The following is a 922,746-nucleotide window of genomic DNA, read 5'->3' as shown; positions in this document are numbered from 1 at the left end:
CAACGCCTGATCGCCTTGCCCGTAGACGTCAGGACCTTTCCCGGTCATGACTATTACGGCGGGCCGGGGGAGATGACCGCGTCCACCATCGGCCACGAGCGCGACCACAACCCGTTCCTGCGCTGCCCGGATCTCGCGGCGTTCGAGGAGCTCAAGGCCAACTGGGCCGCCTACAAGAAGGAGCACGGCATCCGATGAGCCGCGAACGCGATCCCCGCAACGACCCCGCCTGGCGGGTCCTCCTGATCTGCCTGTTGACCACCCTGGGCGCGGCGCTCGTCCACACCAAGGCGCCGGGCTGGGTGGCGGCCGCCACCTGGTCGCTGGCGCTCGTCAGCACGATCCGCTTCCGCTGGTTCGACGTCCGCCGCCGCAAGACCTGGCTGGTCCTGCTGGCGATCATGGTCGTGGTCGTGCTCCTCCTCGATCTCGGCGGCGTGGCCCTGGGCGTGGGTCTGCTCCTGGTCTTCCATCTGCGCCGGCTGGGCAGCCTCTACCTGCTGTCGGGGCGCCGCCGGATGGTGGCGTTCCTGCTGGGGCTGCCGATGCTGGTGGCGTTGATCCTGCTCGCCAAGGGACACCCCGACGGCGTGGCCGGCCAGGTGGTCATGACCGCGCGGACCGGCGTGGAGTTCTTCTGGGTCACCATCGTGCTGACGCTGCTCTTCGGCATGCGCCTGCACTTCCTGCGGCTGCGGCCCAAGCTCTTCATCGCCGGGATCCTGGTGGGGCTGGTGCCGCTGATCCTGGCGGCGGTGTTCGGGGTGCTCCTCTTCTACGGGACCATGGGCGGCAGCCGCGCCAACCGGGCCGGCGACGTGATGGAGTTCTGGGCGCAGTCGTACGCCGCGGGGCGGACCCCGGAAGCCTTGACGGGCGAATCGCTCTCCTGGAGCGAGACCGATCCCGACCAGGGCCCCGCGTGGACGACCCAGCTGCTGGCCGCCTCGCGCGAGTTCCGCGCCAGCCAGACCGACTCCCTGGACAGCGACAACGAGACCCGCGAGTTCTACATGCGCAACGACGAAGGGGTCCGCCTGACCATCGGCGGCGAGCAGCAGCAGCCCTGGCTGCCCGACGTCATGGCCGCCGCCGACACCGCGGCCTGGGTGGGCATCGGTGGCGACTACTGGCTCACCCACCTCATGGATCCGGGCCCGGGCCAGGCGCGGATCGAGGCCGTCCGCCTCGATTCCCAGGCGCTCGACCGCCTGGCCCACCTGCTGCGGGTGGAACTGCAGGTGCGCAACTTCCAGCGCTTCGACGGGGACCTCGAGGACGAACTGGACGCCGCCAGCGATTCCACGCGCGCGGCATCCGCGCCGCTGGTCGGCCGCTTCCGACCGGCCGAGGGCGACAGCACCGCGAGCTGGTGGCATCGCGACCGCCACTTCGGCGGCGCCATGGTGCCCGCGCCGAACCTGAGCGACGGCAAGCTGGAGGAGGGGTACCTGTTCCTGTCGCTGCGCACCAGCTTCGCCGACCTGGCGCGCGAGTTCGTCAGCGAGGAGAACTGGTTCAACATCCTGATCCTGGTGGGCCTGGGCGCGGTGATCGTGCTCTTCCTGTTCATGCAGGTGGTGGCTTTGATCTTCAGCCTGCGCATCACCGGCGGCATCACCGACGCGGTGCGGGCGCTCCACCAGGGAACCCGCCGCATCGCCGAGGGCGACCTCGACACGCGGATCGAGATCCCCAACGAGGACGAGTTCGGCGACCTGGCCCAGGGCTTCAACGAGATGGCCGCCGCGGTGAAGCAGGGGCGCGAGGACGCGCTGGCCCGCGAGCGGCTGATGCAGGAGATGGAGACCGCGCGCCAGATCCAGGCGCGGCTCCTGCCCCACGCCGAACCGCTCCTGCCCGGCTGGCAGATCACCGGTCTGAGCATTCCCAGCCGGCAGGTGGGCGGCGACTACTTCGACTTCCTGCAGCCCGGCCCGGGCAAGCTGGGCGTGGCCATCGGCGACGTCTCGGGCAAGGGCATGCCGGCGGCGCTGTTGATGTCGAACCTGCAGGCCTGCCTCAAGGGCCAGATCCTGCACCCCGCCCCGGTGTCGGACGTGGTCACGCGGGTCAACGACCTGCTCTCCGAGTCCACCGATCCACACATGTTCGCCACCTTCTTCTACGGCGAGATCGACGGTCCCAGCGGCCACTTCGTCTCGACCAACGCCGGCCACAACCCGCCGCTGCTGGTGCGGCGCGACGGCCGGGTGGAGTGGCTCGAGGCGGGCGGGCTGATCCTGGGCATGTTCGCCGGGCAGCCCTACGCGCAGGTGGAGGTGGACCTGGCGCCGGGCGACGTGCTGGTCCTCTACACCGACGGGATCACCGAGGCGGGGGCGCCCGAGATCGGGGACGACGACGCGGCGGCTCTCGACGACGTGGACGACGCCGAGGTGATGTTCGGCGAGGACCGGCTGGAGGCGGTGGTGGTGCGGGCGCGGGAGCGGTCGGCCATGGGAATCCGCGAGGTCATCCTCTCGGCGGTGCAGGAATTCGTGGCGGACGGGCCCCAGGGCGACGACATCACGCTGGTGGTGGTCAAGCGGCTCGAGGGTTGAACGGCGTCTGCTACTGGATATCCGACCCCGCCATCTGCTAGATTGGCCTGGATGCGGCCCGCCCCCCGGGGCGGGCCTTCCCCCAGACGCCACTGCCCCGGGAGCACATCATGCCGACCTGGCTCCACGAGCTTCTGCCCATCCTGATCCTGCTCAGCGCCGTGACCGTCGTCTTCATGCGCCTGCCGCGCATCGACATGGGGCACAGCGCCCGCTACCTCAGCCGCCGCCGCTGGAACTGGCTGCCGCTGGGCCTGACCTACGCCTTCCTCTACATGGGCCGCTACAACCTGAAGGTGGCCAAGTACGCCTTCGAGGGCCTGCCCGGCGCCGATGGCGGCGTGATGATGAGCAACGAGGCGTTCGGCGTGATCTTCGGAGTGGGGACCGTGGTCTACGGCGTGTCGTTCTTGATCAACGGCCCCTTGACCGACCGTCTCGGCGGCCGCTTCTCCATCCTCACCGGCGCGTTAGGCGCTGCCGCCGCCAACCTCGTGATGGGCCTGATCAGCTACTCGCTCTGGAAGCAGGGGCCGGGGCACCAGCTCTTCGTCGCGCACTTCGTGCCGCTCTTCTCGGTGCTCTACGCGGCGAACATGTACTTCCAGAGCTTCGGCGCGGTGGCCATCGTCAAGGTCAACTCGGGCTGGTTCCACGTGCGCGAGCGCGGGGTCTTCGGCGCCATCTTCGGGATCCTCATCTCGCTGGGCATCTACTTCGCCTTCGACTGGGGCGGCCTGATCCTCAAGTACTTCGGCCTGGCCTGGGTCTTCCTGGTGCCCGCGGCGCTCCTGATCGTGTTCTGGCTCATCGACCTGCGCGTGGTCCGCGACAAGCCCAGCCAGGCGGGCCTCGAGGACATCGCCCTGGGCGACGCCACCGACGGCGACGAGGGGCCGCGCATGCCGCCGCTGAAGGTCTTCACCATGATGCTGCGGAACCCCATCATCCTGACCATCGCCTTCATCGAGTTCTGCAGCGGCTGGCTGCGCCAGTCGATCATGCAGTGGTACGGCACGTTCGCCAAGCAGACCGACGCCCTGCTCGGGCTGAAGAGCAGCTTCGTCAACGAGAACTGGGGCATGCTGCTGTGCGTGGCGGGGATCATGGGCGGCGTGGTGGCCGGGACCATCTCGGACCACGTGTTCCAGTCGCGGCGCGGGCCGGTGGCGGCGCTGCTCTACGGCGTCATGCTCATCGGAGCGGTGCTCATGGTCTTCACCTACCAGCAGCCCTGGGTTGGCTGGCTGGTGGTGGTCATGTCGCTGGCGGTGATCGGGGTGCACGGCATGCTCTCGGGCACCGCGAGCATGGACTTCGGCGGCAGCAAGAACGCGGGCATCGCCGTGGGGCTGATCGACGGGTTCGTGTACCTGGGCACCGGGGTCATGAGCTTCACCTACGCGCTGCTGCTGCCGCGCGAGGAGCTCGACGCGGCGGGGCAGCTCGTCGGCGCGGCCACCGATCCCGGCGCCTGGCGGGCCTGGCCCATCAGCATGGTGCCGCTGGCGCTGATCGGCCTGGTGCTGGCGTGGCGGATCCGCAACGCCAAGCCGAAGAGCAAGGCCGCGGCGCGCTAGAATACGCCGAGGCAGGGCCGCCGCCGGCGGCCCTGCCGAACTCCCGGCGCCGCGGTCGCCAATTGCGAACGCGTGATCAGCGTGGCGCAAAGAGAACCTCGCCGCCACGAAGCCGCCAGTTCTCCGCCGTATCATCCTCCTGGTAAGACCCCACACCCGATGCACACGCAACCCGGAGGAATCTTCATGCGCACCATGAGAATGCTCGTCATCCTGTCGCTCGTGGCCCTGCTGGCCGGCGGCGCGGTGGCCAAGGACATGGCCAAGACGTCGTACCGCCTCGGCGCGGCCAGCCAGGGCGGCAGCCGCGACCTGGCCGAGGGCTTCGAGGGCACCTTCCCGCCCGCGGGCTGGACCATCGCCTCGCCCAGCGGCCACGACGGCGAGGAGAGCTGGTTCCAGAGCGACGAGTCGGTCTACGAGGGCACCTACGCCGCCCAGGTCAACTACGACGCCGACCTGCTCGACCAGGACTGCCGTCTGAGCTTCGACTACGCCATCGTCGAGGACGAGGATCACCTGAACTTCTGGGCCGCCGCCAGCGCGTACTGGATGACCAACTACTCGCTCAAGGTCCTGATCGACGGCACCGAGGTCTTCGATCTGGCGACCAACTACGGCGACGAGAACTGGGTCTGGGAGCAGAAGGACATCGACCTCACGGCCTACATCGGCCAGACGGTGACCATCACCCTGCAGTACGTCGGCAACGACGGCGCGGCCCTCTACCTCGACAACGTGGGCGTCAACGCCGGCGCCGATGTGCCGCCGCCGCCCGAGCCGCCGGTGAACGACACCTGCGACGGCGCCATCGCGATCCCGGTCGGTCCGTTCTCCTTCACGGGCGACCTGACCGAGGCCAACGGCGACTACGACACCGCCGGCAGCGACGGCTGCACCGGCTACAGCGCCGCGGGCAACGACGTCACCTACTTCGTCCACCTCGAGCCCGGCGACGTCCTCGACGTGGTCTACAACAACGTGGCCGACGCCTCGCTGTACCTGATCACCGACTGCGACGACAGCGCCAACACCTGCCTCATCGGCGCCGACGACACGGTCTCCGGCGGCGACGAGGTCTTCACCTTCACCAACGAGGCCGACTCCGCCGTGGATTGCTACCTCATCCTCGACTGCTACGGCAGCGGCAACGGCGGCGCCTACACCCTGACCGGATCCCTCGAGAGCACGGTCGCGGTCGAGCCCATCAGCTGGAGCACCCTGAAGGACACCTTCCGCTAGACGCGACCGTCACGACGGCTGCCCTGCCAGTCGTATCTGCGCCCCCGGGCCGAGCAGCCCGGGGGCGTGATGCTTTCGGGAGAATAAAGGGTGGAACGCCCCGCTCTATGCGCTATCTTTACACGCACAGGCTTCAGCCTGCCCCGGACGCCTGCATCGTCGTGGGGATCGACGGCCTCCGCTCACGCGGGGGCCGTTTTTTTATTCGGACTCGGGCAGTGCTGCGACACTGTCGTCGTGACCGAAGATCTTGATCCGCTGCCAGCGGCCGGAGCGGAAGCGCAGGTAGAGCACCAGCGCGACGACGGCGTAGCAGATGGCGCCCCAGAGCCAGGCCTGGGCCACGGTGGCGTGGCGCTGGATCACCAGATACCAGGTGCCGGGGATGAAGAGGCCCCACAGGACCGCCATGCTGATGACCATGGGCGCCCGGGTGTCGCCGGCCCCCTGCAGGACGCCGATGGAGATCATGCGCAGGCCGTCGGGAAGCTGGAAGAGCGCCATCACCACGGCCAGGCCGCTGCCGAGGACCAGGACCGCCGGATCCTCGCTGAAGAGCGTGAACAGCCAGGTGCCCAGGAACAAGAACACGGAACCCAGCACCAGCATGTAGCAGATGCCCAGCTTGTAGATCTGGCGCGCGTAGGCCGCGGCCTGGTCGTGGCGCCCGGCGCCGATCCAGTTGCCGGTGAGCACCGAGCCGGCGGTGGTCAACCCCCACATGGGCATGAAGACGAAGCTGAGCAGATGGACGGTGATCTGGTTGGCCGCGAGCGCCGCGGCGCCCGTGGTGCCGATGATCACGCTGAACGCGGTGAAGCCGCTCATGTCCACGAAGTTCTCCCAGGCCGCGGGCGACCCCACGCGGACCAGGCGCGCGAGCTGGCGCCAGTTAAGCGCGCGCGGGCGGTGGACCGCGTAGCGGCGGCGGTTCTCGCGCGGGCCGAGGAAGAACGCGAGCTGGAACACGAACCCGGCCACCGTGCCGATGCTGGTGGCGATGGCGGCCCCCCCGACGCCCATGGCCGGCACGGCCAGCCAGGTGCGGCCGGCGAGGTCGAATCCCGCCCAGCCGTAGATCAGCCAGACGTCCAGGAGCACGTTGAGGCCGTTGGCCACGAACCCGGCGAGCATGGGGATCACCACCTGGCGGCGGCCCTGGAAGAAGCCCATGAGCGCGAAGCTGGCCAGGGTGAAGACCGCGCTGGCCGAGCGCCACTTGATGTAGTCGTAGGCCAGGTCCACCACCGCGGCCGGGTTGCGGGTCCAGGGCAGGGCGAGGTCGGCGAAGTAGCCGGCGGCCTGCAGCACGAGGCCGCAGGCCGTGGCGAGGTAGAGCGCCTGCCAGGTGTAGTCGCCGATGGCGCGGTCGTCGCCCCGGCCGTGGGCCTGGCTGACGAAGGTGCCGTTGATACGCGCCAGGTTGTTGAAGAGGCTGTAGGCGGTCCAGGTGATCAGGCCGCCCAGGCCCGAGGCGGCGAGGTCGATGCTGCGGTAGTGGCCGAGCAGCGCGGTGTCCACGGTCCACATCAGGGTGTGCGAGAGCATGGCCAGCACCGTGGGCAGGGCCAGCGCCAGGATCTGCCGCGCCTCGCGCACGCGCAGACAGGCCAGCGGACCGCTGCAGGGCGCGGTGTCGATGGTGGGATACTGCGGTGCCTTGGTCTCGGTCATCGCGGGCTCCGGGCTCAGAGGGAGACGGAGAATCTAGGGCCCAGGGCGGGCTCTTGGCCAGGGGCAATCGCCGGGGACTGGACCCGCCGGCCCGGTGCGTCTATCCTTGGCGGACGCCGGGGCCGCTCGACGCCGCCCCGGCCGGCAGGTTGCAACCGGTCCGCCGCGGACCCCCGACCCAGGAGCGAGCATGTCCGACACCCCCCGACCCACCGAGACCTTCCTCGCCGAGATGCGCTGGCGCGGCTTCTTCCAGCAGTGCACCGACGAGGTCGCCCTGGCCGAACTGCTCGACCGCGAGACCGTCACCGCGTACATCGGCTTCGACCCCACCGCCGACAGCCTCCACGTGGGCTCGCTGCTACCGATCCTGGGCCTGGTCCACCTGCAGCGCCACGGCCACAAGCCCATCGCCATCGCCGGCGGCGGCACCGCCATGGTGGGCGACCCCAGCGGCAAGAGCGAGCTGCGGCAGCTGCTCACCCTCGACCAGATCGAGGCCAACCTGGCGGGGATCAAGGCGCAGCTCGCGCGCTTCATCGACTTCGGCGAGCCCGGCCTGGCCGACCTCGACCACGGCCCGGTCACCACTGCCAAGCCCGAGTGCCGCGGCCTGCTCCTGAACAACGCCGACTGGCTCGCCGACAAGAACTACATCGAGTTCCTGCGCGACGTGGGCCGCCACTTCTCGGTCAACCAGATGCTCACGCGCGACTCGGTGAAGACCCGCCTGGAGGCCGGCCTCTCGTTCATCGAGTTCAACTACATGATCCTGCAGGCCTACGACTTCGCCGTCCTGAACCGCGACCACGGCTGCAAGCTGCAGATGGGCGGCAACGACCAGTGGGGCAACATCTGCTCGGGCGTCGACCTCTGCCGCCGCCTCAACCAGCAGGAGGTCTTCGGCCTCACCTTCCCGCTCCTGGCCACCGCCACCGGCGCCAAGATGGGCAAGACCGCCGCCGGCGCGGTCTGGATCGGCCCCGAGCGGACCTCGCCCTACGACTTCTTCCAGTACTGGGTCAACGTGGACGACCGCGACGTCTCGCGCTTCCTGCGGCTCTACACCCTGCTCGACCGCGCGCGCATCGAGGAGCTGGAGCGCCTCGAGGGCGCCGACATCCGCGAGGCCAAGCGCGCGCTCGCGGTGGCGGTGACCTCGCTGGTGCACGGGCCCGAGGAGGCGGCGAAGGCCGAGAAGGCGGCGGTGGCGCTGTTCCAGGGGGGCAGCGACGCCGATACGGTGCCCAGCAGCGAGATCGCCGCCGACCGGCTGGCCGGCGAGGGCCTCGGCCTGCTCGTGGCGCTCACCGAAGCCGGGCTCGCCAAGAGCAACGGCGAGGCGCGGCGGCTGGTGCGGCAGGGCGGGATCAAGGTGAACGGAGAAGCGGTGGGCGACGAGGGTCGGATGCTGACGGCCGCGGATGTGGAGGAGGGGCGGATCCGGCTGCAGGCGGGGAAGAAGCGGCATCATCATCTGCTGGTGGGGTGAGCAGCGCCATGAACGGATCCCCCCCGGTTCCCGTGCTCTACTGCATCGATAGCCTGCCGGCCACCGGCGGCACCGAGGGCCAGCTGGCCGGCCTCCTGGAGCGGCTCGACCGCCGTCGTTTCCAGCCGCATCTCTGTACTCTACGGCCGGAGGTTCCCTTGCGGCCGCTACCGGCGGACTGTCCCCATCTCTCCCTCTCGGTCCAGAAGCTGCTGGGCGCCGGCGCCCTGCGGGCCGGACGCCAGCTGGCTGGCTACTTGCGGTCGCACGGGGTGGGTGTGGTGCAGACCTTCTTCCAGGATGCCACGGTTTTCGGACTCTGGACGGCGCGGCTGGCGGGAGTGCCCGTGCGGCTGGGGTCGTTCCGCGATCTCGGCTTCTGGCGGTCGCCACGGGTGGAGTTCCTCATGCGGCGGACCTACCCGCTGGCCACGGGTTTCGTGGTCAACAGCGCCGCGGTCCGGGACCACTTCACGCGCGCCGACGGCCTCGATCCAGCCCGCTTCCACCTGATCGCCAACGGTCTGGACACCGGGTCGGTGGCCTTCCATCCCACGTGCGCCGAGCCGCTGCGCGTGATCCTGGTCGGCAACCTCAACCGGCCGGTCAAGCGGGCCGACCTCTTCCTGCGCGCGGCCGCCCGCGTGGCGCAGCGGCACCCCGAGGTGCGCTGGCAGGTGGTGGGCGACGGGGAGCTGCGTCCGGGGCTGGAGAAGCTGGCGCACGATATGGGCCTGGAGGCGCGGGTCGAGTTCCTGGGCCGCCGCTCCGACGTGCCGGAACTGCTGGCCGAGGCCGCCATCAGCGTGAACTGCTCGGACAGCGAGGGCTTCAGCAACGCGGTGCTCGAGTCCATGCTGGCGGGCTGCGCCGTGGTGGGGACCGACAACGGCGGCAACAGCGACCTCATCACGCATGGGGAGACCGGGATGCTCGTCCCGACGGGAGACGCCGAGGCCCTGGCTACGGCCATCTGCGGCTTGATCGACGCTCCTGATCAGCGCCGCCGCCTGGTCGGGCGCGCGCGGCAACATGTGGCTGCCGAGTTCGACTGGGAGCGGGCCGTGGCGGCCCATCAGGACCTCTACGCGCGGTTGCTGACGCGTTCCTGAAACAAGGGCCTGAGCAGATGCTCAGGCCCTTCGTGATCAGGTCGGCTTGCGGAATTCCTCACTGGATCCGATACAGCTCCACCCGCCGGTTCTTCGCCCGCCCTTCCTTCGTCTCGTTGGTGGCGATGGGGTAATCCTCGCCGTAGCCCACCGCGGTGACCCGGCTCGGCGCCACGCCGAGCTGGATCAGCACGTCGCGCACCGCCATGGCGCGGCGGTGCGACAGGTCGCGGTTGGTCTCGGCGGCGCCGGTGGAGTCGGTGTGGCCGCGGACCTCGACGCGGACGCCGGGGTTGTCGTTGAGCGATGTGGCCACGCGGCTCAGCACGCTGATGGACTCGGCGGTGAGCTGGGCGCTGCCGGTCTTGAACGAGACGCCCTCGAGGACCAGGCCCTCGTCCAGGGCGACCACCGCGGCGGGGGCCACGGGAGCGGCCGGGGCGGTGGGGCAGCCGTACTGGTCCACCGCGGTGCCGGCCGGCGTGTCGGGGCAGCGGTCGGCGGCGTCGAGCACGCCGTCGCCGTCGTTGTCGGGATCGGGGCAGCCGTCGTCGTCCTGGAAGCCGTCCACGTCCTCGGCCTCGTCGGGGCAGCCGTCCTCGGCGTCGATGATGCCGTCGCCGTCGTTGTCGGGGTCGGGGCAGCCGTCATCGTCCTGGAAGCCGTCGCGGTCCTCGGGGTCGAGGGGGCAGGGGTCGTCGGTGTCGGCGATGCCGTCGTTGTCGTTGTCGTAGTCGGGGCAGCCGTCCTCGTCCTCGAAGCCGTCGTAGTCCTCGGCGGCGCGGGGGCAGCGGTCGTAGCGGTTCTCGAGGCCGTCGTCGTCGTCGTCCTTGGGGCCGCCGAACCAGAGGGTGGCGCCCAGGAAGCCCTGGACCAGCCCCTTGTTGGCGTCGACGTACTCGGGCGAGTCGTACAGGTCCCAGCTGCTCAGGCCGACGTTGTCGAGGTCGTTGCCGGTCAGGACGTGGTAGCGCGCGCCCAGCCGCAGGCTGAAGCTCTCGGCGAGGAACCACTCGGCGCCGGCCTCGGCGGCGAAGGTGAAGTTCGTCTTCTGGAGCTTGTGGTACTCCTCGTCCTTGGTGCCGAAGCCCTGGACGGTGGCGCCCTGGGGATAGAACGAGGCGTCCGAATCGCTGTTCAGGACGCGCCAGGAGGTCACGCCCACGCCGAAGCCGAGGAACGGGGTGAGCTTGCCCTCGGGCAGGAACAGGTACTGGAAATTGAGCGTGGGGTTGTGGATCTCGGTGATCAGCGTGGAGTAGTGGCTGGTGGTCCAGCCGGCGTCCTGGGTGGGATTCTCCACGCCCGGCCGGATGGTGCCGTAGCGCAGGCTGAGCTCCGCGGTCCAGTGCGGCGTCAGGCCGCGGCGCACCGAGACGCCGGTGAAGTTGTCGACGTTGGAATGGTCCCAGTAGCCCTCGACGAGCTTCCAGAGGCCACCCTCCAGGTTCACTCCCCAGCGACCGTCGACCTCGGCGGCCGGGGCCGCGGCGACCAGGGCTGCCAGTAGCGCGGCGGTCATCAACAACTTCACGAAGCGGTGCATGTGCAGGTCTCCTCCACGAATGGGCGTCCAGTGTCCGCGCCAAGAGCCTAGTGCGGCGGCCGTGGTTTGGCAATACCCTTGGCGCCTGCTAGTTTGGTAGGCTGAACCAGGATATCGACCCTCGGCAAGAAAGGCGGTCGCCCGGATGCGAATCGCGACCCGTGGCAGTGATCTCGCCCTCTGGCAAGCCAATTACGTGCAGGCGCTCCTCCGGGACAAGGCCGGTGTGGAGGCCGAGCTGGTGATCATGACCTCTCAGGGCGACCGGGACACCGGCCGCAGCCTCGCCGACCTGGGCGAGGTGGGCGCGTTCACCCGCGAGATCGAGGCCGCGCTGCTCGGCGGCGAGGTCGATCTGGCCGTCCATTCGCACAAGGATCTGCCCACCGAATCGCCCGCCGGCCTGGTGGTGGCCGCGGTGCCGCCGCGGGGGCCCGTGCGCGACGTCCTGGTGATCCGTCCCGAGGCCCACGACCCCGCCGCCGAGGGGCTCCCCCTGAAGCCCGGCACCGTGGTGGGAACCGGATCGGCGCGGCGGCGTTGTCAGCTCCTGGGGCTGCGCCCCGACCTGGAGATCGCCGACCTGCGCGGCAACGTGCCCACCCGGCTGGACAAGCTGGCCGGCCGCCACGAGGAGGAATGGCCGTACCAGGCCATCGTCCTGGCGGAGGCGGGGCTGGTGCGCCTGGAGATCGACCCCGCGCCACTCGTGCTGGCCATGCTCCCGGAGGACGAGTTCCTGCCCGCCCCGGCCCAGGGCGCCCTGGCGATCCAGGTCCGGGCCGCCGACCTGGCCGACCCGGCGTCGGCCATGCCCGCGGCGCTGAACGCGCTGCACCACCACGAGACCGCGGCCTGCGTGGCCGCCGAGCGCACCGTCCTGGCCGCCCTGCCCGGCGGCTGCAACCTGCCCCTGGGCTGCCACGCCCGGCTTGTGCCCGACGGCGTGGCCCTGGCCGCCGTGCTGGAGCGCGAGGGCCGCGGCCTGTTGCGCGCCCGGGCGCTGGCTCCCGATCCGGCCGCCGCCGCCGCCGCGGTGCTGGCCCGCTTGCTCGCCGATTGAATCCACCGAAGGCACCCGTCCGAGGAGACGCCATGAGCCACGACCACGACCACATCCACGACGACGAGTTCGAGATCCCCGCGCCGGGCCTCAAGCGCCCCCGCCGCCTGCGCGTCAGCGGTCCCATGCGCAACATGGTGGCCGAGACGCGCCTGCATCCCGACATGTTCTGCCAGCCCCACTTCGTGGTCCCGGGCACCGGCCATCGCGACGAGATCGGCGCCATGCCGGGCATCTTCCACGAGAGCCCCGACCTGCTGCTGAAGACCGTGGAAGCCGACCTGAAGCTGGGTCTGCGCCACGTGCTCCTGTTCGGGCTGCCCGCCGACAAGTCCCCCGAGGGCGACAGCGCCCTGGACCCCGACGGCCCGGTGCCCACGGCCATCAGCCTCCTGAAGGAGAACTTCGGCCGCGACCTGCTGGTGTCGGCCGACATCTGCCTCTGCGCGTACACCGACCACGGCCACTGCGGCGTCATCGACCACGACACCGTGCTCAACGACGACACGCTGCCGCTCCTGGCGGGCATGGCCTCGGCCTGCGCCCTGGCCGGCGCCGACATCGTGGCCCCGTCCGACATGATGGACGGTCGCGTGGCCGCCATCCGCGTGGCGCTGGACCAGCAGGGCCTCGACGACGTGGCCATCATGAGCTACAGCGCCAAGTACGCCTCGGCCTACTACGGCCCGTTCCGCGAGGCCGCCGACTCGGCGCCCAGCTTCGGCGACCGCAGCAGCTACCAGATGGACCCGCGCAACGGCCTGGAAGCCCTGCGCGAGGTGGAGCTGGACCTCGAGGAGGGCGCCGACATCGTCATGGTCAAGCCGGCGCTGGCCTACCTCGACGTGATCCGCATGGTCCGCGACGCGGTGGACGTGCCGGTGGCCTGCTACAACGTCAGCGGCGAGTACTCCATGGTGAAGGCCGCGGCCAAGGCCGGCCTGGTGGACGAGCCGCGCATCGTGATCGAGAACCTGCACGCCATGGCGCGGGCGGGGTCGGACATCCTGATCACCTATCACGGACGCGAGGTCCTGAAGGAGGGCTGGCTGTGAGTGCGACCCCCGAGCGCAAGCGTTCTTCCGAGCTCTACCGGCGGGCCTGCGAGCTGATGCCGGCGGGGGTGAACTCGCCGGTGCGGGCGTTCGGCGCGGTGCACGGCGATCCGCTGTTCATCGACCGCGGCGAAGGGGCCCACCTCTGGGACGTGGAGGGGAACCGCTACCTGGATTGCTGCGGCTCGTGGGGGCCGCTGATCCTGGGTCACGGCCACCCGAAGGTGCTGGAGGCGGTGGAGGCCGCGGTGCGGCGGGGCATGACCTTCGGTGCGCCGTGCGCGGCCGAGATCGAGCTGGCCGAGCTGGTGGTGGACGCCTATCCGGGGCTCGAGCGCGTGCGCTTCGTGAGCAGTGGGACCGAGGCGGTGATGTCGGCGGTGCGGTTGGCGCGGGGGTACACGGGTCGCGACCTGGTGGTGAAGTTCACCGGCTGCTATCACGGTCACTCGGATGCGCTGCTGGTGTCCGGGGGGAGCGGGCTGGCGACGTTCGGCGTGAGCAGCTCGGCCGGCGTGCCCGCCGGCGCGGTGGCCGACACGGTGGTGCTGCCGCTGGACGACGAGGCCCTGGTGCGCGAGCTGTTCTCGACGCGCGGGTCCGACATCGCGGCGGTGCTGCTGGAGCCCTTGCCGGCCAACTCGGGGCTGCTGGTGCAGCGGCAGGAGTACCTGGAGGCGCTGCGGACGGTGACCCGGGAGCACGGGGCTCTCTTGATCTTTGATGAGGTCATCTCCGGATTTCGTCTCGGCATGGACGGTGCGGCCGGCCGTTACGGGGTGACGCCGGATCTGGCCACGTTCGGCAAGGTGATCGGCGGCGGGATGCCCGTGGGGGCGTTCGGCGGGTCGGCCGAGATCATGGGCCGCCTGGCACCGCTGGGGGACGTCTACCAGGCGGGGACGCTGAGCGGGAATCCGGTGGCCATGAGCGCCGGGGCGGCGGCGCTGCGGGTGCTGCGGGAGGAAGGCGTGTATGCGCGGCTGGAGGAACTCGGTGCGCTGCTTGAAGATATGGTGAAACCGGCGGCTGCTGCGGCGGGCAACGTGTTCGTGCGGCAGGGGTCGATCTTCTGGGTGGCGGGGCAGGCCGAGGCGCCGCGGAAGGTGGAGGATGTGGCGGCCGAGGGGATGAAGGGGTACGCCGGGTGGCATCTCGGGGCGCTGGAGCGGGGAGTCTACATGGCGCCGTCGGGGTGGGAGGTCGGGTTCCTGAACGGGGCGATGGGGGAGGCGGAGGTGCGGTTGCTCGGGGAGGTGCTGGGGGAGATCGTGGGGGGGTAGCGCGGGCCAGCCTTGGTTGAGCCGGGCAAAGAAATAAGCCGAATTCCAGGCGGAATTCGGCTTATTCTATTCGTAAGCCACTGCGGCGCCGAGGTTTACTCCATGCGCATCTGCAGCCGTTCGATGATCTTGATGGGCGTGATGTCGATGTCGCCACCGCCACCATCACCGTAATCACCGAACACGCCGAGCTGCATGTCTTGCGACCTGAGCACGGGGGCCGTGTAGATCCTCTTCATGACAGTCCTCCTCGGACACAGCCGTACTCCCCCCAGATTTTGGAATGATAGACGAGATGGGATGAAATGTCAATAGTCCTCGCCAAATATTGCGTACGAGTCTATTGGTCCTGATTCCTGGATTCGGGGGTGCCTTGCTGCAGGCGGTAGAGGTGGCTGTAGAGGCCGCCGGCGGCGAGGAGCTCGTCGTGAGTGCCGGATTCGCGGAGGCGGCCCTGATCCAGGACCAGGATGCGGTCGAGGTTGCGGACCAGGGAGAGGCGGTGGGCCACGACGATGGTGGTGCGGCCCTCCATGAGCTCGAGGAGGGCCTGGCGGACGGCTTCCTCGCTGGCGGCGTCCAGCGCGCTGGTGGGTTCGTCGAGGACGAGGATCTCGGGGTTGCGGAGGAAGGCGCGGGCCAGGGCGAGGCGCTGGCGCTCGCCGCCGCTGAGGCGGATGCCGCGGTCGCCGACCTTGGTGGCGAAGCCGTCCGGGAGGCGGTCGATGAACTCGAGGGCCTGGGCGCGGGCGGCGGCCTGGCGGACGGCGTCGTCGGGGGCGGTGGTGAGGCCGAAGCGGATGTTGTCGGCGATGGAGGCGTCGTAGAGGACGGGCTCCTGCGGGACGTAGGCCATGCGGGAGCGGAGGTCGTGGAGGTCGTAGGACTGGTAGGGGCGGCCGTCGAGGGAGATCTGGCCCTGCTGGGGGTCGAAGAGGCGGAGGATGAGGCAGGCCAGGGTGGTCTTGCCGGCGCCGGAGGGGCCGACGAGGGCGATCTTCTCGTTGGGGGCGATGGTGAGGGATATGTCGTGGAGGGTCCAGGAGGGGGTGGGCGAAGTCAGGTCGGGCGAGGGGGCGGTGGACTGCTCGGTGTCGGTTCCCGATTGCGAGTACTGGAAACCGACATCGGAGAAGGTCAGACCCGTGCCGGCCTTGGCTGAGGCGGCGGTCGTGGGTGCGGGGCTCTGCGGTGTCTGTCCCATGGAGATGTCTTCGGGCGGCGTCCGGAACACGTCGTCCAGACGCGAGGCGGCGGCGGCGGCGCCCTGGGCGGAGTTGTAGATGCCGGTGAGCGAGCCCATGGGGGCGGCGACGCGGAAGGCGAGGAGCATGAAGGCCACGAGGTCGCCGTAGCTGGCCTCGCCGCGGCCGGTGAGGTAGAAGCCGTAGACGACCACGGTGATGAGGCAGATCCAGAAGAGGATCTGGGCAGCGGAGTCGAGGGCGGCGGTGAGGAGGGCGCGGCGGAGGCCGGCGTCGAGGTAGCCGTCGAGCCGGCCGTCGAAGCGGGATTGCTCGTGGTCCTGGCTGCTGAAGACCTTGATGGCGCGGATGGCGCCGGCCACTTCCTGGACGTGGTTGCTCAGCTCGCCGAGCTCGTCGTACATCTTGCGGGAGAGCTTGCGGAGGTGGCGGCCGAAGAACGAGACCAGGAGGATGGTGGCCGGGACCAGGGTCACGATGACGAGGGTGAGGTTGGTGTTCAGGCGGAACATGAGGATGGTGGCGCCGACCAGGGTGACCACGGCGCGGACGAAGGAGACGATACCGTTGGTCAGGAGGTTCTGGATGGCGCCGACGTCGCTGGTCATGCGGCTGGAGAGGTCGCCGGCCTTCTTGTGGGTGAAGTAGAGGCTGGGGAGGCTGAGGAGGTGGGCGAAGAGGTTCTGGCGGAGCTGGGTGATGACTTTCAGGCCCAGGCGGCGGCTGAGGTAGGAGTAGAGGAAGTTGCCGAGGAGTTGGGCGGTTAGGAGGGCGGCGAGGAGGAGTAGGGTTGGGGTGCTGGCGGTGAAGTCGGTGGTGGTGAGGCGGTCGACGAAATGGCCGGCTTGGAGGGGGATGGCTAGGGTTACGGCGGTGGCTGTTAGCATTAGTAGGAGGACGAATGTTAGGATGGAGAAATGTGGTTTCAGCAAGGGAAAATATTGAGTAAGTAAGCGCCATTCAGGGTATCCCGACCTCTCTTTTGTCTGGGGTTTAAAGTGGACGTTTGTCACTGTCTTACCTCTAATCTACTAAACTGTTCATGATCATTCTCTAGGGTATTGGTACATATATCTGGGGTCAAGGGTGAGTGCCAGAAAGCTCTACTTATCTCACTTTCTCGTCCACATTAGATAACAGGCGGAATAGAATAGTAACCGGAGGCTAAATGAGCCGATTATCAACATCCTGCCTGGGGAATTTGGGGAGCGTCGTATTCCAGCTACAAAAAGGAGGTAGAAGGATTTTACTCACAAAAGATGTTTCCGTAAAACCTGGGTGATTCAAGGACCTTTTAAGTGGTCTCACTATCATTATGCTCGGTATTCTGACAGCGGTACAAAGTAAGTATACTTTTCTCCAGGCTTATGTCTGATTGGCTTAAAAACAGTCTCCACATCTACTTCTTCTCCAAGGGCAGCGATTGTCCGCTCGCGGATCACAGCGACTAAGCCGCCCTGTTCCTGAGGCGCAGTCAATTCAATCTGAGCTATGAAACAATTGAGTTTTGTCTGGCGGACAATAAACTGATGGATAGGGACGCCTTCATTAGCTAAGCCCTCAAAGATATGTGCAAAAAGTACGGCGTGGATAGTCCGTCCTGAAGGCAAAGCAATGAGTTGCGTGAGTGTACGGCCCTCAATTGATTCTATGCGTAACGTATTTGCACCACAATTGCAGGGACCGTGCAGGATACGGATAGTGTCTCCTAATCTGTAGCGGATCATTGGCATTAGTTTGTTGTCTAGGTCCGTGACAATAGCCTCACCAGACGTCGTATTATTTAAATCGTCAGTAGTGTCTACTTCCAAAATCAGGTGATGATCTAAGACATGATAATAACCCCCTGAACACTGGAGGGCAATGATGTCCACCTCGCTAGTACCATACTCCATATAAACTGGGCAAGTGAAGATCCGAGAAATTAATCGACATTGACTTGGATTTAGACTCTCTGCAGTACAGATGATTCCGTCCAGGGCTAGAGATGGCAGCCCGTGCTCTTCCCAGACTCGAGCAGCACGGAGCACCAGCGAAGAATAGCCATAAAAATAGTCCGGTCGAAAGCGCATTAAGTTTACTGCCTCAGCCAGATTCTCGGCCGGAGTTGTGCCCAGGAAAGTGAAGAGTCGGCGATTTAGAAGATGATCATGTAAACTTTGCTTCACCTGCGAATCTGACCGGCCCCAAAACCGTGCCTCCCTGCTTCCGTACCGGATGCCGACCCGGGCAAAGGCTTCGATACGGTTGGCGATCTGGTGTGCATGTGTTTCACGGTCCTTCATCACCGTGACGGGCTTTCCTGTGGTGCCAGCAGTCTGACATGAAACGGCTCCGTGACAAGGAGCCGTTAATAACTTTTGATAGAGATCTCCAACCAGTTGACTCTTATCTAAGAACGGGAAGGAAGAAAGGTCTGAAATAGAGCAGAGTTCCCGCGCAGAAACTCCTGCTTCTGCAAAGGAGCGCTGGTAGTGCGGGCTGTGCAACTCAGCGTGGATGAGTAAATTCCGAAGTTTCTCAAACTGATACGCCTCTTTTTCAGCAGGGCCCATCTTGCTAAAGGATGCCACATTCTTCAGGTATCCCGCAAGGGAAAGTGAACCTCGAGCCATGACCACGGGCACTACTAGGTTTCGAGTTAGGCCAGCAGTGAAAGCACGATACATCGAGGATAAGAAAGATTCAGGATTTCGAAAGGCTTCCATCTAAACGCCTGCCTCGAAGAGGGGGAACAAGAACGGTAATGATCATTTAACCATTCCCAGCCTATGAAGATGACTCAATTCGTACCTCCGACCAACAGGAATTCGTTTAACCATGGGTGCTTTGGTTTACATTATTGTCCACTGGAGTGGGCCCCCAAGCATTTTCTTACAGGCTTCTTGGTCTCAGAGAAGAACTAGATGGTTTTCTGAAGGTGTCAAAATTTCGAGTTGTGGTGACAAATCCGAATAGCACTGTTTGATCATCTCACATGCTTATAGGAATCACAAGAACCAGTGCGGATAATGGAAATTATGCCGAACTGTGAAGCTGCGCAACTCTGCTTGGATACAAGTTGATTTGCTTAAGCAAATCTCAACAAATACACAACTAGTCTCCTTTGGCACATACTTCATATGTTTTAGGGAAAATTCACAACAATAATCACTCTGGCGGTCTCGAGGAAGGCACAAGGTGGCGAGAAATGTTCCTACTTTCCGGGTCACTCTAGCATAGGGATTTACCACTGATAGCCAGAGCCCTTATTTGCTGTAGTAGACATATCTTAGAATGTCAAATAGTATTGTTGGTAGATCATGGAACCGTTTGAAATGCTGATTACCTTGTCAGTGGTGCTGGGATCAAAAAGTCGTAAAATTCAGCAGGATCAGAACCAGCATCGGCCTCGGCAGCCTTAACGATGTTGAAGGCCTCTCGAGCTGTTACATAGTGTAGCTTCAATTGGTGCGCAGCACAGTATTCTTCTACTGCGGATAGCATTGCGTCTAATTCTCCGTCGAAGAATAGCTGACGGTGTGCGAAGCCATGGGCGTGGATTTTGACAAAAACCCAAGAAGGCTTACCCTCTACCCCCACCGCGATTCGATTCCATAAATCTACACGATGCTTTTTAAAGTAACTCGCCCCGTTTTCAGGTCTAGCCAGCTTGCCAGATAAACCCGATCCCTGAGCGTCATCTAAACAACCATATTCGATAAATATACGAAGGTCTTTAAAATCTAAACCAAGGGGCCCAGGGATCATCATCAGTCCTGACCCAATTTCACCAACTACGGAGGGAATTGCAGTCTCGTCGTAAGATTTAGGTCCAGGTGTGTCTGAGCAGTAGAAGATCTTGTTGAAAGTCCGCGGTTGAGCAGAAGTGCCAAGCGCAGGAAACGTAAAATCTGCATAACATCCGTGCTCTTGTAGTATTTTGATTTCTTCATTTACTCCGCAGAGCCGCGGTTCACCAGAATTGTCCAGTGTCCAGTTACCGTGGATGAAGGAAAAGCGTGGCGATGCGCCAAGTTCGTCAATAAGCGCCCCACCTCTTGTGAATTTTGACAGGCCATTGACAAGATCTTTGCTGAAGGTTTTGCTGTCTTGATGACTGTGGTGCCAATGCACTTCAATTTCTCCAAAACCATGCTGAGAAGATAAAACCAGGCGGTTAAAAATCTCGGTATCAAAGTTATCGATTGGATAAAACCAAGAGTACTGGAATTTTCTACCTTGACTGTCTTTGTGAGGTGTTGCCAATCTCTCAAAATTTTCGATCCATTGAGTGGCTAGCACTTGGGATTCAGGTCCGCTTCCAGGTTCCCAATGGTCGCAAAATAGAAATATAAGGTGTTCGGCTTCTTCATTTGCCCCGTAACGTCCTGTAAGCATCTCTTGTAGATAAGTGTATACCCAAAGAGAAGAGTGCTTGGTTTTAGTTATTTTAGCCCCCATCCACAAGAGCGGAGATAGTAAAATAACTAGGCATATCGACACAAGTATTTTAATCCGAATGGACAGTCGAGTGGGGTAATTGTGACGAAAAAGCATACGTTATCAACCATCCTTATGACTATTCGCTTGCTTCCATGTGTGGTGGCGTGGGTTGACCGGGGCCCTCTGGGTCGTCAATACTGACCTGGATTAAATGACCATTGGCGTTGACATTTCCTTCAGCATCGAATACGTAAAGCCAAATGTTATCCATTTGATCAAAGCCACCAAGGTTTACCGTGACTTCAATAGTATTGGACTGCCAAGTTTGTGGAATCTGCATTTCAAAATGATCAACATCTTCCCATATGGAGGCGTTCGCAAGCACAACCCTTGCAGAAGTATTGTCCACGTATATATCATCCAAGTATACTTCCCATGGTTCGCCCTCTGCAGCGTTAGCGATCATAAGTCCAAGCAAAATTGTATCCTGGTAGAAATCATTACTAACTCTGGTAATAAGACCAGTGCCGCGGTGTTCAGTATTGCCAATCCTCCAGGAAACTTCACCATCTGCTACCCCGACGCCACTACTATTTCGCTTATAGACTTCAACATGAAACCATTCATTCTTTGGAGGTGTAATATACCCAAGGTTCGTGTAGTCAGCTCCGGGCCCTGGTACTGTTCGATTGTTCTCTTCGCCATCGTTGAACCTCATGTAGAATGGATTGTTGACATTTGGATTGCCAATACGCGAGTCCCCTGGTCCATTGTATACTCCGTTGCTGGCTCCACCAGCATTGACGGAACTGTTAATCCTTGTCATCTTGACCTGTCCAGTGCAAGATGGGCCTGAATTTGAAATATAGAACCAATACGACAGATAGACCTCTAAGGTGGGCTCAATAGTTAAATAGTTAGTGGAGAACCCTCCATCGATACCTTCTCTGTCTTGTTCTGGCGACCAAACTGAATAATTGCCGCTGTAGGCTCTTTCTGAAGTATAGTGAACACCTCCATAGGAGGCGTAGACGGTCCACTCGGGTTGGATCTCATTAAGCTTTATTCCATCACTTCCAGCCTCAAAACGATCCCACTTCAGCGGAAGTGCTTCGGGCTTGATGCCAAACCCTGAACCCTGGATGGTGATTAATGCGCCATCTTGGAAATCACCATATACGTTGCTGATTTGTACCTGAGATTTCGCAAAATCCACGATCAGCAGACACATAGTTAAGACCATTAAAAGTCGCAAGTGCATTAAAACGCCTCCGAGAGCGGTTCGCTTAGGGAATTTAAAAGTAATTCCGAAGAATTACCATCGGTAAAATCCATGCAAGAATTAGACCGTTGAAGGGCTGGCTAGGCAAGTTATAGCTAGGGCAATGTAAGCCCACATGCATAGTGTCGCAATTCTAAGGGGGGCCGCGAAAAGGCGCCATCAGAAACGTTGCCTGAATTATTGGTCTTCTGGGATGAAAGTACCGTCAAGTAGTTGTCGCAATAACACTTCCAATAATAATAGAGTCCCAACAGCATTCCACACTTTACGGCCGATTCGGCAATCGTGGAGGAGTTTCTTAACCCCTTCACGGCGCAGGATGCCACGATCCAGCGCCTGTTCTGAAAGCAATATATCGTTTACGTACCGACGGATCGACTTGTGCCGTGGATACCATTGCCAATATTGAGGAAAGGAGTGCTTCATGGATAAATTGATGTGCCCCATGCTTATTCGACCAATGTAGTACTTAGTCCTGGCTATCCGCGAGATTCTTTTCATCGCCCTTTCGTATGCACTGGGCGTATTTACAGAAACTGGAATCAGGGCCCCAGATTTAACACGAGGAATTTTGGCGAATCCGGGAAAATACTCCATTCCCCATCGGATCTGACCAGCCCGTTCGGCGATGTCATCCAGTGCCAGAGTAGTGCCGAGATGGTAGGCTTTGCTATCGAAAAACGGATCAACTACATCGGTCCAGGGGATTACTTGCCCCAGGATACAAGGTCGGGCCCAGCGCACTCCTCGGAATTGCTGCCGATACTCTATGAAATCACTATAAATCCCCGTGAAGCCTATTTTTTCGAACAGGTCCTCCGATACTTCTTTGGTGATTCCTTTGAATGCTGTGGTAACAGTAGGAGAGAACATTTTGTGTATTGTATAATTGGGCCAAAAATTAAGACTGCTCGTAGCATTCAGGCAGGCTTGGCGGATTGTATCAGTTCCTGCGCCAACCAAGCCAGGATTGTCGTAGTGTCCGCCAAGTACCGCCTCAAGGCCCAATCCATGAAGCATAGGCCCTGTCGGTACCTTCCGGTGGAAATTGGCCGAAATATAATGCATGTGCCCTGGGTGCACTCTGCCTTCAGTAATCCAGGCCATTCGGCTAAACTGGGTAGGCAGCTCTTGAGGGTCGATTTTGTGAAATGTAATGGGGACATCAAGTGATTCAGCGACTTTTTTTGCGATTACAGTATCTATGTTATTGCATTCACCAGTAGTAAATGCCGAGAATGGCATATCAGCTCTCTTGGCTGCGTATGCCACCAAGCGAGAGTCTAGGCCTCCGCTGAGAGAGGCAGAGAAGCGGTCAGCTGAACCGTGAAATCGTCTTAAAAAACGTGAAACCAAGTCGTCGTACTCGGCCAGACAATCACTGTCAAGGCGTCGATTCCGTGAATAGGTGTTACAGGGAAAGGGGACAACCATCAATCCGCTTTGATTGCAAATAAGTCGGCTATTTGCGGGAAGACGCTGTATCCCTCGAATGAATGTATGAGGCCGAGAGATGTAGCCTAGTGCCATAAATTCTGCGATGGCGTCAAGATTCAGTCGATCATGGCCAGGCCTAAGCAAAGACTTAATTTCAGAGGCGACCAGGACTCCATTGGGATGTTCGCGGTAATATAATGGCATGGCCCCAAATTGGTCTGATTCAACTACAAGTTCTCTATCTTCGGCAGAAAAAAATCCAAAAGCGAATAAGCCGTTCATTTTGGGTAGGGTTGAATTGTGTCGACTATTCCAAAGGTCCAAGAGATCCATTGGGGTACTTAATCGTTCGGAACTATGATCGGCCCAGCAGGATCCAGATACAACGGCAACACTTTCCTTAACTGATGCAATGCCACCGGAAGCTAGGTAGCCGTGGTGGGAAGAAAGTGCATGGAAACGCGGTGAAAGGTGCTCCTCGAGTACCTTTCCTGGGTAATCAGTTCTCCGCTCATCCATTGCATTCCTAAATTCCTGCTGTTGTTCAGGAGTCAGGCCGTCGTAATTGAAAGCTAAGTATATGGCACTCATTTAGTTTTCTCCGTGGCTGCATCGCTTATAATAATCTCATCAGAGACTTAAACTTGAGCTCTTGAAGGTTAAATTATGGTTGATGGAATCGATCCAGGATAGTCTTTGCAATACTTTTCCATAAACGGATATCATAAGGGCGCTGTTTCAGGGCTAGGAGGTAATTATCCCAGGCTTCCTTCTTGTGTCCTTCACTTGATAGCCAGTTTGCTTTTGTTGTCAGTGAATATGCCCATGCATGGCGAGCTTCAGCACTGCTAATGCAGCCAGGGTTTTCATTTAGGAACTTCTCAAGTAACCGGAAGAAATTGTCCATTCGCTCCCCAGTTCGGTGGGACATTTGGCCTCCCCAGATACGGTATTCTACTAGAGGCTTTGGAATATAGAGAAACTCATGATCTAGGGATATTCTTAGCCATAGATCATAATCTATGGCCATTCTTAAGGTTTCGTCGAATCCGTTCATCTTATTAATCAGATCTAGTGAGAGTAGAGTAGTGTTGAAAGTGACAAAATTGTCTCTTAGGAGTCGGGCCGTAATTTGGCCGCTATAACGCTTCACGCGTGGTGAAGGCAGTGGATGCCCATTATGGTCGATAAGGGCGAGTTCGCCATAGACGACACCGATTTTGGGATTGTCCAGCAGAAGAGGAACTTGAGTGGACAACTTGCCCGGAAGCCAACGATTGTCGGCATCACAAAAAGCAACCAATTCACCCTTGGCATGGTAAAGCCCTCGATTCTTAGCCACGGTTTGACCCATGTTTTCCTGGTGAATAGTTAGGACTCTTGGGTCATTCTTGTAACGTTTGAGTGTTTCTTGAGTGTTGTCTGTTGATCCGTCATCTACGACGATGATTTCCAATTCTGGATAGTCTTGTTTGAGGACCGAATCAATGGCCTCAGGAAGATAGTGCCCCATGTCGAAGGAAGCAATGACGACTGAGACGAGGGGAGTGCTTTTCAAAATAGTCCCTTATTTCTCTGAGAATTGCCCGGTATTTCAATCGCACCGACCGTGACGGTACCAAGATACTCCAAAAAGGAAGAAGCCAATAGAAAATATCAGCTCTTTGACTTCGGGGTGTGACCAGTGAGGGTACAGTTTTGAAAGCGTCTGTCCGTGGAGTAGCCCGAGAAAGAACCATGTCATGCAGGCCAAGGGCAATACAGGAAAATTAAGTTTGACAATCAGAGAGCGGGCCCAGAGGAGCTTTGAGTATGCTAACGGCAGCAAAATGCCCATTACAAGAGCAAAGAAGTTTAGTGCAGTGTGTTGGTTTAATAGAGAGTTGTTTCGGTCGAAGAATTTTAGGTTATGAAAGTTGATTTCGCCCTGGACGTTGGCGTGGAGAAGGGATTCTGGCGTCCCGATGCCCAGCAGCCGTTGCCCCCAACTAATCTCCTCCCCTCCTATGAATATGAAAAACAGAGCTAGTAAGATGGGTAGAGTTTCTATAGTGATGAAAGTCTTTTTGGCCCTAAGCTGCTTAATGCTGCGAATAATCAACAAAATGCCTGCGGCAAAATAGAAAACCGAAGTCATGTTTTCACCAAGATGGTCCTCGCTGCCCAGCCAGATATATGTGTCCCGATGGATAAAAAAGAGAGATACAACGAAAGCGCTGACGGCTATTGCAATGGCACTCCAGAAAATTACACTGCTGCGCGAATTAGTAATATCGACCATTTTAAGCCACCTTCTGGGTAATTTGAATTATTGTGATGTCCTGAGATTCTAGAACAATGCAGTTGCACGATACAACCTCTAATCTGCATTCTCGGCGAAAAGCCGGGTCCTGAAAGCATTTTTTCCGCTCTGCAATAAACCCTAAGCTTTCTTGGCAGGTGGACAATGTGAGTGAGGCTTGAGGGGCTGCTGAGGTCCTGTACTCCAAGACAATACCGCCGCTAGCCATAGTCTCAGCGGCACAGGAAACCGTTCCTTAGATATGATTCTCCCGATAGACGTCAGGACTGCCAGTATTGCTCAGGGACATCGCGTTGCATCCCAAACAGTGACTTTAGCCGACGCACTAGATATTCTGCTCCACAGAGGATCCACTTAAATTCCATCATGTCGCTTGTCACGCAGTAACGCGGCATTCGAAATGCATCGCCCTCGCATTGCGAGATCTGATAGGCGAGATATGCGCCAGTGAAGCCTTCTTTGGCCAAGAAATGACATAGTTGATCCGTATAATCGGCAGGTCCGCCTTGAGGGTAGCAGAACCAAGATATAGGCATATCAAGTTGATTCTCAAGGCTCCTGCGGGACTGCTTAATCTCATGCTCGGCTTCTTTTTGAGGAAGTCGCGACAGTATCGGATGATTCACTGTGTGGGCGCCTACCAGAAGGCCTTCTTTAACCATATATTGCAACTCCTTCCATGAGATGCCGCAATAGTTTGGTGGAGCTTCATTTGGAAGGGTAACTCCGAAGTACAAGGAAATCCTGGCAATGCAAGTTTGCTTTTCATCATCAGAGGCGAAACGGCACCGATCGGCAATCTTGGACCATGCGATGTGACGACCAGTATCTGATCGTAGGTCCAGGTGCAAAACTCGCCCTAGGATTTCTATGTCGTACTCGGACGGTTCGCTTTCTTTCAGAATGTACTCGATTTTATCCCACCAAAACCAGAACGGACCATCGGCCAACCCTGTCGTCATGAATAGCATTGCTGGGAGTTTTTTCTTGTGAAAGATCGGGAAGGCCACTTCCGCCATGTCCCTATATCCGTCGTCGATCGTGATTACAACCGGACAAGGCTTAGAAATAGGATGGCCGAACACATGGAAGGCATGATGATCATCTGGTGTAATGGGCGAATGATAGCGGGCGATAATATCCATTTGCTGGGTAAGGGTATCCGCGCCTACGAAGCGAGGGTCCTCTGTGGCCTGGGGCGAGAAACGGTGATACATTAGCGCACGGATATGCTTACGTGTCATAAACCGGCATGTGGCCTGAAAAAGCGGAGTCTTGAGCAGTACTTTTTTCAGCAGGTACTTCAAATGACCACAATTCTTGCTAAAGTAGTGTAGATCTCACTGTACAATAGTATAGGCATGATGTACGCCCTGTCTAGGTCCAGTAATCGGAGGAAGTTGGACTGTGTTTGATTTGATTAAGTCTGATATCCACCGCTTGCGCTGCTATGGAGACACTAGCAACCTATTTAAGTTATATTGGCACAACCCTGGATTGCAAGCAATAACCTGCTATCGCTTCGGGCGCAGGGTACAGGCTACTTCGCCCTTAGGCTGGCGTTTATTGCTTAAATTTCTCTTCCATTTATGGTGGAAGTATATCCAAAATACAACCGGCATCTATCTGTCAACCAAAGCATGTATCGGTCCGGGCTTCTACGTCGGGCACTTTGGTGGTATTGTTGTTGGAGCAGGAGCTATTATAGGCAGTAATTGCAATATTAGTCAGGGCGTTACTATCGGTTGGTCTCATTACAACGGTGAATACGGAGTGCCAACTTTGGAGGATCGAGTCTATATTGCACCTGGAGCCAAAGTAATCGGACCCATTACCCTCCGCGAGGGAACAGTTGTGGGGGCCAATGCGGTGGTGACCAAGCCAACTCAGAAGAACGCTGTTGTGGCGGGGGTGCCAGCCAGGGTAATAGGGAATTCCGGTAGCGCAGTGTTCATTCCGCTTGATCATGCCGCCAAGGAAAGCTGAGTTTTACATTTGGAGGGTCCCATGCTCCCTATCCCCTCATCGATAGTTGCGCGAATCATTGAACCAGCATGGGACCTGTATGAAGGTAGTATGCGGCTTCGCGAGTTTCGCCGTCTCAAAGAGTCCCAGTGGTGGTCATACGAGCACTTGGCTGAACTCCAGGCAACGCGTTTACGGGCCTTGGTGTTGCATGCTGCAGGCACCGTTCCATTCTACAAGAAACGCTTCGCCGAGGCAGGGGTCGACCCTAATAAGGTGCATGGAATCGATGATTTGGCGGGACTTCCTGTTCTGACAAAGTCAGATATTCGTGGGAATCTTCCAGATATGTTATCCACACAACATCAAAAATGTGGCCTAATCCGCGCATGTACTGGAGGTTCTACCGGGTTCGCGCTTGAAGTCTACTGCGATAAGACTGGTGTCCAGCGACGAAGCGCTGCTGCCCTTCGTGGCGATCATTGGTCTGGATGGCGACTTGGGCAGCCAGTCGCGGCGGTATGGGGAAACCCACCGGTACCGCGAACCTGGAAATCCAGACTACGACGGGCGGTCAAGGATCGCTTCTTTTTTCTCGATACAATGAAGTTAAATATGCCTACCGTGCTTGAATTCGTGAAAGAGTGGCGCCGCTGCAAGCCAGGCCTGCTTTATGGCCATGCGCATAGCATCTTCCTGCTTGCTGAGCACCTGATTGACATGAAGGTGAGAGACCTGCGGCCGTCAGGGATCATCGCCACAAGTATGATGCTGCTGCCACATGAGCGCCGCGTAATTGAAGAAGTATTCCAGAGTAAGGTGACTGATCGTTATGGCTGCGAGGAAGTGAGCCTTATCGGTTGTGAATGCGAACACCACCAAGGTATGCACCTCAACTGCGAACACAATATTGTAGAGTTTCTACGCGACGATGGTAAGCCGTGTGGCCCTGGTGAAACTGGACGAATTGTTGTTACCGAATTTGTGAACTCTGGGATGCCGCTGCTTAGATATGAAGTGGGGGATCAAGGAATATCGGGCGATGGGGTGCCATGTTCCTGTGGTCGGGGATTGCCGATATTCACAGGCCTGGTCGGTCGAACTGCCGACTTCCTGTATGCCCTGGACGGTTCAAGAGTTGCTGGCATATCTTTAATAGAGAACACGTTGACGCGCTTCGCGGGCATCCGTCAGATGCAGCTAGTCCAGATTGAGCCAGAACGTTTGGTGGTAAATGTTGTGCGAGGGCAAGAGTACGATAAAGAGGTGGAGCACAATCTAATAGCGGCATTGAAAGGGTACATGGGCGGTGGTGGTATGTTGGTGGAGGTTGAATATTGCAATAGTATTCCTCAAGAGGCCAACGGTAAGTATCGGTTTGCAATCTGTAAGATTGAATGACGGCACTAAATGGGCGACTAGTTGACTAGGTTGATGTTTTCTGCAAGCAGCTAATTAATGAAATGAAGGGGTTCTGATGATCGTATCTAGAATGATCTCTTTTCGTGATCGCATCTACATGATCAAGAAGAGGAGAGGTTACGCACGTAAGATCTCTGGCCTACTTGCTAATCTGGAAGGTCCTCTTGCCCAGGTTGACGCTGATAAGATGGCAGTACGGAAGTACTTCCAAAAATATGACAACACAAACTGGCATGTCGCTTACGCTACGCTGAATGGAGTTCATTCGCCTGCATACCTACCTGAAGATCTCTTTTACACCTATTCTATCCCAAAATTGAACAATCTTGTCGAATCCGTTCTCTACAGCGACAAGATAAGCCTAGGCTTTATAATGCCAAAGGATGACTATATTGGGAATGTATACTTTCGCTATAACGGCAGGTATTTCAACTGCGATGGACAGATTGTCGATTTAAGTTGTGTCAAGGAATGGCTCACCAAACAAGAGGAAGCGGTGGTAAAGCCAAGTAGAGAATCAGGAGGGGGGCGTGGCGTTGTCATTGGCCCGCCGGGAGTAATACTTGATGCATTGAATGGTTCACAACATTCGGTCGTGATCCAGCGCGTTCTCGCCCAACATTCAGATATGGCCTGTTTTAATTCGAGCTCACTTAATACTGTTCGTCTAATGACTATCCGTGTTGAGGGTAAAATCGAAACCGTTTCAGCTATTCTGCGCCTTGGTGTTTCGGGGTCGCGAATTGATAACTTAACTAGAGGGGCGGTTGGATGTGGTGTCGACAATGGCATTTTGCGTAGCACAGCATATGATATACGATTTGGAAAGTACGCGAAGCATCCAACTTCTGGAATTCAATTCAAGAACAGGGCGATACCGAGTTGGGATCGTGTTGTCGAACTGGCAAAAAGATGTCATAACCGGTGCTTGATTGCCGATCTAGTTTCTTGGGACATCGCCGTCGATGAAGATGGGCGACCGTGTCTAGTCGAAGGTAACATAGGAGAGATGGAGCTTAATACTCATCAAATATGCAATGGCCCCATCTTTGAATCTTATCTTGATCGGTTGCTGTCCGTGCACTAGTGTAGAATTTACAGCTTTGTTCTTGTGGGTGACCCTAGCTTCTTCAGAAACTTCCGGCACTCGAAGCTACCGTACTGTGGGCCCTGTTCCGAGTGGACAAGGACCCGGTTCTTCGGCTTGCGCCGCCAGGCCACCATCAGCAAGGCATCGATCACGATCTCCCGGTGCAGGCTCGTCTTCGTCGACCAGCCGACGATCATCCGCGAGTACAGGTCCATCACGACGTCGAGGTAAACAAAACCCGCCCAGGTCCGGATTTAGGTGATGTCGGTGACCCACGCCACGTTCGGTGCGGCGACGTCGGACTCCTGGTCAAGGACGTTGGGCTCAAAAAGCGACGGATTGCCGGCCACGTAGCGCGGCCTCTTTTAACTGCGGATCGCCTTGATCTTGGCCTGATTCATGACAGAGGCGACGCGGTGGCGACCGCACGTCTCGCCGTCGTCACGCAGGTCCTTGAAGATCCGCGGACTACCGTAGGTGCCACCACTCTCCTAGTTGAATCGCTTGATCTTGACCAGGAGTCGCTCGTCCTCGAGCCCACGTACGGACACCGACTTCTTGGGCCAAGCGTAGTCGCCGCTACGATGGACCCGAAGAACCCGGCACGGCAAATCGATCCGATGCTCGTGCCGGTGATCGCGGATGAAATCGTACTATACTTGGTGTCTATTGCAAAGTAGGCGGCGGTTTTTTTAGATGTCTCGCTCTTCCTGGGTGCGCTTCAACTCGGCCTTCAGGCGCTGGATCTCTTAGTTCTGGGCCGCAAGCTCGTGGGCCTCCGCTTGCGCCAGCCGGGCCTTCCTGATCCAGATTTAGAGCGTATTGAGGGCGATGCCGAGACGCTCGGCGACATTCTTGGTGGGGTACTTACGCTCGGTAACTTGGGGGACAGTCTCTTCCTTGAATTCCTGCGTGTACTTGGGCTGCTCAACGACTCCTCCTTCGGCTTTAGTATAGCCTAGGAAGTGTCTAGTGAACTGGGGGGGGGCAAAACTAAAAACTGATCTGGCGGTTAGCCAAGTTGTTGAGGGCGAGAGATCAATAGTGTGCGGAAACAAACTGGATTCAAATTACTCAACGCTAGGACGGTGTGGGCGTCGATGGGCCTGGGCGAGTAATTGTTTGCGCGAGGTTGGGTGGATAATTGGCAGAAGCAATAAATAGCTGGCAGCCAGGGCTCCCTTTAAAATTATTTCTGCCATTTGATGGTTGCCAGTCTCAAAGATGCGTACCACTTTCCCTCCCTTCCATGATCCTATAAAATTCTTACTTATTGCATCAGTAAAAGTTGGAAGTGACACTTCTGATAGAAACCTGAAGGCTGACGTAGATTCAAAATCCCAGTTCACTAGCCAGATGAACATTGCTATACCGACGGCCACAATCACAAAAAGGGTTTTCCACTCAAGTGGTAAGTAGTATTTCTTTTGCGCAAAGTGAAAAACAGCAATGACTCCAAAAAAACTTGTAATGGCTGCTGAAAAGGATGCGCCGTAGATACCCCAAATGTATATAAATAAATAAGACAAAGCAATTTTGAATGCAGCAATAATGATGCGTAGCTTTGATAACATTGGGGTGGCCTTGGCATATGCTAGCCCAAACATTAAATGCATGAATATCCCATTCATGATGGCAGTTATGGTACCTACTCTGACTATTCGGTAAGCGATGTGAAATTCGGATGGAGTCAATAGCTCTAAAAGAGGTTTGATGACGACGGCAAGCATCAAGCCGGACCATACCATTATGAAAACAAAGTAAGTGAACATGCGTGATATGACGATGGGCGCACCGGGTTCGTCGGCGATTTCAAAACGCTGAGTTTCCCATGAACGGAAGAATGGTTTAACGATGAAAATGGAAAGAAGAACGGGGAATTTGTAGCCCATTTCTAATATTCCCACCGACTCTAAGTTGATCATTCCCTTTGCAAGAATGCGCTCCATTTGCCGCCCTAGCCAAGAGGCGAGTGAGCCTGGGACCAAGGGGAGCATATAGGCACGAATTCGTCCTGCAATCTCACGGTCGAATTTGAATCCGCACCCGGTAAATGAGTATGTCAAATAGATTAGACAACTGGAAAAACTGGTAATTAACGCAGAAATGAAAAATCCATTGAGGCCCATTTCCTTGATCAAGACCAAGTATATATTTAACGATAATCCTGTAGTTAAGCGAATAAGGCTCAGGCTAGCTACCAAAGTTGAACGACGCTTGATCAGTAGCCAGCTAACAGCGGCCTCGCCTATTAAATTGAAATTAAAGCTAAGAAGGGCCATGATTGTTAATCGATAAAGACCTGAGTCGTCGATCAAAAATGCAGAGATTGGCTTAGAGAAGATAATTAGTGGTATGTTAATAAGAACAGCTACACTACCAACCAAGATTACGCCTGTGCTTACAACAAATGGTTTTCGCTCAGGATCTTTCTCGTCGTGGTAGAGCCGAATAAGTGCTTCCTGCAGTCCATAAGTCAATAAGCTCTGTAAAAACCCCAGTCCGACGTCTAGCATGCCGATTACAGCGTAGCCATGTCCACGTAATATATGAGCATAGAAAGGCAACATAATGAAACTGACAATACGGTTCGCCACGGCTGCGATTGAGAAAATTGCAGCGTGCTTCATTGTTGACCGAGCAGTGGACATTAGAGGATTGCCCCTTCTGGACACGCCGACGGAAGGTATTCTATTACAAGTATCGGTCGCCGGCGAATTGGCTTGAAAACAATTGTTGAGGACCCTACGAAAACGGAAAAGAGAGAAGAAAGTTCATGAGAATGGTGCTGCGCCAATAAATGCATTGTGACCAGCTTGAGGTTATGAAATTGCGAGGGTCTCATCGACTGAATCACCGATCTTTACCGAAGAAATAGTACTAGTCAAGGTAGTGTCATGGCATACCTGCCATGATGCCTAAGGCCATAGTCTCCGCAACGCAATAACGCCCCAACGAAGCTACGTCAAGCGCCATATGTGGTAGCTATCTGTCATGTGCAATGTTGCCTTCGAGACAAGAGGAGAAAAGAATAGTGAAGTAAACAGCGACTGCCATGTCCCATGATGAAATCGACATATGATGTACTATCGAATGAATGCATGGGATATGATAAAAAAGGGTTATAATATCCAGAAGATATGAATTTCTGAAGGGCCTCAGGATTTATGAACGTCACCATACAAAAGTATGGGAGCATAAGCAATAAACCATGCGTTTTCATAGGTAAGGGAACGCGCCATTCTCGTTGTATCGGCCTACACCACGAGTACAATTCGCAATGGCAGGGTCTAATTTCGCTCGTGGCTAAGTTCGGCTGCACGGTAGAAACTCTTACGTATGACACTTTGGCACCCCGCAGATATACCGGCGACTTTAGGTAAAACCTTTTATTTCAATTTTTATGTGGCCATGTGGTCAACTATTGGGCTACTGGGTAGCGAATCATATCGGCATCGCCTTCGCCTGAGAAATGGAACCAATCTAGGTTGTCAATAAGAGCTTGAATCTCCGGATTTTTGGTCACAACTACGACTGCGGCGCTATGGGGGCGGGTCAATGCGCCTGCCTCTGCAAAAAACTTTTCCAGGCTTAGTCCTGAACAATTAGCCACTACTCTTGGCGCGTTAGAAGTAGTTAAAGCACTGATTATCAGATTCTTTCGCGCCTCTGGGCGGCAAATTAGATCACAAAAATGCTCTTCACCGGGTTCGAAGCGGCTTACAAGTAGGCCAAAATTTTGACTACTTTCCTTTGACCCAGGGTCTAGAATTTCAAAAAAACGATAATCATTGTAGACGGGCCCACAGAAACGCCAGAAAAATAGTTCGCGGTCATAGTAAACGGCGGCCTCATGTGGTGCATTGCGAGGTCCGATTGATTGACACAAAATCTTTGCTTCGCTTTTACTCAATTCCCTTCGGGATCCAGGAGCGCATCGTTTCGTGTGGCGTAAAGCCAGGCCAGTCAGATCCCGAGCAAATATGCGTAAATTTGAAGAAAACTTAATGCGATGAATATAGAAATTACGTTTTAAATCTGCAACCTTTTTGAATCCGGTCTTCCGATATAGGTTGACCATGCTAAAGGATTGTCCGTATGACAGGCCGATCTGATAACGGTCAACCCACATTCGTAGAAACTCGCTTCCAATACCTTGGCGACGGTATTGCGAGGCGATCATCGTATCGATGGCGTAACCTGCTGTAAGGCATAGCTTTCCAAGACGGATTGGCCATGGCATATAGCCACGAAAGCCAATGATTCGATCGTTGTCGGTTGCAAGGCAGATATGTGGTCCGCCGGGTCGGTTGGCAAAGAGCCAATTAAACCGTCCAGGCGTACTCTGCACTGATTTTGGCCCGAAAGTGTCAAATAGGAAGCACTTAGTGGCTTCAAAATCACTTTCGGTTGCCCATCGACAGTTTAGATTCATATTTGGACCTCTAAGTTGCCGGTTTAAGACGCATTAAACAGCAATAAAAGAGAAAGGACAATCTGTAACTCGGATTTTTGCTTCCTTGCGCTAATCGGGTTCATGGTCAAGGAGAGGGTCTCATAGAATTCAGATTTACCCAATTAATTGTTTTACGTCGTTCAAGGTGGGACGGGAATTGGATTTTTTGATTCCGTAGAAACTTTCTAGGTTAAACAATAGCCAAATGAGGAGTGGGTGAGCGGCTCGCGGTATACGCAGAAGTTCAGGGACGAGGCTGTCCGCAAAGTCATTGAGACTGACAACCCGCCAAGTAATTTGTCGATCGTCTAGGCATCACTCCCGACACGCCCTACATCTGGATATGCATGGTCGCGCTAAACAATGCCACCGATGACGAGATCGCTTCCCAGAATAACGTGATCCAGTGGCTCAAGGCCGAGTTGTATAGCGCAAATAGCAAGCGAAGCCGACCTGGGTCAGCCGCCTGGAGAAGTCTAAAATCGATGTTCCTAGCAGACTGATGGAGTCGTGTAGATTGGAGCTCAGAAGCTCTTGACGGTCGGGTAGCTACTGGGGCAGCCGATCTTGAGGGTCTCCCTTGGCAGCCGTGTGGCTTGCAAGCGGGGATACTTCTAGAGGCCCCGAGAGATTAAGTTTTTGAAATCTTGTAGACAAGTATGGCGTAGGGTTGGTGATATATGGCAGGGCCGTCTAGGCCGTCGCTGGGGCGCTTCCGCACCGTTTGGCGATTGAGTCCCGTGTGCTTGGCGATGGCTTTGGCTCATGGCCATCTTTCTTTAGTGTTGGTTTACAATGAACTTGCAGAGTTTGAGCACCTTTACCTACTCGTGACTAGACATTAAGGCCGGTTGAGGCGCTGGATGCTCAGAGTTCGGAACAAGACGAGATTAGCTTTCTGCTGTATCTGTTGATCTCAAGATCGGAAAATTTTCCCTATGCTTATTTTGAGAGTTGAATTATTGGCGGTGACCTATTGTGCAGTCCGCGGATCTAAAATAGCCTGCGGGGAGACGGCGAGGCCTGCGGGCGGCGGCGCGTGGCCCGGGTGATGAGGCAGGCCAAGATCAGGGCGACCTACAGCTTCAAGAATCTGCTGTATGTTGGGGATAAGCCGAACATGTAGACCACAATAGTCTTGTGACAAGTTTTGGAGGTTGTTCAGCTAAGGGCTGTCCGGGTGACCAGAATTACGTTTGTCTTGACCTAGGCCGGATTTGTCTACTTGGTTTCTGGGATGGACTTGTACTCACAGGAGATTGACGGATGGTCGATGAAGACGAGATTGCAGCGGGTGATCGTTCTCGACTATCAGTTCATGGCAGTTTGGCGAACCAGGCCGAAGCGCCGAGCCCTTGTCCGCTCAGATCAGAACTCGTAGTTCGGGAGCTTATGAAGAAACACTAGCTCTAACTCGAATGCGGCGTTGCATCAGTTTTGGTAGGGGCGCAGTGTTCAAGTCGTTTTTGGCTCGTTGGAGAAGATAGGGATAAGGTGAAGGGCTGGGATCTGTTATATTTTTTCATGTTGAGTAATTAATTGAGGCCTGTGAGAAAAATGTTTCGATCAAAAAAATGCGATTTATTAAAGTTATTGTTAACATTGTCGATGTATTTGCTACGGGAAGTTGTGAGTGCGATTGTTGTGTCCCCACTAGTTAATGGAGTGCAATGTGATTTCGACCAAACTGTCGGCCGTGGGTGACGTTTTTCTCGGTGATTCGACATTTACACTGGGGTGGGGAGCTGGTTCATCATTTGCGCGGATGAACCGGATGGTGCTATCCCGCCGCATCCGGCAACTAATTGGGACTTGCGACCATGCTTTTGCCAACGTAGAGACGGTACTTTCTCATGCGAATTATAGATCATTTTCGCTCGCAAGTTGTGAGATGCGAGGTCACCCTTCAGCTGCAGCTTTTTTGTCCGAGTGTGGTTGGGATATAGTGAATGTGGCCAATAACCACATCTTCCAACACGGGCAGCTGGCATACCAGGATACAATTAATCGATTAAGAGCCGCTGGACTTGACATCGTTGGCCATCGTGGGCCCAAAGGTGATATCCCAGTTCGAGTTCCGTCACCAATTGGCGACCTAGTTTTCATCGGGTTTTCGTTGCGACCGGAGCAATACCGCCCAAGGTCCAAAGCCCCTTACTCTCTTGTTAACAACGCAGATGAACTGATTGATCGAATTGCAGGGATTGTGAATTCTACAGAAGGGGTTGTGATAGTCTCTTTACATTGGGGTTATGAGTTCATGGAGGAGCCATCGATCTCACAGCAAAACCTAGCTCACCGCATTTGTGATTTGGGTGTAAGAGTAATCTTGGGACATCATCCTCACGTCGTGCAAGGCATAGAAGAATATGGTGGATCATTAATTGTCTATTCATTGGGGAACTTTATTTTCGACTTGTTGGACGATAGGTCTAAGCGTTCCGCGGTTTTAAAGATGGAACTTGGGGCCGATGGGGCGAACAAATGGGACCTTCAGCCAGTAAAAATATTATCTGACTGCTTCCCTGAAGCGATGATGGATGATGAATCCGAGGTGTATTTGGCTGAATTTACTACTCTGTGTAACAGATTGAAGACAGGCCGGTTGCCAATGGATGAGGAACTTGATTCAAGGATGCGAAGCTATTATTCGGATTTTAGTAGATGTAACTATCTATACTTCTTGAAGAATCTATTGAAATACAATCCAATGTTGTCTGGCCAGGTAGTCGGCCGGGCAATTTTGCGCCGAATGAAGCTAATGCGCAATCCTTGAGACCTTGGACTGAGATTGGAAAGACTGATGAACATTTTGGTTTTAGCAGACATCGTGCCGTATCCTCCAAATACGGGGATCAAGATCCGGACATACAATATCGTCAAACAATTGGCCCGGAAGAGAAATCAGGTCTTTCTTATATGCTTCAACCATAGAATATTTTTGGATACTGAAAGAAAGAAAGAAGATGCGATAGGTCATTTAAGGGATTTTTGCAAAGAAGTTCACATACTGGAGATTCCCTCCGAGCGGAGTGCACTGTTTTCGGCTTGGTTGCTCTTTCGAAACATATTCGAACGGGACCCATACAGAGTGCGACGTTACTATTCTGAAGAATGTATAAGATTGATTCATGATATCAATAACAGATTTACAATCGACTTGCTGCACTTAGATAAGACTGAATTCTATATTTATACCAAGCAACTTCCTGGGGTGCTGGCTGTTCCAACCAACCACAACGTTGAATCATTGTTATTTTATCGAAGAGCTAGGCACGAGGTGAGCTTTGGTCGTCGTCTATTTGCCTGGCTGCAGTACTTTAAAACTCGAACTTATGAAAAAAAGGCTCTTCTAGCTGTTCCGGGATACATCGTATGTACGGATCTTGATCGCCAGTATTTTTTCAATAACATTGGTGTCAATACCCCCGCGAGAGTAATTGATAATGGTGTCGATGTGAATTATTACTATCCGCGAGCTGAGAGAGAAAATTACTTTATAATTATTGGAGCGCAGTGCAAGGAAGCCACAGCCAATTATGATGCTTCCGTCTATTTTCGCGAGCAGATTTGGCCCGAGGCCCGGCGATTGGGTGTGCCCCTAAAGATCGTTGGACGCAATCCTGACCCGTACATTCAACAATGGGGCGAGCAAGATGATCTTGTTGATGTAGTTGGATTTGTGGAAGACGAAAGAGATTTGTTGGGCAAGGCTTTAGCACTGCTGGTTCCTTTGAGAGTGGGCGGTGGAAGCAGATTAAAGATTTTGACTGCAATGGCAATGGGGATTTGTGTGATTTCAACAAAGATTGGTGCTGAGGGGATCGAATGCGAACCAGGGCGAGATATTCTTTTTGCTGACGAACCCAGCGAATTCGTCTCCAAAATGTCATTTTTGGCTGAAGACATAAGGCATTCTTATGAAATCGGGCAAAGTGCGCGTATGCGTGCAGAAAAGGTTTATGACTGGGACCAGATCGGGTGTCGGCTAAATGAATATTATCAGTACCTGCTTGATGGGTGGAGGGGCTAGATCTTGAGAGTTTATTTGCACTTTTTTGGAGGTATGCAAGATGGCTGATGCCAGAGGTGTAGCGCCAGCCTCTTGGACTGCGTCGAAATTTGATTCCAGAGATAATCATGCTATTTCGCTGGTTGGTAAAGTTAATAGTTACGCTGAACAACCGGTTATTTTCATGGGCCTGTTCCTATTGTTTGTGATTGCTTGGTATATGAATTGGGGTGGTAGAAGAGATATATTTGCTGCAATACGCTTCGAGTTTGTTTTAGGCTGTATATTGTTAATTGTCAGCTCTGCCTTGTTGGCGAAACGGCATATAGATTTCAAACAATCCCGTTCAATTATTATTAGCGCGGGTATGCTATTACTTGTTATGGCAAGTCAGGTTCCATTTGCTATTGATCCAGTGGCGGCAAATTTTGCCTTCTTCGAGCGCGGTGTCGTGAAATTCGTCATGATGGCTTGCTTCATCGCTGTTTTTTGCCAAAGTCCTAGAACTATTTTATGGTTTTTGCTGGCGTTCTTGTTTGCGTGCTTTTATGTCACGCAGGAGTCTGTCCAGGGGTTAATATCTGGAGGTCTCTATTGGCAAAACCAAGGAGTCATGCGATTACATGGTTCAGTACGGATGTATGCGCACCCAAATAGTCTTGCTGGACTTGCCATGGGAGTAATCCCATTCGTTATTTTTTTATTTCCGGTAATAAGTTCAAAAATTATTCGTTTGGGTTTTATGGTAGTATTCAGTACCTCGCTCATTTGTGTCGTATTTTCTGGCTCCAGAACATCATACGTTGCTATTATCGCTTTCCTTTTTTATTGGTGGCTTTTATCGCGACGGAAAATTCGCTTTCTATTCCTCTGTTTTGCTATAATGGTTGTAGCATACCCCGTTTTGCCCGACCAATATCGCCAAAGGTTTATGAGTATTTCAGGTGAAGAAGCTGAGGGCAACTCGAAGGCTGCACGAATTCAGATTGTCAAAGATGCATGGCAAATTTTCTTAGATCATCCAGCAGGTGTTGGAGTGGCTTCATTTCCAGCAATTCGTGAGAAGTATTTTGGCTTGAAGCAGGATACTCACAACCTCTACTTGGAGGTTGCAACGAATTTGGGTGTCCAGGGATTAGTGGTATTTTTGGTATTTATATTTTTCCTCCTGCGAGGAAATTACATGGTGCATCGATTTCTAGCAAGCAGAGTGCGTGAATTTAGGCCTTACCTTGCATGTTCTTACCTGAGCGCACCTGTCAGGCTGGCGATTCGCAAATACTTGTCCGACAACGTATTTCTAATCGCAGCCACAAAGGCTGTGTCTGGATTTGTTTTTGTAAGGTTAGTTCTTGGATTATTTGGTATGGATATGTATGAAATCTACTGGTGGTTTTCCGTGGGACTAACTGTGTCTTTGATAAATATAGTCTCAGCAAAAATAGTAAGAACACGCTACTTGCGTCTGTGTATAGATCGCGAAATTATTACTAATACAGAAGGACAGAAGTTATAAGATAATATTGGCTCTGCTAAATTAGAAATTTTTCAAGTTTGCAGTTAAGTAGGTGGGAAATGAATTACATTTTACTAAGCAACAAGGTTTAACTAGGCGAGACTGTGTTGCGTCTGATAGAGAGTCATAAACAATATGACCGTTCTGTACTCATTGCAGATCTTGATCATATTAGATCTGAAAAGAAAACGTTGGGCCTCCCTGGGTTGCATCGATATATAGTCGGAGGAGGACTGTCTCTTGTGCTATGGTCTCGCATTGTGTCAAGAGGTGATGGGATGTGAACAAAAGCAAATGTTTAGAAATAGAAGACAGCGTGACGATTGTGCGTCACTTTGCGTTCTTAGCGTTGATGGTCCATCACAGGATTGCTGGATGATAGCCACGGCAGGGTGAAGATTAGATTGAGTGATGGTTTAAGTGTTGGATGGTTAGCGGGCGCTTTGCCTTATAAGGCTGTAAGCGAATGGGATAGCCAAGATCGAAATATTCTGGTAGGTGACCATTCCCAAACAGGTCAAGTTTGTGGTATATTATGTCTATGAATGGCCAAATCGCTGGGCACGTATGCATGCTAGAATGTTTCCCCTAGGTTTTTCGCGCTGAGATGTACTGCTTACGTGGCCTGTCGACGTTTTATGCTCGCCGATGCAAAGTTATTGTAGATCATTAATGGCAGTTGTGCGACTTTACATTATAGATAGTCGTAGGCAAATGAAATAATATGGGATCAAAACTTCATTAGAGGCGCAATAGTACAAGATAAGTTATGGTAAGCCAAGGTGAAGTAGGTGAGAGACTGTGATTCCTTTTGTCGCTAGAAGAATGGAATAGTTCATTGTTGAGCAGAACAAGAAATAATCAAATATTTAATAAAGTACAAAGGTACACTGACTATAATTATGGGATGATGTGTTAATGCAACTATGTAATTGCATTAATAAAGCAGCCTCATCAATTTCCTGTGGTTTTCGTAAAGGGCTTATAAGTGTTCGAGTGAATTACTTCGGTGTGGTATTTTTATTTATTATAGTCCATATAGCACTTGCTGTATATTTTAGTAGTTACCTTTCACCGTCTGTCGATGAACCCTTCACGCTCAATACAACCGGTTATGGTTTTAATTTTGCGGTCAAGCAATCCGTTGAATTTGAAATGCAGCCACCATTATACTTCGCAATATTGAGTCTTTGGCGTAATCTCCTCGGTGATTCATTACTGGTGGCAAGAAATTTCTCTGCTTTGTGCACAGCTATAATGCTATTAGTTATTGCAAGGTTAATGTCCATAGTACTGGATCAAGCTAAAAGTTTCTTGGTGGTATCCTTTATTGCATTTCATCCGTTTATATTTTGGGCGGCTACAATTGCTCGTTGCTACGCTCTATTGATGCTGGAATCCGCGTCCTTGTTATTGTTATTTCAGGTCTGCTACGGCAGTAAAAAGCCAAGGTTGATCGCCTATGTGATATTCACCTTGATTGTGGTTGCAGGTCTCTATACGCAATACTATTTCATTTTTCTTATTTGCGCATTGTTCTTGTACATGGTTTTTATTAAGAGGCAGCGACGTGCGACTAGGAGCTTTATGATCATGATGGCTATTGTGGCAATTCTCTACTTGCCTGCTGTTACAATTGTGATTCGTAATATTGTGGAGCATCGGGCGTTGGCCTCGTCATTTAAGCCGATCGATGATTCACTCAGAAACTTATTCTATTCACTGCGCGCTGCTCTTGTTCCTTTGCCGCGGCATATGAATATTACTGATGTTTTGACTGATGCGCGGGATATTCTATTTAACCTTGTAACGCTTGCGGTTATAGTTTACGGGGCGTTTATTTACTCGAAGTTGCGTGAGGCTCAAAAGGGCATTATACATACAACACTTCTTTCGCTTATGTTATTTGCTGTTGCAGCTTTATTTATTCGCTATGAACTCATTCAGGCAAGGCATCTCGCTGCGTTGGTGCCGCCTGCGATTGTTGCTTTCTCTATAATAATATTGTGTTCCAATTTTGGTTTAATGAGAATACTGTATATAGTTATAGTGATTGCGATGTTTTCTATGTCACTGGTAATTAATATCGCAAGTGATCATTCCAGCTTTGCCAAAGATGTCATTGCATACTTGCAAGATAATGTTCCCTCCGGTGAGCCCATTTATGGATTTCCTGCCCAGAGTTGTTTGCCATACAACGTAATTGGACAAACGTCTTTCGACATCCAACCAATTCCAAGACCATTTACATACACGACTAACCATATAGTGAAACAACGTATTGGATCGATTTCTGAGTTAGATTCAACTTTTGCGAATATGCAACCAGCTCAACGATTTTGGCTTCTCCTTCGCGGGGGTGGTAAACCTCTTGGAATTGATCTCGGGCGGGATACCCTCGAGCATTGGATCAATACACGATGCAGGGTTCTCGATACAAGTGCGATTAGGGACATTGATATTATTAGGCTTGAGCTTCGTCTGTTCCCTTTGGAAGAAGAGGAAAATTTGGGCTCTTGAAGCGAAGAAGGTCAGAAAGACATTTGCCATCTGCTTAATGCTGTCGATTTCTAGTGATAATCAAACATTGATGAAAAAGCCAAGCCCATCCAGTTGATATCTATTGGGTTAACATAGAGCCACCCCGGGTATCCTGGAGACAGTTACATGTTATTGCAACCTTACCGGCCGCGACTTCATAGCGAGTATAGCACGCCTCCGCAAACTTTCGTGGTTGGATGTTGAAGAACGGCTCGAGTAACCGCCGGTTGTTGAACCAGTCGACCCAGTCGGGCTCGCGAATACGACGTGCTCGCGGTGACGCTAAGGCCACTGCTTCCTGATCACTTCCGTCTTGAAGAGAACGATCACCGACTCGGCCATGTCATTGTCGCATGAGTGGCCGTCGCCGCCGACTGATGGCTCGATGCTGGCCTCCGACAGACGCTCTGTGTATCGGATCGAGAGATACTGCAAGCCACGGTCGTTGTGGTGGACCAGGCCGTCGAGGTCGGGGCTGGCGTAGATCGCCTGCTCCAGCGCGTCGAGCGCTAGGTCGCTGCGCAAGCAGGTCGAGGCCTGCCAGTCGACAAACAACCGAGAGAATACGTCGATAACAAACGCGACGTACAAGATGACTCGCCACGTCGCGACGTAGGTAAGATCGGCGAACCCTAGATGATTCTGTCGAGCGGCTGTGAAATCGCGATCGACGAGGTCGGCAGTGCGATCGGCCCCGTCGTTGGTTATCGTCGCTCCACAGCGCTTGCCGCGGATCGCGCCTTGCCGACCCATGACGCGCATGAGGGGGCTCGATAGTGCATCGCGCGACCAAAACGTCCTCGCGGCGCAACTGGCACCAGGTTTTTCGCGCGCTGTAGACCTCGAAATTGGCTTTCCAGACACGTCGTATCTCGCCGCGCCTCACGGCGTCGCGCTGAAGCCGAGGTGGCATGCGGCTCGGATCCCACTCGCGCGCTTTCTGCTCGTAGTAGGTCGACGGGGCGATCGGGAGCATGTCGGAGAACGGCTCGACACCGTATTCTTCGCGCTGTTCGTCGACGAACGCGACCGTCACTTCCGTTTGCGGTAGAGTTCCGTCTGGGCAAAATATGCCGACGCCTTGCGGAGGATCTCGTTGGTGCGCCGTAGCTCACGATTCTCACACTCGAGATCCTTGATCCTCGCCCGCTCATCGATGGTCAGTACGCAGGGCCGGTCGCTGTCGATCTCGGTCTGAAGCACCCTCCGACGGAGCGTCTCCGGTTTGCAGCCGATCTTGTTTGAGATCGAGACCAACGCCTGCCACTTCGATGCGTACTCTGGCTGGTGCTCGAGAACCATCAGCACGGCCCTCTCACGCACCTCGGCGAACACCTAGTTTGCTTGCTAATAACGGCATCCTCTCATTCGGTGGAGTTTCCGGCAATCCTGGGGCAGTTCAAATTGTAATTTGAGGCGATGTCTTGCTTACTAGGTAGCTTATCATATATTGTGTGATCTAAAGAGTTAAGATGTCAAGCTGCGGCTGATATCTGCTGGGTGCGCTACCTGTCGTATAGTTATGATAGGACAATGTGTTGAAATCCACTCCCGCGTTGTAGGAGAGAATTTTACTATGAGTTTTTGCGCTGACATCGCAAGATATCGAATGCTTGGGGCAAGAACGTCAACAGTACGACTTCTAATTGAAAACCAAGGACTCTGGGCACTGGCCTGCTACAGGTTTGGCAATTCTTTGAATCGACGACCGTTTCCGCCGATACTATGGCACTTCCTAAAGTTTATTTATTTTGCCTGGAATAAGCTGATAGAGATAACTACGGGAATTAGCCTTTCTCCAGATGCCACAATAGGCCATGGATTGTATATTGGCCATTTTGGGCAAATATTTGTTGGGTCAGGATGTGTGCTGGGAGATAACTGTAATATTTCGCAAGGAGTAACGATTGGGATCGCACGTCGAGGCGGGGAATGGGGTGTGCCATGCATCGGAGACCGTGTTTACATTGCTCCTGGAGCCAAGGTTATTGGTCCCATAAAAATTGGAGACGAGTGTGTCATAGGGGCAAATGCTGTAATGTCAAAGAATGCGCCTGATTTATCTGTCTGGGCTGGTGTTCCTGCCAGGATTATTGGTTGGGAAGGCAGTAAGGATTTCATAGGGAATCTGGACTAGAGAAGGATAAGGGACGTTTGGTGTCTCCGCACGATATCTCCCCGCTGCCTGCGACAGGTTTGAGTGTTAAAATTTTGAAGTCTTGACAGAAAACTGCAACCTGTTTTGGATTGAAAAAATAGTAGCTAACATTTGATCGGACAGGTTCCCTGTTCGTACTGGTTGTCTGGCAGATTAAATGTTAGCTACTACATGTCGGCGACACTGAGGCCGTTGAATTTCTTCCACCATCAATAGAACGTCAGCTGTCTTTTGACCAACTCACAGTAGATCTCCGGACCTTGGTGCCGGCGTTCGGCTGCCTAATGGCGAAGGCAATATTCTCCTCAGTGAACTTGACCTTCTTCATGCTGATACCTCCTGTATTCAAAGTACGGGAACGGCACAAAAAGCTCTAGTTAATCGTGGTTTTCAGTATATTTGGTGAAAGACTAAGATCAACATGTGAAAGTCGTCCAACATCAGGTGCCATATTCTTTGGGGCTCTCCTGTTGATCGGCTAAGTTACTTAACCATCCTTGATCTCCACCCTCAATTTCGAGTAGAATCCAGCTTGAATCATTTCAGTTGGTGATCCCATTACCACCGCAAGAATCAAGTTCTCCAATCAGGGAGCAGATTCTCCATGTTCCTGCTGGAAACACGTATTTCCGCTGCTGCGACGGTCGCTGCGATTTACCTTGTCATCTGGTTTTTACTGCACCGGAGAATAACACCCGTCTGGAGCAAAGCACCATACCTTGCGCCTCTTGCGGGCCTGCTGGCCCTCGCGGGCTTCAGTTACATCGCATATCATCATCTTATTTTCCCACTACAACTCGAATGCATGGAATTCACTGTCCTCCAGCACGCCTCTCGCCTGGCCACTGGTAATTACATTTATGCTCAACCCACGGCTGATTTCGTCGCTCTTGCATACAATCCAGGATACTATTTAGCAGTTTTACCATTCGTGGCATCTCTGGGCCAGACAGTCGTCGCCCTGCGTCTCCCCACCATTCTGGCTACCGCAGGAATCCTGCTCCTCTTCTTTGTCGAGGGACGACGCGCTTTCGGCGACTGGCGATGGGCCCTCTTCATCGTCGCCCTCCCCATCGTCGCCAGCAGGTCCTTCGATCTCTATCTCACCAAGGGCCATGGTGATTCGCTCCTGGTCCTCTGCCTGCTGTTCGCTGCCCGAACACTCGGCAAGGACAAAGGCGGGAGCAGGACCCGCCGTGATGTCGAAACGGCCTTGCTGCTCGCCGCCGCCTTCTGGTTCAAGCAGCACGGCGCCATCGTCGCGATCGGCGCTGCGGCTCTCATGGCCTGGCGTGATCGGCGGCAGGCTGTGCCGGCCTTCGTTGTCCTGACGGTCCTCGGTCCAGTCCTCTACCTTGCCGGACCGTTGATCTTCGGCCCCGACTTCCACGAGAGTACGTTCCATGTTCCGATGAGATGGTCGGACTGGAACATCGAGGGAGTTCTGCGTTACCTGAGCTATGTTGGTGACTGGTGGGCCATCCCGGCGCTGGTCGCCATCTTCGCGTGGTTCGAGGCCCTACGCTACAGAAGGCTCTCCGAGGACGGTTTCCTCTACCTGCTTCCCTTCATCGTCGGCACCGGCCTGATGGGGGCCCTCGACCGTGGCTCCAGCGACAACGTCTTCATCCCGACCGGGGCCTGGCTGCTGATCGTGATGGTGAGAACTCTGGGCCCACATTTCGCCGTTCCCGGCCATTCCTGGCGCCATGTGCTGGCCACATGCGCACTCCTCGTCTCGTTCGTCATGATGGCCAGCGATGTCCGGGAATGGCTGCCGGATCGAGGCTCTGACGAAGCCTACGCAGATTTCGTCGACTATGTGAAGGGACTGGGAGGCCCAGTGTTCGCCCCCGGCCTCGGCGATCTCCCGTTCCCTGCGCCCACGACGTCCCGGGCGAACTGGGTCGCCCTCGAGGACCGGGTCCGCACTCCCGGCTACCAGGCCCAGGAGTTCCCGTTCATCCGCGATGTTCTGGAACCCGTCTGGCGGGTGGATCCGCCCGCATTCCTGATCACCGGACAGCCCCTGCACAGCGACCGCATCCTCTCCTGGCTCGGCGAATATTACGTCCACCACGAGATCATCGGACCCCGTTTCGCGGCGCTGGCCGAACTCCCCTGTCGTTTCGGCCGGCGCGCTCCCCGCTACGTCTACAAGCGGATCGATACTCAGCCCCTCACCGACGGAGCCGCCCAGCATGACCAGTGATACCCAGCCCCCGGTGAGAGCCCACGTCGCCTGGCTCGACACGCTCAAGGGTCTCGCGATCCTCTGGATCTTCTGGAACCACCTTGCCGAACGTATCTGGGGGGGGGCCTACTTCGCCAATCCGACCCGGTTCTGGCCGGAGGTTTCGGAACGATTCGCCCAGGCGGCCCCATTGCCGATCACCGACCTGGGAGGCCTGCTGGCGAACCTCGTTCGCTATGTCGGCTGGCTTGGCGATCAGGGCGTGCAGCTCTTTCTCATCGCCAGCGGTTTCGGCCTCGCCTGGAGTCTGCTGCAGCGGGACGCCCAGCCTGGCCGCGCCCTGTTGGGCTGGTTCTATCGCCGCCGCCTGCTCCGTCTCTATCCCACCTGGTGGGCCGCCCATCTCCTGCTCGCGGTGCCGGCCTTCATGCTGGGCTGGGAGATCATCTCCATCGATTCCCGCGCCGTGCTGAGCGTGCTCGGATTACGCCTCACGCCGGCCAGCTTCTATGCCATCGTTCCCGCCTGGTGGTTCATCGGTCTAATCCTCCAGCTCTACGCCGTGTTCCCCTTGCTCTGGCTGATCCAGCGCCGCTGGGGCGCCGCGCGGCTGCTCGTGCTTGCTTTGGCCGTCGGCTTCGCGAGCCGGCTCTGGGGCATCTATGCCCTCGCAGGCTGGCTCGACCCCTGGCTCCGCGGCATCGCCTTCGTCACGCGGCTCCCCGAGTTCGTCCTCGGTATGGTCGCCGCCGAGCTGTTTTTATGCCACGCGGACCGGGTCAAGCGCTGGCTGTCCTGGCCCCTGGTCGTGCCGTTGCTCGTGGTCTACGCCGGGGCGAACCTGGCGTCGTTCTACCTGCTTGGAAATGCCTTCTCCACGTTCCTGACCGGCCTGACCCTCTTCTGGCTGTTCCTCATCATCTCGCCGTCCCGCCGCGCGGGCAACCTGACCACCGCAGACGTCCCGCTGGCCTGGTGCGGCCGACACTCCTACGCGATCTTCCTCGTGCACCATCCCCTGATCATGCTCTTCATGCCGCGGCACGAGTTCCACTGGCTCCCGCTCATCCTCGCCGTGGGGCTCACGGTGCCGGTGGCGCTCCTGCTGGAAAGGTTTGCCGACTGGGGGCAGCAGCTGGTCGTCAAGGCCTGGACGGGCGGGCGCTGGTTCGGCCTCGCTCGCACGGGCGTGTTGGCCGCCGTGGCGCTGGTGGTCCTGGTGTTCGGCAGCGAGTATCTCGTGCGCCAGCTCGATCCCCAGGAGGTCCTGGGCTGGGGCGAGCGGCGCAGCTTGCAGCCCGACGAGGATCTCGGTTATCGCATGATCACCGCCGGCGACGTCCGCCTGCGCTGGCAGGGCTACGACTACCGCGTGCAGACGAACGATCTCGGTTTCCCGGCGCCCGGCTATCCCGAGACCAAGGTCGACGGCACGGTGCGGATCCTCACCCTGGGCGATGCCTTCACCAGCGCCGAGGGCGTGGACACGGACCAGGCCTGGCCGCGGATCCTGGAGGCGGACCTCAACGAGGCGTCCCCGGGGGCCACGCGCTTCGAGGTGCTCAATTTCGGGGTCACCGGCTACGGCCCCCAGCACTATGCCCTGCTGGCCGAGAAATTCGTGCCCCGCTTCTCGCCCGACCTCGTGGTGGTCGGCTTCTTCGTCAACGATTTCAGCGATGTCGAGGTGTCCTTGGCAGGATTCCGGGAGGGGATCGGCTTCGCGAGCACCCCCCAGGACGGGCTGCGTTCCTACCGGCGCCCGCACCATCTGCGCGACTGGTTCGCCTACTGGGTCGCCCGCCCCTACCGGGAGATCGCCTGCGGCTCCCCGCGCGGCATCGGTCGCTTCTGGGGCCAGGTCGCCCAGTTCAGCGTCGACAATCTTCCTGACGACGACCCCCGCCTCGATCTCGTCCGCCAGAAGCTCGCCCGGATCCGTGACGTCTGCCAGCAGCACGGCGCCCAGGTCCTCATGCTCCTGATCCCCGCCTCGATCCAGGTCGAGCCGCGCGAGAACCTGCCCTACATCCCGCGGGGGCTCGACTACGCCGACACCACCCTCCACGACCTCGACCGCCCGCAGGCCCGCGCCCGCAAGATCGCCACGGACCTGGGCTTCGACGTGCTCGACCTGCGCGACGTCTTCGCCAGGGAGCACGAGCAGCCGCTCTATCCACGCCGCAACATGCACTGGACGGTCTATGCCCACGAGGTGGTGGGCCGCGCGGTGGCGCAGGAAGTGCTGAAGCTAGAGGCCGCCGGGAGCGGCCACTGACGCCCGTACCGGAACCTGACGGATCTCGCGACCAGCGAGCGACTCCGCCTGCCCCTCCATGGTCACCACCCGGAACCCCCGCGCGATCTCCCCGAGCACCCGCTTGAACACTGCCCGCTTCCGGGCCGCAGGCACGTCCATTCCCGGAAAGAATCCCAGCTCCGGGGCGTCTTCACCCGCAAGCAGATCCAGCGGGTGTAGCAGGTAGGACGGCGGCGTTCCGGTGGTCCGGCAGAGCTGCAACCCGAACCGCAGGTAGCTCATCATCAGCGTCTCGCTGATCCGGCTGAGGTAGAGCAGGTAGCTCAGGTGGAACGGGGTCCGCACCAGCGGAATCGTCGACACCGGGATCTCCAGCAGCGTCCGGCTCCCGGGAAGTCCGGTCCACCGGTACGGCTGCAACGGCCGCTTCACGTCGGCGAACGACCCGAACAGCCCGGCCCGACGCCGCCGCTCCTCGGCATCGATCTTCGCGGTCCGGAAGTAGTACCACCGCGCCAGCGGTCCGATCCAGGTGGGCAGCGTCGAGGCGTCGAGCAGATAGTCCCGCTCGGCCAGCGCGCTCAGCAACTCGGGACTCCAGGAGAATCCCGGTCCCCGGAACGCTCGCGGTCGCCGGCCGGTGATCGCCCCGATGGCGGCCTCGGCCTGGTCCAGTTCGCAATCGATCTGCTCGGGCGTGTAGAGGTGCAGCCACGATTCGTGCTCGTGCGAGTGGTTGCCGATCTCGTGCCCCGCCGCGACGATCCGCTCCAGGTAGGGCACGTTGCGCTGGTCCTCGGCATCGGCGCCGACCACGAAGAAGGTGATCCGCAGATCCAGCTCGGCGAGCACGTCCAGGACCAGGGGCACGAACACCGGCAGGTAGGTCGGGCGTTTCTCCCACTCGGGGTCGCCGTGGACTTTCAGGTAGGACCACAGATTGTCCAGATCCAGCGACACGCTGGCCAGGGGGCGGTTGTCGTTCACGGAGGGCATCAGGCGGCGGCTCCTGGGAAGAGGGGCATACGTTCCAGGAGAGTCGGCAGCGCCTGCTCGACCACGCCCAGCGTCTCATTCACGTTCAAGGTCCCGTTGGGGATCTGCGCCGAGTTCACCACGAACACGCCCGGAAGCGAGGTCTCGACAGGCGGCATGAGCTCGCGGGAATAGCGCAAGGTCGACAGTGCCAGCACCGACCGTGCCCGTGAAACCTGGAAATCGACGACGTCATCGGCCGCCAGGTCTGGGTGCAGCCGGCGCAACGCGGGCTCAAAAAGATCGCGCACTTCGTCGTCGGAGCGCTGCCAGAACGGATCGTCCTGGGCCAGGTAGCGAGGCAAGTAGACCAGTGAGTGCCCGCCGAATGCGGCGCGGTCCACCAGGGCGGTCATCTCGATGACCGCGGTGAACGGCAGGTCCGCATCGGCGATATTGGTGATGTAGTAATCGGTCAGCGGCTTGCGCAGCAGCACCGAGGCGCAGCAGATACCCTGGTAGGTCACGGCCGCGAGACGGGTCCGCTCGGCTTCAGAAAGGTCGGGGCAGATGTCCGGGATCAGATTGCAGGGGAGCGTGAACACGGCCGCATCGAAGTCCTCGACGCCAGGATCCTGGCCGAGGTGGAGAGTGACGCCGGTCGCAGTCTCCCGGGCATCCACCCTGGAGACCGGCGCGCCTGTCCGGAGGCTCACGCCGTGGTCCCGACAGCGCGTCGCCAGGCGTTCCAGCACGGTGCCGTATCCGCCCTCCACATACCCGAACTGCTCCTGCTTCATCCCCGCCCGCCGCGCCGCGTACATCCGGGCGATGATCGCCCAGATGAAGGCGGCGCTGGCACGGGTGTGGTTCTCACCGAGCTTGGCGCGCAGCAGCGGTTGCCAGAGCCGCTCCACCACCCGGCGCCCCGACCAGCGGCCCAGCCAGTCGAGGGCGGTCTGCTCCTCGAGGGCTCGCCAGTCACGCAAGCGCGAGGCGTAGAGGATGGTGGTGGCCAGCCGGGCCTTGTCCAGCAGGTTGATGGGGGGGAAGCGCAGGAAGTCCAGCGGCGTCGACAGCGAGACCAGACGCTCATCCACGTAGAAGCCGGTCCGGGTGGTCTGCCAGCGGAGCTGGTCGCTCAGGTCCAGCTCGGCCAGCAGGGCGCGCAGGCGGAGGTCGGACATGAGGATGACGTGGTAGAAGCGGTCCCAGCTATACGGGCCCAGACGCGCCGATCCCGCCAGGCCGCCGAAGGACGGGGCTGCCTCGAAGACCGTGGGCCGATGGCCCCGTTCAGCCAGGCGCAGGCCAAGGGTCAGGCCGAGGATGCCGCCTCCGATGACAGCCACGCGACGTGACGAGCCGTCCCCTGCGGCCGATGCCTCGTGGTGCGTCACGCTGGAGGACCGCCGTCGTGATCGCCGACCTCGAGCGGAATCCTATCCTCCCCGCAGGCCTGGACGCTGCTCGGCGGGATGGTGGGGGGGCCCACTCGCTCGCGGATCGCCGAGCAGAGGTGGAAGACCTCCTCGTAGTTCCGCTTGGCCTGGTAGGAGACGAAACCGAGGCTGATCAGCTGCAAGGCGATCAGCGCGGTGATGCCGCCCACGAAGAAGGCGTGGGGACGGTCGTGGAACACCTGGGCCAGCGCCGTCGAGATCTGGTCGTCGAAATATGGTCCCGGGGGCGTGGTCTGGTAGACTTCGATCACGTTGATCCCGGTCCAGATCGCCACGTAGAGCGCCAGGGCGGAGAGCAGGAAACCCGGCAGCACGAAGAACATGAAGGGGCGGAAGACGAAGCCGGCCAGCACGTAGGTGACGATGCCCTTGAACACCCGGAAGCTCGAGATGCGCCGGATGGTGGACTGGTTCTGCAGGGTCCAGTTGAGGTGGGCGGGGATCTCCACGATCCGGCCCCGCAACAGCAGGGTCTTGTAGAGGATCTCGGTGTTGATGTCCACGCTGAGCGCGCGCAGGTTGAGGGCGCGCAGGAAGCGGCCGTCGTAGGCGCGGACCATGCCGGTCAGGGTGTGGACCCCGGCCTGGGGCGCGAAGAAGACCAGGAACCAGTTGGCTGCCCGGCTGAGGAAGGCGCGCAGCGGGGGCACGCCGGTGACCTGGCCGCCCTTCATGTAGGGCGAGGCCACCGCCACCTCGGCCCGGGTTGCGGCCAGGGTCTCCACCAGCCGCTCGATGTGCCCGGTGTCGTAGCTGAGGTCGCAGTCCAGGGTCACGATGTAGTCGCCGGCCGCCTGCTTGAATCCCGTGCGCAGCGCCTGGCCTAGGCCGAGGTTGACCGGGTGGCGGATCACGCGGACGCCGGTGTGATCGGCGGCGAACCGCTCGGCGATGGTGGCGGTGTCGTCGCTGCTGCCGTCGTCCACCACCAGGATCTCGCAGCGATAGCGGGGGGCGAGGTCGCACAGATGCTCGTAGATCTGCCGCAGGTTGGTGCCGAGCAGGTCGGATTCGTTGTAGGCAGGGATCAGCACCGACACGAGGGGACGGTCCATGGTGTCCTCGGAACGGGTGGTGTTGGTCATGGATGATCCTCCCACAGCGCGATCATGGATCCAGGCGCTGCTGCCAACCTAAACCGCCGTGATCCTGGGGGCAAGCATTCCCGCGCGGCTTGAAGCGGAGGCCGCCGCGCATGACGCTCACCGCGCCGGCGGCAGCCAGGGGAAGCCAGTCGAGGGCGTGGACCACCAGACCGGCGACCAGGGCCGTGGATTCCTCGACGCCGAAGATGCTCATCAACCCCACCTTCATGGCGTAGTGGAAGGTGCCGGCGCCCCCCGGCGTGGGGATGCTGAAACCCACCATGAGAATCGGCAGCATCACCAGCATTCCAGCCACTGGCAGGTCGACCCCGCAGGCCACGATGCCGAGGTGCATGCCGGCGGCGATCACGGTCCAGACCAGCACGCTCTCGGCGAAGACGACGGCCAGCCCGCGCCAGGTGCCGAGCGCCGACAAACCGGGCAGGAGAGCCGCCAAGCCGTGCAGCAGCTTGGCGGAGAGCCCGTGGGTGGATCGGGCTTCGCGGCCGGTGAGCCAGGAACCGACCTCCACCCGCCAGCGCCCCAGCAGGTGCAATGCCACGAGGGCCATGAGGCCGAGACAGAGCGCCGCCAGTCCCAGGATCCGGAAGCGCGCCAGCCAATCCGGCGTCTCGGCGCCTGGCAGGCGGTCCAGGCCGGTCCACGCCTCGGGGAGCGCCAGTCCCAGCGCCCCGAAGCACAGCACCGTCAGCAGGTCCAGCACCGCGCGCTCGGCGCCCACCGTGGCCAGCACGGCTCCCAGCGGGATCCGGTTCCGCCGGCTCACCAGGGCAGGTCTGACGATCTCGCCCACCCGCCCGGGCAACAGACTCATCATGTAGCCGATGGCCGTGGCGGAGAACAGCTCGCCCAGGGGCACCGTCGGCGCCACCGGCCGCAGCAACCGTCGCCAGCGCACCGATCGCACGTACAGGTGCAGCACTCCCGAGGCCATGAACAACAGGAGCAGGGGAATGCTGGCCCGACGGATCTGGGCCACGAGCGTGTCGAGATCGGTGTCGCGGAAGCCGAGCCAGAGGAAAAGCAAGGCCAGGAGCGGGCCCACGATCCAGTTCACCACGCGGGCTCTCGTCACGTTCGGTCTCCTCGTGGTGGAGAAAACCGTGCCAGGCCGTCCTCAGGGTGTATCATGTCGGCTGACCTCGGCCCCGGAAGGTCGTCATTGAGGAACCCGCCGATCTTCGGTCGCGCCGGTTCCCAGGGATTCGCAGATTTGGCCAGGAGTCGCTCCCCGTGTCCAAGACCACCCCCCTGATCCTCTCCATCGTCGGCGCCCGTCCCCAGTTCGTCAAGCTCGGCCCCGTGAGCAGGGCCCTCCGCGCCGCCGGCCTGCGCGAACTGGTGCTGCACACCGGACAGCATTACGACGCCACCATGTCGGCGGCCTTCTTCGCCGAGTTCCAGCTCCCCGAGCCCGACGTGCATCTCGGGATCGCCTCGCCCGGGCCGGTCCGCCAGCTCGGCGACATGCTGCCGGCGCTCGCCCGGACCATGGACGAGTGCCGCCCCGATCTGGTCCTGGTCTTCGGCGACACCACCTCCACCATCGCGGCCGCCCTGGCCGCGAGCTACGCCGGGATCCCACTGGCCCATGTGGAGGCGGGCATGCGCTCGTTCGTTCCAGACATGCCCGAGGAGATCGCCCGGGTGGTCACCGACCGCCTGTCCGCCCTCTGGCTGACCGCCAGCGCCACGGCGGGCGAGAACCTCCTGCGCGAGGGATTGGGTCCGGTGGACTTCGTGGGGGATACCATGTTCGACGTGCTGCGAGGCGTCCTGCCGCGGCTCGACGACCAGCCGGCCATCCTGGCGCGATTCGACTTCGCACCCGGAGAATTCGCGCTGCTCACCTTGCACCGGGCCGCCAATACCGACGATCCCACTAGCCTGGCCGGCATCATGTCCGCCATGGCCGATCTCGGGTTGCCGGTAGTGTTCCCCATCCACCCTCGGACCAGGGTGGCCCTGCGGCAGCACGGCCTCGAGCACCTGCTCGCCGTTCCCAATCTGCACGTGACCGAGCCCCTGCCATACCTCGACACCATGGTCCTGGCGCGCCACGCCCGCCGGGTGTTCACCGACTCCGGCGGCCTGCAGAAGGAAGCGCTCTACCTGGGCACGCCCTGCACCACGCTGCGCGAGGAGACCGAGTGGACCGAGACCGTGACCTGCGGCTGGAACGTTTTGGCCGGCGCGGACACGGCGCGCGTGGTCGCCAGCCTGGAGATGAAACCGCCCACCACAATCCCGCCACAGCCGTACGGTGACGGCCACGCCGGCGAGGCCATCGCCGCGCGGCTCCTGCGGTGGTTCGCCACCGGCCAGGAGCCGGACGGCGCCTAGCGGCTGGCGAGCCAACGCCGAGCCCGTGTGGCGAGTTGCGAGGTGAGCCGGTCGCCGGCGGCAGGCCACGCCGGGGTCACAGCATCAGGGTCGGCGACCACGCAGCCGGTGGTGCAGGTGGCGGCCAGCCGCTGGACCTCGGTGAAGGCCACGCGCTCGAACGCGGTGGCGGCGTGGACCTCGTTCAGGGCCTGGACCAGCGCTCGGACCTCGCCAGCGGCTCCCCGTTCCACCAATCGGAAGGCGCGGGCCACCTCGTCGCCGAGTTCCGGCTCCGGTTTCCGGTGACCACGGCCCAGCCCGGTGTAGGGGAGGGATAGCTCCTGAGCCATGGCCGGCGGGATCAGGTTGCACCCATCGAACAGTCCAGCCGCCCTGGGAGCCTGGGTCGTGATGTCCGCGATCTCGTCGCGGTAGACCCGGTGGGGCGCACAGAGAATCAGCAGGTCGGCGTCGGCGAGCGCGTCGTCACGGTCGCTGGTGAAGGCGTCGTCCAGGCCGCTGCGGAGGAGATTCTGGTCACCTGGCCGGACGTAGGGGTCGTGCAGGACGATCTCGGCGCCGCGTTGCCGCAGGACCGTCGCCAGCGTCAGGGTCGGCGAGTTCCGCGTGTCCTCGCTATCGCCCCGGTAGGCCACGCCGAGCAGGGCCACCCGCTTGCCGGAGACCGGACCGAACGCCGCCGTGAGCCGATCCGCCGCGAAGGCCGGCGCGGCATCGTTGATCTCCCGGGCGCCGAGGATCAGGCTGTCGGCCACGGGCAGGTCGAGGTCCCGGCAGCGCCACCAGAGCAGAATGCCATCCTTGGGCAGGCAGTGCCCGCCGACGCCGATGGTCGGCACTAGCACGCCGCCCGTGGGCACGGTCACGGCATCCCCGCTGGCGTCGTCGGCCTGCCCGATGGTCTCGTTGACCTGATCGCGGAGGGCGAAGAAGTCGATGTCCTGAGCCTCGCAGTACCGCATCACCTCGGCGGCGAAGGCGATGCGCACGTCGCGGTAGGCGTTCTCCAGCGTCTTGACCACCTCGGCGGTCATGCTGTTGGTCTGGAGCAGCGCGCCGCCGGTGACGATGTGCCCGTACAGTTCGGCCACCAGGCCCGGCGTCGCCGGCTGCAGGCCGGCCACCAGCTTGTCGGATTCGCGGATCCGCTGGACGAGCCGTCCGGGCATCACCCGGTTGGGGCTGTTGGCCAGCAGCACGTCGCGGCCCTCCACCAGGCCCTCCCGCTCGAAACGTTCCTTGACCACCGTGGTCATGCTCGATGGCGCCAGGGTCGAATCGATGACCACGAGCGGGACGTTGCCCTCGGGACGCTTCCGGAAGGCACGGGCCAGGCCGTCGAGGCCGGCGAAGAGCGGCCCATAATCTGGGCCATCGCCATCCTTGTCGGTCTGGATGCAGACCAGGACGACGTCGGCGTCGGCCGCCTCGTTCACGTCGTGGGTGGCCGAAAGCACGCCGTCGGCGACGGCCTGGCGCACCACGTCGTCGAGGCCGGGCTCCACGCCGCCGATGACCGAGCGGCCCTCGTTGATCGCCGCCACCTTCCAGCCCGAGGTGGGGGAGTCGCGCTGGATGACCAGCACCTGCGCAGGGGACTCCTGACCGATCCGCGGCTTGGCGGCCGCCAGCAGGGCCGCCATGGGCATGCCCACGATACCGGGACCGAGGAGCGCGATCTTGCGCACCTGCCAGCTGGCGACCTGCCCGTCCTGGAACGCGAGCGGCATGGCTGTCTTCCCCCTAGGCGGCGTCGATGAAGCGTCGATGCCACAGTTCGATGTTCAGCAGGCCCCAGAGCCGGCGGCCGTAGGGGCTCTCCTGATCCAGGAGTCTCTCGACCGCAGCCATGTCGAAGAGGCCGCGCTCCCGGCACGCCCGGGACAGCAACACGTCCCGGAAGAAGCCATGGGCCCGGTCCCGGGCCCACAGGTGCAGCGGCACAGGAAAGCCCATCTTGTCCTTGCGCGCAACGATGCTCGGCGGCAGCACGTCCCGGGCCGCCCGCTTGAGGATGTGCTTCATCTCGCCGCCCTTGAACTTCATGCCCGGCGGCATGCTGGCCACGGTCTCGGCGATGCGGCGGTCGAGCAGGGGGACCCGCGATTCCAGCGAATGGGCCATGCTCACGCGGTCCTCCACGTGCAGCAGCGAGGGCAGCCCGGTGAGCATGTCGTAATGGGTCATCTTGTTGTAGTAGGAGCGCGTGTCGGGGTGGTTGAAGACGGTCTGGAACCGGGCGAAGACCGCCTCACTGTCGAATGCAGCCTGGAAGTCGGCGCTGTACAGCTCCAGGGCGCCACCGCTGCGGTCGATCAGCCGGAAGTACCGGCGGTCCATGTCCCCGAACAGGTCCTCGCGCCAGAAATGCTGGAGCATGGGCACGTAACGTTCGATGTATGGCAGGTTGGGCAGGATCGACGCCAGCGAGACGATGTGCTCGCCCTCTTCGTTGGTCTCGAAGAGCGCCCCCTTGAGGGCCTGCTCGAGGTAAGCGATGACGTAGCGTGCGTAGCCGCCGAAGATCTCGTCGCCGCCCTGGCCGCCGAGGCAGACCGTCACGTGCTCCGCGGCCAGCCGCGAGACGATGTACTGGGGAAAGAGTCCGGGGCCAGCCGCCGGCTCGTCCATGTGGTAGATGAGCTCCGGCAGCAGCTCGATGAACTCATCCTGCGTGGGATGCACCAGGTGGAGCTCGGCGCCGGACTTGTCGCTGACTTCCCGGGCGTAGGCGCTCTCGTCGAACTCCGGCCCCTCGCGAAAGGCGCCGGTGAAGCACTGCAGCGTCTGCGGGTAATGTCGCGCGGCCAGGGTGGTGACCAGGCTCGAGTCCATGCCGCCGCTCAGGTAGGTGCCCAGGGGGACGTCGCTGCGCAGCTGCTGCTTGACCGTATCCTCGAGGAGCCAGCTCAGGCGGTCCTCGAAATAGCTCTCCGTGTGATGTTCGTCGACCTTGAAGGACGGTTCCCAGTATCGCGCCGTCCTGAACTCGTTCGCCTCCAGATCGATCTCCAGATACTCGCCCGCGCCCAGCTTGCGGATGCCGGCGAAGAGGGTGCGTTCACCCAGGACGTACTGGAAGGTCAGATAGTCCTGCAACGCGTCCTGATCGACCCTGGCCGCCACGGCGGGGTGGGCGAGCAGCGCCTTGATCTCCGAGGCGAAGAGGATGTGCTCCGGGGTGGCGCAGTAGTAGAGCGGCTTGATCCCGAAATGATCGCGCGCGGCCACCACCCGGCGGCGGTTCGTATCGTGGAGGACGAAGGCGAACATCCCGTTGAGTTCCAGGAGGCAATCGAGGCCGTGGGTGAGATAGGAGCCCAGCAGGACCTCGGTGTCGCTCCTGGTGCGGAACTCGTAACCGTGCTCGCAGAGCTGCTGGCGAAGCTCGAGGTAGTTGTAGATCTCCCCGTTGTAGGCGAGCACCACGCCGTCCGCGGCCATGGGCTGCCGGCCTCCCTCGACGTCGATGATGGCCAGGCGGCGATGGATGAAGCCGACGCCGTCAGCGACGTATTCACCCTCGCCGTCGGGGCCACGATGCACCAGCGTGGCGCCCATGGCATGCAGCGCTTCCCGGTCGATGTCCTGTCCGTGGCGAGAAATGATCGAGGCGAAACCGCACAAGACATGCTCAGCTTTCGTTCGGCCCTGGTCGTCGTCGTGGGATGGCTTCCGTGAGAGTAGGAGAGAACGGCGAATCTGTCACTTGACGCTTCTGTGCACCGGTTCGACACTGATCTCGCTCACCCTGACCTTGCAACGATCTGGACAACTCATGGAATTCATCGACCTCGCGTCCCAGCGAGCCCGGATCTCCGCCGAACTCCAGGCGCGACTGGAGGCCGTGCTGGCGCATGGGACCTACATCATGGGCCCGGAGGTCGCCCGGCTCGAGAAGCAGCTGGCCGAGTACACCGGGGTGGAACACTGCATCAGCTGCGCCAGCGGCACCGACGCGCTGTACATGGCGCTCCTGGCCCATGGTATCGGCCCCGGGGACGCGGTCTTGACCACCGCGTTCACCTTCATGGCCACCGCCGAGGTCATCGGGCTGGTGGGGGCGACCCCGGTCTTCGTGGATGTTCAGCCGGAGACGTTCAACCTGGATCCGGAGGCGCTGGCCAGGACCCTGGAGGATCTTGAGGCCGGCCGGTCGCCCGCTCCGGGAATCCCGTCCGGACTCACTCCACGGGCGGTGATTCCGGTCGATCTCTACGGCCTGCCGGCCGACTATGCGCGGATCAACGCGGTGGCCCGATCCCACGGCCTGGTGGTGATCGAGGATGCGGCCCAGGGCTTTGGTGCTGTCCAGAACGGCGTTCGCGCCGGCGCCCTGGCTCCGGTGGCGACCACCAGCTTCTTCCCCGCCAAGCCGCTCGGCTGCTACGGTGATGGTGGCGCGCTCTTCACCGACGATCCGGACCTGGCCGCGGTATTGCGCTCACTTCGCGTCCACGGCCGGGGCGACCACAAGTACCACATCGTGCGCCTCGGCCTCAATTCACGCCTGGACACGCTTCAGGCCGCCGTCCTGCTGGCCAAGCTCACGGTCTTCGCGGACGAACTCGAGACGCGTCAGGCGGTAGCTCGGCGCTATACTTCTTTGCTCCAGGGGACCGTGCAGGCGCCACGCGTGCCCACGGGCTGGACAAGTGCATGGGCCCAGTACACGGTCCGGGTGCCGCGGCGCGATGAGGTGATCGCCAGGCTGCGTGGTCAGGGCATTCCCACGGCGGTCTACTATCCCATACCCCTGCACCTGCAACCCGTGGTCGCAGGTCTGGGTTACGAGCGCGGTGACTTGCCGGAGAGTGAACGGCTGGCTGTCGAGGTCCTGTGCCTGCCCATGCACCCGTACCTGACCGCAGACCAGCAGGAACAGATCGCCGCGGCGCTCATCGGCGCGGTGGAGGAGGTGTCCGCATGAGCTTTTTCGTGCACGATTCGGCTGTCGTCGACGAGGGGGCGACCATCGGCGAGGGAACCAGGATCTGGCATTTCTGCCACATCATGGGTGGCGCGGTGCTCGGCGCGGGCTGCAATCTGGGACAGAACTGCTTCGTGGCCGACGGTGTGGTTCTCGGGGCCAACGTCAAGGTCCAGAACAACGTGTCGATCTACACCGGGACTGAGATCGAGGACGACGTGTTCCTGGGCCCTTCCTGCGTCCTGACCAACGTGACCAATCCGCGATCACAGGTGAATCGGCACGATCTGTACGAGCGCACGCTCATCCGCCGCGGCGCCACCATCGGCGCCAACGCCACCGTGGTGTGCGGGGTGACCATCGGACGGTATGCCTTCGTGGCTGCCGGGGCCGTGGTCACCGCCGACGTCCCCGACTATGCGCTCGTGGTCGGTGTCCCGGCACGCCGGCGCGGTTGGGTGAGCCGACACGGGATCCCCTTGCCGGAGCCGGACGCGTCGGGTGTGGTCGCGTGCCCGGAGAGCGGGCTGCGGTACCAGGTCGCCGCAGATATGGTCCGGTGCCTGGACGTGGACGAAGATGCCCCGCTGCCCCATACTATGCAGCAAGGCTCACGACCATATCGTACGTTGCGCCAGCGTGCCCACGATCACGACCAGGATTCCAGATAGGACCGAATGCCCATGCCTCGACGTTTTGCCATGACCGGGATCGGTGGATTCGTCGCCCCTCGCCATCTCCAGGCCATCCAGGCCACGGGCAACGTCCTGATGGCCGCCTGCGACCCCTATGATTCCGTGGGCATCCTCGACCGCTACTTCATGGATGCGCGGTTCTTCACCGAGTTCGAGCGCTTCGATCGCCATCTCGAGAAGCTCCGCCGCCGCGACGAGGGCATCCATTACCTGAGCGTCTGCTCGCCGAACCACTTGCACGACGCGCATGCCCGGCTCGCCCTGCGCGTCGGCGCCGACGCCATCTGCGAGAAGCCGCTCGTGCTCAGCCCCTGGAACCTGGACGCCCTGGCCGACATCGAACGCGAGACGGGCCATCGCATCTACAACGTGCTGCAGCTGCGATACCATCCGGAGATCCTCGCCCTGCGCGACCGGGTCCAGGCCTCGCCGGACCGATACCTCGTGGACCTCACCTATATCACCTCGCGGGGATCCTGGTACCACACCAGCTGGAAAGGGCAGGAACAGAAGTCGGGGGGAATCGTCACCAACATCGGGGTGCATTTCTTCGACATGCTGATCTGGATCTTCGGCCAGCCGCAGGAATACAAGGTGTTCCTGCGCGAGGCGGACCGCGCCAGCGGCTATATGTCTCTGGCCAAGGCCGACGTGCGCTGGTTCCTCTCGGTGAACGCCAGGGACCTGCCGGCCGGCGATCGCGAGGTGGGGCAGATGACTCATCGCTCGATCACCATCGATGGCGATGACTTCGAGTTCTCCAGCGGATTCACCGATCTCCACACGCGTGTCTACGAGGATGTGCTCCAGGGTGGCGGATTCGGGATCGAGGAGGCGCGGCCGTCCATCGAGGTGGCCTATGCCATCAGGAAGGTCAAGCTGGCAACGGCGGCGGGCGAAGAAGGGCACGCCATGCTGAACGGGTCACGCTGACCTCGAGAGAGGAGCCACATCATCTCCGCCCTTCTCGGCGGCCAGGCTCCCGAAGCCCATCCTGAAGCCAGCCTGGCGGAGCAATTCCCAGCTCGCCCAGAACATCAGCGTGACGCCGACCATCTCGCAGACTTCCTCACAGAAGACCTGCACCCTCAGCGCCCAGCTGATATGCTCCAGGAAATTGGAAAAGGTCTCGATGACCACCGCGCCCGTGAGCATGACCAGGGCGCCGAGAGCGAACAATCGCAGGACTCCCGGGAATCGGCTCAAGGTCCGGCGCAGGTTGAACAGCAGGATGCCGAACACCACGGCGAAGGGCACTCCCACCACGAAGGTCCAGATCCCCGTGTAGTTGAAGACGGTGTTGTTGCGGTCGTCGCCCGGCAGCAGCGCGTCGAGTCGATAACCGAGCCACTCGTGGATCTCCGCGATCTCGTCGATGGACATCATCAGCAAGATCAGCGGCAGGATCCAAATCAGGCGGCCGTGTTCGCGGGCGCGACCCAGTGCGAAGAGGCCGAGCATGAGTGCCACGCTGAACAGCTTCATCGAGGAATACCAGGTGGGTAGATTGCCCTCCAGGTTGAGGTTCACGAGCAGGCTCAGCTTGTGGACCGGGTGGCCGAGGGCGAAGTCGGTCAGATAGAGCAGGCCGAGCAGCAGGTCGGTCATGAATAGGAAGAGAATCAGTCGAAATGGCGTCGCCCGGAAGATGGCATCTTCTGTCGGTGATATACCCGTGCTGTTCTTGTCCACGAACGGCCCTTCCGGTCTGAGTTGGCATTGATGTGTGAAGGGATGTCTCGGGAGATTCGGGATGATGTGGTGGGGGAGTGCCGGTTGCTATCACTCAAGGTCGAGATTTACCGAAAATTTAATAATAGTAATTATCATAGTCAACACAGCGGAGCTTCATCTATACGTGATTTTTACGGAATTACGGAATGTTCCATGGCAATCGGGCGCTGAAAGAATTTTCGAATCGGGTACGGATCGCCCTATTCGAGGCTCCGACGCCCAGCCATCACTCCACCCCCACCCCCAACTTCCGCCCCAAATACCCAACAATCCCCCGCACCGAATCAAAATTCTCCGGCAGCAACTCATGATCCTCCACCTGGATCCCGTAATCCCCCTCCAGTAGCAGCATGATCTCCATCACGCCGGTCGAATCCAGGACCCCGCCGTCCATCAGCGACTCGTCGTCCCCGACCATCCGCTCGACATCACCGAACAGGAAGTTGTCGATGATGTAGCTCCTCAGTTTCGCGCACAGATCCATGTCGCCTCCCCTTCGCTCATCCAGCCGCGCTGATGCTGGCCAGGGCCTTCCGATCCACCTTCCCCGTATTGGTATGCGGCAGGGACTCAACGAACACCACCTCATGCGGAACGAGATACGGCTCTAGCCGATCCTTGCAGGCGCCGACCACCTCCGCCACCTCCAGTGCCGCCCCGTCGGCGACCACGACATACGCCCGGATCGCCTCGCCCAACCTCTCATCCGGCACCCCGACCACCACCGCCTCGGCCACTCCCGGCAGGGAATGCAGCACGTTCTCGATCTCGCGCGGACTGACCTTCTGTCCCCGCGACTTGATGATGTCGTCGCTCCGACCCTGGAAGTACAGGAAGCCTTCCTCGTCCCGCATGAACCAGTCGCCGGTCCGCAGCATGGTCTCGCCGGGCACCGGCCCGGGCCGGAGCATCGCGGCCGTTTCCTCGGGTCTGTTCCAGTACCCGCTCATGACATGGGGGCCGCGCACGTGCAGGATCCCCAGCCGGCCCGGCGGCACCTCCTGCCCGTCTTCGTCGAGGATCATCACCTCCGTGCCCGGCATGGCCTTGCCCACCGAGGCCGGTGCGTGGTCCAGCAGTTCCGGCTCCAGGTAGCTGACCCGCTTGCACTCGGTGAGGCCGTACATCTTGTAGATCAACGCGTTGGGGAACATCGCGCGCAGCCGGGGGAGGTAGGCCGGAGGTAGCGCCGCGGCGGTGTTGGTCACGCGGCGGATCGCCGGGAAGACCAGCGGCTTGCGCGCGCTCAGCTGGAGGAGCGTGGCGAACATGGTCGGCACGGCCGGGAACACCGTGGCGCCGCTCTGCTCGAGCTGACGGATGACCGGCGCGGGGAAACGGAACTCGGCTTCGATGAGCACGGAGGCTCCCACGAGGACGCCCATCAGGATCTGGTAGAGGCCATAGTCGAAGGACAGCGGCAGGGCGCAGAGGATCCGCTGCGAGGCGTCGAGCCTCAGGTACTGCGCCAGGCTGCCGGCGGCGAAGACCATGCTCTGGTGCGTCATCATCACGCCCTTGGGCTGGCCGGTGGAACCCGAGGTGTAGATGAGCGCCGCCAGATCGATGGGAATGCTCGGGCAGGGAGTCGGGGTGGGGGCGTCGGCGGTGAGGGCGGCGAATCCGTGGGGCGCTCCGGCGCTGGCGACCAGCAGGCGAGGCGCCCTCGACAGGCCTGCCAATGCCTCGCGGGCCCTGCTCTCCAACCTGAGCCCGGTCACCAGGAAACACGGCTGACAGTCTTGTATCAGGTAGCGGAGCTTGGGCGCCGGCGTCTGGGGGTGGACCACCACGAACACGCCCCCCGCCAGATTCGTCGCATAGAGCGTCAGGGGGATCTCGAGCGAGTTCTCGAGGCAAATGAGGACCCGGTCGCCTCGCTGCAGGCCGTGGGCCTGCAGCCAGCCGGCGAGGGCATGGACGCTCGACCAGAGATCGGTGTATGCCAGGCTCCGGTCGCCCTGGATCAACGCCGGTCGGTCGGAGTAAGAGCCGGTGGTGCGTGCCAGCGTGTCGGGCAGGAGCCGAACTTCCCAGGCGTTCAACGACATGGGACGCCACTCCATGACTGGGCCGAGGATGCTGAACATGATCAATCTAAATTAACGCGCGAGAGTTGCCACCCCGGCTCCAGCCATTGACGACCCCGCTTCCAGCGATCACAATCCCGACGAAGTCAAGCTGGCGAACTGTCGAATCACTCCGAGGATGGCTCATGAGAATCACCGTTTTGATGGGTGACGATTCCCCCGAACGCCCCATCTCCCTGAAAACCGGCGCCGCCATCGCCGCCGCCCTCGAGAAAGCCGGCCACCAGGCCACCACCCTAGACCTCCCCACCATCGGTGCCCTCCTCGACCACGACCTCACCCAAACCGACCTGATCTTCCCCGCCCTCCACGGCGGCCACGGCGAGGACGGCCACCTCCAGTCCCTCCTCGACATCCTCGACATCCCCTACGCCCTCTCCGGCCCCCTCGCCAGCGCCCTGGCCATGAACAAGGCCGCCGCCAAGCGCATCATGACCAGCGCCCGGATCCCCACGCCCGACTGGCTCCTCATCACCTACAATACCGCCACCGGCGCCCCCATCGCCCTGCAGACCAAGGACGCCGGCAATCAGCCCAAGTCCCCCGCCAACCTCACCCTCGACCACATCCAGCACCGCGCCGCCACCGAACTCGGCTACCCCCTCGTCATCAAGCTCAACGACGGCGGCTCCTCGGTCGGCGTCGCCATCGTCGAACAGCCGGCGGACTTCCCGGAGGCCTTCGCCAAGGTCGCCGCCGCCGCCACCGGCCACCGCACCGAGATCCTCCTCGAGACCTTCATCCCCGGCCGCGAGCTCACCGCCGCCATCCTCCTCGGCCGCCGCCTGCCGCTCCTGGAGATCCGCCCCACCGAGGGCTTCTACGACTACGACCACAAGTACACCAAGGGCGCCAGCGAGTACCTCTGTCCGGCCCCCGTCGACTCGCCCTTCTACGAGAACATGTGCGCCGACGCCCTCAAGCTCTACGACCTGCTCGGCTGCCAGGGCACCGCCCGCGTCGACTTCCGCTTCGACGGCGCCCAGCACTACTGCCTCGAGGTCAACACCATCCCCGGCATGACCGAGCTGAGCCTGGTCCCCATGGCCGCCGCCGCGGTCGGCATCTCGTTCGAGGCCCTGGTCGACGACCTCTGCCGCGACGCCCTGCTCCGCCGCGGCCTCCCCGTCCCCGACTGACCGCCGCCCCACGGACCGGCGCCCGGCCCCCATCGCCACTATCTTCCCTGCCGGACCCAGCAAACCAGAGGAAGCCATGCCCCTCCACATCTACAACCACCACACCCGCACCAAGCGCCCCTTCACCCCCGTCCACGAGGGCCAGGCCGGCCTCTACGTCTGCGGCATGACCGTCCAGGACAAGCCCCACCTCGGCCACATGTACGCCTTCGTGGCCTGCGACATGGTCCGCCGCTACCTCGAGCACCTCGGCTACCGGGTGACCCACGTCCAGAACTTCACCGACATCGACGACAAGATCATCGAGCGCGCCCGCCGCGAGGGCACCACCCCTCAGGCCGTGGCCGAGCGCAACATCGCCGCGTTCCACGAGGCCGCCGCCGCGCTCCACATCCAGCCGGCGCACCACTACCCGCGGGTCACCGAGCACATCGAGGACATCATCGCGTTCATCGAGCAGCTCATCGCCAGGGACCACGCCTACGCCGCCGGCGGCGACGTCTACTTCCGCGTCCGCTCCTTCGACGCCTACGGCCGCCTCTCCGGCCGCGACCTCGACGAGATGCGCTCCGGGGTCCGCGTCGAGGTCGGCACGAGGAAGGAAGACCCCCTCGACTTCGCGCTCTGGAAGACCGCCAGGCCCCAGGAGCCCGGCTGGGATTCGCCGTGGGGGAGGGGCCGCCCCGGCTGGCACATCGAGTGCAGCACCATGGCCACCCGCTACCTCGGCCCGCACTTCGACTTCCACGGCGGCGGCCGCGACCTGCTCTTCCCGCACCACGAGAACGAGCAGGCCCAGAGCTGCTGCGTCACCGACCAGCCCTACGTCGACCACTGGCTGCACAGCGGCCTGCTCTACCTCGGTTCCACCAAGATGTCCAAGTCCGACGGCAACTTCCTCGCCGTCGACGACCTCGCACGGCGCCACGCCCCCGAGGTCCTGCGCTTCTTCCTTCTGAACGCCCACTTCCGCAGCCAGCTCGACTTCTCCGAGGACCGCCTCCGCGAGGCCGCCGCCGGCTTCGCCCGGCTGCAGCGGGGGACCCAGCGTCTGCTGGCGGTCCTGGCGGACGACTCCGCCGGCGACCTCGGCCCCCTGCCGGACGGCCTCGTCTCGCTCCCCGGCACTGCCCTCGCCGAGGCCGTGGCCGGCCGCCGCCGCCGCTTCTTCGCCGCCATGGACGACGATTTCAACTCCGGCGGCGCCATCGGCGAGCTCTTCGGCCTGATCCGCGACCTGAACCAGTACCTCGCCGCCACCGCCGGGCGCGGCCTGGATCCCGGGCCGCTCCAGGGCGCCCGCGACCTCCTCGCCGAGGCCGACCAGGTCCTCGGCCTCTTCACCGGCGGCCTGGATGCGCTCGCCCCCCCGGACCTCGAACCCCCCGCCGACCTCCTCGAGCTCCTGGCCCGCCGCGAGGAGGCCCGCACGGGCCGCGACTGGGCCGCCGCCGACGAATTGAGAGACCAGATCCAGAATCGCGGCTGGCAGGTGGTCGACACGCCCCAGGGGCCGCGTCTCGAACCCCCGGCGCCGGCCTGATGAGGAATCGTGCCAGGCGCGCGGCAGGTGGCCTATTTCTTTCCTTTAGGACCTTGACAGCTTCCGGGGACCCCGCTTATATTCCCCGTCCCTGTCTTGGGGGGCGACACTGTCGTATCACTAGACGGGGCAGGCGGATGCCTGACGAGAGGACCTGGATCTTCCGGTGAGTTCGAGCTGGCGTAGCTCAACTGGTAGAGCACCTCACTTGTAATGAGGGGGTTGGGGGTTCAAGTCCTCTCGCCAGCTCCAGCATGCGGGCCCCGTGCGTCGGGGCCATCCCGTGCGGGTTTGCCGTGTGGGGGGGTTCCCGAGCGGTCAAAGGGAACAGACTGTAAATCTGTCGGCTAAGCCTTCGGTGGTTCGAATCCACCCCCCCCCACCAGCCTTCCCCGGAAGGCCCGCAGTCGGGACTGGATAAATGGAGCGGGAATAGCTCAGTTGGTAGAGCATCAGCCTTCCAAGCTGAGGGTCGCGGGTTCGAACCCCGTTTCCCGCTCCAGCTTGGATCGAAAAGACGGAGGTCGGGAGCCCACGTAGCTCAGCAGGTAGAGCACTTGCATGGTAAGCAAGCGGTCAGCAGTTCGAATCTGCTCGTGGGCTCCACTTCCAGGATAAGAGAGTAATGGTCGCCGCGGAGAGCGCGGCCGGCGCCGGCATGCACATCGCAGCCGGCATCGAAGCGTGGTGGAACCTGACCCGGGAGGATGCCGCTGATGGCACGCGCGAAGTTCGAACGCTCCAAGGATCACGTGAACGTCGGCACGATCGGTCACGTGGATCACGGCAAGACGACCCTGACCGCGGCGATCACCGAGATCCTGTCTAAGCGGGGTCTGGCCGATTACACGCCCTTCGACCAGATCGACAAGGCTCCCGAGGAGCGCGAGCGCGGCATCACCATCGCGACCGCTCACGTGGAGTACCAGAGCGAGACCCGGCACTACGCCCACGTGGACTGCCCGGGCCACGCCGACTACGTCAAGAACATGATCACCGGTGCGGCGCAGATGGATGGCGCGGTGCTGGTGGTGTCGGCCGCGGACGGCCCCATGCCCCAGACGCGCGAGCACATCCTGCTGGCCCGTCAGGTGGGCGTTCCCTACATCATCGTGTTCCTGAACAAGTGCGACATGGTTGATGACGAGGAGCTGCTGGACCTGGTGGAGCTGGAAGTTCGCGAGCTTCTGGACCAGTACGAGTTCCCCGGCGACGACACGCCGATCATCCGCGGCTCGGCGCTGAAGGCGCTGGAGTCTGGCGATCCCGACGCTCCCGAGTCGCAGTGCATCTTCGAGCTGCTGGAGGCTCTGGACACGTACATCCCGCTGCCGGAGCGCGAGCTGGACAAGCCGTTCCTGATGCCGGTGGAGGACGTGTTCTCGATCTCGGGTCGCGGCACGGTGGCCACGGGCCGTATCGAGCGCGGCGTGGTGAACATGAACGACAAGGTGGAGCTGGTCGGGATCCGCGACACGCAGGACACGGTGTGCACGGGCGTGGAGATGTTCCGGAAGATCCTGGACTCGGGGCAGGCTGGCGACAACGTTGGCCTCTTGCTGCGCGGGATGAAGAAGGAAGACATCGAGCGCGGTATGGTGGTCTGCAAGCCGAAGTCGGTGACGCCGCACACGAAGTTCGAGTGCGAGGTGTACATCCTGACGAAGGAGGAGGGTGGCCGCCACACTCCGTTCTTCAACGGCTACCGCCCCCAGTTCTACTTCCGGACCACGGACGTGACCGGTTCCGCGACGCTTCCTGACGGCGTGGAGATGGTGATGCCGGGTGACAACATCAAGATGCAGATCGAGCTGATCACGCCGATCGCCATGGAGGAAGGCCTGCGCTTCGCGATTCGCGAGGGCGGCCGGACCGTGGGCGCGGGCGTGGTCGCCAAGATCCACGAATAGTCGGGAAGGCGAGCCGTCATGCGCGACCAGATCACCATCGCTTGCACCGAGTGCAAGATGCGGAACTACACGACGAAGAAGAACAAGCGGCTGCATCCGGACCGCGTGGAATACAAGAAGTATTGCCCCCGGTGCAACAAGCACACGCCGCACAAGGAAACTCGCTAGCAGCGACGATGGGCGGCCGCCGGCGGCGGCTGTCCATGGGGGACGAGGCAGGGGTGTAGCTCAGTTGGTAGAGCATCGGTCTCCAAAACCGAGGGTCGCGGGTTCGAGCCCTGCCGCCCCTGCCAGTCCAGTCGCCGGAACTTGGGAAGGTTAGAATGGCCAGCTTGGTGTCTTATCTGCGAGAGACCTCCCAGGAGATGAAGAGGGTTTCCTGGCCCGGTCGTGCCCAGCTCTGGGAATCGACCGTCGTCGTGATCGTCACAGTGGCGATCATCACGTTCTTCTTGTTCGTTGTCGACAAGATCCTGGATACCGCCGTCAAGGCGATCATCAACCTGGGCTAGCCGGCCTCTGCCAGGAACTGGCCCGGGAAAGAAGAAGACATGGGTCCGGCGTCACGGCGCCGGACGACCCATCAACGGCCCTGGAGGCGGGGACATCCCCCTGCTTTCCGGGGTGCGTCTATGCTTGGAATTCGAGCCGGGGACAAGATGTTCGAAGATAAGGACCAGAAAGCCGACGACCTCTTCGAGGACCTGTCCGAGGATCAGGAGCAGGCTGCCGAGGAGGCCACCAGCGAGGAAAAGCCCGAGCCGGCGGGTCCCGAGGACCTGTTCCTCGACCTGCCTGACGAGGACGTCAGCGAGGAGCCCGACGAGGCGCCGGTCGACGAGGAGCCCATCCTCGAGGCGGCCGCCGCGGCGGGAGCCGGGGACGACGACCTCAACGAGGGCGACCTGCTCGCGAGCATCGAGCTGGAGCTCAGTCCCGAGGAGCAGGCCGAGATCGAGCGCCGTTCGCGCCTGGAGTGGTTCACGATCCACGCCAACACCGGGCACGAGAACAAGGTCAAGCGCAACATCGAGATGGCCGTCAAGTCCAACCACATGGAGGACTTCTTCGGCGACATCCTGGTCCCCGTACAGGAAGTCACCGAGATGAAGAACGGGAAGCGCGTCACCACGAAGCGCAAGTTCCTGCCCGGGTACATCCTGGTCGAGATGCTCATGACCAAGGAGACCCACCACTTCATCAACTCGGTGCCGGGCGTGACCGGATTCATCGGTGGCACGCCCCTGAAACCCCAGCCGGTCCCCAGGGATGAAGTGGACCGCATCCTGGGCCGCATCAAGGAGCCCGACGAGGGCAAGGAAACGCTGGAGATCCCCTATAGCGTGGGTGACAGCGTCCAGGTGATGGATGGCCCGTTCAGCGACTGGGTGGGAGTCATCAACGAGATCAATCACGAGAAGGGTAAGCTGAAGGTCATGATCTCGATCTTCGGCAAGGAGACACCGGTCGAGCTGGATTTCCTGCAGGTCAAGCAGGTCTGACAGCGGGGCCGTTGTCGGTGGGTGCGGATCTGTCTGGGGTCCGTTCCCGCTGCCGCCGCCGCTACCTCTCTGCGGGGCGGGCGTTCATAGAGACGGGACACGGGTCCGGTCGAGGCTGAGACCAGGGTGGTGGACTCCCCGGGGTATCGGCAGACACCTGACACCGCGTTCGGACACCGATTGAAGGAGTAGATGTCGTGGCAAAGAAGGTCATGACGCAGATCAAGCTGCAGATCAAGGCCGGCCAGGCCAACCCGGCGCCGCCGGTAGGTCCTGCGCTGGGTCAGCATGGTCTCAACATCCAGGAATTCTGCAGCGCCTTCAACGAGCGGACCAAGGAGCAGATGGGTACGGTGACCCCCGTGGTGATCACGGTCTTCCAGGACCGGAGCTTCACGTTCATCACCAAGACCCCTCCCGCCTCGGTCCTGTTGAAGAAGGCCGCCAACCTCCAGTCTGGCAGCACGGAACCCGGCAAGGCCGTCGTCGGCTCGGTGACCCGCGATCAGCTCAAGCAGATCGCCGAGATGAAGATGGTCGACCTGAACGCCGGCTCCGTGGAAGCCGCCATGAAGATCATCGCCGGTACGGCGAGGAGCATGGGGCTGGAAGTCGTCTAGGTGGCCGTAGGCTGGGAAGACACGGCGCCGCGGTCGGACTCGCGAGAGTCGGCCGGTTCGGGCACCGGAGGTCGAGGCGACGCGGACCTCGGTTCGCGGGCGACCTGATCGAACCATCACAGTCGAACGGAGTAACCGTCCATGAAGCGCGGAAAGAGTTATCGCACCGCCAGGCAGCAGGTCGACAAGAACATCGAGATGAACATCGGTGAGGCCTTGCAGAACCTGGATTCCTTCCCGAAGGCCAAATTCGACGAGAGCGTCGATTGCGCGGTCCGGCTCAACGTCAACCCCCGCCACGCCGACCAGATGGTCCGTGGCACGGTGGTCCTGCCCAACGGCACCGGCAAGTCCGTGCGTGTCCTCGTGATCACGCGCGGGCCCAAGGAGCAGGAGGCACTGGACGCCGGGGCGGACATGGTCGGCGCCGACGAGTATCTGCCCAAGATCAAGGATGGCTGGACCGATGTGGACGTGATCATCGCCACGCCGGACATGATGGGCGAGCTCGGCAAGCTGGGACGCATCCTGGGCCCCCGTGGTCTGATGCCCAACCCCAAGGTGGGCACCGTCACCATGGACATCGCCAAGGCCGTTGGCGAGGCCAAGGCTGGTCGTATCGAGTACCGCGTCGACAAGGCCGGCATCATCCACGCCCCCGTGGGCAAGCGTTCGTTCGGACCCGAGAAGCTCGAGGAGAACGTGCGCGCGCTGTACCGGGAGCTCATGCGGGTGAAGCCGGCGGCGGTCAAGGGTGTCTACGTGAAGTCCGTCTTCATCAGCGGCACCATGTCCCCGTCGATGCGCATCGACGCCAGCTCGCTGACCTGACCTTTCGAGAGGAATGCCGCCTCCGGCGGTTCGCGAATAAGGAGGGTGCCTGATGGCACGACCCGAGAAAGTAGCCGAAGTCCAGGCGATCACCAGGAGTCTCGAAGCGGCCCAGTCCATCGTGATGGCCGACTTCACCGGGCTCACGGTGCATCAGATGACGGACTTCCGGGCGCAGTGCCGCGCCAAGAACATCGAGTGCCGGGTCGTCAAGAACCGGCTCGCGATGATCGCCGCGGACACCGCCGATCTGGCGCTGATCAAGGACTACCTGAAGGGCCCCACGGCCCTGATCTTCGGTCCTGACAGCCAGACCGAGCCTGCGAAGATCGTCGTCGAATTCGCCAAGGCCAACGAGAAGCTCGCGGTCAAGGGTGGCATCGTCGACGGACAGTACCTCGACCCCGAACAGGTCATCGCGCTGTCCAAGGTCCCGAGCAAGGATGAGCTCATCGCCAAGATGATGGGCAGCATCAACAGCCCGCTCACCGGCATCGCCGGCACCATCAACGGTGTGATGAGCGCGCTGACCAGGGCCGTCGACGCCGTCGCCAAGCAGAAGGCCGAAGCAGCTTAGTTCACGAGAGAAGACAACGGATGGCGTCCGTGGAATGAACGCACGCCGCCTTACCCAGACAGACGAGGAGAGAGGACAATGTCCGAGGACATCAAGCTCACCGAGAACGCCGCGAAGGTGCTCGAGCTCATCGAGAGCATGACCGTGCTGGAGGCCGCCGACCTGGTGAAGGCCATGGAGGACAAGTTCGGCGTGAGCGCCGCCGCTCCCGTGGCCATGGCCGCCATGCCCGCCGCCGAGGCCGCCGAGGAAGTCAAGGACGAGTTCACCGTCATGCTGACGGGTGTCGGCGACAAGAAGATCCAGGTCATCAAGGAGATCCGCGCGATCACCAACCTGGGCCTGAAGGAAGCCAAGGAACTGGTCGAGAGCGCGCCCTGCGCGGTCAAGGAAGGCATCACGAAGGAAGAAGCCGAGCAGGTCAAGGCCAAGCTCGAAGAAGTCGGTGCCATCATCGACCTGAAGTAGTCCGGTTGGCGCCGTTGTGGCGCCTGACCGTGCCTACCGCCGCCGCCCCGCGGGCCACGTGCCCGCGGGTCGGCGGCCCCGACGGCGCCAGCGGGGACGGCGTCGCGGCCAGCGAACACACCCCCCATGCGCGAGGAAGTGGTACTCGTGAACATTCCTGTCGACAGTTTCACCGGTCGGGTCAATTACTCCAAGCTCCGTCGCGAGGAGGAGATGCCCAACCTGCTCGCCGTCCAGCTCGAGTCATATAACGATTTCCTGCAGCTCGGCAGTCCGGCCGAGGAGCGCGACGAACATGGACTGGAAGCGGTCTTCCGCACCGTCTTCCCCATCGAGTCGACGCGCGGCCACCTCGTGATGGAGTACATGAGCTACACCACGGGCGAGCCCAAGTACGGGATCGAGGAATGCCAGGAGCGCGGGCTCACCTTCAGCGTTCCCCTGAAGGTCAAGCTGCGCCTGGTGGTCAAGGAGCTGGAAGAGGGAGCCGGCAGCGACGCCGAGCCCCAGCTGCGCGACATCCAGGAAGACGACGTCTATCTCGGCGAGCTGCCCATGATCACCGACAAGGGCACGTTCGTCATCAATGGTGCCGAGCGCGTGATCGTCTCGCAGCTCCACCGTTCGCCCGGCGTGTTCTTCAGCGACGAGACCCACCCCAACGGCCGCCGCCTCTTCCGCGCGCGCATCATCCCCTACCGCGGCAGCTGGGTCGAGTTCACCACCGACATCAACGACGTGCTCTTCGTGCACATCGACCGCAAGCGCAAGCAGCCGGTCTCCATGCTGCTGCGCGCGCTGGGCTTCGAGTCCAACGAGGAGATCATCGAGCACTTCCACACCGTCGAGAAGCTGAAGATCCCCAAGTCGGGCACCAAGAAGCATACCGCCGTGGCCGAGGAGATGGAGGGCCGGGTCCTGGCCTGCGACCTCTGGAAGGCCGACGCCGAGACGCCCTTCGCCCAGGCCGGCCAGGTCATCGACCCACTCCTCAAGGAAGAGATCCTCGAGAGCGGCATCGGCGAGATCAAGCTCATCGCCGCCGACGAGGTCTCGGCCAACCGGCCCAGCCTGATCCTCAACACCCTGCGCAAGGACCCCACCAGCCAGCGCGACGAGGCCCTGCGCCGGTTCTACCAGCTCCTGCGCCCGGGCGAGCCGCCTAGCGAGGAAGTGGCGGCCCAGCTCTTCGAGCGCCTCTTCTTCCACGAGAAGCGTTACGATCTGGCCGAGGTCGGCCGTTACAAGATGAACCGCCGGCTGGGCCTGGACGTGGACAAGGACGTCACCACGCTGACCAAGGACGACTTCCTCGCGATCATCCGCGAGATGACCGAGCTGTTCCAGGGCACCGGCGAGATCGACGACATCGACCACTTCGGCAACCGCCGCATCCGCTCGGTGGGCGAGCTCCTGGCCAACCAGTTCTCGGTGGGCCTGTCGCGCATGTCGCGCATCATCAAGGAGCGCATGAACCTCTCGGACCGGGACAAGCCGCTGACGCCGGTGGACCTGGTCAACGCGCGCACCGTGTCGGCCGTGATCCAGAGCTTCTTCGGCTCGAGCCAGCTCAGCCAGTTCATGGATCAGACCAACCCGCTGAGCGAGATGACGCACAAGCGGCGCCTGTCGGCCCTCGGCCCCGGCGGACTGCATCGCGACCGCGCCGGCTTCGAGGTGCGCGACGTCCACTACACCCACTACGGCCGCATGTGCCCCATCGAGACGCCGGAAGGCCCGAACATCGGCCTGATCGCCAGCCTGGCGACCTACGCGCGGATCAATCGCTTCGGCTTCATCGAGTCGCCGTACCGGGTGGTCAAGAACAGCAAGCTCACGGGTGTCGTCGACTACCTGACCGCCGACCAGGAGGACGGGGTCACCATCGCCCAGGCCAACGCGCCGGTCGACAGCAAGGGCAAGTTCGAGCGCGAGACCGTGCTCTCCCGCTACAAGGGCGAGTACCCGCTGGCCGACCCGTCCGAGGTGGACTTCATGGACGTCTCGCCGAAGCAGATCGTCTCGGCGGCGGCCTCGCTGATCCCGTTCCTCGAGCACGACGACGCCAACCGCGCGCTCATGGGCTGCAACATGCAGCGCCAGGCGGTGCCGCTGTTGCGCGCCGAATCGCCCGTGGTGGGCACCGGTATGGAGAAGAAGATCGCCGTGGACTCGGGCGCCGTGCTGGTGGCCGAGGGCGACGGCGAGGTCGTCTCCTCCACCGCCGACGCGGTGGTGGTGCGCTACGACGAGGAGGACCTCGTCCAGTCCGACGACTTCTTCAAGAGCGGGGGCCTGGTCGAGTACCGCCTGCGCAAGTTCAAGCGGTCGAACCAGGACACCTGCTACAACCAGAAGCCGCTGGTGATGCCGGGGCAGCGCGTCAAGAAGAACGACATCCTGGCCGACGGCCCCTGCACCGAGGACGGCGAGCTGGCGCTGGGCCGCAACCTCCTGGTGGCCTTCATGCCCTGGGGCGGTTACAACTTCGAGGACGCCATCCTGGTGAGCGAGCGCTGCGTCTCCGACGACGTCTACACCTCGCTGCACATCGAGGAGTTCGAGCTCCAGGTGCGCGACACCAAGCGCGGCGTCGAGGAGATCACCCGCGAGATCCCCAACGTGGGCGAGGACGCGCTGCGCAACCTCGACGAGGAAGGCGTGATCTACACCGGCGCCAAGGTCCGCGCCGGCGACATCATGGTGGGCAAGGTCACGCCCAAGGGCGAGACCGAGCTCTCCCCCGAGGAGAAGCTGCTGCGGGCGATCTTCGGCGAGAAGGCCGGCGACGTGAAGGACGCCAGCCTGAAGGCGCCTCCGGGCATGGACGGCATCGTGGTCGGCGTGCGGGTGTTCAGCCGCCAGGACCGCACCGCGCGCTCCAAGAAGGAGGAGAAGCGTCAGCTCGACGCGCTCCGCCGCCGCCGCAACCGCAAGCGCGAGAAGGTCGACCAGGTCTGCAACGAGCGCCTCGCCGAGCTGTTCCTGGGCGAGAGCGCGCACCACGTCATCGACGCCAACACCGGCGAGGTGCTGGTCAAGAGCGGCCGCAAGTTCACCCAGGCCGTGCTCGACGAGCTCGATTTCACCAGCATCCACTGGGGACTCTCGCTGGTGAAGGACGAGAAGAAGGACGCCCGGATCCGTTCGGTGTTCGAGGCCGCCAGCCGCGAGCGCGAGCGGATCGAGGTGGAGTACGACAAGGAGTGCGAGCGCGCCCTGCGCGGCGACGAGCTGCCGCCGGGCGTGGTGCGGCTGGTCAAGGTCTACGTGGCGCGGCGCCGCAAGCTGCAGGTCGGCGACAAGATGGCCGGCCGGCACGGCAACAAGGGCGTGGTCTCCAAGATCATGGCCGAGGAGGACATGCCGCATCTGGCCGACGGCACCCCCGTCGACATCGTGCTCAACCCCCTCGGCGTGCCCAGCCGTATGAACCTGGGCCAGATCCTCGAGACGCACCTCGGCTGGGCGGCCCAGAAGCTCGGCTTCAAGGTCATGACCCCGGTGTTCGACGGGGCCAAGATCGAGGAGATCAAGGAAGCCCTGGCCGAGGCCGGCCTGCCCGAGAGCGGCAAGGCCCGGCTCTACGACGGGCGCACCGGCGAGGCGTTCGACAAGGACGTCACCGTCGGCGTCATCTACATGCTCAAGCTCCACCACCTGGTGGAGGAGAAGATCCACGCCCGCTCCATCGGCCCCTACAGCCTCGTGACCCAGCAGCCGCTGGGCGGCAAGGCCCAGTTCGGCGGCCAGCGTTTCGGCGAGATGGAGGTGTGGGCGCTGGAGGCCTACGGTGCTGCCAACTGTCTCCAGGAGATGTTGACGGTCAAGTCCGACGACGTGGCCGGTCGGTCGCGGGTGTACGAGGCCATCGTGAAGGGCGAGAATCCGCCCGAACCGGGGACTCCGGAGTCGTTCAACGTGCTGATGCGCGAGCTCCAGAGCCTCTGCCTGGATGTCCAGGTCGAGGAGCCGGATGCCAAGGAGCCCAAGATCTGACCCAGGCGGCCCTAGCGGCGGCGCCTGCGGGTGCGGCCAGGAGGACGGGAAATGCTCGGAAATCGGCAGCGTGAAGACAAGGCCAACCAGGACTTCAAGTCCATCATGATCCAGCTGGCCAGTCCGGACAAGATCCGCGACTGGAGTTACGGCGAGGTGACCAAGCCGGAGACCATCAACTACCGGACCTTCAAGCCCGAGAAGGATGGCCTCTTCTGCGAGCGCATCTTCGGGCCCGTGAAGGACTGGGAGTGCAACTGCGGCAAATACAAGCGGATCCGCTTCCGGGGCATCGTCTGCGACAAGTGCGGCGTGGAGGTGACCCAGAGCAAGGTGCGTCGTGAGCGGCTCGGCCACATCGAGCTGGCCGTGCCCATCGCCCACATCTGGTTCTTCAAGGGCCTGCCCAGCCGCATCGGTCAGCTGCTGGACATCAAGGTCAAGGACCTCGAGCGCGTGCTCTACTACGAGTCGAGCGTGGTGCTGGAGCCGGGCAACACCGAGTTCCAGCCCGGCGACATCGTCAGCGACGAGGAGTGGTGGGAGCTGAAGGACGAGCACCCCGAGTGGGAGTGCCGGATGGAGATGGGGGCCGAGGCCATCCGCTCGATCCTCAACAGCCTCGACCTCGAGGAGCTCGACCGCGAGCTGCGCGCCCAGGTCAAGACCGAGACCTCGATCCAGCGCAAGAAGTCGCTCCTGAAGCGGCTCAAGGTGGCCGACGCCTTCCGTCAGTCCAACAACCGCCCCGAGTGGATGATCCTGGACTGCCTGCCGGTGTTGCCGCCGGACCTGCGCCCGCTGGTCCCGCTGGACGGCGGCCGGTTCGCCACCAGCGACCTGAACGACCTCTATCGCCGGGTCATCAACCGCAATAACCGCCTCAAGAAGCTCATCGAGATCAAGGCGCCCGGCGTGATCCTGCGCAACGAGAAGCGCATGCTCCAGGAAGCCGTGGACGCGCTGTTCGACAACGGCCGCCGCTCGCGGGCGGTGAAGGGCCAGGGCAACCGGCCGCTGAAGTCGCTGTCGGACATGATCAAGGGCAAGAAGGGCCGCTTCCGGCAGAACCTGCTCGGCAAGCGCGTCGACTACTCGGGCCGTTCGGTCATCGTGGTCGGGCCCGAGCTCAAGCTCTACCAGTGCGGCCTGCCCAAGAGCATGGCGCTGGAGCTGTTCAAGCCCTTCATCATCCGCAAGCTCGAGGAGAAGGGCTACGTCCAGACCGTCAAGAGCGCCAAGAAGCTGGTGGAGAAGGAGAGCCCCGAGGTCTGGGACATCCTGGAGGAGATCATCCAGGACCACCCGGTGCTCCTGAACCGCGCCCCCACGCTGCACCGTCTGGGCATCCAGGCGTTCGAGCCGGTGCTGATCGAGGGCAAGGCCATCCGCATCCATCCGCTGGTCTGTACCGCGTTCAACGCCGACTTCGACGGCGACCAGATGGCCGTGCACGTGCCGCTGGGCTACGAGGCCCAGCTCGAGGCGCGCCTCCTGATGCTGTCGCCGCTGAACATCCTGTCCCCGGCCAGCGGCGAGCCCATCGCCACGCCGAGCCAGGACATGGTGCTCGGCTGCTACTACCTCACGCTCGACCGCCCCGGCGATCTGGGCGAGGGCAAGGCGTTCAGCTCGCCCGAGGACGCGCTGGCCGCGTTCGAGGCCGGCATCGTCAGCAAGCACGCCCGGATCCGGGTGCGCTTCCCCGAGCTCGGCCTCATCGAGACCACCCCCGGCCGGATCCTCTTCAACCGGATCCTGCCCGAGCAGGTGGGCTACGTGAACCAGCCGCTGGGCAAGAAGCAGCTGGCCAAGATCGTGGCCGAGGTGCACCACAAGATGGGCGTGACCCAGTGCATGGAGTTCCTCGACGCGCTCAAGCAGATGGGCTTCCATCACGCCACCGAGGGCGGCATCTCGATCGGGATCGACGACATCATCATCCCGCCCGAGAAGGCCGACATCATCGCCGAGGCCCAGGCCGTGGTCGGCGGCATCGTGGACCAGCACCGCAAGGGCATCATCACCAACCGCGAGCGCTACAACAAGGTGATCGACAAGTGGACCCAGGTGACCAACGAGGTCCGCGACAAGATGTTCGACCACCTGTCGCACGACGACGACGGGTTCAACCCGGTGTTCATGATGAACGCCTCGGGCGCGCGTGGTTCGGCCGACCAGATCAAGCAGCTGGCCGGCATGCGCGGCCTGATGGCCAAGCCGCAGAAGAAGATCACCGGCGGCATCGGCGAGATCATCGAGCAGCCCATCATCGCGAACTTCCGCGAGGGCCTCACCATGCTGGAGTACTTCATCTCCACGCACGGCGCTCGCAAGGGTCTGGCCGACACCGCGCTGAAGACCGCCGACGCCGGTTACTTGACCCGCCGTCTGGTGGACGTGGCCCAGGACATCGTGGTCGCCGAGCACGATTGCAACACCCTGCGCGGCATCGAGATGATGGCGCTCAAGGAGGGTGAGAAGACCATCGAGACCCTCGCCGAGCGGATCGTGGGTCGCGCCGCTGCCGAGGACGTCTACGACCCCAACGACGAGCTGATCGTCGAGAGCGGCGAGCTGATCACCTCGGCGGTGGCCCACGCCATCGAGGAGATGGGCATCCCGTCGGTGATGGTGCGCTCGGTGCTGACCTGCGAGGCCCGCCGGGGCATCTGCGCGCTCTGCTACGGCTTCAACCTGGCCGAGGACAAGCTGGTCGACATCGGCGAGCCCGTGGGCGTCATGGCGGCCCAGTCCATCGGCGAGCCGGGCACCCAGCTCACCCTGCGGACCTTCCACATCGGTGGTACGGCCAGCCGCATCGTCGAGCAGAACGTCAAGGCCGCGGCGGCGCCCGGCAAGATCGTCTTCAACGAGGTCAAGCTGGTCAAGAACGACGCCGGGGACATGATCTCCATCGGCCGCCGTGGCGAGATCAGCCTGGTGCTCGAGAGCGGGCGCACCCGCAGCCAGATGATCGTGCCCTACGGCGCCAAGGTCTTCGTCAAGAACGGCCAGAAGGTGGCGACTAGCGATCCCATCTTCGAGTGGGATCCGTTCGCCGATTTCGTGCTCTCGGAGAAGAGCGGCGTGGTCCAGTACGTCGACATCATCCCGGGCGTGAGCCTCTCGGAGACGGTGGACGAGAAGACCCGTCGCAAGCAGCCCATGATCATGGAGCCCACCGAGAAGAACGTGCACCCGTCGATCCAGATCGTCAGCCCGAAGACGGGCCGCGCCCTCGCCGAGTACATCATCCCCACCGGCGCCATGCTGCTGGTGGAGGACGGCGAGGAAGTGGGCCCGGGCCGGCATCTGGTGAAGATCCCGCGCGAGCTCGCCCAGTCGGGCGACATCACCGGTGGTCTGCCCCGGGTGGCCGAGCTCTTCGAGGCCCGGCGTCCGCGCGAGACCGCCACGGTGACCGAGATCGACGGCGCGGTCCAGTTCCGCGGCACGACCCGCGGCATGCGCAAGGTCGTGGTGGTGGGCGACACCGGGGTGGAGAAGGAGTACCTGATCCCCCACGGTCGCCACGTACGGACCTACGACGGCGAGCGGGTGCTGGCCGGCGACCGCCTCACCGAGGGGCCCATCAACCCCATGGACATCCTGGCCATCAAGGGTGTGGGCGCGGTCCAGACCTATCTGGTCAACGCCATCCAGGAGGTCTACCGCCTCCAGGGCGTGCGGATCAACGACAAGCACATCGAGGTCATCGTCTCGCGCATGCTGCAGAAGGTGCAGATCCTCTCCCCTGGCGACACCTCGTTCCTCGAGGGCGACCAGGTGCCCAAGAAGGGCGTGGAGGAGGAGAACCGGGTGATCCAGCACCGGAACATCGCGCTGCGCGAGAAGGGCGAGCCCGAACTCGAGCCCGCCACCTTCGAGCCGCTCCTGCTGGGCATCACCAAGGCGAGCCTGACCACCGACAGCTTCATCTCGGCGGCCAGCTTCCAGGAGACCACCCGCGTCCTGACCGACGCGGCCACCCGCAGCAAGCGCGACGAGCTCCACAGCCTCAAGGAGAACGTCATCATGGGGCACCTCATCTCCGCCGGTACCGGGCTGACCCGGTACAAGAACCTGGCGGTGGAGGATCCCGAGGACGAGGACGATCACATCATCGACGCCATCGAGGAACTGCGTCTGCTCGCGGCGGCCCAGGAGGCCGGCGGTGGGGTCGACGCGGAGATGGCGGCGGAATAGGGGGCTGAGGCGGGGAAAAGGCGCCATCGCAGCTTGACAAGGCCAGGTGGCGCATATAATATTCCTCCCTCGCGCGACGGCCCCGGTCTGTCCGGAGCCCTCGCGCATGCCTCTGCCCACGGAACAGGTAACCCGGCCTCTGGCCGGGGAAGCACCCAGGAGTGACCAAGTTGCCGACGCTTAGCCAGTTGGTCCGCAAGGGCCGTCAGACGGTCAAACAGAAGAGCAATTGTCCTGCCCTGCAGGCCTGTCCGCAGCGCAAGGGCGTCTGCACGCGCGTCTACACCCAGACGCCGAAGAAGCCCAACAGTGCCCTGCGGAAGATCGCTCGCGTCCGCCTGACCAACGGCATCGAGGTGACCGCCTACATTCCCGGCGAGGGGCACAACCTGCAGGAGCACAGCATCGTGCTCGTGCGCGGTGGTCGCGTGAAGGATCTTCCCGGTGTCCGCTACCATATCATCCGCGGCACCCAGGATGCGTCCGGAGTCGACGATCGTCGTCAGGGTCGGTCCAAGTACGGGGCGAAGCGGCCCAAGAAGTAGTGTTTCACGGCCGCCGGCGCTGACCGGCGGGCGGAGCAGGCGGGCTGACCCGCCAAGGAGAAGAAATGTCTCGACGTCGGTCTCCCGAGAAGCGTGAACTGCCTGCCGATCCTCGGTATGGCGATTTGATGGTGACGAAGTTCATCAACTACGCCATGAGTGACGGCAAGAAGAGTGTCGCGGAGCGGGCGATCTACAATGCCTTCGACATCATCAAGGACAAGTCCGGACAGGACGGCGTGGACGTCTTCCGGGCCGCCTTGAACAATGTCAAGCCCAGCGTCGAGGTGAAGTCCCGGCGAATCGGTGGCGCCACCTACCAGGTGCCCGTCGAGGTCCGTCCCGAGCGGCGGACCCAGATGGCCATGCGGTGGATCATCGGTTTCGCTCGCAGCCGGCCGGAGCATACGTTCGCTGAGCGTCTCGCGGCCGAGCTGATGATGGCCAGTAAGAACGAAGGACCGTCTATCAAGAAGCGCGAGGATACCCACCGTATGGCTGAAGCGAACAAGGCGTTCGCCCACTGCCGCTGGTAATGGTCCCTCTCGTTCGTTCCTACAGCGCCAGCTAACAGATGGATCGTACAGCCGAATAGCCTGATTTCGTCCCGCGCATGGATGCGCACGGGGCTAGAGGCAAGGGGAGTCGTGCAGACCTGAGGTACTGCGCGCGTTTGACGTCCTGGTCCGCCTTCGGGTGGGCCCCAGACGGGAGCAAGTCGTGTCACGCCAGGTGGCCTTGAACAAGATCCGGAATATCGGGATCATGGCGCACATCGACGCGGGTAAGACCACGTCGACGGAGCGCATCCTGTATTATACCGGTCGCGTTCACCGGCCCGGCGAGGTCGACGACGGCGCCGCCCAGATGGACTACATGGAGCAGGAGAAGGAACGGGGCATCACCATCACGAGTGCGGCCACCACCACCTCCTGGCGGGACGTTCAGATCAACATCATCGACACCCCTGGGCACGTGGACTTCACCGTCGAGGTTGAGCGGAGCCTGCGCGTGCTGGACGGCGCCGTCGCCGTCTTCTGCGCCGTGGGCGGGGTCGAGCCCCAGAGCGAAACGGTCTGGAAGCAGGCTGACAAGTACGGCGTGCCCCGCATCGCCTTCATCAACAAGATGGACCGCCTCGGCGCCGATTTCGTGCGCGCGGTGGCCATGATGAAGGAGCGGCTCGGGGCCCGGCCGGTGCCGGTCTGCCTGCCCATCGGATCCGAGGACTCCTTCCGCGGCATCGTGGATCTGTTCGCCATGAAGGCGCGCCTGTACAACGACGACGACCTGGGTTCCACCTGGACCGAGGACGAGATCCCGGCGGACATGCGCGAGACGGCCGAGGCCGCCCGCGCTCGCCTGGTCGAGGCCGCTGCCGAGGCGGACGAAGAGGTCATGGAGCTGTTCCTCGCCGACGAGGCGCCCGACCAGGATCTGCTGATCCGGGCGCTACGGCGCGGCACCCTCGAGGAAGGCCTGGTGCCGGTGTTCTGCGGGTCCGCCCTCAAGAACAAGGGCATCCAGCGGCTGCTCGACGGCGTGGTGGACTTCCTGCCCTCGCCGGCCGACCGCCCCGCCATCGTGGGCACCCATCCCAAGACCGGGGAAGCCGAATCGCGCGAGCCGCTGGACGAGGCGCCCTTCGCGGCCCTGATCTTCAAGATCGTGGCCGACAAGCACGCCAGCAGCCTGGCGTTCGCCCGGGTCTACAGCGGCCAGCTCGAGGCGGGCAAGGTCGCGCTGAACGTGAACACCGGCAAGCGCGAGCGCGTGCAGCGCATGTTCCGCATGCACGCCGAGAAGCGCGAGGAGCTCAAGGAGATCCGCACCGGCGACATCGTCGCGGTCGTCGGCCCCAAGGAGCTCCGCACCGGGACCAGCCTGACCGACCTCGACCAGCCGGTGCTGCTCGAGGAGATGACCTTCCCCGAGCCGGTCATCTACGTGGCCATCGAGCCGCGTACCAAGGCCGACGGGGACAAGCTGCGCGACGCCCTCGACGCCCTCAGTTACGAGGACCCAACCTTCCAGGTGAAGGTGGATCCCGACAGCGGCCAGACCGTGATCTGGGGCATGGGCGAGCTGCACCTGGAGATCATCGGCGACCGCCTCAAGCGCGAGTTCAAGGTGGACTGCAACGTGGGCCGGCCGCAGGTCGCCTACCGCGAGACCATCAGCAAGGCGGGCCAGTGCACGTACGAGCGCAAGCGGGATCTCGCGGGCCACGGCAACTTCGCCAGGGTGGTCCTGGGCCTCGAGCCTGCCGAATACGGCGCGGGCGTCCAGTTCAGCGTGGAGCCGAAGGCCCAGCTGCTGCCCCCCGAGTTTCTGGCCGCCATCGAGAACGGCGTGCGCATGGCCTGCGACACCGGGATCCTCGCCGGCTACGCGCTGACCGACCTCGCGATCACGCTCAAGGATGCGGCGCTGGTCGAGGGCGAGACCACCGAGGCCGATTTCGCCTATGCCGCCACCGAGGCGCTGTGGAACGGCGCCCGGGACGCGGGCCCGGCCCTCATGGAGCCGGTCATGAACGTGGAAGTGGTCGTTCCGGAGCAGTATCTGGGCGACGTCACCGGGCACCTGAACGCCCGTCGGGGCAAGATCGTCGGCATGGAGCAGATCCGACAGGACCGCGTCGTCGATGCGGTCGTGCCCCTGATCGAGATGTTCGGGTACGCCACTCAGCTGCGCTCGCTCAGCCAGGGGCGCGGTGTCTATACAATGCAGTTGGCACGCTATGAACGCGTGCCTGAGAAGATTGCCGCCGATCTGACGCGGCATTACGTCGGCGCTTAGTAGCGCCCTTGCAGGAGGTTGCCGGGAATGGCACGCGCGAAGTTCGAACGCTCCAAGGATCACGTGAACGTCGGCACGATCGGTCACGTGGATCACGGCAAGACGACCCTGACCGCGGCGATCACCGAGATCCTGTCTAAGCGGGGTCTGGCCGATTACACGCCCTTCGACCAGATCGACAAGGCTCCCGAGGAGCGCGAGCGCGGCATCACCATCGCGACCGCTCACGTGGAGTACCAGAGCGAGACCCGGCACTACGCCCACGTGGACTGCCCGGGCCACGCCGACTACGTCAAGAACATGATCACCGGTGCGGCGCAGATGGACGGCGCGGTGCTGGTGGTGTCGGCCGCGGACGGCCCCATGCCCCAGACGCGCGAGCACATCCTGCTGGCCCGTCAGGTGGGCGTTCCCTACATCATCGTGTTCCTGAACAAGTGCGACATGGTTGATGACGAGGAGCTGCTGGACCTGGTGGAGCTGGAAGTTCGCGAGCTTCTGGACCAGTACGAGTTCCCCGGCGACGACACGCCGATCATCCGCGGCTCGGCGCTGAAGGCGCTGGAGTCTGGCGATCCCGACGCTCCCGAGTCGCAGTGCATCTTCGAGCTGCTGGAGGCTCTGGACACGTACATCCCGCTGCCGGAGCGCGAGCTGGACAAGCCGTTCCTGATGCCGGTGGAGGACGTGTTCTCGATCTCGGGTCGCGGCACGGTGGCCACGGGCCGTATCGAGCGCGGCGTGGTGAACATGAACGACAAGGTGGAGCTGGTCGGGATCCGCGACACGCAGGACACGGTGTGCACGGGCGTGGAGATGTTCCGGAAGATCCTGGACTCGGGGCAGGCTGGCGACAACGTTGGCCTCTTGCTGCGCGGGATGAAGAAGGAAGACATCGAGCGCGGTATGGTGGTCTGCAAGCCGAAGTCGGTGACGCCGCACACGAAGTTCGAGTGCGAGGTGTACATCCTGACGAAGGAGGAGGGTGGCCGCCACACTCCGTTCTTCAACGGCTACCGCCCCCAGTTCTACTTCCGGACCACGGACGTGACCGGTTCCGCGACGCTTCCTGACGGCGTGGAGATGGTGATGCCGGGTGACAACATCAAGATGCAGATCGAGCTGATCACGCCGATCGCCATGGAGGAAGGCCTGCGCTTCGCGATTCGCGAGGGCGGCCGGACCGTGGGCGCGGGCGTGGTCGCCAAGATCCACGAGTAATTCGACCGGGGCCGGGCGGCGATTCCGCCGTCCCGGCCCGCACACGCGCAAGGTGAGCAGGCGCAGGCCAGCGCAAATGGCGGCGAAGCTGGAGTAGCCTCGCGGAAGGAGCAGGAGTGGCTCGACAGAAGGTACAGATCAAGTTGCGGGCGTACGAACCGGCCGTGCTCGACAAGTCGGCGGAAGTCATCGTTTCGACGGTGCTGCGGACCGGCGCCTTGGTGCGGGGGCCCATCCCCCTGCCCACCAAGAAGTCGATCTACACCGTGCTGCGCTCGCCCCACGTGGACAAGAAGTCGCGTGAGCAGTTCGAGATGCGGATCCACAAGCGGTTGATCGAGATCGAGAACTCGACCCCGCAGACCATGGAATTCCTGCGCAAGCTGGCCCTTCCGGCCAGTGTCGACGTGGAGATCGTTGCCTCCTGACCGTCGGCGGTCGGGAGACAAGGGAGCTAGACCTATGATCGGACTGATCGGCAAGAAGATCGGCATGACCCGGCGATTCGACGAGGATGGCCGGAGTGTGCCCGTGACCGTTATCGAGGCCGGTCCCTGCGTCGTGACGCAGGTCAAGACCCAGGCCACCGACGGCTACAACGCTGTCCAGGTCGGTTACGGCGCCAAGAAGCCCAAGAATACGCCCATGCCCATGCAAGGGCACTTCCGCAAGGCCGGCACCGACCCTCTGCGGACCCTGTGCGAGTACCGGTTCATGGCTGAGCCCGAGTTCGAACTCGGCCAGACCCTGGACCTGGAGTCGCTCGAGGGTGCCGAGAAGGTCGATGTTTCCGGTACCACCAAGGGTCGCGGCTTTTCCGGCCGGATCAAGCGTCACAATCATCACCGCGGCCCCGACGGCCACGGCTCGAAGAACGTGCGCCAGTCCGGCGGTATCGGCATGTGCGAGTGGCCCGGTCGCGTGCTGCCCGGACACCCCATGGCGGGCCAGTACGGCAACAAGCGCGAGACCAAGAAGAACCTGAAGATCGTGGCCATCGACAAGGAGCGGAACCTGCTCCTGGTCAAGGGTTCGGTGCCCGGCCACAAGAACGGGATCGTGTTCATCCGGCCGAGCCGCTAAGGCGTCGGTGGTTTCGGAAAGACGAGGTAGCGACAATGGCGACCGCGAAGCTCTACAGCAGCACGGGTGAGCAGACAGGAACGGTGGATCTGCCCGCCGCCCTGTTCGAGCAGCCCGTGCACCGCCAGGCCCTGTACGAGGCCGTGCGCAACTACCTGGCCAACCAGCGCCAGGGCACGCACGACACCAAGACCCGGGCCGAGGTCGTGGGCAGCAAGCAGAAGATGTTCCGTCAGAAGGGTACGGGCCGTGCGCGCATGGGCTCGATCACCAGCCCCAGCCGCGTCGGCGGCGGCCGGGCCCACGGGCCCCATCCGCGGGACTACAGCTATACCCTGCCGCGGAAGGTCAAGCGCCTGGCCCTGCGTTCGGCGCTGAGCGACCGGGCGGCTTCCGAGCGGATCAACGTGCTCGAGGATTTCGAACTGGATGCTCCCAAGACCAAGACCGTGGCGGCCATGCTGGCCAACATGGCCCTGGAAGGGCGCCACACCCTGTTCGTCCTGCCGGCCGACGGCGACGTGCTCTACAAGAGCCTGCGCAACCTGAACGGGGTGCGCGTGCTGCGGAGTCACGAGCTGAACGCCTACACCATCCTGTGGGCCGACAACCTGGTGTTCACCAAGGCGGCCCTCGCGGGCGCCGAGGAGGTGTTCGCATGAAGGACCTGAGCCAGGTCGTCCGCAAGCCGCTGGTGACCGAGCGATTCGCGGAGCTCCGCGAGCGCGACAACAAGTTCATCTTCGAGGTGCACCCGCACGCCAACAAGCACGAGATCCGTCAGGCGATCGAGCATTATTTTGGCGTCAAGGTGACCGACGTGCGCACCATGAACGTGGTGGGCAAGGTCAAGCGCCTCGGCCGTTTCCAGGGCAAGCGTGCCGACTGGAAGAAGGCCATCGTGACCCTCGCCGAGGGCGACAGCATCGATCTGTTCGACCAGGTCTAAGAGGGTTCCGACGTTGTATAGCCGGCAATGAGCCGGCTGCGAAGACGAGGCTGACGCGGCGCCCGGCGCCCCGAGCCGAAGGAGACAGGACAAGATGGCCATCAGGAAACTCAAGCCGGTGACTCCGACGCAGCGGTTCCGTACCGTGGCGGACTTCAGCGAGATCACCAAGACGACGCCCGAGAAGTCTTTGCTCGAGCCGTTGACCAAGTCGGGCGGCCGCAACAACAACGGCCGCATCACCAGCCGTCGTCGTGGTGGCGGGCACAAGCGCCGCTACCGCCGGATCGACTTCAAGCGGCACAACAAGATCGGCGTGCCGGCCAACGTCGCCGCCATCGAGTACGATCCCAACCGGAGCGCCCGCATCGCGCTGCTGCATTACGCGGACGGCGAGAAGCGCTACATCCTCTGGCCCAAGGGCCTGGAGGTCGGCGCGACGGTGGAGTGCGGACCCGAGGCGTCGTACAACACCGGCAACTCGCTGCCGTTGACCAAGATCCCGCTGGGAACGCTGGTCCACAACGTCGAGCTGCAGATCGGCAAGGGCGGTCAGATGGTGCGCTCGGCCGGTTCCTACGCCCAGGTCATGGCCAAGGAGGGCGACCGCGTCACCCTGCGCCTGCCCAGCGGCGAGGTCCGGTTGGTGCATCGCAACTGCTATGCCACCATCGGCGAGGTCGGCAACTCGGAGCACGAGAACATCGTCAGCGGCAAGGCCGGCCGGTCGCGCTGGCTGGGTCGTCGGCCCAAGGTGCGCGGTGTGGCCATGAACCCCATCGACCACCCGCACGGTGGCGGCGAGGGCCGCACGAGCGGTGGCCGCCATCCGAGCACGCCCTGGGGCAAGCCCACCAAGGGTTACAAGACTCGCAAGAAGCAGCCGTCCGACGCGTTCATCGTGCGCCGGCGCAAGGTCAAGAAGTAGCAGGCCGCGGCGGCCGCCCGAACGGAGGATGTCTGAGGTATGACGAGATCGATCAAAAAGGGTCCCTTCGTGGATGAGCATCTGCTCAAGAAGGTCGAGGACCTCAACGCCAAGAACGACAAGCGGGTCGTCAAGACCTGGTCCCGGCGTTCGACGATCGTCCCCGAATTCCTGGGTCACACCATCGCCGTTCACAACGGCAAGCAGTTCGTGCCGGTGTACGTCCAGGAAAACATGGTGGGGCATAAGTTGGGTGAGTTCGCGCCGTCGCGGACCTACCGGGGCCACACTAGTAAATCGAAGAAGTAGCAGCAGCTGGAGGATATGAGTATGGAGGCAATGGCCGTCTCCCGCTACATCCGGATCAGTCCCCGTAAGGCGCGTCAGGTAGCCGACATGGTGCGTGGTCGAACGGTGCAGGATGCCCTGGGCATCCTCGCCTTGACGCCCAAGAAGGCCTCGCCGCTGCTACGGAAGACGATCCTGTCGGCGAAAGCCAACGCCCAGGTCCTCAACGAAGAGGGTCTGGATCTCGACAACAGCCGCGTGGTGGTGAAGGAGATCCGTATCGATGAGGGTCCGACCCTCAAGCGGATCCGCCCCCGGGCCCAGGGCCGGGCATTCCGGATCAACAAGCGGACGAGTCACATCAAGGTGACGGTCGAGACTCTCGACTGAGACCGGGAAGGAAGACCATGGGTCAGAAAACACATCCGATCGGATTCCGTCTGGGAATCGTGAAGGACTGGAACTCGACCTGGTTCAGCGAGAAGCATTTCGCCGACTGGCTGAACGAGGATCTGAAGGTCCGCAAGTACGTGCAGGCTCGCGTCGGCAGCGCCGGCATCGCCTCGATCAAGATCAAGCGGTTCCGCGAGCGTGTGCACGTCATCGTCGCCACCAGCCGGCCGGGCGTCGTGATCGGCCGCCGGGGCGCCCAGGCGGAGTCCCTGCGCCAGGAGCTGGAGAAGCTCACCGGCAAGAAGATCAAGCTGGATGTGGACGAGGTGAAGAAGCCCGAACTGAGCGCGCCGCTGGTGGCCGAGCACATCGCCGTGCAGCTGGCCAGCCGCGTGTCGTTCCGCCGGGCCATGAAGAAGTCCATCCAGACCGCCATGCGCATGGGCGCCAAGGGTATCCGCGTGCGCTGCGCCGGCCGCCTCGGCGGTGCCGAGATGGCGCGGGTCGAGAGCTACGCCGAGGGCAGTGTGCCCCTGCACACGCTCCGCGCGGACATCGACTACGGCACGGCCACCGGCCGCTCGCAGTACGGTGCCATCGGCGTGAAGGTCTGGATCTGCAAGGGCGAGATCTTCCCCTCCGAGTTCAAGGAGGAGCTCCGCGCCCAGGTGGCGAGGGACCGAGCCTAGTCCCGCTGGTCGGGTCCGAGATGAACCGGGCGCCGTGAAGCGCCCGTCGAAAGTAGAGGAAGCGAACCATGTTGATGCCGAAGCGCACGAAGTTCCGAAAGATGATGAAGGGCCGGCGGCGTGGTGTGGCCTACCGCGGCTCCAAGGTCTCTTTCGGCGACTACGGTCTGCAGGCGATCGAGTCTGGCTGGATCAAGAGCCGCCAGATCGAGGCCGCCCGTGTGGCGATCACGCGCCGGATCAAGCGCATGGGCAAGGTCTGGATCCGCGTGTTTCCGGACAAGCCCATCACCCTCAAGCCCGCCGAGACCCGTATGGGCAAGGGCAAGGGCGCGCCCGAGTACTGGGTGGCGGTGGTCAAGCCAGGCCGGATCATCTACGAGATCAACGGTGTCACTCCGGAGCTGGCCAAGGAGGCCCTGCGCCTCGGCGCGGCCAAGCTCCCGTTCAAGTGCCGCATCGTCAGCCGGCAGGGAGACTAGGACATGGCCATGAAGAAAGCCCACGATTTGCGCGACCTCACCCTCGAGGACCTCGAGAGCCTCGAGCGGGAGAAGGCCGAAGAGCTGATGAACCTCAGGCTGCGGCTGAAGCTGCGGCAGGTCGACAACCCCCTCTCGGTGCGGAACGCCCGGCGGGAGCTGGCGACCATCAAGACGGTCATCACCGAGAAGAAGCAGGCGGCGGTCTAACGCCGATCAGGCCTCCCGGCGTGGGGGCACAGGAGAAGGAAAGATGGGAAGCACTGAACGCAACCTGAGGGCGGCCCGGATCGGAACGGTGGTGTCCGCCGCGATGGACAAGACCGTCGTCGTCAAGATCAATCGGCGTTTTCCGCATCCGCTCTACAAGCGGATCATCACGCGGTCGGCCAAGCTGGTCGCCCACGATGAGGAGAACGAGTGCCGCGTTGGCGACGTGGTGAAGTTGATGAGCACCCGTCCCCTCTCCAAGACCAAGCGCTGGCGGGTCGCGGAGATCCTCGAGAAGGCCAAGTAGGCCCCGGAGGCAGGAGTCATGATTCAGGAATCCACGCGTTTCACCATCGCGGACAACTCCGGCGCCAAGACGGCCCAGTGCATTCGCGTTCTGGGCGGCACGCGCCGCCGGTACGCCCGCGTGGGCGACATCGTCGTCGCCGCGGTGAAATCGGCCATCCCCAACGGCAACGTCAAGAAGGGGCAGGTCGTCAAGTGCGTCATCGTGCGCACCAAGAAGGAGATCGGGCGCAAGGACGGCAGCTACATTCGCTTCAGTGAGAATGCGGCCGTCATCATCAACCCCGACAACTCGGAGCCGGTCGGCACGCGCATCTTCGGGCCGGTGGCCCGCGAGCTGCGTGACAAGCGGTTCATGAAGATCGTCAGCCTGGCCCCGGAGGTGCTGTGATGCGGATCAAGAAGGGCGATCTCGTCTGCGTCATCTCCGGCAACGACAAGGGCAAGCAGGGCAAGGTGCTCAAGGTGTTCCCCGAGGCCCAGCGGGTCATCGTGGAGAAGATCAACATGATCAAGCGGCACCAGCGCCCCAACCAGATGAACCCTCAGGGTGGCATTGTCGAGAAGGAAGCCCCCGTGCACGCCTCCAATGTGATGCTGGTGTGCCCCAACACGAAGAAGCCGACCCGCATCGGCAAGGAGATCCTGTCCGACGGTAGCCGCGCTCGCGTCAGCAAGAAGAGCGGCGAGATGCTGAGCGACTAGGAAGACGGAGGAAGGCCAGATGACAGCCAAAACGATGCCACGGCTCCGCGAGACCTTCGAAACCGAGGTCAAGGCGGCGCTGCAGGAGAAGTTCGCATACGGGAGCGCGATGCAGGTCCCCAAGCCGGTGAAGGTGGTCCTGAACATGGGCCTCGGCAAGGCGATCGCGAATCCCAAGGTGCTCGAGGTGGCGATCCAGGAGCTGGAGACCATCGCCGGCCAGAAGCCGGTGCAGACGCGCGCTCGGAAGTCGATCTCGAACTTCAAGCTGCGTGAGGGCATGCCCATCGGTGCCCGCGTCACTCTGCGCCACGACCGGATGTGGGAGTTCCTGGACCGGTTCATCAATGTCGCGTTGCCGCGTATCCGCGACTTCCGCGGCGTTTCGACGCGCCTCAGCGGCCAGGGCGATTATACGCTTGGCCTGAAGGATCAGCTGATCTTCCCGGAGATCGACTACGACAAGGTGGACGAGCCCCGGGGCATGAACGTGACCATTGTGACCACTGCCACGACGGATGAAGAGGGCCGGGAACTCCTGCGCCTCCTCGGCATGCCGTTCCGGCGTTCCTAACGGGAGGAAGCGAGTTGGCGCGCAAGTCTTTGATCGCCAAGGCCAATCGGCCGCCCAAGTTCAAGGTTCGGGCCTATAACCGGTGCCGCCGCTGTGGACGGTCCCGGGCTTACATGAGGCGCTTCGGCATCTGTCGCATCTGCTTCCGGGAACTGTCCCTCGAGGGCATGATCCCCGGTATCAAGAAGGCCAGCTGGTAGCGTACGAGGAGACGAGACGATGAGCATGACCGATCCCATCGCGGATATGCTGACCCGGGTCCGCAACGGTATTCAGGCCGGGCACCGTAAGGTGGAGATTCCTGCCTCGAACACCAAGAAGGCCATCGCCGAGGTGCTCAAGGAACAGGGCTACCTCAGCAAGATCGAGGAGATCAACGACAGCCCCCAGGGGACGCTGCTCGTGTACCTGAAGTACTACGATCGCGACGGCCAACGCATCGGCGTGATCGAAGGCATCCGCCGCGTCAGCCGACCGGGCCGGCGGATCTTCGCCGGCAAGGGCCAGATCCCCAAGGTCTGTGGCGGTTACGGTATCTCCATCCTGTCCACCAATGAAGGTATCCTCACCGGTCACCAGTGCCGTCAGCGCGGCATCGGCGGCGAGGTGCTTTGCGAGGTCTGGTAAGCCGTCAGGCCGCGGAGGAAGTGCAATGTCCCGCATCGGTAAGAATCCCATTCCCATCCCCGCCGGCGTCACCGTCGCGGTCGAGGGAACAATCGCCACGGTCAAGGGGCCCAAGGGCGAGCTCAAGCAGCATGTCCCCGAGGGGCTGAACTACGAGCAGGCCGACGGTCAGCTCGAGATCACCCGCCCCGACGAGTCCAAGACCATGCGGGCTCGCCACGGCCTGGTGCGTGCGTTGATCGCCAACCAGGTTCAGGGCGTGACCGAGGGATGGCAGAAGAAACTGGAGATCGAGGGCGTGGGCTATCGCGCCGCGGTCAAGGGCAAGGTGCTCGACCTGCAGCTGCAGTTCAGCCATCCGCTCGAGTATCCCATCCCCGATGGGATCGCCATCGAGTGCCCCGAGCCCACCAAGATCGTGATCTCGGGCATCGACAAGCAGAAGGTCGGCCAGGTGGCCGCCGAGATCCGCGCCTTCCGCAAGCCCGAGCCCTACAAGGGCAAGGGCATCCGTTACGAGGGCGAGCACATCCAGCGCAAGGCCGGCAAGGCCGCCGGCAAGTAGCGGCGACCGGAGGTGAATGATGAGCGCAAGTGACAAGACGAGGCGGGCGGCCTGGCTCAAGCGCAAGCGGCGCGTGGGCAAGCGGCTGCACGGTACCGCCGAGAAGCCCCGGCTGACGGTTTTCCGCAGCCATCGCTACATCTACGCCCAGCTGGTCGATGACGACCAGGGGCAGACCCTTCTGGCTTGCAACGTGGCCGCTGCGGGCGACTGTGAGCTTCCCGAGGGTATCGATGGCAAGCGGGCTGCGGCCTACAAGGTCGGCCATGCTTTGGCCGAGCAGGCCAAGGCCAAGGGGCTGGCCAAGGTGATTTTCGACCGGAACGGTTACCTCTACCACGGGCGCGTTGCCGCCCTGGCCCAGGGCGCCCGCGACGGCGGACTCGAGTTCTAGAGTGCCAAGGCCCGGCGCAGCCGGGCGCACGTAAAGAGGAGCAGGAACCCGATGGCGGATATGAATAACAACTCTCGTCCGGGGACTCCCCCCCGAGGTGGTCGCGGTGGCGGACGTGGTCCCGGTGGTCCCGGCGGTCCCGGTGGTCCCGGCGGACGTGGACCCGGCGGTCCTGGTGGTCGGCGCGGTCCCGGTGGCCCTGGTGGCCCTGGCGGCCGTGGTGGCCCGGGTGGCCGCGATCGCGGCCGGGGCGACCGTGAGCAGTCCGACTTGCTCGAGAACGTGATCAACATCAACCGCGTGGCCAAGGTGGTCAAGGGTGGCCGTCGCTTCAGCTTCAGCGCCATCGTGACCGTCGGCGACGGCAAGGGCCGCGTGGGCGTGGCGATGGGCAAGGCCAACGAGATCTCCGACGCCATCCGCAAGGCCGGTGAGAACGCTCGGCTCGCCATGACCAGGGTGCCCATCCTCAAGGAGAGCATCCCTTACCAGGTGATCGGCCGCTTCGGCGCCAGCCGCGTGCTGCTCAAGCCGGCTTCGCCCGGTACCGGAGTGATCGCCGCCGGTGGCGTGCGCGCCATCCTCGAGGCGGCGGGCGTCCGCAACATCCTGACCAAGCAGCTCGGCTCGCGGAACCCGAACAACGTGGTCAAGGCCACCATGGACGGACTGCGCCAGCTGCGCACCGCCGAGGATTTCGCGGCCAAGCGCGGTCTGACCGTGGCCGAGGTGCTGGGCATGACCCGGACCGAGAAGCCGGCTGATCCCGCGCCCACGCCCGATCCCGAGCCGGAGAAGGAGGCCGCCAGCGATGAGTAAGCTGAAGGTCACCCAGATCAAGAGCGTCATCGGTCGGCCCCAGCCTCACCGGCTGGTCATCGAGTCCCTGGGCTTGCGGCACCACCAGATGACCGTGATTCACGACGACAGTCCCGCCATCCGCGGCATGCTGCACAAGGTGCGGCACCTGGTGCGGGTCGAAGAGGTGGAGTAGACATGCTGAAGCTCAACGACATCAACGCGCCCCGCGGGGCCAACCGCGAGAAGAAGCGGCGTGGTCGCGGTCCGTCCTCCGGACAGGGCAAGACCAGTGGGCGGGGGCACAAGGGCCAGAAGGCCCGCTCCGGCGGCGGCGTGCCGCCCTGGTTCGAGGGCGGTCAGATGCCCCTGAACCGGCGGCTGCCCAAGCGCGGTTTCACGAATATCTTCAAGAAGCACTACCAGCTGGTGAACCTGGATCAGCTCGAGGGCCGCTTCGAGGCCGGTCAGCAGGTCGACGGTGTCACCCTGGCCGAGGCCGGGCTGATCAAGTACGCCGAGCGGCCCGTGAAGCTGCTCGGTCGTGGCGAACTCAGCAAGCAGCTCACGGTCGCGGTCGACAAGGCCAGCCAGACCGCCGTGAAGGCCATCGAGGCCGCCGGCGGTTCGGTGACCGTCAAAGAGCATGATTCGCAGTAGTCTCGGAGCAGAAGGCGCGCACCACCAGCAAAGGAAGCAGCCTTGAATATCGCTGGCAGCTACCAATCGATGTTCAAGATCCCCGAATTGAAGCGGCGGATCCTGTTCACGGCATTCATCCTGGTGATCTACCGACTCGGTAGTCACATCCCCGTGCCCGGCATCGACCGTGGCGCCATGGCCGACCTGTTCGCCGGCCTGCAGGGGACGTTCGCCGGCCTGTACGACATGTTCGCCGGCGGCAACCTGAGCAACGCCACGATCTTCGCCCTGGGCATCATGCCCTACATCAGCGCCTCCATCATTCTCCAGCTCTTGCAGGCGGTGGTCCCGTACTTCGAGAAGCTGGCCAAGGAAGGCGAGGAGGGGCGCAAGAAGATCAACCAGATGACCCGCTACGGCACGGTGGCGCTGGCCCTGGTGCAGAGCTTCGGCATGAGCTTCGCGGTCGAGAGCATGGGCGTGGTCGCCTATCCCGGCCTGGCGTTCAAGCTCATGTTCGTGCTGACGCTGACCACGGGCACCATCCTGGTGATGTGGCTGGGTGAGCAGATCACCGAGCGCGGCATCGGCAACGGCATCTCGCTGATCATCTTCATCGGGATCGTGGCCCGTTATCCCTCGGATGTGCTGCGCACCCTGACCCAGCTGCAGGACGGCAGCATGCACTGGTTCAAGCTGATCATCATCCTGGCGTTCATGCTCGCCGTGATCGCGGGCATCATCGCCATCACCCAGGGGCAGCGGAAGATCCCGGTGCAGTACGCCAAGAAGATCGTGGGCCGCCGGGTCTACGGCGGCGCGAGCACCCACATCCCGTTGCGCGTGAACACCGCCGGCGTGATCCCGATCATCTTCGCCCAGTCGATCATCATGTTCCCGGCGACGCTCGGCGGTTTCTTCCAGGATAGCGATTTCTGGCAGTCGCTGAGCCGGCTGTTCACGCCGCCGCACCTGGTCTACGTGGTGGTCTACTCGGCCCTGATCATCCTGTTCGCCTACTTCTACACCGCGGTGATCCTGAACCCGCGGGACGTGGCGGACAACCTGAAGAAGCAGAGCGGCTTCATCCCGGGCGTGCGCCCGGGCAACAAGACCGCTGACTACATCGACCGGGTGCTGACCCGCGTGACGCTGCCGGGCGCCGTGTTCCTGGCCGCCATCGCGATCCTGCCCGATCTGATGATCAGCTTCCTGAACGTGCCGTTCTATTTCGGCGGCACCGGGCTGCTGATCGTCGTCGGTGTGGCGCTGGATACCCTGCAGCAGATCGAGTCGCATCTCGTGATGCGCCATTACGACGGGTTCATGAACAAGGGCCGTTTGCGCGCCCGCCGGACCTGATCGCGGATGAGGTTGTAAGGTGTCCTGGGCGAAGTTGAAGATCCGGCGCAAATCGCCGGAACAGATCGAGAAGATGGAGGCCAGCGGCAGGATCCTGGCCTCGGTCTTCCTGGAAGTGCGCAAGCTGGTCGAGCCGGGGGCAACCACCGGCGCCATCGACCAGGCGCTCGAGAGCATGATCCGCGATGCAGGCTGCGTGCCCTCGTTCAAGGGGTATCACGGCTTTCCGGCCTCGGCCTGCATCTCGGTGAACGAGGAGGTCGTCCACGGGATCCCGGGCAGCCGGGTCCTCGAGGCGGGCGACATCGTCGGGATCGATATCGGGCTGATCAAGGACGGCTGGCACGCCGACAGCGCCGAAACCCTGCCCGTGGGCGAGGTGACGACCGAGGCGGCCCGCTTGCTGGACGTGACCGAGGAGTGCCTCTGGCGCGCCATCGGCGCCATCGCTCCCGGCAAGCGACTGTCGGTGATCGGCACCGCGGTGGAGACCCTGGCCCGTGAGCAGGAATTCTCCGTGGTGGAGACCCTGGTGGGACACGGCATCGGTGAACAGATGCACGAGGACCCCCAGGTGCCCAACTATCGTTGCTTCAGCATGCCCGACCCCGTGATGGACGAGGGGCTGGTCATCGCCATCGAGCCGATGATCAACGTGGGCACGAAGCGCGTGGTGACCCTGGCGGACGGTTGGACGGTGGTGACCGCCGACCGCAAGCTCTCGGCTCACTTCGAACATACCGTGGCCGTCACGGCCAACGGGCCCCGGATCCTGACCGATCGGCCGCGCCGATCGGCGCAAGGAGAGCAGTAGAATGGCGAAGGAAGAGGGAATCAGCGTCGAAGGGATCGTGATCGAGGCCCTGCCCAATGCCATGTTCAGGGTGGAACTCGAGAATGGCCACGTGGTTCTCGCGCACGTTTCGGGCAAGATGCGCATGCATTTCATCCGCATCCTGCCCGGAGACAAGGTGACCGTGGAGCTGTCTCCCTACGACCTTACCCGCGGACGCATCACCTACCGTTACAAGTAGGGCGGCCGAGGAGGCATCATGAAGGTTCGCACGAGTGTGAAGAAGGTCTGCCCCAAGTGCAAGATCATCCGCCGCAAGGGTGTGGTGCGCGTGATCTGCATCAACCGCCGCCACAAGCAGCGGCAGGGGTAGCAGGAAACGGTCGCGGCCGGGCGACGGCGCAACGAGCCCGACGCGATCGTGGTTGGACGAAGAAAGGAGCCCACTAGTGGCACGCATCGCCGGCGTCGATATTCCGAACGAGAAGCGGATCTCGACGTCCCTGACCTACATCTACGGGATCGGCCCCTACCGGGCCACCGAGATCTGCCGCAAGGCCGATATCGATCCCGAGTTGAAGACCAGGGACCTCACCGAGGAAATGACCCGCAAGATCATCGGGATCATCGACAAGGATTACCAGGTGGAGGGTTCGCTGCGCACGGAGCTCTCGATGAACATCCAGCGTTTGATGGACATCGGGTGCTATCGCGGCCTGCGGCACCGCCGCAAGCTGCCCTGCCGGGGCCAGAACACCAAGAACAACGCGCGCACCCGCAAGGGGCCGCTCTCTCGGCCCGGCGGCATGAAGAAGTAATAGGAGGTAGCACGTGGCCACGGCCAAGGACAAGCGCGCCAAGGCACGCAAGACCAAGAAGCGGAAGTTCGACAGTGTGGGCGTCGCCCACATCAAGTCGTCCTTCAACAACACTCTGATCACCATGACCGACCTGCAGGGCAACGTGTTGACGTGGTCCAGCGGCGGGCATCAGGGCCGGTACAAGGGCAGCCGCAAGTCGACCGCCTTCGCCGCCCAGCTCGCGGCGCGTTTCTGCGCGCAGGAGGCCATCCAGGGTGGGATGAAGAAGGTCGAGTGCTGGATCAAGGGACCGGGTTCGGGTCGTGAAGCTGCCATCCGCAGCCTGAAGGCCGAGGGTCTCGAGGTCATCCGCATCAAGGACTGCACGTCGATCCCGCACAATGGCTGCCGCCCCGTCAAGCGGCGCCGCATGTAACTGTTGATCGAATTGGGCGCTGCGGCCGAGGCCGCCGGACGCCACGGAGGTTCCATTTCATGGCAAGGTACACTGGTGCGAAGTGCAAGCTTTGCCGCCGCGAGGGGATGAAGCTGTTTCTCAAGGGCGAGCGCTGCTACTCGAGCAGCTGCGCCATGGAGCGCCGGCCTTACGGGCCGGGGCAGCATGGCCGTCGCCGTGGGCGTAAACCCTCGGACTACAAACTCCAGCTGCGTGAAAAGCAGAAGGTGCGCTCGATCTACGGCGTGCTGGAGCGTCAGTTCCGCCTCTATTATGCCGAGGCCAACCGGCGCAGTGGTCCGACGGGTGAGAACCTCTTCAACCTCCTCGAGAAGCGGCTCGACAACGTCGTCTATCGTCTGGGCTTCGCCCCCTCGCGGGACTCGGCCCGACAGCTCGTCCGTCACAAGCACGTGCTGCTGGACGGCGAGGTCTGCGACATCCCCAGTGCGCAGCTGCGCCTGGGCCAGCAGGTGAGCATCCGGGTCAAGAGCCGGAACATTCCCACGGTCGCCGACGCGGTCAAGAGTGCCGCCCGGCGCGAGCGTCTGCCCTTCGTCGAGGCGGACGACCAGAACCTGGTGGGCAAGCTGATCGCCGAGCCGCAGCTCAGCGACTTGCCGGTCCCGATCCAGGAGAACCTGATCGTGGAGCTCTACTCGAAGGTCTAGGCTGAATCGCTGAGCGGAAGGGATGACACGTATGCGCTGGGTCAATATGATGATGCCCGACGGAGTCAAGGTCCGTCAGGAGACGCAGACCAAGACCTTCGCCGAGCTGGAGATCGCGCCCCTCGAGGGCGGGTTCGGACACACGCTGGGCACGGCCCTGCGCCGCGCCCTGCTCTCGAGCATCCATGGGCACGCGATCACGGCTGTCCAGATCGAGGGTGTGCAGCACGAGCTGAGCACCCTGCCCAACGTGCTGGAAGATGTCACCGACATCGTCCTGAACCTCAAGCAGGTGGTCTTCGCCCTGTCCGACGCGCCGTCCGGCTGGGCGACCATCGAAGCCACCGAGCCTGGTCCGGTGACCGCGGGCATGATCCAGGGCCACCCCGAACTCGAGGTGTGCAACCCGGATCTGGTCATCTGCAACATCACCGAGGAAGGCAAGTTCTCGGGCCGGGTCTACATCGACCTGGGCCGGGGCTACGTCGACCGTGAGGTCCACGAGATCCCCGACGAGGTCATTGGCGTGATCCGCATGGATGCCAACTTCTCGCCGGTGAAGAAGGTGGCCTACCGGGTGGAGGACACCCGCGTCGGCCAGCGGACCGACTACGACAAGCTGATCCTCGAGATCACCACCAATGGCGCCATCAAGCCCGAGGACGCCATCGGCTTCGCGGCCAAGCTGCTCAAGGACCACTTCCAGGTCTTCATCAACTTCGACGAGGCGCCGATCGACGCCCAGGAGATCGAGGTCGACGAGGAGCAGGAGCGGCAGATCGAGCTGCTGGCGCGGAGCGTCGAGGAACTGGAGCTGTCCGTGCGTTCGGCGAACTGCCTGAAGAGCGGCAACATCCAGACCATCTTCGACCTGGTGACCAAGAGCGAGAGCGAGATGCTGAAGTTCCGGAACTTCGGCCGCAAGAGTCTGAACGAGATCGCGGAGATCCTGGAGGGTATGAGCCTTGGCTTCGGTATGGCCTTCGACGAAGAAGTCGTCGGTAAGGTCAAGGCCAGGACTTCGGAATAAGGACGGAGTACCATGCGTCACAGTTACAGCGGTCGCAAGCTGAACCGCACACCGTCGCATCGCAAGATGCTGTACCGCAACCTGGTGACGGCCCTCTTCGAGCACGAGCGCATCCAGACCACGGTCGTCAAGGCCAAGGAGGCGCGATCGCTCGCCGAGCGGCTCATCACCTTCGCCAAGCGGGGTGACCTGCACGCGCGCCGGATGGCCGCGCGCAAGGTCAACGACCCCGCCGTGCTGCAGAAGCTGTTCGAGGAGATCGGACCTCGCTATGCCGAGCGTCCCGGCGGCTACACGCGCATCCTCAGGATGAGCGGTGTCCGCAAGGGCGACGGCGCCGAGATGGCCATCCTCGAGCTGGTGGATAACACGGTGCGGCCCAAGTCGCTCGACACCAAGAAGCGGCAGAAGGCGCGCAAGATCCTCAAGAGCGAGGAGAAGGCCGAGGCCAAGCAGGCGCTCCAGGAAGCCGCCGAGGAACTGGCGGCGGTGACGGAGACCGCGGCAGCCGAGGAGGCCCCCGCGGCTGACGAGGCTCCCGAGGCCGAGGTCGGCGCGGACGAGGACGAGGAGAAGAAGGAGGACTAGTCCTCCGGAGGCTTCACGCCGTTCCCGATAGACGAGGACCCCGACCAGACGGTCGGGGTCCTTTTCGTGCCTGGCGGCGAGCTCAGCGCAGCTTCACCAGCCGACCGCTGGCGGTCTCGCCGCCGGCCTGCAGCCGGAACAGATAGATGCCGCTGCTGGCCTGGCGCCCCGAGGCGTCCTGACCGTCCCACTGGATGCTCCGTGCCCCGGCCGCGGCGGCCGGCTGGGTGATGGTCCGCACGCGGCGGCCGGCCACGTCATAGACCTCCAGGCGCACCGGACCCGGCCGGTCTTGCTGGAAGCGGATCCGGGTGTTGCCGTCGAAGGGGGACACCGCGCTGATGATGTCCAGGCCGCCGCCGGCCGGCGGCGTCACGCCGGTGGTGTCGAGGATCTGATCGATGGCCGCGGCGAGGTCGGGCCGCGGGCCGATCTCCTGGGTGGGGTCGAGGTGGTCGATGCCGGTGTCGTGGAGGAGCTGGCGCAGCTCGAGCGGGGTCATGGTCTCGGCGTAGGCGGCCTTGGCGATGCCCTGCAGGCAGAGCGCGCTGCCGGCGATCATGGGCGAGGCGCCGCTGGTGCCGCCGAAGTTGGCCGTGTACCACGTGGTCGCGGACGACCCGCCCTGGAGGTCGCCGTAACCCGTGGTCACGATCTCCGACCCCCAGGCGTGGACGTCCATGCGCGAACCGTAGTTGGTGAACCACTCGGCCACCCGGCCGGTGGGGGTGCCGGCGCCGACCATGATGGCGCCCGAGTCGCGGACCTCGCGGTCGAAGATCCCGTTCCAGAAGCCGGCGTCCAGGTCCTGGCTTCCGTTGGCGCCGGCCTCGACGCAGACCACGTCGAGAGCCCAGCAGCTGGTCCAGATCGCGTCGAAGTTGGCCTGCAGATATTCCATGGGGGTGGCGTCGCGGCCCGGCGGATACATCTGCAGCTCGATGAGCCAGACGTCGCCCGGGCGCAGCGCCTCGGCGGCTTCGAGGAAGTAGTGCGGCACGTCGGGCCACTCGTCCACCGTGATGGCCACGGTGCCCCACTCGGCCTCGTGGGCGAAGCCGGTGATCCCGTAGGCGTTGTCGTTGCCCACGACCTCGCCCATGACCGCGGTGCCGTGGTCCAGGTAGTCGGGATCGGCGCCGCCGCTGCCGTAGAACTGCTTGAAGACGTCGAAGTCCTCGTGGGCGAAGACCCAGCCCAGCTCGACGTCGATGAACCGCATGCCCTGGCCCAGGCCGCCGGGCACCGCCCAGGCCGCCGGGGCGTCGAGGCCGACGGGGGTGTCGTAGAGGTAATCCTGCAGGCCGGTGAAGTCCGGGGTGGGCAGCCGGAGTGCGGCTGGCGCCTCGCTGCGCAGCACCGCCAGCTCGCAGACCGGCGCCGGATGCGCGATCTCCACCGCGGACAGCGCGTTCAGTGCGTTGAGCGTGGCGGCGAGCGAGGCGCGGCCCGCGGGCAGGCGCACGTCGAACCAGAGCGAGAGGTCGGGGCCGGGCTTGCCGTAGGCGGCCTCGCCCCGCGCCTTCAGCGCGGCGTAGCGCGCCGGATCGCCGGGGAAGGTGCGCCGCCGTTCGAGCGCGCTCTGGAGGATCTCGTTGACCGCGGTGAGGTCGGTGCGGTCGGCGGCCAGGAAGCGGTCGCCGGCCAGGGTGATCGCCGAACCCTCCACGAACTTCACGTGGAGCCAGGAGGCATCGAATTTGGCGAGGGCCGCGTCGGACCAGGCCACCACCGGACTGACGGCGCGGGTGGCCGTGTCGAGCGCCGTGGCCGCGGGGGCGAGGCCGAGGATCAGCAGCAGGCTGAGGGCGATGAAGGACCGCATGGGCAACTCCCGGTTTGTGGGGTGGTGCTGTTCGGTCCTATTTTACCATGATCGGGAGGTGGGCGGCCACCGATCTTGGGTCACGCCGCTCTGGACTTTCCCTCCCGCCGGCGCGATCTTTTCGCGACGCCACCATGAGGTGATCCGGGAATTCGCGCGGCCCGGCCGCGGCCGCGATATCGGCCCTTGATCGCGCCTCATGCCTCCTTTACCGTACGGGCCGGCCGCAGGCGAGGCTTCTGCGCGCGGCCTGGTTTTCAAGTAGAACCCGAAAGGATGCCATGACGGCACGGACGCTCTACTCCGCCGGCATCACCGGCACCGGCATGTCCTTCCCCGAGAAGGTGCTCTCCAACCACGATCTCGAGCAGATGGTCGACACCAACGACGCCTGGATCGTCGAGCGGACCGGCATCAAGGAACGCCGCATCGTCGAGCCCGGGACGCCCGCCTCGGTCCACGGCATCGAGGCCGCGCGCCAGGCCATGGCCATGGCCGGCGTCCAGCCCGAGGAGATCGACCTCATCGTGGTGCCCACGGTGACCCCGGACCACCTCTTCCCCAGCACCTGCTGCATCATCCAGGAGGCGCTGGGCTGCAAGAACGCCTGGGGCTACGACGTGGTGGCCGCGTGCAGCGGGTTCGTGTTCGCGCTGCAGACCGTGCGCGCGCAGGTCGAGTCGGGCGCGGTGAAGAAGGCGCTCGTGATCGGCACCGAGGTCATGTCCGCGATCACCGACTACACCGACCGCAACACCTGCATCCTCTTCGGTGACGGCGCCGGCGCGGTGGTGGTCGAGCGGCTGCCCGAGGGCGTCGAGGGCATCCTCGACCACATGCACTTCACCGACGGCGCCGGTGCGCCGTATCTTTACCAGCAGGCCGGCGGCAGCGCCAACCCGGCGAGCCACGAGACGGTCGACCAGAAGATGCACTTCATCCACCAGGAAGGCCGCGAGGTCTACAAGTACGCGGTGAAGGGCATGACCCAGGTCACGGTGGACATCCTCGCGCGCCACGGCCTCGTGGGCGAGGACGTCAAGCTCTTCGTGCCGCACCAGGCCAACCTGCGGATCATCGAGGCGGTGCAGCGCCGGGTTGGCCTGACCGACGAGCAGGTGGCGGTGACCATCGACCGTTTCGGCAACACGACAAGCGCCACCATCCCCTCGGCGCTGCACATCAATCAGGAGGCGGGAGTGCTGAAGCCCGGGGACATCGTCGTGCTCGCCGCCTTCGGCGCCGGCTTCACCTGGGGCAGCACGCTGCTGCGCTGGACGGTCGGGCTCTGATTCACCGCGCCACCCGCAGGGGGACGCCATGATCGAGGTCCGCAACCTGACCCGACGCTACGGGCCGGTCACCGCGCTGGCCGACGTGAGCTTCCACGTGGCCGAGGGCGAGATCGCCGGCTTCCTGGGGCCCAACGGCGCCGGCAAGTCCACCTGCATGAAGATCCTCACCGGCAGCCTGGCCCCCACCCGGGGCCAGGTCCGTCTGGGCGGCATCGACGTCCAGGCGCGCCCGCTCGCTGCCCGCCGCCTCGTGGGCTTCATGCCCGAGAACGTGCCGCTCTATCCCGACAGCACGGTGCGCGAGCTGCTGCGGCTGGTGGCCGAGCTGAAGGGCGTCGACCGCTCCACCATCGGCAGCCACCTCGACGACGTCATGGCCCACTGCGGCCTGACCGCCATGGCCGACCGCCTGGTGGGCCACCTCTCCAAGGGCTACCGCCAGCGCACCGGCCTCGCGCAGGCGCTGGTGGGCGACCCGCCGATCCTGATCCTCGACGAGCCGAGCAGCGGCCTGGACCCGCACCAGATCGTGGAGATCCGCCAGCTCGTGCGTGGTTTCCGCGGCCAGAAGACGGTGCTCCTCTCGAGCCACATCCTGGCCGAGGTGGGGCAGGTCTGCGAGCGCGTGCTGATCCTCGACGAGGGCCGGCTGGTCTGCGAGGAGCGCGCCGAGAACCTCACCGACCGCGAGGGAGCCGCCGTGGTGGTCCTCAGCTGGGACGGCAACCGCGAGGCGGTGGGCCGCGCACTGGCCGAGGTGGTGGGCGAGGACGCGGTGAACCTCACCGCCGCCGGGGCCGAGGTCTCCATCGCCGGCAACCCCGTGGAGATCAAGCCGCGGCTGGTGGAGTCGGTGCTGCGGGCCGGCGGCAAGCTGCAGGGGCTCGAGGACCGCGGCCCCACCCTGGAGGACCTCTTCCTGCGCCTCACCGGGGCGGCTCCCGACGAAGGGGAGGCCCCGCGATGAGGCAGATCCTCGCCATCTACCGCCGCGAGCAGCGCGCGTTCTTCACCAGTACCATGGCGCCCATCATCGCCGCGGGCTTCCTGGTGCTCACCGGCCTGTTCTACTACCTCTTCGTGCTGGGCTACGCCGAGATCTCCGAGACCACCCTGCGCAGCGGCCGACCGGTGTTCCTCAGCCTGCACGCGGGGATCTTCCATCGACTCTACGGCGACGTGGTGATCTTCCTGGTGTTCCTGCTGCCGGCGGTGACCATGCGGCTCGTGAGCGGCGAGTACCGCAGCGGCCGCTACGACCTGATCGCCAGCTGGCCCGTACCCGAGCGGCACTGGATCCTGGGCAAGTGGCTGTCGGCCATGGCGGTGGCCAAGGCGCTGCTCCTGGGCACGGCGTTCTACTTCGGCGTGACCTGGCTGCTGGGCGGCATGGCCGACGCCCCGGTGCGCCCCGACTGGCAGCCCATGGTGACCGCGCTGCTGGGCCTGGTCCTGCTCGCCGCGGCCATCTCGGCCTGGGGCCTGGCGGCCTCGGCCATGCTCGAACATCAGGCCGCCGCCTATTTCCTGGGGTTCGCGGTGGGGTTGGGGCTGTTCCTGGTGGGCCAGCTCGAGGTCTTCCTGCCCGGCGTGCTCGGCCGCGCGGCCGGTCAGCTCGCGCTGGGCAACCACTTCCTCCGCTTCGCCGGCGGGGTGGTCGACCTGCGCGACGTGGTCTACTTCCTCGGCGTGGCGGCGGTGGGCCTGGCGGTGGCCGAGGCTGCGCTCGCCCAGCGGCGCCTGCCCGTGGCCCGGCGCGGCCGGCCGTGGCTGCGGGTCCTGGTGGTCCTGGCGGTGGCGGTCTTCCTGCAGGCGGTGGCCGAACGGCGGCCGCTGCGCGTGGACCTGACCCCCAACAAACTCTACAGCCTGGCGCCCCAGACCGAGCAGATCCTGCGCGTGCTCGACCGCGAACGCACCAGCCAGGCGGGCGAGCCTTTGCCCGCGCCCCGGGTCGAGGTGCTCGCCTTCTACCACAACCTCGACGGCGCCCGCCAGAACATCCAGGCGCTGCTGCAGTCGTTCGCCGATCAGACCGCGCAGCTCGAGTTCCGCGTCCTCGACCCCAACCAGGAACCCGAACTGGTCCACGAGTACGGAGTGAACCAGGCGCGCACCGTGGTTCTGGTCTGCGACGACCGCCAGCGCACGCTGCTCGAGCCGGACGAGGGCCAACTCGCCGGTGCCATCTACCGCCTCGCCACCGACACCCGCCCGGTGCTGTACTGGCTGCTCGGCCACGGCGAGGCGCGCCTGGACATGGAGGACACCGGCGGCGCCTTCACGCTGGCCGAGGCGCTTCGCGACGCCGGCTACGCGGTCCGGCCGCTGGTGCTGCCCGAGCGGCTTCACCTGCCCGCCGACGCGTCGGCGGTGATCTGGGCCGGTCCCAAGCTCGACCCCGCCCCGGAGGTCCTGGCGGTCCTCGGCGACTACCTGCGTCGCGGCGGCGCCATGGCCTGCTTCTTCGGCCCCGACTCACCGCCGGGCGTTGGCGCCTGGACCGAGGAATTCAACGTCCGCCAGCTCGACGACGTGGTGGTGGCGCCCAACCGCGCCGGCGCCTACGTCGGGGTCGGCCTGCGCACCGTCACCGTGGTGGACGGCTACGGCGTCCACCCCACCGTCCACAACCTCAAGGGCAACGCCACCACCTTCCCGCTGGTCCAGACCCTGCGCCACGTCCAGCCCGAGATGCCCGGCATCCACGGCGACATCATCCTGGTGACCGGTGCCGACACCTGGGCCGAGACCGACCCCGAGGTCCGCTACTCCGGCACCCCGAGCTTCGACCCGCCGGCCGACCGCCGCGGCCCCACGCCCTTCGGCGTGGCGCTGCAGATCGCCCCGGCCGACTCCACGATCACGTCCACCGGCCGCCTGATCATCGTGGGCAGCAGCGGCTTCGTCACCAACAGCAACATCCTGCAGTACGCCAACAGGGATCTGGCCCTCAACCTGGTGGGCTGGCTCGCCGCCGAGGAGGACCTGCTGGGCATCCGCGGCCGCCGCATCAGCTACCAGCCGCTGGTCCTCGGCGACCGGACCAAGGAGACCCTGGGCTGGGTCTCGGTCCTGGCCTGGCCCGGCCTGGTGGGCCTGGCCTGGTTCGGCCTGGCGCTGCTGCGACAGCGGAGGCACTAGATGCGGCGCTGGCTGCTACGCACGGGGTCGATCCTGGTGGCCGTGGCCGTCGGGGTCGGCTTGTGGATCTGGTCAGGCGGCGATCCGAGCCAGGGCCGGGGGCTCACCGGCGGCCCGCTCTTCCCCTTCTCGCCCGACGAAGTGATGTCGCTGGAGATCGTCCGCACCGGTGGCGTCCAGCGGCTCGAGCGCACCACCGACGGCGGCTGGCGGCTGACCGGCCTGGTTGACGATCTGGTCGATCCCGAGCGCCTGGAACCCATCCTCGCCACCATCGTGGGCGGCGAGGGCCAGCCGGTGCTGGCGGGCACCGAGCCCGACGAGCGGCGCTTCGGTTTCGGCAGCGAGGACGCGCTCGAGCTGGTCTTCCACCTCCGTGGGGGCGGCCGCGACCGCCTCGCGGTGGGTTCGGCCAACCCGGCCTCGGGCATGATCTACGCCAGCGGTGCCGGCCGTGCCGGGGTCTTCGGCGTCGGCGGCGGCCTGTACGCCAAGGCGGTGCGCCTGCCCGACAGCGCGCGCTGGTCCGATCTGCTCCCCGGAATGCGCCTCGCCGACCTGGATTCGCTGCACCTGGCCCGCCGCGGCGCCGATCCGCTGCGCTTCGCCCGCGGCGTCGACGGCCGCTGGTGGCTCCACGGTTCCGGCGGCCCCGAAGCCCTCACCGGCCGCGCCGCTCGCTACCACGGCCTCTACCGCGACCGCACCGAGCAGCGCGACGGCGTCTGGTGGTTCTTGGCCGACAGCGATCGCCTGGACCGGCTCGTGTTCCGCGCCTGGGACACCAACGTGGTCCAGTTCCCGGCCCCGGGCACGATCTCCGCCGACCTCCTGGCCGAGCTGGGTCTCGTGCCGCCCTATCGCCAGCTCACCTTCTTCGGTCCGGGCGCCCGCACACGCCGCCTGGCCTTCGGCGAGGAGCAGGACGACCTCACCGTGCTCGCCCGCCGCGAGGACGCGCTGGTGGTCACCCGCAGCGAGGCGCTCCGCCCCGCCGAGGGCCCCGTATCGGACTTCCTCGACCTGGGCCCGTTCAGCTTCCGGATCGCCGACGCCGACAGCTTCCGCCTCGACCAGCCCGACCGTCCCCTGCTTTGGGGCCGCCGCGCGCCCGACGTCGCCCAGCGCAAACGCGACCTCGAGAGCATCTGGGACGCGGTGGTGCCCGCCGGCTGGCGCGCCACCTTCGGCCTCGAGGTGGTCGGCGACCACCTCAACGACATGCAGTTCAACCTGGACCGCCTGGCGGCCCTGGCGGTGCGCGACCCCCGGCCCGCCGACCCGCTGGCCCGCACGGATCGCTGGCGCCTGCGCGCCTGGTACGGCGAGGACCGTGAGTGCGAGGTCTGGCTGGGCAGGTTGACCGCGAGCGGCGAGGCGGCGGTGTGGGATCCCGCCGACGGCAAGGTGATCGTGGTGCCGGAGGAGATCCTGGTCTCGCTGCGTAACCTGCGCCACGACCTGGGGCGCTGACGGGCTAGTCCGCCGCCCGCACCAGCGGCGGCACCTCGCGCTCGGCGCGCGACCGCGGATTCCACCACGGCGCGGCGTCCTCATCGAGCGCGGTGATGGCCACCGGCGTCTCGGGTGCGTCGACCGCCAGCTCGGCCAGCGCGGTGTCGTAGGCGTGGCACAGCGCGAAGTAGCTGGCCTGCTCGGCCTCGGGCACCGGCGCTGCAGGGGGCAGCTTCAGCTTGCGCGGATTGACGAACGTCCCGCCCTTCTTCACCCGGAAATCCAGATGCGGCCCGGTGGCGTAGCCGGTGGCGCCGACGTAGCCGATGACGTCGCCCTGGCGCACGTGCTTGCCCTTGGCGAGGCCGCGCGCGAACCGCGAGAAGTGCAGGTAATAGGTCTCGTATTCGCGGTTGGTGTGGCGGATGCGCACGTAGCGGCCGTTGGCCTTGTTGCGGCCCAACTCCACCACGGTGCCGTCGCCGGCGGCCCACACCGGGGTGCCGACAGGGGCGGCGTAGTCGATACCCAGGTGCGGCATGTTCCGGCCGAGCACGGGATGGCGGCGGTTGTAGCTGAAGTTGCTCGAGATGCGCGAGTAGTTCAACGGCGCGCGCATGAGCTGCTTCTGCTGGTTCTTGCCTTCCGGGTCGTAGTAGCCGGCCTTGCCGTCGCGCAGGGTGTAGCGGTAGGCGCCCAGGTCGCGGCCGGCGCCCTGGTAGCGGCACGCCAGGATGGGGCCGGTGCGCACGAACGCGCCGTCCTTGTAGATCTCCTCGTAGACGATGCGGAAGGTGTCGCCACGGCGGGGGTCGCGGCTGAAGTCCAGGTCCCAGCCCAGGACGTCGTTCATCTTGGCGGCGAGGTTCAGCGGCGCGCCGCACGCCTGGAGGCTCTCGTAGAGGCTGGTCTCGATGGCCCCGCTGATGCCCACGGTGCGGTGTTCCACGGGGTAGGTGCCCAGTTCCTGGTCGAAGCTGCCGTCTTCTTGCCGCTGGTAGCGGACCCAGCTCTCCAGATCGAGGTCGAAGCCGAAGCTGGCCAACTCGCCACGGACCGACAGTTCCACGGCGAAATGCTCGCCCTGGCGGACCTTGCGCAGGTCGCGGAAAGGCTTGACCGACCGCACCAGCGCCATGATGTCCTCGTGGGGGATCGCCAGCGCCTCGAGGGCCTCGTAGAAGGTCTGGCGCGGCTGGATGCGCAGATCAACCGTACGGCCCAGGGCCGGGCCTGCAGCGCCGGTCTCGACGAGAGCGGGCTCGGGATCGGGCAACAGCGGTGGCGCGGGGGGGAGGTGCTCCACGGGGCCGCCGGCGCCCAGCGCGGCGTCGGCCACCAGGCCGGTCTGCGGGGCGTCCAGGCGGGCCAGCAGGCCCAGACCGCCGAGGGCGGCCAGGAACACGATTGTCAAGATCAACTGGCGTTTCATGATCCTCGATCTGGTTTGGCCGGGGTCTTGCTAAGATGACCCTGCAACCTGCCGGCAAGCAAGGGTTTTTCTGCACGTACCGTGCCGGTGTTCTGCCATGGAGGTCCACCGTGCGTTCGACGTCCCTAACCTTCCTCGTCGTATCCTGCCTGGCCACCGCGGTCCTCGCCGCAGACTACCTGCGCGACGAGGGCGGATCCGCACCATTGCAGCTCGGCAACTGCGTCAGCGCCCTGGAGGACCAGGACGGCGACGGTTGCTGGGAGCTGCTCGTCGGCGCGCCCGGATACAACGGCTCGGGCATGGATGCCGGCCGCGCCTATCTCTGGATCGGCGGCCTGGAACTGACCTTGAATGCCAATGAAGATTGGACCGGCGCGAGCCCCGAGCGTTTCGGCTTCGCGGTGAGCCGCATCGGCGACGTCGACGGCGACGGCACCGGCGACTGGGCCGTGGGCGCCCCCATGGCCAACAACGCCGGCAGCGAGGCCGGTCGGGTCTACGTCTTCTACGGCGACTGGCCGCTGCCCACCACCCCGGATCTGGTCCTCGAGGGCCCGGCGCCCGGCGGCCGCTTCGGCTGGTCCATCGCCCCGCTGGGCGATTTCGACGGCGACGGTCGCGACGACTTCGCCGTGGGCGCCCCGCGCACCAACACCGGCGGCCTGCAGGCCGGTGCCGCCTACGTCTTCTACGGCGCGAACGGCGGCCCCGCCACGGCGCCCGACCTCACCCTTGTCGGCGGCACTGCCTACGGGCACTTCGGCTGGTCGGTGGCCGGCGTGGCCGACTTCCTCGGCGGCAGCGCCAACTGCCTGGCCGTGGGCGCTCCCAGCCACAACACTCCCAGCTCGGCGATCCAGGGCTCGGTCTTCGTCTACCAGGGCACCACCTCGCCCAACCCCGGCCCCGACACCACGGTCGACCTCACGCTGCAGACCAGCGCCACCGCGGCCGCCAACAACGAGTTCGGCTTCAGCATCGCGGGCATCGGCAGCTACGACGGCGACAGCGATCCCGACCTCGTGGTCGGCATCCCCTACTACAACGGTAGTGCCACCCTGGCGGGCCGCGCCGAGATCTTCTATGGCGGCCTGGACGCCGATGATGAATCCGACCGCTACGCCGACGGTCCCGCCGCCAACGCCCACTTCGGCTGGTCGGTGGCCGGGGTCGGCGACATCGCCGGCACCAGCCGTCCCGACGTGGTGGTGGGCGCGCCCTATGACGATGCCGTGGCCACCGACGCCGGCCGCGCCTTCATCTGGGAGGGCGGCGACGGCAACGTCAGCGACGCCGACAACCTGACCCTCGTCGACCGCGGCACCCCCGTGGCCGGCACCGAGGCCGACGACCGCTTCGGCTACTGGGTCGCCTGGGCCGGCGACCTCGACGGCGACACCCGCGACGACTACGCCGTGGGCGCCCCCGGCGGCAACGTGGCCACCCTGGCGGTGGCAGGCTGGGTCCGTTTCCTCGACAGCAGCGGCGACGCGGTGCCCGCAGAGCTCGGCGCCTGGGCTTGCCGCTGGACGGCCGACGGAGCGCTCGAGGGCGCCATCGGCCTCACCGTCCCCGCCGACGCTGTGGCAAGCGTCTCCGTGACCCGCCGCGACCTGGCCGCCGGCACGAGCACCATGCTGCACGCCGGTCCCGCCGACGGTCGCACCGTCCGCGTCGACGGCCGGCAGCTCCAGCTCACCGACCCGGACGCGGCCTACCAGACCTCGGGCCTCGTGGCCTACGACCTCACCGTCACCCTGAGCGACGGCGCCACCCTGGTCCGCCAGGCGCTCGCCGGCCCCGACCAGCCGGCTCCCGCCGCCTTGCTGCAACTCGGCGCCGCGCATCCCAACCCCTTCAACCCGCGCACGGTCCTCGACTTCCGCGCCCAGGCCGGCGCCGCAGTCGAGCTGGGCGTCTACGACCTCGGCGGCCGACAAGTGCGCACGCTGCACGCCGGCCCGGCCACCGGGAGCTGGCAGCAGGCTGCCTGGGACGGACGCGACGAACGGGGCAGGGTGCAACCGGCCGGGGTCTACCTGGTGCGGATCGAGGCGGGGGATGCGGTGCGGCAGGGGCGCGTGGTGCTGGCGAAATAGGGTGCTTCATCCTCCGGCGGTCATGGATTATCCTGGTCGGGACGTCGCCTCGCCCGATCCCCCGCCAATTCGGCGGTGACGGCACCGTTCGCCGCCGACTGCGGCCTACCGGGCCTCGCCGCGGGCGCGGGGCTGATCCCTTGACGGTCCGTCGTCCGGCCCGATATTGCCGACTCGTCCCCCCGTGGATCCGCGCCGACCGGGCGACCGGCGGTGCCGATAGCAAGACCGAGGTCGGAACCATCCGGAGGCCGCCGTGACGCCCACCACGACGCTATCAACACATGAGCCAACAGTGCCGGCTTCTCGCATCGCGCGCCGGGCCAGCGCGATCGTGGGCTCGCCGGTCTTCCAGCGGGGCGTACTCGCGGCCATCCTGATCGGGGCGGCCGTCGTGGGTCTGGAGACCTACCCCGACCTCATGGCGCGCCACGGCGGCATCATCAAGTCCGTCGACTGGCTGGTGATCACGGCCTTCGCCGTGGAAGCACTGTTGAAGATGGCCCAGCATGGTCGGCGCTGGCCGCGGTACTTCCGCGATCCCTGGAATATCTTCGACTTCTCGATCCTCGTGGTCTGCCTGATGCCGGTCGGCGGCCACTTCGCCGCCGTGTTGCGTCTGGTCCGCGTGCTGCGGGCCCTGCGCCTCGTGACCGCCCTGCCGCGCCTGCAGATCCTGGTGGCGGCGCTCCTCAAGAGCGTGCCGTCCATGGGCTACGTGGGCGTGCTCCTGCTGCTGCTCTTCTACATCTACGGCGTGACGGGCGTGGCGCTCTTCCGCGACAACGATCCGGTCCATTTCGGCAACCTCAAGCTCTCGCTGTTGACCCTTTTCCGCGTGGTCACCCTCGAGGACTGGACCGACGTCATGTACATCCAGATGTACGGTTCCGACGTCTACCCCATCGACAACCCCATGGCGCCACCGTCCGCACCGCAGGCGCGGCCGTGGCTGGGGGCCGCCTACTTCGTCTCCTTCGTGCTCGTGGGCACCATGATCATGTTGAACCTCTTCATCGGGGTGATCATCGGCAGCATGCAGGAGGCGCAGGCGGAGGCGGAGCCTCCATGGCGGCGCGACCGTGATCACGAGCCGGCCATCGCGGCAGAACTGGCGGAGATCGGTGCGCGGCTCGACGCGCTGGGTAAACGGTTGCGCCATCCCGGTTGACGACGCCGGTACCCTTGCGGAAGCGAGCGCATCGCTCTCGCCGACGGCGCGAAGGGCGACCACCGATCAGGTAACCAGCCCGGTCAGACCTCACCCCGTGATCGTGGCGCCGACCGCCCGGCCGCCGCATCGCGCGCCGCGAGGACGCGCCGCCGGGCCTCGGCGGGCGTGGAGGCGAGGGCCGTGAGGTGCCCCATCTTGCGGCCGGGGCGCGCCTTCGCCTTGCCGTAGAGATGCAGCGCCACGCCGGGCGTGGACAGGGCGGCCGACCAGTCGGGCTCGCCGTCCTGCCAGAGATCGCCCAGCAGGTTGGCCATGGCGGCCGGAGCGACGGCCTCGGCGGAACCCAAAGGCAGACCGCAGACCGCGCGAACTTGCTGCTCGAACTGGCTGCAGTGGTGCGCGTCGATGGTGAGGTGCCCCGAGTTGTGAGGTCGAGGCGCCACCTCGTTGACCAGCAGCTCGCCGCCGGGTAACAGGAACATCTCCACGCAGATCACGCCCACCACGTCCCACGCCTCGAGTAGCGTGCTGGTGATGTCCCTGGCGCGGCGAGCCACGGCTCCGGGCAGCTCGGTCGGGGTGACGGAGAGGTCGAGGATGTGGTCGACGTGTCGGTTGACCACGGGGGCGTACAGCGCCAGCGAACCATCGAGGCCACGTGCGCCGACCACCGAGATCTCGTGTGCGAAGGCCGCCACCGCCTCGAGCACGCAGGGTGTCCGGCCGAGCTTCTCCCACGCGGCGCCGGCCTCGTTCACATCGTCGACGCGGACCTGGCCCTTGCCGTCGTAGCCCCAGGCGGCGGTCTTCAGGATGAACGGCGCGCCCACCTCGGCCACGGCCCGGGCGAGATCGGCCTCGCTGTCGACCGTGGCGAAGCGCACCACCGGCGCCCCGGCCGCCTGCAGGGCCTCCTTCTCGCGTCGCCGGTTCTGAGTGGTGTGCAACACCGAGCCCGCGGGTCTCACCGGCGCGTGCTCGGCCGCCGCGGCCGCCGTGGCGGCGGGCACGTTCTCGAACTCGAAGGTGACCACCGAGACCTCGGCGGCGAAGCGGCGCACGGCATCGAGGTCGTCGTAGGGCGCGCGGATCTCACGGTAGGCGATCTGGCCGGCGGGCGTGTCGTCGTCCGGTGCGAAGACGGTGACCCGGTAGCCCATCCGCCGGGCGGCCAGGGTGAACATGCGCCCGAGCTGGCCACCGCCCAGCACGCCCAGCGTGGCGCCGGGAAGGATGGGTCGGCTCATTCCAGCACCGCCGCCAGGGCCTTGGCGGCCTGCGTCTCGCGGAACCGCCGCAGCCGGGCGCGCAGCTCCTCGTCGGTGGTGCCGAGCATCCCCACGGCGAGCAGCGCGGCGTTGCGTGCGCCGGCTTCGCCGATGGCCAGGGTGCCCACGGGTACGCCGGCGGGCATCTGCACGATGCTCAGCAGTGAATCGACACCGCGGAGCACGCGGCTCTCCACCGGCACGCCCAGCACCGGCACCGTGGTGTGGGCGGCCACCATGCCGGGCAGGTGGGCGGCGCCGCCCGCGCCGGCGATGATGGCCCGCAGGCCGCGCGCCTCGGCCGCGCGGGCGTAGTCGGCCATGGCCTCGGGAGTGCGGTGGGCGGAGACCACACGGCTTTCGTGCGGAACGGCGAAGGACTCGAGCACCTCGGCCGCATGGCGCAGGGTGGGCCAGTCCGAGGAACTTCCCATGATGATACCCACGAGGGGCGGTTGGCTGATGGTCACGGTCGGCCTTCCGTTGGTGGGCCAGAGTTGATGAACGGCAATCTAGGCAAGGTTCTTCCCTGGTCAAGATGGGGCCTTACAGTTGGCAATCGAGGGCCGAAATAGTCCGGCGGAAGCGAAAATCACTATAAAATGGCCGCAGTCATGCCGATAATATCTATCGACTCTCAACCTCCAGGAGACCAGACATGAAACATATCCGCTTCACCCTGACCGTGATCTTCGCACTCTCGTTCCTGCTTTGCGGTACCCAGGTGGTGGCTCAGGACATGCACGAAGACCCCATCGTCGAGGGTTACACCACCACGCCGCTGATCCAGCCCACTCTCGAGGACTTCGCCCCGCCGCCCGTGGCCGAGGTGAGCCCCGAGGGCAAGCCCATCGAGGTCGCGCCCTTCGGCGTCAACGGGTACTTCGAGGTGAGCGACAAGCAGAAGGTCCTCAGCCTCACGCCTCGTTACCGCTTCAACGAGAACTGGGCCGTCAAGGCCCGTCTGCCCTGGGTCACCGACCAGACGCGGACCTACTGGAACGGCGAGGTGAACGCCAGCGGACTCGGCGACATCGCCCTGGAGGGCGAGTACACCCGCAGCTTCGCCACCGCCAGCCAGCTCATGCGCTTCCAGGCCTCGGTGAAGATGCCCACCGGCGACCATGAGAACGAGGTCGAGCACGAGGGCAACCAGGTCAAGGTTCCCCTGGGCACCGGTTCCTGGGACGTCATGCTGCGCGGCCAGTACACCCGTTCGACCGAGCGCTTCGGCCTGCTCGCGTCGGCCATGTTCCGCAAGAACGGCTCCGGCGAGGCGGTCTACCAGACCGAGAGCGCACCGGAGCTCTACGACACCGAGACCGTCACCACGACCCTGGGCAACGAGTTCGTCGCCTCGGTCTTCGGACGCCACGTGGTGGGCAAGGGGCTGTGGGTGAACCTGGGCGCCAGCCTGATGTTCGTCGGTGACGGCACGCAGGAATCCGTGACCAAGTACGCCAGCGGCGCTCCCGACTGGAACTCGGGCGAGATGGACCTGAACTACAAGAGCACCCTCCTGGATCTCTACCCCGGGGTCTCCTACTCGCTCGGCACGCTCACGCCGTACCTCGGCGCGCGCATCCCGCTGACGACCAGCTACGACAACGACCTGCGGGTGGAGGAGCGCGACACCGTGTTCATCTTCCAGCTCACGTACCGGCCGATGAAGCTGATCGATTAGTCCCCGGCTCCGGCGAGAAGGGGGCGGCCTCGGGGCGCCCCCTTCGCCATCGCCGCCGGCAGCCACGACTCGCCGAACCCCACCCCCATTGATACCTTGTCTTCAGCCCGGGCGGCCCCTCATCCCCACCCGCACCCGGCCGCCTGGCCTACTCCGGACCGGGAGGTACGCCATGCCCACCTTCGTCCTGATGACCAAGCTCTCCCCCGAGAACCTCCACGACGCCCGCGACCGCAAGGCCGTGGGCCGCGAATGGATGCAGAAGGTCAAGACCACCTGCCCCGACGTGAAATGGCTCGCTCACTACGCCATCCTCGGCCCCTACGACTATATGGACATCTACGATGCCCCCGACAACGCCACCGCCCACGTGGTGTCCATGATCTCGCGCTCCGGGGGCGCGGTCACCGCCGAGAGCTGGCAGGCCATGGCCTGGGACGAGCACCTGAAGCTCATGGAGACCCTGGGCTGACCTTGTGGCTCTCGGTCTTTGCATTCGACCTCCTCGCAGTTCATCTTTGAGGTCGGCCGGCGCCGTCCGCCCCGGAAACGGAGCCGGCCCGAACATCGAGCCGAGCGAGGAATTCGAGCATGAACTTCGGAGTCGTCCAGGAGCCCACCGCGGCCATGATCGCGTCCGCGCTGCGGGCCATGGAAACCGCCCTCGACCTGCGTCCCGACGACCACGTGCTGGTGGTCGGCGACGAGGTCTGCGGCGCCTGCCCCGCCGCCTTCGCCGCAGCGGCCCGGCACTACGGCTGCACGGTCACCACCTACGACCTGCCGCCCACCGGCCGCCCTCTCGAGCGGGTGCCTGCCGAGATGGCGGCGCTGATCCCCGGTCCCACCGTGGTGGTCAACGCCATCCCCGGCCACACCGCCGAGACCCCGTTCCGCATCGAGTGGCTCCAGATGGTGGAGAGCCAGAATTCGATCCGCATGGGCCACGCCCCCGGTATCAGCGAGGACATGATGACCGGCGGCTCGCTCGACGTCGACTACCGCCGCATGCGCCTGCGCGAGGACCTGATGCTCGACCTCCTGCGCGGCGCCGAGCGCCTCCGCCTGCGCACCGCCCTGGGCACCGACCTCGTTCTCGAGGTCAAGGGCCGCCCCTTCATCTCCGACCTCAAGGCGCGCCCCGACTGTTGCGTCAACCTGCCCTGCGGCGAGATCTACTGCGCCCCGGTGGAGGGCCGGGGCAACGGCGTCATCGTGGTCGACGGTCCGGTGGGCGACGACGGCCTGCCGCCCATGCCGCTGCGTCTGACCATCGCCCGCGGCCGCTGCACCGAGGTGGCCTGCGACGACCTCCTCTGGCAGGAACGCATCCAGCGCTACTTCGCGCGCGACGAGGGCTCGTCGCTGGTCTGCGAGGTCGGGATGGGCCTGAACCCCGGCGCCCGCCTGGTGGGCCGCATGCTCGAGGACGAGAAGGCGCTGCGCACCGCCCACGTCGCCTTCGGCAGCAACCAGGGCTTCCCGGGCGGCACCAACCAATCGGGCCTGCACGTGGATTTCCTTGTGCACCGGCCGACCATCGAGATCGTCCGCGGCGACGGCGCCACGGTGTCCGTGCTCCAGGATGGCGAGCTGACGGTCTGACCGCCCGCTGGTCTTTAGCGGCCCGGTCGCTGTGTTCGCAGCGGCCGGGCTTCTTCATGTCTGGTCGTTCCAGCCCTGTTCGCCGTGCGTGTAGTCGCAGAACGGGGCGTTGCGCGTCTTGCCGCACCGGCAGAGCGCGAACTTGGTCCGGGACGCGTTAGCGCTCCACCGGGGCGGATCGAATTCCACCGGTCCCGAGACCAGATAGGGGCCGCTGGGGACGATCCGGATCGAGACCCGATCGGCCGGCTCCTCGCCAACCGGATTCGCCACCGTACAGGTCAGCGCGTTCGACGGGCAACTGGCCACCGTGGCGGCGATCTCCTCGACGGTCGCCTCGCCGGGGTGGATCCAGTCCTCGCTGGCGCTCTTGAAGACCGCGGGCAGATTCCGCACACAGGTCGCCGCGCCCGCGCAGATCGAGCGGTTGAAGTGCACGGTGATGCCCGGCGCCTCGTAGTGCTGCAACTCGTCGTTCTCGCACCGGTTCTCGTCGCTGTAGCCGGCCGCCACGTGGGAGCCGTCGCAGAAGGGCTTGTTGGCCGACTCCCCACAACGGCAGAGAGCGGTCGTCTTCTCCAGCGTGATGTCGCCGCCGGTCTCGCGTTGCAGCACGGGAAAGGGCTCCCCTGCGGCCCGCAGCAGGATGGGACCGTCGGGGTTCAGGTCGATCCTAATGGTCATGATCCATCTCCTCCGGTGGCGGCCAGGGACAGGGCGTCCGGTCTCCAATCAAGATAGGAAGAGCCGGGTGCTTCCCGCTTGCAACCGACCCTCCACGTGTGCGTACATCGAACGAGCTTCTTCAGGAAAGGATCCTCTCATGACCGACCAGCCCCTCCCCGCCGCCATGATCACCGCCGCCCGCCGCGCCATGGCCGCCGTCCTCGACCTCACCGCCGCCGACCGCGTCCTCGTCCTCGGCGACGACACCACCGGCCGCTGCCCCGCCGCCTTCGCCGCTGCCGCCCGCGAGGTCGGCTGCGACGTGGCGGAGTTCATGCTACCGGCCGCCGAGCGCCCGCACACCAGCCTGCCCGCCGGCCTGGTCGACCTCCTCGACGGGGTCACCGTGGTGGTCAACGCGCTGGACGGTCGCAGCGACGAGGTCCCGTTCCGCATCGAGTGGATCAAGGCCATCGAGGCCACCGGCCGCATCCGCATGGGCCACTGCCCGGGAATCACCGAGGCCATGATGACCGGCGGCTCCCTCGACGTGGACTACGCCGTGATGACCGCCCGCGAACAGCGTCTTCTGGCCGCTCTCGACGGCGCCGAGACCCTGCACATCACCACCCCCGGCGGCACCGACCTGACTCTCGGCGTGGCCTGCCGCACCTTCGTCTCCGACCTCAAGGCCACCGTGGAGACCGGCTGCAACCTGCCCTGCGGCGAGGTCTACTGCGCGCCGGTGGAGGACGGCGCGGACGGCGTCCTGGTGGTCGACGGCCCCGTGGGCGGCGACGGCAACCCGCCCGCCCCGATCCGCATCACCGTGATCGAGGGCCGGGTCACCGAGGTCGTCTGCGCCGACCCGGACTGGCAGGCCATGGTCCAGGGCTACATGGATACCGACGAGAACTCGTGCGTGATCTGCGAGCTGGGCATCGGCCTGAACCCGGGCGCCCGCCTGGCCGGCCGCATGCTCGAGGACGAGAAGGCGCTGCGCACCGCGCACATCGCCTTCGGCAGCAACGAGGGCATGCCCGGCGGCCAGTCGGTCTCGCGCATGCACATCGACTACCTCTTCCACCGTCCGACCATCGCGCTGGTGGCCGAGGACGGGACCGAGACGGCGGTGCTGGCGGATGGGGAGCTGGTGGGGGATGGGGGAACATGAGACGGCGTAAAAGTTTGTCATTTAAGATCTTGCCGGATTATCGTCCCCCGGGGGTCTGGCCGCGTCCCGGCTATTCCTCCGCCGCCAGGCACGCGCCCGGTACCCAGCCAGCGATCCCGTCGGCCGCCCGCGCCCATATCCAGCCGCTCTCCTCGAGCAGCCTCTCCAGCACGTCGCCCGGCCGGACCGTCAATTCCCGGCTGTCGTAGTCGCGCACGAGCACGCCGGACGAGCCGTCCAGCGCGAGCCACGCCGCGGGCACCCACGCCGACCGACCATCATCCGTGGTGCCCCAGAGCCATCCGGGCCACGGCGACGGCCGCCGCTCGCAATGCAGGCGCGTGCCCGCGCTCAGGACCTGGGGATCCGGATACGCGGCGTCATATGGTTCGAGGACCCGGTATCGCATGGTACGGACCGCCTGCCGCCCCTACTCCTCCTGATCCCCCACCAGCCGCTCCAGCCGCGTCACCTCGGCCGCCACCAGCTCGGGATCCAGCCGCGGGTAGAGGATCTCCGGCTGGCCCAGCCGGCGGCCGGCCGGGATGTCGGCGAGGGCCGCGTCCCAGCCGCCCTCCCAGAGCGGGGTATCGAGGCCGAGCCAGCCCCAGAGCTTCTCCATGCCGAAGGGGATCACCGGGGCGAGCATGGCGCAGAGCTGGCGCAGCACCTGGACCGCCACCGCCAGGCTCACGCCGCAGCGGTCGAGGTCGGTCTTGCGGGTCTTGAAGGGGGCCGACTCGTCGAAGTAGCGGTTGCCCGCCTGGCCCGCGGCGAAGACGCACTCCATGGCGGCCTTGATCTCGAAGGCCTCCATGTGGGCGAGCCACTTCTCGCGCAGCGCCGCCACCTCGGCCAGGACCGCGCGGTCCATGTCGAGGAGGGTGTCGGGCGACCATGCGGGCACCACGCCGTCGAAGTACTTGTGCAGGAAGGTCAGCACGCGGTTGATGAGGTTGCCGAAGTTGTTGCCCAGCTCGTTGTCGTTGCGCGCCAGGAAGCCCTCCCAGGTGAAGTTCATGTCGCGGGTCTCGGGGAGGTTGCGGGCCATGGCGTAGCGCAGGGGGTCGGGCTGGAACTTCTCGAGGTAGTCGGGGAGCCAGACCGCGAAGCCGCGGCTGGTGGACAGCTTGCGGCCCTCGAGGTTGAGGAACTCGTTGGCGGGCACGTTGTCGGGCAGGACGTAGTCCTCGCTGTGGGCCATGAGCATGGCGGGGAACATGAGCGTGTGGAAGACGATGTTGTCCTTGCCGATGAAGTGCACCAGGCGCGTGTCCGACCCCTGCCACCAGGGGCGCCAGGCCTCGGGGTCGCCCTGGGCGGCGGCCCACTCGCGGGTGGCCGAGATGTAGCCGATGGGGGCGTCGAACCAGACGTAGAGGACCTTGCCCTCGTGGTCGGGCAGCGGTACGGGGACGCCCCAGGCGATGTCGCGGGTGACGGCGCGGTCGTCGAGGCCGTCCTTGAACCACGAGCGGCAGTACTGCTGGACGTTCTCCTTCCACTCGGGATGCCCGCCGATGAAGGCCTCGAGCCGCTCCTGCCACTCGCCGAGGGGCAGGAACCAGTGGGTGGTCTCGCGGAGCTCGAGGGGCTCGCCCTTCAGCGCGTCGTGGGGGTCCACGAGGTCGGTGGGGTTGAGCGAGCTGCCGCAGGACTCGCACTGGTCGCCGCGGGCGCCGTCGGACTGGCAGCGGGGGCAGGTGCCCTCGATGTAGCGGTCGGCCAGGAACCGCTGCTGGCTGGGGCTGTAGAACTGCTGCGTGGTCTTCTGCTTGAGGCGGCCCTGGGCGTGGAGGTCCTGGAAGAACGCCTGGCTGGTCTCGGTGTGGATGGGGCGGCTGGTCTGGGAGAAGTTGTCGAACGAGATGCCCAGGCCGGCGAACGACTTCTTGATGGAGGCGTGGTTGCGGTCCACCAGCTCCTTGGGCGTCAGGCCCAGGCGCTCGGCGGTCAGGGTGATGGGGACGCCGTACTCGTCGGTGCCGCAGATGTAGAGGACGGGGCGGCCGCGCAGCCGGAGGTAGCGCGCGTAGATGTCGGCGGGCAGGTAGGCCCCGGCGACGTGGCCCAGGTGGATCTCGCCGTTGGCGTAGGGCAGGGCGCTGGTGACGAGGGTGCGCGCGAAGCGCTGGCTGGGCTCGGGCACGGCGGGCCTCCGGGCTGAATGCTCAAACGTGGCGGTCAGGGGCCGAAGTTAACTACATGCCGCGGCGGGCGGCAAGAGGCGGCTCCGGGGGCTTGACACGGGGCGCGGTCGGTTTATCTTATAGTCAATGAGTTATGAAGATGTTAAACAACGCGGGAGGTCGCTCGTGATCGAGATTCTGGTCTTCATTGCGGCGTACCTCTTGATCGTCAACGTGGTCCTGCCAAGGCTGGGCTTCAAGGGCGGCTGAATGGCCAACATCTGCGAGGTCGGGGACCCGCACGAGACCAAGGCCAAGCCGACGACCGAACAGGTCGAGACCGAAGCCAAGACGCCGTAGCAGCGGTTTCAGGAGGATCGGAACCATGCCCATCTTCGAGTTCGTCTGCCGCGATTGCGGGCGGCAGTTCGAGGATCTGATGACCTTCGCCCAGATGGAGGCGAAGGAGGCGCGCTGTCCGGATTGCAGCTCCAGCAAGGTGGAGCGGAATCTCAGCTCGTTCGCCACCGGAAGCGGTGGCGGCGGGGGTTCTGCGGGCGGCGGTTGTGGTGGGGGCGGCGCCTTCACCTGAGGCGTCTGACCTCGCGCGGCCGGAGGCCGCCTGATCGAGAATGTCTGTGAGAGGGAAGCGCCCGCCGGCTGGCGGGCGCTTTGCTATGCCCCGGGGTCGGTCCGCCGCAGACCCTCGGCGGGCGAGGCCATGAACCGCCCGGTCAGCCACATCACCAGCGCGCCCCAGGCCACCCCGCAGAAGAGGTCGATGGCGTAATGGTAGCGGCAATACACGATGCTCAGGCACAGCAGCACCCACAGCGCCGTGAACCAGCCGCGCTGCCGCGGCGCCACCTTCCAGCCCCACCACCACGAGACCATGCTGCCGGCGACGTGGCTCGAGGGGAACGCCGCGCCGTGGAGCGAGCCGTGGGCGTGGATCCAGCGCATGATGTCGGTGAACAGCCAGCCGTGGAGGCCCTCGGCCTCCACCGGGCCGGCGATGCCGAGGTACTCGAAGTACTTGGGGCCCCAGACCGGGAAGAACGTGTACCACGCGTAGCACGAGAGCATGACCGCGCCGAGGTCGCGGATCATCACGGCCGAGAGCGCCCAGTTGCGCTGGCTGGTGCGGCCGCCGGCGGTCCAGATCAGGACCAGACCGATGAGCGCGAAGAAGTAGTAGGCGAAGTAGCCGAACTCCATCAGTTCCAGCAGCCAGGGATACGGCCACGCGCGCGACCACTCCAGGCTGGGCTGCAGTCCGAAGAGGCGCTCCTCCAGTGCGACGAGCAGGGGGTCGAACGAGTCGCCGTAGTCGCGGAAGACCACGCCCAGGAACTCCAGTTCGGCGTAGAAGATGGGGAACAGGAGCGGCAGGTAGATCACGCCGAGCAGCCGCGACGGCCACCACGCGCGGCTGCGCAGGAAGGGCGGCACCAGGTAGATGAAGAGCGCCAGCACGAGGTGCCAGAGCAGGTGGGGCCAGACCGCATGGAGCGGGCCGGGATCGCGGACCGCGTCGAAGCAGGCCGGGTTCAACAGCGGGTAGAAGCCGCTGGTGAGCGCGTAGACGATGCCGAGCCAGTCGTAGCCCTGGCGCCACGGTCGGAGTCGTTGGAGGAAACCGGTCATCAGAGCCATCCCCGGTGGCGGTAGAAGTCCAGGGTCTCGCGGAACCCCGAGGCCAGGTCGTAGGCCGGGGTCCAGCCGGTGTCACGGCGCAGTCGATCGGCGCGGCAGACCCAGCCCACGGTTTCGAGGTCGGCCAGACGGTCGGGGTTGAGCAGGGGCGAGGAGCGGCGCCGATCGGGGCCCGCCAGCCGGCTCGCGAGCCGGAGCAGGCCCAGGGGGATCGACAGCTCGTAGACCGTGCGGTCGAAGAGCATCTGCAACACGTCGCGCAGTTCGCTCCAGTCGTAGCCGCAGGCCCAGCGGCGACCGGGGTCGCCGGGGCCGACGGTGCCGGGGCCGTCATCCACGTAGTAGGCGCCGGTGGCCTCTGCGCACCCGAGCAGCGCCACGGCGGCGGTGGCGGCGTCGTGGCCGTGGACCAGGCTCAGCCCCTGCATGGTCGAGCCGAAGCGGCCGGTGAAGCCCCGGGCCGCGGCGCGCAACAGCGGCCGGAATTCGCGGTCGCGCGGACCGTACAGCGACGGCGGCCGGAGGCTCGCTCCGCGGAACGGCCAGTCGCCAGCGAGCAGCAACGCTTCGGCGGCCAGCTTGCTGCGGCCGTAGCCGGTGAGCGGTGCGTCGGGCATGGTCTCGTCGCGGGGGTGGTCCAGGCCGGCCGGACCGCCGGCGGCCAGCGAGCTGACGAAGACGAAGGTCTCCACCGTGCCGCTGCGCGCCGCCCTTTCGAGCAGGAGCCGGGTGCCCGCCACGTTCACGCGCTGGTAGGTGGCCTCGTCGCCCACGAGCGCGCCGGCGCAGTGGATCACGCCCCGGCAGCCGGCCACCAGCCCATCCAGCGCGGCGGGGTCGGCCAGGTCGACCGTGACCGTCTCCAGCGGCTTCTCCTTCAGCCAGCGCAGGTCGCTGGTGGCGCGGTGGGCGGCGCGCACGGCGAAACCGCGGGCCAGCAGCACGTCGCAGACATGGCTGCCCAGGAATCCGTTGGCCCCGGTGACCGCCACCGTGCCCGCGGCCATCAGACGGCCTTCTCCAGGACCCGGTAGACGTTCTTCACGGTGGCGCCGTACTTCTCGAGGATCCGGTTCATGCCGTCGTTGTCCTCGAGGATCCACGAGCACTCGCCGCGGGTGATCCCCTTGGTGGCGCCGTAGCGGATGGTCTCGTAGACCAGCATCACGTCCACGCCCTTCTGTCGGTACTCGGGCTTGACCCCCAGCAGCAGCGTGCGGGCCTGGCGGATCCGGCCCTTGGCCAGCAAGAACTTGAGCCAGCCGAAGGGCAGCAGCGACCCCTTCAACGGCTGCAGCGCCACGTTGAAGTCCTGGGTGGTCATGGCGAAGCCGATGGCCTCGCCGTCCTGCTCGGCGATGAGCAGGAAGCCCGGGTCCACCATGCTCTTCATGTCCTTGGCCGAATGGGCGAATTCCTCGCGGTCCATGGGGATGAAGCCCCAGTTGTCCTGCCAGGCCTCGGTGTAGATCCGGCGCACGGTCTCGGCTTCCTCGAAGAAGCGGTCCATGTGGAAGCGCCGGATCGTGAACGGGAGGCGGTCCTGGATGCGCTCGACGAACCGGGTCATGCGCGCAGGCGGCCTGCCGTCCTCGGCGACGAATTCCCAGGCCAGCAGGTCCTTGGCTTTCCGGAGCCCGTGAGCCTCGAGCTGTTCGAGGTAGTAGGTGGGCTGCCAGGGCATGCCGATCATGGGCCGCAGCTCGTGGCCCTGGACGAGCAGCCCCAGGTACTCGTGGTTGGTGGTGAAGCAGCCGGGACCGCGCATGGTGTCCATGCCGCGGTCGGCGATCCACGCCTCGGCCGTGGCCAGTAGCGCGGCCGCCACCTCCGGATCCCGGGTGGCCTCGTAGAACCCGAAGAAGCCGACCTTCTCCTGGTGGTACTCGTTGTTGGTGGAGTCGATGGCGGCGGCGATGCGTCCCACCGGGATGGCGCCGTCGCGCGCCACCCACAGCTCGGTCTCGGCGTGGCGGAAGAAGGGGTTCTTCTCCTTGTTCAGGAACGCCTTCATCTGGGCCAGCAGCGGGTAGACGTACTGCGGGTGGTTCTTGCCGTAGATGCGGTAGGGGAGCTTGAGGAACTGGGTCAGGTCGCGGGCGTCGCGCACCGGTTCGACAATCAGGCTCATGGTGTCTCCTTGGCTGGTCCTTGCCCTTAGGTTGCCCGCCAGCGCTGCCAGAGGCAAGTCCTGTTCTCGGTGCCGTCCGGAACCGGGGCTTATGCGGTATGGATGCTATTTTCTAATAGATTCACTATTTGAAGTTGCGAAGATTCGCAAATGAAGATAGCATACCAACCGAACTGATCACCAGGAGGACCTCGATGCTACGCAGGATCCTGATTTTGGCAACGACCGCCGCCCTGGCCGTGGGCCTGGCGACCGCGGTCCCGGCCGGAGCCGAAGAAGCGATGGCCGACTCGCTGCTCGCCGATGGCGCCCTGACCGTGGTCGAGGCGTTCACCCTGGCGCTGGCCAGCAATCCCGAGTACCGCCTGGCCCTGCTCGAGCGCGAGCGGGTGGCGGCGTCCCGGCGTGGCGCGCTGGGCTGGGAGGCGCCGGAACTCAGCTATCTCCGCGAGGGGATCTCGTCCGCGCGCGACGAGCCCGGTGAAGAGCGGTGGACGGTGCGCCAGGAGCTCCCCTCGCTGGTGTCGGGCTTCCAGCAGCGGTCGAGCTTCTCGCAGGGGCTGGAGGCCATCGACCTCGCCGCCGAGGACACGCGCCGTCAGCTCCGCTCGCGGATCAAGAACGCCTATGCCGAGGTGGTCTACCGTCACCGGGTGGTCCAGCTGCTCGAGAACCAGTTCCGCCTGGCACGCCGGGCCCACGACGCGGTCAGTCTCAAGATGGAGCTGGGCGAGATCTCGCGTCGGGAATTCCTGCAGAGCCAGCTCAGCACCGTGGCCATGCGCAACGATCTGCTCGAGGCCGAGGCCGGGTTCGACCAGTCGCGTTACGCGCTGTTCGCGCTGATCGGCCTGTTGCCCGACGAGCAGGAGTACGGTGTCGAGTTTCCGGACACGCTGCGCTTCGTCGAGGTCGATTTCGGTCAGGACGAATCGCTCGAGGAACTGGACGGGCAGCCTCGCTACCGGGCCGCGGTGACGAGGTTCGCGGCAGCCGAGGCCGCGCTCTCCGCCGAGCAATGGCGGCTGTTCCCCGACCTCAGCCTCAGCTTCTACGTGCAGAACTACGATGGCGCCGGGTACGACAACCATGGCTTCGAGATCGGGGCGCGCCTGCCGTTCTGGTTCATGCCCGAGCACAGCGGCCGCGTGGCCCTGGCCCGGGCCGAGGCGGCGCGCCAGGAGTGGCAGCAGCGCTCGGTCCTGCTCGAGATGAAGCGCGAGATCGAGCAAGCGTGGCACGGTTACGACGCGAGCCTCGCCGTGATCCGCGCGCTGACCGGCGAGACTCTCGCCCAGTCGCGCGAACTGCTGACCCTCGCCCTCGAGGGTTACGACGCGGGGGAGGTCGGGCTCATCGAGCTGCTCACCGCCCAGCAGACCTACCTGGATTCCCAGCTCCGCTACCAGGGCGCCCTGCTCGACTACACGAGGCGCCTGATCACCCTCGAGACCTACCTGGATACCGAACTGGTGACGCCTGTCGACCCAGACGCCACCGCTGCCAGCCAAGGAGCCGGATAGACATGCGTGAACGTCGACGAATCGAGATGGGCCAGAGGCGCCTGGGCGCTCCCCTGCTGGGGCTCCTGGCGCTGCTGCTCGCCGGCTGCGGGCACGGGGGCGGCGGCGAGGAAGCCCCGCCGGCGACCGCCAGCGAAGACCAGGTGATCGTCATCTCCGAGAGCCAGGCCACGGCCCTCGCCATCCAGACCCGGCCGGTGGTGCGCGAACGGCTCCAGTTCACCTTGCCCGTGCCGGGCATCGTCCTGCCGGCGCCCGGCCACGAGCTGGTGGTCTCGGCGCCGGTCGACGGGCGGATCACGCGGCTCTTCGTGCGCGAGGGCGACCATGTCGCCGCCGGAGATCCGCTGGTGGAGATCGAGAGCCTGACCATCGGCAACCTCGTGGCCGACTACATTCAGGCCCAGGCGGATGCGGTCTACATGACCCAGCAGCTCGCCAGGCTGGAGAAGCTGCAGGACAAGGGCGTGGGGTCGCTTCGCGAGCTCGAGCGGGTGCGTGCGGAATCGCAGCGGGCCGGAGCCAGCCTCAGCGCGGCCCGGTCGCGCCTGGTGGCCATCGGCTTCACCGCCGACCACATCGAGCGCTGGAGCCCGGCGGCGCCCATCGATCCCCGGCTGACCATCCGCGCCGGGATCGGCGGGATCGTCAGCACCGCGCACGTTACGCTGGGGGAGGCGGTGGACGTCCACGAGCGCATCCTGGTGGTGATCGACCCCGCCCAGGTCATGGTGCGGGCCTTCCTCTCGCCCCAGGACCTCGAATTGGTGCGGACCGACGGCGACCTCACCCTGTTCCGCGACGAGACCGGTGAGGGCGCGCTGACCGGCAAGATCGCCACCATCAACCCGACCCTCGACGCCACCAACCGCGCGGCCACCGTCAACGGCATCTTCGCCACCGAGGGCAACTGGCCGGTGCCGGGACAGAACCTGCGGGTCCAGGTGAGCGCGGTGACCGTCGGACAGGTGCTGCACGTGCCGCTGTCGGCCGTGGTGTTCGAGGGTGAGAGCGCGGTGGTGTTCGTGCAACTCGCCCCGCGCCGCTTCGACAAGCGGCGGATCGAGATCGCCCGCATGACCGGGGACGACGTGGTGGTCACCGCGGGTCTGGTCGAGGGCGAAGAGGTCGCCTGCAGCTCGGTGTTCCAGCTCAAGGCCCTGGGTCGTCTCGAACAGTACGGCGAGGAGTGATGATGTTCAGCCGGATCATCGATTTCAGCCTGCGGCAGAAGGTGGTGGCGCTGGCCCTGGTGGTGCTGATGGCCGTGGGCGGCGTCCAGGCGTTGCGCGAGATCCCGATCAACTCGCTGCCCGACGTCACGCCGGTGCAGGTGCTCGTGATCACCAAGGCGGGTCGCTACTCGCCCTACGACGTCGAGCGGCTGGTGTCCTATCCCATCGAGACCGCCATGAACGGGTTGCCCGAGGTGATGGAGGTCCGCTCCATCAGCCAGTTCGGGCTGTCGGCGGTCACGGTGGAGTTCGAGGAGAGCACGGACATCTACTTCGCGCGGCAGATGGTGAGCCAGCGCCTGCAAGCGGTGGTCGATCAGCTCCCACCCGGAGTGGACATGCCCCAGCTCGGCCCCATCTCCACCGCACTCGGCGAGATCTACCAGTACGTGGTGCGCGGCGAGGGCCGCGACCTGACCGAACTGCGCGAGATCCAGGACTGGCTGATCGCCCCCCAGCTCAAGACGGTGCGCGGGGTCACCGAGATCACGGCCTTCGGCGGGTTCGTGAAGCAGTACGAGATCGAGGTGCTGCCGGGCAAGCTCCGCGAGTACGGGCTGTCGCTGGGCGAGCTGGCGCAGGCGCTGCAGGAGAACAACAGCGTCTCGGGCGGCAACTACCTCGAGCACAACGAGGAGCAGTACATCATCCGCGGCTTCGGCCAGGTCCAGCGGCGCGAGGATCTCGAGCGGATCATCGTGGCCCGGCGGGAAGCGCGCCCCATCCAGGTGCGCGACGTGGCGCGGGTCAAGGTCGGTCGCCAGCTCCGGCAGGGCGCGGTGACCCAGGACGGCCACGGCGAGGTGGTCACCGGCATCGTCATGATGCTGCGCGGCGGCAACGGCCGCGAGGTGATCCAGGACGTGGCCGAGCGCATCGACGAGATCAACGCCGGCCTGCCGGCGGGCGTGCGCATCGAGCGGTTCTACGACCAGAGCGACCTCGTGGACCGCACCACCCATACCATCGTCAAGAACCTGAGCGAGGGCGGCTTCTTCGTCATCGCGGTGCTGCTGCTGCTGCTCGGCGAGATCCGGGGCGCCCTGATCGTGGCCAGCGTGATCCCGCTGTCCATGCTCTTCGCGTTCATCGGCATGCGTGAGTTCGGGCTGGCGGCCAATTTGATGAGCCTTGGCGCCATCGACTTCGGCATGGTGGTGGACGGGTCGGTGGTGATGGTGGAGAACATCGTGCAACGCCTTTCGGGCCAGCGGCGAGAGCCCAAGGAGAGCCTGCGGATCATCGGCGAGGCGGCTCGGGAAGTGGCGCGCCCCATCTTCTTCGGCGTGCTGATCATCCTCATGGTGTACGTGCCCATCGCCACCTTCAGCGGCATGGAGGGGATCCTGTTCCGACCCATGGCCATCACCGTGGCCACCGCCGTGTTCGGGTCGCTCCTTTTAGCGCTGGTCTATGTCCCGGCCATGGCCGCGCTCGTCTTCCGCACGGGCGTCTGGTCGTGGCGCAACCCGCTGGTCGAGCGCCTGCGTCCGGCCTACGAGAAGGTGCTCGGCAGGCTGCGCGGCCGACGCCTGATCGTCCAACTGGTGGCGCTCGTGGTGTTCGCCGGCTCGGTGGCGCTGGTCCCGCTGCTGGGGACCGAGTTCCTGCCCGAGCTGGAGGAGGGGTCCATCCTGGTCGAACAGGTCCGCATGCCGTCGGTGACCCTGGCGCAGTCGGTGGAGAACGCCAACGCCTTCGCGGCAGCGGTCCTGGCCAGGATACCCGAGGTGAAGACCGTGGTACCCAAGACGGGACGCTCGGACCTGGCCAACGACTGGATGGGCGTGCACCAGACCGACGTCTGGGTGATCCTCCATGACCCGTCCGAGTGGCGACCCGGGGTGACCAAGGCCGACATCGTGGCGGAGATCGAACCGCTGCTCCAGGACGAGCCCGGCCTGGCCTACAACTTCACCCAGCCCATCGCCATGCGGGTCGACGAGCTCACCAGCGGCGTCAAATCCGACGTCGCGGTCAAGCTCTTCGGCGAGGACCTCGACGTCCTCAACGACCTCGGCGAGCAGATCGGAGCGTTGCTCCAGCGCCTGCCCGGGACCGCCAACTCGTTCGTCGAGCGCACCACCGGGCAGCCCTACCTGAACATCGAGATCGACCGCGACGCCGTGGCCGACCTCGGCCTCAACGTGGCCGAGGTCCAGCAGGTCATCGAGATGGGGGTGGGCGGCCAGGTGGTCACCGAGGTCTTCGAGGGCCAGCGCCGCTTCGACGCGGTCGTGCGCTTCCCCGAGCGCCTGCGTTCCGACTTCCAGATGCTCATGGAGGTGCCCATCGCCCTGCCCAGCGGCGGCTTCATCCCGCTCAAGCGCGTGGCGAGGGTGGTGCCGGTGGAGGGTCCGCGGGAGATCGCCCGCGAGAACGGCTGGCGGCGGGTGATCGTGGGCGCCAACCTGAGCGGCATGGACATCGGAACCTACGTGGCCAACCTGCGCGCCGCCATCGCCCGCGAGGTTGCCATTCCCGCCGGCGTGTTCCTGGAGTTCGGCGGCGCCTTCGAGAACCAGCAGCGGGCCATGCGCCACCTGATGTTCGTGGTGCCGCTGTCGCTGCTGATCATCCTGGGCCTGCTCTACACCATGTTCGGGAGCCTGCGGCACGCGCTGCTCATCTTCGGCATCCTGCCGTACGCCCTCTCGGGCGGTATCTTCCTGCTCTATGCGCGGGGACTCTACCTCTCGGTCTCCGCCTCCATCGGCTTCGTGGCGCTGTTCGGCGTGGCGGTGCTCAACGGCATCGTGCTGATCGAGCACCTCAACGTGCTGCGGTCGCGCGGGGTGGCGCTGGGACGCGCGGTGGTGACCGGCGCCGGCGACCGCCTGCGTCCGGTGCTGATGACCGCGCTCGTGGCGAGCCTGGGCTTCGTGCCCATGGCCTTCAACACCGGGCCCGGCTCCGAGGTGCAGCGGCCGCTGGCCACCGTGGTGATCGGCGGCCTGGTGACCTCGACGCTGGTCACGCTGCTGGTGCTGCCCTTGGTCTACGAGTGGATCGAGAAGCGTTTCGGCGACCGCGAGGACGACCTGGCCGAGCCTCCGGCCGCATGAAGTACATGAAGAACCGGGGGTCGTCCTCGAGACGACCCCCGGCGATCTCCATCCCTTCGGGTGCCCGCGCGGACTAGACCACCCCGATCTCCTTGCCCACCTTGGTGAGGATGTCCATGGCCTGATGGATCTCGTCCTCGGTGTGCGTCGCCATGAGCGACAGCCGCAGCAGCGCGTTGCCCGGCTCCACCGCCGGCGAGACGATGGGGTTGACGAACACGCCCTCCTCCCAGCAGCGGACGCACATGCGGTAGGTGTCCACGTCGCCGCCCACGACCACCGGGATGATGGGCGTCTCGCTCGGGCCGGTGTCGAACCCGGCGTCCTTGAGCCGCTCCATGAGGATCCGCGTGTTGCGCCAGAGCGCCTCGTGCCGCCACTCCTCCTCGAGCATGACGTCGATGGCCTTGCTCACCGACGCTACCGAGGCCGGCGGCGGGCTCGCCGAGAAGATCATCACCCGCGCCAGGTGCTGGATGTAGTGGATGGTCTCGGCGTCCGAGGCCACGAAGCCGCCCACCGAGGCCAGGCTCTTGCTGAAGGTGCCCACGATGAGATGCACGTCGTCGGTCAACCCGAAGTGGTCGCAGGTGCCGCGGCCGTGCTGGCCCATGACGCCCACGCCGTGGGCGTCGTCCACCATCACCAGGGTGTCGTGCTTCTTGGCCAGCTCGACGATCTCGGGCAGCTTGGCCACGTCGCCTTCCATGGAGAACACGCCGTCGACCACGATGAGCTTGTCGACGTCCCGTTCCTGCTCGAGGCAGTAGTCGAGGTGCGCCATGTCCTGGTGGTGGTACTTGCGCACCCGCCCGAAGCTCATGCGGCAGCCGTCGATGATCGAGGCGTGGTCGGTGCGGTCGGCGATCACGGTCTCGTTGCGGCCGACCATGGTGCTGATGGTGCCCAGGTTGGCGAAGAACCCGGTGGAGAAGACCAGCGCCTTCTCCTTGCCCACCAGCGCCGCCAACTTCGCCTCGAGCTCGACGTGCACGTCGAGCGTGCCGTTGAGGAAGCGCGAACCAGCGCAGCCGCTGCCGTACTTCTCGAGCGCGGCCTTGGCCGCCTCCTTCACCGCGGGGTGGTTGGTCAGCCCGAGATAGTTGTTGCTGCCGAGCATGATGACCTGGCGGCCGTTGTAGCGGACCGTACTCTCCTGCGCCGATTCGATCGGGCGGAAGTAGTTGTACAGTCCCGCGGCCATGAGCTCGCGCGCGGTCTTGAAATTATGAACCTTGTCCAGAAGCCCCATGGTATCCCTGGCTGGTGGCGAAGGGTGGTCACCGGCGCAGCGGTGGCAACATAAGCCGAAAGAATAGTGCCGCGTCTATCTGTAAACAACAGGTTTTCGCAGAATGGCCCACGCCACTCATTCGGAACAGATCTCGGCCTCGAAGACCTCGAAACGACAATCCTCGCGCCAGGCATCGGCGGGCAGGCCCGCCTTGAGCGCCAGATGGTCGAGGGTGGTGGCCAGATCCCAGCCCTGCTCGGTGGCGACCTGGGGCAGGAAGACCGCCCGGCGGGTCCCCTTGCTCAGCAGGATCCCGTGCCGGCCGACCTCGATGTTTTCCGGCCCGGCGACCGCGCTGAGCGGCGTCAGGGCCGAGACCTCGATGGCCAGACCGGGCAGTTCGTCCTCGCGGACCACCGGGAACCGCGGATCCGAGACGGCGGCAGCCGTCCCGTTGTCGACCACGGCCTCGACCAGCGGCTTGATCCCCTCGATGTAGCCGATGCAGCCGCGCAGCTGGCCGCGGGCGGTCAGGGTGACGAACGCGCCCCGGGGCTGGCCGAGCGGGCCCGTCAGATCGAGACCGGCCCGGGTGGCCAGATCGACCGGATCGGGCGGTGCCTCGTCGCACACGGCGGCGGTGACAGCCCGGCGGGCCAGGTCGAGGAGGAAGAACCGCTCGGCGGCCGCCAGCCCGCCGCTGGTGGCGGTTGGTTCGCTGGCCGAACTGGAATCCCGGGCAGGCCTCTTGTCCTCGGGTCCCGGGGGGTTGCAGATCACGGCGGCCGCGTAGCTCACCGAGAGCGAGTAGTCGCCCTCGCGGTCGGCGCTGCGGGCGTACTCGAGCAACTCGGCCTGGTAGCCTTCGGGCGCCGGGGTCGCGAGCACGAGCGCGGCGGCCTCCAGGCCGCACATGGTGATCCCGGTCTGTTCGCCGTAGGCCACGAGGCCCGCCGCGTCGTGGCCCAGGAACTTCAAAAGCGCGCCCGAATCGAGTTCCTCGAGCCGCCGGGGGATCTCCTCGGTGAACGGGACGTAGCCGTACTCGACCCCGTAGTGGGTCAGGTCGCTGGAAACGAGGAAGAGGTGGCGTCCGTCGCGCCACCGGTCGAGGACGCGGGCCGCGCCCAGGCGCCGGCGGGACGACAGGTGGGGGACCAGGATGGGGACGATGGGGGTGCCCGCCGGCAGTGCGCACTGCAGCAGGGGCAGCTGGATCTCCACGGCGTGCTCGAAGGCGTGGGCGCGGTCGTTCAGGCTGAAGGCGCCGCTCGCGGCCAGCTCGCTCACGATGTCGGTGGCCACGGGGACCTCGCCCAGCGGGGTGGCGAAGGCGTCGGCGCCGCTGAGGGCGGGGCGGTCCAGACGCGACCGGTGGCTGGGTGCCAGCACGAAGACCGCGGCGTACCGGCGCTCGCGCAGGAGCCCGAACAGCTTGCCCGCCACCGCGCCGCTGTAGGCGTAGCCGGCGTGGGGGGCCAGGGCGACCACCGGCGTGCCCGCGGGGGCCCGCGTGGGATCGGCCGCGGCCAGGAAGGACTCGACCTCGCGGCGGAGGTGGTCGGGGTCGGCCGGGTACCAGGTGCCGGCGAGGACCGGCTGTCGGACGGCGGTCATGGGCGGGGCCTTTCCTGCGGTTCCGGGAACGGGTTCGGGCTGGGTCGAAAACTATCAGAACACACGGGTCGCGGTCCAGCGGTACAATCATGGGGTTGCCTCCGGGCCGCTTCACGGGCATTCTTCTAGTAGACATGCCAGGCCGCGGCCGGAGCCGTGGCACACCCAGTCACGCTGCTTGGGGAGAGGTCGATGAACATCCAGAAGGCGCCCCAGGGCGAGATCATGATCCTGAACCTGTCGGGCAAGATCATGGGCGGCCCCGATTACGAGAAATTCCACAACGAGATCAAGACCCTCATCAAGGAGGGTTTCGTCGACATCCTGCTGAACATGTCCAAGGTCACCTGGATCAACTCCACGGGCCTGGGCATCCTGGTGTCGGCCTTCCACACGCTGAAGAAGAACGGCGGCGTGATGAAGATCTGCACGGTCTCGCCGCGGATCGACAACATCCTCAACGTGACCCAGCTGAAGCTGGTCTTCGACACCTTCGAGAGCCAGGACGAGGCTCTCGCCTCCTTCAAGGTGGAGTAGCGCCTTGGTGGCCGACGGCCCCATCCGCCCCTGCTTCCGGAACCCCGCGCTCACCGTGGACGGGGCCGTGCTGGTGCGTCGGCCCCGACCCGGCGGCGGGGTGCGTCATTACGTGCTGCTCGTGGAGCGCGGCGAGGACCCCTTCGCCGGGTCGTGGGCCTTGCCCGGAGGGTTCGTGGAGTACGGCGAGGACCCCGACCAGGCCGTCCTGCGCGAGCTGGAGGAGGAGACCGGGCTGCGGGGCGTGCCGCTGCGCCAGTTCCGCGCCTTCGGCCGGCCCGACCGCGACCCGCGCGGCCACACCGTGTCCATCGTCTACGTCGCCGAGCTGGTGGGCGAACCGCCGCGGGTCACCGCCGGCGACGATGCCGCCCGGGCCCAGTGGTTCGCGGTGGACGACCTGCCGCCCCTGGCCTTCGACCACGATCGGATCGTGGGCATGCTGATCTCCGGCCTGGGCCTGCGCTAGCGCCGCCGGCGCCGCCTCAGCACCTTCCACGACCGCAGCGTGGCCGACCAGGCCGTCAGCCCCGCCCAGACCAGCCCGGCCCAGCCGTCGCGCCAGCAGCCCCGCCAGGCGTATTCGCGCCAGAAGGTGGCCGGCCCGGTGACCAGCAGGTGCAGCGGCTGGAGCAGGCCGTACCGGCTGCGCCCGCGGCGCGTCTCCAGCGTGGTGTAGTGGTCGATCTTGCGCAGGTAGGGCCTGATGGCGGTGACCGCGTCGTGGTACAGCGGTTCCTTGATCCGGCCCACCACGGTGACCGGATCGATGGGCACCAGGCCCTCGTGGACCGGTTCGCCCGACATCCGCACGGTGCCCAGCCTGGCCACGCGCGCCACGCGCTGCCGGCGCAGGTGACGGGCGCGCATGCGGTGGCCCAGCACCAGGTTCCGCCGCTTCAGCAGCCAGAGGTCGTGGTCGCCCAGCCGGCCGGTCTGGCGCATGGTGGCCAGGCGGCCGGCCAGCGCCGTGGAGAGCCGCTCGTCGGCGTCGATCCAGAGGAAGAACGGGGTCTCGATCATTTCGAGGGCGGCGGCACGGGCGCTGGAGAAGTCATCGAAGGGGCGCTGGGTCCAGCGCAGCGGCGGGTCCTGGCCGGGATCGGCCGCCAGCCGCGCCAGCAGCGCGTCGGTGCCGTCGGCGCTGCCGGAGTCCTGCACCACGACCTGGTCCACGGCGCCACGCAGGCTCGCCAGGCACGCGGGCAGGCGCGCCGCCTCGTTGCGGACGATGAGCACGGCGGTGAGCTGGTCCAAGCCTTCCCCCTGTCCAGTTGAACGGGCATGACCGGGGCTTCGCCCTTATTCTGGCCGACGGTTGCCAAGCTGGCAAGTCCGGTGCACCTTTGAAGCACCGGTTTCAGAATACGACTCGAATCGGAGGCAACGAAGGTGAGCCTGACTCGTGATGACGTCCTCGCCGCCCTGCGCGAGGTGAAGGTGCCCGGCACCCGGGTCGACATCGTCAAGGTCGACCTGGTGGGCAAGGTGGAGTTCGCCGACGGCGAGCTCCTGGTGGAGATCATCCGCACCACCGAGAAGGAAGAGACCATCGCGGCGGTCCAGCAGGCCGCCATCGAGGTGCTGCGCCAGCTGCCAGGCGTGACCTCGCTGTCGGTGGAGATCGACGACCGCTCCGGGAGCCAGGCGAAGAAGAAGGCGCCCACCGGCCCCCACGGCCAGTCGCCCGACCCCTGGGCCGACCGCGAGCCCCTCGACGGGGTGCACCGCATCATCGCCGTGGCCAGCGCCAAGGGCGGGGTCGGCAAGAGCTCGGTGGCGGTGAACCTGGCCCTGGCCCTGGCCGAGGAGGGCCACCGCGTGGGCCTGCTCGACGCCGACATCTACGGCCCCTCGCTGCCCACCATGCTCGGGGTCCAGGAACCGCCCGAGGTCACCGAGGACCGCAAGATCTACCCGGGCCAGTCACACGGCCTGCAGGTCCTGAGCATGGGCCTCCTGATCGACCCCAACCAGGCGGTGATCTGGCGCGGCCCCATGGTCTTCAGCGCGGTCAAGCAGTTCCTCAAGGACGCGCTCTGGGACAGCCTCGACTACCTCGTGGTCGACATGCCTCCGGGCACGGGCGACGCCCAGCTCACGCTGGTGCAGCAGGTGCCCCTGGCCGGCGTGGTCATGGTGACCACCCCGCAGGAGGTGGCGGTGGCCGACGTGCGCCGCGGCGTCCAGATGTTCCGCCAGGTGGACGTGCCGGTGCTCGGCGTGGTGGAGAACATGAGCTACTTCGCCTGCCCCGGCTGCGGCGAGCGCTACGACATCTTCGGTTCCGGCGGCGGCAAGCAGGTGGCCGAGCAGTTCGGCCTGCCGCTGCTGGCGGCGATCCCCATGGATCCCCGCATCCGTGAGGGTGGCGACACCGGCCGGCCGCTCATGCTCCAGGACGCCAAGACCGAGTCGCGGCAGATCTTCCTCGATCTGGCGCGCGAGGTCATGGAGCGCGCGGTGGATCACTCGGTCTGACTCCGGTCACGAGGGTCGTGGTGGGCCCGGACTGCGGTCCGGGCCCGCTCAAAATCCTGGTGGAGCCGCGGCCGACCTGATAGCCTCCCGGATGAGTCGGCATTGATTCCTGGATCCGGAGGTCGAGGTCATGGCGGAGCAAGACGGGGTCAGGGTACCATTCACCGAGCGCTTCAAGGCCTGGTTCACCCACCGTCTGCCGGTCTTCTGGGACAACTGGCTCGCCGCCGCCGGCAGCATGCTCGTCCTGGTGGCGGTGTTCTTCCTCGCGCTGCTCTTCCTGCTCTACCTCTACAACTCCCTTGCCGGCCACGAGTCCAACCCCTACGTCGACCTCATCGGCTTCATGGTGCTACCGGCCTTCCTGCTGCTGGGCGTGGTGCTGCTCGTGGTGGGCAACCTGGTGCGGCGGTCGCGCGAGAAGAAGGAGGGCCGCCGCCACACCGCCATGGAACTGGGCGGCGGCGAGCTGCTGCGCAAGGCGCTGGTGGTGGCGGTGGCCACGTTCGTGGTGCTCATCGGGGTGGGCCTGTTCAGCTACGAGGCCTACCACTACACCGACAGCAACCAGTTCTGCTCCTACGTCTGCCACGAGGTCATGGCGCCCGAGGCCACGGCGCACGCCAGTTCGCCCCACGCCAACGTCAAGTGCGTCGACTGCCACATCGGGCCGGGAGCGTCGTGGTTCGTGCGCGCCAAGCTCTCGGGCATCCGCCAGGTCTACGCCGTGCTCACCGACGACTTCCACCGGCCCATCCCCACCCCGGTGGAGAACCTGCGTCCGGCGCGCGAGACCTGCGAGGTCTGCCACTGGCCCGAGCGCTTCCACGGCTCGCGCCTCATCGCCCACCCGCGCTACGACAGCAATCGCGAGAACACCGCGCGCACCACCGCCCTGGTGCTGCACGTGGGCGGGCCGGAGATCCCCACGGCGGGCAAGGCGGCCACGGGCATCCACTGGCACGTCGACCCGCAGAACAAGCTCCGCTACCGCCATCTCGACCGCGAGCGGCAGCAGATCGTGGAGGTGGTGCAGTCCACGCCCGACGGCGAGGTCCGCTACCTCCTCGACGGCGCCGACGCCGACACCGCCGCGGGCACCTGGCGCGTCATGGACTGCCTCGACTGCCACAACCGCCCCACCCACATCTACCAGCTGCCCCACCGGGCGGTGGACCTGGCCATGGCCGTGGGCGCCCTCGACCCCGCCGTGCCCTGGCTGCGCCGCGAGAGCGAGCGCGTCCTGCGCGAGGTCCAGCCCGACGCCGACACCGCCGTCCGGATCGCCGCCGCGTTGCGCACCATCTACACCGAGGAGCACCCCGACGACCTGCCCGCGCTGGAGGCGTCGCTCGAGCCCACGACGGCGACGCTGACCCGGATCCTCGAGCGCAACGTCTGGCCGCAGATGAACATCGGCTGGGGGACCTACCCGAGCAACCTCTCGCATTTCGACACGGACGGGGAGTTCGGCGAGGGTGGCTGTTTCCGCTGCCACAACGGCGAGCTGGAGACCGCGGCCGGCGAGGTCATCGAGCAGGATTGCGAGACCTGCCACGCGCTGGTGGCGCTGGAGGAGGAAGGCTGGGAGGGGTTGGAGGGGCTCGACGCCGAGGCGTTCCTCCGCCGCTAGCCCGGGTTACTCGCCGTATCCCAGATCCTTGAGGCGCTGGCGGACCTCGTCGTCGAGGTCCGACCAGCCACCAGCCTGTTCGTCGGCGTCGGCGCGGGCCGGGGCCGCGTCCCGCCAGCGCGCCAGGACATCGTGCAGACCCTGCAGCCGTGGCGGCTGCGCGTGCTGCAGGTCGTTGCGCTCGCGGGGGTCGGTGGCGAGGTCGTAGAAGCCCAGCGTCTGGCCGTCGCGGTGGGCGATGAGCTTCCAGTCCCCCTGCCGTACCGCCACCACGTCGGGCCCGAAGGCCAGCGCCTCGGCGAGCAGGACGCGCTCGTCCTGGAGAGCGTCGCCGGCAAGCGCGCGGCCCGCCAGGCCCGGGGCCAGGTCGGCGGGCAGGTGGAAGGGGCCCACGCCGAGCCACTCGGCCAGCGTGGGGGCGAGGTCCAGGAGCGAGACCGGGACGGTCACCCTGTCCAGCGCGGGCACGCCGGCGCCCCAGCTGAGCCAGGGGACGTGCAGCAGCTCCTGGAACTGGGTGTGGCCGTGGCCGATGCCGCGCACGCGACGCGGGTCGTGGTCCCAGGCGTGGGCCTCGGCGGCGTGGTCGCAGAACTCCTCGCCGTGATCGCTGAACACCGTCACCAGCGTGTTGCCGCAGAGGCCCCAGCGGTCGAGGCGCGCCACGAAGCGGCCGAGGGCCTGGTCGACCTGGGCGATGGTGGCGCGGTAGACCGCGCGCTTGAGCCGGCGCACGCGCTCGGCCGCCGCCGGCAGCGGCCAGCCGCAGCGGCCCAGGTGGGCCTCGGGGCGGTGCGGGTCGCCCCAGGAAGCCAGCTGGCGCAGTTCCTCTCTCGACGGCGGGGCGAGGTCGAGGGCGTCGAGCTGGGGGCGGAGGAACGCGTCGGCCGGCGTGGTCGGCTCGTGGGGGTCGTTGAGCAGGACGAAGAGGCAGAACGGACGGTCGGCGTGGCGGCGGATCCACTCGGCGGCCTCGGCCAGGATCGCCGCGGCGGGCAGGTTCCGATAACGGTGCTCGCCGAAGCTCTCGGCCAGCCCGAAGGCGAAGAACTGGTTGGCGTAGAGCGCGGCGGTGGCGTAGCCGCGGCCGGCGAGGTGGCGCGCCAGGGTGACCGTGCCCGCGGCGAGGCGTTGTGGCGGCTGGGTGTCCATGTTGCGCACCGCGCCGGTGAGCTGGGCGCCGTGGCGCGAGGGCATCAGCCCGGTGAGCGCGCCGGCGAACGAGGGCAGGGTCCAGGGAGCCGGCGCGGTGACGTCGGCGAAGTCGACCCCGCCGCCGGCCAGCGCGTCCAGGTGCGGGGTCAAACCGCCGCCCAGGTGGTCGCGGCGCCAGGTGTCGACGCCCACGAGCACCAGGTTGGGAGGGCCTTCCCGGCGCGGCGCCAGGCGCGAGGGGCGCAGGGGCCGGCCGAGGGTGCGGCCCAGGCGGAGCAAGTGGTCCTGGAGGCGTTGATTGCGCAACAGGGGCGCGAACGGGTCGCGGATCATGGACATCGTTCTCCGGGCGGTGCTGGACATGTCGGCCGCGGGCCTCTAACCTACCTGGCCATGAAGTTGCTGGACTATACTACACGAGCGGCGCTTCTGCCGCGCCAGGATTTGCCCGACCTCGACAGCGTGGTCGCGCGCCTCGCTGCCGAGCTCGCGAGCTGGGGTTCGGTGCGCGATGCGGCCGTGCTGGCCGGCGATGTCCTGCGCCGCGAAGCCGAGGGCGGCACCGCCTTGCCCGAGGGCCTGGTCCTGCCGCACGCGCGCAGCGAGGCCGCGAATCGGGTCTGCCTGGCCGTGACCACTCTCGTCCGTCCGTTCCCGGCGCATAGCGGCGATGGCGACGAGCACCTGGTGGACGTGGCGGTGCTGCTGGCGGCGCCCCCGGCCAGCACCCGGCAGATGCTGCAGGTCATGGCCCGCCTGGCCCGTGCTGTGCGCGGCGGCCTGCTGGACCGCCTGCGCGCCGCCGATTCGCCTGCCGGCATGGCGGCGGTGCTCGCGGGGATCGACGCCCAGAATCAGGGCTGATTCGATCGGAAACCGCCTCCTTGATTTTCCCGCCCCGGATGCCCTATTGTGTTCAACCCCCATGATCCGGTTCAGTCGTTCCGCAAGGGACCGCCGCCGGTGATCAGGGCCCGTTGCCCCAGGACGCCAAGATTACCAGGGAGATTCCCATGCTTCGTCACCGGAGATCCGTGCCACGGGATCCGGGTCGGCCGCTCCTGCTGGCGCTGCTGCTGCTCTCGGCAGCCACCGGCCTGGCCCAGGACGCCCACCTGCTGCTGAGCGAGGTGGTGGTCCAGACCCGCAATCCCGTATCGAACTTCGGCAGCCCCTTCATCGAGGTCGTCAACCCCACCGCGGGCGCCGTGGACCTCACGCAGGTCCACCTCTCCACCGCACACGACATCCAGCTCGGGCGCCTCTACTGGAACGTGACCACGGGCGTGGACGCGGGAGGCGGCACGTCGGGCAACGTGCACGGGCGGTTCCCGGCGGGGATGAGCCTGGCGGCGGGGGACACCCTCGTGATCAGCATCGCCGGCAGCGACGAGTTCGCCGAGGCCTATGGGTATCTGCCCGACCTCGAGTGGTTCGAGGACGGTGCGGTGCCCGACCAGGTGCCCGAGATGGTCGAGGTGTTCACCGGCAGCATCGGCGCCGGCCTGGGTTCGGGCGAGGCCAACACGCCGGCGCTGAGCACGACGTTCGACAGCATCGTTCTCTACCAGTGGGACGGCGCCAGCGACCTGGTGGCGGACCTCGACTATCTGATCTACGGCACCGACACCCGCGTCCGCGTCGACAAGACCGAGGTCACCGTGGGCAGCGGCACCTACCTGCCCGACACCGCCGTGGGCGCCCAGACCAGCGCCGGCGGTGCGCCCACCTTCACGCACTCGTTGCAGCGGGTGAACGCCGTGGAGACCGGCGAGCCCCAGTCCGGCGGCAACGGCCTGACCGGTCACGACGAGACCGGCGAGGATCTGGCCACGAGCTGGCAGGACCTGGCGAGCCAGGACCCCGCGGCGCCCCCCGCGAGCTACTTCCCCGCGGCGCCCATCGTGCTGTCCGCCGCCAGCGGCGGCGCGGTGGAGGATGCTCCGGTGACGCTGCAGGCCGAGGTGGTGGCCTTCGACGCGGTGTCCAGCGTGACCTTCCGCTACCGCCTCGACGGCGGCGCGTGGCAGGACCTGGCCGGAGCGGCCGCCGGCGATGACCGCTTTACCGCCCAGGTTCCCGGCCAGCCGGCCGGCACCGTGGTCGACTGGTTCCTGGTGACCGAGGGCGCCGGTGGCGGCGAGGCCACCTGGCCGGTGGAGGGCGCCGCGCTGCCGCGGTCGTTCACCGTGTCGTCGGGCGGCACGCCCGGCGGCCCCATCAAGCTGCTCCTGAGCGAGGTGTCGGTGATCGGCACCCCCGAGGAGTTCATCGAGATCGCCAACCCCGGCCTGCTCGACGCCGACCTGAGCGACTTCTACATCACCGACGCCATCTACGCCGACGGCGCACAGTACTACTGGCGCATCGCCGAGGGCAATCCCGCCGGCGACACTATCGGCGGCGGTGCCTACGGCGACTTCCACGCCCGCTTCCCCGACGGCTTCGTCCTGGCCGCCGGCGACACCATCACCATCTCGGTGACGGGTTCGGACGCGTTCTACGGCGCTTTCGGCTTCCTGCCGCACCTCGAGCTATTCGAGGACGGCCCCGAGCCCGACAGCGTGCCCGACATGCGCCCGGTCTTCGGCGACCCCGATGGCGACAACAGCATCGTCGGCGCGGGGTCGACCCCCGGCCTGAGCAACGGCTCGGAGAGCCTCATCCTCTACTACTGGGACGGACTCACCGACCTGGTCACCGACATCGACATCTTCTTCTGGGGCGACGACGAGCGCTGGCGCTTCAGCAAGACCAACGTCACCGTGGGCGGCTCCACGTACCAGGACGAGACCGCGGTCCTCGATCAGGACCCGTTCCTGCCCGCCATCGCCTACGGCAACTCCTTCCACCGCACCGACCCCAGCGAGGGCGCCCAGCCGGGTTCGCCGGGCAACGGCATCGGCGGCCGCGACGAGGTGGGCGAGGACTTCTCCAACACCTTCGCCACGGCACCCTACGACCCGGCGCGACCCGCTGTCGAGGGCCCGCAGATCTTGGGCGTCTACACCAGCCCCACCTATGCCGACCGCGACATCACCATCCGCGCCACCATCACCTCGGGCGATCCGCTGGCCTCGGTGACCGTGGGCTACACCCTCGACGGCGGCACCGAGATCGAACTGGCCGCGGTCGACAACGACGACGACACCTGGGACGCAGTGATCCCGGCGCAGGACGAGGGCACGGTGGTGACCTGGCACCTGACGGTGGTGGACATCGAGGGCGATGACGCCATCTATCCCAGCGACGGCGGCGTGATCACCTTCACGGTGAGCGCCGCGCCCGATCCCGAGGATCTGGCCGCCCACCTGCTGATCACCGAGGTGCGGCCGCGTGGCGCCGAGTTCATCGAGATCCACAATCCGCTCGACCGTGAGGTTCCCCTCGACCGCTACTATCTCACCGACGCCATCTTCGCCAGCGGCAACCAGTACTACTGGCGGATCACCGAGGGCTCGCCCTCGCAGACGACCATCGGCGGCGGCGCCTACGACGACTTCCACGGCCAGTTCCCCCCCGGCGCGGTGATCGCCGCGGGCCAGACCATCACCGTGGCGCTGTCGGGTAGCGACAACTTCTACGCCGAGTACTTCATCGAGCCCGACTACGAGCTCTTCGAGGACGGTGAGGAGCCGGACGAGATTCCCGAACTGGTCGAGGTCTTCGAGGGCAGCCTGGCCGCGGTCCAGGAGCCCTACGGCAACCCGCCGGGCCTGAGCAACAACGGCGAGATCGTGGTCCTCTACTGGTGGGACGGCGAGAGCAATCTGGTCACCGACGTCGACGTCTTCCACTGGGACGTCACCGGCGATTACGAGAGCACCCGCTTCAGCAAGAACGGGGTGACCAGCGGCGGTTCGGTCTACGGGCCCGAGCTGGCGGTGGCCGACCAGATGCCGCACTACGAGGCCACCAGCGGCACGCAGAGCTATTCGCGCCAGAACACCGAGGAGGACGCCGAGAACCACGACGGCCTCGGCAACGGCGTCGACGGCCACGACGAGACCAGCGAGAACTTCCCGGCGAGCTTCGTGGTGACCGACGCCACGCCCGGCCAGTTCTACGAGGTGGTCGAGGGCGAGCAGGGCGTGGTGGCGCTCGAGGTGGAGGCGAAGACCTTCCTGCCCGACCGGGAGACCTTCCCCATCCGCTTCACCACCCGCACCGATTCCGAGACCAAGATCCGGATCATCGACATGGAGGGCCGCCTGGTGAAGTCGGTCTACGACAGCCGCTTCGACGGCGTCGCCTCCACCGTGCCCGGGGTCTGGACCGAGCGTCCGTGGGACGGTCGTGACAGCACGTTCGAGAGGGTGCGCGCCGGCATGTACGTGGTGCACCTGCAGGTGGTCGATCGGGCCACCGGCGAGAAGACCGTCAAGACCGCGCCCGTGGTGGTGGCCACGCGCCTACAGTAGCTGGGAGACGAGCATGAACCGGAAACTTGCAACGATCCTGGTCCTGGTGGCGCTCGGCCTGCTGACCCAGCCCGCCCTGGCCGCCTTCGAGAACATCACGCTCAGCCCCCGGGCGCGGGCCATGGGCGATGCCGGCGCCGCGGTGCCCGACGCTCCCTACGCCAGCTACCTCAATCCCGCCGGTCTGGCGACCATGACGGCCGACGCGGCGCTGGGCCTCAGCTACGAGAAGCCCTACCAGCTCTCGTTCAACAAGCTGTACTACCTCGGCGCGGCGTTCAATCTTCCCGGCCGGTCCGGCGCGTTGAGCTTCGGCCTGCGCCAGTACCGGGTCGAGTACGAGAAGATCGACCTCCAGAAGGAGACCACGTTCACTGTCGCGCACGGTCTCGACCTCTACCGCGACCTGCACTCGTCGGTGGCGTTCGGCTACGGCCTGAACGTGTTCCGGCTCGAGTTCGGCGAGACCGTCGGCGGCATCGATCCCGGCAGCGACACCGCCGTGGGTCTGGACCTGGGCCTGCTGGCCACCGTCCACGACCGCACCCGCATCGGTGTCTACGTCCACAACTGGAACGCGCCCAAGATCGGCAAGGACGAGGAGGAGCTGGTCCGCCGCCTCCACGGCGCCGTGGCCTACGAGCCCTACGCCGGCGTGGTGACCACCTTCGAGCTGGAGAACGTCCACGGCGAGAAGGTCCAGTGGCGCGGCGGCCTCGAGCTCGAAGTCGTCACCGGCTTCCACCTGCGCGGCGGCATCATGTCAGAACCCAGCAAGATCACCGCCGGCTTCGGCTACAACATCGGCGGCTACGCCCTGAACTACGGCTTCTCCACCGGTGGCGGCGTGCTCGAGAGCACGCACCAGTTCGGCGTGACCGCGGCCTGGGGTGGTGAGGCGAAGTGAGGATGACGCGCCAACCCAGCGGCCCCGCGGTGCCGGCCCTCCTGCTGGGCCTGCTGCTGCTCGGCTGCGCCGGACCGGTGGCGCCCCCGGCGTTCGCCGCCGAGTCCCGGTCGGCCCTGGCCCAGGGCAAGCTCGATCTGAACACCGCCAGCCACGAGGAGATCCTCGCGCTGCCCATCCCCGCCGAGGTGGCCGACGAGATCTTCGAGTACCGCACCTACGTGCGGTTCTTCAGCGATCTGTTCGACCTCCGCGAGGTCCCCGGCGTCACGCCGCAGATCCTGGCCACGCTCAAGCCGCTGGTGGCGGTGCTGCCGCCGCCGGAGGTCGACCAGGCGGTCCAGCGCATGACCGCCAGCTACCGCCAGGTCCGCAACTATCTCAGCCAGGAAGGCTCCAACGAGGGCCTGGTCGACGAGTACCTCGACCTCCTGCAGGAACCGGCCGACATCAACGAGCTCGACCTCTTCGACCTGATGAGCTTCCAGAACGTCTCGCCGGTGGACGCCACCAACATCATCAAGGCGCGCGAGCGCCTGGGCGGCTACACCAACGGCCGGCAGCTGCGCCGCAGCGAGGGCGTGCGCTACTACGCCTACCGCAATCTGCGCGACTTCGTGGTCTACGCCCCCACCGAACTGGGTCCGGACGACAAGGTGCGGGTGGACTACCAGGTACGGTACTACGACACGCCCTACTACGACGGCGACGACGAGCTCGGTTCGTCGCTGACCACCAGCGAGAACCGCTACGACTGGCTCTCCAACAACGTCCAGCTCCTGAACCCGGCCATGTCGCACAAGCTCAAGGCCGACCTGCCTCTCGGCTTCCGCGCGGGCTACCGCACCTATCGCGGCCTGGGCGAACAGGACTGGGACGAGACCAGCAAGCTGTTCGCCGAGGTCCGCAACAAGGACCTGGGCCCGTTCCGGCTCAAGCGCGCGGTGGTGGGCAACTACCGCGCGGCGTTCGGGTCGGGCCTGATCATGGACAACACCGACTTCATCCACTTCCGCAAGACCGGCTACGGCTGGAACAAGCGGCCGCTGGGCATCCGCAGCGACCTCTCGCGCAGCCACGAGTACGCGCTCACCGGCGGCGCGGTCGAGGGCCGGCTGGGGCCCATGCAGCTCGCGCTGTTCGCCTCGAGCGACGAACGCGACGCCATCCTCAATCCCGACGGCTCGGTGAACCGCTACGTCATCATGCGGCCGCGCCCCGAGCAGGCGCTCCTCGACGAGCACCTGACCGCGTCGGGTACGCCCACCGGGCTCAAACGCAACGCCTTCCGTGAGAACCTCTACGGCGGCAACGCCAAGTTCATGCTCGCGCCGGGCACCTACGTCGGCGCCACCGCGCTTTTGATGAACTACGACCGCGCGTTCGACAGCCGGCCGCAGACCCTCATCGACGGCGGCGACGGCTCGCAGTACTGGGAGGCGCGCGACAGCGAGATCGCCGCGGGCTACACCAGCGTCTACGCCGACACCGTGGCCGGCACGCGCACCGAGTACAAGTTCCGCCACATCTACGGTCTCGAGGCCCAGACCGTGGTGGGCAACGTCTCGGTCCAGGGCGAGTACGCCTGGCTGCAGGACCCGCGCGCGGGCTTCCTCTCGGGCCAGAACCACGACGCCTGGATCGTCAACACCTTCGCCCAGTGGGACAACCTGCACCTGCTGGGGATCTACCGCGACTACGACATCGGCTTCGACAACCCGTACATGCGCTCGTTCAGCAACGACAGCAAGTACGAGCAGACCATCCTCGACAGCCCCTACCGCCTCGAGGACGACCTCTACAGCTTCCTCTCCACGGACAATCCCCAGCCCAAGGGCGAGAAGGGCCTGTTCCTGGAGATGCGCTACCGCATCAGCCGCCAGTTCATCATCAACGGCCTGCAGTTCGACCAGTGGGAGCGCAAGGCCGACGGCGCCGATCTGGACCGCTACACGGTCAAGCTCGAGTACCAGCCCAAGTTCAACCTGCGCTTCCGCCTGCGGTCGCGGGTCTCGAGCCGTACCGGGCAGAACTACGAGGACGTGCGCACGTTCCGCAGCTGGGAGAACCGGCTGCAGATGATCGCGCTGCTGTCCAACTACAACCGGCTGATGCTGACCTACATGACCAGCAACGTGAACTTCCCGGCGCGGCAGCGCCTGGCCTACCCGGCCGAGCCCGGCGATGTCGACACTGACGGTGACGACCAGAGCGCCGTGGGCACCGCCGCCAGCCCGGCCTACGCCTTCGAGGCGCGCTACGAGCACAACGTGACGCCGTGGCTCAAGCTGACCCTGGCCTCGTCGGTCTACGACGGCTTCTTCTGGAATTTCGAGGGCAACGAGTTCGTGCTCCTCGACGACGAGGGCTTCCGCAACTGGGTCAAGGTGGAGAGCCGCATCTCCGAGCGCATGCTCTTCCAGCTCAAGGTGACCAAGGACCACAAGATGCCCCGGACCTACGTCGACGTGCGCGAGTACGGCGACGCGTCCGATCCCACGCCCGACGTGACCTACGCGCCCGCGGACGACCTGTTCATCCGCATGCAGATCGACTACAGCTTCTGACGGCTCCGCCTGCGAGGAGAAGAGAGCGATGACCACGCGAGTGACCAAGAACGACCGGCGAACCGTGACCGCCATCCTGGCGGCGCTGCTGGTCCTGGGCGCGATCACCACTTCCGCCGATGCGGTGCCGCAGATCGAGTCCACCTACGGTGGCCAGAGCCCCTGGTACCAGGCCGAGATCAACGCCCTGGGCGCCACCGGGGCCGCCGGCTTCCGCGGCGGCATGTCCACCATCCTCAATCCGGCCGGCCTGGCCCGGGTCGAGCATTTCCGCTACGACCTCGGCCTGAACGCCAGCCACCACGAGGAAGACCGCTTCATGCCGGTCTTCGACAGCTTCGACAACCGGGTGGTCGACATGGCCATCGCCAGCAACCAGAACACCTGGTGGAACACCGGTTTCGCCATGGCCGGACGGCTCGAGAGCGAGCCCATCCCGCTCTGCTTCGGCCTGTCGCTGGCCGACCGCTACCCCTTCGCCTATCGTTTCGAGGAGGAGCTGCGCGACCCGAGCCCGTTCAGCGATCCGCGCGACCGGATCCTCGAGGAACGCCTCTACGAGGTCACCGGCACGCTGCGCACCCTGAGCCTGGGTCTCGCCACCGAGCTGGCCGAGCGCTACGCTCTGGGCGTCTCCATCCATACCGCCTTCGGCGAGCGCAAGGAGACCTGGCGTGTGCGTGACCGGCACCTCGCCGACGGCGACCAGAGCTACGACGACCGCACCGCCTGGTCGCTCGGCGGCTTCAACGCCACTTTCGGCGCGCAGGCGCGGGTGTCGGACCGGGTCACCCTGGGCGTGGCCTACGAGACGCGCCTCGAGGTGGAGGGCGATTTCGAGACCAGCAGCTTCGCCGCCGGCGACACCGTGCGCACCGAGGCCAGCGAGCTGGAGACCCTGCGCTACCCCGCGTACTGGCGCTTCGGCGGTGCGTTCTACCCGCGCAGCGACCCGCGCACCGCGTTCACCGTGGACGTGGTGTACTCGGACTGGGCCAAGCTCGAGGACAGCCGCCTGGGCCAGGATGGCGAGCTCCGGCTCGAGGAAGTGGTCGACGTGCGGATCGGCCTGGAGCACACGTTCTACAACCAGATGGACCTGCGCTTCGGCTTCCGGCGTTACGACAGCTACGCCGACGACCTCGGCGGCAACTCGGTCTGGTCCGCCGGCGGCGGCTTCCCGGTGCTCGAGGGCGAATTCTCGCTCTCGGTGGAGATGAACAAGCTGCAGAGCTACGAACCGCACATCTTCGGCTACCCCGAGGGTTACGTGGCGGAGGACGAGGCTCGCGTGGATGATCGTCGGGTGCGTGTGGGTGTGAGCTGGTCGCGAGAATTCTAGCGAGCCGCAAGGAGATTTGGACATGCGACACCTGCGAACCTGCCTGGGCCTGGGCCTGGGCCTGATCCTGGGCGTGCTGCTGGCCGCCGGTCCCGGCCTGGCCGACGACGGCCTGCTGCGGATCCACCTGATGTGGACCAACGACCTGCACGGCCACATCGCGCCCGAGCCCGCGCGCTTCATGAACCCCGAGTTCCCGCCGCCTCTGGGCGGCGCGCCCAGCGCCGCGGGCTACATCAAGCGCGTGCGCGCCGAGGCGGCCGCCGCGGGCGAAGAGGTCCTGCTCGTGGACGTGGGGGACATGTTCCAGGGTACGCCCATCGGCAACAAGACCGAGGGCGAGGCGGTGATCGAGTACTTCAACGCCATCGGCTACGACTTCGCCGTGCCCGGCAACCACGACTTCGACTTCGGCCACTGGGTGGCCGAGGCCCGCGCGCAACAGTCGAACTTCCCCTGGGTGGCCGCCAACCTGATCGACACGGAGACCGGCGAGGTGGTGGACTGGTGCGTGCCGACTCTGATGATCGAGCGCGCCGGCGTGAAGATCGGCGTCATCGGCATCATCACACCGGGCACCGCCCACATGAGCTTCCCCGAGAACATCGAGGGCCTCGAATTCCTGCCCATGGCGCCGGTCATCGCCAGGTACCGCGACGAGCTGCGGGCCCAGGGCGCCGACATCATCTTCCTCGGGATCCACGAGGGACTGCCCTTCGACCCCAAGGAGGGCTGGCAGCGCATCGCGGGCGCCGAGCAGACCGAGGCCGAGGGCGAGCAGGAGGGCTACCACGCCGCCAACTACTCGGGTGCCGGCGTGCCTAACCTCATGGAACTCATGAACGAGGTCCCGGGCATCGACCTCGCCGTTGGCGGGCACACCCATCGCGGCTACCAGGAACCCTGGATCGATCCGGTGAACCACACCATCTGCTTCGAGACCTTCGGCAACGGCTCCAGCCTCGGTCACGCCATCCTGCTGATCGACCGCCAGACCAAGCAACTGGTGGGCTACGAGCCCAGCCACGACCAGGGTACCATCGTCACCCTCTTCGAGGACGAGCTCTGGCCCGACGAGGAGACCACCGCGGTGATCCGGCCGCACCAGGAGCGGACCGAGCGCGAGATGGCGCGGATGGTGGGGCAGGCCGCGGTGGCGCTGACCCGCGGCTCGGCCGGCGCCAGCCTCATGGGCAACCTGGTCACCGACGCCATGCGCCTGCGTTTCGACGCCGATTTCTCGTTCCAGAACCTGGGCGGCCTGCGCGCCGACCTGCCCGCCGGCCCCATCACTGCCGGCGACGTCTTCAGCGTGCTGCCCTTCGGCAACGAGCTGGTGCTGGTGGAGATGGATGGCCGCATGCTGCGCCGGATCATCGAGCGCAAGGTGCGCGGGACCAGCGGCGGCCTCTGCGTCTCGGGCGTGCGGATGGCCTACGACACCACCCGCCCCGACTGGGACCGCGTGGTCACCCTCGAGGTCGGCGGCGAACCCTGGTCGCCCGAACGGATCTACAAGGTGGTCTGCACCAACTTCCTGCTCGAGGGCAACAGCGGGCTCGACTTCCTGACCACCATCCCCGCCGAGGCGGTGATGCCCACCCAGGTGCGCACCTCCGAGGCGCTGGAGTGGTATTTCGAGCAGTTCAGCCCGGTCCGCCCGCGGGTGGACGATCGCTGGGTGGAGGTCCAGGGACAGCCGCAGGCGCCGTACCTGCAGGTGGAATACCTGCCCTGAGCCCGGCTCCACGACTGCTGCGAAGACCACGGCGCCACCCAGGTGGCGCCGTTTTCGTGGCGCAGTAGACGATTCCGGCACGTTCTTGGCTTGATGGGAGCGGTCCCCAGCCACCGGAGGAACGCATGCCTGCCATTGCCTGGACGTCCACCTGGAGCGTCGGTCACGAGAAGCTCGACGAGCAGCACCAGCAGCTCCTGGAGATGTACAACCGTTTCGACGCGGCCGCGGCCAAGGGCCGGGGATGGCGCGAACTGGGTCTCATGATGGCCGATTTCGAGGATTACACCCGCTGGCACTTCTCCTACGAGGAAGGCCTCCTCGCCGAGGCCGGCTACGCCGATCTGCCCCGACACCGCGCCCTGCACCGCCAGCTCGAGCGCAAGCTGGCAGCTTTCCGCAAGGAACTGGAGGCCGACCGGCGGGTCACCGCCCAGTTCCGCAAGTTCCTCGGCTACTGGTGGCAGAATCATATCCTGGACCACGATCTGGACTACGGCAAAACCTTATTCGAGGTGGCCGTGGGCGCTGACGAGAAGTGAAGAAAAAGACGGACCTGGAAAAAATTCTAAATTTATATCTGGCTTCATCTTGACCCCTGTCCACCGACGGCAAACTCCTGCTCAAGCCGACCCGCATGCGGTCGATCCCCATCGTACGAGACAAGGCCGGACCGGGACCATCCCGGCCGCTGCTCGACCCGGACATGGACGTCCCAGGCGTCGCAGGACCGCGAGGTGGCACACCGTGAAGACCCTCACGCTCGGCAAGCAGAACGAACAGCTCTCCCGTTTCTCCACCCGGATGGCCAAGATGGTCGTGGGCCAGCCCACCGCCATCCACAAGGTGACCGACAGCTTCAGTCGGCTCATCGCGGGCATCCACGATCCCGAGAGTCCGCTGCTGACCATGATGTTCATGGGACCCACCGGCGTGGGCAAGACCGAGACGGTGCGCGCGCTGGCCGAGTCGATCTTCGGCAACCGCCGGGCGTTCACCCGCATCAACTGCCAGGAGTACTCGGCGCACTACAACATCTCCAAGCTGCTGGGCTCGCCGCCGGGCTACGTGGGCGGCGAGATCCGCCCGCTGCTGGCGCAGGAGAACATCGACCGCCACCACCGCAAGGCCGTGGAGAACCAGACCGGTCTGATCACCGAGCCGGGCAGCAAGCTGGCGCGGATGTTCCCCCCCGAGAGCGAGCGCAATCTCTCGATCATCCTCTTCGACGAGATCGAGAAGGCGCATCCCAAGCTCTGGAACCTGCTCCTGGGCGTGCTCGAGGACGGCACCGTGGTCCTGGGCAACAACGAGGAAGTGGACTTCCGCCAGTCGATCATCATCCTGACCACCAACGTGGGCAGCGAGGCCATGGGCATGCACCTCTCGCAGGGCAACATCGGCTTCGACACCGGCACCACCGCCGAGCGTCTGGACCGCGACCTCGAGGACGCCGCCATGCGCGAGGCCAAGAAGGTCTTCCCCTACGAGTTCCTCAACCGCTTCGACGACATCGTCACCTTCCACACCCTGAAGGACGCCCACCTCTACGAGATCCTCGACATCCTGCTCACCCAGATCCACCACCGCAGCCTGCGCTGCTCGGAGCCCTTCCTGCTCGAGGTCACGCCCAAGGCCAAGGCCTGGCTGGTGGAGGAGGGCACCGACGTCCAGTACGGCGCGCGCCCGCTGAAGCGCCTGGTGGAGAAGGAAGTGGTCACGCGCATCAGCCACCTGATCTGCAGCGACCAGATCCGCAAGGGCGACCTGATCACCGTCGACGTCCAGGAGAGCGAGCTGGTCTTCCAGAAGGAGACCGGCGGCGCCGACTGGGACGAGCTCGAGGCGCTGGGGCCGTTCCCGCAGGAGAAGTGGGCCGGCTCGGACCTCGGGGTCAAGGACGACGGCGGCGAGAAGGAGCGGGTGAAGGAGGAGGTGGCCAACGTGCTGGCGGCCACGGGGGTGTTCCACGATTAGGTCCGGGACGTCTCGTGCCGGGGAGCGGGAGGGTCGCCACTGCGTGGCGGCCCTCCCTTGCGTTCGGCTCGCGGGGCTCGCCTCTCGACATCCCCGGCACGAGACGTCCCGGACCGCGGCGCGGGTGTGGAGGAGATGCGGGGCGGGTCTTTGAGACCCGGACTCGGAGGCACAAGCCACGTTGACAGCGGCGACGCCGCGGCGATATACCTGAATCGCGAGCCGCCGCGTCGCGTCCTGGCGTTCCCCGACTTGCCCCTGGCGAGAGTACCCGACCATGACCCTGGAGATCGGCCTTCTCTTCGGACTTCTCTCCGCCATGGCGGTGCTCTTCTTGACCGAGAAGCTGCCCATCGAGATCACCGCCTTCCTCGGCCTGCTCGCCCTGGTCCTGGGCGGATTCGTTTCCCCCGCGGAGGCCTTCACGGGCTTTGCCTCGCCGGCGGTGATCACCATGCTCTCGGTCTTCTTCCTCAGCGCCGCTCTCCTGCACACCGGGGTGGCCGACCTGATCGGCGGCCGGGTGCATCGCCTCATCGGCAACCGCGAGATCCCGCTGATCGTCGCCATCATGCTGGTCGCGGGCGTCCTCTCCGCGTTCATGAACAACATCGCGGCGGTGGCCGTGCTGCTGCCCGCCGTGGCGAGCATCGCCCGCAAGACGGGTGCACCGCCGACTCGCCTGTTCATGCCGCTGGCCTTCGGAGCGATCCTCGGCGGCACCACCACCATGGTGGGCACGCCGCCGAACATCCTGGCGGGCGACCTGCTCCGCGAGCGCGGTCTCGAGCCCTTCTCGCTCTTCGACTTCACGCCGCTGGGATCGATCCTGCTGGCCGTCGGCATCCTCTACATGATCACGCTCGGACGCTGGCTCATGCCGACCAGGCACCTGGAGGCGAAGGACGAGCTCGGCGGCGAGGAGCTCGCGGGCATCTACGATCTTCGCGAGTCGCTGTTCTCGATCCGTATTCCTCGAGACTCCACGATGGTGGGCTCGACCCTGGGCGAGACGCGCTTCGGCAGTGCGCTCGACGTGCAGGTCGTGGGCATCGAGCGCCATGGCCGAACCCACCTGGCGCCGAGTTCCGATACGGTCATCGAGGGCGACGACCGACTCATCGTCGACGGCCAGTACGAGCGGGTGCGAAACCTGTCGCTCGTCCAGGGCGTGGAGATCGGCGACCTCACGCAGGACATGCTGATGCCCGGGCGCGGCGGCCGCGGGCTGGTCGCCGCGCGCGTGGTCGGCGCGTCGCCTCTGGTCGGCCACACCCTGCGCGACCTCGAGTTCCAGCAGCTCTTCCGGGCGATCGTCGTCGGCATCCGCCGGGACGGTGCGTTGCTCGAAGGAGACCTGGCCGCCCAGACGCTCCGCGGCGGCGACCTGATCGTGGGCCTGGTCCCGCGCGACGATCGCGAGTCCTGGACCCCTCCGGAGGGCCTGGAGCGTGAGGACGTCGGTCCCGACCTCGTTCGAGACCTCCGCGACACCATGTTCCAGCTCCGCGTTCCGGCCGGCTCGGGCCTGGTGGGGGCGACGGTCCGCGATCGCCACATCGGCGCCCTCGTGGGGCTGACTGTCGCGGGCATCATCCGCGGCGAGGAGATGATCCTGTCCGACATCCCGCGGCAGCGGATCCACGTCGGCGATCAGCTCCTGGTGGCCGGCGAGGTCGAGCGCGTGCGCCGGTTGCTCGGCCTCGGGGACGTCCAGCTCCAGCAGGACATCACCGGCGCCGGCATCGAGTCCGATGAGGTCGGCGTGGTGGAGGCCACGCTGTCGCCCCGCTCGCGCGTGATCGGCAAGACCCTGGCGGAGATCGAGTTCCGCGCGACCTACGGACTACAGGTCCTGACGATCTGGCGGCGCGGGCGGTCGCTGCACGGCAACCTGGCGCGGCAGGAGCTCCGCCTCGGCGACGCCTTCCTCGTGCAGGGTTCATGGCGCCAGATCCGCCTGCTCGGCGCCAACCCGGATTTCGTGGTGCTCACCTCCTCGGCGCAGCAGGAGCGCCGCACGCGGAAGGCGCCGGTCGCCTTGCTGGGCCTGCTGCTGATGATCGGCCTGGTGGTGAGCGGCTTCCAGCCCGTCCACGTGGCGGCCTTCGCCGCGGCCACCTTCGTGGTGCTCTTCGGCGCCATCACCATGGAGGAGGCCTACCGCGCGGTGGAGTGGAAGGCGGTGTTCCTGGTGGCCGCCATCCTGCCCGTGGGCCTGGCGATGGAACGCACCGGCGCAGCCGGGGTGATCGCCGACTGGGTGGTCGCCCTGGCCGGACCGCTGGGGCCCCACGTCGCCATGGCCGGGCTCAGCACGCTGTCGAGTCTGCTCAGCCAGTGCCTGGACGGGGCCCCGGCGGTGGTGCTCATGGCGCCGGTCGTCTTGCAGTCGGCCGGCGAGCTGGGCTTGAGCGCTCACGCGGCCATGATGTGCGTCAGCCTCGCCGCATCGGCGGCCTTCATGACCCCCTTCAGCCACAAGGCCAACCTGATCGTCATGGGTCCGGGCGGTTACCGGGTGGTCGACTACCTCCGCGTGGGCACGCCCCTGACGGTGGTGGTGCTCGCTCTGCTGGTCTGGCTGGTACCGTTGCTGATGCCGGGACAATGAGGATACGCGGGGCGGGGAATATGGTACACTGGCATGGGTCGCGATTCCTTTGGAGGGAAAGCCATGCGTATCGCCATCGTCTCGATCCTGATGCTCGCCCTGTGCGCGCCGGCGCTGGCCGGCGATCTGGGCGCGAGGCGGCCCGACAAGCCGGCCGCCACCGTCACGCCGCAGCCCGTCGATCCGGCGGTCCTGCGCCAGGGCGGCGACACCATCCTCGACGCCACCCCGATCCCGGGGCTGCCCTACGCCACCGCCGGTACCACCGCCGGCTACACCCACGACTACGGCGAACAGTGTCCCTACGGGCCCATGTTCGCGCCGGACGTGGTGTACGCGTACACGCCCGAGGTCGACATCGTTGTCAGGGTGGATCTCTGCGGGTCGCTCTACGACACCCAGACCTACGTCTACGACCCCGACCTGAACATGCTGGCCTGCAACGACGACTACTACAACGACGAGGTCTGCGGCCAGTACACGTCGTGCATCGAGCAGGTCGCGCTACAGGCTGGCTCCACCTACTACATCGTCATCGACGGGTACGGCAACGACTTCGGTGACTACCTGCTCGAGGTATCAGAGTACGAGGTCTGCGACATCGACGTGCCCGCGGCGGCGGTCCCGGAGGGCGAACCGCCGCTGCAAGACGGCTACCAGGACGCCTTCAACGGCGGCTGCAACTCCCCCGAGTTCGGCGCGCCGTTCCAGTCGCTCGTCGGCGACGCGGGCGGAGCGCTGCTCTTCGCCGGCCGCGGCGGCTGGTACGAATTCGATGGCGAAACACGCGACACCGACTGGTTCGTGGCCGAGATCGGCCCCGGCGGCGTCATCGAGGTGACGATCCTCTGCGAGTCCCCGTCGTACTTCTTCGAGCTGGGACCTCAGGACTGCGCCGAGGTCGACATCCTCACCACCTGGACGGTCTACCAGTGCCAGGAGACCGCCGCCCAGGTCGCCGGCGAGCCCGGCAGCCTGGTCTGGCTCTGGTTCGGCTCGCAGGACTTCTCGCAACCGAGCAGCTGGCCCGACAACGAGTACGACTACCTCCTCGACATCACCGGCCTGGCTCCCGGCACGGTGACGGTAGAGGCGCGGAACTGGACCGCCGTGAAGGCCCTTTTCCGCTGACGAACCGCCAGGCCGGCCGCACCGCCGATCGTGGATGTCGAGAGGCGAGCGCAGCGAGCCGAACGCAAGCGAGGGCTGCCAAAGGCAGCCCTCGCGCTCCACGGACGGCGGTGCGGCCGGCCCCCTCTAGGGCCAGTAGAGGATCCGCCCGCAAGACTCGCACTTCTGCAGCTTGTTCTCGTTGGTCACCGAGACGAAGCTCGCCGGGATGTTGGCGAAGCAGCCGGTGCAGAGGTTGTCGACCACCGGCACCACGGCGTGGCCGAAGCGCTTGGTCAGGCGGCGGTAGTAGTTGAGGTTGCGGATCTCGATGTCCTTGGCCATCTCCTCGGCCCGCTCCTTGAGCTTGGCCAGGCCGTCGAGGTTGAAGCCCATGTCCTTGAGCTCCTGGCCCTGTTCCTCGGCCTCGCGGATGTTGGCCTCGATGTCCTGCAAGAGGACCAGTTTCTGCAGTTCGGGATGCATGCTACTCCTCCTCGAACGCGGCGCAGAAGCTCTCGTAGCCGTCGGCCGCCAGGAGTTTCTCGCGCAGCGCGCCGTCCTGCAACTTGTCGGTGAGCACGGCCAGCGACTTGATGTACTTGTGCCCGCTGTCCTGGGGCGGCGCGATCAGCACGAAGAAGAGTTGCGTGGGCTCGCCGTCCACCGAATCGAAGTCCACGCCCGCCTGCGAGCGCGCGATCAGGACGGTGAGCTTCTGCACGGCCAGGGTCCGGCCGTGGGGGAAGGCGACGCCGGGACCGACCGCGGTGCTGCCCAGGGCCTCACGGCTCTCGAGCATCTGCAGCACGGCGTCCTGCTTGGTGATGGCGGGACTGCCCTCGACCAGCTTGGTGACCAGTTCGGCCAGGACGCCGGCCTTGTCGGTGGCGGAAAGAGTGGGGAGGAAGAGATCGGGCGAGGTATGCTGGAGGACCTCGGCAATGTCCATGGTTGTTGCACCACCTTGAGATCGCGGTCAATCTGTATTAAACCTTCGCAGGGCTAACCTAGGCAAAACCCTTGACGTGGGCAAGAACGATTGATGTCCGGATTCCGGGAGGACCAGCTTGGCAGAGGACACGACCGCGAGCGAGATCCGGGACGGAGTGGTCATCCGCGCGGGCGCCGGAACCTGCCGGGTGGCGGCGGCCGGCGAGGTCTACCTCTGCCGCCTGCGCGGTCGGCTGAAGCAGGGGCGCCAAAAGGCCCAGAGCGTGGTGGTGGCGGGGGACCGGGTGCGGATCCAGCCGTTGCCGCTGGAGTCGGAGGACGCCGAGCCCGCCGCGGTGGTGGAGGAGGTGCTGCCGCGCCGGACCCGGATCTCGCGCCGGGCCGCCCGTCGTTCCGGCGGCCATATCGAGCAGGTGCTCATGGCCAATCTGGACCAGGTCGTGGCGGTGCAGTCGGTGGCCGAGCCCGCGCCGCAGGGTAGCCTGGTCGACCGTCTCCTGGTGGGCGCCGCGGGGTACGGGGTGCCCTCGGTGCTCTGCCTCAACAAGGTCGACCTGGACCCGCGGGTGGCCGCCGATCCCCGCTGGGACTACTACGCGAGCCTCGAGATCGAGGTGGTGCGGACCTCCGTGGTGTCGGGCGAGGGCCTGCCACGCCTCGAGGATCTGCTGCGCGACCGCATCTCCATCTTCCTCGGCGCCTCGGGGGTGGGCAAGAGCAGCCTCCTGAACGTGATCCAGCCGGGCCTGAGCCTGCGCACCGGCGAGGTCACCGGCAAGACCGGCCTGGGCCGACACACCACCACCCACACCGAGCTGTATCCGCTGCGCGGTGGCGGCTTCATCGCCGACTCGCCCGGCCTGCGCGGTTTCGACCCCTGGGATCTGCCCCCCGAGGAACTGCGCGACTGCTTTCCCGACTTCGCCGAGCCCACGCGTGCCTGCCGTTTCCGCACGTGCCTGCACCGCGAGGAACCGGACTGCGGGGTCAAGCGCGCGGTGGCGCGGGGCGATCTTCCCGGCTGGCGCCACCAGGCGTATCTGGACATCCTGGGCGATCTGGAGGATCGTCGGCGGGAAGTGCAGGGCTACTGACCGAGGCTGCCCGTGGCCAGTCCCCGGTAGTACAGGCAGGCCTCCTGGCTCTCGTGCAGGAGCCTGTCCACCGGTGCGATGCCCGTGGCCGGGCGCCAGCGGACCTTGCGGTCGGCGCGCCGGGCGATCTCGTACCCCGGCAACGGCCCCAGCGGGCTGGCCGGCGACTTCTGGACGAGCTCGTAGCCGGACAGGGCGACCAGCGCGAGCCAGGACAGCACGATCACGATTTGGCGCAGGCGACGCATGGTCTGGCTTTCACCGGGGGACGAGGGAAGACAGGCGAACTGACTCCATGTTCGACCACGGACCACCTGGACTTGAGGCGGAGATGGCTGATCTCTACAAGCGCTGGAAGCGGGCCTTCACGGGCCGACTGGCCCGGCACTGGCAACGGCCGGCGCTCACTCCCGCCGAGCTGCGCGCCCTGCGGCCGCGCCGCATCCTCATCGTGCGCCAGCACAACCAGATGGGCGACATGGTCTGCGCCACGCCCGGCTTCCGCGCCATCGCCGAGACCTGGCCCGACGCGGAGGTCGCGCTGGTCACCGCGCCGGTCAACCAGCAGGTGGTGGCGCACAATCCCCACCTGCGGCGCCTCTTCCTCTTCGAACAGCGGCTGTGGCGCCGGCCGCGGGCGTTGCGCGCGTTCCTGGGCGAGATCCAGGCCTACGGCGCCGAGCTGGCCATCGTCCTGAACAGCGTGTCGTTCTCGGCCACCAGCGCCTTCCTCGCGCTCTGGTCCCCGGCGCGCTGGGTGATCGGGGGCGACAGCGAGCCGTTCGGTTCGCGGATCGCCCGGGCCTACAGCCTGGCGCTGCCGGCGTGGCCCGAGGTGGACCAGCACGCCGTGGAGCACAGCCTGGCCCCGCTGCGCGCCGTGGGCATCGACACCGGGCGGACCGACACTGTGGTGATCCCCTCGCCGGCCCAGCGCGAGGAGGCGGCGGCGCTCGTGGCGCGGCTCTTGCCGCCGGGGCCGTTCTGGGCGATCCATCCCGGCGCGGGCAAGCGCCAGAACCTCTGGCCGGCCGACCGCTTCGCCGCCGTGGCGGCGCGGGCGGCCGCGACGGGCAAGTCGGTGCTGGTGCTGCACGGTCCCGCCGATCAGGAGGCGCTGGCGGCCCTGCGGGCGGCCTTGCCCGGGCCGGCCCCGGCCAACGCGGCGCCCGTGGTCGTGGCGCCGCCGCTCTCGGTGGGCACAGGCGCGGCCCTGCTCGAGCGGGCTGAACGCTTCCTCTGCAACGATACCGGGGTCATGCACGTGGCGGGCGCGGTGGGGACGCCAACGGTGGCGCTCTTCGGCCCCACCGATCCGGCGCTGTGGAAGCCGCCCTCGGCGCAGGTGATGGCGCTACGGGCCGCGGCGCGGCGCGACGATCCGCGCGGTCCCGAGTTCGGCTGGCTGGAGAATCTGTCGGTGGAGGACGTCTGGACCGCGTGGTCGAGCCTGCCGGCGCGAAATGCTCGGGACCTCCCACCGGCGGTGGAAGGTCCCACGAGCAACTGAGCGAAAGGGGACCAATCCCCTGCAGCGATCAGTACAGATTCATCTGCGGCGGCTCGACCTCGTCCACAGGCAGGTTCACCGTGATGGTGGAGGCCGCGCTGACGTTGTCGTTGGTGTCGACCGCGTAGATGTAGTAGGTCACCTGACGGCCGACGCCCACGAGGTCGTTGTCCACGTAGGTGGTGGCGGTCTGGGGGTCGGCGACCAGGGCTTCGGGTTCGTAGTCGTAGCTGCCGCGCGAGACCAGGAAGCCGGCGAAGTCGCTGTCCGTCACGTTCGAATCCCAGCTGACGGTGGCCTGGCGCTGGATCGCGGCGTAGTCGACATCCAGCCCGCTGGGCAGGGCCGGCGGGGCCGTGTCCACGACGGGGGCGGCGGGGCTGTTGTCGTCGTCGCTGCCGCAGCCCACGGTGAGCATGCTCAGGGCAGTCAGGCAGACGAGTGTGAGGATGAGCTTCTTGCTGGCCATGAGTTGGTCCTCCTTAGCAGATATCGCTGTGTGCCTGATGGCTCGTGTTCGAGGGAGCGGCCGGAGGAACAACTCGGGTTGCAGTGGCACGGTTGCTTTGAGCTTCAAGGCTCCTCCGGCCAGCTCCGCTCCCCTGGCTGCAAAGCGGGTGCCACGTCCCGATCGAGTCTGGCCGTGTCTGGTAATTCCTTGTTGTTCTTGAAGTTGAAGTCTTCCAGAGAAACCACGAGGCAGCATGATCCCTCGTGCGAACAGACGCGCCACGTTGTGTCCTGCCATGCCCCGACACTCGCGGTCATGCAACTTGCCCGTCAGGAGGCAACAACGACTGAATCGATCCTGACATCTGCGGACCGATGCCACAAAGCCCTTGACTCAGTTGTGGTTATGGTTGAGGATGAATGTCCGAGACCATCGCCTGCGAGGGCGGACCCCGACCTCATCGAAGGAGGGTAGCCGGATGACCAAGGCCGATATCGTGGAGGACATCGCCCAACGGACGGGGCTGACCAAGAAGGAAGTCGGCGAGACCGTGGATCTCTTTCTGAAGAAGATCGGCGACCTCCTGGTGGACGGACAGCATCTGGAAATCCGCGGCTTCGGGACCTTCAAGGTGAAGGAGCGCAAGGAGCGCATGGCCCGGAATCCGCGTACCGGCGATGCGGTGCCCGTGCCGTCGCGGCGCGTCCCCGTATTCAAGGTTTCCAAGATGCTCAAGGACAGGGTGGCCAGCGACCACGCCGCTTTCTAGACGCCTGTCCGGGCCCGGCGGAGGGACCGGGCCCAAGGGGGCAATATGTCCGGTGCGACGGCTGCGAGGCTCGTCACGCCGGTTTCTTCTTGTCCGCCAAGCCAAAGGACCCCTCCTGTGATCGATCTGCGCAGCGACACCGTCACCCGACCCTCCGCCGCCATGTACCAGGCCATGATCGCCGCCCCCGTGGGCGACGACGTCCTCGGCGACGATCCCACCGTGCTGGCGCTGCAGGCCAGGGTGGCGTCGCTGCTGGGCAAGGAGGATGCGGTCTACGTCCCCAGCGGGACCATGGCCAACCAGTGCGCCGTGGGCGCCCAGACCCGGCCGGGCCAGCAGGTGATCCTGGAGGCGGACGCGCACATCTACCAGTTCGAGGGCGGGGCCCCGGGCGCGCTCTGGGGCGTGCACACCACCCTGGTAGCGGGCCAGGGTGGCGCCCTGACCTGGGACCGGATCGCGGCGGCGCTGCCGCCAGGCGACGTCCACTACCCCGAGCCGGCGCTGATCTGCCTGGAAAACACCCACAACAAGGCCGGCGGCCGGATCCTGCCGCAGGACCTGGTGGTGGAGATCGGTCGCGAGGCCCGGGCGCACGGGCTGCGGGTGCACCTCGACGGCGCCCGCCTCTGGAACGCCCACATCGCCAGCGGACTCGCCCTGGACGAACTCTGCGCGCCGGCGCACACGGTGTCGGTCTGCTTCAGCAAGGCGCTGGGCGCCCCGGTGGGCTCGTGCCTGGCCGGCGACCGCGCGGCTGTCGACCGGGCCCGCCGCCTGCGCAAGCGTCTGGGTGGCGGCATGCGCCAGTCGGGACTGCTGGCGGCGGCCTGCCTGTTCGCCCTCGACCACCAGCTCGCGCGCCTGGCCGAGGACCATGCCCACGCCCGGCGCATCGCCGCCGAGCTGGACAATCCGCTGCTCCATGTCGATCATCCCGTGGACACCAACATCGTCATGGTCGACGTGGACGCGCCCGGCAACGCGCCCGGCCTCCTCGCCCACCTGGCCGCCGCGGACATCCACGCCCTGAGCCTGGGACCGGGCCGGATCCGCCTGATCCCCAACCTGCACGTCGACGACGCGGCCATGACCCGGGTCCTCGCGGCCCTGAACGCGTACACGGGAGACGACGCTTGAAGATCGTGATCATCGGGGCCGGGGCGGTGGGCTACGACCTCGCCCGGAACCTCAGCGCCTCCGACCACGACGTGGTGCTGGTCGAACGCAACGGCGACGTGCTGGCCAAGGCTCAGGAGACCCTCGACTGCCACTTCGTGCAGGGCAGCGGGGTCAGCCCGGCCAACCTCGAATCGATCGGCATGAAGGATTGCGACCTCTTCGCCGCCGTGACCAACCTCGACGAGATCAACCTTTTGGCCGGCCTCACCGCGCACCGCCTCGGCGCCAAGGTCAAGGTGGTCCGCGTGCGCAGCGAGGAGTACTACCAGAGCGGCCGCACCGTCTTCGAGGGCATCGACCTGGCCATCAACCCCGACCACGAAGCCGCCCACGCCATCCGCGAGATCCTCTTCCGCGCCGGCGCCCGCGAGGCCTACCGCTTCGCCGGCGGCCGCGTGCGCGTGGTAGCCTCCACCGTGGAGCCCGACAGCTACGTCGCCGGCAAGAGCCTGCGCCAGATCAACCAGGAGCTCAGCGGCTCCATCGCGCTGGTGGCCGCCGTGATCCGCGACGACGAGACCCTGATCCCCAAGGGCGACACAGTCCTGCAGCCAGACGACACCATCTACTTCACCGGCACGCGCCGCCTGGTCGACCGCTCGCTCTACTACGTGCACGCGCAGCAGGAGCCGCTGCAGAGGGTGATGATCGTGGGCGCCAACGCCATGGGCCTCGAGCTGGCGCGCGATCTGCTGGCCGCCAAGGTCAAGGTCAAGCTGGTGGACCCCGACCCCGAGCGCTGCCGTCTCGCCAGCGAGCAGCTGCACCACGCCCTGGTCCTGAACATCGACCCCGTGGACACGGCGCCGCTGGAGGACGAGGGTATCGGCGAGATGGACGGCTTCGTGGCCGTGGGCCGCGACGAGGAGGTCAACGTCTTGAGCTGCCTGCTGGCCCGCCGCCACGGCGCGGCCCGCACGGTCTGTCTGGTGAACCGGGCCGATTACGTCGAGCTGCTGCCGCAGCTGGGCATCGACGCGGCGGTCTCGCCCCGACGCTCCACCGCCACCTCCATCGCCCGCTTCGTCAAGCGCGGCGCGGTGATCTCGGCCGAGCAGCTGGGTTTCACCGGGGCGGAGATCCTGCAGTACCGCCTCGAGAAGCACCACTCCGCGGTGGGGGTGCCGCTGCACCAGCTCAACTTCCCCAGCGACGCGGTGATCGGCGCGGTGATCAAGCGCTCGGGCGTGGAGACGCCGGGCGGCCAGACCGTGCTCAAGCCCGGTGACGAGGTCCTGGTCTTCTCGCTGCCCACCGGCCTGCAGGCCGTGGAGCAGTTCTTCTCCGGCGGAGCCAAGGCGTCGTGAACATCAGAGCGGTCATCCGGGTTCTCGGGTTCCTCCTGTCGGTGACGGCGATCAGCCTGCTGCTGCCAGCGGCGATCTCGGCGCTCTACCGCGACGGCGACGCCTGGTCGTTCCTCGTCTCGACGGCGGGCGGACTGGCCCTCGGGGCCGGGATGTGGTTGCTGGGCACCGACGCCCGCGAGATCCGGGCGCGAGAGGGCTTCGCCGTGGTGAGCCTGGGCTGGCTCGCGGTGGGTCTGCTGGGCGGCGTCCCCGCCTGGCTCTCGGGCCAGATCCCCGCCTTCACCGACGCGGCCTTCGAGTCCATCAGCGGCTTCACCACCACCGGCGCCAGCATCCTCACCGACATCGAGGGCCGCAGCCACGGCGTGCTCTTCTGGCGGGCGTTGAGCCACTGGCTGGGGGGCATGGGCATCGTGCTGCTGGCCCTGGCCATCCTGCCGCTGCTCGGCGTGGGCGGCATGCAGCTCTTCCGTGCCGAGGTGCCCGGGCCCGTGGCCGAGCGCCTGACCCCGCGCATCAGCCAGACCGCCAAGCTGCTGTGGGGCGTCTACCTGGTCCTGACCGTGCTCGAGGTCGCGGCCCTGATGATCGCCGGCCTCTCGCTCTTCGACGCGGTCTGCCACGCCTTCGCCACCATGGCCACCGGCGGCTTCTCCACGCGCAACGCCAGCGTGGGGGCCTACGGCAACCCGGCCGTCGAGTGGATCATCGTCGTGTTCATGTTCCTGGCCGGGACCAACTTCACGCTCCACTACCTGGCGCTCACCGGCAAGCTCAAGGCCTACGCCCGCGACGACGAGTTCAAGTTCTACGCCACGGTCCTCCTGCTCGCCTCGGTGCTGGTCATCATCCCGCTCTTCGCGGTCAATCTCCTACCCTCGGCTCACGAGACCATCCGCCACGGCGTCTTCCAGGTGGTGTCCATCATGACCACCACCGGCTTCGGCACCCACGACTACCTGCTCTGGCCGCCGGTGGCGCACGCCGTGCTGCTGGTGCTGATGGCCGTGGGCGGCTGCGCCGGGTCCACCGGCGGCGGCATCAAGGTCATGCGGCTATTGATGCTGATGAAGGTGAGCAAGCTCGAGCTCAAGAAGCTGGTGCACCCGCGGGCGGTGCAGACCCTGTGGTACAACGGTCGTGCGGTGCCGGTGGGGCTGGCCACCAACGTGCTGGGATTCTTCCTGCTGTTCATGCTGGTCTACGTGTTCGGGATCGTGGCGCTGACGCTGGGAGGGCGCGACATTGTCACGGCCGTGGGTGCCACGGCGGCCACGCTGGGCAACATCGGTCCCGGACTGGGGTCGGTGGGGCCGGCCTGCAATTATGCGCATTTCCTGGCCTGGGAGAAGTGGCTGCTCGTGTTCTTCATGCTCGCCGGCCGTCTCGAGATCTACACGGTGCTGGTGCTGTTCCTGCCCGAGGCCTGGCGACGGTCGTAGAGCGACCGCATCATGACGATTCAAGGAGAGACATCATGTCGAAACACTGCGTACTCGGCCTGCTGCTGGCCACGGTCCTCATCCTGGCGGCCCCCGCCGCAAACGCCCAGCGCCGAGCCGGTGTGGCCGTGCGCCATCCGGGAGACGAGGCCATCGACCTGACGGGCTACTACGGCTGGATGTGGGGCGGGAGCATCGGCACCAGCCTCGGCACGCTGCGCCAGGATTCGGGCGAGAGCTGGGGCCTCGCCCTGGACATCCCGGTGGACCGGGCGACCTGGGTCGAGGTCTCCTACGGCCACCAGGGCAGCAAGCTGGTGCTCGACCGCGTGGGCAAGACCGACCTCACCAGCATGGGCGTGGACTACTGGCAGCTGGGCGGAGTGCGCGGCGTGCCGCGCGGCAATATCATCCCCTACCTCGGCGCCACCCTGGGCCTCACCCACTACAGCCCCGACGCGGACGTGGTCGTCATCGAGGGCACCGAGTACGCCATCGATTCGGCCACCAAGTTCTCCATCGCCATCGGGGCCGGCCTCAAGGCGTTCTTCGGCGAACAGGAGCGCGTGGGGCTGCGCGCCCAGTTTCGCCTGCTCAACACCATCTACTCGTCGGGAACCGGGATCTGGTTCGGCAGCGGCGGCGGCGGGATCTCCTTCAACGGTTGGGGCGTGTGGAACTACGAGGTCGCCGGGGGACTCGTGGTCCGCCTGGGAAAATGAGCGGGACTTTTCACGGAGGCGCGAATATCTTGCCTCTCGGACCTCTCGTCCACCGAAGGAGTGCATCCCCATGACCAGCGACCTCGCGCTCGACCGGCCCGACTGGGCCCTCGATCCCGCCGCGACCGCCGACCAATGCGCCTCGTTCATCGCCGAGACCGTGGCCGTCACGGGCCTCGACGGCGTGGTCGTGGGCCTCTCCGGCGGCATCGACTCGGCCGTGGCCGCCGGGCTGGCCGTCCAGGCCCTGGGTCCCGCCAAGGTCCACGGCGTGTGCCTGCCCTACAGGACCAGCAACCCCGACAGCCTGGCCGACGGCCTGGCGGTGGCCGAGAACCTGGGCATGCCCGTGGAGACGCTGGAGATCACCCCCTTCGTCGACGCCTTCCTCGCCCAGCGCCCCGACGCCGACCCGATCCGTCGCGGCAACGTCATGGCCCGCGCGCGCATGGTCGCCCTCTTCGACACGTCGCAGCAGCTCGGCCGGCTGGTCCTGGGCACCGGCAACCGCACCGAATGGCTCCTGGGCTACACCACCCTGCACGGCGACGAAGCCTGCGGCCTCAATCCCGTGGGGCAACTTTACAAGACCGAAATCCGTCTTCTGGCTGACCACCTCGGCCTGCCGCGCCAGGTCCTGACCAAGCGGCCCAGCGCCGACCTCTGGGAGGGGCAGGCCGACGAGGACGAACTGGGCTTCAGCTACGCCGAGGCCGACCGGCTCCTGCACCACCTGGTGGACGAGGGGCTCCAGCCGCGGCAGCTGGCCGCGCTGGGCTTCGCGCCCGCACTGGTCGAACGCGTCTCGGCCCGGATGCGCGCCCAGGCGTTCAAGCGCCTGGCCCCGCCGGTCTGCGGCTTCGGCCGCCCGAGCCCGGACCAGACATGAGCGAGCGCTCGGTGCCGCTGCCCGCGGTCGAGCTCGACCCGGGCACCTGCTGGCTCGTGGCCACGCCCATCGGCAACCTGGGTGACGTGAGCCTACGCGCGCTGGCGGTGCTCGAGGCCTGCGACGTGGTCTATGCCGAGGACACGCGCCAGACCCGGAGGCTGCTGCAGCACTTCGGCCTGGCCAAGCAGTTGGAGGCGTACCACGACCACAACAAGGACCGGGCCGTGGGACGCATCGTCGCGCGCCTGGAGGGCGGCGAGACGGTCGCGGTGGTCTCCGACGCGGGCATGCCCTGCGTCTCGGATCCGGGCTTCACGCTGGTGCGCGCGCTGCGCGCCGCGGGTCTAGGCTGGAGCGTGGTGCCGGGACCGTCGAGCACCCTGGCCGGGCTGGTCCTGGCGGGTTTCGAGCCCGACCGTTTCGTGTACGCAGGGTATCCGCCACGCAAGAAGGGTGCGCGGGCCCGCTGGCTGGAGGAGTTGCTGGAGCTGCGCTGCACGGTGATCCTGCTCGAGAGCGTGCACCGGATCCGGTCGACCCTGGAGATCCTGAACGAGGTGGCCCCCGGCTGTGAACTGGCGATCTGCCGGGAGATCACCAAACTGCACGAGGAGACCCTCCGCGGCGACGCGGCGGCGCTCCTGAACCTGATGACCGGCCAACGCCTGCGAGGGGAACTCGTCCTGCTCCTGCGGGGTAAAGGCGAAGCCGACGGCGGGGAGTGAAAAGCGATGGATCTTGGCAACTGGAAAGACGAGGCCCGCGAGAAGGTGCGGCCGGTGATCCTGACCCTCGACCGCTGGGGCTTCAGCCCGCTGGCGGTGACCATCGTGGGCCTGGTGATCAGCCTGGTCGGCGCCTGGCTCGTGGCCGAGGGGCACCTCTTCCTGGGTACCCTGATCTTCCTGCTGGGCTCGGCCTTCGACATGCTCGACGGCGGCCTGGCTCGCCTTCAGGGCACCGCCAGCCAGCGAGGCGCCTTCCTCGATTCGGTCCTCGACCGCTTCGGCGAGGCCGCCTACCTCACGGGCATCGCCATCTACTGGATGGGCCGCGGGGGCGAAAACTGGGAACGCGGGGTGATCCTGGTCCTGGTGACCATGTTCGGCTCGCTGGCCACCAGCTACGTGCGCGCCCGCGCCGAAGGTCTGGGCGAGACCTGCTTCGTGGGCGTCCTGCAGCGTACCGAGCGGGTGATCCTGCTGGGTGTCGGCGCGTTGCTCGGCCCCATCATTCTCTACGGCGTGCTCTGGGTCCTGGCCATCCTCACCCTGGTGACCACCTTCCAGCGCATCGCCCACGTGGCGGGCAAGCTGCCGGGGCCCGACCCCGAGGCCCGGCGCGAGACCGTGCCGCCGGCGCCGGCACCGGAGCCGGCACCGGAGCCCGAGCCGTCCGCGGTCGAACCACCGGACAAGCTCGAGCCGGAGGACCCGCCCGCGGCCGAGACCGAGACCGAGTGGGATCCCGAGGAGCGTCCGTGACCACGACCAGCACCAACGAACGCCGCCGCCGCGGCCTGCTCATCACCTTCGAGGGCCCCGAGGGCAGCGGCAAGACCACGCTCATCGCCTCGCTGGTGGCGCACCTGCAGGAGCGGGGCTGCGAACCGCTGGTGACGCGCGAGCCCGGAGGCACCAACATCGGCGAGCGCATCCGTAGCATCCTGCTGGACCTGGCGTCGCGCGAGATGTGCGCCGAGACCGAGCTCCTGCTCATGGAGGCCAGCCGCGCCCAGCTGGTGCGCGAGAAGATCGGTCCGGCGCTGGAGGCCGGCATGATCGTGCTCTGCGATCGCTACGCCGACGCGTCGGTGGCCTACCAGGGCTTCGGCCGCGGACTCGGCGACAAGCTGGTCGAACGGTTCAACGCCTTCGCCACGGGCGATCTGGCGCCCGATCTGACCTTCCTGTGCCTGCTGCCTCCGGCCGAGGGCCGCGCGCGGCTCAAGCAGCGGCACACCGACCGCCTGGACCGCGAGGACCTGGAGTTCCACCAGCGGGTCTACGAGGGGTACCAGGCGCTGGTGGCCTCGGGACAGCCGCGTCTGGTGACCCTGGACGCGACCCAGCCGCCGGCAACCGTCTTCGAGCAGGCCCTGGCTCATCTGGGGCGTCTGGAACACGGTTTGCTTAAATTCCTCTGAACCCCCACGGCGGGCCGCCGATCGGTCCGCCGCGCAGGGCGTTCTGCAACGAAGGACGGCACGCATGCAGCGTTTTCCGAGACACTTGATCTTCACCCTGGTCCTGGCGGTGGTCCTGGGGGCCGCCGGCGGCTGGGTGGCGGCCGGCGCCCTCGAGGACGGCCAGACCGCCGATCCCCGGACCAAACGGGAGAAGCAGCTCGAGGCGGCCGAGCTGATGATGGACGTGTTCGACCGCGTGATGCTCAACTACGTGGACGAGATGGAGCCCCGCGACATCGCCGAGGCGGCGATCAACGGCATGCTCGAGCAGCTCGACGAGCACTCGGTCTTCCTGCCTCCGGTCAACTACGAGGACCTGATGATGTCCACCGAGGGCGAGTTCGGCGGCCTGGGCATCACCATCCAGCCGCGCGACCATTACCCCACGGTGATGTCCCCCATCGAGGGCACCCCGGCATACTACATGGGCGTGCAGGGCGGCGACCAGATCATCGAGATCGAGGGCGAGAGCACCTTCGACTTCTCGAGCCAGGACGCGGTCAAGAAGCTGCGCGGCCCCAAGGGCACCAAGGTGAACATCACGCTCAAGCGGCCGGGCAGCGAGAAGCCCATCCCGCTCACCATCACGCGCGACATCATCAAGGTGGAGAGCGTGCCCTACGCCTTCATGATGGGTGACATCGGCTACATCCGGATCCAGAACTTCTCGCGCACCACCGCCGACGAGCTGAGCCAGAAGCTCGACGAGCTCGACGACGCCGGCATGAAGGGCCTGATCCTCGACCTGCGCTGGAATCCCGGCGGCCTGCTCGAGGCGGCCAAGCGCGTGAGCGAGCTGTTCCTCGAGCGCGGCACGCTGCTCGTCTACACCAAGGGCCGCCTGCAGGCCAACAGCATGAGCTTCTATTCCGAGCGGCGCGGCCAGGTCTACGAGAAGGTGCCCATGGTCGTCATGGTCAACCATTCCTCGGCCTCGGCCAGCGAGATCGTGGCCGCCGCGCTGCAGGACCACGACGCGGCGCTGCTGGTGGGCAAGACCACCTTCGGCAAGGGGTCGGTGCAGACGGTCTTCCGCCTCAACCAGGAGGAAGCGCTCAAGCTCACCACCGCGCGCTACTACACCCCGTCGGGCCGCAGCATCCACAAGGATCGCGACACCGAGGGCCACCACCTCAACGCCGACAATCCCGACGCCGACGCCGAGGCCCTGGCCGAGCCGCTCGAGCCCGCGCCCGAGGATCGCGAGATCCCGCGTTTCCAGAAGGAGCAGTTCCGGACCGACAGCGGCCGCGTGGTCTACGGCGGCGGCGGGGTCACCCCTGACATCGAGATCGAGCAGTCGCTGCTGACCGATTTCGAGGCGGCCGTCGAGCGCGACGGGGCGCTGTTCGCCTACGCGGTGGACTACGCCAACCAGAACCCGGAGCTGCCCCGCGACTGGACCCTGGACAACACCTCGCTCGCCGAGTTCAAGAGCTACCTGGGCGAGCGTGAGAACCTCGACGAGTTCCTCGGCGTCTTCGATCTGACCCTCAGCGACTCGCTGCTCACGGCCAACGAGGACTTCCTCCGCTGGGGCGTGCGCCGCGAGGTCATGCGCAAGCTCTACGGCGCCCAGGCCGCGTTCCAGGTGGCCATCGAGGAGGACACCCAGCTGCACGAGGCGCTGGACCTCTTCCGGAAGGCCAGGGACCTGGACGACCTCCTCGCCCTGGCCCAGGCCTGGAACGAGGAGGAGATGGCCCGCGCGGCGGCCGATTCCGCCGCCACGGCCAGCCCCGAGACTGTGCACGCCGACTGACCCGGCGACCCGACGATCAACCCCGACGACCCCGGCCACCTCGGTCGGGGTCGTCATTTCTGCGCCGCAGGATCTCGACGCAACGCGCGTTCATGTCCAGGACCCCACCTCATTCCCGGAACGAAAGGCGTGTCATGGATCGCGTGCAGCATAACCTCCTCATCCTGGCCGCCTGCCTGGTCCTGACGGGCCTGTCCGGCGCCGAGACGACCACGGCCGAGACGGCCGCGATCGAGATGCCCGTCGACCTGACCGGCGTCTGGAACCTGGACGAGAACGCCAGCGACGATCTGCAGGCCCAGATGGACCAGCTCATGGACGAGATCCGGGAGCAGATGGCCCAGAAGCGGGGCAGCGGAGGCGGCGGTCGTGGCGGCGGCATGGGTGGGCCTGGCGGCGGCATGGGCGGTCGTGGTGGCGGTATGGGTGGGCCTGGCGGCGGCCGGGGCGGTCCGCCGAGCGAAGAGGCCGGAGCCGAGGCTCCCGGCCGCACCGGCACCCGCGACCTGGCCACGGCCATGCGCCAGCTCCTGATCACCGTCAACGGCGACCAGATCGAGATCATGGACGGCACGGACCAGACCCGGGTCTGGACCCCGGACGGTCAGCCGGTGGTCGTGGAGGGCCGCGGCGGCGGGACCACCGAGGTGGCCTGCTGGGACGGCAAAACCCTGGTCCTGGAGACCAGGGGCGGCCGCATGAACGTGGAACGTCGCCTGCATCTGGCCGCCGGCGGCAAGCAACTGGTGGCCGACGTGACCATCACCGTCCCGCAGTTCGACGAGACGGTGCAGGGCAAGCTCGTGTATGCCGGCATCTAGCCAGCGGTGTTTCTTCTGGGATCCGTGGGGGCACGGATCGCTGTCCAGCCATTATCCCCGGGGGGTTCTGCTCGCAGGCTATCCAGAACCCCCGGGGGTTAATACTCGCAGTCTAACCACCCACCCCCAGGTGGCACGACCAACAGCCCATTCCCAGACATCCCGGCCCCCCGCTCACCATCCAGGTGACCCCCACCCCGCCATATGCCATAATCCCGCCGAACCCCAACCCCGGAGCCGACCATGCCGCTGCCCTTCCTGCCCGACATCGCCACCCCCGCCGCCATCGGCATGATCCACGTCCCGGCGCTTCCCGGCACGCCCGGCCACGAGCTTCCCATGGCCGATATCGTGGCGCGGGTCACCGACGAGGCCGAGATCTACGCCGACCTGGGGATCGACGCGGTCCTGCTCGAGAACATGCACGACGTGCCATACCTGCGCGGGCAGGTGGGGCCGGAGATCACCGCGGCCATGACCGCGGTGGCGGCGCTGGTGAGCGAGATCGTGGCCGGGCCGGTGGGGGTCCAGATCCTGGCCGGCGCCAACCGGGAGGCGGTGGCGGTGGCGCTGGCGGCGGGGCTGCAGTTCGTGCGGGTCGAGGGGTTCGTGTTCGGCCACGTGGCCGACGAGGGGTGGCTCGACGCCTGCGCCGGCCCGCTCCTGCGGTACCGCCGCCAGATCGGGGCCGACCACGTGACGATCCTGGCCGACATCAAGAAGAAGCACGCCGCCCACGCCGCCACGGCCGACGTCTCGCTGGCCGAGACCGCCCGCGCCGCCGCGTTCTGCGGGGCGGACGCGCTGGTGATCTCCGGCGCGGCAACCGGCGCGGCCACCGATCCGGCCGACCTGGCCGAGGTGCGTGGCGCCTGCGACCTGCCCGTGGTGGTGGGCTCGGGAATCACCGGCGAGAACCTGGCCCGCTATCTCGCGGCCGACGCGGTCATCGTGGGGTCGGCGCTCAAGGCCGGCGGCCACTGGCGCGGCGCCCTCGACCCCGGGCGGATCCGGAGCTTCCTCGAGGGCCTCCACGCACAACGCTGACATCCCCAGACCATCATCTTGTGCTATAATTGTCGGGGATCCACACAACCAGGGGTACGACATGACGCACAGGATCTTGACCCTCGGCCTGCTGTTGCTGGCCGTCGGCGCCGCCGCCGGCGACCTCACGGTCGTGCGGGGCTACCGCCAGGTCTGGGAAGGCGACGACTGGCCGCCCGCCTCCTTCTTCGAGGGTGGCCTGTCGGTGGATTTCGTGGGGGAAGCCACTCTCGACCTGGCCTATCCCCAGCCGGGCGTGCGGCGGGTGGACGAGCACACGTTCACCACCTTCTTCGACTGGTCGGACATCGAGCCCGTGCTCTTCACCTTCCTCGACGGCGACGGGATCACGCACGAGATCACGGTCAGCCCGATCCCCGATCCACCCGATCCGGCGGCGCACGAGTTGCCGCTGGTGAACGTGACCTGCGAGCCGGCCGCGCTCTGGGATCCGGTCACGGGCATCTACTGCTACGGCGAGTCCTTCCCCCCGAACTGGAACCAGCGCGGCGATCTCTGGGAGCGCACGGCCAACTTCGCCTATTACGACCCCGCCAATCAGCTCGTCCACGACCGGGTCATCGGCCTGCGCATCCACGGCGAGAGCAGCCGCGCCTACGCCCAGAAGCCGCTGCGCTTCTACTTCGACCACCACGGCATCCCGGAGACCGTCGTCGGCTCCTTCTTCGGCGAACCGGACGAGCCCTTCGCGCGGCTGATCCTCCGCTCGGCCGACGCCCCCGATCAGTTCTTCTGCGATCCGCTGGCCTGCGAGCTGTTCGCGGCGCTGGGGCACGAGGTGAGCCGCTGGCGGCCCGTGGTCGGCTACCTCAACAACGAGTACTGGGGCCTCTACCACCTGCGCGAGCGGCTGGAGGACAAGTGGGCCGAGCTGACCGTGGGACTCACCGGCGATTACGACATGATCAAGGACGGCCAGGTCGAGCAGGGCTCCGACGCCGACTGGCTCGCCTTCCTGGCGGATGCGATGGCTTGGGAGGATCCCGAGGACCACGCGTTCGTCGAGCTGATCGAGGCCAACCTCGACGTGTCCTCGTGGCTCGACTGGCAGCTGGTGAACATCACCCTGGCCTCGGCCGACAACGGCGGTGCCCGCAACCTGGTCCTCCTGCGGCCCGAGGGCGGGGTCTGGCGGTTCGTGATGTGGGACGAGGACCTGGTGCTGCGGCACAACAACCGCGTCCACGACTTCTTCACCTTCTTCGCCTCGAGCACCGCCGAGGAGTTCGCCGCCAACCGCCCGCCGGACTACTTCCAGGAGTGGGGCAGCAGCGTCACCAGCATGTTCACACTCTTCGCCAAGGCCATGGCCAACCCAGTGCTGCGGCGCACGCTGCGCGACCGTTGGCAGGAGATCCGCGCGGGCGAGCTGGCGGGCGCCGCCATGCGCGACCGTCTCGACGCCGTGGTGGCGGCGCAGATGTCCGAGGCCGACGCGCACATGGATCGCTGGTCGTGGCCCGAGACCCACGACTTCGAGTATCGGCACGGGCAGATCCGCTGGATCCTGGGCCAGCGCGACGGCGTGGTCGATGCGCAGTGCGCGGCGTTCCTCGCCGCGCGCATGCTGCCAGTGGAGCTGACCGAGTGGTCGGCCACGCGCAGCGAGGGCGGCGTGGCCCTGGCCTGGCGCACCGAGCAGGAGATCGACACCGCGAGCTGGACCATCGCCCGCGCGGACGCCAGCGAAGGGCCGTACGAGGTCGTCCTCGAGGGCATCGCCGCCGCCGGCGACACGAACGAGCCCACCACCTACACGGCCACCGACGCCACGGCGCCGGTCGACGCCGCCTGGTATCGCCTCACCCACGTGCTCGGCGACGGCACCGAGAAGACGCACCCCTGGACCGTGGGCGTGCCCGGCCCTCCGCCCACGGTGGTGCTCAACGAGTTCCTGGCGAGCAACGACACCACCAACGCCGACGAGACCGGCGCCTTCGAGGACTGGGTGGAACTCTACAACCCCGCCGACGAGCCGGTGGACCTGGGCGGCTACGGCCTCACCGACGACCTCACGCTCCCCGGCAAGTGGCACCTGCCCGCGGGCACGGTGATCGAGGCCGGCGGGCACCTGCTCGTCTGGTGCGACGACGACCCCGCCGACGGCCCGCTGCACGCCACCTTCAAGCTCTCCGCCGACGGCGAGGAGCTGGGCCTCTTCCGGCCGCTGCCCGGCGGCGGCTACGAGCAGCTCGACGCCCACGTCTTCGGCCCCCAGCTCACCGACATCAGCGAGGGCCGGCTCGAGGACGGGCACGACACCTGGACCACCTTCACCACGCCGACCCCGGGCCAGCCCAACGGCGCCGTCTCGGCGGTCCCGCCGCCGGCTGGCCTCGCTCGCGATCTGCGCGTGTGGCCCAACCCGGCCAACCCTGGCACCAGCGTGGTCTTCCGCCTCGAGGCGTCGGCTTCGATCACGGTGGCGGTCTACGACCTGGCCGGCCGGCACGTGCGGACCCTGGCCCGGGGCGCGCGGCCGGCGGGTACGCACACCCTGCGCTGGGACGGTCGCGACGACGGCGGCGCCACGGTGGCGGCCGGCGTCTACCTCGTGGCGGTGGCCGACGGGCGGGGACGGCTGGTGGAGCGGGTGGCGCTGGTGAAATGAGGCCGGGCCGCCAGCTCCTGCGGCCGTCCCGGTAGGCTGGCGGCGGCCAGTGCTGCGCGGAACAGGATGCGCCTGATCAGCCACCCAGCAGCGCCATCGTTCCCTGCGATGGTGAGCGTGGAGTCCCCAGCCCTGGCAGGATGTCGTGCACGGGGCGGCCGGGGACTCCAGGAAGCCCAGCCGACACCGGTCAAGTTCGGTCCTCAAGGTAAAGAGAGGACAAATACCTGGTATCAATACCGTTGATTTTCTGTACGAGCGGCGTGCGGCCGGAACGAGGATACGGGGTGGGAATCAACGTGGCGCCGCTCTATATTGGGAGCGTGCCCACCAACCCGCGAAAGGGATCCATGCACGAGAACCTGCCTGCCATGCTCGCCACCCGGGCCAGGGAGCTGGGCAATCACGCTGCCCTGCGCTTCCGCTCGTCCGGTAGCTGGCGCGACATTTCCTACGCGGCCATGGACAACTCGGTGGACGCGGTGGCCATGGGCCTGGTCGAGCTGGGCGTCGCGCCCGGCGACCGGGTCGGCATCATGTCCTGGAACCGCCCCGCCTGGTCCATCGCCGACTTCGGCATCCAGCGCGCCCAGGGCATCGTGGTCCCGCTCTATCCCACGCTCACCGGCCCCCAGGTCGCCCACATCGTGCGCGACGCCCAGGTGGAGGTGCTCTTCGTGGGCGGCGAGCAGGAACTGGAGGCGCTGCGCGAGGTGCGCGACGAGCTGCCCGGGCTGCGCAAGATCCTGATCTTCGACGACGAGGCCTGCGACCCGGCCGCCGGCTACGACAGCTTCGCCGAGTGGGCCGCCGCCGCCGAGGGCCTGGACCACGCCGGCGAGATCGCCGCGCGCCAGGCGGCCATCCGCCCCGACGACGTCTTCACCATCATCTACACCAGCGGCACCACCGGCGACCCCAAGGGCGTGATGCTCAGCCACGCCAACGTCTTCCACCAGTTCCGCGGCGTGAACGACCGCTTCACCGTGGGCCCCAGCGACCGCTCGCTCTGCTTCCTGCCGCTGAGCCACGCCTTCGAGCGCACCTGGACCTTCTACGTCTTCCACCAGGGCGCCACCAACTGCTACCTGCAGGATCCCAAGCAGATCATCGCCGCCATGGCCGAGGTCAAGCCCACCGCCATGACCGGCGTGCCGCGCCTGTACGAGAAGATCCACGCCACCATGTTCGACCGCGTCGAGCGCGGCAGCCCCACGCGCCGGCGCCTCTTCGAGTGGGCGCTGCGCACCGGCCGCGCCTACCACCAGCGCCGCGTCGACGAGCGCTGGGTCTCGCCCTGGCTCCACCTCCGCTACCGCGTGGCCGACCTCCTGGTCCTGCGCCGCATCCGCAGCGTGGTGGGCGGCCCCAAGAACTTCTTCGCCGCCGGCGGCGCGGCGCTGGCCCGCGAGATCGAGGAGACGTTCTTCGCCGCGGGCCTGCTCGTCTGCCAAGGCTACGGCCTGACCGAGACCTCGCCCATGATCACCTGCAACAGCCGCAGCGGTCTGGCGTTCGGCACGGTGGGCCGCCCGGTCAAGGACTGCGAGGTGCGCATCGGCGAGGAGGGCGAGATCCAGGTCCGCGGACCCAACGTCATGAAGGGCTACTGGAACCGCCCCGAGGAGACCGCGGCCATGTTCACCGACGACGGCTGGCTCCGGACCGGCGACGTCGGCGAGGTGGACGCGGCCGGCTTCGTCCGCGTCACCGACCGCATCAAGGACCTCATCGTCACCAGCGGCGGCAAGAACATCGCCCCGGCCAACATCGAGATGCAGGTGGGCAAGGACCACTACATCGAGCAGATCGCCGTGGTGGGCGACGGCCGCCGCTACGTGAGCGCCCTGATCATGCCCAGCTTCGAGGCGCTCGAGGGCTGGGCCCGCGACCAGCGCATCAAGTTCGCCGACCGCGCCGAGCTGCTCCGCGACCACCACGTGGTGGACTTCATCCGCGACCGCATCCAGCGCCAGTCCATCGGCCTGGCCAGCTTCGAGCGCATCAAGAAGTTCCACCTGCTCGAGCGGCCTTTCAGCCTGACCCGCGGCGAGATCACCCCGACCCTGAAGATCAAGCGGAAGGTGATCATGGAGCACTACAAGGACATCATCGATCGGCTGTATCACGGCGGGTGATCGCATCAGCGTGAATCAGGATGGAAAAACGGGGCGCCGCCGGCGCCCCGTTTTTCTTGCTCAGAGACCGCTCTCAGCGCAACGCATGCCGATCGATCAGGCTCACCAGCTCGCTGAACCGCGGCTTGCTGATGTAGCCATCCGCGCCCACCGAGTCGCACTTCCGCGCGATCTGCTCGTTGATCAGCGACGAGAACAGGATCACCGGCAGGTCCTTGGCGCCCAGGTCGGTCTTGGCGCGGCGGCAGAGGGTCATGCCGTCCATGCTCGGCATCTCGATGTCGGTGATGAGCACGCCCACGTAGTCGCTGATGGGGCGGTCCTCGGCGCGGGCCTGGGCGATGAGCGCCTGCAGGTGCTCGAAGCAGGTGGCGCCGTTGTCGAACGAGCGCAGCTGGGTGTAGCCGCCGCGCTGCAGCTCGCTGGTGACCACGTCGCGGATGGTGCCCGAGTCCTCGGCCAGGAGCACGGGAACCGCGGCGCGGCGGGCGGCCAGCTCGTCGTCGTCGATGTCGGCCACCGAGAAGGCTCGGGCGGCGGCCGGCAGGATCTCGGCCACGATCCGCTCCATGTCCACCACCAGGATCTCGCGGCCCTCGATGTTCAGCGAGCCGGTGAACTTGCTGCTCAGCGACGAGAGGTAGGGGCTCAGGGGGCTGATGGCGTCCCAGCTCACGCGGTGGATGCGGTTGACGCCGTCGACCAGGAAGCCGGTGGTGTTCTCGTTGAACTCGAGCACCAGCAGGATGCGGGTCTCGATGTCCTCCTCGGCCAGGCGTTCGGCCTCCTCGGCCACGTCCGGCTCGTCGCCGGTAGGCATGGCGGCCAGGACCTGCTCCACGGCGGCGGCACTGTCGGCCGACAGACCCTGGTCCGCGGTCTCGCGCGTGTCGAGATCGTGGCCCAGGTCGATGAGGCTGATCACGCCGTCGCGGAAGGTGTAGGTGCCGATCACGGCGGGGTGGGCCAGCTGGATCTCGGTGACCTTGTCGGGGTCGTACTGCTCGATGGCCTGGACCTTCAGGACGTTCACGCCGAAGCCCTGGCCCCCCAGCTCGAACTCGAGCATCTCGACCTCGTTGGTGCCCGATTCGAGCAGGATTCCGTCCTTGTCGTTCATGGGATCCATCCCTTGGGACGATCGCGGGGGTCAGCCCACGAGGTGAAGGCGCTGCAGCACCGTTTCGATGATGTAACCCTCTTCGGCGCCCAGGTTGGCGAACTGGATACCGACCCGATGGAACTGGGGGTTCGTGTCCTGCGCGCACCACAGGGTCTCGCCCTGGACCTCGATGGCGGTCTTGCCGTTGGCCATGGTCGGCAGCGGCAGTCGCAGGTTGAGGACGGTGCCCACGGGGTATTCCTGGTTCGACAGGAACATCAGGCCGCCGGCGGTGATGTTCACCAGGCGCCCCAGCACCTTGTCGTTGGCGGCCGAGAGCACGTTGATCCGGTGGGGGCTATTGCGTCGCGTGTGGTTGCGTTTGTCGCGCATGGGAGCCGGCCTCCGACGGGGTACGAGGGCGAGGGTGGTGTTTCCTGCCCCTGATATCGGCAGCCGCCCCACCGACTTGACCGTCGATATCGGGGCGGCTGCGGGTCGGAACCGTTGGCGCGGTCAGGTGCGGTCATGCCAGGCGCGCAGGACCGCGGCCTCGCGGTCGGGGGCGAGGCCGGCGCGCATGTGCTCGCGCCGCTCGTCGGGTTGCTCGTTCCACCAGAGCAGGGTGTCGCGCGCGGTATCGGTCACCGGACGCTGGCCCAGGCCGGCGGCGCGGGCCCTGGCGGAACTCACCTGGCCCCAGCCCAGATATTCGCCCTCGGCAGGGACCCAGCAGGGCATGTCGCTCCACGGGGCCACCTCCTGGGCGGCCAGGAACTCGGCGTCGCACCAGGTGAACTCGGCGTCGCTGCCGGTGACCTCGTGGCAGGCGTCCAGGAGCTTGCCCATGGTCAGGGCGCCCGCGGGCGAATCGCAGTTGAAGACCCCGGCGAGCTTCTGCTCCAGGGCGTGGACGATGAACTCGGCCAGGTCGCGGACGTCGATGAACTGGACCAGATCCCCGGGCGTGCCCGGCGCCAGCACCTCGCCGCCGCGGCCCACGCGCACCGGCCAGTAGGTGAAGCGGTCGCTGCGGTCGCGCGGGCCGACGATCAGCCCCGGCCGGATGTTGGTCACACGGCCGGGCAGGGCGGCCTCGGCGGCCTGCTCGCAGAGCGCCTTCAACGGACCGTAGGTGGCGCCGTCCACCTGCTCGGTGGTGGGGTCGTCGAGGGTGCCCACCGGCGCGGTCTCGTCCATGCCGACCACGCTGTAGTCCTTGTAGACCGAGATGGTGGAGACGAACACGTAGTGGTCGATGTGGGGGGCGAGCAGCTCGGCCGACATGGTCACGTGCCGGGGCACGTAGCCCGAGGTGTCGATGACGGCGTCCCACTGGCGGCCTTCCAGGGCGGCCAGGTCGTCGTTGCGGTCGCCGCGCAGCTTCTCCAGCTCGGAGAAGAGGTGGGGGTTGGTCTTGCCGCGGTTGAAGAGGGTCAGGTTGTGGCCGCGCGCCAGGGCGGCCTCCACGCAGGCGGGGCCCAGGAACGCGGTGCCGCCGAGGATCAGCAGATTCAAGGGTTTGTCGGCGCGCTCGGCGCGGTAGCCGCTGCTGCCGCTCTGCGCCTCGCGGCTGCAGCCGATCAGGGGCAGGCCCAGGCCGAGGGCGGCGCCGGCGGCGGCGGTGGTCTTGAGGAACTGTCGGCGGTCGAGGGTCATGGCGTTCTCCTGATGTAGGACGCGGCGGCCGGCGCGGCGAGGGTCTCCACGGCGGGGTCGGTGGTCACGGCACCGGGCTCGGCCAGGGCGCGTTGGCGCCGGCCCAGGTGGACCGCGACCAGCGACCAGACCAGGCACACGGGAACCGCGACGAAGGCGATCCCGGACAGGCCCAATCCCAGGCCTGTCAAGATATCGTAAAACGTGGCGCCCAGCGCGTCACCTCCGCGATACACGAAGGTGTCGATGAAGCTCTTGGCGCGGTACTGGGCATCGGGCGCCAGCGGGGTGAAGAGGCTCTCGCGGGCGGGCTTGACCAGCGCGTAGTTCAGCGTCCGCCGCAGCACCTGGACCGCCACCAGCACCACCAGGCCCGGGTGCAGTCCCAGGATGGCGAACCCGGCGGCCGTGACCAGCGGCAGGCTCGCCAGCACGGGACCGCTGCCGGTGCGGCGCATGACGCGGCCGGTCAGGGTGAGCTGGGTCAGGAGCGTGGCGGTCTGCACCCAGACCTCGATGCGCGCCAGGAGCTGTGCCCGGGCCAGCCGACCGTTCTCGGCGGTGGCCACGATGTTGACCTGGGCGAGGTAGAGGAAGGTGGAGCTGAGGCTGTAGAGCACCAGGAACGCGCAGAACGCCAGCAGGTACGGCGAGCGCGCCACGAGCTGGATGCCGGCCAGGATCGAGCTGCGCGAGGGGATGCCCGTGGCGGGCAGGCGGTCGCCGCGGTCGAGCTCGGTGAAGCGGCGCGAGAGCGGGCCCACCAGCCGGACGGCCACCTCGAGGAACGCCAGCGAGATCAAGAGCAGCGGGATCCGGCCCAGCGAGTGGACCAGCAGGTCGGTGAGCCCGGCGCCGAGGATGGCGCCGGCGGTGCCGCCCACGGCGACCACGCCGAAGATGCGCCGGCCGCGCCGGTAACCGAGCCCGTCGGCCATGAAGCCCCAGAACAGCGAGAGGCTGAAGAGGTTGAAGACGCTCACCCAGATGTAGAAGACGCGGCCCAGCCAGGGGTCGGCCGCCGGGGCGAAGGTGAGCGCGAAGAAGAAGCCCAGCAGGTTGACGCTGAAGAAGCGGTAGACCAGCGGCAGGAAACGTTCGCGGCTGCGGCCGCGGCTGACCCAGCCGAAGAGCGGCGCCAGCACCAGCATGGTGCCCAGCGTGAAGAGGTACAGGTGCGGCAGGTTCTCCACGCCGCCGGCGATGCCCATCTCGTCGCGCAGCGGCTTGATGATGAAATACGCGGTCATCAGGCAGAAGAACATGAGCCCGGCCAGGAAGGCGGGCACGCCCTCGCCGGGTTCCAGACCGACCAGCTGACGCAGGTAGTGGCGGGACAAGCGGGCTTCCTTCGGCCGAATGCGGGGCGATCCGCGGCATACGTGCCGGGATCGGCCGGGTTGCACCTTAGCAGGCCGCCCGGAGCCGGAAAAGGGGTGCGTTGACAACACCTGTCAACACGACTAGTTGTGTCCAATTGAAGGTCGATTGTCCGGCCACCCCGATTCCAGCCCTCTTGGAGGTATTCCCGCCATGCCCGAGACCACCGCCGCCCCCGATGCCGCCGTCGAGCTGCTGCGCATCCACCATATCGAGCTCTGGGTGGGCAACGCCAAGCAGGCCGCCTACTTCTACCGCAAGTGCTTCGGCTTCGACCAGGTGGCGTACCAGGGCCCCGAGACCGGGGTCCACGACCGCGCCAGCTACTGCCTCAAGCAGGGCGACATCTTCCTGGTCCTGACCTCGCCGCTCACCCACCTGAGCCCCATGAACGTCTGGCTCAACTGCCACGGCGACGGCGTGCGCGACCTGGCCTTCGAGGTGCCCGACGTGCGGCGGGCGTTCGCCGCGGCGGTGGCGCGCGGGGCCACCCCGGTGGTCGAGCCCCACGACGTCGAGGCCGCCGACGGCGCGGTCCGCCGCGCCTCCATCCGCACCTACGGCGACACCATCCACAGCTTCATCGAGCGCGGCGATTACGCTGGCTTCCTGCCCGGCTTCGCGCTGGACACCGTGCCCGGCAGCAACGTCGGCATCCACTGCGTCGACCACGTGGTCGGCAACGTCGAGCATCGCCGCATGCAGCACTGGTGCGACTTCTACGAGCAGGTCTTCGACTTCTCCCAGTTCGTCAGCTACGACGACAAGGACATCTGCACCGACTTCACCGCGCTGCGCTCCAAGGTCATGGCCGACCACGACCGCAACATCAAGTTCCCCATCAACGAGCCCGCCGCCGGCAAGAAGCGCAGCCAGATCCAGGAGTACATCGACTTCAACATGACCGCGGGCGTCCAGCACATCGCGCTGAAGACCGAGAACATCCTGGAGACCATCGCCACCCTGCGCGACAACGGCGCCGAGTTCCTCGACGTGCCCGACACCTACTACGAGACGGTCTGGGACCGCGTCGGCGACATCGAGGAGGACCGCGACCAGGTCCGCGACCTGAAGATCCTCATCGACCGCGACGAGAAGGGCTACCTCCTGCAGCTCTTCACCCGCCCGCTGCAGGACCGCCCCACCCTCTTCCTCGAGGTCATCCAGCGCTGCGGCTCGGACAGCTTCGGCAAGGGCAACTTCCAGGCGCTGTTCGAGGCCATCGAGCGCGAGCAGGGCAAGCGGGGTCATCTGTAGGCTGCGGGGCCGCCGGCCCCCGGGGATGGGACGAAAGGGACGAGCATGCCGTTCTACCACCGACTGGGCGATCTGCCCGCCAAGCGCCACACCGTCTTCCCCAAGGAGGGCGGCGGCATCCATTACGAGCACCTCCTGGGCAACCTGGGCTTCACCGGCCTGCAGTCGCTGCTCTACACCCTGCGCCGGCCCACCTCGGTCCTGCGCACCGAGAAGGTCTGGAACCGCCGCTGGGAGCACGACCCCGACTCCACCCTGCGCATGCGCCACCTGCGCACCCACCGCCTCGAGACCACCGGCCCCAGCGCCGTGGCCGACCGGGTGCCGCTGGTCTACAACCGCGACGTGGCCATGAGCCTGGCCCGCCCGCGCGTGGTGGACAGCTACTTCTTCCGCAACAGCCAGGGCGACGAGATCGTCTACGTGAGCCGCGGCCACGGCGTGCTCGAGTCGCAGCTCGGCGAGCTGGACGTCCGCCAGGGCGACTACGTGGTGATCCCGCGCGGCATCGTCCACCGCTGGCGCCTCGACACCGCGAGCGAGCCCATCCTCCTGGTCATCGAGAGCGCCGGCCACGTGCGCACGCCCAGCCGCTACCGCAACGAGCACGGCCAGCTCCTCGAGCACAGCCCGTTCTGCGAGCGCGACATCCGCCCGCCCAGCCGGCTGGTCCCCGTGGACGAGACCGGCGAGTTCCCCGTGGTGGTCAAGAAGGCGGGCGAGTTCCACATGGTCACCCTCGACCACCACCCGTTCGACACCGTGGGCTGGGACGGCTTCTACTTCCCCTGGGCGCTGTCGATCCACGACTTCGAGCCCATCACCGGCCGCCTGCACCAGCCGCCGCCGGTGCACCAGACCTTCGCGGGCGACGGCTGGGTGCTCTGCTCGTTCGTGCCGCGGCTCTACGACTACCACCCCGACGCCATCCCCGCGCCTTACAACCACAGCAACGTCATGAGCGACGAGGTGCTCTACTACTGCAACGACGAGTTCATGAGCCGCAAGGACATCGAGTTCGGCTCGCTCACGCTGCATCCCGACGGCCTGCCCCACGGTCCGCAGCCCGGGCGCACCGAGGCGTCCATCGGCGCCAAGGAGACCAACGAGCTGGCGGTGATGGTGGACACCTTCGCCCCGCTGCAGGTCGCCAGCGCCGCTTTGACCTGCGAGGACCCGGACTACCAGCGGTCGTGGCTGGGGGAGGACTGACCGTGCCCGCCACCGATCCGTTCCTGGCCGGCCTGGTCGACTACGCCGGGCTCTTCCCGCCCGCGAGCCACGACCTGGACAGCGCGCTGCGCCACTACGACCAGCACCTGGACGGCCCCGACGCCGCCATGCTCGGCCGCTTCGTGCTGCCCGCCGAGCGCCTCGACGATCTCACGCCGTACCTGCGCGGCCCCTGGAGCGCCTCACGGCCGCTGCGGCTCTCGCTCCTGGCCGACCACGACGAGCTGGCGCACATGGCCGCCTTCGCCGCGGCCACGCCCGCGGTGGTGGAGGAGGCGGTGGAGATGCGCCTGCCCGCCGCCCAAACCGCCGACGCCTGGCTCGACAGCGTGCTGCCCATGCTGGTGTCGGTGGACCTGCGGGCCGTGGAGCTCTACTGCGAACTACCCGACGGCCGCGACCAGGAACTTCTGACGGCCCTCGGCCGCCGGCAGGCCGACCAGCCGCTGCGGCGCCTCGGCGCCAAGCTCCGCTGCGGCGGCGTGACGCCCGACCTGGTGCCCTCCGTCGAGCGTATCGCCGCGGTGCTGGCCGCCGCCTGCGAGACCCGCGTCCCCCTGAAGTTCACCGCCGGCCTGCACCACCCGGTCCGCGGCATGGACCATACCGCCGACGTGCCCATGCACGGCTTCCTCAACGTCTACGGCGCGGCGCTCCTGGCGCACGACCGCGGGCTCAGCGCCGACGATCTCGAACCCGTGATCGCGGACACCGCACCGCGGTCGTTCCGCCTGGACGGCGATGGCTTCACCTGGCGCGAGTACCATGTGTCCGCCGACCGCGTGGCCGCGCTGCGCCGCGAGCTGCTCGGCGGTTACGGCAGCTGCAGCTTCGCCGAGCCCTTGGCCGACCTGCGCACCCTCGCCTTTCTGACCTGAACCCGAGCCCCGGATGGAGATCATGGACCAGACCTGCGACCCCTCGCTCAGGAGCTTCCTCGAGGTCGACCCCGCCTCGCACTTCCCCCTGCAGAACCTGCCCTGGGGCGTGATGGCCCCGCCCGGCCAGGCGCCGCGCGGCGCCGTGCGCCTGGGCGATCACGCGGTGGACCTGGCCGCGCTCCAGGACGCGGGCCTGCTCGCGGTGGACGGCCTGCCCGCGGGCGTGTTCGCCAGCGACTGCCTGAACGACTTCATGGCGCTGCCCGCGCCGGTGCGCCGCGCCGTGCGTGCCCGGGTCAGCGAGTTGCTGCGCCACGACACCGCCACGCTCCGCGACGACGCCTCGCTCCGCGCGCAGGTCCTGTGGCCCGTGGCCGCGGTGGACGTCCTGCTGCCGGTGCGCATCGGCGACTACACCGACTTCTACTCGAGCCGCGAGCACGCCACCAACGTCGGCATCATGTTCCGCGGCAAGGAGAACGCGCTCATGCCCAACTGGCTGCACCTGCCGGTGGGCTACCACGGCCGCGCGTCGAGCGTGGTCGCGAGCGGCACGCCGGTGCGCCGGCCCCGCGGCCAGATGCTGCCGCCCGACGCCGAGGCGCCCGTGTACGGCCCGTGCCGGCTCCTGGACATCGAGCTCGAGATGGGTTTCTTCACCGCCGGCCCGGGCAACGCGCTGGGCGCGCCGGTCTCGGTGGACGAGGCCGACGACCGCATCTTCGGCCTGGTCCTGGTGAACGACTGGTCCGCGCGCGACATCCAGAAGTGGGAGTACCAGCCGCTCGGCCCGTTCAACGCCAAGAACTTCGCCACCAGCATCTCGTCGTGGATCGTGCCCTGGGAGGCGCTGCAGCCGTTCCGCACCGCGCCCGTGGCGCAGGACCCCGAACCGCTGCCCTACCTGCGCGGCGAGAAGAGCTGCACCTTCGACATCGCGCTGGAGGTGGACCTGACCACCGCGCAGCAGACCGAGCCGTTCACCGTCTGCCGCTCCAACTTCAAGCACCTCTACTGGACCATGCACCAGCAGCTCGCGCACCACACGGTCACCGGCTGCAACCTGCGGCCCGGCGACCTGCTGGCCTCGGGCACCATCTCGGGCCCCGACAAGGGCAGCTACGGCAGCTTCCTCGAGCTCACCTGGCGCGGCACCGAGCCCCTCGCGCTGCCCTCGGGCGAGGAGCGCAAGTTCCTCCAGGACGGCGACACGGTGGCCATCACCGGCTGGTGCCAGGGCCCGGGCTACCGCGTGGGCTTCGGCGAGGTCACCGGCACCATCCTGCCCGCCTGGACCGACTGAGCGCGCGGCGAAAGGGGTCGACATGAACGACATCCTCTGGACCCCCGACCCCGCCCGCTGCGAGGCCGCCCAGGTCACCGCCTTCGGGCGCGAGGCGTCCCGCCGCTGGGGCCGCCCGCTCGCCGGCTGGGACGACCTCTACGCGTGGTCGATCGCCGAGCGCGCGGAGTTCTGGCAGTCGGTGTGGGACTTCTGCGGCGTGCGCTGCAGCCGTCCCGCCGACGGTGTCCTCGACCGCCCCGACGCCATGCCCGGCAGCCGCTGGTTTCCCGGCGCGCTCCTGAACTTCACCGAGAACCTCCTGCACCGCACCGGTTCCGACCCGGCGATCATCGCCCGGAGCGAGGCCGGTGAGCGCCGCGAACTCGGCTGGGACGACCTGCACCGCGAGGTGGCGCGCTGCGCGGCGGCGCTTCACGCCGCGGGGGTCGGTCCCGGCGATCGCGTGGCCGGTCTGTTGCCCAACGTGCCCGAGGCGGTGATCGCCATGCTGGCCACCGCGAGCCTGGGCGCGGTGTGGTCGAGCTGCTCGCCCGACTTCGGCGTCCAGGGCGTCCTCGACCGCTTCGGCCAGATCGCCCCCAAGGTGCTCGTGGCCACCGACGGCTACGTCTATGCCGGCAAGCAGTGCGACGTTCTGGCCACGGCGGCCCGCCTCCGCGAGGAACTGCCCGACCTGGCGCAACTCGTGGTGCTGCCGTTCCTGAGCCCGCAGCCCGACCTCGCCGCCCTGCCCGGCGCGGTCCTCTGGCACGACTGGCTCGCCGCCGCCACCGACCGCCCGCTCCGCTTTCACCAGACCGCGTTCGACCACCCGCTCTACATCCTCTACTCCTCGGGCACCACGGGCCTGCCCAAGTGCCTGGTCCACTCGGCGGGCGGCACGCTGCTGCAGCATCTCAAGGAGCACCGCCTGCACACCGACCTGGGCCCCGCCGACCGCCTCTTCTACTACACCACCTGCGGCTGGATGATGTGGAACTGGCTGGTGAGCGGCCTCGCCTCGGGCGCCACGCTGGTGCTCTACGACGGCGCCGCCATGCACCCGCGGTCGGTGCTCTGGGACCTGGCGGCCACTGAAAGCGTCACCGTGTTCGGCGCCAGCGCCCGCTACCTGGCAGCCTGCGAGAAGGCCGGCCTGAGCCCCGGTCACGAGCACGACCTGTCGGCGCTGCGCGCGGTGCTGTCCACGGGCTCGCCGCTGGCCCCCGAGAGCTTCGACTACGTCTACCGCGAGGTGGGCCGCGACCTGCAGCTCAGCAGCATCTCCGGCGGCACCGACATCGTGAGCTGCTTCGCCCTGGGCAGCCCCGTGCTCCCGGTCCGCCGCGGCGAGCTGCAGACCCGCGGTCTGGGCATGGCGGTGTCGGTGTTCGACGACCGCGGCGCGCCCCGTCCGCTCGGCGAACCGGGCGAGCTGGTCTGCACCCGCAGCTTCCCCAGCATGCCCACCGGCTTCTGGAACGACCCCGACGGCCGCAAATACCACGCCGCCTACTTCGAACGCTTCCCCGCGGTCTGGCACCACGGCGACTGGTGCGCGCTCCAGCCCGGCGGCGGCCTGGTCATCCAGGGCCGCAGCGACGCCACCCTCAACCCCGGCGGCGTGCGCATCGGCACCGCCGAGATCTACCGCGTGGTCGACCAGTTCGACGAGGTCCTCGAGGCGCTCGTCACCGCCCAGAAGTGGGAGGGAGACGAGCGCGTGGTCCTGTTCGTCCACCTCCGCGACGGCCTCGTCCTGGACGACGACCTGCGCGACCGCATCCGCCGCCGCATCCGCCAGGAGGAGACCCCGCGCCACGTCCCGGCGCGCATCGTCCAGGTGCCCGGCATCCCGCGCACCATCTCGGGCAAGGTGGTGGAGCTGGCGGTGCGGCGGGTGATCCACGGCGAGGTGGTGGAGAACCGGGAGGCGCTGGCCAATCCGGAGGTGCTGGACTGCTTCGTGGGGTTGGCGGAGCTGGGGGAGTAGGGGGACGGTTGTCCGGGGTCATGTCGGTGAAAATGCAATTCGGTCGTCCTTAAAATGTTTTTCCCCAGTGGCTTGCGCACATTTTCTGCTTGACATTTTCGTCATTTGTTCGTATAATATCCCCTAGCCACCTCCTCCCGGATCGCTGGTCTTCCCATGTCCTTCCAACCGGATCTGCCCGCCGGCGCCGTCCACGCGCGCCTGGTGGAAGCCGTTCGTTCCTTGAACCAGGCCGAGCACCACGTCGTGGTCTGGTTCGCCGAGGTGCGCCGCCGCCGGCTCTACCGCGCCTTCGACTGCGCCTCCATGCGCCAGTACGCCGTGACCCGCCTGGGCTTCTCCGCCACTCGCGCCGCCGATTTCGACCGCCTGGCCGCGCGCCTCGACGAGCTGCCGCGTTTGCGGGCCTCGGTGGCCAGCGGCGAGCTGGGCTACACCAAGGCGCGGGAGATCGTCAAGGTGGCGAGCCCGCGCACCGAGGCGGAATGGCTGCAGACGGCGGCATCCTCCTCGCGCCGCGAGCTGGAGGCCAAGGTCCAGCGGGTGCGGCGGAAGGCGCAGGCGCGTCGGGCGGCGCGGGTGGGGCAGGGGGAGTTGCTGCCGAGCACCGAGTCCGCGTCCGAGACCCGGCTGGCGGCGGCCGCTCCGGTCCAGGTCGGCCTGCGGCTGACGGCCGAGCAGGCGGCGCGGTACGAGGCGCTGTGGCAGGAGCTGGGTCGGGCGCCCAACGCGGAGGACCTGCTGGCGGCGCTGGCGGAGCTGGTGGAGGTGCGGGGAACATCGAAAGCCGTAAGTGATAGCGATGAAAACAGATGCGCTGAAGCCAACTCCCGGGGGACGCGCCCCCCGGTCCAGATCCACGTCCACCGCTGCCCTGAGTGCGGAGCCGTGGAGGCGGCCGGTCGGCCGCTGGACCGCGCGGACGCTGCCCGCGTGACGTGCGACGCGGCGGTGGCCGAACCGGGCGGCCGCAACACCACCACCATCCCGCCACGCACGCGGCGCGCGGTGCTGGCGCGCGATCGCCATCGCTGCCGGACGCCGGGCTGCACGCACACGCGGTTCCTGGAGGTCCATCACATCGTGCCGCGCAACCGGGGAGGCACCAACGCGGCGGCGAACCTGATCACGCTGTGCAGCGCCTGCCACCGGCTGTGGCACGAGCGGGGGCGGCCGGGATGGTTTGCGGTCGGTAGGAAGCGGCCGGTCGGAGAGGAGGCGCGTGATCTAGTCCGCTGACCACACGCCGCCGCCGCGCCCCACCAGATCCCACTGGCGCAGTCGGGCCACCGTGAGCGCGCGCGCCTTGGTGCCCTCCTGCATGAGCCAGGTCAGGCGCAGGTCGGCACGTTCCTGGGCGGTCAGTTCCCAGCCCGAGCCAGCGCGGATCCGGCCGGTCAGTTCGCGCAGGCACAACGCCGCGGTCACCGACACGTTCAGGCTCTCGGTGAAGCCGGCCATGGGGACGTGGACGTGGAGGTCGGTGGCGGCCAGGGCCCGGGGGCTGAGCCCGGTCTCCTCGGTACCGAAGCAGAGCGCGAGTGGCGTGTCCACCGGCACCTCGTCCAGCGGCAGGCTGCCGGGGTCCACCGAGGTGGCGGCGAGTCGGTAGCCGCCCTGGCGCAGCGCTGCCAGCGCGACGGTGAGGTCTGCGTACCGATGGAGCGTGAGCCAGCGGGCCGCTCCCCGCACCACGTCCTTGCTCGGCCGGAACCGCTTGTCCTGCTCGACGACGTGGATGTCCTGCAACCCGAAGCACTCGGCGGTGCGCATGACCGCGCTGGCGTTGTGGGGATGGTAGAGATCCTCGAAGAGGACGGTGAGGCGTCGCGTCCGCTGCGCCAGCACCGCGTCCATGCGCTCGATGCGGCGCGGCAGAATGACCTCGGTCAGCTGGGCCTCCAGCTCGCGGCGGTGCGCCGGGTCGAGGCGGTCGAGGAAATGGGAGTAGTCCATGGGCGAATCCTAGTCGAGGCTCGCGGCGGGGACAAGCACTGGCCAGCGGCGTCCGCGTTGCGCATCTTGATCGGGTCTGCGGCCCGCCAAAGGAAGGATCGTCATGCGCCGACTCATGCCCGTCCTCTGCCTGCTCGTCTCCGCTTCGGCCACCCTCGCTTTCGAGGGCATGTATCCGGTGAACGACCTCGGCCGTCTCGACCTCGCCGCCGCAGGTCTCGAGGTGACCGCCGCCGAGATCTTCTCCACCGAGGGTCCCAGCCTGGTCGACGGCATCTGCAAGATCGGCGGCTGCACCGGCAGCTTCGTCTCGCCCGAGGGGCTGATCCTCACCAACCACCACTGCGCCATGCGCGCGATCCAGCAGGCCTCCACGGCCGCCCGCGATCATCTGAGCGAGGGCTTCCTGGCGGCTGGCCGCGGCGACGAGTTCCCGGCGACGGGCTACACCGTGCGCATCACCCAGGGCTCGCGCGACGTCTCGGCCGCGGTCCTCGCCGCGGTCACCGACGACCTCGACGCCGGCGAGCGGACCCGGGCCATCGAGCGCCGCATCAAGGAGATCGAGCGCGAGGCCGAGCGGCAGCAGCCGGGCCTGCGCGCCGAGGTCGCCGAGATGTTCCGCGGCCGCACCTACGTGCTCTTCTTCTACGTCTACCTCAAGGACGTGCGTCTGGTCTACGCTCCGCCGCGGGACGTGGGGCACTTCGGTGGCGAAGAGGACAACTGGATCTGGCCGCGGCACACCGGGGACTTCGCGTTCCTGCGCGCCTACGTCGGTCCCGATGGCGAACCCGCGCCCTACCACGAGGACAACGTGCCCTACCGGCCGCAGGTGTTCCTGCCGGTGGCCGCCGCGGGGGCCGACGCGGGCGATCCCGTGTTCCTCCTCGGCTATCCCGGGCGCACCCATCGTCACCGCTCGGCGGCTTTCCTGCGTCATGAGGCCACGGTGCGCATGCCCTGGACCGTCGACTGGTACGGCTGGCAGATCCAGACGCTCGAGGCCCATGCTGGGCGCCATCCCGGGGATGCCCTGACCCTGGCCAGCCGCCTCAAATCGCTGCACAACACGCACAAGAACTACCGCGGCAAGCTCCAGGGCATCCAGCGGCTCGACCTGCTGGCCCGCCGCGAGGCCGCCGACGCCGAGCTCGCCGCCTGGATCGGCGCCGACGCGGAGCGCCGGCAGCGCTACGGCCAGGTCCTGCCGGCCCTCGGCAGGTTCTATGCCGAGCTCCAGGAGGCCACACCCGCCGAGTCCTGGCTCCGCTTCCTGCTGACCAGCCCGTACCACCTGCGTCTGGCGCGCACCGTCCACGAGGCGGCCCTCGAGCGTCAGAAGCCCGACCTCGAGCGCGAGAAACCCTACATGGACCGCAACTTCGACCAGACCCTCGACCAGCTCACGCTCGGCGCGCGGTCCGTGGTGCCCGAGGTCGAGCGGGAGATCCTCACCGAGCTGCTCTGGCGCGGTGGGGAACTGCCGCCCGCCGCGGTGCCCGACGTCCTGCGGCCGCTGGTGGGCGAGGTGGGCGCCGCCGCGGCCGCGGCCATGCTCGACGACGCTCTGGGCCGCACCGAGCTCGCCGAGCCGCAGTGGGCGCGCGCTGCGGCACAGCTCTCGCCCGAGGAGCAGGCCAGCCTCGACGATCCATTCCTCGAACTCGTGGCCATGATCTACCCCGCCTATGTGCATCAACGCGAACTCGGCCGCGCCCGTCGCGGACGGCTCGACCCGTTGCTCGCCGCGCTGGTGGAGGCGCGTCAGGCCTGGCTGGGCGAGGCATTCGTGCCCGACGCCAACGGCACCCTACGCCTGACCTGGGGCCGGGTCGAGGGCTACCGGCCGCGCGATGCGATGTATCTCGAGCCGGTGACCACCGTGGCCGGCCTGCTCGAGAAGGACACCGGCCAGGAGCCGTTCCGCCTGCCCGAGAGGCTGCGGGAACTGGCCCTGGCCGGCGACACCTCGGTGCCCGTCTGCCTGCTCTATTCCACCGACACCGTGGGAGGCAGCTCGGGCAGCCCGGTGCTCGACGCCCGCGGTCGCGTGGTGGCGCTGAATTTCGATCGGTCGTGGGAGGCCACCATCAACGATTATGGCTGGGACCAGGCGTGGAGCCGGTCCATCGGCGTGGATATCCGTTACGTGCTGTGGGTCGCGGGAACCGTGGACGGTGCCGAGCACCTGCTGCAGGAGATGGGGGTGGCACCGTCACCATAGGCAAGGGCCGCGCCGAGCGCGGCCCTGGATTCTGAACGAGCGCGAACCCTATTCGGCCACCAGTTCGGCCACCGCCGCGAGAATCTCCTCGTTCTTGAACGGCTTGCGGATCGCCCGGTCGGCGCCGAGCAGGCGTGCCGAGTGGAGGTAGTTCTCCGGGGTCGACCGGCCGCCGCCGCTGATGGCGATGACCTTGAGGGTCGGGTGCTCGCGCCGCAGGTCGAGGATGGTCTCGATGCCGTCCTTCTCGGGCATGATGATGTCGGTGATCACCACCTGCGTCGGCGTCTCCTGGAACGTGGCCACGCCGTCGCGGCCGTTGCTGGCCGCGGTCACGTCGTGGCCAGCGCGGGAGAGGACCGCCACCAGGTATTCGCGCACTTCCTGGTCGTCTTCGATCACGAGAACGGTCGCCATGGCTGCTCGACCTCCACTTGGTCAGGGGTTCCGGCCCTCCTCGGACGCTGGACCGGCCGGATCCGGGTCCCCGATGGCCTCGCGCACCGCGTGCAAGAGCTCGCGGGGAGAGATGGGCTTGCCGAAGACCCGGTGGGCGCCGCATAGTTCGGCGGCACCAAGATAATTACGACTGCTACCGCGCGCCCCGCCACTGATGGCGATCACCGTCAGCTCGGGATATTCACGCCGCAGCTCGATGATGGTTCGAGGCCTTCCTTCTCGGGCATCACCAGGTTGGTGATCACCAGATCGGTGATCACCAGATCCATGCGGTGCTGCCGGCAGGCATGGATGCCTTCCTTGCCGTTGGTTGCGGCCTGGACCGTGTCGCCGGCGTGCTCGAGCGCCGTGACCAGGAAGTCGCGCACATCGGGCTCGTCGTCCATGACCAGAATGCGTTGCATGGTCTCCCTGGGCGATGGCTTTCCCGCCAGGATAAGCGTGCCGGTGGGAGCGAGGCAACCGGAAACTGGTGATTCAAGATGATGCCCTCTTGCGCCTGATGAAGCCCGGGGTATGCTGCTGGTTGCCCAACAACTTCCAGCGAGGTCACCCTTGACGAGCCTGCTCGAGAACAACCTGATCGCCCTGGCCCTCCTGACCACCTGCGGGTTGCTCAGCGGCGAGGCGGCCAAGCGTGTCCGTTTGCCGGCGGTGACCGGCCAGATCCTGGCCGGCGTTCTGATCGGCCCCTCGGTGCTGGGCCTCTTCGGCCACCACACGTCCGAGGCCATGACCCCGATCATCAATTTCGCCCTGGGCCTGATCGCCCTGGCCGTGGGCAGCCACCTCCACATCTACCGGCTCGAGAACGCGTTGCGCCGGCTGGGCTGGCTGCTGCTCCTGGAGATGATCTTGACGCCGGTGCTGGTCTACGCGGCGGTCCGCTTCCTGGGCGACGGCGACTGGGTGTTCGGCATCCTGCTGGGCACGCTGGCCATCTCCACGGCGCCGGCCACGGTGGTGGCCATCGTCAAGGAGACCCGGGCGCGCGGCGTGTTCGTCTCCACGCTGATGGCCGCCGTGGCGCTCAACAACATCGCCTGCATCATGCTCTTCGAGATGGCCTACACCGCGGTCCGGGTCGGCACCATGGATGGCGGCTCGGTGGGCAGCATCTTTCTGGCGCCGTTCGAGGAGCTGGGCCTGTCGATCCTGGTCGGCGGGGCCGTGGGCGTGGTCATGGCGCTCACCACGCGGCACGTCTTCCAGGCCGAGAAGCTCGCCACCACTGCGCTCATCGGGCTCTTCCTCACCATCGGCCTGGCCGACGCGGTGGGCGTCTCCGAGCTGTTGTCCTGCCTGTTCATGGGCGCCACCCTGGCCAACCTCGCCCACGACAAGGAGGAGATCGGGCACCGCGCCTTCGCCAGCTTCGAGCCGGCGATCCTGGCGATCTTCTTCACGCTGGCGGGCATGGAGCTGCACCTGGGATCGCTGGGTTCGGCGGGACTGCTGGCTCTGCTGGTCATCGTGGCCCGGATGGTGGGCAAGGTGGGGGCTGGCTGGCTGGCCATGAAGCTGGCCGGAGCGCCGCGGAGCCTGGGGGACAACCTGGGCCTGGCGCTGATCCCGCAGGCCGGCGTGGCGGTGGGACTGCTGCTCAAGGTCAAGGACAGCCCGTTGATGGACACGGTGGGGCAGTTCTTCGTGGTGGTCGGCGTGGCCACCGTGGCGCTCAACGAGATCATCGGACCGCTGACCACGCGCTGGGCGCTGGCGCGGTCGGGCGATCTGGGCATGGACCGGCCCCGGCTCATCGATTTCCTGCACGAGCCCAACATCGTCACGGGGTTCCGCGCCGCCGACAAGGAGGAGGCCATCGTCCGGTTGGTCGACCTCCTGGTGCGCAGCCACGGCCTGACCCAGGTCGACCGCCAGGAGCTTGTGCAACAGATCATCGAGCGCGAGCGCGTCATGTCCACCTGCGTCGGTCGCGGCCTCTTCCTGCCCCACGCCGAGCTGTCGGGGGTGCCCCAGCTGGTGGGGGTCATGGCCATCAACCGTGAGGGGCTGGGGTTCGAGACGCCCGACGGCCAGCCGGTGCACTGCATCACCCTGCTGGTAGTGCCGCCGGAGCAGCGTCAGCGCCACCTCGAGGTGCTGGCGGCGCTGGCCCGGTCGGTGGGGTCGGATCCGGCCATCCAGACCCAGCTTTACCACGCCAGCACGCCGGCCCACGTCCACGAGATCCTGCACGCCGAGGATTTCGAGGACTACAACTATTTCCTGGAGGAAGATCAGGTCTGAATGCGATGGCAACCCGACCGTCCAGGCTTGCGTCCTGAGAGCAGGCCGGCGATGCTGCAACAAGCCCGGGCCCACCGCGTAGGATCGCGATCGGTTTCAGCCCCGGAATGGAAGTAGGACTCATGGACCCCACCCCGTCGAGCCCCATCCAGGTCGAGGACCTCTCCTTCGCCTACCGCCACGACCTCGTCCTGCGCAACGTCAGCTTCGAGCTGCAGCCCGGCGCGGTGGGCCTGCTCGGCCCCAACGGGTCGGGCAAGACCACCCTGTTGCGCGCATTGCTCGGCCAGATCCCCATCCGGCCGGGCCACGTCCGGGTGGCCGGCAAGGACATGGCCCGCGAGGCGCGGCGCGGGCGCGCCCACCTGGGCTGGATGCCCGAGCGCGGCGGCGTGATCCCCGGCTTCAGCGGCGTGGCCCTCACCGCGTACCTGGGCGAGCTGGCGGGCATGGGCCGACAGGACGCCATGCAGCGCGCCCACGAGGTCCTGCACTTCGTGGGGCTGCGCGACGAGCGCTACCGCCCCTGCGAGACTTACAGCCAGGGCATGCGCCAGCGGTTGAAACTGGCCTGCGCGCTGGTCCACGACCCCGGCTGGCTCCTCCTCGACGAACCCACCAGCGGGCTCGATCCCGGCGGCCGCGCCGCCATGCTCGAGCTGGTGTCCGACCTCGCCGGCCGCAAGGGCCTGGGCGTGATCCTCTCCACCCACCTGCTGGCCGACGTGGAGGCCGTGTGCGACGAGATCCTGGTGCTGCGGCAGGGTCGACTGCTCGAACGGCACCACGTCTCGCCCCGCGACATCTCCGGCCAGCAGGTCTTCGAGATCACCGGGTTCGGCGGCGAGGAGGCGTTCGTGGCCGGGCTGCGGCGTCTGGCCGTGGGGGTGGAGCAGGATGGGCGCCACATCACCGCCGTGCTGGATCTCGACCGGCTGGCCGCCGGCGCCGAGAAGCCCCTCGAACACACCATGCGCGCGCTGCTCGAGCTGGCCGTGGCCTGCGACTACGCCCCGCGCCGCCTGCGCCGCCGGCCCATCACCCTGGCCGACGAGTTCCATGCCATCGTCGATGCGGAGGATAGCTGATGCCGGTCCACGAACGAGGCTACACCCACTGGCAGGACTCGGGCCAGCCAGCCGACCCGCCCTGGTGGGTCATCGCCCGCCGCGGCATGGCCGCGCCGCTGCAGCGGCGCTGGACCCTGCTCCTGCTCTTCATGGCCTGGGTGCCGGCGGTGGTCAAGGGCGTCATCGTGTTCGTGCGCGCCCGCGCCGGCGAGATCGTCGAGCTGGCCGCGGGCGGCCAGTGGACCAGCATCAGCCCCGCCGGCTTCCTCGCCTTCCTCGAGGGCCAGCGCTTCTTCGTCTTCCTGGCCACCGTGATCCTCGGCGCCGGCCTCATCGCGCGCGACCGCCGCGAGAATGGCCTCGCGCTCTACTTCTCGCGCCCCCTCGGCCTGGCCGACTACCTCGCCGGCAAGACCCTGGTGGTGCTGGCCGGCTACCTGGCGGTGAGCCTGGCGCCGGCGCTGGTGCTCTGCCTCTTCGCCTACCTCATCGACCCCGCCGCCACGGGCCTGAACCTGCTGATCCTGACCCCGCTGCGCCTGGCCGTGTTCGCCCTGGCCACCGGCACCGGGCTGTCGCTGGTGCTGCTGGCGTTCTCGAGCCTGGGCACGCGCACGGTGCTGGTGGTGGTCTGGTGGACCGTGCTCTGCCTCGGCGGCGACGCCGTCGGCGGCATCGGCGAGGCGGTGGGCCTGCGGCAGCTCCAGTACGCCAATTTCCTGGGCCACTGGCACAACGCCGGTTCGCTGATCCTGGATTCGGCGCCACGGCTGCCGATCTCGCCCTGGGCGAGTCTGGTCCTCTGCGTCCTGGCCGTGGCCGGCGCGCTGGCGGTGCTGCGCGCGCGCATCCGACCGGTGGAGGTGGTGACATGATCGGCACGCCCCCGGTGCGACTGGAAGCCGACGAGGTCGGCAAGTGGTTCGGCGAGGTGGTGGCCGTGGGGCGCTGCTCGCTGCAGGTGGGGTCGGGCGTGGTCGGCCTGCTCGGCCAGAACGGCGCCGGCAAGACCACGCTCTTCAAGCTCCTGGCCGGGCTGATCACGCCGAGCCGCGGCGAGGTCCGGCTCGACGGGCTGCCGCTGCGCTCGCACGTCGGCCTCTACCGCCGCCTGGGCTTCTGCCCCGAGAGCGACGCGCTGCCCGGCTGGCTCACCGGGCGCGAATTCCTGACCATGCTGGTGCGCCTGGCCGGGGTCGAGGGACCGCGGGTGCGCGGCCGCGTCGACGAGCTGCTCGAGCGATTCGAGCTGACCGCGGCCGCCGGCCGGCGCCTGGGCGGCTACAGCAAGGGCATGCGCCAGAAACTCAAGCTGGCCCAGGCCATCGCCCACGATCCCGACATCCTCTTCATGGACGAGCCGCTCAATGGCATGGATCCGGTGAGCCGCCAGCAGGCCATCGGCGCGATCCGCCAGCTCGGCGAGGAGGGCCGCACGGTGCTGGTCTCGAGTCACATCCTGCCCGAGGTGGAGGAGATGACCCGCCGCATCGTGCTGATCCACCGCGGCAAGGTCCTGGCCGAGGGCGACGTCACCGAGATCCGCGACCTCATCCCCGAGCACCCCACGGTGGTGGCGCTGACCTGCGCCCGGCCGCGCGAGCTCGCGGCCTTCCTGGTGCGTCTGGACCACGTGCGCAGCGTCGAGTGCAAGGGCGAGGACAAGGTGATCATCCAGACCGACCATGCGCTCAAGTTCTACCGCGCCCTGCCCGGCAGCCTGCTCGAATCGGGGCTGACCGTGGAGGAGATCCACACCCTCGACGACAACCTGGAGTCGGTCTTCCATTACCTGACCGGGGACTGATCGGAGTTGCCAGATGAACCGCGAGAACACCGCCACCGTGTCCGCCCCGCCGGCGCCGCTCTCGGACCTGCTCGCCGTCGGCGTGGTGGCCGCCGCCACCTGGCGTGAACTGGCCCGCCGCCGCCGCCTGCTGAGCCTGGGCCTGCTCCTGTCGCTGCCGGTGCTGCTGTTGTTGGCGGTGCGGATCTGGTATCCGGGGCAGCCGCCCGCGGGGGTGCTGCTCGCGCTCCTGGCCGGCGACGTCTACATCCCGTTCCTGCTGCCGGTGACCGCCATGGCCCTGGGCGCGCCCGCCATCAGCGAGCCCATCGCCGAGGGCACGCTGGTCTACTTCTGGACCCGACCGCTGCGCCGCCCGGCGCTGTACCTGGGCCGGCTGATCGCCGCCGCGCTGGTGGCCTGCGTCATGGTCCTGCTCTCGCAGACCGCGGTCTTCGCGCTCATGCTCTTCGGCGGCTTCGGCGAGGTGAACTTCGCACTCATCCGCCTGCACAGCGAGCTGACCATGGTCACGCTCCTGGGGACCCTGGCGTACACCGCGCTCTTCGGCTGCTTCGGCGCCCGCTTCAAGAAGCCGCTGGGACCGGCCATCATCTTCGCCTTCGGCTGGGAGCCGCTGGTCGCGAGCATCCCCCAGCGGATCCAGGAGTGGACGCTGCGCTTCCACTTGCGCAACCTGGTGGACTGGCCCGACGCCCAGGCCGCCGACGTGCGCGGCCTCATCGAGACGCTCCTGAACCAGGCGCTGCAACGCGAACCCATCCCGGTCTGGCGGTCGGTGTCGGTGCTCCTGCTGGTGGTGGTCGCTGCCACGGTGGTGGGCGTGCTCTGGCTCCGGCGTCAGCAGCTCGACCGGCAGGGCTGACGGTGGCGCCCCCGCGCCGCCCCCTGCCCCGCTCGTTCTACGCCCGCGACACGGTGACGGTGGCCCGCGAGCTCGTGGGCTGCACGCTCTGGACCGCGTGCCAGGGCGAGGTCTGCGCCGGCCGCCTGGTGGAGGTGGAGGCCTATCTCGACGAGCGCGACTCCGCCAGCCACGCCGGTCGCGGCCGCACTCCGCGCAGCGCCATCATGTTTGGCCCGCCCGCCATGGCCTACGTCTACCTCATCTACGGCATGCACCATTGTCTGAACCTGGTGACCGAGCCGGCCGGGCGGGCGGGGGCGGTGCTGCTGCGGGCCGCCGAACCGCTCGTGGGGCTGGCGGTCATGCGCCGGCGGCGCGGCGGCGGTCCGGACCGATCGCTCGCCGCGGGTCCGGGGCGGCTCTGCGGCGCGTTCGGGGTCGATCTGGGCTGGAGCGGACTGGCCTTGAACGCGCCGCGGCAAAATGATGCGAACAATTCCCTGTCCGACCGCGTATGGATCGCCGCCGGCCGTCCTCCTGACAGGGTGGTCGCCGGCCCGCGGATCGGGATACGCCGTGCTGCCCACGAACCTTTTCGGTTCTGTGACCCGGCGAGCAGCTGTCTCAGTAAACCTCCTGATTTCGGGAGGTTTTGACAGCGGCCACTTGTCGGTATAGCGTATCGATCCGGAATATCCGCCACCGCCGATGGGGTCCACAGGGGACGCCATCTCGGTTCTCTCGTCGGTACGAGAGGCAGACTCGGAGGCTCGAAGCCCATGTTCAAATCCACCCGACTGGCGACCGTGACGGTCGCGATCCTGCTGCTGGGCGCCGTGACGGCTCCGGCGCAGACCTACCTCGATCTGGAGAGCCAGATCCACGAATTCACCCTCGACAACGGCATGCGCTTCCTGGTCCTCGAGGACCACTCGGTGCCGGTCTTCTCGTTCCGGACCGTGGTGCGCGTCGGTAGCGCCCACGAGGTCCGCGGCATCACGGGGATCTCGCACCTGCTCGAGCACATGGCCTTCAAGGGCACCAGCGAGATCGGGACCGAGGACATCAAGAAGGAGCGCAAGGCCATGGCGGCCGAGGACGCGGCCTTCCAGGCGCTCAAGGCCGAGCGCAACAAGGGTGTCAGCGCCGATGCCGAGAAGCTGGCCGAACTCGAGGCCGCGTTCGAGGCGGCCAAGGACGCCGCCCGCGAGTTCGTCAAGAGCAACCAGTACGGCGAGATCGTCGAGAAGAACGGCGGCGTGGGCATGAACGCCTCCACGTGGACCGACTTCACCCAGTACTTCTACAGCATGCCCAGCAACCGCCTCGAGCTGTGGGCCTACCTCGAGGGCAACCGCATGGCCGACCTCGTGCTGCGCGAGTACTACACCGAGAAGGACGGCCCGGTCACCGAGGAACGCCGTATGCGGGTGGACAACAGCCCCATGGGCAAGCTCTTCATGGAGCAGTTCCAGAACCTGGCCTTCGACGCCAACGGCTACCACCACTCCACCATCGGCTACATGTCCGACCTCAACAACATGAGCCGCCAGGATGCCCGCCAGTACTACGACACCCACTACATCGGGCCCAACATCACCGTGGCCGTGGTGGGCGACGTCAACGTGGACGACGTGCGCAAATACGCCGAGAAGTACTTCAAGGACGTGCCCGGGGGCACCCCCGTGGAGATGGAGACCTTCGAGCCGGACCAGCTCGGCGAGAAGCGCCTGGTGCTCAAGCAGGACGCGCAGCCGCTCCTGTTGATGGGCTACAAGATCGAGGGCGTCAACCATCCCGACTGGCCGGTCTACCAGGCCATCGCCGACATCCTCGGCCAGGGCCGCACCAGCCGCCTCTACACCGAGGCCGTTAAGAAGCAGAAGAAGGCCGTGCAGTGCGCCAGCTTCGCCGGCTATCCCGGCATCCGCTACCGCACGCTCCTGGCCGTCATGGGCATCCCCGCCAAGGACGTCACCGCTCAGGAGCTCGAGGGGATCGTGCTCGCCGAGATCGACCGTCTGGTCGAGGGCGGCGTCACCGAGGAAGAGCTGGCCGGGGTCAAGCAGCGCGCCCGCGCCGACTTCCTGCGCGGCCTCGAGGGCAACAACGGTCTGGCCGGCCAGCTGGCCATGACCCAGGCCATGACCGGTGACTGGCGCAACATCTTCCGCGAGGTCGAGAAGATGGAAGCCGTCACCCTGGAGGACATCCAGCGCGTGGCCTCCGAGATCTTCGTCGAGACCAACCGGACCGTCGCCATGAGCGAGAACAAGGATGCCTAGCCGCCGCGAGCGCGCTTTGAAAGGACGTGTGATGAAGACGACGCGCAATGCCCTGGTCCTCCTCGCGGTGCTGACCGTGGTCCTGCTCGCTGCAGGCGCCGCTGCCAAGGAACCCTGGGAGAAGATCAAGATCCCCGAGCTGAATGCGTTCGAGATGCCCGCCTACGAGCGGGTCGAACTGCCCAACGGCATGGTCCTCTACCTGGCCGAGGACCACTACCTGCCCATGATCGAGCTGTCGGCCCAGATCCGGGCCGGCTCGATCTACGACCCCGCCGATAAGCTGGGCCTGGCCAGCATGACCGGCAGCGTCCTGCGTACCGGCGGCGCCGGCGACCGCACCGGCGACGACATCGACGCGCTGGTGGAGGCCCGCGGCCTGCAGGTGGAGACCTGGGTCGGCCAGAGCACCGGCGGCGCCTACCTCAGCTGTCTGAGCGAGGATCTGGACCTGGGCCTGGAATTGCTGGCCGACATCCTGATGCGCCCACAGTTCGCCGAGGACAAGATCGACCTGGCCAAGCAGCAGCAGAAGGCCGGCATCAGCCGGCGCAACGACGAGCCCATGCAGATCGCCATGCGCGAGGCGCCCAAGGTCTTCTACGGCCCCGATCATCCGCTGGCGCGCCATCCCGAATACGACACCATCGCCGCCGTGACCCAGGCGGACATGCAGGCGTTCCACGCCACCTACTTCCATCCCGACCGCATGTACCTGGTGGTGATCGGCGATTTCGACGCCCAGGACCTGACCGGCCGCATCGAGCAGGCCTTCGCCGACTGGGAGCAGGCCTCGGTGCCGCTGCCCGCCGATCCGGAGATCCCCTCGCTGCCGCGCACGGTCAACGTGGCGCCCAAGGAGGGCCTGACCCAGGCCACCGTGCTGCTGGGCCACAAGGGCATCCGCAACGACAACCCCGACTACGCCGCCATCCGCGTGGGCGCCGAGATCCTCGGCGGCGGCTTCAGCAGCCGCCTGTTCAAGGAGCTCCGCTCGAACCGCGGCTGGGCCTACTCGGTGGGTTCGTCGTCGGGCACCGGCTGGCGGTTCCCCGGCTCGTTCCTGGCCTACATCATGACCAAGAACGAGACCGTGGAGGCCTCGGCCGAGGGCATCCTGGCCGAGATCGAGAAGATGATCGCCGAGCCCGTCACCGACGAGGAGCTCCAGCTGGCCAAGGACATGATCCTCAACAGCGAGGTGTTCAACTACGACACCAAGCGCGAGATCCTCGACCGCATGGTCCTCTTCGAGATGTACGGCTACCAGCCGGACTTCCTGCAGAAGTACCAGGACGCGGTGATGACCCTGACGCCGGCCGACGTGCAGGCCGCCTGCCAGCGCCTCTGGCACCCGGAGGATCTGAGCATCCTGGTGGTGGGCACGCCCGAGGAGTTCGACGGCGACCTGAGCAAGTTCGGCCCGGTCAACACCATCGACATCACTATCCCCGCGGCCACGCCAAAGCTCGAGATCCCCGCGGCCACGCCCGAGAGCCTGGCCCAGGGCAAGGCGCTCGTGCTCGCCCTGCGTGGCGAGACCGGCGGCGCGAAGTACGACAAGCTGTCGAGCTGGCACGAGGTGATGACCATGACCGTCCAGACCCCCATGGGCGCCATGGACATCTCCATCGACCAGACCGTCCAGCTGCCCGACCACATGCGCGTGGTGACCAAGCTGCCGTTCGGCGAGCAGGTGCAGGTGGTGGCCGGCGACGCGGGCTGGGCCAGCGGCATGGGCCAGGAGAAGGACATGTCGGCCGACGAGGTGAAGGCCGCCAAGGAACAGATCCAGCAGGATACCCTGGGCATCCTGCGCAACATCGAGACCCTCGAGTTCCAGGCGCTGGCGCCCATGGAGGTGGAGGGGACCATGTGCAACCCGGTGGTGGTGCGCTTCGACGACGAGGCCACCGTGATGTTCCTCGACGCCGAGACCAACCTCCTGGTCATGATCCAGAGCCCCGGCACCAACCCCATGACGGGCAGCCCGGTGACCCAGAAGGCCTACATCAAGGGTTACCAGGAGCGTGACGGGTTCAAGATGCCCAGCGGCCTGAAGATCACCCACGACGACGAGGACTTCGCCGACATCGAGGTCACCACCTTCGAGGCGAACCTGAAGGTGGACCAGGCTCTGTTCCAGAAGTAGACTGGCCAGAGCTCCATGCAGCGGGCGGGCGGTGCTCCCGGAGCGCCGCCCGCCTCAGTATCTGCTGCCAGAAGAGGGGCTGCTTCACGGTCCGCCCGGATCAATGAGGAAATGCGCGCGTTCCATGGCGATCCGGAATGTCTCCAATGAAGCAGCCATTGTGATTATAGCACAAAAAAGAATCCCCAATGGAACCATTTTTGGCAATAAAATATCACAAGAATATTGGTGACCGTCGCCGGGTAGTTGGTGGCGCGGCCCCGCTGGCATTGCAACTCGCCCCGGATCTTTGCGTACAGGATGGCAGCGCCGCGCCTGGATCGGTCGCTGAAGGCAACAGGAGGAATCCCCATGTTCGTGGAAGCTATCGTGGCCCTGGCCGTGTTGATCTTCGCCGGCAGCCTGCTGCTCGGTCTGCTCAAGCTGGTCTTCAGCCTGGTGCTCCTGCCGGTGAAGCTGGTCTTCCTGCTCACCAAGGGACTGCTCGGTCTGGTGCTCTTCCTGCCGCTCCTGCTCCTGGGCGGCCTGATGTTCGGCGCCGTGGTGCCGGTCCTGTTGGTCGTGATCCTGGCCCCGATCTGGATCCTCGGCGGCCTGGCCTGCGCCATCCTGCACTGAGCCTGCTGCTGGTCCTGGCAGCGCTCTGCTGCGCGGAGGCCGGCGCCAGCCCGGCCGCGGACGACTACTACCGGATCCTGGGCGCCCTGGAGACCGGCCAGCAGGCCGCCCGGCACGTCGAATCCGACCTGCGCCCCACCGACTGGCATACCTTGCGCCGCTTGGCCTTGCTGGGCGGCGAGTTCGTGCCGCCATACCGACCGGTGACCAACGGCGAGATCACGGGTGTGATCCGGCGCAGCCGCGAGCGTGGCGGTCCGGGGCTGCTGATGCCCGGGGAGCGCCGACGAGCCGCCTGGCTGCTGCATCGCCACGGGCTGGCCGCGGCCGGCTATCGCTGGGATTCCTGCGAGTGCCGCACGCCGCAGGTCCACCTGCGTCTGGGGGGACGCATGGGACTCCACGAGCTGGGGCCGGGCGGCCTGGTGACCGGCGAGGCCGGATTCGGGGGGCGCGGCCTGATGCTGGCGGTGGAGCCGGACCTCGAGGTCTGGAGCGGTCGGTTCTGGGGGGCGGTGACGTCGCGTCTGAGCGGCTCGCTGCACGCCGACGGTCGCGAGGTGCCCGAGGCGTTTTTTTATCCCGGCTGGCCCGTGGCCACCAACCGGCCCGCCGAGGCCAGGGCCCGGCGCGACGAGGCCTGGCGCGTGGCGGTGCCCCGGGCCGTGGCCGGCGCCGGTCTGGGCAACTGGGCGCTGGCCGCCGGCATCTTCCCCGTGGCCGTGGGGCCGGGCCTGGAGGGCGGGCTGACCGTGAGCAGCCACGCCGAGAGCCTGCCGCAACTGGTGCTGCGCCGGACCGCCCCCTTCCAGTGGTCGGGACTCATGTCCCCGCTGGATCCCGAACACCTGCTGATCCGGGTCGGCCGCACTTCGCCGCAGACCATCCGCTACCAGGATCCCTGGGGTCCGCAGCGAATTCCCGGCGAGCCCTGGTTCTTCCAGTGGCTGCTCACCTGGAATCACACGTCCTGGTGGCGGACCACCGTGACCCATGCGGTGATGGCCAACGCGCGCCAGGGGCAGACGCTGTGGCCCGACCTTATCCAGATCAACGCCCCGCTCCTGAACGCGACCTGGTCCGAGATGGACTACGGTCCGGTCACCGATCGGATCTTCACCCTGGGCATGGAAGCCCGCTTCCGCAACGCGCCCTGGCCGCTGCTGCCCGGCGCCGCGGGCCGCCTCTACTGGGAGTATGGCGGGGAGGATTTCCGCCCGGGCAGCGTGGTCGGCACCGTGCCCCAGATCAGCGCCCCGGCGTCGCTGGCCGGGGTCGAGCTGGTGGACCATCGCTGGGACCTGACCGTGGAGTATCTCCTGACCCAGCATCCCAAGGTGCTCTGGTACTCCAACAGCGGTTTCAGTGAAGGTTACAGCCACGAAGGCGTGGTCCTCGGCCACCCTCTCGGCGGCGGCGCCGAGGCCTGGACCGCCGTCGTCCGCCTGCGTACCGCCTCCGGCGCCAGCGAATTCACGCTACGCGCCCGGACGGTGACCTGGGATCTGCAGGGATCCCGACCCCCCACCGCTCGGCGTCACGAACTGGGTCTGAGCTGGCGGGGACTCGCTGGTGGCGGCGCCTGGACCATGGGGGTCGGCTGGGTGGGTGAAGACGTCGCCGAGGATCGCGAGGACTGGCTGCAGGCCCGTCTCGAACGTCAGTTCTGAAGCCCCGACCGGAGGTCGTCATGCTGCACCGAACCGTCCTGCGCCTGCTCGCCGTCCTGTTCCTGTTCACCACCTGCCGAGGAGTGGCCATGGATCGCATCACCGGCAAGGAGTTCGCCACCCGGAGCGAGGTGCTCGCGCGCCATGCCATGGTGGCCACCAGCCAGCCGCTGGCCACCCAGGCCGGGCTGGAGATCCTGCGCCAGGGCGGCAACGCCGTGGACGCGACCATCGCCGCCAACGCGGTGCTCGCCCTCACCGAGCCCACCGGCTGCGGCCTCGGCGGGGATCTGTTCGCCATCGTCTGGGACCCCGCCACGCAGCGGCTGCGCGGCCTCAACGGCAGCGGCCGCTCGCCGCGATCGCTCGAGCTGGCCGAACTGCAGGCCCGCGGACTCACCAGCATGCCGGCCTACGGGCCGTTGCCGGTGACCGTTCCCGGCTGTGTCGACGGCTGGTTCACGCTGCACGAGGAACTGGGCCGCCTGCCCATGGCCGCGGTCCTGGCTCCGGCCATCCGCTACGCCCGCGAGGGATTTCCGGTGACCGAGCTGATCGCCCACTACTGGGAGCTCAACGCCGCCGGCCGCCGCGACCAGCCCGGCTTCGCCGAGACCTTCCTGCCCGCGGGACGGGCGCCGCGCAAGGGCGAGGTCTTCCGCAACCCCTGGCTGGCCGACACCCTCGAGGAGATCGCCGCCGGCGGCCGCGACGCCTTCTACGAGGGCCGCATCGCCGGGGTCATCGCCGATTTCATGGCCGAGGTGGGAGGTTATCTCGACCGCGAGGATCTGGCCGCCCACCGCAGCGAGTGGGTCGAGCCGGTGTCCACGACCTACCGTGGAGTCGAGGTCTGGGAGCTGCCGCCCAACGGCCAGGGCATCGCGGCGCTGCAGATCCTCAACGTGCTCGAAGGGTTCGACCTCGCGGGCGCGGGCTTCGGCAGCACGGACCACCTGCACTGGTTCGTCGAGGCCAAGAAGCTGGCCTTCGCCGACCGCGCCCGGTTCTACGCCGACCCCGATTTCGCCGCCGCTCCGGTGGCCGGCCTCATCAGCAAGGAGTACGCCGCCGCGCAGCGCGCGAGGATCGAGCCCGACCGCGCGGCGCGCGTGGTGGATCCCGGCAACCCCGCGCTGGAAGAGGGCGACACGGTCTACCTGGCGGCGGCCGACGAGTCGGGCCTGATGGTCAGCCTGATCCAGAGCAACTACCGCGGCATGGGCTGCGGGCTCTGTCCGCCGCAGCTCGGTTTCGGCCTGCAGGACCGCGGCGAACTCTTCGACCTCGCCGCGGGCCGCGCCAACTCCTACGCCCCGGGCAAGCGCCCCTTCCACACCATCATCCCGGCGTTCCTGACCCGCGACGGCCGGCCCTGGTGCGCCTTCGGCGTCATGGGCGGGGCCACCCAGCCCCAGGCTCACGCCTGGGTGGTCATGAACCTGGTGGACTTCGGTCTGAACCTGCAGGAAGCGGGTGACGCACCCCGGGTGGTGCATCGCGGCAGCAGCCAGCCCACGGGCGAGGTCATGACCGACGGCGGGGTGGTCTACCTGGAGACGGGATTCGCCTGGGAGGCGGTGCGGGCGCTGAGCGATCGCGGCCATCGCCTCGGCACCACCGTCGGCGGCTACGGCGGCTACCAGGCCGTGATGTACGATGCGCAGCAGGGCGTGTTCATCGGCGCCAGCGAGTCGCGCAAGGACGGCCAGGCGGCGGGTTACTGAGCCGGCAGGATACGCACCCAGGGTGCGCTGGCCATGGCGGGCACCGCCACGCGGATCTCGGCCTCGACCCGGGCGTCGAAGGGGCTCCACACGCAAGGCCGGTCGATGCGCCAGGGCACCGCGGCGTTGTCGCTGAACACCGGTCCGGGCGGCAGGGCGGCGGCGGTGGCGGTGACCTGCGCCACCTTCGCCTGCAGCTCCCAGGCGGTCTGCACGTTGCCGCCCTCGCCACCCAGGAGCGGCGGGGTGAGCCAGAGGATCAGACCGGTGCCAGCGGCCAGGAACGCGCCCCGGAACCAGCGGCGAGTGAGCCATGGCCGCAGCGCCTCCGTGGCCAGCTGGACCCCGACCCAGGCGATCAGCGGCAGCAGGGGCAGCATGTGACGCGTTTCCGGGGAGAAGAAGGCGTACTGCACCACCAGGAGCGGGAGCGTCAAGGCCAGCAGCCCGGCGGGACCGGCGGCGCGCAGCAGCGGATGGCCTCGCCGGCGGCGGCGCCAGGTGCGGTGGATCCAGAGCGGCAGACAGACGAGCCAGAACAGCCAGGGCAGCCAGATGCCAAGGGTATGGATGTAGTGGCGGATGCCCGAGGCGATCTTGTGCACCGCCGGCCCGGCGTGCTGGCGGAGGTTTTCGCCGAGGGGGACCGGCTCGCGGCTGCGCAGGTGCGGGTAGTCCCACCACTGCTCGGAGAGGTCGATCTGGACCGCGTCGGTGAGGGGGTTGCCGAACAGCTTGCCGGTGTGGTGGGCCACGTGCAGCCACCAGGGCGCCAGGATGGCCATGCCCACCACCGCGCAGACCAGCGTCCGGCGCACCAGGGCGGCCCAGCGGCGGCGGCGGTCGCAGAGTCCGGCGGCCAGCCACCAGAGCACCGGTACCCAGAGCAGGTCGCTGCGCACCAGGGCGAGCAGCCCGGATAGGGCGGCGAAGCCCGCCGCCTGGGGCAGGCTCAGGTCGGCGGGGCCGCGCCAGCGCAGGGAGAACCAGAGCGCCAAGAGGAGCACGGCGCAGGGGATCTCACCCCAGCCCCAGCACACCGCCAGGCCGAGCAGCGGGTTGACCAGCAGGAGCAGCAACCACGCCACGCCCGCTTCGGGCCGGCCCTGCCGGCGGAGGCCCCAGAGACCGAGCCAGGCGAGCACGAACAGTCCGACCGCCATGGTGGGGCGGACCAGGTCCTCGGCACGGACCGGATTACCGCCGGCCAGCCAGTAGGCGGGCAGCAGCAGCACCGCCAGACCGGGCGGGCGATGCACGAGCGGCTGCGGCACGGTCCGGCCCCACGGGTAGGCGGTGAACAGCGGGTAGACGGTGTCGTTGAGCAACCCGTCGCCGCGCGCGAGATGCCGCGCCACGCCGAGGCTCGTGTAGACGTCGCCGTTGGGCAGTTGCGGCAATCGGGGATGCACCGCCAGCCAGCACGCCATGAAGATCAAGGCCGCCAGGAGGATGCCGGCGGTGGTGCGCACCTAGTTACCCCGGCTCCCGGGCTTGACCAGGGGCACGCCGTCGCGGCAGAGCGGGCAGCTGGCGGGGTCGTGCGTGGCGACTTCCACCCGGGCCAGCGCCTGCAGCGGCAGGGGCAGCTCGGAGCTGTCGCTGGTGCGGTCGATGATGGCGCCGAGACCGGTCACCACGCCGCCGTTCTCCTCCACCACCCGGGCGACCTCGCGCACCGAGGTGCCGCGTGTGACGACATCCTCGACCACCAGCACCTTCTCGCCCTTCTCCAGGAAGAACCCGCGGCGCAGGCTCATGACGCCGTCCTTGCGCTCGGTGAAGACGAAGCGGCGGCCCAGGGCGCGCGCCACCTCGTGGCCGATCAGGACGCCGCCGAGGGCGGGGCTGACCACCACGTCGTAGGTCTCGTCGGCGAAGAACTCGGCGATGGCGGCGCCCAGCTCGCGGGCCAGGTCGGGGAACTGGAGCAGGCGGGCACACTGGAAGTAGGTGTCGCTGTGCAGGCCACTGCTCAGCAGGAAGTGGCCCTGGTGGAGGGCTCCCAGCTCGGACATCAGATCGAGGACATCGGCTTGCTTCACGGATCAGACCTCCAGCTCGGCCGCGATGGCGGCGTGGGCTCGGGCGGGATCGTCGGCACGGGTGATGGGTCGGCCCACCACCAGGAAATCGGCGCCATCGCGGAAGGCGCCCGCGGGGGTGGCCACGCGCTTCTGGTCCTGGACGTCGCCGCCGGCGGGACGGATCCCCGGGGTGACGGCCAGGGGTTCGGGGCCCAGGGCGGCGCGCAGGGTCGGCAGGTCGGCGGCCGAGCAGACCAGACCGTCGCAGCCGCTGTCCCAGGCCAGCCGGGCCAGGCGGGTGACGCGGTCGGCCACCGCATCGGAACCGCCGGAGGTCTCGGCGAGGTCGTCGGCGCTCAGGCTGGTCAGCACGGTCACGGCCAGGAGCGCGGGCCGCAGCCCGTCGGGTCCGGGCGTGGCCTGGGCCAGGGCCTCGGCGGCGGCGGCCATGGCGGCCCGGCCGCACCCGGCGTGCATGGTCACCAGCGAGACGCCCAGGCGGGCGGCGACCCGGGCGGCGCCGGCCACGGTGTTGGGGATGTCGTTGTATTTGAGGTCGAGGAAGATCCGCTTGCCGCGGCCCTGCAGGAGCTGAACGGCGGTGGGACCGGCGGCGCTGAAGAGCTCGAGACCGACCTTGACGAAGCGGGCCTGGTCGCCGAGTCGGCCGGCGAGGGCCACGGCTTCCTCGGCGGTGGGGACGTCCAGGGCGGTGATCACCCGGTCGGCGGCGGGCAGGCCGCGCAGGGCGGCCAGCAGGGAAACACGGTCCATCGCTGGTCCTCCGGAGGGTGCATGGGGTGTCGGGCGATTTGCCTTGCCCGCCCCTGACGCGTTGGTTATACCGTTCTAGCAGCCGTGACGGGGGTTTGCAAGCGTCGGCGCGGTCCGTCGGCAACCAGAAGGAAGGTATCTCCGGTGCTCGATCGCAAGTTCCTGCGGGAAAACCGCGACCTGGTGACCCAGGCGGTGTCCGCCAAACGCGAGGCAGTGGATATTGCCGCCTATTACGACATGGATGCCGAGCGCCGGGCGGCGCTGCAGGAGGCCGAGGAACTCCAGGCCGAGGTCAACCGGGCCAACAAGGCCATCAGCGAGGCCAAGAAGGCGGGCGAGGATACCAGCGCGGCCATCGCCGACATGCGCGAGGTGGCGGGCAAGCTCAAGACGCTCAAGGCCCGTGCGGCCGAACTCGACGAGGCGGTGGCGGCGCTCTACCTGAGGATCCCCAATATCCCCGACAGCGACGTGCCCGTGGGAGGCGAAGAAGACAACGCCATCGTCCGCACCTGGGGCGAGCCCCGCCGCTTCGACTTCACCCCGGCGCCGCACTGGGACCTGGGCGCCGAGCTCGGCCTCCTCGATTCCGAGGCGCCCGCCCGCATGTCCGGCAGCGGCTTCTCCCTCCTCTTCGGCGACCTCGCCCGGCTCGAGCGCGCGCTCGTGGCCTGGTTCCTGGATACGCATCGCCAGCACGGCTACACCGAGGTGGCGGTCCCCTACATGGTTGGTCCGAAGGCCATGACCGGCACCGGACAGCTGCCCAAGCTCGCCGAGGACATGTACCGCTGCGCCGACGACGATCTCTACCTCATCCCCACCGCCGAGGTCTCGGTCACCAACATCCACCGCGAGAGCACCCTCGAGGAGGAGCAGCTGCCGGTGCGCTACTGCGCCTTCTCGCCGTGCTTCCGCCGCGAGGCCGGCGCCGCGGGCAAGGACACGCGCGGCCTGCTGCGCATGCATCAGTTCCACAAGGTGGAGATGGTCCAGTTCGTCCACCCCGAGCGCTCCCGCGAGGCGCTCGAGGGACTCACCGGCGACGCCGAGCGCCTCCTGCAACTCCTCGATCTGCCCTACCGCGTGGCGCTGCTGGCCACCGGCGACCTCAGCTTCGCGGCCGCGCGTTGCTACGACCTCGAGGTCTGGTCCCCCGGGGTCGCGCAGTGGCTCGAGGTCTCGAGCTGCAGCTGCTTCGGCGATTTCCAGGCCCGGCGCGCCGGCATCCGCTGGAAGGGCGCCTCGGGCAAGGGCTACGTCCACACGCTCAACGGGTCTGGCCTGGCCTTGCCCCGGGTCCTGGTGGCGATCATGGAGAATTACCAGACCGCCGCGGGCAAGCTCGTGGTGCCCGAGGTGCTGCGGCCGTACCTCGGCGGTCAGGAACTGATCGGCTGACCGGCCAGGCCGGCGGCCCGGGAGAGTCCATGGATCCCTTGCCCCGCGGATTGTTCGGCCTCAAGAGGCGGCAGCTGTTCACGCTCTACCTGCTCCTTGGCAGCGTGCTGATCGTGGTCGGCATCACCAGCTACACGCTGCGCATCACCCGCGACGTGGAGGCCCAGACGCGCCTGATCACCGAGCTGTTCAGCGGCATGACCAGCCGCCTCATGCTCTCCGAGGATCCCGGCGAGGCCGAGCGGGTCATCGCCATCATCAACGAGATCAAGATCCCGCTGATCATCACCGACAACGCCGGCCGCGCCATCTACTGGAACAGCGACGTGGTCGGCATCGAGGAGGTCGACGACTTCGAGCTCCTCATGAATCAGGATCCCATGGCGCCCAGCGATCCGCGCGTGAGCAAGGCCCTGGCCCTGGCCGCGGCCATGGATGCCGAGGCCCAGCCCTACGCCATCTTCGACGCCCAGAACCAACGCCTGGGCACCCTGCACTACGGGCAGTCGGCATTGAGCCAGCAGATCAAGACCATGCCCTACCTCGAACTGGCCATCATGGTCCTCTTCTTCCTGGCCATCCTCTGGGGCCTGCAGGTCAAGAAGGAGAACGATCAGAACCTGCTCTTCGCGGGCATGGCCAAGGAGACGGCGCACCAGATGGGCACCCCGCTGACCTCGATCATGGGCTGGCTGGCGCTGCTGCAGGAGGAGTTGCCGGAGGACGACCCCACGCTGCCGGAACTCGAGAAGGACATCGAGCGTCTCAACAAGGTCTCGGCCCGCTTCAGCCAGATCGGGTCCCAGCCCAGGCTGGGCGATCACGACCTGGTGGCGGTGGTGGAGGAAACGATTACCTACTTCCAGAGAAGGCTGCCCCACCTCGGCGGTCGGGTGGAGCTGCGATCCGAGGGAGCGCTCAGCAACCCGGTGGCCTTCAACCGCAACCTCCTGGAGTGGGTCCTCGAGAACCTGATCAAGAACGGCATCGACGCGCTCGAGGACGGCAAGGGCACCGTGACCATCCGCCTGGCCGACCGTGCCGAGGGCGGGGTTGTGCTGCGGGTGGCCGACACCGGTCGCGGGATCAAGCCCTCGCACCGGACCAAGATCTTCGAACCGGGTTTCAGCACCAAGTCCCGCGGCTGGGGGATGGGGCTGGCCCTGGTCAAGCGAATCGTGACGCAGTACCACGGCGGGCGCATCCGCGTGGAGAGCTCCGGGCCCCAGGGCACGGTCTTCGCCATCGCGCTGCCGGGGAAGGGACAATAGCGTGGGTTACCGGGTCCTCTGGATCGATGACAACATCGACGATCTGAAGTCGCACATCCTCTTCCTCGCCCAGAAGGGCTACGAGGTGGCTGGTGCGACCAACGGCCGCGACGGGCTGGCGCTGCTCGCCGAGCAGACCTTCGACGCGGTGCTTTTGGACGAGATGATGCCGGGGATGGGCGGGCTCGAGACCCTGGAGGAGATCCGCAAGAGCCACGAGCACCTGCCGGTGATCATGATCACCAAGAGCGAGGCCGAGGACCTGATGACCAAGGCCATCGGCCGCCGCATCGACGACTACCTGGTCAAGCCGGTCTCGCCGCTGCAGATCCAGGCCGCGCTGAAGAAACAGGTCGAGGCGCACAAGATCACCGAGCAGCAGGTCACCCGCGACTACCTCTCGCACTTCCAGGCCGTGGGCGACCGCATCGCCGGGGCGCAGAGCCCCGCCGACTGGGAGCGCATCTACAACGACCTGGTGACCTGGGGACTCGACCTCTTCCGCTACAGCGATCACGGCCTGCTGGCCACGCAGGACGAGCAGATGTCCGCGGCCAACCTGGCGCTCGGCAAGTACGTGCGCGAGCGCTACCGCGACTGGATCCAAGGCGCCCCCGATGCCCCGCTCCTGAGCGCCGACGTCTACCGCGAGCTGGTCGAGCCCGAGGTCCAGCAGGCCGACCAGGTTCTCTGGGTGATCATCGACTGCATGCGCCTCGACCAGTGGCGCATGGTCGAACCGCTGGTCGAGCCCTATTTCCATCTCGAGCGCAAGCAGTACTGGTCCATCCTGCCCTCGGCCACGCCCTACGCGCGCAACGCGCTCTTCGCCGGGCTCTACCCGCTGGACATCGCTCAGAACTATCCCACGCTCTGGCACGACGGCAACCGCGACACCTCGAGCCGCAACGCCTTCGAGGACAAGCTGCTGGAGGCCCAGCTCAAGCGCCTGCAGAGCCCCGCGGCCAACAGCTGGCGCTACTTCAAGATCTCCGATGCCCGCGACACCGACTCGTTGCGGCGCGATTTCTCGTCGCTGGGCGACGTCCGGCTGATCGCCGGGGTCTACAATTTCCTCGACATCATGGCCCACGGTCGCAGCCAGAACTCGATCCTCAAGGAGCTGGCCCCCGACGAGGCCGCCTTCCGCACCCTCATGCGGACCTGGTTCGAGCACAGCAGCCTCTTCGAGCTGCTCAAGGCGGCCTCGCGGCGCGGCACCACGGTGGTGGTGACCACCGACCACGGGTCCATGTTCAGCCGGCGGGCCACCAAGATCCGGGGCAACCGCGAGGCCAGCAGCAACGTGCGCTACAAGTTCGGCGACAACCTCACGGTGGACGAGAAACGGGTCATGCTGATCAAGAACCCCACCGATTTCAAGCTGCCGAGCAACAGTGCCATCGAGACGTACGCCATCACCACCGAGAACTACTACCTGGTCTACCCGACCAACTACCACGAGTACGAGCGGCTCTACCGCGACAGCTTCCAGCACGGCGGCATCAGCCTCGAGGAGATGATCTGCCCCTTCGCGGTGATGCGTCCGCGCTAGCGTGGCAGGCCAGGAGCAGCCATGGATCCGCTGACCGTTCCCGATCGCGCGGGCTTCCCTCGCCTCTGTCGCACCACGGGCCCCGACGAGACCCGGGCCCTCGGCGCGGCCCTGGCCAGCGTGGCCGTTCCGGGCCAGGCCATCCTCCTGCACGGCTCCCTGGGCGCGGGCAAGACCTGCCTGGTGCAGGGCCTGGGCCAGGCGCTGGGGGTGACCGAGGACGTCATCAGCCCCACGTTCACCCTGGTGAACCGCTATCCTGGCCGGACGACCCTGGACCACCTCGACTTCTACCGTATCGAGCCCACCGACGATCTGGGCGACATCGGGGTCCTGGACATCCTCGACGAGCTGGCGGCGCACACGACGCTCCTGGTTGCCGAGTGGCCCAATCTGCTGGTGCCGTTGTTGCCGGAGCGCATCGAACTGCTTGCGCTGCCGGGCGCGGCCCCCGACCAGCGTCTCTGGTACGCGCGCGGCGTGCCCGAGCTGCCCGCCGCCTATGAACCGCTCTTCCCGGAGGCCAATCCGGCATGCTGACCCTGGCCATCGACACCGCCACACCTCACGGCCGCTTCGCGGTGGCCGAGGACGGCGAGCTGCTCGGCTACCAGCCGCACAACGTCATGGGCAGCTACGCCGACGCCCTGCTGCCGGTGGTCGACGCGCTGCTCGAGGTCACCGGCCGTCGCCTCGACGAGGTCGGCCTCGTGGGCGTGACCGCCGGGCCGGGCAGCTTCACCGGCGTGCGCATCGGCGTGGCCACCGCCAAGACCCTGGCCTGGGCCCTGGGCGCCGAGCTGGCGGCGGTCTCCACCCTGGCCGCCATGGCCGCCGACCTCCTGGTCGAACATCCCGACCGCGATCTGGCGGTGCCGGTCCTCGACGCCCGGCGCGGCGAGGTCTTCGCCGCGGTCTACCGACGCCGGGACGGCTGGGTCGAGGAGCTGGCCGCGCCGGCCTGCCTCGCGCCCGACGCCTTCTGGTCCCGGCTGCTGGCGACCATCGACGATGTGGAAGCGCCGGCCTACGGCGGCGACGGCGTGGTCCTGGTCACCGGCCAGGGCGCCGACCTGCGTCCCGAACTGGCGGCGCGAGGTCTGCCGGCGCCGCGGTCGTGGTGCGCGGCGCATCCGGCCACGGCGCGGACACTGGCGCTGGCGCTGGCCGCGGAGAGTCTCCGCCGCGAGGCGGTGATCTCGCCCTTCGCCCTGGTCCCATGGTACCTGCGCGGCAGCGATGCCGAGATCAAGCGCCGCCTCGACGCCACGCCGCGCACGCCCAGCCGCAAGGTGGATATCCACACGGGCAACGAGGACGACGGGGTCGCGCCATGAACCGCACGGAGCCGGTGATCCGGTCGGGAGCGCCGGCCGACCTGTGGGCGATCCAGCGGATCGAGCGCGCCAGCTTCGACGACCCCTGGCTACCCGCGACCCTGCTGCAGGAACTGGTGCCCTCGCCGTTGCGCTTTCCGCTGGTGGCGGAGGTCTCCGGCGAGGTGGCCGGGTTCCTCATGGCGTGGCGCACACCCGACGAGCTGCACATCCTGAACGTGGCCGTGGATCCGGCCCGGCGCGGCCAGGGGCTCGGTACGGCCCTGCTCGAGGCCGCCCTGGCCGAGGCCCGGCGCTGCGGCCTGGTCCGCGTCACCCTCGAGGTCCGGCCCGGGAACACCGCGGCCCTGGCGCTCTACCGGAACCATGGATTCGTGACCGAGGGGGTCCGTCCGGGCTACTATGCCGACACCGGCGAGGACGCCCTGATCCTGACCCTGGAACTGGACGAGTCCTGACCACCCCTTGTCACCTCCGCCCATCTGGGTGACATTGTCGCAGATGCTGGACGAAGGCCGGCTGGCCGGCCGTCGACCCGATCCGAGGAGATCGCTCTTGTCCTGGTTGAATCGTGCCGCCCGGGGAATCCGGGCCTTGACCAAGCAGAAGGACGTGCCGGACAACCTCTGGCAGAAATGTCCTGGGTGCAGCGAGGTCCTCTACAAGCGCGAGCTGGATAGGAGCTGGAACGTCTGCGGCGCCTGTGGCTATCACCTGCCGCTGCCCGCAGCGCGCTACATCGACCTGCTGCTCGACGGCGACACGTGGGAGGAGAAGTTCGCCAGCGTCACCAGCACCGACCCCCTGGTCTTCAGGGACAGCAAGAAGTACCCCGACCGTCTCAAGGCGGCGCGCAAGCAGACCGGCCGCGAGGCGGCGATCCTCACCGGCACTGGTCGTCTGGCCGGGCTGCCGGTGAACCTGGGCATCATCGACTTCGCCTTCATGGGCGGCAGCCTCGGCTCGGCCATGGGCGAGAAGATCGCCCGCCTGCTCCTGGATTCCCTGAGCCAGCGCCGGGCCGCCATCATCATCTCCCGGTCGGGCGGAGCGCGCATGCAGGAGTCGCTCCTGTCGCTCATGCAGATGGCCAAGACCTCGGCCGTGCTGGCCCGCCTGCGCGAGGAGGGGATCCCCTACATCAGCCTCTGCGTGCACCCCACCTACGGCGGCGTCACCGCCAGCTTCGCCATGCTCGGCGATCTGAACCTGGGGGAACCCGGAGCCATGATCGGCTTCGCTGGTCCGCGGGTGATCAAGCAGACCATCGGCGGCGACCTCCCCGAGGGATTCCAGTCGGCCGAATTCCTGCTGGAGAAGGGGCAGCTCGACCAGGTCGTGCAACGGCGCGAGCTCAAGGATGTGCTGGCCAACGCCTTGCGCTGGTGCTGCGATGGTCGCGATGTCTCGGTGCCGGGCCCGGTGCGCGGCTAGGCCCAAGTTTCCTTGTCTCCTCCCGCATCCAGAGCGACATTGAGCGCCTCTTAGAGCCGGTCGTCCGTCATCGCGGCGAACTCGCCGCAAGGAGCGCTCCGTGAGCAGAAAAGACCCCGATCCCGTCGTCCACCCCGGCGAGCCCGGCATCGGTCCCGACCTGGAACCGCCCTTCGTGGCCGAGGATGCCGCCACCGCCTGGCTCTTCAGCCTCAATCGCCGGGGCATCCGCCCGGGTCTGGTGCGGATCGAGGGGCTGCTGCGCGATCTCGGCCATCCCGAGCGCCAGCTCACCACCCTGGTCACCGCCGGCACCAACGGCAAGGGCAGCACCACGCGCATCCTGGCGCGCCTGCTCCAGGCCGCGGGCCTCAAGGTGGCCACCTACACCAGTCCCCATCTGCTGCGGGTGTACGAGCGCTTGACCATCGACGACCGCCCCGTGGAGCCGGCGCGTTTCGCGACCACGGTCGATGCGCTGCGGCCTGCAGTGGACAGGCACGAGTCGAGCTGGTTCGAGACCCTCACCGCCGCGGCGGTGCAGATCGCCCGCGAGGAACGGGTGGATGTGCTCTGTGCCGAGACCGGCCTCGGGGGCCGGCTCGACGCCACCAACGCCCTGCCCGCGGTGGCCACCCTGCTGACCACCGTCGCGCTGGACCACCAGCATATCCTCGGCGAGACCCGAGAGGAGATCCTCGCCGAGAAGCTGGGGCTGCTCAAGCCGCAGACCCCGTTCTTCTGCGCGGTGGCCGGGGACCTGAACGCGCGTGCCTTCTCGGCCGCGGTCCAGGTCGGCAGCCCGGCGTATTTCCTCGACGAGCTCGCGCGCTTCGAGAGCGGCACCCATGACTGGCGTCTGGTCCTGCGCGACCGGGTCTTCGACGGCCTGCCGGCGGGGGCCACGCCCGCCCTGCGCCGCAACATGGGCCTGGCCCTACTCTGCCTCCACGAGCTGGAGAAAAGCGGGGTCCTGCCCCTGCCCGCCGACTGCGCCACGCCCCTCGCCGACCTCTTCCTGCCCGGCCGCTTCCAGCAGATCCTGACCGGACCCGACTGGATCGTGGACACCGCCCACAATCCGGAGGCCCTCCTGGCGACGTTGCAGGCGTTTCTCGCACGGCCGGTCTCCGGTCGCCGCATCGTCTGCTTCGGCGGCATGCGCGACAAGTCGGTGGACGCGCAGCTGGGCCCGTTGCTGCGCCGGTGCGACGCGGTGACCTTCGCGCCGGTGTCGTTGCCCCGGTCGCGCGACCGCGACGAGCTGCGGGCGTTGCGAGAGTTCCTGGAACTGCCGGACGATCCCGATCATTCCATCATGGACACGGTCGCCGCGGCCCTGGCATATTGGAAACCCCGGCTGCGCCCCGAGGACACGGTGCTGGTGACCGGCTCGTGCTTCATGGTGGCCGAGACCCTGCATCGCCTGGGCATCCGGGATATCGAAGAGACGCGCCGGCCGCGTCCGGCGGCCGACCTCGAACAATCCTGAATGCCCCGTCCGAGGAGCATCCCGTGACCGAGAACCTCGTGGTCGGAGCCGACGTCGGCGGCACCCTCGTCAAGTACGTGGTGCTCGACGCTGCCGGCCATCAGCGGCGCCGTGGGGACATCCCCACCGACCCCGACGATCCGGTCGGCACCATCGCCCGCCTGGCCGCGACCGTCGCTGGCGGGCTGCCCGACCATATCCGGCTGCACGGGGTAGGGCTGGCCTGCGCCGGCATCGTCGCCAAGGGGACCGGCTTCCTCGGCCGCTCGCCCAACCTGCTCGGCTGGCAGGACAGCGACCTGCGCGGCGCGCTGCGCGAGGCCTTCGGCGCCCTGCCCACGGTCGTGGCCAACGACGTCAACGCCGCCCTCTTTGGCGAGTACCGGCATGGCTCGGGGTGTGGCTGCCGCCACCTGGTCATGATCGCCCTGGGGACGGGGGTGGGCGGTGGCGTGCTGGTGGACGGGACGCTGGTCACCGGTTTCGCCGATGGTGCCGGCGAGATCGGTCACATGACCCTGGAACTGGACGGGGCGCTCTGCACCTGCGGCAACCGGGGCTGCCTCGAGGCTTATTGCGGGAGCGTCGGCCTGGTGCGCCGGGCTCGCGAACTGGCGCAAGATCCCACGGCAAGCGCCGACTGGCGAACCCTGGTCGCGGCCAGGGGCACCGACCTGACGACTCGCGACTGTCACGAGCTGGCCGTGCGCCAGGATCCCACGGCGCTCATGTTCTTCGCCGCCGCCGGCCGCCGGCTGGGGCAGGCCACCGCGAGCCTGATCAACATCCTGGCACCCGACCGCGTGATCATCGGCGGCGGCGTGGCCCAGGCCGGCGACCTCTTCCTGGCTCCTTGCCGTGACATGGTGGCCCGTCACGTCATGAGCGAGGCCGGGCGGGCCACTCCCGTGGTCGCCGCCGAGCTGGGCCCCTTCGCTGCCGCCATGGGTGTCGCAGCCCTGGCTGCGGAAGCGGGAGCCGGTTCTTGACCCCGCCGAGGCGGTGCCGCCCCGGCCGCCGGTCGGTGGGCCTGGCGTGGCTTGCCGTCCTGTTGCTGCTGACGGTGGTGGCCCTGCCGGCCAGCCAGCCCTCGGCGCGCCCCGGCCAGGAGGAACCGCCGCCCGACGATCTGCCACCGCCGGTGGCTCCCCGCGACACCACCGGCCAGGCCCGCCTGCAGTGGCAGGTGTCGCGTCCCCAGCGCCAGGCCTCGCTGGTCACCGCCGAGCGCACGATCTACCGCATCATCGACGGCGAGGCGATCACCTTCTACTACGGCAACTTCTATCTCGACCGCGACACCGTGGTGGTGCGCGCCGATTCGGCCCATGTCTTCCGCGAGCGCAACCTGGCCCGGCTCTTCGACAACGTCCGCATGCGGCACAACGAGACCCGGGTGGCCTGCGACTGGGCCGAGTACCGCCGCGAGGTGGGGGAGGCCGACCTGCGCGGCCACGTGCGCGTGGTCGAGGACCAGACCCTGGCCACCTCGAACCTGGGCGAGATCCGCGACGACCTGCAGCTCATGCGGCTCTTCGAGGACGCGGTGCTCATCGCTCCCGAGTACATCGTGCGCGCCGACACGCTGCTGCGCGACCGCCGGCTGCCCTTCGGCGAGGCCTACGGGCAGGTGCGGATCATGGACCCCGACGGCGGCAGCCTGGTCACCGGCCGCCACGGGCTGTTCGCCGCCGACGGCACCTGGGCCGAGGTGGACCGCGAGCCGGTGCTGGTGACGCGTGAGGAGGGCGGTGAGCCGGTCCATAGCCTCGCCCGGAACATGCGCTTCTACCGCGCCGAGGAACGGGTGGTGATGACCGATTCGGTGCGCATCGCCCAGGGCCATCTGCGGGCGTTCGCCGACACCGCCATCAGCTACGGCAAGGACCGCATGCACCTGCTGGGCCAGCCGCGCCTCGAACAGGGCGATCGCAGCCGCATGTACGGCGACGAGATCGAGTTCTTCTACCGCGACGGGGCGCTCTACCGGGTGATCCTGGTGGGGTCGGCGCGCATGGAGGACACCGAGCCCGACAGCCTGGCTGCGCTCTACCGCGGCCTGCCCGCGCTCGACATCATCGAGGGCGACAGCATCACGGTCCACTTCCGCGACGGGGAGATCCGGCGCACCGACGTGGTGGGGCAGGCCCACAGCATCTACGTGCCGCTCGACGGCGAGGACGAGGTGGCGTTCAACGAGGTGCAGGGCGACACCATGGTCCTGCGCTTCCAGGAGCAGAAGGTGCGCGAGGTCGAGGTGCGGGGGCGCATGTCCGGCACCTACAGCTTCGCCAAGCTGGCCGCCATGCGCGGTGAGCTGGTGCGGCCCGATTCGGCCACCGTGGACAGCCTGCGCGCGGTGGCCGACAGCCTGGTGGCGGCGGGGCAGTTCGACGTGCTCGACAGCCTGGCCACGGTGATCGCCGACTCGCTGGCCGGCGAGCAGGCCGCGCTCACGGCCGCCCGGGCGGCCGTCGACTCGTTGACCGCCGGCGCGGCCGGAGACCTGGCTGCCGTCCCCGATACCCTCGAATTCACGCCTCATGCCGAGAAGGTCACCTATTCGGGGCACTCGGTACTCTTCGATCTGGCGGACAAGACCATCGCCATCTCGCGCGAGTCGATGATCAAATACGGCACCATGACGCTCGGAGCCCACGACATCATCCTGGACACCGAGAGCCGCGAGCTCTACGCCGACGGCGACCCCATCCTCGAGGACTCGGAGACCATCGTCGGCAAGCAGATGGGCTACGATTTCGGCCACAAGACCGGCGCGGTGCGCCACGGCGTGACCACCTTCGACGGCTACTACTACGTGGGCGACCGGATCCAACGGTATCCCGACGGGAGCCTGAAGATCTGCTCGGGCCGCATGACCAGCTGCGACGCCAAGGAGCCCCATTACCACTTCTGGGGCAACCGCATGAAGATGCGGCTGGGCGACAAGGTGGTGGCCGCACCCCTCGTCATGAGGGTGGGCAACGTGCCGGTGTTCGCGCTGCCGTTCTTCTTCAAGTCGCTCAAGGAGGGCCGCCGGTCGGGCATCCTCTTTCCCAACTTCAATTTCGGCTGGTCCGAGCGCGAGGGCCGCTACATCCGCGACCTGGGCTACTTCTGGGCCACCAACGACTACACCGATTTTACCTTCGAGATCGACTACAACGAGCGCCGCGAGCTGGCCTGGCGCGTGGCCAACCGCTACGTCAAGCGCTACGCGTTCACCGGCGGCTTCGTCTACAGCGCGCTGCGCAGCCTCGACGAGACCGAGGACCTCAAGCAGTGGCAGCTGCGCTGGAACCACGACCAGCCCACGCTCTTCGACGACTACAAGTTCCGCGCGAACGTCGACATGGCGAGCACCGAGCTGACGCGCAACGACCTCAGCCGCAACACCGGCCGCGACATCATCAACGGCCAGCTCAACTCCAAGGTCTACGTCAGCCGCAACTGGCAGTGGGGCGGCGGTAGCGTCAACGCCGAGCGGACCGAGTACACCAACGCCCGCGACGACGACTTCACCACCGACAACCAGATCTACAACATGACCCTGCCTTCGCTCTCGTTGAACTTCAAGCAGATCACGTTGGGGCCCGAACTCGGGCCGGGGCGTAAGGGCAGCTTCCTGGGCGACATGGGGCGCAACACCTACTTCACGCAGCGCTACAGCATGTCCAACGCCCAGAGCGAGACCGAGCAATCCCAGACCAAGAAATACGCCGCCAGCGGCAACTGGGGCCTGACGGTGCGGCCGCCGCGGATCGGGATCCTCAACGTGAACTTCGGCGCCTCCAGCGCCTGGTCCTGGAGCCGCACCGAGCTCGACGGCTACGACTACGCCTTCGCCGATTCCGATTCGGTCTACTATCGCGAGGACATCAGCGACGTGACCGAGGCCTCGCGGCCGACCCTGTCGCTGAACGGCGGGGTCACTTCCACGCTCTACGGCCTCTTCCCGGTGAAGCTGGGCCCGCTGCAGGCCATCCGTCACACGCTGCAGCTGTCGGCCAGCGCCTCGTACCGCCCCCAGCTCGGCAGCAAGCAGGACCGCAGCCACAGCTACTCGTTCCGCGTGGGCAACCGCTTCGACGTGAAGTATCTGGGCCGCGACCAGGGTGATTCGACCGTGGTCAAGAAGCTGGACGGCCTGGTCGACTGGGGCCTGACCACCAACTACCAGCCCGACGCCACCAGGCAGTGGGGCAACATCGCCAGCAACCTGACCTTCAAACCGGGCCGCAGCCGCAACCTGAGCTTCAAGATGTCCAACAACATCGACCCCTATCAATGGAAGGTGCTCAGCACGCGCTTCAATTACGGATTCGGCTTCAATGGCCGCTTCGACACCGGCTTCGTGGGCATCTCACGCGAGGAGCAGCGCAACGAGGCCATCGACATGCTGGGACCGATGGTCACGGTGGCCGACACCCTCGGCGCGGCCGCCGACAGCCTCGCGGCCAACGATCCCTTCTACCAGATGGACCAGGAGCAACAGGGTTTCTACGGCGGCAGCGAGCTCGGCATGGGCGGCGAGCAGCGCCGGCAGGACGCCCGCGACGACACCGGCGGCGGCCGCTTCATCCCCTGGAATCTGGGGGGATCCTTCTCGCTCAACCACAATGCCGACAGCGATCAGCTGACCACGCGCGCCAGCCTCAACGTCACAACCCAGCTCACGCGTGACTGGAACTTCCGTTACACCGCATCGTTCGACCTCGAGACTGGCACCACCACGCGCCAGGAGTACCGGCTGCAGCGGGACCTGCATTGCTGGCGCCTAGAGTTCACCCGTACCGTGGCCACGACGAACAGCGAGTTCGGGTTCCGCTTCTACCTCAAGGCCATCCCCGAGCTCAAGCTCACCAGGGGTCGCGAGGATCTCCTCGGCTCGGCCTCCGGACTCGGCGGTCTCCTCCAGTAGCACGGTCGCCACACGCGAAAAACCTGTCCTGGCGGGGTTTTTTCGTTGACACGACGGGGCTGCATGCGGCCCAATGGGGTCAAGAAAGGGGGTGAGTGCATGAACAAGAGCGAACTGATCGAAGCCCTGCTCAAGAAGACTGATCTATCCAAGCGGCAGGCGAACGATGTCCTCAATGCGTTGTTTTCCACGAGCGACGACAAGAAGAAGACGGGCATCATCGCTGCGGAAGTGGCCAAGGGAGAGAAGGTCACCCTGACCGGATTCGGGACCTTCGAGCGGCGTGCCCGCAAGGCGCGTCAGGGCCGTAACCCTCAGACCGGCGAGACCATCAAGATCGCCGCGGCCAAGTACCCGGCTTTCATGGCCGGCAAGGCCTTCAAGGACCGCGTGCATACCAAGAAGAAGTAGATCGTGCTCTCGCGTGGACGGTCCCGGGGCCGGGGTTTTTCTCCCCGGCCCTTTCTTGGCGGATCCCGGGGGTCCTTGATTGGCGGAAAAAAGCGGGATATAATACCAGGTCTGGGAGTATAAGCCCCCGGACATCGTCGCCTCGTTCCGCCGCCGCCTCGTGGCGCGGCTTTGTCGTTTGCGAGAGGTTTCAGTATGCAGTCGAAATGCCGGCTCGTGGCCAGGAACATGCCTGGTCTTCTCGCCCTGGCGTGTCTGCTGGGCACCGCGTTCGTGCTGACCGCGTCCCGCCCCAGCCTGGCCCAGGGCAGCGATGAGGCCTGGACACCGATCACGGTGGTCTACACCAGCGATATCAAGGGCCAGATCGAACCCTGTGGGTGAAAGACCAAGCGTCGCGGCGGGTTGGCCCGGAGGGCCACCTTTTTCAACGAGGTCTGGAACGAGGGTCCCACCATGCTGGTGCTCGACGGGGGCGATCTGCTCGGCAACCGCAACCGGCGGGACATGCTGCAGACCGATTTCCTGATCGAGCAGACCGAGGGCTTCGGCTACGACGCCATCGGCCTCGGCGAGCGGGACCTCAACTACGGCTGGGAATACCTGCAGGAGAAGATCGAGAAGCACCATCTGCCCTTCACTAGCGCCAACGTGCGCAACGCCGAGACCGGAGAACTGCTGCTGCCCGAGTATCTCATCGTCGAGAAGGCGGGGCTGCGCTTCGGTATCTGCAGCGTCATGGATCCGGGGCAGAAGATCATCAGCATGTCGGCCCGCGACATCGAGTACGAGGTGGCCGACCCGCTGGCCACGCTGCGCGAACTGATCCCGCGCCTGCGCGAGCGCTGCGATACGGTGGTCCTCCTGAGCCACCTCAGCGATCGGCCGACCCAGGCCCTGCTGGGCGAGCTGCAGGGCGTGGACATCTGCGTGCTGGGCCATGCCTACAAGTCGTTCAACCGCGAACGGATCGTCGACGACGTGCTCATGCTCTCGGCGGTCCCCGAGGGACGGGTGATCGGCCGGGCGGATCTTTACATCGCGCCCAGCGATGGCCGGGTGATGTCGGTCCAGGTGGCGATCACTTCGCTCGACGAGGAGGTCGACGACGACCCGACCATGCTCGCGGCGGTGGAGACCTTCAAGAAGGACATCGAGGAGCGGAGGGTGGCCATGCGGGCGGAGTACCCGCGCGATCTCGGCTCGCCCGATGAGATGTTCCTCGGCCAGAACAACTGCAAGTCCTGCCACACCGAGATCTACCAGCAGTGGCGGCAGACCCAGCATTCACGGTCCTTCGTCGTCCTGCGCGCCAAGAACATGCAGTTCGAGCCCGAGTGCCTGGCCTGCCACACCACGGGCTACCGTCATCACAACGGCTACGACGAGCAGACCCGGACCAGCCTGAGCAACGTGCAGTGCGAGGCCTGTCACGGCTACGGCACCGAGCATGCGCGTGACGGGAACATGCTCGAGGTGGCGCGCGAATCGTGCACCGTCTGCCACGACAACCAGAAGCGGCCCTGCTTCGATCACAACGAGGATCCCGAGTTCGAGTATGCGACGTACTGGGAAAAGATCGCTCACTGAGTTCCAGGGGCGGAACGGCCGATCCGGCGGCCGGCGGCACTGGCCGCCGGCCGTTCTCTTGGCGGCGGTCCTGGTGCTCGCCGCCTGGCCAGCCCGGGCGCTCGACTTCTTCACGCTCTGGCAACGGCCCGAGCTGCCCTTGAACCTGGTAGCCGGCCAGCGCGCCGACTACCGGCGTCAGGCCATGGCGGCGGGCCGGCGCACCGATGACCTGCTGCGCATCCAGTGCCTGGGCCAGGACGATCAGGGACGCTGGATCCTCGAGGTGCTGCCCCTGGGCGAGGTGGATGGCGGACGACTGCTACCATTGCCTGGCGAGGGCCTGCGCCTGGTGTTGAACCCGTCGTTCGCCGCTCGTGAAGGTGGGCTCCTGGACGCCGTGCACGAGGTCACGCTCTGGCGCGAGGGCGAGGTCCGCCAGCTCGCTCGTGGCGAATGGCGGCGCGATCCGCTGGTGACCGCCTCGTTCAGCGGCGAGTTCGCTCCCGACATGGTCGAGGAGCAGGGGGCCACGGTCCGGGTGATCGATGGCCACGAACTCGCGTGCCGTCAGCTGGTCTTCGCCGCCGCCGACACGCAGGTCGCCCAGCTCCCCACGGGACGGATGATCCAGGCCTCCAGCCAGGAGGTGTCGGCCGCGGTCCATCCCCACATCCCCCTGCTGGGGCTGGCCTACGCCACCGAGCGGATCCGGGCCGAATCACGACTCGACCCGCCCAGCGATCGATTCTCACCGCCTCCACCGCAGGTCCGGGTGGAGATCCTCGAATGTGTGGGCTTTGGCGACGATGCCCGGGCAGTCCTGGGTGCGCCCCCCCACCGCATCGATTGATGCCGAACCACTGCCGTGGTATAATGGAGCCATGCCGAATAACGAATTGAACGAACTCCGGGACCAGGCCCATCGCTTCCTGCTCGAGGTCGATCACCCGGTCGAGACACAACGCATCGCCCGCCGGCTCTTCGGCCCCCGTCGTCACGAGATGCCCGAGGCCCACGTCGTCGTGCGCTCGCTGCTGGAGGCCGATCCGCGCTTCATCCGGACCCATTGCCGCCGCTGGTCCGCGCGCTGGGCGCCGCACCTGCAGCAGGATTGCAGCACGGTGCCCTTCGCCGTGGTCGACCTGGAGACCACCGGCAGCGTGATCGGGGTCGACGAGATCATGGAGATCGGCATGGTGCGCGTGGAGGGGGGCCGCATCGTCGACCGGTTCACCACCCGCCTCTACACCCAGCGCGAGATCCCGCCCTGGGTGGCCCGCCTCACCGGACTCAGCGATGCCGATCTCGCCGACGCCCCGGACCTGGGCGAGGTGGCGCCGCGCGTCCTGGATCTCCTCGACGGTGCGGTGTTCGTGGCGCACGACATCCGCTTCGACATGCCGTTCCTGCGCTGGGAACTCATGCGCCGCGACCTCGATTTCCCCTGCCAGACGGGGATCTGCACGCTCCAGCTCTCGCGGGCGCTGTGGCCCGACCAGCCCAGCCACAGCCTGAGCGAGCTCACCGCCAGCATGGCGCTGACGCACGACCAGCCCCACCGCGCCGGCAGCGATGCCGAGGCGGCGGCTGAGATCCTGATGCGGGCGCTGGAGTCGGCCAGCCTGCAGGGGCGTCGGTCGCTGGGCGAGCTGCTGGAGCTGGACGGTTCCGAGGCGGGGGCCGTGCGCCGCAGCGCACAGTCCTGATTTCCCCAGCCAGAATTGTACCAGTCGGCTTGACGTGGGCGGGTGTATCTTCTAAGATGCCCCGAGTGCGCGATTTGCGTGACCGGCCCCCGCGCTCAAGGAGGAGTGCCCATGAAAGTCAAGGAAGACGACGTCCTGGTTCGGGATCCCAACTACGTGAAGTACGAACGATTGCTGCACCAGGCCGAGGCCGAGGGGCGCATCGATGGTCCCTATAGTTGCCTGGTCTGCGGGATGCGGTTTCGCGACAAGACAGATGCCGAGGCCTGCTGCAGGGCAGCCAACTGACCACGGGCTCGACAGGCCCGATCCGGGTGAAGCGTGAAGATCAACCAGTACTGCTCGGTCTGCAAGAAGCACCTGGACATGGAGGTCATCCCCACCGATGACGGTGGGGACGATGGGGTGATCTGGCTGCGCTGTCCGGAATGCCAGGGTTTCCTGCCCAAGTTCTCGGGCGAAGGCCTGAAGAAGGAGCCCTCGCCCGAGGCCGAGCCCGCGACCGGGGTGGCGGGCGAGCCGCCGGCCAGTTCCCCCAAGACTGCTGAGCGAGAACCTGCCGGAGTCCAGGCACCCGAGGTGCCTGCCCGCGATGACGAGGACGAGGTTGCTCCGGAGGACGCGGACGAGGCGGCGCCGGAGCCCGAACCGGTCGGCGAGTATGCTGCCCTGCTCGCCGAGGCCGACACCTCGCGGGCCCGCCCCTATCGTTCGACGCTGGAGTATGCCGTGGGCGATGTGATCCATCACCTGGCCTACGGCGACGTGGGCATCGTGGTGGACAAGGTCGCGTTGCCCGGGGGGCGCCGGGCGGTGAAGGTCTACTTCGAGGAGACCGGCGTGGTGCATCTCATCGAGCAGGAATCCGGCGGCCGCTGATGCCTCAGCGATCCGCCATGATCATCGCCTGCCTCGCCTTGCTCGCCAGCGCGAGCCTCTCGCTTCCCGCCCGGGCCCAGGTCCATCATCTCGATGAGATGCCGTGGTATACCGCTGCCGACAGCCTGTCCCGGCGGGGGATGGCCATCGGGTGGGACCACCTGCGCGAGGACGATGTGGGCTGGCGGAGCGATCGACTGTCGCTCGCCCTGCATCTGCCCGTGGGAGAGCACGGCGTGTTCTGGGTCCACGCCGACTTCTGGCGTCTGGATACGGGCGACTTGCCGGTTCTGCAGCGCTGGCCGCAGTTGCGGGTCGAGGAGGATGGCGGGACTCCGGAAGGCTGGCCCGGCGAATCCCAGATCGCCGGTTTCGGTCGACCCGAACTGGGGATCATGTTCCCGCTCCGCTTGCCGCTCGCCGGCCGCGGCCATCTCGGCCTGCTCGCCGGATTGCCCGTCGGCAAGGACGAGCTCTACCCGGTGTCGGCGGCCTCGCTGCCGCTGCGCGTGGACTGGCGCCGGTCGCTCCCCCTGGCCGCGCGCCTCTACGGTGCGGTGCGGGTCGGCTTCGAGCACACCTTCGATTCCGGCAAGGACTACCTGCAGGGGGCGGCGTTTCCCGACGGCTGGCGTTTCGGCGTGGAACTGGGCACCGATGCCAGGCAGCGCCGCGGCGTGGCCCTGGCCTGGTCCGCCCGGGAACTCAACCAGGGGCATCACCTGCGACGGGCTCGCCTGACCGGCTGGATCCCGCTCCGCGAGAATCATCTCCTGGAATTGAACGTGATCCGTGACCTCGGCGGCCGGGCCGATCGCTACGCCACCTGGGTGTTCGGGTTGTCCTGGCGGCTCGCCGGCTTGCCGAGCGACGAGTCGATCGAGGACGGGGCCCGCGGGCAAAATGCGAGGCCCGGCGGCCGGCCTTAGCGCTGCTCCCACCTTCCGCGTCGTTCCTCATGATGTCCCGTGGTCCGTCCGGGCGACCGCAAGCGTCGCGTGCTTCCAGGGACCACCCCGCCGGGGGGCGCATGGCATGCGGCTTGATTGATCCTCCCGCAAAGAGCTTGGGATTTCGCGAACGGCAACACGAGGCGACCACACGGATGACGCAGATCCTGATCGGTGGAGACCAGAACCAGGGACGCCAGCTGCACCGCTGGCTCCAGACCTGGGGCCTGCGGGCCGCGGCGCTGGACCCGCAACAGCACCCGGCCGGCGTGCCCTGCGGTTGCGCCCGGGCCGTGCTGTACGCCTGCGGGCCCGCGGCACCGCCCTTGCCGGATTCGCCGACCTCCACGGCCATGGCGGCTCCGTTGCTGTTGATCGGCAGCGTATCGGATCACCGGCTGCTCGACGCGGCCTGGTCGCGCATCGCCGACCCCGGGCCCGGCGGCGAGACCCTGGCCTCGGCCCTGCGGCCCTGCCTCGAGGCGTGCCACGGCAGCGAGCTGACCGAGGCCGGCTTCCGCGACTTCCTGAACCACGAATTGCGCACACCCCTGACGGCCGCCGGCACCGCTCTGCAGACGCTGGCCCTGCAAGTGGAGCGAGCCGGCGGCCAGTCGCTCGATCTGATCGACATCGCCCTGCGCAACATCCGTCGTCTCGAGCGGACCGTGGACTGGGCTTGCGACTACGTGGCCGAGGATTCCCAGCACAACGATTCGCAACCGGTCGAAGCTTTTCCCCTCACCGATCTGCTGCAGGATCTCGACGATCTGGACACCAGCCTGCCCCTGGACTGGTCTACCGGCAGCGGTCGCTGGGACGCGCCGGTGGCCCTGGACCGTTCGCGCTGGCGCCGGCTGCTCCGGCAGGTCCTGCAGGCGCTGGCCTATCACACCGGAAGCACGCCTGCCCGTCTGGAACTGCAGGCTGTCAGCCACGACGACACCGAGGTGCCCTCGGGGCTGCTGCTCACCTTCACGCTGGCCGCCGGCACCCCGGATAGCCGGGTCCGGCGGACCGGCGGCGATGACGAGGCCGACCAGCTGCGACGCCTGCTGGCCTTCACGGTCAGTCCCGAGCTCTCGCGCCGGCTGGATCTGCGCTTCGATGTTGCCCGGCTCGGCAACCGCCTCCGGCTGCGGATCATGGTGCCGCTGCCGCATCCGGCCGAGACCTTGCTCGCCGTCTGACCTTGCTGGACGCCGGCTGCCGCCGATGATACCCTGCCTGCGGGCCGGTTCGCCGCCGGCCCGTTGCGCAAGGAGCGATTCCGGTGACGCCCTCTCGGTCCGACTTCGCCTTTCTCGCCCACGACCTCAACCAGCTGCTCTGGGCCATCCAGGGCCGGGCTGAGGCCCTGGCCTCGCGTCTGACGGGCGAGTCGGCGGCCAGCGCGGCGGCCATCGCCGAGGACGCGGCGGCAGCGGCGGCCATGCTGGCCGGAGCCGAGGACACCGGGGCGACGGCCGACTCGCTGGCCGTGCTCACCCAGGCCTGGCGACAGACCCGCGACCGCGAGCGGGCGCGAGGAACCGATCCCGGGCGCTGGCGTCTGACCGGTCCCGAGGAATCCCTGCCGGTGGCCATGCCGGACGCGAGTCTGCGGCGGATCCTGGGCAACCTGCTCGCCAACGCCGTGGAGGCCATGCCCACCGGCGGCGAGGTGGTGTGCACGTCGCAGGCCGCAGGCGGCCAGATCCGGCTGTCGATCCGCGATGAGGGACCGGGCATCCCAGCCGAGCTGCAGCCCCGGCTCTTCACGCCGGGAGCCACCTCGGGCAAGGCGTCCGGTCGGGGGCTGGGTCTGGCCGGAGCGCGCCAGCTGGCGCGTCGTCATGGCGGCGACCTCGGACTGGTTCCGACCGGCACCGGCGCCTGCTTCGTGCTCGAACTGCCGCTGGCGCGGGCCGGATCGACCGCGGCGGTAGCCCGCACGGCACCGCAGCCGGCGCCCGCCCCACTGCGGATCCTGGCCGTGGACGACGAGGCGCCGGTACGCGACATGCTGCAGGAATTGCTCGCGGTGGAGGGGCACCAGCCGGTGCTGGCCTCGGACCACGACTCCGCCCTGGCGCTTTTCACGCCCGGCGACTACGATGCGGCGCTGATCGATCTCGGCCTGCCCGGACGCTCGGGCGCGCAACTTGCAGCCGAGCTGCGCGAGCGCGACCCGGCACTCGCCCTGGTGGTGATCACCGGCTGGGGTCGCGAGAAGGAACTGAGCGGGCTCGATCCGGCGCTCGTGGACCTGACCGGAACCAAGCCCCTGGACCTGGCGCAACTGCGCCGGGTGCTGACCACTGCTGCGGCGCTCACGGCCGAACGCCGTGAGCCTCGAGACGAGGAGTGATCCCGGTGCGTTCGACCATGCTCGCCATCCTGCTGATCCTCGCCACCCTGCCTGTTCACGCGGAGCTGAACGTGGCCGAGGTGGACAGTCTGCCCCTGCCTGCCGGCCAGGTCACCGGCCTGACCTGGGCCGGCGCCGACACCCTGGCGCTGCTGCTCGCGGTCACCGACAGTCTGGCTCTCGACGAGGGCCGTGCCGCCCAGATGTTCCTGGTGGTGGGCGACACCAGCGGTACCGTCTTCTGGCAGGAGGACTTCACCGGGGTGCTCTCGCGGGGGTTGGCCTGGGACGGCGAGTTCCTCTGGAGCTGCGGCGACGACACCGAGGGCGGGTCGCTGCTCTACAAGATCAAGGCCGATACGGTGCGGGTGGAGGAGGTCTTCCCGGCGCCCGGACACCGGCCCATGGCGCTGGCCTACGACGGCCAATGGCTGTGGGTCACCGATCGCGACAACGGTCGCCTTGACCGCATCGACCCCAAGGACGGCAACCTGACCCGCTCGGTGGGCGCTCCCGGTTTCTCGCCGGTGGGCCTGGCCTGGGACGGCCAGGCCATGTGGCTGACCGATGCGGGAACCGGCCGGCTGACCAGGCTGCGGGGCAACCGCCTCCAGCGCCGGGACGAGGTGTCCGCCGACGACTGGTTCGTCCGCGACGCCGATGTCCTGCTCGGCCACGACGGGCGGAGCCTCTGGTTCCTGATGCCCGGCGAGTCCTACCTGCGGCGGCTCATCCTGGAATGACGTCGATTTGAATTGTCAGGGTTGCGGGAACCCTACGCCCAAGGTAGGGTTTCAGTGTTTCTGAACGCTGAGATCCGTTTCCTTGTCGACGCCGGGGGCCCTTGCGGCCGTGGTGGGGTGTGAGTAGATAGTCAATAGCGGATTTCCGTTATCATGAATGCAGCGGAGCCGGAGGCTCCTTTTCAAAGAGCGAGGTCGAGCATGGCAGTCGTCGAGAACAAGTCCCTGGCGGACGATCAGTTCGTCAAGGAGAAGGAAGCGGCCTTCCTGGAGTTCATCCAGGCCAAGGGCCTGAAGACCACACGCCAGCGCAGCACCATCGTGCAGGTATTCTTCCGTCTGCGCGGACATATCTCCGTGGAGGAGCTGCTGCGTGAGGTCAAGCAAGTGAATCCCAAGATCGGTTATGCCACGGTCTATCGGACCCTGCACCTGCTGGTGGAGAGCGGTCTGGTGGAGGAGCGTCGTTTCGGCGACGGTCTGGCGCGCTACGAGGGACGCAACGAGGTGGAACACCACGACCACATGATCTGCCTCGAGTGCGGCAAGATCCGCGAGTTCTCCAACCCCCGCCTGCTGCAGATCCAGGAACAGCTGGCCGAGGAGAACGGGTTCAAGATCTTCCGCCACCGGCTCGAACTCTACGGGGCCTGCGAGGACCCTGCCGAGTGCAAGCGCAACCAGACCATGAAGGGCGAGGCCTAGGCCATCGCCTGTCCGTCAGCGGAGCTAAGGCGCGGGGCCGCCCCCACGAGGGGTGCCCCGCGCCTTGACACTGACCCGCCCCCTGCCGACAATCCCCCGCATGACTGAACACGCGCACACTCCCTGGCTGCAGATCACGGTGGACACCGCCGCTCTCTCCGCCAACCTCGGCGAGTTCCGCCGGCTCGTCCGCCCGCCCGCGCGGCTGATGCCCATCGTCAAGGCCGACGGATACGGTCATGGTATCGAGCTGGCGGCCCGGGCGTTCCTCGCCGGCGGTGCCGACTGGCTCGGCGTGCACTCGGTGGCCGAGGCCGAGTGTCTGCGCGGTGTGGGGATCGATGTTCCCGTCCTTGTCCTCGGGCCGGCCACGGCCGCCGAGGCGGCGCTGGCGGCGCGCCTGGGCTGCGACCTCACGGTGGGCTCGCTGGCGGCGCTGCACGCGGTGGTCGCCGCCGGGTCTGGTCGCGTGCATCTGAAGGTGGAGACCGGGGTGAACCGGCAGGGCCTCGTGGAGGACGAGCTGCCTGCGGCGCTCGACCTGCTCGCCAGCGCCCCGTCCGTGGAGCTGGTGGGGCTGTCCAGTCATTTCGCGGACATCGAGGACACCACCGACCATGGATTCGCGCGACGCCAGCGCGAACGCTTCGAGGCCTGGCTGGCCAGTCTCGCCACCGCCGGCCATGGCGACCTCCTGCGCCACATGAGCTGCAGCGCCGCGGCGCTGCTCTGGCCCGACGCCCACCGCGACCTGGTGCGCGTGGGCATCTCGGCCTATGGTGTCTGGCCGAGCCGCGAGACGCTGGTGGCGGCGCGCCACGCCAACCGCGACGAGATCGTGCTGCGGCCGGCGCTCACCTGGCAGGTCCGCATCGCGCAGGTACGGGACGTTCCCGCCGGACAGACCGTGGGCTACGGCCGCACCTGGCTGGCCCCGGTGGACAGCCGCATCGCGGTGCTGCCGGTGGGCTACGCCGACGGCTACCCGCGGGCGCTCTCGGGCCGGGCCCACGTCCTGGTCCGGGGCCAGCGTGCGCCGCTGTGCGGTCGGATCTGCATGAACCTCTGCATGGTGGACGTGACCCGCATCGTGGGCGTGGCGGCGGGCGACGAGGCCGTGCTGCTGGGACGACAGGGCGACGACGCCATCGCCGTCGAGCAGCTGGCCGACTGGCTCGGCACCATCGCCTACGAGATCCTGACCCTGCCGGGTGCGACCTGGCATCGCCGAAAGGCCTGAACGTGCTGGACAAGTTCCTGAACTGGTTCGAGGAAGAGAAGGACGAGGAGGCTGCGAGCCAGGGCGGCGTCGAGCGCGCGGTCTGCCTGCTGCTGGTGGCCGCGGCCCGCGCCGACGGCGAGTTCCAGCCGGCGGAGGCGCGCGAAATCGCGGGCCTGGTGAGCCGCCAGTTCCACCTGCCCCCCGAGGAGACCGCCGAGCTGGTGACCATGGCCGCGGCGGAGGACCAGAACGATCTCTTCGCGCCGGCCCGCTTGCTGAACGAGCGGTTCTCCCGCGCGCGCCGCCACCAGATCCTGGAGCTGATGTGGCGCGTGGTCTACAGCGATGGCCGGCTCGAGGCCCACGAGGACGCGCTGATGCACCGGGTCGCCAAGCTCCTCGATGTTCCCCATGGCGACCTCATCGCCATCAAGCTGGCGGCGCGTAAACCCAGCGCTGATTAGTATTTATCAAGGAATCGTGACCTTTCCGGGAGGTCGTCCGCCGTCTGATCGATGCCGGTATTTTCACGGTGGGGCTGGGCCGATCCCGGCTGGGAACTCTTCTTCATTATGGCTTAACTATTTGATTTCTTACTGAATTGTCGAATTCCAGGCCCGTTCCTGCCGCCGCGGCTGCCTCCCCGGCCAGGGCGACCGGATTGAGGGGCACCCCCGGATCGTGATAAGATCATCCGGTTCTGTTCGTTCGTTCGGCTGCCAATCCCATTCCCTGGAGGACACGATGAACACGAGGTTCATGCGGACGGCCCTGACCGTCCTGGCCCTGCTCTGCCTCGCCGCAGCGGCCCAGGCGGACTGGGTCGACCTGGGTGGCGCGCGCGACGCCGCGCCCACGGTCACGACCACTGAGGCGGGCACCGGTCGCACCCTGGTGCAGATCGACCTCGCGGGGATCGAGACCGGCACCGTGACCATCGACGGCCAGGCTTACGCCAAGGTGATGCTGCCCGGGCACGTCCAGCTGCTGGACCGCGGCGCGCCGCAGCTGCCCTACATCACCACCAGCCTGATCGTCCCCGACGCGGGGACGCCGCGGGTCCGTGTCCTGGACTCCACCTACCGTGAGTTCGCCACCGCGCCGGTGGTGCCGTCCAAGGGCGCGATCCTGCGTACCGTGGATCCGGCCACCGTGCCCTACGAGTTCGGTCCGGCCTACCAGGGCGGCGTGTTCCCCGCCGAGATCTCCTCGGTGGGCGACCCCTACATCGTCCGCGACCACCGCGGCGTGAACGTGCGCCTGTACCCCGTGCAGTGGGACGCCGACCGCGGCGTGCTGCGCGTCCTGGAGAGCGTCACCTACGAGGTGGTCACCGAGGGCACCGGCGGCGTCAACGTCAAGACGCGCGCCTCGTCCGTGCCCGGCCCGGCCTTCGACGCGCTCTACGCCCAGCAGTTCGCCAACTACAATCCCGCCGCCCGGTACACGCTCAACTCCTCCGACGGCCCCATGCTCATCGTCTGCTACGACGCCTTCGTGGGCGCCATGGCGCCGTTCGTCGAGTGGAAGATGCAGCGCGGCCTGGACGTCGAGCTGATCACCACCAGCAGCGTGGGCGGCTCGGTCTCCGGGATCCAGAACGCCATCAACGAGCGCTACAATGGGCCCGACGGCCTGGCCATGGTGGTGCTCGTGGGCGACGGCGCGCAGGTGCCCCACTACAGCGGCGCCTACGAGGGTGCCAACGACGACACCCGCTACATGCGCCTCGAGGGCTCGGACGTCTACCCCGACGGCCTGATCAGCCGCATCTCGGCCACCAACGCCACCGACATCACGACCCAGGTCACCAAGTTCGTGACCTACGAGCGCGACGTCGTCGGCCCGGCCGACTGGACCCACATGGCCACCGGCATCGCCAGCAATGAGGGCTCGCCCAGCGACATCGAGCGCGCCAACTGGCTGCGCGCCGACCTGCTGGCCTACAACTTCACCGACGTCGACCAGATCTACCAGGGCCAGGGCGGCAGCACCGCGGCCATCGCCAACGCCGTCAACCAGGGCCGTTCGCTGATCAACTACATCGGCCACGGCTCGGGCACGTCCTGGTCCAGCGTCTACTTCAGCAACAACGACGTCCACAACCTGACCAACACCGCCTGGCCGTGGATCATCGACGTGGCCTGCCTCAACGGCGGCATCTCGGCCATCGGCGAGAGCTTCGCCGAGGCGTGGATGCGCGCCGGTTCGCCCGCGCAGCCCTACGGCGCGGTCGGCATGTACGCCGCCTCCACCAGCGCCCCCTGGGTGCCCCCCTGCGTGATGCAGGCCGAGATCGTGGACCTGCTCTGCGCCGAGACCAGCAACGTGCTGGGCGTGCTGGTGCACGGCGGCATCATGGGCATGCTCGACGAGTACGGCCAGAGCGGCAGCGGCTTGCAGGTGGTCGAGCAGTACAACCTGTTCGGCGACTGTTCGCTGGTGGTCCGCACCGACAGCCCCAACGTCATGGCCGTGGCCCACCAGCCGGTGGTGCCGCTGTTCACCCCGACGTTCGCGGTGGACACCGGCGTGCCCAACGTGAGCGTGACCCTCTCGGGCAACGGCGTGGTCTACGGCACCGGCATGACCGACGCCGCCGGCCACGTGGACCTGGTCATGGCCAACGCCGTGGACACCGTGGGCCCGGTCACCCTGACCGCCTTCGGCTACAACCAGGAGACCTACCAGGTGGAGCTGCTGGCCGTGGTGCCCGCGGACATCGCCATCGCGCCGGCCACCGTGCCGGTGGGCGTGACCACCAACGTGACGGTGACCGTGACCGATCCCGACACCGGCGACGGCATGGACAACGTGATGGTCGACATCGTGGGCTTCGGCTTCACGAGCGCGCCGGTGCAGACCGACGCCGCCGGCCAGGTGACCATCGCCGTCATGCCGCAGTACGGCGAGGCCCTGCAGGTGCGCGGCCAGGAGATCGGCGAGAGCTACTACCTCTTCTCCGAGGACCTGCCCGTGACCGGCGCCGCCGCGCTCGGCAACCCCGACGTCACCGCCGGCGTGCCCAGCATCGGCATGGACGGCACCCTGACCCCGCACATCGCGGGCGAGGTCTCGGCCAGCATCGACGAGGCCGGCTTCACCCTGCTGCTGCAGGGCGGCGGCCTGGACGTGACCGAGGCGGTGGCCGGCTCCGACGTGACCCTGGACGTGACGCCCAGCGAGCTGAGCAACGTCCTGGCCACCGTGGCCAAGCCCGGCTACGACATCTTCCAGAAGGACATCGTCGTGGTGGAGGCCTTCGGCACCCTGGCCGGCACCGTGGTCGACGCCGACAACGGCGACGCGCCGCTGGCGGGTGTGCGGATCTCCGGCTTCGTCGCGGGCGAGGACCCCGAGGGCACGCCGCTCTTCGACCTCGTGACCGCCGCCGACGGCACCTACGGCTACGCCGAGGAGCTGGCCGTGGGCGACTACGACCTCTACGTCGAGAAGTTCGGCTACCTGCCCCTGCAGGAGACCTACTTCCTGATGTTCGGCGCCAACGACCACCTGATCGCGGTGAGCCAGGCTCCCGCCGGCGTGCTCACCGGCACGGTGACCGCGTCCGAGGACGGCGCGCCGCTCGAGGCGTCGGTCCGCGTCTACCGCACCGACAACGACGCGCTCTACGACGAGGTCGACACCGATCCGGTGACCGGCGTCTACACCACCGGCGCGCTGCCGTTCTTCGACTACCGCGTGGTGGTGCGCTCGTTCCGCCGCATCCCGCAGACCGTCACGGTGACGGTGGACGGCGCCGAGGTGACCGAGGACTTCGTCCTCGAGCCCACCGACGGCGACCTGCTGATCCTCGACGACAACAGCTCGCAGGCCCGCCTGGAGCCCGCCAAGCGCGACCGCTTCGGCATGCTCCTGGCTCCGGCCTACGAGGCGCCGGCCGACCGCGCCGCCGCCGACATCGCCAGCGACCTCGAGGACCTGGGCTACACGGTGACCGTGCAGCCGGCCGCCACCAGCAACCCCGCCACCTGGGCCGATTACGACCTGGTGATCTGCTCCAGCGGCGCCAACACGTCGCCGGTGGCCAGCGCCACCCTGCGCAACGCCCTGGTGGCGTTCCAGGACGCCGGTGGCAAGCTGCTGGTCGAGGGCGGCGAGGTGGCCTACGACGCGTCGAGCTACCCGGGCTACCCCGGCTTCGACACGGGCCTGCTGCACGTGGCCGACTGGAACGGCGACAGCAGCGGCAACCTCACCGTGTACGACCCGAGCCACGCGGTGATGAGCGTGCCCAACGACATCGCCGGTCCCATCGTCAACAGCTACAGCGGCTACGGCGACGCCGACCACGTCGAGGAGACCGCCGACGCCATGATGGTGGGCAACTGGTCGAGCTACGCCAGCGACGCCAGCGTCATCGCCTGGGACGCCGACGAGGACCCGGCCGGCGGCGACTTCGTGTTCTTCCTCTGGAACTACAGCGCCATGAGCGCCGAGCGGCTCGAGCTGCTGCACAACGCGGTGACCTGGCTGCTCGCCGACGGTTCCGGCGGCACCACGGCGGTGCTGCCCGAGGGCGCGCTGCCCAGCGTGCTGGCCCTCGAGGGGAACTACCCCAACCCGTTCAACCCCCAGACCGTGATCAAGTACGCGGTCCCCGCCAGCCAGCGCGTGGAGCTGGCCGTGTACGACGTGCGCGGCCAGAAGATCCGCACCCTGGTGCGCGAGGTCGTGCCCGCCGGGACGCACGAGGCGACCTGGCTGGGCAAGGACGACCGCGGCCGGCAGGTGGCCAGCGGCATGTACTTCTACCGCTTGACCACCGACGGGCAGAGCCTGGTCGGCAAGATGCTGCTCGTGAAGTAACGCGACGCAGCGGATTCCCGGGTCCCGGCCGTCTCTTGACGGCCGGGATCTTTTTTTGGTGAACGGCCGGTTTTTCAAGCCCGGTAGTGCAACATTCCTCACCAGAATACGAATTCACCACGACCGACCGCCGCCGACGGGACCCGACCCACCCCACCACGGGCAGGTCGCCGGCGGCGCCCGGACCGGCACGCCATCCCTGCGGCGCGCCCGGCTCACACCATCGACCGATCAGCTTGCTACCGGGAAGGAGCGTCCCTCATGTCTCGAATTGCTACCTGCCTGCTCGCCCTCGTCCTGCTGGCCGCCCCCGCCCTGGCGGTGGACCCGCCCCAGGACCTGGGCCACGCCGTGCTCGGCATCTACACCCAGCCCGCCGCCACCCCCGAGGCGGACGTCATGATCGACGGCGCCGTGCCCGGCCTCGTCTACGACCTGTACTTCGTGCTCTACCACCAGGACCTGGACAGCCGCAATCTGGGCGGCTACGAGTTCAGCTGGCGCTTCGACCCCGTGGCGTCCACCCCCATCATCACGGAGCTCGACTACGGGCGCGACGACGTCTTCAACTTCGGCGACAACTTCAACCTGCTGGTGGGCCTGCAGCAGCGCGACCCCCACCTGCCCGACGAGCCCTGGCTCCTGCTCACCGCCCGGGTGCTCTTCACCGAGGTGCCCAACAACACCGTCGTCTTCCTGGAGCCGGCCACCCCGTCCTCCATCGACGGCGAGATGGCCTACACCGACCTCGTCCTGCCCGACAACATCCGGGTCATGAAGCCGAACAACGCCGGCCAGACCTGCGCCGACCCCGTGTTCTGGTTCAACCAGTCGGTGGCGGTGGAGTCGGCGAGCTGGAGCGAGGTGAAGGCGCTGTTCGACTAAGGGCGCGTATGCATCGTGGAGAGAGGAAAGGGCCCGCCCCGAGAGGGGCGGGCCCTTTTGCAAGATAGGAATTCATACTCGTGTTCAGCTAGAGATGCTAGAATTCCTGGGGGAGGAGATTCTCATGCGATATCCAGTCTCACCGAATCGTGGCAGCAAGGATTCTTGCCGAATTCATGAAGATCATGGCAGCAGGCGGGGCCATCGACGAATCTGTCCAGCCGGCGACGGCGGCCGAGGCGGGCACACGAGCTGGTTCGGCAGCGAGGAGGATGGCTGGTTGCATATCGCCGGCAGCATGGGACTGGCCATCGATCCGATCCTGATCCCGGCGGATGAGAGCATGGTCTACCTGGCCAAGAGCATGCAAGGGACGACGGAGATCCTGACCGCGCCTCGGTTGATGAGCGCGGTGCCGAATCCGTTCAACCCCCAGACCAAGCTGGAGTTCTTCCTGCCCACGGCCCAGACGGCCAGACTCGCGGTGTACGACATCCGTGGACGGCTGGTCCGGGAACTGGTCAGCGGAGAGCAGCAAGCCGGGACCACGAGCGTGCAGTGGACCGGAACCGATGATGGCGGGCGCCGTGTCTCCAGTGGCGTCTATCTCGTGGTGTTCCAGGCCGGGCGCGTGCGGCAGAACCAGCGGGTGCTGTTGTTGAAGTGATCAATATGGGCGGAGAGGAGATAGTCTTCTCTCCGCCCATCGCAATAGGGAGGATTGTCCCATGATGCGCCTGCTAGCAAGTTTGTTGTTGTTGATCCCTGTAGTGGCAACCCAGGCGGAAGCCAGGACCTGGTTTGTCGAAAAGGATGGCAGCGGGGATTTCACGGTGATCCAGGAGGCGGTGGATGCGGCGGCGGATGGGGATACGATCCGGATCGGAGCGGGGAGGTTCGAGGAGTACAGCTTCGCCTACCATACGGACTTCTATGATGTGTATGCGTTCGTGAAGGTGACGAAGGATGGATTGTGCTTTATTGGAGCGGGGCCTGAGGAGACTTTAATCGGCTTTGAGGATTTCGATCCGCAGTATGAGCATCATCTGACCATATTCAACAATCTAGAAAACCGTCAATGTAGTCTTCATGATCTCAATGTGTCCGGGTCGCATGAGGGCTTGCATTGGGAGGGTGGAAGTATTGCGGTGACGAATTGTCACTTTTCTGAGATGAACAGCAATGTCTTAGCGGCACCATGTCAGATTTCTCTTTGTATGTTTATCGGTGGGATCAACTATACAAGTTTGTCACTTGTTGGTGCTAATGGGAGTACGATTGAGGATTGTAGGTTTGAGAATATTAGTAAATGTATCAACGTGAAAGCATCTGATGACGTCTTGGTGACTGGTTGCGACTTTATAAGTTGTGTCGTTGGTGTTCAGGCAGAGAGTGGGGGTGCTGTAGCTGTCGAGGATTGTACTGCGGAGGATATTAGCAACGTAATGATCAATTCAGTTGGAAACGCTGGTGGTCGATTGACTTTTTCTGGCTGTGATATTTCCTCCAATGGCTACGTTGTCCAACATGACGGCGAAGGTGAATGTATTGGCCGCAATAGTACTCTTCGAGGGAATGGCCCTAGCTCTGTCGTCATCAACTGCAGTGGGTATCACGAGGCGGTTCTCCTGGATTTACACAATTGCAATATCCTCAATGGTGGCAACCTCTCGGTCCATGCCCGCCAGAACAGCGCTGGGCTAGAGGAACCGATCCATCTGGACCTGACCAACAACTACTGGGGTACCCTTGATCCGGCCCAGATCGACGAGTGGATCGATGACTATCACGATCACGATCCGCTGGAGGGGAGTCACTGGGTGATCGTCGACTACGTGCCCATGGCGGAAGACACGGTCGGCGTGCAGCAGAAGTCGCTAAGCGGCGTGAAGGACCTCTTTCGTTGAACCTGGCACTCTGACTGGAGACCAAGGCCAGGATCGTGTTGGAGAGTGCAGGGCCCGCCCCGAGAGGGGCGGGCCCTTTGTTTCGCCGCGGTCCGGCCCGCTCAGGCCAGCACCAGCTCGATCGTCTCGCACTCGATGAGCGGATGCACGTCGAGGCGGTCGCGGAGCTGGAGGACCAGGTCGAAGCGGCCGACGATGTCGGCACAGCCGCACGACTCGAAGTCGTGGACGGGGGTGTAGGCCTCGATCCCCTTGGCCTTGGGGTCGGTCTCGACCTTGCGCTCCACGTTCTCCAGCTTGATGCCGCGGGGCAGGTCCTTCAGCAGCACCTTCACCTCCTCGTCGTAGCGCTTGGCGAAGCTGTGGTACTTCACCTTGGCCCGGGCCTGCTTGATCCGCGTGATCGACTCGATGGTGCACAGGCCCGAGGTCGCGATCCGCTTCTGGTGCTGGCGCAGGAACCTGGCCAGCTCGGCGGTGACCACCACGCGCACCTCGGCCACGGGCAAGAGGTGCAGCTTCTCGGCCGCGCGGCGCACGTGCCCGTCACGGTCGGGATCGGCGATGGCGTGGTCCTTGTGGTACCAGCTGTAGTCCTCGATGCCGAGGCCGAGGGCCATGCCGGCGAGCAGGCCGCGCACCGCCTTGGGCGATCCGTTCACCGCCACCTCGTAGAAGCTGGGGGCGGTGGTCCTGGCTTTGTTCGTCTTGGCCATGTTGCCGCTCCTCGGGCTAGAAGAACACGAAGGTCACCACGACGAAGGTGGGGACCAGGTAGATCAGCGAGTACTTGAGGATGTAGCCGAAGAAGCTCGGCATGGGGATGCCCTGCTCCTCGGCGATGGACTTGACCATGAAGTTGGGCGCGTTGCCGATGTAGGTGTTGGCGCCCATGAACACCGCGCCGGCCGAGATGGCCGTGAGCGTCTTGATGAACTCGGGGCTGCGCGCGATGCCCAGGTCGTTGGCGTAGCCCAGCATGCCGGCCACGTGGCTCTCCGTGACGCCGAGCTGGCCCAGTGCCGCGTTGAAGAAGGTCAGGTAGGTGGGGGCGTTGTCCAGGAACGACGACAGCCCGCCGGTGACCCAGAAGTACTGCCAGGGATCGCGCACCGCGCGCACCAGGCCGGCCAGGGCGCCGTGCTCGCCCGCCTGCAGGATCGCCAGCGCCGGGATGATGGTCACGAAGATGCCGAAGAAGAGGTAGGCCACTTCCTGGATGGGGAACCAGTTGAAGCCGTTGGCCTCGCGCAGCACCTTCTTGGTGGTCACCAGGCTCAGGATGCCCATGCCGATCAGCATCAAGTCCTTGAGGATGTTGCCGTAGGGCAGCGCGACGTGGCCGTAGACGTGCAGGGCGCCCAGCCCCTTGGCCGTGGCGCTGCCGCTGAAGACCACTCCCGCCATCACGCCCAGCAGGAACAGGAAGTTGTGGGTGCCCTTGAGCTTGATGCCCAGTTTGCCGGTGGGCTTGGGCTTGTCGGGTTCGGCGTTGTAGGAGCGCAGATCCACGACGTAGAAGACCGCCAGCAGGATCAGCACCACGAAGAGCATCTCCTTGAACAGGCCGGTGGTGACCCAGAAGAACGGCACGCCGTGCAGGAAGCCGAGGAACAGCGGCGGGTCGCCCAGCGGGGTCAGGCTGCCGCCGATGTTGGCCACCAGGAAGATGAAGAAGCAGATGATGTGGACCTTGTTCTGGCGCCAGGCGTTGGCGCGCAGGAGCGGTCGGATCATCAGCATGGCGGCGCCGGTGGTCCCGATCCAGGAGGCCAGCGCCGTGCCCACCAGCAGCACCAGGAGGTTGGCCTTGGGAGTGCCGCGGAGGTCGCCCTCGAGCACGATGCCGCCCGAGATGGTGAACAGCGCCCACAGGAGGATGATGAACGGCACGTAGTCGGCCAGCATGATGTGCAGGATCGACTGCGTGGCGTCCCCCTTCATGACGATCCAGAACGGCACCGCGAAGATCACCGCCCACGCGAAGCTCACCTTGGGGAAATGGTGATGCCAGAAGTGGGGCGCCAGCAGCGGGCCGAGCGCGATGCTCAGGAGCATGCCCACGAAGGGCAGCACGGTCCACAGCGGCATCTGGCCCACGGGGTTGATGTGCTCGCCGTGGCCGTCGTCGCCGGCGGCGTGGGCCGCCTCGCCGTGGGCCTGCTCGGCGTGTTCGACCTCGCCGTGCTGGTCGTGGGGATCCTGGGCCAGGGCGGCGCCGGCGCCCAGGCCGGCCCACAGCAGGACCGCGGTCAGGGCCGTCAGCACGAGCAGCCGTGCCCTGGTGACTCTCAGCGTGTTCATGGTGCCTCCCGGTGGGGTGACGGTGGGGTTGGCCCCGATCAGGACTGGGCAGGGTGTGTTTCGGGGTGTCGCGCCATGCCCGGCAGGAACCTAGATGATGGGTGGCGCGCTGTCAATTTCCGGCCTCCATGGGGTTGCGGACCAGCTATCCCGGGATCAGAGCCGGGCGGCGATGTCCTGGACCACGGGGCCCACGCCGTCGATGACCAGCTGCACCGCGATGACCGTCAGGAGCAGGCCCATGAGCTTCTCCACGATCTTCATGCCCGTGCGCCCCAGCCGCAGCAGGACGCGGTCGGCGCCGGCCAGGATCAGACCGGTCAGGACCAGGATCAAGAGCACGGCGGCGGTCACCAGCAGTGCACCGGTCGGCCCCTCGATCTGGGGGCGCAGCACCATCACCGTGGTGATGGATCCGGGGCCCGCGAGCAGCGGGATGGCCAGCGGGGTGACCGACGGATCCTCTTCCTCCTCGCCCGCGGCCGCCTCTTCCTGGTCGCGGGCGAAGGCGCGGTTGATGCCGGTGCGCCAGCGCCGCGGCTGGCTCTGGAGCATGTCCAGGCCGATGCCGAAGAAGATCACGCCGCCGGCGATGCGGAAGGCGTCGATGGTGATGCCGAACAGCTCGAGCAGCTGGTAGCCGAACCAGGCGAAGGCCGCGAGCACGCAGAACGCCACGACCAGCGCCCGCAGCAGCGTGCGGCGTTTCTGGGCCTCGTCCATGTGCGAGGTCAGGCCGCTGAAGAAGGGGATGCAGCCCAGCGGGTCGATCACCGCGAAGAGCGACGAGACGGACAGGAGGATGAACGTGAGCATGACCGGTACTCCTGGAACAACGTGCCACCGTTGGCCGCGCAAGATAGTGATTGGGACAGGGCGGGCAAGGGAAATCGGTCCCCGCCGATTTCGTGCTTGCCGGAACCCGGCCGACCGTATTGCATGACCACGAGTCCCGCGCCCGAGAGGTCTGCCATGAATCTCCCCGTCAGAACGATCCTGCTGTTCCTGCTGCTTCTGCCGCTGGCGGCCCCGGCCCAGGAGCCGCCCGCTCTGCGAGCCGACCGCCCCGCGGCCACCGTGGGCGCGCGCTGCGTGCCGCGGGGGCTGTTCCAGAACGAGCTGGGCTATACCCACCGCCGGGTGGGCGAGGCCCGCGAGGACCAGCTCGGCGAGTGGCTCTTCCGCTGGGGCCTGTGGCGCGACTTCGAGGTGCGCCTCGAGGTGGGCGGCTGGCGCCACCGCGAGGCGCCCGGCCAGGCGACCCGCGACGGCTGGAGCGACGGCGGCCTCGGCCTGAAGTGGACCAGCCAGCACGGCGCGGGACCGTGCCCCACGGCGGCGCTCGTGCTCGCCACCAGCCTGCCCACCGGCGGCGCCGACTGGCAGGAGGACACCCTGCAGCCCGAGGCGGTGATCGCCATGGCCTGGGACCTCGGCGGCGGGGTCGAGCTGGCCGCCAACGCGGGCTACACCTACGCGAGCCTGGACCTCGAGCGCTTCGACCGCTGGCTGGGCAGCCTACGCCTGCAGACTGCGCTGGGCGGGCGGTTCGACTGCTTCCTCGAGGGCTACGGCTACTCGCGCGAGGTGCCGGGCGGCGAGAGCACGGGCTACCTCGACGTCGGCCTCGGCTATCTGCCCGCGCCGAACCTGCGGCTCGACGCCCGGGTCGGCGCGGGGCGCAACGGCGTGGCCGACGACTGGTTCGCCGGCGTGGGGGTGACCTGGCGGGGCGCCGGCCCCTGAGCGTTGCGGTCAGACCAGCGCCAGCTCCTCGGCGGTCACCGACACCGCCCCGTGATCGTCCTCCACCAGCCCCCGCACCAGGTACGGCCCGCGCGAGAGCAGGCGGCCGCCGTACTCGGCGTAGACCCGTGGGAAGAGCGTGATCTCCACCAGCCCGGTCTCGTCCTCGAGGGTCAGGAACTTCATGGGGTCGCCGCTCTTCTTGACCACCGTGGTCTTGGCGGTGATCACGTTGCCGGCCACCACCACGCGCCGGCCGACGTAGCCCGCCACGTCGGCGCAGGCGATGGCGCCGCGGCGGCGCAGGTGGTCGCGCAGGCCGGCCAGCGGGTGGCCGGTGGCGGTCAACGACAAGAGCTCGGTCTCCTGCTGCAGCTTCTCGACGGGCGAGTAGTCGGGGATGGCGGGGACCAGGGCGGTGGCCGCGCCCGCCTCGAGGGGGCCGGCCGGAAAGAGCGAGCCGGTTGTCACCGCGGGCGCCTGGCCGCGCGCGCGCGGCGCCCCGGCGCCGCGCCGCTGCCGGCGCAGCAGCGCGTGGCGCCAGAGCAGCTCGGGGCGGGTGAGCTCGAAGCCGTCGCAGGCGCCGCAGCGGATCAGGTGCTCGGTCTCCTGCTCGGTGAGCGGGGGCACCCGCTGCAGGAGGTCGCCCAGCGAGACGAAGAAGCCGCGCTCGCGCCGCTCCTGCAGCAGCGCGTCGATGCTGCGCCGGCTGAGGTTGCGGACCTGCTGCAGCCCGATGCGCACCTGGCGGTCGTGGCCGGTGAACACGTCCTCGCTGCGGTTGATGTCGGGCAGCCGGATCTCCAGGCCGAGGCGGCGGGCCTCCTCGAGGTAGGCGGCGGTGGAGTAGAAGCCACCGCCGTTGCTCAGCACCGCGGCCATGAACTCGGCGGGCCAGTGCGCCTTGAGCCAGACCGCCTGCCACGAGAGCACGGCGTAGCTCGCCGAGTGGGCCTTGCAGAAGGCGTAGCCGGCGAAGCTCTCGAGCTGGCGCCAGAGCTCGGCGAGGGCCGCGTCGTCGACCCGCGGCGTCCGCCCCTCGCGCCAGGCCCGCCGCGCGCCGGCGAAGAATTTCTCCTTCAGCGCCAGGAACTCCTGCGGGTCGCCCTTGAAGCTCATGGCGCGGCGGGTGAGGTCGGCCTCGGCCAGGGTCATGCCCGCCACCGCGCTGAGCGTGCGCATGACGTCCTCCTGGTAGATCATCACGCCGTAGGTCTCCTCGAGGAACGTCAGCGCCGGGTGCGGTAGCCGCGCCTCCTCCTTGCCCAGGTGGCGCAGCACGAAGCTGCGGCCCATGCCGCTGTCGGCGGGCCCGGGGCGGATGACGCTGCTGGCGGCCACCACCACGGCGAAGGTGTCGGCGCGCAGCCGTCGCAGCAGCGAGCGCATGCCCGGCGACTCGACGTAGAAGCAGCCCATGGTGGCGCCCTCGCGCATGAGCCGCCGCGCGCCGGGGTCCTGGTCGGGCAGGTGGGAGAGGTCGACCGCGACGCCGTGGTGCTCGCGCACCGCCCGCGCCGTGTCGGCCACCACCGCCAGGCCGCGCTGCGAGAGCAGGTCGATCTTCACCAGGCCCAGGTCCTCGACGCTGTACATGTCGAGCTGCGAGACCAGGTGGCCCTTGCGCGCCCACTGCAGCGGGAAGAGGTGGGTGAGCGGCTCGCGGGTGATGACCAGCCCGCCGGCGTGCACCCCGAGGTGGCGCGGGCGGCGCGCCAGGTCCTGCGCCTGCAGGAGCAGCGACCGCCACGGCTCGCGCTCCAGCGGCAGGTCACGCGACTCGGGCCGGCGGGCGAGGATGCGCGCGGGGTCGTCGAGGAGCTTCCAGGGAAACCGACGCGTGAGCTTGCTCAGCTCCTGGTCGCCGTAGCCGCGGGCCTTGGCCGCTTCGCGGAAGCCGGCGCGCGCCGAGAAGCGGTTGATGTTGCAGATCATGGCGGTGTGGTCGCGGCCGTAGCGGTCGGTGACGTAGGCGTGGACCTTGTCGCGGTCCTTCCAGCCGAAATCGAGGTCGATGTCCGGCGGCGAGAGGCGCTCGGGATTGAGGAAGCGCTGGAAGTAGAGGTCGTGGCGCAGCGGGTCGACGTGGGTGATGCCCAGCAGGTAGGAGATGAGCGAGTTGGCCGCCGACCCGCGCCCCAGCGAGGGCATGCCCTGCTCGCCGGCCCAGCGCACCATGTCCCAGACGATGAGGAAGTAGCCGGCGAACCCCAGCTTCTCGGTGACGGTGATCTCCTCCTGCAGCCGGCTCATGGCCTGCGAGGTGACGGTGCGGTAGCGGCGCTGCAGGCCGTCGAAGCAGAGCTTCCAGAGGTACGACTCGGCGGTCTCGCCCGCGGGCAGCGGGAACTCGGGGTACCGCCAGCGGCCGAGCCGGTGCCGGAACCGGCACTGGTCGGCCACGGCCTCGGCCTCGCGGCAGGCGGTGGGGAACTCGGCGAGCAGCTCGCGGAGCTGGTCGCCCGACCGCAGCCAGCTGCCCGGCGGCGCGCAGAACCCGGACGCCAGGCGGTCCACGGTGGACCGCCGCCGGATGGCCGACAGGAGCCGTTGGCGATCGCGGTCGCCGGATCGGGCCATCCAGACGTCGCCGGCGGCGCACACCGGCACGGCCTGGGCCTCGGCCCAGGCGGCGAGCCGGCGCAGGCGCCGGCGGTCGGGCCCGGCCTCGGTGCCGCAGGCCGGCAGGAGCACGCGCAGCGCACCCCGGGTGAACCCCGGCAGGTCGACCCCGTCGACACCCTCGTCGCGGCCGCCGGCGGCCGCCCGGGCCAGCGCGGCCAGCAGGTCCAGGGAGTCGGTGAGGCAGAACACGCCGCCGCCCTCGCGCTCGAGGAACCCGGGCAGCTCGCGGGGCAGGTCGAAGTCGGGCCGCACCTGCCGCAGCGTGGTCAGGCGGCAGATCGCGGCGTACCCCTCGCGGTCGCGCGCCAGGAGCACGGCGCGCGGTCGCCCCGGCCGCAGCTCGCCGGCCACCAGGCGATGCGGGACCTCGTCCGCCTGGGGCTCGGGCGGATCGGCGGTGAGCTCCACGCCCGCGAGGGCGCGCAGCCCGTGCTCGTCGCACGCCTTCTGGAACTCCACCGTGCCGTGCAGCGCGTTCAGGTCGGTGCAGGCCAGGGTGCCGATCTCCAGCTCGGCGGCGCGCGCGGCGAGCTCGGAGGGGCTGCTGGCGCCGGCGAGGAGGGAGTAGTGGGTGTGGGTGACTAGGTGGGTCATGGTGGGAAGAATGTAAGCGAAAAAAAGGCGAATAACAAGGGTTGTGCCTTCGAGATTGTGTCTGGTTTCAGATTTGCATTTTGATGGTTGTGAGGTGCACGGATCTGAAAATATTCACGGTGAGCTGCTGCTGATCGATGAGGCCAAGGTACAGTCAGAGAATCATTTGCATGGATCGCGGAGTTCGTGAGAGCGGGAGCGTGAACGTGGGGGACATGGTCCGATGTGTCGTTGCTGGTTGTGTGCTGCCGACCCCGGTGTCGCGGAGCGTGCACAGGCTGGGGGGGTGGTCTGGTCAGCAGGAATCAGTGGCGCACCGATCACGCCGGATGGGCCCATGAAAAGGGCCCGAGCGCGTTGCTCGGGCCCGGACACAATCTCGATGGCACAACCTAGAGGACACCGGCGGGGCGGGGGTGGTCATGGTCCTGGTCATCATGACCGACCATCGATTCCACCACCCACTCCCCATCCGCCGCCAACCCCGGACCATCCCACTCCTCGCGGGCCTGCCCCGCCACCGCCACCAGTGCCTTGACGACTGGCATGATACCCTTCGCTGCCAAGAAATTCCCCTCCACAGGATGAATGTCACGGATGTGTAAGCTTTTGCCCCCCAATCTGCTAGCTGCAGATGTCGTGAATTTACACGGCGTTCACACGGGGGCAAGGCCGGGAGAGCGATTTGCGGATATCACTTAACCCGGGGCCCCTTTCGGGGTGCGATTCCGGGCTTTGGACCATGATCGGAGCCGGGATGACCGACCGCGATCTCCACCGGGCCGCTGCCGGCGGGCAGGCCATGGTGGTGACCCTGCCTTCCTTGATGGTGTCAACGGCGCGGACTCCATCGCCGGGGCCTCTTGATCGACGATCAAGGAAACGGCTACCAGGGTTGTCGACGGTGCCCGGGGCCGGGTCTGACGAGCGCGTTGTCCGGCGGCGTTGGATCGGGGGTGAGAACGCTCGAAGATCTTACGAGGTTGTTGGTTATGGATTTGTGCGTGTCTTGAAAGCGGGGTCGAATGGGCCGAATAGGAGCGTCGTTCCGGCAGGCAATGTTAAAGATTAATCACCATTGTCGGTGGCCGATGACTTGACCTAAGATCATGAACACGGAGGCTCAGAATCCTCGCGGCCAGGACACGGGGACTGGCGCTTGGAGCCCCGGATATCGGTGGATCGTCCGCGGGACGGTGCACCGGTCAGCGAGAGGGATGGCGCGGAGGCGCCGCGCCAGGCAGCGGGTCGGTGGGATGGAGTTCATCGACGCTTCGCGATGGCTCCCCCGCCGCGGACTCGCCGCCGAGATGCAAGGGAGCAGCACCATGAGCGAACGCAAACCGTGCCAGGATTGTGGCGGCACCGGCTCGACCACGATCACCACCACCGAGAGCGTCACCTGCAGCACCTGCCACGGCAACGGTCGCCTGCCGGCGAGCTGGCCCGAGACCGCCGACGTCGTCTGCTACAGTTGCAGCGGCACGGGCCAGCAGAGCACGCATCATTCCGAGAAGAAGGTCTGCCGGACCTGCAACGGGGTCGGCCACATCCACTACGAGGTGCCGGAGAACTCGGCCTAGAAGTCCACCAGGTTCCGCACGCCGCCGAACAGGGCCACACCGTCGGCGCCTCCGGCCAGGGCGTGGTGGACGGCTCGCGCCTGATCGGACTCGCTCGCCAGCGAGGGCAGGTAGAGTCCGGCATACAGGGGGAACCGACCATCGAGCGCGGTCACGCCCTCGCGGACCGCGTCCTCGATCCAGGCGATGTCTTGCCTGTAGAACCCGTGATAGACCATGGGCATGACCGCATCCAGCCGCCAGCGCGTCCAGTCCTGACGGACGAGTTCGCGGGCCAGCGCGGGCGTGGGGAAGACCGCGGCGGTCAGGCGCTTGCCGCCGGCGTGGACCACGGCGGCCAGGTGGTTCACCAGCTCGGTGATGCTGTCCCAGCGGTATCGCCGCCAGGCCGGCGAGACGGTGGGGTCGTCCAGGGTCGCCGGGTCGATGCCGGTGCGCTCGCGGCAGGCGCGGCGGCAGACGTCGCAGTAGCAGTAGTCGAAGGCGGGGAGCTCCTGCTCCTGTACCAGGCCGTACTTCTCCCAGAGACCACGCGGCAGGATCACATCGGGGTAGCGCACGTAGTCCAGGTGGACGCCGGCGAGGTTCTCGTCGGCGGCCAGGGCGGCCACCTCGGCGGCGAGCTGGGCGCGCACCTCGGGCCGCGAGGGGCAGAGGAAGCGGTAGTAGTCCACGTAGGGCGGCTGGTCCAGGGTGGACTGGCCGAGTCGATTGACCGCGTAGCAGTGCGGCAGGGTTCCGGCCAGGTCGCCGCGGCAGAGCGTCCAGTACCAGGCGTGGACCTCGAGGCCGGCGGCGCGGGCCAGGGCGTAGGCCTGCGGGTGACGGCCGCCGACCAGGACGCCGGCGATGCCGGCGGCGCGCAGCCCGGCGAAGCGACGGCGCAGATCGTCGGCCGGCTCGTCGGTCCTGGCGTGCAGCCAGGCCCAGTGCCGCCGGTCCCGGGCGTTCGTCGGGGCGGGCGCGGCCAGGGCCAGGGCGCCTAGGCCGAGGGTGTGCAGGAACGTGCGTCGTCGCATGCGGCCATCGTACCAGGAGCGACGAAGCGGGACAGCAACGAAGAGCGCCGCCCCTGGTGGGGGCGGCGCTCGGGGTCGGTCGCGGGGACCGGGGTCAGAGGTCGAGGAGGTCGTCGTCGTCCAGGGGCAGCACGTCCTCGGGCGCTCCGGCCATGACGGGTTGCGGCTTCGGGGCGGCCTTGGGCGTCGGCGCGGGGGCCGGCTTGGGGGCGGCCGCCTTGGGAGCCGCTGCCTTGGGGGCGGCCGGCGCCGGCTGCGGAGCCCGTCTGGCATGCTGGTAGCTGTCGTTCACGCTCAGCGACGTGGGCATGGCGCCCGTGCCGCTGGTCAGGATGCGCAGGTCGATCACCGACTGCTGCACCGTGCGGGCCTGGGTCTCCAGATCCTTGCTCGCGGCGGCCGACTCCTCGGCGCTGGCGGCGTTGGTCTGGGTCACCTGGTCCAGGCGGTTGACGGCGTTGTTGATCTCGCCGATGCCCTCGGCCTGCTCGCGGCTGGCCGAGGCGACCTGGCTGACCAGGTTCTTGACGCGGTCGACGCTGCCGGTGATCTCCTCGAGGATGGCGCTGACCTGCTCGGTGGCCTTGACGCCGCCGTCGGCCGACTGCTGGCTGGCCTCGATGAGGGTGGCGGTGCTGCGGGCGGCCTCGGCCGAACGCTGCGCCAGGTTGCGCACCTCCTCGGCCACCACCGCGAAGCCCTTGCCGGCCTCGCCGGCGCGCGCTGCTTCCACCGCGGCGTTCAGCGCCAGCAGGTTGGTCTGGAAGGCGATCTCGTCGATGGTCTTGAGGATGCGCGCGGTCTCGTCGCTGCTGTTCTTGATCTCACCGATGACCGCCGACATCTGGCTCATGGCCTCCACGCCCTTGCGCGCGGCGCTCGCGGCGGTCTGGGTCTCCTGATCGGTGCTGGTGGCGTTGGCCGCGGTCTCCTGGGTGACCGACGACATCTCCTGCAGCGACGCCGCGATCTCCTCGAGGCTCGCGGCCTGCTCGCTGGCGCCCTCGGCCATCTGCTGGCTCGAGGCGGCGATCTGCGAGCTGGAGCTGCTGACCTGGTCGCTGGCGCGGCCCATGTCGTCGCCGAGGCGCATGAGCGAGCGGCCGATGTTGCTGGCCACCAGGAACCAGAGCAGGCTGGAGAGCACCAGGGTCAAGCCACCGGTGATCAGGATGGTGATGATGTTGGCCCGACCGAGGCTGGAGACGGCCTGCTCGGCGGCCATGAACTCGGACTCGTAGGACCCGGCGCCGATGACCCAGTCCCAGGGCTCGAAGTAGCAGAACCGGGCCACCTTCATGCGGGCCTCGGTGTCGCCCTTGTTCTTCCAGGGATACCACTGCTCGTCGATCTGGTCGGGCCCCAGTTTCTGGGCCTTGGCGATGATCTCCTGGATGAACGGCACGCCGTTGCTGTCCTTGGCGCCCATGATGTTCTCGCCGTCGCGCTTGCCGCCGGCCGAGATAACGTAGTTGCCCTTGCTGTCCAGCACGTACACGTAGCCGGTGTCGCCGACCTTGGTGTCCATGATGGCCTGGCGCATGGTGGTGGACTGCTCCATGGGGATGCCGAAGTAGTTGATGCCGACCACGTCGCCGTCGCTGCTGCGGATCGGTTCGTAGGCGGTGACGTACCAGCGGTCCACCACGTAGGCCTTGCCCTGGAAGGTCTTGCCCGACAGCACCGACTGGATCACGGGGTTGGGCTTGCCGTCGGGGTTCACGGCCGGGATGTAGGTGCCGATGGCGCGCTGGCCGTCCTGCTTCATCACGTTGGTGCAGACGCGCAGCATGTCACCACGGTCGTTCATGCGCTGGAAGATGGTGGAGGTGCCGCCCACCAGCTTCTGCACCTGGTCCACCACGGGACTCTCGGTGCCGGCGCTGGCGTTCTGGCCGAGCCATTCCTCGCCGACCAGCATCTTGGGCAGCTGGACCTGGGTCGACGCCTTGGTGTACTGGTTCACGGCGTTCCAGCTCACGGTCTCGTCGCTGAACGAGACCGCTCCCTGCTGCGCGACGGTGTGGCGGGTGGTGGCCAGGCCGCCGGCCACGAAGTCCTCGAGGACGGCCTGCTGGCTGGCGCACATGTCCTTGATGCCCTGGACGATGTGATCCAGGTCGTTGAACGCCAGCGTGCGGCACTCTTCGGCCGCCGCGGCCTTCATCTGGTTCTGCTTGGTGATGACCACGCCGGTGATGATCACCAGCGGCACCGTCATGACCGTGATTCCGATCACGAGCAAGCGGGCCCGCAGGGAGAGGCGAGACAGCATGAGAGGTGTCCTTTCCGTTCCGTATCCGATCGATCCCCCGCACCTGGTGCTCCCCCGAGCATTCTGGTTGCCTTGTTTGTCGTCCAGAGGTGGGGATGCTGAAGCCTTTTCTGGTTCGGAAAGAATCGGGGCGGGTTCCTGCGATAAAGAGGTCAAGTCGGACCATGATTGGTCGATATATCGCTCAGAACCAGCGAGGTGGGATGGAGCCCACCTGCAGGCCATGTGCGAAGGAGCCAGTCATGAAAGCAAGTCTTTCCTATCTCGGTGCCTCCCAGCCCAAGCCGAATCCCCGGCCGCTGACCACCGCCGCCACGGCCCCCGAGGTCAAGCCTCCGGTCCGCGACGAGGTCCGGGCCCCTTCAGGGCGCCCGCACGTGCAACAGGGTCTGCACCACATGGCGCGGGAGATCCGGCACGCCATCCGCAACGAGGTGAAGCGCAGCGATCTGGATCAGGAGACGGTGCGCGCGATCCGCGACCTGCAGGCCGAGTTCCGCAGCAGTCTGCGCGAGGTCTTCCACGCCTCGGGTGACGGCGGCAACATCGGCCGCAGCCAGGTGCTCGCGGGGATGATCGAGGCCCTGCAGGACCTGGCCGCGGGACTGCGCGAACTCAACGAGAGCGAGGCGGGCGAGGAGACGGTGGTGGTCGACGATCCGGTCGCTCCCGAACCCGGTGCCTTCATCGACGCCTCGGTCTGAGACGTCCCGGCATGCCCCCTGGCCGCAGACCGGTCAGGGGGCGCCGGCTTTCGAGGCCACGGCCGCGACCAGCCGCGCCGCGAGCTGGCGACCATTCTCGGCGTGGTGATTCAAGATCGCCCCGGCCACGGTCACGTCGAGCGTCGGGACATGGAACGCGAAGGTGTTCCAGAACCCCTGATGGCCCTGCGCCAGGAATCCCTCCAGATCCACCACCATCAGGCCCAGACGATAGGTCTCGGTGCCGCTGCCGGTCATGGCGGCCAGGGTGGCCTCGTCGTGCAGGACGCGCCCTTGGAGCAGCGCGCGCAGGAACGCGGCCAGGTCGTGGACGTCGGTGATGAGGCCGCCGCCACCGTAGAGGTCGAGCGAAGGATGCCAGTCGTAGGTGTCGAGCTCGCCGAAGTACTGATGTGCGCGGGGGCCGGCGCCCACCGGCGTGGTCTCCATGATCTCCCACCAGGTGGCCGGCAGGTTTAGGGCCTCGTAATCCAGGAGCCGGTGCGCGGCCGTACCGAGATCCTGGCCGGTGGTGCGGGCGACGATGTCGCCGAGCAGGACGTAGCCAGTGTCCGAGTACTTGTAGCGTTCGCCTGGGGCGCCCACGGGATCGAAGAGCTCCACGCAGAGGGCGAGCACCTCGGGGCGGGTCCAGAAATGCCGGGGATCGGCCAAGATGGCGGCGCCGTAATGATCCCCGTCGCTGTGGTCGGCGAGACCGGCGGTGTGGCTGAGCACGTGGCGCAGGGTGATGACCTGGAGGTCGTAGCCATCGCCGGCAAGGAGGGTCCGCTGGTCGGCGGTGAGGTGGCGTTCCAGCGGGTCGTCCAGTCCCAGCCGGCCTTCCTCCACCAGCCGCAGCACGGTCGCGGCGGTGTAGGTCTTGGTGTTGCTGGCGATGCGGAAGGTGTGGGCGGTGGTCAGGGGCGTGGGGTCGTCGTGGCTCACGGTGCCCACCGCGCCGCTCCAGCGCAGGCCCAGCCGGGGGCAGTCCACCAAGGCGATGATGCCGGGCGCCTCGGGATTGGCGTCGAGGGTCGCGGCGAGGATGGCCTGCAGCTCGACGTCGGGGTCGGCCGCGGCGGAGATGGCGGCGAGGGCCCACATCAGGCAAGACGAGAGAACGATAAGGCGCATCATGTTCGGACCTCGACGGGTAGGGGATTCGTGGGCACGAGCCGCTCCGGCCCGACCGCGACCTGCAGGCCGGCCAACTCGACGCCCGCCCGGGCGGCCTGTTGCAGCAACGCGGCATACTCGGGGTCGATGTCCCGGGCGGCGGCCACCGCGCGGGCATCGCTGCGCTGGACACAGAAGACCAGGGCCGCCCGCTGGTCCGCGGCCACGCACGCGGTGAGGTCGCGCAGGTGCTTGCGACCGCGTTCGGTGGGGGCGTCGGGGAAGAGCGCCAGGCCCTCGCGCACCCAGGTGACGTTCTTGATCTCGACCCAGACGAAAGCGCCGGCGGGATCGCGCAGGAGCAGGTCGGCGCGGCTGCGGGGGGCGATGTCCCGGGGATAGGGCGCCTCGGCGCGCTCGACCGTGCAGCCCGCGAGCGGCGGCAGGATGCCCGTCGTGATCGCCGCCGCCACCAGCGGTCCCGGCACGGCGGTATTGACTCCCACCAGGACCCTGCCTGGCGCGGGGGCCGGCGCGCCGGAAACGACCGGGCCGGCAGCCAGGGCGGCGGCCTGGCGGTCGTCCACCCCTGCCGGCCGGGCCACGGCCTCGGTCAGCTCCAGGGTCCAGGCCAGCTTGCGCCGCGGGTCGGCGGCGGGTCGCAGCCAGCACCGGCAACCCGGCGCCACGCAGCCGGTGAGCCGCCCGGTGTTGTTGGTGTGGGCGGCGACGCGTCGGCCGTCGGCCAGCTCGCAATGCACGGTGAAGCGCTTCTCGCGGCCCAGCCAGCGGGCCACGGTCAGGGTCTGGGGGAACACGATCAAGGGTCGGACCTGCCGGACGGTTGTGTGGGCCGGCGACCTGCGTTAGCTTTATGCGCAGTGACCGCGAACCCACCAGCCTTCAGGACATCATGCGACTCGGCGACTGGACCTTCAAGATCTTCAGCGATGGCTTCTTCAAGCTCGACGGCGGGGCCACCTTCGGGATCGTGCCCAAGCCGCTCTGGGAGAAGCAGATGCCCGCCGATGCGCTCAACCGCGTGCCGGTGGCGCTGCGCTGCCTCGTGGCCGAGGGCCACGGCCGCCGCGTCCTGATCGACACCGGCATCGGCGACCGCTGGGACGCTCGCCAGCGCGAGATCTACGGCATGGACCGCCGCGCGGGACAGCTCCTGACCGAACTCGACGAGGCGGGCCTCGACCGCGAGACCATCACCGACGTGGTGCTCACCCACCTGCATTTCGACCACGCCGGCGGCGCCTGTCTCGACCTGGCCGACGGCATGGCCCCGGCGTTCCCCGCCGCCACCTGGTGGCTCCAGCGGCAGCACTGGGACTGGGCGCACCACCCCAGCGAGCGCGACGCCGCCAGCTTCCGCCCCGACGATTTCGAGGTTCTCGCCGATACCGGCCGGCTCGAGCTGGTGGACGGCCACGTGGAGATCCTGCCCGACCTGCGGGTGATCCCGGTCAGCGGCCACACGCCGGGCATGCAGATCGTCGAGTTCCACACCACCGGCGGCGTGCTGGTCTTCCTGGCCGACCTCATCCCGTCGGCGGCCCACATCCACCTGCCCTGGGTGGCGGGCTTCGATCTGAATCCGCTGCTCTCGGTGAGCGAGAAGCGCCAGCTCCTGAGCCGTGCGGTGGAGGACAACTACCTGCTGGTCTTCCAGCACGACCCCCTGAACGAAGCCTGCCGGGTGGCCTTCACCGACGGCAGGTTCCACGCCCGCGAACTCGGCGACCTCGCCACGGTCGCGCGGGCCTAGAACGCGAAAGGTGCCGCCATGAGCCCGCGAACCGTCGCCCGCAAACCCGAGTGGCTGCGCATGCAGCGCCAGGGTGGCGAGGATTACAACCGCATGAAGCGCCTGCTGCGCACCGCGTCGCTGCACACGGTCTGCGAGTCGGCCAACTGTCCCAACCGGGGTGAATGCTTCGCCAGCGGCACCGCCACCTTCCTGCTCATGGGCCACAACTGCACCCGCCACTGCACGTTCTGCAACATCCCCGGCGGCCGCGTCTCGGCGCTCGACGGCGAGGAGCCGCGCCGGGTCGCCGAGACGGTCCGGCACCTGGGCCTGAAGTTCGCGGTGGTCACCAGCGTGACCCGCGACGATCTGGCCGATGGCGGCGCCGCCCACATCGCCGCCACCATCCGCGAGATTCGCCGGCTCAACCCCGGCTGCGGCGTCGAGGTGCTCATCCCCGACCTGCGCGGCGACCCGCTCGCCCTGGAAACCGTGTTCACCGCCGCGCCCGAGGTCCTCAACCACAATCTCGAGACCGTGCCCCGCCTCTACGCGGCCATGCGGCCCCAGGCGCATTACCACACCTCGCTGCAGGTCCTGCAGCGCGCGCGGCAGTGGGCCGATGGCCACCGCCAGATCATGACCGTCAAGACCGGCATCATGGTGGGTGTGGGCGAGACCCACGACGAGGTGGCGGCCGTCATGCGCGATGCCGCCGACCACGGGGTCGAGGTGTTGACCATCGGGCAGTATCTGCAGCCGTCGGCGCAGCACCACCCGGTGGTCCGCTACCTCGAGCCGGCGGAGTTCGACGACCTGGCCGCCCTCGGTCGCGAGCTCGGCCTGGCCTGGGTGGAGGCCGGTCCGCTGGTGCGCTCCAGCTACCATGCGCGTGAGCAGAGCGAGGCCCTGGGCGGCGCCTGATCCAGACCGGTTCACACGGAGCTTGCGCGAAAGCGCCTGCCAGTCCAGAATCGGACCTCTTCTAGCCCGGATCCTGGGAGGATGCCTGGTGTCCGCCTGGTCGTATGCTCGCCAGACCGTCTTCAATCCGCACTCGCGGGCGTGTTTCTGGAAACACCCCCTGCAGGCGGCGCGCATGGTGATCGGCGCGCTGGTGAACTACCTGCTGCCGGTGAGCGAGCGGATCCGCGCGAGCCAGCGACACTCGTGCCCGGTCTGCCGCTGGCAGGGGCGCCACTTCCGGACCTTCATCAGTCCCGATAGCGTCATCCCGGCGAGCATCTGCCCGGTGTGCGGCTCGTTCGATCGCCATCGCCACCTGGTGCTGGGGATGCGCGAGATGCTGGGCATTCGCGGCGGCGTGCCCCGAACGCTGCTGGGGCTGTCGCTCTCGGAGGCCATGCGCTACCTGCTGGCCCACGAGGGGCTGGGACGCTGCTTCCGTTCGGACTACGACAACCGCGACCCGCGCTTCCAGCCCGACGCCATCATCGACCTGTCCCGCGCCGGTTATCGCGACGAGGCCTTCGACTGGGTGGTCTGCAGCCACGTGCTCGAGCACATCCCGGATCTGGCCGAGGCCATCGACGAGCTGGTGCGGATCCTGCGGCCCGGCGGCGTGGCCTGGATCCAGGTCGCCTTCCAGGTCGACCACGACCAGAGCCGCCGTATCCCCCTGGACCCCAACGATTTCGACGCCCACGCCTGGCGTTTCGGCAACGATTTCGCCACGCTGCTCGCGCGTCCGGACTGGACGGTGACCTGCGTCCGCGCCGCCGATCTGGACCCCGGCCTGCGCCAGCGGCACGGCATCCATCCGGTGGAACGCTACTGGCTGGCGCGAAAGCTGGCCCGCCCCGGTACCGCCGGCGCCCGGAATCCGCTATAATCACCAAGGCCGCCGCCACCATGGCTCCAGCCGGGAGATCGACCATGCGTCTGGTACTGATCCTCACCGCCATCCTGACCTTGCCCGCCCTCGCCGAGGTGCCGCTGACAACGGCCCCCACCTGGATGTCCGCCGAGACCGACCTCTACGGCACGGGCCTGGATATCGGCGACATCGACGGCAACGGCTGGCTCGACCTGGCCGTCAGCAACGGCAACGACATGGCCCAGGCTCCCAATACGGCCTACTTCAATCAGGACGGCGTCCTGCCCGAGTTGGCGTCGTGGCAGAGTGCGGACCAGCTCTACAGCGGTCACTGCCAGCTCGCGGACATCGACCAGGACGGCTACCCCGAGCTCATGGTTGCCAACTACATCGGCCCGGGCTGGACCGTGAACCGCGTCCAGGTCTACGCCAACGACGGCGGCGTCCTCAGCACGCTGCCCGCCTGGGTCTCGCCCGCCGAGTTCCATTCGTTCCGCGCGGTCTTCGGCGATCCCGACCAGGACGGCGACCTCGACCTCGCGGTGGCCACCGGCGAGGCGTACCACGGGGTCGACGAGCCGAACCTGATCTTCTTCAACGAGGGCGGCGTGCTCGAGGCCACCGCGAGCTGGACCTCGACCGTGGCCGACGCCAGCTACGACGCGAAGTTCGTCGACTTCGACGGCGACGGCGACCAGGACCTGGCCTTCCTCGGCGGCGGCGGCAGCGGCCGGATCCGGGTCTACTTCAACGAAGGCGGCGTGATCCAGACCGCTCCGGGCTGGATCAGCACCGGCACCGACAACGGCAACACCTTCGACTTCGACGACCTCGACGGCGACGGGCTCACCGACATGCTGGTGGGCTTCAACGACCAGCTCGGCGGCAGCGGCCGCTTCGCGGTCTACCTGACCGGCGGCGGCACCATGCCGACCACGCCCTCCTGGACCAGCGACTTCTCGGGCTACGGTTCGGCGGTGGTCTGCTGCGACATCGACGGCCAGTCCGGTCCCGACCTGGTGACGGGCGGCTGGTGGGAGCCGGTGCGCATCTACCTGAACGACGGCCTGGGCGGCTTCGCCACCGCGCCGGACTGGGTGACGGACGAGGCGTGGGCCTCGGTGGTGGAGAACATCGCGTTCGCCGACCTGGACGAGGGCCGGACCCGCGTCGAGGTGGCGCTCTTCGAGCCCGGCCAGTCGCTGCTGGCGCTGCCGCACCGCCACCTGCAGGCCGTGACCGGGGTGACCGTGGGCGGGGCCGCGCTGCCGCTCACCGGCTACTGCGTGAGCCTGCGCGACGGCTGGGTCTCGCTGGCGGCTCCGGCCGCGGCGGAGGTCGCGGTGACCTACCGCGTGTCCGACGCGCCGGACCTGGCCATCAGCAACTGGGACGACGCCACCTTCGTGTTCGAGAACCAGCTGCCCACGGCGGCGCCGGACGAGGTGCCGCTGGCCGCGGTGGCCGATCTGCGCGCCTGGCCCAACCCCTTCAACCCGCACACCACCATCGGCTTCCTGCTGGGCGCCGACGCGCCCCTGGCCCGCCTGCGCGTCTACGACCTGCGCGGTCGCCTGATCGACACGCTGCACGAGGGGGCGCTGGCGGCGGGGTCGCACCGGGTGGAATGGCAGCCCCACGGGCTGGCCAGCGGGATCTACCTCTACCGGCTCGAGGCCGCGGGCACCGTGGCCACGGGCAAGGTGGTGCTGGCACGGTAGGCTAGAACGGCTGCCCCAGCGCGTCGCAGAGGAACTTCAGCATGGGCGCCGTGGCGCGGTAGCGCGCGGCGAGGCGCTGCATGGCGTCGCCGGCCAGGATGTCGGCCTGGCTGAGCGGGCACCACACGCCGTAATCCTTCCACTTCAGCTCGTCGGCCTGGGGATGGTCCTTGGCGTAGCCTGCCGGCACCCGCTGCAGGCGTTCGCCGAAACGCGCCATCCCGGCCAGGCCCTTGCTCGCGACGATCTTCTGCCAGCCGCGAGGGTCGCCGGCGATGGCCTCGCGGATCGCGCGCACCGCCGGCGTCGGCGGCCGCCAGACGCCGGCCGCCAGGCCGCAGTTGCCGGGCTCGAGGTGCAGGTAGAGTCCCGGCGCGTGGGCGTCCTTGCCGGCCTCGTGGCGGAACTGGATGGCGGCGTGGGTCTTGTACGGGCTCTTGTCCTTGCTGAAGCGGATGTCGCGCTGGATGCGGAAGAGCGAACCGCCGTGGGGCCGGGGGTCGACCCTCAGGTGCGGGCTGATCCGGTGGACGTGGTTGCCGAAGTCGGCGATGAACCGCAGGGCCGGCTGCCGGACATCCTCCTCGTAGCGGTCCTTGTTGGCGTGGAACCACTCGCGGTCGTTGTGCGCGGCGAGGTCCTGGAGGAAGGCGAAGAGCGCGCGGGTGAAGTAGGGCTTGGCCATGGTGTTGGCTCACTCCTCGAGGTTCAGGATCTCGAAGCGGCGGTCGGTGTGGGCGATCCACACGCCGCCGGCGGCGGGGGCCAGGCCGCAGGCGGTGGCGCCGGGCAGGGTGATGACCCGCGTGAGGGCGCCGTCGTCGAGGAGGCCCTGGAGGATCATCTCGTCCTCGGCGCCGTAGCCCAGCAGCCAGAGCTGGTCGGCGTAGCGGGCGGCGGCCAGGACGCCGTGGGCGGGGTCGAAGGCGTCGAGGACGACGTCGCGGCGCGAGCCGGCGGGGCCGTCGAAGCCGGGGCCGGCGCGCACCACGGCGAAGTTGGTGGTGCCCGGCTCCTGGTAGAGGATCTCGAACGAGTCCACCGCGGCAGCCCAGCTCACGCCGCGCGCGGCGAGGTCGCCCGCCGCCAGCGGGTCGGCCCGGGTCCAGGCGATCTCGCCCACCGGCGAGACCTTGAAGAGCTGCCCGGTGTGCCGCGCCTGCAGGTAGACGAAGTGGCTGTCGGCGGTGGCGGCCAGGTAGCCGACGCCGTTGAGGCCCAGGTCGAAGCGGTCCTCGGCGAAGCCGTCGGGAGCGAAGCGGAAGAGGTCGACCTGGCTGCCGGCGTGGCCCGAGCGGTCCTCGTTGGCGGCGTAGAAGTGGTCGCCGAGCGCGGCGATGTCGCCCAGGGGATCGCCCAGGGTGTCCTTGCGGGTGTCGATCTCGGGGTCGTCGTCGCAGCCGGCGAGGCCGAGGGCCAGGACGGCCATGAGGAGCGTGGTCAGCATTCGGCGCATGGGGGACCTCCCTTTCAGGGATCATTGAACGCCGAAGTCGGGTCGCCGTCAACCGGGCCCGTGATCCGGAACCGAACCTGGATCTGGATGTTCAGCCCGAAGCCGTGGTAGGCTGCTGCCGCGAACCCGCTGACTCCCGACCGCAAGGAGCGATCATGCGCCTCGCCCCCCTGACGCTGCTGCTCGTCCTGGCCCTGGCGACCGCCGCGGCCCTCGCCCAGGACACGGGGCCCACGCCCGTCACGCCGCTGGTCCTGGTCCCCGCCGGGGAGTTCACCATGGGCTGTCCCGGCGACGACGACCTGCCCCTGCACCGCGTCCGCCTCGACGCCTTCCTCATCGACGAGCACGAGGTGACCAACGCCCAGTACCAGGCGTTCTGCGCGGCCACCGGCGCCAACTTGCCGGTGTTCTGGGGCCTCGAGCGCTTCCGCTGCGGCGAGCAGTGGCCCGACCATCCCATCGTCGGCGTGAGCCACGCCCAGGCGCGGAAGTACGCCGAATGGGTGGGCAAGCGCCTGCCGACCGAGGCCGAGTGGGAGTACGCGGCGCGGGCCGGCGGCGCGTTCAAGTACGGCGCGGTCGACAAGCTCCTGCCCGAGCACGCCAACTTCAAGGCCAGCGATCACAAGGCGACCGCCCCGGTGAAGAGCTACCCACCCAACGCCTTCGGGCTCTACGACATGATTGGGAACGTGCGCGAGTGGGTGGCCGATTACTACGGGGGCTGGATCCCGGCCGAGAGCCTGGTGCCCGAGGGGGAGGATCCGGAGCTGTCCGGCATCGTACCGCTGGTCGACCCTACCGGGCCCGTGGACGGCCGCTGGCGCGTGCTCAAGGGCGGCGGCTGGTTCTCCGGCGCCATGTGCAACGCGGTCTACGTACGCAACCACCTGCCCACGCACTGGTGCGACTTCAACGTGGGATTCCGCTGCGCCCGCGACGTGGATCCCGGCGAGTAGCGCCCGACTTTCGCGCCCTCCGCCGCTGTGTTATCTTCCTGCGGTCCCGCGGCACGTCGCCGCGGGCCGTCGCGTAGCCCCCGGCTTCCCCGGAAAGGAACCAGACCCATGGCCGAGATCACCAAGCGCAGCGAGGACTACAGCCGCTGGTACCAGGACGTCATCCGCGCCGCCGAGCTGGCCGACAACTCGCCGGTGCGCGGCTGCATGGTCATCCGCCCCAACGGCTACGCCATCTGGGAGAACATCCAGCGCACGCTGGACGACCGGTTCAAGGAGCTCGGCCACGTCAACGCCTACTTCCCGCTGCTGATCCCCAAGAGCTTCCTGGCGAAGGAAGCCGAGCATGTCGAGGGCTTCGCCAAGGAATGCGCCATCGTGACACACCACCGGCTGAAGCAGGTGGTGCGCGACGGCAAGGTCGACGTGATCCCCGACCCCGAGTCCAAGCTGGAGGAGGAGTACATCATCCGCCCCACCAGCGAGACCGTGATCTGGGACATGTACCGCAAGTGGATCCAGAGCTACCGCGACCTGCCCATCCTGATCAACCAGTGGGCCAACGTCATGCGCTGGGAGCTGCGCACCCGCATGTTCCTGCGCACCACCGAGTTCCTCTGGCAGGAGGGGCACACCGCCCACGCCACCGCCGAGGAGGGCCGGGCCGAGACGCTGCAGATGCTCGAGACCTACCGCTGGTTCGCCGAGGAGATCCTGGCCATGCCCGTGATCACCGGCGCCAAGACCGCCAACGAGCGCTTCGCCGGCGCGGTGGAGACCTTCTCCATCGAGGCCATGATGCAGGACAACAAGGCGCTGCAGGCGGCCACCAGCCACGACCTGGGTCAGAACTTCGCCAAGGCGTTCGACGTGAAGTACCAGAACGCCGAGGGCGAGGTCGACCACGTGTGGGCCACCAGCTGGGGCATGTCGACGCGGATCATCGGCGCCTTGATCATGACCCACAGCGACGACGACGGCCTCGTGCTGCCGCCGCGCATCGCCGGCACCAAGGCCGTCATCGTGCCCATCTGGAAGAGCGACGAGGAGAAGGCCGCGGTCTGCGCGGCGGCCGGCAAGCTGGCCGCCGAGCTGCGTCCGGCCATCGGCCCGGTGCACGTGGACGACCGCGACAACCTGCGCCCCGGCTGGAAGTACAGCGAGTGGGAGCGCAAGGGCGTGCCGCTGCGCCTGGAGCTGGGGCCCCGCGACCTGGCCGGCGCGTCGGTCATGCTCAAGGCGCGCCACGACCGCGCCAAGACCATCGTGCCGTTCGCCGAGGTCGTGGCCGGGGTCCAGGTCGAGCTCGCGCGCATCCAGGACGACCTCTACCGTCGCGCCCAGGAGCGGCTGGCCGCCAACACCCATCTGGTCGATAGCTGGGAGCAGTTCCTCGACCTCTACGAGAACCAGGGCGGCGGTTTCGCCATGGCACACTGGTGCGGCGACGGCGCCTGCGAGCAGACGGTCCAGGACAAGACCAAGGTGACCATCCGCAACATCCCCTTCGAGCGCGACGAGACGCCGGGCCAGTGCGTGCACTGCGGGAAGCCCAGCATCGGGCGGGTGGTGTTCGCGCAGGGATATTAGCAGGCTAGCTCGATAGGATGGCCGGATGGCGAAAGGACCACGGTGATGGGTGAGCACGCTCCCGGCGGCAGCGCACCGGCGTCAGGGACGGGAAGCGAAGCCCTGTTCCGGAAGGCGCTCGCGGAGACCCGGGCGGGCAGGATGGCGGCGGCCTGCCGGCTCTACGGCGAGGGCTGGGCGCGCATCCGGTCGCGGCTGACGCCGGCGATGACGGACCTTGTGTCCGCGGATCCGGCCCATGCCGGCAGCCACGACCTCACCGATCTGCTGTACGATTATCTCGATGCCCTGAGTGCCGAGGCCGCCGAGGACCCGACGGCGGCCGCCGCGGGGGTGGCGTTCTGCGAGTTCGCCCTGGACCAGTTCACCACCGAGGACGCACTCAACCGCGAGAACCTGCAGGCCAGCCTCGGGCTGTTCCATTTCTGCGCCGGCGATGCGGTCCGCGGCGAGGAGGTCCTGCGCGACCTCATCGCCCGCGACCCCCGCCGGTCGGCCGGCTATGCCTATCTCGCCGATGCGCTGGGCGACCAGATCTTCGCCTGGCACCAGGCCGGACCTCTCGATCCCCGTCGGGCGCTCGCCGTGCTCGAGGAGGCCCTGGCCCTGCCGGTGGAGGATGCCGAGGATTACGATCTGCAGCTCCGTGCGGCTGATCTGAGGCGGCAGTTGCAGGCCCATTGACCGGCTGAAGGACCCCGCCCGATCGTGTCCCGGCCGACCAATGGCCGCCCTCCGCAGGTTTGCCTAATTTGTGCCCACGCGACCGGTCCCGAACCCGCCTACCTGCCAACACGGGACAGTCGCCCGCCCGCGGGACCCAGCACCGCCGCTTCGCACCAGGGCTCGTCACCCACCAGCGAAAGAGAGCGGCCATGCCTTGCGACAAACTCCTGGATTACCTGACCGAGAACGGGGTCGACTTCGAGCTGACCGAGCACCCCAAGGCGTATGCCGCACAGGACGTGGCCCACAAGGCCGGCGTGCCGGGGCGCGCGTTCGCCAAGACGGTGCTCGTCAAGCTGGACGGCCTGCTGGCCATGGCCGTGGTGCCTGCCGAGCACAAGGTCAACTTCCACATGCTGCGGGAAGTGGCCGGGGCCGAGACCATCAGCCTGGCCACCGAGGACGATTTCGAGCTGCGGTTCCCCGACTGCGAACTGGGCGCCATGCCGCCGTTCGGCAACCTCTACGGCATGCGGGTCCTGGTGGACGAACACCTGCGCGACACCGACATCATGGTCTTCAACGCCGGTTCGCACACCGAGGTGATCACCATGCCGTATGCCGATTTCCTGCGGCTGGTGGAGCCTCAGGAGGCGCGGTTCTCGTTCCAGCGCCTGCAGGAATTCAAGAGCGAGGCCTGAGCCAGTGCCGCAGCGTCCGGTCGAGCACGGAGGCGGCCACGGGTTTGACCAGGAAATCGTTCATGCCCGCCTCCAGGCAGGTGGCCAGGTGGCTCGCCTGGTCGTGGGCGGTCAGCGCCACGATGGGCACCGGGTTGCCGACCTGCCCGCTCTGCTCGCCGGTCCGGATCCGGCGGGTGGCGTCGAGTCCGTCGAGGACGGGCATCTCCAGGTCCATGAAGATCAGGTCGAAGGGGTCGCTTGCCGCGGTGGTCGCCTGCTCCACGGCCTGTTCGCCGTCCGCCACCTGGACCACCGCGCAGCCCAGCCGTTCGAGCAGGGTGCCGATGACCCGGGCGCTGACCGGTGAGTCCTCGGCCAGCAGGATGCGGACGCCGGCCAGTCCGGTGGCCGGTGCCGACTCGGCCACGGGGGCCGGTGCGGCCTGGGTGTCGGCGGTGGCCGCTGCGAGCGCCCGCTGCAGCCGGATCCGCTCGAGGTGGCCGCGCAGCCGGGCCAGCAGCTCCTCCTGGAGGAACGGCTTGGTGACGTAATCGGTGGCGCCCATCTTGAACAGCGACAGCACCGTGCGCTTGTCGTCGCTGGCCGAGAAGAAGATCACCGGCAGCTCGTCGAGGCCCAGTTCGCTGCGGATCTTGAGGCAGAGCAGGTCGCCGTTCATGCGCGCCATGTTCAGGTCGGTGATGACCAGATCCACCGGGTTGCTCTGGAGGAAGGCCAGGGCGGTGTCGCCGTCGTCGGCCTCGTGGACGGTCACTCCGAGCCGGGTCAGGCTCTGGCGGACGAAACCGCGGGCCATGGCGCTGTCGTCGACCACCAGCGTGTGCAGTTCGTCGTAGGTCGGGCGCTGGCCCAGGACCTCGCGGATCCGCGTGAGCAGGTGGCCGCGGGGCCAGGGCTTCTGGACGAAGTCGGCCGCGCCCACCTGGAACCCGCGCAGGCGGTCGGTGTCGGTGTCGTTGGCGGTGACGAAGATCGCCGGCACCTCGGCGTTGCCCACCGCTTTCAGCCGGGCAAGCTGCTCGGTGGACTGGAGCGACGCGAGCAACTCGAAGCCGTCGGCATCGGGCAGGACCACGCCCAGGGTCATCAGGTCGAAGCCCGGTTCGGAAGTGAGCAGTTCCAGGGCGGTGGCGGCGCTGTCGGCCTCGCGGACCTCGAACCCGTCGGGCAGCAGTTCCTCGCTGATGAGGCGCCGGGCGAGGGGGCTGCCCTCGACGATCAGGATCTTCATGACGGATCGACCTCCACGGTGATCGGGTTCGCTTCGGATCAGGCCACCGGCTCGCGGCCCACCGGCAGGGTCATGCAGCGGCAGCCGCCGCCGCCGCGGGCCAGCTCGGAGCCGTCGATGGTCACGACGCATCGTGCGTGCTGATCGGGGTCGGCGTGGCCCGCGATGACGTCACGGGCGGGCAACACGGCGAAACCGTGCCGTTCGAGCTCGGCGATGGTGTGGGCGTTGCGCGCGTAGCCCAGGACCTTGCCCGGTGCCAGCGCGAAGAAGTTGGTGCCCGAGTGCCACTGCTCGCGTTCCTGGAGCCAGCGGTCCTCGGCGCCGCCGCAGGCGATGGGCTCGAGGTCGAAGTCCAGTTCCGCGAGGCCGGCCAGCAGGTTGTCGACCTCGTGGATGCGCCGGACCTGGCCGTTCTCCAGGTGGATGTGCACGGTCTCGTGGTGGTTGTGCTCGAGGACCAGCGGGGCGTAGACCATGCAGGCGTCGTTGTCCAGGAGCGTGAAGACCATGTCGAGGTGGATGAACGACTCGGGTTCGCGGGGCAGTTCCTGCACCAGGACGTGGCGTGGGGCGGCGTGGGTCTTGAGGCGCTCGAGCAGGAAGTCCACGGCCTGGGTGCTGGTGCGCTGGCCGATGCCCACCAGTAGCACGTCCTCGCGGGCCACCAGGACGTCGCCGCCCTCGATGGTCACCGCGGCGTGGTCGGCGCCCAGGCGCAGCGGATTCACGGTCTCGGTGCGGAACAGCGGGTGGAAGTCGAAGATGGCCTCCATGATCAGGGCCTCGCGCTCGCGCACCGCGCTGGCCATGCGCCCGATGAGCACGCGCTCGCCCACCGCGGCGGCGGCGTCGCGCATGAAGAAGAAGTTGTGCAGCGGCGGCAGCGCGAAGCGGTCCTCGCTCAGGAAGCGGGTGAGGTTGTCGCGCTCCAGCGGCACGCCCTCGACGAGGCAGCGGGTCAGCTCGGCCGCCTCGGTGGCCAGCAGCTGCGGCTTCAGCTCCTCGACCTGCTCGCGCCGGCAGATGCGGTCGAGCAACGTCTCCTTGACCCGGCTGTTGTCGAGGATCTCGGTGAGCAGGTCGCGGACCTGGAAGGTGCGGGTCCAGCGCTCGAGCACGCCCTGGAACTGGTCGTATTCCTGGCTGGCCACCTCGAGGTTGAGGATGTCGCTATAGAGCGCGCGGGCGGCGGTGGCCGGGGTCATGAGCGCCACCTCGGGGCCGGGGCGGTGCAGGATGACCCCGGTGAGGCGGCCGACCTCGCTGCGCACGTCGATGGAGAACTGGTCGGTCATCTCGCGCCTGTCTGCATGGGGATGGTGATCGCACGGCGGCGAGCCGCCGCTGACAGGCCAAGGTAACCGAGCCTCCGGCGAGACCGCAACGCGAGACCGCTCAGTCTCCTTGCCGGTCGACCAGCACCGCCAGCGCCGATTCGCGGTCGGCGAAGCCCAGCGCGCCCAGCACCCGGTCGTCGACCCGCCGCATGACCACCGTGCCCTGGTAGGGGACCTCGCGCCAGGCCACCACGGCGCCGGCCTCCTCCTGCAGGTGCCAGCGTCGCGTGAGCCCGGCGAAGGGGTCCTTGCCCGGCCGGAAGGTGAACAGGCGGTAAGCGGATGCCCCGCCCGGGTCCTGATACTCGGCATGGATGACGCCGCCCAGGTCGGAGAGGCCGGCGAAGTCCTGGTGGCTGTATTCCACGGTGCCGGGGAGTCGACCGTCCTCGGGCAGGTAGCTCAGCTCCACGGGCAACTCGTCGCTGCCGGGCAGGGCCGCGGCCACCTCGGCGAGGATCTGGCGCAGGTCCTCGGCGGCGAGGTCGCCGCCGGCCGCATCGGTCTTCACGTAGAATCGATCCTTCAACAGCAGCCCCTGGTAGGGCGGTTGCAGCGACGCCTCGGCGCCGACGCCGGTCAGGCGTTCGCCGCCCTGGGGACGTTCACGCTCGTAGACACCGAAGGCGTTGAGCGGGCGCCCCATGTCGTAGAGGCTCACGGTGAGGAACTGGTCGCCGCGTTCGAGATCGCGCACGGCCAGCTCGCGGAAACCGTAGGCCAGGAACAGCTCGGCGGCGCCGTTGATGTACTCCCAGAGGTTGTCCGGACCGTAGCGGTATTCCTGGTCGGGGGCGGTCCAGCCGCCGGGGATGGGGACGGGGACCGCCTCGCGGCCCGGCTGCGCGGCCAGCGGCGAGGCGGTGAGGATGAGCACGAGAGCCGCCAGGACCTTGATTGCAGGCTTCATGATCGCTCCTAGACCGAGGTCAAGAGACCGTGAGCCTCGAAGAGGCGTGGCTGCACCAGGACGCCGCGTGGGCAGGCGCCGGTGCAGGGGGCGTCGCAGTCGAGGCAGACCCCGGCGTTGGCCCTGCCGAGGCGCGCATACTTCCGCATGGCGTGCTTCTGGCGTCCCTGCTTCCGGTAGTAGTAGGCGTAGCGCATGATCGTGCTCACGGGCACCTGCTCGGGACAGGCGTCGCGGCAGTCGGTGCAGCCGAAGCGGCATTCGCGCGAGCCGAACGCGGCGGCGTACTCGTGGAGGAGGCGTTCGCCGGCCGCCGAGAGCTGGGTGCCCGACAGCGGCAGGTACTTGTCGATGAGGTCGAAGTTGGCCATGGACGGGCAGATGGTGTGGGCGTCGGGGTTGCGCAGGACCCACTGGTAGCTGGCGATGTCCAGCTCGTCCTGGGTCTTCAGGCCGTACTTGGCCAGGAACGGCTTGGTGGCCTCGAGGCTCTCCTCGAACTCGGGCATGCGCCGCTCGAGGTAGGCGCGAATGCGCTCGAGGGCCTCCTCGCGGGTGTTGCCCAGGCCCTCGAGGTAGTCGAGCCAGCCCTGGACCTGTTCGCTGGGATTCTCGGGGTCGAGGACGGGGATCTCCAGCAGGCCGGTGGCCGACTTCATGATGGTGGTGCCGACGTCCTTGTCCTTGCAGATCTTCAGCACCCGCTCGCCCTCATCCTGGTTCAAGAAGCCGTAAGACAGCAGCATCACGTCGAAGCGGCCGTCCGCGGCGGCGGCGCCCAGGACCTTCTCCATGCTGTCGGGCTCGTCGCCGCGGGGGCCGTGGCTCGAGATGCCCGCGTGGCGCAGCTTGCCGTCGGCCTTGAGCCTGGCCACCGCGCTGTGGAACGGTTCGTGGGTGACCAGGGTGACGTCGGCGATGCCGTGGATGTAGAGCGCGTCGGCGTAGGGGGTCTGCAGGCGTTCGAGGCTCTTCTGGAAGCGGTCGAGGATATCCTGCTCGTCGGGCCGCTCGTCGATCCCCAGCTTGGTGACCACGAAGATCTTCTCGCGGTCCATGAACTGCATGGCCTGGCCGATCTTGCTCTCCGAATCGCCGTTGCCGTAGGACTCGGCGGTGTCGAAGAGGTTCATGCCCTTGTCGTAGGCGTAGCGGATGACGTTGGGGTCGGCGATGCTGCCGCAGCCCATGCTGATGTCCGAGACCATGAAGCCGGTGCGGCCCAGCTTGCGGTAGCGGGCGATCTTGCCCGTCGGGGCGGGGTCCTCGGTGGGGGTCGCCACCTCGGGCTGGCTGCCGCAGCCGGCAGCCGCGGCCAGGGCGGCGCCACCGCCGGTCAGCAGGAAGTGCCGGCGGGACAGGGCGCCACCGCGGTCGCGTTGCTTGGTTTCCGGATTCATGGTCCCAACCTCTCGCTAGTAGCCCAGGGATTCGCCGTAAGGATCGCCGCCCCCGCCGAGCAGGGGCTGGTTGTCGGGATGTCGGGTCTCGCCCGCGCTCGTGACCAGGATGGCCGCGCGGTCCTGGAACGGGCACTTGGTCTCGCAGATGCCGCAGCCGGTGCAGCGGTCCGGGTCGACGCGGGGGAACTTGAGGATGCGCGTGGAGCCGTCGCGCTGGGTGGCCTCGCGCAGCTCGAAGGTGATGGCCTTGTCGGGCACCGGGCAGTGCTCCTCGCAGACGATGCACTCGCGGCCGTAGGCGTAGGGCAGGCAGCGGGTGGTGTCGAAGTAGGCCAGCCCGATCTTGACCTTCTTCTTGTCGGCCAGCGCCAGCGGTTCGATGGCGCCGGTGGGACAGACCTGACCGCAGGCGTGGCACTCGAACTCGCAGTAGCCGATGGCGGGCACCAGCATGGGTGTCCACACGCCCTCGAGGCCGGCCTCGTGCCAGGTGGGCTGCAGGCCGCCGGTGGGGCAGACCTGCATGCACATGCCGCACTGGATGCAGCGCTGGACGAACGCGCGCTCGGGCCGCGCGCCGGGCGGCCGGATCAGCGTCGGGTTGAAGGTGTGCCCGTGGGCGGCGGGCACCATCCGCATCAGGGCCAGGCCCCCGACGCCGCCGGCCACGGCCGCCAGCACCTGCCGCTTCTTCACGTCGACCGCGCCGCGCGAGGGACGCCGCCAGGGCAGGTCCCAGCCGAAGTCCAGCCCCTGGTTCTGGCAGGCGCCCACGCAGTTCCAGCAGCCGAAGCACTCGGTGGCCAGCCACTCGTCCGGCTTCTCGGGCTGGGCGGCGGCGGGGCAGCGCAGCGTGCACTTGCCGCAGCCGTTGCAGGCGTCGGGATCGCTGCGCAGGCGCAGGAGCGGTCGCGTCGACAGCGTGCCGAGCAGCGCGCCGAGGGGGCACACGTAGCGGCACCAGAACCGGTTGCGCACCAGGTTCAGCACCAGCGCCGCCACGAAGATCAGGAAGATCACCCCCGACCCCGCGAAGACCCGCAGCTCGGGGCCGGTGACGTGCTCCTGCCACCAGCGGTAGACCGGTTCGGTCAGGTCGCGCAGGTGCAGCGGGCCCAGGTGCGGATCGCCGAGGTAGACCGTGTTGGCGGTGGCGCTGATGCCCGCGTCCACGGCCGGCAGCACCGCCACGGTGAGGCTGCGGTAGAAGACCGAGAAGGGGTCGAGGACGCCGAACCAGTGGACGCCGAACAGCGCCATCACGAGCAGGAAGGCGAGCAGCCAGTACTTGGCGCGCTGCCAGCGGCTGAAGCCCTCGACCCGCGGGACGACCCGCCGGAACCGTCGCCGCAGCGAGCCCACCGCGTTGTGCAGCGTGCCGAAGGGGCAGAACCAGCCGCAGAACACGCGGCCGAACACCAGGGTGACCAGCACCGTGACCAGACTCAGCAGGGTCAGGCTCGCCAGGGAGTGGGTGGCCAGCCAGGTGCCCACGAGCACGAGCGGGTCGAGGTCGAAGAATATGGTGACCGGGGCGGTGGGAGTGGTGCCGGTGGTGGGACGATTGGCCGCCACCAGGACCAGGAAGAGGACGAGGAAGACGGTCTGCAGCGCGCGTCGGGTCCAGATCAGGCGGCGTGCCTTGCGGTAGGCGCTCACGAGAGCGTCTGCTCCACCAGCGGCAAGGTGCGGTAGTCCGCCACGCCCAGGCCGCGCTCGAGGCCGGCGCGGACGCTGTCGATCTTCAGCGGGTCGCGGCCGAGCAGCTCGCAGGCCAGCGCGTCGAGGGCGAGGATGTCGGTGCCGGCGGCCACGGTGCCCACCATGGCCACGTCGTCGGGGTTGCCGCCCTGGGGTCCGTGGGCAGTGAGGGTGCGCACGGCGTCCAGGACGCAGAGCGGCGGTTTCATGTACGCGGTGATATCGCAGAGGCAGGCGCTCAGGTTCTGGTGCCAGGCGTTGCGCTGGCCGCCGATGATGCCCATGTAGTTCTTCATGGCCATGGAAGCGTCGGCCAGGCCGTGGTGCTTGGCCACCGGCACGTTCAGCACCAGGTCGGCCTCGAGGACCTCGGTGTAGACCGGCCAGGCGTCGAGGCGTTCGCCGCCCAGCGCCACCTCGCGGAACCGCTGCTTGTCCATGTACACGATCTGCGCGCCCATGTCCTCGGCGGCCTTGGCGATGCCGCTGGTGCGGTACGACTGGCGCGCGGGATGGCAGGTGTTGTCGCCGACCTTGACGGTCTTGGCGCCGGCCTCGAAGCAGAGCCGCACCAGCGTGGCCACCACGTCGGGGTTGGTGTTGGCGGCCAGCTCGGGGCGGCGGTTCCAGCCGATGTTCGGCTTGACGAACACCACGTCGCCCTTGCTCACGAACCGGCCCATGCCGCCCACGGCGGCCATGGCGGCCTCGGTCAGGCGGGTGGCGGCGGCGGCGAGGTCGGCGGCGGCGAGAGTGGCGGGATCCCAGCGCGCGATGGCCATCTCGGCGGGCGTGGCGGACTGGGCCAGGAGCTGGCGGGCGAGGGGGTCGGCCAGAAGGAGGCCGCCGCTGGCCAGCGCCGAGGTCTTGAGGAAGTCACGGCGGGAGGTCGTGGTCATGAGGGCCACCCCTGGGTTGCGGGCGAGCAGCGCGATGGGTTCGATCCGGTTGGTACGCTGGAGATACTACCGTTGTTACCGGGGTCCTGTCCATGGTCTCGTGGTCGCGACGGGCCGGCCGACCACGGAAAAGACCGTGAACCTTTCGCCGCCCCGGCGCCTCAAAACAGGCAGGAGGTCGTCATGCGCCGTCTCGCCCCGCTGCTCATTCCCGTGCTGCTCTGCCTCGGTTGCGGTTCCGGTCCGGCCGACCGGACCACGGGGTCGCTCACCATCGACGTCGCCTTTCCGGACAGCCTCGGCTCCGGACCGGTCGCCGGCCGACTGCTGGTGATCTTCGCGACCGACCCCGAACTGGATCCGCTCTGGGGACCCTATCCAGGGGCGCCGCTGGTGGCGTGCGAGGTCCGGGATTGGCGGCCCGGGCAGTCCCGTCTGGTCGATGCCTCCCGGGACGGCGATCCGGTCCGCCTGGACGCCGTCCCGCCCGGCGCGTATCTGGTCCGCGCCATCCTCGACACCAACGTGGTCGACCACGGCCACGGGTACGTGCCGGGCAACCTCTTGTCGGCCAAGCAGCCGGTCACCGTGGTGGCGGGTCGGCATCAGAGGCTGGCGCTGCCCCTGATCCAGGTCGTGCCGGCCTGGGAGTTCCCCGAGACCGAGCGCATCCGCGAGGAGATGCTCCGGAGCTGGCTGGTCAGCGAGTTCAGCGGCCGCGATCGCTGGCTCTCGGCGGCGGTGGTCCTGCCGCCCGGATACGACGACCACCCCGAACGCCGTTATCCCACGGTGTATGTCATCCCCGGCTGGGGCTCGCGCCGCCAGGCGATCCACTGGGGTGACGGCCAGCGCCAGCGCTACGGCATGGACGAGTACGGCGACGACAAGGTCTTCGTCTTCCTCGACCACGCGGTGCCCGAGGGCTACCACTGCTTCGCCGACTCGGACAATCTCGGCCCCTGGGGTCGCGCCCTGGTGACCGAGTTCATCCCCTACCTCGAAACGCGCTACCGCCTGATCCCGTCGGCCGATGCCCGGTTCCTCACGGGTCAATCGTCGGGCGGCTGGGGCGCGATCTGGCTGCAGCTCAACGCCCCCGAACAGTTCGGCGGCTGCTGGGCCGCCTCGCCCGACTATCTCGATTTCCGCCGTTTCGGCCACGAGCTGGACATCTACGCGGCCGGCGTCAACGTCTATCAGGATGCGGGCGGCCACGAGCGTCTTGCCGATCGCAGTGGCCGGACCACGCTGCGGCAGGCCGTCAGGCGCGAGGAGCTCACGGGGCCCGGGGGCCAGATGGCGGCGTTCGAGGCGGTCTACGGCCCGCGTGCCGCCGATGGCCGCCCCCGCCCGCTCTTCGACCGCAAGAGTGGCGTGGTGGACCCCGCGGTGGCCGCGGCCTGGGCCCGGTTCGACCTGGGTCGCCTCTTGCGTCAGCAATGGCCCGAGCATCACGACCGCCTGGCCGGCCGGCTGCACGTGGTCATGGCCACGGACGACCCCTGGTTCCTCGACGAGCCGCTGGAGCTGTTGCAACCCGAACTCGCCGCCCAGGGTCTGGAACTGGACGTGCGCTGGGTCCCCGGCGAGACCCACGACTGCTGGAGCGACGAGACGCGCGCCTGGATGCACGGCGGTATCGATGCGCTGCTATCGGCGGCGGGGCTGGCGGCCCCGGGAGATAGGTGAGTTGTCTGGTCCTGAACCCTGTGCTACGCTCCGCCCGTTCGTCTGGCCGGCCGTGGACGCTCGCCCTGGAATGCCCCTGTCGCCGGTCCTGTCGGTCCACGAGGCACGGCGGGCTGTCCGCGTGCCCTGACGCAGGGGAACGAGATCATGGGAGTCTTCACGAAACTCGGCGAGGGAATCGGCGATCTGGCCCAGCTCAACGTCCGCACCTTCACCGGCGACATCACGGGCATGCTGCCCGCGGCGGGCAAGAAGACCGGGACCGGAGCCGCTCCCGCTCCCAGCTACGATTTCGACGGCCTGCTCAATGCGGCCCTGCCCAAGGGCACCATCAAGCTGGTGGCCGTCTCCCGTATCATGATCGACGGTGACGCCGACCATCTCTTCGCTCCCGACATCACGCCCGAGATGAAGCAGATGCACCTGGACGCGGTGGAGGCGGGACAGGAGTTCCGGCTCGGGCTGCTGGAGATGGCCAGGGGCGTCTTCGAAGGCCTGCTGTGACCCCCGAGACCGGGGTCGATGCCTTCCTTCTGCCGGATCTGGGGAGCCTGCCCGACGGTGGGCCGCAGCTCGATGCGGTCGACGCGATCCTGGCCGAGGCGGGGCAGGTCGGGGTCTTGACTCCGCTCACCAGCGAATCGGCCATGGTCCAGCCACAGCAGCTCCTGGCGGCGCGTTACCGGACCATCCGCACGCGCATGCACCTGCTCGGCTTCCTCGCCACCGACGACGAGTCCGCCGCGTACGATGCCGGTCTGCGGGCCGCCGTGACCGCCTTCCAGGCCGAGGCGGGGCTCGTCGCCGACGGCTGGGTGGGGCCCGAGACCTGGAACGCGCTGCAGGAGCTGGTGAGCTTCGAGCATCCGCTGGACGCCAATCGCTGGCTCACCGAACCGCGGCGTTCCGTGGTGGATCGGGCGATCCAGGCCCGCCTGCGGGTGCTCGGCTGCCACCACTCGAGCCATGGGGGCGACGATCCCCAGGCGGCGCTCCACCGGTTCGCGCTGGTGGCCGAGCAGTTGAGCCTGCCGGCCGCGGGCCGCGAACTCCTCGCGCTGCTCTTCGACCAGGATGCCCTGGTAGCCGCGCTGGGACACACCGACCAGGTCTTCGCACCCATGGCGCCGTACGGGGCCGACCCCAACGGCCGCGACGAATGCCTGCGCCGCTTCGCCGTGGCCTGCGCCGCGGTGGAACTCTGGCTGCTGGGCCACGACGTCGCTCTCGATGGCCGCGGCGCCTACGAGGTGCCCGCCACCGACCGCCTCGAACGCGACCGTATCCGCTACCCGTTCTTCAACGCGCTCTTGCGTTTCTGGCAGCAGAGCGGCGTCCGCAACGCGCGGCGCGGCCGCCAGTCCAACCCCGAGCGGATCACCAGCGCGTTCTTCGCCCGTCTGGCGGCGAGCCAGCAGGGCACCGCGGTGACGGCCACCGATGGCGAGGAATTCTACCGGCAGCTGGTGGACCACGAGGAGCCCGATCTGCTGGCGACGGTGTGGTCGCGGATCAAGACCATCGGCAGCCGGATCTGGGACGGCGTCCAGCGCGCCTGGCGCTGGTTCAAGTCGCTGATCGGCCGGGCGCTGCGGAAGGCCGCCAATCTGGCCACCAACCTGGCCCGCCTGGCCTACGGCCTGGCCTACAGCACCTACCTCGAGGTGGCGCGGGTGGTGGACCTGGCGCGCGACGCGGTCGAGCTGATGCTGGCCGGGCGCTTCCCCGGCTCGGATCCAGACCATCTGGTGGTGACCTGGGATGCCGGACTCGACCTCGACGTGTGGCGTCCGGCCGCGGGCGATCCGGTGGCGGCCGCGCGGATCCAGCACGCGTTCACGGTGGCGGCCCGGCGCTGCCGTCTCGGTCTGCGCGTGCTCGCGCTGCTGGCGCGACTGATCGTCGACGTGGTGCGCCACGTGGTCCTGGGCGCCGGCTGGTTCGGCCTGATCCTGGCGCTGGTGCGGTTGCCGTCGCATCTGCGCGAGCTGCGTTCGGCGGTGGCGGCGGCCGACCTGGTGGCGGCCGAGGGCTGACCGCCACGACCTCGCGGCGGTGTGACGGCGACTGTGGCCGATCGTCACACTGGGCTCGACGAGCACGCCGGCCCACGCCTTCCCTCCAGCCCCTCGTTCTATTCTTGAACAAGCCAACGTTCTATTCCTGAACGACTTGCGGATTCTGTTCGGCAAGCCGCGCCCGTGGCATGTCCGCTGCAATTGCCTGCCCGACGCAGTCGAGATCCCCTTCCCGAGCCACTGGAGGCAACACCATGATCGAATTCGTGGCCGAATTCTTCCGCAGCGGCGGTCCCCTGATGTGGGTGATCCTGGCGGTGCTGGCCGCCGCGGTCGCCGTCATCGCCGAGCGGATGTTCTTCTACCTCGTGGCCTGTCGCGAGGACGCCGACACGCTGGTCACCAGCGTCGTGCGCAAGCTCAACGGCAACGACTACAAGGGCGCCCTGGCGCTGGTGACCGGACGTCGCAGCCCGGTGGGCGCCATCCTGGCCCAGGCGGTGGCCCGGTTCAACGGCGGCCACGGGCTGGCCGAGGTCCGGCGCGGCGTGGAGGAGGTGGCCATCCGCGAAGTACCGCAGTACGCGCGCCGTATCGGCTACCTCGCCATGCTCGCCAACATCGCCACCCTGACCGGTCTCTTGGGGACCATCTTCGGTCTGCAGAAATCGTTCAGCTCGCTGGCGGTGGTGGAGGCGGCCGAGAAGGCGTCAGTGCTGGCGGCGGGCATCAGCCAGGCCATGAACACCACGGCGTTCGGGTTGATCGTGGCCATCCCCTGCCTGGTGGCCTACACGCGGCTGTCGAGCCTGCAGGCTCGCAAGACCGAGGAGTGCGACGCCGGCGCCGTGAAGCTCCTGAATTACCTCGAGACCCGCCAGGAAGCGCAGCAGCACCAGCCGGCCGCCGTCCTCGAGCGGGCCGCGGTCTGACGGGAGTCATGCCATGAACACCCGACCGGTCAGCATCCTGGCACGCCGCCCCTCGGGCACCACCGAGGCCTGCGAGATCGACGTGACCCCCATCATGAACATGTTCATCATCCTGATCCCGTTCCTGGTGAGCATGGCGGTGTTCGCCCACCTGGCCACCCACGCGTTCTCGCTGCCCGCCGACGACGGCGCCGGCCAGGCCCGCACCGCCGCCGAGCTGCCGGTGACCGTGGCCGTGGCCGCCGACCAGCTCGTGGTGGCGGTGGGCGACCGCACCCTGGCCCGCCTGCCCTTGGACGCGAGCGGCGAGTACGACCAGGCCGCGCTCCTGGCCGTGCTCCAGGCCGAACGCCTGCGGCGTCCCGCGTTGACCGAGGTCGTGGTGGCGGTGGATGACGCGGTGGTCTGTGCTGACGTCGTGCACTGTCTGGACCAGTGCCAGGAGGCGGGCTTCGTCGACGTGGGCCTGGCCGGCGGCACCAACCTGGACCGTTCCGCGGCGGAGGTGTCGCCATGATGCGCGCCGGCAGCATCCTGCCGCGCCGGCGTCCGGCGCCCAACGGCACCGCCCGGCCCCAGCTCACCTCGCTGGTGGACATGATGGTGATCCTGCTGGTCTTCCTGCTGAAGAGCTTCTCGGTGGAGGGGCAGCTGGTCACCCCGTCGTCCGACCTGCAACTGCCCGGGTCCAGCGCGCTCACGCCGGTGGAGGCGCGCCTCAGCCTCGAGATCACCACCACCGGCATCAACCTCGATGGCCGGCGGGTGGCGGACCTTCCATCGGCCGCGGCCGGCGACTCGCTGGCCATCGCGCCGCTGCAGGTGGCGCTGGCCGGGTTCGGCGGCGGCTCCGACGCCGACCTGCCCCCGCTGGCGATCCAGTGCGACCGCCGCCTCGACTTCGCCGTGCTCAAGCGCGTGCTCTACACCTGCAACCAGGCCGGGGGCCATGATCTGTCGCTGCTCGTGCTGCGGGAGGGGTCGTGATGCATGTCCTGACCGACAGGCTGGCCGTCTATGCCCAGCCCACCGCCACCTGCCAGCGGGGTCGATTGCTGCCGGGGCTGCTGGTCACGAGCCTCCTCGTCTTCATGGGCCTGGGCGCGCTCCTGTTGACCGTGGACCTGGTGCCGATGGTGCGCCAGGTGCGCGAGGAGGCGCATCGGATCGTGTTCCTCGCGCCCGAACCAGCGGTGGTCGAGCCGGTGGCGCCGGTGGCGCCCGAGCCGGAACCCGTGGTGCTGCCCGAGGCGGCCGTGCTCGCCCAGGCCGTGGACGTGCCGGCTTTCGAGCCGGTGGATCCGCCGACCGTGGCGGCCCCCGAGCCCGCCGACGAGCCGGCGCCGCGCCGCGTCTACGGCGTGCGCAAGGTCCTGGCGCGCGGCCTCGGCCAGGGAGCGGGCGCCCGCCAGACCGGCCTGGTGGTCAAGCGCGGCAACGTGCTCGACGGCGTGGCCGACACGCTCACCGCCACCGCGGCCGACCTCGAGGGCGAGCTGGCCGCGCTGAGCACGGTCGAACGGGCGCCCGAGCCACTGCACCGGGTCAAGCCCCGGTACTCCGAGGCGCTGATCGCCGCCCGCGCCAGCGGCGTGGTGACCGCGCGTCTGCTCGTCGACACCGACGGTTCGGTGGCCGCGGTCGAGATCCTCGAGGATCTGGGCCACGACTCGCGCGAGGTGGCCGCCGCCGCGTTCCGCCAGTTCCGCTTCCGCCCCGCACTGCGCCACGGCGAACCCGTGGCGGTGTGGATCGTCCACCGCATCCGTTTCGAGTTCCAGGAGTGAGCCTCGTCATGAACCATCGCAACCCCGGAATCATCCTGGCCCTGGGAGCGCTGCTGTCGCTCTTGGCCGCCCCGGCGGCGGCCCAGGACGCCGCTCCCGACACCGCGTCGGTTCAGTACCTGGAACCCGACACCGCTCCCCGGTTGCTCGCGTTCGTCGAGGCGGAGTATCCGCCGGTGGCGCTGCGCGAGGGGCGCGAGGGCCCGGTCCTGCTCGATCTGCTGGTCACCGCCGAGGGGCGGGTGGACTCGGTGAGCGTGGTGGCGGGTCTGGCGCCCGATCTGGACGCGGCGGCCGCGGCCGCGGTGGCGCAGTTCGTCTTCAGCCCCGCCCTCGTGGCGGGCGAGCCGGTGCCGGTCTACGTCCAGTTCGAGTACGTCTTCTCCATCACCGAGCAGACGCGGCACATCGAGCAGTACGTCAACTTCACGGGGCGGCTGCGGGAGATGGGCACGCGGGTGCCGCTCGCGGGCGCCATGGTGGTGGCGTCGTTCCCGGGCGCCGACCGCGGCGCCGACCTCGACGTGCCGTGGGCGGCGTATCTCGAACGCATCGGCCGCTTCGACGGGCAGTACCTCGAGGAGGACCGCCTGGTGACCTTCACCGACGAGGACGGTCGCTTCGCCTTCCAGTCGCTGCCGCCGGGCGCCGTGGCGCTCACCTTCCCCAACGCGGGCTATGAACCGCTCGAGGAGCTGGAGACCGTGGCCGACGGCGAGCTGCTGGCGGTGGAGTACTGGGCGCGGCGCAGCGCGTACAACGAGTACGAGATCGTGGTCTACGGGCGCGGCGAGGAGAAGGAGGTCTCGCGGCAGAGCCTGTCGGTGACCGAGGTCGAGCGCATGGCCGGCTTCGGCGGCGACGTGATCAAGAGCATCCAGGCGCTGCCCGGCGTGGCGCGGCCCACCATGGAGGATCCCGGCGCGGTGGTGATTCGCGGCAGCGGCAACTACGACACCCGCTTCTTCCTCGACGGCATCGACATCCCGCTGCTCTTCCACTACGGCGGGGTCAAGTCCACCTACAACTCGCTGGCGCTGGGCAGCGTCGACATGTACCCGGGGGGCTTCGGCACCAGCTACGGCAACTGCATCGGCGGCGTGGTCGAGCTGAAGGGGCGGCCTGGTCGCCAGGATCGCTGGCACACGGTGCTCGACGCGAGCCTGCTCGACGCCAGCTTCCACACCGAGGGGCCGCTGGGCGACCAGTTCTCGCTGACCCTGAGCGGGCGGCGCAGCTTCATCGGCGAGGTCATGGACGCGGCGCTCAGCGGCAACGAGGACTTCAACATGGCCATGGCGCCCTATTACTGGGACGTGGTGGGCCGCCTCGACTACGGCCAGGACACCGACCACCGCCTGTTCGCCACCGTGTTCGCGGTGAAGGACAAGATGTCCATGGTGGTGGCCGACGCCAAGGAGGGCAGCAGCGAGGTCAACGAGGCCACCGACGAGATCGAGATGGACATCCGCTTCAGCCGCTTCATCGTGGGCTACGACGCGCGGTTGGGCGATCGGGTGGAGAACTCGCTGCGGCTGGCGTATGGCCACCAGCACGAGTCGGGCCACGTCTTCGGCGAGTTCGACTGGGACGGCAAGGGTCCGCTCTGGCAGGCGCGCAACACGCTGACCGCCGCGCTGAACCCCTGGCTGACCACGGTGGTGGGCGGGGAACTCATCCGCACACCGTTCGAATACACCGTCAAGGCCAACGGCTGGCAGCGTTCCACCCAGGAGAAGACCTTCGGCCTGCAGGGCGTCTGGACCAATCTCGAGCTGCGGCCCTTCGCCGAGCTCCTGCTCGTCCCCGGCGTGCGCTACGACTACTACGACCACCTCGACAAGGACGAGGTCTCGTGGCGCGGCAACGGCCGCTGGCAGTACCATCCGCTGCGCTCGGTCACCGCATCGTTCGGCACCTACAACCAGCACCCCCAGCCGTCGGGTCAGTCCACCGACCCGGTCTACGGCAACCCCGACCTGCCGCCCACCAGGGCGACTCACGCCACGCTGGGCCACGACTGGCGGATCAACGACCGCCTCTCGCTCAAGGTCGAGGGCTACTACAACACACAGGAGTCGATCCCCTCGCCCACCGACAGCCTGGGCCTGAACTTCGTGCCCGACACCGAGGCGCGGATGTACGGCCTGGAGTTCATGCTCCGCCACGAGCCCAGCGACCGCTTCTTCGGCTGGATCAGCTACAGCCTCGGCCGCAGCGAGCGCCGGTACGCGCGCCGCCCCAGCACCGACATCGGCCCCGAATGGAGCGCCGACGACTGGGTGCTCTACGGCCTCGACCAGACACACCACATCGAGGCGGTGGGGTCGTGGAACCTGGGCCGCAACTGGAGCTTCGGCACCCGTATGCAGTACGTCTCGGGGGTGCCGGTGACCCCGCTGCTGAGCTACACGTCGGACCAGTTCGAGTGGGATGCCGATACCGGCGAGTACGTGCCCATCGGCGGCGAGTACTTCTCCGAGCGCATGGCGCCGTACTTCCGGGTCGACCTGCGCGTGGACAAGAAGTGGGTCAAACAGAAGAGCATCTGGTCGGTCTACCTGGACCTGCAGAACGCCAACTACTTCATCGCCAACAGCCCCGAGGGCTACACCTACAACTACGACTACTCCAAGCGGAACGAGTACGGCTGGATCTTCATGCCGGCCCTCGGCGCCCGCGTGGAATTCTAGGAGCGTGACCATGAAGAGCTTGCTGCTAATCCTGACCGTGGCCCTGTTCGCACCGCTCCTGGTGGCCGGCTGCGGCGACACCTATCCCGACGAGGAGATGCACCTCGGCCTCGAGGACAAGACCCGGCCGTTCGCGGTGACGCTGGACCCGCCCGAGGTGGCGCCCGGCGAGACCGTGACCGTGACCCTCCGCTACCACGTGCCGCGGCCCGGCGAGGTGTCCGACCGCTGGCGGGTGGCGCTGGACTACTACAGCGGCCCCTACGAGGCCGACGAGGTCGAGCGCCGCTACGTGGAGCTGCCCGACGTGCCGGCGCCCACGGCCGACGCGCAGGGGTTCGTGACCCAGACCTTCCAGTACACGGTGCCCGACTCGGTGCTGCTCTGGAGCACCGCCATCCCCGAGGTGATCACCGACGAGGCCATGCTCTACCTGATCGGAGCGCTGCTCGGCGATCAGGTGAGCCAGCCGCCCCTGAAGACCGAGGTCGCGGCGTGGCTCGCGGCGCTCACCCCGGATGATCTGGCGGCCATGCCGGCGCCCGAGCGCACCGCCACCCAGCGCCTGGCCGACCTCTTCGCCTGCTCGATCCGCTTCCGCGTGACCCTGGACGCCGACATGACCGTGGACGTGACCCGCAACCTCACCGTGCGCCACAGCGGTCGCCTGGAGAGCGCGAACGTCAACGCCAACGCCGTGATCACGCGGTTCGCCATCGGCGCGATCCCGCAGGCCGACGTGGACCTGGGCGATCTGGAGGAATGGGAGGACCGCGTCGAGTGGTACGAGTTCGACGGCGTGTCCGAGAACGGGCTGCCTGAGGCGCGCGTCCCCAACCGCAGCGATCGGACCTACTTCGTGCGCGTCCGCTTCGCGCCCGAGCGCTATACCTCGCCGTTCGAACTGGAGCGCGAGCTGGAGGAGCAGGGCGAATACATGTGGTACTACTACCGCCTCGACGCGCCCGGCTCGGGCCATCAGCTCTACGCCGACGAGGAGGGCGAGGAGACCGAGATGTTCGAGCTGGACGAGGACGTGCGGCTGCTGCCGCCCGGCGGCGACTCGCGCTACCGGCTGGTGTCGGTGGTGCGCGACGTGCGGTCGGAGTGGGAGCAGTACGCGGCGGTGCCGGGGGCGACGCTGACGGTGGCGGAGGTGGTGTTCGAGGGGCCGTGAGGGGGCGTGGTCGCTCGGGACCCGGACCCCATGCGGCCCTGGGCAGCTTGCCGGAACAGTCCCACGGATCTAATCTGACATGCTGACCACCATTGCATGCCTCATCGCTGGGAGAATCCTTGATCGGCAAGACCATCGCTCACTACGAAGTCCTTTCTCTGCTCGGCAAGGGCGGCATGGGCGAGGTATACAGGGCGCGTGACACGCGCGTGGCGCGCGAGGTCGCGATCAAGCTCCTGCCGTCCGAACTCGTGACGGACCCCGAACGCGTGGCCAGGTTCCAGCGCGAGGCGCGCACGCTGGCGAGCCTCAACCATCCGAACATCGCGGGCCTGCACGGCGTCGAGGAGAGCGACGACCGGCGTTTCCTGGTGATGGAGCTCGCCGAGGGTGTCGACCTGTCCCAGCGGATCGCCTCCGGCCCGCTCGCCCTCGAGGATGCGCTGGCGATCGCCGAGCAGATCGCCATGGGCCTGGAGGAGGCGCACGAGAAGGGGATCATCCATCGCGACCTCAAGCCGGCGAACATCAAGGTCTCCGAGCAGGGGACCGTGAAGATCCTCGACTTCGGACTCGCCCGGGCCTACGAGGGCCAGGCCGTCGACGAGAGCGATCCTGGCGGCTCACCGACGCTGACGGCGGCCATGACGATGCAGGGAACGATCCTCGGCACCGCGGCCTACATGAGTCCCGAACAGGCGAAGGGCAAGACCGTCGACCGTCGTGCCGACGTATGGTCCTTCGGGGTGATCCTCTGGGAGATGCTCACGGGCAAGCGGCTGTTCGAGGCCGAGACCACGAGCGAGGTGCTGGCGGCCGTCCTGCGGGCCGACCTCGAATGGGACGAGTTGCCCGCGTCGATCCCGCCTGGGGTGCGGCGCCTGCTCAAGCGCTGCCTCGAGCGCGATCCGCGCGAACGGCTGCGGGACATCGGCGAGGCACGGATCCGGTTGCGGCGCTGGGCGGTCGATCCCTCGTCGATGCACGAGTCGACGACGGGAACGATGATGGCGGCCCTGGAGCCGCGCTCGCCGAAGGCCTGGCTGCCCTGGGCCCTGATCGCACTGACGACGCTGATCGCGGCGTGGGGTTGGCTGGGTCGCGGCGGCGGGGCGGCGACCACGACGACGGCCCTGGAGATGGCGATCCGATTGCCGGATGATGACACGCTCCCCGGTCCGGGCTGGAACGGAGTCCCGCTGAGGCTCTCGCCCGACGGGGTGCGCCTGGGGTACCTGTCGGGACGGGGTCTGGGCCTGAAACGGCTCGACGCCGCGGAGGTGTCGATCGTCGACGGGAGCCAGGAAGCCACCGATTTCGTGTTCTCTCCCGATGGTCAGTGGGTGGCCTTCTTGACGGGCGGCTACCTCTACCGGGCGAGCGTGACCGGCGGCGCGCCGATCCCGATCTGCGCCGCGGAGGATCCGCGGGGCATGACCTGGGTCAACCAGAACACCATGGTCCTGGCGCCGACATATTTCGAGCCGTTGATGACGGTGGCGGTCGAGACCGGGGACATCACCCCGCTCACGTCGCTCGACGTGTCCCGCTCCGAGCGCTCCCATCGCTGGCCGATGCCCTTGCCCGGCGGGCGGGCGATCCTGATGACCTGCCAGTTCACGGGCAAGGATTACGACGAGAGCGACATCCAGATCGTGTGGCTCGACAGCGGCGAGCGCAAGACGGTGTATCGCGGCGGCAGCTATGCCATGTACGCCGCGTCCGGCCATCTGCTCTTCGTGCGCGACAACACGCTCTTCGCGATCCCCTTCGACCCGGAGTCCGCGGAGACGTCGGGGCAGCCCTTGCCCGTGCTCGAGGAGCTGGCCTCGAGCGTGGGCGACCAGGAGCTGGACAACGGCAGCGCGCTCTACGACCTCTCGCCTCAGGGCATGCTCCTGTACCGCACCCGGACCTCGGCATCGCGCACCACCCGCGTGACCTACCTCGATGCCGAGACCGGGACCTTGACCCCCCTGGGCACCGAGGCGCTGCACACGAGCATGACCGTGTCACCCGACCATCGCTGGGTGGCCGTGTCGCGCGGCAACGATGCCGGCTCGGAGATCTACCTCATCGACACGCGCACGCACGTCGAGAGGCGTTTCACGGATCGGAGCAGCAACGTGAACCTGGGGGCCTTCTCACCGGACTCGCGGACGCTCTACTGGGCAGACACGGCCGGGGACGGCCGCTGGTGGCTGCTGCGCCAGCCCATCGACGGGTCATCCCCCATTGACAGCGTCACCTCGATCATGGACACCCTGAATCCGCAGGCCATCTCCGCCGACGGTCGTTACCTGTTCGCGACCTACTGGTCCCGTGCGAGCGCCTGGGACATCGGGCGGGTCGATCTGCAGGCGGATGAGCCGCAAGTCGCCTTGTGGATCGGTGGACCCGGCAGCCAGCTCCAGTGCCGACCGTCCCCCGACGGAAAGTGGTTCACTTATTTCGCCGCGGAATCCGGCCGGCGCTACCTCTACCTGCGGCGTAATCCGGATACGGGAGCGGTGTGGGAACTCTCCCGCGAGGGCCTCGACTGGCGAGGCATGAACTGGGCTTCGGACAGCGGCTCGTTGCTGCTCTGCAACGACGTGGGCGTGCAGCGGATCCGGATCGAGGAGGTCGACGGTATGCTCGACATCCGGCCCGCCGAGTCGCTGGTTGCCGCCGAGCTGATCACCTCGGCGGCCAACAACACGGGTTTCTGGCCGCTGCCGGGCGGCAGTGGCGCCTACCTGCTCCAGCCCGCCAGCGATGAGGTCGTCGACGACGCGCAGACGGTCCTGGTCACGAACTGGCTCGAACGCCTCGCAACCAGATTCGCCAACCAGGCCACGCAAGCGCGGTGACCGCCTGATCTGGCTGGATCGACAACCGGCAGCGCCCTGTCGGCCGGCTGTTACTGCCCGTTTTCCCGCTCCACCACCCGCTCCACGAACCCGATCCCATCCTCCGCCAGGTCCTTCAGTACCGGCTCGTAGATCGACGGCACGGTCGGGATCTGACACCCGGTGAGGTCGAGCTGTCCGGTGAGCACCATCCGCGCCGCCAGCGCCGCCGGCAGGCCCACGGTCTTGGCCATGGCCGTGATGCCGCCGGGCTCGCCCTTGACCACCATGGTCGAGGACACGCGTTCGTCGGGCCGGTCACGATCGGGATAGGCCACCTCGAGCTCGTGCTTGAGCACCACCATGTCGCGGGCGTCGTCGGCGAGGGGCATCTTCCGCGACAGGATGTCGATGAGCAGCGCGGCCGCGGTGTCGCCCTGGCAGCCCGTGGGCTCGTCGGAGAAGAGGCCCATCCAGCGCATGTTCTCGATGATCCGGCCGGTGGGGCTGATGCCCAGGAAGCGGGCCACGCGGGTGTCGAGCTTGGGGCCCGAGATGTTCAGGGGCAGGAACATCTCGACGACCTCGGCAAACGAACGCTCCGCCAGGTTCGGGATGCGCACGGTCTCGTTGGGCAGGCCGAGCTGCACCAGGCGCGCCCAGGTCTCGCTCCAGCCGGGGTAACGCAGGGTGCCGCGCACCATGGTGTGGACGTCGTCGAGGCCGAAGGCCTGCATGTAGGAGAGCGCGTCGCGGTTGGGGTAGGCCTCGAGGGTGCCCACGCCCTCGACCTCCACGCGCCAGGTGTGGTGGAAGACGTGGTGGTAGGGCACGATCTTGATCTTGCCGTCTTCCATGAACTGGGCGCCCTGGTCGCCGGCCATCACCACGTTGCGCGGGTTCCAGGTGATGACGTACTTCAGCGGGTTGTGCTCCTGGTCGGGCGCGGGGACGCCGCTGCCGTAGGAGCAGAAGCTGTCGATGCGGCCGCCGTCGCCCTTGATGCGTTCGATCAGCGCCATGGCCGACATGTGGTCGATGCCCGGATCGAGGCCCATTTCGCAGAGCAGCAGGATGCCGGCGCGCTCGGCGTCGTGGTTCAGCTCGCGGAGCTCCTGCGAGCGGTACGAGGCGCCGATCATGGGGGTCTTGTGCTGCACGCAATCCCAGGCGATGAGGGGCAGGAACTGCGGCGAGGTGAAGTTGACGACCAGATCGGCGCGCTCGATCTGCGGGTCGCGCACGGCGGCGTCGTTGACGTCGAAATGGATGGCCTCGCCCCGGGCGTGACCGGCGACCCGCTGCTGCGCCATGGCGAGGTCCACGTCGCCCACGGTCACGAACCAGTCGTGCCCCTGTGCCTGCTCCAGCAACCAGTGAATCAGGTAGGGCGCGCTCTTGCCGGCGCCAAGGACCAGGATGCGCTTCATGGCAGTCCTCGAGGGTCGGGGTTGGGGGTGGGATGCTCGGTGGCAAAACTAGCGGGTCAGGTGCAGCGCCGCAACCGCTCCGCCGCGGCCTCCAGGGTCGCCATCTTCTTGCAGAACGCGAATCGAACCAGCCGCCGCCCCTCGTCCTTGGCTGCGAGGTAGAACCCGCTCGGCGGAATTGCCGCCACGCCACGCGTCTCGATGAGATGGCGAGCGAAGGACAGATCGTCACCATCCCAAAGTCGCGTGAAATCGGCGAGAAGGAAGTAGGTGCCCTGGCACGGCGCCACGTCGAGACCCACCTCCGTGAGCAGGTCCGCCAGGAAATCGCGGCGCGCGGTGTAGGCGGCGCGCAGGTCGCGATAGAAGGTGTCGTCCAGGGTCTCCAGCGCGTGGGCTACCGCCACCTGCAGCGGCGTGGCCGAGCAGAAGGTCAGGAACTGGTGCGCTGCCTGGAGCGCCGCGACCATGGGCGCCGGCCCCGCGGCCCAGCCGATCTTCCAGCCGGTCACCGAGAACGTCTTGCCCGCGCTCGAGAGTCGCAGCGTTCGCTCGCGCATGCCGTCGAGCGCCGCCAGGGGACGGTGTTCGAGGTGGTCGTAGGTGAGGTGCTCGTAGACCTCGTCGCAGAGCACGAGGAGATCATGGCGGCGGCAGATGTCGGCCAGAGCCGCCAGTTCCTCGCGGTTGAAGACCTTGCCGGTGGGATTGTGCGGCGTGTTCAGCAACAACATCCGCGTGCGGGGCGTGATGGCGCGTTCGGCGAGGTCCGTGTCCAGCGCGAAGTCGGGGAATCGAAGCGTGATCGGGACGAGCGAGGCGCCGGCCAGCGCGGCGGCAGCCGGATAGGAATCGTACACCGGTTCGCACACCAGCACCTCGTCGCCCGGCTCGAGCAGTCCGAGCATGGCGGCGGCGATGCCCTCGGTGGCGCCGGTGGTGATGCCGACCTCGGAGTCGGGATCGTAGGTCAGGCCATGATGCCGGCGGAGCGAGGCCGCGACCGCGCGCACGAGGCGCGGGTGGCCCATGGAGCGGGCGTACTGGTTGTCGCCCTCACGGATCACCCTCTCCGCGGCCGCCAGGATCTCCGGCGGGCCGTCGAAGTCGGGAAAGCCCTGGGAGAGGTTGATGGCCCCGTGCTCGTCGGCGAGACGGGTCATCTCGCTGAAGATGGTGGTGCCGAAGGGCTGCAGGCGGCGACTGATCATGGGCTCTCCCGGGTGGCGACAACGGGTCCCGGATTCGGGCTGGATCCGGACGCGGTCGGTTGTGGCCGATTGCCTGTTGATGCCGGCCGCTCAAAGCACGCTACTTTCCGAGCACCAGCCTGCCCGACCGAACGGCGGCGCCCGCCTGCAGCCGGTAGAGATAGACGCCGCTCGCCACGCGGCCCGCGCGGTCGTCGGTGCCGTCCCAGCGAAAGCGCTGCTCGCCGGCGGGCAGGGTCTGCTCGACGAGGGTGCGGATCTTGCGGCCGGCCACGTCGTAGATCGCCAGGCGCACCGGCTGGCTCCTCGGATTGTCGAAGGCGATGGTGGTGGCGGGGTTGAACGGGTTGGGCGCCACGCGCAGGGCGAGGACGTCATCAACCAGATTGCCCTCGGGGTCGATCTGGTTGCCGTACCAGTATCGCGCCGGCAAGGTGTAGCGCCAGACGTCGTTGTCCACGTTCAGGTAGTTGAACGGGTCGAATGGATTGAAGGTCTCGCGGTCGCCGCCGAAGGACAGGATCGCAGGACCGCCTCCGGCCGGGCCGCCATCGACGACCAGGGCGTCGAAATCGTACCTGATGTCCGCCGGCGAGTCGGCGTTCCAGGGGGCGTCGTCGACCTGCTCCCAGGTGGCGCCGTCGGTGCTGACCCACACGTCCATGGGGTTGGCGGGCGCGAAGGGATCGCTGGGATCCTGGCTCATGCCGAAGCCACCGAAGAGCACGATACGCTTGTTGATGACCACGGCTTGATGACCGGGACGTGACGACCACTCGGCCTCGGCGACCACCTGCTCCCAGGTCACGCCGTCGGCGGTGCGCCAGACGTCGTTGAAATACGGGGGATCGCAGGGGATGGGGAAGCAGGTGAATCCGGCCTCACCGCCGATCAGATAAAGGTAGCCATTGAACGACAGCGCGATGCCGCCGGCCCGCGGCTCCCAGGGAGCCGCCTCGGTCACCTGGACCCAGTTCTCGCCGTCGGCCGATTTCCAGACGTCGTTGAAGTAGATCCGGGGCGGGCCGCCCGGGCCGCCGATAGCCTCGTCGTCGTTCATCGAGCCGCCGAGCACGTAGATCTCATCCTTGAAGACGGCGGCGCTGAGACCGGCGCGGCCTTCCCAGCCCGCAGCCGCGGTGCGTTCGGTCCACGTGATCCCGTCGGGGCTGCTCCAGACGTCGTCGAAGAACTCGGACGTCCCGATCAGCGGCGGCCCGGTGGTGTCGGGATTGGCGATCACCGTGAAGTCCTGGCCGCCGATGACGAAGATCTCATTGTCCATGACCAGACTCTGGAAATAGGCCCGCGGCGTCCAGTGCCCCGGATTGTCTGTGGCGAGGATCTGCTCCCAGGTCAGACCCTGGTCGTCGGTGCGCCAGACGTCGCCGTGGATCACGCTGGCGCCGAAGACCGGCACCTCGAGCGGATCGATGGGCGTACGGCCGCCGAGCAGATAGATCCGGTCGTCGAGCTCGACGACCTGCAGTCCGGCGCGCGCATCCCAGGCGGCGGCCTCGTTCTCGAGCGTCCATTCATAGAGGTTGAAATCGTTGATCAGTTCGTTGGCCGAGGCCGGGGTCGTCACGAGGCACAGAGCCGAGACGAGAGCGGTGGCGAGGCTGAACTTCATGAGTGTGAGACCTTTCTGGGGGTGGCAGGAAGGACATGAATTCGGTGCTTCCGGAGATGATTCCGCATACATAACTATAATTGTATATATTTGCCAGCCAACACGGCGCAGGAGACGGGCCGAGACTGCAGAGCACGGTCCCGAACATGGCCCGGCAGCCATGAGCGCCGGTCACGTCACGAGAGCGACCTTCCGCCCGTCCCGCCGCGCACGCCTCGTACCGCAGAACCCAAGACCTGCCGCAGGACGACGCTGCGCTTGCCGAAGATGACGTGGGGCGAGATCAACGCGATCGATGGATATGGCGAGCCGTCATGCCCCTGATTCTGCAAGTCAGGGTCCGGACACAGTCGCGATGGTTCTGCAGTCAGCGCACCATCTCGTAGCAGATCACCGCCGGCGGAGCCACCTCCTGCCCCTCGGGCGCGTAGGTGCCGCCGCCGCCGAACTGCGCGGCCAGCGACTCGAAGTAGCCCTCCACCACCAGCACCCGCTCGTCCGCGGTCAGGAAGATACCCACCTCGGTGGCGCGGTGCGGGGCGGCCAGGGCCACCTGCTCGGCGAGACTGCCGTCGGCGTCGAACACGTCCCAGACCGCCATGACGCCCTCGCCGGCGGGGTGGCTGCCGCGGCCGCTGAGGACCCAGAGCCGCCCGTCGGGACCGATCTGCAGCCCCCGGGCCAGCAAGGCGATGGCGGCTTCCTGACGTTCCACGTCGATGGTGAACGGGAAGGGCATGCTGCCCAGCGCGGACCGGATCATGCCCTCGAAGGCCTGGTACTCGAGGTCGGTGCGCTGCAGCGGCGCGTAGTCGCGCTCGATGACGTGCCTGGCGGTGCCGTCGGCCGCGTGGACGGTGATGGCGTAGCGGTCGCGGTCGTGGCAGACGTAGACCGTGCCGTCGGCGGTGACGGCCTGGCTGAACCAGAACGGCGGCAGGTGCTGGCGCTCGGAGAACACGAAGTTGCTGAAGTCGTACTCGGCGTAGCTCTGGCCGTAGCGTGCCACATAGTCGCCCTCGGGGCTGTAGCGTTCGAGGAAGAAGTCGCGACCCGAGAAGCCCGGACGGCTGTTGTCGTGATGCGTGCCGGCCAGGAGCAGGACGTCGCCCTGGCTCTGGCAGGCGGTCAGGCTGTGGATGCCGCCGTCGGTACCGCCGACGGTGATCCGGCCGGCGGGATTGCCCTGGCCGTCCACCATGACCACAACGCCCGGGAAGTCCTGGATCAGGCCCACCCGGCCGTCGTCCAGCACGAACATGTCGCGCGGCTCGCGGACCTCGCCGGGGCCCTCGCCCTCGCGGAAGAGGGTGCGCAGGAACGCGCCGTCGCGGTCGTAGACCGATACCTCGCAGAGCTGCGAGTCGAGGACGTAGACGTTGCCGTCGGGGCCGGCCGCCACACGAGGGATCTGGCCGAAGAGCGCGTCCTCGTCATCGCCGCCGATCCGCCACATCTCGCGGAGCGTGACCGTGCGCAGGCCGTCCCGGGGCTGATCGCCGTTGCGCACGTGCTCGACGCCGTCGACGGTTGTCCGCGTGGCGGCCGCGGCGGGCCGGCCCAGGCCGGTGATCATCAGGTGCAGGACGATGAGACCGACCAGCAGCTTGATGGCGAGGGAATTCAGCCGGGCGAACATGGCGGATCCTTTCGGCTGGGTGGCGCTTTCCGGTGGCGGGTCGGTATGGGGTCGCGTCTGGTTTGACGCACGGCGACCGTGATCGGTTGCATGTCTGTAATCGAAACGGAACCCCGCAGGCTGGCATCGGTAGGATCCGCAACATTTTTCGCGGCGTTGGCCCGCCTTTCCGGCACGGAGGATCCGGGAGAGAACTCAGAACCTGATTCTGTGTAATCCATTCAAGAACAATGATATGTGAAATCGTCAACCCCCGGGGGTTGGTCATTGTGCTATCCGATTTGACCGGGACAATGATTGCAATTATTTTATTGTCACCATGACAATCTGGCGCCCAGACATCAAGGCCCTCGAGGGTCCCCGCTACAAGGCCATCGCCGACCGCCTCGCCGAGGACATCCGCAGCGGTCAGCTGGACGCCGGTGACCGTCTACCCACTCACCGCGAGCTGGCCGAGCAACTCGACCTCACCGTAGGCACCATTACCCGCGCCTACCAGGAGGCCGAACGCCGGGGCCTGGTGCGCGGCGAGGTGGGCCGCGGCACCTTCGTCCGCGCCGAGGACGACCACTTCGACCAGCACCTCGAGACCGGCCGCGACCAGGGCGACCTCATCGATCTGGGCCTCAACCTCCCGCTCTACAGCGAGGATCCCGACCTCGCCGGCGCGTTGCGCACCCTGGCCGGTCGGCGCGATCTGAGCAGCCTGCTCTCGTACCAGCCGTTCAACGGCAGCGAGCGCCATCGCCGGGTGGGCGCGGCCTGGGTGGCGCGCCACGGCCTGGAGGTGGGCCCCGAACAGATCGTGATCACTGGCGGCGCCCAGCACGCCATCACCGTGGTCCTGGGCACGCTCTGCCGCGCCGGCGACACGGTGATCTGCGAACCGCTCACCTACCCGGGTCTGAAGACCGCGGCCTCGCTCCTCGGCCTGGAGCTGGCCCCTGCGGCCATGGACGAGCAGGGCATGGTGCCCGAGGCGCTGGAGCAGCTGGTCCGCCAGACCGGCGCGCGGGTGCTCTACTGCATGCCCACGCTCCACAACCCGACCACCGCCACCATGGACGCCCGGCGGCGCGAGGCGCTCACCGCGGTCGTACGCCGCTGTGACCTCCAGCTGATCGAGGACGACGTCCACGGCCTCCTGGAACCGGACGCCCCGGCGCCCGTGGCGGTGCAGGTACCCGACCGGACCTTCTACATCGCCAGCACCTCCAAGGTGCTGGCCGGCGGCCTGCGGGTGGCGTTCGTGGCGGCGCCGGCGGTGCGGGTGGAGCAGCTGACCTTCGCGGTGGCGGCCTCGTTGTGGGCGCTGCCGCCCTTGAGCATGGAGGTGGCGGCGCTGTGGATCGGCGACGGCACCGCCGACGCGGTGCTCGAGCGCAAGCGCGCCGAGGCCGCGGCGCGCCAGGAAATGGCGCAACGGCTGCTGCCGGCCGACCTGATCCGCAGCATGCCGCGGTCGTACTTCCTGTGGCTCGCGCTGCCGGCGCCCTGGCAGGCGGAGCAGTTCGCCACGGCGGCGCGTGAGCATGGCGTGGTGGTCACCGCGGCCGACGCCTTCGCCGTGGGCGGCGGCACGGTGCCCTCCGGAGTCCGGGTGAGCCTGAGCGCACCCGGCGATCGCGAGGATGTCCGGGTGGGGCTCGGAATCCTGGCCGATTTGCTGAATCGCGGCCCGTCGCCCCAGGCGGCCATCGTCTGAGCGGCGGGCAGGAGATAGAAGAGATTCGCTGACGGCTTTCGCGCACGCAGGGGACCGCTTATCTTCCCTCGCGCAAACGAGAGCCTCGGGACGGTCGGCACCGGCCGGCGTCTCGTTCCTGGCAGGTCAAAGAGGCGACCGGGCCCGTGGCCCGCGCCCGAGGAGGAGAGAACGATGCTGTTCCCCTGGGTGAGTGAAGAGGCGCAGGAACTCATGCGCCAGAAGATCGGTCTGGCCGAGATGCTCAAGGGCGGCGCCATCATGGACGTCACCAACGCCGACCAGGCCAAGGTCGCCGAGGAGGCGGGCGCGGTGGCCGTGATGGCCCTCGAGCGGATCCCCGCCGACATCCGCGCCGACGGCGGCATCGCGCGCATGAGCCAGCCCAAGATGATCAAGGAGATCCAGGACACGGTCTCCATCCCGGTGATGGCCAAGTGCCGCATCGGCCACTTCGCCGAGGCGCAGGTGCTCGAGGCGCTGGGCGTCGACTTCATCGACGAGTCCGAGGTGCTGACCCCGGCCGACGAGCACAACCACGTCTGGAAGTGGGACTTCAAGGTGCCCTTCGTCTGCGGTTGCCGGAACCTGGGCGAGGCTCTGCGCCGCATCGGCGAGGGCGCCGCCATGATCCGCACCAAGGGCGAGGCCGGCTCGGGCAACATCGTGGAGGCGGTGCGCCACATGCGCATGGTCCAGGAGGGCCTCAAGCGCATCCAGACGCTGCGCGACGACGAGCTCATGGCCGAGGCCAAGAACCTGGGCTGCCCGGTCTCGCTGCTCTTCGCGATCAAGGAGACGGGCAAGCTGCCCGTGCCCAACTTCGCCGCGGGCGGCGTGGCCACCCCGGCCGACGCCGCGCTCATGATGCAGCTCGGCGCCGAGACCGTGTTCGTGGGCTCGGGCATCTTCAAGAGCGACGACCCCAAGCCGCGCGCCGAGGCCATCGTGCAGGCCGTGACCTACCACGACGACCCCCAGAAGCTCCTGGAGATCTCCATGGAGCTGGGCGAGGCCATGGCCGGGATCGACGTGGCGTCGCTCCCGGAAGACGAGAAGCTGGCCAGCCGCGGCTGGTAGCGCGCACCGTGGACCAGCGGGCGGGTCGACCGGTTCGGCCCGCCCCGACACCGCGAAGGACACCGCCGCCATGCGAGGTGAGATGATGCCGCTGCCCGTGGGACTGCTGACCCTGCAGGGCGACTTCGAGAAGCACCGCCAGGCGGTGGCCCGCCTGGGGCGCGACACCATCTCGGTGCGCCGCCCCGACGAGTTGGCCCGCGTGGGCGCGCTCATCATCCCCGGCGGCGAATCCACCACCCTCTCGCGCCTCATCGACAGCGGCGGCCTGCGCGCGCCGCTCCTGCAGTTCGCGGCCGCCGGCAAGCCCATCCTGGGCACCTGCGCCGGCCTGATCATGCTCTCGAGCGGGCTCGCCGGCGAGCGCCACGACCACTGGCACGGCGTGCAGCCGCTGGGTTTGTTGGACGTGACGGTGCAGCGCAACGGCTTCGGGCGGCAGGTCGACAGCTTCACCGAGGAGCTGGAGATCGTGGGCCAGAACGGCGGACCGTTCGCGGCGGTCTACATCCGGGCGCCACGGATCGTGACGGTGGGCGAGCGCGCCGCGGTGCTGTGCCGGCGGCCCGACGGCGAGGTCGTGGGGGTGCGGCAGGGCAACCTGATCGGGCTGACGTTCCATCCCGAGCTGGGGGAGGATGGGCGGTTCCACGAGATGATGAGTCGCCTGGAACGTTGAATATTACAATGCTCAAGTTGTGCTGTCTGAATTCGCAACGTCTTTGCTTGTAATGTTACCGCGATGGATTCGCTGAACTCCATAAATGAACGAATCTTTATCTTGACCTCCCACGCCATCGATGGGAATATTCCCGATGCCGCGCGGCTTCGTCAAAGAAACCGCTCTAGGTAAAAGGGGATTGGAACAATGAAACACATTCTAATCTGTCTGGCCGCCCTCCTGGCGGGGGCCGCGGCAACGGCGCAGTCTGTCGACCAGTCGGGTGTCGGCGCTGGGGGGTACGCCGGTGCGTCCGCCATCCACTCTTCCAACAACATGATCATGGGTCTGGGCACCGACATGAACGGGTGCATGCTCAACACTAGCGGCGTCGACGACGCCCAGTGGACGCCCTGGCGCGAGGGCCTGTGGCCTGATTCCGGGGGCTTGACCTCGAACGTCCAGGACATGATCCACGTGGACTACAAGCCGGCGTTCGGCGGGAGTAATGTTGAAGGCTGGTTCGCGGCGACGGTGGGGGGGATCTTCTTCTCCGCCTCGGACGGCGGCACGTGGTCGCGCCAGACGAACCAGACCTACACATGGCAGAACAACAACGAGATCGGCCAGCCGCAGTATACGCAGCAGATCGGCTTCTGCGCCCTGGCCTGGAACGGCCAGGACAAGGTCTATGCCGCCACGGGCAACAACATCTACTCCTACACCGACAAGAACGGATATTACCACAGCAGCAACGGCTGGAACGGGTACGGGGGGCTGGGCGCTCCGCACTCGCAGCTCATCCCATCAGGTGACCAGCACGTTCTCTGGTATTGCGACCTCGATCAGGGAACCTGGAACCACATCCCGGAATCCGCCAATGCCGGCGCCCCGCGCGACGTCGCCGTCTATCGTGAGAACGGTGTCGACTACGTGGCCTTGACCACCGACCTGGGCGTGTATCTCTGGGACGGCACTACCTGGACCACCCTGCACACCATCCCGGTCTACAAGGGATCCAACGGCCTCTTCTCCAACTGGTACGGCTACCCGACGGTCAGTTCACCCAACCAGGCACCGCCCACCTATGGCCCCCTCCTGGCCGGCTGGAGCCTTGGCTTCTCGGATCGCGGCACCCTCTACATGGGCGCCCAGAGCACGCGGTTCCCGAACTCGCACCCCGGCGGCGTGTACCGGATCTTCGACATCACCGACGCCCAGATGTGGACCTGGGTCGGCGACGGCACCAGCATCGTGGCGGGGGATCCCTCGCCGCTGGCGCCCTACGACAACCATCCGTCCCTGGCCGACTGCGGGCAGATGTACTACTACAACCAGGACCTGGGCTGCCTGCGGCCGTGGGCCATGTTCGGCTACATGAGCGTCATCAGCGGCAGCGGCGAGGGGCCGGACCATCTGGTCCTGGGCACGCGTCAGGGCCGCATCGGGCTCTGCCTCGGCGTGGTTCCCTACCAGTACCTGGCCGACGTGGGCAAGTGGCACCTCAAGGTCTTCAAGGACCAACAGGGCCAGATGCACGAGTACGTCCTCGACGGCAGCGGCAACTGGTCGCGGCAGAGCTTCAACGACACCTTCGGCTGGCTCGTGGACGTCAACTACGCCGGCTGCGCCCTGACCCACGAGCCGTCGCTGGGTTCGGGCACCAACCCGCCGTTCCTCTTCCAGTTCGAGGGAGGCTGCTTCGGCGCCGATTTCGCGCTGGAAGCCAGGGGCTACGTCGACTACGACATCCACAACGCCTACGTCGAGCAGATCGGCGGCTCGTGGTTCACGCGCGGCTACACCGAGATGGTGACCCTCGACGTGGTGTTCGACGACGACGGTCGGCTGCTCTACGGCAACGGCGACATGGGCTCGTTCCGATCGACCGACAGCGGCCTGACCGCGTTCGACCGCATCAACTACCCCAACGGCAGCGGCCCCGACATGGCGCCCAAGGCCGACGGCATCAACCTGGTGGTCCGGGACGACTGGCGCGGCTCCGGCCAGGAGGCCCTCTTCGTCAACGCCGGGTTCAGCGTCCGCACCTACAACCGCACCACGCTGCTGATGCAGCATCCCAGCGTGAACAACGGCGCCTGGAGGGACATCACCGGCGGCACGCCCAGCGGCGACGTCCGCTTCTCCGACCTCGTGCTCTGCGACGACAACACCCTGTTCGCCATCTTCGACGACGACCTGTCTTCGGACAGCAACCGCTTCCACGTCTGCAAGGGCGTCTACGACGGCTCGGTCTGGACCTGGTCCGTCCTTCCGTACGACAACTGCGCCTATGACGGCCAGGCCGTGCAGTTGCTCTACCACGCCTCGAGCGGACGCGTCTTCCTGGCGCAGAAGAACCCGGCCAAGATCCTCTACCTCGGTTCGACTCAGTCCACGACCTGGGTCCAGGCCTTCAACACGGCCGGCCACGATGCGGTGTCGGCCATGGCCCCGTCCACGGTCGGCGACGGGATCTACGCCGCCCTCTCCAATCCGGCCGGCGTGGTGACGTGCTTCAATCCCGAGGCCGCGCCCCGCTACATCGCCTGGAACACGCTGACGGTTCCGGGCGGCATCCCCAGCAACGCCAACCTCGGCAGTATCGCTGTCGATCCCGCGAGCCACGACTTCGCGGTGGGCGTCCGCTACACCACCAACGACAACACAGCGTGGTTCGTGGACTACAACCCCGTCCTGGGCACGGCCTCCTGGACCGATCTCCTGAGCAGCACCGACTTCCACGACGTCGGCGTCAACTGCCTGGCCTTCAGCCCCGTGCAGACCAGCTGGCTGCTGGTCGGCACCGGCGCCTACGAGATCCTGAAGGTCACCCTGTCCACCAGCAAGAACGCGCCGGTGACGGTGGCTCCGCTGGCGGGGGTCCACGATCTGCGGGCAAGTTTCGAGGCGGGCCGCGGCGGCGTGATCAGCTTCCGTCTCGGCGCTCAGAGCCCGGTGGACCTGGGCGTCTACGATATTCGCGGCCGTCTGGTACGGCGCCTGCGCCACGAAGCGATCCCGGCGGGCGACCGCCAGCTGGTCTGGGACGGCCGTGACGGCGGGGGACGGGCATGCGCCTCGGGCGTCTACCTCGTCAAGGTCCAGACCGCCAGCGCGGCCGGGACCGCCAAGCTGACCATGGTCCGTTGAGCTGATCCCGCCCTTCTGCCAACGAGGCCCCGACCCCCGGGTCGGGGCCTTTCCCGGCCACCCGGTCCACGCCGTGGAACCTGCCCGCCGCCGCCACGTAACCCCCCAATCTCGCCGGACGCACCGAACCGGAGGTCTGCCCCATGTCCGTTCGTCGCTGCTTGCCCCTCGTCACGTTTCTGCTCCTCGCCACGACCACCCTCGCCCCGGCGGCCACCACCGACCTCATCACCGCCGTTCGTCAGGCCGACCATCACCGCGTCCGTTCCCTCCTCGCCGAGGACCCCGCCCAGGTCGCCGCCACCGATGAAGGGGGCTTCACCGCCCTGCACTGGGCCGGCATCCTCGACCGTCCCCGCCTGGTCGCCCAGCTCCTGGACGCCGGCGCGCCCGTCGACGCCATCGGCGGCGACGGCGGCTCGCCCCTGCACTGGCTCTGCCACCACGACCACCCCGACCTGGCCCGGAGCATGATCATCGCTGGCGCCGACGTGAACCTGGCCAACCGTTGGGGCCGCACGCCGCTGCACGTGGCGGTGCGGCGCGGCAACCGCGAGACCGTCACCGTCCTGCTGCTGCAGGGAGCCGATCCCCACGCGGCCACCAGGGAAGGCTGGACGCCCCTGCACACCGCGCGCATGGCTGGCCGACCCGAGCTGGCAACGCTGCTCGAACGGGCGGGCGCCGACCCGGCGGCCCGTGACAGCGAGGGCCACACGCCGGCCGACCTGGCCTGGCACCGTCCGCCGACGCGACCGGTGTCCGCCGCAACCCTGGACGAATACGTCGGCTCGTACGACCTGGGCCACGGCGCCACCGTGGCCATCTGGCGCGAAGGGGAGGAGCTGCGATTCCGCGAGTTCGCGCCCGACGCGCTCGAACCCGCCGGCCGAGACACCTTCTGGTGCCGCGCCGAACCCTGGCGCCTGGTCTTCCAGCGCGATCAGGAGGGCGCCCTCGCGAGCCTGGACCTGAAGTACCTGCGCCGCACGGTCACCGCCAAGCCTGAAGCCCGGCCCATGTACGTGGGTTCCGCGCGATGCCGGGATTGTCATGCGGATGGCGAGCACGGCGCGCCCTACTACACCTGGCTCGCGGGTCCCCACGCGGGCGCCTACTGGCGTCTGGCCACCGACTGGGCCCTCGCCCTGGGCCGGATGCGGCCGCACTACCACGACCTGGAGACGCCCCTCACCGACGACCGCTGCCGGCAATGCCACGTCACTGGCGCCATCGACAGCGCCCACCTGCGCGCTGCGAGCTTCCGCGAGCAGGAGGGCGTGGGCTGCGAGGCCTGCCACGGTCCGGGATCGCTCTACATCGAGCCTGCGGTCATGGGGGACCGGGAGGCATTCCTGGCTGTCGGCGGCCGGCTGCCCACGGCCGAGACCTGCCAGGTCTGCCACCGGCGGGATTTCGATTTCGCGGCGATGTGGCCGCGCCTCGAGCACGGCCACTGAGCTCAGGCCAGACCGGCGGCGGCATGCACCCGTTCGGCGGCCTCCATGGCGCGCAGGCCGTCGCGGGGGCCCACCAGCGGGGGCTCGCCGGTGCGGATGCACTTGGCGAAGGCGGCCAGCTCGTCGCGCAGCGGATTGGCGTCGGGGTCGACGGGGGGCTTCTCGATGGACACCAGCTGCTCCTGCACGAAATCCAGGGGCGACTTGCCGCCCAGATCCTCGGGCTTGATGGAGGTGGGCTTGATCTCGCCCTTGAGGAGCCGCTCGTCGCGCCGGATCACCGTGGCGACGCGGTCCATGAAGTCGACCTCGATGTAGGTGTCGGACTGGTAGACGCGCAGGCGGCGCTCGGAGCGCAGCGCCGTGCGCACTGCCTTGAGCTGGGCGCAGGCGCCGTTGTCGAACTCGATCCAGGCCGCGGCCAGATCCTCCGACTTGCTGAAGATGGGGGTGGCCCAGGCGCGGACCTCCTTGATCTCCTGGCGCACCAGAGAGAGGATGATCTCCAGGTCGTGGATCATCAGGTCCAGCACCACGCCGACGTCGGTGGCGCGGAACGGGTAGGGCGCCACGCGCACCGCCTCGATGAACCGGGGATTGTCGATGCGCCGGGCCACGGCGCGCAGCGCGGGATTGAAGCGCTCGATATGGCCGACCTGCAGCAGCACGTCGCGACTCTCGGCCAGCTCGCAGAGCGCGCGGGCCTCGGCGGCGGTGGCGGCCATGGGCTTCTCGACCAGGCAGGGCAGGCCCCGGTCGAGGAAATGCATGGCCAAATCGTGATGCAGCGTGGTCGGGGCGGCGATGATCACGCCGTCCAGGCTCATGGTCAGTTCCTGGATACTGGCCACCCAGGGGCAACCATAGAGGTCGGCCAGGGCCTTGCGGGAGGACTCGGGATCACAGATCGCGGCCAGTTCGACCCCCTCGAGGGTGGAGAGCTGCTGGGCGTGCCACCGACCCAGATGGCCGGCACCGACGACGGCGATGCGCAGGGAGTCGGGCATGACAGGATCCTTTCGGTATGGCGGCAGTTTACTATGGATCTTCCCGGATGGCGATAAGGGTTTACCCTATAGCCGACCACGGCGCATATCGGTAAGTTTTAGAAGGCGAGAGTTACTCACCTGATGGCTGAAAACACCCCATTCAGGAGGTTGAAGAGCGCAGGGAGGTGATGCCCCATGTCTGCTCCACAGCCACGGAACCGACCCCGATTGCGACCTGCCGAGTCCCACTGGCACCGCGCCCCCTCCGAGATCCAAGAGCTGACTCCTGCTCTGGCGACTGCCCTGGACAAGGTAGCGGAGCGGTATGCATTTCGGGCCAACGACTACTACCTCGGCCTGATCGACTGGGACGATCCATCCGATCCCATCCGCCGCCTGGTCGTGCCCTCGCCGGAGGAACTGAACGACTGGGGACGGCTGGATGCCAGCAACGAAGCCGCCAACACGGTAGTGCCGGGAGTCCAGCACAAGTATCGCGACACGGCACTGGTGCTGGCGGCGGCGACCTGTGCCTCGTATTGCCGCTTCTGCTTCCGGAAAAGGCTGTTCCAGCGCCAGAACGAGGAGCTCCCCCGGGATCTCGCGCCGGCGTTCCGGTACGTCGCCCGCCACCGTGAGATCACCGACGTCCTCCTGACCGGTGGCGATCCGCTGGTGCTGGACACTGCGGCCCTGCGCCCCATCCTGCGCCGCTTCGCGGCCATGCCCCACGTGCTGACCATCCGCATCGGTTCCAAGACGCCGGCCTTCAACCCGTTCCGGATCCTCGACGACGACGAACTCCTCGAGTGTCTGGACGAGATCGTGGCCACCGGGACCGCGGTCTACCTGATGGCCCATTTCGACCATCCGCGCGAGCTCACCGACGAGGCGCGCGACGCGATCCAGCTGGTCCAGGAGGTGGGTGTTCACGTGGTCAACCAGTGCCCGCTGGTGCGCGGCGTCAACGACGATCCCGACACGCTGACCGAGCTCTTCGAGACCATGACCGAACTGGGGGCGCCCCAGTACTACCTCTTCCAGGGGCGGCCGACCCTCGGCAACCAGCCGTTCATGGTGCCGCTGGTGGAGGGCTGGCGGCTCTTCGACACGGCCCGTCGCCGCTGTTCGGGACTCTCGCGCCGGGCCCGCTTCGTCATGAGCCATGCCTCGGGCAAGCTGGAGATGGTGGGACTGGACCACGAGCGCATCTTCCTGCGCTACCACCGCGCCAGGGATCCGCGGCGAGAGAGCGCGGTGGTGATCTGCGCTCGTGACGACCGGGCCTGCTGGTTCGACGACCTCACCATGACCGCCTAGCGACTCCTCCTCACGTTGACGACCCGGCTCCGCAGCGGCGGCTGGGGACCGGATCGCGCTTGACCTCCACCAGCCGGCCATCGACCTTGAAGAGACAGGACTGGAATCCGGCCCGAATACGAGCGAGATATGTCACGAATCATCCTCCTGCTGCTGATCCTCACCCTCGGAGCGGTCTGCTGCCCGGCGGCGCCCGCCGTGCCGGCGGCCCGGCCCGATTCCACCAGCTTCCTCGCCGTGCGCCGCCCGGCCGCGGGCTACGGGCTCGCTCCCGATCAGGCCATGCTGCGGGAGCAGGTCCGCGAACCGCTCTTCGCGTTCGTCTTCAACATGGTCGAGCAGGACAGTCTGGGAACATGGTCCGCGGCCGATCTCCTCGATTTCGCGGCGTCCTGGGCGGAGGAATCATCGTTCCCTCTGGCCGACCACCTGGCGAGCATCACGCGCGAGGCGATCCCCGCCGACGAGGTCGTCACCCACCGCGGGGTCACCTGCCGGCGCCGCTGGCTGATCCGGCTCGAGCCGCTGCGGTTCGAGATGCCCATGCCTTACAGCATCCTGGGCTACCACCCGGGGACCCTGAGCTTCGATTCGCCGTTCGAGCTGTACGAGTGGCGGCTGGGGTCGCGGAACATCCACGTCACCGTGGAGGGGCAGACGCGCAAGTACGCAGCCGACGCCCTGACCGTCTTCCAGCTCACCGCCGGCTGGATCATCCTGGACGTCGACGGCTGGCTGGACCGGCTGCTGGGCAAGGCCGCCGACGATGCGGCCATGCAGGGGTTCACCGTGGGCTGGGTAGAGGGCGAGCTGGTGGGCATCGGCAACAGCATCGGTCGGGGTGGTCGGCGGATCCTCGGGGAGCTCGACTTCCAGAGCGGCGAGGTCGAGAACAATGGCCGACCGGTAGCGCGCGGGCTGAGCGCCTACAGCCGCGGCTGGACCCGGTCCCCCGCCGGCGACCATCGCGATGTCTGGCAGGATTACGACCAGTAAGCCGTCCGACAGCCCGGATTTTCCTCCACCCGGCAATTCTTCCCCCTTCTCCTGGGCCACTTCGCCGCGGATCCGCGGCGTTTCGGCCTGAAATGGCAATTTTCAGCGAGGAACGGGAATTGCGGTGCTGTCGGCACAGGAATCCGTCTGGCCACGAACGACGACGCGTTCGTGCCGGCGGCCCGTCCGTCGCGCCATGCCCCCCAGAGGGGCGCGCCACCAGGGAGGACCCATGGCGGCCGTCAAGACCAAACGCCTCGGTGAGATCCTGCTCGACGCCGGACTGGTCACCGAGGAGAAGCTCGACCTCGCCCTGCGCGAGCAGAGTCAGACCGGCGAGAAGCTCGGGGCGACCCTGCAGCGGCTGGGCATCTGTTCCGAGCAGGAGATCGGCAAGGTGCTGGCCGGTCAGGCCGGCGTGTCGGTGGTCGACCTGAGCACGGTGGACATCGACGTCGAGGCGCTGCCGCTGGTCGGTCGCGAGTTCGCCGACAAGCGCTCGGTGCTGCCGTTGCGGGTCCGGGGCAGCAAGCTCGAGGTGGCCATGGGCAATCCGCTCGATCTGGCCACCATCGACGAGCTGACCCGGCTGACTGGCAAGTACATCGAGGTGGTGCACGCGCCGGTCAGCGAGATCGCCGACGCCCTGTTGCGCACCTTCGGTGCCGGGGACACGGGCAGCGCCGAGATCCCCCTGCTCATCGACGCGGCCCGCAAGGCGCTGGCCAGCGGGGTGAAGCTCAACGAGGACGACTCGCCGTTCGTGCGGCTGGTGAACCATCTCATCGCGGTGGGTGTGTCGCTGGGGGCCACCGACGTCCACATCGAGCCCGAGGAGAAGGTGCTGCGGTGCCGCTACCGCGTGGACGGCCGCCTGACGCAGGGCGCGATCCTGCCGCTCGAACTGCAGAGCATCGTGCTGACGCGGCTGAAGATCATGGCCGAGCTGAACATCTCCGAGACGCGGGTGCCGCAGGACGGCCGCATCCTCTTCCATTCGGGGACCCGGACGGTGGATCTGCGCGTGTCGACCTTTCCCACGGTGCACGGCGAGGGCATCGTCTGCCGCCTGCTCGACAAGGAGAACCTCATCGTCGGCCTCGGGAAGCTGGGCATGCCCGACGGGATCCTCGAGACGTTCCGCCGCGACATCGCCAGGCCCCACGGCATCGTGCTGGTGACCGGCCCGACGGGGTCGGGCAAGACCACCACGCTCTACTCGGCGCTCACCTTCCTCAACCGGCCCGACACCAAGATCATCACGCTGGAGGACCCGGTGGAATACGAGCTGCCGGTGATCAACCAGGCCCAGATCAACACCGCCAAGGGCTTCACCTTCGCCAAGGGCCTGCGCGCCATCCTGCGCCAGGACCCCGACATCATCCTGGTGGGTGAGATCCGCGACACCGAGACCGCCCAGCTCGCCATCCGCGCCGCGCTCACCGGCCACCTGGTCTTCAGCACCCTGCACACCAACAGCGCGGCCGGCGCCATCCCGCGCCTCCTGGACATGGGCGTCGAGCCGTTCCTGCTCTCGGCCACGCTGGTGTCGGTGCTGGCCCAGCGCCTGGTGCGCACCATCTGCCCCGAATGCGGCGAACCGACCGAACTGTCGGCGGCCGATCTGGAGCTGCTGGCCATCGATCCCGAGCTGCTGGCCGGGGCCACGCTCCAGGCCGGACGCGGCTGTACCATGTGCCATGACACGGGCTTCCGGGGCCGGCTGGCCGTGTTCGAGTACATGCACCTGACCGCCGAACTGCGCCGCATGATCGTCGAGAATCGCGACGCCACCGAGATCGAGGCGGCAGCCCGCGCTGCGGGCCAGCGCAGCCTGCACGAGGACGCCATCAGCAAGCTCCTGGCCGGTCGGACCACCTGCCAGGAAGTGATGAGGGTGGTGGCATGAGAGAGTTCCGTTACAGCGCGCTCAGTTCGCAGGGGCAGACGGTCACCGGGATCCGCAACGCCGAGAGCGCCGCCGACCTGGCCGACGCCCTGCGCGAGCAAGGTCTGGTCATGCTGCGCAGCCGGTCCACGCTGGGCTCGCTGGGCCAGCTCTTCTCGCCCTCCGGCCGGGCGGGCCAGCGCGAGCTGCACGACTTCACCCAGCACATGGCCACCTGTCTGGCGGCCGGGATCCCCGCGGTGACGGCGCTGGCGGACTTCCAGGCCCAGGCCACCGGGGCGTTCGCCGACGTGGTGGCCGACATCCGCAACGACGTCAGCAGCGGCACGCCGCTCGACGAGAGCTTCGGCCGCCATCCCTTCGTGTTCGGTCCGGTGTACCTGGCCATGGTCGCCGCGGGCCAGAACTCGGGCAGCCTCGACGAGGCGTTCGCGGAGCTGGTCCGCTACCTCGAGTGGAACGACAGCCTCCGGGCCCAGACCACGCAGGCGCTGATCTACCCCGCGATCCTGGTCGTGGGCATCATCGGCCTGTTCCTGCTGCTCATGCTCTTCGTGGTCCCTCGCTTCAGCGCCATGTTCGCCCAGGTGGATTTCACGCTGCCTGCCATCACCGTGCGCATGATGGCGCTGGGGACGTTCCTGGGCCACTGGTGGTGGCTACTGGGGCTGGCCGGAGCGGGGCTGGTGGCGGGCTACCGCCTGGCCGTGGCCACCGATCGCGGCGCGTTCTGGCGCGATCGGATCCTGCTCGCCACGCCGGTCCTGGGGAGCTTCGCCCGCAAGCTCGCGCTGTCGCGCTTCGCCAAGACGCTCTCGCTGATCCTGGCCTCGGGTCTGGACCTGCTGCGCTCGCTCGACCTGCTGCAGGGCGTGGTCGGCAACCAGGTGGTGGCCCGGCAGCTGGCGCTCATCCGCCAGCGCGTGGCCACCGGCGAATCGCTGCAGCAGGCCTTCGCCGACGCCGACGCGTTTCCGCCGCTGGTGCAGCGCCTGGTGGCCGTGGGCGAGCGCACCGGTTCGCTCGAGACCTCGCTGAAACAGGCGTCGCTCTATCTCGATCGCGAGATCCCGCGCGACCTGAAGAAGGCGTTCACCATCTTCGAGGCCGTGATCATCGCCGCGCTCGGCGTCATGGTCTGCGTGGCGGCGCTCTCGCTCCTGATGCCGATCATGCAGATCAAGGCCTCGCTCGGATGAACGGAGGTGCCCGCATGACCAGGATCATCACCCGGTGCCACCGGTCCCGACGGGCCGGCTTCACGCTGATCGAGGTCATCGTGGCGGTGGCCATCGTGGTGGTGCTGGCCGGCGCCATCACGCCCATGGTCTTCCGCGAGCTGATGCAGGCCCGCGAGGACGCCACGGTCAACGAGCTGTCGGCGCTGTCGCGTGGCCTGGCCGACTTCTATGCCGACACCGGCCGTCTACCTAGCGAGGTCGAGGGTCTGGGGGCGCTGGTGGCCGATCCGGGGGTGACCGGCTGGCAGGGGCCCTACGTGGCCTCGGGTCGCGGCGACCCCGTGCAGGAGGCCACCACCGACGAGTTCAACCGCGCCTATGCCTACGACCTGGCCCCGAACACCGTGCCGGCCAACACCGCCGCCGCGGTGGTGGCCAGCGGCGGCGTCGACGGCACCTTCAGCGCCGGCAGCGTGGGTGGCACCTGGACCCTGGCCGGCAGTGGCGACGACCTCGTCCAGCCGGTGGTGGTCGGCCTGATCGACCGTGACAAGCAACGCGAGTGCGACGACGAACTGGCCGCCCTGGCCGACGCGGTCCGGGCCTACTACGAGGACCAGGCGGCGTTCCCCACCAGCACGGCGCAGCTGAGCCCCGATTACCTCGACGCCGGCGTCGAGGGCGGCGCCTTCCTCGATCCCTGGAACCAGGGCTACGGCCTGATCCTGGTCTCCGGCGGCGCCACGGCCGACGTGCTCTGGATCCGCAGCCGCGGCCCCGACCGCCAGGACGACGGCGGCGGCGACGACGACCGCGACCTCATGGTCAGCAGCGTGCCGCCGGGCCGCAAGACCTCGCTCTGGAAGCTGGCCATCGCCCAGACCGCCCTGAACAACAACCCCACGCTGGCCTTGACCGGCTCCTGGCCCGCCGACCGCGCCGCCCTCGGCCTGGCCGACGCCTTCGCCAACGACGGCTGGGGCCGCTCCTTCGCGGTCAACGTCGCCTCGCGGACCATCTACTCGGTCGGCCCCGACGGCAACGCGGCCCTGGTGGGAGACAATCTGCCCGCAGGAGTGGGACCATGACCAAGACTCCCGGCTATGCCCTGCAGCGATCCGCCGAGTTCCGTCTCGCCGTGGCCGTCGCCCGCACAGGAGAGAGGTCCTGGCGTCTGGAGGACCATGTCTCCGTCGGTCGGACCAGCCCCTGGCCCGCCACCCTTGCTCGCGATCTGGTCCGGGCCGGCGACCGCGTGGCCTGGATCCTGCCCGAAGACGAGGTCACCAGCACCCAGACCACCATGCCACGGTTGAAGCGAGCCGAGCTGAAGCGGGCCGTGACCGGCTGGGTGGCGCGCCAGGAAGGCGGCCGTCCCGATGACTGGATGGTTTCCTGGAGCATCCGTGCCACGGCCTCGGGAAACGAGCAGGCGCAGCAGGTGGCCATGGTCTATGCGCGCCGGGAGGTCGTCGCCGCGCAGGCGGCGCTGGCCTCGGAACTGGCCGCCGGTCCCGGTACCATGCTGCCGCCCTCGCTGGTCCTCGATCAGTTCTTCCGCCGGGCCGAACCGACCTGTGCCGACCTCGGCGTCTGGAACCTGGTCTTCGTGGGCGGGCAGAACAACATCCTCTGCGTGGCCAGCAAGGAAGGCTTGCTGCTGACACGCCCGCTGCCCGGCGACCTGGCCGAGGGCGTCGATCGCACCGAGTACCTCGAGCGCCTGGCCACCGAGGTGGATCGCTCGGTCTTCTTCGCCCGCCAGACCGCGGGCAGTCCGCAGGTGGACGGCGTGTTCGTGTGCGGCGATCCGCAGCTGGCCACCGAGCTGGTCGCCAGCCTGCAGGGCAGCTCCGAGGTGCCCGCCCACACCTGGCTACTGGACGAGTTCATCGACTGCGGCGACCGGACCCTGCCGCCCGACGCCCAGCTGATGCTGATGGCCGCGGCCCTCGCCACCGAGAAGACCGACTTCAACCTGGCCCCCCGCGCCGCCGGCAGCTGGTTGAGCCCACGCCTCCGCCGGCGCCTGCTGGTGGGGGCCGGTGCGGCGGGCGTAGCCCTCGTGCCGATCCTCATCCTGGGAGGCTTGATCACCGGCAAGGTTCAGGACCAGTACCTGGCCGGGGCTCGGGAACGCTTCGCGGCGGCCACCGACCGGGCCGAGGCGGCGGCGGTGATCTACGATCGCCAGCGGCTGCTCCGGGCGCGCGAGGACTACCTGAACACCTATCAGGCCACCCGCCAGGACCTCCAGGGCGTGCTCCTGCGCCTGGCGGCGGCCACCCCGCCGGAGGTCCTCTACCGCGACCTGCAGGTCTCCGAACGCGGCGGTTCGTTGTACCTGCACCTGACGGGCGAGAGCGTGGCTCCGACGGTGACCGACGCCCAGCGGGCGTTCATGGTCTTCCACGACGCCCTCGCTGCCAGCGCGGAACTCCGTCCCCTGGGCGAGCCGCGACAGCTCCAGATCGCCGAGATCAACGAGGAGGGCCGGGTCCGCAAGACCGTCCTGTTCAGCCTGGACTGCGAACTGGCCGTCACGCTCGCCGGCGAGGAGGGATGATGAAGAAGGTGCGCTGGCCACGACCAGGCCGCTTCTGCATGGCCATCGTCATGGCGGTGGTCTGGGCGGTGCTGCTCCTGGGAGTCGCCGTGCCGTCCTGGCGCGGCGTCCAGGTCCAGCACCAGGAGATCAAGACGCTGGAGCGCCAGCTGGCCGACCTCGACCACTGGACCGTGGCGGGCCTCTGGCTCGAACCCGTGGTGGCCGCGCGTGAACCCGGAGTCGCCGCAGCCTGGTATCGGCTGTTCCCCGCCGACCGTGGTCGCGAGCAGCTCTTCCTGGCCCTGGCCGAGGTCGCCGATCGCTGCGGCGTCCGTGAATTCCAGCTCGAGGAGATCACCGAGCTGGGCATGTTCGATCAGGGGACCTGGTCGACCACCGGAGACATGGCTACCACGGATGCGGCGACCGATGCCCCGCCCGATGGCGGCCTGACCGCCGCGGCCATGGCGACCGCGCCGGTGATCGAGTTCAACCCCTACCTGGTCCGGGCGGCCTTCACGGCCGACTACGCCCAGACCGCAGCCTTCCTGGGCGGTCTCGCCCGGGTCGAACGCGCCATCGAGGTCCGGCGTCTGGCCATCCGACCAGCCCGCTCCGGCGTCAACGTGGAGCTGGAACTGGAGGTACCCGTCTGTGAAGCGTCCTCTTCTTAGGCACCCGGCGGTGATCGCCGGCGTCGTTCTCGGCCTGATGGCCGTGACGCTACTCAATGTCCAGACCTTCGGCAACAGCCGCGGACGCAACCACCACCAGGACGGCGGCGTCGACGGCCGCTCCACGCCACCCGCCGATCTCGACGACGTGGTGCGCGACGCAGTGGACCCGGCCACCGGCGCTCGCCGCCTGGCCATGGCCGGCCAGGGCGCCGGGCCATCCCTGGCGCGCGATCCGTTCTCGGGTGTCCGGCAGGCGCCACCGAGCCGCCCCGCGACCCGGCCCTCGCCATCACCTTCCCGCCCTGAAGTCCCACTGGTCTGCACCGCCATCATGCTCGGCGGCGACCACCCGGTGGCGTTGATCGCCGGCCGCTCCTACGGCCCTGGCGACGAGGTCCGCGGTCAGGAGATCCTCAGCATCGATACCGCAGGCGTCGTGCTACGCCGCGCCGACGGCAGCTCGTTCGTCCTGCCCGTCGGACCGGCACCGGTCGAGCCTGCAGGATTCCACGTGGTGACCGAATCCACGGCCAGTCAGGATCAGGGGCAGACCCGCCTCGATTCCGGCCGTTCAGAAAGGACAGAGCGATGATGGAGCGGAACGCTGGTCGGCCCGGTTCCCGCACGCGCGTGCTGGCGAGCCTGATCCTGTTGGTGCTGGCGGCGAACTGGTCGCCGGCCGCCCCGGTGCCGGATTCCGACCCGCTGCCGGCCTGGGACGCGAGTCGCGCACCCGTGAGCATCGTGACCAACGGCTGGGTCGACGTGCGCGAGATCCTGCGCTCGGTGGCCGGCAGCTCGGGCCTCGGACTCCAGATGGCGCCCGACGTGCAGGGACAGGTGAACGTGCACCTGGAACAGGTCCGCCTCGGCCGCGCCCTGACCGCGCTACTCGAGCCGGTGGACCTGGGCTACGAGGTGGTCGAGGATGTGCTGGTGGTCTACCGGCAAGGCCTGGTCACACGCTGGTTCACCTTCGACTACCCAGTGACGCTCCGCGAGGGCCGCGGCGAACTGCAGGTCTCGGCCGGCCGCGAGAATTCGGGCAATTCGGGCGGTTCGGGCGGCGGTTCGGGCGGCGAGTCCAACCAGAACAAGAGCCACGTCACGAGCACCGCCATCATGTCGATCTGGCCCGAGGTCATGTCCTCGTTGCAGGTCCTGGTCTTCCGCGGCTCCGAGATCCAGGGCGGTCAGGAGGACCAGGGGCAGCAGCACGCCCTGAACATCTCCGACGACGCCGGCCGGAGCCTGGTGGTCAACCCCATGGCCTCGCTGGTCCAGGTGACCGCCGAATGGGATCGGGTGCGTCAGGTCGACGAGCTGCTGTCCCGGCTCAAGGAATCGCTGCAGCGGCAGGTGGCCATCGAGGTGCGCATCATGGAGGTGTACCTCAACGAGGACACCCAGACCGGCATCAACTGGCAGACCGTCACCGACGGCGATGTCAACGCCTCGCTGACGACCTTCAACGCCGCCGACAACATCGCCGAGGAGTTCTTCCAGTTCGTGGTCGACACCAAGCACCTGAATGGCGTACTCGAGATGGTGGCCGAGAGCGGCGATCTGCGCTCGATAAGCACCCCGCGCGTCACCACACTCAACAACCAGAAGGCCGTCGTGCGGGTGGTGACCGAGGATGTGTATTACGAGGCCACGGTCGAGCCGGCGGTCATCTCCAACGGAGTCGGCACCGAGCCGGTGGTCAACTACACGCCGCGAATGGTGCCGGTGGGCGTGGTGCTCGACGTCACACCCCAGGTCGGCCGGGATCGGATGATCACGCTCAACGTCCATCCGACCATCAGCGACGTGATCGGCATCGCCGAGAGCCCCAACCAGGACACGGCCCCAGTGCTCTCGATCCGCGAACTTGATACGGTGGGCAAGGTCCTGGACGGACAGACCCTGGTGATCGCCGGGCTGTTGAGTGAGCGGACCAACAACATCCGGACGGGCATTCCGGTTCTCAAGGATCTGCCGATCCTCGGGTATCTGTTCGGCAAGACGTCGCACAAGAAGTCGAATATCGAGCTGGTGATGCTGTTGACGCCGGTGATCATGGAGGGGGATGAGGCGGATGGGGTGGCTAGGGCTGAACTAGAACATATGGAGGACCTCCTCGGATTGCGCCCGTAGATCCTCCGTTGTGCGCTTAAGACTGTGTCCGGTCCCTGATTTGCAGTATCAGGGGCATGAATACTCACCATATCTATCATCAGGATTGGCGGCCCCCACATTGCCCCAACCCTGACTGCAAGTTCCACAACGACTTGCCCGAGCCCTGGCCCTGCAAACGCATGGGCTTCTTCTACCGCAAGGCCGCCCCCCACCGTATCCGCCGGTTCCTCTGCAAGCACTGCCGTGTCTCCTTCAGTTCACAGACCTTCTCCACCACCTACTACCTCAAACGCCCCGACATCCTGCCCCAGCTCATGACCAAGACCGTCGGCTGCATGGCCAACCGCCAGATCGCCGCCGACCTGAAGGTCTCCCCGACCACCATCGACAACCAGCTCAACCGCCTCGGCCGCCACTGCCTGCTCTTCCACGAGCAGGTCCGCCAGCGGATGTCGCCGTCCCGGGTGATCGCTGTCGACGGGTTCGAGAGCTTCGAGCTGAGCCAGTACTTCCCGTTCCACTTCCATCTGGCAGTGGACTGCCGCACGGGGATGTTCCTGCACTTCACCGACAGCCCGCTCAGGCGGAAGGGGTCGATGACCGCGCGGCAGAAGGCGCGGCGGCAGGAGCTGGAGGAGCAGTTCGGGCGTCCGGATCCGCGGGCCGTGCGTAAGGACATGCAGGAATTGCTCGAGATGGTGACGCGGAATGCGGCGGCGGTGACGATCCGCAGCGACGCTCACAAGTCGTATCCGCCGGCGATCCGGGCTGTGGAGTCGGCGTGGAAGGTGATCCGGCATGAGGTGACGAGCTCCAGAGATCGTCGAGATCAGCACAACGCGCTGTACGAGATCAACTTGCTGGATCTGTTGCTGCGTCATGGGAGCGGGAATCACAAGCGGGAGACGATCGCGTGGTCGAAGCGTCGCCAGGGAGCGGCGCTGCGGTTGGCTGTGTTCCTGGTGTGGCGGAACTACGTGCGGCCTCGTTGGACGAAGAAGTGTGGGGAGACGCCAGCGATGCAGGCTGGGTTGTTCGGGGGGCGGTTGACGGTAGGGAAGATCCTGGGTGGTCGGTTGTTCGTGTCGAAGGTCGGGCTCGCGGGGCGGTGGCGGGAGTACTACTGGGGGGAGGTGGAGACGCCGGCGTTGGGAGTGAATCGGCGGCATGCGTTGAAGCGGGCGGCTTGAAAGAGAGGGCCTGGGCGTTGGCCCAGGCCCGGGACACAATCTCGTGGGTACAACCTAGCGGATAGATACGACCATACCTACGTCGTCGCCCAATATATCCTCCGTAACCGCATCCGAATACCCAGTCTCCCAAACCCCATTAGGCCCCGCACTCAACACGAACACCTTATGCCGGATAGTCCCGTTGTACCGCCCCCCCGGCAGATATCGCGCGTTGATCACGTATGCGTTGCCCCACGGATCCCTGATGTCGTAGCTGTCCAGGTAGGGCCCCTTCCAGGCTCCCTTGCCGGTGGTCGGCCAGTCCTGGTTGTTCTGGTCGGCGCCGTTGCCGGTGGCCGACGAATCGTCATCGGGATTGTTGAAGTAGAGGTAGTCGCCCAGCGGTTTGGAATTCCCATACGTGCCCCAGTTGCCGGCGCCTGGAGCGGCGTCGGGACCGGTGCCGGTGGCGACCGCGGTGCTCGAGAGGACGCGGTCGATCTGGTTGCCGGCGGGGCCATTGGTGTTGGTGTACGGCCAGGCACCGACGTCCTTGTAGTAGTTCAGGACGGCCGTGGCGATGGTCTCGGCCTCGTTCTGGGCCTTGCCGATCTTCGCGTCCTCGAGATGGCGGAAGACCATGGGGCTGATGGCAGCGGCGAAGATGGCCACGATGGCGACCGCAATCACGATCTCGATCAATGTGAATCCACGGCGGTCCCGGAGGTCGGTCTGCATGGTTCTCTGGTCCTTTCCGGTTGGGCGAGTCCGAGGTCGACTTCCTTGGCTTCATTGATCGACATGGAAATGAAGGACTTTAGGCGGAATGTACGAGAGGGTTCAGGGGCCGTGGCGGCTGGCATTCGGGGTTTTCCGGGCGTATGTTTGGCGGCGAGATGGAACGCATCGATATCCTCGTCACGGGTCGGGTCCAGGGCGTGGCCTTTCGCTGGCACACCGTGCAGGAGGCTCGCCGGCTGGGTCTGGTGGGCTGGGTGCGCAATCAGCCCGACGGGTCGGTGCGTCTGGTGGCCGAGGGTTCGCGCCCGTTGCTCGAGGCCCTGCTCGTCTGGGCCGGGCGTGGGCCAGGGCACGCCCGGGTGGAACATTGCCGCCACACCTGGCAGCAGGCCACGGGCGGTTACGATGATTTCGAGGTGATGGGCTGACCGAGGCCCGGGGAGCATCCCATGAACGAGCGTCTGCTGGTGGCCGTCGACATGGACGGCACCCTGCTCGATACCGAGACCGAGGAAAAGCTCAGGCCACGGGAGATCGCGGCGCTGGAGGCGGTGCGTGCCGCCGGCCACGTGGTCGCCATCTGTACCGGTCGCAACCAGCAATCGCTGGACAGCCTGCTCGACCGCAGCGGCTGGCATCCCAGTGATCTGCCGAAGGTCCTGCTCAACGGGGCCATGGTGATCGGGGGGCAGGGACTGGGGGTCCTGGCCCGCAACACCGTGGACCGGCCCGTGATCAGGAGGCTGGTGGAGCTGTTCCGCGAACACGGCGCGGTGCCCATGGTCTACGCCACCGACGTGGACGGCGGCACCCTGCTCCATGAACGCGGCGAGATCAATCCCGTGCTCACCCGGTATCTCCTGCACCGCCGCGAGCGGGTCGGGGCCATCACCGATGTCGATGATCTGATGGGCCATCTTCCGGAGACGGCGCTCGAGGTCGGGACCATCGACCTGGAGGCGGTGGTGCGGCCGCTGACGGAGGCCATCGGCAGCGCACTCGCCGACCGGGTGCGGGTGATCAACACGCGTTCCCTGCTCGGCGAGGGGCGCTACTACTGGGCCGAGGTTTACCACCAGGCCTGCAGCAAGGGTACCGGGGTGACCCTTCTCGCGGAACGGCTGGGACTGCAGTCGGCGCCGATCATCGCCATCGGCGACAACTACAACGACCTCGACATGTTCACCGTGGCCGACGTCTCGGTGGCCGTGCGTGGGGGGCCCGACGACGTGCAGGCCGCCGCCGACCGTCTCGCCGCTCCGGTGAGTGAGAGCGGGGTCGCCGCCGTGCTCGAGGAGATCGCCACCGGCACTTTCGACCTTTCCGCAGACCGCGACAAGGAGTCGGCATGAGTGGCCAGCAGCGTCCCGAGCCCTGGGAACACGATCCCGAGGCGCAGCCCGGCGAGGTGACCTCCGAGTCGGCGCGGCAGGCTGAGCTGGGAGATGGTTTCGAGCAGCTCCGACAGACCAGCCATGCATTCGTCGACCTGGTCCTCGACTACTTCAAGGGCCTCGAGGGCCGCCGCGTCTACGGACCGGTCTCGCCCATGGGCCTGGACGACCTCTTCGCCGAGGACCTGCCCGAGGACGGCTGCTCGTTCAGCGAGCTGGTGCAGGAGACCCGCGCCAAGGTCTTCCCCAACACCATGGCCATCGGTAGCCGACGCTATTTCGGCATGATGAATCCGGCGCCGTTGCCCATCGCCGTGCTGGCCGACGCGCTCTGCTCGGGCATGAATCAGAACGCCGCGAGCTGGCGCCACGCGCCGGCCGGGACCGCGGTTGAGAAGCGGGTCATCCGCTGGCTCTGCGACCTCTTCGGTCTGCCCGAGACCAGCTTCGGCACGCTCATCGACGGCGGTTCGCTCGCCAACATCACCGGCCTCAAGCTGGCCATCAACCGCTCGCTGGGCCGGCACCTGTCGCAGCTCGACAACGACGATCCGCCCGGACCGGAGATCGCCAAGCTCACCTTCTACGTCTCCGACCAGGGCCACTACAGCTTCATCAAGGCGGTGGACCTGCTGGGTCTCGGCCGCGGCCAGCTCCGTCAGCTGCCCACCGACGACCTCTACCGCGTCGACCTCAAGGCCCTCGAGGAGACCCTCGACGCCGACCGTGCCGCCGGTCTCAAGCCCTGCTGCATCATCGGCATCGCCGGCACCACCAACACCGGCAGCATCGACAAGCTCGCGGAGCTGGCGGCCATCGCCGCGCGCAACGATTGCTGGTACCACGTCGACGCGGCCTACGGCGGCGCGGTGATCCTCTCGGATCGCTTCCGGCCCATGCTGCGCGGCATCGAGCAGGCCGACTCGATCACGGTCGACCCGCACAAGTGGTTCTACATGCCGTTCTCCGCCGGCGGGATCCTCGTGCGCGAGGGCGATTTCCTGCGGCAGAGCTTCCTCGTGCATCCCGAGTACTACATGCAGAAGGTGCAGGCGGGCGAGGACGGCGAGGCCGAGGAATACGACGAGTTCGGCCAGCGCATCATCCCCGATCCCCGCGGCTTCCACATGGGCGACAAGGTCAACTTCTTCCAGTACGGGGTGGCGGGGAGCCGGCGCTTCAACGCGCTCAAGGTGTGGATGTCGCTCAAGATGGTGGGCCGGCGCCAGTTCGGGGCCTGGGTGGAGAACGACATCTACCTGGCCAAGGTCCTGGCCGCCTTGCTACGCCACGAGCCCGATTTCGAGCTCCTGGGCCCCAACACCCTGGGCGTCTGCAATTTCCGCTGGAATCCGCGGAACGCCGCCGGTGCGCCGCGGTTCAACGAGGATCGGACCGACCGCCTGAACCGCCAGCTCCAGGAGCAAGTGGAGCGTGAAGGCGACGCCTGGTTCAGTTACACTATGTTGCGGGGCCGGGTGGCCCTGCGGGTGAACGTCGAGAACCGGCGCATGCGCCGCGAGCATATCGAACGCCTGGTGCGGGTGATCCGCACCACGGCCGACCGGATCCTGCAAACGCAGGATCCCGCCACCAACTGACGAGACGAAAGGACCAGCGATGCGTCTGCAGCGTACCCTCTTGACCGTGATCGCCCTGGCGGCCGTGGCCACCCTGGCGGTGGCCGGCCCGGACACCGAGCAGGCCCAGCGCCCCCGCACCTCCGCCGACGTGGTCAAGGCCTCCATCAAGCCCGCCAAGCTCGCCGGCACCGCCGGCGGTGAGGTGGCCTTCACCGTGCACCTGGAGATCGCCGAGACCTGGCACCTCTACGACCACCAGTACGCCGAGGATCCCGAGAGCTTCTTCATCGGAGTGGACCTCATGCCCGGCGAGGAGGCCGACCTGGCCGGTTTCGCCGCCAAGTTCCCGGCCGGCGAGGCGGGCGAGTTCATGGGCGAGAAGGTGGTCATGCTGCACCATCAGGCCGAGATCGCGGTCACGGTGAAGCTGCCGGATACCGCCAGCGGCGAGGTCCGGATCCCGCTGGTCCTGTCGGCCCAGGCGTGCGACGACAAGATCTGCCTGCAGCCGTCGGACATCGCGGTCGTGGCGACCATCACCGTGGAGTGAGCCCCGGGTCGTGCGCGAGGACCGGAATATCTACATCGGGAGCCTGCCCCTGGACGCCGACGAGGACGAGGTCCGGGGGCTCTTCGCGCCTTACGGCGAGGTGCTCACCCTGCACCTGGTCCGTGACAAGGAGACCGGGCAGAGCCGCGGCTTCGGCTTCGTCAAGCTCCCCGAGGATCGCGTCCAGGCCGCGGTCGACGCCCTCGACGGCCTCGAGCTGCGCGAGTGTCGGGTCCGGGTGAACGTGGCGCGCGACAAGGGCGCCCGGGCGCCGCGGCGGCGTTACTGACGGACAGCGAGCGGGGGCGGCCGAGCCTGGCCGCCCCCGCGTTCCCTCACCGACATCCTCACCAGCGAATCATCTGACCAGCATCATCCTCTGCGTGGCGAAGTGCGGTCCGGCCTTCAGGACGCCGAGGTACGTGCCAGAGGCCACGTCGCGACCGCCGTCGTCGCGGCCGTTCCAGACCACCTCGTGCCGGCCGGCCGGCAGGCTGGCAGCGAGCAGTTCGCGGACCAGCCGGCCGTCGACCCCGTAGATCCGCAGCGTGATCCGCCAGTCCTCCGGCAGGTCGAAGGCGAAGGTGGTCCGCGGGTTGAACGGATTGGGATGGTTGCCGTGGAACCGGAACGCGGCCACCGCGCCGGGCGTGTCGGGAACCGGGGTGGCGATGGCGGCGAGGTTCAGGCCGTAGGCGCCGATCTCGTCGCCGCCCTGGTCCATGGCCAGCAGGGTGTAGCTGCCGCTCACGGGCAGGCGGTGGCCGAGGATGCATTCGGTGTAGTCGCTGTCGGCGGTGAGCAGATTGCCGTCCGGCCCGTAGAGCCGCAGCGCTGGTTCGATCTGGGCCGTCAGCTCGGTCATGGTGACTGTGACCGAGTCGCCGCCCGTGCCGGAGAAGGCGTAGGCCACGGTCTGGGCGACGTGGTGGAGCGTGTCGGTGCGGCTTTCGAGGTAGACGATGGGGATGGCCAGGCCCGGCAGGTTGGTGCGCTGGGCGTGGGCCATGAAATCGCCGCTGTTGGTGCCGGGATTATCCAGGGCCAGGATCGTGTAGGTGCCCGGGTCGGGGAGCTCGAAGGCGTCGATGCGCGCCAGCGGGTTGCCGCTCTGGGCGGCGACCTGGTTGCCGTCGGGGTCGTAGAGGCGCAGCTGCGGGTAGAGCGCGGAGACCAGTTCGCCCATCTGCAGCAGCACCCGGTCGCCGGCGCCGGCGGTGAAGGTGTAGGCCTCGGTGGCGGCCCGCAGCGGCAAGGATCCCGGCAGGGTCTCGCCGAAGGCGATGGGGTGGGCGCCGGCGGGATCGCGGGTGCGTTGCAGGTGCAGGGCGAACTCGCCGATCTCGTCGCCGCCCTGATCCATGGCCAGCAGGGTGTAGGGTCCGCTGCCGGTCAGCTCGAAGGCGTTGATCATGGCCACCGTGTAGTCGGATTCGCCGGTGAGCTGGGCGCCGGAGGCGTCGTGGATGCGGAGCAGCGGCTCGATGACGGCGGTCGCCTCGGCCAGGCGGGCGATGATGCGGGTGCCCGCGGCGGCGGTGAACCGGAAGGCGCGGGTATCGGCCAGATCGTCGAACGAACCGGTCAGGGTCTCGCCGGCGTCGATGGGCGTGGCCAGGGCGGGGTCGTTCAGGAGCTGAGAGTGGAGGCGGAAGCCGCCGACGTTGGTGCCGGGATTGTCCATGGCCAGGACGGTATAGGTGCCCGCCGCGGGGATCTCCACCGGGTTGATCTCGGCCAGGGGATTGCCGCTCTGCAGCATCAGGCGTTCGCCGGCGGGCGTGTAGACCCGCAGCTGCGGGTAGAGCGCGCTGACGGCCTCGGCCATGCGCAGCAGGATCCGATCGCCAGCGCTCGCGGTGATGGTGTAGGCGCGGGTGTCGGCATCCAGGGTCAGTTCGCCCTGATGGGTGGTGCCGAAAACGAGGGCAGTGGCGTCGGCCGCATTGTTGGTGCACTGCAGGTGCAGGGCATACGCGCCGGTCTCGTCGCCTCCCTGGTCCATGACCAGGACCGTGTACCGCGCGGTGGCGGGCACGGCGATGGCCTCGAGCTCGGCGACGGAGTAATCGGAAGTGCTCTGCAAGACCAGGCCGTCCGCGTCGTAGAGCAGGAGCTGGGGCTCTATCACGTTGGTCTGCTCGGCCAGGCGCAGCAGGAGCCGATCGCCGGTCTGGGCGTCCATGGTGTAGGCCCGGGTCAGCGCCAGGTCGTCCAGCGAACCGGCGAGGGTCTGGCCGTAGGCGATGGGCGTGGCCAGGGCGGGCTCGTCCAGGCGCTGGGCATGGATCCGGAAGCCGCCGACGTTGGTGCCGGGATTGTCCAGGACCAGGACGGTGTAGGTGCCGGTGAGCGGGATCTCCAGCTCGTTGAGCGTGGCCAGGGGATTGCCGCTGACGGCGGCGATCTGGATCCCGGCCGGATCGTAGACGCGCAGCTGCGGGTAGAGCGCCGAGACGGCCTCCGCCAGCCGGATCAGGTAGCGCGCGCCGGCGACGCCATCCAGGGAATACGCGCGGGTGTCCGCGTCCTGGTCCAGGCTGCCGGCATGCACCTGGCCGAGGTTGAAGGTCACCGGATCGGCCGGGTTGTTGGTCCGTTGCAGGTGCAGGGCGAACTCGCCGATCTCGTCGCCGCCCTGGTCCATGGCCAGGACCGTGTAGGTGCCCGCCGCCGGCAGCGCGAGGGCGTTGAACTCGGCCACGGTGTAGTCGGCCACACCGTCGACCAGGTCGCCGGCGGCGTCGTAGATCCGCATATGGGGTTCGATGACGTTGGTCTGCTCGGCCAGGCGCAACAGGACCCGGTCGCCGCCCGCCACGGTGAAGCGGTAGGTCAAGGCCTGGGCCAGCGATACGAGCGAACCGCCGTGGGTCTCGCCGAAGTCGACCGCGATGGGGCCGGCGGGCGCGTTGGTGCGCTGGACGTAGAGCTGCAGCCCGCCGGTGTTGGTCCCGGGGTTGTCGCAGACCAGGAGCGTGTAGGTGCCGGTGCTGGGCAGCACGACCGCGTTCAACTCGGCCAGCGGGTTGCCGCTGACCAGTTCGATCCGCGTGCCGTCGGGGTCGTAGAGGCGGAGCTGGGGATAGATGGCCGACGTCTCCTCGGCCAGCCGCGCCACGAGCCGGTCGCCGGCGTTGGCGGTCAGGACAAACGCCTGGGTGTGGGCCTCCATGTCGAGGTCGGCGTGGTGGACCTGGCCGTAGACCACGCTGGTCGCATCGGCCGGGTCGTCCAGGCATTGCAGGTGCAGGCAGTAGTCGCCGGTCTCGTCGTCTCCCTGATCGGAGACCCGGATGGTGTAGGTCCCGCTGGAGGAGAGGACGACCTGATCGAGCATGGCGACGCTGTAGTCATAGGTGCTCTCGATCACGCTCCCGGAGGGATTCAAGAGGCTCAGCCGGGGCTCGATGCTGGTGGTGACTTCCGCCAGGCGGATGATGATCGCGTCACCGGCGCTGGCGGTGAAGGTGTAGGAGTCGACCTCGCCGACCGTGGCGAGCTGGCCGGCGTGGGTCTCGCCGTAAGCGAGGGACTGGGCCTGCACGGAGCCGGCCAGCAGCAGCAAGCCGAGCAGGGTCAGGCAGGCGATGGTGTGTTGGGGCATGCCGATGCCTACGGCGGCGGGTTGGCGCCGTTTCATCTTGGGACCTCCCGATGGTGGTGACGTGTCGTCGTGAAACATGGGCGAATGTTCCACTGATATGAGACTGTCTGGAGGTACTGGTAGACACAGCCGGCGGAGCCGATTCTTGCGCCGGTCATGATGTTCGGAATCGTTACCTTAATGTCCTCAGGACGGCAGGTTGAAGCCTGCCCCCCGGATGCATTAGGATCACCCAATTCTGTGCCGCTCTGCAGCGGCGGCTGCGGTCCCTGAACCCGCCCCGGAAGGACGATCCATGGCCCACGAGACCAAGGACGCAATCACCGGCCTGCCCGAGAACGCGCGCCGGCCCCTCGAACCAGGCGAGACCTACGTACCGGTGGTGCCCGACGAACAGGTCCTGGAGGTGACCAGACGGTCGGTCACCCTGGGCCTGGTCCTCTGCGCCGTCTTCGCCATGTCGGCGGCCTACGTCGCGTTGAAGCTGGGGCAGGGCATCGAGGCCGCAATCCCCATCGCCATCCTGGGCATCGGCTACTCGCAGGTCGCCCGGCGCCGCAGTACCATCCTGGAGAACGTGTTCGTCCAGTCCATCGGCGCCAACTCGAGCCACGTGGTCTCCGGCGCGGTGTTCACCATCCCGGCGCTGTACATGCTGGCCACCGATCCGAGCACCGGGGTGGCCCAGCCGTCGGTGTGGCAGGTGATCCTGGTCTCGTTCCTGGGCGGCTGCCTCGGCGTGCTCTTCCTGATCCCGCTGCGCCATCATTTCATGGTGGAGATGCACGGCAAGTTCCCCTGGCCCGAGGGCACGGCGACCACCGAGATCATCCTCTCGGGCGAGCGCGCCGGCGGCCAGGCCAAGATCCTGGCGCTTGCGGCGGGGCTGGGCGCGCTCTACGACGGCCTGGTCCTGACGCTGCACGCCATGGCCGAGCAGATCAACTTCCGCGTGATCTGGATCGGCCGCTTCATGGAGAGCCACTTCCTCAAGTTCTCGCTGCTGAACAACGCGGCCATCGTGGGCGTGGGCTACATCATCGGCGTGCGCTACGCCGCCATCATCTGCGCCGGCTCCTTCATGGCGTCGTGGCTGCTGGTGCCCATGGTCTACGCCATCGGCCGGCACGTGCCCGAGGTGCTGGCGCCGGGGACGATCCCCATCGGTGAGATGAGCATCGACCAGGTCTTCAAGTTCTACGTGCGGATCATCGGCGTGGGCGGGATCGCGGGGGCCGGGCTGCTGGGCATCCTGCAGTCGCTGCCCTCGATGATCCGCTCGATCGGCGCCAACCTCAAGGGCATGAAGAGCCAGGACACCCGCGAGCGGAAGGTCGTGCCCCGGGTCGATCGTTCGCTGCCCGCCTCGGTGACGGGGATCGGCACGGCGATCTTCGCGCTCTGCGCCATCACCTTCTTCACCTTCGGTCTCGGTATCCCGCAGGCCTTCGGCTACGCGGTGGTCGGGACGGTGCTGGTCATCGTCATCGCCTTCCTGTTCGCGCCGGTCTCGGCGCGCGCCATCGCCATCGTGGGCACCAACCCGGTCTCCGGCATGACCATGCTGACCTTGATCATCACCGGCCTCGTGATGTCCAAGATGGGGCTCACCGGCGGCAACGGCATGTTCGTGACCATGATGGTGGGCGGCGTGGTCTGCACCGCACTGGCGGCGTCGGGCGCGCTGGCCAGCGACCTGAAGGTGGGCCACTGGATCGGCGCCACGCCGGCGAAGCAACTCGCGCTGAAGTTCGTGGGCACGCTGGTGGCGGCCATCTTCTGCGGGCTCGCCATGTGGCTGCTCTCGCAGACCGGCGACGGCTTCGGCAGCCGGGCCATTCCCGCGCCGCAGGCCTCGGCCATGAAGGAGATCCTCGTCGGCATCTTCGGGACCACCGCGCAGCCCCTGCAGTGGTACCTGTTCGCGCTGGGCGTGGTCTTCGCGGTGGTGCTGCGGATCACCGGCGTGCCCGCGCTGGCCTTCGCGCTGGGCATGTACCTGCCCATGGAGATCAACACGCCGGTGCTGCTGGGCGGCATCCTGTCGTGGTTCGTGCAGCGGCAGCGGTCGGGCGAGGACAAGGAGGCGCCCCAGGCCCGCCACCAGCGCGGCATCCTCATCGCCTCGGGCCTCATCGCGGGCGGAGCGCTGATGGGCGTGATCAACGCGGCGCTGGGCGTGGGCTTCGGGACCGAGACCATGGAGCGGCTCTTCGTGCTGAACGAGCACGCGTTCGACGGTCTGGTGGGCGAAGGCCTGGCGCTGGCCGGCGTGATCGCGCTCTGCATCCTGGTGGTGCAGTGGTCACGCCGGGCGAAGGTGTGATCCATGGACCAGGCGCCGACCACCGGGCGTGATCTGCTGCGGGCCCTCCTCGTGGGGCTCGCGGCGTTCCTCGCGGTGGGGCTGGTGGAGACCACCCAGATCTCGCTGGCCATCACCCAGGCGGGCAAGCCCACCTCGTGGTGGTACGTGGGTTCGTACAACATGGTCTACTGGTCGCTGGCCGGCCTGCTCACGCCGCTGGTGGCGTGGCTGGCCGGCCTGCTGCCGCTCACCGGCGCGCGGCGCTGGCGGCACGGAGCGGCGCACGTCGTGCTGGCCGTGGGTTTCGGCGTCCTGCACATCATGCTCTACATGCTCGTGCGCCAGTGGCAGGGAGCCTTCCCGCCCGAGAAGTACTGGCTCAGCGTGCTCAAGACCAGCACCGGCAACATGGATCGCGAGGCGCTGATCTACGGCGTGATCCTGGCCATCGTCACCGCCCGCGACTACTACCGCGGCCTGCGCGCCGAGGAGCGGCAGCAGGCCGAATTGCGCGCGTCGCTGTCGGAGGCCCGGCTCGAGACTCTCAAGATGCAGCTCCAGCCGCACTTCCTCTTCAACGCCATGCACGGCGTCTCCACCCTGATCAAGCGCGGCGACGGGACGCTGGCCCACGACGCGCTGCTCAAGCTGAGCGACTTCCTGCGGCTCACCCTCGAGGACGCCGGGCGCCACGAGGTGCCGCTGGCGCGCGAATGCGAGGTGCTGCAGGCCTACCTCGAGGTCCAGCAGGCGCGGTACGGCGACCAGCTCACCCTCGATTGCGACCTCGACCCCGAGGGGCGCCGCGCGCTGGTGCCCCACCTGCTGCTGCAGCCCCTGGCCGAGAACAGCCTGCGCCACGGCCTGGGCACCGACGGCGGCCCGGGACGCCTGGTCCTGCGCGCCTGGCGCGAGGGCGAGCGTCTCCATCTCGAGTTCGCCGACAACGGCCGCGGCCTGCCCGCAGAGCTCCACGAGGGCCGGGGCTTGGCCAACGTGCGCGCTCGGCTCGAGCAGCTCTACGGCGTCGACCACGCCTTCTCGCTGCGCAACGCCGACGCCGGCGGCGTCGTGGTGGCGCTGGACCTGCCCTGGAGGGTGTCGTGAGCGAGATCCGCGCCGTCATCGTGGACGACGAGCCGCTGGCCCGGGAGAACCTGCGCCTGCGCCTGGCCGAGCATCCGGACTTGACGGTGGTGGCCGAATGCGCGGGCGGCCTGGACGCCGTGCGCGTGCTCACCGACCAGCGGCCCGAACTGGTCTTCCTCGACATCAGCATGCCCGACCTCGATGGCTTCACGGTGCTCCAGCGCCTCGATCCCGCGCACTTGCCGCTGGTGGTCTTCGTCACCGCCTTCGACGAGCACGCCCTCGAGGCGTTCCGCGTCCACGCCCTCGACTACCTGCTCAAGCCGTTCGCCGACGACCGCTTCCGGGACACCATGGCCCGGGTGCGCCAGCGGCTCGCGGCGGATCCCGTGCCCCTACCGGACGACGGCTGGCAGGTCTCGGGCCTGACACCGGGACCGGCCGACCGCCTGGTGGTGAAGGCCGGCGGCCGCGTGCTGCTGGTGCCGGTGGCCGAGATCCGCTGGATCGAGGGCTGCGGCGACTACGCCCGGATCCACACCGGCGAACGCCCACTCCTGCTGCGCCGCACCCTGCAGGACCTCACTGCGATCCTCGACGAGGCGACCTTCGTGCGCGTCAACCGCTCGGCCATCGTCAACCTGGACCGGGTGGCCGAGCTGGTGCCCTGCTCGCGCGGCGAGTTCATGATCCGTCTGACGGGGGGCGACGAGGTCAAGCTCACCCGGACCTATCGTCAGGATCTGGAATCGCGGCTGGGGCAGTCGTTCTGACCTGCCGCGGGGCCTTCGCCGATCCTGGCGACGCGATTTCATCGCCCCGGGGATCGCGCTGACCGTCCCGCCAGGCGGTTTGGTCGCAAAGGCCCGCCACCGCCGCAACCTCCGACCATTCCCGCCGCATGAGCCTCCGTGTCACCCACGCGACCCCATGGAGGTACCGTCATGTCCCGACGTCTCTCGATCCTGATCCTGCTGGCCCTGCTGGGTGCGGCGTCCTTCGCCCCGGCCGGCGAGATCCACGAGGCCGTGACCGCCGGCGACGCCACCCGCGTCCAGGAACTGCTCGCCGCCGATCCGTCGCTGGCCGGCGCTCCCGACCCGGATAGCCAGTTCCAGGATCTGCCGCTGCACATCGCCGCCCGCGGCGGCCATCTCGAGGTGGCGCGCCTGCTCCTGGCCGCCGGCGCCGCCGTGGACGGAGGCGACGCAGACCAGAGCACGCCGCTGGACGTGGCGGGGCTGCACAGTCAGCCCGCCATGGTGAGCCTGCTTTTGAACGCCGGCGCCGATCCGAACCATCACGACAACAACGGCGCCTACTCGCTGAGCTTCGCCACCACCGCCGGCGACAGCGCCTGCGTGCGCCTGCTCCTCGACGCCGGCGTGAAGGCCGACAACACGCGCCTCCAGAACGGGGCGACCCTGCTGCACCTGGCCTCCCGCAGCGGCCTCGTCTGGCTCTGCCAGCCGCTGCTCGACCAGGGCGCCGACGTCGACGTGCGCAGCGGCGCGGGCCAGACCCCGCTGCACTTCGCGGCCGCCGGCGAGCATCCCGAGATGATCGACTGGCTCGTGGAGCGCGGTGCCGACATCCACGTCAAGGACAACGGCGGCCAGTCCCCGCTGCTCACCGCGTGCTGGCGCCAGCGCACCGAGTCGGTGCGCCACCTGCTCGCGCTGGGCGCCGAGCCCGACGAGGGCGACAGCCACGGCTGGGGCCCCCTGGGCGCGGCCGCCATGCGCGGCCAGACCGAGATCGTGGGCTTGCTGCTGGATGCCGACTGCGAGGTGGATCGCCGCTGGCGCGGCGGCTGGACCGCGCTGGGCTTCGCCGTCCGCTCGGGCGACGCCGCGGTGGTGGATCAGCTGCTGACCGCCGGCGCCTGCCCCCTGAAGGCCGAGGACGGCTTCGGCCGCTCGCCGCTGCACGCCGCCGCGGCCCGCGGCTACGGTGACATCAGCGCCGCGCTGGTGGCCCACGGCGCCTGCTGCGACGCCCGCGACTGGCACGGCGACACGCCCACCGACCTCGCCGCGCGCCACGGCCAGCCCGGCGTGGTCGCCTGCCTGGCGTCGGCCCAGGGCGAGAAGGTCAACACCGGCAAGACCTGTCAGAAGGCCGCGGCCTGTGCCCAGGGCAAGGGCGTGGCCTGCAACGTGGCCACCCTGGCCGCCCAGCCGCGGCCGGCCGAGGGGGAGGCGGTCGCGTGGTACTGCGGCCACGCGGGCTGGACCGTGCTGACCCGTGACCACGTCCTGGTCTTCGACTACTGGGAGCGCAACCGCCAGGCCGACGAGCCGGGCCTGGCCTGCGGCTGCATCTGCCCCGAGGAGCTGCAGGGTCGCGAGGTGGTGGTTTTCGTCTCCCACGACCACGGCGACCACTGGTGGCCCGGCATCATGGAGTGGCGCTCGCAGCTCGAGAAGGTCACCTACGTCATGGGCTTCCGGCCCGAGAACGTGGACGGCTACGAGTTCGTCGAGCCGCGTGAGCACTACCGCTACGGAAATGTCGCCGTGACCACCACGCGGTCCACCGACGCGGGCGTGGGCTTCGTGGTCCAGGTCGACGGCGTCACCGTCTTCCATCCCGGCGACCACCACAACCGGGCCGCCGAGCTCGACGGCATCTACCGGGAAGACATCGACTGGCTCGCCGCCGCCGGTGTCCGCCCGGACCTCTGTTTCCTGCCCATCAGCGGCTGCGGTTTCGGGGACCTGGCACCGGTCCACGCGGGGGCGGACTACACCCTCGAGACCCTGCAGCCGGCGGTCTTCAGCCCCATGCACGGGGGCGACGATTCGCGGCGCTACCACGACTTCGTGGCCGAGCGCAAGGACCGCTTCCCCGGCGTGCGGATGGTCCCGGTGACCGACCGCGGCGACCGGATCCTGGTGAGCGGGAAGATGGTGTCGGCCCGCTAGCGACACCGCCGGACGGGGCCCGCGGGGCCCCTGGACAGCACCGCCCGGGGCGCGGCCACGCCCCGGGCGGCGCCCGTTCAGGACGGTTGTCGACGCCCGCGGCGACTGGTAGAATCATGGCATGGACAACCACAACGACCTGCGCGACCTCTTCCTGCTCCGTGAGGACATCGTCTTCCTCAATCACGGCTCCTTCGGGGCCTGCCCCCGCCCGGTCCACAACCGCTACCAGGCGCTGCAGCGCGAACTCGAGAGCAACCCGGTGGCGTTCCTCGCCGAGGACCGCGAGTTTCCCGAGCGCATGCGCGAGGCGCGGCGCGAGCTGGCACAGTTCGTGGGCGCGCGCCGCGACGACCTGGTCTTCGTGCCCAACGCCACCTACGGCCTGAACGTTGCCGCGCGCTCGGTGGGCCTGGGCCGCGGCGACGAGGTCCTGATCACCGACCACGCCTACGGCGCCATCGACCGCACCTGGACCTGGGTCACCGAGCGCCGCGGCGCCAGCCTGCTGCGCGCGCGCGTGGACCTGCCGGTGGAGTCGGCCGACCAGGTGGTCGAAGACATCTGGGCCGAGGTCACCGAGAACACGCGGGTGCTCTGCCTCGACCACCTCGCGAGTCCCACCGCGCTGCTGTTCCCGGTGCGCGAGCTGGTGCGCCGCGCCCGCCGCGCGGGCATCGTCACCGTGATCGACGGCGCGCACGCCCCCGGCCACGTCGCCCTCGACGTGGAGGACCTGGGCGCCGACATCTACGTGGGCAACTGCCACAAGTGGCTGCTCGCCCCCAAGGGCGCGGCGTTCCTCTGGGCGCGTCCCGACATGCAGCCGCACCTCAAGCCGCTGGTCGTCAGCTGGGGCTGGCGAAGCGACCGCCCCGGCCCGAGCCGCTTCGTCGACGAGCAGGAGTGGACCGGCACCCACGACCCCGCCGCCGCGCTCGCGGTGCCGGCGGCCATCAAGTTCCGCCGCGAGCACGACTGGCCGCGCATCCAGCGCCAGTGCCACGGCCTGGTGCGCCAGGTCCGCGCCGAGCTGGGCCGCCTCACCGGCCTCGCCGCCATCTGCCCCGACGACGCCGCGTGGTTCGGCCAGATGCTCTCGTTGCCGCTGCCGCCGTGCGACCGCCAGCGCGTCCAGCGCGAGCTGCGCGAACGGTTCAAGATCGAGATCCCGGTCATCGAGTGGCGCGGCCGGCCGTACCTGCGCATCAGCGTCCAGGGCTACAACACGCGCCACGACGTCGAGCAGCTGATCCAGGCCATGACCACGCTCTTGAAGGACGCCCGCTTCTTCGGCCGGACGCTGCACGGCCGCACCTGAAAGGCCACGCCATGCTGCCCGACCTCGCCGCCATCGAGGCCGCCCACGCGCGGATCCGCCCGTTCGTCCACCGCACCCCGGTGATGACCTGCCGCACCCTCGACCGCCTCGTGGAGGCCGAGCTGTTCTTCAAGTGCGAGAACCTGCAGCGCGTGGGCGCCTTCAAGTACCGCGGCGCCACCAACGCGGTGCAGTCGCTCACCGACGGTGAGGCCGCCCGCGGCGTGGCCACCCACAGCAGCGGCAACCACGCCCAGGCGCTGGCGCTGGCCGCGCGCACGCGCGGCGTCCCGGCCTACGTGGTCATGCCGCGCACCGCGCCGGCGGTGAAGCGGGCCGCGGTGGCCGACTACGGCGCCGAGATCATCCCCTGCGAGCCCACGCTCCAGGCCCGCGAGGAGACCCTCGAGCGCGTGGTGCAGGAGACCGGCGCCACGTTCGTCCACCCCTACGACGACCCGCGCGTCATCGCCGGCCAGGGCACCGCCGCGGTGGAGCTGCTCGAGGAGGCCGGCGCCCTCGACGTGGTGCTGACCCCGGTGGGCGGCGGCGGTCTGCTCTCCGGCACCGCCATCGCGGTGGCGGGGCTGTCGCCCGAGACGCGGGTGCTGGCGGCCGAGCCCCGGGGCGCCGACGACGCGGCGCGGTCGCTGGCGAGCGGCGAGCTGCAGCCCTCGATCGACCCCGACACCATCTGCGACGGTCTGTTGACCAGCCTCAGCGAGCGCACCTTCACCGCGATCCGGCGCCACGTCGCGGGCATCGTCACGGTGAGCGACGAGGCGGTGGTCCGGGCCATGCACCTGGTGTTCGAGCGCATGAAGCTGGTGGTGGAGCCGTCGGCGGTTGTGGGCCTGGCGGCGCTGCTCGAGAAGCGCGACGAGATCCCGGGCCGCCGCGTGGGCGTGATCTTCTCGGGCGGCAACGTCGACCTCGCGCGGTTGCCCTGGTGAGCGGCGCATGAACGATTCTGCGAGCATCGAGCGGACGATCCGCCGGCACGGACTGGCTCCGCACCCCGAGGGCGGCTGGTACCGCGAGACGCACCGCGCCGCCCGGCTCGTCGCCACGCCCTGGGGCCCGCGGCCCGCCGCCACCGAGATCCTGTTCCTGCTCGCCGCGGACCAGGTCTCGCGGCTGCACCGGCTGCGTCAGGACGAGGTCTGGACCTTCGCGGCGGGGACCGGACTCGACCTGCACCGGTTCTGCGACCGCACTGGCCACGCGGTCACGCGGCTGTCCGCCGGAGCCGTTGAGACGGCGACCGTCCCGGCCGGGGTCTGGATGGGGGCCGAGGCGACGGGCGGCTGGGCGCTGGTGAGCTGCCGCTGCGTCCCCGGTTTCGACTTCGCCGACCTGGAGTTCGCCACCGAGGCGGTGCTACGCGGGCGCTGGACCGAGAGCGCCGCGGCCGTGGCGCGCCTGCTCCCCTGATCACCGAAGAGAACCGGCCGGCGCTTCCCCCGGGGGATGGCGCCGGCCGGCGTGTCCGCGTTCGGGGCGGCCTACCAGGAGTAGGTCATCTCGAAGGCCACGGTGGTGCGGGTGTCGGTGGGCTCGCCGTCGCCGTCCAGGAACGCGTCCTGGTCGCTCTTGTCGATGCGCAGCTCCAACAGCGCGCCGAAGTTCTCGTCCAGCGTGAAGGTGGGGCTGATGGTGAACGACTGCACCTGCTGGTTCTCCTCGCCCACGGGCCCGAACGCGTAACCGTCCTTGTCGTCGAACGAGTCGTAGCGGACGGTGAGGCCGGTCCAGCTCGCGTAGTTGACGTGGGTCATCAGGAGGAAGCCGTTCCATTCCTGGTCCACGTCCTCGCCGTCGACCGGCGTGGTGACCTTGCCCTGGTTGTACTCGCCGCCGAAGAGCCAGATGCCGGTCTCGTAGCTGAGATCCACGTCGAAGACGGTGCGGGTGAAGGCGGTGGGGTCGGCCTCCTCCTCGGCGAGGTCCTCCTCCTTGCCGCTGATCGCCGACACGCCGCCGGCGAAGCCGTTGCTGGTGTAGCCGAGGCGGCCGCCCCAGGTCACGTTGGCGCTGGCCATGGTGTTGCGGTCCCAGCCGTTGGAGACGTAGGCGATGATGTCCAGGCCCGGGCCGAACGCGCGGCCCACCGCGGCGCCGGTCAGGTTGCCCGGCAGGCCGTAGTCGAAGACCAGCGCGTGGCTGAACTGGTACATGTCCACGGGGTCGAGTTCTTCGAAGCCGATGGGGGCGTTGAACTTGCCGAAGGTGAAGTCCCAGCCGCCGTTGCAGGTGTAGGTCATGAAGGCCTGCTCGACCTGGGCGTCGAAGGTCTCGCCGTTCTTGACCCACTCGAGGTCGGCGCGGACCAGGGTCTTCTCGCTGGCCCGGTGGATGATGTCGATCTCGACCTGGTCCAGGCCGAACTCGCCGTTCGGGGCGGCGGTGTCGTAGAAGTAGCTGGCGTCGGCGAAGCCGGTGATCTCGGTCTCCTGGGCCGGGGCGCCGGCGGCCACGGCCAGGACGGCTGCGATCAGGATCGTCTTGCGCATCAGGGGTCCACTCCTCGGTTCGGGGCCCGCCCGCGGCGGGCCCGTGGTGTTCGGGGCTCTCTTTGCCCGGGGACTTCCTAGCACGATGTCACGGCCAGCGGAAGTTCGAAGTCCCCGGGCGAGGGTCGGTCAGGCCAGGTACGCCTGCTCGCCGTGCAGCGATTCGTCCAGGGTCGACTCCATCTCGTGGGTGGTCTGGACCGGGGTGACGCGGTCGATGAGCCAGAGCATCACCCAGGTGAAGACGAAGGCGTAGACGGAGGAGACCAGGATGGCCACGAGCTGCTTGACGAAGAAGTCGGCGCCGCCGAAGAAGAGGCCGTCGGCGCCGGCGGCGTTGACCGCGGTGGAGCCCAGCAGGCCGAGCATGATGATGCCCAGCGCGCCGCCCACGCCGTGGACGCCCCAGACGTCGAGGGCGTCGTCCCAGCCCAGGGCGTTCTTCATCTCCACGGCCAGGTAGCAGACGATGCCCGCGGCGAAGCCGATCACGGCGGCGCCCCAGGTGGGCACGAACGCCGCGGCGGGCGTGATGGTGGCCAGGCCGGCCACCGCGCCGGTCAACAGGCCCACGAAGCGCGGCTTGCGGCTGCGCGCCCACTCGATGATCAGCCAGGTGATGGCGGCGAAGCTGGCGGCGATGTCGGTGTTGAGGAACGCCAGCGAGGTGATCTGGTCGACCTGCAGCTCGCTGCCGGCGTTGAAGCCGTACCAGCCGAACCACAAGAGGCCGGTGCCGAGCGCCACCAGCGGGATCGAGTGCGGGCCCTTCTCCTCGACCCGACGCTTGCCCACGTAGAGGACCGAGGCCAGCGCCGCCATGCCCGCGATGTTGTGCACGGCGATGCCGCCGGCGAAGTCGAGCACGCCCCACTCGGCCAGCAGGCCGCCGCCCCAGATCATGTGTACGAACGGGAAGTAGACCAGCAGCAGCCACATCACCAGGAAGATGAGGTAGGCCGGGAAGCGCACGCGGTTGCTGAAGGCGCCGGTGATCAGCGCCGGGGTGATGATGGCGAACATCATCTGGTAGGCCACGAAGACCAGCATGGGGATCTGGCCGTCGGCGAACGGGGTGCTGGGGTCGATGCCGCGCAGGAACGCGTGGTCGAGGTTGCCGATGATCCCGCCCTCGCCACCGGAGAAGCAGAGCGAGAAGCCCACGGCGTACCACAGGATGGTGGTCACGCCCATGGAGACGAAGCTCTGGATCATGATGGACAGCACGTTCTTGCGTCCCACGAGGCCGCCGTAGAAGAAGGCCAGCCCCGGCGTCATGAGCATGACGAGGCTGGTGGCGACCAGCATGAAGCCGGTGTTGCCGGTGTCGAACATGGGATCCTCCTGCGTGGAAAAGGGTCAGGGGCCGCGCGCGGCGTTCCGGGGCGCCGCCGCGCCGGTGGTCCGGCCCCTGGGACTGCCCGTGAATCATGGCGAAATTGATGATTCATTGACAATGAGGCTGATCCTGGAATCCGCTGGGGATATTCCTGAGCGCGAATCAGGGTTTTTCCGCAGGCGGCTTGAGCAGGCCCGCGCCATGAGTTAGCATCCAGGGGTTCGGGCCGTCGCGGCCAGAAAGGGGAACCATGAGCGATTCGATCCAGCACCGGCTCCAGGAACGGGTCAAGGAGCTGACCGCGCTGCACCGTGCGGCCCGCCTGCTCCAGGACACCGACCGGCCGCTGGACGCGCTCATGCCCGAGGTGGCGGCGCTCCTGCCGCCCGCCTGGCAGTATCCCGAGGCCACCGAGGGGCGCATCGCCCTCGGCGAGCAGGCCTGGGCCACGCCGGGATTCCGCGAGTCGCCCTGGCGGCAGGCCGAGAACTTCAGGCTCCGCGACGGGACGGCGGGCACCGTGGAGGTGGTCTACACCAGCGAGCAGCCGACCCTGGACGAGGGCCCGTTCCTCGCCGAGGAGCGCGAGCTGATCCGCTCGCTGGCCGACATGCTGCGCACCCACTACCAGCACCGCGCCGACGACGCGGCGATCCTGGCGGCCAACGAGCGGCTCGAGCGCACGGTGGCCGAGCGCACCGCCAGCCTGCGCCGCCTGGCCAGCGAGGTCTGCCTGGCCGAGGAGCGCGAGCGGCGCCAGATCGCCGAGAACCTCCACGACCACCTGGGGCAGGGGCTGGCGCTGATCAAGCTGCGTCTGCAGCGCCTGCGCGGCGACGCCGTGTTCACCGGCCACGACAGCGCGCTCGACGAGCTGGTCGAGCTGAGCGATCAGGCGATCCGCTACACGCGCGGCCTGACCTTCGAGCTGTCGCCGCCGGTGCTCTACGAGCTGGGCCTGGGTGCGGCGCTGGACTGGCTGGGCGAGCAGGTCGGCCGCAAGCACGGGCTGAAGGTGAAGGTGCGCGACCGCGGGTGCGCGGCGCTGCCCGACGAGGTCAAGGTGATGCTCTGGAAGTCGGCGCGCGAGCTGCTGCACAACGTGGTCAAGCACGCCGACGCCCGCCGCGTGGACATCGAGCTGGCCGGTGAGGACGGCCGCGTCACGCTGGCGGTGGCCGACGACGGCCGCGGCTTCGATTTCGACCGGGCGCGCCGCGAGGCGGGCGCCGGCTTCGGCCTCTTCTCCATCGAGGAGCGCCTGCACCAGCTCGGCGGCCGGGTCACCGTGGACACGGCCCCCGGCCGCGGCACCAGGATCCGGCTCGAGACCACGAACCCCGGGAGCGCGGCATGACCGTCAAGATTCTGCTGGCCGACGACCACCGCATCTTCCGCGAGGGCCTCAAGCCGCTGCTCGCTGCCCAGCCCGACCTCGTGGTGGCGGCCGAGGCCGAGGACGGTCTGACGGCGCTAGAACTGGCGCGCGAGCACCAGCCCGACCTCGCCGTCCTCGACGTCTCCATGCCCGGTCTGAACGGCCTGGAGGTGGCGCGCCGGCTCGCCCAGGAGCAGCCCGCGGTCCGCGTGATCATCCTCTCCATGCACAGCGACCGGCGGTTCGTGCTCGAGGCCCTGCGCGCCGGCGCCCGCGGCTACCTGCTCAAGGACGGCGGCTTCGCCGAGCTGCTCGACGCCGTGCGCGCGGTGCTCGCCGGCCGCACCTACCTCGGCGCCGCGGTGAGCGACCAGGTGATCCGCGACTACGTCGCGCTGGCCGACGCCGACGCCGGCTCGGCCTTCGCCGTGCTCTCGGCTCGCGAGCGCGAGGTGCTGCAGCTGCTGGCCGAGGGCCTGGCCACCAAGGAGATCGCCGCCCGGCTGAACCTGTCGGCCAAGACGGTGGAGTCGCACCGCAAGGCGGTCATGGACAAGCTCGAGATCCGCTCCATCGCGGAGCTGACCAAGTACGCGATCCGCGAGGGGCTGACGCGGCTGGATTGAGGGGGAGCCCGGTGGTCAAGGCGAGTTCTGCTCGACCTCTTCCAACAGGAAGCCCGGCTGTCTTGTCCTGACGGACGCGACAACTGGGCCTTTCTTCGCATATGAGTTCGACATTTGATTAACGACATCTTAGTCCAAACATGAAACTGACCGGCTTTGCGGGGAACCAGTAAACTTTATTGAGAAAAGGGGTTACTAAGTAAAGCACCCTTTCGTGAACCGCTTGAGGCTCGTTCGAAAGGGAGTAACTGTGGAAGTTTTTTGAGAGCCCAAGTCATGCGGTGCAGAGGCAGGTCCTTCGTGGGCCGGCCGTAATCGGCAACAGATCTTGTGTCGATCAGGATTACTAGGCAGGGCTAACCCAACGCGAAGAACGCTGGCCGATTATTGGCAGGTTGGGAGCAACGGAGGTTCACTTTCCTCGGAACAGTTCCTTCACGGCGCTCCAGGAGCGAGATTCCACCGATACCAATTTGATACTGGATGGTCGCAGTGGTGCAATCTACCCGAATCGAGCACGTTCAGGGGCCTCGGGAGGCGGGACTATGCGGTTGAATTTCCTATCCCCAGAAGCCGCATCATGGGCCGTCCCCGGAGCGTGGTCGCCGAGGACGAACTCGAGTAGCGAACCGGCGGCGATGATCGGCAGGTCCGTCCGGTCCTCGTGCAGGGAGCGGACGGCGCGGCCTGGATCTCATCCAGGAATAGTAGGGACGTGAGGTCGTCGAGGGGCCCGTGTCGATCAGGTATTCCAACTCCGACAGGATCCGCGAGGTATCCAGCGAGGGGAAGATCGCGTCCAGTTCCGGCTGCCGTTCGAGATCGCCCTCGTGCAGCTTCCTCTGCGACTGTTCGGCGACGAGGCGGACGAGATTGGATTTGCCGACCTGGCGGGCGCCAGGGCCCCGGAGGCGGTCCCGGTATTGACAAAACGGGATCAATATGGTAGGACAGCGGTAGGATTCGGCGGAGACTAAGCGGGGACCCGGGATCGGGAGAGTGTGGACCATGCGGTTGGAATTCCCTCCGTCGCCGCGTTGGCGGTGCTTGTAGATCCTGGGCAGAATATCCAGGTCGGCCAGCCTGTGAATGAGCTCCAGCTGGGTGTGATATCGCCCCCGGCGGCCGAGGCATTCCGGGGCCTTTGGGGAGTGTGATTTCGGTCTTTCATTTGTGGCGAGGGCTCTGGTTTCCGCCGATCAATTGGAGGGAAAGAATGTGCGTTTGATTGCAGTTCCCCCGGATGGTGTTCTTCAATTGGAGGTATCGCCATGAATCGCTTGGTGCTTGTTGTCATTGCTCTTATCCTTGCCGGGACGTCACACGCAGAGACCATCGTGGATATCCAGACCGGACTTGTTCCCGAGCACACCATCGTCACCATCGAGGATGTGGTCGTCGTTGCCACTCGAAGCAACGGCATGTTCGTTGCCGAATATCCCTACGGCGCCAACACCTATATCTGGGTCTTCTCGGGTGGAGAACCTGTAGCGGAACCGGGCGACCTCGTCGACATCGTGGGCGAGTACTACGAGTACTACGACTTCTCGGAGATCGACATCACTGAGGGCTCAATGACAGTCGTGGGGACTGCTCCAATCCCTGACCCCGTCGACGTCTCCTACGACGAGCTGGTCGCCGAGGTGGAGTCCTGGGAAAGCTGCCAGATAAGGTTGACAGACGTGATGACGGTGACGGTGCTACCCGACCAGTACGGCGAATGGTGGGCCGAGTCGGTGCCAGACGGAAACCCGATGGTTTATGATGACTACTGGTACGACGCCTCGAGCGTTCAGCTGGGCGACGTCTACGACGAAGTCACGGGTATCCTCATCTACAGTTTCGGATTGTATAAGATGGAACCCTTCGCCGACGGCATCAGCTTCGAGGGGGCGGTGGCCGTTGAACGGATGAGCTTCGGGGCCGTGAAGTCCCTCTTCCGCTGATTCGAAGTCGGCTTCGAATCCAACACGGTGACGTGATCGCGAAACCGAGACGCATGTGCCTTCTGCCTCTTCACCGATGTCGTCGCCAACGAGACTCGGACCTGGGCCGACGTGAAGGACCTGTTCCGCTAGAAGTTGTACGTCGGAAGTTTTAGAGCGGAGGCCCGGATCGATCCGGGCCTCTGCTGTCCCTAGAATTGCATGGTCCTTGGGGGTCGCGACTCCTTTCGTCAGTCAGGGCACCGGCTTGAACCGGCGCCCCTCGATCGATTCGTTCCTAACGCACCAGCATCATCTTCGCCGTCATCACCCGCCCCTCGCAGACCAGCCGCGCCACGTAGGTCCCCGACGCGAGCTGCCGCGGCGCGAACGGCACGGCGTGGTCGCCGGCGGGCAGGACTTCCTCCACCAGGTCGGCGACCCGTCGGCCGGCGAGGTCGTAGACCGCCAGCTCCACCCGGGCCGACTGGTCGAGGCGGAAGCGGATGGTCGTGGTGGGGTTGAACGGGTTGGGCGCCGCGCCCCGCAGCACGACCGCGTCGGCCGGCGGCGTGTCGGGCGCCGCGATCATGGTGGTCGGCAGGAGCGGCAGGCTCTCGTTGCCGTGGATGTCCACCACCGAGACGCGGTAGAAGAGGTTGGGCCAGCCGGGGTGCGCCGTGTCGCTGTAGGTGTGGGCGTCGGCGGGCAGGATGGCCAGCCGCGTGCCCAGGCTCGGGCGGAAGCCCTGGTGCGGGCTGCCGTAGACCACCACGTGGGCCACGTCCGCGTCGGGGTGGTACCAGTTCAGCTCGGCCGGGCCGCTGGAGATGATCATGTCCAGGAAGTAGGGCTCCGCCGGCTGGCTCTGGGGCAGGCCGGCGATGGCGATGTCGTCCAGATACCAGCCCGCGGCCTCGTTGTGGCCGTAGCCGCCGCCGTCGTTGTCGTCCATGAGGAAGCCGATGCGCACGCGCTGGCCGGCGTAGGCCGCCAGGTCCACCTGGTACGGGGTCCAGCCGCCGCTCGACCCGTAGAACGGCCCGCCCACCTCCACCGGCTCCTCGCCCTCGACCTGGACCACCACCACGCCGCGGTCGGTGCCGTCGCTGGTGCTGATGGAGTACCAGTGCCAGAAGTGGAGCACCAGGGGTTCGGGCGGGCTGGCCGGCAGGTCGCGCCAGGGCATGTAGAGCGTCTCGTACGAACCGTAGGGGTAGTTGCTGTCGAGGTAGGTGCCCCAGCAGTACTCGCCCGAGTGGGCGGCGCCCGGGCCGGCGCCGGGGATGCCCACCTGCCAGGTGCCGCAGGGCCAGGAGGTCCACGACGGGCACTCGTTCTCGCAGTCGGCGGGGTTGCTGAAGAAGGGATTGCCCTCGGTGATGGCGAGGTCGTCGAGGAACCAGCCGGGGCCCTCGTTGTGGCCGTAGCCGCCGCCGTCGACGTCGGTGATGCGGAAGGCGAAACGTACGGTCTGGCCGGCAAAAGCGGAGATGTCGAGGATCTGCTCGGACCAGTGGTTCAGGTAGTAGCTCTTCTCAGCGCTGATGGGGGCCCAGCCCGAACCGTCGTCGATCTCCACCACCACGTAGTCGCTGCCGTCGCTGTTGCTGAGGTTGCACCATTCCTCGTAGCTGAAATGGAGCTGGCCGTCGAGGGGCGAGGCGGGCAGGTCCACCGGCGGACTGATCAGCCGCGAGTTGGCGGCGTAGTAGTAATTGCCGGCGAGCACCGTGCCGGCCACCCGCTGGCCCGAGAGCGCGGCATTGCAGCCGTTGCAGGGCGGGCCAATCTCCCACACGCCCTGGTCGGCGTACCAGCCCTCCCAGTCGAACTCGAGGCGGCCCTCGAAGGAGACCGGGTTGGGCAGGGGCGCGAAGGCTCCCTCGAAGATCCGGACGAGGTCCACGTACCAGCCGGGACCCTCGTTGTGGCCGTAGCCGCCGCCGTCGACGTCCTGGAAGCGGAAGCCGAGGCGGATGGTCTGGCCGGCGTAGGCGGCGAGGTCGACGTAGTACGGGGTCCAGACGCTGCTGTAGCGGTAGTAGGCCACCGAGATGTCCTGCCAGTCGTCGGCCTCGGTCCAGATCTGGACCACGCCGTAGTCCAGGCCGTCGCTGCCCGAGTTGTTGAAGAAATGCCAGAAGCCGAGCCAGAGCGCGCCGTCGGCGGGGGCCGCGGGCAGCTCGATGAGCGGGCTCTGCAGGCGCGAGTTGGTGGCGTAGGGGTAGTTGCCGGCGAGGACGGTGGCGGCGCAACTCTGGCCCTGGTAGGCCTCGGTGCCCGCGGAGGGGACGCCCACCTCCCAGACGCCGGCAGACGGGAACCAGGAGTCGAAACCATCCTCCCAGTCCTGGCTGTAGATGGTGGTTTGCGGGTTGGCCACGGCGGCGGTGGCGAGACAGAGGATGAGGATCACGGTCAGGATGAGCGGGATTCGGCGGGTCGAATCCCCGAGGGTGCGGGCCATGGGCAGACCTCCCGGAACGGGTTCACGGCGACGCGGAGGCGTCGCCGGGCTACAGGGTCGTGCTGGCACCAGGATGTCGGGCGAGGTGTGGAGGATGCGGGGCGATGGGTGTGCGGCAAGGCTACAACGCTGGTGAAAAAGGTCACGCGGAATCGATGGTTCTGCCCCGATTTGCAGGTTTTACGCTGGGTGCGATAAGCCCGTATGGATGTCTGGCCCTCCGATTTATCCTTTGCTCCGCCTCCCTCGTTGTTCCATGATGGCACTGCCTGCCACTGCTCACTGGACCGAGGGATGGACCGATGATCTTCACCACCCAAATCAAGATCCACGGCTACCACCTGGACCACTACGGCCACGTCAACAACGCCCGCTGGGTCGAACTGCTGGAGGAGGCCCGCTGGCGCTGGCTCGAGCACGAGATCGACCTCACGGCGTGGGACGAGGTGGGCCAGGGGCTCGCGGTGCTCAGCATCGCGGTGAACTACCGCCGCCCCGCCCACATGCACGACACCCTCGATTTCCGCTGCCACGTCACCAAGCTGGGCGGGCGCAGCGCGGTCTGCCGCCAGGAGGTCTATCGCGAGGGCGGCGACGAGAAGCTCCTCGATGCCGACGTCACCTTCGTGTTCATCGACATCGCCTCGGGCAAGATCCGGCCCATGGACGGGACCACCGGCGCCATGCTCGAGAAGTACCACCACCACGAGGGCCGGCCGTCGTGACCAGCCGCTGGCGCGCCGTGGGACCGGGCCTCCTCTTCGCCGGGGCGGCCATCGGCGGCTCGCACCTGGTGCAGTCCACGCGCGCCGGGGCGGGCTGGGGCTTCCACCTGCTCTGGGCCGTGGTGCTGATCCTGGTCCTCAAGTACCCGTTCTTCGAGTTCGCCCACCGCTACACCGCGGCCACGGGGGAGAGTCTCCTGCACGGCTACCGGCGGCTGGGCCGCTGGGCGCTGTGGCTGTTCCTGGCGGTGGCGCTGGTGAGCTCGGTGATCAACGCCGCCGCGGTGACGCTGGTGGCGGCCAGCCTCCTGGGCGCGCTGCTGGGCCTCGATTGGACGCTGCCCCGCCTGGCGCTGCTCGTCTTCGCGGTGGTGGCCGTGATCCTCGCCGGCGGCCGCTACACCACCCTCGACCGCGCCATGAAGGTGATGATCACGGTGCTCGGTGTGCTGACGGTGGTCGGCGTGGCGGTGGCCGCCGCCCACGGCCCGGCCGGCGACTTCGCGGCGCCCCGGCCCGAGATCTGGACCGCCGCGGGGGTGGCCTTCCTGCTGGCCCTCATGGGCTGGATGCCCGCCCCGCTCGACATCGCGGTGTGGTCGTCGCTGTGGACCCTCGCCAAGAACGAGGCCGACCACCGGCAGGTGTCGGTGGCTCACTGCCGCTTCGACTTCCACGTGGGCTACGTGGTGACCAGCGTGCTCGCCGTGGCCTTCCTCTGTTTCGGCGCGCTGGTGATGTTCGGCACCGGCGAGGTCTTCTCGGGCAGCGGCCTGGTCTTCGCCGGCCAGCTCACCCAGATGTACGTGTCGACCCTGGGCGAGTGGACCCGCTGGCTCATCGCCACCGTGGCCTTCATCACCATGTTCTCCACCACGCTCACCGTCTGCGACGGCTACACTCGCACGCTGGTGGGCTGCTGGCGGCTGCTGCGCGCGGACGACGGCTGGGAGGAGACCGACGCCGCCGCCGGCCACGGCAGCTACCTCGCCGTGCTCGCCGTGCTCATGGCGGCGGGCTGGCTGATCATCGCGCTCTGGCTGAGCGGCCTGAAGACCCTGCTCGACGTGGCCACCATCGCCGCGTTCCTCACCGCGCCGGTGGTGGCGTGGCTGAACTTCGCGGCCGTGCGGCGCGAGCCGGTGCCGCCGGGCGACCGCCCCGGGCGCGGCCTCACGCTGCTGGCCGGCGCCGGGATCGTCTACCTGGTGGGGTTCGGCGTGGTCTATCTGGTGACGCGGGTGGTCTGACCCGCGCGACTTCAGGCCCGCCGGATCGCCGCGGCACGGGCGTGTCCCGCCAGCCCCTCCAGCAGCGCCAGGCGTTCCGTGTCGGCCAGCAACGATTCGTATCCCTCCGTCTCGCTCGCCACCTCGAGCCAGGTCCGCATCCTCAGGAAGGTCCCGACCCAGAGCCCGCCGGCGAAGCGCGCCGTTCCCCCCGTGGGCAGGGTATGGTTCGGTCCCGCTCCGTAATCGCCCAGGACCTCGGCGCTGTGGTGTCCGAGGAAGGCGGCGCCGTAATGCCGACATCGTTCGAGCAGGCGGCGGGGCTGGCGGACCGAGAGCTGGAGGTGTTCCGGCGCCAGGGCATCGGCGACGCCGGTGGCTTCCTCGGGCCCCGTGACCATGACCAGGCCGCCGTTGGCCAGGGCCTGCCGGGCGATGGCCGCCGTGGCCAGGTCCGCGAGCTGCCCATCGATCTCCACCGCCACGGCGGTGGCCAGTGCCGGGTCCCAGGTCGTCAAGACAGGGACCGCGTCCGGATCGTGCTCGGCCTGGGCGAGAAGGTCGGCAGCGAGCCAGGCGGGGTCGGCCGAATCGTCGGCGATGATCAGCAGTTCCGAGGGACCGGCAAGCATGTCGATCCTGACCCGGCCGGCCACCAGCTGCTTGGCGGCGGTGACCCAGCGGTTGCCCGGTCCGACCACGGCGTCGCACGGTTCGAACCCGGCCACACCCGCCACCAGGGCGGCCACGGCCTGGGCACCGCCGACGGCGAGCACCGCCTCGGCGCCGGCCAGCGCGGCCGCGGCCAGGGTCACCGCGGTGGGCCGCGGCGAGGCCACCACGACCCGCGGCACGCCGGCCACCCGCGCCGTGGCGGCGGTCATCAGGACGGTGCTCGGCAGCGGGTAGCGGCCACCCGGGGCGTAGCAACCCGCCGCCGCCACCGGGACGAGGCGGTGCCCGGCCCGGCCCGCGCCGATGTCGGTATCGAGATCGTTCAAGGTGGCGCGCTGGGCCCGGGCGAAGGCGACGATGCGCCGGTGGGCCCGTTCGAGCACCGCCCGCGTCTCGGGAGCCAGGTCCTGGAGCGCCCGCCGGCAGGCCGCGGCGTCGATGACCAGGGGGGCGCCGGAATCCAGATCGCCCAGCCGCTCGGACCAGCGGCGCACCGCCGGCTCGCCCTCCCGCTCGACCTCCTCGACGATCCGCGCCGCCTGCGCCAACGTCTCGGCGTCGACGGCGGTCTTGCCGCGGGTGGAGAGGTCGGCGAGGGATCGTTCACGCCAGTTCCGGTCGTTCATCGCCTGGCCTCCTTGCCGGGCTTGGCGTCGCCGGGACGCCGGCTCACCGCCAGCGCGCGTCGATCCAGCTCGGCGGCCACCTCGTCGAGGGTGACCCCGCCGCGTGCCATGGCCGTCATGGCGAAGTACAGCAGATCCGCCGCCTCGTGCACCACGTCGGGGCGGCTCTCGGCGGCCGCCAGTTCGCCGGCCTCCTCGGTCAGCTTGGCCGCCAGGAGCGACGGATCGTCGAGCAGACGCCGGGTGTAGCTGCCTGGCGGTGCGCTGCGCTGGCGGGACCGCAACCGGTCGGCCAGCGCCGGCAGGCCGGTGGACGCGCCGAAGCAGGTCCGGGCCCCGGTGTGGCAGAAGCCCGTTCCCCGCTGGCGGACGGTGAAGCGCAGGCAATCGCGGTCGCAATCCAGCGCCACGCGCAGGAGCTCCTGATCGTTGCCGCTGGTCTCGCCCTTGACCCAGAGGCCGCGCCGCCGCGAATGGTAGACGCCGCGACCGGTGGCCAGCGCCTGGCGCAACGAGTCCGGGCTGGACCAGGCGAGTCCCAGCACCTCGTTGTCGGCCGCGACCACGATGGTGGGCCAGAGCCCGTCGGGGCGGTCGCTCCGCAGGCAGGCGGCCACGGCCTCCGCCTCGTGGAAGCGTCCGGTGTAGAGCGCCATGCCGACCTGGGCATCGATGCCCAGACGGTCGAGGGCGGCGATCTCCGCCACCTCGGCCACACCGCCGGCCACCACCAGACCGGTGTCGCCGGCGGCGGCGGCGAGGTCGCGGGCCCAGGTCGGGTCCAGGCCCCCCAGCTGTCCCTCGCGCGCCACGTTGGTCACCAGGTACCACCCGGCCAGCCCCGCCAGGTCCTGCATCCGCGCGGCGATGGACCGTCCGGTGCCCCGGCGCCAGCCGTGGCTGAGGACCTCGTCGTCCCGGGCGTCGAGCGCCACCACCACACGATCGCGCGGGAGCTGGCGGAGCAGCTCCGGGGTGGCCGCGGTGCCGATGACGATGCGCTCGGCGCCGCGATCGAGCCAGCGCCGCGCGGTGGCGAGGTCGCGGATGCCGCCGCCCACGCAGCACGGGGCGAGTCGCAGCAGCGAGGTAATGAGGTCGGTGTTCTGACCCTGGCCCAGAGCGGCGTCGAGGTCGATGACGGCGGTCAGGCCCACCCGGCCGAAGCGGCGCGCCCAGGGAACCGGGTCGCCCGCGGCCAGCGCGCGCTCGCGTCCGCCGATGAGCTGGACGGCCTGGCCGCCCTGGAGGTCGATGCTCGGGATGATCATGGTCGGATCACCGCTCCTCTGGTCTGGAGTTCACGTTTCAGTTCGCCGACCGTGGCGTGCCCGTCGTGCAGGACCGACGCCACCAGCACCGCGTGGGCGCCGGCCGTGAGGGCTGCCGCGAGATGTTCGGGTGTGCGGCCGCCACCCGAGGCGATCACCGGGATCGCTACGGTGCCGGTGATCCGGCGCATGAGCTGCAGGTCGTAGCCGCGGCCGCTGCCGTCGCGATCCCAGCTCGTGAGCAGGATCTCGCCGGCGCCGCGCTCGGCGACCTCGCGAGCCCAGGCCACGGCGTCGGGTCGGCCGACACGCCGACCGGCGTGGGTGAGGACCTGCCAGGCCGGACCGTCCTGCCGGGCGTCGATGGCCACCACGCAGCACTGGGCGCCGAAGCGCGCGGCGATGGCCGACACCAGGTCCGGATCGGCGACGGCGGCGCTGTTGACGCTGATCTTGTCGGCCCCGGCCTCGAGCAGGCGGCCGGCGTCGAGGAGCGTGCGCACGCCGCCACCCACCGTGAGTGGGATGCGCAGTCGCCGACGCACGGCCTGCACCGTGGCCAGCGCGGTCTCCCGTTCGGCACGGGTGGCGGCCACGTCGAGCAGCACGATCTCGTCGGCGCCCTGCTCCTCGTAGGCCGCGGCCAGCGCCGCGGGATCACCCACGTCGCGCAGCCCCTGGAACCGGATGCCCTTGACGACCCGCCCGTCGCGCACGTCGAGGCAGGGGATGAGGCGCGAGGTCAGCATGTGGCCTGCTCCCGCGCCGGATTGGCGGCCTGGGCCAGCCAGCGTCCCAGCAGCGCGTGACCCCAGCCGCCGGACAGCTCGGGGTGGAACTGGCAGAGGAGCTGGGCGCCGCGCTCGAGCGAGGCCACCAGCGGACCGCCGTGGTCGGTCCAGCCGGCGCGCCAGCCGGCGGGCGCCGCGGTCAGGCGGTAGCTGTTGGCGAAGTAGGCGTAGCCGTCGGCGACCAGGTCGCCGCCGCGCACCAGGTTCCAGCCGAGCTGGGGCACGCTGACGGTGGTGGGCAGACGGGTGGCGTTGCCGGCGATCAGACCGAGCCCCGCGATCCCGGGCGCCTCCTCGCTGCCCTCGGCCAGGAGCTGCAGGCCGAGGCAGACGGCCAGCAGCGGACGTCCGGAGGCGACCCAGGTGCGCAGCTCGTCGTCGAAGCCACGCTGTTCGAGGCCGGCCATGCCGGCGGCGAAACTGCCCACGCCGGGCAGGACGAGGGCGTCGGCGCCGGCGAGGTCGGCCGGTTCGCGGGCCACGGTGGCCTGGGCGCCGACCCGGCCCAGGGCGCCGAGGATCGAGGCGAGGTTGGCGGTGCCCGTCGGGACGATGCGGATCTTCATCACAGGACTCCCTTGGTGGTGGTGTCGACCGAGGTGCGCGCGACGGCCTGGCGCAGGGCCAGCGCCAGCGCCTTGACGGCGGCCTCGGCGCGATGGTGGTCGTTCTCGCCGCGCAGCACGTCCACGTGCACGGTGAACCGCCCGGCCATGGCCAGCGAGCGCAGCAGGTGAGGCACGTTCTCGCAGCTCAGGCCGCCGAGGAACTCGCGTTCGAGCGCGAGCTCGACGGTGGCGTGGGGGCGGGTGGCCAGGTCGACCACCGCGCGGGCCAGCGCCTCGTCGAGGGGAGCGTAGGCGTAGCCGAAGCGCCTCAGGCCGAGCCGGTCGCCGAGGCAACGGTCGAGGGCCTGACCCAGGACCAGGGCGCAGTCCTCGGTGGTGTGGTGGTCGTCCACGGCGAGGTCGCCCTGGCAGGCGAGCTGCAGGTCCCAGCCGGCGTGGCAGGCCAGGCTGTCGAGGAGGTGATCGAGGGCGCCGATCCCGGTGGCGATCTCGCGGCGGCCCGGGCCGTCCAGGTCGAGTTCGATCTGGATGGAGGTCTCGCGGGTCTGCCGCGTGAGCGTGGTGCGTCGGGTGGTCATGGCAGGAGGTCCTCCAGGTCGTTGAGCGTCGACAGCACCCGGGCGGCCCCGGCACTGACGAGCTGGGTGGCGGCGGCGGTGGCGTCGTCGCCGGGAGCGACCACGCCGAGGGGGATGACGCCGGCCCGGCGCGCGGCGGCGATGTCGTCGGGCATGTCGCCCACCAGCCAGGCGCGCCGCACGCCGAGGCGTCGCAGCGCGAGCTGGACGGGGGCGGGGTCGGGCTTGGCCGGCGCGTCCTCGAGCGTGATCACCGCCGCGAAGAGGTCGGCGAGTGCGTGGCTGGCCAGGAAGCGGGCGGCGTCGCGCCGGGGCCGGCCCGTGACCACGCCCAGCGGCCGCTGGGCGGCCAGCCGCTCCAGGAGCTCGACGGCGGGGATCAGCCGTTCGCGACGCCAGAGCTCCTGCGCGTCCATGATGGACTCGAAGGTGCTGGTCACGCTGTCCAGGGTGGCGGTGGCGCCGGCGGCGGTCACCAGACGGTGGGTGACCCGCCAGTCGTTGTTGCTGTCGGGCTCGGTCTTGGCCGCCGCGATGGTCGGGTCGTCCAGGGCGACCCCGTAGGTGGCCGCGGTCTGGCGGATGGCCGCGCGGTAGGAGTCGCTCACGTCGGCCAGGACCCCGTCCAGGTCGAAGAGCAGCGCCTCGGGCGCGAGGGCGGCGGCGGTCCCGCGCCAGAGGCGTGCGAAGGCGGTCGGCTCGGCGGGCAGGCTCAGGCGTACGTCGCGCGCGCCGAGCTGACGGACCGCCACGCCCATTCCGGCCAGGGCGTCGGCGAGCCAGGTGGCGCGCGGCGAGCGGGCCAGCACGAAATTGGCCTGCGAGGCGGGGACGTCGAGGCCGTTCCGGCGGAGCAGTCCCGTCAGCGCCCGCCGTTCCCGGCGCGTCCGGACCACCCGCCGGGAGAGGTGGGCCTGACCGCTCTGTAAGCGCCGTCTGGCCTGCTCCAGGCCGTGGGCGCCGGTGGGATAGGGACCGCCCACCGAGCGCAACGCCGCCACGATCTCGCGTGGCCCCAGGGCGTAGCCGACCCGTGCCGACGCCAGGCCCCAGGCCTTGCTGAAGGTGCGCACTACCAGCACGTTGGGCCGGCCGAGCAGCGTCCGGGTGGGATCGCTGTCGGCGAACTCGACATAGGCCAGGTCGATCACGATGAGGGTGCGCGGCGCGGCCTCGGCCAGCGCGGCGAGCTGCTCGGTGGTGGCCGCGAGTCCGGTGGGGTTGTTGGGCGTGGCGATGGCCAGCAGAGCGGCCTCGTCGGCTGCGGCCTGGAGGCCGTCCAGCGGCAGGGCGCCGTCGGACCAGGGGACGGTGCGGACGGTGGCGCCGCGCATGGCGGCGTACCGCGGGAGCATGGCGAAGGTCGGGTCGGTGAGCACCGTGACGCGCCCGGGGCCGAGGAACGCGCGGCAGGCGCGGTCGAGCGCGTCGTCGGCGCCGGCGGTGACGATCACCTGGGCGGGGTCCAGATTCCAGCAGCGCGCGAGATCGCGCTCCAGGGGGGCCGTGTCGGGATAGGCCTCGAAGCCGTCGCTGTCGGGCCATCGCAGCCCGGCGCGACCGTCCAGCAGCAGGTCGCACGGCGGGCCGTCCTGCGGTGGCAGATAGGGCGGGAGCAACGTGACGGGGCGGGGGCGCAGCATGACGGTTCTCCTCACGAGATGATCTGGCTGGGAGTGGTGACCACGAGATCGGTGCCGCCGCGCGCGCGCAGGCGGGGGATCAGGGCGGCCAGCTCGCGGCGCGGAACCGCGGCCTTGACCGCGTAAGCTCCGTTGCCGTGCAGAGGACTGATGGTGGGCTCACGCATGCAGGGCAGGATGGCGATGAGGTCGGCGAGCTGTTCGCCGGCCACGTTCACCTCGAGCATGATGCGCTCCCTGGCCGCCAGGACCGAATCCACCAGGACCTGGAACGCGAGCGCCCGTTCCCAGCGCTCGGGATCCTCGCGCAGGCGCGGCGAGGCGTAGAGGCGGGTGGACGAGGTGGCGAGGACCTCGCAGATGCGCAGGCCGTTGGCGGTGAGCGTGGCGCCCGAGGCCGTGTTGTCCACGATGAGGTCGGCGTCTTCGGGCGGGAAGACCTCGGTGGCGCCGAAGGAGCGCACGAAGCGGTAGGGCCAGCCGCGTTCCTCGAGCCAGCGTCTGGTGAGGCGCTCGTATTCGCTGGCCACGGTCAGGGGTCGGCGGGCGGCGAGGGCGGTGAGGTCGAGATCCTGCGGGGCCGCGGCCACCAGGCGGACGGGATCCAGCCGGGTGTCGCGCAGCTCGATCAGGTCGGCGCCCAGCTCCGCCACCCAGTCGGCGCCGGCGAACCCCAGGTCGCGGATGCCGGCTTGCAGCATCTCGATGATGTTCTGGGGCTTGAGGATCTTGACGTCGAGGTCGGGCGCGTCGAGTTGGGGCCGGTAGGCCCGGGCACTGGCGCGGACGGGCAGGCCCGCCTCGGCCAGGAGCGCGAACACGCCGTCCTGCATGCGGCCCTTGGGCAGGGCCAGCCGGAGTGGAATCTGGGTCGGCACGGGAATCCTCCGCCTCGTTCGGCGTCGGCCTGGTGGCCGGAGGCATCGTGCGAACCCGGGGGCAGACACGACGACGCCGGCCCGGGGGCCGGCGTCGTGAATCCTTCAGGGAACCTGAGTCAGGACATCAACAACCAGCCCACCGGGGGGAGGGATGATGATGATGATGACGGTTGTAGCTCAGGTTCTGCATGGTCCCGACACGATAGGGAGACGACGTACGAGGCGCAAGTCACGATTGGATCGGCCGTCGACGCGGCTCCCTGGACGATGCTAAGCTGCCTTTCTGGACACACCACAGGAGGCGCCATGAACTCCCCGCTCCTCGGCCTGATCCTCTACCTCGTGCTCATCGCCGCGGTCGCGGTCTGGACCTGGGGCCGCAACCGCTCCAAGGAGGACTTCATCCTGGGCGGCCGGCGCCTCGGCGGCTGGGTCATCGCCTTCAGCGAGCGCACGGCCGGCGAGTCGGGCTGGCTGATCCTGGGTCTGAGCGGCGCGCTCTACTTCTCCGGCCTGGTGGAGATCTGGACCGTGCTGGGCATCTGCGCCGGCATCGTCGCCTACTGGTTCGTGATCGCACGCAAGCTGCGCGAGGTCTCGGGCGCGCAGGAATCGATCACTCTGCCGCAGTACTTCGTGGAGGTGAGCGGCCGCTGGGGTGGCCGGGTGCGCGTTGTGGCCATGCTCATCATCGTCTTCTTCTTCGCGTTCTACGTGTCGGCGCAGTTCATCGCCGCGGGCAAGATCCTCGACGTGACCTTCGGCGTCGACCCCGCCTGGGGCATGCCGCTGGCCGCGCTGGTGGTGGTTCTCTACACCCTGATGGGCGGCTTCGTGGCCGTGTGCTACACCGACGTGGTGCAGGCCATCCTGATGGTGATCACGCTGGTGGTGCTGCCGGTGATCGGGCTCGTGCTCATCGCCCGCGAGGGGCTCGACATCACCGCCGCGCTGGCGGCCACGCGCGACACGGCCTCGCTCACCGGCGGCCGCACGGGCTGGGCCGCGGCCGCCGCCGTGATCGGCGGGCTGTCGTGGGGGCTGGGCTACTTCGGCCAGCCGCAGCTGGTGACCAAGTTCATGGCCATCCGCAACGTCGAGGAGGTACGGATCGGACGGCGCGTGGCCATCGTCTGGACCGCGCTGGCGTATACCGGCGCCACCCTGATCGGCGTGGTGGGCATCACCATGGTGCACGGCGGGCTCCTGCCGACCGAGGGACTGAGCGCCGTGGCCGCCGACCAGGAGCGTATCCTGCCGGTGCTGACGAGCCTGCTGTTTCCGGCCTGGATCGCGGGCATCCTCATCTCGGGCGCCGTGGCGGCCATGATGTCGACGGCGGACAGCCAGTTGCTCATCGCCACCTCGACACTGGTGGAGGACTTCTGGTGCCGAGCGCTCGGCCGCACGCTGTCGCCGCGGCGGTCGGTCACGGTGAGCCGGCTGGTGACGCTGGCGGTGGGTCTGGTCGCCTTCGGTCTGGCCGTGTCGAGCGACGACCTCATCTACGACGTGGTGTCCATGGCCTGGGCGGGGCTGGGGTCGAGCTTCGGGCCGGCGCTGTTGCTGTCGCTGCACTGGCGCGGGATGAACGGGCGCGGCGTGCTATGGGGGATGATCGCCGGGGCGGTGACGACCACGGTTTGGCTGCAGGTGCCGGGGCTCGACGCGGCCGTGTCGGTGCGGTTCGTGAGCTGGGCGGTGGCGCTGGTGGCGTGCTGGGTGGGGGCGCGGTCGGTGGGTGGGGCGGGGGTTTCCGTCCGGCGGTGATCGTGAGTTGTACTGACCGCAACTTGATCTGACAGCCACTCCTTCCGAGGTTGCTTCAGCCCGGCGAGAGCACAGCTGCCAGACCATCCTCACTGCCGAGAACGCTCCAAATCACGGCCAACGTTCCTTCTCTTGGAACCTTCCATGGATGCCGGAACACACGAAGCAAGTCCGCCCTACGGATGCTCAACCCACCACCAGTTCAAGATATCGTGATGTTCCCAGGCCGAGCCTGAACTCGCCGTAAACCCGACCCATGCGCGTCCATCATTAAGGCTGAGCAACGTTGACAGATCAACGCTGATCGCGAGCGCAGGGACGATCATGTCGCCGTAGTAGATCCGCAATTCCCCTGGGTCGTACACGATCTTTACGACCTCTTGCACGAAAGATCCCGCTAAACTCGGTTTTGAACACCACCCCATCGAGTAGTCGTGGTGTTGCGAATTCGGCTCCACTCCCCTCGACTGCACGCTTAGGTGATTGCCGTCTGGGTCGCCGTTATCGGAAATCCCGTTCTCGTTGTTCCACCAGGTGTCGAGTTCGATCGCGAGGCTATTGGAAATGCCGGAATAGCCGATCCCCGCGCAACACCAGCCGAGAGCCTCTGCACTTTCATTCTGGACCAAGAAGGCAATACCGTCAGCTCCGTCGTTTCCATCGTCAGGATGAACGGCTCCGCCCATTTCCGTTATGCGAACCTCGAACGTAGTCTCGAAACCGCTCGCAACGTCTAAAAGGTGATTGTACCAGATGGATCCATGGCTGTTGAGAGCGGCTGGCGAAAGGCGCACGAAGTCCTCCAAACATTCGGCATCACCGACCATGATCAGCTCGTCGCAGTGCTCTATGAGATCCTGGCTCAGGGTCTCGAAATAGAGTTCGTAGACGTCTTCGTCAGTGAAGGCTCGGTCGTAAATCCTTACTTCGTCAAACACCCCGTTCAATCGTGTCGAACTTTCCTCGCTGCTCCACCAGTGCTTGCCGATTCCCGCGTGCGGACTCGACGCGACGATTGACCCCGGCGCCATTTCGAGAGTTCCGACCTTGTTGCCGTCGAGGTACCCATTGAGCATCCCGATTTCGCCGTCATACGACATCGCAAAATGGTGGAACCCGCCGAACAGATCAGACATCTCGATTCCGGTGTCCAACCGGTGCACCTCGTCACTACTCGAGTTGGTCACGAAGAAGTTGAGATCGTTGTCGTGATGACCGCACATGATGGCGACCCAGCCTGGAAAGGCTGGAGGAGCGAGGTCGTGACCAAAGGAAACGATTGCCTCGCCTTGCCCTGCGATCGTCAAGTCGTTGAGTTTTGCCCAGATGCCGATCGTGAGATTTTGCCGCTCGTGGACCGAGTTCGGTACTTCGATACAGATGTTCGATCCCCTGTGCCCGATGTTGCCAACCAGCTCGTATGCGGAATCGGGACTCCCATGCATGTCATCCGTCAAAGTGGCTCCCAGCACTGTCCCGTGAAGCCCATGGCCACTATGATCAAATGCATCGCCGTTGAATGGATAGTAGGCAATGAGTCCGTCTTCGCTGTCTGCCGGCATCTCAATGGTGATCTCAAGATTGCCGCTGAGTTCCGTCAGTACGATGTGTGCCGCTGTAGTTTCTCCGCCAAGAACTTCTGCGCTACCCGATCCCTCGTAGAGCAGGAATCCATCCGCATCGTACAGCCCGACCTCGATCTGCCAGATGCCTGGCTGGAGGTCGCTGAACAGTACAGTTGCCGACCCGTCCTGAAGGTCCACGGTCCGCGAGAATTCGAGATCGCCCTTGATGATCGTCACCTCGCCGGAATCGATATTCAGATCGGTCGGAACCACCAGGTCTAATTGCATCTCGGCTGCGTCGCCGAGTTCGACCGAAGTCGGGTTCCGGTCTGCGGAGTCCTGGCAGCCTTGCAACACCAGGGTCAGCACCGTGGCTATTGTCAGCACTCGTCTTGACATGACCATTCCTCCTGCTCGTACTCCGAAGATGAGGAGCGTCCTTGACCGACGTCGCCTTCATCGCCTGCAAACTGTGCTTGGTCGCCAGGAAGGCGAGGAATCGCGGGTTCTAGCCCCTACTACTACAAACGCAGAGTCGGCAGAAACCGGACAAACGTGGTTTACATCCATGGCCTGGCGAGCTAGAATCCAGGGGCAGCCGGATCGTCCCTCGGACCAGGGGGCTTTCACATGTGCCCTGCGCACGCAGCCGGCCACGGTCGCCAGAAGGATGACGAGCAGGCGCCTTGCTGGCCGTTGCCAGAAAGCACCATCCAGCTCCTCGAGCGCGCCCAGGGAGGCGACACCGGGGCGCTCGAGGAGCTTTGCGCCCGCTATCTCCCGTTGTTGAATCGCTGGGCGACAGGACGTTTACCGCCCCGCCTCCGTGGCGCCATCGACACCGGTGACCTCGTGCAGGAGTCCCTGGTCCGGTCCCTGGCGAATCTCGAGAGTTTCCAACCCCGGCACTCGGGGGCGTTCACCGCCTACCTCCGCCTGGCGATCCTGAACCGGATCCGGGACGAGATCCGCAAGGCCGCACGCCTGCCCAGCATCACCGGCCTAGACGGCGCCGAACTCGACCTTGCGCCCTCGCCGCTGGAGCAGACCATCGGGCACGACCTTCATGACCATTTCGAGCGTGCGTTCGAGGAGCTCGGGGAGGACGATCGCGCCCTCATCTTTCTGCGCTTCGAACTGGAGATGAGTCACAGAGAGGTGGCCCGGGCGCTCGACAAGCCGTCAGCCGATGCCGCTCGCCAGGCGGTCAACCGGGCTCTCGTTCGCCTGGCCCGGGAGATGATCGTCGAATCCGGCGTCTGAACCCGGCGTCGACGCTGTCCTGCCTGGCCTCGCCGCAGCACCATCAACGAATCAAAGAAACCTTCCGCGTCCGCACGTCATCGTCGACCACGAGCCGGACGAAGTACACGCCCGAGGACAGGCTCCGCCCCCCGGCATCCACACCGTCCCAGGTCACCCGATGTCGTCCCGCAGGTTGGAGGCCGGCTACCAGCTCTCGCACCCGCCGGCCGCACAGGTCGTAGACGGCGACCGTCACGTGCTGCTCGCGCGGCAGGTCGTACTCCACCGTCGTCCGCGGGTTGAAGGGATTCGGCATGACGCTCAACCCGATCACCGCGGCGGCCGCCGGAGAGTCCTCCGCTGCGGTCACCGTCGCGACCAGCTCGTAGTCGGTATTGTTACCCTCGTTCTGTTCCTTGATCCGACCGATCCCGTCCGCATACCAGTCACGGACCATCCGGACGGAACCATCCCAGTGGTGGGCCTCGATCTCGACCACGAAACAGTCGACGGTACCGTACGGGACGGTAAGCGTGGACTCCGCGGTGCAGGTGAAGATGCGCTCGATGTCACCGTCTAGGTAGTTGCTCACGCACGTCCAGGTCCGCCCGACGTAAAGTGGCGTATCGACGTAGAGAATCGGTTCCGCGGGGTTGTACGTCGCCTCGATCCAGCCGAAACGCCAGATATTTCCCTCCTCGTCGCGCCGGATGCGCTCGCGTGCGTCGAAGGTCACGGCGCCGTGCTCGTCGTAGGCCGTGTGGTGCATGAGAGTCCACTCGTCTTCCATCCCGTCGGGATAGACATGCAGCGTCGTTCCGGGATTGGCCACGTCCTCGTACCACTTCTCGTTTCCGGGCTCGAGCATCATGAAATACGGCGCGGTGAGCCAGGGATCGAACGCCACATCACCGATCACGTTATCGCCCATTCCGTCGGGGTTCTGCGTGGCGTGATAGGGGCCGCTGTCGTGCCCCCACCAGTTGTCGGTGGCGTTGACCGTGACCGCCGCGTCCACGTTTGCAAGCCCGAATTCGAGGTTGCCGTGGATGTAATTGGCGTGGATCGCGGGGTTGGCGATCTGCCCATCCCGGGGGCAGCAGAAGATGCCGGCGCTGTTGCCCTCGATGTTGCAGGATTCGATGGTCGATGACGCACCGTCCAGATGGATGCCGCCGCCGGTGCCCGGAGGACTGACATTGTCGCGGATATCGTTGTCCCTGAAGAGGGAATGCTGGCCCATCATCAGCGTGTAGAGCACCTTGATCCCGCCGCCATCGTTGCTGGCCTCGTTTCCGGTGATGACATTGTCGGTGACCGCGGTCCAGCAGTTTCTCAGACAGATGCCGGCGCCGTTCTCCGCGGAATTGTTCCCGATCGTGTTGCCGGTGATCTTGCCCCCACACCCCGAGTGTACATAAATTCCGCCGCCTGCCAGCCGGCCGACATTGTCGGTGATCATGTTGTCTTCGATCCAGGGACTGGCTCCCTCGACGACAGCGATGCCACCGCCCGCCTCGTTTGACGCGTTGGCGCCGATCGTGTTGTCGGTGATGATGTTGCCGGCGACGAATGCGTCGGTACCGTCCAGGGCGATACCGGCGCCGACCACGCTGTTGCCGGAATTGATGGTATTGGCCGTGATCGTATTCGCAAGGATCCTCGCCCTGCCCGCTTGGCAGACGATGCCGGCACCACCGGCGTTATTGCCAGCGCTGATGGTGTTGCCGGTGATGAGGTTGCCCTCGATGGTCGGCGAGGCGTCGGGATTGCATCGGATGCCAGCTCCGCTCGCATCAGGCCCGGTTCCCGTGAGGTAGCCGTTCCGGATGGTGAGGCGGCTGATCTTGGTCGTTTCATCCAGCGGCCCGACCATGTCGATGACGCGCCCCGAGGCGCCCCCGTCGATGACGGTCGACTCCGGTCCTGACTCGCTCGTCAGCACGAGGCTCTGCGTCGCCGGCCAGACGACGTGCTCGTAGTAGGTGCCGGCCGCGACCAGGACCGTGTCGGCCGCGGCGCAGGCGTCAAGCGCCGCCTGGATGGTGGGGTAGTCGCCTGTCCCGTCCGGCAGCACGTGCCAGGTGGTCGCCGCCGCCGGCGACACGGCCAGCGCGACGACAAGGACCAGGACAGTCGTCAGGGGATTTCTGATCGAATTCATGACCTTCCTCCATTCTGATGTGTGCAACCGTTCATGTTCGGAGTCGATGATCCGGCGTCCATCTTTACCAACGGCAGAATGCTTCGGACCGGACCCGATCCGTGTTAGAATCCCTGCGATCAAGGGGGGGGGCAGCCGGGCCGGTGCGGACGAGGGTCGTCTGGCAGTCGGTGCCGGTCGGTTGCCGAGAGATGTCCCCAGGTCGCACCCGGGAGGCTTGCCTTGACTCGGGCCTCTGAAGCGAGCGACGAAGCCGTCTTGCTGGAGATCGCCGACGCGGTCAATGCCGGCCGGGCCGTCGACTGGGTGGAGGTCGAGCGTCGCGGGCCACGCGTTCAGCGCGCCGTGGTCCGCCAACTCAAGGTCCTCTCGAGCTACATCTCGGCGCATCAGGAAGTTTATCAGACTCTCGAACATGCCATGCCGGAGGTCGAGACTCCCGACACACTTCGCGGCACAGCCTATTGGGGCCCCCTGGAAATCATCGAGAAGCTTGGCGAGGGCGTGTTCGGCGAGGTTTTCCGCGCCCGGGATCCCCGATTGGACCGCCAGGTCGCCTTGAAACTCCTTGACCCCGAACGGCTCGGCCGGATGAGGTCCTCCACGACCATGATCGAGGAGGGTCGGCTGATGGCGCGCGTCAAGCACCCCAACGTGGTCACCGTTTACGGCGCCGAGGAACGGGACGGCCGGGTCGGGATCTGGATGGAGCTGGTCGAGGGCCGGACCCTAGCCGACGAGCTGGACGATCTGGGCCCATTCGAGACAGCGGAAGCCATGCGAGTCAGCCGGGACGTCTGCCGGGCCCTGGCCGCGCTGCACGAGGCCGGCGTGCTGCACCGCGACATCAAGGCGCGCAACGTCATGCGGGACGAAGAGGGCCGTACCGTTCTGATGGACTTCGGCGTGAGTTGCGACATCGACCGTGAAACCCCCGTGGGTCTTTGCGGGACGCCGCTTTACGCCGCCCCGGAGGTTCTGCTGCGGAGCGAGGCCAGCCGTCGGAGCGACATCTATAATCTGGGGGTCCTGCTCTACCACCTGGTGACGGGATTGTATCCGGTGCAAGGCAGGACGCTGGCGGAGATCTGCGAGGCACATCAGCTGGGACAGCGACGGCTGGTCCGGCAGCTCAGGCCCGAGTTGCCGGATGCCCTGATCCGGATCATCGATCAGGCCACTTCTCCGAACCCCGAGCAACGGTTTGCCTCGGCGGCCGAATTCGAGCAAGCGCTCGACTGGGCGCTCGGGGTGGAGCTTCGCAACGGCGCGCTGGAAGGTAGCGAGCTGCCCTCCGTGGCCGTGCTGCCGTTCAGGGATCTCAGTTCCGAGAAAAACCAGGGTCATCTCTGCGACGGTCTGGCCGAGGAACTCATCAACGCCCTGGTCAAGGTCGAGGGATTGAAGGTGGCAGCGCACACGTCCACGCTGCAGGTCGTGAAGCGAGGCATGGACCTCAGGCAGATCGGCGCGCGCCTGAAGGTGGGAAACGTCCTCGAAGGCAGCATCCGGCGGAATGGGAACCAGCTGAAGATTACCGCACGCCTCTCGCAAGTGTCAGACGGCTTCCCGTTCTGGTCGGAAACGTTCGATATCGAGGCGCAGGACGTCCTAGCGGTACAGGAGGACCTTGCCCGGGCCATCTTGGCGAACCTCAAGGCGGAGATGCTGGACGAACGGTCCGGTCGGCTGGTCAAGTTGTATACGAGCGATGCTCTCGCACACAATCTGTACATGCAGGGAAGGCACTTCTTCCGGCGCCGCTACCAGGGCGGCCTGCAGAAGGCGCTCGAGTTCTTCCAGCAGGCCAGCCAGCGTGATCCCCGTTATCCGCTACCGTACGTCGGCATCGCCGACTGTTTCAATGTCCTGAGTTACTTCGAGTTCTTGCCTCCACACGACGGTTTTCCCCGGGCGAAGCAGGCGGCGTTGAAGGCCCTCGAACTCAACGATTCGCTCGGCGACGCTCACGCATCCCTGGGCTGGTGTACCACCTTCTACGACTGGGACTTCACCGCCGCCGAGCAGCATTTCCAGCGGGCCATCGAACTCAATCCGTCCTGGGGAACGGCCCGAGCCTGGTATTCGCTGCTCCTGGCCGGGGTCGGGCGCACCGAGGAGGCGATCGCAGAGGCACGGCGGGGTGTCGCCCTGGATCCGCTCTGCCCCGGCATCGCGGGGATCGAGGGGATCACGCTGAATTTCGCGCGTCGTCACGACGAGGCGATCGCTTCCTTTTCTCGCACCGTGGTCCGCCACCCCGATGTTCCCCAGGCGCGGAATCAGCTCGCCCAGGTCTATGCCGACGCTGGCCTCTATGCAGAAGCGGAGGAATGCGTTCTGAAGGTGCTGGAGACGGACCCGGGCTTCCCGTACGCCCATCTCGTCCTTGGATACACCTATGGTCGATCCGGGCAGCGCGATAAGGCACTCGCGGTCCTGGCACGCCTGCGAGAGATTTCCCGACAGCGCCAGGTGGGATCCCACAATTTCGGGGTCATCGAACTGGGCCTGGGGAACCTGGATCGGGCGTTTGAATTCCTTGAGAAGGCCTACCGCGAGCGCGATCCCTGGTCTTTCTGGTTGAAGATGGCCCATCAGCTCGACACCGTACGAGACGATCCGCGCTACCTGGCAATGCTGCGTAGAATCGGCTTCCCGGAGTGACGGTCCTCCTCGGGTGCCCTGCAACCCTTCAATCCAGCGTGGTCGCCCCGATCCCTGTCGCTTGCGCCCAATTATCTGAACGGCGCTCCCGGCTCTGAACGATGACCCTAGCCCAGCAAGAAGCCCGGCTGTCTCGTCCTGGTGGACTCGACAGCCGGGCTGTGGGAGGGAAGAGGGACGGACTATTTTAACATCGTGACCTTCTGCACCGCCCGATCTGGCCCGGAGCGGAGTTCGGCCACCTAGACGCCACTGGCCACGCGTCCGCCGCTGACGATGTCGCCGTAGACCCCGACCAGAATGCGCAGTTCGCCCAGCTGATCGCCCGGGGTCCCCTGGTCGTCGACCAAGTTGTATTCCATGACCTCGACTCCGGTGTAGCCTTGGTCCGGCGTATAGCTGAAGGAGCCGTCGGTCGCGATGTTGAGCGTGCCGTGATCTGGAGCCTCGATGGAGGTCACCACGAACGCGTCGCCGTCTGGATCGATGTCGTTGCGGAGCAGCCCCAGCGCCCCGGCCACCGAGAGCTCGGTCCCGGCCGGCGTGTAGTACCAGTCGGTCTGGGCGACGGGGGCGCGGTTGCGGGGCGGGATCACGTGGATGCCCAGCTCGCCCGTGGCTTTCGGTCACGGTTACTTGATTCCGACAAGCAGCTACTCCTGGATCGCCGAGCAGCTGGCCGCCGCGGGTTGCGTCGTTGCTCTCCCCCGAACCGCAAGCGAGCTATTTCCGGATCACGCGGAGTTCGGCGATGATCTTGCGTTCCTGGCGCATGCTCTCCGCGATGCGGACTTCGATGTCGATTCGCCCTTCTTCGATCGCATGGGTTCGCGAAACCTCGTCATGGGCCACAGCATGGGTGGCGGCTGTAGCTTCCTCGCGGCGGCGAGCGACCCCACCATCACCGCCGCCGCGAACTTGGCGGCAAGCGAAACGGATCCGTCGGCCATCGCTGCCTGCGGTCTGATCGACCGCGACGTCCTGATCTTCTCGGGAACCAATGACTGCGTCACGCCGCCCGCTGATCATCAGATCCCGATGTACGATAGCCTGGCCGGCGGTTGGCGAACGCACGTGACCATTGCCGGAGCCAGCCATTGCCAGTTCCACGCGTACAGCTTCATCTGTGAACTGGGCGAGTTCTGTTCCGCGGACATCTCGAGGCAAGCACAGCAAGATCTGGTCTGGCTTCTTCTGGAACCCTGGACGAGCGCTGTGCTCTTCCTCGCTGACGGCGCCGCGCAGGAGTTCCAGGCGCGGCTGGCCACGGTGCCAGGGTTCACCTACGAGCAGCAGGGCAACACGACATCCGTGGTTGCCCGCGCGCCGAGGATGAACCTGGGTCTGGAAGCGGTACCCAATCCCTTCAATCCATGGACGGAGATCCGATTCGTCCTGGCGGTCGCCGGGAGGATCGAGCTGTCGATCTTCGACATCGGCGGCAGGCGATTGGCCGAAGTGACGGCCGGCATGTACGCAGCCGGTGCGCACGTTGTGTCTTGGAACGGTCGTGCCCTGCCCTCCGGCACCTACCTCGTTCGCCTGTCGACCGACAACGGCGTGGTGACGAGGAAGATCTCGCTGGTCAGATAGGCGGTGCGCAGACGCAGCAGTCGTCGCAGGGCCTCAAGGTGCTCAGTCGGGACGTGGACGGCTATCAGATGGCCGCTGCGGTAGAGCCTGGCCAGCACCCGCTGCAGGACGCAGCCGGCACTGGAGGCCTCGTAGCAGGCGCGGGGTGTCCCGCGCTCGGCGAGCCGGTGGAACAGGCGGCGGACCTTGTTCAATTCACCGGGGAGGGTGACGACCTCGGCGTCCTGCGCGTCGCCGACGAGGATCGCGGCGGTGATCGATTCGGCGTGCACGTCGAGTCCGATCCAGGTAGCCTGGGACATGGCTGGATACCTCCGGGTTAGAGGAGCGCTCGTAACACTCCTGACTGCTCAGCCCGTGACCTACGAACTGATCAGTCCACGCTACCAGGGGGGCCATGCAATCTGAGCCGAGAAGGCCAGCGGTACCGTTTCGCCTGGATACCCCTGCACTGGTTGGCCCCCATGATGACGTTGCCGCTGGCAAAAGCTTCAGGGGTGAGCGGCTTCCCTGCGGGTGGTCACCAGCGACGACCTGATCTTGAACGTCATTTCCATAGCCTGGGTGTGGTTGGGGTCGAGCTTCGGACCGGCGCTCTTGCTGTCGCTGCACTGGGGGGAATGAGAGGGCGCGGTCGGTGGGTGGGGCGGGGGTTTCCGTCCGGCGGTGATCGTGGGGTTCGGGGAGCCGGCCCGGCGCCGGCCCCGTCCCGTCAGTCGTCGTCCCTTTCCTCGTCGCGACCCCGCAGCGCCTCGCGGTTCTCGTGCGCTTCCTGGGCCTCGATGCACAGCGAGGTCGTTGGGCGCGCCTCCAGACGGGCCAGGCCGATGGGTTTGCCGGTCTCCATGCAGTAGCCGTAGGTACCTTCGGCGAGGCGCTCGAGGGCCTCGTCGATCTTCGTGATCAGCTTGCGCTCCCGATCGCGGAGCCGGAGCTCCAGGGCGCGATCCGTCTCGCCGGCGGTCAGGTCGATCTCGTCGCCCGCCAGGCGCTCGCTGTTGCCGAGATGATCGCGGGTCTCGTGGTAGTCCTCGAGCAGCTCGTCGCGCCAGGCGAGCAGCTTGCGGCGGAAAAACTCCCGCTGGAGATCGTTCATGAAGGGCTCGTCCGGGGAGGGGCGATAGCCCCGGGGCAACGAGACTCCCATGGTGACACCTCGTCGAAGGGGTCGTGATCGCAGGCACGATCGTGTGCCGAGGCGCCTGAATGTAGCCATGGATTCGCGGCCCGGCAATGGTCGAGTCCTGCGAGTTTCGCCCGCGTCATCTCGACCGATAATCGGGTGGCCCTCAGGCTGCTGGCTCGGGTACCGGCCCGTCCTCGTACGGAGACGAGATGCAGGATCTGTCAACCTGCAGCGATTTCTGGCATGAGGAATATCTTTAATACGTGTGCCGGCACACCCAACCGGCCCCTTCCTCCTGCAAATCAGCTCATCGAACCTCATGACAGGACCGGAACTTTCCCTCGGCCGACCGATGGTCTATCATTTGCATAGCCTGCCCGGTGTCGGCGGCTCAGCGGTCGTTGGATCGCTGGCCGGATGCACACCACCCCCTGGAGACCGACGTCCTGCAGGGGGCCTGGCACGAGGGTCGTGGGGACCGCTCGCGCCGCGCGATGAGCCGCTCTGCGGCCGAACCGGATGGCTTGCATGGACGAGTTCATACTCCCGTCATCGGTCCTGATCATCATCGGCTCCCTCATCGCGATCCTCGGCACCCAGATGACCGGCAAGGCCCGCCGCACCACACGGACCGCGGCGACGTGGCCCGAGCAGGCCAACCCGCTCGGCCGCGGCAAGGCGGTCAAGGCGGGGGGCTGGTTCCTGTTCCTGCTGGGATTCCTGGGCCTGATGATCTCGCGGTTGGCCTGAGGGCCCGCCGTCGCCGGCAGGCCCTCGAGGTTGGATGGTGAGGAAGTCGGGCGGCCTCAGCCCTGCCGCGCCTCGTGCAGCTTGCGGAAGGCGTCCTCCATCCCCGCGCGCAATTTCGCCACGTCCGCCGGCTGCCAGTGGCCGAGATCGTCACGGATGAACGTGGTCAGATCCTCGCGGTTGTCGAAGCGTCCCACCGGCAGATGCCAGGTCCGCCCGTCCCGCTCCACCTTGACCGTGTGCGGTCGGTCCGAATCGTCCAGCAGCCACTGCATGTCGTCGCAGCCGTAGTCGCCGTACATCACGGCGTTCGGGACACCGTGGTTGAGGATGCTGCCGGGGTCGTTCGGGTCGGTGCGGTGCAGGTTCTTGCGGCGCGACTCCTCGGGCGTGACCCAGATGTAGAGGATGGCTGCCTTGTCGAGGATCTCGGGCGCGAGCTGCGCCAGGCTGTAGCGGTAGCCGTAGGGCGCCACCAGCGGCAGCGGCGACTGGTCGGCGCCGCCGCGGGCGAACTCGATGACCACGGTCTTGCCCTCGAGGGTGTCGGGGTGCTCGGCGTTCTTCTTCACCAGCAGGTCGCGGCATTCGTCCTCCAGGGCCGTGGCCAGTTCCCCGACCAGCGATGGGTCCAGGTCCGCGAAGACCAGCGGCGCGCCCACCACGCCGCGGGCGCGGTCGAAGCGGTCGAAGATCCAGCGCGCGGCGCTCTCGGGCTCGGGCTGGTGCTGGTTCACCAGGTCGCGGTAGTCCTCGTTCATCAGCTCGATCAGGGTGCCCCAGTCCAGCGGCTCACGGAACGGCAGGGCCGCGCTGCGGAAGTAGGGGCCCTCGTGGCCGCGGGTGGTCATCTCGTCGCTGATCCGGCGCATGAGGTGCACGTAGGGGAAGTCGTCCAGCTGCACGGTGTGGCCGATGCCGAAGTGCTGCTCGCACTCCTCGGGGCTGAGGCTGGCGAGGTAGGTGCGGGCCTCGCTCTTGCCACTGGCGGGCAGGGCCAGGAGCAGCAGGATGTCGAGATGCTTGGACATGGGTCGGCCTTCCTTTTGCTGGCGAGAATCGACACGGGTTTGACAGTATCGCGAGACGGGCTCAAGGCGTCAAGATCGGGCGTGGGTGGGCCGGGACTCAAGCACCGGGCCCGCTCCCTGGAGAGCGGGCCCGGTCCGGTGAGCGCCGGGATGGTGTGGCGGTCAGGTGCCGATCTCCTCCACCGCTTCCTCGTCGCAGTCGGAGGCCCAGCGTCCCTGGAAGAAACCGCCCTGCCGGACGGGCAGGTCGAGCCAGCGGCCGCCGAGCACGCCCTCGACGGTGTCGTCGTTGTTGATCCAGTGGCCCTGGAACTCGCCGTGGCCGGTCTCCTCGCGCGGCTGCCAGGTGCCGGCAAGCAGGCCGAGGAAGGTGCCGTTGCGTGCGATGTACTTGCCGAAGAACACCCGCTCGCCGTCCTCGTTCAGCCCGTAGGCGCCCTGGATGCTGCCGCGGCTGGCGCCCAGCACGCTGACCCAGCGGCCGCGGAAGGTGCCGCCGATCTCGTCGTTCTCGGGGTCGTCGCGCCAGATGCCCGACAGGAAGCCCTTGGGGCAGTCGTCGAGATCGCTCAGGGTGAAGCCGGTGAAGTGGATGGCGTTGCCCGCGGGCTCCACGTCGTAGAGCTCGTCCAGGCCGGCCAGTTCGTCGATGACGAAGTCCTGGCTGAAGGCCATGGTCTCGAAGTGCAGGACGTTGGGCTCCTCGGGCACCGCGCCGCCGTCGCCCTCGCCGTCACCGTTGCCGTTGTGCGGCGGTTCGACGATCTGGATCAGCAGGCCGTCGTAATGGCCGCCGGTGTGGCTGAACCAGGCCACGGTGTGCCGGTCGGGACGCGGGCGCACGATGGAGTCGCCCGGGCGCTCGAAGCTGATCACGCGGCGGATCAGGACGTGGCCGCGGTCCACGCGCAGCAGGCCGGACCAGTCGACCGCTTCGCCGTCATCGGCGCGGCCGGCCTGGTCCACCGCGCCGTCGAGATCGCCCCAGAGGATGCGCAGGAAGGTGAAGCGGGGGCGCGCCGGATCATTGGGGTCGCCGGGCGCCTGGCCCATGGCGATGAGCCGCTGGACCTCGGGGTCGTTCGCGTACTCGTCGTCGTATTCTTCCAGGGCAGCCTCCGCTTCGGCCAGCTCGAGATACGGGTCGCCGAACGACGGCTCTTCGTCGCTCTTGGTCAGGCCGCCGTAGGGCTCGTCGAAGTCGATGGCGGTGTAGTCGTCGGTGCCGGTCTGGCTGCCGGCGACGGGACCGCTGTCGGTGTCGCTGCAACCGACCAGGCCCAGCGCGAGCAGGCCGGCCAGGGCGATGGTGAACAGGATCCTCGGATTCTTCATGTCGGGTCCTCCCGGTTCGTCGTGGAGCAGGGGTGGGGATGTCACGCACTCGATGGGGATGATGCACGGGCGGGACCAAACCAGAATTATTCACGTAAAAGACATTAATTCATTTGCTTAGGGTGTTTATGGCGAGGGTTGGCCGCGAGAATGTGTACCTGACAGGACACTGCCGGCACAGCCCGGTACAGGCAGTCAGGGACGCCAGATCAGCCGCAGGCTGCCATAACCCACGACCATGTCGTCGGTCTGTTCGGTATGGCTCTCGGGCTGGTAATTGGCGATGAGGTCCAGGGCGAAATGCTGGCTGAGTGCCCAGTTCGCCATGATCCAGATCTCGACGTAGCTGAAGTCCGAGTAGTCGAGCGTCACGTCGTAGAGATCGTCGGCGTCCTCGCCGGCAGTGTCCTGGTCGGTGTACCAGCGCTGGCCCAGGCCCAGGCTGATCACTCCGGTGAACGGGTACGCATAGCTCTCGAAGCTGCCGTGCAGGCTCGCCTGGGTGTAGGCCTCGGGCGAGTCGCCGGCCGACAGGTTCTCCACCGCCATGAGCAGCTTCCAGGTCGGGCCGAGGACGTCGCCCCAGCGATAGCCCAGGCCGCCGTCGAGGCGCCAGGAATCGTAGTAGGCGCCGTACTCCTGGTCGTAGTTCCAGATCTCGCTGGTCGCCTCCACCACCACCCGGCCCTGGCCGGCGGGAAGCGCCAGGTTCAGCTCCGTCCAGTGCGACCAGGCCGAGGGGCGCGCGGTCTCATCGGCGAGGAGGCGGCGTTCGCTGCGCTGATAGGCGTGCAGGTCCAGCTCGTCGCCCGTGCGGTTGTAATCCCCCTCGACCACGTAGAAATCGCGGTCGAGGGCCGCGGAGTCCGGATAGGCGCGCGCGCCAAGCTGGGCGCCCACCCGCCAGTTCCGTTCGAAATCGTCACGCGAGCGCAGGAAGGCGCCGAAGCGGTGCTGCTGGAAGTCCTGCTCCAGGGTCGACGGCGTGGCGTAATCCAGCAGACGACCGGACAGGCGCAGATCGAGCACGGTCCGCCGGGTGTACCAGGGGTAGGCCCGCAACTCGGCGCGGCCCTCGAGGTTGTCGCTGGAGAGCGAGTAGCTGGTATCGCGCTGGTATTGCCGACCGTACCCGACCAGGTCGAGGCGCAGGCGGGGGTCGCCGGCGTCGGGTCGCCAGCGGTAGCTGGCGTCGAGCAGTTCGCGCAGCAGCTCGGTCCCGTACGAGATATCGGTGCGCAGGTGCCACTGGTGATGCGTGCGCCGGGCCGAACGGCCCTCCAGCGTGGCGGCCACGTTGTACTCGGCGACCGATTCCGTGGTGTCGTCCTCGGCCAGATAGTACTTGTTGAGGTAGGTGTCGATGCCCGTGGACAGCTGGAGATTCCAGCTCGTGCCCTGGGCGAAAGCACTGCCCGTCAGCGGACCGGCGAGCATGGCGATGGCGGCGGACCCGATCAGGACCGCCGCCAGGCCGCTCGGCTGCTGTCTCGTGGTGATCACCGGGCCAGTTCACTCGCCTCGTTGAGCAGGTCGAAGGCCGCCTTGATCTGACGGAGAGCTTGTTCGGGCTGGTCGCCGTCGAGCAGGCGGCCGGCGTTCTCGCGGTGGTGACGGGCCCTCTCGAGCGCTTGCTCGGCGGGACGCGAACCCGCCTCCCGGACCTCCTCGGCCACCCTCTCGTAACGGTCATCCCAGCGATCGAGCTGCTGCTGGACCGTCTCGTTGCCGAGCTCGCCGCCGGCCGATGTGGCGGCCTGACTGGCGAGACGTCGGGCCAGACGCAGCGATTGCAAGGCCCGCACGGGCTGGCCGCGGTCACGGAATCCGCTGCCCCGTTCGAGGGCTTCGCGGGCGCTTCGCAGCAGGTCCTGGGCCGCCGCGTCGTCGCCGCCCTGCTCGGCCAGCCGCGTGGCGGTCCGTTCGATGAACTCCCGCGTGCGCTCGATCTCCTGATCGAGACGGCCGGTGCCCGCGCCCTCGAAGAGCAGGCGGGCAGCCCGCGCCAGCAGCGCCTCGGCGGGCTTGATCAGCTGCTCGGCCATGCTGTGGTTGCCCTGGCGATACTGGTCGGTGGCCCGCAGCGCCTGCTTCTCCGACTCGCGCACGAAGCGCAGCGCCAGCTCGTCGTTGGCCTCGCGGGCCCGGTCGAGGATCTGGTCGCGGAACTCGCCGTAGCGTTCCAGGCGGGTGCGCACGCGGTTCTCCTGGCTCTGCGATTCGCGAGCGATGCGCACGGCGTGCTGACCGGATTTGCGCGCGCGCTGCGAGAAGTTGAGCGCCGCGCGCCAGTTGCCCTGCTCGAGCATCAGGAGCGAGCGGTGATGCAGGTCGTTGGCGTCGATCATCACCCGGCGTGCCTGCTGATTGCTCGATTCGCCGACCACGTCGTTGGCCAGCTCGAGGAGCTCACCGGTGCGCTCGATGTAGGACTGGACATCGTCGTGCTGGGCGGCGGCGGGCGGGGCAGACAGGAGGGTCACTGCCAGCAGGAAGACGAAGGCCAGGACCGGCAGGAGCGATCGCGGTCCCGGGTTGAGCTGTCGTGGCGTGGTGTTCATGGCGACCTTCCTCATCAAGGGAGCCGGTCGGAAATGTCTCGGACCGGTGCCCGATTGTTGCAGGGGCCGTGCCATCCTGCCAGTTCGAGGTGCAAGGGCTTCCGCGGCAACGGGTTGAGCATCCTGGCGGCGACCGGCGGAACCGGATTCGCGGCGGGAAGCGCCCTCGCGGGGACCGTTCGCGTACCTCGAGGTACGGTCCGGGGACCTCACTCCTCGTCGCTGATGCCGAATTCCTCTTCCAGACCGAGGAGCTTCAGCCGCGAATACAACGTGCGCCGGGTGATGCCGAGCATGCGGGCGGCCAGCGTCTTGTTGCCGCCGGCGCGGGAGATGGCCGCGCGGATCAGGCGCCGGGCGTTGCTGTCCAGGTTCAGATCGCCACCCACGACGTCGTTCGCGTCGCCGGTCCGCCGTGATCCCTGGCCCACGTCGAGCTGGACATGCTCGTCGGCGATGCGGTCACGGCCGGCGAGGATGTGCGCGCGCTCCATGAGATTGCGCAGCTCGCGGATGTTGCCCGGCCAGGGGTAGGCCCGCAGCCGCTGCAGGGTCGCCGCGGACAGCGACTGGCGGGGCCGGCCGAAACGGGTCAGGAAATGGCTGGCGAGCACGGCGATGTCGTCGGTCCGGTCGCGCAGCGGCGGCACGTCCACCGGGAAGACCAGCAGCCGGTAGTAGAGGTCCTCGCGGAAGCGGCCCTCCTGGATCGCCTGCTCGAGCGGCCGGTTGGTGGCGGCCAGCACCCGCACGTCGACCTCGCGTTCGCGGGGGTCGCCCACGCGGTTGATCTTGCGCTCCTCGAGCACGCGCAGGAGCTTGGCCTGGATCGCGGCGCCGGCCTCGCCGATCTCGTCGAGGAAGAGGCTGCCGCCGCGTGCGGCCTCGAACAGGCCCTCGCGATCGCTGTCGGCCCCGGTGAACGCGCCCTTGCGGTGCCCGAACAGCTCGCTCTCCAGCAACGACTCGACGATGGCCGCGCAGTTGACCGCCACGAACGGGCCGGCGCCGCGCGTGCTCGCGGTGTGGATCGCCCGGGCGGCCACCTCCTTGCCGCTGCCGCTCTCGCCGCGGATCAGGACCGTGGCCTCGCTGGGGGCGACCTTGGCGATGAGCTCGCGCAGCTGCACCGTGGCCGGGGCCTCGCCGATCAGCCCCTGGTCGCCGGCGAGCCTCTGGACCGTCTGGCGCAGCGCGCGGTTCTCGCGCTCGAGCGCGGCCTCGCCCAGCGCCTTCTCCACCACATGGGCCACCTCGTCGAAGTTGATGGGCTTGGTGAGGTAGTGGTAGGCGCCCTTCTGCAGAGCCTCCACCGCGGTGGCCACGGCGCCATAGGCGGTGAGCACCACCACCATGGTCTCGGGCGACCGCTCCTTGACCCCGGCGATCACCGTGAGCCCGTCCACGGGCTCCATGCGTAGATCGGTCAGGACCAGGTCGAAGCGTTCAGAGTCCACCAGGTCCAGGGCGGCCTGGCCCTCGCTGACACCGGTGACCGTGTGGCCGCGGTATTCCAGCGCCGATTTGAGCAGGGTGACGAGCTTGGCCTCGTCGTCCACCAGCAGGATCTTGCCCACGGTCATCCTTTCGCGTTGGCGGCCGGCAGGGTGAGGGTCGCGGTGGCGCCGCGGCCGTCGGCGCGGTCGCCGAGCCGGAGGTCGCCGCCGTGTTGCCGGGCGATGCGGCGCGAGACCGCCAATCCCAGGCCGCTGCCCTTGTCCTTGGTCGTCCAGAACGGATCGAAGAAGCGGTCGGGATCGCCGGCCGGCAGGCCCGGGCCCTCGTCCGAGATGGTCAGGCGATGCTGGTCCCGGCCCGCGGCGAGCGCCACGGTGATGCGGCCGCCGTCGGGCATGGCGTCGCGGGCGTTGAGCAGGAGGTTCAGCAGCACCTGCTGCAGGCGGCGCGGGTCGCCCACCAGCGGCGCGGCCGGCAGGGGCTCGACCACGTCGACCGCGTCATCGTCGAGCAGGCGGAGCGTCCGGCGCACCAGCGGGCCGAGGTCCACCGGTTCGGGTTCGCTGGCGGTGTCGGTGCCGAAGGCCAGGTAGCCGGTGAGGATGCGGTCGAGGCGGTCGACCTCCTCGGGGATGAAGGTCGTGGTCTCGTCGTGGAGTCCGTGCTGCTCGAGGACGCGGGCGAGGTGCTGGCCGGCGCCGCGGATGATGCCCAGCGGATTGCGGATCTCGTGGGCGATGCCCGCGGTCATCCGACCCATGGCCGCCAGGTTCTCCTGGCGCAGGCTGGCCGCGCGGTAGCGTTCGAGGGCGCGGCTCGTGCGGTGGATCAGCAGGCCGAGCGCCGCCAGCAGGGCCAGCACCGTCAGTCCGGTGGCCAGGGCGCCGGCGCGGAGGCTGGCCAGGGCGTCGAAGAAGTCGGCGTCGCCCTCGACGGTGAGCACCCCCACCACCGTGCCCCGCGCGTCGTGCACCGGCGCGTGGGCCGACTTCTGGAAGAGCTGCCGTGAACGATAGAGCCGCGTGGCCGAGGGGAAGCCTTCCACCGCCAGCTCCACCGCGGGCCGGTCGAGCTCCCAGAACACGTTGACCTCGCCGCGGTCGAGCCGTCCGGTCGCCGAGATCACGGCGAAGCCCGCGGGGTCGCAGAGGGTGATCTCGGCGAGGTCGTTCTCGCGGCGGATCTGTTCGAGGCGGCTCGTGAGCCAGAGCAGGTCGAGCGACGGTTCGGGGTCGAGGGCCCAGGTCTCCAGCTCGTCGCCGTCGACGAGGTGGACCGCGGTGGTGGCCACCGCGAGCAGGCGCTGGCCCAGTGCCTCGTCGAGGTGTTCACGGGCGGCGCCGTAGAGAAGATAGAGGCCGGCGGCCACCGCGACGAGGATCGCCACGTAAGCGCCCACGCCCCAGATCACCCAGCCTCGCCGACCTTGCATCCGTCACCGTCCGATCAGACGTTCATGTCGTTCCACCGGCGCGCCATCCGCGCGAACACCACCAGCGCGACGATGGCCACCACGCCGATGCTGGCGAACGGGATCCACACCCACAGCTGCGGGTGATACGTGTTCCAGAGTAGCTCGGTGGCCTGCACGGGGTCCAGTCCTGTCACTTCCTGCAGCTTCACGAAAGCCTCGGTGCGGGCGATGCCCGTGACCTGCTCGAGGCTGCCCACGTGGCCGTCCCAGACCTTGCCCTGCAGGAAATCGGTCTTATCGCAGAGGTACTTCTGGGCCAGCACGGCCTTCTCGCCGAAGTGCCCGTAGACGTAGCCCTGGAGCGACGAGCCGATCCAGCCGCCGAGCCCCACGGGGATGTTCACGTAGCCCAGGTAGAGGCCCTTCTTGCCCGGTGGCGAGATGAGGCCGAGGTACTCGTTCTTCTTCGGCCCGGTGAGCATCTCGCCCAGCGAGAAGCCGACCACGCCGAGCAGGAAGATCCCACCCACGTTGGTGAATCCGGCGACGATCACGCCCGCGGTGGCCATGGTCATGCCGATGACCATGCTCTCGAGCGTGCGCAGCTTCCGCACCGCCCACGAGATGGGGATCATCAGCAGCACGATGAGCGCGGCGTTCAGATTCAGCAGGATCTCCTGCGGCACCATCAGCCCGCGGTCGGTCTGCACGGTCCACTGGTCCGGGAAGAACGAGTTGCGGAAGAAGCCGGCCACGTCGCTCGAATCGTTCCAGTCGGTGAGGAAGTTTGGCTGCAGGTCCCAGAGCGTGTACATCATCAGCCAGAAGCAGCTCATGATCAGCAGCCAGGTCACCAGCCGCGGATCGGCCAGGTTCTTCAGCGTGCGGACCATCACCTTGGCGGGGCCCTCGGTCTTGTCCGCACCCGAGGCGAAGTCCTTGAAGGTGAAGAGCATGAGGTAGTTGAGCGAGGTGATGGCGGCGGCCGTCAGGAACAGCGCGGTCCAGCTCATCTCGGTGCGCACGAAGTTGGCCAGGATGGGGCCGGCGGCCGCGCCCACGTTGACCACCCAGTAGAAGATGCCCCAGCCCAGCGAGGAGTTCTGGCTGGTGACGTTCTGCGCCAGCGAACCCTGGAGCGACGGCTTGAAGAACGCGGTGCCGGTGGCCAGCACGACCACGCCGAAGGTGAAGCCCTCCAGCGAGGTCTGGGTGGCCATGAGCACGTAGCCCAGGATGTTCAGGGTGATGGAGAACGCCAGGGTCTTCTTGTACCCATAGCGGTCGGCATAGCCGCCGGTGAACGTGGGCAGCAGCGACTGGAAGATGAACCAGAGGCTGTAGATCATGCCCTTGTCGGCGGCGGTGAAGTGCAGGCCGTGGGGGTCGTCGGCCTGCATGATGTAGAGGGCCACCACCGAGCGGACCAGGTAGTAGGCCAGGCGTTCGAACATCTCGATGCCGTTGAGCATCCAGTAGCCATGCGTGAAGCCGAGGAACTTGGCGCGGCCGGCGAGGGCGTCGGTGAGGGGCGTATCGCTGGGGGTCATGGAATCGGTACGTCCTTGGTCGAGGAGGCTGGGTAGAGCGGCAAGCCATCAGGATACCAACGTGTCCGGGATCGAACCAGGGGGCAGGTCCGGATTTCAGCGGCTCGCCTCCCAGCCGACGCGGGCCCAGATCGGGTAGTGGTCGCTGGCCAGGGCCTGGCGGCCGACTCCGCGAGGTCCCGCCTGCAGGCCGCGCAGGAACAGGTGATCGAGCCGGCAGCCGGCGCCAAGTGGGCGTCCGATGTTCCAGCGCACGGTGCAGCCCGAGGGCTGGTAGACCGGCAGCAGGCGCGCCCGATGGCGATAGAGCTTGCGCAGGGCGCGGATGTTCGGGGTGGTGGAGGAGTTGAAATCGCCGCCGAGGACCACGGCGCCGGTCCATCCCGCCACGAGGCTGTCGACCACGGCGGCAGCCTGCTCCAGGCGTTGCGGGGACGTCACCACGGCGGTGGCGAGGTGCAGGCTGATGGCGCGGACCGGCCGGCCGGCGATGTCGAGGTCGCAGGCCACGGCGATGCGCTGCTGGCCTGACCACGGATGGGGGTTGGGCAGCACCACCATGCGGTGCGCCGTGATGGGCCAGGGCGAGAGGATGGCGTTGCCGAAGAGCTTCTGGTGGTGAGGATGGATGGCGGCGGGCTGGTAGACCGCGTTCAGTCCCAGGCTGCGGGCGATGGTGTCCACCCCCTCGGGAGTCATCTCCTGCAGCAGCAGGATGTCGGGGGAATACAGGCCGATGCGGTGCAGGTCGTCGAGGGCGAGGTCGACGTGCTTGCTGAACTGGATGTTGTAGCTCACGACCAGCAGGCTGTCGGGAGCGCTTGCGGGGGGTGGCGGCGCGGCGAAGCTGGTGCTGACGTTGGCGGGCCCCGGATGCAGGCTGTGGTCGATGCTGCAGCCGCAGGCCAGGACCAGGGCCGGCAGCAGCAGGATCCATGATCGCATGGGTGGCTCCCGGACGAGGGTCGCGCGACGAGCGGTCAGCATACCGCGGCGGCATCATCCTGGCCAGCGGCAGCTCTGGCGTAGACCTGGACCAACCGTGACCGGTCCCGGTCGTGGGGCACGCGGCTCTCGCGGGACTCCAGGCGGCGGAGGCCGGCGCCGAGGAAGGCATCCAGCTCCCCGGGCCGCAACCGCCAGGGCGGACCGTCGGGCTCGCTGTCGCGCGGCCGCAGGTCGGCGATCACCAGCAGCTGGCCGGCGGGCGCGACGCAGGCGGCGATGGCCGCCATGCCGCGGGCCTGCCACTCGGGAGGCAGCGACTGGATGGTGCGATGCTCGACCACGAGGTCGAAGGCCTGCCGCCAGGCGGCGGGCAGAGCGAAGAGCTCGGCCACATGCCATTCGACGGCGAGGTCGGCGAAGCGCTGGCGGGCGAGGTCGATGGCGCTGGCCGACACGTCGAAGGCCGTGACCCGGTAGCCGCGACGCGCCAGCTCGGCGGCGTCGTCGCCGAGGCCGCAACCCACCACGAGTACCCTCTCGCCGGGGCGGCGGGGCGGTGCACTGTCGAGCCAGCGGACCAGGAGCGGCGCGGGCACGAGCTTGGCCCAGGGAACGCCCTGGCCCGTGGTGTCGCTGCCGGCGTAGATGTCCTCGAACCAGTTCTCGGGGGCGTTCGGTGTCATCGCTTCAAAGCTCGCTTTGCAGGGGGCATGGCAGGCCCTATCCTGGCCTGGTCCAGACAATTGAAACACCGTTCGGTGGGAGCGCCACCCGCCGGGAGGTTCTCGTGCCACGTCCCGACAGCATCGAGCCGGCCTCATGAGGAGAAACCTCGCACCGCATCGCGGCGGCTACTATTCCACCGCCGAGGAGGTCGCCCACGCGGTGACGCATGGCATCGGCTGCCTGGCGGCCGTGGTCGGCCTGGTGGTGCTCGTGATGCAGGCGGCCGCGCGTGGCGAGACCTGGGAGATGGTGGGCGCGGCGATCTTCGGCGCCACCCTGGTGCTGCTCTACCTGGCGTCCACGCTCTACCACGCCGTCACTGCGCCGAAGGCCAAGGCGGTGCTCAAACGGATCGACCACGCCGCCATCTACCTGCTCATCGCCGGCACCTACACGCCGATCTGCCTCGGTCCCCTGCGCGGACCCTGGGGCTGGTGGCTCCTGGGCGTGGTCTGGGTGCTGGGGCTGACCGGCCTGGTCCTCGACGTGGCCACCGCACGGCGTTTCAAGTGGCTCTCCATCACCATCTACCTGCTCATGGGCTGGCTGGTGGTCGTGGCGCTCAGGCCGTTGCTCGCCATCTTCGACCGCACGACCCTGCTCTGGATGGCCGCTGGCGGCGGCTTCTACACCGGAGGCGTGGCGTTCTACCTCTGGAAGCGGCTGCCCTGGAACCACGCCATCTGGCACGTCTTCGTGGTGTTGGGGAGCGCCAGCCTGTGGGTGGCTGTACAGCGCGCGCTGGCGGCCTAGGGATGGCGGACATGAGAGGAGCCGCGCCACCAGCGGCGCGGCTCCCTGCATGCGGACTCCAAGTGGGAAGTGGATGCTCGCACGCGGTCCCAGCTAGCGGGTGGTCACACCCGGGTCGCCGTTGCGAACACTCATCTCCTGCTGCAGGGCCTGGATCTGGGCCCTCAGGTCGGCCAGCTCACGCGCCACCCGATCGTCGTTGGCCTGGATCGAGGCGCGCTGCTCGGCGGCGATGTCGCCACTGCTTAGAGCCGGCGACTGGCTGGTGTTGCTCAACTGGTCGCCGCCGTCGAATCCGGCGCTGAGCGCCACCGAACCGTAGGCGGTGGGGATGAAGACCAGGTTGAGCTGGGTGTCCCAGATGAACGAGGTGCTGGTGCCGACCTTGCGAGCGTTGAGGTACACCGTGTGGTTGCCCGCGGTCACCGGGTAGACCGCCGTTGGCGTACTGGGATTGAGGTAGATGCCGGTGGCGGCATTGGCGGGCAGGTAGTAGCTCAGGTCCTGGTTGTTGTCGACGGTGTTGGGAGTGAGCGAGAGGCCGGCGGTCACGTACGAAGAGCTGGACCCCTCGTGGCGCAGGTCGATCTCCAGCGAGCACATGGCCAGGATGAAACCGTCGGTGGGCGCGCTGATGGTGCGCGAGGTGACCACGGCATACGAGTCCTGGACCGGGTAGGACGAGCTGCCGTGGGCGTTGAGCGAGGCCAGGCCGGGCTCGTCGAGGATCTCGACCGCCGAGATGCTGCTGCCGGGCAGCTGCACCGCGCTGTTCCCGCTCTCCCCGAGATTGATGATTGCCGAAGAGCCGCTGCCGACCATGGTGATGCGCGGGTCGCCGGTGCCGATGTAGTTGCCGTCGATCTGGATGGCGCTGCTGAAGTTGCCGTTCTGGACCCAGAAGAAGCCGCCGGTGCCGTCGATGTCGGGCTGGGCGCCCATGTAGGTGTTGCCCACCTCGTCGCGGATCGCCATCTGCGAACCCTCGTTCGAGTAGCTGCCGCCGAAGAGCGAGGTGACCGAGGTGCCGCTGTTGTACGCGAAGAGCGAACCTGGCGCGCCCGAGGCGCCCAGGGTGGCGTCGCCGCCCACGTGCAGCTTGCTGGCGGGCGTCATCTGGCCGATGCCCACGTTGCCCGAGGGCAGCGAGTACATGTCGTTGCCGACAACATTCCAGTCGTTGTCGGAGACCGCGCCGGTGGCGGAGATGATGAAGCCGGCGGCCACGGGCGTGATGGTGACGTTGGCGCCGGCGAGGAGCTGGATCTCGCCGGTGCGCCCGTTGAGCGCGGTGACCGCGGCGTCCTCGCTCACGCCGAGCGCGAACGGCGACGAGGTCAGCGGCACGCGCGGGGTCATCTCGGCCTCGGCCTCGTACTGGACGCCGATGAAGTAGGGCTCGTCGAAGGGCAGGGTCAGCGGTGTGTTCTGGCCGAGCACCACCGAGAAGATGCCGTTCTGGACGTTGACGTTGCGGGTGCTGCTCCACAGCGGCGCGCCGCCGCTGATCTGGTCATAGATGCGGAAGGTGATGCTGTGGTTGCCGTCGGGGACGGCCGCGCCGCCGGCCTCGGTGACGCGACCCTGGAAGGTCATGGCGGGGGGAGCGTAGGCCCAGGCCGCGCTGGCGGCGATGAGGGCGATCAGGCAGATCATGGTAACCAGTCGCATTTCTATCCTCCGGGCGATCGAGGGATCGCAGTCAGGTCAGTGGTCACAGTTCACTAGCGGGCCAGCAGCATCTTGCGTGTGAGCACGCCCGCGCTGGATTCGATCCGGGCGAAGTAGGTGCCGGACGCCACGCCGCGACCATGGTCGTCGGCGCCGTCCCAGACCTCCTCGTGCCGTCCGGCCGGGCGCTCCTCGTCCACCAGCAGGCGGATGCGCTGGCCGCGCACGTTGTAGATCGCCAGGCGCACAGGCTGCGCCTCGGGCAACGCGAAGCGGATCACGGTCATGGGGTTGAAGGGGTTGGGATAGTTCTGGTCGAGACCGAACACGGCGGGTAGATCCCCGAGGACGGGGGTGGAGCCCGCGAGCCGGTGCCAGAAGCCGATGGCCAGGTCATACGCGCCGTCGCTGACCGGACCCACGGCGGCCTGGCCGACCGTGAATGTCAGGGCGTGCCCAGCCGAACCCGCAGTGCCGCCGCCACCGGCGACGACGTTGCGCTCGAGCTCGGTCTGGGCCAGGACCGCAGCGGGCAAGACGAGGCAGAGCAGGCCCACGGCAGTCAGGGTCTTGGTAAGGGTCATGGTAGACCTCCCGATGAATTACCGAGTCACCTGGCTGGATGCCAGGGGATAGCAGTAAGAATGAATTTCGGGACCTGAAATCACACTGATGGGATAATTTCAGCACAAAAAGTCCACAATTGCCGATTGGGCCTGGAGTTCGACCTTCGCCGCCCCTAGACTGGGCCTCCCAAGACTGGCCAGCACTTCTCCCGGGAGACCTGAATGACTTCGCTCATCCCTGCCAGCGCCGACTGGGCTGTCTGGGCACTGTTGCTCGCCGCGGCGGCCTTCGGCATCTGGTCCGAACGCACACGCTGGGGCGCTCGGCTCTCCGGCTGCCTGGTGACCATGGGTGCGACGTTCATGCTCTCGAACCTGCGCGTGCTGCCCGCCGCCGGGGCCGCCCCTTACGACGTCACCTGGTCGTACCTCGTGCCCCTGGCCATTCCCCTGCTTCTCTTGCGGGCCGATCTGCGCCGGATCCTGCGGGAAGCCGGCCCCACGCTCCTCGCCTTCGTCATCGGGGGCGCGGGCACCGTCCTGGGCACCATGCTGGCGTTCCGCGTGGTTCCCCTGGGTGAACACGGCTGGCAGCTGGCGGCCATCTTCTCGGCCACCTACGTGGGCGGTTCCATGAACTACGCCGCGGCAGCCGAGGCGGTTGGCCTGCGCACGGGCGACCTGCTCACCGCCGGCGTGGCGGCCGACAATCTGGTCATGGCGCTCTACTTCCTCGTGCTCTTCGCCCTGCCAGAATGGCGCTGGCTGCGTGTCCGATTCCCACATCGGGCAGCGGTGGCCGGGGCCACGCGCGACGCCAACGCCTCGGGTGATCATGCAGCCCCCGCCTTGCCGTCGCTGCTGCCGGCCGCCAGTGCGCTGGCCCTCGCGGCCACGCTCTGTGCAGTGGGCTTCTTCCTGGCCGACCTCGTCGGCTGGCGTGGTGGGGGCGTCCTGGTCCTGACCGCACTGACCGTGACGCTGGCCACCACCATGCCGGGTCGCCTGGCCTGCCTGCAGGGAGCCGAGACCCTCGGCATGTTCCTGATGCAGATCTTCTTCGCCGTGATCGGCGCCAGCGCCAACGTGGCGGTGGTGATGCGGGTGGGACCGGTGCTGTTCGTGTTCGCGGCACTCATCCTGACCGTGCATCTGGTCGTGCTGCTGGCGGCGGGCCGCGCGCTGCGACTGGACCTGCGCGAGCTGGTCATCGCCAGCAATGCCAACATGGGCGGCCCGACCACCGCCGCAGCCATGGCCGCGGCACGACGCTGGCAAGCCCTGGTGCTGCCCGCGATCCTCTGCGGCACGCTGGGCTACGCCGTGGCCACATTCGTGGGAGTCGGGCTGGGGCACTGGCTGAAGAGCTGGTGAGCAACAGGATTGTTGCCAGGCTCCCCGCCAACCTCTAATCTGCCCTGGGGGCTGCCGACCAGGCGAAAGGCCGCGAGGTGCTGCTGAATGGTCGGGTCAATCGCTGGCTGCTAGGTGCTGCCGTTTTCTACCTCGTCATGGTCGCCATGGTGATCTATGGCGAATATCGGCAGAACCATGCCCAGATGATCGCCGAGGTGGACCAGCGCCTGCTGGTGGTGGCAGTGGGCGTGCCCCATGTCCTGCCCGCCGATTTCCACGATCGCGCCACCGGTCCCGAGGCCATCGACCCTGCCGAGGATCGGCGGAACCAGCTGGCCCTGACCGAATACGCCGCGGTCACCGGCGTCCGCTACGCCTGGACCGATGTGGAGGTCGACGGCCAGTTCTTCCTGACCGCCTGCAACCGCACCGAACAGTCGGACGAACCCGGGCTCGAGACCGACTACTACACCTCTTATGGCGACGTCAACGCCGCCGAGAAGGAGGCGGCTAACGGCCGCGAACCCGTCTTCACGACCTTCACCGACCGCTGGGGCACCTTTCGTGCGGTGTTCCTGCCGCAGACGTCGCCGGGTGGTCGCCGCTACCTGGCCTGCGCCGAGTACGAGACCGCCAGGCTGGACCAGGCCTTGCTGAATCGTGCCCTGCGTTCGCTGGTCAGCGCCACGATCCTGCTCCTGGCCATCTTGCCGCTCTTCCTGGTCTTCCTGAACAATGCCCGCGCCCATGCGCAAAGGCTGGCCGCGGCCAACGACGAGCTGGCGAGCAGCCGGCGCTCGCTGGCCGCCACCCTCGATGCCATCGACCAGGCCGTCATCGCCACCGATCACCGCGGCCGGATCGTCCGGGTCAATCCCGTCGCCTGCCAGCTCACCGGCTGGCCGGCTGCCGACGCCATGGGCCAGCCGCTGGACACGGTGGTGAGCTTGGTGGATCACGAGACAGGAGAGGGCCGGACCGGCCTGTTCCAGCAGGTGTCCGCGACCCGTGAGACGGTGCATCTCGAGCACGACACCTGGCTGCGGGCGCGCAGCGGCGCCCTCGTCACCATCGAGGCGGGCGCCACCTTGATCCCGGGCGGGGACGGACCGCTGGGCGTGGTGGCCGTGTTGCGCGACGTGACCGAACGGTTGCAACTGGAAGCACGGCTGCGCCAGTCTGAGAAGCTCGAGTCGGTAGGCAGGCTCGCCGGCGGAATCGCCCATGACTTCAACAACCTGCTGATGACGATCATGGGCTCGGCTGAACTCCTGGTCGAGGGCGTCGCCGGACAGGAGCAGCTCGAGGATGACGTCAGGCGGATCCGCACCGCGAGCCGTCGCGCCGCCGAACTGACCCAGCAGCTCATGGTCTTCTCCCGTCGTGAGCCGACCCTCGCCACGGTCATCGACGTGCACGGGGTGGTGGACGAACTGTCGATCCTGCTTGGCCACAGCCTGGACCGCGGCATCGACCTGGACATCCGCCTCGAAGCTGAACGTTGCAGGGTGCTGGGCGATGCGTCTCGGTTCAGCAGCGCACTCATGAACCTGGTCATCAACGCCCGCGACGCCATGCCGCAGGGCGGGACCCTCACCATCCGCACCGCCAATCGTCAAGGGTCCGAGGGGGTGCTCGCTGGCCGCGACCTGATCGAGCTGATGGTCGCGGATACCGGTTGCGGCATGTCTGCCGAGGTGCGCGAACATCTTTTCGAGCCGTTCTTCACCACCAAGGAGGTCGGGGAGGGAACCGGACTCGGGCTGGCCGTGGCCTACGCCACGGTGCAGGCGCTCGGCGGCACCATCCAGGTGGAGAGCGAGCCTGACGCCGGGACGACCTTCCGCGTGCTCCTGCCCATGACCAGCACCGAGCCGGCGCCGGCGCCGTCCGCGCCGGCGCCCGATCCCGATTTCCTCGCCGGTCGGCGCATCCTGCTGGTGGAGGACGAGTCCGACCTCCGCGAGCTGGCGCGGAAGGTCCTCGAGCGCTTCGGCTGCACGGTGGCGACCGCGTGCGACGGCCTCGACGCCGAGACCCAGCTCCGGCGCACGGAGGTTCCCTTCGATGCCGTGATCCTCGATCTGGTGATGCCCCGTCGCGACGGTTTCGCCACCTTCACGGTGTTGCGCGATCTGGTCCCGACCGTGCCGGTGCTCCTGTGCTCCGGCTACGACGCATCGGCGCGGGCGCAGGATCTGCTGGCCGAACCGGCCACGGGCTACCTGGCCAAACCCTACGACCGGACCGAGCTGGTGGTGGCGTTGACCCGGCTGATCACCAGGCCCGTCCAACCGGACGAAAGCCCGGCTGTCTGACCCTGGCGGATCCGACAGCCGGGCTGTTTCCGGCGTGGCGGTGGTGCCCTACTTGACGAGCACCAGCCGCTGACTGCGCCAGCGTATCCCGTCGTCCAGCCGGCAGAAGTAGACTCCGGCCGAAGCGCTGCGCCCCTGGTCGTTGCGACCATCCCAGCGCGCGCGGTGGCGGCCGGCAGGGAGATCGGCGACCAGGAGGGTGCGGACCAGGCGACCCTGGAGGTCGTAGATGCGCAGGTTCACCCGGGCGTTTCGCCCCAGCGAGAATTCCAGGCTGGTACCGGGGTTGAAGGGGTTGGGCCAGGGCGCGGCGAGCACGAACGTGTCGGGTCCGCCGTGGGCGGGCGGCAGGTCGCCGATCGCGGCGTCTTCCACGGCCAGCGTAGTGTGGGGGCTGGTGCGGATGCGGATGCCGGCCTCGCAGTCCTGGGTGCCGCCGAGGTCGGTCCAGCCCGAGCCGTTGTAGCTGAGCCAGGTGTGGTTGGGGCCGCGCGCACCCTGGGCGTCCACGGCCAGGGGGAAGGTGTAGCTCACGTTCTGGATCCGGAGCGCGACGTAGTAGTCGTTGCCCGTGATCAAGGGTAGCGGCGCAGTGACGGGCACCGAGTGGTAACCGGCGTGGTCGAAGCTCAGGTTCTCCACCGAGGCCAGGAGACCGCCGAGCGAGCCGCCCGCGAAGCTGTCGTAGACGAAGATGTCGATGTCGGTGGTGGCGTCGGTGGTCCAGAACTCCACTCGATGCAGGTTGACGTCCGCGGTGGCATCGAAGCGGGCCAGGCCCCAGGCGGAGGCCACGCCGTAGCCGAAGGCGTTGGTCCAGCCGCCCTCGTCCCAGCTCTCCACCGCCAGCTCGGGGTACGTCGGCATGATCTCCTGCACGGCGCTCGACCACTCGCCGATGCCGGCCGAGCCGTAGGCGATGTAGAAGTAACCCTCGTCGCTGCCGTGGCCGCAGGCGTCGCCCCAGTTCTCGCCCCAGCTGTTCTTGACGATCCAGCAGCCGGTGCCCCCGCCGCTGTGCGGCTGGTCGTCGTCCCAGCCCACCAGCATCACGGCGTGGTTGTTCTCCTCGCTGCCGGCGTAGTAGAGGCCGGGGCCGCCGTTCCAGCTGCCGAAGGTCGTCCACCAGGCCGTGTTCTGATCGTCGCCGGCGTAGACCGTGGTCGACAGCGGACCGTGGTCCATGAGCGCTTGCTTCAGGTCGGCGGTTGCGGGGGCGACGCCGCCGCAGATCCAGATCCAGTCGAGGACCGAGAAGGCCGCTGCGCAGGAGAGGTCGCAGGCCACGTCGCCGGCGACGTAGGGGTCGCAGTCCTCGCGGACCGCGCCGCGGCGGGTCAGCAGGTTCATCACCATCTGGGCGTTGCCACCGCTGCAGCTGCGGGCCTCGTAGTGGCATTCCTTGATGAAGTTCTCGGAGAGATCCACCAGCGTGGCGTGGTCGCGCAGGACCCGCGACTCGAGGTCGCCGGCGGCGGCGAACGCGTAGCATGCGCCGCAAGCGCCCTGGTTCTTGGCGGGGGAGACGATGTTGTCTTCCCGCCAGTCGAAGCGCGCAGGCAGGTCGCGCAGGCGGGCAGCGGACACGGCCGGGGGGCTGAGATGGTCGAGGTCGAGCGCGGGCGGGATGAAGCCGGTGCCTGGATCGGCCCGGTCGATCTCGGGGGCGCGCCGGGGGGTCGGGTCGGCGGCAGCCAGATCGGGGCCACAGGTCAGCAGGAAGAAGAAGGCGAGGACGAGCAGGGCGGAGCGGCGCATGGCGGCCTCCTTGCCGGGGACAGCGGTTGACGCAGGTTCCGTCGTCCTATCGGCTGTTCAGGGGCCGACTTGACCCTGCCGGCGGGGAGCGCTCAAGATCGGCATGACCGCGACCACAGGTAGGCCGGCCAACCGAGCAGGACCAGCCCACCGCTGACCGCGGCGATGAGCGGCCGGTAGGTCACGGCGGCATGGATCAGGAGCAGGCACGTGGCTGCGAAGACCAGCACGGGGATGGGGAAAGCCGGGACGCGGAACGGCCGCTCGAGGCCGGGTTCGCGACGACGCAGCACGATCACCGCCACGCTGGACCCCAGGTAGAAGAGATAGACCGCCGCCGCGGTGTAGAGCACCGAGCTCATGAACGATCCCAGTGCCATGATGAGGACCAGGGCGATCAGCGCCTGGACGAGCAGCGACCGCACGGGTGTGCCGGTGCGCGCGTGCCAGCGGCCGAGGGGACGGAACAGGCGGTGATCGCGGCCGACGGCGTAGGAGATCCGCGCCCCGGTGAACACCAGGCCGTTGACCGCGCCCAGTGCGGAGATGCAGATCAGCGCACTCACCAGTCGATGACCCGCTCCCGGCAAGGCGGTCGCCACCGCGTCGGTGGCCGCGGCGGTCGAGGCGGACAGGCCGGCGTGGCCGAGCGTCGCCAGGAAGGCGCCGTTGGCCAGGAGGTAGAGTGCGGTGATCGCGCCGGTGCCCAGCACGAGGGCGCGCACGATGTTGCGGTCCGGATCGCGCACCTCGGCGGCCACGTAGGCCATCTCGTTCCAGCCGCCGTAGGCGAAGAGCACCAGGATCAGGGCGACGCGCAAGGGCAGGGTCGTTCCGGAATCCGTGAGCAACGGTGTTGCGGCACGGCCGGCGCCCGCCACCGCCACTGCGAGCACCACCAGCAGGCCCAGGACCTTCACGACACTCAGCACGTTCTGGGTCCACTTGCCCTCGCGCACGCCGAGGATGTTGGCCGCCGTGAGCACCACCACGGCGCCGGCCGCGAGCAGGCGCGCGTCGGTGCCGGAACCGAGTCCGGCGGCCTGGGCATAGGCGGCGAAGGCGAAGGCCATGACCGCGATGTCGCCGGGGCGGACCACCAGCACCTGGATCCAGCCGAAGAGGAAGCCCGACCATGGTCCGTAGGCGCGGCCCAGATAGACGTAGTCGCCCCCCTCGCGGGGCAACGCGGCGGCGAGCTCGGCGTAGGCCAGGGCGCCGCAGAACGACAGCGCGCCGCCGAGCGCCCAGAGGCCGAGGGTGGCCCAGGTGGAGCCGGCGCCGCGGGCGACATCCGGAGCAACCTGGTACAGGCCGGCGCCGAGGATGATGCCCACGATGAGGCAAGTGGAATCGAAGAGGGTGAGGACCTTGGCGGGGGTGGCAGGACGCATGCTGGAGCCTCGATGCCGTGGCGAGATGGGGGTCGCATCAGGACGGTCGGGCATCATAGGCGGGAGCGGTCGAAAAGTTGTCCCTTCGGTCTAATGTTTTCCTAATCTGGTGCTGCCGGGGGGCTAGCCGCTGGCCTCCAGGGCCCGGGGCGTCTGGTCGCTCAGGAAGCAGCGGTCCTGGGCCTGGACGATCCGGTTGATCACCCGCAGGTCGCGGTCGGAGAGCTGCAGCGCGGCATCCACCCAGATCTTGGTGATGTCGATGAGCTCCTGGTAGGTGATCGGGTTGACGTGCTGGCGGACCCGGTTCAGGGCGGCGTGGGCCTTGGCGCGCTTGTGGTGCTGGGCGAGGTAATGGTTCACGGCGGCCTCGCCCTGGCCGTCATCCACGACCATGTCGATCAGGCGCAGCTCGTGCATCTGCTCGGCGGTGAAGGTCTCGCCGCTGAGGATCATCTGCTCGGCGATGTCGGGGCTGACCCGCCGGATCAGGAACGAATAGGCGCCCATGCCGGGAATGAGGTTGAAGAGCACCTCGGGCAGCCCGAACCGGGAGCTGCGCTCGGCGATGATCACGTGGCTCGAGATGGCGGCCTCGAACCCGCCGGCCAACGCGTCGCCCTGCACCAGGGTCATGGTGGTGACCGGCTGGTCGAAGCCGACGGCATTGGGATAGAGCACGTCGATGCAGGCGGTGGCGTATTGCAGGAGCACCTCGCGGTTCTTGCAGCGGATCATCTCGGCGAAGAGCGCGAGGTCGCCGCCCAGGTTGAACACGCCGGGCACGCCGCTGGCCAGCACGGTGTAGCGCACCGGTTGCGGCTCGCCCGCGGCCAGCGCGGTCGCGTTGGCCAGGACCAGGTTCTCCTGGAAACGACGCAGTTCCGCGAGGAGCTGGCTGTTGAAACAGGGCCGGCCCTCGGGTTGCAGATAATACCAGAGGGCCCGATGGGGCTGGTCGTAGTGCAGATAGAGCTGCTCGTAGTCGTCCGGCAACGGGACGGCGCTGTATTCCCTCAACATGTGGTGGTGCTCCCCCCCCGGGCGAGTTCGTCAAGGTGTCCTTTGCGGGCGGGTGTCGGGTGCCACGGTCGCCCGTCTTGCTATGAGGATATCACGCGGGGGGGCTTTGGTCTCTGATTAACTCGAACAAAAAGGAGCTTTATTATTATATGGCAATGACTTGCATTATCAGCAATACCCGCGCCCCGTCAAGGCATCCCGCGTTCGACCGTTCCTGTCCATCCCGGCCTCGCAGGCGCTGTCCGGAGCCACCTGGTACAAGCCCGCGCCGGGTATGCGGCCCACGTCGGGGCCGGAGGAACTGAAGAACGCGAGAGCCTTGCGGGGCGCTTCGCACATCAGTCGTCGTCTCCTATCGTTCTTCGAACGCGGTATAGATCACGAAGTACTGCTCGGGCAAAAAGTCGTGTGCGGCGGCCACCGTGAAGCCGGCGGCGGCCAGGTCGCGATCGAGGTCGACCCGGGCGACCTGCTGCTCGAGGGGAGGTGCGAACTCGCGCTCGGCGTCGGGGTCGTAGCGGAAGTCGATGACCGCGAGGCGGCCACCAGGCGCCAGGGCCTGGTGCAGCTTCTCGCCGAAGGCCTGGCGATCCTTGATGTAGTGGAAGACATCGACCATGAGGATGAGGTCGACCTGGCCGGCGGGCAGGCCCGGATCATCGGGCGAGACCTTCACCAGTTCGACGTTGTCGACCACTTCGGTCTCGAGGCGATCCGCGATGTAGTCGAGCATCTCCTGGCGGATGTCGGTGGCCCAGACCTTGCCGCCTGGGATCACGGCACGCGCCAGCGGGATGGTGAAGTAGCCCGACCCCGCCCCGATATCGGCCACGCGTAGACCGGGCTGCAGCTCGAGTCGGGCCATGATCTCGGCCGGCTTCTGCATCTCCTCGCGGCTGTCGCGCTCGAGCATCCGGATGTACTGTGCCGACCAGGCCTTGCGCACCATGGGGCCGAAACGGTCGTCCCCGGTGACCAGCGCGAGGTCGGGATCCCGGCGCAGGCCGCGGTAGTCCCAGTAACCGTGGTCGAGAAGCTGTGCCAGCGCTTCCATGGCGGCGCCCTGGTCCTCCCGCAAGCAGTGGATGCGGACCACCTCGCGCAACGCCTCGAGGTAGGCGATCTGCTCGTAGGTGGCGAGGTGCTCGGCCACCGTCAGCGCCGAGTCGGGGTCGCCGGCAGCCAGCTGCGTCTGGATCTCGGTGGCGGCCAGCTCGGGGTCGAAACCCTCTGGAGGCCACTGGGCCCGGGCGGGAACGGCCAGGCTGGCGAGCGACAGGGCGACGAGGAACCAGCGGAGCGGGGTCATGGTCATCTCCTCGGTCAGGATCCAAGGTGCGGTCACCTGGCATCATATGGAGCGGGCGAAAAAGAGTTGTCCAATCGGCCTAATGTTTTCCTAATCTCCAGGAAACCACCTGTTTCCGGCGCCGTAAGTCAGGAACCATGATCGACCCCGACGATCTCACCACCAGCTCCGACCCGCTCCCGACGGGTCTCCTCCTCGCCGGGAACTGGCACGTGGACCCCGCGCGGAACCGGATCACCGGCCCGGACGGCGAGCAGCGCGTGCCCGACAAGTTCATGCAGGTGCTCGTCTACCTGGCGGAGCATCCCGGAGTGGTCGGCCGTCAGGAGCTGATGGATGCGCTCTGGCCCGGGGCGGTGGTGGTGGACGAGGCGCTGACCCGGGCAGTGTCCGAGCTGCGCAAGATCCTGGGCGACGATCCGCGGCAGCCGCGCTTCATCGAGACCATTCCCAAGAAGGGGTACCGGCTGGTGTGCGGGGTGGAGCGGGAGGCGACCGCGCCCGGGCCGCTCGAGCCGCGGCCGGCGCCGCACTCGCCGGCGCCGGCCCGAACCGGAGCACCGCGCCGATCGCGTCGATCGCTGGCGCTGGTCGCGCTGGCCCTCGTCGTGGTGCTGGCTGCGGCCTGGTGGCTGATGGTCCGGTCGGTGCGGCCGGGCTGGGGCCCCACCGAGTCGCTGGCCCTCACCAGCCTGCCCGGGGTCGAGGAATATCCCACGCTCTCACCCGCCGGCGATCGCCTGGCCTACGCCTGGGAAGGCGACGCGCACGAATCCACCGGCATCTTCGTCAAGGTGGTGGGCGAGCCGGATGCCCTGCGGCTCACCGGCGGCGAAGGGCATTTCGCGTACCCGGCCTGGTCGCATGACTCGCGTTACGTGGCGTTCTCCCGCGTCCGCAGCGAACACCCCGGCATCTTCATGGTGCCCGCCACGGGCGGCCAGGAACGGCCGCTCATCGGCGAGGTCCACGGCGAAGTGCCGCTGGCTGCCGACTTCTCGCCCGACGGCGTGTTCCTGGTCTTCGCCGCCCCCACGGAACCCGGGACCCGTTGGGGCATCCACCGGCTGTCCCTGGCGTCGAACGTCCGCGAGGTGCTGGCCGCCCCCGAGCAGCCGGGGCACTTCGACTTCCGCCCGCGCTACAGCCCCGATGGTCGCTGGATCGCCTGCATCCGCTCGCGCGCCGAGGGGATGAGCGTGGCGCTGATCCCCAGCGCCGGGGGCGATGTCCGGACCCTTGTGGCGGGAGACCGCGTTCTCCTGGACCTCGACTGGACTCCCGACGGCAAGGCCATCGTCTTCACCGCCGACGATGGGCTCTGGGAACTGCCGATCCGCGGCGGTGAACCCCGGCTCATCAGCGCCGGCAACACCCTGACCTGCCTGTCCACGGCGCGCGCGATCCGGCTGCTGGCCTACACCGAGGCCCGGGGCGACTGGAACATCTGGGAGTTGCCGCCGGGGGAGAATCCCCGACCGGTGCGTTTGATCGGATCGTCGCGCTTCGATGCGCGACCGGCCCAGTCCCATGACGGCTTGCGGATCGCTTTCGTCTCCGACCGTTCGGGCGAGGGACAGATCTGGGTGTCCGCCGCCGATGGTTCGGCAGCCCGCCAGCTCACCGACCTGGGCGGCGGTTATCCCGACCATCCTGCCTGGTCGCCGGATGATCGCCGACTGGCATTTTCGGCGGTCATCGATGGTCACCGGCGGATCTGCTTGCTGGATTTGGACATCAATAATTTTGTGGTCATATCACCACCAGGAAGGCACGAGTCCATGCCGACATGGTCGCAGGATGGCCAATGGGTGTATTTCGCTTGCCAGGACCGGGGAATGAGTCAGGTCTGCCGCCGCTCGGTGACCAGTGGGGCCCTGGAACCCGTGACCACCGGCGGGGGGTACCTGGCGCGGGAATGGCGCGATGGAACGCAGATCCTGTTCTCCAGGGGCCCGCGGGATACCACGGGGATCTGGCGCCTGGCCCTGGACGGTGGAATCGAGGAGCAGGTCTGCGCCCTGCCGGGGCGCCAGGTGGTGGACTGGGGCCTGGGTCCGGACGGGGTCTATGTGCTCTCCAGCGAACGGACCGAGAGCCAGTCTTACCGGCTGGACCGATTCCAGATGGCGACGCAGCGGTTCGAGAGGTTGGCGGACCTGGAGAGCCGGCGGGGGTTCCGGGTGGATGTGCACCCCGTCAACCGTCGGGTGCTGTTCGACCGCACCGAGCGCCTGGAGAGCGATCTGGTCGGGATCAGGAATTTCTAGCCCGTGGCATCCGCGAGTCCGCCCCCCACAATATAAAGATGGCATTAATCCAGATCCGGTACTACCATGTCGCCAACGATGGTCGGAAACCTACCCGACCGCGGCGAACAACAGGGCCTCAACCTCCAACCCGAGGCCACGCCGCCTGAACCCCCTCTTGCCCTTCACTGTTGTATGGGTCAGAAAGTACGGCCGTGCCGTACAGGCCCAGCCTGCGCGCGTACGGTGGAGAATCAACTTCATATGTCAGAATTGAAAACCATGACGCCCTCCGGCTTCGACCGGTTCGGGCTCCACAGGATCCTCATGCGCGGGATCGAGGCTGCAGGCTTCGCTTCCCCCCGGCCCATCCAGACCGCCACCATTCCCGCCGGCCTCGACGGCCGCGATGTGCTGGGCCTGGCCCAGACCGGCACCGGCAAGACCGCGGCCTTCGCGTTACCGCTGCTGCAGCGGCTCCTCGACGAACGCCGGCGGGGGCCGCGGGCCCTAGTGCTGGCGCCCACCCGCGAGCTGGCCACCCAGATCGCCGCGGAGATCGAACTCCTGGCCCGGTTCACGCGGCTGAAGATGGTCACCATCTTCGGTGGTGTGTCCATGTCCCGGCAGATCAACGCGCTGCGGCACGGACCGGAGATCGTGGTCGGCTGTCCCGGTCGGGTGCTCGACCTGCTCCAGCAGAAGGCGCTCCGCCTCGGCGACGTCGACACGCTCGTGCTCGACGAGGCCGATCACATGTTCGACATGGGCTTTCTGCCCGACATCCGCAAGATCCTCGCGGCGTTGCCCGAGCGCCGGCAGAACCTGCTCTTCTCGGCAACCATGCCTCGTGAAGTCCGGCGGCTGGCCGACGGACTGCTGCACGATCCGCACGTGGTCGAACTGGCCGACAAGGCGCCGGCCGCCACCATCGATCACGCCATGATCATGGTCGGCGAGGGGCGCAAGCGCGACCTTCTCGAGCACATGCTCACGCGAGACGATTGCCACACTGCCATCGTCTTCACCCGCACCAAGCACCGCGCCAAACGTCTGGCCGAGCAGCTCTGCAAGGCGGGACACCGGGCGGTGGGACTGCAGGGCAACCTGTCGCAGGCCCAGCGCGACCGGGCGATGAACGGCTTCCGCTCGCATCAATACGACATCCTGGTGGCCACGGACATCGCCGCGCGGGGCATCGACGTGAGCGGCGTGTCCCACGTCATCAACTTCGACGTGCCGAACACTCCCGAGGCCTATACCCACCGGATCGGCCGCACTGGCCGCGCCGAGTGTGCGGGTGTGGCCTGCACCTTCGTCACCGGCAGCGACCATGGCTGGCTACGGGCCACCGAACGCATGATCGGCGCCCCGATCCAGCGCCAGCAGGTGGCTGGCTTCGAGCCTGAGCGTCCGGTGCAGACAGGTCAGAAACGCCCCGCGCCACGTGACGATCAGCGTGGCCGGCAAACCAGGCGCCAGCAGACCAGCGAACGAAGCTACTCGTTCGGCCAGCGGCGCTCCCGCTAGTGGGGAAGGGAGAGAAGCCATGACCAACGTTGAGCACGAGACCGGACGGTCGGGTAACCGTTCCGATTGGAGCCGAGCCATCGCTCCCTTCAGCCGCGCGGACACGCGCAAGGCGGTCTGGCAGCTGATCAACACCATCGTTCCCTACCTGGCCCTGCTGGCGATGATGTTCGCCAGCAGGGTGCTCGGCTGGCCCTACCTGGTGACCCTCGCCCTGGCCTTGCCGGCGGCGGGACTGGCGATCCGCATCTTCATCTTCTTCCACGACTGCTGTCATGATTCCTACTTCCCCTCGCGGCGCGCCAACCGCATCGTGGGCTACATCACCGGGATCCTCACCTTCACTCCGTTCGAGGACTGGAAGCGCAGCCACAACGTCCACCACGCCACCGCCGGCGACCTCGACCGGCGCGGCACCGGTGACGTGTGGACCATGACGGTGGACGAGTACCTGGCGGCGCCGCGCTGGACCCGTCTGGGCTACCGCCTTGTGCGCAACCCCTTCTTCCTGCTGCTGGTGGTTCCGTTCTGGTTGTCCATGGTGGCCTACCGGATTCCGCACCGGGGCGCCGGCTGGCGCGCGGCCGCGAGCGTCCTGATCACCGACCTGGCCCTCGTCGGCTTCCTCGTCGCGGCATCGCTGACCGTGGGCTGGCAGACCTACCTGCTGGTGCAGGTCCCGGTGATCCTCATCGCCTGGACCATGGGCGTCTGGCTTTTCTACGTCCAGCATCAGTACGAGGACACCTACTGGGTGCAGGGAGAGCGGCGCGATCCCGTGGCGGCGGCCCTGCAGGGCAGTTCGTACTACAAGCTGCCGGCGGTGCTGCAGTGGATCACCGGCAACATCGGCCTGCACCACATCCACCACCTGCGGCCACGCATCCCGAACTACCACCTGCAGGCCTGCCAGGACTCGATCCCGGTGCTGCAGACCGTGCCGCCGCTGACGCTGCGGCGCAGCCTCAGATCCCTGGCCTTGAACCTCTGGGACGAGCACAACCAGAAGATGGTCGGCTTCGGGGCGATCCGGGGCCGGGCCCGGGTGCGGGCCTGGTAGCGGGAGGCGTCGACATGGGTCACTGAACCGATGGCGGGACACTGGCTGGATGATTCGCGGGGCAGGTCAACGACCTGCCCCGCCATTTTCCTCGCCGATCAACGCAGGATCGGAAGCCCCTGATCGAATCCCGGTCTGATCAGGACCAGGGTCAATCGTCGCCGAGCCGCGGTCCCAGTTCGACCAGGTCCACCAGTCCGAACACACACGCGATGGCCGCCGGATCAGCACGGTAGTGGGTGTGACCTTCGTAGAATCCGTACCGCATGATGTAGAAGGCCACCATCTCGCCAGTGTGGATCGACAGCAGCCGCTCCTGCAGTGCCAGACGTTCCACCTCGTCGAGATGACCGTATGTCTCCGCCAGGTATTGCTGCTCTCTGGCCGTGGCGGAACGCCAGAGCCTGATCGACCAGTATCCGCGCACCTCGTCGGCGAAGATGGATTCCTGCCAGCCCTTGCCGGCGCTGGCCTCGAGGTGGATCAGCGATCCGTTGTAGTGGAAGCTCGTGATGTTGTAGATCGGGGTGAGACCCTGCTGGTACAACGCGAGGTCACGCAGGAGGAGGTTGAGGGTGTGGAACAGCGGTCGGGCCAGGTCCGGGTGGGTCAGGCCCAGGCGAGCCACCAGGCGGTTGTCGTCGCGGATCACCGCGAGCAGGTCCTCGTCGTCGGCCAGGAACCCCGAGCGCGAGGCCGCTCCGGGTCGTGCAGCGGCTGCGATGTCGGCGACCGGGCGGCCGGTGATGACGGTGGTGGCGGCCAGTACCTGCTCGTCGTGCAACCCGGTGGCCGCCAGGGTGGGGAAGTCGGCGGCATCGACCGCGAGCTGTCGTCCCTTGCCCCAGGCCTGGTTGGGATAATCGTTCGGCGCTCCATTCTCCACGGTGACCGGGAGCACGGCGTGGCGACCAGCACGGGTGACGACCGTCAGATAGGTCTCGCCAGCGGAGGTCACCAGCGGCGAGGGCAGATCCAGAGGAGCATCGGCGGTGGCGGGATAGAGCGGGATGCTGCGCTCTGCGAGGATGAGGCTCGATGGTTCGGTTGCCGCCAGCAGGGCGATGCTCAGCATCAAGGGCAAGTGGAACATGGCGACCTCCTCGCTGGAGGTTGTCTCCCTAACGTACCAGGACCATGGTCTGTCCACGGTTCTCTGCGCCGGCCTGCAGCCAGCAGTGGTAGACGCCCGATGGCAAGGCGTGACCACGGTCGTCGCGGCCATCCCACGTCACGTTGTGCGGCCCGGCGTGCTGCGGCTCGACGGCGACGAGGGTGCGCATCAGCCGACCACGCGGGTTGAATACCCGCAGCGTCACGTCCGCGGGCGAGAGCAACACGTAGTGGATCGTGGTGGTGGGATTGAAGGGATTCGGTTGGTTCCGCAGGAGTCGGATCGCCGACGGCGGGCGCGGATCGTCGTCGACGGCGATCACGAAGTCCACCAGCACTTCCAGGTCCTCCCAGCCGCCCGAGTCCGCATCGATGTCCAGCGACTGTACCATCCCGACCTCGCGCTGGTACCACTCCAGGTGGGTGACGGCGCCGTCTGGTACGGTCGCTCCGGGGGGAAGGTTGGACATGGCGACCAGGTTGTTGAGATTGGGGGCGTAATCCGGGTCGAAGGAGACGAGGAGAATCAGATCGTCCCAGGCCGGGTCGATCTGGAAAAGGTCTTGCAGCGCCGGATCGATCTGATCCCACTCCCGGATCAGCATGGTGTCGCAGACGGCGGTGGGACAGACCTCGAAGGTGGTGCCATCGGTGAACTCGCCGATCTCGATGGGCTGGAAATAGGGGAAGAGGATGCCATCCTCGATCTCGGCGTAGACCGTGAGGATCCGCCCGGCGTTGAAGAGGATGGTATGGTCGGCGGGCGTGCCAAGGCGAACCGCCGGCTGGCCCTCGTACTGGAAGAACTCGAAGACGGATTCCTGGTAGGGAGGATCGGGGTCGTTGAGGTTGTCGTAGGTCCAGGTGTCGTTCATGACCGCCGGGAAGTAATGGCCGATCCAGGCGGCGGCCGCTCCTGGCGCCAGCAGCACGCCGCCGAGGAGCAACAGGGCGAGAAGGATAACGATACGCATGCCAACCCCCTGGGCGAATGGGGAGCGGAGTGGCGGTCCTCGTGTCAGGCCGATTATAGCACAGACTATTCGCCGGCCTGCGCTCGTTCTCGCGCCTCCTGGGCCACCCGGTCGGCGGCGAACGAGAAGTGGTTCTGCATCACCACCCAGCGACCGTCGCGGCGCTCGAGCACCCCGGTCCAGCGGGTATCCTTCCAGCAGCCCGCCCGGCCGTCCCACTCGTAGCAATCGTCGAGGATGGCCGAGAACCAGGCCACGTCGCCCGAACCGGCGAGATGGATGCGGAGGTCGCGGACGTCGAACTCGGTGGCCACGAAGCGGTCGTCCAGCCAGATATCGAAACCCCGTAGGAACTGCTGGTAGCCGTGGACGCCGTCGAGGCCTTCGGGATGGTAGGAGAAGTAATCCTCATCGTGGGCGATGATGCTCTCGAGGCGGGCGCGGTCCTTGGTCAGGGCCCAGCCGATGGTGTCGTGGACGATCTGCGCGATCTCGCGACGGTCGTCGTCGGGGGCCGGGTCGGCCGGAGCCTGGGCTGCAAGTACCAGGACGAACAAGACCAGGGCGATCGGATGGTGTCGCATGGGATCTCCTGGGGACAGTGGGGTCCTGGAGATACGGCTGGCGGCCCGCCGGGTTGCCGGGGGACATGCAGAAGCCCCGCCCTCCCGGAGGAGAGCGGGGCCGTGCGGTGCGGCGATCAGCGGACCGCGAAGGTCCGCGGGATCCCGACTACCAGCGGGAACCGCCGGAACGCGGCTCACGAGGGCGCGCCTCGTTGACGGTCAGCGTGCGACCATCGATCTCCTGGCCGTTGATCGAGTTGATCGCCTGCATGGCGGCGTTGTCGTCTTCCATCTCGACAAAACCGAAGCCGCGGCTGCGGCCGGTGTCGCGATCGAGAACGACCCGAGCGCTGGCGACGGCGCCGTGCTCGGTGAAGATGGCGGCCAGATCGTCGTCAGACGTGCTCCAGCTGAGGTTACCCACGTAGATCTTCTTCAAAACGTACTTCCTTCGAACGTGCGGGACGCGACGCAGGACCAAGAATCTGAATACTCGCCACATCCCTCAGAAACAAGGTTGGCGCTGTCGCCAACCCAGGCTAACCATAAGGCTTTACCGCCAGAACGCAAGGGATCGTACGACAATTATTCGCGATGTCCGGCCCGGCGTCAGGGCATTTCGGCGAGCCAGCTCCCGTCTTCGAACCACTTCAGGTCGAGCAGGTCCAGCAGACCCACCGCCTCCAGCGCACCGAAATAGTTCTCCACCATGTTCAGGAGCAGTGAATCGCCCGGGGGCAAGGCGATGCCCATGGGCTCGATGGTCAGCGGGTCGGTGGTGATGGCGAGGCCGGCGTCCGGGTTCCGCAGCAGGGTCAGGGCGCAGACGGGGAAATCGGCCACCATGGCGTCGGCCTTGTCCTCTAGCACCATGGCCACCGCCTCGTCGTAATCCTTGGTGGTCTTCAGGTTGACCCCGGGCGCCACCCGTTTGACGAACTGCTCGCTGGTGGAGCCCTTCAGCGCCACCAGGGTGATGTCGGCCTGGGCGAGGTCCTCGGCCTCGTCGATGGCGGCGATGGTGGCCGACTTGGTGAGCACCGACTTGCCGGACACCATGTACGGCCCGACGAAGGCGGCCTTCAGGTTGCGCTGGGGCGTCATGGTGACCCCGGAAATGACCGCGTCCAGGTCGCCCTTCTCCAGCGCGGGCAGCAGGTCGCCGAAGGGCTTCTGGACGATGACCAGTTCGACTCCCATGGCGTCAGCCAGCAGCTTGGCCATGTCCACGTCGTAGCCGATGATCTCGCCCGAACGGGCGGTCATGTTGAACGGAGGCTGATTGCCCGACATGCCCACGCGGAGCTGGCCGCTGTCGACGATGCGGCTGAGGATGGGCGCGTCGGCGGCGGTGCCGGGGGTGACGGCCCCGAACACGAGGACGGCCAGGGCGAACAGGCCGATGAGATATCGCTTCATGATCAATCCCTTCATCTTGGTTCCAGCAGGCGGGACGACAGACCGGAGCTGTCCCTACCCTCCGATGACCGCAAAAGGATAATGACGTTCAGTGATTCGGCCACGACCTCCCGGGTGTTCGCCAGAAAAGCGGACAATAACTGTCACGATGAAGGCCTGAGCTTCGTACTCGAAGCATGAACCCGATGTGAGCCCGTCGCGCGGCGGGATCCCCATAGCCAACCGACCATCAGATCCGGAGGTCCGAAATGAAGAAGCTGATCGTCCTGCTGGCCCTCATCGCCAGCCTCGCCCTCACGCTGGCCGCGTGCTCCAGCGACCCAACCTCGCCCGTAGCCGATGCCGACAAGGCCGCCGGCCTGCGCTCGTTCGACAACGGCATGAACAACCGCGGCTCCGTGGTGGTGGCCAACCGGGGCTCGGGCACCATCTCGGTGATCGATGCCAAGACCGCCCAGCTCACCGGTACCTACGCCTTGCCCCAGTTCGAAGGCGACGTCACGCCCGAGCCCATGTACGTGGTCCACGTCTCCGCGCATCGACGCCTGTTCGTGGGTGACCGCGCCAACGACCGCGTGGCCGTCTTCGACGCGCATACCTTCGACGTGGAGGGCACGGTGCCCGCCGGTGCCGGGGTCTTCCACATGTGGGCCGATGGCCGTGGTCAGCAGCTGTGGGTGAACAACGACATCGACAACACCACCACGGTGATCGATCCGGCCACGCTCGAGGTGATCGCCACGGTGTCCACTCCCGCCGACCTGGTGGCCATGGGCGGCAAGCCCCACGACGTCATCCTCGACCACCTCGGCCGTTACGCCTACCTGACGGTTCTGGGAATCGACGGTCCCAACGACTACCTGGTGCAGTTCGAGACCGCAGGCTTCGCCGAGATGAACCGGGCCGCAGTGGGCAAGGATCCGCACCTGAGCATCGGCGTGAACACGAACCTCTACGTGCCCTGCCAGAACTCCGACCAGGTCCTGGTCTTCGCTCCCGAGAGCCTGGCCCAGCTCGCCGACATCCCGGTGCCCGGAGCCCACGGCGCGGCCATGGCCGGCAACGGCAAGTACTTCTACACCACCAACCTGCCCGGTGGCGGCGCCGGGGCGCTCTACACCATCGGCACGCGCAAGAACGACATTGCCGGCAGCCCCGTGGACACGCCCTATCCGGTGCCCCACAACCTGGTGGCCACACCCAGCGGCAAGAAGCTCTTCGTGACCCACTCTGGCGGCACGGCCGACAAGGTCACCGTTTACGACCTGGTGGGGAAGTACCGCCAGCCGATGTACGTCGGCGAGGTGACGGTGGGGTTGAATCCGTTCGGGATCGGGTACGTCTACTAGCGACCGGATCCGAGCACGGCTCTCCGTGGCGAGCGCCCGGCGGTCCCCCTGGATCGCCGGGCGCTCTTGTCCGCAGGCGCGGTGCTAGGCGAAATCGTTCTCCAGCACGATCCGGTAGCGCGCCTTGCCGTCGTGCAGGTGCGCGATGGCCGCGTTGACCTCGCTCAACGGGAAGGTCTCGGTGATGGCCTCGATGCCGTGGCGGGCGCAGAACTCGAGCATCTTGGCGGTGGTGGCCGGCGAGCCCAGGGGCGAGCCGGAGATGCTCTTCTGGCCGCCGATCAGGCCGAACGCCGGGGCAGGGATGGGAGTCGGCACCACGCCCACGGTGTGCAGCCGGCCGCCGGGGCCCAGCGCGTTCAGGTACTTCTCCCAGGCCAGATCCACGTTCACCGTGGAGATGATGAAATCGAGGCTGCCGGCGATGGCGTCGAGCGCGGCGCCGTCGCGCGAGTCCACCACGTGATGGGCGCCCATGGACCGGGCCTCGTCGGCCTTGGCCGCGGTCGAGGTGAAGGCGGTCACGTCGCAGCCCCACTTGTTGAGGAACTGCAGCGCGAAGTGGCCGAGGCCGCCGATGCCGATCACACCCACGCGGTCGGTGGGCTTCACGTCGAACTGGACGATGGGATTGAAGACGGTGATGCCGCCGCAGAAGAGCGGGCCGGCCTTGGCGGCGTCGACGCCGTCGGGCAGCGGGATCGCCCAGGCGGCCTTGCAGCGCACCTTGTCGGCGAATCCGCCGTGACGGCCGATGATGGTCGACTCGTTGCTGGCGCAGAGGTTGTGGTTGCCGCTCATGCACTGGGGGCAGGTCATGCAGCTGCCGGCATACCAGCCCAGGCCCACCGTTTGGCCCGGCGTGACCGTGGTGACCTGGTCGCCGACGGCGGCCACCTTCCCGATGACCTCGTGGCCGGGCACGAAGGGATAGGTGGTGATGCCCCAGTCGTTGTTGAGCATGGAGAGGTCGGAGTGGCAGAGGCCGCAGGCGGTGACGTCGATCTCCACGGCGTCGGCCGCCAGCGGTCCGGGATCGAACTCGAATCGCTCGAGCTGGCCCTTGGCTTCGTGGGCCGCGTAGGCACGGATCATGATGGTCTCCTTCATCGAGGGGCCGGGCGGCCGAACGAGGGCGCCCGTCTTGCCGCTGTCCATGCCCATATGGTAGCGACCGGCCATCCTGGCGCCACGTGGTTATGTGGAAGGAGCCGGACATCTGGTCCGGCTCCTCGATCCAGCTCACCGGCTCGCCAGGGGCGTCAGTCCGCCGCCCGCTCCCAGAAGCGCGGGATCTCGGCGGGGAAGCGCCAGAAGCCGACCTGTTGCTGGTCGGCGGCGTAGAGCGCGATCCGCTTCTCGTCGACATAGCCCTGCCACGCGGCGAAGGGCACCTGGCTCATGCAGTCCTCGAAGACCACGGTCTTGGTCTTCTTGGCGGGCTGGGTCTCGAGATCCTGGCGACCGTCGAGGTAGCGGCTGAGCGCCGCGAGCTGGGTCTGGTCGGTGCGCAATTCGGTGAACACAACCTGCCGGAAGACCTTGCCCGGCCGATGCGTCGCGTACCAGGCGTACTCGACGGGGGTCAGGTTGGACAGGAGCAGCAGTTCCACCGGGCACATCACCATGTAGAGCCGCGGGCGGCGAGAAGCCGGTTCGGGCACGCCCACGGCGGTGGCCACGGCGGCCGGCGTCATCCCGTCCTGGCAATCGCTGGAGTCGAAGCGCTGGAGGATGTCGCCAGGTTCGAGTTCCATGACCTCGCCCCCGGTCTTGGCCAGATAGCAGCTCCGGTAGGCATCGAGGGGCGTGCACGAGAAGGCGTTGTTCGACAGCGCGGTCTTGGTGCGCTTGCCGCCGCCGACCGCCTCGAGTGCGGCCAGGGTGTCGCCCAGAGTGTCGCGCCAGCCTCCCTCGTCCAGGTAGGTGAAGGCGGGCTGGCGATTGTCGAGCGCGAGATCGACCAGGATCTTACGGCCCTGGAAGTGCTTCCCCGAACCGGGACTGCGATGTAGGGCCAGGCCTGCGACGCTCAGGGAGGTGGCGGTGATCGCGCCCTGGGGGATGCTCAGGATCAGGTTCACGTCGGCCATGGTATTCTCCTCGATGCCATGGGCGCCGGAAGACAGGGGATCGCAGCGCCCCGTTGTGGGCCGCCAAGGCGGCCAGGTCGCACCCTCAATCTACCACAAATCGGAGTTGTCAGGTACCGTGCCGCTGCTCGGGGGGCAGCGCGGCCAGCGCCTCGGCGAGGAAGTCGCGGGGAATCTGCAGCAGGACCTCCACCACCGTCATGAGCGCGTCCCGGTCGGGAAGGTCTCGCTCGCGGATGCGATCGCCCGTGATCACCTGGACCGTCAGGTCGCGCACGGCGACGGTCCGCTTTCCGCCGTGGCGCACGATGCGCAGCCGGTTGAGGAACGGAGCCTCGGGGCGGAAGGAAGCGGCCACCATGGGCGCGAACTCCTCGAGGCGCCGGGGGCGGGGATTGAGGGTGTAGCCGTGCACGACCTCGCCGTCGTGGCGGTGCTCGAGCCGGGCGCGGCTGGTCTCGGTGGCGGCATAGAGACGGTAACGGTCCAGGCCGCGGCGGATGATCACCGGATCGTCGTCCTCCAGCGGCATGGGCCCCAGGAAGGGCGCGCCGTAACCAACGTCCACCAGCCAGCGGCGTCCCGCCAGGGAGACCACGTTGACCAGGTGGACGTCGGGGCGGGACATGTCGGCGCCACAGTAGCGGGCGTCGTAGCCGAGTTGGGCGAGGAGCTCGCCGAAGAACGCGTTGCAGGCGTAGCAGGTGCCCCCGAGGAAGGCGTGCTCGGCCCGGTCGAGGAAGAGCTCGATCGACGGCAGGACGGGTGGTTCGCCGCGACCGGCCTGGATCAGCTTGGACACGTTCTCGAAGGGAATGCGTGCGAGCTGGGCGGCGCAGAGCTCGCCGAGCGCCGTCAGCGAGGGCGGCCGGGCCGGGACGCCGAGCAGGGCGAGGTACCGCTGGGCCATGAGGTCGTTCATGAGCGGGATTCTAGCGCGGCCGCCGGGCGGCCGCCAGCGCTCTATTCGGAGAAGCTCTCGGTCAGGTCGTTGTCGACCACGTAGATGCAGACCTCGCGCGCCGACTCCTCGTTGTACCCGTAGCGGTCGCAGAGGTTGGCGATGAGGAACTTGACGTCGGCCTGGATCTTCTGGTCGTAGGTGCGGAAATCGTCGCTGCCGAGGTCCTTGAGCGCGCGACGGAAGTTCTCATTGCCGAGGAACGGCTCGAGCACCTTCTCTTTCAGGTGGTAGACGTAACGCTCGTGGAGATCGCGGTAGAGCTCGGTCTCGGTGATGGGCTTGCCGCCCACCATGATCTCCTGGGTCAGGGTGCGCGAGGTGTAGGTGCGCTGGGTGGCCGCGCGGAATTCGCGGCGCTGGCCCTCGCGGGCGTCGACCCCGAGCAGGCGGTCCTCGATGGCGGCGAGGAAGGTCTCGGTGATGTCGAGCTTCTCGCCGGTGTAAGTGCAGGTGACGGTGGTGCCGGTCTCGTAGTTGAGAGCGAAGAGATAGTTCTGCAGGTCGCGCGCGATCTGGTCCTCGTTGTAGTAGTAGAGCGATTCCTTCACTTCCTGCAGCGTCTGGTAGTTGTACTGGCGGCGCAGCGCGTCGAGGAAGCCCTTGGGCAGCTTCTTGGCCAGCTCGGGCCGGGTCTTGGTGAAGAACTTGGCCAGGGTGTCCATGGTCACGAGCTGGTTCTCGCGCAGGTGCAGCGCGAAGAGGTCCTGGAAGATGTCGATGGCGTCGCGGCCGCTGAAGCCCTGGGCGCCCTCGTACTCGGCTTCGGCGATGATCTTGCGGCGGCGGCGGGCGGTGAACTGGCGGCGGTCCTCCTCGTCGAGCCAGGAAGGGATGACGCCGCGGTAGATGGCCATCTTCAAGAGGAACAGGTTCTCGTCGCAGTAGAGCTGGTACTTCTCGGGGTCGCCGATCCAATCGAGCAGCGCGGGTGATTCCTCGTTCAGCCGGCTGGAGATGATCACCCGGGCGAAGTTCTCGAGCACGCGCGGCAGGAAGCTCTCGTGGATGTGCCGGCCGAAGATCTCCTCGTAGATCGCCACCTCGGTGGACGAATCGAGCACGTAGTTGATCTTGATCAGCTCGATGCGGTCGGTGAGCGACTGGAACCCGCGGATGTTCTGCTCGTCCTCGGGGTTCATCACGCCGAGGAAGAGCGATTTCACGCGTTCCTCGATCTCCTCGACCTTGTGCACGCCGTCCGAGACGATGTTGTGCAGCTCGAGCAGCCGGTCCTTGTTGTGGCCCTTGATGTCCATCAGCGCGAAGACGCCGTTGTTGGTGCGGGCGTAGCGCGAAAAGAGGTAGCGGACCTGGTTGCTGTCGCCGAGCAGGACACTGATGCGACGCTGCAGCTCGGGGTTGGTGAGCACGGGATTGCGCATGGCGCGGTCGCCGGGGTTGAAGACCGTGATGCCCTCGCCGAGGCGCCGGTTGAACACGTAGGGGCGGGCGTGGATCATCTGGAAGACCTGGGCCGGATCCTCGAGCTTCTGCAGGAGCGCCTGGTAGAGCGAACTGCACACGGTGCACGGTTCGTCGCGGAAGACCCAGTCGTAGTCCTTGCCCACCGAGAGGTTCCACTTGAACTCGTCGTTCTGGAACAGCGAATCGAAGAGGCCCGCGCGCTGTTCGCGGGGGATCTGCAGGATGGGGTTGTCGTGGCTGGGGCAGGGGACTTCGACGTAGCCCTGACGCGCGCGCACCTTGCGGCTGCCGGTGAGGTCCTGCAGGAGGCGCGAGGTCTTGCGATCGCCCAGCAGGCGGCTCAGCTGCTCGCTGGCCTCGGCCTGCACGTCGCCGCCGAGGAGCTCGCGGTCGAGTCGCCACACGGTCTCGTAGCGGCAGCCGTCGGGGCTGTTGGCGTATAGCTCGAGGTGCTTGAGCAGGTTGTTGAGGAAGATGGACTTGCCGCTGCCGGGCGGGCCGATGAACAGGTAGATCTTGTTCTGCTGCGCGCCGCCGCGGAAGCCCTCGACCATGTTCATCAGCCGGTTGGCGAAGATGCGGTCGGCGAAGAAGGGCTGATCGGTGCCTTCCACCAGCAGCGGGCCGAAGTCGTAGGCGATGAAGTTGATGGATTCGGGGTCGTCGGGGTACTCGTCGTACCCGTCGCCGACGTTCAGCCGCACCATGTCGTGGAAGAGCTGGTGTGCGTTGCGGATCAGGCGGTCGGGTCGCCAGCGGAGCTGGGCGAGGAACTCCTCGAAGCTCAGCACGCGGCCGGCATCGAGGCCGCGCTGGCTGTCGGCGAGGTCGTTGAGGGCCTTGCGTATCGCATCCATGCCTAGATCAGCCCCTTGCTCAGCTTGCGCCCCCGCATGGTGTAGCGCACGCGTTTCCAGGTGATCTCGGGTTCGGCGTCGGGAGGCGCCGTCTCGGGATCAGGATGGTCGATGGACTTGACCTCGCTCGTCTCCAGCTTCACCGCGCCGCCCCACAGGTACTCGATGCCGAGCATGGTGTTCTTGATGAAGTCGTGGACCAAGGGCTTGCCCTCGAAGTGGTGGATCAGGAAGAGGGTGTCGGACTTGGTGCGCTCGATGTCGACCGTGATGTGCGGCGGGTGGTAGAGCTGGTCGACGACCATCTTCTTGTACTGCGTGGCGGAGCGGCTCTTCACGAACCAGCGCCAGACCATGCGCTGCTCGTCGAGGACGCGATCGGCCACGAAGAGCTTGTGGTGGTCGACGAAATCCTGCTCGAGGAACGTCGAGGTGAAGAGGAAATCGTTGAGATTTTCGCGCACGGCGAAGATGTAGTCGCGACCGGTGCCGGTGTGCTGGTCGAAGCGCCGGCGCTCGGCGACGCCCAGCAGCGAGAGGAACGCGCGGCTGTAACGCCCCTTGTCGGCGGCGTCCTCGATGAACTGGAAGAGGCGCATGCCCAGCGCGTAGGGGTTCAGGCCCACGCGCGGCATGCTAGTGACCGCGGCGTTGACCCGGGCGTAATCGACCTCGTGGCCGGTGATGCGGTCGTCGCGCATGAACAGCGTGTCGTGCCAGTAGCTCGCCCAGCCCTCGTTCATGATCTTGGTGCGGATCTGCGGCTGGAAGTAGAGCGAGGTCTGTCGCACGATCTGGATCACCTGCTTCATCCAGCGGTTCTCGTCCTTGTTCAGGAACTCGCTGTGGTCGAGCAGGAACTGCATGACGTCGCGGTCGTTGACGGCCTCGAGCTGCCCCGACTTCTCGTACATGGCCTGGAACTCGGGATGCTTGCGCGTCACGTCCTTGAAGAACTCGTCCTCGGCGCGGTCGGCGTGGTCGCGGACGCAGCGGTTGTAGCGGTCGATCTCGGCCACGTAATCGCTGATGCGGACGTGCTTCTCGTCCTGGAGGAAAATGTCGAAGTACCAATCGAGGCGCGAGGAGAGGCCGTCGCCCTGGGGGCGGTGCAGATGGGAGACCACGCCGTGGAAGTCGACCAGGTTGTCGACCGCGCGGGCGAACTCGATGGTGTAGTCGACCCAGCGGCCGTATTCGCTGCGCAGCGCGGCGATGGCGCGCTTGTCGGCCAGCGCGCGGCCGGTGAAATCGTCGTCCCAGGTGTGGCGATAGAAGAGGTTGTTCTGGAAGAAGTCGATGTGGCCCAGGACGTGGTAGAAGATCATCACGTTGAGCCAGTCGGGGTTGTTGTCGTTGTAGAAGCTGATGGCCGGCCGCGTGTTGATCACGGTCTCGTACGGGTTGTGCGGGTACAGCTCGTAACGGCCGCGCCCCTGCAGTACCTCGACGTCGTGGACCCAGTAGTCGTAGAGCGTGGGGATCATCACCTTGGGCGAGAGCTCGACCAGGTCGCGGTTGGTGACCACGTACTCGAGCGACTCGTCGTCGAAGCGCAGGCCGGCGTCGCGGGCGCGCTCCTTGCAGCCCTCCATGATCGCCTTGGTGTGCTGGTCGATGAGCTGCACGCTGACTCCCTAGGTTTCGCTGATCAGCTCGCGGATGCCCTCGATCAGGCGCGGCTCGTCGGCGCCGTCGGGCATCACGTCGAGGCGGATCTTCTTCTTCTGCGACTCGAGCAGGCCCGACCCCTTGAGGTACTTCTCGACCTCGGTCTCGCTGCTGCCGCCGTAGCCGCGTTCGGCGATGGTAACGCCCACCCGCGCGGCGTAGTCGAGCATGGTCTCGATCTCGGGGATGGCTTCCTTGCCCTCGCTGTCCCAGTCGTCGCCGTCGGTGCCGTAGAACACGTAGATGTTGTAGTCGCGGGCCAGGTTCTCCTGCTTGACGATCTCGTTCACCAGCTTGAACGCCGAGGCGACGCGGGTGCCGCCGGCGACGCGGCTGTTGTAGTAGGTGTAGAAGTCCTCGACCTCCTTGGCCTCGGTGTCGTGGAGCACGAAGCGCGAGTCCACCAGGCCCTGGAACTGGTAGAGGATCCAGCTGTAGATCAGCACGTGCTGCGAGACCACCAGCTCGGTGGGCTTGCCGCCCATGGACCCCGAGTAGTCGCGCAGGAAGAACACCACGGCCTGCGACTCGTAGTCCTGCTCCTTGCTGAGCACGCGGTAGACCTTGTCGCGCGGCGCCATGATGAACTCGGCGGGATCGAGCGCCTCGCCGGCCGCGATGCGGCCCAGGCCGATGTTGGTCTCGACGATCTGGCGCAGCGTCGCCTTCTTGTCCAGCAGCTGCCCGAAGCCGCGGTTGCGGTCGGTCAGGTCGTAGTTGTAGCGCGTGAGCGACCGTCGCTTGCCCTTCTCCTCGAGGTTGGGCAGCTGGAACTGCTCGGTGAGGATGCGGCCGAGGTCGTAGGCGTTGCTCTCCATCTCGTGCGGGCCGCCCTCGCCCTGGCCCGGCCCGGCGCCGTCGCCCTCGCCCTCCTCGGGACGCACGGGCTGCTCGCCGATGACCTCGCCCTCCTCGCCGTCGCCGGTGCCGCCGGCCTCGCCGCCGCCCTCGGGCGACTGGGCGAAGTTGGGGTCGTGGACGAACTTCTCCTCCACCGTGGACGGCACCACCACCACCTTGTCCTGGCCTCCCTTGCCGGGCTTGGCCAGCCGGCCGATGCGGATCTTGCGCGGGAAGCCGTCCTCCTCGCGGCGCGAGTCGCGGTCCATGAGATCGTCGAGGGTGCCCAGACGCACCACCGGGCTCGCCTGGGCGCGACCCAGCGCCTGCAGCCAGGGCAGATCGCCGAACGCGTAGGGGACGTTGTAGATGCGGGAGAGGACCGGCAGGCCGGGCGTGAAACGCGGGGCAGCGGCGCCGTGGCTGCCGCTCTGCAGGATCTCCTCGCGCAGCCGGGCGCCGCGGGACCCGGCGATCTGCAGGGCCTCCAGCTCGGCCAGCAATGCCCGCGTGCGCTCGTTCATGTCAGCTCTCGTCCTCCTGGGTGCAGAAGTACTCGATGGTCTTCTGCGCGCAGGTCCGGCAGTAGCCCAGCTTGTTCAGCATGGTGTCGATCATGCGGTCGTAGAGGTTCTGGTTCTCCTCGTTGGTCCGGTTGGCCAGCGCGCCGATGAGGCTGCCGGCGCCGGCGATGTCGCTCTTCAGCCGCACGTCGGTGACCGCCTTGACCAGCTCGAGGTTGTCCATGAAGTCGTAGTTCGGGTCGACCGAGATCTTCTGGCCGTAGATCTTGCGGATCGAGGTGCGGAAGCTCTCGCGCTGCTCGTCCGACTTGAGCTGGAGCCGCTCCTCGATGCTCTTGATGAAACGCTCGTCCACCTTCAGCGCGCGCAGCTCGCCGGACTGCGGATCCTTGTACTTCCACATCTTGTCGGGGCCGAGGTGCTCGGCGTCGATGCCGATGACCATGTTGACGTAGTTCATGACGTCCTTGCGGATCGCCTGCGGTTCGTCCATGTAGGCGTTGAACATCTCGGTCATGATCCGCTCGCGGTACAGGCCCTTGGCGGTCTTGAGGTCCTCGAGGTACTTGGCGCGGTCGTTGTTGTCGTGGACGTAATCGAGGATCACGCGCTCGATGGTGTGGAAGACGTCGTGGGCGAACATGCAGCTGCCCTCGTTGGTCTCCGAGCTCTCGACCATGAGCTGGATGGCGCGGCCCAGGTTGCGCTGCCCCAGGCCCTTCTGGCCGAAGCGGTTGGTGATGTCGGTGTCCTGGCTCAGGGTGTCGATGACCTCGGCCAGCGTCTTGATCGATTTCTCGCCCGCGATCTCGCCCGCCGCCAGTTTCATGGTCTCGATGGGCGTGAGCTTCTCCGAGCGGGGCAGCCGCGAGAGCGTCACCGTCACCGAGGCGGCGTAGTTCAGGTTGGGGTCCTGGTGCAGCTCTTCGCGCGTGAGCGTGGTCTTGGTCTCGCTGCCGATGGCGTACTGCGTGAGCTGCTCCTGCAGCCGATAGTTGGTGTTGTGCGAGATGTAGCTGATGCGGCAGCGGTCGACGATGGGCGCCTCCTCCTTCTCGGCGAGGAAGCGGTTGAACTCGCTGTTGTTGCTGGTGGCGATGATCAGGGTGTCGATGGGCCACTTGTAGCCGTCGATCTCGATGGTGCGGTTCTGGATCACGCCGAGGTAGACCTGGACCAGGTCCTTCTTGTTCTTGAACATCTCGTCGGAGAAGTGGATGCCGCCGCCGGCTACGCGCGCCAGCGCCCCGCGCCGCAGGTCGAAGCGGTAGGGGTTGTTGGTGTCGGTGATGTGCAGGAGCCGCTGGATCGATTCCTCGCCGAGGAGGTCGACCGCGCTCGAGGTGATCTTGTCCTTGGCGGGATACTTGCCGGTGACCGTGCCCAGGCTCTCGGTCAAGGGCACGGGGATGATCTCGACGTGCCCGAGCATGGACTCGAGGTTGCCGTCGTAGCGCTCGCGGATCTCGTTCCAGATGTAGCCGCTGCAGGCGCCCAGCGGGCGGTAGTTCTCGTGGAGCCGCTCGAGCAGGGCGTCGTCGAAGCCGTACTTGCTGGCGAGGTGGCGGCTGCTCTCGTCCACGGATTCGAAGAGATTCAGGCCGAGCAGCGCCGGATCCTCGTATGTCTGGCTCTCGATGGTCGTGATCTTGCCGTATGATCCGAAACTGTCCAGGCCGGTGAACCGGAAGGTGTAGCGCCGGTTCTCCTCGCGGGCCAGGAACTCGCGGTACAGGCGGCTGACGTACTCCACGAAGAAGGTCTTGCCGTTGCCCGGTTCGCCCACCAGCACGTACGCCATCTCGGCCGACGAGCCGCCCTCGGCCGCATCCTTGACGTAGGAGACGAAGCTGTTGATCTCATCGTACATGCCGATGATGTGCTTCTTGCCGTGGCGGAAGATGTTGAAGTCGTAGGTGGACTTGCCGTTGACCACGACCTTCGTGATCTCGCCCTCGAGGATCATGCGGCTGATCGACTCGAAGGCGTTCTCGAACCTGCGCGCTCCCGACTTCAGCGCCAGGAGATGATTCTGCAGCGTGTTCTGCTTCCCGTTCGTCATGATCGCCCCCGTCCCTAGGGTCCTGGTCCCGTGATACCGACGATGCTTGGTCCATGCTTGCAAAGGTCGTTCCGGATGCGGTTTGGCCACGTCTTTCCATCAAGTTAGCGAAACTCGGCCAGCGGGGCATCCGGTCATGGATATTCCTCCCGGCCGCCCGTTTGAACAACCTTTTTCGCCCGCCCGCGTAGTCCTGGCCAGTGCCGGTGTTCCCATCGTCGAGGAGTTTCTACCATGATCCGCCGCGCCGTGTTCCTGACGCTGGCCATGACCCTGACCACGTGGCCGGTGCTCGCCGAGGTGATCCCCTTCGATTCCGACCGCTGGGTGCTCCACAACGCGGAGATCGTCGAGCACCTCGGCCGCCAGGCGCTGGTGGGGTCGGCCTACGTGCCCGGCGCCGATTTCATCGACGGCATCATCGAGTACGACCTCGCCGTGGACGGCACGCGCGGCTATCCGGGCATCACCTTCCGGGCGGCCGGCCCGCTCGCCTACGAGAACTTCTACTGCCGCCCGCACGTCCCCGACCGACCCGACGCGTTGCAGTACACGCCGGTCTTCGGGGGCGTGGCCGGCTGGCAGCTCTACAACGGTCCTGGTTTCACCGCGGCCGCCCCCATCCCCGCGGGCGAGTGGATCCATGTGAGGCTCGAGATCAAGGGGCGCCAGGCCCGCGTCTTCTTCGGTGACCAGACCGCACCCGCCCTGGTGATCGTCGACCTCAAGCACGAGCCGCGCGCCGGCGCGGTGGGCATCAAGTCCGAGCGCCGGCCGGCCGCGTTCTTCGCCGACTTCTCGATCACCCGCACCAGCGACCTCGCGTTCGAACCGGCGCCCATCCCGGTCCATCCCCGCGGCCTGGTCCGGCGCTGGGAACTGTCGCAGACGTTCCTCGCCACCGACGTGGACGCCGCGGTCTATCCCGATCAGGCGCTGCGCGACCAGCTCGTCTGGACGACCGCCGGCACCGAACCCGGCGGCCTGCTCGACATCGCCCGCCACGCGCCGCGCCACCAGGGCCTGACCGACCTCGTCTTCGCCCGCACCACCCTGGTCGCCGACCAGGACGAGGTCCGCCGGTTCTCCTTCGGCTACAGCGACCAGGCCCATGTCTACCTGAACGGTCGGCCGGTCTTCGCGGGCAACAGCGCCTACCGGTCGCGCGACGAGACCTTCAGCGGCATCATCGGCCTGGAGGACACGCTGTACCTGCCCTTGCAACAGGGCGAGAACGAGCTGCTATTCGTGGTCCTCGAGAGTTTCGGCGGCTGGGGCCTGATGGGGCAGGACAACGCCGACGATTTCTTCGCGAAGGGCATCACCAAGCTCTGGCAGCACGGCACCGGCCACCGCCTCCCCGAGTCGGCGCTCTACGATCCCGACCGCGACGTGCTCTACGTCACCGAGTACTACCGTGGCGGCGACGAGACCATCGCCCGCCTGTCCCCGGGCGGCGAGGTCCTCGATGCCGAATGGGTCCGCGGACTGGCGCGGCCCACCGGCATGACCCTGCACGGCGGCGAGCTCTGGGTGGTCGATCGCCGGCAGCTCTACAGGATCGATCCCGAGCGCGGCGAGATCCGCGAGACCTTCGCCATCCCCGACGCCCGCTTTCCCAACGACGTGGCCTGCGACGTCGAGGGCCGGGTCTACATCTCGGACACGCGTGCCGGTTGCATCCACCGGCTGGCCGAAGGGGTGATCAGCGTCTGGTTCATGGGCGAGCGGATCGACCAGCCCAACGGCCTGCTCATGGACGGAGAGCGTCTGCTCTACGGCGATCTGGGCGACGGCTGCCTCAAGGCCGTCGACCTGGCCGACCAGAGCGTCACGACGGTGGCGAGCCTGGGCTCGGGCGCCGTGGTCGACGGCATCCGGCACGACGGTCACGGCGGCATCCTGGTGTCCGACTTCAACGGACGCCTGCTCCATGTGGCGCCCGACGGCACCCTGGCCGAGCTGCTCGACACCACCGCTTCGGGGGCGTTCTGCGCCGATTTCGAGTACGTGCCCGAGCGGGGGCTTCTGGTGGTGCCGGGGCTCTACGACAACCGCCTGACCGCGTACGAGGTGGGGTCGCTGCCCTAGCGCAGGTAGCGGCCCGCGCCGGGATCGGCGGTCACCACGCCGTCCTGCACCACGCTGCGGCCGCGCTGCCATACCCCCACGGCGCGGCCTACAACCGCACGCCCCTCGTAGATGCTGTGGTCGCAGCGGTGGTGGTCGTCGGCGGCGTGGATGGTCCAGTGGGCGTTGGGATCCCAGAGCACGAGGTCGGCGTCGGCGCCCACCTGGAGGCTGCCCTTGCGCGGGTACAGCCCGAAGATCTCGGCGGGGCGCTGGGCCACCAGCCGGACCCACGCCGTGGGGGAGATCCGGCCGGACGCTACGGCCAGCGTGTGCAGCAGGGCGAGGCGGTGCTGGACGCCGGCCGCGCCGCCGGGGATGCGCGTGAAATCGTCGCGCCCCAGCTCCTTCTGGCCGGCCAGGTCGAACGAGCAATGATCGGTGGCCACCACGTCGAAGAACCCGGCGGCGAGCGCCCGCTGCAGCGCGGCCACGTGCGCCGGCGCCCGCAGCGGCGGGCTCATGACGAACGGTGCCGCCTCGGCGAAGCTCCCCGCGTACACGCCCTCGTCCAGCAGCAGGTACTGCGGACAGGTCTCGGCGAGGACGGTCTGGCCGACCTCGCGGGCGGCGGCGACGGCCGCCACGGCCTCCGCGGTGGAGAGGTGCACCAGGTAGGGCCGGCAGCCGGTCCGGTGCGCCAGGGCGAGCGCCCGGTTGACGGCCACGGCCTCGCACGCGGGAGGGCGCGACCGCGGATGCGCCGACGGTCCCCGCTCGCCCGCCGTGAGCAGCTCCCGCTGGCGGCGGCTCACCTCGGCGCCGTCCTCGCAGTGCAGGAGCACGGTCAGGTCCAGGTCAGCGGCCGCGGCCATGGCCGCCGCCAGGTCCGCCGCTTCCAGGCCGATGGTCTCGAGGTAGGCCAGGTAGAGCTTCACCGAGCGGCAGCCCAGGCGGTCGCGGCACGCGCGCAGCTCGGCGGCGGTGTCCGGGCGCCAGGCGGTGACGCTGGCGTGGAGGGCGAAATCGCAGCAGGCCGGGCTGGCGGCGGCCAGACGCGCCTCGGCGGCCGCGAGCAGCGATTCCTCGCGGCCGGGGGTGACGAAATCGAGGACGGTGGTGGTGCCCCCGGCCAGGGCGGCGCGCGAGCCCGAGACGAAGTCGTCCACGGTGACCGTGCCGCCCGCGGAGAGCGCGAAGTGGACGTGGGGGTCGACCCCGCCGGGGACCAGCCAGAGCCCGCGGCCGTCGACCACCTCGCAACCGTGGCGGGCGGCGCAGTCGGCCAGGTCGCCGGCGACGAGGTCGGCGGGCAGGATATCGGCGATGCGCTCGCCCGCGGTGCGCAGGCTGCCCGGCCGCGCGGTCTGGCCGTCGACGAGCTGGACTGCGGTCAGGAGATACCCGTCCATGTCGTCCTCCGGGTCAGAGTCCGGCGAGGACGCCGGTCTCGGCGTTGAACTCCTCGATCATCTCGTCCCAGCGCGCGGGCTGGGCGAAGAGGCGCGGCCAGAGCCGACGGTCGTGCCACATGGCGTTGAGGTCGTCCAGTTCCATCTGCTGCTGCTCGATCCAGGTGTAGTACTTGAGGTTGTGGATGGCCTGGCGGTCGGGGTGCGTCAGCTCCTTGAAATTGTCGGTGCCCTGGCCGAGGAGGCAGCGCTCGCGGTCGCAGGCGGCCTGGACCGGGGTGTAGGGGCCGTGGGCGGCGGTCAGCTCGGCGAGGCGCGAGGTGTAGAGGTCGACCGAGTCGGTGGCCACGGTGACGATGATGTCGTCCGCGTCGTACTCGAACCAGCGCGCGGCCTTGATCGCGGTCAGCACGTTGGCGATGCTGGAGATGCCCAGCAGCGGCAGCTGCGCCACGGTCTCGGCGGGCACCCCGGCCACCGCGAGTTCCTGGTGGCCCACGGGGTCGTTGAACAGGCGCAGCAGGCGCATGCAGTCGGCATCGTCGATGGCCGCCACCGCGTCGGTGTTGCGCACGTTGTGGATCCAGGGCACGTGCTTGTCGCCGATGCCCTCGATGCGGTGGCCGCCGAAGCCGTTGCGCAGCAGGGTGGGGCACTGCAGCGCCTCGGAGGCCACGATCTTCAGCTGCGGGGTGTCGAGCTTGAGGAAGTCGCCGGCGGCGAGGGTGCCCGCCGAGCCGGTGGCCGAGACGTAGGCGGCCAGGCGGCTGTCACGGGTGGCGAGCCGGGCATAGACCTCGGCGATGGCCGCGCCGGTGCAGTGGTGGTGCCAGACCGCGTTGCCGAACTCGGAGAACTGGTTGAAGATCACCACGTCCTCGCGCGTCCGCCGCAGCTCCCAGCACTTGTCGTAGATCTCCTTGACGTTGGACTCGCAGCCCGGCGTGGCGATGACCTCGGCGCCGATGTCGTGCAGCCAGTCGAAGCGTTCGCGGCTCATCTCCTCGGGCAGGATGGCCACCGCGGTGCAGTCCATGAGGTACGAGTCGAAGGCGCCGCCGCGGCAGTAGTTGCCCGTCGACGGCCACACCGCCTTGTGGTAGGTGGGGTCGAAGCCGCCGCTGATGATCTTGGGCGCGAGGCAGCCGTACGCCGCGCCCACCTTGTGCGCCCCGGTGGGGAACCACTTGCCCACGAGCGCCACGATGCGCGCCGGCACCCCGGTCACGGCCGGCGGCAGCTCGAGGGCGTTGACCTCGCCGAACCCGCCGCCCCGCTCCTGCGGCGCGTTCTTCCAGGTGATGCGGAAGAGGTTCAGCGGATCGAGGTCCCACAGTCCGATCCTGGCGAGCCGGTCGACCACCTTCGCGGGTATGAGCCGCGGCTCGCGCATCTGGGCGAAGGTGGGCAGGACGATGCCGCGCTCGCGGTAGCGCTGGATGGCGCGCTGGCGGACGGCGGGGTCGATCACGCTGTCGATGATCGGGATCATGCGGGTGCCTTTCGTCTAGGCCTGCTGCAGCGCGGCCCACAGTCGTCGGGCCTGCTCGCGGCAGAAGGTCAGGGTGTCGGATTCATCGCAGTTCACGAGGACGCCGTCGTGCAGCACGAGCCGGCCGCCGGCAATCACGGTGCGGACATGGCGCGCGTCGAGGCCGAAGCCCACGTGCCCCGTCAGGTTCTCGGACGTGAGCGGCGTGGGCGGGGCGTAGTCGAGCAGGACCACGTCGTTGCGGCGGGCGGCCGCCGGGTGGTGCGTCTCGAGGTATTGCTGGTTGCGCCAGAGTGCGGCCCAGGCCTGGGCAAGGTCGAGGCCACCGGCCGACCGGCCCGCCAGGAACGCGGCGCGCGCGCTGCGGATCATGTCGCCGTGCAGGCCGTCGGTGCCCAGGAGCACGCGGGCGTGGTCGAGCCCAGCCAGCGCGAAGGCGCCCACCGCGTTGTTCTGGTTGCTCTCGGGATTGTGCACGAGCCAGGCGGGCGAGCGGCGGACGAGCGCGCGCTCGGCCTCGTCGAGGTGCAGGCCGTGCACCAGCAGCGTGCCCGGCAGGTCGAGGACCCCGGCGGCGTGGAGGCGCTCGACCACGCGACGGCCGTGCTCGGCGAGGCAGCGCTCCTGGTCGAGGCGGTCCTCGGCCACGTGCAGGTGGATCCCCGTCCGGTGCCGGCGCGCCAGGTCGACCGCGTCGGCGAGCAGCACGTCGCCCACGGTGAACGAGGCGTGCAGGCCCACCAGGCCCGGACGCCCGGATCCGAGGTAGGCGTCGGTCTCGGCGAGGCCCTCGTGGGCGCGCTCGGGACCGTCGCGGTCGGACAGCTCGTAGCAGAGCACGTGCGCGAGCCCCAGCTCGTCGAAGGCGGTGGCGATGGTGTCCAGCGAACCGGTGATGGCGTTGGGGGAGGCGTGGTGGTCGATCACGCGGGTCACCCCGCAGCGGAGGCAGTCCAGGCCGGCCGCCAGCGCCGATGCGCGCACCATGTCCAGGTCGAGGCAGCGATCGAGTCGCCACCACACGAGTTCGAGGATCTCGGCGAAGTCGCGGGGCGGCCGCGGTGGGGCGGGCATGCCGCGGGACAGTGCCGAGTAGATGTGGTGATGCGCGCAGGTCAGGCCCTCGAGCGCCAGCATCCCGGCGCCCGCGATCAGCTCCATGCCCGGCTCGGGGCCCGTGTCGGCGAGGCGCAGGCCACCCTGGGGTCCGGACTCCACCACCAGGCCGCCGCGGTGCAAGGCGCCGGTATGACGGTCCCAGAAGACGACATCGTCGAGGTACAGGCTCATGGCTTCCTCGTCACCGGTTCGAGGGGCAGGGACAGACGCTGCTTACCGTCGTAGGCGCGAAAGGCGCCGGCCACCGCCGCCGCCGTGGGCACCAGGCCCACCTCGCCCACGCCCTTGGCGCCGAAGGGCCCCAGCGGGTCGCGGACCTCCACGCCGATCACCTCCACGGGCGGCATCTCGTTCATGGGGACCAGTCCCAGGTCCTTGAGCCTCAGCGGCGGCAAGCCGGCGCCGGTCTGGGGCAGGTCCTCGCTCAGGGCGTAGCCCAGGCCCATGTGCACCGAGCCCTGGATCTGCCCGCGGAACAGCGTGGGGTTGATGATGCGGCCGGCGTCGTGGGCGGCCACGACCCGCGCGATGGCGCCATCGTCGGCCAGGATCACCAGCTGGGTGGCGTAGCTGTAGGAATAGTGAGTGATGGCCTCGCCGGGGGCGCCGGGGGCGGTGGAACGGTCGAAGCTCCAGCGGCCGCGGTAGCGGCGGCCCACCAGGTCCGTGAGCGCGTGGTCGGCGAGGTCGCGGGCGAGGTCGCGGGCGGCCACGATGAGCGCGTTGCCCACCAGCGAGGTGCCGCGGCTCGAGGTGGTCATGCCGGCCTCGGCCTCCTCGGCCGTGCAGACCTGGACCTCGACCAGGTCGGGGTCCAGGCCGGTGGTCTCGGCCAGCACCTGCTGCGCCACCGTGTGCACGCCCTGGCCCATCTCGGTCCACCCGTGATGGACCACCACCCGGTCGGCCGCGGCGATCTCGATGGCCACCTCGCACCAGTCGGCCATGCCGTTGCCGATGCCGCAATTCTTGATCCCGCAGGCGATGCCCGCGTGGCGCGCGGCGCGGTAGGCGTCGCGGACCGCCTCGAGGGTGGGGCGCACGCCGGCGCCCTCGTCGAGGACCTGCCCGGTGGCGGTCTGGCCGCCGGCGGTGAGCGCGTTGTCCCAGCGCAGCTGCCAGCGGTCGAAGCCGCCCAGCCGGCAGAGCTCGTCGAGGCAGCTCTCCAGGGCGAAGGTGGCCTGGTTCACCCCGAAGCCGCGCATGGCGCCGCAGGGCAGGTTGTTGGTGTAGACCGCCCGGGCCAGCACGTCGACGCAGGGCACGTGGTAGGCGCCGGTGGCATGGCCGGCGGCGCGTTCGAGCACCTTGCCGCCCACCGAGGCGTAGGCGCCGGTGTCGCCGAGGAAGCGCGCCCGCACCGCGGTGAGCTTGCCCCGCTCGTTGCAGCCCACGGCGTACTCCATGGCGATGGGGTGGCGCTTGGGGTGCATGCGGATCGAGTCGGGGCGGCTGAGCTTGACCTTGACCGGGCGGCGCAAGAGGTGCGCCGCCAGCGCGGCGTGCCCCTGGACCGAGAGGTCCTCCTTGCCGCCGAACGCGCCGCCGGTGGCCACCTGGTGCACCTTGATGCTCGCCGGCGGCAGCCTGAGCAGCGCCGCCAGCTGCACTCGGTCGACGTACACGCCCTGGCCGGGCGAGAAGACCTCGAGGCCGTCGTCCTGCCAGGGCTGGGCCACCGCGCACTCGGGTTCGAGGAACGCGTGCTCGATGCGCTGGGTGGTGAAGGTGCCGCGGGCCACGTGGGCCGAGGCGGCGAGGGCGACCTCCACGTCGCCGCCGCGTCGCACCACGCTCTCCTCGAGCAGGTTGCCGCCCGGGTGCAGGCGGACCGGATTCGTGAGGGCCGCGGCGGGGTCGGTGATCGGTTCGAGCACCTCGTAGTCCACGGCCACGGCGGCGGCGGCGGCGCGGGCCTCGGCCTCGGTCTCGGCCACCACCAAGGCGAGCGCGTCGCCCACGTAGCGGGTGGTCTCGCCCACGGCGACCAGGAGCGGCCAGTCCTTGACGATCAGTCCGGTGTGGCGCTCGCCGGGCACGTCGGCGGCGGTCAGGATGCGGATCACGCCGGGCATGGTGGCGGCGGCGGCGAGGTCGAGGGTGCGCACGCGGGCCCGGGGATGGTCGCTGAAGCGCAGCGCGCCGTGGACCAGGCCCTCGGGGCGCAGGTCGTCGACGAAGGGGTCGCGGCCCAGGGCCTTCTGATGAGCGCGGTACTTGGGACGGCTCTGGCCCACGCCGGGACCGGGCGGCGCTGAGGCGACGGTCTCGCCGCGCAGGATGGCGGCGGCGTCCAGGACCGCGTCGACGATGGCGTGGTAGCCGGTGCAGCGGCACACGTGATGCCGCAGAGCGGCGACGACCGCGTCGCGATCGGGGGCGGGATTCTCGGCCAGGAGCACGCGGGTGCGCGCGAGGTAGCCGGGGGTGCAGAAGCCGCACTGAACCGCGCCGTGGCGCACGAAGGCGTCGGCCAGGATCTCACGGACTTCCGCGGGCAGGCCTTCCAGCGTGGTGACCGACTTGCCGGCCAGGGTCTTCATGGCGGTCACGCAGGCCAGCCGCGCGCGGCCGTCGATCTCCACGGTGCAGGCGCGGCAGAACCCCTGGCCCGAGCAGCCGTCCTTGGCGGTGGTCCGGCCCAGATCCTCGCGCAGCCAGCTCAGCAGCGAGCGGTCGGGATCGCCGTGGTAGGTGATGGCGCGGCCGTCGAGCTCGAGGCGGATGGCGGTCATGGTGCGCCTCCGGCGTCGTTGTTCGCCATCACGCGGGCGTAGTTCTCGGGATCGGTGGCGCCCTCGGTGTTGATGATCAGGACCGTGCTGCGCGGGCCGAGGTCCAGGCGCTGGCGGGCCGGGGCGAGGTCGTCGCTGGTGAGCAGTTCGAGCAGGCCGGCGAGGGTGGAGGCGCCCGATTCCCCCGCGACGATGCCGTGGCGCGCATAGGTGCGCATGGCGTCGGGGACGCGCTCGTCGCCGATGGCGACGAAGAGGTCCATGCCGTCGCGGATCACCGGCCAGGCCAGCAGCGAGGGCCGTCCGCAGCAGAGGCCCACCATGAGCGAATGCTGGTCGCCGCTGGCGGCCACGGGCTCGCCGGTGCCCGCGGCGATGGACTCGAGGAAACAGGCCGACGAATCGGGTTCGATGCAGACCAGGGCCGGACGCTGGGCACCGTGGTGCTGGACGAAGCTGGCGGTGCCGGCGGCGGCCAGGCCGCCCACGCCCGCCGGCAGCAGCACCGTGTCCAGGGGGCGGTCGGCCTGGTCCATGATCTCGGCGAAGATGGTGCTGTAGCCGGTCATGATGTGGCCCGGGATCTCCATGTAGCCGGGGTAGGCGGTGTCGGCGACCACCTGCCAGCCCTCGCCGGCGGCGGCGTCGGCGCAGGCGGTGACGCAGTCGTCGAAGGTGCCTGCGATCAGGCGCACCTCGGCGCCCTCGTCCTCGACCGCGAGGATCCGCGCGGCCGCCGTGTCGTCGGGCATGAAGATCACCGCGCGCTGGCCGAGCAGGCGCGCGGTCCAGGCCACGGCCCGGCCGTGGTTGCCGTCGGTGGCGGCGGTGAAGGTGCGGGCGCCGAGCCGGTCGCGCAGCGCGGGGTCGCCGAACGACGTGGGGGCCAGGTCCTCGCCGGTTTGCTCCCGCCATTGCCGGCGCAGCACGCTGTAGATCGCGAAGCTCGCGCCCAGGCCCTTGAACGCGTCCAGGCCGAAGCGCGGGGCCTCGTCCTTGACCAGGACCCCGCCCAGGCCCAGCTCGCGGGCGAGGTCGGGCAGATCGTACAGGGGCGTGGGGGCGTAGCCCGGCAGTGTCCGGTGCAGCGGGAGCTGGACGCCGGTGCGGATGGCGTCGAGGTAGGCGAGCTCGGGGGCGTGCCAGTCGGGGATGGCGCGGCGCAGGGTGTTCCAGACGAAGCGTGCCACGTCAGGCCTCCTTGCCGGGCGTGTAAGTCAGCGGGTGGTCGGCGACGGCCTCGAGCAGCACGGCCAGGGCCGCGGCTTCGTGGAGGCGGACCTCGCAGGCGTCGCCCAGGAAGGAGACCTGGCGGATGGCGAAGGTGGTGGGGTCCAGCTCGATCCGCGCTTCGGGTGTCTCGTACGCCAGCAGTTCGCCCTGCCGACGGAGCATGATCTCGCGACCCTCGGCGCGCCGCCTGATGACCGACCCGTCGTTCCGCCGTTCGATCAGGTGCACGTCGTCCTCGGCGGCGAACGAGGCGGGCGTGAGCGCCAGACGTGGCTTGTCGCGGAAGGGTTCCCCAGCCGTGGGGCAGAAGGTGGTGCAATTACCACAAGCATTGCAGAAATCGGCGATATTGACGGTTTGCCGGCCCTGGGAGAGGAGAAAATCCTCATCCGGGATCAGAGCGTAGCTGGCACCATGGTCGGGGACGATCCGCATCAAGGCGAGGTGGCGCGGCGGGACGTCCAAGGCCAGGTTGGCGCGGTTGGGGCAGACCGAGACGCAGACGTCGCAACGGATCGAGCAGTCGAGGCAGCGGGTGGCCTCCCGGCGCGCCTCTGCGGGGTCGAGCTCGCCGATCACCAGGGAGAAGTCGCGGGGGGTGCGGCCCGCCTGCACGGGCGGCAGTACCGGCGGGGCGAGGCGCGCGGCCCGATCCTGCCAGTCCGGGTCGGCGAGATTGCGTGCGGCGGGCGGCTGGGCTTGGTCAATGGGTGTCAGACCCAGCCGGGCGAGCAGCCGGTCGGCGGCGCGCCGACCGTCGCCGATGGCCTCGATGAGCGTGGCGGCGCCGCGGCGGGCGTCGCCGCCCACGAGCAGTTCCTCGCCGTCCAGGCGCAGGTCCTGGACGTCGGCGGCGAGGTCGGTCGGATCGATCAGGTCGCCGGCCAGGGCCTGGCCCACGGCGGGGACGATGGTGTTAGCGAGCAGGGTCGTGGTGCGCTCGCCGTCAGGTTCCGGGCGGGGGCGTCCCGAGCGGTCGGGGGCGCCGAGGCGCATGCGCCGGCAGACCAGCGCCAACCGGCCGTCGCGCGCCTCGATGGCCGCCGGGGCCAGCAGCTCGTGGATCGCCACGCCCTCGGCCTGGATCGCCTGGAGTTCCTCGCGGGCGGCGGGCATCTGGGCCACGGTGCGGCGATAGACCAGGTGGACCTGGCCGCCGTCCTCGATCAGACGCACCGCGGTGCGCGCGGCGTCCATGGCGGTGTTGCCGCCGCCGATGACGAGGACCGTCCGGCCCACCGCGGGAGCCTGCCCGCGGCGAACCGTCGCGAGGAACCGGAGCGCCGGCCGGACGCCGGGGAGATCCTCGCCGGCGATGCCGAGGGTGCGATCGGCCTGGGCGCCGATGGCGAGGAAGACGGCGTCGTGTTCGCGGCGCAGGTCGGCAAGACGCTCGCGGTCGATGAATTCGTCGGTGCGGATGGTCACGCCGAGCGCGGTGATCCGGTCGAGATCTTGCTGGTAGTCGGCGTCGGCGAGGCGGAACGCGGGGATGGCGTCGGTGATCATGCCGCCGGTGAAGCCCTTGGTCTCGTGGACCGTGACCGCCACGCCGGACAGCGCCAGGAACCAGGCGCACGACAGCCCGGCGGGTCCGGCGCCGACGATGGCCACGCGGTGTCCCGTGGGGTCGGCGGGCACCGGCGGCGGGGGCGGCGGCGCGCGGTGGGCCAGGGTGCGCTTGATGTCGCGGATGCGCACGGCGGCCTCGTAGTTGACGCGGGTGCAGCGTTCGACGCAGGGATGGTCGCAGACCATGCCGGTGACCGTGGGCAGCGGGTTGTCGCACAGGACCACGGCCAGCGCCGCGCCGAGGTCGCCCCGGGCGGTGTGGTGCAGGTACTCTGGCACGTCCTGGCCGGCCGGGCAGGTGTGGCGGCAGGGGGCGGCGATGCAGTCGAAGGGTGTCAGGGGGCGGTCGGTCTTGATGGTGCGGTCGCCGTGGGTGGCCTTGTGGTAGGCCGGGTCGTCGGCCACGACGGCGGCGTAGGCGCGCAGGTTGGCCAGGTGGGCGGCCGCCAGCGTAGCCTGGGGCAGCGCAGCCTCGCGGCGCGCGAAGGCCGCCAGGTCGGGGGCGCCGGCGAGGGCCGTGTCGAGCTCGTCGAGGTACTGGTGGAGCCGCTGGTAGCCGCCGGGCCGCAGGAGGTCCGAGCAGACCGTGACCGGACCGAGGCCGCAGGCCACCACCCGCGCCACGTTCCGCGCGTCGAGGCCGCCGGCGAACGAGATGTCCAGGTCGCCGCCGCACGCCTCCTGCAGCCGTGCCGCCAGCTGCACCGCCAGCGGGTGCAGGGCGCGGCCGCTGAGGTACATGGCCTCCTCGCTGGCCGGGAAGACGTGGCGTGTGTTCCGGCAGGCCAGCGTGTTGGTGAGCTTGACGCCGAAGTGGCGGCCCGCGCGGGCGGCGGTGGCGCGCAACGACGCGATCAGGTCGAGCGCCGCGTCCCAGGCCAGGTCGTGGGCGAACGCCTCGTCGGGCACCTCGGTCGGGTAGCCCAGGGTGTCGTTGAGCAGCGCGCGCACCGCGTCCGCGCCCAGCAGCGTGGGGTTGAGCTTGACCGTGGTGTCGAGGTCGCGCTCGGTGAGCAGGAACGCGGCGATGCGCTCGATCTCGGCGGGCGGGCAGCCGTGCATGGTCGAGAGGGTGACGCTGTCGGCGAGGCGGTCGGCGGCCGGGATCCTGCGGGCGCCGGGAAAGAACGCCGCCGCGGCGGCCAGCCGCGCCGCGAGCTCCCTGCGCGCGTCGGTGAGGCGGTCGAGGAAGCGCTGCACCTTGGCGCTGCGCACGCCGGCCAGGTCGTAGCCCACGCTCAGGTCCATGACGAAGCCGGGGTCGGCCTCGGGGTCGGCCCCGGCCTCGTGCTGGAGGACGCGGATGGCGGTCCAGGCGTCGAGGTACTGGTCGGCGCTGGTGGTGATGGGCAATTCCTGCGACCACTCGCAGTTGTAGCCCTCGTCGGCCATGTCGATGCACGGGCGCGGGATCACCAGGTCGTCGCGCACCTGGACGGTCTTCAGCTCGAGGAAGCGCGCGCCGCAGAGCCAGGCGGCCACCAGGTTCTGGGCGAGCTGGGTGTGCGGGCCGGCGGCCACGCCCAGCGGGGTCTCGAGCACGTGGCCCCGGCGCTCGAGGGCGTACGCGCGGCCCTGGAGGCGGTCGCGGAAGAGGTCCTCGTGCAGGCCGAAGACCGTGCCCCGGTCGGCGCGTTCACGCCGGATCCAGTCCAGGAGTCGGTCGAACGGAAGTGCGGCGAGGTCGGTGTTCATGGCGTCATCCCCGCCGGCGCGCGCAGGCCTGCTGGGTGAGGTCGCGCAGCAGGTCGGCCGGGTCGGCGAAGCGGCCGCAGACGATCATGGCCGCGATGATGTACGGCTTGTAGCCCGCCTGGCGGTAGAGCGGCACGCGGTACTGCTCGAAGACCTCGGCCGAGACCTCGCCGCGCTCGCACGAGACGCCGGTGATGTCGGCGGGCAGGCAGTGCAGGTACAGCGCCCGGCCCTCGCGGGTGCGGTCCATGAGCGCGCGGTCGCAGCTCCAGTGGGCGAAGCGTGCGTTGGTGGCCAGGCATTCGTGCTCGAGGGTCTGCAGGCCGGCCTGGTCGCCGGCGCGGAGCAACTCGGTGCGCCGTTCCATGACCGCGAAGGGCGCCCAGCTCTTGGGGTAGACGAGGTCGGCGCCGGCGAAGGCCTGGGCCATGGAGTCGGCGACCGTGAAGCTGCCGCCGCTTTTGGCGGCCTGGTCGGCGGCGCGCTCGAGGGTGCCGGGCAGCAGGTCGTAGCCCGGCGGATGGGCCAGCACCACCTCCATGCCCAGCCGCGTCATCAGGCCGAGGATTCCCTGGGGCACCGACAGCGGCTTGCCGTAGCTCGGCGAGTAGGCCCAGCTCATCACCAGCTTGCGGCCGCGCAGCTGGTCGAGCGAGCCGAGTTCGCGGCCCAGGTGCTGGAGGTCGGCGAGGGTCTGGGTGGGGTGGTCGATGTCGCACTGCAGGTTGACCAGCGTGGGCCGCTGGGGCAGGACGCCCTCGCCGTGGGCCTGGTCGAGCGCGGCGGCGACCTCGCGCATGTAGGCGTTGCCCGCGCCGAGGTACATGTCGTCGCGGATGCCCACGACCTCGCTGAGGAACGACACCATCACCGCGGTCTCGCGCGTGGTCTCGCCGTGGGAGAGCTGGGACTTGCCCTCGTCGAGGTCCTGGACCGCCAGGCCCAGGAGGTTGGCTGCGGACGCGAACGAGAACCGCGTGCGCGTGGAATTGTCGCGGAACTGGCTGATGGCCAGGCCCGACTCGAAGCAGCGTGTGGCGACGTTGTCGGCGCGCAGCAGGCGCAGCGCCTCGGCCACGTCGAGCAGGGTGCGCAGGTGGTCGAGGTCGTGCTCCCAGGTGAGCAGGACGTCGCGCCCGTGAAGACCGTTGCCGCGGGCGGCCACACGGTTGATCAGCTTGGAGATGGTTTCGTTCATGGCGGTCGTTCCTCTGGGTCAGTCGCCCTGCGCCATGCGCAGAGCGAAGAGTGCGTAGAAGGCCGAGGCCTTGACCAGGTGGTCCACGGGCACTCGTTCGTTGGGGGCGTGGGCCAGGACCTCGTCGCCGGGGCCGTAGCCGATGACCGGGATGCCGTGCAGGCCGGTGATGGCCACACCGTTGGTGGAGAAGGTCCAGCGATCGACCCGCGGCGCCGCGCCGAAAAGCGCGCTGGCGGTGGCCACGCCGGCGGTGACGGCGGGATGGTCGGCGGGCACGGTCCAGGTCGGATAGTACTTCTGCATGCCGTAGCGCAGGCCGGTGTAGGCCAGGCCGTCGTAATGGAGGACCTCGACGCGGGCATCGCTGCCCGCGAGCAGCGCCTCGATCTCGGCCACCGCCGACTCGCGGGTCTCGCCCGCGGTGAGCCGGCGGTCCAGGTGCAGCCGCGCCGAGTCGGCCACCGCGCAGAGCGACGGGCTGCCCGAGCGGAACTCGGTGACGGTGATGCTGCCCTTGCCCAGGAACGCGTCGTCGGCCAGCCGTTCGTGGAGCTGCTCCACGGCGAGGCACGTGCGCGCCGCGGGGTAGATGGCGTTCCGGCCGCGTTCGGGCGCCGAGCCGTGGGCCGAGAGGCCGCGGAACGACACCGCCATCTCCATGCGACCGCGCTGGCCGCGATACACGCCCAGGTTTGTCGGCTCGGTGGAGATCACCAGCTCGGGCCGGATCCCGCCCTCCTCGATGAGGTACTTCCAGCACAGCCCGTCGCAGTCCTCCTCCATGACCGTGCCGGTGCACAGGAGGGTGAGCTGGTCCGTGAGGCCGAGCTCGCGGACGATGCGGCCGGCGGTGACGAAGGCCGCCGCGCCGCCCTCCTGGTCCACCGAGCCGCGGCCGAGGACATGCCCGTCACGGACCTCACCGCTGAAGGGGTCGAACTCCCAGTTGTCGGGGTTGCCCACGTCCACGGTGTCCATGTGGGCATCGATGGCCAGGACGCGCGGGCCCGAGCCGATGCGGCCGATGACGTTGCCCAGCGAGTCGGTGGTGACCTCGTCGAAGCCCGCTTCGCCGAGCTGGCGCGCCAGCTCGGCGTTGACCTCGCGTTCCTGGCCGCTGAGCGACGGGATCTTCACCAGCCGGCCGAGGTTGGCCGCGGTCTCGTCGCGGTATTTCTCGGCCAGCGCCAGCACCTGTTCGGCCATGGTCATGACGGTGTCTCCTCGTGGGGTGCGGTCCGGGTCAGGAGCATGAGCGTGCGTTCGGGGGTGAGCGGCGCGACGCAATCCGGGGTCAGGTCGGTGCCGGCGGCGCGCAGCGCGTCGCGCAGCGCGAAGAACGCGCCGATGCCGTACATCAGCGGCGGTTCGCCCACCGCCTTGGAACCCAGCACGGCGTGGGGGTTGGCGGCGTCGGCCAGGAACGCCACCGCGAGCACCGGCGGCATGAAGCCGATGTCGGGGATCTTGTACTTGCCGGCGGTGTCGTGGCGCAGGCGGCCCTGCTCGTCGTAGCTCGCCTCCTCGAGCAGCATCCAGCCGAGACCCTGGGCCAGCGCGCCCTCCACCTGGCCGCGGTCGATGGCCTCGTCGAGGCTGCAGCCCACGTCGTGGACCAGGCGCACGGCGTCCACGGTGGCGGTGCCGCGCAGGCAGTCGAGGGTGACCTCGGTGATGGCGGTGCCGTAGACGTGGTAGGCGAAGGGCCGGCCCTTCTCGGTGGTCTTGTCGAAGGCGAGGCGCGGGGTGGCGTAATGGGCGTGGGCCGAGAGGTCGCAGCGGGCGAGGTGGGCGTCGCGGACGAGCGTTTCCCAGTCGAGGCCGAGGGTCTGGCCGTCGCGATGCACCTGCTCGTCGGCGATCGTCACCGTGTCGGGATCGTCGATGCCGTGACGCTGGGCGATCCAGGCCTGCAGCCGCGCGCGGACCTGCAGGCAGGCCAGCCGCGCGGCCTCGCCGTTGAGGTCGGCGCCGGTGCTGGCCGCCGTGGGCGAGGTGTTGGCCACGCGCGTGGTGTTGGTGGTCTCCAGCCGCACGCGATCGATCCCGATGCCCAGGGTGAGCGCGGCGATGTGGCGGATCTTCTGGTTGACCCCCTGGCCCATCTCCACCGCGCCGGTGGCCACGCCCACGCTGCCATCGGTATAGACGTGGACCAGCGCGCCGGCCTGGTTCATGGACGTGTTGGTGAACGAGATGCCGAAGCAGACCGGCATCACGGCCACGCCCTTCTTGGTGGCCTGGCTGGTCCGGTTGTGCGCGGCGGCGGTGGCCGTGATGGCGGCCAGGTCATAGCGCCGGTCGGCCTCGTCCCAGCAGCGGGCGGCCTGGCAGCGTTCGGCGGTCATGCCGTAGGGGAAGACCGACCCTTCCTGCAACAGGTTGCGCCGCTGCACCTCGTGAACCGGTCGGCCCAGCGTGCGGGCGGCGGCCGCGATGGCGGCCTCCATGACGAACATGGCCTGGGGGCCGCCGAACCCGCGGAACGCGGTGAACGGCGGCAGGTTGGTGCGGCAGCTCAGGCCCACGGCGCGCACGTTGGCCACGGCGTAGCTGCCGGTGGCGTGGAAGAGCGAGCGCTCGAGCACCGCCGGCGAGAGGTCGGCTGCCGAGCCGGCGTTCTGGTAGAGCGTGACCTCGTAGGCGAGGATCTCGCCGTCGGCGGCCACCCCGATGCGGAAGTCGGCGTCGTAGGGGTGGCGCTTGCCGGTCATGATCAGGTCGTCGCCGCGGTCCAGGATCAGCCGGACGGCGCGGCCGGTGAGCCGGGCGCCCAGCGCGCAGATCGCCGCCCACGGCGTGGCCTGGTCCTCCTTGCCGCCGAACGCGCCGCCGAGCCGGCGAACGTCCACCTCCACCGCGTGCATGGGCACGCCCAGGACCCGGGCGATCTGCCGCTGCACGCCGGTGGGCGACTGGGTCGAAGAGTGGACGCGCACGGTGCCATTCTCGGCGGGCTCGGCCATGGCCCCCTGGGTCTCCATGTAGAAGTGCTCCTGGACCCCGGTCCGGGCGCGGCCGTCGATTACCTGGGCGCAGCGAGCCCAGGCCTGGTCGACGTCGCCGAGGGCGAAGGTCCGCGCGGGCAGGAGGAGCTGGCCGCGAGCGGCGGCGGTGCGGGCGTCGAGGATCGCGGGCTCCGGTTCGATCTCGAGGACCACGTCGCGCCGGGCCTGCCGGGCGGCGGTGGCGCTGGTGGCCAGGATCACGGCCACCGGCTGGCCCACGTGGTGCACGCGGCCGTCGGCGAGCAGCGGTTCGTCGGGCAGGATGGCGCCGATCTGGTTCTCGCCGGGGATGTCGGCGGCGGTGAGCACGCGAACCACGTCGGGCCGGGCGAGGGCGGCGGCGGGGTCGAGCCGGGTGATCATGCCGTGGGCCGTGGGGGAGGCGACCACGGCGGCGAAGAGCGTGCCGGCCGCAGCCGCGATGTCGTCGACGAAGACCGATTCGCCGCGCACGTGCAGGTAGGGGTCGCCGTGCTTCATAGCAGCTCCTCCAGACGCACCAGCGCGGGGGCGACCGCGAGCGCGTGAGCGTAGAGGACGCGCCGGGCGAGCTCGCGCTTGTACGCGGCCGAGCCGCGCACGTCGTCGATGGGGGCGATCTCGCCGTCGAGGACCTGGGCGGCGTTGCGCACGGTGGCGGCGTCGAGGGTGCAGCCGGTCAGCGCGGCCATGGTGGCGCGGGCCACCAGCGGCACCGGCGCCACGCCGCCCACCGCGATGGTGACGCTGGCGACCCGGTCGCCGTCCAGCGTGAAACGCGCCGCCGAGTTGACGCTGGCGATGTCGAGGAAACGCCGCTGGGAGATCTTCTCGTAATGGACGTGGTCGCCCTGGACGCGCAGGGGGATCCGGATCGCCTCGACCAGCTCGCCCGGCTTCCGCGCCAGTTCCTTGTAACCCAGGTAGAATTGACCCAGGGGCAGCGTGCGCCGGTGGCCGTCGTTGGCCAGGATGAGCTCGGCGTCCAGCGCCAGCAGGAGCACGGTCACGTCGCCGATGGGCGAGGCGTTGACCAGGTTGCCGGCCACGGTGGCGCGGTTGCGGATCACCGTGGAGGCGAAGCGGTCGATGATGGCCGCGGCCTGGGGGACGAGCGCGGCGAATTCCGGCGCGTGCTTGAGCTCCTCGACGGTGACGCCGCCGCCGATCACCAGGTGATCGAGTTCGTGCTCGATCCGGCCGAGTTCGGGCCGGCGCGAGAGGAAGGTGAGCGCCGGCCTACTCGCGAGGTCGGGCTGCTGGACCACCAGGTCGGTGCCGCCGGCGATCAGGACGGGCGCCGGGTCGGACGTCGGTCGCACTGGCGGGGCGAGCCCGGCCACCTGTGCTGCGGCGTCGGTGAAGTACCCGGGCAGGATCCCCCAGTCCACGAGCTGGGCGATCCGGGGCCGGCGTGGGTCCAGGCGCGGCGCGAACGCGCGGCTGAGCGCGGTCACCGCGCGCTGGATCGAGGTGTAGCCCGTGCAGCGGCAGATGTTGCCGTCCAGGGCGGCCAACCCGTCGGCGACGCTCAGGTTCCGGCTCGTCAGGAAGTAGCCGGCGAGCGAGACCACCATGCCGGGGAAGCAGAAGCCGCACTGCGGCGCGCCCTCGTCCACCAGCTGCTGCTGGATGGGATTGAGTCCCGTGGGCGGGTTCAGTCCCTCGATGGTGACCAGATGCCGGCCGGGCAGTTCGCCCACCGGCAGGAGGCACGAGGTCACGGCGCGGTAGGAGATCTGCGAGCCGTGCGGGGTGCCGAGCAGGACGGTGCAGGCGCCGCATTCGCCCTCGCCGCAGCCTTCCTTGGTGCCGCAAAGACCCTGGCGCTCGCGGAGCCAGGCCAGGCAGAGCCCGTGCTCGTCGGGGGCGAGGTCGACCAGGCGGTCGTTGAGCAGGAAACGGCGCGGCGTGTTCACGACTCCTCCCGTGGCCGGGGCGCCGGCCGGTCCCGCATGTGCGCGTGGCCGGTGATCGCGTGGCGGCAGGCCTGCATCTCGGCGGCGATGGAGAGCGCGACGGCGGCCGGCGTGTTGCCGCCGAGGTCCAGGCCCACGGGCATGTGGATCCAGTCGAGGTCCCGGTCCGGGCCGAGCTGTTCGCGGAGGCGGGCGTACATCTGGGTGCGTTTGCGCCGCGAGGCCACCACGCCGAGGTAGCGGGGGCGCGTGCCCGCGGCCAGGAGCTGGGCGAGGACGCGCTCGTCGCAGGTGTGCGAGTGGGTGGCGATGACCACGTAGCTCGCCGCGAGGTCGGGCAGGTCGGGCAGGTCGGCGTAGTCGGCGCCGGCGCGGGCGTGGCTGCCTGCGAGATCGATCAGCAATTCGGGGCGGCAATCGATGAAGAAGGGTTCGAAGTCCAGGGGCGCGAGGTACTCGGCGAGGGCGCGGCAGACGTGGCCGGCGCCGAAGAGGTAGGCGCGGACGCCGGGGCCGAGGATCTCGTAGAAGAGGCTGACCTTGCCGCCGCAGATCATGCCCGTGGGGGTGGCGCGTGTGTCGGGGTCGGGGACACGGTCGTCGAGGAGATACTCCCGGAGCAGCGGCTGGCGCGTCTCGAGCACGGCCTGGGCGTCGGCGATGGCGAGGTGCTCGATGGCGCCGCCACCCACGGTGCCCACCAGACGGCCCTGCGCGCCGACGAGCATCTTGCTCTGCAGCTGGGTCGGCACGTGCCCCTCGCGTGCGACCACGGTGACCAGCACGGCGCGCTGGCCGCGCTGCCGCAGGTTCACGATCTCGGTGTAGATGTCGAGCATGCGAGCACCGCCCTCGAAGTGGATCTAGCCCAGGTAGGCCGTGGCCAGCTCGGCGGCCACGGCCACGGTCACCACCAGCGCGGTGGTGAGCACGCCGGGCTGCAACCTGGGGGCCTCCGTGGCCCAGCGCCGGTGATTGATCAGGATCAGGACCGCCGTGATCGCCGCGGTGCCCAGCAGGCCGTCGCGCACGAGGAAGCCCATGGGCAGGCGCAAACCGTGCCGCATCATGCCCACCGACCAGACCGCGGCCAGGCCGGCGTGGAAGGCCAGGAACAGGACCCGCCAGCCGAGGCTGAAGGCCAAGGCGCCGGCCACCGCCCGCGGCAGGTCGACCCGGCGTTCGGGGTAGCCGAGCAGCCGCACGATGGCGGCGAAGACCATGGCCTCCAGGATGATGGCCACGGCGGGGTTGACGATGGACAGCAGGGTGAGCGACGGCAGCAGGAAGTCCACGAGCTTGAGCGAGGCTGCGGTGGCCGCGGCGATCCCCACGCTGCGCAGGGTGCCGCCCGACCGCAGCGCCCGGTCCATGCAGAACACCGCGAAGGGAACCAGCAGCACGCTCGAGGCGCCGGGCACCCGCACCAGGTTGTGGACGATCCAGCCCATGGTGGCCTCGTACAGGCCCCAGAGCGATCCCCAGAAGACGCCGGCCAGCACCACGGTTTGCAACCTCGGGTTCCTCGTCATGGCTTCACTCCTCGTTCTGGACCAGTGCGCGCAGGTCGGCGCGGGTATCGAGATCCATCAGGACGGCGGCCTCGGCCACGGGCAGCCGCGTGGCGCCGATGCTGGCGATCACCTCGCGCAGGGTCGCCGATGTTGGCGCCGTGAGCACCATCTCGCGGGCAGCGGCCGGCAGCAGCACCGGGTGGCCGCCGCGGCCGTCATGCTCGGGGACGATCGCGCTTGTGCCGTCCTCGCTCGTGAACGCCTCGAGCAGGAGGCCGGGCACCGCCGTGCCGGTCAGGGGACAGTCGGCCGGCAGGACGTAGAAGCCCTGGCAGCCGGGGTCGAGCGCGCGGACGCCGCAGCGGATCGAGCTGAACATGCCCTCGTCGGGCGCCGGGTTGGTCACGACCACGACGCGGTCGCAGCCGGCCACGAGTGCGGCCACCTCGGCCTTTCGGTGGCCCGCCACCACGACGATGCGCCGGCACCAGGGCGTGAGGCCGTCCACGGCGTGCCGCAGCAGCGGTTCGCCCCGGTAGAGGTGAGCCGGCTTGAAGGTCCCGGCTCGCCGCGACCGACCGGCCGCGAGGATCACCGCCTCGAACACGCGCGCCCCCTTGCTTCGAGCTGAATATGGCATGTTACCGCCCCCGATTGCCAGGTGTAAAGCCGCTTCCACCAGGACGATGGCGTGTGCCCAGCCGTCGTTTGGAGTATGGTGTCGTGATCCGACGACCAGGACCGAACCCGGGAGCAGCCTCCATGACCCAGCCCGACCTCTCCGCCGACTACCGCCGCGCCCTGCGCACCCTGCTGCGCTACGCCATCGTCATGGCCTTCGTGGGCCTCTTGATCGGCATCTCGTACCAGGAATCGGCCAAGAAGCTGCCGTATACCGCGGCGCCCGCGGGGATCCACCTCGAGTCGGTGATCCAGCTCGCCCTGGTCCACGGCCACGTCTTCACCATGGGGGTGCTGCTGCCCCTGGCGCTGGCCGGCGCGCTGCTGCTGGCGCGGAAGGCCGGCGGCGGCGAGGTGAGCGCCCGCGGCCTGGCCTGGCTCGTCCGCGGTTACCTGCCCTTCGCCGCCGCGAGCCTGGCGCTGCACCTGTACAAGGGCTACCACGTGCTGCTCATGGCCCGCGCCGGCGAGCGCGACTTCGCGGTGATCGACCACGCGTTCCTGGGCGGCTCGCACGTCCTGCGCTACGGGGTCTACGCGCTGGTGCACACGGGCATGGGGGTGTGCCTGGGGGCGTTCCTGGTGCTGCTCTGGCGGAGTCTGGGGCGACGGGGCGATTCGCGCTGAACCGCCGGACTACCCGCCGATCTCCGCCTGCCGCTTCCGCGTCAACGAGGCGAAGACCAGCGCCCACGAGTGCTCGACCAGTTCCTGCAGCAACGCATCGTCGATGCTCGCGTCGAGGGTCACCGCGTTCCAGCTCCGCTTGTCGAAGTAGCGCGGCGGGTTGATGGCGGCATGTTCCTCGCGCAGGGCGGCCGCCCGGTCGGGATCGCACTTGAGCGAGATCGTGAGCGGCGATTCCTCCCAGGCCATGGCGGCGAAGATCTTGCCGCCCACCTTGAAGACCATGACCTCAGGGCCGAAGGGGAAGTCCTCGGTGGCGCCGCGGCGACCGAGGCAGTGGTCGCGCACGGTGTCGAGGCGGGGATCGAGGTCGCCGCTGCGGGGCTCGGTGAGACGTCTGAGGAAGCGGCGTTCGGTCATCTTGTCGGCTCCTCCGGTCAACAGGGACCCGGTCGCCCGGGACGGGATTCTCGCCCACCGCCGCCCCGCCGTCAAACGCACCATCATGATCGACACATTCCGGGCCGGGTCCCGTATCCTGGGGGTGCAGGCGCCCGTCCCTCTTTCCCGAGGAGAGACCCATGTCCGACTTCCCCCCGTTCCTGGACCGTCTTCCCGAGCTCGATGTCGACCTGCCCGGCTTCACCGGCCGATTGCTGCAGGCGGCGGCGCACCAGGTCGCCTTCATGCGCTTCGACGAGGAGGTGACGGTGCCCGAGCACAGCCACGGCGAGCAGTGGGAACTGGTGGTGGCGGGCGAGGTCGTGCTCACGGTGGGTGGCCAGACGCGGACCTACCTGGAGGGGGAGTCGTTCCACATCCCGGCGGGCGTGCCGCACGCGGCGGTGGTCCGGGCGGGGTACCGCGGGCTGGCCGTGTTCGACCAGCCCGACCGGTACCGGGCGCGCTGACCGCGCCGGCCTAGCGGAACAGGCCCTTGATGCTGCTGAGGCTCCGTGTCTCGGCCGCCACCGAGTCCGAGTTCACGTACACGCGGAACGGCACGTCGTGGCTGTCGACGAAGTCGAACCACGGGCCGTCGATGCCGTTGAGCGACGCCATGCGCACGCCGTCGGGGTACAGGTCCTCGCCCGGGCAGAACGCGAACGAGCACTGGCCTTCCACCGTGGTGTAGGCGGCGAAGAGGTACACGCCGGCGGGCACGGTCATGTCCTCGGGAAACTCGAAGCTGATCCAGCCGGAGTAGACGTTTGCCGGCACGGTCGCGGTGGCCGTCATGATGGTCAAGCCGTCGCTGTCCTGGACCGCCACGTGGATCGCGTCGCCCGCGACGAGGCTGGGCACGCCGGCGTTGGGGTTGCCGGTGATGACGAACTTGAACTCGGTCGAGAGGATGGCCCCGTCGCAGGGCAGGGTCACGGTCTGCCCCTGGGCGACGTTGGCGCCGTCGTGGCGCAGGCCGAACCAGGCGGTCCCGCCGCCGCAGTCGAGTTCGATGAGGTCGGGACACTGAGCCAGGGCGCCCGCGGTGAGCAGGAGCGTGATGGCCATTGCGGAGAGGATCGTGCGCAAGATGGGCATGGCGGCCTCCGTGGCTTGGGGACGAGGGGGTGAGCAAGGGACCGGCCAAGGCCGCCGGTCTCTCCACCTGGGACGAGAGCAAAAGCCGAGAATCACACACCTAAACCATCTGAGTTCACGCCGGCAGGGCCGTCGGGCGTGTGGCTGAATGCCGACCCCTTCCCATCTGGCAGGGCTGCCACGTGAAGCCGGCCCGACTCTGTGCGAATCGGGCCGGCGCGTCATCATGGTCGGACGTCGGATCAGGACCCGCCCCCGAACACTCCCTTCAGATACTCCCGCCGCATCACGGCGATGTTCTCGATGGAGATCTCCTTGGGGCAGACCGCCTCGCATTCGCCGTGGTTGGAGCAGTCGCCGAAGCCCTCGGCGTCCATCTGCGTGACCATGGCCAGCGCGCGCCGTTTGCGCTCGGGAGCGCCCTGGGGCAGGCGCGCCAGCTGCGCGATCTTCGCCGACACGAACAGCGACGCCGAGGCGTTGGGGCACGAGGCCACGCAGGCGCCGCAGCCGATGCACGACGCGGCGTCCATGGCCTTGTCGGCGTCGCTCTTGGGCACCGGGATGGCGTTGCCGTCGGGAGCCGAGCCGGTGTTCGCCGTGACGAAGCCGCCCTGCTGCTGGATCCGGTCGAAGGCCTCGCGGTCGACGATCAGGTCCTTGAGCACCGGGAACGGACCCGCGCGGAACGGCTCCACGGTGACGGTCTCGCCGTCCTTGAACCCGCGCATGCGGATCTCACACGTGGTGCAGCCCGACCCCGGCCCGTGGGCCACGCCCTTGATCACCAGGCCGCAGGTGCCACAGATGCCCTCGCGGCAGTCGCTGTCGAACTCCACGGGCTCCTTGCCCTCGCGGGCCAGGTTCTCGTTGAGGATGTCGAGCACCTCGAGGAACGACATCTCGTCGAGGACGTCGCTGACGGTGTAGTTCTCGAAGGCGCCCTTCTTCGCGCCGCGTTTCTGTCGCCAGATCTTCAGGTGTATGGTCTTGCTCTCGCTCATGGGGCCACCTCCTTACTTGTAGCTGCGGGTCTTGACCTCGACGTTCTCGAACACCAGCTCCTCCTTGTGCAGCTTGGGCTCCTGGTCCTCGCCGATGTGCTCCCAGGCCGCCACGAAGGTGAAGTTGGCGTCGTCGCGCCGGGCCTCGCCCTCCTCGGTCTGGTGCTCCTCGCGGAAGTGGCCGCCGCACGACTCCTCGCGCATCAGCGCGTCGCGCGCCATCAACTCGCCCAGTTCGAAGAAGTCGGCCACGCGGCCGGCCATCTCGAGGTGCTTGTTGAGGTCGCCGGCGTCGCCGGGCACCTTCACGTTCTGCCAGTACTCCTCGCGCAGGGTGCCGATCCTGGTGATGGCCTCCTCGAGGCCGGCGCGGTCGCGCGCCATGCCCACCTTGTCCCACATGATCCGGCCCAGATCCCACCAGTAGTCGCGCACGGTCTTGCTGCCCTGGATCGCGAGCAGCTTGTCGTAGCGGCCCTTGACCTCGCTCTCGACAGCGCCGAACGCGTCGTCGTCCTGGCCGGCCTTGCTGTTGCCGGCGCCGGCGAGGTAGCTGGCCACCACGCGCGGGACCACGAAGTAGCCGTCGGCCAGGCCCTGCATCAGCGCGCTGGCGCCGAGGCGGTTGGCGCCGTGGTCGGAGTAGTTGGCCTCGCCGGCCACGAAGAGGCCCGGAATGGTCGACATGAGGTTGTAGTCCACCCACAGGCCGCCCATGGTGTAATGCGGCGCGGGGTAGATGCGCATGGGAGTCTGGTAGGGGTTGTCGTCGGTGATCTCCTCGTACATGGCGAAGAGGTTGCCGTAGCGGTCCTCGACCACGTCGCGGCCCAGGCGCCCGATGGCGTCGGCGAAGTCGAGGTACACTGCGAAGCCGGTGTTGCCCACGCCCTTGCCGGCGTCGCACTCGAGCTTGGCCGCGCGCGCCGCGATGTCGCGCGGCACCAGGTTGCCGAACGCGGGGTAGCGACGTTCCAGGTAGTAGTCGCGTTCGGCCTCGGGGATGTCCACCGCCTTGCGCTTGTCGCCGGGCTGCTTGGGCACCCACACCCGGCCGTCGTTGCGCAGCGACTCGCTCATCAGGGTGAGCTTGGACTGGTAGTCGCCCGCCTGGGGGATGGCGGTGGGGTGGATCTGGGTGAAGCAGGGGTTGGCGAAGAGTGCGCCGCGCTTGTAGCTGCGCCAGGCCGCGGTCGCGTTGCAGTTGACCGCGTTGGTCGACAGGAAGTAGACCGGCGAGTAGCCGCCCGTGGCGAGCACCACCGCGTCGCCAGCGAAGCGCTTCATCTCGCCCGAGACCAGGTCGCGGCAGATCACGCCCACCGCGCGGCCGTCCTTGACCACCAGGTCGAGCATCTCGTGGCGCGGGAACATCTTCACCGTACCTGCGGCCACCTGCCGCGAGAGCGCCGAGTAGACCCCCAGCAGGAGCTGCTGGCCGGTCTGCCCGCGCGCGTAGAACGTGCGGCTGACCTGCACGCCGCCGAACGAGCGGTTCGCCAGAGTGCCGCCGTACTCGCGCGCGAACGGCACGCCCATGGCCACGCACTGGTCGATGATCTCGGTCGACAGCTGGGCCAGGCGGTAGACGTTGGCCTCGCGGCTGCGGTAGTCGCCGCCCTTGATGGTGTCGTAGAACAGGCGGAAGATGCTGTCGCCGTCGTTCTGATAGTTCTTGGCGGCGTTGATGCCGCCCTGCGCGGCCACCGAATGCGCGCGGCGCGGGGTGTCCTGGATGCAGATGTTGGTGACGTTGAAGCCCATCTCGCCCAGGGTCGCGGCGGCGCCGCCGCCAGCGAGGCCGGTGCCCACCACGATGACCTCGAACTTGCGCCGGTTGGCCGGAGCCACCAGCCCGTTGTCCATGGCGTGGCGGTCCCATTTCTCGGCCAGCGGTCCGCCCGGAATCTTGGCGTCGAGGATCCTGCTCATCCTAGTGACCTCCCGGGCTGGTGAAGTACATGAAGATCGGCAGCACCAGGAAACCCGCCCCGAGCACGATGCCCGCGAGCCAGGACAGGGTGGTCAGCAGCTTGATGTGGCGGTCGCTGTTCCACCCCAGGGACTGGAAGCCGCTCCACACGCCGTGCCAGAGGTGGGTGCCCAGCAGGATCATCACCGCCACGTAGGCGATCACGATCCAGGGCACGGAGAACGCCCGGTCGACCACCGCGTAGAGGTCCTTGATCTCGCCGTGGGGGGTCTGCGCCAGCTCGGGCGCGAACTTGAACATGCGCACGTGCAGGATCACGAAGATCAGGATAATGGGCCCGGTGAGGATCATGCTCCGCGACGCCAGGGTCTTGCGACTCTTGCCGCCGGCGTTGCGCACCTGCGCGTACTTCTGCGGGCGCGCGCGGTTCTTGTCGATGAGCGCCACCACGATGGCGTTGTAGGCATGGACCAGGAAGAGCACGATCAGGCCCACCTCGAAGGCGATGATCAGCCAGCCGTGCAACAGTGTTTCCAGGAAATGCGCGTACTCGTTGAAGGCGTGGCCCCCGTCGGGAATGAACAGGGTGAGGTTCCCGAGCAGGTGCACGATCACGAAGCCGAACAGCATGAGGCCCGTGACCGCGACGAGGACCTTCTTGCCGACGCTGGAGTTGGCATAGGTCGCGATCGACGTCATGGACACCGTCCTTCCGTGGGTGGGCGGACTGGGTGGGTGGGTGGCAACGCCGGTGAGAATAGCAGGATCGTAACCGGTTGCCAACGGTCCTCTTGACCGTGCCCCCGGACCCCCGGTCCACACCGCTTTACATCGCCGGAGCGGCTGACCATCTTTGTCGAAAACCCCCGATCGCATGGCCCACACCCGGAAGGTGGTCCCGTCATGGAAACGGCCAACCTCAAGCTAGCCAAGAGGATGCAGTTCCTGAAGGCCTCGGAGATCCGCGAGCTCCTGAAGCTCACCGCGCGCCCCGAGGTCATCTCGTTCGCCGGCGGCCTGCCCGCCGCCGAGCTCTTCCCCGCCCGGGAGATGGCCGAGATCACCCGGCGCGTGCTGGAGACCGAGGGCTGCAAGGCGCTGCAATACTCCGCCACCGAGGGCGACCCCGTCCTGCGCCACCACATCGCCGAGCGCATGAACGCCAGGCAGCAGACCTGGGTCGCGGGCGACGACATCCTCATCACCAGCGGCTCGCAGCAGGGCCTCGACCTCTCGGCCAAGCTCTTCGTCGACGAGGGCGACGTGATCCTCTGCGAGAGCCCCACCTACCTCGGCGCCATCAACGCGTTCATGGCGTACCAGCCGCGCTTCGTCGAGGTGCCCACCGACGACGAGGGCATGATCCCCGTGGCGCTCGAGCGCGCGCTCAGCGAGCACGAGCGCGTCAAGTTCATCTACGCCATCCCCGACTTCCAGAACCCCAGCGGCCGCACCTGGTCGCTCGACCGCCGCCGCGCGCTGCTCGAACTGGCCGCGGCGCACGGCGTGCCCGTGATCGAGGACAGCCCCTACGCCGAGCTGCGCTTCGAGGGCGAGCCGCTGCCTGCGCTCAAGGCTCTCGACGACGAGAACGTGGTCTTCCTCGGCACCTTCTCCAAGATCTTCTGCCCGGGCCTGCGCTGCGCCTGGCTCGCCGCCAATCCCGAGCTGCTGCGCCGCTACGTCATGGTCAAGCAGGGCGCCGACCTGCACACCAGCACCCTGGTCCAGCGCCAGGTCGCCAGCTACCTCGACCTCTACGGCCTGGACGACAACATCGCCAAGGTCATCGGCGTCTACCGCGAGCGCCGCGATCTGATGATCGGGGTGCTCGAGGCCGAACTGCCCGCCTCGGTGACGTTCACGCGCCCCGAGGGCGGCCTGTTTCTCTGGGCCACCTTCCCCGCGGAGGTCAACGCGCGCCGGCTGCTCGAGAAATGTCTCGAAGAGGACGTGGCCTTCGTGCCCGGCGGCGCGTTCTTCCCCACCGGCGACCACGAGAACACCGCGCGGCTGAACTTCAGCTGCATGCAGCCCGAGCGGATCGTGGAGGGGGCGCACCGGTTCTGTCGAGTGGTGAAGGAGTTCGTGGGGTAAGCGGTCTAGAGCGATTGGAGTTGCCCCGCTTGTCCGGACGGTCTAGACCTTTCGGTCAGGCAACTCGTTGATTGTACCTCATCTCGAAGTTGATCGGTGACAGTTTTCCCAGCCCGGAGTGCCTGCGATGCGGGTTGTAGAACCCCTCAATGAAGTCGAAGACAGCCATCCGGGCGTCCTTCTGGGTCTTGAATCGTTGACGATCCAGGCACTCGCACTCCAGCGTCGCGAAGAAACTCTCGGCCATCGCGTTACATCCACCCGCCTGGTCTCTGCTGCCGAGCCATCCTGGAGACGAAGCCGCGAGCGAGGCAGCCACAGCCAGTTTCGGCTGTTAACTTCTTAGCCCCGGCAGCACAGAATCCCAGGCTTACAGAGGTTCTCAGACCGGGGAGCGAGTTGGACGGTAGCGGAAGAAGTCTGAGAATCCCCCTCAGACCAAGCCAGCCTGCCGCCTGGCCAGTTCCCACGCCTCCAGCAGTCCGAGCTTCTTCACCCAGTCCTCCACATACGCCAGATCGATCTCATCGTGCCGCAGCCGCAGAATCCCGGCTGCATCCTCGATTTGCCGCTGCGACGAGCCGAGCGTCGCCCATTCTAGCTTGGCCACGATCACGTCCTCAGCCGTGGCCACCGCCAGGCGGATTCCGGCATAATCGACTTTCTGACGACGCTCGAACTCCTGCAAACTGAAGGGACGATCACGCCGGACGATCAGATCGACCTTCCAGCCGGTGTCGAGATCGATGACGTTGAACTGGGATCGCCGTCGCAGGGCATCGAGGGCCGCCTCGAGGTCCACGTAGTAGTCGCCGGGCGGCAGGCTCGCGACCAGTTCGCGGAGCTGGCTCTCCGTGGGCGCGATGACGAGATCGATATCCTGCGTGGCGCGGGTCAGGCCGTGGAGTGAACTCGCGAAGGAGCCCGTAAGCATGTGCGGGATGCCGGCCTGTCCGAGCGCTGCGATGATCCGCCGGAAGACATCGGTCGAACTCATCGGTTCACCAGGGGCTGGGCTGTGGCGAAAACGCCGCCCGGACCATCTCCTGCGTCACCTCGGTGTCGCTCCAATCGGGATGCTGCTGCCTGATACGGGCCCGGCAAAGGTCGTGCGCGATGTCACTCATTTCGCAGGCCAGGCGCAGCCGCTCCGCACCGGTCATGCGGCGCTGGATGGAGCGCTGGATTTCATCCGCTCTGGCGTCGTGCATCGCGTCCGCCTTTCGGTCGGTGAGTCCAATTCACCATATCGCCTAACCCTCAATATGTCAATGCTTTGTCGCTCAGGAGTCCCATCGATTTTGCCGGAGAATGAACCATGCACAAACTCCTCCTGGCCACCCTGCGCGACATCCTTCGCCTCCGTCGCGATCTGCTCCTGGAGAATCTCGCTCTGCGGCAGCAGCTTCTCGTGCTCGAGCGGGAGAAACCGAAGCCCTCGTTCCGATACCGGGATCGACTGTTCTGGGTCCTGCTGCGGCGTTGGTGGTCTGGCTGGCGCAGGCCGCTGCGGCTGGTCTACGGAATCGACGCCCGCTACACCGATCCCCGGACCTTCGGCACGATCATGGGGCGCAACGAGGACGACGACGACGTGGCCGAACTGGGTGCGTACCTCAGCTCCAACACCTCGCTACGACCGGACAGGGAGCTGATCGCCGCGGCGCGCGTCGACTACCACGACCGTATCGACGACGTCGCCGTCTCGCCGCGCCTGGGCACGGTCTTCCGGCCCACGCCCTCGCAGGCCGTGCGCCTGACCTGGAACCGCGCCTTCAACTCGCCGTCGGCGCCGGAAATCTCCGTCGACTTGCTGGCGGGCTCGATCATGCCCGGGATGGACCTCACCGTCGTGGGCTTCTCGCGGGAAGGCTACACCTTCGATCAGAGCTGCGCCGGCGGACCGTGCATCCGCTCGCCCCTGTACTCCGGAGGCGCAGGCGCGTTGATCCCCGCCGACGCCACGTTGATGTGGCCGGCGCTCGTCCAGATGCTGTCCGGAGCGGGGATCGACCTCAGCGCCGTACCCGAGCCCGACGCCAGCCAGATCGGCACCGACCTGCGCGCCCTCGACGTGCAGCGCGGCGGTTTCGCCGCGCCGATGGACGTCTCCGCGCTGCGGGATCTCCCCGCGGTCTCGCGAGTCATCAGCAACACCATCGAGCTGGGATACAAGGGCGAGATCGGCGAGCGACTGTACCTCGGCGTCGACGTGTACCGCACCCACATCGACAACTACTACGGCGAGACCCGCGCCCTGAATCCCAACGTGTTCCTGAACCGGGCCGACCTGCAGACCTACCTCGAAAACGCGGGCGGCCTGCCGCCCGAGCAGGCCGCCGCGGTGGCGGACGCCGCGTCTGGCATCCCGCTGGGCACCGTGGTGCCCGACGGCCAGGAGACGGCCGAGGTCCTGCTGGTCAACGAACTGGGCGGCGCCTTCACCAATGGGGGCGCCGACTTCACTTTCGAGGTGCAGCTCTCGGCGTCTTGGCTGCTGACGAGTTGCTATTCGTGACTCGACAAGAACATCGCGGTCATGCCCGGCGTCGGCGATCAGATCCTGGCCGTGTCGCTCAACAAGGCGTCACTGGGACTGAGTTTCCGCGATGCGCGCAGCAGTCTCGACGGGCTCGTGCAGGGGCGCTGGGTGGAGTCGTATCCTGTGGGCTCGGGTGTGTACGCGGGGCAGATCGGCACCTACGTGGTGGTCGATGTGGGCTTCGGATGGCGGCTGTCGTGGACGCCGGAGGTGCGGCTGTCGGTGGAGGCGCAGAACATCCTCGACAACCGGCACCAGGAATGGATCGGCGCGCCGGAGCTGGGGCGGCTGGTGATGGCGCGGGGGCAGGTGAACTTCTAGAAATTGCGCGAAGTCAATCCAGCAAACCAACCACCCGCAACGGCCCGGCAAGCCGCTCGTCCGCACGCCGCAGCGCCCACGTCGCTGACGCCCTGATCCAGACCAGGAACGGATCGCGCTCCGCGATGGCCGCCTCCAGCAGCGGCCCCCACTTGTCGTGACGATCCAGTTCGAGCCAGCACATCAGGCGGTGAAAGTTCGAGACGTACCGCTTCTGCGCGAGCGCGTCCAGGTGCGCCATCACCTCGAGCGCCTCGTCCTCGCGTTTGGTGATGGCGAGCGCCGCCGCCAGCAGACCCGCGGCCCAGGTATCCTGGCCTTGCGACAGTTCGATCGCCCGGCGCAGGCGTACCTCGGCTTCCTCCTTCGTGCCGGCAAACCAGAGAGCCAGGCCGAGCAACGTGTTCTGGAGCGGCGCGTCGGGTTCCGTCTCCTGCGTCAGGCGGAAGATCTCCACGGCCTCTTCGAAGCGGCCGGCGATGAGCTGCACCGTCCCTTCGGCCGCGACCTGGAGAGAGGAGGGATCCAGCTCGCGGCCGGCCCGGACCTCGGCCAGCGATTCGTCGTACCTTCCTTCGGCAGCGAGGAGGAGCCCGTAGAACTGGCGGGCCACGGCGTATTGCGGCCGTAACTCGATGACGCGCCGGAAGTGCTCCGCGGCCGATTCGAAGTCCCAGTCGTAGAACATGCTGATGTAGCCGAGAGAATTATGGGCCTCACCCAGGCCGGGATCGAGTTCCAGCGCTCTCTCCACGAGTGCGCGCCCCTCGGGGAAAGCGTCGTGGGGCCGGATGTACTGGTAATAACCGAGCTGGACCAGGCAGTCGGCGACGCCGACGTGAGCCAGCGCGAAGTCGGGATCGAGTTCGACGGCTTGCCGGAAGTACCCGAGCGCCTTGGGCACTCCGCCCACGTAGCGCCGATCCCAGTAATAGCGTCCCTGCAGGTAGCGGTTGTAAGCCTCCTGGTTCTCGGTGAGGGGCTCGACCGCGGCCGTAGCGCCACCTGACGCCAGCCCTTTTTCGCTGGCCAGCGCCTGGTCGAGCGCCTGTTCCAATCCCGCCGCGGACGAGAACCGGTCCCCACGATTCGGAGCCATTGCCTTGTCCACGATCGCCAGGAACGCCGCCGGCAGGTCCGGACAGACGGCCGCCAGCGGCTGGACCTGCCTCGCCGCATGCGCGTCGTGGAGGTCGGCGAGCGTCGTTCCCGTGACCGGGTACTGACCGCTGACCAGATGGTACAGGAGTACCCCGAGGCTGTAGATGTCGCCGCGGCGGCTCGACTCGCCGGCGAGCAGCATCTCCGGCGCTGCGTAAAGGGGCGTGCCGTACTGGCGGATCGGGACCGTGCGGTCGATCTCGCAGCTGATCCCCAGGTCCATCAGGACCACGCGCCCACCCTCCTCGCGCATCACGTTGCGGGCCTTGATGTCCCGGTGCAAGACGCCCGCGGCATGCAACGCGGTCAGGCCGCGACAGACATCCCGGCCGATCCGCAGGACCTCGGTCACCGCGAGCGGGCCCTGCGCGGCGACGATCTCCTCGAGCGTCGATCCCTCGACGTACTCCATCCAGATCCCGAAGCGACCGTCGAGCTGCTCGGCGCCGTAGACCGTGACCACGTTGGGATGCTGGACGCGGGCCAGGAGCCGTCCCTCCTCGACGACCTCCGACGTCAGTTGTGTCGGGCTCAGCCGGTATGGCCGGAAGAACTTGAGCGCGACCTGGCGGTCCAGGCGCGGGTCCCGGGCCCTGAAGACCTCGCCGAAGGCGCCCTCCCCGATCAGTTCGAAAACATCGAGGGGTCCCCAGGTTCGCGGCGTCGAGCGCGGGTCGCGTCGATGGGCGGAGCTCACCAGCGAGATCGACCGCAACCTCCCGACGAGGCTCCGCTGCGACGCCGGCGTGTCGGTAGCCGCGCGGTCCCAGTCGACATCCTTGCCGTCGAGGACCGCCGACGCGATCTCCAGCAGCTGGATGATGCCCGCGGCTTGACCCTCGGCATTCACGAGTCCATCTCCTGCGCGAGGCGGACCAGCGCGCGCGAGGCCGCCTTGCGCGCGGCCTCCGCGCTGGGCTTCTCGAGCGCCTCCGCAATCTCCCGGTAGGTCATCTCCATCTCCAGCCGCAGGAACAGGAGCGACCGGTCCTCCTCGCCGAGACCGGCGAGCGCCGTCTCGTAGCGAGTCGCGAGATCACCGCCGATGGTTTCCTCCAGCGGCGACGGAGCGCGGTCGCGCACCTCGCTGTCCAGGGGGGCGCGACCCGGTTGGCTGGCCAGACGGCGCAGTTCCATCCGGATTCGATTCATGAGTGTCGTGCGCAGATAGGCCGGGAAGGATTCGGCGCGGATCGCCCGGATGTTCTCCAGCTGAAGGATCGACCCGACGAGGGTCTCCTGCACGAGGTCGGCCGTGTCGAGCTGGCTTCTCGCATACGATGGCAGGCGGCCGTGAGCCCAGCGCGAGAGGCGATACAGATAGCGCGTGCAGATGTCCTCGAGCGCGACCGAATCTCCGTTACGAGCCTGCTCGAGGAGGACGCGCGTACTGATCAGGAGCGGCTGGGATCGATCGGACCCGGCGGCCCCTGTCGCGGGCGGCCCGCGCCGCGAGGTAGACTTCGACATGGCCCACCTCCTGATCTCTCGATCGTGAGGCTGGATCGTATCGCAATCGTCTATCGATGTAAAGGTCTCTGGACATGGGAGTTCACGCGACGGCCGGTGACATCGGCGTGCTTTCCCGGGGGTTCTTTTGTCCGCTTCGTCCTCCCCTCGCATCTCCAAGCATGAGGACCGCGATGAAGCAACGTCGTGGTTCGCGCCGTCGCGGTCGAAGGAACCTCCAGATTCGCTTCCCTCGGCCCGACCCACCGATTCAGAAAGGAGGATTCGTCATGCAGCGCAAGAATCCGGCTGTTGGCGTCGCGGCTCTGATCGTAAGCCTAGCGCTCGTTTCCGGGATCGCCTGGGCCCGGACGATCGAGATCCCGTTTTCCGCCACGGAAGCCCTCACCACCGTCGACCCCGGCGTGCAGTTCACCGACAGCGAGGGGATCACCCACTACCGCGGCCTCGTGCAGACCGTGATCGTCGAGGGACTGGATGCCGATGGCGTGCCGCTGTCCGGCTCCGGCGAGAGCGTGATCAACATCAACATCGATCTGGCGACCGGCAACGGGGACGCGAACGTCAAGGCATGGCGTGAGGTGACCTATGGAGCCCTCACCGGGGGCTGGCGCGGGACCGTCGACCTGACGATCACGGGGTTCGTCTACGAGGGCCCGTTCAACTACTCCCGCGGCAGCGGTGACTTCGCCGGGTGGCACGTGCGAGGAACGGTGACCGGCATCTTCGGCGGTACCGAGAATACCGGTGTCGGCGTGATCCAGATTCCCGGTGGCAACAAGGCGGTCGCGATCGAGCCCGAAACCTGGAGTGCGGTAAAGAACCTCTTCCGCTGACGGGGAACGGCCAGTCGCGCCGTGCTCATGGGGACTCGAGCATCGACCTCGGGTCCTCGTTCTTGGAGCTCCCCTGGTTTCGCGATGCGGATTCCCCGTGGAGACGGCGCCGATTCCAGATGCCCGTCATGGATATCGGCCCCAGTCGGCTGACTGCATGGGTCCCATTTCTGCAGATTCCTTGTCCGCTTCCTCCTTCCCGCGCATCTCCATCCACGACGGCCGCGCTGGGCCACCGTCGCGGTCCGTACCCCTGAACGAGAGGAGACGGAGATGAACACGAAATCGTCATCATGGCCGCTGGTCGTCACGCTGATCGTCGTGACTTTGGCCGGTTCCTTGACGGCCGCATCTGCGCTTGCGGCAACCTGGCATGTCCTTCCCGACGGCAGCGGCGACGCGCCCACCGTCCAGGCGGCGCTGAATGGCTGCGCCGCGGGCGACACCATCATGGTCGCGGCCGGCATCTACCATGAGAACCTGGTCTGGCCGGCCACGCAGGATCTCGTGCTCACGAGCGAGTCCGGGCCCGAGGCGACCGTCATCGACGGGAGCGCCGCCGGACGCGTCATCACGATGCAGGGGCCGTTTAGTGAGAGCACGGTGGTCAGCTACCTCACGATCCGGAACGGATACCTGGCGGGATCCGGGGAAACGGGCTCTGGCGCAGGCATCGGCTGTCTGCAAGGGGCTTCGCCGACGATCCGGGGAAATATCGTCACGGCGAACGCCGTTCTCGGACCCGGCGCCGTCGGTGCGGGCATCGCCTGTGCGAACAGTTCGCCGACGATCAGCGAGAATTCCGTCACGTTCAACGATATCGGCGGCACCTCGGTCGCCGGCGCCGGCATCGCTTGCTACCAGGCAACGCCGGTGATCAGCAACAACACCATTACTTACAACGTGATCTCTCACGGCAATATCGCCGCCGGCGCGGGGATCTACGTGGAAGATTGCTCGCCGACTGTCGTCGCGAACACCATCGCCCACAACACGATCGCGCCCATTGTGACCAATAGCGCCGGCGGCGGAATCGGGGTCGTCACCAATGACACCCTGGCAGCGCCGCAAATCGACGGCAACATCATCGAGTTCAACGCCGGGAGTCTGGCCGGCGGCGGGATCTGGATGAGATTGAGCTCAGGAACCGTGACGGGAAACACCTTCTACAAGAACGTCGCCGAAAACGGAGCCGGTATCGACACCGATCGGAGCTTCCCGATCATCAGCGACAACGTCATCACCGACAACGTCGCTTATCTCGAGGGCGGCGGGATCAGATGCATGAATACGCACGCGCAGGGATCGACGACCATCGTCGACAACGAAATTCTCCACAATGTCAGCCCACCCGGGTCCGGTGGCGGCATTCATCTGGACGGCGCGTCGACGCTCATTCTGCGTTGCGACATCCGGAACAACGGCATCGGGATCTACTGTGACACGGGTGACGGATCCGATTACCAGCCGATGCTCCGTCACAATACCATCCAGGGCAACCTCGACTTCGGTCTGGTGAACGCGGACCCGCTCGTCCTGGTCGACGCCATCCTGAACTGGTGGGGCGATGGCGGCGGACCCTACCACCCCTCGCTGAATCCCCTGGGCGTGGGTGACGCCGTGTCCGACGACGTGGCCTTCGATCCCTGGCTCACCGACGTCACCGGTGCCGACGACACGCCACCGGCGACCATGGGCCTGCGCAACGACCCGAATCCGTTCAATCCTCACACGACCATCGCGTACACCGTCCCAGCCGACGGAGCCGTGCGACTGCAGATCTTCGATGTCCGCGGGCAACGGATCGCGACCCTGGTCGACGAGGTGATGTCGGTTGGTCACCACGAGGTCGCCTGGAATGGCCGCGACGGTGACGGTCGGGATGTCCCGAGCGGCGTCTACTTCTCCCGACTCGAAGTGGCCGGTCAGGTGATGTACGGGAGGATGACGTTGGTCAGGTGACCTGTCCCTTCGGAATATTCGTCCGCCCTATGATTCAAGGACTTATGGCATCTGGTCGATAAGCCTGAATCATGCTCAAACTACTGCTTCAAGCACTGATCTCAGCCTTTCGATCGCGTGATGCGCTCGTAGCCGAGAACCTCGCCCTCCGTCACCAGATCGAGGTCTTCCAGCGCAATTGCACCAGACCAGACCTCCGCTGGCGAGACCGCGCCTTCTGGGACATCCTCAGCTGCATCTGGCCGGACTGGCAGCGATCGCTCTACATCGTCCAGCCCGAGACCGTCATCCGCTGGCACCGACAGGGGTTCCGCTACTACTGGAGATGGATGAGCAGGCCCCGACGATCTGGGCGCCCTCGCATCTCCCGCGAGATCCGCGACCTGATACGCGAGATGTCACTCGCCAACCCAACCTGGGGAGCGCCGCGGATTCATGGCGAGCTACTCAAGCTCGGGATCGATCTTCACCAGGACACGGTCTCGAACTACATGGTGAAGCCAACGAAACCTCCGTCGCAGACCTGGCGAACGTTCCTGGCGAACCATGCCAAAGACATCGCCTCGATCGATTTCTTCACCGTGCCGACGGCGACGTTTCGGGTACTCTACGTCTTCCTCGTAATGGACAACGCCAGGCGGCGGATTATCCACTTCAACGTGACCGAGTCGCCGACTGCGGCCTGGACCGGGCAGCAGATCGTCGAGGCGTTCCCTTGGGATTCTGCTCCGAGGTATCTGCTACGGGACCGGGACGGGAAGTACGGCGACGACTTCAATCGGCGAGTTGACACTCTCGGCTTCGAGCATGTGCTGACGTCTCCACATTCTCCGTGGCAAAACCCATACGTCGAGCGGGTGATCGGGTCCATTCGGCGGGATTGCCTGGATCACGTGATCATCGTCAACGAGCGGCACCTTCGACGGGTCCTTGGCGAGTACCTCGACTACTACCATCGAGACCGGACTCAACTGGGGCTAGCGAAGGACTGTCCGGAGCCTCGAGAGGTTGAGCCTCCCGAGAGAGGCGAGATCAGGCGTCGACCGATCCTCGGTGGGCTGCATCACAGGTACTACCGAGACGCTGCTTAGAGGCTACCTGACTGGTGGGTCGGGTCAATTACCGGGGGTGAGGACTGCTCGGGAGCGCCGTCCGATAGGGGGAAGGTCCGATTCGGCGGCTCCACCGTCCGCCTCCACCCGCTATCAGTTCTTCCCGCTATCCGATCGCCGGTATCAGATCCTCAAGAATCCGGGCGGATGAGATATTCCGAAGGGACAGGGGTCGTTATTCCGGTCTCTAGCGCAAACCGAATTCCCCCAGCAACGCCTCGTAGAACCGCACCCCCACCGGGATCAACTCGTCGGGGAAGTCGAAGTCGCCGGCGTGCAGGCCGGGCTGGCCCTCGCCCGAGCCCAGGCCCACCAGCGCGCCGGTGCACTGCCGGGTGAACCAGCCGAAGTCCTCCGACCAGCGGAACGGGCTCTCGCCGGGCGTGGCGGTCTCCAGGCCGGCCGTCCGTGCGGCCCGGGCCGCGGCGGCCACCGCCAGGTCGTCGTTCTGGGTCACCGGGAACTCCTCCACCCACTCGACCTGGCAGCCCAGCCCCTCCTGCGCCGCCTCGGCGCGGGCCAGGGCCATGGCGCGCTGCTGCAGCTCGGCAAGGACGGCCTCGTCGTCGGCGCGCAATGTCGCCATGATCTCGGCCTCGCCGGGCGTGGTGCCGAAGGCCACCTGGCCCAGGCGCGCGTGCACCACGGTGACCAGGGCCAGGTCGCCGCGCTCCTCGAGGGCCACCGGTAGCGCCACCAGGCTGGTGAGCAGCCGGCTCATGGCCGTCGCGGGGCTGCGTCCGCGCTCGGGATAGGCGGCGTGCGACGTCTTGCCGCGCAGCCGGGTGACCATGCCCACGCTGCCCGCGCAGAACGATCCCGTCTGCAGGAGGACCTGGGCCAGGGGGTAGCGTGGCAGGTTGTGCAGGGCGAAGACGTAGTCGGGGTCGAGCTTCCGCCAGCGCGGGTCCTCGGTCACCGCCCGCGCGCCCTGGCCGGTCTCCTCGGCTGGCTGGAAGACGAGCGCCAGCCGGCCACGCTGCAGCGGCTGCTCGCGCAGGCCCAGCGCCACGCCGCAGAGCATGGCCATGTGTCCGTCGTGGCCGCAGACGTGGGCCACGCCCGGGCGCTGCGAGGAATGGGCCTCGCCGGTGGTCTCGGTGATCGGCAGCGCATCGAGCTCGGCGCGTAGGGCCACCGTGGGCCCGGCGTCGGGCTCGACACCGTGGAAGACCGCGGCCAGGCCGTGGCCGCCGAGACCGTCGAGCAGGCGGGCGGGATTGCTGGGCAGGAGGAATTCCCGCAGGCAAGCTGCGGTGCCGGCCTCCTCGCCGCTGAGCTCCGGATGGGCGTGGAGCTCGCGACGCAGGGTGATGAGCCGGGTGTCAAGCGAGGTGGGGTCCCGCGTCTCCATGCCGGTGAGGATAGCAGAACGCAGCCCCGAAATGATGGAAATATTTTCAAACGTTACACGACGTCCGCCATGGATCCCGTTTCCGTCTCAGGCCGGCACGTTTTCGGCCTGTGGAGCGCTCCGGCGTAGTCGCGCGAACAGCCGCGCCAGCGCCCAGCCCAGCCGCGTGAACGCCCAGTACAGCGCCGGCATGGCCATCAGGATCAGCACCGTGCTGCTGGCCAGGCCGCCGATGGTGGCCAGCGCCAGGTTCTCCCAGATGTCCTTGCCGCCGTCGCCAGTGCTCTCCACCGCGTAGAGCAGGGGCAGGAGCCCGGCGATGGTGGTGCCGCTGGCGAGCAGGATCGACCGCATCTGGATCCGCGTGCCCTCCACGATGGAGCGCTTGAGGATCTGGTAGCGCTCCTGGGCCTCGAGACGCCAGAGGTCGAAGCCGCCGAGGCGCCGTTTGGCGGGCACACCCTGCCCGACCAGGCCCTGGTCCTCCACGATCTCGCGCACCATGAGCCGGAACCGGTTGATCAGCAGGATGGCGTTGTTGACCACGATGCCGAACATCAGCACGAGGCCGATCTGTGCCGAGCTGTCGAAGGTGCTGCCGTCGGCCCAGAACACGCCCACCACCCCGACCAACGCCATGGGCACCGCCAGCATCAACAGCAGCGGCAACGCCAGGCTCTCGGTCAGGGCGGCCAGGGTCATGAAGATGAAGAGCACGGTCAGCAACAGGGTGCGGCCCAGTTCTTCCTCCTCCTCCCGCGAGATCTGCTCGCCCGAGAGATCCTCGGCGGTGAAGCCGTAGGGCAGCTCGAGGCCGTCGATGAGGTCCTTGATGAACGCCTGCTTCATGCGGTCGGTGCCGATGTATTCCCAGTTGATGCGCTGGGCGTAGCGCTGGTCCTTGCGCGTGATGGCCGACAGCTCGGGACGGGTCTCCAGGGTGACCAGCTCCGAGAGCCCGATCTTCTCGCCGCGGCTCGTGGTGAAGGTCTTGGCCAGGACCGCGTCATACTGGATGGTGCTCGATTCGGCGAAGCCCAGCTGGATCTGCTTGTCCTCGCCCTCGATGATCATGTGCCACGGCGTGTCCACACCGAGCAGGCGCCGCAGGTGGCCCAGGACCTCCATCATCGAGAGGCGGTGGCGGGCCAGCGCCTCGCGGTCGAGCAGGATCACCGTCTCGTCGGTGCCCGAGCGCTCGAAGCTGGCGCCGCTGGTGAGCCGCACGTTGCGCGCGCGACGGTTGCGGTCGAGCCGTTCCACGATGCCGTCGGAGAGCTTCTTCAGCTCCTTGCTGTTGTAGCCCGAGAGCATGATGGTGGAGTTGCTGTTGACGCCGCCGCGCCCACCCTTGAAGTAGGGGTCGCCGAAACCGGCGATGTAGATGAACATGCCGCCCAGCTCCTCGGCCAGCAGGATGAGCCGGTTGCGGAACATCTCGGGATAGGCCGAGTAGAGCGTCTCCTCGCTCTCGAACTCGATGCGCATGAACGCGTTGTTCGACCACGCGACCACGCTCATCTTGACGTCGTCGGGCAGCGGCAGCAGCTCGGCCTCGAAGAGCTTCATGGTCTCCGACGCCAGCTTGACGTCGGTGCCCACGGGCCGCGAGAGGTAGACGATGAGCTCCTCCTGGCTGCGCGGCTGCCACCAGCCGCCCTTGACCACCTTGGTGTCGTAGGCCCACCAGGCGCCGTAGAACAGCAGCAGCATCACGATCACCGGGTAGAACCAGAACCGCGTGTGCACCCAGGTGATGCGGTCGACGAAGGCCACGAAGCAGCCGACTCCGACCAGCAGCGCCGCGCCGCCGCCGATCCAGGGCAGCAGATCCATGAGCGCGCGCTGGTCCTTGGCGAGCCAGAGGCCCAGGCTGCTCAGCGCACCCAGCACGATCACCGCCACGCTCCAGAACAGCAGCAGCCGCCAGCCGCCGGGACCGGTGTCGGCGGCGGCTTCGCGCTGCGATTCGCGCTCGGCTGTGCCGCGCAACGCCACGGGCATCCAGCAAAAGGCCACGAAGATCGAGGCGATCATGGCGAAGGCCACGCTCACCGCCAGCGGGATGTAGGTCAGCGCGAGGCGGCCGGTCATGTAGACGAAGCTCAGGAACGCCACCACCGTGGTCAGGGTGGTGGAGATGATGGGGAAGCTCACCTCGCGGGTGCCGCGGACCAGCGCCGCGCGCGCGTCGCCGCCCCGCCGCTCGGTGAGGTGCCGGTGGACCGAGTCGAGCACCAGGATGCTGTTGTCCAGCAGCATGCCGAAGCAGATCGTCAGGCCGCTGATCGTGATGAAGTTCACCGAGATCCCGAAGAAGTAGAACAGGCTCAGGCAGATCACGATGGCGAAGACGATGCTGCTGATCACGATCGCCACCAGCCGCACGCGCCGTAGCGCCACCGCGAGCAGCAGGAACAGGAGCGCCAGGATGGCCACCGAACGCCAGACCAGCTCCTCTAGCTTCTCGCGCAGGTCCTCGCCCTCGTCCTCGTCCACCTCCATGGTCACCGGGAACGGCATGGCGGCCTGGATGTCGGGGATCGCCGCGCGCAGGCGCCGGCTCACCGCCACCGAGTTCTCGCCGCTGCGCTTGGTCACGCGCAGCGTGATCACGTTCTCGCCGTTGATCCGCCGGAACACCGCCACGTCCTCGTGCCCGCGCTCGATCGAGGCCACGTGCGACAGGCGGATCGACTGGTTGCCGAGGTTGCGCAGCACGGTGTCCTCGAGCATGTCCACGGTCACCGAATCGAGGACGGTGACCGTCAGCTCCTGACCCTGATTGCGCACCGCGCCAGCGGGGACGATGTCGTCGCGGGCGTCGAGGCGGTTGTAGATGACGTCGGCGGTCAGGCCGTAGCGGTCCATCTTCTCCAGGTCCAGGTTCACCTTCAACAGCGGCAGCGCGCCGCCCTGCAGCTCGGCGTCGGCCACGCCGCTGATCGCCAGGAAGTACGGCAGCATCCAGTCCTCGGCCTGCTCGCGCAGCTCGTTGGTCTCCAGCGGCGAGATCAGGTTGACTGTGAAGAACTCGTCGGCCTGCATCTCCTCGGGTACTTCGGGCACCACCACCGGCTGCTGCGCCTGCGCGGGCAGGTTGCGCCGGACGTTGCCGAGCTGCTCGTTCAGCTCGAGGCGCGCGAATTCGATGTCGATGTCGCGCTGGTAGCTGATCTCCACGGTGGACTGGCCGTGGCGGCTCGTCGACTCGATCTCCTCGATCCCGCGGCACTGCGCCGCCGCCTCCTCCACCGGCAGGGTGATGGAGCGCTGGATCGCCGAGGGGCTGGCCCCGTTCCACCGCGTGTAGACCGTCAGCTTGGGCAGGTCGGTCTCGGGCATGGCCTCGATGTTCAGCCGCGGCACGGCGTACAGTCCGCAGACCATGAGCGCGGCGAAGAGCATCCAGGTGGCGACGGGGTGGTCGACGAAGAAGCGGATCACGACATGGCTCCCTTCCGACGTTCCTGCCACCCGTGGACCAGTTCGTAGATGCACGGCGTCAGGTAGAGGGTCAGCCAGGTGGCGATGCTCAGGCCGCCGATGATGGTGATGGCGAGCGGGCGCTGGATCTGCTCGCCGGTGCCCAGACCGATACCCATGGGCACCATGGCCAGCACCGTGGTCAGCGTGGTCATGATGATGGGCCGGAAGCGCAGCGTGCCCGCCTCGAGCACGGCTTCGCGCACGGTGAGGCCTTCTTCTTCGCGCAGCCGGCGGATCGTGGCCACCTTGACGATGGCGTCGTTGACCGCGATACCGAGCAAGGCGATCAGGCCGATCAGCGAGATGATGTTCAGCGTCTGGCCGGTGAGCATGAGGGTGACCACCGCGCCCATGACGCCCACGGGCAGCACCGCGGCGATGATCAGGGGATCGATGAAGCTCTCGAACTGCGCGGCGAGGATCATGTAGACCAGCAGCGCCGACAGCGCCAGTGCCCAGGCCAGGTCGTTGAAACTGCGGGTGATCTCCTCCTGCTCGCCGCCGGTGACGAACACCAGGCCGCCCGGACGCGGGGTCCGGTCCAGGATGGGCATGACGTCGGTCCAGACCTCGTCCACGCCCCGGCCCTGCACGTCGCCCGAGATGGTGATCTGGCGGCGCTGGTCGCGGCGGACGATCTCGCGCACCGGCCGCTCGACGCGCTGCGAGACGAAGGTGCCCATGGTGACGGTCTTGCCCCCGGCCAGGGTGACCGGCGAGGCCAGGACCGCGTCCAGGTTCTGGCGCTCGTCCAGAGGCAGGCGCACGGCGATGTCGATGCGCCGGTCGATCTCGTTGAACTGGGTGGCCACGGTGCCCTGGATCCGACCGCGCAGCTCGCTGGCCACGAACTCGGGCTCGATGCCGAAGCGCAGCGCGGTCTCGCGGTCCAGACTCAGGCGCAGCGTGGGGTTGCCCAGGACGCGGTCCATCTCGAGGTCCACGAGGCCGGGCACCTCCTGCAGCCGCGGCAGCAGCTCGTCGGCCACGCGCAGCGCATCGTCGGGGTTCTCCGAGACCACGCCCAGGGTGAACGGAGCCTCACCGCTGGCGAGGATCTCGCCCAGGCCGATGCCCTCGTCGTGGAAGGTCCAGACCGCGCCGGCGAGCCCACTCATCTCCTCCTGGAGCGCGGCCTTCACCTCTTCCATGTCGCGCTGGCCGTGGCGCGAGGGCTCGAGCACCACGCGGATCCGCGCCACGTTGGGCGCGGTGTATTCCTTGAGGCTGGCCAGGGTCTTCTCGGTCTGGCCGACCTGGGTGTAGACGGTCTGGACGTGGGGCTGGCCGGTGAGGAAGTCGGCCAGGCGGGCGGCGATCTCACCCGAGCCCTCCACCGGTGTGCCGGCGGGCAGTTCGAGGTGGACCGAGAAGTCGCCCTGGTTGCGGTCGGGCAGGAAGGTCTTGCGCATGCCCGAGCCGTACCAGGCCGTCCCCGCCAGCGCCAGCACCACCAGGAGCAGGAACAGCGGCTTGTGGTCGAGGACCCAGGGCAGACGGCCGTGATAGGCGCGGCGCCAGGCGTCGAGGATGGCCAGCGCCGGCCGGAACAGCCAGCCGGGGCGTTCCTTCACGCGCAGCAGATGCGCCGACAGCATGGGCTGCAGGAGCAGCGCCGCGAGGACCGAGACCAGCAGCGAGAAGGTCACCGTCAGCGCCTGGTCGCGGAAGAACTCGCCGGCGATGCCGGGGACGTAGATCACCGGGAAGAACACCGCCACGGTGGTCAGTGTGGCGGCGATCACCGGCGACGCCACCTCCTTGGCGGCGTCGGCGCAGGTGGCGGCCACCACGTCGTAGTCGGCCTGGCCGCGCAGCTTGCGCAGGTGCCGGTTGATGTTCTCCAGCACCACGATCGAGTTGTCCACGAGCATGCCGGCCGCCAGCGAGAGGCCGCCCAGGGACATGAGGTTCAGGTTCACGTGCCCGAAGTCCAGGAGCGCGAAGGTGGTCATGATGGACACGGGGATGGCCAGGCCGACCACGATGGGGCTACGCCAGTCGGCGAGGAAGAAGAAGAGGACCACGAAGGCCAGGATCGCGCCGTAGAGCAGCGACTGCTGCAGACCCTGCACCGAATCCTCGACGTAGTCGGCGTCGCGGTACACGTAGATCGCGGAGAACCCGGGGTACTGGTCGGTGAGCACCCCGAGCACCAGGTCCACCTCCTGCGTGGCATCGATGGTGTTCTTGCCAACTTCCTTGTAGAGGTGCAGTGCCACGACCTCGCTGGGGCCCAGATAGGTCAAGCCCTCGGGCTCCTTCACCGTGTCGACCACGTCGGCCACGTCGCTGATGGTGATCCCCGGCCCGGCGGCGGGGATCTCGGTGGATCGGATCTCGTCGAGGCTCTCGAACTCGCCGAGGATGCGCAGCGGCAGGTACAGCGGCCCCTTGCGGATGCGGCCGCCGGGGAAGTTCACGTTGGCCACGAACAGCGCCGAGGCCAGATTCTCCACGGTCAGGCCGTACAGACGGAGCTTCTCGAAGTCGGGCCGCACCAGGATCTCGCGCTCGGCGCCGCCGATGACCTCGGCCTGGCTGATGCCGTCGATCTGCTCCATGGCGGGCTTGACCACCTCGCGGGCGAAGTCGGTCATCTCGCGCAGCGGGTCGTCGCCCTCGAGCACCAGGATGGCGATGGGGCGCGCCGACGGATCCCAGCGCAGCAGCAGCGGCCGGTCGGCGGCCTCGGGGAAGTCCTCGCGGTACGCCACCTGGTCCACCGCCTCGCGGAGGTGGAGGTTGGCGAAGTCCATGTCGGTGCCCCAGTCGTACTGCACCGTGATGGTGGAGACGCCCTCGCGGGTCTTCGAGACGATGCGCCGCACGCCTTCCTGGCCGGCGATGACCTCCTCGAGCGGTTCGGTCACCAGGCGCACCAGATCGTCGGCTGGGGTGTCGGCGTAGTTGGTGATCACCGTCAGGTTGGGGTAGTTGATGGCGGGCAAGAGATCCAGCGCCAGCCGGCTCTTGCCCTGCCAGCCCAGGATCACCAGGCCGGCGAAGACCATCAGCACCGCGACGGGTCGGCGGACGGCGTGACCGATCATCGACCGCTCCCGTCGTCGGACCTGGCGAACGCCCAACGGTCCACCGGGGGCACCTGCTTGCGCACCGAGATCAGGGCCTCGTGGGCCAACGTGAGGTGGTCGCTGACCACGACCTCGTCGCCGGGGGCCAGGCTGCCTCCCGAATGCACCTGCAGGATCTCCACCCAGTAGTCGTTCTGCAGCCCCACCGTGACATAGAGCCACTGGGCGCGGTCGTCGTTGCGTTTGAACACCAGCGGGCGGTCGTCGCGGATGAGGATCGCGCTCTTGGGCACCATCAGCTTGTCGGGGTGGACGAAGCCGGCGATCTCGGCGCGGCAGAACATGCCCGGGCGGAAGCGGGTGCTGGTGTTGGCGAAGCGGATGATCACCTCGCAGGTGCGGCTGGCGGGGTCGAGCGTGGGGGAGATCACATCGACAGTGGCCAGCAGCGTGTCCTGCAGCGCGGGGACGGCCACCCGGGTCGCGCGGCCCGGCTCGAGGTTGGCGAGGTCGGCCTCGAGCACGTTGACCACGGCCTCGAGATTCTGGTTGTCGAAGAGCGTGCAGACCGACTGGCCGGTGGCGATGTTCTCGCCGACCACGACCTGCAGGCCCTGGATGATGCCGGGGAAGGGCGCCCGGATCTCGGTGTATTCCAGGTTGAGACTGGCGCGCGCCTCAGCGATGCGCGCGTCGGCCAGGCCGGTGCGCTGCTGGAACACCTCCTGACGGAAGGCGCCCTGTTCGAGCGCGCCCATCTCCATCTCCAGCAGCCGGGCCTGGTACTCCGACTCGCTCAGATTGCCGCGCTCGTGCAGCCGTTCGAGCTCCTGGCGGCGTGCCTCGAAGTCGCGCAGCGCGTCCATGTCCATCTCGAACGTGTCCTGCTCGGCGGCGACCTGGCTGAGTGCCTGCAGGTGGTCGTAGCGGCTCTTCTCGAGGTCGAGCCGGTATTCGCGGCCGTCGATCCGGGCCAGGAGCTGACCCTTGCGGACGATGTCGCCGTCGCGGACGTTCACCTCCATGAGCTGCCCGCCGATCTTGGCCTTGACCTCGAGCGAGCGCGGGGTGCGGATCTCGCCGTCGGCGAAGATGCTCTCCACCAGTTCGCCGCGGACCACCTGGCCCACGTTCACCTTGATGGCCTTCTCCTTCTTCTCGGGCGTCTCGTCGCCCTCGGCGGTGGCGGTGCTGTCGGCCGCGGTGCTGTCGGCGGCGGCGCCGTCCTGGCCACCGCCCTGGCAGGCACCAAGGGACAGGAGGAAGGCGAAAAACAGGACCGCGCCGAGGCGGCGGGTGAGTTTCGAGTGGTCACGGCAGGCAGGCATGGGGCACCTCGTGTCGGGGGTCAGATGGCCTTGTAACAGATGATTTCCAGGACCGGGGCGTCGTCGCTGGTGCCTTCGATGCCTTGCTGGCTGAGCCAGGCATCGAGGCCGCCCACGACGATGACCACCCGGCCGTCGGAGAGCAGGTAGAGGCCGTCTCGGTCGGGATCGCCCGGCGCCTCGATCACCTGCTGATGCGTGTAATGGCCCTCGGCGTCGAAGACGTCGAAGATGGCGAACGCACCTTCGGGCGTCTCGTTGGCCGGGCTCTGGACCCAGACCTCGCCGTCGGGCCGCACGACCAGACCGGCGATGGCGGGGTCGTTGTCCTCGATGGTCACGCCCTGCAACGGGATGCCGCCGTAGTTGGCGCCGATCCCCTCGTGGATCTTGGTGGCGATCTCGCGCTCCTCGGATGTGCGCACGGGCGCCTTCACCGGACGGGTGAACTGGCGCAGCACCGTGCCGTCGGGCTCCTGGACCTGGACCAGATAGCGGTTGCGGTCCGGGGCGGTGTAGACCCGACCGTCCCGGTCGATGGCCATGCGGCCGACCCAGACGAAGTCCATGCTGGCCTCGTCGAGGCGGAAGTCGGCGTAGTTGATGGCGTACTGCTTGTCCAGGTAGACCACCTTCTCCTGACCCTCGGCGTCGCAGAGCGAGAGGAAGAAGGTCTGCTGCGCCTCAGGACCGCCGCTCTGGTTGAAGCGGATGCCCGCGAGCAGCAGGCCGTCGGGGGCGGCGAGGCCGCTGACCGCGACATAGAACGTGGCCGGATCGCCCAGGGGCTGGTACTGCGACTGGCCGCCGGGGGTCCCGTCGGGATTCAGGTAGACCAGCCGCCCCGGGAAGCTCTGCGCGATGCAGAGGCGCCCGTCGGGTAGATAGAACGCGTCGGCGGGACCGCGGACCTCGCCGGGGCCGTCGCCCTCGCGGCCGAGGGTCTGCTGCCAGGTGCCGTCGGCCTCGTAGACCTGGACCTGGGACAGCTGGTTGTCGAGGACCAGGACCGTCCCGTCCGGACCGGCCAGGATGCGGCCGATGCTGCCGAAGAAGACCTCGTCGTCCTCGCCGCCCGCGCGCCAGACCTCCTGGAGCGTCACGCGCTCGGTCTGGCCGGAGGCTTCGGCCGGGTTCTCGACAAGTGGCACCGCGGCGCCGGCCAGAGAGGCGATCAGGGCGATCAACGCGAGCGCCACTGTGGGGATGCGCACGGTCATGGTCGTCTCCTAGTGCTGCTCGACGGCTCTCAGGCCGACGATTTCCAGCGGGGCGGCATCGCTGAACGCCGCGTCCGCGTCATCGGTTTCGGTGCCGCGCATGGCGGCCATGGCCTCGGCGTGGCCCTTGATCAGGACGAACCGGCCGCCTCCCAGGGGGAAGAGCGCGTCGCGATGGGCCAGACCTTCGCACTCTACGGCCGTTTGCCGGATGAAGTTGCCCTGGGGATCGAAGACGTCGTAGGTGAGCAGGACGTCGGCCGGCTGATCCTGGTCACTGCGGCTGTGGCGGATCCAGAGCTCGCCGTCGGGCATGGCGTGCAGGGCGAGGATGTCCGGGACGGTGGGCAGGACCTCCACCTGGAGGTTGGCCGGGCGCCGACCGCCGCGGCCCCGGAAACGGCCGAAGCGGGCCTCGACGGCGTCTTTCTCGGCGCTGGTGCGGGGTCGCGAGTCGAAGGTGCGGGAGAAGACGCGCTCGAGGCCGCCGGGCCCGTGGATCTCCAGGCGGTACTCGTTGCGCTCGGGAGCCAGGACCACCTGGCCGGCGGCGGTGACCGTCCAGCGCCCTTCGCCGGCCCAGTCGCCGTCCCGCTCGCTGATGGTCTGGGAGGCCAGGTTGCGCTCGCGCTCCACGTGGTAGTACGGATGGCCCACGGTGCCGTCCTCGGCCAGGGGGGCGATCCAGAGATCCAGGTTGAAGATCTCGTCGCGGCGGACCATGCGCCGTCCGGCCGCCACCAGCAGGTCGCCGGCGCGCTGGACGCCGGCGAGCATGAGCCGGCCGCCGGATTCGCCCCAGTGCGGGGTGATGTCGCCGGCGGGCAGACCCTCGCGGTCCACCATCACCACCCGTCCAGGCATCAGCTGGACCAGGCCGATCCGGTCGCCGGACAGCGGCAGGACGCCCCCGAGGCGGGTGACCTCGCCGGGTCCCTCGCCCTGGCGGCCAAGCACGCCGAGGACCGCGCCTGACGGATCGACCACCGTGACCTGCATGAGCTGGATGTCGGCCAGCAGCACGCGCCCCTCGTCGTCCAGGGCCACGTGGTCGATCACGCCGAAGAAGGCCTCCTCGTCGTTCTCGCCGCCTAGCCGCCACTCGGTTTGCAGGCGCAGGTGCCGGACCCCATCGCGCGGTGCGGGGCCATTGACGGTTTCGGGGACGGGGGCGGCCGTGGTCAGATCGGCGGCCAGCAGCAAGCAGCAGAGCAGGGCGCGGGGCATGGACTTCCTCCGGAATCGTACCCGGCGGCCGTTGGGGGCCGCCGGGTAGCATAGACCATCATCGGGATGCTGACCCCTACTTAATGCCGTAGCAGACGATTTCCATCGGTTCGGCCTCGCCGTCCTGCTCGCCGCCCATGACCGAGAGCACGGCGTCCCAGAAGCCGCGGACCACCACGAGCTGATCGGCGTCGGTCAGCAGGGTGAGGTCGACCCCGGGGTTGCCCGGCACGTTGGCCGTGACCTGGCGCAGGTATTCGCCCTCGCTGGAGAAGACGTCCCAGGTGGTGAGCGCGCCCTCGGGGGGCACATACATGCCGCGGCTGGTGGTCACCCAGTAGGTGCCGTCGCGGTGGCAGTGGACGCCCCAGATGTCCTGCTCGAGGTCGCTGACCTTCTTGGCGGTGTCGGGGGGCAGCTGCCGGGTCTGGGCGTCGATCATGGCGGCGAAGCGCGCCTTGATGGGCTCGGTGCGGGTCCAGCTCTCGTACTCGCGGCCGAAGACACGTTCGAGGGTGCCGTCGGGGGCGTAGACCGAGATGAGGTACTCGGTACGCGGCTCGGCGATGATCACCCGGCCGGTGTTGTCGACCCCCAGCCGCCACCAGACGAAATCGTTCTCGTCCTCGTCCACGGTCACGCCGGTGGCCATGTTCCAGACGATCTCCTTGCCGCAGTACTCGTGGAGGCTCGAGCCGTCGGCGGCGCAGGAGCGGACGAACATGTGCCGGTTGAGGATGCTGGACTCCTGGTCGAACTCGATCTTCAGGCCCATGGCCACCAGGTTGTCGCCGCCGTAGCGGGCGTCGATCATGAAGGCCATGTTGCCCTGGGTGGGGTCGCCGGCGCCGAGGAGGACCTCGCCGCCGGGCGTGCCGTCCTTGTTGAGCATGATGAGCTTGCCGGGGAAGGCCTGGATGACGCCGATCCGGTCGTCGGGGGCGAAGGTGATGCGCTGGGCGCCCTGGAACTCGCCGGGTCCCTCGCCCTGGCGGCCGAGCGTGCCGGTGAGCTCGCCGTCGGCCGAGAAGACCTTGACCTCGGAGAGCTGGGCGTCGAGGACGTAGAGGTTGCCCTCGGGATCGGCCAGGACGCTGGTGACCAGGCCGAGGAGGACCTCCTCGTCGTTCTCGCCGCCGCGCCGCCAGCGCTCCTCGAGCTGCAGCTCCTGGACCCCGTCGCGAGGCGTGGCGCTGTTCATGACGTGGGGGACGCCGTCCTTCATCTCGGTCTCGGCGGTGGCGGGTAGGCAGAACAGGATGGGGAGCAGGGCGGCCGCGAGGAGCGCGAGCCGCGGTCGGGCGAAGGTGTTCATGATGGGATCTCCTGGTTCGGTTGTCGGGGACGCGGGGGGTACCCGGGGCAGCCGGGCAGTATTCGTGCCGCGCGTCGAGGCCTCTACGTCGTGGGTCTCGTGTCGGTTGCAAACGGTCATTGGGGCAGCCCGGCGACCCAGATCGCGGCGCGGCCCCAGGCCTGGCTGAAATCGAGTCCGCCGGGGACGCTGCGCTGCGGATCCAGGGGCCGCTGACGAGCGGCGAGGGCGCGGCGCATGGCCGCGGCCTGGTCGTCCGCGGTCACCTCGTCGCTGAACCAGAGCCAGCCCACCGGGAGGTCCGGCGGCAGGTTCTGCATCCTGGCCGCGATGCTAGCCGCGTCCTCGCCCGGATAGGGTACGAAATGCATGCCCGTGATGGCGAGGACCGCGGCCAGCTGGTCGGGATGGGCGGCCGCGGTCTCGAGCGCGGTGGCGGCCAGGAGGTCGACGCCGGCGAGGTGGACCGGGCCGCAGGCCAAGAGCTGGCGCAGCCAGGCGAGCAGGCGGCCGGTGCGGGCCAGCGCCAGGGCCGGATCGTGCTGCGGCGGCAGGTGGGGGACGGCAATGACCACGGCGGGTCGCGGGCCGGTGGAGTCGTCCCAGCGCTCGTCGATCACCCGGGGAGCCATGGTCACCGCCCGGGGCTCGGCGCCCGGGGCCCGGGCCAGCAGCAGCAGCGTCCGCACTGGATCGCCGCGTCGCCAGCCTGCGGGCAGCGCCAGGCTGCAGCGGAGCGCCGGCTGGTCGCCCTCGGCGGGCAGTACCGCCAGGTAGGTGCCCCCGGCCGGCAGGCTGGTCCCGGTGGCCTCGAGGTTGGCGAGCATGGTTGCCAGCTCCAGGATGGTGGTGCCCATGGCCGAGCAGTCCTGACGCGGCAAGCGGTCCTGCAGGGCGGCCGCGATGGCCTGCAGGCGGTAGCGGAGCGATGGCTGTTCGCCGGGGTCGGCCGCGGTCAGGCGCCGGGCGGCCTCGTCCAGCCAGCCGGCGGGTAGCGAGACGAGGGCCACGTCCCAGCTGGCGCCCGGGATGCTGGCGCCCAGCCGGAGCGGGCCGGCGGGCAGGTCGGCGGGCAGGGTCACCGACGCCAGGCGGCGACCCGGACCGCCCGTCACCGGGATGGTCTCGTCGAGGCGGATGGTCCCGGCGTGGTCGCGGAGGACCAGCCGCGCGTTCAGGGGACGCGCGTCGGGCGCCACCACCGCCAGGGTGGCGACGGTCGGGTCGGCGCCAAGGAGCAGCGTGTCGTCCAGACGGCCGCGCACCTGCGGTCCCGAGGAGGCGGGCCAGACCACGGTCACCGGGACCCCGCGCCGCCAGCGATGTTGCCGCTGGCCGAGGGCCGGGTCGGCAATCCAGGCGGCATGACCGTCGGCCTCGTCCTGGGCCCGGCGCACGAAGACCAGGTTCACGGCCAGGGTGTCGTCGACCAGCGGATGGAGCGTGCCGCAGGCCTGCCAGGGGATGGTGAAGGCCAGGCGCAGGTCGCCCGATTCCTGGTCGCGGCGGAGCTTGGGCGTCAGTTCGGTGAGCCGCTGCCAGGTGGCGCCCAGCCGGACGGCGCCCGAGGGCAGGCCGTCCGCCAGGCCGATGGCGAATTCGTGGCCCAGCCGGCCTTCGCCGGTCTGCGGATCCTCGGGCAGGGTCACGCTGACCAGGACGCCGCTGCCGCCCTGCCAGACCGCTGCGCCGTCCAGGCGCCCCCCTACCACGACGACCTCGGCCTCGAGGCCGTCGGCCGTGGCGCGGAGGCGTGCCGAGGCCTCGGGAGGATTGAGGCCGCCGCGACGGTCCGGCAGGTCGAAGCGGGCGGACCAGGTGTCGGCGGTCAGCGCGCGCGCGCGCTCCCCGGTGCGGGCGGCCAATCCACCGGCCCAGGCCCCACGCAGCTCGCGGTACGCCGGATCCGCGGTGAGGTCGCCCAGATCCGGGTCGGCGTCGGCGTGCCGGAAATCGTCGAAGCCCAGGTTCACGGCCTCGCGGAACGCCGCCACCGCGGCACCGTGCTCCCCGTGCTGTTCCTCGAGCCCGGCCAGGTTGTACCAGAGTGCGGGCGCGCCGGGCAGGACCTCGACGCAGCGGCGGGCGGTGGACAGCGCCGCCTCGTGCTCGCCAGCGGCGAGCTGGCGCTGGAGGGTGCGCAGCAGATCCTCGGTCTGGTCGGCCCGGGCGGACACGGTCGCCAGCAGCAGCAGACAGCAGAGCGGAAGGAGGGAACGGCGCATGGCGACCTCGCGGAGGATTGGACGTTTGTTGCCGGACAGCCAGGTGATAATCTAGTCGGACAGTCCCCAACAACCCAAGGACCGACCTGCGGTTCCCCGGAGGAGTCCCATGCTCGCGTTGCTGGCCCTGGCCACCCTGCTAGTCGTTCCCGGTCCCGAGGCGCTGAGCGTCGACCCGCCCGCCGCACCGGCCGATCTCATCCTGCATGGCGGCCGCGTGCTGACCATGCTCGAGCCCGAACCCGTGCCGGCGCCCACGGCGCTGGCCTGCCGGGACGGTCGCCTGATCTGGGTGGGCGACGACGCCACCACCCTGGCGCTGGCGGGTCCCGGAACCGAGGTGGTGGATCTGGCGGGACAGGTGGCGATCCCGGGCCTGGTGGACAGCCACGCCCATCTCTACGGGCTGGGCAAGGCGCTGGCCGAGATCGACCTCGTGGGAACGGGCAGCGCCGCGGAGTGCGTGGTGCGGGTGCAGCAGGCCGCCGCGAACGTTCCGACGGGCTGGTTGCAGGGCCGCGGGTGGGACCAGAACGACTGGGCCGAGATCCGCTGGCCGCACCGACGGCTGCTGGATACCGCGGTGCCCGGCCGCCCGGTGCTGCTACGCCGGATCGACGGCCACGCGGCCTGGGCGAGCAGCGAGGCACTGCGCCTGGCGGGAATCACCGCCGCCTCGGTCGACCCTGCGGGGGGAGCCATCCTGCGCGACGAATCCGGCGAGCCCACCGGGATCCTCCTGGATAACGCCGTGGACCTGGTGCTGGCGCAGATCCCGGCGCCATCGCCGGCGGAGATCACCCGCCGCATCGAGCTGGCCCAGGCCCGCTGCCTCGAGAACGGGCTGGTGGGGCTCCACGAGATGGGCGCCACCTGGCAACGGGTCCAGATCTATCGCGACCTCGCGGCCAGCGGCGCGCTGGCCCTGCGCCTGCACGTCTTCCTCGACGATCTGCCCGGGACCCTCGCGGCGGGTCTCGCAGCCGGACCCTACACCAGTGACGATTTCATGCTCCAGGTCCGTGGTCTCAAGCTCTACGCCGATGGCGCCCTCGGCAGCCGTGGCGCCCTGCTGCACGCCGATTACAGCGACGATCCCGGCAACCGCGGCCTGCAGGTCACGCCCACCGACCACCTCCGCGAGGTCTGCCGGCGCGCGCTGGCCGGCGGCTGGCAGGTCGGTACCCACGCCATCGGCGACGCGGCCAACCGGCTGGTCCTGGACCTCTACGAGGAGGTCCTCGGCGCCGAGCCCGGGGACCGTCGCTGGCGCGTGGAGCACGCCCAGATCCTCGACCCCGCCGACCTGCCCCGCTTCGCCGTGCTGGGGGTGATCGCCGCCATGCAACCGGTCCACTGCACCAGCGACATGGACTGGGCGGACGAGCGTCTTGGTCAGGAGCGGCTCGGCGGAGCCTACGCCTGGCGCTCGCTGCTCGATTCGGGGGCGGTGGTCTGCTTCGGCACCGATGCGCCCATCGAGTCCATCGACCCTCTGGCGGGGCTGTTCGCCGCCCGCACCCGCACCCATCCGGATGGCACGCCCGCAGGGGGCTGGCAGTCCCAGGAGCGTCTCGACGGCCGCACCGCCCTGCGCCTGTACACCCTCGGGTCTGCCTACGCGGCGTTCCTCGCTGGCGAAACGGGGGTTCTGGCCCCCGGCAGGCTGGCCGACGTGACCGTGCTCACCGGCGATCCGACCACCGAGCCTCCCGAAGATTTGCTCGGTCTGGAAGCCTGTTTGACCGTGGTCCAGGGGCGGATCCGGTGGCGGGCGGAGTGATCCCGGGAACATGCTGGATCCCCGGGCAGTTTTCCGCTACCATGTGAGTTGGGGCATCCGTCGTCCCGCTCTGCCAAATTCTACCCGCCACGGGCCGATCATGACTGGCATGCGGGCGGCGCCCCGGAAGGGAGACAACCCCATGGCCGTCATTCCTCTGCACATCGTGGATGCCTTCGCGGACAGACCGTTCGGGGGCAACCCGGCTGCCATCATCCCCAATGCCGCGAGTCTGGATGACGAGGAGATGGTCCGCATCTCCGAGGAACTGGGTATGGAGGTGGGGTTCGTCCTGCCACCCGAGGCCAGGGAAGCCGACGTCCGCATCCGTTTCTTCATCGACCGCAGCGAGGACTCGCTCAGCGGTCACGTTCTCATGGCAGCGTTCACGAGCATGGCCGACCGCGGGATCTTCCGGCCCACGGCCAGCGGGCGCCTGCTGCATGTGGAGACCCTGGCTGGCATCCTCCAGGTGCGGCTGATCGCCGAATCGCGGGGCTTGACTCGGATCGACTGCGAGATGCCCACGCCGCGTTTCGGCGAGGAGTTGCCGCAGGACGAGGTGGCGAACGCCCTGGGCATGCCGGCGGAGCAGCTTCAGCTCGGCGAGTTCGGCCCCCAGCGGGTCTCCTGCGGCTTCGACCAGATCCTCGTCCCGGTGGCCAGCCGGGAACTGATGCGCGGCAACCTGCGGGACATGTGCGGGATCAACGATCTCCTCGATGCTCGCGGCGCTGCTGGTCTGGTCCTTTTCAGCCCCGAGACACACCGCGACGATGCCGATTTCTACTGCCGCTTCTTCCATCCAGGCGACCGCCGCTGCGAGGACATCGCCAGCGGGACCTGTCTGGCGGCCGTGGCCGCCTATGCCGTGGAGCACGAGCTCGTGCCCCGCGCCGAACGCATGACCGTGGTCACCGAGCAGGGGCACACCCTGGGTCGACCCACACGCTGCGAGATCCACGTGCGCATGCTCGAGGACGGCATCACCGGGGTCCACCTCGTGGGGACCGGCGCCGTGGTGATGCGTGGCTCGCTCCAGTTCAACCGGATGGCGCGTCTGGAGGCCATCGGCTAGGCCCCGTCGTCGCAACCTTGGACAGAAAGAGGGACGCCCGGTGGGGCGTCCCTCCTGTCGTTTGCGCCGCCAGTCCAGCGCGGCTCAGGCGTGCCTGTGCTCGAGCACCAGGTCGCGCGTGTCGCGGGCGATCATGAGCTCCTCGTTGGTGGGGACGATCATGATCTTGGTCCGCGAGTGGGGCTTGCTGATGATGGCCTCGTCGTGGCGCACGCCGTTCTCGAAGGGGTCCAGCTCGGCGCCGATGATCTCGAGACCGCGGCACGACCACTCGCGGATCATCGAGCCGTTCTCGCCCACGCCGGCGGTGAAGATGATGGCGTCGACGTGCCCCAGCGCCACGGCGTAGGCGCCGATGTACTTGCGGATGTGATAGCAGTAGACCTCGAGGCCCAGCCGCGCCCGCTCGTTGCCGGCGGCGTACTCGCGCTCGACGTCGCGCAGGTCGCTGCTGATCCCGCTGATGCCGTAGATCCCGCTCTCCTTGTTGAGGATGCGGTCGACATCGTCCAGCGTGATGTCGAGCTTCTTGGCGAGGAAGCCCACGATGGCGGGATCGATGTCGCCGCTGCGGGTGCCCATGACCAGGCCCTCCAGCGGCGTGAAGCCCATGCTGGTGTCCACCGAACGCCCGTTCTTCACCGCGCAGACCGAGGCGCCGTTGCCCAGGTGGCAGGTGATGAAGTTGCAGGTGTTGGGCGCGCGGCCGAGGATCTCCGCGGCACGGATCGACACGTAGCGGTGGCTGGTGCCGTGGAAGCCGTAGCGGCGCACGCCGAATTCCTTGTAGTACTTGTAGGGCAGCGGATAGATGTAGGCCCAGTCGTTCATGGTCTGGTGGAAGGCGGTGTCGAAGACGCCGACCTGCGGCACCGTGGGCATGACCTTCTGCGCCGCCTTGATGCCGACGATGTTCGGCGGGTTGTGCAGCGGCGCCAGGGGGATGCACTCCTCGAGCGCGTCGACCACGTCCTGGGTGATGGGCACCGAACCTGCGTACTTCTCGCCGGCGTGCACCACGCGGTGGCCCACGGCGGTGATGGCCGACATGTCGGCGATGACGCCGTGGTCGGGCGAGGTCAGCGCCGCGATCACCAGCTCGATGGCGCGGGCGTGGTCGGGCACGGGCAGTTCCTGCAGGACCTTGTCGTGGTCGGGGCGCTTGTAGGTGTGGATCCCCATCTCCAGGCCGATGCGCTCGATCAGGCCCTTGGCCAGGAGGGTCTCGTCGTCCATGTCCAGAAGCTGGTACTTCAGGGAGCTGCTGCCACAGTTGATGACCAGGACGTTCTGCATGGTTCGGGTCCTTCCTAGGCGTTGCTCTGCAGCGCGGTGATGGCGACCACGTTGACGATGTCGTCCACGCTGCAGCCCCGGCTGAGGTCGTTGACCGCGCCGGCCAGCCCCTGCATCACCGGGCCCACGGCCTCGGCTCCCGCCAGGCGCTGCACGAGCTTGTAGCCGATGTTCGCCGCGTCGAGGTCGGGGAAGACCAGCACGTTGGCGCGGCCGGCCACCGGGCTCTCGGGCGCCTTGCGCTGGCCGATGGCGGGCACCAGCGCGGCGTCGGCCTGCAGGGGGCCGTCGACCTGGAGTTCGGGCTGGCGCTCCTGCAGGATCGCCAGCGCGGCCTCGACCTTGTCCACGTCCTGGCCCACGCCGCTGCCCATGGTGCTGTAGCTGAGCATGGCGACCCGCGGCTCGAAGCCGCAGAGCGCCCGGGCCGTGCGGGCGGTGGCGGTGGCGATGTCGGCGAGCTGCTCGCTGTTGGGCTGGGGGTTCACGGCACAGTCGCCGAAGACGATCATGCCGTCCTCGCCCAGGTCCCAGTCCTCCTTGACCATGACGAAGCAGCTGGACACGATGCTCGTCCCCGGCGCCGTGCCCAGTAGGTGGAAGGCCGCGCGCAGCACGTCGCCGGTGCTGCTGACGGCGCCGGCGACCATGCCGTCGGCCCGGCCGCGCGCCACCATCATGGCGCCGAAGAACAGGGGGTCGGCCATGGTCTCGCGCGCGAGCTCGGCGGTCATGCCCTTGGCCTCGCGCTTGGCATGATAGGCGGCGGCGTACGCGTCGAATTCGGCGTCGGCGGTGTGGTCGATCAGGTCCAGGCCGGAGGGGTCGATCCCCAGTTCGGCGCACTGGGCGGCGATCCGTGCGGGGTCGCCCAGCAGGACGATGCGGGCGATCTGCTCGTCCCGGATGAGGGCGGCGGCGCGCAGCATGCGCTCGTCGGCGGCTTCGGGCAGCACGATGGTCTTGCCCAGCGCAGCGGCGTTGCGACGCAGGCGACGGACGAACTCCATGGCGGAACCTTTCGACGGTAACGGTTCGGGGCGGGAACCAACGGAAAATGGGCCCTCGTCCGGGTGAAGTCAAAAACTCAACAACCCAGGTCCGGCCCGCAGCGGAACCCGCGAAACCCTGGCTAAAGGGTCGGTTCGGATCGGGTTGAGGTTGAGTGAGAATCCAGAAACTCAGGCCTCGAACGACAGTGGCGACGAGTCGGTGTCGGCGGCGGCCAGCAAATCGGCCAGAGTGAAACTGCGCCAGAAATCCTGCATGCGCGAATCCAGCAGCTTCCAGACGCTGTGGGCCACGCAGGATTCTGTGCGGCAGCACACGGCCGGATTGTCGACACACTCCACGAGATGAGGATGCGAATCGAGCGCCTGGATCACGTCCCAGAGCGTGACCTCGGCAGGATCCTTGGCCAGCACGTAGCCGCCCTTGACGCCCTTCTGGCTCACGACCACTCCGGCGCGGCGCAGCGGACTGATGACCTGCTCGAGGTACTTGCCGCTGATGCCCTGTTCCTGCGAGATCGTGGAGATGGAGACCGGCGGGCCACCATAGCCGTCGGCGATGCGGAGGATGGCCCGCAAACCATAACGAACCCTGGTATTGATCTTCATTGCTGGGTCCCCTCATCATGAGTGACCGCGTGTGCCGGGCTGAAGGGTGACCCGGCAATTAAAGGCAATTCGCGGTCCTGATTCAAGAAATAGTCCCGGAAGCCGCTACTTGACGATCTCCGGCACGTCCTTGACCAGCACGGGAGGCAGCTGCAAGGGGCGCGTGGTGGCGCGCTTGCGGTCGATGTCCTTGTAGACCCGGCCCACCTGTTCGGCGGTGAGGCCCAGCGCCGGGGCGGCCTCGGCGGGGGCGACACCGTGGTTCTTGGCCCACAGCAGGAGGTCCATCTCGGCGTAGGGGAGCACGAAGTAGAACTCGTCCTGGCCCTGCTCGAGGCTGTAGGTGTCGGTGGTGGGGGTGGAGCTGCAGATCCGGTCGGGCAGGCCGAGGTGGCGGGCCAGGGCGTAGACCTGGGTCTTGTAGAGGTGGGCGATGGGCTTCACGTCCGCCGAGCCGTCGCCGTTCTTGACGAAGAAGCCCTGGTCGTACTCGAGGCGGTTGGGCGTGCCGGCCACCGCGAAGTTGAGCCGGTCGGCGTGGTAGTACTCCAGGGTCTTGCGGATGCGCTGCTTGAAGTTGGTGGCGGCCACGATCTCGAGGTACGCCTGGAGGGGGAGGCGCGCGTCTTGGCGGCGGCCGTCGGGATCCTCCACCACGATGTGGTAGACGTTGATGCGGTCGCTGTCGAGCAGGTTGCCCGGCAGGACGATCTTGGACTTCCAGCCCGCGCCGTAATCGGGAAAGACGCGGCGGATGGCGTCGTCGTAGCGCTGGTAGCAGCCGATGGCCGCCAGGGTGGGCTGGATGTTCTCCACGGTGTAGGCCACGCCCAGATGTTCGCAGAGCTCGCGGCCCAGGTCCTTGCTGGCGTCGGAGGAGTCGCGCTCGGGCATGAGCAGGCCGAAGACCCGATCGGGGCCGAAGGCGCGCACGGCCAGGCCGAGGGTGGTGCTGCTGTCGATGCCGCCGGAGACGCCCACCACGAGGCCGCGCCGCAGCAGGGTCTTGGTCACGGTCTCGCGCAGGCGGTCGCAGATCTCCCCGGCTTCCCGTTCCAGGTCGATCGTCAGGACTTCGCGGCTGAACATGGGCGGCTCCTCGGTCGTTGATGCTCGGGCACACTCCTCGAAGGCTGCCAGGTTAATACGCGAACGCGGGAGCGTCCAGTGCCGCAGGCCTTGGTGGTTGGACAAACCCCGTCGCGGGCCCTATCCTGTCGCCCCAACCCGGGCCGTCGCTGCGCCGTGCCCGGGACCAGGAGGAACGCCATGACCCCGGAAGACCGCCGCGATTTCATCCGCACCCTGCCGCTGGCCGAGTTGCATCGTCATTTCGACGGCGCCTGCCGTCCCGCCACGCTCTGGGAATACTCGGAGAAGTACTACCGGGCGGTGCCGGGACTGGATTACGAGGAATTCCGCCATTACCTGCAGTGGGACGACGCCAAGGACCGCAACCTCCTCGACTACCTCAGCAAGTTCGACCTGCCGCTGCAGTACACGCAGTTCTACGAGAACATCTTCCGCATCGCCTACGAGATCGCCGAGGATGCCTACAACGAGGGCATCCGCGTGCTCGAACTCCGCACCAACCCGTTCATCCATCGCCGCGCGGGCCTCTCGACCCGGCAGGTGGTCCACGCCACGCGCAAGGGGCTGGCGCGTTTCGGCGAGAAGCATCCCGACTTCCGTGCCGGCATCAACATCATCGCCATGCGCAACCACGGCGGGAACATGGCGTGCATTCTCTTGCGCGAGGTCATCGGCGAGAAGGCCGAGTTCCACAACGGCCCCGGGGTCATCGGGTTCGACATCGCCGGCGCCGAGCCGCCTTTCCCGCCGGTACTGTTCGTCAAGGCCTACGAGCTGGCCACCAAGATGGGGCTGGGCAAGACCGTGCACGCCGGCGAGGCGGCCGGCCCCGAACGGATCTGGGAGGCCGTGGACAACCTCGGCCCACAGCGCATCGGCCACGGGACCAGCGCCGGTCGCGACCCCGAACTGATGAAGCGGCTCGCCGCCGACGGGATCGTGGTGGAGTGCTGTCTGACGTCGAACGAGCACACCGGCGCGGTCGAGCGGCTGGAGGACCACCCGCTGCCGCGCTTCCTCGAGGCCGGTGTCCGCGTGGCGCTCTGCACCGACAATCCCACCGTCTCCAGCACCAGCCTGGTGCGCGAGTACGAGCTGGCCATGTCCACCTTTGGTCTCAGCGAGAACGACATGCGCCACATCGCGCGCATGAGCTGGGAGGGCAGTTTCCTCGCCGAGGCCGGTGCCTGGCCCGGGCCCAGGTCAGGATCTGGTTAACTCGCTGTATCCCGCAGCCGATGTTGTTGCCGACCGGCAAAGGTCAGCTTAACCTGCCGGGGAAACGGTCACCCGTCCCCTGTCACACAGGAGCCCGTCCATGAGCCACAAGATCCGACGCATCGCCATCCTCACCGGCGGCGGCGACGTGCCGGGATTGAACAACGCCATGAAGCAGGTGTTCTACCGCGCCATGAAGGAGGGGATCCAGGTCGTGGGCTTCCGGCGCGGCTGGGCCGGCCTGGCCAACTACAAGATCGGCGATCCCGATCATAACCGGCAATGGGTGGTGGAGCTCGACTGGGAGCACGTCCGGCGCATCGACCGGACCGGCGGCACCTTCCTGCACACCTCGCGCACCAATCCGTCGCGGATACGCGAGAAGGAGATGCCGGCGCACCTCAAGGACAAGTACAAGGGCGACAGCTTCCCCGTCGACATCACCGACGACGTGGTGGCCAACCTCGAGGACCTGAAGATCGACGCCCTGATCCCCATCGGCGGCGACGATACCCTGAGCTATGCGGCGCGCCTCAATCAGACCGGATATCCGCAACTGGCCATCCCCAAGACCATGGACAACGACGTCTTCGGCACCGACTACTGCATCGGCTTCTCCACCGCGATCTCGCGCACCGTCGACGCCATCGACCAGCTGCGCACCCCCATCGGCAGCCACGAGCGCATCGGCGTCATCGAGGTCTTCGGCCGGCACAGCGGCGAGACCTCGCTCATCGCGGGCTACCTCGCCGGGGTCGACCGGGTGATCATCAGCGAGGTCAAGTTCGACGTGCACAAGCTGGCCAACTTCCTGCTCGAGGACAAGCTGGCCAACCCCAGCAAGTACTCCATCGTCACCGTGAGCGAGGGGTCGACCGAACTGGACGGCGACGTGGTCCAGCGCGGCGAGGCCGACGCCTACGGCCACCAGAAACTGGGCGGCATCGGCCTGCTGATGGCCGATCAGATCAAGGACATCACCGGCCACAAGGTCACCTACCAGGAACTGGGCTACATGATGCGCTGCGGCGCTCCCGACGCCCTGGACCGCATGGTGGCCATGAACTTCGGCAACCTGGCCATGGACATGCTCCTGGACGGGGCCAGCGGGCTGATGGTGGCGCTCCAGGAGGGCAAGTACACCACCGTGGGGCTGAACTCGGTGATCTCGGGCAAGAAGACCGTGGACGTCGATCGCTTCTACGATCGCGAGACCTACAAGCCGCACGTGACCCGCGTGGCCCAGCTCCCCATGTTCCTGCGCTAGCGGTGGCGAACTAGCGCTTTCCGTCCCGGCCTCCGGCAGGGTATGCTGCCCCGAATTCAACAGCCGGAGGCCATGGCGACTTGAGTCCCACCAAGCACCACTGGGCCCGCCTCGCCGCGGGCCTCCTTATCCTGCTGGCCGCGCATCTCGCCTTGCGCGGCTACGTCACCGACGACACCTACATCCACCTGCGCTACGCCGAGAATCTGGCCGAGCGCGGCGAGTTCGCGTTCAATCCCGGCGAGGCCACCTACGGCGCCACCAGCCCGCTGTGGATCCTCGGCCTGGTCCTGCTCCTGAAGCTGGGCGTGACCGGGCCCGCGGCGGCCTGGACGCTGGGGCTGCTCTCGGGACTCCTCGCCATGGTGGTGCTGGCCGCCCTGCTCCGGCGACTGGGTTTCCCCGAGGTCTGGCGCTGGTGGCTCTTCCTGCTCGCCATGAGCGACGCCTGGTTCCTGCGCTGGACCATGTCGGGGATGGAGACCCCGCTGGCCACCGCCAGCTTGCTGGTCCTCCTATGGCCGCTGGGCATGTCCGCGACCGTGGCTGCTGGCGAGGGCGAGGCGGGACGATTGTGGCTGCGATACCTGGGCTGGGGCCTGGCTGCGGGGCTGGCCGGACTGGTCCGTCCCGAGTTCCTGCTGCTCGGTCCGGTGGCCCTGCCCTGGCTGCTGCTGTTCGAGTACCGGCGCGGCGACAACCTGAACGGAGCCAAGGGGCGTCATGCGTGCCGCCCCCACTGTCCGTTGCTGGCGGCCGCCCTGGGCTGGCTGGCCTGCGCCGGCCCCTGGCTGGTCTATGCGCAGCTCACCTTCGGGCGCTGGTCGCCGGGTACGGCCAGCGCCAAGAGCAACGCGGCCACCTTCGCGGTGGTCGAGATCCTGTCCTACCTGATGCGTTCGCTGAAGCAGCTGGGCACCACTCAGGGCGTGCTCTGGCTGTTCTTCCTGGCGCTCATCCTGCTGGTGCTGGTGGAGCGCATCCGGCAGACGCGGCAGGACGAGGATGCGCGCCAGGAAACGCCTCCCAGCGCCTGGAATTTCTGGCAGGCCGTGATCCTGGTCCTGATCGCCGTGACCTGGATCGGGCTGCTGCTGGGCGGCTACGCGGTCAAGCGGGTCTGGACGATCAGCCGCTATCTCTCCCCGCTGGCGCCGATCATCCTGCTCATGCTCGGCGTGCTCTCGTACTGGCTGCTCAACCTCACCATGGCCTACCGGGGGCGGCCGGTCATGGGCTCCTGGGTACTGGTGACGGCCTGCATCCTGTCCCTGCTGGTCAACCTCTGGCTGGTGGTCGGGCCGGTGCGCCAGCACACCCGGGACTTCTCGGCCGGGGTGGTGGCGTGTTATCTGGAGAAGGGCGTGTGGATCGGCGAGAACTCTCAGCCCGACGAGGTGATCGCGGCGCTCGACATCGGAGCGCTGGCCTACGGCAGCGATCGTCGCGTCCTCGACCTGATGGGCCTGGTCAGCCCCGAGATCATGACCATGGGGCGGGAGATGGGCTTCCAGCAGATGGTCGAGAGCGGGATCTGGCTGCGCGACGAGCGCGGCGAGGAGCCGCCTCCGACGTGGTTCGTCGACCGGCACGAAGGCCCGCCGCGGTGGGACGGCAAGACGGTGCGCGGCGTGACGTTCGAGCTGGTGGATACGTGCACGATCCACGGGGTGGGATTGCGTGAGCTGCAGGACTGGACGGTGGCGACCTATCGCCTGACAGGGGCCGGCGGATCGCCTTGAGGCCGCCGGCCGGGCATCATCTCGGTCTCCGCACCGGCACCAGCGCTTCCTGCAGGTGCTCCTTCATGTCGGTGCGCCGTTTCACCACCAGCACCGTCACATCATCGTCCAGCGGCGCGTCGCCGCCGAACTTGCGGGTGGCTTCGAGCACGGCTTCTACCACCTCGGCGGCCGGGCGTTCGCGGTTGGCGAGGCAGACCTCGACCAGGTTGTCGTGGCCGAATTCCACCGCCTCCTTCTCGTCGCCGGCCTCCTCGCCAGGAGCCGGGCGTTCGATCACCCCGTCGGTGAACAGCACCAGCATCTCACCGGGCCGCAAGGTCATGGACCGCCGGCGGTAGACCGCGTCGGGCAGGGGGCCGAGCACCGGGCCGCTGCTCTGCAGCTGGAAGACCTCGCCGTCGGCGGCCACCAGCAGCGGCGGGCAGTGGCCGGCGTTGACGTAGGTCACGTTGCCGGTGTCCTCGAGCTCGGCGTAGAACAGCGAGATGAAGCGGCTGGCCAGGGTGGCATGGTGGACCACCAGGTTCAGACGCTCGATCTGGGCGGTGATCTTCTCGTTGTGGGCCTGGCTGATGCGCAGGCCGATGACCACATCGCGGGCCTGGAGCGCTGCGGGCAGGCCATGGCCGCTGGCGTCGGCGATCATCAGGCCCAGCATGCCGGGCTCGATCTCCTGGACGTCGTAGACGTCGCCGCCCACCTCGTCGGCGGGCCGCGTGGCCGCGGCGATCTCGAAGCCGGGCAGCTCGGGCATGACCTGGGGCAGGAGCGAGAGCTGGATCGCCTGTGCCTGGCGCAACTGGCTCTCCAGCGCGCCCTGGCGGAGTTTGAGGCCGATGGCGGCGCGGATGGCCTCGAGCATCACCAGCAACTCACTCTGGTCTTCATGTTCGATGCTGAAGCTGATGATGTACATCGGGTTCTGGCCCACCACGATGGCCGCGTTGTTGTGGTGGGTGAACTGGGCCTCGAGCTGCGGATCGTAGCCCGGGCTCTCCGGCGAGGTGAGCCAGAGCCGGTGCTCGAGCAGGTGCTGTACCAGCGCATAATCCTTGCCCACGGCCTTGCCCTCGATGGAATCGCCGTACTCGCCGACGCTCTCGATGAGCACGAAATCCAGGGTGCGCTCGCGATAGACGCGCCCGCTGGCGATGCCGAAGAGCTGGGCGTTCTCGCCGGCGACCAGCTCCTGCACCACTCTGTGCAGCATGGCCTCGTCGCCGGCGGAGGCGTCGATATCTCGCAACAAATGCTCGATGACGCGGTAGAACTTCTTGTGCACGCGGGGACCTCCGGTTCGGGGGCACAATAGGCGCGAAGCTCCTGCCGGCCAAGTGAGTTTTCGCCCCGCGTTGTGTAAGCACGCGCCTTGCCTTAGACTTCCGCGGAGGCGTCCGGACGGTCCGGACGCCGTTCAGCGATCCGGAGGCTGCCGTGACCGACCCTGCCCGCATCGACCAGCTCAAGGCCGCGCATGAGGCCATGCGCCGCGAGATCGCCCGCCGCATCGTCGGCCAGGACGACGTCATCGAGGAGATGCTCATCGCCCTGTTCGCCAGCGGCCACGTGCTGCTGGAGGGCGTGCCGGGCCTGGCCAAGACGCTGCTCATCTCCAGCCTGGCCAAGGTCATGGATCTGAGCTTCGGCCGCATCCAGTTCACGCCCGACCTGATGCCCTCGGACATCACCGGCTCGGAGATCATGGAGGAGGACCAGGCCACCGGCCGTCGCGAGTTCCGCTTCGTGCAGGGTCCGGTGTTCCACAACGTGATCCTCGCCGACGAGATCAACCGCACGCCGCCCAAGACGCAGGCCGCGCTGCTGCAGGCCATGCAGGAGAAGCAGGTCACCGCGGCCGGCCACACCATGTCGCTCGAGGCGCCCTTCTTCGTGCTGGCCACCCAGAACCCCATCGAGCAGGAAGGCACCTACCCGCTGCCCGAGGCCCAGCTCGATCGCTTCATGTTCAACGTGCTCATCGGCTATCCCGACCTCGAGGACGAGGTCCGGATCGTCGAGGCCACCACCGGCTTGCTGGGCGACGACCCCGCCGTGGTCCTCGGTCGCGACGACGTGCTCGCGTTCCAGGACCTGGTGCGCGAGGTCCAGCCGCAGGAGCAGGTCACCCGCTACGCGGTGCGCCTGGCGCGCGCCACCCGCGTGGGCACCGCCGAGGCGGCGGCCGCGGCCGGCGAGTACCTGGCCTGGGGCGCCGGACCGCGGGCTGCGCAGGACATGATCCGCGGCGCCAAGACCCGGGCGCTCCTGGCGGGTCGCGAGACCCCCGCGCTGGAGGACGTGCGGCGGCTGGCCCATCCGGTGCTGCGCCACCGGCTGGTCACCAACTTCCACGCCGAGGCCGAGAACGTGGCCAAGGACCGGATCATCGACCTGATCCTGGACGAGGTGGACGCATGACCCCCGCGGTCACCGAGCTGATCACCCCCGAGCTGGCCAGCCAGCTCGACCGCCTCGACCTGCTGGCGCGGCTGCTGGTGGAGGGTTTCCTCACCGGCCTGCACCGCAGCCCGTACCACGGCTTCTCGGCCGAATTCGCCGAGTACCGCCGCTACCAGCCCGGCGAGCCCGCCACCGACATCGACTGGCGCGTCTACGCGCGCAGCGACCGGGTCTACCAGAAGATCTACGCCGAGGAGACCAACCTGCGCTGCACGCTGCTGGTGGACTGTTCGGCGAGCATGCGCTTCACCGGCGACGAGAAGCGGCGCCCCACCAAGCTGGCCTACGGCCGGGTGCTGGCCGCCTGCCTCGCCTACCTGCTGCTGCGCCAGAACGACGCCGTGGGCCTGGTGGCCTTCGATGAGCAGCCGCTCCTGCGTGTGCCGGCGCGCTCGGTCCGGCGCCAGCTGTTCCAGGTGCTCAAGGGGCTCAAGGATGCGCCCGAGGGCACCGGCACCCGGCTCGGCCCGGTGCTCCACGACGTGGCCGAGCGGATCCCGCGTCGCGGCCTGGTGGTCCTGGTGAGCGACCTCTTCGACGACGTCGACGCGGTGCTCTCGGGCCTCAAGCATTTCCGGCACCGCGGTCACGAGGTCCTGGTCCTGCAGGTCCTGGACCCCCGCGAGATCGATCTCGACTACCCGGGCGAGGTGGAGTTCACCGCGCTGGAAGAACCCGACCGCCGCCTGCGCACCGAGCCGGCGCACGTGCGCGCGGGCTATCGCGAGCGTCTGGAGAGCTGGCGCCGGCAGCTGCGGCGCGAGTGCCGCCGCCATCTCATCGACCTCGTCGAGCTGACGACCGACCAGCCCGTGGGCCAGGCGCTGGGCGCCTACCTCATGAAGCGTGGGCGGCTCCACTGATGCCACTCTCGTTCCTGAACCCCGCGCTCCTCTTCGGCCTCCTGGCCGCCTCGCTGCCGGTGATCATCCACTTCCTGAGCCGCCGGCGCACGCGCCGCGTAGTGTTCAGCGACCTCCGCTTCCTCCAGGAAGAAGAGGCGCAGCAGGCGCAGCGGCGCGGAGTCCAGCGCTGGCTGTTGCTGCTCTTGCGGGTGCTCATCGTCTGTTGCCTGGTGCTGGCCGCGGCCCGACCGCACTGGGGCGGACTGCCCGGTGGCGGTGGGCGCGCGGTGCTCTTCCTCATCGACGCCAGCGCGAGCATGCAGGCCCAGACCGAGGACGGGCGCACGCGGTTCGCCACCGCCGTGGAGCTCGCCGCCGGCATGGTCGACGGATTGCCAACGGGTTCATCGGTGCAGGTCGTGACCTTGAGCGCCGCGGCGCAGCCGCTCTTCGCCTCGTGGCTGCCTGCCGGCGTGCCGGTGCGGACGGCCTTGACGGCGGCGGCGGTCACCGATGGCCCCGCCGACCTGGCCGCCGGCCTGCGCGAGGCGGCGCGCCAGGTCCGCCAGGCGCCGTCGCGGCCGGTGGAAGTCGTGCTGCTCTCGGACCTGCAGGCCGTGGCGCAACCCGAGCTGGCCGCCGCCGCGAGCGAGCTGGCCGCGGCCGGGGCGCGGTTCCTCGTCCAGCGCCTGGGCGATGCCATCCCGGGCGGCGGTGTTCTCGACATCCGGCTGCCGGGGCGGGCCCTGCGTCCGGGCGAGGCCACCGAGATCGTCGCCGTGGTGCGGCCTGAGCGCGCCGAACAGCCGTTCTGGCTCGAGCTGGATGGCCGCCGGATCGCCGAGGTCCTCGCGCCGCCACCGGCTGCCGATGGCGGCGGCGTGAGCCTGTCCTTCCCGCTGGCGGCCCCGCCCGCAGGGCTGCACCTGGGTCGGGTCGGCAAGGAGGAGGACCGCCTGCCCGCCGACGATGTCCGCCCCTTCGTGCTCGAGGTTCCCCGGCGCCTGGAGGTTCTGCTGGCCCACGGCGCCGATCGCGACGGCCTCGGCCGCGGCGGCTGGCGCTACCTGGCCCGCGCCCTCGATCCAGCGGCCGACGCCCAGGGGCTGTTCCGCGTGCGCACCCTGCCGGCCGACAGCCTGCGCGACGGCGACCTGGCCGGGGTGGACCTGCTGGTGCTGGTGGACCCCGGACCGCCTGGCCGCCGGCTCACCGCTGCACTCACGAGCTGGCTCTCGGGCGGCGGTGCCCTGCTGCTGATGGTGGGCGACGCCGCCCAGGAGACCGACCTGCGCGACGGCTGGCTGCCCCTGCTCGACCTGCCGCGCCAGGCGAATTGGATCGTGCGCGAGAACGGCCAGGCCGAGCGGGCCGCGGTCATCGATGCCGCGCATCCGGTGCTGGCCGGTCTGGGCGCCGAACCCCTGACCGCGCTGACCGCGGCGAGCTGGTGGCGCTACTTCGCGCTGGAGGAGGGTCCCGCTCGCGTGGTGCTCGCCACCGACGCCGGAGCGCCGCTGGTGCTGGAGGGTGTGCGCGGCGAGGGGCGCTGGGCGCTGTTGCCGTTCCACCTGCGCCGTGACGCCACCGATGTCATGCTCAATCCCGTGTTCCTGCCCTTGATCCAGCGGCTGGCGGCCACCTTGGCCACGGGCAGCGGGACCGCGGCGGGGGTTGTGGTGGGCGAGCAGCCGGTGCTCAGCCTGGATCCGCACGAACTGGGGCTGCGTCCCGGCGATACCACCGACCGTCTGGTGGTGCGCACCCCGCCCGACGGGGCGGTGCGGCGAGCGGCCTTGCTCTGGCGCGACGGTGCCGCCGTGCTCGCCGCGCCGGACGAGGAGCGCGCCGGATTCTACGTCTTCCTCGGGGGGGCCGACACCCTGGGGGCGGTGGCCGCCATGGTCCCGGCCAGCGAGTCGACCCCACAGGTGGAGACGCCGGAAGCCGTGGCCGAACGCCTGCGGGAGGCCGGCATCGCTCGGGTCCTGGACCTGGGCGACGGCGGGGCCGAGGGGCTCGGACGGGCGCTGGCGGGGCGCGACCTCGCCCGCTGGCTGCTCATGGCCGCCCTGATCCTGATGGCAGCGGAGCTCTGGCTGGGGCGACGGGTCCGTGCTTGAAAATCCGTGTTCCAAGCTTAACTTTGGGCAAAACCAGACAATTCAGGTTTGATCGGTGCCGGTGGCGCCGGAAAGGCCGTAACCGCCATGTGGAACTATTCCGAGAAGGTGATGGATCACTTCATGAACCCCCGCAACGTGGGGGAGGTGGAGAATCCCGACGGTGTGGGCGAGGTGGGCTCCATGGCCTGCGGCGACGCGTTGCGCCTGAGCTTCCGCCTCGATGACGAGGGCCGCATCGCCGAGGTCAAGTTCCAGACCTTCGGTTGCGGCAGCGCCATCGCCTCGAGCAGCATCCTCACCGAGATGATCAAGGGCAAGACGCTGGAGGAAGCCGCCAAGGTCACCAACGAGGACATCGCGCGCGAGCTGGACGGGCTGCCCCGCGAGAAGATGCACTGCTCGGTGATGGGCCGCGAGGCGCTCGAGGCCGCCATGATCGACCACTACAAGCGGCTGGGCCGCGGGGTGCCCTGCCACATGCTGAGCCAGGGCGTGATGATCTGCCACTGCTACTCGGTGACCAAGGACACCATCCGCGAGGCCATCGAGCAGAACGACCTGGACTCGGTGGAGGACGTCACCAACTACACCAAGGCCGGCGGCGGCTGCGGCGACTGCCACCACGACATCGAGCATATCCTCGAGGAGGTGCGGCAGGCCCGGGCGGGGCAGGGGCCGGCCACGCTGGTCCAGCTCGAGGTGGACCGGGGTGCCGAGAGCGAGGCCGACCGCGCGCTGGTCAAGCAGATCCAGGATCTCCTCGACAACGACATCGCGGTGGCGCTGCGCAACGACGGCGGCGACATCGAGCTCGTCCGGTACCGCGACGGCAAGGTCTTCGTGAGGCTGCTGGGCGCCTGCGCCGCCTGCCGCGTCGCCGACATCACGCTCAAGGATTACGTGGAGAAGGAGCTTCGCCGCCACGTGCGCGACGATCTGCGGGTGATCGAGGTCACGACCTGAGCGGTCTTCGACATAGAAAGGGTTCGCGATGAACAGCAGCGGCGGATTCGACCTCCTGGCCGGACTGGGCGAGATGCCGGCCGGCGGCGTCTACCTCGACAACAACGCCACCACCCGGGTGGCCCCCGAGGTGATCGACGCCATGATGCCCTACCTCACCGAGTTCTACGGCAACCCCTCGAGCATGCATCGTTTCGGGGCCGAGTCGGGCCGCGGCCTGACCGCCGCCCGCGACCAGGTGGCCGATCTACTATGCGCCCGCGCCGCCAACGAGGTCATCTTCACCGCCGGCGGTAGCGAGAGCGACAACCTGGCCATCGTGGGCACCCTGCGCGCCTATCCGGAGAAGAAGCACGTGGTCACCTCGGCCGTGGAGCATCCCGCGGTGCTGGGGCTCTGCCGCGATCTGGAGAAGCGCCACGGCTACGAGGTCGACTTCATCGGCGTGGACGGCGAGGGCCGGCTCGATCTCGACGAGCTGCGCGCCAAGGTCCGCGAGGACACCGCGGTGGTCTCGATCATGATGGCCAACAACGAGACCGGCGTGATCTTCGATACCGCGGCCATCGGCGCCATCGTCAAGGAGAAGGGGTCGGTCTACCACGTCGACGCGGTGCAGGCCGCGGGCAAGCTGCCGCTGGACATGCAGCAGCTCGACACCGTGGACATGCTCTCGATCAGCGGCCACAAGCTCCACGCGCCCAAGGGCGTGGGTGCGCTCTATGTGCGCAAGGGCACCCGTCTGCGGCCCTTGATCGTGGGCGGACACCAGGAGCGCGGCCGCCGCGCCGGCACCGAGAACGTGGCGTCGTGCGTGGCGCTGGGCGCCGCCTGCCAGCTCGCCGAACAGCATCGGGAGGAGGAGAACACCCGGGTGCGGTCGCTGAGAGACCGCCTCGAGGAGAAGATCCTGCCCGCAGTGCCCGACTGCCGGCGCAACGGCGTGGCCGAGCCGCGCCTGCCCAACACCGCCAACATCAGCTTCGACTTCATCGAGGGCGAGGGCATCCTGCTCCTGCTCGACCGCGCCGGCATCGCCGCCTCGTCGGGGTCGGCCTGCACCAGCGGGTCGCTCGAACCGTCGCACGTGCTCAAGGCCATGGGCATCCCCTTCGTCTCGGCCCACGGCTCGATCCGTTTCTCGCTGTCGCGCTACAACACCGAGGCGGAGATCGACTACGTGGCCGCCGTGGTGCCGCGGATCATCGAGCGCCTGCGGGCGATCACGCCCTTCAATCGGGAGCGGGCGACGTTTTAGCCCGGAACTATCGCTTGCCCGTGGCGTGAAATGCCCCAACATTGACTGCTGCCACCCTGGCCCACGTCGCGCGAAGGGACGGAGAATGTACCGGCACCGCCACTGGTTCCTGGCCCTCGGGGCCATCCTGCTGCTCAACGCCTGTTCCGGCGACGACGAGAACCAGCCGCCCCGCGCGGTGATCGTCTATCCGGAGAACGAGTTCCATTTCACCAGCGCCCCCGATTCGGCCATCGTCGAGGCCTCGGACGACCGCGGAGTGCTCTCGGTGGAGATCCGACTCGAGGACGAGGTCATCTCGACGCGCACCACCTCGCCCTACTCCACGAGCCTGCCCCTGGGCATCTACGCCGACGGCCGCCGCTACAAGCTCAACGCCACGGCCACCGACAACCAGGGCGCCAGGGGCGAGGCCGGTGCGGTGTACTTCACGGTCGATCCCTCGCTGCAGACCGTGCCCCAGGTCATGGACGTGAGCGACCAGGAAGGCGCGCTGCGGGTCACCTGGCTCACCTTCCCCAACACCAATCCCGACTTCGACGAGGACGGCGAGCCCGATCAGCCCGTGGTCTACGAGTGGGAACTGGCGCGCGACGACGGATTCTTCGAGGTTGTGGCCAGCGGGACGGCCACCGACACCACCATCGTCAGCGGGGTCACCGCCGCCGGCGTGGCGTACGCGCGGGTGCGGGCGCAGCTGGTCGAGAGCCTCACCGGCTGGAGTCGCTCGGGCCGGTTCAGCGGCCTCGACACCTGGCGACGGAACTACGCGCTGCCCGGCCCGCAGCTCGGCACCGCGATCCTCACCGGCCCCGACGGCAACCTGCGGCTCCTGAGCCACGCCGTCGACCGGCACCGCGTGGACAGGGCGCCGGTCCAGCTCCTCGTCCTGGACGCCGAGCAGGCGCTGGTCGAGGCCGTCGATCTGCTGCCCGACACCTACCAGCCCACGACCCACCAGGTGACCGCGGATGACCGCCTCGTCCTGGCGGGCTGGCAGGATGACGGATCCACCTTCCTGGCGGCCAGCACTCTCGACGGCCAGCTGCTCTGGGACCGGTCGATCGGTTTCATGTACACCACCGCGCTGCTGGCCGAGTCGAGCGGTGCGCTGTGGACCGCCGGCCGGGATCTGCGCGAGGGGCAGCCGGGCGGCGTGGTGGCGACCGTCGCCGAGGACGGCACGGCCACCGCGGACGTGGTCTTCCCTCTCGAAGCCGGCCGCGACGTGCTGTGGCTCTGGCCGCACGCCGAGGGCGGCTTCGTGCTGGCGGGCAGCCTGCCCGACACCTACACCGAGGCGGAGCCCGAGACTCCGCGGCCCGGCGGCATCTGGGCCCAGGGGATCGACGCCGCCGGCGCGGTGCGCTGGGACCTGCGGCTGGGCACGGGCGCCAACTGGCTCGGGCGTGGGGCCGGCACCGACGGCGCGGGCAACTTCGTGATCTCCGGCATCGCCTTCGTGCCGGTCTATACCGCGCGCTACGGCTTCCTCGCCGCGTTCGACGAGCGCGGGCACCTGCGCTGGCAGGTCACCGATCGCGAGTGGCACCTCTTCGCCGACGTCGTGTCCGGGGTCGGCGGCCGCTGGACCGCCACCGGCGCCCGGCGCCGCTCGGTGGGGGATCTGGTCTGGGAATACGACTTCGGCCTGCGGGGCTTCTCCGCCTACGGCCTGCCGCTCTGGGAGGCCCAGCATCGCGATGGGGCCGAGTCCCAGGGCTGGAGCCTGGCGCCCCATCCGCTCGGCGGCTGGTGGGCGGTGGGCACGCGGACCGGCGATCGGGTGAACTACGACCTGACCCTCCTGCGAACCGACGATCGGGGCGAACTGGACTGATGGCCAACCTCCTGGACGTCCTGTCCCAGCAGCGCGGCGAGGATGTCCTCGCCGCGCTCGCTGCGTGTCTGGATGCGCCGCTCGCCGCCGCCGATCCGGACGCCCCGCCGCTGCTCTGCGGCCTGCAGGCCAGCGCGCCGGCGGTGGCCACCGCGGCCTGGTTCCGCCGCCGCCAGCGCACCGCGCTCTGCGTGGTGTCCACCCGCGAGGGCGCGCTCCAGCTCGCCGACGACCTCGAGGCCTGGCTCGGCCGCGACAAGGTGGCGTACCTGCCGCAGCAGGAGATCCTGGTCTACGACCGCAAGTCGCCCGACTCGGCGCTCGTGGGCGACCTGATCCTCGGCCTGGACCGGCTGCGCGGCGCGGATCCCGTGCTCGCGGTGACCAGCCTCTACGCCGTGCGCCAGCGCGTCATGGCGCCGCAGACCCTGACGCGCTCGATCCTGCGCGTCGAGCCCGGCAGCCGGCTCGACCCCGACGCCTTCTGCGCCGCGCTGGTCCAGCGCGGCTACCGCCCCGCGGGCATGGTGGCGCGCCCGGGTGATTTCGCCCGTCGCGGCGGCCTGCTCGACATCTACGCTCCCGGCGATCTGCCGCTGCGCATCGAGCTCTTCGACGACGAGGTCGTCTCGCTGCGCACCTTCGATCCGGAGAGCCAGCGCGGCGACCAGGCACGCCGGCTCAAGCGGGCGACCATCTACCCCGTCAGCCACCTGCTGCGCGAAGACGACGCCCAGCTCGCCTGCCTCGCGCGCCTGGAGGCCGCGAAGATCGCCGGCGACCTCGACGACGACGAGTACTGGGACCTCGAGGCGAGGATCGAGGAAGGCCGGCCCGACGACGGTCTGGAGACGTTCCTGCCCTGGTTCGGTCCCACCGCGCGCGTGCTGGACTACCTGCCCGAGGCGGCGCCGGTTCTCTGGTTCGAGCCCGTGAAGCTCGGCGTGCAGATGGAACTGCTGGAGGATGAATTGCCGCGCCTGCGCGAGACGCGGCTCCGGCGCGATGCGGTGATCCCCCGCCAGGACGAGCTGGTCTGCAGCCTGGACGACCTCGGCGATCGGCGATTCCAGCACCTCTGGCTCGCCGAGTCGTGGATCCGCGGCGATCAGGCGGGTCGCTGGCTCGACCGCGATCCCGGCGCCATCATCGATCACGGCACCACCCGCCCCGACCTCAAGGGCGGCGATGTCGACCGCCTGCGAGGCTATCTCCAGGAGCAGGAGCAGGCCCAGGCCAGCGTGCTGCTGCTCTGCGACAACCAGGGCCAGGCCGACCGCCTGGCCGACCTCCTCGACGAGCACGTCCTCGGCCCGCCCCTGTCGCGACCCCTGGTGGGCCATCTCACGGGCGGGTTCGTCTGGCCCGAGCACAAGCTCTCGGTGATCACCGACCACGAGTTCTTCGAGCGCTACCGGCGTCAGGGCAGGGTCCGGCACAAGGGGTCGGGCATCGTCAAGGACCGCGCCAGCCTCAAGCCCGGCGAGTTCGTGGTGCATCTCGAGTACGGGATCGGCCGCTACCGGGGCCTGACGCGGATCACGGTCGAGGGCACCGAACGCGAATGCCTGGAGATCGAGTACGCCGAACAGGGCAAGGTCTTCGTCCCGGTACAGAACATCGACCAGATCGAGCGCTTCTCCACCGATACCGACGCCGCGCCGCGTCTGGCCAAGCTGGGCTCGGCCGCCTGGCTCAAGGTGACCAAGAAGGCCCGCCAGGCGATCCGGGCCATGGCCGCCGACCTGCTCGAGCTCTACGCCGCGCGCGAGGCCATGCCGGGCATCGCCTACGGCGAGGACGGCGAGATGCAGGCGGCCATGGAGGCCAGCTTCCTCTACGAGGCCACGCCCGACCAGCTCACCGCCATCGCCGAGGTCAAGCAGGACATGCAGCGCCCGCAGCCCATGGACCGCCTGGTCTGCGGCGACGTGGGTTTCGGCAAGACCGAGGTGGCCATGCGCGCGGCGTTCAAGGCGGTGATGGAGGGCCGCCAGGTGGCCGTGCTCTGCCCCACCACGCTGCTGGCGCACCAGCACGGCGAGACCTTCGCCGAGCGCTTCCGCGATTTCCCGGTGAAGGTGGGCGTGTTGAGCCGGTTCCAGACCGGCGCCGCGGCGAAGGAGGCCGCCCGGCGGGCCCGCGATGGCGAGCTGGACATCCTCATCGGCACGCACCGCCTGCTCTCGCGCGACGTGCGGTTCAAGGATCTGGGCCTGCTGGTCGTGGACGAGGAGCAGCGGTTCGGCGTGCGGCACAAGGAGCGGCTGAAGGAGCTCAAGAAGACCGTCGACGTGATGACGCTGTCGGCGACCCCGATCCCGCGCACGCTCTACCTGGCGCTCATGGGCGCGCGCGACATGTCGCTCATCAACACGCCGCCGCGCGACCGCCTGCCCATCCATACCGAGCTATGCACCTACAGCGACGAGGTGATGACCGAGGCGATCCTGCGCGAGCTGCACCGCGGCGGCCAGGTCTTCTTCGTCCACAACCGCGTGCAGACCATCGAGAGCGTGGCGGCCCGCATCGCCCAGCTGCTGCCCTCGGTGCGCGTGGCCCACGCGCACGGTCAGATGAAGGAAGACCACCTCGAGACCATCATGAAGCGGTTCCTCGACCACGAGTTCGACGTGCTGGTCACCACGACGATCATCGAGTCGGGCCTGGATATGCCGCGGGTCAATACCCTGGTCATCGACCGCGCCGACCGCTTCGGCCTGGCCCAGCTCTACCAGTTGCGCGGCCGGGTCGGGCGCTCGAACCAGCGCGCCTTCGCCTACCTCATGACCCCGCCGGGCGAGAAGCTCACCCCGGAAGCACGGCGCCGGCTGGCCGCCCTCGAGGAGTTCCAGGCGCTGGGCTCGGGCTACCACATCGCCATGCGCGACCTCGAGATCCGCGGCTCGGGCAACCTGCTGGGCGAGGAGCAGTCGGGCCACATGGAAGCCATCGGCTTCGACCTCTACTGCCGTCTGCTCGAGGAGACGGTGACGGAACTCCGCCTCGGCCGCGGTGTTGCACCGGTCGATGTGAAGGTCGATCTGCGGGTGCCGGCGTACCTGCCCGACGAATACGTCGGCGACCCCCAGCTGAAGATGGATCTCTACCGGCGGCTGGCCCGGCTGCGCGAACCCGACCACGCCGACTGGCTGCGCGACGAGTTCCGCGACCGCTACGGTCCGCTGCCCATCCCGGTGGAGAACCTGCTGGAGGTGCACCGGATCCGGATCCTGGCCAGCCGCAACGGGGTCGAGGAGCTCCGGGCCGGCCGCAAGGGTCTCGACCTGTTTTTCGCTGGCGGCCACGAACCCGGCCCTCCTATAATCCGAGGCTTGATGGCCTCGGCCCTGGAAGGCTTGCAGTTCAAGGCCGTGGACCAGTTCAGCATGCATGTGCCCGCGACCAGGGAGCAGCACCTGGCCGCGGCGGTCACCGTTCTCGAGAAACTGGAGGAGCTGCGCCTCCATGAACCGGAAGTCCCGAGGAGTTGAGACCATGTCCCACCGGACCGCCCTCGTTCTACGCATCGCTCTTTTCGTCCTGGCCGCCACGCTCCTGATCGGTGGTTGTGGCAAGAGCGACAGCAGCGATGACACGATCCTGGCCACCGTGAGCGACCGCGATGTCACCGCCGAATACTTCAAGTCCCGCCTGGGCCGATTGGAGAAGACCCAGCTGCCGCGCAATGAAGACGGCGAGATCTACGACATGGCCACACTCGAGGGCAAGCGCCGCTTCCTGGACATCATCATCGACAAGGAACTGATGGTGCTCAAGGCGCTCCAGCTCGGCTTCGACAAGGACACCCAGGCGCAGGGTGCCCGGAACCAGCTCACCGAGTACAACGCCATGGGCTACTTCTGGCAGGACGAGATCGGCGACCCCGCCAAGTTCGTCGCCGAGGAGGACGTCGAATATTACTACTCGCGCCTCGGCGAGCGTCGGCAATGCTCGTTCCTGATCACCGACCTCGAGAAGGATGCCCTGGCGGCCCGCGAGGCCGCCCTGGCGGGCACGCCCTGGCCCGAGCTGGTGGCCCGGTACCACACCGGACAGATCCAGGAAGGTCGCCCCCTCGAGATCCAGATCTCGTGGGGCCAGTACCGCGATGAGTTCGAGCGGCCGGTCTTCGCCGTGGAGGAAGGCGGCATCACCGATCCCATCCCCACCGAGCATGGCTACTGGCTGCTGCGTGTCGACGAAGTCGCCATGGAGAAGAAGCCGGATCTGGAGAGCATCAAGGGCAAGGTCATCCTGAGCATCTCCAAGCGTAAGGAGAATCTCCGCGTCGAGGACCTGAAGGCCGAGATGCGCGAGGCCCACAACTTCAAGCTCGACGAGGATGTGCTGAAGCTGGTCTATCAGGGCTTGCCCGAGGGCGAACAGATCATCGATCCCGAGACCCAGCAGCCCGTGCCCCAGAATCAGCTGAAGCCGCTGGACATCCCCTCGGACAGCTACGACACGGTGCTGCTGTCCTACGACCTGACCGAAGGCCCCTTCGTCCTGACGCTCGCCGACCTCAAGGGCAAGTTCGACAAGATGAATGTCTTCGAGCGCCCGAAGAAGCATGAGATGCTGGGTGCCCTGCGCACCCGGCTGCGGAACGACGCCGAGAAGGCGATCATGGTCGATGAGGCGCGTCGCCGCGGCTACTTCGAGGACCCGCGGGTCCTGAAGGAAGTCGACATCGCGCTCGAGGAGCTGCTGGTGGACAAGGTCCACCAGGATATCGTGGACTTCGAGGAGTACGTCTCGCCCGAGGCGCTCGAGGAATTCTGGGCCGAACACAAGACCGATTACTTCAAGCCCGAGCGGCGCAGCGGTTACATGGTGTCCTGTGCCGATCTGGAGACGGCCAACGTGGCTCGCAAGGCCGTGGCGGAGGAAGGGCAGACCTGGAAGCAGGTCAACAGCCTCTACGGCAACGACCCCGAGCTCGAGAAGGTCTTCGGCCGCGTCGACCGTGTGCGCGACGACGCCACCGGCAAGGTCCGCGATCTCCTCTTCGGCATGTCGATCGACGAGATCAGCGAGCCGGTGCAGACGCCGGAGGGCTGGATCGTCGTGCAGTTGACCAAGATCTTCGAACCCGAGCAGCCCGAGCTCAAGGAGCTCACCGAGGTGGTCGGCCAGCGCATCAAGAACAACCGCAAGGACGAGGCGCTGCGCGCCATGCTCGACGAGTGGGCCGACGAATTCGGCGTGGTGGTCTACGAGGATCGCCTGGCGGCCATGCCGTCGTGGGAGCAGCTCATGGAAGAGAACATGCGGGCCAAGATGTCCATGCCCGAAAAATGAGGTAAACCGAATGCCCTTGTGTGCGAGCGGATCGAAGTGGGCAGCCTGGCTGGTGGCCGGGCTGCTCGCTTCCGTGGCCCTGGCCCAGGAACCGGTGCTCATCGAGCGCATCGTGGCCATCGTCGACGAGGAGATGATCCTCCAGAGCGACCTCGAACTGGCGATCGAGCTCTACCAGCTCGACCGCCAGCTTTCGGGCGAGCAGCCCGAACCGGTGACGCCCGAGTTGCGTGGCCGGGTGCTCGAGAGCCTCATCGAGAACAAGCTGGTCATCGCGGCCGCCAAGCAGAACGACATGGTGGTGGAGGAGGAGGAGATCGAGGCGCGGGTCCAGCAGCGGGTCGACGAACTCGTGGCGCAGTACGGCTCGCTGGCGGCGCTCGAGCAGGCGCTGGCCCAGTCCGAGCTGACCCTCGAGGATTTCCGGTTCCGCTACGGGACCCAGCTCCGCAACCAGCAGTACATGCGCCTGGTGGTGGGGCGGTTCATCCGCCCCGACATCGAGGTCATGGAGAACGAGGTCGAGCAGTTCTACCTCGACAACCTGGCCGACATGCCCGCCGAGCCCGACAGCGTCACCCTGGCCAACATCCTGATCCGCGTGCAGCCGTCGGAGGCGGCGCGCCAGGCGGTGCAGGACAAGGTGGCCCAGGTCCAGGACGCGCTGGCGGGAGGGCGCGACTTCGCCGCGGTGGCCCAGGAGATGAGCGAGGGCCCGAACGCGCGGCGCGGCGGCCGCATCGGCACCGTCCGTCCCGGCGACCTCTTCGACCAGATCCTCGATCAGACCGCCCAGCAGCTCGCGGTGGGCCAGGTCAGCCAGCCGGTGGTCTCCTCGCGCGGGGTGCACCTCTTGCGGGTCGATCGCATCGAGGCCGACGGCGCCCGTGTCCTGAGCCAGATCTTCTTCCCGCTCGAGATCCAGGAGGTCGACGTGGAGGCCGCTCGGCTGCGCGCCGAGGCAGCCCGCCAGCGCGCCCTCGACGGAACGCCCTTCAGCCTGGTGGCCAACGACCTGAGCGAGGATCCCGCCTCGGCCCGGGCCGGCGGATTGCTCGGCACCTTCCAGCTCGACGAGCTCTCGCCCGCGTTCCAGGAAGTCCTCCAGGATGCGGTGATCGGCGAGATCACCGAGCCGCTGCTGACCAGCGCGGGCTGGTACGTCTTCCAGGTGGTCGACCGGGTGGAGGGCCACCGCTACACGTACGACGAGCTGAAGGACGACCTGCGGGGCATGGTGGAGAGCCAGAAGATCCAGGAGAGTCTCGGCGAGTACATCGCCGATCTCCGGGGACGGTTCTTCGTCGACATCAAGGAATGATCCGGACACCGCGATCCGATGCAGGCGGTCGGGCGGGATCTCAGCGCAGCTGCTTCTTGAGCCGTGCCGTCTCGTCGGTGAGGAACTTGGGCAGCCACGGGAAGATCTCGCCCACCAGCGGGAAATGGTCGATGAACGCCGACATCAGCGGCGCCTGCCGGCTCCGCCAGAGCAGCCGGATCCAGGCCTTGAACGCGCGGTCGGCCTGGGCCTGATCCAGATCCACCGAGAACTCCACCTGCTCGCCCAGCACCAGGCAGCACGTCAGGTAGCCCATGGCGGCCTCGGGCAGCGCGGCCATCAGTGCCTGGCAGAGATCGCGAGATTCGGTCACCTGGCCCAGACCCAGCCAGGCCTGCGCCAGCAGGAGCGCGGGCCTGCCCTGCGGCGGATCGCCCGCCACGGGGCTCAGCGCTGCCACGGCGTCGTTCCAGAGCCCGCTCTGGAGGGCATGGTCGCCGACGGCCATGGCCAGTTCCTCGCTGTCGCCATGGAGCTGGCGGTGCTCGGCCACGAAGGCATCGCGCGCCTCGCTGCCTCCGTTGAGCCAGGCGAAGCTCACCGCGGCCAGGAGCGCCTCGGGATCGCGCGGGTTGTGGGCCAGCGCCTGGTGGACGTGGTCGCCGGCGGTGAGCAGGTCGCCGCGCTGGGCGGCGATGCGGCAGAGGCCCAGCAGCGGTCGTAACGTGGCCAGCATGGGGACCGTGCCGGCGGGCAGGTCGCGGCAGCGCTGGAAGTCGTGGTGCGCGTCTTCGAGGCGCCCTTGCTGCTCGTAGGCGGTGCCGCGCCGCAGGTAATAGGCCGGCACCGGGGGGATGCGGGTCTCCCAGCGCTCGAGCCAGGCGGTCTCCTCGGCGGGAGCGGTGAACAGGCCCTGTGCCGCCATCGCCACCAGCTCGCCGACCCAGGGTGTGGCGGGCAATTCGGCGGGGGGCGGGCCGTCGAGGAAGGCCACCACCTGCTGCGCGGTGTCGTGCCAGAGGGCGGCGTCGTCCCAGAAGCGGGCCAGCTCCAGGAGCTTGTACCAGCTATACCAGTCGCGGCTGTCGGCGCTGACGGCGGCGGAGAGGAGTGCCAGGTCGCGTTCCTTCTTGTCGCGCTGCCGGGCTCGCTGGCGGGTGTAGCCGAGATGCTCGCAGCGTCCGGAGAGGTTGACCAGGCGACGGCCGCTCCGGTCGAGGCTGGCGGCCACCGCGGTGGCCGCTTCCTCGTGGATCGGATGCTGGAAGACGATGGTGGGATCGCGGCGCCAGAGGCGCAGGAGATCGCTCTCGCGCCAGTGGCCGTGCGGCAGGCGATTGCGCATGCGGATGGTGGCGGCGCCGACGGTGTCGTCGTCCAGGAGCGCCTGGATCTGGGCCTTCAGTTCGGCCGAGGGGCGCTCGTCGGCGTCGAGGCAGAGGATCCAGTCGCCGGTGGCGGGAGCCAGCGACGCGTTGCGGGCCGCTGCGAAATCGTCGTTCCAGGCGTGAGCATGGACCTGGGCGCCGGCCTGCTCGAGGATGGCCACGGTATCGTCCCCGGAGCCCGTGTCCACGGCGATCAGCTCGTCGTAGAGGCCCTCGGTGGCGGTCAGGAACTCGGGCAGCATGTCCGCCTCGTCGCGGACGATCAGGCACAGGCTCAGGCGAGGCATGCGCTCTCCTCTCGGATCCGGGCTGGCAAGGTCGGTCTCAAGGTGCCACGGCGCCGGGTCGGGCACAACCCGGGAAATGCTGGCCGGCGGGCACGTTTCGTGCAAAATGGACAGGTCACCCGCGGTCGGACGGATTCCGGCCGCCCGGGCTCAGGCCGCAAGGAGTGCCGCGTTGGCCGCAGATGCCTCCGTCAGGGGACCCCTGGATCCCCGCACCATCATCGGTTTCTACCATGTCCGTCTGCGCTATCGCGATCAGACCGCGCTGGACGACGTCACGTTTTCGATCAGCAACGGTGAATTCGTGTGCATCACCGGGCCCAGCGGCGCCGGCAAGAGCAGCGTGCTGCGGCTGATCACCATGGACCTGTTCCCCACCAGCGGCCAGGTCATCGTCCGGGGCATGGTCTCGACCAAGATGAAGCGAAACCGCATCCCCTTGCTGCGCCGGGAGATCGGATTCGTGTTCCAGGACTTCCGGCTGCTCGACGATCGCTCGGTCTACGAGAACGTGGCGTTCGCCCAGCTGGTGGTGGGCGTACCCTGGCCCCGGATCAAGATGAACGTGATGCGTCTCTTGACCCAGGTCGGCCTCTGGGACAAGCGCGACCGTCTGCCGCACCAGCTCTCGGGCGGCGAACAGCAGCGCGTGGCCATCGCCCGGGCCATGGTCAACAGCCCCAAGATCCTGCTGGCCGACGAGCCCACCGGGAACCTGGATCCGGTCACGGCGCAGGAGATCATCGACCTGCTCTTCCGGATCAACGACGGCGGCACCTGCGTGATCTTCTCGACCCACGACCACGAGATCGTGCGCACCTTCGGCCAGCGGGTCATGGTGATCAAGGACGGCAAGCTGGCCTCCGACGAGGAGCGAAGGGTGCCCGATCGCGACAGCGCCCCGCGCCTCACCGACCGCATGTACCGACCCGACGACGAGGAGACGAGCCGTGCTTAGGGCAGCCCAGCTGGGTTATCTGGCGCGCGAGAGCCTGGCGGGCTTCCATCGCCGCAAGCTCACCACCGGGGTGACCATCCTGATCATGAGCTCGGCGCTGCTGGTGCTCGCGCTCTTCGTGCTGGTGGCGCTCAACCTCGGCATGATGCTCGAGCGGGCCCAGGCCAACGTGGACGTGCGCGTCTTCCTGGTCGAGGGACTCGACAGCCAGCGGCAGGCCGCGCTGCAGCCGCCGTTCCTGGCCATCCCCGGTGTGCGCGAAGCGCGTTTCATCAGCAAGGACCAGGCGCTCGACGAGCTCCGGCGCGAGCTCGGCGATGATGCCGCCGTCCTCGAAGTCCTCGAGGAGAACCCCCTGCCGGCCTCCTACCATCTGGAGCTGGCGCCGGGGCATCACACCGCGGCCGCGGTCGAGGCCATCGCCACCGACCTGAAGCGCTGGCCCGAGGTGGAGGACGTGGTGTTCAGCCGCGCCTGGGTGGGTGCCCTGGAGACCTGGGCCGAGCTGTTCCGCTGGGGGAGCCTGGTGATCTCGGTGGTGGTCCTGATCGCCGCCGTCTTCGTCATCAGCAACACGGTCCGGCTCACCATGGCCAGCTCGCGGCGCGTCATCGAGATCCAGATGCTGGTGGGCGCCACCGACGGTTTCATCCGCACCCCGTTCCTGGTGGAGGGGATGCTGCACGGCCTCATCGCCGGCCTGCTGGCCATGGGTTCGCTCATCCTGGGCTATCGCCTGCTCTCGACGCGGTTCGTCGGGCTCGAGTTCTTCTCGTCCGCTCAGGTCGCCGGCTTCGTCCTGTTCTGCGTGGTGCTGGGACTTCTGGGCAGCCTCACCGCCATCGGCAAGTACCTGCGCCTGCGGAGAGTGTCGTGATCGGCGCTCGCCAGTGGTCGATCGTCGCGCTCCTGGCGCTGAGCGTCGTCTCCGGCGCCCGGGCCCAGGAAGGGCCCCTGGCCAAGGAGATCGCCAGCAGCAGCCGCCAGCTGGGCGAGCTGCGCGACGAGATCAAGGGCATCCGCGAGGAACTGGCCGACCTGGATGATCGCCGCCAGGACGCCAGCGCCTCGCTCCAGCACCTCACGCGCGAGATGGGCCTGGTCAAGGAGCTCCTCGCCGGCCTCGACCAGCGCGAGCTGATCCTGGCCATGCAGCGCGACAGTCTCGAGGTGAGCCTGGCATCGCAGCGCGAGACGTACGAAATGCGACGGCAGACCCTGGCCACCCGGTTGCGCGCGCTCTACATGCAGGGGCCGCAGCGCGACCTGGAATTGATCCTCACCTCGGAGAGCTTCTCCACGCTCGTGGCGCGCATGAAGTTCACGGCGATGCTCGCGCGCGTGGACGGCACCCTGGTGGCCCAGACCCGGCGCCAGGCCGAGCGGATCGAGTCCGAACAGCGCCAGCTGCAGGCGGCGCTGGCCGGGATCTGGGAGGCCCGCGAGGAGAATCAGCGCGAGCGCGAACGCCTCGAACTGCTGGAGGCCGAGCGCCGGGGCCTCCTGCGCGAGGTCACCGAGGAGCAGGGACGCATCGAGCGCGAACTGGCGCGGTTGCAGCGGCAGGAGGCCCAGCTCACCGACCTGATCACCCAGCTCGAGACCCGGCGGCAGGAGATGACCGAACCGGTGGAGGCCGTGCCCGGACGCGGGGTGCCCTTCGCCGATCGCCGCGGGGATCTGCCCTGGCCGGCTTCGGGCACCGTGGTTCGCGAATTCGGTCGGAACGTCCATCCGCGTTTCGGCACGGTCACCATGCACAACGGAGTGTCCATCGCCACGGTGGCGGGAGCGCCGATCTATGCCGTGGGACCGGGGTCGGTGGAGTTCGCCGATCATTTGCCGGGGTTTGGCCGATGCGTTATCCTTGACCATGGCTCGGGTCACTATACGCTCTACGCCAATCTGGCCCGGATCTTCGTCAGCCGGGGCAGCGAAGTCAGCGGCGGCCAGGTGCTGGCCGAGCTGGGCGACGGCGGCGAATCTGGTCGTCCCGAGTTCTACTTCGAGATCCGGGAGGGTCGGGAGCCCCGCGATCCCCGCATCTGGTTGCGCGCACGCCAATGATCCCTGGCTGGAGTCGTCTTGACCACCTACCGCTTCCTCGGGCGTCGTGACATCGCCGACCGTATCACGCGGCACGTGACGGCCGGCCAGGCCGGTCAGCCCTTCCTCTTCGTGGGACCCGACGGTTCGGGCAAGGAGACGACGGCGCTGGAGATCGCGCGCCGCATCAACTGCGTCGCGCCCGACACCTGCGCACCCGAGCGCCTCTGCGAGAGCTGCCTCAAGGCGACGACCTTCCAGCATCCGGACATCCGCTGGCTCGGGCCGGCCCCCGCCAGCCTCGAGGACCCCCGGAACGTGAACCAGGTCCGGGCGATCTTCGAGCAGAAGATCGCCAACCCCTTCCACCGCCCGGGGTTCGCCTCCAGCAGCCAGGTGCTGATCGGCAATCCGGAGCATCCGGGGCCGTTGTCCGTCCGGGGCGTGATGCAGTTCCTGCGCCGGCAGTCGTTCCAGGGACGCTGGAAGGTGGCGGTGGTGGCCGACGCGCATCGGCTGAACACCGCCGCGGCCAATGCTTTCCTGAAGACCCTCGAGGAGCCGCCGCCGGCGAGCTTGATCTTCCTGCTGACCAGCAGCACCGCGGGGCTCTTGCCGACCATCCTCTCACGCTGTCAGCACGTGGTCTTCGAGCCCTATCCCGAGGCCGATGTGGTGGCGATCCTCGACACGCTGGTCCCCGACCTCGATCCCGGGGTCGGCCGCGAGACCGCGCGGCTGGCCGCGGGCGACGCCCGCCGCGCCCTGGCGCTGCTGGAGCCCGAGACCATGGCGTTGCGGGCCTGGGCCGAGGCGGTCTTCGCGGACCTGACGGCCGGCAAGGCCACTCCGGGGCAACTCGCTGCCGAATATCTGCACACCGGCATCCTGCCCCAGGGCGAGGGCGACCTCAAGTCGGCGCAGACCCAGGACACCGCCACTCGACGCTTGCGGGCGCTGGTCTTCTGCGAGACGCTCCAGTTGCTTTTGGCCGAGAGCATCGCCTGTCGGGAGCAGGGCGCAGCTTGGCAGCCGCGCCTGCGCACCGCCGAGGCGGCGGTGCGCAGGGCTGCCGTCGAGCGCCGGACCGAGACCCTGTGCGAGGACCTCGCCCGCGTCGAGCAAGCCAAGCACGAGATCGACGGAAACCTCAACATCGGCCTGGTGATGGCCGTCTTACTCCAGGAAATCGCTGCCCATGTCCGAGGAGACCACACCCAAGCGACCGCCTGAGCCCCCCCGCTCGAGGCAGCCACGCCGCGGCCCCGGTGGCCGGCAGTCCGGCGACGACCGTCCGCCGCCGGCACCGCCGTCGCCCGAGGAACCACTGGTGATCGTGCGCTTCAAGGGCAACCGCAAGGGCTACTACCACAACCGCCAGGGTGTGGACCTGTGGCTCGGGCAGTACTGTCTCGTGGAAGCCGACCGTGGCCGCGACCTCGGTCAGGTGGTCTACGTGGGGCCGGGCCGCGAGCGCTGGTGGCGTGATGCTGCCCAGCAGGGCGTGCTGGCGTCGGCCACCGACCGCGATCTGTCGGTGGTTTCGGAGCTGCGACGCGAGGAGCTCGAGGCGCGTCAGATCTGTCAGGAGAAGATCCGGGAGCACGGGCTGGAGATGCAGCTCGTGGGGGCCGAGCGCCGCTGGGACCGCGGCAAGCTCACCTTCTATTTCCTGGCCGACCAGCGCGTGGATTTCCGGGCGCTGGTGCGGACGCTCGCGGGCATCTTCCGGACCCGGATCGAGCTGCGCCAGATCGGTGTGCGCGATGAGGCCAAGCTCAAGGGCGGGGTCGGGCTGTGCGGCCGCGAGTTCTGTTGCGCCAGCTTCCTGCCCGGATTCGATTCGGTCACCCTGAAGATGGCCAAGGACCAGCAGCTGCCCCTGAATCCGGCCAAGCTCTCGGGACCCTGCGGCCGCCTGCGCTGCTGCCTCGCCTACGAACATCGGGATTACCGTAAGGCGCTGGCAGGGCTGCCCAAGCCGGGCAGTCCGGTCGAATGGCAGGGCCGACCGGCCCGGGCGCGCAAGCTCGACCCGGTCAAGGAGACGGTCACCATCCAGCTGCTCGACGACGATCAGGAATTCCTCGAGGTGCCGGCCAGCCAGCTCACGTTCGAGAAGCCGGCGCGGGGACCGGACAGCGAGGAGAACGCTGGCAGCGGCAACACGGACGATCGCCGCCGGCCGCGCCGTCGGGGTGGCCGGCGCCGGCCGAGGGACGCTTCATGATCGACAGCCACGTCCACCTGCATCGCGACGATTTCGCCTCCGATCGTCCGGAAGTCCTGGCGCGCGCCGCGAACGCGGGCGTCACCGGCTTTCTCGAGGTAGGCTACGACCCCGCCAGCAGCCGCGCGGCCGTGGCCCTGGCCGAGCAGGATCCGCGCATCCTGGCCACCGTGGGGGTCCATCCTCACGACGCCGCTCTGCTGGCCGACTCCGAAGGCCGACCCACCGCCCAGGGACGCGAGATCCTGGCCGAGCTGCGCGACCTGGCCAGCCATCCGCGGGTCGTGGCCATCGGCGAGATCGGTCTGGACTTCTTCCGCGACCTCTCGCCGCGGCCCGCCCAGCGCACCGCGCTCTCGTTGCAGCTCGAGCTATCGGCCACCCTGGACTTGCCCGTGGTCTTCCACATCCGCGACGCCTATCCCGAGACCCTGGAACTGGTCTCGACCGTCGGCATCCCGCCCCGGGGCGCGGTGCTGCACAGTTTCGCCGGCGGGTCCGAGCATGCGGCCTGGGCCCGTGAGCAGGGGTTGCTCCTGGGGATCGGCGGCCCGGTCACCTACAAGCGCGGCCAGCTCCCCGGGGTGCTCGCCGAGGCGGGTGTCAGCGCCCGGGACCTGCTCCTGGAGACCGATGCGCCGTGGTTGCCGCCGGTGCCCTACCGCGGCCAGCGCAACGAGCCGGCCTACCTGGTCGAGACATGCCAGCGACTGGCGAGCCTGCTCGACCTCGCGCCCGCGGCTCTGGCTGCCCGGACCACCGAGAACTTCACGCACCTCTTCGGAGCGCCTTGACGCGGGCCGCAGCCCCGGCCTAGAATGACCGGTCTGCAAGCCTTCCCCCAGGAGGACGTCGCCGCGCCGCACCGCTAATGCCTGGACATTTCTGGACGATCCTAGTGTAGCCGCGCCCCGCGCGACGGGGTGCACGGGAGTATCCCGTGACCGAGAGCCAGCTCGCCCTGTTGCGCCGTTACGGCATCCGTCCGGTGAAGCGCCGGGGCCAGAACTTCCTGCTCGACGGGAACCTGGCCCGAGCCATCGCCGAGGATACGGCCGGCCTCGGCGAGCGGGTCCTCGAGCTGGGCGCCGGCGCCGGCGCGCTCACGGTGCATCTGCTTGACCTGTGCGAGCGGGTCACCTGCCTGGAGGTCGACCGCAACCTCTGCGCGCTGCTGGCCGCCGAGTACGGCGACCGCGAAGGTTTCGCCCTGCGCGAGGGCGACCTGGCCCGGGTCGACTGGGCCGAACTGATCGAGGCGGCGGGGCCGCGGCCGGTGGTCGCGGGGAACCTGCCCTACGTGTTGACCAGCACGGTGCTCTTCGCCCTGGCCGACCGCCAGGCCGCGACCGCGGGCGCCGTGTTCATGGTCCAGAAGGAAGTGGCCGATCGGCTCACCGCCGACCCGGGCGGCCGCAATTACGGGGTGCTGGCAGTGGTGATGGGATCGCTCTACACGATCGAGACACGGCGCACGGTGCCGCCCCGGGTCTTCTGGCCCCAACCGGAGGTGGCGTCGGCCGTGGTGCGCTTCCTGCCGCGCGAGCCCTGGCCAACCGCCGAGTACCGGGCCTTCACCGCCACGGTCAAGACTCTCTTCCAGCAGCGCCGCAAGCAGGTAGGGTCGTCGCTGCGCCGCCTGTTCCAGCTCGACGACGCCACCGTGGCCGCGCTGGCCGTCGCGGCGGAATTCGATCCGGCGCAACGCCCCGAGCAGCTGGATCTGGCCTGCTGGCGCCGCCTGGCCCGGGCCCTGGACGAGAGGGGACTGGCTTGAGCTTCCGGCAGCCAGTGGTCTGGATCCTGCTCCTCTGTGCGCTCGGTCTCGTCGATGGCGCCCGGGCGCAGGCCGAGGCCGACTCCACCGCCACGGCGGACGCCGACAGCCTGGCGAACCTGTCTGCCGATTCGCTGGAGACAGGTGGGCTATCTGCCACCATCGCCGCGGCCGGCGCCGAGGAGGCCGAGGACGAGGCGGACGAGGTCGACACTGCCGACGAAGGCAAGGGCGCGTTCTATAACCTCATGTTCGACCCCGAGGTAGGCATCAAGGCCGACGTGACCAAGGTCAACTACTCGGGCAAGCTCGGCGTCAGGGTCTCGGCCGAGGGCGGCGGGCTGATCACCAGTAACGGCACCCTGGGCTACGACACCTACCGCCGCCAGAACAAGAACGTGGAGACGCGGCTGGCCAACGCGAGCTACCGCAGCGGCGAACTGCTCCCGTTCATCGTCGACCTCCAGGCCAACACCAACTGGTCCGAGGATATCACCATCAACACCGGCGGCAACGAGAACCTCAACAAGCGCAAGAGCCGGCGCGCGGGCATCATGCTCTCCAAGCAGCGGATTCCCACGGGCTCGCTGCGCCACAACGTCTCGGCCGGCTGGTTCTACAACGACCAGCAGGCCATCAACCAGGGCGACCGCAACGACTTCGACGAGGGCGAGATCAACGGCGCCTTCCGCAGCGGGATCCCCGTGGCCGAGGGCGTGAGCCTGGCCACGCGGCTCTACGGCATCAAGAAGGACGGGCAGAGCGCCCTGGCCGGCCTCGACAGCCCGTCGTCCACCACCGGCGACACCCTCGGCGCCGGCGTCTACTACGATCGCAGCCTCCTGAAGGGCATGGTGGTGATCAGCCAGAGCAACTTCGACCGCCAGTACCTCGACTACCGCCGCAACTCCAACGGCCTGATCGACACCACCGGCAACACCGAGGCCGGGATCAGCAAGGTCGTGGACGAACTCGAGGAAAAGGACGCCTGGGACCTGCGCTGGGACAACACCCTGGACATCGGCCGGGTCAAGCTGGTGACCAAGCTCAGCCACAAGTTCGACAAGCAGGCCTACACCCAGAGCGGCGTGGGCACCAAGGAGAACAACAAGGACAACGTCGAGCTCAAGCTGTCGTTCCCCGTGGGCCGCGACTCGCTGGTGACCGAATACACCTACGACTGGACCTGGGACGACCAGATCTACCAGGGCGCTTCGGCCTCGCGCGGGCGGCAGTACAAGAAGAACCGCGAGTTCGCCCTGGACTGGTTCCGCGACATCTTCGCCAACACCACCTTGAGCGCGCGCTACCACACCGCCCTCTCGCAGGACATCGCCCAGAACCAGTTCAACGAGAACGACCGCGACCGCCTGACCAACGAGGGCCGGATCAAGCTCGACTCCAAGCTCTCGAGCAAGTTCACGGTGCGGCTCCTGGCCGAGTACCAGAGCATCGACGACATCGCCATCCGTGCCACGCGCTCGGCCAACAACAACACCAAGGACACCTACGAGGTGGCGCCCACCTATGTGCTGCGCTTCAGTGACAAGGTCGAAGTGCAGCAGACCTTCCGCATGTACATCCAGTACCAGGACTACCACTTCAACGACCGCGAGGGCGTCAACAAGGACGACACCTACAACAAGCGCGGGAACCTCCTGACGACGTTCAAGTACAAGCCGGTGGAGCGGGTCAGCCTGAACCTCAAACACACCTACAACACCAAGTACAACGGGACGCGCACCTCGACGACGGCCGCGGGCAACAGCTTCTACCGGCGGGACCAGGACCAGGTCCTCAACCGGATCGACCTCGCCGTGACCTGGGAGACCACCGACTGGCTGAAGCTGGAATCGGCGACCTACCGCACCAAGGACACAGTGGAGCGCACCGCCAGCGAATCCATCACCACGCGCTACAGCGGCGAGCTCTGGCTCGGCGGCGTGGTGAGCAAGTCCTGGGGCCCCCGGGCCAACCCGCTGACCCTGGACGCCCGCATCAAGCGGTACCTTGCGTACGGTCCCAACGTGACCGACACTAGCGACGACTACTGGGAAGCCGACGTCTCGCTGAAATGGAGCTTCTGATGCGTCCGATCCGCATCCTCGCCCTGCTGGGCCTGCTGGTCCCGCTCTCGCAGCTGGCGGGTTGCCTCTTCGACGCCCGTGATCCCGAGCCGCCGAGCACCGTGTCCATCAACTACCTGCCGCGCAACAGCCCCTCCAGCGTCTGGGAGAACTGCCGTCTGGCCCTGGTCAACAAGGATGCCAGCGGCTGGGACGCCAACCTGGGCGAGGAGTTCACCTACACGCCCGACACCGAGGCGCGGTCCGCCTATCCGGGCGTGGACTGGGACAACTGGGGCAAGGAAGCCGAGATGGGCTTCATCAACAACTGGTTCGCCAACAATGTGACCATCACGGCCAATCTCCTCGACGAGGACATCAACACCCCCGACAATCCCGGCGGCAACGAGGCCATCTGGCAGCTCATCTACTTCATCGAGGTCACCGACAACATCAGTGGCACCGTCACCAAGTATCGTGGGCGGGCCGAACTGCGTTTCGCTGTCCCGACCACCGACTGGGCCCTGGTCCAGTGGGTGGACGAGGGTGGCGAGAACGACCCCGACGGCGGCGGCGCGCTGCAGACCATGGGCTTCCTGCGCGGTGCCTTTGCGCCTTGATCGGTCTTTTTCACTGGCGCCTTGGCGTGTGGTTCTGCTATAATGATGCGGATCCCTCAAGTGCATCTCTTCTCGAAGTGGGGAGGAACCGGCCTGGATCGTTGGCTAACGCGTTGTTGGAAGACCACCCGATGATCGACACCAGCCGGACGATCCGGTGCGGCGCCCGCCGCACCGTGCCGCGTTCCTGAGGAGGAAATCACCATGAAGATCCGTCCCTATCTGTTTGTCGTGCTGCTCGTCGCCTTCGCCGCCACGGGTTGCATCTTCTCGCCCGATGACGACCCTTCGGACGATGGAGGCGGCAACACCGGCGTTATCGAGCCCACGACCCCCGACAAGCTGATGCAGAACTTCGAGAAGTATTACGCCGAGCGGAACCTCGACGCCTATCGCGACATGCTCAGCGAGGACTACAAGTGGATCCCGCAGGAAGGCGAGATCTGGAACTACGACCTGGAGATCGACGTCGCCAACAAGATGTTCAACGAGATCCCCGGCGAGGGCGGCCTCATCGTCTCGAACATCTCCATCGACCAGCTCGATGCCCAGGGTGTGTGGACCTTCACCGATGAGAACGATCCCAACTTCGGGGGCTTCCCCGGCAGCCAGTACCGCACGTATCTGGTGGACATCAAGTTCAGTTTCTCCGGCCAGGATTTCCTCTACCGCGTGCAGGGCCCGGTGAAGTACTTCGTCACCTCGTACCAGCCCCAGCCCGGCAAGACCTACTGGCAGATCCTCGGCATGGAGGACGCCACCTTCGGCAACTGATCGACCTGGTGATTTGCGATCCGTCCGGCGATAGTATGGGGAGGAGCCGCTCGCGGCTTCTCCTCATCGTCTGAGACCCATCCGCGCGCCAGCCAGAGGGAGGGAACCCTTGGCCGCTACCCGCCGTCGTTCTCGTCAAGCCGCCCGGAAGCGCTCCTCCTCGCCCTGGGCCTGGGGCCTGGGGCTGGCCTGCGTGGCTCTCCTGGCCGGCATCGGCGGGCTGGTCTGGTCGCGCAGCGGCGACGGCCAGGCCGCGCTGCTGAACCTGGGCGCCGAGAAGCTCTACGACGATGTCCAGGCGCGGCTCGACGTGACCCTGCGCGAGGTCCTGCCCGGACTGGTCGAGGCCGCTGGTGCCGAGGATGCCCACGACTGGCCACTGCCGGCGGCCGGCCCCGCGGCGGCGATCCGTTGCCGGGTGGTGGCCGTGGATCTGGACGCCACCTGGTGGGAACTGCAGGAGCAACTGGCGGTCGGACTGGAAGCGGCGGCCGGGCGCGTGCTCTGGAGCGAGCGGCTGACCGTGGGCAAGAACCGTCCCGAACTGCTCCGCCTCGACGTCGGCGTCGAGGGTCGACCGACCCATACCCTGGTCCTCTTCCCCGCGGGCGCGCCCCGCCCCCAGGTGCACTGGGGGGGAGATCCTTCGCTCAGCGCCTGGCACCAGCTCTGCGCCCACATCGGTGCCCCCACCATCGCCCTGGTCATCGACGACTGGGGCTATCGCAACGACACCATCACCGACGGCCTGCTCGCCCTCGACGCCCCGCTGACGCTCTCGGTGCTGCCCGGCCTGGCCTACTCGCGGCGCTTCGCGCTCCAGGGCACCGACCTGGCGCTCCCCGACCATGGCGGCGGCCTGGAGCCCAGTCTGGCCGATGAGGCAGCCCGCCTGCGCCAGGACGCCGGTTGTCCCGTGACCCTGGGCGTGGGCGCGGCGCCCCAGCGTCTGGAGCAGCGCCGGCGCGAGATCTTCCTCCACCTGCCCATGCAGCCCCAGGGCTATCCCGAGGTCGATCCCGGTCCGGAGGCGATCCTGCTGGGCATGACGCGCCACGACATGGGTGTGCACCTGGACAAGGCGCTCCAGGCCCTGCCCAACATCCGTGGGGTCAACAACCACATGGGCAGCGCGGCCACCGCCGACGCGGCCACCATGGCCGACCTCATGGCCGAGCTGAAGTCCCGCGATCTCATCTTCCTCGACAGCCTGACCACGGCGCGGTCGGTGGCCTACGATACCGCCCTCGAGGCCGGCCTGCCCGCGGCCCGCAACCGCATCTTCCTCGATCACGACCACCAGGACTCCGAGCGGGTCCTGCAGCGTCTGGAGGCCCTGGTGCGGCACGCCCGGGCCAAGGGCTTCGCGGTGGGGATCGGACATCCGCACGAGGCGACCATGACCGTGCTGCTTCGCGAACTGCCCCGCCTGAAGGCCGCGGGGATCCAGTTCGTGACGGTTTCGGAGCTGCTGGCCCTGCAGGGGCTTGCCGAAAATGAGGGCATCTAGAGTCGTCCTGGCATGGACCCTCGCAGTGTGTTATCATTGCATCCGGCTTTTTCGGTGCGGACCGGTTCCGTGCCGGGATGTTTTTTTATGCTCGGGAGAATCGAACCATGAATCGTTCCCTGCAGATCAGGGGGGGCCTCTGCCTCGTCGTCCTCCTGTTTTCGGTCTACTTGCTGCTGCCGACCTTCAAGGCAGCGTCCTATTCGGCCGCCGAGCGCGAGGCGGCCGAGACCGACCCCGCGCTGAAGGCCGAGATCGACGCGGCCGACGCCGCGGCCATCCGGCGGGGTCTCGACCTCCAGGGCGGCATGTACCTGGTGCTCGAGATCGACACCGAGGGCATGAGCCTCGAGCAGTCCCAGGACGCCCGGGCCCGGGTGCGCGAGATCATCACCAACCGGGTCGACCAGTTTGGCGTGTCCGAACCGGTGATCCAGACCGTGGGCGAGAGCCGCATCATCGTGCAGCTGCCCGGCCTCCAGGATCCCGAGCGGGCCAAGAACCTCATCGGGTCCACCGCGCGCCTCGAGTTCCGCCTGGTGCAGAGCCCCGAGACGACCCAGGCCGCGGTGACCAAGCTGGACGAGGCGTTCCGCCAGATCGAACTGCCCGAGGCCGCGGTCGAGGGCGAGTCCGCGGACGAGGCCGCCGGCGACGATGCCGCGGCGGGCGCCGACGTGGCCGAGGCCGACGCCGACACCACGGCCGACCCCTACGCCGACCTCCCGGAGCAGGACGAGCTGGCCCAGGCGGCCGACGACGAGACCGCGCGCGACGAGCTGCGCGAGCAGTATCCATTCAGCGCGCTGCTGATCCCCACGCCCTACCCTTACTACATGGTGCTCGAGCGCGACGTGCCGCTGGTAAAGGCCATGCTCGACGCGCCCGAGGCCAAGATCGCCCGCGATGTGGCCTTCCAGTTCGGCATGGAACTCGAGCCCATGCAGGACGGCTCCATGGCCCGCTTCCTCTACCCGCTGGAGACCAAGGTGGCGCTCTCGGGCGACCACCTCACCGACGCCCAGCAGCGCCCCGACCAGCAGCGGCCCGGCAACTGGACCGTGTCCTTCGAGCTGGATCGCAAGGGCGCCCGCCAGTTCGCCAAGGTCACCGGCGACGCCGTTGGCGAGTTCCTGGCCATCTCGCTCGACGGCCGGGTCAAGAGCGCGCCGCGGATCAACAGCCGCATTCCCAGCGGTTCGGGCGTCATCGAGGGCACCTTCACCAGCCTGCAGGCCGGCGACCTGGCGCTACTGCTGCGCGCCGGCGCCCTGCCCGCCGACATCCACTTCGCCGAGGAGCGTACCGTGGGCCCGAGCCTGGGCTCGGACTCGATCCGGCAGGGTGTCCGGGCGGCGATGTGGGGGTCGATCCTGGTGGCGATCTTCATGCTCATCTACTACCGGGGCTCGGGCGTGGTCACCGACATCGCCCTGATCAGCAACATCCTGATCCTGATGGCGGTGCTGGCCCAGTTCGGCCTCGTGCTGACCCTGCCGGGCATCGCCGGCATCATCCTGACCGTGGGCATGGCCGTGGACGCCAACGTGCTGATCAACGAGCGCGTGCGCGAGGAGCTGCGCAAGGCCAAGACAGTGCGCGCCGCCGTGCAGGCCGGCTACCAGAACGCCACGCGGACGATCGTCGACGCCAACGTCACCACCCTCATCGTGGGCCTCGTGCTCTGGAACTTCGGCACCGGCCCGGTGCTAGGCTTCGCGGTGACGCTGTGCATCGGCATCCTGACCAGCATGTTCACCGCGCTGGTCCTGACCCGCGTGATCATGGAAATCGTGACCCGGAACCAGGGTCAGCAGAAGATCAGCATCTGACAGCGAGGATCGATAATGGAGTTTTTCCGGAATCCCAAGTTCAACTTCGTGGGGGCCATGAAGCCGGCCTTCACCGTCTCGATGATCCTGGTGCTGGCGGCCCTGGTCTCGCTGATCGCGCACGGCGGTCCGCGGCAGAGTATCGACTTCACCGGCGGCACCATCCTGCAGGTCCGCATCGCCCCCGTGCCCGAGATCGGCCAGATCCGCGGCGTGCTCGAGGGCGCCGGGTTCGAGGGGATCCAGGTGCAGGACTTCGGCGCCGAGGACGAGTTCCTCATCACCTTCCCGCGGTTCGAGGCCGACGGGAACGGTGACGACGCGCTCATGGACCAGGCCCAGATCATGCTCGACCAGCTCCGCGAAGGGCTCGCCGGGCACGACATCGAGCTGCGCCGTGAGGAGTCGGTGGGACCGAAGGTCGGCGGCGAGCTGCGTGCCGCCGCGGCCAACGCCATCGCGCTGTCGCTGGTCCTGATCGTGATCTACATCTGGTTCCGCTTCGTGTTCCGTTACGGCATCGCGGCCATCGTGGCGCTGGTCCACGACGTGGTCCTCACGCTCGGCGTGTTCTCGCTGCTGAACCTGGAGGTGTCGCTCTCGGTGATCGCGGCGTTCCTGACCATCATCGGCTACTCGCTGAACGATACCATCGTGGTCTTCGACCGCATCCGCGAGAACATGAAGCTGCGCCGCAAGGAGAGCTACGCCGAGGTGATCAATCGCTCGATCAACGAGTGCCTCAGCCGGACGGTGCTGACCTCGCTGACCACGTTCTTCGTGGCGTTCACCCTCTACCTCTTCGGCGGTCCGGTGATCCACGATTTCGCCTTCGCCCTGAGCTTCGGCGTGGTCGTGGGCACCTACTCGTCCATGTTCATCGCCAGCCCGGTGCTGGTGTTCTGGTACGAGCGGTTCATCGCCGAGAAGAAGCGGGCCGGCGCGAGCATGTAAGCCGCACTGCCCGCTGTCCGTTGCCGCCGCCCCCGGCCGACTCCCGGGGGCGGCGTTCTCTATCCCGGTCCGTCGGATCCGGCAAGCGCGGGCTGGTCAGGGCGGCACCGGAACGCTAAGATGCCGGACGACCGAACCGTGCGTGCTCATCAGTCCGGGAAAGGACCCTGCATCCCCGTGCGTATCCGCTGGCCCCTGCTGGTGACCGGGTTCCTGCTGCTGGTGACGCTGCTGGCGGTGACGGTCGTTCCGCAACTGCGCACGCGGGACAGCGACGCGGCCTGGGTCGACGAGCAGGATGCCCACGCGCGCCAGCGCCTCGACGAAGCGGTCGGCCGGGTGCGTACGCAGCTCGCCACCCTCGATCGTTTCGCAGCGGAGATCGCCGATTCGCTCGCGGGGCCCGCCGCGGCCAGCGCCCGTCCGTTCGCCTTCTGCGCCGACTGGAGCGCTCGCTGGGCACACCGGCTGGCCCAGGCCGGCGAGGACAGTCTGGCGGTGGCGCTCTGGGCAGGCGATCAGCGCCTGGGCTGGTCGGGCCCGGTGATCGCCGGCAGCCGGGCACCCGATGCCCAAAGCGAGCTGCTCCTGCACGACGATCTCTGGTGGGTCCTGCGCAGGGTGATCCCCGCCGCTGACGACGGTGCGCTCCTGCTCGAATGCCAGTTCCGCCTGGCTCAGGTCGACGGCCGGCAGCCTGATCAGACCTGGCCCGAAGGACGGATCCGCCGCCTGGTGGTGCACGATGCCCGCCCGCCAGGCTCGCGCAGCTGGGGAGATGCCCAGCGTGGTCTGCAGGTCGTGGAGGACGTGGTGCTGGGCCCGCCGGACGAGCACGGTGTCAAACCGCGGCTGCGGCTGAGCATCCAGATCCCCCCGCGTTCGCTGCAGGAGGATCGGCACGACGCGGCCCTCGTCCTCGTTCGCCACCTCCTGCTGGGACTGACCCTCTTGGCGGTGGCGGCCGGCCTCCTGGGCGACCTGGGGCTGCTGGGCGCGGCCTGGCTCGTGCGGGCACTCTGGGCCCGGGCCGACCTCTTCCGCTGGTTCGCCGCCGCCCTGCCCGCCAACCACCTGCCCGCCGCACCGGATGAACCGGCGAGCCTCTTCGATCCGGCCTACTTCGCCACCACCTTCGGCCGCGGCTGGCTGGCCTCGGGCGCCGACGCCCTGCTCTCGGCGCTGCTCCTGCTGGGGACCGCGGCCTGGCTCTGGCGCCGCTTCCAGCCGGCGACCGGGGTGCGGCCCAGCTGGCGACGCTGGCGGCTGCTGCTCCTGGCTCCGGTAACCGCGGCGCTCCTGATGGGACTCGCGCGGCTCTGGGCCGAGATCGCGGCCAACGCCAACGCCCGGCTCATCGGCCTGCAGGTCCCCCTGGACGCCTGGACCTTCTGGGCGCTGCACGCGATCATCCTCATGGTCTCGCTGGCCGGCGGTTCGCTCCTGGTACTCCTGGCCGCGCGGCTGGCCGGCGGCCTGCCGCGCACCATGCGGCGCACGGCACGACCGTTCTGGCTCGCGGGCGGCCTGCTGGTGACCGTGCTCTTCAACTACCTCGTCCTGGACGGGGCCTACGGTCAGGCCGAGCGCGAATGGCTGCGCCGCAAGGCCGACCAGATCGTCCAGCCCCAGGACGACTGGATCAGCTTCCTGCTCGAGGATGTCCTGGGCGAGATGGCCACCGCCGACGGCACCCGGGATCAGACCGCCGAGACCGGCGGCGGTCGCGGCACCTTGCGGCTGGATGTGCCGGCTTACCGCCTGTGGCGCGATTCGGCGGTGCACGACCTGGGACTACCCTGCCTCGTGGAGGTTCTCGATGCCGACGGCGAGACCGAGAGCCTGTTCGCCACGGGCTTCCTCCGCGACTACGGCTACGAGATCGTCGAGCGCAGCCCCTGGTGGAGCCTGGCCGAATTCGGCGAGGAGGGCGGGGGCCGCATCGGAGTCATGCTCCAGGATGAGACCCGACGCTATCCCACCGGCCGCGAGCGGATCCTGCGCGGCGAGATATCCCGTACCGCGGAGCGTGGCTGGCTCCGGCTCGAACTGCCGGTCCAGTCCTTGCGCATCGCCACCCTGAGCAGCCGGCTCTCCGGGTCCTCGGGGGCCCGCACCGTCGACGGCTATCAGCCCAGGCTGGAGGTCGACCGACCGCTGCTCCTGCTGCGCGGCAACGACGAACGCTGGCTCGACGCGGGTTTCGGCGACCTGCCGGGCCCCGCCGGCGATGCCGCCGTGGCCATGCTCAAGACCGGCCAGCGCGAGTGGACGGTCATCGATCTCGACGGCAGCGAGTGGCTCTGCCGCTGGGCTCCCCTGCCGGTGGGCTTCGGCACCACCGCCGGCGAGGGCTTCCTCCTCGGCCTCCAGCGCCGTGGCGTGGTGGCCATCCTGCTCGATGTGGGCCGTCTGCTCCTGCTCGACGTGATGCTGCTGTCGATCTGGCTCCTGGCCCAGTCGCTCGTCCGCTGGCGCTGGCGTTGGTTGCCGGGTTTCCAGGGGCGTTTCCTGGTGGGCTATCTGGCCATCGGGGTCGTCCTGCTGGCCGTGGCGGGCAGTCTGGCCGATCGCCAGACCTTCCAGCGAATCGACCGCGAGGCGCGGGCGCGCACCCGCGACGGATTGGTCACGGCCCTCGGCCAGCTCCGGGGCCTGCTCGCCGAACAGGCCCGGGCCCTGGCCGGCAGCGACTACCTCAGCGAACTGCTCACCGGCCGGCTCGCCGGCGACCGGCCGCTGGGGCCGTTCGCCGTGCGGCAGGGCATGGTGTTCGGCCCGGAGGGCGAGCTCCTGCTGGACGAGACGCTCAGCGATCTGGATGCCGACGAGGCGGCGCGCCTGCTCGTGGCCGCGCGCGAGGGGCCGCTGGTGGCCATGCAGCACCCCGACGGCCTGTACCTGGGGGTCCTGATCCCCATCGACCTCTCCGAGGTCATCAGCCCGCCCAACGCCGCCGGCGCCTTCTTCTACCGCCAGCAGGTGGACGAACTGCTCTTGCCCGGGCTGGCCGACGTGGTCGGCGGCGAGGTCACCCTGCGCGTGGATGGCGAGGTGGTGGCCGCCAGCCATCCCGGCCGCGTCCTGCGGGGCGAGACCCCGTTGCTGGCGCCGCCCGAGCTCATGACCTGGTTCCGCCGGCACCCCAGCCAGCCTCGGCTGCTGGCCCGGGCTTCGGGCCTGGCGTTCACCGGCGGGGTGGCGTTGCCGGCGGTGTCGGTCGATGGCGAGGGTCGGCTGGTGCGACGGGCGTTGCCGGCGGTGCTCTCGGTGGACTTTCCCGACCGCGAGCGCGACTACGTGGGGCAGCGTCGTCGGATGGCGCTCTTCCTCGCCGGCCTGATCACCCTGCTGCTCTTGACCGCCTTCGGGCTCGCCATGGTCCTGACCTGGAATATCTTCGAGCCGCTGCGCGTGCTGCTCGGCGCCACACGCCAACTGGCCGCCGGCGATTACGCCGCCCCGTTGCCGCCGGCCGGCGGTGACGAGGTGGGGCGCCTCTCGGCGGGTTTCCGGACCATGCGCGACCACTTGCACACCGCCCAGCAGGCGCTCGCGGCCCGCGAGCGCTTCCTGCGCACGGTCCTGGACCGGGTACCCGTGGGTGTGCTGGTCTGGGACGCCGACGGTCGGCTGGCCAGCTGGAACCCCGCGGCCATGGCGATCCTGGCCCGGTTCTACCCGGAGGCCGGCACCACCGATCCCGAGGCGCAACCGATCGCCTGGTCCGACCAACTGCGCGACGACCTCGCCACGCATCTCGGCACCGTGGGGGGCGAGCTGCGCAGTCGCGACGGTCGCCAGACCCTGCGCGTGGGGCAGGCGCCCCTCGAGCTCGGCGACTCGGCGCCGCACCGCCTGGTGGTCTGTGAGGATCTGACCGAGTTCCTGGCCGCCCAGAAGCTGGCGCTCAACGCCGAGCTGGCCCGCCAGGTGGCGCACGAGATCAAGAATCCGCTCACCCCGATCCAGCTCTCGGTCCAGCTGCTCCAGCAGGCTTACCAGGACCAGCACCCCCGCCTGGACGACATCGTGCGCGACGCGGTGGACCGGATCCTCGAACAGGTCACCCTGCTGCGATCCATCGCCGGCGAGTTCTCGTTGCTGGGACGGCCGGGGGATCTGGTCTGCAGCGCGCTGGACCTGCCCGGCCTGGTGTCGGACCTGGTGGCCGGGTACCGCTCGGCCGACGTGGATGGCGGGCCGCGGGTGACCGTGGCGGCGGATGCGGTTCCGCCCGTGCTGGCGCACCGCGAGTCGCTGCTCAAGGTGCTGGGCAACCTCATGCAGAACAGCCTCGATGCCGTGGGTTCTCCGGAGCGCCTGGCGGTGGCCGTCTCCTGGCGGGTGGAACCGGAGACGGTTTCGCTCGTATGGGCGGATAATGGGCCGGGAATCGCGGCCGACGTGGCCGGTCGCCTCTTCGACCCCTATTTTTCCACCAAGAGCAAGGGCACCGGCCTGGGACTGGCGATCTGCCGCAACCTGCTGGACAAGATGGGCGGCACCATGACCCTCGCGAGCCGCGAGGACGCCGCCGGAGCAGTGGCCACCATCACCCTGCCACGGGCCGAGAGCTGACCACCGACAGGACGAGGACGGACATGCGGACCGCCGAGAGCAGACGCACACGGCGCCTGGCGGGCATCCTGGTGATGCTGGCCGTGCTGGCGCCCCCGGCCGCCGAGGCCGCACCCGGCCGCACCGAGGCCGGACGGGCCGACGTGGTCACCATCGCGCGGCTGCGCTACCCCGGCGGCGGGGACTGGTATTGCGACCCGAGCAGCCTGGCCAACTGGCTGCGCGAGTTCCGGCAGCGCACCGGAGTGCCCACGGCGAGCGCCGAGGCGGTGGTCACCCTCGACAGCGAGGACCTCTACCGCTACCCGCTGCTCTACATCTCGGGCCACGGGCGCATCGCGTTGGACCAGGAGGAGGTGGCCGAGCTGCGGCGCTGGCTCGATGCCGGCGGGTTCCTCTACGTCGACGACAACTACGGCCTCGACCCCTCGCTGCGCGAGCTGGTCCGCCAGCTCTATCCCGAGCAGGATCTGGAGCCCATCGGCAGCGGCCATCCCATCTACCATGCCTTCTACGATCTGCCGGGCCTGCCCAAGATCCACGAACACGACGGGGATCCCGCGCAAGGTTTCGGGATCCAAAGGGAGGGTCGGTTGGTTCTGTTCTATAGCTGGTCCAGCGACATCGGCGACGGTCTCGAGGATCCCGACGTGCACGGGGATCCCCCCGCGGTGCGGGAGGCGGCCGTGCGCATGGCCTGCAACATCCTGATGTACGCGCTCACGCGCCCCTGATCGACTCCATGGAGAGGCGAATGGACCCCAGACTGCACCAGCGCTGCCACGATCAGTTCCGCCGCCGGCACCGGCAGGCCGCCGTGCGGCTGCTGGTGCACGGACTGGTGGGCTGGGTCGCCGTGGCCGGGGTGCTGTTGCTGCTCCAGCTCGTGGTCCTGGGCGGGTTCGAACCGGTCCGCTCCGTGCGCCTGGGCCTGTGGTGGTCGGCGCTGGCGTTCGCCGTCCTGGCGGCCTACCCGCTGCTCTGGCGCCCGGTCCGCCAGCTGCGCCACCGACGCAACCTGGCGCGCCGACTCGATCGGGCCGCCGACCAGCCCGACACCCTGGCCGCCGCCGAGGAAGCCCTGCGGCGGCCCGACCGCTGGCGAACCGACACGCCGGTGCGCGAGGCCCTGGTGGGCCGCCTGTTGACCCGGGCCAGCCTTCTCCTCGTGGACCTCGATCTGCCGCGGCTCTTGCCGGTGCCGCGGCCGGTGCTGGTCTTCGGCCTGCTGACCGCGGTCCTGCTCGCCGGCTGGCAGCTCGAGCGCCGCGCGCCCGAGATCCTGGACCGCGGCTGGCGGTCCTGGCGAGCGCCCTGGGCCGACGCCGGCGTGGTCACCGGCGGGCTGCAGCTGGTCCCGGGTCCGACGCACGTGGTCGCCGGCGCCGACCTGGCCGTGGCGGTGTTGGATCTGGTGGGCGGTCTCGAGCCGGTGCTCTGCGAGGTACGATCGGGGTCGGGGCTCTGGCGTCCGGTCCTGGTCCGCGAGGAATCGCAGCCGGGCGCCGATCCGGTGCTCGGCGCGCCCTTCACGCGCTACGCCGCCACCATGACAGGCGTGCAGGAGGATCTGGTCTACCGCTTCCGCAGCGGCGAACGCCTGTCGACCGAACGCGCGGTCGCCGTGTGGCATCCGCCGCTGCTCGAGGTCCTGGCCGGACGCATCGTGCCGCCGGCCTATACCGGTCTGCCGGACCAGGATCTGGCCAGGTTGCCGGCTTATATCGAGGTGCCCGTGGGCAGCACGTTGCAGCTCGCCGGTCGGTCCAGCCGCTCGCTGGAGCACGCGGCGGTGGTCACCACTACCGGCGACACGCTCGCGCTGGCCGTGGCCGCCGACTCGCTCTTCGGGGCTCTACCCCTCACGGTCGCCACCCGTTTCCGTCTGGCGCTCCGTGACGATCGCGGCCTGCCCGGTCGCAGCGAATTGATCTACGAGGCCGTGGTCCTGCCCGACCGCGAGCCGGTGGCGAACCTGCGCCGCCCCGATGACGACGGTCATCTGCCGCTGACGTCCACCCTGCGCCTGCAAGCCACCGCCGAGGACGATTACGGGCTGAGCGGGGTCGACCTGCTGCTGCGGCGAGGCGACCCCGATGGCGGCGCCTGGGTGGCCGACCTGCCCGGCCGCGGCGAGGCCAGCGACACCGAGGGCTGGGAGCGGGTGCCGCTGGCCGACCTGGTCGACCGGCACGAGGTCCGCACCAGCCTGGGGCGGCTGCCTCTGGCCGTGCAGCGTCGCGAGACACCCACCGACACCTCGGTACACCTCGACCTGGACCTGCAGCCGGCCGGGCTGGCGCTGGTCCCCGGCGACGTGCTCGAGCTGGCGCTGGAAGCCCGCGACAATCGCGAACCGGGACCCCCGGGCGTGGGGCGCTCGGCGATCCTGCGGTTGCAGGTGCCATCGAGCCTGGAGCTGCTGCAGGCCCGGGATGAGGTCGACCGCAACCGCCAGGGCGACCTGGCCGAGATGCGCCGCCGCACCGAGTCGCTGGGCGCCGATCTCGAACGGCTGCGGCGGGAACTGCTCAAGGACCCGGTGCCGGGCTGGGACCGCCGCCAGGAGCTGCAGGCCGCGGTCCAGCGCCAGCAGGAGCTCCAGGCCGAGCTGTCGCGCCTGGCCGACCAGCTCCAGCGCGACGTCGAGGGCCTGGCCGAGAGCCGGCTCACCAGCCCCGAGATCATGGAGAAGATGGACCGCATCGCCGAGCTGCTCGCCGAGGCCCAGTCTCCCGGCATGCAGGAGCTCCTGGAGCAATTGCGCGAGCAGCTGGCCCAGATGTCGGGCAAGGACATGACCAAGGCCATGGAAGACCTGGCGCGCAGCCAGGCCGAGATGCTGCGCCGGCTCGATACCGCGGCCAGCATGCTCCGCGACCTGGCCCGCGAGGAGGAGATGGAGGGCCTGACCGACCTGGTGGCCGCGATGATCAGCAAGCAGCAGGAACTCGCCGAGGCGACACGTCAGGACGAGCAGGCGCCGGCCGAGGATCGCCAGGGCGAACAGGGTCAGCAGGAAGGCGAGAGCGGCGAGAACGACGAAACCGGCGAGAACGACGAATCCGGCGAGAACGACGAATCCGGCGAGAACAGCGAATCCGGCGAGAACAACGAGAGCGGCCAGCCTGGCGAGACCGGCCAGCAGCCCGACCCCGAGGAGCTGGCCCGCCGCCAGGAGGCCCTGGCCGAGGAGATGGATGCCCTGGAGGAACGCCTGCGCGAGACCCTCGAACAGCTCGAGCAGCAGGCCGAGCAGGGCGACCCCACCGCCGCCGAGCAGGAGATGCGCGAGGCCCTCGAGGAGGCCCTCGAGCAGCTCGAGGAGCAACAGACCCAGGAGACCATGCAGCAGGCCGGCGAGAACCTCCAGCAGGACATGTCGCAGCAGGCGGCCGAGCAGATGGAGCAGGCACTCACCGACCTGGCCGGCCTCTACCATGTGATGCTGCGCAGCCAGATGGCCATGCAGATGGCCATGCAGGCGGAGCAGGCCGGCCAGATGCGCGACCTGGCCGCCGACCTGCTCGCGCTCTCCCAGCGCCAGGAGGACCTGGGCCTCGACCTGCCCACCAGCCTACGCGACATCCGTGTGGACGATCTGGCCCGCCGCCAGCACATGATCCTCCAGGGCACCATGACCGTGCGCGATGGCCTCGAGGGCGTGGCCGGGGCGGCTCCGCGCGAGATCCTGCGCATGCTCGAGGAGCTCGACGGCCTGCTGACCCGGCTCGGCCGCACGCTCGACCAGCTCGAGGAAGGTCGATCCGCGGGGGCGCGCCAGGCCTCCGACGGTGCGCTGGGCGAGATGAATCAGCTCGTAATCGGCCTCTTGACCCAGGCCCAGATGACGGGCCAGGGCGGTGCCGGCGGATCGCCCCAGCCCATGCTCAGCCAGCAGCTGCGCCAGATGTCCGAGGAGCAGGCCGGCCTGAATGCCCTGGCCGAGCAGATGCGCCAGCAACAGGGTCGCCTCAGCCAGGAGTTGCGTGCCGGGATGAAGCGGCTCCAGCAGGGTCAGCAGGGTCTGGCCGGCAGGGCGCGCCAGCTCGCCGAGGAGCAGCGTGCCGAGGCGGCCGAGGAACAGGGCCGGCTGCTCGGCGACCTCGATCAGCTCGCCCGCGACATGGAATCGGTGGGCGACGATCTGGCCGGGGATCTGATCACCGAGGAGACGCTGCGCCGCCAGGACCGCATCCTCTCGCGGCTGCTCGACATGCACAACGCCTCGCGGGAGCGTGACTGGGCGCGGCGACGCGAGAGCCGTGCGGCCGAAGAGCTGTTCGCCGACCAGGAGGGCGACCCCGGCACCGGGATCGAGGACCTTTCTCCCGAGGCCCGGCGCTGGCGGCCAGTGGAGGAGGCGCCGCCGGCCTACCGCGACCTGGTCCGGGATTATTTCCGCCAGGTCCAACGCCTGCACGAATCCACCGGCCGTTCGGTCGACGGACAGCGAGGAGGTCGGCCGTGATCCGTGCTTTGATCATCCTGGCCCTGGTTGCCCTCGGCGCGGTACCGCTGCTGGCGCAGCCCCAGCTGAAACCGCGGCCGCCCCAGCCCCAGCCCCAGGTCCATGGTCTGGGCAGCTATCACGAGCGTCAGTTGCTGCAGATCGATCAGCTCATCCGCCTGGGCTACCACAGCCGGGCCCACGCGCTCCTGGAGGAGCTGGCCGAGATGGGGGCGCCGGCCGACGAGGTGCGCCGACGGCGCATCCGGATCGCGCTGGCGGTGGGCGAGAACCAGCAAGCTGTGGATCTCTGTCGCGAAGCCCTGGTCACCGAACCAGCCGCGGCCGAACTCTGGCGCCAGCTCGCCAGCGGGCTCCTCGCTCTCGGCGAACGCGGTGAAGCTCGCGAGGCGCTGACCTCCTACCTGCGGTATGTCCCGGAACCCAAGTCCGGCTTCGCCACCGCGGTGGATGTGCTGCGGGCCGGCGGCGATTGCCGGGAGGCGGTGGCCCTGGTGGATTCGGCGCGGGCGGTGCTGGGCGATCCGGTGTTCCTGTCGCGACCGAGGGCGCTCTGCCTCCTGCGTCTCGACCAGCCCGAGGCCGCGGCGCGCGAGGCGAGGCTCGACCTCCTGGCCAGCCCCTACAATCTGACCCTCCTGCGGCGCGACCTGCTGGCCGAGGACGCGCCGCCGCTGGTGCCAGCGTTCGGCGACGAGTTGGAGCGATTGGCCGCCGCCCCCGGGGCGCGTCCCGAAATCGCCGTGCTCGCCGCCAACGTGGCGCTGCTCCGCGGTCGTCGGGACGTGGCCTGGACCCTGGTCGAGCCCCGGTTGGCCAGCGGCGACGGCGCCCGGACGGCGCTGCACAACGGCGAAACGCTGGCCCGCGAGTTGCCGCTGCTGATCGACGGCCGCGAGCAGGCCGCCACTACCGACTACCTGCTGACGTTGCTGCCCTTGCTGGGCCAGCATCCCCAGCTCGACATGCGGTTGCGCCAGAAGGCGCTCGACAGCCTCGCCGAGGTCTGCGTCTTCGCCCTGGATCACGACCTGCTCGGCGCGGATCCGACCCTGGCCGTGGCGCGGTTCGGCGAGGTCCTCGAGGTGGTCCGCCGAGGGAACCCCGAGTCGGCCCATCTCTATGCTGCCCAGATCGAGCTGGCGCGCTACACCCGCGATCGCCTGCGCGATCCCCGGGCCGCCGCCGGCCGCCTCGAGCACCTGCTCATGGACCTCGACCTGCCGCTGGAAGGGGTCGCCCTGGCCAGGCTCGAGCTGGGGGAGAGCTACCTCGCGGCGCGCGACACCGCGCGGGCCCGCCAGGTGCTGACCGCCCTGGGCCGCGATACGGAATTCCGGGCCCCGGCCGGACACGCCCATTTCCTGCTGGCCAGGCTCGATCTGGCCGAGGGCCACTTCGCCACCGCCCGCGACCGCTTCGCCGCCGTGGCGCTGGACAACCCGGTGGCGCCCTACGCCAACGACGCCCTCGAACTGGGGCTGGTGGTGGCCGAGGAGCTGCTCAACCCCACCGGCGGCCCCGACCTGCTCATGCGTTACTCGCGGGCGGTCTGGTGGGAGCTGGCAGCCGAACCCGATTCGCAGCGCGTCGCGCTGCAGCGCTACCTGGCACGCGCCACGGTCCAGGCCGACCTCGGCGAACCCCAGCCGCTCATCGAACGCGCCCGCCTCGAGCTGGCCCGCCTCGAGCGCACAGCCGGCCGCACCGACGAGGCCCTGGACCAGCTGCAGCGCATCGTGCTCGACCAACCCGACGGCCGCCACGCCGCGCTCGCCCTGGCGCTCCGCGGCGAGATCCTCGCCGAGGACCGCCACGACGCCGTGGCCGCACGCCGCGAGTACGAACGCCTGCTCACCCAGTACCCCGACTACCTCTTCGCCACCGAGATTCGCCTCCGGCTGAGGGAATTGCCATGATCCGCCGCCTCGTGCTGCTGCTCTGCCTGCTCCTGTCCTCCGTCGGCGCCCACGCGGCCGGCTACCTGCTCGTGCCCATGGACCTGGTCCAGACCGACCACCTCAAGGCCTACGGCCACGCGTTCCACTCGCTGCAGGCCGGCGAGAAGGTGACCTGGCTGCTCAACTACCGCGGGGGCAGCTTCCTGCTGCGCGACACCGCCCGCGCCCGCATGGACGCCCGTCTGCTGGGCGTGGGATTCGAGGAGCTGGGCGACGCCGAGGTCCAGGCGATCCACCAGGTCGTCCAGCAGGAGAACATGGAGGAGGTGCTGCTGGAGAAGCCGCCCCGCATCGCGGTCTACTCGCCGCCCAACATGCAGCCCTGGGACGACGCGGTGACCCTGGCGTTGACCTACGCCGAGGTGCCCTACGAGACGGTCTACGACGTGGAGGTGCTGCGCGGCAAGCTCGACGAGTACGACTGGCTGCACCTGCACCACGAGGACTTCACCGGCCAGTACGGCAAGTTCTGGGGCAGCTTCGGTCTGGAGCCCTGGTACGTCGAGCAGCAGAAGCTCAACGAGCAGCTCGCCACCGAGCTGGGCTACCCCACGGTCTGGCAGCTCAAGCACGCGGTGGCGCTCACCATCCGCAGCTACGTCGAGGCCGGCGGCTTCCTCTTCGCCATGTGCTCGGCCACCGACACCATCGACATCGCCCTGGCGTTCCTGGACACCGACATCGTGCCGGCGGCCATGGACGGCTCGCCCGTCGACCCCAACTGGCGCGCCAAGGCGGATTACGACGCCACCTTCGCCTTCCAGGACTTCGCGCTCTACACCAACCCGCTGCGCTACGAGTTCTCCGACCTCGACACCAGCGACTACGCCAGCATGCGCGGCGCCGAGGCCGACTACTTCACCCTCTTCGACTTCGCCGCGAAGTACGACCCCGTCCCGGCCATGCTCACCCAGAACCACGTGTCGGTGATCAACGGCTTCCTCGGCCAGACCACCGGCTACCACGAACGCTTCCTGAAGCGGTCGGTGATCCAGCTCGCCCGGGTGGAGGGCACCGACGAGGTCAAGTACCTCCACGGCAAGCGCGGGCAGGGCACGTTCACCTTCCTGGGGGGCCACGATCCGGAGGACTACCAGCACCGGGTGGGCGACCCGCCCACGGTGCTGGATCTCTATCCCACCTCGCCGGGGTACCGGCTGATCCTGAACAACGTGCTGTTCCCGGCGGCGCGGAAGAAGCCGCAGAAGACCTAGCAGCTCGCCGCCCAGGCCCGGAAAGTATCCCGATCCTGCGGATGTCCGCACGTTGTCCGGATGGAAGGTCAAGAAAGCCGATCGATCATCGGGTGACAGGAGAGGGCGCCGCCGCATGGTTGCGACGGCGCCCTCGTTGGTTCGGCGTCGGTGGCGCTGGGTTACCCCCGTGGGGCCCCGTTCACCGCCGTGGCTGACGACACCCCAGCGCTAGGGGGACGCCACCTCCACCAAGCCGGAACAGAATTCACTCACTCGATCACCTCCTTTCAGGCGGGAAGCGCTCGGCGAGACCCACCTCGCCCGGACCGTTCGGCCGCCCAGACCTACTTGGTCCGTCGCGCCCGGAGGCGCGTCGTTCATGAGATGAGGGTAGCGAAGCGGGACGGGTGTGGCAAGACCGTTCTGGTATCCGTTCACCCGCGGTCCGGGCGCGGCCTCCGCCAGCGGGCTCGTTCCCTTGCCGGATCCGGGCGTCGCAGCCAAGCCGGCGTTTCCCTTTTCCGGGTCGATGTGTATCATGAGGCTCGAACGATCGCTGTTCGAGACCGCGCTCTCACAGGAGAAGAACCATGTTGAAATTCCATCGTCCAGCCATGCTCTCACTGCTCGCCCTGCTTCTCCTGACCGGACCGGCTAGCGCCGCCGGCATGAGTCACGTACGCGACGGCTGGGTCTACGGCCTGAACCTCGGCTGGGGCTGGACCCAGGCCAAGGGCACCGACACAAACAACGCGATCGATCTGAGTTCCGACTGGGCCGACGACTTCACCGGGAGCCTGCGGGTGGGCTTCGCCCAGAGCGAGAGCTTCGTCTACGGGCTGGATTTCTCGGGCTGGAGCGACTACACGAACCAGTTCAAGGTCAAGACCTTCTGGATCCTCGCCACGGGCACCTGGTATCCGCGGGGACAGGGCTTCTACGTCAAGGGCGGCGTGGGCGTGGGCTCGCTGGGCCTGTCCTACACGCCGGTGGCCTACCCCAAGATCTCCCAGACCAAGGGCGGCCTCGGCCTCAACGGCGGGGCCGGCTACGAGATGCGCGTCTCGCCCATGATGGCCGTGGGCCTCGCCTACGACTACCGGTGGGTCGACGGCGGCTCGATCTCGTACCTCAGCGACGTGACCACCGCCACCCAGAGCGTGACGCTCTCGCTGACCTGGTACATGGACTGATGCCCCGGCGTTGCTTTCGGACCGGCCTCGCCCTGGCGCTGGTCGCTGCCGGCGTGTTCCTGTCCTGGCAACCAGCCCGGGCCGTCGACCACGCCGTGCTGCTGCAGTACCACCACGTGGCCGACGACACGCCCGCGTCCACCAGCACCACGGTCGAACTCTTCACGGCGCAGCTCGCCTTCCTGGCCGACCACGGCTTCAAGGTGGCGGAGCTCGGCCGGACCCTGGACGCCCTGCAGGCCGGACGCAGCGTCGCCGATTCCACGGTCTGCCTCACCTTCGACGACGCCTATCCCTCGGTGGCGGCCACGGCCTGGCCACTGATCCGTGCGCGCGGCTGGACCATGACCGTGTTCGTCTCCACCGGCCTGGTGGATGCCGACCTGCCCGGCGTGCTCTCGTGGGACGTCTTGCGCGAATTGGTCGCCGCCGGCGTCACCGTGGGGCCCCACGGCGTGCAACACGATGAGCTGGCCCGGCGCCAGCCAGGGGAGGACGTGGCGGCGCGGCGACGACGGTTGCAGGACGTCGTGGCCACGAGCCACCGCCGGCTGGTGGAGGAGCTCGGCGCCGTGGCGGTCCTGCCGCTCTTCGCCTATCCCTACGGCGAGTTCGATGCGGTCCTGGCCGCGGTGGTCCGCGAGGCAGGATTCAGCGGCCTGGGTCAGCAGTCGGGGCCCGTCTGGGCCCGGGGCGACTGGAGCGCCGTGCCACGGTTTCCCATGGGCGGGCCCTACGGCGCGCTGGACGATTTCGGTCTGAAGGTCGCCAGCCTGCCCTTGCCGGTGGTCGCCGCCGAACCGTCCGGCATGCTCCAGCCCGCCGGCGACGCTCCGCTGACCCTGCGCCTGGAACTGGCGCCCGGCGCCTGGCGCGCCGCCCAGGTGGCCGCCTATTTCGGCGGCGAGGCCCTCGCCACCGGCTGGCGGGGCGACGAGCTCCGCGTGACCGTCCCCACGCCGCTGCCGACGGGACGCAGCCGGGTCAACATCACCGCCCCGGCCGGCGACACCGGCCGGTGGTACTGGTACAGCCACGCCTGGCTCGTCAAGGAGGGCGCGACGCAATGAAATCGCGTTGGCAGACCTGGTCGCTGGTCCTCTGCGTCCTGGCCATCTTCGCCGGGGCGATGGTCCTGCTGCTGAACAGCGGCCGCCTGCAGCGGAACGCCCCGCCGGATTTCGCGCGCATGCACGACGTGGACGAGCGCAAGGCCGCCTTCTTCCGCTGGCTGGCGCCCGTGATCCAGGACGAGAACCGAAGGCTCCGCGAACTGCACCAGCAGCTGGTGGCCCTGGGGCACGCTCTCGATTCGGGACAGCCCCTGCGCGAGGCCGACCGCGACCGCCTGCGGGCCCTGGCCGACTATTACCAGGTGCCGCAGGAGATGAGCGACGAGGCCGCCGTGCTGGCCGAATTGCGGCGGCGCGTGGACGCCGTGCCCATCCGGCTGGTCCTGGTCCAGGCCGCGGTGGAGTCAGCGTGGGGCACGAGCCGCTTCGCGCGCGAGGCCAACAACTACTTCGGCATCTGGACCTGGCGCGGCCACGGTCTGGTGCCGGAGCAACGCGCCGACGGCCGGAACCATCGTGTGGCGAAGTATCCCGATGCGGCGGCCTCGGTCCGGGCTTACCTCTATACTCTGGGTACCGGGTTTGCCTATGACGCGTTGCGCGAGCAACGGGCCGCCGCCAGGGCGGCCGGGCGCCGGCCATCGGCCATGGAACTCGCCGACGGCCTCGAACCCTATTCCGAACGCGGCGCCGCGTACGTGGCCGAGATCCGGAACATGTTGCGGGTCAACGCGCAGCTTTTGGATGACACCTTGCAGGGAATCTGAATCATGACCGACGTCCGCGCCCAGCTCGAGCAGCTCGCGTCCCAGCGCATCCTGGTCCTCGATGGCGCCATGGGCACCATGATCCAGGCCGCCGGATTGAACGAGGCGGACTTCCGCGGCGAACGTTTCGCCGACCACGCGCGCGACCTCAAGGGCAACAACGACCTGCTCTGCCTGACCCGTCCCGAGCTGATCCAGGACATCCACGCGGCCTACTTCGCCGCGGGCGCCGACATCGTCACCACCAACACCTTCAACGCCACCGCCATCTCGCAGCACGAATACGGCACCGCCCACCTCGTGCGCGAGATCAACCTGGCCGCCGCCCAGCTCGCCACGGCGGCCGCCCGTTCGGCCATGGCCGCCAGCTCGGGCCGGCGCTGCTTCGTGGCCGGCAGCCTGCCGCCCACCAACCGCACCGCCAGCCTCTCGCCCGACGTGGAGCAGCCGGGTCTGCGCAACGTCACGTTCGCCGAGCTGGTGACCGCCTACACCGAGCAGACGGCGGCGCTGCTCGACGGCGGGGTCGACCTCTTGCTGGTGGAGACCGTGTTCGACACGCTCAACGCCAAGGCGGCGCTCTTCGCCATCGACGGCGAGCTGCGGCGGCGCGGCCGGGACGTGCCGGTCTGGATCTCGGGCACCATCACCGATTCGAGCGGGCGCACACTGAGCGGGCAGACCGCCGAGGCGTTCTGGATTTCGATCCGGCACGCGCGGCCCTTCGCCGTGGGGCTCAACTGCGCGCTGGGCGCCGAGCAGCTGCGGCCGCACGTGGAGGATCTGGCGCGACGGGCCGACACGCTGGTGGCGGCGCACCCCAACGCCGGCCTGCCCAACGAGCTCGGCGGGTACGACCAGACCCCCGGTGAGATGGCCGCGCTCCTGGGCGACTGGGCCCGGGCCGGCCTGGTGAACATCGTCGGCGGCTGTTGCGGGACCACGCCCGAGTTCATCGCCGCCATCGCCGAGGCCGTGGCGGGCGTGGCGCCGCGGCGGCCGGCGGCGGCGCCGGCGGGCTCGCGGCTCAGCGGGCTCGAGCCGCTCGCGATCCGTGACGACAGCCTGCTGGTGAACGTCGGTGAGCGCACCAACGTGGCCGGCAGCCGCAAGTTCGCCCGCCTGATCCGCGAGGATCGTTTCGAGGACGCGCTGCAGGTGGCGCGGCAGCAGGTGCGCGGCGGCGCCCAGATCCTCGACGTCAACATGGACGACTCGCTGCTCGACGGCGTGGACGCCATGCGCCGCTTCCTGCTGCTGCTGGCCGGCGAGCCGGAGATCGCCCGGATCCCCGTGATGATCGACAGCAGCCGCTGGGAGGTGATCGAGGCGGGCCTGCAGTGCCTGCAGGGCAAGTGCGTGGTCAACAGCATCTCGCTCAAGGAAGGCGAGGAGATCTTCCGCTCCCAGGCCCGCCTGGTGCGCCGCTACGGCGCCGCGGCGCTGGTCATGGCCTTCGACGAACAAGGTCAGGCCGACACCGTGGCGCGCCGGCAGGAGGTCTGCGCCCGCGCGTACCGGATCCTGGTGGAGGAGGAGGGCTTCGACCCCGGCGACGTGATCCTCGACGCCAACGTCTTCGCCGTGGCCACCGGCCTGCCCGAGCACGACCGCTACGCGCTGGACTACCTCGAGACCCTGCGCTGGATCAAGGCCAACCTGCCCGGGGCGCTCACCAGCGGTGGCATCAGCAACCTCAGCTTCTCGTTCCGCGGCAACGACACCGTGCGCGAGGCCATGCACGCGGTCTTCCTCTACCACGCGGTGCAGGCGGGTCTCGACCTGGCCATCGTCAACGCGGGCCGCCTGCCGGTGTACGCCGACATCGCGCCCGAGCTGCGCGAGGCGGCCGAAAACGTGATCCTGGCGCGCCGGCCCGACGCCGCCGATCGCCTCACCGAGATCGCGCAGCGCCACCAGGGACGCGGCCAGGCCGCGGCGGAGGACCTGGCCTGGCGCGAGGGGCCGGTGGCCGCGCGTCTGTCGCATGCGCTGGTGCACGGCATCGGCGATTACGTGGAGGAGGACACGCGCGAGGCCCTGGCCGAGCTGAAGGAGCCGCTGCAGGTCATCGAGGGCCCGCTGATGGCGGGCATGAACACCGTGGGCGAGCTCTTCGGCGCGGGCCAGATGTTCCTGCCCCAGGTGATCCGCTCGGCGCGTGTCATGAAGCAGGCGGTACGCATCCTCGAACCCGCGCTGCTGGCGGCGCGCCAGGCGGGCACGAACCGGGGCAAGATCCTGCTGGCCACGGTCAAGGGCGACGTCCACGATATCGGCAAGAACATCGTGGGCGTGGTCCTGGGCTGCAACAACTACCAGATCGTCGACCTGGGCGTGATGGTCTCCGCCGACCGGATCATCGCCGCGGCCCGGGCCGAGGACGTGGACATCGTGGGCCTGAGCGGGCTGATCACGCCCTCGCTCGACGAGATGGTCCACGTGGCCGGCGAGATGCAGCGCCAGGGGCTCGAGCTGCCGCTGTTGATCGGCGGCGCCACCACCAGCCGGGCGCACACCGCGGTGCGGATCGACCCGGCGTTCGCCGGGGCCGTGGTCCACGTGCCCGACGCCTCCCAGGCGCCGCAGGTGGTGCGCCGGCTCCTGGGCGACGACGCCGCGGGTTACACCGTCGAGATCAAGGACGCCTACGCCGAGGTGCGCGAGCGCCGCGAACGCGACCAGGCGGCGCGCGATCTGATGCCGCTGGACCAGGCCCGCCGGCAGGCGCTGGCCACCGACTGGTCGGCCTACGCGCCGCCGCGGCCACGCTTGCCCGGCCTGACCGTGCTGCCCGACCTGGACCTGGGCAAGCTGCGTCCGTTCATCGACTGGACACCGTTCTACCACACGTGGCAGCTCAAGGGCCGCCATCCCGAGATCCTCGAGCGCGCCGACGTGGGCGCCGAGGCCCGGCGCCTGCTGGCCGACGCCGAGCACCTGCTCGACGAGCTGCAGGAGACCGGATCCCTGAAGGCGCGCGGCGTGGCGGGGTTCTTCCCGGCGGCTCGCCGCGGGGACGACCTCGTGGTCTACGCCGACGAGAGCCGCAGCGAGGTGCGCACGGTGCTGCACCATCTGCGGCGCCAGCGCCCCCTGGCCGGCAGCGGCCCCTGCCTCTGCCTCGCCGATTTCATCGCGCCCGAGGACAGCGGCGTGGCCGACTGGATCGGCGGCTTCGCGGTCTCGGCCGGCTTCGGCGCCGAGGAGCTGGTGGCGCGCTACGAGGAACAGGACGACGACTACCGCGCCATCCTGGTCAAGGCGCTGGCCGACCGCCTGGCCGAGGCCTTCGCCGAGCGCCTGCACTGGAACGTGCGCCACGAGATCTGGGGCTACGCACCCGAGGCCGCGCCCGACAACGCGGCGCTGATCCGCGAGGAATACCGCGGCATCCGGCCGGCCCCGGGCTATCCCGCCTGTCCCGATCACACCGAGAAGCCGGCGCTCTTCGACCTGCTCGAAGCACGCACCCACCTCGGGGTCGATCTGACCGAGAGCTGCATGATGACTCCCGGCGCCTCGGTCTGCGGCTGGTACTTCAGCCACCCGGAATCCCGCTACTTCGGCCTCGGGCGCATCGCCCGCGACCAGGTCGCCGACTATGCCCGGCGCAAGGGTTGGCAGCTGGCCGAGGCCGAACGCTGGCTGGCGCCGGTGCTGGCCTACGAACCGACCACAGGAGATTGACCATGCGCGTGACCGAGCATCTGGACCGGGCCAGCGAGACGCTGTTCAGCTACGAGATCATCCCGCCCAAGCGGGGCGGCAGCCTGCGCGACATCATCGACATGGTCGAACAGGTCACGCCGCTGAAGCCGCCGTTCATCGACGTGACCAGTCACGCCGCCGAGGCCAACTACGAGGAGCTGCCCGACGGCTCGATCCGGCGGCGCGTGCGCAAGAAGCGCCCGGGAACGCTGTCGATCTGCGGCATCATCCAGAACCGCTGGGGCATCGACACCGTGCCCCACCTGCTCTGTGCCGGCTTCACCCGCGAGGAGACCGAGGACGCGGTGATCGAGCTGAACTACCTGGGGATCCAGAACGTGCTCGCCGTGCGCGGCGACGTGCCCGAGCGCGTGATGCGGCCCGATCCGAACAAGACCCGCAACCGCACGGCCAGTGACCTGGTCGGCCAGCTCGCCGACCTGCGTCGGGGGTGCTACCTCGACGATCTCACCGGCAGCGAGCCGGTGGACATGTGCGTCGGCGTCGGCGGCTATCCCGAGAAGCACTTCGAGGCGCCGAACCTCAAGACCGACATCCTGCGTCTCAAGGACAAGGTGGAGGCCGGGGCGCATTACGTGGTGACCCAGATGTTCTACGACAACCGGCTGTTCTTCGACTTCGAACACCGCTGCCGCGAGGCCGGGATCACCGTGCCCATCATCCCGGGGCTCAAGCTCCTGGACAGCGAGCGCCAGCTCGCCAGCCTGCCCCGCCACTTCCACGTGACCATCCCCGAACCCTTCGCCGACGAGGTGGCGGCCAGCCCGCGCCATGCCGCCGAGATCGGCCGGCGCTGGGCCAAACGGCAGGTGGAGGAGCTGGTGGCGCGCGGCGTGCCCTGCGTCCACTTCTACATCATGAGCGACGCGCGGCCGGTGCGGACCCTCATCGAGGAGCTCTAGCGGCGGTCAGCGCCGCTCACGTCGGTCCACCTCGAAACAGACCAGCTCGAGCAGGGTTTCGGCCAGGTTGTCGGTGGCGTTGAGTTCATCGTCGTCGCCGACGCTCACCGAGATCGAGATGGAATCGAGTCCCTTGATCAGCAGGAACCGGCCATCGTCCAGCAGCACCAGGCGGTGGCCCTCGCCACCCTCGGGCACGGCCACCGTCACCTCGCGCTGCAGGCGGCCGGCGGGATCGAACACGCCGTAGACCATGCGTCCGGCGTCGGCCCAGCCGTCGGCGCCGTGGCTGTCGGTCACCCAGAGCGAGCCGTCGTCGAGGACCTGCAGGCGATCGATGGCGCGGGCCCGATCCTCGAGCTTCCAGTCGATCTCCGGGCGCATGCCGTTGATGTCGATCTGCATGCTGTTGCGCTGGTCCTCCTTCTCCTGCTCGGTGCGCCGGCGCGCGTCGTGTTCGCGGGTGATCTCGTGGAGCAGGGTCCCGTCGCCGCGATGGACCGCGATGGTGAAGGCATCGTACCGCGTGGCGACGAAGAGGCGACCGTCGGGCCCCAGGTCCCAGAGGCCGCGCTCGCCGGGAAAGTACTGCGCGAGTTCATCCACCGTGAAGCGCACCAGCGATCGCTCCGTGCTGACCTCGGCCACACGGACGACCTCGTGGCCTTCGGCGTCGAGCAGCGCCAGGAAGTTGGTGTTGCGGATCTCGCGGTTGTCGAGGTCGAAGGCCGCGTTGGCGGCGGCGACGGCGAACGACCCGCCACGCTGGCGAGCGGTCTCCACGAAACCGAACCCTCCGCTCTGGGGATCGTCCTGGCCGAGTCGCCAGGTATGGCGGGGCAGGCCGCTGGCGGCATCGACGTACGTGACCATGCCCGGGAAGGGTTGGAGCACGCCCACGGTGCCGTCGCCGGGCAGGAAGAGGCCCACGGGCTGGCGGAATTCGCCCGGACCGTCGCCCTGGCGGCCCAGGGTGCGCAGGTGCGTGCCGTCGGCGGCGAAGACCAGCACCTGGCAGAGCTGGCTGTCGAGCGCGTAGACCTCGCGGTCGGGACCGGAGACCACCACGCCCACCTGCCCGAGCAGGACGTCGCCGTCGTCGTCGCCACCGACGCGCCAGACCTCCTGCAGCGTCCAGGTCTCCCGAACGGAGGCGTCGGCGGGATTGGCGATGGTCTCGGCGGTGGCGGACCAGGCGGCGACCAGCGTGGCTAGCAGCAACGAGCAGCGGAACGTGCAGTGCATACGCGCCTCCGGGGAGCGGTGGTGGATGGGCGAGGTCCGGGAAGGATACGCGTGCGACACCGTCTGGTTCCAGGGCCAGGTCAGGGCACCATGAGCATCTGGCTCTTCTCGACCTCGTCGCCGGCCTGCAGGAAGAACACGCGGGCGTAAGCGATGGCCTGGCGCTGTGGGTAGTCGGCGAGGGGCAGCTCCTCGGCGCCCGTGACCGGGATGCGTTCCAGTTCCGCGAGGGACGCGTCGTAGAGCACCACCACGGTCTGATCGATGGCGGTCGGTGCTTGCCAGACGAGGATGTCGTCGATCAGCAGCAAGCGCACGCCGCCGGCCAGATCGCCGCGCAGGACTGGCTGGTTGCCGGGCAGGGTGGGCTCGGGCGCCAGGAGCTGGTGCCGGATCGCCAGCAAGCCCAGACAGCAGACGAGGATGGCAGCCATGGCCAGCAGAGGTCGTCCCGAGCGCGGCAACCGGCGCCGGAATCGCTCGTCATGGCTGCGCGGACTAGGGCGGCTGCCGTTACCGGCCTCGTCCACCAGGGTGAGGGTCGGAATGACCGTGGCGAGCCGTCGCGACAGTTCGTCACTGGCGCTGTGGGCTGCGGCCTCGGCCGGCAAGGTCGCCGCCGCGAGGAAGTCTTCATACTGGCGCAGGAGCGTGCGGCACCGCGGGCAATCCTCGACATGGCGCCGGCTCACCTCGTCCAGCGTCAGGTCGCTACCCAGATCCTCGGGTCGCAGACAGCGGTCCATCATGATCCTTCCATCTCGCCCGCTTCGGAGCGTTCCAGGACTGCCTTCAACCGACGTCGAGCCCTCTGCAGGACTGCCCGGGCTCCCGTCTTGTCACGGATGTCCAGCAGCCGAGTGATCTCGTCCACCGGGGTCCGCTCGATGCACCGCAGCCAGAGCGCGTCCTGCTCCTCCACCGTCAGGTGCGTCCGGATCAGATCCCGCAGGCGGGATTCGTCCTCGCGCTCCTGCAGGTCCCGCTCCGGAGTGGGGCGGGCGTCGGCGACGAGGTCCAGGAGTTCCTCGCTCTCCTGCGGCGGACGGTGCTTCCGCAACTCGCTCAGGCAGCGGTTGCGCGTGATGGCGAAGAGCCATGAACTGAACCGGGCTCGATCGCCGAACGATTCCAAGTTGCGATAGGCGCTGATCAGCACCTCCTGGGCAAGGTCGAGGGCGAGTTCCCGATCCCGAACGTGACGCCAGCACCAGGCGTAGACCCGGTCGCGGTAGCGGTTCAGGAGCCGGGAGACCGCATGCAGACCCCGGGAACCTTGCGGATCCCTTCGCCAGGTGGCCAGCAGCTCCTCGTCGGAATCGGCTGGCCGCGGGTCGATCGTGTTGTCTGGCCCGTACCTGTTCATGTTGGACGCAGCTGAGGTTCGAGGATCACATTGGTTCGCGTTATGACAGGATAACAGCATCGCGAGGACCAACCAACCAGGGATTGTCACCCGGTTCGTTCCGCTCTTGTCTGGGCCGCTGGAGCCTGATAACTTGAGACGAGGAGGGGCCTTGTGCGCGCGGTGCGGGCCCGTGGCGACGGTTTCGGAACCGTGAGGGGTGCATGACGTGAAGGCGCTGATCACCGGCATCACCGGGCAGGACGGATCCTATCTGGCCGACCTGCTCCTGGCCAAGGGCTACCAGGTGTCCGGCATGGTACGCCGGTCGAGCACCGAGACCTTCGAACGGATCGACCACATCCGCGATCGCGTGAAGCTCGTCCAGGCCGACCTGCTCGACCCCTCGAGCCTGTCCCAGATGCTGCGCGAGGTCCGGCCCGACGAGATCTACAACCTCGCCGCGCAGAGCTTCGTGCCCACGAGCTGGAGCCAGCCCGTGCTCACCGGAGAGTTCACCGGCCTGGGAGTGGTGCGCATGCTCGAGGCGGTGCGCGAGATCTGTCCCGAGGCCCGCTTCTACCAGGCCAGTTCGAGCGAGATGTTCGGCAAGGTCCGCGAGGTGCCCCAGAACGAGCTGACCCCCTTCCACCCGCGCAGCCCCTACGCGGTGGCCAAGACCTTCGGCCATTACATCACCGTGAACTACCGCGAGAGCTACGGCCTCTACGCGGTCTCGGGGATCCTCTTCAACCACGAGAGCCCGCGACGGGGCCGCGAATTCGTCACCCGCAAGATCTCCGACGGCGTGGCGCGGATCAAGCTGGGCCTCTCGCGGGAGCTCCGTCTGGGCAACGTCGACGCCCAGCGCGACTGGGGCTATGCCGGCGATTACGTCCGGGCCATGTGGTCCATGCTGCAGCAGGAGGATCCCGAGGATTTCGTCGTCGCCACCGGCCGTACCCACTCGGTGCGGCAGTTCCTCGAGATCGCCTTCGACCACGTCAATCTCCACTGGCAGGACTACGTCGTGCAGGACGATCGCTTCCTGCGTCCCGCCGAGGTCGACCAGCTCGTGGGCGACGCCACCAAGGCCAAGGAAAGGCTCGGCTGGGAGCCTTCGGTGGGCTTCGAGGCCTTGGTCAGGATGATGGTCGACGCCGACCTGGAACTCCTCCAGGGCTGACGCTCAATACCACTCCTCGCCACGCACCCAGACGATGATCACCGAGGCGAGGTACGTGGGCTTCTCGAGCATCAGGTAGTGTCCGGTCCCCTCGATCCGCTTGAACGACAGCACGCGGGCGGTGCCGTAGCCGTATTGCTCGAGGTAGTGCTGCTCGTACCCGTCCTCGGGCAGGTAGGCCTCGCTGCCGATGATGAGCATGGGGACCGACTGCAGCGGCAGCTGGGGCGTGAGATCCCAGTCGAAGCTGCTGAGCAGGAGCGAGGTCAGGGTCGTGCTGTCGGTGCGCAGGGCCATGTCGATGGCGCGTTGGTTGATTTCGGGGGAACGGCTGATCTCCAGGTAGCGCGAGGCCACGAAGCGGTCGTAATCCTCCAGGAGAGCCTCGGCCACGGCGACCTTCTCCTCCTGCGAGGCGAGCTGGCGCGGCCCGGCGTCGATCACCACCAGCCGCTGCACGTCGGCAGGGTGTTCGAAGGTGTACTGCATGGCGATCATGCCGCCGAGGCCGTGACCGACCAGCGTGGGATAGATCAGGTTCTGGGCGGCCATCCACTCGCCGAGGGCCGCGATCTCGCCCTCGAGCGAGGGGTCGGCCAGGGGTGGGGTCTCGCCGTGACCGTGCAGTTCGTACGTGTAGACCTTGAACGCGTTCATGAGGTACGGCTTGAGCTCGTCCCAGATGGTGGCGTTGGCGCCGAGGCCGTGGATCAGCACGAGCTCGTTCTCGCCGTGTCCCTCTATCCACGCGGGGGCGTCGGGGTCGTCGCCACGGATGGTGTCCGGTCCGGCGTCCTGGGCCATGGCCGCACCGGTCAACAGGACGAGGAGGCCGAGGGTGGCGAGGAAGCGTTTGCCGATCGAGGTCGTCACGACGTGGACTCCGTTTTCTCGTCGAGGGTGAAGCAGTCGCCGTCCTGGGCAGCGGCGCAGGCGATGCCGGTGGCCCCGGCCACGGTCCGCTCGGGAGCCTGAGCCGCGACGAGGGGGTACAGATGGGTGAGAACCACCCGACCGGGCCGTGTGTTCCGGACCAGCTCGATGATCCGGCTGGGTGAGAGGTGTCCGTCCACGGCGAGAGCGTCCGGCGTGGAGCATTCGGCCAGCAGTAGATCGCAATCCCGGGCCGCCGCGTCGAGCGTGGGGCAGGGGCCGGTGTCTCCGGTGTAGACCAGGCGCCGGCCGGCGGCATCCTGGAAGCTCCAGCCCAGGCAAACCTCTCCGAAGCGGCGTTCCCCATGCCTGGCCAGGAAGGCCTCGGCCCGACCGCCGCCGTCCAGCACCAGACCCTGTCCGGGATCGACTTCGTTCACGTGGACCTCGCGGCAGCGGGGCTGGAGCCATTCACCGTAGAGGCGCCGGAGCCGGTCCAGGAGCCCGGCGGTGCCCGGCGGGCCCACGATCTCGAGCGGGGCGGTCTCGCGGGCGAGGACCGAATGCAGCGCGAAGAGCAGTGGGGCCAGATCGGCGGTATGGTCCAAATGCAGGTGCGACAGCACGACCGTGCGGACCGAATCCACGTCCTCGGGAGCGCCGGGTTGGCGGACCAGGCGGACGAGGGCGCCCGGGCCCGGGTCCAGCAACAGGCCCTGGCCGTCGATCTCGACCCAGTAGGCGGCCGGACCATGGCTCGCGGTGGGAACGGCGCCGCCGGCGCCCAGAACATGCAACCTGATCATGATGTGCAAAGGAACGGCATCGCGCGGGAACGTCAAGGTCCGGTGTGGTTTTCAAGGGGGGAACTGGACAGTCCGGCGCCGGCTACCTAGACTCTGGGGGGGCGCCACTGGTGGTGGCGCCTCCGTCCAGTGCCCCAAGGAGTGAGCATGCCCCGATCGATCCCGACACCCATCCGGCTGCTGCTGTTCCTGGCGCTCGCCGTCGTGCCGGCGATGGCGCAGACCGACCGTCAATCGCAGCCCTCGTTCTCGGTGGATTCGGGTCTGACCCCCGAGCAGACCGACGAGGCCAAGATCTCCGAACTCAATCAGAGGATCATGGAGATGCAGGCCAGGGGCGAGACCGGTCCGGCGCTCGCCGATCTCCTCAACGACCTGGGCGTGGCGCACGCCCAGCGCGAGGAATGGGCGCCCGCCCGCGACGCGTTCATCCGCGCGGTCCAGGCCAAGCCCTACGATCCCGATTTCCACCGGAACCTGGCGCTGGTGTTCCTGCGGCTCGAGGACTACGAGCTGGCCATCAGCGAGCTGCAGGCCTACCGCGACACCGGAGGGCCGGTGGCCCTGGACGCCTATCGACTCCTGGGCAATGCGCACCTCAAGGCCGGCGACCAGGCCGCGGCGCGCCAGGCGTACACCGACGGCCTGGAGGCCCTGGGCCGGGCGCCCTCGGCCGAGGTCTGCCGGCTGGCGCTGCTCTTGGCGGGGCTCGAGAAGGACCAGGGCGACGGCCAGGCCGAGCGGCGGACGCTCGAGACCTGGTTGCCCTACGCGCAGAAATGGCGCGAACAGGCCGAGGCCGAGCAGTCCCTCGACGGGCTGGCCGAGGCCGAAGCCATCGAGAACAACCTGCTGATCCTCTACATCCAGGACGGACAGATCCTCGAGGACTCGGGGATGTACGTCGAGGCCGCCGAGCTCTACGAGCGCGCCTACCAGCTGGCTCCCGACCGGGACGAGCTGCTGCCGCGCATCGCCGGGGCCTGGCTCGCCTCGGGCGACGCCCTCAAGGCGCGGGTCACCGCACGGCTCGGCCGCCAGGACCATCCCGATCGGCCGGGAGCCTGGCTCGCCACCGCCAAGGTCTACGAGGGCGAGGAACGGCTCCAGGAGGCGCTGGACGCCTACGTCAAGGCCTACGAGATCGCCCCCGACACGCCTGGCCTGCGCCTGAAGGTGGGCAACCTCTACATGAAGCTGGGCCAGGCCGCCGAGGGTCGGAAATACCTGGTGGAGGCCATCAAGGCGCCGGACACCCCCACCGAGGTGGTCTTCAACTACGGTCTGAGCCTGATGCGCGAGGGGAAGTTCGCCGCGGCCACGGCGCCGCTGCAGCGCGTCACGAGCGAGGCCCCGGAGTTCGCCGGCGGCTGGCTGGCGCTGGCCCAGTGCTACCACTCGCGCAAGATGTACGCCCAGGCCGTGCCCGCCTACCAGCAGGCCCTGGCGCTGCAGCCCGATGCCAAGACCGCCTACAACCTGGGGGTCTCCGCCGGGCGCGCCAAGCAATGGGACACGGCCGTGGCCGCGTATGATCAGGCTCTGGAACTCGCGCCGGAGAACACCGAACCAGCGTACAACCGGGCCGTGGCCCTGATGCAGGCTGGGCGCCTGGAAGAAGCCGAGCAGGCCTTCGCCGCCTACCTCGCGCAGGATCCGCAGCACTACAAGGCCAACCTCAACCACGGCGTGGTCCTCTACAAGCTCGACCGCTTCCAGGAGGCGGTGGACGCCTACAACCTGGTGCTCGAGATCAAGGAGACCGCGGAGGCCTGGGACAACATGGGACTGGCCTACAAGGCCCTGGGCCGCGAGAAGCGTGCCCAGCAGTGTTTCAAGGAAGCCAAGAAACTGCGGGGTGAAGCATGATGCGCAGCGTCCTGATCGCGGGCCTGCTGGCCGGGACGGCCCTGGCGGCCGACCTGCCCCACCATCCTGCCGAACTGGCGCCGCTGACCCTCGAGAGCACCTTTCCCCGCTTCACGGCCGAGGAGCTGGCCGCGGCGGGCTACCCCGACCACATGCACGTCCACGCCTACCCGGGCTTCCAGCCGTTCGTCGACGACGAGGGCCAGACCTATGGACCGCGCAGCCTGGCCAGGGGCACCCTGGTCCTGCCGCGGCCCGACCTGCTCATCGACCCCGCCGCCATCCGTTACCGCGGCCTCCACATGTCGTTCAATCCAGGCTACGACCCCTCGCACATGCTGCCCATGATCGAGCTGCTGGACTGGGCCCGGCGGGATCTGTCGACCCTGCTGGGCCACGACCGCAGCGATACCCTGCGCATCGTCAATCCCGACAACCTCGACCACTACACCGAGCTGACCGGCTTCCAGTTCCACCGCCTGTACCAGCAGCAGCCCGACGGCAGCTACATCATCGAGCCGGTGCCCATCCTGCGCGCCCGCGGCCTGGACGCCCACGCGGCGCATCACCTCATGGCGACCTGGCTGCTGGCCGACCTGACCGCCGGCGCCTCCTTGCCGCAGTGGCTGCTCCAGGGGGTCGGCTGGTATCTCAGCGAGGAAGGCACCTCGTTCCTGAACTATCTCGCCATGTACCGCGCCGAGCGGGCGGTGATCCTGACGCCCGACGCGGCCGAGGCCATCCTCGCCGGCCCGCCCGATCCCGACAAGGAGACCGACAAGGTGCAGTACCGCACCGCGGGCTACACCGCCTTCCTGATGGCCTGGGAGCTGGTGGAGAACCGGGGCGGACTGGATCCTCTGCGCGAGCTCCTGACCCGGATCGGCAAGGGCGAGGACCCGGACACGGTCTGCAACGAGCTCTACGGCGACGATCTTGCCGGCCTGGCCGCCGAGCTCGACCCCACCCGTCGTCTCGAGCCCGTGGGCGAGGCCGTGCTGCCAAGGGTGGTGACCCGACCCCCGTCGCCCTGACCCCGCTTGCCGCCCGACTCCAGGTGTACTATAAACGAAGCGCCCCCGGCCCCGGCCGGGGGCGCACCGCTACGTCATCCGGCCCGGGCGGCCGCGGCCGCCCCAGCGAGAGGTTCCTCGGTCCATGAGCCAGCACCAGGTCCGCGTCCGCTTCGCACCCAGCCCCACCGGCTACCTCCATGTCGGCGGCGCCCGCACTGCCCTGTTCAACTGGCTGTACGCCCGCAGCCAGCAAGGCGTCTTCGTCCTGCGGATCGAGGACACCGACCAGCAACGCAGCACCGAGGAGTCCACCGCGGCCATCCTGCGCGGCATGGAGTGGCTGGGCCTGGACTGGGACGAGGGCCCGGGCAAGGGCGGCGACTGCGGGCCCTACGCCCAGAGCGAGCGCCTGGACATCTACCGCGCCGCGCTGGCCGAGCTGCGGGCGACGGACAAGGTCTACCGTTGCTACTGCACCGAGGAGGATCTGGAGCGCCGCGCCCAGGCCGCCAAGGACGGCGGCGGCCACTGGGACGGCTACGATGGGCACTGCCGCCAGCTCGGCGCCGAGCAGGTCGCCGCCCACGAGGCCGAGGGGCGCGAACCCGCCTGGCGCCTGCGGACCCCGGACGAGGGCGTGACCTTCTGGTACGACATCGTCGTCGGCAAGCGCGAGTTCCAGAACGAGGTGCTCACCGATCGCGTGGTCTTCAAGGCCGACGGTTTTCCCACCTACAACTTCGCCGTGGTGGTGGACGACCACGAGATGGGCATGACCCACGTCCTGCGCGGCGACGACCACGTCAGCAACACGCCGCTGCAGCTCCTGATCTACCAGGCCCTGGGCTGGCAGCCGCCCAAGTTCGGCCACATGCCCATGATCCTCGGCCAGGACAAGAAGCGGCTCAGCAAGCGTCATGGCGCGGTCTCGGTGGAGGAGTTCCGCAAGCTGGGCATCATCCCGCAGGCCATGGTGAACTACCTGGCACTGCTGGGCTGGTCCATCGGCGCGGCCGGCGACGAGGTCCTCACCACCGACGCCCTGATCAAGAAGTTCTCGCTCAAGAAGGTCAACTCGAGCCCCGCGGCCTTCGACTACGACAAGCTCGAGTACATCAACAGCCAGCATCTCAAGCGCCTCGACGCCGCGGGCAAGCGCGCGCTGGCGCTGCCCCTGCTCGCCGAGCGCGGCTGGCACTACGACCCCGCCTGGCAGGTGCCCGGGGTCGCGGGTCACGAGGATTACGTCGATCGGCTGATCGCCATGCTCGGCGGCCGGTTCTCGAGCCTGCGGACCCTGCCCGAGCAGCTCGGCTTCTTCTACGCCGAGGACTTCGCCGTCGACCAGGAGGCCTGGGGCCAGCACGTGGCCACCGACACCGGCCGCCAGCGCCTGCAGGAGCTGGCCGACGCGCTGGCGCAGGGCCTGCCCGCCGGCGAACCGGCCCCGGCGGCCGCCTACGAGGAGGTCGTCCGGCAGCTGGCCGAGGCGCAGGCACTCAAGGCGGGCGACCTGATCCATCCGGCCCGGGTGGCGCTCAGCGGCCAGGGTCGCAGCGCCGGCATCTTCGAGGTGATGGAGGCGGTGGGCCGACCACGCGTGCTGGAACGATTGCGCCGCGCCGCCGGCTGATCTTCCGACGAGAGGGAGGATGTGAAGCGATTCTGGGGCATCCTCGGCCGCTACGTCCTGGTCTGGCTGGTCTACGTCCTGGCCCTGCTCCTGGCGACCAGCATCTTCCCGGGCCTGTACTTTGACACCACGTCGCGCACCTGGTGGGTGGTGGCGCTGTCGGTGCCGGTGGAGTTCGCCGCGCTGATGATCCTGCTGCGGCCGTTAATGCTGTTCCTGACCCTGCCGTTGAACTTCATCACCCTCGGCCTGCCCTCGCTGCTGTTCAACGCGCTCATCCTCAAGTGGACCGCGGACATGAATTCCAGCCTCGTGGTGACCAGTTTCCACGACGCGTTCCTGGGCGTGCTGGTGATGACGGCCACGGCCACGGCGATCATCGGCTGGCTCGGTCTCGACGAGGCGTTCCCGCTGGTGCAGACCCTGATCTACCGGGTGGGGCGGCGCTGGGGTCCGCGCCAATCCCTGGGTGCGCACCGGGGCCTGATGATCCTGCAGATCGACGGCCTGTCGACGCGCGCCCTGATCCGGGCCATCCGCCGCGGCCGGTTGCCCATGCTGTCGGCGCTGCTGGCCAGCGGCAGCCATCGCCTGCAGCGCTGGCACTGCGGGTTGCCCTCCAATACCCCTGCGGTGCAGGCCGGACTCTTCCATGGCAATCGCTGGGACGTGCCGGGGTACCGCTGGTTCGACCGCGCCGAGCAACGCTTCAAGGTGGTCAGCAACCCGGCCACCGCGCGCCAGCTTGAGGACCGGGTCGAACTGGCGGGGAATCCGCCGCTGTTGGCGGGCGGGTCGTGCATCAGCTCGCTGCTGTCGGGCGGGGCGGCCAAGCGCCTGTTGACCATCAGCGCCCTGTCCGAGCTGCGCGGCAGCCGGCGCGACGAGCAGGCCGATCTGAACCTCTTCTATCTCAGTCCCCACGCCTACACCAAGGCGGTGCTCTCGGGGATCTGGGACTATCTGGGCGGCCTGACCATGGGCACGCTCGGCCTGCTCCGCCGCCGGCGACCCCGGTTGCAGGGGCACGTGCTCAAGCTGGCCCAGGGCGCCATGACCAACGCGGTCCTGCGTCAGACCAGCTTCTTCTGGCTGCGGCAGGACATGGTGCGCGGCGTGCCGGTGATCTACAGCAATTTCGTGGGCTACGACGACGTGGCCCACTTCTCCGGTCCCGACGACTACGAGGCCCAGGTGGTGCTGGCCTCGTTCGATCGCGGCCTGCGCAAGTTGCGCCGTTTCGCGCGCCGGCATGCCGCGGTGGACTACGAGGTGCTCCTGCTGAGCGATCACGGCCAGACACCGTCCGAACCGTTCCGCCTCCTCTACGGCCGCTCGCTGGGGCAGGTGGTGGCCGATCTGGCCGGGCAGGTGGTGGACCAGGGCGCCTCGGCCGGCGATGCCGCCTACCTCGACGTGCTGCTCCGCGAGACGGCCTCGGGAGGGGCGCAGCAGGGCTGGGCGATCCGGCGCGGCCGGCGGACCCTGGATCACATCCGCGATCGCCGGGGCACGGGAGCGGACCAGGAAGCGCGGGCCCATCGCTCGGTGCCTGCAGACACGCCTCCGGACGAGGCCGCGGAGATTCCCGAGATCGCCGTCTGCGTCTCCGGCTGCCTGGCCCACCTGTACCTCAAGGGTTGCGATCGCCGCCTGGTCCTCGAGGACATCCGCGACCGGGTGCCCGGCCTGGTGTCGGCCCTGACGGCTCATCCGGGCATCGGCCTGGTGGCGGCGGTCCTCGACGGCGGCGAGGCGGTGGCCATGGGTCGCGGCGGTCTGCGGAATCTGACCACCGGCGAGGTGGTGGGTGTCGATCCGCTCTCCGCTTATGGCGATCCCCAGATCTGGGCCCCCGAACTGGCAAGGCTGGTGTCGTATCCCAGCAGCGGCGACCTCGTGCTCAACGGGACCTGGCTCGCCGATCGGCGCAAGGTCGTGGTCTTCGAGGAGCAGACCAGCAGCCACGGCGGACTCGGCGGTCCCCAGACCGAACCCTTCGTCCTGATCCCCCGCAGCTGGGCTACGGCCCAGGCCGACCTCTCCGCTCCAGAATCGCTTTATTCGCACATTCGGGCCAATCTACCGCAGATTCCGGGGTCAGAAAAATCCGATTAAGAACTTGCAAGGTCCCAGACCGCTGCCTATATTCAGCGCCACGATTGCCCGGTCGTTCAACGGTAGGACAGCTGACTCTGGATCAGTCGATGGGGGTTCGAATCCTCCCCGGGCAACCACGAGCTATCGTGGCCCGTTCGTCTAGTGGCCTAGGACGCTGGCCTCTCACGCCGGAAACACGGGTTCGAGTCCCGTACGGGCTACCACTTGCAAGAGGCTTCCCGCTCGCGGGGAGCCTCTTGTGCTTGTTCTGGAGCGCATCATGAAGGCACCGGACCGGGTCGCCCTGCTCTTCGTCGACGGCTTCGGCTGGGGCGCGCCCGATGCTGCGGTCAATCCCGGCTGGAGCTACGGCGGTCAGCGGCTGCGGCTGCCGGCGGTTCCGACAGACGGCCGGCCGATCCTGCTGGAGAATGGCGCCTGGGCCCGTCCCGTCGACGCCTGCCTCGGCGTGCCCGGCCTGCCCCAGAGCGCCACCGGTCAGACCGCGCTCTTGACCGGCATCAATGCCCCCGCGGTGCAGGGGCGCCACCTGGCGGGATTCCCCGGGCCCACCCTCCGCGAGGTCCTGCTCGAGCACTCGCTCCTGAAGCGGCTCCGCGAGGCCGGCCGCCGCCCGGTGTTCTTCAACACCTTCCGCTCGCCCTTCTTCGCCTGGCCCCGCGAGCGCCAGCTCCGCATGTCCGCCACCACGGTGGCCAACCTCGCCGCCGATCTGCCCTTCTTCGATGTGCCCGACATGGCCGCCGGCCGCTCGCTCTTCCAGGAATTCACCGGGCATGAGCTGCGGGCGCTGGGTTTCGAGGCGCCCCTGCTCTCTCCCGCCGAGGCCGGCGCCATCCTCGCGCGCAACGTCCCCGAGTACGACTTCCTGCTCTACGAGTACTTCCTGACCGACAAGGCGGGCCACACCGCCGAGCGCGACCGGGCCGAAGCCGAACTGCGGCGCCTCGACGAGTTCCTCGGCGCCATCCTGGCCGGGCTCGCGCCCGACACCCTGCTGCTCTGGTGCTCCGACCACGGCAACCTCGAGGATCTCACCGTCAAGACCCACACGCGCAACCCGGTGCCGCTGCTGGCCTGGGGGCCGGGGGCCGAGGCCTTCACCGCCGGTGTCGAACGCCTCGACCAGGTCGCGCCGGCCATCCGCGCGCTCCTCGCCTGACATGAGCGCGCCGGGACGAGAGGTCCCGGCGCGCGTGATCCGTCTGTCGGTGGTTGCTGATCGGCGGTCCCGCGCCGACTAGGGCTTGGCGCCCTCCAGGTAGAAGACCTGGAACACCTTCTCGTGGAAGATGGGCCCGTGCCCGAAGTAACCGTCCTCGCCGAACAGCTCGCCGTGGTCGCTCATGATCATGAAGTAGGTGTTGTCGGGGCAGCGCTCGAGGAAGCGGCCCACCACGGCGTCGAGGTGCTCGACGCAGGCGATCTGCTTGTCGTAGAACGCCTGGAACTGCTGCGGCGTGAAGAACTCGTCCTCCTGGCGGCCCTCGAGGAACTCGCCCGGGTTCTTGAGGAACTCGTCGAGCGACTTGAAGATGCCGTGCACGCCCGAGAGGTGGGGCAGATCCTGGGCCGATTCGCCGGGCAGCAGGTACGGGTAGTGGGTCTCGCCGGTGTTGACGAAGAAGAAGCTGGGCCGGTCCTCCTTGAACTCGAGGCGGTCGCAGATGGCCTGCAGGTCGTTATGCGACGGGGCCAGCTCGTAGCGGTCGAAGTGGGTCGACATGCTGGTCATGGGATTCAGCACCGGCAACGAGACCCAGCCCTCGCACCAGTAGCCCTGGGCCTTGAGGAAGGCGGGCAGGCTGAGCTGGGGCACGAACGCCTTGAACTCCACGTCGGGGATGTTGAGGCGCTCGGACCAGGAGGCGAACTCCTCGCGGTAGACGTTGGAGGCGAACACGCCCTTGGGGCTGGTGTGGGGAACCATGCCCATGAGGAAGGTGTAGTGGCTGGGGCTGGTCCAGCTGGCGTAGCTGTAGCGGGGCTCGGCTAGACCGATGCGGTCGAGGTTGGGCGTGCGGGCCGCCTCGTAGGCGTCCCAGCGGCAGCTGTCGAAGACGATGAACACGACGTTGTTGGGCTTCTTGTCGCCGCCGAGGGCCTTCTTGATGCCATCCAGGAAACCGGGCATGGTCGTGTCGCCTTTCGCAGGGAGCCGCAGGAGGTGTCGTGTCCAATCTGATGTTCCGGACGCCGATACGCAAGACCGCCGGCGCAGATGACGCCGGCGGTCCTGGATCGGCTGGTATGTGGCGGACTAGAGCGACTTGTCCAGGGCGGCGGCCAGGTCGCCCTTCTGCTGCAGGCCCACGAAGCTCTCCACCACCTCGCCGCCCTTGAAGAGCATCACGGTGGGGATGCCGCGGATCCCGAACTGGGCCGCCAGCTGCTGGTTATCGTCGACGTTGACCTTGCCCACCTTGATCTTGCCGTCATAGTCGGCGGCCAGCTCCTCGATCACCGGCCCGATCATCTTGCAGGGGCCGCACCAGGGGGCCCAGAAATCCACGAGCACCGGGGTGCTGCTCTTGAGGACCTCGGTCTCGAAATTCTTGCCGTCGAACTGCATGGTCTGACCCATCTCGCACCATCCTTGATTTGGCCGCCGTGGCGGCGATTGTTGCAGGGTATCCCTGCGTTGATTCAATCGAGTCCCAACATTGCAGGGGTGATGCCAGAACCAGAGTGGGATGGCCATTATATTGGAAATCCATAAACACATCTATGGCAAGGACTTGTGATGTATCATGGAGTTGCTCATGTGAGCAATGCCGTCACGGTCATGTGAAAGCGCTGTTCTTGCAACAATAATGATGCAACATAATAGTTGCATGCAACGGTACGGTGGATATACTGTGAGCGGAGGTCGATCATGTCCGAGACGCCGCCCCGCTACGCCAGCCTGCTCATGGATCTGGATATCGTCGCGTTCCGCACCATCGCGGCCGTGCTGCGCGAGGGTCTGATCCTGCTCGACGATGCCTTGCGGATCGTCGACCTCAACCCCGCCGCCGAGCGCATTCTCGGCCGCCCGCTGGAGGAACTGGCCGGTCTGCAGGCCTGCAGCCTCTTCGGCGAGGGGGACTGCCCGCGCGACATCCTGGCGCGCAGCCTGCAGAGCGGCCGGCCAATCCTCGACTTCCAGACCACGGTACGCCTACCCGGCGCGCGGCGCGGCGACGTCCTGCTGCGCAGCGCGCCCCTGGCCCGCAGCGGCGGCGGCACCGGCGGCGTGGTCCTGATCCTGGGCGACGTGACCGACGAGATCCGCCTGCGGCGGGCGAGCGAGATCCGCGACCATCTGGGCGGCCTGGTGGGCCACGACCGCCGCATGCGCCAGCTCTACGACCTCATCGAGCAGGTGGCGCCCAGCCTGGCCACCGTCCTGATCCGCGGCGAGAGCGGGACCGGCAAGGAGCTGGTGGCGCGGGCGCTCCACGAGCGGAGCCCGCGCGCCAGCGGCCCCTTCGTCTCGGTGAACTGCTCGGCCCTGGCCGAGACGCTCCTCGAGAGCGAGCTGTTCGGGCATGTGCGCGGCGCCTACACCGGGGCCACCACCACGCGCCGGGGCCGCTTCGAGGAGGCGTCGGGCGGGACCATCTTCCTCGACGAGATCGGCGACGTGAGTCCGGCGGTGCAGGTCAAGCTGCTGCGGGTCCTTCAGGAACGGGTGATCGAACGGGTGGGCGAGGGGCGCCCGCGACCGGTGGACGTGCGGGTGGTGTCGGCTACCAATCGCGATCTCGAAGCCTTGCTGGCTTCGGGTCGGATGCGGGAAGATTTCTATTACCGCATCAAGGTCGTGCGCCTCGAGATCCCGCCGCTACGCGAGCGTCGCGAGGACATCCCGCTGCTGGTGGAGCATCTGCTGGGGCGGCTCGGGCAGAGTGCGGTCGCGGTAGCGCCCGAGGCCATGAACCTGCTCATGCGGCACGACTGGCCGGGCAACGTGCGGGAACTGGAGAACGCCCTCGAGCATGCGCTGGTGCTCAGCCGGGGCGGGCAGATCGAGGCCGCGCACCTGCCGCCGGAGGTGGGGGTGACGGCAGGTTTGCCGACCGCACCGAACAACCTGCGGGAGGTCGAGCGCGGCAGTGAGCGTGAGCGCGAGCTGCTGCGCCAGGCGCTCGAAGCGGTCGGCTGGAACAGGACCCGTGCCGCCCGCAGACTGGGCATCGACCGCACGACGCTGTGGCGCAAGCTGAAGGAGCATCGTCTCGCACCGGCGGAGTGAGGATTCCGGACCCTGAGGGTTGGCCGACGAGGCATGGTTTCCTCGGGGCCGTGGTAAAGCTGATCGGCCCCGAGGCGCCGGCCAGGAAAGACGAAGCGGGCCCGGGATCCGTCCCGGGCCCGCCGCCGCTGTCGGGGGACAGGCGGCTAACCGCTGACGCCGGTGTTGACCACCGGCGTGGCCGCATGGTCGCTGCAGAGCACCACGAGCAGGTTGCTCACGAGGGCCGACTTCTGCGCCGGCTCCAGTTCCACGATGCCCTTCTCGTTCAGCTCGCTCAGCGCCATCTCCACCATGCCCACGGCGCCGTCGACGATCTTGCGCCGTGCGGCCACCACGGCGCTGGCTTGCTGGCGTTGCAGCATGGCGTGGGCGATCTCCTGGGCGTAGGCCAGGTGGCTGAGGCGCGCCTCGATGACCGACACGCCCGCACGGCCCAGGCGCTCCTGCAGCTCATGCTGCAGGTCCTCGTTCACCTCGTCGGTGGCGCCGCGCAGCGTGACCTGGTCCTCGGGGCCGTCGTAGGCATACCGGCTGGTCAGGTGGCGCACCGCCGACTCGCTCTGCGTCATGACGTATTCCTCGTAATCGTCGACGTCGAACAGGGCCTGCGCCGTGTTCTCCACCTGCCACACCACCACCGTTGCGATCTCGATGGGGTTGCCGTCCAGGTCGTTCACCTTCAGGCGGTCGCCGTTGAGGTTGCGGGCGCGCAGCGAGATCTTGGTCTTGGTGAAGAAGGGGTTGGCCCAGCGGAAGCCGTTGGTCTTGCAGGTGCCCTTGTACTCGCCGAAGAGCAGGATCACCGCCGCCTCGTTGGGATTGACGACGAAGAACCCGACCGTGACCAGGATGTTGGCCAGCAGCCCGGCGATCGACACCAGGAGCGTGGGGATGCTCTCCAGGCGGATGGCGTTGACGAACAGGAACAGGACCACCAGGTAGGCCAGGATGTTCAGGAACAGCCAGCCCCAGCCGGTCATGGTCTTCACGGTCTTCTCGCGGTGCATCGGGACCTCCTCGCAATGGCGGCGACGCCTGGTCTTGGTCGTCTCGGTCGGCACTACCCAGGGGGAACGCTCATTGTTCGGGAGGATGTTCGGGGAAAAGCGAAGCGCCCGGCAAGGAGCCGGGCGCTCGTAGGGATTACTGCGCGCTTACTTGTTGCTGGCCGTCTTGGTGTTCGTTGGGTCGGCCTTCTTCTGCTCGTCGGCCTTCTTGAAGGCGGCCGGGTCGCACTTGGTGGGGTCGCAGCTCTTGGGATCGCAGCCGGGCTTGCAGGCCTCGGCGGTCTTGGTCTCGGCGGCCTTCTTGGCCTCGGCGGCCTTCATGGCGGCGGGGTCGCAGGCCTTGTTGCAGCCGGGCTTGCAGCCCTCGGCGGCCTTGGCGGCGGCGGCCTTGGCGTGCGCGCACTTGGCGGGGTCGCAGTTCGCGGCGTCCTTGCACTTGGCGGGATCGCAGGCCTGGGTCTTGTCACAGGTCTTGGCCTTGTCGCAGGTCTGGGCCTTCTGGCACTGCTCGGTGCTCTTGGGGCTGGCCGGCTTCTTGTCGTCGGCGATGGCGCCCGCGGCCAGGAAGGCCACGAGGGCGAGGATGCAGAGGGCGATGGTGGCAATGCGCTTCATACGTGCGGACCTCGGGGTTGGGAGTGGGTCGATTCGGAACGAACAAGTATAGGGCACGCGCCGGTCTGCCGAAATCAAAAACGACCGCCAGAGACTGATATCCATTGTCGTTCAACGTCTTGCGCGTCCGTGGCCGGCAGGCCGTAGGCTGCGGAAACAGCGCCGTCGGGGCGAAGTTCCCCCTTTTTGCTGGGATCATGACGAAGGCCGCGCCCCGGGACGGAGCGCGGCCTCGTATTGCGGATCCGGCAGGCGATCGCCTAGGCTTCCTTCTCCCGCCACACGTCGATCAGGTGCAGGATCGTGTCGGTGGCCAGCTCCATGTCCTTGACGCAGATCCACTCGGTGTAGCCGTGGAACGACTGCTCGCCGGTGAAGATGTTCGGCGTGGGCAGGCCGCGCGCGGAGAGGTTGGAGCCGTCGGTGCCGCCGCGGATCGAGCCGCGATGGGGCTTCAGGCCGACCCGCTCGATGGCCTCCATGGCGTAGTCCATGGCGCGGGGCTCCTTCTCCAGGTCGTACTTCATGTTGCGGTAGTACTGCTTGATCTCGACCTCGCACTTGGCGCCCGGCCAGTCGGCGATGGCGGCCTCGGCGTGCTTGCGGATGAGGTCGGCCTTGACCGGGAGCTGCTCCACGTCGAAGTCGCGGATCAGCAGCGTGACCTCGGTCTCGCTGGTGTTGCCCTTGATGCCGATGGGGTGGATGTAGCCCTGCTGACCCTCGGTGGTCTCCGGGGCGCCCTCGCGCGGCAGGCCGGCGATGAACGCGCCCGCCAGCTTCACCGACGGGATCATCTTGTCCTTGGCGTAGCCGGGGTGGATGTCGCGGCCGATGAACTTCACGATGGCGCTGTCGGCGCAGAAGGTCTCGTCCTCGACCTCGCCGCGCATGCCGCCGTCCATGGTGTAGGCCACCATCGCGCCGAACTTCTCGATGTCGAAGTGCTTGACGCCCTGGCCCACCTCCTCGTCGGGGGTGAAAGCCACCTTGACGGGGCCGTGCGTCCAGTCGGGATTCTCGTGGATGCGCGTCAGCGCCTCCATGATCTCGGCGATGCCGGCCTTGTCGTCGGCGCCGAGCAGGGTGGTGCCGTCGGCCGTGATGATGGTCTCGCCGATGCAGGTCTCGAGATACGGGTTCTCGCCGGCCTTGATCACGATGCCGTTCTTGGGCAGCGCGATGTCGCCGCCCTGATAGTTCTCGTGGAACGTGGGCACCACGTTCTCGCCCGAGACCTCGGGATAGGTGTCCATGTGCGCGATGAAGGCGATGGCCGGGACCTTCTCGCAGCCGGCGGTGGCGGGCAGCGAGGCGGTCACGTAGCAATGCTCGTCCACCGCGGCATCGGCCAGGCCGATGGCCTTCAGCTCGTCCACCAGGATCCGGGCGAGGTCGAACTGGCGCTCGGTGGAGGGGTAGGTGTCGCTTTCCTCGCTGCTCTGGGTGTGGACCTTGGCGTAGGCGACGAAACGGTCGACGAGGTGGGGGAACGGCGAATCGGCTTTCCGCTTGAGCATGATGGGCCTCCAGCTCCGAATCGTGAAACCGGGTGGCCTGGACAAGCCACCCTGGGACTCGTTCTGATCGGTTCCATGATAGTGAGCGCATCCGGTCTGGGCAAGGCGCATGCCTGCCTGGAGGCCGCGACTGGCCGATCCACGCGCGATCGCCGCTAGGCGGTCGCTGTAATATGCGTATATCCTGATCGCCGATCGTCAACCAACGGAGGCGTCATGATCTGGACGGCACTCGGTTATCTGCAGCGCAAGCTCGTCTGGGCCATCCCGCTGGCCATGGTGCTGGGATTGATCCTGGGCGCCACCAACGATCCCCGACCCCTGCGGACCTTGATCCTGCCGGTGACCATCCTGATGATCTACCCCATCATGGTCACCCTCGACCTGCGCAGCCTGGTGGCCCGCTGCCACTGGCAGCTCCTGGTCCTGGTCCAGTTGCTGAACCTGGTCCTGCTGCCACTGCTCGGCTGGGGGCTGGGACGCCTGTTCTTCCCCGACCATCCGCTGCGCGCGTTCGGGCTGCTGCTCATGGCCACCCTGCCCACCAGCGGCATGACCATCTCGTGGACCCGGTTCGCCGGCGGCCAGGTGGCCGCCGCCGTGAAGATGACCGTGCTGGGCCTGCTGCTGGGCAGCCTGCTGCTGCCCTTCTACGCCACCCTGCTCATGGGGCAGTCGGTGTCGCTGGATCTCCTGGCCACCGTCGAGAAGATCCTGCTCGTGGTCTTCGTGCCGCTGGTCGCCGGTCTGGCCACCCAGTGGCTGCTGCGCCGGCGGTACGGGGACGAGCGCTTCAACCGGCAACTCAAGCCACGATTTCCCACGCTCTCCACCCTGGCCGTGCTGGCGATCATCGTCATCGCCATGGCCCTGCGGACCCGGGCGATCCTCGCGCAGCCCGCCCAGCTGCTCGCGCTCCTGCCACCGCTTTTGGCCTTCTACGTGGTGGCCTACCTCGTGACCACCCTGGCCGGACGCTGGCTGTTGCCGCGGTCGGAAGCCGTGGTCCTGGTCTTCGCCACGGTCATGCGCAACCTCTCGCTGGCGCTGGCGCTGGCCATGACGGTGCTCGGGCCCCAGGGCGCCGAGGCGGCGCTGGTGGTGGCCGTGGCGTACCTGATCCAGGTCCAGTCGGCGGCGTGGTACGTCGGCCGGGCCGACCGGCTGCTGGGCATGCCCTGCCCCGGTGATCTGGCCGACTGACCTGCGTCCGGTCGGCACATGCGGCTTGTTTGTGAAGAATCCGTTTGATACGTTTCCCGGGTTCGCGAGCGGCCCCGGGCCGCGAACCAGGCGATTCCCATTCCTGCCCCCGACCGGAGGTCTCCATGGACGTCACCGGCAGCGCCAAGAGCTTGCCCGAGAATGCATACCGGAAGCTCGAACCCGGCGAGGAGTACACTCCCGTCGTCCCGGCCGAGAAGATCGTGCCGGAACTCACACCGTTCGCCCTGCTCTGGGGTCTGTTCTATGCCGCGCTCTTCTCGGCGGCCTGCGCCTACCTCGGCCTGAAGATCGGTCAGGTCTTCGAGGCGGCCATCCCCATCACGATCCTGGCCATCGGCCTCAGCAGCGCGCTGGGCAAGAAGGACGCGCTCCAGCAGAACGTGATGATCCAGTCCATCGGCGCCGCGTCGGGCGTGGTGGTGGCGGGCGCCATCTTCACCCTGCCCGGGATCTACATCCTGGGCCTGGCCGAGCAGACCAACTTCGTGCAGATGTGCCTGGCCTCGCTTCTAGGCGGGTTCCTGGGCATCCTGTTCCTGATCCCGTTCCGGCGCTACTTCGTCAAGGACATGCACGGCGAGTTCCCGTTCCCCGAGGCCACCGCCTCCACCGAGGTGCTCATGGCCGGGGAGGCCGGCGGCGGCCAGGCGAGCGTGCTGATCAAGAGCGGCCTCTTCGCCGCGGGCTACCAGCTCCTCTCGCAGACCTTCGGCTTCTGGCGGGAGACCTTCTCCACCACCGCCTTCGCCTGGGGCCAGAAGCTGTCCTCGAGCGTGCGGCTGGAGTTCCACATGATGAGCGAGGCCGCCATCATGGGCCTGGGCTACATCATCGGGCTGCGCTACGCGCTGATCATCGCCTGCGGCTCGTTCCTGAGCTGGTTCGTCATGGTGCCCATGGTGGGCATCCTGGGCAAGGGCGTGACCGTGGACGGGACGCTCTACCAGCTGGCGGCCCTCGATGGCCTGGCCACCGACGAGATCTTCCGCCAGTTCGTGCGCCCCGTCGGCATCGGCGCCATCGCCATGGCCGGCCTGATCGGGGTCTGGAAGAGCCGCAGCATCATCCTGGGCGCCTTCGCCCTGGCCGCCCAGGCGGGCAAGCAGGGCGGCGGCGCCGCCGCCGAGCGCACCCAGAAGGACCTGCCCATCAACCTGACCACCAGCCTGACCATCCTGACCCTGCTGGCGGTGTTCTGCTTCTTCCTGTTCCTGGTGCCCGGCGTGAACCTGATCCAGGCGGTGGTCGGCCTGGCCATCGTCGGCTGCATCAGCTTCCTGTTCACCACCGTGGCCGCCCGGGCCATCGCCATCGTCGGCACCAACCCGGTTTCGGGCATGACCCTGATGACCCTGATCATCAGCTCGGTGATCCTGAAGGCCGTGGGCGTCCAGGGCGAGACGGGCATCGTGGCCGCCCTGCTCATCGGCGGCGTGGTCTGCACCGCGCTGAGCATGAGCGGCGGCTTCATCAGCGACCTGAAGATCGGCTACTGGCTGGGCACCACCCCGGCGGTCCAGCAGAAGTGGAAGTTCCTGGGCACGCTGGTGGCGGCCATCTCGGTCACCGCCGTGATCATGATCCTGAACACGTCCTACGGGTTCAGCGGCGAGGGCGCCCTGCCCGCGCCCCAGGCCAACGCCATGGTGGCGGTGATCGAGCCGCTGATGACCGGCCAGCCCGCGCCTTGGCTCCTCTACATGGCGGGCATCTTCATGGCCCTGATCCTCGAGTGGACCGGACTGCCCGCGCTGGCCTTCGCGCTGGGCATGTACCTGCCGCTGGAAGTCAACACCCCGGTGCTGGCCGGCGGCCTGGTTGCCCACTTCGTGGCGCAGGGCGGTTCCGAGGAGACCAAGACCAAGCGCAAGGAGAAGGGCACGCTGATGGCCAGCGGTTTCGTGGCCGGCGGCGCCATCATGGGCGTCATCGCCTCGATCGTGAAGTTCGTGGGCATCACGTCCAGCGGCGAGTCCGACTGGAGCGTGCCCCACGCCATCGGGACCCATCACTGGGAGACCATGCCGATCTCGGCGGTGGTCACCCTGGTCATGTTCTGCGTGCTGGGCTGGTTCCTCTATCACGGCGCCCGCGGCGGGGCTCGCGACTGAGCCTGCCGCTGATGTCGTCGCGTTTCAGGCGGGCCGCTCCGCGGGGGGCGGCCCGTCGCATCGGTGAGGCGAGCCATGGCCGAGATCAAGCCGCTGACCACCCTACGCGCCCTGGCGGCCCTGCTCGTGTTCCTCTACCACTACGCGGTCCTGCACGCTCCCGAGGGTGGATCCGGCGATCCCCTGCGCGCGGTGTGGGCCCACGGCTACATGGGCGTGCCCATCTTCTTCGTGCTCTCGGGCTTCCTCATCACCCGGCTCTACTTCGACAGCCTGCGCGACCGCACCGTGACGCTGCGGCGGTTCCTGGTCAAGCGGATCGCCCGGATCTGGCCGCTGTTCCTGCTGCTGGCCGGCATCCAGCACCTCGGCTCGTGGGCGCTGGGCCGCACCGCCCCGTCGGCCGACTGGCTGGTGACCATGACCATGAGCCAGGGCTGGTTCGCGGGACTGCTCTATGACGGTCTGCCGCCGGCGTGGTCGTTGACCATCGAGGAGACCTTCTACGTCCTGGTCCCGGTCTGCTGCCTCGTGCTGGACCGGCTGGTGTTCGCCGCCGGCAGGGTGCGGCAACTCACGTCCCGGCACGCGATCCGGCTCACCGGGGCGCTGCTGCTCCTGGTGGTGGCGCTGGCGGCGGCCGGAGAGCTGGCGTGGCGTCTCGCCGGCGCTCTCGACCTGCGGTGGCAAGGATTTCTCGCCGACCGCGACCACGTCTGGCGCATGACCCTGGCCGGCCGCATGCCCGAATTCGCCGTGGGGATGGCCGCGGCGTTCGTGCACCGCGATGGCCGTCTGCTGGCATGGGTGCGGCCGCGCGCGGCCGGGGTTGCGAGCGGGTCGCTGCTGATCGTCATTCTCGGCCTGCTGGCGCTCAAGGATACGGCTCCGCCGGTGGGACAGTATGTGGTGCACAACGCGGTGGCGGTGGTGGCGGCGGCGCTGATCCTGATGCTCGCCGTACCCGGACACGCGGTCGCGCGGCTGCTGGCCGTGCCGCCCCTGGTCTACCTGGGGCGCATTTCCTACGGGTTCTACCTCATCCAGGTCTCGCTGGTCAGCGAGCCGATCGAACTGCTGGCTGGGCGCTGCGGCGCCTGGCGCCTGCCGGTGCTCTTGCTCCTCTGCGTGGCGGTCTGTACGCTGCTCTACGAACTGATCGAGAAGCCCGCCAGGCGAGCCCTCGTGGCCCGCTGGGCCGAGGCCCGCGGTTGAACCGCGGCGGCTTCGTCCTTATTGTTGCCGGATTACTGTCGTCGCTACCGCCGGCCCCGTGCCGGCATGCCAGTCGAGGTGCACCATGACCTGTCCCTGCGGTTCCGGACTCGCCTACGCCGATTGTTGCCAGCCCATCATCGCCGGAACCCGGCCCGCGCCCACGGCCGAGGCCCTGATGCGGGCGCGTTACAGCGCCTACACCCAGGTCGAGACCGACTTCCTGTTGACCTCGCTGCATCCCGACCAGCGCGACGACCACGATCCCGAGGGCGTTCAGGAATGGGCCTCGAGCAGCGAGTGGCACGGCCTGGAGATCCTCTCGGCCAGCGCCGGTGGTCCGGACGATGAGCAGGGAACCGTGGAGTTCGCCTGCGAGTACACGTACGATGGCGAGCAGCGCCGGCACCACGAGGTTGCCACCTTCACCCGCCACGAGGGCGCCTGGCGCTTCGTGGAGGGCGAGCCGGTGAAGGCGCGACCCTTCGTGCGCGAGGAACCCAAGGTGGGACGGAACGACCCGTGTCCCTGTGGCAGCGGCAAGAAATTCAAGAAGTGCTGCGGCGCGGCCTGACCGTCCTGATCGCCACGATCCTGGCCGCGGGCCTGGCCCGTGCGGGAGATGAGACGCCCGATCCCGGCACCGTGCCCACCGATGGACACGTGAATCTGGAGACCCGCGACCTGGCCAGCCTGAACATCACCCAGCGCGATACGTGGTATGTCCGCGGCTTCAACAAGCTGCTGGCCCGCAAGGATCCCGCCGAGGAGAGCGCCGAGGGCAAGGCCACCCAGCATGCCGAGGCGCCCTTCCTGCCCTACGCCGGCCAGACCATCCACCGGATCCGGGTGCTCCATCGCGAGGCGTTCGGCACGGTGGCGGCCGACACCGCGGTCGCGCTCATGGAGGAGCCCGCCGACAGCCTGGTGACCCGGACCTCGCCGGTGGAGCGCCTCCTGAACTCGCTGGCCACGGGCACCCACGAGTTCGTGATCCGCCAGTTCCTGCTCTTCGCCGAGGGCGATCCGCTCGATCCCTTCGACCTCGCCGACAGCGAGCGCCTCCTGCGTGACCAGCAGTACATCAAGGATGCCCGCATCGGGGTCCTGCCCCTGGACGATCAGCCGGGAGAGGTGGACGTGCTGGTGCTGGTGCGCGACCGCTGGCCGTGGGGCGCCAAGGCCAACGTCAAGGATCAGGACAACTACGACCTGGAGTTCTTCCAGCGGAACGTGGCCGGCCTCGGCCTGAACCTCGAGGTCCAGTCGCTCTACGCGCGCCAACGCTCTCCCGAGGTGGGCTGGCGCGCGAAGGCCTCCACCACCAACCTCGGCGGCAGCTTCATCGACCTCGCCGCCGAGTTCCGGCGGACCTGGGAAAACGAGCAGACCACCGTCGATTTCACGCGCGGCTTCGCCTGGCCGAACATCCGTTACGTCGGGGGCTTCGGGGTCCGGTCGTTCATCGACAAGAACCACCCCGAGCTGCCCGACGGCGCCACCGTCCACAGCCTCACCCAGGACACCTGGTTCGGGCGCGCGTTCCAGGTGAGCGGCTCCTCGGACCCTCGTCACCGGCGGCGGCGGCTCGTGCCCGCGCTACGGGTCCTGAACACCCACTACCACGATCCGCCCCGCCAGTACGTGCCCTACGACTACTGGCGTGACCGGACGTTGTACCTGGGGCAGCTCAGCCTGGTGGAGCTGGACTACCTGACCACCAGCCTGGTCTACGGCTACGGCGAGACCGAGGACATCCCCACGGGGTTCTGGCTGGCGGCGACGGGCGGGTTCGAGTCCGGCGAGCTGGGCGACCGCGTCTATCACGGCGTTTCCGTGGCCTGGCCCCGGTTCCTGCGTCGGCACCGCTATTTCGCGCTCGACGCGTCGCTCGGCGGCTACCGGCGGCGGGGACGGTTCGAGGACGGAGTCCTCGATCTGGGGCTCTCCACGTTCAGCCCGTTGCGCCGGTACGACTACGGCCACTGGCGCCATTTCCTCTACCTACGCTACACTCTGGGCATCAACCAGCATGCCCCCAACGGTCTGCGTCTCGATCAGGCCGGCCTCCGCGACCTCGACGACGCCACGGAGGCGGGCAACCAGCGCTTGCTGGCGGCGGGCGAGTCGGTCCTGTTCTCGCCTTACTCGTTCCTCGGCTTCCGGATCGCGGCCTTCGGCTATGCGGGGGCAGGGATCATCTGTCAGCAGCGGGAACCGGTCTTCCAGCAGCGCGTGCGGGCCAATTTCGGCCTCGGAGTGCGACTCAACAACCCGAACCTCGTGCTGCCCACCGTGTCCTGCCGGGTCGGGCTGCTCAATAGCGCGGGCACGTGGGATCCGGTGGTGACCGTATCCATGGGCGATCTCGACCTCCTGCGTCAGCTGCTGCCCTCGGTCAAGCCCAGCACCCTGGCCTATCGCTGAGTCAGCGGGTATGTTAGCCCGCGAGAGGAGTGTGTCATGCGTCAGGTCGTCACCACCCGCCGCGGTGGTCCCGAGGTGCTCGCCGTCGAGGATGTACCGGCCGTCGAACCGGGGCCGGGTCAGGTACGGATCCGCACGGCGCTGGCCGGCGTGAACTTCGCCGACATCATGGTCCGGCTCGGCCTGTATCCGGATGGCCCTCCGCTGCCCGCGGTGCTGGGTTACGAGGTCAGCGGCCACATCGATGCGGTGGGCGAGGGCGTGCCCGTCGCGCGGATCGGCGAGGCGGTGGCCGCGCTCTGCCGCTTCGGCGGCTACAGCGAGCAGGTCTGCGTGCCCGCGTCCCAGGCGTTTCCGCTGCCCGAGAGCGTGAGCCTGGAGCAGGCGGCGGCGCTGCCGGTGAACTACCTCACGGCCTTCATCATGCTCCGGGTGCTGGCGCCCGTGCAGGCGGGGCAGCGCGTCCTGGTGCACTCGGCGGCGGGGGGCGTCGGCCAGGCGGCCTGCCAGCTCGTGCGTCTGGCCGGGGGCGAGGTCCTGGCCACCGCCTCGCCGGGCAAGCACGCTCTGCTGCACGAGCAGGGGTGCGGACTGGTTCTCGACAGCCGGCAGCGCCATTTCGCCCGCCAGGTGCGCGAGGCCTGCGACGGCCGTGGCTGCGACATCGCCCTCGAACCGCGTCACGGTCGCTGGATCATGGAGAGCTACCGCGCCCTGGCCAGCGGAGGGCGGCTGGTGCTGCACGGATTCGCCAGCGCGGCCGAGGGCGGCGGCGGGGTCGTGGGCGCGCTGCGGACCCTGGCCCAGGTGCCCTGGCTCACCCTCAACCCGCTCAAGCTGATGAACGACAACAAGGCCGTCGCCGGGGTCAACCTGGGACGACTCTGGGGCGAGGCCGACCGCCTGGAGGGCTGGACACGTCAACTCTTGACCCTGCTGGCAGCGGGCGAGGTGGCGCCCAGGCTCGACCGGATCTATCCCGCCGACGAGGCCGGAGCGGCGCACCTGCGGCTGCAGCAGCGGCAGAACGTGGGCAAGGTGCTGCTCGATTTCCGCGACGGGAGCCCCGCGTGAAGATCTCCGCCGCCATCATCACCCGGCAGGAAGCGCCGATCCTGGCAAGGTGCCTGGCCTCGCTCGACTTCTGCGACGAGGTACTGGTCCTCGATCAGCACAGCACGGACGACACCGCCGCCGTCTGCGCGCGCCACGGCGCCCGCCTCGAACAGACCGAATGGCTGGGCTTCGGCCGCACCAAGCAGAAGGCGGTGGATCTCTGCCGGAACCGCTGGGTCCTGAGCATCGATTCGGACGAGACCGTCACTCCCGAGCTGCGCGCGGCCATCCTGGCGCTACCCGACCAGCCCGAGCCGGCCGCCTACGCCATCAACCGGCTCAGCCGCTTCCTCGGCCGCTGGATCCGGCACTGCGGCTGGCACCCGGACCGGGTGGTGCGGCTGTTCGACCGCGAGCGCGCGCGGTTCGACGGCAAGCCCGTCCACGAATCGGTGATCGCCGAGGGCCCGGTCCAGCGCCTCGACGGACTGCTCCACCACGCGCCTTACGAGACCATGGAGCAGTACATCGCCAAGCTCGACCGCTACACCACCGAATCCGCCGCCGAGCTCTTCGCCGCCGGCCGCCGCGCCAGCCTGGCCGACGCGGCGATCCGCTCGCAGGCGGCGTTCTGGCGCATGTGGGTGCTGCAGGGCGGGATCCTGGACGGCTGGGTCGGCACGGTGCTCTGCCAGAGTTCGGCGTTCTATGTCCTGACCAAGTACGTCAAGCTCTGGCGGCTGGGTCGACCATGAAGGTCCTCGTGGCGCGCTGCGATCGGCTGGGCGACCTCGTCCTCTCGCTGCCGGCCTTGGCCTGGCTCGCCCAGGCGCGGCCCGACTGGGAGATCCATGCGCTGGTGGCGCCCGGCTCGGTGCCCCTGATCGAGCACGACCCCGCGGTCGCCGCGTTCTATACCTGGAACGGGCTCGACGATCAGCGTCTGCTCGCCAACCTGGTCGCCGAGCGCTACGATGCCGCGGTGCTGCTCCAGTACCAGGCGCCCCTGGCGCGCCTGCTCAGGCGGGCGGGCATCCCGCGCCGGTATGGCCCGTGGTCCAAGCCCTCGAGCTGGTGGTACCTGAACCGCGGCAGCTGGCAGCGGCGGTCGCGGCGGGTCAGGCACGAGAGCGAGTTCAACCTCGATCTCGTGAAGCGTCTCGCCGGGGCGGGGCCGCCCACCGGCACGGTCGATCCGACCCTGCATCTCGGCGAGGTCCAGCTCGAGATCGGGCGCTGGTTCCGGCGCGAGGAGGCTCCCGGTGCCGAGGTCGTGGCCTTCGTGCATCCCGGTTCGGGAGGGTCGGCCCTCGACTGGACACCTGCGAGCTACGCCGCCGTGGCCAACACCCTGGCCAGGCGCCCGGGCTGGCGGGTGTTCGTCACCGGCAGCCATCACGACCGGCTGGCGCTGGACCTGCTGGCGCCGCATCTCTCGCCCGAGGTGCCGGTCCTGGCCGAACGGTTCCCCTTGCGCGATTTTCTGGGAGTCCTCGCCGCCGGTGACCTGATGATCGCGCCGAGCACCGGCCCGCTCCACCTGGCGGCGGCGCTCCAGCTGGCGGCGGTGGGACTCTACCCGCCCGCGCCCACCATGAGCCCGGATCGCTGGGGGCCGCGCGGAGCCTGGGCCACGGTGCTGCTGCCGCCGGTGGATTGCCCGGCACGGCGGCATTGCCTGCTCGAACACTGTCTGTTGCACAATTGCCTGGACGGCATCATGCCCACCCAGGTGGTCGAGGCGAGCGTGGCGCTGGTCGCCCGCCGCCAGGATCGACGCTCTGAGATCTGAGCCGAGGAGAACCGAACCATGCTGCGTGCCTCACGAATCTGGGTGTCCTGCCTGCTCCTGATCCTCTGCTGGCTCACGCTGGCGCCCGCTCAGGAGACGGCCGGCGAACCGCCCGATCCCCTGGCCCAGGCCCGGCTCTATCGCGATCGGGCAAAGCAGCTGGACGCCAAGGGCAACCTGCCCGCGCTCTGGAACACCTACGACAAGGCGCTCAAGGATGCGGCCGGCGACACCCTCGACGACGCAGGCCTCGCCGCGCTCGAGCAGGACGGCCTGCGCCTGGTCAACCGCGCCGCGTTCCTGCGCGAGGTCAAGGACGCGCGGGGGCCGCTGGAGAACCTCCTGTCGCGTTACGACCGGGCGCTGCGCCAGATCGCCGTGCTCATGGACATGCCCTACGACCCCACGCTCAGCGGCGACGCGGCGGCCGAACGGCTGCTCGACCAGCTCGAGCGCGACCGGCTCCGGCGGCAGGTGGAGCTGGATAGCCTGCGCGTGGAGAACCGGCGTCTCCAAGAGCTGAGCGGCGGCCGGGTGGCGGCCCAGGACTCCATCATCACCACGCTGCGCGTCGAGCTGAGCGCGCTGCGCAAGTCGCTCTGGGAGACCGAGCTGCGGGCCGGGGTGGCCGAGGCCGATCGCTCGGCGGCCGAGTCGGCGCTCACCCGGCGGCAGGCGCGCGAGCAGGCGGTCCAGGAGATCGCTCAGGATCTGGGCGGCGCGGTGAGCAACGTGCTGCAGACCGGCGATGGAGCCGTGGTCCTGCAGGTCAGCGGCCTCGACTTCGCAGTGGGCAGCGCCAACCTGGCCGCGGGCCAGGCCGACCTCATGAACAAGCTGGCGGCGGCGGTGGGCCGCTTCCCCGGCGCGACCGTCGTGGTGGAGGGCCACACCGACGATACGGGCAGCCGCGCCGCCAACCAGCGTCTCTCGCTGCGCCGCGCCGCAACCGTGGCCGGCGGTCTCGAGCGCCGACTCGATCTGCCCGAGGGCACCATCACCACCGTGGGCCACGGCCCCGATCGCCCGGTGGCGCCCAACAGCACTCCGGAAGGCCGCGCGCTCAACCGGCGCATCGACATCGTGATCCGGCCGGTGAACTGATGCCCCTGCTGGAGGTCCTGCTCATCGCCCTCGGCCTGGCCATGGACGCCTTCGCCGTGTCGGTGGCCGCCGCCGCGGCGGGCTGGGCGAACTCCGCCCGCGCGCGGTTCCGCCTCTGGTTCCACTTCGGGCTCTTCCAGGCGCTGATGCCCGTGGTCGGCTGGCTGGCCGGGGTCCGCCTCGCCACCCTGCTCGCGGCCTGGGACCACTGGATCGCGTTCGGTCTGCTGATAGTGATCGGCGGCCGGATGGTCCGTTCGGGCCTGGCCGACGATGAGAAGCCGGCCGGGGCCGGCGCCGACCCCACGCGGGGGCGGCTGCTCATGGGGCTGGCCGTCGCCACGAGCATCGACGCCCTGGCGGTGGGCTTCAGCTTCGCCTGCCTCGAGCTGTCGGTCTGGCTGCCGGCGCTGATCATCGGCGTGGTGGCCTCGGTCCTGTCGCTGGCGGGCTGCCTGCTGGGAACGCGGATCGGCGAGCGGGCCGGCGGCAAGCTCGAGGTCCTGGGCGGGCTGGTCCTGATCCTGGTGGGAATGAAGATCCTGGTGGAGAGTTTGCTGGGCTGAACGGCGGGAGCAGTTCACGAGCAGAGGGCCCGGATCGTGGGATCCGGGCCCTCCTTGCGTGAGGTCGGAGGACCTAGCGCACCAGCGTGACGCTGCGGGTGGTCACCGCTTCCTCGGTGACCAGGCGCAGGTGGTAGACGCCGCTGGCCACGGGACGGCCGGCGGTGTCGCCGCCGTTCCAGACCAGCGAGCCGGCGCCGGCCGGGGCCGAGGCGTTCAACAGCGTGCGGACCAGGCGGCCGCGTGCGTCGAAGATCTCCAGGCGGACCTGGCCGGCCCGGGGCAGCATGTAGGCCACCTCGAGGCGCGGGTTGAACGGGTTGGGCGCCGCGGTCAGCAGCGGGCGGCCCGGCAGCTCGGCAGGTTCGACCTCGTCGCCGCCCTCGACCACCACCACCGCGGGGTTGCGGTAGATGTAGACGCCGGTCTCGCCGGCGGCCAGCACCACCAGACCGTCGGCGGCGTCCACGCCCATGCCGCGGTCGGCCGAGGGGTAGCTGCCCAGCAGGACCGGGGCCGCGGGATCGGTGATGTCCATCTGGCGCAGACCGTAGAAGTCGTCCGCCACGTAGACGTAGGGGCTGCCCACGCGCGAGCGGACCACGTCGCGAGCCTGGCTGGCGGTGGCCAGCGTGGCCAGGGTCACCAGGTCGGCGGGGTCGGAGATGTCGACCACGCGCAGGCCGGCCTGGCCGTCGGCCACCCAGGCGATCTGGTCGGTGATGTCCAGGGCGTTGAGGAAGCCCCAGCCGATCTCCTGGTCGAGGGTGACCATGTTGGCCGGGTCGGCGATGTCCACCGAGAGCATGCCGCCGCCGAAGCTGGCCACGAAGGCGATGTCGCCGACGGTCATGACGTCGAAGGTCATGGCGCCGAAGAAGGTCTCGCCCAGGTTGGCGGGGTTGGCCGGGTCGGTGATGTCGACGTAGAGCAGGCCGCCGAAGCCGTTGGCCAGGACGGCGCGGCCCGGGGTCAGGTCGATGCCCATGGTGCCGTTGGCGGTGTTGAACTCGGCGAGCAGCGCGGGGGCCGCGGGGTCGCTGACGTCCACGGTCAACAGGCCGGCGCCGGTGTTGTTGCTGTTGACCGGCAGGAGCAGACCGTCGGCCACGGCGAGGTCCTGGCAGTTGGGGTCGGTGGGCACGTAGCTGGTGAGCACCGGGGCGGTGGGGTCGGCGAGGTCGTAGATGCGGACGCCGCCGGCGAGGTCGGCCACGTAGAGGAAATCGCCGTCGAAGTGCAGCTTGGTGGAGAAGCCGCCGTTGGGCACGCTGGCCAGCGGTTCGAGCATGCTGGCGGTGAGCACGTGCAGGCCGCTGAAGCGGGCGCCGAGCAGCGCCTTGTCGCCCGCCACCGCGCAGCTCAGGCCGCTGGAGTAGTAGGCCTCGGCGAGCACCACCGGCGCGGCGGGATTGCTGACGTCGACGCGCGAGAGGCCGTGCAGGCCGGCGAGGTAGCAGTCGTCGCCGGTGAGCACGAGCTCGTAGCAGGTTTCGCCGGGGTCGTAGCCGCCCACGGGCGCGGGCACGCTGGGCAGCGAGATGTCGAGGATCTCCAGGCCGAAGTTGCCGCTGAAGTAGGCGAGGTCGCCGGCGAGGCGGACGTAGGTGCAGAAGCCGTCGGTGGGCCAGACCACCAGGTTGGTCGGATTCAAAAGATCGGAGACGTCGTAGAGACCCAGGCCGTCGTTGCCGAGGGCCACGGCGAGCAGGTCGCCCTGGATGGCGGTGCCGTTGGCCGAGCCCGGGGTGTCGAGGACGCCCATGGATACGGGGTTCGCGAGATCGCTGACGTCGATGGTGATGAAGCCGTTGGAGCCGAGGCCGCAGAAGGCGATGCCGTCGGCCACGGCAACCGACAGCATGTCGTAGCCGGAGAGCGAGCCGAGGAGCTGGGGCGCGGCGGGGTCGGCGTAGTCGAGGATGAAGAGGCCGGCGCCCTTGCGCAGCGGCAGGTAGACGATGGTGCCGTCGACCTGCATGTCCGACGGCTGGGCCGGCATCAGGTACTGGCTGACGAGCTGGGGCTCCATGCCGCTGAGGTCGAACGCCTCGAGCCAGGCGCCGTTCTGCCGTAGGGCCAGGTTCTCGCCCAGGGCGCGTACGGCCTTGGTGGTGCCGTCGGCCAGGTGGCAGAGGAGTTCGAGGTCGCCGTCGCGCTGACCGTCGGCCAGGGGGGTGGCGGGGGCCACGGCCCGGTCGCCGGCGGGAATGGGCTCGCCCGTGAGCTGGTCGATTGTGGCGAGGGCGGGTAGGGAGAGTGTTGTGGCAAGTAGGACAAGGACAGTCACAAGGCGTTTCATGGCGGCCTCCCGGAGGGGGTGTGCGAATTGGCCCGGCCATTGTACCTGAAAATTTTTATCAAAAAAAGGGTGATCATAAGCCAACTGTGCGGACACACCGCAAGCAGGGGTCCCTGATCGTGGCGACCGGCGGCCCAAGGGAGCCGCCGGTCGATTCGCGGAGGGGCGCCTCAGGCGTCCTTTAAAAGCGGGGCGATGGTCTTGAAGTCCGCGGTGTGCGCCTCGCGCAGGATCTCGAAGAGGATCATCTCCACGTTCATGATCTGGGCGCCGATGTGGCGCATGTGGTCGAGGCCGACCTCGCGCGCGGCGGCGTGGCGCGAGGTCACCGCGTCGGCGGCCACGGTCACCTGCTTGCCGCGGTCCATGAGGTCGCGGGCGGTCTGGTAGACGCAGACGTGGGCCTCGATGCCGCAGAGGATGATCTGATCGCGGTTCAGCGCGTCGATGGCCTTGCGGAACCCTTGATCGCCGTCGCAGGAGAAGGTGATCTTCTCCAGCGGCGTGATGCCGGTCATGAGGTCGCGCAGCTCGGGCATGGTCACGCCCAGGCCGCGCGAGTAGTGCTCGGTCAGGATCACCGGCAGCTCCAGCTCGCGGAAGGCGCGGATCAGGCGGCCGCTGTGCTTGAGCAGCGAGTCCTGGGCGAAAAGGAGGTCGCGGAAGCGCTCCTGGATGTCGATGACCACCAGCGCGGTGCGGTGCTTCTCGAGGCGGTCGGGAACGGCGTGGAAGGGGATCATGTCGGCTCCTGGGTTACTGGCGCCGTGGCGGCTCGTACTCGCCGCACGGGTCCACGGTCTCGGCGTAGGAACTGGTCCAGCTCTTCGTGAAGAAGGTGTCGGGCACGTCGCAGCAGCCGGCTCCGCGGAGGAAGAGGCTGACGTTGCGCGACTGGTGGAAGTAGTCGCGGGCGCCGTTGCTGGTGCCCAGCCAGAGCGCGCGGCCGTCGCAGGTCACGTACTTGGCGTGTTCCACGCGGGCGAACGGCACGTGGCCGCCGGTCCACTCGGGGATGTTGGTGAAGCGGACCTCGATCCGGGGCAGTACGGCGAGGCTCTGGATGTGCGGCAGCATGTAATGGCGTTTGGCCCAGTTGCTGAGGATGATCTGGACCTCGCAGCCGCGGGCCGCGGCGCGGCGCAGCGCGTTGTCCAGGTCGGGCCACCAGCCGCCGTCGCGGTCGCCGGGGTTGTAGCTGAGCATCTGCAGGCGGACGCGCTCGTGGGCGCTGTCGATCATGTCCACGAGCAGCGGCAGGTCCCAGGGGACGCCCGGGGGCAGGGCCTGGGGCGGGCTCGCGGCGAGGACGGCCTCGCAGGTCTGGCCGCCGGGGATGGCGAGCGTGCGGACCGGACACCACTCGGGTCCGCTCGAGACGTCCTCGCGCACCGGAGGCGGATCCTCGCCGCCGGCCAGGGCCCAATCGATGGCGAAGATGCGGGCGAGATCGCCGGCCAGGTCCTCGTCGGTGACCTCCACGCCCAGCTCGTGGATGTGTTCGAGGGCGCGCCAATCCCAGTTCTGGCTGCCCAGGAAGAAGGTCCGTCCGTCGACGATCATGCCCTTGGCGTGCAGGACCCCGCCCCAGGCCGTGCCGGCGTCGAGCAGGCGGGCCTCGACTCCCGGGGCGGCGGCGAAGCGGTCGTGGGTCTCGGGGTAGGTCTGGTAGAATTTCCGGTCGCTGAGGGCGCGCACGCGGACGCCGGCGCGGCCGCGCGCCTCCACCGCCGCCAGCACCGGCTGCAGCGGGCCCATGGCGTCGGGATTGGGCGAGAAGTAGAAGGTGAAGATGTCCAGCGTGCGCTCGGCGCTCTCCACCAGCTCGAGCCACATGCCGGCGGCGTCGGGGACGTCGGGCAGGTCAAGGCCGGTTTCCGTGGGCACGGTCTCCACGAAGACCAGGGTGCCGGGATCCCCGGCGGCACCGAGGGCGGGCAGGAGCAGGAGCGCGGACACGAGCAGGATGGCGGGACGGGACACGGGGCACCTCCTGGGTGAGCGCAGAAGGTAGCATCGATCGGGTGCGGGCCCAAGTGCCGGTCTTGCCGGTGGCGGGGCCCGAGGATATGGTGGTCGGGATCGGTCACGGGATGCGAAGCCGGCGGGAGCCCTCACCTTGAAGATCCTCCTGAACACCACCAAGACCATGGACCTGGAGAAGCCGGCGTCGAACGGGCTGAAGACCTCGCGTCCGCGCTTCCAGCGCGAGGCCCGGGCGCTGATGGACGACCTTCAGGATCTCGACCTGGCCGACCTGAGCCGGGTCATGGACCTCAGCGACGCCCTGGCCGCGGTCACCCGTGCCGACCTGGCGCTCTGGGGCCGCCGCGGACGTCCGCGGCGGCCGGCGCTCTTCGCGTTCACCGGCCTGGTCTTCAAGCACCTCGACGCGCGCTCGCTGTCACGGTCGGCCTGCCTCGACGCCCAGGACCGGCTGCGGATCCTCAGCGGCCTCTACGGCCTGCTCCGCCCGCTCGACGCCATCGAGGCCTACCGCCTGGAGATGGGCTGCCGGTTCCGCCCGACCGGCGCCGCCAACCTCACCGCGTTCTGGAAGGCCCGCCTCGCCGACGCCCTGAACCGGGACCTCGCCGACGGCGAACCGATCCTCGACCTCGCCAGCGGCGAGTACCTCAAGGCCCTCGACCGGAAGCGCCTCCGCGGCCCGGTGATCTCGCCGGTGTTCAAGCAGCGCCGCGACGACGGCTCGCTCAAGGTGGTCACCGTCCACGCCAAGCAGGCCCGCGGCCTCATGGCGCGCTACGTCCTGACCGAGGGCGTGCAGGACCCCGCCGGGCTGGGGGCCTTCGCCGCCGAGGGCTGGGAGGCGGCCACCGAGCCGCCGGCCGCCGGCGACTGGCTCTTCACCCGCTGAGCCGTGGCGACAGGCGTCGACCGGACTACATTGAGGTCATAGGTCGTCGGGTCGCCAGTCCGCCCGGCCGAGACTCCGCTCCTGCCCCAGCCAACCTGCCCGGGTCGCCGCCACCGCCCTCGACGTCCTCGTGACCACGCGCCCCCTGTCAAGCGAGGGAGACGGCCATGGAAGAGCTGCGTCCCCAGGAGACCAGTCGCGAACTGGCCCGCTTCGCCGGCGACATGAAGCGCCAGGTCGTCGGCCAGGACCGCGCGGTGGACCGCCTCACCGACAGCCTGAGCCGGGTCATCGCCGGCATCCAGGATCCCGAACGTCCGCTGTTGACCATGCTCTTCCTCGGCCCCACCGGCGTGGGCAAGACCGAGACCGTGCGCGCGCTGGCCGACCTCCTCTTCGGATCGCGCCGCGCGTTCACTCGGGTCAACTGCCAGGAATACGCGGCGCAATACAACCTGGCCAAGCTCCTGGGGTCGCCGCCGGGCTACGTGGGCGGCGAGGTCACTCCGCTGCTGGCCCAGGCGACCATCGACAAGCACCACGTCCTGGCCGACGAGCTCCAGCGCGGGCTGCTGGGCAACCCGGGCGGCAGGCTCGCGCGCGTCTTCCCGGCAGCCGAGGGCCGCTGCCTCTCGCTGATCCTCTTCGACGAGGTGGAGAAGGCCCATCCCAAGCTCTGGGACCTGCTGCTCGGGCTCCTGGAGGACGGCACGGTGATCCTGGGCAACAACGAGGAGACCGACTTCCGCCGCGCCATCGTGGTGCTCACCTCCAACGTGGGCAGCGAGGCCATGGGCGTGCACCTGGCGCGCGAGTCCATCGGCTTCGCCACGGTCCAGGCCATCGGTGATCGCGACCACGACGTGGAGCAGGCCGCGCTGCGTGCCGCGCGCAAGAAGTTCCCCTTCGAGTTCCTCAACCGCTTCGACGAGCTGATCACCTTCCGCCCGCTGCGCGAGCGCGATCTGGTGCGCATCCTCGACAACCTGGTGGGCCGCTTCCACCTGCGCTCGCTGCGCAGCACCGCGCCGTTCCTGCTCGAGCTGACGCCGGCGGCCAAGGGCTGGCTCATCGAGCGCGGCTTCGACGCGCGGTTCGGCGCCCGGCCGCTGCAGCGCCTGGTGGAGGCGGAGGTCGTCACGCCGCTGTCGCACTACCTGGTGGCCGGGCACATCGGCCGCGGCGACCTCATCCTGGTGGATGCCGATGCTGACGGATTGCGCTTCCTGCGCCGGCGGGCCGACCTGCCGGCGAGCGAGCCGCTCGCGACGGTGCGCCAGCCGGATGAGCCCCCGGCGGCCAGGGCGGCGGCCACGGGCGGGCGCGGGGAGCAGGAGGACATCACCGTGGAGGTCCAGCGGGTGAAGGCGCGGGGGCGGGAACTGGGGGATTCTTGATCCTGGACATCCAGAACGTGGTAGAATGATCGGGCTCCCATTCCGGGATCCGGGGCAGGGCCTGAGGGCCTGTCCAGCCGTCTCAAACCGCTGGGAGGTCCGCCATGCGTGCGACCATCCTCGTCCTGGTGGTTCTATTGATTCTCGCCACTGCCGGCCTCTCCGGCGCGTACGATCTCGGTGCAGCGCGGCCAGCCAAACCACCACGAGCGGCGCCGCCGCCGCCGGACCCGCTCCGGCTGCGGCAAGGCGGCGACACAATTTTCGACGCCGTGGAGATCGCGATCCCGACCAGCGACCTCAACGGCACGACCATTGGCTATTGGGACGATTACGACGAGGTCTGTCCGTACTTCGGCTCCATCTCGCCCGACGTCGTTTATACCTTCGTCGAGCCCGTTCCCATACGCATCGCCATCGACATGCTCGGTTCGAACTACGATACCAAGATCTACGTCTACGACGAGAACCTCTCACTCGTCGCCTGCAACGACGACTACTACGCCGACTACACCTCCAAGATCGAATCGCTGAACATCCAGGCCGGCGTGCAGTATTATCTGGTCATCGACGGCTACGGCGGAGATTCCGGAGACTACCTGCTGAACATCCACGAACTCACCTGGTGGATCCCCCAATGTCCCCCGGACGGCCAGCACGAGGACGAACCGGCGCTGGCCGTCGACTACGTCGACCTCTGGAACGGAGGCTGCGACACCGACTCCGCCACCCCGCCGTTCCAGGCCATCACCCGGCCGGTGTTCTGCGGCGTGTCGGGCTGGTATCGCGCCCAGGGCCTGGAGCGCCGCGACACGGACTGGTTCACCATCGAGATGCCGGCCACCGGCGTGCTGGAGATCGCGGCCTACGCCTGGTTCGCGATGTACATGTTCGAACTCGCCCCGCAGGACTGCGGCAGCGTCAACGTGGTGCAGGCGGTGACCTTCGGCCCGGGGATCTTCGCGGCCACCATGACCATCGCCGGTGCACCCGGCGAGACGGTGTGGTTCTGGGTGGGACCCACCACGTTCAGCGCGCCGCACGGACAGGATGTCTTCGAGTACGATTACCTGCTGGAGCTGAGCTTGCCCGTGGCGGTGGAGCCCCGGAGCTGGAACGGCGTGAAGGCGCTGTTCCATTGAGCAGGGGGTTGCGGAGATGAAGATTCTCGCTGTGGCCGTCCTCCTCCTGGCCTTGGCCGGAACGGCGGCGGCCTTCGACCTCGGCGGCCGGGCGCCGGCCAAGCCGCCGCGGACAGCGATCCCGCCGCCGCCCGACCCCGCGGTCCTGCGCCAGGGCGGCGACACCATCCTCGACGCGGTGCCGTTGCCCTTGCCGGCCTACGGTGTCACCGGCACCACGGTGGGCTACAACAACGATTACGACGAGGTCTGTCCCAACACCGGGTCCACCTCGCCGGATGTGGTCTACACCATCCTGCCGGACTCGGACCTGGTGTTGATCTACGATCTGCACGGCTCCGACTTCGACACCAAGATCTACGTCTATGACGACAACCTGGCCCTCATCGGTTGCAACGACGACTACTACCCGGATTACACCTCCCGGCTGGAGATCGCCGTTCTCGGCGGCCGGCAGTACTACATCGTCATCGACGGCTACGGTGGGGACGCCGGGAACTACGTGCTCAGCAACGTCTGCATACCGCCCGTACTGGAATGTCCCCCGGGGGGTGTGGCCGAGGGCGAGCCGCCGCTCGTGGACGGCTATGTCGACACCTGGAACGGCGGCTGCAACACCGACCCCGATAACCCCCCGCTACAGCCGCTCACCGTGCCGATCCTCTGCGGCGTCAGCGGCTGGTACTTCGACGATGGCGGCGGCGCGCGCCGCGACACCGACTGGTTCGCGCTGCAGATCCCCGAGGGTGGTGTCCTCGAGATCGTCGGCGACGCCCTGCTGCCGTCGTACATGTTCGAACTGGGCCCCCGGGATTGCGACGACGTCGGCGTGCTGCAGACCGTGGCCATGGGGCCGTTCAGCGAGGGTACCCTGACGGTGACCGGCCCCGACGAGTCCACGGTATGGCTCTGGGTCGGTCCGCAGACCTACACGCCCCCCGGTGGCCTTTGGGTACTGGAGTACGACTACGTGCTGGTCACCAACCTCCTGCCCACCGCCACCGTGGACCTGAACTGGAGCAGCGTGAAGGCGCTGTTCCGCTGACCGGAGGTCGTGGCCATGAGATATCTCAGTCTGCTCGTCTTCCTGCTGATCATGATCGGCACGGCGACGGCCTTCGATCTCGGCGATCGGAAGCCGGCGAAGCCGGCGCGGACGACGACCCCGCCGCCGCCCGTCCCCGCGGTCCTGCGCCAGGGCGGCGACACAATCCTCGATGCGGTGCTCGTGGAGATCAACCAGCCCGACCTGTCCGGCACCACCGTGGGCTACAACAACGACTACGACGAGGTCTGCCCCTACAGCGGTTCCACCTCGCCGGACGTGGTCTACACCTTCGTCCCCGCGTACGACACGTCCGTCGACATCGATCTGTACGGCTCGGCCTACGACACCAAGGTCTACCTCTACGACGTCGACCTGAACCTGATCGATTGCAACGATGACTTCTATCCGGACTACACCTCGAAGATCGAGCAGGTCCCCGTGGTCGCCGGCATGTCCTATTACGTCATCATCGACGGTTACGGCGGCGAGGCGGGAGATTACCAGCTCGTGATCACCAACTGGCCCGGCGTCATCGTGATCGAATGTCCTCCGGGGGGCGTCGCCGAGGGCGAGCCCCCGCTGGTCGACGGCTACCTCGATGCGTGGAACGGCGGCTGCAACAGCCCCGAATTCGGCAACCCCTTCCAGCCCATCACCGAGCCCGTTTTCTGCGGCGTGAGCGGCTGGTACATCAACGGCGATGGTGGCCAGAGCCGGGACACCGACTGGTTCGAGATCACGATCCCCGAGGGCGGCGTGCTCGAGGTGGCCGGTGAGGCCGAATGCGCCACCTACCTGTTCGAGCTCGGGCCCCGGGACTGCGGTCAGGTCGGCGTGATCCAGAGCGCCGAGATCAGCCCTGGCACGATCGGCGAGCTGTCCATCACCGGGACGGCCGGCGCCGTGATCTGGTTCTGGGCCGGCCCCACGGTCTTCGACGGCGATGGCGAGTACGACTACGTACTGGAACTGAACATCGAGGGACCCACGGCGGTGCGGAGCCTTAGCTGGACCGGTGTGAAGGCGCTGTTCCATTGAACTGGAGGATGCGTGCCATGCGTTCCTGGATCCTGATCCTGGCGCTACTCATGCTGGCGATATCCGCTGCCGCCATCGACCTCGGTCCACGGGCGCCGGCGAAGCCCGAGCGGAAGACGACCCCGCCGCCGCCAGATTCCGCGGTCCTGCGCCAGGGCGGCGACACCATCCTGGATGCGGTCGAAATCCTGATTTGTGATGTGATCATCGAGGGCACCACCGCGGGGTACGTGAACGACTACGACGAGGTCTGCCCCTATGCCGGGTCCACCTCGCCGGATGTCGTCTACACGTTCCTCGCCCCGCTGGACTGCGACCTCCTGGTCGACATGTACGGTTCGGATTACGACACCAAGATCTACCTCTATGACCAGGACCTGAACCTGATCGCCTGCAACGACGACTTCCACGACGACTACACCTCGCTGCTCGCCGACGTTCCGATCATCGGCGGCATCCGCTACTACCTGGTCATCGACGGCTACGGCGGAGCATTCGGGAATTATACCGGCTGGGTGACCGCGTTCTCGAATCCCCACGTGGACTGTCCCGCGGGGGCCGAGCTCGAGAACGAGCCGCCGCTCGTGGACGGCTACATCGACAGCTGGAACGGCGGCTGCAACAGCCCCGAGTCCGGCAATCCCTTCCAGCCCATCACCGGCCCCGCGTTCTGCGGCAAGGCCGGGTACTACCTGGATCCCGTGGGCGCCTCGTTCCGGGACACCGACTGGTTCACGATCACCGTCCCCGCCGGGGGCGTTCTCGAGGTCACCGGGGATGCCGAGGAAGGCTCGTACATGTTCGAGCTGGGGCCGCAGGATTGCGGTTCCGTCGGGGTCCTGCAACTCGTCGCATTCGGTCCCTACAATGAGGCCACGATGAGCATCTCGGGTCCTCCCGGCGCCACGGTATGGTTGTGGGTCGGTCCGCAGACCTTCTGGCAGGGCCTGACATACGAGTACGACTACGTGCTCTTGCTGAACATCGCCACCTCGGTGGAAAGGCGCAGCTGGACCGCCGTCAAGGCGTTGTTCCACTGATCGCGACGTGCCTGGTTGCATTCCAGGATATCCATCGCCGGTGCCAGAATTCTCTTGGCTCTCGCCGGCTCAGGACCATTAATGGGCTCGATGTGCAGGCCCGGCCGCAGGCGGCCGTCTCCCCACCATTTACGACGACATACGGGTTCTTTTCATGAACGACGGTATCGCCGGCATCGTGCTCCACGCCCTGGCCTTCAAGGTGGTCGGTGGCCTCGGCATCTTCCTGCTGGGCATGAAATTCATGTCCGACGGCATGCAGGCCGTGGCGGGCAGCCGGTTGCGCAGCCTCATCGGTGCGGTGACCAGCAACCGGATCGCCGCGTGCGCCATCGGCACCGTGGTCACCAGCGTCGTCCAGTCCAGCTCCGTCACCACGGTCATGGTGGTCGGCTTCGTCAACGGCGGCTTCATGACGCTGATGCAGGCGCTGGGCGTGATCATCGGCGCCAACGTCGGCACCACGATCACGGGCTGGATCCTGGCCCTGAGGATCGGCAAGTACGGACTGCCAATCCTCGGCCTGGCGGCGCTGGTCTACCTGTTCGTCAAGAGCGAACGGGTGCGCTACACGGCCATGGCGATCTGCGGTGTGGGGATGATCTTCTTCGGGCTGGAGACCATGTCCTCCGGATTCAAGCATCCGGTGGTCAACGATCTGCTCCTGCAGCTCTTCGCCACCATGTCCGGGGACACCATGTTGGGCATTCTCAAGTGCGCGGTCGTCGGCTGTCTGGCCACCATGCTGGTCCAGTCGTCCTCGGCGACGCTCGGCGTCACCATCGCGCTGGCGCAGTCGGGAATCATCGCCTTCCCCACCGCCGCGGCCTTGATCCTGGGGCTGAACGTGGGGACCACCGTCACGGCGTTCCTGGCGTCGCTCGGGGCCTCGGTCAACGCCAGGCGCGCGGCCTATGGCCACATCATCTTCAACGTCGTCGGCACGCTCTGGCTCGTCCCCATCTTCCTCTGGTACACGTCGTTCATCGAGATGATCCTGAGCAGGTTCGGGATGCTGTTCTCGCTGACGCCCGACATCGTGACCAAGATCGCGCTGGCCCACTCCTGCTTCAACATCGTCAACACTCTCGTCTTCCTGCCTTTGCTCGGTCCCTTCGCCAGGCTCGTGACGCGTCTGGTCCCGGACAAGGACCACCGGGAGACCCCGCACCTCACATTCCTCGATGTCCGCCTGCTCGATTCGCCGGCCATGGGCATCGCCCAGTCCGAGGACGAGATCCTGCGCATGGGCAGCCACATCGCCAAGATGAGCACCATGCTCCGGACGGCCCTGGAAAACGATCGAATCGACGAGAAGGTCACCCGGCGGATCCTCCACCGCGAAGAGGTCCTGGACATCATGCAGGACGAGGTCACCGAGTTCCTCACCCACGTGCTATCGGGGAACATCCCCTCCGACATCGTGGAGGCCAGCAGGGAACAACTCCGCATGGCCGACGAGTACGAGTCGGTGAGCGACTACTACGCCAAGATCCTCAAGCTCAATCTGAAGCGGAACAAGAAGGGCTTCCGGTTCGGCGACCGTGGCCAGGCCGATCTCCTGAAGCTGCATGACCTGGTCGACGAGTACCTGACCATGGTCTCCCAGGCCGTCGCGGAGCGACGTCCCGAGGTCCTCAGCAAGGCCAAGCTCCAGGGCGACGCCATCACCGTCCATGCCAAGGAATCCCGGAAACGGTATCTGGCGCAGCTGGGCGACGAGGGCGTTCCGCCGCGGGCGGCCCTGATCTATACCGACATGCTGAACGGGTATCGGCGGACGAAGGATCATATCTTCAATATCGCGGAGACGCTGGCGGGGGAGAAGTAGGACCGGGTCCCCTGTCGGTGGAACGAATATCGGCAACTGGTGGTCCTGCCCGAGATGTTCGCCACGGGCTTCTCCGTGGATCCGCGGGTCACGGCCGAGGCTCCCGATGGTCCGACACCCACCATCTTGCGCCAGCTCGCACGCGACCGCTCGGTCGCCGTGATCGGCGGCTACGTGCATGCCGCCGCCGAGGCCCAATCGGTTCATTCACAACCGGATCGCCTGGTCGTGCAGCCCCTCCCGTGGTCTCCCGGCTGCCGCTGTGGCCGCCGCTGCGACCGTCCCGTCTGATCAGTGGCTCTCGCCCTTCGCGTGGGCCACCAGATGCCCCAGCACCTTCATGCGCTGCTCGTAGGCCTCGCCGAACTCGATGAGCCCCCGGGCGATGCTCTCCGGATCCAGTCCCGCCTCCTCGAGCACCTCGTCCACCGAGCCGCCGCCGCGCCAGCGGTTGTCCTGGTCGCTCGAGAGCGCCCAGTCGTCGGCCAGCGGATTGAGCGACCACTCGCGCAGGCAGATGCGCGCCATGTTGGTGACGTAGGTGCTGTTGAGGCGGTCGCCCTTGGTGAGCACCGTGTCCTGGTACTCCTGGTCCTGGAGGCGGAAGAGGTCGCGGCTCGGCACGGCCACGATCTTCAGGTTCACGCCGGCCGCGTCCACCGCGGGCAGCGCCTTCAGCAGGTTGGCGGTGCTCATGGTGCCCTGGACGAGGATGCAGCCGTGCTGGGGCTCCTGGGGGCGGTAGTCGCGCAGGATGTAGGCGCCGCGGGCGGCGAGCAGGTGTGAGCCCAGGCCGAGCTGCTCGCGGTCGAGGATCTCCACGCCGGGCCGCGTGAGGTGCAGCACGATCACCGGCTGCGGCAGGCGCAGCGCGGCGGCGAGCATGGGGCCGACCTCGTTGTACTCGTAGGGTACCAGGTTCAGCACGGCGCCCTCGGGGAAGAGCTGGGTCACGCCGGGGGAGAAGATGCCGAAATGGGTGCGGCTGTCCTCGGCGGTCTCGGGGCCGCTGTGGCCGGCCACCCAGATGCACTTGCCGAGCTGCAATTCGCAATCCTGGGCGAGCTGGCTGTAGAGCCGCATCATCCCGTACTTCAGGTAGCTGAACGAGCCGTAGGTCGAGCAGGCCGTGTACCAGCCGTTGAACTCGTTCTCGGGCTCGCGGCTCAGGTTCACCGACGCGCAGCCCGCCATGATGCCGGCGTTGGCGAACTCGGTGATGGGCTGGGGCAGGACCACGCCCGCGGGATTCTCGTCGCGGTCGTACCAGCCGGCGTTCTGGAGCTCGGCGGAGTAGTCCTTGCCGAAGCCCGCGATGTTGGTGGAGCCGGCCAGGTCGGCCGAGGTCACCAGGAAGAGCGGGCGGCCGTAGCGCTCGAGGCAGACGCTGTTGACCCAGCTGCCCCAGCGCGCGAAGCCGGCGCGGTTGGGCTGCTTCTGGCCGGGCTGGGCCCAGAGGTCGGCGGGATAGCGGGCGGGGTCGAAGAGGTCGGGGTCCTCGAGGGGGTTCTTGGCCTCGGGCAGCAGGAAGGTGTCGATGCTGGCGGGAACCGAGTCGCCCAGTTCGACCAGCCGGTCGGCCAGGTAGGCCATGGTGTCCTCGCGCTGGCGCAGGACGTCGAGGGCCGTGTTCAGGTGGCTGGACAGCCGCGCGAGCTTGTCCTCGGTGGTGACGGGAGCCTCCTCGCCCTCGCCTTCCCAGGTGACGCCGTACTTCGCGGCGAAATCGCGGCGGCCGGCCCAGAACTTCTCGCTGTGGTACTTGTGGGCGGCGCCGTGGCTGTCCTGGTCGAAGGTGTAGTAGCCGCGGCCCTTGCGCGTGCGGCCGAACATCATGCCGGGGCGGCCGGCGGGGTTCTCGCCGGCCGTGAGGTCGAAGAGCGCGCGGGTGACCTGGGTCCAGTCGCTGCCGTCCTCGGCCTGATGGACGTGGAAGCCGTAGGGCTCGAACCACTGGCGCGGGTCGCCGTGGACCACGCTGGAGAACGGACGCGGGTCGATGCCGAAATCGTTCCAGTCGAGGATGACCTGGAGGTTGTCCAGGCCCAGGCCGTAGGCGCTGTTCTTGGCCTCGTGCCAGCAGCCAGCGGTATGCCCGCCTTCGCCCTCCAGGGCGAAGACCTTCACGCCGGTACAGCCGGCCTTCTTCAACGCCAGCGCCTGGCCCACCGCCGCGGGGGCGCCGTGGCCGCTGGGGCCGGTGTTCCACTTGCAAAAGAGGTTCTTACCCGCCATCTCCACGTGCCCGGGCAGGCCGTCGTGGTGGCGCAGCGTGAGCAGGTCCTCCCAGGTGAGCATGCGGTCCGAGCCGCCGGGCACCAGGTACTTGCTCTCGCCGGTGCGCTCGGCCGCCAGGCGCAGCGCCTCGTTGAACACCGCCAGGGTGCCGTAGACCAGGGGCGCGCAGTGGCCGGCCACCAGGACGAAGCGGTCGGCGAACCGCTTGCCGGGGTTGCGGATGTCCCAGCGCATGGCGCCGCTGAGCATGAGGCTGAGCAGCATGTGGGCCTTGGAGCGGCTGCCGCCGGGATGGCCGCTCTGGCGCGTGTCGAGCATGAGGTCGATGGTCTGGTCGACCACGTCCTTGATGACTTCCCAGTGCTTGAAGTTGGTCTCCTGTGCTGCGAGAAGCTGGCGGGGATCGGACACGGACGTTCCTCCGGTAGGGGGGCTGGACCCTCGCCGACGTGAGCGGCCGCCGGCGCGCGCGCCAGTAATGTCGCAGAAGGACACTGGTCAATCAAGACTGTTGGGAAATTGTCAATCCGTCAGGGCGCGACCCAGGTGGTGGACCTGCAGCACGGCGCCGGCGGCACGGGCGTCGTCGGCGGCGCGGTGGCTGGTGAAGCGGCCCTCCAGGCCCATCTTGCGCAGGACCGTCTCGAGGGTGGCGCCGCTGGTCCGCTCGTCATTCGTGGCGAGCCAGGCCATTCCCACCGCACGCAGGTCGAAGGCCCCGCCCACGAAGTGCTCGCGGAACGGCAACCCGAAGCGCAGGCACTCCTTGCGCAGGAGGGGGACGTCGTAGTAGGCGCCCCAGGCGGCGAGGTGGGCCTTGTTGCGCGGACCGTACCAGTCGAGGAAGCGGCGGCCGACCGCGTCGAACGTGTCGCGGTCGGCCACCATCTCGGGAGTGATGCCGGTCAGGCCCGTGATGAAGGGGGTCACGGGGTAGTCGAGGGGGCGGACCAGCTCGCTGAACGAGCCGGTGACTTCGAGGCTGCGGCGGTCCAGCCGCACCGCCCCGATCTCGATGATGTTGCTCCGCTCCACCGAGTTGTCGCCCTCGTCCTCGGCGGGGCAGGAGGCTTCCAGGTCGATCACCACGATGTCGGCGCTGTAGCGCATTCCGCGCTCAGTCGCTCTCTCGCAGCAGCGCCAGGCGCGCGCGGTTGACGCAGGGCTGGCCGCCGGGCGGCGTGGTGATGACGCGGAGCAGGCCCTCGGCCGTGTCGGCGTCCTTGTTGTAGGCCGTCATCTCGATACGGACCGCGGTGTTGTTGTCGAGCGTGTCGTCCACCTCGAGGCTGATGTTGCCCTCCACCACGGTGCCGGTGAGGTCGCAGATATCGGCCCAGTCGCAGGACAGTCCGCCGCCGAGGTCGGTGATGGCCAAGGTGGCGGTTCCGGCATCGATGGTGATGGTGCCGAGGCCGGTCACCCAGAGCATGCGCTGGCACTCGCCGATCACGTTGAACTCGTAGCTGCTGAGCCGGTATTCGCCGCTGGCGAAGGGCAGGCTCGGCTTGTGGTTGCAGACCACGGTGACGGTGTCGCTGGCCGAGGTGCCGGCCTGGTCGATGGCGGTCAGGATCAGCTGGTGCTCGCCGGGGGAGAGGCCCACGGCGAGTTCGGTGCCGGTGCCCAGGTCGCCGTCGAGGCTGCTGACCCAGCCCAGGCTCGACGGCGGCACGTTGCCGTCCTCGATGTCGGTGCCCCGGCCGCGCAGAAGCGTGGGCACGTGCGCGGGCAGGAACGTCTCGCCGGTGAGCGGCTCGAGGATGGTGGCCACGGGCGGGTAGTTGTCCGGGGTCAGGATCTCGACACTGACGCTGTCGATGGCGAAGATCTCTGCGGTCTCGCTGGCCTTGAGGTAGAGGGTGTGCGTGCCCAGGGGCAGGCGCACGTCGACGATCTCGCCCCGACCCTGGAGGCTGTCCTCGTGGACCTCGTCCAGGTACCAGGCCAGGTACTCGGGGTAGATCCGGTTGCCGCCGCTGTTCTCGCCGTAGCCACGGAGGGGCACGAACTGGGCGGCGCTGTAGTCGGCGCCGCTCTCGGGGCTGGTGATCACGGCCCGGGGCTTGGGATTCGGCGTGGCGGGGTCGTCGTCATCGGAGCAGCCGACGAGCCCGCATACGAAGGTGAGGAGCAGGCAGGATCCGAGCATGAAGAGCGAACCATGACGCATGGGGCGACCTCCCGAGCGTGGGGTTAGTAGAGACCAACCATTCCCAGGCAGTATGGCCGCTCTGGCGACAATATGCCAGCACCTCTTCAACTGGCTGCAGACGGAACCCCCAGTTGACGTTATCCTGGCTGTCCGAACCCCGCGATGGTCCCTCAGCTCGGAGGCAAGACATGCGACGCGCCCTCGTCCCCATCCTGGTGTTGATCCTCGCCAGCCTGACGACCGCCCCGGCCTGGGGTCAGCAATACTTCATCCGCACCAACACGCTCTATGCCGAGGTCATGGGTTCTGGCGGCATGGTCTCGGCCAATTTCGAGAAGCTCGTGACCGACCAGGTCGCCGTGCGCATCGGCGCCGGCGGGACGTTCTGGTGGTATGCCCAGTCGTTCGTGGTGCCCGCCACGGTGAGCTATCTCATCGGCGAGCAGAACAGCTTCCTCGAACTCGGAGCCGGTATGTCGTTCTTCTTCCTGCCGTCGGACTTCAACGAACAGGACGACGCACCCCTGTACGAGATGACCGAGAGCCAGGTCGCGGCCGCGGGGATCGTGGGCTACCGGTTCATGGGGGATTATGGGCTGTTCATGAGGCTGGCGTTCACGCCGCTGGTGACCAAGGAAGGGTTCGAGGCCTCGGGCGGGGCGAGTTTCGGGTTCAGCTTCTAGACGCTGCCACCGCGCCATCGCCTGGCAACCAGTCCGTAGAGGATGACCAGCCCCTGCGCTGCGAACAGGAAGATGATCGGGTAGATGGGGTAGCGGAGTCGCGGAATCACGAAGAAGACGATCTGGGATAGTGTCCAACCCAGGAGCATGAGCCAGAGCAGGATATCCCGGCGCCCTTCCGTCAAGATTCGACCCACGAGGCCGACCAGGAACAGGGCCAGGGTCAAGAACCAGGGTAGCCAGTATCCGGGGCTCCGCACGAGGCTGTTGGTCGGGTCAAGAATCCAGGCGTAGGCGACTTTCCGTAGCGACAATCCCAGTTCTCCGGCACCCCTGGCCTTGATGTCGTCCATGGCGTGGCGGCGGTAGATGTCGTCCCTGGCGATCTCGCTGACCGCTGAATCGATCTCCATCTGCATGGCGGGAGGGGCGGTGAATGAGACCTTGGCGCCGGCCTGATCGCTGAAATTCGAGACGCCCAGGCGGGCCTTGCCGGTTCCCGTAGCTTCGGCATGATGCCCTAGCCAGAGATTGTAGCCAGCACTGGACTCGAACAGAACCAGACGTCCATGGACGCCCTGGTTGCGCAAGGTCCACGGCGCGACGACTGCAGCCATCCCGACCATCATGATCACCGAGACGAGCAGCCAGCGCCGACTGCCTTCGCCCGAAGCCCGCCCGCGCCAGGCCAGGCTCGCCACAAGGAGGAGGATGAATGGCAGCATGCGTCCCTTGGTGAGCAGCAGGGCGCCGGCCACCAGTCCCAGCGAGAAGGCGATGCCCAGCGAGGGCCGAGTTTCACTCCGGCAGAGTGCATAGAGCGCCAGGACGGCGCACCAGAGAAAGGTGAGCACGCTCTCGGTGAAGACCGTGCTGCTCAGGATCAGGAATTCCGGGTAAAAGGCGAGCCAGGCCGCGGCCAGAAGCGAAACGCCCTGGTCGAAGTAGATGCGGGCGAACCGGTAGAGGAGAAGCGGGGTTGCTGCCAGGAGCACTGCGTTGAGCAACTGCAGGACCAGCTCGCCCTGGTCGGGGCCGAATGTGCGAATGAGTCCAGCCCAGAGATAGGTGAACAGGGGGCCGAAGAAACTGCTGACGAATCCCTGGTAGAGATAGCCCGTGCCGTCGACGATGCTCTGCGCGATGGAGCCATGATCGGTGCTGGAATAATCCTTCAGGTATGTCTTCCGCATGAGGATGATGCCCACGCGCAGGATCAGGCCGATCAGGCCCATAGCAAGGAGTGCCAACCTGGCGCGTTCGACGATGGTCGAGAACAACCGCTGCAGCATCGTTAACATGGACCAACTCTCTCGGTGGTAATCGATTCTGATTTCGAGGATCCCACAGATATCATTCTAGCGCAGATGAAGCCTCCAATCCAGGTCGGCGGTTTGGGCGTCTGCATTCACCGCCAGGCACCACTGATGGTCTGGATCGAGAAGTCACGGCCCTGCTTGGAGCACTCAACGATCACCTCAAACTTGGCGTGGCTCCGCATGCGCCTTCATTAATTGATGGCTAGACTCCAATTTTGTTTTATTGGTTGATCTCATGTCTTGATTTATGATAACATTTCTTGGCAGTCGTGGCACAAGCCAGGAACCGGAGGGTTGCCATGAAAACCATCGGACACTTCATCATCTTCGTGGCATTCTTCCTCACCTTTGCCGCCGTGCTCGGCCTCCTGGTCCTGGGTGCCACGGCACTGCGCTCCACCCTGGCGCTCCTGATGATCTTGCCGGCGCTGCCTGGGTTGTACGTGGCCTACTCCCGCGGTTATCGCGCCCTGATCGGCCGACAACGCAGCTAGCATTTTTTCAGCAATGGATTTCCCCGGGTTGACGAACGCAGAGGCACGGGGTGACCGGCGGCCGATCTTGCGGCCGCCGGTCGCGTTCTTGCCGTGAGGCGACCAGCGGGATAATCTCATGGAGCAATGGCTGCGCATCCACTGACCCGCCTCGGGAGACCACGCTTGTCCTGGCCACGAACCGCGGAGATCCTGATCGCTGGTTGCCTCTTCTCCTGGTTCCTGGGTGTTGACCCGGTGCCCGCACAAGTCGACCTCGAAGGCGCCTCGGACCATCTCACCAGCTACATCGAGCACGTGCTGGCTGCCGAGTGGGCGGCCGCATCGGCATGCTGGCAGGACGACCATCTTGCTGCGGCGAATAGGTTCGGGGTCTGCTTCAGAGATCTGCCCCTCAAGGTGGATGGAGATTCGCTGCTCTGGCGAGTCCGCTCCTGGCTGACAGCCGGTCGGGCACGCTGGCACCTCGATCCGCCGGTGCCGATCGAGTCGGGATCGCTGGCCGGAACGTGCCGCGTGCCCCTGGTGATCGAGGCGGGCAGCCAGGAGTTGTCCCACCCGTATCACCTGGTCCAGGCCTTGGGCCGCTGGCATTTGATCAACCCTGCGCGCTGGGTTGCCGATGGTGGACCGGTGGCCAGGGGACGCTTCGTCACGATCCATGACCTCCGCCCCATGGCGCCGCTGGCGACCCCACCTCACCTCATCGCGCAGCTCGACTCCTGCATCCTGGACATGACCGGACGGCTCGACTGGAGTGCGCAGAGGCTGGCGCTGCTCGAACGGGAGCAGCTCGGGTACCTGCTCGCCTCGCCGGACGAGGTCGAGCGACTCGCCGGAGCGCCGACGGTGGGCGTGGCCAATCTGCAGCAAGACATGGTGGTCACGCACCACCCCTGCCATGCCCATGAACTGGCCCACCTGCTGGCCATCATCTGGCTCGATGATCTCCCGCTGTTCACGCTGCCGCTCCTGCAGGAAGGGCTGGCGGTGCATCTGGGAGGGCGTTGGGGCCGCCATCCGTGCGTGCTGGACCGGCTGGGACGGACGGGCCTGGTGGAGGGCTGGCTGACGCTGGATGATCTGCTGGCCAGAACAGATTTCTTCGCCATGTCGGCCGACCTGACCTATCCGGCTGCGGGCGTGTTCGTGGGCTTCGTGTTGAAGGAGTACGGTGCTGCCGGGCTAGGCCAGGCCTACCGGGATTGTTCAGGATCGGCGGCGGCGGTCTCTGGCTGGACGGCCATGGAGGTGGTTGGGCGCCTGGCGGAGGCGCTGCAGACTCCATGGTCCGACCTGCGGGCGAGGTTCGAAGCGTACCTTCACCAACCGGTGACGCCAGGCGTGAGTGCTGGTTACTGGCCGAGCCCATTCGTGTCGAGGTGGCGGGAGGTTTCCGGTCGGCTCAGCGTCGATGCCGACGGGGTCGGAGGTTTCCTCGTCGAGGCCAGTCACGGCACACCGGCCGGCATCATCCTCTTCGGTAGCAACGAGGACACGTCCGCGGGCAACGAGCTGTTCCACGAACACGTGCCGGACCGCCCTTACCGTGGCGAGTCGCTTGCCCTCGTGTTCTCTCCCGACGAGGTCAAGCTCTACGACTACCGCCGGCAGATGCTGATCGCCCTGCACGCGCAGGGATTCTGGCCCGCTGAGGATCTGGTGCGCGATGATGGACGCGCCCTCGGATTCAGGATCCCGGACCTGCCGCTGGGGCTCGGCGACAGGACCCTGATCGCGAGCCCCGAGTGACCGCTGACGGGTGCGCGACGTCCGCTCCGTTCAACTCATCTCCTCGAACTTCTTCAACCGGTAGATCAGCACGTGTCGCGGCAGGCCGAGGTACTCGGCGGTCCGGGACTTGTTGCCGCCGAACCGGGAGAGGGCGCGCTGGATGATGTTGCGCTCGAGAGCGGGCAGGTCGAGACGGTCCGGGGGCAAGGATCCCGGCAGGAGCAGGTCGCCCGCGGGCGCCGGTGCGGCTGTCCGGTGATCGCCCGCGCCGGCCGCCAGGTCGGATAGGTCCAGCCTGTCACTCTGTCGGAGTACCACCAGCCGCTGGTTCAGGTTGCGCAGCTCGCGGACGTTGCCTGGCCAGGACCGGGATTCCAGGTCGGCGACCAGGGTCGGGGTCGAGGTCACGGCCTCGCCGCCATGCAGTCTTGTGAAGTGTTCCCAGAGCAGAGCGATGTCCTCGCGGCGATCGCGCAGTGGCGGCAGGTGCAGCACCACGATGGCCACGCGGTAGAAGAGATCCTCCCGGAAGCGGCCCTCGCGGCTGGCGGCCACCAGGTCGCGATTGGTGGCGCAGACCAGCCGGAAGTCCACCTCCACCGGGGCGGTGGCGCCCACTGGATCGATCTGCCGCGATTCCAGGGTGCGTAGCAGCTTGGGTTGCAGCGCCGGGGTCAGCTCTCCGATTTCATCGAGGAAGAGCGTGCCGCCGGCGGCGGCGCGGATGCGGCCGTCGTGGTCGCGGTCGGCGCCGGTGAAGGCGCCGCGCAGGTGTCCGAAGAGTTCGGATTCGGCGAGGTCGCCGGCGATGGCGCCGCAGTTCACGGTGACGAGGGGGCCTTCCCAGCGGGAGCTCGCCTCGTGGACCAGTCGTGCCACCAGTTCCTTGCCGGTGCCGCTCTCGCCGGTGATCAGCACGGGGGCGTCGGTGGCGGCCGCCTGCCGGGCCTGCTCCAGCACGCGCGCCATGGCCTGCGAACGATAGACCAGTCCGCTGTCGGCCTGTCGGCGACGGAGGATGCGGCGCAGGTTGGCGTTGTCCCGGCGCAGCGCACCCTCGTCCAGGGCCTTCGCCACCGTGACCACCAGCTCGTCCCGCTCGAACGGCTTCAAGAGGTAGGAAGAGGCCCCCAGACGCATGGCCTCCACCGCCTGGCTCACCGTGCCGTGGGCGGTGAGTACGATGACCGGGATGCCCGTGGGCTGGACCTCGCGCAGCACGTCGAGACCGTCGCGGCCGGGCATCTTCATGTCGGTCAGCACCAGGTCGACCTCGCCGTGTGAGAAGCGCGCCAGTCCTTCCTCGGCGCTGCCGGCGTCGAGGACCTCGTGCCCGGCCTGCTGCAGGATGAAGCTCACCACCTCGCGCAGGTTGCGGTCGTCATCGATCAGTAGCACCCGGGCCATCACGGGCCTCCTTCGCTGGCGGGCAGGCGGACGCAGAGGCGCGCGCCATGGAGGCGGTCCTCGTCCACGGCGACATCGCCACCGTGATCGCGGGCGATGCGCAGGCAAGTGGCCAGGCCGAGGCCGGTGCCGCCCTCGCGGGTGGAGAAGAAGGGGGTGCCGAGGTTGGCCACGGCCTCGGTCGTGAAGCCGGGACCGTTGTCGGTGACCGTGAAGCGGAGCTGGCCGCGATCCCGGTGCAGCGCCAGGGTGACCAGGCCGTCGGGTGCCGGGCCCGCGGCCTCGGCGGCGTTCAGGCCCAGATTCAGCAGGAGCTGGCGGATCAGGGTCCGATCCCCGTCCAGGGGGCAGGCCTCGTCGGCGAGCTCGACCGTGACCCGGGGCGCCGCGTCCCGGTGCCGCAGCAATTCGCCCAGACGGGTCACCTCCTCGCGCAGGTCGAAGCGGGTATGGTCGCCGGGAGTGGGGCGGGCGAAGGCCAGGAATCGTGTCAGAACATCGTTCAGACGGGCCGCCTCCTCGCGAATGATCGCCAGGAGTCGACCGCGACCATGGTCGCGTGGTTCGTCGTCCTGGAGCACGTCGGCGGCGCCCTTGATGCTCGCCAGGGGATTGCGGATCTCATGAGCCAGGCCCGCTGACAGCTGGCCCACCGCCGCCAGCCGTTCGCGCTGGACCAGTTCGCGTTCGAGACGTTCGCGTTCGGTGAGCGCGGCGCGGAGGTGGTCGCGGGTGCGCCGATCACGATCCTCCAGGGTGCCCGTGACCAGGGCCACGGCGAGGTAGAGCACCATCTCGAGGACCTTCTCGAGGGTGGGGGCGGGGTCGAAGCCGATCAGTCCGAAGGCATGAGGGATGTAGAGGAGGCAGACGGCCAGCGCAGCCACCAGCCCGCCCGTCCGACCGCCGCGGAAGGCGGCGATGATGATGGGGAAATAGTAGAGACGCCGGTAGATGCCGTGGGCGGCGTGGATGTGCATGGCGGTGTTGTAGTGCATGAGGGTGACCACCAGCACCATCAGCGCCACCAGCCCGTAGGCCTGGATCATTTTCTTCAAGACGGCACCTCCAGATCTGAGTGGAGAATATTCACCAATGGCGCCGCCGTCAAGGTGGAGAATATTCTTCAAAAATCTCTATCCATCTACATAATATGTTGACAATAAACAAGTTAATTTCTGGCACGGCCCCTGCATTGTCCCGATCGAATTCTTCGAGAGGTGAATCACCATGACCCTGACCGTGAATGTCATCGCCATCTCCTTCCTGGCGCTCCTCGTCTGGCTCGCGGTCCGCGCCCATGGCGCGGAAGGCCGGCGGAAGGATCGATCGTGACCTCCTTGCTGCTGGGACTGATGCTCGTCACCGCGGCGCTCGACACCGTGCCGGTCCCGTCGGGAGACGATCTGCCGGGCCTGGAGGCTTATGCGCTGCGGCACCACCCGGGCGTGGCGGTCGCCGGTGCCGAGTACGAGGCCGCCACGGCCCGTGTCGACCAGGCGGGATCGCTGCCCGACCCCGTGTTCATGTGGGGTGAGATGCTCGAGCCGGTGGAGACCAGGGTCGGACCGCAACAGCGTGTCCTCTCGTTCCAGCAACCGCTGCCCTGGCCGGGCACCCTCGACGCCCGCGGACATTCGGCGGACGCGCTCGCCGCGGCCGCGGCGGCATCCGCAGAGGTGACGGCCCTGCGCATCGTGGCCGGCGTCCGCCAAGCGTGGGCCCAGGCCGCCTGGTTGGCCGAGACCCGGCTGGTGATGCGCGGTCAGGTCGAGTTGCTGTCGTCGCTGGAGGACGCCGTCCGCGTGGCTTACGAGGCGGGGCAGGCTCGTTACGCCGACCTGTTGCAACTCCAGGTCGCCCTGGCCCGACTCGAGGATCGCCTGGAGGGACTCGACGACCAGCGTGAGTCCGCACGGGCCCAGCTCAACGCGGCCCTGGGACGAGACCCTGCGGCGGCCCTCGAACTCCCGGTCCGTCTCGCCACGCCAGCGTCGGCAGGGGATGTCGAGCCCCGGACACCCCACCCGCTCCTCGCTTTACTCGACCAGCGAGCGGCGGCGGCGCGGCACGAGGCGACGGCCGCGCGGCGCGCCGGCTGGCCCGGCTTCACGCTCGGACTGGACTGGATCCAGGTCGGACCGGCCCGTATGGATGGGGTCGACGGCAGCGGCAAGGACGCGGTGGTGGCCAGGGTCGGCGTCAGCATCCCGCTCTGGCGAGGAAAGTACGATGGCGCGGCCGCCGCCGCCGAGGCCAGGGCACGCGGGGCCCAGGCCGAGCGCCGGGCTCAGGACCAGCAGCTGGAAGCCCGGATCGTCGCCGCCACGGTGGCCCTCCGCGACGCGGAGCGCCGCCGCCAGCGCTACGCCGCCGATCTGATCCCTCGCGCCAGGCAGGCCTACGAGTCGGTGCTGGCGGGATACCGCGCCGACGGTTCGGCACTCGCCGACGTGCTCGGCGCACAGCGCACCCTGCTCGAACTGGAACAGGCCCGGCTCGATGCCGAGCGCGACCTCGTGCTGGCCGCAGCCGACCTCGACGAGGCGCTGGGACAGCTGCCCGTCACGAACCTGTCGGAACTGAAGTCGAGGTGACGCCATGACCAGCCGCAATCGTCGTATCCTGTCCATCCTGGCGCTGGTCGTCGCCTTCGCCCTTGGCTTCGTGCTGCGCGGAGGCCAGGGGCCCGACGTGACCGCGGACCATGCCGACCATGCTCACGACACGACGCCCGCGGCCACGACCTGGACCTGCAGCATGCATCCGCAGTTCCAGCTGCCGGAGCCGGGCGAGTGTCCGATCTGTTTCATGGATCTCATCCCGCTCGAGGAGGACACGGTCGAGGGGCTCGGTCCGCGAGACCTGGCTCTCTCGGCCAATGCCGTGGCGCTCGCCGAGATCGCCACCGCCATGGTCGAGCGCCGGTTCGTGACCCGCGAGGTCGCGCTGGTGGGCAAGGTCGTCGCCGACGAGACCAGCCAGCGAGTCATCACCGCGCGCGTGGCCGGCAGGATCGAGCGGCTTCATGTCGACTATACCGGTCGGACGGTCCAGCGCGGCGAGAAGCTGGCCGACCTCTATTCGCCCGAGCTCTACCGTGCCCGCGCCGAGCTGCTCGCTGCCCGGACCGCGGTCGAGCGTGGCGAGCCGGGAGCCGCGGCCAACCTACAATCGGTCCGTGAACGCTTGCGCCTGTGGGACCTCGACCCCGACCAGGTGGCCACCACCGGCGGCGAGCTGGTCACCATCACCGCTCCGGTGGCCGGGACCGTGGTGCGGAAGGACGCGGTGGAAGGTGCCTACGTCAGCACCGGCCAGCCGCTCGTGGCCATCGCCGATCTGAGCCACGTCTGGGTAGAACTCTCGGCCTTCGAACGCGACCTGCCCTGGCTGGCTGCCGGACAGACCGTACGCTTCCAGGTCAACGCCCTGCCGGGCGAGGATTTCACGGGCAGCATCGCGTTCGTCGATCCCCTGCTGGACGACCGGACGCGCACGGTGCGCGTGCGCCTGGAGGCGGACAATCCCGACGGACGCCTGCGCCCGGGCATGCTGGCTCGCGGACGTGTCGCCGTGGAGCTTGCTGCCGACGGTCGGCCGCGGGCCGGCCGTGCCGATGTCGAACCGCCGCTGGCAGTCCCGGCCACCGCGCCGCTGCTGACCGGCGAGCGCGCGGTGGTCTACCTGCAAGATGACGAGGACGAGCGGCGGTTCAGCGGTCGCGAGGTCGTGCTCGGACCGCGAGCCGGCGACTGGTTCGTGGTCCGTGATGGGCTGCGGGAAGGTGACCGTGTGGTGACCAATGGCGCCTTCAAGCTCGACAGCGCGCTGCAGATCCAGGCTCGACCGAGCATGATGTCCATGGAGGATGCCACTGATCCGACCGCGGTGCCGCCCTGCTTCGTCGACCTGGCGCCCGAGGTGATGGCGGCGTACCTGGAGTTGCAGGCGGCGCTGGCGGGAGACGACGCCGCGGCCGCCACCGTCGCCGCGCGCGCGCTTCAGGCCACCTTCAGCCTCCATTGCCGCGATGCCATCCCCGAGCTGGTCGCCGCCGCCGACGCGGTGGTGACGGCAGCCGATCTCGCCGCCATGCGAGAGGCCTTCCAGCCCCTGTCGGACCGGTTGTGGCTCACCATCAGCGCCGTGGGCTGGGCCGGCGAGAGCCCGCTGCGCCGCTTCCATTGCCCCATGGCTTTCGACAACGCCGGCGCCCACTGGCTGCAGCTCGACGACACCACGGCCAACCCGTATTACGGCGCCATGATGCTGCGGTGCGGCGGCGAGGTGGCCCGGCTGGGCGCCACGGAGGAGGGGTCGTGACGCGTTTGATCGGCTGGTGCCTCGACCACAGGCTGGTCGTCCTGCTGAGCGTGCTGCTGCTCGCGGGCTGGGGCGTGCTGGTCTCGCCGTTCGCGTGGGACCTGGGCGGTGTCCCGCGCGACCCGGTGCCCGTGGACGCCATCCCTGACCTCGGCGAGAACCAGCAGATCGTGTTCACCGAGTGGCCGGGCCGGTCGCCGCGCGACGTGGAAGACCAGATCACCTACCCGCTCACCTCGGCGCTTCTGGGCGTGCCCATGGTGCGCACGGTGCGCAGCTACAGCTATCTGGGCTTCTCCACGATCTACGTCATCTTCGAGGAGCGCGCCGATTTCTTCGACTCGCGTTCGCGGATCCTCGAGAAGCTGGCCAGCCTGTCGGCGGGCACGTTGCCCGCGGGCGTGCAGCCGTCCCTAGGACCCGACGCCACCGCGCTCGGCCAGGTCTTCATGTACACCCTCGAGGGTCGCACTCCCGACGGTCGGCCGGCGGGCGGCTGGGATCCCCAGGAACTGCGCACGATCCAGGACTTCCAGGTGCGCGACGCGTTGCTGGCCGCCGAGGGCATCGCCGAGGTGGCTTCGGTGGGCGGCCACGTGGTCGAGTACCAGGTGGAGGTGGATCCCGACGCGCTGCGCCTCTACGAACTGGATCTCGACGACGTGGTCCGCGCCGTGCGCGACGGCAACCGCGAAGTGGGGGCGCGCACGCTCGAGATCAACCGTGTCGAGTACGTAGTGCGCGGCACCGGCTTCTACGCCTCGGTCGACGACATCGCGCGCAGCGTGGTCTCGGTGCGCGATAACGTACCGGTCACCGTGGGCGAGGTGGCTCACGTGGTGCGTGGGCCGGCGCTGCGTCGCGGGGCTCTCGACGTGGGCGGCGCCGAGGCCGCCGGCGGCATCGTGGTGGTGCGCTACGGCGAGAACCCGCTGGCCGCCATCGAGCGGGTGAAGCAGAAGATCGCCGAGATCGCCCCGTCGCTGCCCATCCGGACGCTGGCCGACGGCACCACGAGCCAGGTCACCATCGTGCCGTTCTACGACCGCGCGGGCCTCATCCACGAGACCCTCGACACCCTCGGCGAGGCGCTCACGCTGCAGATCCTGATCACCGTGCTGGTCATCGTGCTCATGCTGCGCAGTCTGGGCGGCAGCCTGCTCGTGTCGGGTCTTCTTCCGGTGGCGGTGCTGCTCTGCTTCGCGGCCATGAAGACCGTGGGCGTCGAGGCCAACATCGTGGCGCTCTCGGGGATCGCCATCGCCATCGGCACCATGGTGGACATGGGCGTGATCCTCATCGAGAACGTCCAACGCCGCCTGGCCGAGGCCGACCTCACCACACCGCGTCGGGCCGTGATCCAGGATGCCGCGGGCGAGGTGGCCCCGGCGATCCTCACCGCGCTGTTGACCACGGTCCTCAGCTTCCTGCCGGTGTTCACCCTGACCGGCGCCGAGGGCAAGCTGTTCCGGCCGCTGGCCTTCACCAAGACCTTCGCGCTGGTGGCGGCGCTGGGGTTGGCGGTGGTGGTGTTGCCGGTGCTGGCGCAGACCGTGCTCGGCCGGCGATGGTCGCCGCGGTTCGCCCGAGTCGCCGCCTGGCAGGCACGCCTGCCGGACTGGCTGCAGGGACGCGTGGCCAGCTGGTTGGTGGCGCTGGCCGCTCTTCTCGTCCTGGCCGACCGCTGGCGACCGCTGGGCCTCGGCCGCTCCTACCTGGCCAGCGTGGTGTTCGTCCTGGTCGCCGTGGTCGGTCTGCTCCTGGTCTTCGCCGCGTTCCAGCACGCTTATCCGCGGCTGCTCGCGGCGATCCTCAGGCACAAGCGCACGTTTCTCGTGTTGCCCATGTTGGTGGTGCTGGGAGGCACCACGGTGTGGCTCGGCTTCGATCGCGTCTTCGCCTTCCTTCCCGGTGCGGGCGCCACCCATGGTGACGGGTCGGCGTGGGCCCGTATCTGGAGCGCTCCGCGCCATGCGTTTCCCGGGCTGGGCAAGGAATTCATGCCGCCGCTCGACGAGGGTTCGTTCCTGTACATGCCCACCACCATGCCCCACGCCAGTCTCGGCGAGGCGCTCGACGTGCTGAGCAAGCTGGACCAGGCGATCCTCACGGTGCCCGAGGTGGCCCAGGTCGTGGGCAAGCTGGGGCGGGCCGAGACCGCACTCGACCCGGCGCCCATTTCCATGATCGAGACCGTGATCAACTACCGGCCCGAGTTCGGCCTCGATGCCGACGGACGGCGTGTCCGCCAGTGGCGCCCGCACATCCGTTCGGCCGACGACATCTGGGACGAGATCGTGGCCGCGGCCCGGCTCACCGGCACGACCAGCGCGCCCAGGCTCCAGCCCATCGCCACCCGGCTGGTCATGCTGCAATCGGGCATGCGCGCGCCCATGGGCGTGAAAGTCCGTGGCCCCAGCCTCGAGGCCATCGAAACCGCGGCGCTGGCCATCGAGGCCGCGCTCAAGGACGTGCCCGGCATCGATCCCGCCACCGTGCTCGCCGACCGCGTGGTGGGCAAGCCTTACCTCGAGGTCGTCCCCGATCGCGAGCGGCTGGCGCGGTATGGCCTGACCGTGGCCCGGGTCCAGGACGCGTTGCAGATCGCCGTGGGCGGCCGCGAGGCCACCGTCACGGTGGAAGGCCGCCAGCGCCATGGCGTGCGGGTGCGCTACCCGCGCGAGTTGCGCGACTCGCTCGAGGACCTGACGGCGATCACCGTCCGCACGACCGGCGGGGTGTCCGTCCCCCTGGGCGAGGTGGCCGAGGTCCGCTACGTGCGGGGGCCCCAGGCCATCAAGAGCGAGGACACCTTCCTGGTGAGTTACGTCATCTTCGACAAGCAGGCTGATGTCGCCGAGATCGACGTTGTCGAGCAGGCCCGTGACCATCTGGCCGGGCTGCGCGACCGTGGCGCCCTGGACGTGCCGGCGGGTGTGAGCTGGTCCTTCGCCGGCAGCTTCGAGAACCAGGTGCGCAGTGAGCGGACGCTCATGGTGGTGATGCCCGTGGTGCTGCTGTCCATCGTGCTGCTCCTGCACCTGCAATTCCGTTCGCTGGCCGTGGCCGGCATGGTCTTCGCCGGCATCTTCGTGGCCTGGGCCGGCGGCTTCTGGCTGATCTGGCTCTATGGGCAGCCGTGGTTCCTGGATGGGAGCCCGTTCGGCATCGACCTGCGCCACCTCTTCCGCATCGATACGGTGAACCTCTCGGTGGCGGTGTGGGTGGGCTTCATCGCGCTCTTCGGAATCGCTACCGACGACGGTGTGGTCATGGCCACCTACCTCGGCCAGAGCCTGGAGAAGCGCCGGCCCACCGACCGTGAAGCCGCGCGCCGAGCCGTGGTGGCAGGCGCCATGCGGCGCGTGCGTCCCGCGCTGATGACCTCGGCCACCACGATCCTGGCCCTGCTGCCGGTGCTGACCCTGACCGGTCGGGGCGCCGACATCATGGTGCCCATGGCGATCCCGGCGTTCGGTGGTATGATCATGGCCCTGCTGACGCTGTTCATCGTCCCGGTGCTGTACGCCTGGCGCCTCGAGCGCCGGCTGGAGCGGACGCCGCCCACGGGAGGGCCCCATGCCCAGGAGCTTGCCTGAACCTGCGCAGATCGCCATCCAGGACGAGACCCGCATCGCCGAGGCCCTGACCATGGCGGCCGCCGACCACATGGAGTGGTGTGGCGGGATGGCGTGTTGCGATACGCCGGGATCCTACCTCAACCAGGCCCTGGGCTGCGCCTTGCGGGGCGAGGTGGTCACCGCCGGCGACGTGGCTCGCCTGATCGCCTGGTACGAGGCGCGCCAGGTCGAGCCGAGGGTCCAGGTCTGCGCCTACACCGGGACGGGGCTGCTGGCCGAACTGGCCGCGGCGGGATTCGGTCTGCAGGAATTCGAACTGGTGCTGGTTCGTGACCTGACGAGCGATCCGATACCCAGCGTACGCGGTCCGGAGGACCTGATCATCACGCCGATCGATCCTGACGATGCCCAGGCGGTGACGGAGTTCGCCCGCGTCGTGACGCGCGGTTTCTACGCTGGCCGCGATGCCCCTGGCTTCGAGGCCGCCATGGTCGCCGCGGCACGTTACGAGCGGTCACACTGCCTGCTGGCCCGCCTCGCCGGGGTGCCGGTCGGGGGCGGGTCGCTGGAGCTATACGGAGATCTGGGTGCGCTCTTCTGTGGCAGTGTGCTGCCGGAGGCTCGCGGCCTGGGTGTCCATTTCGCGCTGATGGCAGCGAGGCTGTGGCTGGCCCGGGAATGTCATTGCCGCCTGGCGACGGTGGGGTCGCGGCCGGGTGCCACCACCGAGCGCAATGCGTGGCGCTGCGGCATGCAGCCGAGCTATAGCCGGGCGGTCCTGGTCCGGCCGGGTCCCGGTCTGGTCAGCAGCTCCTGACCGTTACGGAATAGGGGCGGAACCCGTGGGTCCCGCCCCTCTGTGTTTCGATCAGGCAATCACTTGATCAGGGTCATGCGCTGCGTCATCACCCCCTGAGGCGTTTCGAGGCGGCAGAGGTAGGTGCCGCTGCCGAGGCCTTCGCCCTGGAACTGGAAGGCATGCTCGCCGGCCGACAGGGGGCCGTCCTGGAGCGTGCGCACGAGCCGTCCACGGACGTCGTAGATGGCCAGGCGTACCTGGGCCTCTCGAGCCAGGGTGACCGGGATGGTGGTGGTGGGGTTGAAGGGGTTGGGATAGCACTGACCCAGGCTGGTGGCCACCAGCGGGGTCGTCTCCGGCGCTGGCGTGATGACGTTGGAGGTTCCCCAGACCCAGCGGCCCGGCGCGAACCATTCGAGGAAGAGCACGTCCTGCGCCAGGTTCACCATCTGGAAGCGGATGCTGTCGGCCAGGTACTCGCCGCTCGTGTAGGTCATCCAGAAGCTGCCGCTACCCGAGGGGCCGGGATAGTGGGGGGAGCCCGCGCTCGTCATTCCCATGAGCCCCTCTTCCTGGTAGGCGGCGCGGCCGAAGATCAGTACGTCGTCGGTGTGGTCGGTGAAGTAGTCGAAGGTCATCTCGAGGTGTTCACCATTGGACATGATGGCGGGGGAGGCCGGGGAGAAGACGAAGTTCTGGAGCGCGTGCGGACCGTAGTGGTAATGCACGGGCACATCGAAGGTCTGGTAGACCTCGTCGGGGGTCCCGATGAGGAAGCGCACGGCGTCCAGGTCCTGCTCGCCGGTGTTGACCCGCGTGTAGCGTGTGATGTCGTGGGGGTTGTTGGGCTCGGGCTGGCTGCCCTGATAGACGCTGCCCGGCGCGTAGTTGCCGTCGACGATGGACCACATCCAGACGTAGAGATCGCCGCTGCCGGCGTGGTCGAAGGTGAACGATCCCACCAGGTTCTGGCTGTTGTGGAGCGAGGCCAGGTCGGGATGGTTGAACTCGATGTCGTAGAGCCCGTGCTCGCGCCAGTGGATGTCCCAGGGCACGAAGAACTCGTCGAGCAGCGTGGCGTTGTCGAGGGTGAAGATCTGGAAGCGGATGTGGGTGACGTTGGCGTCGTTATCGAAACTGAAGTACTGCGAGTAACTGCCGCTGGGCGGCAGGGCGACCGAACCACTGGCACTGTAGCCGCCCTCGAGGCTGCCGCTGTTGAAGGGCCTGGCGTAGATCCGGCAGCCAGCGGCGTCGACGGCGTAGTCGAAGTCGATGTTCAGGTCCATGTCGTGGGGCAGGCGGCTGTACTGGCCGTGGTCGGGCCGGATGTTGTAGATGCCGTAGGGGCCGTACTCGAAGTAGACCGGGACGAAGAGCTCCAGCCGGACCTCGGTCTGGTCGGGATCGACCAGGCGGACACGGACGTGGTCGATCACCTGCTCGCCGTTGAGGATGGTGAGGAACTTGGTGGCGGTGCCGGTGCCCATGGGGTGGACCACCGATCCCGAGACGCCGTAGCCGGGCGTGGGACTACCGTTGGTGTAGGGCAGGATGTAGATCCGCGCACCGGCCGGGTCCTCGATCTTGTACTGGATGTCGACGTTCACGTGGGTGCCGTTGGGCAGGAAGCTGGGCGAGGGCTGGTCGAAGGTGATGCCGCCGAGGTACTCGGCCGAGGCGAGGAGGGGTAGAAGCAGGATGATGAGGGTCAGAAGGGCCGAACGAAGGGGGCGATACATGGGCGACCTCCGGGATCAGGGGATGGAGGATGCGCATTCGTCTGGGTGCGGATTCGCGGTGGGCGCGCTTCACGTACCATGATACGCACAAAAAGTCCGAATATCACACGGGGATGAAGGATTTTAAGCGGATCTAGCGGAATTTGATGGTCAGCATGGCCGTGGCGGCGCAGATGAGAGCGATGATCCAGAATCGCACCACCACCTTGCTCTCGGCCATCCCCCGATGCTGGAAGACGTGATGCAGCGGCGCTCGCGGCAGGATCCGCCGCTTCAGGAGTCGGAATCCGATCTGCTCCTGGACGAAGGTCGAGAGCAGCTCGAGCAGGAAGATCAGGCCGGCCAGCAGGCAGACCAGTTCCTGCCGGATCATCAGCGCCGCCGTGCCCAGGGTCCCGCCGATGAAGAGCGAGCCGGTGTCGCCCAGGAACACGCTCGCCGGGTGGCACACGTACCAGAGGAAGCCCAGTCCGGCGCCGATGATGGCGGCGCAGAACACCGTGATCTCCGAGGCCCGCGGAATGAACGCGTAGAGATAGTGACCCGAGAGCTGCACGTTGCCGGCGATGTAGGCGAAGATGGCGATCACCGAGAAGACCAGGATCGCCGGGACGGTGGCCAGGCCGTCCATGCCGTCGGTGATGTTTACCGCATTGACGTGGTAGGCGATGTAGAACGCGCTCCAGGCGAGGATCCAGTAGTGCAGGTCGAGGACCGCGCCCTTGAAGAACGGGATCTGGACCTGAGTGCCGACCTGGCCGGGGAACGGCGAGATCTCGGGCCAGGCCAGGTACAGGCCCAGCGCCAGGCCGAAGAGGATCTGGCTGGCCAGCTTGGTGGTGCGCGAGATGCCGCGGTCGGGGTCGCGGTGGCGGATCTTGAGCCAGTCGTCCAGCAGGCCGAATCCGGCGAAGTAGATGGCAGCGGCGAAGAGGACCCAGACGAAGGGGTTGGTCAGGTCGCACCAGAGGAACGCGGCGCCCAGGCCGCCGAGGGCCATGAGCAGGCCACCCATGATGGGGGTGCCGGTCTTGGCCGTGGTGTTGATGTCGCCGTAAGTGCGTTCGAACGAGCGGATGCCCTTGCGGTAGAGCAGGTTGATCAGCGGTCGCCCCACCAGGAGCACGCACACGAAGCCGGTGATGAAGGCCAGGGCCGAGCGCGAGGTGACGTAGCGGAAGACGGCCGGCCCGCCCACATCCTCCAGCGCTCGCATCAGCAAGTACAGCATGTCACGCCTCCTGGCGCCGCACGCGGCGGACGGCCTCGTTGCGGCGGTGGCGGATCTGGTATTCGGTCAGGTAGCCGTTGGCGGTGATCAGGATGCCGTCGAGGGCCCGGTCGGCGGTGGCGGCGTCGATCACGTGGCGCTCGGTGAGCTCGGCGTAGGCGTCGAAGAGCGCGGCGCGGACCTTCCAGACCGCATCGAAATGCAACCCGGCCAGGGCCTTCAGCGCGGGGGTGGGGTCGTCGGCCACCCGTCCCAGAGCGCGGCAGGCCGCCATGCGGACCTCGAAGCTGAGGTCGCGGCAGAGCCTGGCGAGCTGGCCAGCCAGGAGCGACCGGTCGGCCTCCGGTAGCTGGGCTGCGCAGGCAGCCACGGTGAGCGCGGCTTCCACACGGGCTTCGTAGTAATCGTCGGCGAGACCGTGGGCAAGCGTCTTGATCAGCTCGTCGGCAGCCAGGGCGGTGGGGCCCAGTCCGCGCAGGCCCTTCAGCGCATCGCGCCGGACCATGGGCAGGTCCGAGCGGGCTAGGGTCTGCAGCAGCGTGGCGACCTCGCGGTACCTGGCCAGGCCGGCGATGCGGCAGCCGCGAGCTCGGTCGACCCAGGTCGTGCTGGCCAGCAGGGCGTCGATTTTGCTCAGCAGCAGCTCACGCTCGGCGGCATCGAGTGGTGGCTCGGCTTCGGCCGCCACGCGCTGGAGCAATCGTTCCATTCCCGCGGCGTTGAGGCCCATGACCCTGTCCTGCAGGGGGCTCGGCGGGGCGGCAGGTTCGGGACGGGGGCCGTCGTGGAGCAGGTAGGCGGCGCAGGCGGCGAGCAGTCCGCGGGCATCGGTGGTGATGAACTGGCGGGCGGCGCTGGCCATGGATTCGCGCTGCGCGGGATCGTCCAGCAGGGTCAGCACCAGCGAGGCCAGCCGCTCACCGGGCACGAAGGGGGTTGTTGCGCCCTGGCCGGCGGGGTCGATCCGCTCGTACAGCACGCGGCAGGCCTGGGCCCGTTCCAGCTGCCGCGCGTTGCGGACCTGATGGTCGCCGGGCAGGTTGGCCTTGGGCACCACCACGGCGGGCCGGCCCTGAGCGCAGACCTCCATGAGCGAACCGGCTCCGGCACGGCAGAGCACCAGGTCGCTGGCGGCGTAGCACGAGGCCATGTCCTCGATGAAGTCGAGCCGCCGGTAGCGGGGGTTCGCCAGCAGGTCGGGAGCCTGGGCACCGAGCCGGTCCTCGACGTCCTGGAAACCGTTGTAGATCCCGCGCGCCGGACGCGTGCCGAAGGGGCGGCCACAGCCGTGGATGATCCAGACATCGGGGCGGGCCAGCATCGTCGTGGCGGCGTCGGCCAGCGCACGGTTGATGGTGCGGGCGCCCTGGCTGCCGCCGAAGGCGAAGACCACCAGCGCCTCGTTTGGGATGCCCAGGGCGGCGCGGGCGGCCTGGCGGTCACCGACCTCGCAGCTGGCCCGGACCGGGTAGCCTACATAGACGCCCTTGCCGGCGGGCAGCTGGGCGAGGGTGTCGGGAAAGGTGACGGCCACGAGATCGGCGAAGCGGGCGGCCAGCTGGTTCATGCGGCCGAGGTGCGCGTTCTGTTCGTGGACCAGCAGCGGGGCTCGGCTCAGACGGAGCGAGCGCAGGATGGCGTTGGCCAGGACCACGGGAGCGGCGACGTAGCCGCCGGTGGCCACGATCAGCGAGGGGCGGTGGCGCAGGAGGATGCCCAACGCCGCCAGGATGCCCAGACCGAGATTCCAGGCGAAGGGGATCAGGCCGAGCCCGGGACGAGGGAATCCCTGGCTCCGCACGCGCGACAGCGGCATGCCGGCCCGGGGCGCCATGACCGATTCGGCCTTGTCGCCGAGGCCGACGTAACGGAACGTGGCGTCGGGATAGCGCTGGGCAAGAGCACCGGCTGCGGCGAGGGCCGGAGTCACGTGACCTCCGGTGCCGCCTCCGGTCAGCAGGAACCGCCTGGGCATGTCCACCTCCGTGTGGCCGTTTCCGCGCGCATCATGGCACGGAAACGGCCGTCACGCAACCGGCGGTCGCCCGGTCAGGCGGCGCGGAACACGGCGAAGACCGCGCCGTGGGGGTCGGCGGCCACGGCGAAGCGGCCGGTCTCCGGGATGTCGGTGGGCTGGCAGTAGACCTGGCCGCCGTGCGCGGCGATCGCCACGACCGCATCGTCGACATCGGCCACGCTGAGGTAGGGCAGCCAGTGCGGCGGGGCGTCCGTCGCCGGCGGCATCGGCATCATGCCGCACTCCAGCCGTTCGCCGCGCCGGAAGACCCAGTACTTGCCGAATCCTGGCATCTCGCTCGACTCCACCTCCCAGGCGAAGATCTCGCGGTAGAAGGTCTCGCACGCCGTGGTCTCGGTTGTCAAAAGTTCGTTCCAGCAGAAGAACCCGGCCGGGGCCGGTTCGGGCCGTTCGGCCGGCGGCGGATTGCTCCCCTTGAACGGCAGGATCACCGCGCCCGCGGGATCCTCCAGCGCGGCGAAACGGCCGATGCCGGGGATGTCGCTGGCCGGGACCAGGACCTTGCCGCCGAGATCCTCGGCCTGGTGGCAGGCACCGTCCACGTCGTCGACCGTGACGTAGGCCATCCAGTGCGCCGGCATACCCTCCTGCTGCGGCGAGATCAGGCCGCAGTGGTGGTTGTCGCCGGTGTGCGCCATGGGATAGATGCCCAGGTCGCCCATATCATAGTCCAGCCACTGCCAGCCGAGCAGTGCCGAGTAGAATTCTCTGGAGGCTTCCTTGTCGGGGGTCACCAGTTCGTACCAGACGAAGCGGCCGGTGCTGGGCGGCGTGTCGTTCATGACCTGCTCCCGGTTGGTGGTTTGGCACCCGTCGTGGCGCGATCGGGCGCTCCGTATTCGCAGGGGTTGACACCCAGGAAAGGCGAGGCTCCAGGCGGTCGCAAGTCCGGGGGCTTGACGCGAGCAGTTTCCGGGGGATATTCCTGCAGACCTGTCAACAGACCGGCGACCGAGGAGGTTGAGCGTGCATTTCGTGTCCTGGAACGTCAACGGCCTGCGGGCCTGTCTGCGCAAGGGTGGCGGCGATTTCCTGCGTGACTGCGGCGCCGACGTCATCTGCCTGCAGGAGACCCGCGCCATGCCCGAGCAGGTCGACCTCGATCTGCCCGGATACACGGCCCACTGGAATCCGGCGGCCAAGCCGGGTTACAGCGGCGTGGCCATGTTCACGCGCCACGACCCGCTGTCCATCACCCTCGGTCTGGAGGACCCCTCGTTGAACCACGAGGGTCGTGTGCTGACCCTGGAGCTGGCCGACCTCTACCTGGTCACAGCCTACACGCCCAACGCCCAGCGGGAACTGGCCCGCCTCGATTACCGGCAGCACACCTGGGATCCGGCCTTCCTGGACCACGTCCGGCGGCTCGACGCGCACAAGCCGGTGGTGTTCTGCGGCGACCTCAATGTCTCGCACCGCGAGATCGACCTGGCCAACCCCGCCGCCAACCGCCGCAACGCCGGGTTCACCGACGAGGAACGCGCCGGTTTCGACCGGATTCTCGAGGCCGGCTTCGTCGACAGCTTCCGCGAATTCGAACCGGGCGGCGGCCACTATACCTGGTGGAGCAACCGCAAGGGCGTGCGCGAGCGGAACATCGGCTGGCGGATCGACTACTTCCTGGTCTCGACACAGCTGCGGCCGCGGCTCGCCGCCGCGGCCATCCATCCCGAGATCATGGGGTCGGATCACTGTCCGGTGTCGGTGACGCTGGGCTAGGCGCCGGCGATGCGTCGGGCGCCTGCGGGGGCTCGGCGAGCGCCGGGAGCTGCAGGTCGGGATCGAACTGTCCCAGCCAGCAGAGGTCGTAATACCGCAGACCCATGAGCACTGGCAGCTTGACCACGGCGCCGATGTAGGGCAGCGCCATGAGCACGAAGCCCACGCAGCAGGTGAGCAGGCCGACCACGCCCAGGACCAGGCCGCCGAGCAGGTGGAGCAGGATCTTGACCAGCGCCACCAGGACGAAGTGTCCGGGCTGGGCGTCGAAGAGCACACGGAACCGTTGCCAGGCAGCCAGCACGCCCACCTCGTGACGGTGCATGATCACGGTCACGAAGCTCTCGGCGTAGAAATCCACCAGCGCCAGCACCGCCACCACCGCGAAGATCGCCGCGCCCAGCAGGATCCAGCCCAGCACCGAACCGGGGCCGGCGAAGCCATGGCCGGCCAGGGCGGCGAAGAGCCCGGTGAAGAAGACCAGCGGCACGATCAGGGCGATGGCCACGAAGAAGAAGCAGATCTTCCAGAAGAAGTACGAATCGCCCAGCCGGCCGAAGCGGCGCCAGTGCACGCTGATGGAAGGGTCGCCGCTGGTCAGGTTCTCCAGCCAAACGAACCGCGCGCGGCAGCTCACCCAGAGCAGCGCCACCATCACCAGCAGAACCACGGTGGCCAGGGACATCAGCAGCAGCACCGACACGCCGGTGGGGATGATTCCGCCGGCGCTGTCCACGAGGTGGTCGACGGCGCCGGAGAAGTCGGCATCGCGGACCTGGGTCTGCACCTCGGGGTCCGAACCCGCTGCCGAGCCCCCGGACTGGCCCAGGTAGACCAGCCAGGCGGTGAAGCCCAGGGTCAGCCAGCGGCCGAGATCGAAGGGCCGGAAGAGGTAGCTCCGGGTGCGTTCGACCGCTTGTTCCAGTGGGGGCCAGTAATGGATCGACATGGGCGACTCCCTCGGTCGGGACCTGGTCTCTGACGATGACGGCTCACGGTTCCGGATACCCGGCCACGGCGTCGGACATTCACCGGCAAGCATGTCATGGTCCGGCATTCCGCCTCTGTCCAGTATTCCCCGGCGGTCCGGAAGTTGCAACTCCTGGTGCGGACCCGGTGCTGCATTGCAATTTCGATCTTCACCCCCGGGGATGGCCGTGCGGGACTTGCAGAACGCTCTCTTCAGACTCCTCGGACCCAGCGGACTGGCGGTCGCCCTGATGGCGGCCTCCCCCTCTGTCTCGGTGGCGACCGCCTCCGCTGTGGCTGACCAGGCCGACACCCTGGTGCACGTGGTGCAGTCGGGCGACACGTTGAACCGGCTCGCGGCGCGTTATCGCGGTCCGGCCGGCTGGTACGGCCAGCCCGACTGTCTGGCCGCCATCCGGCGCACGAACGGCCTGGAGGACCGCGATCTCCTGAACCTGGGCCAGCGGATCCGGATCCCGGTCTATTGCGAACCCGAACCACCCCGCGCCGCCGACCCCACCCACGATGGCCGCCAGCTGCGGGCGCTCTACCTGCCCGGACCGATCTGCGGCTACGAGGCGGTGTTCGCCCGTGTCGACAGCTTCACCGTGGCCGGCGGCAACGGCGTGGTCTTCGACGCCAAGGACATCGACGGCGGGATCAGCTACGGCAGTCGCGAGCCCCTGGCAGTCTGGGGCAAGGGCCGCCCGGCACCGCTGATCACCGACCTCGAACTGCTGGTCCGCCGCCTGCACGATCGCGACCTGTGGGTGGTGGCCCGCCTCGCGCTCTTCCTCGACGGCGAATTGGGTCGCCAGCGGCCCGACCTGGCGCTGCAGGGGACCGATGGCGCACCCTGGCGCGAACGGGACTGCTCCTGGATGGATCCCACCGCCGATGAGGTGCGCCGCTACAACACCGCGCTGGCGCTCGAGCTGGCGCGGGCCGGTGTCGACGAGGTCCAGATCGACTACGTGCGCTTCCCTACCAACGGCTGGCGCGGGGACTGGCAGGGGGACCTGGCGACCACGGCGGCGCGCCGCCGCGAGGTCATCACCGGGTTCGTGGCCGCGCTCCACGACACCCTCGCCACCCAGGACTGCCGGCTGTCGGCCGACCTCTTCGGCATCATGGCCTGGGGCCGCACCGCCGACCTCGCGCTCACCGGTCAGCACGTGCCGAGCCTCGCCCCGCATCTCGATGTGATCTGCCCCATGATCTACCCGTCGCACTTCGGACCGGGTTTCGAGGGCCTCGACAATCCCGGCGACCATCCCGGCTACATGATCGCCGAGGGGGTGCGCCGCTTCCGCGAGCAGGCCGGCCCCGATCTCGCCATCCGCCCCTGGCTGCAGGCCTTCCCCTGGCGGGTGCGCGATTACGACGCCCGGTACGTCCAGGCGCAGATCCAGGCCTCTCTCGACGCCGGGGCAGCAGGCTGGAGCCTGTGGAATCCGGCCGGCCGCTACGATGTGGCCAGGACAGCCTTGCCGCTGGTGGCTGCCGGTCCCCCGGCGCCGCAGGTGGCGCAGGCGCCCGCCCGCGAGCCCGAGCGCTATGGTCCCGAACCGCCGGCCACGCTCCAGGTGGTCAGCCGCGAGCCCGCTCCCTCTCCTTGACCCCCGGAACGTTTGGGCCCAGAGTTGGTTGACGATCCCGGCGATCCGTCTCCTAACCCCGACCCCGCGGCTCCGGCGCCGTCGAAGGATCCTTGGACACCTACCTCCGCATGCTCCGTCGCATCCGGCCCTACCTGCCCCAGGTGGTGGCCTCGGTGGTGCTGACCTTCCTGTTCGCCGTGGTCACCAGCCTGAGCATCCTGCTGGTGATGCCCATGCTCAAGGCGCTCTTCAGTTCGGGGGAGGCCCAGGAAACCGCAGCGGTGGCCGGCGGCATGCTCGAGGGCGTCCAGGATTTCGGCGTCAAGGCGCGCCTCGACCAGCTCTACCGGAGTTTCGAGGCCTGGTTGCTCCAGGGTGAACCGCTGCAGGCGTTGCAGCGGGTGGTGGTGGCGGTGGTGGCGGCCTTCTTCCTCAAGAACATCCTGGCCTACCTGAGCACCCTCCTGACCCACTGGATCGGCCTGCGCCTGATCAAGGACCTGCGCGACGACGTCTTCGCCAAGTTCCTCGACCTCCCCCTGGGCTTCTTCCACCACCATCGCGCCGGCGAGCTGATCAGCCGCGCCACCAACGACGTCCAGATCGCCAACAAGACCATCAACGTCAGTTTCACCAACCTGGTGCGCGACCCCGCCCAGATCGTCGGCTTCCTGGCGATCTGCCTCTGGGTCAGCTGGCAGCTCACGCTCATGGCGCTGCTGGTGCTGCCCTTGAGCCTGGTGGTGATCGTGACCATCGGCAAGCACCTGCGCCGCTACAGCCATCGCCAGCAGGAACGGCTGGCCGACCTCACGAGCGTGCTGCAGGAGACGGTCTACGGGATCCGCGTGGTCAAGGCCTTCGCCATGGAGCAGTTCGAGAACCGCAAGTTCCTGCGCGAGAGCGAACGGGTCTTCCGGGAGATGTTCAAGATCGCCCGCATGCAGCGGCTCAGTTCGCCGCTGTCCGAGCAGCTCTCAGCGCTGGTCGGCGCAGTGATCCTCTGGTACGGCGGCCGCGTGGTCTTCGTCGAGCAGAACCTGGATCCCGCGGCGTTTTTGACCTTCCTGACCGCGCTCTTCTCCATGGTCCATCCCATCAAGGAGCTGAGCCAGGTCAACAACGGGATCCAGGAGGGCATGGCCGCGGCCGACCGTCTCTTCGAGATCCTCGACACGCCGTCCGAGACCGACGGCGATGGCGAGGTGGCGGATCTACCGGCCGTGCGCGGCCGCGTGGAGTTCCAGGGCGTGGATTTCTCCTACCTGCCCGGGGAACCGGTCCTGCGCGGGATCGACCTGATGGCCGAGCCGGGCGAGGTGATCGCGCTGGTGGGCAGCAGCGGCGCGGGCAAGTCCACGCTGGTCGACCTCATCCCGCGGTTCTACGACCCCCAGGCGGGCCGGGTGCTCATCGACGGCCACGACGTGCGCTCGGTCTCGCTGGCCTCGCTGCGCCGCAGCCTGGGCATCGTCACCCAGGAAGTGATCCTCTTCAACGACACCGTGCGCAACAACATCGCCTACGGGCTGGGGGAGGTCGCCCAGGAGCAGGTGGAGGCCGCCGCCCGCGCCGCCAACTGCCACGATTTCATCGCCCGCATGCCCCAGGGCTACGACACCCTCATCGGCGACCGCGGCACCAAGCTCTCGGGTGGCCAGCGCCAGCGTCTGAGCATCGCCCGCGCCATCCTCAAGAACCCGCCCATCCTGATCCTCGACGAGGCCACCAGCGCGCTCGACACCGAGAGCGAGCAGCTGGTCCAGGAGGCCATCGACCGCCTGGTCCGCGACCGCACCACCTTCGTCATCGCCCACCGCCTGAGCACCATCCGCTCGGCCGACCGCATCTACGCGCTCCGTTCCGGCCGCATCGTCGAGGCGGGCAGCCACGACCAGCTGCTGGCCGCCGGCGGCGTCTACGCCGACCTCTACCACCTGCAGTTCCGCAGCCAGGAGGGCTGACCGTGCCCGCCGGCCTGCTCGTCGTGAACACCAGCGAGAGCTGGGGCGGCAACGAGCACTGGGCGGTGCGCGTGGCCCGCGGAATGGCCGACCGCGGCCTGCGGGTCCGCTTCGCCTGGAGCAGCGACGTGGTGGGCCAGCGGGTGGCCGCCGCCGGTCTCGACGGCGTCCGGATCCGGCTCCGCGGCGATGGGGATCTGCGCGGCCTGCTGCGCCTGCGCGAGGAAATGGTCCGGATCCGTGCCGGCTCCGTGCTGCTGACCCGCTGGCGCGAGTACCTGCTCGGCGGCCTGGCGGCGCGGGTGGCCGGGCGGCCGCGGGTCGTCATGGGGCTCGGGCTGAAGATCGTGCCGCGCGAGGACCTCAAGCGCCGCCTGGTGTTCACCCTGGCCGACCGCGTGCTGGTCAACGCCCCGGAGATCCGCGACGCGCTCTGCACGCGCCCCTGGATCCGGCCCGACCGCATCGACGTGGTGATCAACGGGGTCGACCTGGACCGCTGGCTGCCCCGCTGGCACCCGGGCCAGGACGAACTCGGGGCGCGCTTCCGGGCCGAGCACGGCCTCGCCATGGCGGCACCCCTGCTGGTCACCGTGGGCAACCTCACCGCACAGAAGGACCACGCCAACCTGGTGGCCGCCTGCGATCATCTACGCCGGCAATTTCCTGGCCTGCAGGCGGTGATCCTGGGCGAGGGGATGCTGCGCGCGCCACTCGAGCGCGAGATCCGCGACCGTGGTCTGCAGGAGGAGGTCCGGCTCCTGGGGTTCGCCGCCGATGTCCGGCCGGCACTGGCGGCGGCCGACCTCTTCGTGTTGCCCTCGCACAACGAGGGCATGGCCTGGGTGCTCATGGAAGCGGCCGCCAGCGGCCTGCCCATCGTGACGACCGACGTGTCGGGGGCACGGACCTGTGTCGCTGATGGGGCCACCGGCCTCGTGGTGCCGACGCGCGATCCGGAGGCGCTGGCGGCGGCCATGGCCCGGATCCTCGCCGATCCGGAGACGGCGCGCCGCATGGGGCGCGAGGGCCGCCGGCTGGCCGAGCATCGCTTCGATGCCCGGCGCATGCTGGATCAGACCGCGGCCGTTCTGCTGGGCGCGGAGCGACCCGCGGTGGGCTTGCGGGGTGCTTGACCGGACCGATTCGGACTCAACTTTTTGATCGCTCGGCCGATAACGGTCAGGAAGAAGATTCCTTGCCGAAAGGTCGTCATGGCGGTCATCGAACAGCTTGTCTTCGGATCTCGACAAGATGGCGCGAGTGGACGGACGGTCCTGGGCACGTCGCCCGGGCTGGCGGCGAGCTGCGTGGAGGAAGTGGTCCGTCTGTGCGAGAGCTGGGGGGCGATCCCCGACGGGGGACTGCGGCAGCCGGCGCTGCTCTCGTTTCCCCTGGTGAACGCCCTGCCGAAACTGCCTGGCAACCTCTACACCGTGATCCGTATCGCGCCGGGCCTCAAGCCCATCTTCCACGCCCTCATCCTGAACCAGCGCGATTTTCAGAGTTTCGACCTCAACCCGTTCACGCTGGCCCAGGAAGACGTCTTCCTGTCCAGCTGGAAGGCCGGGCAAGCGCTCCGGCAGCTGGAGGTCGTACCGGGCTCGCTGGCGCCGTTGGTCTCGCCGCCGCCGGGCCGGGCCGACGTTGGTTTCGTCGACGAGGCGCTGCGCCAGATGCTGGGCAACCAGCGGCTCCTGCTGCCCCTGGAACGGGCGAGTCGCGACAGTGATCGTTTCCTGGCCCTGGTCATCGCCAGCCTACCGCGGACCATGCGGCTGGACCTGCGCTTCGCCTCGTGGGCCCCGAGCGGGACCAACCGCTATTCGCTGGCGGCGACGTTCAAGGAATCGGCGCTCTTCACCGCCTGGAATCCCTTCCTTCAGACCTGCGTGCTCGGCCAACTCGACCCCTCGTGCGAGGAGTATCTCGACGATGTCCGCACCAGCCTGAAGGACGGCGATCTGACCGGCCTCGAACGGCTCAGCAGCACTTCCCGGGTGGACTTGAGCGGGAGCCCGACGGGCGGGTCCCGGCCGCGTCCTCTCAATTTCACCGCCTCGGTGGATGCACGGTCGGCGGCGCGCATGAAGGCCAAGGCCGAGCGCAAGCCGGCGCAGACGTCCGGGTTGCGTCCCGGTCTCAGTGGCAAGCGCCCGCGCCCGCAGGTCAACAGCCCGTACAAGCTCAACAGCAAGTCCCCCGCCACGGCCCCGCGCCGACGCGCCCGCCCCGTGCCGCGGCGGCGCAGCGGCCGCACGCGTCGGGGATTCTCGGTGGTCCTGACCCTGGCCGTCATCGTCGCCGGCGCCTATTACCTCTGGACTTCGGGCCACTGGACCCGCCTGCCCGGCCTGGCCACCGGCGACGTGCGCCTGCAGACCGATCCCCGTCACGGCGTGGTGGATGTCGCGGCGCTTTATCGGGTTGCCGTGCGCGGCGTGGGCGAGGCCTCCGTGACGGGCCTGCAGTCCCATGACGGTTCGCAGCGGCGGCGGGGCCTGGAGATGTTGCACCAGGCTGGCCAGCTGCTGACGGTGCAGGGGCACGACTATCTCGAACAATCCGACCAGACCCTCGATGGGGTCGAGCTGAACGGGGTCGCCCCGGCCCCGGCGGGCGCTCTGCATGCCCGCGGCCGGGTCCTGGCGCGCGAGTTGCGCCGCCTGGCCCTGGCCCGGGTGTCGCTGGGCGAGGCGGTCGACTGGCACGACCTCTCGGATCTGGACGACCGCGCCATCCAGGCGCGCTTCGACTCGCTGCTGGCCCAGCGGCATCGGTTCGGGACCCTCGAACCCGGCCTCGCCGAGGTGGATCGCTTGCTCCAGGGCGTGGACGTGTCCGTGCGTCAGGTGGGCGGCCTGGCCCAGCTCGAGGAACTGCTGGCCGCCGACCGCTGGGATCCGACGTGGACCTCGCGCTGCGAGTCCGCCATCGACGATCTGGGCAGCGTGCGGCAGGCCACGGCGCGGCGCCTGCGTCGGGATGCCGTGGCGCTGGTCCGGCTCAAGCGTGCCGAGCATGCCACTGATCTGGGTTCCCAGGCGTTCGTCGAGCGCTACACGTCCGATCACTGGGCCTCGGCCGCGGTGCTCGATGTGCTACCCAGCCTGCAGGCCTGTCTACGCGATCGGCCGCCTGGCGAGGTGGCGCCGCTGATCCGCGCCACCGCCACCTTCTATGCCGACCTCATGGCGGCCCTGGCGCCCGCGGTGAGCGAGGATGCCCTGAGCACCCTCATCGGACGATTGGCAACCAACCGGGTGGTGGGCTTCGACCCCGCCATGTACGCCGACCACGTGGCTCGCCTCAGCTTCCAGTTGCTCGAGCGGTCGGCGGAATCCGGCCTGTCCCCGGAGGACCTGCCGCCCCAGCTGCGTGCCCAGATCGATGTCCGCGAGGCGTTGACCTTCCTGGCGGCCCGTCAGGCCGAGGCCCCGGCGACCACCTGGCAACAACTGGGGGTCACGCTGAACGATCCTTTCCTCTCGCGTTGGTCGAACCACCAGGCCCGGGCGTTGACGGCCGACCTGGAACGCCAGCGGGCCGAGTTCGCCGTGGATCTGGGCCGCCTGCGGCAGCAGCGCGACCTGCTCTTGCAGATGTCCGCGGCGGGTGGCAACTGCAGCCCGCTCTGGCAGGTTCTAAGCCGCGAGGCCGATCGGGTGTGCGCCCGTTACCGCGGCGCTTTCCCGCCGGGGAGCGTGGAAGCGGACAACTGGCAACGCGTGGCCGCCCTGGCCGATGTGCTGGGCCAGCCTCCGGCGCTGTCGCTGGCAGGGGTCACGGTCCGCCTCGATCAGGAGCTGGCGACCGCCCCGCGCCAGGTAGTGGTGGAACTGGTGGCCGGTACGGAGGAACCCCTGCGGACCGAGCCTCTGGACCTGGGGCCCGCCGCACCGGCGGGCAGTGGCTGGGTCGGTACCAGCCAGCTGGACTGGACGCGCGATCTGGCGCCCGGCACCCCGCTCGAGGTGCGGATCCTGGACGCCGCGGACGGTCGCGAACTCGCCCGCCTGGTCTGCACCGGCTGGCTCGAGGACTGGACACCTCGGCAGCTGAGCGGCCTCTCGTCGGAGCATGGTGTGCGGGTGTCCTGGCGTCTGGCCAACTCGTTCTGGGGCCATCTCGAGCTGCCCGAACTCGAATCCTGAACCTCGCCTGCAACTTCCGGCAACCGGCCAGCGTATACGGACTCATTCGTCCATGCGCCCCAGGATCCGGAGGTCGTGTCATGTTCCGAGCACCGCTATCGCCCCGCCCCGTCGCCCTCGCCGCGATCCTCGCCCTGACCCTGGTCGCGAGCTTCGGCGGCCGTGCGCTGGCCGACACCGACGACCGTCTGATCGTCCTGAGCCATGGCGATCAGGAGGCGACCATCACCCTCGATGGCAGCTGGCTGGAGGTGGTGGCCCGGGATGGCAGCGACGTATCGGTGCATGGTTTCGATTTCTCGGAGCTGGGGCTGCTGATCGATGATGCGCTCGACGGTGCGTTCGATGGCCTCTCGGTGGCCCTGGACGACCTCCGCCACGAGGACATCTCCATCACCATCGACGACGATCAGACCATGGTCTTCAACCATGGCGACGCGGTGCACCAGTACGACCTGGCCGAGGTCTCCCGGTTCGTCGAGACCACGCTGGCCGAGGTGATGGCGGATCTCGAGTGGGAACTCGAGGGACTCTCTGATGTTCACGAACACACCGAGCAGAGCGAGGAAGCAGAACTCCGGGCAGAGATCGACAACCTGAGGGCGGAGATCGACCGTCTCCGTGACGACCTGCAACGTCTCCGCTGACACCCTGGTCCTGGAGTGCTCGACGGCCGCTGGAGAGATCCGGCGGCCGTCTGCTTGTGTCAGGGTGGCGTGCGATCAGCCGCGTGCGGCGCGCCGCGAACCGGTGCTCAGCGGGAGGTCCAGCAGGTCGCTGAGGCGGTCGATGCGCCAGTCGGCGCTCGCCAGTTCCTCGTCGCTGCCGAAGCCGAAATTGCAGCCCACGGTGTGCGCACCCAGAGCCTGGCCGGCCTCGATGTCGTGGACCCGGTCGCCCACCACCACCACCTGCTCGTAGCCCTGGGCCAGGTAGCGGACCATGCCGCGCTTGTGTCGGGCGAGACGCCGGCGCAGCGCATATTCCAGCGAGAGAGCGCGGCCGAAGAACCGATCGAGGTTGTGGACCTCGATGACGGCCTGGAAGTAGGGTTCGCTGGCGTTGCTGAACAGCGCGAGGTCGTGCCCCTGCTGGCGTAACGCGGCCAGGGTCTCTTCAGCGCCCTCGTAGAGGTGGGAGTCGCCGCGGCGCAGCGAAGCGACCTCGCAGCGGGTCGACTGCACCTCGAACTCGGCGGCGAAGGGGTCGTGGAGGTCGGCGGGGACGGTGGCGGGGTCGAAGGCGGTGCGGAAATAGGCGCTGGTGGGCAAGCCGATGGCCAGGGCGATGCGCTCGCGATCGGGTTCGGGCACGGGCAGCTGGAAATGCTCGTAGGTGGCCCGCAACCCCTCGGCCACGGCATCGATCACGGCCAGGCGACCATCCATGAGTGTGCCGTCGGTGTCGAAGATGACCACGGACTGGGCAGACTTCATGAGGACTCCTCGTGCTCGGCCAGGGCGGCGAGGATCTCGTCGTCCTCGGGGAACCGTCCCAGGGCCTGCTTGGAGAATAACAGAACGTCGTCGGCCGTCACCTCGAAAACACCGCCGCTGCCGGCCACCAGCTCGACCTCGTGCCCCTGGTGCTCACGGATCAGGGCAGCCAGACTGGCCGCCCGGGGCTCGTAGTTTCAGACGCGGCAATACTCGATGCTCACCTTCACGAGTGCCTCCTGGCGCGGTCCGGGACCTGCCCGGATCAGAACTGGATCAGCGGCTTGGGCCAGGCCGCCAGCACGTTCTCGAAACTCTCGGGCGTGAAGTCCTCGATGTGCACCACGGCGTCCTCGCCACCGCCCAGGATCACGTCGTGGATGCGGTCCTGGATGCCGTTGGTGCGGTCCTCGAGCAGGTTGCGGGTGGTGTACCAGTCACCGAAGATACGCCGGCCGATGACCGAGTGCAGCGCGACCCCGTTGACGATCATGCGGTCCATGGCCTGGATCCGGAAGTTGCCCTGCTTCAGACCGAACAGGATAACGTCACCGCCGCGCCGCGTCGACTGAATAGCATTGTTCACGCTGGTGTTGAAACCAGCCATCTCGAGGCACACGTCGGCGCCGATCCCGCCGAAGGCCGCACGCACCTGGTCCACCAGTTCCTTGTCGGCGCTCCAGCCGTTCTTGGCGCTGCGCTGGAAATCCAGGGGGATGACGTCATCGGCTCCGAGCTGCCTGGCCATCTCGATGTTCTTGGGCAGGGGTTCGATCCCGATCACCCGGGTGGCGCCCAGCGCGCGCGCGACCATGATCGCGAAGAGCCCGATGGTCCCGCAGCCGAACACGGCCACCGTCTTGCCGCGCAGGTCGGCGGCGGAGGCCGCGTGTACGGCGTTCCCGAACGGTTCCTGGAGGGCGGCCACCTTCAGCCTGATCTTGCGCGGGTCGGTGGGCCAGAGCGTCTGGGCGGGGAGCTTGAGGTACTCGGCGAAGCAGCCGTCCTGGCCGATGCCGATGATGATGTCGTCGGCGCAGATATGGGTCTGGCCGATGCGGCACTGGTAGCAGACCCCGCAGATGATGTGGCTCTCGGTGGAGACGATGTCCTTCGGCCGGTAGCCGAATTTCTGGGCCGCCCGCGGTCCCACCTCCACCAGCTCGCCCACCATCTCGTGACCGATGACACGGACGGTCTGTTGCTGCCGCTTGAGGCTCTCGAAGATCATTCCCTTGAATGCGTTGCGATTCCAGATGCCACGATCGCTCCCGCAGAAACCGGCGTAGATCACCTTGACGATGACCCGGTCGGCATCCGCGGGGTCGGTGTCGGGCGCGAGGACGGGACGGGTCACCGCTCGCTTCTCGAAGCCGCGGGTCTGGTCCCAGGGCATGGAGGACTTGTCGTAGACGAGGGCGTGCATCTGGTCGGGATTCAAGGGTGGACCTCCGGGACGATGGCCGGGAAACGTGTCGGGCCCTGCACCGTGGCAGGGCCCAAAAGTAGATCAACGAGCGGATCCGGGCAAACTCCGGCTGGCGGGAGCGGTCAGTTCAATCGACCGCCACGGCGCCAGTCCTCGTCCTCGGATTCCTCTTCGGCCAGGAGATCGTCGAGCGAGACCATCTCGGGTCCCGAGAGTTCACTGGACTGGGGGGCGCTGGGCAGTTCCAGGGCTCCGCTGGCGCGCAGGTCGCCGAGCAGCCGATCGAGCCCGCCCGCGAGTCCGAGGTGCGGACGCTCGGCCTGGGCCGAGGGCTCGACCTGGCGGGCGCGCAGGGGTTCTCCGCGCCACGCGCCGTCGCTGGACAGCGGCTGGTCGGCCTCGACCTCGCCGGATGGCAGGCTCAGGCCCTCCCGCTCGCGATAGCGGGCCATGAGCTCGTCGGCCAGGTTGAAGTAGGCCCGGCTGCCGTTGCTGCGGCGGTCGTAGATCACGCTGGGCTTGCCGCGCAGCGCCATCTCGCTCAGACGCGTGGTGCGCGGCACCGTGGTGTCCAGGAGCACCGGCCCGAACTCCTCGGCGACCTTGGCCGACACGTGCCGCCCCATGCGAGTGCGCTCGTTGAGCATGGTCAGGAAGATGCCCTCGAGCTCGGGGCCCGCGAGGATCTCGCCGCCGTGCGCCTCGTTGAAGGTGTCCAGGGCGCCCAGGAGCGCTCCCAGCGAGTCCCGGCAGAGTTCCTCGGCCTGGACCGGCACCAGCACGCCATCGGAGGCCGACAGTGCCGCCCGGGTGGGCGAGCCCAGGTTGGGGGGGCAGTCGATGATGATGGTGTCGTAGAGGTTGCGGGCCCGGTCCACCTGCTGGATGAACACGTCTGGCCGCTCTGCGAGCAGGCTCATCAGGCGTTCTTCCTCCCCGAGGTCGCGCACGCGCGACGAAGCGAAGAAGAGGTCCTTGAGCGGGCTGTTATGGGCGAGGTTCGTCAGGGCCAGATCTTGGTCATAGAGGTCGAGCAGGCCGCCGTCGAGGTCTTCCGGGCCGCAGCCCAGGGTGCGCGCCACTCCGCACTGCGGGTCGATGCCGATGACCAGGACGGTGTGCCCGGACAGGGCGAAAGCCGCGCCCAGATTCACCGCCGAGGTTGTCTTGCCAACGCCGCCCTTGCGGCTGACCACGCTCAGGACGCGGGCTGAGAGGGTGTTCCAGGGGGTGCGGCGCTTGGGGGTGCTGGAGTCGTGGGAAGGGCAGGCGTGCTCCATCGTTGCCTCTCCTTGGGACCGGTGATGAGCGAATGAATTTGATGGGCCTCGATCTGCCGGGGCACTGTATACGATTCGTGAAGGCTGCTTCAATCCCTAAAATCGCTCTTTGGACAAAAAATCGTTCCAGAATAAAGAAAGTCCTGAGGGCGTGGTAGCCTCCGCGTCCCTCGCTGCGGGATCCGGGACGAATAGACGCCGGAAATTTGAACCCGGGCCGGTGACGACACATATTAGCCACACGCATGGATCCCCGAAGACCCCGGAAGGAGCAGCCGCCACATGACCGGTAAGATCGCAGTCGGCGGCATCACCAGGACCGACGATCTGGTGCTGGTGCGCGTGCTCGGCGTCCGCTCGGGCTCCCGCTTCGCGGGCCGAACCCTCAACACCCTGGGCAAGGCGAGCATCAACATCGTCTGCTGCGCCACCTTCAGCGACGATCGCGACCGGCAGAACCTCGGCCTGGCCATCCATCGCAAGGACCTGGACCAGGCGCTGGGATTGCTGCAGGACATCCGCGAGGAGATCGGCGCCGAGCGGATCGAGGTGCGCCGGCGGTGCAGCGCCATCGCGGTGTACGGGCCGCAGTTCTCCTCGAGCCCGGCCATCGGCGGGCGCATCTTCGAGGCGACCGACCAGGCCGGTGTCGCGGTGCAGATGATCAGCACCTCGTTCACCACGGTGGCCTTCATCGTCGACACCGATGGTGCCGAACTGGCGCTGTCGGGGTTGCGCGAGGCCTTCGTGACGCCCTAGCCGGGCCGTCCGACGTCAGTACTGGAAACCGCTTCCCCCCACGAACTCGCGCAGCAGCGACGTCGGCGGCACCACGCCCGCGTCGATGGGCAGCAACGTGGCCAGCAGGTCGATCAGGCTGCGGGCCGTGCCGTAGTTGCGATCGTCGATGGTGACGGCGGCCAGGCGCGGCTCGGCCCAGAGCTTGAGCACGCTGAGCTCGTAGGCCAGGCCCGAGTTGAAGAAGATGTCGGCCTCGTTCTGGAAGGGGAAGATGTGCTTCTCCTCGCCGGCGCGGACCTTGGGCCAGCGCGCGAGGGTGTCGCTGGCGGTGTAGCCGCGGAACTGGGCGTCGCGGACGATGCGCCGGAAGAGACGCGTGCGCGAGGTCCGGATGTAGCTGGTGTTGTCGATGTTCATGTGGCAGAGCGCCGAGACGTAGGCGAGCAGCTTGTGGCGCTTGTCGATGGCCGAGGTCAGGCGCGGGTTCAGCGCGTGGATGCCCTCGACGATGAGCGGCTGGCCGCGCTGCACCCGGGTGGTCTCCTCGCGCAGGCGACTGGTGCCGGACTGGAAGTCGTAGACCGGCAGGTGGACGGGCTCCCCGGCCATCAGCAACTGCAGGTGCTCGTTGAACAGGTCGAGCCGGATGGCGCCGAGAGCCTCGTAGTCGTAGTCGCCGTCGGGGCTGCGGGGGGTGGCCTCACGGTCGACGAAGTAGTCGTCGAGGCTCAACGCGAACGGCTTGAAGCCCAGGACCCGCAGCTGGACGCTGAGGCGCTTGGCGAACGTGGTCTTGCCGCTGCTGGAAGGGCCGGCCACCAGGACCAGGCGGCCGTCGTCGGGCAATTGGGCCACCTGGTCGGCGGCCTCGACGAAAACGCGCGAATGGCGGGCCTCGCAGAGCTGCACCAGGTCGGGCACGCGGCCGGTCACCACGAGGCGGTTGAGGTGTCCGATGTCGTGGAGCTCCTGGTCCACGAGCCAGTCGGCGTACGAGCGCATGGTGTGCAGCAGCTTGGGCTGGCTCACCGGATCGAGCAGCTTCTCGGGAGCGCCGGCGGGGCCGGTCTGCAGGAGGAAGCCCGGCGCCTCGGGGACCAGCCGGAAGGCGCGCACGAAGCCGGTGGACGGCAGCTGGCGGCCGTAGAAGAGGTGGTCGGTGCCCTGCAGACGGTAGAGCTTGAGCGAGTCGCGGCGGAGGTACTGGGCCAGGTGGGTCTCGGCCTTCTTGCCGCGCGCCCGTGCGGCGCGGATCAGCGAGCGGATCCCGTAGACGTTGGGGACGATCGGCAGGTCGGCGGCCACCAGGTCGCGCATCCGTCGCTCGATGGCGGCGATCTCGTCGGGACCGAGGTCCTGCTCCAATCCGGTCAGGCGGCAGTACACGCCGCGGCCGTAGCTGAACTCCATGCGCAGCTCGGCGCCCGGGAAGAGCTGCTCGCAGGCGGCGGTGAGGATGAAGGCGACGGTTCGCTGGATCGTGGGGGCGGTGCGCCGCTCGCGCAGCCGGTAGCAGTGGACCTGGTCCTCGGCGGTGAGGGTCTCGTAGAGGTCGGTCCGGCGACCGTTGATCGAGACCATGGCCACCGGGTCGGTGGCGCTGGATTCCACCAGCCCCTTGTCGCGCAGGAGGTCGAGGAGCGCCTGGCCCGGGACGAATTCCTGTTGCCGGCCGTCGATCTCCACCCAGTTGCCCTGTCCCGTCATCGTCGTCCTCCAGTCGCTCCCCGGGGGCGAGAGGTTCTTGCTCTTTGGATTCCTCTTGTTATCATGCCCGCATCGAGGGCACAAGATGCACCCGGGGGCTTGCGGACGCCAGCGTGCGCCTGGCCCTGGTGAGATTCCCCACGTGACGAAGGAAGGTTTCACGATGAAGGTCGCCATCAACGGTTTCGGTCGTATCGGCCGCGCGGTCTACCGCATCCTGCACGAGCACGAGAACATCGAGGTCGTGGCCATCAACGACCTGTTCGACCCGGCCGCCCTGGTCCACATGTTCAAGTACGATTCGGTGATGGGCCGCTTCGGGCGACCGGTCAGCCTCGAAGGCGACATGCTGAAGACCGACAAGTTCCAGACCAAGCTCCTGGCCGAGCGCGATCCCAAGGCGCTCCCCTGGGCCGAACTGGGTGTGGACTACGTGGTCGAGTCCACGGGGATCTTCCGCAAGCGCGAGCAGTGCGCCATGCACCTGGAGGCCGGCGCCAAGAAGGTCATCCTCACCGTGCCCGCCAAGGACGAGATCGACGCCACCATCGTGCTGGGCGTCAACAACGCCGAGCTGAAGCCCGAGCACAAGATCGTCTCCAACGCCTCGTGCACCACCAACTGCCTGGCCCCGGTTGCCTACGTCCTGGACAAGGAGTTCGGGATCGAGCGCGGCCTGATGACCACGGTGCACGCCTACACCAACGATCAGCGCCTGGTGGACATGCCGCACAGCGACCTGCGCCGCGCCCGCGCCGCCGCCATGAACATCATTCCCACCACCACCGGTGCGGCCCGCGCCGTGGGCAAGGTCCTGCCGCACCTCAACGGCAAGCTCGACGGCATGGCCATGCGCGTGCCCACGCCCACCGGCTCGGTGGTCGATCTCGTGGCCGAATTGAAGAAGCCGGCCACCAAGGACGAGATCAACGCTGCGGTCAAGAAGTACGCCGAGGGCGAGCTCAAGGGCATCCTGGCCTACTGCGACGAACCCATCGTCTCCATCGACATCGCCGGCGATCCGCACTCGAGCATCTTCGACGCCGACTGCACCTCGGTGATCGGCGACAACCTGGTCAAGGTCCTCAGCTGGTACGACAACGAGTGGGGCTACAGCTGCCGGGTCTGCGACCTGCTGCACCTGATGGACGAGGTGGGCTAGTCCGCCTTTTCCTGGTGAGGCGCCATGGCCCGGGGTCCGAGGGGACCCCGGGCCTCTTTTGACTTGCCGGTGCCGGCCGAGCCCGCCGGCCGTGACGGTGTGTTATCATTGAAGGGTGCCGGCGGGGCCGGGCTGGAACCCGGACCGGAATATTCGTAGATTGATCTGCCCCGGCCCCACGCATGCCGCAAGCCCAGGAGTCAGCCGTGAAGCATCTCGTCTCGACCGTGCTCATCGCCGGCCTCGCCGTGCTCGCCACCCTGCCCCTCGCCGCCCAGGTTCCGGGCGGGTTGCCGAGCGAGCCCGTGGACAGCCCGCATCCCTGGCGGTTCTGGGAGGGCCAGACCAAGGCCGCGGCCGCGGCCAGGGCGGGGTCCTTGGTGGAGAAGGACGGCCATCCCTCGCAGGACCTGTACGACGTCCACCACTACGACCTGATACTCGACCTGGACCCGGAGACCGAGACGCTCACCGGTTCGGTCACCACCTCGGCGACCATCACGGGCGGTACCCTGCGGCAATTCGTCCTCGATCTGGATGCGGCCCTGACCGTGACCGCCATCGAGTCCGAGGGCGTACCGGTCACCTGGCTCGAACAGAACGACCGCCTGTTCATCACCCTGCCGCGCGATTACCTGCAGGGGGAACAGGTCGCGGTGACCGTGGCCTACCAGGGCGACCCCGAGGCGGCCGGCCAGTCCTTCGGCTGGGCCTACGCCGACGGCGCACGCCTGATCTGGACCCTGAGCGAGCCCTATGGCGCGCGCACCTGGTGGCCGTGCAAGGACCTCAACACCGACAAGGCCGATTCGGTGGATCTCCACGTCGCCGTGCCTCTCGAAATGGTCGTGGCGAGCAATGGTCTGCTGGTGGGGGAGGAGACCACGGCGGATCGCCGGATCTTCCACTGGCAGGAGCGCTATCCCATCGTGCCCTACCTCGTCTCGGTGACCGCGCATCCCTACACCGTCTTCACCGATTACTACGTCTCGGCCACGGGCGATTCGCTGCCCATCATGAACTTCGTGCTGTCGAGCTACGAGAACGAGGCCCGGACCGGATACGCGCCCACCGCCGACATGATCGCGGCGTTCGCCGAGGGCTTCGGCGAGTATCCCTTCATGGACGAGAAGTACGGTCACGCCCACTTCCCCTGGGGCGGGGGCATGGAGCACCAGACTTGCTCGAGCATGCTCTATCTGTTCTACGGCGAGGGCCTGGTGTCCCACGAACTGGCCCACCAGTGGTGGGGCGACATGGTGACCTGCGCCGACTTCCATCACATCTGGCTGAACGAGGGTTTCGCCACCTGGGCGGAGGCCTACTGGAAGGAACAGGCTTACGGGATCCAGGAGTACCACGCCGAGATGGCCGACGCCGAGTACCTGGGGCCGGGCACCATCTACGTCGAGGATCCCGAGGGATTCGACAGCATCTTCGACGGCAACCTCAGCTACAACAAGGCGAGCTGGGTTGTGCACATGCTCCGCGGCGTCCTCGGCGACGAGGATTTCTTCGCCGGCCTGGCGCTCTACCGCGAGCGCTTCGCGTATGGCTCGGCGACCACCGAGGATCTGCAGGCGGTGATGGAAGAGATCTCCGGCCGCGACCTCGAGGCCTTCTTCCAGCAGTGGATCTACGGCGAGTACTATCCCCGCTACAACTACAGCTACCTGCTGACTCCGCAGGATGGGCAGACCCTGGTGCAGTTGCGGATCGAGCAGATGCAATCGGAGGCCGGCGTCTTCGTCATGCCCATCCGGATGCGCTTGTGGACCGACGGCGGTTACGAGTGGGCCACCGTGGAGAACGATCGCCGCATCCAGAATTACAGCTTCACGGTCCCGGGCACGGCGAATTTCATGGAACTCGATCCCCAGAAATGGATCCTGCGCCAGGTTCTCGGCGGCGGCCAGACCGCGGTGACGCCGACGCCGCCGGCCATCGCGCTCACGTCCTATCCCAACCCGTTCAACCCGCGGACCACCCTGGCCCTGACCCTCGCCGAGCCTGGCCAGGCCCGGCTGACGGTCTACGATGCCATGGGCCGACTGGTCCGGACGCTCCTGGATGAGGTGCTGCCGGCCGGCCGGCACCAGCAGACCTGGGACGGCCGTGATGCCGCCGGAAGAGGTGTCAGCGCAGGCATTTACTTTGCCAGGGCCGAGGTCGCTGGCCAGCGGACAACCACCCGATTGACCCTGGTGCGATGATGATTTTCGTATTGTTTCCTGTTAACTATGCTGAAAAACTGGGCGCAACCCGCGTTATGTGATAAAATCCTACATGAAATGCGATGCCATCCGGCGGTGAGGCCTCGACCTTGCCGCCGGTCTCGCTGCCCGATCTGCTTGTCGCCGATCTACAACCCACCGCAAAGGGGACCCTCCATGTTCTTGCGCAAGCTCTTACTCGCGACCACGGCCATGCTGCTCTTCTGCGGCGCGGCGGTGGCCGGCGAGATCGCGCCCGGCCTGCAGGACCTGCTCGACCGGACCGACGACACGACGACCGTGAAGGTCATGGTCTTCATGCGTGACCGTGTCGACGTGGCCAGCCTCGACCTCACGCTCCACCTGGAGAAGGCGCCGCTCGCCACGCGCCATCTGCGGGTCATCAACGAGTTGCAGGACGTGGCCAAGACCAGCCAGACCGCGCTGATCGCCGACCTTTCGGCCAGCCGGGCCGACGGCTCGGTACTGGGCTACCATAGCCACTGGCTCGTCAACGGCGTGGTGGTCACCGCCACCAAGGACGCCATCTACCGCATCGCCGAGCGCGACGATGTGGACCGCATCGAGCCCAACATCGTGCCCGAGCTCATCGAGCCGGTGGCCGAGCATCCGGCCGATCCCGACTCGCGCGGCATCGGCATCACCCCCGGCGTCAAGAACATCGGTTCGCGGCGGGTCTGGGACGAGCTCGGCATCCGCGGCGAGGGCGTCATCGTCGGTGTCCTCGACACCGGCGTCATGGGCACCCATCCGGCGCTGACCGACCGCTGGCGCGGCAACTTCGCCCCGGCCTCGGAATGCTGGCTCGACGTCATCGGCGACGACCCGAACTTCCCCACCGATAACCAGGGCCATGGCACCCACGTCATGGGCACCATCACCGGCCTGGCTCCCGACGACACCGTGGGCGTGGCGCCCGGTGCACTCTGGATCGGCTGCAACGTCATCAACCAGAGCGCAGGCCCGGGCTTCGACAGCGACGTCCTGACCTGCCTCGAGTTCATGACCGATCCCGACGGCGATCCCGGCACCACCGACGACGTGCCCGACGTGGTCCAGAACTCGTGGGGCATCAACGAGAACTTCTCCGGTTCGCCCCCGTACGTCGACTGCGACAGCCGCTGGTGGGAAGCCATCGACGCCTGCGAGGCCGCCGGCGTGGTGATCACCTGGTCCGCCGGCAACGAGGGCCCGGGTTCGCAGTCGCTGCGCTCGCCCGCCGACCGCGCCACCTCGCTCTACAACGTGTTCTCGGTGGGCTCGACCCAGCACTCGCCCCCGTTCACCATCAGCAGCTTCTCGAGCCGCGGCCCCGCGGGTCCCAACTGCGGCCCCGACGAGAACCGCATGAAGCCCGAGATCTCCGCGCCCGGCGACGAGATCTACTCGTCGACCAACAACGGCAGCTACGGCTACAAGAGCGGCACCAGCATGGCCGGCCCGCACGTGGCGGGCGTGGTCGCGCTGATGCGCTCGGCCAACCCCAACCTCGACGTGATCACCATCAAGCAGGTGATCATGGAGACCGCCATGGACCTGGGCCAGGTCGGTGAGGACAACACCTACGGCCACGGCTTTATCGACGCCTATGCCTGCGTGCTCGCCGTGATGGAGGGCCTGGGCTACCTCCAGGGCACCGTGATCGACGCGGCCACCAACGAGCCCGTCGAGGGCGTCCAGATCCAGGTGGTCGGCGGTTACCAGTCCGACGTCACCGATGCCGACGGCGTCTTCAACCTGACACTGCAGCAGGGTCCCGTCGTCCTGCAGGCCACCCGCTTCGGGTACCTGATGGGCGAGTACGAGGTGACCATCGTCGAGGACGAGACCGTCTACGAGACCTTCAACCTCGAACCGGCGCCGACGGTGACTCTCTCCGGCACCGTCTTCGATCCCGCCGGCGATCCGGTGGCGGGTGCCGTGGTCGAGCCGCTGGGCGTGCCCATCGCCTCGGTGATCTCGGGTGCCGGCGGCTACTACGCCATCGACCTGCCCTCCGGCCTGGTCTACGACTTCACGGTCGAACTGGCCGGCATCGGCCGCGTGGAGGAGAGCCTCGACATCCAGACGCCGCTCAGCCACGACTTCCACCTGCGCGCCCTCGGCGCCCACGCCATCGTGGCGCCCCAGACCTTCGACGAGTCGCTGCAGATGGACCAGCAGTCCAGCCGTATCCTGACTGTCAGCAACACCGGCGCCGACCCGCTGGTGTGGCGCCTGGCGGCCGAGGAGCCCGGCAAGGCCCTGCCGAAGGTCAAGGTCTGGCCGCAGGCCACCATGCAGCTCGAGAAGGGCCAGGAGGATCCGCGCGAGGGCGACGCCCCGGACAAGGATTACGGCGGTCCGGACAACTACGGCTACCAGTGGGTCGACAGCAACGAGCCCGGCGGTCCGGTGTACGACTGGTTCGACATCAGCGGCCTCGGCCAGACCGTGGGCAACAGCGACGACGAGACCTACGGTCCGTTCGCCATGGGCTTCGACTTCCCTTACTACGGCAGCACGTACGCCCAGGTGAGCATCTGCACCAACGGGTTCGTCACCTTCCAGAACACTTCCGATGATCCCTACACCAACCAGCCGCTGCCCAACACCGACTCGCCGAACCTGATGGTCTGCCCGTTCTGGGACGACCTGAATCCCTCGGCCGGTGGCGACGTCTATCGTTACTTCGACGCCGACGGCGGTCGTTACATCGTGCAGTGGGACGGTGTGCCGCACTACTACGACGAGGGCTCGTACACCTTCCAGGTGATCATCGAGGCCGGTGGCCGGATCGTCTTCCAGTACCAGTCGCTCACCGAATCCGGTAGCTGCACCGTGGGTATCGAGAACCAGAACGGTACCGACGGCCTGCAGGTCGTCTACAACAGCGGCGGCTACATCGAGAACGGCCTGGCCATCGCGCTGAGCGCCGGCAGCCAGGTGCCCTGGCTCGATTACGATCCCATCGGCGGCTCGGTCGGCGCCGGCGAGACCATCGAGGTGGAGATCTTCTTCGACGCCACGGGCCTCGCGCTGGGCGACTACGTGGCCGACATGAGCTTCATCTCCAACGATGCGGCGCAGAGCGTCCTGCCGATCCCGGTGACCCTGTCGGTGATCGACGACACGACCCCGGTGGGCGACACGCCGGCGGCGTTCCAGCTCGCCGACGCCGTGCCCAACCCGTTCAACCCCCAGACCACCCTGTACTACAGTCTGCCTCTGGCTGGCTCGGCTCAGCTGAAGGTCTTCGATGTGCAGGGCCGCCTGGTGCGGACCCTGGTCGACGGCTTGCGGCCGGCCGGGACCAACCAGGCCACCTGGGACGGTCGGGACAACACCGGCCGTCGCGTGGCTTCGGGCACCTACTACGCGCGCCTCGTGGCGGCGGGCCAGACCAGCGTCAAGTCGCTGGTGCTGGTGAAGTAGCGCGCCCACGGCGTTCGACGCATGAGGGCCCCGGTCGTACGGCCGGGGCCCTCTTTCATACCGCCGGCATCGGCGCTCAGTCGCGGTCGATCAGGGCCACTTCCAGCGCGTTGAGCAACGGGTCGTAGGCGGCTGCGAGTTCCTCCCTGAACGGAGCCAGCGATTCGGCCAGCGGCCCGGGCAGCCCGTCCTGCCAGGGCAGGCGCTCCGGGTTTTCGCGTAGCGCCTGGCACTCGGCGGCGAGCTGGTCGGCCCAATCGTCGGGGCCGGTCCCCGCGGCCGCGAGGGCGGCTTGCTGATTGGCCACCACCTGGCCCAGCATCCGGTTCAGATAACGGCGTGCTTGCCGATCGCGGTCGCCGCGCACGTCGCCGTGGTCCTCGTCGCCGAAGTTCCAGCGCACCGTACCCTCGCCGCCGTCGCTGCCCGAGATCCGGAAGCCGGGACCATCGGCCGGGTCGTGGCCCAGCAGCACGTAGCAGGAGAGCGCGTAGAGGTACGTGTACTCTCCGAGGCCCAGGCCGTGTGTCAGGAGCACCTCGTTCCGCGTGCCGACGTGTGCGACCATCATGGGGATCAGGCGCATGGCGGAACGGACCTTGGTGAACGCGTTCGCATCGCCGCCATCGAGGGCGACGAGGATCTCGTGCAGCTCGGCGCTCCGGGCGGCCAGGTCGCGGCGCGCGGCGAGGAAGGCCTCGAGCCTTTCCGGCGCGATCCGGCCATCGGCGTCCGGGGTGTACTGTTCGGGGGCGCCGAAACGTTCGGCCAGGGCCTTTTGCGTCGCCTCGATCTGATCGGCGTCGCCCTTCAGCCCGCGGATCCCCACGTAGGCGCAGGTCCCGATCCCGCCGAGGATGATGATCAAGAGGAGGCAGCCGATGCCGCAGCCGGTCGCCACTTTCATGCCCGTCGATGCCATGGTCGTTCCTTCCGGAGGTTGCCGCCCTGGGACACGCCGGTTACCCGCACCGATCGTCAGCTATTCGCTCCCCGCGGCCAGCCCTTGCCGTGAGGGCGCCTCGCAGGCCATATTGCCGGCATGACCTATCTCCTCGCAGCATCCCTACTCTGGGCCTTCTCCTTCGGGCTGATCAAGCGTTTCTTGCCCGCACTCGACCCCTGGTGGGTGGCGGCGGCGCGCCTGACCCTGGCGGCGCTGGTCTTCCTGCCGTGGACCTGGCGCCGCGCACCGGCCCGTGGCCTGCGTCTGCGTGCGTTGTTGCTGGGCGCGCTCCAGTTCGGCGCCATGTACACGTTCTACATCGCCAGCTACCGGTACCTCGACGCGTGGCAGGTGGCGCTGTGGACCATCTTCACGCCCATCATGGTGGTGCTGCTCGACCAGATCCGGCACCGGCAAAGCCCCTGGCGATCACTGTTGATGGCACTGCTCGCGGTGGCGGGGGCGGCGCTGGCCCAGGGGCGCTGGCCCCAGGGGCAGACGCTGCAAGGAGTGCTGCTGGTCCAGGCCAGCAATCTCTGCTTCGCCATGGGGCAGCTCGGGTATCGAACCCTGGCACGCGCCGCGGACGCGATCAGCGCGCGGGGCGGCGGATCGCTCGCTCGCGAGGCGGGACTCCTGGGCTGGATGTATCTCGGCGGAGCGTTGCTGACCACGGCCGGCTGGCTGCTGGTGAGCGGCGACCAGACCGCGGCGTTGCCGGCGGGGTCGCTGCCGGTCCTGCTCTATCTGGGGCTGCTGCCCACGGCCGCCGGGTTCTGGCTCTGGAATGCCGGTGCAGCCCGCACGACCACGGGGCAACTGGCAGTGGCCAACAATCTCAAGGTCCCGCTGGCGATCCTCGTGGCCTGGATCGTCTTCGGCGAGTCCGTACCCCTGCTGAGGGCTGCGGCAGGCCTGACCTTGCTGGTCCTGGCGTTGCGTCTGACGGGATCGGTGCGGGTGGACGAAGACCCCGGACCAGGAGGTCCGGGGTCCACGTGATCAGCGGAGTCGTGGCGCCAAGGCGAGAGGGCGATTCGGCGCCCTTGACCGCATTTCCCCCTCCACAAGCGCCAGCGTTCGGGACTAGCTCAGCCGGCTCGAGGGTGGGTTAGTATTAGACACCATCGCACACCATAAATCACGATAATAATAGTTAAAGATTGCATTAGGATCCTGCAAGGAACGGCGGACCCTGTCTGGTCAGGGTCCGCCGCCACGGAGCATGGCGAGGTCCGGGGTCAGGGGTCGAGTTCCATGACCCGGGCCAGGAAGGCGTAACGGTCGGCATACTCCTGGATGACCATGTCGGTGGGCTTGCCGGCACCGTGCCCCGCCCTGGTCTCGATGCGGATCAGGCAGGGCAGGTCCCCGGCCTGACAGTGCTGGAGCATGGCCGTGTACTTGAAGCTGTGGCCGGGGACCACCCGGTCGTCACGGTCGGCGGTGGTCACCAGCATGGCGGGATATTCCGTCCCGGGCTGCAGGTTGTGGTAGGGACTGTAGGCGTGGAGGTAGGGGAACAGCTCGGGGTCCTCGCTGCTGCCGTAGTCGCTGGTCCAGGCCCAGCCGATGGTGAAGTGCTGGAAGCGCAGCATGTCCATGACTCCGACCGCTGGCAGGCCCGCGGCGAAGAGTTCGGGACGCTGGTTCACCACGGCGCCCACGAGCAGGCCGCCGTTGCTGCCACCCATCACGGCGAGGCGGTCGGCGCAGGTCCAGCCGGTGTCGATGAGGTGCTCGGCGGCAGCGATGAAATCGTCGAACACGTTCTGCTTGTTCTGGAGCATGCCGGCCTCGTGCCAGTCCTCGCCGTACTCGCCGCCACCGCGCAGATTGGCCACGGCCCACACGCCGCCCTGCTCGAGCCAGGGCAGGCGCGAGGCGGCGAAGTAGGGGGACAGCGAGATGTTGAACCCGCCGTAGCCGTAAAGGATCACCGGATTGCGACCATCTCGCTGCAGGCCTCGCTTGTAGGTCAGCCAGAGCGGCACCCGCGTGCCGTCCTTGCTGGTGTAGAACACGCGTTCGGTGGTGTAGTCGTCGAAGGGAAACGTCACTTCCGGCGCATGCCAGACACGGCTCTGTCCGGTGACCAGGTTGTGGTGGTAGACCACGCCTGGGCTCAGATAGCTGTCGAAGCTGTACCAGGTCTCGGTGTCCTGGTTGCGGCCGGTGAAGCCGGTGACCGATCCCAGGCCGGGCAGGGGGATCTCGCCGCGCGGTTCGCCGTCGAGGGTGAAGAGGCGCACGGTATTGGCGGCATCCTGCAGGTAGCGCAGCACCAGCTGGTCGTCGAGGATCGTGGCGGACTCGAGGACCTCGGTGGCCTCGGCGACCACGGTCCGCCAGTGCCGTGCTTCGGCCAGGGCCATATCCACGGCCACGATCCTGCCCCGCGGAGCGTCCTTGTCTGTCCGTAGGTAGAAGATGCCCTCGCGATGGTCCAGATAGGTGTAGAACGCATCGAAGGCGGGAAGGAGTTCTTGGACGCGTGCGTGCCGATCCTGCAGGTCGAGGTAGAAGAGGCCGTTCCGCGGACTGGTCCCCTGCCAGACGTTGATCACCAGGTAGCGCTCGTCGTCGCTCAGGGTGGCGCCGAAACCCCACTCCGGATGATCCGGCCGCTCGTACACCAGGACATCCTCGGCCTGGCTCGTGCCGCGGGCGTGATACCAGAGTTGTTGGTTACGGTTCTGGTCCTGGAGGACCTGGTCGGCGGCGGGTTCGGGATAGCGACCGTACCAGAAGCCGCGACCGCGCGCGTCCCAGGTCGCGCCGGAGAACTTGGACCACGACACCACATCGGGCAGGTCCTCGCCCGTGGCGACGTCGCGGACATGCCAGGTCCGCCAGTCGCTGCCGCCGTCGCTGGTCGCCCAGGCCAGCCACTTTCCGTCACGGCATACCGACCAGTCGCCGAGAGCCACGGTCCCGTCCTCGCTCAGCGCGTTGGGGTCGAGCAGGACGCGGGGTTCGCTGTCCGGATCGTCCTGGACGTAGAGGACCGACTGCGGCTGCAAGCCGTCGTTGCGCGTGAAGAAGAGGCGGCCGGCGCGCTTCACCGGCACGCTGGTGCGCTCGTAGTCCCAGAGCTCACGCAGACGCTCGTAGTAAGCCTGCCGGGAGGGGATGGCCTCGAGGAAGGCGAAGGTCAACTCGTTCTGGGCGGCGATCCAGGCTCGTGTCTCCTCGCTGTCGGGGTCCTCGAGCCAGCGGTAGGGGTCGCGGACCTGGGTGCCGTGGAAACCGTCGACGATGTCCTCGGCCCTGGTGACGGGGTAATTCATTTGCGGCATGTCCTTGGCGCTTCGCGTCAGGGGATCTTGAACATCGCTGCGGGTGCAGGCACCGAGCAGCAGGATCGTCAGCAAGCAGAATGTGATGGCCGCCGGCGCCGCGTCGGGGCGGCTGCGGAGGTGGTGCGGCATGGTCGGGACTCCTCGTCGGTTGCGGACCGTCTTCCGGGCAAATGTAAGATACGGGATGGCAGGTGTCAGCACGTACCGTGTGTCGATCCGCGAACACGGGTTTCTTGCCAGGTGCGGATGGCCCGGTATATACCTTGGGCTGCCGCCACGGGGATGCTAGGGTCTCAGCCTGGTCCTCGAGAACGTCGCGCCGGCCGTCCGGGAGTGTCGCCGTTGTCCATCCCTTTGACGATCCTCTTCGAGGACAATCACCTGCTGGCGGTGGCCAAGCCGGCCAATGTCCTCGTCCAGGGGGACCGCACCGGTGATCCGACCCTGCTCGACTCGGCCCGCGCCTATCTCAAGGAGAAGTATGCCAAGCCGGGGAACGTGTACCTCGGGCTGGTGCACCGCCTGGATCGGCCCGTCACCGGAGTGATCCTGCTGGCGCGGACCAGCAAGGCGGCGTCGCGTTTGAGTGCCCAGTTCCGCGAAGGGACGGTCCAGAAGCGGTATCTGGTCATTGTAGAGGGAGAACCACAAAAAGAACAAGACGTTCTGGAGCATTATCTTGCGGCGAAGGGTGACGCAACGGGCGTCACCCGGGCGGCCTGGGAGTCATTCCCGGGATCCAAGCTGGCCAGGTTGCGCTACACTTTACGCGGCCGGTCCGCGGACCGGTGCTTGCTGGAGATCGAGCTGATCACCGGTCGGCGGCATCAGATCCGGGCGCAAGTGGCCTTGATGGGCTGGCCCGTCTGGGGCGACGTCAAGTATGGCGCCCGCCGGCGCCCGAGTCCGGCGGGGATCGCGCTTCATGCCGTGAAGCTGGTGGTGGCGCATCCCGTCGGCGGCGAACCCGTGGTGCTGGAGGCTCCGCTGCCCGCGGATTGGCCCTGGCGCGACAGCGAGGTGACGACATGACACGCATTCTGCTCTGCCTGGCCCTGCTGGGGATCGCCGGCCCGGTGGTGGGCGGCGAGTCCGCCGGGCCCGTCGCCTGGCGCCCCTACGAGGCCGCGTTGCAGGAGGCCGGCGAGGTCGGCAAACCCGTGATGATCCACTTCACGGCCGACTGGTGCGGCTGGTGCAAGAAGATGAAGACGGAGACCTACACCCAGTCCGAGGTGGCACGGCTGCTGAACGATGAGTTCGTGCCCACCATGGTCGACGCCGATCGGAATCCCCAACTCAAGGCCCAGTACGGCGTGCAGGGCTTGCCCACGATCTGGTTCTTGAACAGCGAGGGCGAGGGCATTACCTACGTGCCCGGCTTTCTCGACGCGACCACCTTCGCGCAGGTGCTGCGGTGGGTCGCCACGGGAGCCTATCGGACACAGTCGTACGAGGAGTTCACGGCGGTCGAGGGGTAGCATGGCGGATGTCGATCTGACCATCATCGGCGGAGGTATCGTGGGGTGCGCGGTGGCGGCCCGGGCCGCGGCCGAGGGACTGAACACGGTGCTGGTCGAGCGCGGCCCCGCCGTGGGCGGTGGCATCACCAGCCGCAACAGCGAGGTCGTGCACGGGGGCATGTACTACCCCACCGACTCGCTCAAGGCGCTGCACTGCGTGCAGGGACGGCGTCTGCTGAAGACCTTCTGCCAGCGGCATCGCGTGCGGTACCGCGAGTGCGGCAAGCTCGTCGTGGCAGTGACCGAGGGTGAGGTCACCGAACTCGAACGCTTGCTGGTGCAGGGCGAAGCCAACGGGGTGGAGGATCTCCGGCTGCTCGACGCCGGCGAGGTGGCCAGTCTCGAGCCGTCGGTCCAGGCCGTGGCGGCGCTCTGGTCGCCGCGCACGGCGATCGTCGATGCCGAGGGGGCGACCCGGGCGTTCGCCCGTCAGGCCCAGGCCGCCGACGCCCAGGTCATGACCGGCGCCGAGTGTACGCGGCTCGACCGCGAGCACGACGGTTGGCGTCTGGAGATCCAGCCGCCGACGGGCAGCGGCCGCGAAGGCTGGCACCACACCTCGCGGTGGGTGGTCAACGCCGCGGGCCTCTACAGCGATCGGATCGCGGCGCTCGCAGGCATCGATGTCGACGCGCGCGACTGGCGCCTGCGCTGGGTCAAGGGCAACTACTTCGCCATCTCGCCGCGACACGACGGGCGCGTCGAGCGCCTGGTCTATCCCGTGCCGCCCCGCGACGGTTCGAGCCTCGGCGTGCACCTGTGTCTCGACCTCGCCGGGCGCATGCGCCTCGGTCCGGATGTCGAGCCGCTGCCGCCGCGCGCCGGCGAGGACTACACCGTCGACCCCGAGCGCGCCGAGTCCTTCTTCGTCGGCGCCCAGCGCTTCCTGCCCTTCCTCGCGCGGGAGGATCTCGGGCCCGACATGTGCGGCCTGCGCCCGCGCCGCCTCGCCTGGTGGCGTCAGGGATTCGCCGATTTCGTGGTGCAGCGCGAGACCGGCGACCTGGCCGGCCTGATCAATCTCGTGGGCATCGAATCGCCCGGCCTGACCAGTGCCCCCTCGCTTGCCCAGCAGGTGGTGTCCTGGATCCGTACCTGAAATCCCGATGGAGGGGTCGACCGTGAAGGATTACCAGAAGATCACGCTGCTGCCGCGCGACACGAACAGCCACGGCACCATCTTCGGCGGCGTCATCATGTCGTACATCGACCTGGCCGGCGCAGCGTGCTGCCGCGATCGGTTCCGCAACCTCCGCTTCGCCACCGTGGTGGTGCGCGAGCTCACCTTCCGCGAGCCGGTCTACGTTGGCGATCTGCTCACGCTCAGCGGCGAGATCCTGGCCACCGGCACGACCTCGGTGACGGTCAAGATCCACGCCGAGGCGCGGCGGCGCGACACGCATGAGACCATCACCGTCACCGAGGCCGAGCTGGTCTTCGTGGCCGTCGACGGCGAGGGTCGCAAGACGCCCCTGGTCGCCTGGGAGGATTGAGCATGTGGATCGCGGCCCTGGCGGCGTTGATCCTGGTGGTGGCCTGGCCCACGGGCGGATCACGCCGGCGTGGACGCGCGCTCTTCCGTCACACCGGACCGCAGTGGCGGCGCAACTATGGCCGCCGTGCGTTCCTCCGGTTGGGCACGGCGCTGGGGGTGGCCGCGGTCCTGGTCTACAGCGGCGCCGACACCGCGTTCGAGCGCTGGCATACCACGACCCTTTCTCCGCGTGAAGGCCGCCTCGACGAGCGCCGGCGCGGGCTGCGCGCGGCAGGTCGGGATGCCGAGGCCGACCGCCTGCGCGTGGATGAATTCCCCGCGAGCCCCGGCGACCAGGTGGCGCGGGTGGTCAAGCCCGCCGGCGAACGCGGCCTCTTCCTGGTGTGGGGACTGATGGGGCTGGGCGACTGGCTCTGGAAGTCGAGCCCCGTCTCGCGCTGGGGGCGGGCCAACTTCGAGGCCATGTGTGTGGGCCTGCCGACCCTGTGGACCGTGCAGCGGCTCCTCGGCAGCAACCGGCCCTCGAGCCACGACGGATCGCCGCGATGGCGACCGCTGCAGCACGCCAACGCGGCCAGCGGACACGCGTTCATCGGCGCCATCCCCTGCTGGACCCTGGCCCAGCGACTCTCGCCAGGGGCGGCGCGCGCCGCGGCCCGGGCCGTGGGCCTGCTCACGGGCTGGTCGCGCCTCAACGACCGCAAGCACTACCTCTCGCAGGTGCTGCTGGGCTGGACCATCGCCTGGAACGCGGTGGCGGCCGTGACACCCGACCGGCCCGCGGCAATCAGCCAGGCGGAGACGGAATGATGGACGTGGAGATTCCCCTGGAGATCGAGGGCTTCTGGCTGCGCGAGTTCGCCGAGGGCGATCTGCAGCGGCTCTGCGCCCTGGCCAACGACTACGAGATCTGGCGCCGGGTCACCGACCTCTTCCCCCGCCCCTACGACGAGCTGGCCGCGCTCAAGTGGATCGTCGGCCAGGCCGACCACGACCCGGCGCAGAACCTGGCCATCGCCGGTCCCGACGGCCTGGTCGGCGGGGTCGGCGTGATGCTCTCGAGCGTGCCCAACTTCCGCCACGACGGCGAGCTGGGCTACTGGCTCGGCCGGCCCTTCTGGGGCAGGGGCCTCACCTCGGCGGCGGTGCGCGCCTTCGTGCCCTGGGCCGCGGCCGCGCACGAGCTCCGACGTTTCACCGCCAAGGTCTACCAGGGCAACGAGGCCTCGTGCCGGGTGCTCGAGAAGAGCGGTTTCGCCCGCGAAGGCCTGCTCCGCGCGGCGGCCCGCAAGGAGGGCGAGATCCTCGATCTCTACGTCTACGGCCGGCTGGTCTAGCTGCCGAGGGCGCGTCGTCGCTTGAGCGCGTGGTGCTCCTGCAGAGGCCGGACCCGCAACGCACGCTGCCGCAACGCCTGGATCCCGCCAACGGCCGCGCGGGCGGCCGAGAGCGTGGTGATCAGCGGCACCTTGTGCGCGATGGCCGCGGCGTACATGGCCTGCTGGTCGGCGTGGGCCTTCTGGCCCAGCGGCGTGTTGATCACCAGCTGCACCCGCCCGCCGGCGATCAGGTCGACGGTGGTGGTCCCCTCGCGGCCGGCCTTCTCCACCCTGGTCACCGGGATGCCGACGCGGTCGAAGGCCTCGGCGGTGCGACCGGTGGCGAAGAGCGTGAAGCCGAGCCGGTGCAGGTCGCGGGCGATGCGGATCGCGCCCGACTTGTCCATGTCGTTGACCGTGATCAGCACCGCGCCCTCGGTGGGCAGATCGTTGCCCGCGGCCATCATGGCCTTGGCCACTGCGTGCCCGAAACGCGCGGCGTGGCCCATGACCTCGCCGGTCGAGCGCATCTCGGGGCTGAGCCGGGCGTCGGCGCCGGGGAGCTTGTCGAAGGGCATCACCTTCTCCTTGACGAAGAAGCCGTCGACCGGCGGCATCTCGGTGAAGCCCAGCTCGGCGAGCGTGCGTCCGGCCTGGACCTGGGCGGCCAACCGAGCCACCTCGATACCGGTGGCCTTGCTCACGAACGGCACGGTACGGCTGGCGCGCGGGTTGACCTCGATGACGTAGACCACGTCGTCCTTCACCGCGTACTGCACGTTCATCAGGCCCTTGACCTTGAGCGCGCGGCCCAGCTTCTCGGTGGCCTCGCGGATGATTCCCAGGTGGTAGAGGCTGACCTTGTAGGGCGGCAGCACGCAGGCGCTGTCGCCCGAGTGGACACCGGCTTCCTCGATGTGCTGCATGACGCCGGCCAGCACCACGTGCTCGCCGTCGGCCACTGCGTCCACGTCCACCTCGTAGGCGTCCTCGATGTACTCGTCCACCAGGATGGGGGCGCCTGGGGAGACCTGGGCGGCGAGGTCGAGGAAGCGGTCGAGCTGGTCCTGGTCGTAGGCGATGGCCATGGCGCGGCCGCCGAGCACGAAGCTCGGCCGCACCAGCACGGGATAGCCGATGTCGGCGGCGATGGCGCGGGCCTCGGTGCGGCCATGGGACAGGCCCCAGCGCGGGTGGTCGATCTCCAGCTCGCGCAGCAACGCGCCGAAGCGGCCGCGGTCCTCGGCCAGGTCGAGGCTGTCGGGAGGCGTGCCCCAGATGGGCGCGCCGGCGGCGGCCAGCTGGTTGGCCAGGTTGATGGGGGTCTGGCCGCCGAACTGCACGAGCACGCCGTCGGGGCGTTCGCGCTCGACGATGCCCAGCACGTCCTCGAAGCTCAGCGGTTCGAAGTAGAGGCGGTCGGCGGTGTCGTAGTCGGTGGAGACGGTCTCGGGGTTGCAGTTGACCATGATGGTCTCGTAGCCCATCTCCGAGAGCGCCCAGCACGCCTGCACGCAGCAGGCGTCGAACTCGATGCCCTGCCCGATGCGGTTGGGGCCGCCGCCGAGGATCATCACCTTGGGCCGCCGCGTGGGCGGCGCCTCGTCGCCCTCCTCGTAGTGCGAGTAGAGGTAAGGCGTCTCGGCGGCGAACTCGCCGGCGCAGGTGTCCACCCGGTAGTAGTGCGGCTGGATCGACCACTCGCGCCGCCAGGCGCGGATCTCCTCCTCGGTGGTGCCGCGCAGCCGGGCCAGGGCGCGGTCGGACAGGCCGTGCTGCTTGGCGCGACGCAGGAGTTCGGGAGAGAGTTCGCCGGCGCCGGCGAGCTCGGCCTCCACCGCGAGCAGGCGCTGGAGCTGGGCCACGAACCAGGGATCGTAGCCGCTGAGGCGGGAGGCCTCGCCGGCGGCCATCTCGGGGTCGGGATGGTCGCGGAGGAAGGCCGCGAGCTGGGCCAGGCGCTGGGCGGTGGGGCGCGCGAGGCGGTCGTGGTCGCCGGGCCCGGCGAGATCGGCGAGCTGGCCGCCGAAGCCGTCGAGGCCGGTGTCCAGACCGCGCAGCGCCTTGTTCAAGGCCTCAGCGAAGGTGCGCCCGATGGCCATGACCTCGCCGACCGATTTCATCTGCGGGCCGAGGGTGTCGTCGACCTCGGGGAACTTCTCGAAGTTCCAGCGCGGGATCTTGACCACGCAGTAGTCGAGGCTCGGTTCGAAGCTGGCCGGGGTGGCGCGCGTGATGTCGTTGGGGATCTCGTCGAGGGTCAGGCCCACGGCGAGCTGGGCGGCGAGCTTGGCGATGGGAAACCCGGTGGCCTTGCTCGCCAGCGCCGACGAGCGCGACACCCGCGGGTTCATCTCGATGACGAAGGTCTGGCCCGTCTCGGGATGCACCGCGAACTGCACGTTGCTGCCGCCGGTCTGCACGTCGACCGCTTCGAGAACGCGGCGGGCGAGGTCGCGCAGGTGCTGCTGCTCCTTGTCGGTGAGGGTCATGGCCGGGGCCACGGTCACCGAGTCGCCAGTGTGCACGCCCATGGGGTCGAGATTCTCGATGGTGCAGACCGAGACGAAGTTGCCCGCGCAGTCGCGCATGACCTCGAGCTCGAATTCCTTCCAGCCGGTGAGCGAACGCTCGATGAGGACCTCGCCGACGGGGCTCTGGCGCAGGCCGTGGGCGACGGTCTGCTCGAAGGTGGCGGGATCGTCGGCGATGCCGCCGCCGGTGCCGCCGAGGGTGAAGCTCGCACGCACCAGCGCCGGGTAGCCGATCTCGGCGATGGCGGCGTGGGCCTCGTCGAGGCTGCGGCAGGTGACGCTGGGCGGCACCGGCACGCCGGCGGCCTCCATGGCCTCGCGGAACTTCTGGCGGTCCTCGGCGAGCTGGATCGACTCGAGGCTGGCGCCGATGAGTTCGACACCGAAGCGCTCGAGCGTGCCGCGCTGGGCGAGCCGGACCGCCAGATTCAGCCCGGTCTGGCCGCCGACCGTGGGCAGGAGCGCGTCGGGACGTTCCTTCTCGATGATCGCCTCCACCAGGCCCGGGCCCAGCGGCTCGACGTAGGTGGCGTCGGCGAGGTCGGGGTCGGTCATGATGGTGGCGGGATTGCTGTTGACCAGGATCACCCGGTAGCCGAGGCGGCGCAGGACCTTGCAGGCCTGCACGCCCGAGTAGTCGAACTCGCAGCCCTGTCCGATGGTGATGGGGCCCGAGCCGGGGATCAGGATGCTGCGGATGTCGTCACGCTTGGGCATGGTCCTGCTCCTGGTCGGTGTCGCTGGTCATGAGCTGGACGAAGCGGTCGAAGAGATGGGCGCTGTCGTGGGGCCCCGGACTGCTCTCGGGGTGGTACTGCACCGAGAAGGCGCGGCGGTCCGCGACGGCGAGGCCCTCGCAGCAGTCGTCGTTGAGGCTCACGTGGGTCATGGCGGTGCCGGTGGGCAGCGTGTCGGGGTCCACCGCGAACCCGTGGTTGTGGGCCGAGATGACAACGCGGCCGGTACTGTCCTCGCGCACGGGATGATTGCCGCCGCGATGGCCGAACTTGAGCTTGTAGGTGCGGGCGCCCAGGGCCAGGGCCAGGATCTGGTGGCCGAGGCAGATGCCGAAGATGGGGCGCCGGCCGAGCAGCTCGCGGACGGCGTCCACGGCGTACGTCACCGCCGCGGGGTCGCCGGGACCGTTGCTCAGGAAGATGCCGTCGGGGTCATGGGCGAGCACCGTGGCGGCCGGAGTGTGGGCCGGGACCACGACGATCTCGCAGCCCCTGGCGGCGAGCTGCCGCAGGATCGAGCGCTTGATGCCGAAGTCGTAGGCCACCACGCGCAGGCGCCGTTCGGTCGAGACCGGCAGGGGTGTGGGCTGCCACCAGTGGGCGCCCTCGTTCCAGGTGTAAGGCTGCTCGCAGGTGACCGCGCCGGCCAGGTCCAGTCCGGTCATGTCGGCTGCCGACCTTGCGGCGGCGAGGAGCTGCTGCGGGTCGGGCGCGCCGGTGTTGTCCAGGGCCCCGCGCATGGCGCCGTGTCGTCGGATGTGCAGCACCAGCGCCCGCGTGTCCACGCCGCCGATCCCGGGCACGCCGTGCTCCTGGAGCCAGTGGTCGAGCGACGTCTCGGCGCGCCAGCTGCTGACGATGGGGCTCGGTTCGCGGCAGATCAGCGCGGAGGCCTGGACGCGGTCGCTCTCCAGATCCTCGGTATTGACCCCGGTGTTGCCGATCTGGGGCATGGTCAGGGTGACCAGCTGGCCGTGGTAGCTGGGGTCGGAGAGGATCTCCTGGTAGCCGGTGAGGCTGGTGTTGAAGACCGCCTCGCCCGTGACGGTGGCGGCGGCGCCGAAGCCGTAGCCTGGCCAATGGGTGCCGTCCTCGAGCACGAGCAGGGCCGCGGGGGGTGTGGGCATGGGGGGCTCCCGGTCGGGGGGCGGTTGCTTGGGTGACCGGGACGTCATCATAGTACCGGAGGGGCGGATTGGCCAGCGCGAAGGCTGTCGGCGCGGCAATCTGGGCGGATCGCTCGCCGGCAGACCGCGCCGCAGGAGCCGCGGCCCTACTTGGCGAGCACCATCCGGCCCTGACCCTGGCCGTCGGGCAGGCGCAACCGGTAGAGGTAGACCCCGGCCGGCAGGGGGCGTCCGGCGTGATCGCGGCCGCGCCAGGTCAGGTTGAAGGTGCCGGCGGGTGCGGTGACGGTCTGCCAGTGGCGGCGCCGGCCGGCGAGGTCGAAGACCTCGAAGAGGCCCGACCCGCCGTGCACCGAGCGGAAGGTGACCACCGTGGCGGGGTTGAACGGATTGGGATGATTCCCCAGCAACTCGAAGGCCAGCGGTAGATCGGACACGGGGGTGCCGCCCTGCTCATCCATCTCCCAGACATCCCCGTCCACCGTGTAGTCGCCGATGCCCGTGGTCTCGATCACCACGTGCCCGCCGACCACGCGCATGTCCGCCGGCGGCAGGGTGTAGCCGTTGCCGCTGGTGGTCTGGTAGACGAAGACGTCCCGCGCCTGCAGCCGCTGCATGGGCTCTTGGTGCGGGTGGCCGTAGGTGTTGTCGTCGCCCACCGAGATGATGGCCACCTCGGGAGTGGTGGCGTTGAGGAAGGCGGCGTTGCTGCTGGTGTAGCTGCCGTGGTGGCTGACCTTGTAGACCTCGAGGTCGGCGCGGTCGAGCGCCTGGAGGCTCTGGGCCACGCCGGTCTCCACGTCCACGTGGCCGCCGTCGTCGGTGCCGATGAGGTCGCCGGCCTGGAAGTAGTCGAAGTCGCCGCACTCGACGAGCAGCGCCACGCAATACTCGTTCTCGTAGCTCCCGTCGTCGTAGGGCGCCGCCAGCTCGCCGTGGCCGTTGAGCGCGAGGCAGGTCACGGTGACGCCGTCGCCGAGGTCGAAGACCTGGCCCTCGCCGAGGGTGTGACGATCGGCGGCCACCGCCGAGGCGTAGTTCTGGTAGGTGACGGTGGTGTAGTCCCAGCCGCGGTCCCAGACGCCGCTCGTGGCGCCGGTCCGGCTGTAGACCTCGTCGAGCCCGCCGATGTGGTCGGCGTGGTAGTGGCTGGCAACGATGTAATCCAGCGTATCGATCCCCCGGCTGGTGAGGTAGGGCAGGATGATGCTGCTGCCGGTGCCGTTGGGCCCGCCGTCGAAGAGCAGGGTGGTGCCGCTGGAGGACTCCACCAGGGTGGCGTCGCCCTGGCCCACATCCAGCACCGTGATGGTCACGCCGGCCACCGCCAGCGCGGGTGCCAGCAGGAGCAATCCCAGGAGTGTCAAAGGCAGGCGGGGCATGCTTGGGCCTTTCATGACCGACCGGGGACTCCGGTCACCAGAGTTCAATTACGCTTAGATGATAACAAATGACCGGCCGCCTGGAAAGGCGGCCGGCGGGGTCGATGGAGTTTGGTTCGCGATCGGAGCGGGGCCTAGCTGCCGACCTGCTGCTTGAGCCACACGCTGGTGACCGACTTGGGCCGCTCGATGGGCGCGCCCATGGCCCGGTTCCAGACCTGCTGCGCGCACATGCCCAGGGCTCGCGAGACCGAGAACATGACGGTGTAGTAGGGGAACTCGGTCATGCCGTAATGGTAGAGGAGCGAGCCGCTGGCCGCGTCCACGTTGGGCCACGGGTTCTTGGCCTTGCCGTGCTCCTTGAGCACCTCCGGCACCACCTTGAAGATCCTGGTCACCAGGGCCACGATCTCGTCGTCGGGGAAGTGCTCGTTGGCGAAGCCGACCAGCGCGGTGAAGCGGGGGTCGGTCACCCGGAGCACCGCGTGGCCGTAGCCCGGGATCACGCGTCCGGAGTTGAGCGTCTCCCAGGCGAAGTCGCGCAGCTGCTCCTCCGTGGGCAGGCCGCCGAACTTGTCGCGCACCGCCAGGACCCAGTTCAGGCATTCCTGGTTGGCCAGGCCGTGCAGCGGACCGCTCAGACCGTTCAGACCCGCGGACACCGAGTAGTAGATGTCGCTGAGGGCCGAGCCCACCAGGCTGCAGGTATGGGCCGAGACGTTGCCGCCCTCGTGGTCGCAGTGCAAGACCAGGTAGAGGCGCACCATGTCGGCGGATTCGGCGTACATGTCGCGCAGGCCGAGCATGTGGGCGAAGTTGTTGGAGAGGTCGAGGTCGGGGTTGGCCTCGATGCGCGGCCCCTTCTCGAAGCGCAGGCGGTAGACCGCCGCGGCGATGGCCGGCAGGCGGGCGATGAGGTTCAGGCAGTCCTCGAGCATGGAGTGCCAGAAGTCGGTCTTGGCCACGCCCTTGTGGTACGCCTTCACGAACTCGCTCTCGCCCTGCATGCTGAGCACGGCGGTGTCGAGCATGCACATGGGATGGGCGTCCTTGGGCAGGCTCTCGAGCACCTGCCAGACATAGGCGGGCACCACGGCCCGGCGCGCCAGGTCCTGGCGCAGATCCTCGGTGGCCGCGGCGTCGGGCCGCTCGCCGGTGCAGAGCAGGTAGAAGATCTCCTCGGGCGTGAGGTCGGTGAGTTCCCCCAGCGGCGTGCCGCGGATCATCAGGCCCTTGTCCGGCGGCACCTCGCTGGTGTCGCAGACCATGCACTTGATGCCGCGCATGCCGCCCAGCGCCTGGGCCACGGTGACCTGGCTGATCACCTCGTCGCCGTGGTTCTTGACCAGGGAACCGAGGTCATTGCGCCAGACGGGGATCAGTTCTTCTAGCCGATCGTGCAGCTTTCCCATGCCGTTCTCCTCGAGTGCCCGGTTCTCCCGGGACATTGGGGCCTCGTGACTCCAGGTGTTCATATACTAGTAACGTCCCATTTTACTGCAACAACCGGATCTGTCGAGTCCTTGTAGGAGGCCGGGCAGACGGCCCGGTCGGCAAGGGCCAGTGGAATGCCCGGCCTGAACCCGGAGTTGCCAGAACCAGCGTTGTGTTGTTTGTTTGCCTGCGTGTTCTGTGAATAGCATTCGTCACCATGAGGAGGACCGCGGATGAATGACGACGTTCGGGAGTGTCTGGAGATCCTGGACAGGGCCGTGCAGTTCGAGGAGACCGGCATGGCCTTCTTCATCGACCGCGCCGAGAACGCTCCCACCGCCATGGAGCGGAACCTGTTCCAGTCGCTGGCCGAGGATGAGAAGGGTCACAAGGCCTATCTGCTGCAGATCAAGGCGCAGTTGCTGGTCAACAACAACCCCGATGACATGCAGCCCGAAGAGGACGACGACCACAAATCGGCGCGCCAGATCTTCGAGTCGGCCCTGGAGAAGGCTGCCGATCCCTACGCCGCCGAGGCGTCGGAACTCGAGATCCTCAAGGGTGCCATGGAGGTCGAGCGCAACGGTTACCACATGTACACCAAGGCTGTGGAGACCGTGCAGTCCGAGCGCGCCAAGGAGATCTTCCGGTCGCTCGCCCGCGAGGAGCAGCACCACTACACGCTGCTGAAAAATACCTACGACTACATGGCGGATCCCGAGGGCTGGCACGGCTTCGACGAGAGCCCCATGCTCGACGGCGGCTAGCCGCCCGCCCCGCCCGCGATCCATCCCGGTGGCCGCCCGGCAGCGGGCGGCCACCGGTATTGGCCCCTGGAGGCTCTCTTGTCCGATCACCGCGCGTTCTTCACCGACGTCGTGGCCATGGCTCCCATGGCCCAGGGCGGCAACCTGCCTTACCGCCGACTCTGCCGCGAGTTCGGCGCCGACCTGACCTGCAGCGAGATGGTGCTGGCCGACAAGCTGGTCAAGGGTGGCGAGAAGCCGCTCCTGCGCCACCATGTCTCCGAGGACACCTTCGGCGTCCAGCTCTGCGGCAAGCGCAGCGAAACCCTGGTGGAGGCGGCCCGCATGGCCGTGGACCAGGGTGCCCGCTTCATCGACCTGAACTTCGGCTGTCCCATCGACCTGGTGGTGCGGCGTGGCAGCGGATCGGCGTTGCTCAAGAAACCCGGCAAGCTGGCGAGCCTGGTGGCCGCGGTTCGCGGGGCGGTGGCGGTGCCGCTTTCGGTGAAGATCCGTTCGGGATACACCGAGCAGAAGATCAACGCCGTGGAGGTGGCCCGGCTGGCCGAGGCCGAGGGGGCCGACGCGCTGGTGGTGCACGGCCGCACCCGCGCGCAGCGTTACAAGCGGTCGGCCGACTGGGGGATCATCGCCGCGGTGGCCGAGGCTCTCTCCGTGCCGGTGCTGGGCAACGGCGACATCCTCACGGTCTGGGACCTGGAGCGCCGTCGGGCCGAGACGCCGGTGCGCTCGTTCCTGGTGGCGCGCGGCTGCCTGATCAAGCCCTGGATCTTCAAGGAACTGGCCACGGGCGGGGCCTGGGACCCCGACCTCGCGCAGCGCTGGGCGATCATGCGCCGCTATCTCGATTTCGCCCTGGAGCACTTCGGCGACGATGAGAAGGGGCATCAGCGGGCGCACCGCTTCGTGCTCTGGCACCTCCACTTCTGGCATCGCTGGCGGCCCTATACCGAGGCCGACTTCACCGCGCATCTGCCCGAATCGCTGATCCAGCGTCGCGAGGATGCCGTGGAGCAGGACCCCGAAGCGGCACTCCTGGCCAGCAGCCTGGAGGCCGACCACGAGGTGATCTGGCAGCGGCTCGTTGACAGGGATTATCCGGGCGCGTAGGATTGCCCGGTCACCGGTTCCGGGCGGAGTCCCGGGACCTGTCAGTCATCGCAAGCCGCGGCAACGCGGCACGGCGGCTCGACGACCAGCGGAAGTCCGGTGAGAATCCGGCGCGGCCCCGCCACTGTGAACGGCGACGACCCCCGCACCATGCCACTGGAGAACGCCACCCAGGATGGGTGACGAGGGCTCCGGGAAGGCGCGGGCAGTAGGACGACCCGTGAGCCAGGAGACCGGTCCCGAGCCCTTGTCCGTCACCTTCGTGGGAGAGGTACGGCAGTGGCGGTCCCCAGGACCAGAAGCTCCGGCCGCGCATGGCGCCGGTGGGTTTCCTCGTCATCCTCGCCATCGTGCAGGTCCCTGACCGGATCTGCGATCTTGCTCTGCCTGATAGCGGGCGGCTTTTCACCGGCGTGGGGTGAGACCGCCGTGGCTCCCGCCGAGGTGGCCATGGTCACCGTGGTCCACGACACCCTGGTCGTCCGTGGCCGCAGTGTGGCCGACCGCGTCTTCCCCGCCGCCGTGGGCGTGGTCACCGTGGTGGATCTCGAGCACAAGCGCGGGGGCGCCGACCTGGGCGAGCTGCTGGCCCGGGTGGCCGGCCTACAGATCCATCGCTACGGGGGGCTCGGCGCCGAGGCGGTGCCGCACATCCGCGGTTCCAGCGGGGCCCAGGTCCAGGTTCTCGTGGACGGATTGCCCCTGGCGGACGCCCAGCGCGGCGCTGTCGACATCTCGCTCCTGCCGCTCGAACGCTTCGCGCGGGCCGAGATCCATCGCGGCCTGGTGCCGGCCGGGCTGGGCGGCGTGGGTGGCGCCGGGGCGGTGAACCTGGTCACCCGCGAGGACCGGGAGGGATCGGCCTGCCGGCTCTTCGCGGGCAGCTTCGGCGATGTCGGCGGTCGGGTCAGCCACGAGGCCGCCTCGCGGGACGGGTCGCGCCGCGGCATGCTGCTGGTCCACGGTCGCCGCATCGACAATCGCTTCCAGTACACGCCCTGGATTCCCGACTGGGTCGGTCCCGAGCTCGCCCTCGAACCACGGCAGCGCGCCAATGCCGACTTCGCCGAGTGGGGCCTCTTCGGGCTGGGCGAGCTCGCGGGCACGCCGGGACTGGCCCGCATCAGCGGCGGATATTTTCGCCGTGATGGTGGACGGCCCGGGCCGCAGAACGTGGCCGAGACGCCGGTGGCCAGGGTGCGTCACGAGCGCCTCGAGGGCCGCCTGGGCCTGGGCAACGGCGCCCGCACGCTCACCGCGGAGCTGGCGCTGGCCCGGCAAGAGGACTGGCTCTATGATCCTGACGGCGAGGTCGGCTTCGACCCCTACGAGCGTACCCGCGCCACCGGCGGTGATGCCCTGGGACGCCTGGTGTGGTCGCCCCGACGGGACTGGTCGGCGGTGGGGCTGGGGCTGACCCTGGGCGGCGACTGGCGTTACCAGTGGTACCGCGAGGCCAACGACGGAGTCGACGAACCGCGCCGCAATCGCTACACCGCAGCGGCCTTCGCCAGCCTGGCCATGGAGCTGAGCGGGCCCCGGCTGGTGGTGACGCCGGCCTGGCGCTGGCAGCGCTCCCGCGACGATTTTCCCCCGGTGCCGGCCCTGCCCTGGTTGCCCGAGGAAGCCGGGGTGAGCCATGAACAGGACTCGGTCTCGCCGTCGCTGGGCGTCCAGTGGCAGGTCCTGGGCGAGGCGGTGATCCTCGAGGGCCACTGGCACGAGTCGGTCCGCGAGCCCTCCTGGATCGAGCTCTTCGGCCAGCCCGGCGGGCTCCTGGGCAACCGCGAGCTGGTTCCCGAGGAGATCACGGGCCGCGATCTGGGGCTGCGCCTGGCCGCCGCCGACCTCGGCGGGGCAGTGCGCCTGACCGCCTTCGAGCAGATCGCCGAGAAGACCATCGTCTACAGCTATGCCGGCCCGGGCCTCGCGCGACCCGAGAACATCGGCCGCTCGCGCACCCGGGGTCTCGAGCTGGAGGGGGTGCTGGAGCGCGGCGCGATCGACCTGTCGGCCAACGTCACCTGGCAGCAGGCGCGCGACGACGGCGGAGCGGATCCCACCTACGAGGGCAAGGCGCTGCCGTACCTCAGCGACTGGGAGACCTACACCGAGCTGGGCTGGCGCCTCGGCGCCTGGCGGCCGAGCGCCACGCTGATCCATCAGTCGGCGAGCTACCGCACGCGCTACAACCGCGACATCGACCGGACCCCGGACCGCACCATCCTGAACCTGGCGCTGGCCCGCAGCTTCCGCGACGGGCCCTGGGGAGAGGGCCGCGAGGCCACGCTCACTGCCGAGGTCCTGAACGTCACCGACAACGCCGTCTACGACGTGGAGAACTACCCCTTGCCGGGCCGCAGCGTCCGCGTCTCGCTGCACTGGCATTGAGGTCGCAACAAGGAGCATCGTCCATGTGGAACCTGACCCTTCTCGTCGCTGCACTGATCCTGTCCGGGTCGGCCCTGGCCCAGGATTCCGGAGTGGTCATCGCCACCGATTACACCTCGGCGGCCACCGTGGCCAGGATCACCCTGAGCGCCCCCTGGACCGTGGATCCGGACCTCGAACCGGTCTACCACGACGCCAGCGCCCGCTGGCACGACGGCCTGGTCTACGTCGTGAACCGCGCCGGCGCCGACAACATCCAGGTCCTCGATCCCGCGCAGGACCTGGCCACCGTGGATCAGTTCAGTCTGGGTCTGGGCCGCGGCCTGCGCGACATCGCCTTCCTGGACGACGGGACGGCCTACGTCAGCTGCTACGACACGGCCGAGCTGCTGCACATCGACCCCGCCGACGGCACCATCCTCCACGTACTCTCCACCGCCGCCTTCGCCGACGCGGACGGCCTGCCCGAGACCGGCTGGCTCGTGCGCGACGGCGACCGCCTCTTCCTGACCTGCGAGCGCCTCGACCGCGATGGCTGGTACGCCCCGGTGGGCGACAGCTACCTGCTGGTCCTCGACCTCGCGACCCGCACCTGGATCGATTGCGATCCCGGTCAGCCGGGTACCCAGGGGATCCTGCTCGCGGCGGCCAATCCCTACTGCGAACCGGTGCGCCAGGGGACGCGGCTGCTGCTCGGTTGCAACGGCTATTACGCGCTGCAGGACGGCGGCGTGGACGTGGTGGATCTGGAGTCCCTGACCTCGCTGGGGCTGGAGATCACCGAGACCGATCTCGGCGGCGACCTCGTGGATCTCACCGGCGGGGCGGATGGCCGTCGCCACGCGGTGATCGCCGACAGCAACTTCCACACCGCCATCAAGGCCTACCGCAGCGGAGGCGCCCCAGCCCTGGTGGCGCAGGCATCCGGTTATGACCACGCCGACATCTGCTACGACGGCGATTTCCAGCTCTTCGTCGCCGATCGCCACCTCGGCGCGGCCGGGGTGCGCGTGTACGACGCGCTCAGCGGTGCCCAGCTGACCACCGGCCCGCTTCCCTGCGGCCTGCCGCCGGCACTGATCGCCCTGCCGGAGGACCCGGCCGTGCCGGTCCTGGACCTGCCCGCTGCCGGCCTCCACCTGGCCGCTCCCTGGCCCAACCCGGCCAACCCGCGGGCGTCGGTGGCCCTGACCGCGTCGGCGACCGCGGTGGTGGACCTGCGGGTGATCGACCTGCGCGGGCGCCTCATCCGGCGGGCCAGCGTCATCACCGATGGCGCCGGCCACGCGGTCTGGGAGTTCGACGGTCGGGACCGGAACGGCCGGGATGTGGCCAGTGGCGTCTACCGCATGGTGGCCACCGGCCACGACGGCTTCGCCGCCCGGAGCCTGACCCTGGTGCGTTAGCCAGATTGCAGCGGACGCACCCCGGAGGCCCGTCCCACCCGCGCTGGGGAGGGCGGGCCGCTCAGGTTGGCCCAATCGATGAGGGTGGCGGCACGGGTTCGGTGTTTCGTAAGCGACACGAAAGCAACAAGTTGTGGGCTGCGTTCGCCGGAGCTGGAAATTGAAGAACTCTTTACCGTCACCTTACCCCCTTCCAGCGGCATATCCCCCGCGAGCAAGGGCGATGCGTGCATCGTTGGGGGATGCAGGCCATCGCCCCTGTTCCTTCAGCCGGTCTTCCAGGTGCCCGGGCCCTAGCGTGTCCGACCGGGTTCCGCGACGCTGCATCGGGCAGCGCCGGGACGCGGGAGCCACGTGCATCACCCCCCTGTGGGCGCGGGCACCAATCTCCTATCCTGCAACTTTCCTTGCCCTGGACCGGTGGTCCGGTAATATCTTGGCGGTCGCCACCCTGGAGGATCGACCGTGCCCCGAATCTATACCCGCACCGGAGACGGTGGACAGACCGGTCTCGTCGACGGCAGCCGGACCAGCAAGGCCAGCCCGCGCGTGGACCTCTACGGCGAGGTCGACGAGCTGAACAGCGCCCTCGGCCTGGCGACGTCGGCGCTCGACCTGCCACGGCTGGAGCCTTTGGCCGCGGACCTCGCCCGGATCCAGGCCGACCTCTTCGAACTGGGGGCGTTGTTGGCCGATCCCGGACGCTGTCAGCGCCTGGTCGCCGGTGAGCAGGAGGAACCGGCCGTGGACGGCGCCGACCTCGAACCGGTCATCGATCGTCTGGGTGAGGATCTGCCCCCATTGAAGGCCTTCATCCTGCCGGGAGGCCAGCCGGCCGCGGCCGCCTTGCACCTGGCGCGGTCGATCTGCCGGCGCGCGGAGCGCAAGCTGGTGACCCTGCGCGAGACCGGCGCCGCCCTACCCGATTCCGCCCTGATCTACCTCAACCGCCTCAGCGACCTGCTCTTCGTGGCGGCCCGGCACGTGAACCACGCCGCCGGCCGCGATGACGTGCTGTGGCCCGGGCGCCGGGCCAAGGACTAGCTGGAGACGATGTGAAGCGCCTTTCTCCGTTCCCCTGGCCCTGGTCCAGATTGGCCTCGAATACCGAGGCCGGCGGTGGGGTACCTCTGCCACGCGACGGACACGATGCCGCCCTCGACCGCGGCGACGCTCAGGACCAGCAGGACATCGCCCGTTTCCAGCGGGGGGATGTCCAGGGATTCGAGGCGATCATGCAACGCTACCGGCACCGCGCCTACGGTCTGGCCCTCGGGTTCTGCGGGAACCACGACGACGCCATGGACGCGGCCCAGAAGGCCTTCATCCGGATCCACCGGTCGCTGGACCGGTTCCGGCTGAACGAGCCGTTCTTTCCCTGGTTCTACCGGATCGTGCGCAACACGGCGCTGAACCAGAAGCGTGACGAGACGCGCCACAAGGGCGATTGCCCGCTGGAGTGGGTGAGCGAGCCCGCCCAGCTGCCCTCGCCGTTGCAGGCGGCCGAGGCCGAGGAGTTACGGGTCCGCCTCTGGGCCGCCGTGCAGGCGCTGCCCGAGGAACTGCGCGAGGTCTTCCTGCTCTACACCTTCCAGGGGCTGAAGTACCGCGAGATCGCCGACCTGGTCGGCATCCCCCTGGGCACGGTCATGTCCCGGCTGCACAGCGCCCGACGGCGCATCCGGGCGCAACTGGGGGAAGAGGAGGTGTCCGCATGAGCGACATCCGAGTCTTCGATCCCGAGCGTGACGGTCCCCTGATCTCGGCGTATGCCGACGGCGAACTCGGCCAGGAAGATCGCGACCAGGTGGAACTCTGGCTGGCGACCGAATCGACCGCGCGCGAGGAACTCGAGCGCGTGGTCCGCATGAAGGCCTTCACCGATTATCTCCAGCTCAGGCCGGCGCCGCGCGAGGCCTGGGAGGACTTCCACCGCGGGGTCTACAACCGCGGCGAGCGCAATCTCGGCTGGACCCTGTTCGCGGTGGGTGCCGCCGTGGTGGGGGGCTACCTGGTCTTGCGCCTGGCGGTCCTGATCCTGGCCGCCGCCATTCCCATCCTGGTGCGGCTGGGCCTGTTCGTGGCGGCGTCCGGGCTGTTGCTCCTGCTCATCTCCGCCCTGCGCCAGCGTCTCTTCACCCGCAAACGCGACCGCTACGACGACGTCGTGCGCTGACGGAGGTCCCTCATGCTCGTCTCGACCCTGGAGCAGGTGCCCGGCAAGCGGATCGTCAAGGTGGTGGGCCTGGTCAAGGGCAACACCATCCGGGCCCGGCACATCGGCCACGACCTGATGGCCGGCCTGAAGAACATGGTCGGCGGCGAGATCGAGGATTACACCAAGATGGTGGCCGAGAGCCGCGAGCAGGCCCTCGACCGCATGATCGCCGAGGCCCGCGCCAACGGTGCCAACGCCGTCATCGGCGTGCGCTTCGCCACCTGCGAGATGATGGAGCACGCCGCCGAGATGCTGGCCTACGGCACCGCCGTCATCCTCGAGGACGCCTGACCTTCATCCCCCTCCCACCCACGCAAGTCGGGTCAGTAGGTCCTGTCGCGCAACTCCGCAGCAGCCGGGCGGCCCTTTAGGCCGCCCGGCGCGAGGACCTGCGCGACAGGACCTACTGACCCGACGCCTCGTAACGGAAGATGGTGGTGGGAATGGTCCGATGCTCCCGCAAGTTGTACAGCGGCGCGAGCCGCTCGCAATGCTCGTCCACCTGGCCCTCGCTCAGCGGGGTCGACCAGAGCACCTTGACCTCGCGCCCGCAGTGGCCCTGCTCGATGTCGGCGGCCGAGGGCAGGGTGTCCAGCACGGTGCCGGCCTTCCCGATGCGCCGCAGCACCAGGTAGGCGGCCAGGAAGCTGGGCTGGCGGCCGGGGTCGAAGCTGAGGAAGGTCTCGTAGGTGCGCTCGCCGCGCTTGAGCGCGCTGAGCACCTGGAGCTGGGTGGTGGGCGAGAGGTCGAAGGGCTGGCGGACCAGGTCATCGAGCGAGAGGCCGTCCTCGGCGGCCACGATCTCGGAGGCCGTCAGCTCGGCCAGCGCGGTCAGCAGCGCCGCGGGGGGATCGGCGGGGACGCCGGGCAACTGCTCGGCGGCCTTGAAGAGGTCGGACACGCCGTCGAGCAGCAGGTCCATACGCTCCGGAGTCAGCACCAGCCGCTCGGCGCGCAGATAGTCCAGGACCGTCTCCAGATGATGTGCCAGGTCGGCCTGGGCTTCGGCCTCGAGCACGCTGAAGTGGCCCTTGGCGGCGTGGAGCCGGCGGAACGCGGCGTTGAGGTGTTCGCCGCTGCCGGGGTCGGCTTCGAGGCTGAGCAGGATGTCCTGAAGCGCCTGCAGGCCGCCCAGCAGTTCGCGTCGCAATTCGGCCTCGTCCTCGGCCAGATCGTCGCTGGCGGCGGGGGAGCGGACGCCGCGGGATTCGCGGTCCTCGGTGGCCTGTTCCTGGCGCGTCGGATCCTGGGCCCGCGCTGCCTCGCTGACCGCCTCGAGCAGGCGACTGGTGGGGGCGACCAGGTCGGCATCGCCCTGGACGCCGGCCACCAGGAGATCCACGTCCACGGTCAGGCCGAGCTTGCCGCCGGTGAAGACCGCGGTGCCGGCAATGGCCGGGTGATGGTCCATCGCCTCGTCCAGCGGGATGTTCACCAGCTTCTGCGGTCCGAGGAACTCGCTGACCACGAAGCCCGCGCGACCGCGACGGCCGCGCAGGATGATGACGGGAATGGTTTCGGGCAGGTCGACCACGGTCCCCTGATCGAGGACTTCTTGCAGGCAATGCAGGGGCACGACCTCGTCCTGGTGCAGGAAATGCCGGCTGCGGTCGAAGGCGGTCTGGATCTGGTCGCGGTGCAGACCGATGTTGGCCACCACCTGTTCGATGGGCAGCGCGTAGAGGTCGCCGCCGGCGCGCAGGGTCAGGGCATCGATGATGTTCACGGCGCGCAGCTTGGGGATGCGCAGGACGAAGGTGGTGCCCTGGCCCGGGGCGGTCTCGAGTGAGAGCTCGCCGTCGAACTCGTCGACCACGCTGCGCACCAGGTCGAGGCCCACGCCGCGGCCGCTGGTGGCGGTGACCTGGCTGGCGGTGGTCAGACCGGGCTGGCAGAGGAGGGTGACCAGCGGGAGTTGCTGGGCGCGTTCACCCAGGACCGCCACGGCGGCCGTCATGACGGCCTCGGCGTCCACGCCGGCGCCATCGTCGGCGACGCGCAATTCGGTGTGGTGTTCGCTGTCGGTGGCCTCGACCGTGATCCGTCCGGAGACCGGCTTGCCCGCACCCTTGCGGGTCATGGGCGGCTCGATGCCGTGGTCGACCGCGTTGCGGAGCAGGTGCAGCAGCGGGTCGACCAGCCGCTCGGCCAGGGCCTTGTCGATGAGCGTGCTGGTGCCCAGGAACTCGATCTCGGCCTCACGGCCGAGGTTGCGGCAGAGGTCACGCACCGGTCGCCGCAGCACCCGGAAGGTCTCGCCGATCTCCACCAGCCGGATCGCCATGACCAGGTCGTGGAGGTCCTGGCTGATGCGGCGCGTGGCCTCGTTGCTCGACTTGATCAGGTGCAGGCCATCCTGGTCGAGCTGGCCGCCGGAGTTGGCCGCGCCGTTGGCGCGTCGCTCGAGGTCCTGCAGGTTGGCGCTGGTGATGATGACCTCGCCGGCCAGCGAGAGGAGGGTGTCGAGGTGCTCGATCCGCACCTGCATGCGGTCGACGGCGCGGTGCGCGACAGCGGTGGCTTCAGTCATGGCAGAGCACCCTCTCGATGATCTGGGCCAGGTCCTCGCGGTCGAACGGCTTGGGGATGAAATCGTCGGCGCCGAGCTTGAGTACCCGGACCACGCTGCTGGCGTCGCTGCAGGTGGAGACCATGACCAGCGGCGTGCCGTCGTACCAGTCGGACTGCTGCAGGCGCCAGCAGAACTCGAACCCGTCCATGGTGGGCATCTGGATGTCGGAGAAGATGAGGGTGGTGCCGGCGATCTGCTGCTCGAGCGCGTCGAGGGCCTCGCGACCGTCGTTGAACGCGGTGACCTCCAGGCCGAGGTCCGTGAGCTGCTTGGTGAAGATGCGGCGCATGGTGGCGCTGTCGTCGATGACTACGGCGCGCGCGCCGGACGGCAGGGCCGTCCTCAGGCTCTCGATATGGCTCATGGCTCCGTCCTTGGCCAGCGGGTCCATCCGCTCGGGTCCACGCCACCATGATCGACAGGGCCAGGGTAATCTTTAATGAAACACCGCCCGCGCAGGGCGGGCGGTGTCACAATCGGCGAGAGCGGAAGGCCCCGGCTACTCCATGGAGATGGCCGACTCGGGGCACGCGTCCACGCAGGCCTCGCAATCGGTGCAGTCGTCCTGATCGACCTTGGCCTTGCCGTCGATGAGGCTGATGCACTCGGTGGGGCAGACGTTGATGCAATCCTCGCAGCCAGTGCACTTGGCGGGATCGACGAGAGCGGGCATGAGAATCCTCCTCGACTGGAACTGGTGGCTACCGCTCGGGCGGCTTCGTGCTTGAATAATCGCCGCCTCGCGGGATCAAGTCAAACCGCAAGCGGGCCCGGAGTCAACATTTAGGTTCGACCAAAGCGGAGGCGGTTATCAGCGTTCAGGACCGGGCGCGCAGGCCATCCAGCGACCAGCGGTCATGGCGCGAGAACAGGGGGACCAGGGCGAGGGCCAGCAGGCCCAGGTCGCGCACCAGGAGATCCTGGCCCACCGAATGGCCACCCTCGGTATGGAAGCAGCCGCAGGAGATGTCCAGGCCGCGGGCGAGGGCGGCGGCGATGGCGATGATGAACACCAGGGTCATGGCCGATGCCACCAGCGCGGCGCCCTGCCGCTGCCAGCCGACGATCAGCGCCAGCGCCGCCACCGCCTCGACGATGGGTAGCAGCCAGGCGAAAGGATGCAGCAGCGCCATGGGCACCATGCGATAGTTGGCGATGGCCTGGGCGAAGGCCTGGGGATGCTGGAGCTTGTCGAGGCAGGCGTAGAGGAAGATGGCGCCCACCACCAGCCGACAGGCCAGGGTCAGCAGATCCAGCCAGGTGCGCCGTTCATTCATGGCCCACCTCCGCGCCGTCCAGCGGTCCGCCCGCCTGCCGCCAGGCTGCCAGGCCGCCCTGCAGGATCAGCAGATTCTCGTAGCCGCGCGATTGCATCCGTGCCGCCACCGCGCCCACGGGCAGGGGGTTGCCCTCGCCGTAGAGGATGAGGGCATCCTCGGGGTAGAGGAACGCCATCACCGCGTCGAGGTCGGCGTCGAAGCTATCCTCGCGGATCACGAAGGAGCCGGGGATCGTTCCCGGCCCGGCGACCTCGCCCGGGCGCGTGTCCACGAAGTAGTGGCTGCCATCGGCATAGAGCTGACGGGCCTCTTCCACGCTGACCAGCGGGGCGGGCAGGTCGAGGGCGTAGGTGGTCGCGTCGGCGAGCAGCGGGAGGCGGTCGCCACGCACCGCCCAGGTGAGCAGGGCGAGGGCCAGCGAGATGCCGAGCAGGCGCAACGCCTGGATGACGGGAGTCATGCGGGCTCCTCGCGGTGGCTCAGCGCCGGACCAGGTACATCACCGGGACCGTGGTCTCGGGGACGCTGGCGAGCGTGGTCTTGATGGTGAGGGTGCCCTGGACCGCGCCGTTGGCGGCGACCAGTTCGCTGTCGGCCGCGACGGATTGACCGCTGAGCGTGATCACGCACTCGTCGGCGCCGTTCTCCACGCTGGCGCGCAGGCCCGGGATGTCGATCTCGGCGCTGGTGACCTCGAAGCTAGTACCGGGCCGGTAGGGAGCCACCCGGACCACGGTGCGCAGGGTCTGCTCGGGCTTGACCATCCGCAGGTTCACCCGCTCGGGGTTGACCACGAGGTCGGACACCAGCTTGACGTCGGCCTGGAGGCTGACCACCGGGACGGCGGGCACGTTGGAACTGAGCTTGATCACTTCGCGGTGGCGTCCCGGGGGTGCGTCGGTGCGGATCACGAAATCGACGAGGACGGTCTGGGGGTCGCTGCCCGGGCGCACCTGGACATCGAGCAGGGCCTCGGGCCAGGATCGCGGGGCGAGCTCCAGGCGGGGCACGTCCTCGCTGTGGAAGGTGTAGGTCACCGTCTGGGTCTCACCGGCCTGGAGCGTGCGGAAGCGCATCAGGGCCTGACCCGGCTCCATGGACAGCGGCACCTTGATGTCGGCGGTGATGATGAGGTCGACGGCCCCCTGGACGGGGTCGTTGGTGTAGATGTGGATGTACTTCCGCTGCGGACCCTGGAAGGTCTTGCTGTTGAAATGGATGTCCAGGACCGTGGAGGCTCCGGGGTCCAGCTCGTCCACCGCCAGTTCGGGGACCGTGCAACCGCACGTCGCCTCGATGTCACGGATCTCGAGGACCTCGTCGCCGGTGTTGCTGATGGTGACCTGGAGCTCGCGGGTCTCGAACTGTTGCATGACACCGAGATCGAGCTGCCCGGGCGAGAGTTCGATCCGGGGCTGGGCACCCGCCAGAGCCGGCAGGAGCAGCAGGGCGAGCGAGGCGAAGACGAGGCGCATGGGGGACACCATCCTGGCTGTGCGTTGCGGACCGGAAGAACCTCCCGGTAACAGTCGGGACGACGGAGAAGTTCCCGACCCGACCGGTTGTTCCGTCAAAATTGTCACTTTCCGGTTTCCCGGCAAGCCCTTAACCTCCAGGCCTGACCCGGACCGGAGGCGAGCATGGACGGTGATACAGGCCTGAGCAACGTCAGCCGCGGCGTGATCCTGCTGCTGGCCGTGGTCGTTGTCGGCACGCTGGGGTTCATGGTCCTGGAAGATTTCGGCTTCCTGGACGCGCTCTACATGACCATCATCACCATCAGCACCGTGGGCTACGGAGAGGTGCGTCAGCTCGAGACCGACGGCCACGTCTTCGTCATCATCCTGATCATCTCGGGCCTGATGGTGGTGGGCTACACGCTCACCGCACTGGGCCGCGCCGTGGTGGAGGGTTCGCTGCAACGCTTCGTCGGGAGGAAACGCATGATGCGCGAGATCGGGGCCATGCGTGGCCATATCATCGTCTGTGGCTACGGCCGGGTGGGACGCACCATCTGCGAGGAGTTGCAGGCCGAGAAGGTACCCTTCGTGGTGGTCGACCGTGATCTGGCCCAGGCCGAGACCCTCGAGCGCAAGGGGTACCGCGTGGTGGTGGGCGACGCCACCGAGGACGAGGTGCTCATGCTGGCCGGGGTGCTCAAGGCCCGCGGTCTGGTGGCCGTGGCCTCGCGCGACGTGGACAACCTCTACATCACCCTCTCGGCGCGCGAGATGTGCATCGCCGAGAATCCGGGGCTGCTGATCGTCAGCCGCGCCAGCGACACCCGCGAATTGCGCAAGATCCGTTCGGCCGGAGCCGACCAGGTCATCTCTCCCTACAACATCGGCGGGGTGCGCATCGCCCAGGCGCTCCTGCGCCCGGCGGTCTACGAGGTCATGGACCTGCTGACGCGCAGCGGGGAGATGGAATTGAGCCTCGAGGACATCACGTTGCGCGAAGGCGCGCCCCTGTCCGGTCGAGCTCTGCGCGACACCACCATCCGCCAGGAATTCAACCTGATCATCATCGGGGTCAAGAAGCCCGATGGCCACCTGGTCTTCAACCCCGGGCCGGAACACGTGCTGGAGGCGGGCGACGAGCTGATCACGCTCGGTAGCCGGGACCAGCTCGACCGCTTCGCCAACAGCCTTCTCTGAGTCCCGGTGTGGCATCTCGCTCCTCGCCTTGTTATGTTGGCCGAAATCATGACACTAACGGTCTTATATAGTGAGAGACCGTTCCCGAGGAGACAGCCATGACCGAGCGCATCCACGACACCATCCTCGACCTGGTCGGCGGCACCCCGCTGGTGCGGCTGCAGCGGCTGAACCCCCACGACTGCGAGCTGCTCCTGAAGCTCGAGTTCTTCAATCCCATGGCGAGCGTGAAGGACCGCATCGCCCTGGCCATGATCGAGGCGGCCGAGCGGGATGGCCGGCTCAAGCCGGACACCGAGATCATCGAACCCACGAGTGGCAACACGGGCATCGGGCTGGCCTTCGTGGCCGCGGCCCGCGGCTACAAGCTCACCCTGACCATGCCCGAGAGCATGTCCCGGGAACGTCGGGCGGTGTTGCGCGCCCTGGGGGCCGAGCTGGTGCTGACGCCCGCGGACAAGGGGATGAAGGGCGCCATCGCGGCCGCGGAGGCGCTGCTGGCCGAGCGTCCGGGGTCGTTCATGCCGCAGCAATTCGCGAACCCGGCCAATCCGGAGGTCCACCAGCGCACCACCGCCGAGGAGATCTGGCGCGACACCGGCGGCCGCGTCGACGGCCTGGTGGCCGGGGTGGGCACCGGGGGCACGATCACGGGCGTGAGCCGCCGTCTCAAGGAACTGAACCCCGAGTTCCTGACCTTCGCGGTGGAGCCGGCGGCCTCGCCGGTGCTATCGGGTGGGGCTCCCGGCCCGCACAGGCTCCAGGGCATCGGAGCGGGCTTCGTGCCCGACATCCTCGACACGAGCCTCATCGACGAGGTGATCGCCGTGGACGACGCGGAGGCCATGGCGGTCAGCCGCGAGGTCGCCCGCCGGGAAGGGATCTTCGTGGGCATCAGCAGCGGCGCGGCGCTCCTGGCGGCGCTCGGGCTCGCGGCACGCCCCCAGCTGGCCGGCAAGCGCCTGGTGGTGATCATCCCGAGTTTCGGCGAGCGCTACCTCTCGTCGCCGCTCTATGCCGATCTGATGGATTGAACCGACCGGGCCAGGAGAGGGACCATGACCGAGAGTGAACGTAGCCGCCGGCTCTGGGAGCTGGCCGGCCAGGTGGCGGGCACGTACCGCACCGACGGTGTCATCAACCGGATCGGCGAGAAGGACCTGCCCTCGCAGGCGGCCATCCTGCGCATCCTCGAGCGCCTGCTGGTGGTGGTGTTTCCCGGCTACCACGGCGATCCGGTCCCGCGCGACGGGGATCTGCGCCTCTTCGCCGCCAGCCACCTCGAACACCTGCACACCGACCTGACGGCCGTGCTGGTCCAGAGTCTCCGCTTCTCACGACGGCATGGCTGCACCTGCGCCGCGCTCTGGGCCGACGGCGACGGTGCGGGTGAACTGGCCGAGACCGAGATCCCGCGGCTGGCTCCCCGGCTGGCCATGGAATACCTCGACCATCTGCCGTCGGTCCGCAGCGCGCTGCGCGATGATGTCCAGGCCGCCTTCGAGGGCGACCCTGCAGCGGCGAGCACCGACGAGGTCGTCCTCTGCTATCCCGGCGTGTTCGCCATCGCCGTGCATCGGCTCGCCCACCCGCTCTATCGCATGGGCGTGCCGCTGCTGCCGCGGATCATGAGCGAATGGGCGCACCACCGCTCGGGCGCCGACATCCACCCCGGCGCCACCATCGGCCGCCATTTCTTCCTCGATCACGCCACCGGGACGGTGATCGGCGAGACCTGCGTGATCGGCGACCGGGTCAAGCTGTACCAGGGCGTGACCCTCGGCGCGCTCAGCTTCCAGCGCAACCCCGACGGCTCCCTGGTCAAGGGCGGCAAGCGCCACCCCACCGTCGAGGACGAGGTGACCATCTACGCCGGGGCCACCATTCTCGGTGGCGAGACGGTGATCGGGCGCGGGGCCGTCATCGGCGGTGGCGCGTGGATCACCGGCTCGGTGGCGCCCGGCGCCCGGGTCCAGGGCGGTCGCCACGGTGTTTCGGTGGCGCGGTGAACCGGGAGCGTGTTATCATCCCGGAAGACCGGCCGGGGGCGATGGCCGGTCGTTCGTCTGCACTTCGAGGAGCTTCCATGACCAGACCAGCCTTTCCCGTCATCCTGGTCGCCACGCTGCTGGCCGGCTTGGCCACGGCCGACCCCATCCATCCCGTCCACGGCGGCCTGACTCGCCTCGACTGGGAGGGCAAGCATGTGGCCGGCAAGGGACCCGAACACGGCGACCATGCGCCGGGCAGCGAGCGGTACGACATCCTGCGCAGCGAGCTGGTTCTGCGTCTGGACACCGATGACGGTTCGGTCGTCGGGTCGGTCACCCATGTCTTCACGAGCCTCGACGACACGTTGCAGACCGTGGTGCTGGACTTCGCCGACGGCCATGGCCTGACGGTCAGTGCGGTCACCAGCGTCTCCGGCAGCCTGCCCTTCAGCCACGCCGACGACGCGCTCCTGATCCGCCTGCCCGCGGCTATGGCCAGCGGTGTCCAGGACTCGCTGACCGTGGCCTGGGAGGGCACGCCCTCGCCGCCGGACTATCGCCGCGGCCTCTGGCTCGAGACTCACGGCAGCGGTCCCGAGGAGGCGCCCATCTTCGCCAGCCTGAGCGAGCCCGCGTACGCCAAGTACTGGTGGCCGTGCAAGGACCGTCCCGACGACAAGATCGACCGCCTGGTCATGCGCTACACCGTCCCCACCGGGATGGTGGCCGCGGCGCCGGGCCTCCTGATCAGCGAGGCCGCCGCCGGACCCGGCTGGACCACCTTCGAGTGGCTCTCCACCTATCCCATCGCCAGCTACCTGGTCTCGGTGGCGGTGAGCAACTACAACCGCTGGAGCGAGGACTGCATCACCAGCCAGGGCACCATGCCGCTCCTGCATTTCGTCTACCCCGAGGACGACCTGGATTCACGGACCGATTTCGGCCGGACCTGCGAGATGGTCGACCTCTGTGAGCAGTGGTTCGGCAGCTATCCCTTCGCCGACGAGAAGTACGGGCACGCCGAGTTCGACTGGGGCGGCGCCATGGAGCACCAGACCTGCACGAGCTGGGGCAGCGGCTTCATGACCGGCGAGGGCTACACCTGGACCTACGTGATGCACGAGCTGGCCCACCAGTGGTTCGGCAACAGCCTCAGTCCGCGGTTCTGGGCCGACATCTGGCTCAACGAGGGCTTCGCCACCTACAGTGAGGCGCTCTGGGCCGGGTACGAGGACGGCGAAGAGGGCTATCACGATTTCCTGGATCGCGGCCGCCCCGCCACCGACTGGGCCGGCCAGGGACCGGTTTACGATCCGGTCCCCGTCTTTCCGGGACGCATCATCTACGACAAGGGCGCCTGGATCATCCACATGCTGCGCGGCCGGCTCGACGACGACACCACCTTCTTCCAGCTCGTCCGCGACTGGGCCCAGGCTGGTGGCCGCCCGTATGGCACCGTGATCACCGACGAATTCATCGACCACTGCGAGGCCTACGCCGAAGCGGATCTCGACGCCTTCTTCTGGCCCTACCTGACCACCGATCAGGTGCCGCAGGTCTCGTTGCAGTACGAGGTGCTCGATGGCGGCACCGAACCGCCTGCGGTCCGCATCACCCTGCGCCAGAACCAGTCCCAGCTCTTCGACAACATCTACCCGGTCCAGCTGGACCTGCAGGACGGCTCGCTGTCGACCCGCATCCACCTGGCCGGCGTCGAGGCCTCGGCCACGTTGCCGCTGCCGGCCGGTGCGATCCTCGAGCGTGTGGTCCTCGATCCCGATCACTGGGTGCTCTGGCAACCCGCCGGCGTCGTGGGCGAGGTGGCCGGCCTGCGCAACGTCTACCCCAATCCGGCGCGCGACGACTGGGTGGTCTTCGCCTACGAACTCGAGACGACCAGCACGGTAGAGGTGGCGGTCTTCGACGTGATGGGCCGCCGGGTCTTCCAGCAGGATCTGGGGCGCGTGGTGCCCTCCGGCGAGGGCAACCATTTCGCCTGGGATTGCCACGGCGGCGATGGCCGGCGTGTGCCCTCGGGGATGTTCTGGGCGGCGGTGACGATCGATGGGGAGCGGCAGGTCCGGAAGTTCACCATCCTCCGTTGACGCGCGCGCGTCCGGAGCGGGGACTCCCCACCGCGCAGGCCGAAAGCCCGCTCACCAGTCCTTCTCCCACTTGAGCTCCGCCCCCGACGCGTCGCCCTGGCTGATCTGGGTGTGGAACTTGATCTGCCGGGTCAACGAGTAATCCAGGTGGACGAAGAACGCGCTCTCACCCTCGAGCAGCTGCTCGTAACGCACCAGCACCTTGGGGTTGAGGTACTTGCCCACGGTCAGGGCGTTGGCGTCGTCGCTACCCTCGCGCGGGGCGATGGTCAGGACGTCCACGCCCAGTTCCTTGGCCACGCTCTCCTGCAGGGCCACCGAACCGTACGCGGTGGCGAGCTGGGCGGCGCGGTCGGCCATCAGCCCGGCCTGGCCCTCGTCCAGCTCGCTGGCCGGCTTGCCGAACAGCAGGGTGGCCATGATGTCGCCGTCGGTCATGTCCGGATCGCTGCTGAACTCGATGATCGGGTCGTTGGCCGTACCGGTCAGCTCGATCCGGATGGTGTAGCTGCTGATGCGTACCGACAACAGCATGTCCAGCTCGGGATTCAGCTCGTCCTCGTCGGCGTAGAAGATCACCCGGCCGCGATCCAGGCGGAACACGTGCCCCAGCTGGCGCGCGGTGCCCTGGCGCGCCTCCAGCTCGCCCTCGACCGCAGGCTTGCCCTCGCGCAGGTGGACGGTGAGGTCGCCGGCGAGCTCGAAGTCCAGACCCTGGCCGCGGAGCCAGAGATCGCCGGGGCAGTGGATCCGGAAGGTCAGCTCGGGGATGATGGCGGGCAGCGGTGGTTCCTTCGCGCTGGTGTCGACCGCCGCGGCCGCCAGGCTGGTGTCCACCGGTGCGGCGGCGGTCCAGAGCAGCGCCTCGCCCGAGGCAGGCAGGAGCACCGGCGGTGGTTCGGGGATGCGGACCAGGCCCGCCTCGATGTCCAGACCGCCCTTGACCACCGGCTCCAGGGTGTTGCCCGAAAGTTCGACCCTGCCGGCGAGCGAGAGCCACGAGCCGTCGGGAGTTGATGTGCGCACCTTGGAGAGTTCCAGACCGCCGGAGAGGTCGAGGTTAGGCTGCTTCTCGTCGGGCGCCATGAGGCCCGCCACGGCGGCGTCGGCGTCGAGGAAGCCGCTGAGCTTGGTGCCCGACGGCAGCAGCGGTCCCAGCCGGGCCAGATCCATGCGCGTGGCGTCCAGATGGACCAGCACCGAGTCGGGGGCGGCGTCGGGTCGTGGCAGGGGAACCAGGGCGGATATCTGCACCATGGTGGTGTCGGCGTGGCGCAGCGCCAGGTTCACGCGGGCGCTCTGTTCGCGCCAGCCGCTGCTCGGCTGGGCGAGGCTGGCCGGCGGTGAGCCCGAACCACCGAGGACGAGGTCGGCCTCGGCGACGAGTTCGGCCAGGTTCGGGTTCTCGCTCAGACCGATCCGCACGTGCCCCAGGGCCCATGGTGAGGTCGGGGCGCCCGCCGCCTGGACCTCGCCGCCGGCGGTCAGGATTCCTGCGGGCAGGAAGGCCCTGGCCTCTGGTGGGAGCAGCTCGCCCAGGGTGGTCATGGCCACGTGCAGGTCGAGGCCCAGTCGGGCGGCCAGGGTGTCCATGGTGGCGGCGGCGTTCAGGTCGAACCGGCCCATCTCACCTGCGAGGGCCAGCTCGCTGAGGACGACGGCGGTGTCGGGCAGCGAGAAGGCCAGCCGCCATGGCGAGGGGTTGACCAGTCCCTGGCCGGCCAGCTGCAGGGCGAGGGTGTCGGTGGTCAGGGTGCCGGCCGGGGCGGTCATCAGGTCCTGGGCGTCCAGGAATCCGTCGAGGATCAGCCCGAGCTGGGGCCCGCTGGTCTGGAACCGATAGCGCCCGCGCAGCGCCCGCAGCGAATCGCTCGCCGCGCCGTGAAAGCCGAGATAGAGGCTGTCCTGCACGACGGTGGCCGTGTGCAGTCCCTGTGGCAGACTCAGGTCCAGGGCGATGGTGTCGGCGTCGGCTCCCGCGGCCAGGGTCAGCCGGGGCACCGTGATCAGCGGCGAGGTGTAGCGGGCCTCGAGACCCAGGGTGACGTGGGGGAGCGGCCACGCGCCGCGGGCGGCCAGGGTCAGGTCGGCCGCCACCCCGGTCTCGGCCAGGGCCGGATCCCGCCAGCGGGCGAGCAGCGTGGAGTCGGGCAGCGAGACCGCGAGATCCAGTCGGACCGAGTCGCGGTCGGCCCGACCGCTGGCGAGCAGCGCGAGTCCGGGCAGGCGCAGGACCAGCGAGTCGAGCACGGCCTGGGTGGTGTCGCCGCTGGCGGCCAGGTGCGCGGTCTCGAACCAGTCGGTGGCTCCCAGGTCCAGGTCCACGGCGAAGGACGGCGGACTCTGCTGGCCGTCGAAGCGCAGATCCAGATCGCAGAGTACCGCGCCGAGGCCCTCGGTGTCGAGCTGGGGCGGCAGCAGCGGCGCCAGGGCCGCGGGGGAGGGCAGGAGCACCTCGCCGTGAGCCCGCAGGCGACTGGCCAGCGGAGCCTGCGGGGCCGGTGGCGGTTCGACGTCCAGGCGGAAGGTGAGGCCTGGCTCGCCCTGCTCGGCCCAGTGGGCGACCAGCGTGTCGAGCAGGCCGGGGGAGAGGGTGTCGAAGCCCGTGCTGGAGAGGCTAGCAAGCAGCGCCGTGGGCGGCTCCGCCAGCCGTGAATGGATCTGGACATGGCCGGGACGGCGACCGTCGAGTGCGACATCGAGGCGCCACTGACCGGTGTATCCGTCGATCAGCAAGCGGTCCAGCTGGAGGCTGGGCCACACGGGCCGCCCGGCCGCGAGGCTGTCGAGCTGCGCCGTGGGCAGCCGCAGATGACCCTCGAGCGGAAGGGCCGAAGGCGCGAGCAGCCGGTCTGGCGCCTCGACCTGCAGGAGTGCCAGGTCGAGCCGCAGGGTGTCCGCGTCGGCCGTTCCCGCCAGCCGCCAGGACAAACCCAGGTCGGGAAGCGGCAGCGCGCGCACGGCCGCCGCCAGGGCCACTGGCCGACCGTGACGCAGGTCGGCGCTGAAGGTCAGGCTGTCCAGCTGGACGGTCTGTTCGGGCGCGGTGAGCGCGGTCACGCGGCGTACTGCCAGCCGCTCGATGGCCAGCGAGGGCACCGGCGGCAGCGAACCCTGGCGCGGGAAGGGTGGCGGCGAGGCCGGTGCGGCCGCGGTGGAATCGACGGATGCGGTCGCCACCGGCAGGCGCGCCTGGATCGCGGGCAGGTCGGCGGACACGCCGGCCACGAGGACCTCGCGCACGGTGACGTCGCGACGCAGCAGGTCGGTGATGTCGAGCACCAGGCGCAGCGTGTCGATCCTGGCGAGGGTCCGCGTGCTGTCGGTCCAGGCCACGCCCTCGAACTGGAGCGTGCCGAGCGCCGGCCAGTCGCTGTGGTCGACGGTGAGCCGGCCGGCCGGCATGGCGCCTCCGGCCTGCTCCAGGCCCTTCTCCAGCAGGAGGCGCCGCGTGGGGGCCAGCGCCAGCACCAGGACCACCAGGACGATCACCGACAGCAGCGACCAGGCCACCACTCGCGCGGTCACGCGAGCGATACGGCGCAGGCGGGCGAGGATGATGGTGCGTCTCGTGGCAGTCACGCGGACTCCTAGTACGGGTGGCCGATGGCGAACGACAGGATCGACCGGGGCTGGTTGTTGACAGGATCGGTGATGTTGTGCGCGAAGTCGAACCGCAGCGGTCCGATGGGCGTGTTGAACAGGAGGCCGGCGCCGCCGGCCAGCGCGAGATCCTGCACGTGGACATTCGTGTTACGGAACCAGACCTGGCCCGCGTCCACGAAGAGCGCCAGGCCGATGATGGACTTGAGCGGGAGGCGCGCCTCGGCGCCGGCGAGGATCCGCACCTCGCCGCCCACGGGGCTGCCGGCGCTATCGACCGGGCCCAGGCGCCGCCGCCGGTAACCGCGATGGGTGCTCACGCCGCCGGCGAAATAACGCCGGTCCGGGCTCAGGTCGACCGCGTCGCCCAGCGGCCAGGCGATGGCGCCATCGAGGCGCATGGCCAGGGTCCGTTCCCCACCCAGGGGCAGATACTTGGAACCGTAGGCCCGCACCGCGGCGAAGGGCTTCTCGGAGAGGACGCCCGGCGGCGACCAGTCGCCCTGCAGGGTCAGGCGGCGGCCGCGCAGGGGGTTCAACGGATTGTCGCTGGTGTCGTTGTACCAGATCGAGCTGAACACCGTCTGGAAGCCCACGTCCGAGGCGAAGGCGTCCTCGTCGGCCGAGCGGTTCTCGAGTTTGCCATCACTCACGGCGATACCGACACGCAGGTTGGAATGGCGCCACTGCTGGAAGAGGTTCCAGAACTCGAGTTCGGTCTTGTTCAGCTTGTAAGCATCCTCGTCCTGGATCTCGTAGCGCAACCTCAGGTTGGCCGTGGAGCGGGCCTTGAAAAGGGCCGGCCACCACGTCCGCATCTCGGCCTCGGTGAGGTGCGTGGCATAGGCGGCGCCGATCCCGAATCCCCGGCCCCGCTTGAACAGGTTGCGGTGCACGGCGCCGGCCCGGATCATGAACCAGTTGTCGGTGAACGATCCGACGCTCGCCTCCACGGTGATCATCTGGCGCGCCTTCAGGTCGGCCACGAGCTCGAGCCCGGTGGAGTCCACGGCCTCGCTGAAGAACCGGACCTGGCGGAAGAGCTGCAGGTCCCGCACGAAGCGGCGGCGTACGCTGACATACTCGGGCGAGAATGGGGTGCCGGGCTTCAGGCCGATCGTGCGGCGGACCAGTGGTTCGAGATCATCTGGGCTGCCCTCGACCCGTAGCGAGCGGAACACGTAAGGGGGGCCTGGCGTGCAGTCGAACCGGATGTCGCAGACCATGCTGTCGGGCCGGGTCACCGTCAACTCCACCGCGGGCTCGGCGTAGCCAGAGCGCTGCATGGCCAGGAACAGGGCGTCCCGGGTGCCATGGACGGCGTTGTCGGTGAAGCGATGGCCGGTGGCCAGCGGGATGCTCAGCGAATCAGCCACCGCGGCGTTCAGCTCGGGCAACCCTACCACGGTGACTTCGCCGAGCACGATCGACGGTCCGGGGACCACCGTCAGGGTGACCTTGACCGCCTCGTCACCAGCCGCCTCACCCTGGCCCGTGACCGTGGCTTCCGGATACCCGTTGCGCGCCAGCAGTAGGCGCAGGCGCCGGGCATCGGCCTCGGCCAGCTTGAGGCTCAGCGTGGCCTTGCGCATCCTGAGGAGCTTGCGGCGTGGCGTGAGGGCCAGTCCCTTCTGGGCGGTGCCGGCGAGTTCGTCAGGCAGGCCCACCAGGACCAGCTCGGTCACTTCGCGTCCCTGCCAGGGACCCAGTCCGCTGACATCGATGGCCTCGGCCATGGCGGCGTCGGGCAGGATCAGCAGACCCAGATAGCACAGCAAACCACGCACGGTGGAACGGGTGATGATGCGCAGCATCGACGGAGGCCCTCCCTGAGATTGGCTGCTGGGCATCATAGTCCGAAGGCGCCCGATTGCCAACCTGGGGTGTCCTTGTCCAAAACGGTCGGGATCGGTATCGTCACCAGGAACCCGACGCCCATTCGCCGCGCATGCCGAGGAGGGAGAGCATGAGTCGCTGGAAGCGTGGATCGGGGGTCTTGATGGCGGGTTGCCTGGTGGTCCTGGCCACCGGTTGCAGCATGCGCCATCCGACCTTCCTGTCCGAGACCGAACTCGCCCGGGCCGAGACCGATTCGCTGGGCCTGGACGCATTCCTGGAATTGCCGCCCGATCAGCAGACGGCGCGCGCCGAGCGAGCCGAGGGGGCGCTCAACCCGCTGATCGCCTCGGAGGCCATGCATCGGGCCGTGGTGCGGCAGCGCGAGAATCCCCTGACCTACGTCTCCTACCTGAACTACAACACGATTCCGGCGCTGGGCGACGTCATCGACCATCTCGATGCCGCCCTGAGCCTGGACCCCACCCGGGCCGACCTCTGGTTCGACCGCGGCTACCTGCTGGACATCGTGGGCGACGAGCGGCGCGCACGCGAGAGCCTGCAGACCGCCTGGTCCGTCTGCGTCCGGATTCCGGAGCGGATCGAGGTGCCTGCCCGCCTGCGCCGGAACATCGCGGTGCTGGCCGCCTGGATCGAGCGCGACGCCGGCTGGTGGGACAGCGGCCTGGCCTGGCTCGACCGCGCCCGGCCGGACATCGGCGCTTCCGATTCCGAGGCGATCCTGGTCCGGGGCCTGCTCCTGGCGGGCCGGGGCGACCTCGAGCTGGCCATGGATCTGTCCTACGGCCTGCCGCCGCTGATGCTGCCCGTGGTGGGCTACAGTCCCGGAACCGGGTTCATGGGCCTGAAGAAGGAACCCACCGACCTCTTGAAGCGCTGGCTCCAGGCCGAGGTCTGGATGCGTCGCGGCGAGGTCGACCTGGCCTGGCACGTCCTCGGCGAGATCCCCTACTTCCGCAAGGTGGTGCCCATGCCCGAGCGGTTCTGGCAGGATCTGGGACTCTATGCCGAACTCGCGGGCGAACGCCGGGCCAATTACTACTACGCCCTGGCCTACATCCGGCGGCCCTATCGCCAGAACACCATCCCCATTCCGTTGAGCTGCGACCCGGTGATCCGGGGATTGCCGGACCGGGAGGTCAATTTCTACCGGCTGGAGAGCGGTGCCTATCATGGCGGTTCGCTCTTCGCTCACGCCGCCTCGGCGGCCATGATGGCACTGGAGCGGCCACAGCAGCAGAGTGCCGAGCAACGGTACCTGCGTGCCCACGATGCGCTGGATGTCTGCATCCGGCGGGGTATCCACGTCGGCGAGGCCCTGGCGCTGCGCGGTCAATTGCGGTTTTCCCGGGGCTACTACGTGCTGGCGGAGATGGATCTGGCGGCCGCCCGGGTCCGGTTCGCCCAGCTGGGCGAGGTCGAGCCCTGGACCAGCTACCTCCTGGGGCTGGTGGCCATGGGCCGCGAACGGCCGGACGAGGCCATCTCCTTGCTGACCGAGGCCCTGGGCGAGGACCGGACGCTGGCCGGCGCCTGGAATGCGCTGGGCGTGGCCTGGCTGCAGGTGGGGCAGCGGCATCAGGCCCAGCTGGCTTTCGATCGCGCGCTCGAGCAGGACGACACCAGCATGCAGACCTGGTTCAACCGCGGTCTGCTGCGCTGCCAGACCGGCGACCTCGACGGCGGCCTGTCCGACTTCAAGCAGGCCGCGTTGCTGGATCCGAGCAGCGAGCGTCTCGGTCGGGTGATCCAGCTGGCCACCGTGGCGCGTCGCGAAGGTAAATCGTTCCTGCCCGGCACCGATGCGCTGGGGGTGTGGCATCCCGCGCCCATGGACGTGCACGCTCACGAGGACGGCGCCTTCTCGCCGCAGGCGCCGCCGGCCGGCCAGCTCTGGTGGCGGCATCTGGAGAGGTTCCTCGCCGAGAGCCTGGAGGAATCCGGCGCCAACGTCAGGGCCGAGGGGTTCGACGCGTATCAACTGGCGCTCCTGGAGCGCGACTACAACGCGCAGCCGACCCCCGAGCGGCGCAAGCTCCTGGCCTACGGCTTCGCCTGGCTCGAACTGCCCGAGCAGGCGCAGGCGGTGCTGGCGCCGCACTGGGGTCGGGATCTCGACCAGGACGAGATGCTGCTCCTCCTCTGGCTCGATCAGCACCTGGGCGAGTCGCAGCGGTTAGCCGAGCTGTCGCGCGAATTCAGCGCCGGGTTCGAGCAGGAGGTGGCGGGTTTCGAGTGGACGCTCCTGGCCATGGAACAGCTGGGCGAGCGCTGGGGCTTCGGCGGCATCAAGGATCACGGCGCCCGGTACGATGTCCAGCGGCAGGGAACCAGTTACGGAGGTCGCTGGAACCAGTGGCTCGGCGTGCAGAGCTACCGCATCTTCACCAGGACCGGTTCGCTGAACGGCGAGTATCTGGTGCATCCGCGCGGCCGCACGTACAACATGGGCTCGCATATCTCCGGGACGATCGGAGGAGCGGGCAAGTGAGGAACGGGCTCGCGGTCGGCGTCAAGGTACGGGCCGGGACCCGGAATCCCGGCCCCTTGATCAGCTCGCCGGTGTGCTGGCCAGGCTGTCGACTGGCGCGTCAGCCACGGTCCAGGCGGTGCGGAAGGCCAGCTTCACCAGCTCCTCGTACAACTCGTCGTTGAGCGTGTCGGGCGTGTCGCCCGGGGCGTGGAGGTGGTCATAGCCGCTGGTCGTGACCCAGTAGAGCGTGCGGATGCCGGCCTCCCAGAACGGCGTGGCGTCGGCGCCGCCACCGCCCCAGGTGGCCTCCACCATGAGCCCGGCAGCCTCGGCGTCGAGGCGGCGTGCCAGCTCCCAGAGTTCGGGTGAAGCCTCGCCGCCGCCGACCCGGATCGAATCGCCGCAGGCCACGCAGTCCAGGTTGAACATGGCGGTGGTGCGCTCGGGGGCGAACACGGGGTTGGCGGCGTGGTGACGCGCACCGACCAGGCCCGATTCCTCGCCGGCGAACAATACGAAGACCACGCTGCGGCGAGGTGCCCGCCCGGCCTGGACGAAGGCCTCGGCCAGGCTCAGGACCGCGGCCGAACCGCTGGCGTTGTCGTTGGCGCCGGGGAAGTAGAGCTGGTCGCTCTGGCGGCCGACGTGGTCGAGATGGGCGCCGATGACCAGAGCCTCGTCCTTGAGCAGCGGATCGCTGCCGGGCAGGACGGCCACCACGTTGCAGGTCTCGCGAGCGGGATCGTAGTCGGCGCTCACGGCAAGTGCCGCGTGGCTGGCCAGGATCTGCGATCGCGGTGCCTGGAGCGAATCGATTTGCGCGTGCAACCGCCGGGCTTCGCCCTCGGCGCCGAGCAGCAGGTCGGCCAGATGCTCGGTGATCTCCAGGTGGGGCATGGCGGCCAGGTGTTCGCCGGGGCCGTGCAGGACGCTGCCGATGGGGCCGCGGTGCGGGGCCCAGTCGCCCTCGCGGGGCAGGTCGAACCAGAGGAGGCCCAGGGCGCCGTGGTCCCGGGCGGTGCGGGCCTTGGCCCGCGGCGTGCTGCTGGCCCAGTCCCAGCCCAGGGAGTCGGGGGCCCAGCCGGGGTTACGCTTGAAGACCAGGGCCACCTTGCCGGTGGCGTCGAGATCGGCGTAGTCGTCGTAACCGCGGTCGGGGTCGCTCAGCCCGTAGCCTGCGAAGACCACGGGAGCGCTCACGTCGCCGCTGCCGGTGAAGCCGCGGCAGACGAAGTCCGGGCCCAGGACGGCGTGATGCACGATGCCATCGGCGGTGGTCAAGCTGAGGCTGGGCGTGTCCAAGATGGCGTTGTACTCGATGGTCAGCCGCTGGAGATAGCCCTCGTCGTTGCCGGGGTCTAGGCCGAGCCGGTCGAAACGGCGGGCGGCCCAGCGGGCGGCCGCCTCGTAGCCGGGAGAACCGGAGAGTCGGCCGGAGAAGTCGGGGCTGGCCAGGGTGGCCACGTCGTCGAGCAGGCGCTGGGCCCTGATGACGGTGAGCCCCCGCGCCACCGGGTCGGCGGGCGTCTCGTTGCAGGCGACGAGCAGGACGGACAGCAGGCAAAGCAGAACGAGGACAGCGAGGTGGCGCAAGGCGGGCCTCCGCGGATCGGCGAGGATGATGGGCGGCCGCTCCGGACGACCAACCGCCCGCGCGGGATCTACTTCCAGTGCTCGGAGATGAACTCGTCCACCTCGGGAATGCCACCCTGCATGACCAGGTAGCCGTTGTGCGGTTCGCGTTCGGTGATCTCCCCGCAGATCGGGGTCAGCATGAGCCGCTGGACCTCGTCGCGATCCTGCGACTGCCCCAGGGCCCAGCCCAGCTTCACGTAGGCCGCCTCGGGGGTCATGTTGGCCGCCGGCACCACGCCCAGGCCCATGATCTCGCGTCCGGTCTCGTAGACGTACATCTGGACGTAGCCCCAGAGCGTCTGCACGGTCATGTAGACGTGGACGCCGGCCGCGCGGGCGCGGTCGAGGGCGGGGTAGAGCGGCTTGTTGACGTGGCCGAGGCCGGTGCCCGCGATGACGATGCCGCGGTAGCCGTTGTCCACCAGCGAGTCGATGATGTCGGGCTTCATGGCGGGATAGTAGTAGACCAGCGAGACGCGGTCGTCGAAGCAGGCCTTCAGGGTGACCTTGTTGTCGTCGCGCCGGCGGTTGTAGTCCTCGCGGAACGGCTTGACGCCCGACCCGTCCACCCGTGCCATGGGGATGTCGCTGAGGGTGCGGAAGGTCGAACGGTACGACGAGTGCATCTTGCGCACGCGCGTGCCGCGATGCAGCAGGCCGTACTCATCGCTGGTGGGCCCGAACATGCAGACCATGACCTCGGCGATGTCGCTGGTGGCGGCGGTCCGGGTCGCGTTGATCAGGTTGATGGCGGCGTCCGAGCTGGGGCGGTCGCTGGACCGCTGGCTGCCCACCATGACCACCGGCACCGGCAGATCCTGGAGCATGAAGGTCAACGCGGCGGCGGTGTGGTGCATGGTGTCGGTGCCGTGGCCGACCACGATGCCGGCCACTCCCTTGTCGATCTCCCTGGCGATGGCCTCGGCGGTGCCGATCCACTGCTCGGGACCCATGTTCTCGGAGAAGACCCCGTAGAGCTTGTCGGTCTCCAGGTTGCAGACGTCGGCCAGCTCGGGCACCGAGCCGTACAGCTCGCCGGGGCTGAAGGCGGGGATCACCGCGCCGGTCCGGTAGTCGAGGCGGCTGGCGATGGTGCCGCCGGTGCCCAGGAGCTTGACGCGCGGCTTGACCGGGTCGTAGGGGAAGGCCTTCTCGGGGATCTTGTAGTTGGCCACCTTGCGGCCGTGCACGCTGATCTTCTGCACCGTGTCGGCGCGGACGCCGATGTTGTAACCGGTATCCAGCTTGAGCACGATGTGCTCGGCGTCGGCGGTCTCCGAGCGGGGCAGGATCAGTCCCGAGAAATCGCCGCGATCGGTGTGCAGCGTGACCTGGCTCCAGACCTTGGCCTCCTCGCGCTCGAGGACTTCCAGGGTGGGGGTGCGGTAGCCGGGGAAATCGTTCTGGTTGGTCACGCCAGTGCCTCCTTGACCCAGGTGCGAACCGTCCGTCCGGGGATGCGTCCGCGCAATCCGGGCATCACGTGTCCCATGACGAAGTCTTCGCCCTGGCGACCCGTACGCGGGCCGGCGGGCACGGTCTCCAGCGCGGTCTCGAAGAGCTGGCGGGCCTCGGATTCGGCGAGCAGCGTCAACGGCTCGTCCTCGGCGTGCCAGACGCCCTCGGGAATGACCTCGCCGCTGTCCAGGCGTCCGCCCAGGGTGCGCCACCAGTCGCCGGCGACCGGGATGCTGGGGGGGCGGGGGCAGGAACGGTCGAGCAGCAGGCTGGCCAGGCTGTTGGCCGGCACGGCGCCATTCATGGCGCCGTGGAGCTCGAGGAACAGCATGTACGCCGGATGGCGACCGAGCCGTTCGGCGAGGTCGGCGCCCACGCCCAGTTCCACGAGATGCGCCTGCCGTTCCCACGGCCGCTCTGGCAGCGTGGCGAAGATCCGCTCGAGGCGTTCGTCGCTGATCCCGATGGGCGGCAGGTCGGTGTCGGGGTACATGCGGTCGGCACCGGGCAGGATGCGCTCGAAGCCGTCGGTGCCGTCATCCAGCGCCTGGCGCGTCTCGCTGGGCACGCCCTCGGTGGCGTCCTGGGCGCGGATCACGATCTCGCGCGCGGCGGTCTCGGCATCGGACTGACGTCCCCAGACCACCAGCACCGGCACCGTGTCCTCGACTCCGCAGGCCTTGGTGATCTTGTCCCACTCGCCACCCGAGAAGGTGGGGGCGTCCTGGGTCGAGCAGGCCAGGTTGGGCAGATCGTCGATGCAGGCGATGACGCGGATGCGGTCGCTGAATTCCTTGAGGAACGTGGTCCGCGGCTGGGTGTGGGCGCCGATCAGGCCCTCGAATCCGGGCAGGGGTACGGCCATGACGGTGGCGCCCTTGTCCACGGCCTTGCGCACGTTCCGGAACTCGGTGCCGCGGACGCTGGGCGTGACGTCGACCAGCCGCTCGCTGATGTCCTGCTGGCGGATCTTGCGCCGCTGCAACTCGCGCTGGATCGCCACCAGGCTGGTCTGGCGCAACGCCTCGTTGTGCACCAGGCGCGGGATGTCGCGCAGGCTGGGCACGCCCTTGATCTCGACCCGTGTCCCGCCGGTCACCGACACGTTCACGTCCTGGCGTCCGGCGCCAGGTCCGGTGCGCACCAGTCCGGAGACCCGCGCCAGCCAGCGGATGATCTGGCCCACCTCCATGACCTCCCAGGGGGTCTTCATGTCGGGGTCGGTCACGGTCTCGATCAACGGCATGCCGAGGCGGTCGGTGCGGTAGGTGCGGAGGTGGCCGCGGTCGGTGACCTCGCGGCAGCTGTCCTCCTCGATGGAGATCTGGCGGATGCGGACGATGCGGTCCTTGTAGGGGATCTGGCCGTCGGTGCCCACGATGGCGGTGCGCTGGAAGCCCGTGGGGATGCTGCCGTCCAGATACTGTTTCCGGGTGATGTGCACCTCGCTGACGATGTTGCAGTCCAGGAGCCGGGCGATGGCGAAGCTGCGGTCGAGCGCCACGTCGTCGATCTCGAAGGGCGGCGCGTCGTCCATCTCGTAGGTGCAGACCGTGGCGTTGTTCAGGAGGTAGATGATCTCCTTGCGCGTCTTGAACTCCATGAGCGCGGTGCCGTCGTATTCGCCCATCTCCGAGAGGGTGGGCCGCATGTGGCGCAGGACCTCGGCATGGTGCTCGGTGCTGTAGAGGCCGGCAGGGCAGCGGCAGAATAGCTTGCGCCGGGTCAGGAGCTGCTGGTGCACCTCGAGGCCGGACATCAGCCCGAGGTCGGCGTAACCGGCGGCATCGAGCTCGCCGAACTGGGGCAAGGGGTTCAGCAACCAGGGCTCGGTCAGAGCGTTGCGAGGATTCATGAGCACCACCGGGGCTGGGGGAGAGCGAGGGGTGCCGGTGCGATGGCGCCCTGGGACGCGGGGCCGCACCGGAAGCCGCTCAAATATAGGATTCGGTTTGCTGGTTGCAAAATGTTGCGATCGGCGGTAGCCTGTTCAATTAATCACAGAACGAGTCGCATTTGTTGCGAAGATGTTAAGATAGAAACACTCTTGTATTAGCGGGAGGCGACCATGAAGCGGAGCGATCGCCAGTGCGATGTCCCCGAGGCGACCATCCAGCGCCTGCCCCTGTATCTCGAGAAATTGAAACTGCTCCAGGGGATCGGCGTGGAGGACGTATCCTCGCGGCAACTCGCCGAATCGCTCGATATCAAGGCGAGCCAGCTGCGCCACGATTTCCACTACTTCGGCGGCTTCAGCCGGCCCGGCCGGCCGTATCGGGTGGAGAAGCTGGTCAATGCGCTCGAGCAGATCATCGGCGTGGACACGCCGGTACCCACGGCCATCGTCGGTGCGGGACATCTGGGACAGGCACTGGCCAACTACGCCGGCCTGGAAGTCCAGGGCTTTCCCATCCGGGGCATCTTCGATGTCAATCCCAAGCTGCAGGGGCTGGAGATCCGGGGTCAGCCGATCCGCGACCTCGACGAGCTGGAGTCGGTCTGCCGGCGCGAAGGGATCAAGATCGGGGTGATCACCGTTCCTTCCAGCTGTGCGCAGGACGTGGCCAATCGTCTGGTGAGTGCGGGAGTCACGGGACTCTTCAACTTCGCTCCGACCGAGTTGAAGGTGCCCGACCACGTGTCGGTGCGCCACGAGCGGCTGACCGTGGGGATCATGGCCTTGAGCTTCAAGGTGAAGTGCGGCGAGCATGCCAGGGCTACCGAGGGCCAGGACGAGGCGGAATGACCCGTGCGCCGGCCCTGGTGCGCCGGTCCCATGGCTGCGGCGAGTCTCCTGGGGCGGCCGCTACGCCGAGGGCCTGGGCTAGTGCCCAGGCCCCTATCGCGGAATGGTGGCGGCTGTTTCAACGGTGGACCGGGTACGCCTCGCCGATGCGCTGCCGTTCCTGCGCCGCGTAGTCCAGGGCTTCCTGCCGGTTCTTGAACCACCCGATCCAGACCCTGTAGATGATCTCTCCCGTGGCGGTGTTCGCCGCCCGCACGTGGGCCTCGATGTCCTTGCTCGCGAGACGATCCACCAGGCCCTGGGCGTTGGCCTCGGTCTGGTAGGCCCCGATCTGGACGGCCCAGGCTCCCGAGGGGTGGGGCTTGATGGCCGGCTGAGCGGGTGTGGCGGTCTGCGACCTCGCGGGCGCCGGCCGCGAGGGAGGCGGGCTCGTGGTTTCAGACTTCTGTTCCACCGGCTGGACGACCTCGGGCTTCGGCTCGGGCTGACCGGCCTCGCCGGCAGCGCCCGCGGCAGGCTTCTCGGGCACCAGCGGCAGCTGCTGGTCATCGATCTCCACCGAACCGGAGCGTGGCGCCGGCACGATGCTGCTGTCGGCAGTCACCACGGTCAGCTGCTCTCCGATCCCGCTCGGGGGAGAGCCCCCGCGGGGCCAGAAGAGATAGGCGCCACCGGCCAGGATCACGATCAACGCCGCCAGCAGCGGTCGCGAGAAACGACCGCCCTGCTCGCGGGCGGCGAACCGGGCTCGGCCGCGACTGGCACCGCTTGCCTTGGCAGGCTTCGGCTGCTTCCTTTCGGGCATTCCAGGCCTCCTTGCTGCCCCCCATTATGAACAGGTGGGCCCGCGACGCAAGTGCCGGTTCTCAGGCGACAGTATCCTGCCAATTCCGGGAGAGCATCATGGCCAGTGCCCAACCTGTTTCGCAACATGCCGTGATCTTCGATCTCGACGGAACACTCGTGGATTCCGGTGCCGATATCGCGGCGGCGGCCAATGTCGCACGCGAGGCGGCCGGCCTGCCGCCCCTGGCCGCCGACGTGGCCCTCGGCTATGTCGGCGACGGGGTGCAGAAGCTGCTCGAACGGGTGCTCGCCCACGACGAGGCCAGCGGCGGGCCCTCGCGTCCGGCGCCGCCCGCCGTGGTCGACCGGGCCCTGGCCAGCTTCGCCAGCTACTACGCCGATCACCTGCTCGACCGCACCGTACCGTACCCTGGCATCATCGACCTGCTGGCCCGGCTCGAGGGTCGACCGCTCTTCGTGGCCACCAACAAGCCACGTTCCTTCACCCTGGCCATCCTGGCCGGCCTCGATCTGGCCGACCACTTCGTCCGGGTGGTCGCCGGCGATGATACGCCCGAGCGCAAACCAGCGCCGGCGCATCTGGCGGCCTGTCTGGAGGGAACGGGACTGTCGCTGGCCCAGGCCACCATGGTGGGGGACAGCCCCAACGATGTCCTGGCGGCCCGGGCCTCCGGCGTCCGCTCGGTGGCCGTGACCTGGGGCCTGGTGGCGCCTCCCCGGCTGGCCGCGGCGGACCCCGACGCCCTCGTGTCGGACGTCGACGGCCTGGCGCGCGAGCTCGGCCTCAAACCCTAGAGCCGGTCGCGCAGGGTGGTGAGCAGGCTGGTGACCCCGGCGACGGTGTAGGGATCTTCAGGTCTGGGCGCCTGGCCGGGTCGTTCGAAGTGGGGCCGCTCCTGATACTGGCGGCCCCATTCCATGTCGGTCTCCCGGACGAGGTCGGTCACCGCGGCGGGGACGGACAGCAGCTTGTCGAGCCAGCGGGCCATGGTCCTGGCCGGGTCGCCCAGGCCGGCTTCGAGCAGGTCGGGTTGCCCCGCGAGGTGGCGCAGGATCACGGTTCGCAGCGATCCGGGGCCATCTTGGAGGTGCTCCGAGAGCCAGTGCTCGATCTCGAGCAAGGCACGTTGGATCACCGGAGTGGGGCTGGCCCCCTTGAGGTGGCCACCACCGTCGCGGCCGGCCAGCGCGCCGGCGAGGGTGGCGCGTCGCTGACGTCGGATCTCTTCCTCGATCCGGCGGTCCTCATCATCATGGGTCATGGTGGATCCTCGGGAATCAGCGCACGCGACGGTGCGGTGCGGCGGCGGCCTCGAGGCCCTCGAGACAGCCCACGTCCAGGGCGCCGATACGGCCGCAATCGGAGGCGCGGCCCGAGGCGGGGGAGGTGCGCTGCAGGGTCAGGTCGAGGGTGGGAAAATCGCAGAAGCAGGGGTCGGCCACCAGCTCGTCCTCGTTGGGCTCGCCGGCGAGCAGGGGGCCGCCGAGGTTGTCGAAGTAGAGGTTGCACCCGCGTTCGGCATGTCGGTCCACGTCCAGTCCCGCCCCCTCCAGATCGCTGGCGAAGATGTTGTTCCTCACCACCACGACCTGGTCCCGGTCGGGGCTCTGGATCGAGACGGTGGCGCCGCCGAGCGAGGTGTTCTGGAAGAAGGTGCAGCCGACGAGCTGGGTCGCGGCCCCGGTGACCATCACGGCCCCGACCCGGTAGCCGAGGTTCTCGAGGAAGAGGCAGTCCTCCACGGCCAACGGGGCGCTGGAGGTCATGGATACCGCACCGCACTCGCCCTCGGTCGTGTTGGCGAAGAAGGTGCAATGGCGGAGGGTGGCTTCCGCGCCGTCGCGCACGCTCATGGCTCCGGCGTTGCCGAGAGCCCGATTGCGCTGGAAGTGGCAGCCGATGAACTCGACCCAGGTCCCCGGGTCGCTGGCCGCCACGGCGCCGCCATGCCGGCGGGCCAGGTTGTCGTGGAAGGTGCAGTTGATGACATCGACCACGGCGCCGCCGCTGACCAGCAGGGCGCTGCCATCGAGATCCCTGGCGTCCCGGAAGACGAGGTTCTCGAAGCGGCAGGTGACCGCGCCGACCACGTGCAGCAAGCGCTGCCGGTGCTCACCGGTGAGCACGGCGCCCTGCTCGGCATCGCGTCCGACGAGGCTCAGGTTCTTGTCGATGACCACGGTCTCGTCGTAGGTGCCGGGGCGCAGATGGATGATGCTGCCGGGAGGAGCGGCGGCCACGGCGCCCGCGAGGGTAGAGAACGACGCACCACCGTTCGGATCGACCACGAGGTCGGTGGGCGAAACAGCCAGGGCTGTTGCGTGCAGGCTGCACACGAGGGCGAGCATCCACACGCACACCAGCCGGGGCCGTCGGGTCACTGGTGTGCTCTTGGTGGCCACGGTGTCAGTTTACAGAAGAATCCTCGTCGCTGGTAGCTTTCTTTGCCTTCGTCAGGCGTTCGAGGAGGTCCTGCTGGCGGTAACCGGCGGCGGCGGCCTGCCGCAGCAGGGCCTCTGCCGCGTTGACGACCTCCTCGCGATCCTCCCCGGTCAGACCCGGCAAGGCGCTGGCGGCGCACCGCATCAGGGTCTCGAACCGTTCCTTGTTGAAGTACCAGGTGTCCTCGAAGTGGTTGGCCTCGAGGTAGCGCTGAGCCTTTTGGTCGCGGAAGAGGCGCTGGAGTGCCGGCAGAGGACGCGGGCCCAGGAGGTCCTCGTGACGGCTCAGCAGGTCGCCCACGGCCAGGACCTCGCCAGGATCGACCGCGGGGGCCAGCGCGGCCTGCAGGCCCTGGCGGGCGTGGTCGAGGAAGATGCCGAGATCGTCGGCGGCCAGCCGGTAGGCGCCGCCCACAGGCGGTCGATCCTCGGCGCCCGGTTCCGGGGCCACGGGGGATCCCGTGGCGGCGGCCAGCTGGCGGAGCTGCCAGGCCAGATAGCCCACCATGGCGCAGATGGGCAGGCCGGCCGTTGCCTTGCCGGTGACCGTGTCGTCGGCATCGTCCGGAGCCGGAACGCCGGCCTCGGACGCGGCGCTCCGGTCCACCGGCGAGGATACCAGTGCCTCGAGTTCGGTGGCCAGGGCATCGGCCTCCAGGGCCGGCCGTTCGCTGGCGCGGCCGGCGAGGTCCCGTGCCTGGTTCAGGAGGTCGGCCCACAGCACGGCCAGGTCGGCGCACTCGTGGTCGACCAGTTCGAGGTAACGGGCCGGTTGGTTGGCCTCGGTCAGCCTGGCCAGCAGGGGCGCTAGCTCGAGTTCCCGGCGGGCGCGCCACATGCTGGGCACGGCGCGCCCCTGGAGGTGGCCATGGAGCTGGCCCCAGCGGCCATCGTGGTCGTGATGTTCGTGCCAGTCGAGGAAGGTCTGGTACTGGTAGCCGTGGAGTTCGGCCCAGAGCCCGTCGCGCGCCAGCTCCTCGCCGGAGCGCAGGTATTCCAGGCCGCTGACGAACTCGCGGCAGACATAGTAGACGCCGGGCGCGGTGTTCAGGGCCAGGGCCTCGGCCAGGCTGCGCCGGACCAGGAAGGGGTCGGCATCGGTGGCGGCGACGTTGATGGCGCTGCTGGTGTGGATCCGGCCCGCCGTGTTCTGGTAGGCGTTGTTGTAGAGGATCAGGCCGCGTTCGCCCTCGTGGCGGTTGGCGTAGGCGTAGACGTTCTCGTCGACGTGGCCGCCCTCGGTGACGAAGTCGAAGAGCGCGAAGTTCTCGGCCCCGGAAAAGAGCGCGCGGCGGCGCATGAGCGGGAAGACCTCGCGTTCGTGGCGGCGCACCATGTCCTCGTCCACCGGTTCGTCCCAGTAGGCGCGCTTGTACTCCATGCCGTACTTCTCGGCGAAGCCCTCGACCTGGCCGTGGCCGACCATGGGCAGGCCGGGCATGGTGACCAGGAGCACGGCCACGCCGAAGTACTTGTCGCCCTTGCCGAACTGCTCGACCGCCGTGCGCTCGTCGGGGTTGTTCATGAAGTTGACGAAGCGCTGCAGCACCGCCGGGCTGAACTCCAGCACGTTCTTGATGGTCTGCCGGTACTTCTGGTTCTCCTCCATCTTGAGCATGTTCATGAAGGCGCTGTTGTAGACCCGGTGCATGCCGAGGGTCCGCACGAAGTAGCCCTCCATGAGCCAGAACGCCTCGGCCAGCAGCAACGTGTCGGGCACCTCGGCGGCCACCCGGTCGACCACCTCGCGCCAGAATTCCTTGGGGATCAGCTCGTTGAACTGCTCGCGGCTCATGCCGTGCTCGGCGCGCGAGGGGATGGCGCCGGCGTCGCCGGGGCTGGGGAACCACAGCCGCTGGAAATGCTTCTTGGCCAGGGTCATGGCCGCGTCGAAGCGGATGATCGGGAACATGCGCGCCACCTGGAGGATGGTCTGGATCACCGCCTCGCGGACCTCGCCGTTGGTGAAGTCGAGCTGGGCGGTGTCGTTCCAGGGCATGCTGGTGCCGTCGTTGCCGTGGTAGATGTAGCGGGTCTCGCCGGTGCGGGCGTCCTTGCGCTCGAAGACCACGGCTGCATCGCTGCGGTGCCAGTAGCCCTCCTCGATCCGGACCTCGACGTCGGGATGGTCGCAGAGATCGCCGCCGGTGAAGGTGTAGCCGGGGTAGGGGGGCAGCGGGACCTGCAGGAACCAATGCGGATGCTCGACGACCCAGCGGCTGTCGATGCCCATATGGTTGGGCACCATGTCGCTGGCCAGGCGGATGCCGCGCCGCCAGGCGCGTTCGCGCAGGTCGCGGTAGGCCTCGTCGCCGCCGAGGTCGGCCGCGATGTGATAGTCGTGCAGGCTGTAGGCCGAGGCCACGGCGTCGGCGTTGCCCGCGAACTGCTTGATCTTGCGCGAGGCCGCCGAGCGTTCCCAGAGGCCGATGAGCCAGAGGCCGCTGAAGCCCCAGCGGGCCAGGCGGTCGAGCTCCTCGTCGGGGACGTCGGCCAGGGTGCGGATCTCGCAGCCGAAGCGCTTGCTCAGCTGGTCGAGCCAGACGTAGGTGCTCTTGGCCATGAGCACCACGTTGCTCATCCAGTCGGCGTCGCGGCTGAAGGCGGCGGGTTCGGCCAGGAGCCAGTCCTCGCCGGCGAACTCCAGGACCGGCGGCGGTCCGTATTCGGGCGCCCGGGCCAGCGACATCTCCTTGAGGAGGTCACGGACGAGGTCGATCTGCGCCAGCATGTCCGCGGGGAGCAGGTGTCCCCAGTGCGCCCGGATGTAGCGGAGCTGACCGTCGAGGTCGTCCGGGCTGGCCAGCATGGGGGCGCGCAGCGTGTGGAAGAGGGTCTCGCCGGTGAAGTCCGCGGGATCCTGGGCCTCGAAGAATTCCTCCAGCCCGACCACGAAGGGGACGTAGCTCGCCCGGCGCTGCAGTTCGCCGTCGTCGAAGAGGTCGCGGAACGGCCGGGTGGCCGGATTGCGCATCATGAGATAGAGGAGAATCGATTCGATGGTGATGCGGTCGGTGACCGGGAGCGACGGCTCGCCGCCGGCCAGCCAGCTCTCCAGCGCCGTGCGGTCGACCAGGACCGGGCGGGGCGGAAACAGGGTGGCGAAGGCGGCTGGCAAGCGGTCGACCCGATCCTCGCCGATGCGCTGGCGGACCCAGCGGAACCCCTCGCTCAGCACCCCGGGGCGCTGCTGCAGGGCGTAGTGCAGCAGGACGTAGCGCAGGGCGTCGTTGAGGATGCCCAGCGAGAGCAGCTGCTCGGCGAAGATGGGCACCACGGGCAGGCGGCCGCTGGGCGAGCGCTTGTTGTAGGTCTCGGCCAGGCGCCGCACCGTGTAACGCAGATTCTCGCTGGAAAAGGGCGTCTCGTGCGCCAGCAGCGTGCCGACCTTGAAGCGGTCCCAGCCGTCGCGGGAGGTCTGGAATCCGAACGGGAAGTAGCGGTGGAGCATGTCCACGAGCGTCTGGTCGGCCACGATGGTCCCTACCTTGGTCCTGAAGAGACAGTCGGTTTCCCCGCTGCCAGGGTACCCGACTGGGCCGATTGTGCAAGCGTCCGAGTTATCGCGGAGCATCGGGCGGGTCCGGCCCGGGGGAGTCGTGTCATGATCCAGGTCATGTTATGACGTTAACATCGGGCCTCCTTGCGCGGAGCATTTGCCAACCATTGTTTGTTATTTATAGAAATGATGTCGTGCTCGACTCGCATTTCGACAGGATTGACCGCTGATCAAACCCCCGGAATGCCGTACTGCCAGGATTAGTACCGAGGTCGTGGCAGCGCCCGGATGAGCGCTGACGCCGGTTCGGCCACGATCGATCCTCTTTATTATCCCCGGTTACGGCCCAGTGGGGGTCTCAAAAAAGATTTTGCCAGACCGGAAGCAGGATATTTCCTTAAGGCTTGAAGAGAGGCCTGTTAATTATTTAACAGTATCATTGCGTCTGGATCGAAGGCCGCCCCGTCCGCGGGGCTCCGGGAGGCGACAAGCCGTGGATCTGATCGTCTGCGTGGGTGATCACTGCCATCTCAACGGTTCCGAGATGGTGGTCAAGTGTTTCCAGGAACTGCTGGTCGAATCCGGCCTGGGCGAGCGGGTGACCCTGAAGGGCAGCTTCTGCCTCGGCCAGTGCCGCGACGACGACGACGGCGTGACCCTGCGCCTCGAGGGAGAGCACTTCCGCACCCGCTACCAGGACGCCGAGGCTTGCTTCGAGTCCACGATCAAGCCCCGTCTCGAGGAACTGCTGGCTGACGCCTAGGCGTCGCATGCCGGCGCGCCGCGCCGGATCCGGAGGATCAACGACATGGCCAAGGTCATCTTCGGCGCCTGGGACGGTCAGATCATCGACAACCGCCACAAGCAGCTGTTCGAGATCGAGGACTCGCCCGACTTCGCCGACTTCAACGAGTTCGATCCCGGCAACCCCATCAAGGCCTTCATGGGGGGCAAGGGCTTCTTCGTCTTCGAGAAGGACGTCTCGCTCCTCGACGTCGCGCTCTGCTACACCAAGCGCGCCGCCCACGAGAGCTGCGGCAAGTGCACGCCGTGCCGCATGGGCACGCGCATCCTCCAGGACCGCCTCGAGCAGCTATTGCGCGGCGAGGCTGGTCTGGAGGTCCTCGACGAGATCGAGGTCCTGGCCGAGCAGATGACCACCACCAGCCTCTGCGGCCTGGGCCAGACCGCCGGCGTCGCCCTGCTGGAGATGATCCACCACTTCCGCGACGAGCTGGAGCGCGAGGTCGAGGGCGGCGGACGCACCGGGCGCCAGAGCTGCACCACCTACGTCACCGCGCCCTGCATCGAGGAGTGTCCCATCAAGGTCGACGTGCCGCGGTACATCGACTACGTGAAGGACGGCAAGTTCACCCACTCGGTGGGCGTGGTCCTGCAGAAGTACCCCATGGCGGCGACCTGCGGGCGGGTCTGCGTCCGCTTCTGCGAGATGGCCTGCCGGCGCACCCAGGTCGACGAGGCGGTGGGCATCAAGGTGCTCAAGCGCTTCGTGGCCGACCGCGAGCGCTACGTCACCGACCGCTGGTTCACGCCCGAGCTGATCGAGGACCACAAGCCGGCCGAGCTGCGCGTGGCCATCATCGGCGCCGGACCGGCCGGGATCTCGGCCGCCTATCACCTGCTCCTGAAGGGCTATCCGGTGGAGGTCTTCGAGGGCATGACCGAGCCCGGCGGCATGGCCGCGGTCGGCATCCCCGAGTACCGGCTGCCCAAGGAGGACGTGCTGCGCAAGGAGATCTCGATCATCGAGGCGCTCGGCGGACGCATCCACTACAACCAGCGCCTCGGCCAGCACTTCACCATGGCCGATCTGCGCGAGCGCGGCTTCAAGGCGATTTTCCTCGGCGTCGGCGCGCACAAGGGCAAGGGGCTGGGCATTCCCGGCGAGGAAGGATCGATCCAGGGCTACGTCACCGGCGTGAAGTTCCTGCTCTTCATCAACCACTACCACATCAACCTGAATCTCCCCATGGAGCTGGGGGACAGGATGGTGGTGGTCGGCGGCGGCAACGTGGCCATGGATTGCGTGCGCTCGGCGCTGCGCATGGGCGTCGGCGAGGTGCACCTGGTCTACCGGCGCACGCGCGACGCCATGCCCGCGGATATGGAGGAGATCGAGGCGGCCGAGAAAGAAGGCGTGCACTTCCACTACCTCACCCATCCCACGCGCATCGTCACCGAGGATGGCAAGGTCAAGGCCATCGAGCTGGTGGAGATGGAAGAGGGCGCGCCCGACGCCAGCGGCCGGCGCAGCGTGCGGCCCAAGGAGGGGTCGGAGCACCTGATCGAGACCGACTTCGTGATCCCCGCCATCGGGCAGGCCGTCGACCACAGCTTCCTGTCGCCCGAGGACGGCATCGAGCTGAACCGCTGGGGGCTGATCGAGGCCGACGAGACCTCGCTGACCACCGACCATCCCGGAGTCTTCGCCGGCGGCGACGCGGTCACCGGCCCGGCGACCCTGATCCAGGCCATGGCCCAGGGCGAGCGGGCGGCGCGGTCCATCGACGACTACCTCACCTACGGCCGCGTGCGCTTCAACGCCGGCGACCGCATGAGCCAGCTGCTCAAGTCGATCCGCAAGCTCAATCCCGACTACGTCGACAAACCGGTCAAGCACATCTACCGCGTCAAGGCCCGCGAACTCGACCCCGAGGTGCGCAAGCAGATCTTCGAAGAGGTCGAGAAGCCCATCAGCGTGGAGGAGGCCTACCAGGAAGCGAACCGCTGCATGCGGTGCTACCGGGTCTACTCCGTCGTGACCGAGAAGTAGGAGGCAAGGACCGATGCAGGGATTCATCAACGGCAAGTCCGTCGAGTTCCAGGACAACGAGACGATCCTGTCGGTCGCCCGCCGCCACGGTCACTTCATCCCGACCCTGTGCGAACTCGCCGACGCCGACCATACCCCGGGCACCTGCCGCGTCTGCCTGGTGGAGATCCGGCGCGACGGCAACGAGCCCGACATCGTCACCAGCTGCAACACGCCCATGGAGGACGGCATGGAGGTGCTCACGCGCACGCCCATCGTCCGCGAGAAACAGCGTCTGCAGGTGGAGCTGTTGCTGGGCGACCACGACCAGGACTGCGCCACCTGCGTGCGCCACGGCAAGTGCGAGCTGCAGGACGTGGCGCAGTTCGTGGGGCTGCAGCACAGCCGCTTCGGCAAGCGCGCCTATTCCCGGCAGCGCACCCGCGACCACAGCAGCGTCTCGGTGGTCCGGGATATGACCAAGTGCATCCGTTGCCACCGCTGCCTGCACATCTGCCGCGACGTCCAGGGCACCGACGTGCTGGTGCTCGCCGAGAAGGGCCTCGACGCCGAGATCGGCGTGCGCGACAGCCTGGCTCTCGGCACCAGCGAGTGCGTCAGCTGCGGTCAGTGCACCCTGGTCTGCCCCACCGGCGCCCTGGCCGAGGTGGACGACACCGAGCAGGTCATCGACTACTTCTACGACCCCGACGTCTTCACCGTGGTGCAGATGGCACCCGCCACGCGCATCGCGCTGGGCGAGGAGTTCTACCTGCCGCCCGGCAGCAACGTCGAGGGCAAGATGATCACCGCGCTGAAGCAGCTCGGCGCCGACGTGGTCCTCGACACCAACTTCACCGCCGATCTAGTGATCATGGAGGAGGGCACCGAGCTGCTCGGTCGCGTCAAGAACGGCGGCACGCTGCCCATGATCACCAGCTGCTCGCCGGGCTGGGTCAACTACGTGGAGAAGAACTATCCCGAGCGCCTCGGGCATATCTCCACCACCAAGAGCCCGCAGCAGTGCTTCGGCGCCATCGCCAAGACCTACCTGGCCGACAAGCTGGGCGTGGACCCCGCCCGCATGCGCGTGATCTCGATCATGCCCTGCACCGCCAAGAAGGAGGAGGCCAAGCGTCCCGAGATGCAGCGCGACGGCATCCCCGACGTGGACGTGGTGCTGACCACCCGCGAATGCGCGCGCGTGCTCAAGCGCGAGGGAGTGTGGCTGCCCGACCTCGAGTCATCGGGCTTCGACAACGAGTGGATGGGCGGCTACACCGGCGCAGCCGAGATCTTCGGCACCACCGGCGGCGTCATGGAGGCCGCGATCCGCACCGTGCACTACGTGGTCACGGGCAGCGAGCTGCAGGGCGTGGCCTACACCCCGGTGCGCGGCTACGAGAATCTGCGCGAGGCGGCAGTGGATCTGGGCGACCTGGGCGTGATCAAGGTCTGCGTGGCCCACGGCCTGAAGGCGGGTAAGCAGGTGATGGAGAAGATCGCCGCGGGCGAGGCCGACTGGACCTTCGTCGAGGTCATGGGCTGTCCCGGCGGCTGCATGGGCGGCGGCGGCCAGCCCCGGATCAAGAAGAGCTACCAGACGTTCTGGCACGAGCGGCAGGACGCGATCTACCGGATCGACGAGCGCTGCGACATCCGCCAGAGCCACAACAACCCGCTGATCAAGCTGATCTACGACGAGTTCCTGGGCGAGCCCAACGGGCACCGGTCCCACGAGCTGCTGCACACTAGCTATCGCGACCGCAAGCAGGTGGTGCAGCACACCATGAAGGAGATCTGGGACGAGATCAACAGCTAGGCGCTCGCCGGCGCTCCTACCGCGCCCCCACCAGCGACAGCGAGCTGATCGTGTCGCCCATGCCGACGAGCGTGACCGGATTCTCGACGATGATCGTCGGCACCGCGACGACGTCGAATCCCTCGGCCTCGTGGATGCCGTCCTCGGCGAGCCGGCTCTGGCCGTCCAGGCGGGCCAGGTGGTCGGCGAGGGCCTGGATCTCCTTCTCGGCGATCGCTCCGATCGGCTTGTCCTGGGCCCAGAGGAGGTTCGCCTCGTTCTCGATCGACCCGGTGCCGGCCTTCGCCGCGGCGATGGTCGCTGCCAGCGTCATGCCGTTGCGCGTCTGGGGCGGTGTGTGCCGGTGGCCCTTCGCCTGCAGCGTGATGTAGAGCCCGAAGAAGTGCAGCTGGATCCGCGGGATACGGCAGTTCTCGAACACCCAGCGCAGTCCCTCGAACAGATCGACGCTGGCCAGGGAGCGCCGGCAGGCCGCCGCGAGCTCGGTCTGGCCGCACACCTCCAGCACGTCGATCAGCTCCTGCTCGTTCAGGCCCATGCTGTCGGCCCAGCCCCCCATCTCCTCGAAGAGCTGCCGGCGCACCGCCTCGTCCTGGGTAGAGGCGTATTCGAAGTGGACGAGGAGCCCGTCGTTGCGCTGGCGCCACCGGTCGATGATCCGCTTGCTCTCGGTGATCCGCTGGCTGGAGCTCTCGCCGTTGCGCAGCCGCTCGCTGAGCATCTGGTAGCCCGAGAGCATGCAGTAGCTCAGCTCGTCCGCGTAGGCGTCCACCGCCGCGACGAAGTTCGGATCGATGGCGAGCGTGAAGTTGAGCGGATCCCAGGTGGCGATGAATCGGTTGGACTTGGGGCAGGTGATCCGTTCGCCGTCGAGCGTGATCGTGTCGCCCTCGCCGAACTCGAGGATCCAGTGGATCAGCGGCGTGTCGCCGGCGCGGTCGATGGTGCGCGCCTGCTGTAGCCGCCCCGCGCCGTTCGCCGACTGCAGGTTGGCCCGGTCCACGAAGAGCGCGCTCTGCTGGGCCGGCAGCGACGCTGCGTGCACCAGCACCTTCCGGATGCCGCAGGTGGCCATCACGTTGGCGATGATGCCGCCCTGTCCGCCCATCTGTAGACGGTCGTAACCGACGTGCGAGTCGAGCCAGCGGTAGGTGTCCTCGTTCGTGATGAGCCATTCGCGGGCGATGCCGCCCCGGAAACAGGCGACGAAGCCGCGGATCAGATCCCGGGCTGACGCGATCTCGTGGCGATCGTCGTCGCCCTGGCGCGGGTCGCCGGCCTGGTCCAGGAGTTCCTGGAACAGCGCTGGCGTGATCCTCTTGACGGCGTCGATGTTCGTGTTGAAGACCGACAGGACCGTCTCGATGTCCTGCAGCGACCGCAGCGACCCGGGCACCGCCGCGTAGTGCTGCCGCCAGTGTTCCTGAATATCGCTCATGGCTTCATCCTCTGTCGCATGGGCCGGACGTGCGTTCGTCGTCCGATCCTAGCATTTCCCTGCACCTGGTCAAACATGATGGGTGGCCGAGGGATCGGTTGACGCCGGATCGGCGACCTTCGGCCGTCACCCCGGCGCGGCCAGGACCACGTTCTCCAGCTCGCGCCCGCGCCGACCGGCGAGGAAGGCGCGGATGCTGTCCACCGTGGTCTGGGCGATGCCGTCGAGGGCCTCGCCGGTCAGGAAGGCCTGGTGGCTGGTCACTAGCACGTTGGGGAAGGTCAGCAGCCGCGCCAGCACGTCGTCGGTGATCACGGCGTCGCTGCGATCCTCGAAGAAGTAACCGCTCTCCTCCTCGTAGACGTCCAGGCCGGCGGCGCCAACGTGGCCGGTCTTGAGTCCGGAGATCAGGGCCGCCGTGTCCACCAGGGCCCCGCGGCTGGTGTTGATGAGCATGACCCCCGGCTTCATGCGGCTCAGGCGACCGGCATCGATGAGGTGATAGGTGTCGGGCACCAGCGGTGCGTGGAGGCTCACGATGTCCGACATCTCCAGGACCTCGTCGAGCTCCAGGTATTGCACGCCCGTCCGGCGGGCGAAGTTCCGGTCGGGCTGGGTGTCATACGCCAGGACGCTCATGCCGAAGCCGCGCAGGATCTCGGCCAGGCACTGGCCGATCTTGCCCAGGCCGACCACGCCGGCGGTGCGGCCGTGCAGGTCGAATCCCTCCAGGCCGGCCAGGCTGAAGTTTCCCTCGCGGACCCGCTGGTGCGCCCGATGCAGCTTGCGGTTGAGCGTGAGGATGAGCGCCACCGCGTGCTCGGCCACGGCGTGGGGCGAGTAGGCGGGCACCCGCACCACGGTCAGGCCCAGGCGGTCGGCGGCCACGAGGTCGACATTGTTGAAGCCGGCGCAGCGCAGCGCGATCAGCCGGACCCCGCCCGCGGCGAGTTGCTCGAGGACGCCGGCCGAGAGGTCGTCGTTGACGAAGGCGCACACGACTCGGAAGCCGGCGGCCAGCCGCGCCGTGTCCGGGCCGAGGCGCGGCTCGAAGAATCGCCAGCAGAGGTCCTGCGCGGCCGGCTCCAGGTGCCGGCGGTCGTACGGCTTGGTGTCGAACACCGCCACCCGCGGGCGCGGGTCATCCTCCGCACGGGCGAGCAACGTGGCCAGCTGGCCGGTCTTCAGGCGGACCTTCTCGCCTAGGAACACGAGCAGGCTGCGGGTCAGATCGGGATGGCGCTCCAGGAGAGCGTGGCCGGCCTCGTTGGGCACGATCCAGACGACGGCGCCGGTGCGGGCGACCAGCGTCGCGGAGCGCGGCCGGCCCGATGCCATGCTCGTCAGCCCTCCCACCTCGCCGGCGGCCATGACCCGCAGCAGGATGTCGGTGCCCTCCTCGGCTCGGCGCCGTACCTCGAATTCGCCGGCTGCCACGAGGAACACGCCCCGGCCGGGGTCGCCCTCCCGGAACAGGACGGCCCCGGCGGTGAGGTCCTGGCGGGTCATCACGGCGGCGAGGTCGTCGAGAGTGGCGGGCTCGAGGCTCCGGAACGGATCGATCTGACCCAGGAAAGCGCGCGGATCGGCGATCTGCATAACTGCATCCTCCTCGATGAAGGGGCATTGTGCGGACAAGGTCGTCGCGTCCGCGGTGCATGGCCACGCCGCCCCAGGCGATCGGTAGCCAGGAAGCTGAGGCATTCCTTCGGGATCTGGGGTATGATGGCGTGGTCAACGCGCCGTCCCCGATGGACGGCGTCCGGACTTGGCCCGAGTCCCTCGCGAGAGTCGACCATGCACCCAATCGCTTCGCGCGGCCGTCTCGCCTCGTTCCTCGTTCTGGCGCTGGTGTCCTCGGTCGTCGGGGCAGTCCCATCGTCCGCGCACGCGACCGGTGCGGATCCCGGCGGCCTCGCCCGCCTCTCCTTCGGCTTCAAGGGAGGCTTCGCCCTCGCCCAGCATCAGGGCACCGAGCCGCGCGACCAGGAGTACACGGTCTCCAGCACCATGCGCCGCGGCTTCGCGGGTGGTGTCTTCGTCGCCCTTCCCGTGACCCGCCGCTTCTATCTCCAGCAGGAAGTCCTCTACGTCCAGAAGGGATCGCGCCAGGACATCGGGGTCGACATCTTCGACATCCCCACCGTGCTCGACGTGACCTACGACATGGACTACCTCGAGATCCCGCTCCTGCTGCGCTACCACTGGGTCATCGACCGCGCATGCGACGTCTACACGCTCGGCGGCTTCGCCTTCGGCCTCAAGGTCCACGACCGCTACCGGCTGTCGGGCGAGGTTTCCGACGGCGAGCAGAACATCCCCGTCACCGCCGACAACGACATGTCCGAGGTCGACCTCTTCGATTTCGCCTTCAGCTACGGCGTGGGGGTGGAGTTTCCGCTGGCCGGCGGGCGCCTGCTGGTCGAGTACCGCTTCGACCTCAGTCTGCAACAGCTGCCGCTGCCCACCTACGCCTACGTACCCTTTGGCGAGGAAGACGAGATCCTCGTCGCCAACGAGCCGGTACCGCTGCGCAACCAGGCCCACGTCGTCATGATCGGCATCAGGTTCTAGGAGGCTACGCCATGCTCCGACTCACTCTGCTCTTCGCTGCCCTGGTCGTGGCCGGCCAGGCCGCCGCCTTCTCGCTCTGGAACGACATCCGCACGAGCGCCCCGCTGCCCGGCGATCAGGTGACCATCCGCGTCGAGAGCGCCCAGGGCTCGGGCTTGATCAACACCATTCTCTTCGCGCAGGACGGCGTGCAGTCGGCGCCGCTGGCCACGGTGCCCGACGGCCCCAGCACCCTCGAGGCCACGGTGCCCGGTCCGGTGTCCGCCCGCCGCTACTACGGTTTCCGCCTCGAGCAGCCGGGCGCCATCGACCTGTTGCCGGTGCGCCTGGCGGACGGCGCGACGCCGGTCCCGGCCGACCTCACGCACCTCGCGGACGACCCCGTCGGCGACGAGAACTTCGGCCGCGTGAACCTGGACCTCACCGGCTGCCGCCTCAGCCGCGACGGCACGCGCCTCTACGCCGCCTTGAGCAACGCCGGCGGCGGCTTTCCCGTGAACAGCGGACTCACCTTCTTCAGCTATCTGCTGGGCATCAACAACCCGGCCGACGACGATCCCGACACGGTGCTCGCCATGATCCAGACCATCACCGCTGCGGGGATCATCGAGCCGGGCCTCTACCAGATCAACGGCACCGGTATTGACGATCTGGAGAAGATCGGCGAGATCACCGCCACCGAGTACCCCGCCCAGAACACCCTGGTGCTGTCCTGCGCGCTGGCCGACCTCGAGGCCAATCCCTTCTTCCAGGGCTGGTTCGACCCCGCCGACCCGCGCTTCGGCGTGGCGGGCTTCAGCCAGCAGATCACCATCCTGGGCGGCGCCCAGGAGGCCGACCGCACACCCGGCGGCGTCTGGCACCAGCGCGAGGTGGCCCTGGATCCCGGGCCCAGCGCCCTGCCCGAGCTCACCGATCTCGTGCTGCCGGAACAAGGCTCGGGCGGCACGGTCACGGTGATCTATGCCGATGCGGACGCGCACTGCCCGGTGATCGCCGAGCTGGACGTCGACGGCACGATCTATCCGCTGCGGCCCCAGACCCTCGACTACGCCCAGCCGGTCGTCTACGCCAGCGATCCCGGGCTGCCGCCGTTCGAGAACGGGACCTGGCTGCAGGCGGTGGCCCGTTTCAGCGACAACGCCACCGATCTCGTCGAGCTGACCGCGAACGCGGTGGGGGTTGCCGACGTGCGCACCGGATTGCAGATGCGCGCGGCACCCAATCCCTTCGGCGGGCACACCGACATCGCCTTCGAACTGCCGCGGGCCCAGTCGGTCCGCCTGGCCGTCTTCGACGTGGCCGGTCGGCGGATCACGACCCTCGTCGACGGCGCCATGCCGGCCGGCCGCCACGTACGGGCCTGGAATGGTCGCGATGGGTCCGGACGTCCGCAGCCGGCCGGCGTGTACTTCACGCGCCTGCAGACGGCGGATCAGGTGGTGGTGCGGCGTCTGACCCTGACGCGCTGACCGGCCCGTGCGACCTGGTATCGTGGGGCAAGGCCAAGAGGATTGGAAGCGCGGCCGGCGAGGCGCGTCGGCGCGCTCCTACCTCACCAGCACCCCTTTTTGCACCTGCATTCCGCTCCGGGTCTTCAGCATGACCAGGTAGGTCCCCGACGGCATGTCGCGCCCGGCCGTGTCCCGACCATCCCATTCCACGATCGTCTCGCCGGCGGCGCACTCGCCTGTCGCGAGCACGGCCACCTGCCGGCCGCGGGTGTCGTAGACGCACAGTTCCAGCTGCGCGGCCCGGGGCAAGGTGAGGGTCACGGTGGTCCGCGGATTGAAGGGGTTGGGTGTCACCGGCAGCAGCCGGGGGCCATCCAGGCCGGGCAACTCGGAGGCGGCGGCCGTCACCGCCGAGCAGCCCACCGGCCAGGCGCCGATCTGCAGGCACGGGTAGTGATCGGGGGCGCAGGGCGAATCGGCGTGCAGGGCGTAGGGAGTCTCGAGCGCCTGGTCGCCGCAGAAGAGGGGGTCGACCGACAGGTTGCCGGCGCCGCCGGCCTGGTCGGCGATGGCGGCCACCCAGTCGCCGCCGTCGTTGCCGAAGAGGTCGCAGCACTGGAGGGCCATGGTCGCTCCGTTGAGGACCTGGACCGAGGGACCATGGCCGAAGGCCACGATCGTGTTGCGCACCGTGGCCACGGCCTGGTCCACGGTGATGCCGCAGGCCCCGTAGCCTGCACGGTTGGCCGCGAAGGTGCAGCGCTCGAAGGTGCATTCGGTGTCGTTTCCCCACACCATGGCCCCGCCGCCGCTCTCGCTGGCGATATTCTCGGCGAAGGTGCAGTCGGTGAGGGTGCAGCGAGTGTTCGCGTAGCACTCGAATCCGGCTCCGTAGCTGTTCACGGTGTTGGCCTCGAACAGGCAGCGTTCCAGGGCGAAATCGCACTGGGCCGAGGCCACCGCGCCGCCGGTCTGGTGGGCGGCGTTGCCCCGGAAGACGCAGTCGGCGATCGGCGCGTCGATGTCGGCGTAATACAGGTTCAGGGCGCCGCCCGAGCCCCACCAGGCCGTGTTGTCGAGGAAGTGGCATGCCGTGACGGTGGGGGCCGCTTGCAGGACGAAGATCGCACCACCGCTCATGGCCGTGTTGTCGCGCAAGACCAGGCCGGTGAACGTGGGCGTGGCGCCTTCCTTGACCAGGATGGCCCCGCCGGTGCCGTCGTTGATGGTATCCGGCCCCTCGGCCCAGCCGTGGCGCACGGTCAGGTGCTCGAGGCGGGCGTCCGGTCCCTCGAGGTTCTGGAAGATGAAGCCGCGGTGGGGCTCGTCGGCCGACCCCTGGCAGTCGATGACACAGGCCTCTGCGTCGCCGCTCTGCGAGCGAACGGTGACGCTCTTGCCGAGGAGATCGAGGTCGCGGTTGCCGGGGCCGGTGAACACGCCGTCGGCAAGCTCGATGACGTCGCCCGAGGCGGCGGCCTCCAGGGCGTCCCCGATGGTGGGGACGTCGCCCGTGCCGTCGGGGGTCACCAGCCAGGTAGCGGCGAGAGCGGCGGGGGCAACGAAGAGGACCAGAGCGATCAACGCGGCGGAACGGGCGGCGAGGGGCGACATGACACGACCTCCGGGACGATCAGTTCGTGATCAGGTCGACATTGAACACAGGCGATCATAGCACGTCCGGCGACGATTTCATACCAGGTGAACGTCGTTCCTGGTCGGCAAGAGCAGGAGCTTTTTTCGCCGCCCCTGACACCGGTGGTGTATGATCCAGGAAGGTTCCGGGAGAGAACCGCGTTTCGGTGCCGCCAAGGGGGTTTTGCCATGCCGACTTCGCCCGTCTATGCCAGCCTGCTCGTCCTGATCGCCATCTTCCTCGCCACCGCCGTCCCCGCCCAGGACTGCATCGAGTACGGCGATCATGCCCGCCGGCTGGGCAGCGGCGACTGGGACGGCCGCGTCTACACCCTGGCGGTGGCCGATGGCCTGGTCTACCTGGGCTCCGCCCACCACGACGCCGTCCCGAACCGGCTCATGGTCGTCGATCCGGCCGGCGGCGACGATCCGGTCCTGCTGGGCGAGGTCGAGCTTCCCCAGATGCCCTGGGACATGGTGGTCCGCGGGACCACGGCCTTCGTGGCCTGCGCGAGCACCGGCGGCTGCCTGGCCCTGGTCGACATCGCCGATCCCACCGATCCCAGGGTCGTGAGCACTCTTGCCCCCTATGGTGCCAACAGCGTCGAGCTGTACGGCGATTACGCCCTCTTCACCACGGCGGCCCCGACGTTCATCGCCGATGTCAGCGATCCCGCGGCGCCGGAGCTGGTGAGCTGGGTCGCCGGCGGTTCGGCGGTCCTCGCGGTCGGGGACGTGATGTTCGTGGGGAGCTATGAACACGACCTCCGGTACTACGACATCGCCGATCCGGCCGCACCGGCACTCCTGGGTTCGCTGGTCATGCCGGATTCGGTCTGGGATCTGAAGCTGGTGGGCGACCAGCTCTACGTGGCCTGTGACGCTGGCGGCGTCGCGATCGTGGATGTCGGCGATCCCGGAGCGCCCGTCCTGGGCACGACCCTCTCGCTGCCCGGCTCGGCCAGGGAACTCGAGGTGTTCGGGGACCAGGTCTTCGTGGTGTTCGAAAGGACCGACGTGGTGATCCTGGACGCCTCGCTGCCGTCCTCGCCTCAGCTCCTGGATCCGGTGACCTCCCTGCGCGGCGCCTACGACGTGGCCGTAGTGCCGGGCTTTGCCTACCTGGTGGACGGCTGGGACGACCTGAAGATTTACGCCTATCCCGAAGCCGGCCCGGTCCGGACGCTGGGGTCGCTCCTCGAACCCGAGCGCCGGCTGGCGGACATGGCGGTGGTGGGGGACCTGGCGGTGACCGTGGCCGAGGCCAACGGCGGCCTGCAGGTGGTGGACATCGCCGACCCGACCCAGCCGGTCCTGCTGGGCGAGGTCACGGGCACGTTCGGCGGCAGCGCCGTGGTGGCCAACGCCACCCATGCCTTCGTGCGGTCCGCCTACTATCTCGACGTGGTCGACATCTCCACGCCCAACGACCCCGTGCGGGTCACCCGGCTCGAGCTGGTCTCGAATCACAAGGAGATGGCCCTCGACGGCGATCTGATCTACCTCAACGGCGGCGAGGAAGGGATCTACGTGATCGACATCGCCGACCCCGCCGATCTCCGGCTGATCAACACGATCCAGTGCGGCGGCGAGGGCCAGGCCATCGCGGCGCTCGGATCCATGCTCTACGTCGCGTACGACACCCGGCTGGAGATCCGCGCCTGCAGCGATCCGCTGGCGCCCATCCTGGTCAGCACCGTGGAGCTGCCCCATGCGGTGGAGAACCTGTCGCTGGACGAAGGCGTGCTGTACGCCGCCTCGGGCGCCGGCGGGCTGGTCCTGGTCGACGTGATCCCGCCCACGACGCCCACGGTGCTGGGCTCGCTGGCGATCCCGGGCTACACGAACCTGGTCCGGGCCGCCGGCGGCCATGCCTACGTGTCGCACGCCTCGCTCGGGTTCGTGGTGGTGGACGTGCACGATCCGGGGGCTCCCGCGCTCCTGGGCAACGTCGACCTGCTCCTGCCCATCGAGACCATCGCCCTGACCGCGCAGGCGGTCTGCCTCGGCCTGGGGCCCAACCTGAGCGCCGACCCCTACAACGTGGGCGGCGTGGCACTGCTGCCCCTGGAGTGCGCCTCGACCACGAGCGCACCCACCGATCCCCTGCCCGAGACGCCCGGCCTCGCCCTGTCCGTCCACCCCAACCCCTTCAATCCCCGGACGGTGGTCTCCTTCGCCCTGCCCCGCGCCGGATCGCTGCGCCTGACGGTCCACGATCTGGCCGGCCGTCGCCTGGCCGTGCTGGCCAACCGCGAGTTCGCGGCCGGCCACCACGCGCTGGTCTGGGACGGCCGTGACGGTGAAGGGCGCGAACTGCCCTCGGGGACGTATCTTCTGCGGGCCGAGGGTGCGGGCGAGTGGGTCGGCGAGAAGCTGACGCTGATCCGATGATCGGGTTGTCAAAACGGGTCCGGCCGGTGCGGCCGGGCCCGTATGATGTCCTGCCTGCCGGCCAGCGGTCGATTCGGGTTTTGCAAACAATCCGAACATGTTACCTTGAAAGACCCTGCCATCCCGACGCCATCTGCCGAGGTCAACCGGAGGTCTCGTCATGACCACGCCCGAAGCCATGGAGAAACGCAACCTGATCGCCCAGTGGGCCTTCGACACCCGGCCGATCCTGGGCCGTTTCCATTTCTGGCTCGAGGACGTGGAGGTGGCCTGGCTCGACGGCAACGGCCACGTGGAGTTCCAGAACGACATCACCTTCGTGGGCGGCGCCATGGAGCGGCTGTTCATCATGACCGCCGGCGTGACCGCGCTCGGCACGCGCCTGTTCGGCCGCTTCGGCGAGGCCAGGGGACTCGACAAGAAGGAGCAGAACCGGGTCAAGAAGGACGCCGACGCCATCAGCGCCTACATGATGAGCGAGTGCCTCTGGTACCTCACCCGGCAGCTCCCCGAGAACCACGCGGTGATGGTCTGTCTGGGCGAGGGCCTCATGCCCAAGGGCGGCGAGACCCCCGACATGGGCAGCAACCCCATGCTCGGCTTCGGCCGCATCTACGCCCGGCCCCAGGTGGCCAAGTTCCTCGACCGCCAGGTCCAGAAGCTCATCAACAATCCCGAATTCGGCTGGGACGATTTCCAGCGGCGCATCGACACCGCCGGCATCACCATCTGGGGTGCGGCCATCGACACCCTGGAGAACACCTCGCGCTTCGCCAAGGGCGAGCCCACCGGCCCCATGACCGTGCTGCACCTCTTCGACCAGCCGCTGTCGGTGACGCGCCCCTACGAGGGCTACATGGGCAACCTGCTGTTGCCGCTGGAGGTGACCGAGGCCGCCGCCCGCGAGTCCATGCTGGTGGATTTCCACACACCGCGAGCCAAGGTCATGGAGGCTATCCGCCTGGCCTGGCCCGATCTGGAGCCGGGCAACGTCCACGTCTGGACCCTCTCGGGCGCCAGCCGCGAGCCGCGCATCGGCGGGCTCTGGGACCAGTGGCGCGAGGTCGGGGCCCACGTGGCCGAGGACGGCTGGAAGCTGCCGTCGGGCATGGCGCTGTTCAACGACTCGGGGACCTACGCGCCCACCTACCACGTGGGCACCTGGCTCGACGACAAGGGCGACCGCCACCTGCTGCTGGTCGACGGCTACGCGGCCAGCGCCGAGGCCATGCAGGCCGCGAGCCTGGCGCCCATCCTGGGCATCGACTGCTCGCTGGCGCTGTTCAGCTCGCGCTTCGGCCTGACCTGGGACCGGGAGAGCCGCATCATGCGCCTGGATGCCGAGGCCCGCGACTTCGGCAAGCAGCTCGCCGCCATCGTGGGGGAGGACCTCGATGCCGCCGCTCTGGAACAGTATCGCGAGTACATCCGCGAGGCCCGCGATGCGGGCATCCGCGTCGAGAAGCCGACGCTGACCGCCGAGGATTTCCTGCCCCGCAAGCACTGGGACGTCATGGCGCTGGCCGGCTTCATGCTCGACGACCCCTATACCGGCTCGCCCGGGGTCGAGACCATCGACGACGACACCTACCGCATCACCGTCCGCCTCTCCACGCCGCGCGGCGTCAAGCAGGTCAAGCTGACCCTGCGGTTCATGGAGGACCAGAAGTACCGGCCGCTGGTCTGCAACCCGCTGCTGACGCGGTTCTTCCGCGGCGAGGACCACCAGCGCCGGGCGGTGAAGATCTCCGACTCGGGCCGCATCCGCAACGAGCTGCAGACGCTCTGCTCGGAGGCGCTGGAGCACTTCGGCGAGAACGGCATGCGCATCTTCTTCGACCGCATCAGCGACGACGTGATCTTCCCCGAGCAGCAGGAAGTCCTGCGCGAGGTGCTCACCTGGTACAAGCGGCACCACCCGCTCTGGTTCTCGTGGCTGGAGATCGCCTAGCCGGCGTGAACGAGGTCGACGATGGCGGCCAGGCCCGCCAGGTCGGTGTCGGAGAAGGCGTCGGGCTGGTCGCTGTCCACGTCCAGGACCCCGACGATCCGTCCTGCGGCATCGCGCACCGGCAGGACCACCTCGCTCTGCGACCGGCCATCGCAGGCCACGTGGCCCTCGAAGGCGTGGACATCGGGCACCAGCACCGGCTCCGCGCGCTGGACCCCGGCCCAGCAGACGCCCTCAGGGCCGTCGAGGATCGCGCAGGCCAGGGGACCCTGGTAGGGGCCGACCACGAGCTTGCCGTCCTGCAGCCGATAGAACCCGGTCCAGAAGTAGTGCGGCATCTTGTGGTGCAGCACGGCGACGATGGTGGCCATCCGCGCGATGGGGTCGCGATTGCGCGCGAAGAGCTCGGCGAGCTGGTCGTGGATCCGCCGGTAGCGGTCGGCGAGGCGGGGGTCGGTGGCGGCCATATTCCTCTCCTGGTCAAGGTGGCCCGTTCAAGGTAAGCTCAACCTGCCGGATCATCGAGATCAAAGCTGGTCTTGGCCCCGGTCTCGATTATCCTTGGGCGGAAACCGACCCATCCCGCAGACGCCCCGGAGGATCCCATGGACGCCCTCGACGCCATCTTGACCCGTCGCAGCATCCGTCAGTACACCGACGAGCCGGTCAGCGACAAGGATATCGAGACCTTGCTCCGTGCCGGCATGGCCGCACCCTCGGCCGGCAACCAGCAGGCCTGGGAATTCGTGGTCATCGACGACCGCGAGCTGCTGGACGCCATCCCCGGAGTCCATCCCTACGCCCAGATGTGCACCGAGGCGCCGCTCTGCCTCGCCGTGTGCGCCGACCCCGCACGCGAGAAGTACGCCGGGTTCTGGGTCCAGGACTGCTCCGCCGCCACGCAGAACATCCTCCTGGCGGCCCACGCCATGGGCCTGGGCGCGGTCTGGCTGGGCATCGCCCCCCTGGGGGACCGCGCGCACCAGCTGGCCGACCTGCTCAAGCTGCCGCACGGCATCGAGCCCCTGGCGCTGATCGCGGTGGGCCATCCACAGGAGACCAAGCCGTCGGAGGACCGTTTCGACCCCGGGAAGACGCACCACAACCAGTGGTAGCCCACAGCCACGCTGCCCACCGGAATTCGCGAGGGGCTCGACCGATTGGGTCGAGCCCCTCTTCGGATTTCAGGGGACGATGATGACGAGCGGCTGGCGCTGCTGCGCGAGGGCGGCGGTCACGAGGTCGCGGAACGCGGCGTAGTCCAAGGTGGCGACGGGCCCCGCGTCCAGCTCGAGGGTCCGGGTGATCGTGAACGTCTGGCCTGCCTGCCTGCTGCGCAGGGCGAAGGATCCCTGCGCCGCCGACCGTGCCGTCTCCACCGCCAGCGGCGTGTCCACCTGCCAGCCCGCGGGCAGCTCGATGCTCAGAGACGCCTCCTCACGGCCGGGAACCGTGACCACGAGCGGCGCGGTGCGCGACGGCTGCTCGGGGCGGAATCCCGCGGGCAGATGGTCGAGCAGGGCGCCGGTCGGCCAGGGGATCTCCCGGGTCAGCAGGCCCTCGCCGACTGGAGCCAGCGCCTCGCCCGCCGCGGTCAACCGCAGGCTCAGCTCGTCGGCCGTATCCACGCGCACGTCCAGGGAGGACACCTCGGCGCCGGGCAGGAGGGCCTCGGCGAGCTGGTCGGCCAGCTCGCCGGTGTCGCCCGGCTGGCGGTAGGGGCCGCGCAGGACGAGGTCGGCGGTGGCGGACCAGCCCTCGCCGGCGGGCGCCAGGTGCGCCGACCAGCGGCACAGGCCCGGGCGGACCGGCACGGTGTAGAGGCGATGACCGCCATCGGCGGCGAGGAAGAAGCCGGTCCAGCCGGCCAGATCGCCGTTGTCGGACCAGGCCTCGTCGCGGTCGGGGGCCAGCCACCAGTTCTGGTCGTCGACACGGACGACCACCCGATAGCGCGTGAAGCGCGCGGTGGTGGGCGGGAGCCCTTCGGTCAGGGCGTCGCGGCCGAAGAGGCCGAGTTCTGGCTCATACCCGGCCTCGCGCAGGACCGCCAGGGCCACCACGGCGCGTTCCCAATCGGTGCCCACGGCGGTGTCGAACACCTCCTCGGCCAGGCGGGGCGGACGCAGGTCGGCGCCGGCGGGCAGGTGGATCCCGGCGATGCCGGCGTGGATGAGGTCGGCGAGTTGCTGGAGCAGATCGACCTCCGTGAGGACCTCGGCGTCGGCACGCGTGCGGCTCAGCCAGCCCTGCAGCCCCTCCAGGGCGCCTGCGGCGGCCTCGGTCTGCTGGCGCAGGGCGCCGGCCAGCTGCTCCATATCGGTGGCGGCGCCCCAGATCACGTGGGGGGTGAACCGGTGTCGCCAGGCCTCGGCGCCCTCGGCGCGGCAGGCCGGCAGGTCGTGGGCGATCCAGGACCCGGCCTCGTGTTCGACCAGGGCGCGGTCGGTGGCGCCGGCCAGGGCACCCTGGACGCCCACCAGGGTGACCCTGGACTCGAGGACCGGATCCTCGCCACCCAGCCAGCACTCGCCGCCAGGGGGCAGGGACCGCGGCGCACGGTCGCGGATCACGTATTCCAGCTCGGTCACGCACCCAAGCTCGGTGCCCACGAGGCTGATGACCATCTCGCGGATGTCGAGGAATGGGGCGGCGCGGCGAACCGCGTCCGGGGTGACCTCGTTGAAGCCGTTCGCGGGGGTCTCGACCACGGTGCCGTCGCGCATGAAGGTGCGGGCGGTCACGACCTCGAGGTCCTGCCGCGAGGCGTCCCAGGCCACACGCACGTCGCTCCGGCTGCGCATGGCCCACTGGGTCTGCAGCCGCTGGATCAGGTGCAGGCGGCGCGTCAGACGGCCGTCGTCGGCCAGCTCGATGGTCTCGCTGCGGTGGAGCACCACCACGTCCTCGCCGGGGAACCGGTCGCTGTCCGGCGCCGCGGCGATGATCTGCGGCGTGTCGACCTGGGCGCCGGCCGTGGCGGCCACGAGGATCAGCAGCAGGCTGATGAGATGAGCGTGGCGCATGGTCAGGCTCCCTTCCGGCGGGCCGTGAGGCGGACCTCGGCGGCGTCCTGGAACGTGGTGACGGCGTCGCGGAAGGCCGGCCAGTCGCTGACCGGGACCAGGCGCCGGTCGTACTGGAAACGACCGGCGAGGGCGACCTTGCGGCCGTCGACCGTGGCGCCGAGGTCGCAGGTGGCGAAATCATGGTCGCCGCCCGCGGTCCACCGGTCGTCGGCCAGGCGGGGCGTGAAGCCGCGCGGGACCTCGATCTGCTCGTCCAGGGCGACCGCCTGCGGCCACCAGAGCATGGCCGGCGTCTCGCGCTCCTCGGCCAGGCGCGGTGGTTGGGCCAGGCGGAACACGCCACCGTAGCCGTGCAGCGCCAGGTTCACCGCCACCGGCTGCCAGCTGCAGACCTCCTGGCCCACGGCGGCGTAGGCGGGTAGCCGGAACTCGACCTCGAGGGTCATGGGGCGGTCCCAGTCCACGGGGTCGCCCGCGCGCCACTTTCCCAGCTCGGCGCCGGGGGCCAGGCTGGCCAGCCAGCGGCGGAGCTCGGGCTCCACCGCGCTGCGGCGGCTCTGGCCGATGGTCCGGCGCAGGCGGGTGTCGGCCTGGCCGCTGCCGACGAGCTCGAGGGTGCCCGTGAGCGCGCCGTCGGGCTCGATCTTGCCGCGCACCTTCAGCACTGCCTCGTTCTCGTCGGCGGTGTAGGCGCGGATCGCCGAGAGGTCCTCGCCCCAGGGCGTGCCGATGACGTAGTGCTGTTCGCCCTCGGCACGCGACCAGTCGTAGCGGCTGAAGGGGATCCAGGTGGGGTCGAGCATGTGCCAGGTGCCGTCGGGTTTCTTCCAGGCACCCACGCAGTGATTGAACTGGTCGGCGGGGACGCGCTCGACCCTTGCGCCGGCCATGGTCATGGCGGGGTAGACCTCGTAGCCCGCGGCGCGGCAGAGCGTGATGGCCATGCCGGCGATGTCCTTGCACACGCCGCTGCGCTCGCGCAGGATCATGTCGCCCGGATGCAGCACGTAGCCCTCGCCCTCGCCCATGTTCAGGCCGCAGTAGCGGATGTTCATGGCGGCCCAGTGGTTCAGCGCGTGCACCTTCTGCTCGTCGGTCTTCAGGCCCCTGGTGATGCTGGCGACCAGGGCGTCGATCTCGGGGGTGCTGTCGAACTGGTGCTGGTTCACGTCCCAGAACCAGCGCGACTTGGCCTCCCAGTCGGCGACAGTGGCCATGACCACCTTGGGCGCGTAGTCCTGGGTGTCGGTGCTGCGCCACTCGCGGGTGGCGGCGGGACAGTCCTCGGCCCAGAAGCGGTAGATCAGATGGCCGTCGTCGAAGCTGGTCTCGGCGTAGACCTCGCCGTTGTAGATCCGGAACTGCAGCGGCTTGTCGCGGGGCGTGCGCACGGTGATGGTCTTCTCGACCATGGGCCAGCCGGCGGCGAAGAGCTGCACGTCGTACCAGTGGCCGCGCATGGGGGGGATGTAGCGGCTCTCGTCGCCCGGGCCCTGGTCGCCGAGGTAGGCGATCATGAATCCCTTGCGGTAGGTCACCAGCTCCACCGCGTCGCCCACGGCCAGCCGCGGCAGGCCCAGGCAGCGCATGCGGGCGCCCCAGTAGATGGCGTGCATGGGCTGCGTTGTGTCCACGGCGGTGGCGGGGTCGACCTCGACCAGCGTGCCGTCGGCGCGGTGGATGCGCACCTGGCGCAGCTCGATGAGCTGGCTGGCGGGGTCGTAGTCGAAGCGCTGGAAGCCCAAATCGCGGGCGCCGCTGGCGGTCAGCACCTTCAGGAGCTGGTGCTGGGTGACGTGCGCCAGGCCGCTGGGCTCGATCTCGGTCTCGGTGCGGTCGAAGACGGCGACCACGTCGGCATCCTCGTGATCCTCGGCGTCGCCGGCGGCAGCGATGAGGGATCGCAGATTGTCGGGGGTCGCGGACCGGTCCGGTGCCGGGTCGGCCAGCACCGGGACCGCCAGCAGCAGCGCCAGGGCGGCCAGACAGCGGATTATTCGGGATTGCATGCAGTCATCCTCCGGAGCAGATAAGTGGCGAGAAGGCCCCATTGTGCCGCAGTCTGTGGCAGAGATCAAGGTGTAGCGGCTCCGGGCATCCTGCCATGCCAAACTCACGATTGATCGAAACTCATATATCAAAAATAAATAGTAATACATAAAAAATGTTCCCTCGCGACAGATGGCGTGCTACAATCTTGTCAAGTTGCACGACGTGGTCGAAAGGGACGTTCATGTTGCATCGCTCCAGCATCCAGCTCTTGCAGAGCGCAATCCTGACGATCCTGGCGCTCGTGGCCCTGCCGGCCGGGGCGGCCTGGGTGCCGCTGAGCGGCGCCGATCAGGCCCAGGCGCCCATCCTCCAGACCCTGACCCCGCAGGCCGGCCTCACCGTGGTGGAGATCACCCTGCCGGGGATCCACCTCGAGACGGTCGACCTGGACGGTCAGCCGCACAGCGTGGTGCGCGTGCCCGGCTGCGTTCCGAGCCTCGAGGCCGGCCATCCCGAGCTGCCGATCCTGGCCCAGGCCCTGCCCCTGCCGGCCACCGGGACGCCGCGGCTGCAGATCGTGTCGGCCGAGTGGCGTTCCATCGCGGCGGCGCCGCCGGTGCCTTCGCGGGGCCCGCTGTCGCGCGAGGTCGATCCGCAGCAGGTGCCGCGGATCCACTCCGCGGTCTATGCCCAGACCGCCGTCTGGCCCGCCGACGTGGCCACCCTCGGCAAGCCCTTCCTGGTGCGTGACCGCCGCGGCGTGGCGCTGCACCTGCATCCGGTGCGCTGGAATCCGAAGCGTGGCGAGCTGGAGGTCCTGGTGCGCCTGACGCTGAATGTCGAGACCACCGGCCAGGGCGGCGACAACGTGGCCATCGCCAGCGTGCCGGCCGCCGGCAAGGCCTTCGCGCCGGTCTATGACGCCATCTTCGGCGCGGCCGCCGACAAGTCCGCCCGCGAAGAGGTCCAGGGCCATGGCTACGGCGATTCCGAACGCATGCTCATCATCAGCGGCGACAGCTACGCCAACGCCTCGGCCAACCTGGCCAGCTGGAAGCGGGAGCGCGGCTACGACGTGGAGATCGTCACCATGGCCGACCTGGGCGGCAACCTGCTCGGCATGAGGGAAGCCATCAGCCAGTACTACTTCTCGGAGCAAGGGCTGGCCTACCTGATCCTGGTGGGCGACGTGGACACCGTGCCCACCAATTTCGGCGCCTACCAGGGTGCGGACTCGGACGGCATGTTCGGGCTGCTCTCGGGCGACGATCTGTACGTCGATATCCTGATCTCGCGTCTGCCGGCCCGCAGCGCCGGCGAGGCGCGGTTGATGATCGACCGCGTGCTGGCTTACGAGCGCGACCCGCAGACCATGGCCGACCGCTTCGATGTCGCCGCCGGCATCGCCAGCGACGAGGGTTCGCCCGCCGACTACGAGCGCGCCGAGGAACTGCGCGACCAGCTGCTGGCCGGCGACTACACCGACGTGGCCCGCATCTACCAGGGCTTCGGCGGCGACCGCGACGACATCGCCGCCGCGGTCAACGGCGGCCTGGGCCTGATCAACTACCTCGGCCACGGCGACGGCACCGCCTGGCTCAGCGTGCCGTTCGGCAACTCCGACGTCCACGCACTGACCAACACCGACGCCTGGCCGGTCATCGTGGACGTCTCCTGCAGCAACGGCGACTTCTCGCGCGACGAGTGCTTCGCCGAGGCCTGGCTCCGCTCGGAGCACGACGGCCAGCCCGCCGGCGCGGTGGCCATGATCTCCGCCTCCACCGCCACCTCGTGGGTGCCGCCCTGCGTGATGCAGGCCGAGATGATCGACCAGCTCGCCAGCGGCAGCGAGCACGAGCTGGGCGCGCTCTATGCCGCCGGCGTCGCCGCCGTGCTCGTGCAGTACGAGGGGCTGCCCCAGGCCGACAAGCTCATGGAGCAGTACAACCTGTTCGGCGACTGCTCGCTCCTGATGCGCACCCGGACGCCCGAGATGCTCGCCGTGGAGCACGGCGAATCGTTGCCCGCGGGCACCGCCGCCATTGGCGGCACCGCTCCGGCGGGCAGCCGCGTCGTGCTGAGTGACAACCAGGCCGTGCTCGCCCGAGCCGAGGTCGAGGCCGACGGAGAGATCCGGCTGGTGTCGGCGCGGCCGCTGGTCGAGGGCGAGTCGGTCCGGTTGACCGTCAGCGCGGTCAACGGCCAGACCTATCGTGTCCTGCTGCCGGTCCAGGCCGCGCCCACGGCCACCGGCGAGGCGCTGCCGCCCGTGGCCAACCTGCTGGGCAACTGGCCCAACCCCTTCAACCCGGCCACCGCGGTGGCCTTCGTCCTGCCCGGCGAGGGTCCGGTGCGGCTGAGCATCCACGACGCCCGCGGTAGCCTGGTGCGCGTGCTCGTGAACGAGACGCTCGCGGCCGGCCACCACGAGGTCACCTGGAACGGACGCGACCAGCAGGGTCGCGCCGTGGCCAGTGGCGTCTACCTGGCGCGCCTGCAGACCACGCAGTCCAGCGACGTGCTGAAGGTGACCATGGCGAAATAGTCGCGGCGCCACGGGTTGCAACCCCGGGGAAATGCTGTAGCCTGGCAGCAATCCCCGGGGTTTTCTCATGCCCCGTGAGCGCCGCGTCGCGCGGCGCCGGACCCCGCTATCGCCCGTGCCGCCAGGAGTCGCCATGAGCCAGCCACTCTACACGCCGTTCGCCCCGGAACCCGAGACCCTCGCCATCACGCCCGAGATCGCCCAGCGCTACGGACTGGCGTCCTGGGGCGCCAGCTTTGCTCTGGGCACCGCCGGCTACCGCGACCTGCTCGCGCCGGACGACCTCTTCAGCAGCGAGGTGCCCTTCAACGCGGTCACCGTGGCGCTCATGCTCGAGGCCCGCGCACAGCTCGCGCAGGAGCACGGTCTGCACCGGCTGCACGTCGGCGGCGAGGTCCGGCCGCACACCCAGGAGTTCATCGACCTGGCGGCCCGGCTCTACGCCGCCCACGGGCTCGAGGTGCACCTGCGTCCGGCGGGCGAGCGCACCACCCCCATCTGGCTCTCGAGCTTCGGCGTCTTCTTCGAGGAACTCGACGGCGGCGAGAATTTCACCGCCAGCCACAGTCAGAGCTACAAGGGCGGCTGGAAGCCCATGGACGCGGGCGGCGGGCAGCTCCTGGAGATGGCACCGCTCATAGCCGCGCGGGTGCGCGAGCTGGCGCAGCGCGCCTGCAAGGAGGGGCTCGAGCTGGCGCTCGCCGCCAGCGACGATCCCGGGATCCACCGTGACTTCGATCCGCTGGAGGCCTACGTCGCGGTGCTGCGCCAGGTGATCCCCGCGGACCTGCTCGCCGAGGTCCCGGCGGCGGCGCAGGCGGGCTTCCGTGCGGCGTTCTGCACCGAGGGTGGCTCCATGGCGCCCACCGCCCGCCGCGTCTTCGCGAATCTCGGCATCGGCATGGACGATCAGGGGCCGGTGTTCTTCACCCACGAACAGGAGAGCAGCGACTACCACGGCATCGGCGTGGTCGACGGGGTGAACCACGGCGTGGACCCGGGCAAGTGGCAGGTCTACAAGCACGTGGGCGCCCAGGACCTGCTGCGCGAGAATCGGGCCGACATCTTCTTCATCTGGGATCCCGATGGCGACCGCTTCAACATGGTCACCACCGCTCCGGCCGCCCTCGCCGCGCGCGCGACCGCGGCGGGCCTCGAGGTCGATCCGCTCGACGCCGAACGTTGCCTGGTCTACTTCATGCCCAACCAGATCTACTTCCTCTTGACGGCGGCCAAGATCGCCGCCCTCGAATCCGCCGGCGAGATCGACCGCTACGACTGGATCGTGGCCACGACCTGGCCCACCAGCCGCAGCATCGGCGAGGTGGCCGAGATCTTCTCGGCGCGGGGAACAGCCAGGCTCGGGACTTACCGCGCACCGGTGGGCTTCAAGCACTTCGCCGCGCTGGTGAGCGACCTCGAGGACCAGATCACCGCCGGCGAGACCCGCTGCGCCGCCACCGATGTGACCGGCGAGCGCCACGAGTTCGGCCCGCGGCCGCGGCTCTTGATCATGGCCGAGGAGTCGGGGGGCGCCGCCATGGGCGCTGCCGAGCCGGTGCGCAGCCGCCACGGCAGGCGCACGAGCCTGGCGCCCAAGGAGAAGGACGCCATGCAGATCGGGGTGCTGGCGTTGTGCCTCGCGGCCCGGCTGCACCGCCAGGACCAGAGCTGGGCCGGCTACTATCTCGACCTGCTCGAAACGTACGAAGTGCGCTGGCGCTTCTACGAGCGTCGCGACCTGACCCTCTTCGACGAGGCGCTCAAGGGCGAGGCCCGCGAGGCCGCCCGCCAGGCGGGGAACCGCCGCAAGGAGCAGGTGGTGGCTTTCTTCGCCTCGCTCGAAGGCAAGGATCCGGCTGCCATCACTGCCGACCTGCAGGATCGTCTGCCGGCGGGCGCGGCGTTGCCGGAGGTCATCCGTTGCTTCCATGCCGGTGACGGCACCCTGCTCGAGATGGCCGGCCAGTGGTTCGAGCTGCGCGCCAGCGGCACCGACGCCGTGCTGCGCTATTACATGGAGGGTGAGGAGCAGGCCCGCGTGGCCGAGCTCAACGAGGCCTTCACCGAGCTGCGTATCGACGCTTCATGACAGGAGAGGCCATGAATGATCGTCCCTACGACAAGCTGACCGTCTACAGCTCCACCTGGTGTCCCGATTGCCGCCAGGCCAAGGCGTTCCTCGACGAGCACGATCTCGACTACGAACTGGTCGAGATCGACAAGGATCCCGACGCCGCGCGCCTGTTGGAGGAGAAGACCGGCAAGCGCGGCATTCCCTACTTCGTGCTCGATGACGAACGCTGGGAGCGCGCCTACATTCCCAAGCAGGGGTTCGACCGTGAGGGGATGTCCAGGCTGCTGGGGCTCGCCTGACGAGCGTCTGGCGTCGCCAGACCCGCGATGAGAAACCGCCCGCCGGACCGGGGTCCGGCGGGCGGTTGCCGTCATACGGGCCAGAGCCCGTCTGGGCCATATCACTTCACCAGCGTCATCTTCCGGGTGAGCTGCTCACCGTTGGTCGACAGGCGGTAGAAGTAGGTGCCCGAGGAGGCCTGCAGGCCGCTCTGGTCGCGACCGTTCCAGGTCACCTCGTGCTGGCCGGCGGCCAGGGCGCCGTCCGCGAGGACGCGCACCAGCTGCCCGCGAGCGTTGAAGACCTCCAGCTTCACCGGACCGTCCTGGTCCAGGCGGAAGCTGATCTTCGTGCTGGGGTTGAACGGGTTGGGGGCGTTCTGCGCCAGGCCGAGACCGGCCATCGGCAGATCCTCCACCGGCGTCGACGTCAGGACGCCCAGCCACTGCAGGCTGTTCTCGAGGATCGTGTCACGCTCGTCCTGCGTGGGCACGCGCTCGAGGCCGAAGGGCAGGGTGACCACCATGTAGTTGCCGTAGGTGGTGCGCACGCCCGCCGGCTCGCCGTTGCCGAACTCGAAGCACACCTCGACCGGCTGGCCGGCCAAGAGGAGCAGCTGGTCTGGATCGCCGCCGGTCAGGGTGAAGGCCAGGCCGTCGCCGACGGGATCGCCGTCCACGCCGGTGATGTCGAGGTTGCCGCTGTTGCCGCTGCTGAAGTTGATCCGCAGCTTGAGCTGGTACCAGAGGCGCGCGCTGCCGCTCTGGTCGTAGAGGCTCTGCAGGAGATCCTCGCCGGCCAGGAACAGGCGGCCCTCGGCGGCCAGGAAGGTATTCAGGGCGGTGCGGTCGGCGTCGTTCAGGCACGTGCCGTTGCTGCCGGTCTCCCAGATCACCGCGTCGTAGGCCAGCAGGATGTCGCTGCTGACCGAACTCAGGCTGTTGTCCCAAGTGATATGGGACTTACCGGTCGCTGCGACGGCTTCATCGTAGACCGCCGCCGCCTCGCCGCTCTCATCGGCCACGACGATGAAGTCGGTGCCGCCGGCGTGCGCCATGAAGTCGAAGCTCTCGACGACCTCACCCTGAGCCTGGCTGAAAATGTCGAGCCGGACGCGCCCGGAGCCGTTGTCGCCGTTGGCGATGACCACGGTCAGGTTCGCGTTGTCATAGGGCTCGAGCGCGATCTGGGTGCTGGTGTACTCCACCCCATCGTAGAGGAAGTGGGCATCCCAGCCCTCGGGCAGGCTGCTCATGTCAAGCGTGACGTCGTAGGTGTCCGGGCTGAAGCCGACGTTGACCAGGGACGTGTTGCCGAAGGCGACCTCGGTGCCGTCGGACACGGCCTGCCGGATGCCGTCGACGCCGGCGACCAGGACGAACTCGCCGCCCATGCTGCTGCCGGAGTTGTACACGAAGCGGTCGCTATCGCGCTGGACGAAGGTGACGATCTTCAGGTGGTCCACGTTGTAGGCACCGCTGATGGTGATCGGGATGGTGAACACCTGCTCTTCGCCGACGGCGCTGATGGTGAGCGCACGCTGGTCGAGCATGTCACGCATCACGTTCTTGTAGTAGTCGCCGCCCGAATAGACTTCGTCCTCGACCAGGACCGTGCGGACGAAGTGGCCATTGGTGGACGAGCCGAGGTCGTCGAGCATCTTAACCTTGATGGTGGCTTCCGCGGCGCCCTCGAAGGTGTAATCATCCACGTAGACGACCAGGGGCACCAGCTCCTCGAGGCGAGGATTGATGACGTTCATGTAAGGAACGCCGTTCTGGTAGTTGGACCCCGCGCCGATCATCTGCACGACGCCGTCGAAGTAGACGCAGGGCAGGCCGGTCGAAGGCCAGTAGCCGATACGCGCAAGGCTGTCCTGGTTGTACAGCTGGCCGGAGAACGAGCTGGAGTGAACGGCGATGAAGTTGAACTGGTTCGGATTGTAGGTTTCCTCACACACGGTGAGTCCCGCTTCTGCGTTAGGGCAGTAGGGTCAGCCAGTCGAGGTGAGAAACTCGGCCAGTACGGCCCGTGGAACCTGAGCCTGAGCAAGCACGGCGACTAGCATCAGCGCAAAGGCCATCAGCGAAACCATTCGCTTCATGACATCCTCCGAGGTTGGCATTGAGGCCCAAACGGACCCGTTTGACGGACCGTAAGATTATACCAGCCCCCGTGTTATTGAAGCAATAGCCTATCTTCGTTTGGGGATTTCCAGACTGAAAATGGTATGATTCAGCAAATGACGTTACTTGTTGTTATATCACAAGAAAGAGCGGGGCATGCGCCCCGCTCCTGTCCGAAAAAATGTCTTATAGACTAGTAACGGAAGACGCCGTAGAACTCCACGCCCTCGAACGCGGGCTCGAATTTGCAGACGCCGCCCACGCAGAGCTGGCCGGCCTGGCGCTTGCCGAACCACAGATTCAGGTTGCCGCCACCGGTCAGGGTGTAGGTGATCTGCCCCGAGGGGAAGAAGTCGCCCACGATCTCGCCGGGGTCGAACTGGGGGTCGTACTTGTTGTTGGTCTCGGCGATGGCGTCGATGGTCCAGCGCGGGGGCAGCTCGAGCTCGAGCTTGAACCACTGCTGGTCGTACTTGCCCAGGTTGCCGAGGCGCACGTGCTGGAACTCGGCCTGCACGGTCCAGGTCATGCTCTCGCTGGCGTGCCAGGTGGCGTCGGTCACCACCGACTGCCGGATGGCGCCCTCGCTGTCCTGGTAGTCGAAGCCGCCGCGCGCGCGGATCGGACCGAGGTGCTCCTGCTCGATGTGCGCATAGGCCTCCTCGAAGAGCGTCTCGCGATCGTGGTTCTCGATGCGACTGAGGTTGCCCAGCGCCAGCCAGCCCTTGCCGAGGTCGGCGTTCAGCTCGAGCTGCCAGCCCTTCTCGTCGTTGGTGTTCAGGTTGTGCGGCTTGCGGCCGAGCAGCGTGTAGATGTGCTCGCGGACCAGCGCCGGCGGCCGGTTCAGCGGCTGCTTGCCGTCGTTGCGGTTGACCACCCGGTACTTGTCGTAATCGCTGCGCTCGAGCGAGAGGCTGATCGGCCCGGCGTAGACGCCCACGTTGCCGTAGAAGGCCACGCCCTCGTCCTTGTCGAGCGTGGCGGGGTCGTACTCGTAACCGGTCTTCTTGCCGTACTCGAGATAGATGCTGGTGTAGGGGTTGTTGTAGCCGGCGCGGGCCGAGCCGACCCACTCGCGCAGCACGTCCTCGGTCTCGGGCAGCAGGGTGGGCAGGTAGGTCAGGCCCGAGGTGCCCAGGGTGAACCCGCGGGCGGGCTTCCACTCCAGGTCCAGGCCGCGGACGTCGACGCTGTTGACGAGGGTCCCGTCGGGGTCGTTGATCGACGGCGTGGTGCCGGTGGTGCCCGAGAGCACGCCGACGCGCACCGGCCCGAACGAGCCGTTGGCCACGATGCCGTCGAGCGAGGTGTCGATGCGGATGAAGCGGTCCTCGTAGCTGTTCCAGACCAGCCCGCGGCCGAACATCCCGTAGAAATGCCCCACGCGTAGGTCGAACCGGCCGCTGCCGTACTCGAAGTAGCGGTGCATGATCTCGTTGCGGCGGTTGCCTTCCTCGCTGGGCGACTGGTGGTTGAGCAGGATGCCCGTGCGGAAGTCGCCGAACTGGTAGGCCACGTCGAGCCAGTTCTCGACGATCTCCTCCTCGGTCTCGGCGCTGTAGCTGTACTCGAACTGGTCGGTGGCGGTGACCGCGTCCTTCCAGTTCAGACCGCCGGGGGCGGGACCGGCGGCCGGCCCGCGCACGGGCGCGGCCAGCACCTGCTCGATGGCGTGCTTGAGCTCGACCTCGTCGCCGGACTTGTAGCCCTCGTGCCGGTAGACCTCGCTGCCGGCAGCGTCGTAGAGGATGGTGTAGGGCGGGCTGAGCACCTGCAGGGTCTGCTGGACGGTGCCGGCGGCGTCCTGGGCGATGATCAGGTCGTCCCAGCCCTTGGCGCGGACCAGCGGTCCCACCTTGGCCATGCTCTTGGAATTGTCCACCGAGATGGCGATGAACGAGACGCGCCCCTTGTATTCTGCAGCCAGCTCGTTGAGCTTGGGCATCTCCTTGAGGCAGGGGATGCACCAGGTGCCCCAGAACGACACGACCACCGGCCCCTGGGCCAGGTTCTCGTGCAGGCTCACCTGCTCGCCGTCGGGGGTGGGGAGATTCCAGTCTGGAGCGGCGAAGCTGGTGATCGGCCGGCCGGTGATGGTGCTCTGGCTCGCGGCGGCGCTGGCGAGGACGCCGGCCACCGCGTGGTCCAGCTCGACCTCGTCGCCCGCCTTGTAGCCCTCGTGGCGGTACGCCTCGCTGCCGTTCTGGTCGTACACCACGGTGTAGGGCGGACTGAGCACCTGCAGTTTCTGCTGCACGGTGCCGCCGGCGTCCTGGGCGATGATCAGGTTGTCCCAGCCCTTGGCGCGGACCAGCGGACCCACCTTGGCCATGCTCTTGGAATTGTCCACCGAGATCGCGATGAACGTGACCTTGCCGTCGTACTTGGCGGCCAGCTCGTTCAGGTGCGGCATCTCCTTGAGACAGGGGATGCACCACGTGGCCCAGAACGTCACCACCACCGGCCCGTCGGCCAGCTTGTCGTGGAGGGAGACGGTGTCGCCGTCGGGGGTGGGGAGGGACCAGTCGGGAGCTGCGTATTGGGCGATGGCGGGCAGAGCGCACAGGATCGTCAGCATCGCCACCATCGTGGCGATGGTCCGGGGCCGGCAAGACATCGGGACTCCTTCGGGTTCGTGCCGCGGACCGCCTGGGCCCGCCGTTCCTGGGGCTCGACCCCGCTCTCCGGCGTGCTGCGGAGAGCGGGGTCGGCGCGGTGGGTGCTGCTACTTCACCAGGGACATCTTGAGGATCTGCTGCTCGTTGCCGGTCTGGACCCGGGCCAGATAGACACCCGCGGGGGCCTGGTCGCCACGCGCGGTCATGCCGTCCCAGGAGAGGCTCTGGGGGCCGGGGTTCAGGTGGCCGGCGTTCAGCGTCCGCAGGTGGCGGCCGCCGATATCGTAGATGTCGACCGCCACGGCGGCGGCCGTCTCGCCGCCGAGATTGAAGTTGATGGCGGTCTTGGGATTGAACGGGTTGGGGGAGGCGTGCAGGCCGTTGACCAGCTGGCCGGCGGGCACGTCGTCCACGGCGACCACGCTGCCGGTGGTCAGCGTGAAGGTGGCCTGGCTGTACACCGAGGGGTCGGTGTTGCTGGTGACCTTGACGACCACCGTGCCGGTGCCCTCGTCGGCGAGGGTGGTGAAGTCGATGTCGATGGGCACGGCCTCGGCCGAGGCGACGGTGCCGCCGCCCTCGGGGATCTGGCCGCCCTCGAGGTTGGGCGGGTAGCAGATGCCGCCGTAGCAGTACGACACGGACCAGTTCTCGGGGAGGTCGCGGGTGATGGTCAGGGTGTAGGAGTCCGCCTCGGTGCCGGCGTTGTACAGCACGGGGTGGAACTGGAAGAAGCCGTTGACCACGCCGCCGAGCACGCCCTCGCCGGAGGAGAACAGCAGGGCGGTCTCCTCGGCGGGCGTGAAGGCCTCGTAGTGCAGCGTGCGGGTGACGGCGGCGTCACGGTTGCTGGTGATCTGCACGGTGTAGTTGGCGTGGCCGGCGTCGGCCAGCGAGGTGACGTCGAAATCGAAGTCCATGGTCTCGCCGGGTTCCAGGTCGCCCTCGGCCGGCACCTGGAACTCGGTCTGGAACGGCGGATAGCAGATGCCGCCGAAGCAGACGCCGAAGGTCCAGTTCTCGGGGTCGTCGGCGGTGACGGTCAGGGTGTAGTTGTCCGCGCTGTCGCCGGTGTTGGTCATGTGGCTGTGGAAGGCGCGGAAGTCATTCACCGGAATGACCATGCCGGCAGGGCCCTGCCGGAACTCGAATTCGAAGGGGTCGGCCAAAGCGGCGGTGGCCACCGCGAGGACGACGAGACAGCTGAGCAGGAGCTTGATCTTCATCGGGATCCTCCAGAAGGAAAGGCAGGGGAACCGGGAGTGAGCGCGTGGGAGTCGATCGAGCTCGACCCCGCCTGGATGATGGACTTGTCGGTGTTGTGCTGGACGAAGACGACGACCACCCGGTTCTCGGGCGTCAGGTCGTAGGTCGCGGGATCGGGGTCGGTGAGCGTGATGTCGAAGGTGGTAGAGCCACCGGCCTCGATGGCGCCGATGCTGCCGGCGACCTGCGCATCGACACGGGCGACCCAGTGGTACTCGTCGCCGCCGTACCCATAGTCTTCCTCGGTGGTCACGAAGGTGTAGAGCAGGACGGCGCGGAGCTGGTAGTCGGCGAGGTCGGCGGCCGCGTGCGGTGCCACGACTTCGATGGAGCAGTCGACGTCGCGCACGGCGAGGTCGCTCTGGTCAGGGGCGTCCACCGTCAGGTAGAAATCGACCGGAGCCAGGTTGCCCGTGTCGATGGCTTCGGCCAGGGCGTCGGTGGTGGGCAGCTCGCCGGATCCGCCGGCCAGGCCTCCCTGGATGACGATCTTGGGCAGGCCGACGCCGGGGGTGTTGAAGTAGTGGATGAGCCGCTGGAGGTTCATGAAGGAATTGCTGTTGTAGAACGGGTCGCCGGGGTAAGGGTTGGTGCCAGAGTACTTGACGTAGAGGAGCCGGTCGGGGCCGTAGCCGCCATCACCGGTCAGGTATTCGACGCTGGCGGCCATGTCCACGCAGCCGGAGCATTCGACGTTGGAGAAGCCCTCGAACAGGACCACCGTGCTGAGGGCCAGCGTGAACTCGGCGTTCGTGGTCTCGTTCTTGACCACGGTGACGGCGAGGCCGGTGGGTTCGCTGCGGTGGTGGTCGAGGGCCACGCTCACGGTGTAGTCGCCGGGATCGAGTTCGGTCAACGTGGCCGGCGTGGTCTCGCCGGTGTCGACGCCGTCGAGGAAGATGGACGCGCCATCGTAGTTGCTGGTCACCGTGATGGCGCCGGTACCCGTCTCGAAGAAGAGGCTGGTCTCGCCGCCGTAGGGCACGTCGGTCTCCTTGGTGCCGGGGCGGAAGGTGAGCCCTTCCTTGGCGACCTGGACGACGTAGTGGCCGCCTTCAATATCCTTGAAGGTCGCCGGTGTCAGCTCTTCGGTGACCTGGCCGTTCAGGGTTATGGTGGCGCCGTCGGGTTCGGACGTGACCGTGAGGCTGCCGGGATGGGGGGCTTCGCTACCACAGCCGACGACCAGGCCCAGGGCGCACACCAGGCAGACGAACACACTGATCCTTCTCAAGACATAGCTCCTCTTTAGTCCTTAAGCACAGGCTCACATGTACTTCTGGCCGACAGTTTTTTTTGTGTCAGCCAGACGCATCACTCAGACAATTATACCATCCGCTCACGGGCATAGTCAAACCCACCACTTGTCTAGTGATTTTGAAGCGGGGATTCTTACGCGCCTGCTGCGGCATCGGGGCACAGACTCGACAGGCGCCGGCAACGTTGGGCGCGCAGACCACTCACTTAAATCGACACATCGGGTAAGCTTTCGGGCCCCGGCGGCGAACATCCATGAGTGATTTCGCCTGCGAATTTCTTTGTCAATATGGCACATGACTGGCAGGAGAATCGTTCAATACATCATGCAATATCGATAAAATAATCCAGTAAAAATCCACACGTGAATAAAAAATTTCATGATGGCCTCTTCAATTGAGACCTGACTCTGTGATATCATCGTCAACGGTCTAGTACGGGTGCGGTTCAACGACCCCGGAATACCCCTGACCCGGACAGAGCCGGGAATCACCAAGCGAAAGGACCGAGTGATGCGCTTGAGAATGCTCACGGTCACCATGCTGCTCGTTCTCGCTGCGAGCACCATGGCTGCCACCACCATTCCGCTGAGTGGCGACGCGCCCCAGATGGCGCTGACCAGCCAGGGCAAGTCCGGCCTGACCTACCATATCGAGGTCGGTCAGCTGCAGGCTCTGGACGTCAGCACCATGGGCGGCGAATTCACCCAGCTGTTCATTCCCGGCTTCCACTCCTCCATGATCGCGGGCGCTCCCGAGCTGCCGCAGATGAACCGGCTGATCGCGGTGCCGTTCGGGTCCGGCAGCACCGTGCGCGTCGAGAACGTGCAGACGCGCACGATCAAGCTGGCCGACTACGGCCTCACGAACCCGCTCTTCCCGCATCAGCCCTCGCTGAGCAAGAGCCAGCGTCCCGAGGACGTGCCCTTCGCCTACGACGCCCTGGCCTACGCCCAGGACAAGGTGGAGAACCCGCTGGCCCAGGTGATCTATCAGGGCCGTCTGCGCGCCATGGACATCGCGCGCCTCGAGGTCGCACCCGTGCGCTACCTGCCCGCCACCGGCGAGCTGGAGATCGTCGAGAGCCTGGACCTGACCGTGGACTTCGACGGCGACTGGGCCAAGACCGAGAGCCTGCTGGCCGCCACCAACAGTCCGTTCTTCGCCACCGCCTACGCCAAGGTCGAGGGCAACCGCGACTTCGGCATCAAGGCCGACCTGGTGAAGAACCCCGTGAAGCTGGTCGTCGTGACGCCGCCCGAGTTCGAGGCGCAGCTGGCCGACTACATCGCCTGGAAGACCGAGCGCGGCTTCCACGTGATCACCGCGGTCATCGGCTCGCCCGAGGTGGGCTCCACCGCGAGCAGCATCCAGAGCTACCTGCACGGCCTGTACAACGCCGGCACGCCCGAGGACCCCGCGCCCAGCTTCGTGGTGTTCGTGGGCGACGTGGCCCAGTGCCCCACCTTCACCCTGGGCGGCGACGCCACCGATCGCCCCTACTGCGCGGTGGACGGCGACCTCTACCCCGAGATGTACTACGGCCGGCTGTCCGCCACCAACAGCAGCCAGCTGCAGGCCATCCTCGACAAGACCATGCTCTACGACACGTACAGCATGCCCGATCCCAGCTACATGGAGAACGTGACGCTGATCGCCGGCATGGATTCCGGCTTCGGAGCGTCTCACGGCAACGGCGCCATCCGTTACGGCGAGGACTATTACTACAACGCCACCAACGACGTGAACGCCTACGCCTACTACTATCCCAACAGCGGTGGCCAGGCCGGCGCCATCATCAACAACTGCTCCGACGGTATCGGTTTCATCAACTATACCGCCCACGGCAGCCAGACCAGCTGGTCGAACCCGAGCATGACCCAGAGCGACATCAACGGCATGACCAACGACGGCAAGTACTTCCTGGCCGTGGGCAACTGCTGCTTGACCAGCTCCTACGACATCGGCGAGTGCTTCGGTGAGACCTTCCTGCGCGCCGCCAACAAGGGCGCCATCGGCTACATCGGCGGCTCGAACTCGACCTACTGGGACGAGGACGTGTGGTTCGCCGTGGGGGCGATCCCCAGCGGCCAGATCCGCGACGGCATGACCTACGAGGAGTGCGGCACCGGCTTCTACGACTCGGTGTTCCACAACATGCCCAACGAGGCCAGCGATCCTTCCACCTGGTACGTCACCAATGGCGCCGTGGTCTTCTGCGGCAACCTGGCCGTCTCCGAGGCCGGCTCGATCCGTGAAGAGTACTACTGGAACATCTACAACCTGCTGGGCGATCCGAGCATCGCCACCTACATGGGCCTGCCCGAGACCAACCCCGTGACCTACCCCGAGACCGTGTTCGTCGGTGTGCCGACCATGACGGTCACCGGCGTCCAGGGCACCTACATCGGCTGCACCCAGAACGGCGTGCTGGTCGGTACCGGTCTGATCGACGACTCGGGCTCGGTGGACGTGGAGTTCAACCAGGTCCTGACGCCCGGCGTGCCGCTGAAGATGGTCGCCATGGTCTCGACCTGCGCGCCCGTCATCGCCGAGCTCAACGTGATCGTCCCGGCCGTGGTCACCATCGATCCCATGACCATCGACGCCAACGTCGAGACCGCCATCACGGTCACCGTCATGGAAGAGGACGGCGTGACGCCCAAGCCCGGCATCAACATCTGGGCCGAGGGCCTCGAGTACCTGACCACGCCGGTCATGACCGACGCCGGCGGCGTGGCCACGATCACGGTGAACTATCCCTACGGCCCGACGCTGGACATCGTGGGCCAGGACCCCGACGAGAGCTACCGCCTGTTCACCGAACAGGTCGCCGTCAACGCGACCCCGCTCGAGGCGGACCTCTGGGTGACCACCGAGATCGGCATGGAGGACATGTTCCCCCTGAATCTCCCAGGCACCCTGCACACGAACATCGACATCGCGGGCTACACGATCTACGCCCAGATGCCTGACGGCTCGCTGATCAGCGGCACCGATCCCCTGACCGTCACGGCCACCGAACTGGGCCAGGTCACGGGCATGATCGCCATCAGCGGCTATGACATCTACAGCGAGGCCTTCGACGTCATCGAGGCCTACGGCACCGTCATGGGCAACGTCTCCAGCGGCGGCGCCAACATGCCCGGCGTGCTCGTGCACCTGGTCGACGGCGAGGGCGCCGACGTATTCGTCGCCACCACCGACGCCAGCGGCAACTACGCCGGCCCCGACGAGGTGCTGGTGGACGACTACACCATCGTGGTCGACCACTTCGGCTACCTGCACTACGAGCAGGACGTGTTCGTGAACTACGGCGAGAACACCTTCGACGTCGAGCTCACGCCGGCGCCGTCGGGCGTGCTCACCGGCCACGTCTACGAGGCCGACACCATGGAGCCGCTGCAGGGCACCGTGAAGGTGTACCGCAGCGACAACAACGAGCTGTACGACGAGGTCCTCTGCGACGAGAACGGCCTCTACACCACGGGCGCCCTGCCCTTCTTCGACTACGTGGTGAAGGTCCGCGCCTGGCATCACGTGCCCGTCACGGCCGACGTGACCATCGACAGCCCCGAGCTCGTCAAGGACTGGGTCCTCGACCCGACCAACGGCGACCTCCTGCTGATCGACGACAGCGCGGCGGCCGAGAGCGGCGCCAAGTTCAGCGAGAAGGGCGAGCTGCTCGCCGACGCCTACGTGCCCACGGGCGCCAAGAGCGCGGCCGAGCTCACCGCCGACCTCGAGGAGCTGGGCTACTACGTGAGCCTGGAGGACGCCGGCACGGTCGATCCCAGCACCTTCTGGGACTACGACCTGGTGATCCTCGCCTGCGGCGCCAACACCAGTACCCTGGGCAACGCCGCGCTCAAGAACGGTCTCGTGCAGTTCGCCCAGGAGGGCGGCCACATCCTGCTCGAGGGCGGCGAGCTGGGCTACGACCAGTACAGCTCGGGCGACTTCGCCACCTACGTGATGCACAGCAACGACTGGAACCACGATTCCAGCGGCCACATCATGGTGCCGGAGACCGACCACTACGTGGCCACGTATCCCAACAACCTCACCGGCAGCCAGATCGACATCACGTACAACGGCTACGGCGACAGCGACGCCATGGTGCCGCTGGCCGACGCGGTTGCGGTGGCGAACTGGACCGAGTACACCTCCGACGCCAGCGTGATCGCCTACGATCCGAACCCGGCGCCCGAGGGCGGCCAGATCGTGTTCTTCTGCTTCAACTACGCCGCCGCCGGCATGGAGCGGGTCGACCTGCTCCAGAACGCCGTGCTGTGGCTGCTGACCCCGGAGATCGGCGACGCCAGCGTGGCGGGTACCGTGCTCCTGGCCGGCGAGTCCGACCACTCGGGCATCACCGTGCGCGCCGTGCCCAATGGCGGCACCACGGTGACCGGCGCCGACGGCACCTACCACATCGAGGGTCTGTACGCCGGCACCTACAACATCATCGCCAGCAAGGAAGGCTGGTCGGTGGATGCCGAGACCGTGACCCTGGAGTCCGGCCAGCACCTGACCGGCGTGGACATGGTGCTCACCCCGGTGATGGTCAGCGAGTACTGCGACCAGCCGGGCGCCCCGATCACCGATAACAACGTGACCACGGTCACCATGACCATCCCGGCCGAGGATGACGCCATCATCAGCCAGGTCGAGGTGTTCGTGGACATCACGCACACCTACATCGGCGACCTGATCGTCTCGGTCACCAGCCCCTGCGGGACCACCGTCGTGCTGCACAACCGCTCGGGCGGCAGCACCGACAACCTGATGGGCTGGTACCCCGCCGAGATCGAACCCTCGGGCAACCTGGAGGACCTCATCGGCCTGCACATGGCCGGCGACTGGACCATGACCGTCAGCGACAACGCCGGCGGCGACCAGGGCACGCTCAACGAGTGGTGCCTGCGGATCACCCACGACACCGTGGTGTCGCTCGAGGACCAGGACACGCCCATCGGCGACGGCGTGCCCACTGTGTTCCGGGCTTACGACAACTATCCGAACCCGTTCAACCCCATCACCAACATCAAGTTCGATCTGCCCAGGTCGGCTCAGGTGAACCTGCGTGTCTACGACATCGCCGGCCGCATGATCCGCACCCTGGTCAACGAGAGCCTGCCGGCGCAGACCCACACCGTGGTCTGGGACGGCACCGACGACGGCGGTCGGCGCATGGCCAGCGGTGTGTACTACTACCGCCTGGTGACCGACGAGCGTGTCGTGACCAAGAAGATGACTCTCGTGAAGTAGTGTCCCTGCGGACGTCCAGGACCGCCCCTGCTCCTCCGGGAGTGGGGGCGGTTCCTCTTCGCTGAACGCCGAGAGTCGGTCTCGTTCCCGCGATAGAACCTCAATCGGAATAGAATAAATCAAAAATGATTCTTTTTTTAACAAAGACTTTATCACGGCCGGTCCCAGGTGTTATCATTATTACCGAGTGATTCCCACTGTTCCCGCCCCCGGGAACATCTGCTCGTTCCCCGCGAAGGATGGTCATTCATGCGCCTGCGTAACGTCCTGCTCGTGGCCGCGGTCCTGCTGCTCGTCGGCGGCTCCGCCCTGGCCAAGCCCCAGTCCATCGATCTGGCCGGCGGCACGCCGACCCTCGACATCCGTCCCGAGGCCGGCGGTGACTACACCGTGCGCGTCGACGTGGGCCAGCTGCAGTTCTTCGACGTGGAGACCAAGGGCGGTACCTTCACGCGCCTGGTCATTCCCGGCTTCCATGCCGCGCAGCTCGAGGGCGACCCCGCGCTGCCCATGATGAACCGGCTCATGGCCATGCCGCTGGGCGCTCAGGCCACCGTCGAGGTCCTCGACGTGCAGACCCGTCGGATCAAGCTCGCCGATTACGGGGTGGAGCACCTGCTGATGCCAGCGCAGCGCAGCCTCGCCAAGAACGAGGACCCGAGCCAGGTGCCCTTCGTCTTCAACGACGCCGCCTACCGGACCGCCGGTCTGAAGGCCGCGGCCCAGCCCGCAGGCTTCGTCTACCAGGGCCGCCTGCGCGCCGTGGACTTCGGCCGTCTGGAGATCGCGCCCGTGAGCTACGACCCCGTGGCCGGCGAGATCGAGGTGGCCGAGACCATGGAGCTGCGCGTGCGCTTCTCCGGCGGCGACCACGCCGCGGGTGCGGACCTGTACGCCGCCACGCACAGCCCGTTCTTCGACGGCGTCTACGCGCGCATCGAGGGCGCCAAGGGCCTGCATGAGGACTACCCCGACCACGTGCGCGACGAGGTCACCTACGTGATCATCACCCCGAGCATGTTCACCGCGCAGCTCGCCGACTTCGTCGCCTGGAAGACCGAGCGCGGCTTCCGCGTCGTGGTGGGCGAGATCGGTTCGCCCGAGGTGGGCACCACCACCAGCAGTATCCAGGCCTACATCCAGGGCCTCTACGACGGCGCCACCCCGGCCCAGCCCGCGCCCAGCTTCGTGCTCTTCGTGGGCGACGTGGCCCAGTGCCCCACCTGGCAGGTCGCCGGCGATCCCACCGACCGTCCCTACTGCACTATGGACGGCGACTACGTGCCCGACATCTACTACGGTCGCTTCTCGGCCACCAACAGCACCCAGCTCGCGGCCATCCTCGAGAAGACCATGATGTACGACCAGTTCACCATGCCCGACCCGAGCTACCTCGACAAGGTGGTCCTGATCGCCGGCTACGACACCGGCTTCGGCGGCACCCACGGCAACGGCACCATCAACTACGCCAGCAACGTCTACTTCAACGCCGCCCACGGCATCGACCCCGACATCCACCTGTACCCGCAGTCGGGCAGCGACGACGCGCTGATCGTCAGCGAGGTCAGCGAGGGCCGCGCGTTCGTCAACTACACCGCGCACGGCAGCCAGACCTCGTGGTCGGATCCGTCGTTCACCCAGGCCAACATCAACAGTCTGCAGAACTACGGGAAGTACGGCCTGGTCATCGGCAACTGCTGCCTGACCTCGACCTACGACTACGGCGAGTGCTTCGCCGAGACCTGGCTGCGCGCCAGCGGCAAGGGTGCCATCGGCTACATCGGCGGCTCCAACTCGACCTACTGGGACGAGGACGTCTACTGGAGCGTCGGCTACACCTCGAGCATCACCGCCAACATCCGCTACGAGGACACCGAGCACGGCGCGTACGACGGCCTGTGGCACGATCACGGCGACGCCGAAGATCTCTGGTACGTAACCCAGGACGCCGTGGTCTTCTGCGGCAACCTGGCCGTGCAGGAGTCGGGCTCCAGCCGCACCCAGTACTACTGGAACATCTACAACCTCATGGGCGACCCCTCGATCACTCCGTACCTCGGCATCCCCACCGAGAATCCGGTTGGCCATCCGGCGAACCTGGTGGCCAACATGGAGGGCGTCTTCATCGAGGCGGCCGTGGGCAGCTACATCGGCGTGACCCAGAACGGCGAGCTCATGGGCGCGGGGACCGTGCACGACGGTGAGACCGGCGTCGACATCACCTTCCTGCAGCCGCTGCAGGCCGGCGCGCCGGTGAAGCTGGTGGTCATGGCCCAGTTCCACGAGCCCTACGTGACCGAGCTGCCGGTGGCGGCCCCGAGCGTGGTCTCCATCAGCCCGCAGACCTTCCCCGCCGACGTGCTCACCACGGTGTCGGTGGACGTGTTCGAGAACGACGGCACCACGCCGATCCCGGGCGTCCAGGTGACCATCGCCGACGCCATGGAGTTCGAGGTGGTCGGCACCACCGATGCGTCCGGCCATGTCGGCCTCCCGGTGAACTACCCCTACGGCGGCGCGCTGTCCATCGTCGGCAGCCACGAGACCGAGGGCTTCATGTTCGGCGAGACGCTCACCGTCACCGCCGCGCCGCTGGCCTCGCCCGACATCAGCGTGGCCACCGAGTACGGCCTGGTCGACGTGCTGGCCATGAACCTCGAGAGCACCATCACCGCGACCTGCGGCACCGCCGGGACCACCCTGGTGGCGTACGTGCCCGGTGTCGGCCGCCTGGAGAGCGCCTCCGGCAGCATCACCTGCACCCCGACCGCCGGCGGCGAGACCGTGTGCTACGTGCTCAAGGCCGGCCATGAGCTCTACAGCGAGACCTTCGCGGTCCTGACCCAGGGCAGCGTGCGCGGCACCGCGTTCCTGCAGGGCGAGAGCGACCACTCCGGGATCACCATCACCGCCGAACCCGGCGGCATGACCACCACCACCGACAGCGACGGCAGCTACCTCTTGACCGGACTGGACGCCGGCACCTACACCATCAGCGCGTGGAAGGACGGCTTCAGCAACGAGAGCACCGTGATCGACATCGCCGAGGGCGAGCATCTCGGCGACGTGAACTTCTCGCTGGCCGTGGTCTACGAGGTCAACGAGTGCGTCGAGCCGAACCTCTCGATCCCCGACAACAACACCACCGGCGTCAGCAGCACCCTGACCATCAACCAGTCGGGCGAGATCACCTCGCTGCGCGCCTTCGTGGGCATCACCCACACCTACATCGGCGACCTGCGGGTGCAGCTCACCTCGCCGGCCGGCACCACCGTCGTGCTGCACGACCGCAGCGGCGGCAGCGAGGACAACCTCGTGGGCTGGTACCCCGATGACCTCACGCCCGCCGGCAACCTCGACGCGTTCCTCGGCCAGGAGATGCAGGGCGACTGGACGCTGCGCGTCAGCGACCACGCCGGCTGGGACACGGGCACGCTCGACGAGTGGTGCCTGAACATCGGCTTCGCCGGCACCACCACCGCGGTGGAGGATGGACTGCCCACGGTGCTGACCCTGAGCAAGAACTTCCCCAACCCGTTCAACCCGCAGACCACCATCGAGTACGCCGTGCCGCGCACCGGCGCGGTCAAGCTGGCGGTCTACGACATTCGCGGCCGGCTGGTCACCACCCTCGTGGACGAGGACCAGTCCGCCGGCGCCCACCACGTGATCTGGCGCGGCCAGGACGACGGTGGCCGCCAGGTGGCCAGCGGCACCTACTTCTACCGGCTGACCGCCGGTGGCGAGACGCGCACCGACAAGATGCTGCTCGTGAAGTAGCGACGAGAAGCGATCGGCCGTCGTCCGGAACTTGCCGGACGGCGGCCGTCGTCGTCTGTAACCCATTCGCGACGGTTGCTGCGAAACCGTGCTGCTTCCTGCACCGAAATGTGCCTGGAATGCCCGAAAACTGGCTCTAAATCACAGTCTGACTGGATTTTACACCTTGTACTGTGATATCATTATTGATGCGAATGATGTGTTGATCGGTTCCCCACTTTCTCTCGAGGAGAGTCGCGACATGCAGAGGTCAATGTTCCGCGGGCTGGCGATCCTGCTGCTGGTGCTGTTCGTGGCGCCGGCGCTGGCCGCCGACGATTACCAGATCCCCCTGGACAGCGACGGGCTGCCGGCCTGGTCGGTCAAGGAGTGGACCGATTTCCCGGTGCGCCTGGTGCTCGCCGACCACCAGGCCCTCGAGCGTCTGCTGAAGACCGTGGAGATCGCCAGCTTCCACCGCGAGCAGATCGAGCTGCGGTTCCGCGGCCCCAAGCAGATCGAGCTGGTGTTCGAGCCGCGCGTGACCGAGGCCGAGTACGCGGCGCTGCAACTGGCCGGTTATCGCCCCGAGCGCCTGCGCGACGTCGAGCGCGAGAACCGCGAGGCCAGCGAGCGCCAGTGGCTGGAGATGGCCACCGGCAAGGCCGGCGATCTGCGCACCGATCCTCTGAACTACGTGCCCACCAACGACCAGCTGGGCACCATGCTGCAGGGCATCGCCAACGACTACCCCGACATCGCCAGCTACTTCTCGTGGGGCCAGTCGGTCCAGGGCCGCACCCAGCACGGTCTGGTGATCTCGGACAACGTCCAGACATCCGAGGCCGAGGCCGAGGTCCGGCTCAGCTCGTCCATCCACGGCGACGAGATCATCGGCATGATCCTGACCGTCAACCTCGCCTACTACCTGGTGGAGCACTATGGCGAGGCGGGTTTCGAGGATGTCACGTACCTGGTGGACAACTACGAGCTGCACCTGATGCCGGCGTACAACCCCGACGGCACCTACCTGCACCAGCGTTACAACGCCAACAACGTCGACCTGAACCGGAACTACCCGCTGCCCGCCGGCACGCACCTCATCACCGAGCGCGAGAATCTGGCGTTCATGCAGTACGCCAACTTGCACCACTTCGTGGTCAGCATCAACTACCACGGCGGCGCGCTGGTGATGAACTACCCGTGGGATTACACCTACACCCTGGCGCCGGACAACGACGCCTGCATCCGGCTCAGCCTGGAGTATTCCACGCGCAATCTGCCCATGTACAACGGCAGCTTTCCCCAGGGCATCACCAATGGTGCGGCCTGGTACGTGATCACCGGCTCGCTCCAGGACTGGAGCTACGACCAGACCGACTGCATCGACGTGACCTGCGAGGTCTCCAACATCAAGTGGCCCAGCAGCTCGACGTTCCTGACCTACTGGAACCAGAACCGCGAGTCCATGATGGCCTACATCAAGTCGGCGCGCGCGGGTGTGACCGGCGTGGTGACCGACGCCGATACGGGGCAGCCGCTGGCCGCCACCATCAGCGTCCAGGGCATCGACAAGACGACCCACACCGACCCGGCCCACGGCGACTACTACAAGCTGCTCGACGACGGCACCTTCGATATCACCTTCGAGGCGGTGGGCTACGTCACGCAGACGATCACCAGCGTGGAGAACACCTGGGGCGTGGAGAACGTGCTCGACGTGCAGATGCAGCCGCTGGCCCAGGGACTGGCGACCGGCACCGTGACCGGGACCGACGGCGAGGGCCTCGACGCCATGATCGAGATCCGCACCTGGCCCGCAGGCGAGCTGGTCGATTCGATCAGCAGCGACGGCGCCGACGGCGGCTCGTTCGCGGTGGACCTCTTCTACGGCGACTACACCTTCACCGCCAGCGCCCCTGAGCATTTCACCGAGACCCAGGAGGTCACCGTCGGTGCCACGCCGGTGGAAGTGGACTTTGTCCTGGGCGGCATGATCACCACCTACCCGGTGGACGAGGACTTCGAGGCGGGCATGGGTGTCTTCAGCGGCGACTGGCTGGTCCTGCAGCCGGGCCACGACAGCGACAACTGCCACGGCGACAGCGAGGGGACCTACCCCGACAACGCCGAGCTGATCACCACCTGCGACACCGTGCTGGACTTCACGGACGTCATGGATCCCCAGGTGAGCTTCTACGCCAAGTGGAACATCGAGAACAGCTGGGACGCCTGCTTCTTCGAGATCTCCACCGACGGTGGGATGGGCTGGACCGCGCTGGCGGTGCCCGGGCGCACCGAGCCGGCCAGCGGCCAGGGCGCCCAGCAGCCCACCGGCACGCCCTGCTTCGACGGCAGCCAGGCCAACTGGGCCACCTGCTCGGTGGACCTGAGCGCCTACATCGGCGAGGCCGACGTGCGCTTCCGCTTCCGTCTGGCCACCGACACCAGCCAGCACTACGACGGGTTCAACTTCGACGACTTCAAGGTCCGCGTCACCCGCGAGGACAACGGGACCACTGGCGTCGAGGTGCCGGCCGTGGCGGCCAGCGTGCGGGCTTATCCGAACCCGTTCAACCCGCAGACCACCATCGAGCTGGTCAACCCGCGGGCGGGCCGCGTCGACGTGGCGGTCTACGATGTGCAGGGCCGCCTGGTGCGGACGCTGCTCGGCCACGAACTGGCCGCCGGCACCCACCGCGTGCGCTGGGACGGCACCACCGACCGCGGTGATCGCGCCGGCAGTGGCGTCTACTTCGCGCGGATGATGACGAGCGAAGGGATCAGCGGGGCCAAGTTGATGCTGGTCAAGTAACACTTCTGCGCAGGATCACAACAGGGGCCGGCGCCTGGTGCGCCGGCCTCTTCAGCTTGGTGGGGGAACCGCTGTATGCCACGCAGGGCCTCGTGCTATAATGATATCGCTCCGTCGTTGTCTATTAGTCATAGGGGGCTCCCATGAAAACTCGCCTGATCCCCATCATGGCCATGTTGATGGTTGCGACCATCTCCTTCGGTGCTGAACTCGAACTGGTGGCCAACGGTGGCTTCGAACCGCCGCTCAGCAACGGCTGGGAATCCATCATCGCCGGAACCGGTGCCACGATCACGGTCGACCAGTTCGCCGATCCCGATATGAATTTTGAACTCTCCCTGACCAAGGGCGGTGGCACGGGCCACGCCCGCGTGGTCCAGGAACTGGTTTTGCCGAGCCTCATGGCGGACGTCGCCGTCGCTCTCGATTGCAATGTGACCGCCAGCGGCGGCGCCTGGGCGGCGGGTGGTCTGCTCGTGCAGTATCTCGACGCGAATGGCGGGGTCCTCGGCAAGACGGCGATCGCGCAGCGTACTGCCGATTGTCCCTGGGAGGCCTCGGACATCTTCCATCTGATCGATGTCGAGGTTGGTGGCTGGTGGAATCACAGCTTCAACGTGAACGCCGAACTGGACAACCTGCCCGGAGTCCCGCGCGACGCCGTGCGCAAGCTCGGAGTCATCCTGTTCGTCGAAGCGGGTGACTGCTGAGGCGGTGTCGTGAACGCGGAGGTCTCCGCGGACGACATGAGCGTCCTGCTCACCACCGATGCCCCCCTGATCGCGAACACGACCCTGATCATCGACGATGCCAGCGCCGCCGCACCCAACGGTCGCCTCGATCCAGGCGAGACGGTCGACCTGGTCTTCACGTTCCGGAACTTCGGCGAACCGGCCACCGGGTTGACCGCCAACCTCGCCTGCACCGATCCTCGGATCACCGTCCTGGCTGGTTCCGCCGCCCTACCCGACCTGGCCGTCGGGGAGAGCTGCGACAATGCGGGCTCGCCCTTCACGGTGGAAGCTTCGACGGAGATCCCCGACGGCACGGCCATGGTCTTCGATCTGGTCGTCAGCTACGACGGGGGCTCGATTGGGCTGGAGCCGATCATCGTGATCGGTCAGTTCCATTACCTCGTCTGGGATCCCGAGCCGATCAACAGCAGCGGGCCGGTCTTGCACCAGACCCTCGGTGAGGTCGGCTATGTCGGCCAGTACGTCAGCGAATTGCCCGGCAACCTCGGCTTCTACCGCAGCCTGTTCGTCTGCTGCGGCTTCTATGCCGACAACCATGTCATCGCGGCGGGCTCACCCGAGGCCACGGCCATCGAGGAATTCGCGGCCGCCGGTGGTTGCGTGTACCTCGAGGGCGGCGATACCTGGAATTACGATCCCCTGACGGGCGGCCACGATTTCGGACCGCTCTTCGGGATCATCGGCAGCGCCGACGGGACCGGCGACATGAGCACGGCCATGGGTGTGGACGGCACCTTCACCCAGGGCATGGCGATCCCCTTCATCGCCAGTTCCAGCTACGTGGACCACCTGGCTCCGACCAGCGGTGCTTACGCCATCTTCACCAACAGCAGCCCGGTCTACACCTGTGCCGTGGCCCGCGACGCCGGCACCTACAAGACCGTCGGCATGTCATTCACCTTCGGTGGCCTGACCGACTTCGATCCACCCTCCACGCGTGCGGATCTGGCGCGCGGCATCATGGAGTTCTTCCTGGAGGGCAACCCGCTGGCCGCTCCCGGGACTCCTTTGCTCGCGACATCGGTGTCGGCGTACCCCAACCCCTTCAATCCCCAGACCACGCTCGAATTCACCAACCCGCGTGCTGGCGAGGTCCAGCTGGCGGTGTTCGATGTCCGCGGCCAGCGGATGGTGGTGCTGGAATCAGGCGTCCTGGCGGCCGGACGGCACACGGTCACCTGGAACGGTCGCGATGACGCCGGACGACAACTGAGCAGTGGCGTCTATCTGGCGCGGTTGATCGCGGGAGGGGAATCGCGAAGTCAGAAGCTGTTGCTCGTGAAGTAATTGCTTCATCGCGGGCAACCGTCCACCGGGCCGCCATGACCTGATCGGTCGTGGCGGCCCTGGCGTACCGGCACACTGCTTGAAGGTAATCCATGCCGGCCGTGTCGCTCCCTGCGACAGGCACCATCAGGCACGGAAAACCGGAGCAGTCAGCGCGCCCTGCTCCGGTCTGCAGAATCGATCTCCGGCGGAATTACTTGGTCAGGTTCATCGCCTTGCGAAGCTGCCGCTTCAGGCGATGAATCTTGCGCCGCTGGTTCTTCAATTCGGTGTGGTCGCCGGCCTCGAGCGCCTGCTGCCGCAGCGTGCGGTGCTCGGCGATCTTGCCCTTGACGCTGGCCTTGTCGATACCGACGACGACCTTCTTGGGCTCCTCGATGCCCAGAGCCTCGGCCAGATAACCGACGATCTGTTCCTTCTTCATGGACATCACGCCGGAAACCTGCGGGCAATGCTCCTTCATCATCTCACGAAGGTCGGCCACGCGGTGCTTGTTCAGCTCATGCCAATCCACGGATTCATCCTCCAGCACGTATGCATCACTGGCCCCGGAAACGCGCCGGGGCAGAAAGGGCAACCAAATATCGTCAGAAATCGGCCAGGAGTCAACCCGGGACCATTGATGGCTGAAATTGAGGATGAAAGGGGGTTGTCACCGATTCGCCAAAAATGATAGGATTTGATCGTCGGGACTTCATTCCCACCGAACGGGGGAGCCTCCCAATGAAGATCCGCCTCTGGGCGTTGCCTGTTTTTCTTTTTGTCGTGGTTCTGTGTCTAGGGGCCGCGGCGCCTGTCTTTGGTGCTCAGCTTCAAAGGAGTAATGAGTCGGCTTGTCCGTCATTTGAGGGGGATCCGACCGGGGGGGTGATAGGCTGTGAGGGAATCAGCAGTGGAGGAGCCAGTGGCAATCCTCCTGACAATAGCCCAGAACCAGAAGATGCAGCACCTCCGTTCTTTGGTGTAACTATCATCAATAGCGCATACTATGAGTATCCAGTACCTTCAGCAATTTTCATTTCAAAGAATATTCTCTTGCTATTGCGAACGAATGGTTCGGATAGATGAACGAACCAACCCGCAAAAGCAGCATTCTTAATTTTAGTGTTGATGGCACAGGTCTTCAGCGTGCAATTGTTCTTTATGAGCAGGAGTTATATCAAGATTCAATGACTTTAGTTAAGCAACTTATTGACAATCCGAGCAGGGTTTATTCTCGTACAAATTCTGTAACAAGATGCTGGGTACTTCTAGCGTGCAACTATCAAAGAACTGGATCATACAAACAAGCGAATGAGGTAATCGGCTGGTTAAGCAAGTATGATATTCCAGAGGATTGCAGCAGGCAACTTGATGTTATTTCAATGCTTATGAGTCTCGCAGAGGGGGAGTACAACTCCGTTGTTCAATCTACAAACGATATTATTGACCAATATATTGAAAAGAAGGAGGTTGACCTATTCGACTACTTGCTGTGTCGAGGCTACGCGTACTTAAGACAAGGTGCAATTGAAACGGCTTTAAATGATTTTTGTGCGGGCTATAGCATTGCGAAACTGTTGGGTTATAAAGCATATGAAGCTGACCATGCGGGTTATGCTGGTGTAGCAGAATTCCAACTAGGAAACTATTCCAAGGCAATAGATTGGTATACTAAATCGAAGGATGTTGGAGAGTTATTAAATTCGATAGGACGGATTGGTAGAAGCAGTTTAAATATTGGAATTTGCCATTATAAATTAGGCGGCTATTCAAATGCGAATAAATATCTAGACATTGCATCAAAGCATTTGTGTGGGATACAAGACACCCCCAACCAAACCCGCACCCACATAGCCCTAGGCAACGTCCACCGCCTCACCCGCGACTTCAGCACCGCTCGCAAGCACCTCATGCAAGCTTACACCATGGCCTGCGAGATCAAGATCCCGCGCGAGGAATGCCTTGCCCTGGAATTCCTCGGTGATGTCTACCGCGACGAAGGCCAGCCCGAGGAGGCCCGGCGCTTCTATCAGCGCGGCATGGCCATCGCCATGGACCTGGCCCCCGAAGGCGACCTGGTCATGGAACTCCTGCGCCGCGAGGGCGAATGCCTGGTGGCCGAAAGGGCGGTCGGGCGGGGCCTCGAGATCCTGCGCCAGGCTCGCCAGCATGCCCGCAAGCTGGGTGACCGCTTCGAGGAGGGTGTTACCCTGCGGTGCCTGGCCGAGGGGATGCTCCAGGCTGGCGACATGGCCAGCGCCCTCGACTATGCGTTGAAGGCCTGCGAACAGCTCGAGGACATCGATGCGCGCCACGAGCACGCCATCGCCCGCATCACTGCGGCCGAGACCCTTCTCGCGCGCAGCCAGGATCACGAGGTGGAGGAGCCGCGTGATCTTCTCGACCAGGCCTGGGAGCATGCCCTCATCGCCCAGGGGATCTGCCGCAATCTGGACATCGAGTACTGGACGAACGCGGTCAAACGTCTGCAGTCGCAGATCGCCCGGCGTCGAGCGGAGGAGATCAGGTACGAGAGTGCGCGGACGCGGTCGCGGCCGAATGAGACCTATCGTCCGGGCGAGGTGATCATTGCCGAGTCGCGGGCCATGCAGGAGGTCATGCAGGCGGTGACCGCCTTTTCGCCCTACGACGAACCGATCCTCCTGACCGGTGAGACGGGCACGGGCAAGGAGGTCATCGCGCGGCTGATCCACCAGCGGAGTCTGCGCAAGGACAAGCCCTTCGTGGCGGTGAACATCACGGCGATTCCCCAGACCATGTTCGAGCGCGAGTTCTTCGGGCACGTCAAGGGAGCGTTCAGCGGGGCGAATGACGACCGCAAGGGGCTGGCGGCCGAGGCCGATGGCGGCACCCTCTTCCTCGACGAGATCGGCGACCTGCCCCCGCAGACCCAGGCCAAGCTGCTGCGTATCATGCAGGACGGGTCGTACCTCTGTCTGGGGGATCCCGAGGAGCGGCGGGCTGATCTGCGCGTGATCGCCGCCACCAACGTGGAACTCGAGGCCGCCGTGGCCGAGGGCGATTTCCGCGAGGACCTCTATTACCGGCTGGCTGTGCTCGCCATTCCCATCGCACCGCTGCGGGACCGGCCCGAGGATCTACGGCCCTTGCTCGACCACTTTCTCAGTCTCTCGGCGGGCCGCCAGGTCACCGCCGAGCGTTACTTCAATTCGGTCAGCTTACGACTTCTCGCCAAGTATGGCTGGCCAGGTAACGTTCGTGAGGTGGCGCTGGTGGCCCGCCGGGCTCATATCTCGTTGCAGACCATGGGGCGCGTGCAGATCAACGTCGGCACGGGAGATGACGCCATGGTGTTGAGCGGGCCGGGGCAGCATGCCGCGGCGGCGGTGGCGGGGGGTGAGAAGGGGGAGACGCTCAGCCGAGCCAGGATCCTGCTGGCCATCGAGGAGACAGGCGGCAATCGCACTGCCGCGGCCAAGCGGCTCGGGGTCTCGCGGGCCACGTTCTACCGGCGACTCGCCAAGCTCGGCCTCGACTGATTCATTCCGCAGCCAGCGCCTCGCCCGCGATCCAGCCGCCCGTCCAGGCGGCCTGCAGGTTGAAGCCCCCGGTCACGCCGTCGATGTCGAGGATCTCGCCGGCGAAATGCAGGCCGGGCACGAGACGGCTCTCCATCCGGCGCAGATCGACCTCGAGCAGCGGGACTCCGCCGCAGGTCACGAACTCGTCCTTGTTCAGCGATTTGCCGGTCACCTGGAAGCGGCATTCCCGCAGCTGGCCGGTGAGGGCCTGCGTCTCCTCGCGGCGCAATTCGCTCCAGATGCGCTCGGAGCCGATGCCGGCGGCAGCGGTCAGCCGTTGCCAGAGCCGTCGCGGCAAGCCGCCCAGGGCGGTGGCTACCACCTGCTTGCGCGGATGCTCGCGACGGGCGGTCGCGATCATCGCAGGCACCCCGTCGGGAGGCAACGCCGGTAGCCAGTCCACGACCAGCTCGCACACGTAGTTCCGGTTGGCCAGCGCGCGGGCGCCCCAGGCCGAGAGTTTGAGCACGCCCGGGCCGCTCACACCCCAGTGGGTGACGAGCAGCGGGCCCCGCTGGCGTAGACTCTTGACCCCGGCGATGGCGGTGCCGGCGTCCTCGACCGCGAGACCGGCCAGATCGGCCAGCCGCGAGTCCTCGATGTGGAATGTGAACAGCGAGGGCACTGGCTCGAGCACCGCGTGTCCGAACGACTCGACGAGCTCGCGGGCACCAGAGCTACGCATGCCGCCGGTGGCCAGAAGCAGGCGGTGGCAGGACAGCGCGGTCGTGTCGGCGAGGGTGATCAGGAAACCCTCCGCTGTCCGTTCTGCCGTCTGCACCGTACGCCTGGTGAGGATCTCGACCCCGGCCTTGCGTGCGGCGTCGAGAAGGCAGCCGATCACCGTGGCCGAGTCGTCGGTGATGGGGAACATGCGGCCATCGGGTTCGGTTTTCAACGCGACGCCGCGGGCCGTGAACCAGTCGACGGTGTCCTGGGCGGCGAAGCGGCTGAATGGTCCGCGCAATTCGCGGGAGCCACGCGGGTAGAAGTTCACGAGCTCGCGGGGGTCGCGACAGTCGTGGGTGACGTTGCAGCGGCCGCCGCCGGAGATGCCGACCTTCTGCAGGAGGTCGCGGCTCTTCTCCAGCACGGTCACGCGCAGATCGGGCGCCAGCTCGGCGGCGCGAATGGCCGCGAACATGCCTGCGGCACCGCCGCCCACGATCACCACGCTGCGGCTCAACTCAGCGACCTCCGCGGGATAGTTGACGGGCCGGCCGACGCTGAAGCAGCAGGGCCACCACGTAGAACAGCGCCGCCACCAGGATGGTGACCGCGCCGGTTGGCAGGTCGAAGTGGAAGCTGAGCGCCAGGCCCGTGGTGGTGGTCATGGCACAGAGCGCGGTGGCCGCCGCCATCATCACTCCCAGCCGGGCCGTGAACCGTCCGACGGCCGCGGCTGGCAGGGCCAATAGCGCGATCACCATGACGATCCCCACCACGTAGACCAGGCTGACCACGGTCAAGGCCACCAGAACCAGCAGCAGGGTGGACCAGGCATCCACGTTCAGGCCGCGCAGGCGGGCGAATTCGGGGTCGAAACTCACGGCCACGAGCTGGTTGTAGAACAACCACACGATCAGTAAGATGATGCCATCAAGAGAGATGAGCAGAATGAGCGTCCTGGGGTCCACCAGCATGATGTTCCCGAAGAGGTAGCTCATCAGGTCGACCTTGTAGCCCGGGGAGCGGAACAGGAAGATCACGCCCAACGCCATGCCCACCGCCCAGAGCGCCGAGATCACGGTGTCCACCCTTTCGCGTCCGCCCGCCTGCACCCGGCCTAGGATCAACGCCGCCAGCAGCGCGAAGACCAGCGCCCCGTGCAGCGGATGCAGCCACGACACGCCGTGGGCGGTCTGTAGCCAGTAGGCCAGGCCCATGCCGCCGAGGACGGCGTGGGCCAGGCCGCCGGCCACGGTGGTGATGCGCCGCGTCACCACGAAGCTGCCGACCACGCCGCAGGCCACGCTGGCCGCCAGGCCGGCCAGGAGCGCCTGGCGCAGGAAGGCGAACTGACCCAGGGCTTGCCAGAACTCACCCATGATGGTCCTCCCCGGGGGTGGGGCACTGGTCGTGCTCGTGCCGTACCAGCACCATGTTCTGCATGTCGGGGAAGAAGTCCGCCAGTTCGGGGCCGATCTCCGTGGTGACGGGCAGGTGCAGGTGTCCATCGTGGACGCAGACCACCTGCCGGACATGACGCGAGACCAGGCTCACGTGGTGGCTCACGACCAGGATGGTCACGCGCTCGGAAAGCTCGGAGAGCAGGTCGTAGAGCTCGGCCTGGCTGGCGGGGTCGAGCCCGGCGGCGGGCTCGTCGAGCACCATCACCTCGGGGTCGGTGGCCAGGGCGCGGGCGATGAGCACGCGCTGGCGCTGGCCCCCCGAGAGGTGGGCGAGCGGGCGCGAGGCCAGGTCGGCACAACCGGTCGCCGCCAGCGCCGCCAGCGCGGCATCGCGGTCCCGGCGCCGGAACGGGCCCAGGTGCAGGCCCCGCCCCAGACGACCGTGGCTGACGGCTTCGAGCGCGGTGATGGGGAAGTCGTGGTCCAGCCGAGCCGACTGCGGCAGATATCCGGCGCGACGACGCGACCGGCGCGGCTCGTCGCCCAGCAGGCGGACCTCGCCGCGACGGGGTTCGAGCAAGCCGAGGGCCAGTTTCAGGAGCGTCGACTTCCCGCCGCCATTGGGTCCGATGATGGCGGTGAAGCTGCCGGCGGGCACGGTGAGGTCGACGTGGTGCAGGACGGGGCGTTGCCCGTAGGCGAAATCGACGCCGGTGAAGGCGATGGCGGCGGTCATGGCTGCAACTCCAGTCCGGCGCGCAACGCGGTGCCGATGTGCCGCAGGTTGGCGAGGTGGTCGCGGGCCAGGGGATCGAGGACCACCACGGCGAGGTCGGCCTCGCGGGCGAGTCGGCGGATCAGCTGGTCCGATTGCTGCGGTTGAACGAAGATCGTGTGGATGCCCTGGCCCTGGATCTCGGCGAGCAGCCTGCTGAGGTGGCGCGGGCTCGGCGCCAGGCCGCCGCTTTCCACCGCCTGCTGGACGAGCCCGTAATCGCGCGCCAGGTAGCCGAAGGCGGGATGGAAGACCACCATGGTGCGGCCGCGGACCGGAGCCAGCTGGTCGGTGAGTTCCTGGTCGAGGGCCTGCAGGTCGGCCTGGAGTTCGCCGAGCCGCGCGGCGATGGCCGCAGATTCGGCCGGCAGGTGGCGCGCCAGGGCGTCGGCCATGATGGCGGCCTGGTGGCTGGTGTTGCGCGCGCTCAGCCAGACGTGCGGGTCGGTCTCGCCATGGTCGTGGCCGTGGTCTGTGCAGGATGCGTCGGCCAGCAACTCGAGGCCGGCGTGGGTGGCGACGATGTCGAGCGCGGGCTGCAGGGCGGCCAGCCGCGGGGCCAGCGGCGTCTCCAGCGGCGCGCCGGTCGTGAGCCAGAGCTGGCTGCCGGCCACGGCCTGGAGCTGCCGTGGCGTGGGGTCGAAACTCGCCGGCGTCTCGCCGGGGCCCACCAGCACGCGTACCCTCACCGAATCGCCGCCGAGGCGCTCGACCAGCGAGGCGTGGGGCAGGATCGTCACCAGCACATCCAGGGGCTCGGCCGCGACGGCGAGGCCCGCGCAGAGCAGCAGGATGCCGAGCACGATTCTCATCTGATCTCCTTCCGGCACTGATCGCAGCGGCCCTTGAGCTGGACCTCGAACTCCTCGGCGCGCACGGCTCTCGGTGCTTTCCTGCCAGACTCGACATGGACGGTGGCGTCGTGCAAGCAGGTCACCTGACCGCAGTCCTGGCACACGAAGTGCGGGTGGCTGTGGGCGGGCCGAGTATGGCCGGCGGCCTCGAAGCGCCAGACCCGGTCGCCGAGGTCGGTGCGGCGCGCCAGGCCGCAGCGGGCCAGATCCTGCAGGTTGCGGTAGAGGGTGGCGCGGTCCCAGGCCCGGTCCTCGAGTGCCGCCACCACCTCGGGGTGGCTCAACGGCAGCCGTGCCCGGCGCAGGAGCTGGAGAACGGCCAGCCGGGGCCCAGTGGCGCGCAGACCGGCAGTGTGCAGGTCCTGGCGCAGGGATTCCTCGGTGAGCGGGAGGGACACGGCGGCTCCGTTCGGCGTTGGCGGTCGCCGACATTAAACGCAATTCTGTTGCATCAGCAAGCCTGGACTTGGCGTCCGGCCCGGTGATGGATACCTTCGACGCCATGGTTCGTTACCGAGATTTTGCGCTGCTCCTGGTGGCCTTCCTCGTCCTGGGGTCGGGGTTGCTGGTCTTCGTCCGTCTGGCGTTGCGGTCCTGGTGGGCGCGCGCCCGGGTGCGCCGGGGCGCCTGGATCCTCGTCGGCCTGGACCTCGCCGTGCCGACTATCTGGTTCGCCCTGACCCGCCTGGGCGCCACCGACGTGGCCGACAGCCTCGTCACCTGGCAGCTGGCGCTGTTCTTCGGACAGCTCGCCCTGGGGGGAGCACTGTTGCTGGCGGCGCTCCTGCAGGCGGCCTCGCACCTGGGCGGCCGGAACCCCTCGCCCCGGGCCGGACGTCGCCGCTTCCTGTTGCAGGCCTCGGCCGTGGCGCTGCCGGTGGCCGCCGGCGCCACCGGGCTGGGCGGCGTGGTCGAGGCCGAGGGCCCGGTCCGGTTGCGGCGACGCACGCTCCGCCTGCCGCATCTGCCGACCCCGCTCGCCGGCCTGCGCATCCTGCATTTCAGCGATGTCCACCTCTGGGACCTGGTCCGCCTGCCCGATCTCGAACGCGCGCTGCGCCGGGCGCCACGGGGCGAGTACGACCTGGTCTGCGTCACGGGCGACCTGGCCGACGACGTGACCCAGCTCCCGCGCGCCCTCGAGATGATCGCCGACCTCGACGCGCCTCTCGGCGCCTTCGCCTGCCTCGGCAACCACGAACATGCCCGTGGCCTGACGCCCATGCTCGCAGCCTATGCCGAGGGACCCGTGGAACTGCTGCGCACCAGCGGTCGTCTGCTGCGCCACGCGGGCCAGCCGTTCGTGCTGGCGGGCATCGATGACATCCGCGCGGTGCCCCGTAGCACCCAGAACGACTTCTATCCCGATCAGCTCCAGCGCACCCTGGGGCCCGTCTCGCCCGATGCGTTCACGGTGCTTCTGAGCCACCGCCCCAGCGTGTTGCCGCACGCGGCGGCCCGTGGCGTGGACCTGGTCCTCGCCGGACACACCCACGGCGGACAGATGGCGGTGGCCGGTCGCTCGATCCTGCAGCTCAACGGAGCGGTCCGCTGGGCCTGGGGCGTCTATCGCCACGAGCAGGCCGTGATGCACGTGACCTGCGGCCTGGGGCACTGGTTCCCGTTCCGCCTGGGCTGTCCGCCGGAGATGGTGCTCCTGGAGTTGCAGCCCGACGCAACCTGATCCGCTTCCCGCCCGTTTGCCTACCGCCGGGTGGCTCTCGTATAATCAGGGAGTCGCGGTCGCCAATCCATTCTTGTGCCAGGGGAATCAGATGTCCGCTCGATGTTCAATCGTCTGCTGCGCCGCCCTGCTGGTGGCCGGGGTGGCCCTGGCGGAAACGACGCTGGATGTCATCGGGTCGCTCGAGACGCCAGCACCGCGCTTCTGGGTGCCTTTCTCTCCACAGACCCTGGTGGTCAGCGACCAGGACCTCCGCCTGGTGAACTGGAGCGCACCCGAACCGCGACGCGACAACCTGGTGCGGACTTTGCCACAGCCGCCCATCGGCCTGGAGTCCTTCGGCGACTCGACCCTCGTGCGATTCGACGGTGCGGAAGGACTGCTGGGGTCTGTGGATTTCAATGGCGTGCTCAGCTTCGACGACGTGCCGGCCAACTGGCATCTGCCCAACGTCCAGATCGACGGGGTCGGCTACCGGGTGCTGGTGGAGCCGCAGATCTATCTGATCGTGCTCTCGGCGCCGGGGCCCGGGGGCATCCTGGGCCTGCTCGATTTCAGCGAGACCATCGGCCAGGCCGACGTGTGGGCATTCGCCGGCGATCGGGCCGTGCTCGGCAACGACGACGGCCTTCACGTGGTGAACCTGGCCAATCCGCTCCTGCCCACGATCATGGCCACCATCGAGCCGCCGGCGGAGGGCTGGACCGCGAGCGGACTGGCACTGCGCGAGCGCACCCTGTTCGTTCGCTGGGGTGACCGTATCGAGAGCTACGACCTCACCAATCCCCAGAACCCGATCTACCTCGGCCAGGTCGCCGCGACCGGATCTTCGCTGACTCTTGGCGGCCGCTGGCTCGTGGTGGCCGGTGCCGAGATCACCGATCCGCTCGAGGTGTTCGACACCGCCGACCCGGCGGCCATGACCGCGCGGGGGATCCTCGCCTCCTCGCTGCCACGCGGCGATCGCATCGAGGTCCACGACGACCTGATCCTGCTCGAGACCGCGGTCGGCCTGAACGGTTACCGGATCCCGACGGGCACCGATCCCATCGTCGATCTCGGCTACGCCTGGCCTCTGCTCGAGGGCGCGCTCCTGGAGGTTGCCGACCGGGCCGTCTGGCTCCAGGGCACCGACCGTCGCTATGTGGTCGACCTCACCGGCCCCGAACTGGCCACGCTGCAGGCACGTCCAGGTCGTGAGTTTGCGCTTGGCTCGTTGCTGGCCGACGGCGACGTGCTCTATTTCCATCGATCCGGCGCCGGTGTGCACCTCGAGGACCTTTCTGATCCGCTCGTGCCGGAGGAGATCGCGGTGCTCGCGCCAGATCCGCCTCTGACCTGTCTGGACGTGGTCGCAACCGTGCTGGCCGGCACCTCGGCCGACGGACTCACCCTGTTCTCGGTGGCCGACCCGACCGCTCCCACGGTCCTCGGCCAGCTCGCCCTGGACGGCGACCTGCAGCGGTGCCTCCTATTCGACGACCTCGTGGTGGTCCTGGCCGAGGTCGCCGGTCAGCCGGGCCTGGTGCACGTCGTCGACGTGGGCGAGCCCGAGTCGCCGCAGCTGGTCGCGACCTTCCTGGTCGATCCCGACGAGGATGGAGCGGCGTGGCGGCCGAGTCAGCTCGTCAGGCGCGGTAACCAGGTCCTGGTCCTGTGCCGGGATCCGCAGACCGCGCTGCCGAGCACCACGCGCACCCTGGTGGTCGACCTCGCCGATCCAGCCGCGCCCGCGTCGAGCTTCAGCGCGCAGGATGTCGATTTCTGGTGCTACGGACCCACCGACGAGCATGACCGCGACGTGGTGGCGGCCCAGCAGCCGGCGCGCATCGGCGATCGCCACGTCAGTTTCGATGGCGACCAGGTGACGGTGTACGGCTACGCCGGCGATCCGGACGCCATGATCCCGCAGGCGATCTGGACCGCACCCGGTCCGGTGCAGCGGATCGCCGCCGTGGGCAACGTCCTGGTGGTCCTCACCACCGACCGCCTCGATGTCCTGACGCTCTCGGACTCCGCACCCGTGGCGGCGCCCGTGCCACGAGCCGGACCAGCGGTGCGCGTGGCGCCCAACCCCTTCAACCCCCGGACCAGCTTCGCCTTCACCATGCCCACGGCCGGGGCCGTGGAGGTGGCGCTCTACAACGCCCGCGGTCTGCGGGTGCGCACCCTGCGCGCCAGCCTGCCCGCCGGACCGGCGAGCCTGACCTGGGAGGGGACCGATCAGGCCGGCCGGGCCTTGCCCAGCGGCACTTACCTGGTCCGGATCCGCACGCCGCAGGGCGTGCAGACCGCTCGCTGCGCCTTGATCCGCTGATCGCGCAGGTTGGCCTCCGATCCGGCCATTTGACGCGTCCCGACAGCCGCTTCCAGGCGGGTCGGCAGGCCAACTCCAGCCCTTGCCATGTCTCCGGCAAGTAACCACCTTACTGCGGTGCAGACGCGGGCCGAGGCCCGCCGCTATCGCTTTTCGACGGACCGGGCCCCCGCGGACCGGCATTCGTGCGAGGGTACAGATGAGCGACCAGACCGGTTTGGGCCTGCGTGACGACTTCCCGGTGCCCACCCTGGAGGAGTGGCACGAGGAGTGCGTCAGGCTGCTCAAGGGCATTCCCTTCGAGAAGAAGATGTTCACGCCGACGTACGAGGGCATCACGTTGCAGCCCATGTACACCAAGGCGGACCTCGAAGGGCTGGAGCACCTCGGCGCAGCGCCCGGCACTGCTCCCTTCGCCCGCGGCGTCCGGCCGCTGGGCTACCGCGAGCAGCCGTGGCAGATCGCCCAGGAGCTGCCCTATCCCACCTACGAGGAATTCAACGAGGCGCTGCGTCACGATCTCAAGTGCGGCCAGAACGCCGCGGTCCTGGTTGTCGATCGCGCCAGTCAGGCCGGCCTCGATCCCGACCAGGCCGACCCCGCCGATGTGGGTCGCGACGGTACCTCGGTGGCGTCGCTGCGCGGTCTCTGCCAGGCGCTCGACGGGGTCGATCTGGCCAGGGTGCCGGTGCACCTCGAGAGCGGTGCGGGCGCCTTGACCTACGCCGCGCTGCTGGTGGCGCTGGCGCGCAAGCGCGGCGTGGCGGACGACAGGCTGCAGGGCAGCGTGGGGCTCGACCCCCTCGCCGGCCTCGCCGAGCACGGTCGCCTGCCACTGTCGCTCGACCAGGCCTACGACGAGCTGGCCATCCTCACCGGCTGGGCCGCCGCGCACGCTCCTGGCCTGCAGACCGTCGCCGCCCGCGGCCACGTCTACCACGACGGCGGCGCCAGCGCGGTCGAGGAGCTGGCCATCACCCTGGCCGTGGCGGTGCATCATCTGCGCGAGCTGGAGACGCGCGGCCTCGACCTGGAGACCGTCGCTCCCCGCATCCGCTTCGGTTTCTCGGTGGGCACCCACTTCTTCATGGAGATCGCCCGGCTGCGCGCCGCGCGCCTGCTCTGGTCGCGCATCGTGGCGGCGGCCGGCGGCGGCGACGACGCCCAGCGCATGACCATCGGCGCGCGCACCAGCCGCTTCACCAAGACCGCGCTCGACCCCCACGTGAACATGCTGCGCACCACCACCGAGGCTATGGCCGCGGTGCTCGGCCAGGTCGACAGCCTGCACGTGGCGCCGTTCGACGAGCCACTGGGCCTGCCCGACGAGTTCAGCCGCCGCCTCGCCCGCAACACCCAGATCATGCTGCGCGAGGAGTGCCATTTCGACCTGGTGGGCGACCCGGCGGGCGGCAGCTGGTTCGTGGAGAAGCTCACCGGCCAGGTGGCCGCGGCCGCCTGGCGGCTGTTCCAGGAGATCGAGGCCGAGGGCGGGATCGTGGCCGCGCTGAAGAGCGGGTCGATCCAGGCGCGCATCGCGGGGACCGCGGGCCGGCGCCGCGAGAACCTGGCGCTGCGCAAGGATATCCTGGTGGGCACCAACCAGTATCCCAACGCCCAGGAACAGCCCCGCCCCGGACGGACGGCGAACCACGCCGCGCTGCGGGCCGAGCGCGCGCAGGTCCTGCAGGAACTGCGCACCAGCGGCGACCACCAGCAGAACGTGGAGGTGCTGCGCAAGCTCGAGGGCATCCTCCAGGGCGAGGGGCCTGCGGTCTTCGAGGCCATCGTCGCGGCAGCGGCCGCCGGCGCGACCGTGGGCGAGCTGAGTGGCACCTTCCGCCACGACGCCGACCCGCACGAACGCATCGCCCCCATCGTGTCCTGGCGCGCCGGCGAGATGTTCGAACGACTGCGCGCCGCGGTCCGCGACCACGGCGATCCCCGCGACACCACGGTCTTCTGCGCCAATCTCGGCAATGTGGCGCGCTACATGCCCCGGCTCGATTTCACCCGTGGGTTCTTCCAGACCGGCGGCTTCGCCGTGCAGGCCGACCGCTTCTTCAAGACGCCGGCGGAGGCCGCCGAGGCCGCCTCGCTGAGCAAGGCCCGCACGGTGGTCCTGGTGGGCCTGGACGAAACCTATGCCGAGCAAGCGGTGGCGACGGTCGCACAGCTCAAGGCGCGCGATATCGAGACCGTGCTGCTTGCCGGCATGCCCAAGGATCTGGCCGACCAGCTGCAGGAGGCCGGCCTCGACGACTTCATCCACGTCCGCTCCGACGCCCACGCGGTGTTGAGCGAACTGGCCCGCACCAAGGGGGTCGCGCTGTGAGCCGGATTCCTGATTACACCAAGGTCGACCTCGCCCAGCCCACCGGTGCCGCCGACCGCGCGGCCTGGGCCGCCAGCGTGCGCGAACGCGGCGGCGATCCCGACGCCGTCTGGCGGACCAACGAGCAGATCGACGTGCGCGCGCTCTACGACGCCGCGGACATCGCGGACCTCGAGCACGTCGACTACACCGCGGGCATCCCGCCGTTCCTGCGCGGGCCCTACGCCACCATGTACGTGCTGCGGCCGTGGACCGTGCGGCAGTACGCCGGCTTCTCCACCGCCGAGGAATCCAACGCATTCTACCGGCGCAACCTCGCGGCCGGTCAGAAGGGCCTGTCGGTGGCCTTCGACCTGGCGACGCACCGCGGCTACGACAGCGACCACCCGCGCGTGGTCGGCGACGTGGGCAAGGCCGGCGTGGCCATCGACTCGATCCTCGACATGAAGACGCTCTTCGACGGCATCCCGCTCGACAAGATGTCGGTCTCCATGACGATGAACGGGGCGGTGCTGCCGGTGATGGCGTTCTACATCGTGGCGGCGCTGGAGCAGGGGGCCTCGCTGGATCAGCTCGCGGGCACGATCCAGAACGACATCCTCAAGGAGTACATGGTCCGCAACACCTACATCTACCCACCCGACTTCTCCATGAAGATCATCGGCGACATCTTCGAGTACACCTCGCGGCAGATGCCCAAGTTCAACTCCATCTCCATCAGCGGCTACCACATGCAGGAGGCCGGCGCCACCGCGGACCTCGAGCTGGCCTACACCATCGCCGACGGCCTGGAGTACGTGCGCACGGGTCTGGCGGCGGGGCTCGACATCGACGCCTTCGCCCCGCGCCTGTCGTTCTTCTGGGCCGAGGGCATGAACTACTTCATGGAGATGGCCAAGCTGCGCGCGGGCCGGGTGATCTGGGCCAAGCTGCTCAAGCAGTTCGAACCCCGGAGCCCCAAGTCGCTGGCGCTGCGCACCCACAGCCAGACCTCGGGCTGGTCGCTCGCCGAGCAGGATCCGTTCAACAACGTGGTCCGCACCTGCGTGGAGGCCATGGCGGCGGCGCTGGGCCACACCCAGTCGCTGCACACCAACGCGCTGGACGAGGCCATCGCGCTACCGACCGATTTCTCGGCGCGCATCGCCCGCAACACCCAGCTCTACCTGCAGGACGAGACGCAGATCTGCCGCGTGGTCGATCCCTGGGGCGGGAGCTACTATCTGGAGAGCCTCACGCACGAGCTGATCCAGAAGGCGTGGGGCCACATCCAGGAAGTGGAGCAGATGGGCGGCATGGCCAAGGCCATCGCCTCGGGGCTGCCCAAGCTGCGCATCGAGGAAGCCTCGGCGCGCCGGCAGGCGCACATCGACAGCGGCCAGGAGACCATCGTCGGCGTGAACAAGTACCGCCTCGATCACCAGGATCCGCTGGAGATCCTCGAGGTCGACAACACCGAGGTCCGGCGGCAGCAGGTCGAAAGGCTGGAGAAGCTCAAGGTCGAGCGCGACGGCGCAGCGGTGGAGGCGGCGTTGAACGCGCTCACCGAGTGCGCCCGCACCGGCGAGGGCAACCTGCTCTCGCTGGCGGTGGACGCGGCGCGGGTACGCGCCACCCTGGGCGAGATCTCCGACGCCTGCGAGAAGGTCGCCGGCCGCCACAAGGCCGAGATCAAGACCATCAGCGGCGTCTACAGCGCCGAGTACGGCGAGGAGGGTGAGGTGACCGAGGTCAGCCAGCTCATCGAGACCTTCGCGAAACACGAGGGCCGTCGGCCGCGCATCATGATCGCCAAGATGGGCCAGGACGGACACGACCGGGGCGCCAAGGTGGTGGCCACGGCCTACGCCGATCTGGGTTTCGACGTGGACATGGGGCCGCTCTTCCAGACCCCCGAGGAGACCGCCAGGCAGGCGGTGGAGAACGATGTTCACGTGGTGGGCATGTCGTCGCTGGCCGCGGGGCACAAGACGCTGTTGCCGCAGCTCGTGGCCGAGCTGAAGAAGCTGGGGCGCGAGGACATCATGGTGATCTGCGGCGGGGTGATCCCGGCGCAGGACTACGACTTCCTGCGCGAGCACGGAGCCGCGGCGATCTTCGGGCCGGGCACCGTGATCCCCGAGGCGGCCAAGGTGATCATGGTGGAGCTGAATCGGCGGCTGGGGTACGCGGAGTAGCGATCGTCTGCCGCCGCGACCGTCGATCCCATCGATGAGGGCTCCCCCGGGGGCCCTCATCGTCATGAGAGGCCGTCACGTCCGCGGCCCCCGTCCGCGGTCACTCGCGCGATACCGACCAGCTCTGCACGATGGCGATCTCGGGATCTAGGTTCTCGTCGACCACCAGATCGGTCACCAGGAAACGCTCGCCATCCTCCGTGACGCCGAACGTGGCCGGCCAGCCGAAGGGCTGCCGGTCATCGATCTCCAGTCTTGAAAACAGCTTGCGCGGGCGACTGAGGACGAGGGGGTCGTAGGTCACGTCGACGGCGAAGATGTCGTTGCCGGACGCGAAGTACAATTCCTTGCCGTCACCCTTCCAGCGCGGCCACAGCCCGCCGTCGATGGAGACGGGCAGCTTCTGATCGGCGTCCGGCCAGGTCGTCAGGTAGACCTGCGCGGAGCCCGACTCCTCGGACACGTAGGCCACGTAGCGGGCATCGGCTGGCGAGGGACGGGCCGCGTACTCGGCGGCGTCGCCGGACAGGAACAGCCGGGGCTCCTGGTCGCCCACGAGATCCAGCCAGGCGATGTCCTGCTTCTCGTTGGCACCGATCGCGGTGTAGAAGAGGCGCTCGCCGTCGCGGGTGACCGCGGGGCAGGCCGCGTAGTAATGAGGGCCCAGGTCGCCGGCCGGGATGAGCAGTTGCTCGGGCTCGTTGCGGTCGACCCGTTGGCTGCCGATGCGGTAGTTGCCCTCGGTGCCGGTGGCGAAATAGATCGTGGCGCCGTCCCAGGAGAACGAGACCATGTCGTGCTCGACCTCGGTGAACGTCACGCGGGTGCGGGCCTGGCGGTCGTCGTGCAGATAGATGTCGGTCTGTTTGGTCTGCATCGCGGCGGCCCGGCTTCCGTCCGGTGTGAGAGCATACGCCGCCCAGATGTCCTCCGGCTGGCCGAGCTGCTTCACGAGCGCACCCGTCCGATCGACGAGGACCAGCCGTCTGAGGATCGTGCCGGCGTTCCGGATGTAGGCGAGCGTGCCGTTCTTCGCCACGGTCGGGATCGCCGTGTTGCGCTCCACCGGGAAGGGGTCGCCGCGAATGGTCAGATCGGCCAGCGAGAACGCGACCGCCCAGAGATCGGACTCGTCCTGGAAGAGGAGATGTCCCGAGGGCGAGTAGCAGGGGTCGCTGATGTTCGCCCCGGGGATCGTGAGCACCTGGGTCAAGGCTCCCTCCAGGGATACGATTCCGATGGTGTTGACCCCGGCCTGCATGTGCATGCCCACGACGAGGCCCTCTCCGTCGGGCAAGGCTTCAGGCTCGTGGTAGTCGACGATCGCCGAGTCGGCGGTTCCCACGAAGGTCGTGATGCTGCCCCCGGACGCGGGCACGACCATCAGGTCCTGCGTCCCTCGGAACACGATGCGGTCGTCCGCGAGCCAGGCGCCGCCCGTGGTGCGGGAGATGGCCATCTCGGCGGTGCAGATCAGCTGCCGCTGGGTGCCGTCCGGGCGTACACGCCAGATGTCCCTGCCGACGGCGAAGGCCAGCCAGTCGCCGGCGGGCGACCAGAACGGCGAGGAGGCTTCCTCCGAGTGGGGGATCTCGATGGCGTCCCAGCTGTCCAGTGGACGGACGTAGAGCTTCCGGCCGTTGATGTAGGCGATGCGCGAGCCGTCGGGAGAGATGACCAGGCCTCCGTGGGTGTAGCGCAGGTCGACATCGCCCGACACGGGAACCGAGAACCTCCCCACCGTCGGCCGTGGTGGTGGGGAACCGATCCTGGTCAGGCCCACGCCGAGGGCCGCAACCGCGGTCACCGCCAGCAGCCAGGCGGCGATCTCGCGGGGACGGATACCCTTCGCGCGGGTCGGGCCGGCGGGCTGCGGCGCCGCGACGCTGCCGAGGATCGTCGAGGCGGTGGTGTCGCCGGCCTGCACGGCCTCGAGGATGAGCCGGGCCTCGCCGATGTCGCGTAGCCGCTGCCTGGGGTCCTTCTCGAGGCAGCGGTCGAGCAGCGTCCGGATCGCAGGGGGCACCCGGGCCGGCAGCGCCTCGCGGTCGGGCTGCTCCTTGAGGATGGAGGCCAGGGTGTCGGACATGGTGTCCCCACCGAACGCCCGCGATCCCGTGAGCATCTCGTAGAGGACGATGCCGAAGGAGAAGATGTCGGTGCGCTTGTCGACCGCCAGCCCCCGGGCCTGTTCCGGGGACATGTAGGCCGCGGTGCCCAGGATCATGCCGGCGCGGGTCATGGCCGCGGTCAGCGTGGGTGTCAGCGACGGGTCCTCGGTCGTCGTGGGATCGGTTTCCAGAGCCCGGGCCAGGCCGAAATCCAGGATCTTCACCGACCCGTCCGCTCCCGGCTTGATGTTGGCGGGTTTCAGATCGCGGTGGACGATGCCCTTGTCGTGCGCGGCCTCCAGGCCGGTGGCCACCTGCCGGGCCATGTCCACTACGCTGTCCAGGGGGAGGGCGCCCTGCGCCAGCCGCTGGGCGAGATCCTCGCCCTCGACGAGTTCCAGCACCAGGAAGGTCTGCCCGTCCGCGGTCTCGAGTCCGTAGATCGAGGCCACGTTGGGATGCTGCAACGCGGCCAGGGTGCGCGCCTCGCGCTGGAAGCGGGCCAGGCGTTCCTTGTCGTCGTCGAAACCGGCGGGCAGGAGCTTGATCGCGACGTCGCGGCCCAGCTTGGTGTCCGTGGCGCGGTAGACTTCACCCATGCCGCCCTTGCCGAGCAGGGCGGTGATCTCGTAGTGGGCCAGCTTCTTGCCGATCAAGGAGACCTCGGTTGGTGGGGGGGGGCGTAATCAGGATTCGCAATATCCTAGTTCAGCGCTTGCCGGGTGGCAATGGGCGCCGCGACAGGTGGATATCGTTGCTACGCAGATTCCTTAAGAAGACTTCCAGATTCTTGTTATAGCGCTTTCAAGTAGGCCGGTCGGCACTGATAATCGATACTCCTGCCCATATCGGAGCAAGCGCGCCCCAATGCAAAGGATCCGCCATGAACGTGCCCGCAGTTCGGACGGCCACCATCCTGTTCGTTCTCGTGGCGATGGGATCCGACGCCTTGCTTGCCGGCGACGATAGCCTGACCACCGACCTCGGGGACGGGGTCGCCCTCGCCGAGTTCGGCGAAGGTCGGATCCAGTGGAGCGTGCTGGTGGGCACCGGTGACGAGGCGGTCTGGATCGACGAGGAACTCTACCTCGACGTCTCGGGCGAGGATCTCGAGATCCTCTGCACGGTGGAGAACCTGCGCGACCCGGACGTGCCGCTGCGCGATGTGCGCATCGAGATCGTGCCGCCCGCCCAGAAGGCCATGTCCTCGAGCCGCGTGGCGCGGGCGGCGGGACCGGGCGGATCCCGCACCGACGCGGCCAGGTCGCTGCTGGGGATCGTACCCTTGCCCGATCCCCAGGCGTCCAGGAAGGTGGCCCGCGGCAGCCGCACTCCCGATCGTGCCGGTCAACCGCAGGCGACCGCGCTGGACATCGACCTCGACAGCTACCAGGAGCAGCTCCGCGCCACCCCGAACGCCGGCTTCGTGAGCATGGTCGAGGAACAGGGCTTCGATCAGGGCCTCGAGGTGCTGAACATCTTCAACCCCACGGCCCAGGGCCGCTGGCGGGTGAAGGTCACCGGCAATGCCGGCGACCCGTTCATCGTGGTGGCGAGGGCCACACCGATCGAAATGTCCGCTGCCGAGGCGGCGGTATTCGCCGACGCCGCCGAGCAGTTGTCGGAGTCGATCGGCCATGTGCTGGAAGAGATGACGGTTCCGGCGGGCGAAGTCGTGAGCAAGGCGTCGCGCGGGAACGATGATGGGCGCGTCGCCATGAATGTCTCTAGTTGGTTCAAATGCGACGCGTGCTGCGCCTGCGATCGGACCATCATCCTGCTGGGCCTCACCTACGCGGTCTGCAAGATCTGGGGCACTGAGGCGCGCCAGAAGATCGCCAATGATCCCGAGGTCCAGCGGGTCTTCTTCGCCTACATGGAAAACGTCATGAAGAATATCTGCGGGGCCCTTGGCTTGCGGTACGCCTCCGGGTGGGTGGGGATCCTCCGCGACCGGGATCCGTTCTGCTATTTCGACAACATGAACAAGCTGGTCTGCCACTGGGCGCCGAGACTCTTGGATTTCACTCCGTTCTGTCCTGAGGTGTGCCTGCCCGAGGACGGTCCCGATCAACCCGGTTTCCCTGCCGCTGGCATCGACCCAGACCTCGACCAGGACTGGCTGACGCAGGCCACCCGCTGGCAGGCGTTCGACCGCGACCTGATCTGCGCCCAGACCTTCACGGTGGGCAAGCGCGGCATTCTGCGTGAGATCGAGCTGGGTATCAGCCAGCAAAGCGGCGGTGCCGACGAGCAGTTGCGGCTGCAGATCGCCCGCGTGGACGCGTCGGGGCGGCCTTCGCTGAGCGGCCAGGACGTGCTCGTCGAGAAATGGCTCCACCCCGGTTCCTTCTCGGTCCGGCCGGATCCGGATGGCATGGCGCCCGGCCCGCCGGGCCAACCCGGAACGACCCATGCCGTCGGGCAACCCGCGCCGGCCGCGGCCATCGACCTGTACTACGACCAGATCCAGGTGTTTCCCGGCGAGACGCTGGCGATCGTCGTGACGCACCGCGGCGCGAGGTCCTACGCCTGGAGTTACGAGGACGGTTATGCCGATGGCCAGAGCTTCACCAGGCCGGTGCGCGGCGGCGGCTGGACGCCGCGGGGCGGCGATTTCTCGTTCCGCACTTACGTGAGGAACACTGGCTCACCAGGGGCCGCGCCCACCTCGGCGGAATGGGTCCCCGACACGCGCAAGAGCCAGCCGGTCTGGAACCGCAACTGGGTGGCGCAGACGCTGGTCGTGCCGGAAGGCGGGCTCGTCGAGGCCATCGAGCTGGGGATCTACCGCACGCGGGACGTCCGCGACGAACTGCAGGTCGAGATCCGGCAGGTGGATGCCAGGGGAATGCCGGAGGGCGAGGTCCTCTTCTCCGAGCGCTACGACCCCGACATGTTCCCGGCCGAGGGCGAGAAGCGACTGGCGGTCATCGATGTCAGCCGGAGGATGCTGAGCGTCGAGCCGGGCCAGCGCCTGACGATCGCTGTCCGCAACAGGAGCAGCGATGCCTACGAGTGGTGGTACCTGGACGGCTATCCCGATGGGAAGGGCTATGTCGAGGGTTCCTCCGGCTGGATGGACTGGAAGTGCGACTTCATGTTCCGCGTGAACGTGGGCAAGAATTGAGGACCTGCGGGGCGACGAAGGCATGATCAGACATCGTGTCCTGGTTTCCATGTACACCGCGCTTGCCAGGGTGTATCAAGGTCAAAACAATCGTTCTGACCATCATCCAGGAGACATGTCATGGATGTTGCTCTCCTATCCCGCATCCAGTTCGCCCTGACCATCGGTTTCCACTACTTCTACCCGCCGCTCAGTATCGGCCTCGGCCTGATCCTGGTCCTCATGGAAGGCCTCTATTTGAGGACGAGGAACCCGCTCTACCACCAGCTCACCCGCTTCTGGGTCCGCATCTTCGGGCTCATCTTCGCCTTCGGCGTGGGCACCGGCATCGTCATGGAGTTCGAGTTCGGCACCAACTGGGCGCAGTATTCGCGCTTCGTGGGCGACATCTTCGGCGGGCCGCTCGCCGCCGAGGGTATCTTTGCCTTCTTCCTCGAGTCGGGCTTCCTGGCGCTCCTGCTCTTCGGCTGGGACCGCATCAGCGCGCGCATGCACTTCTTCGCCACCTGCATGGTCTGCCTGGGTGCGCACTTCTCGGCGATCTGGATCATCGTGGCCAACAGCTGGATGCAGACGCCCACGGCCTACCACATCGTCGAGACCGCCGTGGGCGCGCGCGCCGAGGTGACCAGTTTCTGGGGCGCGGTGCTCAACCCGTCCACCCTCGACCGTCTCACCCACACGCTCATGGGCGCCTGGCAGACCGGGGCGTTCTTCGTGATCTCGGTGGGCGCCTTCTACCTGCTCCGCCGGCAGCACACCGAGTTCGCCCGGGCTTCCATGAAGGTCGCGCTGGTGGTGGCCATGGCCGCCTCGCTCCTGCAGCTGACCACCGGCCACGGCAACGCCGTGATGGTGGCCGAGCACCAGCCCGCCAAGCTCGCGGCCTTCGAGGGCATCTACGAGACCGGAGGCGCGGCCGACCTGACGGTCCTCGGTTGGGTCGACGAGAAGAACGAGACCGTCTACGGCATCAAGATTCCCGGCCTCCTGAGCTGGCTCATCGACCAGGACACCGCCACCGTGGTCCGTGGCCTGAACGAGTGGCCCGAGGCCGACCGGCCGCCGGTGCAGGTCACGTTCCAGACCTACCACTTCATGGTGGCCATCGGCATGGCGCTCATCGCGCTGGCCTGGGGGGGCGGCCTGCTCGCCTGGCGCGGCCTGCTCTTCACCCAGCGCTGGCTGCTCTGGATCTTCGTGTTCTCGGTGCTGCTGCCGCAGGCCGCCAACCAGCTCGGCTGGGCCGCCGCCGAGATCGGCCGCCAGCCGTGGATCGTCTACGAGCTCATGCGCACCGCCGACGCCGTGAGCGACAATATCTCGGCCGGCCAGGTGCTGTTCTCGCTGATCCTGTTCACCCTGATCTACCTGGCGCTGTTCGTGGTCTTCATCGTGCTGCTGGACCAGAAGGTGCGCAAGGGACCGCTGCCCGAGGATCTGCCGGCCGGGGAGGTGTCGTGATGGGCGCCGAGTTCTACAACGTGATCTGGTACCTGCTCGTGGGCGTGCTCTTCACCGGCTACGCCATCCTCGACGGCTTCGACCTCGGGGTCGGCGGCCTGCATCTGCTGGCCCGCGACGACCGCGACCGCCGCGTGTTCCTCAACGCCATCGGTCCGTTCTGGGACGGCAACCAGGTCTGGCTGGTGACCGGAGGCGGCGCGCTGTTCGCCGCGTTCCCCCACGTCTACGCCACCGCCTTCAGCGGCTTCTACCTCGCGTTCATCGTGCTGCTGTTCACCCTGATCTTCCGCGGCGTGTCGATCCACGTGCGCAGCCTGCGGCCGGGGTCGCGGTGGCGCGGGTTCTGGGACTGGGCCTTCAGCGTCTCGAGCCTGCTGGCGTCGCTCCTGATCGGCGTGGCGCTGGGCAACGTGGCCTGGGGCGTGCCGCTGGAGCCCAACTTCCGCTACCAGGGCGACCTCCTGGCGCAGATCCACCCCTACACCGTGCTCACGGGTCTGCTGGTGGTGGCCATGTTCCTGATGCACGGCGCCATCTACCTGGTGCTGAAGACCGAGGGCGAATTGAACGAGCGCGTGCGCACCTGGGTGCGTCCCACCATCATCGGCTTCATCATCCTCTACGTGGTGGTGACCATGGCCACCCTGCTCTACCTGCCACACATGGCCGCGCCGTTCCGCGCGCAGCCGCTCCTGTTCCTGGTGCCGGCCCTGAGCGTGCTGGCCATCGCCAACATCCCGCGCGAGATGCACCTCGGCCGCGAACTGCGTGCCTTCCTCTCGTCGTCCTTGACCATGGTGCTCATGCTGGCGCTCTTCGGCATCGGCATGTTCCCCGAGCTGATCCACTCGCGCCCCGACCCCGAGCTGAGCATGACCGCCTACAACGCGGCCAGCTCCACGGCGACGCTGCGGACCATGCTCATCCTGGCCTGCATCGGCATGCCGCTGGTGCTGGGATACACCGCGCACATCTACCGCGTGTTCCAGGGCAAGGTGAAGCTGGATTCCATGTCGTATTGACCGACCGGCGGGGGGCCGCGTCCCGGCGAGGCCCCCCGACCCACCTTGGCCTTGGCCTGGACCCGGCACCTGTGGCACAATCCCGCCAGCAAGCGGACGTCGCCCTCTCGACCTTCCACCGGAAGGACATCGTGTCCAGCCCAACCACCGTCCGGCGCTATTTCCTCCTGCACATGCGACCCAACCGTGTGCCGGTGAGCACGCTGGGCTACCGGCATACCTGGGGACTGGGCGGCATGTCCTCGCTGCTGGCGGTCCTGCTGATCGTCACGGGCGCCCTGCAGATGCTGGCCTACGAGCCCACGCCCCAGCGCGCCTACCAGTCCATCGTCGAGTTGCAGGCCGACACCCTGTTCGGCGAACTGGTGCGCGGCCTGCACCACTGGAGCGCCAACCTGCTCATCGCCGTGGTCCTGCTGCACCTGCTGCGCGTGTTCTTCACCGGCGCGGTGGACGGTCCCCGCCGGTTGAACTGGCTGATCGGTCTCGGACTCCTGTTCTGCGTCCTGGCGGCCAACTTCACGGGCTATCTGCTGCCCTGGGACCAGCTCAGCTACTGGGCGGTGACCATCTGCACGGGCATGCTCGCCTACGTGCCCTGGATCGGCGACTGGCTGCAGACCGGGATGCGCGGGGGCGAAGAGGTGGGGCCCGCCACCCTGATCATCTTCTATACCATCCACACCACGCTGGTGCCGGTGGCGATGGCGATCCTCATGGGTTTCCATTTCTGGCGCGTGCGGAAGGCGCGGGGGGTGGTGCCGCCGCGCGCCGTCGGCCAGGCGCCCGCGGCCGAGGTCGAGTACGGGCGCGGCTGGCCCGACCTCATCCTGCGCGAGGCGGTGGCGGGCGTGGTGCTGCTGGCGGTGGTGCTGGCCCTGGCCGTGCTGCGGGCGCCGGCGCTGGGCGCCCCGGCCAATCCGGGTATGAGCCCCAATCCGGCCAAGGCGCCGTGGTACTTCGTGGGCTTCCAGGAACTGCAGATCCATTTCCACCCGGTCTTCGCGGTCCTGGTGATCCCGCTGTGCGCCGTGGCCGCGCTGGTCTGGTGGCCCTATCGGCGACGGACGACCGAGACGGCGGGCATCTGGTTCGGCTCGGCGCTGGGCAGACGCCTGGCGCTCTTCGCGGCGGTGATCGCCCTGGTGGCGACGCCGCTGCTGATCATGGCCAGCGAGTGGTGGCTCCAGCCCACCGTGTGGTGGCCTTCGCTGGCGCCGGTGGTCAGCAACGGGCTGATCCCGTTCCTGATTCTCATTGGGGTGTTGCTGGCTCTCAACTTTTTTTTCAGAAGGAAGTTGCGGGCTACGCCTGAGGATTCACTGCAGGCACTGTTCGTGTTGCTGGCCGTGGCCTTCGCGGTCCTCACCGCCACGGGGTTCTGGCTGCGCGGCGTGGGCATGAGCCTGACCTGGCCCTGGACGGCATGACGGTGCGACCGGTCTGGAGAGACGCATGAGCGACGAGCGGACCAGAACCAACGAGACGGCGCCGACCTCGCCCGCCCGCCGCAGCTTCCTCGCGCGAGCCTGGTACGTCCTGGGCGGGCTCGCCTGCCTGCAATTCCTGTGGATCGGGTTCGACCTGCTGCGCCCGCGCCGGCGCCGTCCGTCCAGCCGGCAGGGCGGCGACCTGGTGGTGGCCGGCCCGGTGGAGCGTTTCGCGCCGGGTTCGGTGACCGCGTTCCCGGCCGGCCGGTTCTACCTCTCGCGCCTCGCGGACGGCGGTTTCCTCGCGCTCAGCCGCACCTGCACGCACCTCGGCTGCACCGTGCCCTGGCTCGAGGATGAGCAGCGCTTCGCCTGTCCCTGCCACGCCTCGGTCTTCGACATCACCGGCGAGGTCCTCGGCCCGCCGGCCGACCGCGCCCTGGACCTCTACCCGGTCCGCATCGAGAACGGCATCGTCAAGGTCGACGTCAGCGCGGCGGTGCGGCGGCGCCGGTTCGCCACCAGCCAGGTCGCCATGCCATGAACGACTCCCTCGACAGGTGGCGCCTCGTCGGCCTGATCGCCCTGGCGGCGATCGTGCTGCTGGTGCCGGTGTACGTGGTACGCCAGGCCCGAGCGCCCCGGATCGAGGTCGGATCGGCGCCGCCGACCTTCGTCGGGCGCGAGGCCTGCCGCGATTGCCATCCGGCCGCGTACACGGCCTGGCTCGACAGCGACCACGACCGGGCCATGGCGGTGGCCGCCGACAGCACCGTCCTCGGCGACTTCGGCGACGTCACCTTCACCAGCAAGGGCGTCACCTCGCGCTTCTATCGCCGCGACGGCAAGTTCCTCGTCCACACCGCGGGCCCCGACGGCCAGCCGGGCGAGTACGAGATCAGCCACACCTTCGGGATCGAGCCGTTGCAGCAGTACCTGGTGCCGTTTCCCGGGGGCCGCCTGCAGTGCCTGACCATCGCCTGGGACACCGATCTGGGGCGCTGGTTCGATCTCTATCCCGAGACCGACATCCCGCCGGGGGACTGGCTGCACTGGACCGGCGGCGGCCAGAACTGGAACGGCATGTGCGCCGAATGCCATTCCACCAACCTGGTGAAGGGCTACCACGCCGCGGCCGACTCGTTCCACACCACGTGGTCCGAGATCGATGTCAGCTGCGAGGCCTGCCACGGTCCTGGCTCGCGGCACGTGGCGTGGGCGGAGATCCAGCCCATGGCCCGCCCGGCCGTCGAGAACTACGGTCTGGCGGTGTCCACCGAGGACCTCGGTACGGTGGCGATGGTCGAGCTGTGCGCGCCTTGCCATTCGCGGCGCGTCATCCTCGGCGACTACGACCACGGACCGGGACACCTGCTGGATTCCCTGGTGCCGACCACCCTGGACACGGGCCTCTATCATGCCGACGGTCAGATCCTCGAGGAGGTCTACGTCTACGGCTCGTTCGTGCAGAGCAAGATGTTCGCCAACGATGTCAGTTGCCGCGACTGCCACGACTCGCACTCGCTGAAGCTCCGCCACGAGGGCAACGACCTCTGCCTGCAATGCCATCTCGGCGCCACCTACGACAGCGCCGACCATCACTTCCACAAGAAGATCCACGAGGGCAAGCCCAGCGACGGGGCGCTCTGCGTCAAGTGCCACATGCCCGAGCAGGCGTACATGGTGATCGACGAGCGGGCCGACCACAGCATCCGCATCCCGCGGCCCGATCTCACGCAGCGGATCGGGACCCCCAACGCCTGCAACATGGCCGGCTGCCACGCCGACCAGACCGTGGCCTGGGCGGTGACCAAGTACGAGGAGTGGTACGGGCGTGCCCGCAAGCCGCATTACGGGACCATCCTCGCCGCCGGTCGACAGGGTCGGCCGGAGGCGCGGGACGACCTGATTCGCCTGGCCGGCGACGAGCTCTATCCCGCCATGGTGCGGGCCACGGCGCTGTCGCTGCTGAACGCCTACCCGTCGGCGGAGAGCGCCCAGGCGGTTGCCCGGGCGCTGGCCGACCCCGACCCGCTGGTCCGCTACACCGCCGTCAGCCAGGCCACGGCCGCCGACGCCCGCCGCTATGTCGCGCTCCTCGCCCCGCTGCTCTTCGACCCGGTCGGTTCGGTGCGCATGACCGCGGCCTCGCGTCTGGCCGCGGCTCCGGACGACCTGTTCGAGCCCTACCAGCGCGAAGCCCGCCGCACCGCGCTGGCCGAGTACGTGGCCGCCATGGAATACTCGCTCGACTTCGCCTTCGGCGGCTTCAACCTGGGCAACCTCAGCGCCAGCCTCGGTGATCAGGCCCAGGCCGAGACCTACTACCGGCGCGCCCTGGCCGTGGATGATCTCTTCGTGCCGGCCAAGGTCAACCTGGCGATCGTGCTCAACGGCCAGGGGCGCAACGACGAGGCCGAGCGCCTGCTCCGCGAGGCGCTGGACGCCGAGCCGCAGGTGCACGATATCGCCTACTCGCTGGGCCTGCTGCTGGCGGAGATGGGCCGGTACGAGGAGGCCGAGCGCTATCTGGCCCGGGCGGTGGCGGGGATGCCGGACCATCCGCGGGCGGCGCGCAACCTGCAGCAGGTGCGTGAGTATCTCGACTCGGTCGAACGGGCTCGTCGGGACTGAGCCCCCGTCAGCCGAACAGCGCCAGGAAGACCCCCGCCGCCACTGCCGACCCGATCACCCCGGCCACGTTGGGACCCATGGCGGCCATGAGCGGATTGACCCGACCGCGGGTCTCCTTCGACACCACCGACTGCACGACCCGGGCGGCCATGGGCACCGCCGACACGCCCGCCGCGCCGAGGCAAGGATTGATCTTGCGACCCGCGGGCAGCACCAGGTTGAGCGCCTTGGCGAACATGACCCCGCCGAAGGTGGAGAACGCGAAGGCCACCGCGCCGATCAGCAGCACGAAGAGCGTGCGCGGGCTGAGGAAGGCGCTGCCGGCCATGGTGGCGCCCACGGTCAGGCCGAGGAAGATGGTGACGATGTTGACGAGCGGCCCGCCGGCGGTCTTGAACAGCCGCTCGGTGACCCCCGACTCGCGCAGCAGGTTGCCGAACATGAGCATGCCCAGGAGCGGGGCGCAGGTCGGGACGGCCAGGATGGCGACGGTGGCGGAGATGATGGGGAAGAGAACGACCGCCGTCCGCGAGACCGGGCGGACCTTGCCCGCGTCGAGGCTGCGCTCGGCGTGGGTGGTGAGCAGCTTCATGATGGGCGGCTGGATCACCGGGACCAGCGCCATGTAGCTGTAGGCCGCCACCGCGATGGCGCCCAGCAGCTCGGGCGCCAGCTTGGACGCCAGGAAGATCGAGGTGGGGCCGTCGGCGCCGCCGATGATCCCGATGGCCGCGGCCTCCTGGATGCTGAAGGTGTCGCCGAAGAGGTAGTACGCGCCCAGGGCGGCCACGAAGATCCCGAACTGGGCCGCGGCGCCGAGCAGGAAGGTGATGGGGCGCGCCAGCAACGGTCGGAAATCGGTGAGCGCGCCCACGCCCAGGAAGATCACCGGCGGCAGGAACTCGGTGCGGATGCCCGCGTCGTAGACCAGCTGGAGCAGCTGATGCGATTCGCCGGCGCCCGCCAACTGGCCGTGGGACGCCGCCATGCCGGCCAGCGGCAGGTTGGCCAGGATCGCGCCGAAGCCCATGGGTATCAAGAGCAGCGGCTCGTACTCGCGGGTGATGGCCAGGTAGATGAGCAGTCCGCCGACGGCGAACATCACCAGGCTCTGCCAGCCGAGGTTGGCGAAGCCCGAACTCTCGATCAGGGTGGTCAGCGCTTCCATCGCTCACGCCCCGATGGTGAGGATGGGCTGCCCGGCCTCGACATCGTCGCCCAGGCTGGCCTGGATCGACTGCACCTTGCCGGCGACCGGCGACATGACCTCGTGCTTGGCCTTCATCGCTTCCACGGCGGCCAGGACCTGGCCCTCGGCGACCGTGTCACCCACCTTCACGCTGATCTCCACCAGCTCGGTCTTGCCGTCGAAGGGCGAGTAGATCGGCGTGGTGCCGGCGGAAGTGGGCGTCGTCGCGGGCGTGGCGGCGGCGGCCGGTGCGCTGCCGTCGCTGGCCGGCGGCTCGATGGTGATGGCGAAGGTCCGCGTGACCCCGCCCTCGACCACGGTGCAACTGGTGGTGATGGGCCCGGTGAAGCCGCCCGGTGCCGCGCTGGCCGCAGGAGCTGCCGGGGCCGGGGCCGGGGCGGTCTCCTGCTTCTTCAGCGGCAGCACGATCTTGGCCTTGCCGGTGAGCAGGCGGATGCCCTCGTTGAGGTCCATGTTCTTGCCCGGGACCACGGCTGCGGCCACCAGGAACACGTTCTCCTCGGAGAACGGCAGGTTGCGCTCGGCCAGCGCCTGTCGGGCGGGCTCGAGGCTGTCGGGCGCGGCCTCGAGGGGGTCGCCGGTGAACGGTTCGAGTTCGAGCTGCTGGCTGGCGATGCGCACCACCTCGGGGTCGGGATCCAGCGGCGTGCGACCGAAGTAGCCGAGCACGGCCTTGCCGTAGCCCTCGTTGATCTTCTTCCAGCGCCCGTAGAGCACGTTGTTGAACGCCTGCAGCCAGTACTGCTGGCTGCCCGGCGTGACGCTGGTCCAGGCGCCGCCGGCCTTGACCACCACGGGGAACTCGGCCAGGGCGTCGCTGTAGCGGTCCAGGATCCCCGCTTCCTTCATCATGTGCACGTTGGGACCGATGGCGCCGCCGGGCATGGGGAAGCCCACCACCCGGGCGTCGGCCGAGGTGGTCACCGGGTTGAATTCGTAGTCCTGCATGCCCACGTCGAGCAGACTCTCGATCTCGTGGATGCGGTCGACGTCGAGATCCAGCGAGTAGCCCGTGTTCTTCAGGGCGTGGGCCATGGAGCGCACGTCGGGCTGGACGGTGCCGCTGGCCATGGGCCGGCACGAGAGGTCGATGCCGTCGACGCCGCCGGCGATGCCCGCCAGGTACTGGGCCACCGCGAGGCTGGCGGTGTCGTGCGTGTGCTGCCAGAGCGCGACCTCGGGGGGCAGGAGCGCCTTGATGCCCTTGGCGGTCTCGTAGATGGTGTGCGGGTCGGTGGTGCCCGAGGCGTCCTTGAGGCACACCGAATCGAAGTGCAGACCCGAGGCGAGCAGGCGCCGGACCACGTCGATGTAGAACTCGGGCGTGTGCACGGTGTCGTCGTGGAACGGCAGGCCCATCAGCGCCACGCACACCTGGTGGTGCATGCCGGCGTCGACGATGGGCTGGCCGGTCTTGACCAGGTTCTCCACGTCGTTCATGTAGTCGAAATTGCGGTCCCAGGTGGTGCCGTGACGCGCCATGAGCCGGGCCTGCAGGTCGAGGGCGTCGAGCCGCTGCGTGGTCAGGGTCACGCCCGAGACCGACCGGGTGAGGATCTGCAGGTCGCAGTCGGGGCCCACCGTCTCGCGCATCCTGTCCATGCACTCGAACGGGTTCTCGCCGACGTAGAAGTACGGCGCCTGGTAGCGCGCGCCGCCGCCGAACTCGATGTGCCTGATCTTCGCCTCCGAGGCGGCGAATTCCAGGGCAGGCAGGATGTCGGCGAGGCGGACCTTGCCGCCGAACGAGCTCTGCAGACCGTCGCGGAACGGCGTGAACAGGACCCTGATCTTCTTGGGTTGATCGGTGAAGATCATGATGTCTCCTCGATTCTCGTTACCTTGGCGCCACCCAGGTGGATGGCGACCGTACTGGAGATGGCGGCCGCGCAGGCGGGGTCGACATTCGCGGGGCGGACCGGGAAGAAACGGGTGATGGCCTGCATGATTGCTGCTAACAGCGAGAGCAGGACGAAGACGGCCCCGAAGGCGATGCCACAGGCGGCCAGGAGATTCACGCGCCGAGTCCCTTCTTGCCGCAGGAGCGAATACTGCGGATCTGGCTGATTTGACGATCCATCCAGGTCACTTTAGATCCTGGGAGCGAGCCATTACAAGCCAGGAATTGACTTATTTTTTCAATACCGCTGTCAGGCAGATGAGTGCCCTGAATGGTCCACGCCAAGCCAATTCCGTGCCAGGTTGCAAGACCAGATAGCCCGCGGGGGCTGGATCTGGTAGGTTCACCAACGCCGTGCCGCTCGTTGCGAATACGCCGACAACCGGAGGCATCCGCTACCTTGGACAGTCCGGCCATCGAGACCAGCGACCTGACCAAGTTCTACGGTCGCCATCGTGGCATCGAATCGCTCGACCTGGTGGTGAACCCCGGCGAGGTCTTCGGGTTCCTCGGCCCCAATGGTGCCGGCAAGACCACCACCATCCGGCTGCTGCTCGACCTGATCCGGCCCACGCGGGGCAAGGCCCTGGTCTTCGGCCGCGACTGCCGGCGCGAGGGCGTGGCGGTCCGGCGCCAGGTGGGCTACCTGCCCGGGGAATTCCAGTTCTACGAGAACCTCGACGGTCGGCGGCTGCTGGCCTACCTGGGCGGCTTGCAGGGCCGCCATGATCCGCAGCGGATCCAGGAACTCGCAGGCCGGCTGGGCGCCGAGCTGCGACGCCCCATCGGGACCCTGTCCCGGGGCAACAAGCAGAAGCTGGCCATCGTCCAGGCCTTCATGCACGAGGCGTCGCTGCTGATCCTCGACGAACCCACCAGCGGCCTCGATCCCCTGGTGCAGCAGGAATTCTTCGGCCTGATCGAGGAGTCGCGCCGGGCCGGCCGCACGGTGCTGCTATCCTCGCACAACCTGACCGAGGTCGAGCGGGTATGCGACCGCGTGGCGAGCGTGCGCGAGGGGAAGCTGGTGGCGGTGGAGGACATGGCTGCCTGGCACGGTCGATCCCTGCGCTTCGTGACCATCACCTGCGCCCGACCGCCCGAGGCGGCGGCGGTGGCGGCGGTGGACGGGGTGAGCGACGCGGCGGTGGACGGCTGCGTGCTCCGCTGCACCGTGCAGGGCTCGCTGGGTCCGCTCCTGGCGGCGGTGGCGCCGCTGGAGATCCACGACGTCCTGAGCCGCGAACCGAGCCTCGAGGAGTTCTTCCTCGCGCTCTATGGCGAGCGGAGGGCCACCGATGCCCGGTAGCATCTACCTCAAGACCCTGCACGACCTGCGCTGGAGCCTGGTCGCCTGGAGTCTGGGGCTGGCGGTCATCGGCGCGGTCAACGTCCTGCTCTACCCGACCATCGAGCAGATGCCGGGCATCGTCAAATTCCTCGAGAGCATGCCCCCGGCGTTCAAGGCCATGATCGGCGACGTGCGCGACATGGTCCGTCTGGAGGGCTTCCTGCGGGTCAAGCTCTTCGAACCGCTACCGCTCCTGTTGGCGGTGTTCGCGGTCTCGCAGGGCGGCCGGCTGCTGGCGGGCGAGCTGGATCACAAGAGCATCGACCTGCTGCTGGCCCGACCGATCCGACGCTGGCGGGTGGTGGTGGAGAAGCATCTCGCGGTGGGCAGCGCCGTGGTGGTGGTGGTGCTCGCCCTGGCGGCGGGGGTGATCGTCGGCGCCCGGATCATCGGGGCCGAGACCGGCGCCGGCTATCTGCTGCTGGCCTCGCTCAGCAGCCTGCCCCTCGTCTGGCTGTTCATGGCGCTCGCGGTCCTGGGGTCGGCGGCGCTGTCGCACGCCCGCCAGGCCACGCTGGCGGCCGGAGTCGTGGTGGTGGCCAGCTACGTGCTGGAAACACTGCGCCTGGTCTCGCCCTCGCTGGCCGGCTGGCGAGCGGTCTCGCTCTTCGCCCAGCAGAAGGCCTGCTTCTCGCTGGCGGGCCGTTTTGCGCTGGAACCGACCCTGGTGCTCCTGGGCGGCGGCCTGGTGCTGGTGCTGGCCGCGGTGCTGATCTGGGAGCGTCGCGATCTGGCGCCGTAGCGATCCCTCGCAAGCGGTTGCAACCAGCGGGACGGTCTCGCGTCCTGCAATCAAACGGTTCCCTCAGGTTGGGCAGGATTTACGGAAGGACGGAGCCCATGAATTCACCGACGAAGAAATGGCTGCTGGGCTGCGGCATCGGCTGCGGGGGCCTGATCGTGCTCGTGATCGTGGGCGTGGTCGGCAGCTCGTTCGTGTTCATGGGCAAGTTCCGCGAGGCCATCGCCGATCGGGAGGTCCTCGACGAGCGGCACGGCGAGCAGGCCGATTTCATCCCGCCGCTCGACGGCGCCGTGGCTCCCGAGCGGCTGGAGGCGTTCCTGACGGTGCGGTCGGCGGTCATGGCGGTGTGCGCCGAGTTCGCTCGTGCCGACCGGCAGTTCCAGCGCATGGACCAGCTCGAGGAGGACGCGCCCAAGCGCGAGGTGCTGGTCGAGGTGATGAAGCTCTCCGGTGACGTCTTCAAGATGGTGCCGCGCATGGGCGATTTCTTCCATGCCCGGAACAGCGCGCTCCTGGCGGTGGACATGGGACTCGGCGAGTACACTTACATCTACGTGCTGGTCTATGCCGACCGGCTGGTTCCCGGCGCAGCGGAGGAAGGCGAGCAGCTGTTCGGGGGCGCGTTGCAGAATCAGCGCATCCGCGGCGTCCTGCGTCAGATGTTGCAGAACCAGCTGGACGCGGTGGTGGCGGCCGAAGCCGCGGGGGAGGAGTTCGGCGAGTGGCGGCGGAGCCTGGAGACGGAGATCGAACGCCTCGCCGCGGATCCTGACCGACTGCCCTGGCAGGACGGGTTGCCGCCGGCGATCACCGTCGCGCTGGCGTCCTATCGCGACCGGCTGGACGAACTGTTCTGCACGGCCACCGTCGGACTCGAACTCAACCGCAACCGACAGCAGGGACTGAGCATCCACGGCGATTGAGCTCGCGCTGGTTCCCGTTCGCGGTCCATGCTAGCCTGGCTCCTCGCCGCCGTCGCAAGAGGGAAGGTAGCCGGTTGTCCCGATACCGAGAAAAGAAGAGCTGGCTCGAGCGATCGTTGAGCCTCTTCACCGAGGTCCGCGCCGGCGAGGCCGGCACGACGCTGCTCTTGACCTGTGCGGTCTTCGTCCTGCTCACCGCGTACTACGTGATCAAGCCGGTCCGCGAATCGCTGATCCTGGCGGGTGGCGGGGCCGAGCTCAAGAGCTACGCGGCGGCGGGCCAGGTCCTCCTGCTGGCCCTGGTCGTGCCCGTCTACGCCCGGCTGGCCGGTCGTTTCGAGCGGCGCAGGCTCATCGCGCTGGTGACCCTGTTCTTCATGGCCTGCCTGGTGCTCTTCTACTTCCTGGTGCTCGCCGGAGTCCGGGTGGGCGTGGTCTTCTACCTCTGGGTGGGCATCTTCAACCTCATGGTGGTCGCCCAGTTCTGGTCGTTCGCCAACGACGTCTACACCGCCGAGGAGGGCAAGCGGCTCTTCGTGATCGTGGCCTTCGGGGCTTCGCTGGGGGCCGTGTTCGGCAGCCGCCTGGCGAGCATCCTGCTCGCCATGGTGGGGGTGGCGCAGCTGCTGCTGGTGAGCTGCATCCTGCTCGGACTGTCCATCCTGCTGACCGCTGTCATCGATGCGCGCGAACGGGACCGGCGGCGTGAGGCACCGGCCGCGAGCACCGCGTCGGCGACGAGCCGGGAGACGCTCGGCCGGACCAGCGGCTTCCGCCTGGTGCTGCGCAGCCGGTACCTCACGCTGATCGCCTTCCTCATGCTGATCGCCAACTGGGTCAACACCAACGGCGAGTACATCCTGGGCAAGCTGGTCACCGCGGCCGCGACCGAAGCCGTGGCCACCGGTGCCGCCGGGGGACTCGACACCGCCGCCTGGATCGGCAAGTTCTACTCCGACTTCTTCTTCGGCGTGAACCTGCTGGGCGTGGTCCTCCAGCTCTTCGTGGTCTCGCGGATCCTCAAGTACCTGGGCGTTCGCGTGGCGCTGCTCGTCCTGCCGGTGACCGCGTTGCTCGGCAACGGCCTGGTGGTGCTTTATCCCCTGCTGCGCTACGTGCGCTGGACCAAGAGCGCCGAGAACGCCACCGACTACTCGTTGCAGAACACGGTGCGCAACGTGCTCTTCCTGCCCTGTTCCCGCGAGGAGAAGTACAACGCCAAGCAGGCCATCGACACCTTCTTCGTGCGCGCCGGCGACGTGCTCTCGGCGCTGCTGGTCTACGTGGGTAGCGCGTTGCTGACCCTGGGCGTGCGCCAGTTCGCCGCGGTCAACCTGGCGCTGGTCGTCGTCTGGATCGTGCTGGCGGTGCTGATCGGGCGCGAGTACCGGCGGCGGACGAACGGGGCCGCCTGACGTTGGCGTCTTGTGCGGCACCCGGCAGGATGTATTCTTGACGCTGGAACGCGCCGATTCCTCCCGTGACCAGGAGCAACGATGAACCAGCCAGCCGAGACGTCCCGACGGTATTCCTTCCTGCAGCTGATCATCTTCCTGGCGGGCTTCACGTTCCTGGTCTACGAGGTCAGCTGGAACCGGCTGCTCTCGCTGGTGCTGGGCTCCACGGTCTCGGCCGCGACCCTGGTCCTGGCGTCGTTCATGGCCGGGTTCGGCGGGGGCGCCTACTTCTGGGGCCGGCGCGCGATCCGCAGCGACCGGACCGGGCGACTCCTGGCGCTGCTGGTCGGCGGGATCGGAGTGTTCAGCGCACTCGACCTGGTGCTTTTCCAGCAGGCCATCCCCGCGCTCTATGGGGTCCTGCCCACCTCGGGGTTCGCCGAGCCGGTGGTCTTCGTCCTGGCGGCCGTTCTGCTGCTGCTGCCCGCGTTCCTCATGGGCAGCGTGTTCCCACTCGTCAGCCAGCTCGCCGTGGTCGGCCAGCCGTCGGTTTCCGCCACGCTGGGGCGCCTCTACGCGGTGGAGACTCTCGGTAGCACGGTCGGCGGCCTGGTCACCGGGTTCGTCCTGCTGGGGGTGCTCGGCCAGCAGGCCACGGTGCTGCTGGCGGTGGCCGTCGATCTGGGGCTGGCGATCTGGCTGCTGGCGGCCGATCGGTCCGGCTGGTTCGCCGCGGGGCCCGAGGCGGGTGCGCCACCCGCGGCCCCGGCCCGTCCCGCCTCGCGCCAGAAACGGAAGCAAGCCCCGACCGACCCTGCCGCCCTGCGCCGCAGCGCGCTCACCGGCGCCTTCGTCTGCGGCCTGGCCATGCTCGCGCTGCAGGTGCTCTGGATGCGCATGTTCCGCATCTACTTCACCAACACCAGCTACACATTCGCGCTCGTGTCGTCGCTGGTGATCCTCGGCCTGTTCACCGGCAGCCTGGTGTTCGAGCGCCGCAGCCGGCTGCAGGGTGATCCGCAGCGATCGCTGGTCCGGGCCATGGTCGCCATGGCGGTGACGGCTGGGCTGGGGTTGATCGTGCTGGTCAGGATGCCCGAGCTGCTCATGTTCCCGTTCCAGGACGCGCTGAGCGACCCGCTGCTGCGGGTGCTGGTGCTGCCGGCGCTCGCGTCGCTGCTGGTGGTGTTCCCGCCCGCAGCCTTCTCCGGCTATGCCTTCCCGCTGGCGTGCAGCATGTATGCCGAGGGACGGCAGACCATCGGGCGCGACGTGGGGCTGGTGCTCATGGTCAACACGTCGGGGTCGGTGCTGGGCCCGGTGGCGGCGGCGTTCCTCCTGCTGCCGCTCCTCGGCGCCGGACATGCCGTGCTCTTGGTGGTCATGATCCTGGTCTGGACCGCGGCCTTCATCCTGCATCGCTGGGCGCCGACCGGCACCGCCGCCACGCCCCGCGCCGTGCTCTACACCGCCGCGGCGCTCCTCGGCGTCGTCCTGCTGGTCGGCCCGTCGCTACGGATCCTCCCGCCCTCGTTCAAGCGCTTCGACCGGGACATCCTGTTCTACGAGGAGTCGGTGGAGGGGACGCTCACGGTGGGGCAAGACCGGGGCACACGCGCCCGCGCCAAGTACACTTTCGTCAACAACAGCGCGGTCATCGGCTCGACCTACGACGCCATCAAGGTGGTCAAGATGGTGGGCCACTTCCCCTTCTTCATGGGGCTCGAGTGCCGCGAGGTGCTGGTGATCGGGTTCGGGATCGGGGTGACGACGTCAGCCATCGCCTCCCATCCCGAGGTCGAGTCCATCGAGTGCGTCGAGCTGGTCCCGGGCCTGGCGGAAGCCGCCGTCTACTACCGTGACCTGAACCACGGCGTGGTGGATGATCCGCGGCTGACGATCCGGGCGGGCGACGGGCGCCACTTCCTGCAGCGGTCGAACCACCAGTACGACCTCATCTCCTGCGATCCGACCCACCCCATCCTCGGTTCGGGCAACCTCTATACCCGCGAATACTTCGAGCTCTGCCGCGACCACCTGACCGAGGGCGGCATGGTCTCGCAGTACCTGCCGCTGCACAAGCTGGGGACCGAGGAGTTCCTGGGTCTCATCGCCACCTTCCATGCGGTCTTCCCGCACAGCACGGTCTGGCTCGGTCACTACCACGCGGTGCTGCTGGGCTCGCTGGCGCCGCTCACCGTGGACTTCGCCGACTGGCGGGCGCGGGTCGACGCGTTGCCCCGTGACGAGCACTTCTATCTCGATCCGTACCACCTGGCGGCCACCCTGATGCTCGACGGCGCGGCCATCGCCCGCCTCGGCGCCACGAGCCCGATCAACACCGACGACCGGTCCTACACCGAGTTCTTTGCCCCCGATTGCCTGGCGGCCGACAACCTCGTCAAGAACATCCGTTTCTTCATGGACAACCGCGTGGCGCTGGATGGGGTCTTCGCGAACGTCGAGGACCCGCAGCGGCTGGCACGGTTCGTGGCGGGGAATCAGCTGCTCAGCGAGAGCCTGTACCATCAGCTCGGCGGGGATATGCAGCGGAGCCTGCAGGCGTTGCAGCGGGCGTGCCGGGCCAACCCGGAGGATCAGGAGTACCCGTTCCTGATCCAGCTCTACTTCTAACCCGTCAAGTCTCCATGACCTTCTGCGAGAACCGGTACTTCAGCACCGAGAAGATCACCACGTTGGCGATCTGGACCGCCAGGAAGTAGAGGCCCAGGACCTCCACCGCCAGCGTGTAGACCGCCCAGTCGGCCAGCCGGAAGCCGACGATCCCGGCGAAGAACTGGCCGAACTGGACCCAGAGCGGATTGGGGCTCGTCTTCGCGAACACGAAGCACCGGCACATGAAGAAGTTCACCGTCACCTGCACCACCAGGACCAGCGCGTAGGCCAGCGGTTCGGCCCAGTGCCAGCGCGTGACCAGCAGGTAGTTCAGCACGAGCGCCAGCAGGAAGGCCGGCAGCCCCGCGGCCAGGAAGCGCGACAGCTTCAGGCCACGGCGGTACAGCGGGTGTTGCACGATCCGCCGGATCACGGTCGATCCTGGGTCAGGCGCTCGAGGAAGAGGATCTCCTCGGTGACCCGGCGCTGCGACTTGAGGATCTCGGCGATCACGCCCAGCGCCACCAGCAGCGTGCCGACGATGGCGCACACCGCGAGCAGGACCAGCGACGGCAGGTAGGTGCGCCCGGGGTCGGCGGCGCCCAGGCCGTAGATCAACCACAGGAAGCGCAGGCCGAGCAGCAGCGCCGCCAGCAGGAACGGCGTGGCGAGGAGGCTGAAGAAGCGGCCTGGCCGGTAGAGCACGAACATGGCCAGCATGGTGCCGCCCGACTGGACGATGTACTGCGGGATGTTGCGGAACAGCCGCGAATCGCGCGTCTTCGGGTTGACGCGGATGTCCACCGAGGCCACCCGGATCCCCGAGTTGCCGGCCTGGATCAGGGTCTCCATGCAGTACGAGAAGCGCGAATGGATGAAGATGCGCTGGCAGGTCTCGCGGCTGAAGGCACGGAAGCCCGACGCCGCGTCGCGCACCGTGGTCTTGGAGATCTGGCGCAGGGTCCAGCTGCCCAGGCGCTGGAGGATCTTCTTGACCGGGTTGAACTCGGGATGCTCGGCGATGGGCCGGCAGCCCACCACCAGGTCGGCCTGGCCCGCGAGGACGGGGGCGACGAGCAGCGGGATGTCGGCGCCGCAGTACTGGTTGTCGGCGTCGGTGTTGACCACGATGTCGGCGCCGTGGGCCAGCGCGTACTCCACGCCGCGCCGGAACGCCGTGGCCAGTCCGCGGTTGCTGCCGAGGCGCAGGATGTGGTCGACGCCCAGCTCGCTGGCGACCTCGGCGGTGCGGTCGGTGCTGCCATCGTCCACCACCATGATCTCGACCGTGTCGATGCCGGGGATCTCGCGGGGTATGTCGGCCACGGTCCCGGGCAGGGTCGCTTCCTCGTTCAAGCAGGGGATCTGGACGATGAGCTTCACCGGTCCACCTCGTAGCGGGTTGTGATCTCGGTGACCCCGGCGCGCGTCGCCCGGGTCTCGGTCACCTTGATGCCTGGCGCCACCGGACGCAAGTCCTCGACGTGGTAGCTGTCGGCGCTGGCCACGTGGCGGCGCGACGCGCGCGGGGCGCGGTGCAGGGTCGCGCCGGCCGGGAGCTGGATCCGATCCTGGATCACCAGGACGTCGCCGTCCCAGCCGATGCGTCGCGAGAAGGCCTGGGCGCGGTGCTGTCCCTCGCGGAAGATCATCCGTTCCTTCAGGAAGCCGATGATCCGGCGCCCCAGCAGCAGGCTCAGCATCCGGAGGGCCAGATGCTTCGCCGGGGTGCTGGGGTTGGGCCTGATCAGGGTGAGGCTGCCTGCCACGGTGATGGAATCGTCGCGGCAGGTCGATTGCCAGAAGTCGCCCCACCAGTGACTCACCCAGGTGTTGGCGCCACGCCGGGCGATCCACCCGTAATCGTGGACCATGGCGTCGCCGAACCAGGCGGTGACCACGCCCCCCTTGCGGGTGGAGACCAGGGTGGCGCCGCCGGTGGGCTGGCTCGCGCGGAGGAGGTGCCCCGAGCCGGCGAAGTCGACGCTCGGCGCCGGAGCCGGCGCGGGGATGGCCGCCGTGGCGGCCGCCGCGATGAGCGGCACGGCGCGGATGAGCGAGTGGCCGATGTAATGGCCGAGGTAACGGTCGTCCACCGCGTGCAGGAAGTGCTCCAGGTCGGCGACGCCGGCGTAGTGACGCTGCAGGACCGCCCAGGCTGCCGCGGCCTGGTCCGGCTCGGCGAGGAAGCGGGCGATGCCGTAGGGGACCAGGTAGTCGGTGTTGCGGGCGTTGTGCATGCCGAGGCCGCCGCCGGGCAGCCGGGTGAACGCGTGGAGGAACGCCAGGGCCCGGGCGGCCGACTCCCGGAAGCGGGGGTCGCCGGTGGCGTCGTGGGCGTCCCAGAGGCAGTCCATGGTCACGGTGAGGTAGCCCAGGTCGGGACCGCCGTACTCCTGGAACCAGCCCTCGTCGTGCTGGCAGGCCAGGGTGCGCCGGCAGAGATCCTCGAACCGGCCGGTGTCGACCAGCGCGGGGGCCAGCTTCCGCACCCAGCAGAGCGCCGCCATCCCGGCCACCTGCTGGTTGGTGGCGCGCGGTTCGAAGCGCTGCTGGAGCTGGCGCGCGGCCACCGCCAGACCGGGCTCCACTGCGGCCAGCGGCACCACGCCCGCGGCGACGAGCTTGGCCACGGCCAGGGTCGAGAATGCCAGCGGCGGGTAGCCCTCCTCCCAGGGGTAGTATTCCTCGAAGGCGCGGAACTTCTGCGCGCGTCGGTTCCAGAAGACGGCGCTGGCGCGGGCCAGCTCGTCGAGGGCGGCGGCCCGGTCGGGCGTGACGAGGCTCGCGGCCGCGCAGTGGAGCGCGTAACCCGTCTGCTGCAGGATGAGCGAGGGGAAGTCGCGGATCTTGTAGTGCCACCAGTTGCGGTCGCAGCAGCCGTGCTCGGGCAGGTCGGGATCCCGGCAGACCTGGGTCAGCAGCCGGGGGAGCATGGTCTCGCAGAAGGCTCTCAGTTCGTGTCCGATCATGACAGGATCTTCACCTCGAAGTTGGCCAGGCCCTTGCGCTTGGTCGGCTTGCTCGCGGCCTTCCAGCCGAGCCGCAACCGGTTGAAGACCGGGCCGATGAACGACTCGGGGATGAGCGACACCAGGGCGCGGGCCACCCGGGTCCGGCCCAACGCGAAGAGCGAGCTGATCACCAGCTCCACCAGCACGCGCGACCAGGGGCAGCGACGCGGCGCGTAGCCGTAGTCGGGGGCGGGGCGGCCGGTCTTGCGCCGCCACTGGTTGCGGAGCCAGCCGCCGCGCTTCTTGAAGTCGAGCATGTGGCCGTGCATGTCGGCGGCGGCGACAGGGTCGACCTCCTCGGCCGCGAGCAGTCCCTGCGCCGCCATCTCGGCGATCACCGCCTCCATGGCCGCGGTCCGGGTCACCAGGATCGAGTGCCCGCCGCCGGCGGCCTCGAAGGCGGGCGACCAGGCGTCACCCACGGCGAGGTCGGCGAACTCGTTGGCGAAATCCATGCTCTGCAGGCTGGTCTGGGTCACGAAGAAGGGGATCAGGAAGTTGTAGTAGACCTTGGGGGTCTGGACGACTCGGCCGCTGCGGGTGCGGATCTCGAGGTAGCCCGGCCATTCGCCGGCGCGCCACTTCAGGCTGGTGACGGGGTCGTCCGCGGGCACCCGCTTCGAGCGCAGGAAGCAGCGGATGGCCGCGGGATAGAGCGCCGTGCCGGTGTAGGGCCCCAGGACGTAGGCGATCTGCTGCGCGGGGGCGAATCCCCGCTGCTGCAGCACGCGCAGCGCCGCCGACTGTTCGGGCAGGCAGGTGATGGCGTAGCGCTGGCCAGGGACCAGGTCGCGCAGGATGTCGAGCATGGCCACCGGGATGTACACCGACTGGGCGCCGGCCAGGATCTCCTCGCGCGTGGTGGCGATGACGGCCCGGGCTTGCTCGGGCGTGGGCACGCCCTGGCGTGCGAGGATCACCGCGTCGACCCGGCCGGTTTCCAGGAGGTGGATCAGGGTCCTGGTCAGCACGCCGCCCGAGGCGCCGGCGCGCCGGATCTCGGGGTCGGCGGCGTAGCCGGTCCGGGCGCGCTCGATGTGGCCCACGAGCCAGCTGTCCGGGTGATGGCCGAAGTGGTGGCGGTAGAGGTCGGGATAGTGGACGCCGAGGGCGGGGCAGGCGCGCTCGATCCAGTCCGGCAGGTCCGCCGCGTCGGTCAGCTCGGGCACCGGACCCAGGGGCGTGTCGCGCATGGTGGCGGTGCCGCTCGTGTCGAGCGCCACGCAGGCGCCGCAACCCGTGCAGGTCCCGCTCTCGATGACCGATCGTAGCTGGCGTAAGCTCAAGGCGACGGACCTCGGTGCGACTGGCGTTCAGGCAGGGCCGGCGAGGCGGCTCCGCGCTCCGGAAACCCGCCCAGCGTACACGCCGGGACACGATCTGTCGCCAGTGATCATCAGCGCAGGATCCCGCGTCAGCGCGACCGCTGCCAGACCGTCAGCTGGGCCACCGTATGCTGGAACTTGCGCGCGGTCTCCCGGATCACGAACGGCACGTCGCGAGGCTCGCCCACCGCGGTGAAATGCGAGCGGAGCACGGCGTGGAGCCCGTCGAGGGTGGTCACGTTCTCCCCGTCGACCTTGCGGCCGCCCAGCCACTTCTCGCGCGGCGTGAATTCCTCGAGCCAGGTGTAGGGCGAGGTGAGCACGAGGAGGCCACCGGGAGCGAGTCGTTCGTGGATGTGGGCGAGCCAGAGCGCCGGGTCGTAGAGGCGGTCGAGCAGGTTGGCGGCGAGAATCAGGTCGTAGCCCGTGAAACCGGGCTTGAGGTTGTGGGCGTCGCCCTGCCAGAACGCGACCTTCTCGCGCCGGTCGTCCAGGCCGAGGTCGGCCAGCTGGACCTCGCGGTAGCTCATCAGCTCGCCCTCGTCCTGGATGGCGTAGCGCGTGTAGCCCTTGGCCTGCAGCTCGTGGCCGACGCGGATGAAGCGCGCGGAGAAGTCGATCCCCGTGACCCGGTCGAAGGTCTGCGCCAGTTCGAAGGTGGCCCGGCCGGTGGCGCAGCCCAGGTCCAGGGCGCTGCTGGTGGACCGGCCCGCCGCCAGTTCGGCGCAGATCGCGGCGAGGCGGCGCGGGAAGTTGGCGACGCCGAAGTGCTCGTCGCCGTAGTGGAATTCGCAGTACTGGGCCACCGACGCGTCGGTCTCGTAGACGTCGTCCCGGACGGTGACGGACGTGTCGCTGACGATATAACGGAAGCCGGCGTGCTGGTAGAAGTGGCGGCGGAAGGCGTAGCGGCTGTGCCGAGTGGCCTCGTTGCCGGTGGAGATCCACGAGCCGCCCTTGATCAGGTTGTGCCGGCTATCGAAGGTGGGGGTGGAGAAATCGTCGTAGAGCGGGTGGACCGCGAAGCCGGGAAAGCCGGTGATCGGGGTCTCGGTGTGCTGCCAGACGTTCCCCACCGGATCGCCGAAACCGCCGATCTGGTGGTCGGTCACCGGGCACGACGAGGCGAAGCGTCCGAGGTTGAGGTTGGCCTCGGCGGCCGACCAGTCGGGCTGGTCGGCCAGGCCGGCGGTGTCGATCAGGCGGTACCACTCCTCCTCGGTGGGCAGGCGCACGGGCCGACCGTCGCGCTCGGCCAGCCAGCTGCAGAACGCCGCGGCCTCGAGCTGGTTCACCTCCACGGGCCAGTCCCAGGGCATGGCGATCTCCTGCGCCAGGCAGCGCAGGCGCCAGCCATCCTGACCGTCGGACACCCAGAACCGCGGATGGGCGGCTTGCTGGAACTGTCGCCAGGACCAGCCCTCGTCGGTCCACCAGCGGGGATCGCCGTAGCCGCCGTCGGCCACGAATTCGTGGTACTCCCCGTTGCTCACGAGATAGCGTCCGGCCTGGAACGCCGGGATATCCGCGTGGAGCTCGCCGTACTCGTTGTCCCAGCCGTAGAGCCCGTCATGGCGCGGCTTGCCGAGGACGACCGGACCCGCCGGCACGGCAAGCAACTCGTTGGCGGGCGCCGGACCCGATCGCGGGCAGACCGGCCAGTCCTGGTGCTGGCGGACCAGCGCGAGGGGCAGTTGCCGGATCAAGACCGAGCTGGTCTCCAGGTGGATGCGCTCGTGTTCGATGCCCATCAGGACCACCCAGAACGGCGAATCCCAGCCGATGGGCATCTCGAGCGGCATCTCGTCGATGACACGATCCACCAGCGCCCGCACCTTGCGACGATAGGCGTAGACCGCGGCCACGGGCGGCCAGTCGTAATGCGACTCGTCCAGATCGTCCCAGCTCATCTCGTCGACCCCGATGGCGAAGATCGACTCGAAGCGCGGCTCGATACGGTCGGTCACCGCCTTGGCCAGCACCAGCTTGTTGACGAAGAAGACCGCGGTGTGACCGAGGTAGAAGATCAGGGGGTGGCGCAGGGGGTCGGCGCGCCGGTAGTAGGCCTCGTCCTCGGCGAGGAGCTCGAAGAGCTGCTCGTAGACATCGAAGGTGTCGTGGAAATAGCGGCGGATCTCCTCGCGCTTGGCGCTGGGGTCGCCCTGATCGAGTCGGGGGGAACGGGCCGGCGTGGGCGTGAGCGACATGGGGTCCTTCACCTTCCTGGGCTCGTGAGTCTACCGCGATTCCCGACATGCTAATAATGAGAGTGCCTGATCGCCTCGCTTGCCGGGTGCTGGATCGATTCCGTATGCTTAGCAATCGCTCCATTTCCCCACGTCACTCGCTCCATGGGGAGACCGCCACCATGAATATGTCTGCGCTGCCACCGTCACGGGCGCAACGCCGGGCGATCCGATCGCTCCCGCGTGTGCTCTGTCTGATCCTGCTCTGCTCGAACGTACTCGCCCTGCACGCCTCCGCCGACCAGCTTCTTCCCCTCTCCGCCAGCGGCTCCCAGGCCCAAGCCCAGTGGCGGGTCCTGGCCCAGGACCAGCGCTCGCTGCGCCTGGAATTCACCCTGCCGGCGCTGCGCCTCCAGGAGGTCCCGGCGGCGGACGAGGTCTGGCAGACCCTGGCCCTGGACCGGGGGGCGCTGCTGGGCGCCGCGGGTGCGCCTGGCCTGCCCGCGGTGGGTCGCCTCGTCGCCGTACCCTCCGGCGTCGGGATCCAGGCCCGGATCCTCGACTACGAGGTCCAGGAGGTGCCGGATCTACGGCTCTTGCCGGTGCAGCCCTCCGGAGCCACGACGTTCACGCAGGATCCCGAGACCTACGCCGAGCCCGGTTGGCTCCGGGTGCAGCCGGCCCGGGAGACGACGCTTCAGGTGGCCGGCGATGATCCGGACGCGCCGACGGTGTTGCTGGGGAAACCCGCCATGCTGGCCGGTCAGGCCGTGGTGCCGCTGACGATCGCGCCGGTGGCCTACGCGCCGCTGTCCAGGCGGGCCAAGGTGGCCAGCCGCATCGTGGTCGAGCTGACCTTCACCGATGCTGGCGCTGCAGGGGACCTCAGATCCCCGGCCAGTGGGCGCGAGGGAGCGCCGACGACGCTGATGACCGCCCGGACCGACCAGGTCCTCGGACGACCGATCCAGCGAGATGGAGCCGAGGGCGCGAGCTGCGGGACCTGGGCCGTGGTCTGCCACGACGCCACGGTGGCCGCCCGGCTCGAACCGCTGCTGGCCTGGCGTGCCCGCCAGGGCTACCACGTCGAGGTGATCGTCTCGACGGGCACCCCCGAGAGCATCAAGGCCCAGCTGCAGGCGCTCTACGACGATCCCGCCCTGCCGCCCCTCCTGTTCGTGGTGCTCGCCGGCGACACCCAGTCGACCTTCGGGGTGCCGACCTGGCACGAGCAGCTCTCCGATTTCTTTGGCGAGGGCGATCACTACTACGCCACGCTCGATGGTGACGACATTCTCGCCGACGCCCACGTCAGCCGGCTCTCCTTCTCCGATCTCAACATGCTCGACGCCATCGTCGCCAAGATCGTGGCCTACGAGACGGCCCCGCCCATGGATGACACCTCCTGGTTCCGCAAGGCCACCGTGATCGGCGACCCCGCCGATTCGGGCATCACCACGGTCTACGTCAACCAGTGGCTCAAGGGACAGTTCCTGGCCAACGGCTATGCCTCGGTCGACACGATCTGGAGCGGCAACTTCGTGTCGCAATTCCTCAGCTCGGTCAACAGCGGCAAGAGCGCCTTCGGCTACCGGGGCTTCTGGAACATGAGCGGCATCTCGCCGGGACACATCGCGACCCTGGCCAATGGCGGCCGCCTGCCGGTGGCCATCCTGCCCACGTGCGAGACCGGATCCTTCGATGGGACCTATACCTGCCATTCCGAGGCGTTCCTGCGCAATCGTTTCGGCGGTGCCATCGCCGCGGTGGCCACTGCCACCGGCGGCACGCACACCCGCTACAACAACTGCTTCTACCAGGGGATCTGGGACGGCCTGCTCAACGCCGGCGATCCGCGGATCGGCCCCGCGCAAACCCTGGGCAAGCTCGAGCTCTACAACAACTACTACCTGGCCGAACCGGAGAACGCCGAGATCTGGGCGGTCTGGAACAACATCATGGGCGATGCCGCCTCGCAGATCTGGCAGGACGTGCCGCGGTTGCTGAGTGTCGATCATCCGGCCCTGGTCTCGGTGGGCTGCGGAGCGGTCGCGATCACCGTCACCAGCGAGGGTGAACCGGTGGCCGGCGCCCAGGTGTGCCTGTACCGCGAGGGCGCCGTCCAGGTCGCCGGCCGGACCGGCGAGGCCGGCCAGATCCTGCTGGCCACGCCGCCGCTGGACGGGGGCGAACTCCAGGTGACGGTCTGGGGCCCCGGCCTGCTGCCCTATTCGGGCGGCCTCACCGTGGGGACCATGGACGTGTTCTGCGGTCTGAGCGACCACCTCGTCGACGACGATCAGAGCGGGGCCAGTTCGGGCAACGGCGACGGCCAGCTCAACCCGGGCGAGACCGTGGAGCTGTCGTTGCAGGTGACCAATCACGGGACCACCACCGCGCACGCCGTCACGGGCGTGCTGTCCGCGGCGGACTGGAGCACCATCCAGACCGCCGGCGTGAGCTTCGGCGAGGTGGCGGCCGGCGCGAGCGCTTGGTCGAGCGGTCCGGCGGTGGTGCACATCGACCCCAGCGCGCCGGACGGCGCCCTCATCTCCTGGCCGGTCCACATGGCCGCCGGTGAGGAGTCCTGGCCCTCGGTCCTCGCGGCGCGGGTCCAGGCGGCGGCGATGGTCGCCGGGGATCTGGACTGGAGCGCCGGGGCGACCTTCGAGCCGGGCCAGTCGGGCGAGCTGACGATGACCCTGTCCAACCTGGGCAGCCTCGATGCCGAGGCGGTCAGCGCCACCCTGTCCAGCGACAGCCCCTGGCTCGAGATCGGGGCGGGCGCCGCCTCGTTCGGGACCATCGCGGCGGGGGGCAGCGGCAGCAACGCCACCGCACCCTTCGTGGTGACGATCGACGAGACGTGTTTCCCCGGCCACCTGGCGGTGCTGCGCCTGGACGTCACCTACAACGACGGCATGCTGACCACCGCCGAGCTGTCCATCACCGTGGGCACCGCCGCCACCAGTGATCCCACCGGCCCGGGCTCCGGCGGCTACGTCGCCTTCGACGACACCGACACCGAGTACTTCTTCGCCCCGGAGTTCGATTGGGTCGCCCTGGATCCCGACCATGGCGGGCCGGGCCTCGACCTCGGCCTGACCGACTTCGGCTTCGAGCAGGACGACACCAAGACCATCGACCTGCCGTTCACCTTCCGCTACTACGGCGTCGATTTCACCGAGGTGTCGATCTGTTCCAACGGCTGGCTGGCCATGGGCGAGACCCCGCTGGTGCACTACCGGAACTTCTCGATCCCGTCGAAGGGGAGTCCGGGCAGCCTGATCGCCCCCTTCTGGGACAACCTCTACCAGATCGGCCAGCGCACGGTGTACACCCACTACGACGAGGCCGGCCACCGCTTCATCGTCCAGTGGTACAACATGGCCAACGACTTCTCCAACTCGATCCAGAACTTCGAGGTCATCCTGCTCGATCCGTCGTGGCACCCCACGGCCACCGGCGACGGCGCCATCATCTTCCAGTACGACCAGGTGCACAACACCGACAGCCGCGACGGCTACGCCACGGTGGGGCTGCAGAATCACGACCGGACCGGCGGCCTGCTCTACTCGTACTGGAACCAGTACGCGCCCGGCGCCGCGCCGTTGACGCCCGGCCGGGCGATCCGGTTCCAGCCGCTGGGCGAGATCGTGATGCCGGAGGCCCAGGTCGAACCGGCGGCCTTCGCGGAGATCCTCGAGCCCGGCGGTCAGGTCGAGCAGACGCTGCACATCGCCAACGTGGGCGCCGAGGGTTCGCACCTCAGCTACCAGATCACCGCGGTGGATCCGGAGACGATCCCGGACGAGACGTTACAGGAGCCGGACAAGAGCATCCAGGGCTCGACCATGACCTTCGACGTGCCGAACTACGAGCCCGGCACCACGTTGGACATCGAGGTGGCGGTCCACAGCGTGTCGGACAACGGCCTGCTGTCGGTGGCGCAGCTGCTGATGCCCGCCGGCGTGACGCTGAACTCGGGGGAGGACCTGGCCTTCGAGGGCGCGCCGCGGCTCTTCTGGCGCGAGCAGGTGGGTGACGGCGTGCTGACCACCTGGGACGGCCTGGAGGGCGGATACATCTACTACGTTCCCGACGGCATGACGGTCACCGCCACCCTGAACATGACCTTCGGTCCCGACCTCGCCGGCGAACTGGTGTTCAACTATATGCTCGAGGATCTCGGCTACTGGACGCCGCCCGACCAGGTCAACGGCACCATCAGGCTGACCAACGAGCTGCCCAGCGTGGTGGTGACCAGTCCCGAGGCGGGTGCGGTGGCGGTCATCGGCAGCGAGGTGACCGTGGAATTCCAGGTCCACAACGCCTCGGACACGGTGGACTTCGCCCTGCAGCGGGAGCCGGATGGCCCGTGGCAGACCCTGGCGACCGGGATCGCGGCGGCGGCGGGTTCGTGGACCTGGCCGGTCACCGGCGAGCCGGGACCCCACGCCGTGATCCGCGTCACCGACGGCGAGGATGCCGCGGTGTACGGGGACAGCGGCGTCTTCGTGGTCGGACGCAACCTGGACTGGCTCACCGTCACACCGCTGGCGGGGCAGGTCGACGCGGGGCAGTCCACGGACATCGCGCTCACCCTGGACGCGGCCGGGCTCCAGCCCGGCGTCTTCGCGGCGCTCCTGGTGATCGCCAACAGCGGCGGCGAGACCCTGACGGTGCCGGTCGATCTCCTCGTGCGCGACCCCACCACCGTGGGCGACGCTCTGCCGCAACAGGTGGCGTTGCTCGGGAATCATCCGAACCCCTTCAATCCCGCCACCACCGTCAGCTTCGCGTTGCCGAGAGACATGCCGGTCATCCTCGACGTGTTCTCGGCGCGCGGCCTGCGCGTGCGGCGGATCCTCGACGGACCGCGGTCGGCCGGGGTGCATCACGTGGTCTGGGACGGCAAGGACGGCGCCGGTCGGGCCGTGGCCTCGGGCGTGTACTTCATGCGGCTGGACACGCCGGACCGGACGGTGACCGACAAGGTGCTGCTGGCGAAGTAGGCGCCGGCAGAAACAGGAAGCGCGGCGGTTCGCCGGGTCCAGACACCCGGCCGGACCGCCGCGTTCCGTGTTCGCATCCCGAGGACCGGCCATGGCGTCTGGCCGCATATCGCACTATTCATGATCCTTCAGCGCCTGCTAACATGCCGGGGCACACCAGCGCAGGAGACCGAGCTTGAACAAGCATCACGACAAGCGCATGGGCTGGGAGGTCGCCCGCGATCTCGAGCGGGAGAAGGCCACCATCTGGGAGCGCATCGTGCCCGAGTGGCGCCAGATCAAGGCGGCGCTCGGCGGCATCCTGATCTTCTTCCTGGTCTTCCTGCTCGGTTGCTGGCTCGCCGGACACTCCACGCGCACGGCCGACAATCAGCTGATGATCGATCACGGCTGGGCGGGCACCAGCGACTGGGGCCTGTTGTGGACGGTGATCCTGCTCGCCCTGGTCTTCGAGTTCATGGACGCCGCGGCGGGCATGGGGTTCGGCACCGCGCTGACGCCGGTCTTGCTGGTCATGGGGTTCGACCCGCTGCAGATCGTGCCGGTGGTGCTGATCCAGCAGTCGGTGGCCGGGCTGGTGGGGGCCTTCCTGCACCGCGAATTCCAGAACGTCGAATGGAAGTTCCGACCGTTGAGCGAGACCGTGCGCCTGTGCATCATTATCGCCGCGGCGGGCACGGTCTTCGTCCTGCTCGCCACCATCGGCATCTATGGCATGCTCGACCTGGATCCGCTCTGGATCAAGCTCTACGTCGCGCTGCTGCTGCTGGCCATGGGGGTGATCTCGCTGGTCCAGTCGCGCCACGAGCGGCCCTACCGGCCGAAGCAGCTCATCCTGTTCGGAGCGCTGGCCGGCTTCAACAAGGGCGTGGGCGGCGGCGGCTACGGGCCGGTGGTGACCATCGGCGGCTTGCTGTCGGGCGTGCCGGTCAAGAGCATGCTCGGCGTGACGGCGCTGTCGGAGGGTGTGGTCTGCTTCGTGGCGGTGGTGGCCTGGTTCGCCATGGCGGCCACGGGGATCACGGTGGATTACGTCCTGTTGCCCAGCATCATGCTGGCCTCCATGGTTTCCGCGGTGGTGGCTCCCTACCTGACACGAGTCTTCCCCGAGGCGATCTGGCGGGTGGTGGTGCCAGGATACTGCCTGGTTGTGGTGGGGCTCACGGCCTGGAAGCTCTGGCCCGACCTGAAGCTTCTGCTGGGCAACTGATGATCCAGGAGAAAGCCGACAGCAGGCTGGCCCTTTCGCTGCTCGCGGACATGTGTTAACCATATCCTGGGTCCGGTAGGCCACGCGGCGACTCCGGACACGTCCTTCCCCCAACAACGAGTGGAATCATGCCCGACCCGACCACCGGTGTCCTCGACCTCCTCCCGCGCGGTGGCGGCTTTCTGCGCGACCCCTCACGTTCTTTCCGCCCGGCCCCCGAGGACCCCTTCGTCCCGCAGAAGCTGATCCAGAGATTCGGTCTGGTGACCGGGGCCACCGTGACCGGTCCGACGACGGCGGGCAAGAAAGGGCCGCAGCTCAGCGGCGTGGATTCGATCTGTGGCCTCGCGCCCGAGGTCTTCGCAGCCCGGACTCCCTTCAAGGACCTGGTGGTCATCAATCCCGAGGTCATGTTCCGGCTCGGCGATGGCGGCCACCCTTCCATGCGCATCGTCGACCTCATCGCCCCCATCGCGCTGGGCACGCGCGGCCTCATCGTGGCGGCGCCCAAGACCGGCAAGACCCAGCTGCTCGAGGACCTGGCCAAGGCGATCCACGCCACCAGGCCCGATGCCCGCATCGTGGTCCTGCTGGTGGACGAGCGTCCCGAGGAGGTGACCCACTTCCGGCGCCAGGTGCCGGCCGAGGTGCTGGCCAGCAGCAACGACCAGAACATCGAGACCCACGTCGCGCTGGCCGAGATGTGCCTCGCCCAGATGCGCTGCGAACTCGAGTGCGGCCGCGACATCGTGGTCCTGGTCGACAGCATCACGCGCATGGGCCGGGCCTTCAACCAGCACGGCAGCGGCTCGCGCCGCACGCTCAGCGGCGGCCTCGACGCCACCGCGCTGGAGATCCCGCGCAAGTTCTTCGGCATGGCCCGCAACATCGAGGGCGGCGGCTCGGTCACGGTCATCGCCACCGCGCTCGTGGAGACCGGCTCGCGCATGGACGACCTGATCTTCGAGGAGTTCAAGGGGACCGGCAACATGGAGCTGGTGCTCGACCGCAAGATCGCCGAGGCCCGTGTCTTCCCGGCCATCGACCTGCGGCAGAGCGGCACGCGCCGCGACGAGCTCTTCTTCACCGACGAGGAGATGCAGGCGCTGAACCTCCTGCGCCGCCGTGCCGCCAGCGCCGAGCCGCGGCCCGCCATGGAGGGCATGCTCAAGCTGCTGGAGAAGTTCCCCTCCAACGCGGATCTGCTGGCGGGCATCTCGGGGTGAGCGTCCCGCCGGCAGCGCCGACGTCGCCGATCCTCCTCTTCGACGGTCACTGCGGTCTCTGCCACCGTGTCGTCCGCTGGCTCCTGACACACGATCGCCAGCGCATCCTCCGCTTCGCGGCGCTGGAGTCGGACGCAGGACGGACTCTGCTAGACGCCCACGGACTCGCGGGCGCCCGGCCCGATACCGTGGTGCTCCTCTTCGACGGCCGGGCCCTCCTGCGTTCGGACGCGGTGCTGGCCGTGGTGGCTGTCCTGCCCGCCCCCTGGTGCTGGCTGCGCTGGCTGCGCCCGCTGCCTCGACGCCTCCGCGATGCGGTCTACGACCTGATCGCAAGGCGGCGCCACCACCGGTTCGGCCGCTACCCGACCTGCCCTCTGCCGGCGCCCGAGGTGCGCGACCGCTTCCTCGATGGCCGGTGATGCGGACCGACGAACACCGCCGCTGCATTGACACGCCAGCCGCCGGACCTTATCGTCACGAACAAGGGAGAAGTCCTGTAAATGCCAACATTGCAGCAAGTTAAGCTGTGCCAGGTGTGCTGGCGCCAGGGCCCCTCTCTGACCTGCAAGCAACCTCCGAGGAGATGATTCCATGCCCGGTCCTTGATATCGAGCCCCACACCGCCCTGGAGGTCCCTCATGCGATCCTTCATGACCCACGCCCTCGGCCTCGCCATGGCCCTGACCCTCGTCCTGCTGGCCCTGGCCCTCAACGGTTGCAGCGACGAGGCCGACCTGCTCGCACCAGACCTCGCCAAATCGAGCCTGCCCTTCCCCGACTCGCCGGAGATGCTGATGAGCAACTTCTACGTCGCTTACGGCACTCAGGACCTGGCGGCCTACGCGGCGACCCTGCATCCCGACTTCGAGTTCGAGCTGGCCCAGGCCTTCGGCTCGCGCACCTGGGGCCGCGACAAGGAACTGCAGATCGCCGGGCGCATGTTCAGCCGCGAGGATTACATCCGGCCCGACCGGGTCGTGGCCGGGATCGTGCGCATCGATTTCCTGCACTTCGAGGGGCTGGGCGAATGGACACCCGTGGCCGCGGATGGCGAGGTCCTGCGCAGGACCTACGAGGTCGACCTGCGCTTCGTGCGCACCGACGGCAGCGTGCTCTCGGTCCAGGGCGCCAGCGTGTTTCACATCGCGCCCATGGCGGAGGCGCGGGAGGTGGGTGGCGCTCGCGAGGGCTATCAGATCGTGCGCTGGATCGACCGGACTGGCTGAGCCGGATCATCCGGCTTGCACCGGAATCCGGGACCGTGGTTGAATCGGGCGGAGGAGGTCCCAGCATGGAATCCATCCGCGAGATCTACCGCATCGGGCACGGTCCCTCGAGCAGCCACACCATGGGGCCGGCCCGGGCGGCCGAGGCCTTCCTCGCGCGCCACGCCGCGGCCGCCGCCTTCAGGGTCGGCCTCCATGGCAGCCTGGCGGCCACGGGCCGGGGGCACCTCACCGACGAGATCCTCCAGGCCACGCTCGGGCCCGAACGCACCAGCATCGACTGGCGGCCGGACGTGGCGCTGCCACGCCATCCCAACGGCATGATCTTCCGGGCTCTGGGCCCTGACGGCGCGGAGCTGGAGTCCTGGACGGTCTACAGCACCGGCGGCGGCGCCATCCGGGACGAGGCGCACTGGGACGCGCCTCGCGCCGCGGTCTATCCGCTGACCTGCATGGACGACATCCTCGCCTGGTGCAAGTCGCGGGGCGGTGCCTTCTGGGAGTATGTCACCGAGCACGAAGGGGATGAGATCTGGGATCATCTCGCTGCCGTGTGGCAGGTGATGCAGGAGGCCATGGTCCGCGGCACCGAGGCCGAGGGGCGGTTGCCCGGGACGCTGGGCCTGGCGCGCAAGGCCGCCAGCTACCTCATCAAGGCCCGCAACAGCAACGAGTATCTGGGGCACATCGGGCACGTCTTCGCGTACGCGCTGGCCGTGTCCGAGGAGAACGCCGCCGGCGGACGCGTGGTGACGGCGCCGACCTGCGGCTCGTGCGGGGTGGTGCCCGCGGTGCTGCGGTTCCTCGACGAGACCTACGGCTTCGGCGAGCGGCGCCTGCTGCGCGCCCTGGCCACGGCTGGACTGATCGGCGACCTCGTCAAGGAGAACGCGTCCATCAGCGGGGCCGAGGTGGGTTGCCAGGGCGAGGTGGGAACCGCCTGCGCCATGGCCGCGGCGGCGGCGGCGCAACTGCTCGGGGGATCGGTCCTGCAGATCGAATATGCCGCCGAGGCGGGCCTGGAACACCACCTGGGCCTGACCTGCGATCCGGTGGAAGGGTACGTGCAGATCCCGTGCATCGAACGCAACGCCGTGGCGGCGAGCCGGGCGCTGCAGAGCGCCTCGTTCGCCATCCTCTCCGACGGCCAGCACCGGATCAGCTTCGACGAGGTGGTCCTGACCATGCTCGAGACCGGTCGCGACATGTGCGAGCGGTACAAGGAGACTTCGCGTTCGGGGCTGGCCAAGAACTGGCAGCAGAGCGAGCGACGGGCCGGTCCGCACTCCTGATCGCCTACCCGCACCTAGGGATTTCTTTATACATTACCGTTCCGGTCATTTTTCAGCTAAGGCTTGCCGCCTGCTTGCCGAAATATCCCATGTATTCGCTGGAATAACTCCGGGGGAGGAGCTCTGGCGCACTGCCACGATCGGCAAGAGAGGGACCGATCAGGGCGGGCCTAACCGGAAAGGACGAGCCCAATGAGCCGGAAACTCACGAGCTTCACCCTGTTGATCGGCATGGCCCTGCTGGCCAGCGCCGCCCTGGCTGCTGACGATCCTGCCGCCCTGGCCGAGGCCAGCGCTGCCTATTGCAACAGCACTGCCACCGAAGCCCTGACCCAGCCCAACGAGATCATGGCCAAGGTCGAGGAGGCCATCGCCCTGCTCGAGAAGGAGGGCTCGGCCGCCTTCCCGAAGTTCCAGGGTGATGGGAGTCCTTTCCTGTTCTCGGGCACTTACATGTGGATCCACTCGCTCGACGAGGGCGTGATGCTGATGCATCCCATGAAGTACAAGCTCAACGGCAAGAGCATCATCGGCCTGAAGGACAAGAAGGGGAAGCGCTTCTTCGCCACCATGAACAAGGTCGTCAAGGAGCAGGGCTCGGGCTGGGTCGAGTATTACTGGCCGAAGCCCGGTTCCGACGAGATCGTCCGCAAGGTCTCCTTCGTCAAGGGTTGCAAGTCTGCCGACGGCCAGGACATGGTCGTGGGCTGTGGCCTCTACAAGTTCGATGACAGCACCCTTGCTGGTCTGGCCATCAACTGAGCCGCCTGCCCGGGTCGGGGTTCGCCCTGGAGCCCCGACCCCGTGGCCAGTGACTGGAGGCTATCATGTTTTCCAAGTTCCAGACCGCGACCATCAAGACCAGGCTCCTGGTCTTCGCCGGCATGGCGGTGGTCCTGATGCTCACTCTGGTAGGCAGCAACCGCCTGACGAGCCAGCGGATCGATGCCGCGTACCGCGACATGGACGTGGCCAACGAGCGGATCGACGATGCCAACGAGGCCATCGATGCGGCCAACGTGCTCAAGCAGCAGGTCAGCGACGCCATGATGGATGTCATGGATCTGCGACTCACCGAGAAGACCTACCTGCAGTTCCATGACGACGCCGTCCGCATGCACTTCGGCCAGCAATCGTCGACGGTGACGGGCAAGCTGGAGGCCATCGGCCGCCAGGACATGCTCGATCACTTCGGCCACTACGAGAGCCAGTTCGGCCAGTACACCGGCGTGCACATGGCGCACGCGGAACTGAAGAGCAGCATGGCCCTGCCGCTGGCGCAGAGTCTGCAGAACATCGCCTCGATCATGGACGACGTCGAGGGCAAGCAGGCGGTGCTCCAGCTCGAGGGCGAGGAGCTCTCCGGAACCGAGCTCGAGATGCTGAACGTGCTGCGCGACTGCCAGATCTTCTTCCTGCAGCTGGGTTCGCTGCAGCAGCAGTATCTCAACACCGGCGACACCATGTACATCGACCAGTACCGCGAGCTCGCCTCGGGCGAGGGCCTGTTCTCCATGGACGCCCTGGTGGAATTCGCGTCCACCCTCGAGAACGCCGAATACGTCGAGCAGAGCGAGGCGATCAAGGAATCGCTGGGCAAGTTCATGGGCTACATCGACCAGTCGCTGGCCTACAGCGACCAGGAGCAGACGCTGCGTCGCGGTCTCGACGAGACCGGAGCCGCCATCATCGCTGCGGCCACAGCGGCGCTCCAACAGGCCGACCAGCAGGTCGGCAAGGAGCATGCGGCGGCCGAGGTCGCCAAGCAGGAAGCCGTGGCGGCCAAGGCCGAGGCCGAGTCTCAGCGCCAGGCGGCCGCCCGAGCCTCGCTGATCATCGTGGTCGTGGGCCTGGTGCTCTTCCTGACCGTCTCGTGGTGGATCGTCCGCTCGATCAACGCCTCGCTGACCCGGGTGATCGACGACCTGAGCCAGTGCTCGGGCGAGGTCTCGGGGTCGGCGCGGCAGGTCGCCGACGCGAGCAACAGCCTCGCCGGCGAGTCCTCGCAGCAGGCGGCCACCGTGGAGGAGACCGCGTCCTCGCTCGAGGAGATGGCCTCGGTGACCAAGGAGAACGCCGATCGCGCCCGCGAGGCCAACACGCTCATGGAGGAGGCCAAGCAGATCGTCGACCAGGCCAACTCCTCGATGCAGGACTTGACCGAGTCCATCGCGGCCATCGATCAGGCGAGCAAGGAGACGTCGCAGATCATCAAGACCATCGACGAGATCGCCTTCCAGACCAACTTGCTGGCGCTCAACGCCGCTGTCGAGGCCGCCCGGGCCGGCGACGCCGGCAAGGGCTTCGCGGTGGTGGCCGAGGAGGTGCGCAACCTCGCGACCCGGTCCTCGGCCGAGGCCAGCAACACCGGCGCGCTGATCAGCCGCACCCTCGAACGGGTGAAGCAGGGCTCGCAGCAGGTGGAACAGGCCAACACCGCGTTCATCAAGGTGACCGAGAATGCTCAGCAGGTCTCGGAGATGATGGAGCAGATCGCCCGCGCCTCGGTGCAACAGGCCCAGGGGGTGGACCAGCTCAACACCGGGGTCGCCATGATGGACCAGTCGATCCAGCACACCGCGGCCAACGCCGAGGAATCGGCGGGGGCGTCGCAGGAGCTCACCGGCCAGGCCGACCGCATGCAGCGGATCGTGGACGACCTGGTGGCGCTCGCGGTGGGCGGCGCGGGTGCGGTCCGGCAAGCGTCCGGCGCGCCCCAGGCGTCGACGTTCGCGGCCGCACCGACGGCACCCGCGGCACCCGCGGCGACCAGGCCGCAGGCCACCAATCCCGAGCTGGTGATCCCGCTCGAGGACGACGAGCTGATCGAGGTCTGAGCCTCGCGATTGTTCAGCAACAGGACGGCCCCATCACCGCGGTGATGGGGCCGCCGTCGTCGGGTGGCCCGGTTAGTAGTCTTCGGGCTCGCTGATGGAATCGAGGTCCTCGGGCAGCAGGAACCGCTGCGGCTGCTGATCCACCACCGTCCACAGCCACGGCTCGGGATAGCCCACTTCCTGGGGGCGACCGTGCTCGTCCTTCACGTAGCCGTCGTTGTAGCGGGTGAGCAGCGTCTCGCCGAGCCGCCGCCAGCGACGCACCAGGTCCTCGGCGCGTCCCACCGAGTAATCGGTGAGGTAGCGCACGGCGTGGGCGGGGTCCTGGGCGTGCAGCGTGGCGGCGGTCTGCTCCACCGCCGGCTGCAGCGCCAGCAGTTCGCCCTCGCAGGCGGCCTGCTCCCGGCGCACATCCTCGATCATGACGCTGTATTTGAGCAGCGTGTAGTTCGACACGAAGTTGAACACCCACCAGGCCGAATCCCACGAGAACCGGCCGAGTTCGCCGACCGCGAAGCTGGGCGGTACCGCGGTGATGGCGCAGTAGAGCGGGGTGTAGCAGGTGAAATCGGTGTCGTCGACGCCGTACCAGGTCACGCCGCCGATGGGATCGGGCAGGCCGGCGCGCGACTGGCAGACCATGGAGAATCCGGTCTGCTGGGTGGAGATGGGGCGCTCCCAGGTGTAGCGCGCGCCGTCGACGGTGAAGCCCATGGGACGCCAGCGGGTGGGGTTGCCCCAGGGGCCGGCGTCGAGGCCCTGGGTCATGTCGTAGGGGGTGCCCTCGTAGTGATCGCGCATGAGGGCGAAGACCTGGGCCACGGTGAGCTTCTCGTCGGGTTCGATGAACAGGGGGTAGGGCTCGGCGCCGGGCAGGCCGCGGTGGTAGTCGGGGGAGAAGTCGCGTGAGGGGGCGGCCCGGCGGAAGAGGCTCCAGACCCGGGTGGCGGTGTAGCGCAGGTCCTGGGCGGTGGCGGGGTGGAAGGCCCGGCGCCAGTGGAAGGGGCCCTCGTCGGGGTCGTACCAGCCTTGGGCGGCGGCGAATTCCTCCATGCCCGTGGAGGCCAGGCAGTCGTCACTGTCGCGGTCGAAGGTGCCGATCCGGCCATGGTTGGCGAACGCCGAGATGTGCCCGTCGGGAACGCGCAACGCCACCCAGTGCGCGCCCTGGCCGCCGGGACCCTGGCCCACCATCTCCATGATCCAGGCCTCGTGGGGGTCGCCGATGCAGAACGACTCGCCGCTGCTGCGGTAGCCGTGCGCCGCCACCAGCCGGCCCATGACCTCGACGCATTCGCGCGCGGTCGTCGACCGCTGCAGCGCCAGCCGCATCAGGTGCCAGTAGTGCAACATGCCGTCGGGGTTGACCAGCTCCTCGCGGCCGCCGGTGGTGGTCTCGGCGATGGAGACCTGGCGTTCGTTCATGAGGTTGACCACGGCCCAGGTGTGCGCCGGATAGGGGATCTCGCCCAGGAGCTCGCCGTTCCAGTGTCGGAGCTCCTGCATGGCGCCGGGCTCGTGGTCGGCGGCCTCGAGGCGGCGCAGGATGGGGTGGAACTCGCCGTCGCAGGTGTAAGTCACGATGGTCGACCCATCCTGCATGGCGCCCGGGCTGCAGACGAGGTTGGTGCAGGCGGCGGCGGAGGCGGCGGCCAGGCCGAGGCCGCAGCAGACGAGGATCGCTAGACGCATGATCATCCTTCGGGCTGTGGGCGAAGCATGGAGTGGCACAGCAGCATAGCACGCAGCAAGGGCCCCCGGAAAGCGCGCTTCCCGGGGGCCCCGTGGGTTGCTGGCGGCTCCTACTTGACCAGGAGCATGACCCGGTTGAACTGCTGGCTGTCGGTGGTCAGGCGGTAGACGTAGCTCCCGCTGGCCACGCGCTGGCCGGCGTTGTCGGTGCCGTTCCAGATCACGGTGTGGCTGCCCGCCGCGCGCGCTTCGTCCACGAGCGTGCGCACCAGGCGGCCGCGCATGTCGAAGACGCTCAGGCGCACGTTCTCGGTGCGGGGCAGGCTGAAGCCGATGGTGGTCTGGGGGTTGAAGGGGTTGGGGAAGTTCTGCTCGAGGCTCAGCGCCGCCACGGGCACGTTCACGGGCTGGCCATCCTCCACGCCCACGGTCCCCTGCGTGTAGACCTGCAGCTCGAAGTCGTCGATGGCCGCCTCGACCAGGCCGCCGCCGCCGTTGTCGCAGGCCAGGAAGCGCAGCTGCACCGTGCTGGTCAGAGCGAACTGGCCGTTGTCCAGCGCGCCCAGCTCCACGGCGACCTGCTCCCAGGCGTTGACCGAGCCGGAGACGCGCTCGAGCTCGACCCAGCTGCTGCCGTCGTTGGTGGCCTCGATCACCCAGTCGTCGTCCACGGTGAAGCCGTCCTGCGCGAACCAGCGCCAGAAGCTGACGAACGCGCGGTCGACGCCGGTCAGATCGAAGACCGGGCTCAGCAGCGTGGTGCAGCCGTGGTCCACGTCCGCGTCCCCGGGCGCGCCGCCAGGCGTGCCGTTGCCGGTGACGAAGCAGGCCACGCCCGGGTCGACGGTGACGTCGTCCTCGGGCTGCATGACGATGGTGTCCTCGTAGATCACGCCCACCGGATCCTCGCGGACCCAGAGTCCCGCGTCGGCCTGGTCGCCGGCGGCGCCGAGCTGCCAGGCGGGATCGCCGGGATCCTCGGCCTGATACGTGTAGATGGCCTCGGTGATCACCAGCTCGTAGAAGTCGGCCGGCGCGTCGGCCGGCGCGGTGCTCTGCAGCCCGACCCCGTCGGTGGCCGCCACGTAGTAGGCGATGGCGGTGTTGGCGGGGTGGCCGGGGATGGCGGCGGTGTAGCGGTCGCCGTCGAGCGCCATGGGCACCACGTTCCAGGCGCCGCCGTCGAGATGCCAGTACAGCTCCACCGCGGCCACCGTCGAGAAGTCGAACGCGCGGGCGGTGATGGTGTAGGGGCCGGCGGTGTCGGTGGTGGAGACCGGCTGACTGACCTCGCTGATCGCGGGGCCGGCGATGTCGGTGAGCGCGAAGTCCTGCACGGTCACGCCCTCGTCCACGACCTCGACCGTGGTGGTCGCGGTGGCGAAGCCCTCGAGCGAGCAGACCGCGGTGTAGGTGCCCGCCGAGGCCATGCCGCTGTAGAATCCGTTCTCGTCGGCGTTCCAGCCCCAGCCGCGCTCGGGCAGGTCGACCCGGGCGCCGCCCAGCGGCCCGTCGCCGTACGAGGCGTTGGTCACGGTGCCCTCGAGGGTGCCGAACCCGTCCATGGCGGCGAGCACGGCGTCGTAGGCGTCGATGATGCCCCAGCCGTAGGTGTTGTCCTCACCCGACTGGCCCAGATCGGTGGCGGTGTCCATGAGGATCTGCTTGATCAGGTCGACCTCGAGGTCGGGGTTGGCGGCGCGCATCAGCGCCACCACGCCGGCCACGTGCGGCCCGGCCATGCTGGTGCCGCTCTTGTAGCCGTAGGAGTTGCCGGGGATCGAGCTGTAGATGTCGCTGCCCGGCGCGGAGACCTCGGGCTTGATGGCGAGGGCCGGGTTGATGATGTCGGGGCAGGTGCTCGGGCCGCGGCTCGAGAAGCTGCTGATCTCGTAGGGGAAGTAGTACTGGGTCGAGCCCACGCTGAAGCAGTTGTAGAAGGTGGTGGCGCGGTCGGCAGGCGAGCGCAGGCCGTCGTAGTCCTCGTTGCCGGCGGACCAGGTCACGCACACGCCGGCGGCCTCGCAGTGGTCGATGACGGCCCACCAGCGGTCGTCGCAGTCGTTGTAGCCGGTGAAGCCCTCGTGCACGCCCCAGGAGTTCTGCACCACGTCGGGCACGTCCTCGCTGGTCGCGGGGTCGCCGTCGGGGTCGGCGAACCACTGGAAGCACTCGATGATGTCGTTGTCGAAGCCGGGGTTGGCGCCCTGGTCGATGGCGTTGGCGGCGATCCACATGGCGCCGGGGGCCACGCCGATGGTGTCGTCGGGAGCGAGGCCGCACATGGTGCCGGTGGTGTGGGTGCCGTGGCTGTTGCCGTCGGAGGGGAAGTCGGCGCCGCTGCCGATGACGTCGAGCCAGCATTCGCTGACCGGGGCGACGGTGCCGCGCCAGCGCGAGGCCAGGGCGGGGTGGCTGCCCTGGACGCCGGTGTCCAGCGAGCCGATCAGCGCGCCGCTGCCGTCGATGCCCAGATCCCGCCAGACCTCGGTGGCGCGGATGGCCTCGAGGCCGGGGGCCACGCCGATGCCGCGGGTGTCGAGCTCGGTCTCGTCGCCCTGGTACGCGGGGCGCTCCATGACGGGCTCGATGAGGTCGACCGTGAAGTTGGGTTCGATGTAGGCCACGTCGCTGCGGCTGGCAAGACGCTCGATCTCGGCGGGCACGGCCTGGACCACTATCAGGTTGGCGATCCAGTAGCGGGTGTAGCCCAGCACCCCGCCGTCGCGCTTGGACGCTTCGAGTTCGGCGGCCAGGGGCTCCTGGCTGCGCGCGGCGTCCTGCAGCGCGCGGACGATCTCCTCGTGTCGCTGCTGCCGGGTGGCCTTGCGCGCGGTCAGGTCGGCGGAGATCCCCGAGATGGGGGCTTGCTCGGTGAGATGGACGATGACGCTGAGCGGCTGGTCGGGCGAGGCCTGAGCCAGCTGGTCTTGCAGGGCCGGCGAGATGTTGCCGGCCTGGGCAAGGGCGGCGAGCGACACGAGGGTCACGGCCAGCAGGGTGACGAGAACCTGGCGCACGGGGGTCTCCTTCCAGCAGGGTGGTCGGTACGGAACGCATGCGGACGCGGTCCAGGCGCAGGCGGAAGGATGAGGAGCAACGGACCGCGTTGCGGCATGATCGGGAATTTCGCGCCCCTGAGTGTACCATGGCCGGGGGGGCGAGATCTTCACGAAACGGGGATAAATGGGGGGCGAAATCCGTAGATTCCGCCCCCGGAACGACTCAGCGCGCCAGCATCAGCTTGGTGGTGGTGACTGCCCCGGTCGCGGTCAGCCGCGCCAGGTAGACGCCGCTGGGCAGGGAGCGGCCGTCCAGGTCGCGGCCCTCCCAGCGCACCGTGTGGGCGCCGGCCGCCAGCGAATCGCTCAACGGCCGGGCCACCCGTTCGCCGCGCGCGTTGAAGATCTCCAGTTCGACCGCGCCTGCCTGCGCCAGCGTGAAGCTCAGCGTGGTGGTGGGGTTGAACGGGTTGGGGGCGGCCTGGAGCGAGAGCGCGGCCACGGTCGGCGTCTGGTCCACGGCGGTGGTGATGTCGGGCGCGGTCACCGTGAAGAGGCTGCGGCCGTGGGTGCCGGCGGCCAGCAGACGCGTGGGCTGGTGGAACTTGAGGTCGAGGACCGGCGCGCGGGGCAGGCCCGTGCCCACCACCTGCCAGCTCGCACCGGTGTCGGTGGTGTAGTAGACGCCCACGTCGGTGCCCACGTAGAGCACCTCGGGATGGTCGGGGTCCACCACGATGGCGTTGACCGGAGCCTCGGGCAGATCGCCGCTGATGTCGCTCCAGGTGTTGCCGCCGTCGGCGCTGCGGTAGACGTGACTCAGCGGTTCGTTCCAGCGCAGGCCGCTGAACGTGGCGTAGACGATGCGGTGATCGGTGGGATCGACGGCCACCCGGGTGACCCAGCGCTTGGGCAGGCCGGCCGAGACGTCGAACCACTGGCCGGAGAACGGGCGGTACGTCCAGACGTGGCCGTCGTCGGTGCCGGCGTAGAGCACGGCGGTGGACGACGGCGCCACCGCGATGGTGGTGACGGTGCCGAAGTTCGCGCCCTGGTCGCCGTCGGTGAGGTCGGGCGAGATGGGATCCCAGAATCCGGCGCCGTCGCTGGAGCGATAGACGCGCTGTGAGCCGTAGTAGAGCACCAGGGGGTTGGCGGGATCCATGACCACCGGCGTGTTCCAGTTGTGGCGGTCGCCGTCGGCGATGCCGTCCATGGCCGAGCTGAACCAGCCGCCGCCGTTGGTCGACTTGAAGAGGTTCCCGTTCTGGTACTCGCAGTAGATGATGTCGCTGTCGGTGTAGTCGACCAGGGTGTAGAAGCCGTCGCCGCCGAAGATGCGTTCCCACTCGTCGTCGGCCGCATAGGTGCGCAGGGTGCCGTTGTCCTGCGTGCCGCCCAGGAGGTGGTCGGGGTTCAGGTAATCGATCTCGATGGCGTAGAACTGGTTGGTGGGCTGGTCGTAGAGCTTGGTCCAGCTGCCGCCCGAGTTGTCGGAGCGGTAGAGGCCGCCGTCGTTGCCCTGGTAAGCCCGCGAGGGCAGGCTGGGCGCGAAGGCCAGGGCGTGGTGGTCGACGTGCATGTTGCTGCCTGACTCGTTCCAGCTCGCGCCGCCGTCGGTGCTGCGGTACATGGGCACGCCCATGGCGAAGACGTTGTTCGGGTTGGTGGGCTGGACGCGGATCTGGCCGAAGTACCAGCCGAAGTTGCTGTAGATGCTGCTCAGCGCCCAGTCGTTGGTGCCGACCCAGGTGTCGCCGCCGTCGGTGGACTTGTAGACGCCCTCGAAGGCGGCGTCACCGTCGGCGTAGATGGCATAGAGCACCTGGGGCTGGTCGCGGCAGATCGTCAGGCCGATGCGGCCGACGTCGCTGCCGGTGGGCAGGCCCGCGGTGAGCTCGCTCCAGCTGTCGCCCCCGTCGGTGGTGCGCCAGATGCCGCTCGAGGGGCCGCCGCTGCGCCGGTAGGTCAGGCCGCGCACGCGTTCCCACATGGCGGCGTAGAGGATGTCGGGGTTGGTGGGGTGCATGACCAGATCGGTGCAGGCGGTGGAGTCGGTGAGCGCGAAGGCGCGCTCCCAGTCGAGGCCGCCGTTGAGCGAGCGGAAGACGCCGCGGTCCTGGTCGGTGCCGAAGAGCCGGCCGGTGGCCGCCACGAACAGGCGCTGGCTGTCGGTGGGGTCGACCACGACGCGCGCGATGTAGAGCGTCTCGGCGAGGCCCAGGTGCTCCCAGGTCGCGCCGCCGTCGGGCGAGCGGTACAGGCCGTTGCCGAAGAACGAGAGGCTGGCGGCGTTGGCCTCGCCGGTGCCCACGTAGACGGTCTCGGGCTGCTGGGGATCGAGGGCCAGGTCGCCCACGGTGAGCACGTCCTGGTCGTCGAAGATGGGGACCCAGGTCGCGCCGCCGTCGGTGGTCTTGAACACGCCGCCGGTGGCCATGCCGGCGTAGCAGACGTCGGGCTGGGTGGGGTGGACGGCCAGGTCGGTGACGCGCGCGCCCACGTTGGTGGGCCCGCGCTGCTGCCAGTCCACGTCGCGCAGCGCGCTCTTCTGGCCGCGCTGGCGGGCCAGGTCGGCCTCGCGCTCCTTCTGGGCGGCCTCGGCAAGGGCGAGGCGGTAGCCGGCGGGGTCGATGGCGCCGTGGGGGTAGGCGCGCTGGCGCCAGAACCAGTCGTCGGGGCGACCTTCGGCTTCCTCGTGACTCTGCTGGGGAGGGGTGGTGTCGGGGCGCATGGCGATGGCCAGTGCGAGCACGATGGTGGCGGCGGCCAGGGCGGTCAGCGAGCGGCGCAGCATGGCGGACGGGGTCCCTTCATGGCGAGAACGGGCCTCGCGGGCGAGCCGCGAGGTCCAGGGGCAGGGCGCATTTGCTCATGATTATAGCAAATATGTGCGGACGAGGGAAAACCAGGCTGCCTGCAACAGACTTGGCCCTTTCTTCGTCGGGATCCTGTTCGTACCATGACCGCGTCCGGAGCCGTCCGTCATCCCGACCCCAGGAGTTCGTTCATGAAGTCTCTGCGCCTGCTCTGTCTCGTCGCCGCCCTGGCCATGATCCTGGCCGGTTGCGGCGGATCCCAGCCCGCCGTCAAGGATGCCCCGAATGCTCCGGACGCGCCCGCGCAGGACGCGGGCAAGATCAAGATCACGAGCCTCGACCAGCTCCCCCAGCACACCTACCAGATCGAGGGCACCGCCAGCGGCCTGCTGCAGGACGACGCCGCGTTCGCGGCGTTCGCCAAGCAGGTCCGGCGGGATCTGGAGAGCGACCTCGCCACCTACGACCTCCAGGACGCCGCCACCCTGCGCGGCTGGTACGGGACCCTGGCCAGCCTGGCCATGCTGGACGGCCGCTGGGACGAGGCGGTGGATTACCTCGACCGATCCACGGCCCTGGAGGAGAAGGAAGCGGCCCGCATCACCAGCGGGCAGGTGGGTCGCGCGCTGGCCGACGTCCACCGCGAGCTGGGCCCCGACGCCGATCCGGCCGCGGTGAAGGCCGCCTTCGCCGTCGCCCTGGCCGAACGCGTGCGCCCCTGGCCCTGGGACATCGTCCAGGACACGGTCAAGCAGAACAAGGGACGCGCCGAGTACCTCAGCGAGAACCTGATCATCGGCATGGTGCAGGCCAACATGGATCCGGTGGTGGCCCAGCAGGGCGAGATCGGCAGCGACCTGGCCCGCGGCCTGGTGGGCATGAAGGCCGCCCTGGTGCGGGTCCTGCCGCTGCAGGACGAGCTGATCACGGTCTATGCCGACTACATCGCGGCCAACGAGGTGGCCAAGACGGACATCTGGGCCGAGCGCGACATCGCGCTGGCGGATGATGGCACCTTGACCCCCGTGATGATCGGCGTCTGGGATTCGGGCGTGGACATGGACGTCTTCGGCGACCAGGTCTACACCAACGCGGGCGAGACCCGCGACGGCGTGGACAACGACGGCAACGGCTTCGTCGACGACGTGCACGGCATCGCCTTCGACGTCGAGGGCCGCTACTCCACCGAACTGCTCCATCCCTTCGGCGACCAGGAGGGCAAGGTCGAGCGCTCGCGCGGCTTCATGAAGGGCTTCATCGACCTGCAGTCCAACGTGGACAGCCCCGAGGCCAAGGCGCTGCGGACGGAGATGGGCAGCATGGCGCCCGAAGAAGTGCAGGACTTCATGATCGGCCTGTCGTTCTATGGGCTCTACGCCCACGGCACCCACGTGGCGGGCATCTCGCTGGCGGGCAACCCCGCCGCGAGCGTGCTCGGCGCGCGCATCACCTTCGATTACCACAACCCGCCGCAGGCCATGACCATGGACATCGCGCGCCGCCATGCCGAGAGCTACCGTCGCGCCGCGCAGTACTTCACCGATCACGGCGTGCGGGTGGTGAACATGAGCTGGGGCTGGACCTTCAAGGAGATCGAGTCGTCGCTCGAGGCCAACGCCGTGGGCGCCGACGCCGCCGAGCGCGCCGAGCTGGCCCGCGCGATGCTCGACGTGCTCAGCGAGGGCCTGCGCGAGGCCATGGCCTCGACCCCGCAGATCCTCTACTGCGTGGCCGCCGGCAACAGCGACAGCGACGTGGAGTTCGACGTCTCGATCCCCGCCAACTTCGACCTGCCCAACATGATCGTCGTCGGCGCGGTGGACCAGGCGGGCGACCCCACCGACTTCACCAGCGGCGGCCGCAACGTGGTGGTCTTCGCCAACGGCTTCCAGGTGGACAGCACCGTTCCCGACGGCCACCGCATGGCCATGTCGGGCACGTCCATGGCCTCGCCCCAGGTCTGCAACCTGGCGGGCAAGCTGCTCGCCGTGCGGCCGGAGCTGACGCCGACCGAGCTGATCCGGTTCATCGAGGAGGGGGCCACGCCGCATGCCAAGTATCCGGAGATGCTGCTGATGCATCCGAAGAAGTCGGTGGAGCTGGTGCGGGCCGGGTGAGGTTGGCGGGCTGGAGCTTGCAAGGGCCGGTGCCTGTCGAGGTGCCGGCCCTCAGGTTGAATAGGCAGCCGAGCTGTCGGATCGACTGACCGCTGGCTGTGCCCGGTCAACAACGTCCCGCCATTCGTCCTCGGTGTAGACGAGGATCGCTGCCCACCCCGCAGCCGCCCGTGGCGTAGTAGCCGAAAAGGCCGAGGCGGTGGAGATCCGGCGGTCGCGCGATCTGTCGCCTCCAACAGGTCGAACCACTCGCGCCCGTCCACAACCGAGACTATCCTGGTGCCCATCATTTCTCGACCCGACGCGTCCACCCCAGCCACCAAGCCGAGTCATGCCCCAGTTGAGCCCCGAGATCAAGCAGGCCCTCACCGCCACCGTCGCCCATTGGCGCGACACCGACCTCGACGACTACGCCACCCTCGAGCGCGGTCGGCCGGGCACTCTCCAGCTGCTCCTCGAGCCGGCCACCGAGGCCGAGCTGTCGTCCCTCGTCGCTGCTCTCCGGCGGCATCGCGTGCCGACCGTGACCATCGCGGGACAGTCGGGCCTGGTGGAGGCGCAGCGGCCCCAGGGGGTGGCCATCAGCCTGCGCCGGTTCGCTGGCCTGGGTGAACTCACGCTGCCCGACGGCACGATCGTCCAGCCCGACGCCTTCGCCGATCTGGCCGACCGCGACCCTGCCGACCTGCACGGTACGACCCTGCGCGTGGGCGCCGGCCTGACCATCGACGCCATCAACGAGGCGCTGGCGCCGGCTGGCCTGAAGCTGCCCATCGTCATGGGATCCACCGGCTCGGCCACTGCCGGAGCTTGCGCCGCCAACGGTTCGGCCGGGGCCAATGCCGTGCGCTACGGTACCGCGGCCGACCTCGCGCGGCACGTGCGCGGTGTGCTGGGCACCGGGGAGATCGTGGCGCAGGCGGTTCCGCGTCGACGATCCGCCACCGACTCCAATACATGCCGCATTCGCAGTGACCGCTTCACTCACGGCGAATCCCTGGTGGGATCCCAGGGCGCCTTCGGCCTCATCACCGAGGTGACCTACGAGGTGTTCCCGATTCCCCGTGACCAGGCGATAGCCTTGTTGCCCGTTCCCGACATGGCCACGGCCAACCACCTGCGCGAGCAGCTGTCGGCGCGCTTCGACCGGGCCGGTTCGGCCATCGAGTTGTTCGAGATCATCCGCCGACAGACCCTCGATCGCGCGTTGGCCCATGCCGAGCTGGTATTGCGCGACGGTGTGGGGCGGGCGCCTTACTACGCGCTGGTCCTCATCACCGCCGACGAGGCGACCCCGCCGTCGGCGTTCGGCTCGGCCTTCGTCGAGGAGGTGCTCCTCTTCCTCATGGCCGAGGCCCGTAGCCTGGCTGGCGATCTACCCTACGAACAGGGCAATGTCGACTTCGACCACGACCCGGCGCGGCTGCTTCACCTGCGCGAGGCCTGTTCGGAGATGAGCCGCCTCCTGCCCAAGCAGTCGTACGACGTGGTGGTGCCTCTGGGACAGCTCGACACGCTGGTCAGCCGGCTCGAGGCGACGGTGGCGGAGGGCTTTCCCGACCTGCAGCTCAGCGTGTTCGGTCATGCTGGGGTGGGGGCGTTGCATGTGCACGCCATCGCGGCCTCGCCCGAGGCGCTGGCTCGCGTCCAGACCGACCTCGATACGCTGGTGTTCGATCTGGTCCAGGAACTCGGTGGCTCGCCCTGGGCCGAGCACGGGGTGGGCAGCAAGTGGGCCGACGAGTGGCAGCGGCGCACGCCGCACGCCGTGCAGCAGGAAATGCTGGCCCTCAAGCGCAGGGGCGATCCAGACAACGTGCTGGGGTCATGGCTCTTCGGTTTCGACCGGCTGCTGGCCGCGTCGCCGGTCGACTAGCTCGCCACCCGTTCCAGGCGCTCACGTTCCGCTCGTGCGAGCGTCAACCCCAGCTGGTCGTGGACCGCCAACAGCGACCGCGCTTCCTGCGCCGCATAGATGGCCGTGCCATCCAGCACCGGTCGGCCCAGGATCGCCTCCAGCATTGCTTGCGAGTGCGGGCTCTCGCCCTGGTGCCGTGCCCCCGACTGGCGCAGGTTCGAGGCGAAGATGCCCGCTGCGCTCACCGGCAGGAAATCCTCGTAGCGGATGGGTCGGGCCTGGACGTGACCAAGGGCGAGGAGTTGCTCGAGGTCGTCGGGTCGCTGGTCGGCCGTGACGGCCGCCCCCGCCGCCGTCACCGCATAGTCGAAGAAGGCCAGCTGCTGGTGGCGCAGGGCGTCCAGGTCGTCGGGCAGGCTGGCGAACACCGCGGTGGGGTCGACGGGAGTCCCTTGCTGCCAGCTGGATTCCAGCGTCGCCAGCGCCTCGTCGTAACGGCGCCGCCCGGCCGGGGTGAGCGCCAGTCCCCGCTGCTCGATCTCGCCGAACCGGGCCGTGTGGGCGCCGACCATCGCCCCGTCGAAGTGAACGGTCTCGGTGAGGGCCTTGTAGGACGTCTGGCGCAGGAGGATGGGTATCCGACGGCTTGGCGGACCCTCGATGTGGTCCTTCATCTCGGCTTGCAGATGGGAGAACTGGCCGGTCAGCAGGTCGGTCATGCGGGCCTGGACGGCGTCGATGTCCAGGGTGTTGGGCGTCAGGTGATTGAGGTGCGGATTCGGGAAGCAGCAGATGTCGGCGGCAATGTTGAGGCCCTGGCGGCGCAGCTCGTCGTAGAGCGCGCGGTCGGTGGCCTGACCGCTCCAGCGGAACAGCTCGAGGCCCGCGTCCAGGAACGCCTCGGCCTGCTGATGATCGAGACCGTCCAGGGTTTCGGCGACGTCCAGCAAGGCGAGCAACCGCGGGCTGAAGATGTTGCGACGAGCCAGGGCTCCATGCACCCGGCGTCGCAGATCGGCGTCGTCGAAGAAGCGCTCATCGTCGGGTCGCAGCAGCGAGCAGAACACTCGCAATGGCGACACCTCCAGCTCCTCGGCCGAGACCGCCCGGAACGCGGTGGAGAGCACGGGCTGCGACTTGGCGCCGGCCGCGCTGAGGTCGTAGGCGTTCACCGGCTGCATGCCCAGGACCGCGAAGAAGCGGGCCATGGTGGCCAGCTCGTCGTCGCGGCCGAGCCGGATGGCGCCGTGACGCTCGGCACTGAGGCTCTCGACATCGTCCTCGCTCAGTCCCAGCTCGGGCCGGGTGGCGACGTACTCGCGATTGACCTGCCTGACCACCGTGAGCAGGTCGCCATAAAGCGGGACTTCGGCGGCATACATGGTGGACAGGCGCCGGGAGAATTCGCGCCGCAGGTCGGCAGGGCGGACGAAGGTCGGGCTATGCATCGGGCTGTCTCCGGTCGGGCATGGGGCTGGGCTGATGACCACTAATGGCGCCATAAGCACGGATGGAACGCGTCAGATCGCAAGGGAGCGATGGAATCGCCCATTTCCCGTTCGGGCCGGATGGGTTAACTTGTTCAGGTCATCCCTGGTCCGTATCCGAGGAGGCCGCCATGCGCCGCTTTGCCCCCCTCGTGATCAGCCTGGCGTTCCTGACCGCCATCGCCGCGGCCCAGGCGCCGGCCACCGGCGAACCTTCCTCCCGAACCGCGCCGCGCGTCCACCTCGTCCCCTACGAGGGTGCCATCACCCCGGTGACCGCCGAGTTCCTCACCGCCCGCCTCCAGCAGGCCGCCGAGCAGGCGGTCGACGCCGTGGTCGTGGAGCTCGACACGCCCGGCGGCCTCGACGCCGCCATGCGCCTGATCATCAAGGAGATCCTGGCCTCGCCGGTTCCGGTGATCGTCTACGTGGCGCCGGCGGGGGCCCGCGCCGCCTCGGCTGGGGCCTACATCACCCTGGCGGCGCACGCCGCGGCCATGGCGCCGGGCACGAACATCGGTTCGGCCAGCCCGGTGCAGCTCGGCGGGGCGGGCATGGACAGCACCATGGCCCACAAGGTCAACAACGACGCCGCGGCCTACATCGCCTCGCTGGCGCGTGAGCGCGGTCGCGACGAGGACCTGGCGCGCCGGATGGTCACCGAGGCGGCCAACGTCACCGCCCACGAGGCCCTGGCCGCGGGTCTGATCGACGTGGTGGCGCCGACCCGGGCGGCACTGCTCGACAGCCTCCATGGACGGGTGGTGGTGCTCGAAGGTCGCGAAAAGACCCTGGACCTCGCCGGCGCAATCGTCACCGAGCATCCCATGGGCCCGCGCCAGCGCCTGCTCAAGCTCCTCGTCGATCCCAACGTGGCCTACCTGCTCATGCTGCTGGGCATCTACGGCCTGTTCTTCGAATTGAGCAACCCGGGCTCGCTGGTGCCGGGCATCCTGGGCGGGATCTGCATCCTGCTCGCGCTCTTCGCGTTCCAGGCGCTGCCGGTGAACTACGCCGGCATGGCGTTGATCCTGCTCGGCACGGTGCTGCTCATCCTGGAGGTCAAGGTGACCAGTTATGGCGGTCTGACCATCGGCGGCATCACGGCCCTGGTCCTGGGCTCGCTCATGCTCTTCGATTCGCCCGACCCCTGGGCCCGCGTGAGCCTGCGGGTCATGGTGCCGGCGCTGGCGGTGTTCGCCGGGTTCTTCATGCTCTGCGTCTGGCTCGTTGTGCGCGCCCAGCGGCGGCCCACGGTGAGCGGCCCCGCGGCGTTGGTCGGCGAGCGCGGCCGCGTGGTGGAGGCCATCGGCGGTGGTGCAGCCCGCGGCAAGGTGGTCTTCCACGGCGAGATTTGGGATGCCGAGGCTCCGACCGCGGTGGCGGCGGAGGCCCAGGTGGAGGTGGTGGCGGTGCGGGGTCGCCTGGCCGTGGTGCGGCCCCTGGAACCGGGACCCTGACGGGTCGAGCGCAACCAACGGGAAGGAGCGGTCATGCCATTCGTGTTTCCCGGGACCCTGCTGGTCCTGATCCTCATCGTGCTCTCCAACGCGCTGCGCATCCTGCGCGAGTACGAACGCGGGGTGATCTTCCGGCTCGGCCGCTACGTCGGTTGCCGCGGGCCCGGCCTGATCATCCTGGTGCCCTTCATCGAACGCATGATCAGGGTGAGCCTGCGGACCATCGCCATGGACGTGGCGCCGCAGGACGTGATCACCAAGGACAACGTCTCGGTGCGGGTCAACGCGGTGCTCTACTTCCGGGTGATGGAGCCCGAGAAGGCCATCATCGAGGTGGAGGACTTCCTCTTCGCCACCAGCCAGCTCGCCCAGACCACGCTGCGTAGCGTGGTGGGGCAGGCCGAACTCGACGAGCTGCTCGCCGAGCGCGACCGGCTCAACATGCGAATGCAGACCATCCTCGACGAGGCCACCGACCCCTGGGGCATCAAGATCTCCACCGTCGAGATCAAGGACGTGGACCTGCCGGTGGAGATGAAGCGCGCCATGGCCAAGCAGGCCGAGGCCGAGCGCGAGCGGCGCGCCAAGGTGATCCACGCCGAGGGTGAGTTCCAGGCGTCGCAGCGGCTCTCGGAGGCCGCCCAGATCATCGAGAAACACCCAACGGCGCTGCAGCTGCGCTACCTGCAGGCGCTCACCGAGATCGCGGCCGAGAACAACAGCACCACCATCTTCCCGCTGCCGGTGGATCTGCTGACACCGTTCCTGCAGCCGTCAGCGAAGCGGGCGAGCGAGTGATCCAGGTTCCGGTGGAGCGTCAGTAATCGATCCGATCGTCCAGCGCCGCCCAGGCGGCGAAGGGGCGCTGGGCGTCGGGATGGGGGAGGCGTTCGGTGGGCAGCGCGCGCTCCTGCGGGGGCAGCGGGATCTGGTCGTAGATGTGCGAGTCGTCGAAACCGACCGCAGCGGCGTCCTCGCGCGTGCCGGCGAAGAACAGCCGGTCCGGTCGCGCCCAGTAGATGGCGCCCAGACACATGGGGCAGGGTTCGCAGCTGGCGTAGACATCGCAACCGGTGAGCTGGAACGAGTGCAGGACGCGGCAGGCCTCGCGGATGGCCACGATCTCGGCGTGGGCGGTGGGGTCGTTGGCGCAGAGGACCAGGTTGGTGCCCCGGGCGACGATCTTTCCCTCCTTGACCACCACGCAACCGAAGGGACCGCCACGGCCGGTGGCCACGTTGGCCTCGGCGATCTGCAGGGCCTCGCTCATGAATCGCTGGCGGTCGGTGTCCATGTCGGGTCCTTCCTGGCTTCGCCGTTGTCGCTGGAGCCGAATGGTACGGGGGAATCGGCTCGGCAGGCAAGGACTAGGCTGCGTACGGACCGGTCGCCCATCGCTTGGGCCAGGTCGTTCATGGCGAATTGCCCTGCGGGAAGGGACGGCAACGCAACTGGCTGAGCCGAATATCGGGATTGTTCAGAGCGTCGTCCGGGCAGGGAAGGGGGAGTGGATGTCTGGTCCAGCATGAGGGGCGATTGTCAACAAATCGCGAAATCATGAAATATTAGGCGTTTCATTAATCGGGATACAAATTGACTCGATTTGTCAAAAATGAAAACAGTATTCGTGTTCGTTAAAAGCAGCTAAGTTGCAGGGAACAAAACATTTAGGTCTTCATTTCCAAAACGATGGGTGTTATCGTGGATCCGCCAATGCCGCCAGATCTCGCATCGATTCGAGGAGTGCTCATGAGCCGGTTGCACGATGAATGTCCTCGCTGCCTGGTCCTGGTCGTTCTGCTCTTGGCATGGCTCACCCTGCCGGCCCTGGCCCAGACCGACAACGAGACCTGCCTGATGTGCCACGAGGACCTGGATCTCGAGAACGCCGACGGAAAGAAGATCGGCCTCGAGGCCGCCCGGTTCGCCGAGAGCGTCCACGGGGACCTCGAGTGCGTCGATTGCCACAGTCAGCCCGCTGATTTCGAGGACGTGCCCCATTTCGAGAACTACGCGCGGGTGAATTGTGCGGACTGTCACGACGAGGCGGTCGCGAGCTTCCATCAGAACTTCCATTACAAGGCGCTGTACGCGGGGAACCGCCGCGCACCCGATTGCGTCAACTGCCACGGCACCAACGGCGACCCCCATCGCATGCACGGCCTGGACCGTTCGGTGGCCGAGGATGCCTGCCGCAAGTGCCACACCGAAGAGACGGGTCTCTACGATTCCGGCGTACACGCGGCGAGTTCGGGCCGCCTGGGTGACAAGCCCGGCTGCATCACCTGCCATCAGTCGCACGGTCCCGGCTTGCCGCCAGCGGCCGGCGCGGTGAACGGTCTCTGTGAACAATGCCACACCGGCGCCATGGCCGATGTCCAGCGCGGCGGCCATGCCGCCATCGCCGAGAAGCTGCCCGAGGCCATGAACTGCGCCTCCTGCCACGACGTCCACAAGACCCACAAGCCCCACATGTCCGAACGGGTGACCCAGGCCTGCAACCAGTGCCACGCGGCCGAGCAGGCGCAGTTCGCAGGTTCGGTCCACGAGGACCTGCTGGCCGACGGCGACATGACCTGCCTCTCGTGCCACAGCACGCACAAGGACGAGGAGGCCGTGGGCCGGTTCGACGGCGGTTGCGGGACCTGCCACGAAGATGTGGAGGAGACCTACCGTAGCAGCGTGCACCGCTTCGGCCGCCTGCACGGCAACGAGGGTGCGGCCACCTGCGCCGATTGCCACGCCGGCCACCACGTGCTGGCCGCCGATGACGAGAAGGCACCCATCCATCCGCTCAACATCCCCGACATGTGCGGCAAGTGCCACGGCGACGAGACGGTGATCACCGGCAACTTCGTGCGCCTGCCCATCACCCTGCCGCGCTACCAGGAGTCGGTCCACGGCCATGTCGAAGCCAAGCATCACGCGGCGAGCTGCACCGACTGCCATGGCGTCCATGACCTCCAGCACGCCCAGAACGCCGACTCGGGGATCAACCGTGTGCACATCGCCCAGACCTGCGGCAAGTGCCACGAGCAGGCCATGCAGGAGTACCAGGATTCGATCCACGGTCAGGCCCTGGCCATCGGTATCGCCGACGCGCCCACCTGCACCGACTGCCACGACGAGCACCTGACGCGCAGCAAGGACGATCCCGAGGCGCTGTCCCGGCCGGATCGGCTGGCCCGCGAGGTCTGCGGCGATTGCCACACCGACCCCGAACTGGTCTCCAAGTACGGCATCACCGCCGGCGTGGTGGAGAGCTACCTGGACAGCTACCACGGCTGGGTCATCGAGCACGGGGGCGGCCTGGTGGCCACCTGCATCGACTGCCACAACACCCACGAGATCCGCAGTCCGATGGACCCTGCCTCGGCGGTGCATCAGGACAACGTGACGGCCACCTGCGGCCGGTGTCACACGGGCTCCAACGAGACGTTCGCCCGGAGCTACACCCACGCCAGCGCCCTGGCGGCCCGCGGCCCCCACGAGTGGGCCAAGCTCATCTACATCATCCTGATCAGCGTGGTGCTCGGCGGCATGGCGATCCACAACATCATCGTGGCGCGCTACGAGATCATCCGCCACCGCCTGCATCGCCGGAGCGAGGATTACGTGGTGCGCTGGCGCCGGGTCGAGCGCGTGCAGCATCTGGTGCTGCTGCTCTCGTTCTCCGGCCTGGCCATCACCGGGTTCGCGCTGCGTATGCCCGATGTCTGGTGGGTCAACCTCATCGGTCTGGGCGGCAACGAGGCGCTCCGGGCCACACTGCACCGGGCGCTGGCTGTGATCCTGACCGTGGCCAGCTTCTACCACCTGTTCTGGATCATGTTCACGCGGCGGGGCCGCATGAACGTGAGCGCCATCGCGCCCAAGCTGCGCGACTTCGTCGAGTTCCCCCAGAACATGGCCTTCCATCTGGGGCTGCGGAAGGAACGCCCGAAGTTCCACCGCTTCGACTACACGCAGAAGGCCGAGTACTGGGCCGTGATCTGGGGCACCGTCGTCATGGCCATCACCGGGGCGATCCTCTGGTTCCCGGCCTTCGTCACCAGCTGGTCGCCCGCCTGGGTGGTGCGGGTGGCCGAGGTCGTCCATTACTACGAGGCGATCCTGGCGGTGAGCGCCATCATCATCTGGCATTTCTTCTACGTCATTTTCATGCCGTCGGAGTACCCCATGAGCACCATCTGGCTCGACGGTCGGATGCCCGCCCACGAGTGGAAGACCATGCACCCGGACGAGTACGAGGAGGATGGCGACGCGGCCATCCAGAAACCCGAATAGGCCGGGGCGGGCCCAGGCCCGTCTCGCTAGTGACAAGGCGATCGAGATGCGCTAATCTTCGGTCGCTGGGATGGTTCCAACCAAGCGAGGAGAGTGTTGTCATGACCAAGCGGTTCCTGATCTTGCTGGGCGCCATGAGCTTCCTGCTGGTGGCGACGGTCGCGGTGAGCGCCGCCGATATCGAGTTCACCGGTGCCGGCAAGTGCAAGATGTGCCACAACAAGGAAAAGTCGGGCAAGCAGTACGACATCTGGGCCGCGGGCTCCCACGCCAAGGCCTTCGAGGTCCTGGCCGGCGAGGCCTCCCTGGCCATCGCCAAGGAGCGGGGCATCGCCGATCCGCAGAAGGCCGGCGAGTGCCTGAAGTGCCACGTCACCGCGTTCGGCGTCGATGCCGCGCTGCTCGGCAAGAAGTACGACATGACCGAGGGCGTCAGCTGCGAGTCCTGCCACGGTGCCGGCGGCGAGTACCAGTCCATGAAGACCATGAAGGCGATCACGGCGGGCGAGATCGACGGGGCCACGGTGGGCCTGGTCACTCCCGACGAGGCGCTGTGCGTGGGCTGCCACAACGAGGAGAGCCCCACGTTCAAGGGCTTCGACTACGCCGAGGCCGTCAAGAAGATCGCGCATCCCATCCCCGAGGAACATCTGGCGACCTACAAGTAGTAGCCGTCATCGCCGAACGATAGAGAGCGCGCCGCCTCCGGGCGGCGCGCTCGTTTTCCGTCGGGAGGCGGCGTCAGTCGAGGAGGATCCGCTCGAAGAGATCGACGACCTCGGGCTCGTCGTGTTGCGCGAGCCAGAACAGCGCGCTCCGTCGGATCTGGGGATGCGGATTCTCGGTGGCGATACGGCTGAGGGTGTCGACCACGCGCGGGTCGTCCTCGAGCGACTGGTGCAGCGCGAAGACCGCATGCTCGCGTAGGTCCAGCTCCTCGCTGTCGTCGTCGATGATGGCGGCCAGTTCGCCGCGGACCTTCTCGCCCGCCTGCAGGCCGAGCCAGAAGATTGCGGCTTCCCGGACCTCGTCCGGTCGCCTGCGATCGCGGGCGAGAGAGACCAGATCGGGCCAGACCTCGGCGTCGGCCATGGCGGCGGCGGCCACGGCGGTGTGGCCCAGGTCCTCGTCGGCGGTGTCGCGCGCGAGCCGGAGCATGAACGCGGCGGCCTCGGCGGGATCGGGGTCGGCGACGACGCGGGCGGTGGCCTCGTGCCTGTCGGCCGGCCGCCCCACCCGCAGTTCGAGCCGGTCGACGGCGCCGTCGCGGACGCGCAGCGTGGCGTGGACCAGGCCGTCGTCGGGCGCGGTCTCCACCACCATGCCGTCGCCGTTGATGGTGATGTGCTGGCCGTCGCCATGGACTCCCTCGCGGGCGGGGTAGGTGAAGGTGACCCAGCCCGATTCGGCCAGGATGTTCTGGGCGAGATCCGCCGCCGGGGCGGCGACCACGCAGGTCGCCGCCAGCAGGACCGGGAGCAGGAAACGGGCGGGCGATGTCATGACGGCTCCCTTCAGTTGTTGATGATCTCGAGCAGGAGATCCTCGGCGCCCTCGGCGCCCGACTGCCCGATCCAGAAGATGGCCTGCTTGCGCAGCTCGAGGTCGGACTCGTTGCGGGCGATGCCCATGAGGATCCGTACCGCTTCGTCGCTGCCGTCCTGGGAGAGCACGAAAATGATCTGCTCGCGCATCTCGCGGTCGTCGATCTGGCTGTACATGGCCTCGAGGCGGTCGCTGGGCAACAGTCCCTGCTGGCCCGCCCAGAACAGCGCCATCTTGCGCGGCTCCATGCCCTGATCCTCGTCCAGGGCGATGTCCACCAGCCAGTCGGCGGTGCCGGGGTCGTCGTGCTGGGCCACCGCGTGGAGGATGTGCTCGCGCGCTTCCTCGTCGGCGACTTCGCCGTAGATGCTGCGCAGGAACGCACGGTCATCGCGGCTGCCGTTGACGCCGAGGCCGAAGATGGCCATCTGCCGCACCTCGGGCTGGCTCTCCGGGGCGGCGGCGATCTGGCGGAGCATGGTGTTGGCGGCGGCGTTGTCCATCTGGCTGATGGCGAAGAGCGCGGCCTCGAGCACCTCGGGATCCTGCTCGGTGCGGATGATCTGCTCGAAGAACTCGAGCACCTGCGGCGAATCGATGTGGGCGAGCCAGAACGTGGCCTGCTGGCGGACCTCGGGGTCGGGATCGTTCTTCGCCGCGTCCATGAGCACGTCCTCGGCCCCCTCGGCGCCGCCCTGGCTGATCAGGAACATGGCCCGGCGCCGCAGCTCCACCGTGCCGGGTTCGCGGTTCTGCACGATCTTCGTCAGCACCGGCAGCGCCTTCTCCGGATTCATGTGCATCATGGCTTCGAGCGCGGCCAGCTTGAGTTCGAGATCGTCCTGCTCCTCGGCCATCTCGGCCAGTTCCCGCGCCGCGTTGGCGTCGCCCTGGCGGGCCAGCTCGCCCTTGACGCGGGCCGCCAGGGTGCGCGATTCGCGCAGCAGCTCGGGGTCGGGCGACAGTTCGCGGATCTGGAGCAGCGACTCGGCGGCGCGTTGCAGGTCGCGTTTGCTCTCGAGTCGGGAAAGGGCGAAGGCTCGCCAGTACAGCGCCTCGGCCTGCTCCTGCTCGCTGTCGGCCTGATCGGCGGCGCGCTGGAAGAGGTCGGCGGCGTTGCGGTACTGGGCCCGATCCAGGGCGACGTGGCCGCGGGCCATGGGGGTACTGACCTCGATCTGGGCCGCCACCGGGCCGGCCACCACCGCGATCATCACGATCAGGACGCAGACCAGGCCGAGGCGGTGCGGGTTGTGGTGCTTGCGGATCATGGCATTCTCCTTGGTTGCGATGCCGGAACGGTCGTTCTAGAGGCCGGTGGTGGCCGGTCCATTGGCCAGCTGTTCGCGGAGCCGCGGCAGGACCGCGTTGCGGGCCAGACCCTGCTCCAGGATCTGTCGTTCCTGCTCGCTGTCTTCGATGGCGCGGGGGCTGGCGGTCAGCCGGGCGACCCGCACCAGGGCGACCTCGAGGTCCTCGAGCAGTCCCTTCAACTGGGGATCGTCGGCGGCGGGTGAGCCCAGGAGCAGGCGGGTCTGGCCCAGCAGGCCCAGGGCGCGCTCGCCGAAGGATTCGCCGGCGGTCAGGTCCACGCCGCCCTGGACCTGCATCAGCAGGGTCTCGGTGCGCGTGAGGATGGGCATGGCCGCCAGCTGGTAGGCGGTGCTGCCGGCTGCCGGGGTCGCGGCGACAGCCGCGACCGGCGAGGGCCCGGGCGCCGGCTCCGGGCGGTGGGTGAGGCGGCCGGCGGTCACCCCCACCAGCAGGGCGGCCACCACGGCGGCGGGCCAGAGCACCTGGCGGCGCGCCCACCAGGGGGCCGCGGGTCGCGGTCGCGGCGCGCGGGCGGTCTGCAGCCGCTCCCACATGCGGTCGCGGGGCGTGGCGGGCGGGTCGTTGTAGCCGCGGGCGGCGTCGGCGAGATTGCGCTCCCAGCGCTCCATGGTCATGACGCGTTCTCCTCGGCGAGGTCGATGCCGTAACGGGCCAGGTAGTCGCGCAGCGCGGCGCGGGCCCGGTGCAGGCGGGATTTGCTGGTGCCGGTGGTGGTGTCCAGGCCGGCGGCGATCTCGTGGTGCTTGAAGCCCTCCACGTCGTGCATCAGGAAGACCAGGCGCAGGTCCTCGGGCAGCGTGTCGATGGCCTCGTCGAGCAGGAAGCGCAGCTCGGCGTCGCGGCACGGCGGCGCGGACACCTCGGGCAGGAGTTCCAGGTCCGCTTCCCGATCGCGGAGGCGGCGGACCTTGCGCAGGCCGCTGAGCACGGTGCGCATGGCGATGGCGTGCAACCAGGTCGACAGCGCCGCCTCGCCCCGGAACGCGGCCAGGCTGCCGAACGCCTTGAGGAAGGTCTCCTGGGTGAGGTCCTCGGCCAGGCTCTGGTCGCCGGTCATGCGGTAAGCTAGCCGGAACACCCGGTCGACGTGGGTGTCGTAGATGGCCCGCTCGGCGGCGGGGTCGCCCTGGCGGGCGCGGGCGATGAGCTGGAGTTCGCTCACGGGAGTCCTCGGGGCTCGGGTTACCTTCCTTCGTCGATTCTGACTGTCTCCGGCCCCAAAAGGTTCGCGGTTTTTTCCGGATGCCGAGTTTGCGGTTCAGGTCGGTGGCTCCGGGGCCGATGCAGAATGCACGGCAGATCGCGCAGACACCAAGCTGTTCAGGGGGTACCGATGCTGTTCCGACGTCGCCCAGCGGACGCCAGATCCGACCGGCAGTTCCAGAATCTCTTCAACCAGGTCCGCAGCGCCAGTTCGCGACTCGATCAGACCACCATCGACGTCTTCAACCAGGTCAAGAAGGTGGGCGACGGCAACATCCGGCTGGCCAAGTCGTTCGACCAGCTCGCCGCCGAGATGCGCCGGGTCGGCGAGCAGGTGCGGCAGATGGACGGCCAGGCCCAGGCAGCCCGCCAGACCGCCCGCCGTGGCCACGAGGCACTGGACACCACCGCCGGCGGCATGGACGCCATCGAGGCCAGCTTCACCGAGATGACCAGGGCGCTCGGTGTGATCTCCGAGATCGCCATGCGCACCAACCTGCTCGCCTTGAACGCCACGGTGGAGGCCGCCCGCGCCGGCGAGGCCGGCCGGGGCTTCGCGGTGGTGGCGGCCGAGGTCAAGGAACTGGCCAACCGCAGCGGCGAAGCGGCCACCGAGATCGTGCGCCTGATGGAGGAGTGCACCAGGCAGATCGCGTCCGGCCGCGAGGGTGCGCAGCAGGCGGAGTCGACCTTCGCCGAGCTGGAGACCGCCATCGACGACACCGTCACCAGCGCGCAGACCGTCCACGGCGCTGTGGATGCCGCGGTCCGGGACATGGAACACGACTCCGTCATCACCAACCAGCAGAAGGAAGCGACCCTCCATCTCGAGGACGATGCTCTCGACCTCAACAGCATGGCGCGCGTCCTGGCCATGCTCACCGACGATTCGCTCGAGTTCCTGCGCTGGGACGGCGACCTGAGCATCGGCGTGCCGGCCATGGACCGGCAGCACCGCCAGCTCGTGCTGCTCCTGAACCAGCTCTACGATGCCTTCCGTGCCGACGAACCCGGCCAGGTGGGCGCGGTCCTCGACGGCCTCGGCGAATACACCGCCGGCCATTTCCGCAGCGAGGAGCAGTACCTGGCGCAGCTCGGCTACCCCGGCCTGGCGGAACACCAGAAGCTCCACGCGGCCTTGCTGGCGCGGTATACCGAGCTGCGGCGCCGATTCGACGCCGGCCAGTCCGGGGTCGTCCTGGATCTGCTCCTCTTCCTGCGCACCTGGCTGGTGCGCCATATCCAGGGAGAGGACGCCGAGTACGGGCGCTACCGGGCCGGTGACCAGACGGTCGGCTGGGCTGCCGGGGATGTGGCCGTGCCGGTCGGTTGAGCAATCCAGGCTTGGTCAGGGCCGGGCGGTGCCATACTCTGGTGCGGTCCGGCCCTTCTCGTCATGACCCGGCAGGTTCCCGTCCATGCCCCGTCCGCTGCGCATCGTCGTGCTGCTCTGTCTCGTGCTCCCGCTGCCCTGGCTGGCGCCCGGCTTGCTGCTGGGGCGGCTGCTCGTGCGCGGCCGCGCTGAAGAGGGGGACGGGCTGGCGACGCTGCCGCTGGCCCTGGCCGCCCCGGCCCTGATCCTGCCGTGGCTGCGCCTGACCCGGCTCCCCTGGCAAGCCTTCTGGTTCCTGGCGGCCGCGGTCTCGCTGGCCTGGCTGGCGGCGATGCTCTGGCGCGACCGCGAGGACCGCGGGCGCTGGCTGCTGGCGCCGGCCGGATGGCTGCTGCTCGCGGCGGGGATCTACTGGGCGCCGCACCTCGGCCTCGCCGCGCCTTCGGGCATCGACATGGGCATGCACCTGGGCTTCGCGCGGTTGCTTATCGACGGTGTGGCGATCCCCACGACCCAGGATCCCTTCCTGCCCGGCGTGTCCTTTGGCCTCTATCCGCTGGGCTTCCACGCGCTCGTGGCGCTGACGGCGCGTGTCTGGCAGGATCTGGCCACCGCCGGCATCGCCCTGGCCGCCCTGACACAGGCCTTCTTCGCGGTGGCGGTCTACCTGGCGATCCGGCGCGGTCCCGGGGTCGACCGCGTGGCGCTGGCGGCGGCCGTCCTCACGGTCTGGCTCTCCCGCAACCCCCAGCAATACGTGAGTTGGGGCGGGAATCCGTGTGTGCTCGGCAGCGCGTTCGGCCTGGTGGCTCTGCGGCGGCTGCACGACGCGCTCGGGCGGCCCGCCCGGCGGACCTGGCTCGAGGCCGCGCTGCTGGCGGCGGCCGCGGCCCTGACCCATCCCACTGCCGCGGTGATGACGGCCATCGGTGCCATGGTCGTGGTGCTGGTCTTCCTTGCCCGGCACCGGTCCCTGACCCGGGACCATGGGCGCACGATCTGGCCCGGCGTCCTGGCGCTGGCGGTGCTCCTGGCGCCGCTATTGCCCGATCTCCTGCACACGGATCTGTCGAGCGGTGAGCGGGCCTGGGTGGTCGCCAACATGAAGATCCCACCCCACGCACCCGGTCCGGGCCTGACCGGGGCGCTGCGCCACGTGGTCGGCGCCTATGGCGACACCGCGCTGGCGGTGGTGGCGCTGCTGGGTTTGCTGCTGGTCGTTCGTGACCGTGGGCGCAGCCTCGGGCTGGCGATCGTGACGGTGGCCGGCCTCGAAATGCTGGCGTGGCTGGCCTCGCGGCAGTTGCTCCCGCTGTCCACGACGCTGGTTCCCGAGCGCGTCATGCTCTTCGCCCTGCCGGCCCTGGCCTGGCCGGTCCGGTGCTGGCTGGACGCCGCCGGGACCACGCTGCGGACCGATGTCCGCCGGAGCCGACGTCTGGCCGCGGGCGTGCTGCTCGTGGCGCTGGTGGCCGTCGCTGGCGCCAAGCACCAGTATTACTACCACCACGCGCTGCGCGGCGGCCAGTACGTCACCACGGCCGACCGCGAGGCGCTGGCCTGGCTGGCGGCCCACGCCGAGCCCGGCAGCCTGGTCGAGACCGAGTACTTCGATGCCGGCCAGTACGTGCCGGCCCTGGCCGGCCTGCCGCACACCGCGCCCCAGCTCAACCCGATCTGGATGGACGAGGCCCGTGCGGTCCTGGCCGGATGGCCGCCGCGCTACGCCTTCGTGGGCGCCCGCACCTACAACGACCGTCCGCGCCAGCGGCCGCAGCCGGCTGCGGGCGAGGTCGTCTTCACCGCCCGGGACCCCCAGGGAACGGCCCAGGTGATCTTGCTGCCCTGACCGCGGCCACGCTCGAGAAACATGTCCGCAAGATCATCGTATTGCGTGGGTTCGGAGCCAGCCGTCACCAGGAGGTCCCCATGTTTCGCTTCATGCCACCGCGGGCCGTCGTGTTCGCGTGTCTCGTCATGGTGCTCGGCGCCAGCAGCGCCCTGGGCACCGCCCCCTACGTCCAGCAGGCCGACATCCACCACGACCGCATCGTGTTCACCGCCGAGGACGACCTCTGGTCGTGCGACCGCGACGGCGGGGATGTGCGCCGCCTGACCAGCTTCGTGGGGGTGGAGTCGTACCCGCACTTCTCGCCCGACGGTCGTCAGATCGCCTTCACCGGCGCCTACGACGGCAACGCCGACGTCTACGTCATCCCCACCGCCGGCGGCGAACCCCGCCGCCTGACCTGGCATCCCGACCGCGACCAGGTCCTCGACTGGCTCGCCGACGGCACCGTGCTCTTCCGCAGCAACCGCGACGATCCTCACGGCGACTGGCACCTCTACACCATCGATCCCGCCGGTGGCGACCCCGCGGAGCTGCCCCTGGGCTTCGCCACCCGTCTGGCCGTGGATCCGGCCAGCGGCCAGTGGGCCTTCACCCGCTTCGAACGCGAGCGCCGTCCCTGGAAGCGCTACCGCGGCGGCTGGGCCACCGACATCTGGGTCGGCCACCCCGACCGGGCCGACTATCGCCAGATCACCGATTTCACCGGCATGGACGCGTTCCCCATGTGGCACCAGGGCCGCCTGGTCTTCCTCAGCGACCAGGGCGGCACCGCCAACATCTGGCGCATGGACGCCGACGGCACCGGCCGCGAGCGCCTCACCGATCTAGACGAGTGGGACGCCCGCTATCCCGCCCTCGGGCCCGATGGCCAGGTGGTGTTCACCGCCGGCGCCGACATCCACGTCCTCGACCTCGGCACCGGCCGCTCCGCAACCGTGGCCGTGGACCTGCCCAGCGACCGCGTGCTCACCCGGACCCGCTACCGCGCCTCGGGCCGCGACCTGCAGGGCTTCGATCTCTCGCCCGACGGCGAGCGGCTGCTGGCCGAGGTCCGCGGCGAGCTCTTCTCGGTGCCGGTCAAGGAAGGCGTGACCCTGCCCATCACCCGCGGCACCGGCGCCCGCGAGCGCGCCGCCGCCTTCGGCCACGAGGGCAAGCGCGTGTTCTACTGGACGGATGCCACCGGCGAGGACGCGCTCCACGAGAAGGACGCCTGGGGCCGTGGCGAGGCCGAGATCAGACGGAAGGCCGAGGCCGGTCCCTGGCCCCTCGACCTGTACCCCTCGCCCGACGGCGACTGGCTCGCCTGGACCGACAGCGACAACGCCCTGCGGGTGATGAAGTCGGGCGGCGGCGGCGAGCGCGAGGCCGACAATGGAGCGTACGGCCCGCTGCGCGGCCTGGCCTGGAGCCCGGACGGCCGCTGGCTGGCCTACGTCAAGACCCTGGCCAACGACTTCCGGTCGATCTTCGTCTACGACACCGAGGACGACGAGACCCACCAGGTCTCCGGCCGCTGGACCGAGGACTTCAGCCCGAGCTGGGATCCCGACGGCCGCTACCTCTACTACATCTCGGCGCGCGCCACCAACCCCATGCTCGGCGGGCCCGACCTGACCAACATCGAGCCCAAGAGCGAGAAGCTGTACGCGCTGCTCTTGCGGCCCGACGTGGAGAGCCCGCTGCGGCGTGGCGACGGCCTGCCGCCGGCCGATGAGGAGGACGACGAGAAGGCCGACGACGAGAAGAAGGATGACGAGGAGGCCGCAGGCGAGGACGCGGACGAGGAGGAGCCCACGCCCGTGGAGATCGACTTCGACCGCATCATCGAACGCGTGGTGGAGCTGCCCGTCGACCGCGGCAACTACTTCGGCACCGCCGCCACCGCGACCCACCTCTTCTACGTGGCCAACCCGCTGCAGGGCATGGCCGAGGGCGGCGACTTCTTCGCCGAGACCCCGCCGCAGGCCGTGCTCATGGCCTACAGCCTGGAGGACCGCGAGGCCCAGACCTTCGTCGCCGGCATCTCGGCCTACGACCTGGAGGCGGGCGCGGGCAAGATCGCGGTGATGAAGAACCGCGGCGAGATCTTCGTGGTCGACGCGGCCGCGCCGCCCGGCGAGGCCCTGGCCAAGGGCAAGGTCGACCTCAGCGACGCGGTGGTGGAGCTCGAGCCGCGCGACGAGTGGCGCCAGGTCTACTGGGAGGCCTGGCGGCAGATGCGGTCGTTCTACTGGGACGCCGACATGGGCGGCCTCGACTGGCCCGAGATCGGCGACCAGTACGCCGGGCTCCTGCCGCGCCTGACCAGCCGCACCGACCTGAGCGACCTCATGGGCCAGCTCTACGGCGAGGTCTCCACCAGCCACAGCTACGTCTTCGGCGGCGATCCGGGCAAGCAGGTGCCGACGGTGGCCACCGGCCTGCTCGGCGCCGACCTCGCCCGCGACGGCGACAGCTACCGCATCGAGCGCATCCTCCGCGGCGACCCCCTGGACCGCGTCCGCTCGCCGCTGGACGAACCCGGGGTGGACGCCGGCGAGGGCGACCACATCCTCGCGGTCAACGGCGAACCCGTGGCCGGTGCCCCCAACCTGCACGCGCTGCTGGCCGGCCTGGCGGGCAAGCAGATCCTGATCACGGTGGCCGACGACCGCGGCGGCGAGAACGCCCGCGACGTGCTCCTGACCCCGCTGCGCAGCGACCGCGGCCTGCGCTACGCCGACTGGGTCCGCCGCAACCGCGAGTACGTGGCCGCAAAGACCGACGGCAAGATCGGCTACATCCACGTGCCGGACATGGGCACCAGCGGCATGGTGGCGTTCAACAAGTGGTTCTACCCGCAGCTCGACAAGGAAGGCCTGGTGGTGGACGTGCGCTGGAACGGCGGCGGCTTCGTCAGCCAGATGCTGGTGGAGCGCCTGCGCCGCCCGCTGCTGGCTTTCGACCGCGCGCGCAACGGCGCGGTCAGCACCTACCCCTACCGCGTGCTCAACGGCCCGTTCGTGGTGCTGACCAACCAGATGGCCGGCAGCGACGGCGACATCTTCCCGCAGGCCATCCAGCTCGAGGGTCTGGCGCCGGTGATCGGCATGCGCAGCTGGGGCGGCGTGGTGGGCATCAACGCGGTGCGCCCGCTCCAGGACGGCGGCCTGGTCACCCAGCCGGTGGTCGCCTGGTGGGACGTCATGAAGGGTTGGGGCGTGGAGAACCACGGCGTCGATCCCGACATCGAGGTGCCCAACCTGCCCCAGGACCTGGCGCGCGGGGTGGACGCCCAGCTCGATCGCGGCATCGCCGAGGTGCTGAAGCTGCACGCCGCCGAGCCGCCACTCGAGCCCGCGTTCGGCGAGGTGCCGTCGCGGAGCCGGCGGGCGTATCGGGACGAGCTGAAATAGCGGCGTCGGACATCCGAGGCGCTGCGTGGCGGGGGCCGGTTCCTGGTGGTGGGCCGGCCTCCGGTCTGGGATCGACATTCGATCCGGGAACTCTCCCGGTGTACAAGAGTTCAGACGACCATTGCTGGTCGTTCATCTCGGCTCAGGTCTGGATTTCCGCGAAACGAAGGTTATCTTTACCACTACCATGAAAACGCCCACGAACCACCCGCTCCACACCCTCAGTCGCCACCTCCTGGCCGGCGTCCTCGTGGTGTGTGTCACCCTGGCCGCCGTGCCGGTGCTGGCCCATTGCTGCTCCGACCGCTGCCACGACGCGGAGCCGGTGGCCGCGCAGGCCGGCGATTGCGGCTGCTCCCTGAGCGGCGTCGAATCGCCCTTGGACGTTCTCTCCTGCGCACCCGATCCCGTCGCCGACCTCGCTGCGGACAGCGAGCGTGTGGCCGTCGGCGCCGTGCCGCCCCCGGCACGGCCCGCGGGCGGGGGAGGCCCGGTCCCGACCAACCGCGCTCCCGACCGGACGGTCGTCCTGCTCATCTGATCCCTCCGCCGCCGCCGCTTTCGTGTGCCCGGCCGTTTCGCAGGCCGGGTTCGTGACGGTTTCACTGGCCGGAGGGCATCGATGTCGATCCGTTCGTGGACAATCCTGCTGATTCTCTGGGCGACCGCCACGGCGGCCGTGGCGGCGCCGTTGACCCTCGACCGCGCCGCCGTGCTCGAGTACGCGCGCGCCCAGGCCACCGGGATTCTCGCCGCCCGCGCCCGCGTGGGCGCGGCCGACGGCGAGGTCCTGACCGCCCGCGCCTGGCGCCACAATCCGGCTCTCGACCTGGATGTCGGCCCGCGCCGCAACGACGCCGGCACCACCACCGACCGCTTCCTGCGCCTGACTCAGCCCCTGGACCTGGGCTTCAACGGGCGCTCGGCCCGCATCGACGCCGCCGAGGCCGGCGCGCGGGCCAGCGGCGACGAGCTGCGCGGCACCGAGGTCGAGGTCCTGGCCGAGGCGGCGCGGGCCCACCTCCTGGCGCTGCACGCCCGCGAGCGGCGGGAGATCGCCGCCCAGGTCCTGGCGCTCACCGAGCGGCTCAAGGACCTGGCCGACCGTCGTTACGAGGCGGGCGAGGTGGGCGTGCTCGATTCCCAGGTGGCCACCGTGACCCTGGCCGGCGCCCGGGTGGCACTGCTGCGGGCGGAGGCCGACGTCGACGACGCCGTGGCGCATCTCCTGCGCCTGCTCGCCCTCGACGCCGATACGCCGGTCGAACTGACCGGCGAGGTGGACTGGCCGCCGCCCCCCGATCTGGCCGCCGTGCGCGCCACGGCGCAGGACCACCCCTACCTGGAGGCCCTCGCCGCCCGCACCGAGCAGTCGGGCGCGCTGCGCCGGGTGGCGGCCGCCGCCGGAAGGCCCGAGTTCGCCCTCTCGGCAGGCGCCGGGCGCGAGGAGCAGTCGGATCTGGTGAAGGTCGGCGTCTCCATGAGCCTGCCCGTTTTCAACACCGGCAAGGGCGAGCGCCGGACCGCCGCCGCCGCCGATACCCTGGCCTACCTGCACCTCGCCGACGCCCAGCGCCGCATCGCCAGCCGGGTGACCGCCGCCTGGCACCGGCATGACCGGCTGCACACGGCCCTGACCACCTATCGCGACGAGGCCCTGGCCGCCCACCGCGCCAGCGTCGCGCTGAGCGAGGAGAGCTACCGCACCGGCAAGAGCGACCTCGGCGAGGTCCTCACCGTGCAGCGGGAGCTGCTGGACACCCGTGTCGAGGTGGCCGACCTGCGCCTCGAGGCCGCCCTGGCCGCCCTCGATGTTCACGCGCTCGCGGCCCTGCCGCCGTTGGCCGCCGTCCCCCAAGGAGAAGTGACGCCATGACGATCCGGACCTTCCATACCGCGCTCACCCTGGCCTGCGTCGTGCTCCTGACGGTGCCCACGGTCGCGCCGGCGGGCGACGAATGTTGCGACACGCCCGGAGCGACTCCCAGCACGGACGAACGCGGGTTCTGCGGCGAGCACCAGCTCTTCGAGGACGAATGCGGGGTCTGCCAGCCCCAGCTCGCGGCGCTGCTGGCGCCGGGCCAGAGCCTCAAGGTGCGCCTGGCGTCGGAGCGGTCGGCCCAGCTCGGCGGCCTGGTCACGGCCCACCCCGGCACGCAGGTCGGTGGCGATGGGATCACCGCCTACGCCGAGATCGGCTACGACCGCAATCGTCTGGCCCACGTCACCCCGCTGGTAGGCGGCGTGATCCAGAAGGTGCTCGTGGACGTGGGCGCACGCGTGACGGCCGGCCAGGTGCTGGTGGAGATCGTCTCGAGCGAGGTGGCGTCCGCCAAGCACGACTACATCGCGGCGGTGCTCGAGCGTGACCTCCACGCGCAGGACGTCCAGCGCGAGCGCAGTTTGCGCGAGCAGAAGATCGCGGCCGAGCGCGACCTCCAGGCGGCCGAAGCCGCGTTCGCGCGCGCCGAGGTCGCCGTGGCGTCGGCGGCGCAGAATCTGCGGAACCTGGGGCTGGACCAGGACGCCCTCCGCGACATCGAACGCTCTGGCGACACCACCGCCCGCTACGAGCTGCGTGCGCCCTTCGCTGGGGAGATCATCGAGCGCCACGCCGTGCTGGGCGAGGCCGTGGCCGCGGGCGCGCCGCTTTTGCAGCTGGCCGACCTCTCGCAGGTCTGGCTCGAACTGTCGGTGCCCGAACGCGCGCTATCGGTGCTGCGCCGCGGTCAGCCGGTGACGGCCCACTTCGACGCCCTGGCCGGGGTGACGGTGACCGGCGAACTGGCCTGGATCGGCAGCGGCCTCGATCCGCGTACCCGCCTGCTGCAGGCCCGCGCCGTCGTCCCCAATCCCGACGGGATGCTCAAGGCCGGTCTCTTCGGCGAGGCGGTCATCGCCGTGGGCGCCGGGTCCAGCGTGATGGCCGTGCCCGTGGCCGCGGTCCAGACCGTGGACGGCTCCAGCTTCGTGTTCGTGCAGGAGGCGGGCGACCTCTTCCAGCTGCGTCGCGTCGATCTGGGCCTGCGCCTCGGCGAACAGGTCGCCGTGGCCGCGGGCCTGGGCGAGACCGATAACGTGGTCGTGGCCGGCAGCGCCGCGCTCTACACCGAGTTCCTGAAGTCCAAGCTGGGCGCCGGCTGCGCCCACGAGTAGCGACGCGAGGAGAGCATCTGATGCTGGAACGCCTGGTCCGCTTCGCGCTGGAGAACCGCCTGATCGTGGTGGTGGGGGTGCTGCTGCTCGCCGGTCTGGGGACCGCGGCGCTGCTGAACCTGCCCGTCGACGCCTTCCCCGACACCACGCCCATCCAGGTGCAGGTCAACACCGTGGCGCCGTCGCTGTCGCCCGAGGAGATCGAGCAGCAGATCACCATCCCGGTGGAGCTGTCGCTGGGCGGACTGCCGGGCCTGGTGGAGGTGCGGTCGGTGTCGCAGTTCGGGTTCTCCCAGGTGGTGGCCATCTTCGGCGACGGCACCGCCATCACCGACGCCCGGCAGTACGTGGCCGAGCGGCTGGCTGGAGTCTCACTGCCCGCGGGCATCGATCCGCCCGAGCTGGGTCCCATCGCCACGGGGCTCGGCGAGGTCTTCCACTACATCGTGCGCAGCAGCGATCCCGAGCGCGGCCTCGAGGACCTGCGCACCATCCACGACTGGCTCATCAAGCCCGAACTGCGCAAGGTGGCCGGGGTGGCCGAGGTCAACAGCTGGGGCGGCAAGGTGCGCCAGTTCCACGTGGTGGTGGCGCCCGAGCGGCTCGCGCGCTACGACCTCACCCTCGGCGACGTGGTGGCGGCGCTCGAGGCCAACAACCGCAACGTGGGCGGCGGCGTGGTCACCGTGGGCGGCCAGGCCAGCCTGGTGCACGGCGTGGGCCGCGTGGGCACCATCGAGGACATCGCCAGCATCATGGTGGCCAGCTTCGAGGGCGGTCCCATCTTCGTGCGCGACCTGGGCACCGTGGAGATCGGGCACGAGATCCGCCGCGGCGCAGTCACGGCGCAGGGGCACGGCGAGGTCGTGATGGGCCTGGCGTTCACGCTCATGGGCGAGAATCCCGCCGCGGTCACCGCCGAGCTCAAGCAGGCGCTCGACCGCGTGAAGCCTTCGCTGCCGAGCGACGTGGAGATCGAGGTGGTCTACGACCGCACAAGGCTCACCGCCGAGGTGCTGAAGACCGTCCAGCACAACCTGATCGCCGGCGCCATCCTGGTGATCGTGGTGCTGTACCTGCTGCTGGGGAACCTGCGCGCCGGCCTCATCGTGGCGGTCACCATCCCGCTTGCGCTGCTGTGCGCCGCCGTCGGCATGACCGGCGCCGCCATCGCCGCGAGCTTGCTCTCGCTCGGCGCCATCGACTTCGGCATCCTCGTGGACGGTTCGGTGGTGATGACCGAGGTCAGCATGCGCCGCCTCGCCGAGAAGCGCCGCGCGCTCGGCCGCAAGCTCACCGCCGACGAGCGCCGCGCCACCGTGCTCGGTGCGAGCCAGGCCGTGGTGCGTCCCATCGTCTTCGGCATGGGCATCATCCTCATCGTCTTCGTGCCCATCCTCACCTTGCAGGGCACCGAGGGGAAGATGTTCCGTCCCATGGCGCTCACCTTCATGTTCGCCATGGGCGGGGCGCTGCTTTTGGCGCTGCTGTTGACGCCGGTCCTGAGCACCTCGTTCCTGGGCGACCGCGCGCCGGTGGACGGCGGCCGCGTGGGCCGCGCGCTCACCGCGGGTTACCGGCCCGTCCTCGAGTGGGTGTTGCGCCGGCGCCGGCTGGTGCTCGCGGGGGCGACGGCGGTGCTCGTGGCCGCTGGCGGGCTGGGAATGCGTCTGGGCGGCGAGTTCCTGCCGCAGCTCAAGGAAGGCGCCGTGGTGATCAACGTGGTGCGCCTGAGCGGGGTGGCGATCGGCGAGTCGGTGGCGCAGAACACGCGGATCGAGACGCTGCTGCTCGAGAACTTCCCCGACGAGATCAGCCACGTCTGGACCCGCATCGGCACCGCCGAGGTGGCCACCGATCCCATGGGCACCGAGCTCAGCGACGTCTTCATGACGCTCTATCCGCGCGACAACTGGCGGCGGGCGAAGACCCAGGAGGAGCTCACGGCGCAGATCCAGGCGCTGGTGGCCGAGGTGCCGGGCGCCAACTACGCCTTCACCCAGCCCATCGTCATGCGTCTAAACGAGATGTCCTCCGGCATCCGCTCCGACCTGGGCGTGAAGATCTACGGCGACGACTTCGACGTGCTCGTGGAGCTCGCCGAGGAGGTCAACCACATCCTCGCCGGCATCGACGGCGCCGGCGACGTGGGCGTGGACCAGGTCACCGGCCAGCCCGTGCTCTCGGTGGCGGTGGACCGCGCCGCCCTCGCGCGCCACGGCCTGCCCGCCGACGCCGCGCTGCAGGGCGTGGAGGCCATCGGCGGCCTGCACGTGGGCGAGGTCTTCGAGGGCCAGCGGCAATTCCCCCTCGTGGTGCGCTGGCCCGACCGTTTCCGCGGCGACCCCGCCGCCGTCTCCGATCTGCTCATCACCAGCGGCACCGGAGCGCGGCTGCCGCTGGGCCAGGTGGCCGCGGTCGGTGGCCGCGAGGGTTTGGCCACCATCAACCGCGAGTGGGGGCGCCGCCTGATCCGCGTGCAGGTCAACGTGGTCGGACGCGACGTGTCCTCGTTCGTGAACGAGGCCCGCGAACGCATCACCGCCGAGGTCGAGCTGCCCACCGGCTACGTCATCGACTGGGGCGGCCAGTTCCGGCACCTCGAACGGGCGCGCGTGCGCCTGGGCGTGGCGGTGCCCACCGCTCTGCTGCTGGTGCTCACGCTGCTCTACCTGAGCCTCAAACGGGTCCGCGACGTGGCGATCATCGCCACCGGCATCCCGTTCGCGTTCGTGGGCGCGGTGCTCGCGCTGCAGCTGCGGGGCCTGCCGTTCTCGGTTTCGGCGGCGGTGGGATTCGTGGCGTTGGCCGGCATCGCCGTGCTCAACGGTCAGATCCTGGTGGCGGCGTTGCGCGACCGGCTCGCCGCGGGGCACGAGCTGTCGACGGCCATCGTGGAGGCGGGGTGCCGGCGGCTGCGGCCGGTGCTCGCGACGGCGATCACCGACGCCGCGGGGTTCATCCCCATGGCGATCTCCACCGGGGTCGGCGCCGAGGTGCAGCGGCCGCTGGCGACGGTGGTGATCGGCGGGGTGATCAGCTCGACGGTGCTGACGCTGCTGGTCTTGCCGGCGCTGTATCGGGTATTCGGGGGTGGTGGGTCGAGCGGCCCGGTCCAGGACGACCGCGATTGACCGCTACCCGCTGTCGGTCGTGCGGTCCTCTCCGCGGAGTCCACGCCGCGGCGAGCCGCTCCCTCGTCTTCGACCGAGACGGCGACCACTTCTTCGACTAGACTGTCGCAGAACATCCGCCCGGCCCGCTACCACGGGTCGAGGTGACCGACGACCCCGACGCCGGCCGCCCGCGGCCCTGGAGCATGGACCCCCTGCTGCTCATCATCGCGATCCCGTTGCTGGCGAGCCTCGTGGCTCCGGCGGCCGCCCGCCTGTGCGGGCGCCGCGTCGGCTGGCTGCTGGCGCTGGCGCCGGCGGCGGTCTTCCTCGCGGCGTTCCGGATGCTGCCCATGGCCCCCGGCGACGTCGTCACCGTGTCGTTCGCCTGGGTCCCGCTGCTGGGCATCGACCTGGCCCTGCTCGCCGACGGCCTGTCCATCACCTTCGTGCTCCTGATCAGCGGCATCGGAGCCCTGGTGGTGATCTACGCCAGCGCCTATCTGGGCGACGACCCCCGGCTGGGCCGCTTCTACCTGCTCCTCCTGGCGTTCATGGGCGCCATGCTCGGCCTGGTGCTGGCCGACGACCTCATCACCCTCTTCGTCTTCTGGGAACTCACCAGTGTATGCTCGTACCTGCTCATCGGCTTCGACCACGAGCGGGCCGGCGCGCGCGGGTCGGCCCTCAAGGCCCTGCTCGTCACCGGCCTCGGCGGGCTGCTCCTGCTCGCGGGGCTGCTGCTCATGGGCCTGGCCGGCGAGCAACTGGGCCTCTCGGCGTCGGTCGCGGGCAAGCTCTCCGGTCTGGCGACGGTCGATCTGCGCCAGCACGGCTGGTACCCGATCATCCTGGCCCTGGTGCTGCTGGGCTGCCTGACCAAGTCGGCCCAGGTGCCGTTCCATTTCTGGCTCCCGGCGGCCATGGCCGGCCCCACGCCGGTGAGCGCCTACCTGCACTCGGCCACCATGGTCAAGGCAGGCATCTACCTGCTGGCCCGCCTGTCGCCCCAGCTGGGCGGCACGCCGGCCTGGGTCTGGGTCCTGGGCACGGTCGGACTGGTGACCATGCTGACGGGCGCCCTGTCCACCCTGGCCCAGCGCGACCTCAAGCGGGTCCTCGCCTACTCGACGCTGGCGGTGCTCGGCACCCTGGTCATGCTCATCGGCATCGGCACGGAGACCGCCGTCAAGACCGCGATGGTCTACCTGGTGGCCCACGCGCTCTACAAGGCGGCGCTGTTCATGGTGGCCGGCAACGTGGACCACGAGGCCGGCACCCGCGACCTGCGCCTGCTGGGCGGTCTGCGGCGCTGGATGCCCTGGACGGCCCTGGCCGGGATCCTGGCCGCGCTCAGCAAGGCGGGCGCGCCTCCGATGTTCGGGTTCATCGGCAAGGAGATGCTCTACAAGACCAAGCTGGACCTCGACGCCATCGGGGCCTGGGCCGTGATCGCCTCGGTGGTGGCCAACGTGGCGCTGGTGGCCTCGGCGTTCATGGTCTCGGTGTGGCCGTTCCTGGGCCGCCCGCGCGATCTGCCCCGGCGGCCCCACGAGGCGCCGCCGGCCATGCTCGTCGGCGCGGTGCTGCTGGCACTGTTCGGCCTGGGGCGGGGGCTCCTGCCCGAACCATTCGAGGTCGCCATGGGCTCGGCGGCCGCCTCGGCCATCCTGGGCTATCCCGTCGCCATGAAACTGAAGCTATGGCACGGCGTCGACCCGTCCGCGCTCGCTGTCCTGGGCCTGAGCCTGCTCACCCTGGCGGCCGGCTGGGGCCTGCACCGGGTGCTTCGGGGACGCCTCCACGCCAAGCGGCCCGCGTGGCGGTGGCTCCGCTTCGTCGACCCCGATCGCCAGTTCGAATGGTTCCTGCAGGGATTACAGGCGGGGGCCTCCCGGGTCACGCGCAAGGTGCAGGCGGGCCGCCTGCGCATCTACGTCCTGTGTACCGTGGTGTTCACCGTCGCGGTGGCCGGCTTGCCGATCCTGCGCGCGGTGGCGGCCGAGCGCTGGCCCGACGGCGGCGGCTGGCGGGTGCACGAGGTCGTCATCATCCTGACCGTGCTGGTGGCCAGCCTGATCGTGACACGCCTCCGTTCCCGCCTGGCCTCGCTGGCCGTCCTCGGGGTGGTCGGCACGGGCCTGGCCCTGATCTTCGTGCTCTTCAGCGCCCCCGACCTCGCCCTGACCCAGGTCATGGTCGAGGTGCTCATGGTGGTGCTGCTGGTGATGGTCCTCTACCGCCTGCCGCGCGTGGTCCAGCGCTGCGGCACGCCCTCGCGGATCCGCGATGCGGTGGTGGCCGGAGCGGCGGGCGCCATGATGACCCTCTTCGTCCTGGCCGCAGCCGGGGTGACGCGGGATCCGCGACTCTCGCAGTTCTTCCTGGCCGGCAGCGTCCCGGAGGCCCACGGGCGCAACGTCGTCAACGTCATCCTGGTCGATTTCCGGGCCCTCGACACCCTGGGGGAGATCACCGTGCTGGCGGCCGCGGGGCTGGGGGTCTACGCCCTGCTCCGCCGCCGGACCTCCCGACCGGAGGAGACGCGATGAGGGACTCGCTGATCCTGCGCACGGCCACGCGCCTGATCCTGCCTCTCCTGCTGGTGTTCTCGGTCTTCATCCTGTTGCGGGGCCACAACGAGCCCGGCGGCGGGTTCATCGGCGGCCTGCTGGCCGCGGGCGGGGTCGGGCTGGCGTTGCTGGCGTCGGGGCCGGCCGCCGCGCGCCGGGTCCTGCGCGTCGATCCCCGCGTGATCATCGGAACGGGCCTGTTGATCGCCCTCGGCAGCGGCCTGCCCGGCCAGTTCCAGGGGCACCCGTTCCTGACCGGCCTCTGGAGCAAGGTCGCCGTGCCGGGTGTCGGCAAGCTCAGCACCGTGCTGCTGTTCGACGTGGGCGTCTACCTGGTCGTGCTGGGCACCGCCACCCTGATGATCATCACCCTGGCCGAGATCCCCGACGAGGAGCGCTCATGACCACCGTGCTCATGGCCCTGCTGATCGGCATCCTCTATGCGGCCGGCATCTATCTGATGCTCCGGCGCAACCTCGTCAAGCTGATCATGGGCCTGATCCTGCTGGGCAACGGCGCCAACCTGCTGATCTTCACCATCGGCGGGCTCGTGAGGGCGGCCCCGCCCCTCGCGGCGCCCGGCGCCGAGGCGCCGCCGGCCGGGGTGGCCGACCCGCTGCCCCAGGCCCTGGTCCTCACCGCCATCGTCATCAGTTTCGCCCTGACGGCCTTCTTCGCCGTGCTCATCAAGCGCGTCTTCGCCGTGACCGGCACCGACGACACCGACGCCCTGAGGTCCAGCGAGTCATGAGCGGCATCATCGTCCTGCCGGTCCTGATCCCCCTCGTGAGCGCCACGCTCTCGCTGCTCGCTTGCCGCTGGCCGCGGGTCCAGGCCGCGCTCGGCGTGCTGGGCACCGGCGCGCTCCTGGCGGCGGCCGTCGCCCTGCTGCACCGCGTGACCGTCGGCGGCGTGGTGGCGCAGCAGATGGGCGGCTGGCCGGCGCCGTTCGGAATCACCCTGGTCGCCGACACCCTGGGCGCGTTGATGGTGCTGCTGGGCAGCGTGGTGGGCTTCGCCGTGGCCATCTATTCGTTGAGCGACGTGGACACGGGCGAGCGCCAGGCCGGCTTCTACCCGCTCTTCCACGTGCTGCTCATGGGCGTCAGCGGCTCGTTCATCACCGGCGACGCCTTCAATCTCTATGTCTGCTTCGAGGTCATGCTCATGGCCAGCTTCGTGCTGCTGGCCCTGGGCGGCGAACGCGCCCGCATGGAGGGCGCCCTCAAGTACGTGACCCTCAACCTCGTGGCGTCGGCCATCTTCCTGTCGGCCCTGGGCGTGCTCTACGGCCTGACGGGCACCCTCAATTTCGCCGACCTCTCCGGGGTGGTCCCCACCGTCGCCGAACAGCACCCCGACCTGGTGGCCGCCGTGGCGGGGCTCTTCCTGGTCAGCTTCAGCATCAAGGCCGGGCTCTTTCCCCTCTACTTCTGGCTGCCGTCCAGCTACCACACCCCGCCGGTGTCGGTGTCGGCGATCTTCGCCGGGCTCCTGACCAAGGTGGGCGTGTACGCACTGATCCGGATGTTCACTCTGGTGTTCGGCGGCGTCGGGGGCAGCCACGAGCTCCTTCTGGTGATGGCCGCCGTGACCATGGTGGTTGGGGTGCTGGGCGCCGTCTCGCAGTACCACGTGCGGAGGATCCTCAGCTTCCACATCATCAGCCAGATTGGCTACATGGTGGTGGGGCTGGGCCTGCTCGCCGCGCCGGATCCGGCCGTGCGCCGCCTGGGGCTGCTGGCGGCGGTGTTCTACGTGGCCCACCACATCATCGTCAAGACCAACCTCTTCCTCATCGGCGGCATCATGCGGCGGCTGATGGGTACGGAGGAGTTGCGGGACATGGGCGGCCTGTACCGCCAGCGTCCGTGGCTTGCCGCGCTCTTCCTGGTGCCGGCCCTGAGCCTGGCGGGCATCCCGCCGCTGTCGGGGTTCTGGGCCAAGCTGGCCGTGCTGCGCGCGAGCCTCCTGGCCGAGGCCTGGTGGGTGGTGGCCGCGGCGATCCTGGCCGGCATGCTCACGCTCATGAGCATGATCAAGATCTGGAACGAAGCCTACTGGAAGGCGGCCCCCGACGTGGCGTCCGCCGGTCCCGTCGGCGACCCCCGCCACCTTGGCCCCCTGGTGGTCCCGGCCGTGGGCCTGGCCCTGGTGACCGTCCTGATCGGCCTGTTCCCGGACTGGCTGTTCGGCCTGGCCGACCGGGCCGCCGCGGAACTGCTGGACCCCACGCCCTACCTCGAGGCCGTGGGCGTCGCCGTGCGGGGAGGCCAGCCATGAGAATGCTCGGGTACAACGCCACCCTCGCCGTGGTCTGGGCCGCGCTCCAGGGCGACATCGACCTGGTCAACCTGACCGTGGGTTTCGCGGTGGCGTTCGTGGTGCTCTGGCTCTGCCGGCCATTCCTGGGCGAATCCGGCTACTTCAACAAGGTCCCCACCGTGGTGGGGTTCCTGGCCTATTTCGTCAAGGAGCTGTTGATCTCGAGCGCCCGGGTGGCCTGGGACGTGGTCACCCCGCGTGACCGGCGGCGGCCAGCCGTGGTGGCCGTGCCCCTGGACCTGGACAGCGACGTCGCCGTCACCCTGCTGACCAGCGTCGTCACCCTCACGCCGGGGACCCTGAGCCTCGACCTCTCGCCCGACCGGCGCACCCTCTACGTGCACGGCATGTTCGTCGACGACCCCGAGGCGTTCCGCCGCGAGATCAAGGACGGCTTCGAGCGCCGCATCGAGGAGTTGCTGCGATGACCCTGTCGATCGCCACCGTGGGCAACCTGCTGCTGGCCCTGCTGGGGCTGGCCATGGTGCTGACCGTCGTGCGTCTCTTGCGCGGCCCGAGCCTGCCCGACCGGATCGTGGCCCTCGATCTCCTGGCCACCATCGGGGTGGCGATCTGTGGCGTCTACGCCGCCGTCCATGACCAGCCCGTGTTCCTGGACGTGGCCATCGTCATGGCCCTCATCACCTTCGTCGGCACCATCGCCTTCGCCCGCTACCTCGAGGAGTCCGGCAAACCATGACCTCGCCGCTGATCCAGCTGCTCTGCGTGATCCTGGCCGGCCTGGGCTCGCTGCTCATCGTCATCGCGGGCGTCGGCATCCTGCGCATGCCGGACCTGCTGACCCGCATGCACGCCTCGTCCAAGGCCGCCACCCTGGGCACCGCCCTGATCCTGCTGTCGGTGGGGATCTGGTTCGGGGAGGCGGCCATCCTGGTGCGGACGCTGCTCATCGTGGTCTTCCTGCTCGTCACCGCGCCGGTGGCCGCCCACATGATCGCCCGCGCCGGCTATCGTGGCGGCGTGTCACTGGCCGACGACACCGCGCTGGACGAATACCGCCCCACGGTTCACGTCGTCACCGACGAGGAGGACTGACCAGGGTTTCACCCCGCAACTGGTCGGTTCGTCAGGGTCAGGAACTGCTTCCGCCTACAAACGGCAAGCACGCGATTCGAGAAACGCCCTGAACCCCATCCGCTCCCAGAACCGCCGCCCCGCCTCGTTGGCCAGCAGCACCCGCAGCTCCGCCCGCTGGAGCCCCTGGGCCCGGAACCAGTCCAGGATCTCCGCCACCAACCGTTCGCCCAGCCCGTGCCCGCGCCAGCGCTCGGTGACCAGCACGTCGTAGATGTTGCCGTAGCGGCCGGCGGCGAAGACCGGCGGGTAGCTGGAGATCATGGCCAGCAGGTAGCCCACCACCGCGCCCTCGACCTCGGCCACCAGCAGCCGCGAGAGCGGATCCTCGAGCCGGGCCGCGGCGAACTCGTGCCACTGGGCGGCCCAGTCCTCGGCACAGGTGAACGCGGGTTCGTGCGGCGTGTGCAGGTCGATCAGCTCGCGCCAGAGCGTGACCACTTGCGGCAAGTCGTCGGTCTTGGCCGGGCGGATGACCGCGCTCACGGCGCCTCGATCTCGGCGTTCCAGCAGGCGAGGATCGCCTCGGCCAGCTCGACGGCCGCGGCCGAGGAGAAGCGCTTGCCGGTGTAGGCCAGGCGGACCTCCTCGAGGCGCTCGTTGCCGGTGGTGCGGCGGTAGACCCAGGCCTGGAGCAGGAACTCGAGTCGGTCGGCGTCGCGGACGAGCTTGGCCTCGGGGCCTGTCTCGTTCTTGTAGTCGTCCAGCAGCGCGGTCCAGCGGTCCGCGATGGGCAGGCCTGCGAGCATCTCGGCCAGCGCGCTCGCCTCGGCGGCGTTCTTGGCGCCCTCGGGCAGATGACGCACGGCCATGCGGGGGATGTCCGAGACCTCGCTCTCGGCCAGGTCGTGGAGGATGGCCATGCTCAGCAGCCGGCCGCGGTCGAGATCCTCGCCGGTCATCTCGGCCAGGACCAGGGCGACCATGGCGGTGCCCCAGCTGTGGGCCGCCACGTCCTCGGGGCGGGGGACCCAGCGCAGATGCCAGCCGGTGCGGGGCGTGGTCTTGAGAATGTTGGCCTGCAGGAGCAGGTCGAGCCAGGGCGTAGGGGTGGCGGGCATGGAGGCCTCCTGGGCTGCGGGTCGTGGGCGCCGTTCGAGCATAGCGTCGTGGCACAGCGAGGGCCACCGTCAATCAGGGGCCCGCCAGGACCTCGCGGAAATAGCAGCGGAAGTGGTAGCCGAAGGCCACCATGGTCACGGCCTGAGGCAGCAGACGCGGCCGGCGCAGCAGGGTCCAGGCCAGGAGGCGGCAGTAATGCCAACGCTGGTTGTCGATCAAGCCGAGCAGGTTGTACCCACGAGATTGTGTCCCGGGCCTGGGCCAACACCCAGGCCCTCTCTTTCAAGCCGCCCGCTTCAACGCATGCCGCCGATTCACTCCCAACGCCGGCGTCTCCACCTCCCCCCAGTAGTACTCCCGCCACCGCCCCTTGAGCCCGACCTTCGACACGAACAACCGACCACTCAGGATCTCCTCCACCGTCAACCGCCCCCCGAACAGCCCAGCCTCCATCGCCGGCGTCTCCCCACACTTCTTCGTCCAACGAGGCCGCACGTAGTTTCGCCACACCAGGAACACCGCCAACCGCAGCGCCGCTCCCTGGCGACGCTTCGACCACGCGATCGTCTCCCGCTTGTGATTCCCGCTCCCATGACGCAGCAACAGATCCAGCAAGTTGATCTCGTACAGCGCGTTGTGCTGATCCCGACGATCCCGACTACTCGTCACCTCATGCCGGATCACCTTCCACGCCGTCTCCACCGCCCGGATCGCCGGCGGATACGACTTGTGAGCGTCGCTGCGGATGGTCACTGCCGCGGCCTTCCGCGTCACCGTCTCGAGCAGCTCCTGCATGTCCTTGCGCACCGCCCGCGGGTCGGGTCGCCCGAACTGCGCCTCCAGCTCCTGCCGACGCGCCTTCTGCCGCGCCGTCATCGATCCCTTCCGTCTGAGCGGACTGTCGGTGAAATGCAGGAACATCCCGGTTCGGCAGTCCACCGCCAGATGGAAGTGAAACGGGAAGTACTGGCTCAGCTCGAAGGATTCGAACCCGTCGACGGCGATCACCCGGGACGGCGACATTCGCTGTCGGATCTGCTCGTGGAAGAGCAGGCAGTGGCGGCCGAGGCGGTTGAGCTGGTTGTCGATGGTGGTCGGGGAGACCTTCAGGTCGGCGGCGATCTGGCGGTTGGCCATGCAGCCGACGGTCTTGGTCATCAGCTGGGGGAGGATGTCGGGGCGCTTGAGGTAGTAGGTCGTGGAGAAGGTCTGTGAACTGAAGGAGACACGGCAGTGCTTGCAGAGAAACCGGCGGATACGGTGGGGGGCGGCCTTGCGGTAGAAGAAGCCCATGCGTTTGCAGGGCCAGGGCTCGGGCAAGTCGTTGTGGAACTTGCAGTCAGGGTTGGGGCAATGTGGGGGCCGCCAATCCTGATGATAGATATGGTGAGTATTCATGCCCCTGATACTGCAAATCAGGGACCGGACACAGTCTCGATGGCACAACCAAGAGGTTCCGGAAAACGGGGACCCGTGGTCGATCCCCGGGTCCCCATGTGCGTCGCACAGTTGGCCATTCCTCCTCAGCGGAAGAGATTCTTCACCGCGCTCCAGGTCTCGGTTTCGGTCGTGGCCGCCTTGTCGCCGCCACCGCCGGGAATGTGGATTGCCCCATGCCACGTCACGTAGCCGCTACCCACGATTCCGGTCCAGGTCCCGCGATCATGCCAGCCCTGGAAGTCGCCGTAGGCGTGGGGATAGTTGTACGTGCCGTCATAGACGAATGCCGTGATCGTTGCCTGGAGCGTGCCCACCCAAGAACCGGTCAAGTCGCCATAGAAAGAATTCTCGACCCGAGCGTGCGATGTGAAGTCGCCATCACCCGTCGCCATGTCGATGTTCATGTTGATGACGTACTCGGAATCGCCTGTCAGTGGTGTGCCGTCGGCATCCTGTCCCACGAGGTTGCCCAGCATGATCATCCCGCGATAGTGAGTGATCCCATCGCTGTCGGTCCAGACCCTGCCCGGATCGATGACCGTCGTGGTGTCGGACCCTTCGACCGGGATCTTGATCGACCGGGCCCAGGCGTTTCCGGCGAGAAGCGCCATGCTCAGGATCAGGAGGGTGCAAACCAGAATAGAGCCTTTCCGCTTCATGTCGTGACCTCCTTCGTGTGTTGGGTTGGAACCGTGATTCTGTCGGCAGCGGTGACTCGTGCACGGGGTCACCAGTCGTATCCATAGACGTCGGGATCGGAAGATCTGAACAGGGTATCCCGACGGAGCGCGGATTCGCTGCCGGTGCCTGGAGTCGCGGACGGCCCTGGCTGCGGGCGCCACGAGCCGTCTGGGCCATTTCCGAAGCCGTCACGACGTGCTATGCTCCAGCCACCATCCCAACCGATTGACGAAGAGGTGCCGCATGGAGGACTCTTCCTCAGCCGAGAACCCGTCACGGGGGAATGCTTGCACGAGTCGGTCGCCAGACTGGATCGGCGAGAGCACGCGCAGTCTCCTCGACCGTGCCCAGACAGGGGACGAGAGGGCGCTGGAGGAGATCTTCGCCCGCTATCTCCCGCGCCTGATGCGGTGGGCGACCGGGCGGCTGCCGCGGGCCGCCCGCGACATTGTCGATACGGATGACCTGGTCCAGGACTCACTGATCAAGGTCGTGCGAACCCTGGGCGGGATCCGCGACCGCAACCCGGGCACGTTTCCCGCCTACCTGCGAAAAGCCGTCCTCAACCGACTCTACGATGAAGCACGGCGGGCTGCCCGCCGGCCCGACGTGACAGGATTCGCGGACACCGAGGCGGATCCGTCCCCGAGCCCTCTCGAGGAATCCATCGGCAGCGAGCTCGCTGCCCGGTACGAGGCGGCGCTGCAGTGCCTGAGCGATGACGATCGCGCTGTCCTGTTTCTCAACATCGAGATGGGGATGAATTACCAGGAGATGGCCGACGCACTGGACAAACCGAGCGCCGACGCGGTCCGGATGGCCGTGAACCGGGCCGGTGTCCGCCTGGCCAGGGAAATGCATCATGCAAGAAAGTCCTGAATTCGATCAAGGTTCGGCGACCTGGGCCACGGCCGACGCGGTTTTTGCCCGCCTCGTCGATGAACGGGGCATCGCGGTGGAAGAGGGCCCGCCGGCGGAGCAGCCTCTGCTCCGGGAGATGAGGTCGATCGCCAGAGTGATCGCGGCTCACGAGGAACGGCAGCGCACGCCGCGCGACCTGGCGCCACATCCCGCACCGGCCGGCGGTGACCCGCGCGGCGAATCCTGGGGCCCGCTGGTGATCCTCGAGAAGATCGGCGAGGGAGCCTTCGGCGATGTCTACCGCGCGTGGGAGCCGCGCCTCGACCGCCAGGTTGCACTCAAATTCTTCCGCCCGCACCGGCTAAGTTTGGCGCAGTTGTCGTCCGAGGTCATCGAGGAGGGACGGCTGCTGGCACGGGTCCACCATCCCAACGTGGTCACCGTCCACGGGGCGGAACAACTCGATGGGCGGTTCGGGATCTGGATGGAGTTCATCGAGGGGACCACGCTGGAAGAGATCGTCGCAGAGCACGGACCATTGAGCGCCGACGAGGCCATGGCGATCTGTCGCGACCTGTGCCGGGCCCTGGCTGCTTTGCACGCGGCGGGCGTGCTCCACCGCGACATCAAGGCCCGCAACGTGATGCGCGAGCAGAGCGGCCGCGTGGTCCTGATGGATCTCGGAATCAGCTGCGAGATCGAGCATGCGGTCCCGATCCGGCAATACGGCACGCCCCTCTATGCGGCGCCGGAGGTCCTGCTTGTCGCCGAATCGAGCCCTCAGGCGGACATCTACAGCCTCGGCGTCCTTCTGTACTTCCTGGTCAGCGGACGCTACCCGATCACGGGTGCGACGCTGGCCGACATCCACGCGGCGCACGCGGCGGGCCGGGTCGAATCCTTGGCGGCGGTCTGTCCCGACCTGCCCGCCACGTTCCTCCGCATCGTCGACAAGGCGCTGGCCGCGAGCCGCGGCGAGAGGTATGCCACCGCAGTCGAACTCGAGCAGGCGCTCGACAATGCCCTGAACGAGGGCGTCCGCACCCCTCATGGCCCGGCGCGAACCGGTTCCGGCACCGACGACCGCCAGGCCTACATCCACTACCTGCAGGGCCGACACTTCTTCAACCAGCGGTACAAGGATGGCTTGCCCAAGGCCATCGAATGCTTCCGGCAGGCCATCGCGCACGATCCGAACTTCGCCATGGCTCACGTCGGCCTTGCCGACTGCTTGAGCCATCTGGGTTATCAGAATTTCCTGCGCCCCCGGGAGGCTTACGCCAAGGCGCGAGCCATGGCGAAACGCGCGCTGGAACTCGACCCCGACCTGGGAGAGGTCCATGCGACCCTCGGCTGGATCTCCATGTTCTTCGATTGGGATTTCGCGGCGTCCGAGGCGCATTTCCGGCGCGCCATCCAGATCTGTCCCCAGTACCCCCTGGCCCGCCAGTGGTACGCGCTCATGCTCTCATCGCGGGGAAGAGATGACGAGGCCCTGGCCGAGATCGAGGCGGGCCGAGATCTGGACCCTTCGTCGCTCATCATGGCGGTCGAAGCGGTGGTGTTGTTCTTCGCCGGCCACCACCAGGAAGCCATCCACCTGTTTCGTCTGGCGCTGGAGACCGAGCCCGAATCCTGGTACCACAATGCTCAACTCGGCATGGCCTCCTGGTTCGGCGGCGAACAGGAAGCGGCGGAAGCGCCGATCCGGAAAGCGGTGCAGATCTCGCAGAGGAAGGAGGCTTATGCCGTTTCCCTGCTGGCTCTCGTTCTCATCGAGACCCACCGTGAGCGTGAGGCCCACCAACTGATCGAGCACCTGGACGCGCTAGCTCGCGAGAGGCCGGTGTCTTGTTACCACCGATCGACGTCCTGGATCGCCCTCGGACGGCACGACAGGTGGGGGCCGTTGCTCGAGCAAGCCATCGAGGAGCGTGATTCGTTTCTGGCCTATATCAGACCGATGGTTGTCTGGGAAGGGTGGCTGGCCGATCCCCGATTTGCTGGGCCGCTGCGGATGGTTGGCCTGGTGGATTGATTGTGGGGCGCGCGAGCGGGGCGCCGTCCGGCGACGCCCCGTTTGCCTGGGGATCCTCCTGTACTCGGTGGCCCACCGATAGAGGTCCTTCACACCGCTCCAGGTCCGGGACTCCGTGGTGGCCGCCTTGTCGCCACTGGGAATGTGGAAATAGGCATCCCACGAGTTCATGGGGCCAGCGAAGATTCCGGTCACCGACCCTCGCATGTGCCACTTGTTGAAATAGCCGCCGCCACGCGAATAGTTGAACGGACCGTAGAAGACGAATCCCGTAATCGTCAGGTCAGCCGATCCCTCCCAGGTGCCCGAAAGATCTCCGTAGGTCATTTCCGTCGACATCTTGACACTGATGTCCCCGTTGCCGGTCACCATGTCTATGTTGATGTTGTCCACATACACGGCGGAACACGTCACCGGAACACCGTCGGCGTCCTGGCCCACGATCTGCGCGACCTGGACCAGACCGCGGTAATGCGTGATGCCGTCGGCGTCCGTGAACTGGCGCCCGGGATCGATGGTGGTGACGGATTCCGTGCCGGAGACTGGGATCTCGATCGATTGAGCCCAGACGCTGCCCGCGAGAACCGCCAAGCCGAAGACCAGGACGGTGACACCGAGGGTCAGATTTCTTCGCTTCATGTCGTGACTTTTTGAAAGATCGAGGGTGGGGTCACCGACCCATTGCACGGGTTTGGCGACCTTTGACAACCCAAGACGGAGGAATGGGAAAAAGCGAACAGGAAAAGCAAGGCTGTCTGCAGATTTTCGCGACCTGGTCGATACATGGCGCCCGGCCACTACACGGTGAGGTTTCCCGTGGATGGATCATCCGAGAACATGCCACAAAGGATCGCGGATCGGAAACGATCAGTGGACTGGGCCGGAACGAGCACGCGCAGCCTCCTCGACCGGGCCCAGACGGGTGATGAGCAGGCCCTGGAAGTGATCCTCGCACGCTACTTGCCACGTCTGATGCGATGGGCGACCGGCCGGCTGCCGCGGGCCGCCCGCGACATCGTCGATACGGGCGACCTGGTCCAGGATTCCCTCATCAAGGTCGTCCGTGCCTTGGGCGGATTCGAATCGCAACGACCGGGTGCCTTTCCGGCCTACCTGCGCAGGACCGTGCTGAACCGACTTCGTGACGAGGCACGAAGGGCGGCCAGCAGGCCGCGGATGGTCGGCCTCCATGGTGCCGAGAAACACCCCGCGCCAAGTCCCCTCGAGGAAACCATGGGGAGCGAATTGGCGGCCGACTACGAGGCGGCCCTAGATCGCCTGAACGGCGACGATCGGGCGGTCCTCTTCCTGAGGATCGAGATGGGCATGAAGTTCGCCGAAATCGCGGAGGCGCTGGACAGACCCAGCGCCGATGCGGCCAGGATGGCTGTCAACCGGGCCGGAATCCGGTTGGCCAAGGGAATGAGTGATGTGCGACGACCCTGAACGCGACTCCGCTCCAGAGATCTGGGCCGTGACCGATGCGGTCCTTGCGGGGCGCGCCGTTGACTGGGAGGCTGCCGCCGGAGCCACGTCGCCGGATCAGCAACGGGTCCTGCAGGAAATGAGACGGATTGCCGACGTCATCGCGGCGCATGAGGAGCAGCAGAATTCTCCGGGAGAACCGTTGCTGGATTCCCGGTCGGGCGAGGAGACCTGGGGTCCCCTTGTGATCCTCGAGAAGATCGGCGAGGGCGCCTTCGGCGATGTCTACCGCGCGCGGGAGCCGCGCCTGGATCGCCAGGTGGCGCTCAAGTTCTTCCGCCCGCACCGGCTGAGTTCGGCACAGTTGTCGTCCGACGTCATCGAGGAGGGACGGCTGCTGGCGCGGGTTCACCATCCCAACGTGGTCACGGTCCACGGGGCGAAGCACCTCGACGGGCGGATCGGGATCTGGATGGAGTTTATCGAGGGGACCACGCTGGAGGAGATCGTCGCAGAGCACGGGCCATTGAGCGCCGACGAAGCCCTGGCGATCTGTCGCGATCTGTGCCGGGCCCTGGCCGCGTTGCACACGGCAGGCGTGCTCCACCGCGACATCAAGGCCCGCAATGTGATGCGCGAGCCGAGTGGCCGCGTGGTCCTGATGGATCTCGGGTCAGCTGCGAGATCGAACATGAGATCCCGATCCGGCAATACGGGACGCCGCTCTACGCGGCGCCGGAGGTCTTGCTCCATGGCGAGGCGGGCCGTGATCTGGATCCTTCCTCACTCGACGTCGGCGTCGAGGCGCTGGTGTTGTTCTGGACCGGTCGTGTCCAGGAAGCCATTCCGCTGTATCGTCTGGTGCTGGAATCAAGCCCCGAATCCTGGTACCACAATACACAACTGGGAGGGGTCCTCTGGTTCGGTGGTGACGCGGAGGCGGCCGAAACCTATCTGCGAAGAGCGATCCAGCTCTCGGGTGGGGAAGAGGCGTTCCCTCTCGGTTTACTGACGCATGTTCTCATTCGAACCCACCGTGAGGGTGAAGCGAACGAACTGATCGAGCACCTTGATACGCTCGCCCGGAAGCGACCCGTGTCGTACTACCACCGGATGACGCCCTGGCTCGGACTCGAACGCTACGACAAGTGGGGACCTCTTCTCGACAAGGCCATCGAGGAACGCGATTCCTTCCTGGTCATGATCAGACCGGGGGTTGTCTACGACGGCTGGCTGGCCGATCCTCGATTTTCAGGACCACTGCGGCGGGTCGGGCTGGTGGATTGATGACCGGGGGGGTGGGAGACCTGCCGCGGACTGCGGGGCGTCCCGAGCAGACACCCCGCAGGTCGTTGACTGCTGGCCTCGCGACGACCCGGCCATTGCCGGCGGCGCAGTCCGCCATTCCGGCAATGGTGAATCCCGTGATCGGCGAGCCCTACTTCACCACGCACATCTTCCGCGTCACGACGTCGCGCTCGGTGCGCAGGGCATAGAAGTACGTCCCGGCCGCGACGCTCCGCCCCGCATCGTCGCGAGCTTGCCACACGGCTTCGTGCCGCCCGGCGGGCATCACCCGGTCGACCAGCGTCGCCACCAGGCGGCCGCGCACATCATGGACCGTGAGCCGCACTCGCATCGTGGCCGGCACGCTGTAGTCGATGCGCGTCAACGGGTTGAACGGGTTGGGCGCGTTCTGTGCCAGTTCGATCCGGGCGGACGGCGTCCGCGGCTCGACCCCGACGGTGTGGAGGAATGGAACGACTGCCCAGGGATCGAAGACCACGTACTCGTTGACCGAGTCACCGGCACCGGGGCCCGCCCCGCCAGGCCCCGACGGGTCGCCCCACCAGTTCTCACGGGCAGAGACAGCGATGTTCTCGTCGGTGTTGCAGACACCGTGCTGTGGGTGGCCGGCAATATCGTTATGGACGACGACTGGGTTGCCGCCCGTGGTCGCTCCGGGTGCGGGCCCGATCGTGCAATAGATTCCGCATCCGGAATTGTCGGCGATGGTGCAGTTGCGGATCGTCGGTCCCGACTCGTTCAGACACTGGATACCGCCGCCCTCGAATCCATTGAGCAGGTTGTTCCTGATCACGCAACCATCGATCAGCGACGAATCGCGGTCGGCGCTGGCGATCCCCCCACCGCCGTATCCATCACAGTTCAAGGCGGAGTTCTCGATCACGTCGTTGTACAGGAGCATCGCTTGGCTCTGGGTACAATCGATGCCGCCGCCCATGTTCTCGGCCGTGTTGTCCGCGACGGTGTTGTACGCCACGTAAGCCGCGGCATGGAAGAGCGAGATCCCGCCGCCGTTATAGGCATGGTTGTCGGTGATCTCGTTGTCGACCACTCGGGATTCGGCGCCGGTGTGGATCATGATCCCCCCGCCGATTCCGCCGCCCTCGTTGTTGGTGATCCGATTGCGGTAGATCCTCGGCATGGCCTCGCGGCAGCCGATGCCGCCACCGCCGGTCAGGCCCCAGGCGACGAAATTCAGGCTGATGACGTTGTCGACGATCAGTGCGGCCGAGCCACCACGGCAGGAAATCCCCCCGCCGGAAACCGTGGCGGTATTCTCGCTGATGACGTTGCGCACGATCGTCGGCGACGAGCCTTCGTCGCAGAGGATGCCGCCACCGCGTTCGGCCTGACCGTTGCGAATTGTGAAGCCCTCGATGCGGGTGGCGAGTCCGACTCCGGAAGTGACCGTGATCACCGAACCGGAGAGGGTACCGTCGATGGCGGTCGTCTCGGTGCCATACTCGCTAACCAGGCGGATCCCATCGGTCGCCGGCCAGACGAGGTTCTCGTAGTAGGCCCCCTCTCCGACCAGAATCGTATCTCCGGTGGCGGCGAGGTCCAGCCCGGCCTGGATCGTGGGCGCGTCGCCCGTACCGTCAGCCAGGATGTAGTAGATGGCCGCCGGCGCCTGAGTCGCCCCAGCCAGCGGCAGGATGAATAGGGTGATCATGATCACGAATCGTTTCATGACGCTCTCCTTCAGAGGGGACGGCATCGGCGGCTCGGACACCAGGATGACGCCCGGTCAGGGGTGGACAGCAGCCAGCCGGTCAGTCCGAGGCCCCGGTCAGGGCACGGACTGCGGGTCTGGCGCCGCTCATGTGGAGAGACGTTGAAAGCGAAGGAAGCGAACAGGCCGGGCAGGAGGAGATCCGAATCCGGCGGGAATTCATCGACCGGCGAAGTGTCGCTCGAGCACGGTTCGTCGGAATTCAGAAGCTGACCTGACCCCGCAACATCACCAACCGCCCCAGCTCTGGCGCCCCGATCCACTCCTGGTGCCGGTTGTCCAGGATGTTCTGCGCCTCCACCGAGATCCGCACCTCCGGCGACCACGCGACCCGCCAGCCCAGGCCCAGGTCGACCACCACGTACGTGCCGATCTGTCCCGCGTACACGCCCGACCCCACGGGGTACGACTCCACCCAGCGCCCCTGCGCCAGCCCGTCGAACCCGCGGCCGGCATCCCGATACGAGAGCCCGAGCGAGGCCTTGTTGAGCGGCACGCTCAGGATCTGGTCGCCGATCTCGGGCATGACCGCGATGTTCTTGTCGAGCCACGAGTAGGAAGCTGACAGCAGCAAGGTCTGGGAGAGCCGCGCTTCGATGGCCAGGTCGGCGCCCCAGTTGGTGAACGTGCCCCCCAGTTCGTTGACCAGCAGGACCTCGGCCGTCTCCTGGCCGTCCGGCACCACGGTGCCCAGCGGGATGCCCGCCGCGGCGGCCGCCACGGCCGCCGCCTGCTCTGCGGGCAAACCGCCCACGGTCTCGAGGTAGGATTGCAAGTCCGCCTGGTTCAGGAACACGTTGGGGTTCAGGGCGCGGGTCTCGCTGTAGTAGTTGTCGATGTGGTTGCGATATAAGTCGAAGCTCAGGAAGAGACGGTCGCCGATCTCGCCCTTGTAGCCGATCTCCATGGTGTTGCTGATGATCCGCGAGACTGCGGGGACATCCGTCAGCTCGGTCGCATTCATCGTCCCGGAGAAGCCGCCATTCTGCAAGTCGAGGGCACGCAGGTCGGTACCCACCTGGCTCGCGTCGGGCGCCGGCAGTCCGCCGAGGTCGATGCCGGCGTCAGCCAGGATCTGGACCAACGCCGGCCACATCAGGGTGGCGTCGGTGGGGAGCAGGGCTGTGGAGCCGCCCGCGTACAGGGGCGAACGCACGCACGGACCACCGCCGCATTCCTGGCCGAAGGTGTAGCCGTTCTTGGCGAAGCCCACCACGGTGAGGTCCATCCCGGGCATGATCGAACCCGCGGGCATGTCGACGAAGATCTCCGGCGCCGAGGGCGAGTTGAAGGCGCGGTTCCAGGTCAGGCGCAAGGCCTGCGAAGGCGCGGGCCGGAAGACCGTGCCCAGGCGCGGCGAGAGCACGACGTCGTCGATGCGGTCGTGGTAGTCCACACGGAGGGCGGCGATGATGTCCCATTGGGACGACAGCGCCGTGTTGGAACTGACGTATCCGCCCAGCTCGGTCACCACGTCGTCGTTCTCGTTGCGCCCCATGACCGTGCCGAAGGTCCGGGGATCAGTGCGGCGGGCGTCGAGGCCGTACACCAGTTGCGACCGTGCGGCCACGTCCGTGCCGTGCTGGACCTGGGCAGCGAGGACGCGGGAGTCGTCCTTGAGCGGCAAGCCGGTCCGCAACGCGTAGGTGTCGTCGGTCTTGCTGAAATTGTAGAAGAGGTTGAGCAACAGGCGGCCCGACATCAGGCGTCCCTGGAGGAAGGAGTTGTGCGTGTTCCGGTACTGGACGCCACCGAGAGAGTGGTTGATGTCGAGGTTGTTGCCGTAGGCGGTGCCGGCGGTCAGGACCGCGGTGGTGGACGGAGAGAGGCGCCAGTCCAGCCGCGCTTCGCCGGCGAGGTTCTCGATGCGGTTGTCCCGCCGCCCGATCAGCAGCGTGTCGGGATCGGCGCCGGCGGTGATGGCAGCGGCCCGGTTCTGCAGTTCGACGGGATCCACGTACTCCCAGTCATCGGCCGCGAGCCCGCGCCCGGAGATCTTGAAGGCGAGCTTGTCGCTGACGACCGCGGCGTGTCGGAAGGTGCCCTGCACCATGGAACGCTCGCCGCCCGCGACCGAGACCATGGTTCCCGGCGAGTCGAACGGCGAACGCGAGATCATGTGGATCACGCCCTGGCAACTGTTGGGACCATACATGACGCTGCTCGGACCGCGCACCACCTCGATGCGCTCGATGTCGTCGGCGCTCGTGGGCAGCATGTAGGTGTTCGAGTAGTCGTAGACCGGCATGTGCGCGAAACGATAGTCGGTCAGGAGCAGCGGTGTGATGGACATGGTCCAGCGGATGCCGCGCAAGGACAGGTTCCGCTGGAACAGGCCCTTGCTCGCGCAGTCGACGCCGGCGACGTTCTGGGTGAGGTCGAGCGGGGTCAGCAGCGGCCGTTCTTCCATGGCGACGCGGCCGATGACGCTGGTCGAGGCCGGAGCGTCGAGACCGCGTTCCTCCCGCCGCGAGGCGGTGATCACGATCTCGTCGAGGCCCAGGGGATTGGGCTCGAGCGCGACGTTGAGGACCGCCCCGGCGAACCGGCTCGCGCGCACGTCGGGCACGGTCACGCCCGCGAAGCTCAGGCGTGAGAAGACCAGGGTGTAGGGACGTTCGGAGAGGCCGGTCAGTCGGTAGTTGCCGTCGGCGCCGGTGACCGCGCGCGCCACCTCGGTGTCGTCGTCGATCATGGCCTGGACGGTTGTGGCGGGCAGAGGCGCGCCGGTCGCGGCATCGGTGACGGTGCCCCGGATCTCGGCTGCCTCGGTTGGCGCTGCCAGCAAGATGATCGTCGAGGACGCTAACAGCACCTGCAGGGCTGTTCGGGCGATGCGTCGCATGATCTTGCTTCGATCGGTCGGGAGGTGAGCCGCGAAGGTCCTCGAGTCGATCTTGGCACGAATGAGGCGGCGATGTCAATCGCGCCCCTCCAACCACCGTCCCCGTCAGATGTGCTATGCTACCCACACCCGGTCGCCGACCGCCCCCGGCTCGAACCACGGAGAACCACCCATGCACTTCCTCACCCCTCGCCCCCCGGCCGCCGCCCTCGTCGCCATCGCGATCACGGTGCTGCTGCCCGCCGCGGCCGGCGCCCAGTGGAGCAACTGGCGGCTCAACGAGGACACGACGACTCAGCTGCAGAACGAGCAGCAGGTGGTGGTCAACCCCACGGATCCCGCCAACCTGGTGGCTGCCTGGCGCGATTTCCGCCTGGGCTACCGGCAGGTGGGCTGGGCCTTCACCCACGACGGCGGCGCCACCTGGAACAACCCCGGGCTCTTCGTCGACCCGCACTACGCCCGCGACAGCGATCCGGCGCTGACGGTGAACGCCGACGGCGACTTCTTCGCCATGCTGCTGGCATACACCGGCGACACCAGCGAGCCCAATGGCATGCTCATGTGCCGCAGCACCGACGGCGGCCACACGTGGGAGGATCGCGGCTTCGCCATCGACGGCGTGCCCGGCGTCTTCGAGGACAAGGAGTTCATCGCCTGCGACCGCTCGAACTCACTCTTCCGTGGTAGCATCTACATGGCCTGGACCCGGTTCTACGAGACGAACATCTATTGCGTCAACACCCGCGACGAGGGCGCTTCCTGGTCGAGCGAGGTCCTGGTGAGCGACGACTCCGGCAATCAGTTCCCCACGCCCGCCGTCGGCCCCGACGGCACGGTCTACGTGGCCTGGACCTCGTTCGCCGACGTCATCCGGATCGACCGTTCCTTCGGCGGCGGCGCCTTTGGAACCGACCTCACCGTGACCGATGTCTACAACGCCCACCCGACCCTCAACGGCAACATCGAATCGCCCGCCCACCCGGCGCTGGACGTGGACATCTCGGGCGGTCCGTTCAACGGCCGCGTCTACATCGCCTACATGTCGCGCGAGGGCTCCGGCGACTACGACATCTTCATCCGCCACTCCGACGACCAGGGCCAGACCTGGTCGACCTCGCGCCGCGTCAACGACGACACCTTCGGCAACGGTCGCGATCAGTTCCACGTCTGGCTCACCGTGGACAACCTGGGCACCGTCTCGGCCGTCTGGCTGGACCGCCGCCACGATCCCCAGAACCTGGCCTGGCACTGCTACGTGAGCCAGAGCACCGACGGCGGGATCACCTGGAGCGCCAACCAGCAGGTCTCCACGGCCCCGTCGCATCCGAGCCAGACGCTGGCCGCGTCGGGCGGCGACACGCGCGGCCAGGGTTCTGGCCCGCGGCCTGACGAGGCGGATTCCCGCGCCGGCGTCATCGGCGAGTACATCGGCATCGCTTGTTGGGACGGATATATCACCCCTGTCTGGGTCGACACCCGCAACGGCAACCAGGACACCTACGGTGGCGCGCTGATCTCGACCCCGGTCGACGATGCCGGCACACGGACCGTGGTGCGCATGCGGATCTCACCCAATCCCTCGAGCGGACCGTTCACCCTGGACTTCGCCGTACCGCGGGACGGCCGGGTCAGCCTCGAGCTATTCGACGTGGCTGGCCACCGGGTGCGCACGCTCGTGGACCGCAACCTGTGCGAGGGCGAGCACCGCTGCGTGTGGGACGGCCGTGACCAGGGGGGGCGGCGCGCGCCAACAGGCACCTACCTGGCACGGCTGCGGACCACGCAGGGTGTGGCGTCGCGGCGGGTGACGCTGGCGCGCTAGTGGCTCGAGTCAGTGACTCAGCGCGTTTGCCGGCACGGTCTCCCGCCCGAACCCCGGCCCGCTCCACTCCAGCTTCAGGTCGCGCCCGCCCAGGTGCTGGAAGAACTCCACCCGGAGGCGGTGGCGGCCGGCGGCCAGCGGGGCGTCGCCCCAGGCCGCGCTCGCACCGTGCAGGCCGTCGTGGTCGACGACCACCTGGTCGCCGATAAAGAGACGGCTGCCGTCGTCGCTGGTCAGCCAGAAGCGGTAGACGCCGCGGGCGGGGGTGTCGAGCCAGCCCTCCAGGACCACGCCGATGTCCTCGTCGGGGAGCCCGTCGGGAATGGCCACCTGCGCGTTCACCGAGGTTTGCGCCGCCGCGAGCGTGGACCAGTCGGGCAGGGCGTCCCAGGCTCCCAGATAGCTCCGGGCCTCGAGGCCCGCGGCCACCGGGCCGGGGGAGGCCGCGGGCCAGGGATCGAGCCGGGTGAAGACCGCCTGCCGCGTGGTCTCCTCGAGGTAGCCGGGGGCGGCGGCGGTCATGACCAGGGTCGTGGATTCGGTGAGGACGATGGGCTCGCCGTCGTAGGGGGCGAGGGCGCCGCCGGCCGTGCCCACGCGCAGACTAGCGCCGCGGTTGGGGCTAAAGAGCCGTACGCTCACCGTGTCGACGAAGGCGCGGCGGGCTACGTCCAGGCGCAGACTCGGCCGCTCGGGGCGGTCCACCAGCGGGGTGAGCGCCGGGGCGGTGCCGCGGGAGTCGGCCAGGCTGGCGGCCAGGATCACCAGATCGGGGTCGTCGGGCAGGGTCACGGTCCGGTCGGCGGATCGGACCGGCAGCGATATCCGGTAGAAGTGCGTGAAGACGTAGGGATCCCGCCGGCCCGTGGCGTCGCGGCGGTGGGTGACGACCCAGCCCAGGTCCGCCTCGGTTGTGTAGGCGGGGATCAGGCCGGCGGCCTCGTGGACCAGGTCCTCGCCCACCAGGCGGCTGTCCCACTGGCCGAAGGGGGCGCGGCCGTCGGGGATCCAGGCGGTGTGCGGCGAGGCGCCTACCGCGAAGGTGGCCTCGCGCGGCGGGGCCAGGGCGCAGATCAGGATCTGCAGACGGTCGAGGCCGGTGCGGGGCAGCGCCAGTTGCTGGCCCGCGCAGCGCAGGAGATTGGCGGCGCCCGGTTCGCGCGGACCCGTCCGGAAGGCGACCCCGTCGCAGACCAGGGTGTCGGGGATCACCGCGGCGGGCAGGGTGTGGCCCGCGCCGTCGAGGTCGCCGTCGGTGGGGTCCTGGTCGGTGCTGAGGCCATCCAGGTTCCACGGCAGGTCCAGCGGCAGCGTGCGGGTGGGTTCCAGGCCGCGTTCGGGCGTGGGCGGCGCCAGTTTCAGGGCGAAGGTGCGCGGCTGGAACGGATCGAGACGGCAGGTGAGGGCGCCGCCCTGCAGATCGGCGTCCGCGGCGGCGGTGATCTGGACCTCGTCGGCGCGCAGCTCGCGCCACTCCACGGCGGGGGCCAGCGGGGCGGCGATGACCCTGTCGACCGGCTGGCCGCTCAGCTCCTGGAGGCGGACCACCAGCCAGTCGCCGTCCTCGCTCTTCTTCACGGCGCGCACCGCCACCGCGGCGTGGTCGGGACCCTGGTCGTCGCCGAGCTGGAGCAGCGAGAGCCGGCGGCCCCAGGCGCCCTCGTGCTGGTCGGTGGCGAAGGCCAGCGGGGGCTGGTTGAGGCGGTCGGCCAGGCGCGAGACCTCGGCGTAACGCAGCGGGCCATGGCCCACCATGCCGATGGTCACGCGGTGGCGGCCCAGGTCCTGGCTCTTCTGGTCGTCGATCCAGCGCCAGTTCGCGTTCACCGCGGGGGTGTGCAGGAGGGTCAGGCGGAGCGTGCCCTCGTCGGGACGGTCCCAGCCGTGGCGGCCGTCGTTGGTGACGGTGAGCCCGAACTCTCCCGAGCGGTCGGTGACGTCGGCCCAGCGCTGGGCGGGAACCTCGTAGAGCACGGGCCGGTTCAGCCCGCGCGCGATGACGCCGAGGCCCAGGTCGTAGGTGGCCTGGGTGTCGCGGGCGCTGGTGAAGAAGGCGGCCTTCAAGAGCGTGGCCTTGGTGGACCAGTCGATGTCCAGATCCCAGTCGACGCGGTCGCCGGCCACGGTCAGGGTCTGCCGGAACACCGAGCCCGCGGCCTCGTGGAGGAAGGTCAGACGCGCCAGCACGGGACCGATCTCGACGCTGGCGGGGACGCCGCCCAGGGGGACCTCGGCGTAGGGGGCGGCCATGATGTCGTCGTGGTCGATCTCCCACGCGGCCCAGTTGGCGGGCTCGTCGTGCAGGAGCTGCAGGCGGGGCGGGCGGGACAAGAGCTCGCGGCCGGTGCGGCGGTCCAGCAGCGAGAGCAGACCCTGCGCGCCGAAGCGCAGGCGATAGCGGTCGTTCTCGAGCACGCCGGTTTGGGGGTCCCAGGTGGCGGCGGCGGGCTGGTCCACCGCGGCGGCGGCCTGGCGCAGGTCGAAGACCGCGACCCCGTTGGCGGGCACCGCCGCGCGGAAGACGACCTGCGGGGTCATGAGCTTGGGCCCGGTGGCCGTCTCGGTGCGGCGCGTGAGGATCTGCGTGGGCACCGGCTGGCCGTCGGGACCGTGGACCTGCCATTCGCCGTCGATGGGCGGCGCCGCCAGGCCCACCACCACGTCCTCGCGCGCGAAGCCCAGCGGGTTCAGCACCACCATGGGCCGGCTCGTGTCCTCGGTGTCGAGAGCCCGGGCCACCGTGCCCATGGCGGTCTCGAGGATCTGGGCGAATTCCTGCTGGCTCAGAAGCATGTCGCTCCAGCTGAAGGCGTAGGCCTCGGGGATGCTGGTGCCGGTCAGGTCGTCGTGGAAGCCGTGCCAGAGGAAGCGGGTCCAGGCGCGCTCCAGCGCGGCGTGGGGGTAGTCCTGCCCGCCCAGCCACCAGGCCAGGGTGGCGGCGCGCTCGGCGGCGTCGGCCAGCACCTCGCAGCGGCGGTTCCAGCGCTTCATGGCGGCCTGCGAGGTGTAGCAGCCGGCGCCGTGGCTGGTCATGACCAGCTCGCCGTCGTAGACCGGCAGCGTGGCGACCTGATCCGGCGTCAGCTCGCGGAAGATCTGGTCGGCGCCGGCGGCGACCACGCGCACCGGGCCGTCGGCCGCCAGGCTCCGTTCGAGCCACTGGACCGACTGCTCGTCGGGAGCGCCGCCGGTGTCGCCGGTGCCGTAGTACTTGAAGGCCAGGGGCGGGCCGCCGGCGGCCACGGTGCGCTCGATGGCGGCGATGACGGTGGAGTCGCGGGAGACGTCGGCCGTGAGGTCGCTGACGTAGGCGCCGGGGTTGAGCGCGGCCACGACCTCGTGGCCGTCGGCGCCGCGCCAGCGGCCGAGGTCGAACGGCGTGCCGTAGGCCGAGCCCCAGGTGAGCTTCTGGGTGGAGAAGCCGGTGAGGCCCGAGTGCGCCATGACCGAGGGCAGCGCGTGGCCGAAGCCGAAGCAGTCGGGCAGGAAGACGTCCACCGAGCGCTTGCCGAACTCGCGGTCGAACCAGCCGTTGCCGTAGAGCGCGTGGCGGAAGAGCGCCTCGGGCGAGGGCATGTTCACGTCGACGGCGTCGAGCCACGAACCGCACACGCGCCAGCGGTCCCGGGCGACGTACTCCTGCAGGCGTTCGTACCGCTCGGGGTAGTATTCCGCGATGAGCTGATAGCGGAACGCGCCCTCGAAGTTGAAGACGTAGTCGGGATAGCGCTCGAGGAGGGCGAAGTTGTCGTCCAGGGTCCGCAGCAGGTACTCGTCGATGGTGGTCTGGATGGTCCAGCGCCACTGGGTGTCGAGGTGGCTGGTGGCCACGGTGTAGACGGTGGGCGTGTCGGCGGCGAGGGCCGACACGCCCACGAGCAGCAGACCGGCGAGCAGGAGCGAACGCAACAGAGGACCTCCGGGCAGCGACTGGGCAGTCCGGGCGGCTCCCGGACGCGCCCGGAGATCCTACTTCACCAGCGCCAGCTTGTGCACTCTCACTTCGCCGGCAGCGCGGGTCTCGCAGAGGAAAACGCCCGAGGCCGTGTCCGCGCCGCGCGCGTCCTTGCCGTCCCAGACGATCTCGTGGTGCCCGGCGGTGAGTCGCTCGTCCACCAGGGTGCGGACCAGGCGGCCGCGCAGATCGTAGATCCTCAGCGCCACGGCGGTGGCCCGCGGCAGGTCGAGCGCGATGGTGGTGATCGGGTTGAACGGATTGGGGTAGGGCCGCACGCGGAGGACCGCGTCGGGGGCCACGCCAGGCGGCGGCGGGGGGGCGTCGCCGAAGTACTGGAGGATGTCGTCGAGGACGACCGTGCGGGCGTTCTGCCCCGGCGGCGGCACCCAGCCGGGATCGGTGTAAAGGAAGGTCAGGTCGTAGGGCAGGAGGGCGACCACCGCGTCGTTGGCCAGGTGGTGGCGCAGCGTGGCTGCCGCGTACTCGTAGACGCCGGAGTTGCCGACCGGGTCGGTGAATTCGGCCAGGCGGCTTGTCTCGGCCAGGGTGGTCACGGCGTCGAAGGTGTTGATCGCGAGGCAGCCGCCGTAGGCGACCCAGCGGTCCGCGGTCACGAGGACCCCGTTGCCCGGCATGGTGCGTACCAGCGGTGCGGTCTGGTTGTCGATGTACGGGCGTAGATTCCGATCCACCAGGGCGACCCCGAGCCCGTCATGCAGGAACTGCTGCCCCTGGCTGCCCGACCCGGCCAGACTGCTGGCCACGTTGTCGCCGCAGAGCAGCAGATGCTTGCCGCCGCGATCCAGCCAGGCCGAGAGGACGCCGATGTCGTCGGAAGGATCGCGCTCGAAATCGCCGTTGCCCAGGAGGAAGGCGACTTGATCGCCGGCGGTGTAGAGGACGATGTCGTAGCCGTCGAGGACCGTCGCGGTGGCGCGGCCGCCCAGGCCGTTGCCCACGCCGGAAGACGGGCTGTTGGTGCAGAAGAGGTCGTAGTTCTTCCCCTCCTCGCGCCGGATCATGGCCAGCGTCTCCCACCAGATCTGCTGCGCTGCAGGGTCGTCGGTGTCGTTCCAGAGCAGGACGCCGGGCTGGTCGCCAGGCACGTCGTCGAACACGGTGGGCAGGGCGCGGACCGTGAAGAGGTTGTCGTAGTGGACCGGTTCAGTGAAGCGCGTGAAGCCCGCGGTGTCGGCGGGCAGGATGGCGGTGCCGATGTCGCCGGCCGCGTCGTCGCGGGCCTCGAGGTAGTAATGGATCACGTCGCCGGGGTAGAAGAACCCGCTGTCGGGCAGGTCGAAGCACCAGCGGTTCACCAGAGGCGTGTGGCCATCGAGGAAGACCGAGTCGGCTGCGACCCAGCCGGTGACCAGGTCGGCGCGGTAGAGGCCGTCTTCGACCAGCGAGAAGTTCTCCGGCAGCATGCGGACGTCGCGGAACAGCGGGTTGGCCTTCATGCGCACGTGGACCGTGGGCCGGTCGAGGAGGACGGCGCCGGCGCGGATGGTGCCGGCGGTGAAGACCACCGAATCGCCGGAGTCGTTGCGGAGGTCCTGGGCGGGGCTGATGTTGCGCGCCATGTCGCAGCGCACCGCGTTGCGCGCCAGGTCTGTGAAGTCCAGCGCGCCGGCGGCGGGGAAGCCGTCGTTGAGCAGCTCGGTGGCGACGGCCGAGAGGCCCGGCCCCGCCGTGGCGTAGGCCACGAACTGGACGTTGTCGAAATAGGGCGCCGGCGTGCCGTCGGATCCGTCCACGCCGATCAGGTAGCCGAGCTCGACGGCGCGCAGCCCCACCTGCACGTGGGTGACGCCGGGCACGAGCTGGTCGGTGACCGGCTCGCGATGGATCCGGTAGCCCGGGTCGCCGTAGTAGAGCCCGTTCTGGTCGCGCCAGGGCGCGGTCGCGAGATCCGCGGGATCGCCGGTGTCCACCGACCGCACCTTCCACTGGTAGAAGATCCCGGCCGAGTCGTCGAAGAGCTGCTCGTGACCGTAGGCGCCGAACTGGAGATACGCGGCGTCGGCCCCGGCAGGCCAGGCCATGACCGGGCTCTGCAGCAGGTTGTCGAGGTGGAACTCGGGGCCGAGGAGGCCGCCCGAGTTGTTGACGATGTAGCCGCCTGGGCCGTAGCACCAGGTGATGCACATGGTGCCACCGGTGCCCGGCACCACCTGGCCGTCGTCGATGAAGGCGGGCTGGACGGTGTAGTTGGAGATGCATGGGTCCGCGTCCTGCAGGAACATGTAAAGCCTGGCGAAATCGCCCACGCCGCCCTCGGCGGCGGGCAGCCAGCGCTCGCTGGTCTGGTCCTCGAAGTCCTCCAGGTCGACGACCGACCCGTCCACCACGACCTCGACATCGTCGAGATGGCAGGCGCCGTCCGTGTCCACCAGGCCGTCCTCGTCGCTGCCGCCCAGGTCCGAGAGCACGCGCACCCGGAGCTGGATGAGGTCGCCGTCCGGCCCGGCGTAGTCGGCCGGTTCGAGGCTGAATGTCTCGTCCACCGCCACGGTCTGCAGCCCGTCGTAGGACTGTAGCGTCTGCCACTCGCCGCCGCGGTGGACCTGGAGCAGGACCGCGTCGTACACCGGCTCCACGTCGACCCGGAGCGCGGCACGCCAGACGACCGTGCTCGTGAGCGCGGGATCGGCGACCTGGTGGCTGAAGACGAGGTTCTGGTGCCAGCCGTTGCCGTAGCCGCGGTCACCGTCGGGAAACACCCGGCCGCACCACTGCGAGTAGAGGCCCACGAGCGGGGCGACGTCGCTGATCTGCCAGAAGGATTCGGGATCGTCGGTGGCGTCGATGTGGGTCCAGCCCTGCCAGTCGGGCTCGCCGTTTAAATTCTCGAAACGGCCGTCGAGGCGGTCGGGGCCGCCGAGCAGATAGGTGGTGTCTGCATCCACGCGCGACCCGGTGGCCAGCCGGCCGAAGCGCACGGCGGCGGTGTCGCCGTCGAGCAACAGGGGGCGCTCGGTGGCGGTGGCCAGGCCGGCGAGGAGCGATAGCAATAGCAGGCCGGGAACGGCGATTCGGTGCAGCAACTCAGGTCCCTCCGACCAGTTGTGACGAGCATGCGCCGGACAGTGGCGATTTCTGAGTATACCGGATCGAGAATAGGACTTCAATGCGGCCGGAAGGCGCCGTCGCGCCCGCTACCCCCGCCGCCGCAGCCGATCCAGCAGCACCGCCCCGAGGATCACCAGCCCCAGCACCACCTTCTGGGTGTAGCTCTCCACGTTGGTCAGGTTCATGCCGTTCTGGATCACGGCGATGATGAAGGCGCCGATGAGGGTGCCCAGCACGCGCCCCTCGCCGCCGGCCAGGCTGGTGCCGCCCACCACCACGGCGGCGATGACGTACAGCTCGTACATCAGCCCGTAGGTGGGGGCGCCGCTCTTGAGCTGGCTGGCCATGACCACGCCGCCGAGCCCGGCGAGCACGCCGCACAGCGCGTAGACGAAGAGCAGCACCGCGCCGGTGCGCACGCCGGCCAGCCGCGCCGCCTCCTGGTTGCCGCCCACGGCGTACACGTAGCGGCCCAGCGCGGTGCGCGCCATGAGCAGGTGGGCCGCCGCGTAGAGCACGAGCATGAGCCACACCGCCCAGGGCACGCCCAGCATGGGATCGGCGCCGCGGCCGAGGGTGGTGAAGGCGTCGGGGGCGTCGTAGATGGGGCGCCCGCGCGCGACGATGTACGCCGCGCCGCTGGCCACCTGCATCATGGCCAGGGTGGCGATGAACGGCGGCAGTCGGAACCGCACCACCATGGCGCCCGAGAACAGGCCCGCCAGACCGCAGAGCAGCATGGCGCCCAGGGCTGCCACGAAGAGCACGCCCGGGCCGGCCGCCTGGCCGCCCAGCCGCTGGATCAGCCAGGCGCAGACCACGGCCGACAGCGCGATGAGCGACCCCACCGAGAGGTCGATACCCGCGGTGATGATCACCAGCGTCATGCCCACGGCGACGATGGCGATCACCGCGATCTGGCCCGCCACGTTGCGCAGGTTGTCGGCGAGCAGGAAGGTGGGCCAGCGGTAGGGTCGCGGCGCGAGGACCTCGGCGGCGGCCAGGTCGGGCAGGGTGGCCTGGATCGACCGCACCGCGGGCAGGGTGCCCTGGAGGGTGAGGAGCCAGCGATGCGGGGCCGGGGTCGTGGCCTGGGTCTCACAGGCGGCGCGCAGCTCGGGGGGGCTGCCGGCGACGGAGGCCACGCTGGTGAAGCCGGCGGTGTGGAGGCGGTCGGTGAGGTCGGCGAGGAAGGCGCGGTCCTGCTCGCTGTCGCGGGCCAGGACGAGGATCGCGTCGGCGTGGTCGGCCCGGTCGGCGAGCGCGCGGCTCAGCTCGCGGGCGGCGCGCGCACCGGTGGGGTGCTGGTCCTGGAGCGTGAGCAGAGAGAAGAGCACGCCGAGCAGGACGAGGACGCCGAGCATGCCGTGACCCGAGAGGTGGCGGCGCAGGCGCTGGAGCGCGGTGGGGGCTTCAGTGGCCATGGGCTTCCTCGGCCACGGCCAGCGACAGGATGTCGGCCTGGGTGGCGGTGGCGGGGTCGGTGATCTCGCCGGTGAGCCGGCCCTCGTGCATGACCAGGATGCGGTCGCAGAGGCCCAGCACCTCGGGCAGCTCGCTGCTGATCGTCACGATGGCCTTGCCGGCCCGGGCCAGGTCGCCGATCAGCCGGTGGATGTCGTGCTTGGCGCCCACGTCGATGCCGCGGGTGGGCTCGTCGACCACCACGACCCGCGCGTCGCGTTCGAGCCAGCGGGCGATCAGGAGCTTCTGCTGGTTGCCGCCGGAGAGCTCGCCCGCGCGCTGCTGCGGGCTGGCGAGCTTGATGCCCAGCCGGTCGACATGGCCGGCGAAGGCGCGGGCCTCGTGCGCCAGGTCGAGCCAACCGCCGCGGGACCAGCGGTCGAGGTTGCCGAGGGCGAAGTTCTCGCGCGCCGGCAGGCCCAGGACCAGGCCCTGGCCCTTGCGGTCCTCGGTCAGGAACGCCAGGCCGGCCCGAATGGCGGCGCGGGGGCTGCCCGGCGGCACGAGGCGACCATCCACCTCGACCGTACCCGTGGCCCGGCGGTCGGCGCCGCAGATTAGGCGCATCAGCTCGGTGCGGCCGGCACCCACCAGGCCGGCCAGGCCGAGGACCTCGCCGGCGCGCACGTTGAAGGTGGCCGGTGCGACCGGGCCGCCCGCCACGCCGTGGACGGCGAGGACCGGCTCGCCGAGCGTCACCTGACGTGGCGGAAATTCCTGGTCGAGGGGGCGCCCTACCATGAGTTCGATGAGCCGGCGGCGGTCCATCGCACCGGCGTCCCAGACGCCGAGCAGGGCGCCGTCGCGCATGACGGCGATGCGGTCGGCCAGGCGGGCCACCTCGTCGAGGCGGTGGCTGATGAAGACCAGGCCCAGGCCCTGGCTCCGGAGCTCGTCGAGGACGGCGAACAGGCGCTCGGTCTCGCGAGGGGTGAGCGCGGCGGTGGGCTCGTCCAGGATCAGGACGCGCGCCTCGGCGAGCAGGGCGCGGGCGATCTCCACGAGCTGGCGGCGGGCGAGGTCGAGGCGGGCGACGGAGGTGTCGGGATCGATGGCGCAGCCCAGGCGGTCGAGCACCGCACGGGCGCGTCGGCGCTCGTCGGCCGCCTGCAGCGGTCGCAACAGGCTGGGCTCGCGGCCGAGGAAGAGGTTGTCGCGGACGGTGAGGCCGGGGACCTGGCTGAGTTCCTGGTAGATCACCGCGACCCCGGAGCGGGCCACCTGCGCCGGCGGCAGGCCGGTGATGTCGCGGCCGGCCAGCTCCACCCGGCCAGAGTCGGGTCGATGGGCGCCCGAGATCACCTTGATGAGCGTGCTCTTGCCGGCGCCGTTCTCGCCCACCAGCGCCACGACCTCGCCGGCGTGCACCGCGAGGTCGGCGCCGGCCACGGCCACGGTGCCGGGGAAGGTCTTGCGCACGCCCGCGAGGCGCAGCAGCGGTTCCGGGTTACCGGTCGGCATCATCGCCGGTGTAGAGCTGGCACGGGATGAGCTGCGCGGGCGGCACGGTCTGGCCCGCGAGGTAGGCCGCCACAGCGGCGATGGTCACGCGGCCGATCTCCCGCGGCTGCTGGACCACGTCGGCGTGGATCTTGCCGGCGCGGATGGCCGCGCGCGCCTCGGGCACCGCGTCGAAGCCCACGATGACGATCTGGCCCAGCTTGCCCGCCTTCTCCACGGCGGCCAGCGCGCCCAGTGCGCTGTCGTCGTTGATGCCGAAGATGGCGTCCAGCCCGGGGTGGGCCTGCAGGATGTCCTCGGCGGTGCGGAACGCCATGTCCTTGGTGCCGCGGCCGGGGAGCTTGGCCACCACGCGCAGGCCCTCGTGTTTGGCCAGTTCCTCCTCGAAGCCGGCCACGCGCTGGATCACCGACTCCACCTCGGGGTGGTCGATGATGGCCACCTCGCCGGCGCCGCCGAGCGCTTCGGCCACGGCCTGGGCGGCGAGGCGCCCGCCGGCCACGTTGTCGCTGGCGATGTGGCTCACGACCCGGGCCTGGTCGGCCAGCACGGCGATGTCGGCGGTGAACACGGGGATGCCCGCGGTGTTGGCGGCCTCGACCGCGGTGCCGATGGAGCGCGAGTCGCAGGGGCAGAGCACGATGGCGTCGACCTTGCGGACCAGGAAGTTCTCGAGCTGGTCCTTCTGGCGGGCGACGTCGAATTCGCCGGCCTGGATCAGGAGCTGGTAACCGTGCTGCTCGGCCTCGGCCGTGAGGCCGGCTTCCAGGTCCTGGTAGAAGGGGTGGGTGCGGGTCAGGAGGGAGACGCCGATGACCGCCGTGGGGGCGGTGTCGTCGCGGGAGCTGGACCCGCCGTCGCCGCTGCAGCCGACGAAAAACAGGGTGCAGGCGGCGAGGATCATGACGAGGGTCAGCTGTCGGGACATCGCGGTCTCCTGGCTGGGGGCGGGCTCGAACTCTGGGCAACGCTAGCACCCTGGTGGCCATATCTCAATAGGGGGCATGACTGCACGGTCGATCCGCTCGCGGTCGAATTGGTCGCGCGCTCGCAACCAGGAAGCGTTCTCCGCGTATGCCTCGAGTTCCGACTCGCGACCCCGCCTCCATCCGGGAGACCGCCCCATGCGCCACGTTTTCCTCGCTGCCATCCTGCTGCTCGCCGGACTGCTGCCGGCAGCGGCCCAGGCCGCCGGCCCCGCCCGGCCCCCGCTCACCCTCGAACTGGAGGAGCTCTGGCGCGCCGGCGGCGATCAGGACGAACTCTTGATCGGCCTGCCCGTGGAGGCCGTGGCCGATGCCGAGGGCCGCGTCTACCTGGCCGACCAGCAGCTCTGCCGGGTGGACGTCTTTGGCCCCGACGGCACCTTCGAGGGCACCCTCAGCCGCGAGGGCGAGGGACCCGGCGAGGTGCGCGGCCCGGTCGATCTGGTGCTCTTGCCGGACGGCACCATCGGTATCGCCGAGTTCTTCCCCGGCAAGCTGGTGAAAGTGACCCGCGACGACCTGCCGGCGGGCGAGATCACCATCGACGTCAGCGGTGGCCAGACCGGTGGCTTCACCATGCAGACCATGGCCGACGCCGCGGGCGAACACCTGTTGGTGGCCGGCTCGCGCTCGGTGCCCAAGGACCGCGTGCTCGAACGCACCCACTTCCTGGCGATGATCGACCACGAGGGCCGCGAGGTCGCCCGCTTCGCCGAGCAGGTGGCCGAGATCCAGCGCCCCCACTCGGTGGTCCACGAGGACGACTTCCTGCCCTGCTTCCCCCTGGCCAGCACCCTCGGCCCCGACGGCCGCGTCTACGCGCCACGCCGCCGCGACCACTACGAGGTGTCGGTCTTCCGGCCCGACGGCACTCTCGAGCGAGTGATCGAGCGCCCCGGCTTCGTCACCTGGCCGCGCACCGATCGCGACACCAACCGCGTGCTCACCCTCTTCCACGCCTGGGCCAGCCCCAACCCCGAGACCTGGCCCGAGTTCGATCTCGAGGACAACGAACGCGCCATCACCGCGCTGCACGTCGATGGCCGCGGCCGCCTCTGGGTGCAGCACAGCCGCAGCAACCGCGACCAGCCCGACGGCGTCTTCCTCACCATGGACGTCTACGACCCCGCCGGCCGCTGGCTGCGCGAGGTGAGTCTCGCCTGCGAGGGCAACTCCATCAGCGACGGCGTCCGTTTCCTGCGCGACGGCCGCGTGCTCCTGATCAAGGGGTTCGTCCTGGCGCGCCTCGCCTGTCTCGGCGGCGCCATGGCCACCTTCGGCGAGGATGACGCCGACACGGTGGAGATCGTCTGCTATCGTCTTCCCGATTTCGACTGAACCGCAACCCGCACGGTGGAGGAGCCCACATGACCCTCGATCGACGTGATTTCCTGAAGATCTCCGCGACCGCAATGGCGGCCGGCGCCCTGCTCCCCGGTGCGGCCGCCGCGGCGTTCACCCCGCTGCGCGCCGAGAAGAAGCTGCGCCTGCTCGTGCTCGGCGGCACGCGTTTCCTCGGTCCGGCCTTCGTGGAGGAGGCGCTCCTGCGCGGCCACGAGGTCACGCTGTTCAACCGCGGCAAGAGCGCGCCCGACATGTTCCGCGACCTGGAGCAGCTCCGCGGCGACCGCAACGGCGAGCTGGACGCCCTGCGCGGGCGCAACTGGGACGCCGTGGTCGACACCAGCGGCTACATCCCGCGCCACGTCAAGGAATCGGCCGAGCTGCTGGCGGACCAGGTCGACCACTACGTCTTCATCTCCACCATCTCGGTCTACGGCGACTGGGACGAGATCGGCATGAGCGAGGAGTCGGCCGTGGGCGTCCTCGACGATCCCGCCACCGAGGACATCACTGCCGAGACCTACGGTCCGCTGAAGGCCCTCTGCGAGCAGGCCGCCGAGCGCGCCATGCCCGGCCGCGTCTGGAACGTTCGGCCCGGCCTGATCGTGGGCCCGCGCGACCGCAGCGACCGCTTCACCTACTGGCCGGTGCGCGTCGAGCGCGGCGGCGAGGTGCTGGCGCCCCACGCGCCCACCGAACAGGTGCAGCTCATCGACGTGCGCGACCTCGCCGAGTGGCTGGTCGACGGCGTCGAGCGCCGCCTCACCGGCGTGATGAACGCCGACTCGCCTCCTGGCGAGCTGTCCCTGGGCGAGCTGCTCGAGACGTGCCGCAAGGTCACCGGCAGCGACGCAACCTTCACCTGGGTCGGCCGCGACTTCCTGGCCGAGCACGAGGTCGCCGCCTGGAGCGACCTGCCCTGCTGGATTCCCACCAACGAGGAGGCCAGCGTCGGCACCCTGCGCGTGGACCGCGCCCTGGCCGCCGGGTTGCGTCTGCGCCCGCTGAGCGAGACCGTGCGCGACACGCTGGCGTGGTGGGCCGACGAACCGGCCGAGCGGCGCGAGAAGCCCATGCGTTCGGGGCTCGAGGCTGCGCGGGAGGCGGAATTGCTGGCGGCTTGGCAGGCCTCTCGCTGAAGCAACGATTCAGGAGCGACCAGATGGCAACGGCCGGGCCGGTTTGACCGGTCCGGCCGTCCCTGCTAAGCTCATGGGCGAAGATCGCGCGGAATCTCGCTCGCCTGTCATCGCCGAGATCGTTGGAGGGACGTCATGCACCAGCCGAGTCGCCTGTCCTTTAGCTTGCTCACTATCCTCTGTTGCCTCGCCTCGTCGGCTCTGGCCGTCGATCCCCCCGCCGACCCCGGCGAGGCAGTCCTCTGCATCTACACCGGCTGGGACGAGGAGACGGGGCCCGCCGGCGCCGACATCCAGTACGAGGCGCCGCAGATCTTCACCAGCTATCCGTTCTACATCGTGATGTACTACCCGCGCGGGAAGTACCAGCGGCTCGGCGCCTTCGAGTTCTCCCTGAAGTTCGACAACGCCGGGCACGAACTGATCCAGAACCAGCATGCGGTCTTCGTCTCCGAGCTCTGGTGCCCGGGTCAGGAGAGCATCGTCAACGTCGCCGAGGGGAGCTTCAATTACATCATCGGCATCCAGTACCCCTATATCCACGGTGGCGACCCCGTGGTCCTGCTGGCGGCCGAGATCATGTTCCTGAACCTCCAGAGCCTGTCGCACGTCTTCGTCTACTGCCAGGAGGCCGTACCGCCGTCGATCCCCGGCCAGATGAGCTACGTGGATCGCGGCGACGACGGGAACATCCTGCGTATGCTCCCCAACAACGCCGCCCACGATCTGGACACGCCTGTCTTCGCCTGGAGTGGCGCCGTGTCTGTGGAGTCGCGCACCTGGTCCGACGTCAAGACGCTCTTTACCGACTAGCGCGACATCGAGTAGGGAGCCGCCGCCGGCCCCGTCCCCCGCGTGGTGACGGGGTCGGCGCTCATCCGGAAGAGCAGCTCGCCACCGGCCATCACCTCGGCATGGCTGATCCAGTTGCGGTCGAGCGCCTCGCCGTTCAGCGTCACCTCGCGCACGTAGACCTGCTCCGGACCCTGGTTCTCGGCCACCACCATGAACGTGCGGCCGCCGCCCAGGTCGAGCACCGCCCGCTCGACGCACGGGCTGCCCAGCACGTACTGGTTGCTGCCCGGCGCCACGGGGTAGAAACCCAGCGCGCTGAAGACGTACCACGCGGACATCTGCCCGCAGTCGTCGTTGCCGCAGAGGCCGTCGGGGCCGGGGCGGTACATGGCGGCCAGGATCTGGCGCACGCGCGCCTGGGCGCGCCAGGGCTGGCCGGTGTAGCAGGGCAGGTAGGGCACGTGGTGGCTGGGCTCGTTGCCGTGGACGTAGTTGCCGATCATCCCGTGGCGGGTGATGTCCTCGTTGTGGGCGATGGCCTCGTCGGCCACCGTCATGGTGAACAGCCCGTCGACCCACTGGTCGAGGCGCTCAGGCCCGCCGATGAGGTCGGCGAACCCGAGGACGTCGTGGGGCACGTAGAGCGAGTAGTTCCAGGCGTTGCCCTCGATGTAGCCCTGGCCGTGGGTGGCCATGGGGTCGAAGCCGGCGGGGAAGCCACCGTCGGCGTTACGGGCGCGCAGGAAGCCGGTCTCGGGGTCGAAGAGGTGGCGCCACGAGGCGGCGCGGCGGTCGAACTCGTCGGCCACGTCGTGGCGGCCCATGGCCCGCGCCATTCGCGCGATGGTCCAGTCGTCGTAGGCGTACTCGAGCGTCTTGGCGGCGGCGGCATGCTGGCGGTCGGCGGGAACCCAGCCCAGTCGCATGTAGTCGCCGAGGCCGTCGTAGCGCGCCCAGCTCGCGCTCCGGACCATGGCGTCCAGCGCGGCGTCGGGATCGAAGCCGCCGATCCCCTTGAGGTAGGCGTCGGCGATCACCGGCACGGCGTGGTAGCCGATCATGCACCAGTTCTCGTTGGCGTGGTGCGACCACACCGGCAGGACGCCGTGGACGCTCTGCTCTTGATGCGCCAGCAGCGAGCGCACCATGTCGCCGGTGCGCGCCGGCTGCAGGATGGTCAACAGTGGATGCTGCGCGCGGTAGGTGTCCCAGAGCGAGAAGATGGTGTAGTCGGTCCAGCCGTCGGCCCGGTGGACGGCCTGGTCGAGGCCGCGGTACCGGCCGTCGACGTCGCCGTAGACCACGGGCGCCAGGTGGCAGTGGTAGAGCGCGGTGTAGAAGCTCGTGAGGACGTCGGGGTCGGCGGTCACCCGGATGCGGCCCAGCTCTTCATGCCAGCGGCGGCCGGTGGCCGCGCGGATGGCGTCGAAGTCCCAGCCGGGGGCCTCGGCGGCGAGATTGGCCAGCGCGCCGGCCACCGAGACGCCGGAGAGCGCGACCTTGACAACGATGGGCTCGTCCGCGCCGGTGGCGAAGTCGAGGTGGCACTTGAGGGCGCGGCCGGCGCGCTCGGGGAAGTCTTGGTCCTCGTCGAACTTGCGCCAGAAGCCGCGGTAGGGTGTGGACTCCTCGTTGCGCAGGCCGTAGGAGCGCACCGGTTTGCTCACCGCCAGCGCGAAGTAGACGGTGCGGGTGCGCGCCCAGCCGGTGGTCTGCCGCCAGCCGGTCAGCAGCGTGTCGCTCTCCATGCGCACCGACGACCAGACGGTCTTGCCGGGGAAGTCGTAGATGTTGGCGGTCAGGTCGAGGACGAGGTGGGCCTGGTCGGTGGCCGGGAAGGTGTAGCGATGCACGCCCACGCGCTCGGTGGCGGAGAGCTCGGCGGTGACCCCGCTGTCGGCGAGGCGGACGCGGTAGTAGCCCGGCTCGGCGTGCTCGTCGGCGTGGTCGAAGCGCGAGCGGTAGCCCCGGTCGGGGTCGGCGGCGGGGCCGGGTTCGAGCTGGAGCTCGCCCACCGTGGGCATGAGCAGGAGGTCGCCCAGGTCCGAGTGGCCGGTGCCGTTGAAGTGGGTGTGGGCGAAGCCGACGATGGTGCTGTCGCCGTACTGGTAGCCCGCGCAGTAGCGGTAGGCGTCGGGATTGTAGCCGTCGCCGTGGCTGTAGGGGACCAGGTCGGTCTGGGGGCTGAGCTGGACCAGGCCGAAGGGGGCCGCGGCGCCGGGGAAGGTGTGGCCCATCTGGTCGGTGCCGACGAAGGGGTCGACGTGCGTCGTGACCGGCTGGGCGACAGCCGTGGCGGCTGCCAGGAGGGTGGCGAGGAGGAGGTGGCGCATGGCGGGCTCCGGGGCATGGAGGGGAATTGTCTTGAATGTAGGTCGGCTGATTCTGTACCATCGGCCGTCCGGGGGGAAGGTTTTTGGGGATGAGGCTGGGGACGGGAGGGAATGCCATGAGAGCTTGCTTGATCCTGGTCATGATCGGGTGCTTGGTCGGTGTGTCCGCCGCGGTCGATCCGCCGCCGGACGACGGGCAGGCGGTGCTGTGCATGTTCACGTCGTGGAGCGCCGAGGATGGGCCGGGGGATCTCTTCTACCCAGACCTGATTCTGTTCAGCCCCTACCAGGTTTGTGTTGTGCTCTACCACGTCCAGGGAACGGCCCTGGCCGCGTTCGAATTCTCGTTGCGGCTGGAGTCCGGGGGGGTGGCCCTCGTTCCCGATGACGACCTGGTCATGCTGGATGCGGCCTGGTGCCCGGGTCTGGGCGGTGTCGAGCAGAACGGTGGCGGTGGGTTCAACTTCGTGAACAAGATCCTCACGCCGGTGCCCCACGTCAGCGAGGCCGTGGCCATCCTCCAGGTCCAGCTCATGTTCCTCGATTTGCCCTTCGGTGGCATCGAGCCATTGTATGCCTTCCTGGAGCCAGCGGATCCGCCCACCGTGCCTGGCCAGATGAGCTACAACATGGCCGACCAGCCCGGAATCGACCTGGTCATGGTCCCCAACGACGTGTTCTGCTGGAATCCACCGATCCACGCCGTCGAATCCCGCACCTGGACCGACGTCAAGCACCTCTTCGACTGACCGGAAAGCCCGAGCTTGGAACACCTCGTATACCGCGACCGCTCCTACCGTCTGCAGCGCTACCCCTTGCGCCAGCGGGACCCGCTGCGCGCCTGGGACGCTGCCGACGAGTACCTCCTGCGCGACCTGACCGAGACCGACCTCGCCGGCCGCCGCCTCCTCTTGATCAACGACGCCTTCGGCGCGCTCGCCGTGGCCCTGCACGCCCACCGCCCGACGACCTGGAGCGACTCCCACCTCGCCCGCCTCGCGCTGCACCACAACCTCGCGGCCAACGATCTCGCCACCGACGCGGTCGCCTTCGTGCCCGCCGACCGCGAGCCCGACGGCCCCTTCGACCTCGTCCTGGCCAAGCTCCCCAAGTCGCTCGCCTTCTGGGAGGACACCCTCCTGCGCCTGCGCCCGCTGCTTGCACCGGAGGCGCGGATCGTGGCCGGCGGCATGATCAAGCACACGCCGCGCCGCGCCCACGAGCTGATGGAGGAGATCGTCGGCCCCACCCGCACCGGTCTGGGCTGGAAGAAGGCGCGTCTGGCCACCGCCGTGTTCGACCCCGACCGCACGCTTCCCGCCCGCCTCCCCGACACCGAGTATGCCCTGGAGGAGGGCGACCTGGTCGTGTGCAACGCCCCCAACGTCTTCGCCCGCGAGCGTCTGGACCTGGGCACCCGCTTCCTCCTGCCGCACCTGCCGGCAAGCGACCGGCCGCTGCGGGTCGCCGACCTCGGCTGCGGCAACGGCGCTGTGACCCTGGCGCTGGCGCGGCGCAACCTGGCGGCGAGCATCCTCGCGGTGGACGAGTCCTACCAGGCGGTGGCCTGCGCCCGGGCCAACGCCGCGCGCGCCGGTCTCGCCACTCGCGACCTCGTCTTCACGGTGGCCGACGGCCTCACCGAGACCGCCGCCGACGCGCTGGACCTGGTGGTGGTCAACCCGCCGTTCCACCAGGCCCAGGCCGTGGGCGACGCCGTGGCCTGGAGCATGCTGCGCCACGCCCACCGCGCGCTCCATGCGGGCGGCCGGCTGCTCCTGGTCGGTAACCGGCACCTCGACTATCCCGCCAAGCTGCAGCGCCTGTTCGGGAACTGCCGCACGGTGGAGGCGGGTCCCCGGTTCGTGGTCCTCGAGGCGGTCAAGCGGTTCGATTGAGCCGGCCGGCATGTTATAATCATGAGCCGCAGCCAGCGTTCACCGGTCCGGAGGTCCGTCATGCATCGCCCGTCCGTCCCGCTCCGCCTGCTCGCCACGGCCAGCGTCCTGGTCCTGGTGGCGGTGGCCATGAACCGCGACCACCTACGCCTCGAGCGCACGCAGGAGCGCCGCGAACAGCTGAGCGAGGAGCGCTGGTCGCGCACGCCCGACGACGGCAGGCCCGTGCGCGAACCCAACAGCTGGTTCTTCATCGAGCGCGCCTGGCCACGGATGGAGATCCCGCTGGGCACCTGGCAAACCGCCCAGCTGCAGGCGCGCGAGCTGCACGCCGCCAAGGACGTGGTGAACGAATGGTACCTGCGGGGTCCCAACAACATCGGCGGCCGGATCACCTGCGTGGTCGTGGACCCGCGTGACGAGGACGTGGTGCTCGCCGGCGCCGCCGAGGGCGGCGTCATGCGCTCCGGCGACGGCGGCCAGCACTGGGACCTCACCGGCGACGAGCTGCCCAGCCTCGCCATCGGCGCCCTGGCCATGGATCCCGCGAACCCCGACGTCGTCTACGCCGGCACCGGCGAGGTGAATCCCGGCGGCGGCAGCGTGGCCTACGGCGGCACCGGGATCTACCGCTCGCTCGACAACGGCTGGACCTGGTCGTCGCTGGGCCTGGAGAACAGCGGCTCCATCGGCCGCATCGTGGTCGACCCCACCGACTCCGATCGCATCTACGCGGCGGTGATGGGTCACCTCTGGTCGGCCGGCGAGGACCGCGGCGTCTACCGCACCACCGACGGCGGCGAGACCTGGGAGCGGGTGCTCTACGTCGGCGACACCACTGGCTGCGTCGATCTGATCCTGCGCCCCGACCAGCCCGGCGTGGTCCTGGCCGCCATGTGGCAGCGGATCCGCACCCCCGAACGCTACGACTACGGCGGCCCCGGCTGCGCGGTCTGGAAGACCGTCGACGGCGGCGACAACTGGAACCAGGTGGGCGGCGGCCTCCCCGCGCCCAACAGCAACGACGGCCGCATCGGCCTGAGCCTCTGCCAGAACCAGCCCGACCGCATGTACGCGGTCTACGCCGACCGCACCGGCTATTTCGACGGCCTCTACCGCAGCGAAAACGGCGGCGTGAGCTGGACCCGCACCAACGACGGCGCGCTGTCCAGCGTGTTCGCCAGCTACGGCTGGTGGTTCGGTAACGTGCGCTGCCATCCCGACAACCCGGACATCGTCTTCGTGCTCGGGCTCGACTTCTACCGCTCGCTCAACGGCGGCTCGAGCTGGTCGGAGACCTCGGGCGGCATGCACGTCGACCACCACGGCATGGCCTGGGGTCCGCCGCCCAACCGGGTGATCTACGAGGGCAACGACGGCGGCATGTACATCTCCAACAACGGCGGCTCGGTCTGGACCATGCTGCCCGACCAGCCCATCACCCAGGTCTACCGCCTCGCGATCCCCGCCCAGAATACCCAGGCACTCTACCTCGGCGGCCAGGACATCTCCACCGTCCGCACCCTGACCGGCCAGCTCGACGACTGGACCACGATCTTCGGCGGCGACGGCTTCCAGCCGCTCATCCATCCCGAGAACGACAACCGGATCTGGGTCCAGTACCAGTACGGCGAGGTCTACTACTCGGCCAACGGCGGCGGCTCGTTCTCCTACGCCGGCAACGGTCTGGGTGGCGGCGACCGCCGCGCCTGGAACGCGCCCCACGTCCAGGACCCCGCCGATCCGGACCGCCGCTACTTCGGCACCAACAAGCTCTACCGCAACAACGGCAACACCAGCTGGACCGTCGTCAGCGGCGACCTCACGGGCGGCCCGCACCAGGACCAGAACGGCCAGGTCCGCGGCACGCTCACCACCATCGGCGTCTCGCCCGTGGACAACAGCGTGCTCTGGACCGGCAGCGACGACGGCCTGGTCCACGTCTCCACCAGCGCCGGCGTGTTCTGGAACGAGGTCTCCGGCGACCTGCCCGAGCGCTGGGTCACCAGCGTGCGCTGCGACCCCTTCGACCGCGAGACAGCTTACGTCACGGTCAGCGGCTTCCGCTGGGACGAGCCCCTGAGCCACGTTTTCCGCACCACCGATCTGGGCGCGACCTGGGAGCCCATCGCCGCCGGCCTGCCCGAGGCGCCGGTGAACGACCTGCTCTGCCATCCCGACGAGCCGGGGCGCATCTTCGTGGCCACCGACGTGGGCGTGTACGAGACCACGCTGCCCGTGATCGACTGGCGCCCGGTGGCGTCGTCGCTGCCCAACGTGGTGGTCACCCACCTCGGCTGGCGCGCCGATACCACCGAGCTCCTGGCCGGCACCTACGGCCGCAGCGTCTGGGCCACCTCGGTGTCGGGCACCACGGCGGCGCCCGAGCCCATCGAGCTGGCCAGCGTGGGCCGGGTGCGGCCGGCGTTCCCCAACCCCTCGAGCGGCGGCACCACCCTGGCCTGGGACCTGGCGCGAGGTGGGGAGATCACGGTGGCGGTCTACTCGGTGAGCGGGCGCCTGCTCTGGCGGACCTCCGCCGGTGGCGTAACCCAGGGGCCGGGCTCGGTGTTCTGGGACGGCCGCGACCGCGATGGCCGGCCCGCGGCGGCGGGCGTCTACCTGGCGCGGTTCACGGTGGACGGCCGCGAACTGGGTCGCCAGACCGTGGTGCTGGCGAGGTAAGCGGCGCCGACGATCAGGTTCCCGGGGCCCGGCCAGTGGCGGTCGGGCTCCGCGCCCGGGCGCGGTTTCCGGTCAATGAAGGCTCTCCGCGGTCGATATCGAGGACGAGACCCTGTCGCGTCCCCGGCCCGGGAGCCTGGACCATGCTGCGCAAACTCGCCACCATCGTCGCCTTCGTGGGGCTGATCAGCATCATGGTGCTGAGCGTCTCGCTGCCCGAGTTGCCCGCACCGGAGGCCACGCGCCACGGCGAGCCGGGCCTGCTGGCCCGGACCGTCGGCGCTCGCCGCACCGCCGGTGACGCCAAGGCTGACCACCCGTTCCTGGACCGGGATCTGCAGGAGTCGCCGGGCGGCTTGGCGTTGGACTCGCCGCCCGCCCTGCCCGCGGTCCGCGCGGCCGCCACGCCGGGCGCATCCGAGCCGGCGACCCGCTCCGACCGCGACACGCCCTGGTCGCCCGACCGCCTCCTCGCCGACCCCACCCACATGAACGACCAGCACCTGGCGCTGGCCTCGGATCCCACCACCGGCGCGCTCTTCGCCGTCTTCGAGGCCTACGACCTCGGCGGCACCGACCGCGACATCCACATCGCCCGCTCCCTCGACCAGGGCCTGACCTGGACCACCCTCGAGCTGCCGTCCTCGAGCCTCGACGAGTACCAGCCCGATCTGGCCCTCGACGCGGCCGGCTACCTCCATGTGGTCTGGGCGCGCGCCGATGGGGCGCTGGTCCGGGCGCGGTCGGCGGGGCCGGGGGACATCCAGAACTGGGCGTTCGTGCGCGTGTTCGAGGTGGGCGAACCGGTGGCGGTGCCGTCGATCGCGGTGTCGGGCAGCGGCGACTTCGCGCGGGTCTTCGTGGCCTGCTGCTGGTACACCGTGAACTGGGACTGGTACCAGTACGAGTACACGCTGCTGTGGCTGTTCTCCACCAACGGCGGCCAGACCGTGGGCTACGAGTACCTCGTGCCCGACGGCTACCCCGACCTCTGGCCCGACGTGGCGCTCAGCGGCGCCACCGCCTACCTGGTCAACGGCGAGCAGGACCTCTACTCGGGCCGCATCCGCATCCTGGCCGCGGCCGACGCCGTGACCGGCACCTTCGTCGACTACGTCGACCTGACCCAGTCGTCGCCCATGTCCCACGGCTTCCCGAGCGTGGCCGCCGACGGCGAGAACGTCTACGTCGCCTACCAGCTCGACTGGGACGACGGCCTCGGCCACATCGACGGCGACGTGATGTACGCGTTCTCGTGGGACGGCCTGGCCACGGCCTACGGGCCCTACGAACTGATCGCCACGCCGAGCGAGAGCGTGGGCCCGGTGATCCACGCCCGCGACGGCCTGGTGGGCTGCCTCTGGCTCGAGGCCCCCGCCGGCGGCGACGAGTTCGACCTCGCCGCGCGCCAGGCCTCGCTCGACGGCCACCCCGACTTCTGGGGCGACCTGGAGCTGGTCACCGACCAGCCAACGGTGGTGCCGCAGTTCCGCGCCGCCGCCGGCTGCCGCGGCCCTGGCGGCCTGCTCGCGGCCTGGGTCGACCGCCGCGACTTCAACACCCAGGGCCACAACATCTACGCCAGCGGCCGTGCGCTCCTGCCCGACCTGGCGCCCTTCACCCCCGACCAGTGGGCGGCGCCCCTGGTGGTGTCCATGACCCCGGGCCAGCGCGAGGACGGCATCCTGGCCGACGGCTATCCGGCTTACGCCAGCCTGGCCGTCGTCAACCTGGGCCTGGCCGACGCCGTCGGTCCGCTCCAGACCGAGCTGTGGCTCGACGATGCGCTGGTCGGTTCCTGGACCGTGCCCGCCGGCCTGCCCGTGGCCACCTTCGCCACGGTGGAGGACCACCCGCTCGCGCTGTCGGCCGGCGCCCACACGCTCACCCTGGCCATCGACCCCGCCGATCGCGTCGCCGAGAGCGACGAGACCGACAACATCCTGGTCAAGGATCTCTGGGTGGTGTCGGGCGAACCGCGTCTCGAGCTGACGCCCACGAGCCTGCGCTTCACCGCGGACGCGCCGCAGGCGAGCCCGCCGCCGGTCCGCCGCGTGGTGGCCGATCCGTTGCTCGATCCGCGACTGGAGGCGGCGCTCTCGCGCGCCGGCGCGGGCGAACGTCTGAGGGTCGTGGTCTCCCCGGCCGAACGGCTGGATCCGACCTGGCTCGTGACGGTGGGACGGACGGCCGCGGTGGCCGCGCTCCGGGATCATGCGCAGGTCCAGGCCGCACGTCTGGCCTCGCGCGTCGACGTCGCCTGGCGCTCGCTCTGGCTCTCGGGCGAACTGGTGGGCGAGCTGGATCCCGACCAGGTCCTGGCCCTGGCCGCGAGCGCCGACGTGGGGCGTCTCTGGCTCGACGATGTCCGCAGCGAACTGCTGGCGGCGCCGGTCGCCACGCCGACGGCGCTGCGCATGGACGAGCCGGAACGGTCGCCCTGGCCACTGGAGATGCTGGGCGTGCCCGCGGCCTGGGCGCAGGGTCGGGACGGGTCGGGCATCCTGGTGGGGCACACCGACAGCGGCGTGGCCTACGACCACCCCGACCTCGTGGGGCATCTCTGGGACGGCGGCAGCGAGTTCCCCCACCACGGCTACGATTTTCTCGACGAGGACGACGACCCCTACGACCCCGGCGCGGGCGACTTCTGGCACGGGACCCACACCGCCGGCCTGGTGGTCAGCGCCAGCCACGGTGCGGCCCCCGGCGCGCGGCTGCTGGTCGCGCGCTGCGTGCCCGGCTACTACGAGGACATGGTCCAGGCGCTCCAGTTCTGCCTCGACCAGGGTTGCCACCTCGTCACCACCAGCGCCGGCTGGACCGCGCCGGGCGACGCGCTGCGGTCGGCCAACCGCACCAACGCCGAGATCCTGCTCGCGGTGGGCCTGCCCTGGATCACGGCCGCCGGCAACGGCGACAACTACGGCGGCCACGTGGCCGTCCCCGACGACATCTCCTCGCCGGGCGATTGTCCCGATCCCTGGTACGGCGACGCGGGCCACACCGCGGTGATCAGCGTGGGGGCGCTCACGGCCACCGAACAGATCTGGTTCGCCTCGAGCCACGGTCCCGCGGCCTGGGACATCGCCGGCGACGCCGGCCACGACGATTATTCCTACCCGCCCGGCCTCACCAAGCCCGACCTGGCCGCGCCCGGCGCCGAGATCACCTCCACCGTGGGTGGCGGCGGCTACGACGTCTACAGCGGTACCAGCATGGCCACGCCACTGGTCGCGGGCTGCGCGGCGATCCTGCTCGAGGCTAACCCGACGTTGAGCTGCGCCGAACTCTCCGAGGCCCTGGCCACCACCTGTCGGGATCTCGGCCCCGTGGGGCGGGACGACGAATACGGCGCGGGCCTGGTGGACGTGCCCGCGGCTCTGGCCGCCCTGCCCTCGAGCCAGGCCGCCTTCGTGCAGGTGCGGAACGCGGGGGCCGTGCCCCTGATCATCGACGACATCACTGCCAGCGCCGCCTGGCTGGGTGTCACGCCGGCAGCCGGCACCGTGGCGCCCGGCGATTCGTTGCGCATCGCCGTGACCTGGGATGCCGGCGGCATGGGCGAGGGCGCCTACTACGGGAGCATCACGCTGGATTCCAATGACCCCGCCGCTCCGGCGAACCTGCCCGTGACCCTGATCGTGGGTTCGCCTACCGGGGTGGGCGACCAGCCGACCCGTCCGGATCGCGCCGTGACCTGCTATCCCAACCCGTTCAATCCGCGCACCACGCTGCGCTTCGAGCTCGTCCGCGCCGGGCCGGCAAGGCTCGATCTCTACGATACCCGTGGCCGACTCGTGGCCACCCTGGTCCGCGACGAGCTCGCGCCGGGCCGTCACGAGGTGCCCTGGGATGGCCGAGACGCCGCGGGCCGACCCTGCGCCGCGGGGGTGTATCTGGCCCGGCTCGACACCGGCGGCGAGATCCGGGTCGGGCGCCTGCTCCTGGTCAAGTGAACGGCCACGGATGGCGATCTTTCCTCAATCCGCCGCGGTTATCGGCCGATAGAGCAAGGTGAGATATCGAGACATGACTCCGGACCGTAGGACATGCCCATGATTCAGCCCTGGTGTCGTCGTTGCGTGCTTCTCTGGCTGCTCGTCCTGGCCGCCGGCCAGGTCAGCGGCCTGCCCGCCGACCGCCGTCCTTCCCAGTACGTCCACGATGCCTGGACCCAGGAGGACGGACTGCCCCTGGACATGGTCGGCGCCGTCCAGCAGACCCCCGACGGCTACCTCTGGCTGGCCACCCAGCAGGGCCTGGCGCGCTACGATGGCCTGAATTTCACCGTCTACGATGCGCTCAGCACCCCGGCCTATCCACACAAGCAGGCCGAGACCGTGCATGCTCACGGCGACAGCCTCTGGATCGGCGGCAGCAACGGCATCGCGCTCCTGCACGAAGGCCAGACGACTTGCTGGGATCGCGGCGTGAACGCGCCGAGCGCCATGGTGCAGGTTTTGCGGGCGCTCGACGACGGGCGCGTCTACGCCGGGACCTCCAACGGTCTGACCCAGCTCCAGGACGGCCAGTTCACCTATCTGGACCCGCAGGATCCGGTGCTGGGGACGGAGGTCCGCAACCTGGTCACCGATGCCGCCGGGCGCTTGTGGGTCGGTGGCCGTGGCGGGCTGGCGGTCATCGATGCCAAGGGTACGGAAGTGCGCTCGCAAGGGAACTGGTTGACGCCCGAGGGCGTGCTCGGCCTGGCCCTCGGCCGCGACGGACGCGTCTGGGTGGCGACGGCGGTGGGCCTGTGGCGGTCCGATGGCGGTCCCCTCGAGGCGGTGCCCACCGCGGGGGCGACCTATCCCGGGGGGACCATCTGGTCGCTCCTGGAAGACAGCCAGGGAGTACTCTGGATCGGCGCGGAGAACCGGGGACTCTTCCGCTGGCATGACGGGACGCTCGAGGCCGTCACCGACGGCGAAACGCTCATCGACGCCATCGCCATGTACGAGGATCACCAGGGTTCGTTGTGGGTCGGATCGTTCGGCTCGGGGCTGCACCGGTTCCGCTCCGGACCGTTCCTGTCCTGGACCGAGAGCGAGGGACTGTCGGGCAACGCGGTCCGGGTCGTCTGCGCCTCGCGACACGGCGGGATCTGGATCTCGACCTACGGCAACGGCCTGGATTACCTGGCCGATGGGCAGACACGATCCTACGGCCAGGAAGTCGGCCTGCCCGACGGGAACATCGGCGCCCTGATGGAGGATCGGCAGGGTCGTCTGTGGGTCGGCGCCAGCGAGGGGATCGGCATCCTCGGTCCGGACGGTCGATTCGAATTGCTCGATGCGCCGGCCAATCTGACCTACGGCGGGGTGCGCTCCCTGCTCGAGGACTCCCGGGGGCGGATCTGGTTCGGCACCCGGAAGCAGGGGTTGTTCCGTCTGGCCGATGGACAGTTCGCTCAGTTCACCAGCGCGGACGGGCTCTCCAGCGATGTGGCGCGGGGCGGTCTGCTCGAGCTGCCCGGCGGCGATATCCTCGTGGGGACCGATGGTGGCGTGAACCTGATCCAGGGCGACGCGGTCCGCTCGCTCGGGCCGGAGCAGGGCGTGCCGCGCGGCCTGATCCTCTGCATGACCCTGGATTCGCAAGGAGCAGTCTGGATCGGTGGGGTGGGAGCGGGCCTGGTCCGCCTGGAGGAGGGCCGCGGTGTGACCTTCGGCCTGAAGGACGGCCTGATCGACGATGCCATCTTCGGCATCCTCGAGGACGGGAACGGTCGCCTCTGGGTGGCGAGCAACAGCGGGGTCTTCAGCTTCCACCGCGACAGTTTCGCCGCCTTCGCCAGGGGGCAGGAACCCACGGTCCCCTGCCGGCTCTACAACCGAGCCGATGGCCTCAAGAACAGCGAATGCAACGGCGGTTGCACGCCCTCGGTGGCACGGGATCTGGCCGGGAATTTCTGGTTCGCCACCAATGGCGGGGTGGCTGTAGTGGCGCCTGCCAGCGTGTCCGACCGCCCGTCGAGCCCGCCGGTGCTGCTGCAGGAGGCCTTGATCGGCGGCGAGTCCTATCCGGTCCGCGGTCCAGTGGAGGTCAAGCCCGGGAGCGGCGACCTGGTCTTCACCTACACGGCCATCGCGCTGAACGAGGCCGACAAGGTGTGCTTCCGTTACAAGCTCGAGGGCTACGACGAGGAATGGACGCGTGCCGGCGATCGGCGCCAGGCCATCTACACCAACATTCCACCGGGCCGCTATCGCTTCCGTGTCCAGGTCACCGATCCGGGCGGGCGGATCGGCCGCTCCGAGGCCTCGCTCCAGGTGCGCCTCGAGCCGTTCTTCTACCAGACCTACTGGTTCTACGGCCTGGTCATCCTGGCGGTGGGCGTGGTGCTGATGGGTTGGTTGATGCAGCGCGAACGCCTGCGGGTGATCCGGGAACGGATCCTCGAGGAGGAGGTGCGGGCCCGGACGCGCGAGCTGCGCGCCGCGAAGGAGGAGGCCGAGGCGGCCAATCGTTCGCGAGGCGAGTTCCTGGCCAACATGAGCCATGAGATCCGCACGCCCATGAACGCGGTGATGGGCATGACCGAACTGGTGCTGGAGACCGACCTCGAGCACGAACAACGCGAATGCCTGGAGACCGTGCGGTCCTCGGCCAGGTCGCTGCTCTCGCTGATCAACGACATCCTCGACTTCTCCAAGATCGATGCCGGCCGGCTGGAACTGGAGAAGGCGCCGTTCTCGCTGCGCCGCACCCTGGAGCGAACCCTGAGCCTCATGCGCATCAAGACCGAGGACAAGGGGCTGGAGTTGGAGTGCGCCATCGATCCGGCCTGTCCCGACAATCTGGTGGGTGACGCCGTGCGGCTGCAGCAGGTGCTGATCAATCTGCTCGGCAACGCCATCAAGTTCACCGAACACGGCTCGGTCCGTCTGGACATCGAGCCGGTGGTCGGCACCGTGTGGCAGAACGCTCCCGATACCTGGCTCCGGTTCTCGGTATCCGACACGGGCATCGGGATCTCGGCGGACAAGCAGCGGGTGATCTTCGAGGCGTTCCGGCAGGCGGATGGGTCGACCACGAGGCAGTTCGGTGGCACCGGACTCGGCCTGTCCATCTCGGCGAGCCTGGCCCGGCTGATGGGCGGGGAACTCCAGGTCACCAGCGAGCCTGGACAGGGGAGCTGCTTCACCTTCGAGGCCGTGTTCAGGCTATCTGCCGGACGTCCGGAGGACAACGATTCCGGCCCCCGCGCGGTCACGTCCGAACTGACCTCGCGAACCGTGCTGGTGGCCGAGGACAACCCCGTCAACCAGAAGGTCATCCGTCTCCTGCTCGAGAGGCTGGGGCATCGGGTCGTCATCGTCGGTGACGGTCAGGCGGCGTACGAGCGGAGTGCCGCGGAGGACATCGACCTGGTGTTGATGGACGTCCAGATGCCGGTCATGGACGGCCTGGAAGCTGTGCGGGCCATCAGGGCCCGCGAGACCGCGGAAGGTCATCCCAGGCTGCCGGTGGTGGCCCTGACCGCCCGGGCCATGCGCGAGGATTCCCTGGCTTGCTTCGCGGCCGGAATGGACGGCTTCGTATCGAAGCCGATCCAGCGGGATCAGTTGGTCGCGGCCATGGAGGCCGCTGTCCGAGAGACAGAACCGGTGTCGTGAGGCTGTTCGAAACCCCGGAACGCCCACTTTCCGGGGGGATGTTCCACGCGAGCGCCCGGATCAGGTTCCAGAATTATTTTATCCAGAATGCGGGATGCTTGACATATATCTTTTCATGACTATTGGTTAGCCAGGCATGTGCCCTGAGATTAAATTCGATAACGAGCATTGCCTGTCCTGGTAGCCCTGTGTTATAATCTCACCAAGCCTCAAGCAGTGGTGCGCCATCACCGGAGCGCCGCAGCAGTTGTCACCCAAAGCGATTCGTTCCCGACTGGTGGAGGTCATCATGAAGCGTTGTGCTTGCCTTATTTTCGCCCTCGCTCTTGCCATGCCGGCTCTGGCGGAAATTCCCTACCCCGATCTTTGCTCGCTGAGCAACCCCGACGGTACCGACGGTGCCGTGGTGTTCACGCTTCCCAACGGCATGGGCAATGCGCTGACCAACGCCCGTCTCGGCGGCGGTGTGGTCGACGCCACGCTGACCCTGACCGTGGTCAACAACCAGGGTGACCCCGTTGCGGCCTACCCCGCGGCCGACATGTGGATGATCAGCGCTGCCGGCGGCCTGGCGACCTGCGATCTCGTCCATCCCGAGGGTCCGACCGACGGCAACGGCCAGACGACCTTCGTCTCGCCCGTGGCCGGTGGCGGCAACAGCCTGATGGAAGACGCTCAGGCCGTGATCGAGGGTGACCTGGTTCCCACCACGGCGCCGGTTCATTTCGTCAGCGCCGACATCAGCGGTGACCTGTTCGTGAACCTCTCCGACATCACCGTCTTCACGCAGGACCTCAACGGTACCTTCAACGCCCGTTGTGACTTCAACGCCGATGGTGCCATCAACCTGTCCGACATCACCCTGATGACCCAGGGTATCGGCGCCGTCTGCCCGTAAGGTAGCGGCTCAAGGTTTCGGCACTGTAGCAGCGCCCGCTCCTCTGGGGAGCGGGCGCTCGTCTGTTCGAGACGGCCCACCGGACTGCCCGCCCGCCCGTGTCCTGCCTGGCAAGCGGCGCCGCCTCCGCCGCGACGGCTGCGATTCGCCAGATCCCGTCTGTGATTTAACCAGATAGAATATGTCTTAAACCCTTGAACGTCGTTGTGCCTCGCTGCTGATCGCACCTCCGCACGATCCATCCGCGCAACCACCGTCCCGGAACGTCACGAACCTGGCCAGAAGGGGGCGTCGTGTCATGAGTGACAATGGTGGTGGCCGCATGCTGCCGCTGGGCAGCACCGTGTTGCTGGTGGTGGCGCTCGGCGGGTTGCTCTTCTTCCGGCCGGCGCTCCGGAGCCTGCGTCCGGAGGTCAAGGCCGGGCCCGAGTCGCGGGGCTTCGAGAAGGAGAACGTGCTGGCCCGCCTGTGGCAGGATCCGCTGGGAGTGGTCGAGGCGGCGCTGGCGTCCGAACGTGTCCGCCTGCAAGCCGCCGCCGGGCGCGACACCCTGACCCGTGTCGAGCTGCCCTACGAGTATCGCTTACGCAATCTCATGCCCGACGGCCGCAAGGAATCCAGACTACAGACCGAGTTCACCGTGGTCCCCGCCTTCCTCGCCGGCGGTTACCAGGTCCGCCAGATCGAAGCCCGGCGCCGCCAGCGTCAGGCCATCGTCATGGGCCTGACCCAGATGGACTACCGTCCGCGGCAGGCCGACCGCATCGGCTTCTTCGGCACCGCCTGGGAGGCCCGGCCCAGCCCGGATTCCGGCATCCGGGTCCGTTACCTCGCCGCGCGCGAGAACCATCTCAATCTCGATCTCGACCTCGCCGGCGAGGACCAGGTCAACCAGGTCTTCTTTCCGGTCCCTTACGAATGGTTCGAGGACCGGCAGGGCCGGCTCCTGCTGGTGATCTGGCTCGACGACCAGAAGTTCCAGCGCCAGTTCGGACCCATGCTGGCCCAGCTCTGCACGCGCATCCGGGAAGTGCTGCACCCCGGGTCGGTGGCCTTCAAGGTCATCGGGCCGACGTCCACCGGCGGCTTCATCAAGCTGCTGCAGAGCACGGCCACCGACGGCGGCGCGGTCGCCGGACTCGACCATTCGGGCTGGCAGCGGTTCCGGATCCTGGCGGCGAACTATCTCGATGATGCCCCGCCGTTCGCGGGCGACGAGGAACTCGCGGCGCTGGTCGCCGGGTTCGCGCAGTCCGGCGACCTGGCCACGTTCCGTGCGGCCAGACGTCTGGCCCGGTACCTGCGGGCCGCCTATGCCCAGACGGTCGTCGACCTGGATGACCGCTGGCCCGAGAACCTCGTCTTCTTCGGGTATCATCTACTGGGCGAGGATGGAGAGGAGGCCGCCATCGGGCGCGGGACCAGGAACGCGGCCAGCGCCTTCGACCTCCTGTCCACGGCCGAGGCCCTGACCGGACGCAGCCTGGACGAGGCCGACGCCGAGCGTATCTTCAAGCGCCTCCTGGCGGCGGTCGGCAGGTCCGGCAAGGGCGGGGACGATCGCGGTCGACTGGCCCAGGTCCTCGCCGAAGAGTTCGGCCTGGATCGGGAAACGGGCCGGCTTTTGGCCACCGGCACTGATCAGTACACCCTGATCACCATGAGCGACCTGCGGGCGACCGGTCTGGCGGCGACCGAGCTCCTCGACCTGGAGGAACTGACCTTCTACTCGTCGCGCGCCACGGCGCCGCTGCCGCTGATCCTGTCCGCAGCCGGCACCGACACCAGCCACCCGCTGCTCGACAACATCGTCCGCTGCATTCCCGACGACGGCGCGCTGCTCGAGCTGGTGGCCGACGAGCTCATCCGGCGTAACCTCGACCTCGCCCGCGGCGACCACGTGGCCCTGTTCGTCGAGTGGGACACCCACTACAGCCGCTTCCTCGCCACCAAGGCGCAGGAGCACCTCGAGGCGAACCTCGATGCGGGCGGCAAGGCCTGGATCAGTCTGCATCCCTATCTCAGCGGCATCGACGGCTCGGTGCCCGTGGGTGAGCACCTGCTCGATCCGCGGCGAGTCGAATCCACCAGCGAGGATGGGCAGCGCCGGCAGCAGGGCCTGGCACTGAACTGGGACGAGGAGACCGCGCACCTGGCGCTCCCGCTGGGCCGCAACCGGGTCGACTACTTCCGGCGCCAGGCCGACGCCCTGCGCCAAGAAGTGGACTCGTGGGTCGGCGAGAAGATGGCGGCCATCGGGGTGCTGGGCGTCGACGTCTTCGACAAGCTGACCATCATCCAGGCGCTGCGCGAACGCTTTCCCGACGCCATCATCTTCACCACCGACCTGCACGCCATCTACCTGCACCCCTCGCTGACCCGGTCGTGCCAGAACCTGCTGATCGCCTCGGGCTACGGGCTGCAGCCCTGCGCCATCGACCCCGCCCACGCGGGCAGTGCGCAGCGGGCGCCCATCTTCCGCGACTCCTACCAGACGTCCACCTACCTGGCGACCATCCTCGCGCTGCACGATCCACTGCACTGCCGGGCGATTCCCGCCTTCGTGCCGGGCAGCTGGCGCAACATCGGGCTGGTGGCCGGAGCGCACGAGGTCGTCCGGGACACCCTGATCTCCTCGGCCGACATCGCGTCGTACCTGCAGCCCAAGCTGTTCGAGGTCGGCCGCGGCGCGGCCGTCGACATCACGCCGCTGGCGCTGGCCAGCCCGCTGCAGCCCGTGCCGCCGCTGGCGTTTCCCCGGCCGGGCCGGGTCGTGACCATGCTCCTGGCGATGCTCGCGTTCGGGCTATTGCTCAAGCCGGTGGCCGAGCAATACTTCGACACCAGCGGCAGCGGACTCTTCGTGCGCGACCATCGTGTCCGCCTGCGCTTCTCGCTGTTCCTGTTCTACCTGGTGACCGGCGGGGTCGTCTGGGTCGTCATGATGCGGCAGAATCTCGACAATACCGGCGAGGTCTTCGGTCTGTTGACCGGCGTCAGCGTCTGGCCGTCCATCTACCTGCGCCTGACCGCCCTGTTCCTCGCTGGCTTCTACATCATCTGGTATGTGCGCGAGGTGGAGGTCGACCAGCAGCAACTGGTGACGGATTACGGACTGGTGGACCCGGCGACGCTGGGCCCCGATTGTCCCGAGGAGTTGCGCTTCCATCGGTTGCCCTGGTATCGCCGCTGCTACCCGCAGGCCGAATGGTTCGAGGCCGACGGCGAGGAGCCGGCGGCGGGATCGAGCCAGGCGAGGGCGGTCTGGTGCAGCTATTTCCGCTTCGGCCGGGCCGGTGCCCGACTCGCACGTGCCGCCGTTGCCGCCTTCCTCATGCTCGTACTCGGCATCCTGGTGGCCATCCTCATGTCATATCCCGACCCGCCGGTGCGGGGCGCGACCGCGTTGCTGGTCGAGCGACTGACCGTGTTGCTGGCCGGCATGCTGTTCCTCTGGCTCTACTTCCTGGCCCTCGACTCCATGCTCCTGACGACCATCATGCTGCGCTGGCTCGTGGGTCGGCGGGTCCATTTCGAACCGGAGGTCCGCACGCCGGTCGCCGAGCGTTTCGGACTCGCCGCCAGGGACGTCGACCTGGTGGATCGGTATCTGTCGCTCCGCATCATCGGCCGTCCCACCCATCTCTACGGCGAGGTCATCTTCTGGCCCGTGGTCGTGCTGGTGCTCATGGTGCTCGCGCGCTGGAGCCGCTTCGACGCCTGGGGCTATCCGCAGGTCGACCAGGTCCTGCAAGCGGTCCTGGCGGTGATGGTGATCGCCAGCGCGGTGACCCTGCGCCGCCGGGGCGACCACGTGAAGCGCGAGGTGCTGGCCCTGGTCCGCCAGCGGCTGGACACCGCCAGCGGCGACGTGATCGTCAGCGACAGCGTCGAGGATCGCCGGCGCGTCCATGCTCTCGAACGCCTGACCACCCACATCGAGACCATGCAGGAGGGCGTCTTCAAGCCCTGGCGTCGTCACCCCATCGTCAAGACCGCTCTGCTGGTGGGCGTGGTGCTGCTGACCGTGCTCAACCAGGTGCTGCACGTGATCTGAAGGCGGCGGGGCGCCAGGCGGGCGGCGAAACGCAATACTTGGACATACTGTATCAGGAGATCCGGCGCCTGGCTTCCTGGCGCCGTTGTCCGCGTCGATCACCGCCGTCAGGAGCCTGCATGGAGACCCTCGGCCACTACCAGCTCGAGGAGAAGATCGGCCAGGGAGGCATGGGAGAGGTCTGGCGGGCCCGTGACCAGCGGCTCGACCGCACCGTCGCGGTCAAGATCCTGCCCGATCATCTGGCCGCCGATCCCTCGTTCCTGCAGCGCTTCGAGCGCGAGGCGCGCATTGTCGCCCAGCTGCATCACCCCAACATCTGCGCGCTGTACGATGTGGGCGAGGAGGCCGGCCGGCGGTTCCTGGTGATGGAGATGCTCGAGGGGCAGACCCTGCAGGCCCGGCTCGCGGCGGGTCCGCTGCCCCTGGACGAGCTCTACCGGACGGCGGAACAGCTCGCCGACGCCCTCGACCGCGCCCATCGCCAGGGTGTGGTGCATCGCGACCTCAAGCCGGGCAACGTCTTCCTGACCCGCGACGGCGTCAAGTTGCTGGACTTCGGCCTGGCACGGCCCGCTCCCCCCGCCGCGCCTCCGCCCATCAGCAGCGTGGTGGAGACCGTGGTCTCGCCCACCGGCACTGGAGACCTGACCAGGCCGGGGTCGTTCGTGGGCACGCTGCGCTACATGGCGCCCGAGCAGCTCGAGGGGCACGAGACCGATGCCCGCAGCGACATCTTCGCCTTCGGTCTGCTCCTGCACGAGATGGCCACTGGTCAGCAGGCCTTCGCCGGTGACAGCCAGGCCTCGATCATCGCCGCGACCATGAAGGAACCGTTGCCGCGGCTCGACCTGGTGGCGCCGCTCTCGCCGCCGGGCCTGCAACGCCTCGTCGACGACTGCACCGCCAAGGACCCCGACGACCGCTGCCAGTCGATGCACGACGTCCGGCAATGGCTGTCGTGGCTGCGGGAGGGTGGTTCCCAGGCCGGACTCGCCAGTCCCCTGGCCACGCGCCGCCGCCGTTCGAGCCGCCTGGCCTGGTTCCTGGTGGGAGTGCTGGCGCTGACCTGCCTCGGACTCGCCATCTGGGTGCGACCCGGGGCGGAGCCGTCGGCCCCGCCCACCCTGGTCCATGCCGCCCTGCGGCTCCCCGCCGAGGCCACCCTGAACCTCAATCCCTACCTGCCGGGCAACCCGGCGGTTTCGCCCGACGGACGCCGCGTGGTCTACGGCGTCGCCACCGCCGAGGACGGGCTGATGCTCTGCATGCAGGATCTCGACACCGCCGAGCCCCGCGTGCTGCCGGGCACCGCGGACTCAGGCTACCCGTTCTGGAGCCCCGACAGCCGTCGAGTGGGCTTCTTCGCCGGCGCCAGCCTCAAGGTGATCGACCTGGAGAGCGAGCACATCGAGGTCCTGGCCGCGGCGCCCTTCGGCAAAGGCGGCACCTGGTCGCCCGACGGCACCATCCTCTTCGCACCCTCGTTCGCCTCGGGCCTGCTGGCCGTGCCGGCGACCGGTGGCCAGCCGCTGGTGGTGGTACCCGAGGACACCCTGGCGTTCTCGTGCCGTTTCCCATGCTTCCTGCCCGATGGTCGCCACTTCGTCTACGTGCGTTTCGGCGCCGAGGGCGGTGTCTCCGATCTCATGCTCGCCGACCTCGACGGTGGTGTTCCCCACTCGCTCGGCCCCACCGACTCCCAGGCCCAGTTCGCCGCCGGACAGCTCCTGTACACGGTCGACGGCAGCCTGCGCGGGCGTGCGCTCGACCTCGACCGCGGGGCCTTCGCCGGATCCGTGGCCACCATCCTGCCCTCGGTGGCGCGGATCTCGGGCGCGGGCGTGGGGCTCTTCGCGGTGGGCGGCAGCGGGACACTGGTCTACCTGGCGGCCGATTCCCGCGCCGACGGTGCGGATCTGACGCTGGTCGACCGGCGTGGCGACACGCGGCAGGGCCTCGCCGGCTTCGATCAGATCTTCAGCGTGGCGCTGTCGCCAGCGGGAACGCGCGCCCTGGTGGGCGCCACCGCCGTGGGGGACCGCCAGAGCAGCCTCTTCCTCTACGAACTGTCATCGGGCCAGTTCACGCGGCTGACCTTCGACGCGGGAGCCACCATGATGGGCCTCTGGCATCCCGACGGCGATCGGGTGGTCTACACCCGGATCCTGCCCGGTGGCGCCCAGCTCGAGGAGCTCGACCTCGGCGGCACCGAGTCGCCGCGAATCCTCGTCCGTCACGACCGGACCATCTTCGCCACGGGCTTCCTGCCCGACGGCTCCTCGCTGCTCTACGCCGCGATGAATGCGGCGGGCGACATCGACATGCTCGAGCTCGACAGCGATGGTGCGGTGAGCGAATTGATGGTCTCGGAGAAGGACGAGTGGAACGGCACGGTCTCACCCGATGGGCGCTGGCTGCTCTACGAACTGGCCGACAGCGGTCACAGCAACATCATGCTGACCACGTGGCCGCCAGGGGGCCGGCGCTGGGAAGTGTCGCTCGCGGGTGGCCGTGCGCCCTGCTGGCGCCAGGATGGAGGCGAGATCTACTTCCTCAACCTCGCCCAGGAGGTCGTGGCGGTGGCCGTGGACATGAGCGAGGGCACGCCGCGCTTCGGACCGCCGCAGGCGCTGTTCGAGCTGGGGTCCCAGGCCGAGGATTTCGACACGCTTGACGGCCAGTCGTTCCTCGTGGGCTGCGGGTTCGAGCGGGCGCTGGGCCGGGGCTACGATCTGGTGCTAAATTGGCCCAGATTGCTACAGAATCCCCGCTAAACCCGAATTTTCCCGTCTGGGCGGGTTGGAAAAACCGCCGCCGTTGGCTATCGTTGGCGGCGCGTGCCGATCCGCGGGGCGCAATCGATGGCGGCCGGCCTCGACCGGCCCTGGTACCAGCCCATCCTGGAGGTGTCCCTTGTCCGACATCCGTCCCTTCAAGGGTCTGCGGCCGCGGGCCGACCTGGTCAAGAAGGTCGCCAGCCCCCCATACGACGTCCTCAACAGCGCCGAGGCGCGGGTCATGGCCGCCGGGAATCCCCATAGCTTCCTGCACGTCAACAAGGCCGAGATCGATCTGCCCGAGGACGTGGACGTGCACGGCGACGTGGTCTACGACAAGAGCGCCGAGAACTTCCGCCGCATGATCGACGAGGGCGTGCTGGTGCGCGACGAGGTGGATTGCTTCTACATCTACCGCCTGCGCATGGGGGACCACGTGCAGCACGGGATCGTGGCCGGCTTCAGCGTGCAGGAGTACGAGGACGACCTCATCAAGAAGCACGAGCTGACGCGCCGCGAGAAGGAAGACGACCGGGCGCGGCACGTGGAGCGGCTGATGGCCAACGCCGGGCCGGTGCTGTTGACCCACAAGAACACGCCCGCGCTGCAGGCTCTCGTCGCGCGGATCACCGCCGCCGAGCCCGCGGTGGACTTCACCGCCGACGACGGCATCGGCCACACCGTCTGGGTGGTGGGCGATCCCGCCGATGTGGCCGCCCTGCAGGCCGCCTTCGCGGCGATCCCGGCCACCTACGTGGCCGACGGCCACCATCGTTCGGCGTCGGCCTTCCGCGTGCGCAACAACCTGCGCGCGCGCAACCCGCACCACACCGGCCAGGAGCTCTACAACCACTTCCTGGCCGTGAGCTTCCCCGACGACGAGCTCCTGATCATGGGCTACCACCGCGTGGTCAAGAGCCTCAACGGCCTGAGCGAGGCCGAGTTCATGGCGCGGGTGGAGGAGAAGTTCGCGGTGGAGAAGACCGCGGTGGCCGAGCCCCAGGCCGCGCGCACGTTTTCCATGTACCTGGACGGCCAGTGGTACAAGCTCACCGCCCGGGACGGCAGCTTTCCCGCCGACCATCCGGTCAAGAGCCTCGACGCCTCGATCCTACAGGAGAACCTGCTGGCGCCGGTGCTGGGCATCGCCGACCCGCGGACCAGCAACGACATCGACTTCGTCGGCGGCATCCGCGGCACCGGCGAGCTGGAGCGCCGCTGCGGTCTCGACATGAAGGTGGCCTTCGCGCTGTACCCCGTCTCGTGCGAGCAGCTCATGGCCATCGCCGACGCCGGCGAGATCATGCCGCCCAAGAGCACCTGGTTCGAACCCAAGCTGCGTTCGGGCGTGGTCGTCCGCACGCTCGACGATTGAATCTGAAAGGAGTCCGTGATGCTGATCCTGATCTGCGACGCGTTCGATCCCGGCCTGGCAGCCAAGCTGGCCCGTTTCGGCGAGGTCACCGACGACATGGCGCGGCTCCCCGAGGCCGACGTCGCGTTGATCCGTTCGAAGACCAAGGCCACGCGCGAGTGGCAACAGGGCGCACCCAACCTGAAGCTGATCATCCGCGGCGGCGTGGGCACCGACAACATCGACAAGGTGGCCGCCAAGGAGAACGGCATCCAGGTGAACAACACGCCCAAGGCCAGCGGCATCGCCGTGGCCGAGCTGGCGTTCGCCATGATGATCGCCGTGCCCAACCACATCGTGAAGGCGCACAACACCATGACGGCGGGCGAGTGGGCCAAGAAGGAGCTCAAGCGCACCGAGCTGTGCGGCAAGAAGCTGGGCACCGTGGGCATCGGCAACATCGCCCAGGAGCTGGCCAAGCGCGGCGCGGCCTTCGGCATGGACGTCTGCTTCTTCGACCCCTACGTCGACAGCTGCGGCGGCTACACCAAGGTGGACGACCTCGGCCGGCTCTTCGCCGAGTGCGACTACGTGAGCATGCATCTGCCGCTGACGCCGGAGACCGACGGTCTGGTGAACGGGCAGATCCTCGCCGGCGCCAAGGACGGCATCGTGGTGATCAACACCGGCCGCGGCAAGACCGTCGACGCCGCCGCCATGGTCGCCGCCCTCGAGAGCGGCAAGGTGGCCTGCTACGCCACCGACGTCTGGCCCAGTGATCCGCCGGCCGACGACTATCCCATCCTCAAAGCTCCCAACGTGCTCATGGCCCCGCACATCGGCGCCAGCACCAAGGAGAACCTGCTCCGCATCGGCGAAGAGGTCGAGGCGATCATCGACGCGTTCGTGAAGGAGGCCTAGCCATGGCGCGCATCTTCAACTTCTCGGCCGGTCCGTCCACCCTGCCCCTGCCCGTCCTGGAGCAGGTCCGCGACGAGATGGTCGACTACCACGGTTCGGGCATGTCGCTCATCGAGAGCAGCCACCGCGGTCCCGAGTACAGCGAGGTCCACCAGCAGGCCGGCCAGCTCATGCGCGAGCTGCTGGGCCTGGGCGACGAGTACAAGGTCATGTTCATCCAGGGCGGCGCCACGCTGCAGTTCGGCATGATCGCCATGAACCTGCTGCACGGGGGCAAGAGCGCCGACTACACCCTGACGGGCACGTGGTCGAAGAAGGCCATCGCCGACGCCAAGCTCTACGGCAAGATCAACCTGGTCTTCGACGGCACCGCCGAGAGCTTCATGACGCTGCCCGCGGCGGCCGACGTGAAGGCCACCCCGGGCGTCGAGTTCCTGCACCTGACCAGCAACGAGACCATCGGCGGCGTGCAGTGGCAGGAGTGGCCCGACGTCGACGTGCCCATCGTCTGCGACATGTCGAGCGACTTCCTCAGCCGCAAGCTGCCCGTGGAGAAGTTCGGCATGATCTACGCCGGCGCGCAGAAGAACCTGGGCCCGGCGGGTATGGCCATCGCCATCATGCGCGACGACCTGCTCGCCAAGTGCAACAAGGAGCTGCCGGCGTACCTGCGCTACGACATCCACGCCGAGCAGGACTCACTGTACAACACGCCGCCCGTGTTCCCCATCTACGTCTCCAAGCTGGTGCTCGAGTACCTGAAGGCCAACGGCGGCCTGGACTGGGCCAACGAGCTGGCCGACACGCGTTCGGGCCTGCTCTACGGCATGATGGACCAGCACCCCGAGTTCTATCGCTGCCCGGTGGCCGCCCACTGCCGCAGCAAGATGAACGTGGTCTGGCGCCTGCCCACGGAGGACCTGGAGAAGCAGTTCATCGCCGAGGCCAAGCAGGCCGGCATGAGCGGGCTGAAGGGGCACCGGTCGGTGGGTGGCTGCCGGGCGAGCATCTACAACGCCATGCCGGTCGCGGGGGCCGAGGCCCTGGCCGCGTTCATGGACGAGTTTGCCCGCAAGAACGGCTAAGTCACTGCCTGGAAATATTTTGCACCAAGCCCCGGCCGCCCGGCCGGGGCTTTTTCCCACGGTGGCTATTTGCCGATATTGATTCCTGATACTTTCCTTGAATGGCGCAGGATGACTCAAGATTCCCTGGGCTATGAATCCTGAGCATATCTATGGTAAAATGGTAGCTGATTGTGACGTCGACCGGCGTTCCATCGCGAGCCTGCCGGCCGGAGCGGGGCCACTCGTCGGCCTACCCCTGACCGCTTCGGCCGGTCCGTTGTCCGCCACCGAACCTCTAAGGAGTCGATGATGCTCCCCGCCAAGACCTTCCTGAGGACCGCACTGCTGTTGAGCGTGCTAGCGCTGCTGCTTGCGGCCGTGCCGGCCTGGGCCTTCAACCCCGCCGACAGCTTCAACGATCGCTACGAGGTCCGCCTCGCCAAGTTCTACGACAACTACGCGGACAAGGACTACGCCAGCCTCCAGGCCAGCCAGCAGACCGAGGCCGCGCTGCAGGCCCGTTATGGTGGCACCTGGCACGTCTACGCCTGGAACGCCCAGACCGACACCCCGCGCTGGGTCTACGGGTCGGCGGTACGCAAGGCCGCCAGCATCACCACGGCGAACCAGGTCGCGAGCCTGGCCCGCCAGGTGGTGGCCGAGAACTACGATGTTCTGCGCGCCGATGTGGCCGACCTCGAGGTGGCCGCCACGCCCAACGGCCTGGGCAAGTGGGCGGCGCATCTGCAGCAGTACTGGAACGGTTACGAGGTCTGGCAGGGCAAGGTCCGCGTGGTCTTCCACGAGAACGGCAACCTCATGCTCATGGGTTCGGACTTCCACCAGCACATCGACCTGGACCCGCGGCCGACCCTGACGCCGGGGGCCGCGGCCGACGCCGCGCGGCGGGACCTGCCGTTCCAGCCCGAGCTGGGTGACAGCTATCTCGTCGATCCCGAGTTGCTGGTGCTGCCGGTGCCCATGTCCGAGAGCGACGTCGAGCACCATCTGGTCTACCGGGTGCGCGTGAGCACCGCCCAGCCGCTGGGCGAGTGGATCACCCACGTGGACGCCCACACCGGCGACGTGGTCTGGCGCTACAACAACATCCACTTCGACTTCGAGGGCGATGCCACCCACGACATCCAGCCCGGCACCTATTGCAACCCCAACGAGGTCACCCCGGCGGCGTACCTGAACCTGTCGGTCAGCGGCGCGGGATCCACAACCACCGACACGTTCGGGCAGTGGCTGATCACCGGCGGCGGCGCCACCGGCGCCGTGACCTCTACGCTGCAGGGACCCTACGTCCGCGTCTACAACAACAACGGCACCAGCGCGGCGTTCGCGGGCACGGCCAACGCCGGCGAGCCCTTCACGGTGGCCTGGGACGACGGCAACTCGCGCCAGGACGAGCGCGACGTCTTCGAGGCGGTCAACCGCATCCATACGTTCTTCCAGGTATTCGCGCCCGAGTTCCCTTACACCAACCAGTCGATCACCGCCTACGTCAACCGGACCGACGGCTACTGCCCGGGCAACGCCTGGTGGAACGGCACCATCAACTTCTGCGCCGCCGGCGGCTCCTACGGCAACACCGGCGAGATCCAGCAGGTGGTGGAGCACGAGTTCGGCCACGGCGTGCAGGACGCGATCATGGGCGGCTGGCAGGGCAACGAGGGTCTGGGCGAGGGCAACAGCGACATCCTCGGCAACCTCATCACCCAGGAATCCATCATCGGCCTGGGCTTCTACCTCGGCAACTGCACCAGCGGCATCCGCAACGCGCTGAACACCATGCAGTACCCGCAGGACATGAACGGCAGCGTTCACAACGACGGGCAGATCATCGCGGGCTTCAACTGGGACGCCATGGTGCTCCTGCAGGGCCAGTATGGCCAGGAGCAGGGGACGATCATGTCGGCCGAGCGCTGGCACGTCGGACGGCTGCTCCTGCAGCCGGCGACCCAGCCCGCCCAGGTGCTGGCCACGTTCGTCGCCGACGACGACAACGGCGACCTCGACGACGGCACGCCGCACCACGAGATCTTTGCCGAGGCCGCCGCGAACCACAACTTCGAGGCGCCGGAGATCCTGGTCGGCCTTTTCGTCTACCACGACGGCGCGCCGTACCAGACCACCACGTCGGGCAGTTACGAGGTCAAGTGCACCGCAGCCTCGCTGGGCGGCGGAGAGGTCGATGACGCCAGCTTCGAGATCCACTACGCCATCGACGGCGGCGCCACCGTCAGCATGGCCATGAATGCGGTGGGCGACGAGTTCGTGGCCTCGATCCCGGGCCAGGACTACGGCACCGTGATCGAGTACTACATTTCCGGACGCAACACCCTGGGCGACCTGGGCACCAGCCCGCGCAACGCGCCCGAGGCGCTGCATTACTTCGAGGTCGGCGACGGCTTCGAGGATCAGATGGAGACCGACACCGCCTGGTATGTCGGCGACACCAACGACTCCGCCAGCACCGGCATCTGGGAGCGGGGCGTGCCCTCGGGGACCGACTACAACGGCAACCCGGTGCAGCTGGGCTACGACCACACGCCCGCGCCCGGCGTGGCCTGCTGGGTCACCGGCGCGTCGGGCAGCACCGCCGGCGACAACGACGTCGACGGCGGCGCCACCACGCTGTTCAGCCCGGTCTTTGACCTCACCGGCGGCAGCAACATCCAGATCGGCTACTACCGCTACTACACCAACCACCACGGCAACGCGCCGGACCAGGACTACTGGTCGGTGGACATCTCCAACGACGGCGGCGAGACCTGGACCGCGGTGGAGTACACCAACGACTGGGACGCCACCTGGCAGCCGGTCACCTTCGCGCTCAGCGATTACTTCGCGGTGCCGGGCCTGGTGCAGATGCGCTTCATCGCCGACGACGCCGGCGAGGGGTCGCTCATCGAGGCCATGGTCGACGACTTCACGCTGGTGGGCGAGTTCATCAACCCGCTGGCCGTGGACGACGGTCCCGAGCTGGCGCTGGTGTTCGGCCTGAGCCAGAACCATCCCAACCCCTTCAACCCGAGCACCCAGGTCAAGTTCAGCCTGAACCGTGGCGGTCCGGCCACCCTGCGCGTGTTCGATGCCCGCGGTCGTCTGGTCAAGACCCTGGCCAGCGGCAACCTGCCCGCCGGCGCCCACTCGGTCACCTGGAACGGTGACGACGAGGCGGGTCGCCCGGTGGCCTCCGGCGTCTACTTCTACCGCCTCGAGGCGGACGGCCAGCAGGCCGGACGCCGCATGTTGCTGGTGAAGTAGGCGACGATCGCGCGGATCCTCGGCGGGGCCCCGACCTTCGTGGTCGGGGCCCCGTGTCGTGACTTGACCGCCCCGGAGCGCCATGGCAGTCTCGTGGCCGTCGGCTGCCGCCGTTGGCGGGCCTCGCTCCACCACTCAGCCGGGGGATCGCACCATGAACGAGAACAACCGCACCACGCTCCTCGTCATCTGGGGCGCCTTCCTGGCCGCCACCGTCATCTACGTGGTCGTGGGCTGGCTGATGTGCCGCGACCTCACCGGTCAGCCGCTGCCGCTGGCGGTGGTCGCGGGACTGTCGGCCATGGCCGTCGGGACGATCGCGCTGGGCTACATCCTGCCGCCCCGCCAGCTCGCGAAGCTCACGGGCGACGACCACACCGAGGCGAGCGTCCTGCCGGCGTATCAGACCGCCATGATCATTCGCTGGGCCTGCTTCGAGGCGGTCGCCATCTACGGTCTGGTGCTGACGATCATCGGTTGCCAGATCCTGCCGGTGGTGGTGGGGGCGGTGATCTCGGCGGCGCTGCTGGCCAGCGCGCGGCCCGACCTGACGGGGTTCCTGGCGCAGGGGCGTTACCGCCGGACGCGCTGAGCGGGGGACGGCCGCGGCCGTCCCCCTGAGGCGGTTCAGTCGCGGGCGTCGGAAGCCTTGATCGTATCCAGGCCGTGTCCGCTCGGGCCCTTCTCGGCGCGCTGCAGCATGATGGCGAAGAACAGCGCCAGGAACCCGAGGATGCTGAAGATCCACATGCCGGTGATGTAGCCGTCGGGATTCTGCGCGCTGGCGCCGGACATGTCGTTGGCCTTGCCGATGAGCCAGTTCATCCCCGCCACGCCGACCTGCTGGACCAGGGTCATCACCGAGTAGGCGGTGCCCAGCCGCTTCTCATCGACGATGTAAGCCACCGACGGCCACATGATCGCGGGGATCAGCGAGAAGGCCACGCCCATCATGGCGATGGGCACCCCGAAGGGCAGCAGCTGGTAGCCCAGCAGCAGGTAGACCGGCATGAGCAGGAACGAGCCCAGGATCATCAGGTGCGTGCGCTTGCCGATCTTGTCGGCCAGCAATCCGAACAGCGGGGTGACGACCATGGCCGCCAGCGGCAGCACGCTGTTGGCCTGCCCTGCCGTCTCGCGCGCCATGCCCCAGGCCTCGATGAAGAACTTGATGGCGAAGCTGCGGAACGGGAAGATCGCCGAGTAGAACGTCACGCAGAGCGCCACCACGAACCAGAACGAGCGGCCGAAGTTGAAGAGGTCGCCGAGGGTGAACTTGTCGGTCTCGCCGGCTTCGCCCAGGCCGTACCTGCGCTTGGCGTTGGCCTCGAGCGCGCCGTAGCCCAGGGGCGAGAGCACGCAGAGCGCGCCGAGGACCGCGGCCACCAGCAGCGGCGCCTGCCAGCTCGTGTAGGCGAACTTGGCCCAGGTGGGCGACCAGTCGGCGGCCACCGAGCCGAGCCGGGCGATGGTCAGGTTGATGCCGAAGGCGAAGCTCAGCTCGCGCCCCTTGAACCACTTGGCCAGCGCCGTGGTGATGGCCACGATGAGCGGTTCGGACCCCAGGCCCAGGACGAACCTGGCCACCATCATGATCTTGAAGTCGCTGGTGGTGGCGTTGATCACCGCGGCGACGGTGCAGAGCGCGCCGAAGACGATGGTGGACTTGACCGTGCCGTAGCGGTCGACCGCGATGCCGCCGAGGATCAGCACGATCACCGCGGCGATGCTGTAGATCGAGTAGAGACTGCCGATGTTCTCGTCGGTGAAGCCCAGGTCGGCCTTCAGCATGTCGGCGATGGGCGCGATGCTGTCGTAGACGTAGTAGTTGCCGAACATGGCCAGGCTGATGACGATCAGCACGAGCCAGCGGTAGGCGGGCGACGGGCCCTGGCGTTTCTGGTCCAAGGTGGCGGTGGCCGTCATGGAAGGCTCCCGTAGCTGGGGTCGGTGGCGGCAAGGCGGCCGGCGTGCGGGGCCGGCCAGCGCTCACTATGGGGCATGGGGGTGCCGGGGATCAATGGCCAAGGTCACACGGTGTCCCGGTCACGCCTGGCGCCAGGCGATCCGCCCCCGGAAGATCTCCTTGCCGTCGCTCTCGCGCACCAGCGCGTGGCGCCAGGTGCCCGGTTCGTCAGGATCGGCCTGCCGCCGGCTGAGCAGCGTGTCGGGATACCGGCCCTCGGCCAGGAAATTCAGCTCGAACTCCTTGATCCGGTGCGTCCGCAGCCAGTCGGCGGAGTAGCACTCCACCGCCAGATCCTGGTACCGGGTGTTGGTGACGTGGTCGTTGAGGTCCAGGTCGCTCCAGCGCACGGGGACGGCGACCTCGGCCTCGGCCGCGGTCACCTCGGGGAGCCGCATGGGGTCGCGGTCGAGGGCGCGCTCGTCGGGCAGCCAGGGGGCGGTGCGCCAGCGGTCGGGCAGGACCGGACGGCGGGTGGCGAGGTCGAGGCAGTACCAGCTGGTGCTGCAGCGGGCGACCACCGCGCCGGCCTCGTCGTAGACGCGGAAATCGCGCAGTGCGCTGCGGCGCACGATGTCGCGCGGCCAGGTCTCCACCACGATGCGGTCGCGGAAGCGGGGCAGCCGCTCGACCCGCAGGAGCATCCCGTAGAGCACCCAGGCCTGGTTGGCCCGGCGCAGGTCCTCGAAGCTGGCGCCCATGATCGCGGCGCTGCTCTCGGCGGTCTCCTGCAGGTAGCGGCCCAGGGCGGCGGTGGTCAGACGGTTGCAGGCGTCCACGTCCCAGCTGGCGACGCGGCGCTCCTCGCGGATCAGGGGGCGGGGCTGGCTAGTCATTTTTTCCTCCTGGCCCAATGATGCGTCGCGGGGTATTGACCGGGCAAGTTCGAGATCCGTAACGTCTATCCAGAGGGTTGCCATTCGGTCCCGGGGGTGTGCCGGACGGACAAGACCACGACACCGTTGCTCGCCTCCCGCCAATCATGCTGATCGCTCGGAGACCGCTCGTTTTGACCGAGGGTCGGCAATTCTGGTACAATGGTATCCCCGCTCACACGCGACCCTGGAGGGAGTCCCATGCGCTGCCAACCCCTGATGATCCTGTTGATCCTGTGCGGACTGCTCGCGAGCCTCGCTGTGGCCGGCGACCGCGAGGGCCCGGACCGTCGCCCCATCCTCGCCCGGGGCGGACAGTCGCTCGAACTCGTCGGCGCCACCCCGGACGCCGGCAAGGCTGCCCGCGACACCGTCTACCTGCTCGGCGGGCCCGACCGGTTCGACGGCCGTTTCGAGGACCATAACGGCGTGCCCGACTGGCACGGCTGGACCAGCCGCGACTTCACCTTCGTGCCCGATACGCGCTGGCAGATCTCCGACTTCAACGCCACGGGGTTGAACGGTCACCCGTCGGGCAACCTGGCCATGTGGTGCGGGACCCAATTCGGGGACGACCCGGGCTACGGCAACGACTGGAACGCCTCGCTGGTCTGGACCGGTGACGCTCCGGTGCCCGGCGAACCGGCGACGGTCACGATCGCGGCGTTCCTGAACCACGACGTCGAGCAGGGCTGGGACTTCCTCTACCTGGAGGTCGCCCGCGCGGACGGCTGGGAAGCCCTGGCCAGCTTCGACGGGCGCGGCGAGAACCTCGCCGTGGACGAGACCTGCGTCATTGCGCCGGAGGACTACGCCGAGGGCGGCATCCGCCTGCGCTGGCGCTTCGAGTCCGATGGCGTCGCCAGCGACGAAGACGGAGAAATCGACACCGACGGCGCCTGCCAGATCGACGACATCACCGTCCAGCTCGACGGCGTCACCGCGACCTTCGACGACTTCGAGCCCGGCAGCCCCGTCCACTGGATCGAGGTCCTGCAGCCGGGCGTGGGGGACTTCGCCCAGATCTTCCCCGTCCTGCAGGACGTGGATCCCTGCCACTGGAACAACAGCCCCCAGGTGGCCTTCATCGACGACGGCGTGGTGGTCCCCGGCACCGGCGGCACCATGTGCATCACCTGGTGCTATGGCCAAGGCGGCTACTGCGTGAACTTCACCGGCGGTCTCATGGGGCCCGACTTCACCATGCACAACGGCATCCTCTCGCCGCCGGTGGCCCTGCCGGCGGGGTACGACGGCCTGCAGATGGAATGGAATGTCTGGAGCCATTTCCCCTTCAACGAGCCGACCTGGACCGGCCATTACAGCCAGTGGCGCATCCGCTCCACGGCCAGCGAGGACCCGGCCGACCTGGAGGCCGCCGAGTGGGTCAACCGGGCCTTCATCGCGCTCATTGAGGAGCCGCGTTACCTGCGAAGGATCCAGCGCGTCGAGGATCTCCTGGTGCCGGAGGCCCGCCAGGTCCAGCTCTCGCTCGAGGTCGACCAGCTATTGCTGTGGGGCTGGGACGGTGATCCCACACCCGCGCCGTACTTCGACAACGTGGCCATCAAGGCCTTCGCCATGGGCGGGCCCTCGCTCCGGGCGGTGACCTTCGACCTGGCGCAGGACACCTTCCCCGAACGCGGCGTGCTCGATCGCGAGGTCGCCGCCAACAACCACTGCCGCTTCGACATGGCCCGCAACATCAGTCCGGCCAACCACCTGCGCAACGATCCGGGCGACTCGCTGGTGGTGACGGCGGCGCCGCGCCAGGGCGCCAGCCTCACGGGGCCGCCGCGCATGATCGTCTCCATGCACCCCAACCCGGTCTTCGACGACGTGCGCGTCCTGCCGTCGGGATTCGCCGTCAGTCCCGGCGGTCTGATCAAGGGCACGGTCCTGGGCAGCCAGGGCGGGGGCATGCCGGATGATCGCTACAGCTTCGATCTACCCGACACCGGCTTCTTCTTCCCCGGCGACGAGATCCACTACTTCTTCGAGGCCCACGACGAGCGCGACGGCGCCCTGGGCCTCACGCGTCTGCCCGCCGACACCGCGGGCTTCGACCGCTACCTGGGCAGCCAGATCTACGACACGCCCTTCCCGCCCGAGTTCACGGTACGGGCGCTGCCGTCGATCCGGGACCTCGCGGTTCCCGGCGACCAGCCCGGCGTCCTCCTCTGGTTCGACGGCCAGGACCGCGAGGAGCATTACCAGTGGTACGTCTCCCTGGCCAACAGCGGCCTCGACGATGATGACCACTTCGACACCTACGTCACCCGCGGCGCCGGCGCCGGCGTGGGCAACGGCCTCGGCGGCCGGGCCACCGCCGCCCTGCTCGAGGACTACGAGATCCTGCTCTACACCTGCGACAACCTGGCGGCCTACACCCTGGCCAACGGCGACCCCGCCCACGACCCATCGCAGGATCTGCAGGTGCTGTCGGACTGGTTCACCCTCGGCGGCCGGCGCGCCTTCCTCACCGGCGACAACCTGGTCAGCAGCCTCCTGGACGCTGGTCCGGCCGGACAGGGATTCGTCGACACGTACCTCGGGGTCGACCTCGTCGATCCATGCGTTCGACCGTTCATCGGGGAGCAGACGAACCCGTCCGTGGTCACCGTTCCGGGCAACGGGATCGTCGTCCGCGTCGAGGAGTTCATCGCCCGCGGCGGTTGCCCGGTCCTCAACGCCTTCGATGCCCTGGAGGTGGTCGGGGAGACGCTCCGGATCGCCGAGTACACCGATCCCGGCGGCAACGACGGCGTCTACCCCTATGCGCCCATGACCATGCACCACAATCCCGCCGACGATGCCAAGGTGGTGCTCCTGAACCAGGCCTTCGGCCTGATCGGGTCGCCTCCCGACTGGGAGCCTCCGGCCGGGTACGGCACCCTGAATGCGCGCACGGTGGTGCTCATGGACATCCTCGATTACCTCGACAACCACTGGTACGGCGCCCCCATCGCCGCCCCGGACACCCCGGCCTCGCTCACCGTGAGCGCCGGACCCAACCCCTTCAACCCGCGCACCGTGATCAAGCTGGACCTGACCCGGACCGCCCGGACGCAGGTGAAGATCTACGATCTGCGCGGCGCCCTCGTGCGCACGCTCCATGACGGACCGCTCACGGCAGGTCGCCACGATCTGACCTGGGCGGGCGAGGACCAGCAAGGCCGCCAGGCCGCCTCCGGGATCTACTTCTACGAGGTGAAGACGGCGGATGAGACCCGGCTTGGCAAGCTGACCCTAGTCAAGTAGTCGTCTCTCGTGTGCAGGATAGCCCGGCTGTCAGGATGATCGGTCCCGACAGCCGGGTTTCATGTTGAGGGGTATTGACCGAGCACGTTCGAGATCCGTAACGTATCCCATAAGGGTTGCAAAATGGTCCCGGGGGGTGACTCGCTCCAACCCGACACGCACGCGATCACCTTCCCAACCAGCAACCAGAATTCGCAGCCAGCCGCTTTTTCTCCATCTGGCCAGCGGATTTGATACAATGGAAGCCGCCCCAGCTTCTGCAACACGGAGGGATGTTCCATGCGCTGCCAACCGGTCTACCCAATTCTAGCCCTGATCGGGCTTTTCGCCTCGATCGCCCTGGCCGTCGACACGTCTGCACCGCCCGCCTGCTCCATCCGCCTGCACGACGGTTATCCGGTGGATCTCGTCGGCGGCTCTCCCGCCAGTGGCAAGGCCGCCCGCGACACCGTCTACCTGCTCGGCGGACCCGACCGCTACGACGGTCGCTTCGAGGACGAATTCGGCAACGCGGACTGGCATGGCTGGACCGGGATCGATTTCACGGTCGTGACGCTGGAGCCTGTGTGGAATGTCTCGGATTTCAACGCCGCCGGCCTGAACGGCCACCCGGCCGGGAACCAGGCCATGTGGTGCGGCACCGAATTCGACGGCGACCCCGGCTACGGCAACGACTGGAGCACCGTCCTGAACTGGACCGGCGAACCGCCCGTCCCCGGCGAACCGGTCACCGTCTCGATCACGGCGTTCCTGAACCACGATGTCGAGCAGGGCTGGGACTTCGTGTATCTCCAGGTCGCCCGGGCGGATGGCTGGGAGGACCTCGAGAGCTTCAATGGCACCCGCCAGAACGTGGCGGTCGACCAGACCGTGGTGCTGCAGCCGGTCGACTATGCCGGGGACGGGATCCGCCTGCGCTGGTTCTTCGCGTCCGACAGCGCCTACAGCGACGGGGACGGCCTGCTGGACACCGACGGCGCCTGCCAGATCGACGACATCACCGTGCTGCTCGACGGCGAGCTCGCCACCTTCGACGACTTCGAGCCCGGCAGCCCGGTCTACTGGACCGAGCCGGAGCCCACGAGCGTGGGCAGCTATGCCGCGCTCTACGAGAACCTCATGGACATGGATCCCTGCATCGGCAACCAGTCGTGGCAGGTCGCCTTCGTGGACGATGGCGCGGTGGTCCCCGGCACCGGTGGCACCTGGTGCATCACCTGGTGCTACGGCCCCGGCGGCTACGTGCTCAACCACACGGGTGGCCTCATGGGACCGGATTTCTACCTGCACTGCGGGGTCGTCTCGCCCCCGGTGGCCATCCCGCCCGGCCACGACGGCCTGACCATGGAGTGGGGGGTCTACGTCCACACGGGATTCGGCGCTCCGGACTGGAGCGGGATCACCACCAACTGGGCCATGCGGTCGACGGCCAGCGAGGATCCCGACGACCTCGCGGCTGCGAACTGGGTCAACCGCTCGTTCATCGAGCTGTTCGACACGGGTTACCGGCGCGCGAGCCACCGGTTGGAGGATTTGCTGGAGCCTGACGCCCGCTACCTGCAACTCTCGCTCGAGGCCTGGGAAATCGGCTACAACTGGGGCTTCAACGGGTTCGACGCCACCCCGGCGCCCTACTACGACAACGTGGCCATCAAGATGTTCGCCCTGGATGGACCGACGATGTACGCCGCCAGCATGAATTTGGCCCAGGATACCTTCCCCGAGCGTGGCGAGCTGGCTTACGACGACCTGGCCGCCAACCACTGCCGTTTCGACATGGCGCAGAACATCAGCCCTGAGGACGACCTGCACAACGACCCCGGCGACTCGCTGGTGATCGACGTGACGCCACGCAACGGCGCGGTCCTGGTCGAGCCGCCGCGGATGATCGTGGCCCTGCGGCCCAACCCGCTCTTCGACTTCGCGCGCCAGCTCCCGCCGGGATTCGCCATCGAGCCGGGCGGCCTGGTCACGGGCACCGTGGAGGGCGACAGTTGCCGGACCGCCAACGGCAATCTGATCGTGAATCGCTTCTGGTTCGACCTGCCCGATACTGGCTTCTTCTATCCCGGCGACGAGATCCATTACTTCTTCGAGGCCACCGATGACCGCGCCGGCGAGGTGGGCCTCTCGCGGCTACCGGTCGACACCACCGGCTTCACCCGCTTCACCGGCCGGCGGACCCTGGACACGGTCTACCCGCTCGAGTTCCAGGTGCGCGCGCTGCCCTCGCTCGAATCCGACATCCCCGGCGACCAGCCGCGGACCCTGTTCTGGTTCGACGGCGCCGACGTCGACGAGTATCACAGCTGGTCGCTCGCGCTGGCCCACGGCGGGATGGACGACGACGAGCACTTCGACACCTACTACACCCAGGCGGCCAACGCCGGCGTGGGCAACGGCCTCGGCGGTCGGGCGACGCCGGCGGTGCTCGAGGGCTACGACGTGCTGCTCTACACCTGCGACGATCTTTCCACCTACACCCTGGCCAACGGCGATTTCGCCGAGGATCCGTCGCGCGACCTGCAGGTGCTGACGAGCTGGTTCGAGCTCAACGATAAACGGGCGTTCCTGGTGGGCGACAACCTGGCCAGCAGCCTCGAGAACGCCGGCACGCTCGGCCACGCCTTCAACGACGCTTTCCTGGGCGTCGACGTCATGGCACCCGATGTGAGCCCGTACATCGGCCTCCAGATGAACCCGCTGCTCAAGACCATTCCCGGCAACGGCGTCGTGGTCAGCCTCGATGAGTTCATCGGCGCCGGCGGCTGCCCCAGGCCGCGGACGTTCGACGCTCTCGAGACGGCCGCCGGGACGGTGCGGGTCGCCGAGTACACCGACATCAACGGGCAGGGCGGGATCTTTTCCTACGCGCCCATGACCTACCGCGACATCGCCACGCTGGGCGCCCGGGTGGTGCTGCTCAACCAGGCGCTGTGTGCCATCGAGGCGGCGCCGGGCTACACGGCGCCCATCGGCTATGCGGTACCGGCGCGCTCACTGTTCCTGCGCGATGTCCTCTACATCTTAAACGCCGACGTCGGCCCGCCCATCGCCGCGCCTGAACTGCCGGCCGCGCTGTCGGTGACCGCGGGTCCCAACCCGTTCAACCCGCGCACCGTCATCAAGCTGAACCTGGGTTGGGATGCCGATGCACGGGTCAAGATCTATGACCTGCGCGGCGCGCTGGTCCGCACGCTGCACGACGGGCCGCTCACCGCCGGGGCCCACGAACTGACCTGGGCCGGCGAGGACCAGCAGGGCCGGCAGGCGGCCTCGGGCATCTACTTCTACGAGGTGAAGGCGGCCGGCGAGACCCGGCTCGGCAAGCTGACGTTGGTGAAGTAGTCCGCCGCTCGATCCGACCTCAGCCCGGTTGCCGCGTTCCCCGTGGACTCGGCAGCCGGGCTGATCCATGACCAGGGACAGTCAGGAAACGGTTGCCTGCCGCCCGGTTCCCTGGTTTGCTCCCGGACATGAAACGAGCGATCCTCAGCCTCGTCGCCGCTCTGGTGATGCTGGCCGCCTGCGCGGGCCCGCCGCCGCCAGCCCGCGTACCCGAGACGTTCCCGGCGCCGGCCGACACCATCGTCGTGACCCCGCCGCCACCGCCGCCGGAGCCCTCGCCGGTGGACTCGCTCCTGGCCACCCTCGATCCCCGCGCCCTCGTCGGCCAGATGATCGTGGTCTACCGCGCCGACAACGCGTTCCTGCTGCAGCACGGCTTCGGCGGCGTGCTCCTGTTCAAGTCCATGCTCACCGACGCCGCGGCGCTGCGCCGGGACCTCGACGCGCTGCAGGCCGCCGCGCCCGTGGGCTACCTGGTCTGTCTCGACCAGGAAGGCGGCTCGGTCAGCCGCCTCGACGCGCTGCCCGGCTGGCAAGCCGGCACCCCGGGTGCCGAGACCATGGCCGCCTGGCCCGTGGAGGCGGTGCAGGCCGAGGGCCGCCGGATCGGCCGGTTCCTCGCCGACCTCGGGGTGAACCTCAACCTGGCGCCGGTCCTCGACGGCGCCCTGGCCTGGGACGGCGCCGAGGGCTGGATGGGACGGCGGAACCGCGCCTTCGGATCCACCGATGCCGAGATCCTGCCGCCGGCCATGGCCTACGCCCGCGGTTGCCGCGAGGCAGGCGTGTTCTGTCTGGCCAAGCATTTCCCCGGCTACGACGTGGCCGAGAACAGCGACCTCGAGCCGGCCCACAGCGGTGCCGATCTCCCGGCCATCGAGGCCGGAGCGGCGCGGTTCGCCGCCGCCCGGCCGGTGATCGCGGGCGTGATGATGGCCAGCATCATCTACCCGCCGCTGGGCGAGGAGCCCGCGGTGCTCTCCCCGGCCGCGGTCGGCCTCGCGCGCGCGGCGATTCCCGACGGCCTGATCATGACCGACGACCTCTGGGGCACCGCGCTGCGCGCCTGGCAGCGCCCCGATCTGCACATCCTGCCGGCCACATACCCCGAGGAGGACTGGGCGCAGCTCTGCGCGCGCGCCCTCCGTGCGGGCAACGACCTGCTCCTGGTCACCTATCCCGCCAAGGCGGTGGCCATGCAGGAGGCGCTGGCCCGGCTCGTGGCCGCCGATCCCGAGGCCCGCGCGCTGGCGGAAGCTGCCGTGCGGCGCATCCTCGCCGTGAAGCAGGCGCTGGGGCTGCTGGGCGATTGATCGCCCTTGGGTCCCCGGGCGTTCCTCGTTAACTTGGGTTCGAGGAGGATCGCATGCACGACAAGCCCCGGCCGGACCAGCCCGGCGAACTCGCCGACATCCGCGACAACATCGAGGTCGAGCGCTCGGCCCTGAACATCATGCCCGGCGTGAGCGGCCAGGAGGGCGGCCAGTCCTCCCGCACGCCTGCCGCCCGCCGCCGCGCGCTCGCCACCGACGAATACGTGGCCGGCGTCCTCTCGGGCGACCGGACCCTCCTGGCGCGCGCCATCACCCTGGTCGAGAGCAACGCCCCGGCCCACTTCGAGCAGGCGCAGGAGGTGGTCCAGGCGCTGTTGCCGCATCGCGGCAAGGCCATCCGGGTGGGCATCACCGGGGTCCCCGGCGCCGGCAAGAGCACCTTCATCGAGGCGCTGGGGACGGCGCTCACGGCGCAAGGCCGCAAGGTCGCCGTCACCGCGGTCGACCCCAGCAGCACCGTGACCGGCGGCAGCCTGCTCGGCGACAAGACGCGCATGGAGAAGCTGGGCACCGACCCGGGCGCCTTCGTGCGGCCCTCGCCGTCGGGCGGCACCCTGGGCGGCGTGACCCGCAAGACCCGCGAGACGATCCTGCTCTTCGAGGCCGCGGGCTACGACGTGGTCCTGGTGGAGACCGTGGGCGTGGGGCAGAGCGAGACCGTGGTGCGCCAGATGGTCGACTTCTTCCTGCTCATCCTGATCGCCGGCGGCGGCGACGAGCTGCAGGGGATCAAGAAGGGCGTGATCGAGCTGGCGGACGCCATCCTGATCAACAAGGCCGATGGCGACAACCGGCAGCACGCGGAGCTGGCCCGCGCCGAGTACGAACGCGCGCTGCACTACCTGCGGCCCGCCACCGAGGGCTGGCAGACGCGCGCCCACACCTGCTCGGCGCTCACCGGGGCCGGGGTGCTCGAGATGTGGCATGTGGTGGAGACCTTCATCGACCGTGCCCGCAAGAGCGGAGTCCTCGAGCGCCGCCGGCGAGGCCAGGAACGGCAGTGGGTGCACCAGCTCGTGCGCGAGCAGCTCGAGGAGATGTTCCGCGAGCAGCCTCGGGTCCAGGAGCTCCTGCCGCGGCTCGAGGCCGCCGTCGAGCGCGGTGAGCTGCCGGCCGTGACAGCCGCCCGCCAGCTCCTCGCGGCCTTCACCGGGGACGACGGGCCGCCCGCCGGGGACCAGGGCTAGCCGGCCGGCTGCCGCTGGGCCACCCGCGCCAGGACCTCGGCCAGAGCCTGCTTGCGTACGGGCTTGCTGAGGAAATCATCCATGCCCGCCGCGAGGCAGAGCTGCTGGTCCTCGGCCGTCACGCTCGCAGTCATGGCCACGATGCGTGGTTGGCGTTCGGCGGGTATGGTCGTGCGGATCCGCTGCGTGGCTCCCAGGCCGTCGAGACCGGGCATCTTGCGGTCCATGAGCACCAGGTCGTAGTCCGTCTCCTGCACCATGGCCACCGCGCGCTCGCCGTTCTCGGCGAGGTCGGTCTGCTGACCCAGTCGCGCGAGCATGCCCTGCGCGACGCGCAGGTTGACCTGGTTGTCGTCGACCACCAGGATCCGCAACGGCGGCAGGTCGGCGGGGCCCAGCGGTTCCGGCGCGGGGGGCAACTCGCCCGGCAACGGGCGCGGCTGCAGTTCCTCGGCCCGTGCGTCCACGATCCCGACCTCGATGGTGAAGCGGAAGGTCGAGCCGCGGCCGGGCATGCTCTCCACCAGGATGTCGCCATCCATGAGCTCGACGAGCTGGCGACTGATCGCCAGACCGAGCCCGGTGCCGCCGAAACGGTGGCTGATGGTGCGGTCGCCCTGGGTGAAGGGCTTGAAGAGGCGCGCCTGCACCTCGTGCGGGATGCCGATCCCGGTGTCGCTGACGGCGAAGGCGACCTGCTGACGTCCCTCGGCCCGACACCGGTGATCGACCACCAACCCCACGCTGCCCCGCTCGGTGAACTTGACCGCGTTCGAGAGCAGGTTCACGAGCACCTGACGCAGGCGGAGCTGGTCGCCCTTGACCAGGCGGGGGAGTTCGGGATCCAGCGTGATGTCCAGCACCAGTCCCTTGCCCTTGGCGCTCGGGGCCAGCACGCGCAAGGCCTCGTGGATGCAGAGGTGCAGGTCGAAGCTCTCGCTGATCACCTCGAGCTGGCCCGCTTCGATCTTGGAGAGGTCGAGGATGTCGTTGATCAGGGACAGGAGGCTGTCGCCGCAGCTGGCGATGGTCTCGGCGTGCTGCCGCTGCTGCTGGTCCAGTTCGGTCTCGAGCAGCAGGTTGACCATGCCCAGGACGCCGTTCATGGGCGTGCGGATCTCGTGGCTGACGTTGGCGAGGAAGTCGCTCTTGGCGCGGTTGGCGCGTTCGGCGTCGTCGCGGGCCGTCTCGAGCTCGGCGGTCCGGCGTTGCACCTCGTGCTCGAGGGCGCGGATCCGGAAGCGGTTCAGGCGGGTCACCACCATGGCGATCAGGGCGATTCCCAGCGACAGGGCCAGGCCGCGGGCCCAGAAGGTCTCGTGCCAGAGCGTGGGGATGCTGAACTCGTAGGTGCCGACCTCGCCGGTGCGGCCGCACGCGTCGCGGGCCTGGACCTCGAAGCGGTAGTCGCCGCCGCCGAGGTTGGTGTAGTCCTTGTGGGTCTCGCTGGTCCAGCCCGACCACTGGTCGTTGAAGCCGAGGAGGCGGACGCGGTACTGCTGTAGCTGCGGCGTGTCGAGGCTCGGCGATGCGTACGCCACGCGCACGCCGCTCAGCCGCTGACCGAGGCGACGCGGGACTGCCGTCTCCTGGCCGCCGAACAGCAGCGAGTCCGAGCTGGCGGCGCGCAGGCTGCGCACCAGGCAACGCCAGGTCGGCGTTTCGGGGCCGCGCAGACGCGGGTCCCAGCGGATGAGTCCGTCGGCCTCGCCGGTCCAGACCACTCCGTCGGCGTCGAGATGGATCACCGGGGATTGCAGGCGACCGGCACGCTGCAAGGGTACGTCCTGCCACGCGTAGCCGCCGGTGGGCAGGCGCAGGCCGATGTGGGGGATCGCCCCGCCACGGATCCAGGCACTGCCGTCGCGGCTGCCGGCCAGACCGTGCACGTCGGGGTCGAAGCCAGCGAAGTCCATGCCGAGGGTGGGGTCGGCGACGAAGCGTGGGGCGTGACCTCGCTCCTGCGGACGGAGCAACCGGTTGTCGGGCGTGATCAGGCAGGCGTGGCCGTCGAGGGGGAAGATCCAGGCGTCGCCCTCGCCGAGACCGTCCTCCGGTCCGAAGCACTCGTGCAGGGTCGGGTCCTGATCCCAGCCGTCGGCGAACACGAAGCGGTGCACGCCGTCGAAACCGGTGCTCAGCCAGAGGCTGCCATCGGCATCCAGGGCCATGCCGCGGACGTCGCCCGTGAAGTCGGGGATCCGGCCCAGGTTCTTACGTTCCTCGCCGGACAGGTCGAGCCGCAGGAGGCCCTCGCTCAGGCCAACCAGCACCAGACCCGGTCGGTCGGGATGTTCGTAGAGGCTGTAACCGGCATCGTAGTCCACCAGGGGTTTGCTCTCGAGACCGTCGATGCGCGACACGCCCTCCACGGTTCCGCAGAGCAGGTAGCCCGCGGCCGAGCAGAGCGAGAAGACCTGGGGCGGCAGGCCGGTGACCGGCTCGAAGGCATGGGGCGGCGGGCCCGATTCGTCGAGGCGGAAGACCCCGTAGTTGGTGGCGGCATAGAGCTGGCCGTCGTGGCGCAGGATCTCGGCGAGACCGCCGCTCAACCCGCGACGCTCGTCGAACAAGCTCACCTCGCCATCGACCTCCACCCGGGCGATGCCTTGCGACATGGCGAGCCAGAGGCCGCCGTCGCGATCGAGGCCCAGGCCGAGCACGCGCTCGTCGGGCAGGCCTTCCTGCTTGGTCAGGATGCTGGCGAGCCGGCCGTCGGGCTCGAGCACCACCAGGCCGCCCGAGAGGGTGCCGATGGCCAGCCGACCCGAGGGCAGGACCGTGCCGCAATAAGGCGAATGGGCCGCGAGGTAATCGGCGGCCTCGCTGGCGAAGGGGGCGAGCGTCTCGCCGTCCCACACCTGCAGGGCGCCGGTGTCGAAGTTGCTGGCGAGGAATCGTCCGTCGGACAGGGGCAGCCAGATGGTCTGGGGATCGCGGTTCTCGCCGCCGAATCCGGGTAAGGGAGTCAGGCCGCTGTCAGGGTCCAGGATCTGCAGCCCGACCTCGTAGTCCCAGACGTAGAGGCGCTGACGCTCGAGGAAGGCGAACTGGTGCACGTGCTTGGCCGGCCACCACTGGTAGGTCGTGTCGTCGGCGAAATGGAAGAGCGCCTGTTCGCCCAGGACATAGAGGCCTTCGGCGGTGGGGAACAGGCGCATGACGGTGCCGAGGTCGCGGAGCGAATCGGGGAGCACGTTCTCGAGCGCATGATACGCCAGGCACCCCAGCGAATCGGGTTCCAGCCGGCCGAACGTGTCCTGGCCGCCGACGTGGACCCGGCCCTCCGGGTCGGTGGCCACGGCGTAGGAGGCGTCGCCGGGCAGGTCGATCTTGCGCCAGCGCACGCCGTCGAACTGGAGCAGCCCCATGACGTTGGCCACATACACCAGGCCGTCGGCATCCTGGGCCATGCCCCACGATTGGCTGATGCCGGCGATGTCGGTGGGGGTGAGATCCTGGAGCAGGGGGACGCCGATCCGGGCGTACTCCGGCGCCGGGGCGGCGTGGGCGCCTCCGGCGAGGGCCAGCGTCAGGCAGAACAGGCGGAGCGAGCGCAAGGTGTCGACCTTCCGGTGCGGGACGGATGCAGGACCTCCCAGGATCGACACAAGCTAGCGAAATCTTTAGGCCATTTGGTGGGTCAGCCGCGATGCCGGTCGATCCTATCGTAATACTCGCCATGGATGTACGACCGGATGCTCTCCTTGCGCAGGAACTCGTGGGGAAAGCCCAGCTCGATGGCACTGGCGGCCTCGAGACGCGCCCGGTGCTCGGGTTCCAGGCTCACCGCGAGGCAGTCCAGGTTCTCGGCGAGCTGCGCGGCGGTGCGGGCCCCCACCAGGGGGATGGTGACCGCGGGCGCGTGGGCGCGGACCCAGGCGAGGGCCAGCTGACCCGGCGTGCAGCCGATCTCGCCGGCCATGGTCACGACCTCGCGCGCGATGCGCTCGGCGCGGTCGTCGAGCTGGGCGTCGACACCGGTGCGCCGCGTGTCCACCTCGGCGGCCGTGTGGCGCTCGCCCGCCGTGGATCCGAGGTACTTCCCCGTGAGCTGGCCGCCGCCCAGCGAACCCCAGGTGGTGACCGCCAGGTCGAGGTGCCGGGCCATGGGCAAGAGGTCACGTTCGGGCGTGCGTTCGAGGAGGCTGTACTTGAGCTGCAGGCCGGTGAACGGGGTCCAGCCGCGTTCGCTGGCCAGGGTGTTGGCCTGGGCGACGATCCAGGCGGGCGTGTCGCTGACCGCCACGTAGAGCACCTTGCCCAGGCGGACCTGGTCGTCGAGGGCGCGCATGACCTCGGCGATGGGCGCCAGGCCGTCCCAGGCGTGGACGTAGAGGATGTCGACATACTCGGTGCCGAGGCGCCGCAGGCTGGCCTCCAGCGACTGCACCAGGTTCTTGCGGTGCATGCCGGCGGCGTTGGGATCGTCCGCGCGGGTGGCGAGCGTGTACTTGGTGGCAACCACGTAGCGGTCGCGGTCGGCGGCGATGAACTCGCCCAGATAGGTCTCGCTGGTGCCCCCGGTGTAGAGGTTGGCGGTGTCCAGGAAATTGCCGCCGGCCGTGGCGAAGGCGTCGAAGATGCGCTGGCTCTCGGCGCGGTCGGCGCCGTAGCCCCACTCCTCGCCGAAGGTCATGCAACCGAGGCAGAGTTCCGACACTCTCAGTCCACTGGCCCCGAACAACTTGTAGCGCATGCGATCTTCCCCTAGATTTGCCGGTCAGGGCGCCTCTGCCCATCACCGCGAAAGGACCACGACCATGACCGAGACCGCGCACAGTCTACCCGAGATCCACCTGACCGACACCCTCAGCGGCGACAAGGTGCGGCTGGAGACCCTCGAGCCCGGACAGGTGGGGATCTACTGTTGCGGTCCCACGGTCTACGACATGAGCCACATCGGCCACGCGCGCGCCGCGCTGGCGCCCGACGTGATGGTGCGTTTTCTGCGCCATCAGGGTTATGCGGTGAAGTACGTCCGCAACATCACCGACATCGACGACAAGATCATCGCCCGCGCCCAGGAGGAAGGGGTGGGGGCCACGGAGCTCGCGGCGCGCTATACCGCCGAGTACCACAAGGACCTGGATCTGCTGGGGATGCTGGCGCCCGATGTGGAGCCCCGGGTCAGCGACCACATTCCGGAGATCATCGAGCTGGTCGCGGCGCTGGTGGACAAGGGTCTGGCCTACGCCTCGGGCGGCGACGTCTACTACCGCGTGGGCGAATTCGGGCCCTACGGCTGTCTCAGCGGCCGCAGCCGCGAGGAGATGCTCGAGGGAGCAGGCAGCCGCGTGGAGGTGGACGAGCGCAAGGAGTCGCCCCTGGACTTCGCGCTCTGGAAGGCGGCCAAGCCCGGCGAACCGTTCTGGGAGAGCCCTTGGGGTGCCGGACGGCCCGGCTGGCACATCGAGTGCTCGGCCATGAGCTCGACCCACCTGGGAACGACCTTCGACGTCCACGCCGGCGGGCGCGACCTAATCTTCCCGCACCACGAGAACGAGATCGCCCAGAGCCAGGGCGCCCACGGCGAGGGCACCTTCGCGCGCTACTGGGTCCACAACGGGTTCATCAACTTCGCCGGCGAGAAGATGTCCAAGAGCCTGGGCAACTTCTGGACGATCCGCCAGATCCTCGGGCTCCACACACCCGAGACGCTGCGCTACTTCCTGATGACCGTGCACTATCGCCATGGCCTGAACTTCGAGGTGGAGGCGGTGGGCGAGAGCGCCCGCTTCCCCGGTCTGGAGGAGGCCGACGACCGCGTGGCCTATGTCTACGGCACCCTCGCCGGCGCGCGCGCCCTGTTCGCCGGCGGCAAGGAGGTGGACCTGGACGGCGAGGTCACCGAGGCCGTGGGCGGCATGCTGGCCGCGTTCAACGAGGCCATGCGCAACGACTTCAACACCCCGGCCGCCCTGGGCGTCCTGAGCAAGCCGCTGAACGAGGTCAACGGCCTGCTGGCCTCGGCCAAGGGCGTGGCCAAGGATGTGCGGCGGCGGACCTTGGCCCGCTTCGTCCACGACATGGCGACCGTGGCGGACGTTCTCGGCTGCTTCGGCCAGGATCCGGCGGTCTACCTCGCCGCGCGACGCGACCTGAAGGCCGCGCGGATCGGTCTGGACATCGCGCGGGTGGAGGCTCTGCTCGCCGAGCGCACCGCGGCGCGCCAGGCCAAGGACTGGGCCGAAGCCGACCGGCTGCGCGACGAGCTGGCCACCCTGGGTGTCGGTATCCAGGACGGACCCGAGGGCACGGCCTGGTCGCTCTGATCCTGCCAGAGGGGCGGGGTTCGGCCCCGCTCCTGCTTTTTTGCAAAAGAATCCCTGATCCTGGCCGATGCAACAGCTGAGGCTGCGGCTCCGCGGACCCCACCCGCGGATCCCCGCAGGCTCCTGGCATGCAATGAGCAAGCGAGGCGGGGATGAAGCTTCTGAAGGTCCTGGCACTCGGATCGATCCTCCTGACGACGGTCATGTCCGGTCCGCTGGTCGCCGAGGACACCGAGGTCCTGCAACTGCGGCGCACGTTCCGTCACCTCACCCTCGAGGATGGACTGAGCCAGAGTTCGGTCAACTGCATCCTGCAGGACCGCCATGGCTTCGTGTGGCTGGGCACCCAGGACGGCCTCAACCGCTACGACGGCCACGACTTCAAGGTCTGGAAGACCGATGCCGACGATCCCCTGACCCTCTCCGACGCCTACGTGACCTGCCTGGCCGAGGATCACGACGGGCACCTCTGGGTGGGCTCCGAGTCCTCGGGTTTCGCGCGCTTCGACCGCGCGGCCTGGCGCTTCGACTTCCTCTGCACCGGCCCCGCGCGCGCCGCCGGCGAGACGGGCGTCAATTACGAGGTGCTCGATCTGGTCATCGACCCGATGGACAGGGTCTGGGTGGCCACGCGCCAGCACGGTCTCCTGCGGCACGACCCGGACTCCGGCGAACAATGGGTCTGGCGGCATCAGGAGGCCGGTTTGCCCTCCGACGAGGTGACGGCTCTGCTGCTGGACGGCCAGGGCGGCATCCTGGTCGGCACGGCTGCGGGCCTCGCGCGGATCGGCCTCGCGGGCACGACGGTCGAGACCTATCGCCTGACCGAGAGGGTCGAGACCCTGCTCGCCAGCGGCGACGGCGAGGTCCTCATCGGCACGACCACCGGATTGCAGCGCTTCGACCTGGCGCAACGGATGGTGACGGCGAGCCTGGTGCCGCCATTGCTGGGCGAGGGTGGGATCCAGAGCCTCGTTCGCGACGAGAAGGGGCGGCTCTGGCTCGGCGGCGACAACTCTCCGCTCCAGTGCTACGACCCCGAGTCCGGGCAATGGGTCGAGTTCACAGCCGACCTCGCCACGCCCACGGCTCTGCAGAGCGATAAGATCCAGGCCTTGTTGGTGGATCTGGCCGGGGTGATCTGGGTCGGCCACGATCTGGGCACGAGCCTCCATGACACGCATTCCAAGCAGTTCTATCACTTCAGCCACGTTCCCGGCGACCCCGGCAGCCTCAGCGACAACACCGTCTGGGCGCTGCACGAGGACCGCGAGGGGATGGTCTGGATCGCCACCAACAACGGGCTCAACCACTTCGACCCGCACGATGGGACGCTGGTCCGCTTCCCCACCGACGCCCGCGACGATCGTTGCCCCAGCAGCCCTGCCTTCACGGTGATCCAGGAGGATCGCCAGGGTCAGCTCTGGCTGGGCTATGCCCATGGAGCGCTCAACAGGTACGATCCCGCGACCGGCCGCTTCCACCGATATGCAGCCGACCCCTCCGGCCTCACCGGACCGCCATGCCTGCGGGTCTACAGCATCGAGGAGGGGGTCGACGGGACGCTCTGGATGGCCACCTGGGACGGCGTCCAGAGCTATGATCCGGCCAGCGGACACTTCACGCTCCACTCGGCGCAGCCCGGCCCCTTCGACCTCGGAGGCAACAGCTGCAAGACGCTGCTGGTGGAGAACGGCGGCGTGCTCTGGGTGGGAACCTGGGGGGCTGGCCTGCTGCGCATCGACCCGCGCACCGGGGACCGTCGCCACTACCGGCACGACCCCGCCGATCATCGCACCATCTCCAGCGACACCATCATGACGCTGCTGCGCGACCAGCGCGGGCGCATCTGGATCGGGTCGGGCTCGGGGATCAGCATCCTCGATCCCGAGACCGGAGAATGCCGTCGCTTCACCGAGAAGGACGGCCTGCCCAACAACACCATCTACGCGCTCTGCGCCGATGCCGGGGGCGACATCTGGGCCAGCACCAACTTCGGCCTGATCCGCCTGGATCCCACGACCCTCGACTTCGAGCACTACCAGGCCAAGGACGGCTGCCAGAGCAACGAGTTCAACATGAACGCCTGCTCCTTCGGGGCGAGCGGCCGCATGTACTTCGGCGGCATCAACGGGTTCAACGTCTTCCGCCCCGACGAGATCGAGGCCAACGCTTACGTGCCGCCGGTGGTGATCACTGATTTCCAGATCAACAACCGTTCGGTGGAGGTAGGCGAACTCAACCGCGGTCGGCTCTTGCTGGACCAGCCGATCCACCTGGCCGACCATCTCGAGCTGGATTTCCGCGACCACGTGATCTCCTTCGCCTTCACCGCGCTGCACTACGCCGCGCCCAAGAAGAACCGCTACACCTACATGCTCGAGGGCTTCGACAGCGACTGGACCGAGGCCAGCGAGCGGACCCACGCCACCTACACCAACCTGCCCGCGGGCAAGTACACCTTCCGGGTCCGCGGCTCGAACAGCGACGGGGTGTGGAACGAGGAGGGGGCGCGCATCTCGCTGGTGGTGTCGCCGCCGTTCTGGCGCACGCCCTGGTTCCTGACGCTGTGCGCGCTGGTGGGCCTGACCGCGATCAACGGCATCATCCGCTACCGTACCCGCCTGATGAAGGTGCGCACCCAGGATCTGGAGAAGCGCGTGGCGCGGCGAACCGGCGACCTCACCCGCGCCAATCATTTCCTGCAGCAGGAGATCACCGAGCGGCGGCGGGTGGAGGAGGCGCTACGCGTGGCCAAGGAGGAGGCCGAGCAGGCCACCCGGGCCAAGAGCGAGTTCCTGGCCAACATGAGCCACGAGATCCGCACGCCCATGAACGGCGTGCTGGGCATGACCTCGGTGCTGCTCGAGGGCGAGCTGTCCGCCGAGCACCGCGAGCACCTGGAGGTGGTCTACGCCAGCGCCCGCAACCTGCTCAGCATCATCAACGACATCCTCGATTTCTCCAAGATCGAGGCGGGCAAGCTCGAGCTCGAGGCCATCGACTTCGACCTGCGCAGCCTGGTCGAGGAGGTGGGCGAGATGCTCGGCCCGCGCGCGGGCAAGAAGGGGCTCAGCTTCCTGCTGCGCGTGGATCACGACGTGCCGGCGAGCCTGTGCGGCGATCCGGGCCGCGTCCGCCAGATCCTGGTCAACCTGGTCAACAACGCCGTCAAGTTCACCGAGTCCGGCCGCGTGGAGGTGCGGGTGACGTGCCGCGAGCCCGCAGGTGACGCGGCGGCCCTGCGCTTCGAGGTCATCGACAGCGGTGTCGGCATTCCCACCGATCGCATGGATTGCCTGTTCGAGTCGTTCTCGCAGGTCGACGCATCCACCACCCGCAAGTACGGGGGCACCGGGCTGGGGCTGGCGATCTGCAAGCAGCTGGTCGACCTCATGGGCGGCGAGATCGGTGTCGACAGCGAGCTGGGACGGGGTGCGACCTTCTGGTACGAATTGACCTTCCCGCGGGGCGATACGACGGTGTCGCTGCAGCCTTTGGACCTGCCGGTGCTGGTGATCATGCCCGATCCGGCCATCCGCCAGATCGCCGTGGAGAACCTGCGCTATCTCGGCTGCGAGGTGGTGGCGCCAGAGGTGTCGGGCGATCCCGGACAGGTCGCCCTGACCGCCCTGGGCGCCGGCGCCGCCAGCCGGGTGGTGCTGGCCGGCACCTGGAACCAGGATCCCCAGATCCGTTCGCTGCCGGCGACGCTGCAGGCCGAGCTGGGTGCGGCCACGCCGCCGTGCCTGGCCGTGTTCTGCCTGGGCGAATCGCTCGATGGCGAGGAACTGGTCCAGGCCGGCTTTGACGGCTGGGTGACGCGGCCGTTGCGTCATCGCAAGCTGCGCGAGGCCTTGCTGGCGCTGGACGCCGGCGAACGGACCATGACGGCGTTGCCGACCGCTGCCGACCTCACCAACCCCGACACGCCGCCCGGACAGGCCCTCCGGACCAGGGCGGGCGCCAATGAGGTCGCCGATCCGGACACGCTGCCGCTGCTCCTCGCCGAGGACAACCCGGTCAACCAGAAGGTGGCGAGCATCCTGTTGCGCAAGCTGGGCTACCGGGTGGAGGTGGTCGACAACGGCGCCGAGGCGCTGGACGCCCTGTCCCGGCAGCGTTTCGCGCTGGTGTTCATGGACGTGCAGATGCCCGTGATGGACGGCTACGAGGCGGTCCGTCGGATCAGGGCCGGCGAGGATGGCGTGCTCGAGCCCGACGTGGCGATCATCGCCCTGACCGCGCACGCCATGAAAGGCGATCGCCAGCGCTGTCTCGATGCGGGCATGGACGATTATCTCGCCAAACCCATCGACCAGAAGTCCCTGGTGAGCCTGCTCGAGAAGTATGTGGGAGCGCCGACTGCCGTCTGACACTGCGACTTGCTGATATCCTCGTTCATGGGTATTCATTCCTCCGCAAAAGGTCAAACCTCTAGCTGCGGAGAATCCTCTTGAGAAATCTTACCCTCCTTCTGCTGGCCGGCGCGCTGATCGCCCTGGCCGGTTGCGGTGGCAACCAGGATGTCGCACCTGTCCTCAAGTTCACCGCCATCCCCGACCAGAACACCACCGAGCTGCAGGCCAAGTTCGCTCCCATGGCGAAGCATCTCGCCGAGGTCCTGCAGGTTCCGGTGGAGTACGTCCCGGCGCGCGATTACCAGGCCTCGGTGGAGATGTTCCGCAACGGCGACGTCCATCTGGCCTGGTTCGGCGGCCTGACCGGCGTGCAGGCACGCAACGCCGTGCCCGGTGCCCGGGCCATCGCCCAGGGCAAGGCCGATCCGCAGTACTATTCGTACTTCATCGCCCACGAGAGCACCGGTCTGGAGCGCGGCGACGAGTTTCCCCACGCCATCAAGGACCTCAGCTTCACGTTCGGTTCGGAGAGCAGCACCAGCGGCCGGCTCATGCCCGAGTTCTATATCCGTCTGAACTCGGGCCAGGGCCCCGCCGAGTTCTTCAGCCAGCCCTTCGGCTTCTCGGGCAGCCACGACAAGACGGTCGAGCTGGTGGAATCGGGCCGTTACCAGGCCGGCGTGGTCAACTACAAGGTTTACGAGAAGCGCGTGGCCAACGGGAGCACCGATCCCGAGAAGGTCCGCATCGTCTGGAAGACCCCGTACTACGCCGACTACAATTTCACCGCCCATCCCGCGCTGGAGACGATGTTCGGCGCCGGATTCACCGACCGGTTGCAGGCGGCGCTCGTCGGCATCGAGGATCGGGCGCTCTTGTCGGCGTTGCCGCGCGAGGCGTTGATCCCGGCCACGAACGAGGAGTTCGCCGGCATCGAGGCCGTGGCGCGTGATCTCGACATGCTCCGCTGACGTGAGCGGCGGCTTCCGTCTCGCCAATGTCACCGTGCGCTTCGGCGCCGGCGTGGCCCTGGATTCGGTCACCCTGGACATCGAGCCCGGCACCGCCGTGGCGCTCGTGGGTCCCAGCGGTGCGGGCAAGACCACCTTGCTGCGGTTGCTCAACGGGAGCCAGCGCGCCACGTCCGGCCGGGTCCTGGCCGATGGTCGGGATCTGGCCGAGCTCGGTCCGGCCGAACTGAGGCGCCTGCGTGCGGGCATCGGGGTCGTACACCAGGATCTGCGCCTGGTCCCCAACCTGCGCGTGGTCCAGAACGTGCTGGCTGGCGGGTTCGGTCGTCAGGGGTTCTGGGCCGCGGCCCGCGCCATGGCCCGCCCCCCTCGTGCCGATCTCGAGCGGGCCCATCGCCTCCTCGCCCGTGTGGGCGTGGGCGAGAAGCTCTACCACCGGGCCGACCGCCTCTCCGGCGGCCAGCAGCAGCGCGTGGCCATCGCCCGGGCGCTCTATCAGCGACCGCGCGTGCTCCTGGCCGACGAACCCGTGGCCAGCGTCGATCCCGCCCGCGCCCGCGACACCGTGGGCCTCCTGGTCGATCTCGCGCGCGAGCGCGGCCTGACCCTGGTGATGAGCCTCCATGACCTCGAACTCGCCCGCGCCTTCTTCCCGCGCCTGGTGGGCCTGCGCGACGGACGGATCGGCCTCGATGGCGCGCCGGGGGCCATCGATCCCTCGTCGTTCCAGACGTTGTACCGGCTGAACCGCCCGGAGGATGACCATGGCGTCACCTGACCGGGCCTCGCCGGTCCGCGGGCTCGGACCGTTGAACACACGGGTCGCGATGCTGCTGTTGCTCGCGGTCGCCGGAATCTGGGCCATCTGGACCCTGGACCTCGACCCGCGGCGCCTCTGGCCCGATCGCGAGGGCTGGCGGCTCACCGCTGAATTCTTCGGCCACGCGCTGCGACCCGCGCTCGGGCACGAAGGGGTCGACCTGCCATCCGGAACGCCGCCGCTGATCCTGACCGCCCTGCGCGCCGCCTGGCGCACGGTGGCCTTCGCCGCCGCGGCCATGCTCCCCTCGCTCCTGCTGGGCGTTCTGCTGGGCTTCGGCGCCGCCACGGCCTGGTGGTCGGGCGACACCCGCCGCGCCCGGATCGCCGCGCCCTTCAGCGCCGCCTGCCGACTCGTGGCCGTGCTGCTGCGTTCGATCCACGAACTGCTGTGGGCGGTGCTCTTCCTGGCGGTGTTCGGAGTCACGCCCCTGGCGGCGGTGGCCGCCCTGACCCTGCCTTACGCCGGCACCCTGGCCAAGGTCTTCGCCGAGATGATCGACGAGGCGCCGCGCCCGGCCGCGCTGGCGCTGCAGCAGGCCGGCGCCACCGCAGCGCAGGTCTTCACCTTCGGCCTCTTGCCCCGCGCCCTGCCCGACATGACGGCCTACGCGCTCTATCGGTTCGAGTGCGCGCTGCGGTCGGCGGCGGTCCTCGGTTTCTTCGGCTTTCCCACCCTCGGCTATCACCTGGCAGCGAGCTTCGAGAACCTCTACTACGGCGAGGTCTGGACCTATCTCTACGTGCTGCTGATCCTGGTGGTCACGGTGGACTGGTGGAGCGGCGCGGTGCGCAGGAGGCTGGTGGGATGACGACCGTCGACCGGCTCCGCCGCCAGCGTCCCCGCAGCCCGTTCCTGCGGCTGAGCGCCTGGACCGCCGTCCTGATCGTCGCCGGCAGCTGGCTCGCGGGCGGCTTCCTCGCCGATCCGGGCTGGACCGACCGCCGCGCGGCCAACCTGCAGCGCTTCCTCGGCGAGATCGTGCCCTACCCGCTGCAGGAGTCCGGTTGGACCTGGACGGGCGCCGCCCACTGGGCCAGCCAGCTCTGGCACGATCATCTGGGTGCGGCGACCGCCGCCACCCTCGCCATCAGCGTGGCCGCCATCCTGCTCGCCGGCCTGCTGGGCGCGGTCCTGGCGCCCTGGGCCACGCGCAGCTTCGCCCGCCCCGACCCCTTCCTGCCCGAACCCCGGCCCATCGGCCGCCTGCGTCGTGCCGCGTGGACCACGCTGGTGATCGTGGTGCGCGCCCTGCTGACCCTGCTGCGTTCGATCCCCGAGTACGTCTGGGCCTTCCTGCTGCTCGGCCTCTGCGGCCCCTCGGCGCTGCCGCTGGTAATGGCGCTGGCGCTGCACAACGCGGGCATCCTGGGCAAGCTGAACGCCGACATGATCGAGAACCTCGAGCAGCCGACCCTGCGCGCGCTACGGGGCCTCGGTGCCAGCCGGCCCCAGATCTTCCTGGCCGGCATCCTGCCGCTCTCGCTCAACCGTACGCTGCTCTACCTGTTCTACCGCTGGGAGACCTGCGTGCGCGAGGCCACCGTCCTCGGCATGCTCGGCCTGCTCTCGCTGGGCTTCTGGATCCAGGATGCCCGGGCGCGCAACCACTACGACGAGATGGTGCTCGCCATGGCGGCCGGCGCGCTGCTGGTGGTGGTGGGCGACCTGGTCTCGGCGCTGGCCCGCGAGGTGGTCAGGCGCAGCTGAGCGCGCTATGCTGTCGGGAGCCGCCACCGAGAGGAACCAGCCTTGACCGTCCATCCCGACCGTGTCCGCTCGCTGCGCACCGGCGACCTCGCGCCCGGTCCGGTGCTTTACTGGATGCGGCGCGACCAGCGGGTCGGCGACAACTGGGCGCTGCTCCATGCCCAGGAATGGGCCCTGGCCCATGATCGCTCGCTGGCCGTGGTCTTCTGCCTCATGCCCGAGTTCCTCGGCGCCACCGGCCGCCACTATGATTTCATGCTCGGCGGGCTCCGGCAGGTGGCCACCGACCTCGCCGCACTGAACATCCCCTTCGTCCTCTTGCGCGGCGATCCCGTCACCGAGGTGCCGGCCTTCGCGGAGCGCTGCGGCGCCGGCGGCCTGGTCACCGATTTCAATCCCCTGCGTGTGAGCCGGGCCGGCGAAACCGCGGTGGCCGAGCGGATCTCCGTGCCCCTGCACCTGGTCGACACGCACAACGTGGTGCCGGTGTGGCGGACCAGCGACAAGCAGGAATATGCCGCGCGGACCATCCGTCCCAAGCTGCAGCGCTTGCTGGCCGAGTTCCTGGAGGAGATCCCGGCGCTCCGGTCGCATCCCCATGCCTGGTCGGGCGACGTACCCGCGCCGGACTGGTCGCATCGGGTTCCGGATGTGGGGCCGCCGTGCGACTGGTGCGCCCCCGGGGAGTCCGCGGCTCACGCCGCGCTGGAGCGGTTCGTCGCGACCCGGCTCACTGGCTACGACCAGGCGCGCAACGATCCCACCGTGGCCGGCCAGTCCGACCTCTCCCCATACCTGCACTTCGGCCAGCTCGCACCCCAGCGCGCCGCCCTGGCCACGGCCGGCAAACCCGGCGCCGACGTCTTCCTCGAGGAGTTGATCGTCCGTCGCGAGCTGTCCGACAACTTCTGCCACCACAATCCCGACTACGACCGTTACGAGGGGCTGCCCGCCTGGGCCCGCCGCACCCTCGAGGACCACGTCGACGATCCGCGCGACCACCTCTACGATCTGGCCGAGTTCGCCGCCGCTACCACCGCCGATCCGCTGTGGAACGCCGCGCAGACCGAACTGCTGGTCCGCGGCAAGATGCACGGCTACCTGCGCATGTACTGGGCCAAGAAGATCCTGGAGTGGACGCGCGATCCGGGCGAGGCGCTGGACGTGGCCATCACGCTCAACGACCGCTACAGCCTCGACGGTCGCGATCCCAACGGGTACGTCGGCTGCGCCTGGTCCATCGGCGGGCTGCACGATCGGCCCTGGGTCGAACGGCCCGTGTTCGGGAAGGTGCGCTACATGAACTTCAACGGCTGCAAGCGCAAGTTCCGGGTCGACCGATACATCGACGCCATGGCGCGCCTGCGGCGAAAGGCCGAGGCATGACGGTGCACGTCCTCGCGCAACGCCAGAAGGTGGCCGCGCCGCTCGGCGAGGTCTTCGCCTTCTTCGCGCGACCCGAGAACCTGGCCGCGATCACCCCGCCCAGCATGGGTTTCGAGATCCTCACGCCGTCGCCCATCGCCATGAAGGAGGGCGCGCTCATCGACTACGTGGTGCGCGTGAATGGCCTACCCCTGCGCTGGCGCACGCTGATCACCAGCTTCGAGCCGCCCCACAAGTTCGTCGACGAGCAGATCCTCGGACCCTACTCTTTCTGGCACCACACCCACACCTTCGCCGCCACGACCGCCGGCGGCACCGAGCTGGGCGACACCGTCCGCTACGCGCTGCCGCTGGGGCCGCTGGGCGATCTGATCCACGCGCTGGCGGTCCGCCGCCAGCTCGCGGGCATCTTCGATCATCGCCGCCGGGTGGTGGCGCAACGGTTCGGTCAACCCGAGGAGACGAAATGAGCGACAAGATCCTCGTCGGTGTGAGCACCTGCCTGCTGGGGGAGAAGGTGCGCTGGGACGCCGGCCACAAGCACGACCGCTACCTCACCGACATCCTCGGCGGCTACTTCGAGTTCGTGCCGGTATGCCCCGAGGCCGAGGTCGGCATGGGCATCCCGCGCGAGCCGGTCCATCTCGAGGGCGACCCCGAGGCACCGGACATGGTCGGCAACAAGACCGCCACCGACTGGACCGAGCGGATGAATCGCTGGTCGCGTCGCAAGCTCAAGGAGCTGGTGCCCCTGGGGCTGTCTGGCTACGTGCTGAAACGGGGCTCGCCGAGCTGCGGCATGGAGCGGGTGCCGGTCAAGGGCGGCAAGGGTGGCATGCCGCGCAAGGTGGGTGTGGGGCTTTTCGCAGCGGAGCTCATGCGCCGGTTGCCGCTTTTGCCGGTGGAGGAGGAGGGGCGTCTGAACGACCCTGGCCTGCGCGAGAACTTCATCGTCCGCGTCTTCGCCTACCACCGCGCCCAGGAGCTGTTCGCGGGGCGGTTCAAGCGGGGCGAGATCGTGGCGTTCCACGCCCGGCAGAAGTACCTGCTCATGGCGCACAGTCCCCAGCACTACAAGGAGCTGGGCCAGCTGGTGGCCCAGGTCAAGGACTACACGCCGGCCGAGTTCCGCGAACGCTACCTGGCGGGCTTCATGGCGGCGCTGCAGGTCCGGGCCACGACCCGCAAGAATGTGAATGTCCTGCAGCACCTGCTGGGCTACCTGAAGCAGTCGCTCGGCCAGCCCGAGAAGGAGGACATCCTCGCGGTCATCGACGCCTATCGGCAGGGCCAGGTGCCGCTCATCGTGCCGTTGACCCTGCTCAACCACCACCTGAAGATCCAGGGCGTGTCCTACCTGCTGGATCAGGTCTATCTCCAGCCCGCGCCGGCCGAGCTGGCGCTGCGCAACCACGTGTGAGCCCGCCGCTGCCTGAAGACTGGCGTCAGGGTCGGTCCATACCGTATCCTGACGCTACCCCTGTGCCACACCCTGATCCCGCGAGGTTGCTCATGCCCCGCTTCCTGCTGACGCTCTGTCTCGTGTTCGTCGTGGCCACCGGCGCGGTGGCCGAGCCCCGTCTGCTCTCGCTCGCCGGCCCCGACCTGGCCGCGCTCGCCACCGAGGACCAGATTCGCCTCGCCGCGGGAGGCCCCGAGCGCTTCGCCTGGCCTGCCGATCTGAGTGTGGCCCCCGCCGATACGGATCACTGGGACCGCCTGCCGGACGGCGGGCACCGCTGGCAGCTGCGGGTCGAGGCTCCGGGCTCGCTGAGCCTCAACTTCGGGTTCGAGCGCTTCCGTCTGCCCTGGGGCGCCCGACTCGTGCTCCGTGGCAGCCATGGCGACGAGATCGTCTTCACCGCCGCCCACAACCGCCCCGACGGTCAGCTCTGGACGCCGGTGGTGCTCGGCGACAGCGCGCTCCTCTCGCTCGAGTTGCCCGCCGGGCATCGCGACGATTTCGACCTCGCCGTGATGCGCGTGGGCCGCGGTTACCGCGGCTTCGGCGAGGCCGTGCTCAAGCAGGGCGACTGCAACATCGACGTGATCTGCCCCGAGGGAGACCCGTGGCGGCGCGAGATCCGTTCGGTGGGCGTCTACACCCTCGACGGGACCTGGAAGTGCACCGGTGCCCTGATCAACAATACGGCCCAGGACGAAACGCCCTACTTCCTGACCGCCAACCACTGCGACGTCGACGCCGAGAACGCGGCCTCGGTCACCATCTACTGGAACTACGAAAGTCCGGTCTGCGGCGATCTCAGCGGTGGCAGCCGCGACGACTGGCAGTCCGGGACGATCTGGCGCGCGGGCCACGTGCCCAGCGATTTCACGCTGCTCGAGCTGAGCGCGGCGCCCGACACGAGCTGGCATCTGACCTACGCCGGTTGGGACTGGTCGGGACAGTCGGTGGCGCGCTCGGTCTGCGTCCATCACCCCAGCACCGACGAGAAGGCCATCAGCTTCGACGACGACCCGCTGACGGTGACCTCGTACATCGGCTACGACTCTCCGGGCAACGGCACGCACTGGCGAGTGGGCGCCTGGGACCTGGGCACCACCGAGGGAGGCTCCAGCGGCAGCCCGCTCTTCGACCCCGCCCACCGCATCGTGGGCCAGCTCCACGGCGGCTACGCCTCGTGCAGCAATCCCGATGCTAGCGACTGGTACGGCCGCCTGTCCGTCTCCTGGAACGGCGGCGGCACGCCCGAGACCCAGCTGGCTGCGTGGCTCGATCCGACGCAGTCCGGCGCCCTCGCCCTCGACACGTTCGATCCCCGCAACCCCGGCATGCCACCGGTGGAGCCCGAGCCCGGGGATCTGACCTCGCTGCGGGTGTATCCCAATCCCAGCGCGGACCTCACCACGACCATCGCCTTCCGGCTCGAACGCCAGGCCGCCGTGACGCTGCGGATCTACGACCTGCGCGGCCGGCTCATCGACCGCCTCGATACCGGGGTGCTGGCCCCCGGCGACAACGTGGTCGGCTTCGGGGACTCGAGCGTGCCGGCAGGCACCTACATCTGTCGGCTGGAGGCGCTGGGGGAGGCGCGGACCTTCAAGTTCACCATGCTGCGCTGATCGCGCCGCCCCCAGACCATGGCGGGGGACCACCGGACACCAGCGGAACGGAACGGGCCTGGGCCATCGCTCAGGCCCGCTTTTTTCGCCGGGTCCTGCTCAGGACGGTGGCGCTCGCCGCAACCAGGCCGCCGCCCAGTGCGATCCAGGTCGCGATTCCTTGGCGCTCCTCTAGTTCCACGGTCTGCGACCCGTCGCCCACGACCACGTAGCCGGCCCAGTGGAAGGGGTGGGCGGTGGCCTCCTCGGCGCGGAAGCGGCGCTGGGTCTCGAGGAGAGCCTCGGCCACGGTCCGCCCCTCGGCCAGCGCCGAATAGAACCGGCGGCTGAAGAGCGCGGCGTCGCGATCGTTCACCGGCCAGAGCGTGGCCAGCACCGTGGGCACCCCGGCGGACAGGAACCCCGACGCCAGCCCCAGCATGCCCTCGCCCGAGCAGAGTGCGCCGGTGGCGCTGCTACAACTGGTCAGGACGGCGAGTCGGGCATTGAGATGGAGATCGGCCACCTGGCCGGCGGGCAGCCGGACTGGACTCTCGGGCAGGCCGAAGATCAGGGCGCTGTTCCAGGGGCGTTGTTCGTCGATGACCGCGTGGGCCGCCACGTGCAGCAGGTCGTAATCGGCCAGGTCCCGACCGCCGAAGGGTGTGACGGCGCTGGAGTCGCGCACGGTTTCGACATTCCGGAAATGCCGCGCCAGCCAGGCGACCTCGGCGGTGGCCCCGGTCAGGGGACGCCCCTGGCCGTCGGTCAGTCCGGCTGCGGCGAGGATGCGGACCGAGGCATGCGCCGGTGGTGGCGGGCGCAGGCGCAAGTTGGCCAGGAACGTGGCCGAAGGCGTGCGCACCACGGGCAGATCCCGATCCTGGAGCAGTACGGACAGCGGCAGGCGATGCAGTTCGCCGTCGGGGGACCAGCAGACGGTGCGCACGGTGGCGAGCATCCCGGCCATGTCGACCGGTGGCAAGGTGGTCTGGTCGTGATCCAGGAGGGTGGCGGCCAGCCGCTGGAGCCTGGCCAGCGGAACCGTGGTCTGCGACGCGCCCACCAGCCCCTGGATCGCGTCGAGTACGTTGGCCGTGGCCTCGCGTCCGCGCAGCGGCTGGGCCAGCAGCGTATCGCGCGTGGCCAGGTAGAGCAGGCCGTGCCGCTCGCCGAGGTAGGCGTCGAGGAAGATCTCGCCCGGTTGCAGCACCCGGATCTGCAGATCCCGCAGGGTGACCGGTCGCGGATCGGCCAGCTCACGCCCGGGGCCGAGCGATCGTTCGAGCAGGGTGCGGGCCTTGAAGTGCTGGAGGAGGTCGAAGCTGCGGGTCAGGCGCACCGCCAGGTCCACCGAGTCGGGATGGTCGATGGTCAGCTCGGCCAGCGATTCGAACAGCCGGCGCGCGCTGGCGCTGCGCCGCTCGCGCCAGATCGGATCGTCGGGCAGTGTGCGCGACGACTCCCAGAGGTGGAGCGCGGTCTGGAGGGTGCGCCGGGCGGCGATGGGGTCGCCGGCCAGCAGTTGCGCCTCGCCGGCCTGGCTCAGCAGCGTGATGCGCTGGGGCACCAGTCCGCTCTCCTCGGCACGGCGTGCCGCGGTGCCGAGGATCCGGGCGGCGAGCGCGGCCTCGCCGGCCTGGAGCGCCAGGTCGCCCCGGACCAGTGCCACCTCGGTGTGCATGTGCAGGTCGGTGACGGCCGTGGGCAGGCCGGCCGCGCGAGCGGCCTCGACCCGGGCAGTCGCGAGGCTGTCCTGCGCCGCCAGGGCGCGTGCCAGGGTCAGCCGCAACTGGATGGCGTAGCGCGGGCGGGTGGCTGCGGACAGGGCAAGACCCTCGCGGCAGGTCCGCGCAGCCAGCGCGGGGCGATCCTGCTCGAGCTGCACGATGGCCAGGTGTTCGAGCACGCCGGGCAGGATATCCAGATAGCCCTCCTGGCGGCATTCAGCGATGAGCGCTTCCAGCGTGCCCGCCGCCTGGTCGAGGCGGCCGAGCATCAGCTGGCAGCGGGCGATGTTCATGGTCGCGGGCAAGGCCTCGCGCGGGTTGTTCAGACGCAGCTGCAACTCCCGCGCCTGCTCGTAGCCGGCCAGCGCCTCGCCGAAACGTCCCAGCACTTCCAGCAGCCCGGCGTGATTGTTCAGGACCGCCGCCTCGACGGCGGACATGCCGTAGTGCCGGCTGTCGCGCAGGGTGCTGGTGAAGACGGTGTCGGCCGCGGCGAGCCGGCCGGTGTTCCAGTAGGTGAGTCCCAGGCCGTTGCTGCTCCAGAGGACGGAGAAGGTGTCTCTGGCAGCCTTGGCGAACTCGTGGCCCGAGGTGTAGAGCGACTCCGCCGCGGCATATTGACCGTGCAGCCAGCGATCCCAGGCGACGCCGATGCTGCCCCGACCTGCATAGTACGGATCGTCGAGCAGCTCGCCGATGGTCAGGAGCTGCTCGTAGCATGTGGTGGAAGCGGCCTGCTGTCCGCCGTACTCCAGCGCCTGGGCGAGCCAGAGCAGCGACCGGCCCACCGAGGCGCTGTCGCCGAGGGCGCGCGCCAGGGTCAGCGCCTCGCGGAGGTCGTCGATGGCCGCGGGGTCGTGCTTGTACCAGACCAGGGACCCGCCACGCATACCCAGCAGACGCATGACGAAAGCCGAGTCGCCGGCGGCGCGAGCGGCGGGCAGGAGCGCAGCCACGCGGGCGGACAGCGAATCGGCGCCCAGCGTCCGATGCACCTGACGCAGGCTGTCGAGGGTGGCTTGCTGATGCGCGGGGAAGGCGTGCTGGGCTGCCGCAGACCCGACGAGGAGCAGGAGGCAGAGGGCGACCAGGCCGAGACCTGATCGCCCACGCCGCGGTCGCCCGGATCGTCGCTTCATGCCCCCCATGAATCGCATGGTGTCCAATGCATTCTGGTGCTAGAGCCAACCCATGGTCTGCCAGAGGCGGGTGGCGGTCTCCTGCATGGTCCGCGGCGGGATCGGGGGACCGTCGCCGTTGCGGTAGACCGTCTTGCCGCCCACCCAGACCGAGCCGATGTCCCAGGGATGAAAGTCGTAGAGCAGGTGGCTCAGCCAGGTGCTGGTGGTCAGCGGCGTCTTCTGGAAGTTGTCGAGCACGATGAAGTCGGCGGGTGCGCCGGCGCGGAGGCTGCCGAACGACTCGCCGAAGGTGCGCCGGGCCAGACGGTAGCCGCCGAACCAGAACTTGGCGGCCGCCTCGAGATCCAGGTCCGGCGGCGAGGCCTCGCGGCCGCGGAAGTAGGTGGTGCGCAGCTCGCCCCACATGTTCTCGTCGAGGGCGTTGGTGCCCAGCGCCACGTGCTCGCCCCAGCCGCGCAGGCTGGCGCGGCCGATGCTGCTGTTCATGTTGGAGCGTCCGCAGTGGATGAGCCAGGCGCCGGCCTGGTCCACCCGCGCCAGCTCGCCCTCGTTGAGGTCGACCCCATGGGCCAGCACCGAGCCCTCGCGGATCAGGCCGGCGGCCATGAGCCGGTCCACCGGATCGGCCCAGCCGCGGGTGCGGCAGATCTCGCGGTCCTCGGGGCTCTCGCCCACGTGCAAGTGGGTGGGAGAGCCGTAGCGGTCGCAGAGCTGGGCCAGGAAGCCCAGGGTGCGGTCCTCGAGCGTGAAGCTCGCGTGGGCGCCCACCATGGTCCGGAACTGGGCGACGCAACCGTCGGGTGTCTCCTTGCGACGGGCCAGATAGCGCTCGGTCTCCTCGAGGGCCGTGTCGCGGAGGCCCTTGCCGCCGCGGTCGGTGACCTCGTAGCAGAGGTTGGCCCGCAGGCCCACGGTCTCGATGGCGCGCTCGACCTCGTCGAGCGAGCCGCGCACGTAGCTCAGGCTCGAGTGGTTGTCGAAGATGATGGTTGTGCCGCTGCGCACCGCGTCCCAGGCGCCGGCCACCGCGCTGAGGAAGACCGCATCCTTGTCGAGGTGCTTGTCCAGGTTCCACCAGACCTCGCTGAGGTGCTGCTTGTAGTCCGAGGGCTGGCGCGGCGGCTGAGGCGCGCCCGCGGTCAGCGACATGTACAGGTGCATGTGGCCGTTGACGTTGCCGGGCAGAACGGTGGCGCCGTTGAGCTCCACCACCTCCTCGTCGGCCTCGGGCTCGAGGTCCAGCCCGCGTTCGGCGATGCGGCACGCACGGATCCGCAGGTCCACGTCCTCCACCAGGGGGTCGGGCTGGCCGTCGAGTTCGGCCGGGAAGTAGTCCAGCACCCGCCCGCCCTTGATGAGCAGGCGTCGCTCGATGTTGCCCCCCTCGGGGATCCTGTTGTCGTTCAAGGCGGCTCCTTTCCTGGCGATGTCGAGGCTGCGGTGATCTTGACAGGGCCAAATTAAGAAAACTCTGGCCCTCCGCTCGCCTGCACTATACATCCTTGAGGGCGAAGGGAGTAGCGCGATGACGATGCTCGAGCTGATCGGCCTGACTCGCCGCTTCGACGACCTCACCGCGGTCGACCATCTGGACCTCGCCGTGCCCGCCGGCGTGCTCGTGGGACTCCTGGGCGCCAACGGCGCCGGCAAGACCACCACCCTGAACATGCTCACCACGCTGCTCGCCCCCAGCGAGGGCACCGCGCGCGTGGCCGGCCACGACATCCGCACCGAGGTCATGGCCGTGCGCCGCAGCCTGGGCTACGTCCCCGAGCACGGCGCGGTCTACGAGGGCCTCTCGGCGCACGAGTACCTCGAGCTGGCAGCCGCGCTCCACGACCTCGATCCCGCCGTGGGCCTGCGCCGCGCCGAGCGCCTGCTCGCCCATTTCGAGCTGGGCGACGTCCTCGACGACCGCCTCGCCAGCTTCTCCAAGGGCATGCGCCGCAAGGTCCTGGTCACCGCCGCGCTCCTCCACGACCCGCCGGTCCTGTTCCTCGACGAGCCCATGGACGGCCTCGACGTGGCCAGCCAGCGCCGCCTGGCCGACCTGCTCGGCGACCTCGCCGATCAGGGCAAGACCGTGCTCTACTCGAGCCACGTGCTGCAGCAGGTCGAGGAGATCTGCCAGCACCTGGTGCTGATCCACGAGGGGCGGCTGCTCTGGCAGGGGGCCGTGGCCGATCTGCGCCGCGAGCACCGGGGCGCCCCGCTCACCGACATCTTCCTCGCCATGACCCACCAGGACGGCGCGCGGCATGCCTCCTGGGCCGACCTCCTGGGCGAGGGCGCCTGATGTCGCGCTGGCTCGCCCCGCTGATCCGGCTCGCCGGGGCCGATCCCGTGCGGGTGGTCGCTTTGGCGCGCGGCCTGCACCGCGAGGCCCGCGGCCAGCTCGTCCTGCACCACGAACGCGAGGGTCGCCGTGGTTTGACGCCCGACGCCGGGCGCATCCTCGTCCTGATCATCCTGGCGCTCCTGTCGGTGGCCGCGGCCGTGGGCGTGGCCGTGCTGCGCGACCGGCCGCTCCTGGCGACCATGCTCCTGGTGTTGGTGCAGGGCGGCGCAGTGTTCATGCGCACCGCCGGCGAGGTGGCGCCGCTGGTGCTGGGCAGCGAGGACCGGCGCCTGCTGGGCTGGTGGCCGGTGAGCGAGCGCGAACTGCTGGTGGCCCGGGGCGGACTCCTGCTGGCCAACGTGCTCGAGGCCACCGCCGCGGGCTGCGCCATCCCGCTGATCGCGCTGCTGGTGTCGGGCCGTCCGCCGCTCTTGCCCTTCGCGGGCACGCTGGTGGCGCTGCTGCTGCACGCGGTGACCCTGGCGGCGGTGATGCTGCTGTTGGTGCAGGGCCTCGGCCGCGCCGTGGGTCGCCGACGCGCCCGGCGCCTGGTGGAGGTGCTGGGCACCACGCTGCTGATCATCGTCCTGAACGTGGGGGTGCGCGCGCTGGCCCCGCTGGCCGAGCGCGTGGACGACCTCTCCCCGTGGACGCTCCTGGCGGTGCCCACCACCTGGTACGGCTCGTGGGGCGCCCTGGCCCGGCCGTCGTGGCCAGTGGCCGCGGGGGCGCTGCTGGCGGTGGCGGCCACGGGAGCGCTGCTGGCGGTGGGGCTCCGGGTGCTGGGCCGGCTGGACGCCGCCGATGACGAGCAACCGGCTCGCAGTCGGCGTCCGGGCCGCGACTGGACCCGTCCGCTGCTGGCCTGGGCTTCGCCCTGGCTACGCGGTCGCGACGGCCTGGCCATGCGCCTGCTCCTGAAGGCGCACCTACGCGAGGACTGGCGCTTCACCAGCTCGATCATGCTGTTGCCGACAGCCCTGCTGGTCTACCTGCTTGTGGTGCGCGGCAACCGGCTCGACCAGCTCCCTGCCGGCCTCGCCGGTGTGGGCCAGGCCGCCACCATGCTGGGGCTGTGGCTGAGCATGCTGGGACTGTCGCTGGGCGGCTCGGCCTCGTGCAGCACCGAGCATCAGGCCGCCTGGCTCATCGGCAGCGGCGTGCTCGACGGGCCGCGCGCGCTCTCGCTCCAGCGCCGCCTGGTGCGCTGCCTGGTGCCCGGCCCCATGCTGGTGCTCGCCACCGCGGGGCTGATCTGGCGCTCGGGCCTGGATCCGCTGCTGGCGCCCCTGGCCATGCTGCCGGCGTGGCTGGGCTTCGAGATCATGTTGGCGTTCGTCCAGTGGGCGGCGCCCTCGGCGCCGTTCAGCCGCGCCTGGCGCCGCGAAGGGCACGGTTTCCGGCACTATTACCTGGTGCTGATCCTGGTCTGGCCGGTGGCCATGGTGCCGGTGTTCCTGCTCTACGGCCGCGGCGCGTGGGGGCCGCCGGCGGTGCTGGCGCTGCAGGCGCTCTTGCTGGCGGGGATGCGGCTGGCGCTTCGGCGGCGGGTGTGGGGACGCGGGGTTTACGGACTGGCGCCGCGGAAGGGATGAAACGGGCGCTTCGGCCAGGGATCAGCGGAGAACGGATTTTTGTCGTCCGCGTTCGCCTATGGTAGAATGCGGCGCCATCAGCTCGTGGATTCCACTACAGGGAGCCTTATAACCTATTGTCAAGGTAGGAGGTAGAGGTCATGCCAAGATTGTCCATGATCGCAGCGCTGGGACTGGTCCTGATCCTGGCTGGCGCCGTCACGGCCTACGACATCACGTTCACCGTGATCGACGGCACCATGTCCTACCAGGCCATCGAGTTCAAGGGGACGCCCACCGACTGGAACACGGTCCCCATGGACGACGCGGACAACGACCACGTCTGGACCCTCACCCTGGACGTGAACCCCGGCGACCACGAATGGGGGGCCATCGAGAACGACGGCTCCGAGTGGGGGATCTGGCTCATCGATGGACCCAACCTGGTCTTCGCGGTGGATGATGAGGGCAACGTCACGGGTCAGACTTCCTACGAGATCGTGGCGCCCGGTGACCTGGTCAGCGTGACCCTGCTCGTGGACATGAGGGAGCAGGAGGTCTCGCCCGCCGGCGTCCATGTCGCCGGGAGTTTCCAGGGCTGGTATCCGGACAGCACCGAGCTGCTCGACCCGGACGGCGACGATGTCTACGAGGTCACGCTGGAGATGGAGGAGTTCTCGGTCCACCAGTACAAGTTCATCAACGGCGACACCTGGGACGGGACGGAGACGGTGCCGGACGAATGCGGCGTGGATGACGGGTTTGGCGGTTTCAACCGCGAACTCACCGTCCCCGCCGCCGAGGAGGGTCCCTATTATCTCGGCGTGGTCTTCGGCGGCTGCGATCCCATCACCGCCGTGGCCGACCATTCCCCGGACGCGGCCCCGGCGCCCGTGACCTCGCTGGCGAACCATCCCAACCCCTTCAACCCGGCCACGCGGATCGTCTTCGAACTGGCCGCGGACCACACGGTCAGCCTCGCCGTCTACGATCTGTCCGGTCGCCTCGTGCAGAGCCTGGTCGACCGGCAACCCTACGCGGCGGGACGGCACGCGATCCAGTGGGACGCCGCGGGTCTGGCCAGCGGGACCTATTTCTACCGGCTGGATCTGGAGGATGGCTCGCTCCTGACGCGGAAGGCGGTCCTGTTGAAGTAGCCGGCAGGAGGCCGACAAGGTCGATCAGGATCGGCAGGATGCCCGGGAACGGAGCGAATCGGCCATGGCTTCATGAGAAGAGCCCCCCTCCCGGCCCGGGAGGGGGGCTCTCGCTGGCCGGCGATCTACTCCTTCTCGGGCAGCAGCTCCGCGCTCCCCTTGAAGATGTTCTTCACCGTGTGCTCGCTCACCACCCAGATGGTGGTGGGGTCGTCCAGGTCCACCATGTAGACGCCGCCGGGGGTCTTGCCCTCGGCCTCGCGCGTGTCGCCGAACGCGAACCGGGCCTCGTCGCCGCTCTCGAACGTCAGGACCAGCGCCCGCGAGTCGTCGCCCAGGCCGTAGGCGTCGAGGCCGGCCGCCGGGTCGACCACGTCCTGGCCGCGCAGGCTCGTGGCGGTGTTGAGCACCTGGTCGGCCTTGGTCTTGACCGCCATGCCCAGCGCCCGGGCGTTCTTACCCAGGAGCCGCCATTCCCACTGGCTGCGGTCGGGGTAGGGCTCGGTGTGCAGCGAGTCGTCCGCGGCCGGTTCGATCATGGCGAAGTCCTTGACCAGGGTCACGGTCTCCTCGCCGCGCAGCGCGATGCGGTCCACATCCTGTCGCTCGGCGCGGTAGGCCTGCAGCTCGAGGAAGTGCCGGCTTGCAGGCGGTTCGGGCTCGCCCCAGATGCCGAGGTTGTTGAGCAGGCTCGTGCTGGTGAGGTAGACCTCGCTGGTGCCGGGGCGCCGGACGAAGTTGCTCATGCCACCCTCGGGCTTGCCGCCGATCTCCAGGGCGAAGAGCTCCTGGCCGGCGAGGTCGAACCCGTGCAGCGTGATGGACGTGCTGTCGGTGAAGCCGTAGTCGGCGAGGACCTCGCGGCTGTCGCTGCGGAACTCGCCGCGCAGGTTGCTCAGCCCGCGCACCAGGGTGTCGATCCGCTGCTGGCTGGCCTCGGCGCCGAACGCCGAGGGGATCAGCCAGTGTTCGGGCCCGTTCTCGAGCACCACCACGTCGGCCTGCTGGCCGTAGTCGATGGTGATGCGCGAGAGATCGGCTGGAGTGAGCTCGCCGGCGATGAGCACCTCGGTGCTCGAGCGGCTGGTGGCGCGCTCGTGGCTCGCCTGCTGCCACACCGCCACCGCGATCAGCACCGCCAGGACGACCCCGAGCGTGATCAGGTTCTTGCGGTTGAGCATCACGACCTCCCCTCGAGGCTGCGGCGGTAGCGCTGGGCGTCGGCGCGGCGACGGGTCATGCGCATGATGCCGAAGATGATGAACAGGACGGGCATGAGCGCCACCACGACCACCTGCCACAGGAGCTTCTCGCCCGTGGACACGGGGCGGATGGTGCGCGCGGTGAGCTGCTTGCTGCGGATGGACAGCAGTTCCTCGCTGCCGGCCAGGAAGTCCACGGCGTTCAGCAGCAGGAGCGCGTTCTGGGCGCCCTGCAGCACGTTGTCGTCGAACATCTTGGCGCAACCCACCAGCAGCAGCTTGGTGGCCGCGGGGGCCAGGGGCGTCATCGCCGCGGGGCCGGCGGGCTCCTCGGGGTTCTCCTCGTCAGCGGCCGCCGCGTCGGCGGGCCACGAGGGCGGACCGGTCTCGCTGAAGGTGTCGGGGAACTCGCCCTCGGCCAGGACCATGAGCGGCTGCTCTCCCTCCATCTCCTTGCCCTCGGGGTCGATCTGGGTGCCGGTGAGCATGCCGGCGCCGAAGTCGGCCGACCAGCTCCGCGCGCTCGAGGAGATGAGCGTGGTGGTGGCGAGTCCGTGCTCGGCCAGCTTGGCCGCGTCGATGGTCACCGGGGTGCCCCAGAGGTAGAGGAGCTGGCCCAGGTGGTTGGTCACCGGCACGTCCTGGTTGATCTGGTCCTGGGTGATGCGGATCTGGATCGGCGCGTCCACCGGCTCGCGCGTCTGCATGCGCAGGCCGCCCAGGTTGACCTCGCGCGGCAGCTCGAGCACCTGGCTGTTCGCGTCGAGGAAGTGGTCCTTGCCGATGCCCAGGCCGAAGCCCGCGAGCAGCTCGTCGAGGCCGCTCTCGCTGGCCTGGCCGTTGATCGTCCAGCCGCCGCGCTGGCCGGGCTGGTATGCGTATTCGTGCGCCTGCACCGCCATCATCACGGGCAGGCCGTTGCTCAGCGCGCGGTTGATCTCCCATGCCTGGCGCTCGTTGAGGCTGGTGGGCCCGAGCACCACGAGCACGTCGCTGTCGGCGGGGATGGGACTCTGCTCGGTGAGGTCGATGGGCACCACGTCGTAGTGCTCCTGGCCCAGGAGCTGCGAGACCATGGCGAACTGGTCCTGCGGCTCGGGCGGCTGCATGCCCTGCTGCAGGTACATCATGGCCAGCTGCTGGTTGACCTCGCGCTTGGGCGCGTAGAGCGCCACCTTGGGGTTGCGCTCGCGGGTCAGCCGGTGGACCGGCGAGATGATCAGCGTCTCCAGGTTGGCCAGGCTCTGGGGGAGGATCCGCGGGACCACTTCCTCGGGCTTGTCCTTGTAGGCGATGGTCAGGCCGCTCCAGATCAGCTTGACGCCGATCTCGTCCTTGTCCACCGACTGCACCTGGAACGGCTGGATGCCCTTCTTGCCCAGTTCCTGCTGCATCTCCTCGTCGTTCTGCGGGTTGTGCACCGAGAACTGGAGCTGGCCGCCGGAGACGCGCTCGTAGTTGCGCAGCTGCTCGGTGATGTCGCGCTCGAGCTTCTTGAACTCGGTGGGCATCTTGTCGACGGGTGTGATGTAGAGCTTCACCTGCACCGGCACCTGGAGCCCCTCGAGGATGGTGGCGGCGGCCGGCGACATGGTGAAGAGCTTGTCGGCGGTCAGGTCGACCCGCGCGCCCGGGATGTGGCCGAGCACCGAGATCAACAGGACCGCCACGGCGGCCAGCAGCACGGTGGCCACGGCGAAGGTGATGCGGAAGTTGCGTCGCTTGTCGCTCATCAGAACTTCCTCCCTTCGAGCCAGAACGCGTTCAGGGCGAGGAAGAGCAAGGTCAGCGCCACGAAGTAGACCACGTCGCCGAGGGCGATCACGCCGCGCAGCATGGGCTCGAAGTGGCTGGTCATGCCCAGGTACTGCTGCAGGAGGCGGCCGAGCCCGTCGAACCAGCCGTCGAACACGGCGGCCACGAAGGTCTGGCCCAGCAGCCACATCATCAGGCAGACCATGACGCCCAGGATGAACGCCGAGATCTGGTCGCGCATCAGCCCGCTGGTGAAGATGCCCACCGAGAGGTAGAGGCCGCCCATGCAGAGCGCGCCCAGGTACCCGCTGAAGACCACCCCGTTGTCGGGGTTACCCAGCACGTTGAGCATGAGGGCGATGGGCAGGGTCCCGGCCAGGGTCACGGCGAAGAACGCCAGCGCGGCCAGGTACTTGCCGAGCATCACTTCGTGGGGCTGCATGGGCAGCGTCATCAGCAGCTCGTAGGTGCCCTGGCGCCGATCCTCGGCCCACAGGCGCATGCTGATGGCGGGGATGAAGAAGGTCAGCAAAAGTGGCAGCGAACCGAAGAAGCCGCGCATGTCGGCCTGGCCCACGAGGAAGAAGTTCAACATGAACATCAGCCCCGTCAGCAGCAGGAAGACGATGATGAAGATGTAGGCGATGGGGCTGTTGAAGTAGCTGGCGAACTCACGCCGGAAGATCACGCTGGTGTTCCGCATGTCAGGCCACCTCCTGGCGCGGCCCGCTGGCGCGGGTCAGGGCGATGAAGGTGTCCTCCAGCGAGTAGCGCGACTCGTGGAGCTCGCTCAACGGCCAGCCGCGCTGGCTGGCGAGGTCGGCCACCGCGCCCACCAGGTCGTGCTGGAACGGTGCGCGCAGCTCGAAGCGGCTGGTGTCCTCAGCCGCGGCGTCGAGCGCCTTCAGGCCGGCCAGCGACGGCAGCTCGCGCAGCGCGCCCTCCACCTCGGCGGCGGGGCGGCGCACCGTCACGAACACCCGGTTGTCGCCCATGGCGCGCTCGGTGAGCTCGGGGATGCGGCCGTCGGCCACGATGCGGCCCTCGTTGATGATGACCACCCGGTCGGTGACGGGGCTCACTTCCTGCAGGATGTGCGTGGAGAAGATGACGGTCTTCTCGCCGGCGAGACTGGCGATGAGCCGGCGGATGCCGATGATCTGCAAGGGGTCGAGGCCGCTGGTGGGCTCGTCGAGGATCAGGATGTCCGGGTCGTGGATCAGCGCCTGGGCCAGGCCAGTCCGCTGCTTGAAACCCTTGGACAGATCCTGGATGCGCTTCTTGTACTCGGTGCGCAGGCCGCAGGCCTCCACGCACCAGTCGAGGCGCTCGCGCAGCAGCGCACCCTCGAGACCGCGGGCGCGGCCCACGAATTCCAGGTACTCGTCCACGTTCATGTCGTGGTACAGCGGATTGTTCTCGGGCAGGTAGCCGATGCGGCTCCGGACCGCGAGGGGCTGCTCCAGGACATCGATCCCACCCACACTCACCTGGCCGCTGTCGGGGGCCAGGAAGGTGGTGATGATCTTCATGGTCGTGCTCTTGCCGGCGCCGTTGGGTCCGAGGAAGCCGAGGATCTTACCTCGCTCCACCGCGAACGACACCCGGTCCAGAGCGACCGTGTTCCCGAAGCGCTTCGTGACGTCGCGCACTTCGATCATCTCCGAAGCTCTCCTTCGTTTCTGACGTTGGTAGTGCTGGGCTAAAATGTCGAAATCCGGTCGCTTGGCACATCGGGACCGGCCGCATAAGATATGCGGAACGGGGAATATACAGCAAATGAACGCGACGGTTCCATGATTATTGGAGGAAACATGCCGCCCCGACCCGGACCCGAGCCCCGCCTCTTCGAATACTCGCTGCCTGGCGGCTGGACCGTCCTCGCCGGCCGCACCGACCGCGACAACGAGTTCCTGAGCCTCAAGGTGGCCAAGGCCAACGACTGGTGGTTCCATGTCAAGGGCCTGCCCGGCAGCCACGTGGTTCTGCGGGTGCCGGCCGGCACCGAGCCCGACCGCGAGACGGTCAAGGCCGCCGCGGCCATCGCCGCCTGGCACTGCAAGAAGCGCGAGGCCCGGATGGTGGCGGTGTCGGCCACGCGGGCGCGTTACGTGAGCAAGGCGCGCGGCGCGCCGCCGGGCACGGTGGAGGTGCGGCGCGAGACCGTCTTCAAGGTCAAGCCCGCGCTGCCCGACCACGACCAAGATCAAGACGGTTGACGAATCGACACGACCTGACACAATTGCCTCGCATGGAACTCGAAGGCTGCCCGGGCGTACAGCCTGGACAGCGTGACACCCGCCGATCCCGCGCCGGCGTCTCGCACATGCTCAAGGAGAAAACAGGATGCAGAAGCTTTTGACCATCGCCCTGGCCCTCGCCCTGGTCGTGGTTCTCGCCGGCTGCGGCGGCAAGACCGTCACCAGGGTGGATTCCGGTGAGCAGATCGACCTCAGCGGCAACTGGAACGACATCGACAGCCAGAACGTGGCCGGCGATCTGGTGCAGCAGATCACCGCCGCCGCCTGGGTCGAGAACCACATCGAGCAATCGGGCAAGAAGCCCGCGGTCATCGTGGGCGTGATCCGCAACAAGACGGTCGAGCACATCCCCATGAAGACCCTGACCGCCGACCTCGAGCGCGCGTTCATCAACAGCGGCCGCGTGCTGGTGGTCGCGAGCCCCGACGAGCGCGAGCAGATCCGCGACGAGCGCGCCGAACAGCAGGACTACGCCACCCAGGAGACCATGGCGCGCTGGGGGCGTGAACATGGCGCCGATTACATGCTCCTCGGCGAGCTGAACACCATCGTCGACCAGGAAGGCAAGTCCGCGGTCAAGTTCTACCAGACCGACACCTACCTGGTGGATCTGGAGAGCAACATCAAGGTCTGGGCCGGCCAGACCAAGACCAAGAAGGTCGTCAGCAACAAGAAGTATCGCGGCTAGGAGGAGCCTCATGACGGCCTCGCCCCGCCGCCTCGCGGCCGTGCTGGTGGCCGGGACCCTCATGGTCCTGGCCACCGGTTGCACCACCTACAGCGCCAAGCTGAAGGACCTGCGTCCCGAGATCGCCGCCGGCTCGTACGACGAGGCGCTGCTCACCGTGGAGAAGGAGACCGGCAGCAAGGACGTGCTGCTGGCATTCCTCGAACGGGGGGTGATCCTGCACCGGGCCGGTCGTTACCAGGAGAGCAACGAGGCCTTCGCCGCCGCCGAACGCACCGCCGACGAACTCTACGCCCGCAGCATCAGCGAGGGCGCCCTCTCGCTCATCTCCAACGACAACGCCATCAGCTACCGCGCCCGGCCCTTCGAGATGGCCATGGTGCCGTACTTCCGCGCCTTGAACTACCTGCATCTCGGCCTGCGCGATGACGCGGTGGTGGAGGCCCGCAAGACCAGCCTCATGCTCTCGAAGTACATCGACGCCACCATCGCGGGCATCGAGCGCGGCGACACCGACCAGCTCGAGCGCACCAAGAACGACCCCTTCATGCTCTACTTCTCGGGCATGCTCTACGACTGGGACGGCGAGCTCAACGACGCCTTCATCGCCTACCGCAACGCGGCCACCGCCTACCAGGACGTGTCGCGCCTGCTGGGCCTGGAGATCCCGCCGTCGCTGGGCTGGGATCTCGAGCGCGTGAGCCGGCGGCTGGGCTTCTCGGCTGAGCTGGCGCAGCTGCGCACGGTGTGCCCCGATGTCTTCGCCGCCGCCGGTCAGGCGCCCTCGGTGCCGCCTGGGAGCGGCGAGGTCGTGCTGCTGGTGGAGCTGGGCTGGGTGGCGGCCAAGCACGAGGAGCGGCTCGACCTGCCCATCTTCGAATCCGACGCCTACAACGACAACGCCTACTGGGCCTGGGAGCTGACCGCCCGCGCCGGCACCACCTACGCCATCGTCGACGGCTACAAGATCAAGTACTGGCTCACGGTGGCCATCCCGGCCATGGAGCCGCACCCCGCGGCCACGCGCCGGGTCCGGGTCCGCACGGCGGCGTTGCCCGGCGCGGCGGTGGGCTCCCGGGTGCATCAGCCCTCGCGGAACGCGGCCATCACCTTCGAGGCCGAGTACGGCATGATCCTCTTCAAGACCATCCTGCGCGGGCTGACCAAGTACCTCGCCACCCAGGAGGCCAACAAGCAGAACGAGGTGGTGGGCTTCCTGGCCAACCTGCTGGGCGTGGCCACCGAGACCGCCGACACCCGGTCCTGGCTGCTCCTGCCCGACCACGTGCAGCTGGTGCGCCTGCAGCTGCCGGCCGGCGTCCACGACCTCGAGCTGGAGCTGCTCGACGGCAGCGGCCGCCCGCGCGGGACCGTGACCATCCCCGGCGTGACGGTGCGGACCGGCGACTGGACCTTCGTCAATCAGCGGATCTACCCGCGTTGATCCCGGTCAGTGGTGCAGACGCAGCTCGGCGCAGGTCAGGGTGTCGAACGGCGCCCCGGCGAGCTGGCGTCCACGAGCGAGCATCTCGCCGGCGATCCGCTCGCGCTGGCGGGGGCTCAGGTCCCGTGGCCAGGCGGCCAGTTCCGATTCCGCCGCTTCCCGGTGGAGGATCTCGCGATAGAGCCGGCGCAGGAAACCTTCCCAGTCTTCCAGCGGCAACGCGGGGTCAGGCCGCGTGAAGGCGCCGATGCGTTCGGGCCAGGGAGCGGGCAGTTCGGTCCAGTGGTCATTGCCCGGCAACGGCGCCTCGCCAGCCGGCTCCCCATACTTCGTGCGGTATTCCCGGCTGATGTAGAAGCGCCAGGCCAGCACGCCGCGGCGCGCGCTCGCGACGGTGCGCCACCAGCGCTCCTGTTCGTCCAGAGTGGCGGGTCGGCCCGCCGTGGCGGGATAAAGCGCTGCCACGAAGGCCTCGATGCGCTGGCGGCCCGCCGGCTGGTGGGCCGAGACCGTGGCGGCGGCCGCCGCCACGGCCGTGATGGCGCGCTGCCGCACGCAGCCCGGTCCGGCGCGCATGTGGTCGGTCCAGGTGTCGGGCAGCCCCTGGGCGGCGAGGGTGGCGAGCAATCCCATGGACAGCGCCAGGGCGACAAGGGGTCGGCCACGGTCGTGTTCGCGCGCCCAGAACGCCATGCCCCCGCCGGTCAGGAGCATCAGCACCGGGTTGGGCCAGTGGACCAGCGCGAAGAGCAGCGACACCGTGACGATGGCGGGGCCCGGGCTGCCCGGCGCCAGCCGCCGCAGATGGGGCCAGGGCACCGCCAGCAGCAGGAAGAGCTGGATCAGGGCGTAAGCCGGGTAGAGGACCAGCGAGAGCAGCAGCGCCCGAGGATCGGCGAACCCACCGCCCTGGAGGCCGGCCACGAGCACCAGCACCACCAGCAGGCCATGGACCAGGCACCAGAGGCGATCCTCGAACAGCGCCCGGCGCCAGGACCAGCGGGGACCGGGTCGCCAGAGGGCATGCCGCTCGAGCCAGAGGCCTAGGGCGGCCAGGCCCACCAGGATGGCCAGGGCGGTCCAGGTCGGGGAGCCCACCGCGGGCAGCACCAGCCAGGCCACCGCCAGCGGCACCGCGGGCCAGAGCAGCACGGTGGCCAGGTCGCGGCGCACGGCGGGGTCGGGGAGCCGGCGCCAGGCCATCAGGGACAGCGCCAGCGCCAGCACGCCAAGAGCCAGGGGGAAGGCCGCCGGCCAGGTCGACCCCAGTGGCTGTGGCCAGGGCCAGGCCAGGGGCTGCTCGCCCGGACGCAGGCGCCACCACGCGACCAGGCACAGCGCCGCCAGGTTGGTGGCCATGCAGGCGAGCATGACGAGGAATGGACGGCCCGGTTTCATGGCGGGCAGGCTAGCGCAATGCGGTAGTCTGGGCTAGGATTTTCGACTGTTGGCGAAGCGACCGGTCTTGTGGCAAGATGCGGATCATTCCTGAAGAAATCGTCCGCGAAAGTGACAGGTGCTCCAGCATGATCAAGGATCTCGCGACCCTCATCGCCGCCACGCCCGAACTGGCCGCCATGCCGGCCACCAGCGCCCGTCTGCTCCAGCTGCTCGAGGAGCCCGACGCCCCGGTGGACGATCTGGTGGCGGTCATCGAGAAGGATCCCGGCCTGACTGCCAACCTGCTCAAGTTGAGCAACTCGGCCTATTACGGCCTACGGCGCGAGGTGGGCAGCGTGCGCGAAGCGCTGGTGCAGATGGGCAACCGCACCGTGGTGACCCTGGCCTTCGCCGCGAGCATGGGGCGGCTCCTGCAGGTGCCCATGACCGCCTATCGCCTGCCCCGCGGGCAGCTCTGGCGCCACACCCTGGCCGTGGGCCTGCTGGCCACGCGGCTCGTGCCCGCCGACACCGACGCCTCCCGCCGCAACCGCGTCTTCACGGCCGGGGTGATGCACGACATCGGCAAGCTGCTGCTGGACCGTCCGCTGCGCGACTGCCTCGAGCAGTTGCCGCCACATCCGGACTATTCCGGTCTGGTGCTGGCCGAACGCCAGATCCTGGGCTTCGATCACGCCCAGGCCGGCGCGGCGCTGGCCGAGGCCTGGAACTTCCCCGAGGACCTGGTGCAGGTGATCGCCAGCCACCACACCCCGGCGCCGCCGGGCAGCCTCACTGCGGTGGTGCACGCGGCCGACCTGCTGGTCTCGCGTCACGGCCACGACGGCGGCGCGCCCCAGGTCAACGACGAGCAGCTCGCGCTGGCGCTGGCGGCGGCGCAGCTGGCGCCCGAGGACGCCGACCAGATCGGGGGGCAGGCGCTGCGCGATCTCGACGGGCTGCTGGCGCTGCTGGGGGCAGGGTCGTGAAAGTCCTCTTCGTCTGCACCGCCAATTCCTGCCGCAGTCAGATGGCCGAGGCCTGGGCGCGGCACCTCTTCCCCGCCGGCTGGACGGCGGCCAGCGCGGGGCTGCTCACCTATCCCATCAGCCGACGGACCCGCGCCGTCATGGAGGAGGTGGGCCTGAGCCTCGAGGACCATCACTCCAAGTCCATCGACGAGGTCGATCTGGATTCGTTCGACCTGGTGGTGACGCTCAGCGACGAGGCGGGGGCCTACTTGCCCGCCCTCGCGCATCCGTCCCGCCACCGGCCGCGGCCCTTCGCCGATCCCATGGCGGCCAAGGGCGATCCGGAGGAGGTCCGGGAGGCGTTCCGGACAGGCCGGCAGCGGGCGCGCCGTGTGGTGGAGGAGGTCTTGGCGATCCTGACGCCCGGGGCCGCCGATCGAGATGTTTCGAACACCGGCGATGATCCCACCAACTAGTAGCAAACGTTTCCGTTACATCGATTGAGAATGGTTGCCAGGAAACCGCCTGGAGGTTCCCGGAAGGTTGGTGCGGGCGGCGGGATCCCGGACGTGTGATTTTTTCGGGCAGCCGGGCGGCCGTCACAAGTCTGGATTTTCACGGTCTTAACGTGGGTTTGGTTATTGGTTCTCTTTATTCTGGTCGTCATACCCCAAAAACTGGTTGGACGGACCTGGGGTCCTGGGAGATATTGAGGCCCCCAATGGAATGTACTGAGCCCTGCAATGGGACCCAATATGTAGGGGTTTTTTGAGGGCCTCGGTTTTCTGGGACGGAGCCATCAATATCAGTCTTGTCGGCGCTATGCCGGACGCTTTCAAGACGATCGCCGGGCGGATCTCGTGCTGGGCAGTGAGGGAGCGCGCCCCTGCGTGGCGATTCAGGACGAAGGAGCAGAGATATGAAGGAACGTTTCGAGAGCAAGCAACTACGGGTCGACGACGACAATGTCCTGTTCGCGGGTGAAGACCAGCCGGTCCTGGACGCACCGACCACGGAAGCCCCCACGGGAATGCGTTTCGAGCGCCGCCACACCACCCCGGGCCACGACCCCTTCGACAAGGTGAAGTGGGAACTGCGTTCGGCCAGCATCGTCAACGACAAGGGCGCGGTCCTCTTCCAGCAAGATAACGTGGAGATCCCCGCGAGCTGGAGCCAGATGGCCACCAACGTGGTGGTCAGCAAGTATTTCCGCGGCGGCCAGGGCTCGCCGGACCGCGAGCATTCGGTGCGCCAGCTCGTCGGCCGCGTGGTCAACACCATCACCGACTGGGGACTGGCCGACGGCTACTTCGCCTCGGCGGAGGACTGCGACGCCTTCCACGACGAGCTGAAGTACCTCCTGCTGCACCAGCACGCCGCGTTCAACAGTCCGGTGTGGTTCAACGTGGGCGTGGAGAAGAAGCCCCAGTGCTCGGCCTGCTTCATCAACGCGGTGGACGACAGCATGGCCAGCATCCTCGACCTGGCCAAGACCGAGGGGCTGCTCTTCAAGTACGGCAGCGGCACCGGGACCAACCTCTCCACCCTGCGCTCGAGCCGTGAGCGGCTCTCGGCCGGCGGCCAGGCCTCGGGCCCGGTGAGCTTCATGCGCGGCTTCGACGCGTTCGCCGGCGTCATCAAGTCCGGCGGCAAGACCCGTCGCGCCGCCAAGATGGTCATCCTCAATGCCGACCACCCCGACGTGGAGGAGTTCATCGACTGCAAGGTCAACGAGGAACGCAAGGCCTGGGCGCTCATCGACGAGGGCTACGACGGCTCGTTCAACGGCGAGGCCTACAACTCGGTCTTCTTCCAGAACAGCAACAACTCGGTGCGGGTGACCAACGAGTTCAT

The 922,746-nt window shown here is 68.2% G+C and carries 705 protein-coding genes, 7 tRNA genes, 5 pseudogenes, 1 riboswitch and 1 other annotated feature (2 of these 719 cut by a window edge); of the genes and pseudogenes, 449 read left to right on the top strand and 268 right to left on the bottom strand.

Annotated features, from left to right (window positions below; all coding sequences use genetic code 11):
• The 4 genes from IFSED24_RS11430 to IFSED24_RS11415 all read left to right on the top strand — a co-directional run.
• Window positions 1-198: the end of an MBL fold metallo-hydrolase gene (locus tag IFSED24_RS11430; RefSeq protein ID WP_491331591.1), read on the top strand. Its footprint begins 492 nt before the window's first position; 198 of the gene's 690 nt are visible here — the last part of the coding sequence; the start codon falls outside the window, past its left edge; the stop codon is at window positions 196-198.
• Complete coding sequence (locus IFSED24_RS11425) at window positions 195-2,564, top strand: PP2C family protein-serine/threonine phosphatase (protein WP_491331590.1); 2,370 nt, start codon at window positions 195-197, stop codon at window positions 2,562-2,564. The genes IFSED24_RS11430 and IFSED24_RS11425 overlap by 4 nt, the downstream gene beginning before the upstream one ends.
• A gap of 110 nt (window positions 2,565-2,674) precedes the next feature.
• Entirely contained in the window at window positions 2,675-4,144 is a 1,470-nt protein-coding gene (locus tag IFSED24_RS11420; RefSeq protein WP_491331589.1) for an MFS transporter, read from the top strand.
• Window positions 4,145-4,330: 186 nt separating this feature from the next.
• On the top strand, window positions 4,331-5,386 hold the full coding sequence (locus IFSED24_RS11415) for a choice-of-anchor J domain-containing protein (RefSeq protein ID WP_491331588.1): 1,056 nt from the start codon (window positions 4,331-4,333) through the stop codon (window positions 5,384-5,386).
• 201 nt (window positions 5,387-5,587) lie between these two features.
• Here the strand turns inward: IFSED24_RS11415 and IFSED24_RS11410 are convergent, their stop codons facing one another.
• Entirely contained in the window at window positions 5,588-7,060 is a 1,473-nt protein-coding gene (locus IFSED24_RS11410; RefSeq protein WP_491331587.1) for an MATE family efflux transporter, read from the bottom strand.
• Between the two features lie 190 nt (window positions 7,061-7,250).
• Here IFSED24_RS11410 and tyrS point away from each other — a divergent pair, with 190 nt between their 5' ends.
• Window positions 7,251-8,552, top strand: coding sequence for a tyrosine--tRNA ligase (tyrS, locus tag IFSED24_RS11405; protein ID WP_491331586.1), 1,302 nt, complete (start codon window positions 7,251-7,253; stop codon window positions 8,550-8,552).
• Window positions 8,553-8,560: 8 nt separating this feature from the next.
• Window positions 8,561-9,664, top strand: a complete 1,104-nt coding sequence (locus IFSED24_RS11400) for a glycosyltransferase (protein WP_491331585.1) — start codon at window positions 8,561-8,563, stop codon at window positions 9,662-9,664.
• Between the two features lie 58 nt (window positions 9,665-9,722).
• Here IFSED24_RS11400 and IFSED24_RS11395 read toward each other — a convergent pair whose 3' ends face one another.
• On the bottom strand, window positions 9,723-11,210 hold the full coding sequence (locus tag IFSED24_RS11395) for an OmpA family protein (RefSeq protein WP_491331584.1): 1,488 nt from the start codon (window positions 11,208-11,210) through the stop codon (window positions 9,723-9,725).
• Between the two features lie 145 nt (window positions 11,211-11,355).
• On the opposite strand from IFSED24_RS11395, the gene hemC reads away from it, so the two are divergent.
• From hemC to hemL, 3 genes are read left to right on the top strand one after another with little or no spacing between them, the layout of a single operon-like run.
• Window positions 11,356-12,273 carry a hydroxymethylbilane synthase gene (gene hemC, locus IFSED24_RS11390; protein ID WP_491331583.1) on the top strand — a complete coding sequence of 306 codons (918 nt, stop codon included), beginning with the start codon at window positions 11,356-11,358 and terminating at the stop codon, window positions 12,271-12,273.
• Window positions 12,274-12,305: 32 nt separating this feature from the next.
• Window positions 12,306-13,328 (top strand): porphobilinogen synthase, encoded by a 1,023-nt coding sequence (gene hemB / locus IFSED24_RS11385; RefSeq protein WP_491331582.1) that lies wholly within the window; start codon window positions 12,306-12,308, stop codon window positions 13,326-13,328.
• Entirely contained in the window at window positions 13,325-14,611 is a 1,287-nt protein-coding gene (gene hemL / locus IFSED24_RS11380) for a glutamate-1-semialdehyde 2,1-aminomutase (protein WP_491331581.1), read from the top strand. Before hemB ends, hemL begins: the two co-directional genes overlap by 4 nt.
• Window positions 14,612-14,706: 95 nt before the next feature.
• On the opposite strand, the gene IFSED24_RS11375 is transcribed toward hemL, so the two are convergent.
• The 9 genes from IFSED24_RS11375 to IFSED24_RS11335 form a co-directional block, all read right to left on the bottom strand.
• Complete coding sequence (locus IFSED24_RS11375; protein WP_491331580.1) at window positions 14,707-14,850, bottom strand: hypothetical protein; 144 nt, start codon at window positions 14,848-14,850, stop codon at window positions 14,707-14,709.
• A 101-nt stretch (window positions 14,851-14,951) separates the two neighbouring features.
• Window positions 14,952-16,829: an ABC transporter ATP-binding protein gene (locus tag IFSED24_RS11370; RefSeq protein ID WP_491331579.1), complete on the bottom strand. Its 1,878-nt coding sequence runs from the start codon at window positions 16,827-16,829 to the stop codon at window positions 14,952-14,954.
• 300 nt (window positions 16,830-17,129) lie between these two features.
• Window positions 17,130-18,524, bottom strand: a complete 1,395-nt coding sequence (locus IFSED24_RS11365) for a phenylacetate--CoA ligase family protein (RefSeq protein WP_491331578.1) — start codon at window positions 18,522-18,524, stop codon at window positions 17,130-17,132.
• A gap of 616 nt (window positions 18,525-19,140) precedes the next feature.
• On the bottom strand, window positions 19,141-20,355 hold the full coding sequence (locus tag IFSED24_RS11360; protein WP_491331577.1) for a hypothetical protein: 1,215 nt from the start codon (window positions 20,353-20,355) through the stop codon (window positions 19,141-19,143).
• 22 nt (window positions 20,356-20,377) lie between these two features.
• Window positions 20,378-21,502 carry a hypothetical protein gene (locus IFSED24_RS11355; RefSeq protein ID WP_491331576.1) on the bottom strand — a complete coding sequence of 375 codons (1,125 nt, stop codon included), beginning with the start codon at window positions 21,500-21,502 and terminating at the stop codon, window positions 20,378-20,380.
• Window positions 21,503-21,700: 198 nt separating this feature from the next.
• Window positions 21,701-23,551: an asparagine synthase-related protein gene (locus IFSED24_RS11350; RefSeq protein ID WP_491331575.1), complete on the bottom strand. Its 1,851-nt coding sequence runs from the start codon at window positions 23,549-23,551 to the stop codon at window positions 21,701-21,703.
• A gap of 73 nt (window positions 23,552-23,624) precedes the next feature.
• Complete coding sequence (locus tag IFSED24_RS11345) at window positions 23,625-24,518, bottom strand: glycosyltransferase (RefSeq protein WP_491331574.1); 894 nt, start codon at window positions 24,516-24,518, stop codon at window positions 23,625-23,627.
• Window positions 24,519-24,554: 36 nt separating this feature from the next.
• Window positions 24,555-25,241 (bottom strand): hypothetical protein, encoded by a 687-nt coding sequence (locus IFSED24_RS11340; RefSeq protein WP_491331573.1) that lies wholly within the window; start codon window positions 25,239-25,241, stop codon window positions 24,555-24,557.
• A 281-nt stretch (window positions 25,242-25,522) separates the two neighbouring features.
• Window positions 25,523-26,569: a polysaccharide deacetylase family protein gene (locus IFSED24_RS11335; protein ID WP_491331572.1), complete on the bottom strand. Its 1,047-nt coding sequence runs from the start codon at window positions 26,567-26,569 to the stop codon at window positions 25,523-25,525.
• 100 nt (window positions 26,570-26,669) lie between these two features.
• On the opposite strand from IFSED24_RS11335, the gene IFSED24_RS11330 reads away from it, so the two are divergent.
• From IFSED24_RS11330 to IFSED24_RS11320, 3 genes are all read left to right on the top strand, one after another.
• Complete coding sequence (locus IFSED24_RS11330; RefSeq protein WP_491331571.1) at window positions 26,670-27,248, top strand: serine O-acetyltransferase; 579 nt, start codon at window positions 26,670-26,672, stop codon at window positions 27,246-27,248.
• 21 nt (window positions 27,249-27,269) lie between these two features.
• Window positions 27,270-28,628 carry a phenylacetate--CoA ligase family protein gene (locus IFSED24_RS11325; protein WP_491331570.1) on the top strand — a complete coding sequence of 453 codons (1,359 nt, stop codon included), beginning with the start codon at window positions 27,270-27,272 and terminating at the stop codon, window positions 28,626-28,628.
• Between the two features lie 76 nt (window positions 28,629-28,704).
• Complete coding sequence (locus IFSED24_RS11320) at window positions 28,705-29,736, top strand: sugar-transfer associated ATP-grasp domain-containing protein (protein ID WP_491331569.1); 1,032 nt, start codon at window positions 28,705-28,707, stop codon at window positions 29,734-29,736.
• Window positions 29,737-29,744: 8 nt separating this feature from the next.
• On the opposite strand, the gene IFSED24_RS11315 is transcribed toward IFSED24_RS11320, so the two are convergent.
• The 5 genes and pseudogenes from IFSED24_RS11315 to IFSED24_RS11295 form a co-directional block, all read right to left on the bottom strand.
• Window positions 29,745-29,993: a DDE-type integrase/transposase/recombinase gene (locus tag IFSED24_RS11315; RefSeq protein ID WP_491335051.1), complete on the bottom strand. Its 249-nt coding sequence runs from the start codon at window positions 29,991-29,993 to the stop codon at window positions 29,745-29,747.
• A 111-nt stretch (window positions 29,994-30,104) separates the two neighbouring features.
• A pseudogene (locus tag IFSED24_RS11310) lies at window positions 30,105-30,218 on the bottom strand (IS3 family transposase); the annotation flags it as partial.
• A gap of 333 nt (window positions 30,219-30,551) precedes the next feature.
• Entirely contained in the window at window positions 30,552-30,797 is a 246-nt protein-coding gene (locus IFSED24_RS11305; RefSeq protein ID WP_491331568.1) for a transposase, read from the bottom strand.
• A gap of 12 nt (window positions 30,798-30,809) precedes the next feature.
• Entirely contained in the window at window positions 30,810-32,390 is a 1,581-nt protein-coding gene (locus IFSED24_RS11300; RefSeq protein WP_491331567.1) for a lipopolysaccharide biosynthesis protein, read from the bottom strand.
• A 770-nt stretch (window positions 32,391-33,160) separates the two neighbouring features.
• Window positions 33,161-34,174, bottom strand: coding sequence for a GNAT family N-acetyltransferase (locus IFSED24_RS11295; RefSeq protein WP_491331566.1), 1,014 nt, complete (start codon window positions 34,172-34,174; stop codon window positions 33,161-33,163).
• A 1,681-nt stretch (window positions 34,175-35,855) separates the two neighbouring features.
• Here IFSED24_RS11295 and IFSED24_RS11290 point away from each other — a divergent pair.
• From IFSED24_RS11290 to IFSED24_RS11275, 4 genes are all read left to right on the top strand, one after another.
• Window positions 35,856-36,971, top strand: a complete 1,116-nt coding sequence (locus tag IFSED24_RS11290) for a CapA family protein (protein WP_491331565.1) — start codon at window positions 35,856-35,858, stop codon at window positions 36,969-36,971.
• 27 nt (window positions 36,972-36,998) lie between these two features.
• On the top strand, window positions 36,999-38,228 hold the full coding sequence (locus IFSED24_RS11285; protein WP_491331564.1) for a glycosyltransferase family 4 protein: 1,230 nt from the start codon (window positions 36,999-37,001) through the stop codon (window positions 38,226-38,228).
• A gap of 40 nt (window positions 38,229-38,268) precedes the next feature.
• On the top strand, window positions 38,269-39,723 hold the full coding sequence (locus tag IFSED24_RS11280; RefSeq protein ID WP_491331563.1) for an O-antigen ligase family protein: 1,455 nt from the start codon (window positions 38,269-38,271) through the stop codon (window positions 39,721-39,723).
• A gap of 918 nt (window positions 39,724-40,641) precedes the next feature.
• A complete protein-coding gene (locus IFSED24_RS11275; RefSeq protein WP_491331562.1) occupies window positions 40,642-42,243 on the top strand; it encodes a glycosyltransferase family 39 protein in 1,602 nt (533 codons plus the stop codon).
• 100 nt (window positions 42,244-42,343) lie between these two features.
• On the opposite strand, the pseudogene IFSED24_RS11270 reads toward IFSED24_RS11275, so the two are convergent.
• A pseudogene (locus IFSED24_RS11270) lies at window positions 42,344-43,566 on the bottom strand (IS3 family transposase).
• Window positions 43,223-43,339 (bottom strand) — a sequence feature (AL1L pseudoknot). It overlaps the preceding pseudogene by 117 nt.
• Before the next feature lie 220 nt (window positions 43,567-43,786).
• Between IFSED24_RS11270 and IFSED24_RS11265 the strand changes: the two are divergent.
• From IFSED24_RS11265 to IFSED24_RS11255, 3 genes are all read left to right on the top strand, one after another.
• Window positions 43,787-44,401 carry a serine O-acetyltransferase gene (locus tag IFSED24_RS11265; protein ID WP_491331561.1) on the top strand — a complete coding sequence of 205 codons (615 nt, stop codon included), beginning with the start codon at window positions 43,787-43,789 and terminating at the stop codon, window positions 44,399-44,401.
• Between the two features lie 625 nt (window positions 44,402-45,026).
• Entirely contained in the window at window positions 45,027-46,634 is a 1,608-nt protein-coding gene (locus IFSED24_RS11260) for a hypothetical protein (protein ID WP_491331560.1), read from the top strand.
• Complete coding sequence (locus IFSED24_RS11255; protein WP_491331559.1) at window positions 46,624-48,894, top strand: acyltransferase family protein; 2,271 nt, start codon at window positions 46,624-46,626, stop codon at window positions 48,892-48,894. Before IFSED24_RS11260 ends, IFSED24_RS11255 begins: the two co-directional genes overlap by 11 nt.
• On the opposite strand, the gene IFSED24_RS11250 is transcribed toward IFSED24_RS11255, so the two are convergent.
• From IFSED24_RS11250 to IFSED24_RS11235, 4 genes are read right to left on the bottom strand one after another with little or no spacing between them, the layout of a single operon-like run.
• Window positions 48,868-49,872 carry a polysaccharide deacetylase family protein gene (locus IFSED24_RS11250; protein ID WP_491331558.1) on the bottom strand — a complete coding sequence of 335 codons (1,005 nt, stop codon included), beginning with the start codon at window positions 49,870-49,872 and terminating at the stop codon, window positions 48,868-48,870. The genes IFSED24_RS11255 and IFSED24_RS11250 overlap by 27 nt on opposite strands.
• Window positions 49,872-51,203: an NAD(P)/FAD-dependent oxidoreductase gene (locus tag IFSED24_RS11245; RefSeq protein WP_491331557.1), complete on the bottom strand. Its 1,332-nt coding sequence runs from the start codon at window positions 51,201-51,203 to the stop codon at window positions 49,872-49,874. The genes IFSED24_RS11250 and IFSED24_RS11245 overlap by 1 nt, the downstream gene beginning before the upstream one ends.
• Before the next feature lie 44 nt (window positions 51,204-51,247).
• Entirely contained in the window at window positions 51,248-52,399 is a 1,152-nt protein-coding gene (locus tag IFSED24_RS11240) for a glycosyltransferase family 2 protein (protein ID WP_491331556.1), read from the bottom strand.
• A 22-nt stretch (window positions 52,400-52,421) separates the two neighbouring features.
• Complete coding sequence (locus IFSED24_RS11235; RefSeq protein WP_491331555.1) at window positions 52,422-53,495, bottom strand: lysylphosphatidylglycerol synthase transmembrane domain-containing protein; 1,074 nt, start codon at window positions 53,493-53,495, stop codon at window positions 52,422-52,424.
• Between the two features lie 158 nt (window positions 53,496-53,653).
• Between IFSED24_RS11235 and wecB the strand changes: the two genes are divergently transcribed.
• Window positions 53,654-54,763, top strand: coding sequence for a non-hydrolyzing UDP-N-acetylglucosamine 2-epimerase (wecB, locus tag IFSED24_RS11230; protein ID WP_491331554.1), 1,110 nt, complete (start codon window positions 53,654-53,656; stop codon window positions 54,761-54,763).
• On the opposite strand, the gene IFSED24_RS11225 is transcribed toward wecB, so the two are convergent.
• Both IFSED24_RS11225 and asnB read right to left on the bottom strand, forming a co-directional pair.
• A complete protein-coding gene (locus tag IFSED24_RS11225) occupies window positions 54,760-56,496 on the bottom strand; it encodes a nucleotide sugar dehydrogenase (RefSeq protein ID WP_491331553.1) in 1,737 nt (578 codons plus the stop codon). The two genes, wecB and IFSED24_RS11225, sit on opposite strands and share 4 nt — an antisense overlap.
• Before the next feature lie 13 nt (window positions 56,497-56,509).
• The gene (gene asnB, locus IFSED24_RS11220; protein ID WP_491331552.1) at window positions 56,510-58,393 is read right to left on the bottom strand and encodes an asparagine synthase (glutamine-hydrolyzing); all 1,884 of its coding nucleotides are present in this window, start codon (window positions 58,391-58,393) and stop codon (window positions 56,510-56,512) included.
• Between the two features lie 82 nt (window positions 58,394-58,475).
• On the opposite strand from asnB, the gene IFSED24_RS11215 reads away from it, so the two are divergent.
• The 3 genes from IFSED24_RS11215 to IFSED24_RS11205 are packed head-to-tail and all read left to right on the top strand — an operon-like array spanning window position 58,476 to window position 61,324.
• Window positions 58,476-59,696: a DegT/DnrJ/EryC1/StrS family aminotransferase gene (locus tag IFSED24_RS11215; protein ID WP_491331551.1), complete on the top strand. Its 1,221-nt coding sequence runs from the start codon at window positions 58,476-58,478 to the stop codon at window positions 59,694-59,696.
• Window positions 59,693-60,367, top strand: a complete 675-nt coding sequence (locus tag IFSED24_RS11210; protein WP_491331550.1) for an acyltransferase — start codon at window positions 59,693-59,695, stop codon at window positions 60,365-60,367. Before IFSED24_RS11215 ends, IFSED24_RS11210 begins: the two co-directional genes overlap by 4 nt.
• A gap of 12 nt (window positions 60,368-60,379) precedes the next feature.
• On the top strand, window positions 60,380-61,324 hold the full coding sequence (locus tag IFSED24_RS11205) for a Gfo/Idh/MocA family oxidoreductase (RefSeq protein WP_491331549.1): 945 nt from the start codon (window positions 60,380-60,382) through the stop codon (window positions 61,322-61,324).
• Here IFSED24_RS11205 and IFSED24_RS11200 read toward each other — a convergent pair.
• The 3 genes from IFSED24_RS11200 to IFSED24_RS11190 form a co-directional block, all read right to left on the bottom strand.
• A complete protein-coding gene (locus IFSED24_RS11200) occupies window positions 61,316-61,999 on the bottom strand; it encodes a DUF8692 domain-containing protein (RefSeq protein WP_491331548.1) in 684 nt (227 codons plus the stop codon). The two genes, IFSED24_RS11205 and IFSED24_RS11200, sit on opposite strands and share 9 nt — an antisense overlap.
• 352 nt (window positions 62,000-62,351) lie before the next feature.
• Window positions 62,352-62,609: an acyl carrier protein gene (locus tag IFSED24_RS11195; RefSeq protein ID WP_491331547.1), complete on the bottom strand. Its 258-nt coding sequence runs from the start codon at window positions 62,607-62,609 to the stop codon at window positions 62,352-62,354.
• Window positions 62,610-62,625: 16 nt separating this feature from the next.
• Window positions 62,626-64,176: a class I adenylate-forming enzyme family protein gene (locus IFSED24_RS11190; protein ID WP_491331546.1), complete on the bottom strand. Its 1,551-nt coding sequence runs from the start codon at window positions 64,174-64,176 to the stop codon at window positions 62,626-62,628.
• Window positions 64,177-64,340: 164 nt separating this feature from the next.
• On the opposite strand from IFSED24_RS11190, the gene IFSED24_RS11185 reads away from it, so the two are divergent.
• The 52 genes from IFSED24_RS11185 (at window position 64,341) to rplQ (ending at window position 100,915) form a co-directional block, all read left to right on the top strand.
• Window positions 64,341-65,354 (top strand): D-alanine--D-alanine ligase, encoded by a 1,014-nt coding sequence (locus IFSED24_RS11185; RefSeq protein ID WP_491331545.1) that lies wholly within the window; start codon window positions 64,341-64,343, stop codon window positions 65,352-65,354.
• 76 nt (window positions 65,355-65,430) lie between these two features.
• Window positions 65,431-66,897: a cysteine--tRNA ligase gene (gene cysS, locus IFSED24_RS11180; protein ID WP_491331544.1), complete on the top strand. Its 1,467-nt coding sequence runs from the start codon at window positions 65,431-65,433 to the stop codon at window positions 66,895-66,897.
• Between the two features lie 176 nt (window positions 66,898-67,073).
• A tRNA-Thr gene (locus tag IFSED24_RS11175) sits at window positions 67,074-67,149 on the top strand.
• 48 nt (window positions 67,150-67,197) lie between these two features.
• Window positions 67,198-67,282 (top strand) — tRNA-Tyr (locus IFSED24_RS11170).
• Between the two features lie 41 nt (window positions 67,283-67,323).
• Window positions 67,324-67,399 (top strand) — tRNA-Gly (locus IFSED24_RS11165).
• A gap of 28 nt (window positions 67,400-67,427) precedes the next feature.
• Window positions 67,428-67,503: transfer RNA gene (locus tag IFSED24_RS11160), tRNA-Thr, on the top strand.
• Window positions 67,504-67,613: 110 nt separating this feature from the next.
• Window positions 67,614-68,807 (top strand): elongation factor Tu, encoded by a 1,194-nt coding sequence (gene tuf, locus IFSED24_RS11155; RefSeq protein ID WP_491331531.1) that lies wholly within the window; start codon window positions 67,614-67,616, stop codon window positions 68,805-68,807.
• Between the two features lie 18 nt (window positions 68,808-68,825).
• Window positions 68,826-68,975 (top strand): 50S ribosomal protein L33, encoded by a 150-nt coding sequence (gene rpmG / locus IFSED24_RS11150; protein ID WP_491331543.1) that lies wholly within the window; start codon window positions 68,826-68,828, stop codon window positions 68,973-68,975.
• Window positions 68,976-69,024: 49 nt separating this feature from the next.
• Window positions 69,025-69,100 (top strand) — tRNA-Trp (locus tag IFSED24_RS11145).
• Between the two features lie 30 nt (window positions 69,101-69,130).
• Window positions 69,131-69,319, top strand: coding sequence for a preprotein translocase subunit SecE (gene secE / locus IFSED24_RS11140; protein ID WP_491331542.1), 189 nt, complete (start codon window positions 69,131-69,133; stop codon window positions 69,317-69,319).
• Window positions 69,320-69,466: 147 nt separating this feature from the next.
• Window positions 69,467-70,309, top strand: coding sequence for a transcription termination/antitermination protein NusG (gene nusG, locus IFSED24_RS11135; RefSeq protein ID WP_491331541.1), 843 nt, complete (start codon window positions 69,467-69,469; stop codon window positions 70,307-70,309).
• A 197-nt stretch (window positions 70,310-70,506) separates the two neighbouring features.
• Window positions 70,507-70,929: a 50S ribosomal protein L11 gene (gene rplK, locus IFSED24_RS11130; protein ID WP_491331540.1), complete on the top strand. Its 423-nt coding sequence runs from the start codon at window positions 70,507-70,509 to the stop codon at window positions 70,927-70,929.
• A gap of 141 nt (window positions 70,930-71,070) precedes the next feature.
• Window positions 71,071-71,760 (top strand): 50S ribosomal protein L1, encoded by a 690-nt coding sequence (gene rplA / locus IFSED24_RS11125; RefSeq protein ID WP_491331539.1) that lies wholly within the window; start codon window positions 71,071-71,073, stop codon window positions 71,758-71,760.
• A gap of 52 nt (window positions 71,761-71,812) precedes the next feature.
• Window positions 71,813-72,337: a 50S ribosomal protein L10 gene (gene rplJ, locus IFSED24_RS11120; RefSeq protein ID WP_491331538.1), complete on the top strand. Its 525-nt coding sequence runs from the start codon at window positions 71,813-71,815 to the stop codon at window positions 72,335-72,337.
• 78 nt (window positions 72,338-72,415) lie between these two features.
• A complete protein-coding gene (rplL, locus tag IFSED24_RS11115; protein ID WP_491331537.1) occupies window positions 72,416-72,805 on the top strand; it encodes a 50S ribosomal protein L7/L12 in 390 nt (129 codons plus the stop codon).
• 147 nt (window positions 72,806-72,952) lie between these two features.
• Window positions 72,953-76,804 (top strand): DNA-directed RNA polymerase subunit beta, encoded by a 3,852-nt coding sequence (gene rpoB, locus IFSED24_RS11110; RefSeq protein WP_491331536.1) that lies wholly within the window; start codon window positions 72,953-72,955, stop codon window positions 76,802-76,804.
• A 51-nt stretch (window positions 76,805-76,855) separates the two neighbouring features.
• A complete protein-coding gene (gene rpoC, locus IFSED24_RS11105; protein WP_491331535.1) occupies window positions 76,856-81,013 on the top strand; it encodes a DNA-directed RNA polymerase subunit beta' in 4,158 nt (1,385 codons plus the stop codon).
• A gap of 170 nt (window positions 81,014-81,183) precedes the next feature.
• Entirely contained in the window at window positions 81,184-81,558 is a 375-nt protein-coding gene (rpsL, locus tag IFSED24_RS11100) for a 30S ribosomal protein S12 (RefSeq protein ID WP_491331534.1), read from the top strand.
• A 65-nt stretch (window positions 81,559-81,623) separates the two neighbouring features.
• Window positions 81,624-82,094, top strand: coding sequence for a 30S ribosomal protein S7 (gene rpsG, locus IFSED24_RS11095; RefSeq protein WP_491331533.1), 471 nt, complete (start codon window positions 81,624-81,626; stop codon window positions 82,092-82,094).
• Between the two features lie 184 nt (window positions 82,095-82,278).
• Window positions 82,279-84,360 carry an elongation factor G gene (fusA, locus tag IFSED24_RS11090; RefSeq protein ID WP_491331532.1) on the top strand — a complete coding sequence of 694 codons (2,082 nt, stop codon included), beginning with the start codon at window positions 82,279-82,281 and terminating at the stop codon, window positions 84,358-84,360.
• A 27-nt stretch (window positions 84,361-84,387) separates the two neighbouring features.
• The gene (gene tuf / locus IFSED24_RS11085; RefSeq protein ID WP_491331531.1) at window positions 84,388-85,581 is read left to right on the top strand and encodes an elongation factor Tu; all 1,194 of its coding nucleotides are present in this window, start codon (window positions 84,388-84,390) and stop codon (window positions 85,579-85,581) included.
• 116 nt (window positions 85,582-85,697) lie between these two features.
• Window positions 85,698-86,009 carry a 30S ribosomal protein S10 gene (rpsJ, locus tag IFSED24_RS11080; RefSeq protein WP_491331530.1) on the top strand — a complete coding sequence of 104 codons (312 nt, stop codon included), beginning with the start codon at window positions 85,698-85,700 and terminating at the stop codon, window positions 86,007-86,009.
• Between the two features lie 34 nt (window positions 86,010-86,043).
• Window positions 86,044-86,664 (top strand): 50S ribosomal protein L3, encoded by a 621-nt coding sequence (rplC, locus tag IFSED24_RS11075; RefSeq protein ID WP_491331529.1) that lies wholly within the window; start codon window positions 86,044-86,046, stop codon window positions 86,662-86,664.
• Between the two features lie 35 nt (window positions 86,665-86,699).
• Window positions 86,700-87,326 carry a 50S ribosomal protein L4 gene (gene rplD, locus IFSED24_RS11070; protein ID WP_491331528.1) on the top strand — a complete coding sequence of 209 codons (627 nt, stop codon included), beginning with the start codon at window positions 86,700-86,702 and terminating at the stop codon, window positions 87,324-87,326.
• Window positions 87,323-87,613: a 50S ribosomal protein L23 gene (locus IFSED24_RS11065; RefSeq protein WP_491331527.1), complete on the top strand. Its 291-nt coding sequence runs from the start codon at window positions 87,323-87,325 to the stop codon at window positions 87,611-87,613. The genes rplD and IFSED24_RS11065 overlap by 4 nt, the downstream gene beginning before the upstream one ends.
• A 94-nt stretch (window positions 87,614-87,707) precedes the next feature.
• On the top strand, window positions 87,708-88,541 hold the full coding sequence (gene rplB, locus IFSED24_RS11060) for a 50S ribosomal protein L2 (RefSeq protein ID WP_491331526.1): 834 nt from the start codon (window positions 87,708-87,710) through the stop codon (window positions 88,539-88,541).
• A gap of 39 nt (window positions 88,542-88,580) precedes the next feature.
• A complete protein-coding gene (gene rpsS / locus IFSED24_RS11055; protein WP_491331525.1) occupies window positions 88,581-88,850 on the top strand; it encodes a 30S ribosomal protein S19 in 270 nt (89 codons plus the stop codon).
• A 21-nt stretch (window positions 88,851-88,871) separates the two neighbouring features.
• On the top strand, window positions 88,872-89,219 hold the full coding sequence (rplV, locus tag IFSED24_RS11050) for a 50S ribosomal protein L22 (RefSeq protein ID WP_491331524.1): 348 nt from the start codon (window positions 88,872-88,874) through the stop codon (window positions 89,217-89,219).
• 17 nt (window positions 89,220-89,236) lie between these two features.
• On the top strand, window positions 89,237-89,911 hold the full coding sequence (rpsC, locus tag IFSED24_RS11045; protein WP_491331523.1) for a 30S ribosomal protein S3: 675 nt from the start codon (window positions 89,237-89,239) through the stop codon (window positions 89,909-89,911).
• Window positions 89,912-89,979: 68 nt separating this feature from the next.
• The gene (gene rplP / locus IFSED24_RS11040; RefSeq protein WP_491331522.1) at window positions 89,980-90,393 is read left to right on the top strand and encodes a 50S ribosomal protein L16; all 414 of its coding nucleotides are present in this window, start codon (window positions 89,980-89,982) and stop codon (window positions 90,391-90,393) included.
• A gap of 3 nt (window positions 90,394-90,396) precedes the next feature.
• Entirely contained in the window at window positions 90,397-90,603 is a 207-nt protein-coding gene (gene rpmC / locus IFSED24_RS11035) for a 50S ribosomal protein L29 (protein WP_491331521.1), read from the top strand.
• 43 nt (window positions 90,604-90,646) lie between these two features.
• A complete protein-coding gene (gene rpsQ / locus IFSED24_RS11030) occupies window positions 90,647-90,910 on the top strand; it encodes a 30S ribosomal protein S17 (protein WP_491331520.1) in 264 nt (87 codons plus the stop codon).
• 18 nt (window positions 90,911-90,928) lie between these two features.
• Entirely contained in the window at window positions 90,929-91,300 is a 372-nt protein-coding gene (rplN, locus tag IFSED24_RS11025) for a 50S ribosomal protein L14 (RefSeq protein ID WP_491331519.1), read from the top strand.
• The gene (gene rplX / locus IFSED24_RS11020) at window positions 91,300-91,614 is read left to right on the top strand and encodes a 50S ribosomal protein L24 (RefSeq protein WP_491331518.1); all 315 of its coding nucleotides are present in this window, start codon (window positions 91,300-91,302) and stop codon (window positions 91,612-91,614) included. The genes rplN and rplX overlap by 1 nt, the downstream gene beginning before the upstream one ends.
• A gap of 34 nt (window positions 91,615-91,648) precedes the next feature.
• Window positions 91,649-92,188, top strand: coding sequence for a 50S ribosomal protein L5 (gene rplE, locus IFSED24_RS11015; RefSeq protein ID WP_491331517.1), 540 nt, complete (start codon window positions 91,649-91,651; stop codon window positions 92,186-92,188).
• A gap of 14 nt (window positions 92,189-92,202) precedes the next feature.
• Window positions 92,203-92,388, top strand: a complete 186-nt coding sequence (locus IFSED24_RS11010) for a type Z 30S ribosomal protein S14 (protein ID WP_491331516.1) — start codon at window positions 92,203-92,205, stop codon at window positions 92,386-92,388.
• A 19-nt stretch (window positions 92,389-92,407) separates the two neighbouring features.
• The gene (gene rpsH / locus IFSED24_RS11005; protein WP_491331515.1) at window positions 92,408-92,815 is read left to right on the top strand and encodes a 30S ribosomal protein S8; all 408 of its coding nucleotides are present in this window, start codon (window positions 92,408-92,410) and stop codon (window positions 92,813-92,815) included.
• A gap of 25 nt (window positions 92,816-92,840) precedes the next feature.
• A complete protein-coding gene (rplF, locus tag IFSED24_RS11000; RefSeq protein WP_491331514.1) occupies window positions 92,841-93,380 on the top strand; it encodes a 50S ribosomal protein L6 in 540 nt (179 codons plus the stop codon).
• A 16-nt stretch (window positions 93,381-93,396) separates the two neighbouring features.
• A complete protein-coding gene (gene rplR / locus IFSED24_RS10995; RefSeq protein WP_491331513.1) occupies window positions 93,397-93,774 on the top strand; it encodes a 50S ribosomal protein L18 in 378 nt (125 codons plus the stop codon).
• 106 nt (window positions 93,775-93,880) lie between these two features.
• Complete coding sequence (locus IFSED24_RS10990) at window positions 93,881-94,060, top strand: hypothetical protein (protein ID WP_491331512.1); 180 nt, start codon at window positions 93,881-93,883, stop codon at window positions 94,058-94,060.
• On the top strand, window positions 94,045-94,593 hold the full coding sequence (gene rpsE, locus IFSED24_RS10985) for a 30S ribosomal protein S5 (RefSeq protein WP_491331511.1): 549 nt from the start codon (window positions 94,045-94,047) through the stop codon (window positions 94,591-94,593). The genes IFSED24_RS10990 and rpsE overlap by 16 nt, the downstream gene beginning before the upstream one ends.
• Window positions 94,586-94,768 carry a 50S ribosomal protein L30 gene (gene rpmD / locus IFSED24_RS10980; RefSeq protein ID WP_491331510.1) on the top strand — a complete coding sequence of 61 codons (183 nt, stop codon included), beginning with the start codon at window positions 94,586-94,588 and terminating at the stop codon, window positions 94,766-94,768. Before rpsE ends, rpmD begins: the two co-directional genes overlap by 8 nt.
• A 2-nt stretch (window positions 94,769-94,770) precedes the next feature.
• Entirely contained in the window at window positions 94,771-95,232 is a 462-nt protein-coding gene (rplO, locus tag IFSED24_RS10975; RefSeq protein WP_491331509.1) for a 50S ribosomal protein L15, read from the top strand.
• A gap of 48 nt (window positions 95,233-95,280) precedes the next feature.
• Window positions 95,281-96,576 carry a preprotein translocase subunit SecY gene (gene secY / locus IFSED24_RS10970; RefSeq protein WP_491335050.1) on the top strand — a complete coding sequence of 432 codons (1,296 nt, stop codon included), beginning with the start codon at window positions 95,281-95,283 and terminating at the stop codon, window positions 96,574-96,576.
• Window positions 96,577-96,595: 19 nt separating this feature from the next.
• Entirely contained in the window at window positions 96,596-97,390 is a 795-nt protein-coding gene (map, locus tag IFSED24_RS10965) for a type I methionyl aminopeptidase (RefSeq protein WP_491331508.1), read from the top strand.
• 1 nt (window position 97,391) lies between these two features.
• On the top strand, window positions 97,392-97,610 hold the full coding sequence (gene infA / locus IFSED24_RS10960) for a translation initiation factor IF-1 (RefSeq protein ID WP_491331507.1): 219 nt from the start codon (window positions 97,392-97,394) through the stop codon (window positions 97,608-97,610).
• A gap of 18 nt (window positions 97,611-97,628) precedes the next feature.
• Complete coding sequence (gene rpmJ, locus IFSED24_RS10955) at window positions 97,629-97,742, top strand: 50S ribosomal protein L36 (protein ID WP_491331506.1); 114 nt, start codon at window positions 97,629-97,631, stop codon at window positions 97,740-97,742.
• 76 nt (window positions 97,743-97,818) lie between these two features.
• Window positions 97,819-98,187, top strand: a complete 369-nt coding sequence (gene rpsM / locus IFSED24_RS10950; RefSeq protein WP_491331505.1) for a 30S ribosomal protein S13 — start codon at window positions 97,819-97,821, stop codon at window positions 98,185-98,187.
• Window positions 98,188-98,200: 13 nt separating this feature from the next.
• The gene (rpsK, locus tag IFSED24_RS10945; protein ID WP_491331504.1) at window positions 98,201-98,605 is read left to right on the top strand and encodes a 30S ribosomal protein S11; all 405 of its coding nucleotides are present in this window, start codon (window positions 98,201-98,203) and stop codon (window positions 98,603-98,605) included.
• A 59-nt stretch (window positions 98,606-98,664) separates the two neighbouring features.
• Entirely contained in the window at window positions 98,665-99,297 is a 633-nt protein-coding gene (gene rpsD / locus IFSED24_RS10940) for a 30S ribosomal protein S4 (RefSeq protein ID WP_491331503.1), read from the top strand.
• Window positions 99,298-99,328: 31 nt separating this feature from the next.
• Complete coding sequence (locus IFSED24_RS10935; protein WP_491331502.1) at window positions 99,329-100,327, top strand: DNA-directed RNA polymerase subunit alpha; 999 nt, start codon at window positions 99,329-99,331, stop codon at window positions 100,325-100,327.
• 12 nt (window positions 100,328-100,339) lie between these two features.
• Entirely contained in the window at window positions 100,340-100,915 is a 576-nt protein-coding gene (rplQ, locus tag IFSED24_RS10930; RefSeq protein ID WP_491331501.1) for a 50S ribosomal protein L17, read from the top strand.
• An 82-nt stretch (window positions 100,916-100,997) separates the two neighbouring features.
• Here rplQ and IFSED24_RS10925 read toward each other — a convergent pair whose 3' ends face one another.
• Window positions 100,998-102,740, bottom strand: a complete 1,743-nt coding sequence (locus tag IFSED24_RS10925; protein ID WP_491331500.1) for a FlgD immunoglobulin-like domain containing protein — start codon at window positions 102,738-102,740, stop codon at window positions 100,998-101,000.
• Between the two features lie 281 nt (window positions 102,741-103,021).
• Between IFSED24_RS10925 and IFSED24_RS10920 the strand changes: the two genes are divergently transcribed.
• From IFSED24_RS10920 to IFSED24_RS10905, 4 genes are read left to right on the top strand one after another with little or no spacing between them, the layout of a single operon-like run.
• Entirely contained in the window at window positions 103,022-104,032 is a 1,011-nt protein-coding gene (locus IFSED24_RS10920; RefSeq protein ID WP_491331499.1) for a beta-ketoacyl-ACP synthase III, read from the top strand.
• A 28-nt stretch (window positions 104,033-104,060) separates the two neighbouring features.
• Window positions 104,061-105,002: an ABC transporter ATP-binding protein gene (locus tag IFSED24_RS10915; RefSeq protein WP_491331498.1), complete on the top strand. Its 942-nt coding sequence runs from the start codon at window positions 104,061-104,063 to the stop codon at window positions 105,000-105,002.
• Window positions 104,999-107,179, top strand: a complete 2,181-nt coding sequence (locus tag IFSED24_RS10910) for a hypothetical protein (protein WP_491331497.1) — start codon at window positions 104,999-105,001, stop codon at window positions 107,177-107,179. Before IFSED24_RS10915 ends, IFSED24_RS10910 begins: the two co-directional genes overlap by 4 nt.
• Entirely contained in the window at window positions 107,180-108,652 is a 1,473-nt protein-coding gene (locus IFSED24_RS10905) for a hypothetical protein (protein WP_491331496.1), read from the top strand.
• 4 nt (window positions 108,653-108,656) lie between these two features.
• On the opposite strand, the gene IFSED24_RS10900 is transcribed toward IFSED24_RS10905, so the two are convergent.
• A complete protein-coding gene (locus IFSED24_RS10900; RefSeq protein ID WP_491331495.1) occupies window positions 108,657-110,066 on the bottom strand; it encodes a M23 family metallopeptidase in 1,410 nt (469 codons plus the stop codon).
• A 110-nt stretch (window positions 110,067-110,176) separates the two neighbouring features.
• Here IFSED24_RS10900 and IFSED24_RS10895 point away from each other — a divergent pair, with 110 nt between their 5' ends.
• Both IFSED24_RS10895 and IFSED24_RS10890 read left to right on the top strand, forming a co-directional pair.
• Window positions 110,177-112,168 carry an integrin alpha gene (locus tag IFSED24_RS10895; protein ID WP_491331494.1) on the top strand — a complete coding sequence of 664 codons (1,992 nt, stop codon included), beginning with the start codon at window positions 110,177-110,179 and terminating at the stop codon, window positions 112,166-112,168.
• A gap of 295 nt (window positions 112,169-112,463) precedes the next feature.
• Complete coding sequence (locus IFSED24_RS10890) at window positions 112,464-113,339, top strand: ion transporter (RefSeq protein WP_491331493.1); 876 nt, start codon at window positions 112,464-112,466, stop codon at window positions 113,337-113,339.
• Between the two features lie 83 nt (window positions 113,340-113,422).
• On the opposite strand, the gene IFSED24_RS10885 is transcribed toward IFSED24_RS10890, so the two are convergent.
• Both IFSED24_RS10885 and purE read right to left on the bottom strand, forming a co-directional pair.
• Entirely contained in the window at window positions 113,423-114,589 is a 1,167-nt protein-coding gene (locus IFSED24_RS10885; RefSeq protein ID WP_491331492.1) for a 5-(carboxyamino)imidazole ribonucleotide synthase, read from the bottom strand.
• Window positions 114,586-115,044 (bottom strand): 5-(carboxyamino)imidazole ribonucleotide mutase, encoded by a 459-nt coding sequence (gene purE / locus IFSED24_RS10880; RefSeq protein ID WP_491335049.1) that lies wholly within the window; start codon window positions 115,042-115,044, stop codon window positions 114,586-114,588. Before purE ends, IFSED24_RS10885 begins: the two co-directional genes overlap by 4 nt.
• A gap of 224 nt (window positions 115,045-115,268) precedes the next feature.
• On the opposite strand from purE, the gene IFSED24_RS10875 reads away from it, so the two are divergent.
• From IFSED24_RS10875 to IFSED24_RS10865, 3 genes are all read left to right on the top strand, one after another.
• Window positions 115,269-116,294, top strand: a complete 1,026-nt coding sequence (locus IFSED24_RS10875) for a hypothetical protein (RefSeq protein ID WP_491331491.1) — start codon at window positions 115,269-115,271, stop codon at window positions 116,292-116,294.
• Window positions 116,295-116,466: 172 nt separating this feature from the next.
• Window positions 116,467-116,766, top strand: coding sequence for a GYD domain-containing protein (locus IFSED24_RS10870; RefSeq protein ID WP_491331490.1), 300 nt, complete (start codon window positions 116,467-116,469; stop codon window positions 116,764-116,766).
• A gap of 119 nt (window positions 116,767-116,885) precedes the next feature.
• Window positions 116,886-117,899: an aminopeptidase gene (locus IFSED24_RS10865; RefSeq protein ID WP_491331489.1), complete on the top strand. Its 1,014-nt coding sequence runs from the start codon at window positions 116,886-116,888 to the stop codon at window positions 117,897-117,899.
• Window positions 117,900-117,953: 54 nt separating this feature from the next.
• Here the strand turns inward: IFSED24_RS10865 and IFSED24_RS10860 are convergent, their stop codons facing one another.
• Entirely contained in the window at window positions 117,954-118,583 is a 630-nt protein-coding gene (locus IFSED24_RS10860) for a CDGSH iron-sulfur domain-containing protein (protein ID WP_491331488.1), read from the bottom strand.
• 139 nt (window positions 118,584-118,722) lie between these two features.
• Here IFSED24_RS10860 and IFSED24_RS10855 point away from each other — a divergent pair, with 139 nt between their 5' ends.
• Complete coding sequence (locus IFSED24_RS10855) at window positions 118,723-119,739, top strand: aminopeptidase (protein ID WP_491331487.1); 1,017 nt, start codon at window positions 118,723-118,725, stop codon at window positions 119,737-119,739.
• A 70-nt stretch (window positions 119,740-119,809) separates the two neighbouring features.
• Here IFSED24_RS10855 and IFSED24_RS10850 read toward each other — a convergent pair whose 3' ends face one another.
• The 3 genes from IFSED24_RS10850 to IFSED24_RS10840 form a co-directional block, all read right to left on the bottom strand.
• Window positions 119,810-120,148 carry an SH3 domain-containing protein gene (locus tag IFSED24_RS10850; protein WP_491331486.1) on the bottom strand — a complete coding sequence of 113 codons (339 nt, stop codon included), beginning with the start codon at window positions 120,146-120,148 and terminating at the stop codon, window positions 119,810-119,812.
• Window positions 120,149-120,169: 21 nt separating this feature from the next.
• Complete coding sequence (gene metG, locus IFSED24_RS10845; protein WP_491331485.1) at window positions 120,170-121,888, bottom strand: methionine--tRNA ligase; 1,719 nt, start codon at window positions 121,886-121,888, stop codon at window positions 120,170-120,172.
• A gap of 124 nt (window positions 121,889-122,012) precedes the next feature.
• Window positions 122,013-122,255 (bottom strand): hypothetical protein, encoded by a 243-nt coding sequence (locus IFSED24_RS10840; protein ID WP_491331484.1) that lies wholly within the window; start codon window positions 122,253-122,255, stop codon window positions 122,013-122,015.
• Here IFSED24_RS10840 and IFSED24_RS10835 point away from each other — a divergent pair.
• The gene (locus IFSED24_RS10835; RefSeq protein ID WP_491331483.1) at window positions 122,254-122,460 is read left to right on the top strand and encodes an FmdB family zinc ribbon protein; all 207 of its coding nucleotides are present in this window, start codon (window positions 122,254-122,256) and stop codon (window positions 122,458-122,460) included. The two genes, IFSED24_RS10840 and IFSED24_RS10835, sit on opposite strands and share 2 nt — an antisense overlap.
• A gap of 83 nt (window positions 122,461-122,543) precedes the next feature.
• On the opposite strand, the gene IFSED24_RS10830 is transcribed toward IFSED24_RS10835, so the two are convergent.
• From IFSED24_RS10830 to IFSED24_RS10820, 3 genes are read right to left on the bottom strand one after another with little or no spacing between them, the layout of a single operon-like run.
• Window positions 122,544-123,515, bottom strand: a complete 972-nt coding sequence (locus IFSED24_RS10830) for a phosphatase PAP2 family protein (RefSeq protein WP_491331482.1) — start codon at window positions 123,513-123,515, stop codon at window positions 122,544-122,546.
• Window positions 123,515-124,531, bottom strand: a complete 1,017-nt coding sequence (locus IFSED24_RS10825) for an NAD-dependent epimerase/dehydratase family protein (RefSeq protein ID WP_491331481.1) — start codon at window positions 124,529-124,531, stop codon at window positions 123,515-123,517. The genes IFSED24_RS10830 and IFSED24_RS10825 overlap by 1 nt, the downstream gene beginning before the upstream one ends.
• Window positions 124,531-125,655: a GNAT family N-acetyltransferase gene (locus IFSED24_RS10820; RefSeq protein WP_491331480.1), complete on the bottom strand. Its 1,125-nt coding sequence runs from the start codon at window positions 125,653-125,655 to the stop codon at window positions 124,531-124,533. The genes IFSED24_RS10825 and IFSED24_RS10820 overlap by 1 nt, the downstream gene beginning before the upstream one ends.
• 194 nt (window positions 125,656-125,849) lie before the next feature.
• On the opposite strand from IFSED24_RS10820, the gene IFSED24_RS10815 reads away from it, so the two are divergent.
• From IFSED24_RS10815 to IFSED24_RS10805, 3 genes are read left to right on the top strand one after another with little or no spacing between them, the layout of a single operon-like run.
• A complete protein-coding gene (locus tag IFSED24_RS10815) occupies window positions 125,850-127,178 on the top strand; it encodes a TolC family protein (RefSeq protein ID WP_491331479.1) in 1,329 nt (442 codons plus the stop codon).
• A gap of 2 nt (window positions 127,179-127,180) precedes the next feature.
• Window positions 127,181-128,371, top strand: coding sequence for an efflux RND transporter periplasmic adaptor subunit (locus tag IFSED24_RS10810; RefSeq protein WP_491331478.1), 1,191 nt, complete (start codon window positions 127,181-127,183; stop codon window positions 128,369-128,371).
• A gap of 2 nt (window positions 128,372-128,373) precedes the next feature.
• Window positions 128,374-131,478 carry an efflux RND transporter permease subunit gene (locus tag IFSED24_RS10805; RefSeq protein WP_491331477.1) on the top strand — a complete coding sequence of 1,035 codons (3,105 nt, stop codon included), beginning with the start codon at window positions 128,374-128,376 and terminating at the stop codon, window positions 131,476-131,478.
• Between the two features lie 73 nt (window positions 131,479-131,551).
• Here IFSED24_RS10805 and IFSED24_RS10800 read toward each other — a convergent pair whose 3' ends face one another.
• The gene (locus IFSED24_RS10800) at window positions 131,552-132,730 is read right to left on the bottom strand and encodes an aminotransferase class I/II-fold pyridoxal phosphate-dependent enzyme (protein ID WP_491331476.1); all 1,179 of its coding nucleotides are present in this window, start codon (window positions 132,728-132,730) and stop codon (window positions 131,552-131,554) included.
• A gap of 117 nt (window positions 132,731-132,847) precedes the next feature.
• Entirely contained in the window at window positions 132,848-134,329 is a 1,482-nt protein-coding gene (gene amrB / locus IFSED24_RS10795; RefSeq protein WP_491331475.1) for an AmmeMemoRadiSam system protein B, read from the bottom strand.
• Window positions 134,330-134,521: 192 nt separating this feature from the next.
• Here amrB and IFSED24_RS10790 point away from each other — a divergent pair, with 192 nt between their 5' ends.
• A complete protein-coding gene (locus IFSED24_RS10790) occupies window positions 134,522-134,866 on the top strand; it encodes an STAS domain-containing protein (protein ID WP_491331474.1) in 345 nt (114 codons plus the stop codon).
• Between the two features lie 7 nt (window positions 134,867-134,873).
• Window positions 134,874-135,335: an NUDIX domain-containing protein gene (locus IFSED24_RS10785; protein ID WP_491331473.1), complete on the top strand. Its 462-nt coding sequence runs from the start codon at window positions 134,874-134,876 to the stop codon at window positions 135,333-135,335.
• Here IFSED24_RS10785 and IFSED24_RS10780 read toward each other — a convergent pair.
• Entirely contained in the window at window positions 135,332-136,123 is a 792-nt protein-coding gene (locus IFSED24_RS10780) for a glycosyltransferase family 2 protein (protein ID WP_491331472.1), read from the bottom strand. The two genes, IFSED24_RS10785 and IFSED24_RS10780, sit on opposite strands and share 4 nt — an antisense overlap.
• Window positions 136,124-136,258: 135 nt before the next feature.
• On the opposite strand from IFSED24_RS10780, the gene IFSED24_RS10775 reads away from it, so the two are divergent.
• Both IFSED24_RS10775 and IFSED24_RS10770 read left to right on the top strand, forming a co-directional pair.
• Complete coding sequence (locus IFSED24_RS10775) at window positions 136,259-137,347, top strand: Mrp/NBP35 family ATP-binding protein (RefSeq protein WP_491331471.1); 1,089 nt, start codon at window positions 136,259-136,261, stop codon at window positions 137,345-137,347.
• Window positions 137,348-137,477: 130 nt separating this feature from the next.
• Complete coding sequence (locus IFSED24_RS10770; protein ID WP_491331470.1) at window positions 137,478-138,980, top strand: cytochrome c3 family protein; 1,503 nt, start codon at window positions 137,478-137,480, stop codon at window positions 138,978-138,980.
• Window positions 138,981-138,986: 6 nt separating this feature from the next.
• On the opposite strand, the gene IFSED24_RS10765 is transcribed toward IFSED24_RS10770, so the two are convergent.
• Complete coding sequence (locus IFSED24_RS10765; RefSeq protein ID WP_491331469.1) at window positions 138,987-140,468, bottom strand: sulfatase family protein; 1,482 nt, start codon at window positions 140,466-140,468, stop codon at window positions 138,987-138,989.
• A 60-nt stretch (window positions 140,469-140,528) separates the two neighbouring features.
• On the opposite strand from IFSED24_RS10765, the gene IFSED24_RS10760 reads away from it, so the two are divergent.
• The 10 genes from IFSED24_RS10760 (at window position 140,529) to IFSED24_RS10715 (ending at window position 156,832) form a co-directional block, all read left to right on the top strand.
• Window positions 140,529-140,999 carry a PTS sugar transporter subunit IIA gene (locus tag IFSED24_RS10760; RefSeq protein ID WP_491331468.1) on the top strand — a complete coding sequence of 157 codons (471 nt, stop codon included), beginning with the start codon at window positions 140,529-140,531 and terminating at the stop codon, window positions 140,997-140,999.
• Between the two features lie 170 nt (window positions 141,000-141,169).
• The gene (locus tag IFSED24_RS10755; RefSeq protein WP_491331467.1) at window positions 141,170-144,556 is read left to right on the top strand and encodes a lamin tail domain-containing protein; all 3,387 of its coding nucleotides are present in this window, start codon (window positions 141,170-141,172) and stop codon (window positions 144,554-144,556) included.
• A gap of 13 nt (window positions 144,557-144,569) precedes the next feature.
• A complete protein-coding gene (locus IFSED24_RS10750; protein ID WP_491331466.1) occupies window positions 144,570-145,463 on the top strand; it encodes a PorV/PorQ family protein in 894 nt (297 codons plus the stop codon).
• Window positions 145,464-145,465: 2 nt separating this feature from the next.
• The gene (locus IFSED24_RS10745; protein WP_491331465.1) at window positions 145,466-148,030 is read left to right on the top strand and encodes a helix-hairpin-helix domain-containing protein; all 2,565 of its coding nucleotides are present in this window, start codon (window positions 145,466-145,468) and stop codon (window positions 148,028-148,030) included.
• A 28-nt stretch (window positions 148,031-148,058) separates the two neighbouring features.
• Window positions 148,059-149,372, top strand: a complete 1,314-nt coding sequence (locus tag IFSED24_RS10740) for an OmpP1/FadL family transporter (protein WP_491331464.1) — start codon at window positions 148,059-148,061, stop codon at window positions 149,370-149,372.
• A gap of 22 nt (window positions 149,373-149,394) precedes the next feature.
• The gene (locus IFSED24_RS10735) at window positions 149,395-151,110 is read left to right on the top strand and encodes a bifunctional metallophosphatase/5'-nucleotidase (RefSeq protein ID WP_491331463.1); all 1,716 of its coding nucleotides are present in this window, start codon (window positions 149,395-149,397) and stop codon (window positions 151,108-151,110) included.
• Between the two features lie 125 nt (window positions 151,111-151,235).
• A complete protein-coding gene (locus IFSED24_RS10730; protein ID WP_491331462.1) occupies window positions 151,236-151,652 on the top strand; it encodes a bacteriohemerythrin in 417 nt (138 codons plus the stop codon).
• A gap of 205 nt (window positions 151,653-151,857) precedes the next feature.
• A complete protein-coding gene (locus IFSED24_RS10725; protein ID WP_491331461.1) occupies window positions 151,858-153,087 on the top strand; it encodes an AAA family ATPase in 1,230 nt (409 codons plus the stop codon).
• Between the two features lie 277 nt (window positions 153,088-153,364).
• Window positions 153,365-155,701: an SLC13 family permease gene (locus tag IFSED24_RS10720; RefSeq protein ID WP_491331460.1), complete on the top strand. Its 2,337-nt coding sequence runs from the start codon at window positions 153,365-153,367 to the stop codon at window positions 155,699-155,701.
• A gap of 63 nt (window positions 155,702-155,764) precedes the next feature.
• A complete protein-coding gene (locus IFSED24_RS10715; RefSeq protein WP_491331459.1) occupies window positions 155,765-156,832 on the top strand; it encodes a hypothetical protein in 1,068 nt (355 codons plus the stop codon).
• Between the two features lie 126 nt (window positions 156,833-156,958).
• Here the strand turns inward: IFSED24_RS10715 and IFSED24_RS10710 are convergent, their stop codons facing one another.
• On the bottom strand, window positions 156,959-157,297 hold the full coding sequence (locus IFSED24_RS10710) for a hypothetical protein (protein WP_491331458.1): 339 nt from the start codon (window positions 157,295-157,297) through the stop codon (window positions 156,959-156,961).
• Between the two features lies 1 nt (window position 157,298).
• On the bottom strand, window positions 157,299-157,763 hold the full coding sequence (locus tag IFSED24_RS10705; protein ID WP_491331457.1) for a PTS sugar transporter subunit IIA: 465 nt from the start codon (window positions 157,761-157,763) through the stop codon (window positions 157,299-157,301).
• 118 nt (window positions 157,764-157,881) lie between these two features.
• Here IFSED24_RS10705 and rsgA point away from each other — a divergent pair, with 118 nt between their 5' ends.
• On the top strand, window positions 157,882-158,859 hold the full coding sequence (rsgA, locus tag IFSED24_RS10700; protein WP_491331456.1) for a ribosome small subunit-dependent GTPase A: 978 nt from the start codon (window positions 157,882-157,884) through the stop codon (window positions 158,857-158,859).
• On the opposite strand, the gene IFSED24_RS10695 is transcribed toward rsgA, so the two are convergent.
• Window positions 158,853-159,107 carry a hypothetical protein gene (locus IFSED24_RS10695; RefSeq protein WP_491331455.1) on the bottom strand — a complete coding sequence of 85 codons (255 nt, stop codon included), beginning with the start codon at window positions 159,105-159,107 and terminating at the stop codon, window positions 158,853-158,855. The two genes, rsgA and IFSED24_RS10695, sit on opposite strands and share 7 nt — an antisense overlap.
• 83 nt (window positions 159,108-159,190) lie before the next feature.
• Between IFSED24_RS10695 and IFSED24_RS10690 the strand changes: the two genes are divergently transcribed.
• Complete coding sequence (locus tag IFSED24_RS10690) at window positions 159,191-160,369, top strand: glycosyltransferase family 9 protein (RefSeq protein WP_491331454.1); 1,179 nt, start codon at window positions 159,191-159,193, stop codon at window positions 160,367-160,369.
• Window positions 160,370-160,397: 28 nt separating this feature from the next.
• Here IFSED24_RS10690 and IFSED24_RS10685 read toward each other — a convergent pair whose 3' ends face one another.
• Window positions 160,398-160,838, bottom strand: coding sequence for a hypothetical protein (locus IFSED24_RS10685; protein ID WP_491331453.1), 441 nt, complete (start codon window positions 160,836-160,838; stop codon window positions 160,398-160,400).
• A gap of 460 nt (window positions 160,839-161,298) precedes the next feature.
• Between IFSED24_RS10685 and IFSED24_RS10680 the strand changes: the two genes are divergently transcribed.
• The 14 genes from IFSED24_RS10680 to IFSED24_RS10615 all read left to right on the top strand — a co-directional run bounded on the left by IFSED24_RS10680 (window position 161,299) and on the right by IFSED24_RS10615 (window position 177,728).
• The gene (locus tag IFSED24_RS10680; RefSeq protein WP_491331452.1) at window positions 161,299-161,589 is read left to right on the top strand and encodes an HU family DNA-binding protein; all 291 of its coding nucleotides are present in this window, start codon (window positions 161,299-161,301) and stop codon (window positions 161,587-161,589) included.
• A gap of 117 nt (window positions 161,590-161,706) precedes the next feature.
• Complete coding sequence (locus tag IFSED24_RS10675) at window positions 161,707-162,732, top strand: threonine aldolase family protein (RefSeq protein ID WP_491331451.1); 1,026 nt, start codon at window positions 161,707-161,709, stop codon at window positions 162,730-162,732.
• Window positions 162,733-162,737: 5 nt separating this feature from the next.
• On the top strand, window positions 162,738-164,081 hold the full coding sequence (trkA, locus tag IFSED24_RS10670; RefSeq protein WP_491335048.1) for a Trk system potassium transporter TrkA: 1,344 nt from the start codon (window positions 162,738-162,740) through the stop codon (window positions 164,079-164,081).
• On the top strand, window positions 164,078-165,526 hold the full coding sequence (locus tag IFSED24_RS10665) for a TrkH family potassium uptake protein (protein ID WP_491331450.1): 1,449 nt from the start codon (window positions 164,078-164,080) through the stop codon (window positions 165,524-165,526). Before trkA ends, IFSED24_RS10665 begins: the two co-directional genes overlap by 4 nt.
• 35 nt (window positions 165,527-165,561) lie before the next feature.
• Complete coding sequence (locus IFSED24_RS10660) at window positions 165,562-166,248, top strand: hypothetical protein (protein WP_491331449.1); 687 nt, start codon at window positions 165,562-165,564, stop codon at window positions 166,246-166,248.
• 70 nt (window positions 166,249-166,318) lie between these two features.
• Window positions 166,319-167,137: an NAD+ synthase gene (locus IFSED24_RS10655; protein WP_491331448.1), complete on the top strand. Its 819-nt coding sequence runs from the start codon at window positions 166,319-166,321 to the stop codon at window positions 167,135-167,137.
• Window positions 167,134-167,865 carry a 16S rRNA (cytidine(1402)-2'-O)-methyltransferase gene (gene rsmI / locus IFSED24_RS10650; RefSeq protein ID WP_491331447.1) on the top strand — a complete coding sequence of 244 codons (732 nt, stop codon included), beginning with the start codon at window positions 167,134-167,136 and terminating at the stop codon, window positions 167,863-167,865. Before IFSED24_RS10655 ends, rsmI begins: the two co-directional genes overlap by 4 nt.
• Window positions 167,866-167,871: 6 nt before the next feature.
• Window positions 167,872-168,624 (top strand): CDP-alcohol phosphatidyltransferase family protein, encoded by a 753-nt coding sequence (locus IFSED24_RS10645; RefSeq protein ID WP_491331446.1) that lies wholly within the window; start codon window positions 167,872-167,874, stop codon window positions 168,622-168,624.
• Window positions 168,621-169,286 carry a dTMP kinase gene (tmk, locus tag IFSED24_RS10640; protein ID WP_491331445.1) on the top strand — a complete coding sequence of 222 codons (666 nt, stop codon included), beginning with the start codon at window positions 168,621-168,623 and terminating at the stop codon, window positions 169,284-169,286. Before IFSED24_RS10645 ends, tmk begins: the two co-directional genes overlap by 4 nt.
• Window positions 169,287-169,350: 64 nt before the next feature.
• Window positions 169,351-171,090, top strand: coding sequence for a S41 family peptidase (locus IFSED24_RS10635; RefSeq protein WP_491331444.1), 1,740 nt, complete (start codon window positions 169,351-169,353; stop codon window positions 171,088-171,090).
• Between the two features lie 134 nt (window positions 171,091-171,224).
• Window positions 171,225-171,911 (top strand): hypothetical protein, encoded by a 687-nt coding sequence (locus IFSED24_RS10630; RefSeq protein WP_491331443.1) that lies wholly within the window; start codon window positions 171,225-171,227, stop codon window positions 171,909-171,911.
• A 243-nt stretch (window positions 171,912-172,154) separates the two neighbouring features.
• Complete coding sequence (locus IFSED24_RS10625) at window positions 172,155-172,958, top strand: BtpA/SgcQ family protein (RefSeq protein ID WP_491331442.1); 804 nt, start codon at window positions 172,155-172,157, stop codon at window positions 172,956-172,958.
• 61 nt (window positions 172,959-173,019) lie between these two features.
• Window positions 173,020-175,590 carry a CotH kinase family protein gene (locus IFSED24_RS10620; protein WP_491331441.1) on the top strand — a complete coding sequence of 857 codons (2,571 nt, stop codon included), beginning with the start codon at window positions 173,020-173,022 and terminating at the stop codon, window positions 175,588-175,590.
• Window positions 175,591-175,940: 350 nt separating this feature from the next.
• Window positions 175,941-177,728 (top strand): AMP-dependent synthetase/ligase, encoded by a 1,788-nt coding sequence (locus IFSED24_RS10615; RefSeq protein ID WP_491331440.1) that lies wholly within the window; start codon window positions 175,941-175,943, stop codon window positions 177,726-177,728.
• A 73-nt stretch (window positions 177,729-177,801) separates the two neighbouring features.
• Here IFSED24_RS10615 and IFSED24_RS10610 read toward each other — a convergent pair whose 3' ends face one another.
• From IFSED24_RS10610 to IFSED24_RS10595, 4 genes are all read right to left on the bottom strand, one after another.
• Complete coding sequence (locus IFSED24_RS10610; RefSeq protein ID WP_491331439.1) at window positions 177,802-178,848, bottom strand: chemotaxis protein CheV; 1,047 nt, start codon at window positions 178,846-178,848, stop codon at window positions 177,802-177,804.
• A gap of 30 nt (window positions 178,849-178,878) precedes the next feature.
• The gene (locus tag IFSED24_RS10605) at window positions 178,879-179,223 is read right to left on the bottom strand and encodes a PilZ domain-containing protein (RefSeq protein ID WP_491331438.1); all 345 of its coding nucleotides are present in this window, start codon (window positions 179,221-179,223) and stop codon (window positions 178,879-178,881) included.
• A gap of 123 nt (window positions 179,224-179,346) precedes the next feature.
• Complete coding sequence (locus IFSED24_RS10600; protein WP_491331437.1) at window positions 179,347-180,489, bottom strand: SDR family oxidoreductase; 1,143 nt, start codon at window positions 180,487-180,489, stop codon at window positions 179,347-179,349.
• Window positions 180,486-181,829 (bottom strand): NTP/NDP exchange transporter, encoded by a 1,344-nt coding sequence (locus tag IFSED24_RS10595; protein ID WP_491331436.1) that lies wholly within the window; start codon window positions 181,827-181,829, stop codon window positions 180,486-180,488. The genes IFSED24_RS10600 and IFSED24_RS10595 overlap by 4 nt, the downstream gene beginning before the upstream one ends.
• 193 nt (window positions 181,830-182,022) lie before the next feature.
• Between IFSED24_RS10595 and hppD the strand changes: the two genes are divergently transcribed.
• The 6 genes from hppD to IFSED24_RS10565 all read left to right on the top strand — a co-directional run bounded on the left by hppD (window position 182,023) and on the right by IFSED24_RS10565 (window position 189,757).
• A complete protein-coding gene (hppD, locus tag IFSED24_RS10590) occupies window positions 182,023-183,126 on the top strand; it encodes a 4-hydroxyphenylpyruvate dioxygenase (protein WP_491331435.1) in 1,104 nt (367 codons plus the stop codon).
• A 45-nt stretch (window positions 183,127-183,171) separates the two neighbouring features.
• A complete protein-coding gene (locus tag IFSED24_RS10585) occupies window positions 183,172-184,338 on the top strand; it encodes a homogentisate 1,2-dioxygenase (RefSeq protein ID WP_491331434.1) in 1,167 nt (388 codons plus the stop codon).
• Window positions 184,339-184,340: 2 nt separating this feature from the next.
• On the top strand, window positions 184,341-185,237 hold the full coding sequence (locus tag IFSED24_RS10580; RefSeq protein ID WP_491331433.1) for a hypothetical protein: 897 nt from the start codon (window positions 184,341-184,343) through the stop codon (window positions 185,235-185,237).
• Between the two features lie 22 nt (window positions 185,238-185,259).
• Window positions 185,260-186,543 (top strand): fumarylacetoacetase, encoded by a 1,284-nt coding sequence (gene fahA / locus IFSED24_RS10575; RefSeq protein ID WP_491331432.1) that lies wholly within the window; start codon window positions 185,260-185,262, stop codon window positions 186,541-186,543.
• A 22-nt stretch (window positions 186,544-186,565) separates the two neighbouring features.
• A complete protein-coding gene (locus IFSED24_RS10570; RefSeq protein ID WP_491331431.1) occupies window positions 186,566-188,518 on the top strand; it encodes an acetoacetate--CoA ligase in 1,953 nt (650 codons plus the stop codon).
• A 156-nt stretch (window positions 188,519-188,674) separates the two neighbouring features.
• On the top strand, window positions 188,675-189,757 hold the full coding sequence (locus IFSED24_RS10565; protein WP_491331430.1) for an HNH endonuclease: 1,083 nt from the start codon (window positions 188,675-188,677) through the stop codon (window positions 189,755-189,757).
• On the opposite strand, the gene IFSED24_RS10560 is transcribed toward IFSED24_RS10565, so the two are convergent.
• The gene (locus tag IFSED24_RS10560) at window positions 189,746-190,474 is read right to left on the bottom strand and encodes a TrmH family RNA methyltransferase (protein ID WP_491331429.1); all 729 of its coding nucleotides are present in this window, start codon (window positions 190,472-190,474) and stop codon (window positions 189,746-189,748) included. The two genes, IFSED24_RS10565 and IFSED24_RS10560, sit on opposite strands and share 12 nt — an antisense overlap.
• A 103-nt stretch (window positions 190,475-190,577) precedes the next feature.
• Between IFSED24_RS10560 and IFSED24_RS10555 the strand changes: the two genes are divergently transcribed.
• Complete coding sequence (locus tag IFSED24_RS10555) at window positions 190,578-192,701, top strand: S46 family peptidase (RefSeq protein WP_491331428.1); 2,124 nt, start codon at window positions 190,578-190,580, stop codon at window positions 192,699-192,701.
• Window positions 192,702-192,749: 48 nt separating this feature from the next.
• Here the strand turns inward: IFSED24_RS10555 and IFSED24_RS10550 are convergent, their stop codons facing one another.
• The 3 genes from IFSED24_RS10550 to IFSED24_RS10540 are packed head-to-tail and all read right to left on the bottom strand — an operon-like array spanning window position 192,750 to window position 193,564.
• Window positions 192,750-193,118 carry a response regulator gene (locus IFSED24_RS10550; RefSeq protein ID WP_491331427.1) on the bottom strand — a complete coding sequence of 123 codons (369 nt, stop codon included), beginning with the start codon at window positions 193,116-193,118 and terminating at the stop codon, window positions 192,750-192,752.
• 21 nt (window positions 193,119-193,139) lie between these two features.
• Window positions 193,140-193,325: a hypothetical protein gene (locus IFSED24_RS10545; RefSeq protein ID WP_491331426.1), complete on the bottom strand. Its 186-nt coding sequence runs from the start codon at window positions 193,323-193,325 to the stop codon at window positions 193,140-193,142.
• 2 nt (window positions 193,326-193,327) lie between these two features.
• On the bottom strand, window positions 193,328-193,564 hold the full coding sequence (locus IFSED24_RS10540; protein ID WP_491331425.1) for a response regulator transcription factor: 237 nt from the start codon (window positions 193,562-193,564) through the stop codon (window positions 193,328-193,330).
• Window positions 193,565-193,715: 151 nt separating this feature from the next.
• Here IFSED24_RS10540 and IFSED24_RS10535 point away from each other — a divergent pair, with 151 nt between their 5' ends.
• From IFSED24_RS10535 to IFSED24_RS10485, 11 genes are all read left to right on the top strand, one after another.
• Entirely contained in the window at window positions 193,716-195,410 is a 1,695-nt protein-coding gene (locus IFSED24_RS10535) for a cation:proton antiporter domain-containing protein (protein ID WP_491331424.1), read from the top strand.
• 122 nt (window positions 195,411-195,532) lie between these two features.
• Window positions 195,533-196,498 carry an ABC transporter ATP-binding protein gene (locus tag IFSED24_RS10530; protein ID WP_491331423.1) on the top strand — a complete coding sequence of 322 codons (966 nt, stop codon included), beginning with the start codon at window positions 195,533-195,535 and terminating at the stop codon, window positions 196,496-196,498.
• Complete coding sequence (locus tag IFSED24_RS10525) at window positions 196,498-197,355, top strand: hypothetical protein (RefSeq protein ID WP_491331422.1); 858 nt, start codon at window positions 196,498-196,500, stop codon at window positions 197,353-197,355. The genes IFSED24_RS10530 and IFSED24_RS10525 overlap by 1 nt, the downstream gene beginning before the upstream one ends.
• Window positions 197,352-198,287 (top strand): ABC transporter ATP-binding protein, encoded by a 936-nt coding sequence (locus tag IFSED24_RS10520; protein ID WP_491331421.1) that lies wholly within the window; start codon window positions 197,352-197,354, stop codon window positions 198,285-198,287. The genes IFSED24_RS10525 and IFSED24_RS10520 overlap by 4 nt, the downstream gene beginning before the upstream one ends.
• 13 nt (window positions 198,288-198,300) lie before the next feature.
• Window positions 198,301-199,152 carry an ABC transporter permease gene (locus IFSED24_RS10515; protein WP_491331420.1) on the top strand — a complete coding sequence of 284 codons (852 nt, stop codon included), beginning with the start codon at window positions 198,301-198,303 and terminating at the stop codon, window positions 199,150-199,152.
• Window positions 199,153-199,154: 2 nt separating this feature from the next.
• Complete coding sequence (locus IFSED24_RS10510) at window positions 199,155-199,790, top strand: DNA-3-methyladenine glycosylase (protein WP_491331419.1); 636 nt, start codon at window positions 199,155-199,157, stop codon at window positions 199,788-199,790.
• Window positions 199,791-199,913: 123 nt separating this feature from the next.
• Complete coding sequence (locus tag IFSED24_RS10505; RefSeq protein ID WP_491331418.1) at window positions 199,914-201,419, top strand: M16 family metallopeptidase; 1,506 nt, start codon at window positions 199,914-199,916, stop codon at window positions 201,417-201,419.
• 31 nt (window positions 201,420-201,450) lie between these two features.
• Window positions 201,451-203,571: a M16 family metallopeptidase gene (locus IFSED24_RS10500; RefSeq protein WP_491331417.1), complete on the top strand. Its 2,121-nt coding sequence runs from the start codon at window positions 201,451-201,453 to the stop codon at window positions 203,569-203,571.
• 351 nt (window positions 203,572-203,922) lie between these two features.
• Window positions 203,923-204,189 (top strand): hypothetical protein, encoded by a 267-nt coding sequence (locus IFSED24_RS10495; protein WP_491331416.1) that lies wholly within the window; start codon window positions 203,923-203,925, stop codon window positions 204,187-204,189.
• A 152-nt stretch (window positions 204,190-204,341) separates the two neighbouring features.
• Entirely contained in the window at window positions 204,342-205,859 is a 1,518-nt protein-coding gene (locus tag IFSED24_RS10490) for a capsule assembly Wzi family protein (RefSeq protein ID WP_491331415.1), read from the top strand.
• Window positions 205,860-205,879: 20 nt separating this feature from the next.
• Window positions 205,880-207,586: a gamma-glutamyltransferase family protein gene (locus tag IFSED24_RS10485; RefSeq protein ID WP_491331414.1), complete on the top strand. Its 1,707-nt coding sequence runs from the start codon at window positions 205,880-205,882 to the stop codon at window positions 207,584-207,586.
• On the opposite strand, the gene IFSED24_RS10480 is transcribed toward IFSED24_RS10485, so the two are convergent.
• Genes IFSED24_RS10480 through pyrF form a run of 3 tightly spaced genes read right to left on the bottom strand, consistent with a single transcriptional unit; the run spans window position 207,580 to window position 210,387 of the window.
• Window positions 207,580-209,058: a hypothetical protein gene (locus IFSED24_RS10480; RefSeq protein WP_491331413.1), complete on the bottom strand. Its 1,479-nt coding sequence runs from the start codon at window positions 209,056-209,058 to the stop codon at window positions 207,580-207,582. The two genes, IFSED24_RS10485 and IFSED24_RS10480, sit on opposite strands and share 7 nt — an antisense overlap.
• Window positions 209,059-209,631 carry an orotate phosphoribosyltransferase gene (pyrE, locus tag IFSED24_RS10475; protein ID WP_491331412.1) on the bottom strand — a complete coding sequence of 191 codons (573 nt, stop codon included), beginning with the start codon at window positions 209,629-209,631 and terminating at the stop codon, window positions 209,059-209,061.
• A 3-nt stretch (window positions 209,632-209,634) separates the two neighbouring features.
• Window positions 209,635-210,387, bottom strand: a complete 753-nt coding sequence (gene pyrF / locus IFSED24_RS10470; protein WP_491331411.1) for an orotidine-5'-phosphate decarboxylase — start codon at window positions 210,385-210,387, stop codon at window positions 209,635-209,637.
• A gap of 144 nt (window positions 210,388-210,531) precedes the next feature.
• Here pyrF and serS point away from each other — a divergent pair, with 144 nt between their 5' ends.
• From serS to IFSED24_RS10330, 28 genes are all read left to right on the top strand, one after another.
• On the top strand, window positions 210,532-211,791 hold the full coding sequence (gene serS / locus IFSED24_RS10465; protein ID WP_491331410.1) for a serine--tRNA ligase: 1,260 nt from the start codon (window positions 210,532-210,534) through the stop codon (window positions 211,789-211,791).
• Between the two features lie 29 nt (window positions 211,792-211,820).
• Window positions 211,821-213,062: a sensor histidine kinase gene (locus IFSED24_RS10460; RefSeq protein WP_491331409.1), complete on the top strand. Its 1,242-nt coding sequence runs from the start codon at window positions 211,821-211,823 to the stop codon at window positions 213,060-213,062.
• A gap of 1 nt (window position 213,063) precedes the next feature.
• Window positions 213,064-214,617 carry a T9SS response regulator signal transducer PorX gene (porX, locus tag IFSED24_RS10455; RefSeq protein ID WP_491331408.1) on the top strand — a complete coding sequence of 518 codons (1,554 nt, stop codon included), beginning with the start codon at window positions 213,064-213,066 and terminating at the stop codon, window positions 214,615-214,617.
• A gap of 21 nt (window positions 214,618-214,638) precedes the next feature.
• Window positions 214,639-215,157, top strand: a complete 519-nt coding sequence (tsaE, locus tag IFSED24_RS10450; RefSeq protein ID WP_491331407.1) for a tRNA (adenosine(37)-N6)-threonylcarbamoyltransferase complex ATPase subunit type 1 TsaE — start codon at window positions 214,639-214,641, stop codon at window positions 215,155-215,157.
• On the top strand, window positions 215,151-215,954 hold the full coding sequence (gene tsaB / locus IFSED24_RS10445; protein ID WP_491331406.1) for a tRNA (adenosine(37)-N6)-threonylcarbamoyltransferase complex dimerization subunit type 1 TsaB: 804 nt from the start codon (window positions 215,151-215,153) through the stop codon (window positions 215,952-215,954). Before tsaE ends, tsaB begins: the two co-directional genes overlap by 7 nt.
• Window positions 215,951-216,412 (top strand): ribosomal protein S18-alanine N-acetyltransferase, encoded by a 462-nt coding sequence (gene rimI / locus IFSED24_RS10440; RefSeq protein ID WP_491331405.1) that lies wholly within the window; start codon window positions 215,951-215,953, stop codon window positions 216,410-216,412. Before tsaB ends, rimI begins: the two co-directional genes overlap by 4 nt.
• 97 nt (window positions 216,413-216,509) lie before the next feature.
• Window positions 216,510-217,388, top strand: a complete 879-nt coding sequence (accD, locus tag IFSED24_RS10435; RefSeq protein WP_491331404.1) for an acetyl-CoA carboxylase, carboxyltransferase subunit beta — start codon at window positions 216,510-216,512, stop codon at window positions 217,386-217,388.
• Between the two features lie 100 nt (window positions 217,389-217,488).
• Window positions 217,489-218,880: a bifunctional folylpolyglutamate synthase/dihydrofolate synthase gene (locus IFSED24_RS10430; protein WP_491331403.1), complete on the top strand. Its 1,392-nt coding sequence runs from the start codon at window positions 217,489-217,491 to the stop codon at window positions 218,878-218,880.
• A 23-nt stretch (window positions 218,881-218,903) separates the two neighbouring features.
• On the top strand, window positions 218,904-219,869 hold the full coding sequence (locus IFSED24_RS10425) for an ROK family protein (RefSeq protein WP_491331402.1): 966 nt from the start codon (window positions 218,904-218,906) through the stop codon (window positions 219,867-219,869).
• The gene (locus IFSED24_RS10420; protein ID WP_491331401.1) at window positions 219,866-223,801 is read left to right on the top strand and encodes a putative LPS assembly protein LptD; all 3,936 of its coding nucleotides are present in this window, start codon (window positions 219,866-219,868) and stop codon (window positions 223,799-223,801) included. The genes IFSED24_RS10425 and IFSED24_RS10420 overlap by 4 nt, the downstream gene beginning before the upstream one ends.
• Before the next feature lie 99 nt (window positions 223,802-223,900).
• Window positions 223,901-224,212, top strand: coding sequence for an HU family DNA-binding protein (locus IFSED24_RS10415; RefSeq protein WP_491331400.1), 312 nt, complete (start codon window positions 223,901-223,903; stop codon window positions 224,210-224,212).
• A gap of 195 nt (window positions 224,213-224,407) precedes the next feature.
• Complete coding sequence (locus IFSED24_RS10410; protein WP_491331399.1) at window positions 224,408-224,596, top strand: hypothetical protein; 189 nt, start codon at window positions 224,408-224,410, stop codon at window positions 224,594-224,596.
• A 72-nt stretch (window positions 224,597-224,668) separates the two neighbouring features.
• A complete protein-coding gene (locus tag IFSED24_RS10405) occupies window positions 224,669-225,802 on the top strand; it encodes a multiheme c-type cytochrome (protein WP_491331398.1) in 1,134 nt (377 codons plus the stop codon).
• Window positions 225,771-226,634: a hypothetical protein gene (locus IFSED24_RS10400; RefSeq protein WP_491331397.1), complete on the top strand. Its 864-nt coding sequence runs from the start codon at window positions 225,771-225,773 to the stop codon at window positions 226,632-226,634. The genes IFSED24_RS10405 and IFSED24_RS10400 overlap by 32 nt, the downstream gene beginning before the upstream one ends.
• A gap of 46 nt (window positions 226,635-226,680) precedes the next feature.
• A complete protein-coding gene (locus IFSED24_RS10395) occupies window positions 226,681-227,490 on the top strand; it encodes a 3'-5' exonuclease (protein ID WP_491331396.1) in 810 nt (269 codons plus the stop codon).
• Window positions 227,491-227,601: 111 nt separating this feature from the next.
• Window positions 227,602-227,778 (top strand): hypothetical protein, encoded by a 177-nt coding sequence (locus IFSED24_RS10390; RefSeq protein WP_491331395.1) that lies wholly within the window; start codon window positions 227,602-227,604, stop codon window positions 227,776-227,778.
• Window positions 227,779-227,811: 33 nt separating this feature from the next.
• Window positions 227,812-228,369, top strand: coding sequence for a hypothetical protein (locus tag IFSED24_RS10385; protein WP_491331394.1), 558 nt, complete (start codon window positions 227,812-227,814; stop codon window positions 228,367-228,369).
• Window positions 228,369-229,298 (top strand): hypothetical protein, encoded by a 930-nt coding sequence (locus tag IFSED24_RS10380; RefSeq protein WP_491331393.1) that lies wholly within the window; start codon window positions 228,369-228,371, stop codon window positions 229,296-229,298. Before IFSED24_RS10385 ends, IFSED24_RS10380 begins: the two co-directional genes overlap by 1 nt.
• Window positions 229,299-229,474: 176 nt before the next feature.
• Window positions 229,475-230,509 (top strand): hypothetical protein, encoded by a 1,035-nt coding sequence (locus IFSED24_RS10375; protein ID WP_491331392.1) that lies wholly within the window; start codon window positions 229,475-229,477, stop codon window positions 230,507-230,509.
• Window positions 230,510-230,592: 83 nt separating this feature from the next.
• Complete coding sequence (locus tag IFSED24_RS10370; protein WP_491331391.1) at window positions 230,593-231,669, top strand: sensor histidine kinase; 1,077 nt, start codon at window positions 230,593-230,595, stop codon at window positions 231,667-231,669.
• Window positions 231,670-231,674: 5 nt separating this feature from the next.
• The gene (locus IFSED24_RS10365) at window positions 231,675-232,412 is read left to right on the top strand and encodes an NHL repeat-containing protein (RefSeq protein ID WP_491331390.1); all 738 of its coding nucleotides are present in this window, start codon (window positions 231,675-231,677) and stop codon (window positions 232,410-232,412) included.
• 201 nt (window positions 232,413-232,613) lie between these two features.
• Window positions 232,614-233,117, top strand: coding sequence for a Fur family transcriptional regulator (locus IFSED24_RS10360; RefSeq protein ID WP_491331389.1), 504 nt, complete (start codon window positions 232,614-232,616; stop codon window positions 233,115-233,117).
• Window positions 233,118-233,217: 100 nt separating this feature from the next.
• A complete protein-coding gene (gene alr / locus IFSED24_RS10355; RefSeq protein WP_491331388.1) occupies window positions 233,218-234,357 on the top strand; it encodes an alanine racemase in 1,140 nt (379 codons plus the stop codon).
• Between the two features lie 2 nt (window positions 234,358-234,359).
• Complete coding sequence (locus tag IFSED24_RS10350) at window positions 234,360-234,803, top strand: tellurite resistance TerB family protein (protein ID WP_491331387.1); 444 nt, start codon at window positions 234,360-234,362, stop codon at window positions 234,801-234,803.
• A gap of 280 nt (window positions 234,804-235,083) precedes the next feature.
• Window positions 235,084-239,169 (top strand): C25 family cysteine peptidase, encoded by a 4,086-nt coding sequence (locus IFSED24_RS10345; RefSeq protein ID WP_491331386.1) that lies wholly within the window; start codon window positions 235,084-235,086, stop codon window positions 239,167-239,169.
• Between the two features lie 261 nt (window positions 239,170-239,430).
• Window positions 239,431-240,054: a hypothetical protein gene (locus IFSED24_RS10340; RefSeq protein WP_491331385.1), complete on the top strand. Its 624-nt coding sequence runs from the start codon at window positions 239,431-239,433 to the stop codon at window positions 240,052-240,054.
• A gap of 280 nt (window positions 240,055-240,334) precedes the next feature.
• The gene (locus tag IFSED24_RS10335) at window positions 240,335-240,721 is read left to right on the top strand and encodes a FlgD immunoglobulin-like domain containing protein (RefSeq protein WP_491331384.1); all 387 of its coding nucleotides are present in this window, start codon (window positions 240,335-240,337) and stop codon (window positions 240,719-240,721) included.
• A gap of 61 nt (window positions 240,722-240,782) precedes the next feature.
• The gene (locus IFSED24_RS10330; protein WP_491331383.1) at window positions 240,783-241,961 is read left to right on the top strand and encodes a hypothetical protein; all 1,179 of its coding nucleotides are present in this window, start codon (window positions 240,783-240,785) and stop codon (window positions 241,959-241,961) included.
• A 101-nt stretch (window positions 241,962-242,062) separates the two neighbouring features.
• Here the strand turns inward: IFSED24_RS10330 and IFSED24_RS10325 are convergent, their stop codons facing one another.
• The 3 genes from IFSED24_RS10325 to IFSED24_RS10315 all read right to left on the bottom strand — a co-directional run bounded on the left by IFSED24_RS10325 (window position 242,063) and on the right by IFSED24_RS10315 (window position 245,081).
• Window positions 242,063-242,677 (bottom strand): hypothetical protein, encoded by a 615-nt coding sequence (locus IFSED24_RS10325; protein WP_491331382.1) that lies wholly within the window; start codon window positions 242,675-242,677, stop codon window positions 242,063-242,065.
• Window positions 242,678-242,693: 16 nt separating this feature from the next.
• Window positions 242,694-244,265, bottom strand: coding sequence for a sodium:proton antiporter (locus IFSED24_RS10320; RefSeq protein WP_491331381.1), 1,572 nt, complete (start codon window positions 244,263-244,265; stop codon window positions 242,694-242,696).
• Between the two features lie 156 nt (window positions 244,266-244,421).
• On the bottom strand, window positions 244,422-245,081 hold the full coding sequence (locus tag IFSED24_RS10315) for a MarC family protein (RefSeq protein ID WP_491331380.1): 660 nt from the start codon (window positions 245,079-245,081) through the stop codon (window positions 244,422-244,424).
• 156 nt (window positions 245,082-245,237) lie between these two features.
• On the opposite strand from IFSED24_RS10315, the gene IFSED24_RS10310 reads away from it, so the two are divergent.
• Window positions 245,238-246,011, top strand: coding sequence for a transporter (locus IFSED24_RS10310; RefSeq protein WP_491331379.1), 774 nt, complete (start codon window positions 245,238-245,240; stop codon window positions 246,009-246,011).
• 9 nt (window positions 246,012-246,020) lie between these two features.
• Here the strand turns inward: IFSED24_RS10310 and IFSED24_RS10305 are convergent, their stop codons facing one another.
• Window positions 246,021-249,230 (bottom strand): DNA polymerase III subunit alpha, encoded by a 3,210-nt coding sequence (locus IFSED24_RS10305; protein WP_491331378.1) that lies wholly within the window; start codon window positions 249,228-249,230, stop codon window positions 246,021-246,023.
• Window positions 249,231-249,622: 392 nt separating this feature from the next.
• Window positions 249,623-249,778, bottom strand: a complete 156-nt coding sequence (locus IFSED24_RS10300; RefSeq protein ID WP_491331377.1) for a hypothetical protein — start codon at window positions 249,776-249,778, stop codon at window positions 249,623-249,625.
• Window positions 249,779-250,558: 780 nt separating this feature from the next.
• Here IFSED24_RS10300 and IFSED24_RS10295 point away from each other — a divergent pair.
• Complete coding sequence (locus IFSED24_RS10295) at window positions 250,559-250,813, top strand: hypothetical protein (RefSeq protein WP_491331376.1); 255 nt, start codon at window positions 250,559-250,561, stop codon at window positions 250,811-250,813.
• On the opposite strand, the gene IFSED24_RS10290 is transcribed toward IFSED24_RS10295, so the two are convergent.
• Window positions 250,810-251,832, bottom strand: coding sequence for a glycoside hydrolase family protein (locus tag IFSED24_RS10290; protein ID WP_491331375.1), 1,023 nt, complete (start codon window positions 251,830-251,832; stop codon window positions 250,810-250,812). The genes IFSED24_RS10295 and IFSED24_RS10290 overlap by 4 nt on opposite strands.
• A 94-nt stretch (window positions 251,833-251,926) precedes the next feature.
• Complete coding sequence (locus IFSED24_RS10285) at window positions 251,927-254,107, bottom strand: methyl-accepting chemotaxis protein (protein ID WP_491331374.1); 2,181 nt, start codon at window positions 254,105-254,107, stop codon at window positions 251,927-251,929.
• Window positions 254,108-254,349: 242 nt separating this feature from the next.
• On the opposite strand from IFSED24_RS10285, the gene IFSED24_RS10280 reads away from it, so the two are divergent.
• Window positions 254,350-254,811 (top strand): hypothetical protein, encoded by a 462-nt coding sequence (locus IFSED24_RS10280; protein ID WP_491331373.1) that lies wholly within the window; start codon window positions 254,350-254,352, stop codon window positions 254,809-254,811.
• 33 nt (window positions 254,812-254,844) lie between these two features.
• On the opposite strand, the gene IFSED24_RS10275 is transcribed toward IFSED24_RS10280, so the two are convergent.
• Together IFSED24_RS10275 and IFSED24_RS10270 are read right to left on the bottom strand one after the other, a co-directional pair.
• Complete coding sequence (locus IFSED24_RS10275; RefSeq protein WP_491331372.1) at window positions 254,845-255,951, bottom strand: serine hydrolase domain-containing protein; 1,107 nt, start codon at window positions 255,949-255,951, stop codon at window positions 254,845-254,847.
• A complete protein-coding gene (locus IFSED24_RS10270; RefSeq protein WP_491335047.1) occupies window positions 255,948-256,748 on the bottom strand; it encodes a DNA/RNA nuclease SfsA in 801 nt (266 codons plus the stop codon). The genes IFSED24_RS10275 and IFSED24_RS10270 overlap by 4 nt, the downstream gene beginning before the upstream one ends.
• Window positions 256,749-256,804: 56 nt before the next feature.
• On the opposite strand from IFSED24_RS10270, the gene IFSED24_RS10265 reads away from it, so the two are divergent.
• The 4 genes from IFSED24_RS10265 to IFSED24_RS10250 all read left to right on the top strand — a co-directional run bounded on the left by IFSED24_RS10265 (window position 256,805) and on the right by IFSED24_RS10250 (window position 261,244).
• Entirely contained in the window at window positions 256,805-257,704 is a 900-nt protein-coding gene (locus tag IFSED24_RS10265; RefSeq protein ID WP_491331371.1) for an MBL fold metallo-hydrolase, read from the top strand.
• Between the two features lie 18 nt (window positions 257,705-257,722).
• Window positions 257,723-258,610 (top strand): lipoyl synthase, encoded by an 888-nt coding sequence (gene lipA / locus IFSED24_RS10260; RefSeq protein WP_491331370.1) that lies wholly within the window; start codon window positions 257,723-257,725, stop codon window positions 258,608-258,610.
• Window positions 258,611-258,698: 88 nt separating this feature from the next.
• Complete coding sequence (locus IFSED24_RS10255) at window positions 258,699-259,538, top strand: class I SAM-dependent methyltransferase (protein WP_491331369.1); 840 nt, start codon at window positions 258,699-258,701, stop codon at window positions 259,536-259,538.
• Between the two features lie 44 nt (window positions 259,539-259,582).
• Complete coding sequence (locus IFSED24_RS10250; RefSeq protein ID WP_491331368.1) at window positions 259,583-261,244, top strand: T9SS type A sorting domain-containing protein; 1,662 nt, start codon at window positions 259,583-259,585, stop codon at window positions 261,242-261,244.
• Between the two features lies 1 nt (window position 261,245).
• Here the strand turns inward: IFSED24_RS10250 and IFSED24_RS10245 are convergent, their stop codons facing one another.
• Window positions 261,246-261,929, bottom strand: a complete 684-nt coding sequence (locus IFSED24_RS10245) for a DUF2461 domain-containing protein (protein WP_491331367.1) — start codon at window positions 261,927-261,929, stop codon at window positions 261,246-261,248.
• A gap of 9 nt (window positions 261,930-261,938) precedes the next feature.
• The gene (locus IFSED24_RS10240; RefSeq protein ID WP_491331366.1) at window positions 261,939-262,700 is read right to left on the bottom strand and encodes a hypothetical protein; all 762 of its coding nucleotides are present in this window, start codon (window positions 262,698-262,700) and stop codon (window positions 261,939-261,941) included.
• 155 nt (window positions 262,701-262,855) lie between these two features.
• Between IFSED24_RS10240 and IFSED24_RS10235 the strand changes: the two genes are divergently transcribed.
• From IFSED24_RS10235 to IFSED24_RS10220, 4 genes are all read left to right on the top strand, one after another.
• The gene (locus tag IFSED24_RS10235; protein ID WP_491331365.1) at window positions 262,856-263,662 is read left to right on the top strand and encodes a formylglycine-generating enzyme family protein; all 807 of its coding nucleotides are present in this window, start codon (window positions 262,856-262,858) and stop codon (window positions 263,660-263,662) included.
• Window positions 263,663-263,770: 108 nt separating this feature from the next.
• Window positions 263,771-265,252: a proline--tRNA ligase gene (proS, locus tag IFSED24_RS10230; protein WP_491331364.1), complete on the top strand. Its 1,482-nt coding sequence runs from the start codon at window positions 263,771-263,773 to the stop codon at window positions 265,250-265,252.
• 45 nt (window positions 265,253-265,297) lie between these two features.
• Window positions 265,298-265,936 (top strand): hypothetical protein, encoded by a 639-nt coding sequence (locus IFSED24_RS10225; RefSeq protein WP_491331363.1) that lies wholly within the window; start codon window positions 265,298-265,300, stop codon window positions 265,934-265,936.
• Between the two features lie 191 nt (window positions 265,937-266,127).
• Window positions 266,128-266,619, top strand: coding sequence for an aminoacyl-tRNA deacylase (locus tag IFSED24_RS10220; RefSeq protein WP_491331362.1), 492 nt, complete (start codon window positions 266,128-266,130; stop codon window positions 266,617-266,619).
• Here IFSED24_RS10220 and IFSED24_RS10215 read toward each other — a convergent pair.
• The 6 genes from IFSED24_RS10215 to IFSED24_RS10190 form a co-directional block, all read right to left on the bottom strand.
• Window positions 266,603-267,853 carry a response regulator gene (locus tag IFSED24_RS10215; protein ID WP_491331361.1) on the bottom strand — a complete coding sequence of 417 codons (1,251 nt, stop codon included), beginning with the start codon at window positions 267,851-267,853 and terminating at the stop codon, window positions 266,603-266,605. The two genes, IFSED24_RS10220 and IFSED24_RS10215, sit on opposite strands and share 17 nt — an antisense overlap.
• A gap of 38 nt (window positions 267,854-267,891) precedes the next feature.
• Window positions 267,892-269,151, bottom strand: coding sequence for an arginine deiminase (locus IFSED24_RS10210; protein ID WP_491331360.1), 1,260 nt, complete (start codon window positions 269,149-269,151; stop codon window positions 267,892-267,894).
• A 100-nt stretch (window positions 269,152-269,251) separates the two neighbouring features.
• Complete coding sequence (locus IFSED24_RS10205; protein ID WP_491331359.1) at window positions 269,252-270,103, bottom strand: DUF6599 family protein; 852 nt, start codon at window positions 270,101-270,103, stop codon at window positions 269,252-269,254.
• A gap of 8 nt (window positions 270,104-270,111) precedes the next feature.
• Window positions 270,112-271,503 carry an aldo/keto reductase gene (locus tag IFSED24_RS10200; RefSeq protein ID WP_491331358.1) on the bottom strand — a complete coding sequence of 464 codons (1,392 nt, stop codon included), beginning with the start codon at window positions 271,501-271,503 and terminating at the stop codon, window positions 270,112-270,114.
• Between the two features lie 15 nt (window positions 271,504-271,518).
• Complete coding sequence (locus IFSED24_RS10195; protein WP_491331357.1) at window positions 271,519-273,165, bottom strand: 4Fe-4S binding protein; 1,647 nt, start codon at window positions 273,163-273,165, stop codon at window positions 271,519-271,521.
• Window positions 273,162-274,106, bottom strand: a complete 945-nt coding sequence (locus IFSED24_RS10190; protein WP_491331356.1) for a DUF362 domain-containing protein — start codon at window positions 274,104-274,106, stop codon at window positions 273,162-273,164. The genes IFSED24_RS10195 and IFSED24_RS10190 overlap by 4 nt, the downstream gene beginning before the upstream one ends.
• Before the next feature lie 183 nt (window positions 274,107-274,289).
• Here IFSED24_RS10190 and IFSED24_RS10185 point away from each other — a divergent pair, with 183 nt between their 5' ends.
• The 10 genes from IFSED24_RS10185 to IFSED24_RS10140 all read left to right on the top strand — a co-directional run bounded on the left by IFSED24_RS10185 (window position 274,290) and on the right by IFSED24_RS10140 (window position 287,257).
• Window positions 274,290-275,798 (top strand): alpha/beta hydrolase, encoded by a 1,509-nt coding sequence (locus IFSED24_RS10185; protein ID WP_491331355.1) that lies wholly within the window; start codon window positions 274,290-274,292, stop codon window positions 275,796-275,798.
• Window positions 275,799-275,945: 147 nt separating this feature from the next.
• On the top strand, window positions 275,946-276,302 hold the full coding sequence (locus tag IFSED24_RS10180; protein ID WP_491331354.1) for a hypothetical protein: 357 nt from the start codon (window positions 275,946-275,948) through the stop codon (window positions 276,300-276,302).
• Complete coding sequence (locus IFSED24_RS10175; protein WP_491331353.1) at window positions 276,299-277,834, top strand: peptidoglycan-binding protein; 1,536 nt, start codon at window positions 276,299-276,301, stop codon at window positions 277,832-277,834. The genes IFSED24_RS10180 and IFSED24_RS10175 overlap by 4 nt, the downstream gene beginning before the upstream one ends.
• A 236-nt stretch (window positions 277,835-278,070) precedes the next feature.
• The gene (locus tag IFSED24_RS10170) at window positions 278,071-278,748 is read left to right on the top strand and encodes a MotA/TolQ/ExbB proton channel family protein (protein ID WP_491331352.1); all 678 of its coding nucleotides are present in this window, start codon (window positions 278,071-278,073) and stop codon (window positions 278,746-278,748) included.
• A gap of 13 nt (window positions 278,749-278,761) precedes the next feature.
• The gene (locus IFSED24_RS10165; RefSeq protein ID WP_491331351.1) at window positions 278,762-279,265 is read left to right on the top strand and encodes a biopolymer transporter ExbD; all 504 of its coding nucleotides are present in this window, start codon (window positions 278,762-278,764) and stop codon (window positions 279,263-279,265) included.
• Window positions 279,262-279,735 carry an ExbD/TolR family protein gene (locus tag IFSED24_RS10160; RefSeq protein ID WP_491331350.1) on the top strand — a complete coding sequence of 158 codons (474 nt, stop codon included), beginning with the start codon at window positions 279,262-279,264 and terminating at the stop codon, window positions 279,733-279,735. Before IFSED24_RS10165 ends, IFSED24_RS10160 begins: the two co-directional genes overlap by 4 nt.
• Window positions 279,735-280,535 (top strand): energy transducer TonB, encoded by an 801-nt coding sequence (locus IFSED24_RS10155; RefSeq protein ID WP_491331349.1) that lies wholly within the window; start codon window positions 279,735-279,737, stop codon window positions 280,533-280,535. The genes IFSED24_RS10160 and IFSED24_RS10155 overlap by 1 nt, the downstream gene beginning before the upstream one ends.
• 8 nt (window positions 280,536-280,543) lie before the next feature.
• On the top strand, window positions 280,544-283,228 hold the full coding sequence (locus IFSED24_RS10150; protein ID WP_491331348.1) for a TonB family protein: 2,685 nt from the start codon (window positions 280,544-280,546) through the stop codon (window positions 283,226-283,228).
• Between the two features lie 10 nt (window positions 283,229-283,238).
• Window positions 283,239-284,405 carry a hypothetical protein gene (locus IFSED24_RS10145; protein ID WP_491331347.1) on the top strand — a complete coding sequence of 389 codons (1,167 nt, stop codon included), beginning with the start codon at window positions 283,239-283,241 and terminating at the stop codon, window positions 284,403-284,405.
• Window positions 284,406-284,524: 119 nt separating this feature from the next.
• On the top strand, window positions 284,525-287,257 hold the full coding sequence (locus IFSED24_RS10140; RefSeq protein WP_491331346.1) for a protein kinase domain-containing protein: 2,733 nt from the start codon (window positions 284,525-284,527) through the stop codon (window positions 287,255-287,257).
• Window positions 287,258-287,307: 50 nt separating this feature from the next.
• Here IFSED24_RS10140 and IFSED24_RS10135 read toward each other — a convergent pair whose 3' ends face one another.
• From IFSED24_RS10135 to IFSED24_RS10120, 4 genes are all read right to left on the bottom strand, one after another.
• Window positions 287,308-288,666 carry a saccharopine dehydrogenase C-terminal domain-containing protein gene (locus tag IFSED24_RS10135; RefSeq protein ID WP_491331345.1) on the bottom strand — a complete coding sequence of 453 codons (1,359 nt, stop codon included), beginning with the start codon at window positions 288,664-288,666 and terminating at the stop codon, window positions 287,308-287,310.
• 56 nt (window positions 288,667-288,722) lie between these two features.
• Window positions 288,723-289,877 carry a methionine aminotransferase gene (locus tag IFSED24_RS10130; protein ID WP_491331344.1) on the bottom strand — a complete coding sequence of 385 codons (1,155 nt, stop codon included), beginning with the start codon at window positions 289,875-289,877 and terminating at the stop codon, window positions 288,723-288,725.
• 100 nt (window positions 289,878-289,977) lie between these two features.
• Window positions 289,978-291,510 carry a FlgD immunoglobulin-like domain containing protein gene (locus tag IFSED24_RS10125; RefSeq protein WP_491331343.1) on the bottom strand — a complete coding sequence of 511 codons (1,533 nt, stop codon included), beginning with the start codon at window positions 291,508-291,510 and terminating at the stop codon, window positions 289,978-289,980.
• A gap of 367 nt (window positions 291,511-291,877) precedes the next feature.
• Window positions 291,878-293,149: an NHL repeat-containing protein gene (locus tag IFSED24_RS10120; RefSeq protein WP_491331342.1), complete on the bottom strand. Its 1,272-nt coding sequence runs from the start codon at window positions 293,147-293,149 to the stop codon at window positions 291,878-291,880.
• A 319-nt stretch (window positions 293,150-293,468) separates the two neighbouring features.
• Between IFSED24_RS10120 and IFSED24_RS10115 the strand changes: the two genes are divergently transcribed.
• From IFSED24_RS10115 to IFSED24_RS10095, 5 genes are all read left to right on the top strand, one after another.
• Entirely contained in the window at window positions 293,469-294,854 is a 1,386-nt protein-coding gene (locus IFSED24_RS10115) for an aminotransferase-like domain-containing protein (RefSeq protein WP_491331341.1), read from the top strand.
• Window positions 294,855-295,028: 174 nt separating this feature from the next.
• Window positions 295,029-295,934 carry a pyridoxal 5'-phosphate synthase lyase subunit PdxS gene (gene pdxS, locus IFSED24_RS10110; protein ID WP_491331340.1) on the top strand — a complete coding sequence of 302 codons (906 nt, stop codon included), beginning with the start codon at window positions 295,029-295,031 and terminating at the stop codon, window positions 295,932-295,934.
• Window positions 295,935-296,016: 82 nt separating this feature from the next.
• Window positions 296,017-296,613: a pyridoxal 5'-phosphate synthase glutaminase subunit PdxT gene (gene pdxT, locus IFSED24_RS10105; protein WP_491331339.1), complete on the top strand. Its 597-nt coding sequence runs from the start codon at window positions 296,017-296,019 to the stop codon at window positions 296,611-296,613.
• Between the two features lie 189 nt (window positions 296,614-296,802).
• Complete coding sequence (locus IFSED24_RS10100; RefSeq protein ID WP_491331338.1) at window positions 296,803-299,748, top strand: FlgD immunoglobulin-like domain containing protein; 2,946 nt, start codon at window positions 296,803-296,805, stop codon at window positions 299,746-299,748.
• A gap of 143 nt (window positions 299,749-299,891) precedes the next feature.
• Window positions 299,892-301,208, top strand: a complete 1,317-nt coding sequence (locus tag IFSED24_RS10095; protein WP_491331337.1) for an ankyrin repeat domain-containing protein — start codon at window positions 299,892-299,894, stop codon at window positions 301,206-301,208.
• A gap of 2 nt (window positions 301,209-301,210) precedes the next feature.
• Here IFSED24_RS10095 and IFSED24_RS10090 read toward each other — a convergent pair whose 3' ends face one another.
• Window positions 301,211-302,215 (bottom strand): Gfo/Idh/MocA family oxidoreductase, encoded by a 1,005-nt coding sequence (locus IFSED24_RS10090; protein WP_491331336.1) that lies wholly within the window; start codon window positions 302,213-302,215, stop codon window positions 301,211-301,213.
• Window positions 302,216-302,392: 177 nt separating this feature from the next.
• Between IFSED24_RS10090 and IFSED24_RS10085 the strand changes: the two genes are divergently transcribed.
• The 10 genes from IFSED24_RS10085 to IFSED24_RS10040 all read left to right on the top strand — a co-directional run bounded on the left by IFSED24_RS10085 (window position 302,393) and on the right by IFSED24_RS10040 (window position 314,139).
• Window positions 302,393-303,517 carry a KamA family radical SAM protein gene (locus IFSED24_RS10085; RefSeq protein WP_491331335.1) on the top strand — a complete coding sequence of 375 codons (1,125 nt, stop codon included), beginning with the start codon at window positions 302,393-302,395 and terminating at the stop codon, window positions 303,515-303,517.
• Between the two features lie 129 nt (window positions 303,518-303,646).
• Window positions 303,647-304,513, top strand: a complete 867-nt coding sequence (locus IFSED24_RS10080) for a hypothetical protein (RefSeq protein ID WP_491331334.1) — start codon at window positions 303,647-303,649, stop codon at window positions 304,511-304,513.
• 232 nt (window positions 304,514-304,745) lie between these two features.
• Entirely contained in the window at window positions 304,746-306,422 is a 1,677-nt protein-coding gene (locus IFSED24_RS10075) for a GspE/PulE family protein (protein WP_491331333.1), read from the top strand.
• Entirely contained in the window at window positions 306,419-307,621 is a 1,203-nt protein-coding gene (locus tag IFSED24_RS10070; RefSeq protein WP_491331332.1) for a type II secretion system F family protein, read from the top strand. The genes IFSED24_RS10075 and IFSED24_RS10070 overlap by 4 nt, the downstream gene beginning before the upstream one ends.
• 14 nt (window positions 307,622-307,635) lie before the next feature.
• Entirely contained in the window at window positions 307,636-308,691 is a 1,056-nt protein-coding gene (locus tag IFSED24_RS10065; RefSeq protein WP_491331331.1) for a type II secretion system protein GspG, read from the top strand.
• Complete coding sequence (locus tag IFSED24_RS10060) at window positions 308,688-310,169, top strand: hypothetical protein (RefSeq protein ID WP_491331330.1); 1,482 nt, start codon at window positions 308,688-308,690, stop codon at window positions 310,167-310,169. The genes IFSED24_RS10065 and IFSED24_RS10060 overlap by 4 nt, the downstream gene beginning before the upstream one ends.
• On the top strand, window positions 310,169-310,825 hold the full coding sequence (locus IFSED24_RS10055; protein WP_491331329.1) for a hypothetical protein: 657 nt from the start codon (window positions 310,169-310,171) through the stop codon (window positions 310,823-310,825). The genes IFSED24_RS10060 and IFSED24_RS10055 overlap by 1 nt, the downstream gene beginning before the upstream one ends.
• 10 nt (window positions 310,826-310,835) lie before the next feature.
• Window positions 310,836-311,420, top strand: a complete 585-nt coding sequence (locus IFSED24_RS10050) for a hypothetical protein (RefSeq protein WP_491331328.1) — start codon at window positions 310,836-310,838, stop codon at window positions 311,418-311,420.
• Window positions 311,417-312,967, top strand: coding sequence for a type II secretion system protein GspD (locus IFSED24_RS10045; protein WP_491331327.1), 1,551 nt, complete (start codon window positions 311,417-311,419; stop codon window positions 312,965-312,967). The genes IFSED24_RS10050 and IFSED24_RS10045 overlap by 4 nt, the downstream gene beginning before the upstream one ends.
• 56 nt (window positions 312,968-313,023) lie before the next feature.
• A complete protein-coding gene (locus IFSED24_RS10040) occupies window positions 313,024-314,139 on the top strand; it encodes a hypothetical protein (protein WP_491331326.1) in 1,116 nt (371 codons plus the stop codon).
• 54 nt (window positions 314,140-314,193) lie between these two features.
• Here IFSED24_RS10040 and IFSED24_RS10035 read toward each other — a convergent pair whose 3' ends face one another.
• Window positions 314,194-314,859, bottom strand: a complete 666-nt coding sequence (locus IFSED24_RS10035; RefSeq protein ID WP_491331325.1) for a prepilin-type N-terminal cleavage/methylation domain-containing protein — start codon at window positions 314,857-314,859, stop codon at window positions 314,194-314,196.
• A gap of 158 nt (window positions 314,860-315,017) precedes the next feature.
• On the opposite strand from IFSED24_RS10035, the gene IFSED24_RS10030 reads away from it, so the two are divergent.
• From IFSED24_RS10030 to IFSED24_RS10010, 5 genes are read left to right on the top strand one after another with little or no spacing between them, the layout of a single operon-like run.
• Complete coding sequence (locus IFSED24_RS10030; protein ID WP_491331324.1) at window positions 315,018-315,290, top strand: acylphosphatase; 273 nt, start codon at window positions 315,018-315,020, stop codon at window positions 315,288-315,290.
• A 21-nt stretch (window positions 315,291-315,311) separates the two neighbouring features.
• Complete coding sequence (locus tag IFSED24_RS10025; protein WP_491331323.1) at window positions 315,312-316,214, top strand: HAD hydrolase family protein; 903 nt, start codon at window positions 315,312-315,314, stop codon at window positions 316,212-316,214.
• Window positions 316,211-317,857, top strand: a complete 1,647-nt coding sequence (locus tag IFSED24_RS10020) for a pyridoxal phosphate-dependent decarboxylase family protein (RefSeq protein ID WP_491331322.1) — start codon at window positions 316,211-316,213, stop codon at window positions 317,855-317,857. Before IFSED24_RS10025 ends, IFSED24_RS10020 begins: the two co-directional genes overlap by 4 nt.
• A 19-nt stretch (window positions 317,858-317,876) precedes the next feature.
• A complete protein-coding gene (locus tag IFSED24_RS10015; protein ID WP_491331321.1) occupies window positions 317,877-318,389 on the top strand; it encodes a protein-disulfide reductase DsbD domain-containing protein in 513 nt (170 codons plus the stop codon).
• A gap of 10 nt (window positions 318,390-318,399) precedes the next feature.
• A complete protein-coding gene (locus IFSED24_RS10010) occupies window positions 318,400-318,678 on the top strand; it encodes an RNA recognition motif domain-containing protein (RefSeq protein WP_491331320.1) in 279 nt (92 codons plus the stop codon).
• A 69-nt stretch (window positions 318,679-318,747) separates the two neighbouring features.
• On the opposite strand, the gene IFSED24_RS10005 is transcribed toward IFSED24_RS10010, so the two are convergent.
• Window positions 318,748-322,032 (bottom strand): pre-peptidase C-terminal domain-containing protein, encoded by a 3,285-nt coding sequence (locus tag IFSED24_RS10005; protein WP_491331319.1) that lies wholly within the window; start codon window positions 322,030-322,032, stop codon window positions 318,748-318,750.
• A gap of 259 nt (window positions 322,033-322,291) precedes the next feature.
• Here IFSED24_RS10005 and IFSED24_RS10000 point away from each other — a divergent pair, with 259 nt between their 5' ends.
• The 7 genes from IFSED24_RS10000 (at window position 322,292) to IFSED24_RS09970 (ending at window position 331,075) form a co-directional block, all read left to right on the top strand.
• Complete coding sequence (locus tag IFSED24_RS10000; RefSeq protein WP_491331318.1) at window positions 322,292-324,322, top strand: OPT family oligopeptide transporter; 2,031 nt, start codon at window positions 322,292-322,294, stop codon at window positions 324,320-324,322.
• Between the two features lie 3 nt (window positions 324,323-324,325).
• A complete protein-coding gene (locus tag IFSED24_RS09995; protein WP_491331317.1) occupies window positions 324,326-325,411 on the top strand; it encodes a sensor histidine kinase in 1,086 nt (361 codons plus the stop codon).
• The gene (locus IFSED24_RS09990) at window positions 325,408-326,166 is read left to right on the top strand and encodes a LytR/AlgR family response regulator transcription factor (RefSeq protein WP_491331316.1); all 759 of its coding nucleotides are present in this window, start codon (window positions 325,408-325,410) and stop codon (window positions 326,164-326,166) included. Before IFSED24_RS09995 ends, IFSED24_RS09990 begins: the two co-directional genes overlap by 4 nt.
• Window positions 326,167-326,337: 171 nt before the next feature.
• The gene (locus IFSED24_RS09985; RefSeq protein WP_491331315.1) at window positions 326,338-328,320 is read left to right on the top strand and encodes an ankyrin repeat domain-containing protein; all 1,983 of its coding nucleotides are present in this window, start codon (window positions 326,338-326,340) and stop codon (window positions 328,318-328,320) included.
• Window positions 328,321-328,441: 121 nt separating this feature from the next.
• Window positions 328,442-329,641: an aminotransferase class V-fold PLP-dependent enzyme gene (locus IFSED24_RS09980; protein WP_491331314.1), complete on the top strand. Its 1,200-nt coding sequence runs from the start codon at window positions 328,442-328,444 to the stop codon at window positions 329,639-329,641.
• Between the two features lie 11 nt (window positions 329,642-329,652).
• The gene (locus IFSED24_RS09975) at window positions 329,653-330,594 is read left to right on the top strand and encodes a pyridoxal-phosphate dependent enzyme (RefSeq protein WP_491331313.1); all 942 of its coding nucleotides are present in this window, start codon (window positions 329,653-329,655) and stop codon (window positions 330,592-330,594) included.
• A gap of 7 nt (window positions 330,595-330,601) precedes the next feature.
• Window positions 330,602-331,075, top strand: coding sequence for a cupin domain-containing protein (locus IFSED24_RS09970; RefSeq protein WP_491331312.1), 474 nt, complete (start codon window positions 330,602-330,604; stop codon window positions 331,073-331,075).
• A gap of 71 nt (window positions 331,076-331,146) precedes the next feature.
• Here IFSED24_RS09970 and IFSED24_RS09965 read toward each other — a convergent pair whose 3' ends face one another.
• Together IFSED24_RS09965 and IFSED24_RS09960 are read right to left on the bottom strand one after the other, a co-directional pair.
• Window positions 331,147-332,154 (bottom strand): porin, encoded by a 1,008-nt coding sequence (locus IFSED24_RS09965; protein ID WP_491331311.1) that lies wholly within the window; start codon window positions 332,152-332,154, stop codon window positions 331,147-331,149.
• 129 nt (window positions 332,155-332,283) lie between these two features.
• Window positions 332,284-333,489, bottom strand: a complete 1,206-nt coding sequence (locus IFSED24_RS09960) for an ammonium transporter (protein ID WP_491331310.1) — start codon at window positions 333,487-333,489, stop codon at window positions 332,284-332,286.
• Here IFSED24_RS09960 and IFSED24_RS09955 point away from each other — a divergent pair.
• The 4 genes from IFSED24_RS09955 to IFSED24_RS09940 all read left to right on the top strand — a co-directional run bounded on the left by IFSED24_RS09955 (window position 333,461) and on the right by IFSED24_RS09940 (window position 337,443).
• Window positions 333,461-333,703, top strand: coding sequence for a hypothetical protein (locus tag IFSED24_RS09955; RefSeq protein WP_491331309.1), 243 nt, complete (start codon window positions 333,461-333,463; stop codon window positions 333,701-333,703). The genes IFSED24_RS09960 and IFSED24_RS09955 overlap by 29 nt on opposite strands.
• A 40-nt stretch (window positions 333,704-333,743) precedes the next feature.
• Window positions 333,744-334,850 (top strand): sensor histidine kinase, encoded by a 1,107-nt coding sequence (locus tag IFSED24_RS09950; RefSeq protein ID WP_491331308.1) that lies wholly within the window; start codon window positions 333,744-333,746, stop codon window positions 334,848-334,850.
• Window positions 334,847-335,497, top strand: coding sequence for a response regulator (locus tag IFSED24_RS09945; protein WP_491331307.1), 651 nt, complete (start codon window positions 334,847-334,849; stop codon window positions 335,495-335,497). The genes IFSED24_RS09950 and IFSED24_RS09945 overlap by 4 nt, the downstream gene beginning before the upstream one ends.
• Before the next feature lie 1,271 nt (window positions 335,498-336,768).
• Complete coding sequence (locus IFSED24_RS09940) at window positions 336,769-337,443, top strand: hypothetical protein (RefSeq protein WP_491331306.1); 675 nt, start codon at window positions 336,769-336,771, stop codon at window positions 337,441-337,443.
• A gap of 277 nt (window positions 337,444-337,720) precedes the next feature.
• Here the strand turns inward: IFSED24_RS09940 and IFSED24_RS09935 are convergent, their stop codons facing one another.
• The gene (locus tag IFSED24_RS09935; protein ID WP_491331305.1) at window positions 337,721-339,892 is read right to left on the bottom strand and encodes a T9SS type A sorting domain-containing protein; all 2,172 of its coding nucleotides are present in this window, start codon (window positions 339,890-339,892) and stop codon (window positions 337,721-337,723) included.
• 302 nt (window positions 339,893-340,194) lie between these two features.
• On the opposite strand from IFSED24_RS09935, the gene IFSED24_RS09930 reads away from it, so the two are divergent.
• Together IFSED24_RS09930 and IFSED24_RS09925 are read left to right on the top strand one after the other, a co-directional pair.
• On the top strand, window positions 340,195-340,617 hold the full coding sequence (locus tag IFSED24_RS09930) for an acyl-CoA thioesterase (RefSeq protein WP_491331304.1): 423 nt from the start codon (window positions 340,195-340,197) through the stop codon (window positions 340,615-340,617).
• Window positions 340,614-341,867: an Nramp family divalent metal transporter gene (locus IFSED24_RS09925; RefSeq protein WP_491331303.1), complete on the top strand. Its 1,254-nt coding sequence runs from the start codon at window positions 340,614-340,616 to the stop codon at window positions 341,865-341,867. The genes IFSED24_RS09930 and IFSED24_RS09925 overlap by 4 nt, the downstream gene beginning before the upstream one ends.
• Before the next feature lie 11 nt (window positions 341,868-341,878).
• Here IFSED24_RS09925 and hisD read toward each other — a convergent pair whose 3' ends face one another.
• Genes hisD through hisG form a run of 7 tightly spaced genes read right to left on the bottom strand, consistent with a single transcriptional unit; the run spans window position 341,879 to window position 348,877 of the window.
• Window positions 341,879-343,147 (bottom strand): histidinol dehydrogenase, encoded by a 1,269-nt coding sequence (gene hisD, locus IFSED24_RS09920; RefSeq protein ID WP_491331302.1) that lies wholly within the window; start codon window positions 343,145-343,147, stop codon window positions 341,879-341,881.
• Window positions 343,144-344,418 (bottom strand): phosphoribosyl-ATP diphosphatase, encoded by a 1,275-nt coding sequence (hisE, locus tag IFSED24_RS09915; RefSeq protein ID WP_491331301.1) that lies wholly within the window; start codon window positions 344,416-344,418, stop codon window positions 343,144-343,146. The genes hisD and hisE overlap by 4 nt, the downstream gene beginning before the upstream one ends.
• On the bottom strand, window positions 344,415-345,167 hold the full coding sequence (hisF, locus tag IFSED24_RS09910; protein WP_491331300.1) for an imidazole glycerol phosphate synthase subunit HisF: 753 nt from the start codon (window positions 345,165-345,167) through the stop codon (window positions 344,415-344,417). The genes hisE and hisF overlap by 4 nt, the downstream gene beginning before the upstream one ends.
• Window positions 345,161-345,775 carry an imidazole glycerol phosphate synthase subunit HisH gene (gene hisH, locus IFSED24_RS09905; RefSeq protein WP_491331299.1) on the bottom strand — a complete coding sequence of 205 codons (615 nt, stop codon included), beginning with the start codon at window positions 345,773-345,775 and terminating at the stop codon, window positions 345,161-345,163. Before hisH ends, hisF begins: the two co-directional genes overlap by 7 nt.
• A complete protein-coding gene (gene hisB / locus IFSED24_RS09900) occupies window positions 345,775-346,356 on the bottom strand; it encodes an imidazoleglycerol-phosphate dehydratase HisB (protein ID WP_491331298.1) in 582 nt (193 codons plus the stop codon). The genes hisH and hisB overlap by 1 nt, the downstream gene beginning before the upstream one ends.
• Window positions 346,353-347,999: an aminotransferase class I/II-fold pyridoxal phosphate-dependent enzyme gene (locus IFSED24_RS09895; protein ID WP_491331297.1), complete on the bottom strand. Its 1,647-nt coding sequence runs from the start codon at window positions 347,997-347,999 to the stop codon at window positions 346,353-346,355. The genes hisB and IFSED24_RS09895 overlap by 4 nt, the downstream gene beginning before the upstream one ends.
• An 11-nt stretch (window positions 348,000-348,010) precedes the next feature.
• Window positions 348,011-348,877 (bottom strand): ATP phosphoribosyltransferase, encoded by an 867-nt coding sequence (gene hisG, locus IFSED24_RS09890; protein ID WP_491331296.1) that lies wholly within the window; start codon window positions 348,875-348,877, stop codon window positions 348,011-348,013.
• 309 nt (window positions 348,878-349,186) lie between these two features.
• Here hisG and IFSED24_RS09885 point away from each other — a divergent pair, with 309 nt between their 5' ends.
• Entirely contained in the window at window positions 349,187-350,650 is a 1,464-nt protein-coding gene (locus tag IFSED24_RS09885) for a sodium/proline symporter (RefSeq protein WP_491331295.1), read from the top strand.
• 176 nt (window positions 350,651-350,826) lie between these two features.
• On the opposite strand, the gene IFSED24_RS09880 is transcribed toward IFSED24_RS09885, so the two are convergent.
• Window positions 350,827-352,614: a lectin-like domain-containing protein gene (locus IFSED24_RS09880; protein WP_491331294.1), complete on the bottom strand. Its 1,788-nt coding sequence runs from the start codon at window positions 352,612-352,614 to the stop codon at window positions 350,827-350,829.
• Between the two features lie 231 nt (window positions 352,615-352,845).
• On the opposite strand from IFSED24_RS09880, the gene IFSED24_RS09875 reads away from it, so the two are divergent.
• Window positions 352,846-353,478 carry an RNA polymerase sigma factor gene (locus IFSED24_RS09875; protein WP_491331293.1) on the top strand — a complete coding sequence of 211 codons (633 nt, stop codon included), beginning with the start codon at window positions 352,846-352,848 and terminating at the stop codon, window positions 353,476-353,478.
• A 43-nt stretch (window positions 353,479-353,521) separates the two neighbouring features.
• On the opposite strand, the gene IFSED24_RS09870 is transcribed toward IFSED24_RS09875, so the two are convergent.
• The gene (locus IFSED24_RS09870) at window positions 353,522-355,624 is read right to left on the bottom strand and encodes a right-handed parallel beta-helix repeat-containing protein (RefSeq protein WP_491331292.1); all 2,103 of its coding nucleotides are present in this window, start codon (window positions 355,622-355,624) and stop codon (window positions 353,522-353,524) included.
• Between the two features lie 258 nt (window positions 355,625-355,882).
• Here IFSED24_RS09870 and IFSED24_RS09865 point away from each other — a divergent pair, with 258 nt between their 5' ends.
• Complete coding sequence (locus tag IFSED24_RS09865; protein ID WP_491331291.1) at window positions 355,883-358,291, top strand: protein kinase domain-containing protein; 2,409 nt, start codon at window positions 355,883-355,885, stop codon at window positions 358,289-358,291.
• A gap of 242 nt (window positions 358,292-358,533) precedes the next feature.
• Here the strand turns inward: IFSED24_RS09865 and IFSED24_RS09860 are convergent, their stop codons facing one another.
• Window positions 358,534-358,887 (bottom strand): Ig-like domain-containing protein, encoded by a 354-nt coding sequence (locus IFSED24_RS09860; RefSeq protein WP_491331290.1) that lies wholly within the window; start codon window positions 358,885-358,887, stop codon window positions 358,534-358,536.
• Between the two features lie 4 nt (window positions 358,888-358,891).
• Between IFSED24_RS09860 and IFSED24_RS09855 the strand changes: the two genes are divergently transcribed.
• On the top strand, window positions 358,892-359,884 hold the full coding sequence (locus IFSED24_RS09855; RefSeq protein WP_491331289.1) for a poly(ethylene terephthalate) hydrolase family protein: 993 nt from the start codon (window positions 358,892-358,894) through the stop codon (window positions 359,882-359,884).
• Here IFSED24_RS09855 and IFSED24_RS09850 read toward each other — a convergent pair.
• Together IFSED24_RS09850 and dksA are read right to left on the bottom strand one after the other, a co-directional pair.
• Window positions 359,821-360,186, bottom strand: a complete 366-nt coding sequence (locus tag IFSED24_RS09850; RefSeq protein ID WP_491331288.1) for a hypothetical protein — start codon at window positions 360,184-360,186, stop codon at window positions 359,821-359,823. The genes IFSED24_RS09855 and IFSED24_RS09850 overlap by 64 nt on opposite strands.
• A gap of 410 nt (window positions 360,187-360,596) precedes the next feature.
• Entirely contained in the window at window positions 360,597-361,031 is a 435-nt protein-coding gene (gene dksA, locus IFSED24_RS09845) for an RNA polymerase-binding protein DksA (RefSeq protein ID WP_491331287.1), read from the bottom strand.
• Between the two features lie 507 nt (window positions 361,032-361,538).
• On the opposite strand from dksA, the gene IFSED24_RS09840 reads away from it, so the two are divergent.
• Window positions 361,539-361,760, top strand: a complete 222-nt coding sequence (locus tag IFSED24_RS09840) for a hypothetical protein (protein WP_491331286.1) — start codon at window positions 361,539-361,541, stop codon at window positions 361,758-361,760.
• 56 nt (window positions 361,761-361,816) lie between these two features.
• Here the strand turns inward: IFSED24_RS09840 and IFSED24_RS09835 are convergent, their stop codons facing one another.
• From IFSED24_RS09835 to IFSED24_RS09795, 9 genes are all read right to left on the bottom strand, one after another.
• Entirely contained in the window at window positions 361,817-362,791 is a 975-nt protein-coding gene (locus IFSED24_RS09835) for a hypothetical protein (RefSeq protein ID WP_491331285.1), read from the bottom strand.
• A gap of 162 nt (window positions 362,792-362,953) precedes the next feature.
• On the bottom strand, window positions 362,954-364,126 hold the full coding sequence (locus tag IFSED24_RS09830) for a hypothetical protein (RefSeq protein WP_491331284.1): 1,173 nt from the start codon (window positions 364,124-364,126) through the stop codon (window positions 362,954-362,956).
• 195 nt (window positions 364,127-364,321) lie between these two features.
• Entirely contained in the window at window positions 364,322-365,629 is a 1,308-nt protein-coding gene (locus IFSED24_RS09825) for a hypothetical protein (RefSeq protein ID WP_491331283.1), read from the bottom strand.
• Entirely contained in the window at window positions 365,626-366,687 is a 1,062-nt protein-coding gene (locus IFSED24_RS09820) for a hypothetical protein (RefSeq protein ID WP_491331282.1), read from the bottom strand. Before IFSED24_RS09820 ends, IFSED24_RS09825 begins: the two co-directional genes overlap by 4 nt.
• Before the next feature lie 209 nt (window positions 366,688-366,896).
• A complete protein-coding gene (locus tag IFSED24_RS09815) occupies window positions 366,897-368,270 on the bottom strand; it encodes a sigma-54-dependent transcriptional regulator (protein ID WP_491331281.1) in 1,374 nt (457 codons plus the stop codon).
• Window positions 368,267-369,577, bottom strand: coding sequence for a sensor histidine kinase (locus IFSED24_RS09810; RefSeq protein WP_491331280.1), 1,311 nt, complete (start codon window positions 369,575-369,577; stop codon window positions 368,267-368,269). Before IFSED24_RS09810 ends, IFSED24_RS09815 begins: the two co-directional genes overlap by 4 nt.
• A gap of 14 nt (window positions 369,578-369,591) precedes the next feature.
• Window positions 369,592-371,109 carry an MFS transporter gene (locus tag IFSED24_RS09805; protein ID WP_491331279.1) on the bottom strand — a complete coding sequence of 506 codons (1,518 nt, stop codon included), beginning with the start codon at window positions 371,107-371,109 and terminating at the stop codon, window positions 369,592-369,594.
• Between the two features lie 96 nt (window positions 371,110-371,205).
• The gene (locus IFSED24_RS09800; protein ID WP_491331278.1) at window positions 371,206-372,054 is read right to left on the bottom strand and encodes an endonuclease/exonuclease/phosphatase family protein; all 849 of its coding nucleotides are present in this window, start codon (window positions 372,052-372,054) and stop codon (window positions 371,206-371,208) included.
• 35 nt (window positions 372,055-372,089) lie between these two features.
• A complete protein-coding gene (locus IFSED24_RS09795) occupies window positions 372,090-372,740 on the bottom strand; it encodes a class I SAM-dependent methyltransferase (protein WP_491331277.1) in 651 nt (216 codons plus the stop codon).
• Between the two features lie 136 nt (window positions 372,741-372,876).
• On the opposite strand from IFSED24_RS09795, the gene trhA reads away from it, so the two are divergent.
• Window positions 372,877-373,536 carry a PAQR family membrane homeostasis protein TrhA gene (gene trhA / locus IFSED24_RS09790; protein WP_491331276.1) on the top strand — a complete coding sequence of 220 codons (660 nt, stop codon included), beginning with the start codon at window positions 372,877-372,879 and terminating at the stop codon, window positions 373,534-373,536.
• A 93-nt stretch (window positions 373,537-373,629) separates the two neighbouring features.
• On the opposite strand, the gene IFSED24_RS09785 is transcribed toward trhA, so the two are convergent.
• Both IFSED24_RS09785 and IFSED24_RS09780 read right to left on the bottom strand, forming a co-directional pair.
• A complete protein-coding gene (locus tag IFSED24_RS09785; protein ID WP_491331275.1) occupies window positions 373,630-375,207 on the bottom strand; it encodes a DUF8740 domain-containing protein in 1,578 nt (525 codons plus the stop codon).
• A 53-nt stretch (window positions 375,208-375,260) separates the two neighbouring features.
• Window positions 375,261-375,791, bottom strand: a complete 531-nt coding sequence (locus tag IFSED24_RS09780; protein WP_491331274.1) for a FlgD immunoglobulin-like domain containing protein — start codon at window positions 375,789-375,791, stop codon at window positions 375,261-375,263.
• Window positions 375,792-375,995: 204 nt separating this feature from the next.
• On the opposite strand from IFSED24_RS09780, the gene IFSED24_RS09775 reads away from it, so the two are divergent.
• Complete coding sequence (locus IFSED24_RS09775; protein ID WP_491331273.1) at window positions 375,996-377,147, top strand: DUF819 family protein; 1,152 nt, start codon at window positions 375,996-375,998, stop codon at window positions 377,145-377,147.
• A 77-nt stretch (window positions 377,148-377,224) separates the two neighbouring features.
• Window positions 377,225-379,447 carry a hybrid sensor histidine kinase/response regulator gene (locus IFSED24_RS09770; RefSeq protein WP_491331272.1) on the top strand — a complete coding sequence of 741 codons (2,223 nt, stop codon included), beginning with the start codon at window positions 377,225-377,227 and terminating at the stop codon, window positions 379,445-379,447.
• A gap of 48 nt (window positions 379,448-379,495) precedes the next feature.
• On the opposite strand, the gene IFSED24_RS09765 is transcribed toward IFSED24_RS09770, so the two are convergent.
• From IFSED24_RS09765 to IFSED24_RS09750, 4 genes are all read right to left on the bottom strand, one after another.
• Window positions 379,496-381,205 carry a C1 family peptidase gene (locus IFSED24_RS09765; protein ID WP_491331271.1) on the bottom strand — a complete coding sequence of 570 codons (1,710 nt, stop codon included), beginning with the start codon at window positions 381,203-381,205 and terminating at the stop codon, window positions 379,496-379,498.
• A 92-nt stretch (window positions 381,206-381,297) separates the two neighbouring features.
• Window positions 381,298-382,599 (bottom strand): APC family permease, encoded by a 1,302-nt coding sequence (locus tag IFSED24_RS09760; protein WP_491331270.1) that lies wholly within the window; start codon window positions 382,597-382,599, stop codon window positions 381,298-381,300.
• A gap of 123 nt (window positions 382,600-382,722) precedes the next feature.
• Window positions 382,723-383,622 carry a crotonase/enoyl-CoA hydratase family protein gene (locus IFSED24_RS09755; protein WP_491331269.1) on the bottom strand — a complete coding sequence of 300 codons (900 nt, stop codon included), beginning with the start codon at window positions 383,620-383,622 and terminating at the stop codon, window positions 382,723-382,725.
• 352 nt (window positions 383,623-383,974) lie between these two features.
• Window positions 383,975-384,931: a class I SAM-dependent methyltransferase gene (locus IFSED24_RS09750; protein WP_491331268.1), complete on the bottom strand. Its 957-nt coding sequence runs from the start codon at window positions 384,929-384,931 to the stop codon at window positions 383,975-383,977.
• A gap of 137 nt (window positions 384,932-385,068) precedes the next feature.
• Between IFSED24_RS09750 and IFSED24_RS09745 the strand changes: the two genes are divergently transcribed.
• From IFSED24_RS09745 to IFSED24_RS09735, 3 genes are all read left to right on the top strand, one after another.
• The gene (locus tag IFSED24_RS09745; RefSeq protein WP_491331267.1) at window positions 385,069-387,201 is read left to right on the top strand and encodes a winged helix-turn-helix domain-containing protein; all 2,133 of its coding nucleotides are present in this window, start codon (window positions 385,069-385,071) and stop codon (window positions 387,199-387,201) included.
• A 261-nt stretch (window positions 387,202-387,462) separates the two neighbouring features.
• Complete coding sequence (locus tag IFSED24_RS09740) at window positions 387,463-388,710, top strand: DEAD/DEAH box helicase (protein WP_491331266.1); 1,248 nt, start codon at window positions 387,463-387,465, stop codon at window positions 388,708-388,710.
• Window positions 388,711-388,729: 19 nt separating this feature from the next.
• Window positions 388,730-389,770 carry a fatty acid desaturase gene (locus IFSED24_RS09735; protein ID WP_491331265.1) on the top strand — a complete coding sequence of 347 codons (1,041 nt, stop codon included), beginning with the start codon at window positions 388,730-388,732 and terminating at the stop codon, window positions 389,768-389,770.
• A gap of 151 nt (window positions 389,771-389,921) precedes the next feature.
• On the opposite strand, the gene IFSED24_RS09730 is transcribed toward IFSED24_RS09735, so the two are convergent.
• The 5 genes from IFSED24_RS09730 to IFSED24_RS09710 all read right to left on the bottom strand — a co-directional run bounded on the left by IFSED24_RS09730 (window position 389,922) and on the right by IFSED24_RS09710 (window position 393,842).
• The gene (locus IFSED24_RS09730) at window positions 389,922-390,863 is read right to left on the bottom strand and encodes a hypothetical protein (RefSeq protein WP_491331264.1); all 942 of its coding nucleotides are present in this window, start codon (window positions 390,861-390,863) and stop codon (window positions 389,922-389,924) included.
• A 28-nt stretch (window positions 390,864-390,891) separates the two neighbouring features.
• Window positions 390,892-391,857 carry a FlgD immunoglobulin-like domain containing protein gene (locus tag IFSED24_RS09725; protein ID WP_491331263.1) on the bottom strand — a complete coding sequence of 322 codons (966 nt, stop codon included), beginning with the start codon at window positions 391,855-391,857 and terminating at the stop codon, window positions 390,892-390,894.
• Between the two features lie 65 nt (window positions 391,858-391,922).
• On the bottom strand, window positions 391,923-392,441 hold the full coding sequence (locus tag IFSED24_RS09720) for a nuclear transport factor 2 family protein (protein ID WP_491331262.1): 519 nt from the start codon (window positions 392,439-392,441) through the stop codon (window positions 391,923-391,925).
• Window positions 392,442-392,589: 148 nt separating this feature from the next.
• Window positions 392,590-392,862, bottom strand: a complete 273-nt coding sequence (gene rbp / locus IFSED24_RS09715; RefSeq protein WP_491331261.1) for an RNA-binding regulator — start codon at window positions 392,860-392,862, stop codon at window positions 392,590-392,592.
• A 170-nt stretch (window positions 392,863-393,032) separates the two neighbouring features.
• Window positions 393,033-393,842 (bottom strand): transporter substrate-binding domain-containing protein, encoded by an 810-nt coding sequence (locus IFSED24_RS09710; RefSeq protein WP_491331260.1) that lies wholly within the window; start codon window positions 393,840-393,842, stop codon window positions 393,033-393,035.
• A 248-nt stretch (window positions 393,843-394,090) separates the two neighbouring features.
• Here IFSED24_RS09710 and IFSED24_RS09705 point away from each other — a divergent pair, with 248 nt between their 5' ends.
• On the top strand, window positions 394,091-395,191 hold the full coding sequence (locus IFSED24_RS09705) for a beta-propeller fold lactonase family protein (RefSeq protein ID WP_491335019.1): 1,101 nt from the start codon (window positions 394,091-394,093) through the stop codon (window positions 395,189-395,191).
• An 84-nt stretch (window positions 395,192-395,275) separates the two neighbouring features.
• On the opposite strand, the gene ahr is transcribed toward IFSED24_RS09705, so the two are convergent.
• From ahr to IFSED24_RS09670, 7 genes are all read right to left on the bottom strand, one after another.
• The gene (gene ahr, locus IFSED24_RS09700; protein ID WP_491335018.1) at window positions 395,276-396,286 is read right to left on the bottom strand and encodes an NADPH-dependent aldehyde reductase Ahr; all 1,011 of its coding nucleotides are present in this window, start codon (window positions 396,284-396,286) and stop codon (window positions 395,276-395,278) included.
• Between the two features lie 167 nt (window positions 396,287-396,453).
• Complete coding sequence (locus IFSED24_RS09695) at window positions 396,454-397,284, bottom strand: hypothetical protein (protein ID WP_491335017.1); 831 nt, start codon at window positions 397,282-397,284, stop codon at window positions 396,454-396,456.
• Window positions 397,285-397,393: 109 nt separating this feature from the next.
• Window positions 397,394-398,206, bottom strand: a complete 813-nt coding sequence (locus IFSED24_RS09690) for an arylamine N-acetyltransferase family protein (protein WP_491335016.1) — start codon at window positions 398,204-398,206, stop codon at window positions 397,394-397,396.
• Between the two features lie 41 nt (window positions 398,207-398,247).
• On the bottom strand, window positions 398,248-400,530 hold the full coding sequence (locus tag IFSED24_RS09685; protein ID WP_491335015.1) for a serine protein kinase PrkA: 2,283 nt from the start codon (window positions 400,528-400,530) through the stop codon (window positions 398,248-398,250).
• A gap of 2 nt (window positions 400,531-400,532) precedes the next feature.
• Entirely contained in the window at window positions 400,533-402,158 is a 1,626-nt protein-coding gene (locus tag IFSED24_RS09680) for a SpoVR family protein (RefSeq protein ID WP_491335014.1), read from the bottom strand.
• A 9-nt stretch (window positions 402,159-402,167) separates the two neighbouring features.
• Window positions 402,168-403,565: a DUF444 family protein gene (locus IFSED24_RS09675; protein WP_491335013.1), complete on the bottom strand. Its 1,398-nt coding sequence runs from the start codon at window positions 403,563-403,565 to the stop codon at window positions 402,168-402,170.
• Between the two features lies 1 nt (window position 403,566).
• Window positions 403,567-405,627 (bottom strand): serine protein kinase PrkA, encoded by a 2,061-nt coding sequence (locus tag IFSED24_RS09670; RefSeq protein WP_491335012.1) that lies wholly within the window; start codon window positions 405,625-405,627, stop codon window positions 403,567-403,569.
• A 234-nt stretch (window positions 405,628-405,861) separates the two neighbouring features.
• Between IFSED24_RS09670 and IFSED24_RS09665 the strand changes: the two genes are divergently transcribed.
• Window positions 405,862-407,718 carry an SMP-30/gluconolactonase/LRE family protein gene (locus tag IFSED24_RS09665; protein ID WP_491335011.1) on the top strand — a complete coding sequence of 619 codons (1,857 nt, stop codon included), beginning with the start codon at window positions 405,862-405,864 and terminating at the stop codon, window positions 407,716-407,718.
• On the opposite strand, the gene hydA is transcribed toward IFSED24_RS09665, so the two are convergent.
• The 13 genes from hydA to IFSED24_RS09600 are packed head-to-tail and all read right to left on the bottom strand — an operon-like array spanning window position 407,715 to window position 427,183.
• Complete coding sequence (gene hydA / locus IFSED24_RS09660; RefSeq protein ID WP_491335010.1) at window positions 407,715-409,109, bottom strand: dihydropyrimidinase; 1,395 nt, start codon at window positions 409,107-409,109, stop codon at window positions 407,715-407,717. The genes IFSED24_RS09665 and hydA overlap by 4 nt on opposite strands.
• A 13-nt stretch (window positions 409,110-409,122) precedes the next feature.
• On the bottom strand, window positions 409,123-410,592 hold the full coding sequence (locus IFSED24_RS09655) for a pyridoxal-phosphate dependent enzyme (protein ID WP_491335046.1): 1,470 nt from the start codon (window positions 410,590-410,592) through the stop codon (window positions 409,123-409,125).
• Between the two features lie 24 nt (window positions 410,593-410,616).
• Window positions 410,617-411,891, bottom strand: coding sequence for an amidohydrolase family protein (locus IFSED24_RS09650; RefSeq protein WP_491335009.1), 1,275 nt, complete (start codon window positions 411,889-411,891; stop codon window positions 410,617-410,619).
• Window positions 411,888-414,455, bottom strand: a complete 2,568-nt coding sequence (xdh, locus tag IFSED24_RS09645) for a selenium-dependent xanthine dehydrogenase (RefSeq protein ID WP_491335008.1) — start codon at window positions 414,453-414,455, stop codon at window positions 411,888-411,890. Before xdh ends, IFSED24_RS09650 begins: the two co-directional genes overlap by 4 nt.
• The gene (locus IFSED24_RS09640) at window positions 414,452-415,645 is read right to left on the bottom strand and encodes a diaminopropionate ammonia-lyase (protein ID WP_491335007.1); all 1,194 of its coding nucleotides are present in this window, start codon (window positions 415,643-415,645) and stop codon (window positions 414,452-414,454) included. The genes xdh and IFSED24_RS09640 overlap by 4 nt, the downstream gene beginning before the upstream one ends.
• 1 nt (window position 415,646) lies before the next feature.
• Window positions 415,647-418,955 (bottom strand): FAD-dependent oxidoreductase, encoded by a 3,309-nt coding sequence (locus IFSED24_RS09635; RefSeq protein ID WP_491335006.1) that lies wholly within the window; start codon window positions 418,953-418,955, stop codon window positions 415,647-415,649.
• A gap of 4 nt (window positions 418,956-418,959) precedes the next feature.
• A complete protein-coding gene (gene ygeW / locus IFSED24_RS09630; RefSeq protein WP_491335005.1) occupies window positions 418,960-420,153 on the bottom strand; it encodes a knotted carbamoyltransferase YgeW in 1,194 nt (397 codons plus the stop codon).
• 18 nt (window positions 420,154-420,171) lie between these two features.
• On the bottom strand, window positions 420,172-421,368 hold the full coding sequence (locus IFSED24_RS09625; protein ID WP_491335004.1) for a YgeY family selenium metabolism-linked hydrolase: 1,197 nt from the start codon (window positions 421,366-421,368) through the stop codon (window positions 420,172-420,174).
• The gene (locus IFSED24_RS09620) at window positions 421,365-423,644 is read right to left on the bottom strand and encodes a xanthine dehydrogenase molybdopterin binding subunit (RefSeq protein WP_491335003.1); all 2,280 of its coding nucleotides are present in this window, start codon (window positions 423,642-423,644) and stop codon (window positions 421,365-421,367) included. Before IFSED24_RS09620 ends, IFSED24_RS09625 begins: the two co-directional genes overlap by 4 nt.
• Window positions 423,641-425,062: an FAD binding domain-containing protein gene (locus IFSED24_RS09615; RefSeq protein WP_491335002.1), complete on the bottom strand. Its 1,422-nt coding sequence runs from the start codon at window positions 425,060-425,062 to the stop codon at window positions 423,641-423,643. Before IFSED24_RS09615 ends, IFSED24_RS09620 begins: the two co-directional genes overlap by 4 nt.
• On the bottom strand, window positions 425,059-425,901 hold the full coding sequence (locus IFSED24_RS09610; RefSeq protein WP_491335001.1) for an XdhC family protein: 843 nt from the start codon (window positions 425,899-425,901) through the stop codon (window positions 425,059-425,061). Before IFSED24_RS09610 ends, IFSED24_RS09615 begins: the two co-directional genes overlap by 4 nt.
• A 24-nt stretch (window positions 425,902-425,925) precedes the next feature.
• Window positions 425,926-426,594, bottom strand: a complete 669-nt coding sequence (locus IFSED24_RS09605) for a hypothetical protein (protein WP_491335000.1) — start codon at window positions 426,592-426,594, stop codon at window positions 425,926-425,928.
• Between the two features lie 4 nt (window positions 426,595-426,598).
• Window positions 426,599-427,183, bottom strand: a complete 585-nt coding sequence (locus tag IFSED24_RS09600) for a nucleotidyltransferase family protein (RefSeq protein ID WP_491334999.1) — start codon at window positions 427,181-427,183, stop codon at window positions 426,599-426,601.
• Between the two features lie 155 nt (window positions 427,184-427,338).
• Here IFSED24_RS09600 and IFSED24_RS09595 point away from each other — a divergent pair, with 155 nt between their 5' ends.
• On the top strand, window positions 427,339-427,884 hold the full coding sequence (locus IFSED24_RS09595) for a hypothetical protein (RefSeq protein ID WP_491334998.1): 546 nt from the start codon (window positions 427,339-427,341) through the stop codon (window positions 427,882-427,884).
• Between the two features lie 9 nt (window positions 427,885-427,893).
• On the opposite strand, the gene IFSED24_RS09590 is transcribed toward IFSED24_RS09595, so the two are convergent.
• Window positions 427,894-428,304, bottom strand: coding sequence for an MmcQ/YjbR family DNA-binding protein (locus IFSED24_RS09590; protein ID WP_491334997.1), 411 nt, complete (start codon window positions 428,302-428,304; stop codon window positions 427,894-427,896).
• A 161-nt stretch (window positions 428,305-428,465) separates the two neighbouring features.
• On the opposite strand from IFSED24_RS09590, the gene IFSED24_RS09585 reads away from it, so the two are divergent.
• Window positions 428,466-428,795, top strand: a complete 330-nt coding sequence (locus IFSED24_RS09585) for a cupin domain-containing protein (protein WP_491334996.1) — start codon at window positions 428,466-428,468, stop codon at window positions 428,793-428,795.
• 10 nt (window positions 428,796-428,805) lie between these two features.
• On the opposite strand, the gene IFSED24_RS09580 is transcribed toward IFSED24_RS09585, so the two are convergent.
• From IFSED24_RS09580 to IFSED24_RS09565, 4 genes are all read right to left on the bottom strand, one after another.
• Complete coding sequence (locus tag IFSED24_RS09580; RefSeq protein ID WP_491334995.1) at window positions 428,806-429,426, bottom strand: hypothetical protein; 621 nt, start codon at window positions 429,424-429,426, stop codon at window positions 428,806-428,808.
• A 242-nt stretch (window positions 429,427-429,668) separates the two neighbouring features.
• Entirely contained in the window at window positions 429,669-430,430 is a 762-nt protein-coding gene (locus tag IFSED24_RS09575) for a succinate dehydrogenase/fumarate reductase iron-sulfur subunit (protein ID WP_491334994.1), read from the bottom strand.
• Window positions 430,431-430,442: 12 nt separating this feature from the next.
• The gene (locus IFSED24_RS09570) at window positions 430,443-432,362 is read right to left on the bottom strand and encodes a fumarate reductase/succinate dehydrogenase flavoprotein subunit (RefSeq protein WP_491334993.1); all 1,920 of its coding nucleotides are present in this window, start codon (window positions 432,360-432,362) and stop codon (window positions 430,443-430,445) included.
• A 1-nt stretch (window position 432,363) separates the two neighbouring features.
• The gene (locus IFSED24_RS09565; RefSeq protein ID WP_491334992.1) at window positions 432,364-433,062 is read right to left on the bottom strand and encodes a succinate dehydrogenase cytochrome b subunit; all 699 of its coding nucleotides are present in this window, start codon (window positions 433,060-433,062) and stop codon (window positions 432,364-432,366) included.
• Window positions 433,063-433,266: 204 nt separating this feature from the next.
• Here IFSED24_RS09565 and IFSED24_RS09560 point away from each other — a divergent pair, with 204 nt between their 5' ends.
• Entirely contained in the window at window positions 433,267-434,460 is a 1,194-nt protein-coding gene (locus tag IFSED24_RS09560) for an aminotransferase-like domain-containing protein (protein ID WP_491334991.1), read from the top strand.
• Between the two features lie 55 nt (window positions 434,461-434,515).
• Here the strand turns inward: IFSED24_RS09560 and IFSED24_RS09555 are convergent.
• From IFSED24_RS09555 to IFSED24_RS09545, 3 genes and pseudogenes are all read right to left on the bottom strand, one after another.
• Window positions 434,516-434,713 (bottom strand): annotated as a pseudogene (locus IFSED24_RS09555) (IS3 family transposase); the annotation flags it as partial.
• A 180-nt stretch (window positions 434,714-434,893) separates the two neighbouring features.
• Window positions 434,894-435,457: a hypothetical protein gene (locus tag IFSED24_RS09550; protein WP_491334990.1), complete on the bottom strand. Its 564-nt coding sequence runs from the start codon at window positions 435,455-435,457 to the stop codon at window positions 434,894-434,896.
• 4 nt (window positions 435,458-435,461) lie between these two features.
• Entirely contained in the window at window positions 435,462-435,671 is a 210-nt protein-coding gene (locus IFSED24_RS09545) for a hypothetical protein (RefSeq protein WP_491334989.1), read from the bottom strand.
• Between the two features lie 107 nt (window positions 435,672-435,778).
• Between IFSED24_RS09545 and IFSED24_RS09540 the strand changes: the two genes are divergently transcribed.
• Window positions 435,779-436,978 (top strand): TonB-dependent receptor domain-containing protein, encoded by a 1,200-nt coding sequence (locus IFSED24_RS09540; RefSeq protein ID WP_491334988.1) that lies wholly within the window; start codon window positions 435,779-435,781, stop codon window positions 436,976-436,978.
• A gap of 21 nt (window positions 436,979-436,999) precedes the next feature.
• Window positions 437,000-437,323, top strand: a complete 324-nt coding sequence (locus tag IFSED24_RS09535; protein WP_491334987.1) for a TonB-dependent receptor — start codon at window positions 437,000-437,002, stop codon at window positions 437,321-437,323.
• Window positions 437,324-437,336: 13 nt separating this feature from the next.
• On the opposite strand, the gene IFSED24_RS09530 is transcribed toward IFSED24_RS09535, so the two are convergent.
• Both IFSED24_RS09530 and IFSED24_RS09525 read right to left on the bottom strand, forming a co-directional pair.
• A complete protein-coding gene (locus IFSED24_RS09530; RefSeq protein ID WP_491334986.1) occupies window positions 437,337-439,334 on the bottom strand; it encodes a protein kinase domain-containing protein in 1,998 nt (665 codons plus the stop codon).
• The gene (locus IFSED24_RS09525) at window positions 439,331-439,954 is read right to left on the bottom strand and encodes an RNA polymerase sigma factor (protein ID WP_491334985.1); all 624 of its coding nucleotides are present in this window, start codon (window positions 439,952-439,954) and stop codon (window positions 439,331-439,333) included. The genes IFSED24_RS09530 and IFSED24_RS09525 overlap by 4 nt, the downstream gene beginning before the upstream one ends.
• A gap of 269 nt (window positions 439,955-440,223) precedes the next feature.
• Between IFSED24_RS09525 and IFSED24_RS09520 the strand changes: the two genes are divergently transcribed.
• The 3 genes from IFSED24_RS09520 to IFSED24_RS09510 all read left to right on the top strand — a co-directional run bounded on the left by IFSED24_RS09520 (window position 440,224) and on the right by IFSED24_RS09510 (window position 443,843).
• Window positions 440,224-440,790, top strand: coding sequence for a hypothetical protein (locus IFSED24_RS09520; protein WP_491334984.1), 567 nt, complete (start codon window positions 440,224-440,226; stop codon window positions 440,788-440,790).
• A gap of 273 nt (window positions 440,791-441,063) precedes the next feature.
• Entirely contained in the window at window positions 441,064-442,752 is a 1,689-nt protein-coding gene (locus tag IFSED24_RS09515) for a right-handed parallel beta-helix repeat-containing protein (RefSeq protein ID WP_491334983.1), read from the top strand.
• 71 nt (window positions 442,753-442,823) lie between these two features.
• On the top strand, window positions 442,824-443,843 hold the full coding sequence (locus IFSED24_RS09510; protein WP_491334982.1) for an integrase core domain-containing protein: 1,020 nt from the start codon (window positions 442,824-442,826) through the stop codon (window positions 443,841-443,843).
• A 208-nt stretch (window positions 443,844-444,051) separates the two neighbouring features.
• Here IFSED24_RS09510 and IFSED24_RS09505 read toward each other — a convergent pair whose 3' ends face one another.
• The 8 genes from IFSED24_RS09505 to IFSED24_RS09470 form a co-directional block, all read right to left on the bottom strand.
• Entirely contained in the window at window positions 444,052-445,218 is a 1,167-nt protein-coding gene (locus IFSED24_RS09505; protein ID WP_491334981.1) for an amidohydrolase, read from the bottom strand.
• Window positions 445,219-445,305: 87 nt separating this feature from the next.
• Window positions 445,306-448,665 (bottom strand): efflux RND transporter permease subunit, encoded by a 3,360-nt coding sequence (locus IFSED24_RS09500; RefSeq protein ID WP_491334980.1) that lies wholly within the window; start codon window positions 448,663-448,665, stop codon window positions 445,306-445,308.
• Window positions 448,662-451,760 carry an efflux RND transporter permease subunit gene (locus IFSED24_RS09495; RefSeq protein WP_491334979.1) on the bottom strand — a complete coding sequence of 1,033 codons (3,099 nt, stop codon included), beginning with the start codon at window positions 451,758-451,760 and terminating at the stop codon, window positions 448,662-448,664. The genes IFSED24_RS09500 and IFSED24_RS09495 overlap by 4 nt, the downstream gene beginning before the upstream one ends.
• Window positions 451,757-453,070, bottom strand: a complete 1,314-nt coding sequence (locus tag IFSED24_RS09490; protein ID WP_491334978.1) for an efflux RND transporter periplasmic adaptor subunit — start codon at window positions 453,068-453,070, stop codon at window positions 451,757-451,759. Before IFSED24_RS09490 ends, IFSED24_RS09495 begins: the two co-directional genes overlap by 4 nt.
• A 20-nt stretch (window positions 453,071-453,090) precedes the next feature.
• The gene (locus IFSED24_RS09485; protein WP_491334977.1) at window positions 453,091-454,290 is read right to left on the bottom strand and encodes an NHL repeat-containing protein; all 1,200 of its coding nucleotides are present in this window, start codon (window positions 454,288-454,290) and stop codon (window positions 453,091-453,093) included.
• A 9-nt stretch (window positions 454,291-454,299) separates the two neighbouring features.
• On the bottom strand, window positions 454,300-455,517 hold the full coding sequence (locus tag IFSED24_RS09480) for a hypothetical protein (RefSeq protein WP_491334976.1): 1,218 nt from the start codon (window positions 455,515-455,517) through the stop codon (window positions 454,300-454,302).
• Window positions 455,518-455,593: 76 nt separating this feature from the next.
• Window positions 455,594-456,832, bottom strand: coding sequence for a 6-bladed beta-propeller (locus IFSED24_RS09475; RefSeq protein ID WP_491334975.1), 1,239 nt, complete (start codon window positions 456,830-456,832; stop codon window positions 455,594-455,596).
• A 116-nt stretch (window positions 456,833-456,948) separates the two neighbouring features.
• Window positions 456,949-459,057, bottom strand: a complete 2,109-nt coding sequence (locus tag IFSED24_RS09470; RefSeq protein WP_491334974.1) for a hypothetical protein — start codon at window positions 459,055-459,057, stop codon at window positions 456,949-456,951.
• A 109-nt stretch (window positions 459,058-459,166) separates the two neighbouring features.
• Between IFSED24_RS09470 and IFSED24_RS09465 the strand changes: the two genes are divergently transcribed.
• Together IFSED24_RS09465 and IFSED24_RS09460 are read left to right on the top strand one after the other, a co-directional pair.
• Window positions 459,167-460,840: an amidohydrolase gene (locus tag IFSED24_RS09465; RefSeq protein ID WP_491334973.1), complete on the top strand. Its 1,674-nt coding sequence runs from the start codon at window positions 459,167-459,169 to the stop codon at window positions 460,838-460,840.
• A gap of 142 nt (window positions 460,841-460,982) precedes the next feature.
• Window positions 460,983-461,918 (top strand): PhzF family phenazine biosynthesis protein, encoded by a 936-nt coding sequence (locus tag IFSED24_RS09460; RefSeq protein ID WP_491334972.1) that lies wholly within the window; start codon window positions 460,983-460,985, stop codon window positions 461,916-461,918.
• Between the two features lie 84 nt (window positions 461,919-462,002).
• Here IFSED24_RS09460 and IFSED24_RS09455 read toward each other — a convergent pair whose 3' ends face one another.
• The 4 genes from IFSED24_RS09455 to nadE form a co-directional block, all read right to left on the bottom strand.
• Window positions 462,003-463,214 (bottom strand): acetate/propionate family kinase, encoded by a 1,212-nt coding sequence (locus IFSED24_RS09455; protein ID WP_491334971.1) that lies wholly within the window; start codon window positions 463,212-463,214, stop codon window positions 462,003-462,005.
• 14 nt (window positions 463,215-463,228) lie between these two features.
• Window positions 463,229-464,224 (bottom strand): phosphate acetyltransferase, encoded by a 996-nt coding sequence (gene pta / locus IFSED24_RS09450; RefSeq protein WP_491334970.1) that lies wholly within the window; start codon window positions 464,222-464,224, stop codon window positions 463,229-463,231.
• Window positions 464,225-464,395: 171 nt separating this feature from the next.
• Entirely contained in the window at window positions 464,396-464,833 is a 438-nt protein-coding gene (locus tag IFSED24_RS09445; RefSeq protein ID WP_491334969.1) for an RrF2 family transcriptional regulator, read from the bottom strand.
• Window positions 464,834-464,938: 105 nt separating this feature from the next.
• On the bottom strand, window positions 464,939-465,922 hold the full coding sequence (gene nadE / locus IFSED24_RS09440) for an NAD(+) synthase (RefSeq protein WP_491334968.1): 984 nt from the start codon (window positions 465,920-465,922) through the stop codon (window positions 464,939-464,941).
• A 180-nt stretch (window positions 465,923-466,102) separates the two neighbouring features.
• Between nadE and add the strand changes: the two genes are divergently transcribed.
• The 3 genes from add (at window position 466,103) to IFSED24_RS09425 (ending at window position 470,152) form a co-directional block, all read left to right on the top strand.
• Window positions 466,103-467,143, top strand: coding sequence for an adenosine deaminase (add, locus tag IFSED24_RS09435; RefSeq protein ID WP_491334967.1), 1,041 nt, complete (start codon window positions 466,103-466,105; stop codon window positions 467,141-467,143).
• 100 nt (window positions 467,144-467,243) lie between these two features.
• Window positions 467,244-468,410: a 6-phosphofructokinase gene (locus IFSED24_RS09430; protein WP_491334966.1), complete on the top strand. Its 1,167-nt coding sequence runs from the start codon at window positions 467,244-467,246 to the stop codon at window positions 468,408-468,410.
• A gap of 80 nt (window positions 468,411-468,490) precedes the next feature.
• Window positions 468,491-470,152 carry a DUF8728 domain-containing protein gene (locus IFSED24_RS09425; RefSeq protein ID WP_491334965.1) on the top strand — a complete coding sequence of 554 codons (1,662 nt, stop codon included), beginning with the start codon at window positions 468,491-468,493 and terminating at the stop codon, window positions 470,150-470,152.
• 16 nt (window positions 470,153-470,168) lie between these two features.
• Here the strand turns inward: IFSED24_RS09425 and IFSED24_RS09420 are convergent, their stop codons facing one another.
• The gene (locus IFSED24_RS09420) at window positions 470,169-471,437 is read right to left on the bottom strand and encodes a PP2C family protein-serine/threonine phosphatase (protein ID WP_491334964.1); all 1,269 of its coding nucleotides are present in this window, start codon (window positions 471,435-471,437) and stop codon (window positions 470,169-470,171) included.
• Window positions 471,438-471,637: 200 nt separating this feature from the next.
• Between IFSED24_RS09420 and IFSED24_RS09415 the strand changes: the two genes are divergently transcribed.
• From IFSED24_RS09415 to IFSED24_RS09375, 9 genes are all read left to right on the top strand, one after another.
• Entirely contained in the window at window positions 471,638-472,573 is a 936-nt protein-coding gene (locus IFSED24_RS09415) for an AAA family ATPase (RefSeq protein WP_491335045.1), read from the top strand.
• Window positions 472,570-473,478 (top strand): DUF58 domain-containing protein, encoded by a 909-nt coding sequence (locus tag IFSED24_RS09410; RefSeq protein WP_491334963.1) that lies wholly within the window; start codon window positions 472,570-472,572, stop codon window positions 473,476-473,478. The genes IFSED24_RS09415 and IFSED24_RS09410 overlap by 4 nt, the downstream gene beginning before the upstream one ends.
• A complete protein-coding gene (locus tag IFSED24_RS09405; RefSeq protein WP_491334962.1) occupies window positions 473,478-475,583 on the top strand; it encodes a BatA domain-containing protein in 2,106 nt (701 codons plus the stop codon). The genes IFSED24_RS09410 and IFSED24_RS09405 overlap by 1 nt, the downstream gene beginning before the upstream one ends.
• Window positions 475,584-475,670: 87 nt before the next feature.
• The gene (gene nifU, locus IFSED24_RS09400; RefSeq protein ID WP_491334961.1) at window positions 475,671-476,549 is read left to right on the top strand and encodes a Fe-S cluster assembly protein NifU; all 879 of its coding nucleotides are present in this window, start codon (window positions 475,671-475,673) and stop codon (window positions 476,547-476,549) included.
• Window positions 476,550-476,577: 28 nt separating this feature from the next.
• A complete protein-coding gene (gene nifS, locus IFSED24_RS09395; protein ID WP_491334960.1) occupies window positions 476,578-477,807 on the top strand; it encodes a cysteine desulfurase NifS in 1,230 nt (409 codons plus the stop codon).
• 85 nt (window positions 477,808-477,892) lie between these two features.
• Window positions 477,893-479,647, top strand: a complete 1,755-nt coding sequence (locus IFSED24_RS09390; RefSeq protein WP_491334959.1) for an Ig-like domain-containing protein — start codon at window positions 477,893-477,895, stop codon at window positions 479,645-479,647.
• Complete coding sequence (mfd, locus tag IFSED24_RS09385) at window positions 479,647-483,141, top strand: transcription-repair coupling factor (RefSeq protein ID WP_491334958.1); 3,495 nt, start codon at window positions 479,647-479,649, stop codon at window positions 483,139-483,141. The genes IFSED24_RS09390 and mfd overlap by 1 nt, the downstream gene beginning before the upstream one ends.
• Before the next feature lie 4 nt (window positions 483,142-483,145).
• Entirely contained in the window at window positions 483,146-484,951 is a 1,806-nt protein-coding gene (locus IFSED24_RS09380; RefSeq protein ID WP_491334957.1) for a peptidyl-prolyl cis-trans isomerase, read from the top strand.
• Between the two features lie 10 nt (window positions 484,952-484,961).
• Entirely contained in the window at window positions 484,962-486,272 is a 1,311-nt protein-coding gene (locus tag IFSED24_RS09375; protein WP_491334956.1) for a peptidylprolyl isomerase, read from the top strand.
• A gap of 40 nt (window positions 486,273-486,312) precedes the next feature.
• On the opposite strand, the gene IFSED24_RS09370 is transcribed toward IFSED24_RS09375, so the two are convergent.
• Entirely contained in the window at window positions 486,313-487,908 is a 1,596-nt protein-coding gene (locus IFSED24_RS09370; RefSeq protein WP_491334955.1) for a glycosyltransferase family 2 protein, read from the bottom strand.
• Window positions 487,909-488,125: 217 nt separating this feature from the next.
• Here IFSED24_RS09370 and IFSED24_RS09365 point away from each other — a divergent pair, with 217 nt between their 5' ends.
• The 23 genes from IFSED24_RS09365 to IFSED24_RS09255 all read left to right on the top strand — a co-directional run bounded on the left by IFSED24_RS09365 (window position 488,126) and on the right by IFSED24_RS09255 (window position 522,551).
• The gene (locus IFSED24_RS09365) at window positions 488,126-488,866 is read left to right on the top strand and encodes a cell division ATP-binding protein FtsE (RefSeq protein ID WP_491335044.1); all 741 of its coding nucleotides are present in this window, start codon (window positions 488,126-488,128) and stop codon (window positions 488,864-488,866) included.
• Window positions 488,859-489,743, top strand: a complete 885-nt coding sequence (locus IFSED24_RS09360) for a cell division protein FtsX (RefSeq protein ID WP_491334954.1) — start codon at window positions 488,859-488,861, stop codon at window positions 489,741-489,743. Before IFSED24_RS09365 ends, IFSED24_RS09360 begins: the two co-directional genes overlap by 8 nt.
• Complete coding sequence (locus tag IFSED24_RS09355) at window positions 489,740-490,933, top strand: murein hydrolase activator EnvC family protein (protein ID WP_491334953.1); 1,194 nt, start codon at window positions 489,740-489,742, stop codon at window positions 490,931-490,933. Before IFSED24_RS09360 ends, IFSED24_RS09355 begins: the two co-directional genes overlap by 4 nt.
• An 18-nt stretch (window positions 490,934-490,951) precedes the next feature.
• Window positions 490,952-492,145 carry a DNA polymerase III subunit gene (locus IFSED24_RS09350; protein WP_491334952.1) on the top strand — a complete coding sequence of 398 codons (1,194 nt, stop codon included), beginning with the start codon at window positions 490,952-490,954 and terminating at the stop codon, window positions 492,143-492,145.
• Between the two features lie 97 nt (window positions 492,146-492,242).
• Entirely contained in the window at window positions 492,243-493,142 is a 900-nt protein-coding gene (locus IFSED24_RS09345) for a PSP1 domain-containing protein (RefSeq protein ID WP_491334951.1), read from the top strand.
• Entirely contained in the window at window positions 493,139-493,936 is a 798-nt protein-coding gene (locus IFSED24_RS09340; RefSeq protein ID WP_491334950.1) for a TatD family hydrolase, read from the top strand. Before IFSED24_RS09345 ends, IFSED24_RS09340 begins: the two co-directional genes overlap by 4 nt.
• 146 nt (window positions 493,937-494,082) lie before the next feature.
• Window positions 494,083-494,919, top strand: a complete 837-nt coding sequence (gene rsmA, locus IFSED24_RS09335) for a 16S rRNA (adenine(1518)-N(6)/adenine(1519)-N(6))-dimethyltransferase RsmA (protein WP_491334949.1) — start codon at window positions 494,083-494,085, stop codon at window positions 494,917-494,919.
• Window positions 494,916-497,006, top strand: coding sequence for a hypothetical protein (locus IFSED24_RS09330; RefSeq protein WP_491334948.1), 2,091 nt, complete (start codon window positions 494,916-494,918; stop codon window positions 497,004-497,006). Before rsmA ends, IFSED24_RS09330 begins: the two co-directional genes overlap by 4 nt.
• Window positions 497,006-497,605: a hypothetical protein gene (locus tag IFSED24_RS09325; protein WP_491334947.1), complete on the top strand. Its 600-nt coding sequence runs from the start codon at window positions 497,006-497,008 to the stop codon at window positions 497,603-497,605. The genes IFSED24_RS09330 and IFSED24_RS09325 overlap by 1 nt, the downstream gene beginning before the upstream one ends.
• A 204-nt stretch (window positions 497,606-497,809) precedes the next feature.
• The gene (locus IFSED24_RS09320) at window positions 497,810-498,379 is read left to right on the top strand and encodes a hypothetical protein (protein ID WP_491334946.1); all 570 of its coding nucleotides are present in this window, start codon (window positions 497,810-497,812) and stop codon (window positions 498,377-498,379) included.
• 109 nt (window positions 498,380-498,488) lie between these two features.
• Window positions 498,489-499,889, top strand: a complete 1,401-nt coding sequence (locus IFSED24_RS09315; RefSeq protein WP_491334945.1) for a divergent polysaccharide deacetylase family protein — start codon at window positions 498,489-498,491, stop codon at window positions 499,887-499,889.
• A gap of 107 nt (window positions 499,890-499,996) precedes the next feature.
• Entirely contained in the window at window positions 499,997-501,721 is a 1,725-nt protein-coding gene (gene secD / locus IFSED24_RS09310; protein ID WP_491334944.1) for a protein translocase subunit SecD, read from the top strand.
• A 15-nt stretch (window positions 501,722-501,736) separates the two neighbouring features.
• Window positions 501,737-502,675, top strand: a complete 939-nt coding sequence (gene secF / locus IFSED24_RS09305; RefSeq protein WP_491334943.1) for a protein translocase subunit SecF — start codon at window positions 501,737-501,739, stop codon at window positions 502,673-502,675.
• A gap of 177 nt (window positions 502,676-502,852) precedes the next feature.
• Window positions 502,853-507,256, top strand: coding sequence for an ATP-binding protein (locus tag IFSED24_RS09300; protein ID WP_491334942.1), 4,404 nt, complete (start codon window positions 502,853-502,855; stop codon window positions 507,254-507,256).
• A 23-nt stretch (window positions 507,257-507,279) separates the two neighbouring features.
• The gene (locus IFSED24_RS09295; RefSeq protein ID WP_491334941.1) at window positions 507,280-507,990 is read left to right on the top strand and encodes a DUF4159 domain-containing protein; all 711 of its coding nucleotides are present in this window, start codon (window positions 507,280-507,282) and stop codon (window positions 507,988-507,990) included.
• Between the two features lie 20 nt (window positions 507,991-508,010).
• Window positions 508,011-511,727 carry a hypothetical protein gene (locus IFSED24_RS09290; RefSeq protein WP_491334940.1) on the top strand — a complete coding sequence of 1,239 codons (3,717 nt, stop codon included), beginning with the start codon at window positions 508,011-508,013 and terminating at the stop codon, window positions 511,725-511,727.
• Window positions 511,724-513,646 (top strand): tetratricopeptide repeat protein, encoded by a 1,923-nt coding sequence (locus tag IFSED24_RS09285; protein WP_491334939.1) that lies wholly within the window; start codon window positions 511,724-511,726, stop codon window positions 513,644-513,646. Before IFSED24_RS09290 ends, IFSED24_RS09285 begins: the two co-directional genes overlap by 4 nt.
• Window positions 513,646-514,902: an asparagine synthetase B gene (locus IFSED24_RS09280; RefSeq protein WP_491335043.1), complete on the top strand. Its 1,257-nt coding sequence runs from the start codon at window positions 513,646-513,648 to the stop codon at window positions 514,900-514,902. Before IFSED24_RS09285 ends, IFSED24_RS09280 begins: the two co-directional genes overlap by 1 nt.
• Before the next feature lie 572 nt (window positions 514,903-515,474).
• Window positions 515,475-516,077: an outer membrane beta-barrel protein gene (locus IFSED24_RS09275; protein WP_491334938.1), complete on the top strand. Its 603-nt coding sequence runs from the start codon at window positions 515,475-515,477 to the stop codon at window positions 516,075-516,077.
• Complete coding sequence (locus IFSED24_RS09270; protein ID WP_491334937.1) at window positions 516,077-517,147, top strand: polysaccharide deacetylase family protein; 1,071 nt, start codon at window positions 516,077-516,079, stop codon at window positions 517,145-517,147. Before IFSED24_RS09275 ends, IFSED24_RS09270 begins: the two co-directional genes overlap by 1 nt.
• Window positions 517,144-517,917: a glucosaminidase domain-containing protein gene (locus IFSED24_RS09265; RefSeq protein ID WP_491334936.1), complete on the top strand. Its 774-nt coding sequence runs from the start codon at window positions 517,144-517,146 to the stop codon at window positions 517,915-517,917. The genes IFSED24_RS09270 and IFSED24_RS09265 overlap by 4 nt, the downstream gene beginning before the upstream one ends.
• Before the next feature lie 3 nt (window positions 517,918-517,920).
• On the top strand, window positions 517,921-521,607 hold the full coding sequence (metH, locus tag IFSED24_RS09260) for a methionine synthase (RefSeq protein ID WP_491334935.1): 3,687 nt from the start codon (window positions 517,921-517,923) through the stop codon (window positions 521,605-521,607).
• Between the two features lie 2 nt (window positions 521,608-521,609).
• Window positions 521,610-522,551, top strand: coding sequence for a methylenetetrahydrofolate reductase (locus IFSED24_RS09255; protein WP_491334934.1), 942 nt, complete (start codon window positions 521,610-521,612; stop codon window positions 522,549-522,551).
• Between the two features lie 6 nt (window positions 522,552-522,557).
• Here the strand turns inward: IFSED24_RS09255 and IFSED24_RS09250 are convergent, their stop codons facing one another.
• The 3 genes from IFSED24_RS09250 to IFSED24_RS09240 all read right to left on the bottom strand — a co-directional run bounded on the left by IFSED24_RS09250 (window position 522,558) and on the right by IFSED24_RS09240 (window position 525,162).
• Window positions 522,558-523,796 (bottom strand): hypothetical protein, encoded by a 1,239-nt coding sequence (locus tag IFSED24_RS09250; RefSeq protein ID WP_491334933.1) that lies wholly within the window; start codon window positions 523,794-523,796, stop codon window positions 522,558-522,560.
• Between the two features lie 80 nt (window positions 523,797-523,876).
• A complete protein-coding gene (locus IFSED24_RS09245) occupies window positions 523,877-524,545 on the bottom strand; it encodes a hypothetical protein (protein WP_491334932.1) in 669 nt (222 codons plus the stop codon).
• The gene (locus IFSED24_RS09240) at window positions 524,542-525,162 is read right to left on the bottom strand and encodes an RNA polymerase sigma factor (RefSeq protein ID WP_491334931.1); all 621 of its coding nucleotides are present in this window, start codon (window positions 525,160-525,162) and stop codon (window positions 524,542-524,544) included. Before IFSED24_RS09240 ends, IFSED24_RS09245 begins: the two co-directional genes overlap by 4 nt.
• Before the next feature lie 208 nt (window positions 525,163-525,370).
• On the opposite strand from IFSED24_RS09240, the gene gmd reads away from it, so the two are divergent.
• Window positions 525,371-526,327, top strand: coding sequence for a GDP-mannose 4,6-dehydratase (gene gmd / locus IFSED24_RS09235; protein WP_491334930.1), 957 nt, complete (start codon window positions 525,371-525,373; stop codon window positions 526,325-526,327).
• Window positions 526,328-526,330: 3 nt separating this feature from the next.
• Here gmd and IFSED24_RS09230 read toward each other — a convergent pair whose 3' ends face one another.
• Window positions 526,331-527,200 (bottom strand): alpha/beta fold hydrolase, encoded by an 870-nt coding sequence (locus tag IFSED24_RS09230; protein WP_491334929.1) that lies wholly within the window; start codon window positions 527,198-527,200, stop codon window positions 526,331-526,333.
• On the bottom strand, window positions 527,197-528,006 hold the full coding sequence (locus IFSED24_RS09225; protein WP_491335042.1) for an MBL fold metallo-hydrolase: 810 nt from the start codon (window positions 528,004-528,006) through the stop codon (window positions 527,197-527,199). The genes IFSED24_RS09230 and IFSED24_RS09225 overlap by 4 nt, the downstream gene beginning before the upstream one ends.
• A 147-nt stretch (window positions 528,007-528,153) precedes the next feature.
• On the opposite strand from IFSED24_RS09225, the gene IFSED24_RS09220 reads away from it, so the two are divergent.
• The 7 genes from IFSED24_RS09220 to IFSED24_RS09190 all read left to right on the top strand — a co-directional run bounded on the left by IFSED24_RS09220 (window position 528,154) and on the right by IFSED24_RS09190 (window position 535,807).
• Window positions 528,154-529,875, top strand: a complete 1,722-nt coding sequence (locus IFSED24_RS09220) for a tetratricopeptide repeat protein (protein WP_491334928.1) — start codon at window positions 528,154-528,156, stop codon at window positions 529,873-529,875.
• Window positions 529,872-530,909 (top strand): hypothetical protein, encoded by a 1,038-nt coding sequence (locus IFSED24_RS09215; protein WP_491334927.1) that lies wholly within the window; start codon window positions 529,872-529,874, stop codon window positions 530,907-530,909. The genes IFSED24_RS09220 and IFSED24_RS09215 overlap by 4 nt, the downstream gene beginning before the upstream one ends.
• A 124-nt stretch (window positions 530,910-531,033) precedes the next feature.
• Window positions 531,034-532,524 carry a glutamate--tRNA ligase gene (gene gltX, locus IFSED24_RS09210; protein ID WP_491334926.1) on the top strand — a complete coding sequence of 497 codons (1,491 nt, stop codon included), beginning with the start codon at window positions 531,034-531,036 and terminating at the stop codon, window positions 532,522-532,524.
• Window positions 532,525-532,545: 21 nt separating this feature from the next.
• Window positions 532,546-534,642 carry a phage holin family protein gene (locus IFSED24_RS09205; protein WP_491334925.1) on the top strand — a complete coding sequence of 699 codons (2,097 nt, stop codon included), beginning with the start codon at window positions 532,546-532,548 and terminating at the stop codon, window positions 534,640-534,642.
• 45 nt (window positions 534,643-534,687) lie between these two features.
• A tRNA-Gln gene (locus IFSED24_RS09200) sits at window positions 534,688-534,761 on the top strand.
• Between the two features lie 11 nt (window positions 534,762-534,772).
• Window positions 534,773-534,848, top strand: a tRNA-Glu gene (locus tag IFSED24_RS09195).
• 56 nt (window positions 534,849-534,904) lie between these two features.
• Window positions 534,905-535,807 (top strand): alkaline phosphatase family protein, encoded by a 903-nt coding sequence (locus tag IFSED24_RS09190; RefSeq protein ID WP_491334924.1) that lies wholly within the window; start codon window positions 534,905-534,907, stop codon window positions 535,805-535,807.
• A gap of 78 nt (window positions 535,808-535,885) precedes the next feature.
• Here the strand turns inward: IFSED24_RS09190 and IFSED24_RS09185 are convergent, their stop codons facing one another.
• Together IFSED24_RS09185 and trxA are read right to left on the bottom strand one after the other, a co-directional pair.
• The gene (locus IFSED24_RS09185; protein WP_491334923.1) at window positions 535,886-536,779 is read right to left on the bottom strand and encodes a sulfatase-like hydrolase/transferase; all 894 of its coding nucleotides are present in this window, start codon (window positions 536,777-536,779) and stop codon (window positions 535,886-535,888) included.
• Window positions 536,780-536,905: 126 nt separating this feature from the next.
• Window positions 536,906-537,229, bottom strand: coding sequence for a thioredoxin (gene trxA, locus IFSED24_RS09180; protein WP_491334922.1), 324 nt, complete (start codon window positions 537,227-537,229; stop codon window positions 536,906-536,908).
• Window positions 537,230-537,520: 291 nt separating this feature from the next.
• Here trxA and IFSED24_RS09175 point away from each other — a divergent pair, with 291 nt between their 5' ends.
• Window positions 537,521-538,882, top strand: a complete 1,362-nt coding sequence (locus IFSED24_RS09175) for a sigma-54 interaction domain-containing protein (RefSeq protein WP_491334921.1) — start codon at window positions 537,521-537,523, stop codon at window positions 538,880-538,882.
• A gap of 146 nt (window positions 538,883-539,028) precedes the next feature.
• On the opposite strand, the gene IFSED24_RS09170 is transcribed toward IFSED24_RS09175, so the two are convergent.
• From IFSED24_RS09170 to pepT, 3 genes are all read right to left on the bottom strand, one after another.
• Window positions 539,029-539,892 carry an SPFH domain-containing protein gene (locus IFSED24_RS09170; protein WP_491334920.1) on the bottom strand — a complete coding sequence of 288 codons (864 nt, stop codon included), beginning with the start codon at window positions 539,890-539,892 and terminating at the stop codon, window positions 539,029-539,031.
• A gap of 147 nt (window positions 539,893-540,039) precedes the next feature.
• Window positions 540,040-540,507, bottom strand: coding sequence for a hypothetical protein (locus IFSED24_RS09165; protein WP_491334919.1), 468 nt, complete (start codon window positions 540,505-540,507; stop codon window positions 540,040-540,042).
• Between the two features lie 260 nt (window positions 540,508-540,767).
• Window positions 540,768-542,027, bottom strand: coding sequence for a peptidase T (gene pepT / locus IFSED24_RS09160; protein ID WP_491334918.1), 1,260 nt, complete (start codon window positions 542,025-542,027; stop codon window positions 540,768-540,770).
• A gap of 216 nt (window positions 542,028-542,243) precedes the next feature.
• Between pepT and IFSED24_RS09155 the strand changes: the two genes are divergently transcribed.
• The 10 genes from IFSED24_RS09155 (at window position 542,244) to IFSED24_RS09110 (ending at window position 553,525) form a co-directional block, all read left to right on the top strand.
• The gene (locus IFSED24_RS09155; protein WP_491334917.1) at window positions 542,244-543,230 is read left to right on the top strand and encodes an arsenic resistance protein; all 987 of its coding nucleotides are present in this window, start codon (window positions 542,244-542,246) and stop codon (window positions 543,228-543,230) included.
• A 125-nt stretch (window positions 543,231-543,355) separates the two neighbouring features.
• Window positions 543,356-545,365 carry an OPT family oligopeptide transporter gene (locus IFSED24_RS09150; protein WP_491334916.1) on the top strand — a complete coding sequence of 670 codons (2,010 nt, stop codon included), beginning with the start codon at window positions 543,356-543,358 and terminating at the stop codon, window positions 545,363-545,365.
• A 75-nt stretch (window positions 545,366-545,440) separates the two neighbouring features.
• A complete protein-coding gene (locus IFSED24_RS09145) occupies window positions 545,441-546,580 on the top strand; it encodes an acyltransferase family protein (RefSeq protein WP_491334915.1) in 1,140 nt (379 codons plus the stop codon).
• Between the two features lie 85 nt (window positions 546,581-546,665).
• The gene (locus IFSED24_RS09140) at window positions 546,666-547,154 is read left to right on the top strand and encodes a YchJ family protein (protein WP_491334914.1); all 489 of its coding nucleotides are present in this window, start codon (window positions 546,666-546,668) and stop codon (window positions 547,152-547,154) included.
• Window positions 547,103-549,007: a hypothetical protein gene (locus tag IFSED24_RS09135; protein ID WP_491334913.1), complete on the top strand. Its 1,905-nt coding sequence runs from the start codon at window positions 547,103-547,105 to the stop codon at window positions 549,005-549,007. Before IFSED24_RS09140 ends, IFSED24_RS09135 begins: the two co-directional genes overlap by 52 nt.
• Before the next feature lie 36 nt (window positions 549,008-549,043).
• Entirely contained in the window at window positions 549,044-550,081 is a 1,038-nt protein-coding gene (locus IFSED24_RS09130; protein WP_491334912.1) for an alcohol dehydrogenase catalytic domain-containing protein, read from the top strand.
• Window positions 550,078-550,818, top strand: coding sequence for a glycosyltransferase family 2 protein (locus tag IFSED24_RS09125; protein ID WP_491334911.1), 741 nt, complete (start codon window positions 550,078-550,080; stop codon window positions 550,816-550,818). Before IFSED24_RS09130 ends, IFSED24_RS09125 begins: the two co-directional genes overlap by 4 nt.
• Window positions 550,819-550,826: 8 nt before the next feature.
• Entirely contained in the window at window positions 550,827-551,855 is a 1,029-nt protein-coding gene (locus IFSED24_RS09120; RefSeq protein WP_491334910.1) for a glycosyltransferase family 9 protein, read from the top strand.
• Between the two features lie 18 nt (window positions 551,856-551,873).
• Window positions 551,874-552,959, top strand: coding sequence for an OmpA family protein (locus IFSED24_RS09115; RefSeq protein ID WP_491334909.1), 1,086 nt, complete (start codon window positions 551,874-551,876; stop codon window positions 552,957-552,959).
• Window positions 552,959-553,525, top strand: a complete 567-nt coding sequence (locus tag IFSED24_RS09110) for a manganese efflux pump MntP (RefSeq protein WP_491334908.1) — start codon at window positions 552,959-552,961, stop codon at window positions 553,523-553,525. The genes IFSED24_RS09115 and IFSED24_RS09110 overlap by 1 nt, the downstream gene beginning before the upstream one ends.
• 73 nt (window positions 553,526-553,598) lie before the next feature.
• Here the strand turns inward: IFSED24_RS09110 and IFSED24_RS09105 are convergent, their stop codons facing one another.
• The 3 genes from IFSED24_RS09105 to IFSED24_RS09095 all read right to left on the bottom strand — a co-directional run bounded on the left by IFSED24_RS09105 (window position 553,599) and on the right by IFSED24_RS09095 (window position 557,810).
• The gene (locus IFSED24_RS09105; protein WP_491334907.1) at window positions 553,599-555,827 is read right to left on the bottom strand and encodes a FlgD immunoglobulin-like domain containing protein; all 2,229 of its coding nucleotides are present in this window, start codon (window positions 555,825-555,827) and stop codon (window positions 553,599-553,601) included.
• A 170-nt stretch (window positions 555,828-555,997) separates the two neighbouring features.
• Window positions 555,998-556,570 carry a hydrolase gene (locus tag IFSED24_RS09100; protein WP_491334906.1) on the bottom strand — a complete coding sequence of 191 codons (573 nt, stop codon included), beginning with the start codon at window positions 556,568-556,570 and terminating at the stop codon, window positions 555,998-556,000.
• A 13-nt stretch (window positions 556,571-556,583) separates the two neighbouring features.
• Complete coding sequence (locus tag IFSED24_RS09095) at window positions 556,584-557,810, bottom strand: phospholipase D-like domain-containing protein (protein ID WP_491334905.1); 1,227 nt, start codon at window positions 557,808-557,810, stop codon at window positions 556,584-556,586.
• A gap of 136 nt (window positions 557,811-557,946) precedes the next feature.
• Between IFSED24_RS09095 and IFSED24_RS09090 the strand changes: the two genes are divergently transcribed.
• From IFSED24_RS09090 to IFSED24_RS09055, 8 genes are all read left to right on the top strand, one after another.
• Complete coding sequence (locus IFSED24_RS09090; protein WP_491334904.1) at window positions 557,947-558,705, top strand: YaaA family protein; 759 nt, start codon at window positions 557,947-557,949, stop codon at window positions 558,703-558,705.
• A gap of 167 nt (window positions 558,706-558,872) precedes the next feature.
• The gene (locus IFSED24_RS09085; protein WP_491334903.1) at window positions 558,873-560,102 is read left to right on the top strand and encodes an AAA family ATPase; all 1,230 of its coding nucleotides are present in this window, start codon (window positions 558,873-558,875) and stop codon (window positions 560,100-560,102) included.
• Between the two features lie 104 nt (window positions 560,103-560,206).
• Window positions 560,207-561,244 (top strand): hypothetical protein, encoded by a 1,038-nt coding sequence (locus IFSED24_RS09080; protein ID WP_491334902.1) that lies wholly within the window; start codon window positions 560,207-560,209, stop codon window positions 561,242-561,244.
• Between the two features lie 16 nt (window positions 561,245-561,260).
• Window positions 561,261-562,289, top strand: a complete 1,029-nt coding sequence (locus IFSED24_RS09075) for a hypothetical protein (RefSeq protein ID WP_491334901.1) — start codon at window positions 561,261-561,263, stop codon at window positions 562,287-562,289.
• Window positions 562,290-562,304: 15 nt separating this feature from the next.
• Window positions 562,305-563,330: a hypothetical protein gene (locus IFSED24_RS09070; protein ID WP_491334900.1), complete on the top strand. Its 1,026-nt coding sequence runs from the start codon at window positions 562,305-562,307 to the stop codon at window positions 563,328-563,330.
• 17 nt (window positions 563,331-563,347) lie between these two features.
• Window positions 563,348-564,370 carry a hypothetical protein gene (locus tag IFSED24_RS09065; protein WP_491334899.1) on the top strand — a complete coding sequence of 341 codons (1,023 nt, stop codon included), beginning with the start codon at window positions 563,348-563,350 and terminating at the stop codon, window positions 564,368-564,370.
• Between the two features lie 154 nt (window positions 564,371-564,524).
• Window positions 564,525-566,201 (top strand): Na/Pi cotransporter family protein, encoded by a 1,677-nt coding sequence (locus IFSED24_RS09060; RefSeq protein ID WP_491334898.1) that lies wholly within the window; start codon window positions 564,525-564,527, stop codon window positions 566,199-566,201.
• A gap of 39 nt (window positions 566,202-566,240) precedes the next feature.
• The gene (locus IFSED24_RS09055) at window positions 566,241-566,492 is read left to right on the top strand and encodes a nitrilase-related carbon-nitrogen hydrolase (protein ID WP_491334897.1); all 252 of its coding nucleotides are present in this window, start codon (window positions 566,241-566,243) and stop codon (window positions 566,490-566,492) included.
• On the opposite strand, the gene IFSED24_RS09050 is transcribed toward IFSED24_RS09055, so the two are convergent.
• From IFSED24_RS09050 to IFSED24_RS09040, 3 genes are all read right to left on the bottom strand, one after another.
• Window positions 566,493-568,850: a thiamine pyrophosphate-binding protein gene (locus tag IFSED24_RS09050; RefSeq protein ID WP_491334896.1), complete on the bottom strand. Its 2,358-nt coding sequence runs from the start codon at window positions 568,848-568,850 to the stop codon at window positions 566,493-566,495.
• Between the two features lie 111 nt (window positions 568,851-568,961).
• Complete coding sequence (locus IFSED24_RS09045) at window positions 568,962-569,549, bottom strand: 3'-5' exonuclease (protein ID WP_491334895.1); 588 nt, start codon at window positions 569,547-569,549, stop codon at window positions 568,962-568,964.
• A gap of 7 nt (window positions 569,550-569,556) precedes the next feature.
• Window positions 569,557-570,612 carry a hypothetical protein gene (locus IFSED24_RS09040; protein ID WP_491334894.1) on the bottom strand — a complete coding sequence of 352 codons (1,056 nt, stop codon included), beginning with the start codon at window positions 570,610-570,612 and terminating at the stop codon, window positions 569,557-569,559.
• Window positions 570,613-570,782: 170 nt separating this feature from the next.
• Here IFSED24_RS09040 and IFSED24_RS09035 point away from each other — a divergent pair, with 170 nt between their 5' ends.
• Window positions 570,783-571,277 (top strand): hypothetical protein, encoded by a 495-nt coding sequence (locus IFSED24_RS09035; RefSeq protein ID WP_491334893.1) that lies wholly within the window; start codon window positions 570,783-570,785, stop codon window positions 571,275-571,277.
• On the opposite strand, the gene IFSED24_RS09030 is transcribed toward IFSED24_RS09035, so the two are convergent.
• Entirely contained in the window at window positions 571,274-572,578 is a 1,305-nt protein-coding gene (locus tag IFSED24_RS09030) for an ArnT family glycosyltransferase (RefSeq protein WP_491334892.1), read from the bottom strand. The two genes, IFSED24_RS09035 and IFSED24_RS09030, sit on opposite strands and share 4 nt — an antisense overlap.
• Before the next feature lie 317 nt (window positions 572,579-572,895).
• Here IFSED24_RS09030 and IFSED24_RS09025 point away from each other — a divergent pair, with 317 nt between their 5' ends.
• Window positions 572,896-573,090, top strand: coding sequence for a hypothetical protein (locus tag IFSED24_RS09025; RefSeq protein ID WP_491334891.1), 195 nt, complete (start codon window positions 572,896-572,898; stop codon window positions 573,088-573,090).
• A 165-nt stretch (window positions 573,091-573,255) separates the two neighbouring features.
• Window positions 573,256-574,842, top strand: coding sequence for a hypothetical protein (locus tag IFSED24_RS09020; RefSeq protein ID WP_491334890.1), 1,587 nt, complete (start codon window positions 573,256-573,258; stop codon window positions 574,840-574,842).
• Between the two features lie 30 nt (window positions 574,843-574,872).
• On the opposite strand, the gene IFSED24_RS09015 is transcribed toward IFSED24_RS09020, so the two are convergent.
• The gene (locus IFSED24_RS09015) at window positions 574,873-576,231 is read right to left on the bottom strand and encodes a sigma-54-dependent transcriptional regulator (RefSeq protein ID WP_491334889.1); all 1,359 of its coding nucleotides are present in this window, start codon (window positions 576,229-576,231) and stop codon (window positions 574,873-574,875) included.
• Window positions 576,231-577,280 (bottom strand): ATP-binding protein, encoded by a 1,050-nt coding sequence (locus IFSED24_RS09010; protein WP_491335041.1) that lies wholly within the window; start codon window positions 577,278-577,280, stop codon window positions 576,231-576,233. Before IFSED24_RS09010 ends, IFSED24_RS09015 begins: the two co-directional genes overlap by 1 nt.
• Window positions 577,281-577,562: 282 nt before the next feature.
• On the opposite strand from IFSED24_RS09010, the gene IFSED24_RS09005 reads away from it, so the two are divergent.
• From IFSED24_RS09005 to IFSED24_RS08990, 4 genes are read left to right on the top strand one after another with little or no spacing between them, the layout of a single operon-like run.
• The gene (locus IFSED24_RS09005; protein WP_491334888.1) at window positions 577,563-578,828 is read left to right on the top strand and encodes a TolC family protein; all 1,266 of its coding nucleotides are present in this window, start codon (window positions 577,563-577,565) and stop codon (window positions 578,826-578,828) included.
• Window positions 578,829-578,832: 4 nt separating this feature from the next.
• Window positions 578,833-580,557, top strand: coding sequence for an efflux RND transporter periplasmic adaptor subunit (locus tag IFSED24_RS09000; RefSeq protein WP_491334887.1), 1,725 nt, complete (start codon window positions 578,833-578,835; stop codon window positions 580,555-580,557).
• Window positions 580,554-584,156 (top strand): efflux RND transporter permease subunit, encoded by a 3,603-nt coding sequence (locus IFSED24_RS08995; RefSeq protein WP_491334886.1) that lies wholly within the window; start codon window positions 580,554-580,556, stop codon window positions 584,154-584,156. Before IFSED24_RS09000 ends, IFSED24_RS08995 begins: the two co-directional genes overlap by 4 nt.
• Window positions 584,137-584,955 (top strand): GNAT family N-acetyltransferase, encoded by an 819-nt coding sequence (locus IFSED24_RS08990; protein ID WP_491334885.1) that lies wholly within the window; start codon window positions 584,137-584,139, stop codon window positions 584,953-584,955. The genes IFSED24_RS08995 and IFSED24_RS08990 overlap by 20 nt, the downstream gene beginning before the upstream one ends.
• A 59-nt stretch (window positions 584,956-585,014) precedes the next feature.
• Here the strand turns inward: IFSED24_RS08990 and IFSED24_RS08985 are convergent, their stop codons facing one another.
• From IFSED24_RS08985 to IFSED24_RS08970, 4 genes are all read right to left on the bottom strand, one after another.
• Complete coding sequence (locus IFSED24_RS08985) at window positions 585,015-586,679, bottom strand: T9SS type A sorting domain-containing protein (protein WP_491334884.1); 1,665 nt, start codon at window positions 586,677-586,679, stop codon at window positions 585,015-585,017.
• A gap of 133 nt (window positions 586,680-586,812) precedes the next feature.
• Window positions 586,813-587,910 carry a phospho-N-acetylmuramoyl-pentapeptide-transferase gene (gene mraY / locus IFSED24_RS08980; RefSeq protein WP_491334883.1) on the bottom strand — a complete coding sequence of 366 codons (1,098 nt, stop codon included), beginning with the start codon at window positions 587,908-587,910 and terminating at the stop codon, window positions 586,813-586,815.
• A gap of 1 nt (window position 587,911) precedes the next feature.
• Window positions 587,912-589,885 carry a UDP-N-acetylglucosamine--N-acetylmuramyl-(pentapeptide) pyrophosphoryl-undecaprenol N-acetylglucosamine transferase gene (locus tag IFSED24_RS08975; protein WP_491334882.1) on the bottom strand — a complete coding sequence of 658 codons (1,974 nt, stop codon included), beginning with the start codon at window positions 589,883-589,885 and terminating at the stop codon, window positions 587,912-587,914.
• Between the two features lie 74 nt (window positions 589,886-589,959).
• Window positions 589,960-590,730 carry a VOC family protein gene (locus IFSED24_RS08970; RefSeq protein WP_491334881.1) on the bottom strand — a complete coding sequence of 257 codons (771 nt, stop codon included), beginning with the start codon at window positions 590,728-590,730 and terminating at the stop codon, window positions 589,960-589,962.
• Between the two features lie 184 nt (window positions 590,731-590,914).
• Here IFSED24_RS08970 and IFSED24_RS08965 point away from each other — a divergent pair, with 184 nt between their 5' ends.
• Window positions 590,915-591,667 carry an exodeoxyribonuclease III gene (locus IFSED24_RS08965; protein ID WP_491334880.1) on the top strand — a complete coding sequence of 251 codons (753 nt, stop codon included), beginning with the start codon at window positions 590,915-590,917 and terminating at the stop codon, window positions 591,665-591,667.
• On the opposite strand, the gene IFSED24_RS08960 is transcribed toward IFSED24_RS08965, so the two are convergent.
• The gene (locus IFSED24_RS08960) at window positions 591,624-592,616 is read right to left on the bottom strand and encodes a DUF7544 domain-containing protein (RefSeq protein ID WP_491334879.1); all 993 of its coding nucleotides are present in this window, start codon (window positions 592,614-592,616) and stop codon (window positions 591,624-591,626) included. The genes IFSED24_RS08965 and IFSED24_RS08960 overlap by 44 nt on opposite strands.
• 217 nt (window positions 592,617-592,833) lie before the next feature.
• Between IFSED24_RS08960 and IFSED24_RS08955 the strand changes: the two genes are divergently transcribed.
• The 5 genes from IFSED24_RS08955 (at window position 592,834) to IFSED24_RS08935 (ending at window position 601,002) form a co-directional block, all read left to right on the top strand.
• Window positions 592,834-594,255 carry a putative glycoside hydrolase gene (locus IFSED24_RS08955; RefSeq protein WP_491334878.1) on the top strand — a complete coding sequence of 474 codons (1,422 nt, stop codon included), beginning with the start codon at window positions 592,834-592,836 and terminating at the stop codon, window positions 594,253-594,255.
• 92 nt (window positions 594,256-594,347) lie between these two features.
• Window positions 594,348-596,201 (top strand): ABC transporter ATP-binding protein, encoded by a 1,854-nt coding sequence (locus IFSED24_RS08950; RefSeq protein ID WP_491334877.1) that lies wholly within the window; start codon window positions 594,348-594,350, stop codon window positions 596,199-596,201.
• 2 nt (window positions 596,202-596,203) lie between these two features.
• Complete coding sequence (locus IFSED24_RS08945) at window positions 596,204-597,337, top strand: glycosyltransferase (protein ID WP_491334876.1); 1,134 nt, start codon at window positions 596,204-596,206, stop codon at window positions 597,335-597,337.
• Window positions 597,338-597,415: 78 nt separating this feature from the next.
• The gene (locus tag IFSED24_RS08940; RefSeq protein WP_491334875.1) at window positions 597,416-600,355 is read left to right on the top strand and encodes a hypothetical protein; all 2,940 of its coding nucleotides are present in this window, start codon (window positions 597,416-597,418) and stop codon (window positions 600,353-600,355) included.
• 80 nt (window positions 600,356-600,435) lie between these two features.
• The gene (locus tag IFSED24_RS08935; protein WP_491334874.1) at window positions 600,436-601,002 is read left to right on the top strand and encodes a hypothetical protein; all 567 of its coding nucleotides are present in this window, start codon (window positions 600,436-600,438) and stop codon (window positions 601,000-601,002) included.
• 75 nt (window positions 601,003-601,077) lie between these two features.
• Here the strand turns inward: IFSED24_RS08935 and IFSED24_RS08930 are convergent, their stop codons facing one another.
• From IFSED24_RS08930 to IFSED24_RS08915, 4 genes are all read right to left on the bottom strand, one after another.
• Window positions 601,078-601,791, bottom strand: coding sequence for an HAD family hydrolase (locus tag IFSED24_RS08930; protein WP_491334873.1), 714 nt, complete (start codon window positions 601,789-601,791; stop codon window positions 601,078-601,080).
• Window positions 601,788-602,021 carry a SelT/SelW/SelH family (seleno)protein gene (locus IFSED24_RS08925; protein ID WP_491334872.1) on the bottom strand — a complete coding sequence of 78 codons (234 nt, stop codon included), beginning with the start codon at window positions 602,019-602,021 and terminating at the stop codon, window positions 601,788-601,790. Before IFSED24_RS08925 ends, IFSED24_RS08930 begins: the two co-directional genes overlap by 4 nt.
• A gap of 35 nt (window positions 602,022-602,056) precedes the next feature.
• Window positions 602,057-603,232: a zinc-binding dehydrogenase gene (locus IFSED24_RS08920; protein WP_491334871.1), complete on the bottom strand. Its 1,176-nt coding sequence runs from the start codon at window positions 603,230-603,232 to the stop codon at window positions 602,057-602,059.
• Between the two features lie 110 nt (window positions 603,233-603,342).
• The gene (locus IFSED24_RS08915) at window positions 603,343-604,500 is read right to left on the bottom strand and encodes a ParA family protein (protein ID WP_491334870.1); all 1,158 of its coding nucleotides are present in this window, start codon (window positions 604,498-604,500) and stop codon (window positions 603,343-603,345) included.
• 282 nt (window positions 604,501-604,782) lie between these two features.
• Here IFSED24_RS08915 and IFSED24_RS08910 point away from each other — a divergent pair, with 282 nt between their 5' ends.
• A complete protein-coding gene (locus IFSED24_RS08910) occupies window positions 604,783-605,259 on the top strand; it encodes an ACT domain-containing protein (protein WP_491334869.1) in 477 nt (158 codons plus the stop codon).
• Window positions 605,260-605,274: 15 nt separating this feature from the next.
• Here IFSED24_RS08910 and IFSED24_RS08905 read toward each other — a convergent pair whose 3' ends face one another.
• A complete protein-coding gene (locus IFSED24_RS08905; RefSeq protein WP_491334868.1) occupies window positions 605,275-606,948 on the bottom strand; it encodes a uridine kinase family protein in 1,674 nt (557 codons plus the stop codon).
• Window positions 606,949-607,111: 163 nt separating this feature from the next.
• Between IFSED24_RS08905 and gap the strand changes: the two genes are divergently transcribed.
• From gap to IFSED24_RS08890, 3 genes are all read left to right on the top strand, one after another.
• Window positions 607,112-608,110: a type I glyceraldehyde-3-phosphate dehydrogenase gene (gene gap / locus IFSED24_RS08900; RefSeq protein WP_491334867.1), complete on the top strand. Its 999-nt coding sequence runs from the start codon at window positions 607,112-607,114 to the stop codon at window positions 608,108-608,110.
• A gap of 206 nt (window positions 608,111-608,316) precedes the next feature.
• Window positions 608,317-610,323 (top strand): M1 family metallopeptidase, encoded by a 2,007-nt coding sequence (locus tag IFSED24_RS08895; RefSeq protein ID WP_491334866.1) that lies wholly within the window; start codon window positions 608,317-608,319, stop codon window positions 610,321-610,323.
• 177 nt (window positions 610,324-610,500) lie between these two features.
• Window positions 610,501-613,758, top strand: coding sequence for a S8 family serine peptidase (locus IFSED24_RS08890; protein WP_491334865.1), 3,258 nt, complete (start codon window positions 610,501-610,503; stop codon window positions 613,756-613,758).
• Between the two features lie 76 nt (window positions 613,759-613,834).
• On the opposite strand, the gene IFSED24_RS08885 is transcribed toward IFSED24_RS08890, so the two are convergent.
• Window positions 613,835-614,680 (bottom strand): hypothetical protein, encoded by an 846-nt coding sequence (locus IFSED24_RS08885; RefSeq protein ID WP_491334864.1) that lies wholly within the window; start codon window positions 614,678-614,680, stop codon window positions 613,835-613,837.
• 120 nt (window positions 614,681-614,800) lie between these two features.
• On the opposite strand from IFSED24_RS08885, the gene IFSED24_RS08880 reads away from it, so the two are divergent.
• Entirely contained in the window at window positions 614,801-615,706 is a 906-nt protein-coding gene (locus IFSED24_RS08880) for an EamA family transporter (RefSeq protein WP_491334863.1), read from the top strand.
• Window positions 615,707-615,945: 239 nt separating this feature from the next.
• Here the strand turns inward: IFSED24_RS08880 and IFSED24_RS08875 are convergent, their stop codons facing one another.
• Window positions 615,946-618,135, bottom strand: coding sequence for a prolyl oligopeptidase family serine peptidase (locus tag IFSED24_RS08875; RefSeq protein WP_491334862.1), 2,190 nt, complete (start codon window positions 618,133-618,135; stop codon window positions 615,946-615,948).
• Window positions 618,136-618,360: 225 nt separating this feature from the next.
• On the opposite strand from IFSED24_RS08875, the gene IFSED24_RS08870 reads away from it, so the two are divergent.
• Genes IFSED24_RS08870 through IFSED24_RS08845 form a run of 6 tightly spaced genes read left to right on the top strand, consistent with a single transcriptional unit; the run spans window position 618,361 to window position 622,361 of the window.
• Entirely contained in the window at window positions 618,361-619,038 is a 678-nt protein-coding gene (locus IFSED24_RS08870) for an RluA family pseudouridine synthase (protein ID WP_491334861.1), read from the top strand.
• Window positions 619,035-619,487: a thioredoxin family protein gene (locus tag IFSED24_RS08865; protein ID WP_491334860.1), complete on the top strand. Its 453-nt coding sequence runs from the start codon at window positions 619,035-619,037 to the stop codon at window positions 619,485-619,487. Before IFSED24_RS08870 ends, IFSED24_RS08865 begins: the two co-directional genes overlap by 4 nt.
• A 1-nt stretch (window position 619,488) precedes the next feature.
• Window positions 619,489-620,628 (top strand): NAD(P)/FAD-dependent oxidoreductase, encoded by a 1,140-nt coding sequence (locus IFSED24_RS08860; protein WP_491334859.1) that lies wholly within the window; start codon window positions 619,489-619,491, stop codon window positions 620,626-620,628.
• 22 nt (window positions 620,629-620,650) lie between these two features.
• A complete protein-coding gene (locus IFSED24_RS08855) occupies window positions 620,651-621,022 on the top strand; it encodes an acyl-CoA thioesterase (protein WP_491334858.1) in 372 nt (123 codons plus the stop codon).
• Window positions 621,023-621,024: 2 nt separating this feature from the next.
• On the top strand, window positions 621,025-621,834 hold the full coding sequence (locus tag IFSED24_RS08850) for a phosphatase PAP2 family protein (RefSeq protein ID WP_491334857.1): 810 nt from the start codon (window positions 621,025-621,027) through the stop codon (window positions 621,832-621,834).
• Window positions 621,831-622,361: a GNAT family N-acetyltransferase gene (locus IFSED24_RS08845; RefSeq protein WP_491334856.1), complete on the top strand. Its 531-nt coding sequence runs from the start codon at window positions 621,831-621,833 to the stop codon at window positions 622,359-622,361. Before IFSED24_RS08850 ends, IFSED24_RS08845 begins: the two co-directional genes overlap by 4 nt.
• Here the strand turns inward: IFSED24_RS08845 and carB are convergent.
• The 4 genes from carB to IFSED24_RS08825 form a co-directional block, all read right to left on the bottom strand.
• Window positions 622,358-625,594, bottom strand: a complete 3,237-nt coding sequence (gene carB, locus IFSED24_RS08840; RefSeq protein ID WP_491334855.1) for a carbamoyl-phosphate synthase large subunit — start codon at window positions 625,592-625,594, stop codon at window positions 622,358-622,360. The genes IFSED24_RS08845 and carB overlap by 4 nt on opposite strands.
• On the bottom strand, window positions 625,581-626,741 hold the full coding sequence (gene carA / locus IFSED24_RS08835; protein WP_491334854.1) for a glutamine-hydrolyzing carbamoyl-phosphate synthase small subunit: 1,161 nt from the start codon (window positions 626,739-626,741) through the stop codon (window positions 625,581-625,583). Before carA ends, carB begins: the two co-directional genes overlap by 14 nt.
• A gap of 146 nt (window positions 626,742-626,887) precedes the next feature.
• Window positions 626,888-628,123, bottom strand: coding sequence for an MBL fold metallo-hydrolase (locus tag IFSED24_RS08830; RefSeq protein WP_491334853.1), 1,236 nt, complete (start codon window positions 628,121-628,123; stop codon window positions 626,888-626,890).
• A gap of 134 nt (window positions 628,124-628,257) precedes the next feature.
• A complete protein-coding gene (locus tag IFSED24_RS08825) occupies window positions 628,258-629,535 on the bottom strand; it encodes a citrate (Si)-synthase (protein ID WP_491334852.1) in 1,278 nt (425 codons plus the stop codon).
• Between the two features lie 255 nt (window positions 629,536-629,790).
• Between IFSED24_RS08825 and IFSED24_RS08820 the strand changes: the two genes are divergently transcribed.
• The 8 genes from IFSED24_RS08820 (at window position 629,791) to IFSED24_RS08785 (ending at window position 637,740) form a co-directional block, all read left to right on the top strand.
• Complete coding sequence (locus IFSED24_RS08820) at window positions 629,791-630,324, top strand: ferritin family protein (protein WP_491334851.1); 534 nt, start codon at window positions 629,791-629,793, stop codon at window positions 630,322-630,324.
• A 78-nt stretch (window positions 630,325-630,402) separates the two neighbouring features.
• Window positions 630,403-631,434, top strand: a complete 1,032-nt coding sequence (locus IFSED24_RS08815; protein WP_491334850.1) for a tRNA dihydrouridine synthase — start codon at window positions 630,403-630,405, stop codon at window positions 631,432-631,434.
• Between the two features lie 90 nt (window positions 631,435-631,524).
• Window positions 631,525-631,668, top strand: a riboswitch (cobalamin riboswitch).
• Between the two features lie 144 nt (window positions 631,669-631,812).
• A complete protein-coding gene (locus IFSED24_RS08810; RefSeq protein ID WP_491334849.1) occupies window positions 631,813-633,825 on the top strand; it encodes a TonB-dependent receptor in 2,013 nt (670 codons plus the stop codon).
• Window positions 633,826-633,848: 23 nt separating this feature from the next.
• Entirely contained in the window at window positions 633,849-635,231 is a 1,383-nt protein-coding gene (locus tag IFSED24_RS08805; RefSeq protein WP_491334848.1) for a YncE family protein, read from the top strand.
• A gap of 465 nt (window positions 635,232-635,696) precedes the next feature.
• Window positions 635,697-636,275: a cob(I)yrinic acid a,c-diamide adenosyltransferase gene (locus IFSED24_RS08800; RefSeq protein ID WP_491334847.1), complete on the top strand. Its 579-nt coding sequence runs from the start codon at window positions 635,697-635,699 to the stop codon at window positions 636,273-636,275.
• 11 nt (window positions 636,276-636,286) lie between these two features.
• Window positions 636,287-636,949, top strand: a complete 663-nt coding sequence (locus IFSED24_RS08795; RefSeq protein ID WP_491334846.1) for an RNA polymerase sigma factor — start codon at window positions 636,287-636,289, stop codon at window positions 636,947-636,949.
• A complete protein-coding gene (locus IFSED24_RS08790; protein WP_491334845.1) occupies window positions 636,946-637,407 on the top strand; it encodes an anti-sigma factor family protein in 462 nt (153 codons plus the stop codon). The genes IFSED24_RS08795 and IFSED24_RS08790 overlap by 4 nt, the downstream gene beginning before the upstream one ends.
• Before the next feature lie 12 nt (window positions 637,408-637,419).
• Window positions 637,420-637,740, top strand: coding sequence for a YbjQ family protein (locus IFSED24_RS08785; RefSeq protein WP_491334844.1), 321 nt, complete (start codon window positions 637,420-637,422; stop codon window positions 637,738-637,740).
• Between the two features lie 112 nt (window positions 637,741-637,852).
• Here the strand turns inward: IFSED24_RS08785 and IFSED24_RS08780 are convergent, their stop codons facing one another.
• The 6 genes from IFSED24_RS08780 to IFSED24_RS08755 form a co-directional block, all read right to left on the bottom strand.
• Window positions 637,853-639,979 (bottom strand): ATP-binding protein, encoded by a 2,127-nt coding sequence (locus tag IFSED24_RS08780; RefSeq protein WP_491334843.1) that lies wholly within the window; start codon window positions 639,977-639,979, stop codon window positions 637,853-637,855.
• Complete coding sequence (locus tag IFSED24_RS08775) at window positions 639,972-640,385, bottom strand: response regulator (RefSeq protein WP_491334842.1); 414 nt, start codon at window positions 640,383-640,385, stop codon at window positions 639,972-639,974. Before IFSED24_RS08775 ends, IFSED24_RS08780 begins: the two co-directional genes overlap by 8 nt.
• A 135-nt stretch (window positions 640,386-640,520) precedes the next feature.
• Window positions 640,521-640,694 (bottom strand): ferredoxin family protein, encoded by a 174-nt coding sequence (locus IFSED24_RS08770; protein ID WP_491334841.1) that lies wholly within the window; start codon window positions 640,692-640,694, stop codon window positions 640,521-640,523.
• Window positions 640,695-640,839: 145 nt separating this feature from the next.
• Entirely contained in the window at window positions 640,840-641,298 is a 459-nt protein-coding gene (locus tag IFSED24_RS08765; protein WP_491334840.1) for a MauE/DoxX family redox-associated membrane protein, read from the bottom strand.
• Window positions 641,291-641,761, bottom strand: coding sequence for a rhodanese-like domain-containing protein (locus IFSED24_RS08760; protein ID WP_491334839.1), 471 nt, complete (start codon window positions 641,759-641,761; stop codon window positions 641,291-641,293). The genes IFSED24_RS08765 and IFSED24_RS08760 overlap by 8 nt, the downstream gene beginning before the upstream one ends.
• 19 nt (window positions 641,762-641,780) lie before the next feature.
• Window positions 641,781-642,776 (bottom strand): DUF1573 domain-containing protein, encoded by a 996-nt coding sequence (locus IFSED24_RS08755; protein WP_491334838.1) that lies wholly within the window; start codon window positions 642,774-642,776, stop codon window positions 641,781-641,783.
• A 165-nt stretch (window positions 642,777-642,941) separates the two neighbouring features.
• Between IFSED24_RS08755 and IFSED24_RS08750 the strand changes: the two genes are divergently transcribed.
• The 4 genes from IFSED24_RS08750 to IFSED24_RS08735 all read left to right on the top strand — a co-directional run bounded on the left by IFSED24_RS08750 (window position 642,942) and on the right by IFSED24_RS08735 (window position 648,054).
• Entirely contained in the window at window positions 642,942-643,958 is a 1,017-nt protein-coding gene (locus IFSED24_RS08750) for a potassium channel family protein (protein ID WP_491334837.1), read from the top strand.
• A 98-nt stretch (window positions 643,959-644,056) separates the two neighbouring features.
• Entirely contained in the window at window positions 644,057-644,992 is a 936-nt protein-coding gene (gene cysK, locus IFSED24_RS08745) for a cysteine synthase A (RefSeq protein WP_491334836.1), read from the top strand.
• Window positions 644,993-645,016: 24 nt separating this feature from the next.
• A complete protein-coding gene (locus tag IFSED24_RS08740) occupies window positions 645,017-645,967 on the top strand; it encodes a serine O-acetyltransferase (protein ID WP_491334835.1) in 951 nt (316 codons plus the stop codon).
• 77 nt (window positions 645,968-646,044) lie between these two features.
• Window positions 646,045-648,054 carry a M1 family metallopeptidase gene (locus tag IFSED24_RS08735; protein WP_491334834.1) on the top strand — a complete coding sequence of 670 codons (2,010 nt, stop codon included), beginning with the start codon at window positions 646,045-646,047 and terminating at the stop codon, window positions 648,052-648,054.
• A 51-nt stretch (window positions 648,055-648,105) separates the two neighbouring features.
• Here IFSED24_RS08735 and IFSED24_RS08730 read toward each other — a convergent pair whose 3' ends face one another.
• Both IFSED24_RS08730 and IFSED24_RS08725 read right to left on the bottom strand, forming a co-directional pair.
• Window positions 648,106-651,636, bottom strand: a complete 3,531-nt coding sequence (locus IFSED24_RS08730) for a translocation/assembly module TamB domain-containing protein (RefSeq protein WP_491334833.1) — start codon at window positions 651,634-651,636, stop codon at window positions 648,106-648,108.
• An 8-nt stretch (window positions 651,637-651,644) separates the two neighbouring features.
• Window positions 651,645-653,471 (bottom strand): autotransporter assembly complex protein TamA, encoded by a 1,827-nt coding sequence (locus tag IFSED24_RS08725; RefSeq protein ID WP_491334832.1) that lies wholly within the window; start codon window positions 653,469-653,471, stop codon window positions 651,645-651,647.
• A 152-nt stretch (window positions 653,472-653,623) separates the two neighbouring features.
• Here IFSED24_RS08725 and IFSED24_RS08720 point away from each other — a divergent pair, with 152 nt between their 5' ends.
• Window positions 653,624-656,005, top strand: coding sequence for a tetratricopeptide repeat protein (locus IFSED24_RS08720; protein WP_491334831.1), 2,382 nt, complete (start codon window positions 653,624-653,626; stop codon window positions 656,003-656,005).
• Between the two features lie 60 nt (window positions 656,006-656,065).
• On the opposite strand, the gene IFSED24_RS08715 is transcribed toward IFSED24_RS08720, so the two are convergent.
• The 3 genes from IFSED24_RS08715 to gatE all read right to left on the bottom strand — a co-directional run bounded on the left by IFSED24_RS08715 (window position 656,066) and on the right by gatE (window position 660,935).
• The gene (locus IFSED24_RS08715) at window positions 656,066-657,580 is read right to left on the bottom strand and encodes a M20/M25/M40 family metallo-hydrolase (protein WP_491334830.1); all 1,515 of its coding nucleotides are present in this window, start codon (window positions 657,578-657,580) and stop codon (window positions 656,066-656,068) included.
• 68 nt (window positions 657,581-657,648) lie between these two features.
• Window positions 657,649-659,037, bottom strand: coding sequence for a Glu-tRNA(Gln) amidotransferase subunit GatD (gene gatD / locus IFSED24_RS08710; protein ID WP_491334829.1), 1,389 nt, complete (start codon window positions 659,035-659,037; stop codon window positions 657,649-657,651).
• Window positions 659,034-660,935: a Glu-tRNA(Gln) amidotransferase subunit GatE gene (gatE, locus tag IFSED24_RS08705; protein WP_491334828.1), complete on the bottom strand. Its 1,902-nt coding sequence runs from the start codon at window positions 660,933-660,935 to the stop codon at window positions 659,034-659,036. Before gatE ends, gatD begins: the two co-directional genes overlap by 4 nt.
• A 213-nt stretch (window positions 660,936-661,148) precedes the next feature.
• Between gatE and IFSED24_RS08700 the strand changes: the two genes are divergently transcribed.
• On the top strand, window positions 661,149-661,826 hold the full coding sequence (locus IFSED24_RS08700; RefSeq protein WP_491334827.1) for a redox-sensing transcriptional repressor Rex: 678 nt from the start codon (window positions 661,149-661,151) through the stop codon (window positions 661,824-661,826).
• A 118-nt stretch (window positions 661,827-661,944) separates the two neighbouring features.
• Here IFSED24_RS08700 and IFSED24_RS08695 read toward each other — a convergent pair whose 3' ends face one another.
• Complete coding sequence (locus IFSED24_RS08695) at window positions 661,945-662,631, bottom strand: SPOR domain-containing protein (protein WP_491334826.1); 687 nt, start codon at window positions 662,629-662,631, stop codon at window positions 661,945-661,947.
• A gap of 98 nt (window positions 662,632-662,729) precedes the next feature.
• Here IFSED24_RS08695 and IFSED24_RS08690 point away from each other — a divergent pair, with 98 nt between their 5' ends.
• Window positions 662,730-663,428, top strand: a complete 699-nt coding sequence (locus tag IFSED24_RS08690) for an HAD family hydrolase (protein WP_491334825.1) — start codon at window positions 662,730-662,732, stop codon at window positions 663,426-663,428.
• Here the strand turns inward: IFSED24_RS08690 and IFSED24_RS08685 are convergent.
• From IFSED24_RS08685 to IFSED24_RS08675, 3 genes are read right to left on the bottom strand one after another with little or no spacing between them, the layout of a single operon-like run.
• Entirely contained in the window at window positions 663,425-663,895 is a 471-nt protein-coding gene (locus IFSED24_RS08685) for a hypothetical protein (protein WP_491334824.1), read from the bottom strand. The genes IFSED24_RS08690 and IFSED24_RS08685 overlap by 4 nt on opposite strands.
• A gap of 16 nt (window positions 663,896-663,911) precedes the next feature.
• The gene (locus IFSED24_RS08680; RefSeq protein WP_491334823.1) at window positions 663,912-665,015 is read right to left on the bottom strand and encodes a right-handed parallel beta-helix repeat-containing protein; all 1,104 of its coding nucleotides are present in this window, start codon (window positions 665,013-665,015) and stop codon (window positions 663,912-663,914) included.
• Between the two features lie 25 nt (window positions 665,016-665,040).
• The gene (locus IFSED24_RS08675) at window positions 665,041-668,550 is read right to left on the bottom strand and encodes an alpha-amylase family glycosyl hydrolase (RefSeq protein ID WP_491334822.1); all 3,510 of its coding nucleotides are present in this window, start codon (window positions 668,548-668,550) and stop codon (window positions 665,041-665,043) included.
• Between the two features lie 517 nt (window positions 668,551-669,067).
• On the opposite strand from IFSED24_RS08675, the gene IFSED24_RS08670 reads away from it, so the two are divergent.
• Genes IFSED24_RS08670 through IFSED24_RS08660 form a run of 3 tightly spaced genes read left to right on the top strand, consistent with a single transcriptional unit; the run spans window position 669,068 to window position 673,169 of the window.
• Window positions 669,068-669,337 (top strand): (2Fe-2S) ferredoxin domain-containing protein, encoded by a 270-nt coding sequence (locus tag IFSED24_RS08670; protein ID WP_491334821.1) that lies wholly within the window; start codon window positions 669,068-669,070, stop codon window positions 669,335-669,337.
• A 45-nt stretch (window positions 669,338-669,382) separates the two neighbouring features.
• Window positions 669,383-671,368, top strand: coding sequence for an FAD-dependent oxidoreductase (locus IFSED24_RS08665; protein WP_491334820.1), 1,986 nt, complete (start codon window positions 669,383-669,385; stop codon window positions 671,366-671,368).
• A gap of 13 nt (window positions 671,369-671,381) precedes the next feature.
• Window positions 671,382-673,169, top strand: coding sequence for a [FeFe] hydrogenase, group A (locus tag IFSED24_RS08660; protein WP_491334819.1), 1,788 nt, complete (start codon window positions 671,382-671,384; stop codon window positions 673,167-673,169).
• A 16-nt stretch (window positions 673,170-673,185) separates the two neighbouring features.
• Here IFSED24_RS08660 and IFSED24_RS08655 read toward each other — a convergent pair whose 3' ends face one another.
• From IFSED24_RS08655 to IFSED24_RS08645, 3 genes and pseudogenes are all read right to left on the bottom strand, one after another.
• Window positions 673,186-674,607, bottom strand: a complete 1,422-nt coding sequence (locus IFSED24_RS08655; protein WP_491334818.1) for an ADP-dependent glucokinase/phosphofructokinase — start codon at window positions 674,605-674,607, stop codon at window positions 673,186-673,188.
• A 126-nt stretch (window positions 674,608-674,733) separates the two neighbouring features.
• Window positions 674,734-675,771 (bottom strand): 2-hydroxyacid dehydrogenase, encoded by a 1,038-nt coding sequence (locus tag IFSED24_RS08650; RefSeq protein WP_491335040.1) that lies wholly within the window; start codon window positions 675,769-675,771, stop codon window positions 674,734-674,736.
• 84 nt (window positions 675,772-675,855) lie between these two features.
• Window positions 675,856-676,116 (bottom strand): annotated as a pseudogene (locus IFSED24_RS08645) (cyclic nucleotide-binding domain-containing protein); the annotation flags it as partial.
• 288 nt (window positions 676,117-676,404) lie between these two features.
• On the opposite strand from IFSED24_RS08645, the gene IFSED24_RS08640 reads away from it, so the two are divergent.
• Together IFSED24_RS08640 and IFSED24_RS08635 are read left to right on the top strand one after the other, a co-directional pair.
• Window positions 676,405-677,181 (top strand): porin family protein, encoded by a 777-nt coding sequence (locus IFSED24_RS08640; protein ID WP_491334817.1) that lies wholly within the window; start codon window positions 676,405-676,407, stop codon window positions 677,179-677,181.
• An 11-nt stretch (window positions 677,182-677,192) separates the two neighbouring features.
• Window positions 677,193-678,653, top strand: a complete 1,461-nt coding sequence (locus IFSED24_RS08635) for a FlgD immunoglobulin-like domain containing protein (protein ID WP_491334816.1) — start codon at window positions 677,193-677,195, stop codon at window positions 678,651-678,653.
• Window positions 678,654-678,731: 78 nt separating this feature from the next.
• On the opposite strand, the gene IFSED24_RS08630 is transcribed toward IFSED24_RS08635, so the two are convergent.
• Window positions 678,732-680,249: a right-handed parallel beta-helix repeat-containing protein gene (locus IFSED24_RS08630; protein WP_491334815.1), complete on the bottom strand. Its 1,518-nt coding sequence runs from the start codon at window positions 680,247-680,249 to the stop codon at window positions 678,732-678,734.
• A 210-nt stretch (window positions 680,250-680,459) separates the two neighbouring features.
• Between IFSED24_RS08630 and IFSED24_RS08625 the strand changes: the two genes are divergently transcribed.
• Window positions 680,460-682,664 (top strand): LVIVD repeat-containing protein, encoded by a 2,205-nt coding sequence (locus IFSED24_RS08625; RefSeq protein WP_491334814.1) that lies wholly within the window; start codon window positions 680,460-680,462, stop codon window positions 682,662-682,664.
• Between the two features lie 160 nt (window positions 682,665-682,824).
• Window positions 682,825-684,615, top strand: coding sequence for a hypothetical protein (locus tag IFSED24_RS08620; protein WP_491334813.1), 1,791 nt, complete (start codon window positions 682,825-682,827; stop codon window positions 684,613-684,615).
• On the opposite strand, the gene IFSED24_RS08615 is transcribed toward IFSED24_RS08620, so the two are convergent.
• Window positions 684,612-685,082 (bottom strand): GAF domain-containing protein, encoded by a 471-nt coding sequence (locus IFSED24_RS08615; RefSeq protein WP_491334812.1) that lies wholly within the window; start codon window positions 685,080-685,082, stop codon window positions 684,612-684,614. The two genes, IFSED24_RS08620 and IFSED24_RS08615, sit on opposite strands and share 4 nt — an antisense overlap.
• 138 nt (window positions 685,083-685,220) lie before the next feature.
• Between IFSED24_RS08615 and IFSED24_RS08610 the strand changes: the two genes are divergently transcribed.
• Window positions 685,221-685,730: a nitroreductase family protein gene (locus IFSED24_RS08610; RefSeq protein ID WP_491334811.1), complete on the top strand. Its 510-nt coding sequence runs from the start codon at window positions 685,221-685,223 to the stop codon at window positions 685,728-685,730.
• Window positions 685,731-685,799: 69 nt separating this feature from the next.
• Here the strand turns inward: IFSED24_RS08610 and IFSED24_RS08605 are convergent, their stop codons facing one another.
• Together IFSED24_RS08605 and IFSED24_RS08600 are read right to left on the bottom strand one after the other, a co-directional pair.
• Entirely contained in the window at window positions 685,800-687,641 is a 1,842-nt protein-coding gene (locus IFSED24_RS08605) for a DUF3857 domain-containing protein (protein WP_491334810.1), read from the bottom strand.
• A 2-nt stretch (window positions 687,642-687,643) separates the two neighbouring features.
• Window positions 687,644-689,653: a DUF3857 domain-containing transglutaminase family protein gene (locus IFSED24_RS08600; protein WP_491334809.1), complete on the bottom strand. Its 2,010-nt coding sequence runs from the start codon at window positions 689,651-689,653 to the stop codon at window positions 687,644-687,646.
• Between the two features lie 224 nt (window positions 689,654-689,877).
• On the opposite strand from IFSED24_RS08600, the gene IFSED24_RS08595 reads away from it, so the two are divergent.
• From IFSED24_RS08595 to IFSED24_RS08585, 3 genes are all read left to right on the top strand, one after another.
• Entirely contained in the window at window positions 689,878-692,181 is a 2,304-nt protein-coding gene (locus IFSED24_RS08595) for a C25 family cysteine peptidase (RefSeq protein ID WP_491334808.1), read from the top strand.
• A 133-nt stretch (window positions 692,182-692,314) separates the two neighbouring features.
• The gene (locus IFSED24_RS08590) at window positions 692,315-694,273 is read left to right on the top strand and encodes a phosphohexomutase domain-containing protein (RefSeq protein ID WP_491334807.1); all 1,959 of its coding nucleotides are present in this window, start codon (window positions 692,315-692,317) and stop codon (window positions 694,271-694,273) included.
• Window positions 694,274-694,284: 11 nt separating this feature from the next.
• Window positions 694,285-694,557, top strand: a complete 273-nt coding sequence (locus tag IFSED24_RS08585) for a glutaredoxin family protein (RefSeq protein WP_491334806.1) — start codon at window positions 694,285-694,287, stop codon at window positions 694,555-694,557.
• A gap of 101 nt (window positions 694,558-694,658) precedes the next feature.
• On the opposite strand, the gene IFSED24_RS08580 is transcribed toward IFSED24_RS08585, so the two are convergent.
• The 4 genes from IFSED24_RS08580 to IFSED24_RS08565 form a co-directional block, all read right to left on the bottom strand.
• Entirely contained in the window at window positions 694,659-696,497 is a 1,839-nt protein-coding gene (locus tag IFSED24_RS08580) for a FlgD immunoglobulin-like domain containing protein (RefSeq protein WP_491334805.1), read from the bottom strand.
• 359 nt (window positions 696,498-696,856) lie between these two features.
• Window positions 696,857-699,280, bottom strand: a complete 2,424-nt coding sequence (locus IFSED24_RS08575; protein ID WP_491334804.1) for a DUF6029 family protein — start codon at window positions 699,278-699,280, stop codon at window positions 696,857-696,859.
• Window positions 699,281-699,388: 108 nt separating this feature from the next.
• Window positions 699,389-700,507, bottom strand: coding sequence for a FlgD immunoglobulin-like domain containing protein (locus IFSED24_RS08570; protein WP_491334803.1), 1,119 nt, complete (start codon window positions 700,505-700,507; stop codon window positions 699,389-699,391).
• Window positions 700,504-701,781, bottom strand: coding sequence for a PEGA domain-containing protein (locus tag IFSED24_RS08565; protein ID WP_491334802.1), 1,278 nt, complete (start codon window positions 701,779-701,781; stop codon window positions 700,504-700,506). The genes IFSED24_RS08570 and IFSED24_RS08565 overlap by 4 nt, the downstream gene beginning before the upstream one ends.
• A 535-nt stretch (window positions 701,782-702,316) precedes the next feature.
• Here IFSED24_RS08565 and IFSED24_RS08560 point away from each other — a divergent pair.
• The 5 genes from IFSED24_RS08560 to IFSED24_RS08540 all read left to right on the top strand — a co-directional run bounded on the left by IFSED24_RS08560 (window position 702,317) and on the right by IFSED24_RS08540 (window position 715,690).
• Window positions 702,317-707,074: a C25 family cysteine peptidase gene (locus IFSED24_RS08560; RefSeq protein ID WP_491335039.1), complete on the top strand. Its 4,758-nt coding sequence runs from the start codon at window positions 702,317-702,319 to the stop codon at window positions 707,072-707,074.
• A 249-nt stretch (window positions 707,075-707,323) separates the two neighbouring features.
• On the top strand, window positions 707,324-710,854 hold the full coding sequence (locus IFSED24_RS08555; RefSeq protein WP_491334801.1) for a C25 family cysteine peptidase: 3,531 nt from the start codon (window positions 707,324-707,326) through the stop codon (window positions 710,852-710,854).
• Window positions 710,855-711,095: 241 nt separating this feature from the next.
• Window positions 711,096-713,648, top strand: coding sequence for a M14 family zinc carboxypeptidase (locus IFSED24_RS08550; RefSeq protein ID WP_491334800.1), 2,553 nt, complete (start codon window positions 711,096-711,098; stop codon window positions 713,646-713,648).
• A gap of 143 nt (window positions 713,649-713,791) precedes the next feature.
• Window positions 713,792-714,358, top strand: a complete 567-nt coding sequence (locus IFSED24_RS08545) for a hypothetical protein (protein WP_491334799.1) — start codon at window positions 713,792-713,794, stop codon at window positions 714,356-714,358.
• A gap of 36 nt (window positions 714,359-714,394) precedes the next feature.
• Window positions 714,395-715,690, top strand: coding sequence for a T9SS type A sorting domain-containing protein (locus IFSED24_RS08540; RefSeq protein WP_491334798.1), 1,296 nt, complete (start codon window positions 714,395-714,397; stop codon window positions 715,688-715,690).
• Between the two features lie 193 nt (window positions 715,691-715,883).
• On the opposite strand, the gene IFSED24_RS08535 is transcribed toward IFSED24_RS08540, so the two are convergent.
• Window positions 715,884-716,267, bottom strand: coding sequence for a hypothetical protein (locus IFSED24_RS08535; protein WP_491334797.1), 384 nt, complete (start codon window positions 716,265-716,267; stop codon window positions 715,884-715,886).
• 146 nt (window positions 716,268-716,413) lie between these two features.
• On the opposite strand from IFSED24_RS08535, the gene IFSED24_RS08530 reads away from it, so the two are divergent.
• Both IFSED24_RS08530 and IFSED24_RS08525 read left to right on the top strand, forming a co-directional pair.
• On the top strand, window positions 716,414-716,758 hold the full coding sequence (locus IFSED24_RS08530; RefSeq protein ID WP_491334796.1) for a hypothetical protein: 345 nt from the start codon (window positions 716,414-716,416) through the stop codon (window positions 716,756-716,758).
• Between the two features lie 824 nt (window positions 716,759-717,582).
• Window positions 717,583-719,193, top strand: coding sequence for a sigma 54-interacting transcriptional regulator (locus IFSED24_RS08525; protein WP_491334795.1), 1,611 nt, complete (start codon window positions 717,583-717,585; stop codon window positions 719,191-719,193).
• Between the two features lies 1 nt (window position 719,194).
• Here IFSED24_RS08525 and IFSED24_RS08520 read toward each other — a convergent pair whose 3' ends face one another.
• Genes IFSED24_RS08520 through IFSED24_RS08500 form a run of 5 tightly spaced genes read right to left on the bottom strand, consistent with a single transcriptional unit; the run spans window position 719,195 to window position 723,334 of the window.
• Window positions 719,195-720,421: a BaiN/RdsA family NAD(P)/FAD-dependent oxidoreductase gene (locus IFSED24_RS08520; protein ID WP_491334794.1), complete on the bottom strand. Its 1,227-nt coding sequence runs from the start codon at window positions 720,419-720,421 to the stop codon at window positions 719,195-719,197.
• Window position 720,422: 1 nt separating this feature from the next.
• Window positions 720,423-721,283: a metal ABC transporter permease gene (locus IFSED24_RS08515; RefSeq protein WP_491334793.1), complete on the bottom strand. Its 861-nt coding sequence runs from the start codon at window positions 721,281-721,283 to the stop codon at window positions 720,423-720,425.
• Window positions 721,276-722,043 carry a metal ABC transporter ATP-binding protein gene (locus IFSED24_RS08510; RefSeq protein ID WP_491334792.1) on the bottom strand — a complete coding sequence of 256 codons (768 nt, stop codon included), beginning with the start codon at window positions 722,041-722,043 and terminating at the stop codon, window positions 721,276-721,278. The genes IFSED24_RS08515 and IFSED24_RS08510 overlap by 8 nt, the downstream gene beginning before the upstream one ends.
• Window positions 722,040-722,894 carry a metal ABC transporter solute-binding protein, Zn/Mn family gene (locus IFSED24_RS08505; RefSeq protein ID WP_491334791.1) on the bottom strand — a complete coding sequence of 285 codons (855 nt, stop codon included), beginning with the start codon at window positions 722,892-722,894 and terminating at the stop codon, window positions 722,040-722,042. The genes IFSED24_RS08510 and IFSED24_RS08505 overlap by 4 nt, the downstream gene beginning before the upstream one ends.
• Entirely contained in the window at window positions 722,891-723,334 is a 444-nt protein-coding gene (locus IFSED24_RS08500; RefSeq protein ID WP_491334790.1) for a Fur family transcriptional regulator, read from the bottom strand. The genes IFSED24_RS08505 and IFSED24_RS08500 overlap by 4 nt, the downstream gene beginning before the upstream one ends.
• Before the next feature lie 104 nt (window positions 723,335-723,438).
• On the opposite strand from IFSED24_RS08500, the gene IFSED24_RS08495 reads away from it, so the two are divergent.
• The 4 genes from IFSED24_RS08495 (at window position 723,439) to scpA (ending at window position 731,449) form a co-directional block, all read left to right on the top strand.
• Window positions 723,439-724,620 (top strand): metallophosphoesterase, encoded by a 1,182-nt coding sequence (locus tag IFSED24_RS08495; protein WP_491334789.1) that lies wholly within the window; start codon window positions 723,439-723,441, stop codon window positions 724,618-724,620.
• A 91-nt stretch (window positions 724,621-724,711) separates the two neighbouring features.
• Window positions 724,712-726,937, top strand: a complete 2,226-nt coding sequence (locus tag IFSED24_RS08490) for a FlgD immunoglobulin-like domain containing protein (RefSeq protein ID WP_491334788.1) — start codon at window positions 724,712-724,714, stop codon at window positions 726,935-726,937.
• A gap of 199 nt (window positions 726,938-727,136) precedes the next feature.
• Complete coding sequence (locus tag IFSED24_RS08485; RefSeq protein WP_491334787.1) at window positions 727,137-729,272, top strand: methylmalonyl-CoA mutase family protein; 2,136 nt, start codon at window positions 727,137-727,139, stop codon at window positions 729,270-729,272.
• The gene (gene scpA, locus IFSED24_RS08480) at window positions 729,269-731,449 is read left to right on the top strand and encodes a methylmalonyl-CoA mutase (protein WP_491334786.1); all 2,181 of its coding nucleotides are present in this window, start codon (window positions 729,269-729,271) and stop codon (window positions 731,447-731,449) included. Before IFSED24_RS08485 ends, scpA begins: the two co-directional genes overlap by 4 nt.
• A gap of 100 nt (window positions 731,450-731,549) precedes the next feature.
• Here scpA and IFSED24_RS08475 read toward each other — a convergent pair whose 3' ends face one another.
• Window positions 731,550-734,216, bottom strand: coding sequence for a protein kinase domain-containing protein (locus IFSED24_RS08475; RefSeq protein WP_491334785.1), 2,667 nt, complete (start codon window positions 734,214-734,216; stop codon window positions 731,550-731,552).
• Between the two features lie 227 nt (window positions 734,217-734,443).
• Between IFSED24_RS08475 and IFSED24_RS08470 the strand changes: the two genes are divergently transcribed.
• The 6 genes from IFSED24_RS08470 (at window position 734,444) to IFSED24_RS08445 (ending at window position 743,243) form a co-directional block, all read left to right on the top strand.
• Window positions 734,444-736,690: a hypothetical protein gene (locus IFSED24_RS08470; protein ID WP_491334784.1), complete on the top strand. Its 2,247-nt coding sequence runs from the start codon at window positions 734,444-734,446 to the stop codon at window positions 736,688-736,690.
• A 120-nt stretch (window positions 736,691-736,810) separates the two neighbouring features.
• Window positions 736,811-738,154, top strand: a complete 1,344-nt coding sequence (locus tag IFSED24_RS08465) for a cytochrome ubiquinol oxidase subunit I (protein ID WP_491334783.1) — start codon at window positions 736,811-736,813, stop codon at window positions 738,152-738,154.
• Window positions 738,154-739,179, top strand: coding sequence for a cytochrome d ubiquinol oxidase subunit II (gene cydB, locus IFSED24_RS08460; protein ID WP_491334782.1), 1,026 nt, complete (start codon window positions 738,154-738,156; stop codon window positions 739,177-739,179). The genes IFSED24_RS08465 and cydB overlap by 1 nt, the downstream gene beginning before the upstream one ends.
• Before the next feature lie 131 nt (window positions 739,180-739,310).
• Window positions 739,311-740,609, top strand: a complete 1,299-nt coding sequence (locus IFSED24_RS08455) for a cytochrome b N-terminal domain-containing protein (RefSeq protein ID WP_491334781.1) — start codon at window positions 739,311-739,313, stop codon at window positions 740,607-740,609.
• 25 nt (window positions 740,610-740,634) lie between these two features.
• Complete coding sequence (locus tag IFSED24_RS08450; RefSeq protein WP_491334780.1) at window positions 740,635-741,153, top strand: QcrA and Rieske domain-containing protein; 519 nt, start codon at window positions 740,635-740,637, stop codon at window positions 741,151-741,153.
• On the top strand, window positions 741,150-743,243 hold the full coding sequence (locus IFSED24_RS08445; protein ID WP_491334779.1) for a tetratricopeptide repeat protein: 2,094 nt from the start codon (window positions 741,150-741,152) through the stop codon (window positions 743,241-743,243). Before IFSED24_RS08450 ends, IFSED24_RS08445 begins: the two co-directional genes overlap by 4 nt.
• Window positions 743,244-743,250: 7 nt before the next feature.
• On the opposite strand, the gene IFSED24_RS08440 is transcribed toward IFSED24_RS08445, so the two are convergent.
• From IFSED24_RS08440 to IFSED24_RS08430, 3 genes are read right to left on the bottom strand one after another with little or no spacing between them, the layout of a single operon-like run.
• Window positions 743,251-744,411: a sodium ion-translocating decarboxylase subunit beta gene (locus IFSED24_RS08440; protein ID WP_491334778.1), complete on the bottom strand. Its 1,161-nt coding sequence runs from the start codon at window positions 744,409-744,411 to the stop codon at window positions 743,251-743,253.
• 3 nt (window positions 744,412-744,414) lie between these two features.
• Window positions 744,415-746,271 (bottom strand): biotin/lipoyl-containing protein, encoded by a 1,857-nt coding sequence (locus IFSED24_RS08435; protein WP_491334777.1) that lies wholly within the window; start codon window positions 746,269-746,271, stop codon window positions 744,415-744,417.
• The gene (locus IFSED24_RS08430; RefSeq protein WP_491334776.1) at window positions 746,268-746,471 is read right to left on the bottom strand and encodes a hypothetical protein; all 204 of its coding nucleotides are present in this window, start codon (window positions 746,469-746,471) and stop codon (window positions 746,268-746,270) included. Before IFSED24_RS08430 ends, IFSED24_RS08435 begins: the two co-directional genes overlap by 4 nt.
• A gap of 282 nt (window positions 746,472-746,753) precedes the next feature.
• Here IFSED24_RS08430 and IFSED24_RS08425 point away from each other — a divergent pair, with 282 nt between their 5' ends.
• The 5 genes from IFSED24_RS08425 to IFSED24_RS08405 all read left to right on the top strand — a co-directional run bounded on the left by IFSED24_RS08425 (window position 746,754) and on the right by IFSED24_RS08405 (window position 753,403).
• Complete coding sequence (locus IFSED24_RS08425) at window positions 746,754-747,662, top strand: ABC transporter ATP-binding protein (protein WP_491334775.1); 909 nt, start codon at window positions 746,754-746,756, stop codon at window positions 747,660-747,662.
• The gene (locus IFSED24_RS08420; protein ID WP_491334774.1) at window positions 747,652-748,446 is read left to right on the top strand and encodes an ABC transporter permease subunit; all 795 of its coding nucleotides are present in this window, start codon (window positions 747,652-747,654) and stop codon (window positions 748,444-748,446) included. Before IFSED24_RS08425 ends, IFSED24_RS08420 begins: the two co-directional genes overlap by 11 nt.
• Window positions 748,447-748,544: 98 nt before the next feature.
• Window positions 748,545-749,372, top strand: coding sequence for a hypothetical protein (locus IFSED24_RS08415; RefSeq protein WP_491334773.1), 828 nt, complete (start codon window positions 748,545-748,547; stop codon window positions 749,370-749,372).
• Between the two features lie 74 nt (window positions 749,373-749,446).
• Window positions 749,447-750,787, top strand: coding sequence for an NTP/NDP exchange transporter (locus tag IFSED24_RS08410; protein WP_491334772.1), 1,341 nt, complete (start codon window positions 749,447-749,449; stop codon window positions 750,785-750,787).
• 81 nt (window positions 750,788-750,868) lie between these two features.
• Entirely contained in the window at window positions 750,869-753,403 is a 2,535-nt protein-coding gene (locus tag IFSED24_RS08405) for a fused MFS/spermidine synthase (RefSeq protein WP_491334771.1), read from the top strand.
• A 4-nt stretch (window positions 753,404-753,407) separates the two neighbouring features.
• On the opposite strand, the gene IFSED24_RS08400 is transcribed toward IFSED24_RS08405, so the two are convergent.
• From IFSED24_RS08400 to ovoA, 5 genes are all read right to left on the bottom strand, one after another.
• Window positions 753,408-753,818 (bottom strand): GtrA family protein, encoded by a 411-nt coding sequence (locus IFSED24_RS08400; protein ID WP_491334770.1) that lies wholly within the window; start codon window positions 753,816-753,818, stop codon window positions 753,408-753,410.
• The gene (locus tag IFSED24_RS08395) at window positions 753,815-754,768 is read right to left on the bottom strand and encodes a glycosyltransferase family 2 protein (RefSeq protein ID WP_491334769.1); all 954 of its coding nucleotides are present in this window, start codon (window positions 754,766-754,768) and stop codon (window positions 753,815-753,817) included. The genes IFSED24_RS08400 and IFSED24_RS08395 overlap by 4 nt, the downstream gene beginning before the upstream one ends.
• Window positions 754,765-756,357 carry a hypothetical protein gene (locus tag IFSED24_RS08390; RefSeq protein WP_491334768.1) on the bottom strand — a complete coding sequence of 531 codons (1,593 nt, stop codon included), beginning with the start codon at window positions 756,355-756,357 and terminating at the stop codon, window positions 754,765-754,767. The genes IFSED24_RS08395 and IFSED24_RS08390 overlap by 4 nt, the downstream gene beginning before the upstream one ends.
• Window positions 756,354-757,685 carry a coenzyme F420 hydrogenase/dehydrogenase beta subunit N-terminal domain-containing protein gene (locus tag IFSED24_RS08385; protein WP_491334767.1) on the bottom strand — a complete coding sequence of 444 codons (1,332 nt, stop codon included), beginning with the start codon at window positions 757,683-757,685 and terminating at the stop codon, window positions 756,354-756,356. Before IFSED24_RS08385 ends, IFSED24_RS08390 begins: the two co-directional genes overlap by 4 nt.
• Window positions 757,686-757,813: 128 nt before the next feature.
• Complete coding sequence (ovoA, locus tag IFSED24_RS08380; protein WP_491334766.1) at window positions 757,814-759,931, bottom strand: 5-histidylcysteine sulfoxide synthase; 2,118 nt, start codon at window positions 759,929-759,931, stop codon at window positions 757,814-757,816.
• Window positions 759,932-760,092: 161 nt separating this feature from the next.
• Here ovoA and IFSED24_RS08375 point away from each other — a divergent pair, with 161 nt between their 5' ends.
• The 8 genes from IFSED24_RS08375 to IFSED24_RS08340 all read left to right on the top strand — a co-directional run bounded on the left by IFSED24_RS08375 (window position 760,093) and on the right by IFSED24_RS08340 (window position 772,719).
• On the top strand, window positions 760,093-764,925 hold the full coding sequence (locus IFSED24_RS08375) for a C25 family cysteine peptidase (protein ID WP_491334765.1): 4,833 nt from the start codon (window positions 760,093-760,095) through the stop codon (window positions 764,923-764,925).
• A gap of 175 nt (window positions 764,926-765,100) precedes the next feature.
• Complete coding sequence (locus IFSED24_RS08370; RefSeq protein ID WP_491334764.1) at window positions 765,101-766,135, top strand: sulfite exporter TauE/SafE family protein; 1,035 nt, start codon at window positions 765,101-765,103, stop codon at window positions 766,133-766,135.
• Between the two features lie 128 nt (window positions 766,136-766,263).
• Window positions 766,264-767,361 (top strand): transcription termination factor Rho, encoded by a 1,098-nt coding sequence (gene rho, locus IFSED24_RS08365; RefSeq protein WP_491334763.1) that lies wholly within the window; start codon window positions 766,264-766,266, stop codon window positions 767,359-767,361.
• Window positions 767,358-767,783, top strand: coding sequence for a thiol-disulfide oxidoreductase DCC family protein (locus IFSED24_RS08360; protein WP_491334762.1), 426 nt, complete (start codon window positions 767,358-767,360; stop codon window positions 767,781-767,783). The genes rho and IFSED24_RS08360 overlap by 4 nt, the downstream gene beginning before the upstream one ends.
• Window positions 767,784-768,002: 219 nt before the next feature.
• Window positions 768,003-768,590, top strand: a complete 588-nt coding sequence (locus IFSED24_RS08355; protein ID WP_491334761.1) for a nuclear transport factor 2-like protein — start codon at window positions 768,003-768,005, stop codon at window positions 768,588-768,590.
• 65 nt (window positions 768,591-768,655) lie between these two features.
• The gene (locus tag IFSED24_RS08350) at window positions 768,656-769,882 is read left to right on the top strand and encodes an L-serine ammonia-lyase (RefSeq protein WP_491334760.1); all 1,227 of its coding nucleotides are present in this window, start codon (window positions 768,656-768,658) and stop codon (window positions 769,880-769,882) included.
• Between the two features lie 192 nt (window positions 769,883-770,074).
• Window positions 770,075-770,644 carry a cache domain-containing protein gene (locus IFSED24_RS08345; RefSeq protein ID WP_491334759.1) on the top strand — a complete coding sequence of 190 codons (570 nt, stop codon included), beginning with the start codon at window positions 770,075-770,077 and terminating at the stop codon, window positions 770,642-770,644.
• Window positions 770,645-770,709: 65 nt separating this feature from the next.
• Window positions 770,710-772,719: a methyl-accepting chemotaxis protein gene (locus IFSED24_RS08340; protein WP_491334758.1), complete on the top strand. Its 2,010-nt coding sequence runs from the start codon at window positions 770,710-770,712 to the stop codon at window positions 772,717-772,719.
• A 72-nt stretch (window positions 772,720-772,791) separates the two neighbouring features.
• Here IFSED24_RS08340 and IFSED24_RS08335 read toward each other — a convergent pair whose 3' ends face one another.
• The 3 genes from IFSED24_RS08335 to IFSED24_RS08325 form a co-directional block, all read right to left on the bottom strand.
• Entirely contained in the window at window positions 772,792-774,411 is a 1,620-nt protein-coding gene (locus IFSED24_RS08335; protein WP_491334757.1) for a dipeptidase, read from the bottom strand.
• 110 nt (window positions 774,412-774,521) lie between these two features.
• Window positions 774,522-777,431, bottom strand: coding sequence for a S8 family serine peptidase (locus IFSED24_RS08330; protein WP_491334756.1), 2,910 nt, complete (start codon window positions 777,429-777,431; stop codon window positions 774,522-774,524).
• 205 nt (window positions 777,432-777,636) lie between these two features.
• Entirely contained in the window at window positions 777,637-780,210 is a 2,574-nt protein-coding gene (locus IFSED24_RS08325) for a VPS10 domain-containing protein (protein ID WP_491334755.1), read from the bottom strand.
• Between the two features lie 213 nt (window positions 780,211-780,423).
• On the opposite strand from IFSED24_RS08325, the gene IFSED24_RS08320 reads away from it, so the two are divergent.
• Both IFSED24_RS08320 and IFSED24_RS08315 read left to right on the top strand, forming a co-directional pair.
• On the top strand, window positions 780,424-782,349 hold the full coding sequence (locus IFSED24_RS08320; protein WP_491334754.1) for a S8 family serine peptidase: 1,926 nt from the start codon (window positions 780,424-780,426) through the stop codon (window positions 782,347-782,349).
• A gap of 331 nt (window positions 782,350-782,680) precedes the next feature.
• Window positions 782,681-784,225: an FAD-binding oxidoreductase gene (locus tag IFSED24_RS08315; RefSeq protein WP_491334753.1), complete on the top strand. Its 1,545-nt coding sequence runs from the start codon at window positions 782,681-782,683 to the stop codon at window positions 784,223-784,225.
• Here the strand turns inward: IFSED24_RS08315 and IFSED24_RS08310 are convergent.
• Window positions 784,222-785,655: a 2-oxoadipate dioxygenase/decarboxylase family protein gene (locus tag IFSED24_RS08310; RefSeq protein WP_491334752.1), complete on the bottom strand. Its 1,434-nt coding sequence runs from the start codon at window positions 785,653-785,655 to the stop codon at window positions 784,222-784,224. The genes IFSED24_RS08315 and IFSED24_RS08310 overlap by 4 nt on opposite strands.
• A 170-nt stretch (window positions 785,656-785,825) precedes the next feature.
• Between IFSED24_RS08310 and IFSED24_RS08305 the strand changes: the two genes are divergently transcribed.
• Both IFSED24_RS08305 and IFSED24_RS08300 read left to right on the top strand, forming a co-directional pair.
• Entirely contained in the window at window positions 785,826-787,154 is a 1,329-nt protein-coding gene (locus IFSED24_RS08305) for an NfeD family protein (RefSeq protein ID WP_491334751.1), read from the top strand.
• A gap of 33 nt (window positions 787,155-787,187) precedes the next feature.
• Window positions 787,188-787,952 carry a slipin family protein gene (locus IFSED24_RS08300; RefSeq protein ID WP_491334750.1) on the top strand — a complete coding sequence of 255 codons (765 nt, stop codon included), beginning with the start codon at window positions 787,188-787,190 and terminating at the stop codon, window positions 787,950-787,952.
• 19 nt (window positions 787,953-787,971) lie between these two features.
• Here IFSED24_RS08300 and IFSED24_RS08295 read toward each other — a convergent pair whose 3' ends face one another.
• Window positions 787,972-788,448 (bottom strand): nucleoside deaminase, encoded by a 477-nt coding sequence (locus tag IFSED24_RS08295; protein ID WP_491334749.1) that lies wholly within the window; start codon window positions 788,446-788,448, stop codon window positions 787,972-787,974.
• Between the two features lie 455 nt (window positions 788,449-788,903).
• Between IFSED24_RS08295 and IFSED24_RS08290 the strand changes: the two genes are divergently transcribed.
• Both IFSED24_RS08290 and IFSED24_RS08285 read left to right on the top strand, forming a co-directional pair.
• Complete coding sequence (locus IFSED24_RS08290) at window positions 788,904-791,441, top strand: cytochrome b/b6 domain-containing protein (RefSeq protein WP_491334748.1); 2,538 nt, start codon at window positions 788,904-788,906, stop codon at window positions 791,439-791,441.
• A gap of 101 nt (window positions 791,442-791,542) precedes the next feature.
• On the top strand, window positions 791,543-792,109 hold the full coding sequence (locus IFSED24_RS08285; RefSeq protein WP_491334747.1) for a cytochrome c family protein: 567 nt from the start codon (window positions 791,543-791,545) through the stop codon (window positions 792,107-792,109).
• Window positions 792,110-792,182: 73 nt separating this feature from the next.
• Here IFSED24_RS08285 and IFSED24_RS08280 read toward each other — a convergent pair whose 3' ends face one another.
• From IFSED24_RS08280 to IFSED24_RS08265, 4 genes are read right to left on the bottom strand one after another with little or no spacing between them, the layout of a single operon-like run.
• Window positions 792,183-792,944 (bottom strand): HEAT repeat domain-containing protein, encoded by a 762-nt coding sequence (locus IFSED24_RS08280; protein ID WP_491334746.1) that lies wholly within the window; start codon window positions 792,942-792,944, stop codon window positions 792,183-792,185.
• Between the two features lie 11 nt (window positions 792,945-792,955).
• Window positions 792,956-794,257: a HEAT repeat domain-containing protein gene (locus IFSED24_RS08275; RefSeq protein WP_491334745.1), complete on the bottom strand. Its 1,302-nt coding sequence runs from the start codon at window positions 794,255-794,257 to the stop codon at window positions 792,956-792,958.
• Between the two features lie 36 nt (window positions 794,258-794,293).
• A complete protein-coding gene (locus tag IFSED24_RS08270) occupies window positions 794,294-794,935 on the bottom strand; it encodes a hypothetical protein (RefSeq protein ID WP_491334744.1) in 642 nt (213 codons plus the stop codon).
• Window positions 794,932-795,483, bottom strand: a complete 552-nt coding sequence (locus IFSED24_RS08265; protein WP_491334743.1) for an RNA polymerase sigma factor — start codon at window positions 795,481-795,483, stop codon at window positions 794,932-794,934. Before IFSED24_RS08265 ends, IFSED24_RS08270 begins: the two co-directional genes overlap by 4 nt.
• 171 nt (window positions 795,484-795,654) lie before the next feature.
• Here IFSED24_RS08265 and IFSED24_RS08260 point away from each other — a divergent pair, with 171 nt between their 5' ends.
• The 14 genes from IFSED24_RS08260 (at window position 795,655) to mnhG (ending at window position 814,330) form a co-directional block, all read left to right on the top strand.
• On the top strand, window positions 795,655-796,857 hold the full coding sequence (locus tag IFSED24_RS08260) for a bacteriohemerythrin (protein ID WP_491334742.1): 1,203 nt from the start codon (window positions 795,655-795,657) through the stop codon (window positions 796,855-796,857).
• A gap of 85 nt (window positions 796,858-796,942) precedes the next feature.
• Window positions 796,943-798,706 carry a DUF6541 family protein gene (locus IFSED24_RS08255; protein WP_491334741.1) on the top strand — a complete coding sequence of 588 codons (1,764 nt, stop codon included), beginning with the start codon at window positions 796,943-796,945 and terminating at the stop codon, window positions 798,704-798,706.
• 80 nt (window positions 798,707-798,786) lie between these two features.
• Window positions 798,787-802,107 carry a S41 family peptidase gene (locus IFSED24_RS08250; RefSeq protein WP_491334740.1) on the top strand — a complete coding sequence of 1,107 codons (3,321 nt, stop codon included), beginning with the start codon at window positions 798,787-798,789 and terminating at the stop codon, window positions 802,105-802,107.
• Between the two features lie 187 nt (window positions 802,108-802,294).
• A complete protein-coding gene (locus tag IFSED24_RS08245; RefSeq protein ID WP_491334739.1) occupies window positions 802,295-802,648 on the top strand; it encodes a hypothetical protein in 354 nt (117 codons plus the stop codon).
• A gap of 81 nt (window positions 802,649-802,729) precedes the next feature.
• On the top strand, window positions 802,730-803,983 hold the full coding sequence (locus IFSED24_RS08240; RefSeq protein WP_491334738.1) for a TolC family protein: 1,254 nt from the start codon (window positions 802,730-802,732) through the stop codon (window positions 803,981-803,983).
• Window positions 803,980-805,263 carry an efflux RND transporter periplasmic adaptor subunit gene (locus IFSED24_RS08235; protein ID WP_491334737.1) on the top strand — a complete coding sequence of 428 codons (1,284 nt, stop codon included), beginning with the start codon at window positions 803,980-803,982 and terminating at the stop codon, window positions 805,261-805,263. Before IFSED24_RS08240 ends, IFSED24_RS08235 begins: the two co-directional genes overlap by 4 nt.
• A gap of 20 nt (window positions 805,264-805,283) precedes the next feature.
• On the top strand, window positions 805,284-808,397 hold the full coding sequence (locus IFSED24_RS08230; RefSeq protein ID WP_491334736.1) for an efflux RND transporter permease subunit: 3,114 nt from the start codon (window positions 805,284-805,286) through the stop codon (window positions 808,395-808,397).
• Window positions 808,398-808,540: 143 nt separating this feature from the next.
• The gene (locus tag IFSED24_RS08225) at window positions 808,541-810,928 is read left to right on the top strand and encodes a putative monovalent cation/H+ antiporter subunit A (RefSeq protein WP_491334735.1); all 2,388 of its coding nucleotides are present in this window, start codon (window positions 808,541-808,543) and stop codon (window positions 810,926-810,928) included.
• Window positions 810,925-811,353, top strand: coding sequence for a Na+/H+ antiporter subunit B (locus IFSED24_RS08220; RefSeq protein ID WP_491334734.1), 429 nt, complete (start codon window positions 810,925-810,927; stop codon window positions 811,351-811,353). The genes IFSED24_RS08225 and IFSED24_RS08220 overlap by 4 nt, the downstream gene beginning before the upstream one ends.
• Window positions 811,350-811,700 carry a Na+/H+ antiporter subunit C gene (locus IFSED24_RS08215; protein WP_491334733.1) on the top strand — a complete coding sequence of 117 codons (351 nt, stop codon included), beginning with the start codon at window positions 811,350-811,352 and terminating at the stop codon, window positions 811,698-811,700. The genes IFSED24_RS08220 and IFSED24_RS08215 overlap by 4 nt, the downstream gene beginning before the upstream one ends.
• Window positions 811,697-813,232 (top strand): proton-conducting transporter transmembrane domain-containing protein, encoded by a 1,536-nt coding sequence (locus IFSED24_RS08210; protein ID WP_491334732.1) that lies wholly within the window; start codon window positions 811,697-811,699, stop codon window positions 813,230-813,232. The genes IFSED24_RS08215 and IFSED24_RS08210 overlap by 4 nt, the downstream gene beginning before the upstream one ends.
• On the top strand, window positions 813,229-813,702 hold the full coding sequence (locus IFSED24_RS08205) for a Na+/H+ antiporter subunit E (RefSeq protein ID WP_491334731.1): 474 nt from the start codon (window positions 813,229-813,231) through the stop codon (window positions 813,700-813,702). Before IFSED24_RS08210 ends, IFSED24_RS08205 begins: the two co-directional genes overlap by 4 nt.
• Window positions 813,699-813,974: a cation:proton antiporter gene (locus tag IFSED24_RS08200; protein ID WP_491334730.1), complete on the top strand. Its 276-nt coding sequence runs from the start codon at window positions 813,699-813,701 to the stop codon at window positions 813,972-813,974. Before IFSED24_RS08205 ends, IFSED24_RS08200 begins: the two co-directional genes overlap by 4 nt.
• Window positions 813,971-814,330 carry a monovalent cation/H(+) antiporter subunit G gene (gene mnhG / locus IFSED24_RS08195; RefSeq protein WP_491334729.1) on the top strand — a complete coding sequence of 120 codons (360 nt, stop codon included), beginning with the start codon at window positions 813,971-813,973 and terminating at the stop codon, window positions 814,328-814,330. The genes IFSED24_RS08200 and mnhG overlap by 4 nt, the downstream gene beginning before the upstream one ends.
• Window positions 814,331-814,384: 54 nt before the next feature.
• On the opposite strand, the gene IFSED24_RS08190 is transcribed toward mnhG, so the two are convergent.
• From IFSED24_RS08190 to IFSED24_RS08170, 5 genes are all read right to left on the bottom strand, one after another.
• Complete coding sequence (locus IFSED24_RS08190) at window positions 814,385-814,855, bottom strand: GNAT family N-acetyltransferase (RefSeq protein WP_491334728.1); 471 nt, start codon at window positions 814,853-814,855, stop codon at window positions 814,385-814,387.
• Window positions 814,852-815,430, bottom strand: coding sequence for an HD domain-containing protein (locus IFSED24_RS08185; RefSeq protein ID WP_491334727.1), 579 nt, complete (start codon window positions 815,428-815,430; stop codon window positions 814,852-814,854). Before IFSED24_RS08185 ends, IFSED24_RS08190 begins: the two co-directional genes overlap by 4 nt.
• A gap of 73 nt (window positions 815,431-815,503) precedes the next feature.
• Complete coding sequence (locus tag IFSED24_RS08180) at window positions 815,504-815,650, bottom strand: DUF4070 domain-containing protein (RefSeq protein WP_491334726.1); 147 nt, start codon at window positions 815,648-815,650, stop codon at window positions 815,504-815,506.
• Between the two features lie 63 nt (window positions 815,651-815,713).
• Window positions 815,714-816,829, bottom strand: a complete 1,116-nt coding sequence (locus IFSED24_RS08175) for a hypothetical protein (protein ID WP_491334725.1) — start codon at window positions 816,827-816,829, stop codon at window positions 815,714-815,716.
• A 125-nt stretch (window positions 816,830-816,954) separates the two neighbouring features.
• Window positions 816,955-817,530, bottom strand: a complete 576-nt coding sequence (locus IFSED24_RS08170; RefSeq protein WP_491334724.1) for a hypothetical protein — start codon at window positions 817,528-817,530, stop codon at window positions 816,955-816,957.
• 265 nt (window positions 817,531-817,795) lie between these two features.
• Between IFSED24_RS08170 and IFSED24_RS08165 the strand changes: the two genes are divergently transcribed.
• The 5 genes and pseudogenes from IFSED24_RS08165 (at window position 817,796) to IFSED24_RS08145 (ending at window position 823,163) form a co-directional block, all read left to right on the top strand.
• Window positions 817,796-818,431 carry an RNA polymerase sigma factor gene (locus IFSED24_RS08165; protein ID WP_491334723.1) on the top strand — a complete coding sequence of 212 codons (636 nt, stop codon included), beginning with the start codon at window positions 817,796-817,798 and terminating at the stop codon, window positions 818,429-818,431.
• Entirely contained in the window at window positions 818,388-820,451 is a 2,064-nt protein-coding gene (locus tag IFSED24_RS08160) for a tetratricopeptide repeat protein (RefSeq protein ID WP_491334722.1), read from the top strand. Before IFSED24_RS08165 ends, IFSED24_RS08160 begins: the two co-directional genes overlap by 44 nt.
• Window positions 820,452-821,267: 816 nt before the next feature.
• Complete coding sequence (locus IFSED24_RS08155; protein WP_491334721.1) at window positions 821,268-821,897, top strand: RNA polymerase sigma factor; 630 nt, start codon at window positions 821,268-821,270, stop codon at window positions 821,895-821,897.
• Window positions 821,881-822,516 (top strand): annotated as a pseudogene (locus tag IFSED24_RS08150) (serine/threonine-protein kinase); the annotation flags it as partial. The gene IFSED24_RS08155 and the pseudogene IFSED24_RS08150, both read left to right, overlap by 17 nt.
• 104 nt (window positions 822,517-822,620) lie before the next feature.
• Complete coding sequence (locus tag IFSED24_RS08145; RefSeq protein ID WP_491335089.1) at window positions 822,621-823,163, top strand: tetratricopeptide repeat protein; 543 nt, start codon at window positions 822,621-822,623, stop codon at window positions 823,161-823,163.
• Between the two features lie 151 nt (window positions 823,164-823,314).
• Here the strand turns inward: IFSED24_RS08145 and IFSED24_RS08140 are convergent, their stop codons facing one another.
• The gene (locus IFSED24_RS08140) at window positions 823,315-824,874 is read right to left on the bottom strand and encodes a right-handed parallel beta-helix repeat-containing protein (RefSeq protein WP_491334720.1); all 1,560 of its coding nucleotides are present in this window, start codon (window positions 824,872-824,874) and stop codon (window positions 823,315-823,317) included.
• A 244-nt stretch (window positions 824,875-825,118) separates the two neighbouring features.
• Window positions 825,119-827,761, bottom strand: a complete 2,643-nt coding sequence (locus IFSED24_RS08135) for a TonB-dependent receptor (RefSeq protein ID WP_491334719.1) — start codon at window positions 827,759-827,761, stop codon at window positions 825,119-825,121.
• 172 nt (window positions 827,762-827,933) lie between these two features.
• On the opposite strand from IFSED24_RS08135, the gene IFSED24_RS08130 reads away from it, so the two are divergent.
• The gene (locus IFSED24_RS08130) at window positions 827,934-829,586 is read left to right on the top strand and encodes a FlgD immunoglobulin-like domain containing protein (protein WP_491334718.1); all 1,653 of its coding nucleotides are present in this window, start codon (window positions 827,934-827,936) and stop codon (window positions 829,584-829,586) included.
• Between the two features lie 9 nt (window positions 829,587-829,595).
• On the opposite strand, the gene IFSED24_RS08125 is transcribed toward IFSED24_RS08130, so the two are convergent.
• The 5 genes from IFSED24_RS08125 to IFSED24_RS08105 form a co-directional block, all read right to left on the bottom strand.
• The gene (locus IFSED24_RS08125) at window positions 829,596-833,495 is read right to left on the bottom strand and encodes a beta-sandwich domain-containing protein (protein ID WP_491334717.1); all 3,900 of its coding nucleotides are present in this window, start codon (window positions 833,493-833,495) and stop codon (window positions 829,596-829,598) included.
• Window positions 833,496-833,555: 60 nt separating this feature from the next.
• Window positions 833,556-836,588, bottom strand: a complete 3,033-nt coding sequence (locus IFSED24_RS08120; RefSeq protein ID WP_491334716.1) for a FlgD immunoglobulin-like domain containing protein — start codon at window positions 836,586-836,588, stop codon at window positions 833,556-833,558.
• Between the two features lie 111 nt (window positions 836,589-836,699).
• The gene (locus tag IFSED24_RS08115) at window positions 836,700-838,037 is read right to left on the bottom strand and encodes an ABC transporter permease (RefSeq protein WP_491334715.1); all 1,338 of its coding nucleotides are present in this window, start codon (window positions 838,035-838,037) and stop codon (window positions 836,700-836,702) included.
• Window positions 838,027-839,541 carry a sugar ABC transporter ATP-binding protein gene (locus tag IFSED24_RS08110; protein ID WP_491334714.1) on the bottom strand — a complete coding sequence of 505 codons (1,515 nt, stop codon included), beginning with the start codon at window positions 839,539-839,541 and terminating at the stop codon, window positions 838,027-838,029. Before IFSED24_RS08110 ends, IFSED24_RS08115 begins: the two co-directional genes overlap by 11 nt.
• Window positions 839,525-840,466: a substrate-binding domain-containing protein gene (locus IFSED24_RS08105; RefSeq protein WP_491334713.1), complete on the bottom strand. Its 942-nt coding sequence runs from the start codon at window positions 840,464-840,466 to the stop codon at window positions 839,525-839,527. Before IFSED24_RS08105 ends, IFSED24_RS08110 begins: the two co-directional genes overlap by 17 nt.
• A 196-nt stretch (window positions 840,467-840,662) precedes the next feature.
• Here IFSED24_RS08105 and IFSED24_RS08100 point away from each other — a divergent pair, with 196 nt between their 5' ends.
• The 3 genes from IFSED24_RS08100 (at window position 840,663) to IFSED24_RS08090 (ending at window position 843,820) form a co-directional block, all read left to right on the top strand.
• Window positions 840,663-841,862 carry an NHL repeat-containing protein gene (locus IFSED24_RS08100; protein ID WP_491334712.1) on the top strand — a complete coding sequence of 400 codons (1,200 nt, stop codon included), beginning with the start codon at window positions 840,663-840,665 and terminating at the stop codon, window positions 841,860-841,862.
• Between the two features lie 29 nt (window positions 841,863-841,891).
• Window positions 841,892-843,007 (top strand): NAD-dependent epimerase/dehydratase family protein, encoded by a 1,116-nt coding sequence (locus IFSED24_RS08095; protein WP_491334711.1) that lies wholly within the window; start codon window positions 841,892-841,894, stop codon window positions 843,005-843,007.
• Window positions 843,008-843,142: 135 nt separating this feature from the next.
• The gene (locus tag IFSED24_RS08090; protein ID WP_491334710.1) at window positions 843,143-843,820 is read left to right on the top strand and encodes a hypothetical protein; all 678 of its coding nucleotides are present in this window, start codon (window positions 843,143-843,145) and stop codon (window positions 843,818-843,820) included.
• On the opposite strand, the gene IFSED24_RS08085 is transcribed toward IFSED24_RS08090, so the two are convergent.
• Complete coding sequence (locus tag IFSED24_RS08085; protein ID WP_491334709.1) at window positions 843,817-846,135, bottom strand: GH92 family glycosyl hydrolase; 2,319 nt, start codon at window positions 846,133-846,135, stop codon at window positions 843,817-843,819. The two genes, IFSED24_RS08090 and IFSED24_RS08085, sit on opposite strands and share 4 nt — an antisense overlap.
• Before the next feature lie 116 nt (window positions 846,136-846,251).
• Here IFSED24_RS08085 and IFSED24_RS08080 point away from each other — a divergent pair, with 116 nt between their 5' ends.
• The 13 genes from IFSED24_RS08080 (at window position 846,252) to IFSED24_RS08020 (ending at window position 873,285) form a co-directional block, all read left to right on the top strand.
• Window positions 846,252-846,884, top strand: a complete 633-nt coding sequence (locus tag IFSED24_RS08080; RefSeq protein ID WP_491334708.1) for a hypothetical protein — start codon at window positions 846,252-846,254, stop codon at window positions 846,882-846,884.
• 15 nt (window positions 846,885-846,899) lie between these two features.
• Window positions 846,900-848,033 carry a methyltransferase gene (locus tag IFSED24_RS08075; RefSeq protein WP_491334707.1) on the top strand — a complete coding sequence of 378 codons (1,134 nt, stop codon included), beginning with the start codon at window positions 846,900-846,902 and terminating at the stop codon, window positions 848,031-848,033.
• A 60-nt stretch (window positions 848,034-848,093) separates the two neighbouring features.
• Window positions 848,094-850,718: a WD40/YVTN/BNR-like repeat-containing protein gene (locus tag IFSED24_RS08070; protein WP_491334706.1), complete on the top strand. Its 2,625-nt coding sequence runs from the start codon at window positions 848,094-848,096 to the stop codon at window positions 850,716-850,718.
• 143 nt (window positions 850,719-850,861) lie between these two features.
• Entirely contained in the window at window positions 850,862-854,677 is a 3,816-nt protein-coding gene (locus IFSED24_RS08065) for a S8 family serine peptidase (RefSeq protein WP_491334705.1), read from the top strand.
• Window positions 854,678-854,776: 99 nt separating this feature from the next.
• Entirely contained in the window at window positions 854,777-858,340 is a 3,564-nt protein-coding gene (locus tag IFSED24_RS08060) for a hybrid sensor histidine kinase/response regulator (protein WP_491334704.1), read from the top strand.
• Window positions 858,341-858,629: 289 nt separating this feature from the next.
• On the top strand, window positions 858,630-859,238 hold the full coding sequence (locus tag IFSED24_RS08055; protein ID WP_491334703.1) for a dockerin type I domain-containing protein: 609 nt from the start codon (window positions 858,630-858,632) through the stop codon (window positions 859,236-859,238).
• Window positions 859,239-859,536: 298 nt separating this feature from the next.
• A complete protein-coding gene (locus IFSED24_RS08050) occupies window positions 859,537-863,295 on the top strand; it encodes a hypothetical protein (protein ID WP_491334702.1) in 3,759 nt (1,252 codons plus the stop codon).
• A 119-nt stretch (window positions 863,296-863,414) separates the two neighbouring features.
• Entirely contained in the window at window positions 863,415-866,072 is a 2,658-nt protein-coding gene (locus IFSED24_RS08045) for a protein kinase domain-containing protein (protein ID WP_491334701.1), read from the top strand.
• Window positions 866,073-866,211: 139 nt separating this feature from the next.
• Window positions 866,212-867,450 (top strand): DUF1015 domain-containing protein, encoded by a 1,239-nt coding sequence (locus tag IFSED24_RS08040; protein ID WP_491334700.1) that lies wholly within the window; start codon window positions 866,212-866,214, stop codon window positions 867,448-867,450.
• A gap of 18 nt (window positions 867,451-867,468) precedes the next feature.
• Window positions 867,469-868,350: an NAD(P)-dependent oxidoreductase gene (locus tag IFSED24_RS08035; RefSeq protein WP_491334699.1), complete on the top strand. Its 882-nt coding sequence runs from the start codon at window positions 867,469-867,471 to the stop codon at window positions 868,348-868,350.
• A gap of 2 nt (window positions 868,351-868,352) precedes the next feature.
• Entirely contained in the window at window positions 868,353-869,435 is a 1,083-nt protein-coding gene (serC, locus tag IFSED24_RS08030) for a 3-phosphoserine/phosphohydroxythreonine transaminase (protein WP_491334698.1), read from the top strand.
• A 291-nt stretch (window positions 869,436-869,726) separates the two neighbouring features.
• Window positions 869,727-872,693, top strand: coding sequence for a FlgD immunoglobulin-like domain containing protein (locus IFSED24_RS08025; protein WP_491334697.1), 2,967 nt, complete (start codon window positions 869,727-869,729; stop codon window positions 872,691-872,693).
• A gap of 154 nt (window positions 872,694-872,847) precedes the next feature.
• A complete protein-coding gene (locus tag IFSED24_RS08020) occupies window positions 872,848-873,285 on the top strand; it encodes a hypothetical protein (RefSeq protein ID WP_491334696.1) in 438 nt (145 codons plus the stop codon).
• Between the two features lie 35 nt (window positions 873,286-873,320).
• Here the strand turns inward: IFSED24_RS08020 and IFSED24_RS08015 are convergent, their stop codons facing one another.
• On the bottom strand, window positions 873,321-874,619 hold the full coding sequence (locus IFSED24_RS08015; RefSeq protein ID WP_491334695.1) for an MFS transporter: 1,299 nt from the start codon (window positions 874,617-874,619) through the stop codon (window positions 873,321-873,323).
• A gap of 120 nt (window positions 874,620-874,739) precedes the next feature.
• On the bottom strand, window positions 874,740-875,495 hold the full coding sequence (locus IFSED24_RS08010; protein WP_491334694.1) for an acyl-[acyl-carrier-protein] thioesterase: 756 nt from the start codon (window positions 875,493-875,495) through the stop codon (window positions 874,740-874,742).
• Between the two features lie 240 nt (window positions 875,496-875,735).
• Here IFSED24_RS08010 and IFSED24_RS08005 point away from each other — a divergent pair, with 240 nt between their 5' ends.
• The 4 genes from IFSED24_RS08005 (at window position 875,736) to meaB (ending at window position 884,664) form a co-directional block, all read left to right on the top strand.
• A complete protein-coding gene (locus IFSED24_RS08005) occupies window positions 875,736-878,795 on the top strand; it encodes a FlgD immunoglobulin-like domain containing protein (RefSeq protein WP_491334693.1) in 3,060 nt (1,019 codons plus the stop codon).
• A gap of 279 nt (window positions 878,796-879,074) precedes the next feature.
• A complete protein-coding gene (locus tag IFSED24_RS08000; protein WP_491334692.1) occupies window positions 879,075-882,143 on the top strand; it encodes a FlgD immunoglobulin-like domain containing protein in 3,069 nt (1,022 codons plus the stop codon).
• A 128-nt stretch (window positions 882,144-882,271) separates the two neighbouring features.
• Window positions 882,272-883,456, top strand: coding sequence for a glycoside hydrolase family 3 N-terminal domain-containing protein (locus tag IFSED24_RS07995; protein ID WP_491334691.1), 1,185 nt, complete (start codon window positions 882,272-882,274; stop codon window positions 883,454-883,456).
• 140 nt (window positions 883,457-883,596) lie between these two features.
• Entirely contained in the window at window positions 883,597-884,664 is a 1,068-nt protein-coding gene (meaB, locus tag IFSED24_RS07990; RefSeq protein WP_491335038.1) for a methylmalonyl Co-A mutase-associated GTPase MeaB, read from the top strand.
• Here meaB and IFSED24_RS07985 read toward each other — a convergent pair.
• Both IFSED24_RS07985 and IFSED24_RS07980 read right to left on the bottom strand, forming a co-directional pair.
• Window positions 884,661-888,224 carry a hybrid sensor histidine kinase/response regulator gene (locus IFSED24_RS07985; protein ID WP_491334690.1) on the bottom strand — a complete coding sequence of 1,188 codons (3,564 nt, stop codon included), beginning with the start codon at window positions 888,222-888,224 and terminating at the stop codon, window positions 884,661-884,663. The two genes, meaB and IFSED24_RS07985, sit on opposite strands and share 4 nt — an antisense overlap.
• Before the next feature lie 83 nt (window positions 888,225-888,307).
• Window positions 888,308-889,363, bottom strand: coding sequence for an aldo/keto reductase (locus IFSED24_RS07980; protein ID WP_491334689.1), 1,056 nt, complete (start codon window positions 889,361-889,363; stop codon window positions 888,308-888,310).
• 64 nt (window positions 889,364-889,427) lie between these two features.
• Here IFSED24_RS07980 and cysS (IFSED24_RS07975) point away from each other — a divergent pair, with 64 nt between their 5' ends.
• The 10 genes from cysS (IFSED24_RS07975) (at window position 889,428) to IFSED24_RS07930 (ending at window position 903,271) form a co-directional block, all read left to right on the top strand.
• Window positions 889,428-890,939 (top strand): cysteine--tRNA ligase, encoded by a 1,512-nt coding sequence (gene cysS, locus IFSED24_RS07975; protein ID WP_491334688.1) that lies wholly within the window; start codon window positions 889,428-889,430, stop codon window positions 890,937-890,939.
• A 152-nt stretch (window positions 890,940-891,091) separates the two neighbouring features.
• Window positions 891,092-895,315 carry a hybrid sensor histidine kinase/response regulator gene (locus IFSED24_RS07970; protein WP_491334687.1) on the top strand — a complete coding sequence of 1,408 codons (4,224 nt, stop codon included), beginning with the start codon at window positions 891,092-891,094 and terminating at the stop codon, window positions 895,313-895,315.
• An 80-nt stretch (window positions 895,316-895,395) separates the two neighbouring features.
• Window positions 895,396-896,271, top strand: coding sequence for a putative selenate ABC transporter substrate-binding protein (locus IFSED24_RS07965; RefSeq protein ID WP_491334686.1), 876 nt, complete (start codon window positions 895,396-895,398; stop codon window positions 896,269-896,271).
• Window positions 896,249-897,049: a phosphonate ABC transporter ATP-binding protein gene (locus IFSED24_RS07960; protein WP_491334685.1), complete on the top strand. Its 801-nt coding sequence runs from the start codon at window positions 896,249-896,251 to the stop codon at window positions 897,047-897,049. The genes IFSED24_RS07965 and IFSED24_RS07960 overlap by 23 nt, the downstream gene beginning before the upstream one ends.
• Window positions 897,036-897,902: a PhnE/PtxC family ABC transporter permease gene (locus IFSED24_RS07955; protein WP_491334684.1), complete on the top strand. Its 867-nt coding sequence runs from the start codon at window positions 897,036-897,038 to the stop codon at window positions 897,900-897,902. Before IFSED24_RS07960 ends, IFSED24_RS07955 begins: the two co-directional genes overlap by 14 nt.
• Complete coding sequence (locus IFSED24_RS07950; protein ID WP_491334683.1) at window positions 897,899-898,801, top strand: PhnE/PtxC family ABC transporter permease; 903 nt, start codon at window positions 897,899-897,901, stop codon at window positions 898,799-898,801. The genes IFSED24_RS07955 and IFSED24_RS07950 overlap by 4 nt, the downstream gene beginning before the upstream one ends.
• 42 nt (window positions 898,802-898,843) lie before the next feature.
• On the top strand, window positions 898,844-900,187 hold the full coding sequence (locus tag IFSED24_RS07945) for a deoxyribodipyrimidine photo-lyase (RefSeq protein WP_491334682.1): 1,344 nt from the start codon (window positions 898,844-898,846) through the stop codon (window positions 900,185-900,187).
• Entirely contained in the window at window positions 900,184-900,657 is a 474-nt protein-coding gene (locus IFSED24_RS07940; protein WP_491334681.1) for an SRPBCC family protein, read from the top strand. Before IFSED24_RS07945 ends, IFSED24_RS07940 begins: the two co-directional genes overlap by 4 nt.
• A complete protein-coding gene (locus tag IFSED24_RS07935; RefSeq protein WP_491334680.1) occupies window positions 900,654-901,607 on the top strand; it encodes a YbgA family protein in 954 nt (317 codons plus the stop codon). The genes IFSED24_RS07940 and IFSED24_RS07935 overlap by 4 nt, the downstream gene beginning before the upstream one ends.
• 92 nt (window positions 901,608-901,699) lie before the next feature.
• Complete coding sequence (locus tag IFSED24_RS07930; RefSeq protein ID WP_491334679.1) at window positions 901,700-903,271, top strand: T9SS type A sorting domain-containing protein; 1,572 nt, start codon at window positions 901,700-901,702, stop codon at window positions 903,269-903,271.
• Window positions 903,272-903,341: 70 nt separating this feature from the next.
• Here IFSED24_RS07930 and IFSED24_RS07925 read toward each other — a convergent pair whose 3' ends face one another.
• Both IFSED24_RS07925 and IFSED24_RS07920 read right to left on the bottom strand, forming a co-directional pair.
• Window positions 903,342-906,119 carry a CHAT domain-containing protein gene (locus tag IFSED24_RS07925; RefSeq protein WP_491334678.1) on the bottom strand — a complete coding sequence of 926 codons (2,778 nt, stop codon included), beginning with the start codon at window positions 906,117-906,119 and terminating at the stop codon, window positions 903,342-903,344.
• Window positions 906,120-906,158: 39 nt separating this feature from the next.
• The gene (locus IFSED24_RS07920) at window positions 906,159-907,529 is read right to left on the bottom strand and encodes an amidohydrolase family protein (RefSeq protein ID WP_491334677.1); all 1,371 of its coding nucleotides are present in this window, start codon (window positions 907,527-907,529) and stop codon (window positions 906,159-906,161) included.
• Window positions 907,530-907,647: 118 nt separating this feature from the next.
• Here IFSED24_RS07920 and IFSED24_RS07915 point away from each other — a divergent pair, with 118 nt between their 5' ends.
• The 3 genes from IFSED24_RS07915 (at window position 907,648) to IFSED24_RS07905 (ending at window position 911,191) form a co-directional block, all read left to right on the top strand.
• Window positions 907,648-908,418 (top strand): ABC transporter ATP-binding protein, encoded by a 771-nt coding sequence (locus IFSED24_RS07915; RefSeq protein ID WP_491334676.1) that lies wholly within the window; start codon window positions 907,648-907,650, stop codon window positions 908,416-908,418.
• On the top strand, window positions 908,418-910,055 hold the full coding sequence (locus IFSED24_RS07910; protein WP_491334675.1) for a hypothetical protein: 1,638 nt from the start codon (window positions 908,418-908,420) through the stop codon (window positions 910,053-910,055). The genes IFSED24_RS07915 and IFSED24_RS07910 overlap by 1 nt, the downstream gene beginning before the upstream one ends.
• Before the next feature lie 140 nt (window positions 910,056-910,195).
• Window positions 910,196-911,191, top strand: coding sequence for a T9SS type A sorting domain-containing protein (locus tag IFSED24_RS07905; RefSeq protein ID WP_491334674.1), 996 nt, complete (start codon window positions 910,196-910,198; stop codon window positions 911,189-911,191).
• Window positions 911,192-911,316: 125 nt separating this feature from the next.
• Here the strand turns inward: IFSED24_RS07905 and IFSED24_RS07900 are convergent, their stop codons facing one another.
• Genes IFSED24_RS07900 through IFSED24_RS07885 form a run of 4 tightly spaced genes read right to left on the bottom strand, consistent with a single transcriptional unit; the run spans window position 911,317 to window position 915,809 of the window.
• The gene (locus IFSED24_RS07900) at window positions 911,317-912,372 is read right to left on the bottom strand and encodes a DUF4340 domain-containing protein (RefSeq protein ID WP_491334673.1); all 1,056 of its coding nucleotides are present in this window, start codon (window positions 912,370-912,372) and stop codon (window positions 911,317-911,319) included.
• Complete coding sequence (locus tag IFSED24_RS07895) at window positions 912,372-914,126, bottom strand: GldG family protein (RefSeq protein WP_491334672.1); 1,755 nt, start codon at window positions 914,124-914,126, stop codon at window positions 912,372-912,374. Before IFSED24_RS07895 ends, IFSED24_RS07900 begins: the two co-directional genes overlap by 1 nt.
• Window positions 914,126-914,851, bottom strand: a complete 726-nt coding sequence (locus tag IFSED24_RS07890; RefSeq protein ID WP_491334671.1) for an ABC transporter permease — start codon at window positions 914,849-914,851, stop codon at window positions 914,126-914,128. Before IFSED24_RS07890 ends, IFSED24_RS07895 begins: the two co-directional genes overlap by 1 nt.
• A gap of 1 nt (window position 914,852) precedes the next feature.
• On the bottom strand, window positions 914,853-915,809 hold the full coding sequence (locus IFSED24_RS07885) for an ATP-binding cassette domain-containing protein (protein WP_491334670.1): 957 nt from the start codon (window positions 915,807-915,809) through the stop codon (window positions 914,853-914,855).
• A gap of 153 nt (window positions 915,810-915,962) precedes the next feature.
• On the opposite strand from IFSED24_RS07885, the gene IFSED24_RS07880 reads away from it, so the two are divergent.
• From IFSED24_RS07880 to IFSED24_RS07870, 3 genes are all read left to right on the top strand, one after another.
• Entirely contained in the window at window positions 915,963-916,367 is a 405-nt protein-coding gene (locus IFSED24_RS07880; RefSeq protein ID WP_491334669.1) for an NFACT RNA binding domain-containing protein, read from the top strand.
• 127 nt (window positions 916,368-916,494) lie between these two features.
• Window positions 916,495-917,097, top strand: coding sequence for a penicillin-binding protein activator LpoB (locus tag IFSED24_RS07875; RefSeq protein WP_491334668.1), 603 nt, complete (start codon window positions 916,495-916,497; stop codon window positions 917,095-917,097).
• A 10-nt stretch (window positions 917,098-917,107) separates the two neighbouring features.
• Entirely contained in the window at window positions 917,108-918,541 is a 1,434-nt protein-coding gene (locus tag IFSED24_RS07870; RefSeq protein ID WP_491334667.1) for a COG3014 family protein, read from the top strand.
• Window positions 918,542-918,547: 6 nt separating this feature from the next.
• On the opposite strand, the gene IFSED24_RS07865 is transcribed toward IFSED24_RS07870, so the two are convergent.
• Window positions 918,548-919,939, bottom strand: a complete 1,392-nt coding sequence (locus IFSED24_RS07865) for a hypothetical protein (protein WP_491334666.1) — start codon at window positions 919,937-919,939, stop codon at window positions 918,548-918,550.
• Between the two features lie 128 nt (window positions 919,940-920,067).
• Between IFSED24_RS07865 and IFSED24_RS07860 the strand changes: the two genes are divergently transcribed.
• From IFSED24_RS07860 to IFSED24_RS07850, 3 genes are all read left to right on the top strand, one after another.
• Window positions 920,068-920,910, top strand: a complete 843-nt coding sequence (locus IFSED24_RS07860; protein ID WP_491334665.1) for an HDOD domain-containing protein — start codon at window positions 920,068-920,070, stop codon at window positions 920,908-920,910.
• Window positions 920,907-921,368: an arsenate reductase ArsC gene (locus IFSED24_RS07855; protein ID WP_491334664.1), complete on the top strand. Its 462-nt coding sequence runs from the start codon at window positions 920,907-920,909 to the stop codon at window positions 921,366-921,368. The genes IFSED24_RS07860 and IFSED24_RS07855 overlap by 4 nt, the downstream gene beginning before the upstream one ends.
• Before the next feature lie 443 nt (window positions 921,369-921,811).
• Window positions 921,812-922,746, top strand: partial view of a vitamin B12-dependent ribonucleotide reductase gene (locus IFSED24_RS07850; protein WP_491334663.1) — the start only. Its footprint extends 1,861 nt past the window's final position; only the first 935 of its 2,796 coding nucleotides appear in the window; its start codon is at window positions 921,812-921,814; its stop codon lies beyond the right edge, outside the window.

It is taken from the genome of Candidatus Latescibacter sp. IFSED24 (assembly GCF_058273205.1).
This window is presented reverse-complemented; position numbering and strand designations above follow the sequence as displayed.

What these genes read in the sequence shown, in the direction of transcription:
- IFSED24_RS08260 (WP_491334742.1), top strand. Translation starts at nt 795,655, where the DNA reads ATGCTGTTCCGACGTCGCCCAGCGGACGCCAGATCCGACCGGCAGTTC.
- hemB (WP_491331582.1), top strand. Translation starts at nt 12,306, where the DNA reads ATGAGCCACGACCACGACCACATCCACGACGACGAGTTCGAGATCCCC.
- IFSED24_RS10625 (WP_491331442.1), top strand. Translation starts at nt 172,155, where the DNA reads ATGCCGCTGCCCTTCCTGCCCGACATCGCCACCCCCGCCGCCATCGGC.
- IFSED24_RS09590 (WP_491334997.1), bottom strand. Translation starts at nt 428,304, where the DNA reads ATGACCGAACGCCGCTTCCTCAGACGTCTCACCGAGCCCCGCAGCGGC.
- IFSED24_RS09040 (WP_491334894.1), bottom strand. Translation starts at nt 570,612, where the DNA reads ATGCGTCATGGTTCGCTCTTCATGCTCGGATCCTGCCTGCTCCTCACC.
- IFSED24_RS08820 (WP_491334851.1), top strand. Translation starts at nt 629,791, where the DNA reads ATGAATGACGACGTTCGGGAGTGTCTGGAGATCCTGGACAGGGCCGTG.
- IFSED24_RS10505 (WP_491331418.1), top strand. Translation starts at nt 199,914, where the DNA reads ATGTTCAAATCCACCCGACTGGCGACCGTGACGGTCGCGATCCTGCTG.
- IFSED24_RS08985 (WP_491334884.1), bottom strand. Translation starts at nt 586,679, where the DNA reads ATGTATCGCCCCCTTCGTTCGGCCCTTCTGACCCTCATCATCCTGCTT.
- IFSED24_RS09585 (WP_491334996.1), top strand. Translation starts at nt 428,466, where the DNA reads ATGTCCGACTTCCCCCCGTTCCTGGACCGTCTTCCCGAGCTCGATGTC.
- rplD (WP_491331528.1), top strand. Translation starts at nt 86,700, where the DNA reads ATGGCGACCGCGAAGCTCTACAGCAGCACGGGTGAGCAGACAGGAACG.
- rplA (WP_491331539.1), top strand. Translation starts at nt 71,071, where the DNA reads ATGAAGCGCGGAAAGAGTTATCGCACCGCCAGGCAGCAGGTCGACAAG.
- IFSED24_RS09255 (WP_491334934.1), top strand. Translation starts at nt 521,610, where the DNA reads ATGCGCGTGACCGAGCATCTGGACCGGGCCAGCGAGACGCTGTTCAGC.
- IFSED24_RS09830 (WP_491331284.1), bottom strand. Translation starts at nt 364,126, where the DNA reads ATGAAGAATCCGAGGATCCTGTTCACCATCGCCCTGGCCGGCCTGCTC.
- cysS (WP_491334688.1), top strand. Translation starts at nt 889,428, where the DNA reads ATGACCGAGACCGCGCACAGTCTACCCGAGATCCACCTGACCGACACC.
- IFSED24_RS10915 (WP_491331498.1), top strand. Translation starts at nt 104,061, where the DNA reads ATGATCGAGGTCCGCAACCTGACCCGACGCTACGGGCCGGTCACCGCG.
- IFSED24_RS10295 (WP_491331376.1), top strand. Translation starts at nt 250,559, where the DNA reads ATGAGCGAACGCAAACCGTGCCAGGATTGTGGCGGCACCGGCTCGACC.
- IFSED24_RS10390 (WP_491331395.1), top strand. Translation starts at nt 227,602, where the DNA reads ATGAAAGTCAAGGAAGACGACGTCCTGGTTCGGGATCCCAACTACGTG.
- IFSED24_RS09960 (WP_491331310.1), bottom strand. Translation starts at nt 333,489, where the DNA reads ATGTTCGACACCGGCAACACCGGCTTCATGCTGGTCGCCACCAGCCTC.
- IFSED24_RS08845 (WP_491334856.1), top strand. Translation starts at nt 621,831, where the DNA reads ATGATGGACGTGGAGATTCCCCTGGAGATCGAGGGCTTCTGGCTGCGC.
- IFSED24_RS08510 (WP_491334792.1), bottom strand. Translation starts at nt 722,043, where the DNA reads ATGACCGCCGCCATCGCCTTCACCGGCGTCGATTTCGCCTACGGGCAA.
- IFSED24_RS10885 (WP_491331492.1), bottom strand. Translation starts at nt 114,589, where the DNA reads ATGAGCCGACCCATCCTTCCCGGCGCCACGCTGGGCGTGCTGGGCGGT.
- proS (WP_491331364.1), top strand. Translation starts at nt 263,771, where the DNA reads ATGGCCGAGATCACCAAGCGCAGCGAGGACTACAGCCGCTGGTACCAG.
- rpmG (WP_491331543.1), top strand. Translation starts at nt 68,826, where the DNA reads ATGCGCGACCAGATCACCATCGCTTGCACCGAGTGCAAGATGCGGAAC.
- IFSED24_RS08005 (WP_491334693.1), top strand. Translation starts at nt 875,736, where the DNA reads ATGCGCTGCCAACCCCTGATGATCCTGTTGATCCTGTGCGGACTGCTC.
- IFSED24_RS10215 (WP_491331361.1), bottom strand. Translation starts at nt 267,853, where the DNA reads ATGAAGATCCTGATCGTCGAGGGCAGCCCCCTCGCCCGGCGCCTCATC.
- IFSED24_RS09930 (WP_491331304.1), top strand. Translation starts at nt 340,195, where the DNA reads ATGATCTTCACCACCCAAATCAAGATCCACGGCTACCACCTGGACCAC.
- secD (WP_491334944.1), top strand. Translation starts at nt 499,997, where the DNA reads ATGAATCGTTCCCTGCAGATCAGGGGGGGCCTCTGCCTCGTCGTCCTC.
- IFSED24_RS08355 (WP_491334761.1), top strand. Translation starts at nt 768,003, where the DNA reads ATGCGATCCTTCATGACCCACGCCCTCGGCCTCGCCATGGCCCTGACC.
- IFSED24_RS10235 (WP_491331365.1), top strand. Translation starts at nt 262,856, where the DNA reads ATGCGCCTCGCCCCCCTGACGCTGCTGCTCGTCCTGGCCCTGGCGACC.
- IFSED24_RS07925 (WP_491334678.1), bottom strand. Translation starts at nt 906,119, where the DNA reads ATGAAGCGACGATCCGGGCGACCGCGGCGTGGGCGATCAGGTCTCGGC.
- IFSED24_RS08975 (WP_491334882.1), bottom strand. Translation starts at nt 589,885, where the DNA reads ATGCCCAGGCGGTTCCTGCTGACCGGAGGCGGCACCGGAGGTCACGTG.
- mraY (WP_491334883.1), bottom strand. Translation starts at nt 587,910, where the DNA reads ATGCTGTACTTGCTGATGCGAGCGCTGGAGGATGTGGGCGGGCCGGCC.
- IFSED24_RS10315 (WP_491331380.1), bottom strand. Translation starts at nt 245,081, where the DNA reads ATGCTCACGTTCATCCTCCTGTCCGTCTCGTCGCTCTTCGCGGTGATC.
- IFSED24_RS08590 (WP_491334807.1), top strand. Translation starts at nt 692,315, where the DNA reads ATGAGCCAGCCACTCTACACGCCGTTCGCCCCGGAACCCGAGACCCTC.
- IFSED24_RS08665 (WP_491334820.1), top strand. Translation starts at nt 669,383, where the DNA reads ATGGCCAAGGTCATCTTCGGCGCCTGGGACGGTCAGATCATCGACAAC.
- IFSED24_RS09065 (WP_491334899.1), top strand. Translation starts at nt 563,348, where the DNA reads ATGCGTTCCTGGATCCTGATCCTGGCGCTACTCATGCTGGCGATATCC.
- IFSED24_RS09760 (WP_491331270.1), bottom strand. Translation starts at nt 382,599, where the DNA reads ATGCGTCCTGCCACCCCCGCCAAGGTCCTCACCCTCTTCGATTCCACT.
- IFSED24_RS09695 (WP_491335017.1), bottom strand. Translation starts at nt 397,284, where the DNA reads ATGGCCGACGTGAACCTGATCCTGAGCATCCCCCAGGGCGCGATCACC.
- IFSED24_RS08935 (WP_491334874.1), top strand. Translation starts at nt 600,436, where the DNA reads ATGTTCCGAGCACCGCTATCGCCCCGCCCCGTCGCCCTCGCCGCGATC.
- rpsD (WP_491331503.1), top strand. Translation starts at nt 98,665, where the DNA reads ATGGCAAGGTACACTGGTGCGAAGTGCAAGCTTTGCCGCCGCGAGGGG.
- IFSED24_RS08060 (WP_491334704.1), top strand. Translation starts at nt 854,777, where the DNA reads ATGATTCAGCCCTGGTGTCGTCGTTGCGTGCTTCTCTGGCTGCTCGTC.
- tsaE (WP_491331407.1), top strand. Translation starts at nt 214,639, where the DNA reads ATGGATCCGCTGACCGTTCCCGATCGCGCGGGCTTCCCTCGCCTCTGT.
- IFSED24_RS10695 (WP_491331455.1), bottom strand. Translation starts at nt 159,107, where the DNA reads ATGCGTCGCCTGCGCCAAATCGTGATCGTGCTGTCCTGGCTCGCGCTG.
- IFSED24_RS09370 (WP_491334955.1), bottom strand. Translation starts at nt 487,908, where the DNA reads ATGCCTCGCCTGAGCCTGTGCCTGATCGTCCGCGACGAGGCGGACATG.
- IFSED24_RS10610 (WP_491331439.1), bottom strand. Translation starts at nt 178,848, where the DNA reads ATGAACGACAAGGACGGAATCCTGCTCGAATCGGGCACCAACGAGGTC.
- IFSED24_RS10645 (WP_491331446.1), top strand. Translation starts at nt 167,872, where the DNA reads ATGGATCTTGGCAACTGGAAAGACGAGGCCCGCGAGAAGGTGCGGCCG.
- IFSED24_RS08780 (WP_491334843.1), bottom strand. Translation starts at nt 639,979, where the DNA reads ATGACTGAAGCCACCGCTGTCGCGCACCGCGCCGTCGACCGCATGCAG.
- IFSED24_RS08250 (WP_491334740.1), top strand. Translation starts at nt 798,787, where the DNA reads ATGTTTCGCTTCATGCCACCGCGGGCCGTCGTGTTCGCGTGTCTCGTC.
- IFSED24_RS07940 (WP_491334681.1), top strand. Translation starts at nt 900,184, where the DNA reads ATGACGGTGCACGTCCTCGCGCAACGCCAGAAGGTGGCCGCGCCGCTC.
- IFSED24_RS07930 (WP_491334679.1), top strand. Translation starts at nt 901,700, where the DNA reads ATGCCCCGCTTCCTGCTGACGCTCTGTCTCGTGTTCGTCGTGGCCACC.
- IFSED24_RS10495 (WP_491331416.1), top strand. Translation starts at nt 203,923, where the DNA reads ATGTTCGTGGAAGCTATCGTGGCCCTGGCCGTGTTGATCTTCGCCGGC.
- IFSED24_RS08100 (WP_491334712.1), top strand. Translation starts at nt 840,663, where the DNA reads ATGCGCCACGTTTTCCTCGCTGCCATCCTGCTGCTCGCCGGACTGCTG.
- IFSED24_RS09215 (WP_491334927.1), top strand. Translation starts at nt 529,872, where the DNA reads ATGATGCGCAGCGTCCTGATCGCGGGCCTGCTGGCCGGGACGGCCCTG.
- IFSED24_RS08000 (WP_491334692.1), top strand. Translation starts at nt 879,075, where the DNA reads ATGCGCTGCCAACCGGTCTACCCAATTCTAGCCCTGATCGGGCTTTTC.
- IFSED24_RS08080 (WP_491334708.1), top strand. Translation starts at nt 846,252, where the DNA reads ATGAGAGCTTGCTTGATCCTGGTCATGATCGGGTGCTTGGTCGGTGTG.
- nifU (WP_491334961.1), top strand. Translation starts at nt 475,671, where the DNA reads ATGTGGAACTATTCCGAGAAGGTGATGGATCACTTCATGAACCCCCGC.
- IFSED24_RS10025 (WP_491331323.1), top strand. Translation starts at nt 315,312, where the DNA reads ATGAACGAGCGTCTGCTGGTGGCCGTCGACATGGACGGCACCCTGCTC.
- mfd (WP_491334958.1), top strand. Translation starts at nt 479,647, where the DNA reads ATGGCCAACCTCCTGGACGTCCTGTCCCAGCAGCGCGGCGAGGATGTC.
- IFSED24_RS08915 (WP_491334870.1), bottom strand. Translation starts at nt 604,500, where the DNA reads ATGGAGCACGCCTGCCCTTCCCACGACTCCAGCACCCCCAAGCGCCGC.
- IFSED24_RS11325 (WP_491331570.1), top strand. Translation starts at nt 27,270, where the DNA reads ATGCTCCCTATCCCCTCATCGATAGTTGCGCGAATCATTGAACCAGCA.
- IFSED24_RS10520 (WP_491331421.1), top strand. Translation starts at nt 197,352, where the DNA reads ATGATCGGCACGCCCCCGGTGCGACTGGAAGCCGACGAGGTCGGCAAG.
- IFSED24_RS09850 (WP_491331288.1), bottom strand. Translation starts at nt 360,186, where the DNA reads ATGTCCCAGGCTACCTGGATCGGACTCGACGTGCACGCCGAATCGATC.
- IFSED24_RS08690 (WP_491334825.1), top strand. Translation starts at nt 662,730, where the DNA reads ATGGCCAGTGCCCAACCTGTTTCGCAACATGCCGTGATCTTCGATCTC.
- IFSED24_RS10090 (WP_491331336.1), bottom strand. Translation starts at nt 302,215, where the DNA reads ATGCCCGACTCCCTGCGCATCGCCGTCGTCGGTGCCGGCCATCTGGGT.
- IFSED24_RS07890 (WP_491334671.1), bottom strand. Translation starts at nt 914,851, where the DNA reads ATGCGGAACACCAGCGTGATCTTCCGGCGTGAGTTCGCCAGCTACTTC.
- IFSED24_RS10805 (WP_491331477.1), top strand. Translation starts at nt 128,374, where the DNA reads ATGTTCAGCCGGATCATCGATTTCAGCCTGCGGCAGAAGGTGGTGGCG.
- rpsS (WP_491331525.1), top strand. Translation starts at nt 88,581, where the DNA reads ATGACGAGATCGATCAAAAAGGGTCCCTTCGTGGATGAGCATCTGCTC.
- IFSED24_RS10310 (WP_491331379.1), top strand. Translation starts at nt 245,238, where the DNA reads ATGAATCTCCCCGTCAGAACGATCCTGCTGTTCCTGCTGCTTCTGCCG.
- hisH (WP_491331299.1), bottom strand. Translation starts at nt 345,775, where the DNA reads ATGAAGATCCGCATCGTCCCGACGGGCACCGCCAACCTCGCCTCGATC.
- IFSED24_RS09405 (WP_491334962.1), top strand. Translation starts at nt 473,478, where the DNA reads ATGCCACTCTCGTTCCTGAACCCCGCGCTCCTCTTCGGCCTCCTGGCC.
- IFSED24_RS09650 (WP_491335009.1), bottom strand. Translation starts at nt 411,891, where the DNA reads ATGAGCCTGTACCTCGACGATGTCGTCTTCTGGGACCGTCATACCGGC.
- IFSED24_RS09480 (WP_491334976.1), bottom strand. Translation starts at nt 455,517, where the DNA reads ATGCCCCGCGCCCTGCTCTGCTGCTTGCTGCTGGCCGCCGATCTGACC.
- IFSED24_RS07885 (WP_491334670.1), bottom strand. Translation starts at nt 915,809, where the DNA reads ATGATCGAAGTGCGCGACGTCACGAAGCGCTTCGGGAACACGGTCGCT.
- IFSED24_RS10320 (WP_491331381.1), bottom strand. Translation starts at nt 244,265, where the DNA reads ATGAACACGCTGAGAGTCACCAGGGCACGGCTGCTCGTGCTGACGGCC.
- IFSED24_RS10075 (WP_491331333.1), top strand. Translation starts at nt 304,746, where the DNA reads ATGGCGGCCGTCAAGACCAAACGCCTCGGTGAGATCCTGCTCGACGCC.
- IFSED24_RS08605 (WP_491334810.1), bottom strand. Translation starts at nt 687,641, where the DNA reads ATGCGCCACGCTCATCTCATCAGCCTGCTGCTGATCCTCGTGGCCGCC.
- IFSED24_RS09240 (WP_491334931.1), bottom strand. Translation starts at nt 525,162, where the DNA reads ATGAACAGGTACGGGCCAGACAACACGATCGACCCGCGGCCAGCCGAT.
- IFSED24_RS09410 (WP_491334963.1), top strand. Translation starts at nt 472,570, where the DNA reads ATGACCCCCGCGGTCACCGAGCTGATCACCCCCGAGCTGGCCAGCCAG.
- rplP (WP_491331522.1), top strand. Translation starts at nt 89,980, where the DNA reads ATGTTGATGCCGAAGCGCACGAAGTTCCGAAAGATGATGAAGGGCCGG.
- IFSED24_RS08220 (WP_491334734.1), top strand. Translation starts at nt 810,925, where the DNA reads ATGAGGGACTCGCTGATCCTGCGCACGGCCACGCGCCTGATCCTGCCT.
- IFSED24_RS08135 (WP_491334719.1), bottom strand. Translation starts at nt 827,761, where the DNA reads ATGCGACGCATCGCCCGAACAGCCCTGCAGGTGCTGTTAGCGTCCTCG.
- IFSED24_RS09265 (WP_491334936.1), top strand. Translation starts at nt 517,144, where the DNA reads ATGAAATCGCGTTGGCAGACCTGGTCGCTGGTCCTCTGCGTCCTGGCC.
- nifS (WP_491334960.1), top strand. Translation starts at nt 476,578, where the DNA reads ATGAACAGCAGCGGCGGATTCGACCTCCTGGCCGGACTGGGCGAGATG.
- IFSED24_RS08860 (WP_491334859.1), top strand. Translation starts at nt 619,489, where the DNA reads ATGGCGGATGTCGATCTGACCATCATCGGCGGAGGTATCGTGGGGTGC.
- IFSED24_RS10615 (WP_491331440.1), top strand. Translation starts at nt 175,941, where the DNA reads ATGCACGAGAACCTGCCTGCCATGCTCGCCACCCGGGCCAGGGAGCTG.
- IFSED24_RS09595 (WP_491334998.1), top strand. Translation starts at nt 427,339, where the DNA reads ATGACCCAGCCCGACCTCTCCGCCGACTACCGCCGCGCCCTGCGCACC.
- IFSED24_RS10120 (WP_491331342.1), bottom strand. Translation starts at nt 293,149, where the DNA reads ATGTTCGCCCGGCTGAATTCCCTCGCCATCAAGCTGCTGGTCGGTCTC.
- cysS (WP_491331544.1), top strand. Translation starts at nt 65,431, where the DNA reads ATGCCCCTCCACATCTACAACCACCACACCCGCACCAAGCGCCCCTTC.
- IFSED24_RS10860 (WP_491331488.1), bottom strand. Translation starts at nt 118,583, where the DNA reads ATGACCATTAGGATCGACCTGAACCCCGACGGTCCCATCCTGCTGCGG.
- IFSED24_RS10770 (WP_491331470.1), top strand. Translation starts at nt 137,478, where the DNA reads ATGGCGGAGCAAGACGGGGTCAGGGTACCATTCACCGAGCGCTTCAAG.
- IFSED24_RS08620 (WP_491334813.1), top strand. Translation starts at nt 682,825, where the DNA reads ATGACCACGCCCGAAGCCATGGAGAAACGCAACCTGATCGCCCAGTGG.
- IFSED24_RS10305 (WP_491331378.1), bottom strand. Translation starts at nt 249,230, where the DNA reads ATGACCCACCTAGTCACCCACACCCACTACTCCCTCCTCGCCGGCGCC.
- IFSED24_RS09030 (WP_491334892.1), bottom strand. Translation starts at nt 572,578, where the DNA reads ATGTTAACGATGCTGCAGCGGTTGTTCTCGACCATCGTCGAACGCGCC.
- IFSED24_RS10900 (WP_491331495.1), bottom strand. Translation starts at nt 110,066, where the DNA reads ATGAAACGCCAGTTGATCTTGACAATCGTGTTCCTGGCCGCCCTCGGC.
- IFSED24_RS08940 (WP_491334875.1), top strand. Translation starts at nt 597,416, where the DNA reads ATGGCGGTCATCGAACAGCTTGTCTTCGGATCTCGACAAGATGGCGCG.
- IFSED24_RS10380 (WP_491331393.1), top strand. Translation starts at nt 228,369, where the DNA reads ATGCCTCAGCGATCCGCCATGATCATCGCCTGCCTCGCCTTGCTCGCC.
- IFSED24_RS07870 (WP_491334667.1), top strand. Translation starts at nt 917,108, where the DNA reads ATGACGGCCTCGCCCCGCCGCCTCGCGGCCGTGCTGGTGGCCGGGACC.
- tyrS (WP_491331586.1), top strand. Translation starts at nt 7,251, where the DNA reads ATGTCCGACACCCCCCGACCCACCGAGACCTTCCTCGCCGAGATGCGC.
- IFSED24_RS09110 (WP_491334908.1), top strand. Translation starts at nt 552,959, where the DNA reads ATGCCCCTGCTGGAGGTCCTGCTCATCGCCCTCGGCCTGGCCATGGAC.
- IFSED24_RS10655 (WP_491331448.1), top strand. Translation starts at nt 166,319, where the DNA reads ATGACCAGCGACCTCGCGCTCGACCGGCCCGACTGGGCCCTCGATCCC.
- IFSED24_RS09730 (WP_491331264.1), bottom strand. Translation starts at nt 390,863, where the DNA reads ATGTTCCACTTGCCCTTGATGCTGAGCATCGCCCTGCTGGCGGCAACC.
- IFSED24_RS10485 (WP_491331414.1), top strand. Translation starts at nt 205,880, where the DNA reads ATGCTGCACCGAACCGTCCTGCGCCTGCTCGCCGTCCTGTTCCTGTTC.
- IFSED24_RS09725 (WP_491331263.1), bottom strand. Translation starts at nt 391,857, where the DNA reads ATGCGTATCGTTATCCTTCTCGCCCTGTTGCTCCTCGGCGGCGTGCTG.
- IFSED24_RS09620 (WP_491335003.1), bottom strand. Translation starts at nt 423,644, where the DNA reads ATGAAGCACGGCGACCCCTACCTGCACGTGCGCGGCGAATCGGTCTTC.
- IFSED24_RS08740 (WP_491334835.1), top strand. Translation starts at nt 645,017, where the DNA reads ATGACCGAGAGTGAACGTAGCCGCCGGCTCTGGGAGCTGGCCGGCCAG.
- IFSED24_RS08785 (WP_491334844.1), top strand. Translation starts at nt 637,420, where the DNA reads ATGCTCGTCTCGACCCTGGAGCAGGTGCCCGGCAAGCGGATCGTCAAG.
- IFSED24_RS08270 (WP_491334744.1), bottom strand. Translation starts at nt 794,935, where the DNA reads ATGACCATGGAGCGCTGGGAGCGCAATCTCGCCGACGCCGCCCGCGGC.
- IFSED24_RS10925 (WP_491331500.1), bottom strand. Translation starts at nt 102,740, where the DNA reads ATGCGGTCCTTCATCGCCCTCAGCCTGCTGCTGATCCTCGGCCTCGCC.
- IFSED24_RS08560 (WP_491335039.1), top strand. Translation starts at nt 702,317, where the DNA reads ATGCGCTTGAGAATGCTCACGGTCACCATGCTGCTCGTTCTCGCTGCG.
- xdh (WP_491335008.1), bottom strand. Translation starts at nt 414,455, where the DNA reads ATGACCGCCATCCGCCTCGAGCTCGACGGCCGCGCCATCACCTACCAC.
- IFSED24_RS10085 (WP_491331335.1), top strand. Translation starts at nt 302,393, where the DNA reads ATGTCTGCTCCACAGCCACGGAACCGACCCCGATTGCGACCTGCCGAG.
- IFSED24_RS09775 (WP_491331273.1), top strand. Translation starts at nt 375,996, where the DNA reads ATGACTTCGCTCATCCCTGCCAGCGCCGACTGGGCTGTCTGGGCACTG.
- rplR (WP_491331513.1), top strand. Translation starts at nt 93,397, where the DNA reads ATGATGAGCGCAAGTGACAAGACGAGGCGGGCGGCCTGGCTCAAGCGC.
- IFSED24_RS11410 (WP_491331587.1), bottom strand. Translation starts at nt 7,060, where the DNA reads ATGACCGAGACCAAGGCACCGCAGTATCCCACCATCGACACCGCGCCC.
- meaB (WP_491335038.1), top strand. Translation starts at nt 883,597, where the DNA reads ATGCCCGGCGTGAGCGGCCAGGAGGGCGGCCAGTCCTCCCGCACGCCT.
- IFSED24_RS08575 (WP_491334804.1), bottom strand. Translation starts at nt 699,280, where the DNA reads ATGTCTTGCCGGCCCCGGACCATCGCCACGATGGTGGCGATGCTGACG.
- secE (WP_491331542.1), top strand. Translation starts at nt 69,131, where the DNA reads ATGGCCAGCTTGGTGTCTTATCTGCGAGAGACCTCCCAGGAGATGAAG.
- hemC (WP_491331583.1), top strand. Translation starts at nt 11,356, where the DNA reads ATGCGAATCGCGACCCGTGGCAGTGATCTCGCCCTCTGGCAAGCCAAT.
- pdxT (WP_491331339.1), top strand. Translation starts at nt 296,017, where the DNA reads ATGATGCCGCTGCCCGTGGGACTGCTGACCCTGCAGGGCGACTTCGAG.
- IFSED24_RS08415 (WP_491334773.1), top strand. Translation starts at nt 748,545, where the DNA reads ATGAATTCACCGACGAAGAAATGGCTGCTGGGCTGCGGCATCGGCTGC.
- IFSED24_RS09015 (WP_491334889.1), bottom strand. Translation starts at nt 576,231, where the DNA reads ATGGCCCGGGTGCTACTGATCGATGACGACCGCAACCTGCGCGAGGTG.
- IFSED24_RS11265 (WP_491331561.1), top strand. Translation starts at nt 43,787, where the DNA reads ATGATAGGACAATGTGTTGAAATCCACTCCCGCGTTGTAGGAGAGAAT.
- IFSED24_RS10205 (WP_491331359.1), bottom strand. Translation starts at nt 270,103, where the DNA reads ATGAAGCCTGCAATCAAGGTCCTGGCGGCTCTCGTGCTCATCCTCACC.
- IFSED24_RS10840 (WP_491331484.1), bottom strand. Translation starts at nt 122,255, where the DNA reads ATGGTTCCGATCCTCCTGAAACCGCTGCTACGGCGTCTTGGCTTCGGT.
- IFSED24_RS10830 (WP_491331482.1), bottom strand. Translation starts at nt 123,515, where the DNA reads ATGACCGGTTTCCTCCAACGACTCCGACCGTGGCGCCAGGGCTACGAC.
- IFSED24_RS08905 (WP_491334868.1), bottom strand. Translation starts at nt 606,948, where the DNA reads ATGACGGGACAGGGCAACTGGGTGGAGATCGACGGCCGGCAACAGGAA.
- pyrF (WP_491331411.1), bottom strand. Translation starts at nt 210,387, where the DNA reads ATGGACCGTGTTTCCCTGCTGGCCGCCCTGCGCGGCCTGCCCGCCGCC.
- IFSED24_RS09115 (WP_491334909.1), top strand. Translation starts at nt 551,874, where the DNA reads ATGCTGCGTGCCTCACGAATCTGGGTGTCCTGCCTGCTCCTGATCCTC.
- IFSED24_RS08315 (WP_491334753.1), top strand. Translation starts at nt 782,681, where the DNA reads ATGCCCCAGTTGAGCCCCGAGATCAAGCAGGCCCTCACCGCCACCGTC.
- IFSED24_RS11065 (WP_491331527.1), top strand. Translation starts at nt 87,323, where the DNA reads ATGAAGGACCTGAGCCAGGTCGTCCGCAAGCCGCTGGTGACCGAGCGA.
- IFSED24_RS09010 (WP_491335041.1), bottom strand. Translation starts at nt 577,280, where the DNA reads ATGATCCAGGCCTACGGGCTGGTGGCGCTGATGGTGCTGGTGGTCACC.
- rplQ (WP_491331501.1), top strand. Translation starts at nt 100,340, where the DNA reads ATGCGTCACAGTTACAGCGGTCGCAAGCTGAACCGCACACCGTCGCAT.
- IFSED24_RS10620 (WP_491331441.1), top strand. Translation starts at nt 173,020, where the DNA reads ATGACGCACAGGATCTTGACCCTCGGCCTGCTGTTGCTGGCCGTCGGC.
- IFSED24_RS10585 (WP_491331434.1), top strand. Translation starts at nt 183,172, where the DNA reads ATGCCGTTCTACCACCGACTGGGCGATCTGCCCGCCAAGCGCCACACC.
- IFSED24_RS09170 (WP_491334920.1), bottom strand. Translation starts at nt 539,892, where the DNA reads ATGCACCGCGAGAAGACCGTGAAGACCATGACCGGCTGGGGCTGGCTG.
- IFSED24_RS08630 (WP_491334815.1), bottom strand. Translation starts at nt 680,249, where the DNA reads ATGTCGCCCCTCGCCGCCCGTTCCGCCGCGTTGATCGCTCTGGTCCTC.
- IFSED24_RS10515 (WP_491331420.1), top strand. Translation starts at nt 198,301, where the DNA reads ATGAACCGCGAGAACACCGCCACCGTGTCCGCCCCGCCGGCGCCGCTC.
- IFSED24_RS08625 (WP_491334814.1), top strand. Translation starts at nt 680,460, where the DNA reads ATGCCGACTTCGCCCGTCTATGCCAGCCTGCTCGTCCTGATCGCCATC.
- IFSED24_RS09100 (WP_491334906.1), bottom strand. Translation starts at nt 556,570, where the DNA reads ATGATCCCCTTCCACGCCGTTCCCGACCGCCTCGAGAAGCACCGCACC.
- IFSED24_RS09475 (WP_491334975.1), bottom strand. Translation starts at nt 456,832, where the DNA reads ATGAACACCTTCGCCCGACCGCGGCTCGCGCTCCTCGCGGCCGCCCTG.
- IFSED24_RS09340 (WP_491334950.1), top strand. Translation starts at nt 493,139, where the DNA reads ATGATCGACAGCCACGTCCACCTGCATCGCGACGATTTCGCCTCCGAT.
- IFSED24_RS09975 (WP_491331313.1), top strand. Translation starts at nt 329,653, where the DNA reads ATGCTGCCCGACCTCGCCGCCATCGAGGCCGCCCACGCGCGGATCCGC.
- rpsC (WP_491331523.1), top strand. Translation starts at nt 89,237, where the DNA reads ATGGGTCAGAAAACACATCCGATCGGATTCCGTCTGGGAATCGTGAAG.
- IFSED24_RS10100 (WP_491331338.1), top strand. Translation starts at nt 296,803, where the DNA reads ATGAAACACATTCTAATCTGTCTGGCCGCCCTCCTGGCGGGGGCCGCG.
- IFSED24_RS08725 (WP_491334832.1), bottom strand. Translation starts at nt 653,471, where the DNA reads ATGCTGCGCATCATCACCCGTTCCACCGTGCGTGGTTTGCTGTGCTAT.
- hisB (WP_491331298.1), bottom strand. Translation starts at nt 346,356, where the DNA reads ATGACCACCCGACGCACCACGCTCACGCGGCAGACCCGCGAGACCTCC.
- pepT (WP_491334918.1), bottom strand. Translation starts at nt 542,027, where the DNA reads ATGCTCAAGCGGAAAGCCGATTCGCCGTTCCCCCACCTCGTCGACCGT.
- IFSED24_RS10690 (WP_491331454.1), top strand. Translation starts at nt 159,191, where the DNA reads ATGGCTGATCTCTACAAGCGCTGGAAGCGGGCCTTCACGGGCCGACTG.
- IFSED24_RS08970 (WP_491334881.1), bottom strand. Translation starts at nt 590,730, where the DNA reads ATGAACGACACGCCGCCCAGCACCGGCCGCTTCGTCTGGTACGAACTG.
- IFSED24_RS08130 (WP_491334718.1), top strand. Translation starts at nt 827,934, where the DNA reads ATGCACTTCCTCACCCCTCGCCCCCCGGCCGCCGCCCTCGTCGCCATC.
- IFSED24_RS09560 (WP_491334991.1), top strand. Translation starts at nt 433,267, where the DNA reads ATGGAAACGGCCAACCTCAAGCTAGCCAAGAGGATGCAGTTCCTGAAG.
- IFSED24_RS11355 (WP_491331576.1), bottom strand. Translation starts at nt 21,502, where the DNA reads ATGCACTTGCGACTTTTAATGGTCTTAACTATGTGTCTGCTGATCGTG.
- IFSED24_RS10705 (WP_491331457.1), bottom strand. Translation starts at nt 157,763, where the DNA reads ATGGACATTGCCGAGGTCCTCCAGCATACCTCGCCCGATCTCTTCCTC.
- IFSED24_RS11320 (WP_491331569.1), top strand. Translation starts at nt 28,705, where the DNA reads ATGATCGTATCTAGAATGATCTCTTTTCGTGATCGCATCTACATGATC.
- IFSED24_RS09390 (WP_491334959.1), top strand. Translation starts at nt 477,893, where the DNA reads ATGTACCGGCACCGCCACTGGTTCCTGGCCCTCGGGGCCATCCTGCTG.
- IFSED24_RS08550 (WP_491334800.1), top strand. Translation starts at nt 711,096, where the DNA reads ATGCAGAGGTCAATGTTCCGCGGGCTGGCGATCCTGCTGCTGGTGCTG.
- IFSED24_RS10715 (WP_491331459.1), top strand. Translation starts at nt 155,765, where the DNA reads ATGCGTATCGCCATCGTCTCGATCCTGATGCTCGCCCTGTGCGCGCCG.
- IFSED24_RS07950 (WP_491334683.1), top strand. Translation starts at nt 897,899, where the DNA reads ATGACGACCGTCGACCGGCTCCGCCGCCAGCGTCCCCGCAGCCCGTTC.
- IFSED24_RS11280 (WP_491331563.1), top strand. Translation starts at nt 38,269, where the DNA reads ATGGCTGATGCCAGAGGTGTAGCGCCAGCCTCTTGGACTGCGTCGAAA.
- IFSED24_RS08635 (WP_491334816.1), top strand. Translation starts at nt 677,193, where the DNA reads ATGCTCCGACTCACTCTGCTCTTCGCTGCCCTGGTCGTGGCCGGCCAG.
- IFSED24_RS08095 (WP_491334711.1), top strand. Translation starts at nt 841,892, where the DNA reads ATGACCCTCGATCGACGTGATTTCCTGAAGATCTCCGCGACCGCAATG.
- IFSED24_RS08435 (WP_491334777.1), bottom strand. Translation starts at nt 746,271, where the DNA reads ATGATCTTCACCGATCAACCCAAGAAGATCAGGGTCCTGTTCACGCCG.
- IFSED24_RS10565 (WP_491331430.1), top strand. Translation starts at nt 188,675, where the DNA reads ATGTCCTTCCAACCGGATCTGCCCGCCGGCGCCGTCCACGCGCGCCTG.
- IFSED24_RS10735 (WP_491331463.1), top strand. Translation starts at nt 149,395, where the DNA reads ATGCGACACCTGCGAACCTGCCTGGGCCTGGGCCTGGGCCTGATCCTG.
- IFSED24_RS10290 (WP_491331375.1), bottom strand. Translation starts at nt 251,832, where the DNA reads ATGCGACGACGCACGTTCCTGCACACCCTCGGCCTAGGCGCCCTGGCC.
- IFSED24_RS08275 (WP_491334745.1), bottom strand. Translation starts at nt 794,257, where the DNA reads ATGATCCGCAAGCACCACAACCCGCACCGCCTCGGCCTGGTCTGCGTC.
- IFSED24_RS11295 (WP_491331566.1), bottom strand. Translation starts at nt 34,174, where the DNA reads ATGAATCTAAACTGTCGATGGGCAACCGAAAGTGATTTTGAAGCCACT.
- IFSED24_RS08910 (WP_491334869.1), top strand. Translation starts at nt 604,783, where the DNA reads ATGACCGGTAAGATCGCAGTCGGCGGCATCACCAGGACCGACGATCTG.
- IFSED24_RS10080 (WP_491331334.1), top strand. Translation starts at nt 303,647, where the DNA reads ATGTCACGAATCATCCTCCTGCTGCTGATCCTCACCCTCGGAGCGGTC.
- IFSED24_RS09150 (WP_491334916.1), top strand. Translation starts at nt 543,356, where the DNA reads ATGGACGTCACCGGCAGCGCCAAGAGCTTGCCCGAGAATGCATACCGG.
- IFSED24_RS10280 (WP_491331373.1), top strand. Translation starts at nt 254,350, where the DNA reads ATGAAAGCAAGTCTTTCCTATCTCGGTGCCTCCCAGCCCAAGCCGAAT.
- IFSED24_RS08595 (WP_491334808.1), top strand. Translation starts at nt 689,878, where the DNA reads ATGTTGCATCGCTCCAGCATCCAGCTCTTGCAGAGCGCAATCCTGACG.
- IFSED24_RS10730 (WP_491331462.1), top strand. Translation starts at nt 151,236, where the DNA reads ATGCCTGCCATTGCCTGGACGTCCACCTGGAGCGTCGGTCACGAGAAG.
- IFSED24_RS10825 (WP_491331481.1), bottom strand. Translation starts at nt 124,531, where the DNA reads ATGGCCGCGGGCACGGTGGCGGTCACCGGGGCCAACGGATTCCTGGGC.
- gltX (WP_491334926.1), top strand. Translation starts at nt 531,034, where the DNA reads ATGAGCCAGCACCAGGTCCGCGTCCGCTTCGCACCCAGCCCCACCGGC.
- IFSED24_RS10285 (WP_491331374.1), bottom strand. Translation starts at nt 254,107, where the DNA reads ATGCTGTCTCGCCTCTCCCTGCGGGCCCGCTTGCTCGTGATCGGAATC.
- IFSED24_RS08640 (WP_491334817.1), top strand. Translation starts at nt 676,405, where the DNA reads ATGCACCCAATCGCTTCGCGCGGCCGTCTCGCCTCGTTCCTCGTTCTG.
- IFSED24_RS08045 (WP_491334701.1), top strand. Translation starts at nt 863,415, where the DNA reads ATGGAGACCCTCGGCCACTACCAGCTCGAGGAGAAGATCGGCCAGGGA.
- IFSED24_RS09085 (WP_491334903.1), top strand. Translation starts at nt 558,873, where the DNA reads ATGGAAGAGCTGCGTCCCCAGGAGACCAGTCGCGAACTGGCCCGCTTC.
- IFSED24_RS09460 (WP_491334972.1), top strand. Translation starts at nt 460,983, where the DNA reads ATGGCCGTCATTCCTCTGCACATCGTGGATGCCTTCGCGGACAGACCG.
- IFSED24_RS10635 (WP_491331444.1), top strand. Translation starts at nt 169,351, where the DNA reads ATGCAGCGTTTTCCGAGACACTTGATCTTCACCCTGGTCCTGGCGGTG.
- IFSED24_RS09705 (WP_491335019.1), top strand. Translation starts at nt 394,091, where the DNA reads ATGAAGAAGCTGATCGTCCTGCTGGCCCTCATCGCCAGCCTCGCCCTC.
- IFSED24_RS10040 (WP_491331326.1), top strand. Translation starts at nt 313,024, where the DNA reads ATGAATACTCACCATATCTATCATCAGGATTGGCGGCCCCCACATTGC.
- IFSED24_RS09025 (WP_491334891.1), top strand. Translation starts at nt 572,896, where the DNA reads ATGAAAACCATCGGACACTTCATCATCTTCGTGGCATTCTTCCTCACC.
- rplJ (WP_491331538.1), top strand. Translation starts at nt 71,813, where the DNA reads ATGGCACGACCCGAGAAAGTAGCCGAAGTCCAGGCGATCACCAGGAGT.
- IFSED24_RS09415 (WP_491335045.1), top strand. Translation starts at nt 471,638, where the DNA reads ATGCGCCGCGAGATCGCCCGCCGCATCGTCGGCCAGGACGACGTCATC.
- IFSED24_RS08875 (WP_491334862.1), bottom strand. Translation starts at nt 618,135, where the DNA reads ATGCCGCACCACCTCCGCAGCCGCCCCGACGCGGCGCCGGCGGCCATC.
- IFSED24_RS09565 (WP_491334992.1), bottom strand. Translation starts at nt 433,062, where the DNA reads ATGACGTCGATCGCGACCTATGCCAACTCCAGCGTCGGCAAGAAGGTC.
- IFSED24_RS09325 (WP_491334947.1), top strand. Translation starts at nt 497,006, where the DNA reads ATGCGTCCGATCCGCATCCTCGCCCTGCTGGGCCTGCTGGTCCCGCTC.
- IFSED24_RS10810 (WP_491331478.1), top strand. Translation starts at nt 127,181, where the DNA reads ATGCGTGAACGTCGACGAATCGAGATGGGCCAGAGGCGCCTGGGCGCT.
- lipA (WP_491331370.1), top strand. Translation starts at nt 257,723, where the DNA reads ATGAGCCCGCGAACCGTCGCCCGCAAACCCGAGTGGCTGCGCATGCAG.
- IFSED24_RS08540 (WP_491334798.1), top strand. Translation starts at nt 714,395, where the DNA reads ATGAGCGTCCTGCTCACCACCGATGCCCCCCTGATCGCGAACACGACC.
- IFSED24_RS08555 (WP_491334801.1), top strand. Translation starts at nt 707,324, where the DNA reads ATGCGCCTGCGTAACGTCCTGCTCGTGGCCGCGGTCCTGCTGCTCGTC.
- IFSED24_RS11260 (WP_491331560.1), top strand. Translation starts at nt 45,027, where the DNA reads ATGTTCCTGCTGGAAACACGTATTTCCGCTGCTGCGACGGTCGCTGCG.
- IFSED24_RS09380 (WP_491334957.1), top strand. Translation starts at nt 483,146, where the DNA reads ATGTCCCACCGGACCGCCCTCGTTCTACGCATCGCTCTTTTCGTCCTG.
- IFSED24_RS09520 (WP_491334984.1), top strand. Translation starts at nt 440,224, where the DNA reads ATGCAGCGCAAGAATCCGGCTGTTGGCGTCGCGGCTCTGATCGTAAGC.
- IFSED24_RS09810 (WP_491331280.1), bottom strand. Translation starts at nt 369,577, where the DNA reads ATGCAAGGTCGGCGAGGCTGGGTGATCTGGGGCGTGGGCGCTTACGTG.
- infA (WP_491331507.1), top strand. Translation starts at nt 97,392, where the DNA reads ATGGCGAAGGAAGAGGGAATCAGCGTCGAAGGGATCGTGATCGAGGCC.
- IFSED24_RS08585 (WP_491334806.1), top strand. Translation starts at nt 694,285, where the DNA reads ATGAATGATCGTCCCTACGACAAGCTGACCGTCTACAGCTCCACCTGG.
- IFSED24_RS08470 (WP_491334784.1), top strand. Translation starts at nt 734,444, where the DNA reads ATGAACGTGCCCGCAGTTCGGACGGCCACCATCCTGTTCGTTCTCGTG.
- IFSED24_RS07980 (WP_491334689.1), bottom strand. Translation starts at nt 889,363, where the DNA reads ATGCGCTACAAGTTGTTCGGGGCCAGTGGACTGAGAGTGTCGGAACTC.
- IFSED24_RS10660 (WP_491331449.1), top strand. Translation starts at nt 165,562, where the DNA reads ATGTCGAAACACTGCGTACTCGGCCTGCTGCTGGCCACGGTCCTCATC.
- IFSED24_RS08930 (WP_491334873.1), bottom strand. Translation starts at nt 601,791, where the DNA reads ATGAAGTCTGCCCAGTCCGTGGTCATCTTCGACACCGACGGCACACTC.
- IFSED24_RS08445 (WP_491334779.1), top strand. Translation starts at nt 741,150, where the DNA reads ATGAACGACTCCCTCGACAGGTGGCGCCTCGTCGGCCTGATCGCCCTG.
- IFSED24_RS10155 (WP_491331349.1), top strand. Translation starts at nt 279,735, where the DNA reads ATGCATGTCCTGACCGACAGGCTGGCCGTCTATGCCCAGCCCACCGCC.
- IFSED24_RS09855 (WP_491331289.1), top strand. Translation starts at nt 358,892, where the DNA reads ATGCCCAGCTCGCCCGTGGCTTTCGGTCACGGTTACTTGATTCCGACA.
- IFSED24_RS07895 (WP_491334672.1), bottom strand. Translation starts at nt 914,126, where the DNA reads ATGAGCGACAAGCGACGCAACTTCCGCATCACCTTCGCCGTGGCCACC.
- IFSED24_RS11290 (WP_491331565.1), top strand. Translation starts at nt 35,856, where the DNA reads ATGGAGTGCAATGTGATTTCGACCAAACTGTCGGCCGTGGGTGACGTT.
- trxA (WP_491334922.1), bottom strand. Translation starts at nt 537,229, where the DNA reads ATGGGTCAGACCATGCAGTTCGACGGCAAGAATTTCGAGACCGAGGTC.
- IFSED24_RS09870 (WP_491331292.1), bottom strand. Translation starts at nt 355,624, where the DNA reads ATGAATTCGATCAGAAATCCCCTGACGACTGTCCTGGTCCTTGTCGTC.
- IFSED24_RS09735 (WP_491331265.1), top strand. Translation starts at nt 388,730, where the DNA reads ATGACCAACGTTGAGCACGAGACCGGACGGTCGGGTAACCGTTCCGAT.
- IFSED24_RS08825 (WP_491334852.1), bottom strand. Translation starts at nt 629,535, where the DNA reads ATGGGAAAGCTGCACGATCGGCTAGAAGAACTGATCCCCGTCTGGCGC.
- rplO (WP_491331509.1), top strand. Translation starts at nt 94,771, where the DNA reads ATGCTGAAGCTCAACGACATCAACGCGCCCCGCGGGGCCAACCGCGAG.
- IFSED24_RS08105 (WP_491334713.1), bottom strand. Translation starts at nt 840,466, where the DNA reads ATGTCCCGACAGCTGACCCTCGTCATGATCCTCGCCGCCTGCACCCTG.
- IFSED24_RS10130 (WP_491331344.1), bottom strand. Translation starts at nt 289,877, where the DNA reads ATGATCAGTCGCCGCCTGCAGCCCTTCGGCACCACCATCTTCAGCGAG.
- IFSED24_RS10765 (WP_491331469.1), bottom strand. Translation starts at nt 140,468, where the DNA reads ATGATCCGCGACCCGTTCGCGCCCCTGTTGCGCAATCAACGCCTCCAG.
- cydB (WP_491334782.1), top strand. Translation starts at nt 738,154, where the DNA reads ATGGGCGCCGAGTTCTACAACGTGATCTGGTACCTGCTCGTGGGCGTG.
- IFSED24_RS09000 (WP_491334887.1), top strand. Translation starts at nt 578,833, where the DNA reads ATGACCAGCCGCAATCGTCGTATCCTGTCCATCCTGGCGCTGGTCGTC.
- IFSED24_RS10240 (WP_491331366.1), bottom strand. Translation starts at nt 262,700, where the DNA reads ATGCGCCGAATGCTGACCACGCTCCTCATGGCCGTCCTGGCCCTCGGC.
- IFSED24_RS07865 (WP_491334666.1), bottom strand. Translation starts at nt 919,939, where the DNA reads ATGAAACCGGGCCGTCCATTCCTCGTCATGCTCGCCTGCATGGCCACC.
- IFSED24_RS10415 (WP_491331400.1), top strand. Translation starts at nt 223,901, where the DNA reads ATGAACAAGAGCGAACTGATCGAAGCCCTGCTCAAGAAGACTGATCTA.
- IFSED24_RS08335 (WP_491334757.1), bottom strand. Translation starts at nt 774,411, where the DNA reads ATGCGTCTAGCGATCCTCGTCTGCTGCGGCCTCGGCCTGGCCGCCGCC.
- IFSED24_RS11250 (WP_491331558.1), bottom strand. Translation starts at nt 49,872, where the DNA reads ATGCCCTCCGTGAACGACAACCGCCCCCTGGCCAGCGTGTCGCTGGAT.
- IFSED24_RS10190 (WP_491331356.1), bottom strand. Translation starts at nt 274,106, where the DNA reads ATGACCACGACCTCCCGCCGTGACTTCCTCAAGACCTCGGCGCTGGCC.
- IFSED24_RS09995 (WP_491331317.1), top strand. Translation starts at nt 324,326, where the DNA reads ATGGACCAGGCGCCGACCACCGGGCGTGATCTGCTGCGGGCCCTCCTC.
- IFSED24_RS10745 (WP_491331465.1), top strand. Translation starts at nt 145,466, where the DNA reads ATGACGCGCCAACCCAGCGGCCCCGCGGTGCCGGCCCTCCTGCTGGGC.
- IFSED24_RS09750 (WP_491331268.1), bottom strand. Translation starts at nt 384,931, where the DNA reads ATGACCCCGCTCCGCTGGTTCCTCGTCGCCCTGTCGCTCGCCAGCCTG.
- IFSED24_RS09130 (WP_491334912.1), top strand. Translation starts at nt 549,044, where the DNA reads ATGCGTCAGGTCGTCACCACCCGCCGCGGTGGTCCCGAGGTGCTCGCC.
- IFSED24_RS09515 (WP_491334983.1), top strand. Translation starts at nt 441,064, where the DNA reads ATGAACACGAAATCGTCATCATGGCCGCTGGTCGTCACGCTGATCGTC.
- IFSED24_RS08755 (WP_491334838.1), bottom strand. Translation starts at nt 642,776, where the DNA reads ATGCGCCTCGTCTTCGCCTCGCTCGCCCTGCTGCTCCTGCCGGCTCTG.
- serC (WP_491334698.1), top strand. Translation starts at nt 868,353, where the DNA reads ATGGCGCGCATCTTCAACTTCTCGGCCGGTCCGTCCACCCTGCCCCTG.
- IFSED24_RS08600 (WP_491334809.1), bottom strand. Translation starts at nt 689,653, where the DNA reads ATGCAATCCCGAATAATCCGCTGTCTGGCCGCCCTGGCGCTGCTGCTG.
- rplL (WP_491331537.1), top strand. Translation starts at nt 72,416, where the DNA reads ATGTCCGAGGACATCAAGCTCACCGAGAACGCCGCGAAGGTGCTCGAG.
- IFSED24_RS11195 (WP_491331547.1), bottom strand. Translation starts at nt 62,609, where the DNA reads ATGGATCTGTGCGCGAAACTGAGGAGCTACATCATCGACAACTTCCTG.
- IFSED24_RS09610 (WP_491335001.1), bottom strand. Translation starts at nt 425,901, where the DNA reads ATGCTCGACATCTACACCGAGATCGTGAACCTGCGGCAGCGCGGCCAG.
- IFSED24_RS08770 (WP_491334841.1), bottom strand. Translation starts at nt 640,694, where the DNA reads ATGCCCGCTCTCGTCGATCCCGCCAAGTGCACTGGCTGCGAGGATTGC.
- IFSED24_RS08345 (WP_491334759.1), top strand. Translation starts at nt 770,075, where the DNA reads ATGAGCCGGAAACTCACGAGCTTCACCCTGTTGATCGGCATGGCCCTG.
- IFSED24_RS09445 (WP_491334969.1), bottom strand. Translation starts at nt 464,833, where the DNA reads ATGAAGATCAATACCAGGGTTCGTTATGGTTTGCGGGCCATCCTCCGC.
- nusG (WP_491331541.1), top strand. Translation starts at nt 69,467, where the DNA reads ATGTTCGAAGATAAGGACCAGAAAGCCGACGACCTCTTCGAGGACCTG.
- IFSED24_RS08300 (WP_491334750.1), top strand. Translation starts at nt 787,188, where the DNA reads ATGCCATTCGTGTTTCCCGGGACCCTGCTGGTCCTGATCCTCATCGTG.
- rimI (WP_491331405.1), top strand. Translation starts at nt 215,951, where the DNA reads ATGAACCGCACGGAGCCGGTGATCCGGTCGGGAGCGCCGGCCGACCTG.
- IFSED24_RS11200 (WP_491331548.1), bottom strand. Translation starts at nt 61,999, where the DNA reads ATGACCGACCTGCTGCTCGGCCTGCTCTATCTGACCGACTTCGCCCTC.
- IFSED24_RS10875 (WP_491331491.1), top strand. Translation starts at nt 115,269, where the DNA reads ATGAAACATATCCGCTTCACCCTGACCGTGATCTTCGCACTCTCGTTC.
- IFSED24_RS10935 (WP_491331502.1), top strand. Translation starts at nt 99,329, where the DNA reads ATGCGCTGGGTCAATATGATGATGCCCGACGGAGTCAAGGTCCGTCAG.
- IFSED24_RS10685 (WP_491331453.1), bottom strand. Translation starts at nt 160,838, where the DNA reads ATGGCCAGCAAGAAGCTCATCCTCACACTCGTCTGCCTGACTGCCCTG.
- hisE (WP_491331301.1), bottom strand. Translation starts at nt 344,418, where the DNA reads ATGATCATCCCGAGCATCGACCTCCAGGGCGGCCAGGCCGTCCAGCTC.
- rpmD (WP_491331510.1), top strand. Translation starts at nt 94,586, where the DNA reads ATGAGTAAGCTGAAGGTCACCCAGATCAAGAGCGTCATCGGTCGGCCC.
- IFSED24_RS09665 (WP_491335011.1), top strand. Translation starts at nt 405,862, where the DNA reads ATGATCCGCCGCGCCGTGTTCCTGACGCTGGCCATGACCCTGACCACG.
- IFSED24_RS08790 (WP_491334845.1), top strand. Translation starts at nt 636,946, where the DNA reads ATGAGCGACATCCGAGTCTTCGATCCCGAGCGTGACGGTCCCCTGATC.
- IFSED24_RS10540 (WP_491331425.1), bottom strand. Translation starts at nt 193,564, where the DNA reads ATGCAACGCATTCTGGTCATGGACGACGAGCCCGATGTGCGCGACTTC.
- IFSED24_RS10920 (WP_491331499.1), top strand. Translation starts at nt 103,022, where the DNA reads ATGACGGCACGGACGCTCTACTCCGCCGGCATCACCGGCACCGGCATG.
- IFSED24_RS08700 (WP_491334827.1), top strand. Translation starts at nt 661,149, where the DNA reads ATGAAGCGGAGCGATCGCCAGTGCGATGTCCCCGAGGCGACCATCCAG.
- IFSED24_RS09140 (WP_491334914.1), top strand. Translation starts at nt 546,666, where the DNA reads ATGACCTGTCCCTGCGGTTCCGGACTCGCCTACGCCGATTGTTGCCAG.
- IFSED24_RS08165 (WP_491334723.1), top strand. Translation starts at nt 817,796, where the DNA reads ATGGAGGACTCTTCCTCAGCCGAGAACCCGTCACGGGGGAATGCTTGC.
- IFSED24_RS09535 (WP_491334987.1), top strand. Translation starts at nt 437,000, where the DNA reads ATGCCCGGCGTCGGCGATCAGATCCTGGCCGTGTCGCTCAACAAGGCG.
- carA (WP_491334854.1), bottom strand. Translation starts at nt 626,741, where the DNA reads ATGCCCACACCCCCCGCGGCCCTGCTCGTGCTCGAGGACGGCACCCAT.
- IFSED24_RS09745 (WP_491331267.1), top strand. Translation starts at nt 385,069, where the DNA reads ATGATCGACCCCGACGATCTCACCACCAGCTCCGACCCGCTCCCGACG.
- IFSED24_RS07910 (WP_491334675.1), top strand. Translation starts at nt 908,418, where the DNA reads ATGTCGCGCTGGCTCGCCCCGCTGATCCGGCTCGCCGGGGCCGATCCC.
- IFSED24_RS09970 (WP_491331312.1), top strand. Translation starts at nt 330,602, where the DNA reads ATGAACGATTCTGCGAGCATCGAGCGGACGATCCGCCGGCACGGACTG.
- IFSED24_RS10790 (WP_491331474.1), top strand. Translation starts at nt 134,522, where the DNA reads ATGAACATCCAGAAGGCGCCCCAGGGCGAGATCATGATCCTGAACCTG.
- IFSED24_RS11240 (WP_491331556.1), bottom strand. Translation starts at nt 52,399, where the DNA reads ATGACCAACACCACCCGTTCCGAGGACACCATGGACCGTCCCCTCGTG.
- IFSED24_RS10560 (WP_491331429.1), bottom strand. Translation starts at nt 190,474, where the DNA reads ATGGACTACTCCCATTTCCTCGACCGCCTCGACCCGGCGCACCGCCGC.
- IFSED24_RS09155 (WP_491334917.1), top strand. Translation starts at nt 542,244, where the DNA reads ATGATCTGGACGGCACTCGGTTATCTGCAGCGCAAGCTCGTCTGGGCC.
- IFSED24_RS11415 (WP_491331588.1), top strand. Translation starts at nt 4,331, where the DNA reads ATGCGCACCATGAGAATGCTCGTCATCCTGTCGCTCGTGGCCCTGCTG.
- IFSED24_RS08170 (WP_491334724.1), bottom strand. Translation starts at nt 817,530, where the DNA reads ATGAAGCGGAAAGGCTCTATTCTGGTTTGCACCCTCCTGATCCTGAGC.
- IFSED24_RS10405 (WP_491331398.1), top strand. Translation starts at nt 224,669, where the DNA reads ATGCTGGTGCTCGACGGGGGCGATCTGCTCGGCAACCGCAACCGGCGG.
- IFSED24_RS11400 (WP_491331585.1), top strand. Translation starts at nt 8,561, where the DNA reads ATGAACGGATCCCCCCCGGTTCCCGTGCTCTACTGCATCGATAGCCTG.
- IFSED24_RS09290 (WP_491334940.1), top strand. Translation starts at nt 508,011, where the DNA reads ATGGACCCCAGACTGCACCAGCGCTGCCACGATCAGTTCCGCCGCCGG.
- IFSED24_RS10160 (WP_491331350.1), top strand. Translation starts at nt 279,262, where the DNA reads ATGATGCGCGCCGGCAGCATCCTGCCGCGCCGGCGTCCGGCGCCCAAC.
- IFSED24_RS08695 (WP_491334826.1), bottom strand. Translation starts at nt 662,631, where the DNA reads ATGCCCGAAAGGAAGCAGCCGAAGCCTGCCAAGGCAAGCGGTGCCAGT.
- rplE (WP_491331517.1), top strand. Translation starts at nt 91,649, where the DNA reads ATGCCACGGCTCCGCGAGACCTTCGAAACCGAGGTCAAGGCGGCGCTG.
- IFSED24_RS10000 (WP_491331318.1), top strand. Translation starts at nt 322,292, where the DNA reads ATGGCCCACGAGACCAAGGACGCAATCACCGGCCTGCCCGAGAACGCG.
- fahA (WP_491331432.1), top strand. Translation starts at nt 185,260, where the DNA reads ATGGACCAGACCTGCGACCCCTCGCTCAGGAGCTTCCTCGAGGTCGAC.
- IFSED24_RS11365 (WP_491331578.1), bottom strand. Translation starts at nt 18,524, where the DNA reads ATGGAAGCCTTTCGAAATCCTGAATCTTTCTTATCCTCGATGTATCGT.
- IFSED24_RS09755 (WP_491331269.1), bottom strand. Translation starts at nt 383,622, where the DNA reads ATGTTGAGGGAATACAGCGCCGTCCCGTTGCCGGACGACTACGAGCAG.
- IFSED24_RS09880 (WP_491331294.1), bottom strand. Translation starts at nt 352,614, where the DNA reads ATGTCAAGACGAGTGCTGACAATAGCCACGGTGCTGACCCTGGTGTTG.
- IFSED24_RS10820 (WP_491331480.1), bottom strand. Translation starts at nt 125,655, where the DNA reads ATGAGCCTGATTGTCGAACCGGTGCGCGACGCCCGCGACCTGACCCAG.
- IFSED24_RS09430 (WP_491334966.1), top strand. Translation starts at nt 467,244, where the DNA reads ATGAGCCACAAGATCCGACGCATCGCCATCCTCACCGGCGGCGGCGAC.
- IFSED24_RS10055 (WP_491331329.1), top strand. Translation starts at nt 310,169, where the DNA reads ATGAAGAAGGTGCGCTGGCCACGACCAGGCCGCTTCTGCATGGCCATC.
- IFSED24_RS11210 (WP_491331550.1), top strand. Translation starts at nt 59,693, where the DNA reads ATGAGCTTTTTCGTGCACGATTCGGCTGTCGTCGACGAGGGGGCGACC.
- IFSED24_RS09895 (WP_491331297.1), bottom strand. Translation starts at nt 347,999, where the DNA reads ATGCTGCGCCCCCGCCCCGTCACGTTGCTCCCGCCCTATCTGCCACCG.
- IFSED24_RS10125 (WP_491331343.1), bottom strand. Translation starts at nt 291,510, where the DNA reads ATGAAGTTCAGCCTCGCCACCGCTCTCGTCTCGGCTCTGTGCCTCGTG.
- rplF (WP_491331514.1), top strand. Translation starts at nt 92,841, where the DNA reads ATGTCCCGCATCGGTAAGAATCCCATTCCCATCCCCGCCGGCGTCACC.
- IFSED24_RS10630 (WP_491331443.1), top strand. Translation starts at nt 171,225, where the DNA reads ATGGATCGCGTGCAGCATAACCTCCTCATCCTGGCCGCCTGCCTGGTC.
- IFSED24_RS09605 (WP_491335000.1), bottom strand. Translation starts at nt 426,594, where the DNA reads ATGACGAGGAACCCGAGGTTGCAAACCGTGGTGCTGGCCGGCGTCTTC.
- IFSED24_RS09455 (WP_491334971.1), bottom strand. Translation starts at nt 463,214, where the DNA reads ATGCAGAACGTCCTGGTCATCAACTGTGGCAGCAGCTCCCTGAAGTAC.
- rpmJ (WP_491331506.1), top strand. Translation starts at nt 97,629, where the DNA reads ATGAAGGTTCGCACGAGTGTGAAGAAGGTCTGCCCCAAGTGCAAGATC.
- IFSED24_RS08310 (WP_491334752.1), bottom strand. Translation starts at nt 785,655, where the DNA reads ATGCATAGCCCGACCTTCGTCCGCCCTGCCGACCTGCGGCGCGAATTC.
- IFSED24_RS09795 (WP_491331277.1), bottom strand. Translation starts at nt 372,740, where the DNA reads ATGACACCGAACGCCCCCGAGAACTGGTTCGAGGACATCTACGCCGGC.
- IFSED24_RS08390 (WP_491334768.1), bottom strand. Translation starts at nt 756,357, where the DNA reads ATGATCGGACACGAACTGAGAGCCTTCTGCGAGACCATGCTCCCCCGG.
- rpsG (WP_491331533.1), top strand. Translation starts at nt 81,624, where the DNA reads ATGTCTCGACGTCGGTCTCCCGAGAAGCGTGAACTGCCTGCCGATCCT.
- hisD (WP_491331302.1), bottom strand. Translation starts at nt 343,147, where the DNA reads ATGAACGACCGGAACTGGCGTGAACGATCCCTCGCCGACCTCTCCACC.
- IFSED24_RS08020 (WP_491334696.1), top strand. Translation starts at nt 872,848, where the DNA reads ATGAACGAGAACAACCGCACCACGCTCCTCGTCATCTGGGGCGCCTTC.
- IFSED24_RS08175 (WP_491334725.1), bottom strand. Translation starts at nt 816,829, where the DNA reads ATGAATACTCACCATATCTATCATCAGGATTGGCGGCCCCCACATTGC.
- IFSED24_RS08200 (WP_491334730.1), top strand. Translation starts at nt 813,699, where the DNA reads ATGACCCTGTCGATCGCCACCGTGGGCAACCTGCTGCTGGCCCTGCTG.
- IFSED24_RS09800 (WP_491331278.1), bottom strand. Translation starts at nt 372,054, where the DNA reads ATGCGATCATGGATCCTGCTGCTGCCGGCCCTGGTCCTGGCCTGCGGC.
- trhA (WP_491331276.1), top strand. Translation starts at nt 372,877, where the DNA reads ATGAGGAGAAACCTCGCACCGCATCGCGGCGGCTACTATTCCACCGCC.
- IFSED24_RS07875 (WP_491334668.1), top strand. Translation starts at nt 916,495, where the DNA reads ATGCAGAAGCTTTTGACCATCGCCCTGGCCCTCGCCCTGGTCGTGGTT.
- IFSED24_RS09075 (WP_491334901.1), top strand. Translation starts at nt 561,261, where the DNA reads ATGAAGATTCTCGCTGTGGCCGTCCTCCTCCTGGCCTTGGCCGGAACG.
- IFSED24_RS09540 (WP_491334988.1), top strand. Translation starts at nt 435,779, where the DNA reads ATGCACAAACTCCTCCTGGCCACCCTGCGCGACATCCTTCGCCTCCGT.
- IFSED24_RS08760 (WP_491334839.1), bottom strand. Translation starts at nt 641,761, where the DNA reads ATGACTCCCGTCATCCAGGCGTTGCGCCTGCTCGGCATCTCGCTGGCC.
- IFSED24_RS07900 (WP_491334673.1), bottom strand. Translation starts at nt 912,372, where the DNA reads ATGCTCAACCGCAAGAACCTGATCACGCTCGGGGTCGTCCTGGCGGTG.
- IFSED24_RS09570 (WP_491334993.1), bottom strand. Translation starts at nt 432,362, where the DNA reads ATGAGCAGGATCCTCGACGCCAAGATTCCGGGCGGACCGCTGGCCGAG.
- IFSED24_RS09685 (WP_491335015.1), bottom strand. Translation starts at nt 400,530, where the DNA reads ATGGATGCGATACGCAAGGCCCTCAACGACCTCGCCGACAGCCAGCGC.
- IFSED24_RS10800 (WP_491331476.1), bottom strand. Translation starts at nt 132,730, where the DNA reads ATGGGGCTTCTGGACAAGGTTCATAATTTCAAGACCGCGCGCGAGCTC.
- IFSED24_RS09740 (WP_491331266.1), top strand. Translation starts at nt 387,463, where the DNA reads ATGACGCCCTCCGGCTTCGACCGGTTCGGGCTCCACAGGATCCTCATG.
- ygeW (WP_491335005.1), bottom strand. Translation starts at nt 420,153, where the DNA reads ATGAACGAAACCATCTCCAAGCTGATCAACCGTGTGGCCGCCCGCGGC.
- IFSED24_RS08010 (WP_491334694.1), bottom strand. Translation starts at nt 875,495, where the DNA reads ATGACTAGCCAGCCCCGCCCCCTGATCCGCGAGGAGCGCCGCGTCGCC.
- IFSED24_RS10855 (WP_491331487.1), top strand. Translation starts at nt 118,723, where the DNA reads ATGACCGACCAGCCCCTCCCCGCCGCCATGATCACCGCCGCCCGCCGC.
- IFSED24_RS10550 (WP_491331427.1), bottom strand. Translation starts at nt 193,118, where the DNA reads ATGGCGACCGTTCTCGTGATCGAAGACGACCAGGAAGTGCGCGAATAC.
- IFSED24_RS08340 (WP_491334758.1), top strand. Translation starts at nt 770,710, where the DNA reads ATGTTTTCCAAGTTCCAGACCGCGACCATCAAGACCAGGCTCCTGGTC.
- IFSED24_RS10220 (WP_491331362.1), top strand. Translation starts at nt 266,128, where the DNA reads ATGCCTTGCGACAAACTCCTGGATTACCTGACCGAGAACGGGGTCGAC.
- IFSED24_RS09815 (WP_491331281.1), bottom strand. Translation starts at nt 368,270, where the DNA reads ATGACCGTGGGCAAGATCCTGCTGGTGGACGACGAGGCCAAGCTCGTC.
- IFSED24_RS10835 (WP_491331483.1), top strand. Translation starts at nt 122,254, where the DNA reads ATGCCCATCTTCGAGTTCGTCTGCCGCGATTGCGGGCGGCAGTTCGAG.
- IFSED24_RS10245 (WP_491331367.1), bottom strand. Translation starts at nt 261,929, where the DNA reads ATGGCCAAGCCCTACTTCACCCGCGCGCTCTTCGCCTTCCTCCAGGAC.
- IFSED24_RS10530 (WP_491331423.1), top strand. Translation starts at nt 195,533, where the DNA reads ATGGACCCCACCCCGTCGAGCCCCATCCAGGTCGAGGACCTCTCCTTC.
- IFSED24_RS09165 (WP_491334919.1), bottom strand. Translation starts at nt 540,507, where the DNA reads ATGAAGCGCATTGCCACCATCGCCCTCTGCATCCTCGCCCTCGTGGCC.
- IFSED24_RS10265 (WP_491331371.1), top strand. Translation starts at nt 256,805, where the DNA reads ATGCGCAGTGACCGCGAACCCACCAGCCTTCAGGACATCATGCGACTC.
- IFSED24_RS10225 (WP_491331363.1), top strand. Translation starts at nt 265,298, where the DNA reads ATGGGTGAGCACGCTCCCGGCGGCAGCGCACCGGCGTCAGGGACGGGA.
- IFSED24_RS09710 (WP_491331260.1), bottom strand. Translation starts at nt 393,842, where the DNA reads ATGAAGCGATATCTCATCGGCCTGTTCGCCCTGGCCGTCCTCGTGTTC.
- IFSED24_RS09470 (WP_491334974.1), bottom strand. Translation starts at nt 459,057, where the DNA reads ATGCGCCGTTCCCTCCTTCCGCTCTGCTGTCTGCTGCTGCTGGCGACC.
- IFSED24_RS09270 (WP_491334937.1), top strand. Translation starts at nt 516,077, where the DNA reads ATGCCCCGGCGTTGCTTTCGGACCGGCCTCGCCCTGGCGCTGGTCGCT.
- IFSED24_RS09185 (WP_491334923.1), bottom strand. Translation starts at nt 536,779, where the DNA reads ATGCCCGGTTTCCTGGATGGCATCAAGAAGGCCCTCGGCGGCGACAAG.
- IFSED24_RS08485 (WP_491334787.1), top strand. Translation starts at nt 727,137, where the DNA reads ATGAGCGACCAGACCGGTTTGGGCCTGCGTGACGACTTCCCGGTGCCC.
- add (WP_491334967.1), top strand. Translation starts at nt 466,103, where the DNA reads ATGACCCCGGAAGACCGCCGCGATTTCATCCGCACCCTGCCGCTGGCC.
- ovoA (WP_491334766.1), bottom strand. Translation starts at nt 759,931, where the DNA reads ATGTCGCTCACGCCCACGCCGGCCCGTTCCCCCCGACTCGATCAGGGC.
- IFSED24_RS09635 (WP_491335006.1), bottom strand. Translation starts at nt 418,955, where the DNA reads ATGAACACCGACCTCGCCGCACTTCCGTTCGACCGACTCCTGGACTGG.
- IFSED24_RS09080 (WP_491334902.1), top strand. Translation starts at nt 560,207, where the DNA reads ATGCGTGCGACCATCCTCGTCCTGGTGGTTCTATTGATTCTCGCCACT.
- IFSED24_RS11225 (WP_491331553.1), bottom strand. Translation starts at nt 56,496, where the DNA reads ATGCCGCTCGCGTTCCAGGACGGGCAGGTCGCCAGCTGGCAGGTGCGC.
- IFSED24_RS08285 (WP_491334747.1), top strand. Translation starts at nt 791,543, where the DNA reads ATGACCAAGCGGTTCCTGATCTTGCTGGGCGCCATGAGCTTCCTGCTG.
- purE (WP_491335049.1), bottom strand. Translation starts at nt 115,044, where the DNA reads ATGGGAAGTTCCTCGGACTGGCCCACCCTGCGCCATGCGGCCGAGGTG.
- IFSED24_RS08885 (WP_491334864.1), bottom strand. Translation starts at nt 614,680, where the DNA reads ATGGCATCGACGGGCATGAAAGTGGCGACCGGCTGCGGCATCGGCTGC.
- IFSED24_RS11350 (WP_491331575.1), bottom strand. Translation starts at nt 23,551, where the DNA reads ATGAGTGCCATATACTTAGCTTTCAATTACGACGGCCTGACTCCTGAA.
- IFSED24_RS09950 (WP_491331308.1), top strand. Translation starts at nt 333,744, where the DNA reads ATGAGCGATTCGATCCAGCACCGGCTCCAGGAACGGGTCAAGGAGCTG.
- IFSED24_RS09245 (WP_491334932.1), bottom strand. Translation starts at nt 524,545, where the DNA reads ATGATGGACCGCTGTCTGCGACCCGAGGATCTGGGTAGCGACCTGACG.
- IFSED24_RS08405 (WP_491334771.1), top strand. Translation starts at nt 750,869, where the DNA reads ATGAACCAGCCAGCCGAGACGTCCCGACGGTATTCCTTCCTGCAGCTG.
- IFSED24_RS09840 (WP_491331286.1), top strand. Translation starts at nt 361,539, where the DNA reads ATGGACGAGTTCATACTCCCGTCATCGGTCCTGATCATCATCGGCTCC.
- IFSED24_RS10035 (WP_491331325.1), bottom strand. Translation starts at nt 314,859, where the DNA reads ATGCAGACCGACCTCCGGGACCGCCGTGGATTCACATTGATCGAGATC.
- IFSED24_RS10850 (WP_491331486.1), bottom strand. Translation starts at nt 120,148, where the DNA reads ATGCGATACCGGGTCCTCGAACCATATGACGCCGCGTATCCGGATCCC.
- IFSED24_RS08655 (WP_491334818.1), bottom strand. Translation starts at nt 674,607, where the DNA reads ATGAGCGATATTCAGGAACACTGGCGGCAGCACTACGCGGCGGTGCCC.
- IFSED24_RS08610 (WP_491334811.1), top strand. Translation starts at nt 685,221, where the DNA reads ATGGACGCCCTCGACGCCATCTTGACCCGTCGCAGCATCCGTCAGTAC.
- amrB (WP_491331475.1), bottom strand. Translation starts at nt 134,329, where the DNA reads ATGACCGCCGTCCGACAGCCGGTCCTCGCCGGCACCTGGTACCCGGCC.
- IFSED24_RS10740 (WP_491331464.1), top strand. Translation starts at nt 148,059, where the DNA reads ATGACCACGCGAGTGACCAAGAACGACCGGCGAACCGTGACCGCCATC.
- IFSED24_RS08240 (WP_491334738.1), top strand. Translation starts at nt 802,730, where the DNA reads ATGTCGATCCGTTCGTGGACAATCCTGCTGATTCTCTGGGCGACCGCC.
- IFSED24_RS09275 (WP_491334938.1), top strand. Translation starts at nt 515,475, where the DNA reads ATGTTGAAATTCCATCGTCCAGCCATGCTCTCACTGCTCGCCCTGCTT.
- rpoC (WP_491331535.1), top strand. Translation starts at nt 76,856, where the DNA reads ATGCTCGGAAATCGGCAGCGTGAAGACAAGGCCAACCAGGACTTCAAG.
- rplX (WP_491331518.1), top strand. Translation starts at nt 91,300, where the DNA reads ATGCGGATCAAGAAGGGCGATCTCGTCTGCGTCATCTCCGGCAACGAC.
- IFSED24_RS09495 (WP_491334979.1), bottom strand. Translation starts at nt 451,760, where the DNA reads ATGATCGGTCACGCCGTCCGCCGACCCGTCGCGGTGCTGATGGTCTTC.
- IFSED24_RS08295 (WP_491334749.1), bottom strand. Translation starts at nt 788,448, where the DNA reads ATGGACACCGACCGCCAGCGATTCATGAGCGAGGCCCTGCAGATCGCC.
- IFSED24_RS10300 (WP_491331377.1), bottom strand. Translation starts at nt 249,778, where the DNA reads ATGCCAGTCGTCAAGGCACTGGTGGCGGTGGCGGGGCAGGCCCGCGAG.
- pdxS (WP_491331340.1), top strand. Translation starts at nt 295,029, where the DNA reads ATGCTGTTCCCCTGGGTGAGTGAAGAGGCGCAGGAACTCATGCGCCAG.
- IFSED24_RS10555 (WP_491331428.1), top strand. Translation starts at nt 190,578, where the DNA reads ATGCGCCGACTCATGCCCGTCCTCTGCCTGCTCGTCTCCGCTTCGGCC.
- IFSED24_RS07970 (WP_491334687.1), top strand. Translation starts at nt 891,092, where the DNA reads ATGAAGCTTCTGAAGGTCCTGGCACTCGGATCGATCCTCCTGACGACG.
- hisF (WP_491331300.1), bottom strand. Translation starts at nt 345,167, where the DNA reads ATGCTGACCTCGCGCCTCATCCCCTGCCTCGACGTGCGCGACGGGCGG.
- IFSED24_RS10165 (WP_491331351.1), top strand. Translation starts at nt 278,762, where the DNA reads ATGAACACCCGACCGGTCAGCATCCTGGCACGCCGCCCCTCGGGCACC.
- IFSED24_RS09875 (WP_491331293.1), top strand. Translation starts at nt 352,846, where the DNA reads ATGTGCCCTGCGCACGCAGCCGGCCACGGTCGCCAGAAGGATGACGAG.
- rplN (WP_491331519.1), top strand. Translation starts at nt 90,929, where the DNA reads ATGATTCAGGAATCCACGCGTTTCACCATCGCGGACAACTCCGGCGCC.
- IFSED24_RS08545 (WP_491334799.1), top strand. Translation starts at nt 713,792, where the DNA reads ATGAAAACTCGCCTGATCCCCATCATGGCCATGTTGATGGTTGCGACC.
- IFSED24_RS10095 (WP_491331337.1), top strand. Translation starts at nt 299,892, where the DNA reads ATGTCCGTTCGTCGCTGCTTGCCCCTCGTCACGTTTCTGCTCCTCGCC.
- IFSED24_RS08660 (WP_491334819.1), top strand. Translation starts at nt 671,382, where the DNA reads ATGCAGGGATTCATCAACGGCAAGTCCGTCGAGTTCCAGGACAACGAG.
- IFSED24_RS10525 (WP_491331422.1), top strand. Translation starts at nt 196,498, where the DNA reads ATGCCGGTCCACGAACGAGGCTACACCCACTGGCAGGACTCGGGCCAG.
- IFSED24_RS11340 (WP_491331573.1), bottom strand. Translation starts at nt 25,241, where the DNA reads ATGGTCGATATTACTAATTCGCGCAGCAGTGTAATTTTCTGGAGTGCC.
- IFSED24_RS08735 (WP_491334834.1), top strand. Translation starts at nt 646,045, where the DNA reads ATGACCAGACCAGCCTTTCCCGTCATCCTGGTCGCCACGCTGCTGGCC.
- IFSED24_RS10135 (WP_491331345.1), bottom strand. Translation starts at nt 288,666, where the DNA reads ATGAAGCGCATCCTGGTCCTTGGCGCCGGCAAGAGCGCGCCCTACCTG.
- IFSED24_RS11395 (WP_491331584.1), bottom strand. Translation starts at nt 11,210, where the DNA reads ATGCACCGCTTCGTGAAGTTGTTGATGACCGCCGCGCTACTGGCAGCC.
- IFSED24_RS11275 (WP_491331562.1), top strand. Translation starts at nt 40,642, where the DNA reads ATGCAACTATGTAATTGCATTAATAAAGCAGCCTCATCAATTTCCTGT.
- IFSED24_RS09940 (WP_491331306.1), top strand. Translation starts at nt 336,769, where the DNA reads ATGAATCGCTTGGTGCTTGTTGTCATTGCTCTTATCCTTGCCGGGACG.
- rplV (WP_491331524.1), top strand. Translation starts at nt 88,872, where the DNA reads ATGGAGGCAATGGCCGTCTCCCGCTACATCCGGATCAGTCCCCGTAAG.
- IFSED24_RS11375 (WP_491331580.1), bottom strand. Translation starts at nt 14,850, where the DNA reads ATGAAGAGGATCTACACGGCCCCCGTGCTCAGGTCGCAAGACATGCAG.
- IFSED24_RS10115 (WP_491331341.1), top strand. Translation starts at nt 293,469, where the DNA reads ATGACAATCTGGCGCCCAGACATCAAGGCCCTCGAGGGTCCCCGCTAC.
- IFSED24_RS08830 (WP_491334853.1), bottom strand. Translation starts at nt 628,123, where the DNA reads ATGCCCCGCCTGCCTTTGACACTCCTGGGATTGCTCCTGCTGGCACCC.
- IFSED24_RS10200 (WP_491331358.1), bottom strand. Translation starts at nt 271,503, where the DNA reads ATGAATCCGGAAACCAAGCAACGCGACCGCGGTGGCGCCCTGTCCCGC.
- IFSED24_RS10375 (WP_491331392.1), top strand. Translation starts at nt 229,475, where the DNA reads ATGACGCAGATCCTGATCGGTGGAGACCAGAACCAGGGACGCCAGCTG.
- IFSED24_RS08235 (WP_491334737.1), top strand. Translation starts at nt 803,980, where the DNA reads ATGACGATCCGGACCTTCCATACCGCGCTCACCCTGGCCTGCGTCGTG.
- IFSED24_RS10210 (WP_491331360.1), bottom strand. Translation starts at nt 269,151, where the DNA reads ATGACCGACCAGTTCTCCATCGACGTGCGCAGCGAGGTCGGCCGCCTC.
- dksA (WP_491331287.1), bottom strand. Translation starts at nt 361,031, where the DNA reads ATGGGAGTCTCGTTGCCCCGGGGCTATCGCCCCTCCCCGGACGAGCCC.
- IFSED24_RS09220 (WP_491334928.1), top strand. Translation starts at nt 528,154, where the DNA reads ATGCCCCGATCGATCCCGACACCCATCCGGCTGCTGCTGTTCCTGGCG.
- IFSED24_RS08210 (WP_491334732.1), top strand. Translation starts at nt 811,697, where the DNA reads ATGAGCGGCATCATCGTCCTGCCGGTCCTGATCCCCCTCGTGAGCGCC.
- gap (WP_491334867.1), top strand. Translation starts at nt 607,112, where the DNA reads ATGAAGGTCGCCATCAACGGTTTCGGTCGTATCGGCCGCGCGGTCTAC.
- IFSED24_RS08775 (WP_491334842.1), bottom strand. Translation starts at nt 640,385, where the DNA reads ATGAGCCATATCGAGAGCCTGAGGACGGCCCTGCCGTCCGGCGCGCGC.
- IFSED24_RS10065 (WP_491331331.1), top strand. Translation starts at nt 307,636, where the DNA reads ATGACCAGGATCATCACCCGGTGCCACCGGTCCCGACGGGCCGGCTTC.
- IFSED24_RS09835 (WP_491331285.1), bottom strand. Translation starts at nt 362,791, where the DNA reads ATGTCCAAGCATCTCGACATCCTGCTGCTCCTGGCCCTGCCCGCCAGT.
- IFSED24_RS10500 (WP_491331417.1), top strand. Translation starts at nt 201,451, where the DNA reads ATGAAGACGACGCGCAATGCCCTGGTCCTCCTCGCGGTGCTGACCGTG.
- IFSED24_RS09675 (WP_491335013.1), bottom strand. Translation starts at nt 403,565, where the DNA reads ATGAACGAGCGCACGCGGGCATTGCTGGCCGAGCTGGAGGCCCTGCAG.
- IFSED24_RS08325 (WP_491334755.1), bottom strand. Translation starts at nt 780,210, where the DNA reads ATGCTGCGCCGCTCGCTGACCGCCCTGGCCGCCGCCACCATCGTGCTC.
- IFSED24_RS09190 (WP_491334924.1), top strand. Translation starts at nt 534,905, where the DNA reads ATGAAGGCACCGGACCGGGTCGCCCTGCTCTTCGTCGACGGCTTCGGC.
- IFSED24_RS10605 (WP_491331438.1), bottom strand. Translation starts at nt 179,223, where the DNA reads ATGCGCGACAAACGCAACCACACGCGACGCAATAGCCCCCACCGGATC.
- IFSED24_RS10760 (WP_491331468.1), top strand. Translation starts at nt 140,529, where the DNA reads ATGAAGTTGCTGGACTATACTACACGAGCGGCGCTTCTGCCGCGCCAG.
- IFSED24_RS08025 (WP_491334697.1), top strand. Translation starts at nt 869,727, where the DNA reads ATGCTCCCCGCCAAGACCTTCCTGAGGACCGCACTGCTGTTGAGCGTG.
- IFSED24_RS08305 (WP_491334751.1), top strand. Translation starts at nt 785,826, where the DNA reads ATGCGCCGCTTTGCCCCCCTCGTGATCAGCCTGGCGTTCCTGACCGCC.
- IFSED24_RS09670 (WP_491335012.1), bottom strand. Translation starts at nt 405,627, where the DNA reads ATGACGAACGGGAAGCAGAACACGCTGCAGAATCATCTCCTGGCGCTG.
- IFSED24_RS08055 (WP_491334703.1), top strand. Translation starts at nt 858,630, where the DNA reads ATGAAGCGTTGTGCTTGCCTTATTTTCGCCCTCGCTCTTGCCATGCCG.
- IFSED24_RS10400 (WP_491331397.1), top strand. Translation starts at nt 225,771, where the DNA reads ATGCGACGTACTGGGAAAAGATCGCTCACTGAGTTCCAGGGGCGGAAC.
- IFSED24_RS08505 (WP_491334791.1), bottom strand. Translation starts at nt 722,894, where the DNA reads ATGAGAATCGTGCTCGGCATCCTGCTGCTCTGCGCGGGCCTCGCCGTC.
- IFSED24_RS08050 (WP_491334702.1), top strand. Translation starts at nt 859,537, where the DNA reads ATGAGTGACAATGGTGGTGGCCGCATGCTGCCGCTGGGCAGCACCGTG.
- IFSED24_RS10185 (WP_491331355.1), top strand. Translation starts at nt 274,290, where the DNA reads ATGCGCCGTCTCGCCCCGCTGCTCATTCCCGTGCTGCTCTGCCTCGGT.
- IFSED24_RS09490 (WP_491334978.1), bottom strand. Translation starts at nt 453,070, where the DNA reads ATGCCTGCCTGCCGTGACCACTCGAAACTCACCCGCCGCCTCGGCGCG.
- IFSED24_RS10005 (WP_491331319.1), bottom strand. Translation starts at nt 322,032, where the DNA reads ATGAAACGGCGCCAACCCGCCGCCGTAGGCATCGGCATGCCCCAACAC.
- ahr (WP_491335018.1), bottom strand. Translation starts at nt 396,286, where the DNA reads ATGATCCGTGCCTACGCGGCCCACGAAGCCAAGGGCCAGCTCGAGCGA.
- IFSED24_RS08880 (WP_491334863.1), top strand. Translation starts at nt 614,801, where the DNA reads ATGACCTATCTCCTCGCAGCATCCCTACTCTGGGCCTTCTCCTTCGGG.
- IFSED24_RS09250 (WP_491334933.1), bottom strand. Translation starts at nt 523,796, where the DNA reads ATGCACTGCACGTTCCGCTGCTCGTTGCTGCTAGCCACGCTGGTCGCC.
- IFSED24_RS10865 (WP_491331489.1), top strand. Translation starts at nt 116,886, where the DNA reads ATGAACTTCGGAGTCGTCCAGGAGCCCACCGCGGCCATGATCGCGTCC.
- IFSED24_RS08255 (WP_491334741.1), top strand. Translation starts at nt 796,943, where the DNA reads ATGCCCCGTCCGCTGCGCATCGTCGTGCTGCTCTGTCTCGTGCTCCCG.
- IFSED24_RS10060 (WP_491331330.1), top strand. Translation starts at nt 308,688, where the DNA reads ATGACCAAGACTCCCGGCTATGCCCTGCAGCGATCCGCCGAGTTCCGT.
- IFSED24_RS11420 (WP_491331589.1), top strand. Translation starts at nt 2,675, where the DNA reads ATGCCGACCTGGCTCCACGAGCTTCTGCCCATCCTGATCCTGCTCAGC.
- IFSED24_RS09510 (WP_491334982.1), top strand. Translation starts at nt 442,824, where the DNA reads ATGCTCAAACTACTGCTTCAAGCACTGATCTCAGCCTTTCGATCGCGT.
- IFSED24_RS10360 (WP_491331389.1), top strand. Translation starts at nt 232,614, where the DNA reads ATGGCAGTCGTCGAGAACAAGTCCCTGGCGGACGATCAGTTCGTCAAG.
- IFSED24_RS08960 (WP_491334879.1), bottom strand. Translation starts at nt 592,616, where the DNA reads ATGTCGATCCATTACTGGCCCCCACTGGAACAAGCGGTCGAACGCACC.
- IFSED24_RS08890 (WP_491334865.1), top strand. Translation starts at nt 610,501, where the DNA reads ATGTTCTTGCGCAAGCTCTTACTCGCGACCACGGCCATGCTGCTCTTC.
- rplC (WP_491331529.1), top strand. Translation starts at nt 86,044, where the DNA reads ATGATCGGACTGATCGGCAAGAAGATCGGCATGACCCGGCGATTCGAC.
- IFSED24_RS10750 (WP_491331466.1), top strand. Translation starts at nt 144,570, where the DNA reads ATGAACCGGAAACTTGCAACGATCCTGGTCCTGGTGGCGCTCGGCCTG.
- IFSED24_RS09175 (WP_491334921.1), top strand. Translation starts at nt 537,521, where the DNA reads ATGTCCGAGACGCCGCCCCGCTACGCCAGCCTGCTCATGGATCTGGAT.
- tsaB (WP_491331406.1), top strand. Translation starts at nt 215,151, where the DNA reads ATGCTGACCCTGGCCATCGACACCGCCACACCTCACGGCCGCTTCGCG.
- IFSED24_RS11185 (WP_491331545.1), top strand. Translation starts at nt 64,341, where the DNA reads ATGAGAATCACCGTTTTGATGGGTGACGATTCCCCCGAACGCCCCATC.
- metH (WP_491334935.1), top strand. Translation starts at nt 517,921, where the DNA reads ATGACCGACGTCCGCGCCCAGCTCGAGCAGCTCGCGTCCCAGCGCATC.
- IFSED24_RS08205 (WP_491334731.1), top strand. Translation starts at nt 813,229, where the DNA reads ATGAGAATGCTCGGGTACAACGCCACCCTCGCCGTGGTCTGGGCCGCG.
- rpsH (WP_491331515.1), top strand. Translation starts at nt 92,408, where the DNA reads ATGAGCATGACCGATCCCATCGCGGATATGCTGACCCGGGTCCGCAAC.
- IFSED24_RS08615 (WP_491334812.1), bottom strand. Translation starts at nt 685,082, where the DNA reads ATGGCCGCCACCGACCCCCGCCTCGCCGACCGCTACCGGCGGATCCAC.
- IFSED24_RS07905 (WP_491334674.1), top strand. Translation starts at nt 910,196, where the DNA reads ATGCCAAGATTGTCCATGATCGCAGCGCTGGGACTGGTCCTGATCCTG.
- IFSED24_RS08215 (WP_491334733.1), top strand. Translation starts at nt 811,350, where the DNA reads ATGACCACCGTGCTCATGGCCCTGCTGATCGGCATCCTCTATGCGGCC.
- hydA (WP_491335010.1), bottom strand. Translation starts at nt 409,109, where the DNA reads ATGGACGGGTATCTCCTGACCGCAGTCCAGCTCGTCGACGGCCAGACC.
- IFSED24_RS09035 (WP_491334893.1), top strand. Translation starts at nt 570,783, where the DNA reads ATGCGACGCGCCCTCGTCCCCATCCTGGTGTTGATCCTCGCCAGCCTG.
- IFSED24_RS09945 (WP_491331307.1), top strand. Translation starts at nt 334,847, where the DNA reads ATGACCGTCAAGATTCTGCTGGCCGACGACCACCGCATCTTCCGCGAG.
- IFSED24_RS09105 (WP_491334907.1), bottom strand. Translation starts at nt 555,827, where the DNA reads ATGAAACGCCTTGTGACTGTCCTTGTCCTACTTGCCACAACACTCTCC.
- IFSED24_RS11205 (WP_491331549.1), top strand. Translation starts at nt 60,380, where the DNA reads ATGCCTCGACGTTTTGCCATGACCGGGATCGGTGGATTCGTCGCCCCT.
- IFSED24_RS11190 (WP_491331546.1), bottom strand. Translation starts at nt 64,176, where the DNA reads ATGTCGTTGAACGCCTGGGAAGTTCGGCTCCTGCCCGACACGCTGGCA.
- IFSED24_RS08245 (WP_491334739.1), top strand. Translation starts at nt 802,295, where the DNA reads ATGAAAACGCCCACGAACCACCCGCTCCACACCCTCAGTCGCCACCTC.
- IFSED24_RS08115 (WP_491334715.1), bottom strand. Translation starts at nt 838,037, where the DNA reads ATGGCCACTGAAGCCCCCACCGCGCTCCAGCGCCTGCGCCGCCACCTC.
- IFSED24_RS10410 (WP_491331399.1), top strand. Translation starts at nt 224,408, where the DNA reads ATGCAGTCGAAATGCCGGCTCGTGGCCAGGAACATGCCTGGTCTTCTC.
- IFSED24_RS10720 (WP_491331460.1), top strand. Translation starts at nt 153,365, where the DNA reads ATGACCCTGGAGATCGGCCTTCTCTTCGGACTTCTCTCCGCCATGGCG.
- cysK (WP_491334836.1), top strand. Translation starts at nt 644,057, where the DNA reads ATGACCGAGCGCATCCACGACACCATCCTCGACCTGGTCGGCGGCACC.
- IFSED24_RS10345 (WP_491331386.1), top strand. Translation starts at nt 235,084, where the DNA reads ATGAACACGAGGTTCATGCGGACGGCCCTGACCGTCCTGGCCCTGCTC.
- rpsQ (WP_491331520.1), top strand. Translation starts at nt 90,647, where the DNA reads ATGGGAAGCACTGAACGCAACCTGAGGGCGGCCCGGATCGGAACGGTG.
- IFSED24_RS10150 (WP_491331348.1), top strand. Translation starts at nt 280,544, where the DNA reads ATGAACCATCGCAACCCCGGAATCATCCTGGCCCTGGGAGCGCTGCTG.
- IFSED24_RS08765 (WP_491334840.1), bottom strand. Translation starts at nt 641,298, where the DNA reads ATGAATGAACGGCGCACCTGGCTGGATCTGCTGACCCTGGCCTGTCGG.
- IFSED24_RS10325 (WP_491331382.1), bottom strand. Translation starts at nt 242,677, where the DNA reads ATGGCCAAGACGAACAAAGCCAGGACCACCGCCCCCAGCTTCTACGAG.
- IFSED24_RS10275 (WP_491331372.1), bottom strand. Translation starts at nt 255,951, where the DNA reads ATGATGCGCCTTATCGTTCTCTCGTCTTGCCTGATGTGGGCCCTCGCC.
- IFSED24_RS09780 (WP_491331274.1), bottom strand. Translation starts at nt 375,791, where the DNA reads ATGACCCTTACCAAGACCCTGACTGCCGTGGGCCTGCTCTGCCTCGTC.
- IFSED24_RS08530 (WP_491334796.1), top strand. Translation starts at nt 716,414, where the DNA reads ATGAAGATCCGCCTCTGGGCGTTGCCTGTTTTTCTTTTTGTCGTGGTT.
- secF (WP_491334943.1), top strand. Translation starts at nt 501,737, where the DNA reads ATGGAGTTTTTCCGGAATCCCAAGTTCAACTTCGTGGGGGCCATGAAG.
- IFSED24_RS09485 (WP_491334977.1), bottom strand. Translation starts at nt 454,290, where the DNA reads ATGACCGTGCGCATCCCCACAGTGGCGCTCGCGTTGATCGCCCTGATC.
- IFSED24_RS08350 (WP_491334760.1), top strand. Translation starts at nt 768,656, where the DNA reads ATGGAATCCATCCGCGAGATCTACCGCATCGGGCACGGTCCCTCGAGC.
- IFSED24_RS08090 (WP_491334710.1), top strand. Translation starts at nt 843,143, where the DNA reads ATGCACCAGCCGAGTCGCCTGTCCTTTAGCTTGCTCACTATCCTCTGT.
- IFSED24_RS08450 (WP_491334780.1), top strand. Translation starts at nt 740,635, where the DNA reads ATGAGCGACGAGCGGACCAGAACCAACGAGACGGCGCCGACCTCGCCC.
- IFSED24_RS10045 (WP_491331327.1), top strand. Translation starts at nt 311,417, where the DNA reads ATGATGGAGCGGAACGCTGGTCGGCCCGGTTCCCGCACGCGCGTGCTG.
- IFSED24_RS09375 (WP_491334956.1), top strand. Translation starts at nt 484,962, where the DNA reads ATGCCCTTGTGTGCGAGCGGATCGAAGTGGGCAGCCTGGCTGGTGGCC.
- IFSED24_RS09045 (WP_491334895.1), bottom strand. Translation starts at nt 569,549, where the DNA reads ATGCGCTACAGCGCCGACATCGTGGTGATCGACCTGGAAGCCTCCTGC.
- IFSED24_RS10170 (WP_491331352.1), top strand. Translation starts at nt 278,071, where the DNA reads ATGATCGAATTCGTGGCCGAATTCTTCCGCAGCGGCGGTCCCCTGATG.
- IFSED24_RS10340 (WP_491331385.1), top strand. Translation starts at nt 239,431, where the DNA reads ATGTCTCGAATTGCTACCTGCCTGCTCGCCCTCGTCCTGCTGGCCGCC.
- IFSED24_RS09575 (WP_491334994.1), bottom strand. Translation starts at nt 430,430, where the DNA reads ATGAGCGAGAGCAAGACCATACACCTGAAGATCTGGCGACAGAAACGC.
- IFSED24_RS10145 (WP_491331347.1), top strand. Translation starts at nt 283,239, where the DNA reads ATGAAGAGCTTGCTGCTAATCCTGACCGTGGCCCTGTTCGCACCGCTC.
- IFSED24_RS10460 (WP_491331409.1), top strand. Translation starts at nt 211,821, where the DNA reads ATGGATCCCTTGCCCCGCGGATTGTTCGGCCTCAAGAGGCGGCAGCTG.
- IFSED24_RS11425 (WP_491331590.1), top strand. Translation starts at nt 195, where the DNA reads ATGAGCCGCGAACGCGATCCCCGCAACGACCCCGCCTGGCGGGTCCTC.
- IFSED24_RS09785 (WP_491331275.1), bottom strand. Translation starts at nt 375,207, where the DNA reads ATGCGACTGGTTACCATGATCTGCCTGATCGCCCTCATCGCCGCCAGC.
- IFSED24_RS08720 (WP_491334831.1), top strand. Translation starts at nt 653,624, where the DNA reads ATGAGTCGCTGGAAGCGTGGATCGGGGGTCTTGATGGCGGGTTGCCTG.
- IFSED24_RS08035 (WP_491334699.1), top strand. Translation starts at nt 867,469, where the DNA reads ATGCTGATCCTGATCTGCGACGCGTTCGATCCCGGCCTGGCAGCCAAG.
- mnhG (WP_491334729.1), top strand. Translation starts at nt 813,971, where the DNA reads ATGACCTCGCCGCTGATCCAGCTGCTCTGCGTGATCCTGGCCGGCCTG.
- IFSED24_RS09545 (WP_491334989.1), bottom strand. Translation starts at nt 435,671, where the DNA reads ATGCACGACGCCAGAGCGGATGAAATCCAGCGCTCCATCCAGCGCCGC.
- IFSED24_RS08320 (WP_491334754.1), top strand. Translation starts at nt 780,424, where the DNA reads ATGAAGTCTCTGCGCCTGCTCTGTCTCGTCGCCGCCCTGGCCATGATC.
- IFSED24_RS08140 (WP_491334720.1), bottom strand. Translation starts at nt 824,874, where the DNA reads ATGAAACGATTCGTGATCATGATCACCCTATTCATCCTGCCGCTGGCT.
- IFSED24_RS08570 (WP_491334803.1), bottom strand. Translation starts at nt 700,507, where the DNA reads ATGAAGATCAAGCTCCTGCTCAGCTGTCTCGTCGTCCTCGCGGTGGCC.
- IFSED24_RS09320 (WP_491334946.1), top strand. Translation starts at nt 497,810, where the DNA reads ATGAAGATCCGTCCCTATCTGTTTGTCGTGCTGCTCGTCGCCTTCGCC.
- IFSED24_RS09985 (WP_491331315.1), top strand. Translation starts at nt 326,338, where the DNA reads ATGTCCCGACGTCTCTCGATCCTGATCCTGCTGGCCCTGCTGGGTGCG.
- IFSED24_RS08065 (WP_491334705.1), top strand. Translation starts at nt 850,862, where the DNA reads ATGCTGCGCAAACTCGCCACCATCGTCGCCTTCGTGGGGCTGATCAGC.
- rpmC (WP_491331521.1), top strand. Translation starts at nt 90,397, where the DNA reads ATGGCCATGAAGAAAGCCCACGATTTGCGCGACCTCACCCTCGAGGAC.
- alr (WP_491331388.1), top strand. Translation starts at nt 233,218, where the DNA reads ATGACTGAACACGCGCACACTCCCTGGCTGCAGATCACGGTGGACACC.
- IFSED24_RS08525 (WP_491334795.1), top strand. Translation starts at nt 717,583, where the DNA reads ATGCAAGCTTACACCATGGCCTGCGAGATCAAGATCCCGCGCGAGGAA.
- IFSED24_RS07935 (WP_491334680.1), top strand. Translation starts at nt 900,654, where the DNA reads ATGAGCGACAAGATCCTCGTCGGTGTGAGCACCTGCCTGCTGGGGGAG.
- IFSED24_RS09465 (WP_491334973.1), top strand. Translation starts at nt 459,167, where the DNA reads ATGCTCGCGTTGCTGGCCCTGGCCACCCTGCTAGTCGTTCCCGGTCCC.
- IFSED24_RS10250 (WP_491331368.1), top strand. Translation starts at nt 259,583, where the DNA reads ATGCGTCTGGTACTGATCCTCACCGCCATCCTGACCTTGCCCGCCCTC.
- IFSED24_RS09935 (WP_491331305.1), bottom strand. Translation starts at nt 339,892, where the DNA reads ATGGCCCGCACCCTCGGGGATTCGACCCGCCGAATCCCGCTCATCCTG.
- IFSED24_RS08185 (WP_491334727.1), bottom strand. Translation starts at nt 815,430, where the DNA reads ATGCCCGCCACCCCTACGCCCTGGCTCGACCTGCTCCTGCAGGCCAAC.
- IFSED24_RS08110 (WP_491334714.1), bottom strand. Translation starts at nt 839,541, where the DNA reads ATGATGCCGACCGGTAACCCGGAACCGCTGCTGCGCCTCGCGGGCGTG.
- IFSED24_RS10710 (WP_491331458.1), bottom strand. Translation starts at nt 157,297, where the DNA reads ATGCATCCCGAACTGCAGAAACTGGTCCTCTTGCAGGACATCGAGGCC.
- IFSED24_RS10030 (WP_491331324.1), top strand. Translation starts at nt 315,018, where the DNA reads ATGGAACGCATCGATATCCTCGTCACGGGTCGGGTCCAGGGCGTGGCC.
- IFSED24_RS10815 (WP_491331479.1), top strand. Translation starts at nt 125,850, where the DNA reads ATGCTACGCAGGATCCTGATTTTGGCAACGACCGCCGCCCTGGCCGTG.
- IFSED24_RS11300 (WP_491331567.1), bottom strand. Translation starts at nt 32,390, where the DNA reads ATGTCCACTGCTCGGTCAACAATGAAGCACGCTGCAATTTTCTCAATC.
- IFSED24_RS09625 (WP_491335004.1), bottom strand. Translation starts at nt 421,368, where the DNA reads ATGACCATGGCCGAACAGGTGCTGGCGCTGGCCGAGAAATACCGCGAC.
- IFSED24_RS09690 (WP_491335016.1), bottom strand. Translation starts at nt 398,206, where the DNA reads ATGAACGACCTCATGGCCCAGCGGTACCTCGCCCTGCTCGGCGTCCCG.
- IFSED24_RS09580 (WP_491334995.1), bottom strand. Translation starts at nt 429,426, where the DNA reads ATGCCCATCTTGCGCACGATCCTCTCCGCAATGGCCATCACGCTCCTG.
- gatE (WP_491334828.1), bottom strand. Translation starts at nt 660,935, where the DNA reads ATGAATCCTCGCAACGCTCTGACCGAGCCCTGGTTGCTGAACCCCTTG.
- IFSED24_RS08280 (WP_491334746.1), bottom strand. Translation starts at nt 792,944, where the DNA reads ATGACATCGCCCGCCCGTTTCCTGCTCCCGGTCCTGCTGGCGGCGACC.
- IFSED24_RS11255 (WP_491331559.1), top strand. Translation starts at nt 46,624, where the DNA reads ATGACCAGTGATACCCAGCCCCCGGTGAGAGCCCACGTCGCCTGGCTC.
- rsmI (WP_491331447.1), top strand. Translation starts at nt 167,134, where the DNA reads ATGAGCGAGCGCTCGGTGCCGCTGCCCGCGGTCGAGCTCGACCCGGGC.
- IFSED24_RS08375 (WP_491334765.1), top strand. Translation starts at nt 760,093, where the DNA reads ATGAATATGTCTGCGCTGCCACCGTCACGGGCGCAACGCCGGGCGATC.
- IFSED24_RS09720 (WP_491331262.1), bottom strand. Translation starts at nt 392,441, where the DNA reads ATGCGACACCATCCGATCGCCCTGGTCTTGTTCGTCCTGGTACTTGCA.
- IFSED24_RS08805 (WP_491334848.1), top strand. Translation starts at nt 633,849, where the DNA reads ATGTGGAACCTGACCCTTCTCGTCGCTGCACTGATCCTGTCCGGGTCG.
- IFSED24_RS09525 (WP_491334985.1), bottom strand. Translation starts at nt 439,954, where the DNA reads ATGTCGAAGTCTACCTCGCGGCGCGGGCCGCCCGCGACAGGGGCCGCC.
- IFSED24_RS08420 (WP_491334774.1), top strand. Translation starts at nt 747,652, where the DNA reads ATGCCCGGTAGCATCTACCTCAAGACCCTGCACGACCTGCGCTGGAGC.
- pta (WP_491334970.1), bottom strand. Translation starts at nt 464,224, where the DNA reads ATGGAGTTCGTCCGTCGCCTGCGTCGCAACGCCGCTGCGCTGGGCAAG.
- IFSED24_RS10600 (WP_491331437.1), bottom strand. Translation starts at nt 180,489, where the DNA reads ATGACCCTCGACCGCCGACAGTTCCTCAAGACCACCGCCGCCGCCGGC.
- IFSED24_RS08515 (WP_491334793.1), bottom strand. Translation starts at nt 721,283, where the DNA reads ATGGGTGAGTTCTGGCAAGCCCTGGGTCAGTTCGCCTTCCTGCGCCAG.
- IFSED24_RS09820 (WP_491331282.1), bottom strand. Translation starts at nt 366,687, where the DNA reads ATGAACACCACGCCACGACAGCTCAACCCGGGACCGCGATCGCTCCTG.
- IFSED24_RS09070 (WP_491334900.1), top strand. Translation starts at nt 562,305, where the DNA reads ATGAGATATCTCAGTCTGCTCGTCTTCCTGCTGATCATGATCGGCACG.
- IFSED24_RS10020 (WP_491331322.1), top strand. Translation starts at nt 316,211, where the DNA reads ATGAGTGGCCAGCAGCGTCCCGAGCCCTGGGAACACGATCCCGAGGCG.
- IFSED24_RS07860 (WP_491334665.1), top strand. Translation starts at nt 920,068, where the DNA reads ATGATCAAGGATCTCGCGACCCTCATCGCCGCCACGCCCGAACTGGCC.
- IFSED24_RS08685 (WP_491334824.1), bottom strand. Translation starts at nt 663,895, where the DNA reads ATGACCCATGATGATGAGGACCGCCGGATCGAGGAAGAGATCCGACGT.
- IFSED24_RS09505 (WP_491334981.1), bottom strand. Translation starts at nt 445,218, where the DNA reads ATGGAGACGCGGGACCCCACCTCGCTTGACACCCGGCTCATCACCCTG.
- IFSED24_RS09965 (WP_491331311.1), bottom strand. Translation starts at nt 332,154, where the DNA reads ATGCGCAAGACGATCCTGATCGCAGCCGTCCTGGCCGTGGCCGCCGGC.
- IFSED24_RS09805 (WP_491331279.1), bottom strand. Translation starts at nt 371,109, where the DNA reads ATGACCCCCAGCGATACGCCCCTCACCGACGCCCTCGCCGGCCGCGCC.
- IFSED24_RS09980 (WP_491331314.1), top strand. Translation starts at nt 328,442, where the DNA reads ATGGACAACCACAACGACCTGCGCGACCTCTTCCTGCTCCGTGAGGAC.
- IFSED24_RS09225 (WP_491335042.1), bottom strand. Translation starts at nt 528,006, where the DNA reads ATGATCAGGTTGCATGTTCTGGGCGCCGGCGGCGCCGTTCCCACCGCG.
- IFSED24_RS07880 (WP_491334669.1), top strand. Translation starts at nt 915,963, where the DNA reads ATGCCGCCCCGACCCGGACCCGAGCCCCGCCTCTTCGAATACTCGCTG.
- IFSED24_RS08440 (WP_491334778.1), bottom strand. Translation starts at nt 744,411, where the DNA reads ATGGAAGCGCTGACCACCCTGATCGAGAGTTCGGGCTTCGCCAACCTC.
- nadE (WP_491334968.1), bottom strand. Translation starts at nt 465,922, where the DNA reads ATGTTCAGCCGCGAAGTCCTGACGATCGACCTGGAACGGGAAGCCGGG.
- IFSED24_RS08750 (WP_491334837.1), top strand. Translation starts at nt 642,942, where the DNA reads ATGGACGGTGATACAGGCCTGAGCAACGTCAGCCGCGGCGTGATCCTG.
- rho (WP_491334763.1), top strand. Translation starts at nt 766,264, where the DNA reads ATGCCCGACCCGACCACCGGTGTCCTCGACCTCCTCCCGCGCGGTGGC.
- IFSED24_RS10330 (WP_491331383.1), top strand. Translation starts at nt 240,783, where the DNA reads ATGATGCGCCTGCTAGCAAGTTTGTTGTTGTTGATCCCTGTAGTGGCA.
- IFSED24_RS10680 (WP_491331452.1), top strand. Translation starts at nt 161,299, where the DNA reads ATGACCAAGGCCGATATCGTGGAGGACATCGCCCAACGGACGGGGCTG.
- IFSED24_RS07995 (WP_491334691.1), top strand. Translation starts at nt 882,272, where the DNA reads ATGAAACGAGCGATCCTCAGCCTCGTCGCCGCTCTGGTGATGCTGGCC.
- IFSED24_RS08070 (WP_491334706.1), top strand. Translation starts at nt 848,094, where the DNA reads ATGCATCGCCCGTCCGTCCCGCTCCGCCTGCTCGCCACGGCCAGCGTC.
- IFSED24_RS09295 (WP_491334941.1), top strand. Translation starts at nt 507,280, where the DNA reads ATGCGGACCGCCGAGAGCAGACGCACACGGCGCCTGGCGGGCATCCTG.
- IFSED24_RS10015 (WP_491331321.1), top strand. Translation starts at nt 317,877, where the DNA reads ATGCGTCTGCAGCGTACCCTCTTGACCGTGATCGCCCTGGCGGCCGTG.
- IFSED24_RS10570 (WP_491331431.1), top strand. Translation starts at nt 186,566, where the DNA reads ATGAACGACATCCTCTGGACCCCCGACCCCGCCCGCTGCGAGGCCGCC.
- IFSED24_RS10905 (WP_491331496.1), top strand. Translation starts at nt 107,180, where the DNA reads ATGCGGCGCTGGCTGCTACGCACGGGGTCGATCCTGGTGGCCGTGGCC.
- IFSED24_RS07955 (WP_491334684.1), top strand. Translation starts at nt 897,036, where the DNA reads ATGGCGTCACCTGACCGGGCCTCGCCGGTCCGCGGGCTCGGACCGTTG.
- IFSED24_RS08230 (WP_491334736.1), top strand. Translation starts at nt 805,284, where the DNA reads ATGCTGGAACGCCTGGTCCGCTTCGCGCTGGAGAACCGCCTGATCGTG.
- IFSED24_RS08085 (WP_491334709.1), bottom strand. Translation starts at nt 846,135, where the DNA reads ATGCGCCACCTCCTCCTCGCCACCCTCCTGGCAGCCGCCACGGCTGTC.
- IFSED24_RS10870 (WP_491331490.1), top strand. Translation starts at nt 116,467, where the DNA reads ATGCCCACCTTCGTCCTGATGACCAAGCTCTCCCCCGAGAACCTCCAC.
- IFSED24_RS08015 (WP_491334695.1), bottom strand. Translation starts at nt 874,619, where the DNA reads ATGACGGCCACCGCCACCTTGGACCAGAAACGCCAGGGCCCGTCGCCC.
- IFSED24_RS11285 (WP_491331564.1), top strand. Translation starts at nt 36,999, where the DNA reads ATGAACATTTTGGTTTTAGCAGACATCGTGCCGTATCCTCCAAATACG.
- IFSED24_RS07915 (WP_491334676.1), top strand. Translation starts at nt 907,648, where the DNA reads ATGACGATGCTCGAGCTGATCGGCCTGACTCGCCGCTTCGACGACCTC.
- IFSED24_RS11360 (WP_491331577.1), bottom strand. Translation starts at nt 20,355, where the DNA reads ATGCTTTTTCGTCACAATTACCCCACTCGACTGTCCATTCGGATTAAA.
- IFSED24_RS10180 (WP_491331354.1), top strand. Translation starts at nt 275,946, where the DNA reads ATGGGAGTCTTCACGAAACTCGGCGAGGGAATCGGCGATCTGGCCCAG.
- IFSED24_RS08850 (WP_491334857.1), top strand. Translation starts at nt 621,025, where the DNA reads ATGTGGATCGCGGCCCTGGCGGCGTTGATCCTGGTGGTGGCCTGGCCC.
- IFSED24_RS08465 (WP_491334783.1), top strand. Translation starts at nt 736,811, where the DNA reads ATGGATGTTGCTCTCCTATCCCGCATCCAGTTCGCCCTGACCATCGGT.
- IFSED24_RS09145 (WP_491334915.1), top strand. Translation starts at nt 545,441, where the DNA reads ATGGCCGAGATCAAGCCGCTGACCACCCTACGCGCCCTGGCGGCCCTG.
- IFSED24_RS08495 (WP_491334789.1), top strand. Translation starts at nt 723,439, where the DNA reads ATGGTTCGTTACCGAGATTTTGCGCTGCTCCTGGTGGCCTTCCTCGTC.
- hppD (WP_491331435.1), top strand. Translation starts at nt 182,023, where the DNA reads ATGCCCGAGACCACCGCCGCCCCCGATGCCGCCGTCGAGCTGCTGCGC.
- tuf (WP_491331531.1), top strand. Translation starts at nt 84,388, where the DNA reads ATGGCACGCGCGAAGTTCGAACGCTCCAAGGATCACGTGAACGTCGGC.
- IFSED24_RS09765 (WP_491331271.1), bottom strand. Translation starts at nt 381,205, where the DNA reads ATGCGCCGCTCCGCCCTGCTCGTCCTCGCCTTCTTCTTCCTGCTGACC.
- IFSED24_RS08290 (WP_491334748.1), top strand. Translation starts at nt 788,904, where the DNA reads ATGAGCCGGTTGCACGATGAATGTCCTCGCTGCCTGGTCCTGGTCGTT.
- carB (WP_491334855.1), bottom strand. Translation starts at nt 625,594, where the DNA reads ATGCCCAAGCGTGACGACATCCGCAGCATCCTGATCCCCGGCTCGGGC.
- IFSED24_RS08865 (WP_491334860.1), top strand. Translation starts at nt 619,035, where the DNA reads ATGACACGCATTCTGCTCTGCCTGGCCCTGCTGGGGATCGCCGGCCCG.
- IFSED24_RS08490 (WP_491334788.1), top strand. Translation starts at nt 724,712, where the DNA reads ATGTCCGCTCGATGTTCAATCGTCTGCTGCGCCGCCCTGCTGGTGGCC.
- IFSED24_RS09885 (WP_491331295.1), top strand. Translation starts at nt 349,187, where the DNA reads ATGAACTCCCCGCTCCTCGGCCTGATCCTCTACCTCGTGCTCATCGCC.
- IFSED24_RS09060 (WP_491334898.1), top strand. Translation starts at nt 564,525, where the DNA reads ATGAACGACGGTATCGCCGGCATCGTGCTCCACGCCCTGGCCTTCAAG.
- IFSED24_RS10070 (WP_491331332.1), top strand. Translation starts at nt 306,419, where the DNA reads ATGAGAGAGTTCCGTTACAGCGCGCTCAGTTCGCAGGGGCAGACGGTC.
- tuf (WP_491331531.1), top strand. Translation starts at nt 67,614, where the DNA reads ATGGCACGCGCGAAGTTCGAACGCTCCAAGGATCACGTGAACGTCGGC.
- IFSED24_RS10910 (WP_491331497.1), top strand. Translation starts at nt 104,999, where the DNA reads ATGAGGCAGATCCTCGCCATCTACCGCCGCGAGCAGCGCGCGTTCTTC.
- IFSED24_RS08990 (WP_491334885.1), top strand. Translation starts at nt 584,137, where the DNA reads ATGCCCAGGAGCTTGCCTGAACCTGCGCAGATCGCCATCCAGGACGAG.
- IFSED24_RS09550 (WP_491334990.1), bottom strand. Translation starts at nt 435,457, where the DNA reads ATGAGTTCGACCGATGTCTTCCGGCGGATCATCGCAGCGCTCGGACAG.
- rplB (WP_491331526.1), top strand. Translation starts at nt 87,708, where the DNA reads ATGGCCATCAGGAAACTCAAGCCGGTGACTCCGACGCAGCGGTTCCGT.
- IFSED24_RS09955 (WP_491331309.1), top strand. Translation starts at nt 333,461, where the DNA reads ATGAAGCCGGTGTTGCCGGTGTCGAACATGGGATCCTCCTGCGTGGAA.